This is a genomic window from Bradyrhizobium sp. 87 (genome assembly GCF_023073015.1).
Lineage (GTDB): Bacteria > Pseudomonadota > Alphaproteobacteria > Rhizobiales > Xanthobacteraceae > Bradyrhizobium > Bradyrhizobium canariense_D.
Genome location: NZ_JADPIQ010000048.1, coordinates 223798 through 884986 on the forward strand (window position 1 = coordinate 223798; position 661189 = coordinate 884986).

At 64.4% G+C, this 661189-nt stretch carries 591 protein-coding genes, 4 tRNA genes, 9 pseudogenes and 1 riboswitch (1 of these 605 cut by a window edge); of the genes and pseudogenes, 292 read left to right on the forward strand and 312 right to left on the reverse strand.

What is annotated here, in order from left to right; translation table 11 throughout:
- From IVB50_RS10660 to holA, 4 genes are all read left to right on the forward strand, one after another.
- A protein-coding gene (locus IVB50_RS10660) for a diguanylate cyclase (protein WP_018459650.1) crosses the window boundary here: on the forward strand, nucleotides 1-251 show its end. It extends 1447 nt beyond the left edge of the window; the window shows 251 of its 1698 coding nt (coding positions 1448-1698); the start codon falls outside the window, past its left edge; the stop codon is at nucleotides 249-251.
- Nucleotides 252-448: 197 nt separating this feature from the next.
- The gene (gene leuS / locus IVB50_RS10665; RefSeq protein WP_018459649.1) at nucleotides 449-3073 is read left to right on the forward strand and encodes a leucine--tRNA ligase; all 2625 of its coding nucleotides are present in this window, start codon (nucleotides 449-451) and stop codon (nucleotides 3071-3073) included.
- On the forward strand, nucleotides 3060-3611 hold the full coding sequence (gene lptE / locus IVB50_RS10670; protein ID WP_018459648.1) for an LPS assembly lipoprotein LptE: 552 nt from the start codon (nucleotides 3060-3062) through the stop codon (nucleotides 3609-3611). Before leuS ends, lptE begins: the two co-directional genes overlap by 14 nt.
- 47 nt (nucleotides 3612-3658) lie before the next feature.
- Nucleotides 3659-4687: a DNA polymerase III subunit delta gene (gene holA / locus IVB50_RS10675; RefSeq protein ID WP_018459647.1), complete on the forward strand. Its 1029-nt coding sequence runs from the start codon at nucleotides 3659-3661 to the stop codon at nucleotides 4685-4687.
- Between the two features lie 154 nt (nucleotides 4688-4841).
- On the opposite strand, the gene IVB50_RS10680 is transcribed toward holA, so the two are convergent.
- The 7 genes from IVB50_RS10680 to hemJ all read right to left on the reverse strand — a co-directional run bounded on the left by IVB50_RS10680 (nucleotide 4842) and on the right by hemJ (nucleotide 13400).
- Nucleotides 4842-5726, reverse strand: a complete 885-nt coding sequence (locus tag IVB50_RS10680) for a ParB/RepB/Spo0J family partition protein (RefSeq protein ID WP_018459646.1) — start codon at nucleotides 5724-5726, stop codon at nucleotides 4842-4844.
- A 76-nt stretch (nucleotides 5727-5802) separates the two neighbouring features.
- Nucleotides 5803-6657, reverse strand: a complete 855-nt coding sequence (locus IVB50_RS10685; RefSeq protein WP_018459645.1) for a ParA family protein — start codon at nucleotides 6655-6657, stop codon at nucleotides 5803-5805.
- A 30-nt stretch (nucleotides 6658-6687) separates the two neighbouring features.
- Nucleotides 6688-7461, reverse strand: a complete 774-nt coding sequence (rsmG, locus tag IVB50_RS10690; RefSeq protein ID WP_018459644.1) for a 16S rRNA (guanine(527)-N(7))-methyltransferase RsmG — start codon at nucleotides 7459-7461, stop codon at nucleotides 6688-6690.
- A 7-nt stretch (nucleotides 7462-7468) separates the two neighbouring features.
- Nucleotides 7469-9349: a tRNA uridine-5-carboxymethylaminomethyl(34) synthesis enzyme MnmG gene (gene mnmG, locus IVB50_RS10695; protein WP_247295819.1), complete on the reverse strand. Its 1881-nt coding sequence runs from the start codon at nucleotides 9347-9349 to the stop codon at nucleotides 7469-7471.
- A 435-nt stretch (nucleotides 9350-9784) separates the two neighbouring features.
- The gene (mnmE, locus tag IVB50_RS10700) at nucleotides 9785-11143 is read right to left on the reverse strand and encodes a tRNA uridine-5-carboxymethylaminomethyl(34) synthesis GTPase MnmE (RefSeq protein ID WP_247295821.1); all 1359 of its coding nucleotides are present in this window, start codon (nucleotides 11141-11143) and stop codon (nucleotides 9785-9787) included.
- A 309-nt stretch (nucleotides 11144-11452) separates the two neighbouring features.
- On the reverse strand, nucleotides 11453-12718 hold the full coding sequence (gene rho / locus IVB50_RS10705; RefSeq protein ID WP_007598612.1) for a transcription termination factor Rho: 1266 nt from the start codon (nucleotides 12716-12718) through the stop codon (nucleotides 11453-11455).
- A gap of 247 nt (nucleotides 12719-12965) precedes the next feature.
- Nucleotides 12966-13400 (reverse strand): protoporphyrinogen oxidase HemJ, encoded by a 435-nt coding sequence (gene hemJ / locus IVB50_RS10710; protein WP_018459641.1) that lies wholly within the window; start codon nucleotides 13398-13400, stop codon nucleotides 12966-12968.
- Nucleotides 13401-13861: 461 nt separating this feature from the next.
- On the opposite strand from hemJ, the gene IVB50_RS10715 reads away from it, so the two are divergent.
- The 4 genes from IVB50_RS10715 to dnaQ are packed head-to-tail and all read left to right on the forward strand — an operon-like array spanning nucleotide 13862 to nucleotide 16696.
- Entirely contained in the window at nucleotides 13862-14701 is an 840-nt protein-coding gene (locus IVB50_RS10715) for a pyruvate, water dikinase regulatory protein (RefSeq protein ID WP_018459640.1), read from the forward strand.
- Between the two features lie 18 nt (nucleotides 14702-14719).
- Complete coding sequence (locus IVB50_RS10720) at nucleotides 14720-15328, forward strand: Maf family nucleotide pyrophosphatase (protein ID WP_247295824.1); 609 nt, start codon at nucleotides 14720-14722, stop codon at nucleotides 15326-15328.
- A gap of 23 nt (nucleotides 15329-15351) precedes the next feature.
- The gene (coaE, locus tag IVB50_RS10725) at nucleotides 15352-15951 is read left to right on the forward strand and encodes a dephospho-CoA kinase (RefSeq protein ID WP_085349243.1); all 600 of its coding nucleotides are present in this window, start codon (nucleotides 15352-15354) and stop codon (nucleotides 15949-15951) included.
- 28 nt (nucleotides 15952-15979) lie between these two features.
- Complete coding sequence (gene dnaQ, locus IVB50_RS10730) at nucleotides 15980-16696, forward strand: DNA polymerase III subunit epsilon (protein ID WP_018459637.1); 717 nt, start codon at nucleotides 15980-15982, stop codon at nucleotides 16694-16696.
- On the opposite strand, the gene secB is transcribed toward dnaQ, so the two are convergent.
- Nucleotides 16693-17175: a protein-export chaperone SecB gene (gene secB / locus IVB50_RS10735; protein ID WP_007598595.1), complete on the reverse strand. Its 483-nt coding sequence runs from the start codon at nucleotides 17173-17175 to the stop codon at nucleotides 16693-16695. The two genes, dnaQ and secB, sit on opposite strands and share 4 nt — an antisense overlap.
- Before the next feature lie 415 nt (nucleotides 17176-17590).
- On the opposite strand from secB, the gene IVB50_RS10740 reads away from it, so the two are divergent.
- From IVB50_RS10740 to IVB50_RS10750, 3 genes are read left to right on the forward strand one after another with little or no spacing between them, the layout of a single operon-like run.
- Entirely contained in the window at nucleotides 17591-18286 is a 696-nt protein-coding gene (locus tag IVB50_RS10740; protein WP_007604067.1) for a Tim44/TimA family putative adaptor protein, read from the forward strand.
- The gene (locus tag IVB50_RS10745; RefSeq protein ID WP_018459636.1) at nucleotides 18264-19787 is read left to right on the forward strand and encodes an MltA domain-containing protein; all 1524 of its coding nucleotides are present in this window, start codon (nucleotides 18264-18266) and stop codon (nucleotides 19785-19787) included. The genes IVB50_RS10740 and IVB50_RS10745 overlap by 23 nt, the downstream gene beginning before the upstream one ends.
- Nucleotides 19784-20374, forward strand: a complete 591-nt coding sequence (locus tag IVB50_RS10750; RefSeq protein WP_018459635.1) for a Smr/MutS family protein — start codon at nucleotides 19784-19786, stop codon at nucleotides 20372-20374. Before IVB50_RS10745 ends, IVB50_RS10750 begins: the two co-directional genes overlap by 4 nt.
- Here IVB50_RS10750 and IVB50_RS10755 read toward each other — a convergent pair.
- The 5 genes from IVB50_RS10755 to hslV are packed head-to-tail and all read right to left on the reverse strand — an operon-like array spanning nucleotide 20371 to nucleotide 24545.
- On the reverse strand, nucleotides 20371-21495 hold the full coding sequence (locus tag IVB50_RS10755; RefSeq protein WP_018459634.1) for a hypothetical protein: 1125 nt from the start codon (nucleotides 21493-21495) through the stop codon (nucleotides 20371-20373). The two genes, IVB50_RS10750 and IVB50_RS10755, sit on opposite strands and share 4 nt — an antisense overlap.
- Before the next feature lie 28 nt (nucleotides 21496-21523).
- Nucleotides 21524-22828, reverse strand: a complete 1305-nt coding sequence (gene hslU, locus IVB50_RS10760; protein ID WP_018459633.1) for an ATP-dependent protease ATPase subunit HslU — start codon at nucleotides 22826-22828, stop codon at nucleotides 21524-21526.
- A 53-nt stretch (nucleotides 22829-22881) separates the two neighbouring features.
- Entirely contained in the window at nucleotides 22882-23499 is a 618-nt protein-coding gene (locus IVB50_RS10765; protein ID WP_018459632.1) for a DUF2585 domain-containing protein, read from the reverse strand.
- Nucleotides 23496-23981, reverse strand: coding sequence for a GNAT family N-acetyltransferase (locus tag IVB50_RS10770; RefSeq protein WP_018459631.1), 486 nt, complete (start codon nucleotides 23979-23981; stop codon nucleotides 23496-23498). Before IVB50_RS10770 ends, IVB50_RS10765 begins: the two co-directional genes overlap by 4 nt.
- 3 nt (nucleotides 23982-23984) lie before the next feature.
- A complete protein-coding gene (gene hslV, locus IVB50_RS10775) occupies nucleotides 23985-24545 on the reverse strand; it encodes an ATP-dependent protease subunit HslV (RefSeq protein WP_018459630.1) in 561 nt (186 codons plus the stop codon).
- 189 nt (nucleotides 24546-24734) lie between these two features.
- Between hslV and hisB the strand changes: the two genes are divergently transcribed.
- The 8 genes from hisB (at nucleotide 24735) to IVB50_RS10815 (ending at nucleotide 29843) form a co-directional block, all read left to right on the forward strand.
- A complete protein-coding gene (hisB, locus tag IVB50_RS10780; RefSeq protein WP_007604059.1) occupies nucleotides 24735-25328 on the forward strand; it encodes an imidazoleglycerol-phosphate dehydratase HisB in 594 nt (197 codons plus the stop codon).
- Between the two features lie 66 nt (nucleotides 25329-25394).
- On the forward strand, nucleotides 25395-25925 hold the full coding sequence (locus tag IVB50_RS10785; protein WP_018459629.1) for a DUF2628 domain-containing protein: 531 nt from the start codon (nucleotides 25395-25397) through the stop codon (nucleotides 25923-25925).
- Complete coding sequence (gene hisH, locus IVB50_RS10790) at nucleotides 25922-26572, forward strand: imidazole glycerol phosphate synthase subunit HisH (protein ID WP_018459628.1); 651 nt, start codon at nucleotides 25922-25924, stop codon at nucleotides 26570-26572. Before IVB50_RS10785 ends, hisH begins: the two co-directional genes overlap by 4 nt.
- Nucleotides 26560-27306 carry a 1-(5-phosphoribosyl)-5-[(5-phosphoribosylamino)methylideneamino]imidazole-4-carboxamide isomerase gene (gene hisA, locus IVB50_RS10795; protein ID WP_018459627.1) on the forward strand — a complete coding sequence of 249 codons (747 nt, stop codon included), beginning with the start codon at nucleotides 26560-26562 and terminating at the stop codon, nucleotides 27304-27306. The genes hisH and hisA overlap by 13 nt, the downstream gene beginning before the upstream one ends.
- Nucleotides 27307-27316: 10 nt before the next feature.
- A complete protein-coding gene (gene hisF / locus IVB50_RS10800) occupies nucleotides 27317-28093 on the forward strand; it encodes an imidazole glycerol phosphate synthase subunit HisF (RefSeq protein WP_018459626.1) in 777 nt (258 codons plus the stop codon).
- Between the two features lie 100 nt (nucleotides 28094-28193).
- Nucleotides 28194-28520 carry a phosphoribosyl-ATP diphosphatase gene (locus tag IVB50_RS10805; protein WP_007598445.1) on the forward strand — a complete coding sequence of 109 codons (327 nt, stop codon included), beginning with the start codon at nucleotides 28194-28196 and terminating at the stop codon, nucleotides 28518-28520.
- 20 nt (nucleotides 28521-28540) lie between these two features.
- On the forward strand, nucleotides 28541-29497 hold the full coding sequence (gene coaA / locus IVB50_RS10810; protein WP_007598451.1) for a type I pantothenate kinase: 957 nt from the start codon (nucleotides 28541-28543) through the stop codon (nucleotides 29495-29497).
- A 106-nt stretch (nucleotides 29498-29603) separates the two neighbouring features.
- Nucleotides 29604-29843, forward strand: coding sequence for a hypothetical protein (locus IVB50_RS10815; RefSeq protein WP_018459625.1), 240 nt, complete (start codon nucleotides 29604-29606; stop codon nucleotides 29841-29843).
- An 84-nt stretch (nucleotides 29844-29927) separates the two neighbouring features.
- Here IVB50_RS10815 and IVB50_RS10820 read toward each other — a convergent pair whose 3' ends face one another.
- The 5 genes from IVB50_RS10820 to IVB50_RS10840 form a co-directional block, all read right to left on the reverse strand.
- Entirely contained in the window at nucleotides 29928-30557 is a 630-nt protein-coding gene (locus IVB50_RS10820; RefSeq protein WP_018459624.1) for a histidine phosphatase family protein, read from the reverse strand.
- Nucleotides 30558-30658: 101 nt separating this feature from the next.
- The gene (locus IVB50_RS10825; protein WP_247295826.1) at nucleotides 30659-32884 is read right to left on the reverse strand and encodes a PAS domain-containing hybrid sensor histidine kinase/response regulator; all 2226 of its coding nucleotides are present in this window, start codon (nucleotides 32882-32884) and stop codon (nucleotides 30659-30661) included.
- A gap of 140 nt (nucleotides 32885-33024) precedes the next feature.
- Nucleotides 33025-33492 (reverse strand): hypothetical protein, encoded by a 468-nt coding sequence (locus IVB50_RS10830; RefSeq protein WP_085349256.1) that lies wholly within the window; start codon nucleotides 33490-33492, stop codon nucleotides 33025-33027.
- Between the two features lie 119 nt (nucleotides 33493-33611).
- Nucleotides 33612-33953, reverse strand: coding sequence for a hypothetical protein (locus IVB50_RS10835; protein WP_018459621.1), 342 nt, complete (start codon nucleotides 33951-33953; stop codon nucleotides 33612-33614).
- Between the two features lie 55 nt (nucleotides 33954-34008).
- Nucleotides 34009-35547, reverse strand: coding sequence for a YifB family Mg chelatase-like AAA ATPase (locus IVB50_RS10840; RefSeq protein WP_085359551.1), 1539 nt, complete (start codon nucleotides 35545-35547; stop codon nucleotides 34009-34011).
- Between the two features lie 228 nt (nucleotides 35548-35775).
- Here IVB50_RS10840 and IVB50_RS10845 point away from each other — a divergent pair, with 228 nt between their 5' ends.
- Both IVB50_RS10845 and IVB50_RS10850 read left to right on the forward strand, forming a co-directional pair.
- Entirely contained in the window at nucleotides 35776-36021 is a 246-nt protein-coding gene (locus tag IVB50_RS10845; protein WP_007598461.1) for a PilZ domain-containing protein, read from the forward strand.
- A gap of 80 nt (nucleotides 36022-36101) precedes the next feature.
- Nucleotides 36102-36887, forward strand: coding sequence for a tetratricopeptide repeat protein (locus tag IVB50_RS10850; protein ID WP_018459619.1), 786 nt, complete (start codon nucleotides 36102-36104; stop codon nucleotides 36885-36887).
- A 69-nt stretch (nucleotides 36888-36956) separates the two neighbouring features.
- Here the strand turns inward: IVB50_RS10850 and IVB50_RS10855 are convergent, their stop codons facing one another.
- The 7 genes from IVB50_RS10855 to rsmI all read right to left on the reverse strand — a co-directional run bounded on the left by IVB50_RS10855 (nucleotide 36957) and on the right by rsmI (nucleotide 44024).
- Nucleotides 36957-38246: an AAA family ATPase gene (locus tag IVB50_RS10855; protein ID WP_247295828.1), complete on the reverse strand. Its 1290-nt coding sequence runs from the start codon at nucleotides 38244-38246 to the stop codon at nucleotides 36957-36959.
- On the reverse strand, nucleotides 38243-38977 hold the full coding sequence (locus tag IVB50_RS10860) for a pilus assembly protein CpaD (RefSeq protein ID WP_018459617.1): 735 nt from the start codon (nucleotides 38975-38977) through the stop codon (nucleotides 38243-38245). The genes IVB50_RS10855 and IVB50_RS10860 overlap by 4 nt, the downstream gene beginning before the upstream one ends.
- A gap of 57 nt (nucleotides 38978-39034) precedes the next feature.
- Entirely contained in the window at nucleotides 39035-40552 is a 1518-nt protein-coding gene (locus IVB50_RS10865) for a type II and III secretion system protein family protein (protein WP_026233853.1), read from the reverse strand.
- A 10-nt stretch (nucleotides 40553-40562) separates the two neighbouring features.
- Nucleotides 40563-41366, reverse strand: coding sequence for a Flp pilus assembly protein CpaB (gene cpaB, locus IVB50_RS10870; RefSeq protein WP_018459615.1), 804 nt, complete (start codon nucleotides 41364-41366; stop codon nucleotides 40563-40565).
- A gap of 364 nt (nucleotides 41367-41730) precedes the next feature.
- Nucleotides 41731-42675: a glutathione synthase gene (gene gshB, locus IVB50_RS10875; protein ID WP_018459614.1), complete on the reverse strand. Its 945-nt coding sequence runs from the start codon at nucleotides 42673-42675 to the stop codon at nucleotides 41731-41733.
- Between the two features lie 10 nt (nucleotides 42676-42685).
- Nucleotides 42686-43087 (reverse strand): YraN family protein, encoded by a 402-nt coding sequence (locus tag IVB50_RS10880; protein WP_018459613.1) that lies wholly within the window; start codon nucleotides 43085-43087, stop codon nucleotides 42686-42688.
- Nucleotides 43074-44024 carry a 16S rRNA (cytidine(1402)-2'-O)-methyltransferase gene (rsmI, locus tag IVB50_RS10885; RefSeq protein ID WP_247295830.1) on the reverse strand — a complete coding sequence of 317 codons (951 nt, stop codon included), beginning with the start codon at nucleotides 44022-44024 and terminating at the stop codon, nucleotides 43074-43076. Before rsmI ends, IVB50_RS10880 begins: the two co-directional genes overlap by 14 nt.
- Before the next feature lie 408 nt (nucleotides 44025-44432).
- On the opposite strand from rsmI, the gene IVB50_RS10890 reads away from it, so the two are divergent.
- Nucleotides 44433-45623 (forward strand): penicillin-binding protein activator, encoded by a 1191-nt coding sequence (locus IVB50_RS10890; protein ID WP_247295832.1) that lies wholly within the window; start codon nucleotides 44433-44435, stop codon nucleotides 45621-45623.
- Nucleotides 45624-45674: 51 nt separating this feature from the next.
- Here IVB50_RS10890 and hemW read toward each other — a convergent pair whose 3' ends face one another.
- Genes hemW through rph form a run of 3 tightly spaced genes read right to left on the reverse strand, consistent with a single transcriptional unit; the run spans nucleotide 45675 to nucleotide 48176 of the window.
- Nucleotides 45675-46829 (reverse strand): radical SAM family heme chaperone HemW, encoded by a 1155-nt coding sequence (hemW, locus tag IVB50_RS10895; RefSeq protein WP_018459610.1) that lies wholly within the window; start codon nucleotides 46827-46829, stop codon nucleotides 45675-45677.
- Nucleotides 46816-47451 carry an RdgB/HAM1 family non-canonical purine NTP pyrophosphatase gene (rdgB, locus tag IVB50_RS10900; protein WP_018459609.1) on the reverse strand — a complete coding sequence of 212 codons (636 nt, stop codon included), beginning with the start codon at nucleotides 47449-47451 and terminating at the stop codon, nucleotides 46816-46818. The genes hemW and rdgB overlap by 14 nt, the downstream gene beginning before the upstream one ends.
- A gap of 11 nt (nucleotides 47452-47462) precedes the next feature.
- A complete protein-coding gene (gene rph / locus IVB50_RS10905) occupies nucleotides 47463-48176 on the reverse strand; it encodes a ribonuclease PH (protein WP_007598482.1) in 714 nt (237 codons plus the stop codon).
- 181 nt (nucleotides 48177-48357) lie between these two features.
- Here rph and hrcA point away from each other — a divergent pair, with 181 nt between their 5' ends.
- Together hrcA and grpE are read left to right on the forward strand one after the other, a co-directional pair.
- A complete protein-coding gene (gene hrcA, locus IVB50_RS10910) occupies nucleotides 48358-49446 on the forward strand; it encodes a heat-inducible transcriptional repressor HrcA (RefSeq protein WP_007598483.1) in 1089 nt (362 codons plus the stop codon).
- A 96-nt stretch (nucleotides 49447-49542) separates the two neighbouring features.
- On the forward strand, nucleotides 49543-50160 hold the full coding sequence (gene grpE, locus IVB50_RS10915; protein WP_085349936.1) for a nucleotide exchange factor GrpE: 618 nt from the start codon (nucleotides 49543-49545) through the stop codon (nucleotides 50158-50160).
- A 142-nt stretch (nucleotides 50161-50302) separates the two neighbouring features.
- On the opposite strand, the gene pncA is transcribed toward grpE, so the two are convergent.
- Both pncA and IVB50_RS10925 read right to left on the reverse strand, forming a co-directional pair.
- Nucleotides 50303-51025: a bifunctional nicotinamidase/pyrazinamidase gene (gene pncA / locus IVB50_RS10920; RefSeq protein ID WP_026233851.1), complete on the reverse strand. Its 723-nt coding sequence runs from the start codon at nucleotides 51023-51025 to the stop codon at nucleotides 50303-50305.
- A 146-nt stretch (nucleotides 51026-51171) separates the two neighbouring features.
- The gene (locus IVB50_RS10925; RefSeq protein WP_018459606.1) at nucleotides 51172-52113 is read right to left on the reverse strand and encodes a hypothetical protein; all 942 of its coding nucleotides are present in this window, start codon (nucleotides 52111-52113) and stop codon (nucleotides 51172-51174) included.
- Nucleotides 52114-52507: 394 nt separating this feature from the next.
- On the opposite strand from IVB50_RS10925, the gene dnaK reads away from it, so the two are divergent.
- The 8 genes from dnaK to IVB50_RS10965 all read left to right on the forward strand — a co-directional run bounded on the left by dnaK (nucleotide 52508) and on the right by IVB50_RS10965 (nucleotide 59973).
- Nucleotides 52508-54409 (forward strand): molecular chaperone DnaK, encoded by a 1902-nt coding sequence (gene dnaK, locus IVB50_RS10930; protein WP_007598490.1) that lies wholly within the window; start codon nucleotides 52508-52510, stop codon nucleotides 54407-54409.
- Nucleotides 54410-54684: 275 nt separating this feature from the next.
- Nucleotides 54685-55818: a molecular chaperone DnaJ gene (gene dnaJ, locus IVB50_RS10935; RefSeq protein ID WP_018459605.1), complete on the forward strand. Its 1134-nt coding sequence runs from the start codon at nucleotides 54685-54687 to the stop codon at nucleotides 55816-55818.
- A gap of 88 nt (nucleotides 55819-55906) precedes the next feature.
- Nucleotides 55907-56506 carry an rRNA adenine N-6-methyltransferase family protein gene (locus IVB50_RS10940; protein WP_007598495.1) on the forward strand — a complete coding sequence of 200 codons (600 nt, stop codon included), beginning with the start codon at nucleotides 55907-55909 and terminating at the stop codon, nucleotides 56504-56506.
- 57 nt (nucleotides 56507-56563) lie between these two features.
- Nucleotides 56564-57142 (forward strand): NAD(P)H-dependent oxidoreductase, encoded by a 579-nt coding sequence (locus IVB50_RS10945; protein ID WP_026233850.1) that lies wholly within the window; start codon nucleotides 56564-56566, stop codon nucleotides 57140-57142.
- A gap of 6 nt (nucleotides 57143-57148) precedes the next feature.
- Entirely contained in the window at nucleotides 57149-57859 is a 711-nt protein-coding gene (gene pyrF, locus IVB50_RS10950; protein ID WP_018459602.1) for an orotidine-5'-phosphate decarboxylase, read from the forward strand.
- A gap of 23 nt (nucleotides 57860-57882) precedes the next feature.
- Nucleotides 57883-58194, forward strand: a complete 312-nt coding sequence (locus IVB50_RS10955; RefSeq protein WP_018459601.1) for a DUF1330 domain-containing protein — start codon at nucleotides 57883-57885, stop codon at nucleotides 58192-58194.
- A 258-nt stretch (nucleotides 58195-58452) separates the two neighbouring features.
- On the forward strand, nucleotides 58453-59268 hold the full coding sequence (dapB, locus tag IVB50_RS10960) for a 4-hydroxy-tetrahydrodipicolinate reductase (protein WP_018459600.1): 816 nt from the start codon (nucleotides 58453-58455) through the stop codon (nucleotides 59266-59268).
- 81 nt (nucleotides 59269-59349) lie between these two features.
- A complete protein-coding gene (locus tag IVB50_RS10965) occupies nucleotides 59350-59973 on the forward strand; it encodes a 2,3-bisphosphoglycerate-dependent phosphoglycerate mutase (RefSeq protein ID WP_018459599.1) in 624 nt (207 codons plus the stop codon).
- Between the two features lie 94 nt (nucleotides 59974-60067).
- Here IVB50_RS10965 and IVB50_RS10970 read toward each other — a convergent pair whose 3' ends face one another.
- Both IVB50_RS10970 and IVB50_RS10975 read right to left on the reverse strand, forming a co-directional pair.
- A complete protein-coding gene (locus IVB50_RS10970) occupies nucleotides 60068-60964 on the reverse strand; it encodes a bifunctional helix-turn-helix domain-containing protein/methylated-DNA--[protein]-cysteine S-methyltransferase (protein WP_018459598.1) in 897 nt (298 codons plus the stop codon).
- A gap of 56 nt (nucleotides 60965-61020) precedes the next feature.
- A complete protein-coding gene (locus IVB50_RS10975) occupies nucleotides 61021-61554 on the reverse strand; it encodes a DUF2244 domain-containing protein (RefSeq protein WP_018459597.1) in 534 nt (177 codons plus the stop codon).
- 22 nt (nucleotides 61555-61576) lie between these two features.
- Between IVB50_RS10975 and nth the strand changes: the two genes are divergently transcribed.
- From nth to IVB50_RS10990, 3 genes are read left to right on the forward strand one after another with little or no spacing between them, the layout of a single operon-like run.
- Complete coding sequence (gene nth, locus IVB50_RS10980; RefSeq protein WP_026233849.1) at nucleotides 61577-62329, forward strand: endonuclease III; 753 nt, start codon at nucleotides 61577-61579, stop codon at nucleotides 62327-62329.
- Between the two features lie 34 nt (nucleotides 62330-62363).
- Complete coding sequence (locus IVB50_RS10985) at nucleotides 62364-63500, forward strand: HlyD family secretion protein (protein WP_026233848.1); 1137 nt, start codon at nucleotides 62364-62366, stop codon at nucleotides 63498-63500.
- Entirely contained in the window at nucleotides 63487-65115 is a 1629-nt protein-coding gene (locus IVB50_RS10990; protein WP_247295833.1) for an MFS transporter, read from the forward strand. The genes IVB50_RS10985 and IVB50_RS10990 overlap by 14 nt, the downstream gene beginning before the upstream one ends.
- Nucleotides 65116-65167: 52 nt before the next feature.
- On the opposite strand, the gene IVB50_RS10995 is transcribed toward IVB50_RS10990, so the two are convergent.
- Nucleotides 65168-65959: a phytanoyl-CoA dioxygenase family protein gene (locus tag IVB50_RS10995; RefSeq protein ID WP_247295836.1), complete on the reverse strand. Its 792-nt coding sequence runs from the start codon at nucleotides 65957-65959 to the stop codon at nucleotides 65168-65170.
- Between the two features lie 219 nt (nucleotides 65960-66178).
- On the reverse strand, nucleotides 66179-66919 hold the full coding sequence (locus IVB50_RS11000; RefSeq protein WP_018459591.1) for a sulfate transporter family protein: 741 nt from the start codon (nucleotides 66917-66919) through the stop codon (nucleotides 66179-66181).
- 192 nt (nucleotides 66920-67111) lie between these two features.
- Here IVB50_RS11000 and IVB50_RS11005 point away from each other — a divergent pair, with 192 nt between their 5' ends.
- Both IVB50_RS11005 and IVB50_RS11010 read left to right on the forward strand, forming a co-directional pair.
- On the forward strand, nucleotides 67112-68305 hold the full coding sequence (locus IVB50_RS11005; RefSeq protein ID WP_018459590.1) for a CoA transferase: 1194 nt from the start codon (nucleotides 67112-67114) through the stop codon (nucleotides 68303-68305).
- The gene (locus IVB50_RS11010; protein WP_018459589.1) at nucleotides 68302-69249 is read left to right on the forward strand and encodes a hydroxymethylglutaryl-CoA lyase; all 948 of its coding nucleotides are present in this window, start codon (nucleotides 68302-68304) and stop codon (nucleotides 69247-69249) included. Before IVB50_RS11005 ends, IVB50_RS11010 begins: the two co-directional genes overlap by 4 nt.
- 300 nt (nucleotides 69250-69549) lie before the next feature.
- On the opposite strand, the gene IVB50_RS11015 is transcribed toward IVB50_RS11010, so the two are convergent.
- Complete coding sequence (locus tag IVB50_RS11015) at nucleotides 69550-71985, reverse strand: heavy metal translocating P-type ATPase (RefSeq protein ID WP_247295837.1); 2436 nt, start codon at nucleotides 71983-71985, stop codon at nucleotides 69550-69552.
- A gap of 50 nt (nucleotides 71986-72035) precedes the next feature.
- Here IVB50_RS11015 and IVB50_RS11020 point away from each other — a divergent pair, with 50 nt between their 5' ends.
- Nucleotides 72036-72311 carry a metal-sensitive transcriptional regulator gene (locus IVB50_RS11020; protein WP_007598521.1) on the forward strand — a complete coding sequence of 92 codons (276 nt, stop codon included), beginning with the start codon at nucleotides 72036-72038 and terminating at the stop codon, nucleotides 72309-72311.
- Between the two features lie 103 nt (nucleotides 72312-72414).
- Here the strand turns inward: IVB50_RS11020 and IVB50_RS11025 are convergent, their stop codons facing one another.
- Nucleotides 72415-73392, reverse strand: a complete 978-nt coding sequence (locus IVB50_RS11025) for a YiiX/YebB-like N1pC/P60 family cysteine hydrolase (RefSeq protein WP_018459587.1) — start codon at nucleotides 73390-73392, stop codon at nucleotides 72415-72417.
- A 192-nt stretch (nucleotides 73393-73584) separates the two neighbouring features.
- Between IVB50_RS11025 and IVB50_RS11030 the strand changes: the two genes are divergently transcribed.
- Together IVB50_RS11030 and IVB50_RS11035 are read left to right on the forward strand one after the other, a co-directional pair.
- A complete protein-coding gene (locus IVB50_RS11030) occupies nucleotides 73585-74973 on the forward strand; it encodes an FAD-dependent oxidoreductase (protein WP_247295839.1) in 1389 nt (462 codons plus the stop codon).
- A 158-nt stretch (nucleotides 74974-75131) separates the two neighbouring features.
- Nucleotides 75132-75992 (forward strand): annotated as a pseudogene (locus IVB50_RS11035) (IS30 family transposase); the annotation flags it as partial.
- A 163-nt stretch (nucleotides 75993-76155) separates the two neighbouring features.
- On the opposite strand, the gene IVB50_RS11040 reads toward IVB50_RS11035, so the two are convergent.
- From IVB50_RS11040 to pheS, 3 genes are read right to left on the reverse strand one after another with little or no spacing between them, the layout of a single operon-like run.
- Nucleotides 76156-76926, reverse strand: a complete 771-nt coding sequence (locus IVB50_RS11040) for a sulfite exporter TauE/SafE family protein (protein WP_018455726.1) — start codon at nucleotides 76924-76926, stop codon at nucleotides 76156-76158.
- A gap of 22 nt (nucleotides 76927-76948) precedes the next feature.
- A complete protein-coding gene (pheT, locus tag IVB50_RS11045) occupies nucleotides 76949-79357 on the reverse strand; it encodes a phenylalanine--tRNA ligase subunit beta (RefSeq protein WP_018455727.1) in 2409 nt (802 codons plus the stop codon).
- Nucleotides 79354-80436: a phenylalanine--tRNA ligase subunit alpha gene (pheS, locus tag IVB50_RS11050; RefSeq protein ID WP_026233010.1), complete on the reverse strand. Its 1083-nt coding sequence runs from the start codon at nucleotides 80434-80436 to the stop codon at nucleotides 79354-79356. The genes pheT and pheS overlap by 4 nt, the downstream gene beginning before the upstream one ends.
- A gap of 151 nt (nucleotides 80437-80587) precedes the next feature.
- Here pheS and IVB50_RS11055 point away from each other — a divergent pair, with 151 nt between their 5' ends.
- Nucleotides 80588-80998, forward strand: coding sequence for a hypothetical protein (locus IVB50_RS11055; protein ID WP_026233011.1), 411 nt, complete (start codon nucleotides 80588-80590; stop codon nucleotides 80996-80998).
- A 1-nt stretch (nucleotide 80999) separates the two neighbouring features.
- On the opposite strand, the gene rplT is transcribed toward IVB50_RS11055, so the two are convergent.
- A complete protein-coding gene (rplT, locus tag IVB50_RS11060) occupies nucleotides 81000-81359 on the reverse strand; it encodes a 50S ribosomal protein L20 (RefSeq protein ID WP_007598538.1) in 360 nt (119 codons plus the stop codon).
- Between the two features lie 81 nt (nucleotides 81360-81440).
- Nucleotides 81441-81641 carry a 50S ribosomal protein L35 gene (gene rpmI, locus IVB50_RS11065; protein ID WP_007598540.1) on the reverse strand — a complete coding sequence of 67 codons (201 nt, stop codon included), beginning with the start codon at nucleotides 81639-81641 and terminating at the stop codon, nucleotides 81441-81443.
- A gap of 270 nt (nucleotides 81642-81911) precedes the next feature.
- On the opposite strand from rpmI, the gene IVB50_RS11070 reads away from it, so the two are divergent.
- On the forward strand, nucleotides 81912-82316 hold the full coding sequence (locus IVB50_RS11070) for a hypothetical protein (protein WP_026233012.1): 405 nt from the start codon (nucleotides 81912-81914) through the stop codon (nucleotides 82314-82316).
- Between the two features lie 117 nt (nucleotides 82317-82433).
- Here the strand turns inward: IVB50_RS11070 and infC are convergent, their stop codons facing one another.
- Nucleotides 82434-82973, reverse strand: a complete 540-nt coding sequence (gene infC / locus IVB50_RS11075; RefSeq protein ID WP_085349942.1) for a translation initiation factor IF-3 — start codon at nucleotides 82971-82973, stop codon at nucleotides 82434-82436.
- A 249-nt stretch (nucleotides 82974-83222) separates the two neighbouring features.
- Here infC and IVB50_RS11080 point away from each other — a divergent pair, with 249 nt between their 5' ends.
- Complete coding sequence (locus tag IVB50_RS11080) at nucleotides 83223-84035, forward strand: alpha/beta hydrolase (protein ID WP_018455731.1); 813 nt, start codon at nucleotides 83223-83225, stop codon at nucleotides 84033-84035.
- Between the two features lie 144 nt (nucleotides 84036-84179).
- Nucleotides 84180-84647: a nuclear transport factor 2 family protein gene (locus IVB50_RS11085; RefSeq protein ID WP_018455732.1), complete on the forward strand. Its 468-nt coding sequence runs from the start codon at nucleotides 84180-84182 to the stop codon at nucleotides 84645-84647.
- A 17-nt stretch (nucleotides 84648-84664) separates the two neighbouring features.
- On the opposite strand, the gene IVB50_RS11090 is transcribed toward IVB50_RS11085, so the two are convergent.
- The 3 genes from IVB50_RS11090 to IVB50_RS11100 all read right to left on the reverse strand — a co-directional run bounded on the left by IVB50_RS11090 (nucleotide 84665) and on the right by IVB50_RS11100 (nucleotide 87494).
- Nucleotides 84665-85462: an acyl-CoA thioesterase domain-containing protein gene (locus IVB50_RS11090; RefSeq protein WP_247295842.1), complete on the reverse strand. Its 798-nt coding sequence runs from the start codon at nucleotides 85460-85462 to the stop codon at nucleotides 84665-84667.
- A gap of 200 nt (nucleotides 85463-85662) precedes the next feature.
- Nucleotides 85663-86853, reverse strand: coding sequence for a tRNA epoxyqueuosine(34) reductase QueG (queG, locus tag IVB50_RS11095; RefSeq protein ID WP_018455734.1), 1191 nt, complete (start codon nucleotides 86851-86853; stop codon nucleotides 85663-85665).
- Nucleotides 86802-87494, reverse strand: a complete 693-nt coding sequence (locus IVB50_RS11100; protein WP_018455735.1) for a glutathione S-transferase family protein — start codon at nucleotides 87492-87494, stop codon at nucleotides 86802-86804. The genes queG and IVB50_RS11100 overlap by 52 nt, the downstream gene beginning before the upstream one ends.
- Nucleotides 87495-87664: 170 nt before the next feature.
- Between IVB50_RS11100 and IVB50_RS11105 the strand changes: the two genes are divergently transcribed.
- Nucleotides 87665-88471 (forward strand): undecaprenyl-diphosphate phosphatase, encoded by an 807-nt coding sequence (locus IVB50_RS11105; RefSeq protein ID WP_247295844.1) that lies wholly within the window; start codon nucleotides 87665-87667, stop codon nucleotides 88469-88471.
- A 33-nt stretch (nucleotides 88472-88504) separates the two neighbouring features.
- Here IVB50_RS11105 and IVB50_RS11110 read toward each other — a convergent pair whose 3' ends face one another.
- The gene (locus tag IVB50_RS11110) at nucleotides 88505-89470 is read right to left on the reverse strand and encodes a complex I NDUFA9 subunit family protein (RefSeq protein ID WP_018455737.1); all 966 of its coding nucleotides are present in this window, start codon (nucleotides 89468-89470) and stop codon (nucleotides 88505-88507) included.
- 163 nt (nucleotides 89471-89633) lie between these two features.
- Between IVB50_RS11110 and IVB50_RS11115 the strand changes: the two genes are divergently transcribed.
- Together IVB50_RS11115 and IVB50_RS11120 are read left to right on the forward strand one after the other, a co-directional pair.
- Nucleotides 89634-89720: transfer RNA gene (locus IVB50_RS11115), tRNA-Leu, on the forward strand.
- A gap of 44 nt (nucleotides 89721-89764) precedes the next feature.
- Complete coding sequence (locus IVB50_RS11120; protein WP_157642950.1) at nucleotides 89765-89950, forward strand: hypothetical protein; 186 nt, start codon at nucleotides 89765-89767, stop codon at nucleotides 89948-89950.
- Here IVB50_RS11120 and IVB50_RS11125 read toward each other — a convergent pair.
- The gene (locus IVB50_RS11125; protein ID WP_018455738.1) at nucleotides 89937-90422 is read right to left on the reverse strand and encodes a lysozyme inhibitor LprI family protein; all 486 of its coding nucleotides are present in this window, start codon (nucleotides 90420-90422) and stop codon (nucleotides 89937-89939) included. The two genes, IVB50_RS11120 and IVB50_RS11125, sit on opposite strands and share 14 nt — an antisense overlap.
- 775 nt (nucleotides 90423-91197) lie before the next feature.
- On the opposite strand from IVB50_RS11125, the gene IVB50_RS11130 reads away from it, so the two are divergent.
- From IVB50_RS11130 to IVB50_RS11175, 10 genes are all read left to right on the forward strand, one after another.
- Nucleotides 91198-92721, forward strand: a complete 1524-nt coding sequence (locus tag IVB50_RS11130) for a hypothetical protein (protein WP_018455739.1) — start codon at nucleotides 91198-91200, stop codon at nucleotides 92719-92721.
- A 147-nt stretch (nucleotides 92722-92868) separates the two neighbouring features.
- Nucleotides 92869-93483, forward strand: coding sequence for a ribonuclease D (locus tag IVB50_RS11135; protein WP_007598566.1), 615 nt, complete (start codon nucleotides 92869-92871; stop codon nucleotides 93481-93483).
- Nucleotides 93484-93627: 144 nt separating this feature from the next.
- Complete coding sequence (gene lptC / locus IVB50_RS11140; protein WP_018455740.1) at nucleotides 93628-94356, forward strand: LPS export ABC transporter periplasmic protein LptC; 729 nt, start codon at nucleotides 93628-93630, stop codon at nucleotides 94354-94356.
- Nucleotides 94357-94361: 5 nt separating this feature from the next.
- Nucleotides 94362-95072 carry an LptA/OstA family protein gene (locus tag IVB50_RS11145; RefSeq protein WP_026233014.1) on the forward strand — a complete coding sequence of 237 codons (711 nt, stop codon included), beginning with the start codon at nucleotides 94362-94364 and terminating at the stop codon, nucleotides 95070-95072.
- 266 nt (nucleotides 95073-95338) lie between these two features.
- Complete coding sequence (gene lptB / locus IVB50_RS11150; protein ID WP_018455742.1) at nucleotides 95339-96337, forward strand: LPS export ABC transporter ATP-binding protein; 999 nt, start codon at nucleotides 95339-95341, stop codon at nucleotides 96335-96337.
- Nucleotides 96338-96427: 90 nt separating this feature from the next.
- Complete coding sequence (gene rpoN / locus IVB50_RS11155) at nucleotides 96428-98041, forward strand: RNA polymerase factor sigma-54 (RefSeq protein ID WP_247295847.1); 1614 nt, start codon at nucleotides 96428-96430, stop codon at nucleotides 98039-98041.
- An 81-nt stretch (nucleotides 98042-98122) separates the two neighbouring features.
- The gene (raiA, locus tag IVB50_RS11160) at nucleotides 98123-98740 is read left to right on the forward strand and encodes a ribosome-associated translation inhibitor RaiA (RefSeq protein WP_026233016.1); all 618 of its coding nucleotides are present in this window, start codon (nucleotides 98123-98125) and stop codon (nucleotides 98738-98740) included.
- Between the two features lie 238 nt (nucleotides 98741-98978).
- Complete coding sequence (ptsN, locus tag IVB50_RS11165; protein ID WP_018455745.1) at nucleotides 98979-99440, forward strand: PTS IIA-like nitrogen regulatory protein PtsN; 462 nt, start codon at nucleotides 98979-98981, stop codon at nucleotides 99438-99440.
- Between the two features lie 182 nt (nucleotides 99441-99622).
- Complete coding sequence (locus IVB50_RS11170) at nucleotides 99623-101023, forward strand: O-antigen ligase family protein (protein WP_026233017.1); 1401 nt, start codon at nucleotides 99623-99625, stop codon at nucleotides 101021-101023.
- Nucleotides 101020-102042, forward strand: a complete 1023-nt coding sequence (locus IVB50_RS11175; protein ID WP_247295991.1) for a glycoside hydrolase family 5 protein — start codon at nucleotides 101020-101022, stop codon at nucleotides 102040-102042. Before IVB50_RS11170 ends, IVB50_RS11175 begins: the two co-directional genes overlap by 4 nt.
- 165 nt (nucleotides 102043-102207) lie before the next feature.
- On the opposite strand, the gene IVB50_RS11180 is transcribed toward IVB50_RS11175, so the two are convergent.
- The 8 genes from IVB50_RS11180 to IVB50_RS11215 form a co-directional block, all read right to left on the reverse strand.
- Complete coding sequence (locus IVB50_RS11180; RefSeq protein WP_007598581.1) at nucleotides 102208-102480, reverse strand: DUF1150 domain-containing protein; 273 nt, start codon at nucleotides 102478-102480, stop codon at nucleotides 102208-102210.
- A 51-nt stretch (nucleotides 102481-102531) separates the two neighbouring features.
- The gene (locus IVB50_RS11185; RefSeq protein ID WP_026233018.1) at nucleotides 102532-102957 is read right to left on the reverse strand and encodes an Hsp20 family protein; all 426 of its coding nucleotides are present in this window, start codon (nucleotides 102955-102957) and stop codon (nucleotides 102532-102534) included.
- Nucleotides 102958-103239: 282 nt separating this feature from the next.
- Nucleotides 103240-104319, reverse strand: coding sequence for a sn-glycerol-3-phosphate import ATP-binding protein UgpC (locus IVB50_RS11190; RefSeq protein ID WP_018455749.1), 1080 nt, complete (start codon nucleotides 104317-104319; stop codon nucleotides 103240-103242).
- 5 nt (nucleotides 104320-104324) lie between these two features.
- A complete protein-coding gene (gene ugpE, locus IVB50_RS11195; RefSeq protein WP_018455750.1) occupies nucleotides 104325-105173 on the reverse strand; it encodes a sn-glycerol-3-phosphate ABC transporter permease UgpE in 849 nt (282 codons plus the stop codon).
- Entirely contained in the window at nucleotides 105173-106054 is an 882-nt protein-coding gene (gene ugpA / locus IVB50_RS11200) for a sn-glycerol-3-phosphate ABC transporter permease UgpA (protein WP_018455751.1), read from the reverse strand. Before ugpA ends, ugpE begins: the two co-directional genes overlap by 1 nt.
- 47 nt (nucleotides 106055-106101) lie before the next feature.
- Nucleotides 106102-107418, reverse strand: coding sequence for a sn-glycerol-3-phosphate ABC transporter substrate-binding protein UgpB (ugpB, locus tag IVB50_RS11205; RefSeq protein ID WP_247295850.1), 1317 nt, complete (start codon nucleotides 107416-107418; stop codon nucleotides 106102-106104).
- Between the two features lie 220 nt (nucleotides 107419-107638).
- Nucleotides 107639-108856 carry a CaiB/BaiF CoA-transferase family protein gene (locus IVB50_RS11210; protein WP_026233020.1) on the reverse strand — a complete coding sequence of 406 codons (1218 nt, stop codon included), beginning with the start codon at nucleotides 108854-108856 and terminating at the stop codon, nucleotides 107639-107641.
- Nucleotides 108857-109032: 176 nt separating this feature from the next.
- On the reverse strand, nucleotides 109033-109458 hold the full coding sequence (locus tag IVB50_RS11215) for an organic hydroperoxide resistance protein (RefSeq protein WP_007598424.1): 426 nt from the start codon (nucleotides 109456-109458) through the stop codon (nucleotides 109033-109035).
- A gap of 155 nt (nucleotides 109459-109613) precedes the next feature.
- Between IVB50_RS11215 and IVB50_RS11220 the strand changes: the two genes are divergently transcribed.
- Nucleotides 109614-110075, forward strand: coding sequence for a MarR family transcriptional regulator (locus IVB50_RS11220; RefSeq protein WP_018455754.1), 462 nt, complete (start codon nucleotides 109614-109616; stop codon nucleotides 110073-110075).
- A 16-nt stretch (nucleotides 110076-110091) separates the two neighbouring features.
- On the opposite strand, the gene IVB50_RS11225 is transcribed toward IVB50_RS11220, so the two are convergent.
- The 12 genes from IVB50_RS11225 to IVB50_RS11280 form a co-directional block, all read right to left on the reverse strand.
- Nucleotides 110092-110334 carry a GIY-YIG nuclease family protein gene (locus IVB50_RS11225; RefSeq protein WP_018455755.1) on the reverse strand — a complete coding sequence of 81 codons (243 nt, stop codon included), beginning with the start codon at nucleotides 110332-110334 and terminating at the stop codon, nucleotides 110092-110094.
- A gap of 887 nt (nucleotides 110335-111221) precedes the next feature.
- Nucleotides 111222-111962, reverse strand: coding sequence for a hypothetical protein (locus tag IVB50_RS11230; protein ID WP_247295852.1), 741 nt, complete (start codon nucleotides 111960-111962; stop codon nucleotides 111222-111224).
- Nucleotides 111963-112057: 95 nt separating this feature from the next.
- The gene (locus tag IVB50_RS11235; RefSeq protein WP_247295853.1) at nucleotides 112058-112594 is read right to left on the reverse strand and encodes a pilus assembly protein N-terminal domain-containing protein; all 537 of its coding nucleotides are present in this window, start codon (nucleotides 112592-112594) and stop codon (nucleotides 112058-112060) included.
- Nucleotides 112595-113330: 736 nt separating this feature from the next.
- Complete coding sequence (locus IVB50_RS11240; RefSeq protein WP_247295855.1) at nucleotides 113331-113651, reverse strand: hypothetical protein; 321 nt, start codon at nucleotides 113649-113651, stop codon at nucleotides 113331-113333.
- Nucleotides 113652-113696: 45 nt separating this feature from the next.
- On the reverse strand, nucleotides 113697-114446 hold the full coding sequence (locus tag IVB50_RS11245) for a hypothetical protein (protein ID WP_247295857.1): 750 nt from the start codon (nucleotides 114444-114446) through the stop codon (nucleotides 113697-113699).
- Nucleotides 114447-114590: 144 nt separating this feature from the next.
- Nucleotides 114591-115142 (reverse strand): DUF4339 domain-containing protein, encoded by a 552-nt coding sequence (locus tag IVB50_RS11250; protein ID WP_247295859.1) that lies wholly within the window; start codon nucleotides 115140-115142, stop codon nucleotides 114591-114593.
- Nucleotides 115143-115169: 27 nt separating this feature from the next.
- Nucleotides 115170-116168 carry a tyrosine-type recombinase/integrase gene (locus IVB50_RS11255; RefSeq protein WP_247295861.1) on the reverse strand — a complete coding sequence of 333 codons (999 nt, stop codon included), beginning with the start codon at nucleotides 116166-116168 and terminating at the stop codon, nucleotides 115170-115172.
- The gene (locus IVB50_RS11260; RefSeq protein WP_247295864.1) at nucleotides 116158-117252 is read right to left on the reverse strand and encodes a hypothetical protein; all 1095 of its coding nucleotides are present in this window, start codon (nucleotides 117250-117252) and stop codon (nucleotides 116158-116160) included. The genes IVB50_RS11255 and IVB50_RS11260 overlap by 11 nt, the downstream gene beginning before the upstream one ends.
- Nucleotides 117253-118558: 1306 nt before the next feature.
- Complete coding sequence (locus tag IVB50_RS11265) at nucleotides 118559-118762, reverse strand: helix-turn-helix domain-containing protein (protein WP_247295867.1); 204 nt, start codon at nucleotides 118760-118762, stop codon at nucleotides 118559-118561.
- Nucleotides 118763-119131: 369 nt separating this feature from the next.
- Nucleotides 119132-120883, reverse strand: coding sequence for a site-specific integrase (locus IVB50_RS11270; RefSeq protein WP_247295870.1), 1752 nt, complete (start codon nucleotides 120881-120883; stop codon nucleotides 119132-119134).
- A 100-nt stretch (nucleotides 120884-120983) separates the two neighbouring features.
- Nucleotides 120984-121059: transfer RNA gene (locus IVB50_RS11275), tRNA-Ala, on the reverse strand.
- Between the two features lie 66 nt (nucleotides 121060-121125).
- A complete protein-coding gene (locus IVB50_RS11280; protein WP_007598417.1) occupies nucleotides 121126-121536 on the reverse strand; it encodes a TIGR02300 family protein in 411 nt (136 codons plus the stop codon).
- Between the two features lie 172 nt (nucleotides 121537-121708).
- On the opposite strand from IVB50_RS11280, the gene aroA reads away from it, so the two are divergent.
- The 12 genes from aroA to IVB50_RS11340 all read left to right on the forward strand — a co-directional run bounded on the left by aroA (nucleotide 121709) and on the right by IVB50_RS11340 (nucleotide 133820).
- Nucleotides 121709-123046, forward strand: a complete 1338-nt coding sequence (aroA, locus tag IVB50_RS11285) for a 3-phosphoshikimate 1-carboxyvinyltransferase (RefSeq protein WP_018455757.1) — start codon at nucleotides 121709-121711, stop codon at nucleotides 123044-123046.
- Entirely contained in the window at nucleotides 123043-123681 is a 639-nt protein-coding gene (cmk, locus tag IVB50_RS11290) for a (d)CMP kinase (RefSeq protein ID WP_018455758.1), read from the forward strand. Before aroA ends, cmk begins: the two co-directional genes overlap by 4 nt.
- 267 nt (nucleotides 123682-123948) lie before the next feature.
- Complete coding sequence (gene rpsA, locus IVB50_RS11295) at nucleotides 123949-125655, forward strand: 30S ribosomal protein S1 (protein ID WP_027566167.1); 1707 nt, start codon at nucleotides 123949-123951, stop codon at nucleotides 125653-125655.
- Between the two features lie 263 nt (nucleotides 125656-125918).
- Nucleotides 125919-126899: a signal peptide peptidase SppA gene (gene sppA / locus IVB50_RS11300; protein ID WP_018455760.1), complete on the forward strand. Its 981-nt coding sequence runs from the start codon at nucleotides 125919-125921 to the stop codon at nucleotides 126897-126899.
- Nucleotides 126900-127071: 172 nt separating this feature from the next.
- Entirely contained in the window at nucleotides 127072-127377 is a 306-nt protein-coding gene (locus IVB50_RS11305; protein WP_007598410.1) for an integration host factor subunit beta, read from the forward strand.
- Between the two features lie 71 nt (nucleotides 127378-127448).
- Complete coding sequence (locus IVB50_RS11310; RefSeq protein ID WP_204513028.1) at nucleotides 127449-127841, forward strand: lipopolysaccharide assembly protein LapA domain-containing protein; 393 nt, start codon at nucleotides 127449-127451, stop codon at nucleotides 127839-127841.
- Nucleotides 127842-127923: 82 nt separating this feature from the next.
- Nucleotides 127924-128595: a phosphoribosylanthranilate isomerase gene (locus IVB50_RS11315; protein WP_018455762.1), complete on the forward strand. Its 672-nt coding sequence runs from the start codon at nucleotides 127924-127926 to the stop codon at nucleotides 128593-128595.
- Nucleotides 128592-129809 (forward strand): tryptophan synthase subunit beta, encoded by a 1218-nt coding sequence (trpB, locus tag IVB50_RS11320; RefSeq protein ID WP_018455763.1) that lies wholly within the window; start codon nucleotides 128592-128594, stop codon nucleotides 129807-129809. Before IVB50_RS11315 ends, trpB begins: the two co-directional genes overlap by 4 nt.
- The gene (gene trpA / locus IVB50_RS11325) at nucleotides 129806-130642 is read left to right on the forward strand and encodes a tryptophan synthase subunit alpha (protein ID WP_018455764.1); all 837 of its coding nucleotides are present in this window, start codon (nucleotides 129806-129808) and stop codon (nucleotides 130640-130642) included. Before trpB ends, trpA begins: the two co-directional genes overlap by 4 nt.
- 124 nt (nucleotides 130643-130766) lie before the next feature.
- Nucleotides 130767-131708: an acetyl-CoA carboxylase, carboxyltransferase subunit beta gene (gene accD, locus IVB50_RS11330; RefSeq protein ID WP_018455765.1), complete on the forward strand. Its 942-nt coding sequence runs from the start codon at nucleotides 130767-130769 to the stop codon at nucleotides 131706-131708.
- Nucleotides 131705-133048, forward strand: a complete 1344-nt coding sequence (locus IVB50_RS11335; RefSeq protein ID WP_204513029.1) for a folylpolyglutamate synthase/dihydrofolate synthase family protein — start codon at nucleotides 131705-131707, stop codon at nucleotides 133046-133048. The genes accD and IVB50_RS11335 overlap by 4 nt, the downstream gene beginning before the upstream one ends.
- A gap of 31 nt (nucleotides 133049-133079) precedes the next feature.
- Nucleotides 133080-133820 (forward strand): metallophosphoesterase family protein, encoded by a 741-nt coding sequence (locus IVB50_RS11340; RefSeq protein WP_083926409.1) that lies wholly within the window; start codon nucleotides 133080-133082, stop codon nucleotides 133818-133820.
- A 9-nt stretch (nucleotides 133821-133829) separates the two neighbouring features.
- Here the strand turns inward: IVB50_RS11340 and IVB50_RS11345 are convergent, their stop codons facing one another.
- From IVB50_RS11345 to ubiE, 12 genes are all read right to left on the reverse strand, one after another.
- Nucleotides 133830-134843 (reverse strand): ATP-dependent DNA ligase, encoded by a 1014-nt coding sequence (locus IVB50_RS11345; RefSeq protein WP_018455767.1) that lies wholly within the window; start codon nucleotides 134841-134843, stop codon nucleotides 133830-133832.
- A gap of 145 nt (nucleotides 134844-134988) precedes the next feature.
- Nucleotides 134989-135309 carry a thioredoxin gene (trxA, locus tag IVB50_RS11350; RefSeq protein WP_007598398.1) on the reverse strand — a complete coding sequence of 107 codons (321 nt, stop codon included), beginning with the start codon at nucleotides 135307-135309 and terminating at the stop codon, nucleotides 134989-134991.
- Between the two features lie 62 nt (nucleotides 135310-135371).
- Complete coding sequence (gene addA / locus IVB50_RS11355) at nucleotides 135372-138881, reverse strand: double-strand break repair helicase AddA (RefSeq protein WP_018455768.1); 3510 nt, start codon at nucleotides 138879-138881, stop codon at nucleotides 135372-135374.
- The gene (addB, locus tag IVB50_RS11360) at nucleotides 138875-142021 is read right to left on the reverse strand and encodes a double-strand break repair protein AddB (protein ID WP_247295872.1); all 3147 of its coding nucleotides are present in this window, start codon (nucleotides 142019-142021) and stop codon (nucleotides 138875-138877) included. The genes addA and addB overlap by 7 nt, the downstream gene beginning before the upstream one ends.
- Before the next feature lie 127 nt (nucleotides 142022-142148).
- Entirely contained in the window at nucleotides 142149-142871 is a 723-nt protein-coding gene (locus IVB50_RS11365) for a nucleotidyltransferase family protein (protein WP_018455770.1), read from the reverse strand.
- Between the two features lie 124 nt (nucleotides 142872-142995).
- Nucleotides 142996-143310, reverse strand: a complete 315-nt coding sequence (locus IVB50_RS11370) for a PilZ domain-containing protein (RefSeq protein WP_247295874.1) — start codon at nucleotides 143308-143310, stop codon at nucleotides 142996-142998.
- A 129-nt stretch (nucleotides 143311-143439) separates the two neighbouring features.
- Nucleotides 143440-144984: a bifunctional tRNA (adenosine(37)-N6)-threonylcarbamoyltransferase complex ATPase subunit type 1 TsaE/phosphotransferase gene (locus IVB50_RS11375; RefSeq protein WP_018455772.1), complete on the reverse strand. Its 1545-nt coding sequence runs from the start codon at nucleotides 144982-144984 to the stop codon at nucleotides 143440-143442.
- A complete protein-coding gene (locus IVB50_RS11380; protein WP_018455773.1) occupies nucleotides 144981-147485 on the reverse strand; it encodes a PAS domain-containing sensor histidine kinase in 2505 nt (834 codons plus the stop codon). The genes IVB50_RS11375 and IVB50_RS11380 overlap by 4 nt, the downstream gene beginning before the upstream one ends.
- A gap of 178 nt (nucleotides 147486-147663) precedes the next feature.
- Complete coding sequence (gene dut / locus IVB50_RS11385; RefSeq protein WP_018455774.1) at nucleotides 147664-148122, reverse strand: dUTP diphosphatase; 459 nt, start codon at nucleotides 148120-148122, stop codon at nucleotides 147664-147666.
- Nucleotides 148119-149579 (reverse strand): bifunctional phosphopantothenoylcysteine decarboxylase/phosphopantothenate--cysteine ligase CoaBC, encoded by a 1461-nt coding sequence (gene coaBC, locus IVB50_RS11390; RefSeq protein ID WP_247295876.1) that lies wholly within the window; start codon nucleotides 149577-149579, stop codon nucleotides 148119-148121. The genes dut and coaBC overlap by 4 nt, the downstream gene beginning before the upstream one ends.
- A gap of 56 nt (nucleotides 149580-149635) precedes the next feature.
- Complete coding sequence (gene ubiB / locus IVB50_RS11395; RefSeq protein WP_026233022.1) at nucleotides 149636-151210, reverse strand: 2-polyprenylphenol 6-hydroxylase; 1575 nt, start codon at nucleotides 151208-151210, stop codon at nucleotides 149636-149638.
- Nucleotides 151207-151968, reverse strand: a complete 762-nt coding sequence (gene ubiE / locus IVB50_RS11400; protein ID WP_247295877.1) for a bifunctional demethylmenaquinone methyltransferase/2-methoxy-6-polyprenyl-1,4-benzoquinol methylase UbiE — start codon at nucleotides 151966-151968, stop codon at nucleotides 151207-151209. Before ubiE ends, ubiB begins: the two co-directional genes overlap by 4 nt.
- Before the next feature lie 81 nt (nucleotides 151969-152049).
- Between ubiE and mutM the strand changes: the two genes are divergently transcribed.
- A complete protein-coding gene (gene mutM / locus IVB50_RS11405) occupies nucleotides 152050-152955 on the forward strand; it encodes a bifunctional DNA-formamidopyrimidine glycosylase/DNA-(apurinic or apyrimidinic site) lyase (protein ID WP_018455778.1) in 906 nt (301 codons plus the stop codon).
- Nucleotides 152956-153225: 270 nt separating this feature from the next.
- Here the strand turns inward: mutM and IVB50_RS11410 are convergent, their stop codons facing one another.
- Nucleotides 153226-153969, reverse strand: a complete 744-nt coding sequence (locus IVB50_RS11410; RefSeq protein WP_085362015.1) for a ParA family protein — start codon at nucleotides 153967-153969, stop codon at nucleotides 153226-153228.
- Nucleotides 153970-154208: 239 nt separating this feature from the next.
- On the opposite strand from IVB50_RS11410, the gene ggt reads away from it, so the two are divergent.
- Nucleotides 154209-155888, forward strand: coding sequence for a gamma-glutamyltransferase (gene ggt, locus IVB50_RS11415; RefSeq protein ID WP_247295878.1), 1680 nt, complete (start codon nucleotides 154209-154211; stop codon nucleotides 155886-155888).
- A gap of 77 nt (nucleotides 155889-155965) precedes the next feature.
- Here ggt and IVB50_RS11420 read toward each other — a convergent pair whose 3' ends face one another.
- On the reverse strand, nucleotides 155966-157324 hold the full coding sequence (locus IVB50_RS11420) for a serine protease (protein ID WP_247295882.1): 1359 nt from the start codon (nucleotides 157322-157324) through the stop codon (nucleotides 155966-155968).
- Nucleotides 157325-157553: 229 nt separating this feature from the next.
- On the opposite strand from IVB50_RS11420, the gene moeB reads away from it, so the two are divergent.
- The gene (gene moeB, locus IVB50_RS11425) at nucleotides 157554-158357 is read left to right on the forward strand and encodes a molybdopterin-synthase adenylyltransferase MoeB (RefSeq protein ID WP_018455782.1); all 804 of its coding nucleotides are present in this window, start codon (nucleotides 157554-157556) and stop codon (nucleotides 158355-158357) included.
- 9 nt (nucleotides 158358-158366) lie between these two features.
- On the opposite strand, the gene IVB50_RS11430 is transcribed toward moeB, so the two are convergent.
- Nucleotides 158367-159374, reverse strand: coding sequence for an aldo/keto reductase (locus IVB50_RS11430; RefSeq protein ID WP_018455783.1), 1008 nt, complete (start codon nucleotides 159372-159374; stop codon nucleotides 158367-158369).
- Nucleotides 159375-159489: 115 nt separating this feature from the next.
- Between IVB50_RS11430 and IVB50_RS11435 the strand changes: the two genes are divergently transcribed.
- The gene (locus IVB50_RS11435; protein WP_247295885.1) at nucleotides 159490-160401 is read left to right on the forward strand and encodes a LysR family transcriptional regulator; all 912 of its coding nucleotides are present in this window, start codon (nucleotides 159490-159492) and stop codon (nucleotides 160399-160401) included.
- A gap of 3 nt (nucleotides 160402-160404) precedes the next feature.
- On the opposite strand, the gene IVB50_RS11440 is transcribed toward IVB50_RS11435, so the two are convergent.
- Nucleotides 160405-161406, reverse strand: a complete 1002-nt coding sequence (locus IVB50_RS11440; RefSeq protein WP_018455785.1) for a D-glycerate dehydrogenase — start codon at nucleotides 161404-161406, stop codon at nucleotides 160405-160407.
- 326 nt (nucleotides 161407-161732) lie between these two features.
- Here IVB50_RS11440 and IVB50_RS11445 point away from each other — a divergent pair, with 326 nt between their 5' ends.
- A complete protein-coding gene (locus tag IVB50_RS11445) occupies nucleotides 161733-162263 on the forward strand; it encodes an SH3 domain-containing protein (RefSeq protein ID WP_026233024.1) in 531 nt (176 codons plus the stop codon).
- A gap of 133 nt (nucleotides 162264-162396) precedes the next feature.
- Here the strand turns inward: IVB50_RS11445 and irrA are convergent, their stop codons facing one another.
- Entirely contained in the window at nucleotides 162397-162888 is a 492-nt protein-coding gene (irrA, locus tag IVB50_RS11450) for an iron response transcriptional regulator IrrA (RefSeq protein WP_018455787.1), read from the reverse strand.
- A gap of 355 nt (nucleotides 162889-163243) precedes the next feature.
- Between irrA and fabA the strand changes: the two genes are divergently transcribed.
- The 3 genes from fabA (at nucleotide 163244) to fabI (ending at nucleotide 165984) form a co-directional block, all read left to right on the forward strand.
- Nucleotides 163244-163765 carry a bifunctional 3-hydroxydecanoyl-ACP dehydratase/trans-2-decenoyl-ACP isomerase gene (gene fabA, locus IVB50_RS11455; RefSeq protein WP_007603915.1) on the forward strand — a complete coding sequence of 174 codons (522 nt, stop codon included), beginning with the start codon at nucleotides 163244-163246 and terminating at the stop codon, nucleotides 163763-163765.
- 39 nt (nucleotides 163766-163804) lie between these two features.
- A complete protein-coding gene (gene fabB / locus IVB50_RS11460) occupies nucleotides 163805-165028 on the forward strand; it encodes a beta-ketoacyl-ACP synthase I (RefSeq protein ID WP_026233025.1) in 1224 nt (407 codons plus the stop codon).
- Nucleotides 165029-165183: 155 nt separating this feature from the next.
- Nucleotides 165184-165984: an enoyl-ACP reductase FabI gene (fabI, locus tag IVB50_RS11465; protein ID WP_026233026.1), complete on the forward strand. Its 801-nt coding sequence runs from the start codon at nucleotides 165184-165186 to the stop codon at nucleotides 165982-165984.
- An 88-nt stretch (nucleotides 165985-166072) separates the two neighbouring features.
- Here fabI and IVB50_RS11470 read toward each other — a convergent pair whose 3' ends face one another.
- The 4 genes from IVB50_RS11470 to IVB50_RS11485 all read right to left on the reverse strand — a co-directional run bounded on the left by IVB50_RS11470 (nucleotide 166073) and on the right by IVB50_RS11485 (nucleotide 169360).
- Nucleotides 166073-166960, reverse strand: coding sequence for a hypothetical protein (locus IVB50_RS11470; RefSeq protein ID WP_247295886.1), 888 nt, complete (start codon nucleotides 166958-166960; stop codon nucleotides 166073-166075).
- Between the two features lie 72 nt (nucleotides 166961-167032).
- Complete coding sequence (locus tag IVB50_RS11475) at nucleotides 167033-167989, reverse strand: hypothetical protein (RefSeq protein ID WP_247295888.1); 957 nt, start codon at nucleotides 167987-167989, stop codon at nucleotides 167033-167035.
- A complete protein-coding gene (locus tag IVB50_RS11480; protein WP_018455792.1) occupies nucleotides 167962-168426 on the reverse strand; it encodes a GNAT family N-acetyltransferase in 465 nt (154 codons plus the stop codon). Before IVB50_RS11480 ends, IVB50_RS11475 begins: the two co-directional genes overlap by 28 nt.
- A gap of 7 nt (nucleotides 168427-168433) precedes the next feature.
- Nucleotides 168434-169360, reverse strand: coding sequence for a hydrogen peroxide-inducible genes activator (locus IVB50_RS11485; RefSeq protein ID WP_018455793.1), 927 nt, complete (start codon nucleotides 169358-169360; stop codon nucleotides 168434-168436).
- A 114-nt stretch (nucleotides 169361-169474) separates the two neighbouring features.
- On the opposite strand from IVB50_RS11485, the gene katG reads away from it, so the two are divergent.
- Nucleotides 169475-171643 (forward strand): catalase/peroxidase HPI, encoded by a 2169-nt coding sequence (gene katG, locus IVB50_RS11490; RefSeq protein WP_026233027.1) that lies wholly within the window; start codon nucleotides 169475-169477, stop codon nucleotides 171641-171643.
- A gap of 76 nt (nucleotides 171644-171719) precedes the next feature.
- Here the strand turns inward: katG and pnp are convergent, their stop codons facing one another.
- The 8 genes from pnp to rimP form a co-directional block, all read right to left on the reverse strand.
- A complete protein-coding gene (gene pnp, locus IVB50_RS11495) occupies nucleotides 171720-173873 on the reverse strand; it encodes a polyribonucleotide nucleotidyltransferase (RefSeq protein ID WP_018455795.1) in 2154 nt (717 codons plus the stop codon).
- A 376-nt stretch (nucleotides 173874-174249) separates the two neighbouring features.
- On the reverse strand, nucleotides 174250-174519 hold the full coding sequence (rpsO, locus tag IVB50_RS11500) for a 30S ribosomal protein S15 (RefSeq protein ID WP_007598346.1): 270 nt from the start codon (nucleotides 174517-174519) through the stop codon (nucleotides 174250-174252).
- Nucleotides 174520-174521: 2 nt separating this feature from the next.
- Nucleotides 174522-175640, reverse strand: a complete 1119-nt coding sequence (truB, locus tag IVB50_RS11505; protein WP_018455796.1) for a tRNA pseudouridine(55) synthase TruB — start codon at nucleotides 175638-175640, stop codon at nucleotides 174522-174524.
- Nucleotides 175637-176068, reverse strand: a complete 432-nt coding sequence (gene rbfA, locus IVB50_RS11510) for a 30S ribosome-binding factor RbfA (protein ID WP_026233028.1) — start codon at nucleotides 176066-176068, stop codon at nucleotides 175637-175639. The genes truB and rbfA overlap by 4 nt, the downstream gene beginning before the upstream one ends.
- 156 nt (nucleotides 176069-176224) lie before the next feature.
- The gene (infB, locus tag IVB50_RS11515; protein WP_018455798.1) at nucleotides 176225-178927 is read right to left on the reverse strand and encodes a translation initiation factor IF-2; all 2703 of its coding nucleotides are present in this window, start codon (nucleotides 178925-178927) and stop codon (nucleotides 176225-176227) included.
- Between the two features lie 70 nt (nucleotides 178928-178997).
- Nucleotides 178998-179681: an RNA-binding protein gene (locus IVB50_RS11520; RefSeq protein WP_018455799.1), complete on the reverse strand. Its 684-nt coding sequence runs from the start codon at nucleotides 179679-179681 to the stop codon at nucleotides 178998-179000.
- A 22-nt stretch (nucleotides 179682-179703) separates the two neighbouring features.
- On the reverse strand, nucleotides 179704-181314 hold the full coding sequence (gene nusA, locus IVB50_RS11525; protein ID WP_007603900.1) for a transcription termination factor NusA: 1611 nt from the start codon (nucleotides 181312-181314) through the stop codon (nucleotides 179704-179706).
- A gap of 2 nt (nucleotides 181315-181316) precedes the next feature.
- Nucleotides 181317-182096, reverse strand: a complete 780-nt coding sequence (gene rimP, locus IVB50_RS11530; protein ID WP_018455800.1) for a ribosome maturation factor RimP — start codon at nucleotides 182094-182096, stop codon at nucleotides 181317-181319.
- A gap of 364 nt (nucleotides 182097-182460) precedes the next feature.
- Between rimP and IVB50_RS11535 the strand changes: the two genes are divergently transcribed.
- A complete protein-coding gene (locus IVB50_RS11535; protein WP_018455801.1) occupies nucleotides 182461-183543 on the forward strand; it encodes a DUF2336 domain-containing protein in 1083 nt (360 codons plus the stop codon).
- On the opposite strand, the gene IVB50_RS11540 is transcribed toward IVB50_RS11535, so the two are convergent.
- The 16 genes from IVB50_RS11540 to murJ form a co-directional block, all read right to left on the reverse strand.
- Nucleotides 183540-184250, reverse strand: a complete 711-nt coding sequence (locus IVB50_RS11540; RefSeq protein WP_018455802.1) for a tRNA (guanine(46)-N(7))-methyltransferase TrmB — start codon at nucleotides 184248-184250, stop codon at nucleotides 183540-183542. The two genes, IVB50_RS11535 and IVB50_RS11540, sit on opposite strands and share 4 nt — an antisense overlap.
- Nucleotides 184247-185404 (reverse strand): M20 family metallopeptidase, encoded by a 1158-nt coding sequence (locus IVB50_RS11545; protein ID WP_026233029.1) that lies wholly within the window; start codon nucleotides 185402-185404, stop codon nucleotides 184247-184249. The genes IVB50_RS11540 and IVB50_RS11545 overlap by 4 nt, the downstream gene beginning before the upstream one ends.
- A gap of 85 nt (nucleotides 185405-185489) precedes the next feature.
- Entirely contained in the window at nucleotides 185490-185903 is a 414-nt protein-coding gene (locus IVB50_RS11550) for a helix-turn-helix transcriptional regulator (RefSeq protein WP_007598327.1), read from the reverse strand.
- A gap of 210 nt (nucleotides 185904-186113) precedes the next feature.
- Entirely contained in the window at nucleotides 186114-187727 is a 1614-nt protein-coding gene (gene lnt / locus IVB50_RS11555) for an apolipoprotein N-acyltransferase (protein WP_018455804.1), read from the reverse strand.
- Nucleotides 187724-188842, reverse strand: coding sequence for a hemolysin family protein (locus IVB50_RS11560; RefSeq protein ID WP_026233030.1), 1119 nt, complete (start codon nucleotides 188840-188842; stop codon nucleotides 187724-187726). Before IVB50_RS11560 ends, lnt begins: the two co-directional genes overlap by 4 nt.
- Nucleotide 188843: 1 nt before the next feature.
- Nucleotides 188844-189353, reverse strand: coding sequence for an rRNA maturation RNase YbeY (gene ybeY / locus IVB50_RS11565; protein ID WP_018455806.1), 510 nt, complete (start codon nucleotides 189351-189353; stop codon nucleotides 188844-188846).
- 61 nt (nucleotides 189354-189414) lie between these two features.
- Complete coding sequence (locus IVB50_RS11570; protein WP_081747794.1) at nucleotides 189415-190473, reverse strand: PhoH family protein; 1059 nt, start codon at nucleotides 190471-190473, stop codon at nucleotides 189415-189417.
- Between the two features lie 4 nt (nucleotides 190474-190477).
- The gene (gene miaB / locus IVB50_RS11575; RefSeq protein WP_018455808.1) at nucleotides 190478-191866 is read right to left on the reverse strand and encodes a tRNA (N6-isopentenyl adenosine(37)-C2)-methylthiotransferase MiaB; all 1389 of its coding nucleotides are present in this window, start codon (nucleotides 191864-191866) and stop codon (nucleotides 190478-190480) included.
- Nucleotides 191867-192058: 192 nt separating this feature from the next.
- Nucleotides 192059-192739, reverse strand: a complete 681-nt coding sequence (locus IVB50_RS11580; RefSeq protein ID WP_018455809.1) for an HAD family hydrolase — start codon at nucleotides 192737-192739, stop codon at nucleotides 192059-192061.
- Entirely contained in the window at nucleotides 192740-193195 is a 456-nt protein-coding gene (locus tag IVB50_RS11585; RefSeq protein ID WP_007598312.1) for a Fur family transcriptional regulator, read from the reverse strand.
- A gap of 38 nt (nucleotides 193196-193233) precedes the next feature.
- The gene (gene rimI, locus IVB50_RS11590) at nucleotides 193234-193716 is read right to left on the reverse strand and encodes a ribosomal protein S18-alanine N-acetyltransferase (protein ID WP_018455811.1); all 483 of its coding nucleotides are present in this window, start codon (nucleotides 193714-193716) and stop codon (nucleotides 193234-193236) included.
- The gene (gene tsaB, locus IVB50_RS11595) at nucleotides 193713-194411 is read right to left on the reverse strand and encodes a tRNA (adenosine(37)-N6)-threonylcarbamoyltransferase complex dimerization subunit type 1 TsaB (protein ID WP_018455812.1); all 699 of its coding nucleotides are present in this window, start codon (nucleotides 194409-194411) and stop codon (nucleotides 193713-193715) included. The genes rimI and tsaB overlap by 4 nt, the downstream gene beginning before the upstream one ends.
- 85 nt (nucleotides 194412-194496) lie before the next feature.
- Nucleotides 194497-195066, reverse strand: a complete 570-nt coding sequence (locus IVB50_RS11600) for a NifU family protein (RefSeq protein WP_026233032.1) — start codon at nucleotides 195064-195066, stop codon at nucleotides 194497-194499.
- Nucleotides 195067-195240: 174 nt separating this feature from the next.
- Nucleotides 195241-195735, reverse strand: coding sequence for a universal stress protein (locus IVB50_RS11605; RefSeq protein WP_018455814.1), 495 nt, complete (start codon nucleotides 195733-195735; stop codon nucleotides 195241-195243).
- Between the two features lie 108 nt (nucleotides 195736-195843).
- Nucleotides 195844-196896: a tryptophan--tRNA ligase gene (gene trpS / locus IVB50_RS11610; protein ID WP_018455815.1), complete on the reverse strand. Its 1053-nt coding sequence runs from the start codon at nucleotides 196894-196896 to the stop codon at nucleotides 195844-195846.
- Nucleotides 196897-196969: 73 nt separating this feature from the next.
- On the reverse strand, nucleotides 196970-198520 hold the full coding sequence (gene murJ / locus IVB50_RS11615; protein ID WP_026233033.1) for a murein biosynthesis integral membrane protein MurJ: 1551 nt from the start codon (nucleotides 198518-198520) through the stop codon (nucleotides 196970-196972).
- Nucleotides 198521-198645: 125 nt separating this feature from the next.
- Here murJ and IVB50_RS11620 point away from each other — a divergent pair, with 125 nt between their 5' ends.
- On the forward strand, nucleotides 198646-199647 hold the full coding sequence (locus IVB50_RS11620; protein ID WP_018455817.1) for an adenosine kinase: 1002 nt from the start codon (nucleotides 198646-198648) through the stop codon (nucleotides 199645-199647).
- A 133-nt stretch (nucleotides 199648-199780) separates the two neighbouring features.
- Here the strand turns inward: IVB50_RS11620 and IVB50_RS11625 are convergent, their stop codons facing one another.
- Nucleotides 199781-201475, reverse strand: a complete 1695-nt coding sequence (locus tag IVB50_RS11625) for an AMP-binding protein (protein ID WP_018455818.1) — start codon at nucleotides 201473-201475, stop codon at nucleotides 199781-199783.
- A gap of 79 nt (nucleotides 201476-201554) precedes the next feature.
- The gene (locus tag IVB50_RS11630; RefSeq protein WP_018455819.1) at nucleotides 201555-202748 is read right to left on the reverse strand and encodes a serine hydrolase domain-containing protein; all 1194 of its coding nucleotides are present in this window, start codon (nucleotides 202746-202748) and stop codon (nucleotides 201555-201557) included.
- 347 nt (nucleotides 202749-203095) lie between these two features.
- Between IVB50_RS11630 and IVB50_RS11635 the strand changes: the two genes are divergently transcribed.
- The 3 genes from IVB50_RS11635 (at nucleotide 203096) to IVB50_RS11645 (ending at nucleotide 205867) form a co-directional block, all read left to right on the forward strand.
- Nucleotides 203096-203416 carry a hypothetical protein gene (locus IVB50_RS11635; protein ID WP_007603877.1) on the forward strand — a complete coding sequence of 107 codons (321 nt, stop codon included), beginning with the start codon at nucleotides 203096-203098 and terminating at the stop codon, nucleotides 203414-203416.
- A 122-nt stretch (nucleotides 203417-203538) separates the two neighbouring features.
- Nucleotides 203539-205032, forward strand: coding sequence for an NAD-dependent succinate-semialdehyde dehydrogenase (locus IVB50_RS11640; RefSeq protein ID WP_018455820.1), 1494 nt, complete (start codon nucleotides 203539-203541; stop codon nucleotides 205030-205032).
- A 115-nt stretch (nucleotides 205033-205147) separates the two neighbouring features.
- Nucleotides 205148-205867, forward strand: a complete 720-nt coding sequence (locus IVB50_RS11645) for a hypothetical protein (protein ID WP_018455821.1) — start codon at nucleotides 205148-205150, stop codon at nucleotides 205865-205867.
- A gap of 11 nt (nucleotides 205868-205878) precedes the next feature.
- Here the strand turns inward: IVB50_RS11645 and IVB50_RS11650 are convergent, their stop codons facing one another.
- Nucleotides 205879-206820, reverse strand: a complete 942-nt coding sequence (locus IVB50_RS11650) for a GlxA family transcriptional regulator (RefSeq protein ID WP_018455822.1) — start codon at nucleotides 206818-206820, stop codon at nucleotides 205879-205881.
- A 221-nt stretch (nucleotides 206821-207041) separates the two neighbouring features.
- Between IVB50_RS11650 and IVB50_RS11655 the strand changes: the two are divergent.
- Nucleotides 207042-207874 (forward strand): annotated as a pseudogene (locus tag IVB50_RS11655) (alpha/beta hydrolase).
- Here IVB50_RS11655 and IVB50_RS11660 read toward each other — a convergent pair.
- The 3 genes from IVB50_RS11660 to IVB50_RS11670 all read right to left on the reverse strand — a co-directional run bounded on the left by IVB50_RS11660 (nucleotide 207864) and on the right by IVB50_RS11670 (nucleotide 212252).
- Nucleotides 207864-210080 carry a SulP family inorganic anion transporter gene (locus IVB50_RS11660; RefSeq protein WP_247295891.1) on the reverse strand — a complete coding sequence of 739 codons (2217 nt, stop codon included), beginning with the start codon at nucleotides 210078-210080 and terminating at the stop codon, nucleotides 207864-207866. The pseudogene IVB50_RS11655 and the gene IVB50_RS11660 overlap by 11 nt on opposite strands.
- A 262-nt stretch (nucleotides 210081-210342) precedes the next feature.
- Nucleotides 210343-211257: a phosphoribosylaminoimidazolesuccinocarboxamide synthase gene (locus tag IVB50_RS11665; protein ID WP_247295893.1), complete on the reverse strand. Its 915-nt coding sequence runs from the start codon at nucleotides 211255-211257 to the stop codon at nucleotides 210343-210345.
- A gap of 77 nt (nucleotides 211258-211334) precedes the next feature.
- Complete coding sequence (locus IVB50_RS11670; protein WP_018455825.1) at nucleotides 211335-212252, reverse strand: pirin family protein; 918 nt, start codon at nucleotides 212250-212252, stop codon at nucleotides 211335-211337.
- 258 nt (nucleotides 212253-212510) lie between these two features.
- Here IVB50_RS11670 and IVB50_RS11675 point away from each other — a divergent pair, with 258 nt between their 5' ends.
- Complete coding sequence (locus IVB50_RS11675; RefSeq protein WP_018455826.1) at nucleotides 212511-213572, forward strand: helix-turn-helix domain-containing protein; 1062 nt, start codon at nucleotides 212511-212513, stop codon at nucleotides 213570-213572.
- A gap of 145 nt (nucleotides 213573-213717) precedes the next feature.
- Nucleotides 213718-215145: a serine hydrolase gene (locus IVB50_RS11680; RefSeq protein WP_018455827.1), complete on the forward strand. Its 1428-nt coding sequence runs from the start codon at nucleotides 213718-213720 to the stop codon at nucleotides 215143-215145.
- A 6-nt stretch (nucleotides 215146-215151) separates the two neighbouring features.
- Here IVB50_RS11680 and IVB50_RS11685 read toward each other — a convergent pair whose 3' ends face one another.
- Complete coding sequence (locus tag IVB50_RS11685; protein ID WP_018455828.1) at nucleotides 215152-216519, reverse strand: MmgE/PrpD family protein; 1368 nt, start codon at nucleotides 216517-216519, stop codon at nucleotides 215152-215154.
- A gap of 118 nt (nucleotides 216520-216637) precedes the next feature.
- On the opposite strand from IVB50_RS11685, the gene IVB50_RS11690 reads away from it, so the two are divergent.
- A complete protein-coding gene (locus IVB50_RS11690; RefSeq protein WP_018455829.1) occupies nucleotides 216638-217753 on the forward strand; it encodes an FUSC family protein in 1116 nt (371 codons plus the stop codon).
- A 1-nt stretch (nucleotide 217754) separates the two neighbouring features.
- Here IVB50_RS11690 and IVB50_RS11695 read toward each other — a convergent pair whose 3' ends face one another.
- From IVB50_RS11695 to rpsT, 12 genes and pseudogenes are all read right to left on the reverse strand, one after another.
- Nucleotides 217755-218405: a 2-hydroxychromene-2-carboxylate isomerase gene (locus IVB50_RS11695; RefSeq protein ID WP_018455830.1), complete on the reverse strand. Its 651-nt coding sequence runs from the start codon at nucleotides 218403-218405 to the stop codon at nucleotides 217755-217757.
- Nucleotides 218402-218890 carry a DUF2867 domain-containing protein gene (locus IVB50_RS11700; protein WP_018455831.1) on the reverse strand — a complete coding sequence of 163 codons (489 nt, stop codon included), beginning with the start codon at nucleotides 218888-218890 and terminating at the stop codon, nucleotides 218402-218404. Before IVB50_RS11700 ends, IVB50_RS11695 begins: the two co-directional genes overlap by 4 nt.
- Entirely contained in the window at nucleotides 218887-220281 is a 1395-nt protein-coding gene (locus IVB50_RS11705) for an MATE family efflux transporter (RefSeq protein ID WP_018455832.1), read from the reverse strand. The genes IVB50_RS11700 and IVB50_RS11705 overlap by 4 nt, the downstream gene beginning before the upstream one ends.
- 261 nt (nucleotides 220282-220542) lie before the next feature.
- Nucleotides 220543-221838 (reverse strand): UDP-N-acetylglucosamine 1-carboxyvinyltransferase, encoded by a 1296-nt coding sequence (gene murA / locus IVB50_RS11710; protein ID WP_247295895.1) that lies wholly within the window; start codon nucleotides 221836-221838, stop codon nucleotides 220543-220545.
- 225 nt (nucleotides 221839-222063) lie between these two features.
- A complete protein-coding gene (gyrB, locus tag IVB50_RS11715) occupies nucleotides 222064-224499 on the reverse strand; it encodes a DNA topoisomerase (ATP-hydrolyzing) subunit B (RefSeq protein ID WP_018455834.1) in 2436 nt (811 codons plus the stop codon).
- A gap of 279 nt (nucleotides 224500-224778) precedes the next feature.
- Nucleotides 224779-226947: a hypothetical protein gene (locus IVB50_RS11720; protein WP_247295897.1), complete on the reverse strand. Its 2169-nt coding sequence runs from the start codon at nucleotides 226945-226947 to the stop codon at nucleotides 224779-224781.
- Between the two features lie 124 nt (nucleotides 226948-227071).
- Nucleotides 227072-227815, reverse strand: coding sequence for a hypothetical protein (locus tag IVB50_RS11725; protein WP_026233034.1), 744 nt, complete (start codon nucleotides 227813-227815; stop codon nucleotides 227072-227074).
- A gap of 120 nt (nucleotides 227816-227935) precedes the next feature.
- Nucleotides 227936-229072 carry a DNA replication/repair protein RecF gene (gene recF / locus IVB50_RS11730; protein WP_018455838.1) on the reverse strand — a complete coding sequence of 379 codons (1137 nt, stop codon included), beginning with the start codon at nucleotides 229070-229072 and terminating at the stop codon, nucleotides 227936-227938.
- Nucleotides 229073-229161: 89 nt separating this feature from the next.
- Nucleotides 229162-229526: pseudogene (locus IVB50_RS11735) on the reverse strand (DUF559 domain-containing protein).
- A 210-nt stretch (nucleotides 229527-229736) separates the two neighbouring features.
- A complete protein-coding gene (dnaN, locus tag IVB50_RS11740; RefSeq protein ID WP_007598262.1) occupies nucleotides 229737-230855 on the reverse strand; it encodes a DNA polymerase III subunit beta in 1119 nt (372 codons plus the stop codon).
- Nucleotides 230856-231235: 380 nt separating this feature from the next.
- The gene (dnaA, locus tag IVB50_RS11745) at nucleotides 231236-232648 is read right to left on the reverse strand and encodes a chromosomal replication initiator protein DnaA (RefSeq protein WP_026233035.1); all 1413 of its coding nucleotides are present in this window, start codon (nucleotides 232646-232648) and stop codon (nucleotides 231236-231238) included.
- Nucleotides 232649-233928: 1280 nt separating this feature from the next.
- Complete coding sequence (rpsT, locus tag IVB50_RS11750) at nucleotides 233929-234195, reverse strand: 30S ribosomal protein S20 (RefSeq protein WP_007598259.1); 267 nt, start codon at nucleotides 234193-234195, stop codon at nucleotides 233929-233931.
- Between the two features lie 420 nt (nucleotides 234196-234615).
- On the opposite strand from rpsT, the gene IVB50_RS11755 reads away from it, so the two are divergent.
- The 3 genes from IVB50_RS11755 to IVB50_RS11765 all read left to right on the forward strand — a co-directional run bounded on the left by IVB50_RS11755 (nucleotide 234616) and on the right by IVB50_RS11765 (nucleotide 236658).
- Nucleotides 234616-234933 carry a hypothetical protein gene (locus IVB50_RS11755; protein ID WP_007616084.1) on the forward strand — a complete coding sequence of 106 codons (318 nt, stop codon included), beginning with the start codon at nucleotides 234616-234618 and terminating at the stop codon, nucleotides 234931-234933.
- 129 nt (nucleotides 234934-235062) lie between these two features.
- On the forward strand, nucleotides 235063-235719 hold the full coding sequence (gene msrA / locus IVB50_RS11760; RefSeq protein WP_026233037.1) for a peptide-methionine (S)-S-oxide reductase MsrA: 657 nt from the start codon (nucleotides 235063-235065) through the stop codon (nucleotides 235717-235719).
- 195 nt (nucleotides 235720-235914) lie between these two features.
- Entirely contained in the window at nucleotides 235915-236658 is a 744-nt protein-coding gene (locus IVB50_RS11765; RefSeq protein ID WP_018455842.1) for a polysaccharide biosynthesis/export family protein, read from the forward strand.
- A 100-nt stretch (nucleotides 236659-236758) separates the two neighbouring features.
- On the opposite strand, the gene IVB50_RS11770 is transcribed toward IVB50_RS11765, so the two are convergent.
- The 4 genes and pseudogenes from IVB50_RS11770 to IVB50_RS11785 all read right to left on the reverse strand — a co-directional run bounded on the left by IVB50_RS11770 (nucleotide 236759) and on the right by IVB50_RS11785 (nucleotide 239412).
- Nucleotides 236759-237241, reverse strand: a complete 483-nt coding sequence (locus IVB50_RS11770; RefSeq protein WP_026233038.1) for a hypothetical protein — start codon at nucleotides 237239-237241, stop codon at nucleotides 236759-236761.
- A gap of 136 nt (nucleotides 237242-237377) precedes the next feature.
- Nucleotides 237378-238051 (reverse strand): annotated as a pseudogene (locus IVB50_RS11775) (dienelactone hydrolase family protein).
- Nucleotides 238052-238291: 240 nt separating this feature from the next.
- Nucleotides 238292-238627, reverse strand: a complete 336-nt coding sequence (locus IVB50_RS11780; RefSeq protein WP_026233039.1) for a hypothetical protein — start codon at nucleotides 238625-238627, stop codon at nucleotides 238292-238294.
- Nucleotides 238628-238647: 20 nt separating this feature from the next.
- Nucleotides 238648-239412: an alpha/beta fold hydrolase gene (locus IVB50_RS11785; protein WP_018455846.1), complete on the reverse strand. Its 765-nt coding sequence runs from the start codon at nucleotides 239410-239412 to the stop codon at nucleotides 238648-238650.
- 304 nt (nucleotides 239413-239716) lie between these two features.
- Here IVB50_RS11785 and IVB50_RS11790 point away from each other — a divergent pair, with 304 nt between their 5' ends.
- From IVB50_RS11790 to IVB50_RS11800, 3 genes are all read left to right on the forward strand, one after another.
- Nucleotides 239717-240208, forward strand: coding sequence for a (2Fe-2S)-binding protein (locus IVB50_RS11790; protein ID WP_007616069.1), 492 nt, complete (start codon nucleotides 239717-239719; stop codon nucleotides 240206-240208).
- Nucleotides 240205-242487: a molybdopterin cofactor-binding domain-containing protein gene (locus IVB50_RS11795; protein WP_247295899.1), complete on the forward strand. Its 2283-nt coding sequence runs from the start codon at nucleotides 240205-240207 to the stop codon at nucleotides 242485-242487. Before IVB50_RS11790 ends, IVB50_RS11795 begins: the two co-directional genes overlap by 4 nt.
- Nucleotides 242488-242751: 264 nt before the next feature.
- On the forward strand, nucleotides 242752-243846 hold the full coding sequence (locus IVB50_RS11800) for an HD domain-containing phosphohydrolase (protein ID WP_085349734.1): 1095 nt from the start codon (nucleotides 242752-242754) through the stop codon (nucleotides 243844-243846).
- A gap of 53 nt (nucleotides 243847-243899) precedes the next feature.
- On the opposite strand, the gene IVB50_RS11805 is transcribed toward IVB50_RS11800, so the two are convergent.
- Together IVB50_RS11805 and IVB50_RS11810 are read right to left on the reverse strand one after the other, a co-directional pair.
- Nucleotides 243900-245480: an AMP-binding protein gene (locus IVB50_RS11805; RefSeq protein ID WP_247295901.1), complete on the reverse strand. Its 1581-nt coding sequence runs from the start codon at nucleotides 245478-245480 to the stop codon at nucleotides 243900-243902.
- 107 nt (nucleotides 245481-245587) lie between these two features.
- Nucleotides 245588-246007: a VOC family protein gene (locus tag IVB50_RS11810; RefSeq protein WP_018455851.1), complete on the reverse strand. Its 420-nt coding sequence runs from the start codon at nucleotides 246005-246007 to the stop codon at nucleotides 245588-245590.
- 125 nt (nucleotides 246008-246132) lie between these two features.
- Between IVB50_RS11810 and IVB50_RS11815 the strand changes: the two genes are divergently transcribed.
- Both IVB50_RS11815 and IVB50_RS11820 read left to right on the forward strand, forming a co-directional pair.
- A complete protein-coding gene (locus IVB50_RS11815) occupies nucleotides 246133-247107 on the forward strand; it encodes a tripartite tricarboxylate transporter substrate binding protein (protein WP_018455852.1) in 975 nt (324 codons plus the stop codon).
- Nucleotides 247108-247253: 146 nt separating this feature from the next.
- Nucleotides 247254-247532, forward strand: a complete 279-nt coding sequence (locus IVB50_RS11820) for a DUF3551 domain-containing protein (RefSeq protein ID WP_083926408.1) — start codon at nucleotides 247254-247256, stop codon at nucleotides 247530-247532.
- 72 nt (nucleotides 247533-247604) lie between these two features.
- Here the strand turns inward: IVB50_RS11820 and IVB50_RS11825 are convergent, their stop codons facing one another.
- Nucleotides 247605-248852 carry a serine protease gene (locus IVB50_RS11825; protein ID WP_026233040.1) on the reverse strand — a complete coding sequence of 416 codons (1248 nt, stop codon included), beginning with the start codon at nucleotides 248850-248852 and terminating at the stop codon, nucleotides 247605-247607.
- 199 nt (nucleotides 248853-249051) lie between these two features.
- Between IVB50_RS11825 and IVB50_RS11830 the strand changes: the two genes are divergently transcribed.
- The 6 genes from IVB50_RS11830 to IVB50_RS11855 all read left to right on the forward strand — a co-directional run bounded on the left by IVB50_RS11830 (nucleotide 249052) and on the right by IVB50_RS11855 (nucleotide 252782).
- On the forward strand, nucleotides 249052-249669 hold the full coding sequence (locus IVB50_RS11830) for a hypothetical protein (RefSeq protein ID WP_018455854.1): 618 nt from the start codon (nucleotides 249052-249054) through the stop codon (nucleotides 249667-249669).
- Nucleotides 249656-250030 (forward strand): transcriptional regulator, encoded by a 375-nt coding sequence (locus IVB50_RS11835; RefSeq protein WP_007616058.1) that lies wholly within the window; start codon nucleotides 249656-249658, stop codon nucleotides 250028-250030. Before IVB50_RS11830 ends, IVB50_RS11835 begins: the two co-directional genes overlap by 14 nt.
- A gap of 31 nt (nucleotides 250031-250061) precedes the next feature.
- Nucleotides 250062-250802, forward strand: a complete 741-nt coding sequence (locus tag IVB50_RS11840) for a di-trans,poly-cis-decaprenylcistransferase (protein WP_018455855.1) — start codon at nucleotides 250062-250064, stop codon at nucleotides 250800-250802.
- A gap of 121 nt (nucleotides 250803-250923) precedes the next feature.
- A complete protein-coding gene (locus IVB50_RS11845) occupies nucleotides 250924-251565 on the forward strand; it encodes a GNAT family N-acetyltransferase (protein ID WP_247295903.1) in 642 nt (213 codons plus the stop codon).
- Entirely contained in the window at nucleotides 251562-252248 is a 687-nt protein-coding gene (locus tag IVB50_RS11850) for a DNA-3-methyladenine glycosylase I (RefSeq protein WP_018455857.1), read from the forward strand. The genes IVB50_RS11845 and IVB50_RS11850 overlap by 4 nt, the downstream gene beginning before the upstream one ends.
- A gap of 240 nt (nucleotides 252249-252488) precedes the next feature.
- The gene (locus tag IVB50_RS11855; RefSeq protein ID WP_007598221.1) at nucleotides 252489-252782 is read left to right on the forward strand and encodes a hypothetical protein; all 294 of its coding nucleotides are present in this window, start codon (nucleotides 252489-252491) and stop codon (nucleotides 252780-252782) included.
- A 115-nt stretch (nucleotides 252783-252897) separates the two neighbouring features.
- Here IVB50_RS11855 and dinB read toward each other — a convergent pair whose 3' ends face one another.
- Nucleotides 252898-254001, reverse strand: coding sequence for a DNA polymerase IV (dinB, locus tag IVB50_RS11860; RefSeq protein WP_018455858.1), 1104 nt, complete (start codon nucleotides 253999-254001; stop codon nucleotides 252898-252900).
- A gap of 168 nt (nucleotides 254002-254169) precedes the next feature.
- Here dinB and IVB50_RS11865 point away from each other — a divergent pair, with 168 nt between their 5' ends.
- Nucleotides 254170-254379 carry a hypothetical protein gene (locus IVB50_RS11865; RefSeq protein WP_007598219.1) on the forward strand — a complete coding sequence of 70 codons (210 nt, stop codon included), beginning with the start codon at nucleotides 254170-254172 and terminating at the stop codon, nucleotides 254377-254379.
- A gap of 91 nt (nucleotides 254380-254470) precedes the next feature.
- Here the strand turns inward: IVB50_RS11865 and IVB50_RS11870 are convergent.
- From IVB50_RS11870 to IVB50_RS11915, 10 genes are all read right to left on the reverse strand, one after another.
- Nucleotides 254471-254547, reverse strand: a tRNA-Arg gene (locus IVB50_RS11870).
- A 74-nt stretch (nucleotides 254548-254621) separates the two neighbouring features.
- Complete coding sequence (locus IVB50_RS11875) at nucleotides 254622-255677, reverse strand: diguanylate cyclase (RefSeq protein ID WP_018455859.1); 1056 nt, start codon at nucleotides 255675-255677, stop codon at nucleotides 254622-254624.
- A gap of 1 nt (nucleotide 255678) precedes the next feature.
- Entirely contained in the window at nucleotides 255679-258789 is a 3111-nt protein-coding gene (locus tag IVB50_RS11880; RefSeq protein ID WP_247295905.1) for an EAL domain-containing protein, read from the reverse strand.
- 136 nt (nucleotides 258790-258925) lie between these two features.
- Nucleotides 258926-260011, reverse strand: a complete 1086-nt coding sequence (locus tag IVB50_RS11885) for a branched-chain amino acid ABC transporter permease (protein WP_026233042.1) — start codon at nucleotides 260009-260011, stop codon at nucleotides 258926-258928.
- The gene (locus tag IVB50_RS11890; protein WP_247295907.1) at nucleotides 260008-261018 is read right to left on the reverse strand and encodes a branched-chain amino acid ABC transporter permease; all 1011 of its coding nucleotides are present in this window, start codon (nucleotides 261016-261018) and stop codon (nucleotides 260008-260010) included. Before IVB50_RS11890 ends, IVB50_RS11885 begins: the two co-directional genes overlap by 4 nt.
- Nucleotides 261015-261737, reverse strand: a complete 723-nt coding sequence (locus IVB50_RS11895; RefSeq protein WP_018455863.1) for an ABC transporter ATP-binding protein — start codon at nucleotides 261735-261737, stop codon at nucleotides 261015-261017. The genes IVB50_RS11890 and IVB50_RS11895 overlap by 4 nt, the downstream gene beginning before the upstream one ends.
- Nucleotides 261734-262510: an ABC transporter ATP-binding protein gene (locus tag IVB50_RS11900; RefSeq protein WP_018455864.1), complete on the reverse strand. Its 777-nt coding sequence runs from the start codon at nucleotides 262508-262510 to the stop codon at nucleotides 261734-261736. Before IVB50_RS11900 ends, IVB50_RS11895 begins: the two co-directional genes overlap by 4 nt.
- A 167-nt stretch (nucleotides 262511-262677) precedes the next feature.
- Nucleotides 262678-263862 carry a substrate-binding domain-containing protein gene (locus tag IVB50_RS11905; RefSeq protein WP_018455865.1) on the reverse strand — a complete coding sequence of 395 codons (1185 nt, stop codon included), beginning with the start codon at nucleotides 263860-263862 and terminating at the stop codon, nucleotides 262678-262680.
- Nucleotides 263863-264081: 219 nt separating this feature from the next.
- Complete coding sequence (locus IVB50_RS11910; protein ID WP_018455866.1) at nucleotides 264082-265818, reverse strand: EAL domain-containing protein; 1737 nt, start codon at nucleotides 265816-265818, stop codon at nucleotides 264082-264084.
- A 208-nt stretch (nucleotides 265819-266026) separates the two neighbouring features.
- Complete coding sequence (locus tag IVB50_RS11915; RefSeq protein WP_085349750.1) at nucleotides 266027-266992, reverse strand: sensor histidine kinase; 966 nt, start codon at nucleotides 266990-266992, stop codon at nucleotides 266027-266029.
- A 195-nt stretch (nucleotides 266993-267187) separates the two neighbouring features.
- Here IVB50_RS11915 and IVB50_RS11920 point away from each other — a divergent pair, with 195 nt between their 5' ends.
- Nucleotides 267188-268030 (forward strand): glucose 1-dehydrogenase, encoded by an 843-nt coding sequence (locus tag IVB50_RS11920; protein ID WP_018455868.1) that lies wholly within the window; start codon nucleotides 267188-267190, stop codon nucleotides 268028-268030.
- A 99-nt stretch (nucleotides 268031-268129) separates the two neighbouring features.
- On the opposite strand, the gene IVB50_RS11925 is transcribed toward IVB50_RS11920, so the two are convergent.
- Nucleotides 268130-269506, reverse strand: coding sequence for a cytochrome P450 (locus tag IVB50_RS11925; protein ID WP_018455869.1), 1377 nt, complete (start codon nucleotides 269504-269506; stop codon nucleotides 268130-268132).
- A 64-nt stretch (nucleotides 269507-269570) separates the two neighbouring features.
- Nucleotides 269571-270806 (reverse strand): LLM class flavin-dependent oxidoreductase, encoded by a 1236-nt coding sequence (locus tag IVB50_RS11930; RefSeq protein WP_018455870.1) that lies wholly within the window; start codon nucleotides 270804-270806, stop codon nucleotides 269571-269573.
- A 230-nt stretch (nucleotides 270807-271036) separates the two neighbouring features.
- Here IVB50_RS11930 and IVB50_RS11935 point away from each other — a divergent pair.
- Nucleotides 271037-272442 (forward strand): annotated as a pseudogene (locus IVB50_RS11935) (MFS transporter).
- Between the two features lie 147 nt (nucleotides 272443-272589).
- Nucleotides 272590-273756 carry a PHB depolymerase family esterase gene (locus IVB50_RS11940; RefSeq protein ID WP_026233043.1) on the forward strand — a complete coding sequence of 389 codons (1167 nt, stop codon included), beginning with the start codon at nucleotides 272590-272592 and terminating at the stop codon, nucleotides 273754-273756.
- A 118-nt stretch (nucleotides 273757-273874) separates the two neighbouring features.
- On the opposite strand, the gene IVB50_RS11945 is transcribed toward IVB50_RS11940, so the two are convergent.
- The gene (locus IVB50_RS11945) at nucleotides 273875-274555 is read right to left on the reverse strand and encodes an MBL fold metallo-hydrolase (protein WP_018455873.1); all 681 of its coding nucleotides are present in this window, start codon (nucleotides 274553-274555) and stop codon (nucleotides 273875-273877) included.
- Nucleotides 274556-274726: 171 nt separating this feature from the next.
- Between IVB50_RS11945 and IVB50_RS11950 the strand changes: the two genes are divergently transcribed.
- Nucleotides 274727-276325, forward strand: a complete 1599-nt coding sequence (locus IVB50_RS11950; protein ID WP_018455874.1) for an alpha-amylase family glycosyl hydrolase — start codon at nucleotides 274727-274729, stop codon at nucleotides 276323-276325.
- Nucleotides 276326-276483: 158 nt separating this feature from the next.
- Here IVB50_RS11950 and IVB50_RS11955 read toward each other — a convergent pair whose 3' ends face one another.
- Entirely contained in the window at nucleotides 276484-278181 is a 1698-nt protein-coding gene (locus IVB50_RS11955; RefSeq protein ID WP_018455875.1) for an alpha-amylase family protein, read from the reverse strand.
- A gap of 259 nt (nucleotides 278182-278440) precedes the next feature.
- Between IVB50_RS11955 and IVB50_RS11960 the strand changes: the two genes are divergently transcribed.
- Nucleotides 278441-278929, forward strand: coding sequence for an MmcB family DNA repair protein (locus tag IVB50_RS11960; protein ID WP_018455876.1), 489 nt, complete (start codon nucleotides 278441-278443; stop codon nucleotides 278927-278929).
- 120 nt (nucleotides 278930-279049) lie between these two features.
- Here IVB50_RS11960 and IVB50_RS11965 read toward each other — a convergent pair whose 3' ends face one another.
- Both IVB50_RS11965 and IVB50_RS11970 read right to left on the reverse strand, forming a co-directional pair.
- The gene (locus IVB50_RS11965; protein ID WP_007598178.1) at nucleotides 279050-279604 is read right to left on the reverse strand and encodes an ActR/PrrA/RegA family redox response regulator transcription factor; all 555 of its coding nucleotides are present in this window, start codon (nucleotides 279602-279604) and stop codon (nucleotides 279050-279052) included.
- A gap of 103 nt (nucleotides 279605-279707) precedes the next feature.
- The gene (locus IVB50_RS11970) at nucleotides 279708-281018 is read right to left on the reverse strand and encodes an ActS/PrrB/RegB family redox-sensitive histidine kinase (RefSeq protein ID WP_018455877.1); all 1311 of its coding nucleotides are present in this window, start codon (nucleotides 281016-281018) and stop codon (nucleotides 279708-279710) included.
- Nucleotides 281019-281123: 105 nt separating this feature from the next.
- Between IVB50_RS11970 and IVB50_RS11975 the strand changes: the two genes are divergently transcribed.
- The 4 genes from IVB50_RS11975 (at nucleotide 281124) to IVB50_RS11990 (ending at nucleotide 285362) form a co-directional block, all read left to right on the forward strand.
- Nucleotides 281124-281927, forward strand: a complete 804-nt coding sequence (locus IVB50_RS11975) for an ABC transporter ATP-binding protein (RefSeq protein ID WP_085349757.1) — start codon at nucleotides 281124-281126, stop codon at nucleotides 281925-281927.
- Between the two features lie 109 nt (nucleotides 281928-282036).
- Nucleotides 282037-282855 (forward strand): ABC transporter permease, encoded by an 819-nt coding sequence (locus tag IVB50_RS11980; RefSeq protein WP_018455879.1) that lies wholly within the window; start codon nucleotides 282037-282039, stop codon nucleotides 282853-282855.
- Between the two features lie 121 nt (nucleotides 282856-282976).
- Nucleotides 282977-284305, forward strand: coding sequence for a polyhydroxyalkanoate depolymerase (gene phaZ / locus IVB50_RS11985; protein WP_018455880.1), 1329 nt, complete (start codon nucleotides 282977-282979; stop codon nucleotides 284303-284305).
- Nucleotides 284306-284522: 217 nt separating this feature from the next.
- Nucleotides 284523-285362, forward strand: coding sequence for a SprT family zinc-dependent metalloprotease (locus IVB50_RS11990; RefSeq protein WP_026233044.1), 840 nt, complete (start codon nucleotides 284523-284525; stop codon nucleotides 285360-285362).
- A gap of 175 nt (nucleotides 285363-285537) precedes the next feature.
- Here IVB50_RS11990 and IVB50_RS11995 read toward each other — a convergent pair whose 3' ends face one another.
- Both IVB50_RS11995 and IVB50_RS12000 read right to left on the reverse strand, forming a co-directional pair.
- A complete protein-coding gene (locus IVB50_RS11995) occupies nucleotides 285538-286197 on the reverse strand; it encodes a hypothetical protein (protein ID WP_247295909.1) in 660 nt (219 codons plus the stop codon).
- 355 nt (nucleotides 286198-286552) lie between these two features.
- The gene (locus IVB50_RS12000) at nucleotides 286553-288766 is read right to left on the reverse strand and encodes a penicillin-binding protein 1A (RefSeq protein WP_018455883.1); all 2214 of its coding nucleotides are present in this window, start codon (nucleotides 288764-288766) and stop codon (nucleotides 286553-286555) included.
- 167 nt (nucleotides 288767-288933) lie between these two features.
- On the opposite strand from IVB50_RS12000, the gene IVB50_RS12005 reads away from it, so the two are divergent.
- Nucleotides 288934-289359 carry a DUF1330 domain-containing protein gene (locus IVB50_RS12005; protein WP_018455884.1) on the forward strand — a complete coding sequence of 142 codons (426 nt, stop codon included), beginning with the start codon at nucleotides 288934-288936 and terminating at the stop codon, nucleotides 289357-289359.
- Between the two features lie 84 nt (nucleotides 289360-289443).
- Here the strand turns inward: IVB50_RS12005 and IVB50_RS12010 are convergent, their stop codons facing one another.
- The 3 genes from IVB50_RS12010 to IVB50_RS12020 form a co-directional block, all read right to left on the reverse strand.
- Nucleotides 289444-290670, reverse strand: a complete 1227-nt coding sequence (locus IVB50_RS12010; protein WP_085385519.1) for an ABC transporter substrate-binding protein — start codon at nucleotides 290668-290670, stop codon at nucleotides 289444-289446.
- 231 nt (nucleotides 290671-290901) lie between these two features.
- A complete protein-coding gene (locus tag IVB50_RS12015) occupies nucleotides 290902-292128 on the reverse strand; it encodes an ABC transporter substrate-binding protein (RefSeq protein ID WP_026233046.1) in 1227 nt (408 codons plus the stop codon).
- Nucleotides 292129-292263: 135 nt separating this feature from the next.
- Entirely contained in the window at nucleotides 292264-292626 is a 363-nt protein-coding gene (locus IVB50_RS12020) for a DUF1304 domain-containing protein (RefSeq protein ID WP_231189569.1), read from the reverse strand.
- Nucleotides 292627-292716: 90 nt separating this feature from the next.
- On the opposite strand from IVB50_RS12020, the gene IVB50_RS12025 reads away from it, so the two are divergent.
- Nucleotides 292717-293247 carry a methylated-DNA--[protein]-cysteine S-methyltransferase gene (locus IVB50_RS12025; protein WP_018455889.1) on the forward strand — a complete coding sequence of 177 codons (531 nt, stop codon included), beginning with the start codon at nucleotides 292717-292719 and terminating at the stop codon, nucleotides 293245-293247.
- Nucleotides 293248-293341: 94 nt separating this feature from the next.
- Here the strand turns inward: IVB50_RS12025 and IVB50_RS12030 are convergent, their stop codons facing one another.
- The gene (locus IVB50_RS12030; protein WP_247295911.1) at nucleotides 293342-293710 is read right to left on the reverse strand and encodes a nuclear transport factor 2 family protein; all 369 of its coding nucleotides are present in this window, start codon (nucleotides 293708-293710) and stop codon (nucleotides 293342-293344) included.
- Between the two features lie 189 nt (nucleotides 293711-293899).
- Between IVB50_RS12030 and IVB50_RS12035 the strand changes: the two genes are divergently transcribed.
- Nucleotides 293900-294799: a LysR family transcriptional regulator gene (locus IVB50_RS12035; protein WP_018455891.1), complete on the forward strand. Its 900-nt coding sequence runs from the start codon at nucleotides 293900-293902 to the stop codon at nucleotides 294797-294799.
- 24 nt (nucleotides 294800-294823) lie between these two features.
- Here IVB50_RS12035 and IVB50_RS12040 read toward each other — a convergent pair whose 3' ends face one another.
- Nucleotides 294824-297613 carry a [protein-PII] uridylyltransferase gene (locus tag IVB50_RS12040; protein WP_085361945.1) on the reverse strand — a complete coding sequence of 930 codons (2790 nt, stop codon included), beginning with the start codon at nucleotides 297611-297613 and terminating at the stop codon, nucleotides 294824-294826.
- Nucleotides 297614-297800: 187 nt separating this feature from the next.
- Here IVB50_RS12040 and IVB50_RS12045 point away from each other — a divergent pair, with 187 nt between their 5' ends.
- The 6 genes from IVB50_RS12045 to IVB50_RS12070 all read left to right on the forward strand — a co-directional run bounded on the left by IVB50_RS12045 (nucleotide 297801) and on the right by IVB50_RS12070 (nucleotide 304126).
- On the forward strand, nucleotides 297801-298772 hold the full coding sequence (locus tag IVB50_RS12045; protein ID WP_247295914.1) for an aliphatic sulfonate ABC transporter substrate-binding protein: 972 nt from the start codon (nucleotides 297801-297803) through the stop codon (nucleotides 298770-298772).
- A gap of 231 nt (nucleotides 298773-299003) precedes the next feature.
- Nucleotides 299004-299846 (forward strand): ABC transporter permease, encoded by an 843-nt coding sequence (locus IVB50_RS12050; protein WP_247295993.1) that lies wholly within the window; start codon nucleotides 299004-299006, stop codon nucleotides 299844-299846.
- A gap of 4 nt (nucleotides 299847-299850) precedes the next feature.
- Nucleotides 299851-300636, forward strand: a complete 786-nt coding sequence (locus IVB50_RS12055; RefSeq protein ID WP_018455896.1) for an ABC transporter ATP-binding protein — start codon at nucleotides 299851-299853, stop codon at nucleotides 300634-300636.
- A gap of 69 nt (nucleotides 300637-300705) precedes the next feature.
- Nucleotides 300706-301215, forward strand: coding sequence for an OsmC family protein (locus IVB50_RS12060; RefSeq protein ID WP_018455897.1), 510 nt, complete (start codon nucleotides 300706-300708; stop codon nucleotides 301213-301215).
- 67 nt (nucleotides 301216-301282) lie between these two features.
- Nucleotides 301283-302092 (forward strand): hypothetical protein, encoded by an 810-nt coding sequence (locus IVB50_RS12065; RefSeq protein WP_018455898.1) that lies wholly within the window; start codon nucleotides 301283-301285, stop codon nucleotides 302090-302092.
- 357 nt (nucleotides 302093-302449) lie between these two features.
- Nucleotides 302450-304126, forward strand: coding sequence for a PAS domain-containing methyl-accepting chemotaxis protein (locus IVB50_RS12070; RefSeq protein WP_247295995.1), 1677 nt, complete (start codon nucleotides 302450-302452; stop codon nucleotides 304124-304126).
- Nucleotides 304127-304229: 103 nt separating this feature from the next.
- Here IVB50_RS12070 and mutS read toward each other — a convergent pair whose 3' ends face one another.
- On the reverse strand, nucleotides 304230-306968 hold the full coding sequence (gene mutS, locus IVB50_RS12075; protein WP_026233049.1) for a DNA mismatch repair protein MutS: 2739 nt from the start codon (nucleotides 306966-306968) through the stop codon (nucleotides 304230-304232).
- A gap of 216 nt (nucleotides 306969-307184) precedes the next feature.
- On the opposite strand from mutS, the gene pcaF reads away from it, so the two are divergent.
- The 6 genes from pcaF (at nucleotide 307185) to IVB50_RS12105 (ending at nucleotide 313906) form a co-directional block, all read left to right on the forward strand.
- On the forward strand, nucleotides 307185-308393 hold the full coding sequence (gene pcaF / locus IVB50_RS12080; protein ID WP_018455901.1) for a 3-oxoadipyl-CoA thiolase: 1209 nt from the start codon (nucleotides 307185-307187) through the stop codon (nucleotides 308391-308393).
- 192 nt (nucleotides 308394-308585) lie between these two features.
- Entirely contained in the window at nucleotides 308586-309479 is an 894-nt protein-coding gene (locus tag IVB50_RS12085; RefSeq protein WP_018455902.1) for a dioxygenase, read from the forward strand.
- Nucleotides 309480-309570: 91 nt separating this feature from the next.
- Nucleotides 309571-310272, forward strand: a complete 702-nt coding sequence (pcaH, locus tag IVB50_RS12090; RefSeq protein WP_018455903.1) for a protocatechuate 3,4-dioxygenase subunit beta — start codon at nucleotides 309571-309573, stop codon at nucleotides 310270-310272.
- Entirely contained in the window at nucleotides 310273-310863 is a 591-nt protein-coding gene (pcaG, locus tag IVB50_RS12095; protein ID WP_018455904.1) for a protocatechuate 3,4-dioxygenase subunit alpha, read from the forward strand.
- A 208-nt stretch (nucleotides 310864-311071) separates the two neighbouring features.
- Nucleotides 311072-312763, forward strand: coding sequence for a methyl-accepting chemotaxis protein (locus IVB50_RS12100; protein ID WP_018455905.1), 1692 nt, complete (start codon nucleotides 311072-311074; stop codon nucleotides 312761-312763).
- A gap of 48 nt (nucleotides 312764-312811) precedes the next feature.
- Nucleotides 312812-313906: a phosphotransferase gene (locus IVB50_RS12105; protein ID WP_018455906.1), complete on the forward strand. Its 1095-nt coding sequence runs from the start codon at nucleotides 312812-312814 to the stop codon at nucleotides 313904-313906.
- A 38-nt stretch (nucleotides 313907-313944) separates the two neighbouring features.
- Here the strand turns inward: IVB50_RS12105 and IVB50_RS12110 are convergent, their stop codons facing one another.
- From IVB50_RS12110 to IVB50_RS12120, 3 genes are read right to left on the reverse strand one after another with little or no spacing between them, the layout of a single operon-like run.
- The gene (locus IVB50_RS12110) at nucleotides 313945-315501 is read right to left on the reverse strand and encodes an MDR family MFS transporter (RefSeq protein WP_018455907.1); all 1557 of its coding nucleotides are present in this window, start codon (nucleotides 315499-315501) and stop codon (nucleotides 313945-313947) included.
- Between the two features lie 4 nt (nucleotides 315502-315505).
- The gene (locus IVB50_RS12115; RefSeq protein WP_018455908.1) at nucleotides 315506-316681 is read right to left on the reverse strand and encodes an HlyD family secretion protein; all 1176 of its coding nucleotides are present in this window, start codon (nucleotides 316679-316681) and stop codon (nucleotides 315506-315508) included.
- Nucleotides 316674-317156 carry a MarR family transcriptional regulator gene (locus IVB50_RS12120; protein WP_026233050.1) on the reverse strand — a complete coding sequence of 161 codons (483 nt, stop codon included), beginning with the start codon at nucleotides 317154-317156 and terminating at the stop codon, nucleotides 316674-316676. The genes IVB50_RS12115 and IVB50_RS12120 overlap by 8 nt, the downstream gene beginning before the upstream one ends.
- A 157-nt stretch (nucleotides 317157-317313) precedes the next feature.
- Here IVB50_RS12120 and IVB50_RS12125 point away from each other — a divergent pair, with 157 nt between their 5' ends.
- From IVB50_RS12125 to IVB50_RS12150, 6 genes are all read left to right on the forward strand, one after another.
- Nucleotides 317314-317808 (forward strand): transcriptional repressor, encoded by a 495-nt coding sequence (locus IVB50_RS12125; protein WP_018455910.1) that lies wholly within the window; start codon nucleotides 317314-317316, stop codon nucleotides 317806-317808.
- 35 nt (nucleotides 317809-317843) lie between these two features.
- Nucleotides 317844-318797 (forward strand): DMT family transporter, encoded by a 954-nt coding sequence (locus tag IVB50_RS12130; protein WP_026233051.1) that lies wholly within the window; start codon nucleotides 317844-317846, stop codon nucleotides 318795-318797.
- A 12-nt stretch (nucleotides 318798-318809) separates the two neighbouring features.
- Complete coding sequence (ispG, locus tag IVB50_RS12135) at nucleotides 318810-320093, forward strand: flavodoxin-dependent (E)-4-hydroxy-3-methylbut-2-enyl-diphosphate synthase (protein ID WP_018455912.1); 1284 nt, start codon at nucleotides 318810-318812, stop codon at nucleotides 320091-320093.
- A gap of 147 nt (nucleotides 320094-320240) precedes the next feature.
- Nucleotides 320241-321137, forward strand: coding sequence for a TauD/TfdA family dioxygenase (locus tag IVB50_RS12140; RefSeq protein ID WP_247295916.1), 897 nt, complete (start codon nucleotides 320241-320243; stop codon nucleotides 321135-321137).
- Between the two features lie 86 nt (nucleotides 321138-321223).
- Nucleotides 321224-322561 (forward strand): Rieske 2Fe-2S domain-containing protein, encoded by a 1338-nt coding sequence (locus IVB50_RS12145; RefSeq protein ID WP_018455914.1) that lies wholly within the window; start codon nucleotides 321224-321226, stop codon nucleotides 322559-322561.
- A gap of 3 nt (nucleotides 322562-322564) precedes the next feature.
- A complete protein-coding gene (locus IVB50_RS12150) occupies nucleotides 322565-323386 on the forward strand; it encodes an N-acetylmuramoyl-L-alanine amidase (RefSeq protein ID WP_018455915.1) in 822 nt (273 codons plus the stop codon).
- 26 nt (nucleotides 323387-323412) lie between these two features.
- Here IVB50_RS12150 and IVB50_RS12155 read toward each other — a convergent pair whose 3' ends face one another.
- The 3 genes from IVB50_RS12155 to IVB50_RS12165 all read right to left on the reverse strand — a co-directional run bounded on the left by IVB50_RS12155 (nucleotide 323413) and on the right by IVB50_RS12165 (nucleotide 326505).
- Nucleotides 323413-325020 (reverse strand): Na+/H+ antiporter, encoded by a 1608-nt coding sequence (locus tag IVB50_RS12155; protein WP_018455916.1) that lies wholly within the window; start codon nucleotides 325018-325020, stop codon nucleotides 323413-323415.
- A 49-nt stretch (nucleotides 325021-325069) separates the two neighbouring features.
- A complete protein-coding gene (gene bla, locus IVB50_RS12160) occupies nucleotides 325070-325939 on the reverse strand; it encodes a class A beta-lactamase (protein WP_026233052.1) in 870 nt (289 codons plus the stop codon).
- 191 nt (nucleotides 325940-326130) lie between these two features.
- Entirely contained in the window at nucleotides 326131-326505 is a 375-nt protein-coding gene (locus IVB50_RS12165) for a nuclear transport factor 2 family protein (protein WP_007598116.1), read from the reverse strand.
- 91 nt (nucleotides 326506-326596) lie between these two features.
- Between IVB50_RS12165 and IVB50_RS12170 the strand changes: the two genes are divergently transcribed.
- Together IVB50_RS12170 and IVB50_RS12175 are read left to right on the forward strand one after the other, a co-directional pair.
- Entirely contained in the window at nucleotides 326597-327025 is a 429-nt protein-coding gene (locus IVB50_RS12170) for a GFA family protein (protein WP_018455918.1), read from the forward strand.
- Nucleotides 327026-327203: 178 nt separating this feature from the next.
- Nucleotides 327204-329030: a caspase family protein gene (locus IVB50_RS12175; RefSeq protein WP_247295918.1), complete on the forward strand. Its 1827-nt coding sequence runs from the start codon at nucleotides 327204-327206 to the stop codon at nucleotides 329028-329030.
- 16 nt (nucleotides 329031-329046) lie between these two features.
- Here IVB50_RS12175 and IVB50_RS12180 read toward each other — a convergent pair whose 3' ends face one another.
- Together IVB50_RS12180 and IVB50_RS12185 are read right to left on the reverse strand one after the other, a co-directional pair.
- The gene (locus IVB50_RS12180; protein ID WP_018455920.1) at nucleotides 329047-329739 is read right to left on the reverse strand and encodes a DUF1345 domain-containing protein; all 693 of its coding nucleotides are present in this window, start codon (nucleotides 329737-329739) and stop codon (nucleotides 329047-329049) included.
- Between the two features lie 7 nt (nucleotides 329740-329746).
- Nucleotides 329747-330670 (reverse strand): polyprenyl synthetase family protein, encoded by a 924-nt coding sequence (locus tag IVB50_RS12185; protein WP_085361935.1) that lies wholly within the window; start codon nucleotides 330668-330670, stop codon nucleotides 329747-329749.
- 160 nt (nucleotides 330671-330830) lie between these two features.
- Between IVB50_RS12185 and mtgA the strand changes: the two genes are divergently transcribed.
- From mtgA to IVB50_RS12200, 3 genes are all read left to right on the forward strand, one after another.
- On the forward strand, nucleotides 330831-331505 hold the full coding sequence (mtgA, locus tag IVB50_RS12190; RefSeq protein WP_018455922.1) for a monofunctional biosynthetic peptidoglycan transglycosylase: 675 nt from the start codon (nucleotides 330831-330833) through the stop codon (nucleotides 331503-331505).
- A gap of 168 nt (nucleotides 331506-331673) precedes the next feature.
- Nucleotides 331674-331856 (forward strand): 50S ribosomal protein L32, encoded by a 183-nt coding sequence (gene rpmF, locus IVB50_RS12195; protein ID WP_007598106.1) that lies wholly within the window; start codon nucleotides 331674-331676, stop codon nucleotides 331854-331856.
- A gap of 143 nt (nucleotides 331857-331999) precedes the next feature.
- The gene (locus IVB50_RS12200; protein WP_026233053.1) at nucleotides 332000-332641 is read left to right on the forward strand and encodes a hypothetical protein; all 642 of its coding nucleotides are present in this window, start codon (nucleotides 332000-332002) and stop codon (nucleotides 332639-332641) included.
- 1 nt (nucleotide 332642) lies between these two features.
- Here IVB50_RS12200 and IVB50_RS12205 read toward each other — a convergent pair whose 3' ends face one another.
- Nucleotides 332643-332903 carry a hypothetical protein gene (locus tag IVB50_RS12205; RefSeq protein WP_026233054.1) on the reverse strand — a complete coding sequence of 87 codons (261 nt, stop codon included), beginning with the start codon at nucleotides 332901-332903 and terminating at the stop codon, nucleotides 332643-332645.
- Nucleotides 332904-333123: 220 nt separating this feature from the next.
- Here IVB50_RS12205 and IVB50_RS12210 point away from each other — a divergent pair, with 220 nt between their 5' ends.
- Nucleotides 333124-334818, forward strand: coding sequence for a bifunctional diguanylate cyclase/phosphodiesterase (locus IVB50_RS12210; protein ID WP_026233055.1), 1695 nt, complete (start codon nucleotides 333124-333126; stop codon nucleotides 334816-334818).
- Between the two features lie 16 nt (nucleotides 334819-334834).
- Here the strand turns inward: IVB50_RS12210 and IVB50_RS12215 are convergent, their stop codons facing one another.
- The 7 genes from IVB50_RS12215 to IVB50_RS12245 form a co-directional block, all read right to left on the reverse strand.
- Complete coding sequence (locus IVB50_RS12215) at nucleotides 334835-336343, reverse strand: tripartite tricarboxylate transporter permease (protein WP_018455927.1); 1509 nt, start codon at nucleotides 336341-336343, stop codon at nucleotides 334835-334837.
- A gap of 4 nt (nucleotides 336344-336347) precedes the next feature.
- Nucleotides 336348-336833 (reverse strand): tripartite tricarboxylate transporter TctB family protein, encoded by a 486-nt coding sequence (locus IVB50_RS12220; RefSeq protein WP_085349786.1) that lies wholly within the window; start codon nucleotides 336831-336833, stop codon nucleotides 336348-336350.
- A gap of 154 nt (nucleotides 336834-336987) precedes the next feature.
- The gene (locus IVB50_RS12225; RefSeq protein WP_018455928.1) at nucleotides 336988-337965 is read right to left on the reverse strand and encodes a tripartite tricarboxylate transporter substrate binding protein; all 978 of its coding nucleotides are present in this window, start codon (nucleotides 337963-337965) and stop codon (nucleotides 336988-336990) included.
- Nucleotides 337966-338157: 192 nt separating this feature from the next.
- Complete coding sequence (locus IVB50_RS12230) at nucleotides 338158-341025, reverse strand: PAS-domain containing protein (RefSeq protein ID WP_247295921.1); 2868 nt, start codon at nucleotides 341023-341025, stop codon at nucleotides 338158-338160.
- A gap of 226 nt (nucleotides 341026-341251) precedes the next feature.
- Nucleotides 341252-342127, reverse strand: a complete 876-nt coding sequence (locus IVB50_RS12235; RefSeq protein WP_026233056.1) for a hypothetical protein — start codon at nucleotides 342125-342127, stop codon at nucleotides 341252-341254.
- A 37-nt stretch (nucleotides 342128-342164) separates the two neighbouring features.
- Entirely contained in the window at nucleotides 342165-343145 is a 981-nt protein-coding gene (locus IVB50_RS12240; protein WP_018455931.1) for an amino acid--[acyl-carrier-protein] ligase, read from the reverse strand.
- A 64-nt stretch (nucleotides 343146-343209) separates the two neighbouring features.
- Nucleotides 343210-344427, reverse strand: coding sequence for an acyl-CoA dehydrogenase family protein (locus IVB50_RS12245; protein ID WP_026233057.1), 1218 nt, complete (start codon nucleotides 344425-344427; stop codon nucleotides 343210-343212).
- A 356-nt stretch (nucleotides 344428-344783) separates the two neighbouring features.
- Between IVB50_RS12245 and IVB50_RS12250 the strand changes: the two genes are divergently transcribed.
- The 3 genes from IVB50_RS12250 to mtnA all read left to right on the forward strand — a co-directional run bounded on the left by IVB50_RS12250 (nucleotide 344784) and on the right by mtnA (nucleotide 347184).
- Nucleotides 344784-345056, forward strand: a complete 273-nt coding sequence (locus IVB50_RS12250) for a phosphopantetheine-binding protein (RefSeq protein ID WP_018455933.1) — start codon at nucleotides 344784-344786, stop codon at nucleotides 345054-345056.
- Nucleotides 345057-345180: 124 nt separating this feature from the next.
- Nucleotides 345181-346056: an S-methyl-5'-thioadenosine phosphorylase gene (locus tag IVB50_RS12255; RefSeq protein ID WP_018455934.1), complete on the forward strand. Its 876-nt coding sequence runs from the start codon at nucleotides 345181-345183 to the stop codon at nucleotides 346054-346056.
- Nucleotides 346057-346074: 18 nt separating this feature from the next.
- On the forward strand, nucleotides 346075-347184 hold the full coding sequence (mtnA, locus tag IVB50_RS12260; protein ID WP_018455935.1) for an S-methyl-5-thioribose-1-phosphate isomerase: 1110 nt from the start codon (nucleotides 346075-346077) through the stop codon (nucleotides 347182-347184).
- 41 nt (nucleotides 347185-347225) lie between these two features.
- On the opposite strand, the gene IVB50_RS12265 is transcribed toward mtnA, so the two are convergent.
- Nucleotides 347226-347861: an HAD-IA family hydrolase gene (locus tag IVB50_RS12265; protein ID WP_018455936.1), complete on the reverse strand. Its 636-nt coding sequence runs from the start codon at nucleotides 347859-347861 to the stop codon at nucleotides 347226-347228.
- A gap of 111 nt (nucleotides 347862-347972) precedes the next feature.
- On the opposite strand from IVB50_RS12265, the gene IVB50_RS12270 reads away from it, so the two are divergent.
- Nucleotides 347973-348731, forward strand: coding sequence for a trypsin-like serine protease (locus IVB50_RS12270; protein WP_018455937.1), 759 nt, complete (start codon nucleotides 347973-347975; stop codon nucleotides 348729-348731).
- A gap of 125 nt (nucleotides 348732-348856) precedes the next feature.
- Nucleotides 348857-350359, forward strand: a complete 1503-nt coding sequence (locus IVB50_RS12275; protein ID WP_247295924.1) for an NAD(P)/FAD-dependent oxidoreductase — start codon at nucleotides 348857-348859, stop codon at nucleotides 350357-350359.
- Nucleotides 350360-350572: 213 nt separating this feature from the next.
- On the opposite strand, the gene IVB50_RS12280 is transcribed toward IVB50_RS12275, so the two are convergent.
- Together IVB50_RS12280 and IVB50_RS12285 are read right to left on the reverse strand one after the other, a co-directional pair.
- The gene (locus IVB50_RS12280) at nucleotides 350573-351502 is read right to left on the reverse strand and encodes a response regulator (protein WP_007598081.1); all 930 of its coding nucleotides are present in this window, start codon (nucleotides 351500-351502) and stop codon (nucleotides 350573-350575) included.
- A complete protein-coding gene (locus IVB50_RS12285) occupies nucleotides 351486-354857 on the reverse strand; it encodes an ATP-binding protein (RefSeq protein ID WP_018455940.1) in 3372 nt (1123 codons plus the stop codon). The genes IVB50_RS12280 and IVB50_RS12285 overlap by 17 nt, the downstream gene beginning before the upstream one ends.
- A 175-nt stretch (nucleotides 354858-355032) precedes the next feature.
- Between IVB50_RS12285 and urtA the strand changes: the two genes are divergently transcribed.
- The 9 genes from urtA (at nucleotide 355033) to IVB50_RS12330 (ending at nucleotide 366325) form a co-directional block, all read left to right on the forward strand.
- Entirely contained in the window at nucleotides 355033-356292 is a 1260-nt protein-coding gene (urtA, locus tag IVB50_RS12290; protein ID WP_018455941.1) for an urea ABC transporter substrate-binding protein, read from the forward strand.
- Nucleotides 356293-356440: 148 nt separating this feature from the next.
- Nucleotides 356441-357367: an urea ABC transporter permease subunit UrtB gene (urtB, locus tag IVB50_RS12295; RefSeq protein ID WP_018455942.1), complete on the forward strand. Its 927-nt coding sequence runs from the start codon at nucleotides 356441-356443 to the stop codon at nucleotides 357365-357367.
- A gap of 17 nt (nucleotides 357368-357384) precedes the next feature.
- Nucleotides 357385-358524 (forward strand): urea ABC transporter permease subunit UrtC, encoded by a 1140-nt coding sequence (gene urtC, locus IVB50_RS12300; RefSeq protein WP_018455943.1) that lies wholly within the window; start codon nucleotides 357385-357387, stop codon nucleotides 358522-358524.
- 118 nt (nucleotides 358525-358642) lie between these two features.
- Nucleotides 358643-359398, forward strand: a complete 756-nt coding sequence (gene urtD, locus IVB50_RS12305; RefSeq protein ID WP_018455944.1) for an urea ABC transporter ATP-binding protein UrtD — start codon at nucleotides 358643-358645, stop codon at nucleotides 359396-359398.
- A gap of 11 nt (nucleotides 359399-359409) precedes the next feature.
- Nucleotides 359410-360099, forward strand: a complete 690-nt coding sequence (gene urtE / locus IVB50_RS12310; RefSeq protein ID WP_018455945.1) for an urea ABC transporter ATP-binding subunit UrtE — start codon at nucleotides 359410-359412, stop codon at nucleotides 360097-360099.
- Between the two features lie 27 nt (nucleotides 360100-360126).
- The gene (fmdA, locus tag IVB50_RS12315; protein WP_007598072.1) at nucleotides 360127-361356 is read left to right on the forward strand and encodes a formamidase; all 1230 of its coding nucleotides are present in this window, start codon (nucleotides 360127-360129) and stop codon (nucleotides 361354-361356) included.
- A 90-nt stretch (nucleotides 361357-361446) separates the two neighbouring features.
- On the forward strand, nucleotides 361447-361821 hold the full coding sequence (locus IVB50_RS12320) for a zinc ribbon domain-containing protein (protein WP_018455946.1): 375 nt from the start codon (nucleotides 361447-361449) through the stop codon (nucleotides 361819-361821).
- 40 nt (nucleotides 361822-361861) lie between these two features.
- Entirely contained in the window at nucleotides 361862-362902 is a 1041-nt protein-coding gene (locus IVB50_RS12325) for an aliphatic amidase (protein ID WP_018455947.1), read from the forward strand.
- A gap of 303 nt (nucleotides 362903-363205) precedes the next feature.
- Nucleotides 363206-366325 carry an autotransporter domain-containing protein gene (locus IVB50_RS12330; RefSeq protein WP_247295926.1) on the forward strand — a complete coding sequence of 1040 codons (3120 nt, stop codon included), beginning with the start codon at nucleotides 363206-363208 and terminating at the stop codon, nucleotides 366323-366325.
- A gap of 3 nt (nucleotides 366326-366328) precedes the next feature.
- Here IVB50_RS12330 and IVB50_RS12335 read toward each other — a convergent pair whose 3' ends face one another.
- The 5 genes and pseudogenes from IVB50_RS12335 to IVB50_RS12355 all read right to left on the reverse strand — a co-directional run bounded on the left by IVB50_RS12335 (nucleotide 366329) and on the right by IVB50_RS12355 (nucleotide 373848).
- Nucleotides 366329-367159 carry an MlaD family protein gene (locus tag IVB50_RS12335; RefSeq protein WP_018455949.1) on the reverse strand — a complete coding sequence of 277 codons (831 nt, stop codon included), beginning with the start codon at nucleotides 367157-367159 and terminating at the stop codon, nucleotides 366329-366331.
- A gap of 158 nt (nucleotides 367160-367317) precedes the next feature.
- On the reverse strand, nucleotides 367318-369537 hold the full coding sequence (locus IVB50_RS12340; protein ID WP_026233059.1) for an acetate--CoA ligase family protein: 2220 nt from the start codon (nucleotides 369535-369537) through the stop codon (nucleotides 367318-367320).
- Between the two features lie 159 nt (nucleotides 369538-369696).
- On the reverse strand, nucleotides 369697-370677 hold the full coding sequence (locus IVB50_RS12345; protein WP_085361926.1) for a glycosyltransferase family 2 protein: 981 nt from the start codon (nucleotides 370675-370677) through the stop codon (nucleotides 369697-369699).
- Between the two features lie 151 nt (nucleotides 370678-370828).
- The gene (locus IVB50_RS12350) at nucleotides 370829-371398 is read right to left on the reverse strand and encodes a class GN sortase (RefSeq protein ID WP_085361925.1); all 570 of its coding nucleotides are present in this window, start codon (nucleotides 371396-371398) and stop codon (nucleotides 370829-370831) included.
- Nucleotides 371399-371587: 189 nt separating this feature from the next.
- Nucleotides 371588-373848: pseudogene (locus IVB50_RS12355) on the reverse strand (marine proteobacterial sortase target protein).
- Between the two features lie 183 nt (nucleotides 373849-374031).
- On the opposite strand from IVB50_RS12355, the gene IVB50_RS12360 reads away from it, so the two are divergent.
- Both IVB50_RS12360 and IVB50_RS12365 read left to right on the forward strand, forming a co-directional pair.
- Nucleotides 374032-374802 (forward strand): helix-turn-helix transcriptional regulator, encoded by a 771-nt coding sequence (locus IVB50_RS12360; protein WP_247295928.1) that lies wholly within the window; start codon nucleotides 374032-374034, stop codon nucleotides 374800-374802.
- A 47-nt stretch (nucleotides 374803-374849) separates the two neighbouring features.
- Nucleotides 374850-376361 carry a glycosyltransferase family 2 protein gene (locus IVB50_RS12365; RefSeq protein WP_018455954.1) on the forward strand — a complete coding sequence of 504 codons (1512 nt, stop codon included), beginning with the start codon at nucleotides 374850-374852 and terminating at the stop codon, nucleotides 376359-376361.
- 50 nt (nucleotides 376362-376411) lie between these two features.
- Here IVB50_RS12365 and IVB50_RS12370 read toward each other — a convergent pair whose 3' ends face one another.
- Nucleotides 376412-377632, reverse strand: coding sequence for an ABC transporter substrate-binding protein (locus IVB50_RS12370; RefSeq protein WP_247295930.1), 1221 nt, complete (start codon nucleotides 377630-377632; stop codon nucleotides 376412-376414).
- A 73-nt stretch (nucleotides 377633-377705) separates the two neighbouring features.
- On the reverse strand, nucleotides 377706-379256 hold the full coding sequence (locus tag IVB50_RS12375) for a long-chain fatty acid--CoA ligase (RefSeq protein WP_026233060.1): 1551 nt from the start codon (nucleotides 379254-379256) through the stop codon (nucleotides 377706-377708).
- A 262-nt stretch (nucleotides 379257-379518) separates the two neighbouring features.
- On the opposite strand from IVB50_RS12375, the gene IVB50_RS12380 reads away from it, so the two are divergent.
- The 7 genes from IVB50_RS12380 (at nucleotide 379519) to IVB50_RS12410 (ending at nucleotide 388288) form a co-directional block, all read left to right on the forward strand.
- A complete protein-coding gene (locus IVB50_RS12380) occupies nucleotides 379519-380655 on the forward strand; it encodes an acyl-CoA dehydrogenase family protein (RefSeq protein ID WP_247295933.1) in 1137 nt (378 codons plus the stop codon).
- A gap of 76 nt (nucleotides 380656-380731) precedes the next feature.
- The gene (locus IVB50_RS12385) at nucleotides 380732-381895 is read left to right on the forward strand and encodes an acyl-CoA dehydrogenase family protein (protein ID WP_247295935.1); all 1164 of its coding nucleotides are present in this window, start codon (nucleotides 380732-380734) and stop codon (nucleotides 381893-381895) included.
- Entirely contained in the window at nucleotides 381895-382551 is a 657-nt protein-coding gene (locus IVB50_RS12390; protein ID WP_018455959.1) for a glutathione S-transferase family protein, read from the forward strand. The genes IVB50_RS12385 and IVB50_RS12390 overlap by 1 nt, the downstream gene beginning before the upstream one ends.
- A 170-nt stretch (nucleotides 382552-382721) precedes the next feature.
- A complete protein-coding gene (locus IVB50_RS12395; protein WP_018455960.1) occupies nucleotides 382722-383522 on the forward strand; it encodes an AraC family transcriptional regulator in 801 nt (266 codons plus the stop codon).
- Nucleotides 383523-383721: 199 nt separating this feature from the next.
- Nucleotides 383722-384588, forward strand: a complete 867-nt coding sequence (locus IVB50_RS12400) for a 3-keto-5-aminohexanoate cleavage protein (RefSeq protein ID WP_018455961.1) — start codon at nucleotides 383722-383724, stop codon at nucleotides 384586-384588.
- 113 nt (nucleotides 384589-384701) lie between these two features.
- Entirely contained in the window at nucleotides 384702-386318 is a 1617-nt protein-coding gene (locus IVB50_RS12405; protein WP_018455962.1) for a carboxyl transferase domain-containing protein, read from the forward strand.
- Nucleotides 386315-388288 carry an acetyl-CoA carboxylase biotin carboxylase subunit gene (locus IVB50_RS12410; RefSeq protein ID WP_018455963.1) on the forward strand — a complete coding sequence of 658 codons (1974 nt, stop codon included), beginning with the start codon at nucleotides 386315-386317 and terminating at the stop codon, nucleotides 388286-388288. The genes IVB50_RS12405 and IVB50_RS12410 overlap by 4 nt, the downstream gene beginning before the upstream one ends.
- A 50-nt stretch (nucleotides 388289-388338) precedes the next feature.
- Here the strand turns inward: IVB50_RS12410 and IVB50_RS12415 are convergent, their stop codons facing one another.
- The 7 genes from IVB50_RS12415 to IVB50_RS12445 form a co-directional block, all read right to left on the reverse strand.
- The gene (locus IVB50_RS12415; protein WP_247295937.1) at nucleotides 388339-389325 is read right to left on the reverse strand and encodes a dipeptide ABC transporter ATP-binding protein; all 987 of its coding nucleotides are present in this window, start codon (nucleotides 389323-389325) and stop codon (nucleotides 388339-388341) included.
- Nucleotides 389322-390329, reverse strand: coding sequence for an ABC transporter ATP-binding protein (locus tag IVB50_RS12420; RefSeq protein WP_018455965.1), 1008 nt, complete (start codon nucleotides 390327-390329; stop codon nucleotides 389322-389324). Before IVB50_RS12420 ends, IVB50_RS12415 begins: the two co-directional genes overlap by 4 nt.
- A complete protein-coding gene (locus IVB50_RS12425; protein WP_018455966.1) occupies nucleotides 390329-391222 on the reverse strand; it encodes an ABC transporter permease in 894 nt (297 codons plus the stop codon). The genes IVB50_RS12420 and IVB50_RS12425 overlap by 1 nt, the downstream gene beginning before the upstream one ends.
- 9 nt (nucleotides 391223-391231) lie before the next feature.
- On the reverse strand, nucleotides 391232-392179 hold the full coding sequence (locus IVB50_RS12430) for an ABC transporter permease (RefSeq protein ID WP_018455967.1): 948 nt from the start codon (nucleotides 392177-392179) through the stop codon (nucleotides 391232-391234).
- A gap of 35 nt (nucleotides 392180-392214) precedes the next feature.
- Nucleotides 392215-393813, reverse strand: coding sequence for an ABC transporter substrate-binding protein (locus tag IVB50_RS12435; RefSeq protein WP_247295939.1), 1599 nt, complete (start codon nucleotides 393811-393813; stop codon nucleotides 392215-392217).
- Nucleotides 393814-393985: 172 nt separating this feature from the next.
- Nucleotides 393986-395536 (reverse strand): AMP-binding protein, encoded by a 1551-nt coding sequence (locus IVB50_RS12440; RefSeq protein ID WP_247295941.1) that lies wholly within the window; start codon nucleotides 395534-395536, stop codon nucleotides 393986-393988.
- An 18-nt stretch (nucleotides 395537-395554) separates the two neighbouring features.
- Nucleotides 395555-396709, reverse strand: a complete 1155-nt coding sequence (locus tag IVB50_RS12445) for an iron-containing alcohol dehydrogenase (protein ID WP_018455970.1) — start codon at nucleotides 396707-396709, stop codon at nucleotides 395555-395557.
- Between the two features lie 279 nt (nucleotides 396710-396988).
- Between IVB50_RS12445 and IVB50_RS12450 the strand changes: the two genes are divergently transcribed.
- The 3 genes from IVB50_RS12450 to IVB50_RS12460 all read left to right on the forward strand — a co-directional run bounded on the left by IVB50_RS12450 (nucleotide 396989) and on the right by IVB50_RS12460 (nucleotide 402855).
- On the forward strand, nucleotides 396989-398194 hold the full coding sequence (locus IVB50_RS12450) for an efflux RND transporter periplasmic adaptor subunit (protein WP_018455971.1): 1206 nt from the start codon (nucleotides 396989-396991) through the stop codon (nucleotides 398192-398194).
- Nucleotides 398191-401355, forward strand: a complete 3165-nt coding sequence (locus IVB50_RS12455; protein WP_018455972.1) for a multidrug efflux RND transporter permease subunit — start codon at nucleotides 398191-398193, stop codon at nucleotides 401353-401355. Before IVB50_RS12450 ends, IVB50_RS12455 begins: the two co-directional genes overlap by 4 nt.
- Nucleotides 401356-401661: 306 nt before the next feature.
- The gene (locus tag IVB50_RS12460) at nucleotides 401662-402855 is read left to right on the forward strand and encodes an ABC transporter substrate-binding protein (protein WP_026233063.1); all 1194 of its coding nucleotides are present in this window, start codon (nucleotides 401662-401664) and stop codon (nucleotides 402853-402855) included.
- Between the two features lie 161 nt (nucleotides 402856-403016).
- On the opposite strand, the gene IVB50_RS12465 is transcribed toward IVB50_RS12460, so the two are convergent.
- From IVB50_RS12465 to IVB50_RS12480, 4 genes are read right to left on the reverse strand one after another with little or no spacing between them, the layout of a single operon-like run.
- Entirely contained in the window at nucleotides 403017-403403 is a 387-nt protein-coding gene (locus tag IVB50_RS12465; protein WP_018455974.1) for an MAPEG family protein, read from the reverse strand.
- Nucleotides 403404-403430: 27 nt separating this feature from the next.
- Nucleotides 403431-404513 (reverse strand): lipocalin-like domain-containing protein, encoded by a 1083-nt coding sequence (locus tag IVB50_RS12470; protein WP_247295944.1) that lies wholly within the window; start codon nucleotides 404511-404513, stop codon nucleotides 403431-403433.
- Entirely contained in the window at nucleotides 404503-406965 is a 2463-nt protein-coding gene (locus tag IVB50_RS12475; protein WP_018455976.1) for an ABC transporter permease, read from the reverse strand. The genes IVB50_RS12470 and IVB50_RS12475 overlap by 11 nt, the downstream gene beginning before the upstream one ends.
- Nucleotides 406962-407615, reverse strand: a complete 654-nt coding sequence (locus IVB50_RS12480) for an ABC transporter ATP-binding protein (RefSeq protein ID WP_018455977.1) — start codon at nucleotides 407613-407615, stop codon at nucleotides 406962-406964. The genes IVB50_RS12475 and IVB50_RS12480 overlap by 4 nt, the downstream gene beginning before the upstream one ends.
- Nucleotides 407616-407760: 145 nt before the next feature.
- On the opposite strand from IVB50_RS12480, the gene IVB50_RS12485 reads away from it, so the two are divergent.
- Entirely contained in the window at nucleotides 407761-409131 is a 1371-nt protein-coding gene (locus tag IVB50_RS12485) for an MFS transporter (RefSeq protein WP_247295946.1), read from the forward strand.
- A 187-nt stretch (nucleotides 409132-409318) separates the two neighbouring features.
- Here IVB50_RS12485 and IVB50_RS12490 read toward each other — a convergent pair whose 3' ends face one another.
- The 10 genes from IVB50_RS12490 to soxX form a co-directional block, all read right to left on the reverse strand.
- Nucleotides 409319-410527, reverse strand: a complete 1209-nt coding sequence (locus IVB50_RS12490) for an MFS transporter (protein ID WP_018455979.1) — start codon at nucleotides 410525-410527, stop codon at nucleotides 409319-409321.
- Between the two features lie 131 nt (nucleotides 410528-410658).
- The gene (locus IVB50_RS12495; RefSeq protein ID WP_018455980.1) at nucleotides 410659-410832 is read right to left on the reverse strand and encodes a hypothetical protein; all 174 of its coding nucleotides are present in this window, start codon (nucleotides 410830-410832) and stop codon (nucleotides 410659-410661) included.
- A gap of 76 nt (nucleotides 410833-410908) precedes the next feature.
- Nucleotides 410909-411946, reverse strand: coding sequence for an MBL fold metallo-hydrolase (locus tag IVB50_RS12500; protein WP_018455981.1), 1038 nt, complete (start codon nucleotides 411944-411946; stop codon nucleotides 410909-410911).
- A gap of 270 nt (nucleotides 411947-412216) precedes the next feature.
- The gene (locus IVB50_RS12505) at nucleotides 412217-412675 is read right to left on the reverse strand and encodes a hypothetical protein (RefSeq protein ID WP_018455982.1); all 459 of its coding nucleotides are present in this window, start codon (nucleotides 412673-412675) and stop codon (nucleotides 412217-412219) included.
- A complete protein-coding gene (gene soxB / locus IVB50_RS12510; RefSeq protein ID WP_018455983.1) occupies nucleotides 412672-414423 on the reverse strand; it encodes a thiosulfohydrolase SoxB in 1752 nt (583 codons plus the stop codon). Before soxB ends, IVB50_RS12505 begins: the two co-directional genes overlap by 4 nt.
- Before the next feature lie 55 nt (nucleotides 414424-414478).
- Nucleotides 414479-414796 carry a hypothetical protein gene (locus tag IVB50_RS12515; protein ID WP_018455984.1) on the reverse strand — a complete coding sequence of 106 codons (318 nt, stop codon included), beginning with the start codon at nucleotides 414794-414796 and terminating at the stop codon, nucleotides 414479-414481.
- Complete coding sequence (gene soxA / locus IVB50_RS12520) at nucleotides 414793-415656, reverse strand: sulfur oxidation c-type cytochrome SoxA (RefSeq protein WP_018455985.1); 864 nt, start codon at nucleotides 415654-415656, stop codon at nucleotides 414793-414795. Before soxA ends, IVB50_RS12515 begins: the two co-directional genes overlap by 4 nt.
- Entirely contained in the window at nucleotides 415656-415967 is a 312-nt protein-coding gene (gene soxZ / locus IVB50_RS12525) for a thiosulfate oxidation carrier complex protein SoxZ (RefSeq protein WP_018455986.1), read from the reverse strand. Before soxZ ends, soxA begins: the two co-directional genes overlap by 1 nt.
- 15 nt (nucleotides 415968-415982) lie before the next feature.
- A complete protein-coding gene (gene soxY, locus IVB50_RS12530; RefSeq protein ID WP_018455987.1) occupies nucleotides 415983-416474 on the reverse strand; it encodes a thiosulfate oxidation carrier protein SoxY in 492 nt (163 codons plus the stop codon).
- Nucleotides 416475-416512: 38 nt separating this feature from the next.
- Complete coding sequence (gene soxX, locus IVB50_RS12535) at nucleotides 416513-416866, reverse strand: sulfur oxidation c-type cytochrome SoxX (RefSeq protein ID WP_018455988.1); 354 nt, start codon at nucleotides 416864-416866, stop codon at nucleotides 416513-416515.
- A 258-nt stretch (nucleotides 416867-417124) separates the two neighbouring features.
- Between soxX and IVB50_RS12540 the strand changes: the two genes are divergently transcribed.
- Nucleotides 417125-417796, forward strand: coding sequence for a DUF938 domain-containing protein (locus tag IVB50_RS12540; protein ID WP_018455989.1), 672 nt, complete (start codon nucleotides 417125-417127; stop codon nucleotides 417794-417796).
- 116 nt (nucleotides 417797-417912) lie between these two features.
- Here IVB50_RS12540 and IVB50_RS12545 read toward each other — a convergent pair whose 3' ends face one another.
- Entirely contained in the window at nucleotides 417913-419979 is a 2067-nt protein-coding gene (locus tag IVB50_RS12545; protein ID WP_026233064.1) for a prolyl oligopeptidase family serine peptidase, read from the reverse strand.
- A gap of 207 nt (nucleotides 419980-420186) precedes the next feature.
- Between IVB50_RS12545 and IVB50_RS12550 the strand changes: the two genes are divergently transcribed.
- Both IVB50_RS12550 and IVB50_RS12555 read left to right on the forward strand, forming a co-directional pair.
- On the forward strand, nucleotides 420187-421434 hold the full coding sequence (locus tag IVB50_RS12550) for an MFS transporter (protein WP_018455991.1): 1248 nt from the start codon (nucleotides 420187-420189) through the stop codon (nucleotides 421432-421434).
- A gap of 174 nt (nucleotides 421435-421608) precedes the next feature.
- Complete coding sequence (locus IVB50_RS12555) at nucleotides 421609-422853, forward strand: MFS transporter (protein WP_018455992.1); 1245 nt, start codon at nucleotides 421609-421611, stop codon at nucleotides 422851-422853.
- On the opposite strand, the gene IVB50_RS12560 is transcribed toward IVB50_RS12555, so the two are convergent.
- A complete protein-coding gene (locus tag IVB50_RS12560) occupies nucleotides 422845-423282 on the reverse strand; it encodes a helix-turn-helix domain-containing protein (RefSeq protein ID WP_026233065.1) in 438 nt (145 codons plus the stop codon). The two genes, IVB50_RS12555 and IVB50_RS12560, sit on opposite strands and share 9 nt — an antisense overlap.
- A 173-nt stretch (nucleotides 423283-423455) precedes the next feature.
- Between IVB50_RS12560 and IVB50_RS12565 the strand changes: the two genes are divergently transcribed.
- Both IVB50_RS12565 and IVB50_RS12570 read left to right on the forward strand, forming a co-directional pair.
- Nucleotides 423456-424235 carry a class I SAM-dependent methyltransferase gene (locus IVB50_RS12565; protein WP_245288425.1) on the forward strand — a complete coding sequence of 260 codons (780 nt, stop codon included), beginning with the start codon at nucleotides 423456-423458 and terminating at the stop codon, nucleotides 424233-424235.
- Nucleotides 424228-424740, forward strand: a complete 513-nt coding sequence (locus IVB50_RS12570; RefSeq protein WP_018455995.1) for a DUF2938 domain-containing protein — start codon at nucleotides 424228-424230, stop codon at nucleotides 424738-424740. Before IVB50_RS12565 ends, IVB50_RS12570 begins: the two co-directional genes overlap by 8 nt.
- Here the strand turns inward: IVB50_RS12570 and IVB50_RS12575 are convergent.
- Complete coding sequence (locus IVB50_RS12575) at nucleotides 424737-425231, reverse strand: VOC family protein (protein WP_018455996.1); 495 nt, start codon at nucleotides 425229-425231, stop codon at nucleotides 424737-424739. The two genes, IVB50_RS12570 and IVB50_RS12575, sit on opposite strands and share 4 nt — an antisense overlap.
- Nucleotides 425232-425322: 91 nt before the next feature.
- A complete protein-coding gene (locus IVB50_RS12580) occupies nucleotides 425323-425868 on the reverse strand; it encodes a carboxymuconolactone decarboxylase family protein (protein ID WP_018455997.1) in 546 nt (181 codons plus the stop codon).
- A gap of 136 nt (nucleotides 425869-426004) precedes the next feature.
- Here IVB50_RS12580 and IVB50_RS12585 point away from each other — a divergent pair, with 136 nt between their 5' ends.
- Nucleotides 426005-427219 (forward strand): acyl-CoA dehydrogenase family protein, encoded by a 1215-nt coding sequence (locus IVB50_RS12585; RefSeq protein WP_085349645.1) that lies wholly within the window; start codon nucleotides 426005-426007, stop codon nucleotides 427217-427219.
- 148 nt (nucleotides 427220-427367) lie between these two features.
- The gene (locus tag IVB50_RS12590; protein ID WP_018455999.1) at nucleotides 427368-428507 is read left to right on the forward strand and encodes an acyl-CoA dehydrogenase family protein; all 1140 of its coding nucleotides are present in this window, start codon (nucleotides 427368-427370) and stop codon (nucleotides 428505-428507) included.
- A gap of 192 nt (nucleotides 428508-428699) precedes the next feature.
- On the opposite strand, the gene IVB50_RS12595 is transcribed toward IVB50_RS12590, so the two are convergent.
- The 10 genes from IVB50_RS12595 to IVB50_RS12640 form a co-directional block, all read right to left on the reverse strand.
- Complete coding sequence (locus IVB50_RS12595; RefSeq protein WP_026233067.1) at nucleotides 428700-429737, reverse strand: amino acid ABC transporter substrate-binding protein; 1038 nt, start codon at nucleotides 429735-429737, stop codon at nucleotides 428700-428702.
- 53 nt (nucleotides 429738-429790) lie between these two features.
- A complete protein-coding gene (locus IVB50_RS12600; RefSeq protein ID WP_018456001.1) occupies nucleotides 429791-430384 on the reverse strand; it encodes a L,D-transpeptidase in 594 nt (197 codons plus the stop codon).
- A gap of 196 nt (nucleotides 430385-430580) precedes the next feature.
- A complete protein-coding gene (locus IVB50_RS12605; protein ID WP_018456002.1) occupies nucleotides 430581-431555 on the reverse strand; it encodes a hypothetical protein in 975 nt (324 codons plus the stop codon).
- Nucleotides 431556-431639: 84 nt separating this feature from the next.
- Nucleotides 431640-432203, reverse strand: coding sequence for a thioredoxin family protein (locus IVB50_RS12610; RefSeq protein WP_018456003.1), 564 nt, complete (start codon nucleotides 432201-432203; stop codon nucleotides 431640-431642).
- A gap of 31 nt (nucleotides 432204-432234) precedes the next feature.
- Nucleotides 432235-432933, reverse strand: coding sequence for a cytochrome c biogenesis CcdA family protein (locus tag IVB50_RS12615; protein ID WP_018456004.1), 699 nt, complete (start codon nucleotides 432931-432933; stop codon nucleotides 432235-432237).
- A gap of 312 nt (nucleotides 432934-433245) precedes the next feature.
- Nucleotides 433246-433857, reverse strand: a complete 612-nt coding sequence (locus tag IVB50_RS12620; protein ID WP_247295948.1) for a sigma-70 family RNA polymerase sigma factor — start codon at nucleotides 433855-433857, stop codon at nucleotides 433246-433248.
- A 411-nt stretch (nucleotides 433858-434268) separates the two neighbouring features.
- Nucleotides 434269-435003, reverse strand: a complete 735-nt coding sequence (locus IVB50_RS12625; protein ID WP_018456006.1) for a response regulator — start codon at nucleotides 435001-435003, stop codon at nucleotides 434269-434271.
- 10 nt (nucleotides 435004-435013) lie between these two features.
- Nucleotides 435014-436759 carry a DUF3369 domain-containing protein gene (locus IVB50_RS12630; RefSeq protein WP_018456007.1) on the reverse strand — a complete coding sequence of 582 codons (1746 nt, stop codon included), beginning with the start codon at nucleotides 436757-436759 and terminating at the stop codon, nucleotides 435014-435016.
- On the reverse strand, nucleotides 436729-438759 hold the full coding sequence (locus IVB50_RS12635; protein ID WP_018456008.1) for an ATP-binding protein: 2031 nt from the start codon (nucleotides 438757-438759) through the stop codon (nucleotides 436729-436731). Before IVB50_RS12635 ends, IVB50_RS12630 begins: the two co-directional genes overlap by 31 nt.
- A 54-nt stretch (nucleotides 438760-438813) precedes the next feature.
- Nucleotides 438814-439809 (reverse strand): TRAP transporter substrate-binding protein, encoded by a 996-nt coding sequence (locus IVB50_RS12640; RefSeq protein ID WP_026233068.1) that lies wholly within the window; start codon nucleotides 439807-439809, stop codon nucleotides 438814-438816.
- A gap of 186 nt (nucleotides 439810-439995) precedes the next feature.
- Here IVB50_RS12640 and ugpB (IVB50_RS12645) point away from each other — a divergent pair, with 186 nt between their 5' ends.
- From ugpB (IVB50_RS12645) to IVB50_RS12690, 10 genes are all read left to right on the forward strand, one after another.
- The gene (ugpB, locus tag IVB50_RS12645; protein WP_026233069.1) at nucleotides 439996-441336 is read left to right on the forward strand and encodes a sn-glycerol-3-phosphate ABC transporter substrate-binding protein UgpB; all 1341 of its coding nucleotides are present in this window, start codon (nucleotides 439996-439998) and stop codon (nucleotides 441334-441336) included.
- A 154-nt stretch (nucleotides 441337-441490) separates the two neighbouring features.
- The gene (locus IVB50_RS12650; RefSeq protein ID WP_247295950.1) at nucleotides 441491-442438 is read left to right on the forward strand and encodes an aminoglycoside 3'-phosphotransferase/choline kinase family protein; all 948 of its coding nucleotides are present in this window, start codon (nucleotides 441491-441493) and stop codon (nucleotides 442436-442438) included.
- Between the two features lie 259 nt (nucleotides 442439-442697).
- Nucleotides 442698-444320 (forward strand): ABC transporter substrate-binding protein, encoded by a 1623-nt coding sequence (locus tag IVB50_RS12655; RefSeq protein WP_018456012.1) that lies wholly within the window; start codon nucleotides 442698-442700, stop codon nucleotides 444318-444320.
- A gap of 213 nt (nucleotides 444321-444533) precedes the next feature.
- Entirely contained in the window at nucleotides 444534-445547 is a 1014-nt protein-coding gene (locus tag IVB50_RS12660; RefSeq protein WP_018456013.1) for an ABC transporter permease, read from the forward strand.
- A 2-nt stretch (nucleotides 445548-445549) separates the two neighbouring features.
- Nucleotides 445550-446449, forward strand: a complete 900-nt coding sequence (locus tag IVB50_RS12665; RefSeq protein ID WP_018456014.1) for an ABC transporter permease — start codon at nucleotides 445550-445552, stop codon at nucleotides 446447-446449.
- Nucleotides 446450-446552: 103 nt separating this feature from the next.
- Nucleotides 446553-448316, forward strand: coding sequence for an ABC transporter ATP-binding protein (locus tag IVB50_RS12670; RefSeq protein WP_247295952.1), 1764 nt, complete (start codon nucleotides 446553-446555; stop codon nucleotides 448314-448316).
- A complete protein-coding gene (locus IVB50_RS12675) occupies nucleotides 448316-448495 on the forward strand; it encodes a DUF4089 domain-containing protein (protein ID WP_018456016.1) in 180 nt (59 codons plus the stop codon). Before IVB50_RS12670 ends, IVB50_RS12675 begins: the two co-directional genes overlap by 1 nt.
- Before the next feature lie 7 nt (nucleotides 448496-448502).
- Nucleotides 448503-449900, forward strand: coding sequence for an AtzE family amidohydrolase (locus tag IVB50_RS12680; protein WP_018456017.1), 1398 nt, complete (start codon nucleotides 448503-448505; stop codon nucleotides 449898-449900).
- Between the two features lies 1 nt (nucleotide 449901).
- The gene (hpxZ, locus tag IVB50_RS12685; protein ID WP_247295955.1) at nucleotides 449902-450294 is read left to right on the forward strand and encodes an oxalurate catabolism protein HpxZ; all 393 of its coding nucleotides are present in this window, start codon (nucleotides 449902-449904) and stop codon (nucleotides 450292-450294) included.
- A gap of 4 nt (nucleotides 450295-450298) precedes the next feature.
- Entirely contained in the window at nucleotides 450299-451021 is a 723-nt protein-coding gene (locus IVB50_RS12690) for a GntR family transcriptional regulator (RefSeq protein WP_018456019.1), read from the forward strand.
- Nucleotides 451022-451131: 110 nt separating this feature from the next.
- Here the strand turns inward: IVB50_RS12690 and atzF are convergent, their stop codons facing one another.
- Nucleotides 451132-452949, reverse strand: a complete 1818-nt coding sequence (gene atzF / locus IVB50_RS12695; protein ID WP_026233071.1) for an allophanate hydrolase — start codon at nucleotides 452947-452949, stop codon at nucleotides 451132-451134.
- A 368-nt stretch (nucleotides 452950-453317) separates the two neighbouring features.
- Here atzF and IVB50_RS12700 point away from each other — a divergent pair, with 368 nt between their 5' ends.
- The gene (locus IVB50_RS12700; protein ID WP_085357700.1) at nucleotides 453318-455168 is read left to right on the forward strand and encodes a feruloyl-CoA synthase; all 1851 of its coding nucleotides are present in this window, start codon (nucleotides 453318-453320) and stop codon (nucleotides 455166-455168) included.
- A gap of 359 nt (nucleotides 455169-455527) precedes the next feature.
- Here the strand turns inward: IVB50_RS12700 and IVB50_RS12705 are convergent, their stop codons facing one another.
- Nucleotides 455528-456034, reverse strand: a complete 507-nt coding sequence (locus IVB50_RS12705; RefSeq protein ID WP_018456022.1) for a MarR family transcriptional regulator — start codon at nucleotides 456032-456034, stop codon at nucleotides 455528-455530.
- Between the two features lie 83 nt (nucleotides 456035-456117).
- Here IVB50_RS12705 and IVB50_RS12710 point away from each other — a divergent pair, with 83 nt between their 5' ends.
- The gene (locus IVB50_RS12710) at nucleotides 456118-457338 is read left to right on the forward strand and encodes a cytochrome P450 (RefSeq protein ID WP_018456023.1); all 1221 of its coding nucleotides are present in this window, start codon (nucleotides 456118-456120) and stop codon (nucleotides 457336-457338) included.
- Between the two features lie 44 nt (nucleotides 457339-457382).
- Nucleotides 457383-458594, forward strand: a complete 1212-nt coding sequence (locus IVB50_RS12715; RefSeq protein WP_018456024.1) for an ABC transporter substrate-binding protein — start codon at nucleotides 457383-457385, stop codon at nucleotides 458592-458594.
- Between the two features lie 164 nt (nucleotides 458595-458758).
- Here IVB50_RS12715 and IVB50_RS12720 read toward each other — a convergent pair whose 3' ends face one another.
- Entirely contained in the window at nucleotides 458759-460021 is a 1263-nt protein-coding gene (locus tag IVB50_RS12720; protein ID WP_018456025.1) for an NAD(P)/FAD-dependent oxidoreductase, read from the reverse strand.
- Nucleotides 460022-460317: 296 nt separating this feature from the next.
- Between IVB50_RS12720 and IVB50_RS12725 the strand changes: the two genes are divergently transcribed.
- A complete protein-coding gene (locus IVB50_RS12725) occupies nucleotides 460318-461490 on the forward strand; it encodes an ABC transporter substrate-binding protein (RefSeq protein WP_018456026.1) in 1173 nt (390 codons plus the stop codon).
- 169 nt (nucleotides 461491-461659) lie between these two features.
- Here IVB50_RS12725 and IVB50_RS12730 read toward each other — a convergent pair whose 3' ends face one another.
- The 10 genes from IVB50_RS12730 to IVB50_RS12775 form a co-directional block, all read right to left on the reverse strand.
- On the reverse strand, nucleotides 461660-463531 hold the full coding sequence (locus IVB50_RS12730; RefSeq protein WP_018456027.1) for a sugar phosphate isomerase/epimerase and 4-hydroxyphenylpyruvate domain-containing protein: 1872 nt from the start codon (nucleotides 463529-463531) through the stop codon (nucleotides 461660-461662).
- A complete protein-coding gene (locus IVB50_RS12735) occupies nucleotides 463528-464586 on the reverse strand; it encodes a Gfo/Idh/MocA family oxidoreductase (RefSeq protein WP_018456028.1) in 1059 nt (352 codons plus the stop codon). The genes IVB50_RS12730 and IVB50_RS12735 overlap by 4 nt, the downstream gene beginning before the upstream one ends.
- Nucleotides 464583-465320 carry an ABC transporter ATP-binding protein gene (locus IVB50_RS12740; protein ID WP_018456029.1) on the reverse strand — a complete coding sequence of 246 codons (738 nt, stop codon included), beginning with the start codon at nucleotides 465318-465320 and terminating at the stop codon, nucleotides 464583-464585. Before IVB50_RS12740 ends, IVB50_RS12735 begins: the two co-directional genes overlap by 4 nt.
- A gap of 10 nt (nucleotides 465321-465330) precedes the next feature.
- Nucleotides 465331-466074 (reverse strand): ABC transporter ATP-binding protein, encoded by a 744-nt coding sequence (locus IVB50_RS12745; protein WP_247295957.1) that lies wholly within the window; start codon nucleotides 466072-466074, stop codon nucleotides 465331-465333.
- Nucleotides 466071-467069 (reverse strand): branched-chain amino acid ABC transporter permease, encoded by a 999-nt coding sequence (locus tag IVB50_RS12750; protein WP_018456031.1) that lies wholly within the window; start codon nucleotides 467067-467069, stop codon nucleotides 466071-466073. Before IVB50_RS12750 ends, IVB50_RS12745 begins: the two co-directional genes overlap by 4 nt.
- The gene (locus IVB50_RS12755) at nucleotides 467066-467941 is read right to left on the reverse strand and encodes a branched-chain amino acid ABC transporter permease (RefSeq protein ID WP_018456032.1); all 876 of its coding nucleotides are present in this window, start codon (nucleotides 467939-467941) and stop codon (nucleotides 467066-467068) included. The genes IVB50_RS12750 and IVB50_RS12755 overlap by 4 nt, the downstream gene beginning before the upstream one ends.
- 97 nt (nucleotides 467942-468038) lie before the next feature.
- Nucleotides 468039-469169 (reverse strand): ABC transporter substrate-binding protein, encoded by a 1131-nt coding sequence (locus IVB50_RS12760; RefSeq protein WP_018456033.1) that lies wholly within the window; start codon nucleotides 469167-469169, stop codon nucleotides 468039-468041.
- Nucleotides 469170-469224: 55 nt separating this feature from the next.
- Nucleotides 469225-470103, reverse strand: a complete 879-nt coding sequence (locus tag IVB50_RS12765) for a shikimate dehydrogenase (protein ID WP_018456034.1) — start codon at nucleotides 470101-470103, stop codon at nucleotides 469225-469227.
- A gap of 143 nt (nucleotides 470104-470246) precedes the next feature.
- Nucleotides 470247-471185 carry a LysR family transcriptional regulator gene (locus IVB50_RS12770; RefSeq protein WP_018456035.1) on the reverse strand — a complete coding sequence of 313 codons (939 nt, stop codon included), beginning with the start codon at nucleotides 471183-471185 and terminating at the stop codon, nucleotides 470247-470249.
- 332 nt (nucleotides 471186-471517) lie between these two features.
- Nucleotides 471518-471694 carry a hypothetical protein gene (locus IVB50_RS12775; RefSeq protein ID WP_018456036.1) on the reverse strand — a complete coding sequence of 59 codons (177 nt, stop codon included), beginning with the start codon at nucleotides 471692-471694 and terminating at the stop codon, nucleotides 471518-471520.
- A gap of 167 nt (nucleotides 471695-471861) precedes the next feature.
- Here IVB50_RS12775 and IVB50_RS12780 point away from each other — a divergent pair, with 167 nt between their 5' ends.
- The 7 genes from IVB50_RS12780 to IVB50_RS12810 all read left to right on the forward strand — a co-directional run bounded on the left by IVB50_RS12780 (nucleotide 471862) and on the right by IVB50_RS12810 (nucleotide 477187).
- Entirely contained in the window at nucleotides 471862-472590 is a 729-nt protein-coding gene (locus IVB50_RS12780) for a LuxR family transcriptional regulator (RefSeq protein WP_018456037.1), read from the forward strand.
- Nucleotides 472591-472673: 83 nt separating this feature from the next.
- Nucleotides 472674-473333: an acyl-homoserine-lactone synthase gene (locus tag IVB50_RS12785; RefSeq protein WP_018456038.1), complete on the forward strand. Its 660-nt coding sequence runs from the start codon at nucleotides 472674-472676 to the stop codon at nucleotides 473331-473333.
- A 1-nt stretch (nucleotide 473334) separates the two neighbouring features.
- A complete protein-coding gene (locus IVB50_RS12790) occupies nucleotides 473335-473553 on the forward strand; it encodes a hypothetical protein (RefSeq protein ID WP_026233073.1) in 219 nt (72 codons plus the stop codon).
- Nucleotides 473554-473862: 309 nt separating this feature from the next.
- Nucleotides 473863-474780: a branched-chain amino acid ABC transporter permease gene (locus IVB50_RS12795; protein WP_007615745.1), complete on the forward strand. Its 918-nt coding sequence runs from the start codon at nucleotides 473863-473865 to the stop codon at nucleotides 474778-474780.
- Nucleotides 474777-475721: a branched-chain amino acid ABC transporter permease gene (locus tag IVB50_RS12800; RefSeq protein WP_018456041.1), complete on the forward strand. Its 945-nt coding sequence runs from the start codon at nucleotides 474777-474779 to the stop codon at nucleotides 475719-475721. Before IVB50_RS12795 ends, IVB50_RS12800 begins: the two co-directional genes overlap by 4 nt.
- On the forward strand, nucleotides 475714-476481 hold the full coding sequence (locus IVB50_RS12805) for an ABC transporter ATP-binding protein (RefSeq protein WP_018456042.1): 768 nt from the start codon (nucleotides 475714-475716) through the stop codon (nucleotides 476479-476481). The genes IVB50_RS12800 and IVB50_RS12805 overlap by 8 nt, the downstream gene beginning before the upstream one ends.
- Complete coding sequence (locus IVB50_RS12810; protein ID WP_018456043.1) at nucleotides 476474-477187, forward strand: ABC transporter ATP-binding protein; 714 nt, start codon at nucleotides 476474-476476, stop codon at nucleotides 477185-477187. The genes IVB50_RS12805 and IVB50_RS12810 overlap by 8 nt, the downstream gene beginning before the upstream one ends.
- A gap of 166 nt (nucleotides 477188-477353) precedes the next feature.
- Here the strand turns inward: IVB50_RS12810 and IVB50_RS12815 are convergent, their stop codons facing one another.
- From IVB50_RS12815 to IVB50_RS12825, 3 genes are all read right to left on the reverse strand, one after another.
- Nucleotides 477354-477719 (reverse strand): hypothetical protein, encoded by a 366-nt coding sequence (locus tag IVB50_RS12815; RefSeq protein WP_039799580.1) that lies wholly within the window; start codon nucleotides 477717-477719, stop codon nucleotides 477354-477356.
- 292 nt (nucleotides 477720-478011) lie between these two features.
- Nucleotides 478012-479448, reverse strand: a complete 1437-nt coding sequence (locus IVB50_RS12820; protein WP_247295961.1) for a glutamine synthetase family protein — start codon at nucleotides 479446-479448, stop codon at nucleotides 478012-478014.
- A 193-nt stretch (nucleotides 479449-479641) separates the two neighbouring features.
- Entirely contained in the window at nucleotides 479642-481000 is a 1359-nt protein-coding gene (locus IVB50_RS12825; protein WP_204513152.1) for an aromatic ring-hydroxylating dioxygenase subunit alpha, read from the reverse strand.
- A 112-nt stretch (nucleotides 481001-481112) separates the two neighbouring features.
- Here IVB50_RS12825 and IVB50_RS12830 point away from each other — a divergent pair, with 112 nt between their 5' ends.
- Entirely contained in the window at nucleotides 481113-481898 is a 786-nt protein-coding gene (locus IVB50_RS12830) for an IclR family transcriptional regulator C-terminal domain-containing protein (RefSeq protein WP_018456046.1), read from the forward strand.
- 90 nt (nucleotides 481899-481988) lie between these two features.
- Here IVB50_RS12830 and IVB50_RS12835 read toward each other — a convergent pair whose 3' ends face one another.
- Both IVB50_RS12835 and IVB50_RS12840 read right to left on the reverse strand, forming a co-directional pair.
- Entirely contained in the window at nucleotides 481989-482381 is a 393-nt protein-coding gene (locus IVB50_RS12835) for a group II truncated hemoglobin (RefSeq protein WP_018456047.1), read from the reverse strand.
- A 12-nt stretch (nucleotides 482382-482393) separates the two neighbouring features.
- Nucleotides 482394-483314: pseudogene (locus tag IVB50_RS12840) on the reverse strand (helix-turn-helix transcriptional regulator); the annotation flags it as partial.
- A 140-nt stretch (nucleotides 483315-483454) separates the two neighbouring features.
- Here IVB50_RS12840 and IVB50_RS12845 point away from each other — a divergent pair.
- The 4 genes from IVB50_RS12845 to boxB all read left to right on the forward strand — a co-directional run bounded on the left by IVB50_RS12845 (nucleotide 483455) and on the right by boxB (nucleotide 489191).
- Nucleotides 483455-484996, forward strand: coding sequence for a benzoate-CoA ligase family protein (locus IVB50_RS12845; protein WP_247295964.1), 1542 nt, complete (start codon nucleotides 483455-483457; stop codon nucleotides 484994-484996).
- A gap of 52 nt (nucleotides 484997-485048) precedes the next feature.
- Nucleotides 485049-485870, forward strand: a complete 822-nt coding sequence (locus IVB50_RS12850; RefSeq protein WP_018456050.1) for an alpha/beta hydrolase — start codon at nucleotides 485049-485051, stop codon at nucleotides 485868-485870.
- Between the two features lie 72 nt (nucleotides 485871-485942).
- The gene (boxC, locus tag IVB50_RS12855; RefSeq protein WP_247295966.1) at nucleotides 485943-487631 is read left to right on the forward strand and encodes a 2,3-epoxybenzoyl-CoA dihydrolase; all 1689 of its coding nucleotides are present in this window, start codon (nucleotides 485943-485945) and stop codon (nucleotides 487629-487631) included.
- A gap of 123 nt (nucleotides 487632-487754) precedes the next feature.
- On the forward strand, nucleotides 487755-489191 hold the full coding sequence (boxB, locus tag IVB50_RS12860; protein ID WP_026233075.1) for a benzoyl-CoA 2,3-epoxidase subunit BoxB: 1437 nt from the start codon (nucleotides 487755-487757) through the stop codon (nucleotides 489189-489191).
- 110 nt (nucleotides 489192-489301) lie between these two features.
- Here the strand turns inward: boxB and IVB50_RS12865 are convergent, their stop codons facing one another.
- On the reverse strand, nucleotides 489302-490102 hold the full coding sequence (locus IVB50_RS12865) for an SDR family oxidoreductase (protein WP_018456053.1): 801 nt from the start codon (nucleotides 490100-490102) through the stop codon (nucleotides 489302-489304).
- A 124-nt stretch (nucleotides 490103-490226) separates the two neighbouring features.
- Nucleotides 490227-491285, reverse strand: coding sequence for a polysaccharide deacetylase family protein (locus IVB50_RS12870; protein ID WP_018456054.1), 1059 nt, complete (start codon nucleotides 491283-491285; stop codon nucleotides 490227-490229).
- A gap of 164 nt (nucleotides 491286-491449) precedes the next feature.
- Here IVB50_RS12870 and IVB50_RS12875 point away from each other — a divergent pair, with 164 nt between their 5' ends.
- From IVB50_RS12875 to IVB50_RS12890, 4 genes are all read left to right on the forward strand, one after another.
- Nucleotides 491450-492844 (forward strand): OmpA family protein, encoded by a 1395-nt coding sequence (locus tag IVB50_RS12875; RefSeq protein WP_018456055.1) that lies wholly within the window; start codon nucleotides 491450-491452, stop codon nucleotides 492842-492844.
- Between the two features lie 2 nt (nucleotides 492845-492846).
- A complete protein-coding gene (locus IVB50_RS12880; protein WP_018456056.1) occupies nucleotides 492847-493143 on the forward strand; it encodes a membrane protein in 297 nt (98 codons plus the stop codon).
- A 120-nt stretch (nucleotides 493144-493263) separates the two neighbouring features.
- A complete protein-coding gene (locus IVB50_RS12885; protein ID WP_018456057.1) occupies nucleotides 493264-493854 on the forward strand; it encodes a TetR/AcrR family transcriptional regulator in 591 nt (196 codons plus the stop codon).
- Nucleotides 493851-494783, forward strand: coding sequence for a haloalkane dehalogenase (locus IVB50_RS12890; RefSeq protein WP_018456058.1), 933 nt, complete (start codon nucleotides 493851-493853; stop codon nucleotides 494781-494783). The genes IVB50_RS12885 and IVB50_RS12890 overlap by 4 nt, the downstream gene beginning before the upstream one ends.
- Before the next feature lie 27 nt (nucleotides 494784-494810).
- On the opposite strand, the gene IVB50_RS12895 is transcribed toward IVB50_RS12890, so the two are convergent.
- Nucleotides 494811-494960: a hypothetical protein gene (locus IVB50_RS12895; protein WP_018456059.1), complete on the reverse strand. Its 150-nt coding sequence runs from the start codon at nucleotides 494958-494960 to the stop codon at nucleotides 494811-494813.
- A 332-nt stretch (nucleotides 494961-495292) separates the two neighbouring features.
- On the opposite strand from IVB50_RS12895, the gene IVB50_RS12900 reads away from it, so the two are divergent.
- From IVB50_RS12900 to phoB, 8 genes are all read left to right on the forward strand, one after another.
- Nucleotides 495293-496348, forward strand: coding sequence for a lysylphosphatidylglycerol synthase domain-containing protein (locus IVB50_RS12900; RefSeq protein ID WP_247295968.1), 1056 nt, complete (start codon nucleotides 495293-495295; stop codon nucleotides 496346-496348).
- A 33-nt stretch (nucleotides 496349-496381) separates the two neighbouring features.
- Nucleotides 496382-497680 carry an ATP-binding protein gene (locus IVB50_RS12905; protein ID WP_018456062.1) on the forward strand — a complete coding sequence of 433 codons (1299 nt, stop codon included), beginning with the start codon at nucleotides 496382-496384 and terminating at the stop codon, nucleotides 497678-497680.
- Nucleotides 497681-497823: 143 nt separating this feature from the next.
- Nucleotides 497824-498837, forward strand: a complete 1014-nt coding sequence (gene pstS / locus IVB50_RS12910) for a phosphate ABC transporter substrate-binding protein PstS (RefSeq protein ID WP_026233076.1) — start codon at nucleotides 497824-497826, stop codon at nucleotides 498835-498837.
- 98 nt (nucleotides 498838-498935) lie between these two features.
- Entirely contained in the window at nucleotides 498936-499925 is a 990-nt protein-coding gene (gene pstC, locus IVB50_RS12915) for a phosphate ABC transporter permease subunit PstC (RefSeq protein WP_018456064.1), read from the forward strand.
- A gap of 4 nt (nucleotides 499926-499929) precedes the next feature.
- Nucleotides 499930-500775: a phosphate ABC transporter permease PstA gene (gene pstA / locus IVB50_RS12920; RefSeq protein ID WP_018456065.1), complete on the forward strand. Its 846-nt coding sequence runs from the start codon at nucleotides 499930-499932 to the stop codon at nucleotides 500773-500775.
- Complete coding sequence (gene pstB, locus IVB50_RS12925; RefSeq protein WP_018456066.1) at nucleotides 500772-501593, forward strand: phosphate ABC transporter ATP-binding protein PstB; 822 nt, start codon at nucleotides 500772-500774, stop codon at nucleotides 501591-501593. Before pstA ends, pstB begins: the two co-directional genes overlap by 4 nt.
- Before the next feature lie 10 nt (nucleotides 501594-501603).
- Nucleotides 501604-502320 carry a phosphate signaling complex protein PhoU gene (gene phoU / locus IVB50_RS12930; protein ID WP_018456067.1) on the forward strand — a complete coding sequence of 239 codons (717 nt, stop codon included), beginning with the start codon at nucleotides 501604-501606 and terminating at the stop codon, nucleotides 502318-502320.
- 22 nt (nucleotides 502321-502342) lie between these two features.
- A complete protein-coding gene (gene phoB, locus IVB50_RS12935; protein ID WP_007597871.1) occupies nucleotides 502343-503050 on the forward strand; it encodes a phosphate regulon transcriptional regulator PhoB in 708 nt (235 codons plus the stop codon).
- A gap of 238 nt (nucleotides 503051-503288) precedes the next feature.
- Here phoB and IVB50_RS12940 read toward each other — a convergent pair whose 3' ends face one another.
- Nucleotides 503289-503801, reverse strand: a complete 513-nt coding sequence (locus IVB50_RS12940; RefSeq protein ID WP_007597869.1) for a GcrA family cell cycle regulator — start codon at nucleotides 503799-503801, stop codon at nucleotides 503289-503291.
- Between the two features lie 455 nt (nucleotides 503802-504256).
- On the opposite strand from IVB50_RS12940, the gene IVB50_RS12945 reads away from it, so the two are divergent.
- The 3 genes from IVB50_RS12945 (at nucleotide 504257) to IVB50_RS12955 (ending at nucleotide 507576) form a co-directional block, all read left to right on the forward strand.
- Nucleotides 504257-505459, forward strand: coding sequence for an aspartate aminotransferase family protein (locus IVB50_RS12945; protein ID WP_026233078.1), 1203 nt, complete (start codon nucleotides 504257-504259; stop codon nucleotides 505457-505459).
- The gene (gene argF / locus IVB50_RS12950) at nucleotides 505459-506394 is read left to right on the forward strand and encodes an ornithine carbamoyltransferase (RefSeq protein ID WP_018456070.1); all 936 of its coding nucleotides are present in this window, start codon (nucleotides 505459-505461) and stop codon (nucleotides 506392-506394) included. Before IVB50_RS12945 ends, argF begins: the two co-directional genes overlap by 1 nt.
- Before the next feature lie 162 nt (nucleotides 506395-506556).
- Nucleotides 506557-507576 carry an Hsp33 family molecular chaperone gene (locus tag IVB50_RS12955; RefSeq protein ID WP_026233079.1) on the forward strand — a complete coding sequence of 340 codons (1020 nt, stop codon included), beginning with the start codon at nucleotides 506557-506559 and terminating at the stop codon, nucleotides 507574-507576.
- A 61-nt stretch (nucleotides 507577-507637) separates the two neighbouring features.
- On the opposite strand, the gene apaG is transcribed toward IVB50_RS12955, so the two are convergent.
- Entirely contained in the window at nucleotides 507638-508030 is a 393-nt protein-coding gene (apaG, locus tag IVB50_RS12960; protein WP_026233080.1) for a Co2+/Mg2+ efflux protein ApaG, read from the reverse strand.
- Between the two features lie 204 nt (nucleotides 508031-508234).
- Here apaG and IVB50_RS12965 point away from each other — a divergent pair, with 204 nt between their 5' ends.
- From IVB50_RS12965 to IVB50_RS12975, 3 genes are read left to right on the forward strand one after another with little or no spacing between them, the layout of a single operon-like run.
- The gene (locus tag IVB50_RS12965; RefSeq protein ID WP_085349686.1) at nucleotides 508235-509500 is read left to right on the forward strand and encodes an OpgC domain-containing protein; all 1266 of its coding nucleotides are present in this window, start codon (nucleotides 508235-508237) and stop codon (nucleotides 509498-509500) included.
- Nucleotides 509500-510279 (forward strand): lipolytic enzyme, encoded by a 780-nt coding sequence (locus IVB50_RS12970; RefSeq protein ID WP_018456073.1) that lies wholly within the window; start codon nucleotides 509500-509502, stop codon nucleotides 510277-510279. Before IVB50_RS12965 ends, IVB50_RS12970 begins: the two co-directional genes overlap by 1 nt.
- A gap of 12 nt (nucleotides 510280-510291) precedes the next feature.
- Nucleotides 510292-511284, forward strand: coding sequence for an SGNH/GDSL hydrolase family protein (locus tag IVB50_RS12975; RefSeq protein ID WP_026233081.1), 993 nt, complete (start codon nucleotides 510292-510294; stop codon nucleotides 511282-511284).
- Nucleotides 511285-511338: 54 nt separating this feature from the next.
- Here IVB50_RS12975 and IVB50_RS12980 read toward each other — a convergent pair whose 3' ends face one another.
- The gene (locus tag IVB50_RS12980; RefSeq protein ID WP_007615678.1) at nucleotides 511339-512535 is read right to left on the reverse strand and encodes an O-succinylhomoserine sulfhydrylase; all 1197 of its coding nucleotides are present in this window, start codon (nucleotides 512533-512535) and stop codon (nucleotides 511339-511341) included.
- Between the two features lie 70 nt (nucleotides 512536-512605).
- Nucleotides 512606-512685, reverse strand: a riboswitch (SAM riboswitch).
- Between the two features lie 110 nt (nucleotides 512686-512795).
- On the opposite strand from IVB50_RS12980, the gene IVB50_RS12985 reads away from it, so the two are divergent.
- The 4 genes from IVB50_RS12985 (at nucleotide 512796) to IVB50_RS13000 (ending at nucleotide 517269) form a co-directional block, all read left to right on the forward strand.
- Nucleotides 512796-513902 carry a 2'-deoxycytidine 5'-triphosphate deaminase gene (locus IVB50_RS12985; RefSeq protein WP_247295970.1) on the forward strand — a complete coding sequence of 369 codons (1107 nt, stop codon included), beginning with the start codon at nucleotides 512796-512798 and terminating at the stop codon, nucleotides 513900-513902.
- Nucleotides 513903-514079: 177 nt separating this feature from the next.
- Nucleotides 514080-514508: a PAS domain S-box protein gene (locus tag IVB50_RS12990; protein ID WP_018456077.1), complete on the forward strand. Its 429-nt coding sequence runs from the start codon at nucleotides 514080-514082 to the stop codon at nucleotides 514506-514508.
- Between the two features lie 104 nt (nucleotides 514509-514612).
- A complete protein-coding gene (locus tag IVB50_RS12995; RefSeq protein ID WP_204513160.1) occupies nucleotides 514613-515662 on the forward strand; it encodes a hypothetical protein in 1050 nt (349 codons plus the stop codon).
- 161 nt (nucleotides 515663-515823) lie between these two features.
- Nucleotides 515824-517269, forward strand: coding sequence for an MATE family efflux transporter (locus IVB50_RS13000; RefSeq protein ID WP_247295972.1), 1446 nt, complete (start codon nucleotides 515824-515826; stop codon nucleotides 517267-517269).
- On the opposite strand, the gene IVB50_RS13005 is transcribed toward IVB50_RS13000, so the two are convergent.
- The 5 genes from IVB50_RS13005 to IVB50_RS13025 all read right to left on the reverse strand — a co-directional run bounded on the left by IVB50_RS13005 (nucleotide 517266) and on the right by IVB50_RS13025 (nucleotide 520311).
- Nucleotides 517266-517772 carry a hypothetical protein gene (locus IVB50_RS13005; protein ID WP_026233082.1) on the reverse strand — a complete coding sequence of 169 codons (507 nt, stop codon included), beginning with the start codon at nucleotides 517770-517772 and terminating at the stop codon, nucleotides 517266-517268. The genes IVB50_RS13000 and IVB50_RS13005 overlap by 4 nt on opposite strands.
- Before the next feature lie 100 nt (nucleotides 517773-517872).
- On the reverse strand, nucleotides 517873-518274 hold the full coding sequence (locus IVB50_RS13010) for an SRPBCC family protein (protein WP_018456081.1): 402 nt from the start codon (nucleotides 518272-518274) through the stop codon (nucleotides 517873-517875).
- Nucleotides 518275-518467: 193 nt separating this feature from the next.
- The gene (locus IVB50_RS13015) at nucleotides 518468-518827 is read right to left on the reverse strand and encodes a VOC family protein (protein ID WP_026233083.1); all 360 of its coding nucleotides are present in this window, start codon (nucleotides 518825-518827) and stop codon (nucleotides 518468-518470) included.
- A 56-nt stretch (nucleotides 518828-518883) separates the two neighbouring features.
- Entirely contained in the window at nucleotides 518884-519723 is an 840-nt protein-coding gene (locus IVB50_RS13020; protein ID WP_018456083.1) for an AraC family transcriptional regulator, read from the reverse strand.
- 9 nt (nucleotides 519724-519732) lie between these two features.
- The gene (locus tag IVB50_RS13025; protein WP_018456084.1) at nucleotides 519733-520311 is read right to left on the reverse strand and encodes a methylated-DNA--[protein]-cysteine S-methyltransferase; all 579 of its coding nucleotides are present in this window, start codon (nucleotides 520309-520311) and stop codon (nucleotides 519733-519735) included.
- A 172-nt stretch (nucleotides 520312-520483) separates the two neighbouring features.
- On the opposite strand from IVB50_RS13025, the gene IVB50_RS13030 reads away from it, so the two are divergent.
- A tRNA-Gly gene (locus IVB50_RS13030) sits at nucleotides 520484-520557 on the forward strand.
- Nucleotides 520558-520561: 4 nt separating this feature from the next.
- Here IVB50_RS13030 and IVB50_RS13035 read toward each other — a convergent pair.
- Nucleotides 520562-521554 carry an alpha/beta hydrolase gene (locus IVB50_RS13035; RefSeq protein WP_018460107.1) on the reverse strand — a complete coding sequence of 331 codons (993 nt, stop codon included), beginning with the start codon at nucleotides 521552-521554 and terminating at the stop codon, nucleotides 520562-520564.
- A 188-nt stretch (nucleotides 521555-521742) separates the two neighbouring features.
- Between IVB50_RS13035 and IVB50_RS13040 the strand changes: the two genes are divergently transcribed.
- Nucleotides 521743-522324 carry an XRE family transcriptional regulator gene (locus IVB50_RS13040; RefSeq protein ID WP_018460106.1) on the forward strand — a complete coding sequence of 194 codons (582 nt, stop codon included), beginning with the start codon at nucleotides 521743-521745 and terminating at the stop codon, nucleotides 522322-522324.
- 10 nt (nucleotides 522325-522334) lie between these two features.
- Nucleotides 522335-522802: a GNAT family N-acetyltransferase gene (locus IVB50_RS13045; protein ID WP_085384941.1), complete on the forward strand. Its 468-nt coding sequence runs from the start codon at nucleotides 522335-522337 to the stop codon at nucleotides 522800-522802.
- A gap of 1 nt (nucleotide 522803) precedes the next feature.
- On the opposite strand, the gene IVB50_RS13050 is transcribed toward IVB50_RS13045, so the two are convergent.
- Entirely contained in the window at nucleotides 522804-523331 is a 528-nt protein-coding gene (locus IVB50_RS13050; RefSeq protein WP_018460104.1) for a DUF1003 domain-containing protein, read from the reverse strand.
- A gap of 111 nt (nucleotides 523332-523442) precedes the next feature.
- Here IVB50_RS13050 and IVB50_RS13055 point away from each other — a divergent pair, with 111 nt between their 5' ends.
- The 8 genes from IVB50_RS13055 (at nucleotide 523443) to IVB50_RS13090 (ending at nucleotide 532174) form a co-directional block, all read left to right on the forward strand.
- Nucleotides 523443-524501 (forward strand): LacI family DNA-binding transcriptional regulator, encoded by a 1059-nt coding sequence (locus IVB50_RS13055; protein ID WP_018460103.1) that lies wholly within the window; start codon nucleotides 523443-523445, stop codon nucleotides 524499-524501.
- An 82-nt stretch (nucleotides 524502-524583) separates the two neighbouring features.
- On the forward strand, nucleotides 524584-526038 hold the full coding sequence (gene xylB, locus IVB50_RS13060) for a xylulokinase (protein WP_018460102.1): 1455 nt from the start codon (nucleotides 524584-524586) through the stop codon (nucleotides 526036-526038).
- Nucleotides 526039-527361, forward strand: a complete 1323-nt coding sequence (gene xylA, locus IVB50_RS13065) for a xylose isomerase (protein ID WP_026233946.1) — start codon at nucleotides 526039-526041, stop codon at nucleotides 527359-527361.
- A gap of 12 nt (nucleotides 527362-527373) precedes the next feature.
- Nucleotides 527374-528132 carry an ATP-binding cassette domain-containing protein gene (locus tag IVB50_RS13070; protein ID WP_007597833.1) on the forward strand — a complete coding sequence of 253 codons (759 nt, stop codon included), beginning with the start codon at nucleotides 527374-527376 and terminating at the stop codon, nucleotides 528130-528132.
- Nucleotides 528132-529214, forward strand: a complete 1083-nt coding sequence (locus tag IVB50_RS13075) for an ABC transporter permease (RefSeq protein ID WP_018460100.1) — start codon at nucleotides 528132-528134, stop codon at nucleotides 529212-529214. Before IVB50_RS13070 ends, IVB50_RS13075 begins: the two co-directional genes overlap by 1 nt.
- Before the next feature lie 94 nt (nucleotides 529215-529308).
- A complete protein-coding gene (locus IVB50_RS13080) occupies nucleotides 529309-530241 on the forward strand; it encodes a sugar-binding protein (RefSeq protein WP_026233945.1) in 933 nt (310 codons plus the stop codon).
- A 103-nt stretch (nucleotides 530242-530344) separates the two neighbouring features.
- Nucleotides 530345-531322 carry an aldo/keto reductase gene (locus tag IVB50_RS13085; protein WP_018460098.1) on the forward strand — a complete coding sequence of 326 codons (978 nt, stop codon included), beginning with the start codon at nucleotides 530345-530347 and terminating at the stop codon, nucleotides 531320-531322.
- 3 nt (nucleotides 531323-531325) lie between these two features.
- On the forward strand, nucleotides 531326-532174 hold the full coding sequence (locus IVB50_RS13090; protein WP_018460097.1) for an amidohydrolase family protein: 849 nt from the start codon (nucleotides 531326-531328) through the stop codon (nucleotides 532172-532174).
- 21 nt (nucleotides 532175-532195) lie between these two features.
- Here the strand turns inward: IVB50_RS13090 and IVB50_RS13095 are convergent, their stop codons facing one another.
- Nucleotides 532196-532999, reverse strand: a complete 804-nt coding sequence (locus tag IVB50_RS13095; RefSeq protein ID WP_018460096.1) for a RimK-like protein — start codon at nucleotides 532997-532999, stop codon at nucleotides 532196-532198.
- Between the two features lie 400 nt (nucleotides 533000-533399).
- Between IVB50_RS13095 and IVB50_RS13100 the strand changes: the two genes are divergently transcribed.
- From IVB50_RS13100 to IVB50_RS13110, 3 genes are all read left to right on the forward strand, one after another.
- Complete coding sequence (locus IVB50_RS13100; RefSeq protein WP_018460095.1) at nucleotides 533400-534173, forward strand: ferredoxin--NADP reductase; 774 nt, start codon at nucleotides 533400-533402, stop codon at nucleotides 534171-534173.
- A 218-nt stretch (nucleotides 534174-534391) separates the two neighbouring features.
- A complete protein-coding gene (locus IVB50_RS13105; RefSeq protein WP_198957634.1) occupies nucleotides 534392-536101 on the forward strand; it encodes an FMN-binding glutamate synthase family protein in 1710 nt (569 codons plus the stop codon).
- Nucleotides 536102-536199: 98 nt separating this feature from the next.
- The gene (locus IVB50_RS13110) at nucleotides 536200-536442 is read left to right on the forward strand and encodes a PilZ domain-containing protein (protein ID WP_018460093.1); all 243 of its coding nucleotides are present in this window, start codon (nucleotides 536200-536202) and stop codon (nucleotides 536440-536442) included.
- A gap of 212 nt (nucleotides 536443-536654) precedes the next feature.
- Here IVB50_RS13110 and IVB50_RS13115 read toward each other — a convergent pair whose 3' ends face one another.
- Nucleotides 536655-537950, reverse strand: a complete 1296-nt coding sequence (locus IVB50_RS13115) for a hemolysin family protein (protein WP_085349708.1) — start codon at nucleotides 537948-537950, stop codon at nucleotides 536655-536657.
- A 237-nt stretch (nucleotides 537951-538187) separates the two neighbouring features.
- Here IVB50_RS13115 and IVB50_RS13120 point away from each other — a divergent pair, with 237 nt between their 5' ends.
- Nucleotides 538188-540263 (forward strand): HAMP domain-containing methyl-accepting chemotaxis protein, encoded by a 2076-nt coding sequence (locus IVB50_RS13120; RefSeq protein WP_247295974.1) that lies wholly within the window; start codon nucleotides 538188-538190, stop codon nucleotides 540261-540263.
- Nucleotides 540264-540282: 19 nt separating this feature from the next.
- On the opposite strand, the gene IVB50_RS13125 is transcribed toward IVB50_RS13120, so the two are convergent.
- From IVB50_RS13125 to IVB50_RS13135, 3 genes are all read right to left on the reverse strand, one after another.
- Nucleotides 540283-542265 (reverse strand): carbohydrate porin, encoded by a 1983-nt coding sequence (locus tag IVB50_RS13125; RefSeq protein ID WP_026233943.1) that lies wholly within the window; start codon nucleotides 542263-542265, stop codon nucleotides 540283-540285.
- A gap of 393 nt (nucleotides 542266-542658) precedes the next feature.
- Nucleotides 542659-542922 (reverse strand): hypothetical protein, encoded by a 264-nt coding sequence (locus IVB50_RS13130; RefSeq protein ID WP_007597808.1) that lies wholly within the window; start codon nucleotides 542920-542922, stop codon nucleotides 542659-542661.
- Between the two features lie 139 nt (nucleotides 542923-543061).
- Nucleotides 543062-543868 (reverse strand): creatininase family protein, encoded by an 807-nt coding sequence (locus IVB50_RS13135; protein WP_085358543.1) that lies wholly within the window; start codon nucleotides 543866-543868, stop codon nucleotides 543062-543064.
- Between the two features lie 138 nt (nucleotides 543869-544006).
- Between IVB50_RS13135 and IVB50_RS13140 the strand changes: the two genes are divergently transcribed.
- The 5 genes from IVB50_RS13140 to IVB50_RS13160 are packed head-to-tail and all read left to right on the forward strand — an operon-like array spanning nucleotide 544007 to nucleotide 548366.
- Nucleotides 544007-545029: an ABC transporter substrate-binding protein gene (locus IVB50_RS13140; RefSeq protein WP_026233942.1), complete on the forward strand. Its 1023-nt coding sequence runs from the start codon at nucleotides 544007-544009 to the stop codon at nucleotides 545027-545029.
- A 10-nt stretch (nucleotides 545030-545039) separates the two neighbouring features.
- Nucleotides 545040-545870 carry an ABC transporter ATP-binding protein gene (locus IVB50_RS13145; protein ID WP_247295976.1) on the forward strand — a complete coding sequence of 277 codons (831 nt, stop codon included), beginning with the start codon at nucleotides 545040-545042 and terminating at the stop codon, nucleotides 545868-545870.
- Nucleotides 545867-546685, forward strand: a complete 819-nt coding sequence (locus tag IVB50_RS13150) for an ABC transporter permease (protein ID WP_018460086.1) — start codon at nucleotides 545867-545869, stop codon at nucleotides 546683-546685. The genes IVB50_RS13145 and IVB50_RS13150 overlap by 4 nt, the downstream gene beginning before the upstream one ends.
- Complete coding sequence (locus IVB50_RS13155; protein ID WP_018460085.1) at nucleotides 546685-547674, forward strand: 2-hydroxyacid dehydrogenase; 990 nt, start codon at nucleotides 546685-546687, stop codon at nucleotides 547672-547674. Before IVB50_RS13150 ends, IVB50_RS13155 begins: the two co-directional genes overlap by 1 nt.
- Complete coding sequence (locus IVB50_RS13160; RefSeq protein WP_026233941.1) at nucleotides 547674-548366, forward strand: AprI/Inh family metalloprotease inhibitor; 693 nt, start codon at nucleotides 547674-547676, stop codon at nucleotides 548364-548366. The genes IVB50_RS13155 and IVB50_RS13160 overlap by 1 nt, the downstream gene beginning before the upstream one ends.
- A gap of 67 nt (nucleotides 548367-548433) precedes the next feature.
- On the opposite strand, the gene IVB50_RS13165 is transcribed toward IVB50_RS13160, so the two are convergent.
- On the reverse strand, nucleotides 548434-549828 hold the full coding sequence (locus tag IVB50_RS13165; RefSeq protein WP_247295978.1) for a peptidoglycan-binding protein: 1395 nt from the start codon (nucleotides 549826-549828) through the stop codon (nucleotides 548434-548436).
- 253 nt (nucleotides 549829-550081) lie between these two features.
- Here IVB50_RS13165 and IVB50_RS13170 point away from each other — a divergent pair, with 253 nt between their 5' ends.
- Nucleotides 550082-550456, forward strand: a complete 375-nt coding sequence (locus IVB50_RS13170) for a hypothetical protein (RefSeq protein ID WP_018460081.1) — start codon at nucleotides 550082-550084, stop codon at nucleotides 550454-550456.
- Between the two features lie 163 nt (nucleotides 550457-550619).
- Complete coding sequence (locus IVB50_RS13175; RefSeq protein WP_026233940.1) at nucleotides 550620-550940, forward strand: glycine zipper domain-containing protein; 321 nt, start codon at nucleotides 550620-550622, stop codon at nucleotides 550938-550940.
- On the opposite strand, the gene radC is transcribed toward IVB50_RS13175, so the two are convergent.
- From radC to IVB50_RS13190, 3 genes are all read right to left on the reverse strand, one after another.
- Nucleotides 550937-551650 (reverse strand): DNA repair protein RadC, encoded by a 714-nt coding sequence (gene radC / locus IVB50_RS13180; RefSeq protein ID WP_018460079.1) that lies wholly within the window; start codon nucleotides 551648-551650, stop codon nucleotides 550937-550939. The genes IVB50_RS13175 and radC overlap by 4 nt on opposite strands.
- A gap of 101 nt (nucleotides 551651-551751) precedes the next feature.
- Nucleotides 551752-552570, reverse strand: a complete 819-nt coding sequence (gene map, locus IVB50_RS13185) for a type I methionyl aminopeptidase (RefSeq protein ID WP_018460078.1) — start codon at nucleotides 552568-552570, stop codon at nucleotides 551752-551754.
- A gap of 121 nt (nucleotides 552571-552691) precedes the next feature.
- Nucleotides 552692-554008 (reverse strand): mechanosensitive ion channel domain-containing protein, encoded by a 1317-nt coding sequence (locus tag IVB50_RS13190; RefSeq protein WP_026233939.1) that lies wholly within the window; start codon nucleotides 554006-554008, stop codon nucleotides 552692-552694.
- Nucleotides 554009-554219: 211 nt separating this feature from the next.
- Here IVB50_RS13190 and IVB50_RS13195 point away from each other — a divergent pair, with 211 nt between their 5' ends.
- Nucleotides 554220-556013, forward strand: coding sequence for a potassium/proton antiporter (locus IVB50_RS13195; protein WP_018460076.1), 1794 nt, complete (start codon nucleotides 554220-554222; stop codon nucleotides 556011-556013).
- Nucleotides 556014-556350: 337 nt separating this feature from the next.
- A complete protein-coding gene (locus IVB50_RS13200) occupies nucleotides 556351-556611 on the forward strand; it encodes a PepSY domain-containing protein (protein ID WP_018460075.1) in 261 nt (86 codons plus the stop codon).
- Between the two features lie 258 nt (nucleotides 556612-556869).
- On the opposite strand, the gene modC is transcribed toward IVB50_RS13200, so the two are convergent.
- The 4 genes from modC to mepA form a co-directional block, all read right to left on the reverse strand.
- On the reverse strand, nucleotides 556870-557532 hold the full coding sequence (modC, locus tag IVB50_RS13205) for a molybdenum ABC transporter ATP-binding protein (protein WP_018460074.1): 663 nt from the start codon (nucleotides 557530-557532) through the stop codon (nucleotides 556870-556872).
- Nucleotides 557533-557534: 2 nt separating this feature from the next.
- Entirely contained in the window at nucleotides 557535-558230 is a 696-nt protein-coding gene (gene modB, locus IVB50_RS13210) for a molybdate ABC transporter permease subunit (RefSeq protein WP_018460073.1), read from the reverse strand.
- An 11-nt stretch (nucleotides 558231-558241) separates the two neighbouring features.
- Nucleotides 558242-559024, reverse strand: coding sequence for a molybdate ABC transporter substrate-binding protein (gene modA, locus IVB50_RS13215; protein WP_247295980.1), 783 nt, complete (start codon nucleotides 559022-559024; stop codon nucleotides 558242-558244).
- A 221-nt stretch (nucleotides 559025-559245) separates the two neighbouring features.
- Nucleotides 559246-560190 (reverse strand): penicillin-insensitive murein endopeptidase, encoded by a 945-nt coding sequence (mepA, locus tag IVB50_RS13220; protein WP_026233938.1) that lies wholly within the window; start codon nucleotides 560188-560190, stop codon nucleotides 559246-559248.
- A 459-nt stretch (nucleotides 560191-560649) separates the two neighbouring features.
- On the opposite strand from mepA, the pseudogene IVB50_RS13225 reads away from it, so the two are divergent.
- Nucleotides 560650-562822, forward strand: a pseudogene (locus tag IVB50_RS13225) (EAL domain-containing protein).
- 53 nt (nucleotides 562823-562875) lie between these two features.
- On the opposite strand, the gene IVB50_RS13230 reads toward IVB50_RS13225, so the two are convergent.
- Nucleotides 562876-563616, reverse strand: coding sequence for a hypothetical protein (locus tag IVB50_RS13230; RefSeq protein WP_018460068.1), 741 nt, complete (start codon nucleotides 563614-563616; stop codon nucleotides 562876-562878).
- 206 nt (nucleotides 563617-563822) lie between these two features.
- Nucleotides 563823-564977 carry an acyl-CoA dehydrogenase family protein gene (locus tag IVB50_RS13235; protein WP_247295982.1) on the reverse strand — a complete coding sequence of 385 codons (1155 nt, stop codon included), beginning with the start codon at nucleotides 564975-564977 and terminating at the stop codon, nucleotides 563823-563825.
- A gap of 277 nt (nucleotides 564978-565254) precedes the next feature.
- On the opposite strand from IVB50_RS13235, the gene IVB50_RS13240 reads away from it, so the two are divergent.
- A complete protein-coding gene (locus IVB50_RS13240; RefSeq protein ID WP_051113073.1) occupies nucleotides 565255-566634 on the forward strand; it encodes a TAXI family TRAP transporter solute-binding subunit in 1380 nt (459 codons plus the stop codon).
- A 154-nt stretch (nucleotides 566635-566788) separates the two neighbouring features.
- Here IVB50_RS13240 and IVB50_RS13245 read toward each other — a convergent pair whose 3' ends face one another.
- The 3 genes from IVB50_RS13245 to IVB50_RS13250 form a co-directional block, all read right to left on the reverse strand.
- Nucleotides 566789-567898 carry an amidase family protein gene (locus IVB50_RS13245; protein ID WP_253075226.1) on the reverse strand — a complete coding sequence of 370 codons (1110 nt, stop codon included), beginning with the start codon at nucleotides 567896-567898 and terminating at the stop codon, nucleotides 566789-566791.
- Nucleotides 567898-568395: an amidase family protein gene (locus IVB50_RS42270; RefSeq protein WP_253075158.1), complete on the reverse strand. Its 498-nt coding sequence runs from the start codon at nucleotides 568393-568395 to the stop codon at nucleotides 567898-567900. Before IVB50_RS42270 ends, IVB50_RS13245 begins: the two co-directional genes overlap by 1 nt.
- A 108-nt stretch (nucleotides 568396-568503) precedes the next feature.
- Nucleotides 568504-568965 (reverse strand): GNAT family N-acetyltransferase, encoded by a 462-nt coding sequence (locus tag IVB50_RS13250; RefSeq protein WP_018460065.1) that lies wholly within the window; start codon nucleotides 568963-568965, stop codon nucleotides 568504-568506.
- 501 nt (nucleotides 568966-569466) lie between these two features.
- Here IVB50_RS13250 and IVB50_RS13255 point away from each other — a divergent pair.
- A complete protein-coding gene (locus IVB50_RS13255; protein WP_007604975.1) occupies nucleotides 569467-569640 on the forward strand; it encodes a hypothetical protein in 174 nt (57 codons plus the stop codon).
- Between the two features lie 14 nt (nucleotides 569641-569654).
- Entirely contained in the window at nucleotides 569655-569864 is a 210-nt protein-coding gene (locus IVB50_RS13260; RefSeq protein WP_085352004.1) for a hypothetical protein, read from the forward strand.
- Between the two features lie 20 nt (nucleotides 569865-569884).
- Here IVB50_RS13260 and IVB50_RS13265 read toward each other — a convergent pair whose 3' ends face one another.
- Nucleotides 569885-570208, reverse strand: a complete 324-nt coding sequence (locus IVB50_RS13265; protein ID WP_245288562.1) for a response regulator — start codon at nucleotides 570206-570208, stop codon at nucleotides 569885-569887.
- 181 nt (nucleotides 570209-570389) lie between these two features.
- On the opposite strand from IVB50_RS13265, the gene IVB50_RS13270 reads away from it, so the two are divergent.
- Nucleotides 570390-571163 carry an SDR family NAD(P)-dependent oxidoreductase gene (locus IVB50_RS13270; protein ID WP_018460062.1) on the forward strand — a complete coding sequence of 258 codons (774 nt, stop codon included), beginning with the start codon at nucleotides 570390-570392 and terminating at the stop codon, nucleotides 571161-571163.
- 268 nt (nucleotides 571164-571431) lie between these two features.
- Here the strand turns inward: IVB50_RS13270 and lepA are convergent, their stop codons facing one another.
- Entirely contained in the window at nucleotides 571432-573243 is a 1812-nt protein-coding gene (gene lepA / locus IVB50_RS13275) for a translation elongation factor 4 (protein ID WP_018460061.1), read from the reverse strand.
- A 126-nt stretch (nucleotides 573244-573369) separates the two neighbouring features.
- On the opposite strand from lepA, the gene IVB50_RS13280 reads away from it, so the two are divergent.
- The gene (locus IVB50_RS13280; protein WP_026233935.1) at nucleotides 573370-574995 is read left to right on the forward strand and encodes a glycosyltransferase family 39 protein; all 1626 of its coding nucleotides are present in this window, start codon (nucleotides 573370-573372) and stop codon (nucleotides 574993-574995) included.
- 15 nt (nucleotides 574996-575010) lie between these two features.
- On the opposite strand, the gene IVB50_RS13285 is transcribed toward IVB50_RS13280, so the two are convergent.
- The 5 genes from IVB50_RS13285 to IVB50_RS13305 all read right to left on the reverse strand — a co-directional run bounded on the left by IVB50_RS13285 (nucleotide 575011) and on the right by IVB50_RS13305 (nucleotide 579004).
- On the reverse strand, nucleotides 575011-575328 hold the full coding sequence (locus IVB50_RS13285) for an HPr family phosphocarrier protein (protein ID WP_018460059.1): 318 nt from the start codon (nucleotides 575326-575328) through the stop codon (nucleotides 575011-575013).
- Nucleotides 575325-575726, reverse strand: coding sequence for a PTS sugar transporter subunit IIA (locus tag IVB50_RS13290; RefSeq protein WP_007597752.1), 402 nt, complete (start codon nucleotides 575724-575726; stop codon nucleotides 575325-575327). The genes IVB50_RS13285 and IVB50_RS13290 overlap by 4 nt, the downstream gene beginning before the upstream one ends.
- Nucleotides 575727-575859: 133 nt before the next feature.
- On the reverse strand, nucleotides 575860-576384 hold the full coding sequence (locus IVB50_RS13295; protein WP_018460057.1) for an HPr kinase/phosphatase C-terminal domain-containing protein: 525 nt from the start codon (nucleotides 576382-576384) through the stop codon (nucleotides 575860-575862).
- A complete protein-coding gene (locus IVB50_RS13300) occupies nucleotides 576381-578186 on the reverse strand; it encodes a sensor histidine kinase (protein ID WP_018460056.1) in 1806 nt (601 codons plus the stop codon). Before IVB50_RS13300 ends, IVB50_RS13295 begins: the two co-directional genes overlap by 4 nt.
- Before the next feature lie 116 nt (nucleotides 578187-578302).
- A complete protein-coding gene (locus tag IVB50_RS13305) occupies nucleotides 578303-579004 on the reverse strand; it encodes a response regulator transcription factor (RefSeq protein WP_007597749.1) in 702 nt (233 codons plus the stop codon).
- A 242-nt stretch (nucleotides 579005-579246) separates the two neighbouring features.
- Here IVB50_RS13305 and IVB50_RS13310 point away from each other — a divergent pair, with 242 nt between their 5' ends.
- The 3 genes from IVB50_RS13310 to IVB50_RS13320 all read left to right on the forward strand — a co-directional run bounded on the left by IVB50_RS13310 (nucleotide 579247) and on the right by IVB50_RS13320 (nucleotide 584570).
- Nucleotides 579247-579996: a DUF2470 domain-containing protein gene (locus IVB50_RS13310; RefSeq protein WP_026233934.1), complete on the forward strand. Its 750-nt coding sequence runs from the start codon at nucleotides 579247-579249 to the stop codon at nucleotides 579994-579996.
- Nucleotides 579997-580059: 63 nt separating this feature from the next.
- Entirely contained in the window at nucleotides 580060-582654 is a 2595-nt protein-coding gene (locus tag IVB50_RS13315) for a CHAT domain-containing tetratricopeptide repeat protein (RefSeq protein WP_026233933.1), read from the forward strand.
- Nucleotides 582655-582953: 299 nt separating this feature from the next.
- On the forward strand, nucleotides 582954-584570 hold the full coding sequence (locus IVB50_RS13320; RefSeq protein ID WP_018460052.1) for a phosphoenolpyruvate carboxykinase: 1617 nt from the start codon (nucleotides 582954-582956) through the stop codon (nucleotides 584568-584570).
- 149 nt (nucleotides 584571-584719) lie between these two features.
- On the opposite strand, the gene IVB50_RS13325 is transcribed toward IVB50_RS13320, so the two are convergent.
- A complete protein-coding gene (locus IVB50_RS13325; protein ID WP_018460051.1) occupies nucleotides 584720-585535 on the reverse strand; it encodes a thioesterase family protein in 816 nt (271 codons plus the stop codon).
- Between the two features lie 94 nt (nucleotides 585536-585629).
- Nucleotides 585630-588146 (reverse strand): glycogen/starch/alpha-glucan phosphorylase, encoded by a 2517-nt coding sequence (locus IVB50_RS13330; RefSeq protein ID WP_085384957.1) that lies wholly within the window; start codon nucleotides 588144-588146, stop codon nucleotides 585630-585632.
- 218 nt (nucleotides 588147-588364) lie between these two features.
- Here IVB50_RS13330 and IVB50_RS13335 point away from each other — a divergent pair, with 218 nt between their 5' ends.
- Complete coding sequence (locus tag IVB50_RS13335; protein WP_240544159.1) at nucleotides 588365-588610, forward strand: hypothetical protein; 246 nt, start codon at nucleotides 588365-588367, stop codon at nucleotides 588608-588610.
- A 63-nt stretch (nucleotides 588611-588673) separates the two neighbouring features.
- On the opposite strand, the pseudogene IVB50_RS13340 reads toward IVB50_RS13335, so the two are convergent.
- Nucleotides 588674-588963 (reverse strand): annotated as a pseudogene (locus tag IVB50_RS13340) (GIY-YIG nuclease family protein).
- Nucleotides 588964-589151: 188 nt separating this feature from the next.
- On the opposite strand from IVB50_RS13340, the gene IVB50_RS13345 reads away from it, so the two are divergent.
- Entirely contained in the window at nucleotides 589152-589583 is a 432-nt protein-coding gene (locus IVB50_RS13345) for a hypothetical protein (protein WP_018460048.1), read from the forward strand.
- 156 nt (nucleotides 589584-589739) lie between these two features.
- On the opposite strand, the gene IVB50_RS13350 is transcribed toward IVB50_RS13345, so the two are convergent.
- Both IVB50_RS13350 and pyrE read right to left on the reverse strand, forming a co-directional pair.
- On the reverse strand, nucleotides 589740-590516 hold the full coding sequence (locus IVB50_RS13350) for a DUF2865 domain-containing protein (protein ID WP_083926594.1): 777 nt from the start codon (nucleotides 590514-590516) through the stop codon (nucleotides 589740-589742).
- A gap of 272 nt (nucleotides 590517-590788) precedes the next feature.
- Nucleotides 590789-591352 carry an orotate phosphoribosyltransferase gene (gene pyrE / locus IVB50_RS13355; protein ID WP_018460046.1) on the reverse strand — a complete coding sequence of 188 codons (564 nt, stop codon included), beginning with the start codon at nucleotides 591350-591352 and terminating at the stop codon, nucleotides 590789-590791.
- 199 nt (nucleotides 591353-591551) lie between these two features.
- Here pyrE and IVB50_RS13360 point away from each other — a divergent pair, with 199 nt between their 5' ends.
- Nucleotides 591552-592178 carry a glutathione S-transferase family protein gene (locus tag IVB50_RS13360; RefSeq protein ID WP_018460045.1) on the forward strand — a complete coding sequence of 209 codons (627 nt, stop codon included), beginning with the start codon at nucleotides 591552-591554 and terminating at the stop codon, nucleotides 592176-592178.
- 40 nt (nucleotides 592179-592218) lie between these two features.
- On the opposite strand, the gene IVB50_RS13365 is transcribed toward IVB50_RS13360, so the two are convergent.
- From IVB50_RS13365 to IVB50_RS13375, 3 genes are all read right to left on the reverse strand, one after another.
- A complete protein-coding gene (locus IVB50_RS13365; RefSeq protein ID WP_018460044.1) occupies nucleotides 592219-592854 on the reverse strand; it encodes a LysE family translocator in 636 nt (211 codons plus the stop codon).
- A 121-nt stretch (nucleotides 592855-592975) separates the two neighbouring features.
- The gene (polA, locus tag IVB50_RS13370) at nucleotides 592976-596056 is read right to left on the reverse strand and encodes a DNA polymerase I (RefSeq protein ID WP_018460043.1); all 3081 of its coding nucleotides are present in this window, start codon (nucleotides 596054-596056) and stop codon (nucleotides 592976-592978) included.
- Between the two features lie 210 nt (nucleotides 596057-596266).
- Nucleotides 596267-597334: an acyltransferase family protein gene (locus IVB50_RS13375; protein ID WP_026233930.1), complete on the reverse strand. Its 1068-nt coding sequence runs from the start codon at nucleotides 597332-597334 to the stop codon at nucleotides 596267-596269.
- Nucleotides 597335-597527: 193 nt separating this feature from the next.
- Between IVB50_RS13375 and IVB50_RS13380 the strand changes: the two genes are divergently transcribed.
- The 3 genes from IVB50_RS13380 to IVB50_RS13390 all read left to right on the forward strand — a co-directional run bounded on the left by IVB50_RS13380 (nucleotide 597528) and on the right by IVB50_RS13390 (nucleotide 603407).
- The gene (locus tag IVB50_RS13380; RefSeq protein ID WP_018460041.1) at nucleotides 597528-598844 is read left to right on the forward strand and encodes a UDP-glucose/GDP-mannose dehydrogenase family protein; all 1317 of its coding nucleotides are present in this window, start codon (nucleotides 597528-597530) and stop codon (nucleotides 598842-598844) included.
- 147 nt (nucleotides 598845-598991) lie between these two features.
- Nucleotides 598992-601469: an ATP-dependent helicase HrpB gene (gene hrpB / locus IVB50_RS13385; RefSeq protein ID WP_026233929.1), complete on the forward strand. Its 2478-nt coding sequence runs from the start codon at nucleotides 598992-598994 to the stop codon at nucleotides 601467-601469.
- Nucleotides 601470-601763: 294 nt separating this feature from the next.
- Nucleotides 601764-603407 (forward strand): lysine--tRNA ligase, encoded by a 1644-nt coding sequence (locus IVB50_RS13390; RefSeq protein ID WP_018460039.1) that lies wholly within the window; start codon nucleotides 601764-601766, stop codon nucleotides 603405-603407.
- Between the two features lie 171 nt (nucleotides 603408-603578).
- Here the strand turns inward: IVB50_RS13390 and IVB50_RS13395 are convergent, their stop codons facing one another.
- Nucleotides 603579-604232: a helix-turn-helix transcriptional regulator gene (locus IVB50_RS13395; RefSeq protein WP_018460038.1), complete on the reverse strand. Its 654-nt coding sequence runs from the start codon at nucleotides 604230-604232 to the stop codon at nucleotides 603579-603581.
- Between the two features lie 204 nt (nucleotides 604233-604436).
- Between IVB50_RS13395 and IVB50_RS13400 the strand changes: the two genes are divergently transcribed.
- On the forward strand, nucleotides 604437-604781 hold the full coding sequence (locus IVB50_RS13400; RefSeq protein WP_018460037.1) for a DUF952 domain-containing protein: 345 nt from the start codon (nucleotides 604437-604439) through the stop codon (nucleotides 604779-604781).
- Entirely contained in the window at nucleotides 604778-605875 is a 1098-nt protein-coding gene (locus IVB50_RS13405; RefSeq protein WP_018460036.1) for a quinone-dependent dihydroorotate dehydrogenase, read from the forward strand. Before IVB50_RS13400 ends, IVB50_RS13405 begins: the two co-directional genes overlap by 4 nt.
- 132 nt (nucleotides 605876-606007) lie before the next feature.
- On the opposite strand, the gene IVB50_RS13410 is transcribed toward IVB50_RS13405, so the two are convergent.
- From IVB50_RS13410 to IVB50_RS13430, 5 genes are all read right to left on the reverse strand, one after another.
- Nucleotides 606008-607333 (reverse strand): MATE family efflux transporter, encoded by a 1326-nt coding sequence (locus IVB50_RS13410; RefSeq protein ID WP_026233928.1) that lies wholly within the window; start codon nucleotides 607331-607333, stop codon nucleotides 606008-606010.
- A 1-nt stretch (nucleotide 607334) separates the two neighbouring features.
- On the reverse strand, nucleotides 607335-608069 hold the full coding sequence (locus IVB50_RS13415) for an MBL fold metallo-hydrolase (RefSeq protein WP_018460034.1): 735 nt from the start codon (nucleotides 608067-608069) through the stop codon (nucleotides 607335-607337).
- A 21-nt stretch (nucleotides 608070-608090) separates the two neighbouring features.
- Nucleotides 608091-608393 (reverse strand): DUF6460 domain-containing protein, encoded by a 303-nt coding sequence (locus IVB50_RS13420; protein ID WP_018460033.1) that lies wholly within the window; start codon nucleotides 608391-608393, stop codon nucleotides 608091-608093.
- A gap of 119 nt (nucleotides 608394-608512) precedes the next feature.
- Complete coding sequence (locus IVB50_RS13425) at nucleotides 608513-610171, reverse strand: ATP-dependent DNA ligase (protein ID WP_018460032.1); 1659 nt, start codon at nucleotides 610169-610171, stop codon at nucleotides 608513-608515.
- The gene (locus IVB50_RS13430; protein WP_018460031.1) at nucleotides 610168-611205 is read right to left on the reverse strand and encodes a ligase-associated DNA damage response exonuclease; all 1038 of its coding nucleotides are present in this window, start codon (nucleotides 611203-611205) and stop codon (nucleotides 610168-610170) included. The genes IVB50_RS13425 and IVB50_RS13430 overlap by 4 nt, the downstream gene beginning before the upstream one ends.
- Nucleotides 611206-611270: 65 nt before the next feature.
- Here IVB50_RS13430 and IVB50_RS13435 point away from each other — a divergent pair, with 65 nt between their 5' ends.
- From IVB50_RS13435 to pdeM, 4 genes are all read left to right on the forward strand, one after another.
- Nucleotides 611271-612197 carry a methyltransferase domain-containing protein gene (locus IVB50_RS13435; RefSeq protein WP_018460030.1) on the forward strand — a complete coding sequence of 309 codons (927 nt, stop codon included), beginning with the start codon at nucleotides 611271-611273 and terminating at the stop codon, nucleotides 612195-612197.
- A 114-nt stretch (nucleotides 612198-612311) separates the two neighbouring features.
- Nucleotides 612312-613541 carry an ABC transporter substrate-binding protein gene (locus IVB50_RS13440; RefSeq protein ID WP_085384950.1) on the forward strand — a complete coding sequence of 410 codons (1230 nt, stop codon included), beginning with the start codon at nucleotides 612312-612314 and terminating at the stop codon, nucleotides 613539-613541.
- A 222-nt stretch (nucleotides 613542-613763) separates the two neighbouring features.
- Nucleotides 613764-616340, forward strand: coding sequence for a ligase-associated DNA damage response DEXH box helicase (locus IVB50_RS13445; RefSeq protein WP_018460028.1), 2577 nt, complete (start codon nucleotides 613764-613766; stop codon nucleotides 616338-616340).
- Between the two features lie 53 nt (nucleotides 616341-616393).
- The gene (gene pdeM, locus IVB50_RS13450) at nucleotides 616394-617065 is read left to right on the forward strand and encodes a ligase-associated DNA damage response endonuclease PdeM (protein ID WP_018460027.1); all 672 of its coding nucleotides are present in this window, start codon (nucleotides 616394-616396) and stop codon (nucleotides 617063-617065) included.
- On the opposite strand, the gene IVB50_RS13455 is transcribed toward pdeM, so the two are convergent.
- Nucleotides 617062-617925, reverse strand: a complete 864-nt coding sequence (locus IVB50_RS13455; RefSeq protein WP_247295984.1) for a LysR family transcriptional regulator — start codon at nucleotides 617923-617925, stop codon at nucleotides 617062-617064. The genes pdeM and IVB50_RS13455 overlap by 4 nt on opposite strands.
- Before the next feature lie 99 nt (nucleotides 617926-618024).
- Between IVB50_RS13455 and IVB50_RS13460 the strand changes: the two genes are divergently transcribed.
- Both IVB50_RS13460 and IVB50_RS13465 read left to right on the forward strand, forming a co-directional pair.
- A complete protein-coding gene (locus tag IVB50_RS13460; protein ID WP_018460025.1) occupies nucleotides 618025-618936 on the forward strand; it encodes a DMT family transporter in 912 nt (303 codons plus the stop codon).
- A gap of 12 nt (nucleotides 618937-618948) precedes the next feature.
- Nucleotides 618949-619725: an MBL fold metallo-hydrolase gene (locus IVB50_RS13465; protein WP_018460024.1), complete on the forward strand. Its 777-nt coding sequence runs from the start codon at nucleotides 618949-618951 to the stop codon at nucleotides 619723-619725.
- Between the two features lie 144 nt (nucleotides 619726-619869).
- On the opposite strand, the gene IVB50_RS13470 is transcribed toward IVB50_RS13465, so the two are convergent.
- The 4 genes from IVB50_RS13470 to IVB50_RS13485 all read right to left on the reverse strand — a co-directional run bounded on the left by IVB50_RS13470 (nucleotide 619870) and on the right by IVB50_RS13485 (nucleotide 626260).
- Entirely contained in the window at nucleotides 619870-620640 is a 771-nt protein-coding gene (locus IVB50_RS13470) for a TIGR02186 family protein (RefSeq protein ID WP_018460023.1), read from the reverse strand.
- Nucleotides 620637-621554, reverse strand: coding sequence for a sulfite exporter TauE/SafE family protein (locus IVB50_RS13475; protein ID WP_018460022.1), 918 nt, complete (start codon nucleotides 621552-621554; stop codon nucleotides 620637-620639). The genes IVB50_RS13470 and IVB50_RS13475 overlap by 4 nt, the downstream gene beginning before the upstream one ends.
- 317 nt (nucleotides 621555-621871) lie before the next feature.
- On the reverse strand, nucleotides 621872-625309 hold the full coding sequence (locus tag IVB50_RS13480) for a tetratricopeptide repeat protein (RefSeq protein WP_247295986.1): 3438 nt from the start codon (nucleotides 625307-625309) through the stop codon (nucleotides 621872-621874).
- Between the two features lie 360 nt (nucleotides 625310-625669).
- Entirely contained in the window at nucleotides 625670-626260 is a 591-nt protein-coding gene (locus tag IVB50_RS13485; protein ID WP_018460020.1) for a PadR family transcriptional regulator, read from the reverse strand.
- A gap of 200 nt (nucleotides 626261-626460) precedes the next feature.
- On the opposite strand from IVB50_RS13485, the gene IVB50_RS13490 reads away from it, so the two are divergent.
- From IVB50_RS13490 to IVB50_RS13505, 4 genes are read left to right on the forward strand one after another with little or no spacing between them, the layout of a single operon-like run.
- Nucleotides 626461-626847: a nuclear transport factor 2 family protein gene (locus IVB50_RS13490; protein ID WP_018460019.1), complete on the forward strand. Its 387-nt coding sequence runs from the start codon at nucleotides 626461-626463 to the stop codon at nucleotides 626845-626847.
- 38 nt (nucleotides 626848-626885) lie between these two features.
- The gene (locus IVB50_RS13495) at nucleotides 626886-628676 is read left to right on the forward strand and encodes an acyl-CoA dehydrogenase C-terminal domain-containing protein (RefSeq protein WP_018460018.1); all 1791 of its coding nucleotides are present in this window, start codon (nucleotides 626886-626888) and stop codon (nucleotides 628674-628676) included.
- A gap of 57 nt (nucleotides 628677-628733) precedes the next feature.
- The gene (locus tag IVB50_RS13500) at nucleotides 628734-629942 is read left to right on the forward strand and encodes an acetyl-CoA C-acetyltransferase (protein ID WP_018460017.1); all 1209 of its coding nucleotides are present in this window, start codon (nucleotides 628734-628736) and stop codon (nucleotides 629940-629942) included.
- Between the two features lie 18 nt (nucleotides 629943-629960).
- A complete protein-coding gene (locus IVB50_RS13505) occupies nucleotides 629961-632174 on the forward strand; it encodes an FAD-dependent oxidoreductase (RefSeq protein WP_085351979.1) in 2214 nt (737 codons plus the stop codon).
- Nucleotides 632175-632245: 71 nt separating this feature from the next.
- Here the strand turns inward: IVB50_RS13505 and gstA are convergent, their stop codons facing one another.
- Nucleotides 632246-632860, reverse strand: a complete 615-nt coding sequence (gene gstA, locus IVB50_RS13510; protein ID WP_018460015.1) for a glutathione transferase GstA — start codon at nucleotides 632858-632860, stop codon at nucleotides 632246-632248.
- Nucleotides 632861-632986: 126 nt separating this feature from the next.
- On the opposite strand from gstA, the gene IVB50_RS13515 reads away from it, so the two are divergent.
- The 3 genes from IVB50_RS13515 (at nucleotide 632987) to IVB50_RS13525 (ending at nucleotide 635635) form a co-directional block, all read left to right on the forward strand.
- Nucleotides 632987-633481, forward strand: coding sequence for a MarR family winged helix-turn-helix transcriptional regulator (locus tag IVB50_RS13515; protein ID WP_007599417.1), 495 nt, complete (start codon nucleotides 632987-632989; stop codon nucleotides 633479-633481).
- A 99-nt stretch (nucleotides 633482-633580) separates the two neighbouring features.
- Nucleotides 633581-634951, forward strand: coding sequence for a glutamate--cysteine ligase (locus IVB50_RS13520; protein WP_018460014.1), 1371 nt, complete (start codon nucleotides 633581-633583; stop codon nucleotides 634949-634951).
- 111 nt (nucleotides 634952-635062) lie between these two features.
- A complete protein-coding gene (locus tag IVB50_RS13525) occupies nucleotides 635063-635635 on the forward strand; it encodes a PAN domain-containing protein (RefSeq protein ID WP_018460013.1) in 573 nt (190 codons plus the stop codon).
- A 6-nt stretch (nucleotides 635636-635641) separates the two neighbouring features.
- On the opposite strand, the gene IVB50_RS13530 is transcribed toward IVB50_RS13525, so the two are convergent.
- The 5 genes from IVB50_RS13530 to IVB50_RS13550 all read right to left on the reverse strand — a co-directional run bounded on the left by IVB50_RS13530 (nucleotide 635642) and on the right by IVB50_RS13550 (nucleotide 639438).
- Nucleotides 635642-636208 (reverse strand): nucleotidyltransferase family protein, encoded by a 567-nt coding sequence (locus IVB50_RS13530; protein WP_018460012.1) that lies wholly within the window; start codon nucleotides 636206-636208, stop codon nucleotides 635642-635644.
- 8 nt (nucleotides 636209-636216) lie between these two features.
- Nucleotides 636217-636564: an MmcQ/YjbR family DNA-binding protein gene (locus tag IVB50_RS13535; RefSeq protein ID WP_018460011.1), complete on the reverse strand. Its 348-nt coding sequence runs from the start codon at nucleotides 636562-636564 to the stop codon at nucleotides 636217-636219.
- 9 nt (nucleotides 636565-636573) lie between these two features.
- Complete coding sequence (gene lepB / locus IVB50_RS13540) at nucleotides 636574-637350, reverse strand: signal peptidase I (protein ID WP_018460010.1); 777 nt, start codon at nucleotides 637348-637350, stop codon at nucleotides 636574-636576.
- The gene (gene tldD / locus IVB50_RS13545) at nucleotides 637347-638774 is read right to left on the reverse strand and encodes a metalloprotease TldD (RefSeq protein ID WP_026233924.1); all 1428 of its coding nucleotides are present in this window, start codon (nucleotides 638772-638774) and stop codon (nucleotides 637347-637349) included. Before tldD ends, lepB begins: the two co-directional genes overlap by 4 nt.
- Before the next feature lie 118 nt (nucleotides 638775-638892).
- Nucleotides 638893-639438: an invasion associated locus B family protein gene (locus IVB50_RS13550; protein WP_026233923.1), complete on the reverse strand. Its 546-nt coding sequence runs from the start codon at nucleotides 639436-639438 to the stop codon at nucleotides 638893-638895.
- A 449-nt stretch (nucleotides 639439-639887) separates the two neighbouring features.
- On the opposite strand from IVB50_RS13550, the gene coxB reads away from it, so the two are divergent.
- From coxB to IVB50_RS13595, 9 genes are all read left to right on the forward strand, one after another.
- On the forward strand, nucleotides 639888-640727 hold the full coding sequence (gene coxB, locus IVB50_RS13555) for a cytochrome c oxidase subunit II (RefSeq protein ID WP_018460007.1): 840 nt from the start codon (nucleotides 639888-639890) through the stop codon (nucleotides 640725-640727).
- Nucleotides 640728-640814: 87 nt separating this feature from the next.
- Complete coding sequence (gene ctaD / locus IVB50_RS13560) at nucleotides 640815-642440, forward strand: cytochrome c oxidase subunit I (protein WP_007605061.1); 1626 nt, start codon at nucleotides 640815-640817, stop codon at nucleotides 642438-642440.
- Nucleotides 642441-642500: 60 nt separating this feature from the next.
- The gene (locus tag IVB50_RS13565; RefSeq protein ID WP_018460006.1) at nucleotides 642501-643445 is read left to right on the forward strand and encodes a heme o synthase; all 945 of its coding nucleotides are present in this window, start codon (nucleotides 642501-642503) and stop codon (nucleotides 643443-643445) included.
- Nucleotides 643442-643618, forward strand: a complete 177-nt coding sequence (locus IVB50_RS13570; RefSeq protein ID WP_026233922.1) for a hypothetical protein — start codon at nucleotides 643442-643444, stop codon at nucleotides 643616-643618. The genes IVB50_RS13565 and IVB50_RS13570 overlap by 4 nt, the downstream gene beginning before the upstream one ends.
- Nucleotides 643619-643623: 5 nt before the next feature.
- Nucleotides 643624-644274: a cytochrome c oxidase assembly protein gene (locus IVB50_RS13575; RefSeq protein WP_018460004.1), complete on the forward strand. Its 651-nt coding sequence runs from the start codon at nucleotides 643624-643626 to the stop codon at nucleotides 644272-644274.
- A gap of 77 nt (nucleotides 644275-644351) precedes the next feature.
- The gene (locus IVB50_RS13580) at nucleotides 644352-645248 is read left to right on the forward strand and encodes a cytochrome c oxidase subunit 3 (RefSeq protein ID WP_018460003.1); all 897 of its coding nucleotides are present in this window, start codon (nucleotides 644352-644354) and stop codon (nucleotides 645246-645248) included.
- Nucleotides 645249-645345: 97 nt separating this feature from the next.
- Complete coding sequence (locus IVB50_RS13585) at nucleotides 645346-645747, forward strand: DUF983 domain-containing protein (RefSeq protein ID WP_018460002.1); 402 nt, start codon at nucleotides 645346-645348, stop codon at nucleotides 645745-645747.
- Nucleotides 645744-646496, forward strand: a complete 753-nt coding sequence (locus IVB50_RS13590; RefSeq protein WP_018460001.1) for an SURF1 family protein — start codon at nucleotides 645744-645746, stop codon at nucleotides 646494-646496. Before IVB50_RS13585 ends, IVB50_RS13590 begins: the two co-directional genes overlap by 4 nt.
- A 114-nt stretch (nucleotides 646497-646610) precedes the next feature.
- Nucleotides 646611-646976, forward strand: a complete 366-nt coding sequence (locus IVB50_RS13595) for a nuclear transport factor 2 family protein (protein WP_026233921.1) — start codon at nucleotides 646611-646613, stop codon at nucleotides 646974-646976.
- A 91-nt stretch (nucleotides 646977-647067) separates the two neighbouring features.
- Here IVB50_RS13595 and IVB50_RS13600 read toward each other — a convergent pair whose 3' ends face one another.
- Entirely contained in the window at nucleotides 647068-648408 is a 1341-nt protein-coding gene (locus tag IVB50_RS13600) for a histidine kinase (RefSeq protein WP_018459999.1), read from the reverse strand.
- Nucleotides 648409-648493: 85 nt separating this feature from the next.
- On the opposite strand from IVB50_RS13600, the gene IVB50_RS13605 reads away from it, so the two are divergent.
- The 5 genes from IVB50_RS13605 (at nucleotide 648494) to IVB50_RS13625 (ending at nucleotide 653821) form a co-directional block, all read left to right on the forward strand.
- Entirely contained in the window at nucleotides 648494-649138 is a 645-nt protein-coding gene (locus IVB50_RS13605) for a response regulator transcription factor (protein ID WP_018459998.1), read from the forward strand.
- Between the two features lie 573 nt (nucleotides 649139-649711).
- The gene (gene thrC, locus IVB50_RS13610; RefSeq protein ID WP_018459997.1) at nucleotides 649712-651130 is read left to right on the forward strand and encodes a threonine synthase; all 1419 of its coding nucleotides are present in this window, start codon (nucleotides 649712-649714) and stop codon (nucleotides 651128-651130) included.
- Entirely contained in the window at nucleotides 651127-652416 is a 1290-nt protein-coding gene (locus tag IVB50_RS13615) for a pitrilysin family protein (RefSeq protein WP_007599446.1), read from the forward strand. The genes thrC and IVB50_RS13615 overlap by 4 nt, the downstream gene beginning before the upstream one ends.
- Nucleotides 652417-652455: 39 nt before the next feature.
- Entirely contained in the window at nucleotides 652456-653043 is a 588-nt protein-coding gene (locus IVB50_RS13620) for a GNAT family protein (RefSeq protein ID WP_007599447.1), read from the forward strand.
- 121 nt (nucleotides 653044-653164) lie between these two features.
- Nucleotides 653165-653821, forward strand: coding sequence for a hypothetical protein (locus IVB50_RS13625; RefSeq protein ID WP_018459996.1), 657 nt, complete (start codon nucleotides 653165-653167; stop codon nucleotides 653819-653821).
- Nucleotides 653822-654021: 200 nt separating this feature from the next.
- Here IVB50_RS13625 and IVB50_RS13630 read toward each other — a convergent pair whose 3' ends face one another.
- The 5 genes from IVB50_RS13630 to IVB50_RS13650 form a co-directional block, all read right to left on the reverse strand.
- Nucleotides 654022-654507 (reverse strand): F0F1 ATP synthase subunit B, encoded by a 486-nt coding sequence (locus IVB50_RS13630; protein ID WP_018459995.1) that lies wholly within the window; start codon nucleotides 654505-654507, stop codon nucleotides 654022-654024.
- A gap of 5 nt (nucleotides 654508-654512) precedes the next feature.
- Nucleotides 654513-655076, reverse strand: a complete 564-nt coding sequence (locus IVB50_RS13635) for a F0F1 ATP synthase subunit B' (RefSeq protein WP_018459994.1) — start codon at nucleotides 655074-655076, stop codon at nucleotides 654513-654515.
- A gap of 60 nt (nucleotides 655077-655136) precedes the next feature.
- Nucleotides 655137-655367: a F0F1 ATP synthase subunit C gene (locus tag IVB50_RS13640; protein ID WP_007599451.1), complete on the reverse strand. Its 231-nt coding sequence runs from the start codon at nucleotides 655365-655367 to the stop codon at nucleotides 655137-655139.
- A 53-nt stretch (nucleotides 655368-655420) separates the two neighbouring features.
- Nucleotides 655421-656170, reverse strand: coding sequence for a F0F1 ATP synthase subunit A (locus tag IVB50_RS13645; RefSeq protein WP_018459993.1), 750 nt, complete (start codon nucleotides 656168-656170; stop codon nucleotides 655421-655423).
- A 114-nt stretch (nucleotides 656171-656284) separates the two neighbouring features.
- Nucleotides 656285-656659 carry an AtpZ/AtpI family protein gene (locus IVB50_RS13650; RefSeq protein ID WP_018459992.1) on the reverse strand — a complete coding sequence of 125 codons (375 nt, stop codon included), beginning with the start codon at nucleotides 656657-656659 and terminating at the stop codon, nucleotides 656285-656287.
- Between the two features lie 390 nt (nucleotides 656660-657049).
- Between IVB50_RS13650 and IVB50_RS13655 the strand changes: the two genes are divergently transcribed.
- Both IVB50_RS13655 and IVB50_RS13660 read left to right on the forward strand, forming a co-directional pair.
- Nucleotides 657050-657580, forward strand: a complete 531-nt coding sequence (locus IVB50_RS13655) for a hypothetical protein (RefSeq protein WP_026233920.1) — start codon at nucleotides 657050-657052, stop codon at nucleotides 657578-657580.
- Nucleotides 657581-657713: 133 nt separating this feature from the next.
- A complete protein-coding gene (locus tag IVB50_RS13660; protein WP_026233919.1) occupies nucleotides 657714-658187 on the forward strand; it encodes a secondary thiamine-phosphate synthase enzyme YjbQ in 474 nt (157 codons plus the stop codon).
- 61 nt (nucleotides 658188-658248) lie between these two features.
- Here IVB50_RS13660 and IVB50_RS13665 read toward each other — a convergent pair whose 3' ends face one another.
- Entirely contained in the window at nucleotides 658249-659874 is a 1626-nt protein-coding gene (locus tag IVB50_RS13665) for an MFS transporter (protein ID WP_018459988.1), read from the reverse strand.
- Between the two features lie 343 nt (nucleotides 659875-660217).
- Between IVB50_RS13665 and IVB50_RS13670 the strand changes: the two genes are divergently transcribed.
- Complete coding sequence (locus IVB50_RS13670; RefSeq protein WP_018459987.1) at nucleotides 660218-660889, forward strand: response regulator transcription factor; 672 nt, start codon at nucleotides 660218-660220, stop codon at nucleotides 660887-660889.
- The last annotated feature ends 300 nt before the right edge of the window (nucleotides 660890-661189 follow it).

Below are 661189 nucleotides of genomic sequence, written 5' to 3' on the forward strand. Positions count from 1 at the left end.
AAATTGGCGAACAGGCGCGTGCGGCCGTGCTGAAGCTGGGCCTGCCGCACATCACCTCCGACCACATGATCGTCACCGTCTCGATCGGCGTTGCCGCGACCAAGCCCAACGAGAGCTTGCGTCCGGGCGATTTGATCGAAGCCGCCGACGCCGCGCTCTACGCCGCCAAGCACCGCGGTCGCAACAACGTCGTCGAGCATGGCATCACGGTGATCGACAACGGCGCGGCGGAAATGATGATGGCGGGCTGAGGGCTAACCCGCAGCCCGGACGCGATCGACCTCGCTCTCGGTGACCAGGCCCGGCGAGCCGAACAGGACTCTCCGTATTTTTGCGGAGCAGCCTTGCGGCGCCGCGCCGCCAGCGGCAACCCATTGACCCCCCGAGGACTTCTATGGCCTAGTCCGCCGTCTTTAGACGGCCAGATCCACGAAAACCCAACGATTCCATGACCTCCGAACGCTACAACGCCCGCGACGCCGAACCGCGCTGGCAAGCCGCCTGGGACCAACAGGCGATCTTCGTCTCCAAAAACGACGATCCGCGGCCGAAATACTATGTGCTTGAGATGTTCCCCTACCCGTCGGGGCGCATCCATATCGGCCATGTCCGCAATTACACGCTTGGCGACGTACTGGCCCGCTTCATGCGAGCCAAGGGTTTCAACGTGCTGCACCCGATGGGCTGGGACGCTTTCGGCCTGCCGGCCGAGAACGCCGCGATCGAGCGCAAGGTCGCACCGAAGGCCTGGACCTACGCCAACATCGCCGCGATGAAGAAGCAGCTCCGTTCGATCGGACTGTCGCTGGACTGGAGCCGCGAGATCGCGACCTGCGATCCCTCCTATTACAAGCACCAGCAGAAGATGTTTCTGGACTTCCTGCGCGAAGGCCTCGCCGAGCGCGAGAAGCGCAAGGTGAACTGGGACCCCGTCGACATGACCGTGCTCGCCAACGAGCAGGTGATCGACGGGAAGGGCTGGCGTTCGGGTGCCGTTGTCGAGCAACGGGAAATGAACCAGTGGGTCTTCAAGATCACGAAGTACTCGCAGGAGCTGCTGTCTGCACTGGATACGCTGGACCGCTGGCCCGACAAGGTGCGGCTGATGCAGCGCAACTGGATCGGCCGGTCCGAGGGCCTGCTGATCCGCTTCGCGCTCGACGCGACGACGACGCCGGCCGGCGAGAGCGAGCTGAAGATTTTTACGACACGCCCCGACACGCTGTTCGGCGCGAAGTTCATGGCGATCTCGGCCGATCATCCGTTGGCGCAGGCAGCCGCGGCTAAGAATCCGAAGCTTGCCGAGTTCATCGGCGAGATCAAGCGGATGGGCACGGCGCAGGAGATCATCGACACCGCCGAGAAGCAGGGATTCGATACCGGCATCCGCGCGGTCCACCCGTTCGATCCGAGCTGGAAGCTGCCGGTCTATGTCGCCAACTTCGTGCTGATGGAATACGGCACCGGCGCCATTTTCGGCTGTCCCGCACACGACCAGCGCGACCTCGACTTCGTCAACAAGTACGCTCTCGGCAACACGCCGGTGGTGTGCCCCGAGGGCCAGGATCCGAAATCATTCGTCATCACCGATACCGCCTATGACGGTGACGGCCGCATGATCAATTCGCGTTTCCTTGACGGCATGACCATCGATCAGGCCAAGGACGAGGTGGCGAAGCGTCTCGAGAGCGAGCTGCGCGGCAACGCGCCGGTCGGCGAGCGCCAGGTCAATTTCCGCCTGCGCGACTGGGGCATTTCGCGCCAGCGCTATTGGGGCTGCCCGATCCCCGTCATCCATTGCCCGAAATGCGACGTCGTGCCGGTGCCGGATGCCGATCTGCCCGTCGAACTGCCGGACGATGCGACCTTCGACAAGCCGGGCAACGCGCTCGATCATCATCCGACCTGGAAGCACGTCACCTGTCCGCAATGCGGCGGCAAGGCTAGCCGCGAAACTGACACCATGGACACCTTCGTCGATTCGTCCTGGTACTTTGCGCGTTTCACCGATCCCTGGAACGAGAACGCTCCGACGACGCCAGAGGTCGCCAACCGGATGCTGCCGGTCGACCAGTATATCGGCGGCGTCGAGCACGCGATCCTGCATCTGCTCTACAGCCGCTTCTTCACCCGCGCGATGAAGGCGACCGGGCACATCGCCCTGGACGAGCCGTTCGCGGGCATGTTCACGCAGGGCATGGTAGTGCACGAGACCTACCAGAAGGCCGACGGCACCTACGTCCAGCCGGTCGAGGTGAAGGTCGAGACCGGCGCCAACGGCCGCCGCGCCACGCTGCTAACGTCAGGCGAAGACATCCAGATCGGCCCGATCGAGAAGATGTCGAAGTCGAAGAAGAACACGGTCGATCCCGACGACATCATCGAGACCTATGGCGCCGACGTCGCCCGCTGGTTCATGCTGTCGGACTCCCCGCCCGAGCGCGACGTGATCTGGAGCGACGAGCGCGTCCAGGGCGCCTCGCGCTTCGTGCAGCGGCTGTGGCGGCTGGTGAACGATTCTGTGGAACCCGGCAAGGGCGCGCCGACGGCCCGGCCGGCCAGCTTCGGCCCGGACGCCACCGCCTTGCGCAAGGCTGCCCATGGCGCGCTGGACAAGGTCACCACCGGAATCGAGCGACTGCACTTCAACGTCTGCCTCGCCCATATCCGCGAATTCACCAATGCGTTTGCGGAGATCTTGCAACGTCCCGGCCAGCCGGCTCCAGATTTGGCCTGGGCGATCCGGGAGGCCAGCCAGATCCTGGTCCAGCTGTTCTCCCCGATGATGCCGCATTTGGCCGAGGAGTGTTGGCAGGTTCTGGGCCATAGCGGGCTGGTTTCCGAGGCCAATTGGCCCCAAATCGAACGCGATTTGCTGGTTGAAGACAGTGTGACCCTGGTGGTCCAGGTCAACGGTAAGAAGCGGGGCGAGGTCACAGTTGCAACAGCGGCCGAGAATCCGGAAATCGAGGCTGCCGTTTTGGCCCTCGATGCGGTAAAACTGGCCTTGGATGGCAAACCCGTCCGCAAGGTGATTATCGTCCCCAAGAGGATCGTGAATGTTGTCGGCTAGGATCCGCATCGCAGCCCGCTTGCTGGCGGTCGCCGCACTGGCGGCCATGACGGCCGGCTGCTTCCACCCGATGTATGCCGAGCACACCGACGGCACCCCCGGTCTGCGCGAGAAGCTGATGGGGGTCGATCTACCCCCGATCGCCAAAGCCAATGCCTCACGCGAGGCCCGGGTCGGCGTCGAGGTCCGCAACGCGCTGGCCTTCAAGCTCTATGGCAGCGCCACTGGCATGCCGCCAACCCACCGCCTCGAGATCCGCTTCGCAAGCAGCAAGACGTCGCTGATCGTCGATCCCAACACCGGCCTGCCCAGCAGCGAAAACTACGGCCTCGACGCCCAGTACAATCTGATCGAGGTCGTCAGCGGCAAGTCGGTGATGACAGGCACCACGTTCTCCCGCGTGTCCTACGACATGCCCGGCTCCTATCAGCGTTTCAGCCGCAACCGCGCGGTACGTGATGCCGAGGATCGTGCTGCCAACGAGATCGCCGAGAACATCACGACTCGACTCGCCTCGTTCTTCACCGCGGGCACTTAATTCATCCCGTCACCCCGGTTCGCCCGGAATGACGAGTCCCAGGCAACATGGTCGCGCTGCGCGGAAAAGAGATCGACGCCTTTCTCGCCCGCCCCGATGCGGGCCGTCCGATCATCCTGCTCTATGGTCCCGACGCCGGCCTGGTCCGCGAACGCGCGGATGCGCTGATCGCCTCGTCCGTCGACGATCCCAATGATCCCTTCTCGCTGGTCAAGGTCGATGGCGACGAGCTCTCCGCCGAGCCGTCGCGCCTCGTCGACGAGGCCATGACGGTGCCGCTGTTCGGCGGCCGCCGCGCCATCCGCGTGCGCGCCGGCTCGCGCAGCTTTGCCAGTGCTATCGACACGCTGGCGGAAATGGGCGTCAGGGATTGCCGCATCGTGATCGAGGCCGGCGAGCTGCGTCCGGAATCGCCACTGCGCAAGGCCTGCGAACGCGCCAAGACGGCCGTCGCGATCGCCTGCTATCCCGATACCGAGCGCGATCTCGCCAAGCTCATGGAAGACGAGCTCCGCATCGCCAATTTGCGCATCGCGCAAGATGCCCGCGCGGCGCTGATGTCGTTCCTCGGCGGCGATCGCCAGGCCTCCCGCAACGAGCTGCGCAAGCTCACGCTCTATGCCCATGGCAAGGGCGAGATCACGCTGGATGACGTGATGGCTGTCGTCGCCGATGCGTCGGAACTGAAACTCGATCCGATCGTCGATGGCGCCTTCGCCGGCCGGCCCGAGATCGTCGAGAACGAGTTTGCCAAAGCCATGATCGCCGGCACCTACCCCGGCGTGATCATCTCCGCGGCGCAGCGTCAGGCGGCGTGGCTGCACAAATCGGCGCTCGCAATCGCCGACGGCACGCCCGCATCCGCGGTGCTCGACAGCGGCTATCCGCGCCTGCATTTTTCGCGGAAGCCCGCGGTCGAAACCGCATTGCGCAATTTCAGCGTGGCGCGGCTCGCCGTCATCATCGAGCAGCTCGCGACCGCCGCGCTCGATACCCGCAAGCAATCCACCCTCGCCGCCGCCATCGCCCAGCGCACGCTGATGGCGATCGCCGCAAACGCGAAGCGGCGGAGCTGAGCTTCCCGCACTGTCCCCTCGTCATTGCGAGGAGCCCTTGCGACGAAGCAATCCAGAATCTCTCCGCGGAAAGATTCTGGATGGCTTCGCTGCGCTCGCAATGACGTGTGGATCGGCATGAGGTCCTGGCTTTCGCCAGGACGACACCAAGCGGCTACAGGGCGCCCTTCGCCAGCCGCCGCATCACCTCGTCGAGCTGATCGAGGTTGCGGTAGTTGATCTGGACCGAGCCGCCGGGGTCGCGGTGGCTCACCGTGACCTTGAGCCCGAGCGCGTCGCTGACGCGCTTTTCGAGGTCGACCGTGTCAGGGTCCTTTTCCTTCGCCCCCGTGCGCGCCTTCTGCGGCTTGCGCTCCGGCACGCCCTCTTCATGCGCCAACGCCTCGGCCTGGCGGACGTTGAGGCCCTCCTCGACGATGCGCTTGGCGGCAGCGAGCGGATCAGGCACGCCGATCAGCGCGCGGGCATGACCCGCGGTCAGCTCGCCGGTCGTGATCAGGGTTTGCACCTCGGCGGGAAGCTTCGTCAGCCGCATCATGTTGGCGATGTGGCTGCGGCTCTTGCCGACGACTTTGGCGATGTCGTCCTGGCTGCGTTTGAACTCGTTGGCGAGCGCGTGATACCCAAGCGCCTCTTCCATCGGGTTGAGGTCTTCGCGTTGCACGTTCTCGACGATCGCGAACTCCAGCGCATCGCTGTCGCTGATGTCGACGGGGACGATCGGCACTTCGTGCAGGCCGGCCATTTGCGAGGCGCGCCAGCGCCGTTCGCCGGCGATGATCTCGAAGCGGTCCTGCGCACCCTTCACCGGGCGCACCACGATCGGCTGGATCACGCCATGCTGCCTGATCGAATCGCTGAGCTCCCTGAGCTCGCTCTCCGAAAAGGTGCGGCGCGGGTTGCGCGGATTGGGCTTGATGAACTCGATCGGCACCTTGCGTTGCGCGCGCGGCCGATCGACATGCTGAGCCTCGCCGCCGACGTCACCGATCAGACTCGCAAGACCCCGGCCCAGTCGCGAACGCGCTTCGTCGGCCATCGCCAGCTCCCTTGGATTCACGCTGCACTCCAGAACTGAATTGTCGAAACTCGTAACTCGTAGCATCAACGCCGCTTCAATGCGTCGTCCGCAGCTCGCGCTCGCGCTGGATCACTTCGGTGGCGAGCCGCAGATAAGCTTCGCTGCCGACGCATTTGAGATCGTAGACGAGCACCGGCTTGCCGTAGGACGGCGCCTCCGAGATGCGCACGTTGCGCGGGATCATGGTCTTGTAGACCTTCTCGCCCATGAACTGCCGGACGTCGGCAACGACCTGGTTCGAGAGATTGTTGCGCGAGTCGAACATGGTCAGCACGATGCCGTGGATCGACAGGCTCGGATTGAGCGTCGAGCGCACCTGCTCCACCGTCTGCAGCAATTGCGACAGACCTTCGAGCGCGAAGAACTCGCACTGGAGCGGCACCAGGATTGCGTCGGAAGCCGCCATCGCGTTCACGGTGATCAAGTTGAGCGAGGGCGGACAGTCGATCAGCACGTAAGTGTAATCGGCGTCGGGCGAGACGTTGTTGTTGAGCGCGCTGATCGCATCGCGCAGCTTGTACGCACGACCCGGCGTGGTGCCGAGCTCGAGCTCAAGGCCGGAGAGATCCATGGTCGAGGGCGCGATATGCAGCCGCGGCACTGCCGTCGACACCACCGCTTCCCGCAGGCTCGCCTCGCCGATCAGAACGTCATAGGTCGAGCAGGAGCGGTTGCGGCGATCGATGCCGAGTCCGGTCGAGGCATTGCCCTGCGGATCGAGATCGACGATCAGGACGCGCTCGCCGATCGCAGCGAGCGCCGTGCCGAGATTGATCGCCGTGGTTGTTTTTCCCACGCCGCCCTTCTGATTCGCCAGCGCCAGGATGCGCGGATGGCCCTGCGGGACGGCGGCGGTCTGTTCTTGCTGCGGTTCGTCAATCACGCTCATCGCAAATTCCCCCACTCGGCCCCTGACGCCTCACCCGCGCCGTTCGACGGAAGCCAGCTCGACGATCCAACCGTCGCCTGTACGGCTGTGGTGGAGCTGCGGCTGAATATTCCAATATTTAGTGGCTTCGGTCAATTCAGACTCTACATCTTGACCCTTGAGAAACAACGCCTTTGCGCCCCGGCGCATCAGCGGCTCCGCAAAGCCGATGAGTTGATGTAGCGGAGCCAGCGCACGCGCGGTGACGCAATCGACCGGGCCGGTGATTCTATCCACATTATCCCCGATCTCAGCGAGATGTACGACTCCCGGAGATGTCGTGACGCGCACGGCTTCGCGCAGGAAGGCCGCCTTCTTGGCGATTCGCTCGACCAGATGGACGCTCGCCCCGGCCGTCCCGGCCATGGCGCAGGCCAGGACGATCCCGGGAAAGCCGCCACCGCTGCCGAGGTCGGCCCAACGTTTGGCCGATGGGGCGAGAGCGACGAGCTGAAGAGAGTCGGCGATGTGCCGGGTCCAGAGGTACGGCAATGTCGAGGGCGCGACGAGGTTGGTCTTGGCCTGCCACTCCCGCAGCAGTGCGATGTAGCGATCGAGCCGGGCTTCCGTTTCATGTGAAACAGGCGCGAGGTTGAGCGCCGCAACCTTGTCGGCTGCAATGACGACGTCCCACGATCGATCGTTGGCGCTGGCCTTGTCGATCTTTGGCCGGGCAGGCGCCGGTTCGGAGCGAACACCGGCACCCTCACCCGCCGAGGGTTTTCCTGAAGACGATCTGCCGCCGCCCGGCCCGCGCTGTTTCACGTGAAACCTATGCGATTACTTTGGAAGTCTTCCGCGCTTCGCGGCGGAGATAGGCCGCAAGAATGCCGAGCGCGGCAGGCGTCATGCCGTCGATTCGGCCGGCCTGGCCAACGGTGAACGGCCGCGCGTTCTCCAGCTTGGCCCGCACCTCATTGGAGAGACCGGGGACCTGCTGGTAATCGACGTCCGACAACACCATCCCCTCGTCCCGCCTGAAGGCTTCGACGTCCGCGCTCTGGCGCTCCAGATAGACATCGTACTTCGCGTCGATCTCGAGATGGGTGGCAATGACGGGATCAATGCCGGACAGCTCGGGCCAGATCGCACGGACCTGGCTCCAGCCAATATCGGGATAGGCCATCAGTTCGAAAGCCGAGCGCCGCTGGCCGTCCCGGTTCAGGGACAGACCATGCTTGATCGCTTCGTTCGGAGTGATCGTCAGCGACTTCGAGAGCGCTCGTGCCGCATTCAGGGCGTCCATCTTGGCGCGATGATGCACCGTCCGGGCGCTGCCAACGCAGCCCAGAGCGACGCCCTTCTCGGTCAAACGCTGATCGGCATTGTCGGCACGCAGTGTCAGGCGGTACTCGGCCCTGGAGGTGAACATCCGATAGGGTTCGCTGATGCCGCGGGTGACGAGGTCGTCGACCATGACGCCAAGATAGCCATCAGCTCGGTCGAACACTGTCAGCGCGGCGCCGCTCGCAGCCAATGCCGCGTTCAGCCCGGCCACGATGCCCTGGCCGGCAGCTTCCTCGTACCCCGTGGTGCCATTGATCTGGCCGGCCAGGAACAGACCGCGCAGGCGCTTGGTCTGGAGGGTCGGATCGAGCTCACGCGGATCGATGTGGTCGTATTCGATGGCATAGCCCGGCCGGACCATCTTCACCCGCTCCAGGCCGGGAATGGTTGCGAGAATGGCGAGCTGAACGTCCTCCGGCAGCGAGGTCGAGATGCCGTTGGGATAGACAGTGCTGTCGTCGAGCCCTTCCGGCTCCAGGAAGATCTGGTGACCGTCGCGATCGCCGAAGCGAACGATCTTGTCCTCGATCGAGGGGCAATAGCGCGGTCCGGAGCTCTTGATCTGGCCGGAGTACATCGGAGAGCGATGAACATTGGCCCGGATCACCTCATGGGTGGCGGAATTGGTTCGGGTGATTCCGCACTGGATCTGCGGCGTCGTGATCCGCTCGGTCACCATCGAAAACGGCTCCGGAGGCTCGTCCCCCGGCTGCATCTCGACCGCCGACCAGTCGATCGTCGTGCCATCCAGACGCGGCGGAGTGCCCGTCTTGAGCCGTCCAAGGGTGAATCCGGCGCGCTCGAACGAGGTCGAAAGGCCCATCGCAGGCGCCTCGCCGACCCTGCCGGCGGGCCAATTCTTCTCTCCGAGATGGATCAGACCGCGAAGGAAGGTGCCGGTGGTGACGACGACAGCCCCTGCCCGAAGCTCGCGGCCATCTGCCAGGCGCAGGCCGATCACCCGTCCCTCGACCACGATCAGCTCGTCCGCTTCGCCTTCGACCACGGAAAGACCCTCGGTCTCCCGGATCGCCGCCTGCATCGCGGCCGCATAGAGCTTCCGGTCGGCCTGCGCGCGCGGACCACGGACCGCTGGGCCCTTACGGCGATTGAGAACGCGAAACTGAATACCGCCGGCGTCGCCGACCCGGCCCATCAGACCATCGAGCGCGTCGACCTCGCGAACCAGATGGCCCTTGCCGAGACCGCCAATGGCGGGATTGCAGGACATCGCGCCGACCGTAGAGAAGCGGTGCGTCACCAGAGCGGTCGCCGCGCCCATCCGGGCAGAGGCAGAAGCGGCCTCACAGCCGGCATGGCCGCCGCCAATCACAATGACGTCGAAGCTCTCTCGCTCTATGCGCATGGACGGACTTCTAGCTCAGAGGCGGGGAAGCCGGAAGCGGAAACTGGAAAGGCCGTTGTTTCACGTGAAACGGTGCAAGCGGAGCCCAGATGTTTTTCGCGAAAACAACCCCAGGCACAGTAGAACCGCCCTTGGAAAGATTATCATTTTCAGTGGGAGAAAACGGAGCTCCCGACGCATAAAGTGTCTACTGAAGGGCCGTAACGTCCAGATGCGGCCCGGTCTCGAAAGCTCGATGGCAGCGGCATACTCCCATCATCGCGAGCGGAGTGATCCGGGATCTCTCCGCTCACCCGCTCCCTTAGCTGCCACGTTTGCCAGCAAATATGGGTAATGGAGTCACGTTTTACGTGAAACGTCTCGGAACGCGACCGCAGTGTTTCACGTGAAACGAAGAAGTGGAACAAAGGCTAGTTGTACAATGAAGAACTAGGGCTACTTCCCAACGCAGAACTTCTGAAAAATCGCCCCCAGGACGTCCTCGACATCCACCCGACCCAGCAGCCGGCCCAAGGCATAGGCCGCAGCGCGCAGCTCTTCGGCGGCAAGCTCCTCGCCGTCTTCTACAAGCTCCAGACTCCGCCGCAAGCTGTCCGACGCCCGGCGCAGCAAATCCCGCTGCCGGGCCCGGGTCACCAACGCGCCCTCAGTCGTTCCGAAGAAGTCGGCGGCGAATTTCACCATAGCATCGACCAGCGCGGGAATGCCGTCCCCCCGGCTGGCGGCGATTCCGAACTCACCGTACAGGCCGACGTCCTCGACCCCGCCGAGATCGATCTTGTTGCGCACGATCCAGACCGAACCGCCGGAGCGGCTGCCTGCATTGCCGGACTTCCCCAGCAACGGCATTGCGGCCGGATCGACCGCGCGCCCCGCCTCCACCAGCCACAACACGAGGTCGGCGTCTTCGGCTCGGGCTCGCGCCCGGCGAACACCCTCCTGCTCCACCGGATCGTCGGTCTCGCGAATGCCGGCCGTGTCGATCACCGTGACGGGATAGCCATCAAGATCGAGCTGCACCTCGATCACATCGCGTGTCGTGCCGGCATGCGGCGAGACGATCGCGACGTCGCGGCGCGCGAGCTGGTTGATCAGCGTCGACTTGCCGACATTCGGCTCGCCCGCGATCGCAACCACCAGGCCGTCGCGCAAGCGTTCAGCTTGTCCCTGTGCCGCAAGGACTTCTGCGATTTCGTCATGCAGCGCACTGATCGCCTTGACCGCAGGCGCTCTCAACTCGGCGGGCACATCGCCCTCGTCGGAGAAATCGATGCCGGCCTCGATCAAGGCCGAGGCGTCGATGATGCGCTCGCGCCAGTCGCGCGCGCGATTGCCGAGGAGACCCTGCAACTGCCGCAACGCCTGGCGGCGCTGGCGGTCGGTGTCGGCATGAATGAGATCGTCGAGGCCCTCCGCCTCGGTCAGGTCGAGCTTGCCGTTCTCGAAGGCGCGCCGGGTGAATTCGCCCGGTTCGGCAGCTCGCATATTCGGAATTACGGAAATTGCGGTAAACAGTGCGGCCAGCACCGCGCGGCCGCCATGGACGTGAAATTCGGCGACGTCCTCGCCGGTCGCGCTGCCGGGCCCCGGAAACCACAACACCACCGAATCGTCGATCGGCTGGCCCACGCCGTCATGAAGGAGCCGGCGGCTGGCCTGCCTCGGCGCCGGCAGCTTGCCCGCCAGCGTCGTCAGCACCAGGCTGGCGCCTGGCCCGGAGACACGCACCGCCGCAAGCGCACTTGGCGGACGGCCAGACGACAGTGCAAAGATGGTGTGGTCTCGCGGATACATAGCCTATTTGTCCGGCTGAAAGGGAAAAGGCAAACATCCGTTTCGGCTGACAAATCGAGCGATTATGCTGCTTGGATTCTCGCAGCAAAACCAATAGTGCGATGCAATAAATTCGCGAGCGTCTACTGCAAGAACCACTTGCAACGGAATGAGCGGCATCCCTCGATCCGCTATTCATAAATTATATCAACATCTTAGACGACGCCTACTCCAGACGACAACGCCCCGCCATGCTGCAGCTCGCTGCAACAAAGTCGCACAAAGAAAAAGGGCGCCCGAAGGCGCCCTTTGGATCATGTTGCACTGCAATCAGGTGTTCATCGAATCGAAGAACTCGGAATTGCTCTTGGTCGAGCGCAGCTTGTCGAGCAGGAAGTCGATGCCGTCCATCGTCCCCATCGGATTCAGGATGCGGCGGAGTACGTACATCTTCTTCAAGACCACCGGATCGGTGATCAGCTCTTCCTTACGGGTGCCGGAGCGCGAAATGTCGATCGCCGGGAAGGTCCGCTTGTCCGACACCTTGCGATCGAGGATCAGCTCGGAGTTGCCGGTGCCCTTGAACTCTTCGAAGATGACTTCGTCCATACGGCTGCCGGTATCAACCAGCGCAGTCGCGATGATCGTCAGCGAGCCGCCCTCTTCGATGTTGCGGGCGGCGCCGAAGAACCGCTTCGGCCGCTGCAGCGCGTTGGCATCGACACCGCCGGTCAGCACCTTGCCCGATGACGGCACCACGGTGTTGTAGGCGCGGCCGAGGCGCGTGATGGAGTCCAGCAGGATCACGACGTCGCGGCCATGCTCAACCAGACGCTTGGCCTTCTCGATCACCATCTCGGCGACCTGGACATGGCGCACCGCCGGCTCGTCGAAGGTCGAGGAGACGACCTCGCCCTTCACCGAGCGCTGCATGTCCGTGACTTCTTCCGGACGTTCGTCGATCAGGAGCACGATCAGATAGCACTCGGGATGATTATGCGCGATCGAGTGCGCGATGTTCTGCATCAGCACGGTCTTGCCCGTGCGCGGCGGCGCGACGATCAGCGCGCGCTGACCCTTGCCGATCGGCGCAACGATGTCGATCACCCTTGCAGACAGGTCTTTCCGCGTGGGGTCGTCGATTTCCATGCGGAAGCGCTGATTCGGAAACAGCGGCGTGAGGTTGTCGAAATTGACCTTGTGCTTGGCCTTTTCCGGGTCCTCGAAATTGAGCGTGTTGACCTTCAGCAGCGCGAAATAGCGCTCGCCCTCCTTCGGGCTGCGGATGTGGCCTTCGATAGTGTCGCCGGTGCGCAGGCCAAAACGGCGGATCTGCGAGGGCGAAACGTAGATGTCATCCGGGCCCGGCAGATAATTCGCATCGGGCGAGCGGAGGAAGCCGAAGCCGTCGGAGAGAACCTCGACGACGCCTTCGCCGACGATGTCGGTCTCGGCGAGCGCAAGCTGCTTGAGGATGGCGAACAGCAGCTCCTGCTTGCGCATGGTGCTGGCATTCTCGACCCCATTCTCTTCCGCGAACGAGACGAGCTCGGCCGGCGTCTTCGACTTGAGGTCCTGGAGTTTGATTTCCCGCATTGGGGTGGTCCTGTGGGGTAACCTGGGAGGGGGGTGCGAGGAGGCTCTGAAATGCGGACGCGAAAAGGTAAGGTCCGCAGGTCTGGCAAGGAGAGCGCCGGTGAGGCTTCAAACCTGATGGGGTGTCCGGCCTCTGGAAAGCTCAGACACGACCACATCCGCCTGCGTTGGGTGGGATATCGCTAATATAGAAAATCGCCTCACACTCCGCAAGCAGAAGCACTGAGCGATTGTTCGCGACCGCTGCCTAGAACGGCTTCACGATCACCATGATGACGATCAGAATCATCAAGGCAGTTGGTACCTCGTTGATAATCCGATAGAATTTCTGGCTCCGGGGGCGCCGGTCCGCCGCGAAATCCTTCAGCCAGCGCGAAAAAAAGCCGTGGACCGCGGACATCGCCAGGACCAGTGCCAGTTTTACGTGCAGCCAGCCGAAAGTGAACCAGTGTCCAGCCCAGGCGAGGTAGAGCCCGGCGAGCCAGGTCACGATCATAGCGGGGTTGATGATCGCCTTGAACAGCCGCCGTTCCATGATCTTGAACGTTTCCGACTGCTGCGAGCCGACTTCAGCCTCGCAATGATAAACGAACAGCCGTGGCAAATAGAGCATGCCCGCCATCCAGGAAATGACGGCGATCACATGCAGCGCCTTGATCCAGAGGTAGACGTCTTCAAACATGTCTGGGGGTCCGGATTCCTGCCCAGCCGAGGGGAAACGTTGGGGATAGTAAGAACTCGTTAAGGTCTTGCCTGCACACATATCCGTCCGTAGCGCCCTTCTCCAATAAGAATCTTAGATTCTTAAGGTTTGAGTCTATGTGACGGTGAATTGGACTCACACATCTCCGTCCGCCCGTTCACACGCGCTTGTTCACATCCATCAACATATCCTCTGACAGCTCCGGCCGCTTTCGATAAGTCGGTCAGCTTCAAAGGCTTGCGCGTTTCTGTCGGCAGCTTATCAAGAGGGTTATCGACGCAATCCCGTTTCCCTTTCGGGAGGGCGTCGAAGTTGTTCTCAGGGGCAGCGGTGTGAAGAAAATCCGCCGTTGTCCCGCCCCCGGTGTCGCACATCCCTTTCCGGGAGGTTAAGCTCCACAGAAATCCACAAACCACACCGACTCCATACAAAGGGCTTTTGTGCCGACTTCGAACAATTATTTCCATCTGCACCTCGTCTCCGACTCCACCGGTGAGACGCTGATCACGGTCGCGCGCGCCGTTGCCGCCCAGTACGCCAACGTGACCCCGGTCGAGCACGTCTATCCGCTGGTGCGCAGCCAGAAACAGCTCGATCGCGTGCTCGACGAGATCGAGGAAGCGCCGGGAATCGTGCTGTTCACGCTGCTCGAGAAGGATCTGGTTTCGAGGCTCGAGGATAAGTGCAAGGGGATCAATGTTCCGAGCCTGTCGATCATCGGGCCGGTGATGCAGTTGTTCGAGGCCTATCTCGGAGCTGCCACGACCGGCCGGGTCGGCGCCCAGCACGTGCTCAATGCCGAATACTTCAAGCGTATCGACGCGTTGAACTACACGATGATCCACGATGACGGCCAGCATGTCGAAGGGCTCGACGACGCGGACGTGGTGCTCGTCGGCGTTTCCCGCACCTCCAAGACCCCGACGTCGATCTACCTTGCCAACCGAGGCATCCGCACTGCCAACGTGCCGCTGGTTCCAGGCATTCCGGTGCCCTCGCAACTGGAGACGTTGACGCGACCGCTGGTGGTGAGCTTGCATGCGACGCCGGAACGATTGATCCAGGTGCGCACGAACCGCCTGCTCTCCATGGGGGCCGATTCCAGCAGCGACACTTATACCGACAAGCAATCGGTCGCCGAGGAGGTCGCATTTGCCCGCAAGCTGAGCGCCAAGCACGATTGGCCGCTGCTCGACGTCACGCGGCGCTCGATCGAGGAAACCGCCGCGGCGATCATGAAACTTTACAGCGATCGTCAGCGTAACCGGCCTTCTGAATAGCTTTGGGATAGTTTCGCGATGGGTCTCTGGCTCGGCAAATCTTCGTTGATCCTGGCCTCGCAGAGCAGCGCGAGAAAGATGCTCCTGGCGAATGCCGGGCTCGAGTTCAAGGCGATCACGGCTGATATCGACGAGCGCGGCATCCAGGCCGCCTCCGGGCTTTCTGGTCCGCGCGAGATTGCCCTGCTGCTGGCGCGCGAAAAAGCCAAGGCAGTCTCGGCCCATCACGTTGGAAGCACCGTCATTGGTGCTGATCAAACGCTGGCGCTTGGCGATCGCCTCTTCAACAAGCCAGCGGGCCGCGCCCAGGCGCTGGCGCAGCTGCGCGATCTCTCCGGCCATAGCCATGAGCTGAATTCCGCCGTGGCGATCGCACGCGATGGCGAGATCATCTTCGAGGACGTCTCGGTTGCCTGCCTCACGATGCGGCAGATGACCGAGGCCGAGCTTTCGGCCTATCTCGACATCGCCGGCGGCGCCGTCAGCACCAGCGTCGGCGGCTATCAGCTCGAAAGCCTGGGGATCCATTTGTTCGAGCGTATCGAGGGCGACCACTTCACCATTCTCGGCTTGCCGCTGCTGCCGCTGCTTGCGTTCCTGCGGCGCGAGCGGCTAGTTGCGGTGTGACTGGCAGATATGGTTGGGCGCTGATGCGGATCCTGGGACTGACCGGCTCGATCGGGATGGGCAAATCCACCACCGCGAAATTGTTCGCGGAGGCTGGCGTGCCTGTCTACGATGCCGATGCGGCCGTCCATCAGCTCTATGAGGGCGAGGCCGCACCCGCGATCGAGGCCGCCTTCCCCGGCACTACCGCGAACGGCAAGGTTGATCGGCCAAAACTCTCGGCGCGTGTGGTGCACGATCCTGCGGCCATCAAGCAGCTCGAGCAGATCGTCCATCCGATGCTCGGCGCTTCCCGGAAAAAGTTCTTCGCCGACGCCGAAGCCGCCAACGCGCCGGTCGTGGTGCTGGACATACCGCTGCTGTTCGAGACGGGTGGCGAGACGCGGGTCGATGCCGTAGTCGTCGTCACCACGTCTCCGGAACTGCAGCGCGAGCGGGTGCTGGCGCGCGGCACGATGGACGAGGCCAAGCTCGACGCCATCATCGCCAAGCAGACACCCGATGCGGAAAAGCGCAGGCGTGCCGATTTCGTGGTGGATACATCCCACGGACTCGAACCGGTGCGCGCCCAAATCGCGCACATCCTCGCCGACGTCGTTAAGATGCCGCAGCGGCGCGCCTGATTCGCCGCCTGACACGGCTTCCCAGATCATGCGCGAAATCGTTCTCGACACAGAAACCACCGGCCTTGACCCGTTGCGGGGAGATCGCCTGGTCGAAATCGGCTGCGTCGAGATGCTCAATCGCATGCCGACGGGGCAGAGTTTCCACGTCTACATCAATCCCGAAAGGGACATGCCGGCAGAAGCCTTTGCGGTGCACGGGCTGTCGGCCGAATTCCTGGCGACGAAGCAGCTGTTTCACGAGGTCGTCGACGATTTTCTGGAGTTCATCGGCGACGCGCCGCTGGTGATCCACAATGCCTCGTTCGACATCAGCTTCATCAATGCCGAGCTCGACCGGATCAAGCGCCCGGCGATCCCGCGCGAGCGGCTGGTCGATACGCTGCTGCTGGCTCGGCGCAAGCATCCCGGCGTGTCGAACCGGCTCGACGATCTCTGCTCACGCTATGCGATCGACAATTCACGCCGCACCAAGCACGGCGCATTGCTCGACGCCGAGCTGCTTGCGGAAGTCTATGTGGATCTGGTCGGGGCGCGGCAGTCGCAGCTGCTGCTTGCTTCGGAATCCGAAGAGACTCGCGCCAATGGGGCTGCCGATGCGCCTCGGCGGCAACGGCCGGCGCCGCTCACCCCGCGCATTTCGGACGCCGAGCGCGAGGCCCACCGGGCCTTCATCGCAACGCTCGGCGACAAGGCGATCTGGAACGAGTTCTTGCCCGCTCCAGCCGCCCCTTTGGCTGGTTAAGCCTGGCCGCTCGGCTGAGCGGCCATTTGCCGCTCCATGTTCTGGCGATAGAGGCCGACGAAGTCGACCGGATCCAGCATCAAAGGCGGGAACCCGCCGTCGCGCACGGCAGTGGCGATGATCTCACGGGCAAACGGGAACAGCAGGCGCGGGCATTCGATCATGACCAGCGGATGCAAATTGTCCTTCGGCACGTTGGAGATGCGGAAGACGCCGGCATAAGCGAGCTCGAACGAGAACATGATCTTGCCGGCGGTCTCGGCCTTGCCCTCGACCGACAGCGTCACCTCGAACTCCTGTTCGCTGAGATTGTTGGCGCTGACATTGATCTGGATGTTGATCTGGGGCGGCTGGCTCTGCTGCTGGAGCGAGCTGGGCGCATTCGGATTTTCGAACGAGAGGTCCTTGGTATATTGCGCCAGGACGTTGAGCTGGGGAGCCTGGGCCGCCTCGGGAGGGGTGCCGTTACCGTTGGTCATAAGAGTGTCTCCTTACCCGATTGGGCTGAATTTCGCGGCGGTTGGCTAACATAGGGCTACCTCGTTCCACAAGGACGAACGGTCCCGGATGGGGAATTCCGGCCACGCCCACAACTGTGGCGTTCACCCCGGCGATCCAGCGCAACTGCGCCTTAAACGATTGAAGATGCGCGATTTCCGGGCAGGATCGGGTTTCCCCTTAAGCATAAAACGCGCTACACTCGGTGCTGTGCCAAAAGGCGCCATTGGCCGGGCAAGATTTCGTGCCTACATCCCACGGACCTGACGCGCGGACCCAAAATGGTGATGTAGACTTGCCGTTCCGGTATGGAACGGTCTACTGGCCGGATCGATTTTCCCGGCACGATCCTTTCGAGACGGCCCCTTCTACAGACGACCAGAAAGCGAATACGACGTGGACATCTACACCATCATCTTCCTGGCGCTGGCGGTCTTCATCTTTCTGAGGCTGCGCAGCGTGCTGGGGCAGCGCACGGGCAACGAGCGGCCGCCGTTCGACCGCAACGCGCTCCAGGGCGCCCAGGACAAGAACGTCGTCACCATGCCGGGCAAGGTCATCGACCAGGCTCCCTTGGCGCCGACGGCCGAGCCGACCCCGCCCTCCGACCGTTGGAAGGGCCTGACCGAGCCGGGCACCGTGCTCGCCCAGGGTCTCGACGCCATCGTCGAAAAGGATTCCACCTTCGATCCGCGGCATTTCATCTCCGGCGCCCGCGGCGCCTATGAGATGATCGTGCTGGCCTTTGCCAATGGCGACCGCCGCGCGCTGCGCGACCTGCTGTCGTCGGAGGTCTATGAAAGCTTCGATGCCGCGATCAAGGAGCGCGAGAAGAACGAGCAGAAGACCGAGACGCGTTTTGTCTCGATCGACAAGGCCGAGCTCGTCGGCGCCGAACTGCGCGACCGCACCGCCCAGCTCACGATCCGCTTCGTCTCGCAGATGATCTCGGCCACCCGGGACAAGGCCGGCAACATCGTCGACGGAAGCGCCGACACGGTCGCCGACATCACCGACATCTGGACTTTCGCCCGCGACATCACTTCTCGCGATCCGAACTGGAAGCTGGTTGGCACCGGAAGCGCGAATTAAGGTTTTCCTGAAGACCAGCGCGACGGCGCTTTGCGCAGGTGCCGTCGCGCTGTCGTCGTTTTCACTCGGCGCTGAGGCGGCGCGGCGCCACTATCGCAGCCATCACCATCATCTCCCGGAATTGCCTGCCGCGCCGCCGCGCGCCTTGCCATATCCGCAGCTTCCCCTGCCGCTCGAAATTCCCGGCGCCCAATATCTGCCGCTGGCCTGGGCCGACGTGAAGGGCTGGGGCGACGACAATCATCTCGCCGCCTACAAGACCTTTCGCGCGAGCTGCCGTCCGATCAACGCGCAGACCGGCGCTCCCGAACCGAAGGCTTTGGGCGCCTCGCTGGGCGAACCCTGCCGGGTCGCCAAATCGCTCGAGCTTACCGACGACGCTCGGGCCAAAACCTTCTTCGAGGAGAATTTTGCGCCGCTGCGGATCTCGCGCCTCGGCGAGCCCGATGGTTTCGTCACCGGCTATTACGAACCGGTGCTGGAGGGATCGCGCACGCAGACCGACGTCTACAATGTCCCGGTCTATCGCCGCCCCTCGAATCTCTTTGTGCGCGGTTACAAGCAGGATTCGGTCAGCCTGCCCAACAAGGGCCCGGTCTATCGCAAGATCGGCCGCCGCAAGCTCGTGCCTTATTACGACCGCGCCGAGATCGAGGACGGCAAGATCGCCGGCCGCGGACTCGAGATTGCCTGGCTGAAGGACCCGACCGATCTGCTGTTCGCCCAGATCCAGGGTTCGGCGCGGATCAAGTTCGACGACGGCGGCACGGTCCGGCTCAACTACGACGCCTATAACGGCTATCCCTATACGGCGGTCGGTCGCATCCTGATCGAGCGCGGCATCATTCCAAAGGAAGAGATGTCGATGCAGAAGATCAGGGAGTGGATGGCGCAGACCCCTGACGGTGCCAAGGAGCTGCGCCGCCAGAACCGCTCCTACATCTTCTTTCGCGAGGTCAATCTATCCGACAAGGAGGAGGCGGTCGGCGCGCAAGGCATTCCGTTGACGGCCGGCCGCTCGATCGCGGTCGACAAATCGCTCCACGTCTACGGCACCCCGTTTTTCATCGAAGGCGAGCTGCCGATCGATTCCGAACGCGCGAAGACGCCGTTCCATCGCTTGATGATCGCGCAGGACACGGGCTCGGCCATCATCGGTCCGGCGCGCGCCGATCTCTATTTCGGCGCGGGTCAGGATGCCGGCCGGGTCTCCGGACGGCTGCGCCATGCCATGCATTTCGTGATGCTGGTGCCGAAGAGCCTCGATCCCACAACGCGCGGCGCGCGGCTCCCGGTGCCGGACCCGCGGCCCTCGGAGAAGATCGCAAAGCTGTTTCCGCAAACGGAGCCTGCGAAGGACAAGCCGCCTGCCGAGCTGCAAAGCAAGAGCGAGACGGTCGCTGTCGCCGGTCCAGTCCCGCTGCCGGTGCCGCGTCCCGTGATCGAGCCAGTTCAGGAGCCGCGGCGGCCGGTGAAAAATCGCTCCCATCGGCAACAATGAAGCGATCGTCCCGTCCGCCCGTGCTGGAGCCTCGTCCCTCGCCGCGCCGTCGCGCGCTGAGTGAGGAAGAGCGCGCGCTGTGGGATACGGTCGCAAAGCAGGTCAAGCCGCTGAGAAAGCATCGTGCGGCGAAGGCGCAAGCTGCACCACGCACCGAGTCTTCGCCTGCAGCGCCCGCCCCCCGGATTGCGCCGTCGCCACGTCCGATTGCCGCTGCCCCGGCACCGCGCGCAGCGAAGCCGGCGGTGCCGCCGCTGGCGCCGCTCGGCAAGCGCGAGCGCACAAAGCTGTCGCGCGGGCGCAGCGAGATCGAGGCGCGGCTCGATCTGCACGGCATGACCCAGATGCGTGCCCACCGCGCGCTGAGCGGCTTCCTGCACCGCGCCCATCATGACGGCCTGACCTTCGTGCTGGTCATCACCGGCAAGGGCCGAAGCGGCGGCGAAAGCGGCGTGCTGCGCCGTCAGGTGCCGGAATGGCTGAGCCTGCCGGAATTCCGGGCCTTCGTCGTCGGATTCGAAGAGGCCGGTATCGGCCATGGCGGCGAGGGCGCGCTCTACGTGCGGATCAGGCGGGCGAGATATTAGAACGGCCGCACGATTCCGACGCGCGGGATCAATGTGACAATCAGGCCGAAGATATTTGTCGTCTGATCTTCCGCCGAAATCAGCGGCGTCTCGCGTGCGGCGGGCAGCATCTTCACCGCGTGCAGGATCAGGAACATGCAGACTGCCCAGTTCGAGATCCAGCGCGAATAGTCGAATACCATCGCGAACATCACGACATAGGCGAGGCTGACGCCGATCAGCGCCGCAATGACGAGGCGGCGATGCGTGTCGCTTGCGAGCGCGCCGATCAAATTCGCAAAATAGCGCCACAGCGGTGTGTGCAGCCAGATCAGCAGCGCGAACACGGGCACGCCGAGGATGTTGTGCGGCAGGCGGCCCCAGGTGTCGGAAATCTCCTTCGCCAACGGCTGATACCAGATGTAGGCAAACTGCAGCAGGTCGGTCCGCGACGGATCGGCCATCCGGCTCTTCAGATCGGCGACGAAATCCGCCTCCGGGACCGGCATCGTTCCCCAAAACTGCGCGGCGAAGAACAGCGCGGAGACGGCCAGCAGGGCCATGATGCCGAACGCGACATTGGTGCGATCGCAGCCATGCGCTAGATAATGCCTGATCACGACGATGGTGATGATGGTCGGCACATACATCAAGAGATGGATGTGGTGGATCAGGACGAGAACGATCGAGAACAGCGCAGCCAGCGCCACGAACAGCAGCGAGCCGGCCGGCACCAGCAGCAGGACGATCGCCAGCGCGCAGCCATAGATGTCGAAATGGCCGAGCGTGTGCATGAAGTTCTTGAGGAAGAACGGCGAGCCCGCGATGAAGACGAACGTCGGCAATGTCTTCGCGGTGAAGCCGAACGTTGTCTGGAATAGTCTTGCGTACAGCCCGAGCGTCACCAGCCATGTAGCGCCGCCGAGCGCGAACACCAGCCATAGCGGCACCTTGTCGGTGAACAGCGCGACGATCGTCCCGATCAGCGCGCGCTTGATGAAGCCAAAATGGTAATCGACGAGGAGGTGGATGTAGGGGACGTAAGGCGGCAGCTGGATCTTGTGAACGAAGACGCCAACGATGATTGCCGCGTTGATCGCGAGCAGCAGGCGCCAGGGGTTTTGCAGGAAGCGTGCGGTCACGCCGCATCCATAGCGCGACCGTCCGGAATTACAAAATGAACCGGCTCAAATCCGCGTTCTTGGCGAGGTCGCCGACGTGCTTCTGCACGAAATCGGCGTCGACCCTGACGGTCTCGCCGCTGCGATCTGGGGCGGTGAAGGAGATCTCGTCCAGCACCCGCTCCATCACGGTCTGCAGCCGCCGCGCGCCGATGTTCTCGACGGTGGAATTCACGGCCACCGCGACGTCCGCAAGCGCGTCGATGGCGTTGTCGGTGATGTCGAGCGTGACGCCTTCGGTCTGCATCAGCGCGACATATTGCTTGATCAGCGAAGCCTCCGGCTCGGTCAGGATGCGGCGCATGTCGTCACGGGTCAGCGCCTGCAGCTCGACGCGGATCGGCAGGCGGCCCTGCAATTCCGGCAGCAAATCGGACGGTTTTGCGACGTGGAAGGCGCCTGAGGCAATGAACAGGATGTGGTCGGTCTTCACCGCGCCGTGCTTGGTCGAGACGGTGGTGCCCTCGATCAGCGGCAGCAGGTCGCGCTGCACGCCCTCGCGCGAGACGTCGCCGCCGGCGCGGCCTTCGCGGGCGCAGATCTTGTCGATCTCGTCCAGGAACACGATGCCGTTGTTCTCGACCGCACTGATCGCCTCCATCGTCAACTGATCGCTGTCGAGCAGCTTGTCGGATTCCTCGTTGATGAGGATCTCGTGCGAGCTCTCCACCGTCAGCCGCCGCGTCTTGCTGCGTCCGCCGAGCTTGCCGAAGATGTCGCCGATCGAAACCGCGCCCATCTGCGCGCCAGGCATGCCCGGGATCTCGAACATCGGAAAGCCGCTGCCGCCGCCTTGCGTCTCGATCTCGATTTCCTTGTCGTTGAGCTCGCCCGCGCGCAGCTTCTTGCGGAAGGAGTCCCGCGTCGCGGCGCTGGAATTGGCGCCGACCAGGGCATCAAGTACGCGCTCCTCAGCGGCGAGCTGCGCACGTGCCTGCACGTCTTTGCGCTTGCGCTCGCGGACCTGAGAAATCGCGACCTCGACGAGATCGCGCACGATCTGCTCGACGTCGCGGCCGACATAGCCGACCTCGGTGAATTTCGTCGCCTCGACCTTCAGGAACGGCGCGTTGGCAAGCTTGGCGAGCCGCCGCGCGATCTCGGTCTTGCCGACCCCGGTCGGGCCGATCATCAGGATGTTCTTCGGCAGCACCTCTTCGCGCAAGGAGCCTTCGAGCTGCTGCCGCCGCCAGCGGTTGCGCAGCGCGATCGAGACGGCGCGCTTGGCATCGGCCTGGCCGACGATGAAACGGTCGAGTTCGGAAACGATTTCGCGGGGGGAGAAGTCTGTCATGGGACCTTAGCTAGGATCAGATGCGGGGCGGGACAAGCCGCTTTTTTTGGCCGTCAGATGATCGGCGGACCCGATTGCCATAGTTTCACGGCCTCGATCGGATGGATCAGCATCAGGATATTGAGCGTCAGATTGTCGCGAATATGCAGCGCCAGCATGATTTCGAAGGCGAGCCCAAGCAGGATGGTCACTGATACAGGCAGCAGGCGCGCTACGAGGAAGCCCAGCATCATGGACAAATTGTCAGAGATCGAATTGACGATGCTGTCGCCGAAATAATCCAGCGAGATCGTGCCGGCGCGGTAGCGTTCGATGATGAAGGGCGAGTTCTCGACGATCTCCCAGGCACCTTCGATCAGAATGGCGATGATCAGGCGGGCGGGCCAGGACAGAGACACGAACGGCAGCCGCGCGAACAGCAGCCAGGTCAGCCCGTAAAACAGGAAGCCGTGCAGGATGTGCGAGAAGGTGTACCAGTCGGCGATGTGCTGCGAATTCTCCGAGCTGTTCACCACGCCATGCCACAGCTTGACATAGCCGCAGGTGCAGATCGGCACCCGGCCCATCGCAAGCAGGATCGAGGCCTGCATCGCCAGCAGCAGCAGCGCGATGCCGACCCAGGCGAGCGGCGGAAACGCGGCCTTGCTCTCATGCGTGGTTGCCAGCGTCATGGCTCGCGCACCATCAGGAGTGCGGGCCCGTCGGGCGTCTCGACCATGCGGTCGCGGACAAAGCCGGCCTTCTCATAGGCGCGCACGGCGCGCGCGTTGAGCGGATCAGGATCAGTGACGATGCGCGGCAGGCCCTGCCGCAACTGCGCGTCGGCGAATTGCCGGATGAATGCCGAACCGTGCCCGCGCGCGATCATGTCGCTTTCGCCGATGAACTGATCGATGCCACGGGTGGCCTCCGGTTGCGGCCCAACACCCGTATTCCAGGCGGTCAGGCGGTAGCATTGAAGATAGCCGAACGGCTTGCCTTCGGCCAACACGATGAACTGGTCCATTGCCGGCTCGCCGAGATCGCCGCTCACGAGCGCGAACTGCTCGTCCGGATCGCCCCACCATTCCCGCACATGCGCTTCGCCCAGCCATCGCCGAATCAGCGGCAGAACGGCCGCGGTCATCGGGCGGAAGGTGTAGGCGAGGGCCATGGCCTACCCGGCCGACAGCGCTTCGATGGTCACATTGCGGTTGGTGTAGACGCAGATATCGGCGGCGATGTCGAGGGAGCGGCGGACGATGGTCTCGGCGTCCTTGTCGGTGTCGAGTAGGGCGCGGGCGGCCGCCAGCGCGTAATTCCCGCCGGAGCCGATCGCCATGACGCCGGCTTCGGGCTCCAACACGTCGCCGGTGCCTGTCAGCACCAGGGAGACGTCCTTGTCGGCGACGATCATCATGGCCTCCAGCCGCCGCAAATAACGGTCGGTGCGCCAGTCCTTGGCGAGCTCGACGGCGGCCCGGGTCAATTGCCCCGGATATTGCTCGAGTTTGGCTTCCAGACGCTCGAACAGCGTGAAGGCGTCGGCGGTGGCGCCGGCAAAGCCGCCGATGACGTCGCCCTTGCCGAGTTTCCGGACCTTCCTGGCGTTGTGCTTGATCACGGTCTGGCCGATCGAGACCTGGCCGTCGCCGCCGACCACCACCTTGCCGCCCTTGCGGACCGTCAAAATCGTGGTGCCGTGCCAGCCCGGCGAGCTGTTTGGGGAGTCCTGCATGAATGATCCTCGTTGACCGGGCTGATTTAGGCGGTCGGGAGCGGGGGCACAACGGGCCGCTCCGGGCCCAATTTGCTCACCATAGGCAGAAGTAGAGGCCCGGCCAGCCGTTGCCGCAGTAGCGAAGGCGTCATTTGGCTGTTAAAAGACCGGCGTTTTCGGCCCGAACTAGGATGGAAGCGTGTTTTGATGCGCACCGCGACGATCAAGCGCAAGACCAAGGAAACCGACATCGAGGTCACCGTGAACCTCGATGGCTCCGGCGTGTCCAATATCGCGACCGGCATCGGCTTTTTCGACCATATGCTCGATCTCCTCGCCCGCCATTCCCGCATTGACCTCACGGTCAAGGCGGTCGGCGATTTGCACATCGATCATCACCATACCACCGAAGACACCGGCATCGCGCTCGGCCAGGCCGTCAAGCAGGCGCTCGGCAACATGGCGGGCATCACCCGCTATGCCGGCGTGCACATGCCCATGGACGAGACGCTGTCACGCGTGGTCATCGACATCTCGGGCCGCCCGGTCCTGGTGTTCAAGGTCGACTTCCCCCGCGACAAGATCGGCGAGTTCGACACCGAATTGGTGCGCGAGTGGTTCCAGGCCTTCGCCATGAACGCCGGCGTGACTCTTCACGTCGAGACCCTATATGGCGATAACAGCCACCATATCGCCGAGTCCTGCTTCAAGGGTCTGGCACGGGCGCTGCGCACCGCCGTCGCGATCGATCCGAAGGCGGTGGGCGAAATCCCGTCCACCAAGGGCTCGCTCGGCGGCTGACATCTTTCGGCCCGCGGCCCGCGCCGTTTGCGGTATCACTGAATTCCTAGGGAACGGGGCATCGCCATGTCCGTCTACACAGTTCATGCTCCCTCCCCCGCAGGATCCGATCTGCGCGCGACCGACAAGTTCGTCTTCGTGCGCGACGGCTTCCATTTCTGGGCGATGATCTTCGGACCGCTCTGGCTGCTGTGGAATCGGCTGTGGCTGGCGCTGATCGGCTGGGTGATCTTCGTTGCCGCCTTCAACGTCGGGCTGTCCAGCCTCGGTGTCGGCCGTTCGTCGATCTTTTTCGCCGACATCATCGTCGCGCTGCTGATGGGATTCGAGGCCTCCAGCCTGCGCCGCTGGACGCTCTCGCGCGGTAAATGGCGACAGCTCGACGTGGTGATTTCCGACGACGAGGACACCGCCGAGCGCCGCTTCTTCGAGCGCTGGAGCCAGAAGCAGCGCGGCATCGTCAACGATCAATGGGCCGTCGATCGCGGTGGCCCGCCGCCGACCCGCAACGTGCCGGGTCAGCAATTCTCCAACCCGCCGCCAATGCCGGCAGGTGGCATCATTGGTTTGTTTCCAGAACCGGGAGGGTCAAGATGAGCGTCGCCATCATCGATTACGGTTCCGGCAATCTGCATTCGGCCGCCAAGGCGTTCGAGCGCGCCGCGCGCGGCATGGACAACCCGCAAAAGGTGTTCGTCACCAGCGATCCAGACCAGGCCTACAGCGCCGACCGTCTGGTACTGCCGGGCGTCGGTGCCTTCGCTGATTGCCGGCGCGGGCTCGATGCCGTCAACGGCATGGTCGAGGCGATCACCGAAGCGGTGCGCGTCAAGGCGCGGCCGATGTTCGGCATCTGCGTCGGCATGCAGCTGTTCGCCACCCGCGGCAAGGAGCATGTGATCACGCAAGGGCTGAACTGGATCGGCGGCGACGTCGAGAAGATCACGCCGAACGACGAGAGGCTGAAGATCCCGCACATGGGATGGAATACGCTCGATGTGCTGCGCGAGCATCCGGTGCTGGACAGGCTGCCGCTCGGCCCCAAGGGCCAGCACGCTTATTTCGTGCACTCCTACCACCTCAACGCCACCAACGAGGCGGACGTGCTCGCGCGCGCCGATTACGGCGGGCCCGTCACCGCGATCGTCGGCAAGGACACCGCGATCGGGACGCAGTTTCACCCCGAGAAGAGCCAGCGCTTCGGCCTCGCCCTGATCTCGAATTTTTTGCGATGGAAACCGTGATTCTCTTTCCCGCGATCGACCTCAAGAACGGCCAATGCGTGCGCCTCGAACAGGGCGACATGGCGCGCGCGACCGTGTTCAACCTCAATCCCGCTGCGCAGGCGGCGAGCTTCGTCGCGCAAGGCTTTGAGTATCTCCACGTCGTCGACCTCGACGGCGCGTTTGCCGGGAAGCCTGTGAACGCGCAGGCCGTCGAGGCGATGCTGAAGACGATCACGATTCCGGTGCAGCTCGGTGGCGGCATTCGCGATCTCGCGACTGTCGAAGCCTGGCTCGAAAAGGGCATCACCCGCGTCATCATCGGCACCGCCGCGGTGCGCGACCCCGAATTGGTGAAGGCTGCCGCCAGGAAATTCCCCGGCCGCGTCGCGGTCGGGCTCGATGCACGTGGCGGCAAGGTCGCGGTCGAAGGCTGGGCCGAGACCTCGCAGGTGACGGTGCTGGAGATCGCACGGCGTTTCGAGGATGCCGGCGTTGCCGCCATCATCTTCACCGACATCGCGCGCGACGGCCTGCTCAAAGGCTTGAATCTCGATGCGACCATTGCGCTGGCGGATGCGATCTCGATTCCCGTGATCGCCTCCGGCGGCCTCGCCTCGATCGAGGACGTCAAGGCGATGCTGACGCCGCGCGCGAAAAAACTCGCCGGCGCGATCGCCGGCCGCGCGCTCTATGACGGCCGGCTCGATCCTGCGTCCGCCCTCGCCCTGATCCGTAACGCAGGCGCTGCCTAGGAGACCTCCGATGTTCAAGGTGCGCGTGATCCCCTGCCTCGACGTCAAGGACGGCCGGGTCGTCAAGGGCGTCAACTTCGTCGATTTGCGCGATGCCGGTGACCCCGTCGAAGCGGCGATCGCCTATGACGCCGCCGGCGCGGACGAACTTACGTTTCTCGACATCACCGCGACCCATGAGAATCGCGGCATCATGCTGGACGTGGTCCAGCGCACCGCGGAAGCCTGCTTCATGCCCCTCACCGTCGGCGGCGGCGTGCGTGAGGTGAACGACATCAAGACCCTGCTGCGCGCCGGTGCGGACAAGGTCTCGATCAACAGCGCCGCGGTGTCGCGGCGCGAGTTCGTCAAGGAAGCCGCCGAGAAATTCGGCGGGCAGTGCGTGGTGGTCGCGATCGACGCCAAGCGGGTCAAGCGCGCCGGTGGCGGAGAGCGCTGGGAGATATTCACGCATGGCGGCCGCAACTCGACCGGCATCGATGCCATCGAATATGCCCAGGAAGTGGTCTCGCTCGGTGCCGGTGAAATCCTGCTCACCTCGATGGACCGCGACGGCACGCGGCAGGGTTTTGACATCCCGCTGACCCGGGCGATCGCCGACAGCATTCCCGTTCCTGTGATCGCCTCGGGCGGCGTCGGCAATCTCGATCACCTCGTCGACGGTATTCGCGACGGCCACGCCACCGCCGTGCTGGCCGCCTCGATCTTCCATTTCGGGGAATTCACCATCCGCGAAGCCAAGGAGCACATGTCCCGGCGCGGGCTGCCCATGCGCCTCGATGCCTGACGACTCCCGTTCCTAAAAATGCTAAATCATCGGCGGGAACCGGCTTATCCCGTCAGAAACCGGCCAATCATCGGCCAAGGCGCGTTTTCCGAGTATTTGTATGCCGCGTTTCACCATCCACGATCTGGCCGAGACCATCGACGCCCGCGCGGCAGCGGGTGGCGAGGCGTCCTATACCCGCAAGCTCCTCGACAAGGGCGCCGAACATTGCGCCAAAAAGTTCGGTGAGGAGGCAGTCGAAACCGTAATCGCAGCAGTCGAAAACGATCGCGCGCATCTGATCGCCGAAGGCGCCGACCTGCTCTATCATTTCCTTGTGCTGCTCAAGGCCCGCGGCGTAAAGCTGGAAGAGGTCGAGGCCGCATTGGACAAGCGGACCAATATGTCAGGGTTGGAAGAAAAGGCGTCGCGTAAGGGCGGCAGCTAGCCGAGGTGGAGAGTCGCGTCATGGATATCCGCGCACCCGAGCAGCAGTATAATCCGTACCGCGTCTATACGCGCGAGGAGTGGTCGCGACTGCGCGACGACACGCCGATGACGCTGGAGCCGGGCGAGTTCGACCGGCTACGCTCGCTGCACGACCGCCTCGATTTGCAGGAGGTCGAGGACATCTACCTGCCGCTGTCGCGCCTGCTGTCGATTTATGTCGATGCGATGCAGCGGCTTTATTACGCGGAGCGCCAGTTCCTCAACATCCGCGACCGCAAGATGCCCTACATCATCGGCGTCGCCGGTTCGGTCGCGGTTGGAAAATCCACCACGGCCCGCGTGCTTCAGGCGCTGCTGGCGCGCTGGTCGCCGCGTCCCAAGGTCGAGCTGATCACCACCGACGGATTTCTGTATCCCAACGCCGTGCTGGAGCGGCAGGGCATCATGCAGAAGAAGGGCTTTCCGGAGAGCTACGACCTGCCGCTGCTGCTCAGCTTCCTCTCCGACATCAAGGCCGGCCGCCGCCATGTGCGCGCGCCGGTCTATTCGCATTTGACCTACGACATCGTGCCGAACCAGTGGGCCGAGATCGACCAGCCCGACATCCTGATCGTCGAGGGCGTCAACGTGCTGCAGACCGGCAAGCTGCCGCGTGACGGCAAGGCCGTGCCCGTGGTGTCCGACTTCTTCGATTTCTCGGTCTATATCGACGCGGACGAGGCGGCGCTGCGGCAGTGGTACATCAGGCGCTTCCTGTCGCTGCGCGACACCGCGTTCACCAATCCAAAATCCTACTTCAATCGCTACGCGCTGTTGTCGGACGAGGAAGCCACCGCCACCGCGATCGCGATCTGGGAACGCACCAACCTCGCAAATCTCGAGGACAACATCCTGCCGACTCGTCCCCGCGCGACCCTGATCCTGAAGAAGGGCGCCGATCACACGGTGGCGAGCGTGGCGCTCAGGCGGCTGTAGCAGCCTTGATGGACGGCGCCCTTTGTCAAATTTCGGGCTGAGTATCTTTTGTTGCAGACCGGCGAGGGGTATTTGGTTATGGCTTTCGGAAACGCAAACGGGCCCCATGGTTGATCGTCTCAGAAGCGCCGCCGAGCATCTCGAAGCACCGACCTGCCCGGACTGCCATATCGAGATGAAGTGGTTCCGCTCCGAACTGCTCGCGGACGAGCCGACCCCGATCATCGCGCATCTCTTCGTGTGTCCGCATTGCAAGCGCGCCGCCCAGGTAGACACCATGTTCAGGGGAGGCCAGGCGCCGCATGACAAGCTGTCTGCGCCGCGGTTTATGGCTTATGCCGCATAACGGTTCATCCCGTCGGAGCGCGCAGTGATGCCGGGCTCCCGGCCTGCTCCGCACCCAAGCTGACGTGCGTCGCCGGCAGGTGGCTCACTTGCCTGCCTTCGCGATCCAATCCGCAGGCTTGATGCGTCCTGCAAAGGTTGCGGGACCCGAGCCGCCGGCCTTGTAGACGAAGGCTTCACCTTCCTGCACGTCCCCGGCCTCCTTGCCGAAGGCATCGGCGATGTTGGTCTTGTGGGTGACCAGGAAGGTGTTTGTGCCGGCCTTGGGCGGCGCATCGACGAACTGCCGCACGGCCTGGCCCGCCTTTGCATTTGCACCGGTCGGATTTGCCATGCCCGACGCACTCGCGTTACTGCTGTCCGTCAATGCGTCGACCGGCTTGATCTCGCGGCCGGAGATCAGTCTGCCGGCCTCGATCGCGCGGTTCAGCCGGCTGGTGTAGACGTCGCCGATCGGGATCGCGAGTTCCTTGATGGCCGTCCCGATCTGGCGCGCCATGTCCCGGCCCTTTTCACTGAGCTGACGCTGGGCGCTCATGTCGTCGAATTTGAAAGGGTAGACATCCTTTTGGCTGTCGTCGGTAGCGGTGTGGCGAAACACCAGCACGTAGCCGCCTTGCTTGAGCGAGGCGATCAGTTGCGAGCTATCGGCCGCGGCGGCTTGAGTGGAACCACAGAGAAGGATCACGAAAGCGAGGCGGCAAAGCACGTTCATGCGAAATCCTCTGTTTAAATGCCCCAGAGGATGGTGACGTGCGACGCGGTCGATTTCAATTGTCGATTACCGGCCGAGATCAGGTTCCTATGAAATCCGAATCAAACCGCGAGCTGCCGCGCCGCCGCCAGTCCGGCCAGCGCCTCTTCCAGCTTCTCGCGATCGAGCGGCTTGATCAGAAACCCGTTCATGCCCGCTTCAAAGCAGGCGTAGCGATCTTCCACCAGCGTATTGGCGGTGAGCGCGAGGATCGGCGTGTGATGGCCGCCTCTAGCTGCCTCATGCGCACGGATTCGCTTTGTCGTTTCGATGCCGTCAAGCTGCGGCATCTGGATGTCCATCAGCACCAGATCATAGGGCGTGCCGGCCGATGCCGCGCCGAGCCAGGATTCCAGCGCGGCCTCGCCATTGATCGCGATGACGACGCGGTGGCCGAGTTTCGTCAGCAGCGAGCGCATCAACAGCGCGTTGATCTCGTTGTCCTCGGCGACGAGAACCGACAGGCCTTTCGCCGGTACCGCGGCGGTGGATGGGGCCGAGGGCTCCGGCGCGAGATCGGGCGAGGCGACCTCCGGGGGTAGCGTGAGGCGTGCGGCGAGCGAGGCCGCGCGCAGCGGCTTCACCAGGAAGCCCGTGAAGGCCGGCGAAAGTTTCTCGTGGCGCGAGCCGGACGTCAGCAGCACGAGGCGTTGCGTCGCATGACTGCGTGCGGCTTCGCCGAGGCGGTCGGCGGTGGCAGCGCCGAGCGCGCGATCGATCAGGACCGAATGCCATGAGCGTTCCGGCAGCAGCGCTTCCGCCACCGCGACGTCCGTCACCATGCAGGTCTGGCCGCCCCAGCGCTCCAGCCGGCGCGCGATCAAGGAGGCCTCGATGCCGTCGGCGATCAGCAGGATCGACTTGCCGGTGAGATCGGGGACGGGGAACGCCGTCTGTTCTGCGCCAGCGTGCGCTGGCGCGAGCGGAATCGCGACCTCGAAGGTCGAACCCTTGCCCGGCTCGCTCGTGAGCGTGATGCGGCCGCCCATGCGCTTGACGATGCGCTCGCTGATGGCGAGACCGAGGCCGGTGCCGCCATAGGTGCGGGCGACGCGTTCGTCGGCCTGCTCGAATTCGCGGAAGATGCGCTGTTGCGCGTCGGCTGCGATGCCGATGCCGGTGTCGCGCACCAGAAAACTGATCTCGTTCGGCCAGATGCCGAGCTCGACGATCAGCGCGACGCCGCCGCTCGCAGTGAACTTGACGGCGTTGCCGGCGAGGTTGAGCAGCACCTGGCGCAGCCGCGCGGCGTCGCCGACCACTTCGAGCGGCAGCCGCTCGTCGACATAGGCGGCGATCTCGAGCTGCTTCGCCTGCGCGCGCGGCGCGAGCAGCTCGGTGATGTCCTCGATCAGGGCCGAGAGCGAAAAGGGACGCTGCTCGAGATCGAGCTTGCCGGCTTCGATCTTGGAATAGTCGAGCAACTCCTCGATCAGCGCCATCAGCGCTTCGCCGGAGGTCTTCACGGCCTTGGCGTAGGTCGACTGCTCAGGCGTCAGCGTGGTGTCGAGCAGCAGCCCGCCCATACCGATGATGCCGTTCAGCGGCGTGCGGATCTCGTGCGACGCCATCGCCAGGAAGCGCGATTTGGCCCGGTTGGCGGCGTCGGCCTGATCGCGGGCGTCGGACAGCGCGCGCTCGGTCTCGGTGCGGTCGGTGACGTCGCGTCCGACGCTCTGCAATTCGGCGGGCTGGCCGGCGTCGAGGCGAACATAGCCTTCGCGCCAGGCGATCCAGCGCGCGCCGAGCGGGGTTGTGATCTTCTGGTCGTGAATGCGCGTGCCGTTGCTCTCGCGGGCGCTGTCGCCCTGCTCCAGCACGGCGAAATCAAAGCGCGTGCCGACCAGCGCGCCGCGCGCCTGTCCGGCAAGCGCGCAATAGGCGTCGTTGGCGAAGGTGATGCAGCCATTTGTGTCGCGCAGCACGATCAGATCGCCCTGCTGTTCGAACAGGCTGCGGGCGCGTTCTTCCGCTTCCTTCAGCTCCCAATTGCGGTCGATCAGCGTTTCGTTGTGGGCAGCCAGCGCCCGCATCCGCTTGTTGACGAAGCGCAGGCGCATGCTGAGCGTGGCGAGGCCGAGGCAGGCGAGCGCGAACAGGAAGCTGACGCCGATCGCAAATGCATTGGGATCGTAGCCGGACGTCTCGGACCGGCTGCCGGAGACAAACCCATAGGCGCCGCCGAAGGTCGCCGAGAAGATCATGAAGGAGCGGATCGCAAAGGCGATTCGGGGGTGCTGTCGCCTGAAGCGGCGCATGCGCACCTTGATCCGGAACGTCCGACCCATCGCCACCGACCCGACTGTTTTCTTAAAACGCTACGCTCGCTGTAAACGACGATGTGCCGCCGACCTTGCGAACAGTTTGAGGCCCTGCGACCGCCTCCAAACAGGGTTGACGAGGCGTTAACGGCGCAAAGCGACGCGGCTCAAAGCGAGGCGGCCTGGAGACGGCGGTGGCCGCCGCGGGCGCCGACGATCAGCGCCGCCGCCTCGCGCTGCGAGAAGGTTTTCGAGCGCACATAGACACGGTAATCCGCCGGCCCCTCGGTGGAGAGATAGATCACCTGACCGCCGTCGACGGGCTGCGCGGCAATCGAGATCAGGCGAGTCGAGGGGTTGGCCTGGCAGGACTCCGATTCCGAGCCGAGGCCGTCGTCGACGACGGCGAAGTCGGCCGCGTCCGCATCCTCGGTGATCTGAACCCGCACCGTGGCGCGCGCGGGATCATCGGTGAAGGCGACATGCACGCCGGCGGTCCAGAACAGCGACGTCAGCTCGACCGAGGTGTCGCCGAGGGCGATGCAGGGATGCGAGACCGATCCGATCTCGCTTCGGGCAAACACCGCGGCCGCCAACAGGGGAACAACCGACGCCAGGATCTTGAAACGCAACATGACGCGCTACTCGCCGGGCCCGGTACGGGGAACTGATGGGCCTTATGGTTTGCAGAGCGTAAAGGAAACTCGTTACCGCCGGGTTGATGCCGGTATCCGGGGATGAGGATCTCAGTCGGTCAGGCGCTTCTGTTCGTTTTTCGCTCGACTTCAGTGAGAACCAAATAGCTGTTTTTGCCGAAGCTGATCGCCCACAGCGCCGCCCAGGCACCCCACCTGTTCCTGACCTCGATCTCGACGGTTTGGCCGGGAGTGGTGCGAACGACGAGCGGCTGGCTCCTGCCCCAATCAATGGTCGCCTCGATCGTGCAGGCGCCGGCCGGCAGCGTGATCTCCAACACGCCGTTGCGCGCAAGCTTCCCAACGCTGGTCCCGTTGACCCACAGCTCGTATGACCTCAGCCAATCAGCGTATTGGGACGCACGAACAAATCTGATGGTGCAGGCATTGGCGTCGGTCATAGCTTCACTCTCGGGGAACGTGCTGTTCGTCAGGAAGATGCCGCGGGCGTATCGGTCAGGCGATCTGGCGCACATCCTCCGCGAGTGCGCGGTAGGACAAGGCCTCGGCGAGATGCAGCCGGCCGATCCTGTCCGCATGATCGAGATCGGCCAGCGTGCGCGCCACCCGCAACACGCGGTGATAGCCGCGCGCCGACAGCCGCATGGTCTCGGCGGCGTCGCGCAGCAGCTTCTGGCCTTGCGCATCCGGTTTGGCAATCTCCTCCAGCACCGAGGCCGGCGCTTCGGCATTGGTGCGAACCTTCGGCAGGCCGGCGTCCGCGTAGCGGGCGAGCTGGATATCCCGCGCCGCCGCCACGCGCGCGGCGACTTCGGCCGAGCCCTCTGCGGGCGGCGGCAGGATCAAATCGGCCGCGGTCACCGCGGGAACCTCGATGCGCAAATCGATGCGGTCCATCAGCGGCCCCGAGATGCGGGCCTGGTAGTCGCCCGTGCAGCGATCGATGCGGCCGCGCTTGCAGGCATAGCCGGGCTCGAACGCATTGCCGCAGCGGCAGGGATTCATCGCCGCGACCAGCATGAAGCGTGCGGGATAGGTGACGCGGTGATTGGCGCGGGACACCGAGACCTCGCCGTTCTCCAGCGGCTGGCGCAGCGAATCCAGCACGCGCGGATCGAATTCGGGGAGCTCGTCGAGGAACAGCACGCCCTGATGCGCGAGCGAGATCTCGCCGGGCCGGGCGCGCATGCCGCCGCCGGTGAGCGCAGCCATGCTGGCGGAATGATGCGGCGAGCGAAACGGCCGCCGCGCCGTCAGTGCGCCGCCCTCGATCTCGCCGGCAACAGAGGCGATCATCGAGACCTCGAGCAACTCGCCCGGTGACAGCGGCGGCAGGATCGAGGGCAGGCGTGCCGCCAGCATCGATTTGCCGGCGCCGGGCGCGCCGATCATCAGCAGGTGATGGCCGCCGGCGGCCGCGATCTCCAGCGCCCGCTTGGCGCTCTCCTGGCCCTTGATGTCGCGCAGGTCGAGCGGCGAGCTTGCTGCTTCATGCACCTTCGGCACAGGCCGCGACAGCACCTGCGTTCCCTTGAAATGGTTGGCTATCTGGATCAGCGAACTTGCGGCGATGATCTGGATGTCCGGGCTCGCCCATGCCGCTTCCGAGCCGCAAGCCGCCGGACAAATCAGCCCCTCCTCGCGCACATTGGCGCCGATCGCGGCGGGAAGAACACCGGCGACCGGCGCGATCGATCCGTCGAGGCCAAGCTCGCCCAGAACGGTGAAGCCGGACAGCGCATCCGGAGGGATCGCGCCGATCGCCCCCATCAGGCCGAGCGCGATCGGCAGGTCATAATGGCTGCCCTCCTTGGGCAAATCGGCGGGCGCGAGATTGACGGTGATCCGCCGCGCCGGCAGCGCCAGCCCCGAGGCGATCAGCGCCGAGCGGACCCGCTCGCGCGCCTCCGACACCGCCTTGTCCGGGAGACCGACGATCGCGAAGGCCGGCAGACCGGGCGCGACCTGCACCTGCACGTCGACCGCGCGGGCCTCGATCCCCTCAAAGGCGACGGTAGAAACCCGCTGAACCATGCCCGAACCAGCCTGCCCTTTTGCACAATTAGGGGTAGCAGAGCGGGCCAATTCTTGCAAGAACAATACAGGAACGGGTCGAGGGGCGCCGGAAGGTCCTAACCAATCGTAAACACGACGAAGACACTACGCCTCGAATGCAAGCTGCTCTGCTCAGCACATTCCAACGAATGTCCGCTACTCCTAGGGGTGCGGGATGGGCCGTGGTCTAACGGGTGAACAATTCAAATGCTTGCAAATCGCCGGAGAAGCGAACGACGGATGTGCACGCGGCTCGCCAAGATTCATTTTGGCGCGGGTTCGCTGCCGCGGGACTGCACGATCACGGATATTTCGGATGGCGGCGTGAAAGTCGTGGCGGAATTTCTGGAAGTGCCGCCGCAATTCACCATCATCTTCGCGCCCGACTATTCCCGGCAGTGCCGCCTGCGCTGGCGCATCGGCTGCGAGTTCGGCGCTGAATTCACCGACTGAGCTTTCGGAAGCGCCCCGCCTTAACGGGACTTTAGCGTTAATCGGTAAGCATCTCTGATCAGTCGCCGAGTGATCAGAGTATGTCCAAGCGTTTGTCCGTCGCCTCTCTTCCGGCGAGATATCTGTTTTCCGCGCTTCTGATCCTGGCCCTCGGCGGCTGTCAGACAACCGGCATCGAGGACATCACCGGCGCGCTCGGCGGAAAGTCGGACACGGCTGGCAGGGCCGAGGCCAAGCCGGACGTGAAGCCGGACATGGATGCGCTGCGCGAGCGCTATCGCGCCAAGCCTGGCGATCCCAACGTCGCGCTCGAATACGGCAAGGCGTTGCGCCAGACCGGCCAGCGCGCGCAGGCGCTCGCGGTGCTGGAGCAGGCCGTGCTCGCCCATTCCAGCAACAAGGCGCTGCTCGCCGGCTACGGCCGTGCGCTCGCCGACAGCGGCAGTTTCCAGCAGGCGTTCGACGTCCTCGGCCGCGCGCATTCGCCCGAGGATCCCGACTGGCATATCCTGTCGGCGCAAGGCGCCGCGCTCGATCAGCTCGGTCGCAACGAGGAGGCGCAGCAATATTACGCCGCCGCGCTGAAGATCGTGCCGGACGAGCCGTCGGTGCTGTCCAATCTCGGACTGTCCTACATGCTGCAGAACAATCTGCCGCGGGCTGAGGAAACGATGCGCCGGGCGCACGAGCGCAATCCCGCCGATTTCCGCGTGCGCGCCAATCTCGCGCTCGTGCTGGGACTCGAAGGAAAGCAGGCCGAGGCCGAAGCCATCGTGAAGGCGGACCTGCCGCCGGATCAGGCGGCGGCCAAGGTCACGGCGCTGCGGCAGTTGCTGGTGAAGAAGCAGCAGCGGGCGGAGAAGTAACTCGCTCGCGCGCGTCAGGATGCCGTGTCAGGAAGCCTTGGTCCGAACGCCTTGCTCAGAACGCCTTGCTCAGGATGCCTTGCGATGCGGGGCTGACCCGCGACCCGACCTGCCCTTCAGCTTCTTCAGCAGCGGCCCGAGCAGCGAGCGCTTCGGCTTCTTCACTTCGCCCCGCCCGGCGAGGCGGTTCGCCATGTTCTGGAACAGCTCGGTGGTGCGGTGGCTCTTGGAGACCTCCGCGATCATCTGGCCGTTGTTGGCCGCGGTCGAGAACAGCTTCGAATCGAACGGGATCACCGCGATCGGCTGGCTCTCCATGGTCTTGGCGAAGGCCTTGACCTCGATCTCCGCCCGCTTGGGCATGCCGACCTGGTTGATGCAGTAGAGCGGCGGCCGGTCGTTCGGCCGCGCCGCCTTCAAGACGTTCAGCATGTTCTTGGTGTTGCGCAGGTTCGCAAGATCGGGCTCGGCCACGATGACGATGTCGTCCGCGTTGACCAGCGCGCGACGGGTCCAGCCCGACCATTGATGGGGAACATCGAGCACGATGCAGGGCGTGGCCATGCGCAGCGTGTCGAACACCGCGTCAAAGGCCTCCGCGCCGAAATCGTAGACGCGGTCAAGGGTGGCGGGCGCAGCAAGCAGGCTGAGACGCTCGGTGCATTTGGAGAGCAGACGCTCTATCAGGGCCGTGTCCGGCCGATCCTGCGACAGCACCGCATTGGCGATGCCTTGCACCGGGTCCTGGTTGTAGTCGAGACCCGCGGTGCCGAAGGCGAGGTCGAGATCGATCACGACGGAATCGAGCGCGAGGTCGCGGGCGATGGTCCAGGCCACATTGTGCGCGACGGTGGAGGCACCGACACCGCCCTTGGCCCCGACCACCGCGATGACGCGGCCGGTGATGATGGTTTCGGACGCCGAGAACAGGCTGCAGATCGAGCGGACGACGTCGAGCGTTTCGACCGGTCCCACCACATAGTCGTTGACGCCGCGGCGGACCAACTCGCGATAGGGCGCGGTGTCGTTGGGATTGCCGATCACGACCACACGGGTGCCGGGATCGCAGACGCCGGCGAGGTCGTCGAGGCCCTCGAGGATGTCGCGGGTGCCGTCGGATTCGATCACGATGACGTTCGGCGTCGGCATCGTTTCATAGACTTCGATTGCCGCCGCGAGGCCACCGTCCTTGGCCGTGAGATGCGCCTTGGCGAGACGGCGATCCTGCCCGGCCGCGGTCACCGCGGCGAGCGTCTGCGCGGTCTCGCAAAAGGCTTGCACGGAGATGCGAGGAACCGGCGCAATGTGTTCCTCGGGGTGCTGCGGATCGTCCGCTTCTTCGTCGTGGACGCGTGTCATCTGCCTGTATCGCTGAGTTTGGCCTTGTCGGCGTCTGGATTGCTGCTCGCGATCGGCGTGCCCTTGCGATAGCGCTCGAAGGCCATGTCACGCCGTGCGTTATAGACCGGCGTCTCGGACCGCGGCTGCTCCAGGTCGGCCGGATTGTCGATCATGGCCGCGAGGTTGCGCTGGCTGGCGCAGCCCAGATTGAAATAGGGCCGGTTCTCGTTGTAGCCGGGGTCGAGGATGGAGGGGCCGATATCTTCCGGCCACAGCCCGCAGGGGCCGGCGACCGCGGCGATCCGGGAATAGCTCAGGCGGATGGTGGGCAGCAGCCCTGGATCCTCGGGCCGATAGGGATGCTGGACGATGGCACGCGATGGCACGCCGACGGATGCGAGCACGGAACGGATCTCGTGATAGGTCGCCGCCGCCGCGCGCGAATTCGCCGCGTTGACCGGGACGTCGACCACGACCGAGCCGGTGCCTTCGCGCACCCAGTCCCGGGCAATGCCGGCGACGTCCGCGTGCTGCGCGGCCGAGAGGCCGCCGCGAGCCTTGCCGACGAAGATCACGATCGACTTCTTGGCTTCCTCGACCGCGATCGGGTGACGCTGGCGATAGTCGGTCGGCACCGTCTGGGTGACGATCTCGCCGGTGGTGTTGCAGGCGCCCAGCATGACGGAGAGCCCCGTCAGTGCCAGCGCGACGCTCAACCCGCGACGTCGATCGGCCATGGTCTTCGTCATCGCTTCATCCCCTCGTGCCCCGTCTCTTGCCCCGTTCCCCAACCTGTCCGTTCGTCGTCAGTCGATGATGAAGCCGAAATCGCCGGGCGTGCCCGCGATCGGATCGACGCGGCGCGCGACGCCATAGAGGCGGTTCATGCGACCGAGCAGCGCCGTCTGGGCGTCAGACGCCGGGGCGAAGCCGTCGTCGGGGCGGGACAGCTCCTTCTGAGCCACCGCGCGCACCACATAGGGCGTCACGATCACCATCAGCTCGGTTTCGTTGTTGACGAAGTCCTGGCTGCGGAACAGCGCGCCGATGATCGGCACCTGGTCGACGCCGGGCAGGCCGTTGATCGCCTGTTTGGTCTGCTGCTGGATCAGGCCGGCCATGGCCATCGAGCCGCCCGAGGGAATTTCCAGCGTCGTTTCGGCGCGGCGGGTCTGGATCGAGGGGATGGTGATCGAGTTGGTCGAGCTCGACGACAGCGCCTGGGTCACCGTGATGGCGCTTTGGTTCGACAGCTCGGACACCTCGGTCATCACCCGCAGGCTGATCCGTCCCTCGCTCAGCACGACCGGGGTGAAGTTCAGGGAGATGCCGAACTTCTTGTAGGTGATCTGGGTGGTGCAAACGTGGGTGACGGGATCGCAGGCATAGCCCGAGGGAATGGGGAATTCGCCGCCGGCGATGAAGGTGGCGGATTCGCCGGAGATCGCGGTCAGGCTCGGCTCGGCGAGCGTGCGCATGACACCGGCACTTTCCATCGCGCGCATCGTGGCGCTGACGGTCGCGAAGCCTTTGGTGAGACCGGCGACACCTAATCCGTTGTTGCTGACGATCGGTCCGCCGCTGACCGAGAACGGGTTGGAATTGTTGAAGTTCACCACCGCGGTGCCGGCGTTCAGACTGGCGCTGAGATCGACGCCCAACTGCTTGACGATATCGCGGCGCACTTCGCCGACGACGACCTTGAGCATCACCTGGTCGCGGCCGCGCACGATGATGTTATTGACCACCTTGTCGGAGCCGCCGACCAGTTTCGCGGCGACGTCGCCGGCCTGCTGGGCCTCGACCGGGCTCGATACCGAGCCTGTCAGCATCACGCTGTCGCCGACGCCTTCGATCTGCACGCCCGGCAGCGACTGGCGCAGCGCCGTGCGCATGCCGTTGAGATCGCGCTTCACCGCGATATCGTAGGCGGCGACCTGCTGGCCGTCTGCGGCGAAGAACACGACGTTGGTCTGGCCGACCTGTCCGCCGATGATATAGGCGCGTTGGGCCGAGCGGATCACGGCATTGGCGATCTTGGGATCGGCGACCAGCACGTCCTTGACGTCGCGCGGCAGGTCGATGACGGCGGACTTGCCGACGCCGAGCGACAGGAAGCGCGTCTTCGCCGGCGCGATCGTCCCGACCGGCGAAACATCGAGATCGGCTGCCTGCATCGGCGCCTGGTCGCCGACCGGCGCATCTGCGGCGCTGACGACATCGGGGGCTGCGAGGAGCCCCAGGGTCAGCATCGTCCCCGTCCAGAACGAGCGCGCGCGATTCCCCCGAATGCGCATGCCCGTCCGATCATCCCCGTAGTTCATCATGTCCCCATCACTTCTGTGACGTCAGTTGCCGCGCCTGTACGCCGTAGCGGATCACGTTGACCCCGCCGGACCGCTTGCTCGCCTGGTCCTCGGGCGTGCTGTCGACCGAGTTGGCATCGACGATGCTGCGCAGCGCGAGTGTCAGCGTGCCGCCCTGGCGCGCTGCCGATAGCGCGGCGACCTGGTCGGGTTTAAGCTCGAGCGTGACGGTCCTGCCGACGACGGCGTTCTGGCCGTCCTTTTCCTTCGGCGCCTGGTCGATCGCGAGCACGCGGATATTGGTCAGGATCGCTTCGGATAGGATGAGGTCGTTACCGGCGGCCCCGTCAGGATTCTTCAGGCGGCGGGTCAGCATGATGTCGACGCGGTCATTCGGCAGGATGAAGCCGCCGGCGGCAGTCTCGGCTGAAATCTCGGTGGAGACGGCGCGCATGCCCGACGGCAGGATCGCGGCCATGAAGCCGGAGCCGTCGGCCCTGACCAGCTTCTGCTCGCGGATTGGCTCGCCCTGCATCAACGGCACGCGTGCGATCGAGCCTGCAATCTGGATCTGCGCCTCGGGCCTGTTGTCGCGGCGGATGAAGGCGCTGCTCGCGGTCGCCGCCGGCCAGAGCTGCCATTGCAGGTCCTCGGGCTTCACGGCTTGACCGAGCTGGATGTCGTTCTTGGCGACCAGGACCTCGACCGTCGGCAGCTTCTCGGCGACGGGGAGAACGGGCGCGGGCTTGTTGTCATAGCCGCTCGCCAGATACGCAGCGACGCCGCCGGCGCCCAGTGCGATGACGAGAACGACAATGCGTGCGGTGTTCATACGCTTCTACTCTACGCGGGGCACTCGAACCGCACCTGGCGGGCTCCCCGACATCGATGAGTAGGCAGCAAAAGTATAAGCGGTGTTGCGAGGCCGAATGTGATCGACGGCCGCGCTGTGGTCTTTCGGCAGATGGTGAACGTCGCGTTAGCCGGTCGGCCACCGGCCCCGTAGTTTCACGCAGTGCGGCCACTGCGTTCGAATGATGCGCGCGGCGTCATGGTGAATGGGTGGTTAGTGGTGTGTGGGGTGATGCCGCGCATGCATTACGTAGCCTGGATGGAGCGAAGCGCAATCCGGGGCCGCTGAACATGATGTGGCATCCCGGATTTCGCTGCGCTCCATCCGGGCTACGGGCCGGCGGCTACTTCGCGCGCTTTTGCTCGATCACGTCCCAGAGCTTTGCGGCAACGTCCGGTCCGCCGAGCCGCGCGATGGCGCGGATGCCGGTCGGCGAGGTCACGTTGATCTCGGTGAGGTTGCCGTTGATGACGTCGATGCCGACGAACAACAGCCCGCGCTCGCGCAGCGCCGGGCCGACGGTAGCGCAGATCTCGCGCTCGCGCGGCGTGAGCTCGGTCTCCTGCGCAGCGCCGCCGCGCACCATGTTGGAGCGGAGGTCGTCGGCGGCCGGGACACGATTCACCGCGCCCGCGAACTCGCCGTTGATCAGGATGATGCGCTTGTCGCCGTGCTTCACCTCGGGGATGAACTGCTGGATCACCCAGGCTTCCTTGAATGTCACCGAGAACATGTCGAACAGCGAGCCGAAATTCATGTCCTGCGGCATCACGCGGAACACCGCAGCGCCGCCATGGCCGTGCAGCGGCTTCATGACGACGGCGCCATGCCTGTCGCGAAAGGCGTTGATCTCGTCGAGATCGCGCGAGATCAGCGTCGGCGGCATCAGCTGCGGGAAGTTCATCACGAACAGCTTTTCCGGCGCGTTGCGCACCGATGCGGGGTCATTGACGACGAGTGTCTTCGGATGGATGCGTTCGAGAAGGTGCGTCGAGGTGATGTAGGCGAGGTCGAACGGCGGATCCTGGCGCAGCAACACCACGTCGAAGCTGTTGAGCGCCTCGCGCCTGGGTTCGCCCAGGGTGAAATGATTGCCGGGCTCGTCGCGCACGGTGAGCAGCTGAACCGGAGCGACGATTTCCTCGCCGACCATCGAGAGCTTGTCGGGCGTGTAATAGGACAGGCCGTGGCCGCGCTTCTGCGCCTCCAGGAGCAGCGCAAAGGTGGAATCGCCCTTGATGTTGATGCGGGCGATGGGGTCCATCTGGACGGCGACGTTCAGTTTCATGGTCTGCCTTTCAGGTCGAGGCGTCGAATGCCGCCAACACATGGCGTGGAAGTCGTTTCGGCGCAATCAGCATGGCATCGAATCGCATTTCAAATTCCGCATGCTCGGGATGCGCGACGAGCCAGCCTTGCGCGGCATCGATGATGCGCTGCTGCTGGCGCGGCGTCACGGCGAAGGCGGCGTCGTCCAGCGTCGCGCGCGCCTTGACCTCGACGAAGGCGATCAAATTGCGGCGGCGCGCCACGATGTCGATCTCGCCATGCGGCGTGCGGTAACGTTTGGCGAGGATGCGGTAGCCCTTGGCCATGAGATAAGCCGCAGCGCGGCTTTCCGCAGAGATGCCGGTGTGGAACGCGGCGACGCGCTCGGGCGAGGCGATTTTCGGTTCCGACGGGACGTCAGTCTTCGCCATCGCCGCCCCGCAGATCTTTGGCAAGCTCAAGCGCGCGGGCATAGACCTCGCGGCGCGGCCGGCCCGAGAGGGCGACCGCATGCGCCACCGCATCCTTGACGCTGTTCGCGGCAAGCTGCTCACGCAGGACGTCGTCGAGCGCATCCGATGTCAGCATCTCGGCATCCGCCGCAGGCGGAGCGATCACCAGCACGAATTCGCCGCGCGTCTCCAGCGTGTCGGCATCGCGCGCCAGCTCACGCAGCGTCGCGCGCGAAATCTGCTCGTGCAGTTTGGTCAGCTCGCGGCAAATCGCGGCTTCCCGGGTCCCCATGATCTCGGCGAGCTCGGCGAGCGTGTCCTGCACGCGGTTGCCGGAATCGAACATCACCAGCGTCGCATCGATGCGCGCAAGCTCGGCCACGCGCGACTTTCGCGCGGCGGATTTCGAAGGCAGAAAGCCTTCGAAGAAGAAGCGGTCGGTCGGCAGCGCTGCGACCGATAGCGCCGCCAGCACCGAGGACGGGCCGGGCAGCGCGTAGACCGCGTGGCCGGCGGCGCAGACCTCGCGCACCAGCTTGTAGCCGGGGTCCGAGATCAACGGCGTGCCGGCATCCGACACCAGCGCGATCGAGCCGCCCTGCGAAAGCCGCTCCAGGATCTTCGGACGGGCCGCTTCAGCGTTGTGCTCGTGATACTGCTTGAGCTGCGCAGAGATGTTGTAGCGCTCGGTCAGACGCCGCGTGATGCGGGTGTCCTCGCAGGCGATGACGTCGACCCCGGCGAGGGTCTGCAGCGCCCGCAGCGTGATGTCACCGAGATTGCCGATGGGGGTCGCCACCAGGTGCAGGCCAGGCGCGGCCTTCGGCGCGACAAGCCGATGGGCGTCGACGGAGAAACCGCGCGAGGCGGCCTCCGTCGTCTCAGGTGTGTTTGTCGGGGACGGCTTTGCGCGCATAATCAGACGAACTTAGGTATGATCCCCGGGGCTGGGAACCGGTCCCCGGAAAAAGATCGTGCCTGGGCGAGGCAAGGGGCGAGGCAGGACTGGAATGTGATCCATTCGGCATCACATTCCCCAGGGAATGAAGCGTCAGCGCCATATTCGCGGCGGAAACGCCGCCTTGATGCTGGGTGACGGACGGCGGACAGCTAGCCAGAACTTGAAAGGAAGCCGCGTTAAGCGGGCATTATCCTTTTGTTTGAGTTAACTATTTGCCGACAATATGCCTGAATCCATGGCCGGTGTCGTGGAAAGAATGTCGTGACCGGCTGGCGACGGTCGGTCGGAAGAGAAACTGTCATGACGGGCCCACGTGATCCCAGATCCTCCTTTTCGGAGCAGTCTCCCGTTCAGGGGCCCCTGATGTCAGGGGCGACGCGGCGAAGCGCGCTCGGTCTGTTGCTCGGCGCGCCGCTGCTGTCGGCCTGCGCCGGCGTGCAGCAGAGCCTGAGCCAGTTCTCCAATCCGTTCAGCAGTTCCTCCCCGCCTCCGGCCCAGCCGGCCGGCCCGCCGCAACAGGCGACGACCGCCGGCACCGGCGGGGTGAAGGTTGCCGTGATCCTGCCGCTGTCGGCATCTGGCAATGCCGGCCTTGCCGCGCAGTCGATGCGCAACGCCGCCGAGATGGCGCTGGCCGAGTTCCAGAATCCCAACATCCAGCTCCTGATCAAGGACGACAATGGTAGCCCGCAGGGCGCGCAGGCCAGTGCGCAGCAGGCGGTCGATGAGGGCGCCGAGATCATCCTGGGGCCGCTATTCGCGCAGTCGGTGCCTGCGGTGGCGCAGATCGCGCGCACGCGCGGCATCCCGGTGATGGCGTTCTCGACCGATTCCAGCATCGCCGGCCGCGGTGTCTATCTGCTGAGCTTCCTGCCGGAGTCCGACGTCAACCGCATCGTCGAATATTCCGCCAGCATCGGGAAGCGCTCCGTCGCCGTGCTCGTGCCCGACAATGCCTATGGCAATGTGGTCGAGGCCGCGGTGAAGGCGGCGGTGCCGCGCCGCGGAGGGCGCATCGTCGCGTTCGAGAAATACGGCGCCGATCGCGCCACGCCGGTCCGGACCGTGGCGCAGCAGCTCGGCAGCGCCGATGCGCTGTTCATCGCCGATGATGGCGACGCCGTCGTCTCGGTCGCCGATGCGATGAGCGCGGCGGGTGCGAATCTGCGCAATATCCAGCTGCTCGGCACCGGCCTGTGGGACAGTCCGGCCGTCTATGCCAGCTCCAACTTGCAAGGCGGCCTCTACGCCGCGCCGGACCCGGCCGGCTTCCGCGCCTTCTCCGGCCGCTATCGCACCAAATATGGCGCCGAGCCCGTGCGCACCGCCACGCTTGCCTATGATGCGGTCGCCCTGGTGGCCGCGCTGGCGCGTACGCAGGGCACGACGCGCTTTTCGTCGGACGTGCTCACCAATCCCTCCGGCTTTGCCGGCATCGACGGCCTGTTCCGCTTTCGCGCCGACGGCACCAATGAGCGGGGCTTGGCGGTGATGAAGGTCACGACCGGCGGCGGCGTTGCGGTCGCGGGCTCGCCGAAGAGCTTTGGGGCGTAGCTGTTTCCTCGACGTCGTCCTGGCTTTCGCCAGGACGACGATGGAGAGACTTTACGCCGCGAGATCCGCGACCACCGCGTCCAGCACCGGAAAACCGCTGCTCGTCACGCGCAGCCGTCCCGTTGCATCCACCGTGATTGCACCTTCTTCGCTCAGCAGCGTGATGCGCTTGGGATCGAGTGAGCGGCCGGAGAGCGCTTTGTAACGCTCGGGGTCGATGCCCTCGGCGAGGCGCAATCCCATAAGCAGGAATTCGTCGGCGCGCTCTTCGCTGTTGAGGAGATCGTCGGTGACGACGCCGTGGCCGTTGGTCTCGACCCGCATCAGCCAGGCTTCGGGGCGCTTCTCGGTGGCGGTCGCGTGCCTGATACCGTCGATGTCGAGGCGGCCATGGGCGCCGGGGCCGATGCCGGCATATTCTTCGCCGCGCCAGTAGACCAGATTGTGCCGGCACTCGGCGCCGCGCCGCGCGTGATTTGAAATCTCGTAGGCGGGCAGGCCGAGCCTGTCGCAGGTCTCCTGCGTGACGTCGTAGAGCGCGCGTGCGACCGCTTCATCCGGCGTCTTCAGCTTGCCGGCTTGATGTAGGCCGAAGAACGGCGTGCCTTCTTCGATCGTCAATTGATAGAGCGACAGATGCTCGGCCGCCTCGCCGATCGCGAGACGCAATTCATCGGCCCACATCGCCGGCGTCTGGTCGGGACGGGCGTAGATCAGGTCGAACGAATAGCGATCGAACGAGCGGCGCGCGATAGCGACGGCATCGAGGGCCTCGCGCGCGCTGTGCATGCGGCCGAGCGCTTTCAGCGAGGCATCGTCGAGCGCCTGCACGCCGAGCGAGACGCGGTTGACGCCGGCGGCGCGATAGCCGGCGAAGCGCGTAGCCTCGACGCTGGTCGGGTTTGCCTCCAGCGTGACTTCGACGTCTTTCGCCACGGTCCAGTGCTTGCCGATGGCGTCGAGCACAGCGCCGACGGTTGCAGGCTGCATGAGCGAGGGCGTACCGCCGCCGAGAAAGATCGAGGTGACTTCGCGTCCGGGCGCGCGCTCGGCGGTCGCAGCGATTTCGCGCGCGAATGCTGACGCAAACCGCGGCTCGTCGATCGGGGCGTGGCGAACGTGGCTGTTGAAGTCGCAATAGGGGCACTTCGACAGGCAGAACGGCCAGTGCACGTAGACGCCGAAGGCTTCCTTAGCGCGGCTCAAGGCAGATCTCCGCCAGTTTCACGAAGGCGCGGGCACGATGCGACAGGCCGAGACCGAGCGGCGGCAGGCCGTGCTTCTCGATGCTCTCCATCTCGCCGAAGGTGCGGCTATGGCCGTCGGGCAAAAACATCGGGTCGTAGCCGAAGCCGGCGGTGCCGCGCGGCGGCCACACCAGCGTGCCGTCGACGCGCCCCTCGACCTCTTCGAGATGATCGTCGGGCCATGCAACGCAGAGCGCGGAAACGAAGTGCGCCTTGCGTTTGGCCGGCGTGGTCGCGCCGCGCTCCTGCAACAGACGCTCGATCTGCGCCATCGCTGCGGCAAAATCCTTGTTCGGGCCGGCCCAGCGCGCCGAGTAGATGCCGGGCGCGCCGTCGAGCGCGTCGACCACGATGCCGGAATCATCGGCGAAAGACGGCAGCTTCGTTGCCTGCGCCGCCGCGATCGCCTTGATCGCGGCATTGCTGCGGAAATCGTTTCCGGTTTCTTCCGGCTCGGGAAGGCCGAGCTCGCCGGCCGACACTGCTTCGATGCCGTAAGGCGCGAGTAGCTCCTTCATCTCGGCGAGCTTGCCGGGATTATGGGTCGCGATAACCAGCTTTCCGGTGATTCGGCGGTGCATCGGGCTATTGACTACGCTACCGCCAGTTTCTGCAAGTCCACGAGACGCGCGACGCCCTTGCGCGCCAGCGCCATCAACGCCAGGAACTCGGCTTCCGTGAATGGCTCGCGTTCCGCGGTGCCCTGGACCTCGATGATGCGGCCATCGCCGGTCATGACGAAATTGGCGTCGGTGTCGGCTTCGGAGTCCTCGGCATAGTCGAGGTCGAGCACGGGCGTGCCCTTGTAGATGCCGCAGGAGATCGCGGCGACGTTGTCGCGCAACACATTGGCCTTGACCATGTTGCGCGCCTTCATCCAGCTGACGCAATCGGCGAGCGCGACCCAGGCACCGGTGATCGAGGCGGTGCGGGTGCCGCCGTCGGCCTGGAGCACGTCGCAATCGACCGTGATCTGGCGCTCACCGAGCGCTTCGAGATTGATGATGGTGCGAAGCGAGCGGCCGATCAGGCGCTGGATTTCGACGGTGCGGCCGCTCTGCTTTCCGGCGGAGGCCTCGCGGCGGGTGCGTTCCGAGGTCGCGCGCGGCAGCATGCCGTATTCGGCGGTGACCCAGCCGCGGCCCTGGCCCTTCAGCCATGGCGGCAGGCGGTCTTCCAGCGTGGCGGTGACCAGCACGTGGGTGTCGCCGAATTTCACCAGGCACGAGCCTTCCGCATATTTGACCACGCCGCGCTCCAGCGTCACGGGGCGCAATTCGTCGGGCGCACGGCGGCTTGGCCGCATGGGAAATCCTCCAAAACTCTCAAAAAAGTGCTGTTGGCGGTGCTTGTAGGGGGGGTGAGGGTGGGCGGCAAGGGGGAAGATCGAGGCCTTCTTCACCCCCGATTTCCAATCCGCCAACGCCACGCTTGTCAGAAGCATCCGGGATAGACAAATTACCTGTGTCTTAGAGGAGTTACCGTCTGTGGCCCATCACGATCCGATCCATCTGATCGCGCCGCGCGCGGGCCTCGCCCAGCTCAACGAGCGTTCCCGCGACATCTTTCGTCAAATCGTCGAAAGCTATCTCGCGACCGGGGAGCCGGTGGGCTCGCGCAATATTTCGCGCCTGATTGCCATGCCGCTTTCGCCGGCCTCGGTCCGCAACGTCATGGCCGATCTGGAACAGCTTGGCCTAATCTACGCCCCGCACACCTCCGCCGGCCGATTGCCGACGGAACTTGGCCTGCGGTTCTTCGTCGATGCCCTGATGCAGGTCGGCGACCTCAATGACAGTGAACGGCAGGCGATCCAGAGCCAGTTGACCTCCGTCGGCCACGCGCAATCGGTGGAGGCTGCGCTCGAGGAGGCATTGACGCGGCTCTCCGGCCTGACCCGCGCCGCCGCCGTCGTGCTGACGCCGAAATCCAATGCGCGGCTGAAACATATCGAATTCGTCCGCTTGGAACCGGAAAAGGCATTGGTGATCCTGGTCGGCGAGGACGGGCAGGTCGAAAATCGCGTGTTGACGCTGCCGCCGGGAGTTCCATCCTCGGCGTTGACCGAAGCCGGCAACTTCCTCAATGCCCGCATTCGGGGCCGGACCCTGGCCGAGGCGCGGCTGGAGCTCGAGACCGCGCTCGGAGAGGCGCGCACCGAGCTCGATCAGCTGACGCACAAGGTGATCTCGGCCGGCATCGCCAGCTGGTCCGGCGGCGAGAACGAGGATCGTCAGCTCATCGTCCGCGGCCACGCCAATCTGCTCGAGGATTTGCATGCGCTGGAGGATCTCGAGCGCGTTCGCCTGCTGTTCGACGATCTCGAGACCAAGCGCGGCGTGATCGACCTGCTCGGCCGGGCCGAAACCGCGGAAGGCGTGCGGATCTTCATCGGCAGTGAGAACAAGCTGTTCTCGCTGTCGGGTTCGTCCACCATCATCTCGCCCTATCGGGACGCCGCCGGCCATATCGTCGGCGTTTTGGGCGTGATCGGGCCGACGCGGCTGAATTATGCCCGCGTGATCCCCACCGTGGACTACGCTGCCCGCATCGTCAGCCGGCTCTTGGGGGGCTGACCGGCGGCCGGGCCGATCACGGGCGCTTGATTTTCGCCGCCCGAAGCACGATATCCGGGCCAGAAACCCCCTGAGACGAATGCGAAAAGAGAGCCGATGACCGATCGAGACCGGCAACCCGAAGACACGAGTGCTGCGGCCGGCGAGCCCGTGGTGTCAAAACCCTACATCATGCCCGACGATCCCGAGCCCGGCTCCGTCGAGCTTCTGCAGAAGGAAGTCGCCGAGGCGCGCGACCGCATGCTGCGGACGCTGGCCGAAATGGAGAATTTGCGCAAGCGGACCACCAAGGAGGTCGCGGATGCCCGCCTCTACGGCATCACCGGCTTTGCCCGCGACGTGCTCGACATCGCCGACAACCTGCAGCGCGCGCTCGATGCCGTTCCGGCCGAAGCCCGTGCGGCGGCCGATGCAGGCCTCGCCTCGCTGATCGAGGGCGTCGAGCTGACTGAGCGCTCGCTGCTCAGCGCGCTGGAAAAACACGGCGTGAAGAAGTTCGACCCCTCGGGCCAGAAGTTCGACCCGAACTTCCAGCAGGCGATGTTCGAGGTGCCCGATGCGTCGGTGCCCGCAGGCACGGTCGTGCAGGTCATGCAGGCCGGCTACACCATCGGCGAGCGCGTGCTGCGTCCCGCCTTGGTCGGTGTCGCCAAGGGCGGCGCCAAGGCTGCGCCCGCTGCCAACAGCAACGAGCCGAACGGCGCGGCCAACTAAGTCGATCCTCATGGCGAGGAGGCGCGTCAGCGCCGTCTCGAACCATGCAGGCCGCGCTGCTGCAGCGCGGCCTTCATCCTTCGAGACGCGCGCGAAGAAGCGCGCTCCTCAGGCTGAGGGTCTTGCAGTTTTTTGACCGGGCCTACGCGCTCGCCGCGATATCCGCGGACTGAATCCGCTTCACGCCGGCCTTTGCCATGTCGGCCCAGGCTTTTGCCAGCGAACCCTGATTGTCGATGCCGCGGCAGGCGTCTTCCACCACATAGACCTCGAAGCCCGCCTTGCGCGCGTCGAGCGCGGTCCAGGCGACGCAGAAATCCGTCGCCAGCCCCGCGACGAAGACGCGCTTGATCTTGCGCGCCTTCAGATAGCCGGCGAGACCGGTCGAGGTCTTGCCGTCGGCTTCGAGGAAGGCCGAATAGCTGTCGACGTCCTTGTGAAAACCCTTGCGGATGATGAGCTCGGCGTGCGGGATCGCAAGGTCTTTCGACAGCGCGGCGCCGTCGGTGCCCTGCACGCAATGGTCGGGCCACAGCACCTGCTTGCCGTAGGGAAGATCGACGGTCTCGAACGGCTTCTTGCCGGCGTGGACTGACGCGAAGGAAATATGGCCTTGCGTGTGCCAGTCCTGCGTCATCACCACGTTCGAAAATGCTTTCGAGATCTTGTTGATGACGGGCACCACCTGCTCGCCTTCCTTCACGGCGAGGCTGCCGCCGGGCAGGAAGCAATTCTGCACGTCGATCACGAGCAGCGCGGATGCATCGTCCGGCTTGATCGATGCCGCTGCCAGAATTGCGGTTGGCGCGAGCGCCACGAGCGCGCTCGTCCCGAGCGCCGCCAAGACTTGTCGCCGATCCAGCATCATTCGCCTCCCTCCAGGATGAACTCAACGGAGGGGGAGCCTAGTTCCGTTCGTATACGAACAGAAGCCCGAAAATGCAGCCGGCTTTGGTGAGTGGTTGGGCTTGAGCCGCGGGTTCGGTGCACCTCTCCCGCTTGCGGATGCTGCTAGCCCTTCGGCTGGATGCCGTCGCGGACCGCGCGGAAGCGGGTGAAGGCGGCCGGCCATTGCTCGCGCGGGGCGCTGGCGATGATGCGCAGCGAGGCGCCGCCGCTGCTGAAGCGGATCCACTGCACCACGGTCACCGGCGTCTTGTCCTTGCCGCTGACGCCGTCGATCCGGGTCTCGAAACCCTGCTGGCCGCTGATGCGGATCGGCTCGGACATGGTGACGCGCGACTCGCGCACGCCGGGAATCTGGAGCGCCGCCTCTTGGGCGAAGCGGGCGCGGTCGTCGGCGGCTTGCGGTGTGGCGCCAATCACGCCGAGGATGATAAACGGCTTCGATTCATAGCCGGAGCTCTCGTCGCCGTCGGCCAGGATGATACTCGAGCCCGGCGCCAGCGTGCGGACGTCCTTGAAGTCGGCGAGATCGGTGATCTTGAACGGCATCAGTGCGATCTGCTCTTCGGCCGAGACCTGCTTCCGGGTGACGACGCTCGCGAACATCTGCCGCACCGCCTCGTCGGTGTAGATCTTGATCGCATTCTCCGGAATCTGCACCGCGACGTAGCCGGAGAAGCCGGCGCCCGGCACGATCATCGAATAGCGCCGCACTGGCGTCTCGCCCGCCTTGCCGCTCTCCGTGGTGAAATAGGCCACGCCCGCGGGCGTCTCGATCTTGTCCTGCTTGACGCCGTTGGTGCCGGCCGGGTTGGAGTTGAAGGCGCTCACGACCTCGCCATAGGCGGCCGGCGGCAGCTCCGTGATCAGCACCTTGACGTTGCCGTCCTCGCTCTCGAAGCCGGGAAAGGTCTTGGCCGTGCTGAGGCCGACCAATGGCACCATGCCGAGGCGCAAGCCGGGTGGGAAAACGGCGTCGGCGGCCAGAGCCGGAAGCGTAGAGGCGACGAGGAGGGCGAGCGCGGCGAGGGGGCGGATCAGCTTCATGGGCACTCTGATTGGTTCACATTGAGGCCGTTCGATGGTGGCCAGCCGGCCGCTTTGTCGCGCGAGGCAGCCCGAGGACGAGCCCGGCCGGCTGCCCGCCTTTTAACGGTTTTGGTCTGGCCGCAACAGGGCGGGGCGGGATGCGGTAGCGGATGCCGGCCAATCGCGGACCTGTTAATAATTCCTCACCCGCAAGGGCGGTGCAGCCCGGATATGTTCTTCCAAAACCCAATGTTTTCACGGCCGAAACTTGCGTTCGGTCCTTGCAGGCACCTCCCCCCCTCCTATATGACCCCCAACCATCGCAATATCGCGAATGTTTGATCTTAGGGGGTTTCGGTTCGGGTGCCTTCTGGGCCCAGCCAGCCTGCCGCAAAAACAAGGATACAGGACCATGGGAAAGGTCATCGGGATCGACCTCGGCACCACGAATTCGTGCGTCGCCGTAATGGATGGCAAGAACGCCAAAGTCATCGAGAATTCCGAAGGCATGCGCACGACGCCTTCGATCGTCGCCGTGACGGACGACGGTGAGCGCCTCGTCGGCCAGCCGGCCAAGCGCCAGGCCGTCACCAATCCCGAGCGCACGTTCTTCGCAGTGAAGCGCCTGATCGGCCGCCGCTACGACGACCCGATGGTCGAGAAGGACAAGAAGCTCGTTCCGTACAAGATCGTGAAGGCTTCCAACGGCGACGCCTGGGTCGAGGCCGACGGCCAGACCTACTCGCCCTCGCAGGTCTCGGCGTTCATCCTGCAGAAGATGAAGGAGACCGCGGAAGCCCATCTCGGCCAGAAGGTCGACCAGGCCGTCATCACCGTGCCCGCCTACTTCAACGACGCCCAGCGCCAGGCGACCAAGGACGCCGGCAAGATCGCGGGCCTTGAAGTGCTGCGCATCATCAACGAGCCGACCGCGGCCGCGCTCGCCTACGGCCTCGACAAGACCAAGGCCGGCACGATCGCCGTGTACGATCTCGGCGGCGGCACGTTCGATATCTCGATTCTCGAAATCGGCGACGGCGTGTTCGAGGTGAAGTCGACCAACGGCGACACCTTCCTCGGCGGCGAAGACTTCGACATGCGCCTGGTCGGCTATCTCGCCGACGAATTCCAGAAGGAGCAGGGCATCAACCTGCGCAACGACAAGCTCGCGTTGCAGCGCCTAAAGGAAGCCGCCGAAAAGGCCAAGATCGAGCTGTCGTCGACGACGCAGACCGAGATCAACCTGCCCTTCATCACCGCGGACCAGACCGGCCCGAAGCATCTGACGATGAAGCTCACCCGCGCCAAGTTCGAGGCGCTGGTCGATGACCTCGTTCAGAAGACCGTCGAGCCCTGCCGCAAGGCGCTGAAGGATGCCGGCCTCACCGCCGCCGAGATCGGCGAAGTGGTGCTGGTCGGCGGCATGTCGCGCATGCCGAAGGTCCAGGAAGTCGTGAAGCAGCTGTTCGGCAAGGAGCCGCACAAGGGCGTCAACCCAGACGAAGTCGTGGCGATCGGCGCCGCGATCCAGGCCGGCGTGCTTCAGGGCGACGTCAAGGACGTGCTGCTGCTCGACGTGACCCCGCTGTCGCTGGGCATCGAGACTCTGGGCGGCGTGTTCACCCGCATCATCGACCGCAACACCACGATCCCGACCAAGAAGAGCCAGGTGTTCTCGACCGCCGAGGACAGCCAGAACGCGGTCACCATCCGCGTCTTCCAGGGCGAGCGTGAAATGGCGGCCGACAACAAGATGCTCGGCCAGTTCGACCTGATGGGCATTCCGCCGGCCCCGCGCGGCATGCCGCAGATCGAGGTGACCTTCGACATCGACGCCAACGGTATCGTCAACGTCTCGGCCAAGGACAAGGCCACGTCCAAGGAGCAGCAGATCCGCATCCAGGCCTCCGGCGGTCTGTCGGAAGCCGACATCGAGAAGATGGTCAAGGACGCCGAGGCCAATGCCGAGGCGGACAAGAAGCGCCGCGAGGCCGTGACTGCCAAAAACGACGCGGATGGACTGGTGCATTCGACTGAGAAGGCACTGGCCGAGCACGGTTCGAAGGTCGCCGAGACCGAGCGCCGCGCCATCGAGGATGCCGTCAGCGACCTCAAGGAAGCGCTGAAGGGCGACGATGCCGAAGCGATCAAGGCCAAGACCCAAACGCTGGCCCAGGCTTCGATGAAGCTCGGCGAGGCCATGTACAAGCAGCAGGCCGAGGCCGACGCCAAGAAGGATGCGGCCAAGGACGACGTCGTCGACGCGGAATTCACCGAAGTCGACGACGACAAGACCAACAAGAAGTCCGCCTGAACCCCGCGAGGGTGATGATGCGGACGGCTTGGACCCTCCACACGCCAACGGCCTCCTCCCTCGCGGGGGAGGCCATCGTGTCGGGCTCGACAAGCCAAGGCACTGATAAAATCGGCACTGATAAAATCGGGGCCGTTACGATCGATCAATTCCCAGCCGTTATTCTGAACACTGCCGTGCAATCCTCTGCCGCGAGGCGGAAGGGTGCTTATATCGCTGCATGGCGACGTTGCTTCGCTCCGACTTGAATCGCGATCGGATAGACCGAGCTCATCATGTCCACGTCCACCAAGCGCTGCTACTACGAAACCCTCGAAGTCGAACGCGATGCCGACGATTCCGCGCTGAAATCGTCGTTCCGCAAGCTGGCGATGAAGTTTCACCCCGACCGTAATCCCGGGGACAACACCAGCGAAGTCAAGTTCAAGGAAATCAACGAGGCCTACGAGGTCCTGAAAGACAAGGACAAGCGCGCCGCCTATGACCGTTACGGCCATGCCGCCTTCGAGCAGGGCGGCGGTGGCGGCGCCGGTTTCGGCGCGGGCTTCGCCTCCTCCTTTTCCGACATTTTCGAAGATTTGTTCGGCATGGCCGGACAGCGCGGGGGCCGTGGCGGCCGCGAGCGCGGCGCCGACCTGCGCTACAACATGGAAATCACGCTCGAGGAAGCTTTTGGCGGCAAGACCGCGCAGATCGAGATCCCGGTCTCGGTCACTTGCGAAGCCTGCTCGGGCATCGGAGCCAAGGCCGGTACCAAGCCGAAGACCTGCTCGACCTGCGGCGGCGCCGGACGCGTACGGCAGTCGCAGGGCTTCTTCACGCTGGAGCGAACCTGTCCGGGCTGCCAGGGCCGCGGCCAGATGATCGAGGACGCCTGCCCGTCCTGCTCGGGTCAGGGGCGCGTCACCCGCGAGCGGACGCTGTCGGTCAACATTCCCCCTGGAGTCGAGGACGGCACCAGGATCAGGCTTGCCGGCGAGGGCGAGGCCGGGGTCCGCGGCGGCCCGCCCGGCGACCTCTACATCTTCCTGTCGCTGGCCCAGCACCAGTTCTTCCAGCGCGACGGCGCCGATCTGCATTGCCGCGTGCCGATCTCGATGGTGACGGCGGCGCTTGGCGGCGAGTTCGAGGTGCCGACCATCGAGAAGGGCAAGACCAAGGTGAAGGTCCCTGCGGGGACCCAGTCCAGCCGTCGATTCCGCATCGCATCAAAAGGCATGCCGGTGCTGCGCTCGCGCCAGATGGGCGACATGTACGTTCAGGTCGTGGTCGAGACCCCGCAAAATCTCACCAAAAAGCAGCAGGAATTGCTGGCCGAGTTCGACAAACTCTCCTCCGGCAACACCCAGCCGGAATCCGAGGGTTTCTTCACCAAGGTCAAGGATTTCTTCGGTAATCGGGCGAGTTGACGCGTCTTGACCGTGCCGCTTTCGGCCTATACGTCTTTATGACCATTTTCTGACACGCCGCGGTCCCGCGGTCCCGGCCGGTCCCGACATGCCATTGCCATCGTCCGCGCGTGCGTTGAAGAAGCCCCGTCTCGATGACGAGGTGCGTTTTCTCCGGTCATGGATCGAAAAGCCCCTGCACATGGGTGCGGTGATGCCGTCGGGCAAGCTGCTGGCCCGGACCATGGCCCATTACGTCGACGTCAATTCGGACGCACCGGTGGTCGAGCTTGGGCCCGGCACCGGCGCCATCACCTCGGCCCTGGTCGAGCGCGGCGTCGATCAGAAACGTCTCGTCCTCGTCGAATACAATCCGGGCTTCTGCGCCCTGCTGCGCGACCGCTATCCGCAGGCCAAGGTGGTGCAGGGCGATGCCTATCGTCTGCGCGACACCCTGTGGAACGTGCTGAGCGCGCCGGCCTCCGCGGTCGTCTCCGGCCTGCCGCTGGTCACAAAACCGATGCTGACGCGGCTGCGGCTCATCCGCGACGCCTTCACGGCCCTGGCGCCCGGTGCGCCCTTCGTCCAGTTCACCTATGCGGTGGTGCCGCCGATTCCGAAATCGCTGCCCGGCGTGTCCACAGAGGCCTCCGAACGGATCTGGATGAACCTTCCGCCGGCCCGCGTCTGGGTGTATCGCAAGGACTAATTCCGCCGGCATTCCTGTTTGCGTGGCGGTCTCGTTTCGCCGAACGCATGGAAGCGGATGTCCGCACCGAAAATTCTGATCATTCCCGGCTCCCTGCGCACCGGCTCGCAAAATGCGAAGCTGGCAGCGGTCGCTGCCTATGCATTCGATCAGGCCGGTGTCGACGTCACCCGGATCTCGCTCGCCGATTTTCCGCTGCCGATTTATGACGGCGACCTGCAGGCCAAATCCGGTGTGCCGAAGCACGCGATCAATCTCAAGCGCATGATCGGCGCGCATCATGGCGTGTTGATCGTCTCGCCCGAATACAACGCCTCGGTGCCGCCGCTGCTGAAGAACGCGATCGACTGGGTCAGCCGCGTGCATGAGCTGCACGAGCCGCGCGGCGAGGTGTTCCGCAACCGCGTCTTCGCGCTCGCCGGCGCCTCGCAGAGCCGGCTTGGCGCGGCTCGCGCGCTGCAGGCGTTGCGGCTGATCCTGACCTCCTGCCACGCCAATGTGATTGCCAGCCAGCTGACGCTCGCCTTTGCCGACCAGGCCTATGACGATATGGACAGGCTGAAGCACGAGGGCGATATCGCCGCGTTGAAGGAACTGGTGCGGCAGTTGATCGACGTTTCCCAACGCATGATGTGAGGTGACATGACGCCAGCCGAGATTGCCCCGAAAGACCGCCTGATCGTCGCGCTCGATCTGCCCAGCGTTGATGCCGCGGAAGCTATGGTCAACCGGCTCGGCGACAGCGTCACCTTCTACAAGATCGGCTATCGGCTCGCTTATGCCGGCGGCTTGCCGCTGGTCGGCAAGCTCGCCGACCAGGGCAAGAAGGTCTTTCTCGATCTCAAGCTGCACGACATCGGCAACACCGTGGCGCAGGGCGTCGACAGCATCACAAGGCTCGGCGCGACCTTCCTCACCGTGCACGCTTATCCGCAGACCATGAAGGGTGCCGTCGAAGGTCGCGGCAGCTCGAACCTGAAGATCCTCGCCGTCACTGTTCTGACGTCCTACAACGAGGACGATCTGCACGCGGCAGGCTTCCGGCTCGGCGTCTCCGAGCTCGTCGAAGCGCGCGCGCAGCAGGCGCAGGTGCTCGGCATCGACGGGCTGGTATCGTCGCCCGAGGAAGTCGGAGCCTTGCGCAAGATCGTCGGCCACCAGATGAGCCTCGTCACCCCCGGCATCCGGCCGGCGGGCGCCGCGAGCGGCGACCAGAAACGCATCATGACGCCGGGCCGCGCGATTGCGGCCGGCGCGGATTATCTCGTGGTCGGGCGGCCGGTGGTGGAAGCCACGGACTCCAGGGCGATCGCCGAGGCCATCCAGGCCGAGATCGCGCAAGCGCTCGGCTAACTACCAACACAGGGAGAAGAACAATGGCAAAAGGCTACTGGATCGGACGCGTCGACGTGAGCAGTGACGAGGGCTACAAGCCCTATGCCGTCGCCAATGGTCCGATCTTCAAGAAATGGGGTGGCCGCTTCGTCGTCCGCGCCGGCAAGTTCACCACCGTCGAAGGCGCCAGCCGCACCCGCAATGTCGTGATCGAATTCCCGGACTACGAGACCGCGATCGCCTGCTACAACTCGCCGGAATACCAGGCCAACATCAAGGTGCGCCAGCCGCACTCCGTCGCCGACCTCATCGTCATCGAGGGCTATGACGGCCCGCAACCGTCAGACGGCTGAGGCGCGAACTCCTCTTATTACTCTTGCCGAAATGCTCGGCCTGCATGGTTCGCCCGGCGATGCAGAGCATCGTCCGGAACGCCCGCCTTGCGGGCTCCTCACCATGAGGGTCTGATATCTTGCCGCAAGACGCGACCTCATCCTGAGGGCCGCCACAGGCGGGCGTCTCGAAGGATGGCCGCAGGCGACCTGCCCCTAATCCCCCTCGGTTGCCGGAACTGCATCCCCCCGCTACAACGGCCGTGAGAGGATCGCACCATGTCCGATATGCGCTTGATCGTTGCTGGAGCCGGCGGCCGGATGGGCCGGGCGCTGACGCGGGCGATTGCCGAGACCAAAGGCGCGGTGCTGGCCGGCGCGCTGGAGGCGCCGGGCTCGGAGCTGCTCGGCAAGGATGCCGGCGTGCTGGCAGGTCTGCCGGCCAATGGCATCAAACTCTCCGGCGATCTCTGGGCGATGTCGAAGGACGCCGACGGCATTCTGGATTTCACCGTGCCCGCGGCGACCCTCGCCAATGTCGCGATCGCCGCCGAGCGCGGCCTCGTGCACGTGGTCGGAACGACCGGCCTGTCGGGCTCCGACAACGCCGTGATCAAGAGCGTCACCAACCGCGCCGTCGTGGTGCAGTCCGGCAATATGAGCCTGGGTGTCAATCTGCTTGCCGCTGTGGTCAAGCGAGTCGCCAAGGCGCTCGACGAGAGCTTCGACATCGAGATCGTCGAGACCCATCACCGCATGAAGATCGACGCGCCCTCGGGCACGGCACTGATGCTGGGCCAGGCCGCAGCTAGCGGCCGCGGCATCGCGCTCGACGAGCATGCAGACCGCGGCCGCGACGGCATCACCGGCGCACGCAAGCCCGGCGACATCGGCTTTGCGTCGTTGCGCGGCGGCACCGCGGCCGGCGATCACAGCGTGAGCTTCCTCGGCGCGTTCGAGCGCCTGACGCTGTCGCATCACGCGGAGGATCGCATGCTGTTCGCCCACGGCGCGCTGAAAGCCGCGCTCTGGGCGCATGGCAAGAAGCCGGGGCACTACTCCATGGCCGACGTACTCGGCCTGTCCGACATCTGAACGAAGCATGATCCGGAAAAGTGTGAAGCGGTTTTCCGACAAGATCATGCTTAAACAACGAACGAAACGGAAAAGCAGTCGATGAGCGAACGTCTTCTCGTGCTGGTGCGGCACGGCCAGAGCGAATGGAATCTGAAGAACCTCTTCACGGGCTGGAAGGATCCTGATCTCACCGAGCTCGGCGTCAAGGAAGCCTCGGAAGCCGGCCGCAAGCTGAAGGCGCAGGGTCTCGTGTTCGACGTTGCATACACCTCGGTCTTGACGCGCGCACAGCACACGCTCGATCTCATTCTCGGCGAGCTCGACCAGAAGGGCCTGTCGACGACGAAGAACCTCGCGCTGAACGAGCGCGACTATGGCGATCTCTCCGGTCTCAACAAGGATGACGCCCGCAAGAAATGGGGCGAGGACCAGGTGCTGATCTGGCGCCGCTCCTACGACGTGCCGCCGCCCGGTGGCGAAAGCCTGAAGGACACGCTGGCGCGCGCGCTGCCGTATTACGTGCAGGAGATCCTGCCCGGCGTGCTCAACGGCAAGCGCACATTGGTCGCGGCTCACGGCAATTCGCTGCGCGCGCTGATCATGGTGCTGGAAAAGCTCTCGCCCGAAGGCATTTTGAAGCGCGAGCTCGCCACCGGCGTGCCGATCATCTACCGGCTCAATGCGGATTCGACGGTGGCATCGAAGCTGGATCTGGCGGGATAAAGACGTTCGCGCGCGACTGAGTCCCGCCAAGCACTCGGTGTCGTCCTGGCTTTCGCCAGGACGACTAAGTGGGGCAGTTTACGCGTGGCAACTCTTACTGCAGCCCCAGCTGCCCGGCCTCCCAGCCCAGCATCGCCTGCTTGCGAGTGATGCCCCAGTGGTAGCCGGTGAGCGTGCCGCTCTTGCCGAGCGCGCGGTGGCAGGGCACGACGAAGGACACCGGGTTCTTGCCGACGGCGGCGCCGACGGCGCGTGACGCTTTCGGGCTGTTGATGTTGCAGGCGATGTCCGAATAGGACACCGCGCGGCCCATCGGGATCTTCAGCAAGGTCTCCCACACCCGCACCTCGAAATCGGTACCGATCATCACCACGCGCAGCGGCTGGTCCGGCCGCCAGAGTTTTGTGTCGAAGATGCGCTGCGCCAATGGTGCGGTACCTTCGTGATCCTCGACGTAAGTTGCGTTCCGCCATCGCCGCGTCATATCGGCAAGCGCCACCTGTTCCTCACCGGGATCGGCGAAAGCGAGTCCCGACAATCCGCGATCGGTCGCGATCACGATCGCGGTGCCGAACGGTGAGTGATGGAAGCCGTAGCGCAAGGTGAGGCCGGCGCCGCCGTTCTTCCATTCGCCCGGCGACATCGCCTCATGGGTGACGAAGAGATCGTGCAGCCGGCCCGGACCCGACAAACCGGAGTCAAGCGCGGCGTCGAGGATACTCGCCGAATCCCTGAGCAAGCCCTTGGCGTGATCGAGCGTGAGCGCCTGCATAAAAGCCTTCGGCGTGATCGAGGCCCAGCGGCGGAACAGATGGTGCAGCTCGTCCGGGGTGACGCCGGCCGCATCCGCCATCGCCTCGATGGTCGGCTGCGTGCGCCATTTTTCGGAGATGAAGGCGATCGCCCGGCGCACGGAATCATAGTCGCGCATCGCGGCGTTCTGGGAGCCCGGCCCGGCCAGGCGCTGGTCATGTATCGCGAGTGTCATCATGCCTGGAAATGTAGGAGGGGGCGGGGTACGAAACCACCCGATTTCCGATCCGCAAATCAGGTCACCGGATTGTAGGTCGGACCGCGCCTGGCGGCATTTAAGGCCTCAACCAAACCCTTGTAGAAACTTGCCTTTTCGTCCGGCCCCAGGAAGCGGGCGATCTGGATCTGGTGACCTCGCGAGATCAGATAGAGGTGCTCGATGCCAAAATCCTCGTCGATTTCCATGTCGAGTCGAACCCAGAGCGGATTGAAGGTCCATTCGACGACCTGGCCATGCTGGCTGACGCGCCGCACGCGCAATTCAGATGGCGTGACCACGATCTCCTCGCTGGCCCGCGCCGCACGGAAATTGGCCTTGAAAGCCCACCAGATCACCAGCACGTCGAGGCCGAAAAAGCCGAACACCGGCCAGGCGCCCATCATCAGGAAGACGAGGCCGGTGACGAAGCTGACGGCGCTCAGGAACAGCATCACGGCGAGGAAGCCGGTGCGGTTCAGCGAGCGGTGCGGCGTCAGGCGCGCGGAAAAGATCTGAGGCTCAGCCTCGCTTGCAGATCGTTCGCGCTCAATTTCATTGCCTGTGCTCATCGTCCCTCAGTATATCCCGATCATGGCGAAAATCACCCGCACGCCGGCCCCCCGCAAAACGTCCGTGCCGAAGAAAAAGGCGAAGGTGGCCGCCGCGAAGCCCAAGGCCCCCGGCAAGAAATCTCTCAAAGCCATGAAACCCTGGACGCCGCCCGAAGTCCGCGAGGCCTTCAGCCGTTTCCGCAAGGCTAACCCGGAGCCAAAGGGGGAGCTCGAGCACGTCAATCCGTTCACGCTGCTGGTTGCCGTGGTGCTGTCGGCACAGGCGACTGACGCCGGCGTCAACAAGGCGACGCGCGCGCTGTTTGCGGTCGCCGACACGCCCCAGAAGATGCTTGACCTCGGCGAGGAACGCCTGCGCGAGTACATCAAGACCATCGGGCTCTATCGCACCAAGGCCAGAAACGTCATCGCGCTGTCGGCGAAGCTGCTCAGCGAGTTCGGCGGCGAGGTGCCGCGCACGCGCGTCGGGATCGAGTCGTTGCCCGGCGCCGGGCGCAAGACCGCCAATGTCGTGCTCAACATGGCCTTCGGCGAGCACACCATGGCGGTCGATACGCATGTCTTCCGCGTCGGCAACCGGACCGGACTTGCGCCCGGCAAGACGCCGCTGGAGGTCGAGCTCGGTCTCGAAAAGGTGATCCCGGCCGAGTTCATGCTGCATGCCCATCATTGGCTGATCCTGCATGGCCGCTATACTTGCCTCGCGCGCAAGCCGCGCTGCGAGGTTTGCCTGATCAACGATCTCTGCCGGTGGCCGGAAAAGACGGTCTGAAAATAGCGTTCGGGAAAGTGGTTTGGAGTCTAGCGTGAGTCAGCAGGAACAAATCTCGCCATCGCCACCTCCTGCTACACCGCCGCCGCCACCGAAGCCAACGCAGCCACCGGCGAGTTCGCTCTGGAGCCGGCTCGCGATTCCGCTGTTCGCGGTGATCGTCGCGCTCGGCTTCGTCGCGCTTGCAACGCAGCGCTTCGACGAATGGGTCGGCAATTCGGTGGTCCAGACCACCAACGACGCCTATGTGCGCGCCGAGCTGACGCGGCTCGCCAGTCGCGTCTCCGGCGAAGTGCTGACCGTCGGGGTCACCGACTTCCAGCGCGTCAAGGCCGGCGATCTCCTGATCCAGATCGATCCTGCCGACTATGAGACGCAAGTCGCGCAGGCCGAAGCGGCGGTCGCCGCTGCGCAGGCCGTGCTCGACAATCTGGCGAACCAGATCGAGCTGCAATATGCGACGATTGCGCAGGCGCAAGCCGCGCGGCTCTCGGCCGAAGCCGTGGAGGTCGAGGCGCGGCAGGAGCAGGAGCGTCAGCAGTCGCTGTCGCAGACCGAATCCGGTACGCGGCAGCGCTTCGAACAGGCGGTCGCAGGCTATGCCAAGGCGCAGGCCGACGTGCGCGCGAGCCGCGCCGTGATCGCGGCCCAGCAGCATCAGCTCGAAGTCCTGCAAGGCACCAGGAAGCAGCGCGCGGCCGATCTCGAAGCGACCAAGGCGACGCTGGCGAGCGCGAAGCTAAAGCTCGGCTACACCAAGATATCCGCGCCGTTCGATGGCGTCGTCGGCGAGCGACAGGTCCAGCCCGGCGACTACGTCAACATCGGCACCAACCTCATCAACGTCGTGCCGTTGCCGAAGGTCTATGTGATCGCGAATTACAAGGAGACCCAGCTTACCCACGTCGCACCGGGTCAGCCGGTCGAGATCACCGTCGACAGTTTCCCGCGCGAGAAGCTGCGCGGCCGGGTCGAGCGCATTGCGCCCGCGACCGGCGCGCAGGTCGCGCTGCTGCCACCGGACAACGCAACCGGCAACTTCACCAAAGTCGTGCAGCGCATTCCCGTGCGCATCCAGTTCGACGACAACCAGCCGCTGCTGGCGCGGCTGGTGCCGGGCATGTCGGTCGTCACCAGCATCGACACCAAGGCCGGCAATGGCGGAAAATGACGATTCCAGTCGCGGACCGCTCTCGCGCGGCGGCGTCGCCCCGCAGCCGCTGTTTGCGGTGGCGGCGGTGCTGCTCGGCTCGTTCCTCGCCAATTTTGACAGCCGGCTGACCACGATTCGCCTGCCGGACCTGCGCGGCGCGTTCTCGCTCTCGTTCGACGAAGGCGCATGGCTCTCCACGGCGGGCATCGGCTCGCAGATCTTCATCGCGCCCGCGGTGGCCTGGCTTGCCACCGTATTCGGCCTGCGTCGCGTGCTGGGTATCCCCAGCCTCGTCTATGCCGCGGTCTCGCTGATCATCCCGTTCGTGCACGACTATCCGACATTGCTCGCGCTCAGCGTCGTGCATGGCCTCCTGCTCGGCACCTTCGTGCCGGCGACGCTGATGATCGTGTTCCGCAATTTACCGATCCGCTGGTGGCTTCCGGCGATCTCGATCTATTCGATCCGCGTCGGCTTCGCGCTCGATACATCGAGCTCGCTGGTCGGCTTCTATGTCGACCATCTCGGCTGGCAATGGCTGTACTGGCAGAGCGTCCTGATCGCGCCGCTGATGGGCCTGATGGTCTATTGGGGCACGCCGAACGAGCCGGTGAATCGCGCTTTGCTGCGCGACGCCGATTGGGGCGGCATGCTGCTGCTCGGCGCCGGCGTCTCGATGATCTATGCCGGGCTCGACCAGGGCAACCGTCTGGACTGGCTGGGGTCGGGGACTGTGATGGCGTTGATCATTGCCGGCGCGGTGCTGGTCGCGGGCTTCCTCGTCAACGAGTCCCTGGTGCGGCAGCCCTGGGCGCATGTGAACGTCTTGTTCTCGCGCAATATCGGCCTGGGGCTGGTCCTGATCCTGCTCTACACGCTGACCAGCCTCTCCAACGCGTCGCTGGTGCCGAATTTCCTCGCCACCATCGCCCTGCTCAGGCCGGAGCAGAGTGGCTTGCTGCTGCTCACCTATGGCGCCTTGCCAATGTTCGTGCTGGTGCCGCTCTCGATCTGGCTGCTGCGGCATTTCGATACGCGCACGGTGGTGGTCGTGGGATTTGCCTGTTTCGCCGCCGCCAATCTCTGGGGCACGCAGCTCAGCCATGATTGGGCGCGCGAGGATTTCGCGGGCATCGTGCTGCTCCAGGCGATCGGGCAGTCGCTGACCTTGCTGCCGCTGATCATCACGCTGCTGTCCAACTCCGATCCGAGCCGTGCGACCTCGTTTGCCGCCTATATCCAGATCATGCGGCTCGGTGGCGCCGAGATCGGCGTCGCGTTGATGGGGACGTGGCTGCGCGTCCGCGAGCAGATCCATTCCTTCTATCTCGGCCAGAATCTCGGTGTCGGCGACGTCGACGTGGTCCGCATGCTGAAACAGCTCGCCGACCATTTTGCGGCCCATGGTGCCGGCTCGGCACAGGCACGCGCGGTCGGTACGCTCGCCGGCCTCGTCCAGCGCGAGGCCAATGTGCTCGCCTATATCGACGGCTTCTGGCTGTGCTTCTGGGTCGCGATGGCGGCGCTCGGCGTCGTCGCCCTAGTCACCCGTGCCCCGCCCGGCCCGTTCACGCCGGCGCCGTTCGGCTTCGCCAGGATGCTGTTGCGCAGATGCGGAGTGCCCCTGACGTAGGTTCAGGATCCAGACGACCCACGCGCCGAGCGACGGTCCGGGTTGGCTCTGACTATAACGTCAGACCACAAGCCCGACGGATGGCGATCTGAACCGGCGAGGGTGGCAACGCCGGGTCGAACTCGCCTGTTGGCAGCAGCGGCGGCTGTGCCATGAAACGCGGGCGCTTCCCCCGGTGAGGTTGCGCGGCGTGAACCAGGAATGGATGGCAGAGATAAACGGTCCCTGCCGCACCGATTGCCAGTTCAACGTCGCAATCTTCCGTAGAAGCGTAACCGTTGGCAGAGATCTGCTCCAGCGTTGCGCCTGCATCGCCATAGGGCAGCAGCTCCCGGGCGATGGTGGCGTGCGAACCTTTCCGTATCTTCGTTGGCGCATCCTCAGGGCCTACGCCCGAGAACAGGAAGAGCATTAGCAATGCGCGTCCGCTGCTCTTCACATTGACGCGCCACTGCATGAAATCCGGATTATCGAAGCCGAAACTCATGTCCACATGCCAGCCATCATCACCAGGGGATTCCAGTGAGGGAAAGCGGACCGGAAAAGTTCCGAGCGCATTGGGCGCGATCCAGCGGCGGTCACCCGCGAGTTGGTCATAGGCTTCGTGCAGGATCGGCGTGTTGGCGGCTTCAATGAATGGTGGCGAGGTCTTGGATCCCACCCGAATGACCGGCTGGGTCCAGCTTTCGGGCTCGTGTGGCGATAGACCAATATCCGCCCACAATTCGTCCCTGCATTGTTCCGCAAGGTGCGTGCTGAAGGCGTTCTCGATCTTGATGAAACCGTCGTCGATGAAGTTTAGGACCCGATGAGAGGTCACGCCGATGCGCTCGGTTTTGGGCATTGCACATTTCTCCGTTCGGCCACCGCGTCAGCGCAGCCGTCTTGATCTGATTGGCGCGATACGCCGGAACGACTTGGTCGCTCAGATCAGCGGGAAGAATGTGGACATGAAAATCATGCTGCGTACCTTACGGCGGCGGAGAGCAAAATCAAGACAAGCGGGACGCAGAGCGCCTCTACGAGGGGGCGTCGTACGAGCGCGCCGCCAAGTCCGCTTGACCTACCGCATCTGCCGCGCCGGCTCGATCAGCTCGGGCCGCGGACCTGACAGCCGCTTGTGCATGTGAACCATGAAGGCCATGGCGAAGATCGGCGTCGCCAGATTGACGATCGGGATCGAGACGAAGGCTGCGATGAACAGGCCCGCGGTGAAGATGGTGGCGGCGTTGTCGCGCCGCATCGCCTTGGCTTCCTCCGGCGAGCGAAACCGCATCGCCGCGAGCTCGAAATATTCGCGGCCGAGCAGCCAGGCCGTGGCGAGGAAGAAGACCAGGAAACCGGCGCCGGCGAAAAGCACCAGCGGTAATGCGACCAGATAGACCAGGATCGTCAGCAGCGCGGTCTTGACGCCCTCGTAGATCGCCTGGCTGAACGGCAGCGCGATCCCCGGCCGCTCCGCCGGATAGTGCTCGCGCTCGACGATGTCGGCGACGTCGTCGACGAACACGCTCGCAACCAGGGAGGTGATCGCGGGCATCAGGAACACAGCCCCGAACACGACGCCGAGGCCCGCGGCGATCGAAATGATCCAGGACAACACCTCGAGCGATGAGTGCCAACCCGGACCGAGCAGGCCTTCCAGCCACGCCTCGCCATAGGTCGCAAACCAGCTCAGCAGCCGCTGCAAGCCGATCGCCAGCACGATGATCAGCACCAGTGCGACGCCGATCGACCGCCACAGGATCGAGCGCATCGGCGGCGAGATCATTTGTGACAGCGCCTTGACGGCGGCATCCAGCATGGGAGTTCCTCTCACGAAATCACCCGCGAGAGGTAGACACCCCGGGCCACTTCGGCAAGGGAGATCGGCGGCACCGCTTATGGCCGGATTGACCGCTGGCATCAACGAAGCCACGATGAATTCGGCAAGACCGTTGCTCCACCAACCCGCTTGACAACAAGCGGAACCAGCGCGGCAAAGGAACAGGCGCATATGGCGATGGAAGAATCGGCGGACGGATTGCCGCTTGCAGGCGTGCGCGTGGTCGAGATGACCCACATGGTCATGGGCCCGACCTGCGGCATGATCCTGGCGCAGCTCGGAGCCGACGTGATCAAGGTCGAGCCGCCTGCGGGCGACAAGACCCGGAGCTTGGGGGGCATGGGGACCGCCTTTTTCCCATTGTTCAACCGCGGCAAGCGCAGCGTGGTGCTGGATTTCGAGAAGACTGAGGATCGCGACACCATGCACCGGCTGCTGGCGACCGCCGACGTGTTCCTTGAGAATTTTCGCGACGGCCAGCTCGGTAAGCAGGGGCTTGGCGCGGACGAATTGCGCCGCCGGCATCCGGGTCTGATCATTGCCGGCCACAAGGGATTCCTCTCCGGTCCCTACGAGCACCGCCCCGCGCTCGACGAGGTGGTGCAGATGATGGCGGGCCTTGCCGCCATGACCGGCACCAGCGAAAAGCCCCAGCGCGTCGGCTCGTCCGCCAACGACATCATGGGCGGCATGTTCGGTGTGATCGCGATCCTCGCGGCGCTCTATCAGAAGCGCGGAGGAAAACGCGACGGCGCCGACATCCGCATCGGCCTGTTCGAGAACTGCCTGTTTCTGGTTGCCCAGCACATGGTCGAATACGAGATGACCGGGAACAAGCCGCGCTCGATGCCGGAGCGCGAGCATGCCTGGCCAATCTATGACATCTTCGAGACCGCCGGCGGCGAGCGCATCTTCATCGGCGTCGTCACCGAAGGCCATTGGCAGAGCTTTTGCCGCGAGTTCGGCCTGACTGAATTCCTCGATGATCCCGCCTTGCGCACCACGACCGATCGCATCCTGGCGCGTGGCCGGATCATTCCGCGCGCGGCCGGGATCATCAGGCAGTGGGACGTGGCAAGACTGTCCGAGAGGCTCGATGCGCTCAACATCTGCTTTTCGCCGATCAACCGGCCCGAGGATCTCTTCACCGATCCGCATGTGCTGCGGCCGGGCGGGCTCGTCAACAATGTCACCGCCGACGGCAAGCCGTTCCGGGTGCCGGCGCTGCCGATCGAATGGAACGGCAGCCATATCGGCGAAGGCCTGAGGGTCGCGCCGCTCGGCGCCGACACTGCGGCCGTTCGCGCCGAGATCGACAATGAAAATGAAGATGTCACGTCAAAAACAACAGGGAGGCGCGGATGAGCCGGATTCAGGAGATTTACCCCGCAGAACGCGTCAGCCTGCGCGAAGTCGGCCTGCGCGACGGGCTCCAGCTCGTGAAGAAAATTCCGTCCACCGACGCCAAGCAACGCTGGGTGCGCGAGGAATATGCCGCTGGCGTGCGGCATTTCGAGGTTGGCTCGTTCCTGCCGGCGAAGACTTTTCCGCAATTCGTCGATGTTCGTGATGTCGTCGCGACCGTCGCTTCATTGTCCGGCGCGCATGGCATCGCGCTTGCGCTCAACGAACGCGGCGTGAACGAGGCGCTGGAATCCGGCGTCGGCGAAATCGCCTCCGTGGTCTCTGCGACGGAAGAGCACAGCCAGGCCAATGCGCACCGCTCGCGCGAGTCCGCCATCGCCAATCTGAAACGCCTGTGCGAGATGCGCGATGCCACCAGCCACAAGCCGCTCGTCAACGCGGCGATCTCGATGGCGCTGGGCTGCTCGATCACCGGGGCGGTCGACCCTGCAGAAGTGCTGCGGCTGGTCGACAAATGCCTCGAAGCCGGTGTCGATTTCGTCGGCATCGCCGACACCGTGGGCTATGCCGGGCCGAAGCAGGTGGCGGAGCTGACGCGCGCCGCGGTGAAGCTCGCAGGGTCGAAGCCGATCTGCATCCATCTACACGATACCCGCGGCATGGGCATCGCGAACGCGGCCGCGGCGCTCGACGAAGGCGCGCGGATCCTCGACGGCTCGCTCGGCGGCCTCGGTGGCTGCCCCTTCGCCCCCGGTGCGACCGGCAATGTCGTGTTCGAGGATCTCGTGTTCCTGTGCGAGAGCAAGGGCTTTGCGACCGGCATCGATTTGGAGAAGCTGATCACGGTGCGCAGGATCCTGCGCGAGGAGATGCCGAACGAGCAGCTCTACGGCGGCCTCGCTCGGGCGGGATTGCCGGGTGGGAGCGCGGCGAAGGCGGCTTAAATCCGCAAGCGGAACGCCCTTCCCTTCTCCCCCTTGCGGGAGAAGGTGGCGCGAAGCGCCGGATGAGGGGTCTCTCTCCGCAAGCTCGAAGGAAAGTAGTCGCGGAGACATACCCCTCACCCGTCTCGCCGCTTCGCGGCGAGCCACCCTTTCTCACAAGGGGAGAGGGGAACGCACCGCCTGCGCGGCAAATCTACTCATGCCGGTGCGCGTGCTGGCGTGCCTTCGTCGGCTCCGCTTCGTCCAGGCTACGCGCATCTTACCGCGTTTCGTGAACGGTGCGAGAGAGAAGGCGCTCGCTCACAGCCGCGTTGCCCGTAGCCGCAGCGCGTTTCCAACGACGCTGACCGAGGACAGCGCCATCGCGGCCGCGGCGATGATCGGCGACAGCAGCACGCCGAACGTTGGATAAAGGATTCCGGCCGCGATCGGAATGCCTGCGGCGTTGTAGATGAAGGCAAAGAACAGGTTTTGCCGGATGTTGCTCATCGTCGCCTGCGACAATTTTCGCGCACGCACGATGCCGGTCAGATCGCCCTTCAGCAAGGTGACGCCGGCGCTCTCCATCGCCACGTCCGTGCCGGTGCCCATGGCGATGCCGACTTCGGCTGCGGCCAGCGCTGGCGCGTCGTTGACGCCGTCGCCAGCCATCGCGACGCTGCGGCCGGCCTTCTGCAGCTTTGTCACCACCGCGCTCTTCTGATCCGGCAGCACCTCGGCCTCGACATCGGCGATGCCGAGCCTGCGCGCGACAGCCTCCGCCGTCGTGCGGTTGTCGCCGGTCAGCATGATGACCTTGATGCCTTCGGCCGCGAGTGCCTTCAGCGCCTCCGGCGTGGAAGCCTTGACCGGATCGGCGATCGCGAACAGGCCGGCGAGCCGGCCGTCGACGGCCATGTTGATCACGGTCGCGCCATCGCCGCGCAGCCGTTCGGCCTCGCCATCGAGCGTTTTGGTGTCGATGCCGATCGACATCAGATATTTGGCATTGCCGAGCACGATGGTTTTGGCGTCGACCTTGCCGGTGGCGCCCTTGCCTGTCGGCGAATCGAATTGCTCGACCTGGCCCAGCGCGAGCTGCTTCTCCTTCGCCGCGCGCATGATCGCGTCGGCCAGAGGATGCTCGCTGGCGCGCTCCACGCTGGCGGCCAAGCGGAGGATGTCATCTTCCGCAAAGCCGGCCGCCGGCACGATCGCGACCACCTTCGGCTTGCCCTCGGTCAGCGTGCCGGTCTTGTCGACCACCAGCGTGTCGATCTTCTCCATCCGTTCCAACGCCTCGGCGTTCTTGATCAGCACGCCTGCCTGCGCGCCGCGGCCGACGCCGACCATGATCGACATCGGAGTCGCCAGGCCAAGCGCGCAGGGGCAGGCGATGATCAGCACGCTGACGGCGGCGACGAGGCCGAAGGCCAGCCGCGGCTCCGGTCCGAACCAGGCCCAGGCTGCGAACGCGATGACGGCAACGGCGATCACCGCCGGCACGAACCAGCCCGCGACCTGGTCGGCGAGACGCTGGATCGGCGCGCGCGAGCGCTGCGCGTCCGCGACCATCTGCACGATCTGCGACAGCAGCGTCTCACGCCCGACCTTCTCGGCGCGCATGATGAAGCTGCCGGACTGGTTGAGCGTGCCGGCGATCACCTTCGCGCCCGTCTCCTTGGTGACCGGCATGGATTCGCCTGTTACCAGCGACTCGTCGAGCGAGGAGCGGCCTTCCAGAATGACGCCGTCGACCGGCACTTTTTCGCCCGGCCGCACGCGCAGGCTGTCACCGGCATGAAGGGCGTCGATTTCGACCTCATGCTCGCTACCGTCGGCATCGACGCGGCGCGCGGTCTTCGGAGCGAGCTGCAGCAGCGCCTTGATCGCACCTGAGGTCGCGTCGCGTGCGCGCAGCTCCAGCACCTGCCCGAGCAGCACCAGCACGGTGATGACCGCCGCGGCCTCGAAATAAACCGCGACCGCGCCTTCATGGCCGCGGAAGGTGGCCGGGAAAATCTGCGGCGTGATGGTGCCGATCAGGCTGTAGACATAGGCGACGCCCGTGCCCATCGCGATCAGCGTGAACATGTTGAGGTTGCGCGTCAGCAGCGACTGCCAGCCGCGGACGAAGAACGGCCAGCCGGCCCACAGCACCACTGGCGTTGCAAAGACGAGCTGGATCCGATTCGACAGCGTCGCATCGATCCAATTGTGCGGGCCCGCGAGATGGCCGCCCATCTCCAGCACGACGGCCGGCAGCGCCAGCGCGCCGCCGATCCAGAACCGCCGCGTCATGTCGGCAAGCTCGGGATTGGGACCGGTCTCCAGGCTCGCCACTTCCGGCTCCAGCGCCATGCCGCAGATCGGGCAGGTGCCGGGTCCGGCCTGGCGGATCTGCGGATGCATCGGGCAGGTGTAGATCGTGCCTGCGGGCATCTCGGGCTCGGGTGTCTTGTCCTTGGCGAGATATTTTGCGGGGTCGGCGGCGAATTTGCTGCGGCAGCCGGCCGAGCAGAAATGGAAGGTCGCGCCGTGATGATCGAAGCGGTGCTTGGACGTCGCGGGATCGACCGTCATGCCGCAGACGGGATCGCGGACTTTTGCCGCGGCGCGGTGGTCATGCGCGTGATAGCCGTGCGCGCCGCAGCATGAGGCAGCCGCGGGCTTCTCGACCGGGACAGCCTTACTGGAACAGCCGCAGCCGGAATGTGTTTCCGGCTTGCGATGGTGCTCGTGTTCGGCGTCGTTCATTGCCACGCTCCGGCCTTGCAAGTGATACCCCAGGGGGGTATATAGTCCGCATGCGCAAGGACATCAAGGCATCCGTCGGAAAACGTCTCGGCCGGATCGAGGGGCAGGTTCGCGGCCTCTCGAAAATGGTCGAGGAAGACCGCTATTGCATCGACATCGTCACGCAGATCTCGGCGGTGCGCGCCGCGCTGCGCCGGGTCGAGGAAGAGGTTCTGAAAGATCACGTCGCCCATTGCGTCGAGCATGCGATCGCGAGCGGCGACAAGGCGGACCAGCGCGAGAAGATCGCGGAGCTGATGGCGGTGATTGGGCGGGCGGAGCGGTAGATCGCCGTCATTGTGAGGAGCGTAGCGACGAAGCAATCCAGACTGCTCAGGCAGAGACCTGGATTGCTTCGCTGCGCTCGCAATGACGATAGTGGAGCGACGGCTACGCCGCCCGTTCGCGCGCCCGACCGCGCCGCCTTGGGCGGTCCATGGCCAGCTTCTTCAGCCGCCGGAAGCGCTCCGAGACGGTGACGCGATCGACCGTCTCCGCTGGGTGCGCGCTCACTTCTTCAGCCGGAATCGGCGCCTCTTCGTCAATCGTTTCAGGAACGAGCGGCGGCGCACGGAACGTTTCTGGAAACACACCGAAGGTGCCGGCTACCTCCTCGAGCGGCTTCTGCTTGTCGGCCCAGTGCAAGGCGGTGTAGTCGAAGCCGTGCACGATGGTGGGTTTGACGACTTCGAAATAGGGCGAGATGTCGAAGTCGCGGGGCATGTAGAGCGAGGAATCGCGGATGTGCAGGATCTCGCGGCGGGCAGCACGGCTGCCGGCCTTGGTGATCTTGGGCAGGATCGGGTAACGCACGGCGTCGAACGCTTGCGCGATCAGGGCCGAGCAGATGATCTTGGTGGGATCGCCCGAGCCGATCGAGATCATGCGCCGCCGCCAGCGCTGCGGGATCGGCAGCGGAAACAGAAAGCGCATCAGGTCGACGATGTTCTTGGTGTCGTAGCCGAAGCCGATGCGGTTGATTGCATAGCGGCAGACCGTGGTGCGGTCCTCATAGGACAGCCCGACCGGGCGGCAGACGCGGGTGTGATAGGGAAAATATTTCGACAGCGGCGCGGAGGTGACGCCTTCGCCGATATTGGCCTCGATCAGCACGTGCGGCTCGCCGTCGGGCTCTTCCGCACCCTCGATCGGGCCGACATAGAGTGCGCCGTGGGACCAGGTCGACTGCGTCAGATATTTGATGATGCCAGAGATGCGGTTGTTGCCCTCGACCAGCAGCACGTCGCCGGGCTCGATGACGCCGCGCAGATGCTCCGGGTCGCTCGGCGTGAACGGCTCATAGCCCGGCACCTCCTTCGAGAGGTACGCGGCAATCAGCTTGCCGACTGAGTCCAGGACCGTCCCCATTTCAAAACTCCCCCACGGCCTTTTCCGGCCGTCTTTTTCTCTTCTCTACCATGGTCGGAACGTGTTGCAATTCGGTTCATCGATTTGTGACATCAAGCACGATTGATTCACCATGATGGTTGCCGCGCAACATCAGATACGGCAAGGTTCGCTAGCTGTTCCCGTTTGCCGCAAGTCTCCGGAAACCATGACATGACAATCACGCGCCGCAGCTTCCTATCGGCGTCGGCGGGCCTTGCCGCGATGCCGGTCCTGCGCGCAACCGCCGCGACCCTGCCGCGCGAGGCTGACATTGTCGTGATCGGCGCGGGCGCGGCGGGAATTGCCGCGGCGCGGCGTATCATGGCGGCCAATCGCAAGGTCGTGGTGGTGGAGGCTGCGTCGCAGATCGGCGGCCGCTGCATCACGGATACGACCACCTTCGACACGCCGTTCGATCGCGGCGCGCGCTGGATGCACAATCCCGACACCAATCCGATGATCCGGCTGGCGCGCAGTGCCGGGCTCGACGTTCTGCCGGCGCCCTCAGGCCAGAAGATGCGCATCGGCCGCCGCAACGCACGGGCCGGCGAGACCGAGGAGTTCCTGGCGGCGTTGGTCCGGGCCAACCGCGCCATCGACGAGGCCGCGCGCGGCAAGCTCGATACCGCCTGCGCCTCGGTGCTGCCGAAGGATCTCGGCGACTGGGCCGGGGCGGCCGAGTTCATGTTGGGTGCGAGCTTCGCCGGCAAGGACCTGAAGGAGCTGTCTGTGATCGACAAGGCGCGTGCACAGGATCGCAACGCCGCGATCGCCTGCCGCCAGGGCCTGGGGACCCTGATCACCAAACTGGGTGAGCAGGCGCCGGTCGCACTGTCGACACCGGCGAGCCGGATCGTCTGGAGCAATCGCGACGTCAGCGTGGAGACACAGGCCGGCAGGATCGCCGCCCGCGCGGCCATCATTACGGTCTCGACTAATGTCCTGACCTCGGGCGCGATCAAGTTCGGGCCTGACATTCCGAAGCGCACGCTCGATGCCGCATCAAAGCTCACGCTCGGGAGCTACGATCACATCGTGCTGCAGCTACCGGGCAATCCGCTCGGCCTGTCGCGCGACGACATCCTGATCGAGCAGAGCAACTCGACGCGCACGGCGCTGATGTTCGCCAATATCGGCGGCTCCTCGCTGTGCTCGATCGATGTCGGCGGCTCGTTCGGCCGTGATCTCACCCAGCAAGGCGAGAAGGCGATGACGGCCTTCGCCAGAGAATGGATCACGAAGCTGTTCGGCAGCGAGGTCGCCGCAGCCGTGCAGAAAGCCAGCGTGACGCGCTGGAACGCCTCGCCGTTCGTGATGGGTGCGATGTCGGCGGCCTCGCCCGGCGGTCAGTTCTCGCGAAGAATCCTCGCCGAGCCGATCGGCAACATGTTCCTCGCCGGCGAAGCCACGCACGAGACGCTCTGGGGCACCGTCGACGGCGCCTGGGAAAGCGGCGAGCGCGCCGCGGACGCGGCCTTGCGCAAGATCGGCGCGCTCAAGGACGAGCCGGCCGACGTCCCGACGCAGTCCACGAAGAAGCGGCGAGCGCCGCGGCAATAGGCAATTGACCTGGACAAGCGCAGCGCAGATCCAGGACCCATGACCCCAGAAGTCGTTTGGCGAAGACTTGTGGTGGCCAGCTCGCGCTACAAACGCTGGGGTAATGGGTCCCCTGAGTTCACAAACGAAGTGCAACACTTCCATCTGGAGGTGTTGCCATGGGGCGGACTTACAAACAGCTCTCCCTTGACGATCGATGCGAGATTGCCCGCCTTTCGGCCAATGGCGGCTCGGTCGGGCAAATCGCGGCAGCTTTGGATCGGCCGCCATCAACGATCTCTCGGGAGCTGAGGCGGAACCGTGGCAGGCAAGTCGGCTACAAGCCAAGCTATGCTCAGCAGCAGACCCGGGCGCGGCGCTGGAAGGGCTCTCGCCTCGAGCGGGACGCCAGCTTGCGCCGCGAGGTCTTGGCAGGCTTGAGCCGCGGTTGGTCACCCGAACAGGTCGCAGGCAGGCTGGCCCGGGAACGTGGCCGTAGGGTGATCTCCTGCGAGAGCATCTACCGCTTCATCTACGCCCAGATCACACGCACGACGGACTTCACCTGGCGGCGCTATCTGCCTCGGGGCAAGAGCAAGCGAGGCCACCGCGGCAAACGAGGCGGGAGCCCCGCAAGCTTCATCGAAGGCCGTGTTTCGCTGGCAGAACGGCCTGCCGAGGTCGCCGATCGCAAAGTCCCGGGCCACTGGGAAGCCGATCTGATGATGTTCTCCAAATACCGGCAGGCCATCCTGGCCGTCCACGAGCGAACCTCGCGCCTGCTGCTCGCCGTTCCCATCGAACGCAAGTTCGCCGCCGGTATCGCTAGCCATCTCGTACGCCTGTTCAAAGCCGTACCGGAGGCACTGCGCCGTACCGTCACCTTCGACAACGGCACCGAGTTCGCCGCCCACCTTTCCTTGCAGCGCCTCTTGATGAAGACCTTCTTCTGCGACCCGCACGCGCCGTGGCAAAAGGGCGGCATCGAGAACGCCATCGGCCGCTTGCGCCGCTTCATCCCCCGAAAGACCGACCTTGAAAAGCTCCCAACCAAGCGCTTCCGTCAGTCCATTGCCGCCTACAACAACACCCCGCGCAAATGCCTTGACTTCAGAACCCCGGCAGAGGCCTTCTCCTCTCAACTGTTGCACTTCGAGTGTGAATCCACCTCCTGGCTTTCGCCAGGACGACTCGCGGAGAGACTTACCGTAACACCCCGTCCAGCAGCGGCAGTCCCGCGATCACCGCGAGCGCGATCAGCGCGTAGCAGATGGCGCGAAACACTTTCTCGCTGGCACGGCCGAACAGCGACGCACCGAAGGCGACGCCGATCGCATAGACCGGCCCGACGATGAGCGATAGCACAAGCGATTCGCGTGAGATCAGGCCTGTGGTCGCGTAACTGATCATCGAGAAGAAATCCGACGCGCCGAAGAACAGCAAGATGTTGGCGCGCGCGACGATCGATGCGACCGGGCGGCCGAGCCAGTAGCCGACGATCGGCGGGCCGCCGGTCTGGGCGAGGCCGCTACAGAAGCCGGAGAGGCTGCCGATGCCGACCGAGAGCCACGCGTGGTCCTTGCCGCGATAGCGCCAGCCCGACAGCAGCAAGAGCAACAGCGCGGCGACGAAGCAGGAGATGATCCACCGCGTCGTAACGGGTTCGAGCACGCTGAGGAAATAGGTGCCGACGGGCACGCCGACCAGCGCGCCCAGCACGATCACGGCGGTGGCCTTGCGGTCGGCCTTGCGCCAGGCGTCAGGCAGCAGCGGCGCGGCCGCGACGAAATCGATCACGAGGAGCAGCGCGGCAACCAGACGCGGCGCCGCGATGCTGCTCGCCAACGGCATGAAGATCAGCGCCGAGCCGAAGCCGGAGAAGCCGCGCGCGGTGCCCGAAACGAAAGCGACGGCGCAGAGCGCCATCGCAATGGTGAGGCTGACGTCCTTTGGAAGAAAGTCAGTGAGATTCATGCTCTATGATTCTCGAGCATGATCATGCTCTCAAAGTGCCGCCGGTCTTCTTCGTCACCTCCGCCACGATTTTCGCGGCGACGGCCTCGATCTCCTGGTCGGTCAGGGTCTTTTCGCGCGGCTGAATCGTCACCGCGATCGCGATCGACTTCTTGCCGTCGTCGATGCCCTTACCTTCGTAGACGTCGAACACGTTCACAGCGGTGATCAGCTTCTTGTCGACGCTCTGAGCCGCGCGCACGATGTCGCCGCCCTTCACGGTGCGGTCGACGATAAAGGCGAAGTCACGCGACACAGGCTGGAATGCCGACAGCTCGATCACGGGCTTGGCACGGGTCGGCTTTTTCTTCGCCTCGGGGATGCGGTCGAGGATCACCTCGAACACCATCAGCGGGCCGCCGGCACCGAGCGCCTCGAGCGCGCGCGGATTCATCTCGCCGAAATAGCCGAGCACGTTTTGCGGCCCGATCTGGATCGTACCGGAGCGCCCGGGATGCAGCCAGGACGGGCCGCCCGCGACGATCTGAAGGGCCTGCATTGGTGCGCCGGCGGCGGCGAGTACCGCGAGCGCATCGGCCTTGGCATCGAACACGTCAGCCTGCGCCGAACCCGACCAGTGTCGTCCCAGACCTTGCGACGACGCAAAGCCGCGGCGGAGGCCGCTTGCCGCCATGAACTGATCCTGCGGGCGATCGCCCTTGAACACCTGCCCTACCTCGAATAGCGCGACATCGCTCAAGCCGCGATCGGCATTGGCCTGCGCCGCCGCGATCAGGCCGGCCAACAGGGTCGGGCGCATGTCGGACAAATCCGACGCGATCGGGTTGGCGACCTCGAGTTCGCGCTGGCCGCCGCCGAACAGCTCTGCGGCTGACTTGGTGATGAAGGACCAGGTCACCGCTTCGATGATGCCGCGGCTCGCCAGCGCGCGCCTGGCGCGGCGGGTGCGGAGCTGGAGCGGGGTCAGCACGGATTTGCGTGCGTCCTCGCCGCGCTCGAACGGCGTCATCGGCACCTTGTCGACGCCGTAGATGCGGACGACTTCCTCGACGATGTCGGCCTTGCCGTGCACGTCGGTCCGCCATGACGGCACCGCGACCTTCACGACGGGCCCCGGGCCCGCCATCATGAAGCCGAGATGAGTCAGGATGCGCTTCATCTCCGGCATCGGCACCTCGATGCCCGAGAGGCGCTTGACCTCGGTCACCGGAAAATCGATCACGCGGTCGTCGCCGAAGCTCTTGCCGACCACGACGTTCTCGGACGGCGTGCCGCCGCACATCTCCAGCACGAGTTTTGTCGCGAGCTCCAGCCCCGGCACCATGAAAGCCGGATCGACACCGCGCTCGAAGCGGTAGCGCGCGTCCGAATTGATGCCGAGCTTGCGGCCGGTCTGGGCGATGTTGATCTCGTTCCACAGCGCCGATTCGATCAGCACGTCGGTGGTAGTCTCGTCGCAGCCCGAGGCCTCGCCGCCCATGATGCCGGCAAGCGATTCGACGCCGTGCTCGTCCGCGATGACGCAAATCGCGGGATCGAGATTGTAGCTGCGGCCGTCAAGCGCGAGCAGCGTCTCGCCGTCGCGGGCGCGGCGCACCACGAGATTGCCCTTCACTTTCTTCGCGTCGAACACGTGCAATGGCCGTGCGCGGTCGTAGGTCATGAAGTTGGTGATGTCGACCAGCGCGTTGATCGGGCGCAGCCCGATCGCGGTCAGTCGCTTCTGCAGCCATTCCGGCGACGGCCCGTTCTTCACGCCACGCACGAGCCGCAGCGCGAAGCCTGGGCACAGCGCCGCGTCCTCGACCGTGACCTTCACCGGGCAGGGGAATTCGCCCTTGATCGGCTTGATTGTGGGGTCCTTGAACTTGCCCATGTCGGCGGCGGCAAGGTCGCGCGCGATGCCGTGCACGCCGGTGCAGTCCTGCCGGTTCGGCGTCAGGTTGATCTCGACTACGGGATCGCCGAGGCCGGCCCATGCGGCGTAGGCAGCGCCGATCGGCGCATCCGCGGGCAATTCCATGATGCCGTCATGGTCGTTGGAAATCTGCAACTCAGCCGCCGAGCACAGCATGCCGCGGCTCTCGACGCCGCGGATGGTGCCGACACCGAGCGTGATGTCCTTGCCGGGAATGTAGGTGCCGGGCGGGGAGAACACGCTGACGAGACCCGCACGCGCATTCGGCGCGCCGCACACCACCTGCACGGGTGCGCCGCCATCACCGGTGTCGACCATGCAGACGCGCAGCCGATCCGCATTCGGATGCTGCTCGGCGGATATCACCTTCGCGATGGTGAAAGGCTTCAGCGCCTTCGCCTTGTCCTCGATGTTCTCGACCTCGAGCCCGATCATGGTGAGCTTCTCGGCGAGCTTGTCCAAGGGCTCGTCGGTGTCGAGATGTTCCTTCAGCCAGGAGAGAGTGAATTTCACGAGCTCAGCCCTCCCGCGAGGGTCGGTACTTCGAGCGGCTTGAAGCCGTAATGGGACAGCCAGCGGACGTCGCTGTCGAACAGCTGGCGCAAATCGGCGATGCCGTATTTCAGCATGGCGATGCGGTCGATGCCCATGCCCCAGGCAAAGCCCTGGTACTCGTCGGGATCGATGCCGCAGGCGCGCAGCACGTTCGGATGCACCATGCCGCAGCCGAGAATCTCGAGCCAGTCCTCGCCCTCGCCGAAGCGGATCTCGCCCTTGTCGCGGCGGCACTGGATGTCGACTTCCAGCGACGGCTCCGTGAACGGGAAGAACGAGGGCCGAAAGCGCATGTTGATGTGGTCCACCTCGAAGAACGCCTTGCAGAACTCGTGCAGGATCCATTTGAGATGGCCGAGATGGGAGTGCTTGTCGATGACGAGGCCTTCGACCTGGTGGAATTGCGGCGTGTGGGTCGCGTCCGAATCGATGCGATAGGTGCGGCCCGGGCAGATCACGCGGATCGGCGGCTTCTGGCTCAGCATGGTGCGCACCTGCACCGGCGAGGTGTGGGTGCGCAACAGCATGCGGGAGCCGTCCTCCTTCGGGTGGAAGAAGAAGGTGTCGTGCATCTCGCGCGCGGGATGGCCTTCCGGAAAATTCAGCTTGGTGAAGTTGTAGTCGTCGGTTTCGATATCGGGGCCTTCGGCAACCGAGAATCCCATGTCGGCGAAGATCGTGGTCAGCTCGTCCCAGACCTGGCTCAGCGGATGGATGCGGCCGGCCTCGGCGGGCGCATCGCGCAGCGGCAGGGTGACGTCGATGGTTTCCGACGCAAGCCGCGCGTCGAGCGCCGCCGATTTCAAGACGTCGCGCCGCGCCGCGAGCGCCTCAGTGACCTTGTCCTTGGCCTGGTTGATCGCGGCGCCTTGCGTCTTGCGCTCGTCCGGGGACATTTTTCCGAGCGTGGCAAGAAGCGCCGAGATCGAACCCTTCTTGCCGAGGGCTGCGACGCGCACCGCTTCGAGGGCGGCCTCATCGCCGGCTGCGGCGATGTGGTCGAGGATGGATGTTTCGAGCATTGCGAGGTCGGACACGGTCAAATCCCTGCTGCCAAATTCGGCTGGGTTGTCGCCGCCCGAAGGCTGTAACGTCAAGCGAAAAGCCGGTCATTTCGGGCTGACGAGCGGCTGGGTTGAACCTCGCGCGGGGGCCTGGCACCAAGGGGGATACGAGGAGGCTTTCGCGATGCTCTCAAGATCCGGTCTGGCTGCTGTCGCCGCCGTTCTCTTGGTCGCCGGCAACCCGGCGCGCGCCATGGTGTGCATGGAGAAATCCATGACGCTGGACGAGGTCGTCGACACCATCGCTGCTCAGAAGGGCTGCGAAAGCGCGATCAAGGTGTTTCAGGATTGCCAATTGACCGCGAGCGGCGATGTCCAGCTCGGCGCCGCCGTCGAGAAGAAATGCGAGGCGGACTTCATGCCCGGCCTCAACATGGCGCGGAAACAGGCTTACCAACGCGAGATGCGCGTGTGTGACCGGAAGTACCGGAATAAATCCGGCACCATGTATCTGTCGTTCACGGCATTCTGCCGGGCGGAGGTCGCCCGGCGCTACTCGCAACGCGCGCTGAAGGCCGGCGGAGCCGGCCGCTAGCTCAGGCCGCCAGAGCGGCCTTGGCCTTCTCGGCGATCGCCTGGAACGACGCGGGCTCGTTGATCGCGAGATCCGACAGCACCTTGCGGTCCACGGTGATCCCGGACTTGGCCATGCCATCGATAAAGCGGCTGTAGGTCAGGCCGAACGGACGCACGGCGGCGTTGATGCGCTGGATCCAGAGCGCGCGGAACGTCCGCTTCTTGCGCTTGCGATCACGGAAGGCATAGACGAGAGCCTTCTCGACCGCCGGCTTGGCGGTGCGGATCGTGTTCTTGCGGCGGCCGCGGAAACCCTTGGCGGCCTTGTAGACTTTCTTGTGCTTGGCGTGGGCGGTCACACCGCGTTTGACGCGAGCCATGACAAAAATCCTTCGAAAGATGACTTGATGTTCGGATCGCCGCGAAAGCTGCGGCGCGGGTGGCAATGATCGTGGACGCGATCAGGCGTTCGGCAAGAAGTACTTCTTGACGTTGTCGCCGTCGGTCTTGAACAGCACGGCGGTGCCGCGCAGCTGCCGGATCTGCTTCTTCGTCCGCTTGATCATGCCGTGACGCTTGCTGCGATGAGCGAACATCACTTTGCCGGTGGCAGTCACCTTGAAGCGCTTTTTAGCGCCCGATTTGGTCTTCAGCTTGGGCATTTGGCTCTCCTAATGGCCATAGAAATCCGCCCGCAAAGGCGGCTGGCCGTCAAAATGCTCGTTAGAGCGTTGATTGTGCTCAGGTTTTACGAACAAGCGCGAAACCCGCACGGACACCGCCACGGCAGCCCTTAATCAGCCGGGCAATGAAGGCTGGGCTTATGACAGAGGACGGGCGAATTGGCAACGATGAACCGGTGGAACCTAGCCGGCGACTATCCGGAATTGCTAACCTCATGTCCGAGCCGTGTGACCCGGAGCAGGACCAGAATGCCCCCTTTTTCCCAAACGCTGTCGTCCTTGACTGATGTCGCTCGTCCGCGCTGCCTGGCGCTGTTGGCCGTGCTCGCCATGGCCGCGTTTCCGTCGAGTGCCAATGCGCGCATCCGCGGCTATGACGGCGTCTGGAACGTCACCTTCGCCACCACCCGCGGCAATTGCAGCTCGGGCTACAGCGTCCCCTTCACCGTCACCGGCAGCCGAGTGTCGTCCGCCGGCGGCGGTCGGGTCTCCGGCAGGGTCAATCGCAGCGGTACCGTCGCGGTCCAGGTCTCGGTCGGGGCCTCCCATGCCAGCGGCGGCGGCCGCCTCGCTGGCGTGAACGGCGCCGGTTCGTGGAGGGGTATCATCTCCGGCGATCAGTGCAGCGGCACCTGGCATGCGACGAGGACGTAATTATCGCCTCCAGAGGACGGTGCGCTCTCTCTTGCGCAAGCGGGAGAGGCAAAAAAACAAAACGGCCCGCCGGAGATCCGGACGGGCCGTTGAATTCTTCAGCCTAAAGAACCAGCGTCAGCGCGGCGCCAGCACCATGACGACCTGACGGCCCTCGAACCGCGCGTCCTGCTCCACCTTGGCGAGCTCGGCGACGTCGGTCTTGATCTTGTCGAGCAGCTTGGTGCCGATCTCCTGGTGCGCCATTTCGCGGCCACGATAGCGCAGGGTGATCTTGACCTTGTCGCCTTCTTCGAAGAACCGCTGCATGGCGCGCATCTTCACTTCGTAATCGTGGTCGTCGATCATCGGGCGGAGCTTGATCTCCTTGATCTCGACGATCTTCTGCCGCTTGCGGGCTTCGGCGGCTTTTTTCTGCGCGGAATACTTATACTTCCCGTAGTCCATGATCTTGCAGACGGGAGGGCTGACGTTCGGCGAGATCTCGACCAAATCCATGCCGGCTTCCTGGGCCAAGCGGATAGCCGCGACGGTCTCGATGGTGCCCTTGTTGTCACCGGTCTGATCGATCAGCTGGATCTGCGCATTGCGAATATCGTCATTGATGCGCGGCCCGTCTTTGGCGGCAGTGGGCGGGGCTTTATTTGGACGGCGAATGGGTGGTTCTCCAAAGTTATGAAAAGAGGCGGCTATTTTGCAGGAAGATACGGTTGCCGGCAAGCAATCGCTCGTGCGGCGGTCGAAAAAGCCTCAAATGCGAGGCATTTTGGCCACGGCGGGGCACGCAGAGGGACATAGACACCTTGCTTCTGTTCCGCAAGCGTCCCAAAGGGCCAATGCCGACGTCCGGCTGCGCTGCGGAGCACGTCCGGACAGCTCAAACCGCACAGCCAGAGTAAACGTTCCATGAATCACCCAATTCCCGATGCCGTGCTCGACTTCATCGATGTGGGCGAAGGCCCGTCCACACGCCGGATCGCGGTGCGCCGCCGCGCGGCCCAAGAATCAAGTCAAGGACCTGGGCTGGTCTGGCTCGGCGGTTTCAAGTCGGACATGCAGGGCAGCAAGGCCGTGGCGCTGGACGAATGGGCCCGGGATCACGGCCGCGCCGTGGTCCGGTTCGATTATTCCGGCCACGGCGAATCCGGTGGCGATTTCGTCGACGGAACCATCGGGCGCTGGCTCGAGGAAAGCGTCGCGGTATTCGAGCGGTTCTGCGACGGCCCGCAAATCCTGATCGGCTCGTCCATGGGCGGCTGGATGGCGCTGCTGCTCGCGCGCGAGATCAAAAAGCGGCAAAAGAAACTGCAAGCCAAAGCCTCGCTGGCGGGCCTGGTGCTGATCGCGCCGGCGCCCGATTTCACCGAGGAGCTGATGTGGAAGAATTTTCCGGCCGCGGTGAAGAAAGAAATCGAGACCAAAGGCGTCTGGCTGAGACCGTCGAACTATGGCGACGGCTTGCCCTATCCGATCACGCGGAATCTAATCGAGGAGGGACGCAACCACCTCCTGCTCGGCAGCGCCATCGATCTCGGCTGTCCCGTCCGCATCCTGCAAGGTGCGCAGGATCCTGACGTGCCCTGGCAGCACGCGTTCGCCCTGACCCATCGCCTGCCGGCCGACGACGTCGTGCTGACCATGATCCAGGACGGCGATCACCGCCTCTCGCGCCCGCAGGACATCGCCCGCATTCTTGCCGCCGTGGCCGAGATCGGGTGAAATCGTCACCTAGCACTCGGTGTCATCGCCCGACTTGATCGGGCGATGCAGTATTCCAGAGGCGCTCGTGCTCAAGCCGAGAAGCCGCGGCGTACTGGATGCCCCGGTCGGGGCATGACTGAGAATGGGAGGGGAGAATCGCCGATGACCACCACCGCCATGCTGCGCGCCTTCTGCGACGCCGTCGAACAACGCAACGGAAAAGCCTTTGCGGATCTCTTCACCGAGGACGGCGTCTATCACGACGTGTTCTATGGCGCCTTCGCCGGCCGCGAGAAGATCGCCGCGATGATCGACGACTGGTTCTATCGCACGGCGACCGACTTTCGCTGGGACATGCACGACCCGGTGTCGAACGGCACCACGCTCTATGCGCGCTACACGTTCAGCTATCGCTCGATCTTGCCGGAGGCTGATGGCGCGCGGGCGATGTTCGAGGGCGTGGCGATCATGACGCTCCGGGACGGAAGGATCGTCAGCTATCACGAGGTCGCCAACACCGCGCCGGCGTTTGTCGATTTGAAGTTTGCGCCGGAACGGATTGCGAAGATCGTCGCCAGACAGGGCGCGGAGCTCAAGGCGCGGCCGGAGATGAAGCGACATTTGGGTTAGCCGTCGTTCTTGCGCACCTACCGCTTCGACGGATTTACCATCGGCTTGCGCTGCGCCAGCGCCGCGACAGTGGCGGTGCCGATCGGGCCCTGCTCGTCATAGAGCCAGCATTCGCCGATCGCCACACCGTCGGTGGCCTGGTGGTTCACCACCTCGAAGCCGATCCAGTTCGTCACCGGCAGGCGGTGCAGATAGATCGTGACGTCGCTGTTGATGTAGCCGAGCCCCTTGTCGCCGGCGTTCGCGAACGGACTGGCGAAGTCCGCGCCGATGGCGACATGGACGAACGGCGTCATCGGCACGCCCGCGACCAGCTCGCGCACCTCGCTCATCCAGAGCTTTCGTGGCCCGAGCGAGCCCATGTGACCGACGATCGGTCGCGTGGTCCATTTGCCGTTCATGCCGAGCCTGGGATCGGTCGGCTTGGGAATGTCGGCCGGCTTCGGCACGTCCCAGTTCGGCGGCGACCAGACATTGCCGTCGGGATTCTGCGTTCGCCGTAACAGCTGGCACGAGGCGCGCGCCATGCCGATGCCGCCGGAAAAGAACTCTGCTTCCACGACGCGGATGCGCATCCCGTCGCGCACCAGCCGTGTCGTCACCTCGATCGGCTTGTCGATGGTGGGCAGCCGAAACATATCGACGGTCAGCCGCGCCGGCACGAATTCAGGACCGGATTGGCGCTCCTCGATGGCGAAGCCGAGCAGGCCGACGATGACGCGTCCGTGCAGCGATGTCGGATCCCACGGCCCATTGGCGACTTCCGTCGGGTGGAATGTGTCGCCGTCGCGGGTGAAGAAAGGCATGTTTGTCATGACGCGCGAGCTTGGAGGAACGTGCGGGGAAATCAAGATGCTCAATCCTCGTGGTGAGGAGGCGCGAAGCGCTCTTACCACAACAACGGTGTCATCGTCCGGCTTGACCGGGCGATCCAGTACTCCGCGGCGCTCGTGATTGAATCGATAGGCCGCGGCGTACTGGATGCCCCGGTCAAGCCGGGGCATGACACCGAGGATTAGGAAGCGAGCTCCCACTCCTCGCGCACGCCGTCATCACGCTCGCGCGCTATGGCGGTTGCTCTCATCGTTTCGAACTCATCCCGCGGCACCAACTGCCCCAGCGCCCATACCGCAGCCCCGCGTACCAGCGCGCTCTCATCCTCCAGCAATCGCCGCGCCTCGTCCGCCAGTGCCGCATCACCGGAGTTGCCGATCGCGATCAGCACGTTGCGCAAAAAGCGGTCGCGGCCGATGCGTTTCACCGGCGATTTGGTGAACAGCGCGCGAAACGCAGCGTCGTCGAGCCGTGCGAGCTCGGCAAGACCTGGCGCGCGCAAAGCGTCACGTGCGGCGAGCTTGGCCTCACGGCCCTCCTGCGCGAACTTGTTCCAGGGACAGGCGGCGAGGCAATCGTCGCAACCATAGATGCGGTTGCCGATGCTTTTACGAAATTCGCGCGGGATCGGGCCCTTGTTCTCGATGGTGAGATACGAGATGCAGCGCCGCGCATCGAGCCTGTAGGGCGCGGGAAAGGCCGCGGTCGGGCAGATGTCGAGGCACGCCCGGCACGAGCCGCAATGATCGATCTCGGCGTCGTCGCGCGGCAGTTCCAGCGTGGTGTAGATCGCGCCGAGAAACAGCCATGAGCCGAATTCGCGCGAGACCAGATTGGTATGCTTGCCCTGCCAGCCCAGATGCGCGGCTTGCGCCAGCGGTTTCTCCATCACGGCCGCAGTGTCGACGAATACTTTCACTTCACAAGGCTTCACCTCACAAGTTGCGGTCGCGACCAGCCATCGCGCCAGTGCCTTCAGGCGCTTCTTGATGAGGTCGTGATAGTCGTCGCCCTGCGCATAGACCGAGATCGCCGCGCGCGTGCGCTGTTGCAGGATCGCGAGCGGATCCTGGTCGGGGCCGTAATTGACGCCGAGCATGATGACGCTGCGCACGTCCTGCCACAGCCCGCGGGGATCGACCCGGCGCTCCGGCTGCGCGGCGAGCCAGTCCATGTCGCCATGGCCGCCGGATGCGATGAATTCGAGAAAGTGTTTTCCGGCGCTTTCGATCGTGCCGGGCTCCGTAATGCCGATGCAGTCGAAGCCGAGCGCACGTGCTTCGTTTGCCAGCGCCGTCTTCAGTTCGGTCGGATCGGAGTTCAGAAGTCCAGGTCCACGTAGGTCCGCGACGCCGGCACGCCCGCCAGCCATTCGCTCAACAGCGGACGGAACGACGGGCGGGATTTCACCCGTGCGTACCAGGCCTTTGCCGCGTCGTCCTCGCTCCATGGCACGTCGCCCAGATAGTCGATCGCCGAGAGGTGCGCCGCGGCGGCGAGATCCGCGTAGGTGAGCCGGTCGCCGGCGAGGAAATTACGCGTCTGCGCCAGCCAGCCGATATAGGCCAGATGATAGCGCACGTTTGCCTTGGCGGCGCGCATCACGTCGGCCGAGGGCGGGCCCCCGCCGTTGTCCTCGCTCATGAAGCGCTTGTAGATGCGCTCGGTGACGAGCGGGTGGGAGACTTCCTCGAAAAACTTTTCGTTGAACCAGGCCATCAGCCGGCGGACCTCGACGCGCTCGCCGATCGTGTCCGGCATCAGGCGCTTAAGTCCCATCTCAGAGCCATAGGCCTCGTCGACATATTCGGCGACGATCGCCGCGCCCGGGATCGGCGGCTGCTCGTCGTCCACCAGGACGGGCGTCGTGCCCGCCGCATTGAGCAGCAGAAATGCTTCGCGCCGCTCCCAGCTGCGCTCTTCGATCAGCTTCAGCTCAAGCCCGTATTCTCCCGCGATCAGGCGGATGAACCGCGAATGCGGACAGAACGGATGATGAAACAGCGTAAACATGAAGCCTTTGACTATGTGATGGTGCTTAAGAATCCATCAATGTTTTGTGCGGCGCCACACTAGTCATTCAAAACCGCGAAGCAAGGGCGCGACGCCGCATTTTGCGATTGCAGCAAGGGAGCGGATGGGCGAGAAGAGCCCCGCTTTTCCAGCCGAAATGGACCGTAAATATGTCAGATGCAATACGGGCAGTGATCCTCGGCATCATCGAGGGTGTGACCGAGTTCCTTCCCGTGTCCTCGACCGGCCATTTGCTGCTTGCTGAGCGCTTTTTCCATCTCGGCGAAGGCGCGTTCTGGGATTCGTTTACGGTCCTGATCCAGCTCGGCGCGATCATCGCGATCGTCGTGTTGTACTTCAAGAAATTGTGGGACGTCGCGATCGGGATGTTCACGGGTGACGTCTATGCACGCCGCTTCGTGATCGGCGTGCTGGTGGCGTTCCTTCCCGCCGTCATCGTCGGTCTCGTCGGCGGCAAATACATCAAGAGTCTGCTGTTCAATCCCTGGGTGGTGTGCTTCTCGCTGATCGTCGGCGGCGCCATCCTGCTCTGGGTCGACAAGCTCGATCTCAAGGCGCGCGAGCATGACGCCACCCGGTTTCCGCTGCTGATGTATCTTTACATCGGTATCGCGCAGTGTCTGGCGATGATCCCGGGCGTGTCGCGCTCCGGTGCAACCATTGTCTCCGCCATGCTGCTCGGGGCCGATAAGCGCGCGGCGGCGGAGTTCTCGTTCTTCCTCGCCATTCCCACCATGATCGGCGCGTTCGCCTACGATTTCTACAAGAACCGCTCCGAGATGACGATGGACCACATGGGCATCGTCGCGATCGGCTTCGTGGTGTCGTTCGTCACCGCCATCATCGTGGTGAAGACGTTCCTGGAATACGTCACCCGCCACGGCTTCGTGGTGTTCGCCTGGTGGCGCGTGATCGTCGGCACCCTCGGCCTGATCGCGCTGGCACTGGGGCGGTAACCCCGAACTTCAAACAATTGACTGCGGGGATGGTTACGCGCTCTTGCGCTGGAATTGCCCGGCGGCGCGGAAACGCCAGAGATATTGCGGGGCGATCGCTTCAAGCGAGTCGGGCGCGATGCCGAGGCCTTCCAGCGTTAGCCCAGCGGCCTTCGCCGCGTCCGACACGACATTGTCGCGCGCGAGCAGCGTGACCTGGTCCGGCGTCAGCTTCAGCGCGCCCGGCGCGAATTGCAGGAAGTTGGCCTTGAAGCGGGCGAGGCCAAACGGCAGCGGCATCAGCATCGGCTTGCGATCGGCAATCGCGAGAATGGCCTCGATGATCTCGCGCATGGTCAGGACTTCCGGGCCGCCGAGCTCGTAGGTCGCGCCCGCCTTGGCCTTGCCGTCGACGGCATCCGCGACCGCGGTGGCGACGTCGCCGACATAGACCGGCTGCATCTTCGTGTCGCCGCCGATCAGCGGCAGCACCGGCGACATCCGCGCCAGCGCCGCGAAGCGGTTCGTGAATTGGTCCTCGGGGCCGAACATCACGGAGGGGCGGAAGATCGTCGCCGACGGCACCGCGGCCAGGACCGCGGCTTCTCCGGCCGCCTTGGCCCTGGCATAGCGCGAGGGCGATTCCGCGTCGGCGCCGATCGCCGAGACATGGATCAGCTGTGCCCCCGCGGCCGCGGCCGCCTTGGCGATGGTCTCGGCGCCCTTGGCCTGGACGGCGTCAAAACTCTGCGCGCCACCCTCGGCGAGGATGCCGACCAGATTGATCACGATCTGCGAATCACGCAGTGCCGCCTCAATCGAGGCCGGATAACGGACATTCGCCTGCACGGTGTGGACCTGCCCGACCTTGCCGGAGGGCTGGAGGTACCCGGCCAGCTCCGGCCGCCGCACCGCGACCCGGACCCGGTAGTCGCGCCGGCACAGCGCGCGGACGACATTCCGGCCCAAAAACCCCGATCCGCCGAAAACCGTGACGAGCGTGTCCAGATTCGATGCCATGGGATCCATTCCTGGGGTCCATATCCTGCGGGAAGAGTGCGTCTCGTCAGGCTTGTATCGGGCCGGTTTGCGATGCGCAATCCGCATCCCGAAGCGGGGTTCAAGCATGAATTGACAACCGCGTCACCGAACCGTAGTAACCGCCTCCGTGCCTAACCGGCATGCCCAGGTGGTGGAATTGGTAGACGCGCTGGCTTCAGGTGCCAGTGGCTTAACGGCCGTGAAGGTTCGAGTCCTTTCCTGGGCACCATCTCCTACTCAAGCGATTGAAATCGCTTTTGCAGGGAATTTGAGTTGCTGACCGGTACTCAAAACCGAGGCACGGCGATCGCAGGCGATCTGGAGGCTGGCTTCAGTCGTTCAGGCAAGCGCTACGCGCCGACGTCCACCGCGCTCGCGGCCGAAGCCGTCATCGCTATGTGGGAAAAGGTCGGCAAAGCTGATGACCCCAAGCGCCTAAGAGGTCTCAATGCTCGTTGACCGCGGCGCCGAGCTTGATCAGGCTCAGCGAGCGGTTCGCGGTCTCGCGCAGGCGGCAGTAGCTCGCGCTGCCCCGGTACATGCCGGGATCGACCTTGTCGAAGACCGCGCAGAAGCCATCACGCGACGCGGCGAAAGTTTTCTGCGAGTCATTGACCGCCTTGATCGCGTCGGCGAACCCGCCGGCCTGAACCTTCTTTAGCGCCTCATTGGTTTTCTGCGTCCAAATGGCGAGTTCGCGCGCCGCGCAGGCTTTCCATTTGGCGACATCGTCATTCGCGCCCTCTGCCGCTTTGATGCAGGGGTCGGCGACGAGCCCAACGCACGCGCCGCCGAAACCGCCGGTTTTCTCCGCGGTCTTCAGGCAGCCATCGATCACCGCAAGTTCGGCTGGCGCGATGCCTTGGGCGAAAGCCATCGATGCGATCGGGAGGCTTGCGGCGAGCATCGCGACGGCAAGTTTGAGCTTCATTGGAGATCTCCGTTCGACGCATCGAAAATATGGAACAGAACACCACTGCGAGCGCATGAAGCTCAGCGAGACGGTAGACCGGCGGATGTGGCGGAAGGGCCGGACGGCGAGTGCGAAGGGAAAACGAGGGGGTATGCGGCTTCGGCTACGCCCTCTCCAATCAATGCCTTTGATGTGCCTTGACCTGACTTACGGGATTTTCGACCAATAGGTGATACATGCAACTTTGGTCATCGAAGGCCCAGCGTTGGTTCACCTGAATGTGGAACAGGAGCTACGCTGACGAATAATGACGGCGGGACCGCTTAAGGCACGCACTGGCGATCTCCACGCTGCGCGGTCGCGGTCTCGCGGGCCTCCATTTGGACAACTGAAGGTGACGATCGAGTCTTTTCCTGGGCACCACACCCAACCCAGGTCGTTGAATCGCTCCCGCCGGTGAGACCACCTCCGCCCCCGAAGCCGGTGACTGCGCCGCCGCCGCTGCCGAAACCGGTAGCTGAAGCGATTTCGGGCATTTTCCAGCAATGCCATTAATAACAGCTCGGGGATGAGACGATGCAGGTCCGCTTCGAAGATTTCCAAGTGTAAACAGCTGCTTGGGAGACCTCGGAAGCCCGCCGTTGACCGGAATTTCATTCCGCCAATCCCCCCTCGGTTGCATCGTCCGAATTTACCCCGCTTTAGACAAACTAGCTCTTAGTCAGCGGGCAGGCTCGCATCCGGCCGTCGGCGAGCGCGGAGCCATCGGGCTCGCTTTATCGTGGGGGAAGCGGTGGATCAGCATCAGGTCTGGCACGAGCCGGCATTCGACAAGGCTGCGAACGCGATCAGCCCGTTTCTCCTGAGATCGGGAATTTATCTGTTCCTGATCTCGTTCATCTGCCTGTTCTACGTCTTGAACGCGCCGCTTCTGCTCGGCCATTACGATCTGGGCTGGCATCTGGCGGCCGGAGATATCATCCGGGAGCGCAACGCCATCCCGCTCCACGACCCCTGGTCGTTCACCCACGGCGACAAGCCATGGCTCAATCTGTCCTGGCTCTGGGACGCGCTTGCCAGTGCGACGTTTCAATACGCAGGCTTTGGCAGCCTCGTCCTGCTGACGGTGGCCTGCGGCGCAGCGATCGTCGGCATCCTGACCGCGATCTCTCTCGGCTACGGCGCGTCGGCGATCGCGGTCTGCGTCTCGGTCTTCTTGGCCTGCCTGCTCTATCCCGCTTACGAAGCTTCGCCGAACATGTATCTCGCGGTCTCGCCGAATACATGCACGATGTTGTTCTGCGTCGTCTTCTATCGCGAATGCCTGCGACGAACGCGATGGTTCGTGCTTCCCGTGTTGATGGTGCTCTGGGCCAATCTGCATGGCGGTTTTCTGCTCGGCTTTTTCGTGATCGGCGTCTTCTGCGGCGGCGCCGTGCTCAGAGGGGCCTGGGCCGAGCTCCGGATCCTTGCTCTCGCGGGGATCGGGTGCCTTGCCGCGACCTCCATCAATCCGCTCGGCTGGAATATCTATGCCGGTGCCGCCGCGACGATGGGGCACTTCGTCCAGGGCAATATCGGCGAATGGCTGTCCTACTATCACAACATGGAAATGCCGGGCAGCATTCCCGGCATCCTGTACATGCTGGCCTTCGTCGCGCTCGAGCTTCGCTACAGAAACTCCAGACCGATCCCGCTCGAGCCGAGATTGATGTCCTGGCTGTTTCTGATTCTGGGACTGTATCAGTTCAGGTACATCGCTTTCTTCTTCATTTTCTCGACCGCGCCGATGGCGCTTCACCTCAGCCGCTTGCTGCCTGAGCGTCTCACCGGTCGGGACGTGAGGGGAGCGTTGCTGGCCGCCGGCATCGTCGGTCTCGGCACCCTGCCGATGGCCTATTTGAACGTTGCACCGGCGCTCGCACTTCCGCCGATGCTGTCGAGTGAAGATGCCGGCTATCTGCGAAAGCATCTCGCAGGTCGGCGGGTCCTGAACAATTGGAACGTCGGCGGCTACCTGATCTTCGCGACGCACGGCACCGTCCCCCCATTCGTCGACGGTCGCGCCGCGACCGCCTATCCGGACGATTTGCTGCGCGACTATTTCAAGCTGGTGAGCTGGGAGATCGACGAAGCCGCGTGGGACATGGTGCTCGACAAATACCGGATCGACGCCGTGCTGTGGGTCAAGGCGCACGAACAGCTGCGGCGATTTCTGGTGGAGCGGCGAGGCTGGCGCGAGCAATACACCGGCGCTTACGAGACCGTTTACGTCAGGCCGCAATCCGGTTTCGCCGGCGAAGCCAAAAGACAATGACGACCAGCGCCGCGGCTCTGTATGACCAGCCGCGCCTGATGCTTGCGCCGGCGGCTGCCAGCGGATACATCGCGGCCGGCCCTCGCCAGCGTCTGTGCCGGGGATTAGCCTGCAAAGCGCACCGATTCGATTGAGGTTTGAAACGCCATGACCGTACGCCTGCACCGCGGCGACCTGCCCGATCTGTCCCGCTATACCGGAGCGGTGGCGATCGACACCGAGACCATGGGCCTGAACCCGCATCGCGACCGGCTCTGCGTGGTGCAGCTCTCACCCGGCGACGGCAGCGCGGACGTGGTGCAGATCCCCAAAGGTCATACCGACGCGCCGAACTTGAAGGCGCTTTTGGCCAATCCCGCGAACACGAAAATCTTCCACTTTGCGCGGTTCGACGTCGCGGTGCTGTACCAGACGTTTGGTGTCATGACCGGGCCGATCTACTGCACCAAGATCGCCTCCCGCCTGATCCGCACCTATACCGACCGCCATGGCCTCAAGGACCTCGTGCGCGAGGTGCTCAATGTCGACCTCTCCAAGCAGCAGCAATCGAGCGATTGGGGTTCCGACAGCCTGACCGAGCCGCAGCTCGCCTACGCCGCCTCCGACGTGCTGCATCTGCACGGCTTGCGCGAGCGGCTCGATGCCATGCTGGCGCGGGAAGGCCGCACGGCGCTGGCCAAAGCCTGTTTCGACTTCCTGCCGACCCGCGCTTTGCTCGATCTCCAGGGCTGGGCCGAAGAGGACATTTTCGCGCATTCCTAGAGTTTAGCGCGGCGGCCAAGCTGGGCGGTCGCCCCGTTTCAGACACTTTCGTAACGGCCTGTCGCGGGCTGCATATTTTGGCGTTGCCGGCTACAATGGGGCGCCCGCCAGCCGGACAAGGCGAGCGACACCTCAGGAGCCCAGGTGAATTCGGCCCACAATGTCACCTACGACGCCGCGCTCGCGGCGAAGTTCGCCAGCGCGGCGCGCCACAGCCGCCTGGTGCGGATTCTGCGCATCGCGGTGCCGACGACAGTGGCCGCGGCCATGGGTCTGCTCGTCCTCATCTCGACCATTTTCAACCCGTTCCAGATCCCCGTGAAGCTCGACTCCGGAAATCTCGTGGTCACTGGCACGAAGATCACGATGGAATCGCCGCACATGTCCGGCTTCACGCCGGACCAGCGGCCCTACGAGCTCTGGGCCAAGACCGCGACCCAGGACATCACCGATCCCGATCATGTCGATCTCCATGATTTGCGCGCGAAGGTGCTGATGGAAGACCAATCGACCCTGTTCCTCGATGCCCGCACTGGACGGTTCGACAACAAGCAGCAGCAGCTCGACCTGCACAAGGACATCTTCCTGCGCACCTCGACCGGCTACGAGGCGCGGCTGAACTCGGCCTTCGTCGACATGGGCAAGGGCACGGTCTCCTCGGACGAGCATGTCGACGTCAAGCTGACCAACGGAACGCTGACGGCCGATCGGCTGCGGATCACGGAAGGCGGCGACGTCATCCGCTTCGAAGGGAATGTGGTGATGCACCTCGACAAGCTGGACGATCCTGCCGCCACTCAGCCCGCGCCGACTGAACCCGCGCCGGCTGCGAAGACACGTACGCCCCAGAACAAGTCCGCCAATTCAAAGTGATTTTCATGATCAGGTTTTTTCCGCGCAACGACGGCAAGCGGCGCGTCATCCCGGGTGCGGCCGCGCTCGCCGTCGGCATCGCACTGGTCGCAACGGGTGCGGCGATCGCGCAGAGCACGATGCAAGGCGTGCCCAACGCGATGCAGGGCTTCTCGCAGAACCGCGATCAGCCGATCCAGATCGAGGCCGCCTCGCTCGAGATGCGCGACAAGAAGAAGGAAGCGACGTTTTCCGGCAATGTGAAGGTCATTCAGGGCGACACCACCATGACCTCGAAGACGCTGGTGGTGTTTTACGATTCGGGCGGCGACAAGCCGGCCGCGCCACAGCCTGCGGCAAAGGCGACCAAGGGGGCGCCGATGCAGTCGGCGACGCCGGGACCGGGCGGCAACTCCTCGATCAAGCGACTGGAGGCGCGCGGCAATGTCGTCGTCACCCAGAAGGACCAGGTGGTCACGGGCGAGACCGCCGTGTTCGACACCCGCACCAACCTCATCACCATGCTCGGGGGCGTCGTCTTGACGCAGTGCAAGAACGTGCTGCGCGGCGACCGGCTGGCGGTCGACATGACCACGGGCGTGTCGCGTGTGGAATCCGATAGCGGCCGGGTGCAGGCGCTGCTGCCGCAGGGCGGCGGCAATGATTGCGGATCCGGAGGCGCGGGCAAGCCCGGCGCGGGACCTCTGCAATTGCCTGGCGCAACTAAACCCAAATAAGTCAGCGTAGACCCAAGCCCGTCAAAGTAAATTTGAAGAATGATTTCAGACGCTTGGGTCGATCATCGCCGATCCGAGGTTGAAGCTTGCGCGCCGAGACTGTATCTAGCGCGAAGGGCTTTCGAAGCGGGGTTCGCCGCTTTTCGGGCGTGTTTCACTGGGCATGAGACATCCCTTCATTCATGCTGCGTCGGCGAATCCTGAAGCCGGCGTGGCAGATCGCGCGAAGACCGCGCAGGATCGTCGCGAAAGGCTAGAAGGCGGGGATGGTCGATCTCTTCAGCATGTTCCGTCGGCGCCCCGCCAAACGCGGCCGGCCAGGATTTGCGCGCCAGGACATCACCGCGCTCGCTGACAGCGTCGGCGGCCTCGTGGCCAGCCCTGTCAGGGACGCGCCGCCGATCGCCCGTAACCAGCCGATGCACGCACCCGATCAGTTCCAAGGGGACTATCAAGCCGAGCAGCCCCGGGCCCAGGCGGTTCATCCCGTGAGGGCTGCCGGCAGGCCCAACGGTTCCGGCGGGCCTCAGCTCTTGAAGCGGCCGGGCTTCCTGGCTGTGCATAGCGTGGAAAAGAGTTTTGGCAGCCGCCAGGTCGTGCGCGGCGTCAGCATCTATGTGCGCCGTGGCGAAGCGGTCGGCCTGCTCGGCCCCAACGGCGCCGGCAAGACCACCGTGTTCTACATGATCACCGGCCTGATCAAGGCCGATCGCGGCGCGATCGAGCTCGACGGCCACGACGTCACCAAGCTGCCGATGTATCAGCGCGCGCGGCTCGGGATCGGCTATCTGCCGCAGGAGGCCTCGATCTTCCGCGGTCTCACCGTCGAGCAGAACATCCGCGCCGTGCTCGAAGTGGTCGAGCCGTCGCGCAAGAAGCGCGAGCAGCAGCTCGACTCGCTGCTCGACGAATTCAACATCACGCGCCTAAGGAAATCGCCGTCGATTGCGTTGTCCGGCGGTGAGCGGCGCCGCGTCGAGATCGCGCGCGCACTGGCGACGCGTCCGAACTACATGCTGCTCGACGAGCCCTTTGCCGGCATCGATCCGATCGCGGTCGGCGACATCCAGGACCTCGTCCGCCATCTCACCAACCGCGGCATCGGCGTGCTGATCACCGACCACAATGTGCGCGAGACGCTCGGCCTCACCGATCGCGCCTACATCGTCTATGCCGGTGAGATCCTGACCGAGGGGAGCCCGGATGAGATCGTCGCCGATCCGGACGTGCGCCGCCTTTACCTTGGCGAGGAATTCCGCCTCTAGCCCGTTTTTCCAATTCGTCAAGACGTGTACATCGGGCTTGGACTAGGATAAGCAAAAATCGGACCAACTTTTGGGATCGGTTCTTGCTTCATGGCGCTTTCGCAGAGATTAGAGTTCCGGCAATCGCAGTCGCTGGTCATGACGCCGCAGTTGATGCAGGCGATCAAGCTGCTGCAATTGTCCAATCTCGATCTCACGACGTTCGTCGAAGAGGAACTCGAGCGTAATCCCCTGCTGGAACGGGCCAATGACGAGCCGCCCGCGGGCGAGGGCCCGGCCGAGACCGGCCAGTTCAATGACAGCGACGGCGGCCACAACGACGAGCCGGGCGGCGGCCCGGGCGAAGCCTTCGAGCCCGGCCAGGAAGAGTGGATGAGCAAGGATCTCGGCACCCGCGCCGAGATCGAGCAGACCATGGACACCGGGCTGGACAACGTCTTCTCCGAGGAACCGGCCGAGGCGGCCGCGCGCAACGCCCAGGATGCGGCGCCGACCACCTACACCGAATGGGGCGGCGGCGCCTCCGGTGACGAGGACTACAATCTCGAAGCCTTTGTCGCCGCGGAGACCACGCTCGGCGACCATCTCGCCGAGCAGCTCTCGGTTGCCTTCACCGGGGCCGCGCAGCGCATGATCGGCCAGTATCTGATCGACCTCGTCGACGAAGCCGGCTACCTGCCGCCGGATCTCGGGCAGGCCGCCGAACGGCTGGGCGCATCGCAACAGGACGTCGAGAACGTTCTTGCCGTACTGCAGAAATTCGATCCGCCCGGCGTCTGCGCGCGCAATTTGAGCGAATGCCTGGCGATCCAGCTCCGCGAGCTCGACCGTTACGATCCCGCGATGCAGGCCCTGGTCGAGCATCTCGACCTCCTCGCCAAGCGCGACATCGGAGCCTTGCGCAAGGTTTGCGGCGTCGACGATGAGGACATCGCCGACATGATCGGCGAGATCCGCCGGCTCAATCCCAAGCCCGGCATGAAGTTCGGCACGGCCCGGCTCCAGACCATGGTGCCCGATGTCTATGTCCGCCCGGGACCCGATGGCGGGTGGCATGTCGAGCTCAACAGCGACACCTTGCCGCGCGTGCTGGTCAACCAGACCTACTATTCGCAGCTCTCGAAGAAGATCGGCAAGGACGGCGACAAATCGTATTTCACCGATGCGCTTCAGAACGCGACCTGGCTGGTGCGTGCGCTCGACCAGCGCGCCCGCACCATCCTGAAAGTCGCAACCGAAATCGTGCGCCAGCAGGACGGCTTCTTCATCCATGGTGTGGCGCATCTGCGACCGCTGAATCTGAAGGCCGTCGCCGACGCCATTCAGATGCATGAATCCACGGTGTCGCGCGTCACCGCCAACAAATACATGGCGACCAATCGCGGCACGTTTGAGCTGAAATATTTCTTCACGGCCTCGATTGCATCGGCCGATGGCGGCGAGGCTCATTCGGCCGAAGCCGTGCGCCACCACATCAAGCAGCTGATCGATGCGGAGGCGCCCTCCTCGATCCTGTCCGACGACACCATCGTGGAACGCTTGCGCGGCTCGGGCATTGATATCGCCCGCCGCACGGTCGCGAAGTACCGCGAAGCCATGCGCATTCCTTCCTCGGTGCAACGCCGTCGCGACAAGCAGAGCGCTCTTGGTAACGTCGTCTCCACCGCCATGGCCGATCGCTCCCGCAATCCCGAACCGGCCTGATTGCGCCGGCGCGAAATCGCGCTACTCTCGATCTGCTATCGGGCCCAAATCCAGGCCAGGCACGAACCAAGTGAGGTTCACATGACTCTCCGCATCTCGGGAAAGAGCGTCAACGTCGGCGAGGCCCTGCGCGGCCGCGTCAACGACCGGACTGAAGAGGTCCTGCGCAAATATTTCGACGGCAATTACTCTGGTCACATCACGCTGAGCAAGGACGGCTTCGGCTTCCGCACCGACTGTGCGCTGCATCTTGATTCGGGAATCACGCTCGAGGCCGATTCCAACGCACCGGACGCCTATGCCAGTGCCGACCAGGCGCTGGTGATGATCGAGAAGCGGCTCAAGCGCTACAAGAGCCGGCTCAAGGATCGCTCCGCCCGCAAGGCCCATGTCGCCTCCGCGGCGCTGGCCGCGATGGATGCCACCAGCTACGTGCTGGAGGCACCGGGCGAGGGTGAGGATGAGGACGAGATCACCGGCTACAGCCCCGTCATCATCGCCGAGGCCACCACCTCGCTGAAGCCGCTGTCCGTGAGCGAAGCGGTCATGGAACTCGACCTCAGCGGGGCGCCCTGCCTGGTGTTTCAGCACGGCTCCTCCGGCCGGGTGAACATCATTTACCGCCGGGCCGACGGCAATGTCGGCTGGATAGACCCCCCGGGGGTCAAGACGGACGGCAAGGTGGGTGGCAAGGCGTGAGGCCGTCGGGCGACGCTCTGGGGGCCCCGCGCCGGGGCCCCTTTCCGCCTTAACAATGACCGGGGCAAAGCTGCACGCGGGAGTTGGCACCGGGATTGCGTTGGAGTAGAAGCCCCCCACATCAGGGGCGAGCTAAGTCCGCCTCCTGCTTCATCTTCTTGACGTCGGCCCGCCCAGGTTCTTTGTCCAGGCTGGCCAATTCGGAACCTGACGTTTTCATTCACCTCGGAAAACTTCCATGCCGATTACCGATCTGGTCGCGCCCGAGGCGATTCTCCCGGCATTGAAGGTCAACAGCAAGAAGCAGGCGCTTCAGGAACTCGCGGCCAAGGCCGCCGAGTTGACCGGGCAGAACGAGCGTTCCGTGTTCGAGGTACTCCTGCAACGCGAGAAGCTCGGCACCACTGCGGTCGGCTACGGCGTCGCCATTCCCCACGGCAAGCTGCCCAAGCTGGAAAAGATCTTCGGCATGTTCGCCCGCCTCGATCGCCCGATCGATTTCGAATCGATGGACGGCCAGCCGGTCGATCTCGTCTTCCTGCTGCTCGCCCCCGAAGGCGCCGGTGCCGATCACCTCAAGGCGCTGGCCCGCATCGCCCGCCTGCTCCGCGACCAGGACATCGCCAAGAAGCTCCGCGCCTCGCGCGATGCCCAGGCGATCTATTCGGTGCTCGCGCTGCCGCCGGCGACCGCGGCGTAACTCCCCTCCTTCTTGCAGGATAAGGCCCGATCGATTCTGGCACCTGGATTGCGCGGCGCGCAGCAATCTCGTCATGCTCATCTTGATCTCGAAGGTAGAAGACGCGAATATCTTCCCGTTTGAGACGTAGGGCATAGGGGCGGCCCTCACATCGTTAAGGGCCGTTCGCCGTTATGGACTGAGTGCACGTGACTGGGAATGGAAGGGCGCCGCTGCACATCGGTGCCGGGGCGGAAGAGCGGCCCGCGGCCGTGCTTCAGGGTGGTCAGCTTGGCGCCGGACTGCATACCGCAGCGGACTCCGATGCATATGAAAGCGCGATCTGGAAAGCGCCAAGCGCCGGCGTGGAACGGCTGGCCAGAAACGTGATCCGCAGCTCGATCACCCTCAACGTGGTCGCATCAATGGGTGTTCTTCACCCCGCATTACTACCTTCAGAGTGGAGCTATGTGCAGCAGGCGGTCGCGCTGCTGATGTGGATCGTCTCGATCTATGCCAGTGTCTTCGTACGGCCGCGGGTCCGGATCCAGCCCAATCCAGATCTCATCGCGTTGGTCACATTTTATGCCCTCGCGGCCGTTTCCGTTCTCTGGACCACGCTTTCCATCGCAGCGATCATGAAGAGCGTTGCACTTGTGGTGACGACTTTCGGTGCGTATTGCCTCATCACGCGTATCGACATCGACGAGATCGTCGGATCCACGGCGCTTGGGCTGTTCGTTCTGGTCGCCGCCTCGGCGTTGTGCGCCGTCTTCGTGCCCGAGATCGGCGTCGACCAGAGCTGGATGCACAACGGCCAGTGGCAAGGAATCTACGAATCGAAGCAGACGCTCGGCTTTATCAGCGCATATCTGATGTTCTTTGCCTGTTATCAGAAGATCACGGGGCAGGGATGGATTGCATTCCTCGTGTCGCTTGTTCTGGCATCGACCTGCGTCATCGCCTCGGAGTCGCGTGGTGCCGGCGCTGTCGCATTCGCGGCGGGCGGGCTGCTCGTGACTTCCATGTGGTCGATCCGCTGCATGAAAATCTATGCGGTGTTGCCATTCATCATGTGCATCCTGGCCGCTCTGCTGATGCTGTATTTTTACGTGACGGGGTACGATTCCATCCATCTCGGCGAGGCGACCGTCGATTTGACCGAGCGGACCTTCATTTGGCAGTACGCCATCGGCCATTTCAACGATGCGCCGCTGCTGGGCTTCGGCATCAACGGATTCTGGACGCGCCCCGCGATCTACGACTATTTCAACCAGAATCATGGCTGGGTGCTCGACAATTATCATAGCGGTTACATCGCGGTCGCGATTGAAACTGGATTTCTGGGATATTTGCTGTTCGTCACGAGCGTTTATCTGTTCTCGGAAAAGGTCCTCTATTTGATCGCCACCCGGTCGATCGATCGGTATCACTGCGCGCTGATCATCGGCTTCGTCGTCCTGAGCTTTCAATCGAACTTCACGGAGACGATGTTTCTTCGCTCGACAATGTTCACGTCGGTGCTGCTCGTCGCATTCTTCTTCGCAGTGTGCAGGCCGGTGCCCCAGCAGGGGCCTGCAGCAATGACGGGGCAAACAGGATGAATGCCATCCGCGTCCGCTGGACGATAGCCTTTCGTCTTGTCTTGGCACTATCCGTGCTTCCGATCTGCTTCCGGACCGAGGCAGCCGGACAGGCCAACACGCCCCCTGCTCCAAAATTGGGGCGCGGCATCAACATCCTCGGCTACGACGGCGTCTGGGAGGGAGGCCGAAACGCGCCATTTCGTCTGGACAACCTCACTGCGATCAGACGCGCCGGGTTCTCGCACGTTCGGATAAATTTCTTCGGCTTTAGATTCATGAATCCGGAGAAGGTAATGGATGAAGTCGTCTTGAGGCGGCTCGATGGCGTCATCGAGGAAGTGCTCGCCCGAAATCTCATCCCCATCCTGGACGAGCACGATACCCATGTTTGTCAGCGCGACATCTCCGAGTGCACAGACAAGCTGAAATCGTTCTGGACCCAAATCGCCGCGCGCTACGCCGGGAAATATCCAGCACTTGTCTTCGAGGTCCTCAACGAGCCGGGCGGGCAGATGTCGTCCACCGGCTGGAACGGCCTTCTGAACGAGTGCCTCAGCATCATCCGCGCCACCAATCCCCGGCGGACGGTCATCGCTTCGGTTCTCAACGTCGACGAGATGCCGGTCGAGGACCTGGTCCTGCCGTCGGATGACCGGAATCTGATCGTCACGTTTCACTATTACGCGCCGATCCGTTTCACCCATCAGGGCGCACCGTGGTCGCCCACATTCTCGCGAATCGGCCCGCTCGACTGGGGTACCCCGGAGGATAAACAGAAGGCCCGCGCCGATTTCGAGAAGATTCGGTCCTGGTCCCAAAGAGAAAAGCGCCCGATCTATCTCGGCGAGTTCGGCGTGTACGAGGCCGCTCCAGCCGAAGCACGGACCAGATATCTGTCATTCGTGGCGCGGAGCGCAGAGCGGCTTGGCTGGGCTTGGGCCTATTGGCAGTTCGATCATGATTTCGCGGCCTTCGACAGCGCGCGTCAAGCCTGGAAGCCGGACATCCTGCGGGCACTGCTTCCGGCCGGGCGTTGAGGTGCATCCGGGACGCGAGCCATCGCCGCACACTGCCTCATTGCGAGCGAGCGAAGCAATCCAAAATCTTGCCACGGAAAGATTCTGGATCCCCCAAAGCAAACGGGCACGCCTTCCTGCGAAGGCATGCCCGCTTGAAACCCTATTCGTGCGACGCGCGCGTGCTCAGTGCACGCTCACCGCTTGCAGCTCGTTGCTCCAGGCGTTGGCGATTGCGGCTTCGCGGCTGTCGGTCAGCATGATCGGCGTGCCGTCGGCGGCGTGGAGCGCGAAGAGCTTGAGGCCCGGCGCGATCTTCGGCGCTTCGGGAAACAGGCCCGGCACATCCTCAGAGCGGATCTGCTTCACATAGGCGATATGGCCTTCGCCGAGGGTTGCCAGCGTTTCCGGCGAGACGTTCTTGGCTTCGTATTCGAACGCAACGTGACCTTCACTCATGGTCTCGACTCCTCTCTCGAAACTAAGCGGTCGAGTCCGCTACTCGTTCCATTATTCGTGCTCATTGATAGCGATTGTCTTAACGATCCTCTCCGGTTCCGGCCGGGCAAGATCGATCGCCAGCAATCCGTTCTTCAGATCCGCACCCAGCACCAGCATCCCCTCCGCCAGCACGAAAGTGCGCTGGAAGTGGCGCGCGGCGATGCCGCGATGGATGTATTGCCGGGTCTTGTCGTCCTGCTGCCGCCCGCGAATGACGAGCTGGTTTTCCTCAATGGTTACATCGAGTTGGTCGCGGGTGAATCCGGCGACCGCCAGCGTGATCCGCAGACGCTCGGGCTGGCCCTCCGACCGGTCGCACCTCTCGATATTGTAGGGAGGGTAACCGTCGGCGCCTTTGACAACCCGATCGAGCACGCGCTCGATCTCGTCGAAGCCCAGAAGGAAGGGACTGGAAAGCATGGGAACACGAGACATAGTTTACAAAGTCCTCTCGAAGCGACTTTGGTGCATCAGGGCCCGTACAGGCACCCCTTGATCAGCAATATGGGCATATCCGCGTGTGGGTTCAAGGACGTAGCCGGGGCTGTGGACTGGCAGCTCACCCGCAAAAGCTGACTTGTCGCCATGGCGCGAAACGCCTGCCACAAGCCGGCCCGACGAAATTGCGGTGTGATTTTTCTCAACAAAAACAAACCCCCTTCTACTGTGCATGGGGTTGTTTTCGCGTTTTTTAATCGACGGCCCAGCGGAACCCGATCAGGCCTCGATCCGCGTCCGCCCATCGCCGCTGAACAGATGCAGCTTTTGGCGCATTGCTGCGACGCGGATCTTCTCGCCGATCGGAGGCGCCTCTGAGCCGGGAATGCGGACGATGACCTCGCCGGGCGGCAGTTCGCCGGGGTTGGCGGCGATGCGCTGCTCGTCCTGAGCCCGCGTGCCGTAAACGAAGGTTTCAGCGCCGACGCGCTCGATCGCTTCCACGGTGAGCGGAAGGGCGACGCCGCCGGCCGGGCTCTGGTCGGTGATGACGAAATCCTCCGGGCGAATGCCGAGGATGCCGGCGTCGGTGCTGCCGAGCTGCGACTTGATCTCGTCGGCGCGAATCGACATCAGATTCATCGGTGGCGCGCCGATGAAGGAGGCGACGAAAGTCGTCGCCGGCTTCTCGTAGATCGCCAAGGGATTGCCGACCTGCTCGACCTGGCCGCCATTCATCACCACGAGAATGTCGGCGAGCGTCATCGCCTCGAGCTGGTCGTGGGTGACGTAGATCGACGTGGTGTTGAGCCGGCGCTGCAATTTGCGGATCTCGACCCGCATCGCGATGCGGAGTTTGGCGTCAAGATTGGAGAGCGGCTCGTCGAACAGAAACACCTTCGGCTGGCGCACGATGGCGCGGCCCATGGCGACGCGCTGGCGCTGGCCGCCGGAGAGCTGGCGCGGCTTGCGCTCCAGCATCGAGGTGAGCTCGAGCACGCGGGCGGCTTCGTCGACGCGGGTCTTGACCTCGGCCTCCTTCATGCCGCGGTTGCGCAGGCCGTAAGCCATGTTGTTGAAGACGCTCATATGCGGATAGAGCGCGTAGTTCTGGAACACCATCGCGATGTCGCGGTCGGCGGGCTCGATCTGGTTGACGATGCGGCCGCCGATGTCGATCTCGCCGCCGGTGACGGTTTCGAGGCCTGCGACCATGCGCAGCAATGTCGACTTGCCGCAGCCGGAGGGCCCGACCAGCACGCAGAACTGGCCGTCGCCGACATCGACGTTGACGCCCTTGATGGCCTCGAAGCCGCCGGGATAGGTTTTGCGGACGTTGCGCAGGGTGACGTTAGCCATGGGATTTACTTTTCCGTCTCCACGAGTCCGCGCACGAACAGTTTCTGCATCACGACGACGACGAACACCGGCGGCAGCATCGCGAGCACGGCCGTCGCCATCACGATCGGCCATTCGGTCAGCGCGTCGGTGGTGGTGATCATCTTGCGGATGCCGACCTGGATGGTCTGCATGTCGTCGCGGGTGGTGATCAGCAGCGGCCAGAGATATTGATTCCAGCCGAGGATGAAGAGGATCACGAACAGCGCCGCCATGTTGGTGCGCGACAGCGGCAGCAGCGTATCCCAGAAGAAGCGCAGGGGACCGGCGCCGTCGATGCGCGAGGCCTCCAGCAGCTCGTCCGGCACCGTCATGAAGAACTGGCGAAACAGCAGCGTCGCGGTGGCGGAGGCGATCAGCGGCAGTGACAGGCCCGCATAGCTGTCGAGCATGTGCAGATCGGCGACGATCTTGTAGGTCGGATAGATGCGCACCTCGACCGGCAGCATCAGCGTGATGAAGATGATCCAGAAGATCGGCATCCGGAAGGGAAAGCGGAAATAGACGATCGCGTAGGCCGAGATGATCGAGATCGCGATCTTGCCGACCGCGATCAGCAGCGCCATCACCAGCGAGTTCAGCATCATGTTGCCGACGGGCTCGCGGGTCGATCCGCTCGTGCCGACGAAAATGGTCTGGTAGTAGACCTCGAAGAAATGGCCGCCCGGCAGCAGCGACATTTGCCCGTTGGCGATCAGCGCGTTGTCCTGGGTCGAGGCGACGAACGCGATGTAGACGGGGAAGGCGACGACCGCGATCCCGATCCAGAGGATGATGTGGGCGATGTTGCGCCGGAAGCCCTCTTCCTCGACCATCAGTAGGTCACCTTGCGTTCGACGAACCGGAACTGGATTCCGGTGAGCACGATGACCATGACCATCAGGATCACCGACTGCGCCGCCGAGCTGCCGAGATTGCCGCCGAGCAGGCCGTCGGAATAGACCTTGTAGACCAGCGTGACCGTCGACGTTCCGGGGCCGCCGCGGGTCATCGTGTCGATGATGCCGAACGTGTCGAAGAAGGCGTAGACGATGTTGACCACCAGCAGGAAGAAGATGGTCGGCGACAGCAACGGGAAGGTCACGGTCCAGAACCGCCGCATCGGACGGGCGCCGTCGATCGCGGCGGCCTCGAACACGCTCTTTGGGATCGCTTGCAGGCCGGCGAGGAAGAACAGGAAATTATAGGAGATCTGCTTCCACGCGGCGGCGAGGATGATCAGCGCCGCGGCCTGGTCGCCGTCGAGCAGCGGATTCCAGTCGACGCCCATATTGCGCAGATAGCGCGAGAGCACGCCGAGCGAGGGATGCAGCATGAAGATCCAGAGCACGCCGACCACGGGCGGTGCCACCGCATAGGGCCAGATCAGGAGCGTGCGGTAGAGCATCGAGCCACGCAGCGGCTTGTCCGCCATCACGGCGAGCAGCAGCGCAAAGGACAGCGACGAGACGGCGATGGCGAACGAGAACAAGAAGGTCCGGACGATCGCCTCGAAATAGGCTGCGTCCTTGAACAGCTCGACGTAATTCTCGAACCAGACAAAGGTGGTCGACAGACCGAACGCATCCTGGAGCAGGAAGGACTGGATCACCGCCTGCAGGGCCGGCCAATAGAAGAAAATCAGGACGATCGCGAGCTGCGGCGCAACCAGCGCGTACGGTAACAGTCTTGACTGGAAGATGGCTTGCTTTTGCATGATGCCAGCAGAGCGGCAGGCCGGGTCGCGGCCTGCCGCTCATTGCCTCACTTGACGGCGGTCTTTTCGAACTGCCGCAGCATCGTGTTGCCGCGCTCGACGGCGGCATCGAGCGCCTGCTTGGCGCTCTTCTTGCCGGCCAGCGCTTGCTCAATCTCTTCCGACCAGACGTCACGCAGCTGCACCATGTTGCCGAGGCGCAGACCGCGCGAATTCTCGGTCGGCTCCTTGTTGGTCAGCTCGAGCAGCGGGGTCTCGAGATAGGGCTGATCCTTGTAGAAGCCTTCTTCCTTCGCCTTGGCGTAGGCCGCCTTGGTGATCGGCAGGTAGCCGGAGGCCTTGTGGATGTAGACCTGGCGATCGGTGTCGGAGAGGAAGGTCAGGAATTTCGCGACGCCCTTGTATTCCTCGGCCGACTTGCCGCCCATCACCCACAGCGAAGCGCCGCCGATGATCGAGTTCTGCGGTGCGCCCTTGACGTCGGGATAATACGGCATCGGCACGGCGGTGAAGTTGAACTTGGCCTGCGCCTTGACGTTGCCGAAGAAGGCCGACGAGGTCAGGTAGATCGGGCACTCGCCCGAAGTGAAGCGGCCTTCGCCGGTGTTGGTGCGGCCGGCGTAGTCATAGGTCTTGGTCTTCTGCAGCTCGACCAGGGTTTCGAGATGCTTGACCTGAAGCGGTCCGTTGAACTCGAGCAAGGTGTCGAAGCCGTCGAGGCCGTTGGCCTTGCTGGCGAGCGGCACGTTGTGCCACGCCGAGAGCTGCTCGAGATTGACCCAGGTGATCCAGGAGCCCGAGAAGCCGCAGGTGTCATGACCGGCAGCCTTCAGCTTCTTGGCGGCCTCGAACGTTTCGGGCCAGGTCTTCGGGATCTCTACGTTCGCCTTCTTCAGCTCGTCGAGGTTCACCCACATCACGGTCGAGGACGAGTTGAAAGGGAAGGACAGCATCTCGCCCTTCGACGTCGAATAATAACCGGTGATGGCGGGCAGGTAGATCTTGGGGTCGAACTTCTCGCCGGCGTCGGCCATCAGCTTGTAGACGGGCTTCACGGCGCCGGTCGCGGCCATCATGGTCGCGGTGCCGACTTCGAACACCTGCATGATGTGCGGGGCGTTGCCGGCGCGGAACGCCGCGATGCCGGCGTTCATCGTATCGGGATAGTTGCCCTTGTAGGTCGGGATCACCTTGTAGTCGCTCTGCGACGCGTTGAAGTCGGTGGCGAGCTTGACGATGACGTCGTTGTTGGCGCCGGTCATCGCGTGCCACCACTGGATTTCGGTCACGGCCAAGGCCGGCGAGGCCGATAGTCCAACCGTGAGTGCAATAGCGGCAGCCGCTCCAAAATGTCGAAGAGCCATCAAGTAAACCTCCCTTGGGCCGTCAAAAATGATCGCTTGCGCTAGCAGCGCCATATGACGTTCACATGACTGTGTAAGCGGCCGAAACGAAAGCGGCAAGCGCTGGAAAAGGGAAGCCGTCAAATAGGCGAATGCCGCGCGCGCAGCGTCCTCCGTTCGCGGTGCACAGAGCGCCCGCACCGCACTGCGGCATTGCCGTGGGATGTGGAAGGCGAGGGCGCTAGCGCTTGCGCTCGGGGCCGCAGACAGTGCCCTGCTCGACCATCGCGTCGATCTCGGACCTGGAGTAGCCGAATTCGCCCAGGACCTCGGCGGCGTGCTCGCTGAATTTCGGCGGCAGGCGCCGCAGGCTCGGCTTGCTGCGGTCGAGCCGGATCGGCGACGCCACGCCCTTGTACCAATCCTTCTCGATAATATCGCCGCGCGCGATCGTGTGCGGATTGGTCAATGCCTGGTCGATCTTCTGCACGGGGCCGGCGGGCAGGCCCGCGGCGAGCAGGCGATTGCACAGCGGCTCGGCCTCGTGCTGGCTGAACACGGCGGCAAGCTCGGCCCGCAGCGCCTCGCGATTGCCGATGCGATCCTTGTTGCGCGCAAAGCGCGGATCGGTGCCGAGCTCGGGCTTGCCGATCTCCTTGGCGAGCTTGCGGAAGGTGCCGTCATTGCCGACGCCGATGAAGATGTCGTCGGTCTTGGTCGGGAAGATCGCATAGGGCACGAGGTTGGGATGCTCGTTGCCGGTGAGCGACGGCGGCTTGCCATGCATGAAATAATTCGCGGTGTGCGGATGCATGATGGCGAGACCGGTCTCGTACAGCGTGGTCTCCAGGAACTGGCCCTGGCCCGAGCGCTGCCGCTCCGACAGCGCCATCAAGATGCCGATCGCCGCATAGAGGCCGGTGCCGATGTCGACCAGCGGCACGCCGATCCGCATCGGTCCGCTCTCGGGCGAGCCGGTCGCCGCGATCATGCCGGTCATGGCCTGGATGATGGCGTCATAGCCGGGATTGCCGCCGCGCGGGCCGTCGGCGCCGAAGCCGCAGATCCGGCAATGCACGAGGCGCGGAAATTTCTCGCGTAACACCTCGTTGCCGATGCCCCATTTCTCCAGCGTGCCCGGCTTGAAGTTCTCGATCAGGACGTCGGCGCTCTCCAGCATCTTGAGCAGCACGGTCCGGCCGCCCTCGGAGGCGAGGTCGAGGCCGATCGAGCGCTTGTTGCGGTTGATGCCGATGAAATAGGCCGCGTCTTCCTCGTGGAAGGGAGGGCCCCAGTCGCGTACCTCGTCGCCTGCGGGCGGCTCGACCTTGATCACGTCGGCGCCATGGTCGGCGAGGATCTGGGTGCAATAGGGGCCGCCGAGCACGCGCGTCAGATCGATGACGCGCAGGCCGCTCATTGCACCCATGGCAGCTCCAGAACTGGCGGCTTCAGTCATGCCTTCGCGTCCCCTGTGTCGGTATTGATCACAGGCCTAACGAGGTTCGTCCGAGCCGGCAATGGCTTCGCGCGTAGGGCGTCATGCAGGCCGCTCGCCGCAATCCCGCGGGATGGCAAATCAAGGGAGGCGGCCGGCCCGAGGGGTATCTCGGGCCAGCCGCTTCAGCTAACCGATCAGACGACCGTCAGACGGACGTCGACATTGCCGCGCGTCGCGTTGGAATACGGGCACACCTGGTGCGCCTTCTCGACCAGCGCCTCGGCTTCCGCGCGGGCGAGGCCCGGCAGCGAGACGGCAAGGTCGATGTCGAGACCGAAGCCGCCGGCCGCGCGCGGGCCGATGCCGACGGTCGAGGTCACGGAGGCGTCGGCCGGAACCTTGGGGCCGCCCTGCGAGGACACGAACTTCATCGCGCCGATGAAGCAGGCGGCATAGCCCGCAGCAAACAGCTGCTCGGGATTGTTGCCGGCGCCGCCTCCGCCGCCGAGCTCCTTCGGCGTGGTGAGCTTGACGTCGAGCGCGCCGTCGAGGGTCGCGGCATGGCCGTCGCGGCCGCCGGTGGCCTTTGCGCTGGTCTTGTAGAGGACGTTCACTGACATTTTTGTCTCCCTGTGTTTTCGGGGTGGGGGCGCCATCTTTATCGCAGGCAATTAGATTGCGCGCAATTGAAATTATAGCGTCTCACATTTAATTGTTCGCAATTGAATGTAGCGACGGCCGGCCCCAGAATGGAGCAAGTCCTGTGAGATTCTCGATGCCCCGGAAACATTCGGCAGCGGACGCGCCGCTGCGCCTCGACAACCAGATCTGCTTCGCGGTCTATTCCGCCGCGCATGCGTTCAACCGCGTCTACAAGCCGCTGCTGGACCGGCTCGGCCTGACCTATCCGCAATATCTGGTGATGCTGGTGCTGTGGGAGCGCGACGACGTGCCGGTCAAGAGCATCGGCGAAAAGCTGCACCTGGATTCGGGCACGCTGACACCGCTGCTCAAGCGGCTCGAGGCGGCCCACCTCGTCAAGCGCACGCGCTCGAGCGAGGACGAGCGTCAGGTGCTGATCGCGTTGACGCCGCAGGGCCAGGCCTTGAAGGACAAGGCGCGGGCCGTGCCGCAATCGATTCTGGCGGCATCGGACTGCTCGGTCTCGGAGCTTGTCGCGATGAAGGACGAGATTGTGGCGTTGCGCGATCGGTTGAATGCGGTGATCGGGGAGTAGGGTTAGAGGTGCGCTCTTAGGACAGCCGCTTCTTTGTGAAGGCTCGGCCGGAGTGAGACTTCAGGTAGGCTTCAAAAGCGAGCGCTTTGTGCTTGTCAGGGAAGGCGCAGTACCAGATCAGCTTCCAAGGCTTGAACTTGGCAGTGTGGGTGGATTTGCCAGCATTGTGCTCTGGAAACCGGCGCTTCAGATCTTCCGTAGCCCCAACGTATTCCTGCTCGGGAAATTCGATGCTGCGGAGGATGTAGACGTACCACATTGACGATTATCGCCCGGGCAGCCGCTGCGTGGGAGTCTCACCAGTCCGTCTTCGCCCTTCGGGCTTCGCCGGACACCACGCTTCGCCCTTCGAGCTCCGCGCGGCTGCGCCACGCGTAGCCCGAAGGGCGAAGCGTGGTGGAGCCAGGCGGGTGATCTCCGGGCTCCACGTTTCACCATACAAATCAGCGTTTTAGAGCACCGTGTCAGCGCCTAATGTAGCACGGTTGTGTAGCAGAGTAAAAAATGTTGAGCAGGCGGAAGTGCGGAAGTCGTCTCCAAAATTCCACCAAATTCGTCCGCCAGAAGGCGACGTCTCAACGCCATTTGCGTATCAACGCTCGAATTCATCAAGTCTCAGCATCGTAGTCGATTGAGCTGCGCCACGAGTGAAAAGGGTGCTCGGCCCAGGAGGTTGAGCGCTCAACAGCGCCTACATCAAGGTGATTTCGTCCTGGCTGCCTTAATCTCAGGTGGGCTGTGTACGGGCGAGATTTGAAGCCAAGCCGGAGCCCCTGCGCCACCCCGGCGGGCAGAACCTGGACAAGGCCTCCGCTACGGTAAGCTGCCTGGCGCACACGCGCTGGCACACCGCTTCAAACTTTTTCTGCGAAAGCCAGCCTTGCGCGATCATCTCGCTGTATCCCTTGGTGTCACCCGGTGGTCGATCCACTTGCAGACTGTCTGATTGATCCGGCTCGCGTTGCAAGTTTCGAGCATGTGCTCGACAGAGCTGCATATCATGAACTGCCGCGACACATCCGGGAACTTCGGTTCAACCGCTGCGGCCAGGGTGATGAAAGGTCCCAGGGCCAGAATAGCGTATTTCATCCACCCTCTGTCACATTTGAGAACGTGGGCCGGGTTACGGCTTGGTCCGGGGCGGCTTCAGTACCTTCGTGACCGGCGCTGCCAGCCGGAGGGCGTCGGCGGCACTGATTTGCCGCGCGAATAATGCTGCATCATCGCGGCCTCCGCCTCCTGGATCACGATCTCTCCGTAGCCTGCAGGCGCCGGGCGGCGGCAGAACTTCTTGAGCGCCTGCTGCGCGGTCATCTCTTCATAGCACACCTTCTTGCACAGAATGTGAAGTGTGCCCTGGTCCGGCGTCAATCGAGAGTACGGGAGATGATGTCGCTGCTCGATTGCGAGCGTGCTATTGTCGCCCCACCGTAGCCATTTATAGCTCACGTCGGCAGGAACGCACTCTCCGTCATTCTCATCGAGGCTCTTCGCGCAGATGCTGAGATACTGCTCCGCCACCGCGCATTCGCGCTCGGTGAATTTGAGATTTTGAGCAAACACCCGGCAAGACGAGATGACGTCAGTCTCTTCCGGGTTTGCGGTCGCCTCGCACTCCGCTACCTGGATGTTACCCCTAGGCGGCACGACAAGGGCATGGCCAGTGAACTTGAGTTTCGTGCTCGCCGTGCAAACAACGTTTTGGAAACTACAGGACCAGATCAGTTCTATCAGGGTAACTTTCAGGTTCTTGCTTTCGAGGTGCTTTTGAATATCGCTCCTGGCCTTCTCGCCGAGAGAACCCAGCTTGACGGCCTCGTCGTGCGTGATCTCCTCAGCGACAGCTGGGGTGACCAGGAGCCCTAGGATGAAAGCAATGCGATACATGGCTAACACCGCTAACCAAAATAATAGAGATGTTAGCTCTAAGCCACCGTCAGTAAAGAATGATCGCCCGAGCGTCACCGAGCACAGGTGGTAGCTTAGCGTGGATAGCCCAGCGGAAATCTCGCCTGTAGCTCGGGCTCTAGCTCGCGACATCCGATTTCATTACAACTGAGCGTGACGTAACCGCCAATCTCTGAGCTGCTGTCTGAACGGCGTTCGCCCGTTTGTCTGTTGATATGCCCCGCTTGATAGACCTTCACTACGTGGGGCTCACTCACGACCAAGACATCGATATCCCACGAAGATTTCTTTCCATTCGCATCCTCAACAGTGATTGCTGAGCGTCCGGGATAGAGGCCGCTGAACTCTACGACATGATCGGTCTGAGGGGTGGCCTTGACCAAAAACTCGTCATCGATCTTGATCCGCTTAATCGGCTTCTTGAAGTAGATGCGGGTCGCGTCACCGAACTTCACGATAATGTCGCCCTTGCCCATTTCCGGAGCAGGAAGGATAGGCTGGCTTATCACGTCTCGGCTTCGAGTAGCCTGGTCCGCATCTTGCGCAGACGCGGGAAACGATGCTGCCGCTGCGATAGCGGCAGCGCAGGCGCTCAACTGCATGATGTTCATCGAAAATCCCCCCAAGGCCTAACCAGCGACCTCATGACTAAAGATGGCACGTCCCGCGCAGCGGGCCTAAAAACGCTCTCTTATAACACCGAGAGGATTATTTTTAATGCTGGAATTATTATTTTTGTGATTTAATTAATTTTACCGTGGTTGTCGGCTTCATGGTTTTGGACGGTACGGCGCCCTCAAGGCCGACACGCGGCGAGACATCATCGTCCGCGAGCACAAGCGGCTTTGAACAAATCGGGGATGATGTCACTGCTTAATCAGGACCAACGCAGTCCATGTGACCGCAAGCGCCGACGCCTAGAAAATCGCCTCCAAATTCCACCAATTTCGCCCGCCAGGAGCAGTGGGTTTTCGGCGGCAAATTGTGACAACTTCCAAATTCATCAGCCGCCAAGAGGCGTGGCCGATTGGGCTGCGCCACGGTGGAAAATCGTCCGCGCCTTTGGAATTTGAGCCCTCAAGAGCGTCTACCCCGAGGCGATTTCGCTCTGGGCGCCTTAGTTTCAGGTGCCGTGTAGGGTTAGGTGGCAGAAGAAAACGCGGACTACCGAGCCGTGGCTTCGGTTTGCAGAGAAATGCAATTCAAGCAGCACGCCTTGTCCAGACCGGGGTGCGCTGCTCATAGCTTTTGCGGCTTGGCTCGGAGCCAATAAGATCGCCGGAGGCCGAGGAACTGATTGGCGTATCGGTAGAGCGGGCAGGGCGAAGCGATCAGCTCAGGATCGGATCAGGGCTTAGGCCGGTAGCCGGGGCAGAATTGCCGCGTTGCCTGCAGCGCGGTCAGGTTGCCGAGGCACACCTGGTGTCCGACCTCGTTCATTTTCTGGATGGAGATGTGGTGTCTATCAGCCACGGGCCCCAGCACGGGCATGATGCCGCGCCAGCCAACGCTGATGGGGATTTCACACTTGTCTGGAAGCCCGTCTATCCGCGCTTCCTTAGATGCGCTGTCGAAGAAGTCCCCGATGACCTCACAATCATCGTGGGTCCATGTCGCTGCCCGTGCGGGGACGGTGAGCAGTCCTAGTGCCAGAATTGCATATTTCATCCTACCCTCGTTAGTCGTTCCGGCTGGTCGGTCCCAACGGGTGGGTCACTTGGGTGTTTTGCGGGCTGTACTGCCAGGTTCATCGGGGTCCACCCTCCTATCCGCCATAGAATGCGGCTGCTGATGCGGGCAGAAATTCCGAGTTGCGGCGATCACGGTCATCTTGCCGTAGCAGACCTTCTGACACAGCGCGTGCAGCTTGTTAGCGAAGCTATCTGAGGGGTGCCGGGTGAAGAACTGGGATATGCCTCTGCTCTCGCCACCCCCAGCGCGGTGCACCATGGAGCACTCGGGGCTCTGCTCGGACACGGAGCAAGCGTCGAATATCCCCTCGATCTGGTCGCACTCTTCCTCACTGGCCCTCTGCTCCTTAAGCCGTACGATTTTCCAGCGCTCATCGAGCTTGACCACCCAGCTATGTCTGTTGTCGCCGTTGTCGTCGGACTGGGTCATCTCGACGTCCCCGTTCGGTAGCTGGCGACATTCTTTATAGTCAGAGTAGGACTGGTACAGGTTGTAGCAGTCGCTCTCGAACTGCTCCCGCTGCTCCGTGTCGATTTGGGTCTGCACTTTCGGCCGGGTGTCGTATCTCTCACAGGCGAGCGTGATCGCGCCGTTCTGCTCGTTGCCGTCCTGGTCCTTGCCCTTCTTGCTATGAGGGTCCCCGTCCCAGGTCGCGTGCCCATACCAAATCCCGCGCCCCAGCGCGTTCGCGCAGAGCTGATCACCCAGGGGGTAGCTGACCGCGGCAATCAGGTGCGCGGAAGTGTAAGCGACTAGAAACATACTGAACACGGCTCAGCCCCCCAATTGTCGCGGCTCGGCTCTGAAGCAAGTACTGGCGTCCAAACTCACCCAGTTCGGTCACTCTCGGTCGCGGCACAGATACTGGGTTTTCCCTCCTCGAAAGTCGACAATGCATTCCTTCGTTGCGCTGGCCTAAAGCGAAAATGCGGTCACTGCGAGTATCGCAAACACAAGCCACAATCCTACCTGCCTCCCGCGCGCTTTTTGCCGTTCCAATTCACTATCTACCCACCCATTCGTAAGTGGCTCGCTGCATTTCGGACACGAGCCCGCACCTGTTGAAATTGGTCTCCGACAGGTTGGACAGGGCAGAAGGATTGATTTGATTTTCGGTATTGGCGGCGGCAGCGCGGGCGGTAACGTTACGCCGAGCGCATTCGTCTGCAACTGGTCGCGCCCGTCTCTGAAAAACTCGTTACTTAAGCGGCTCAAATAGGTTTTTCGGGCTTTAGCGAGAGCGTCTGTGGCTTGAGCGATTACCTTTGGTGTTTCCGATTGTTGGGACGGCACCCAGTCTTGATCGTTCAGAACATCCGCCGCCATCCAATCCGGAAAACCTTCTCGCCAAACGCGAAGCTCGCGCTTATGGCTCTCCTCAAAGGTGGCAACGACCTCTTTCAATTGTTGCAGCGTAAATGGACCAACTTGACCGAATTCGTCCAAGTACCACCAAGTAGCTTCCATAAAACATCTCGGTTATTGAAATAGATTTCATAGTAGCGCGCCCGCAGCGTTTTGGGAAAAAATTGCGCCGTCCCGCACATAACGCGCCAGCATGGCGTCCGAGGCGTGGCGGGTCTGTTCTCTGATCTTGAAGGTCGGCACCCCGAGTTGCGATGCGCTTGTGGCTAACCCGGCTCGCAGGGAATGCCCTGAGTATCCGGAGGGATCGAGGCCAGCCGCGCTGACGCGCTCCCGAACGATCTCGCCCACCGCTTCACCGGACAAGCGACCGTCATGGACCCTGCCATGGCGATCTACCGGCCGAAAGATCGGCCCTTCGCTGATGCCCGAGATCGCCAGCCAGGCTTCCAGGGCGGCGACCGGACACCACCGCCCGCGGGCGAAGGGTATCCCAATTTTCTCTCCCCGAGCTTCCTGGTCGGATTTCGAGCGAAGCAGGTGCAGGATGACGCCCTGCCGGGCATGTTCGACGTCGCCGACATTTAGGCCGACCAGCTCGGAACGGCGTAAGGCGCCCGCGAAGCCGAGCAGAAGGAGAGCCCGGTCGCGGAGGTCCCTCAGCTGATCGCCCGTGGCGTCGAGCACGTGGATCAGCTCGTCGCGTAGCAGAGGCTTGGCCTGCCGTTGAGCGCAGCCGTAGGTTCGTTTGATGCCTCTTAGGATCGCCCGGACGAAGGGGGACCGCGTGGGATTAGGAAAGCCCCGGACTTCGTGTGCCTTCGAGATTGAGGCTAGCCGTCGTACCAGGGTGGCCACACTCAGCTTGTTGGCGCTTTGAGCCAGATATTCGGCGACGATCTCCGGGGAAGCGGGGATTGAGCCGCCACCCCGCTCAAATTCCCGCAGGTCGCTTTCGTAGGCGCGGCGGCTATTCGCGGACACACTGTTTTGAAGGAAAAACCCCGTCTCTGGAGAGAATTCGGTCGGGTGTGCAATTAATTGGAACCGAGGCTCAAAACGGTTCAAAAGTGCCGGGGTAACCTCCGATAAGTGAATAGTATCACGGGTTAGAAGCTCAGCTGTCATGGCTTGATACCTCCATTAGTTCGGTGCGGATCGCATTCAGCTCCCCCAGATCAGCTCGGGCGAGCCTCAGGATTTCGGTGGCATCTCGGCAGTGGGCTCCATTGCATTCATAATCGACGGCTCGTCGCAGTTCGTCCGCTATCGGCCACCGCAACCGTCGCTGGGAGGATTGGCCCTCCAACCTGAATATAATCGTGCCGAGAAACTGGACCCGCTGCCGTGGCGGAATGTGGGCTCGGACCCAGCGAGCCGTCTCCGTCGATCCTTCGATCAGCTTGGCGAGACTAGCTCTCCCGGGCCTCGTGTACACGTCTAAGCACCAACCCGGGATCGGCCCGACCATGATTTCAACTGGCACCTCGTCGTCATGCACGCTCGTTAGTTCGTGCCGCAGTTGCGGGGCGAGCAATGCCATGAAGATTGGCAGTACCTCGCCGCTGCGGCGATGGCCCTCCCACGCGATCTCGACCAGCTCGGGCGGCAAGATTTCGCGGACCGCAGCGAAGAGCGAGGCAATGTCGCCGTGTCGCCGAGCGAGACGAGGTGAGGGGCGCCGATCCGTGCCGAGTGCAAACCAGGCTGCCAGGGCTCTGACTGGTAAAGGGTCCGTGCTGGCGACTATCCGGAGCAGGTCCGGGATCATGCTGAAGCCAAGTTGCAGGCGCTGGCTCTCGAAGGTGGGATGGTTCTCGGCAACCAGCAGGAGATCGTCGGCCGCCCGGCACTTGGTCGCATTCGCCATTCGCGTGATCAGGAAGCTCGCGACTTTCCACTCTCCACCGAGCGTTGCCCGCACTCTCTTCCCGCCGATAGCGGCGGTCGTGAGGGCTGTCACTTCGACATCGCCAAGCCCGATGTCTTCGAAAGCGATACAAGCCAATCTGCGCCAGAGACCCTCGGGAGATTGCGTGAGGAGGGTCGATGCGGCTGCTAGCGCAATCTGCGTCCTCCCGCGCCTGATCGACTTTTGCAGGGCCGACATGGCAGTCCAGGGCGTGCAGTCCAGGGGAGCGCAGTCGGGCTCCTCGAAATCGCGGAGCAGGCAGGGCAGTGGGGATCGGGGTAGCAGTTCGGGCTCGTCCATCGCTCTCCTCCACTTTCGGGGGGAGCTGGATACTGGGTGCCCTCATTGAACGATGGACCTGTGCCGGCTCATGTAAAGAAGGATTGTCCTCGGGAAGCCCTTTTGTGTCCCCCAGCGGCTGCTGGACAACTCCTGCTGTCTCGCGAGTGTCGCTCGATGGGGTGTGGGTCGTTTTGTCCTCAGGTGCAGGTTGGCGATGGCTTGAGGCCGGGCGAGATAAGTCATTGTTCTGCTGAGGCTTTGGCTCCCAACTAACGGCAAGGTACCACTGGTAGAGGGCGGCGATGTCTGTCTCGCCTTTTGTCTCGCTGTGTCTGATTTTGAAAGGGCCAAATATCCGCTTGATGGTCTGCTGGACTTCCTCTGGCAGCTTGTCCACGAACACATGGGGCCACCAATCAGCCCACACTCGTTTAAAATGGCGATCGTATTGTTCTTGAGTGAATTTTGTCTCGAGAAGTTCCTCAAGTTCCGAAATCGTAGGCAGGCAGTATTCTTCGCCATTCTGTCGGCGGTACTCCTCCGCTTCTTTCTCCTTCTTCCGAAACCGATGCTCGGCATCGCTGATTTGCGGCACGCTGCGCGAGGCTGCGGGCCCACCCTGGGTGGCCTTGGCGCGGGATCGGCTCGGGGGAGTGTCACTGGCGGCTGAGGCCTGTTTGCCGTCGATTATCTCGTCGTCCGTCCATCCCCGCTGTTTACGCTTCCGGATGGTAGTGGGGAGGACTTTCTGTATCTTGGAAAGTTGCGAGACGGTATAAGCCTTACCCGTGCAGTGGTGAAATAGGAGGGTGTCACCCTTGTTATTGTTTTGGGTCCTCTTGTCCGCCCAGCGGACCTTCCCGGGAGCGTATTCGGGATCGGTATTGTTTGTCCGGTCCAACGTAGCCCCTCTACAGAGGCACGGCCCGACAACTCGGAGGAAATTGCGAAAGTCGTGAAATTCGGGATGCACAAACCCCCGCTTTTGTTTTCGTTGCAGCATGTTCCTGTGGCTGCGCGCTTCCGCCGGATAGCGCTGACGTAGCTGCATCGCCTTCAGTGTTCTGCAGTCAAGTAAGCATTGCTCGGCGGGAGTGAGATCAATTTTCTCACTCTGCGCGACAGTTGCTAAAGTTGTTACTTCTGAGTTGGACATCGACGCGCCCCCTTCACACGGACCTGTTGTCAAACCGGATGTTTTTGCGTTTTCTCACGGTGCAGGCCATGTCGCGCGAGGTGAGAAAAAACTGCTATTCTATGCGAGTGGGTCATTCGTCGACGTCCTATTGAAATGGAAAGGGTACGCGCGGATCGGCGCGCTCTCTTACGAGCGTCCTTCGAGGCCGCGCAGCCAATTATCTAGGCTCGTGCGGCGGTAGCGGACCTTGCGTCCGATCAACAAACGTGGGGGACCCACATTCTCATTATGCCAACGATCAAGGGTACGCGGCGCGATGCCAAGGAGGCGCGCAGCTTTTTCGCGATCTAAAAGGTCGCTCAACACATCAGATTGGGTATTCGCCTTCATACCGGGTCCTAAGACAGCGACCTACAAGGATCACCAACGGACCGGGTCGCGGAGGGCGGTCCGATGGCGTAACCATCTACCGTCATAGCCCTCCATGGCTCAGGCAGTATTGAGAATGGGGGAAGGAAACCGAATGTCAACGGATGTGAATGATCACGCCATCGAACGGCGTCATGTGTGTACCGATCAGCCGCTCGATTGAGGTGGAGCTACGAAAGGGTCAAGCTCTTGCTCGCAGTCTCAGCTGACATGCCGCGACGTGCCAAAACCGAGGCGATCGGAATAAAACGGCTAGGCCCGGCGGCGGGGGCTGGGTGCACTATAACGATTTTGGTGGGCTTTGAGGCAAGAACGAGCCAGGGACGCCCCTCAGCCCTTCCAGTGAAGATGCTGCAAATCTAACCCCGGGAATTCCACCAACTGCATGAACTTCAGCTGGTAGTCGGGATTGGATTTGTCGCCGTAATCATCACTGATCAGCTTTCCCTGGCTCCATGCACCTAGGGCCTGCAGTGCATCCGGCGGAGCATCGATCCGACGAAGAGCATCTCGGAAATTATGCCGGAAACTGTAGAAGCTCTGACGCGCTTCGAGCTTGATCGCCTTCGGCAGATACTGTTCCCGAAATCGCTTGAGAGCATACGTCGCGTGGTTGCCGTAACCATCGGGCTTGAGGTCGCCGAACAGTTGGACAGACGGCCCGGCTTTGCGGCGGATCGCGACAAATTCCAGAAAGCCGACTGAAATCAATTCGGGATGCAGCGGAATTTTCCGCTTACTGCTCCAGGTTTTAACGGTTTTCTTGGGCTTGGCTCCCAGGTCGGCGTCATCCTCATCGGTGGACGCGACGATATCGAGGTACGCGGTCCCCTTGATAGTTTGTTTGACGTCGCCAACGCTCATCTGACAGGCTTCGTTTGGGCGCATGCCCATGAACAAGCACATTAGAGGTAGCCAGAACCTCCACCCGGTCTTGTCGTGGCCGAACGGGGGCGAATGCAATGCACACGTTTGGTAGAACGACCCGCCAAAGAACTGCTTGAGCTGTTCAGCTGCAAAGGGACGGCGCTTCGCGCTGGCCTCCATCACCTCACGCCTAACCGGCTTCATGCCCTGAGCCGGATTGGCCCCGATCAGCCGCTTCTTCCAGGCGAGGTCGAGAATTCCTTCGAGGGTCGTGAGATAGATTTCCTGGGTCCCCGACGACAACTTGGGCTTGCCAGCCTTTTCGCCCTTGTCGATGGCCTCACTGACCGTTGAGCCTTTGTAAATTTTGGAACGGTTGGCGGGAAGGCGCGATAAAACGCTCCGCACCTTCAGGCAGACGTCGTAATCAACATTTTGAATGGGCACGGCGTTGCCGATGATCTCCCGCAGCAGGGTGACGTTGGCCCTCTGTTTATCGACCCATTTTTCGCTGGTTTGGTTCGCCCCCGCGTCCTCTTCTATGACCGCAAGGAACTGGTCGGCCAGTTCGCCGAATGAAACTGGCGGGGGGAGGTTAGGGTCGAACAGGTGGTCAAAGAAGGGCCGTCCATGATCGTCGCCGATCCGCGCCAATTTACGCTGCTGAAGCTCTAGCAAGCCACGACGAGCAAGCTCGGCTAAGGCAGCATGGGGCAAGGAGGCCTCGTCCACGGGATGCCCAGCATCCGCCAGTATACGTTTCATGGCCGCATACACCCATTCATCAGCCCTGGGGTCGTCGCGGTTCTTGAGGATGCTTAAGCCGTGACCAATGTCCGCCTCGATCTTTTGTTGCTCACTGCCGCTCCCAGGAGGGTCCTCAGTGAGTTGACGCCGTGACCGTGCATCCATCCGTCGGACATATTCCTGCACATGCTGGACGGCCTCTCGCTCCGTAAGTGGCGATCCCGCCGCAGAGATGACCAAACCATCCGAACCGTTCGCAGTGACCTTATGGTTCTTCTCGGCGGCCTCGAACTGAGCGGCGGTTTTCAGGTCTTCAAGCGCACGCCGCTTCTTGGCTTCCTTGAGATCAGACGTCCCCAAAGAAAACTGAATGGTTTTTTTGCCGAGCAACGGGATCAACGCGGTTGGGACGCGGCGTCGGTAATTCCAAACGCCTTCTCGCTTGAACAGATGATAGGTGGACGACATCGCCTTCATTCCTTTGTGTAACATCGATGTGCGACACAGGGGAGATGCTAAGGCGTTGATCTACAATGAACTTAAATTTCCCAGGGAGTTGCGAGAAATTTGGTGGAGCCAGGCGGGATCGAACCGCCGACCTCTTGCATGCCATGCAAGCGCTCTCCCAGCTGAGCTATGGCCCCTTAACCGTCCGACGCGCCTTGGGCGACGCGTCGGGAAAGACCCAGAACCACAGTTCTGGAATTATCTCAAGTCTCTTCGTCACCGCCGACATCACCAATGATGTCGGTGACGTCCTCATCGCCTTCTTCGTCGTCGGCGATAAAGGTCGAATCATCGTCGTCATCGTCCTCGATAGTTTCATCGACTTCGATGTCGTCCTCGGATTCGGGCACGACGGCCTTGACCTTGCCGGTGTTCTCCTCGGCATCGGCCTCCTCGAGCGAGACCTCCTCGACCTCCGCCGGCTCTGGCGTGGCGTCGGCGGCAGCGGCTGCGTGACGGGCTTCGGCACCGCGGGGTGCGCGAGCCGGCGCGATGGGCGCGATCGGCACGACTTCACCGGTATAGGGCGAGATCACCGGATTCTTGTTGAGGTCATAGAACTTTTTGCCCGTGGTCGGGCAAATACGTTTAGTTCCGAGTTCGGACTTGGCCACGGCAGAGGAATCCTGGAAATGTCTGAAAAGCGGTGCTTCACTTGGCTAGTTGGCGGCCCGCTGTCAATAGCGCATTGCGGGAGAACGACATGCCCGTGACGGCGGGGAGACCATGTGGTACCTGCCCCGCGAGTCCCACAGGGACGTTTCGGGCCTACCCAAGGACACAAACTTGACCGATTCCGACAAGCCGACGCCGCTCCAGTCGCGCGCCAGCGGTCCCCTGACCGGGAAAGTAAGGGTGCCCGGAGACAAGTCGATCTCCCACCGTGCCCTCATCCTCGGCGCGCTCGCGGTCGGAGAGACGCGGATTTCGGGCCTCCTGGAGGGCGAGGACGTCCTTAACACCGCCAAATCCATGCAGGCGCTCGGCGCCGGGGTCGAGCGTACCGGAGATTTCGCCTGGAAGGTGAACGGCGTGGGTGTCGCAGGCTTCGCGGAGCCCAAAGCGCCGCTGGATTTCGGCAACTCCGGCACCGGCTGCCGGCTCGTCATGGGCGCCGTCGCCGGCTGTCCGATCTCCGCGGTTTTCGACGGCGATGCCTCACTGCGCAGCCGGCCCATGCGCCGGATCCTGGATCCCCTGGAAAAGATGGGCGCGAAGGTCGTCTCCGGCGGCGCGGGCGGCCGTCTGCCGCTGACCGTCCAGGGTGCGCGCGATCCGCTGCCGATCACCTACAAGACGCCTGTGGCCTCGGCCCAGATCAAATCCGCCGTGCTGCTCGCGGGCCTGGCCGCGCCGGGCGCCACGACCGTCATCGAGACCGAGGCCAGTCGCGACCACACCGAACTGATGCTCAAGCATTTCGGCGCCGAGATCACCTCAGTGCAAGAAGGTCAGCACGGCCGCCGTATCACGCTCGTGGGGCAGCCGGAGCTGCATGGCGCCAATGTCGTCGTGCCCGCCGATCCCTCGTCGGCGGCGTTCCCTATCGTTGCTGCGCTGATCGTCGAAGGCTCCGAAATCGTCCTGTCCGACGTCATGACCAATCCGCTGCGCACCGGTCTTTTCACCACGCTGCGCGAAATGGGTGCCTCGATCGAGGAAAGCGAAGTTCGTGGCGACGCTGGCGAGCCGATGGCAAAGCTGCGGGTACGCGCCTCGAAATTGCGCGGTGTCGAGGTGCCGCCGGAGCGTGCACCGTCGATGATCGACGAATATCTGGTGCTGGCGGTGGCGGCCGCCTTTGCCGAGGGCACGACCATCATGCGCGGCCTCCAGGAGCTGCGCGTGAAGGAATCCGACCGTTTGGAGGCCACCGCCGCCATGCTCCGCGTCAACGGTGTCAAGGTCGAGGTCTGCGGCGACGATTTGATCGTCGAAGGCCGCGGCCACGTTCCCGGCGGCGGCGTGGTGGCCACCCACATGGATCATCGCATCGCGATGTCCGCGCTGGTGATGGGCTGCGCCTCCGATCAGCCGGTAACCGTCGATGACACCGCCTTCATCGCCACCAGTTTTCCGGATTTCATCCCGATGATGCGTTCGCTTGGGGCCGATTTTTCATGATCATTGCCATCGACGGGCCCGCGGCGTCGGGCAAGGGCACCCTCGGCAAGCGCCTTGCCCACCATTACGGCTACCGTCACCTTGATACCGGCGTAATCTATCGCGCGGTGGCCTATTCCCTGATGCAGTCCGGTCATGATCTCCGGGACGAGGCGGCGGCGGTCGCTGCGGCGCTGGAACTCGATCCCGAAAAGTTCGGCAATCCCGCCCTGAAGACCCAGAAGGCCGGCGAGGGCGCCTCGATCGTCTCGGCGATCCCCAAGGTGCGCGAGGCCCTCATCAACTTTCAGCGGCAATTCGCCGCCGATCCGCCCGGCGCCGTGCTCGATGGGCGCGATATTGGAACCGTGATCTGCCCCCATGCCGACGTGAAGATCTTCGTCGTCGCCGACCCCAAGGTCCGTGCCCGCCGCCGGACCATGGAGGCCAAGGCGCGGGGCGAGGAGGCGGACGAGGCGGCCGTGCTCGCCGATATCATCCAGCGCGACGAGCGCGACAAGAACCGGGCGATCGCCCCCCTGAAGCCGGCTCCGGATGCTTACTTGCTAGATAACTCCCAACTGGATATAGAAGGCGGCGTCCGGGCCGCCATCGACATTATCGAGGCCGTCCGAGCGGGCCGGTCGCGGGGTTAAGCCGCTGCCGTCATTGGAGGAAGCGCCCGCTCCCGCTCTTTGAGGTCGATACTCTCGGTCCCTGCTCGGGGCCGACGCGATCCAGGTTCCGGACAAAAGATTTCCACGTATCGAACGCGCGGGCCTCAGCCGGCCCGCTTCCGCTGTTCCGCCCTCCAGGTCGGAGCAGCGAGCGGTCGCTCGAAGGTTCTGCGGACCTTCCGACACTGCGCGTACGGTGCGCCCAAGAACCCAACGGCCGGCATGACATCCGCAACTGGAGAACAAATGGCTTCGACTTCTGCTGATACCTATAGCCCGTCGCGCGACGATTTCGCCGCGATGCTCGACGAGTCCTTCGCAGGCGGCAACCTGCAGGAAAGCTCAGTCATCAAGGGCAAGGTTGTTGCAATCGAAAAGGACATGGCCGTCATCGACGTCGGCCTGAAGACGGAGGGCCGCGTTGCCCTGCGCGAATTTTCCGGCCCCGGCCGTGACAGCGAGCTCAAGGTCGGCGACGAGGTGGAAGTGTTCCTCGATCGGATCGAGAACGCCCTCGGCGAAGCCGTGCTGTCGCGTGACAAGGCGCGCCGCGAAGAGAGCTGGGGCAAGCTCGAGAAGGCCTTCCAGAACAACGAGAAGGTCAACGGCGTCATCTTCAACCAGGTCAAGGGCGGCTTCACCGTCGACCTCGACGGTGCCGTGGCCTTCCTGCCGCGTTCGCAGGTCGACATCCGTCCGATCCGCGACGTTGCGCCGCTGATGAACAACTCGCAGCCGTTCCAGATCCTCAAGATGGACCGCCGCCGCGGCAACATCGTCGTGTCCCGCCGCACGGTTCTCGAAGAGACCCGCGCCGAGCAGCGTCAGGAGCTGGTGCAGAACCTCGAAGAGGGTCAGGTCATCGACGGCGTGGTCAAGAACATCACCGATTACGGTGCGTTCGTTGATCTCGGCGGCATCGACGGTCTGCTGCACGTCACCGACATCGCGTGGCGCCGCGTCAACCACCCGACCGAGGTGCTCTCGATCGGCCAGACCGTGAAGGTCAAGATCATCAAGATCAACCACGAGACGCACCGCATCTCGCTGGGCATGAAGCAGCTGTTGGACGATCCGTGGCAGGGCATCGAAGCCAAGTACCCGCTGGGTGCCCGCTTCACCGGTCGCGTCACCAACATCACCGACTACGGCGCGTTCGTCGAGCTCGAGCCGGGCATCGAAGGCCTGATCCACGTCTCCGAGATGTCGTGGACCAAGAAGAACATGCACCCCGGCAAGATCGTTTCGACCTCGCAGGAAGTCGAAGTGCAGGTGCTGGAAGTCGATTCCGTCAAGCGCCGCATCTCGCTCGGCCTCAAGCAGACCATGCGCAACCCGTGGGAGGTCTTCGTCGAAGGTCACCCGACCGGTTCGACGGTCGAGGGCGAGGTCAAGAACAAGACCGAATTCGGTTTGTTCCTGGGCCTCGAGGGCGACGTCGACGGCATGGTCCATCTCTCCGACCTCGACTGGAAGCAGCCGGGCGAGCAGGTGATCGACAACTACAAGAAGGGCGACATGGTGAAGGCCGTGGTGCTCGATGTGGACGTCGAGAAGGAGCGCATTTCTCTTGGAATCAAACAGCTTGAAGGCGACCCCTTCGCCGAGCCGGGCGATGTCAAGAAGGGCGCGGTCGTGACCTGCGAAGTGATCGAAGTGAAGGAGAGCGGCATCGAGGTGAAGATCACCGGTACCGACTTCACCACGTTCGTGAAGCGCTCGGAGCTCGCTCGTGACCGCAACGATCAGCGCGCCGAACGCTTCGCCGTCGGCGAGAAGGTCGATGCCCGCGTGATCCAGTTCGACAAGAAGGCCCGCAAGGTCCAGGTGTCGATCAAGGCGCTCGAAGTCGCCGAAGAGAAGGAAGCCATCGCGCAGTACGGCTCTTCCGATTCGGGAGCAACGCTCGGCGACATCCTCGGCACCGCGCTCAAGAACCGCGACACCAAGTAAGCGAAACGCAGGTTTCACTGCATCAAAGCCCCGGCGCGAGCCGGGGCTTTTTTGTAGTGAGGTCGTCACCCGGATGGGGCGAAGTGAAATCCGGGAAAGCCTCTCCGTGAGGGAGAACCCCGGATTACGCTTGCGCTCCATCCGGGCTACGCGGCAGCCGGCCTTGTTTTCTTCTAATTGCGCCGCAATTGATGTATCCAGATAAGCCAATGGCGACGCTGCGACGGCACAACGCGCCTGGCCTTTCATTTGGAGATATTGAGATGTCACTCGATTCGGACATCATCGTCGATCGCCGCAGGATCCGCCGCAAGCTGACGTTCTGGCGCGTATTGGCCGCGCTGATCGCGATCGCGGCGATCGCAGGCTTCGCGCTGGTCGCGACGCCTGGTGCGCGCGGCACGTTCGCGTCCGCCGGCTCGATCGCGCGGGTCCAGATCGAGGGCCTGATCCGCAGCGATTCCGATCGCACCCAGGCGCTCGAGCGGCTGGAGAATTCGCAGGCCGCCGCCGTCATCGTTCACATCAATTCGCCGGGCGGCACCACCGCCGGCTCCGAGCAGCTCTATGATTCGCTTGTACGGTTGAAGGCAAAGAAGCCGCTCGTTGTCGTCGTCGAAGGCCTCGCCGCCTCCGGCGGCTACATCACCGCGATCGCCAGCGATCACATCATCGCCCAGCAGAGCTCGCTGGTCGGCTCGATCGGCGTGCTGTTCCAGTTTCCGAACGTCTCGGAGCTGTTGAAGACCGTCGGCGTCAAGGTCGAGGAGGTAAAGTCCACGCCGCTGAAGGCCGCGCCCAACGGTTTCGAGCCAACCAGCCCTGAGGCACGGGCGGCGCTCGATGCGTTGGTGAAGGATTCCTATGCCTGGTTCAAGGGATTGGTGAAGGAACGGCGTGGCATGGATGACACGCAGCTCGAGAAAGTGGTTGATGGCCGTGTCTTCACCGGACGCCAGGCCATCGATCTCAAGCTGATCGATCAGATCGGCGACGAGAAGACCGCCGTGACCTGGCTGGTCGAGCAGAAGGGCGTCAAGAAGGGGCTCTCCGTGCGCGATTACAAGCTGCAGCCGCGCTTCAGCGATCTGCCGTTCCTCAAGACGGCGGCCGCAGTAACGCTGGAAGCACTGGGTTTAGGCTCGATTGCGCATCAAATCGGACAAACCGGCGTCGCACAGGCGGTCGATCGGCTCGGAATGGATGGAATGCTCGCCTTGTGGCAGCCGGCGGCGTCGAACTGACCGGAACCGGGCGAGCCACAGAGGTTTTTCCCGTTCGGCGCGTGTAGGTCCAGCCCGCTTTTTCGGCATTTGTCACGTGTTTTCACGACGCTCAACCCTCATTTAGCGTCTTGACAGATCACGGTATTTTCACGGAAATGGTCGTCCGCACGCTCCCGGGTCCTATCTCTCGATGATCAAATCCGAACTTGTTCAGCGTATCGCCGAGCACAACCCGCATCTGTACCAGCGGGATGTCGAGAACATTGTGAATGCGATTCTCGAAGAGATCGTAGCGGCTCTCGCGCGCGGTGATCGCGTCGAGTTGCGCGGCTTCGGTGCCTTCTCGGTCAAGCATCGCCCTGCGCGCGCAGGGCGCAATCCGCGCACCGGCGCCCATGTGCCTGTCGATCAGAAGAGCGTTCCGTTCTTCAAGACCGGCAAGGAAATGCGCGAACGGCTGAATCGCGACCATCCGGATCCAGGCGCGCCAGACTGAGGTCCACCTCAGGGTTTCCCGCGGTCGCCAGTGATGCGGCCGCAACCTTGATTCAAGGCGAGCGAGCCGAGATGCGAAAATTCCTGAGCGCGCTGGTCGTGATTCCGCTGGGCCTGGTCCTGATGGTCTTTGCCGTCGCCAACCGGCATTTCGTCACGGTCTCGTTCGATCCCTTCGTTTCCAACGACCCGTCATTCTCGGCAACGCTGCCGCTGTTCCTGCTCCTGATCGTGGTGGCTGCGCTCGGGGTCCTCGTGGGCGGGTGTGCCGTCTGGTTCGGCCAGCGGCACTGGCGGCGTGCGGCGCGCCGGCATGACGCGGATGCCCGGGCCGCGCGAGGCGAGCTGGCTGATCTGCGGGCCCAGTCTGCCGCAGCAAGGCCTGAGTCCCAGCGCCTCCCCGTTCCCTCCGGTGTGGGGCTTTACGGGCCCGTCGGGCGAGACAAGCAGCGCGCGACGTTGTAGAAGCGGCCGCAACCGAAAAGCCCGTTTTCCGGCCGCGGACCCGCGGCCCTCCATTTGCTTTGAGCCCATATCCGTCGAGAACATGTCCTTGCTCGTCAAAATCTGCGGCCTGTCCACGCCCGAGACGCTCGAAACGGCGCTCGAGGCGGGTGCCGACATGGTGGGCTTTGTGTTCTTCCCGCCGTCGCCGCGGCATTTGTCGCTGGAAGCCGGCCGGGAGCTCGGCCGGCAGGTGAAGCGGCGCGCGCTCAAGGTCGCGCTCACCGTCGATGCCGACGATGCCACGCTCGACAACATCATGGACGCGCTGTCGCCGGACATTTTCCAGCTTCATGGCACGGAGAGCGTGGCCCGGCTGCGCGACATCAGGCAACGGGTCGGTCGTCCGGTGATGAAGGTCGTGCCGGTCGCAACGTCAGCGGATCTCGCCGTGCTGCCCGGTTACGCCGAGATAGCCGAACGCATCCTGTTCGATGCGCGCGCACCGAAGGACGCAACGCGGCCAGGCGGCCTCGGCGCACCATTCGATTGGCATCTGCTCGGAAACCTGGAGCTCGCGTTGCCGTATATGGTCTCGGGCGGCCTCAGCGCCGACAACGTCGCCGAAGCCGTTCGCGTCACCCGGGCCGGTGGCGTCGACGTCTCCTCCGGTGTCGAGAGCGCCCCGGGCGTGAAGGACCCCGAGATGATCAAGGCCTTCATTCGCGCCGCGCGCGCAAGCCAAGATGCAAGTCAAGAGTTGAGCGTCCGATGAATGTTGCAAAACCCAATTCCTATCGCAGCGGCCCCGACGAGCGCGGCCATTTCGGCATTTTCGGCGGACGCTTCGTTGCCGAAACCCTGATGCCGCTGATCCTCGATCTGGAGAAAGCCTACACCGAGGCCAAGGTCGACCCGGCCTTCCAGATCGAGATGAACGGCTATCTCAAGAATTATGTCGGCCGGCCCTCGCCGCTCTATTTCGCCGAGCGTCTGACCGAGCATCTGGGCGGCGCCAAGATCTACCTCAAGCGCGAAGAGCTCAACCACACCGGCTCGCACAAGGTGAACAACGTGCTCGGCCAGATCATGCTGGCGCGACGCATGGGCAAGAAGCGCATCATCGCCGAGACCGGCGCCGGCCAGCACGGTGTCGCCACCGCGACGCTGTGTGCGCGCTTCGGCCTGGAATGCATCGTCTATATGGGCGCCGTCGACGTCGAGCGGCAGCAGCCCAACGTCATCCGCATGGAGATGTTGGGCGCAACGGTCATTCCAGTGCAGTCGGGCACGCGCACGCTGAAGGATGCCATGAACGAGGCGCTGCGCGACTGGGTCACCAACGTGCACAACACCTTCTACTGCATCGGCACGGTCGCGGGTCCGCATCCCTATCCGACGCTGGTCCGCGACTTCCAGTCGATCATCGGCAACGAGACCAAGGTGCAGATGCAGGAGATCGAAGGCCGCCTGCCGGATTCGCTGGTCGCCTGTATCGGCGGCGGCTCCAACGCGATGGGCCTGTTTCATCCGTTCCTCGACGATTCCACCGTCGAGATCTTCGGCGTCGAAGCTGCGGGCCACGGGCTGACGCAACTGCATGCGGCGTCGATCGCGGGCGGTCGTCCCGGCGTGCTGCACGGCAACCGCACCTATCTCCTGATGGACGCCGACGGCCAGATCCAGGACGCGCATTCGATCTCCGCCGGGCTCGACTATCCCGGCATCGGCCCCGAGCACTCCTGGCTGCACGAGATCGGCCGCGTGAACTATCTCTCCGCGACCGACGACGAGGCCCTCGCAGCGTTCCAGTTGCTGTCAAAGCTGGAAGGCATCATCCCCGCGCTCGAGCCGGCACATGCCATCGCCAAAGTGATGGAGCTCGCGCCGAAGCGGACCAAAGATCACCTGATGGTCGTCAACCTCTCCGGCCGCGGCGACAAGGACGTCCCGCAGGTCGGCGACATCCTGAGGGGCAAGAGCAAGTGACCACGCGTATCGACACCCGTTTCGCCGAGCTGAAGAAAGCCGGCCGCTCGGCCTTCGTGACTTATGTGATGGCCGGCGATCCCGATCTCACGACGTCGCTCAATATCGTCAAGGCGTTGCCCAAGGCAGGCGCCGACGTGATCGAACTCGGTATTCCCTTCACCGATCCGATGGCGGATGGTCCCTCGATTCAGGCTGCCGGTCTGCGCGCGCTCAAGAACGGCATGACGTTGAAGAAGACGCTGGAACTGGTGCGTGATTTCCGCAAGGACGACAACGTCACGCCGCTGGTGCTGATGGGCTATTACAATCCGATCTACATCTACGGCGTCGACAAGTTTTTGGTTGATGCCAAGACGGCCGGGGTCGACGGCCTGATCATCGTCGATCTGCCACCCGAGGAAGACGAGGAGCTCTGCATTCCCGCGCTGAAGGCGGGCCTGAACTTCATTCGCCTGGCGACCCCGACCACCGACGACAAGCGCCTGCCCGCGGTGCTCGCGAACACGTCAGGCTTTGTCTACTATGTCTCTATCGCCGGCATCACCGGCGCAGCGGCGGCGGACGCCAATGCCGTTGGCGACGCGGTCGCGCGCATCAAGCGGCATACCAAGCTCCCGATATGCGTCGGTTTCGGCATCCGCACGCCGGAGGCGGCGCGCGCCATTGCCGAAAAGGCCAATGGCTCGGTAGTCGGCACCGCGCTGGTCGATGCGCTCAAGAACAGCCTCGATGCGGAAGGGCGCGCGACGGCCAAAACCGTCAACGCCGTCGCCGAGCTGACGGCGGCACTGGCCCAGGGCGTCAAGGGCGCGCAACAGGCGGCGGAATAGGCCTTAATTCCGCTGCCAAGTCCGACGAGCAAGGCGGACGATACGGCGGCTTGCCGGGCCGGGTCCCGGCCGCCATATATCCCTTCAGGTGGTCCCCAGGCGGGATCGCACATCGGAGCAAACCATGAACTGGCTTACCAATGTGGTCCGGCCGAAGATCCGCAACATGCTGCGGCGGGAGACGCCGGAGAATCTGTGGATCAAGTGCCCGGATTCCGGACAGCTCGTGTTCTACAAGGACGTCGAGGCCAACCAGTTCGTCATCCCCGGCTCGAACTATCATATGCGCATGAATGCGGTGGCGCGTCTGAAGTCGATTTTCGACAATGAGACCTGGTACGACGTCGCGCTGCCTGACGTCACGCCCGATCCGCTCAAGTTCCGTGACGAGAAGAAGTACGTCGATCGCATCAAGGATGCCCGCGCGCGGACCAATCTGAACGACGCGATCAAGGTCGGCTACGGCAAGCTCGAAGGTGCCGCCGTCGTCGTCGCGGTGCAGGATTTCGACTTCATGGGCGGCTCGCTCGGCATGGCCGCGGGCGAAGCCATCGTGCGCGGGCTCGAGCTCGCGGTCGAGAAGAAGTCACCCTTCATCGTGTTCGCCGCCAGTGGTGGCGCGCGCATGCAGGAAGGCATCTTGTCGCTGATGCAGATGCCGCGCACCACGGTCGCGGTGCAGATGCTGCGTGAAGCAAAACAGCCCTACATCGTCGTGCTGACCAACCCGACCACCGGCGGCGTCACTGCGTCCTATGCGATGCTCGGCGACGTGCAGATTGCCGAGCCCGGTGCGCTGATCGGTTTTGCCGGCGCGCGCGTGATCGAGCAGACCATCCGCGAAAAACTCCCCGAGGGGTTTCAGCGCGCCGAATACCTCAAGGAGCACGGCATGATCGACATGGTCGTGCATCGCCACGAATTGCGCCCGACCCTGGCGCGGCTCTGCCGACTGTTGACCAGGGCGCCGGCGCTTGAGACCGCGTCAAAGCCGGTGCAGCCGGTCGTCAGTCCGGCGCAGATTGTATCGGCTCCCGAAACGGCGCCGGCCGCGCCGCACGCGTGAACGCTTCCTCCGACCGCGCAAAGCCGCCGCTCGACGAATTGATCGGGCGGCTGTCGGCCCTGCACCAGAAACGCATCGATCTCGGGCTGGAGCGGATGCACCGCCTGTTCGAGCGGCTCGGTCATCCCGAGCGCAAGCTGCCGCCGGTGATCCACATCGCCGGTACCAACGGCAAGGGCTCGACGCTCGCTTATCTGCGCGCGACGCTGGAGGCAGCTAACCTGCGCGTCCACGCTTACACTTCACCCTATCTCGTTCGCATCAACGAATGCTTCCGGCTCGGCCGCGTCGGGGGCGGCGTGCTGGTCGGCGACGACGAGTTGCGCGCGGCACTGGAAGAGGTCGAGCGTGTCAATGCCGGCGAGCCGGCCACCGTGTTCGAGCTCAAGACGGCGGCTGCATTTCATCTGTTCGCGCGGAACCCGGCCGATGTGGTTCTGCTGGAGGTCGGCCTTGGCGGTCGGCTTGATTCAACCAATGTGGTTGACGCGCCGGCGGCCTGCGTGATCACGCCTGTCAGCATGGACCACATGGATTTCCTCGGTGACACCTTGACGTCGATCGCGGGCGAAAAGGCTGGGATCATCAAGCGTGGCGTGCCCGTGGTTTGCGCCGAGCAGCCGGCTGAGGCGATGGCCGTGATCGAGGCGCAGGCCAGGCGCATGCGCGCGCCGTTGTTTGCCGCGGGCGAGAGCTGGCATGTCAATGTCGAGAACGGGCGGCTGGTTTATTCCGATGAGCGCGGCTTGATGGATCTCACAGCGCCGCGCCTGTTCGGCCGGCACCAGTTCGACAATGCCGGTCTCGCCATCGCGACGTTGCGGGCCACCAACGCCTTCAAGATCAACCAGGCGGCGTTCGAGGCGGGGATCGTCGGTGCGGAATGGCCGGCGCGGATGCAGCGCATCGCTTCGGGCGAGCTGCTCGCTCTCGGCCCGCAGGGCTCGGAGATCTGGCTCGACGGCGGCCACAATGCGGAAGGCGGCCGCGTCGCGGCGGCCGCGCTCGGCGATCTCGAAGAGCGGGTGTCGCGGCCGCTGGTCGTGATCGTGGGCATGATGGCCAACAAGGACGCGAAAGGCTTTCTCGCCAATTTCGCCGGTCTGACCCGTCACATCATCGCAGTGCCGATTCCCGACACCGACAACGCGATGCCGGTCGACCGCCTTACGGATGCCGCCCGCAGCCTCGGCATGCGCGTCGAGCCCGCGCCCGGCGTGGAGGCCGCACTGCGCGCCTTGGCGAAGCTCGCCTACGAAGTGCCGCCGCGCATTCTGATCACCGGCTCGCTCTATCTCGCCGGCCACGTGCTCGCCATCAACGGCACGCCTCCTGTATAGTCTTCGCTCCATCCGAGCTACGGGAAGACCCATGCGTTTTGCCGCGATTGCCGACGTCCACGGAAATTACCTGGCGCTGGAAGCTGTGCTCGCCGACATCCGCGCGCAAGGCGTCTCCGAGATCGTCAATCTCGGCGACATGCTGAGCGGCCCGCTCGATGCGCGCCGGACCATCGAAATCCTGATGCAGCTCGATGCCGTGCACGTGCTCGGCAATCATGACCGCTATCTGCTCGACCGTCCGCCCGAGAAGATGGGCTCGTGGGATCGCCCGGCCCATGCCGCGCTCAATGCCGCGCAACTCGACTGGCTGCGCGCGCAGCCGATGACGCGCGTCTTTCGCGATCAGGTGTTCCTCTGCCACGCGACGCCCGACAATGACGAAGTCTATTGGCTCGATACCGTGCATCCCGACGGCGCGGTGGCGCTGTCGCCGCTCGATCGCATCGAGAAATTTGCGCAAGGCATCACGCAATCGCTGATCCTGTGCGCCCACACCCATCTCGCCCGTGCCGTGCGACTTCGCGACGGAAGGCTGATCGTCAATCCCGGCAGCGTGGGCGGCCCGGGCTTCCGTGACAAGCATCCGTTCCCGCATGTCGTCGAGGCCGGCACGCCGCACGCGCGCTATGCGATCCTTGAGCTAACCGATGGTGCCTGGCAGGTCACGTTCCGCCATGTGGTCTATGATCACGAGGCGATGGCCACGCTCGCTCGCCGCAACGGCCAGCCGGAGTTGGCGAACGCGCTGGCGACGGGATGGCTTGCCTAGCGGCTACGGCTACGGCTGTTTTAGCAGCTTCATCGGATCCACCGCCTTCTGCTTCAGCTGCTCGAAGCTGCATTGCCGCGGGGCCTTGTCGAGGCGCCAGCGCAGGATCGAGGTGCCGTGGCGAAAGCGGTCGCCGCTGAAATGGTCATAGCAGACCTCGATCACCAGCTTCGGCTTGAGCGGACACCACTTCGCCGAGCGCTCGGTGGACCAGCGGCTGGGGCCGCCCGGCGCGTTGCCGGTGAAGCCGGGCTCGCCGATCAATGCCTCAAGCCGATCGGTCAGGTCAGGCTTTTCCGCCGCTTTGATCGCCGAGGTGAAGCCGACATGGTGCAGGAGACCATCGTCATCGTAAAGCCCGAGCAGCAGCGAACCGACCACGCTCCGGCCGGCGATCTTGTTGGTCGCATAGCGGAAACCGCCGACCACGCAATCGGCGCTGCGGAATTTCTTGATCTTCTGCATGCCGTCGCGATTTCCCGCCTGGTAGGGCAGGTCGACGCGCTTGGCGATGACGCCGTCCGAGCCGCCGCCGGATTGCGCCAGCCACTTTTTCGCAAGGGCGTAGCTCGTCGTCGCCGGTGAGAGGCGGAAGATGCTGCTTTTCAGATTCGCCTTGGCAAACGCTTCCAGCGCCGGTCGCCGCTCCCTCAGCGGTTGCCCGGCAAGCTGCTTCTCCCTGGCCGTCGCAAGCAGATCGAAGGCGAGATAGAGCGCCGGCGTCTCCTCCGAGAGTTTCTTCACGCGGCTCGCCGCAGGGTGAATGCGTTGCAGCAGCGCGTCGAAGGAAAACCCCTTGCCGTGCGGCACGACGATCTCGCCGTCGAGGGTGAAGCGATCCGCCTTCAGCTTCAGCGCCGCGGCGACGATCTCGGGGAAATAACGCGCAAGGTCTTCACCGGATTTCGAGCGCAGATCAATGCTGCCGCCGTTGCGCGAGAGCAGGCAACGAAAGCCATCCCATTTCGGCTCGTATTGCCACTCCTTGCCGCGCGGGATCGCGTCGACCGAGCGCGCCTCCATCGCCACGAGGGGGTCCGACTTTCGCGCGCGTTTTGCGGGAGGAGGAGGCAACAGGCGGGACTCATCATACGCTGGACATGGCCCATCAACGCGAAACGGCCGACTTTCGCCGGCCGTTTCCAAAAATAATCTTGCGCGCGGCGGATCAGACCGCGGAAGTGATCCACTGCTGCAGCTTCGCCTTCGGCGCCGCGCCGACCTGGCGGGAGGCCATCTCGCCGCCCTTGAAGATCATCAGGGTCGGGATCGACATCACGCCATATTTCGACGCGGTCTTCGGGCTCTCGTCGACGTTGAGCTTCACGATCTTGACCTTGTCGCCCATCGCGCCGGCGATCTCGTCGAGCGCGGGTGCGATCATGCGGCAGGGGCCGCACCATTCGGCCCAGAAATCGACGACCACGGGGCCGTTTGCCTTGAGCACTTCGGCTTCGAAATCGGTGTCAGAAACCTTACCAACGGCCATGGGAGTACCTCGTACCTGAGAGAACGGCGCGACGGGAATCGCGCCAAGATCATGGCGTCAACCTATGAATGGCTCCTTGCCGGGTCAAGGACGCTCACACCGAGATGAAGAGATGCCAGCGCCGCGTCCAGCGCGGGAGCCGAAATCTCCATATATTCAAGGGCCTCGGTCCAAAGCAGGACGGCGCGGACAGGCTTTTGGGGATAAAGCCGCGATAGCACCGCCCGATAGAGCGCAAGCTGCCGGACATAGGCGGCGGGCGCCGCATCGGCGCTCCTGGGAGCCGCCTGATTGGTCTTGAAATCGACGATCAGGACCTCATCCGGCCGAACGACCAACCGGTCGATCTGCCCCGACACCAGCGCCCGGGCGTGGCCCGGCCGTTCCAGCCGGCCGACGATCGCGACCTCCGCCCGGCTGCCGGCCGCAAACACGGGCGCAAACCGTGGCTCGGCGATCAAGCCGAGCACCTTGTCGGCCAGCGCGGTCCGGTCGGCCTCCGCCCAATCCGCCGCGTTGCGCGCCATGAAGCCGAGCGCGGCCTCGCGTCGGCGCTCAGTGGCGATGTCGGGGAGCGATTGCAATAGCCGGTGCACCAGCGTGCCGCGTTGCAGCGCGAGCGCGCGGGACTGCACTGATTCGCCCGACTGCACGGCGCGGCCGTCCCCGGACGGCTGGCCGGAGGGGCGCACCGGATCGTCGTCGATGGTGTCGCGCGGTGCCGGCGTCCGCAGCCAGTCCGGGAGCGCGGTCGCCTGGTCCAACGAGGCCGCGGGCGTGCCCAGCGCCACGACATCCTCCGGTCGGGAGAAGCGCGTCGCCTTTCCCAGCGGCGTCTCGATCGTCTCTTTCGTCAGGCCCGAGCCGGCGAGCCCGGTGTCGACCAGATCGTACCAGCTCAGCTTGCGAACCGTCTTCATGTTGCCGGGCATGCAGCCGCCGACGATGAGCCGGTCGGCGGCGCGCGTCATCGCGACGTAGAGCAGGCGGCGATATTCGTCCTCGGTCTCCTCGAGCATCGCCTTGCGCGCCTCGACGACGGGTTTGGGATCATCCGCCTTGCGTCCGGCCCAGACCACCACCTCGCCGCCATTGCCGCGCGGGACATGGATCAGCCGCAGCCGCTGCGAATCCGCTGGCGACGATGTAGTGTCGACCATGAACACGACCGAGGCCTCCAGGCCCTTGGCGCCGTGCACGGTCATCACCCGCACCTCATCGCGGGAGATCTCCATGTCGCGCTTCACCTCGGTATCGGCCGAGCGCAGCCAGGCCATGAAACCCTGCAGCGAGGCGGGCGCCTTGCGCTCGTAGTTCAGCGCCAGCTCCAGGAACTCATCGAGCGCGTCATTGGCCTCATGACCGAGCCGGCGCAGCATGCGCGCGCGTCCGCCGTCTCCCCCGAGCAACCAGGCGTAAAAGGCGAACGGCGTCTCCTCGCGCGCCCGCGTTTCGCAGGCTTCGAGGCCTCGCAACGCCGCAGCGAATGTCTCGCTTGTCGTGGCATGCTCGCCAAGCGCGCGGCGCAGCGATCCCTTGCGGTCATGGGCCAGCTGGAACAGATCGTCGTCATCGAGCCCGAACAGCGGGCTCTTCAGCGCGACCGCGAGCGCGAGATCGTCCTGCGGCAGCAGCAGCGCATCGGCAAGGTTCATCAGGTCGATGATTCCGATGTGCTCGGTGAGCTTGAGCCGATCGGCGCCCGCGACCGGAACGTTGGCATGCTTCAGCGCCTGGATCACGGCATCGAACGCATTGCCGCGCCGGCGCACCAGGATCAGCATGTCGCCATAGCGCAAGGGACGCCGCTCGCCTTCGTGCCCGGTCAGCGTGCCGCTCTCGACCAGCCGCTTGATCTCGGTTTGGATCCGGCGCGCGAGCTTCACCTCGGGGCTGGTGGCGGCGACGCCGTCGAACGGCGCGCGCCAGCCCTCGATTTCCTGCCTGTCGTCGGCTTCCGCAAGGTCCCACAGCTCGATCACGCTGGGGCCGGCATCGCCGAGTGCATTGTGCAGGGGATGACCGGTCTCGAGCGAATGGATGCTCTTGTAGATCGCGGGCTCGCGGAAGACGTGGTCGACCGAATGCAGGATCGCGGCGCCGGAGCGGAACGAATAGGTGAAGGCGACCGGATCGAATTTCAGTCCGGCCGCCGTGAACTTGCGGTGCAGTTCGCGCCGGCGTGCATCGAATTCCCGGGGCTGGGCGCCCTGGAACGAGAAGATCGACTGCTTCTCGTCGCCGACAGCGAAGACGGTGCGGTTCAGGCCCTCGCGCGCACCTTCGCCGGCGGTGAACTCCGAGATGATGTGCGCGACGATGTCCCACTGCCGCGGACTTGTGTCCTGGGCTTCGTCGATCAGCACGTGATCGACGCCGCGGTCGAGCTTGTAATGCACCCAGCCCGAGGAAACGCGATCGAGCATCGCCAGCGTCTTGTCGATGAGGTCGTCATAGTCAAGCAGCCCGCGCTCCTGCTTCTCGCGGCGGTAGTTTGCGGCAGCCGCGGTCGCGATATGCAGCAGGGCCGCGGTGCGGTCGCGCATGGTCACCGCACGGCGCGTCTCGACCAATCCGGCGACGCGCTGCGCCTCGTTCTCGAACAGGCGGGCGACGGACGGGTTGTGATCGCAAAACTTCTTGGTCAGCACCGCCTTGCGCGGCAGCTTTTCGTCGGTGAGGAAAACGCTGAGATAGGCATCGACCTGCGCGGCGCCGGAAAAGACCTTTGCCTCGCGAAGCCGGCAGGCCTGGTCGTTGTCGGACTTGCTGCCGTCCTCCAGCGCAAAGGCGATCTCGTTCCAGCGCGATCGCGGCAGGAACGGACCGTCGACAATCTCCGTCTCGACGTCCTCGATGCGATCGTTCGCGTCCACCCCCAGCGCCGCTGCCATCTGCACGGCAGCCAGCTCCGCGCTGCCGGCTTCATCGGTCCAGGCCATGAAGTGATCGCGGCTCAGGCAAGCCTCGCGCACCACCTCCTTGAAGGTGACATCGGCGGCGCTCGCCATCGCGGTCAGCAGCGCGCGGCCGGTCACGCTGTCTGGGTCGCGCGCGGCCTCCAGCAGCACCTTCAGATTGGCGCGTTCCATCATGTCGGTCTGGTCGCGCTCGTCGATCACGGCGAAGCGCGCGGGGACATTGGCCTCGAACGGAAACTGCTGGAGCAAACGCGTGCACAGCGCGTGGATGGTCTGCACCTTGAGCCCGCCCGGCGTCTCCAGCGCACAGGCGAACAGCTTTCGTGCGTCGCGCCGCAATTTTGCAGTGGGATGCGGGATGCCGACCGCGCGGATCGCCGCATCGAGTGCCGTGTCGTCGAGCGTCACCCAATGCCCGAGCGTGGTGAACACGCGCTCGGCCATGTTGGCGGCAGCCGCCTTGGTGAAGGTAATGCAGAGGATCTTTTCCGGCGGCACGCCCGCGAGCAGCAGGCGGATCACGCGCTGCACCAGCACATGCGTCTTGCCCGAGCCGGCATTGGCCGACACGAAGGCCGACGCGGACGGGTCCGATGCGCGCGCTTGCCTGGCGCGCACCTCATCCGGGATGGGGCGCGGTGCCTTCACCATTCCTCGATCCCCAATCCACCGGCCGCGGACCATTCCTTGATCCGGGCGAGATCGTCATAGGCGCCGTAGCGATTGGTCCACATCGGCAGGTTCAACGAGGTATAGGGCTGGTTCTCGTCCTCGAAGGCGCGGATCAGCGCCTCGAGCTTGGCCCTGGCCTCGGCAGCCGCGGTGTCCGGCGGCTGCGGCTCGTCGCCCTGCTTGAACTTGAGTTCGAGAATGCGTTCTTCGCCCGGCGGATTGTTGCCGCTCAGGCGAACATAGACGAGCTGGCTCACGGACGCGCCGGCATCGATGTCGGGAAAACCACCCTCGCGCAGGATCGCGGCTTCCAGCGTGAGCTGCGGCGACAGGCCCATGCGGACCTGCTTGCCGGTCGGTGGCTGGCCGGTCTTGTAGTCGAGGATGGCGTAGCCGCCGCCCCGGCGCCGTTCGATGCGGTCGGCGCGCGCGGAGAGACGGAAGCTGCGCCCATGGTCGAGCGGGATCGAGATCTCGCCGCGAGTTTCCGCGGCGATCGCCTCGATCGCGTCGCGCCGCGCCGTCTCCCATTCGCCGAACCAGCGTGCGATGCGCTGGAAGCGCGGCCACCACAGCGCCCGCGCCTCGGGTCGCTCCATCAGCGGCTCAAAGTATTTTTCGCCGATCGCGCGCAGCACGCGCGCCGGATCGTCGGGCAGATCGGTGGCGTAGCGTTCCGTGAACTCTCCGAGCGCATCGTGGATCGCCGAGCCGCGGTCGGCGGCCGACAGCGGCATGTCGACGGGATCGAGCGCGTCGAGCCGCAAAATGTGTTTTGCGTAGATCGTATAGGGATCGCGCAGCCAGTCCTCGATCCCAGTCACAGACATCCTGAGCGGCCGGGTCGCGCGTGGCGGTCGCGGCTCGGGCTGCTTGATCGGCCTCACCTCGTCGGGCTGGTCCAGCGCGGCTGCGAACTGCACGTATTTCTCGCCCGCGCGAATCGCGGCCTTCCAGTGCGCATCGCCCGCGACCGCCTCCAACCGGTGCAGGAAGCGCGAGGCAACCGCCGGGGCACCGCCAGCCTTGGCGGAGTGGGTGAGGATGACCTCGTCGCCGCCCAGCAGTTGCGCAAAATCATGCGCGGAGAGGCCGATACGGCGTTCCGGCAGATCGAGGCCCAGCTGGTGCCGCATCGGCCGGCTCAGCCACGGATCGATGCGCGGCGCCGGTGGCCAGACCCCCTCGATCAGCCCGCCGACGATGATGCGGTCGGCCTGCATCAGGCGTGATTCCAGCGGTCCGTAGATCTGGAGCCGCGCGCCTGGCCTGTCCCGCCGCCGCACCGCGCGATCGCTGAACGCGGTCTGGAACACGTCTGCGTAGTCGGGCAGCGTGACCATCAGTCCGCTGGTCGTGCCGCCGCGCAGGAGATCGTCGAAGGCGCTCGCGAGCGCGAGGCCCTCGCGGTCCTCGAAGGCCACGGAAATGCCCTGCTCGTCGCGCGACAGCTCGATCATGATCTCGCGATGCCGATGCGCGAGTTCGGCGAAGTCATACGGTTTTGATGACGCAAGACTCTCGATCGGCGCCAAGGCTTGTCGTAAGGCATCGATCAGCGCCTGGATGCGATCGAGGTCTTCCGCCTTGAGACGTGCGCGCGGCTCGGCCTTATGCAGCGCGGAGACTTCGCTGCGCCACAGCTTGGCCAGCTCCTCGCGAAAGCGATTGAATTCGCGCAAGAGGCCGGCGGTGCCTGCAGGCGGGCGCGTGCCGCGCAACAAGGCGAGCTCCAGGCCTTCGATCGCAGCCTTCCATGCGCCAGGGGCCCGGCCGAGCCGGCATAGCGGATGCTTCAACATTGCGAGCAGCGTCGGCGGCTCCAGTCCCTTGGTCGCAGCCTCAGCTGTCAGTCGGGCAAAGACGCCGGCGGAGGTTTCCATCAGGACGTCGCCGCCGGAATCGTCGAATGCGAGATCCCACCGGGTCAGCGCGGCCATCACCCGCCGCGCCAGGGCGCGATCGGGCGTGACAAGTGCGGCGGATTTGTCGAGGTGCCGCGCCTCGCGCATCGCAATGGCGATGGCGAGCGCTTCCATTTCAGGGTTGGGAGCTTCGACAACCGCGAGGTTCTTCATACCGCCGGTGATCTTTAAGGCCACATCCGGCTGCTTCAACCGATCGTGCCAGATCTCGGTCTTGGCCGATGGCCGCATCGATTCGGAGGCGAGCAGATCGCGACCGCCTTCCGCCGGAGGCTTGAGGATATCGACGTCGCTGCGCTTGATGCCAAAGCGATCCAGCAGCGCGTGCATGGCATATTGCGGATGGTTCGAGACCGGATGCTCCGCGAACTTGCCGAGCGCATCGCGGACGCCGCCGATGCTGCGCCAGGCATCGTCATCGAGATCAGTGTCGAGGCCGGGCAGCACCACGGCGCCATGCGGCAGCGAAGCGACTGCGTGGAGAAATCTTGCCGTGGCCGGCATCGAGCCGGTCGAACCGGCCGCGATCACGGGGCCATGGCGATGCACGGTCAGCCGCCTGGCTTCGGCATTGATCAGGAGGTCGCGGCGGGCAGCGGGTTCGATGCGTTTGATTTCGGCGAGATGACCGGGCCAGGCGATGCGCGCGATGCGCAGGAATTCGAGCGAATGCTGCCAGTAGCGGTCGAGCATATCGGGCACGAGGCCATCGAGCGCGCTCCAGTCGACGCCGCGCGTGACCATGTCGTCGATCAGCCGCGCGAGATCGGACGCCAGTGCCAGCGTCGACGCGGGGCCGCCGACGACCAGCGGAGACAGCACCGGACCCTTGGCCCAGGCCGCGACGAGTTGCGCCAGTGTCAGCCGCCGTTCGAGCTCGCCGAGCCGCGGCGGAATGTCGAGCGGCGTTGCGCCGGAAAACTGTTCGCCCTCATCGGCGAAAGCGAGCTCATCCTCGTCGATGTCGCCGAGCGCGACGATCCGCGGCAGCACGACAGCCTCCGCCTTCATCTCGTCGAGGAAGATCTCGCGGACGACGCGCATGGCGCGCCGTGTCGGCAGGTACAGCGTGGCATCCGCCAGCCGTGCCGGCTCCTTGCGTGCCTCAAAGCCCTCGACCAGCCGGCCGTCGAGCAAGCCTGAGACGACGGTGCGCAGGAACGGAACTGAGATGGGAACGCTGAAAACGCGCATGAGCTGCCTGATTCGGGAATCAGGCGCCAATATAGGGAGGCGGAGTCAAATGGTCATGGGCGGAGGTGGGATAGTCCCCGCTGTTTGCCGGACCAGAACAGGTGCCGTAGGGGACAATGGCGCAGCCCTACGCCACGCTCTCCAGAAACGCCTCTTCCGCCGCGTGCACGGCATCAGGCGTGCCGACATGCATCCAGACGCCGTCGAGGCGAAGGCCGAACAGCCGCTCCTGCTCGTTGGCACGATCGAACATCTTGGTCAGCGAGAACTCGCCCGCGGGGGCATCGGCGAAGATCGACGGCGACAAAATCGCAGCGCCGGCATAGACGAACGGAACGACCTCTTTTTCCTTGCGCTTGCGCAGGGCACCGTCGGCCAGCATGCCGTAATCGCCGCGGCCGCTATAGCCGATGCTGGTCGCCGTCGGCGCCATCAGCAGCAAAATGTCCATCCGCGCGGGATCAAAGTTTTCGGCGAGCCGCGTCAGGTTGGAGCGTACGCCGTCGATCCACAGCGTGTCGGAATTGACGTGAAAGAACGGTGCGTCCCCGAGCAGCGGCAGTGCCTTGACCACGCCGCCGCCGGTGCCGAGCACCTGGTCGCGCTCGTCCGAGATGGTCACGCGCGGATGCTGGCGGGATGCGGTGTGATCGATGATCTGGTCCGGCAGGTAATGCACGTTGACCACGGCCTCGCTCACGCCGGCCCGACCGAGCTTGTCGAGCACATGGTCGAGCAGCGGCTGGCCGGCCACCGGAACCATCGGTTTCGGCATCTTGTCCGTCAACGGACGCATGCGCAGGCCGAACCCTGCGGCGAGCACCATGGCTTTGGTCGGTTTGACGGGCATCCTTCGCTTTCTCAGACCTACTGATCTCGCGTTCGCAGCAATCCTAACATGAGGTTCGACCGACCGCACCGCGTCTTAACCGCCTTAACCACCTGCCGTGACGCTTGTACGACAGGTGTTGCCGTTACGCCCCGATGGACGTTGACCGCGCCTTTTTCTTGTCACCGAGCTTGAGAAAGTTGACGCCGATCTGGTCACCATTCACCCAGGCGAGCTCGCAGCGTCGGTACGCAAGTCCGGTGGACGACAGCAGCAGAAAAAACTCCTTCAGATGCAGGCCTTCGACTGAGCCGTCGATGGTCAATTTGGCGCCGCTGTCGGAGACGTCCTCCATGGTGCAATCGCGCCGCCAGGTGCCGTCGATACCCATCATCTGGGCCGCGATCCCGCGCTCGAAAACAACCCGGCTGTTGCCGCGCTGGTCCGTCTTCACCGCCATCTGCCCTGCTCCAGCCCCGTAATCATCCGGCTGCTCCGCCGCCAGGTTACCGGCGTCTTGGCTAACAGCCGGTAAATCGAGCCCTGAATCAGCCTTTTCAGCCCCTACTAGCCTTTTCCGCCTTGGGCCTCAGCCTTGGGCCGGGCCTTGGGCCTGCCTTTGGGGCGGCGGGACGTTGGCGAGATACCAGTCGCGCAGATGGGCGAGCGTGGGATGCGCCAGGGAGCGCTGGAGATAGGTCCAGATCCGCGGCTGGTGACGCAGATAATGCGGCTTGCCGTCGCGGCGGTTGAGGCGGGCAAAGGTGCCGAGCAGACGCGTGTTCCGCTGCGCCGACATGATGGCGTAGAGCTCGGCGAAGCCGGCCGCATCGAAGCTCGCCTCGCTGGCGCGGCGCGCCTTGATGTAGCGCGACAGCAGCGTCAGCTCGATCGCCTCGGGCACGTCGATGCGGGCGTCCTGGAGCAGCGACACCACGTCGTAGGATTGCGGCCCCAGCACGGTGTCCTGGAAATCGATCACGCCGACGCGTTCGATGCCGGTGCGATTGCTGAGCCAGATCAGATTCGGCGAGTGATAATCGCGGATGATCCAGGTCTTCGGCGCGGCCTGCGCCTTCTGCAGCAACTCGCGCCACATGGCGAAAAATTCGGCGCGCTTCGCGTCGTCCAGCGGCGCGTTGCGATCAGGCAGGTACCATTCCGGCATCAAGCCGATTTCGATCAGCAGCGCCTCGATATCGAAGACGGGAATGGCGTAGGTCTGCCGCCCGAGCGGCAGCGTTTGCGGCAGCGTCTTGCCGTGCAGCACGGCCAGCAGATCGGCCGCGGCTTCGTAGCGTTCGGCGATCGGGCGCGGCGGATCGCCCTCGATCACGCCTTCGGTGCCGAAGTCTTCGCTGATCAGGAACCCGTGGTCGAGGTCGGAATGATGGATCGCGGGCGCCGAGATTCCCTGCGCGCGCAGGCCCTCGTCGATGGCGACGAAGGGTTTGATGTTTTCGGCGAGATGCACCGCGGCGCTGTAGGATTTTCCGTTGTACATCGCAGCACCATCGGGGCGCTGCGGCGAATTCATGAGGATGACGATCTCGTCGTCGCGCTGCAGCCGCGCATAGGAGCGCGTCGAGGCGTCGCCCGCCATGCGTTTGCGCGTTGCCTCCATGTAGCCGGATGCATCGAGGAATTCGCGCAGCGCCTGCAGCCGCGCGACGATGGCGGCAGCCTTGCCATGGCCGGTGATGTCGGCGGCGCGTGCATTCGAGCCCAGCGCCGGCCGGTGCGTCAGCGCGATGTCGATGCGGTCTTGAGGCATCGCCGACGGCGCGCGCTCCGGCCATTCGATCAGGACGAGGGTTGCTTCCGGCAGCGGCGACAGCCCGATCTCTTCGAGCTCGCTCTCGTCCTCGACGCGGTAGAGGTCGGCATGCATCACCGGGAACGGTGGCAGCTCGTAGCCCTGCACCAGCGTGAAGGTCGGGCTCGGCACTTCCAGTGCATCGTCGCCGGCGAGGTAGCGGATCATGGCCCGCGCCGCCGCGGTCTTGCCGGCCCCGAGATCGCCGGTGAGCGTGATGACATCGCCGGGGCCGACCAGCAGCGCGAGGTCGGCCACTAGTTGCGCAGTGGCTGTCTCGTTGCGGAGCGCGACGGCGAATGTGGTTGGCGCAGTCATTCGGCGGCGTCGCGATGCGCCGCCTGGTCGGTCGGGAAGTCACAGATCACGACCGTGCCCCTGCCCACGATCGAATCCACCCGGATATTGCCGCCATGCAACTCGACGAAGGAGCGCACCAGCGACAGGCCGAGCCCGGCGCCGCGATGACGCGAGCCTTGCGAGCGGCTCTCGAACCAGTTGAACACCTTGTCCTTCATGTCGGCAGGTATTCCAGGCCCGGAATCTGTCACAGTGAAGACCACACTGCGTTCGGTGCGGCGGGCGCTGATGCCGACGGTGGAATCCGGTGGAGAAAACCCGACGGCGTTGGCGAGGAGATTATAGAGCACCTGCACCACGCGCTTCTCGTCGCCGGTGAAGCTGCCGACATCGGGCGCGATCTCGACCTTGAGGCGGATGCGGTCGGTGGCGAGCCGGTCCTGAAGACCCTCGGCGGCGAGCTCGATGGTCTTGCTGACGTCGACCGGGCCGAGTTCCAGCTTCATGGCACCGGCGTCGATGGTGGCGAGATCCAGGATGTTGTTGGTCAGCGCCAGCAGCGCATTGGTCGATTTGGTGACGTAGTCGAGATATTCGGCCTGTTTCGGGGTCAGCGGCCCGGTCGAGGGATCGCTGAGGAAATGCGCAAAGCCGATGATGGTGGTGAGCGGCGAGCGCAGCTCGTAGGAGACGTGGTGGACGAAATCCACCTTCATCTGGTCGGCCGCCTCCAGCGCCTCGTTGCGCTCGCGCAGAGCGCGCTCGACGTTCTCGGTGTCGGTGATGTCCTGGAACGTCAGCATCGTGGCGCCGTCGTGCAGCGGCCGGATCATGCCGTCGAGCACGCTGCCGTCCTTGCGCTCAAGCTTCAGCGGAATGTCGGCGCGGCTCTCGATCGAGGTGACGGCCTCGCGGATCTGCCGCCAAACGATCGCGTCGTCGAACAGCTGATGGCACCAGCCCTCGACCGTCTGGATGTGCGGCTCGTCGCGCATGGCGTCAGCGGACAGCTTCCACATCCGGACGAACGCCGGGTTGAACAGCTGCGCCCTGCCATTGCTGCCGAACACCGCAACGCCCTCGGCGAGGCTATCCAGCGTCTCACGCTGGACCCGGATCATGCCGTCGAAGCGGCGGGCGAGCTCCAGGCTCTCGGTGACGTCGTCGAACAGATAGGTGACGCCGCCCTCGGGATTCGGCGTGGTGACGACGGAGAGCGCGCGCCCATCGGGCAGATACCAGGTGTCCTTGGCGGCCTCGACCGCCCGATAAGCCTCGTGCAGCTTGGCCTTCCAGGCGCGGAAGTCCGGCTGCTCCGGCAATTTGCGCGCGGCGCGAAGCTTGTCGAGCACGCTGGAATCATCGGGGTTGGCGTCGAGAAAGGTGCGGTCGAGGTCCCACAGCTGGCGGTAGGAATCATTGTAGAAGGCAAGCCGGCGCTGGCCATCGAACACGGCAACGCCCGAGGAGAGCTGGTCCAGCGTACGGCGATGCGCCTCCGCCATCCGCACCAGCGCCGAGCTCAAGGCATCCGCCTCGCTGGCATCGATGGCAACGCCGACATTGCCGCCACCGACATTGACGGCGCGCACATCATAGATGCGCCGCTCGCCGCCGATCACGATCGGCAGCCGCGAGGTGAAATTGGCCGCTTCCTTCAGTCCCCGCTCCATCGCGGTGCGGTCGGCGCTGTCGAGCAGCTCGAGCTTGCGCTCCTGGGCGTCGGTGATGCTCGCCGCCTCGGTCGCACGGACATAGGCGGGATTGGCATAAGCCAGCGCGCCGTTCTCGCCCTTGGCCCAGATCGGCCAGGGGGCGGCGGTCGCGAAGCCGCGCAACATCTCCGTCTCGTCGGAAAGTGCCTTGTAACGCAGATTGGTCTCGGCCAGATCGCGGCGGAGCCCCGAGAGTTCGCGAATCCTGACGATGGCTTGGCCACCGATGGCGCGGCCGATGGCCTCCAGCGTGTGGCCATGCGCGGTGGTGAGCGTCAGCTGGAACCCGTCGCCGCGGTCGCGCAGCGCATCGACGGCGTGATCCATCTGCAGCGCCGGTTCCGGCGGCAACCAGGTTCCAAACGCGAGCACGCGCTGCGGAGAGGAGTCGCGCGGCAGCACCATGGAGATGTCACCGGAGATCTGCGCGCGATTGTCGCCGGCCGGCCAAGAGATCAGGATCTGCGGCTCGGCGAACAGCAATGCGCCGAAGCGGTCGGCCTGGAGCTGGAGTTCCCCGATCCGGGCGCGCAGCCGCGCCTCGTTCTTCGCCGTGCGCACGCGCGTGCGCATCAGGAGGATCGCGGCGACCACCGAGAAGCCGAGCAAGGCCAGCGCGGTGGCCAGCACCGCGAGCTCCTGCCGGTTGAAATCCAGCAACGTTGAGAGTGTGTCGACGAGGTCGGCGGCCTCAGCCGGCGCAGCCGGCAGCAGCGCCGCGAGAGCGCTTCCCAACAAGCCGTTGCGCACCAGCGATGTGCACGACAGCAGCGTCCGACGCATCGACACGATCACGCCTGACATAGTTGCCCCAAGATCGCACGAATTTGCGCGCGGCGACCCCCGTCGCGCGCGAATCAAACGACAATACCCTCACCGTGACTCCACCGGTAAGAGTCCAGATCGTGAACGCAACGGCGGTCCCAAAAAAATGCCGAAGGCGGTGTTCCAATTCGCGTAATTCCTCGGGTGATTCGGTGTGTTAGCGGCCGGTCGAGCCGAATCCGCTGGTCCCGCGATCGGTCGCGGACAATGTCGACACGGGAACCAGCGCGGCCTGCACCATTGGCGCAATCACCATCTGCGCGATGCGCTCGCCGCGCTTGACCACGAAGGCGGTCTGGCCGTGGTTGATCAGGATCACCTTGATCTCGCCGCGATAGTCCGCGTCGATCGTGCCCGGTGAGTTCAGCACGGTGACGCCGTGCTTGGCCGCAAGCCCGGAGCGCGGCCGCACCTGCGCCTCGTAGCCGGGCGGCAACGCGATCGCGAGTCCCGTCGGCACCAGCGCGTATTGGCCGGACGCGAGCGTCAGCGGCTCGTTCTCGGGCACCGCCGCCATCAGGTCGAGACCGGCGGCATCATTGGTCTGATAGGCCGGCAGCGGCAGCCCCTCCGCATGGGGCAGGCGTTGCAGTTCGACGGTGACTTTGGTGCTCAAGATGCGGGCTCCCGGGATTTGCCGGTCACGCTCTTTGCGATATGCGCGACCAATCGAATGGCGACCTGTTCCTTGGTCATCGCCGGCCAGGAATCAACTGCAATGTCGCCATCCTTCTCATCGTTCTTCTCACCGCTCTTGCTGATGAGGTGCACGGTGTTGCGGTCTCCGCCCATCACCCCGGTTGCGGGGGAGACGTCGTTGGCGACAATCCAGTCGCAGCCCTTGCGGGCAAGCTTCGACTTGGCGTTGTCGATGAGGTGCTCGGTCTCGGCGGCAAAGCCGATCACCAGTGGCGGCCGCTGGTCGGTCAGCTTGGAGATCGTCGCGAGGATGTCGGGGTTTTCGACCAGCTGGAGCGGCGGCATGCCGGCCGAAGTCTTCTTCAGCTTCTGCTCGCCTTCATTGGCGACCCGCCAGTCGGCGACGGCGGCGGCGAAGATCGCGATGTCAGCGGGGAGCGCGGCCTGCACCTGCTCCAGCATCTGCCGTGCCGATTCCACATGCTTGACTGTCACGCCCTGGGGATCGCTGAGATCGACCGGGCCGCTGACCAGGATTACCTCGGCGCCCGCGGCCTGTGCCGCGGCGGCGATCGCAAAGCCCTGCTTACCCGAGGATCGGTTGGCGATGTAGCGCACCGGATCGATCGGCTCGTGGGTCGGACCAGCCGTGATCAGCACGCGCTTGCCGGCGAGGGGGCGCGGCAACGGCGGCCGCAGCAGTCGCTCGGTGGCAGCCGCAATTTCGATCGCCTCGGACATGCGACCGATGCCGGCTTCACCGGCTTCCGCCATCTCGCCGGAATTCGGCCCGATCAGCATCACGCCGTCGCGTTGAAGTTGCGCGACGTTGCGCCGCGTCGCCGCGTTGTTCCACATCAGCGGGTTCATCGCCGGCGCGAGCAGGACCTTGCGGTTGGTCGCAAGCAGGATGGCGCTGGCGAGATCGTCGGCATGGCCGTTGGCCATCTTGGCCATCAAATCCGCGGTCGCAGGCGCCACCACGATCAGGTCGCACTCGCGCGCCAGCCGGATATGACCGGCGTCGAACTCGCTCTCGGGATCGAACAGGTCGGTGTGGACGCGCTCATGCGAGAGCGCGCTCACGGCCAATGCCGTGACGAATTGTTGCGCCGCCTTGGTCAGCACGCAGCGGACCTCGATCCGCCGCTCCTTGAGCCTGCGGATCAGGTCGAGCGATTTGTAGGCCGCGATCCCGCCGCCGATGATCAGGGTGACGTTGGCCTCGGGGAGGGCGCCGCTGCGCTGGGGCGTGGGGGTGGCGGAAGCCGCGGGCGGCGCCGTGAACGGCGTCAGGGGCTCCTCGCGGCCCTCGATCAGCTCGCCGAGGATGACCCGGACCTCTTCCTCGACCGACCTGCGGTTCCTGGCCGAGCGCAGCCTAAGGTAAGTTTTGATGGCTTCATCGAGCTTGCGAATGGTCAGGCTCGCCATGACACCCCTCCAGCACAAATGATGGCGATGCTATCATTCGCATGATTGCACTGCAATCAAAGATTCCGGACGGCGATCAGGATGCCGATGAAGGTCGCGGCGATGATCCAGAGCGCCACGGTGCGCCAACGGTTCTTGCGGCCTTCGCTGCGGCCCATCGCCGCGATGCTCTCCGGCGACAGCCGGATGCCCTCCCGGGTCATGGTCTCTAGCTGTTCGAGCACCGTAACCGAGCGCGCGGCGATATCAGGCAGGCGCATCAGGATGCGCGCGAGATCGCCGGTGCCGGAGATCGCGCCCTGGACCCGGCCGATCGGACCGAGATTGCGCTCGATCCATTCCCGCACCACGGGGTCGGCGACCTTCCAGATGTCGAGCTTGGGATCGAAGCCGCGTGCCACGCCCTCGACCACCACCATTGTTTTCTGGAGCAGGATCAGCTCGGGCCGCGTGGTCATGTCGAACAGGCCGGTGACCTCGAGCAGCAGCGTCAGCAGCCGCGCCATCGAGATCTCTTCCGCCGTGCGGTTATGAATGGGCTCGCCGATGGCGCGGATCGCTTGCGCGAAGTTCTCGACCGAGTGATGCGCCGGGACGTAGCCTGCCTCGAAATGCACTTCCGCGACACGACGATAGTCGCGGGTGATGAAGCCGAGCAGGATTTCGGCAAGGAAGCGCCGCTCCTTCATGCCGAGCCGGCCCATGATGCCGAAATCAACCGCGACGAGGCGACCGGCGTCATCCAGGAACAGATTGCCCGGATGCATGTCGGCGTGGAAGAAGCCGTCGCGCAGCGCGTGGCGCAGGAAACTCTGAATCACCTTGCGGCCGAGATCGGGCAGGTCGACCTGCGACTCGGCCAGGCGCTTGTGATCGTTCAGCGCGATGCCGTCGATCCACTCCATCGTCAGCACGTTGTGCGTGGTGCGGTCCCAGTCCACGGTCGGTACGCGGAAATCAGGATCGTCGCGCGTGTTCTCCGCCATCTCCGACAGCGCCGCGGCCTCGAGGCGCAGGTCCATCTCCATCGCGACCGAGCGCGACATGGTGTTGATGACCTCGATGAGACGCAGGCGCCGCGCCTCGGACGAATAGGACTCGGCCTTGTATGCGACGAAGAAGAAGTCGGAGAGGTCGCGGCGGAAGCGTGCGGCCACGTTGGGGCGCAGCACTTTCACGGCGACCGCCTTGCGGATGCCATCGCGCAAGACTTCGCCGCGATGCACCTGTGCGATCGAGGCCGCTGCGACCGGCGCACTGAGGCTCGCGAATACGTCCGTCAGCGGACGCTCCAGCGACGTCGCGATCACGGCTTCCGCTTCGACTTGCGAAAACGGCGGCAGGCGATCCTGCAGGCTTTCCAGATCGCGCGCCATGGCAACGCCGACCACATCGGGGCGCGTCGCCAGAAATTGCCCGAGCTTGAGATAGGCCGGGCCCATCCGGGTCAGCGCGCGCGACAGCCGAGGCCCGTCCTTAGGGCCGCCCCGTTCGACGATGCGCGCAAGCTTCAGCGCGAGCTGTCCGGGCGGCGGCACCAGGCTGGGATCGACGGCGCCGAACACGCCCTCGCGCGCGAATACGAACGCGGCGCGCATCAGGCGCGCACTATGGGTTATGGCAGAGATCACAAACGCCAGCCCGAATGCAGTGCGACGATGCCGCCGGACAATATCTGCCAGTTCACGCGGGCGAAGCCGGCATTACGGATCATATCGGCGAAGGCGTTGGGTCTTGGGAACTTGCGGATCGACTCGACCAAATATTGGTAGGACTCGGCGTCACCCGTGATCATGCGGCCGAGCGGCGGGATGACCTTGAACGAGAACAGGTCATAAAGACGATCGAGTCCGGGCATCTCGACGGTGGAGAATTCCAGACAGAGGAAGCGGCTGCCTGGCTTGAGCACGCGATAGGCCTCGGCCAGCGCGAGATCGATCCGAGGCACGTTGCGAATGCCGAAAGCGATCGTATATGCGTCGAAGCTGCGGTCGGCGAAGGAGAGCGCTTCCGCATTGCCCTCGACGAAATCGACCTGGGTCTTGAGATGCCGCTTTGCGGCGCGCTCGCGGCCTACCTCCAGCATCCCGGAATTGATGTCGCAGACGGTGGCATGGAAGCCGGGGCCTGCGGCCTTGGCGGCGCGGAACGAGATGTCGCCGGTGCCGCCGGCAACGTCGAGCAGCGCGAACCGCCGGTCGCCTCGCGGCGGGTCGAGCGCGGTGATCATGATGTCCTTCCAGACCCGATGCAGGCCACCGGACATCAAATCGTTCATCAAATCATAGCGCGACGCCACGCTGTGAAACACATCGTTCACCAGCGTCTGCTTGTCGCCCAGGGGGACGTCCCTGAAGCCAAAATGCGTGGTTTCGCCCGGCCGATCCATTACTCTACTCCACGAGGCGGACCATAGCGCGCCCGCCGCAATGGCGCTATCACACCGCTCTCATAAGGTGAATGCCTGACCATGCCCGAATTGCCCGAAGTCGAGACCGTCCGCCGCGGCCTTCAGCCTGTCATGGAGGGTGCGAAAATCCTGGTCGCGGAGACCCGCAGGCCTGATTTGCGCTTTCCTTTCCAGCCGGACTTCGTGGCCCGACTGAAGGGGCAGGTCGTCACGGGGCTCGGCCGCCGTGCAAAATATCTCATGGCCGATCTCACCTCCGGCGACGTGCTGTTGATGCATCTGGGCATGTCGGGTTCGTTTCGCGTCATCAAGCCGGACAACGAGGCGGCGCCGGGCGAGTTTCACTATCCGCGAGCCAAGGACTCCGCGCACGATCACGTGCTGTTTCGGATGTCCTCCGGCGCCGACATCATCTTCAACGATCCGCGCCGCTTCGGTTACATGAAAGTGATCGCGCGCAGCGCGCTCGACGAGGAGCCGCTGCTGCGCGGGCTCGGGCCCGAGCCGCTTGGCAACGAATTTGACGCCGCGATGCTGGCGCGATCCTGCGCCGGCAAGACCACGAGCCTGAAAGCCGCGCTGCTCGATCAGCGCGTGGTCGCCGGGCTCGGCAATATCTATGTCTGCGAAGCCCTGCATCGTTCGCATCTGTCGCCGCGCCGGATCGCCGCGACGTTGTCGACCAAGGCCGGACAACGCAAGGGCGTTGCCGGGGGCGAGCCGACCGACCATGCAAAGCGATTGGTCGGCGCGATCCACACCGTGCTGAACGACGCCATCAAGGCCGGCGGCTCCAGCTTGCGCGATCATCGCCAGACCTCGGGCGAGCTCGGCTATTTCCAGCACTCGTTCAAGGTCTACGATCGCGAGGGCGAGAAATGCACCACGCCGCGATGTGGCGGCATCGTCAAGCGTTTTACGCAGAACGGCCGGTCGACCTTCTGGTGTCCGAAATGTCAGAAGTGAAAATCAGGCTCGTATCCGAGAGGTCGTAAGTTCAGCGGCGGTGACGAGCCCACCACGACCGTCATTGCGAGCGCAGCGAAGCAATCCAGAAGCTTTCCAACGAAGCAGTCTGGATTGCTTCGTCGCAAAGCTCCTCGCAATGACAGCGGAGATAGAGTTTCCCAAAAACGCGAAGCGAAGCAATCCGGCCGGGCTGGTGGCCGGATTGCTTCGTCGCTAAGGCCCTTCCGGATGGTGAAGGTCCGGCTGCCATCCGAGCGATACCCCCGCTCAGGACGCCAGTATCGTAGTTTCATCGGCGGCCAGCTCGGCGGCGACGTGCAACATTCCGTCCGCGGCCGCGATGACCTGGTCGATCAAGACATTGGTCGTGACGTCGAGCTCGAGCCGGGTCTCAATCCAATGCCAGAGGCCGCGGATCTCCTCGGTCGACTTGCCGTTCGGCGCGAATTCGCTCACCGCAAGGCCGCTGGCGAGCGAGTCCTGGTGATCGTTGCGCATCACGATCAGGGGACGCGCGAGCACCTCGGCGAGATCAAGCGCTGCTTCCTCGGCGAGCGTGTTGGCGGCGTTGTCGATGCGCTGGCCGCGGATCGGGGTTTGGTTCAGCACGAAGCTGTAAGGCCGCTTCCAGGCGCGCGCGACGCTCAGCGTCGAAACGGTCGCTTCGATGTCGGCGACGCTCGGGCGTGCCGGGATCAGGCAGAGGTCGGAATGGCGGATCGCGGCGGTGGTCGCGGCGCTGAGGCCGGCGGCGGTATCGACGATCGCAATCTGGAGACCGCCGTCGGCGAGCATCTTCAGGCGCGGCTCGATATCGGCGGCGTGATAGATCGGCTCGACGACGAGATCATCGGTGGTGCGGCGGCGCTGCCAGTTCGACAGTGTGCCCTGCGGGTCGGTTTCGATCAGGCGAACGGTGAAGCCGGCCTGCTTGGCTGCCAGCGCGAGGCCGATGGCGAGCGTGCTCTTGCCGCTGCCACCCTTTTGGGTGGCCAGTGCGATCGTGTGCATTGAAGATCAATCCTTTGGAGTGCTTGGGTCTCGGGAAACGCCACGCGAACGTGCATCGATCTCGATGCTGAGCTCTTCTCGCTCAGGACGTGCCGGCCCGATCCAAAGGGGATCGCGGAGGTCCGAATCAGCAGTCACGATGATGGCGGAATCGGGAATGCCAACGAATCCGTACCATTACTGGACCCGTACTCGTCCGTGTGCTGTGCTTGCAGCCGTGAATAATAAGGACAAGCGGCATGGGCGGAAACTGGCGCGACCGGACGGCGACGAATTTCGAATGCCAGAAGATGCCGGCGGTATCGAGCCGCGGCATGGTGGTCAGCAACCATCCACTGGCCTCCAGCGCCGGCGCGGAGATGCTGGCCGCCGGCGGCAACGCCATCGACGCCGCGATAGCGACCCTGTTCACGCTGACCGTGGTCGAGCCGATGATGGCGGGCATCATCGGCGGTGGCATGGCGCACATCCGGCTCGCCGACGGCAGCCACCGTTTCATCGACGGACAGAGCACCGTGCCCGCGGCGGTGCTTGACACCAGCTACACCCCCACGCCGGGTTCCGCGCATGATGTGTTCGACACCGTCGGCAATGAAAATCTCAACGGACCAAAGGCGGTCGCCACGCCGGGCTCGCTGAAAGCCTGGTGCGAGACGCTGCGCTGCTTCGGCACCATGAGCCTTGCCGACGTCATGCAGCCCGCGATCAAGCACGCCGCGCGCGGCTATGCGACGACACCCTATCTGCACGAATGCATCACCGAGAGCGCCGCCGAGATGCGCAAGGACAAGCCGATCGCGGCGATCTATCTGCCAGACGGCGAGCCGCTCAAGGTCGGCGAGCGCGTGGTACAGGCCGAGTATGCCGAGACGTTGCGGCATATCGCCGACCACGGCGAAAAGGCGCTCTATGAGGGGCCGCTTGGCGATATCCTGGTCGACTATATGGAAAAGGCCGGCGGCTTCATCCGGCGCAACGATCTCACCAGCTACAAGACCGTCGAACGGCAGCCGATCCGCGCCGATTACCGCGGCTGGACTATCTTTGGCCCGCCGCCGCCCGCGGCTTCCGGCGTGCATATCGCACAGATGCTGAACATCCTGGAAGGCTACGACATCCAAGGCCTCGGCTTCGGTACGCCCGAGACCATCCACTATCTTGCCGAGGTCCTGAAGATCGCATTCGCCGACCGCGCCGCGGCCAGCGGCGATCCTGATTATGTCGGCGTCCCCGTGGAGCGGCTGACCTCGAAGGCCTACGCCGAGGAGCGCCGCGCTGCGATCGATCCGGCACGGGCGCAGAGCTGGGGCGCCGGCGTGTCGCAGCTTGAAGGCGCTCACACCACGCACATGACGGCGGCGGATGCGTTCGGCAACGTGGTTGCGACCACGCAGACCATCAACAATCTGTTCGGCGCCAAGATCATGATCCCGGGCCTGGGCGCCATCGCCAACAACTACATGAACCTGTTCGATCCGCGTCCAGGCCACGCCCTGTCGCTGGCGCCGGGCAAGCGGGTGACGACCTCGATGTCGCCGATGATGGCACTCCGTGATGGAAAGTTGCGCTATGCGCTCGGCTTGCCCGGCGGAAAACGAATCTTCCCGAGCGCGATGCAGGCGCTGCTCAATCTGATCGACCACGGTATGAGCTTGCAGGAAGCAGTCGAGGCGCCGCGGGTCTGGACCGAAGGCAATGCGCTTGAGGTCGAGCAGAGGGTGCCGGAGAGCGTGCGCGCGAAGCTCGCGGAGCTCGGCCACAAGGTGCAGCCTGTCGCGGCAGTCGCCGGCGGCATGAATGGTATCGCCTTCCACGACGACGGCACCATGAGTGGCGCCGCTTGCTGGCGTGCGGACGGCACGCCGGTCGGGATCTCGGGTGGTCTTGCGAAGGCCGGGATCAGGTTCAGGCTGAGCTAGGTCTCATGCCCCGGACGCAGCGCAGCGCTTCTTCAGCGGCGCGCATTTCATGCCGCACCGCGCCCGGGACACGAGAGCTACTTGCGCACGCAGATCACGCGCACGACAGCGGCTTTCGCATCTGTGGACGTTCCGTTCGCCGCGACACCGTTCGCCTTCAGGAAATCGCGCACCGTCTCCGCGGAGACCATCACCGCCTGCGACGCCGGCACCGACGTCGCGGGGCCCGCAACCATCGCCGGCTTCAATAGTGCGATGCCGGCGAACTTGCCGTCGCCGTCGATGGCGGGGCTGCCGGAGAAGCCGACAGACGGTGGCGGTGAGAGTGGGGAATCGCCACCACCGACGGATGCCAGCGTAGCCTTGAGGCTCGACACACCCGCGGCTCCGCCCTGGCTCTGCGGATCCGCGATACCGATGACATCGACACTCGTCTTCGCTGCGCCGGCCGCGAGGTTGAGGGGCTCCAGGCCGCGGGCGCCGTAAATATGCAGCAGCGCGAGGTCGTGTTCCCGGTCCTCGGCGAGACGGTCGGCGCTGCCATAGCCGGCGATCGTGATCGCGAGGCAGCTATCAGTGACGAGGCGGTCCGTGAGGATCGCGCCATCGTCGCTGACGACAATGCCGGTGCCATATTCGACGGTCTTGCGTGGCGGCGGCCCCGCCTGTGGCCCCGACGGAAACGCGTTGAAGGCGCTCGACATCGCGATCACGACCGGCTCGACCGTGTTCTCGGTCGCCTGATCGTAGAGGATCGTCATGATGCGGACCTCGTCACCCCTGGAGGTGCCGCGCAAATAGAATTTCTTCAGGCCCTGCAGACCCGACAGCACGAAGAAGTCGGGCTTTACCACGGTGTAGTCGACCTTGCGACCCGGCTCTTTCTTCTCCGCTTCGGCAAGCTTGGCTGTGGTCGGGTTCGCCTCCTTGCGGCGGCTGAGCAGAACCTGCACCGTGCCAGTGGGCGAGGTCCATGTCGAGCCGTTGGCGTCGGTCGCCTGCTGCGGCACCAGCTTTGAGGGAATGCCGAGCCGCGCGCCGCTGGTCATTTCCGTCACGATCTTCCAGCCGACGCTGTCCTGTTTGCGGCGCGCGGTCTCGGCGAGCGCTGCGCGTTCCTGCGGATTGAGCACGCCGGTCGCCTTGCCGCCCTTGGCCTTCTGATACTCCTTGATGGCCTCGACCAGGCGCGCGCTGACGTCGCCGGTGATGGCGCCGTTATACTGGCCGACCCAGGCGAGGTCGGACTGCAGCGACAGCCGCTCCGCCTGCGCCATGGCATCGGCCGTCGCAGCCGGCGTCTGCAATGCAGGAGGCCGGATCGGAACGGTCTGGACCGGCTTCGGCTTGGTGCCGGGAAGCTGCGGTGTCGTCATCTGGGCGTTCGCGCCTGTCGCAGCCGCAAACATCAGTGTTGCCGCAAGCATCGATCTCATGACAAATCCAGCCCGCCCATTGAACGCAATGCCATTGAAGCACATCTCGTTGGTCGCGAACAATGTTGCGGTGGTTCAGACCGGCAGGAGAGGTCTAGCTCCTCATCCTGAGGAGCCGCGTAAGCGGCGTCTCGAAGGATGAAGGCCGTGCAGCCGCAGCGGGGCCTGCATGGTTCGAGACGGCGCTTCGCGCCTCCTCACCATGAGGAGAGGATCTGGAAGGATAACGATGCTGAGCCCGGACGAACTCGAACGTTATGCCCGCCATATCGTGCTGCGCGATGTCGGTGGCCCCGGCCAGGCTGCGCTGAAGCGGGCCTCCGTGCTGGTGATCGGCGCCGGCGGGCTCGGTGCGCCCGCTTTGATGTATCTGGCGGCCGCCGGCATCGGTACGCTCGGCGTGGTCGATGACGACGTGGTGTCGCTGTCGAACCTCCAGCGCCAGGTCATTCACACCACGCCCGATATCGGCCGGCACAAGGTCGAGAGCGCGGCCGAACGGATCTCGGCGCTCAACCCGCATGTCCGCTTCGTCGGTCACGCCACCTGGCTCAATGCCGACAATGCGCTGTCGCTGATCGGGGACTATGACCTCGTGCTCGACGGCTCCGACAATTTCTCGACCCGCTATCTGGCCTCGGACGCCTGCTTCTTCGCCAAGAGGCCGCTGATCACGGCGGCGCTCGGCACCTTCGATGGCTCGCTGACCACCATCCGCGCGCATGAGACAAACGAGCAGGGCGAATTCAATCCGACCTATCGCTGCCTATTCCCGGAAGCGCCGCCGCCCGGGACCGTGCCGGCGTGCGCGGAAGCCGGCGTCATGGGCGCGCTCGCGGGCGTGATGGGCTCGATGATGGCGCTGGAGGCGATCCGCGAGATCGTCGGCTTTGGCGACGGCCTCGTCGGCCGCCTCCTGATGATCGATGCGCGCGCGATGCGCTTCGAGACGCTGCGTTACGCGCGCGATCCCGCCAATCCGCTCAATGGCGATGGGCCTGTGATCACCGATCTCAGCGCCCATCGCACTTGATTGCAGACGTTATGCTGTGGCCGGCTTCTCGCTGTCGAGATGCGCCATCTGCTCAGCGGCGTAACGCGTGCCGGCAGCGACATCGGGCGGGAAGGCCGTTGCCAGCACGGCGAGATGAGCCGGCGTCAGCGTGACCTTGGCCGCGCCGAGTGCTTCGGTGAGGCGGTTGCGGGTGCGGGCGCCGACCAGCGGCACGATCTGCTTGCCTTGCGCCGCCACCCAGGCGATCGCGACCTGTGCCGGCGTCGCGCCAATCTCAGCGGAGATGGCGCGCAGCTGCTCCACCAATGCGAGATTGGCATCGAGATTCGATCCCTGGAAGCGCGGCGTCATCAGCCGGTAGTCCTTGCCTGTCTTGCCGGAGTCCTTCGACCAATGGCCGCTGATGAGGCCGCGCGCCAACACGCCGTAAGCCGTGATGCCGATGCCGAGCTCGCGGCAGGTCGTCAGGATGTCGCGTTCGATGCCACGCTCGATCAGCGAATATTCGATCTGGAGATCGGCGATCGGGTGCACGGCATGCGCGCGGCGGATGGTGGCGGAGCCGACCTCGGACAGGCCGATATGTTTGATGTAGCCGGCCTTCACGAGATCGGCGATGCCGCCGATGGTCTCCTCGATCGGAATGTTGGGATCGAGCCGCGCCGGACGGTAGACGTCGATGTAGTCGGTGCCGAGCCGCTGCAGCGAATAGGCTAGGAAGTTCCTCGTTGCGGCCGGCCTCGTGTCCATGCCGGTGAATTCGCCGGCAGGACCGCGCAGCGCACCGAACTTGACACTGATCTGCACCTTGTCGCGCGGCACCTCCTTGAGCGCTTCGCGCACCAGCATTTCATTGTGGCCCATGGCGTAGAAATCGCCGGTGTCGACCAGGGTAATGCCGGCATCCAGTGCGGCGTGGATCGTGGCGATGCTCTCGCCGCGATCGGCGGGGCCGTAGACCTCGGACATGCCCATGCACCCGAGACCGAGAGCGGAGACGGTGGGACCGGTCGAACCGAGTTTGCGCTGTTCCATGATGGCTCTCCTCGAAAAGGCGCTGACTGCGCCGCGTGACGAGGCCTGATATGCGCTTGATCGATTGCGCCGATAAGCTGGACAATCGAGAATGGCTTGTTCACATTAACGAACAATGGCTGAGCCCGACCTGCGTGATCTCGACGTCTTCATGGCGGTCGCCCGCACCCGCAATTTCCGGCGCGCGGCGATCGATATTCGCGTGTCGGTGTCGAGCCTTAGCCAGCGATTGCGGGACCTGGAGGAGCGCCTCGGCGTCCGCCTGATGAACCGCACCACCCGCAGCGTCGCCCTGACCGAGGCGGGCGAGCTGCTGCTGTCGCGCGTGGCTCCGGCGCTGCGCGATGTCGGCGAGGCCCTCGATCAGGTCCGGGGCCTGCGCGAGATGGCCTCGGGCCGGCTGCGCATTAACGCGCCGCCACCCGCGGTCGATCTCGTGCTGGCCCCCATGATCGGGCCGTTCCTTAAGGCCTATCCGCAGGTCGACCTCGAGATCGTTTCCGAGAGCGGGTTTGTCGATATCGTCAGCGCGGGCTTCGATGCCGGCGTACGTTATGGCGAGCATCTCGCGCAGGACATGGTCGCGATCTCGCTCAGCGGCCCGCAGAGCTATGTCGTAGTCGCTTCGCCCGATTACCTCGCGCGCCGCGGCAAGCCGGAGCATCCGAAGGATCTGCTCGACCATAATTGCATCCGCGCCCGCTACTCCAGCGGTGTCATGCACGATTGGGAGTTCGAGAAGGCCGGCCAGCTGGTGAAGGTCGATCCGCCGGCAAAGCTGATCTCGACCAACATGGGCCTTTCCATGCGCGCCGCGCTCGACGGCGCCGGCATCTGGGCGACGCTTGATGGTTATGTCGGCGAAGCCCTGAAGTCCGGCGCGCTCGTCAGTCTGATTCAGGATTGGTGCGAGCCGTTTCCCGGGCCGTTCCTGTACTATCCAAGCCGGCGACAAACGCCGCCGGCGCTGCGGGCCTTTATCGATTTCGTTGCCGACTGGCGCAAGCGCGAAACACGCAGCAAATAGACCTCACAGCATGCTCGGCAGCACGCGATCCGGCGGCTTGTGCGCATCGAGGAAGGTTCGGATGTTGATGATCACCTTCTCGCCCATCTCGACGCGGCCCTCGATCGTGGCCGAGCCCATATGCGGCAGCAACGTCACCTTGCCGGCCTTGGCGAGCCGCACCAGCTTCGGGTTCACCGCGGGCTCGTGCTCATAGACATCGAGGCCGGCGCCGCCGATCTCGCCGCCTTCGATCAGCTTGATCAGCGTGTCCTCGTCGGTGACCCCGCCGCGCGCGGTGTTGACGATGTAGGCGTCCTTGCGAATAAGCTTCAGCCGGCGCGCCGACAGCAGATGGTAGGTCGCCGGCGTGTGCGGACAGTTCACCGAGATGATGTCCATCCGTGCCAGCATCTGGTCGAGGCTTTCCCAATAGGTCGCGCCCAGCTCTTCGGCGATCTTCGGCGCCACCGGCCGACGATTGTGGTAGTGGATCTGCAAGCCGAAGGCGCGGGCGCGGCGTGCGACCGCCTGGCCGATGCGGCCCATGCCGATGATGCCAAGGCGCTTTCCGCCGATGCGATGGCCGAGCATCCAGGTCGGCGACCAGCCCGGCCAGGGTTTTCCTTCCGTCAGGATCGAGGCGCCTTCGATCATCCGCCTGGGCACGGCGAGGATCAGCGCCATGGTCATGTCGGCGGTGTCTTCGGTCAGAACTTTCGGCGTGTTGGTGACGGTGATGCCGCGGGCATGCGCGGCCTCGACATCGATGTTGTCGACGCCGTTGCCGAAATTCGCGATCAGTTTCAACCTGCAGTCGGGCTGGTTGACGATGTCGGCGGAGATGTGGTCGGTCACGGTTGGGACCAGCACGTCGGCGGTACGGGCGGCTTCCGCGATCTGCTCGGGCGACATCGGCGTGTCGTCGAGATTGATCCGCGCGTCGAACAGCTCGCGCATCCGGGTCTCGATCGAATCCGGAAGCTTGCGCGTCACCACGACGAGGGGCTTTTTCTTCACCGACATGTCCTGCCCTCATGAGGCGTTGCGAGCCGCCTCTGTCGCCAAAGGCCGGCCGTTGAGGCCTCATTAACCCGGTTGTTCGACACTGCGCTTGCCGTGTCGTCCCCGGCGTTTCCTTCAAGCTCTCCCGACATTTCCGGCCGGAAAATCGGGACAAACCGGTTGTTCAGATGTCCGTCCTCTCTAGCAGAAGGCCGGGCCAAGACAAGAACCACGGGTAAAGGGCTCGGGAACACCCGCGTGGGGCGGGGTCAGGGGCGACAGCGGCCTGGTTTGGGAATTTAGGGCGAGGGACCGGCTCGGCCGGACCTTCGACAGGAGACGGGTTGATGGCGTTGGGGCGTTTTTGTTCGGTGATGGCGCTCGTTTGCACCTGGTTGAGCGCTTCGGTCAGTCCCGGGCATTCGGCAAAGGACAACACCCCTCAGACGGCCTCAGGCCTCCCGGTGCCGCGCTACGTCAGCCTGAAATCGGATCACGTCAACGTCCGCGCCGGCCCGACCAAGGACAACGACGTCGCCTGGGTCTACACCCGTTCCGGCCTGCCGGTCGAAATCACCGCCGAGTTCGAGAACTGGCGCCGGGTCCGCGATTCCGAGGGCGCCGAGGGTTGGGTCTATCACTCGCTGCTGTCGGGCCGCCGTACTGCTGTCGTCACCATGAAGCACAAGGACGAGCTCGCGCCGATCTACGACCGCGCCGATCCCGAGAGCGCGGTTGCGGCCAGGCTCCAGGCCGGTGTCGTCACCCAGGTGAAGAAGTGCACTGCAAACTGGTGCCGCGTCAGCGGTAACGGCTTTGACGGCTGGATCCAGCAGGAGCGCCTCTGGGGCGTCTACTCGGACGAGCAGGTGAATTGATCTGGGCGGGAGCGGAACTGTTGCTCCACCGTCATGCCCGGGCATCCACGCATTTTTCGACGCCTGACCGAATAACGTGGATAGCCGGGACAAGCCCGGCCATGACGATCAAATCAGCAGTTCAGGATAGATCTCAGCGCTTCTTGCGCAACCGTACGACCATGTCGATGCGGGCGATCTCGTAACCCGCGGGCACCTCAGGCATCTTGGACAGCGCCAGATGCGGATCCTCGATGTCGACCAGCTCATGGCTGTTCTCGAGGTAGTAGTGATGGTGGGTCGTGACGTTGGTGTCGAAATAGGTCTTGGTGCCGTCGACGCTGACCTGACGCAGCAGACCGGCATCGGTGAGCTGGTTCAGCGTGTTGTAGACGGTCGCCAGCGAGACCGGCACCTTGGCCAGCGTCGCTTCCTCGTAAAGCATTTCAGCCGTGAGGTGACGTGCACCCTTGCCGAACAGGAGCCAGCCGAGCGCCATGCGCTGGCGCGTGGGGCGAAGCCCTGCGGACTGGAGCATTTCGTTGACGTCGTGCCACGGGCAGCCGGTCAACGCCGGCTGGCGGCCGGACATAAGAGCCGCCGCATGGGCCTCTTCGTCGCGATGGGGCGCGTTATTTTCGTTCATTTCCAGCTTCGGGCACGCGTGAACACTGTCGTTGCCCAACATATATGGAGAGATAGATGCAGATGCAAGTTTCTCGCAACTAGAGCGGTTCTAATCAGGCAGGGAACCGGGGTGGCGGCCCGTCATTTTACCTTCATGAGAGCGCTTTGCTACCCGAAATGGCCTGTGTTAGAGAGCCCGCGGTTCCGCTTAACCCATTTTGGCGCGACCCGGCATTGAGGGCCGCTCGCTATCCATCCAGGGTCCTTCGGTATTCTCGTCTGACAATGGCAACAGATGTCGCCTTTCGAACAGGATGGGGCCCATTTTCGCCGGAAACGCCGCTCAATCGGGGTTTGAACACAAAGGCTTCCGCATGCTGAACAGGCGCAACGGTTACGAATATGAAGATCTGCTGGCATGTGCCCGCGGCGAGATGTTCGGCCCTGGCAATGCGCAATTGCCGCTGCCGCCGATGCTGATGTTCGACCGCATCACGGACATCAGCGAGACCGGCGGCGAATTCGGCAAGGGGGTGGTGCGCGCCGAGCTCGACGTGAAGCCCGACCTCTGGTTCTTCGGCTGCCACTTCAAGAACGATCCGGTGATGCCCGGCTGCCTCGGGCTCGACGCGCTGTGGCAAATGGTCGGCTTTTATCTGGGCTGGAGCGGCGGTGAAGGTCGCGGTCGCGCGCTTGGCCTGAACGAGCTGAAGTTCAGCGGCCAGGTGCTGCCGGAGGCCCGCAAGGTTGTGTACAACATCGATATCAAGCGCGTGATGCGTTCAAAGCTGGTGCTCGGTATCGCCGACGGATGGCTTTCGGTGGATGACCAGATTATCTATCGCGCAAAGGATTTGAAGGTCGGCCTGTTCAAGCAGGGCACGAGCCTGGGCTGAGCGCATCACCACGAAGACAACGATTGAGGCGAGGCTGTCATGAGGCGGGTTGTGGTCACCGGGATGGGCATTGTCTCCTCCATCGGAAACAACACCCAGGAGGTGCTTGCGAGCCTTCACGAGGCGAAGTCGGGCATTTCGCGGGCTGAAAAATATGCCGAGCTCGGCTTCCGCTCCCAGGTGCAGGGTGCGCCGACGCTCGATCCTTCGACGGTGGTCGACCGCCGCGCCATGCGTTTCCTCGGTCAGGGCGCGGCGTGGAATCACGTCGCGATGGAACAGGCGATCCAGGATTCCGGTCTTTCGCCCGACGAAATTTCCAATATTCGCACCGGCATCATCATGGGCTCCGGCGGTCCGTCGGCGCGCACCATCGTCGAAGCCGCCGACATCACCCGCACCAAGGGACCGAAGCGTGTCGGGCCGTTTGCAGTGCCGAAGGCGATGTCCTCCACGGCCTCCGCAACGCTTGCGACCTGGTTCAAGATCAAGGGCGTGAACTATTCTATCTCGTCGGCCTGCGCGACGTCGAACCATTGCGTCGGCAATGCCTATGAAACGATCCAGATCGGCAAGCAGGACGTCATCTTCGCCGGCGGCTGCGAGGAGCTGGACTGGTCGCTGTCGGTGCTGTTCGACGCCATGGGCGCGATGTCCTCGAAGTACAACGACACGCCTGCGACGGCCTCCCGTCCCTACGACGTCAACCGCGACGGCTTCGTGATTGCCGGCGGAGCCGGCGTGCTGGTGCTGGAAGAGCTCGAGCATGCCAAGGCGCGGGGCGCACGCATTTACGGCGAGATCGTCGGCTATGGCGCGACGTCCGACGGCTACGACATGGTCGCACCATCAGGTGAGGGCGCCGAGCGCTGCATGCGCATGGCGATGTCGACCGTGAAGACCAAGGTCGACTACATCAATCCGCACGCGACATCGACCCCGGCCGGCGATCCGCCGGAGATCGACGCACTCCGCAGGGTGTTCGGAAGCGGCGAGAAGTGCCCGCCGATCTCGGCGACCAAGGCGCTGACCGGTCACTCCCTGGGCGCAACCGGCGTGCAGGAAGCGATCTATTCGCTGCTGATGATGAACAATGGTTTCATCTGCGAGAGCGCCCACATCCAGGAGCTCGACCCCGTGTTCGCCGACATGCCGATCGTGCGCAAGCGCATCGACAACGTCAAAATCGGCACCGTGCTGTCGAACTCCTTCGGCTTCGGCGGCACCAACGCCACGCTGGTGTTCAGCCGGCTGGATGCGTAATTTTGGCACGCTGTCATGCCCCGCGAAGGCGGGCATCCAGCACGCCGCAACTTCTCGATTTGCAGTAATCGCCTCGAAATACTGGATCGCCTGCCCCAGTGCGCAAGTGCGCGCAAGGCGGGCGATGACGCCGGAATAATGGGAGCTATCAGGCAATGGAAGGTTTAATGAAAGGCAAGCGCGGTCTGATCATGGGCATCGCCAATGATCATTCGATCGCCTGGGGCATGGCGAAGACGCTGCATGCCCACGGCGCCGAGCTTGCCTTCACCTTCCAGGGCGAGGCGCTGGGCAAGCGTGTTAAGCCGCTGGCGGAGCAGCTTGGCGTCGACATGGTGCTGCCCTGCGACGTCGAGGACATCGCCAGCGTCGACGCCACATTCACGGCCTTGCGCGAAAAGTGGGGCCGGCTGGATTTCGTGATCCACGCGATCGGCTTCGCCGACAAGAACGAGCTCAAGGGTCGCTACGCCGACACCAGCCGCGAGAATTTTTCGCGCACCATGGTGATCTCCTGCTTCTCCTTCACGGAAGTGGCAAAACGCGCCGCCGAGCTGATGACGGAGGGCGGCAGCATGATCACGCTGACCTTCGGCGCCTCGGAACGCGCGATGCCGAACTACAACGTGATGGGCGTGGCCAAGGCGGCGCTGGAAGCCTCGGTGCGCTATCTCGCCTCGGATTTCGGACCGCGCGGCATCCGCGTCAACGCGATCTCCGCCGGCCCGATCCGCACGCTCGCCGGCTCCGGCATCGGCGAGGCGCGCGCGATGTTCGCCTTCATGCAAAAACATTCGCCGCTCCGCCGGGGCGTGACGCTCGACGAGCTCGGCGGCTCGGCGCTGTATCTGTTGTCGGATCTCTCCGGCGGCGTGACCGGCGAGATCCACTATGTCGATTCCGGCTACAACACCGTCCTGATGCCGCGGCCGGACGATTTGAAGGCGCAGGATTAGCTCTCGTAGAGTGGGCAAAGGCGCGCAAGCGACGTGCCCACGATTTCTCAATAATCGAGACCAGTTCCTGCTGCGAAGGACGTGTCGATCAGCGCGCGTCGCTGTTGCGCGCCGCTCGTTGAACCCCGATCAGCAGCGGCAGCGTCTTGTCGAGGCTTTCCGTCAGCATGGCACGCACGTCGTCGCGCAGTGCGGGATTGTCGGCGGCATCTTCAGGGCGGGTTGGAAACGATTCTGCGGGTAGTTCGCGATAGGGGCCGCCGATTTGCACGCCCAGGAGCCTCTGCACCATAAGGGAATGATGCGTGTTGATCAGCGCAGAACTCTGTCTGACAACGGAGAAGTCGCGCCCATCGAAGATGCGGACAAACGCCAGGGCGTAGAGATAGATGCGACGCCCGAGCACCACATCATGGTTGAGGATGCCGAAGCCGCGGACCGTATAGTTGGATGACCCGAAAGGGCTGATTGAATTGAGGATCTGGATGTAGTGCCGGCAATTCGTTCCTTTCACGACGTCGCGCATGTATTGGGCCAGCTCCGCATTGAGATCGCGGAACAACCTGTCCTTCAATGTGTCCTTGGACTCATCGCGGGGAGGAAATTTCGCCGGGTTGTAGGGGATTCTCAGAACGGACACGCCGGCAGGGATCGTGGCGCGAATCCGCGCGAAGATCAGATCATTGAGTCCCCAGCCCGGGATCGGGACGACCGTCTTCTTGTGCTGAAATACGGTCAGGCCGGTCGTCAGCACGGTGAACTCATCGCCGGTGGTGACGACGACACCGAAGTCGCACGGGCCGCCGACCACGGGAGCGGGTTTGCCCGTCGCTTCACGCCGCGTGGTCGTCTTGTTGTTGCCTTGCTTGACGGCTGATCCTGCCGTTTCCGCCCCTGGTGGTACCAATTTGGTCTGCGCCCAAGCAGATGTCGAAAAGCACCACGCGACGGCCGCAAGGACGACGAGCCGGGCCAAAACGTCAAATGCAGCCCAGCCGCAGGAAGCGGACGAGCGATAGTCTTTGTCGCGTCCCCTCGGCAAAGGCGCTTACTCGCCCTTGATATACGCGGGTAGATACCTGTCCAGCTGGGCCGTGAGCAGGCTGCGTGTGCTGTCACGCAGCAATGCACTGCTGGTCACCTGTTCAGGGTTCTTGGGAAATTCGAGATTGTTGAGGATTTGCATATTGTCGTTCTTGTTGGAGAAACTCGAAGCAATCACATCGCCGAAGCTGCGGGTAGGCGCCCGATGGATGTCGAAAGTCCGTCCGTCAAAAACGTTTATGCGGAAATAGGAAACCACGACGCCGCGCCCGGAAGGGCTCGCCCAATTCTTGTAGACCCCGAGGCCCTCGATTGATTGATTGGTGCCATCCACCGAAACGCGGGCTTTCGTGGCTACGACGTAGCGTTCGCAATTTGCAGCTCCGGCGATCTGCCGCACCAGCGCCGTCAGGTCGTCGCGGTCATTGCGGAACAGTTTCGCTTCCGGATGATAGTACGGCCTGAAGGCTCCGCTTGCGTAAGCGACCTTTCGGACAGCCGTGCCGGGAGCCGTGGCGCGAACCCTCGCGACGAACAGATCATCGATACCCCACGTCTCGATCGGCGCCTCCATATACTCGTTGCCGAACATCGTGAGGCCGACATGTTGCACCGAGAACTGGTCTCCGATCGCGGAAATGACGCCGATCTGACAGGGGCCGCTCTCCGCCGCAACTGGCTGTTGTGCAGCCGGTTTGGCCTTCGGCGCCGCCTTCTTGACTGCCTTCTTGGCTGGCGCCGCCGTCTGAGCGGGAGGCGCGGTGGTTGCGGGAGGGGTTTGCGCGGCTGCCGTGGTGAGCAGGGACAGCAACGCGATCAGCGAGACAGCAATTCGAAGCATCGATTCCGGGAGATCAGGGGGCAGGAGGACGGCGGATACGCCACAGTAAATTGGAACCGTGACAACCGCAAGCTGCACCAGGCGACCACTGCCTATCCGGCGGGTCGCTGCCGCCGCCACCGATAATACTTCATCATGAATCCGTTCGACGGCTCGACCTCTTCTTTCTCGAACACAAAGCCCTCGCGCTCGTACCAGCGCCAGGCTTTTTCGTTCTCGCGGATGCAGCGCAGAGACATCTCGTCGGGCATTTGTGTGCGCGTGAAGCCAAGCAATTGGCGGCCGAGCGATTGGCCCTGATAGGCGGGCGCGACGAACAGCATGTCGAGATAGAGTTTTGGCAAATGCAGCGCCAGCATCGCGGCGATCGTGCCGTCGTCGTCGGCGACGAACAGGCTCCAGCCGTCCTCGGTCTCGCGCCGGATCCGTGCACGCAGGTTTGCCAGCAGGAAGTCGCTCGTCTCGCCGAGGCCGGTCGAGACCCAGCTCTCCATCCAGATACGGCCGATCTCGTCGTATTCGTCCGCGCGGGCTGGGCGAATGATGGGATGCGACATCGAGGCCTCAGGTTGGCTTGCTGCGCACGGATGGACGTGCGCGCACCTTGCCCGCCGACAGGCACACCACCTCGGAGATTTGCAGGAGTTGCCGCGCCAGCGGGCTGGTCTTGCGCCAGACCATGCCGATGGTGCGCGACGGCTGCGGGTCGCGGAAGCGCGCGAGCGAGACCGAGGCCGATCGCGTCTCAACTGACACCGCCATCTCGGGGATCAACGTGACGCCGATGCCGGCGCTGACCATCTGGACCAGCGTCGACAGCGAATTGGCATCCAGCATCTCGCGTGGCGGCGCCGATTGCATGTTGCAGAATGACAGCGCCTGATCGCGGAAGCAGTGCCCCTCTTCGAGCAACAGCAGCCGCATCTCGCGCATCATCTCCCGCGACGGTGCCGGCGTTCCCTCATCCGCACTCGGCCGCACCAGCAGGAATTTTTCCTCGAACAGGGCGACCTCGGTGAGCGAGGGCTCGGACACCGGCAGCGCCACGATGGCGGTATCGAGCCGACCCTCCACCAGTTCCTGAATCAGCCGCGGCGTCATCGTCTCGCGCACGCGGATGTCGAGCTCCGGATGCATGCGCGTCAGATTCTTGGTGATCGTCGGCAGCAGATAGGGCGCGATCGTCGGAATCATGCCGATGCGCAGCCGTCCGGAGAACCGGTCCTGCGAGGCGCGGGCGAAATCGCCGAGCTCGTCGACCGAGCGCAAGATGTCGCGGACGCGCTGCGCGAGCTCCTCGCCAAATCGGGTCAGCGCCACCTGCCGGGCGCTGCGCTCCAGCAGCAGACCGCCGAGCGCCTCCTCCAGCTCCTTGATCTGCATCGACAGGGCAGGCTGCGAGATCGAGCAGGACTCAGCCGCGCGGCCGAAATGACTGTGACGGGCCAGGGCGTCGAAATACCGGAGCTGGCGCAGCGTGAGGTTTAGCATCAGAAAATCTTATCGCTGCGATCATTAAAGTCAACTTCCCCTGATCGAACGTGAAGCTTAGAGTGTTTCTACCTGGTCAAAGGCGCGAGTTCGACGCCACCAGAGGAGGTATTCATGGACGACACTTCAAAGTGCCCGTTTTCGGGTGGAAAACGTGTGCCGGCGAACCGCGATTGGTGGCCGACCCAGCTCAGCATCGAGATGCTGCACAAGAATTCCGCCAAGTCCGACCCGATGGACAAGGACTTCGACTACGCCAAGGAATTCAAGTCGCTCGACCTGAACGCGGTCATCAAGGACCTGACCGCTCTGATGACGGAATCGCAGGAATGGTGGCCCGCCGACTTCGGTCACTACGGCGGCCTCATGATCCGCATGGCCTGGCACAGCGCGGGCACCTACCGCACCACCGACGGTCGCGGTGGCGCCGGCGCCGGACAGCAGCGTTTCGCGCCGCTCAACAGCTGGCCCGATAACGCAAATCTCGACAAGGCACGCCGTCTGCTCTGGCCGATCAAGCAGAAATACGGCCGCAAGATTTCCTGGGCCGATCTGATGGTGCTGGCGGGCAACGTCGCGCTGGAGTCGATGGGCTTCAAGACCTTTGGCTTTGCCGGCGGCCGCGTCGACGTCTGGGAGCCGGAAGAGCTCTATTGGGGTCCGGAAGGCACCTGGCTGGGCGATGAGCGCTACAGCGGCGAACGCCAGCTCGCCGAGCCGCTCGGCGCGGTGCAGATGGGCCTCATCTACGTCAATCCGGAAGGCCCGAACGGCAAGCCGGATCCGATCGCCGCGGCCAAGGACATTCGCGAGACCTTTTTCCGCATGGCGATGAACGACGAGGAAACCGTCGCACTGATCGCCGGCGGCCACACCTTCGGCAAGACCCACGGCGCCGGCGATCCGTCGCTGGTCGGACCGGAGCCGGAAGCGGGCGCGCTCGAAGATCAGGGCCTCGGCTGGAAGAGCAAGCACGCGTCGGGCATTGGCGGCGATTCCATCACCAGCGGTCTCGAGGTGACCTGGACCACGACGCCGACGAAGTGGAGCAACAACTTCTTCGAGAACCTGTTCAAGTACGAATGGGAGCTGACTAAGAGCCCGGGCGGTGCGCAGCAGTGGACGGCCAAGGGCGCCGAGGCGATCATTCCCGATGCCTTCGACAAGTCCAAGAAGCATCGGCCGACGATGCTGACGACCGACCTCTCGCTGCGTATGGATCCGGCCTATGAGAAGATCTCGCGCCGCTTCCTCGAGAATCCCGATCAGTTCGCGGACGCCTTCGCCCGTGCCTGGTTCAAGCTCACCCATCGCGACATGGGTCCGGTGGTGCGCTATCTCGGTCCGCTGGTGCCGAAGGAAACCCTGATCTGGCAGGATCCGATCCCTGCTGTGAATCACGAGCTGGCCAGCGAGCAGGATATCGCCTCGCTGAAGACCAAGATCCTGGCCTCGGGTCTGTCGGTCTCGGAGCTGGTCTCGACCGCCTGGGCGTCGGCCTCGACGTTCCGCGGCTCGGACAAGCGCGGCGGCGCCAACGGCGCGCGTATCCGCCTCGCCCCGCAGAAGGATTGGGAAGTGAACGAGCCGGCTCAGCTCTCGAAGGTCCTGGGCAAGCTCGAAGCGATCCAGAAGGACTTCAACGCGTCATCCGGTGCGAAGAAGGTCTCGCTGGCGGACCTCATCGTGCTCGGCGGCACCGCCGCGGTCGAGAAGGCCGCCAAGGATGCCGGCGTCGACGTCAAGGTCGGCTTCACGCCGGGCCGCATGGATGCCTCGCAGGAGCAGACCGACGCCGCTTCGTTTGCTCCGCTGGAGCCGCGGGCCGATGGCTTCCGCAACTTCATCGGCAAGCGGCAGCAGTTCATGATGCCCGAGGAGGCTCTGGTCGATCGTGCGCAGCTGCTCCGGCTTACCGGCCCGGAGATGACGGTGCTCGTCGGCGGTCTGCGCGTGCTCGGTGCCAATGCGAACGGTTCGAAGAACGGCGTCCTCACCTCGAAGGTGGGAACGCTGAGCAACGACTTCTTCGTCAACCTGCTCGACATGAGCACGCAGTGGACGCCGGCCGGCACCGACGGCACCTATGAGGCCCGCGACCGCAAGACCAACGCGGTCAAGTGGACCGGCACGCGCGTCGACCTGATCTTCGGCGCACACTCGCAGCTTCGCGCCTACGCAGAGGTCTATGCCACGTCGGATTCCAAAGAGCAGTTCGTCAAGGACTTCGCCAAGGCCTGGACCAAGGTGATGAACCTCGATCGCTACGACATCGCGGCCTGATTCCAAAGTTCGGCAAGCGACAAACAAAAAGGGCGGCCGCGAGGCCGCCCTTCGTGTTTCTGGCAGGTAGCGAGATTTACTCGCCGGCCGCTTCGCGCGCGGGCTGCTGGCTCTCGCCCTTGCCCTCGAGGTCTTCGCCGGTCTCCTGGTCGACCACCTTCATCGACAGGCGGGTCTTGCCGCGGTCGTCGAAGCCGAGCAGCTTGACCTTGACCTTGTCGCCTTCCTTGACGACGTCGGAGGTCTTCTGCACTCGCGCCGAGGCGAGCTGGCTGATGTGGACAAGGCCGTCCTTGGAGCCGAAGAAGTTCACGAAAGCGCCGAACTCCATCACCTTGACGACGGTGCCGTCATAGATCTGGCCGACTTCCGGATCGGAGGCGATCGACTTGATCCACTTGATCGCGGCCTTCATCGCCTCGCCGTCGCTGGAGGCGACCTTCACGGTGCCGTCGTCCTCGATGTTGACCTTGGCGCCGGTCTTCTCGACGATCTCGCGGATCACCTTGCCGCCGGTGCCGATCACTTCGCGGATCTTGTCGGTGGCGATCTTGAAGGTCTCGATGCGCGGCGCGTATTCGCCGAGCTCGGCGCGGGCGTTGGTGAGCGCCTTCGACATCTCGCCGAGGATGTAGATACGCCCATCCTTAGCCTGACCGAGCGCGACCTTCATGATCTCCTCGGTGATGCCCTCGATCTTGATGTCCATCTGGAGCGAGGTGATGCCCTGCTCGGTACCGGCGACCTTGAAGTCCATGTCGCCGAGATGGTCCTCGTCACCGAGGATGTCCGAGAGAACCGCGAAGCGCTTGTCTTCGAGGATCAGGCCCATTGCGATGCCCGCGGTCGGCCGCTTCAACGGCACGCCGGCGTCCATCAGCGCGAGCGAGGCGCCGCAGACCGATGCCATCGACGAGGAGCCGTTGGATTCGGTGATCTCCGACACCACGCGCGTGGTGTAGGGGAATTCGTGGTGCGGCGGCAGCACCGGGTGGATCGCACGCCAGGCGAGCTTGCCGTGGCCGATCTCGCGGCGCTTGGTACCGCCGAGGCGGCCGGTCTCACCGACCGAGTAGGGAGGGAAATTGTAGTGCAGCAGGAACGTCTCTTTGTACGTTCCCGACAGCGCGTCGATGTACTGCTCGTCCTCGCCGGTGCCGAGCGTGGTCACGACCAGCGCCTGGGTCTCGCCGCGGGTGAACAGCGCCGAACCGTGGGCGCGGGGCAGCACGCCGACTTCGGCGACGATGTTGCGCACGGTCTTGGAATCGCGGCCGTCGATGCGCTTGCCGGTGTCGAGAATGTTCCAGCGAACGATCTTGGCTTCGAGCTCCTTGAACACGCCGCCGATGCGCAGCTTGTCGTATTTCGGCTCTTGGCCTTCCGGGAAGTAGTGCGCGATCACCTTTTCCTTGACCTTGCCGACCGCGGCGTAGCGATCCTGCTTGACCGGAATGGCGTAGGCGGCGCGCAGTTCCTGCTCGACCATGCCGAGCATTTCCTTTTCGAGCGCCGAATTGTCGATCGCGGTGACCTCGCGCGGCTCCTTCGCGGCCTTTTCGGCGAGCTCGATGATCGCGTTGATCACCGGCTGGAAGTGGCGGTGACCGAACATCACGGCGCCGAGCATGATCTCTTCGTTCAGCTCCTTGGCTTCCGATTCCACCATCAGCACGGCGTCCGCAGTGCCGGCGACGACGAGGTCGAGCTGAGTGTCGACCATCTCGTCGAGCGTCGGGTTGAGGATGAACTCGTCATTGGCGAAGCCGACGCGCGCGGCGCCGATCGGGCCCTTGAAGGGAGCGCCCGACAGGGTCAGCGCAGCCGATGAGGCCACCAGCGCGACGATATCGGGATCGTTCTCCATATCGTGCGAGAGCACGGTCACGATCACCTGGGTCTCGTTGCGCCAGCCGTCGACGAACAGCGGACGGATCGGACGGTCGATCAGGCGGGAGACCAGCGTTTCCTTCTCGGTCGGACGACCCTCGCGCTTGAAATAGCCACCGGGAATGCGGCCGGCTGCGTAGGTCTTCTCCTGGTAGTCGACGGTCAGTGGCAGGAAGTCGACGCCTTCACGCGGTGACTTCGCGGCAACGACGGTGGCGAGCACCACGGTCTCGCCGTAGGTCGCGACGACGGCGCCGTCGGCCTGGCGGGCGATCTTGCCGGTTTCAAGCTTGAGAGGGCGTCCACCCCAGTCGATCTCGACTGAATGCTTATTGAACATAGAGGTCTTCTTTCATGGGTTCTCGAAAGAAGGACGGGTCGAAAAACAAAAACCATGCGCAAGATTGCGGGACGTTGATCGAAGCGGGCGATCAGCGTCCTGCGATCCTGCCATGGTTTTTGGATTTCGGATGGCGTCCATCCCTTCGGGTCATACGGGCGCCTTGCCCGTTGTGCCCAGCCGCCGGATTGCTGCTGGACTGTCAGTCGGCACGAACGCGAACACCGAAGCGCGGTGTTCGCCCATCATGCCCGGATGCTCGCCGTCAACGGCTCGCATCCGACGCGCACGCAGCCTCGACGAAAAACCTTTAAACAAACGCTTTCGTTCGAAATCACGCGCGAAAACGCGCGCCGGTTGGCGCGCGCAAGAACTCTTAACGACGAATGTTGTGCTTCTCGAGCAGCGCCTTGTAGCGCGCCTCGTCCTTCTTCTTCACATAGTCGAGGAGCGAGCGGCGGGTCGAGACCAGCTTCAAGAGACCGCGACGCGAATGATTGTCCTTCACGTGGGTCTTGAAATGGTTGGTGAGGTTGGCGATGCGTTCCGACAGGATCGCGACCTGAACCTCTGGCGAGCCGGTATCGCCGGCCTTGTTGGCATTCGTCTTGATGACTTCCGCTTTGCGTTCTGCGGCAATCGACATCGTCAATTTCTCTCGTTGCGATCGGCGCTGGCAGTCAGGCCGGTCAGGTTGAACACACGCTTGGGGATGATTTCGCCATTGCCGACTTCGGCAAGCGCGAGAAGCCGGCCTGCCACCGTGACATAGACTGTGCCGCTACAAGTGGGCGCATCCCGTCCGCGCAACAAAACGGCCTGGCCCCGATGGAGCCTTGCCGCATCAGCCCGAGTGACGGCCAGTGCCGGGATGTCGTCCAGCGCGGTCTCAACGGGCATAAGCGCGTCGGCGAGGCTACCCTCGCCGGACGCGGCTCTATCGCACAAAGCCTCCAGCTGATCCAGCGGAATCATGTCGTTCTCGCCAAATGGGCCGACCAGGGTCCGCCGCAGTGCGCAGATATGGCCGTAAGTGCCGAGAATCCGGCCCATATCGCGGGCCAGCGCGCGGACATAGGTGCCCTTGCCGCACTCGGCCTCGAACACGGCCCGGTCGCTATCCGGTTGATCTACAAGGCTTAATCGGTGAATCTCGACCGGGCGCGAGGCCAGTTCCACGATCTCGCCGTCGCGGGCGAGGTCGTAGGCGCGCTCGCCCTGGACCTTGATCGCGGAATAGCGCGGCGGGATCTGCTGGATCACCCCGGTGAAACGGGGCAGCAGGGCCTCGATGGCCTCCCGAGTCGGGCGCTGGTCCGAGGTTGCGGTCGCCCGGCCCTCGATGTCGTCGGTGTCGCGCTCCTCGCCCCAGCACACCGTGAACCGGTAGCGCTTGCGGCCGTCCATGACGAAGGGGACGGTCTTGGTGGCCTCGCCGAGCGCGATCGGCAGGCCGCCGGAGGCCAGCGGATCTAGCGTGCCGGCATGGCCGGCGCGTTTGGCGTTGAACAGGCGCTTGAGCACGGCAACGGCCTGCGTCGAGGTCATGCCGATCGGCTTGTCGAGCACGACCCAGCCGTGGACGTCGCGACGGTCGCGGCGCGGCTGGTTGCCCTTCTGCTTGTTGGCGCGCGGATCGTTGTTGACGCGGCGCGGCTCTTGAGCGGGCTGAGAATTGCCGCTCATGTCCGCAAAATTATTCTTCTGCACGTCGAGCTGATCGGCCTCTTCGCCGCCGATCGTGCCGTGAGCCGGGTCCATCGTCATCGTTCTTCTTCCCGATCCGTATCCGGATCCTGTTCCAGGTCCTTCTGCACCGCGGGTGTTCGCAAAAGCTTCTCGATCCGTTCCGCTTCGTCGAATCGTTCGTCGACGCGGAAGCGAAGGTCAGGTGCAAATTTCAAGTTAACGCGCCGCGCGACCTCGCCGCGCAGGAATTTCTTGTTGCGCTCGAGCGCAGCGAGGACGATCTCGGTGTCGCGGCCACCGAGCGGCATCACGTAGACTGTTGCGAGCTTCAGGTCGGGCGACATCCGCACCTCCGGCACGGTGATGATGTGACCTTCGAGGTCAGCATCATGCACGCTGCCTTGCGCCAGAATCTCGGCTATCGCATGGCGAACCTGCTCGCCGACCCGCAACTGACGTTGCGAGCCGCCAGACGCGGAACTCTTTTTTTGATGATGGCGGGGCATGGTCTGAAAATCACCTCGTCATGCCCGCTTTTGGGACACGGGCATTGTCATTTGTCTTGCTGAAACGAAGAGGGGTGGATGGCCGGAAAAAATCCGGCCATCGTACTCCCGCAATTCAGTTCAAAAAAGATCCAGGCGCTTCGGTAAGATTTGGACTTACAGGGAGCGCTGGATCGTCTCCACGCGGTAACACTCGATGACGTCACCGGCGCGCATGTCGTGATAGTTCTCGAAGGCCATGCCGCATTCCTGACCGGACTGGACTTCCTTCACTTCGTCCTTGAAGCGCTTCAGCGTCGACAGCTTGCCTTCGTGCACGACGACGTTGTCGCGGATCAGGCGCACGTTGGCGCCGCGTTCCACGGTGCCGTCGGTGACGCGGCAGCCGGCGACCTTGCCGACCTTGGAGATGTTGAAGATCTCCAGGATCGCGGCATTGCCGAGCATGGTTTCCCGCAGGGTCGGCGCGAGCAGGCCGCTCATGGCCTTCTTCACGTCGTCCACGAGGTCGTAGATGATGTTGTAGTAGCGGATCTCGATGCCGTTGCGCTTGGCGGCCGCAGCGGCCTCCTTGTTCGCACGAACCGAGAAGCCGATGATCGCGGCGTTGAAGCCCTCCGCGAGCGTCACGTCCGATTCCGAGATGCCGCCGACACCCGCATGCAGGATGCGCGCGGCGACTTCGTCGGTGCCGAGCTTCTCCAGCGAGCCGAGGATCGCTTCCAGCGAGCCCTGCACGTCGGCCTTGATGATCAGCGGGAATTCCTTGCGGCCCGCCGTCTTCAACTGCGACATCATCTGCTCGAGCGAGCCGCGCATGCCGGAGATCGAGGCAGCCGCGTTCTCGCGCTTCTGGTGCGCGCGGTAGCTGGTGACCTGGCGGGCGCGGGCTTCGTTCTCGACCACGGCGAGACGATCGCCGGCTTCCGGCGGACCGTTGAAGCCGAGCACCTCGACCGGCACGGATGGACCTGCCTCCTGCACCGTCTCGCCCTGATCCGAGATCAGCGCGCGGACGCGGCCCATTTCGGCGCCGGCGACGATGATGTCACCGACACGGAGCGTGCCGCGCTGGACCAGAACGGTCGCGACCGGACCGCGGCCACGATCGAGCTTGGCTTCGATCACGGTGCCTTCGGCCGGACGATCCGAATTGGTCTTGAGGTCGAGGATGTCGGCCTGGAGCGCGATCATCTCGAGCAGCTTGTCGAGATTCGTCTTGTTCTTCGCCGACACTTCGACATCGACGACTTCGCCGCCGAAGGATTCGACCTGCACCTCGTGCTGGAGCAGCTCGGTGCGCACGCGCTCGGGCTTGGCGTCGGGCTTGTCGATCTTGTTGATGGCAACAATGATCGGCACCCGCGCCGCCTTGGCGTGGTTGATGGCTTCGATCGTCTGCGGCATCACGCCGTCGTCGGCCGCAACCACCAGCACGACGATGTCGGTCACCTTGGCGCCGCGCGCGCGCATCGCGGTGAACGCGGCGTGGCCGGGCGTGTCGATGAAGGTGATCTTCTTGCCGCTTTCGGGCGACAGCACCTGATAGGCGCCGATATGCTGGGTGATGCCGCCGGCTTCGCCGGAGACCACGTTGGCATGACGAAGCGCATCGAGCAGCGAGGTCTTGCCGTGGTCGACGTGACCCATCACCGTCACCACCGGCGAGCGCGGCTCGGTGTCGGTCGAATCGTCGATGGCGTCGAACAGGCCTTCTTCAACGTCGGACGCGGCAACGCGCTTGACGGTGTGACCAAGCTCCTCGGCGATCAGCTGCGCAGTGTCGGCATCGATCACGTCGGTGATCTTGTGGATCGCGCCCTGCTTCATCAGCATGCGGATGATTTCCACCGCGCGCTCCGACATGCGGTTGGCGAGCTCCTGGATGGTGATCGCTTCCGGAATGACCACCTCGCGGATGAGCTTTTCCTTCGGCTCGTTCGCGGCATGGCCCTTCAGGCGCTGGGTGCGGCGGCGGAACGAGGCGATCGAGCGCTCGCGGACGTCGTCGGCATTGAAGGCGGTGACGACCGTCAGGCGGCCGCGCTCCTTCTGCGGGCCGGGCTTGTGGGTGGGCTTGGGAGCGACCACAGGCCGCGCAGCGCCGCCGGGGCCGCGACGGATCTGGCGCGGACCGTCGTCCTCGTCCGGTCCGGCTGCGACGGCGGGGGCGCGGCCCACCGGGCCTCCCGGCCGCTGCGTGGTCGTTCCGGGTCGCGCGGTCGTTGTTCCCGGGCGTGCCGTGGTGGTTGTGCCGGGTCGCGCCATCGGCGCTCCGGGCCGCGCTGCAGGAGCGGCCGAGGTCCCCGTTGCAGGGCGCGCCACAGATTGCGGCTGCTCGCCTTCGCCAAAACGCTTCTTGGCCTCGGTTTCGGCCTTCCGCTTGGCTTCCTCCTCGTGACGGTGACGCTCCTCCTCGGCCTTGCGGCGGGCTTCGGCGGCCTCACGATCAGCACGCTCGGCGCTTTCGCGGACCGCGCGGCGCTGGGCCTCTTCCTCGGCATGGCGGCGCTCTTCGACTTCGCGCACCTTGGCATCGGCCAGCGCGCTGGCGCGGGCGGAACGTTCGTCCTCGGTCAGCGTGCGCAGCACCACGCCGGAGCCGGCGTTGCGCGGCGGCGCGGGGCGTGCCGGGGCAGGCTTGGGCGCGGCGGCCGGCGCGGGCTTCGCCACTTCGGCCACCTGCGGTTCAGGGCTGCCGTCGACACGGCGCTTGCCACGCTTCTCGACCACGACCTGCTTGCTACGGCCATGACTGAAGCTCTGGCGCACGGTGCCCGTTTCGACGCGCGGCTTGAGCGATAGCGTCTTGCTCGGAACGCTCAGCTTCTTGTCGCCAGGGGTCTTGGTATCAACCATTAAGCAGTCCTAATCCTGATCTTGTTGTCTTGTGCGTTGCCGCACCGTGCTATCGGGTGGTCGTTGTCTCTCAGAAATCCTGGCCGGGCTTTTCGGCAGTCCTGTCAGCGTCCGCCATCCGGTATCGGACCAGCATCTGGCTACGTGACAGGAATGACTTGCTCGCCGGGCCCGCGAGCAGGGCAGCATGTATCACATTTGACCGGGTAAGTGCCAAATCCAATTCTGTCGATTTTAGTGCAGTGACGACGGGAATCTCCGGCTTGGCGCCGCGATTTCCCTCATTTTGACGCGCCAGCATGTCCAATTTGCGGATTCCGTCCGCGGCCCCGTCGCTGGCATGGATCAGGACCTCGACCGTACCCTCCCGAAGCGCGCTTTCGACCTTGCCGAAACCGGCGACGATCTGGCGCGCCTTGGCCGCAATCCCAAGGGCTTCGACCACGCTCCGGACCAGGAGCGCCTCGAGGTCGGCGGGAAACGTCTGAGGGATGCGCAGCTCGCGCTTGAAGGCTTTCGTAAAATGGTGACGCCGAACGGCTTCCGCAACCACCTCGCGCGAGGCGGTGACCCACATGCCGCGTCCGGGCAGCTTGCGCTTGAGATCGGGAACTATGTGCCCTTGCGGCGAGACGACGAAGCGGATCAGCTCGTCGATCGGCCGGACCTCGCGGCTGACCGCACACATCCGCACGGTCGCGGACCTTTCGGTCCGCGGTCCATGGTCGAGTTCGGGGTCAGTATCGGCGAGCATCCGGGTGACATCCTCCTTCGCCCTAAGCCGGCTGATCTTCGGTCGCCTCGGCCTCTTCAGCAGGCTTGGCGAGATCGGCCTCGGTGATCCATCCGGCCTTGACGCGGGCCTGCATGATCATCGCTTCAGCATCGTCACGGGAGATCTCCAGGCCATCGAGCGCGCCCGGATATTTGGTCTGCTCGCCGCCTTCCTTGCGCTCGGTCCAGCCGACCAGATCGTCCGTGGCGCAACCGGCGAGGTCGTCGACCGTCTTGATGTCGTTCTCGCCGAACTTCACCAGCATCTTCGAGGTGACGCCGGGCACGTCCTTCACGGCGTCCTCGACGCCGAGTTCCTTGCGCCTGGCCTCGAGCTCGGCTTCCAGCTGTTCGAGATATTCCCGGGCGCGGTTCTGGAGTTCCTGCGCGGTCTCCTCGTCGAAACCTTCGATGCCGGCGAGTTCCTTGACGTCCACCATCGCGAGTTCCTCGACCGACGTGAAGCCTTCGGACGCCAGCAACTGGCCGACCACTTCGTCGACATTGAGCGATTCCATGAAGACGCGGGTGGAGTTCTCGAAGTCGGCCTGGCGGCGCTCCGATTCCTCCTGCTCGGTCAGGATGTCGATGTCCCAGCCGGTGAGCTGCGAGGCCAGACGCACATTCTGGCCGCGGCGGCCGATCGCCAGCGAGAGCTGGTTGTTGGTGTCGGGCACGACGACCTCGATGCGCTCGCGGTCTTCGTCGATGACGACCTTGGAGACTTCGGCCGGCGCCAGCGCGTTGACCACGAAGGTCGCGATGTCGGGCGACCAGGGGATGATGTCGATCTTCTCGCCCTGCAATTCGTTCACCACCGCCTGCACGCGCGAACCGCGCATACCGACGCAGGCGCCGACCGGATCGACCGAGGAATCACGAGAAATCACGCCGATTTTTGCGCGCGAGCCGGGATCGCGGGCGACCGCCTTGATCTCGACGATGCCGTCATAGATCTCGGGCACTTCCTGCGCGAACAGCTTTGCCATGAACTGCGGATGGGTGCGGGAGAGGAAGATCTGCGGCCCGCGGGTCTCGCGGCGGACATCGAAGATGTAGGCGCGGACGCGGTCGCCGTTGCGGAACACTTCGCGCGGCAGCATCTCGTCGCGGCGGATGATGGCCTCGCCGCGGCCGAGATCGACGATCACACTGCCATATTCGACGCGCTTGACGACGCCGTTGACGATGTCGCCGATGCGGTCCTTGAATTCCATATATTGCCGGTCGCGCTCGGCTTCGCGCACCTTTTGCACGATCACCTGCTTGGCGGATTGCGCGGCGATGCGGCCATATTCCAGCGGCGGCAGGGTGTCGGCGATGGTGTCGCCGACCTGGGCACCGGGATTGGCGCGCTGCGCATCCACCAGCGAAATCTGGTTGGAATGGTTTTCGACCGTCTCGACCACCAGCATGTGGCGCGACAGCCGCAGCTCGCCCTTCTTCGGGTCGATCTCGGCGTGAACGTCGGTCTCGCTGCCGTAGCGGGCCCGCGCCGCCTTGGCGATGGCATCCTCCATCGCCGCGATGACGATGCCGCGGTCGATCGATTTCTCGCGCGCAACGGCGTCGGCGATCTGAAGCAATTCAAGTCGATTGGCGCTGACTGCCATGGCTAGTCTCCTTCGTCAGGATCGATTTCGCCCCGTCGCGCGCGTTCGGCGGCCAGGCGATGTTTCTTGGTATTGGTCGGAGCCGGCTTCTTCGTCGCGGCCGGCGTCGGTTTCTTAGTCGGCTTGGTGTTCTTGGTCGTTTTTTCGCTGATGCTGGCGTGCGGCGCCGCCGGCGGCTCGAGGCCGAGATTGCGGCGCATTTCGCGGGCCTGGGCCTTGCCGCGGCGCATGGATTCCGCGATCAGCTCGTCCGTCAGCACCAGCCGTGCCTCGGCGATGTCTTCCATCGTCAGGAGAACGTCGGCAGCCTCGCCCGCCTTGATGTCGTCGCGATGCAGATGCACGCGGTCGCCTTCGACGGGGCCGATCGTGCCGCGGAACCGCTTCCGCCCCTCATGGGCGACAGCCATTTCGACCTTCACCAGATGGCCGGCATAACGCTCGAAATCGGAGCGGCGCACCAGCGGGCGGTCGATCCCCGGTGAGGAGATTTCCAGCCGATAGGCGCGATCGACGGGATCGGCGACGTCGAGCACGGGCGACAGTGCCCGCGAGATCGCCTCGCAATCCTCGATCTGCATCGAGCCGTCCGGCCGCTCTGCCATAACCTGCACGGTGCAGCCGGATTCCCCGGAAATGCGGATCCGCACCAGGCGGTAGCCCATGCCTTCGAGCACCGGCCCCGCGACCGCGGACACCCGCGCCGCGACGCCCGGCTCGACCACGAGCCTCGGCTCGGCCAGCAATTCGGCATCCGTGGAACCAGGGTTCGGTTCGGTCATGTCAGAGGTCAAGGCGCTCGGTATGGTTAAGGCTTGGTTAAGCTTTCAAGCCCGCTTCGGAACTCTCCCGACAGATCGGCGGGCCGCACATCTTCCACCAGGCCGCGTTCAGGTAATAAAAAAGAGCGGGTCCTTTCGGGCCCACTCTCACTACGCGGATCGTATGAGAAGATGAATTGCCGGTGATATAGCCCTTTCCGCCCTCTCGGACAAGGCCCATTGCACGGCGCGCGAGGCTTTTTGCGCCCGCTGTGCGGCCCGCTGGCGCAACGCTTCCTTCACCTCCAAGGCCTAGATTCCCTGATTGTGGGGCGGCTTGGACCAGGGCGTACCCGCGGCGTGCCCCCTACGAGTTTGCGTTTTCATGACCGTTGCCACGTCGCTCATTCCCGGACTGGACGATATCGTCAAACGCGGCGACCCGCGGCGTCGCGGCGAGATCGCGCATGCCATTTCCCAACTGTTCTTTCAGGACGCCGAGAACCTCCGTCCCGATGTCATCGATCTCTTCGACAATCTGCTGATCGATCTCGTCCCGCATGCCGAGCTCGCCTCGCGCGTCGATCTCGCCGAACGCTTCTCGCGCCTGAACAACGCGCCGCGGCGTCTCGTGAGCGAGCTCGCGCGCGAAAACGAAATCGCGGTGGCGGGCCCCGTGCTGCGCCATTCGCCCGTGCTCGACGACGCCGCTCTCGTCGAAATCGCGCGACTGAAGGGCCAGGGACATCTGCTGGCGATGAGCGAACGCCCCACGCTGTCGGCTGTCATCACCGACGTGCTGGTCGAGCGCGGCGATCGCGACGTGGTGCGCCGCGCCGCGGGCAATGCCGGCGCGGTGTTCTCGCTTGGCAGCTATTCGGAGCTGATCAAGCGTGCCGCGCAGGATGGCGTGCTGACGCTCAGGATCGGCCAGCGCAGCGATCTTTCGGGTGAGAACCTGAAACAGCTTCTCGACGGTACGCTCGACGTCATCCGCCGTCGCCTCTCGAGCGTGGTCAATCCCGTGCGCCAGGTCGAGATCACGCGCGCCATGGCGGCCATCGAGGAAGCCACGCTGCCGCCGGGCCCGCGTCGCGATTTCTCGGGAGCGCAACGTACGGTGCTGGCCTTGCATCGCGGGGGCCATCTTGGCGAGAGCGCGCTGTTTGGCTTCGCGAAGGCCTACAAATACGAGGAGGCGATCGCTTCGCTCTCGGCGATGTCCGGAGTCCGCCTCTCGGTCCTCGACCGCCTGATCACGGGCGACCGCTACGATCCAATCCTGGTTCTGGGGCGTGTGCTGAATGTCAGCTGGCCGACGGTGCGGGCGCTGATCCTGATGTGGCACGGCCCGAATCGCACGCCAGCCGATGCCGATCTTGAGCAGGCGCGCGCGAATTTCACGCGCTTGATGCCGACGACCGCCGAGCGCGTCGTGAATTTCTGGCGCAACCGGCAGACGATCTAGACCCGCCTGAACCGCAGATACGCCGCCTTGCGCCCCTCGCGCGTGGCCTTTCGGCCGTAGCGCGTCATCGTGTATCCGGCCCACGGCAGGCGAAAATCATCGGCGCGCTCCGCGAGCCAGACAAAGTCCTGCGAGCGCGACAGATGCGACAGCGTCCAGGCGCAGTAATCGTCGATGTCGCAGACGAAACGAAATTCGGCGCCGGCTTTCAGCACGCGCGCCATCGCGGCGATGGTCCGGTCCTGGACGAAGCGCCGCTTCCAGTGCCGCCGTTTCGGCCAGGGATCGGGATGGATCAGGTCAATCCGCGACAGCGAAGCTTCCGGCAGCCAGGCCAGGAGCTCGGCGGCATCGCCTGCGAACAGGCGGATGTTGCCGATCTCGGCGGCCTCGATCTGCGCGAGGATCTTCGCCATGCCGTTGACGTAAGGCTCGCAGCCAATGAAGCCGGTTGTGGCGAAGGTCTGCGCTTCCGCCGCAAGATGCTCGCCGCCGCCGAAGCCGATCTCGAGCCGCAAATCGTCGGCTGCGGGGGCGAAGATCTCGCGGGCATCCGCCGGTGCTGCGCGGTCGATGGCGAGCGCAAGACGCGGCAGCAGATGATCGATCAGCTCGGCCTGGTGCTGCCTGAGCTTGTGGCCCTTGCGGCGTCCGAAGAAGGCGCGCTCGCTGTCCTCGCGATCCGGATCTGATTTGCGCTCACTCATCGTAGCGTCTGGTAGAGGCGGTGGAGCAGCCGCGCGCGCGGTGCGAGCGACGAGACATAGAGCTGCTCATAATGGGTGTGCGCGCCCTTGCCGTCGACGCCGAGCCCGTCGAGCGTCGCGGTGTGGGCGGCGGTGAAATTGCCGTCCGAGCCGCCGCCGGTGTGAACGTCCACCAGATCGAAGCCGATCTCCGTGGCAACCGTCTTTGCATGTTCGTACAGCGAAGCGCCTGCATTGCTCTTCTCGTAAGGCGGACGATTGAGCCCGCCCGTGACCTTGACGGTGACGCCATCTGTCTTCGATGTCAAAGCGAGGATCTTGCCGACGAATTCATCCGCGTCCTTGAAGCTCGGCACGCGCAGATCGATTTCAGCATAGGCTTCTTCCGGCGTCACGTTGGGCCGCGTGCCGCCGCGCACCACGCCGACATTGACGGTGACGCCGCGCGCCAGATCGTTCATCGCCTCCAGCGCCAGGATGACGTTGGCAAGCTCGCGGATCGCGCTGCGGCCATCCTGGGGCCGCGTGCCGGCATGCGCGGGCACGCCCTTGATGAACACTTCGAATCGCCCGACGCCCTTGCGACCGGTGACGATCTTGCCGCCCTCGCGCGCCGGCTCCGTCACCAGCACGTACTTCGCCTTGCGCCCTTCGGTCTCGATGAGTGCGCGAGAGGTGGGGCTGCCGATCTCCTCGTCCGAAGTGAACAGATGGGTGATGCCGAGCGGCCGGCGATCGGCCGTGGCGCAAAGCGCGCGAAAGGCGTGGTGGGCGATGTAGGCGCCGCCCTTCATGTCGTAGATGCCGGGACCGAACGCGCTGTCGCCTTCGACCTTGAACGGCAGGCGCTCGATGAATCCCATGGGGTGAACGGTATCGAGGTGGCTCAGCACCAGGATGCCCGGCCGGTCCTGGCCCCAGGTCGAGCGCGCCACGAGATGATCGCCGCAACCATCGACACCGGCGATGCGCTCGAGCGTAACAGGGAGATCGCGGTATTGCTCCGCGACCATCGAGACGAGCTTGTTGACCTGTTCAGGCGTGTCCGTTGGCGTCTCGACCTCCACCCAGCGGCGGATGCCATCGAGAATAGTTTGAGAATCGAACCAATTGGAGCTGGCCATGGGCGCATCTGTGCCTTTGAATCGCATCATCAAGGAGGACGCGCATCAAAGCGCGGCCACAAATGACGACATAGGCCAGATTTGACGCAGTCTCAAATCGGATTGAGATGGCGCGTCAGCGCTTGTCGGGGCCTTCGCGGGCCGCAATCTGCTCGACGAGATCGACGATCGAGCGGCGCATCTTCGAATCGGTGATTCGGGTGAACGCCTTGGTCAAAGCGAGTCCTTCGGAAGTCGCGAGGAAATCCGAGACGTAAGACGGCGATGCGCCTTCTGCGAAGCCGTCCGGCCCCGCCACGCCGCTCGGACCGCCCTCGAACAGGAAGGACACCGGCACCTGGAGAATTTCGGCAATTTGCTGGATGCGGCTCGCGCCGACCCGGTTTGTGCCCTTCTCGTATTTCTGAACTTGTTGGAAAGTCAGGCCCAAAGCTTCACCGAGCTTTTCCTGGCTCATGCCCAACATGATGCGGCGCATCCGCACGCGACTGCCGACATATTTGTCAACAGGGTTGGGCGCTTTCGACATTTCCTCAGCCCTCCAAACATCACCTTCGGCGCAATCAGGAATGCCTGAGGTGTAAGCAACGTCAAAATCAGACCCTGTTATTGGGAAACATTGCGGAGAAATTTAGCAATACCCACTGTCTTTTGCAGCCGGTGCAGAATGAGGAGGCCGCGTGCAGTCTGTCAACCGTGGGACTACGGTTGTCAAAAGCTATCGGCCGCGGCTGCGTGATCAGGGACGCCGTTTGGCAACACGTCGGCGGACCGCCAGAAACACGGCGAGCGCGACAAACATGGCCGCGGGGACATCGCCCACGCGCGCATAGATAGTCGGCGGGATCGCGGCGGGCAGATTTGCATCCAAAATGCCTTCGATCCCGAGACCGAGGCTGGCGACGATGCGTCCCACCGGATCGATCACTGCGGAAACGCCGGTATTGGCGGAGCGAACTAGCGGCAATCCGAGCTCGATCGCGCGCATCCGCGCCTGTTCGAGGTGTTGGTAGGGACCGGTCGAAATTCCGAACCAACCGTCATTGGTGAGATTCACGATCCAGCCCGGACGTTCATTGCGTCCGGCCACCTCGCCGGGAAAGATTGCTTCGTAGCAGATCAGCGGCAGCGCGGACGGCGCGCCGGGGACCGGCAGCGCATGGCGCACGGTGCCGGCAATGAAGCCGCCGCGCACACGCGTGAGTTGCTCGAAACCGAGCTTCTCCATCAGGCCCTGGTAGGGAAGAAACTCGCCGAACGGCACCAAATGCAGCTTGTCGTACATAGAGAGCACGCTGCCGTCGTGGTCGATCACGTAGATCGAATTATAGGCGCGTGTGATCGGCGTGCCCCGCGGCAGGTCGGGCGCGCGGACAGAGCCCGTGATCAGCACCGTGCCCTTGGGCAGAAGCTCCGCGATTTGCGCCATCGCATCGGCTTCGCGAGTCAGGAAGAACGGAAAGGCGGATTCCGGCCAGATCAGGATGGTGGCATCGCGCACGCCGGTCGATTGCGGTCCGGAGGCGCGGTCCGACAAGGCCAGATATTTCTTCATCACCTCCGCCTTGGCGGCGTAGTTGAATTTCGCGTCCTGCTGGAGATCCGGCTGCATCAGGCGCAATTTGGGGCCCGCGACCATCGTGGTCGGATGCAGCGACAGGCGGATCGCGCCGAAGATACTCATGACCAGCAGGAGCGCCAGGGCCGCGGCCGGTGCGCGCCACGCCAGGCGGCGATCGGGCGTGCGGTCGATCAGCGCCGCGGGGCTTGCGAAGATCGCAACCGTCAGGAACGTCATGCCCCACAGGCCGATCAGCGACGCCGTTTGTGCCAGCGGCAGCGGCTCGGACAGCGCATAGCCGAACGCGTTCCAGGGAAAGCCGGTCAGCGCATGACCCCGCAGCCATTCCGTGATGGTGAGGCTTGCCGCGAGCGCAAGCACGCGCGTCGCGTTCTTGGTCCAGAGCAGGCGGGCGAGCGCAAAGCCCATTGCCGTGAAGATCGACAGATAGGCCGGCAGGCCCAGCACGGCGAACGGCGTCAGCCAGGCGAATACATCGGCGTCGACGAAGAAGGCGTAGCCGATCCAGTAGAGGCCGGGCACGAAATAGCCGAGGCCGAACCAGTAGCCGGTAAGCGCCGCGGCGGGGACGCCGCGATATCGTCCGGCGCCGGCGCCGTCGATCAGCCAGACCAACACCGGGAAGGTGATGAACAGTACCGGGAAGGCGTTGAACGGCGCCAGCGCCAGCACCGAGAGCGCGCCGGCAGCCATCGCGACGAGCGCGCGCTTCCATCCCCAGGTCAGGATGATGGCAAGCGCGATCTGGCGAAATCGCTGGAAAGGGCTCACTGCGGACCGGTCCCGTCGCTTGGCGGCGGGGTGGGCGTGTCGCTGGCCGTCGGCTGGCTGCCATCCGGCGCAGCCTCGCGGCGCCGGCTCTCGCGCTGGGTGCGCGGCGCGGGACGCTCCTTTCGCGTCGAGATCCGCAGTCGCTTGACCCGGCGCGGATCGGCATCGAGCACCTCGATCTCGTAATGGCCGGGGCCCGAGATCACCTCGCCGCGCACCGGCAGGCGCCCGACGAAGCTGACGAGATAGCCGCCCAGCGTCTCCACTTCCTCGCCGGCCTCGCCGGTGACGAAGTCCTCGCCGATCACGGTGCGGACGTCGTCGAGGCTGGCGCGGGCGTCGGCGATGAAGGCGTTGTCGGGCAACCGCACGATCGAGGGCGGCTCGTCGCTGTCATGCTCGTCGTCGATCTCGCCGACGATCTGCTCGACGATGTCCTCGAGCGAGACCAGGCCGTCGCTGCCGCCATATTCGTCGACCACCAGCGCCAGATGGATGCGGGTGGCCTGCATCTGCGCAAGCAGGTCGATCGCCCGCATCGACGGCGGCACGTAGAGCAGCTTGCGGATGATGCGCGCTTCCTCGAGCGGCAGCGCGAGATCGACCGTACGCAGATCGAGCCCGGCCGGCAGCGGTTTCTTGCGCTTGGTTTTCGTGACCCCCGACACGCGCGCACGCGCGGTCATGAAGGCGAGCAGATCGCGGATATGGACGATGCCGACGGGATCGTCGAGCGTCTCGTTGTAGACCACGAGGCGCGAATGGCCGGCGCTCTCGAAACGGTCCATCAACTCGCCGAGCGGGATGTCGCGCTTGACCGCGACGATGTCGGCGCGATGCACCATGACGTCGGCGATGCGACGCTCGTGCAGGCCGAGGATGTTGCGCAGCATGGTGCGCTCGACCGTCGAGAAGCCGGTGTCGTCGGGCGTCGTGGCGTCGAGCACGACCTGGAGGTCGTCGCGCACCGAACCTGCCTTCCAGCCGAACAGGCTGCGAATGGCACGCAGCAGCCAGCCCTCCGCGGTCGGGCGCATCACCTCGCCTGAGGTCACCACGACCGGTAAATTGGCCGTGTTGCGCGGATTGTCGTGAGTCGGGTCCGAATCCGGCATCTCAATGCGTCCCTGGGCGGTCGGCATAGGGGTCGGGAATGCCGAGATGAGCCAGGATCTCTCGTTCGAGCGCTTCCATTTCCTCGGCGTCGTCTTCGTTTTCGTGGTCGTAGCCGACCAGATGCAGGAAACCGTGCACGGCGAGATGGCTCAAATGATGATCGAACGGCTTTTGTTCCTCGTCCGCCTCACGCCGCATGGTCTCGTAGGCGATCGCGATGTCGCCCAGCATGCGCGGCGCATCGCCAGGCTTCCAGTCGCCTTCCGGCTGCAGCGCGGGAAACGACAGCACGTTGGTCGGCTTGTCGATGCCGCGCCAGTTGCTGTTCAGGGTGCGGATGCCGGCATCATCGGTCAGCATCACCGCCACTTCCGCCTCCGCAACGTCTTCGTCGACATTCTCGGCGGCGGCCGCCACGGCGCGCTGGATCACGGCTTCGGATTCGGGCTCCCGCTGCCAGCAATCGGCGACGACGAGGACCTCGGTGATGGGAAGGTTGGGGTGTGACATTGTCCTTGTTCCGAACGAAGGGGCGCCGTGTCCGCGCCCATATGGTCCGGTTGCTGTCTCGTCAGGATTTACCGGCGGCCGGCCGCTGCGGCGACCCTTCGTAGGCGGAGACGATCCGCGCCACGAGCTCGTGGCGGATCACGTCTTCGGCCTTGAAATGAACTTGCGCAATGCCTTCGACGCCGCTCAGCAGGCGCGTCGCCTCGGCGAGGCCCGAGGTCTGGCCGTTCGGCAAGTCGATCTGCGAGGGATCGCCGGTGACGATCATGCGGCTGTTCTCGCCAAGGCGGGTCAAGAACATCTTCATCTGCATGGACGTGGTGTTTTGCGCCTCGTCCAGGATGATGGCCGCGTTGGTCAGCGTGCGACCGCGCATGAAGGCGAGTGGCGCGATCTCGATCTCGCCGGTCTGCAGCGCGCGCTCGACAATGCGCGCGTCCATCAGGTCATAGAGCGCGTCGTAGATCGGGCGGAGATAAGGATCGACCTTCTCGCGGAGATCGCCGGGCAAAAAGCCGAGCCGCTCGCCGGCTTCCACCGCCGGGCGCGACAGGATGATCTTGTCGACTTCCTTGCGCTCGAATAGCTGCGCGGCATGCGCGACCGCGAGCCAGGTCTTGCCGGTGCCGGCGGGGCCGATGCCGAACACCAGCTCGTGGCGCTTCAGCGCGCGGATATAGGAATCCTGCGCCGCCGTGCGCGCACGCACCGGGCGCTTGCGCAGATTGATGCTGTCGAAGGTGGATTTGGCCGACTTGGCATCGAACTCGAACAGCGAGCCCTGCGCGATCACGGCACGGATCGCGCCCTCGACCTCGCCCTGGTCGAGATCCTGTCCCTTCACGGCCTGGGCGTAGAGCGTCTCCAGCACCCGGCGCGCGGCATCGCAGCCGTCGCGCGAGCCGCCAATCGTGATGTGGTTGCCCTTGGAATCGACGACGACGCCAAGCCGCCGTTCGATCTGTGCCAGATGCTGGCCATAAGGGCCAACTAGCGCGGACGCGGCGCGGTTGTCGTCGAAATCGATGACGACCTGGGTCTCGGGCGGAACCTGCATGTCGCGGTCAAATTTGCGGCTGGGAGCGATGGAAGAAGACGAATCCGATGCGCTTTTGGGCAAGGGTTCAGGCTCCAGTGGCGATGGGCGATAAAGCGGGCTCGTGCGCCATGGCGAGCTCACCGAGGAAGCTGTAGCGTTCGAGACTGTCGATCCGGACCGGCAGGATCTGTCCGATGATGTCCGGGGAGGCCATCACATGCGCGGGCTGGAGGAAGGCGGTGCGGCCGACGATCTGGCCGTCCTTGCGGGCCGGGCGCTCGAACAGCACATCGACCGTTGAGCCAATCGCAGCCTTGTTGAAGGCCGATTGCTGGCTGTCGATCAGTTCCTGGAGCCGCTCCAATCGCTGGTCCATCTCGGAGGGGGACACCGTCTCCTGCATGTCCGCGGCCGGCGTTCCCGGCCGGGCGGAGTATTTGAACGAATATGCCGCAGCGTAGCCGATTTGCGTGACAAGCGCGAGGGTCGCGAGAAAATCTTGCTCGCTCTCGCCGGGGAAGCCGACGATAAAATCTGATGAGAAAGCAATGTCTTGGCGTGCGGACCGGAAACGGTCGACGACACGCCGATAATCATCGGCGGTATGTTTCCGGTTCATGGCAGCCAGAATCCGGTCCGAGCCCGACTGCACCGGCAGGTGCACGAACGGCATCAAGGCATGGAGATCGCGATGGGCTGCAATCAGACTGTCATCGACATCGCGCGGATGGCTGGTCGAATAACGCAGCCGCGCGACGCCCGGGAGCGCCGCGAGGTGCTCCAGCAGCCTGCCGAGCGGCCAGCTTTTTCCGTCCGGTCCCTCGCCGTGATAGGCGTTGACGTTCTGTCCGATCAGCGTGAGCTCGCGCACGCCGTTCTCGGTGAGCCGCTTCACGTCGTCGACGATCTTTGTCACCGGCCGCGAGACTTCCGAGCCACGCGTGTAAGGCACGACGCAGAAGGTGCAGAACTTGTCGCAGCCTTCCTGCACCGTGACGAAAGCGGAAATGCCGCGGGCGCGGATCGCGCCGGGCTTGGGCTGGGCCAGGAAGCCGAACTTGTCCTGAGCCGGGAATTCGGTCTCGATGGCGCGGCCTTCATTGCCGGCGCGCTTCAACAGCTGCGGCAAATGATGATAGCTCTGCGGTCCCACCACGACGTCGACCGCGGGTGCACGGCGCACGATCTCCTCGCCCTCGGCCTGTGCCACGCAGCCTGCGACCGCGATCTGCATGGTACGCCCGTCGCGCGCGGCGGCGTCCTTGGCGACGCGCAGGCGGCCGAGCTCCGAATAGACCTTTTCCGAGGCCTTCTCGCGGATATGGCAGGTGTTGAGGATGACGAGGTCGGCGTCATCAGCGCTGGCCGTCTCCACGAATCCTTCCGGGGCCAGCGTGTCCACCATGCGCTGGGCATCGTAGACGTTCATCTGGCAGCCATATGATTTGATGTGCAGCTTGCGCGGCGGCGTCATGGAATCCGGAATTGAGGTGGAGGACCGCCCTCAGATATAGGCTGGGGAGGCGAAAATCCAGCGATTGGCGCCCTTTGGGCTGTCATTCCGGGGCGAGCGCTGGCGGGAAGTGCGGAATCCCGCCAAAACCTCGGGATTCCGGGCGTGTGCGTGTCCCGGCAGCCGCCAGCTGCACTCAGAAAATACCCTGAATCAGCCCGCCAGGGTGTCCGCCGCGACCCGCCGGACCAGCTCCGGCAATTGCCGCATATCGTCGAACGTCAATCCGGCCCCGGCGGCCCGGAGCCTTTCAGCGTGGCCCGGCGGGCAATGGCTGCCACCGTGAAAGCCCAGCACGGTCATCCCGGCGGCATGCGCGCCGGTCACCCCGGGGACGCTGTCCTCGATCACGAGGCACCGCTCCGGCGCGACTTTCATCTGCGCGGCGGCGAACAGAAAAAGATCGGGCGCGGGCTTGCCGCGCGCGACCTGGCTCGCGGAAAAGATGTTCGGCGCAAGCAGATCGTAGAGACCGGCGCAGGTCAGGCCATGATGGATCTTCTCCGGCGTGCCGCTCGACGCAACGCATTTGGGCAAATCGATTGCGCCAATCGCTGCGGCCACATGGGTGATCGGCTGCAAATCGCTGGCATAAAATTGCAGCGTCGCAGCATTCACTTGGCTTTCGAGATCATCGGGAAGATTGCGGCCGATCTCCTGTTCGACCATTCGCCGTGCATCTTTCTCGGATACGCCGAGGAAGCGGACCAGCACCTGCTCCGATGTGATCGGATAGCCGTGCCTCGACAGCACATCTGCATGCGCGCGACAGGAGATCACCTCGCTGTCCACGAGCACGCCGTCGCAATCGAAGATGACGAGATCGATCGCCACTTAACTTGTGGGTTTGTCGTCGTCGAGCGGGACGCAATAGAGTTCGAGCCGATGATCGACCAGCTTGTAGCCGAGCTTGCGGGCGATCTCCGCCTGGAGCTTCTCGATCTCCTCGGAGGTGAACTCGATCACCTTGCCGTCGCGCAGGTTGATGAGGTGGTCGTGATGGCTGTCGCGCATCTGCTCGTAGCGCGCGCGGCCTTCGCGGAAATCATGGCGCTCGATGATGCCCGCATCTTCGAACAGCTTGACGGTCCGATACACGGTCGAGATCGAGATCTTGTCGTCGACCGCGACACAGCGGCGATATAGTTCCTCCACATCGGGATGATCGACCGCCTCCGCGAGCACGCGGGCGATGACACGACGCTGCTCGGTCATGCGCATGCCTGTGGCGGCACAGCGCGCCTCGATGCCGGACGCCTTGGAAGCGGGGGAAGGTTTAAGACCAGTCATGTGATGTCCGCCTGACGGGGCGCTTTCTGCCATCAATGTTACGACAAGTCACGTCGCATCAGAAGTGCGTTCAATTGTTCCCCGTTCGGCTGCTTATAGTAGCGTTCGCGGCGTCCGACCACCATGAATCCGGCTCGGTCGTAGAGCCGCCGCGCCGGCTGGTTATTTTCCTCGACCTCAAGAAATATTGTGCGCACGCCGCGTCCTGCCAGGTGGCCGAGATGGGTCATCAGCAGCGTGCGAGAGAGGCCGCGGCCGCGATGGGCCTGATCGACCGCGATCGAGAGAATCTCTGCTTCGTCTGCGCCGATCCGCGACACCGCGAAGCCCACGGTCTTGCGGCCGAGCCGCAACCGGTGCACCAGCGTGTTGCGCTCGCTGAGCATGCTCTCGAACTCGCCTTCGCCCCAACCGCGCGCGAAGGAGGCGCCGTGGAGTTGCGCAAGCCGTGCGACGTCGCGCGCGACAGCCGGCTCGACGACGGCCGTACCGCCGCGCCACCATTCCGACAACCATTTCATCGTGAGCTTGCGGCTTGTGCTGCAAGCGGCAGTTGTGCGGGCGGCTTTGCGTCGGGCGCCCGCAGATAGAACGGCCGCGCCGGATTTGTCGCGGGATCGGCGGCGGCGCCAAGCCATGCGACCCAGCCGATGTCGGGCGCGGGCTGCGCGTCGACCGCGACCGGCTGCGGCATATCTTTCGGCCAGCGCTCGGCGAGGATCTTCGCGGCATTGCCGACCAGATGCGGCGCGCCGAATTGCGACGCCGCGATCGCCTCGTCGATGGGAGCGACGCCCGGCCGCACCAGCTGACTGCCGTCACCGGCCACGATCTGGAAATAGACGTGGTCGTGCCGCGCGTCGATCGCCGAGATCACCGGCGCCGCTCCGCTCTGGCCGACGACGGCGGCGGCATAGGCCGACAAGGTGGTCAGGCCGACGGCGGGCCGCTTCGCAGCAAGCGCAAGGCCGCGGGCGGCCGAAATGCCGACGCGCAGGCCGGTGAAACTTCCGGGGCCCATGGTGACCGCGATGCGCTCGAGCGCTGTGAAGGCGAGGTTGGCTGACTGCATCACGCGCGCGATCATCGGCATCAGCGCTTCGGCGTGGCCGCGCTTCATCAGAAGCTGCTCCTGCGCGAGGAGCTGGCCGGCATCGGTGTCGAGAACGGCAACCGCGCACGCTTCCAGCGCGGTATCGATGGCAAGGATCAGCATGGAACGGTGGTAGCACCATCCGTCATGGAATGCTCGTCATCATGGCCGGGCTTGTCCCGGCCGTCCACGCCTTTGCGGCCCCAGCCTACATCGGCCGGACTTCGACCACGTCGGGGACGAAGTGCTTGAGCAGGTTCTGGATGCCGTGCTGGAGCGTCGCGGTCGATGACGGGCAGCCGGCGCAGGAGCCCTTCATGTTGAGATAGACGATACCATCCTTGAAGCCGCGGAAAGTGATGTCGCCGCCGTCATTGGCGACCGCTGGCCGCACGCGGGTCTCGATCAGATCCTTGATCATGTCGACCGTCTCGGCATCGGCTTCGTCAAAGAACTCGTCCTCTTCGTCGAGATCGACATCGCTCGCGGCCGCACCGTCGGCGAGCAGCGGCGCGCCGGACATGTAGTGCTCCATGATGGCGCCGAGGATCGCGGGCTTGAGCTGTTGCCATTCACCGTTCGCCTTGGTCACGGTGATGAAGTCCGAGCCGTAGAACACGCCGGTGACGCCGGGGACTTCGAACAGCTTTTCGGCGAGCGGCGAGCGTGCGGCCGATTCGCGGTTGGCAAATTCCATCGGTCCGCCGTCGACCACGACGCGGCCGGGAATGAACTTCAGCGTGGCGGGATTGGGGGTGGCTTCGGTTTGAATGAACATGGTTTTCTCCAGACGTCGCCGGTTCAAGGCCGGCGCGTGCTCTATCCACTAGCAGATGGCGACGGCGAACGCACGGTCAAGGGGTAAGCTGGCCGTTCACCTGTTATATCAGCGGGTTAGGGTACCCGCTTCTTCCCTCTGCCGGCTAACGGGGCGAGGCGAACGAGCAGCAGTCTAGGACAGCGAATCCACGCTCTGGTCGCTGAGCGCGCCGGAAATGACCGTCACCGGCACCGGGAACGTGCCCAGCGCGTGCGCGAGCAGCGCGACCAATGGCCCCGGGCCTTCCGCGCCCGGGTTCGCGGCGAGCACCAGCATGGCGATGTCGGGGTCCTCGTCGATCACCGCCAGCAGCTGTTCCATCGCAGCGCCTTCGCGGATCACCCGTTCCGGCGTGATCGCGGCGATGCCGTTGGCGCGGCCGGCGGCACGGTCGAGCGCGGCTTCGGCCGCCTCATGCGCTTCGGCGCGCATGATGTCGGCGACCCCCAGCCATTCCTGGCTCTGCTGTTCGGGCTCGATGATGCGGAGCATCACCACGCCGCCACCGGCCCGAATCGCCCAGCGGCTGGCGTAATAGACCGCGCGATCCCATTCGGCGGTGTCGTCGACGATGACGAGGCATTTGGGCTTGTGACCCGGCTCGAAGCAAAGTCGCTTGCTGGTCATGCATGTCCCGGAATGTCCACGCTGACATGCTGCCACACTCCGTCGTACTTGGGGAGAGCAGAAGCGAGCCGGCGCCGTGGCGTCGGCCGCGTTTTCGCGAACTTATTATCAGCGCCGACGGATGAAGCCCACGATGTCCTTCGAGAGCGTCATGGTCTCGTCGGCAATCGCGCGCGCGCGGTCGGCGCCATCGTTCAGGATCGCGTCGATATGGCCGGGGTCGGCGACGAGGCGCTTCATCTCGCCGGCAATCGGCGCGAGCTTCGTGACGCACAAATCCACCAGCGCGTTCTTGAAGCTGGAGAACTGGCCGCCGCCGAAATCCCTGAGCACGTCGGCCTTGGAGCGGCCGGAGAGCGCGGCGAAGATACCGACGAGATTGTCGGCCTCGGGACGCGCTTCCAGACCCTTCTCCTCGGTCGGCAGCGGCTCCGGGTCGGTCTTGGCCTTGCGGACCTTCTGCGCGATGGTGTCGGCGTCGTCGGTCAGATTGATGCGCGAATTATCCGACGCATCCGACTTCGACATCTTCTTGGTGCCGTCGCGCAAGCTCATCACGCGCGTCGCCGGGCCCGTGATCAAGGGTTCCGGCAGCGGGAAGAACAGGCCGTCATTGGCGCCGAGGTTGCGGATCGACTCAGCGAAGTCGTTGTTGAACTTCTGCGCGATGTCGCGCGACAGCTCGAGATGCTGCTTCTGGTCCTCGCCGACCGGCACGTGGGTGGCGCGGTAGAGCAGAATGTCAGCCGCCATCAGCACGGGATAGTCGAACAGACCGACGGAGGCGTTCTCGCGGTCCTTGCCGGCCTTCTCCTTGAACTGGGTCATACGGCCGAGCCAGCCCATGCGCGCGACGCAGTTGAAGATCCAGGCGAGCTCGGCGTGGCCCGAGACCTGGCTCTGGTTGAACACGATGTGCTTGCTCGGATCGATGCCGCTGGCGATGAACGCCGCGGTCACCTCGCGGGTGTTGCGCGCGAGCTCGACTGGTCCGCCCCAGACGTCCACGCCCTGCGTGATCGCGTGCATGTCGACGACGCAATAGATGCAGTTGTGGGTTTCCTGCATCTTCACGAAGTTGACGATTGCGCCGAGATAATTGCCGAGGTGCAGATTGCCCGTCGGCTGGACGCCCGAAAAAACCCGTTCAACGAATGGCATGGCAGCTTCCCTGCAAGATACGGGGCGTCGTTTCCAACAGCGGCGCTGCCCCGTCAAGGGAATTTCGCTGACTTCAGGCGCCGGGATCGGGCTGGGCGGGGCGCTTCAAGGCACCGGCCGCCTCGCGCCAGGACGCGACGCGGAGGATTTGCAGGAGCAAGCCATAGACGACGATTCCGGCGGCGATCTGTGATCCCAGCGCAATGAAGCGGATGAGCCCATGGGCCTGTGAAGGCAAGAGGCCCGCGGTCAGCCACAGCAGGCCGCCCATGGCGAGCGCGGCGAGCACGATTCGCGGCAGCCGCTTGCGGGCGGCGGCGTCGACCGAGAAGCCGAATTCACGCGTGCCTTTCCGGAGCAGCGAGATCGCACTGCTCCAGGCGCCGGCGGCAATGCTGGCGGCGATCCCGCTCGCGCCGAAGAAGTGACCGAGCAGGATCGCGAGCGCGACCGCGACCACGAACCCTTTCGCGGTCGCAAGCAGCGGCGTCATCGTGTCGCTGCGGGCAAAATAGGTCGGGGACAGCGCCTTGATCAGCACGTGCGCCGGCAGTCCCAGCGCCAGCCACATCAGGGCGCGCGCCGTGGTCGCGCTGTCCTCCGCGCCAAAGGCGCCGTGTTCAAACAGCAGCCGCACGATCGGCTCGGCCAGCACGATCAGGCCGAGCGTCGCCGGCAATGCCAGCCCGGTCGCGAGTTCCAGCGCACGCGATTCCGCATACGCAACCGCGTCACGGTGACCGCTCCTCACCGCGCGCGTCAGCTCCGGCACCAGCACCGTACCCATGGCGACGCCGACAATGCCAAGCGGCAGCTCGATCAAGCGGTTGGCGAAATAGAGCCAGGAGACCGCGGCCGGCGTGGCGGAGGCGATGATCGCGCCGGCAACCATCAGCCATTGCGGGCCGGAGCTCGCGATCATGCCCGGGATCGCCTTGGCGAAGAAGCCGCGCATGTCCTTGTCGAAGCTCACGCGCAACGGTGTCGCCAGACGCGCACTTCGCTGCGACAGCAGCATCAGGAGCTGCAACAGGCCGGCGATGCCGACGGAGGCCGCCAATATCCACGCGGCGACGGTCGCGTCGACGTGCCACAGCAGGAGTGTTGTGCTCGCAGCGATCAGGGCGATGTTGAACAGCAGCGGCGAGAACGCGGTGAGTGCAAAGCGACCCTGCGCGTTGAGCAGGCCCATCAGCACCGTGACGGGTCCCGCGAAGGCAAGATAAGGCAGCATCAGCCGCGCATTCTGGACGGCGAGATCGAGCGATGCGCTGCCGACGAAGCCCGGCGCGATGATCATGATGATCAGCCGCATCAGCAGTGCAATCACGATTGAGATTGCGATCAGGCCCGCGCTCACGGAGCTGAGCACGCGTCCCGCGAACGCCGCGGCAGCCGCCTCGCCGTCGCGGTCACGAACGCGCAGCCAGGCCGGGATCAGCGCCGCATTCAGGGCCCCCTCGCTGAGCAGGCGCCGCACCACATTGACGAGCTGAAATGCCGCCAGAAACGCGTCCGCCACGGCGCCGGTGCCGAGCAGCGCCGCGATCAGGGAATCGCGTGCAAAGCCCAGCAGCCGTGAAGCCAGTGTCCCCGTCGAGACGGTCAGGAAGGAGCGGATCATCGGAACTGCATAATACCGTTGCTTGCCCGCGAAGGGCCGGCCGTGATAGGCCGCGAGCCAGATTTCAGACCGACAGGAAGCGGATTTCCGCGGGTATCGCAATCCGCCAAACAGGATCAAGGTGAATGGCTGACGTGAAATATGACGTTCTCGGCATCGGCAACGCGCTGTTCGACGTGCTGGTCAAGACCGACGAAGCCTTTCTGGGCAAGCACGGCATGACCAAGGGCAGCATGTCCCTGATCGACGAGGCGCGGGCCGCCGCCATCTACAAGGACATGGGCCCGGCGACGGAAGTTTCCGGCGGTTCGGCCGCCAACACCATCGTCGGCATCGGCAGCCTCGGGGCGCGCGCCGCCTATGTCGGCAAGGTCAAGGACGACCAGATCGGGAAGCTCTACGTCCACGACATCCGCGCGGCCGGCGTCGCCTTCAACACGCCCGCGGCGAAGGACGGTCCTGCGACCGGCTGCTCCTACATCCTGGTGACTGACGACGGCGAGCGCACCATGAACACCTATCTCGGCGCCGCGCAGGACCTGTCGCCCGCCGACATCGACCCGGCCGAGATCGCCGCGGCCGGCATCGTCTACCTCGAGGGCTATCTCTGGGACCCCAAGAACGCCAAGGACGCCTTCGTCAAGGCGGCCAAGATCGCTCATGATGCCAAGCGCAAGGTGGCGCTGACGTTGTCGGATTCCTTCTGCGTCGATCGTTATCGCGACGAGTTCCTGGGGCTGATGCGCAACGGCACCGTCGATATCGTGTTCGCGAACGAGTCCGAGCTGCATTCGCTCTACCAGACCTCGGACTTCGACACCGCGCTCAAGCAGCTGCGCAACGACGTCAATCTCGGCGTGGTCACCCGCAGCGAGAAAGGCTGCGTGGTGGTGACGCCAACTGACGCAGTCGCAGCCCCGGCGTCTCCGATCGCGAAACTCGTGGACACCACCGGGGCCGGCGATCTCTTCGCCGCCGGCTTCCTGTTCGGTCTGGCGCGCAACCTGCCCCACAAGCAGTGCGGCGAACTCGGCGCGCTCGCGGCCGCCGAAGTGATCCAGCACATCGGCGCGCGTCCACAGGTGTCGCTGAAGGAGCTCGCCGGGCAGCGCGGGCTGACGTCTTAAGGTGGAATAGCCTCATCCTCGCTGTCATCGCCCGGCTTGGCCGGGCGATCCAGTACTCCGAGACGGTCGTGATTCAATCGAGAAGCTTCGGCGTACTGGATTCCCCGCCTTCGCGGGGAATGACAGCTGCGGCTCACGCCGTCTTCGCGGCTTTCAGTCCAAGCCGTTGCTCCACGTCGTCGCGCATCAGGAATTTCTGGACCTTTCCGGTCACGGTCATCGGAAACTCGTCGACGAATTCCACGTACCGCGGAATCTTGTTGTGGGCGATCTGGCCGTCGCAGAAGGTGCGCACCTCTTCCTTCGTCAGCGTCTCGCCGGGCCTGACGCGGATCCAGGCGCAGAGCTCCTCGCCGTAGCGGGTATCCGCAACGCCAAAGATCTGCACGTCCTGAATCTTGGGATGGCGGTAGAGAAATTCCTCGATCTCGCGGGGATAGAGGTTCTCGCCGCCGCGGATCACCATGTCCTTGATGCGGCCGACGATGTTGCAATAACCCTGGTCGTCGATGATGGCGATGTCGCCGGTATGCATCCAGCCGTTGGCGTCGAGCACATCCGCGGTCTTCTCCGGCTCCTCCCAGTAGCCCAGCATCACGCTGTAGCCGCGGGTGCAGAGCTCGCCCCGTTCGCCGCGCTTGACGATCTTGCCCTCGAGATCGACGACCTTGACCTCGACATGCGGATGGATTCGCCCGACCGTCGAGACGCGGCGATCGAGCGGGTCGTCGACGGCGCTTTGGAAGCTGACCGGGCTCGTCTCGGTCATGCCATAGGCGATCGTGACCTCGCCCATGTTCATCTCGCTGTTGACGCGCTTCATCACCTCGATCGGGCAGGGTGCACCGGCCATGATGCCGGTGCGCAGCGATGTCAGATCGAAGTTTGAGAATTCGCCGTGGTCGAGTTCGGCGATGAACATGGTCGGCACACCGTACAGCGCGGTGCATTTTTCCTGCTCGATCGTCCGCAGCGTTGCGAGCGGATCAAACCCCTCGCCGGGATAGACCATCGTTGCGCCGAGCGTGACGGAGGCGAGGTTGCCCATCACCATGCCGAAGCAATGATAGAGCGGCACCGGAATGCAGATGCGGTCCTGTTCGGTCAGGCGCATGGCGCGGCCGACGAAATAGCCGTTGTTGAGAATGTTGTGATGGGTCAGCGTCACGCCCTTGGGCGATCCCGTCGTTCCGCTGGTGAACTGGATGTTGACGGCATCGTCGAATTGCAGCGAGGCACTGAGCGCGGCGAGCTGTTCGCGATGCAGGGTACCGCCCATGCCGGCGACCTCGTCGAACGGGACCGTGCCCGGGCAGGCGGGGCCGCCGATCTGGATCACGATGCGCAAGGCCGGCAGCCGCGCCGCGCGCAATTGCCCGGGCTTGGCGCTCGCGAGCTCCGGCAACAGCGTGTTGAGCATGTCCATGTAGTTGCTGGTCTTGAATGCCGTCGCGGTGACGATGGCGCTGCATCCGACCTTGTGAAGCGCGAATTCCAGCTCGCTCAGCCGGTAGGCCGGATTGATCGTCACCAGGATGAGGCCGGCCTTGGCGGCGGCAAACTGGGTCAGTGTCCATTCCGGCCGGTTCAGCGACCAGATGCCGATCCGCGCGCCGCGTTCGAGGCCGAGCGCGACAAAGCCGGCGGCGAGCGCGTCGACCCGCTGGGCAAACTCTCCCCATTTCCATCTCACGCCGTGGCTGGGCGAGACCAGCGCCTCACGATCGCTCCAGCGCCGCGCGGCCTGATCGAGGCTGCGCCCGATGGTGTCGCCGAGCAGCGGCGTGTCGGAGGTGCCGCAAACGTAACTGTCGGCTTTGTCTGCCAAGATCGTGTCCTCCAGTCAGCTGCGTGCACGGCCGGGACAACAAGCCCGGCCGTGACGCGTCGTGAGAGTCAGGCGCGCCTCACGCCGCCTTCTGCCCGCTTCCCGCATCGAGCCCGGCATAGACGCCGCGCTCGAAGCCGGCAAAAGCCTCGAGACACTTTGCGTCGGCGAATGGCAGCAGCTGCATCAGGATCACGCCGGTGACGTCGCGCGCCGGGTCGATCCAGTAATAGGTGTTGGCGAGGCCCGCCCAGGCGAGGCTGCCCGCGCTGCGGCCCTCGGCGGTCTTGGCGGTGTTGATCATGAAGCTGAGGCCCCACTTCTTCACCTGCTCCGGATAGAGATCGACGTCATTGGTGTACATCGGCGCCGCCGTGGTCATCTTGCCCATGGCGAGGTCGCCGATGTGGTTCTGCCCCATCGTCGCGATGGTCTCGGCCTTCAGCACCTGATTGCCGTTGCCGCGGCCCTTGTTCAGGATCATCTGGGTAAACTTGATGTAGTCGGCCGCGGTCGAATAAAGGCCGCCGCCGCCCATGTGGAATTCCGGCTCCTGCTCGAGCTCGAACGGGATCGCGGCGAGCTGGCCATCCTCGCCGCGCGCATGCATGCCGACCAGACGCTTGCGCATGTCGTCGGTGATCTTGAAAGCGGTATCGCTCATGCCGAGCGGTGCGAACAGATTGTCGCGCAGATAGGCATCGAGGCGCTTGCCGCTGACGGCTTCCACCGCCTTGCCGACGAAATCGATATTGGTGCCGTATTCCCAGCGCGTGCCGGGGTCGGTCATAACCGGCGTCTTCAACGCCGCGTTCTGGCAGGTGGTGATGGCGGGGATGCCGGATTTCTCGAGATGGATCGCGAGATCGCCGTTCCACATGTTGTAGGCAAAGCCGGCGGTGTGGGTCATGAGCTGGCGCAGCGTGATCGGCCCCTTGGCCGGCCGCAGCTTGGCTTCGCCCTTGGCATCGAAACCTTCGAGCACCTGCGGCTTGGCGAGATCGGGCAACACCTCGCCGATCGGCGCATCCAGCGACAGCTTGCCTTGCTCGACGAGCTGCATCGCGCCCGCTGATGTCACCGCCTTCGTCATCGATGCGATCCAGAACACGCTGTCGGCGGTCATCGCATCCGGCTTGGACAGGTCGCGTTTGCCGAACGCGCCCTGATACAGCACCTCGGTACCGCTGGCGGCGATGGCGACGACGCCGGGAATCTCCCTGGCCTCGCTCTTCTGGCGCAGAATCTCGTCGATCTCAGCTTTGCCTTGCATCCGCGTTTCCTCCGGTTTGATTATTGTTGGAAGCGATCGATTGTCCTCCCGCGTGCGCCGCGCGGCAAGCACATCCGCGTACCTGCCGCGGTCGCGATGTCGTGACTTGACGGTCGGCTCCCCTCGCACGACGACAAGGCGGCTGACCTGCAACACTCCGTCACAATCTGTGGTGGATGGCCGCAACCAGCCGTGACCGTGGATGGGTGCTGGCGAGATGTTTCGACTGTTTGAAGCACTTGAAACATTTTGTGAGCTGCGGCGTTCAGCTCTCGGCCGATCGACGGTCGACGTTAAGACTTGATGCAAATTGGCGGCCGCCCACCGGCCGCGAGGGGGGACCTCAGATGATTTCGACCTGGAGCGAATGGAAGCGCTATCCCCGTCCCGGACGGGGCGAGAATCTCGAAGCGCCGATCGCGCCCGGCATCTACGAGGTCCGCATCGCCGGCACCGGCGCACTTTATTCCTTCGGCGCTGTCGACAATCTGGCACAGGCGCTGGCGCTGCTGCCGGTCGGTTCAAAGTCCTGGTTCGGCCGCCGCAACGCGTCCGACGTTCCTGATCTCGAATACCGGACCTGCGCAACCTCCTCGAAGGCCGACGCCAAGGCCGCCGCCGAGCGCATGATCGGGCGGCGCGAGACCTATCTGAGCGGCGCGGCGTAACTCCGCCGCTCCGAGCCTGGCTCCCAGCAGATGTGCGTTGCGGGACGGTGCATTGCGCGCCGCGTCTCCCTATATTCCGGCCGAACCGGAACAGCCCGCAAAAGCCCCGCAGGAGCAACGCCATGACCCCGACCGCCGCCGCACGTGCCCAGCACGCCACGTCCAATCTGCGCGACCGGTTGAAGGACCCGTCGCTGCTGAAGGAGGCCTGTTACATCGACGGCACCTGGGTCGGCTCGCCGGTCTTCGCCGTCAACAATCCCGCAACCGGCATCGAGCTTGCAAAGGTTCCGCAGCTTTCGGCCGATGACGCCACCAGGGCGGTCGAGGCCGCCGAGCGCGCGTTCCCGGGCTGGGCCAAGCACACCGCCAAGCAGCGCTCCAATATTTTGCGCAAATGGTTCGAGCTGATCATCGCCAATCGCGAGGACCTCGCGCTGATCCTCACCTCCGAGCAGGGCAAGCCGCTCGCCGAAGCGCTCGGCGAGGTCGACATCGGCGGCGCCTATGTCGAATTTTTCGCCGAGGAGGCCCGCCGCGTCTATGGCGAGACGATTCCGACGCAGCGGCCGGATGCGCGCTTGCTCGCGATCAAGCAGCCGATCGGCGTCTGCGGCGCGATCACGCCGTGGAATTTCCCGAACTCGATGATCACACGAAAGGTTTCGCCGGCGCTTGCGGCCGGGTGCACCGTGGTGCTGAAGCCCGCCAATGAAACGCCGCTGTCGGCGCTGGCGCTTGCCGCGCTCGCGGAGAGAGCCGGCGTGCCCAAGGGTGTGTTCAACATCGTCACGGGCGATGCAGCGCCGATCGGCAAGGTGTTGTGCGAGCATCCGGCCGTGCGTTTCGTCGGCTTCACCGGCTCGACCGCGGTCGGCAAGATTCTCTACCGGCAGGCCTCCGTCGGCGTGAAGCGGCTCGGCCTCGAGCTCGGCGGCAACGCGCCGTTCGTGGTGTTCGACGACGCCGACATCGATGCGGCGGTCGACGGCGCGATCGTCTCGAAATACCGCAACATGGGCCAGACCTGCGTCTGCGCCAACCGCATCTACGCCCAGGACAAGATCTACGACGAGTTCGTGCAGAAGCTGTCGAAGAAAGTCGCGGCGATGAAGATCGGTGACGGTACCGAGAACGGCGTCACGCAGGGCCCACTGATCAATTTGAAAGCGGTCGACAAGGTCGAGCGCCATATCGCGGACGCCGTCAAGCGCGGCGCCAGGATCGTCACCGGCGGCAAGCGCAGCGAGCTCGGGCGTTCGTTCTTCGAGCCGACGGTGCTTGCCGACGTCGAGCCGGACTCGCTGGTGGCGCAGGAGGAAACCTTCGGCCCGCTCGCACCGGTGATCCGCTTCAAGGACGAGGCCGACGTCATCGCGATGTGCAACGCCTCGCCGTTCGGGCTCGCCTCCTACTTCTACTCCCGCGATCTCGGCCGCGTCTGGCGTGTCGCCGAGGCGCTGGAATCCGGCATGGTCGGCGTCAACACCGGCCTGATCACCACCGAAGTGGCGCCCTTCGGCGGCGTCAAGGAAAGCGGCCTCGGCCGCGAAGGCTCGCATCACGGCATGGAAGAATATGTCGAGATCAAATATGTGATGATGGCGGGGGTTTAGCTGCTGGTCGCCGTGGCCTGAAACGCGGCATCTACGGCGTTCGCCGTCCTCCCGTGAGGGCCTAACGTTCTCTGCAGCAGGGCTCAATGCAACGGCCCCTACGCAGGAGAACGTGATGACCAAACTAAGTGAGCTGGCGATCGAAGCCCATGGTGGGCTTCAGCGCTGGAACCAGTTCGAGCAGGTCGCGGCCGACCTTCAGCAGGGGGGCGTGTTGTGGTCCTTGAAAGGGGAGCCTGAGACGCTTCAGCAGACCACCGTGACGGTTGGTCTGCGCCAGGAATGGGCGTCCCACTCGCCCTTCGGCGCCGAGCGCCGCCGTTCGCGGTTCGAGCCGGGGCGGGTCGCCCTCGAAGCGGCCGACGGCACGGTGCTCGACGAGCTTCGTGACCCGCGCAGCAGCTTTGCAGGTCATACTCTGCAAACGCCGTGGACCGATCTCCAGCTCGCCTATTTCGCCGGCTGCGCCATGTGGACTTACCTCAACACCCCGTTCGTGCTCGCCTGGCCGGGAGTCGAGGCAGAAGAGCTGGAGCCGGTGCGTACGAATGACGGGCTGTGGCGCCGTCTTGCGGTCCGTTTTCCAAATGACATCGCAACGCACAGCGCGGTGCAGACGCTCTATTTCGATGCGGACGGACTCTTGAAGCGGCACGATTACGACGTGGAGATCGCCGGCAATACGCCCGGCGCGCATCTGATCGATGGCTATGTCGAGGTCTCGGGCATCCGGTTTCCGACCAAGCGTCGCATTTATGCACGGCAACCCGACGGCAGCTTCAGCACCGAGCCGCTGGTCGTCTCGATCGATCTGTCCAATATCCGGCTGAGCTGATTTGAGGCACGTCAGAGCATGGCGAGTGGCCCAGCCTCCTTGCGGAAGGTCCGCGGCGCCTCGCCATGCACGCGGACAAAAGCCTGTCGCATGCGCTCACGGGTCGCAAAGCCGGTCTCGCGCGCCACGACCTCGATCGGCAAACGAGTCTGCTCCAGCATCAGCTTCGCGGATTCGAGGCGCAAGGCTTCGACGGCCTTGGCCGGCGTCGTGCCGGTCGCCGAGCGGAAGAGTCGCGTGAATTGCCGCGGGCTGAGACAGGCGGCGCGGGCCAAATCTTCGATCGTGAGGCTCTCGCGCAGGTTTTGCCGGGCGTAGTTCAGGGCCTTCTGGATCCTGTCTTCGCTCGTTCCCACCTCCAGCAAAACCGAATGCTGCGATTGTCCGCCGGGGCGGCTGTGGTACATGACCATGCCTTTGGCCACGGAGCGAGCCCTCTCGGCACCGAGATCTCGTTCGATCATGCCGACGACCATGTCGGTGCCGGCGCTCATGCCGGCAGACGTCCAGATCTGGCCGTCGGCAATGAAGATCTTGTCGGCGTCCACATTGCAACCCGGGAATCTGGCCTGCATCTCCTGTGCGTAGCGCCAATGCGTGGTCGCTCGCCGCCCGTTCAACAGCCCGGCGTCACCGAGCACGAACGAGCCGAGACAGATCGACGAAACCCGCCGCGCATTCCGGGCCGCTGCGCGAAGCAGCCGGACGAGGCCGGGTGATGAGGTTGGAATGTCGAGGCCCGCCGCGACGATGAGGGTGTCGAAAGCGGCCTGATCGAAAGGCTCCGTCATGACTTGCATCCCAGCAGACGAGGTGACCAGCCCGCCGTCTTCCGAGAACGCACGAACATCGTAGATTTTTTCTCCAGCCTGCTTGTTCGCCACGTCGAAAGCGGCGACGGCGCCGAAACAGACGGCCTGGAAGCTCGGAGACAGAACCAAGCCGATTCTCATGATGACTCCTGGATGCGACGGACCACCTGTTTGTGCGCCTGCTCCCCTCGCCAATTCGATGGCCGAAATGATGGCATCTACGTCCCGTCGATGCCGTAAGCCGGCTGATACGTCTCCACCCTCGAGCGCGGGAAGACGACATACATATGGCGAGCGTCATATATGGAGTGCTCGCCGTCGTGCCAGCAGCCATCCGTGCACTTCAAGAAAAAGGAAAAGGCATGTCCCTTGAAACGGCGCGAACGGAATTCATCGAGGCCGGCGGTATGCGCTTTGCCTTCAGGCGCCTCGACCCGGCAAAGGGTATGCCACTGGTCCTGCTTCAGCATTTCACAGGCAACATGGATTCCTGGGATCCGGCCGTGGTGAACCGGCTCGCGGAAACCAGGCCGGTCATCGTTTTTAACAATGCGGGCGTCGGCACGAGCTCCGGCGCGACGCCGGACAACGTCGAGCGGATGGCGGCGGATGCCGAAACTTTCATCAGGGCGCTCGATCTCGGTGAGGTCGATCTTCTCGGCTTCTCGCTCGGTGGCATGATCGCTCAGGTGCTCGCTGCCCGGGGGACGGGGCTCGTCCGCAAGATGATCGTGGCGGGAGCGGCGCCGCGCGGCGGCGAGGAGCATCTGATGGCCGTCGTCAACGACGCCTTTGCCCGTGGGGCTGCCGATGTCAGGCTGCCGCTGTTCTTTACGCCCTCCGAGGCCAGCCAGCGCGCCGGTAGGGGCTTTATCGCGCGAGGACTGCGCGCGCACAGGACCGGGATCCCGAAAGCGGAGACAGTGTGAGCGAACCTCAGGCGAAGGCGATCATCACCTGGTGTGCCCGCAAGGACGAGGCGTCCATCCTCCGCGCAATCGCGCAGCCCACCTTGATTGTTCACGGCAGCGACGATTCAATGTTCCCGAGCATCAACGCCTACAACATGTTCAAGGCGATGAGTGATGCGCAGCTCATCCTGTATCCCGACTCCGGACACGGCGCACCTTTCCAATACCCGGATTTGTTCGTAGCACATTGCAGAACGTTTCTGGATGCGAGGGCTACCGCCTGAGCACCGCGATCGTGCGGTTCGCAAAGGTCAGCCGCTCCGCCATGACCGACACGAAATAGGTCAGCAGCTTGTGGCTGAGCGCTGGATCCTCGGTCTTGATGGCGTCGAACTGGTGCGTATTCAGCACGTAGAGCACGCTGTCGACCTCGGCCTGGATGGTCGCGCTGCGCGGTGTCTGTGACACCAGCCCCATCTCGCCGATCGTGGTGTAACGGCCGAGGCTGCGCACGCGTGTGGTGCGGTCGTGATCGGCCGGGATCATGATGCCGACGCGGCCGTCGAGGATGAAATGCATGGAATCGGCGGGGGCGCCGGCCTGCACGATGACCTCGCCGGCTTCGACCTCGATGCGCTGGCAGCGGCGGATCAGCTCGTCGGCGCCGTCTTCGCTGCCGAGCATTCGCGTGAACCAGTCACGCAGGCTGGCTTCTTCCTGCGCCAGCTCCTGATGCTGCGAGATGAGCTCGTTCTCGCACCATTCCAGCGCGCGATCGAGCTCGGGGATGATGGTGACGCCCTCGCCGACGAAGTCGCTGGAGCGCAGCACCTTCTCGGCCGCAGCCGACAGATGCACCAGGATCAGCTCGACTCCGAGATCGCCGGCGCTGCGCTTGATCTGGGCGAAACTATAGGCAGCCGATGAATCCACGCCGGTGACGAGCTTGAAGTCAAACAGCAGATAGCGGCACTCGGGGCGTTCCTGCAGCAGCTGCTTGACGTGCTGGTAGAGCCGGTTGGCGGAGCCGAAGAAGAGATAGCTCTGGAGATTGAGGCCCTGGATCTTGCCCCCGTGGGCAAGCAGCACGTCCTGGTCGTCGCGCGAGCGGTCGAGCGAGGAGCGGTACTCCGAGCCGTCGAAACTGTATTTGATCGACTCGACCCGCGCGGCGCTGAACGCAAACGTCGCGCAGCCGATGATGACGCCGATCAGGATGCCCGGAACGAAACCCCAGGCCACGATGATCGCGATGATGGCGATCAGCGAGAGATATTCGAGCTTCGACAGCCGCTTGCGCGACTCGATGATCCATTTGTGCAACTGGTCGGCGCCGAGATAGAGCAACAGCCCGCCGAGCACGCATTTGGGGATGAAGCCGAGCAGCTCGGGTGCGACGGCAAGCACCAGCAGCGACAGCGCTGCGGCGGTGAGGCCGGACAGTCGCCCGCGGCCGCCGCTGCTGAAATTGAGCATCGAGCGGCTGGTCGAGCTGCAACCGGGGTAGCCGCCCAGCATGCCGGTCAGGATGTTGGCGGCGCCGGTGACGTTCAGCTCACACTCCAGATTGGCTTCGCGATGCGTGGCCACCTCGATGCCGGTGGTGTTGAACAGCGTGCTGGAGGCCGTGACGAAGATGACGGCGACGACATTGCCAAGCAGGTCCGGTATGGCAAACCAGGGATAGCGGGCGAGATCGTCGGTATGCCAGGGCAGCATGAAGACCGCTTGCGGCGGTGGCTGAAAGGTCCAGCCCAATGTGCGCGCCTCATCGAAGGAAACGCCGGTGATCCAGAACGCCAGATGCGCGGTGAGCACGCCGCCGACCAGGATGATCGGCAGTCCGAACGGGCTGCGCGAGCGGTGCCAGGTGAGATACAGCACCAGCGCCATCGCGCAGGCGGCACCGAGCTCCAGCAGGATGGTGCGGTCGGCGAAGTGCGACAGCGTCGTGAACTGCAGCGGATGGTCGGTGATCACCCGGACCGCACCCATGACGATGAGAAGTCCGGTGGCGCCGAGGAAGCCGCCGACCACCGGATAAGGCACGTAACGGATGGCGCGGCCAAGCCGCGTCAGGCCCAGTCCACACAGCACCAATCCTGTCAGCATCGTCGACAGGCCGAGCGTGATCAGGATAGGGGACAGCAACGGCGTCGACAGGTTCGCCGTCTCGATGCGTTCGACCACCGAGGCCGCCAGGATACCCGTCACCGCGGCGGTCGAGCTGTCGGGGGCTGCAATCGCGAAGGGCAGCGAGCTGCCGAGCCCGACGACGGCCGCAAGCACCGCGGAGCTGACGAAAGTGGCCGTGATGCCGTAGGACAGATAGGGCGACAACGGCCCCGCGAAGATCAGCAGCGCGTAGGACAGTCCGAACGTGACGGTCAGGACGCTGGCGGCGCTCCCGCCCAATATATCGTTCAGCGCGCGCTTGAGGGCCGGATTGAGCCCGGTCGACGGAGTGAAGCCAATCGCTGGATCTGTCACGCCGTGCCACTCGCTGAGTATTCCCCTCCGAGAGGTAGACGACTGGAGACTTAGCGCAACAAGATTCTTGCAAGCCGGATGGAAGAAACCGAAGCGCCCGCCATTCGGTGTCGTCCTGGCGAAAGCCAGGACCCATTATCCCAGGGAGGAGTCGTGCCGCGAGGTGACGGCCACAGTCTTCGCCAAACCGCGCCCGGTGGTAATGGGTCCTGGATCGGCGCTCACTTCGTTCGCTGGTCCAGGACGACGCTAAGGGCCTGCACTAGATCTTGAGTTCGTTTCCCGTCACGCGGCGATATGCTTCCAGATACCGCTTGCTGGTCGCGTCCACCACGCTTGCGGGCAAAGGCGGCGGCGGGGCGTCGCCGTTCCAGCGGCCGGCGCGGCGCTCGACATCGAGATAGTCGCGCAAGGGCTGCTTGTCGAAGCTCGCCTGCGGCTGGCCGGGTTTGTAGGCATCGACGGCCCAGAAGCGCGAACTATCCGGCGTCATGACTTCGTCGATCAGGATGATGCGGCCGTCCTTGTCGCGGCCGAATTCGAACTTGGTGTCGGCGATGATAATGCCCTGTTCGCGGGCGAGCTCCTCGCCGAGCGTGTAGATCGCGCGCGTCATGCTCTCGAGCGTGTAGGCCGTCTCGTCGCCGACGACCTCGCGCATTTTTGCGATGGTAATGTTCTCGTCATGGCCGGTCTCGGCCTTGGTCGCCGGGCTGAAGATCGAGGGCTCCAGCTTCTCGCTCTCGACAAGTCCCGCCTTCAGCTTCTCGCCGGCCAGCGTTCCGCTTGCTGCATATTCCTTCCAGGCCGAGCCCGAGAGATAACCGCGGATCACGCATTCGATCGGAAACACCGTGGTCCGGCGGCACAGCATGGCGCGGCCGAGAATCTCGGCACGATGCGGCTTCAAGGCCGGCACGGCGGCGATGATCTCGTCGGTGTCGGCGCTGATCATGTGATGCGGCACCACGCCTTCGAGCTCGTTGAACCAGAAGGCGCTGATTTGCGTCAGTACCGCGCCCTTCATCGGGATGGTCTCGCCCATCACGACATCGAAGGCGCTGATGCGGTCCGTGGTGACGAGCAGCAGGCGGTCGTCGTCGACGGCGTAGATATCGCGCACCTTGCCGCGCCCGATCTTGGGCAGGGGCAGGTCGCTGGAGAGCATGGTGGTCATCGGCAGAACTTTCGGAGCAAGGCCTTGCGACGGGACATCCGGCCGAGCCTGATCGCGCGACCGGAAGCCGGATTAGCCTATTCCGGCAGCGGAATGAACTCATGTTCCTGCGGAACTGCGGCGAAGCGGCCGGTTTTCCAGTCCTGCTTGGCCTGCTCGATCCGCTCCTTGCTGGAGGAGACGAAATTCCACCAGATGTGGCGCGGGCCCTCCAGGGCGTCGCCGCCCAGAAACATCATCCGCGTGGCCTTGAGCGCCTTCACCGTGATGCGGTCGCCCGGGCGGAAGATCAGCAGTCGCGGCCCTTCGTAGCGCTCGTTCGCGATCTCGACCTCGCCGTCGACCACGTAAATGGCGCGCTCCTCATGATCAGGGTCGAGCGGCACGACCGCGCCCGCGGCCGCCGTGACCTCGGTATAGAACCACGGCGACACCATCGAAACAGGTGAGGTGATGCCGAAGGACGAGCCCGCGATCACCTTTGCGGTGAAGTCGCGCTCGGTGACCATCGGCAGGTCACCCGCGCCGTAGTGCTGGAACGACGGGGCGATCTCTTCCGATCCGGCCGGCAGCGCGATCCAGCTTTGCAGGCCCAGCATCTTCTGCCCCGAGGCGCGCTGCACATCCGGCGTGCGCTCGGAATGCGCGATGCCGCGGCCGGCCGTCATCAAATTCATCGCGCCAGGCTGGATCTCCTGGATGTTGCCCTCACTGTCGCGATGCATGATCGCGCCGTCGAACAGATAGGTGACCGTGGCAAGCCCGATATGCGGGTGCGGCCGCACGTCCATGCCCTTGCCGGAGACGAACTGCACCGGCCCGAAATGGTCGAAGAAGATGAAGGGCCCGACCATCTGCCGCTTGCCGTGCGGCAACGCGCGCCGCACCGCGAAGCCGTCGCCGAGATCGCGCGTGCGCGGCACGATGACGAGATCGAGCGCATCGCAGGACATGGGATCGCCGAGCACGGGATCGTTCGAGGGTTGCCAGCTCATGGTAAAACTCCGTCTAAATTGCTTGGGCTCGATACTAGCAGGATTCCGCGCCAGCGTCGCGGCTAAGCCCGCTGTTATGCCCCGCGAAGGCGGGGCATCCAGTACGCGGCGGCCTATCCGTTCAATCATGGCCGTCTCGGAGTACTGGATCGTCCGGTCAAGCCGGACGATGACAGCTGTGGTGCGGATGGTGCTTGAAAACATACGCCTGACGAAGGATGTTCGGCTGATGTCAACCGCGACCCATCGCAACACCCGATGACCCCAGCCGCAGCCGAGCTCGCCTTTCGCGCCGCCGCCGTGGCGCTGCTGCTGGTGTTGGCAGCGTCATTACTCTCGGATTTCCGCAATGTGCTGGCAGCCCGGCTCGGTGCGGCCTTTGCGCTCGGCTCGGCCGCGCATGCTGTGAGCTATTCTGTCGGAACATCATCGCTGGTACCGGCATGGCATGCGCCGCTGATCGCGTTGTCGACCGGCAATATCGTGGTGTTCTGGCTGTTCACGCGCGCGCTGTTCGACGATGAGTTTCGCCTGCGCCGGTGGCACGGATTGACCTGGGCGTTGGTGGCAGCCTTCAGCTTCGTCAGCTGTCTCTGGATCGCACCCGGCGGACATGTCCGGGTCGCCGTCACCGCGGTGAACCTGATCGTGCTCGGCTTCATTGCGCTCGCGATCGTGCAGACGATCGCCTCATGGTCAGCCGATCTGGTCGAGCGCCGCCGCCGCGTCCGTATCTTCATTGTCTGTGCTGCCGCGCTCTATGGCGGATTGAACGCGGTGCTCCAGATCCTTGTCGTCGGCAGTGACGTCGGCGACGTCGCCAACACCGTCAATACAGGCGTGCTCGCCGGCATTGTCGCGGCCATCGCCTATGCGATGATGCGCGTCGATGGCGCCGACCTGTTTCCAGCCGCCGCGGAAGCGGCGCCCGCGATCGCGGCGAGCCAGCCTGTCGGCGAGGATGCCCCCGACCAAAAGCTCATCGACGCCCTGATGCGGCTGATGGCGGACGAACGGATCTATCGCCAGGAGAACATCAGCATCGGCGTGCTGGCGGGCCGGCTGAAGATTCCCGAATACCGGCTGCGCCGGCTGATCAACCAGGGGCTCGGCTACCGCAATTTCAATGTGTTCCTGAACAACCACCGGATCGAAGAGGCCAAGGCAGCCCTCGCCGATCCCGCCCAGGCCAAGGTCCCCGTCATCACCATCGCGATGGATTCTGGCTTCCAGTCGCTAGGCCCCTTCAACCGCGCCTTCAAGGCCGTGACCGGCGTGACGCCGACGGAGTACCGGCGGCTGAAGGTGAATGCCGTCTAATCTTTAGCACGCTGTAATATCAAGGTTATTTTGGAATCGGCGAGCGTCTCGCTGCTTTCGGCTCTGCCGTTTTCCAAATCCGGCGAGCGGGCATCGCGTGAATGCCGCTTCGTCTCCGGCACACGCCTCAAGCCGGAGCAAGCCCGTGACCCGCCGCCGCAAGATCGTCCTTCTCACCATCGCCATCGTCTTTGCCGGCCTCGCGCTCGGCACGGTTCGCGCCCATGACGTGCCCAAGGTCGTCACCGGCTTCATCGCCGACGTGCTCTGCGCGGAGACGTTTGTCTCGGGCCTCGATATCAGGCCTAACCTGACGGAGACCATTGATGCGATGCCGGGCGCAAGTCTGTTCGCCTGGGCGATGGACTATCGGGTCGATCGCGCGCGCAAGGATGTTACGGTGACGCTGTTCGGCATCGGTCGCAGCCACGCCGTCTATCGCGAGGGACTCGGCTGCACGCTCGAGCACGGCGGAGGGATCACCGACGTCACGTTGCCGCCGGATGACAGGCAGCCGGCGTTGCTGCCCGAGATCGCCGGGCCCGCGGTCGTGTCGCCACAGAGCCCGGAGCTGTCAGCCGCACTCGATCGCGCCTTCGCTGAGCCGCCATCACCGCCATTCCGCCGCACCCGCGCAATCGTCGTCATGAAGTCGGGCCGCATCATCGCGGAGCGCTATGCGGACGGCATCGGACCGGAGACGCCGCTGCTCGGCTTCTCCATGACCAAGTCCGTGATCTCGGCTCTCACCGGGATCCTCGTGCGCCAGGGCCGACTGAAGCTCGACGGGCCCGCACCGGTCGCCGCCTGGACAAATCCGGACGATCCGCGTCACGCCATCACCGTCGATCAATTGCTGCGCCACACCGCGGGCCTGGCGCTCGGCAGCTCGCTTCAGGCCTCGCTTGGCTCCGCCTTCGAGCCGGTCAATCGCATGAAATTCGTGGAGGCCGACATGGCCGCCTATGCAGCGAGCATGCCGCTTGCGACCGCGCCGGGCACCGTGTGGAATTATCACGATGGCAACACCATCATGCTCGCGCATCTGATCCGCAACGCCGCCGGCGGCAATCCCGCCGATGCGCTTGCCTTCGCGCGCCGCGAATTGTTCGCGCCGCTCGGCATGCGACACGTCACGCTCCAGCTCGACGGCGCCGGCACGATCGAGGGGTCGAGCGAGATGCTCGCATCCGCGCGCGACTGGGCGCGTTTCGGCCAGCTCTATCTCGACGACGGCGTCGCCGGCGGCCGGCGCATCCTGCCCGAGGGCTGGGTGAATTACTCGGCGTCGGCGACGCCCAATGCCTGGGTCGGTATCGGCGCCGGATTCTGGACCAACCAGGGCGACAGCTTTGGCGCGACCTTTCGCGTCGATCACGGCTGGCCGCGCGATGCCTTCTTCGCCAAGGGCACGATCGGGCAGTATACAATCGTGATTCCGTCGGAACGACTCGTGATCGTGCGGCTCGGCCGTTCGCCGAACTCACCGCCGGAAGCGGACGGTGTGTTTGATCTGGTGCGGGATGTGATTGCGGCAACGCGCGCTAAAGGGAAGGTGGCGGGGATGGATTGAGGTGCTTTACCTTCCCAGCTCCGTCGCCTTTGCCACGCGATCGAACCGCTCCAGCGTCATGATCGCGTCTGCGAATTTCTCCGCGCGCGCATTCAGCACCGGGCGTGCCAGCGTCAAGAATTTTTGCTGCATCGCCTGTGCATCCGGGAACGAGGTCGGCTCCCCCGAGGGATCGGCGTAGAGCCGCTCATGCACGCCGTCGTCCGTCGTGATACTCACGCGCGCGCCAAAGGGGTGGGTGCGGCCGATTTCGAGGCGATCGTCCTGCACTACGTCGAACTTGTCGGCGAGTGCGTCGATGGCGGCGTCGCCAAGACGATTGTAGTCGTCCCAGCCAAATGAGCCCTGGTCGAGCGCGAGCGCGCCGGTGAAGAACATCGAGAACTGGCCGCCGACGATCGAGGTCGGGTGGCGCTTGGTCGCGGCGTCGCCGGTGAGCGTGATGCCGTTGCGATGCAGGCCGATTTCGACCCGCTTGACCTGATCGGGCGTCAGATTGTGCTCGCGCCGCATTGCGATCAGCGCGTCGATCGCGGCGTGGGTATAGCGGCAGCTCGGATACGGTTTGACGCCGATCTTCATGGTCTCGTAGGTCTTGCCGAGCTCGGCGACCGCCTTGTCGGGATGCGCATCGTCGGTGTAGCCGGCGAGCAGGCCATGTTTGCCCTCCACGGATTCCGTCGCCCCGACGAAGTCGTTGCGCGCCAGCGTCGCGGCGATCACGCCATTCATCGCGGCGGCTCCGACCTGGTAGCGCTTGTTCCAGGCGCCATTGACCAGGAATTGCAGCGAGCCCGCGGCCTGGCTGCCGGCGACGCCGAAGGCGGCGATGAGCTGTTGCTCGGACAGGCCGAACAGTTTTCCGGCGGCCGCTGCTGCGCCATAGGTGCCAGCGGTGGCGGTCGGATGGAAGCCGCGCGCATAATGCGAGGTCGGGTCGAGCGCGTTGCCGAGCCGGCAGCAGACCTCATAGCCCGCAACGATCGCGGTCAGCACGTCGCGGCCCGACGCGCCGACCATCTCGCCGATGGCGAAGGCGGCCGGAACGACCGGCGCGCTCGGGTGCAGCGAGGAGTCCGCATGGGTGTCGTCGAAGTCGAGGGAATGGCCGAGCGCGCCGTTGAGCAGCGCCGCGACCGCCGGCGTCCAGGTCTTGCTGTCGCCGAACACGGTGGATTCGCCCCTGGTGTCGAGCGCGAGCGCCTCCAGCATCTTCAGGATCGAGGGGGTCGATTCCGCTTCGCTGCGGGCGCGGATGGCGCTGCCCAGGAAGTCCAGCGTCAGCACCTTTGCGCGATCCAGCACTTCCGCCGGAATATCCCCGTATTTCAGATTGAAGACATAGGCAGCGAGCGTTGCGGTTTCGTGGGCCATCGTGTTTCCTCGTTTTGGCGCGCAAGTTAGGCGGGCTGATTTGGCCTTTCAAGCGGCCATGGGCTGCGGGCATCAGCTATGCTTTTGGCAGGCTCCAAGAGGATCGGGATATTCCACGATGGGACTTCCAAAAGATGTGTTCGACCGGGTCCGGGCGCGGCGAACGCAACTGGGCCTGGCGATCCGGGTCACGGTCGCGGCCACCGCGGCCTACGCGATCGCCACCGCGCTGCATCTGCTGCTGCCGCTCTGGGCGGTGCTGACCTCGCTGATCGTGACCCAGTTGAGCGTCGGGCGCTCGCTGAAGGCGACGCGCGATTACGTGCTCGGCACCATCGGCGGCGCCATCTATGGGGGCGCCATCGCGATCCTGATCCCTTATTCGACCGAGGCCGGCCTGTTGGGCCTGCTGGTGCTGGCGGTCGCGCCACTCGCCTTCGTCGCCGCGATCAACCCGAGCCTCAATGCAGCGACGGTCACCGCCATCATCGTGCTGCTGGTTCCGACGATGCATCATTCCGATCCCATGACATCGGCAATCGATCGGGTCAGCGAGGTCGGGGTCGGCGCAATCACGGGATTGCTGGTCTCGTTCCTGGTGCTGCCCTCGCGCGCGGTGCGCCAGATCCGCGCCAGCGCGGCAAGGCTGCTCGAGCTGATCGCGGACGCCTTCACCGAGCTGCTCGCGGGTCTCACGCGCGGCCGCGACAACGATGCGCTGCACCGGATCCAGGACGGCATCGGCACCGCGATGGTGGGCATGAATGCGATCGGTGCCGAAGCCGAGCGCGAGCGGGCCGCGCGCCTGTCAAGCGGGCCCGACACCGGTCCCTTGCTGCGAACGATCCTACGGCTGCGCCACGACGTCGTGATGATCGGCCGCTCGACCGTGGTGCCGTTGCCGGCCGAGGTGCAGATGCGGCTCGCCGCGCCGCTGGCGGAGGTCAGTGCGGCGATCGTGCGCTTTCTGCGCTCGGCGGCCGAAGCGTTGCGGGCTGGTGCCGGCGCGCCGCCGATTCATCCCGTGCACGTCGCGCTCCAGCATTACGCCGAGGCGGTTGCCGCCGTTCGCCAGGACGGCCTGATCCGCGGCCAGCCGAGCGACACCGCCGAGCGCTTCTTCGCGATCGGCTTCTCGCTGGAGCAGATGCACCAGAATCTCTGCGATCTCGATCGCGTCGTCGGCGAGTGGTCGGAAGCCTCGTCGGACAAGTCAGCGCGCTTGGCCGAGTGAGCTAGCGCCGCATCAGGTCCTTGCCCTGCATGCGCCAGACCAGCAAATCGATGCGGTCCTGGCCGAAGAACGGCTCGTTGTCGAACACGAAGGTCGGCACGCCCCAATGGCCGGAGGCGGCGTGGTCCTTCTCGTTCTCCGTGATCACCTGCTCGTAGCGATCAGGGTCCGCGGTGATTGCGGCATCCATCGCGGCGAGATCGAAGCCGGCCTTTTCGGCGCCGCGCCCGAGATGATCGCCTTCGTTCCAGCCCGACACCGAGCCGTCCCACAGCACGCGGGCGATTGCATCGGTGAATGCGAGCGAGCGTCCCTCGAGCTGCGCCATGGCACCAAGCCGGGTCAGACGGTGGATGTAGGGCTGCTCCGCCGCGACCTCGAACGTCACCTTGTGCTGCACGATCGGATCGGGCCTGGGAAAGCGGAACGGAATGCCTTCGTGCTGCGCCACGCGCGTGCTGTCGAGCACCACATAGCGAATGAAGTTCGGGCTGGCCTTCTTGAAAAACCCGGGCACACGGACTGCGAGCGGATAGACCGGCCGCAAATTCACCGTCAGATCGTAGGTTTCGACCAGGTTGAGCGTTTTCGGCAACGCCAGACAGCTGAACGGGCTGCGAAAGGAGTAGAAGAGGTCGACGGAGAGCGTCATCGGGCCGGCTCCACGAGCCGCCCCATCATGCTGCGGGCGACGAGCTTGTGGAAGGGCGTGATGAACGCGAGATAGGCGCGGCCCAGCCGATTGTTGGTCCGCACCAGCGTGGTCAGGGTGACGTGGCGCAGCACCGCTTCGCCGGCGACATCGACCACGATGCGGAAGTCGAGATGATAATCATTGAAGCCGGCGACCAGCTGCTCCGGCGTTTCGCTCAGCACCGGAAACAAGCCGATCGGGCCGCCCGGCGCTGGTGCGCCTTCACCCGATGTCTTCAATCCAAAGGGCCTCACGAGGATGTTGCGCAGGCGTGTCAGTGCACCGATCCAGCGCGGTCCGTGCAACACCATCCTGGTGCAGGCCTCGCGGGCATTCACCGGTGCTGTGCCGATCTCCACGCGAAAGGCGTCGATGAATTGCGCACCGGCCAGCAGCGTGCCGGCGTCGACATCGGGGATGACTTCGCGGACGGTCCCGTTCATCCCGCCAGTTTGCGCGTCAGCATCCGGAAGCGCAAGATCAGAAGTCCGGCATAGACGAACGATCCGATCGACAGTCCGATCCAGACACTGACCGCGCCGAAATCAGCGTGAAAAGCGAGCAACCAGGCGATGGGAAAGCCCACGCACCAGTAGCCGATCGCGGCGAATACCAACGTCATTCTGGTGTCATTGATGCCGCGCAGTGCGCCGCCCATGATGGTCTGGATGGCATCGGCGATGAAGAAGGTCGCGCCGACCAGCAGCAGCGTTGCAGTCAGCTCGACGGTCGCCATGCTCGCCTCGCCGCTGCCGAAGAACAGCCGTCCGAGCTCATAGCGGCCGAGAATGATTGCGACGCTGAGGGCCGAGACGAACGCGATCCCGATCACGGCTGCCACGAGACCTGCGCGCCTCACCGCAGCCGGGTCGCCCCGGCCGAAGGCGTGGCCGACCCGCACCGTGGCTGCCATGCCGATGCCGAGCGGGACCATGAACAGCACGGCGGTGACCTGGAGCGCGATCTGATGCGCCGCGAGCGCCGTGGTCGAGATCAACCCCATCAGCAGCGCCGCCGAAGAGAACAGGCCATATTCCAGCAGCAGTGAGAACGAGATCGGGGCGCCGATCGCGATGAGCTTGTGCATCAGGGGCCAGTCGATCCGCCAGAGATGGGCAAGCGGACGATAATCCGCGAACGGCTTGCGCAGCCCCGCAATGGCGAGCGTGGCGACGAACGTGCCGAGATTGACGATGGTGGTCGCAAGCCCTGCGCCGAACAGACCGAGCTCCGGCAGGCCGAACAGGCCGTGGATCAGGGCGTAGACCAGCGCGGCATTGACGGGGATCGCCGCGAGCGTGATCCATAGCGGGGCCTGCGGCCGGTTCACCGCGCTCATCATGCTGCGCAGCGCGATGAAGCCGAGTGCCGGCGCGATGCCCCAGGCCAGCCCATTCAGATAGCGCTGGGCGAGCGCGGCCGAGTGCGGCGCCTGACCGAGTGCGACCAGGATGTGCTCGCCATAGAGCGGGGAGGCCATCATCGGCAGCGAGATCAGCAAGGCGACCCACAAGCCGACGCGCAGAGAGCGGCGGATGCGCCTGACATCGCCGGCGCCGAAGGCTTGCGCGACCAGCGGCGACACCGCCGTCATCAATCCGAGCCCGAAGGTGAAGCTGACGAAATAGACCGTGTGCGCCAGCGCTGCTGCTGCGACCGCGCTCTCGCCGAGCCGCCCGATCAGCGCGAGATCGGTCGTGATCATCGCGATCTGCCCGAGCTGCGTCAGCATCATCGGCACGGCCAGCCGCAGCGTCGCGACGAATTCGTCGGCGAGAGGATTTGGCGGCACGCCGGCTTGCGGCTGCGAACGAGGCTGGACGGTGTCGAGCATGGCCGGGTCAATAGCACAGCCGGGCGACGAAAACATGGCTTGGTCTTCTCCCTCTCCCCTTGCGGGAGAGGGTGGCTCGCCGCAGCAGCGGCGAGACGGGTGAGGGGGATCTCTCCGCGTACGGCCCTCAAGCAGCAGGACTCGCTGAAGCAACCCCTCATCCGGCGCTATAGCCGATGCGAAGCTTCGGCGTTCTCAAAAACGGCGGCCAAAGGCCGCCTACGCCACCTTCTCCCACAAGGGGAGAAGGGAAGAAGCGCCTCAGCCCTTCCGTTCAGGCACGCGCCTGATCTTCGCGCCGAGCGCGTTGAGGCGCTCGTCGATGCGCTCGTAGCCGCGCTCGATCTGGTCGGCGTTGTTGATCGTGGAGGTGCCCTCGGCGCAGACGGCCGCGAGCAGCATGGCCATGCCGGCGCGAATGTCGGGCGAGATCATCGATGCACCGCGCAGGCGGCTGGGGCCGGCGATGATGGCGCGATGGGGGTCACAGAGCACGATACGCGCGCCCATCGCGATCAGCTTGTCGACGAAGAACATCCGCGATTCGAACATCTTCTCGAACATCAGGATCACGCCCTCGCATTGCGTGGCGGTGACGATCGCGATCGACATCAGATCGGCCGGGAAGGCCGGCCAGGGCTGGTCTTCCAGCTTCGGCACGTGGCCGCCAAAATCGTCCTGGATCTTCAGCGTCTGGTTTGATGGCACGATGAGATCGTCGCCCTCGATGCGGCAGACGATGCCGAGCCGTTCGAATCCCATGCGGATCGAGCGCAGATGCTCGACGCCCGCGCGCACGATGCGAAGCGGCGACCGCGTCACGGCCGCGAGTCCGATCAGCGAGCCGACCTCGATATGGTCGGGCTGGATCCGGTAGGTCGCGCCGCCCAGCGTCGCCGGACCGTGCACCATCATGGTGTTGGTGCCGATGCCCTCGATCCCTGCGCCGAGCGCGACCAGGAAGTTGGCGAGGTCCTGCACATGCGGCTCGGACGCGGCGTTGCGCAAATAGGTGGTGCCTTGGGCGGCGACGGCTGCGACCAGCGCGTTCTCGGTCGCGGTCACGCTGGGCTCGTCCAGGAACACGTCGGCGCCGGTCAGTTTCGAAGCGCGGAATTCGAGCCGGTCGGTCGCGGTGACCTTGGCTCCCAACTGCTCGAGTGCGAGCACATGCGTGTCGAGCCTTCGGCGGCCGATGACGTCGCCGCCGGGCGGCGGTAGCATCACTTCGCCGCAGCGGGCGAGCAGGGGGCCGGCGAGCAGGATCGAGGCGCGGATGCGCACGCACAGATCAGGATCGAGATCGGCGGCGCGGATGCTCTTGGCGTGAATATGAAGCGTGTTGCGGGCGGTCCATTCCGCCGCCGCGCCGACCGAGCGGATCAGCTCGACCAGCGTCTCGGTGTCGCGGATCCGCGGCACGTTCTCCAGCGTCACCGGATGCTCGGTGAGCAGGGCTGCCGCGATGATCGGCAGGGCCGCATTCTTGTTGCCGGAAGGCTCGATCGAGCCCGAGAGCCGGTGACCGCCCTCGACAATGTACTGGATGGGCGCCACGGGGTCTCTCGCTGTCGTGTTGGGTGGGCGGGTTTTCGAGGCGGAAACTACCGAGAATTGAGCGCGGGAGCAATTCTGCACTTGTCGCGAGGGCGGGGGAGGTTCAGCCGTGTCTCTACGTCATGGCCGGGCTTGTCCCGGCCATCCACGCCTTTGCCAGATGCACGGAGAACCTAGATGCCCGGGACAAGTCCGGGGCATGACGACCGTCCAAGCCATCCGATCTCAGATATCGATCGTCGCGCTCAGCGAATGTTCCTGGATGAAGTCGCGGCGCGGCTCGACCACGTCGCCCATCAGCTTGGTGAAGATGTCGTCGGCCTCGTCGACCTCTTTGACCTTCACCTGGAGCAGTGATCGCGCATTGACGTCCAGCGTCGTCTGCCAGAGTTGCTCCGGATTCATCTCGCCCAGCCCTTTGTAGCGCTGCAGCGAGACGCCCTTGCGGCCGGCGTCGGTGACGGCTTCGAACAGATCGACCGGGCCGTAGACCATGTGCTCGGTGTCCTTGCGCCGCAGCTTGCCGGGGCGGGCATAAACGTCCTGGAGCTTGACGGTGTACTCGTCGAGCTTGCGGGCTTCGACCGAGCCCAGGAACGCGTCATCGATGAGGGCGACGTCCTTGACGCCGCGCACGGTGCGCTCGAACTGGAAACCATGGCCTTCGACGTATTGACCGATCCAGCCGCGCTCGACCTCGTCGGCGAGCGTGTCGAGGCGGGCGGCGATGTATTGGGCTGCCGCGGCGGCTTTCTCCGGATCGCCGTAGATCGCCTTGTTGAGCACGCCGGTGATGGCGGCCTGCTCGATCACCTTGCGATTGTAGCGGGTGTGCAGGCTGCGCAGGACGCCGCGGACGGCGCGGGCGTCATCGACCAGCGAGCGCAGGTCGCGGCCGGTGCGATCGCCGCCGGTGCCGGGAATATAGACGCAATCGTCCAGCCCGGTATCGATCAGATAATCTTCCAGCGCCCGCTCGTCCTTCAGATATTGCTCGGACTTGCCGCGGTTGACCTTATAGAGCGGCGGCTGGGCGATATAGAGATAGCCGCCGTCGATGATCTCGCGCATCTGCCGGTAGAAGAAAGTGAGCAGCAGCGTGCGGATGTGGGCGCCGTCGACGTCGGCGTCCGTCATCACGATGATCTTGTGATAGCGCAGCTTCTCGATCGAGAATTCGTCGCTGATGCCGGTGCCGAGCGCGGTGATCAGCGTGCCGATCTGCTCGCTGTGCAGCATCTTGTCGGGACGCACGCGTTCGACATTGAGGATCTTGCCGCGCAGCGGCAGCACGGCCTGGAATTCGCGGTTGCGGCCCTGCTTGGCGCTGCCGCCTGCCGAGTCACCCTCGACGATGAAGAGCTCGGATTTCGCCGGGTCCTTCTCCTGGCAGTCGGCGAGCTTGCCGGGCAGCGAAGAGACCGAGAGCGGGCTCTTGCGCGTCAGCTCGCGCGCCTTTCGCGCGGCTTCGCGGGCAGCCGCCGCCTGGATCACCTTGCCGACGATCATCTTGGCTTCGGAGGGATGCTCCTCGAACCAGGCCTGCAGCGCCTCGTTGAGCACGTTCTCGACCACGGGGCGCACTTCCGAGGACACCAGCTTGTCCTTGGTCTGCGACGAAAATTTTGGGTCCGGCACCTTCACCGACAGCACCGCAGTGAGGCCTTCGCGGCAGTCGTCGCCGGTGAGCGCGATCTTTTCCTTTTTCGCGTTGGCCTCGGCATAGCCGTTGACCTGGCGCGTCAGCGCGCCGCGGAAGCCGGCGAGATGGGTGCCGCCGTCGCGCTGCGGGATGTTGTTGGTGAAGCACAGCACGTTCTCGTGGTAGCTGTCGTTCCACCACAACGCGGCCTCGACACCGATGCCGTTGGATTCCGCGCGCACCATGATCGGCGCCGGAACGATCGCCTTCTTGTTGCGGTCGAGATATTTGACGAATTCCTCGACGCCGCCGGAATAGTGCATCTCCTCGCGCTTCTCGACGGCGTGACGCATGTCGGAGAGGGCGATGTTGACGCCGGAATTGAGGAAGGCGAGCTCGCGCAGCCGGTGCTCCAGCGTGGCGAAATCATACTCGATGTTCTTGAAGGTTTCCGTCGAAGCCTGGAACGTCACCTCAGTGCCGCGCCTGCCGGGCGCGTCGCCGACCACCTTGAGCGGCGCGACCGCATCGCCATGGGCGAATTCGATGTAGTGTTCCTTGTTGTCGCGCCAGATGCGCAAGCCGAGCTTGCTTGACAGCGCGTTGACGACGGAGACGCCGACGCCGTGCAGACCGCCGGAAACCTTGTAGGAATTCTGGTCGAACTTACCGCCGGCATGGAGCTGGGTCATGATGACCTCGGCTGCCGAGATGCCTTCGCCCTTGTGGATGTCGACGGGAATGCCGCGGCCGTCGTCGCGCACGGTGACGGAATTGTCGGCGTTGAGGATCACGTCCACGCGCGTGGCGTGGCCCGCGAGCGCCTCGTCGATCGCGTTATCCACGACCTCGTACACCATGTGATGCAGGCCCGAGCCGTCATCGGTGTCGCCGATATACATGCCGGGACGCTTGCGGACGGCGTCGAGACCCTTGAGCACGCGGATCGATTCCGCCCCGTAATCGCTCGGATTTGAGGGTTCGTTTTCGGCAGGCGTCTGCCGAGCAGGTTCTGTCATGAGAGGCCTTCGAGATGTCGCCCGAATCAGCGGCGCAAAAGGCGCTGATATGCGGGCTATTTGTGCCACGAAAGACGGATTGCGCCTAGCGCAAAGTATCCCCCGGCAAGTCTTTGATTAAATAGAATTTTTTGGCCGATTTTCAAGGCCTTCGAAGCCCGATTCGGCGGCTTGGAAAAAGCGCGATTCGGGAAGCCGTTTCGGGCCGTGGAAGGCGTGGATTTTGCGGGGACGAGGGCGTTCCGAGGCGCCTGGAACGCCCCGGAACGGCCTTGCAGCTCAATACATCTGAAGCGGCAGCACATCTCCGTTTGGCCCCACCAGGAGGCCCCAGGCATCGCCGGCGGCCACTGTGAGAATCTCGGTGCGAGTGGGGCGTCCCGGCAGACGCAGCGCGTACTGGTACTTGCCTGGCGGCAGATCGAGCATCGGGCCTTTCGGCGATTGCGGACCGCCGGCGCCGGCCGCGATCTTTACGGTCTGATTGTTGATCGTCAGCGATGCTTCTTTCGGCCCCATATTGCCGAGCATCAGCCTGGCCTGTCCGGCCTTCGGCATGATGTCGGCCTTGGCCGCGGCCTGCGGATTTCGCTGCATCAGGCTGACCGTGGTCTCGTCTCGGGCGCGGCCAAGCTTCAGCACGGCCGGCCCCTGCGGCGAGGTGAACGCGAGCTCCGCCCGCTCGGCCGTCACGATCGCGCCGTCGGCCTTCTCTTGCCAGCCCCGATTGGTCAGCTCCGCGCGATAGAAGGCGAGGACCTCGCCAAGCTCGGCGGGGATGCTGGCTTCGAGCTCGGTCCGGAACGACTGGTCGCTGCCGGGAAATTTCGTGGAGCTGATGCCGGTCGAGCTGTGCTGCGTCGGCACCGGCAGGGCCGAATCGGGATCGGGCGTGAGCGGCTCCTTCGATTTGGTCTGGACCGCCTTGGCTTGGGTCGATTTGGCCTCGACGGGCTTCGCCGCGGCGACGACCAGACCGGAGCCGTTGGCGCTAACGTTCACCTTCGGTCCCATCTGCATCACGGTCATCGAGATCGACTTGCCGCTCTTTGCGAACTCCATCACCGCCATGTTGGGCTGATTGATGACGGAGGGCTGCTCTTTCCAGCCCGCTGGCTTGAGCGATGCGCGATAGAACGCAGTGAGCGCCTTCACGCTCGAGGTCGAGGAGAACTCGAGCCTGCCCTCGTCGCTCTCGAACTTCACACCCTCGGCGTTTTCAGGCAGCGGCACCGGAATCTTGCTGTCGGCCTGCGCGTTGAGCGGCGCGTCGGACAATGCGGCCGCCTGCACCTTGCGCCTGGCTTCGTCGGCGGTGATGAGCTGCTTGGCCGCACCTAACGCATCCCCAAGGAACTTGTCGTCCGCCTCTTTCTTCGCCTTGGCACGGGCGGCAAGCGCGGAGTCCTTCACCTGCGCGGTCAGGCTGACCATGGTGAAATCATATTTGCGGCCAAGCCGCAGCACGCCGGTTTCCTCCGCCGAAGAGATCTTGATCGCGACCTCGTCACCGGGTGCGAGCTGCGCGCTGCCGTCCTCCTGCCAGCCGCGCGCGGCGAACTCGCGGTGATAGAAGGCGAGCACGGCCGGCAGCTCGGCCATCGCGGCGGCCGACATTTCGCGCTTGTTGTCGCTCGCGCCGCCGAGCCCCCTGGCCGTCTTGGTCGGGCTCGGCCGCGGCAGGCCGGCCAGATCGCTATCGGCTTTGAGCTCGCTCGGCAGCGCGAAGGGGGCGACCCGGATATCGACATTGGTGCGGCCATCGTCGCGGCGCGTCAGCGTCAGCATCACGGGCTTCTGCTGATAGAAGCCGGTCTCCTTGCTATCGGCATGCGCGTAGAACGCGCGCAGGCCGTTGGGAACGGTTTCATTCAGGCTGGTGGTCCAGCGTGCGGCGGTTTCCGGCGTGAGCTTCTGCCAGCCGATCGCAGCCATCTGGCTGCTGTAGAAATCCGACGTTGCATCGAGCGGCGTCGGCGCGATGCAACCGAGATAGGGCCGGGTCCCGTCGAACACGATGTCACTTGCGCCTTCCGGAAATGGCACGTTCCCGTACATCCGGTCGGTGGTGTAGTAAACCACGGACTGGTCGGGCCGGCCGAGCGCCTGCGTGAAATGAACGGAAAGGCCTTGTCGTCCCTTCCTGAACTTCAGCAGGCTGCTTTTCTCCTCAAGCGGCATCACATAGGGCACCCATCCGTTGTCGCGCAGGAGCTTTTGGACCGCGGGCAGCGTCACGGCCTGCCGCATCGGTACGCGATATTCGACGCTATAGGGATCGGGGCGCGAAATGTCTTCCACCGCACCTTCGAGCTGGGGCAGCGCGTGGACGTCGACGATGCCCTCGTCGGCGCCGGCCGCGATCGAGCAGCTCGCCATCAGGAAGAGACCGCATGCAAGCAGCCGCCATGGTGCCGGGACTTGCATCCCGCGCGGGATCATCGCCATCGTTACGTCTCCAGGATGCCGCGCGGCGCTTGGGCGCGCGCGATTGCAACGGCTGCGACACCGTCGGCGGGTCTCAAACGAGAAGTCGCGGCAGGAACCGGGCAGGTTCAAAGATCCGGACGGCTCAATACAGCTGGAGCGGCGACCATGCCTCGCCGTCGCGCCCGATGGTGAGCTCCCAGGCGTCGCCGGCTGCGACGGTGAGGATATTGCTGTGGGCCGGACGGCCGGGTACGTTCAGTTCGTAGGAATATCTGCCGGGCGCCAGATCCAGCGAGACGGCGTTAGCGCCGGCCGAGCGCTTGATGATGTGCGCGTTGATCCCGAGCACGGCTTCCGTCTCGCCGATGTTGCTGAACACCAGCTTCGCCTGGCCCGGCTCGGGCATGACGTTCGCCCGGGTTGCAGTATCCGAGTTCTTCTGCACGAGATGAACCAAGGTGCTGCTGCCCTTGCGGCCGAGCTCCAGCATCGCCGGACCGAGCGGAGATGCGAACGCGAGCTGGACGTGATCGGCGGAGACGACGGCGCCATCGTGCTGCTCCTGCCAGCCGAGCTTTCCGAGCTCCCTGCGGTAGAAGGCTAGGACGTCGCCGAGTTCGGCGGGCACGGTGGCCTCGAGCTTGACCCGAAGCGGCGCTTCGACGCCCCGCATCAGGGTGGTGTGGATTCCTCGAAAGCTGTAGCGGGTCGGTGCGAGCAGCCTGGCATCGGGATCCGGCGTGAGATCGGCGGAAAACAGCGCCGCGAGATGCGGCATCCCGGCGCCGGCCCTTGCAGCGAGCATGCAGATCGCGAGCAGGACGAGGCCGCACGCAAACGCCCGCCATCGTGCCGGAGCTTGCGCCCCGGACCTTGCCGTCCGCATCTCACTCTCCAGGGGTCTCGCGCGGCATGTCATTGCGCGATTGCAAAACGGCTGCGACGCCGTCGGCGCGGCCTCCGGCAACTAGTCGCGGCAGAAATGGGGCCGGTTCAACGGCGGCGACTAGCGCCGGGCCGATACCTGTCCGCTTTCGACGTCAAAGATCTCGCCCCCGGCGCCGATCTCGGCGAAGGCGGCAGGGTCTGCGCCGGTCAACCACACCTGCGCGCCGAGCTTGCGCAGCTCGTCGAACAGCGCCGCGCGCCTGCCGGGATCCAGATGCGCGACGACCTCGTCGAGTAGCAGCAGCGGCACGATGCCGGTCATCTCGGCGACCAGGCTCGCATGCGCCAGCACCAGCCCGATCAGCAACGCCTTCTGCTCGCCGGTCGAGGCATCGCGCGCCGGCATGCTTTTCGGCGCGTAGATCACCTGCAGATCGGTGAGATGCGGACCATCCGTGGTACGGCCGGCGATGGCGTCACGCGGACGGTTGTCGCGCAGGATCTGGCGGTAGCGGTCCTCGACCGACGTCGCGGTCTCCGTCAGCAGCGCGTTCTCCATCCAGCCGTCGAGCGCGATCTGCGCCGAAGGGAAGGCGGAGGCCTGCGCGCGAGCGTTCAGCATGCCGGTCAGACGCGCCGCGGTCTGGCCGCGGGTTGCGGCGACCGCGACCGCAAGCTCCGCGGTCTCACGCTCGATCGCGTCACACCAATGGTCGTCGTAATTGCGCGTCTCGAGCAGTCGGTTGCGCGAACGCAGCGAACGTTCGAGCGCGGAGATGCGGCTGGAATGGTCGCTGTCGATGGCGAGCACCAGGCGGTCGAAGAAGCGCCGCCGCTCGGACGCCGCTCCCATGAACAGCCCGTCCATCGCCGGCGTCAGCCATACCATGCGGATGTGGTCGCCGAACGCCGCCGCCGAATTGACCGGTTCGCGGTCGATGCGGCAGCGCCGGCTGACCGGGCTATCTGCGCACGGCGGATCGATGCCGGTGCCGAGCGTGGCAAGGCCCAGCGCGCCCTCGACCTGTGCCGACACCGCCCAGGAGCCGTCGCCCTGATTGTCGGCGACGTCGTCCAGCGTCGCACGCCGCAGGCCGCGTCCCGGCGACAGGAACGAGATCGCCTCGATGCAATTGGTCTTGCCCGCTCCGTTCGGCCCGACCAGGACCACCATGTCGGCCGCCGTCTCGAGCCCCGCCGCCCGGTAATTACGAAAATGCGTCAGCGTCAGGCGATGAATGCGGGAGGGGGTCATCAGATCTTTGTCGTGGCCGCGATTCTTCCCCTCTCCCCTTGTGGGAGAGGGTGGCGCCTCACAAGGTGAGGCGACGGGTGAGGGGTATCTTACCGCTCGGCGAGCTTTGCAAGGATGTCCTCCAATACAGAAGTGGGTCGCTGGAGCACGTCGTTGTTCCAGTAGCGCGCGATGACAAAGCCTTCGGCGAGAGAGCTGCGTCACGCGCTGCATCGCGTCGTGATTCTCCGTGCTGACCGCCGTCGATCTCGATCACCAGGCGCTTCTCAAAGCAGACGAAGTCGAGAATGTAGGTGTTGAACGGGACCTGCCGGCGAAACTTGAAAGCGGAGAGTTGCCGGTGCCTGAGCAGGCGCCACATTGCCGCTTCCGCATCCGCCGGTTCGTGCCGCATATTCTTCGCGAATTGGCGAAGACGTTTGGAGACTGGCCGATGGGATGGTTCCTGCGGCACGAACCCCTCACCCGACTGAGTATGTATCCGCCCGTGGAGATGCCCTCTCCCACAAGGGGAGAGGGCGCAGCAACGTGCATTGCGCTTGTTTCGGCAGGCGAAGCTGTAGCTTCCCCCTCTCCCCTTGTGGGAGAGGGGGGCTTCGCGCAGCGAGGCCGGGTGAGGGGTTGTCTCTGCATAAAAGGTGTCGCGAGAGGAGGACCACGTCCCTCACACCCGCATCGGCATCAGCACGTAGAGCGCGCTCTTGTCGTCGCGGTCTTGCACCAGAGTCGGTGAGCCCGGGTCGGCGAGCCGGAGCGTTGCGACGTCGCCTTCGATCTGGGCGGCGATGTCGAGCAGATAGCGGGAGTTGAAGCCGATATCGAGGGCGTCGGAGGCGTATTCGACTTCGAGCTCTTCGGTCGCGCTGCCGGAATCCGGATTGGTCACCGACAGCACCAGCTTGCCCGGCGACAGCGAGAGTTTCACGGCTCGCCCGCGCTCGCTGGAAATCGTCGAGACGCGGTCGACCGCGTTCTCGAAATCCTTCTTGTCGACGACGAGCTCCTTGTCGTTGCCCTGCGGGATCACGCGGCCGTAATCGGGGAAGGTGCCGTCGATCAGCTTCGAGGTCAGCACCACATTGCCGATGGTGAAGCGGATCTTGGCCTGCGACAGCTCGATCGTGACCTCGGCCTCGTTGTCCTCGATCAGGCGCTGCACCTCGCCGACCGTCTTGCGCGGCACGATCACGCCGGGCATGCCCTCGGCACCCTTGGGCTGCACCAGGTCGAGCTGGGCGAGGCGGTGGCCGTCGGTGGCGACGCCGCGCAGGGTGGCGGCTTTGGCGGAGCCCGCGGCATGCAGGTAGATGCCGTTGAGATAATAGCGGGTCTCCTCCGTGGAGATCGCGAACTGGGTGCGATCGATCAGCCGCTTGACGTCCTTGGCGGCGAGGCTGAACGAATGCGACATGTCGCCGGCGGCGAGATCCGGGAAATCGTTTTCCGGCAGGGTCTGCAGCGTGAAGCGGGAGCGCCCGGCACGGATCGCCAGCACGGCGCGGTCGCCGTCGGCTTCGAGCACGATCTGCGAACCATCCGGCAGCTTGCGCACGATGTCGTAGAACATGTGCGCCGGCACGGTGGTCGAGCCCGCGGTCGCGGTTTCCGCCGCGAGCGTTTCCGTGACCTCGAGGTCGAGGTCGGTCGCCTTCAGCGACAATTTCGCGTTTTCGGCCCTAACAAGCACGTTGCCGAGGATCGGAATCGTGTTGCGGCGTTCGACCACGCGGTGGACGTGGCCCAGCGACTTCAGGAGTTGCGCGCGTTCGACCGTAACCTTCATTGCACTACTCGCCCGATCCCCAAGGAAACACAAATCTGGAAAAGCCGGGCGGCGGGACGCGCGCCACGGCACCGAAGACCCCGGAAAGCCGGATCATCCAGCCGATATGACCAAAGCCGTCAGGGTCGCGCAAGGTGGCGCGGATGGCCCCCGGATTCAAGGGATTGCGGGCAGTTCCCCACGATTTACCTATGTTTCCGCAACGCGCTGAACGCCTCGCCGGCCAGGGACGTCTCTGCGCCCGTCACGGCCGGGCTTGTCCCGGCCATCCACGTCTGGGTTCGCGGTCCTAAGAACGTGGATGCCCGGGACAGGCCCGGGCATGACGACCTCCGATGCAGCTTGGATGTGGTCGCACCCGCGCAGAAGCAAATAGGCGTTTATTCCTGAAGCTGGCGCTTGAGCGATTCGACCTCGTCCGACAGCGCCGTGTCCTTGGAAACCAGGGCCTCGATCTTGCGCACGGCGTGCAGCACCGTGGTGTGGTCGCGCCCACCGAAGCGGCGGCCGATCTCGGGGAGCGATCGCAAGGTCAGCGTCTTGGCGAGATACATCGCCACCTGGCGCGGACGGACCACGTTGGCGGTCCGGCGCGAGGACAGGAGATCGGAGCGGCTGACATTATACTGCCGTGCCACCACGCGCTGGATGTCCTCGATCTTGATCCGCTTCGGTTCCTGCGGCCGGATCAGGTCGCGCACCTCGTGCTCCGCCATCTCCAGCGTCACCGGCCGATTGTTGAGCTTCGAATGCGCGAGCAGGCGGTTGATCGCGCCTTCGAGATCCCGGCCGTTATGGGTGATGGCGCGGGCCAGATAGGTCAGCACCTCCTCCGGCACCTCGAAGGTCGCATGATGGGCGCGGGCGGCTGCGACGCGCGACTTGAGAATACCGTGCCGCAGCTCCTCGCCGAGCGAGGCCATCTCGACCACGAGGCCGCCGGCCAGCCGCGAGCGCACGCGGTCGTCGAGGCTTTCGAGGTCGGACGGCGGACGGTCGGCCGCGATCACGACCTGGCGGCCGGCATCGATCAGCGCGTTCAGCGTGTGGCAGAACTCGGCCTGGGTCGACTTGCCCTGCAGGAACTGGAGATCGTCGATCACGAGCACGTCGATGCCGCGCAACGCTTCCTTGAAGGCGAGCGCCGTCTGCGTCTTCAGCGCGGCGACGAAGCCGTACATGAATTTCTCGGCGGTGAGATAAAGCACCTTGCGCTCGTTGCCGGAATTGCCGGCCCAGGTCACCGCCTGCAAGAGATGCGTCTTGCCGAGGCCGACACCCGCATGGATGTAGAGCGGATTGAACATGACGGGATCGCCGCGACGACCCTCGGCGACCTGACGCGCAGCCGCATGCGCCAGCGTGTTGGAACGGCCGACGACGAAGCTCGCAAACGTCAGGCGCGGATCGAGCGGCGAGCCGCCGAGTGCATCATGATTGGCCGAGACCGGCGCGGTCGCGGTCGAGCGCAGCTCCGGCGCAGGCGAGCGGCGCGTTTCGACCGGCGCGGGCGCTTCCTTCTGCTGCACCACGGGGCGCACGGCCGAGCGCACGGTGAGATCGATGCGATGCACTTCCGGCATCTCGGCCTGCCAGCACGACAGCACGCGCTCGGCATAATGGGCCTGGATCCAGCTCTTCAGGAAGCGGGTTGGCACCGACAGACGCACGCTCTCGTCCTGGACGCCTTCCAGATCCATGCGCGCGAACCAGCTCGTATAGACGTCCTCGCCTACGTTCGAGCGCAGCCGACTCTTCACGCGTGACCAGCGATCCTGTTCCGGGGTTGTCATCATTTGAGAACTTTTCTTGAGAGATAAGGTTGCGTGGTGAGCGCCATGCTGAGTTCCTGCCAGGGATACCTGCTCAGGGATATTTGCGATGGCGGGACCTCAAGCGATTTCACCTGCAGGCATGGCTCGACCGTTCGGCGGAAACGCCGCGTCCGATCAGCAATGTCTAGAGATGGAGGGGTCGCGAGGTCAGCGCGTACTCGGCGCTCCGTTACACGCGGGAGGCTTGATGTCCGACGGATCTAAAACGGCATCGCTGGAAGTCGAAATGCTGGAAGTCGAAATGTGTTTCAATACCGCGTTGAGTTCGTAAGACATGATACCTCCCCGTCCTGCCGTGATTGCTCACGACAAGGTCCTGCGTGTCCAAACGACACCCGCTTCGTAGTCGGATGCCTGCCCGTGTACTCGTCGTCCGCTCGGCTTCGCCATCATGCCTGTCGGGGCAGCTTTCAAGATGTCTCTTAAGCGCGAGAGAAAGATCCCGCTTGGAGACATTCAGACAAAGAGCTACCGTTCCCACATTGCTGTGGGTTTTGATCCGACAATCGCTTGTTGAAGCGTCGCCTACGTGCACACCGCCGCCGATTTGCACGCTCGCCCCGTTTCCGATACCGCGCTGGTCTCAAGATCGTGGGCGCCGCTGACGTCTTAAGGAATACACTATGCGGAAAGACTCGCAACGGAATTGATTCACACTTGAGGCATCAAAAATCTTGATCTGCGTTAACGCCACGCGGCACTTGTGCACAGGCTTCAGAGCAAGTTTTTGGATTCGTGCACAGAATCGAAGATGCCGCGTCCGATGTGACAATTCTCCGCCACCGCCAAAAATTTTTTACAAAAGCGTCACGCGCGCGACGCGCGGGTGAATTTTCCAAATGCTTGGCCTCACTATGTCGATAAGTTGTTAGCGAGCCATCGTTTTTTGAGTCTCGTTTCACAGGGTAACTCCATCGCGTGACGCGATCCGGGGAAACTACGGTGTGCAGAACTCGCAAGCCCGCGAATTCAACTTGCGCCCGCCTCGCAGGGGCTTTTTGCACCGCGGTGCAAGTTTCCGCTGTTGCAAAACCATTCGCAGGTAAAACTACGGACGCGTCATGGTGCAAGCGCCGCAATCCTCCGATCGAAGGTCGTTCGACGCGTGACTGCTTGCGTGAATATGACGGGCAACAAAAAAGCCCGGCGTGAGGCCGGGCTATTTGACGCGTGTGATGTGCGATGTGATCGCCCGATCGAACGACTCGATCGGACGGCGTGCCAGAACGCTCGCGAGTTTACTTGGCGAGCTTGGCGATCTGCGCGGTGAGCCGCGAGACTTTGCGGCTGGCATTGTTCTTGTGAATGATGTTTCGCTGCGCGGCGCGCATCAAGGCGGGCTCGGCATTCGCCAGCGCCGTCACGGCAGCGGCGCGGTCGCCGGTCTTGATCGCTTCTTCGACGTTACGTACGGCACCGCGCATCTGGGTGCGGCGCGACTTGTTGACAGCGGTGCGGCGGGCGATCTTGCGCGTCGCTTTCTTGGCGGAAGTGGTATTGGCCATGGTCTCAATGTCCTTTGCGGGTACCGGTCGCGTCTTCGTCGGGTAGCGCCGGCTTGCTTGACCGCGTAATCGACGCTCGGAATTAGGGTGTTCGGTTGCTAGGCTGTTCCCGGAACATGAGCGACGGCCTTGCGGCTGCCTCTGAGGCCCAAGGAGCCTCTCAGCCCAAGAAGCCTCTAAGCCCAAAGAGCCTGCATCTGCTCAAAGAACAGCGGCGGCAGGATTGCGCCCGCCGCCAGTTGGCGCCCTTATAGAGAGGGTCTTCGGCACCGTCAACGCTTTCCCGGGCTGCAAAAGCAGCCCCTCAGAGCCGGGATGAGTGCCGTAACGCCCTGAAGAGGTTGAATTTCTGCCGTCTCCCTTGTATTGGCTGGCGGCGTTCCGAGGGTCGTCCGATCGGACGACTATATAGGGTGAGGCATGATCCGCGGCTTTTTCCGACTGATTGGGCTGTTGCTGCTCGCCGGCGGGTTCATCTTCATGGTCTATGATGGCGCCCGCTGGGTGGCCGACCAGACCCTGCGGTTCACCCGCTTCGGCCAGTTCTGGAACGACATCAATCAGGCCAGCCAGACGGCATTCCGGACCTGGGTTGAGGCCAAGGCGCCCTGGCTGTGGACCTCGGTGATCCGCCTGGTGCTGGATCAGCCGGTTTTCGCCGTCCTCGGCATTCTCGGCATCCTCCTGATGATCCTGTTCCGCCCGCGCAAGCCGTTGATCGGCTATTCCCGGGATTGAGCTTTCGAGCATGCCGCGCTGTAACAGGGCTGCCGCTCCGTGCGTAAAGACCTATATTCCCACCTGATCGCGAGCACGCCGCCTGAGTAATTAGCCCAGGCGATGCACGGCTCGTTCGGAGATCCGTCCATGGTGTTCATGCGCAAGACCACCGCATTGCCGAGCGCCGCGGAAGCGCTGCCGGGCCGTGCGCAAGCCATTCCGACCGCGACCACCCATTTCGTCAACGGCGCGAAGTTGCAGCCGCCTTATCCCGCCGGTCTCGAGCAGGCGGTGTTCGGGCTCGGCTGCTTCTGGGGCGCCGAGCGCAAGTTTTGGGAGCTCGGCGACGGCGTTTACACGACTGCTGTCGGCTATGCCGGCGGCCACACGCCGAACCCGACCTATGAAGAGACCTGCTCGGGCCGCACCGGTCACACCGAAGTGGTGCTGGTCGTGTTCGATCCCACCAAGGTGTCGTACGAGAAGCTATTGAAGACGTTCTGGGAGAGCCACAACCCGACGCAGGGCATGCGTCAGGGCAACGACGTCGGCACGCAGTACCGGAGCGCGATCTACACCTATTCAGACGCGCAGAAGAAAGCGGCCGATCAATCGAAGGCGCTCTATCAGAAGGCGCTTGCTGCAAAAGGTCTCGGCACCATCACCACCGAGATCGCACCCGCCGGCGAATTCTACTTTGCCGAGGACTATCATCAGCAATATCTGGCCAAGAATCCCGCCGGCTATTGCGGCCTGGGCGGCACCGGCGTGTCCTGCCCGATCGGCGTCGGTGTGAGCGCGTAAGCTGGTCCCTCGTCATGGCCGGGCTTGTCCCGGCCATCCACGATATTTCGTGCGGCACCAAGAACGTGGATGCCCGGGAAGAGCCCGGGCATGACGGAGTGTTTGGTACCATTGCCAAGCCACCCGCCCCCTCAACGCTTTATTAACCATAACCGGTGCATCACTGGATCTGTCTCGTTTCGAGGGATAAGTCCGGTGCCGGTTGCACGCGCGTTTCGATGGTCGATCTCGGCAGCATCCCTGGCAGCGTCCGCCGCGCTGACCCTTGGCGGCTGCATGCAAACCGCTGGTCCCGTCGCCTATGTGCAGCCGCGCGCCGATCTCGATTCGATGGTCTATGGCCAGCCGTACAACGCGCCGCAGCCCGCCGTCGTCGGCAGTGGCGGCGGTGCCATCGCAGCACTCAGCAATTCCTTTGCCTCGCCTGCGCCCATGCCGGTCGGTTATGCCGCGCCGATGGCGGCGCCTGTTCGCTACGATGCCTCCTATCATCTCGACGCCGGCGACAAGCTGCGCGTGGTTGTCTACGGCCAGGAAGGTCTCACCAACAGCTACGCAATCGACGCCGGCGGCTCCATCACCATGCCGCTGATCGGCGGCGTGCCGGCACGCGGCCGCACCCCCGCGGGTCTTGCCGGCGAGATCGCCGCAAGGCTGCGCAACGGCTACATTCGCGAGCCCTCGGTCGCCGTCGAGATCGAGGCCTATCGTCCGTTCTTCATTCTCGGCGAAGTCTCCGCGCCCGGCCAGTATCCTTACGTGCCGAACATGACGGTCGAAAGCGCCGTCGCGATCGCCGGCGGCTTCTCGCCCCGCGCCAAGCGCGACGTGGTCACCGTCACGCACACCGAAGCCGGCGGCGCCATGCGCGCCGTGGTGCCGCTCGGCACCCCCTTGAGCCCCGGCGACACCGTGTTTGTCGGCGAGCGCTGGTTCTAGAGCGTTTTCGAGCGAAGTGGATACCGGTTCGCGTAAAGAAAACGCGTCAGAAAAGAATCTAGAGCCTCGGTTCTGATGCAATCAGAACCGAAGCTCTAGCTCACCGCCTGAAATCCAGACGCCCGTTCGGAAAACATCCGTCGATCCTGGTGGCGTCGACCACCAGTCCAACCCATGGCCGTGTGATCGCCGGGTTGGTCAGGTTGATATATTTCCCGACCAGGCGACCCGCGCGATCACGCGCCGTATCGATCAGCCCGTGCCGGCGGCCATGGTCCCAGTCGAAGCGGAGGAAAATGCGCTCGCCTGCGACCCGCACCTCCGCGCGTCCTTCTTTCCAGGCTTGCGGCGTATCGCCGGCAATGGTCGGATCTGCGCCGCCATTCCAGCGGCTGGCCCAGATGCCGTCGAGCGGGTCTGACTGTGCCGCGATAATTGCCCATGCCGCCGCGTTGACGTCAGCCGCATCGCCGGCAAGCGCGGCGGTTGCGGCATAGTCCATGACGTCGCGATCATCAGGCGCGGGCACGTCCATGGTGCCGAACGGATTGCGGATGACGATGTTCGTATTGGCCTGCTGCATCATGATCTCCCGGCGCGAATTGGCTTGATCAGCCAGCTCTATCGCCGGGCAGCAGGATGCAGCCACCCGATTCCTGCTCGTCATCCGGGGCGCGCGAAGCGCGAGCCCGGAATGACAGCGAAGACAGCCGCGCGCGCTACGATTTCAAATGCTTCGCGAAAAATTCCATGCTGCGCGGCCAGGCGATGTCGGCGCTGGCCTTGTCGTAGCTCGTCCGCTCGTCGCAATGGAAGCCGTGCTGCGCGCCCGGATAGACGAAGACCTCCACGTCCGGCCGCTTCGTCTTGATGGTCTCGACGTCGGTCAGGGGAATGCCGGCATCCTTCTCGCCAAAGTGCAGCTGTGTCGGAACTTTTGGTGTCTCGTCGGCATAGCGCACGACGGCGCCGCCGTAATAGCCGATCGCGGCCTTCAGGCCCGACAGCCGCGTCGCCGCGACGAAGGCGATGCTGCCGCCCAGGCAAAAGCCGATGATGCCGACCGGGCCGACGCTCTTCACCGCATCGATCGCCGCCTGCGTGTCGCGCAGCATCGCGTCCCAGTCCGGACTGGCGACGAACTTGCGCGCTTCCGCGATCTCGTCGGGCGAGTAGCCGGACTGGAAGCCCGGCGAGGTCCGGTCGAAGATCGACGGCGCGATCGCGACATAGCCTTCCCCGGCGAGGCGATCGCAGACCGAGCGGATGTGATGGTTGACCCCAAAAATCTCCTGGATCACCACCACCGCGCCCTTCGCCGTGCCGGCGGGGTCAGCGCGATAGGCACTGAGCTGGAATTGTCGGAGGCCGTCAGCTTGATGTCCTGTCGCACGCGGGTTGTCCTTTTGGTTAGTCTTCGATTGCGGGTTCCGCTCGTTCCACAAACTCGTCATGCCCGGGCGTAGCCGTCCGAAGGACGGCGTCGCTTCCGCTCGCCTATGTCCCGGGCATCCACGTTCTTGGTGCGGTAGGAAAGATCGTGGATGGCCGGGACAAGCCCGGCCGTGACGATGTGGCAGCTCCAACGCATGATGGCGCAGAGACGATTGCTCTGCGTCATGAAAAGCCACTCTCACTCCCACATCCAGTTCTCGCCATAATCCTCCTTCCAGCCCGCCAGCCGTCCGTGGCGGAATTGCAGGAACAGGCGGTGACGGGTGGGGATCAGTCTGCTGCCGCCGATGTTGCGAAGGGCGAGATAGATCTCGTTGCCGGGGCGTCCCCGCACATATTGCAGCGGTTGCCCCAGCGCCCGCGCAGTCTGGTCGGCATCCATGCCGAAAGCGAGCGGCGTGTTGTTCGACAAGGTCGCGACGAAGGGCAGGCGGGGCAATGTCCCGCCGAGTTGCTCGGCTTGCGCGGATGCTGACAGCAACACCGCGCCCGCAGCCAATATAGCTCGCTTCATCGCCACTGTTCCTGTCCGACCTATTCCGGCAAGTTCTTCAGGAAAGGCAGCACCGCGTCAACAAAAGCCTGTGGCTGGTCGATGTTGACGGCGTGTCCGGCGGCGGGGATCACGACTTTTTGTGCGCCGGGAATTTTCGCGGCCATGTAGTCCGAGGCAGCTAGGAACGGCGTGTCGTCGGCGCCGACCACGATCAGGCTGGGCACCTTGATCTCCGGCAGCAGCTCGATCACCTTCGCATCGCGCTGGGTCAGCATGCCGCGTGCGGCGAGCGCCAATCCCCTGGCATCGCGATGGCTCGCGGTGGCGCGCTCGCGCGTTGCCGCCTTCAGCACGTCGAGCCCTTCGCGATCGAATTTGTCGGCAGTGGCGAGCGCGCGCGCATTCCAGGCCTCGCGTGCATCGTCCTTCTTGAAGCCGGGGCCGGTGTCGATGATCAGCAGCGCGCGGACGCGCTTTGGATGCGCGCGAGCGAAGGCAAGCGACATGTAGCCGCCGAGCGAGAGCCCGCCAATGATGGCGCGCTCCGTGCCGACCACATCGAGGATCGCGGCGATGTCGCCGACGGTGAGTGCTTCGCTGTAAGCGGCGGGATCGTCGGGATAGTCGGACTGGCCGTGACCGCGCATGTCCCACAAGATCAGCTTGTGATCCCGGGCAAGTGCCTCGACCTGCCCATGCCACATTGCCGAAGTCGATGAGTAGCCGTGGGTGAGCAGCAGCGGCCAGCCCTCGCCATGAACCTCGTAATGGATTCCAACGCCGTCCCGATCGATCTTAGGCATTGCATCCACCTTATTATCTTGTCTTCCCCCATCTTAACGCGCCGGGTTACTCGGAGGAAACTGCCTGAATGCGATGGCCTGCCTGCTTGGCGTGCACTCTGTTGCGTTCAGCCGCTGCATCACCGCTGTTCTCGCAACGCACAAGATGCGCGCGCCTCGTTTGTTTCGATCGATTCCAAATTGCATTTGCCTCCGCGCCTGAACGCGATCATTCTTGCGATCAAGGCTGGCGCCGGCCCGGTGGGCGTCCGCTACTCAAGTTGCCGCCGTAAGCGGCTTCATGCACCGGCAGGGGAAGACGCCTATGCCAACTCTCACCATCAACGGGCGGAGTCTGTCCGTGGATGCGGCGAACGACACGCCGCTCCTCTGGGCGATCCGCGAGCAATTGCAGATGACCGGCACCAAATTCGGCTGCGGTGCCGGCCTGTGCGGGGCCTGCACCGTGCACGTCAACGGTGAAGCCGTGCGTTCGTGCCAGACCATGGTCGGCGATGTCGCCGGCAAGAAGATCACCACCATCGAAGGCCTCGCCGCCAAGGGCGACCATCCCTTGCAGAAGGCATGGATCGCCGAACAGGTGCCGCAATGCGGCTACTGTCAGTCCGGTCAGATCATGCAGGCGGCCTCGCTGCTGGCGAAGAATCCCAACCCGACCAAGGAAGAGGTCGTGGCGCATATGGACGGCAATCTTTGCCGTTGCATGACCTATTCGCGGATCCAGAAGGCAATCATGCGCGCCGCAACCGAGATGCGCACCGCATCCGCCTCCGGCAACGAGCGGAGGCCCACATGAACAAGCACGTGAACAACGTTGCGCCCGAGGCGACCGATCTCAGCCGCCGCTCCTTCCTGGTCGGCACAGCGGCCGCCGGCCTCGTGCTCGGCTATGCCGGCGTGCCCGGCATCGGTGAGGCGCTTGCGGCGCCTTCGAACTTCGAGCCGAGCGTTTGGTACGCGATCGCGCCCGATGGTCTCGTCACCGTCACCTGCGGCAAGGCCGACATGGGCCAGCACATCGCCTCCACCATGGCGCAGATCGTGGCCGAAGAGCTGGGCGCGAAGTGGAGCGACATGCGCGTACAGCTTGCCTCCAACGATCCGAAGTTCAACGATCCCGTGTTGGGCGCTCAGATCACCGGCGGCAGCTGGTCGACCATGATGAACTTCGAGGCCATGAGCCGCGCCGGCGCTGCCGGGCGGATGGCGTTGACAGAAGGCGCGGCCGCCGCGATGGGCGTGCCGGCGTCGGAGCTCGTGGTGCGCGATTCCATGATCTCGCACCCGAAGTCGAAGAAGGCGATGTCCTTCGCCGATGTCGTCAAGAGCGGCAAGGCGACAAAAACCTTCACGCCGGACGAGCTGAAGGCGATCAAGCTGAAGACGCCGGATCAATACACCATGATCGGCGTGTCGGTGCCGCAGCTCGACATTCCCTCCAAGACCAACGGCACGGCCAAATACGGCATCGACGTGATGCTGCTAGGCATGGCCTATGGCGCGGTCGTGACGCCGCCCGTGCGCTTCGGCGCCACGGTGAAATCGGTCGACGACAGTGCCGCCAAGAAAGTGCCGGGCTTCATCAAGGCCGTCACCCTCGACGACAAGACCGGAACGACCTCGGGCTGGGTCGTCGCGGTCGCCGGCACATATGCCAACGCCAAGAAGGCGGCGCAGGCGCTCAAGATCGCCTATGACGGCGGTCCAAACGCGAAGGTGTCGAGCCAGTCGCTGCTCGACGAGGCCATGCGGCTTCAGAAGCAGGAGGATTCCGGCCAGTTCTTCGTCAAGGACGGCGATCCCGCGGCGGCGTTCGGCACGGCGGCCAAGGTGCTGGAGGCGGAGTACACCACCAGCATCAATATCCATGCGCCGATGGAGCCGATGAACGCCACTGCGGAGTTCAAGGGCGAGATCCTGCACATCTATTCCGGCAACCAGTTCGCAACGCGCTCCGGCGCGATCGCGGCGGGTGCGGCCGGGATCGATCCGAAGTTCGTGGTCATGCATCAGATGTGGCTCGGCGGCGGCTTTGGCCGCAGGCTCGATGCCGACATGATGATTCCGGCGGTGCAGGCGGCGAAGGCCATCGGCAAGCCGGTGAAGGTGATCTATACGCGCGAGAACGACATGACGATGGATTTCTCGCGTCCGCTCACCTACCAGAAAGTGAAGGCAGGCGTGGACGGCGACGGCAAGCTCATCGCGCTCAGCCACGACGTGGTTTCGGCGTGGCCGACCCAGCGCTGGGGAATACCCGATTTCCTGACGCCCTCGGTCGACAAGAAGGGTCCGCTCGACTCCTTCACGGTGAACGGGGCCGACTTCTTCTACACCGTGCCCAACCATCATGTGCGCGCGATCAAGAACGAGATGGCGCACAACGCGACGCCGTCCGGCCAGCTCCGCTCGGTCGCGCCGGGCTGGACCTTCTGGGCGGTCGAAAGCATGATCGACGAGATCGCGGCGGCGGCGGGCAAGGACCCCGCGCAGTTCCGCATCTCGCTGCTCGACGGCGCCGGCAAGAACGACGGCGGTGCGCAGCGGCTGCGCAATACGCTGCTCGCCGCGATGGGTCTTGCCGGCTACGGCACCAGGAAGCTGCCGAAAGGTGAGGGCATGGGCGTGGCCTGCGTCTCGTCGCAGGAACGCGCGACCGCAAGCTGGACGGCCTGCGTCGCTCACGTCGCCGTGGCGCCATCGGGCGAAGTGACCGTGAAGAAGCTCACGGTCGCCACCGATGTCGGCACGCAGGTGCATCCCGACAACATCCGCGCCCAGGTCGAGGGTGCGGCGCTGTGGGGCCTGTCACTGGCGATGTACGAGAAGGCGACGCTGAAGGACGGTGGCATCGAACAGACCAATTTCGACAGCTACACGCCCTTGCGCATGAGCCAGGTGCCGGAGGTCGCGATCGCCGTGATCGCCAATGGCGAAAAGGCCACTGGCGTCGGCGAACCCGCGGTGACAGTGATCGCACCCGCGATCGGCAATGCCATCTTCAACGCCTCGGGCGCCCGCGTCCGGGCCCTGCCGATCACGGCCGAAGCCGTGAAGGGCGCGATGAAGGCGTAAGGCTGGTTGCGATTGTTGACCTGACATGATCCGCCGGGGGCAGCCCCCGGCGGATTCGTCGTTAAAAAAGCCCTGTGTTTGCAACCACATCTCTACTGTGCATGGGGTTGTTTTCGAGGTTTTTGATTGGAACCGCCGGGGACGCGAATTCCGTAAAATTGTCCCAGATTCCGCAGGGTTCCATTGAGCACGCCTCTTAAGGGCCGGAGAACCTGATCCGGCTTAGGCTTTTGCCCGAAACACGCCCGTGCTCTTGGGGAAGCCATGAACGCCTCAGCCAAACCCGCCGCCAAACGCCGGCTTCTGCTCGCCTCCGACCGGAGCGACGAGAGCACCGAGCTCGCCAGCATTCTCAAGGCGGTCGGCGACGTTGCCACGGTAACGACGCAGGAGCTCCCCGAGCAGCCCTCGCGCGATCTCTCCGGCCTCGTGGTCGACATCAATCTGCGCTCGCCCGACAGCGTGCAGCGGGTGCGCAACAAGCTGCGCGGCGACGCCTATCGCGCCATGCCTCGTCTGTTCGTGCTTGCGGACGCCCTGCATCACGGCACCATGCAGGCTTGGGCGCTGGGCGCCACCGACACCATCTCGCGGCCGCTTCAGCCTGAGGACATCCTGCAGCGCATCCGTGCCGCCTTCCCCGACACCGCCGTCTATGACGCGACCGATCGTGGCAAGACGCTCAATCGCGGCGTCGAGGCCGCGCACGCGGTGCTGAAGAAGATGTTCGAGAAGCTGCCGCTCGGCGTGCCCCTGACCTTCGACGACGTCATCGCCGCCGAGAGCAAGATCCTGAAGGCGATCAAGCACTCCTCGCTGCGCGAGTGGCTCACCACGGTGGGCTGCCACCATGTCGGCAGCTACCGGCATTGCCTGTTCGTGACCGGATTTGCGGTCTCCTTCGCCCAGCACCTCGGCATGCGCGAGGACGACCAGCGCCGGCTGACCCGTGCCGCGCTGCTGCACGATGTCGGCAAGGCCTTCGTTCCCTCCGCGCTGCTCGACAAGCCCGGCAAGCTCACCGACGAGGAGATGGCTGAAGTCCGCCAGCATCCGCGCCGCGGCTATGACGCGCTCGCGGCTCAAGGCGGCTTCCCGCCGGAGATGCTGGACGTCGTGCTGCATCACCACGAATTCCTCGACGGCTCCGGCTATCCCAACAATCTCTCGTCGAACCAGATCAGCGATATCGTGCGGGTCACGACCATCGTCGACATCTACGCGGCACTCGTGGAGAAGCGCGCCTATCGCATGCCTTTCACCCACTCGCGCGCGTTTGCGATGATGGAAGGCATGGGCGGCAAGCTGGACCAGCAGCTGTTGCAAGCGTTCCGCCCGGTGGCCCTGGGGTCGTTCTGAACTCCGGTGTCGTCCTGGCGAAAGCCAGGACGACGTTGTGGTAATCGCTCGTGCTACCCCACCATCTTCCTCAGCTCCGCCTTCGCCACCTTCTCCAGCGTCGAGCGCGGCATGTCGTCGACGAAGCGGATCTCGCGCGGCATCTTGAAGTCGGCGAGGCCGGCGCGGCAGGCGGCCATCACGGCGTCGTGCAGATCAGGCCGGGCACCGGTGACGCCACCCTGCGGGATGATGAAGACGACCGGCACCTCGTCCAGCATTGGATGCGTCTTCGCCACCACGGCGGCCTCGCGCACGCCGGGGACCAGTGCGACCACCTGCTCGATCTCCGACGCGGCGACGTTCTCGCCGCCGACCTTCAGCATGTCCTTGCTGCGGTCTGCGAAGCGAATGTAGCCGTTCTCCAGCCGCCCCACGCGGTCACCGGTGAGAAAGAAGCCGTGCTCGTCGAAGCTCTCGCGCGTCGCCTTTTCGTTGTGCAGATATGCGGCGAACAGCGACAGGCCGACAATGCCCTTGATCGAGAGATTTCCGGTGCCGTCGATTTCGGTCGGCCGCCCGTCGTCGTCGGTGATGCGGATTTCATATTCCGGCGCGGCGCGGCCGATCGACATCGGGATGTTGGGCTGGTCGATCTCGCCGACGATGCCGTGGGTGATGGTCTCGGTCATGCCCCACCAGCCGATGATCTTGACGCCGAAGGCGGCGAAGGCCGGCGGCTCGTTGATCGCGGTGCCCCACAGACGGAATTTGTGATCGCTCGGGATCTCCTGCTCGAGCAGCGCCTTCATGCAGAACGGGATCGTCGAGGTCCAGGTCGAGCCGTGCTCGCGCGCAGCGCCCCAGAACCGGCTGGCGGAAAAGCGCGGCTGGATCACGCAGGTGGCGCCGACCCATAGCGTCGCCAGCATCGAATAGGCCAGCGCGTTGGTGTGGAACAGCGGCAGATAGGCCTGATGCACGTCGCTTGCGTGCAGGTCTTCGTGCGCGGCGTTGATCTTGGCGCCCCACAGCGCGTTGGCGTGGGTCCACAGCACCGCCTTGGGGCGCGATGTCGTGCCCGAGGTGTATTGCACGCTGCACGGCGCGAGCGGATCGATCGCGCGCCTGGGACGGTCGGCGCTATCGGCGAACAGCTCCTCAAAGCTGTCGCCGCGTGAGACCGGGTTCCCGGGCGGCGCGCCCGCATCGTGCGAAGTCACCGCCATCCAGCGGATGTTGCGGCAATTCTGCGCGACGATCTCGGCATAGGCCGGCTGTGTGATCGCGGCGACCGCGCCGCAATGATCGGCAAAATAGTCGAGTTCGGCCGGCGCCGAGCGCGTGTTGGTGGTCACCGCGATGGCGCCGAGTTCGACACAGGCGAACCAGGCCAGCAGCGCCTCGATGCAATTGTCGAGGTGAATGAGCACATATTCGCCCGGCTTCACGCCGCGCTTCGTCAGTCCCGCCGCGAGCGCGCCGACCCGCTCGTGAAACTCGCCATAGCTCCAGCGCCGCGCAGGCGCGTCGAACGGCGCCCAGATCAGGAACGGATGTGAGCTGCGCACGTCAGCCCGCATCTTCAGCAGCCAAGGCACATCGAGCCCGTCGAATGGGCCGACGATTCCGGCGGCGGCTTGCGAAGTCGGCATATGTCCTCCCGTGCAGCCTGCATCTTGCCGGCGGCCGCGTTTTGATGATTGCGTCTTCCTGCTCTCTCAGCCCTCATGCGACGGTGCGTGGGGCAGGCGGCTTGGCCTTACCGGCCGCCGTCCTCGTATGACGAAATCTCGATCAGGCTGCCATCCGGATCCCTGCAATAGACCGAGCGCAGCGTGCCGCGGGCGCCCTGCTTGGGAACCGGGCCCTCTTCGATCGCAACGCCATGTGCCTTCAAATGCGCCACCACCTCGTCGGGGCTGGCGGAGGTGAGGAAGCACAGATCCTCGCTGCCGGCGGTCTGGTGGTCCGCGGTGAACCACTCCACCTTGTCGGCATCGCGCGGCCGGACGTTGATCTTCTGGTTACCGAATTGTAGCGACGTCCGCGGCGCTTTGCCGCCGCCGGGGTCGAATACCTTGACTTCCATGCCGAGAATCTTGCCGTACCACTCGGCGGTCACTGCGACGTTCGCGACGTTGATCACGAGATGATCGAGGGCTTCGACCTTGACCGCCATGCCTTATCCTTTCGTCGTGATGCACCCCGTGTACTTTGCGCCTGCGGCAAGCTTTGTTACAACCGCGCCGACGCCATTTTCAAGCTATCTGGCTTCAAGAACAACACGTTGGGAGAACCCTTGAGATGATCACACGCCGTACCGCGCTGAGCCTGCTCGCCGCCAGTCCGCTTGCAGCCAGCCCGCTGTCGAAGGCCCTTGCCGCCGATTACCCGACCCATCCGGTGAAATGGGTGGTCGGCTATCCGCCGGGCGGAGCCACCGACATCCTGGCGCGCCTGATCGGCCAGCGGTTGTCGGAGAAGTTCGGCCAGCAATTCGTGATCGAAAACAAGCCGGGTGCCGGCAACAATATCGCCACCGAATCGGTCGTCAACGCCGAACCCGACGGCTACACGCTGCAACTGGTCAATCCGGCCAACTTCATCAACGCCTCGCTCTACACCAACCTGAAATTCAACTTCGTGCGCGATATCGCGCCGGTCGCCTCGTTCCAGCGCGTGCCGAACGTGATGACCGTCAACAAGGACGTGCCGGCCAAGACCGTCGCCGAGTTCATCGAATACGTGAAGGCCAACCCCGGCAAGGTCAACATGGCCTCCTCGGGCAACGGCACCTCGGTGCATCTGTCCGGCGAGATGTTCATGGCGCTGACGGGCTGCAAGATGCAGCACGTGCCCTATCGCGGCGCCGCACCCGCGATCACCGACATGCTCGGCGGCCAGGTGCAGGTGATCTTCGACAACATGCCCTCGATCATCCAGCACATCCGCTCCGGCTCGCTCCGCGCCATCGGCGTCACCACGGCGGAGCGCTCGCCGCAGCTGCCCGACGTGCCGGCGATCGGCGAGACCGTGAAGGGCTACGAGGCGAGCGCGCTGTTCGGCATGGGGGCGCCGAAGAACACGCCCAAGGAGATCATCGCCAAGCTCAACAGCGAGATCAACACGCTGATAAAGGAGCCGGACATGGCCAAGCGCCTGGTCGAACTCGGCGGCGAGCCGCGGGCGCAGACGCCCGAGGCGTTCGGCGACGAGATCAAGGCCGAGACCGAGAAATGGAAGAAGGTGGTCGAGTTCGCCGGCCTGAAGGTCGAGTAGCGATCTTGTGATGTCCGGGAATGGAGCCCTGCCGTTCGGCAGGGCTTTTTTCTTGGATGCCGTGCCATTGAGCTGGAATAAAGCGGCTTCGTGAAACCTGATGGGTATATGGCGCGTATGATGCGCTGTGAGGAGAGGAGTAGATCATGCGTAAGACGCAATTGGTGCTGGTGGCACTCGGCGTGACAGCCCTTGCCGGCTTCGCGACGGTTACGCCGGCAGCGGCGCGCGACTATCCTTGGTGTGCCCAGGGCGGTGAGTATGATTATCCGGGGGAATGCTCCTACAGCAGCTATGAACAATGCCAAGCCAGCGTGTCCGGCCGGCTGCTGTACTGCGATCGCAATCCCCGCTTTGCCTACAGCCAGGTTTCTCCGGCGCAACCGCGATCGCACCGGCGGCCGCGCCCCGTCGCGCCGTACTAGCGAGCTGGCTGACTTCAGCCCGGTTGGAGCGCCTCGTATAGGCTCGACGCCTCCAGCCGGCCCGCGTTGCCGCTACCGCTTCGCGTCGGCCTGCTCGATTCCGTTGCACGAGATCAGCATCGTGTAGGGCCGCGCATTGCCCGCGATGTCTGTGGTCTTGATCTCGCCTTTCGGTTCGGCAGTCTGGTAAGGCACCACGGAGTTGTCGAGGAAGTCGCGCAACGCGCCGGTCTTGATCGCGAAGTTGATGTTTTCGGGGATGTTGCCGGTCGCAGCGGCCATCCGTAATCCGTCCAGCTTTCCCGTAACGACGCCAACGATCTGCCCGGTGGTGTCGAACAGCGGGCCGCCGCTATTGCCGGGCTGCACCGGCGCACTGATTTGCAGGAAACGCGAATCGTTGCGCATGCCGCTGAGCGAGCTGACGATGCCGGTCGTGACGGTGAAGTCCGAAGTCAGCAGCCCATGGAAGGGAAAGCCGATCGCGACGACGGAATCGCCGGAGCGGATCGAGCGGTCGCGGATCCGGGCGAACTCCTTGAACATGGTCGTCGACGGCGCCTGCAGCAAGGCGAGGTCGTTGTTGGCGTCGCTCGACACCACGCGCAAAACCATTCCGGCTTCGCCCGTGAGATTGCCCTTGATGTCGCCGACGCAGCCATTGATCACATGGTTATTGGTGACGACGTGTCCGCTGGCACTCACGACGAACCCGGTGCCGCTCTTGGCTCTGGCAGGTTTGCTGCCGTTGGCTGGCGGTCCCTGCTTGTCCGGCGCTGGCTGCGGCTTGGCGGCGATCTTGGTGAAGTCGCCGGCCTTGTCGAGCCCGTCGGCTTTCACCTTGGTGACGCAATTGGCCAGTGCCGCAATCACGGGCCCGGCCGAGGTCAGGTCGAAATTCAGCACGGTGCGGCCGCTCGTCGCGACCATCAGGCTTGCCTTCTGAAACGTTCGTACCACGTTGGCAGGCATGACGGAGCTGAGCATGTTCGTCTGGTTGGCCGTGGCGAACAATCTGGCTTGCTCCTGTCCGTCAAAGATGACGTCGATCGCGGCATTCTCGCCCTGCTTGAAGCGGTAGCTGGGACTGGCAAAGCTCAAGATCCACGAGCCCCCAGCATTCTGGCCGACGACGAGAATGACGCCGTTGGCATAAGGCGCCGTCGCGGCACAATGCGAGAAGGCTCCCGTTTCGTCATTGCTGAACGCGCCGCCGACCCAGTTGCCGATTTTGACGCTGCCGAATGGGCCGGCTGCCTGTGCTGCGGTGACGACGCTCACCTGCAATAATGACGCAACGATGAATGGCTTAAGCCACATACTCTCCCCCCAGCGCGTTCGCGCGCATCTTATCCGCGGGAGGACGTCTCGCGCAACCGGCAGTTGTCTGTTGAGGACGGATCCTCTCGGGCGACCTTCGGGACTTGCCTTTACTTTGCAATCCGATATGCTTTGCAGTACAAAGTAACAGACGGATAGACCCGGCAGGGATAGGCGGAGCGAGGTTTTGGCGTTGCCAATGCGCGATCTCGACAAGGCACTGGCCGACATCGTGGCGATCCGCAGCCAGATTGCGGCAGGCACGGCATTTCGCGGTTACGGCCCGGCGACGATGGCCGCGACCGGCGCGGTCGCGCTTCTCACCGCGATCCTGGAATTCTGGCTGCTTGGTGATGCCACCAGCGAACCGCTCGGCTTCTTCTTCGGCTGGTTCATTGCCGCCGCGCTCTCCGGCCTGATCATCGGCATCGAGATGCGCGCGCGTTCGCGCCGCCATCATTCGGGCCTCGCTGATGCCATGATCCACCAGGCCGTCGAGCAATTCCTGCCCGCTGGCGTTGCCGGTGTGCTGCTTGCGGTGGTGATGTGGAAGTTCGCGGGCGAAACGCTGTGGCTGCTGCCGGGCCTGTGGCAGATCCTGGTGTCGCTCGGCATTTTTGCCTCCGTCCGTTCGCTGCCGCGCACCGTGGCGCTCGCCGGCGCCTGGTATTTCATATCCGGCTTTGCGGTGGTGGTGCTCGCGAGCCAGACCCATACGCTGTCGCCATGGACCATGGGCCTGCCCTTCGTGATCGGGCAATCGGTGATGGCGGGCATTCTGTATTTCGCATCGGGAGACCATGATGTCGAAGATTGACAGCGCACCCTTCTCTTATGAAGGACTGGACCGCGTGATCCACGAGAAGGCGAGGCTCGGACTTCTGACCTCGCTGATGGCGCATCCGAAAGGTCTGGCGTTCGCCGATCTCAAGCAGCTCTGCGGCCTCACCGACGGCAATCTCAGCCGGCATCTCGCCGTGCTCCAGGAAGCCGGCCTCGTCGAGGTGACCAAGGGCTATGAGGGCAATCGCCCGCACACGACCTGCCGCCTGACCAAGGCCGGCCGCCGCCGCTTCCTCGACTATCTCGCCGTGCTCGAACGCCTGGTGCGCGACGCAGCCAAGGCTGCCGGCCGCGAGGCGGCGCCGCTCGGCCGTCTCGGTATCGTCTCGACCTGATCCTCCCCCTTTTTTGACCGGAGACTTTGCAATGCAAAGTGACCTTGTGTCCCGCAACGACAAGCTTCACGTCGGCATCATCATGGATGGCAACGGCAGATGGGCGACGCGGCGCGGCCTGTCGCGCGTGCGCGGCCATGAGGCCGGCGTCGAGGCGATCCGCCGCATCGTCGAGGCCGCGCCCAAGCAGGGCATCGGCACGCTGACGCTCTACGCCTTCTCGACCGACAATTGGCGAAGGCCGAAGGCCGAGGTCGCCGCGCTGATGACGCTTCTGAGATTCTACCTCGGCAACGAGGTGCAGAGCCTGGTCAAGAACGGCGTGCGCCTCACCGTGATCGGCCGGCGAGACCGCCTGCCCGACGGTATCGCCAATGCGATCGCGCGCGCGGAAGACGCCACCGCGCACGGTGGCACGCTTCATCTGCGCATCGCCGTCGACTATTCCGCCCGCGACGCCATCCTCAACGCGGCGGCGAAGGCGGCGGCGCTGACGAGTCTCACCCGCGAGGCGTTCTCGCAGCTCGTCACCGGCGAGGCCGGTTTGCGCGACGTCGACCTCATCATCCGCACCTCGGGTGAGAAACGGCTGTCGGACTTCCTGCTCTGGGAAGGTGCCTATGCCGAGCTGCACTTCACCGAGCGGATGTGGCCCGAATTCGACGCAGGCGATCTCGCTGCGGCCCTGGCCTCCTTCCACGGCCGCGAGCGTCGCTTCGGCGGCCTCCAGGCGATCGTGCCGGAGGAGGTGCCTTCACTCTCTCGCGTGTGACGCCCGGCACCGAGCAACGAACTGTTCGTTTTCGGCCGCAAGATTGGCAGCACCGTCCAAGCGGTAAGCGCGCGGTCTCGGCTAGGTGTGCATTCGATGCAACCTGCCGAGAGCCGCGCGCATGTCACAGCCGTTGCTGGATGCCATTGTCGAGTCAGCCGAAGGCAACGCCACGCTTCGTATCAGGCCGGCCAGCGCGTCCGATGTCGAGATCCTCTCGATCTATTTCACGAGCCTCTCCACGACATCGCGCAACAAGCGCTTCATGGGCGCGCGGGCGGACTTTGCAATGATCGCGGCCGAATGCGTCGCCAAGACCAGCAATCCCGGTCATTTCACCCTGCTCGCCGAGATCAGGCACGAAGGGCAGGGCACGATCATCGGCGAAACCAGATACGCCTACGATGCGGCTGCACGGCATGGTGATTTCGCCATCTCTGTTGCCGATGGCTTTCAGCGCCAGGGCGTCGGCCTCCAGATGGTGACGGCGATGGAGAGGCACGCGAGCGATCTCGGTCACGAGATGATTGCAGCCGAGACCGCGCGCGTGAACGCCGAGATGCGCGGCTTGCGAAGAAAGCGGGGTTCGAGGACACCGGTCTCGGAGACTGGCAGTCGGTCCATCTCGCGAAGCGTCTGTCGCGATAGCCGGGCTTGCCGCGAACCGAGCAAGCGCGACCGAAGTCGGCGGACGTGGCGGAGCTGGACCCGAGCGTCGAATTCTGGTGTCGTGGCACACCCTCAATCGCGTGTCTCCCAATGACCTCCTTCAAGACCATTCGTGCGCGCGCCGAAAAACGCAAGGGCGGGCCCAAGGCGCTCGAAAAGCTGATGCCGGAAAAGCCCGACCTGAAGGGCCTCGCCAAACGCGGCGACGACCGCATCCTCGCAGAGATGACGAAGCGTGTGTTTTGCGCGGGCTTTGCCTGGAGCGTGATCGAGACGAAATGGGACGGGTTTGAAGACGCCTTCCTGCGTTTCCAACCGGCCAAGCTCACCTTCCAGCCGGAGGATTATTGGGAGGACCTGCTGCGCGACGCGCGCATCGTGCGCAACGGTGCCAAGATCATGTCGGTGCGCGACAACGCGGCCTTCGTCCAGGAGATCGCAAGAGAGCACGGCAGCTTCGGCAGGTTTCTGACGAAGTGGCCGCCGTCCGACCAGATCGGCCTGCTCGAGCTTCTAAGCAAGCGCGGCAGCCGTTTGGGTGGCAATACCGGCCAGATGCTGCTGCGGTTCGTCGGCTGGGACGGCTTTGTGACGTCCAGGGACGTCGTGGCCTGCCTGCGCGATGCCGGTCTCGACATTGCCGAAGAGGTCAAGTCGAAGGGCGATCTCGCCAAGGTGCAGGCGCAGTTCAACGCCTGGGCCGAGGAGACCGGGTTGTCCTACACATATCTGTCACGCATCTGCGCGCTCTCTGTTGGCGAGAACAGAAGCGAGTAACGAATTCGGCTCTTGAAATCAGCTCTTGGAATTTGGCTCTTGGGATGTTGAATCATGTGCATCCTGTGGCGATCTGGTGCCGCAAGCGCGGCAGACGCGACGCGCGATCACGAAATGCATTTCTCCGGAACATTTGTGCGTAGCACCTGTTCGGAAGATTGGGCCAGGCGAACATCAGCGCAGGGAACGCCCGCTCTGGCTCAGCTCAGTGAAACCGACGTGACAGAAACGGAGCAGCTCATGAAGCTCACATCCGAACAGGTGAAGCAGACCGTCAACCAGCTCGGCGCTCAAGTGCTGCCCGACGAGCATCCCGCGATGCCGCAGCTCAACAGCATGTTCGGCGAGCACACTTTCTTCGTCGATGAGACGGGGCTGAAGGTCGTCGAGCCCACGGCGCCGCCCGGCACCGAGCGTCAGAGCGGCGAAGTCGTCAGCCTCGCCGATTGGGGCGATTCCGAGCTGACCCGCCTGATGGCACACGAGCCCGAACCGACGGGCGTGATCGTCGTGTTCGAGCACGTGAGGCATTGATCGGGCCCAGCGGATCGTCCTTCGGCGGCGAGTCTGAAAACCCGCCACCGTAGATTCGCGTTGCGAGCGCGCTCGACGTGGCTCTCTGCGTCCGCCGAAAGCCCGTCGGTTTGGTTCAGATGCCGAGAGTCAGCTGCGGCGGCTCCGCATCGTCCCCGGCCTGGAGGGAAGACAGCGAGACCCCCAGCAGCCTGACGCTCTTGGGCAGCGGAATCTCGACTTCGAGCAGGCCGCAAGCCAGCCGCTCAAGATCGTCCCGGCCTGCAACCGGCGAAAGAGCGGACCTGCTGCGCGTGATGATCTCGAAGTCGGCAAACTTGATCTTCAAGGTGACGGTGCGGCCACGGCTGCCCGTCGCCTCGCAATGGCGCCACACCTTGTCGACGAGCGGCTTGAGCTCGGCGACCAGCGCGTCGAATTCGGTGAGATCGCTTGAGAACGTGGTCTCCGCGCCGATGGACTTGCGGACCCGGTTGGCCCGGACCGGCCGTTCGTCGACACCGCGCGAAATCCAGTAGTAATAGGCGCCCGACTTGCCGAAATTCGCATTCATGAACTCCAGCGTCTGACGACGAATATCGAGACCGGTGAACATGCCGAGCGCGTTCATCTTCGCACCCGTGGCCGGGCCTATCCCATGGAACTTTCCGACCGGCAGGGTCTCGACGAAGGCGGGTCCCATCTCCGGTGAAATCACGAACTGACCGTTGGGCTTGCGATGATCGGAGGCGAGCTTGGCCAGGAACTTGTTGTAGGAGATGCCGGCCGAAGCGTTGAGGCCCGTCTCGGCCTTGATCCTCTCGCGGATCCTGAGCGCAACATCACGCGCCAGCGGGATGCCCTGCAGGTTTTCCGTCACGTCGAGATAGGCCTCGTCGAGCGACAACGGCTCGATGATGGGGGTATGCTCCGCGAAGATGTCGCGGATCTGCCTAGAGATCGCCTTGTAGACCTCGAAGCGCGGCTTGACGAAGATCAGATCGGGACATTGTCGCTTCGCCGTCACGGATGGCATGGCAGAGCGAACGCCGAACTCGCGGGCCTCATAACTGGCGGCCGCGACGACGCCACGTTCCGCGGAGCCTCCGACGGCGACCGGCTTTCCGCGCAGCTCCGGATGATCGCGTTGTTCCACGGACGCGTAGAAGGCATCCATGTCGATATGGATGATCTTGCGGACGGGCGAAGCTTCGCCGGTCGCCGTGTCGGATTCGCTCATGGCAAGATGATACAATCGAGCGATGAGAAGCGCGAGGTGGGTGTGGTTCAGCGCTCGAGACAGGCTGGCCGCCGCTCCGGGATGTCCCACTTCATCAAAAAACAATCTCAGGCTTGTGAGTGGCCAGCATGGCCACGCGCTCTAATATGAGGCTGCGGAGGACAGCCCATGCAATACAGCTCCGAACTCATTCGAACGATGCGTCAGGCGCTGGAGGCCGTGATGGCCAGCGTGCCGCCCGATCAGTCGGTGTTCGGCCTGAAGGCGGCGGTCGCCGAATGCATCCTGAAGGCGGCCGCACACGGTCAGACGTCCTACGACGGACTGGTCACGTCGGCTTCCGACCAGGTTCAGGCGATCATCTCGATGCTGAATTGAGGTGGGCTTGCGCCGAGCAGGCGATGACCTGAGCGGGCGGGGTAACAACGCAAATCGGGTGAGGGTGCCTCCAGCGCGCACTGGAGGAGACTGGCGCACCCGACACGATTCGAACGTGTGACCTTTGCCTTCGGAGGGCAACGCTCTATCCAGCTGAGCTACGGGTGCTAGTCGAGGTTCATTTAGCCGATTGGCGGAGGGTGGGCAACCGCTTCCGCCGGCTTCGTCCAGGCTGATTTGGGCTAGGCTGATTTACGAGTCGCGCGGTCAGGAACCGGCACGCCGTCCCGCCCGAGCTTGGCGAACTCGGCGAGCAGCCGTTCGGAGCACATGACGCGGTTGCGGCCGAGCCGTTTGGCCGCATAGAGCGCCTGGTCGGCCGCGCCCAGCAGCCGTTGGGGGCTGTCGTCGGTTTCGTCCGGAATGTGGCTGGCGACGCCGACACTCAGGGTGACGTGCTCGCCGGCACCGATGGCGCCGTGGGTGACCCGCAAGGCCATCACCGCGCAGCGGATTTCGTCGGCGATGGCGCAGGCGGCATCGCAACCCATGTCCGGCAGGATCAGCGCGAATTCCTCGCCGCCATAACGGCTGGCGAGATCGAGCGGGCGCACGGCATACCGGCTGACGACGGACGCGACCGCGCGCAGGCATTCGTCGCCGCTCTGGTGGCCGTGGCGGTCGTTGAACAGCTTGAAATGATCGACATCGACGAACAGCAGCGCCATGGGCTTCTGCGTCCGCTGGGCGCGGGCCCATTCACTCATCAGCATCTGGTCGAACGCGCGGCGGTTCGACAGGCCGGTCAGCCCGTCCTTGGTGGCAAGCTCCTTCAGGGCCATCTCGGCGCGCTTCTGGTCGGCAAGGTCGCGCAAAGTCTCCACCACCGCGATCAGATGGCCGGCCTCGTCGTGAATGGGGCCGGCGTCGATGGCGAGATAGAGCTGGCTGCCGAGCTTCGGCATCACGCACCAGTTTTCGGCGCTGAAGCCGAGCCCGTTATGACCGCGCGCGGCATATTCCGAATAGAACGCCGGCAGCTGTTCCGGGCGGTCGAGCGCGACGAGGTCAGCGAGGCAAGGGCGCCTGGTCTCGTAGAAGGCCTGCCAGTGCTTATTGGTGCCGATCACCTCGGAGGCGGCGACACCGGTCAGCCGCTCGCAGGCCCTGTTCCAGATCACGACGCGGCGCTTGGGGTCGATCACGAAGGTCGGCACCACCAGATGCTGCATCAGCCGCACGGCATAGGAATCCGCAACGTCGACCGTCTTGGCTGGCGTTTTCCCCGGCTTCGCCATCTCAGGCCACCGCCGCCACCGGCAAGGCATGGCTCGAGCCGAACAGCTTTCGCACTTCGCTGGCCGGCTTCGGTCTGCTGAAGAGATAACCCTGCATCTCCGTGCAGCCGAGCGCACGCAGCATCTCGCGCTGCGCCTCGGTCTCGACGCCCTCCGCGACCGTGGTCATGTCGCTGGCGGCGGCGATGTTCACCACCGCCTGCACGATCACGGGCGCGCCGCTCGTCTCGGCGATATCAGCGACGAAACAGCGGTCGATCTTGATCTTGTCGAACGGAAAGCGCTTCAGATAGCTGAGCGAGGAGTAGCCGGTGCCGAAATCGTCGAGCGCGATGCGCACGCCGATGGCGCGGAGCTGGTGCAGGATCGAGAGCGCCGCCTCGTCGTCGCGGATCAGCACGGCCTCGGTGATCTCGAGCTCGAGCCGGGAGGGGGCAAGTCCGGAAGCGACGAGCGCGCCGGCGATCCGCAGTGCCAGCGTGTCGCATTTGAGCTGCACCGGCGAGACGTTGACCGCGACACGCACATGCGCCGGCCAGGTCGCGGCCTCGTTGCAGGCCATGCGCAGCACCCAGTCGCCGAGCTCGTTGATCAGGCCGGTGTCCTCGGCAATCGGAATGAACTCCGCCGGCGACACCATGCCGCGCTCGGGATGCCGCCAGCGCAGCAGCGCCTCGCAGCCTGTGACCTCATTGGTGCGCAAGTCGACCAGCGGCTGATAGTGGATCTCGAAACCGCCGTTCACCAGGGCCTGCCGCAGATCCTGCTCCAGGCTCAGGCGCGCCTTGGCGCTCGCATCCATCTCCGGCTCGAAGAAGCGGTGAGCGCGGCGTCCTCCGGCCTTGGCGCCGTACATCGCGAGATCGGCATTCTTGATGAGCTGGTCGAGATCGGTGCCGTCCTGCGGCGCCATCGCGATGCCGATGCTGGCGTCGGTGGAGAGCTGATGGCCGAAGCAGTGATAGGGCCGGCGGATCGCCTCGAAGATCCGCGTCACGAATGACACCACGTCGGCGGACGACTTGATGCCGGTCTGGATCACCGCGAATTCGTCGCCGCCGAGCCGCGCGATCAGGTCGTCCTGTCCGAGGCAGCCGCGGATGCGGGCGGCGATTCCCTTCAACAGCTCGTCGCCGACGTGATGGCCGAGCGAATCGTTGATGCCCTTGAACTCGTCGACGTCGATATAGAGCAGCGCGAACTGACTGCCGCCGCCGACCTTCTCAAGTTCGCGCTCGATCTGCTCGCGGAATAGCGTCCGGTTGGGCAGGTCGGTGAGCGCATCGTAATGCGCCATATGCGCGATCTTCTCGTCGGCGCGCCGTCGTTCGGTGACGTCCTCGACCACGTTGATGAGGTAACGCGGCTCGCCGGAATTGTCGCGGATCCCGATCCGGGTCGAGGTGATGTAGCGCATTCCCTTGGCCTGGCTCTGCCAGGCATGTTCGTCTTTGAACAATCCCTCGGTCATCTGCAGCGCCTTGCTGTCGTCGTCGGTGACGACTCTGGCGGAGGCATCCGGGTAAATGTCGAAGGGAGTCTTGCCAACGATGTTTTCACTCGATTGGCCGAATTGCTCTTCCGCGGTCCGGTTGACCAGCAGATATTGCCGCGTTTGAGCATCCTTCACCGTGATCTGCGATGGGATGTGGTCGATGATCTCGCGCAGGAACATGTAGTTGCGGTCGCGTTCCTGCTCCAGATTGCGGCGTTCGGTGATGTCTTCGATCGTGGCCACCCATCCGCCCTGCGCGAGTGGGGTGTTGATGACCTGGAAAGCGCGGCCGCTCGGCAAGTGATGGCTTCTGGTGGAGACCGTGCCCTCCGCGACGATCCTCATGACGTCGGCGCAAAATGCCTCGACATCGCCTTCGAACGCGCCGCGCTCCTTGCGATGATACATCGCCTCGCGGATGTGACAGCCGGGCTTGATGACGTCGTGGGAGAGGCCGAACATGTCGGCGTAGCGGCGGTTGCAGGTGACGATGTATCCGGCTGCATCGTACAGGATCAACCCTTGCGACATGTTGTTCAAGGCGGTGTCGAGCCGCCCTCGCTCCGCTTCCAGCCGCTGCTGCGCCTCCCGATTCTGACGGCTGATCTGGCGAACGATCAGGAACAGGATCAGCGCAATCACGGTCGCCGAAAGCGCGGCGGTGGTGACCATGAAACCGGTCTGCTGCCGCCAGTCGGCCAGCGCCGCGCTCGTGGTGTTGGTCGCGACGATGACCAGCGGGAAATGCGAAAGCGAGGCGCCGGAGCCGAGGCGCTCGTCGCCGTCGATCGGGCCCCTGACGCGCAGGGTGTGCCGGCCACCTTCGGCCAGCATCTTGCGCATCAGCGGCGCGTCCTTGAAGTCCCTGCCGATCAGCTCTTCGACATGCGGGTAGCGCGACAGCATCTTGCCATTGCGGTCGAACAGCGAGATCGCCGTGCCCTCCGCAAGCGCAACGGATGCGAAATAGTTCTGGTAGCTGTCCGGATCGATCCGGCGGACCATCGTGCCGAGGAAGCTGCCGTCCACGCCGCTCAGCCGACGTGCGACAATCGTGGTCCATTTGCCGATGATGAAACTGCGGACCGACTCCAGAATCACCGGTTCGGCCATCGGATCGGATTTGAAGGTCTGGAAGTAGGCGCGCGAGGAGATGTTGATCTTGGGCAGCGGCTGGGCTCGCGACCAGTTGATCAGCTCGCCGTCGGCATCGTAGATCGCGATGTCGCCGAGATAAGACACCGAGCTGATCTTGCTCCGCAGCATCTGGTTCGTCGCGGGTCCGGACATGCGCTCGCGGAAAGCCGTGGCGGAACTGATCTCCGGCAGATTCATCTGCCCGATCACATCGGCGGCGACGACGTCCGCATCTTCGAATTGTTGATCGAAGTGCCGCGCGATCAGCTGCACCGTGTTTTCCAGCTCGCGCTCGCGGTTGGTCAGGGTACGTTCGCGAAATTCGCCGACGGCCATGGCGGTCACCGCGAAGATCCCGGCGACCAGCAACACGCCGCACAAAGTAAGCCACAGCACCGGTCCGCGCCGGATGGCTGCCTCCCAGCCGTGCTTCGCGGCTAGGAACATTCGTGACGCAATCTCTGCAAAGACCTGGCGCATTCCCTCCCCCTGGAAGGACAGGAATACACCGCACAAATGGCGTAAAGCTTAGGAAAGCCAGTTACCTGGGGGTTAATCTCGTTGCACGAATACGGTTGCGCCGAGCGAGCCGCCGCGCTGCATCATGAATCACGCGTTAATGCGATCCGCTCGCGCTCTTGTCGCCGCCGAGATTGCGCAGCCGTCCGACCACGCCGGTCGGAAAGAAGTAGACGCTGGCGATGAAAAGCAGCCCGAGCCACAGCAGCCAGCGGTCTGGATGCAACAGCCCCGGCAGCAGTGGCAGGCCGGCTTCCGAGGCCGCCTTGGAGGCGACGCCCATCAGCGCCTGCAGATAGTTCTGGGCGAGGATGAAGATGGTGGCGCCGATGATCGCGCCGTAGATCGTGCCCATGCCGCCGATCACGACCATCAGCAGGATGTCCAGCATGATCGAGAAGCTGAGCGAGGTATCGGGACCGGCATAGCGCAGCCACAGTGCATTGAGAATGCCGGCGCCGGCGGCGACCAGTGCGGCGATGCAGTTGGCGTAGCTCAGGTGGAAAACGGTGCGGAAGCCGAGCGCCTCGGCGCGGAAGCGGTTTTCGCGGATCGCCTGCAGCACGCGCCCGAACGGCGAGTTCACCACCCGCAGCAAAGCGAGGATCATCAGGGCCGAGACGGCGAACACCAGATAGTAAGTCAGGAGGCGGCCGTTGACCTCGAATCCCAGCACGTTCTTCGAGATCAGCACCGTGCCGGGCCTGAGCAGCTCGGGCAGCTGAAAGCTGCGCCCGTCTTCGCCGCCGGTCAGCCAGGACAGCTGCGAGGCCAGCACCTGGAAGGCGGATGCGACCGCGAGCGTGATCATGGCAAAGAAGATCGCGGCAACCCGCAGCGAGAACAGTCCGATCGCAAGCGCAAGCAGCGCGGCAAGCGGCAGGCCGACCACGATGCCGGTTGCGACCGCGCCCCAATTCGGGCCCATCCCGTACAGCGCGATCGCGATCGCGTAGCTGCCGATCCCGTAGAACATGGTGTGTGCGAATGACACCGAGCCGGTATAGCCGAGCAGGAGGTCGTAGGAGGCGACCAGCGCGGCGAAGACGCAGATCTTGGCCGCGACGTTCAGCGCCTTCGCCCCGGGAGACAGGAACGGCGTCGCCACCAGCGCCAGGATGATGAGGACGAGAACGAGCGTGAGCACGCGGCTGCGCGGCGGATCGCCTGACAGGATCATCATCGGCTGGTCACCGCATAGAGGCCGCGCGGCCGCCACATCAGAATGGCGACCATCAGCAGGATATTGGAGACGAGGGCGAGCTTAGGCACCAGGAAGCCGCCGTAATTGGCAATCATCGCCACCAGGATCGCGCCGATGAAGCAGCCGCCGATCGAGCCGAGGCCGCCGATGATGACGACGATGAAGATCAGGACGGTGAGGTCGTCGCTCATGGAGGCGTGGACTTGCTCGCGATACAGCGCCCACATCACGCCGCCGAGGCCGGCGAGCGCCGATCCCGTCATGAACACGCCGAGGAACAGACGGCGAATGCGATAGCCGAGCGCCTCGACCATCTCGCGGTTCTCGACGCCGGCGCGGATCAGAAGGCCAAGCTTGGTTCGGTTGAGCACGAGCTGGATCGCGATGAAGACGGCGAGGCCGATCAGCGTCGCCAGCACGCGGTATTTCGCGATCGCGACGTCGCCGAGGATGAAGGAGCCGCGCAGCGACGTCGGCAGCGGCGTCGGGATGATCTGCGGCCCCCACACCGCATAGAGCGTCTGCTCGGCGACGATCAGGCCGCCCGTCGTCATCAGGATCTGCTTCAGATGCTGACCGTAGACGGGCAGGATCAGCACCCGCTCGACAACCAGCCCGAGCGCGCCGGATACCGCCATCGACAGCAGTGCCGCCGGCGCCAGCACCGCGAGGTTAGTCCACAGCGAATCCGCCTGGAGGGAAGCGGCGAACGGCGCCAGCACCAGGGTCGCGACATAGGCCCCGACCGCGATGAAGGCGCCATGGCCGAAATTGAGCACGTCCATCAGGCCGAACACGAGCGTCAGGCCGGAGGCCATGATGAAGATCATCATGCCCATCGCGAGGCTCGCGGCCGTCAGCGTCAGCCAGGTGCTGGGCGAGCCGATCAGCGGGATCATCACCAGGGCGACCGCGATCGGCAGCAGGATCGGCGCGATGTCGCGCTTCGGCTTCGGCAGCGGATCGGTTGCGGCGAGCTCGGTCATTGATGCGTCTCCAGGCTCAGGCCGAGCAGCCGCTCCTGCAGCGGCACGTCTGAGGCCAAGGCCGCCATCTCGCCGCGATGAACGATGGTGCCGTTGTCCATCACCAGCACGTTGTCGCCGAGCTCGCGGGCGGCAAAGAAATTCTGCTCGACCATCAGGATCGTGGCGCCCTTGCGCTTGATCTCCTTCAGGCACTCGATCAGCGCCATCACGATCGCCGGCGCCAACCCCTTGGTCGGCTCGTCGATCAGCAGGAGCTTGCGGGGTTCGATGATGGCGCGGGCAATCGACAGCATCTGCTTCTGTCCGCCCGAGAGACTTCCCGCGCGCGACAGCCAGAACCGGCGCAGCGCGGGGAAGAAGCCAAAAATCCAGTCCAGCTGGGCGTCGTCGAGTGGTCCGTCGCGCGCCGCCAGCACCAGATTTTCCTTCACCGTGAGGTCGGAGAACACCGCCATGCTCTCCGGCACGTAGCCGACGCCGAGCCGCGCGATGTCGGGCGTCGCACGGCTCTCGATGCGCTCGCCGGCGAGGCTGATCTCGCCGGAGGAGGCCTGCCAGAGGCCCATGATGGTGCGCAACGTCGTGGTCTTGCCGGCGCCGTTGCGGCCGAGCAGCATCGTGGTCTGCCCCTGCGCGACAGCGAGATCGATGCCCTGGAGGATGTGATAGCGGCCGATATGAGTGTGAACACCGGAGAGCCTCAACAGATCGGTCATGCTGCGCTCCCTGCAACTTTATTGGGCGCGACGCCGAGATAGGCTTCCTGCACGATCGGTGACGCAATCACCTCGGCAGGCCTGCCGTCCGCAACAAGCTGCCCGTTATGCAACACGATGATGCGGTCGGCGAGCGATCGCACCACGTCCATCTTGTGCTCGACCAGGAGAATGATCCTGCTTTTGTCCTGCTTGAGCTGCGCGATCAGGTTCAGCACGACCGGCACCTCGTCGATGCTCATGCCCGCGGTCGGCTCGTCGAACATGAACACCTTTGGCTCGAGCGCCATCATCAGCGCGACCTCGAGCTTGCGCTGATCGCCATGCGACAGTGCGGTCGCGGCGACGCCACGGCGGCCGCCGAGCGCGACCTGATCCAGGATAGCATCGGCGCGGGCGATCAGATCGCGGCGGACCATCCAGGGCCGCAACATGTCGTAGTGAGTGCCGTTGGCGGCCTGCACCGCGAGGCGGACGTTTTCCTCCACCGACAGATTCGGAAAGAGGTTGGTGAGCTGGAAGGCGCGCCCCAGGCCTGCGCGCGTCCGCATCGGCGCGGAATGCTGGGTGATGTCGGTGCCGTCGAACAGAATGCTGCCGCTCGATGCGCGGAGCTGGCCGGAGATCAGGTTGAAATAAGTGGTCTTGCCGGCGCCGTTCGGGCCGACGATCGCGGTGAGTTCGCCCGGGCGGAAGCTGCAAGTGACGCTGTTGACCGCGACATGGCCGCCGAAGCGGATGGTGAGGTCGCGGGTTTCGAGGGTCAGCGTCATGGCGGATCTGGCAAATGATGAGAGGAGAATTTGTCCGCGATCAGGCTGCGCTCCCTCTCCCGCTTGCGGGAGAGGGTGGGAGAGGGTGTCTCCTCAGGCGAGAACCCCAAGAGGACAGAGCCTTCTCCCGGCCTCTCCCGCAAGCGGGAGAGGTGAAGGAAGAAAGATCAGCGCTTGTTCTTGACCGGAACGTCCATGTCCTCGATCTTCAGCTCGCGCACCGGCTCGAGCACGGCCCAGGCGACATTCGGATCGACCTTGACCTTGAAGTGATACATGCTCTGCAGCGCCTGATGGTCTTCCTTGCGGAACATCATCTTGCCCTTGGGCGTATCGAACTCCAGGCCTTCCATGACCGTGATCAGCTTCTCGGTGTCGGTCGACTTCGCCTTGGTGACGGCGGCGACGACGGACATCGCCGCGGCGAATCCGCCCGCGGTGAAGAAGTCCGGCGGCGCGTTGAAGCGCTTCTGGTGCTCGGCGACAAGCCAGTCATTCACCGGGTTCTTCGGGATCGCGTAGAAATAATAGGTCGCGCCTTCCATGCCGGGCAGGCCCTTGTAGGCGGCGAGCGCCGGCAGGATGTTGCCGCCGGTGGACAGTTCGATGCCGTAGCGCTTCGGATCCATGTCCTGGAGTTTCGCCAGCGGATTGCCGGCGCCGGCCCAGATCACCCAGATCACCTTGCGGCCCGGCTTGTCCTTCAGCGCGTCGAACAGGCGCTGGCCGACCGCGGTGAAGTCGGTGGTCGAGGTCGGGGCATATTCTTCGGCGGCGAGCGTCGCCCCGGTCTTGCCGAGCGCCTCCTTGAAGGCGGCGACGCCGTCGCGGCCGAAGGCGTAGTCCTGCGCCAGCGTCGCGACGGTGACGCCCTGCTTGCCGATCGCGACCGCGTTCGAGATCGCGTCCTGCGACGAGTTGCGCGCGGTGCGGAAGATGTAGCGATTCCACTTCTCGCCGGTAATCTGATCCGCGACCGCGGGCTCGACGATCAGGATCTTCTTGTTTTCCTCGGCGACAGGCAGGATCGCGAGTGCCGCGGCCGACGAGGTCGTGCCGATCGCGATGTCAACCTTGTCGTCCTGATAGGCTTCCGCGAGCGCGGCCTTGGAGAGATCCGGCTTGCCCTGGTCGTCCTTGGTGATGACGACGATCTTGCGCCCGTCGAGCGTCATGGTGCCCTTGGTGGCGTATTCGAACCCCATCTGCAGGCCGGTCTCGGTCTGCTTGGCATAGGCCTCGAGCGGGCCGGTCTTGCCATAGATCAGCGCGATCTTGAGATCGTCGGCCTGTGCGGAGGTGCCCGCGGCGAGGGCGAGGATGGTTGTTGTTAAGATGAGCGATCGGCGCACGATGGTCCCTCCTGATGAGTTCTTTGGCCATAGCGATTTGCACAACCGTGCGGACATTGCAATTCCACCTTCCGGCGGACCACGCGACGGGCATGTGTGATATTGTCCGGCCCGGCCGAGCCGGATCGCTTCTGCCGAAGAAATCGGCAGATGCAATTGTTGACCTCACCCGTGGAACGGGTTGCTCAGGCTTTGCAAAGTAACGACTCAGGCCCGGGGTTACCGCCGGTATCCGTTCGCGCGGGAATAGCCCTGCCGGTTCTGCTGCGTCGAGCGGTTTGTGACGCTGGCGCGTGCTTCGCTGGAAATGGGCGTTGCGAGCTTCAGCTCCTCCAGGAAGATCGGCCGGGAGAAGTAATAGCCCTGCGCGTAACGGATCTTGGTCGCAGCCTGGAGGTAGGCGAGCTCCTCGTAGGATTCGATGCCTTCGGCAATCACGGTCATGCCGAGCGCTTCGCTCAGGGATTCGATCGCGCGCAGGATGCCCTGGTTGCGTGGACGCTTATGGATATCGGTGATGAAGGAGCGGTCGATCTTGATCTCGTCCGCGGTGATGTCGGCCAGCGCCGAGAGCGAGGAATAGCCGGTGCCGAAATCGTCGATCGAGATGGCGACGCCGAGCTTGCGGAACATCGGCAGGATCTCGGCCTGGAAATGATTCTTGGCGACGAAGGCGTCTTCCGTCACCTCGATCATGAAGCGCTGCGGAAAGCCGGTGTCGTCGAGCGCCTGGGCAAAGCTGCGCATGAATTCCGGGTTGCCGGCCTGCTTGGCCGCGACGTTGATGCTGATGGTCGCTTCCGCACCGAACGTCTCGTTGATCAGGTCGATCGACTTGACGATCTCGGCGAGCACGAGATGGGTCAGCTCGTCGATCAGCCCGAGTTCGGTGGCAAGATTGATGAACGAGCCGGGCGCCTGGATCACGCCCTCGTCGTCGCGCAGCCGCACCAGGGCCTCGATGCCCTTCACGTCCTGCGTGCGGATGTCGACCTTGGACTGGAAGGCGCAGCAGAAGCGCTTCTCCAGGATGGCCTGCCGCAGCGACTGCTCGATCTTCATCCGCGCCAGCGCCTCGCGTTCCATGCTGGAATCGAAGAAGGCCGCCGATCCCTTGCCGTCATTCTTGATGCGGTACATCGCGATGTCGGCGTTCTGGCGCAGTGTCTCGAAGCTGCTTCCGTGATCGGGGTAGAGGCTGATGCCGACGGAGGTTGAGGCGAACACTTCCGAATTGTCGATGAAGAACGGCGCGGTCAGCCGCTCCAGCGTCGACTGCATGAATTCGGCGACTTCCTCCTGGTTCTGGATCGGCGATAGCAGCAGCAGGAATTCGTCGCCGGAGATGCGCGACAGCATGTCCGAGTCGCGCAAGCCGCGTCCAAGCCGCTTCGACAGTTCGACCAGCAGGGCGTCGCCCACGGCGTGCCCGTAATAGTCGTTGATGTGCTTGAAATTGTCGACGTCGAGAAAGGCGAGCGCAAAGCGATCGCCCGTGCGACCCTGCGCGAGCAGGCTGGTGGCGCGATGCTCGATCACGCGCCGCGAGGGCAGGCCGGTCAGATCGTCGAAATAGGCCGAGCGGAACAGCTGGTCTTCGAAATTCTTCTGCTCGGTGATGTCAGAGGAGGCCGAGATCAGCAGCTCGCGTCCGTCGAGGCGGACCGGACGATGGGTGGTCAGCAGCACCTGGCGTGCGGCTCCGTCGTGGAGCGCTTCCTCGGCGACGACCGCCTGGCCGGAGCTCAGGGCCTGCCGGCAGGCTTCGAGGCGCGACGCTAGATCGCGCGAGGGGCGGCTGCCGTCCATGCCGAGCTGGGCAGCCGCGACATCGTTGACCAGGAGAAGTTCGCCTTGCGCGTCCTGCACGGTCAGGCCGGCAGGCAGCATTCTAACGATTTCCTTGAGAAATCCGAGTTCGGCTTCGCTCGCGCCGGAATATTTGTTGTCGTTCATAGAAGTCATGAATCTTGTTGTTTCAGCGCGCCTTTGCAATGGCCGCGATCTTGCGCGGTTCCCTCTTAAGTTTGGTTAAGGGGCCCGGAGAATTACGGTGGTGTTTTGCGGCGATGCGACGCGCGCAGCCTATCGTCATTAACAGGGCGTCAACGCGTCCGGTGAAACCGCGAACGACGCGCGCGAACGGGTTTCGTTGGCGCCGCGTCTAACCGTCCTTGGGGATACGGCATTGCATGGTGCAATGAAGTCCGGTCCTGAGATAGGAAACCTCAGTCTTGCCGTCGAAGGCCGACAGCGCCGACTTCAACAGCTTGGTGCCGAAACCCGGCTCGGAGATCTTGTCGACGCTCGGACCCTCGGTTTCATCCCAGGTCACGGTCAGGCGATCGTCGCTGACGGTCCATGACACCTGCAACAACCCGCGCGGCGCGGAGAACGCGCCATATTTCCCCGCGTTGGTGGCGAGTTCGTGAAACATCAGGGACAGCGTGACCGCAAGTTTCGGCGGCAGGAACAGCCGGTCGCCGTTGAGCGTGAAGCGGACATGGCCGTAAGGGCCGAGCTCGGAGATCAGGAGGTCGCGAATGTCGCAGCCGGCCTTGTCGATCCGTGAGATCAAATCGTCGGTCGCGGCAAGCGACCGCAGCCGCGGATCGATCCGGGCCCAGATTTGCGGCTGATCGTGCAGCACCTGATGCAGCACGGCATGCACCGTCGACAGCTTGTTCTTCAGCCGGTGCTGGAGCTCGTCGACCAGCAGCTTGCGGTAGTCTTCTTCCTCGATCAGGCGTCTGGAAATCCGCCGCTGCTCGACGAGGAGCGAGCGATAGTGCTCGACGCCCCAGATGGTGAGCGCGCAGACCGCCCAATACAGCGCCAGCAGGGCGAATCGCGCGTTATCGGCAAAGGCATCGCCGAAATTCACGACGACGCCGAGCACGCCGCCCACCAGCGCCGTGATGATGCCGATGCGGAAGCCGCCGAACGCGGCTGCAAAGAACACGGCCGGGAAATACGGCGTGAAATAGACGTCGGGCCGCACATGGGCGAGGGCCCAGCGCGCCAGCGTCGCAACCAGCAGGCAGGCGACCGCAAACGCAAGGCTCAGGCCGAGCGACGGCGGTGCCACGCCCTGCCAGCCCTTGCGGAATTCGTCGATCAGCTTCCCCATGCGCAGTCCGGTCGCGATATGCGTTCGACAATCGAGCGATCGCCAGGAATGTTACGCATGTCGCCGGCCCCAAGCAAAGCTTGCCTTGTCGGAAGCCGGCAGGAATAGTGCCTGCCGCGGCGCCGACCGTCGCGGCGCCGTCGTCGATCGGTGTCCGCCATTTGGCGTCAAGGGGTTCGAAAACAGGGACATTCCATGGGCAGGCTGGATGGCAAGGTCGCGGTGATCACGGGCGCGACGAGCGGGATCGGGTTGCGGACTGCAGAAGTCTTCGTTGCCGAAGGTGCCAAAATTGTGATCGCGGGCCGGCGCATACCGGAAGGCGAGGCGCTGGCGAAGCAGCTCGGGGCGAATTGCGTCTTCCGCCAGACGGATGTGACGGTCGAAGCGCAGATGCAGGCGGTGATCGCGCTCGCGGTGGACAAATTCGGCCGCATCGACTGCCTGTTCAACAATGCCGGCGGTCCGGCGCAGACCGGCGGCATCGAAGGCCTCGAGGTCGAGCGCTTTGACGCGGCGATGGCGACCCTGCTGCGCAGCGTCATGCTCGGCATGAAGCACGCCGCGCCGCACATGAAGAAGCAGGGATCTGGCAGCATCATCAACAATGGCAGCATCGCCGGCCGTCTTGCCGGCTTCTCGTCATCGATGGTCTATGGTGCAGCCAAAGCGGCGGTGATCCATCTCACCAAATGCGTGGCGATGGAGCTCGGCGAATCCAACGTCCGCGTCAACTCGATCTCGCCCGGCGCCATCGCGACCGGCATTTTCGGCAAGGCGCTCGGGCTTTCGACCGACGCGGCGGAGAAGACGCCGGCGGTGATGCGCGAGGTCTACAAGACCGCGCAGCCGATCCCGCGCGCCGGCCTTCCCGATGACATCGCCCATGCTGCGGTGTTCCTGGCCAGCGACGAATCCAGCTTCATCAACGGCCATGACCTCGTCATCGACGGCGCGATGACCGGCGGCCGCAACTGGAGCCAGCAGCAGCAGGGCTACGTGGCCCTGCGCAAGGCGTTCGATCAGGGGGGCGGATAGTTTCGTCATTGCGAGGAGCGAAGCGACGAAGCAGTCCAGGCCGCTTCCGCGGACGCAGTCTGGATTGCTTCGCTTCGCTCGCAATGACGACTGCGATGCTCAAACCGCCTTCACCCGCACCCGCAATCCGTCGCGCGGCTTCGGGATCGGCCACATCTGCCAGTCGGGCTTGTAGCCGGGCTCCAGCGACACCTCGATGTTCTGCAGGAAGTGCCGCGCGAAGCATTTGGCCTGCATGTAGGCGAAGTGCAGGCCGAGGCACATATGCGCGCCGCCGCCGAACGGCACCCAGGCGAAGCGGTGGCGGTTGCGCTGGGCCTCTTCGGTGAAGCGCAGCGGATCGAAGCGATCCGGCTCCGGCCAGATGTCCTTCATGTGGTGGGTGTAGAGCGGATTGACGCCGATCGCAGTGCCGGCCGGAATCGAAAAACCCTTGAAGCTGAAATCGCGCACGGCTCGGCGCGGCATCGAGGGCACCGGCGGCTTGATCCGCAGCGCTTCCTTGAACGCCATCTCCGACAGCGGCATCTTTTCGAGATCGTCGAAGCTGCTTGGCGCGTCAGGGGCGAGCCCCAGCGCCATGACTTCCGCGCGAAGCTTGTCCTGCCAGCCGGGATTTGCCGCGAGTTCGCCAATGAACGACGTCAGCGACGAGGTCAGCGTGTCGTGCGCCGCCATCATCAGGAAGCTCATGTGGTCGATGATGTCCTGTTCCGAGAGCAGCGCGCCGTCCTCGTGGGTTGCGCGGCAGAGCTGCGAGAACAGATCATCACCGCCGAGATTGCCGCGTCGCAGCGGAATCTGCTCGCGGAAATAAGCCACGATGCGCTTGCGTCCCCTGACGCCGGCCGCCATCTGCGTGCCGGGCAGCGGTCGGCGGATCGGGGCGACGGCAGCGGCGACCATGTCGACGAAGGCCCGGTTGATCTCGTCGACCTCCGGCCCGATATCGGCGCCGATAAAGGACGCGGCGGCGAGATCGAGCGTGAGCTGCTTCATCGCCGGATAAAGCTGCATCTCGCCGGGCTTGGCCTTCCACTGCGCGACGCGGGCGGCGATGCCGCGGTCGAGATCGCTCAGATACGACTTCATCGGGCCGGACTTGAATGCGACCGACAGCGCCTTGCGGTGCAGCCGGTGCTCCTCGAAATCCAACAGCATCAATCCCCGCGGAAACAACAGGCCGAGCACCTTGTTCCAGCCATGGGTCGAGGAGAACAGCTTTTGCTGGTCGAACAGCACGAGCTCGTTGGCCTCGGGGCCGAGCAGCACGATATTGGTCTCGCCGAAGAAATGCGTGCGATAGACGAGGCCGTATTTGGCGCCGTTCGCCTCGATATGCCCTTTGGGGTCCGCGAGCACCTGGAAGGTCTTGCCGATGATCGGCCAGCCTTCGTCGCCGGGGATGTGGGTCAGCTCGTTGCGCTTGGGCGGAGTGAAGCCGTGCGCAGGGGCGGCCACATTCTGCATCGACATGACGATTGCTCCGGTTGGCTAGACCCGGCCAACATAACACAATCCAGCTGCGATGACTCCGCGCTTACCGCTTCGCCGCTTCCTTCTGCAAATCCGGCGCATTGACGGCCGGAATCGCAACGCGGCCGGCGCCGGTCACCTTCAGCGCCTCGGCGGCCTTTTCGTTTTCCATGATCTTGGCCATCACGGCCTGTCCCGCGCGCTCGAAGATCGCGCGGTTCTCGATCACAAATTTTTGCGACTTGCGCAAGCCGTCGATGTAGCCGTTGATCTCGGGCACCACGTAGCGCGCGACCATGTCCCAGCTCCGGCGCGTGTTCTCCGGATTGGCCCAGTCGTGCACGAAGCCGATGACGGCGCCGATTCCGCCGGAGACCTGCATCACGTTCTTGATCATCTTGACGAGGTCGTCGGGCGTGCCGATGACGGAGGCCGCGCCGTCGACGAAAGCGGTCTTGTCCACGGCCTCGTCGGGTGAGGCGAACGCGGTGAGCCCGGGCCGTTGCAGCGTGCCGACATTATATTCATTGTGCCAGCGCATTAGGCCGGGGCCGGCCTCGCGGCGCGCCTGCTCGCGGGTCTCGGCGATGTGCCAGGTCAGCAGCACGCGCCAGTTCGCGCGATCGACTTTGGTGCCGTGCTTTTTCGCCGCGTCCTCGGCGAACTGCCATTGCTGCTGCAGCGACATCAGCCCCTGAGTCGTCATCGAACCCAGCGAAATGATGCCGATTCCGTATTTTCCGGCGAGCGTCATGCCGGAGGGCGAGATCTGCGAGGCCACGACGAAGGGCATTTCCTCCTGCAACGGCAGGAGCTGCAGCGCGGCGTCGTTCATGGTGAACCAGTCGCTCTTCGCCGTGACGCGCTCGCCGCTGAAGAGGCGGCGGATCACGCCGATCGCTTCGTCCTGGCGGTCGCGCTGCGTCATCGGATCGATGCCGAGCGTATGCGCGTCGGAGGCGAGCGCGCCGGGACCCGAGCCGAAGATGGCGCGGCCGCCGGTCATGTGGTCGAGCTGCACCATGCGCTGCGCGACGTTGTAGGGATGATGGTAAGGCAGCGACACCACGCCGGTGCCGAGCCTGATCCGCTTGGTGCGCTCGCCGGCGGCCGCCAGGAACATCTCGGGGGAGGCGATCATCTCCCAGCCGGAGGAATGATGCTCGCCGCACCAAAACTCGTCATAACCGAGGCTATCCAACTGCTCGACCAGGTCGAGATCGCGCCGGAACTGGAGCATCGGATGCTCCCCGATCGGATGATGCGGGGCAAGGAAGGCTCCGAACTTCAGGCGCGCCATGGCGTTCTCTCCGGCTTACATTTTTTTGTTTGTGGCGCGAAGCTACGTGCTGGAGACAGCGAACGCAATCGTGCGATGTCCCGCGCGGCGGAATGCAGCCATGCGTATGTCGTCTTCCTCTCCCGGCACGCTGAGAGAGGCGGAACGCGCGAGGATCCTACCTTCGAGGTAATCGCGGCGCCGCATGCGGTCTGAGATGATCGGCAAGGACATCCGAGGATCACGCGCCGATGCATCAAACCGTCACAAAGCAGGTCGACACGTCGCGTCGCTGGTGGGTGCTGGCGATCGTCGTGGCCGCCCAGTTCATGTTCGGCGTCGATGCCTTCGTGGTCAACGTCGCCATTCCCACCATCGCGGTCGAGTTGAAGGCGTCGCCGGCTCAGATCGAATCCGTCATCGCGATCTACCTGATCGCCTATGCCACGCTGGTCGTCACCGGCGGCCGGCTTGGCGACATTCACGGCACCAGGAACGTGTTCCTGGCAGGTCTGCTCGGCTTCACCCTGACGTCGCTGTGGTGCGGACTGGCGCGATCCGGTTCGGAGTTGATCGTCGCGCGATTGACGCAGGGTGCCTCCGCCGCGCTGATGGTGCCGCAGGTGCTGGCGACGCTGCATCTCCTGTTCACCGACGAACAGCGCAACCGCGCCTTCGCCATCTACGGCATCGTGCTGGGACTCGCGGGTGCCGCGGGCTTTCTGCTCGGTGGTCTCCTGGTCACGATCGATCTCGCCGGCACCGGCTGGCGCTCGGTGTTCTTCGTCAATGTGCCGTGCGGTCTCGTGATCGCGGTGGCGGCCTGGCGCATCATGCCCTCGGCACCGCATCGCGCCGGCACACGGCTTGACATCACGGGCAGCATCGTCCTGTTCGCCGGATTGCTGTGCATGATCGGTCCGCTGCTGCTGGGTCACGATGTCGGCTGGGCACCGTGGCTGTGGCTGGTGATGGCGGTCGGCGCCGCGATCCTCCTGGGGTTCCCGAAGCTGGAGCATGCGGTGACACGCGCCGGCGGCATGCCGCTGATTGATCTCTCGCTGCTGGCGGACGCCGCTTTCCTGCGCGGCCTTGGCGCGGCGTTCTTTTTCTTCTCCGCCAATCTCTCGTTCTATCTGGTCATGACGCTGTTCATGCAGCGAGGGCTGAAATCCCGCCGCTCGCGGCCGGCATGGCCTTCATTCCGCTCGCGCTCGCTTTCGTCGTGGCCTCGCGCCATAGTGGCGCACGGGCGCGCCATCGCGGCACCAGGGTCTTGATCGAAGGCTGCGCGCTTCAGATCGCGGGCCTCGCGGCCCTTGCGCTGGTCGCGTTCTCTGTCGACGCGCCGTCCGCGCTCCTGCTCGCGCTCACCATGATCGTGTTCGGCTACGGTCAGGGGCTGGTGATGGCGCCGCTCTCCGGCGCGGTGCTCTCGACGGTGAAGCCTGTGGCCGCCGGTTCTGCCTCCGGCATGTACGGCACCACGGCGCAAGTCGGAAATGCGGCCGGAGTGGCCGCAATCGGCGCCATGTTTTTCGCCGTCGAAGCGGTGCAATCAGCGCGCGCAGGATTTCTCGTCTCGCTCGCACTGTTCGCAACATTAATCATGATCTGCGCCGCATTCCTGGCGTGGATGCGCCGGGTATCTGCATGAAGTTGAGGCATTGCGGTTAATGCGTGCTGATTTCTGCAGGCTTTCCTGAGATTTAGCACCTCATCGACAGCACACGGTCTTTTTATTTTGCGCTGCAGCAACTATTTGGTTTGGGTGGACGTTGAACGTCGCCTGCTAGGAGCTGCCGTGTCGTTAACCAGAAATGTCGATCTCTTGAGACGTCTGCCAAAGCTGGACGGATTGCGCTTCGCCGAGTTTGGCCGGAGCGCCGATGCGTCCAGTCCGTTGCAAGAGGTCACGGGCTTCGGCGACAATCCCGGCAATCTGCGCCTGTTCGCGTTCGTGCCGCCGCAACTGCAGAAGCCGCGCGCGCTCGTCGTCGTGCTGCACGGCTGCGGCCAGACGGCGGCAAGCTACGACCTCGGTGCCGGATGGTCGACGCTCGCCGAGCACTACGGCTTCGCGCTGTTGATGCCCGAGCAGCAGCGCATCAACAACAGCAACACCTGCTTTAACTGGTTCCATCCGGAAGACACGGCGCGGGACAGTGGCGAGGCCTGTTCGATTCGCGAGATGATCGCGCATATGACGGAAACGCATCGCGTCGATCCCAAGCGCATCTTCATCACGGGCCTGTCGGCCGGCGGCGGCATGACGTCGGTGATGCTCGCGACCTACCCTGAAGTCTTCGCGGCCGGTGCGGTGATCGCGGGACTTCCCTACGGCATCGCGACCAATCTGCGCGAGGCGCTCGACGGCATGTTTCATTCCCCGGAGCGGCCGGCGCGTGAACTTGGCGATCTGGTGCGGCGGGCCTCGAATCATCGCGGGCCCTGGCCGAGGATCTCGGTGTGGCACGGCAGCGCCGATCGCACCGTCAATCCCGGCAATGCCAACGAGATCGTCAAGCAATGGCTCGACCTGCACGATCTGCCCGAGGCGCCGATGGCGGAAACTGACATCGACGGCTATCCGCGCCAGGCCTGGTGGAACAAGGACGGCGAGACGCTCGTCGAGTCCTACGCCATCACCGACATGGCCCACGGCACGCCGCTCGGCCTTGCCGACAACGACCAGCGCTATGGCGTGGAAGGCGCGTTCCTGATCGAGGCCGGCATCTCCTCGTCTTATCACATCGCCAAATTCTTCGGCCTCACCGGCTGGATTCCCGACGCTGCGAAGAAGGCGGAGGCAAAGCCGACGCCGGCCCGCTCGCCCGCGCCGCATCTGGCGCGCTCGATCCGCGCCGCGATCGCCGAAGAGCCGGCCGAGCCGAAGCGCGAGGAGGCCCGCGGCTTCGATCTCGGCCAGATCATTACGCGCGCGCTCACGGCCGCGGGATTGATGAAGTAACTCAGGCCGTCGCGCCGATAAGGCAGGAGTTTTGTGCCCGTCGTCGCTGCGATCCGCGAATGGGGTGACCGCAACCTGAGCCAGCCCGCGGCGTTCGCAGACGCCGCGGAATAGGCGCTCACATCTCGCCGGTGATGAACGGATTTGTCATCCGCTCCTGGCCGATGCTCGAGCCGGCGCCATGGCCGCAGATGAAGCCGACATCGTCGCCGAGCGGCAGCAGCTTGGTCTTGATCGAGTCGATCAGCGTCGCGTGACTGCCGCCGGGCAGATCGGTGCGACCGACCGAGCCCGCGAACAGGACGTCGCCGACATGGGCGAAGCGCAAGTCCTTGTTGAAGAACACCACGCTGCCGGGCGAGTGGCCGGGGCAATGATAGATCTCGAACTGGAGATCGCCGATGGCCACGCTGTCGCCTTCGTCGAGCCAGCGGTCCGGCTCGAAATTGCGCACCCCCGTCATGCCGAAGCGCGCGCCGCTCTCGACCACGTTGTCGAGCAGGAATTTGTCCGCGACGTGCGGGCCCTCGATCGGCACCTTCAGCTCGTCGCGCAGTTCGGCCGCGCCGCCGACATGGTCGATATGGCCGTGGGTGAGCCAGATCTTCTCCACGGTGACGCCGGTCTGCTTGATGGCGTCCAGGATCTTCGGCACGTCGCCGCCGGGATCGATCACCACGGCCTTCTTGGAAGGCTCGTCCCAGATGATGGTGCAATTCTGCTCGAACAGCGTCACGGGGACGATGATCGCGCCTGCCTTCGCGCTGGCCTCAGCTTGTGTCTCGTTTTGCTCGGTCATGGCGCCACAATGCCGATTTTTGCCATGCCGCCAAGCAAAAGATTTCTCCCCGGGGCCTGGGAACAACCGCAGACATCGTCACACGGCCGTCCCAATTCGCCTGCTGGTTTGAACCGGAGCGCTCCTTCCGCGTTCTCCCGCGCAACAAGCAGTTTTGGATGGATTTCCCGCATGGCTCAGGGCGGCAGCGATTGGTGGCGCGACGGCATCTTCTATCAGGTCTATCCGCGCTCCTTTCAGGATTCAAACGGCGACGGTGTCGGCGATCTCGCCGGCATTTTGCAGCGGCTACCTTATGTGAAATCGCTCGGCGTCGACGCGATCTGGCTGTCGCCGATCTTCCCCTCGCCGATGGCCGATTTCGGCTACGACATCTCCGACTACACGGGCATCGAGCCGCTGTTCGGCACGATGGCGGATCTCGATGCGCTTCTCGCCGCCGCGCACGACAACGGCCTTAAGCTGATCCTCGACCTCGTGCCGAACCACACCTCGGACCAGCATCCCTGGTTCGTCGAGAGCCGTTCCTCGCGCGACAATCCCAAACGCGACTGGTACATCTGGCGCGACCCGGACGAGGGTGGCGGCGTGCCGAATAATTGGCTGTCCGAGTTCGGCGGTAGCGCGTGGCAGTTCGACGAGACCACCGGCCAATACTACTATCACGCCTTCCTCGCCCAGCAGCCGGATCTCAACTGGCGCAATCCCGATGTCCGCGCGGCAATCTATGACGTGATGCGGTTCTGGCTGGAGAAAGGCGTCGACGGCTTTCGCGTCGACGTGATCTGGCATCTGATTAAGGACGCCGAGTTCCGCGACAACCCGCCCAATCCGCATTATGCCGAGGGCCGGCCGCCGAACGAAAAGATAATGACGCAATATTCCACCGACCAGCCGGAGGTGCACGACGTCATCGCCGAGATGCGCCGCGTCACGGATGCCTATGATGCCCGCGTCCTGATCGGCGAGATCTATCTGCCGCTGCATCGCCTCATGGCCTATTACGGCAACGATCTCACCGGCGCGCAGATGCCGTTCAACTTCGCGCTGCTCTCGACCTTCTGGAGCGCGCGCTCGATCGAGAAAATCGTCGAGGATTACGAGAAGGCGCTGCCGAAGGGCGCCTGGCCGAACTGGGTGCTCGGCAATCATGACCGTCCACGCGTCGCAAGCCGCGTCGGGCCGGAGCAGGCCCGCGTCGCCGCCATGCTGCTGCTGACGCTGCGTGGCACGCCGACGCTCTACTATGGCGACGAGATCGGCATGCATCAGCTCGCGATCGCGCCCGAGGACGTGCGCGACCCCTTCGAGAAGAACGTGCCCGGCATCGGTGTCGGCCGCGACGGCTGCCGCACACCGATGCAGTGGGATTCTTCCAACTTCGCCGGCTTCTCGGACGTCAGGCCATGGCTGCCGCTGCCGGAGGATCACATCCGCAACAACGTCGTCGATCTCGAGGCCGATTCACGTTCGATCCTGACGCTCTATAAGCGTCTGATCGCGTTGCGGCAGGGCTGTCCGCCGCTGGTCGCGGGCGACTATCATCCGCTTGCCGCGCAAGGCGATCTCCTGATCTATCGCCGCGAGGCCGAGGGCAGGGCGGTGACCGTGGTGCTCAATCTCGGCCCTGAGCCGATCGCGGTCACCACCAGCGCGATCAGGTTCGGCAGCGAGATTCTGCTGTCGACATTCCTGGATCGCGAGCGAGAGCGGATCGAAGGCGTGCTGGATCTGCGCGGCAACGAGGGCGTGATCATCACGCCACCCTGACCGTCGTCCTGGACAAGGCGAAGCGCAGATCCAGGACCCATTGCCCCAGGGAGTGGTTTGACGAAGATTCGTGGTGATAGCTTCGTACAACAATCACCTATTGGGGTAATGGGTCCTGGCTTTCGCCAGGACGACAACGGAGTGCGTGGTCGCACTGACTACCCCGGATGCTTGTTCCCTCGCACCGTCCCGTCGATATCGCTCCGCTTCAACAGATAGTCCAATCCGCCGACGCGGTACCAGCGATAGCCATAGGGCTCCAGCACGACGCGGTGCTGGCCGCGCTTGTCGGCGTGGCTGTGGTCCTCCGCGAGCAGATTGATCAGGTGCGCGCCGGCCTCGCCTGGCAGCCCCGCCGAGAACGCGATCTCGCGCGGCTTCTCGTCGAGATTGTGCACGAACAGCACGGAATTGTTGCGCCAGTCATAGCGCATGATGAACACGGCGGGATCGCGCGTCGCGATGATCGAAAAATCGCCCCAGCCGATCTCCGGCACCTCCTTGCGCATGCGGACGATGCGCTCGGTCCAGTTCAGCATCGAGTTGGGATCGCGCCGCTGCTTGGCGACGTTGACGTGCGGATAGCCGTACGGTCCTTCGTCGATGACGGGCAAGGCCGGCTTGTCGCTGGTGGTGAAGCCGCCATGCGGCTCCGTCGACCATTGCATCGGCGTGCGCGCGCAATTGCGCTCGGGGAGCGAAAGATCATCGCCCATCGCGATCTCGTCGCCGTAGCGGATCACGGGCGTTCCCGGCAGCGTGCACATCAGGCTGTAGGCGAGCTCGAGCCGCCGGCGGTCGCCACCGAGCATCGGTGCCAGGCGACGGCGAATGCCGCGGTCGTAGAGCTGCATGTCCTTGTCAGGACCGAAGCTTTTGAACACGGTGTCGCGCTGCGCCTTGGTCAATCGCCCGAGATCGAGCTCGTCATGATTGCGCAGGAACAGGCCCCATTGCGCCGAGGCGGGCCGCGGCTTGGTCGCCTTCAGCGCTTTCCCCAGCGGGCGGGAATCGGACGAGGCCAGCGCATAGAACAGATGCTGGTTGACCTGGAAATTGAACATCATATGCATGCGGTCGGCATCACGGCCGAAATATTCCATGTCCGTCTTCGGCAGCACGTTGGCCTCGGCGAGGATGATGGCATCGCCCTGCCGCCATTGCAGGAATTCACGGAACGTCCGCAGCATGTCGTATTGTTCGGCCGGCTTTTTCACTTTGGCGCCTTTGGTCGCGATGACGAAAGGCACGGCATCCATCCGAAAGCCCGAGACGCCGAGTTGGATCCAGAAGCCCATGATCTTCAAAATCTCGGCCTGCACGCGCGGGTTCGAGGTGTTGAGGTCGGGCTGGAAATCGTAGAAGCGGTGGAAGTACCAGGCGCCGGCTTCCTTGTCGCGCGTCCATGTCGATTTCTGAACGCCGGGAAAGACCATGCCCTGATTGGCGTTGGCCGGCTTCTTGTCGGACCAGACATACCAATCGCGGTAGGGCGAATTCCTGTCGCTCCGCGCCGCCTTGAACCAGGGATGCTGGTCGGAGGTGTGGTTGACGACGAGATCGATGATGACGCGAATGCCGCGTTGCTTGCAGCCATGAGTGAACTCGACGAAATCGCCGAGCGTGCCGTAGCGGGCATCGACGCTGTAATAATCCGCGACATCGTAGCCGTCGTCGCGGCCGGGCGAGGTCTGGAACGGCATCAGCCAGATCGTGGTGATGCCGAGGCCGTGCAGATAATCGAGCCGGCGCAACAGGCCCTTGAAATCGCCGATGCCATCGCCGTTGGCGTCCATATAGGTGCCGACGGACAGGCAATAGATGATGGCGTTCTTGTACCAGAGATCGTCGATCATGCGCGCGCAGCCTCGGTGGTTCCGCCGAGGTGCGGCGGCTGCGTGATAAGTGTTAAGAGCGAGAGCGGTTCCGTACCCCGCCGTCGTGCTGGACAAGCGAAGCGCAGATCCAGGACCGAATACCACAGGCCGAAATTTGACGAGGACTGGTGGTGATCCCCTCGTGCACCAACGATCCCTTGGGGTCATGGTCCTGGCTCCCGTGCGCAATTGCGCACTAGGCCAGGACGACGACGGAGGAATCGGCTATCCTCCCCCGATGGACAACACCGCCCGCATTGCCCTCGTACCGCCGCCGGACCGCCGACAATCCGAGACGGCGCTGGCGATCGCGCGCGGGACGGCGCGGTTGCTGCGCTCGCTCGGCTTCACCTGCATCAGCGAATTGCCGCTGCCCTCGGGGCGACGCGCCGATCTCGTCGCGCTGAACGAACGCGGCGAGGTCTGGATCGTCGAGATCAAATCGTCGGTGGAGGATTTGCGCGCCGATCAGAAATGGCACGAATACCGGGCGCATTGCGACCGGCTGTTCTTCGCCTTCACGCAGGACCTGCCTTGCGAGATCTTTCCGCAAGATACCGGCTTGATCATCGCGGATGCCTATGGTGCGCACCTGCAATGCGAGGCGCCCGAGCACAAGCTCGCTGCGGCCACGCGCAAGCAGATGACGGTGCGGTTCGCCATGGCGGCGGCGTTGCGGATCAACCGGCTGGTCGATCCGCAGGGGCATGCGGAGTTTTGGGAATAGCGGCGCCGCGAGCGCGATGCCGTAGGGTGGGCAAAGCGGAGCGTGCCCACCATCCAGGTCAAAGATTGAAGCAGACATGGTGGGCACGGCGCTTTGCGCCTTGCCCACCCTACGGCACCGTTATCGCGGCGCGCGCTTGGCCAAAATCCGCTGCAACGTGCGCCGATGCATGTTGAGCCTGCGTGCCGTCTCCGAGACGTTGCGGTTGCACATCTCGTAAATGCGCTGGATGTGTTCCCAGCGCACGCGGTCGGCCGACATCGGGTTCGCCGGCAACTCGGACTTGTCCGAGCCGGTCGATAGCAGCGCCGCGACGACGTCGTCGGCGTCCGCGGGTTTCGAGAGATAATCGACCGCGCCCATCTTCACCGCGGTGACGGCGGTGGCGATGTTGCCATAGCCGGTCAGCACGATCGCGCGGGCGTCGGGGCGCTTCTTCTTCAGCGCCGAGACCACGTCGAGACCGTTGCCATCACCGAGCCGCAGATCGACCACGGCGAATGCCGGCGCCGCCTTGCCGATCTGCGCCAGACCGTCCGAGACGGTGTCGCATGACGTCACCGCAAAGCCGCGCGTTTCCATGGCGCGCGACAGCCGCTCCAGAAACGGCTTGTCGTCCTCCACGATCAGCAGCGAGCGGTCGGTCTGTTCGTTCAGTTCGGCGATGGCGTTCAAGGTTTGGTCCTCTCTCCAGCGCGTCTACATATGGCGGCGCAATCGGGCGGTGCCAAGGGCGCCAATGGTCGATCGGCCCCGTTGTGCGACGCAAGGTCGCGGCCTATCCTATTGTTTCTTCGAAGGTCTCGATAGCCTCAAAACGGTCTCGCGGCCACGTGATCTGGACCACTGCGCCATGGTCCGGAAAGGTCCGGTTGGTAAACGAGACCTTGGCGCCGGTGCGCTCCAGCAAGGTGCGCGCGATGAACACGCCGAGCCCGAGGCCGCCGCCTTCGTCCTTGCTGCGCCGCCGCGACAAATAGGGCTCGCCGATCCGGTTCAGGATGTCAGGCGGAATGCCGGGACCATCGTCGGAGATCACGAGCTCGATTGTGTCCTTGTTCCACCACGCATTCACCTCGACGGTGGTGCGGGCGAAATCGACCGCGTTCTCGACGATATTGCCGACGCCGTAGAGGATCGCCGGATTGCGCGAGCCGACCGGTTCGGCCACGATGGCGACGGCGATGCGCACCTTGATATCGACGCCGAAATCGCGGTGCGGCGCCACCACCTCCTCGATCAGCTCCGACAGCTTCATGCGGTCGAACGGCGCGCCGGTGGAGGAGAGCTGGGTGATCTTGCTCAATATGTCGCGGCAACGCTGCGTCTGCTCGCGCAGGGTCTTCAGGTCGGCGGCAAAGTTCGGCTCCTTCACCGTCTTCTCCAGCTCGCGCGAGATCAGGAAGATCGTCGCGAGGGGCGTGCCGAGCTCGTGCGCTGCGGCTGCGGCCAGGCCGTCGAGCTGGGTCAGATGCTGCTCGCGCGTCAGCACCAGCTCGGTCGCGGCCAGCGCGTCGGCGAGCTTGCGCGCCTCCTCGGTGACCTGGAACGAGTAGAGGCTGGTCACGCCGATCGCGAGCGCGATCGAGAGCCAGACGCCGACGAGATAGATCGGCGGCAGCACCAGCGGATCATCAGAATCCCAGGGCAGCGGCAGATGGAAGAAGAACAGGACCGAGGCGCAGGCGACAGCCAGCACGCCGAGGCCGAAGGTGAAGCGGGCCGGCAGCGCCGTCGCGGAGATCAGCACGGGCGCGAGGAACAGGAACGAGAACGGGTTCTGGAGTCCGCCGGTGAAGAACAGGAGACCCGCCAGCTCCACGATGTTGAGCGCGAGCAGTCCGGCCGCCTGCATCGGCTCCAGCCGCTGCAGCGGATTGGACACGGTCTGGAGCGCCAGATTGAGCGCCGCCGACAGGGCGATGATGCTGACGCAGGGAACGATCTCGACATTGAATTCCAGCCCCTGCGCCACGATGAAGATCGCGGCGAGCTGGCCGAGCACCGCGAGCCAGCGCAGTCGCAGGATCGTATCCAGGCGGATATGCCGCTGCGCGGGGCGAAAGTCGGAAGCGGCAAGTTCGGTCATTTCGGCCAATGGGGCGGTGCCTTCTCGATCACAAGCGCGCGGCTCACGGAACCGCCGGATTACAAGCCTTGCGCTCTCCGCTGCAATAGCAGAAGAACGCCCAGCATGACGGAGAATGACAAGGCTTCAAGCTGGCCGACTGTCGCGGATCGCAGCCTCTCCGCGGCAATCGCGGTCGATCACCTGGTCAAGGTCTACAAGCAGACCCGCGCCGTCGACGACATCTCCTTTTCGCTTCCGCGCGGCAGCATCACCGGGCTGCTGGGCGGCAACGGCGCCGGCAAGACCACGACCATCGCGACGATCATGGGCCTCGTGCTGCCGACCTCCGGCCGCGTGCAGGTGCTCGGGCATCGGATGCCGGAGGACAGCGCGTCCGTGCTGGGTCGGATGAACTTCGAGAGCCCCTATGTCGACATGCCGATGCGGCTCACGGTGCGTCAGAACCTCACGGTGTTCGGCAAGCTCTATGCGGTGAAGAACCTCTCCGATCGCATCGCTGAGCTCGCCGACGATCTCGATCTCACCGAGTTCATCGACCGCGCCAACGGCAAGCTCTCCGCAGGACAAAAGACGCGCGTTGCGCTTGCCAAGGCGCTGATCAACCAGCCCGAGCTGCTGTTGCTGGACGAGCCGACCGCCTCGCTCGATCCCGACACCGCCGACTGGGTCCGGGGGCATCTGGAGCGTTATCGCATGGCGAACAACGCCACCATCCTCTTGGCGTCGCACAACATGCTCGAGGTCGAGCGGCTCTGCGATCGCGTCATCATCATGAAGCGCGGCCGTATCGAGGACGACGATACGCCCGAAGCCATCATGGCCCGCTACAACCGCACCACGCTGGAAGAGGTGTTTCTGGACGTCGCGCGCGGAAGGGTGAACGGCGCGCAGGAGGTGGCACGATGAGCCAGGCCGTATGTTGCGACCGTAGCCCGGGTGAGCGAAGCGATACCCGGGAACGCCGCCAGCAAGGTCCCGGATATCGCTTCGCTCATTCGGGCTACGCGGTGCCGCAATGACCGAACTCTCCCTCCACCGCGGCATCTCCGTCCACCGCATTGGCGCGATGATCCTGCGCTATTGGTACCTGTTGCTGTCGTCCTGGCCGCGGCTGCTCGAGCTGCTCTACTGGCCGGCGCTGCAGGTCATCACCTGGGGCTTTCTGCAGCTTTACATCGCGCAGAATGCCAACTTCTTCGCGCGTGCCGGCGGCACCCTGATCGGCGCCGTCATTCTCTGGGACATCCTGTTTCGCGGGCAGCTCGGCTTTTCGATCTCGTTCCTGGAAGAGATGTGGGCGCGCAACCTCGGCAATCTCATGATGAGCCCGTTGAAGCCGATCGAATTTCTGCTGTCCCTGATGATCATGAGCCTGATCCGGCTCGCGATCGGCGTCATCCCCATGACGCTGCTCGCGTTATTCCTGTTTCACTTCAATGTTTATGCGCTCGGCGTGCCGCTGATCGCGTTCTTCTGCAATCTGATCTTCACGAGCTGGTCGGTCGGCATTTTCGTCTCCGGACTGGTGCTGCGAAACGGCCTCGGCGCCGAGAGCATCGTCTGGACCTTGATGTTCGGCATCATGCCGCTCGCCTGCGTCTACTATCCCGTCAGCGTGCTGCCGGTCTGGTTGCAATACATCGCCTGGACGCTGCCGCCGACCTACGTGTTCGAAGGGATGCGCGCGCTGCTGATCGAAAACACCTTCAGGACCGATCTGATGCTGAGCGCGTTGGCCATCAACGCGGTGCTGTTGCTTGCATCTTTTGGGGCATTCCTTGCCCTTTTGCGCAGCGCCAGGATGCAGGGCTCGCTGCTGTCAGGCGGCGAATAACGTCACTTTCTCGTGGATTCTGCCCGGTTTGGGCACCTCGGCCACGTAGATGTACGGAACCATGCATTGACGCAATATTACGCATTCGGCAGTATGCTGCGATGCGAAGAGGAATATAGCGATGCCGATTGGTGAGTTTGGCGGGGCGCCGCCCCTGGTGGCCGAAGGCAGTCCTGTCCTGACGACGCCGATGTACTGGATGTACGAGATGGGGCAAGCCTCTCTCAATCCGGCGCGTGCGATCACGGACGCGACCAAGCTCCTGTTTCAGAATCCGCTGAACCCCTGGGCACGCACCGAGGTTGGCAAGTCGGTTGCCGCGGCCTGCGAATTGTTCGAACGCACCACCCGCCGCTACGGCAAGCCGGAATGGGGCCTCAACGACACCGAGGTCAACGGCATCCGCGTTCCCGTCGAGGTCCGCTCGGTCTGGGAAAAGCCGTTCTGCCGCCTGCTCTACTTCGATCGCAAGTTCGCCCGTCCACTGCGCAGTCCGCATCCACGCGTGCTGATCGTCGCTCCGATGTCCGGCCATTACGCGACGCTCCTCCGCGGTACCGTCGAGGCTTTCCTGCCGGCGCATGAGGTCTACATCACCGATTGGGCCGATGCCCGCATGGTGCCGCTCAGCGACGGCCGCTTCGATCTTGACGACTACATCGACTACGTCATCGAGATGCTGCATGTCCTCGGCGGCAACACGCATGTGCTGGCGGTGTGCCAGCCCTCGGTTCCCGTCGTCGCTGCCGTTTCGATTATGGAAGCGCTACGCGATCCCTTTGTGCCGACCTCGATGACGCTGATGGGCGGCCCGATCGACACCCGGCGCAATCCGACTGCGGTGAACAACCTGGCCCAGGAGCGCGGCATCGACTGGTTCCGCAACCACGTCATCACCAAGGTGCCGTTCCCGCATCCGGGTATGATGCGCGACGTCTATCCGGGCTTCTTGCAGCTCAACGGCTTCATCAGCATGAATCTCGACCGGCATATGGATGCCCACAAGCAGCTATTCGCCAACCTGGTAAAGGGCGACGGCGACCTCGTCGACAAGCATCGTGACTTCTACGACGAATATCTCGCGGTGATGGATCTCTCCGCCGAGTATTACCTGCAGACCGTCGACACCGTGTTCGTGAAGCATTCGCTGCCGAAGGGCGAGATGACCCATCGTGGAACACGCGTCGATCCCTCCAAGGTCACGCGCGTCGCGTTGATGACCGTCGAAGGCGAGAACGACGACATCTCCGGCATCGGTCAGACCGAAGCAACGCACACATTGTGCAGCTCGATTCCCGATCACCGCCGCGTTCATTACGTCCAGAAGGGCGTCGGACATTACGGCGTGTTCAATGGCTCGCGCTTCAAATCGGAAATCGTGCCGCGCATCCACGACTTCATGGTCTCGGCGGCGAATCCGAGCTCATTGCAGGCTCTCGCGGCCGAATAATCGCGTTTTTCGGCTTTCCCGCTGAAAATCGACGCCCTGTCGGAGGCTCCGACAGGGGCGAGTTCCCGCTAGATTCGCGGTATTTAGGTAGCTTTGTAGGAGTGAGTCCAACCTCACCCCTTGGGGGTGCCACATGCGCCGAACGGGGGCGAAAAAAGCCGGTTCCAACCCCAGTCTGTAGGGTCTCCCGGACGCCAGACCCCTGTATATTGGGCAAATGATTTGTTTTTGCGCCGAGCGCTTTCCCTGGCGGCGGTTATGGCAGAATCCGGGCGCTCTCCTGCCCCCCGGACTGACAGACATGGCCACTCGCGCACTCCTCTATCGGCGGCCCCACGAGCCGAAGACCCTCCTGATCACCCATGGATCGCAATATTTTGCGATTCGACTGCGCCGGCATCGCCGCGCGCGCCGTTACACGCTCAGAATTCATCCGAGCGATCGCGAAGCCATCCTCACCATGCCGCCGCGCGGCACGCTCGCCGAAGCAAAAGACTTCGCGCAGCGCCACGGCGCGTGGATCGCGGCACGTCTCGGCCGTTTGCCGAAGGCCGCGCCGTTCCAGCCTGGCACAGTGATACCACTTCGCGGCACGGCCCATCGCATCGTTCATCGCGCCGGCACGCGCGGTACGGTGTGGACGGAAGTGCGCGACAGCGGGGAGCGCATTCTCTGCGTCGCCGGCGGCGTCGAGCATGCGGACCGTCGCATCAGCGACTTCCTCAAGCGCGAGGCTCGCCGCGACCTTCAGCGTGCGGCGGAATCCTATGCCGCCGAGCTCGGCGTCAAGGTCAAGCGGCTCTCGATCCGCGATCAATCCAGTCGTTGGGGCTCCTGCACCTCGGCCGGCTCGCTGTCGTTCTCCTGGCGCCTGATCCTCGCGCCGCCCTACGTGCTCGACTATCTCGCCGCCCACGAGGTCGCCCATCTCGTTGAGATGAACCACTCGGCGCGGTTCTGGCGCGTCTGCGGCAAGGTCTGCCCGTCGATGGAGCGCGCCAAGAAGTGGCTCGATACGTACGGCAACGACCTGCACCGCTACGGGGTCGAGGATTAGGCCCTCGCTGCCAACCTCCATCTGACGCTGTCATCGCCCGGCTCGACCGGGCGATCCAGTGTTCCGAGGCGGTTGTTATTGAACCGAGAGGCCGCGGCGTACTGGATTCCCGCGTTCGCGGGAATGACAGTTGAGAATGCAGCGACGTCCGCGCGTACTCAATTCATCCCTCTGCTCAGGCGCTGACATCCGCGCTTGTCCCCGGCTGCGTGCGCGAGGCGAGATAGGATGACTGCAATTGCACGCCGGCCTTCTGGCCCTCGGCCAGCATCGCCTGGAAGGCTGCGTCGAGTTGATCGCGGCTATAGGTTGCGGAGCTGCTTTCACGCGGGGTCCATTGCGATTGCGTGATCGCGGTGGAAGCTTTTTCAACGGTGCCACCGAGCCGCTCGGCGTATCTGTCGGCCCGCCACTGCGCCAGATCCGGTCCACTCAGATCGGGTGGATCCTCCAGCTTGCCGATCTTTCCAGCCGCCTCGTTGGTCATCGTTGAGGACCCGCCATTGTACAGGGTGGCGACCACCTTGCCGTCGACCTTCACCTGAGCATAGGTGTTCTCAGGGGCATCGTCCGAGACGACCGACTGAGTTGCGCTCGTGTCATGGGTCATCAGCCAGTTCGATGCCATGAGGTCGCGCAGGTGAGGATTGTCCGCCGCCGATATCGACTTGGCGCCTGTCAGGGGCTTGACCTGCGAGACGTCAATCCGAAAGCCGTCGGTCGCAGCATCAGTCGCATCCGGTCCCGCCGGCTGAAGACTCGATGTCCTATTCGAAGCGGACGTTGATGCGGGTCGCAGATGAGGCAACGCCGCGCTGGATACACCCGACATCATGGAACGCTCTCCGATACTTGCTCAACCTGTGAGAGCAAATCCCGGGCCGCCGACCGGAGCTTGAAGAGACTGGTGTTTTTGCGTTCCGGGAGCTGCGGGGATCGGCCGATTTTGCCATGGTAGGCAGGACTTGCCGAAGACGACACCGGTGGCGAACCGGGAGAGCCGAGATAGCGGCCGCGTTCGGGATGATGGCGGAACGGTTCTGTTTTGCCCGAGGTGTCAAATGGCTTTGCTGTCAGAATCAGCCGTCTTGCGCCTCACGCAAGCCGTTGATTTCGTTATCCTCGGCTACTGTGCATGGGGTTGTTTTCGCTTGTTTTTGTTTTGAGGTCACCCGGACCTCAGGTCGGCGCTAGCGATTCCCGCCGAACAGCCGGTCCATCAGCCAGCCATCGAGTCCTGCGGCTGCCTCCGGTCGCGCATTGGCGCGCGTGGGGGGTGGGCGATAGCCGCCGTTGCTGGCCGGTGCGGGTCCGGGCGCTGCCGCTGTTGGCGGCGACACCTGCGACGTCGCCTGCGCCAGGTTCGACAGGCCCCAGCCACCTGGAGAGCTCGGCAAGGCTGCTACCGGCACGCCCTCGTGCGCTGTGCGCATGAAGCGCGACCAGACTTCGACCGGCAAGCCGCCGCCGGTGGCCTTCTTGGTCGGCGAGTTGTCGTCATTGCCGAGCCACACGCCGGTGACGAGGTTGGCGGTGTAGCCGATGAACCAGGCGTCGCGGTAGTCCTGGCTGGTGCCGGTCTTGCCGGCCGCTGGCCAGCCCGGGATCTCCGCCTTCTTGGCGGTGCCGCTGATCAGCGTTTCCCGCATCATCGCGTTCATCATGCCGACATAGCGCGGGTCGACCACCTGGTTGTGCTCGTCCGCCTGGCGCATGTAGAGCAGCTTGCCACTGAGCGTCCTGATCCGCGTGACGACATGCGGCGTCGCCGTGAAGCCGCCATTGGCGAAGGGTGCATAGGCGCCGACCAGCTCGACCATCGAGACTTCGGAGGTGCCGAGCGCGATCGAGGCGTTGGGCTCGAGTTTCGAGGAGATGCCGAGCCGGTGCGCGGTGCGCACCACGTTCTTCGGCCCGACCTCGAGGCCGAGGCGAATGGCGACCGTGTTGAGCGACATCGCGAGCGCCTGGGTCAGCGTCACCGCGCCGAAATATTCGTGGGTGTAGTTCTCAGGCCTCCAGCCCTTGACCTCGATCGGCGCGTCCTGGCGGACCGTGTCGGGCGTCAGCCCCTGCTCGAGCGCGGTCAGGTACACGAACGGCTTGAACGAGGAGCCCGGCTGGCGCCTGGCGGTGACCGCGCGGTTGTACTGGCTCTCGGAATAGTTCCGCCCGCCCACCATGGCGCGAACCGCGCCGTCGGGCGTCATCGCCACCAGTGCGCCCTGGCTGACATTGAATTTCACGCTCTTGGCCGCGAGCTCGTCGATGATGGCGGCTTCCGCCACGCTCTGGAGCTTCGGATCGATCGTGGTCTCGACCTTGATGCTCTCGTCGATCTGGCCGACCAGATCGTCCAGCACCTCGCCGATCCAGTCGGCGACGTAATTGACCGTGCCGGCGCCGACCGGCTTCACATTGTAGGAGGGTTGGCCGATCGAGGCCTGCGCCTGCGCTTCGGTGATGAATTTGGCATCCGCCATCGCCGTGAGCACGATTTTCGCGCGCGCTTCTGCGCCCTCGGGGTTGCGGTTAGGCGCGAGCCGCGAGGGCGATTTGACGAGACCGGCCAGCATCGCCGCTTCCGCGACGGTGACGTTCTTGGCCGATTTGCCGAAATAGCGCTGCGCGGCGGCCTCGACGCCGTAGGCGCCGGAGCCGAAATAGACGCGGTTGAGATAGAGCTCCAAGATCTCGTTCTTGGAATGCTTGCGCTCCAGCCAGATCGCGAGCTCCGCTTCCTGCAGCTTGCGCGCCATGGTGCGCTCCTGGGTCAGGAACAGGTTTTTCGCCAATTGCTGCGTCAGCGTCGAGCCGCCCTGCGACACGCCGCGATGGAGCACGTTGGTGACGAGCGCGCGGAGGATGCCCACGGGATCGATGCCGAAATGCGAATAGAAGCGGCGATCCTCGATGGCGATGAACGCCTTGGGCAGATATTGCGGCAGATCCTTCAGCGAGACGTTGGCGCCGGCCATCTCGCCGCGTTGCGCCAGCATGCTGCCGTCCATGCCGACGATCTGGATCGTCGGCGGCCGCTTGGGGATTTCCAGCGACTGGATCGGCGGCAGATGAGCGCCGACATAGATCACGACGCCGATCACGGCGATGGCGCCCCATAGGCCCAGCACCGCGCCCCAATAGACCAGGCGACCAAGGCTCGCGCCGATGCGTGACTTCGATCGCCGCTTGGGGCTGCCGCGGCCGGCTGGCGCCTTCCGCTCGCGCGGCGGCTCGTCGCCGGCATCCTCGCTCTTGCGCTTGGCAGATGACTTCGTTGATTTCTTCGGCTTCTCATCGCCGCCAGGAATGCGGTCGGCCGCGGTCAGGCGCAGATCGGCGAGTGCCGCAGGCAAGCCGAACAACGGCTCCTTCCGCCCACCCTTTTTCTTTCCCAACCCCATACGCAAACGCCCGGTCAGCCCGCCCCGCCGCACGCTAGCGGTCGCTGTTTAAGGCCCGGTTACCCAGAGCTTAACGCGCGATTAGGAGGTGCGGCATTCGCTGGCCGCAGTTCCGCTGGGAGGTCGGCAGAGCTAGGATCGCCGGCATAAAAGAAAAGGAAACTCAGATGGGCCACATCGATCCAACCAAGGAGATTTTCGCGCAGTTCCGGGACAACGACCGTCCCGGCCCGATCCACATGCTCAACCTGGTGCGCTTACGCAAGGAGGCAGCCTATCCAGATGGCCGCAAGGCGAGCGGCGCGGAAGCCTATGCGGCCTATGGCCGCGAGAGCGGCCCGGTGTTCGAACGCCTCGGCGGCCGCATCGTCTGGCAAGGCAAATTCGAGTTGATGCTGATCGGCCCCGAGACTGAGCGCTGGGACCATTGCTTCATCGCCGAATACCCAAGCGTCGCCGCGTTCGTCGAGATGATCCGCGATCCCGTCTATCGCGAAGCGGTTAAGCACAGGCAGGCCGCCGTGGAGGATTCACGGCTCATTCGGCACGCGGTGCTGCCGGTGGGCAAGAACTTTGGCGAGGTGCCGGCCTGAGCGGCGTCGGCGGAACTCCCTCCTCAAGGTGGATGGCCGGGCTTGACTCGGCCATCCACGCCTCACCTGCTTGCTCCGAGAAAACTAACCCGCCGGACCCGCATCTTCCAGGAGCGGGCCGAACAGCTCCCAGCGTTCGCCGTTGAACTTCATCATCTGAAGCTGCTTGTTGACGCGGTAGTCGGTCGCCGAGGTGTTGGCCTTGATGCCGGGCAGGGCGATATCGCTGGTCACGTCCTTCAGCGAAGCCGCCTGCTTCATGACGTTTTCGCGCGTCAGGTTGTCGCCGCACTGCTGCAGCACGTGGGCCAAAAGCTGGGCGGTACCGTAGCCGTAGGTATTGAAGTTCGAATCCTTGTCGCCGTCCGGATAGTACTTCGCCATGAAGTCGAAATACTTCTTCAGGCCGGCATCGTCCTTCCAGGTCGGATCGAGCGGATCCTTGCCGTAATTGACGCTGATCACGCCCTTGGCGGCGTCGAGACCGGCAGGCTTCATCACCGCGCCGACCGAGGTGGCGTTGATGTCGACGATCTGCACCGGCTTCCAGCCGATCTCGCCGATCTTCTTGATCGCCTGCGCCGCTTGCTTCGGCGTGCTGGCGCTGAAGAACAGATCGGCGCCGGCATCCTTGATCTTGAGGATCTGCGAATCGACGGTCGGGTCCGAGACTTCGTAGGAGGACTCGTTGACGATCATCTTGGCGGCCTTGTCGCCGAGCCCGGCCTTGATGCCGTTCAGATAGTCCTTGCCGAGATCATCGTTCTGATAGAGCACGCCGACTTTGGCGTTTGGATATTCCTTCAGGATGTACTGGCCGTAGATGCGGCCCTCGACGAAATAGTTAGGGTTGTAGCCCATCGTCCACGGAAAGTTCTTCGGGTCCGTGAACTTCGAGGCGCCGGTGGCCGCGAACAGCTGCGGCACTTTCTTGGAGTTGAGATATTTTTGCACGGCCGCATTCGATGGCGTGCCGATGATCTGGAAGGTCAAGAGCACCTCGTCGCTCTCGACCAGCTTGCGCACCTGCTCCACTGCTTTTGGCGGCGAGTAAGCGTCGTCATACTGGATCAGATTGATCTTGCGGCCGTTGATGCCGCCCTGGTCGTTGATCATTTTGAAATAGGCGGCCTGGGTCTTGCCGATCGACGCGTAGGCCGATGCCGGTCCCGAGAACGGCACGGTCTGGCCGACTTTGATCTCGGTATCGCTGGCCCCCGGATCATATTTCTTCTGGGCATTGGCCGCCGAGACCGATAGCGCCAGGGTCAGCGCCGTTGCCGTGGCCAGATGCAGCATTCCATTCCTCATTCGCATTTCCTCAATGTTTGTTGCCGGTGATCAATCAGGTGCGCCTGTGCGCACCTGATGTCACCGCTGAGGGCGATAGTGGATGAGGCGTTGTTGCAACGCAAGTTTGGGCGTGCGCCCGCAGTTCGTAGCATGCGCGGCTGCGCAGCAGGTTTGTAAGGTGGGCAGCGCCGGCGGATGCGCGAAGTGCAGTCCGCCGGGCGTAACCCGCCCTATGAGATATCCGAGAGGCTAACCCGCTGGACCCGCATCCTCCATGATCGGGCCGAACAGCTCCCAGCGTTCGCCGTTGAACTTCATCATCTGCATCTGCTTGTTGACGCGGTAGTCGTTCGGCCCGGTGTTGATCTTGATGCCGGGTAGCGCGAAGCTCGGGGTGAAGTCCTTGATGTTAGCGACCTGCTTCATCACGTTCTCACGCGACAGGTCGTCGCCGCACTGTTTCAGCACCTGCGTCAGCAATTCGGCGACTGAATAAGCATAGGTGTTGACGGTATTGAGCTTGTCCCCTTCGGGGAAATACTTGTCCATGAAGGCAAAGAACGCTTTCACGCCCGGATCGTCCTTCCACTGCGGATCGCCGGGCTCCTTGCCGTATTGGGTGGAGATGATGCCCTTGGAGATGTCGAGACCGGCCGGCTTCAACGTCGCCGAGATCGGGCTCGCGTTGATGTCGAGAATGTGCACCGGCGTCCAGCCGAGCTCGGCGACCTTCTTGATCGCCTGCGCCGCGAATTTGGGTGTCGAGGCATCATAGAAAAGATCGGCGCCCAACGACTTCAGTTTGACCACCTGCGAGTCCACCGTCGGATCGGTGACCTCGTAGGACACCTCGCCGACGATCATGCTGGCGGCCTTGTCGCCGAGACCGCTCTTGAGGCCGGCGAGATAGTCGCGGCCCATGTCGTCGTTCTGGTAGAGCACGCCGATCTTGGCGTTCGGATGCTCCTTGAGGATGTACTTGGCGTAGATGCGTCCCTCGGACACGTAGTTGGGATTATAGGCGATGGTCCAGGGATAGTTCTGCGGATCGTTGAAGCGCGCGGCGCCGGTCGAGGCCAGCAGTTGCGGGATCTTCTTGCCGTTGAGATATTTTTGCACGGCAGCGTTCGCGGCCGTGCCGATGATCTGGAAGGTGAACAGCACCTCGTCGCCTTCGACGAGCTTGCGCACCTGCTCGACCGTCTTCGGCGGCGAATAGGCGTCGTCATACTGGATCAGATTGATCTTGCGGCCGTTGATGCCGCCCTGATCGTTGATCATCTTGAAGTAGGCGGCCTGGGTCTTGCCGATATTGGCGTAGACGGAATAGGGCCCGGAGAACGGCACGGTCTGGCCGATCTTGATCTCGGTGTCGCTCGCGCCGGTGTCGTATTTCTTCTGGGCGAGAGCTTGGTTGGCGGAGAACGCGAAGGCGAGCGCCGCCGTGGCGGTGATGAAGGCTCTGCGATTGCTCATGTGGGCTTGTTCCTCCTGACGGAATTTCCGACCGACGGTCTTGTCCCGTTGATTGCCAACGGTCGCCATCGCTGTCGGAGATTGTGGAGGAACGGCAGGCGCCGCGCAAGGATCGCGGTGCCGCGCTATGGCATCTCAGGTCAGGAACAAGGCCAACAGCGCGAGCGCCGCCGGCAGCGCCTGCACGATCAGGATCCGCGTGCTGACGGTCGCCGCGCCATAAGCGCCGGCCACGATCACGCAGAGCAGGAAGAACGCCTTGATCTGGAACGCGAAGGCCGGATTGCCGTGCACCAGCCCCCAGACCAGGCCGGCGGCCAGGAAACCGTTATAGAGTCCCTGGTTCGCGGCCAGCACCTTGGTGATCGCTGCCTTCTCCGGCGTGTTGCGGAAAACCTTCAAGCCCTGCGGCTTGTCCCAGAGCAACATCTCCAGGATCAGGAAGTAAGCGTGCAGTGCGGCGACCAGCGCCACCAGGATATTCGCGATCCAGATCAAGTTGAGCTCCCCCAGCGTCAGCTTTCGGGTGGACGCTAGCACGGCTGGCGTGGCAAGTGCGATGGCGTGTTTCGATGCAATGGTGCCGCAATGCCCGCGCGACCGACCAAACCGCCTGTAAGCTTCGGCCTCGATCGGCTGGCGACGCCGATCGGGATCGCGCTGCTGATCACCGACGCTGAGGGCGCCTTGCGCGCGCTCGACTGGGAGGATTACGAGCACCGCATGCGCGAGCTCTTGCGCCTGCATTACGGTCTGGTGGACCTGAGTGACCAGCCCGCGCCCGCGGCCATGCGGACTGCGCTGTCGGACTATTTCGACGGCGATCTCGGCCAGCTCTCAGACATCGCCTGGCGCATCGCCGGCACGCCGTTCCAGCAGAAGGTCTGGAATGCATTGGCGCAAATCCCTGCCGGCACCACAATGAGTTACGGCGCGCTCGCCGCAAGGATCGACACGCCCAAAGCCATTCGCGCCGTCGGCCATGCCAACGGCTCCAATCCGATCAGCGTGGTGCTGCCGTGCCACCGCCTGATCGGCGCCGATGGTTCTCTGGTGAAGTATGGCGGCGGCCTCGAGCGCAAGCGCTGGCTGCTGCGGCATGAAGGCGTGGCGGTCTAAGCGCCTGTTTGACAACGGTTGAGCGATTGGCGGCGGCCGGCGATGGGCCGTCGAGCGAGCCTTCGGCCGCTCTCCCCCGCCGTGACCGAATCCATCAGACGTTCGACGTCATTACTTTCTGCGCGATCTTCCAGGTCCCGTTCACCTTCAAGCACGACAACAGGTCTGTGAAGTAACGCGGCGGGATGCGCAATTTCACCTTCAAAAGCGCGAGCTCTCCTTCAACATCCGTCGACAGGATCTGATCGTCTCGCTCGAAGCCCTGTTGCTTTGGAGCTTTCATGTCGCGGACCGCTGCCAGCCAGGTCGCAATCGGCGTCACGCCCACGTTGCCGTCCTCGGCGACCTTCGTCACGGAACTCAAGGGGTGAAATATGGATGCAAATTTCTCGGCATCCATTTCATAGGCAGCATCGAAATAGGTTTGCGCAAGGGAGTGCAAGGCGGGAACGTCCGTATTCATTGTCATCCTCAAAGCCGTTACACCGGGCATTCATGCGGCCCGGCCCGGCCAGCCGTGCCGAGCGTCAGCCTGGCGCCCGTGCAGAAAAGCACCGTAGGTCGTCGAATTGCGGGTGGGAGCCTACGGCATAGTTGTTTATGAAGCCAGCCGACTTGCGCGGCATGGGCTTATGATCGATATTCATAGACGATGACAAACGAATTGAACGAGCTCGCGACGTTCGCAATCGTGGCCAGTGAACGAAGCTTTACGCGCGCTGCGATAAAGCTGGGTGTGTCTCAGTCTGCCTTGAGTCACACAATCCGGAGGCTTGAGCAACGGCTTGAGCTGCAGCTGCTCGCTCGAACAACCAAGAGCGTTGCGCCAACCGCTGCGGGGGCAGCTCTTTTGGAAGACTTGTCTCCGGCGCTTGAGCAAATTCGTCACGCCCTCGACAAGGCCCGAAGTGTTCGGCAGCGACCCGAAGGTCGTCTCCGAATCGTAATGTCACGATCAGCTGCCGTGATGGTGTTGTTGCCGCGGTTGAGAGCTTTCGCTGAGTCCTACCCGGACATCGTTCTGGACGTTGTTACCGTCACTGGCCCCGTGGACCTTGTTGCAGGCGAGTTCGATGCCGGTATCCAGCTTGGCGAGTACATTCAAAAGGATATGATCGCGGTTCGCCTCACGCCCGAACTGCGATTGGCGGTAGTGGGCTCGCCAAGCTATTTCGCTTCACGAAGCATCCCCAAGAAACCAAAGGATCTGAACGATCATCGGTGCGTTACGCTGCGTCTTGCGGGTGGACCATATCGGTGGGAGTTTCAGCAGGGACGAAAGTCGGTCACGATCAACGTGAACGGCCCACTCATCATTGACGATACCCACCTGGTGATCCAGGCGGCGCTCGCCGGGGTTGGTGTGGGACTCGCTTATGAAGAGCAGGTCGCCGAATATGTTGCGAAGCGCCGCCTTGTCCGGGTGCTGGAGGATTGGACTCCGCCAATTCCGGGCTTCTTCATGTATTATCCCAGTCGTCGGCATCAACCGGCGACGCTGTCTGCGCTGGTGAACGCGCTGCGATTCTCCGAACAAAAGTCGGCGCGATGATTCAGCGGGGAATGACGAGAGAAGTCAGGCCGCTGGCTGAACCGCCTTGTCGCCGGCCATCACGTGGGTCAGCGCGCTCTTGATCGCGGCCTGACGTGTCGGCGCGCTGATCTGTGCGCCCAGGAGATCGGTGACGTAGAACACGTCGCGCGCGCGCTCGCCGAAGGTCGCGACATGGGCCGAGGCGATGTTGAGGTTGAGCTTCGAGATCGCGGTGGTCAGCTCGTAGAGCAGCCCGGGGCGGTCGAGGCCGGACATTTCGATCACTGTGTAGCGGTCGGACCATTGGTTGTTGATGGTCACTTCCGGCTCGATCACGAACGGCCGCGCCTTGCCGCGCACGGTGCGCCGGGCCACCACTTCGGGCAGACGCAGCTTGCCTTCCAGCACGTCCTCGATCATCTCGCCGATGCGTGTGGCGCGCCGTCCCTCGTCCTCGTCGCGGTCGTATTCCCTGGAAATCGAGATGGTGTCGAGCGCGCGACCGTCGGTCGTGGTGTAGATCTGGGCATCGACGATGTTGGCACCGGCCGAGGCACAGGCGCCTGCGATGATCGACAGCAGCCAGGGATGGTCGGCGGCGAAGATGGTCAGCTCGGTGACGCCACGCACCTCGTCGAAGCCGACATTGATCGCGAGCTTGTGGCCCGCCTGCTCGCTGGCACGGACGAAGCGCGCGTGGCGGATCTTGCGCGGCAGCTCGACCTTGAGCCAATAGGCCGGATAGTGCCGGGCGATATAGGCGTCGAGCTCTTCCGCCGGCCATTCCGCGAAGGCGTTACGGAATTCGGCATACGCGGCCGTGAGCCGCTTGCCGCGGTCTACCTCCGAGAAGCCACCCGTCAGCACCGGTTCGGTCTCGTAGTACAGCGAGCGCAAGAGCTGCGCCTTCCAGCCGTTCCACACGCCTGGGCCGACGCCGCGGATGTCGGCGGTGGTCAGGATCGTCAAGAGCTTCATCTGCTCGACCGACTGCACCACGGCGGCGAAATTCTCGATGGTCTTGCGGTCGGAGAGATCGCGCGACTGTGCGACCGTGGACATCGTCAGATGCTCCTCGATCAGCCAGGCCACGAGCTCGGTGTCGGCCGGACTGAAGCCGAGCCGCGGGCAGAGCCGTCGCGCCACCTTGGCGCCGGCGATCGAGTGATCCTCGGGCCGGCCCTTGGCGACGTCGTGCAGCAGCGTCGCAATGTAGATCACGGAGCGATGCTCCGGCCGGATCTTGCGCATCAGGTCGCTCGCCACCGCGAATTCCTCGATGCCGCCGCGTTCGATGTCCTGGAGGAACCCGACGCAGCGGATCAAATGCTCGTCGACGGTGTAGTGATGATACATGTTGAACTGCATCATCGAGACGATCTTGCCGAAGGCACGGATGAAATGGCCGAGCACGCCGGTCTCGTTCATCCGCCGCAGCACGATTTCCGCGTTGTCGGATGTCAGGATCTCCATCAACAGCCGGTTGGCTTCGGGATTCTCGCGCATCTGCGCGTTGATCAGGCCGAGCGAACGCGTCACGTCGCGCATCGCGTCCGGGTGGAAGGCGAGATTGTTCTTCTGCGCCAGGCGGAAGATGCGGATCAAATTGACCGGATCATGCTTGAACACGTCGGGCGCGGCGACGTTGATGCGGTTGTTGTCGACGATGAAGTCGTCGCTGTCGGGCACTCGCCGCTTCACCGCGGTGGGGCGCAGCCGCGCCATCATCCGGCTCAGCACCGGCGCGGGCTTGGCCTGCTGGTCCTCGAGCTTGGCGCAGAGGATGGCGGTGAGGTTGCCGACTTCCTTGGCGACCAGGAAGTAGTGCTTCATGAAGCGTTCGACGTCCTGCATGCCGGGATGCGAGGTGTAGCCGAGCCGGACCGCGATCTCGCGCTGGAGGTCGAAGGAGAGGCGCTCTTCAGGGCGACCGGAGTAAAAGTGAAGATTGCAGCGCACCGACCAGAGGAAGTCGGCGCAGCGGCGGAAGGTGCGGTATTCCTGCGCGTCGAACACGCCGCGGTCGACCAGTTCGTCGGTGTCGCTCACGCGGTAGACGTACTTCGCGATCCAGAACAGCGTGTGCAGGTCGCGGAGCGCACCCTTGCCGTCCTTGACGTTGGGTTCGACCAGATAACGCGATTGGCCGCCGCGGCGATGCCGCTCCTCACGCTCGGCGAGTTTCGCGGTGACGAACTCGGACGCGGTGCCTTGCACGACCTCCTTGTCGAAGCGGGCAACCAGCTCGTCATAGAGCGGCCGGTCTCCGGTAAGGAAGCGCGTCTCCAGGATCGCGGTGCGGATGGTCATGTCGCCGCGCGCCTGCCGGATCGACTCGTCGACCGAGCGCGTGGCGTGACCGACCTTCAGCCCCATGTCCCAGAGGCAATAGAGAATGGCCTCGGCGACCTGCTCGCCCCAGGCGGTCTGCTTGTAGGGCAGGATGAAGAGCAGATCGATGTCGGACTCGGGGGCCATCAGGCCGCGGCCATAGCCGCCGGTCGCCACCACTGCCATGCGCTCGGCACCGCTCGGAATCGGCGAGCGGTAGAGATGGCGGGTCGCGGCCGAATACAGGATGCGGATGATCTCGTCCTGCACGTGGCACAGTCGCTCGGCGCAGCGCCGGCCATGACGGTCCTTCAGCAGGATCGTCTGTGCCGCAGCGCGCGAGGCAATCAGCTCGGCCTTGAGCAGTTGCGCCATGGCCGTGCGGAACGCGTCCTCGCGTCCCTGGTGCTTCTCGGCAAGCGCATCGACCGCGGCGGTGATCCGCGCGGTGTCGAAGCGATCGTCCACCTCGGCCTTGTGTTCAGTCGCGACGCTGTCCATGTCTCACCGGATATAAGAGGCGGCCGGCGCTGTCACCCGCCATTCTCTCGCAATAGTCGTTCCATGCTGGAAAGGTGCGGCTTTGGGCAAAGCTGTTCTCAGCCGGCGCGCTTTCGAGGGATGGATTTTCTCGTTGATTTCTAGATCTAACTCATTGAAAAACAATGAAGTTTTGAGGAGGTCGGGCATGACCAGGATTACACGACGCATACTGTTGGCGGGAGCGGTCGCTCTTGCCATGTCCCCCGCGGCGCGGGCGGCGGATCCGCTCAAGGAAATCCGTATCGACTGGGCGACCTATAATCCGGTGTCGATGGTCCTGAAGCAGAAGGGACTCCTGGAAAAGGAGTTCGCCAAGGACGGCATCACCGTCACCTGGGTGCAGTCGGCCGGCTCCAACAAGGCGCTCGAATTCCTCAATGCGGGCTCGATCGACTTCGGCTCGACCGCGGGCTCGGCGGCGCTGGTCGCGCGTATCAACGGCAACCCGATCAAGTCGATCTACGTCTATTCGCGTCCCGAATGGACGGCGTTGGTGACATCAAAGGATTCCAAGATTGCTAATGTCGCCGATCTCAAGGGCAAGCGGGTCGCGGTGACGCGCGGCACCGATCCGCACATCTTCCTGGTGCGCGCATTGCTTGGCGCAGGTCTCACCGAAAAGGACATCACGCCGGTGCTGCTCCAGCACGCCGACGGCAAGACCGCGCTGATCCGCGGCGACGTCGATGCGTGGGCCGGGCTCGATCCGATGATGGCGCAGGCCGAGGTCGAGGACGGCGCGAAACTGTTCTATCGCAAGGCCGACGCCAACACTTGGGGCATCCTCAATGTGCGCGAGCAGTTTTTGAAAGACTATCCGGACGCCGCCCGCCGCGTGCTCGCGGTGTACGAAGAGGCGCGCAAATATTCGCTCGCGAATTACGACGAGCTCAAGAAGACCTTCATCGCCGTGACCAAGCTGCCGGAGCCTGTCGTCGACAAGCAACTCAAGGAGCGCACCGAGCTGACCCACAGCCGCATCGGCGCGCCCCAGCGCGAATCGATCCTCGCCGCGGGCCTCGCCCTGCAACAGGCCGGCGTCGTCGACGCCAAGGTCGATGTGAAGGCGACGCTGGATGCGTTGATCGACGATCAGGTCCCGCTGCCGACGAATTAAAGGCAGGCGGGCGGCAAACTCGGTCGTCGTCCCGGGGCGCGAAGCGAGCCCGGGACCCATAACCACAGGAAGTGGTTTGGCGCCAAAGGGGCAACTCCGAGTCACCGTAGCCACGCCTTCCCGTGGTTAGGGGTCCCGGATCTGCGCTCCGCTTCGCTGCGCTTGTCCGGGACGACGCCGAGAATGCCGCGCGCCCTTGCAATCTCGCACAGGACGCGCTTCCTACCGGCCATGATCTCTGACGCGCCAGTCCTGCAACAGACTACGGAACCGGCCGAGAGCGCCGCGCCCTCGCGGCTGTCGCGCTATGCGGGGCCGACGCTGGGATTGCTGTTGCCACTGACCCTCGCGCTTGGCTGGGAACTCGTGGTCTGGTCCGGCTGGTCCAACGGCCGGCTGGTGCCGCCGCCCTCGCGCTTGTTCGCCACCGTCGTTGATCTTGCGCGCTCCGGCGAACTGTTCCGTCACATCGCCGCAACGCTGTGGCGTGTCGGCCTTGGCTTTGCGTTCGGCGTGGTCGCGGGGACCTTGCTCGGCGCCATATCCGGCTATTGGTCGCTGGCGCGGCGGCTGCTCGACCCGACCGTGCAGGCGCTGCGCGCGATCCCGTCGCTGGCCTGGGTGCCGCTGTTCATCCTCTGGCTCGGCATCTTCGAGACCTCGAAGATCGCGCTGATCGCAGTCGGCGTGTTCTTTCCGGTCTATCTCGGCGTGATGGGCGCGATCCTCATCGTCGATCGCAAGATCGTCGAGGTCGGTCGCACATTCCGTCTCTCCGGGCCTGCCATGATCCGCCGTATCCTGCTGCCCGCGGTGCTGCCGGCCTATGTCGTGTCCTTGCGCGTCGGTCTTGGTCTGGGCTGGATGTTCGTGGTGGCGGCCGAGCTGATCGGCGCGTCCGAAGGCCTCGGCTATCTCCTGCTCGACGGCCAGCAGCTCGGCAAGCCCGCGCAGATCCTCGCCGCCATCGTGATCTTCGCGATCCTCGGCAAGCTCACGGATTGGTTGATCGAGATCGCGGCTGCGCCCTTCCTGCGCTGGCAGGACGCCTTTGGGCGTACAACGGGAGCATAAGGCGATGCTGGCGCTCGACCGGGTCAGCAAGACCTATCCCAACGGCGTGCAGGCGCTGGCGCGCTTCTCCGCCGAGATCAGGCAAGGCGAGATCGTCGCCATCATTGGCGGCTCGGGCTGCGGCAAGTCCACGCTGCTGCGCGCCATCGCGGGCCTCGACCGCGCAAGCTCGGGCACGGTGACGCTGGACAACGAGGCGATCGCCGCGCCGCATGCCAAGATCGGCATCATCTTCCAGGAGCCGCGGCTGCTGCCCTGGCTCAGCGTCGCCGACAATATCGGCTTTGGTCTTGCCGATGGGCCCGCGACCGAGCGGCGTGAAAAGGTGGCGCGTGCGCTCGAGCGTGTCGGGCTCGCCGAGAAGGCGCAGGCCTGGCCGCGCGAGCTCTCGGGCGGGCAGGCACAGCGCGTCGCGATCGCCCGCGCGCTGGTGCCGCAGCCCGAGGTGCTCTTGCTCGACGAGCCGTTCTCGGCGCTCGACGCTTTCACCCGCAGGGACCTCCAGGATCATCTGCTCGATCTCTGGGCCGACACGCGGCCGACGCTCATCCTCGTCACCCATGACGTCGACGAGGCCGTGGTGCTGGCTGACCGCGTGCTGGTGATGCGGCCGCGGCCGGGCCGGCTGTTCGACCAGATCGAGATCAACCTGGGCAGGCCACGCGACCGCAATTCGCCGCTGTTCGAGAATTTCAAGCGAAGTGTGCTGACGTCACTCGATCGTTCGCTCGACCGCAGCGTGCCCGACCGTGACGCAACCCAGGGTCCCGGTCAGGCCATGTGGTGGTGACAATTTCGCTCCGAGCCGGTACATCGCAAGCCGGTACTTCGTAGAGACGATTTTCCCGGGAGAGACAAAATGGACGCCGCAGCACTGCGCCAGATGCAGGCCCCGATCAAGGAGCGCTACAAGACCGACCCCAAGACCGCGATGATCACGTTGAGGGCCAAGGGCTCGACCGACAGCGAGGGCATCGCCTGCAAGGTCGAGACCGGCCGCGCCATCGCAATGGCCGGCCTGCATCCCGCAACCGGCGGCTCCGGCCTCGAGCTCTGCTCGGGCGACATGCTACTCGAAGCGCTGGTCGCCTGCGCCGGCGTCACGCTGAAATCGGTCGCGACCGCGATCGAGGTACCCTTGAAGACCGGCAACGTCTACGCCGAGGGCGATCTCGATTTCCGCGGCACGCTCGGCGTCGACAAGGAGACGCCGGTCGGCTTCGCCGAGATACGTCTGCGCTTCGACGTCGATACTGATGCGCCGCAAGACAAGCTCGACCTGCTGCTCAAGCTCACCGAGCGCTACTGCGTGGTCTATCAGACCATCAAGAACGGCCCGAAGGTCTCGGTGTCGATGCAGCGGATGTAGCGAGCGAAGGCCGCTCGCCCAACAATTCGTGTCGTCTCGGCGAAGCCCGGGACGACAAAAGAAAAAAATGTCCCCCGAGCTCCACCTCATCCTCATCCTCGTTCTGCGCATGATGGTCGCGGCGGCGTTCGTCGTGACGGCGTCGATCATCACCGAGCGTTCAGGGCCGGTGATCGGCGCGCTGGTCGCGACCTTGCCGGTTTCGGCCGGACCATCCTACGTCTTCCTCGCGCTCGACCACGATGCCGCCTTCATCGCGCAGGGCGCGCTGTCGAGCTTGCCGGTCAATGCCGCGACGATCTTCATGTGTCTCACCTATGTGGTGCTGGCGCAGCGGCGCAGCCTTCTGGTGAGTTGCGGAAGCGCGGTCGCGGTCTGGATCGTGTTCGCCTCGATCATCAAGCAGTTCGACTGGCCGCTCACCGCCGGGCTCGCCGCCAATCTGATCGCGTTCGGCATCTGCATTCCGCTGCTCGCGGGCTATCGCCATGTAAAGATGCCGCTGGTGACGCGGCGCTGGTATGACGTGCCGATGCGGGCCGCGCTGGTCGCGACCCTCGTCGCAATCGTCGTCTCGACCTCGGGCTGGGTCGGTCCCCGGATCAGCGGCATCATCGCGCTGTATCCGGTGGTGTTTTCCAGCATCATGGTGATCCTGCATCCGCGAATCGGCGGTCCGCCGACCGCCGCGGTGCTGGCCAATTCGGCTTGGGGGCTGCTCGGATTCGGAATGGCGATCGCGGTGTTGCACGTGGCGGTGGCGTGGTTCGGCTCCGCCGTCGGTCTTGGGCTTGCACTCGCCACCTGCATTGTTTGGAATCTGACGCTGTGGGGGATCGGGCGGCGTACGCAGCACAAGGCGCGGCAAGCGCCGTGACACTACGGACATGCGGCGCGGCGTCGCCGGATACTTCCGTAGCAAAACTCGCCATGACCGATCGCGAGACGCTTTCCTTCAAACTCCTGAAGGACCAAGCATTCAAGTGACAGCGCCGACCGAGCAGCGTGTAAGGCCTACCGTCGTGCAGCTTTAGGCTGCTCTGTCGGCGATCGCTTTTCCCAGAATTCGTTAGCACTTTATTCGATCTTATGGGTACTGAATCATCTTGCGTATCCGCCTTGGTCTTCGCAACGCGAGTTTTACCGGCGGAATTCGATTGGAATTCAGCGCGTGTGCCGCGCCGTCACGTCACCTGATCCCGTCTCGCAATTTAATGATTTTGGAGATTCAATGATGTTTGGCCGCAAGTCCCGCAACGACGCGGATGCTAAGCTCGCCGCCATCGGCCGCTCGCAGGCCATGATCGAGTTTGCCATGGACGGCACGATCCTGAGCGCCAACCAGAATTTCTTGAACGCCCTCGGCTATTCCCTCGACGAAATCAAGGGAAAGAAGCACGCCATGTTCATGCCGGCCGACCAGCGCGACGGCGCCGAGTACAAGGCGTTCTGGGCTGCATTGAACCGCGGCGAGTATCAGGCAAGCGAGTTCAAGCGGATCGCGAAGGGCGGCCGTGAGATCTGGATCGAAGCATCCTACAATCCGGTGCTCGACGGCAACGGCAAGACGGTGATGGTCGCCAAGATTGGGACCGAAATCACCGAGAAGAAGATCCGGAGCATGACGGAGTCTTCGAAGATCGCCGCTATCGGCCGCGCCCAGGCCGTGATCGAGTTCAAGCTCGACGGCACCATCGTCACGGCCAACGAGAATTTCTGCAACGCGCTTGGCTATTCGCTGACCGAGATCCAGGGCAAGCATCACAGCCTCTTCATGCCCCAGGCCGAGCGCGACGGCGCGGCCTATCGCGAGTTCTGGGCCAAGCTCAACCGCGGCGAATACCAGGCTGGCGAGTTCAAGCGCATCGGCAAGGGCGGCCGCGAGGTCTGGATTCTCGCCTCCTACAATCCGCTACTCGATGAGAACGGCAAGCCCTTCGGCGTCGCCAAGTTCGCGACCGACGTCACGGCGGAGAAGCTGAAGAATGCCGTCCTTGCGGGCCAGATCACGGCGATCGAGAAGGCGCAGGCGGTGATCGAGTTCAACATGGACGGCACGATCATCACCGCCAACGCCAATTTCCTCGGCGCCCTCGGCTATTCGCTGGCTGAGATCAAGGGCAAGCACCACAGCATGTTTGTCGAGCCCTCGGAGCGCGATGGCAATGGCTATCGCGAGTTCTGGGCGGCGCTCAACCGCGGCCAGTATCAGGCGGCCGAATACAAGCGCATCGGCAAGGGCGGCAGGGAGGTCTATATCCAGGCCTCCTACAATCCGATCATGGATCTCAACGGCAAGCCGTTCAAGGTCGTGAAATATGCGACCGACGTCACGAAACAGGTGCTGGTCCGCATGGGCAACGAGCGCGTCCGCGGCATGATGGAATCGGTCGCCGCCGGATCGGAAGAGCTGAACGCCTCGGTGCGGGAGATTTCCGAGGCCATGACCAAATCGCGCGAGACGGCGATGAGCGCGGTGGAGCAGGTCGCGTCCGCTGATGCCCAGGCCCAGCGCCTCACTGAAGCGGCGCTGGCGATGAGCGGGATCGTCGAGCTCATCAACAACATCACCGGGCAGATCAACCTCCTGGCACTCAACGCCACCATCGAATCCGCCCGCGCCGGTGAAGCCGGTCGGGGTTTTGCGGTGGTGGCCTCGGAGGTCAAGAGCCTCGCCAACCAAGCCAAGCAGGCCACTGACAAGATCGGCGCTGAGATCGGTAGCCTCAACGGCATCTCTGGAGACGTCGTCACCGCCCTGGCTTCGATCAAGACGGCCATCAGCAACGTCAGCGAATATGTGACGTCGACGGCCGCGGCAATCGAAGAGCAGAGCACGGTGACCAACGAGATGTCGACCAGCATGCAGCGCGCCGCAGCGGAAGTGGCGGCGATCGCGGCGAGGGCGTAGCGTTCAGAAGCATAGGGTGGGTTAGCGAAGCGTAACCCACCACTTCTCGCGCGCTGACAAAGGTGGTGGGTTACGCCTTCGGCTCACCCACCCTGCGGCACCGTCACTGCTTCGGCAGCTTGGCCTTCAACGCATACAGCGCATCGAGCGCTTCGCGTGGCGACATCTCGTCCGGATGCAGCGCCTTCACCGCGTCCATCAGCAGTTCGGCCTCGCTCGGCGGTGTGACTTCTGCGGCGGCGCGCGAGGGCACTGCGAACAGCGGCAGATCGTCAGCAAGCGCGCGCGCGGTCTGGCCGCGGTCCTGGGCTTCCAGCTTCGCCAGTACCGATTTGGCGCGCGTGATCACGGCCGGCGGCAGGCCCGCGAGCTTGGCGACCTGGATTCCGTAAGAGCGATCGGCCGAACCCGGCAACACCTCGTGCAGGAACACGACATTGCCCTGCCATTCCTTCACCCGCACGGTCGCGTTGAACATCCGCGGCAGCTTGGCGGAGAGCGCCGTCAGCTCGTGGTAATGCGTCGCGAACAGCGTGCGGCAGCGGTTGCTCTCGTGCAGGTGCTCGATTGCGGCCCAGGCGATCGAGAGGCCGTCGAAGGTCGCGGTGCCGCGGCCGATTTCATCAAGGATCACGAGCGCGCGCTCGCCGGCCTGGTTGAGGATGGCAGCGGTCTCGACCATCTCGACCATGAAGGTGGAACGGCCGCGGGCGAGATCGTCGGCGGCGCCGACACGCGAGAACAGGCGGTCGATGATGCCGATCCGCGCGCGTGTCGCCGGCACGAAACTTCCGATCTGGGCGAGCAACGCAATCAGCGCGTTCTGGCGCAGGAAGGTCGACTTACCCGCCATGTTCGGACCGGTCAGCAACCAGAGCTGGCCGGATTTTTGCGCAGGGCCCGGCGAGAGATCGCAGGCATTGGCGATGAACGGCTGGCCATTGCGCTTCAAGGCCTGCTCGACCACGGGATGGCGGCCCGCCTCGATCGCAAAGCCGAGAGACGAGTCCACCTCGGGCCGCACATAGTTCTGGTCGATCGCCAGCTTGGCAAGCGACGTCGCGACGTCGAGCAGCGCAAAGGCGTGAGCGGCGGCGCGCAGTTCCTCGCTGATGGCCAAAGCCTTGGCGCAGAGCCGCTCGAAAATCTCGAGCTCGAGCCCGAGTGCGCGGTCGCCGGCATTGGCGATCTTGGCTTCGATCTCCCCGAGCTCGGAGGTGGTGAAGCGGACCTGGCCGGCCAGCGTCTGGCGGTGGATGAAGGTTGCGTTTAGCGGCGCCGACATCAGCTTGTCGCCGTGCTGCGCGGTGACCTCGACGAAATAGCCGAGCACGTTGTTGTGCCGGATCTTGAGCCCCTTCACACCCGTGTTGTCGGCGTAGCGCGCCTGCATCGAGGCCACCACCAGGCGCGAGGCGTCGCGCAGATTTCGCGTTTCGTCCAGCGCAGGCTCATAGCCCTGGCGAACGAACCCGCCGTCGCGCTTGATCAGCGGCAGTTGATCGTCGAGCGCCCTGGCGAATTCCGCCGCGAGCTCGCGCGATGGCTTTTGCAGCGCCGCCATCACGACGGCGATCTCCTGCGGCGGCTGGTCGAGTTCGTCAAGCCGCGTCAGCACCTGGTCGGCGGCGATGATGCCATCGCGCAGGCCGGCGAGGTCACGCGGACCGCCGCGGCCGACGGATATACGGGCCAGCGCCCGCGACATGTCCGGGGCGCCGCGCAGGATGCTGCGGATGTCCTCGCGCGCGGCCGAGTCGGCAACGAAGCTGCCGACGGCATCGAGCCGCCGCGCAATCGCCGCCGCATCGGTCAGCGGCGCGGCAAGCCGCTGCGCCAGCAGGCGCGAGCCGGCCGAGGTCACCGTGCAGTCGATCGCGTCGAGCAGCGAGCCGCGGCGTTCGCCGGCGAGTGTCCGCGTCAGTTCGAGATTGGCGCGGGTGGCGGGATCGATCGCCATGGTCGCGCCCGAGGCTTCGCGCGCGGGCGGCGACAGCGGCGGATGTTTGCCGACCTGGGTGCGGTCAACATAGGTGACGGCGGCGGCGGCGGCAGTGGCTTCCAGCCGCGTGAGCTGGGACAGTCCGTCCATGGTCGCGACGGCAAAATAGTCGCACAGCCGCTTCTCGGCAGTGGCGCCGTCGAAGACGTCGCGGGTCAGCGGCGTCACCGCCGGCAGCTCGCGCAGGGTCTGTCCGAGCTCGCTGTCGTTATAGAGCGCGTCGGTGACGATCACCTCGTTCGGATTGATCCGCGCCAGCGTGGCGGCGAGTTCGCCGCCCGAACATTCCGTCACCGTGAATTCGGCGGTCGAGATGTCGATCCAGGCGAGGCCAAAGCGGTCACCGCCCGCCGATGAGCGCGCGCGCGCGAGCGCCAGCAGGTAATTGTTGGCGCGCGCGTCGAGCAGCGTGTCCTCGGTCAGCGTGCCCGGCGTGACCAGGCGCACCACGCCGCGGCGCACGACGCTCTTGTTGCCGCGTGCTTTCGCCGCCGCGGGATCCTCGGTCTGCTCGCACACCGCGACCCGGTGCCCGGCGGTGATCAGCCGGTGCAAATAGTCCTCGGAGCGCTCGACTGGCACGCCGCACATCGGGATATCGGCGCCTTGATGCTTGCCGCGCTTGGTCAGGACGATGCCGAGTGTCCTGGAGGCGATCTCGGCGTCCTCAAAGAACAGCTCGTAAAAGTCGCCCATCCGGTAGAACAGCAGAAGGCCCTGATGTGCCGCCTTGATTTCAAGGTACTGTTCCATCATCGGCGTGACGCGCGCGGCAGCTTCCGCCTGCGGCGCGGGCGTATCGTCGGGAGGCGGTGCAGGGATCGGTTGTTGCATTGTCATGGGCGGCGCAACCTACAAAATTTCGCCCCGCGCTCCTATCGCTTTGGGCGGAGAGGGGAGGTTTTCCACGTTGTCCGCACCGCGGCATGCGCAACTCGCGTGCACACCCGTCGGAACACGCGCGTATCGGTCAATTGACCTGCCGCGGGCGCCCTCCTAAAACTCCGTCGACATTGAAGAATTTAGGCCGGATCGCGGCATTCAGGGAGAACAACCATGCGTGACGTCTTTATCTGCGATGCCGTGCGGACCCCGATCGGCCGTTTTGGCGGGTCGCTCGCCAAGGTGCGTGCCGACGACCTGGCGGCGGCCCCGATCAAGGCGCTGATGGCCAAGCACCCCAATCTCGATTGGGCACAGGTTGACGAGGTCTTCTTCGGCTGTGCCAACCAGGCCGGCGAGGACAACCGCAACGTGGCACGCATGGCGCTCCTGCTTGCGGGCCTGCCGGATTCCGTTCCAGGCCAGACCCTGAACCGGCTCTGTGCCTCCGGTCTCGATGCGGTCGGTGCGGCCGGCCGCGCTATCCGTTCCGGCGAGATCGAGCTTGCGATTGCCGGCGGCGTCGAATCCATGACGCGCGCGCCCTTCGTGATGGGCAAGGCGCAGGAAGCGTTCTCGCGCTCGGCTGAGATCTTCGACACCACGATCGGCTGGCGCTTCATCAATCCGCTGCTGAAGGCGCAGTATGGCGTCGACGCGATGCCCGAGACCGGCGAGAACGTCGCCGAGGAATTCCAGGTCTCGCGCGCGGATCAGGACGCCTTCGCGATCCGCTCGCAGCAGCGCGCGGGCGCCGCGATTGCGGCCGGCTATTTCGCCGAAGAAATCACCCCGATCACCATTCCCGGCGGCAAGGCCGGCCCTGTCACCGTCGACAAGGACGAGCATCCGCGTCCCGAGACCACGCTGGAAGCCCTGACGAAGCTCAGGCCGATCGTGCGCAATCCCGGCACGGTGACCGCGGGCAACGCCTCCGGCGTCAATGACGGCGCCGCCGCGATGATCCTGGCGTCCGAGGCTGCGGTGAAGAAGCACGGCCTGACGCCGCGCGCGCGCATCCTCGGCCTCGCCTCCGCCGGCGTGCCGCCGCGCATCATGGGCATCGGCCCGGTGCCGGCCACCCGCAAGCTGATGGAACGTCTCGGCAAGAAAATCGGCGATTTCGACCTGATCGAGCTCAACGAAGCCTTTGCCTCGCAGGGTATCGCCTGCATGCGCCAGCTCGGCGTTGCCGACGATGCCGATTTCGTCAATCCGCATGGCGGCGCGATTGCGCTCGGTCATCCCCTCGGCATGAGTGGCGCGCGCCTCGCGCTCACCGCGGTGCACGGCATGGAGAAGCGCGGCGGCAAGCTCGCGCTCGCCACCATGTGCGTCGGCGTTGGCCAGGGCGTTGCGGTCGCCATCGAGAAGCTGAACTGACGGGACGCGCAGCGTGCCGTCATCCCGGAGCCGGGTGCCCCAGACTCGTCATGCCCGGGCTTGTCCCGCCTGCGAGGCCGAAGCCTCTTCGGCGAGGCGAAGGCCCGGGCATCCACGTTCTTGGTGCCGCGAGAAGAAGGTCGTGGATGGCCGGGACAAGCCCGGCCATGACGCAAGGTGAGGGAGCATCCCATGATCATCGCGCGCGAGCAGGACGTCACGGCCGCGGCCTTGGCGGTGATGGAGCAGACATCCGATCCACGGCTACGCCAGATCATGGTCTCCCTGGTCAAGCATCTGCACGGTTTTGTTCGCGACGTTCGCCTGACCGAGAAGGAATTCCGCGACGCCACGGCTGTTATCGCCGAACTCGGCAAGCTCTCGACCGACACGCATAATGAGGTCGTGCTGATGGCAGGCTCGCTCGGCGTCTCGCCGCTGGTGTGCCTGCTGAATAATGGCGATGAGGGCAACACGGAGACCGACCAGTCGCTGCTCGGACCATTCTGGCGGCTGAACTCGCCGCGGGTGGAAAATGGCGGATCGATCGTCCGCTCCGAGACCCCAGGCGCGCCGCTGTTCGTCAACGGCCGCGTCGTGGACAAGGACGGCCGTCCCGTCGCCGGCGCCGAGGTCGACGTCTGGCACGCGTCGCCGGTTGGTCTCTATGAAAACCAGGACCCCGAGCAGGCCGACATGAACCTGCGCGGCAAGTTTACGACCGACCAGGACGGAGCCTTCTCGTTCCGCTCCGTGATGATGGTCGGCTATCCCATTCCGACCGACGGCGTGGTCGGCCGCCTCCTGGAGGCGCAGAAGCGGCATCCCTATCGTCCCGCGCACCTGCACGCGTTGGTCTTCAAGCCCGGATTCAAGGTGCTGATCTCGCAGGTCTACGACCCCGCCGACCCGCATATCGATAGTGACGTGCAGTTCGGCGTGACCAAAGCGCTGATGGGCAAGTTCCTGCGCCATGACACGCCACATCCGACCGAGCGCGACGTCGCGACGCCCTGGTATTCGCTGGACCATGTCTATCGGCTCGAAGCCGGCGAGGCCGTCCTGCCGCGTCCGCCGATCAAATAGGGCTCAAAGCCGCTTCCCCCAATTAGTTATATCCTATAATGATTGGCGGAAGCGTTGACCGGTCGGAAAAGGGCCGGGGAGGAGTTCGCCAATGACATTCATCTATCCCGTCGACAGCAACACGGCGCATCCGCTGCCGCTGTCGCCCGAGTACAAAAGCTCGGTCAAGCGTGCGCCGAACAAACCCTTGATCCCGATGCGCCATACGCTGTCGGAGCTGACCGGCCCGGTCTACGGCCACGAGACCGTTCGCGAGGGCGACAATGATCTCACCACCCAACACACCGGCGAGCCGCTCGGGGAACGCATTATTGTGCACGGCCATGTGCGCGACGAGGACGGCCGCGGCGTGCCGAACTCGCTGGTCGAGATCTGGCAGGCCAATTCCTGCGGCCGTTACGTTCACGTCCGCGACCAGCATCCGGCTCCGCTCGATCCGAACTTTACGGGCGCCGGCCGCACCGTGAGCGACGTCTCCGGTTACTACCGCTTTGTCACCATCAAGCCTGGCGCCTATCCCTGGGGCAACCATCATAACGCCTGGCGTCCCGCACACATCCATCTCTCTGTGTTCGGCCATTCCTTCGTCACGCGTCTCGTGACGCAGATGTACTTCCCGGCCGATCCGCTGTTCCCGTTCGATCCGATCTTCAATTCGGTGCCGGACGAGAAGGCGCGGGCGCGGATGGTGTCGTCATTTGATCTCGAGAACACCCAGCCCGAATGGGCGCTGTGTTACCGCTTTGACATCGTGCTGCGCGGCAAGAACGCCACCCCTATGGAGAACCATTAAGTGCAGGACAATGGGATCACGCCGTCGCAGACCGTCGGCCCGTTCTTCAAATACGGCCTGACGCCGACCGGCGAGTATGCCTGGAATGATGCGTTCACCAACTCGACGCTGACGCCCGACGTCACCGGCGATCGCGTCCGGATCGAGGGCCGCGTGTTCGACGGCGACGGAGTCGTTGTGCCCGATGCCATGCTGGAGATCTGGCAGGCCGACGCGCAGGGGCGCTTCGCGGATCCGCAGGACAAGCGCGCGCTGCCGAATGCGAGCTTCCGCGGCTTTGCCCGTTGCGGCACCGACAAGGACGGCAATTATTCCTTTGAAACCATCAAGCCGGGCGTGGTGCCCGATCCCGACGGCAAGCCGCAGGCACCGCATGTCCTGCTTGCGGTGTTTGGTCGCGGCATGCTGCGGCATCTCTATACCCGCATCTATTTCAGTGACGAGGCCGGCAATGCCGCCGATCCCGTGCTGGCGGTGGTGCCTGCCGACCGTCGCGCCACGCTGACGGCCGTGCGCGAGGCCGGCAAGCCGGTGTACCGGCTCGACCTGCGGCTCCAGGGCGACAACGAAACGGTATTTTTCGACGTGTGACCCCCAGCGCCGTCCCGGACAGGCGGAGCGCCGATCCGGGACGACAGCGGAGGACGGGCCCAAGCTTCGCTGCCCGAAACTGTTGACCTGACGCCATTTCCCGTATTTTTCCGGAGTTCGCGCGATGCAATTTCCGCGCGATGCAATCCCGTGTTTACCGTAATCCTTTAGGGTCCGTGGGATTCAGCGCGGCCCATTGGATTTTTCCATGAAAATTCGTCTTTCGCTTTCTTCCGCAATCATTGCTTTCGGCATCGTTCTGGCCATCGGCTTTACCGCCGTGGTCTCGACCAGCCTCTACGCCTTGAAAGAGCTCAAGGTCGGCGGTCCGCTCTATTCTGATATCAAGCTCGGAAACGATCTCATCGCCGACATCCTGCCGCCGCCGGAATATGTGATCGAGGCCTACCTCGAGGCCACGCTCGCCATGCGCGAGCCCGACCAGCTGGCGGCCCATGCCGAACGCCTGGCCCAGCTCCGCAAGGATTACGACGAGCGCAAGGCATTCTGGGTCACCTCCAGCCTCTCGGCCGACCTGAAGACGACCCTGGTGTCGAAATCCGACGCCGAGGTGCAGAAGTTCTGGAAGCTGTTGTCCGACCAGCTCCTCCCCGCCCTCAAGGCCAAGGATACGGCCGTCTCCGAGCGGGCCTACGCGCAGCTCAAGGAGGCCTATACCGCGCATCGCGCCGTCATCGACAGCATCGTCGAGAGCGCCAACAAGCAGAATGCCGACATGGAGAAGCTGGCCGCGGACCGCGACAGCTCGATGCTTTACATCCTCCTCGGCGTCTCCGCCGCCGTCCTCGCCTTCATTGCGGCGGGCCTGCTCGGCGTCGCCTTCGGCGTGATGCGCCCGATCGTGCGCATGACCAGCGCGATGCAAAAGCTCGCGACCGGCGATCTCGCCGCCGACATTCCTTTCGCGCACCGGCAGGACGAGGTCGGCTCGATGGCGGGTGCGCTCTTGGTGTTCAAGCAGTCCGCGGTCGAGAATTTCCGCCTGCGCGAGGAGCAGTTGCAGAAGGAGCAGGAGGCGGCGCTCGCCAAGCGTGAGGCCCTGCATCAGATGGCCGAAACCGTCGAGCGCGAGACCGGCCGCTCGGTCGACACCGCGAGCGCGGCGACGCAAGGCGTGGAGCGTGCCGCCTCCAGTCTGTCCGAGATCGCAAGGTCGCTCTCGACACAATCGCAGGCGGTCGCAGCCGCCTCCACCCAGGCCCTCGGCAGCTCGCAGACCGTCTCGGCCGCAGCTGAAGAACTCAGTGCTTCGATCCGCGAGATCGCAACCCAGGTCGCGCGGACCAGCACGGTTACAAAATCGGCGGTCGCCGGTCGGGAACAGGCGCGCTCGACCATCCAGACGCTGGCTGGATCGGTGAAGAAGATCGCCGAGGTCTCCGACCTCATCGGCGGCATCGCCGGCCAGACCAATCTGCTGGCACTCAACGCCACGATCGAGGCGGCGCGCGCCGGGGAGGCCGGCCGTGGCTTCGCGGTGGTCGCCGCCGAAGTGAAATCCCTCTCCGACCAGACCGCCAAATCCACCGAGGAGATCGCGCGGCTGATCGCCGAGATCCAGGCCTCGACGCAAGCCGCCGTCGACGCCGTCGAAACCATGGGAGGCCACATCGTCGAGATCGACGGCGTCGCCACCTCGGTTGCCGCCGCGATGGAAGAGCAGGACGCCGCGACCCGCGAGATCACGCGGTCGATTTCCGAATCGACTTCCGCGGCGAAGGAGGTCTCGGCCAAGATCGGTGATGTCAGCCGCGACGCCGCCTCCGTGAACGAGCGCGCCGCGGAGGTCAGGCAGGCGATCGCCGGCATGGCGGCCAATCTCGAGCAGCTTCGGTCGGTCGTGGTCCGGACGGTGCGCGACTCCACAGCGGCGGCCTGAGCCCGGCGCGATGCCTATTGCTGGTGCCGGGGGGTGTGATTGTGCAGTATGGTCCGGGACGAGGGCATCGTGGCGTCCATGACACCTCCACAACTGCCGGCGGTCGTTGAGCGGGCTCGACTGACCGCTGCGCTACGCAGGGGCGGCGTGCTGGATGCGGGCGCCGTGCGCGAGGTGAAGGTGCTGCACCAATACCCCGCCATGGTGTCGCACGTTATCCGACTTGGGCTGCGCTATGTCGGGGAAGCAGCCGGGTCCCCGCACTCTGTCATCCTGAAGATCCCGAATCCGGCCTACGCCAAGTCGCTGGCAAATTCTGGTCGGCAGGAAGTGGCCTTCTACACCCGCCTTGCGCCAAATATGCCGTCGCACATCGTGCCGCGCTGCTACGATGGGCATTTCGACGAGGAGAGCCAGGACTGGCATCTGCTGCTCGAAGATCTCACCGACAGCCATGACGTTGCAGCTGACTGGCCATTGCCGCCCTCACGCGATCAGGCGATGGCGATCGTAACGGCGCTCGCCCGCTGGCATGCATCTTGGTGGGACCATGCGGGTCTCGGCGACACCATCGGCACCTGGATGAGCCTTGATGATACGGCGAGTCTGATAGAGACATTCGCCGGCCATTACGACCGCTTCGCCGATTTGCTTGGTGATCGCCTCAGTGAGGAGCGGCGGACCCTGTATCGGCGCTTCATCGACAAGGCCGAGCAACTGTTGCAACGCTACCATTCGCATCGCCATGTGACCATCGCTCACGGCGATGCCCATACCTGGAATTTCCTGCTGCCACGCGCGGGCATCGCTGACGCTGTGCGCATTTTCGATTTCGATCATTGGCGCATCAACGTTCCTACCCACGACCTTGCCTATATGATGGCGACGCAATGGTATCCAGAGCGCCGGCAGGCGCTCGAACGCCCGCTGCTCAATCGCTATCACGAGATGCTGATGGCGCACGGTGTCAGCGGCTATACGCGCGGCGCGCTCGACCAGGACTATCGGCGGTCGGTGCTGTGGCACATCACCAAGCCAGTCTGGCAGTGGAGCATCAACATCCCACCGGTGATCTGGTGGAATAATCTGGAGCGGGTGATGATGGCGGTCGAGGATCTGGGCTGCGAGGAGATTTTGGGGTAGAGGCGCGCAACATCATCGGTGTCGTCCCGGCGAAGGCATCACTCCATCACCGCATGTTCCGGCCCCGCCGCCTGCTTGCGCAGGGTGGCCTTGGTCGAGCCGATCAGCAGGGCGAGCGGGATGGTGCAGAGGATGAAGAACATCACCAGCTCGTAGTCGTGCGCGAAGGCGATGATCTGCGCCTGCACGCTGACCATGCGATCGGCCATGGCGCGACCGGCGTCGGTGGAGAGATTGATCATGCCGCTGACGCTGGGCATCTGGAGCGCATGGTTGAACGGGTTGATGTGTTCGGACAGGATCGCGTAGGTCCGCCGCGTGCCTTGTGTCAGCTGGGCGATGACGACGGAAATGCCCACCGAGCTCGCGACGTTGCGCATCAGGGTCAACATCGCGGTGCCGTCGGTGCGCAGCTCATTCGACAAGGTCAGGAATGCCACCGTCGAAAGCGGCACGAAGACGAGGCCGAAGCCGAAGCCCTGGATCACGCTGACGGTCACGATCTCCGGCACCTGGGTCAAATCGGTCCAGCCGGTCATCTGGAACAGCGAGCCCGCGGTCAGCGTCAGGCCGGTGATGATCAGTGTGCGGGCTTCGATGTAACGCATCATGCGGCCGACCAGCATCATGGCGAAGAAGGTGCCGAAGCCGCGGCTCGCCAGCAGCAGGCCCGCGGTGATGATGGGATAGCCGATCACGTTCTGCATATAGGGGGAGGCCAGCGCCATGGTCGAGAACAGCACGAGGCCCATCACGACCATGAACACGCAGCCGGTGACGAAATTGCGGTCCTTGAAGAGCCCGAAGCGGATGAACGGTGTCGAGGTCGTGAAGGAATGCGCGATGAAGAAGTAGAAGGCGACGGCCGAGACGATGAACTCCGCAAGGATCTCACCCGATTCGAGCCAGCCCAATTGCTCGCCGCGGTCGAGCGCGAGCTGAAGCGACCCGATCGCGACCGCCAGCGCCGCGAAGCCGAACCAGTCGAACTTGAGACTGAGATCCTTCCGGGTCTCGTCCATGAAGATGATCAGCCCGATCACGGTGATGGCGCCGAACGGCAAATTGACGAAGAACACCCAGTGCCAGGAATAAGTCTCGGTCAGCCAGGCGCCGAGCGAGGGACCCATGATCGGCCCCATCATTACGCCCATGCCCCAGATCGACATCGCCTTGGCGCGTTCCTGGAGCGTGTAATAGTCGAGCATCACCGATTGCGACAACGGCACCAGGGCCGCGCCGAACACGCCCTGCAGCAGGCGGAAAATCACCATCTGGTTGATGTCCTGCGCAAGCCCGCACAGCACCGATGCCATGGTGAAGCCGGCCGAGCAGATGATGAAGATGCGCTTGCGGCCGAAGCGGTTGGCGATCCAGCCCACCGGTGCCGTCATGATCGCGGCGGCGACGATGTAGGAGGTCAGCACCCAGTTGATCTGGTCCTGCGAAGCCGACAGCGTGCCCTGCATGTAGGGCAGGGCGACGTTGGCGATGGTGGTGTCCAGCGCCTGCATGATGGTTGCCGTCATGGCGCAGATCGTCACCATGTTCCGGCGCAGGCCGGGGACCATAAGGGCGGGATTGGACTCCGCCATAGGATTAGTCCTTGTCCTGATCTTTGTCTTGGCTCGCGGTCGCCGACAGGCCGAGCAGACCGGCGAGCGAGCGCTGGTGGCCGGTGTCGATGGTGGCGTAAACGCTCATGCCGGCCTTCAGCTTGCGTACGTATTTGTCGGTCTCGTCGAAATAGATGCGGATCGGCACGCGCTGCACCACCTTGACGAAATTGCCGCTGGCGTTCTGCGGCGGCAGGATCGCGAATTGCGCGCCGGTGCCGGGCGAGAGCGAGCCGATCTTGCCCTTGAAGGTATGGTTCGGGAACGCGTCGACCTCGAGCGTGACCGGCTGTCCTTCGGTGACGTAGGTGAGGTCGCTCTCCTTCGGATTGGCGTCGACCCAGGGGTGGGCCACGTCGATGATGGAGAACACCGGCGTGCCGGCGGCGACGTAGCGGCCGAGCTGGATCTGTTCGACCTGTGTTGCCACGCCATCCATCGGCGCGCGCAGCACGGTGTGGTCGAGGTTGCGCTGGGCATCGTCCAGCTTGGCTTTCGCTTGCGCGTAGGCGGGGAATTGCTCCAGCGGCAACTCGGGATTCCCCAGCAATTGGGTCTTGGCATTGGAGAGTTGCTGCTTGATGTATTGCGCCTGCGCGCCGGCGGTAACCAGTGCATTGGACGCGTTGTCGAGATCGAGCTGCGAGCCGTAATTGTTCTTCACCAGCGACTGCTTGCGTTCGACGTCGCGCTGCTTCAGGTCCATGCCCTGCTGGGCAAGATTGAGCATGTCACCGTAGATCTTGATGTTGGCAACAAGATTGTCATAGGTGATGCGGGCTTGGGCGAGTTGCGCTTTGGCTTCTTCCAACGCATGACGGAACGGAGCGGGGTCGATCTCGAACAACTCGTCGCCGTGCTTGACGACCTGACCTTCCTTGACGACGACCTTCTGGATTTTGCCGGAGATATCAGGGGTCACCAGCACTTTCTGCGCGCCGACATAGGCGTCATCAGTGCCGACGTAACGGCCGCCATTGAGATAGAAGGTGAAGCCGGCAACCGCGACGACGAGCGGCAGCACAACCAGGAGCAGCACGCGGCGATAGCGGCGCAGGCCCGCCACCAGGCGGCGGCGCGGATCGGTGCCGGCTTTCTTGGTGGGCTTGCCGCCGTCGATTTTCTGCTCGGGCTGGAACTTGAGAACCTGATCAGCCATAGCGTTGCTCCTTACGCGCTTGTTCCGCTCCGCTGCTCTGGATCGCGGACCGCACGTTTTCCTTGATCGTTTCGAGTTGGGTGAGGAGGCGATGGGCGTCCGCCGGAGTGATGCCGTCGAGCGCGTTGGCCGTGAGCTCGGACTTCAGCCCGCTCATCCGCCCGAGCAACTGCCGCCCGGCCTTCTTCAGGTACAGCCGCTTGACGCGGCGATCCGAAGGATCGTTGCGTCGCTCGATCCAGTCGCTGTCACAGAGTTTGTCGATCAGGCGCGTCAGCGTGATCGGCTGCACCTCGAGAAGCTCGGCGAGTTCCGACTGCTTCATGCCTTCGCTGCGCTCGACCTTGGCCAGCACCGCCCATTGCGCGCGGGTGATGCCGAAGCGCGAGGCTTCCTTGTCGGCATAGACCCGGAGCAGGCGATAGAGCTCGGCGAGCGTAAACAGGAAGTTCTGGTCCACGGGCCCTGGGCTCATGAGCTTGGTCTCCAATAAGCTTGCAATATAATAAGCAAGCTTATGATTATTTCATGGCGGGTTTGCGGGACGCTGTCCCGCAGGCCGAGCATGGCTGCTGGCCGCATCGCCGGTCCTGCTTTGGGTTCCCCTTTCGAAATGCTAGAACGCCGGTCGCATGACCCTCGCAAAACCGGCATTTCCCGCGCCCGATCACGATCACGGCCGCTGCACCGCGGATGCGCTGGCGCATGCCGAGGCCGTTTGCGGAGAGCGCGCGCAGAAATTCACGCCTATACGCCGCCATGTATTGGGGGCGCTGCTCTCGAGCCACCGGCCGCTCGGCGCCTATGAGGTCATCGACGAACTGGCGAAGTCGATGTCGCGGCCGGCGCCGATCACGGTCTATCGTGCTCTCGATTTCCTGATGGCCAACGGCCTCGTGCACCGGATCGAAAGCCGCAACGCCTATCTCGCCTGCGCCGCTCACGACCACGACGCGATCTCGGCGGTGACGTTCCTGATCTGCGAGCGCTGCGGCCTGGTCGGTGAGATTCCGTCGGCATCCTTCGCCAAGGACCTCAACGCCGCCGCGCGCAGCTCAGGCTTCGCTCCCAAATTGTCGGTGGTGGAAATCACGGGCGTTTGTGCGCATTGTCAGAAAGCCGCATAGAGCAACAACGGCGCAAAGCCGGTTTTTAGGAAGAAATGTCCTCACCTCAAGCCATACCGTCCGCCGGTCGTCCCCTCAGTGCCGGCGCCATCGCCCTGATGCTCATGCTGTGCCTGACCTGGGGGTTCAACCAGATCGCCGTGAAGCTGGTGCTGCCGGACATTCCGCCGATGCTTCAGGCCACGTTCCGCTCGATGGGCGCGCTGCCGGTGCTGTTCATCATCGGCAGCTTGCGCGGCGTTAAATTCTTCGAGCGCGACGGCACCTGGAAGCCCGGCGTCATCGCCGGACTGATGTTCGGCATCGAGTTCGTGCTGATCTTCCAGGGCCTGCGGTTCACACCAGCATCGCGGGCGGTCGTGTTCCTCTACACCGCGCCGTTCTTCGTCGCGCTCGGCTCCTACCAGGTGCTCGGCGAGCGACTTGGCGGGACGCAATGGCTGGGGCTCGCCATCAGCTTTGCCGGTGTCGCGCTCGCGATCGGCGTGCCGCAGCCCAACGTCGATTCGCATGTCCTGCTCGGCGATCTCATGATCGTCGGCGGCGCCGCGCTGTGGGCGGCGACCACGCTAGTTGCCAAGGGCACGCGGCTGCGCTTCGCGGCGCCCGAGAAGGCTCTGGGCTATCAGGTCGCGACCTCGATCCCGATCCTGGGGCTGGCCGCCTGGCTGTTCGGGGAGACCATCCCCCACACGCCGTCGCCGCTGTCGCTGGGCCTGATGGCCTTCCAGGCGATCTGGGTCGTGGGAACCACGTTCACGCTTTGGTTCGCGCTGGTGAAGACCTATTCGGCCAGCAAATTGTCGGCTTTTACCTTCATCACCCCTTTGTTTGGCGTGGTGGGTAGCTATTTCATCATGCACGACACGCTGAACCTGACATTCGGGGCTGCCGCCCTCCTTGTCATTGCTGGGCTTTTTCTGGTTAACCGTCCCAGTCAATCCGCTGCGGCGCCGCGCGATGCATTGCTGAACGTCACCAAAACCTGATATTTGGACGCCATGAACAAGCTCGAAAAAACCATCGATTCCGACGTCGCGGGCCCCGCGCCCCGGCACAAGACCACCCAGGTCAAGGTCGGCGACGTTGCCGTCGGCGGCGGTGCCCCGATCGTCGTGCAGTCAATGACCAACACCGACACCGCCGATATCGACGGCACCATTGCCCAGGTCGCAGCGCTCGCCCGCGCGGGCTCCGAAATGGTCCGCATCACCGTGGACCGCGAGGAGGCCGCCGCTGCCGTCCCGCACATCCGCGACGGCCTGCTCAAGCGCGGCATCACCACGCCGCTGATCGGCGACTTTCACTATATCGGCCACAAGCTGCTCGCCGCCTATCCGGCCTGCGCCGAGGCGCTCGCCAAATATCGCATCAATCCCGGCAATGTCGGCTTCAAGGACAAGCGCGACACCCAGTTCGCCGACATCATCGAGATCGCCAACAAGAACAACAAGCCGGTGCGCATCGGCGCCAATTGGGGCTCGCTCGACCAGGAGCTCTTGACCAAGCTGATGGACGAGAACGCCGCCTCCCCCGATCCGCGCGACGTGCGCGCGGTGACGCGCGAGGCCATGGTGCAATCCGCGCTGCTCTCGGCCGCGCGCGCCGAGGAACTCGGCATGCCGAAGAATCGCATCATCCTCTCGGCCAAAGTCTCGGCCGTGCAGGATCTGATCGCGGTCTATCAGGATCTCGCCAGCCGTTCCGACTACGCGATCCATCTCGGCCTGACCGAGGCCGGCATGGGCACCAAGGGCATCGTGGCGTCCTCGGCCGCGCTCGGCATCCTGTTGCAGCAGGGCATCGGCGACACCATCCGCATCTCGCTGACGCCGGAGCCCGGCGGCGACCGCACCCGCGAGGTGCAGGTCGGCCAGGAGCTCTTGCAGACCATGGGTTTCCGCACATTCGTGCCGCTGGTTGCGGCGTGCCCCGGCTGTGGCCGCACCACCTCGACCACATTCCAGGAACTGGCCAGCTCGATCCAAGGTTTCATCCGCGACGAGATGCCGACCTGGAAGACGAAATATCCCGGCGTGGAAGAGCTCAACGTCGCGGTGATGGGCTGCATCGTCAACGGCCCCGGCGAATCCAAGCACGCCAATATCGGCATCTCGCTGCCGGGCACGGGCGAGGCGCCGGCTGCCCCGGTGTTCGTCGACGGCAAGAAGTTCCGCACCCTGCGCGGCCCGACCATCTCCGCCGACTTCAAAGCACTCGTGATCGACTACATCGAGCAGCGCTACGGCCAGGGCGCCAAGGTGCCGGTGACCGCGGCGGAATAGTTCTGCTCCAGATCAGGAATCGTAGGGCGGGTTAGCGAAAGCGTAACCCGCCTTATTTTTGCAGGCGCGAAGTGGCGGGTTACGCTTCGCTAAGCCGCCCTACATTGCTACGATGCTCCCAAGCAAGAATGCATCGGGAGACACGCCATGAGCTCACTCGCCGGCAAGCAGGGCCCGCGCTATCGCCACGCGACGGACGACGGCGCGCCTTACGAGACCATCGCGGTCGAAAAGCTGACCCCGATCATCGGCGCGGAAATCTCGGGCGTCGACATCGGCAAGCTCGTCTCCGACGATGCGCGCTCCAACCGGCAGATGGACGAGGTCCACCGCGCGCTTGCCGAAAACCTCGTCATCTTCTTCCGCGACCAGCACATCACGCCACAACAGCATCTCGCCTTCGGCCGCAAGTTCGGTGAGCTGCATTTCCATCCCGCCGCGCCGCATGAGGATGAAGACCCGGCCCTGATGAAGATCTATGCGGATGCGAATTCGCCGCGGGCCCATGGCGAGGGCTGGCATTCCGACGTGTCCTGCGATCACGAGCCGCCGATGGGCTCGATCCTCTACATCAAGCAGTGCCCGCCGCGCGGCGGCGACACGCTGTTCGCCAACATGTATGCGGCCTACGAGGCGCTGTCGGACCGGATGAAGGCCTATCTCGACGGGCTGACTGCGTTGCATGACGGCGAGCCGATCTATCGCGGGCTCTACGCCAATTACGGCGTCGCCGACCGCCCGTCCTATCCGAGTGCCGAGCATCCCGTGGTGCGCACGCATCCGGTCACCGGCAAGAAGGCGCTCTACGTCAACCGCGGCTTCACCCGCCACATCAACGGCATCCCGCGCGACGAGAGCGAGGCGATGCTTGCCTATCTCTACCAGCACGCCGAGAATCCGCTGTTCCAGTGCCGCTTTCGCTGGACAGAGAATGCCATCGCCTTCTGGGACAACCGCTGCACCCAGCACCGCGCGATGTGGGATTATTGGCCGCACACGCGCTCCGGCACGCGCGTGACGGTGAAGGGGGAGCGGCCGGTTTAACCGGCCTGCGCGCCGCGTTCCGCGTTGACGTCTTCCCGCGTCCGCGCCAATCTTGCCGGCAACAACGACCGTCGGGAGGATTTTCCATGCTCCGCGCCGAGGACAACAAATTCCTGACCGAGTCGGGCTCTGGTACGGGCATGGGCGAATTGTTGCGCCGGTTCTGGATTCCTGTGCTGCTGTCCGAAGAACTCCCTGAACCCGACGGCGAGCCGAAGAAGATCATCGTTCTCGGCGAGGAGCTGCTCGCCTTCCGCGATACGCGCGGCGTTGTCGGAATCATCGATCAATACTGCCCGCATCGCGGCGCCAATCTCTGGCTCGGGCGCAACGAGGAATGCGGCATCCGCTGTGTCTATCACGGCTGGAAGTTCGACACCGACGGCCGCTGCGTCGACATGCCGACCTCCTATCCCGACCTCAACGCCAAGGATCTCATCCGCATCAAATCCTATCCGGCGCGCGAATGGGGCGAGATGATCTGGGCCTATATGGGTCCCGCGGATGCGATGCCCGAGCTGCCCGATCTCGAAATGGCACTGCTGCCGGCCTCGCACCGCTATGTCAGCAAGAAATGGCAGGACTGCAACTGGGTGCAGGCGCTGGAAGGCTCGATCGACACCGCGCATTTCACCTTCGCCCATCTCTCCTTCGACAAGGAGGAGAACGAGATCCTGGACATCAAGAAGCATTTCGTGAATCCGATCGCGCGGATGTCGAGCGATCACATGCGCTGGATCGCGGAGGATCCGCGCCCTGTGATCAAGATCGCCGCGCACGCAGCGGGCCTCACCATCGCCGGCGGGCGGCTCACCGGCGGCGACAACATCTACTGGCGCATTGCGCAATTTCTGATGCCGTTCCACGCCTATGCCCCGAGCGCGATGCCGGGTGAGAACATCTTTGGGCAGACTTTCGTGCCCGTCACCGACACCAATTGCTGGATCTACACCTATGCCTGGAATCCGGAACGGCCGCTGACGCAAGCCGAGCGCGACGTCTTTGACCGCGGCAACGGCGTGATCGCGGAGGTTGGCGACAATTACGTGCCGCTGCGCCACAAGGGCAACGACTATCTGATCGACCGCAAGATGCAGAAGACCAGGAGCTACACCGGCATCAAGGGCGTCTCCGAACAGGATGCGGCCGTGCAGGACAGCCAGGGCCCGATCGCCGACCGCACCCGCGAGCATCTCGGTCCGACCGATCTCGGTATCATGCATTTCCGGAAAGTCGTGATGGAGCTGGCGCGGGCGCTTCAGCAGGGCGAGCCGCCGCCGCAGGCCGCGCATCAGGATCGCCATGCCGTGCGCTCGGGCGCCTGCGTCACCAGCAAGGCCAAGGACCTTTCCGCGGTGATGCTGGAGCGTTTCGGTGACGTCACAGGCTTTGTCGGCCGGCCGCGAACAGCGGCAGCGGAGTAGTACTTGGGACAGCCGCGCAGCATCATCGCAAGTCTCGTCTCGACGCTGGTCGCGTCGATCTTGCTATGGTCGCTGGCGCCTGCAGACTCTGGTCATGCTGCTATCGCGCGGAAAATCGCGAAACCCAAGCCGCCGCACGCGCCGGTCAAGTGTGAGCTGTCGAAATTCCGGATCCTCGTGGATGTCGGGCACACCCCGGACTCCTACGGCGCGTTGAGCGCGCGCAACGACACGGAGTTCGGCTTCAACTTCCGGCTTGCAAGTCTGATTACGGCGAGGCTCAAGGCCGAAGGCTTTGCCGCGACCCGGTTGCTCGTCACGGACGGCAAGGCGCGGCCGAGCCTGTTCAAGCGCGTCAGCACCGCGAATGACGCCCGGGCCGATCTCTTCCTGTCGATCCATCACGATTCGGTGCCGGACAAGCTGCTCGGGAGCTGGGAGTTCGACGGCGCGAACAGCTATTTCAGCGACCGCTTTTCGGGCCACTCTCTGTTCGTGTCGCAGCGGAATCCGCACTTCGCCGCCAGCCTGATGCTGGCCCGGATGATCGGCAGGCAGCTGAAGCAGCAGGACCTGCACTATGCCAGCCAGTACACCCTGCCGGTGATGGGCCGCTACCGGCGCCAATTGCTCGACAAGGATGTCGGCGTCTACCGCTATGACGGGCTCGTTGTGCTCTCGCAGACCCGCAGCGCCGCAGTGCTGCTCGAAGCGGGCTCCATCATCAACCGCGACGAGGAGATGGCGATGAACTCCCCGGAGCGGCAGGAGATCATTGCGGGCGCCGTGGCGGTGGCGATGAGGGAATTTTGCGAGAGGCGGTAGTTCGCGCCCCTAGCAATGACGGGAATCTATAGCGGCCCTCCCCGGTACTCCCGGTTTGCCAAGCTTGCCTCCTCCAGGTCCAGATCGCGCTCGATCCGCCGCCGCGTCTCGTCGGTGATCTGGCCCTCGCGCAGCAGCTCGTGGATGAACTTGCGCTCGGTGGCGATCAGACGGCGGGTCAGGGCGGTGCCGGCGGCGGAGACGTCGTGGTGGGTGGGATCGAGCGAGTCCGGCAGCTGGTTGACCCGGATCTCGTGGCGGGCGCGCAGGAGCCGCATCACCTCGTCGGACACGTCCTTTTCCTCGGTCAGCGCGTCGAGCGACTTTAGCGCCGCGTCGAGGGCCTGGCGCCGTGCCGCGATCTCGGCCTCGTGCTCGGCGGCATGCTCGTTGCGACCGGCTTCCGCGACACCGAGCCAACGAACCACGGGGGGCAGCGTGAGGCCGACGCCGATCAGTGTGATGAAGATGACGCCGAACGCGACGAACAGGATCAGGTCGCGAAACGGGAAGGCCTCGCCGCCCGGCAGCGTGAACGGCAGCGCCAGTGCTGCCGCCAGCGACACCGCGCCGCGCACGCCGGTGAGCGCAAGCACGAACGGCCATTGCCATGGTGGTGACGGATCGCGCGCACGCAGCGACTTGCTGAGCATTCGTGGCAGATAGGTCGCGGGATAGAGCCAGGCGAAGCGCGCGATCACGACCACCGCCAGCACCACGGCAGTCGCAATCATGATGTCGTCGAGCGGGAACGCCTTCGATTTCTCGTAGAGTGCGCGCATCTGGAATCCGGTGAGCAGGAACAGCAAGCCCTCGATCAGATAGATCACGAGGTCCCAGAAGAAGATGCCTTGCAGGCGCGTCGATGCCGAGATCAGCAGCGGGCCATTCCAGCTCACATAGAGGCCACAGGCGACGGTGGCGATCACGCCGGAGCCGCCGAGATGCTCGGGCAGCCAGTAGGACACGTAGGGCGTGATCAGCGACAGTGTCAGCTCGACCTGCGGGTCTCCCGACCATTTGCGGAACCGCAGGGAGAGCCAACCGACGCCGATGCCGAAGGCGATCTCGCCGGCGACGATGAGCAAGAACTCGCCGCCTGCCAGAGGCAGCGAGAATTGCCCGACCATGATTGCGGCGAGCGCGAAGCGGTAGAGGATCAGAGCGGTGGCATCATTCGCGAGCCCTTCGCCTTCGAGGATGACCATCAGCCTGCGCGGCAGATGCAGCCGGCGCGCGATCGCGAGCGGCGCCACCACGTCGGGCGGCGCGACGATGGCGCCGAGCAGGAAGCCGATCGTCCAGGGCAGGCCGATGAAATAATGCGTGGCGGTTGCGACCAACGCCGCGGTGAAGATCACCGCACCGACCGCCAGCAGCACGATCGGGCGAAGATTCTTTTTGAACTCGCGCCAGCTCATCGCGACGCTCGCCGAGTAGATCAGCGGCGGCAGCACCATCAGCAGCACCAGTTCCGGCGGCAGTTCGACCGCTGGCATGCCCGGCACGAAGGCAAGGCCGACACCTGAGAGCATCAGCAGAATGGCGGGCGCGATGTTGAAGCGGCGCGCGACAAGCGCGGTGCCCGCCAGCACGGCGAGCAGGATGAGAAAGGTCTGAAATTTCGCTTCCATGATGGTCTGTCTTCACCCGGAAGCGGTCGCAACGTCAATGCGTGCGGCTTTACGCCAGCCGTTCGGCCACCATGCGGCCGATGCGTGCGAACACGGTTTCGATCTGCGCCGCGCTCGGCGTGCCGCCCTGGGTATAGGCCGCGATCAGGATCGGTGCATCGGGCTTCGTATCGGGCTTGGGCCAGGCCACCGCGATGTCGCCGGATGCGTCCTTGCCGTTGTTGCCGGTCTTGTCGCCGATCTTCCAGCTTGCGGGGAGCCCGCCACGCAGCCGGTTCGCACCGGTCTTGCAGCCCACTAGCCACTCCGTGAGCTGCGCGCGCGAGGTGGCCGACAGCGCCTCGCCCGTGAGCAGCCGGCGCAGATTGCCTGCCATCGCCGCCGGCGTCGTGGTGTCGCGGGGATCGCCGGGCGGTGAGCGGTTGAGCTCGGGCTCGTTGTGGTCGAGCCGCGAGGCGGTGTCGCCGAGCGACCGCCAGAACGCGGTGAGTGCGGCGGGACCGCCGATCCGCGCCAGCAATAAATTGGCGCAGGTGTTGTCGCTGAGCTCGACGATCGCCTTGCACATCTCGGTGACCGACATTGCGCCGGCGGCAATGTTCTGCTTGGCGACCGGTGCGTACTCCAGCAGGTCGGCCTTGCCGTACGGGATCATGGCCGCAAGCTGATCCTCGCCACGATCGACCCGCGCCAGGACGCATGCCGCCAGCGAAGCCTTGAATGTCGAGCACATGACGAACCGTTCGTCGGCGCGCCAGGCGAGCCTTGCGCCGGTCGCGAGGTTCTCGGCATAGACCCCGATCCGGCCGCCACTCTCGCGCTCATAGGTTTCGAGCTCAGGCTGCGCGTCTGCGGCGAGCGCGGGGGAGGCGGCGATCCAGTACAGCGAGGCGAGCAGCGAACGGCGGTCGAGAAGCATGGTGGACCTTTTGAGCGAGACGGGGGCGGAGGAGAGATGCGGCATGCACTCCATCCGCATCGTCATTGCGAGCGCAGCGAAGCAATCCGGTCTTCCTCCGCGGAAAGACTCTGGCTAGCTTCGCTGCGCTCGCAATGACGGAGGATGTGGGAGGAGTGTGCCCGATTTCGGGCAGCGGAAGATTAGGCCCCTCACTCTCGCAGATCATACCGGTAAGACTTCGATACGATCTGCCAGCCATCGGCGAGCTTCATAGCCACCAGATAGTCCGTGAAAAAACGCGGCGGCAGTTGGCATCGGACCTTGATGAAGGCGGTCTTGTCGTCCGAACGGTCAATCGTGACGATGAAATCCTCGCGCGGCTTGCCTTCGGCCTTGCCGGAGGGGCGCTTGCGCACGCGGTCGAGCCAGTCCGGCACGGTCAGCACCTGCAGCTCGCCCTTCTCGACCCAGCGCAAATCGGCGGAGGGATGGAAGATGGCGCCGAGCTTTTCGGCATCACCCTCGTAAAGTCCGTCGAAGTAAGATTGCACGACGGCTTCGACGCTCGAACGGTTCTGGCTCATGGGTCATCCCTTTGAATGATGGCTCAGGGCGAACTTAGTCGTACACGTCAAAATGCGCTATGGTGTCCGTACCATTTGCTGGGACGCTGTGATGACCGGATCAGAGAATTCGAACGCTCCCTTCCTGATCGGCGAATGCTGCTGCCGCGCCGTGCGCTACGAGGTAGCGGACGCGTTCTCCTATGCGATGAACTGCCATTGCTCGAATTGCCGCCGCACCACCGGCGCTGCCTTCAAGCCGTTCGCCGGCATCGAGCAGGGCAAGCTCCGCATCGTCAGAGGCGAGAACCAGCTCACCATCTACGGTGACGAAACCACCCACGACGCCCACTGCGCCCGCTGCGGCTCGTTGCTTTATTCCCGGGTGCGCGACGGAAAATGGGTCCACGTCGCCATGGGAACCCTGGTCGATGCCCCCTCGATCCGACCGAGCGCCCACATTTTCGTGGGGTCGAAGGCGCCCTGGCACGAGATTACGGATAATCTGCCGCAATATCGGGGCCACATCGGGGATGTCTGAGGGAACCTGCTGCGCACCTGTTTGGCGGCGAACCGCGGCCGGACTGGCGCGACGAACAAGGGGACCTTTCGGCTTGCCGCCGGCGCCATCTTCGTGACCTCCGTTACAAGCGTCCGCGACGGACCCTGCTAAAGCCGTCCCAAAGGGCGCGAATCGCCCCGAAATCGGAAGTCGTGTCATGCGCAAATTGCTCAGACTTTGCCCAGTCCTCCTCGCCGTCGCGCTGCTATTCGGCGCCGGGCCTGCTTTCGCCGGAAAGCGCGTCGCGCTCGTGATCGCCAACTCCGCCTATCAGCATGCGCCGTCGCTGACGAACCCCGTCAATGACGGTTCGGTGATGGCCCGGACGCTGAAGGAGGCCGGGTTCGACATCGTCGATTCCCGGCACGACCTGACGGCGCAGGAAACCCGGCGTGTGCTGCGCGAATTCGCCGACCGGACCCGCGATGCCGATATCGCCGTGGTCTATTATGCCGGCCACGGCCTCGAGGTCGAAGGCTCGAACTATCTGATCCCTGTCGACGCCAAGCTGGAGCGTGACACCGACGTCTTTGACGAGGCGCTCTCCCTCGACCGCGTCCTGGTCGCGGTCGAACCGGCTAAGCAGCTTCGCCTGGTGATCCTGGATGCCTGCCGTGACAATCCGTTCGGCAAGACCATGAAGCGCACGATCGCCTCGCGCGGCGTCGGCCGCGGCCTCGCCCAGGTCGAGCCGACCAGCTCGAACACGCTGATCGCCTATTCGGCCAAGGCCGGTTTCACGGCGCAGGATGGCGACGGTGCGAACAGCCCCTTTACGGTGGCGCTGTCGAAGCATCTGACGAGGCCCGGCCTAGACGTCCGCCGTGCCTTCGGCTTCGTGCGCGACGACGTGCTCAAGTCGACAGGTAATAAGCAGGAGCCGTTCGTCTATGGCTCGCTCGGCGGCGAGGACGTGCCGCTGGTGCCGGTCAAGGTGACCGCTGCGGCTGCCGCTGCGCCCAACCCTCAGGCCGACATCCGCCGCGATTACGAGCTCGCGCTCCAGGTCGGCAACCGGCCGGCGTGGGAGGCCTTTCTCGCCCAGCATCCCGACGGCTTCTATGCGAGCCTTGCCAAGCTGCAACTCGAGAAAATCGGCGCCGAGCAGGCTCATGCGGCGGCCACCGAGAAGGCGAAACAGGCCGAGGCCGAGCGCGATCGTCTTGCCGCACTTGGCGCGCAGAAGGATACGCAGGCCAAGGCAGCCGCCGATGCGGAGGCCGCCGAGCAGATACAGCTTGCGGCGCAAAAGGCCAAGGAGCAGGCGCAGCAGCAGGCGGCCGCTGCCGAGCAGCAGCGCGTCAATCTCGCCGCCGCGGCGCCGAGTGCAGCGCCCGCCAGCACGGCGGGCCCTGCCGGCACCAACGTCGCCTCGCTGACGCCGGCCATCGCGCCGGCCGATCTCAGCCGCTCGGTACAGACCGAGCTCGGCCGCGTCGGCTGCTTCTCCGGCGCCGCCGACGGCAACTGGACGACATCCGCGCAGCGGTCGTTATCGCAGTTCAACCGTTATGCCGGCACCAAGCTCGACGTGAAGGTGGCGAGCACCGATGCACTCGACACGGTCAAGTCGAAACAGTCGCGCGTCTGTCCGCTGGTTTGCGAGCACGGCTTCAAGACCGACGGCGACAAATGCACCAAGATCGTCTGCCGTGATGGCTATGCGCTCAACGACGACAACGAGTGCGAGAAGCAGCGTGCCGCCAAGCCTGCGACCGCCAAGCCTGCGACCGCCAAGCGGGACGACGGCGACGAGCGTCCCGCACGGCAGCGTCGTCAGGCCGGCGGTGAGGCTGCCGGAGCGGCCGGCGGCTTTGGTGGCGCTGCGGGCATCGCTGCTGCCGCTGGCGCCAGCCGCCGCTCGAGTGGCGGACAGCTATTCTGCAACAACAGTGGCTGTCGTGCGGTCAACCGCGGCTGCCATCTCGAATATCGCGGCGGCGGCGGCCCGGGCAACGATGGCAATGCCGAGGTCTGTAACTAGGATTGCGGAAATGAGTTCAGGTCGAGATCGCGCTCGCCGCGATGTTGACCGTCAGCGCCAGCAAGGCCGTGTTGTAGATGAATGAGACGATGCCGTGCGCGGTGGCGGTGCGGCGGATGGTCTTGTCGGAGATGCCGACATCGGAGACCTGCGCGGTCATGCCGATCACGAAAGAGAAATAGACGAAGTCCCAGTAATCTGCGTGGTCTTCCTTGTCGCCGCTGGGAAACTGAAGGCCGCCCGGCGTGGCGTGCCGGTAATAATCATGCGCGTAATGCAGAGCGAAGATTGTGTGCACGGCGGCCCATGACAATACGATGGTGGTGATTGCGATGCTCAGCTCCAGGCCGCCGCGATGCGGCGTTCCAAGCTCGGAGACGATCGCGGCGATGCTGGCGAAGGCGCCGATCGCCGTCACCAGCAGGATCACGAAGCGACCGTCGTCCTGCATCGCTGCGGCGCGGCGGATGTGCTGGTGGTCGTTGCACAGCATCATCGCGTAGACCAGCACCAGATAAACGGCGATCAACGCATCCCAGCCGAACACAAGCCGCGTGACCAGCCGGTGCGAACCCGGGATGAGCAGGCAGACGAGAATACCAACGGCAAGCGACATGAACGTCCGCGGACGCGCATAAATCAGCCGCATCGGCCGCGACATCTTGCGAAAGCGGGCGAGGGCGGGGTCTTCCTTGCTGCCGCCCGCCATCGCGCTATCAGCTCTTCCGTTCGGCCACGAACCGCGCAGCCGCTTGCAGCACGGCGGCCCGTTCGCCGAAGATCGACACGGCGCTGTCGGCGCGCGCGAGCAGATCGCGCACGCGCTGCTTGGCGCCTTCGATGCCGAGCTGGGTGACGAAGGTGGTCTTGCCGAGCGCTGCATCAGCGCCGGCAGGCTTGCCGAGCGCGGCGGCATCGCCTTCGACGTCGAGCAGGTCGTCGGCGATCTGGAAGGCTTCGCCGAGCGCGCGGCCGTAATCGTCGAGCGCCTGATATTCCTTTTGCGAGGCCTGGCCGAGGATCGCGCCGGCGATGCAGCCGTAGCGCAGCAGCGCGCCGGTCTTCATCTGCTGAATGCGGGCGACGTCGATCGGCTCGTTGCCGCCAAAGCGGCCTTCGCCGGCGAGGTCGAGGATCTGGCCGCCGACCATGCCGCCGATGCCGGCGCAGCGCGCGAGTGCGCGGGTCAGCAAAAGCCTCACATTGGCGTCGCGATGAATCTCGTCGCGGGTGATGATGTCGAAGGCGAGTGTCAGGAGGCCGTCGCCGGCGAGGATCGCGGTCGCGTCGTCGGTCTTCTTGTGCAGGGTCGGGCGGCCGCGGCGCAGGTCCGAATTGTCCATCGCCGGCAGATCGTCATGGATCAGCGAATAGCAGTGGATGCATTCGAGCGCCGCACCGACGAGCAGCGCGGCTTCGCGGGACACGCCGAACACGGCCGCGCTCTCGACCACCAGGAAGGGCCGGAGGCGCTTGCCGCCGTTGAGGCTCGAATAGCGCATTGCGTCCATCAGTCGCTTGGGCCGGGCGATCTCATCGGGCAGGATGTCGTCCGACAGCAGGCGCCCGAGCAGGGCCTCGGTGTCATCAGCGGTCTTGTCCAGACGTTTGGCGAAATCGGACGGGGACGTGCCGGTCATCAAGAAGGGCTCCAGAACTAAAATTCGGCGGGACAATCCTTTATGCGCCCGCCTCAGTCAATCGTTTGGAAGGCCTAAAAAGTGCTGGAAAAGGCCCGAATTATCACAGACTTAATGCCGGGCCCGTGGCCGCGTTTCGTTCTGCGCCGGAAAGGTTGATTTGCGCGTCGTCAAAACCCTTCTCCTGGTGCTCGCGGTCGCGGCTCTCGCGCCCTATGTCGTCGCGCCGTTCTACCGTGCCGGCCATCCCGTTTCGACGCTGATGATCTGGCGCTCGCTGCGGGGTGCGCCGATGCAGCGGGAATGGATCGATCTGGCGGCGATGTCGCCCTCGCTGCCACGCTCGGTGGTGGCGGCCGAGGACGCCCATTTTTGCAAGCATCACGGCATCGACTGGGGTGCGCTGCGTGAGGCGATCGACGATGCGAAGGAGGACGGCACCCCGTTCCGGGGCGCTTCCACCATCACCCAGCAGGTGGCGAAAAACCTGTTCCTCTGGCAGGGGCGGGACTTCGTCCGGAAGGCGCTGGAATTCCCGTTGGCGCTGTGGATCGATCTCGTCCTGCCCAAGGCACGGATCCTGGAGATTTACCTCAACATCGCCGAGCTCGGCCCGCAGAGCCAGTTTGGGGCCGAGGCCGCCAGCGCCTATGCCTTCGGCAAGTCGGCGGCGAACCTCTCCCCCCGGGAGGCCGCGCTTCTAGCCTCTATCCTGCCGAATCCGGTCAAACGCAGCGCCAGGACGCCGGGACCGGGTGTCCGGCGGCTGGCCGGGACCTATGTGGCGCGAGCGCAGGCGAGTTCACTTTCGACCTGCTGGCGGGAGAATCGCTGATTTCCGGTCCTTTTCGGGCGCATTTTCCGGCCCAGAGCCCTAGATTTAAGGCAGGCCTTCCTCTATAAGCCCGGCCTTGACCGGCATTCAGCTCGCCTCGGTTTGCGGGTGCTGAGCCGTCCCCTCGCGGACGATGCCCCAAAACACCAATCCCTAGAGGATATTGAAATGGCCGTTCCGAGAAGAAAAACCTCGCCGTCCCGTCGTGGCATGCGCCGCTCGGCAGACGCCATCAAGAAGCCGACCTATGTGGAAGACAAGGATTCCGGCGAACTGCGTCGTCCGCACCATCTCGACCTCAAGACCGGCATGTACAAGGGCCGTCAGGTCCTGAAGAAGAAAGAGTCCTGAGTTCGGGACCTTTCTGTGGGCAGGACGATCGGGCCTGCCTGATTTCGCCCCACCCATGAGATATGACAGTGACGGCGGCGGAGCGAATGCATCGCCGCCGCATTGTCCTGTCTGGATATCTTGATCGAGAAGGCATTTCGCCGATGGTCGGTTTCCCGCTGCTCCTGATCCCGCTCGCGGTCTACAACATCATCGCATTCCTGATGCCGAGCGTGTCCTTTGCGGACGTGCTGTTCAAAGTGCCGATGATCACGGGCGAGGCCTGGCCGGTCACGCTCGCCGACGTGATGCTCGCGCTAGGTATCGTGCTGCTGCTGCTCGAAGTGGTCAAGGGCGCGCGGCCCGGCTCGAAATTCCTGATGGATCATCTGCTGTCGCTGATCGTGTTCGGCGCGGCTGCGGCCGAATTCGTGATGTGGCCGAAATTCGGCAACTCCACCTATTTCCTTCTGGTGCTGCTCGCGATGGCCGATTTCCTCGGCGGCATCGCCCAGCGCACCCGCCGCCGCGTCGCTTATGTCGCCGAAACGACGGTGCCGGCGCCCCGCAAGACCAAGCGCCAGGCCGAGACGCCGGCGGATGAGTTCGAGCCCAAGTTCGAGCCAGTGTCCGCTCCGCGACCAGCTCCGGCGGAGCCGCCCGCGCCCACGGCACAATCGGTCGCCGAATCCGTGCTGATGGATCACCCGGCGCCGAAGCCTGTGAGTGCGCCCTCGCCGGAAATTCCCTCGCCTCATTTGCAGCCGGGCAACGGCACCCAGCCGTCTCCCGACGCGCCGCGCTGATTCAAGCCACCTGCCGCGTGCGCGCGCTAACGCTCGGAAGCGGGCGCTTGCTGCCATAGGCGACCTGCGCATCCTCGGAAGAAGCGCGGCGGAGCCGGCTCGCCTGGGGCAGATGCTCGGCATTGGCGATGAGCTGGGCGACGAAGCTGGGATCGGGGCGTGGCAGCGGGGCCTTGTGGACCCACTGCAAAACTGGCATCAGCGGCACCAGGGCCGAGCCTGTGCCGTTGTCCGCCACGTCCAGTTGACCAGTACTCAACATCGCAATCACCGTTGACCGGCCTAGATTGTCGCGTTTCGAGACGCTGGCGCCGGTGCGTGTCATGTACTCGCAAGGCCTATGCCGGGTGAGCCGCTTCGGTTCCTGCGAGCGAGGAAACGTGGTTTCCAAATTGTTTATCAACTTTGCCTAGGGTCAATGGCGAATCTGGCTTTATCCTGTGCCGGCTCAGGACTCCCCGCTGTCCCGAAACGAGGCGATTTTGACCCCCGCATTGCCGCAAGCCTCCGACATCCTGGCTGCCCTCGGCCAGGCCGTGTTCGCCTGGGACATCGCCAGCGATGCCATCGTCTGGGGTGAGCAGGTCAGCGCCATCTTTCCCGGAATTCCCGCCGAACGGCTGGCCACCGGCGCCGAATTCGCCAGGCTGATCGAGCCCGCGCAATCAATGCGGACCGCCGCGCTGGCGCAGACCTCAGCCGTGCATGGCGCCGACGGCACGCCCTACCGGGTCGAGTACGGCGTGCGCATGAGCGCCGCCGATCCCATGGTCTGGATCGAGGAGACCGGCCGCTGGTTCGCCGGCCCCGACGGTCGCCCGGTGCGTGCGATCGGCTCCGTCCGCATCAACAATGAACGCCATGCCCGCGACGAGGAACTGACGAAGCTGGCCCGGCTCGATCCGCTGACCGGCGAGCTCAATCGCTCGCATCTGATCGCCGCGCTGGCCGAGGCCATCGAGGAGACGACCCGTTTCCGCTCGACCGCGGCCTTCATGCTGGTCGGCATCGATCATCTCGCGCGTGTCAACGAGGCCTTCGGCTTCGACGTTGCCGACGCCGTGATCCTCGACGTCGCCACGCGCATTCGCGCGCGCTTGCGCGGCGGCGACGTGCTCGGCCGCTTCTCCGGCAACAAGTTCGGCCTGATCCTGAAGAACTGCACCGTCGATGACATGAACGTGGCTGCCGAACGTTTCCTCGCCGGCATTCGCGACGAGGTGGTGCCGACCAAATCCGGACCGGTGTCGGTCACCGCCTCGATCGGCGCGGTCAGCGTGCCGCGCTATGCCCGCAACGCCGATGAAGCCGTCAATCGCGCCCACGAGACCCTGGACACCGCGAAACAACGCCGCGTCGGCTCGTTCGCAGCCTGGCGCCCGGATGCCGCGCGCGACGCCCAGCGCCGCGTCAACATCCGCGTCACCGACGAGATCGTCACCGCACTGAATGAGCGCCGCATCAAGCTTGCCTATGAGCCGGTAGTTGCCGCCCTTTCGCGCGACTGCGCCTTTCACGAATGCCTGGTGCGGATGGACCAGGGCGACGGCCAGGTGCTGCTCGCGCCCGACATCGTGCCGGTTGCGGAACGCCTCGGCCTGATCCGCCTGGTCGATCACCGGGTGCTCGAGCTCGTGGTCGCCGAGCTCGCGGCCGCGCCGGACATCTGCCTCAGCCTCAACATCTCGCCCGACACCACCATGGATCCGGATTGGTGGGCGGGAATCGAATCGCTGATGCGTGCCCATCCCGGCGTTGCCGAGCGGCTGATCGTCGAGATCACCGAAACCGTCGCGATCCAGGACATCGACGATGTGCGCGGCTTCGTCACCCGGCTGAAGAATTTCGGCAGCCGCATCGCCATCGACGATTTCGGCGCCGGCTACACCTCGTTCCGCAATCTGCGCAAGCTGGGCGTGGACATCGTGAAGATCGACGGTGCCTTCGTGCAGAACATCACCCGTTCCGCCGACGACCGCGCCTTCGTGCAGACCCTGATCGACCTCGCCCGCCGCCTCGACATCAAGACGGTGGCCGAATGGGTGCAGGACGAAGAAGCTGCGAACATGCTGCGCGACTGGGGCTGCGACTACATCCAGGGCCGCCTGATCGGGCTCGCCTCAGCCGACCGCCCCTGGGGCGCGCCGCCGGATAACGTGCTGCCCGCGGCAGGCTGAGACACCTGCCAATCCCTCACGCGCCCTCATCCAGCGCCACGAGCTCGCGCTTCTTACGCAGCGCGGGTAATAGCGGCGCCATCAGCAGCACCAGCGCGAGCGCAAGACACGCTGCCGAGATCGGCCGCTGCACGAAGGTCCAGAGGTCGCCCTGCGACAGGATCAGCGACTTGCGCAGATTGTTCTCCATCATCGGTCCCAGCACGAACGCCAGCACCAGCGGCGCGGGCTCGAAGCCGAGCTTGCGCATGAAATAGCCGATGATCCCGAACGCGATCATCACGTAGACGTCGAACACATTGTTGCTCGAGCAGTAAACGCCCAGGATCGTGAACAGGATAATCAGCGGGAACAGGATGTTGTAGGGCAACTTGAGCAGCTGCACCCACATGCCGATCAGCGGCAGATTGAGGATCAGCAGCATGACGTTGCCGATATACATGCTGGCGACGATGCCCCAGAACAGGCCGGGGTTTTGCGTGATCAGTAGCGGCCCCGGTTGCAGGCCGTGGATGACGAAGGCGCCGAGCAGCAGTGCCATCACCACATTCGGCGGGATGCCCAAGGTCATCAGCGGAATGAACGCGCCGCCGGCCGCCGCGTTGTTGGCGGATTCGGGACCCGCTACGCCCTCGATTGCGCCATGGCCGAAGCGCTCCGGCGTCTTCGACAGCCGCTTCTCCAGCGCATAGGACGCGAACGAGGCCACCACCGCGCCGCCGCCCGGGAGAATGCCGAGCAGCAAGCCAAGTAACGTGCCGCGCGCCACCGGGCCGGCGCTCGCCTGCCAATCGGCCTTGTTGGGCAGCAGCTGCGTGATTTTGGCGTTGATGATGTCGCGTTTGATCACCTGCTCGGTATTGAGCAGCACCTCGGCGACGCCGAACAGGCCCATCACGACGGGGACCAGTCCTATGCCGTCGATCAGCTCCATGCGGCCGAATGTCAGCCGCGGCTGCGCGGTGATGCTGTCGAGCCCGATCAGTCCGAGCACGACGCCGATACATGCCATCAGAAGCGCTTTCGGCATCGATCCCTGCGTGAGGAAGGTGAGCACGACGAGGCCGAGCACCATCAGGCTGAAATATTCGGCAGGGCCGAACGCGATGGCGATGTTGGCGAGCCGAGGCGCCACCAGCATCAGTGCAACGAGTGAAAATGTGCCGGCGATGAACGAGCCGAAGGCTGAGATGCCCAGCGCGGGGCCGGCACGACCCTGCTTCGCCATCTGGTGGCCGTCAATACAGGTCACGACGGAAGCCGCCTCGCCGGGAATGTTGACCAGGATTGAGGTCGTCGAGCCGCCATACATCGAGCCGTAATAGATTCCCGCCATCATGATGATGCCGGATTCCGGCGTTCCTGACAGTGTCACCGGAAGCAACAGAGACATCGCCGAGATCGGCCCGATGCCCGGCAGCACGCCGACCAGCGTGCCGATGAAGACGCCGATGAAGCAGTAGAGCAGGTTGATCGGCAGGAGAGCGACGCCAAACCCATGCGCGACGTTGAGAAGCGTATCCATGCGATCAGCCGATCCCGAATAGGCCGGAGGGTAACTGGATCAGCAGCAGTCGCTTGAGCATCCACCACATGCCGAGCGGTGCCAGAGCGGCGATCGGCATCGCCAATGTCCACCGCAAGGGATCGATCAAGCGCAACAAAAGCAGCATGAGCGGGATCGATGACAGCAGGAATCCCAGCGGCTCAAGGGCAAAGGAAAACGCGGTAAGGCAGACGATGACGAGTAACGGCTTGCTCCAGCTCACGTTCTGCCAGCGCGAAGCCAGCGTTGGTCCGCCCTCGGTGATGGCCGAGATGATAATGCTGGCCGCGAACACGCACATCAGGATGCCCGTGTAGAAAAGCACGTAGCCGGAGCCAGGGTCGTTGATGGTGCCGAGCTTGAGCTTTAAGCCTTGCCAGATCACGAAGCCGCCGAGTGCGAGCCCGATCAACCCACCCCAGAGTTCGGAGTTGTTGAGGCGGAGTTTGACGGTGGTTTGGTCGTTCATCAATACCTCTCGGCCGTGCCGGGACGCTATGCGGCGCGAAGCGGTGCGCTGCAGATCCGGGATCGATAGATGCGTGGCAAAGGTAGATCCCGGCTCTGTGGTGCAGCGCTGGAGAAGCGCTGCACCACGCCCGGAACACGAAAGTGGCTCAATACTACTTCTTCGCAAGCCCGAGCGTATCGATCACCTTGCGCTCCGATTCCGTAACCTCGACGACGAACTTCTTGTAGTCCTCGGTATTCTTGTAGCTCGGCACCATGTCGTATTTGGCGAGCGTGGCAATCACTGCGGGATCCTCGACTGCCTTCTTGAAGGCGTCGTGCAGCTTGGCGACGATCTTGGGATCCATGCCCTTGGGGCCGGCGATGCCGAACGGGGAATCATAGACCATGGGATAGCCGAGTTCCTTCAGCGTCGGCACGTCAGGATAGTTCGGTGATCGCGCGCCGGTCCACACCATGAGAAGCTTCAGCTTTCCGGCGTCGACCAAGGGTCGCCAACCTGTGGAGTCGGCCTGCAGCATGGTGTGCTGGCCGAGTACCGCGGCGTTGGTCTCTGCCCCGCCCTTGAACGGCACCTGCGTGAGCTTGATGCCGGACATCGCGGCGATCTGCTCCATGCCGATATGAAGCGAGGTGCCGGTGCCGGGCGTCGCGTAGGTCACCTTGCCCGGATTTGCCTTCGCGAACTCGACCACGTCTTTCCAGGACTTGAATTGCGACTCCGCGCTGGTGGTTACGCCAAAGGTGTAGCCGGTGAGATGTATGATGTAGGTAAAATCCTTTGCCGGATCCCACGAGACCTCCTGCATCAGGGGCAGGCGGAAGACGGTGATCGGAAGCTGTGAGATGGTGTAGCCGTCCGGCTTCGCAGCCGCGGCCATGGTGGCTGGTCCAACCGTGCCGCCGCCACCGGCTTTGTTGTCGATCACGATGGGCTGCCCCAGGACCTTGGACGCGCTGTCGGCGATCGCGCGCATCGAGATGTCGGTCGATCCGCCGGCCGGCCATGGAACGATCAGCGTTACCGGTTTGATGGGATAATCCTGTGCACCCGCGGCGGTTGCGAGCAGCGCGCTCACGACGGCATGCATGGCGGCAATGGCAAAGGTCTTCAGCCCGTATCGAGACATCGAAACTCCTCCCTCGCGGTGGCCTCGTTCGGGCCGCCGTTTCTCATTGTTATGACGGGATTGTCCCCGAAATCATGGGAGAAGAAAAGCGCATTGCGCGGGCGCGATACGGTGATCTCGCCGAAAAGCGCACGTGCGACAATTGGTCGTTTGGAGGCGTACCGAGATACGGAATTGGCTTCGGCTGAGCCCTTACGCCACGCGGCGGACTGCGCTCAGCGTCTCGATCATGCGTCCGACTTCCGCGGCCGGGCAGGGCTTGCCGAAATAATATCCCTGAACGGCGGTGCAGCCGCATTCGCGAACGAAGTCGAGTTGTTCAATCGTCTCCACGCCTTCCGCCGTGGTCTCGACGCCGAGCACCGAGCCGAGGCTGGCGATGGTGCGGACGATCGCCACACTCTCCGGACTTTCGCCGAGCGTGCCGACAAAGGAGCGGTCGATCTTGATGCGGTCGAACGGAAACTTGCGCAAATAGCTCAGCGAAGAATAACCGACGCCGAAATCGTCGAGGCTGACGCGCACTCCCAACGCGCGGAGCTGGTGCAGGATCTCGATCGTGGCCTCGCTGTCGTCGAGCAGAGCCGTCTCGGTGACCTCGAGCTCGAGCCGATGCGGCGGCAAGCCGGCCTCCGCAAGCGCGCTCGTCACCATCGTCACCAGCCCGCGCGAGCGGAATTGCACCGGGGACAGGTTCACCGCGACCGTGAGATCGGGCCAGGTCGCGGCGGTCGCGCAGGCTGTGCGCAGCACCCACTCTCCGATCGGAACGATCAGCCCGTTCTCTTCCGCAATCGGAATGAATTCGGCCGGCGGGACGAGGCCGCGCGAGGGATGTTTCCAGCGCAGCAGCGCCTCGAAGCCGGTAAGTTCGGTGGTGTCGAGCCGCACCTGCGGTTGGAACGCCAGGTGGAATTCACGGGCCTCCAGCGCGCCGCGCAGATCGTGCTCGAGCGCGTGCCGGCTGCGCGCCTCTTCCTCCATTTTGGGCTCGAACAGCTGATAGGCGCCGCGCCCCTTGGCCTTGGCCTGGTACAGCGCGAGGTCGGCGCATTTCATCAGCTCGTCGGCATCGAGCCCGTGATCGGGAGCGATTGCGATGCCGACGGAGACGCCGACATGGATCGACTGGTTCTCCAGCGGCGGCGGGTGACCGATGATCTCCACCAGGCGGCGTGCGAGCCTTTCCGCCGATTGCGGCTGCGGTCCGCGCTGGAGAACCGCGAACTCGTCGCCACCGAGCCGCGCGACGGTGTCGTGCTCGCCGACATTCTCCTGCAGCCGCGCCGCGACCCAGCGCAACAGCCGGTCGCCGGCCGCGTGTCCGAGGCGGTCGTTGACGGTCTTGAAATTATCGAGGTCGAAGCACAGCACGGCCATCGCGCCACCTGCGATTGCGACCTGGTTCAGCCCCTCGCCCATCTTCTCGCGGAACAGCGTGCGGTTGGGCAGGTCGGTGAGCGAATCGTGCCGCGCCATATGCGCAACGCGGGCCTCGGCCTTGTGGCGCTCGGTAACGTCCTCATAGGTGACGACCCAGCCGCCATGCTCCATTCGCTTGTGATTGAGCTTGATGATGCGGCCGTCGCCCAAATAGCGGTGCAGTGTGTGCTCGCCCTCGCGCAGCCTCTCGACATAGTCGGCATAGAGCCGCGCGGCGGTGGTGTTTGGATGGATGCCGAGCTCGCAGCTGTGCTCCATGATCTCGCGCATCGACACACCCGGCTTCACCAATTCGGGCGACAGTCCGTACATCTCGATGTAGCGCCGATTGCAGACGATGACGCGCAAGCTCGAATCGAGCATGCACAGGCCCTGGCTCATGTTGTTCAGGGCCGCGTCGAACCGCCGATACTGCTCGCTCAACTGCTCGACTGCGTGCTCGCGCTCGGTGATGTCCTCGTAGGTGGCCACAAAACCACCCTCGGCCAGGGCGCAATAGCGCACCGAGATCGTGGTGCCGTTCGACATCCGTCGGCGTATCGGCGAGGAGTTGCGGTCGGCGATCCTTGCGCTGGCGGCCTCCAGGAGGTGTCGCGGGCTATACTCGGAAGAGAACGCGCCGTTTGCCATCGAGCGTTCGATCAGTTCGCCGAGATGCGTGCCCGGCTTGGCTTCCTCCGGCGAGAGCCGATAGATCTTCCGGTAGGTGGTGTTGCAGACGCGCAGGCGCATCTCGCTGTCGTAGAAGGCGAGTCCGTGCGCCATGTTCTCCAACGCCGCATCGAGCATGAAGTTCTGGTGCCTCAGCATCTCCTCGTATTGCAGCCGCTCGGTGACGTCTTCGTGCACCGTCACCCAGCCGCCGTCGGGCAGAAAACGGGAAACCACCTGCACCATCCTTCCGTCATAGCGCATCACCAGCAGGGTTTTCTCCTTCCTGGTGCGCACGTCCTCCAGCCTGGTGTCGTGGAATTCCTCGCCCGGCATGCCCGGCAGGTTGCCGCGCGACATCCAATGCTCGATGACCGTACAATGCGAGACGCCCGGCTTCACGATTTCCGGGTCGAGGTTATAGAGATTCAGGAAACGTTCGTTGCAGACGACGACGCGGCTGTCGGCATCGTACATGATCAAGCCGTGCGCCATGTTGGCGAGCGCGTGCTGGCTGCGCTCGGTCTGCACGCGCAGCTCCGCCTCGAGCCGGGCGAGGCGGCTGACGTCGTCGCAGATCGTCATCCAGCCGCCGCCGGGAAGCGGCTTCAGCTCGAGCGCCATGACGAGGCCGCTCGCGAGTGTCTGTTGAGTCCGGAACGGCTGGCCGGCTGCGATCCGCGCCAGGCGCGCGGCATAGAGTGCGTCGACTTCCCCCGCGGGGATGTTGCCGAGGGCCACACTGTGGGCGAGCACGTCGCGGTAGCTCGTGCCGACCCGCACGATTTCGGCCGACATGTTGAACAGGCTGAGATAGCGCTGATTGACCAGCACGATCCGGTTGCCGGCATCGTAGACGCAGACACCCTGTTCCATGTGGTCGAGTGCAAGCTGGCTCAGCCCGACCAGGGCCTTCGGGCCCTGCTCGCGGCGTGCATCAAGCTCGTTGTCGCGGATCGACGTCATGGGGCGGCGGGGTCTCGGCGGGCAATAGACTTAACGCAGGGCAATTCAGCCGCCGAGGCTAGCGAACAGGCGGGAAAATTCCCTTAAGCGCCGTAGTTTACGGAGGGTGGCCGTGATGCAGAGATGCTGCCAATGTGGAGGGGGGTGCAAGGTAGCGTCGCGCCGGTCGGCCTGCGCAATTGCGCCTTAGGCCCGGATGGACATCGAATGTCTGGTCCAAACGGGCCTACGGCCCGTACAGCACGAGTTCCGTATCCGTGAGATCGGCGAGCTGCGGCCGGTGCGGGCCCTTGAAATATTTGCGGCCGCGACGCTCGGTGTAGATGCCGACGAGGCCGGGAACGGAGCCGTTGGAATCGACGGCGACCGCGATCTTGCCGAGCCGCAGCAGCAGCCGGCCGATGCGGCCCGCGCATTCGGTGTACTCGGCCGCGTTGCGGCAGTAGATCAGCTTCATCGCGGGCGGCGCAATGATGCCACGGCGGATGCGCACCGGTTGCAGGATGAAGGGGAACGCTCCCTTCGGCGTGCGGCAGACGAGGCTGAGGCAATTGTAGCGCGCATGCCGCGTCAAGAGCTCGGTCTCGGCATCGGAAAGCCCGTCGATCGTTTTGGCGTGCTGCGAGATGACCTCGATCTTGCTCCAGCGTGGGACGCGCGCCAGCGCAGGCACGGAGAAGAATATACCCCTGCAATAGGCGCGAAAGCCCTGCGTCTCGATAATCGGCCAGGTCCACGGCGCCGGGCTGATGTTGAGATAGGTGACGTCCTTGTGCCGCTGCGCGATCTTGGTCAGGAGCGGGGCGTAGTTGCGGTAGGCCGGATCGACGTACCAGCTCGACAAATTGCACTGGATGGCGGTCTCATCGCCGTCCCTCCGCGCCGTGTAGATCAGCAGCAGCACGCCGACCGGCGTGCCGTCATTGTCGAGCATGTAGCCGAAGCGCGGGTAGCCATCCGGTACCGGTCGGAAGGCTTGCCGGCGCAGGCCTTGGATCCAATAGCCGCGCGAGCGCCCGACGAAGCCGCGCGTCAGCAAGTCCGCGACCGCATCGACGTCGGACTCGGTGATCTCGCGGCATCGGACCTTGGTGTGGATCACGCTCGTCTTTCCCGTGGAAATGACCGGCCTCGTTCCGTTAGCGCCAGCCTTCGCCGTGGGCATCGGCCGCGATCTGCGGCTGCAGGCCCATGATCTCCCGCACCTTGGCGGGCCAGGCGGAAGGGTCGGTGCCGTGGGTGTGGAACATGGCGACCGCCAGCCGGTCCATGCCGAAAGCGACGCAGCCGGTGTGGGCCGGCTCGCCATTGGCGTCCTTGATGTCCCACGTCGTGCCGAAATGCTCGCGGTGATAATTGAAGCTCATGCAGGCGGTCGGCTGCTCTTCCGAGCGCAGCGGGATCAGCAGTTCGAACTTGAGCTGCTGCTGCTTCTGGCTCACGGCCTTCATCTGACCGACGCGGCCGAAGAACGGATCGCTGGCATAGTCGACGCGGAAGGTGAGACCGAGATCGGTCGCAATCGCCTGCGCGCGCACCATCCAGCGCTCGCGGAAATCGGCCACGTCATCGGGGCTTCCGATGCAGACATATTCCCGCATCCGGAACGATTGCAGCCGGTCGAGATGTTTTGACGGTTCACGGCGGAAGCAGTCGGCGGCGACGTCGAAGCGCAGGCCACCCTTCGGCAACTGGCCGCGGCTCGCCGCGATCGGATAGACGGGATAGCAGGCCGCCGGCGACAGCACGAGGTCTGCCGGCGAGAGCGAGCTGGTCCAGTCACCGCCGGCGTCGAAGCGGCTTACCGCGGCGTTGATCTCGCGCTCGGTGCCGTGCAGGCTGCAGACGCAGCCGAGCAGGTTCGGAAAGCTCTTCAGGTAGCCGGACTTCTCAAGCTGAGATCGGCTCATCACCGGCGGGAAGCGCATCACCTCAGTGCCGGCCTCGCGATGGCTCGTGATCAGCGCGGCGAGCCGCTCGACGATGCCCTCATAAAGCGCGGTGCGGGCGTAGACGCCGTCCGAGCCCATCGGATGAAAGAGCTTATCGGCGAGATGATCGAGCGGATCCGCGATCTGCGGCGCGGTCTCAGGCGAGTTGGGGAGAACAGCAATGTTCATTGTCGGCTTCCTGCTATCTGAAATTATTCTTATTGAACGAAGGCACGTCGGTCTCGAAAGCTCGTCAGTCCCGAAGGCTTGTCGGCACGCCGCTCATCAGGGTCGATGTTGCGGCATTGGCCAGAATGCGGTCGTTGTTGATCATGATCGGCGACGACAGCACGTCGCGCAGGTGGCGGCCCATCGTGAACTCGCCGTCATTGCGGTAGCCGGAAAGGCCTGCGGTGCGCATCGCATGCATCACGGTCTCGACCGCGAGCTCCGAGGCCTGCACCTTCAGAAGCGTGATCGAAGACTGGAAGTCGAGCGAGCCGAGCGCGCGTTCATCGTGCTCGGCGAGAGCAAAGGCGTCGATATTGGCCGATATCAGCGCCCGCAGCTTGGCCAGCGACATCTTGGCGGCGGTGAAATGTGCGGCTGCCGGAGGCATCTGTCCGCCCGAGGTGCGGGCCGCCTTGCGGACGAAGGCCTGCGCACGGGTAACGGCGGCTGCAGCGATACCAGCCCAGGCCGAGGACCAGCACAGATGCGCGAACGGCGTCATGGTCTGGGCGTGGATCTTGTCGTAGGATTCCGGGAAGACGCGGTCGGTGGGGCAGTCGACCTTCAGCTCGAAACCGGTCGAGCAGGTGCCGCGCATGCCGAGCGTTTCCCAGCCCAGCGTCCGCTTCAGCGAATAATCGTCCCTGGCGAGCGCCAACAGCACCTGGTCGGACGCAGAAGCGTCTGTGGCGCGGCGGGCGATGGTCACGAGGCCGTCGGCCTCGGCACCGTAGGAGATCACGGTGGCGTCGCGCAGCAGCGAGACAGTGTCGCCGGCGACGTCGACGGCGGCGGCGCTAGCGCGGATGTTGCCGCCGTTCTGACCTTCGGTGGTGGAGGAGGCGAGCAGCCACTGGTCGCGTGCGACCCGGCGCATCATGGTTTCCATCCAGGGGATGCCGTGGCCGTGCCTGACGACGCAGGCGACCTTCGTGGTGTGCATGGCGTAGATCATCGCCGTGGAGGCGCAGGCGCGTCCGAGCGTGTAGCAGACGTCGGTGGCGTCGTGGATCGAGGCACCGAAGCCGCCGAACTCGGCCGGGATCATGACGCCGAGCAGCTTCTGCTCACGCGCAACCTCGAAAGCCTTGTGGGGGAAGCGGGCATCGCGATCGACCCCGTCTGCGTCGGCAGCCGCCACGGTGGCGGTGCGGGCGGCGCGCTCAATGAGAGAGGGACCATGCTCGAGAAAGCTCGTCTGCGTCTCGTCGACAGTGAGGACTGCTTCACGCACGTTCATATCGTCCGCCTCCGGTTTGCCGTTCAGGATCGCCGGCATCATTCGCGATGCCGCTTGAGCGATTCCTTCGACCATCTTTGCTTATGAGATGAGGCTACGGATTTAATTCAAATTCGTCGATGAAATAGAGGGTAAACAAAGCCCAATTCCGAACGAACAGTTAAGTTCGGGTTGTTTGCCTCGTCCGGATTTCCGCGATCGCGTTAGGGATCTGTAAGAAGCCGGAAATCCAACAATCTGAGTCATCGTTTACTAAGAAACGCGAAGTAATGGTGGCGTCCATTGCGGGATCGGCCCGCCGTGCCCATCGTAGCCGGCAACCGGTCCGACCTTTGTCGACAGATGGGAATTTACCGATGCAGGCTTTCGATACCGAGTTGCGCAATCGCATCATCAAGCTGGTGAAGGGCATCCTCGCGCAGAACTCGCTCTCCGCTGAGGTCACGCCGCAGGCCAAGCTCGTCGACGTCGGCCTGACCTCGATGGACATGGTCAATCTGATGCTCGGCGTCGAAGCCGAATTCGACTTCACGATTCCCCAGGTCGAGATCACACCGGAGAACTTCCAGTCCGTCGAGACGCTGGAGCGCATGGTCGCGACCCAGCTGCGGTCGGCGGCCGCGGCATAGCCGGGAGTGCTGGCGCGCGTTCTCCTGACGGCACCTCTTGACCCCATCACCCGTTCCAAAACCGACGTAAAACTGGCATAGCTTCTCCACGGAATCGCGATGGCGCGAACGGGGTGGAGCAGGCATGACGCAGGCGGTATTGGGCATCATCGGCGGCTCCGGCATCTACGATCTGCCGGGGCTGGAGGACGCTCGCGAAGAGGTGATCAGGAGTCCCTGGGGTGAACCGTCGGCACCCCTGCGGCGCGGCTCGATTGCCGGCCTGCCGATCGTGTTCCTGCCGCGCCACGACAAGGGCCACCGGCTGTCGCCCTCCGACATCAATTATCGCGCCAATATCGACGTCCTCAAGCGCGCAGGGGTCACAGACCTGATCTCGCTGTCGGCCTGCGGCTCGTTCAGGGAGGAACTGCCGCCGGGAACCTTCGTTCTCGTCGACCAGTTCGTCGATCGTACCCACAAACGCGAGAGCTCGTTCTTCGGGAGGGGATGCGTCGCGCATGTGTCGATGGCGCACCCGGTCTCGCCGCGGCTGCGCATCCACCTTGCCACGGCGGCCGAAGCCGAGGGCATCGCGTTTGCGCGCGGCGGCACCTATGTCTGCATGGAGGGACCGCAATTCTCGACCTATGCGGAAAGCATGACCTACAAGACGCTTGGCTATTCCGTAATCGGCATGACCAACATGCCCGAGGCGAAACTCGCGCGTGAGGCGGAGCTTTGCTACGCCACCGTCGCGATGGTGACGGATTTCGATTGCTGGCATCCTGATCACGACGCCGTCACCGTGCAGGACATCATCCGCGTTCTGAGCTCGAACGCCGACAAGGCAAAAGCGCTGGTGGCGCGGCTGGCGAAAGACTTCCCGCGCGAGCATGAGCCGTGCCCGATCGGCTCGGACCGCGCGCTCGATACCGCGCTGATCACCGCGCCCGAGGCGCGCGATCCCGAGCTCTTGAAGAAGCTCGACGCGGTGGCCGGGCGCATCCTGCGAACGTGATACGAAAGGCAGAATCCCATGAAGGTCGACGGCAAGCATTTCCGCAGCATCTGGCGTGAGCGCGACGGCTGGTCGGTCGGAGCGATCGACCAGCGCCGGCTGCCGCATGAGTTCATCGTTGCGAAGCTGACCTCATGCGAGGACGCGGCCCTCGCCATCCGCGACATGCTGGTGCGCGGTGCGCCACTGATCGGCGCGACCGCAGCTTACGGCATGGCGCTGGCGATGCGCGAGGACGCTTCCGACGCCGGCCTGAAGCGCGCCTACGACACGCTCGTGGTGGCGCGGCCGACCGCGATCAATCTGAAATGGGCCCTGGACGAGATGCGCGCGAGCCTCGCGCCGATCGATGCACTGGAGCGCGCGGAGGCCGCCTATGCGCGCGCCGACGAGATCGTCGAGCAGGACGTCGAGATCAACCGCGGCATCGCCGGCAACGGCCTGAAACTCATCGAGGCGATCGTCGCAAGGAAGAAGCCGGGCGAGACCGTCAATGTGCTGACCCATTGCAATGCCGGCTGGCTTGCGACCGTCGACTGGGGCACGGCGACGGCGCCGATCTATCTGGCGCACGAGCGCGGCATCAAGATCCACGTCTGGGTCGACGAGACGCGGCCGCGCAACCAGGGCGCCTCGCTCACGGCCTGGGAGCTTGGCCATCACGGCGTGGCGCATACGGTGATTCCGGACAACACCGGCGGGCATCTGATGCAGCACGGCATGGTCGATCTCGCCATCGTCGGCACCGATCGCGTTGCCGCCAATGGCGATGTCTGCAACAAGATCGGCACATATTTGAAGGCGCTCGCCGCTCACGACAATAATGTGCCGTTCTATGTCGCGCTGCCGTCGCCGACGATCGATTTCGCCGTTGATGACGGCATCCGCGACATCCCGATCGAGCAGCGCAGCGGCACGGAAGTCACCGACATGACCGGCCGCACCGCGGACGGAAGGCTTGAGACCGTGCGCATCGTGCCGGAGGGCTCGCCGGTCGCGAACTATGCCTTCGACGTGACCCCGGCACGGCTCATCACCGGCCTCATCACCGAGCGCGGCGTGCTGAAGCCCGATCGCGCCTCACTTGCCGCGGCGTTTCCGGAGCGGATCGCAGCTGCGGCGGAGTAGTTCTGGCTCGGCGATAGCTCGCAATGACGGAGAATGACGCTCTAGCTCAGCTTCAATCCCGTCGCGGCCTCGAGCCCGGCGATCGCCTGGGCGCCGCTGGTGACCTTGATCGTCGTCATGCCCATCTCGCGTGCCGGCTTCAGATTGACGCCGAGATCGTCGAGATAGACGCAATTCTTCGGATCGACCTTCAGCGTTTCGACCATCAGCTGATAGATGCGCGGGTCGGGCTTGCGCAGGCCGATTTTGGCGGACTCGATGACATGGTCGAACAGCACCATCACCTCGGCGACATAGAGTGAGCGCCCGGTCATGCTGCCGATCGCATTGGCCGGCAGATTGTTGGTAATGCAGCCGGTCTTGAATTGCGCCTTGATGCGCTTCAACGCTTCGACCATCTCGGGGCGCAGATCGCCCTGAAGCAGCGGCAGCACGTCGCGGCCGCGCACCTCCGCGCCGAGCGCCAGCGATTCCGTCGCGAACAGTCTGTCGAACGTGTCGATATCGACCTCGGCGCGCTCGAACTTGGCCCAGGCATTTTCCAGATGATTGGCGGCATTGGTGCGCCGGATGATGTCGATGGGCAGGCCACGCTCTGTCTCGAACCGCGTGAACGCTTCAAACGGCGAACTCGTCAGCACGCCACCAAAATCAAAGATCACAGCCTCGATCGTCAAGATCCCGCCCTCGTCAATTCCTTTCCAAGAGCGCTAGCATGCGCTATCGGCAAGGGCCAGTCCGAAGCCATCCTAATGCTGTCACCGACGCCAACACCAAAGCGTGTTCCCATGAAGAAGCTCGTAACCCTCATTGCGATCGCGCTGCCGCTCGCCACGCCCGCTTATGCCATCGTTGGTGGCGGCACGCCCCAGGCCGATGGCGTCGCGCGCGCCGTCGTCACGATCGTCGGCTCGCGCGGCAATTTCTGTACCGGCACCCTCGTTGCGCCAAAGCTGGTGCTTACCGTCGCCCACTGCGTGCAACCCGGCGCGGACTACAAGATCGTCGATCGCGGCACCGACGGGCAGCCGCAACTGCTGAATGTCCGCACCGTCGCGATCCATCCGAATTTCAACATGCAGGCAATGCAAGCGCATCGCGCTACCGCCGACGTGGCGCTGCTGCAGCTGGAAATTCCACTCAAGGGAAAATCGACGGTGCCCGTCGGCGCGCCGAATATTCCGATCCAAGTCGGCAGCCGCTTCGTCGTCGCCGGTATCGGCGTCACCGTGCGTGGCGAGGGCAAGAGTGGCGGCGCGACGCGTGTTGCCGGCCTCGTCGCGACGGGTCAGCCCGGCACGCTCCAGATCCGGCTGGTCGACCCCGTAACCAACGGTGTTCGCGACGGAATTGGCGCCTGCACTGGCGATTCCGGCGGTCCCGTGTTCGAGGACAAGCCGACCGGATCCGTGCTCGTCGGCGTCATCAGCTGGTCCACGGGGCCGAACGGAGCCGCCGGCTGCGGCGGGCTGACCGGTGTTACGCCGCTCACGCTCTATCGCGACTGGATCTTGCAGACCGCGCGGAGCTGGGGTGCGGCGCTGTGATTTGACCGCGACCCGATCTATGTCATCTTGAAGCGGAAGCGCGATGGGCGACCATGTCCGTCGCGGAGGAAACGCGCCGCCCAACCAAGGGCGGCCACAAAAACAAGCAAGGCATAGAAGCAACAATGAATGTCGCTGTTCGCAGTCACGCCACGGCCAAACAGGCTTCTGAACATTTCGACGTGCTGATCGTCGGCGCCGGCATCTCGGGCATCGGCAGCGCCTATCACATGACCAAGCAGCTTCCGGGTGCGAGCTTCGTCATCCTGGAAACGCAGGCGACGTTCGGCGGCACGTGGACCACGCATCGCTATCCCGGCATCCGCTCCGACAGCGATCTCCACACCTTCGGTTATAGCTTCAAGCCCTGGGTCGGGCCGCCGATCGCGACCGCCGAGGAAATCCTCGCCTACATGAACGAGGTGATCGACGAAAACGATATCGCGCGGCATATCCGCTACAAGCACAAGATCAATTCGGCGAGCTGGTCGAGCGAGCAAAACCTCTGGACTATCGAGGCGGTGACGACCGACGCCGGCGAAGCGAAAACATTCACTGCGAACTTCCTCTGGATGTGCCAGGGCTATTACCGCCATTCGGAAGGCTATACGCCGGAATGGAAAGGTACCGATCGCTTCAAGGGCCGCATCGTTCATCCGCAGACCTGGCCTGATGATATCGACCTCGCGAACAAGAAAGTCGTCGTGATCGGCTCCGGCGCGACGGCGGCGACGCTGGTGCCGAACATTGCCGACAAATGCGCGCATGTCACGATGCTGCAGCGTTCGCCGACCTATTTCCGTCTCGGCCGCAACGCCATCGAGATCGCGGAGGAGCTGCGCCGGCTGCAGGTCGACGAGGCCTGGATCCACGAGATCGTTCGCCGCAAGATCCTGTTCGAGCAGGACGCGTTCACCAAGCTTTGCTTGTCAAAACCCGAGCAGGTGAAAAAGGAGCTGATCGGGCAGATCAGCGCAGTGCTCGGTCCGGAGTACGATGTCGACACGCATTTCACGCCGAGCTACCGGCCGTGGCGGCAGCGCATCGCCTTCGTGCCCGATGCCGATCTGTTCAAGGGCATCGCCAGCGGCAAGGCGTCCGTCGTCACCGACGAGATCGAGTTCTTCGTTGAGAACGGCATCCAGCTCAAATCCGGCAAGCTGCTTGAGGCCGACGTCATCGTCACCGCAACCGGCTTCAATCTCGCGGCGCTCGGCGACATCGCCTTCGAGGTCGACGGCAAGCCGCTCGCTTTCGGCGACACCGTCACCTATCGCGGCATGATGTTCACGGGCGTGCCGAACATGGTCTGGGTCTTCGGCTATTTCCGCGCCAGCTGGACGCTGCGCGTCGATCTCGTCGCTGACTTCGTCTGCCGCCTGCTCGGTCACATGAAGGCCAAAGGCAAGAAGAAGGTCGAGGTCAAGTTACGCGCCGAAGACCACAACATGCCGATCCTGCCCTGGATCGATCCGGAAAACTTCAATCCCGGCTACATGATGCGCAACATGGACCTGCTGCCCAAGCGCGGCGACAAGCCGGAATGGCAGCACAGCCAGGATTACTGGACCGAAAAGGACGAGATCCCGAAGACGAATCTGGATGGCGGGGAGTTTGTGTACGGGTGAGGACTAGGCGCTAACCAAGCATTGCAACGTCGTCCCGGCCTAGTGCGCAATTGCGCACGGGGGCCGGGACCCATACAGCGAGGCCTATCGATTGCGGACGGTGCTAGTCCGAACGACTAGTCTTCGCCAAATCACTCCCTGGGGTTATGGGTCCCGGCCTTCGCCGGGACGACACGGTGTGCTGAGTCACATCCCAACTCACTCGGAGCAAGACTACGAATTCCTTCTTGTCGCATTCGTTGCAATCGCCGCAGCCGCGGTCCGGTTCTCGACTCCAAGCTTGGAGTAGATCTGCTCGAGATGCTTGTCGACCGTGCGCGGGCTCAAGCCCAAAATCTGCGCGATGTCGCGGTTGGTTTTGCCCTTGCTGAGCCAGGCCAGCACCTCGCCTTCGCGGGTAGTGAGGCCGAGCTCGCTGGTGAACTCGGGTGGCGGCGCGGTGCCGGATTCCCTGGAGAGCCGCAGCAGGAACTCGTTCGGTGCGGTCTCGCCCATGTAGTACAGCCGGAGCTGAGGATTGTCGGGCAAGGAAGCCGCCTGAGACTTCGAGCTGCCCTTGCCCTTCGCCTGCTCCAGCCATTGCAGCAATGATACCGGCAGGACGAAATCGTCGTCGGCCTGCGCGCCGTGGTGGTCCGCCAGCAGCTTCTGCGCCTGCGGGGTCGCCCACAACAATTTGCCCTGGCGGTTGACCGCGAACAGGAATCGGCCGGAGACATCGAGCGCGGCGCGTGCGCTTTGCGTCAGCCGCGCATTGCCGAGATGAACGCGGATCCGCGCCAGCATCTCCTCGATCACGATCGGCTTGGTCACGTAGTCGACGCCGCCGGCCTCCAGCCCGCGCACGATGTGCTCGGTCTCGGCGAGCCCCGTCATGAATATCACCGGGACATTGGCAAGGCCCGCATCGCGCTTGAGGCGGCGGCAGGTCTCGAACCCGTCCATGCCCGGCATCACAGCGTCGAGCAGCACGATGTCAGGCGTGATTTGGTCGACGATACGCATCGCGGCCGCGCCATCGAGCGCCACCATCACCGTCATCCCGGCGCTGTCGAGCGCGTCGGTGAGCAGCCGCAGCGTCTCCGGGGAGTCGTCAACAACGAGCGCGACGTCGCGCTTTTTCGACTCAGTGCTCATACGCATGCAACGTCTTCAATGTGGCCATGTACTGGCCGAGATCGAAGCGGTCGATCAGCGACCGCATTTCCGCGACGAAGTCGGCATGTTCAGGGTGCTCACTGCCGATCTCGTCCAGCTTCAACTGGATAGCCTTGACGTAGCCGATCTGACCGAGCCCGATCAGAGCCTCGATGTGTCGTACAGGCGGCCGCGAGCCGCTCTCCGGCCGCCACAGCGGCACCGCGATCTCCTCCGAGCCGTATTGCCATTCGACCTTGAGAAGCTGGCGGATACTTTCCAAAAGCCTGGGAATATCGATCGGCTTCATCAGGTAGCCGTCGTGGAAAGGCTGTGCCAGCGGTGTGCCGTGCGCCTCGAGCGCGCTGGCAGACACCATCAGGATGCGCGCCTGATGGTGGCCGCTGGCGCGCAGCGTCTCCGCCACCGTCCAGCCGTCCATGCCAGGCATGGAGATATCGAGCAGGAACAGATCAGGCCGGCAGTGCTGGGCTAGCGCCAGGCAGCCAGGCCCGTCGGGCGCGCTGAGCAGGATGAAGCCGAGTGGGGTCAACACCTCGCGCAGGAGGTCGCGATGCACGGGATCGTCGTCGGTGATGAGGATGGTCTTGCGCGCGCCGTGATAGCCCGAGATCGGGGCCTCCACCGGCGCAATGCGCTGCGGATTGGTGACTTCGGATAGCAGCATCTTGACCTTGAACGTGCTGCCGCTGCCGACCGTGCTCAAGACCTTGATGTCGCCGCCCATGACGCCGGCGAGCAACCGGCTGATGGTGAGGCCCAGCCCCGTGCCGGTCTGCGGCTGCGAGACACCGAGCGCGCCACGTTCGAAAGGTGCGAAGATGCGTTCGAGATCGTCGCCCTGGATGCCGGGGCCGGTGTCGATCACCTCGAACTCCGCGACCGGGCTGCGATAGTGCACCACGAACTGCACACTGCCGACCTGGGTGAATTTGATCGCGTTGGACAGCAGATTGATCAGCACCTGGCGCAGCCGCTTCTCGTCGGCATAGACCACGACCGGCAAATGCGCCGGCCGCCTGAACACGAAGTCGATGCTCTTGGCCGCGGCCTGAAGGCGGAACATGCCGACGAGCTGGTCGAGGAATTCGGTCAGGCGCACCTCGTCGCGCGACAGGTACAGCCGCCCCGCCTCGATCTTGGAGATGTCCAGAATGCCGTCGATCAGGCCGGAGAGGTGATCGGCGCTGCGGCGGACGACGCGGACCTGGTCGCGCGGCTTGGTGTTGAGCGTGGTGTCCTGCTCCAGGAGTTGGGCATAGCCGCTGATCGCATTCAGCGGCGAGCGCAGCTCGTGGCTCAGGCCCACCACGTAGCGGCTCTTGGCGAGGTTGGCGGATTCTGCGATTTCCTTGGCGCGCTGGAGCTCGGCATCGGTGCGCTTGTGGGCGTCGATCTCCTGAATCAGCAGCGTGGTCTGGCGTCGGGTCTCGGCCTCGGCGGCCCGTCGGCTCTGCTGCGCCAGCACGAACAGCCAGGCCACCACGCCGATGATGATGCTGAGCGAGAAGAACACCTTCCAGAGCACGTTGGAGACGAGCATGTTCTCGCCAGGCACGCTGACCGAGCTCTGGAGGTAAATCAGCCCCAGCACCAGCGCGACGAGGCCCGCGGAGACCACGAACACACCGATGTAGTGGCCGAACTGCGAGTTGATCCGCTGATAGATCGCCTGCGGCAAGATCCTGGCGAGTGCGTCGGCGAACTGCACCTGCGCGCGCGCATGCGGTTTGCACAAATCGTGGCAGCGCGCATCGAGCGAGCAGCATAGCGAGCAGATCGGGCCGGCATAGGCAGGACAGGAGGTCATGTCCTCCGGCTCGAAATGGTGCTCGCAGATGCAGCACTGGATCGATTCGATGTTGGCCCAACTCCTCTTCGGCTTGCGCGCGATGTAATATTTTCCGTCGGTGAGCCAGGCGATGACGGGCGCGGTGACGAAGGCGACCGTCAGCGCGACGAAGGCCGCGAGCGCTTTCATGGTCGAGCCGAACAGGCCGTAGAATGCCGCGATCGAGACGATGGTCGCGATCGTCATCGCGCCGACGCCGACCGGGTTGATGTCGTAGAGATGGGCGCGCTTGAACTCCATCTGCGGCGGGCGCAGGCCGAGGGGCTTGTTGACCACGAGATCAGAGACCAGCGCACCGACCCAGGCGATCGCGACATTGGAGTAGAGCGCGAGCGTCTGCTCCAGCGCCTTGTAGACGCCGATCTCCATCAGCAGCAAGGCCACCATCACGTTGAACACCAGCCAGACGACCCGGCCCGGATGGCTATGAGTGAGACGCGAGAAGAAGTTCGACCAGGCGATCGAGCCTGCATAGGCGTTGGTGACGTTGATCTTGAGCTGCGACAGGATCACGAACGCGCCGGTGAGTGCCAGAGCCATGTCCGGCTGCGACAACACGTAGCGAAACGCCTCGAGATACATGTGCGCAGGCTCGGCCGCCAGCTCGCTGGAGAGGCCGTGGCTCAGCGCGAAGAAGGCGAGAAACGAGCCCAGCAGCAATTTCAGCGCGCCGAAGATGATCCAGCCGGGCCCCGCGATCAGCAGGGCGGCCCACCACGACGTTCGCGAGGTGCGGCGGTCGCGCGGCAGAAACCTGAGGAAGTCGACCTGCTCGCCGATCTGAGCCACCAGCGAAAACACCACGGAGGATGCTACGCCGAACAGCAGTAGATCGAAATGTCCGCTGGGGTCGCCGTGCTCGCCGGCGAATTTGCGCCATTCCGTGAACGAGTAAGGGTTGGCCCAGGCGATCGCCGCGAAGGGCAGGATGTGCAGGATGATCCAGATCGGCTGCGTCCAGAGCTGGAAGCGGCTGATCAGCGTGATGCCGTAGGTGACAAGCGGGATGATCGCGACCGCGCTGATGAGATAGCCGATCGGGCGCGGAATGCCGAAGCACATCTCGAGCGCCGTGGCCAGGATCACCGCTTCGATCGCGAAGAAGATGAAGGTGAAGGAGGCGTAGATCAGCGACGTGACGGTCGAGCCGATATAACCGAAGCCGGCGCCGCGGGTGAGCAGGTCAATGTCGATGCCGCATTTGGCGGCATAATAGGCAATCGGGACGCCGCAGCAGAAGATGATGATGGAGACGACGAGGATCGCGGCGGTGGCGTTGGTAACCCCGTAATTCAGGGTGATGGTGCCGCCGATCGCCTCAAGCGCGAGAAAGGAGATGGCGCCCAGGGCAGTGTTGGCGACGCGGGCAGCGGACCACCGGCGCGCGCTCTTGGCGGTGAAGCGCAGCGCGTAGTCTTCCAGCGTCTGGTTGGCGACCCATTGGTTGTACTGGCGCCTGACGCGATCTATTCGCTGCCGCCCTGCCACTTCAGCCCCCACTCCTACTCCCGAACGCGCCGGACCCCCTCGCAAAATCCGTACCAAAAGCCTACGTCGTCATTTTGCGGTGCAGTATACGCGATCTTGCGTATGCTTGCAGTGCACAAATTCGAGCCATCCTCACGGCACCAATCGCGTGTCCTCGAACAACAGTGGGGTGCTCATGTCAGACGAAGCGAACAAGGGCCTGTTATCGCCGCTCCGGCGCAAATTATTGATGGGAATGGCGGCCGTGCCGGCCATCACCATGCTACCGCGAGCATCTTTTGCGCAGGCCCCAGCGACCTCGGCAGTCAACACCACGGGTCTCGCGGTCACCGACACCGAGGTGACGGTCGGCATCCTGCATTCGGCGACCGGCACCATGGCCATCTCCGAGACCGGCTCGATCGAAGCCGAAAAGCTTGCCATCGAGCAGATCAATGCCATGGGCGGCGTGCTCGGTCGCAAGATCAAGTTCATCCAGGAAGACGGCGCCAGCGACTGGCCGACCTTTGCCGAGAAGGCCAAGAAGCTGCTGGTCAACGACAAGGTCGCGGCGATCATGGGCTGCTGGACCTCGGCGTCCCGCAAGGCCGTGCTGCCCGTCATGGAGCAGTACAACGGCATGCTCTATTACCCGACCTTCTACGAAGGTCTCGAGCAGTCCAAGAACGTGATCTACACAGGTCAGGAAGCCACTCAGCAGATCCTCGCCGGCCTGAACTGGATCGCCAAGGAGAAGGGCGCCAAGTCGTTCTTCTTCATCGGCTCCGACTACATCTGGCCGCGCACCTCGAACAAGATTGCGCGCAAGCATGTCGAGAACGTGCTGAAGGGCAAGGTGGTCGGCGAAGAGTATTATCCGCTCGGCAATACGCAGTTCAATTCGGTCATCAACAAGATCAAGCTGACCAAGCCCGACGTGATCTTCACCGACGTCGTCGGCGGCTCGAACGTCGCGTTCTACAAGCAGCTCAAGGCGGCCGGCATCGACCTCTCCAAGCAGGCGCTGCTCACGATCTCGGTGACCGAAGACGAGATCGACGGCATTGGCGGCGAGAACATCGCGGGCGCCTATGCCTGCATGAAGTACTTCCAGTCGCTCGACAATCCGAACAACAAGACCTTCGTTCCTGCGTTCAAGAAGATGTGGGGCGAGAAGACCGTGATCGGAGACGTCACCCAGGCTGCCTATCTCGGACCGTGGTTGTGGAAGTTGACGGTGGAGAAGGCGGGCTCCTTCGACATCGACAAGATCGCCGCGGCGTCGCCGGGCATCGAGTTCAAGGGCGCTCCGGAAGGCTATGTGCGCATCCACGAAAATCATCACCTCTGGTCGAAGACCCGGGTGGGACGCGCCAAGCTCGATGGCCAGTTCGAACTGATCTACGAGACCGCCGATCTGGTCGAGCCGGATCCGTTCCCCAAGGGCTACCAGTAAGACGAGATCTATCAGTTAGTCACGGCGTTCGTCGCCGTTTCCCTCTCAGGCAAAACCTCTCCCTGGCGTGGACCGCAAATCCACGCCCAAGACCCCCGCGTCGCGAACCTGCTCGCGACGCGGGACCCTTTCCCGACGGAGGACATCGATGTTCGGCGACTACTCGCTTGGTGACCTTGGCTCCATCTTCGTCATGCAGGGCTTTGCAGGACTGATCCTGTTCTCCGTCTACGTCCTGATGGCGCTGGGTCTTGCGATCATCTTCGGCCAGATGGGCGTCATCAACATGGCCCATGGCGAGTTCATGATCCTTGGGGCCTACGTCACCTGGATGACCTCGAGCTTCTTCCAATCCTATTTGCCGAGCCTGTTCAGCGGCTATTTCTTCCTCGCGATGATCCTGGCCTTTGTCGCATCCGGTGCGTTGGGGATGCTGGTGGAATGGGTGCTGATACGGCATCTCTACAAGCGCCCGCTCGACACGCTGCTCGCGACTTGGGGCCTCAGCCTGATCCTGCAACAGGCCTATCGCTCCGTGTTCGGCGCGCGCGAGGTCGGCGTCGAGCTGCCGCAATGGATGCTCGGCTCGCTGCACGTGACCGACAGCATCGAAGTGCCGATCAACGGCGTCTTCGTGATGTGCCTCACCGTCCTGATCACTGTCGGCGTCGCCTACGTGATGTACAAATCGCGCTGGGGTCGACAGGTGCGCGCCGTCGTGCAGAACCGCATCATGGCCGGTGCCGTCGGCATCAACACCGAAAAGGTGGATCGCTACACTTTCGGCCTCGGCTGCGGCATTGCCGGTGTCGCTGGGAGCGCCTTCACCATGATCGGCTCGACCGGGCCGACCTCCGGACAGCTCTACATCGTCGATACGTTCCTGGTGGTCGTGTTCGGCGGCGCGGCAAGCCTGCTCGGCACCATCGCATCGGCCTTCTCAATCTCGCAGACCCAATCCACCCTCGAGTTCTTCCTGTCGGGCTCGATGGCTAAGGTGCTGACGCTGCTTGCCGTTGTCGGAATCCTGATGCTGCGGCCGCAGGGTCTCTTCGCCCTCAAGGTCCGCAAATAACAAGAAGCAGGCAAGTCATGGTCATCAACTCACGCTTCTTCAATCGATCCGAGCTCATGGGCTTCCTCGTGCTGGCCGCCGTGCTGTTCGTGATCCTGCCGCTCTCGCTGGATGTGTTCCGTCTCAACCTCGTCGCGAAGTATCTGACCTACGCCTTCGTCGCGCTCGGTCTCGTGCTGTGCTGGGGCTACGGCGGCATTCTCAGTCTGGGGCAGGGCGTGTTCTTCGGCCTCGGCGGCTATTGCATGGCGATGTTCCTCAAGCTGGAGGCCTCCAGCGTCGAAAATACCAAAATCCAGTCGACGCCAGGCATCCCGGACTTCATGGACTGGAATCAGATCACGTCACTGCCACTGTTCTGGCAGCCGTTTCACAGTCTCGCCTTCACCATCCTCGCCATCATCTTGGTCCCCGGCATCTTCGCGCTGATCATCGGCACTGCGATGTTCAAGCGGCGCGTGGGCGGCACCTACTTTGCCATCATCACCCAGGCGGTGGCGGCCATCCTCACCATCCTGATCGTGGGCCAGCAGGGCTACACCGGCGGCATCAACGGCATGACCGACCTGCGCACCCTCAAGGGATGGGACATCCGGCCCGACCACGCCAAGGTCATCTTGTACTTCGTCGAAGTGGTGCTGCTGTTCGCCTGCATCGGCATCGCGCAGTTCATCCGCCTGACCAAGCTCGGCCGCATCCTGGTGGCTATGCGCGAACAGGAGGACCGCGTCCGCTTCTCCGGCTACAGCGTCGCCAACTTCAAGATCTTTGCGTTCTGTATGGCCGCGGTTTTCGCCGCGATCGGCGGGGCCATGTTCGCGCTCAATGTCGGTTTCATGTCGCCGTCCTTTGTCGGCATCGTGCCGTCGATCGAGATGGTGATCTACACCGCGGTCGGCGGACGGATGTCGATCTTTGGCGCGATATGGGGGGCCATTCTGGTGAACTTCGCCAAGACCAGCCTGTCGGAATCCTTTCCGCAACTCTGGCTGTTTGGTCTCGGCGCGCTGTTCATCGCGGTCGTGCTCGCTTTCCCGAACGGCCTGTCGGGGCTCTGGGCCGACTATGTGCAGCCGCGCGTCGACCGCCTTTTCGCCTCGCGCAAGAAGCCGGGCTGGAGCGACAATTCGGTTGCCGACGGCGCACCAGCAGAGTGAGGAGACCATCATGCTCGTCGGTCATCACGATGCCGATGCCATGCTGGCAGTGAGGAGATAGGTCATGCTCGTCGGTCATCGCGATGCCGATGCCACGCTGGCAGTGAGGAGATAGATCATGCTCGTCGGTCATCAGCCCAAGGAATTCCTGCTCGCGGTCTCCGGGCTGACGGTTTCCTTCGACGGCTTCAAGGCCGTCAACGATCTCTCGTTTTACGTCGAGGAGAACGAGATCCGCGTCATCATCGGCCCCAATGGGGCCGGCAAGACCACGGTGCTTGACCTGATCTGCGGCAAGACCAAGGCGACCGAAGGCTCGATCCAGTTTCGCGGGACCGAGCTGACCAAGCTGAAGGAGAACGAGATCGTCAAGGCCGGCGTCGGCCGCAAGTTCCAGACGCCGTCGGTGTTCGAAGACCTCACCGTGTTCGAGAATCTCGAGATCTCGTTTCCGCGCGGCCGCACCGTATTCGGCTCACTCACGTTCCAGCGTGACCAGCTGGTGAGGTCACGCGTCGGAGAGGTTGCCGAGATGATCTTCCTCAAGGACAAGCTCAACACCTATGCCTCCGAGCTCAGTCATGGCCAGAAGCAATGGCTCGAGATCGGCATGCTGCTGATTCAGGATCCTGACCTGCTCATGCTGGACGAGCCCGTCGCCGGCATGAGCGTGTCCGAACGCACCAAGACCGCCGAGCTGCTCAACCGCATCATCAAAAACCGCTCGGTGCTCGTGATCGAGCACGACATGAAGTTCGTCGAGGACATCGCGCACAAGGTCACCGTGCTTCACCAGGGCCAGATCCTCTCGGAAGGCACCATGGAAAAGGTGAAGAACGATCCCAAGGTCGTCGAAGTTTATCTCGGTCACTAAGGAGCGCGACGATGCTGGCTATTTCTGATCTTCACGTCGCCTACGGCCAGAGCGAGGTGCTGCACGGGCTCAACGTCAAAGTCGCGCCCAACGAGATCGTGGCGATCATGGGTCGCAACGGCATGGGCAAGACCACGCTGATGAAATCGCTGATGGGGATCCTGCCGGCCAAGAGTGGCTCGGTGACCATGGACGGCGCCGAGCTCGGCAGCCTGCCGAGCTACGAGCGGGTGGCCAAGGGGCTCGCCTATGTGCCGCAAGGCCGCATGATCTTTTCTACCATGACGGTGAAGGAGAACATCGAGACCGGCCTCGTGGTCTCCGGCGGAACCGAAGTGCCCGGTGACATCTACGAACTGTTTCCGGTGCTGCTGGAGATGAAGGACCGCCGTGGGGGCAATCTCTCCGGCGGCCAGCAGCAACAACTCGCGATCGCTCGTGCGCTGGCGACCAAGCCAAAAGTGCTGCTGCTCGACGAGCCGACCGAAGGTATCCAGCCGTCGATCATCAAGGAGATGGCGCGCACGCTCAAGCACATCCGCGACGAGAAGGGGCTTTCAATCGTCGTGTCCGAGCAGGTCCTGAGCTTCGCGCTCGATATCGCCGACCGTGTGCTGGTGATCGAGAACGGCGAGATCGTCCGTGATGATCCGCGCGGCGCCGTCGATGCCGCACAGGTCTCGAAATATCTGTCCGTCTAACCAACCGTGTAAAAGGGGAGCCTCTCGATGCCAGAGACACTGATCAAGGTCGATCTCACCAAGTCGGCCTATGAAAATGACATGGTGCATAACCGCTGGCACCCCGACATTCCGATCGTGGCCTGGGTCAATCCCGGCGACGACTTCATCATCGAGACTTATGACTGGACCGGCGGTTTCATCAAGAACAACGATTCCGCCGACGACGTGCGCGACATCGATCTGTCGATCGTGCACTTCCTCTCCGGCCCGATCGGCGTCAAGGGCGCCGAGCCCGGTGACCTCCTCGTCGTCGACCTGCTCGACGTTGGCCCGATGAAGGAGAGCATGTGGGGCTTCAACGGCTTCTTCTCCAAGCAGAACGGCGGCGGATTTCTTACGGATCATTTCCCGCTGGCGCAGAAGTCGATCTGGGACATCAAGGGTCTCTACACCTCGTCGCGGCATATTCCGGGCGTCAACTTCGCCGGCCTGATCCATCCCGGCCTGATCGGCTGTCTCCCCGATCCGAAGATGCTGGACACCTGGAACAAGCGCGAGGCCGAGCTGATCGCAACCAATCCGACCCGTGTGCCCGGCCTCGCCAATCCGCCGTTCGCGCCGACCGCTCATGGCGGCCGCGCCAAGGGCGAGGTCAAGGACAAGATCGGAGCCGAAGGCGCGCGCACCGTGCCGCCGCGGGAGCATGGCGGCAATTGCGACATCAAGGACCTTTCGCGCGGCTCGAAGATCTACTTCCCGGTCTACGTGCCCGGCGCCGGTCTCTCGATGGGCGATCTCCACTTCAGTCAGGGCGACGGCGAGATCACCTTCTGCGGTGCGATCGAGATGGCCGGCTGGCTGCATCTGAAGGTCGAGGTGATCAAGGACGGCATGGCGAAGTACGGCGTCAAGAATCCGATCTTCAAGCCGTCGCCGATCACACCGAACTACAAGGACTATCTGATCTTCGAAGGCATCTCGGTCGACGAGGCCGGCAAGCAGCACTATCTCGACGTCACCATCGCCTACCGCCAGGCCTGCCTGAATGCGATCGAATATCTGAAGAAGTTCGGCTACTCCGGCGCCCAGGCCTATTCGATCCTTGGTACGGCACCGGTTCAGGGGCACATCTCCGGCGTCGTCGACGTGCCCAATGCCTGTGCCACATTATGGCTGCCGACGGAAATCTTCGACTTCGACGTGATGCCGTCCTCGGCAGGTCCGATCAAGCACATCAAGGGCGATATCCAGATGCCGATATCGCCGGACAAGTAATCCCTGCGCGACCGGATGCGAGACGGCGTATCTGCCGCCCCGCATCCGCCGCGACAGTTCTCTCACAGACAACAGCGTAGGGATGATGCGATGCCGGTCTATGAATATCTCTGTGACGATTGCGGTCCGTTCAAGGATATGCGCCCGATGGCCGAATGCGACGATCCGCAAGCCTGTCCGCAATGTGAAATCATGGCGCCCCGCGTGATTCTGACCGCCCCGAACTTCTTCTGCATGCCGTCGGAGACGCGCAAGGCTCACGCCGCCAACGAGCGCAGCACGCACGCGCCGCAGACGCTGGCGCAATACAAGGCCTCGCATGGCCCCGGTTGCGGCTGCTGCTCCACGGGCAAGAATTCGTCAAAGAACGCGCCGGATAAGAACAAGCCGGCGCGGCTGGTGACCAAGACCAGGAGCGGTGCCAAGGGTTTTCCCACCGCGCGGCCCTGGATGATCAGTCACTGATTCACGCGGCAATCTCAAACAGAGTAGAGGAGCAATTCAAATGCTTCACGGTGACATCTCCAGCAGCAACGACACCGTCGGCGTCGCGGTGGTCAACTATAAGATGCCGCGCCTGCACACCAAGGCCGAGGTGCTCGACAGCGCCCGCAAGATCGCCGACATGGTGGTGGGCATGAAGACCGGCCTTCCCGGCATGGACCTGGTGATTTTCCCGGAATACTCCACCCAGGGCATCATGTACGACTCCAAGGAGATGTATGAGACCGCTTGCGCGGTGCCCGGTGAAGAGACCGCGATTTTTGCGGAGGCCTGCCGCAAGGCCAAGGTGTGGGGCGTGTTCTCGCTCACCGGCGAGCGCCACGAGGAGCATCCGCACAAGGCGCCCTACAACACCCTGATCCTGATGAACGACAAGGGTGACATCGTGCAGAAGTACCGCAAGATCATGCCGTGGGTGCCGATCGAGGGCTGGTATCCCGGCAATTGCACCTATGTCTCCGACGGCCCGAAAGGGATGAAGGTCAGCCTGATCATCTGCGACGACGGCAACTTCCCGGAGATCTGGCGCGACTGCGCCATGAAGGGGGCCGAGCTGATCGTGCGCTGCCAGGGCTACATGTATCCGGCCAAGGAGCAGCAGATCCTGATTTCAAAAGCGATGGCATGGGCCAACAATGTCTATGTCGCGGTCGCCAACGCTGCCGGCTTCGACGGCGTCTATTCTTACTTCGGTCACTCCGCGATCATCGGTTTCGACGGCCGCACCCTCGGCGAGTGCGGCGAGGAGGACTACGGCATCCAATATGCCCAGCTGTCGAAGCATCTGATCCGCGATGCGCGCCGCAACGGCCAGTCGCAGAACCATCTCTACAAGCTGGTCCACCGCGGCTACACCGGCATGATCAATTCCGGCGAAAGCCCGCGCGGCCTCGCCGTCTGCCCCTATGATTTCTACAAGAACTGGATCGCCGATCCCGAAGGCACCCGGGACATGGTCGAGGCGATGACGCGCGCGACGCCCGGTACCGCCGAATGCCCGATCGACGGCATCCCGAATGAAGCGGCGCCCACCAATTACTAAGCCGTTGCCCAAATCAGTGTGTGTGAAGGCGTGCCGCTCGCTCCCGTTGGGACGCGGCGCCGCCCCAGATGATCAGTCATTGATGTGAACGACGGTCAATACTGCGACCGAACCGCACACGCAAACGTCGTGGATCGACTAGGCTGCGCCGGAAAAGCGTGCCTCTGGTGCAACATGGTCCGCTGAATCAGTCCGGTTTTGCTGTCCCCCAGCGATTCCGCCGATTCCGTAGTTCCACGGAGGGGCCCGGCGGCCTAGTTTGCCGGCGGCGCCGCTGGGGAGCGCTGGACTGAGGGCATCAAAGTGGAATTTGGGCCGCCGAAGGCTGGTCGGATTGGGCTGCGCCTTGCCGCGGTCGCTTCGTCTGTCGTGGCGGTCGTTCTCAGCCTCGGCCTATCGGCGACACCTGCGCAGGCGGACTGCGCGCCCGACCCGGCGGCAAGCGGGCAGACCGTCACCTGTAGCGGCACCGATGCCGACGGCTTTGCGGCAAGCGGCGGCGTCACCAATCTGACCGTAAATGTGCTGACTGGCGCCAGCGTCAACGATAACGGCACGGCGGCGATCAACGTCAATGACACCAACGTCATCACTAACAACGGCACGGTGGCGGCGGGCTCGGGCCTCACCGGCATCAATGGCGGCAATTCGAACACCGTGACCAACAACGGCGCCATCACGGTGCTTGATAACGGCCTCGGTATCTCCGCGCTCGATCACAACATCATCATCAATGCCGGGACCGTCACCACCGGCGACCACGGCAGCGCGATCTCGGTAGGAAACAACAATAGCGTTAGCAACAGCGGTGCGCTGTCCATCGGCGCGTCGGGCGCGGGCATCTTCGCGGTCCAGAGCAACACGATCACCAACGCCGCGACGGGCACGATCACCGGACTCGATGATTCAATCGGGATTTTCGCTTCGTTCGGTGGCACGACCGTGACCAATGCAGGCGCGATCAAGGTCGGCGATTCCTCCGGCTTCTCCGGCGGCATCGTTGCGACCATGGATAACAACACGGTCACCAACACCGCCACCGGCACGATTTCGGTCGGGCAGGGTGCCGCTGGCATCTTTATGCAGGGTAGTTTTCAAATCGTCAGCAATTTCGGCGCAATCACGGCCGGCGACTTTGGTGCCGGCATCGCCTTGTTCGGTGATGACGCCAAGGTCACCAATAGTGGCTCGATCAAGTCGGGCGATGGCACGTCCGCCGGCATTGCGGTGCAGGGCAATCGGGTCGCGATCAACCAAAACGGGACGATCAGCGTGGGTCTGGGCGGTGCGGGCATCGCGTTTACGGGCCTGTCCTCCACGATCAGCAACAATGGACGGATCACAGGGGCCGATTTCGCCGAGGGCATCGTAGCTCTCGGTGATTCCAACACCATCATCAACAGAGGTACGATCACGGTCGGCGATTCCGGCTTCGGCATCGACGTGAGCTCGTTCACAACGACAAACCACGTTGTCAATACCGGAACCATCACCGTCGGTGCTGGCGGCGTCGGCATCAGCGTGAGCGGCGGGGCCAACGTCTTCAACTCCGGGACCATCAACGCTGCGGCCGGAATCGCTGCAATCGAGTTTTGTGTCTGCGGCCCCAACACGCTGACGCTAGGACCCGGCAGCATCATCAACGGCCTGGTGCTCGGCACTGGCGTCGACACGTTCCAGCTCGGAGGCATCGGCAAGGATACGTTCAACCTCGACCTGATCGGTCCCCTTCTTCAGTATGACGGCTTCTCGACCTTCAACAAGGTCGACAATTCGACCTGGACGGTGACCGGCACGGGTAATCAGGACTGGAACGTGCTGGGCGGCACGCTCACGCTGGCCGGCACCATCAATGGCAATGTGAGTGTCGCGGCCGGCGGCACGTTCGGTGGCGTCGGCACGGTCGGAAGCTCCATCTCCGTCAACGGCGGTACGCTAGCACCGGGCAGTCCCACCGGGACGCTCAACGTGTCCGGTGATCTCTCGTTTACGTCGGCGTCGCACTACATGGTGCAGGTCTCGGGCACCAGCAACGGCGTCGCGGTCGTCACGGGAACGGCGACGCTCGCCGGCGCCACGGTCGTCGTCGTACCGACCGGCTCGATCGCGAAGCACTACACGATCCTGAACGCGGGCACGCTGCCCGACAGCTTCAATCCGGTCGTCGCGGGTTTGTCATCGAACCTGCATGCGACCCTGAGCTACGACCCCAACAACGTCTTCCTGGATCTCGCGCTGGGCTATGGCGGCGGCCTCAATATCAACCAGCAGAATGTCGCCAACATTCTGACGCACTACTTCGACAACACCGGCAGCCTTCCCGTGGTGCTGGCGAATCTCTCGCCGACGGGACTGACGCAAGCCTCCGGCGAATCAGGGACGGGATCGCAGCAGACGACGTTCAATGCGATGAACCAATTTATCGGCTTGTTGACCGACGTCTTCAGCGCGGGACGCGGCGGCGCACCGGGCGCGACGCCCTATGCCGACGAGACGAACGCGACTGCCTATGCCGCGACCCGCAAGAACGCGAACGAAGCCCTTGCTTCGATCTACCGCAAGGCACCGCCGCTGACATTCGAGCAGCGCTGGGACGTCTGGGCCGCCGGCTATGGCGGCTCGCAGGCCACTGACGGCAATGCGGCGCTTGGCTCGAACAACGCCACCAGCAGCGTGTACGGCACGGCGGTTGGTCTGGATTATCGCTTCTCGCCGTCGACGATCGTAGGTTTTGCGCTCGCCGGCGGCGGCACCGGCTTCAATGTCACCGGGCTCGGCTGGGGCCGCTCGGATTTGTTCCAGGCCGGCGCCTTCGTGCGTCACAACGCAGGACCGGCCTATGTCACGGCCGCGCTGGCCTATGGCTGGCAGGACGTCACGACCAATCGCATCGTCACCGCCGCCGGCGTGGATCAATTGCGTGCGCAGTTCAACGCCAACGCGCTCTCGGGCCGTGTCGAGGGCGGCTATCGCTATGCCTGGCAGTGGATCGGCCTCACCCCCTATGCGGCGCTCCAGGCCACCGTGTTCAGCCTTCCGAGCTATTCGGAGTTCGCTGTGGTCGGCAGCAACGTCTTCGCGCTGAATTATGCCGCCAAGGACGTGACCAGCACCCGCACCGAACTCGGCCTGCGCGCGGACAAGTCCTTTGCCGCAGCCGGCGGCCTGATAACCTTGCGCGGCCGCGTCGCCTGGGCGCATGACTACAATCCGGATCGCACCATCGGTGCGGTCTTCCAAACGTTGCCGGGATCGGCGTTCGTGGTGAACGGCGCCGCCCAAGCACACGATTCCGCGCTGACCACAGCGGCGGTGCAGATGAGCTGGATGAACGGCTGGTCTGCGTCGGCGACTTTCGAGGGCGAGTTCTCGAACGTCACCCGCTCTTACGCCGGCAAGGGCGTCGTCCGCTACGCGTGGTAGGCGCTACCGTTTCTGCTGCGCCGGCTTCCGGGGCGGTCGCGGAGCGGCGGCCGGCGTGGGTGTCCCGCTCATCTTGTTGGCGGCTTCGCTGACGTCGAGCAGCGAGCGACGGATGTCATCGAGGAAGTTCGCCGATTTCTTTTTCATGGTGTCGGCGAGTTCGTGCAATCCCTGGATCTTTTCGAACAGCTCATCCGCCTTGCCGTCGGCAAAGCCGGGCACCACGCCTTCGATCTTTGTGACCGCCTTGTCGAAGCCCGCGAAGGCGCTGTCGACCCTGGCCATGACGGAATCGATTTCGCCGCCCTTGCTCCGGAGATCGGCGGTGTAGTTCTCGAACGTGCGCAGGCCTTCCTTGATCGCCGGGGCGTTGCTGACGATCGTACGGTCGACGCTATGCAGGGTGTCGACGATCGATTCGGCATCGCTGAGATCGGCGGTCAGCACGGGGACGCCGTCCGAGTCCAGCGGCACTGGCGGCGCCGAGGGCGCGCCGCCGATCAGCGAGACCGCGGCGACGCCGGTGAGGCCCTGGAACTCGATGCCCGCGACGGTGTCCTTGCGTATCGGCGCGGTATTGTCGAGCATCACCAGGGCCACGACCTTGCGCGGATTGTCCAGCTTGATCGACAGGATTTGGCCGGCGGGGACGCCATCGAAATTGACCGGTCCGCCGCGGCGCAATCCGCTGGCGGAGCCCCCCTCGAATACCACGCGCAACTGGCTGCGGCTCTGGAGGGTGCGCCATTTCTGCACGCCGAGCACGCCGCCGAACGCCACGGCGATCACCGCCAGCGTCGCCGTTCCGATCACCAGATTGCTCGCGCGTGCCATGCGGGATGATTTTACGGCCAAAGCGGGGAAGTTGGAAGGATGATGGCGTGGCCGCAATAATAGGATGGGCGAGTTAGGGAAGCGTAACCCGCCACTTCCTCTCGCGTTTTGTCGCAAGGATTGGCGGATTACGCTGCGCTAAACCGCCCTCAGCGACATCAATGCCCGGCGGTGTTCTTGGCCGCAGCATTGTTCAGCACGATCAGGGCATCGACGGCGACGCCTGTTTTGGCATTGATCAGGAACGGATTGACGTCGATCGAGGCGATCCGGTCGCCAGCATCCGCGATCAGGTTGGACAGGCCGACCAGCGCCTTCACCGCGGAGGCCTCGTGCAAGGCCGGTTTGCCCCGATAGCCGCGCATCTTGATACCGGCCTTGGTGCGGCCGATCAGGAGTCGAGCCTCAGCCTCGTCCAGCGGCGCGCCGGCGAGCGCGACGTCCTTCATCAGCTCGATGTCGATGCCGCCAGTGCCGAACAGCACGACCGGGCCCATCTCGGCATCGAGGGAGGCGCCGACCACCAGTTCCAGATCTGCCTTCACCTGTTGCGCGATCAGGATGCCGTCGAGCTTCGGCTTGCCCTTCAGCTTGCTCAGCCGCGCGGTGATGTCGGCGAACGCCTTCTTCACCGCGGCCGGGTTGTTGAGATTCAGCACCACGCCGCCGATATCTGATTTGTGCAGGATCTCGGCGCTGACGACTTTGGCCACGACGGGGAAGCCGATCTGCTTGGCGATCTTCACGGCCTCGGCTGCCGTCTGTGCGATTGCCTCCTTCGAGATCGGGATGCCATAGGCCTTCAGCAGCTTCTTGGAGGCGACCTCGTCGAGCGCGGCGCCAATTGCCGATTTCAGCGCCTTCTCAAGCACGGCGCGCGCTGCAGGCTTCGAGCTGGAGACGATATCAGGCACTTCCTTGCGCAGCTTGGCGTAGTCGAGCAGCGACTTGATCGCAGTCACCGCGCGATCCATGCCCTGCATGACCGCGAGATGCGGCAGCGACTTGCGCAAGGTCTTGGTGAACTCCGTGAAGCCGATCGACATCGCGCTGATATAGATCACCGGCTTGCCGGCCCGGCTCGCCATCTCGTCGACGATGCGCAGATTGCGCTCGCGCAGCTCGTGCGGCGCTTTCGGCAGCTCGGCATCGATGATGACGATGTCGATATCGGGGTCGTCGATCATCAGCCCGATCGATTTCATGTAGACGGAGGGATCGACCACCGCGGCAAAGCCGGCGTCGAGCGGGTTGCCGACGATCGAGCCCGGCCCGAGCATCTTTGCCAGCTCCGAGCCGACATGCGAGCTGAGTGGTGCAAAATTCAGGCCTTCTGCATCGAAGGCGTCGATCAGCATGCCGCGCTTGCCGCCGGATAGCGTCACTGCGGCGAGCCGGTCGCCCCTGGGCACTGCGGCGTGGACGAAACATTCGGTGGTCTCGATCAGCTCGTCGAGCCCGCCGACCCTGATGACCCCTTCGCGCGTTGCAATGGCGTCGAAGGTCTCGATCGAGCCCGCGAGCGCGCCGGTATGTGCCATCGCCGCCGCGCGGCCGCCCTCGGACGCTCCGAGCTTGAGCGCGATCACCGGTTTGCTCGCGGCGCGCGCCGCCTTGCAGGCGTCCCGGAATGCCTTGGTGTTGCGCACGCCTTCGAGGTAGACCACGATCACCTTGATGCTAGGATCCTCGGCGAAATAGCGCATCAGGTCCGGCGTCTCGAGCCCTGCCTCGTTGCCGGTCGTCACCATGTAGCCGACCCCGACGCCGCGATCTTCCAGGGCCTGGCGGATCGCCATGACGATGGCGCCGGATTGCCCGGCAATCGCCACCGCGCCCTGTTCCATGGTGACGATACGGTCGTCGATATTGGTGAAGAGCTTTTCGCCCGCGCTCAAATTGCCGAGGCAGTTCGGGCCGGTGACCGCCAATCCCGTCTCGCGCACGGCCGCTTGCAGTTCGGCGGCGAGCTTCTGGCTTTCCTCGTCCTGCAACTCGCTGAAGCCCGAGGTGACGATGGTGGCCGAGCGCGCGCCGGCCGCGGCGGCATCGCGGATCACCTGCACGGCAAAGCGCGCCGGCACCAGCACCAGCACGTGGTCGGGCTTCTCCGGGAGGCTTGCAAAGTCCTTGTAGCAGGGGACACCCCAGATGGTGTCGCGCTTGGAATTGACGGGATAGAGCCCGCCCTCGTAGCCGTATTTGACCAAATTGTTCCAGATGCGCTCGGCATAGTTGCCGGGCTTGTCGGTCGCGCCCACCAGCACGATGTTGCGCGGATGCAGCATGGCGTGGATGCCCTTGACGATGTCGCTGGCATCGGGCGGCGGAGACCATGGGCGCGATGAAGCTGAGGCGGCAGATACGCGAGCTTCCATGGTGTGACCTCACCTGTTGTTCTTGTTGGCGGTGCGTCACTCTGTTCTATGGCGAGTTCTTCGGACTGGCAACCACGTGGGCGGGTATGCCGTGCGGTGGAATGAGCGCGCGCCAAGCCCTGGTGATCGACATTTTGGGATCACTGCTCGCGCCGTGGTTCAGTATCGCAGGATGCCGAGCTTGTAGGCGTAGTGATAGGCCAGCTGCTTCGCCAGATAAGGAGCGATGGCGCGCCGGATCTGCATCTGTGTCGGTTCGAAGCCGAGAATGCGTCGCCGCAGGATGCCCATCTCCCTGACGCCGACCGCATAGGTCGATGCCGTCTTTTGTGCGTCATGGATTCGGAAGCAGGCGAGAAATCGCGGCAAGCGTGCAAATTTGAATCCTGCGGCTTGCGCCCGCAGGATGAAGTCCCAGTCCATCGCGTAGTGTAAGCTCTCGTCGATCGGCCCGATCCTGTCCCATACGCGCTTGCGCCAGAACATCGTCTCTTGCGGAATGTAGTCGGCATATCGCAACGCCTTGCCGTCATGAGGCGGCAGCACGGCGCGGCCGACCTCGAGTCCCTCGCGATCGATGAAGACGCGATGGCCGTAGACGACGTCGACACGCGGATGTGCGATGAAGTAATTTGCGACATACGCAAGTGTCCCGGGCAGCAGCACGTCGTCGCTGTTGAGATAGGCCATGATCTCGCTCTCGGCGCCGACGAAGCCGAGATTGATGGCGCTGGATTGCCCCTTGTCCGGTTCGCTGCTCCAGCTCAGGCTATCGCCGCGCCTCTTCAGGAGATCGAGCGTGCCGTCGATCGAGGCGCCGTCCTGCACGTGATAATACAGGTCCGGATAGTTCTGGCTGACGATGCTGTCGATCGTGGCGCCGAGATATTGCGCATGGTTGTAGCTCGGAGTGACCATCGCGATTCTGGGCGCGCCCGGATGGATCGCAGGAGCTCGCGGGAAAGCCGTCAGGTTGAGCAGGCGCGGCGGATATTGCTCGAAGGTCCACATCGGCGGGCGGCGCCAGAGGCTCCGAAGCGAGGAGCGTCTTTGCCCGGCGGCGATAAGATCCTGGTTCCTCTCCAGGAGCGCGACGCGGCTTTCCAGCTGTTCGAGACGCTGCCTGAACTCCTCATCCATCACCGTCTTCTCGCAAATTACAGCGGAAATGCTCAATAGGCCATTCTGATGGGTCTGCGGTCGACGGCGCCGGTTCAGGGGTTCCATCGAGCGGCATTGTCCCTACAGGTCGGGCGGATTCAAGAGGGGGGTGCGGATCGATTGCGAACCGCTATTCATCAGTGCCGATCAGGGTAGCATGCAGGATGTAGCGCTCGGGGCCGGACGCGACGGCGTTGAACGGCCAGCAGGTCGCGAGCACGAGTTCGGCTGCCCGTGCCGCAGGATCGATCCCCGAGGCATCGAAGCGAACCACAGCGGAGGAATCCGCGCGAAAACGAAAGTGCTTGCCATCACTGCGTGTGACGTCGATCAGGTCACCAATGGCGACATTCCGCAGGAAACGGAAATGAGTGTCGCGGTGCGCTGCATATACGGCAACGCCCCGCTCGCCCGCGTCAGCCGTTTGGCGGATATGGCCGGGCCCGAAAGCGAGCGCCTGGCCGCTCGCGCCTTCCAGTACGATCGCGCGGGCGCCGATCCGCCTCACCTCGATTCGCGCAACCGGCCAAGTATCGGCCCATGACCATGGCCTGACCACCTCGCCGGTCGCAACGCTCTGGTCGAATGCGCGCTCCAGCAGCACCTGCGCGAGCCATGCTTTGGCATGGATGTAGGCGCCGTCGCCGAACAGGATGATGCCGATCAGGGCGAGAGCGAGGGGAGAGATGATGCGCGGCATTGTACTAATTCCCGTCATTGCGGGGAGCGAAGCGACGAAGCAATCCAGACTGTCTCCGTGGATGAGTTTCTGGATGCTTCGCTTGCAATGACGAAGGTGAGAGGGCGAGTTCAAAAAGGCGCGCGCGGCCGTTGGTGTGTGGGACGGGCAGCCGCGCGCGCTAACAGAGGAGTTCGGGGGGCTCCTCTCTCAAGCGGCGTCAGTGAGCAAGGACTGACGCCGCTTGAACACGAACAGGATCAGGGCGAGCACGACCAAGATCAGGCCTGCGGTCATTTTCAGCTCGGCCGAGGTCGCGGTCTTGGGCAGGCGGATCGCATCCGGTGCAGCGGGCGTCGGTCGCCTCGTGGCCGGCTGGTTGCGTGCATCGGCGTGACGCTCGCGGAGCTGCGCTGGGACCTGCTGTCGTTCGCCAAAGACCTTCGCGAAATCCCAACCGGCCGGCAGGTTGATCGGCAATTCGCTGGGCTTGAGCGGCTCGCCTTCGGGACGGCTCGGCGTCTTGTCGACCGCGACGAGGCTGGTGAGCCGCGTGACGATCTGATGGTCGAGCGCCAGTGCCAGGATTGCCTTGTCCGAGTCTTCGGGCGTCATTTCGCGCAGGGTGCGCGCCACTTCGGCATCGGCGATCTTGCGCTTGGCCCAAAGCTTCGACAGGCCGTTGCCTTCGGCCGTATTTTGCAGCGGCAGCGTCACCGACCATGGGCGGTCACCGACGCGGCCCTTGATTTCGACCGAGCCCGCAAGCGTGTCGAGCTTTGCCGCCAGCACCAGCGGCTCGTCGCGATAGACGTCGGGAATGATCGTCGGTGTGACGTCGGCCTTCGCTTCGGAGAACTTTACGCTCAGCCCGGTCACGGCCGGGTTCTCGAGCTTGGCAAACAGGCCGCGCATGCGCTCCTCGACCTGCTCGACGGAGCCGATATGGGTGAAGGCACCGCGGCCGAGCTCGGCGGCGCGCGTCATCAGATAGGTGTTGGGCGCCGACCCGATGCCGACCATGAACACGCGCGAGCGGCCGCGCATCGCCGTGATCGTTTCGAACAATTGCTGCTCGTTGCCGATCGCACCGTCGGTCAGGAATACGACCTGGCGAACCATGCCGGCGTCGCCAAGCTTGTCGGTCAGCGCGGCCCCATCGCCGGCACCATCTCGGTGCCGCCACGCGCCTGCAGCGCGCTGACGAACGAGGTGGCTTCACCGACACGCTCGGCATCCGCCGCGACGGAGACCGGAAACAGCACGTCCATGGTATCGTCGAAACGGATGACGTTGAAACGGTCGGTCGGCTGGAGACGGGAGAGCGCGTAGGTGAGGCTCGCCTTGGCCTGAACGATCGACGTGCCGCCCATCGAGCCGGAATTGTCGATCACGAATATCACCTCGCGCGGCCGCGGCTTCTGCGTCGCCTGCTCGGCGGCGGGCGGGGTGACAAAGGCAAGCAAATAATCGGCGTCGCCGACGCGCTCGCGAAATAAGCCGACCGACGGCGCCTTCACGGCCGCTGGCTTCCAGGTCAGTTCGAAATCGCGGTCGGCAGCCACGGCACCGTCGGCAAGCGAGACGATTCGCATCGTATTGTCCGGGCTCGCGACCTTGACGTTATGATGGGGGCTCGTGACCTCGCCGAGCGCAAAGCCGGCGTTCAGACGCACCGTGATGCTGGTCGGATTGACCGGTGCATTCCTGGCGGGATCCAGCACGGGCGGCGAGATGCGGTCGCGGTCCGGCACCGGGTCCGAGTTGGTCGCGCCCCAGCCGGAGCCATCGTTGCGGAAATCGACGCTCTGGACGATCGGCGCCGGATTGTAGCGCGGCCCGACCACCAGCGGCAGGCGCAGCGAATATTCGTTGCCGGATTGATGCACCGGCTCCTGATATTCGATCTGCACCAGCACGGTTTCGCCAGGGCCGATATTGGCGACCGAGTTGGTGAAGATGTTCGGCCGCTCCTGCTCGGTGAGCGCGGCCTTCTGGCCGGCGCGGCGCGCCTCTTCGTAGATCATGCGCGCCTGTTGCCGCTCCTTGATGTCCCCGACGATGACGCGGTTGCCGACCACCATCTTCAGCGAATCGACGGCGCCGTCCGCGGGGAGCGGATAGACATAGGTCGCCTCGACCCAGTCCTTCGTCGGGTTGCGAAAGATTTGGGTGACTCGTGCTCGCAGTGTCGGGCCCGACACCGTGATGTCGACGTCGATGCCGAGGCGGATCGCTTCCGTGTAGGCGCCATCCTCCTTGAGGAGGAGAGAACCGGATTTGGCATCGCCGGGCTGGAGCAGGCTGGCCTGCTCCGTCGTCGCCGACCAGCCCGGCTCGAAGCTCACCAGCAGGGCCACGAAGGCGACCAGCATCACCGCGATGCCCTGCGCCAGAAGGAACAGTCCGACCACGATCAGTCTGCCCAGCCAAGGGTGTTCGTTGCTGTCCGTCGTGTCAAAAGTATCCATTTGGCCTGCTCCCGAGCATGTTTGCTGGCCCCGAGCATCCGCCGGGACGGCCCGATTTCGCGAGCAGAATGATCGGCAATGTTCCGCCACGGCCGGCCCGGCCGGCCGCCTCCGAGATGGCGAAGTGCGGTTTTGTGCTGGTTTGTCCGTCCTGCTAGGATGTCGTCCTGGAGCAGGGCCACGATGCAGACGCAGGACAAATTCACCGACAAGCAGCTGTCGGACGAGCAGAGCCGCGAGATCGCGGAGACCATTCGCGAGGAGCTCGCCAGGCGCCGGATCTCCCGGCAGGCGCTGGCCGAGCAGGCCAAGCTCAGCCTGTCGACGCTGGAGAAGGTGCTCGGCGGCCGACGGCCGTTCACGCTGGCGACCACGGTGCGGCTGGAGCAGGCGCTGGGCGTCTCCCTGCGCAGAAGCGCCGCCGTAGTGACGCCTCCGGCCGCAAACGATGTCGCGCCCGACAGCCTCGGCTCCTATGCCCATCGCGCGGTGACGTGGCTCGAGGACGTCTACATCACGCTGCGACCGTCGTTCGGCGACAAGGACGCGATCTTCGCCTACCGCACCGAGATCGTCTGGGAGCCGAAGGTCTCTTCACTGGTGTTCCGCGAGGGCGAGCGGACCGATGCCGCCTATGAACACACCGGCGAGGTCGCCGTGCCGCATCAGTCCGGCTTCATCTATCTCGTCATCATCAAGCACGGCCAGCATCGCGTGATCACTGTGTCGCGGCCGACGGTCGCCGGCGAGATGTACGGGATCATCTCGACGCTCCGCGCCGGTCCCGGCTCGCAGCTGACGCCGATCGCAGCGCCGATCGCTTATGTGCCGCTCCGAAACTTCGCGAAGCCCTCGCTGGGTCGGGTCGCGCCCGGCGATGCTAACCACGAATTGTACCAAAAGCTTCTGCGCCGAACGGTGGAAGAATCGTTCGCGCTGTTTCTGTCGGTATAGCCCGCAAGAAATTATCCGGAATGACGAGCATGCGTCTATAAGGGGACATGCAGGACGCGTCCGCACTCTACGACGGCGAATCTCCGCTGTTCTCAATCATTATCCCGCTCGAATCTCACCGCGGGCAGTGGGAGATGTCCTGGCTCGGCTGGACGTCGCAAACTGCCGACACATCGCTCTACGAGATCATTCTGGTCGTGCCTCCGGATTTCACGGCACGCGAGCAGTTGAAGGCGCTGGCCGGCAACAGGGCTCGCCTCGAATTCACCGATTCCGAACACGACATCGGGCTCTGCGCATTCGGCGCGACGAAGGCGCGCGGCAGCTATCTGTTCTTCACGGAATCGCACTGCCGGCCCGAACCCGACGTGATCGAACTCTGCATTCGCGCGATCGATGCTCATCCCGATTGGGCCGGCTTTTCCTGCCGTTCGATCCCGATCTGCCATAACCGGTTATCCGTGGCAGAGGCCGCCATGTACCAGGCCGACATCGAGTTCGGTATGAAGCAGCATCCCTGGCGCAAGGTCCTGGATCAGTGTTTCGTGACGCGGCACGACGTCTACCGGGAATGCGGCGGCCTGCGCGAGGAGCTCGGTCATTTCGCCGAATGGGTGCTCGCCGCCGCCTATCACGCGAGAGGTCATTCCATCGGCTATCTCGAGGAGGCGCGCTTCCATCACTACTATGTCGGTGAGATCGGCGAGCTGAAGCAATTCACGCTCGACTTCGTGCAAGGCGAGATTCGCTATCTGAGCGAGGCCCGCAACGATGCCGGCAGCGAGCTGCTCGACATTCCGGTCGAGTGGAGCTCGCGGAGCGAGGCCGGCGCGTCGCTCGCCCGCAATGCACTGAACGCGCTCCTGCGCTCCAGCCTCGGTGACGGCGGGGGAGGGCCTGGCGAGAAATGGCTGGCGGTATGGCGTTGGGCCGTGCCGGCGCTGCTCGGCGGTCTCGGCGCGCGCGGTTTCGCGCGGCTGGCGGCATGGCACGCGCGGGCCGTGCTGGTCGCTGTGACGGCCGCCGGATCGAGCGATGCGATCGCGCGATGGATGCGGCGATACATCGCCGCGCTGATCCGGCATCAGAGGCTCGATTGCATTCACCGTCTCGGACGAGATGCGGGACCTGTTGACGGGCTCCTTGGTGAGCGCGTTGTCGCGCAGATCGGATTCCATGCCGAAGAGTTCTCTGCCGGTCACACTTTCCGCTGGAGCGAACCAGAGGCAGCCGTGCGCATCAAGGGGAAGCCGGGCCGCACCATTGTCCGCGTTCGAAGCCCCGCACTTCGCGCACCGCTAGATACGATAGACACGCGATTCTATGTCGATGGCACGGCCATCCGCCCCGAAGCGGTCGTGACCGGTTGTGACAGCTACAGGCTGAGCCTCGATCTGCCGCCGTCAGGCATCGCCACCCTCGCCTGGGCATGCCCCATGTTCAGGGGCGTCGGCGATTCGCGTCGTCTCGGCCTGCCGATCGCGGGCATCGACGTCGGCGACGACATGATCGAGGTTGAAAGCGCGGGAACAGCGCCGTCGCTTGCTGGAAAAGAATAGCGGCCCTTCGGCCGCTATTCGGTCGATTCAGGCTGTTGCTCTCAGTCGAACTAGCCGCCCGTTTCGGCGCTGATGATATCGCCGAACAGTTCCCACTGGCCCTTCTTGAACCGCCACATCTTGAGCTGCTCGATCGGCGCGAAGTCCGTGGCGGAGGTGTTGATCTTGATGCCCGGGATCAGTGTGTCGGGCACGAAGTCCTTGAGGCTCGCTGCCTGCTTCATCACATTCTCACGGGTCAGATTGTCGCCCGCCTGCTTCAGCACCTGCACCATGGTCTGGGCTGCGGCATAGGCGTAAACCAGATTGGCGTCCGAAATATTTGCACCGGGTATGTATTTGTCGACGAAGACCATGAACTTCTTCATGCCCTCATCATCCTTCCACTGCGGATCCGACGCATCCTTCAGATAACCAGCCGACAGCACCCCTTCGGATGCCTCGAGGCCGGCAGGCTTCATCACCGCGCCGATGGACACCGAGACATCGGTCATGAGATGCATCGGCTTCCACTCCAGCTCCGCGATCTTCTTGATCGCCTGCGCCGCGAATTTCGGCGTGGCGATGTTCACGAAGACATCGGCGCCGGTGCCCTTGAGCTTGACGATATGAGCATCGATCGAGGGTTCCGACGTCTCGTAGCTCTCTTCGGCCACGATCAGTTTCGATGCCTTGTCACCGAACACGTCCTTGATGCCGGCGAGGTAGTCCTTGCCGAAATCGTCGTTGGCATAAAAAATCGCGACCTTCGCGTCCGGCTTCTCCTTCAGAATATACTTCGCGAAGATCTGTGCCTCGACGCGGTAGCTGGGCTGGAAGCCCATCGTCCAGGGAAAGTTCTTCGGGTCATTCCACTTGCTGGCGCCTGTGGCGAGGAACAGCTGCGGCACCTTCTTGGAATTGTGATACTTCTGCACGGCGGTCTGGGTCGGCGTGCCCAGCGCGTTGAACACCAGGAAGACCTCGTCGCTCTCGATCAGCTTGCGGATCTGCTCAACGGTCTTAGGCGGCGAGTAGCCGTCGTCGTAGGAGATCCAATTGATCTTTCGGCCGTTGATGCCGCCCTGATCGTTGATCATCTTGAAATAGGCTTCCTCGGTCTTGCCGATGACGCCGTAGGCGGAAGCCGGGCCGGAATAGGCCTCGACATTGCCGATCTTGATCTCGGTGTCGGTGACGCCGGTGTCGTACGCCTTTTGCGCATACGCGGTTTGGGCTGTCAGCAGCATCAGCGCCGTTGCTGCGGCGAGCAGGGAGAGTTTCTTGTTCATGAAAATTCCTTGGCTTTTCTGGGTTGGAACACGCACGTCAAAAAGAAAAGTGCCCGCGAGAGGGGCGCTTTGATCAGGCGTTGGCGGCTTTCTTGTCGACTTCCGAGGCGCCTGAGAATTCCTTGCGCAAGGTCGGCTTGTGGATCTTGCCGGTGGCGTTGCGGGGTAACGCATCGACGAAGCGGACCTGGCGTGGACATTTGAAGCGCGCGAGATTCGCCGCGCAGTGCGCGAAGACATCTGTCTCGGTCAACCGCTGGCCGGGCTTGGCCGCGACGATGGCGAGGCCAACCTCGCCCCATTGCGGATCGGGAATGCCGATCACGGCGGCTTCCGCGATAGCGTCGAGTTGGTGCAGGACGTTCTCGACCTCGGCCGGATAGACGTTCTCGCCACCGGAAATGTACATGTCCTTCCAGCGGTCGACGATGTAATAAAAACCTTCCTCATCGACGCGTGTCGCGTCGCCCGTGTGCAGCCAGCCATCGGTGAACGACGTCTTGTTCGCCTCCGGCCTGTTCCAGTAGCCGGGCGTAATGTTCGGTCCCTTGACCCAGAGCTCGCCGAGTTCGCCGACATCGGCGTCGCCGCCGTCAGGACGCACGATGCGCACTTCCGTGTGCAGCACCGGCTTGCCGGCGGAGCCGGCTTTCCGTGCCGCATCCTCGCGGTCGAGCACCAGCACGGCCGGCGAGGTCTCGGTCATGCCGTAGCCCTGCTGGAGTGCGACGCCACGCGCCTCCCACACCTTGAGCAGCGGCACCGGCATTGGTGCGCCGCCGACACCTCCCACGATCAACCGGCCGAGGTCGGTGGTCGCGAACGCCGGATGCTGGGCCATGAACTGGTAGATCGCGGGCACGCCGAAGAACACGTTGATGCCCTGTGCGGGATCGTTGATCAGGCCGAGCGCCGTGCCGGGATCGAAGGCGCGCATGATCATCACGGTGCCGCCGGCGTGCAGCACCGGATTGGTGTAGCAATTCAGGCCGCCGGTGTGGAACAGCGGCAGCACGGTGAGCAGCACCGAGGACGGCCCGATGCAGGCGGGGCCGCCGAGATTGACGCAATTCCAGAAGGTCATGCCATGGGTGATGGTGGCGCCCTTGGGATGACCCGTTGTGCCCGAGGTGTACATGATGGTCGAGACGTCATCGAGGGTCACCTCCTCGATTTTCTCGAGTGGCTTTGCGGCGGCGATGCCGGCCTCATAAGTCCCGCTGGGGCCAAGCAGCAGGCTCGTCGCAATGCCGCAGAGCCTTGCCACGGCCAGCGCCGTTTCGGCGAGATCGGTGTCGTGGATCATCACCTTCGGCGCGCAATCTGCGGTGATGAACTGGAGTTCGGGAACGGTGAGGCGGGTGTTCAGCGGCACGAAGATCGCACCTAACCGCCCGCAGGCGAATTGCACCTCCAGCGTATCGGTCGTGTTCAGCGCCAGCACCGCGACCCGCTCGCCGCGCGAGACTTTCAGCGCATGGCGCAGAAATGACGCGAGACGCGAGATGCGCGCGTCGAGCTGCGCATAGGTAAAGCGGCGCTCGCTCGCGAGGTCTATCACCGCAATCTTGTTCGGTGTGCGGCGGCCATGGTGGGCGATCCAGTCGTAGTAACGAACGGCCAAGAATTCCTCCCTCGGCGGACTTGTGCCGCCCGCGTCCCTATTGCCATGCACCATGCCCGGCATGGCCCAAGGGCCAGCCGGAGTTTGTGCACCATCCTTTTTTTGATCCGGAGTTGGCGCGCGAGCGATGAAAATCGTCTTGCGTTGAGTTGCTAGAGCGAGCTTGCTTGGAGCGGGGCTCGGCCAGCCACTCCGCGCAAGTGAGCCGCCAAGGTTCCGGCCATGGTGGACGAGACGAATCCGCCAGCAAGGCGAGAGTGCGATGATGAGCCCGTTCTATACCGCCGAGCATGACGCCTTTCGCGAGGTGATGCGCCGCTTCGTCGACAAGGAGATTGCGCCCTTCGCCCGCGAGTGGGATGAGGCCGGTGAATTCCCCCGCGCGCTCTATCGCAAGGCGGCCGAGATCGGGCTCTTGGGACTCGGTTTCCCCGAGGAATATGGCGGGATCGCCGCCGACCAGTTCATGAGGATCGTCGCCAGCCAGGAGTTGGCGCGGGCTGGCGCCGGCGGTGTCAGCGCCAGCTTGATGAGCCATACGATCGGTTCGCCGCCGGTCGCGCGGGCCGCGCGCCCCGAGGTGAAGGCGCGCGTGCTGCCTCAGGTGCTCGCGGGTGAGAAAATCTCCGCGCTCGCGATCACCGAGCCGGGCGGCGGCTCTGATGTCGCGGGCCTCCGCACCAAGGCGCGGCGCGACGGAGATCACTACGTCGTGAGCGGCGAGAAGACCTTCATCACATCCGGGATGCGTGCCGACTATCTGACCGTTGCGGTGCGCACCGGCGGCGAGGGCGCCGGCGGCGTCAGCCTGCTCCTGATCGAGGGGGATACGCCCGGCCTGTCCCGGACAAAGCTGAAGAAGATGGGCTGGTGGGCCTCCGACACCGCGACCCTGCATTTCGACGAGTGCCGCGTACCGGCGGAAAACCTGATCGGCGAGGAAGGCCAGGGGTTCAAGATCATCATGCGGAATTTCAACAGCGAGCGCATGGGCATGGCGGCGGGCTGCACCGCGTTCGCGCGCGTCTGCCTCGACGAGGCCATTGCCTACGCCAAGGAGCGCAAGACCTTCGGCAAGCCGCTCGCGCAGCACCAGGTGATCCGCCACAAGATCGTCGACATGGCGCAGAAGGTCGCCGCATCGCAAGCGATGCTGGAGATGCTGGCCTGGCGGCTGGAGCAGGGCGAAAGCCCGGTCGCCGAAATCTGCATGATGAAGAACCAGGCGACCCAGACCATGGCGTTCTGCGCCTCGGAAGCGGTGCAGATTTTTGGCGGCGCCGGCTTCATGCGCGGCATCAAGGCCGAGCGCATCTACCGTGAGGTCAAGGTCAACGCGATCGGCGGCGGCACCGAGGAGATCATGAAGGATCTCGCGTCGCGGCAGATGGGGTTGTGACCTCTTTCTCCGTCATGGCCGGGACGAGCCCGGCCATGACGAGCACCTCAGAGATACCAAGAACTGGGCTAACAAGATGCTGTTCACCGCCGACCACGACGAGATCCGCCGTTCCTTGCAAAAATTCATTGCCAACGAGATCAATCCGCATGTCGATGAATGGGAGAAGGCCGACATCTTCCCGGCGCACGAGCTGTTCAGGAAGATGGGCAGGCTCGGCTTTCTCGGGCTGAACAAGCCGGTCGAATTCGGCGGCTCCGGCCTCGACTATTCCTATGCGCTGATGATGGCGGAGGAACTCGGCGCGATCAATTGCGGCGGCGTGCCGATGGCGATCGGGGTGCAGACCGACATGGCGACTCCTGCGCTGGCGCGGTTCGGCTCCGATGAAGTGCGGCGCGAATTCCTGGCGCCCTCGATCTCTGGCGACTATGTGGCCTGCATTGGCGTCTCGGAGCCCGGCGCGGGTTCTGACGTGGCCTCGATCAAGACCAATGCGCGCGGGGACGGCGACGATTACGTCATCGATGGTGGCAAGATGTGGATCACCAACGGCACCCAGGCCGACTGGATCTGTCTGCTCGCCAATACGGGCGACGGGTCCGTTCACCGCAACAAATCGCTGATCTGTGTGCCCATGAAGACCAAGGGCGTCACGGTCGCGCGCAAGCTCGACAAGATGGGCATGCGTTCCTCCGACACCGCGCAGATCTTCTTCGACAATGTCCGCGTGCCCAAGCGCAACCGGATCGGCGAGGAGGGCAAGGGCTTTACCTACCAGATGATCCAGTTCCAGGAGGAGCGGCTCTGGGGTGCGGCCGCCTGCCTGAAGGCGCATGAATACATTATCAACGAGACCATCGAATACACCCGCAATCGCAAGGCCTTTGGGAAGTCGATCCTCGACAACCAGGTCGTTCATTTCAAGCTCGCGGAGATGCAGACCGAGGTCGAGCTGTTGCGCGCGCTGATCTACCGTGCCGGAGAGGCGCTTGTGGCGGGCGAGGATGTCACGAAACTTGCGACCATGGCCAAGCTGAAGGCCGGGCGACTCGGCCGCGAGCTTACCGACGCCTGCTTGCAATATTGGGGTGGAATGGGCTTTACCAACGAGACGCCGGTCAGCCGTGCCTATCGCGACAGCCGTCTGACATCGATCGGCGGCGGCGCCGACGAGGTCATGCTGATGGTCCTGTGCAAGATGATGGGGACGCTGCCCGGCAGCAAAGGAAGTTCCTGATGATCACGCTCTATCACTGCGACGCCGCGCGCTCATTCCGTCCGCTCTGGATGCTGGAGGAGATGGGGCTGCCCTACGAGCTCAAGATGCTGCCGTTCCCGCCGCGGGTCTTCGCCAAGGAGTATCTCGCGCTCAATCCGCTGGGCACGATTCCCTTCATGGTCGACGGCGAGACGAAAATGACCGAGTCCTCCGGCATCTGCCACTATCTCGGCATCAAGCATGGACCGACGCCACTGATGGTCGGACCCGAAGATCCCGCCTATGGCGCGTTCGTGAACTGGATGTATTTCAGCGACGCCACGTTAACCTTCCCGCAGACGCTGGTGCTCCGATACACCCAGCTCGAGCCGGAAGAGCGCCGCAATCCGCAGGTCGCCGGCGACTATGCCAAATGGTTTTTGGGCCGCCTGCGCGCCGTCGAGGCAGCCACCGCAAATACCGAGGCCTTGTGCGCGGGCCGCTTCACTGCCGCCGACATCGTGATCGGTTACGCGCTCCGCCTCGCCGATACTATCGGGCTTGCCAAGGATTTTGGGCCAAATGTCGCAGCCTATTGGGCACGCTTGCAGCAACGGGATGGTTTCAAGCGCGCGGTTGCTGCGGAGCAACAGGCCGGCGTCGAGCAGAACGTGGCGCCAAGGGTGAGGGCCTGATTGTCGTTCTGGCGAAAGCCGGGACGGCCATGTTGCCGGGAGTTCCGGGTCGTCGGGACTGCCGCTGTTTTGCGCTTCATGATAGCGCTATCCCGCCGTGACAGCGCCCAGATTTCCGCTAAGGTGACGTCCGTCCGCAGCGGCCAAAGAGCCGCGCGAGGAGGATCCCAATGGAAGATAACGGTCGCGAATCCGACCATTTGATGCTGATCACGCCGGAGCGGGTATTCTATGCCGGCCTGCTCGGCCGCCCCCGCAAGCGGACGCCCGGCTGCTGCCATGTCTATGTCGCGGTGAAGGGCAGTCTGCATCTGACGATCGATGATGCGCTCGCCACCGGCGAGCTGTTCGTTACCCTACCGAACCAGCGGCATTCCATTGCGAGCGACTACCGCACCGCGATCAGCGTGACGCTGGAGCCGGAGAGCATGCCCGATGGCGTGATCGAGGTCCTGGCCGAGCGGCTCACCGGACCCGACAGGGCCGTCTATGCCCGCAAGATCCTCGCCGCCTACACGCTGCTGCGCCAGCGTCGCTACGGCGACATCACCACCGCCGAATTCGACCAGATGTGTTTTGGCGAGGCGCTGCCGCGCCGCGTGCTCGACCCCCGCGTGACGCGTGCGGTCGCCCGTATCGGCCGCTTCACGGGCGAACCCGTGACGGCGGACACATGCGCGGCGGAGGCCGGACTTTCCGCTTCGCGCTTCCTGCATCTGTTCAAGGAAGAGACCGGCATCTCGTTCCGCTCCTTCCGCGCCTGGAAGCGGGCGCGTCACCTGCTGCACTTCGCCAACCAGGACCTCAACCTCGCCCATCTCGCGCAGGACATCGGCTATCCCGACTCCACCCATTTCAGCCACTCGATCCGCCGCTTCTACGGCCTGAAGCCGCGCGCGATCTTCGTCGGCTCGCGCGATCTCGCGATCTATCGCAGCAGCGAGACCGTGAGGCTGGCGGAGGCGAGCTAGCGTCGTCTCGTAGGGTGGGCAAAGCGAAAGCGTGCCCACCATCTTCGCGAGGTATTGAGAGATGGTGGGAAGGGCGCAAGAGCGCCTTTGCCCACCCTACGGTTTATCGCCTTTTTCCAGCTTCTCCGCGCAAGAAGCCGCCTGCCGCCCATCACATGATCGCAAACGTTGAATTATCAACGTGCGAGACATTCAAGGCATGAGCGACAAGGCCGTCATCACCTGCGCGCTGAACGGCGTGCTCACCGACCCGAAGCAGCACAACGTGCCTGTCACGCCCGAGCAGATGGCGCGCGAGGCCAAGGCTGCGTTCGATGCCGGCGCGTCCATCATGCACATCCATCTGCGTCAGCAGGCGCCGGACAAGGGGCATCTGCCGTCCTGGGAGGTCAGCGTCAGCAAGGAGATCCAGCAGGCGATTCGCGAAGCCTGCCCTGGCGTGATCATCAATCACACCTCCGGCGTCTCCGGGCCGAACTACAACGGTGCGCTGGATTGTATCCGCGAGACCAGGCCGGAGATCGCGGCCTGCAATGCCGGCTCGCTAAATTACCTGAAGGTGAAGGCCGACAACAGCTGGGCCTGGCCGCCGATGATGTTCGACAATGCGGTCGAGAAGGTGAAGGACTATCTCGACGTCATGAACGCGGTCGGTACCATCCCCGAATTCGAATGTTTTGACGTCGGCATCGTCCGCTGCGTCGGCATGTACCGCCAGGTCGGCATGTACAAGGGCCCGCTCGAGTATAACTTTGTGATGGGCGTCGCCTCCGGCATGCCGTCGGATCCCGATCTGCTGCCGATCCTGATCAAGCTGAAGCGTCCCGAGGCGCAATTTCAGGTCACCGCGATAGGCCGCGAAGAAATCTGGCCGCTGCACCAGCGCTGTGCGGAGCTCGGCGGTCATCTGCGCACCGGTCTCGAAGATGCCTTCTATCTCGCCGACGGCAAGAAGGTAACGTCGAACGGCCAGCTGATCGACGCCATCGCCGCCTGCGCCCGCCGTGCCGGCCGCGAGATCGCGAGCCCGGCGGAAGCGCGAAAGATTTTTGGGACGAATAGGTAAATTATCGCCTCAACCGTCATTGCGAGCGAAGCGAAGCAATCCAGAATCTTTCCATGGATGCGCCTGGATTGCTTCGTCGCTTTGCTCCTCGCAATGACGAGCAGGATTGAGTTATGTCCATTCTCGAAAACACGATTTCTCCCGGCAGTGCCGCCTATCGCGCCAACCGCGACGGCATGCTTGGCCTGATCGACCGCATGCGCGCGCTGGAAGAGCGCACGCGTGCGGCATCAGCCGCGGCGAAAGACCGCTTCCACAAGCGCGGCCAGCTGTTGCCGCGCGAGCGCGTCGCGCTGGTGCTCGATCCCGGCGCGCCCTTCATCGAGCTGTCCACGCTCGCCGGCTACATGTTCGACGTATCTGATCCGGACAAGAGCGTCCCCGGCGGCGGCGTCATCGCCGGCATCGGTTTCGTCTCGGGCATCCGTTGCATGGTCAGCGCCAACGATTCCGGCATCGATGCCGGCGCGCTTCAGCCCTACGGCCTCGACAAGACGATACGCGTGCAGGAGCTCGCGCTGGAGAACAAGCTGCCTTACGTCCAGCTGGTCGAAAGCGCCGGCGCCAATCTCCTGCGCTACCGCGTCGAAGACTTTGTCCGCGGCGGCAACATCTTCCGCAATCTCGCGCGACTCTCCGCAGCGGGCCTGCCCGTCGTGACCGTAACCCATGGCTCCTCGACCGCCGGCGGCGCCTATCAGACCGGCCTGTCCGACTACATCGTCATGGTCCGTGGCCGCACCCGCGCCTTCCTCGCCGGGCCGCCGCTGCTGAAGGCCGCCACCGGCGAGATCGCGACCGAAGAGGAGCTTGGCGGCGCCGAGATGCACACGCAGGTGTCGGGACTTGGCGACTACCTCGCCGAGGATGACCGCGACGCCCTGCGCATCGCGCGCGAGATCATGGCGGCGCTGGAATGGGAACGGCCGGGCAGGGCGAGCGCGGAATATAAGCCGCCGCGCTACGATCAAGACGAACTGCTCGGCATTATGCCGATGGACCACAAGCGCTCCGTGGACATGAAGCAGGTGATCGCACGTATCGTCGATGATTCCGACTTCACCGAGATGGCGCCGAACTACGGCCCGGCCACCGTCTGCGGCCATGCCCGCATCGAGGGCCAGACCATCGGCATCATCACCAACAACGGTCCGCTCGATCCGGCCGGTGCCAACAAGGCGACGCATTTCATCCAGGCGTGCTGCCAAACCCGAACGCCGCTGCTCTATCTGAACAACACCACCGGCTACATGGTCGGCAAAGCTTACGAAGAAGCCGGCATGATCAAGCATGGCTCCAAGATGATCCAGGCGGTGACGTCGGCGACAGTGCCGCAGATCACCATCTATTGCGGCGCCTCGTTCGGCGCCGGCAATTACGGCATGTGCGGGCGCGGCTTCCATCCGCGCTTCTGCTTCTCCTGGCCCAACGCCAAGACTGCCGTGATGGGCGGTGAGCAGGCCGCCGAGACCATGGCGATCGTCACCGAAGCCGCAGCCGCGCGTCGCGGCAAGCCGGTCGAAAAAGAAAAGCTCGATGGCATGAAGGCGCAGATCGTCGGCGTGTTCGACGGCCAGATGGACGTATTCTCGACCAGCGCGCGCGTGCTCGACGACGGCGTGATCGATCCGCGCGACACCCGCGCGGTGCTGTCCGAAGTGCTCGCGATCTGTCGTGAAGGTGACGCGCGGAGCCCACAGCGCATGCAATTCTCGGTGGCCCGCCCATGAGGAACGGATCAGTGCAGCACCGGCCGTTCTTCAAGGTCCTGATCGCCAATCGCGGCGAGATCGCACTGCGGGTGATGCGCAGCGCGCGGAAGCTCGGCCTCGGCGTCGTCGCGGTCTATTCGGATGCGGATAGGGATGCGCTTCATGTGCAACAGGCCGACCAGGCCGTGCGAGTCGGCGAAGCGCTGCCGGCGCAGTCCTATCTCAACATCGCCGCGATCATAGCGGCCGCAAAGGCCAGCGGCGCGGATGCCGTTCATCCCGGCTATGGCTTCCTCGCCGAGAACGAGGAGTTTGCGCAAGCCTGCAAGGATGCCGGCCTCGTCTTCATCGGCCCGTCGCCGCAGGCGATCGAGACAATGGGCAACAAGGCCGGTGCCAAGGAGATCATGAAAAAGGCCGGCGTGCCCGTCGTGCCCGGCTATCAGGGCGCCGATCAGGGCGATGAAGTCATGCTCGCGGAGGCGAGAGAGATCGGCTTTCCCGTGATGATCAAGGCGGTCGCCGGCGGCGGTGGACGCGGGATGCGGCTCGTTGCGGATGCCAATTCGTTCCCCGAGGCACTGCGTAGCGCGCGGTCCGAGGCGAAGGCGGCGTTTGGCGATCCCACGGTGATCCTCGAACGCGCCATCCAGAATCCCCGTCACATCGAAATTCAGGTGTTCGGCGACAGCCATGGCAACGCCATCCATCTTGGCGAGCGCGACTGCTCGGTGCAGCGGCGGCACCAGAAACTAATCGAGGAGGCGCCGTCGACCGCAGTCACGCCCGACCTGCGTGCGAAGATGGGCGAGGTCGCGGTCGCCGCGGTGAAGGCGTTGCGTTACGAGGGCGCCGGCACGCTCGAATTTCTGCTCGATGCGAGCGGCGGATTCTACTTCATGGAGATGAATACGCGTCTCCAGGTCGAGCATCCCGTCACCGAGGCCATCACCGGGCTCGATCTCGTCGAATTGCAGCTGCGCGTCGCGCGCGGCGAGTCGCTGCCGCTCAAGCAGCAGGACATTCGCTTCACAGGCCACGCCATCGAGGTGCGGCTGTGCTCGGAGGACGCCGCGCAGGATTTCATGCCGCAGTCCGGGCGCATGGCGCGCTGGCAGGTGCCGGATGGCATCCGCGTCGAACATGCGCTGCAATCGGGCTCCGAGATTCCGCCGTTCTACGATTCCATGATCGCGAAGGTGATCGGCCATGGCGCGACCCGCGAGGAGGCGAGGGGGCGGCTGATCGTCGGCCTGGAGCAACTGACCGGATTTGGTGTGACTACCAATCAGACTTTCCTGATGTCATGCCTGCGTCATCCCGGCTTCGCCAAAGGCGAGGCGACCACGGCGTTCATTGGTGCCCATCGCGACGAGCTGCTGGCGCCGCGCGCGGACGCCGCATTCGACATGGCCTTGGCCGGCCTGCTGCTCTACGTCACGAACCCCCAGGCACCGTCGTGGCGCCGCGGACGGAGCCTCGCGGCAACGTTCCCGCTGCCGGCGAAAATCGAGATCGCAGGCCAGGCGCTTGAGCTAGAAGTCTGGCGCGAGCGCGATGGCAGCTACATTGTTGCCAGGGACGGCCGGCAAGACAAGTTCGAGATCGACCAACTCGATCTCGACGTGATTCGCTTCCGCCATGACGGCGTGATGGACAGTGCCAAATTCCTGCGCGACGGCGACCGGCTCCACCTCCAGCGCCGCGGCATCCCGCTCGCGGCGACCGATCTCACCCTCGCCGCGCCGAAGGCGGCCGCAAGCAACGGAGACGGCAAGGTTCGCGCTGCCATGAACGGCCGCGTCGTTGCCGTCCTGGTCAAGCCGGGCGACCGCGTCACTGCCGGCCAGCCGGTGATGACGCTGGAAGCGATGAAGATGGAGCATGTCCACAAGGCCGGCATCGACGGCGTCGTCGCCGCGATCGACGTCGCCGAGGGCGAGCAGGTGACAACGGGCCGGATCGTGGCGGAGATCGGGGCTGAGTAGGGCGGCAAGCTCAACTCGTCGCCCCGGCGAAGGCCGGGACGACAGCGGAGCTACTGGCTCCGCCCCGTTCCGCCATTGAGCAAGCACGCCACCTGGTGCCCGTCCCCCGCGTCCACCAACGCCGGTCGTTCCGTCCTGCATCGCTCCATCTCATACCGGCAGCGGGTGTGAAACGCACAGCCCGGCGGCGGATTGACCGGGCTTGGCACGTCGCCGTCGACCAGCGGCACGAGCTTTTTGGCGAGCGGGTTGGCGACCGGTACCGAGGCGAGCAGGGCCTGCGTGTAGGGATGGCGCGGATTGCGGAACAGCTCGTCCTTGTCCGCGATCTCGACGATGCGGCCGAGATACATCACGGCGACGCGGTGACTGATATGGGCGACCACGGCGAGGTCATGCGCGATGAAGAGGTAGGAGAAGCCGTGCTGCCGTTGCAGATCGATCAGGAGATTGATCACCTGCGCCTGGATCGAGACATCGAGCGCGGAGACCGGCTCGTCGCAGACGATCAGGCGGGGCCCGAGCGCCAGCGCGCGGGCGATGCAGATGCGCTGGCGCTGGCCGCCGGAGAATTGATGCGGGAAGTTGCGCATCTGGTCGGGCCGCAAGCCAACCTGCTCGAACAGCTGTGCGGTACGTGCCTCCAGCGCTTTGCCGGTCGCGAGCCCGTGCACGAACAGCGGCTCGCCCACGATGTCTCCGGCAGTCATGCGCGGGTTGAGCGAGGCGAAAGGATCCTGGAATACGATCTGCATCGAACGACGGTGTGGCCGCAGCGCGGACTTGGAGAGATGCGTGATGTCCTCGCCTTCGAGGCGAATCTGGCCCGAGGTCGGCTCGACCAGCCGCAGCACGCTGCGCGCCACCGTCGACTTGCCGCAGCCGGATTCGCCGACAAGGCCCAGCGTCTCCCCGACCCCAACCGAAAACGAGACGCCGTCGACCGCATGCACTGTGCCGATTTGTCGGCGCAACACGCCGGCGCGCACCGGATAGTGCTTCTTGAGTTCGGTGACTTCGAGCAGTGCGTCGGTCATGCCACCTCCGCCACTTCGGCTGCGCGCCAGCAGGCCGCGAGATGGCCGCCGCCCCAATCGATGAGCGGCGGATATTCGGCCTCGCAGCGCTTGATCGCGAGCTTGCAGCGTGGCGCGAACGCGCAACCTTTGGGCAGCCCCACCAGCGACGGCACGGTGCCGGGAATTTCGTTCAACCGTGCCGGCGCGGCAACGCCGGGCGCCGGCACCGCCGGGATCGATGCCATCAATCCGCGCGTGTAGGGGTGCTTTGGCGCGGCGAACAGCGCCTCGACGCTCGCTTCCTCGACCTTGCGTCCCGCATACATCACGATGACGCGTTGCGCGGTCTGCGCGACGACGCCGAGATCATGCGTGATCAGCACGAGCCCGGTGCCGAGCTCTTTCTGAAGGTCTAGGATCAGCGCCAGAATCTGCGCCTGGATGGTGACGTCGAGCGCGGTCGTGGGCTCGTCCGCGATCAGCAGCACCGGCCGGCACGCCAGCGCCATCGCGATCATGGCGCGCTGGCGCATGCCGCCGGACAGCTGATGCGGATATTCCCGCGCGCGCCGAGCCGGCTCGGGGATGCGCACCAGGCGCAGCATCTCGATTGCGATGCCCCGGGCCTCTTTGCTCGACATGTTCCGGTGCAGCCGCACGGTCTCGACGATCTGGTCGCCGATCCGCATCACCGGATTGAGCGAGGTCATCGGCTCCTGGAAGATCATCGAGATGCGGTTGCCCCTGACGGCACGCATCTCTGCTTCGTCCAGCGTCAGAAGGTCGGTGCCTTCGAGCGTGACGGAGCCGCCGACGATGCGGCCGGGTGGATCCGGCACCAGCCGCATCAGCGATAGTGCAGTGACGCTCTTGCCGCAGCCGGATTCGCCGACGATCGCCAGCGTCTCGCCGCGCTTCACCGTGAAGGAAACATCATCGACGGCCTTGAACAGACCGGAGTTGGTGAAGAACACCGTCTTCAGGTTCTTCACCTCGATCACGAGATCGGAGTTCTCAGCCATCAGCCGCGCTGCCGGGGATCGAGGATGTCGCGCAAGGCGTCACCGAACAGATTGGCGCCGAACACCGCGAGGCTGATGGCGATGCCCGGGAAGATCACCAGCCATGGCGCCGTGCGGACATATTCGGCGGCGGATTCAGAGAGCATGCGCCCCCACGACGGGTACGGCTCGGGAATGCCGAGGCCGAGGAAGGAGAGCGAGGCTTCCGTGAGGATAGTCGAGCCGAGCTGGGCCGTCGCAAGCACGATCAGCGGCGCCAGCGTATTCGGCAGCACGTGACGGAGCGCAATGCGTACCTCGCTCATGCCGATCGACTTGGCGGCCTCGATGAATGGCAGCTCGCGCAGCGCCAGCGTGTTGGCGCGGATGACGCGCGAGACGGTCGGGATCAGCGGAATGGCGATCGCAATGATGACGTTCGGCAAGGACGGCCCAAGCGCCGCGGTCATGATCAGGGCCAGCACCAGCAGCGGCAGCGCCTGGAGGACATCGGAGACGCGCTGGAACACGAGATCGACCCAGCCGGAGAGATAGCCGGAGGTGAGGCCGACGATCACGCCGATGCTGCCGCCGAGCGCCGTCGAGCCGATGCCGACCGCGAGCGAGATCCGCGCGCCATGAATGATGCGGCTGAAGACATCGCGGCCGAAGGAATCCGTGCCCATCCAGTGTGCCAGGCTTGGACGCGCCAGTGCCCGAGCGGCATCGATCGTCAGCGGATCGTAACGCGCGATGAAGTCGGCGAAGATCGCGGTGAACACGAACAGGGTCATGATGACGAGCCCGGCCGCGCCCAGCACATGCCGCTGCGCCAAAAACAGCACGCGCCGCCAGCCGACGGTCGCGTGCGCCCCGGCGCGCCTCAGTTCAACGTCATAGTCGATCGCAGCCAACAGGTTCTCCTAATCCGTGTACCGGATACGCGGGTCGAACACCGCGTACAGCATGTCCACGATGAAATTCGCGCTCACCACGACGATGGCAATCAGCATCACCAGGTTCTGCACGATCGGATAATCGCGCCAGCGAATCGCCTCGACCAGGAAGCGCGCGACGCCGGGGATGTTGAACACCGTCTCCGTCACGATGAGGCCGCCGATCAGGAACGCCGCTTCGATGCCAATCACGGTGATGACGGGCAGAATCGCATTCTTCAGCGCATGCTGATAGTTCACAGCGGCGTCCGATGCGCCCTTGGCACGCGCGGTGCGGATATAGTCCTGCCGCAGCACCTCCAGCATCGAGGATCGCGTGATGCGCATGGTCAGTGCCGCGCTGCGGAAGCCGACGGCTGCGGCGGGCACGGCATAGGTCGCAAACGCTTCCAGCCAAGTCGCTGGATTCGGGTTGAAGATCGGCATCTGGTTGAACATCGCCACCGAGGCGGTGAGGATGAGCAGGCCAAGCCAGAACGAAGGCAGCGACAATCCGCTGAGGCTCACCACACGCAATGCGTAGTCGAGCCTCGTTCCCTGCTTCACCGCGCTGATCACGCCAAGGGGGATGCCGATCGAGGTCGAGAACAACAGCGCCAGGCCCGCGAGCCGTGCGGTGATCGGGATCCGTGGCAGGATCTCCTGGAGCGCCGGCTTCTCGGAGACGTAGGAGTAGCCAAAATCGCCGCGCAGGAAGCCGCTGATCCAGTGCCAATATTGCACCACCAGCGGCTGGTCGATGCCGAGCTCCTTCTCCAGATTGGCCTTGTCGGCGGGGTCCACATAGCCCGCGGCGGCGAACAGGATGTCGACGATATTCCCGGGGACGATGCGCAGCAGGAAGAAGATGACGATCGAGATCCCGAACAGGGTCAGGAGCATCAGCAACAGGCGCCGCACCAGATAGGCAAACATGCATCGCCTCCCGTCGAACCCGTCAGCCGCCCGCGCTACTTGTCCATCCAGACGTCCTCGTAGCGATAGCCATTGTAGGAGCTGTTCGACATCACCGTCACGCCCTTGACGTAAGGTTGCCAGCAGCTGCCGGTACGTGCGTGGAAGATGATCGGGCGGGCGACGTCCTCCTGCAGCTTCTTGTCGATGTCCCACACCAGCTTCTTGCGCTTGTTAATGTCGGTCTCCTGGGACTGCACGTCGAACAGCTTTTCGATCTCCTTGTTGCAGTAATTGGTGTAGTTGCGCTCGGAGCCGCAGGAATAGTTCTCGTAGAAGGACTGGTCGGGGTCGTCGACGGCATTGCCGGTCAAATTGAGCCCGAGCATGTAATCCTTCCGCGCGATCTTCGGGAACCAGTTTGCGGTCTCGACCACGTCGAGCTCGCCGTCGATATAGATACTCTTGAGCTGATCGATCAGAATCACCGCAGGATCGCGGTAGACCGGAATGTTGCGGGTCGAGACCTTGACGGCGAGATGCTTATCCGGCCCATAGCCGGCCTTCTGCATCAGCTTTTTCGCTTCCTCACGGTTGGCGTTGATGTCGGGGCCGTAGCCCGGAATGGTCTCGAGCATCTCCTTCGGCATCCCCCACAGCCCATTCGGCGGCGGCAGCAGGGTGCCGCCGATGTCACCCTGGCCCTCGAACAAGATCGAGATGAAGGCCTTTCGGTCGAGCGACAGCGCCATGGCGCGACGGATGTCGATATTGTCGAACGGCGGCGCGGACGAATTGACGATGATGTTGGTGGCGACATTGTTGGGCTCGACCACGCAGACCGCGTTCGGCGCCTGCGATTTGACGTCCTTGAGCAGCGGGATGCTCACCTCGGTCGGGAAGGTCATGTCGAACTTGCCGGCGACGAACGCGAGGATCGCGGTGGAGCGGTTCGGGATGATGGTGAACTCGATGCCGTCGAGATAGGGCCGGCCCTTGCGCCAATAGTCGGGATTGCGGGTCAGCTTGATCGATTCATTGGCCTTGAACTCGACGAACTTGAACGGCCCGGTGCCGATCGGGTGCGTGCGCATGTCGCCGGGCGAGACGTGGCAGGGATAGACCGGCGTGTAGCCCGAGGCGAGCAGCGCCAGCAGCGAAGGCTGTGGCCGCTTCAGATTGAAGGAGACCTCGAGATCGCCGTTGGTGGAGACGTCGTTGACCTGTTCGTACCAGCTCTTGCGCGGGTTCTGCCGGAACTTCTGCTGCGACTTGCCCATCAGCATGTCGAAGGTGCATTTGACGTCCGCCGAGGTGAACGGCTTGCCGTCGTGCCACTTCACGCCCTGGCGTAGCTTGAAGGTCAGCGTCTTGTTGTCGTTGACCCAGGCCCAGCTCTCGGCGAGCTCGGGCACGATGGTGTCCATGCTGTTCTGCGCCACGTCCTGCTTGTAGATGACGAGGTTGTTGAACACCGGCATGAAGGGAACGTTGAGCGAGTAGGTCGCGCCTTCGTGGATCGAGGCATTGCCGGGACTGTCGCGGTGGTACATCCGCAAAATGCCGCCCTGCTTGGGCTCGCTGGGGAGTGCAACGCTCGAAAACGCAAGCAAAGATAGCGCCGCCGTCGCGGCGAGCGCCCGTACGCTCCGCATCCTCGTCCTCCCTGGACATCGGCCTTTTGCGGCCTGTTTGTCCCGACGATAGCGGCGCGTGCGCGGTGAGGCAACCGTCAAGGTCCGCTACTCTCTCGGCAATTCGGACGACGGAAGGCCGCAGGGGTGTCTCTCACGATGAGAGGGAAGTTTCTCCGGCGACAGCGGCCCTTCACACAATCCTTGACGCCTTGTTCCCCCAATACCGGTCCCGCAGCAGCCGCTTGTACAGCTTCCCCGTCGGCAGCCGCGGCAACTCCTTCTCGAAATCGACCGAGCGCGGCACCTTTTGCCGCGACAGCGACGCCCCGCAGAACGCGATCAGCTCCTCGGCGAGCGCCTCGCCCGGCACGGCCCCGGGCATCGGCTGCACCACCGCCTTCACCTCTTCGCCGAGATCGGAATTGGGCACGCCGAACACCGCGGCGTCCGCAACCTTCGGATGGGTGATCAACAGATTCTCGCACTCCTGCGGATAAATGTTCACGCCGCCGGAGATGATCATGAAGGTCGCGCGGTCCGTTAGATAAAGGAAACGATCCTCGTCGACATAGCCGACGTCGCCGACCGTGCTCATGCTGCCGTCGGCCGAGCGCGCTTCCCTGGTCTTCTCCGGGTCGTTGAAATATTCGAATGGCGAGGCCGTCTTGAACCAGACCTGACCCGGCGTGCCGGTCGGGCATGGCTTCATGTTTTCGTCGAGAATGTGGAGATCGCCGAGCAGGACCTTGCCGACGGTGCCGCGATGGGCGAGCCATTCCGCGCTGTCGCAGGCGGTGAAGCCAAGGCCTTCGGTCGCGCCGTAGTACTCGTGGATGATCGGTCCCCACCATTTGATCATGTCGTCCTTGACCAGGGCGGGGCAGGGCGCGGCGGCATGGATCGCGATCTCGAGCGACGACAGGTCGTAGCGCGTGCGCACCTCCTCCGGCAGCTTGAGCATGCGCGAGAACATCGTCGGCACCAACTGGGTGTGAGTGATACCCCACCGCTCGACGAGCTGGAGGTAACGCTCGGGATCGAAATTCTCCATGATGATCGCGGTGCCGCCCATGCGGATCGTGAGGTTCACGGCGGCCTGCGGCGCCGAATGATAGAGCGGCGCCGGCGACAGGTAGATCATGCCCTCGCGGTAGTGCCAAAGCTTTGTCAGGAAATCGAACAACGGCAGATTGTGTTTCGGCGGCTCCTCCGGAAGCGGCCGCAGAATCCCTTTTGGCCGTCCCGTCGTGCCCGATGAATACAGCATGGCGGTGCCGAGCCATTCATCCGGGATCGGCGTCTTCGGCAGGTCGGCGGTTACCTCAGTGAGGCCGACGATGCGCTCGCTCTCGCCCGGGCCGTCGGCGACGATGCACAGCTTGATGTCGGGGCAGACCTTGATCGCCTCGCGGGCGATATCGAGCTTCGCAACCGACGTGATCAGGATTTTCGACTGGCTGTTGACCAGGAGATAGGCGAACTCGCCCGGCGTCAGGAACGAGTTGATGCAGGTGTAGTAGAGGCCGGAGCGCTCGCCCGCGCCGCAGGCTTCGAGGTAGCGGGAATTGTTCTCCATGAAGATCGAGTAGTGGTCGAGCCGCTTCAGGCCATACTTGCGGAACAGGTGCGCCAGCCGATTGCTGCGCGCATCGAGCTCGCGATAGGTGACGGCCTCGCCGGTCGTCGCCATGATGAAGGCGGGCTGGAGTGGGCGCAGGCGGGCATGCTGACCTGGGTACATCAGTCCTCCGGCTTTGGATCATGCGGCAAGAAGCAGGATTTCGCGCACTTGAGCGGGGCTGTCGATCTTGCGCGGGTTGCGCGGGATCCAGTTCGTGCGCATCGCAGCGTCCGCGATGGCGTCGAAATGCTCCGGCGAGACGCGCACATCGGCGAGGCTGCGCGGCATGCCGAGCGAGCGGATGAAGGCATCGAGCACATCGGCTGCCGCGTGGCCGGGAAAGCCCATTGCGGCCGCGACGATCATCTGGCGCTCGGCATTGTCGCGCGCATTCCAGCGCATCACGGCCGGCAGCATGACGCAGGAGGTGTAGCCATGCGGTACGTCGAAGGCTGCGCCCAGCACGTAACCGATGCCGTGGCTCGCGCCCATCGGCACGCCAGCGGCGAGCGCGCCCATCGACAGCCAGGTGCCGATCTGCGCATCCATTCGCGCGTCGAGGTCAGCAGGGTCAGCCTTCACCCGTGGCAGCGCGTCGGCGAGCATGGCGAGGCCCTTCACCGATTGCGCGTCGGCATAGGGGTGCGTCTCGCGCGAGCAGATCGCCTCGACGCAATGATCGATGGCGCGGATGCCGGTCGAGAGGAATAGCCATTCCGGCGTGTGCACGGTGATGGCGGGATCGAGGATGGTCGCGCGCGGAACGCTGAGCGGATGCCGTAGCATCTGTTTCACATGGGCGGTGCGGTCGGTGACGCCTGCGATCGAGCTGAACTCGCCGCCGGCGATCGTGGTCGGCACGCTGATCTGACGCACGGTCGGCGCCGTCATCTCGGGCGCGACGCCCTTGTGCACGCGGATACGCTCGATGCCGTCGACATCGTCGATGCCGTTGGCGAGGCAGAGCTGCACCGCCTTGGCGCCGTCGGTGATCGAGCCGCCGCCCACGGTGACGATCAGGTCGGCGCCCGCTTCGCGCGCCGCATTGGTGGCGGCGATCACCGCCTCGCGCGGGGTGTGCGCCGGCATGGCATCGAAGACGCCCGCGCAATTTGTGCCCAGGGCTTGTTTGATCTTGGCGATTTCGTCGGTCTGCCGGTTGAGCGTGCCCGAGACCATCAGGAAGGCGCGGCGCGTCCCCAGCCGGTCCATCTGGGCGACCACGGCCTCGGCCGCGGGGTGGCCGAACACGACTTCCTCGATCGCGCCGTAAACGACACGTCCCTGGTGCACGCCTGTCCTCCCCGGACAATTCGTCTTGTTTTATGAGGAGCAATCTAGCCGAGCCGGCTCCGCCCGTCATGTGCGAAGACGCTAACGCACTCTCCGCTTGCTCTCCCGGCTTACGGGGAGAGGCCAACAAGCCCTGTCAACCCGTCATCCGGCCAGGGCATTCCTCCGAGCATTGCCTGCGCTTTGGTCTTGAAGAGTTCATCATTGCCACCCATCTTGTGGCGCCCGCGGGTACAGGCGTACCCTGCTTTTTCCGCGGCTTTGATGCGAGGACCTGGGATGACTGGACCGGACGGAAGCGAGCAATTTGTCAAAACGCACGATTTCGTTTCGCCTCGGCCTTACGCCATCGTCGGCCTTCTCGCCGCGGCGTTCGTGCTCACCGGTTGCGGCCAGCCGGCCTCGCAAGCGAGCGCTCCCCCGCCGGCGCCGGTAACCGTCGCCCAACCGGTCAAGCGCACCGTCACCGATTGGGACGAGTTCACCGGCCGCTTCGAGGCGATGGAGGAGGTGCAGGTCCGCCCGCGCGTCGGCGGGTTCGTCAACTCTGTCGAATTCCAGGATGGCGCCATCGTGCGTCAGGGCGATCTGCTCTACGTCATCGACCCACGTCCGTTCGAGGCGGTGGCCACGCAGGCCGAGGGGCAGCTTTCCGATGCCCGTGCCAAGGTGGAGCTTGCAAAGCGGGAGCTCGATCGCGGTTTGAGCCTGGTGCAGACCAGCGCCGTCTCCGAGCAGGTGGTCGATCAGCGCCGTCAGGCCTTGCAGGCTGCGCACGCTGCCGAAACACAGGCCGAGGGTGCGCTCAAAGTCGCCAAGCTCAATATCGAATTCACGCATGTGACGGCGCCGCTGACCGGCCGCGTCAGCCGCCACCTTGTCAGCCCTGGCAATCTCGTGCAGGGCAGCGATACCGGAACGTCGACGCTGCTCACCTCGATCGTGACGCTCGACCCGATCTATATCTATTTCGACATGGATGAGGCGACCTTCATCAAATACAGCAAGCTGTGGTTCGAAGGCCGCCGCCCGAGTTCGCGCGATACGGCGAACCCGGTGCAGGTGACGCTCGCCGGCGAGACGAAACCATCCCGTGAAGGCAGCATCAATTTCCTCGACAACCGCCTCGATGTCTCCACCGGCACGCTGCGCAGCCGCGCCGTGGTCAAGAACACCGATCTTTCGATCCTGCCCGGTCAGTTCGGGCGTATCAGACTGATCGGCAGCGCGCCCTATGAAGCGCTGCTGATCCCCGACGTTGCGGTCGCAACTGACCAGTCCCGCAAGATCGTGTTCGTGGTCAAGCCGGACGACACCGTCGAGGCGCGTCCCGTGACGCTCGGACCGCTCGACGAGGGCCTGCGCGTGATCCGCGAGGGATTGAAGGCGGACGACCGCGTCATCGTCAACGGCATCCAGCGCGCCCGCGTCGGTGCCAAGGTCGCACCGCAGACGGCACCAGCGCCCGCCGGTGGCAAATCATGAATCTTGGCCGTCTCTCCATCAACCAGCCCATCCTGGCGATGGTGCTGTCGATCGTGCTGCTGATCGTCGGCGCGCTGGCCTATACCACGCTGCCGGTCTCCGAATATCCGCAAGTGGTGCCGCCGACCGTCGTCGTCACCACGCAATATCCCGGCGCCTCCGCGCAGACCGTGTCCGACACGGTTGCCGCACCCATCGAGCAGGAGATCAACGGCGTCGAGGACATGCTGTATCTCTACAGCCAGGCGACCTCGAACGGCCAGCTCACCATCACCGTCACTTTCAAGCTCGGCACCGATCTCGACAAAGCCCAGGTGCTGGTGCAGAACCGCGTTGCGATCGCGCAGCCGCGTTTGCCTGAAGAGGTTCAGCGCAACGGCGTCACCACGCGCAAGAACTCGCCCGACATCCTGATGGTCGTGTTCATGCTGTCGCCCGACGACACGTTCGACCAGCTCTACATCTCCAACTATGCGCTGCTCCAGGTCCGCGATCAGCTGCTGCGGATCGACGGCGTCGGCGACATCCAGATCTTCGGCGCGCGCGATTATTCGATGCGGCTATGGCTCGATCCTGACCGGATCGCCAATCTCGGCCTGACCGCAACCGAGGTGCTCGCCGCGATCCGCGCGCAGAACGTGCAGATCGCGGGCGGCCAGATCGCCGAACCGCCGATCGCCGACCGCGCCTTCCAGCCGAACCTCACCTTCACCGGGCGATTGAAAGACCAGAAGCAGTTCGAGGACATCCTGATCAAGGCCGGCTCCGACGGCCGCACGGTGCGCCTGCGCGACGTCGCCCGTATCGAGCTTGGTGCTCTCGCCTACTCCACCAACAGCTTCCTGCTGCGCAAATCGGCGGTCGCCATGCTGGTGACGCAGCGGCCGGGATCGAACGCGCTCGCGACCGCGAAGAACATTTCGGACACCATGACGAAGCTGAAGGAGACCTTTCCGAAAGGCCTCGACTTCAATATCGGCTACAACCCGACCGAGTTCATCGCGCAGTCCGTCCACGAGCTGATCAAGACCATCTACGAGGCCATGTTGCTCGTGGTCGTCGTCGTGCTGGTGTTCCTGCAGGGATGGCGTCCCGCGATCATTCCGATCATCGCGATTCCGGTTTCGCTGGTCGGCACCTTCGCGGTGATGGCGGCGCTCGGCTTCTCGATCAACAATCTCACGCTGTTCGGGCTCGTTCTCGCCGTCGGTATCGTGGTCGACGACGCCATCGTGGTGGTCGAGAATGTCGAGCGGCATCTCGAGCATGGCATGAGCCGGCGCGATGCCGCGCTGAAGACCATGGAGGAGGTCGGCGGCGCATTGGTGTCGATCGCGCTGGTGCTGTGCGCGGTGTTCGTCCCGACCGCATTTCTGGGCGGAATTTCGGGTCAGTTCTTCCAGCAATTCGCCGTCACCATTGCGGTCGCGACCGCAATCTCCTGCTTCTGCTCGTTGACGCTATCGCCGGCGCTGGCCTCGCTTCTCCTCGTCCCCCACGAGGAGAAACGGCCGCCCGCGCGCTGGAATCTTGTTGCACGCGGCTGGAACGCTTTCACTGGCGTGTTTAACCGCGTGTTCGACCGTCTCGCGCATGGCTACGCCGGCCTCGCCAATTTCGTGATCCGGCATTCGGCGGTGATGATCCTGATCTACGTCGTGCTGATCGGCAGCGCCGGCTGGCTGATCGCCACCACGTCGCAAGGCTTTATTCCGGCGCAGGACCGCGGCTACGTCATCATCTCCGTGCAATTGCCGGGCGCCGCTTCGCTGGCGCGCACCACCGAGGTCGTGCGCGAGATCGAGCGGATCGCGCTGGATACGCCGGGTATCATCCGCGTGGCCGCTTTCGCCGGCTTCTCCGGCGCGACGCGGACGCAGGCCGGCAACGCGGCGGCGCTCTTCCCAGTGTTCGACGAGCCCGAGGCGCGGATCAAGAAAGGATTGTCTGCGAACGCCATCACGGTCGAGCTGCGCAAACGCTTGGCCGCGATTCAGGGTGCCTTCATCATCGTGATTCCGCCGCCGGCCGTGCCCGGCATCGGCACCGGTGGCGGCTTCACCATCCGCATCCAGGACCGCCAGGGCCGTGGGCCGGAGATGCTCGCCGCGGCTACTGACGAGCTTGTCGCCGCGGCGCGCAAATCGCCCTCGCTGCTCGCTCCCTCCGTGTTCTCGCCGTTCTCGGCCAATACGCCGCAGCTCTTCGTCGACATCGACCGCACCAAGGCGCAGAAGCTCGGCGTTCCCATCGCCGGCATCAACGACACGATCCAGACCTATTTCGGATCGACTTATGTCAACGACTTCAACCTGTTCGGCCGCACCTACCACGTCACCGCGCAGGCCGACTTCCCGTTCCGGAAAGAGCCGAGCGATCTCTCGCGGTTGCGCACGCGCAACGCCTCCGGCGACATGGTGATGCTCGGCAGCGTGGTCGAGTTCAAGGACGTTTCCGGCCCTGACCGCGTCGCGCGCTACAATCTCTACGCGGCCTCCGAGCTGCAGGGCGAGCCGGCGCCGGGCACCAGCTCGACCACCGCGCTCAACGCGATCAAGAAGCTCGCCGACGACACCCTCCCGAGTGGCTTCAGCTTCGAGTGGACCGATCTGTCCTACCAGCAGATCACGGGCGGCAATGCGGGTCTCTACGTATTCCCGATCTGCGTGCTGTTCGTCTATCTGGTGCTTGCCGCGCAATACGGCAGCTGGACCCTGCCGTTCGCGGTGATCCTGATCGTGCCGATGTGCCTGTTGGCGGCCACCATCGGCGTGCGCATCATGGGGCAGGACGTCAACATCCTCACCCAGATCGGTTTCGTCGTGCTGGTGGGGCTGGCGGCAAAGAACGCGATCCTGATCGTCGAGTTCGCGCGCGACATCGAGAAAGAAGGCAAGCCGCGGCTGGAGGCCGTGATCGACGCCTGCCGCCTGCGCCTGCGGCCGATCCTGATGACGTCCTTCGCCTTCATCCTCGGCGTCTTGCCGCTGGTGATCTCGTCCGGCTCGGGCTCGGAGATGCGGCAAGCCGTCGGCGTCGCCGTGTTCTTCGGCATGATCGGTGTCACCCTGTTTGGGCTTCTGTTCACGCCGATCTTCTATGTGGTGGTGCGGAACCTGGCCGAGGGGAAGAACGAGGGGAAGCCGAAGGCGGTGGGCTGATAAGTATCAAATGGCGCGCCACCGACCCTTCAATATTCACGCTGTCGTCCCGGCGAAGGCCGGGACCCATAACCCTCGAACGTGGTTTAGTGAAGATTCGTCGTTCGGTACTCCTACCGACCGCAACCGAGGGATTCCGCGGTATGGGTCCCGGCCCCCGTGCGCAATTGCGTACTAGGCCGGGACGACGCCGTTTGCTTGGCACGCCCTTCATACTAACGACCAACATGCAATGGATGGGCACCGCCGGGATTCTTCACTAGTATCCGCGCGATTTCAAAACAGAAAACTGCTGGGAGCTAACAGATGAAATCAGCACTTTTGGCCGCTGTCGCAATTTCGGCTTTGCTGCTGGCCGCGCCGGCCTCTGCGCAAGGCGTCAAGATCGGCATCCTCAACGACCAGTCCGGCGTCTACGCCGATTACGGCGGCAAATGGTCGGTCGAGGCCGCCCGGATGGCGATCGAGGATTTCGGCGGCGAGGTGCTGGGCCAGAAGGTGGAGCTCGTCACCGCCGACCACCAGAACAAGCCGGATCTCGCGACCTCGATCGCGCGCCGCTGGTACGATGTCGAGAACGTCGACATGATCACGGAGCTGACGACCTCATCGGTCGCGCTCGCGATCCACGAGCTTTCCAAGGAAAAGAAGAAGATCGACATCGTCGTCGGCGCTGCGACCTCGCGCCTCACCGGCGATGCCTGCCAGCCCTATGGCTTCCACTGGGCTTATGACACCCGCGCGCTCGGTGTCGGCACCGGCGGCTCGCTGACCAAGGCCGGCGGCGACAGCTGGTTCTTCCTCACCGCGGACTACGCCTTCGGCTACGCGCTGGAGAAGGACACCAGCGAGATCGTCACCGCCAATGGCGGCAAGGTGCTCGGTTCGGTGCGCGTGCCGCTCAACTCCTCGGACTTCTCCTCCTTCCTGCTCCAGGCGCAGAGCTCGAAGGCGAAGATCGTCGGCCTTGCCAATGCCGGCCTCGACACCACCAATTCGATCAAGCAGGCGTCCGAGTTCGGCATCGTCTCCGGTGGCCAGAAGCTCGCGGGCCTCTTGATGACGCTCGCCGAAGTGAACGGCCTCGGCTTGCAGGCCGCGCAAGGCCTGGTGCTGACCGAGGGCTATTACTGGGACATCAACGACCGCACGCGCCATCTCGGCGAACGCTTTCTCAAGCGCACCGGCCGGATGCCGAACATGATCCAGGCCGGCACCTATTCGGCGACGCTGAGCTATCTCAAGGCGGTCAAGGCCGCCGGGTCCAAGGATCCGGATGCGGTCGCCAAGAAGCTGAAGGAGCTGCCGGTCGACGACGACTTCGCGCAAGGCGGCAAGGTGCTCGAGAACGGCCGCATGGTCCACGACATGTATCTGTTCGAGGTCAAGAAGCCCGCGGAATCGAAGAAGCCCTGGGACTATTACAAGCAGCTCGCGGTCGTTCCCGGCGAGAAGGCGTTCTTCACTGCCAAGGAGAGCGGCTGCCCGCTGACGAAGTGAGGATCTCTATGTCGTCCTGGCGAAAGCCAGGACCCATTACCCCGACAGCCGCTTGTTGAAACAAGCTGTCGCCGCCATCGTGCCCATAACCGTGTCCTGTGGTTATGGGTCCAGGCCTCCGCCAGGACGACGGCGGGGCAAGTGGCCGTATGTCGGCTGCCTCACACCAGTCGCAGCACCGCCGCCCCCAGCGCCCCCGCCCACAGCGCAATGGCCGCGATACCCTGAATAAAAAATCCCGGGCCGCGTTTTGCGGCGGCCTTCGAATAGCCGATGAAGTAAACGATGCGGCCGACGATCCAGACCGCGCCGATCGCCGCTGCGCCGGAATCGCTGATGTAAATCGCGAAAAGCCAGAGCGACGGCAGGAAGATCGGCATCCATTCCAGCGTGTTCATCTGGATCCGGAACGCGCGCTCGAAATCCGGATGGCCCGACATTGCCGGCACCTTGACGCCGGTTTTGGTGCGCGAGCGCGACACGTTGATGGAGGTGAAGAAGTAGAACAGGATCGCCAGCAGCGTGACGAGGGCGGTGAGGTGATGCATCGCTAGTCCCTTCGAAGAGGTCCCGGTTCAATACCCGGTCAGCTCGAGATAGCCAACGCCGTCATGCGTACCGGCAAAGCTGATCGGCCCTTCCCAATAGGAAAAACCGGTCCCCATCCACGCCTGTGGATTGAGCGGCTTGCACTGGATCGAGAACGACCGCGAGGGGATCGCGATCTGCCATTCCACCGGGAGCTTGTGTCCCGCGACCTCAGCCGTCGCTTTCGGCATCATCTGGATGTCGTCGCCCGCGATCATCTGCGTCTCGCCCATCGCGCTGATCCAGTTGCCGAACGGATAATCTTTGCCGTCCTTCTGCCGGAGCCGGTACAGCATCAGCTTGTCACCGGATGACAGGTGCAGCGACAGCCAGTCCCAGCCGGTCTGGTCGGCATCGAGTGGCTGGCTGCTCCATTCGCGGTCCATCCAGGCCTGGCCGGAAACATCGACCGTCCTATCGTCGATGGTGAGCGTGCCGCGGGCGCGATAGAACGGCTGGCTGTAATAATAGGAGGCCTGACCGCGCTCCGATTTACGGCTGTAGCCGCCGGCGCCCTGCAACACCACCGGACGATCGGCCTCGAGCGTCAGCACGTAACTGAAGTCGGCGCCCGAGGCCTTCAGCGTCAGCGGCGCTAAAGCGCGATCTTCGGTGCGCTCGGATCCGTTCATCTCCCAATCGTCGATCCAGGCCGAGAACGGTTTCGCCGTGACTCCGGCCTGTCCCACACCACCGCGGGAAAACAGCTCGTTGAAGCGGTGGGTGTCGGCGCGCGTTACCGCGGCATGCGCCATCCACACCTGTTGATTGGCCCAGCCTTCGCCCTGCGGCCCCGGCTGCGTCGCCTGTCGGAACAGCGTCCATTGCAGGCTGCAAGCCGCGCCGCTGGCATCGACGAGGTTCGCCGTGAGATACCACCATTCGATGCGAAACTCCGGATGCGGCCCGTGATCGTCCGGAAAGGCGAACGTCTTCCCCGGCGTGACCTTGGCAAAGCCGTCGGCTGTCTCGCCGAGCCCGGCATAGCCTTGCGCGCCTGCGCGGCGGACTGCCGCGAGCGCGGCGATGCCGCCGGCGAAGGTGCGCCGCGAAATCCCATCAGCGCTCATTGGCAAACACCTTGACGAGGCTCGCCGGCTGCATCCGGGCAAGTCGGATCATCGGCGGCAGGGTGGCAAGCAACGAGGCGAACAGCGCGACTGCCACCAGCTCGACCAGTTGCAACGGAAATACATGGAACGGCAGCCGCCAGCCGAACGCTTTCACATTGACGATCGCGATCAGGCACCACGCCACCAGCAGCCCGAGCGGCACCGCCAGCAGAGACGTGAACAGCGCGACCGACAGCGTCTTGGTCAATTCGATCGCGGCAAGGCGTGGCCGCGTGATACCGATCGCCCAGAGCGGCGCAAGCTGCGGCAGGCGCGAGTTCGCCAGTGTGAGAAGGCTGGTCAGAAGCGCGATCCCGGCGACGCCGAGGGTGAAGGCGTTCAGCGCCGAGGTCACCGCAAAGGTCCGGTTGAAGATGCGGATCGATTCCGCCTTCACCGTCGCCTGGTCGGCGACGCTGCGGTCGTCCAGCGCAAACTGCTTCTGCAGCGCCGCGATCAGACCGGGGATATTCTCCTTCGCGACGATGAGACCGATGCGCGTCTGCGGCGTCTGCGGAAAATGCCGGATCAGCGCCGCGACATTCACCGCCAGCTGTCCCTTGGGGTTGCCGTAGTCGGCATAGATGCCGACGATGTCGAGCTCCCAGGTCCCGCCCGGCGCCGGGACGTCAACGACGTCACCGACGCGGACGTTGAGGCGGCGGCTCAGCTGCTCGCTGATGAAAGCGGCATTGCCGGGTATGAGTTGTGTCCAGGCACCGGGTGCGGCTTCGAGCAGCGGCCAGCGCTCGCGATAGAGCGCGTGATCGGGCAGGCCGAGCAGTTCCACCGGCTGGCCCTGCACCTGCGCCTCGGCACGTCCGCCCGACAGGATCGCCTGGACATCGCTGCGCTCCTTCAGCCAGTTGCGGATCGCGACGCCTTTCGCATTGTCGGAGGCGCTGATGTAGACGTCGGCTGCGAGCCGCCCGTTGAGCCAGCCGATGAAGGTGCGGCTGAACGTTTCCACCATGGTGGACACCCCGACATTGACGGCGAGCGCGAGCAGCAGCGCCATCAGCGCCAGCGACAATCCCGAGAGCTGCTGCCGGCTGTCCGCCCAGAACCACAGCGCGAGCGGTTTTCGCGCGAAACGCTGCCCGGTTTGCAGGATGATGTCGAGGAAGGCCGGCAAGATCAACGCCGCGCCGAGCATCAGCGCTGCCAGCACGCCAAAGCCCGCGATCAGCGATTGCCCGTACTGGAGCAGCAACAGCGCGACGGCGAACACGGCGCAGGCAGCCCCGCTCTGCAGGATCAGCCAACGGCTCTGCCTCTGTTGCCAGGCGCGCGGCTGCGCGGTCGCCAGCACCGGCATCCTGACAGCCTTGATCAGGCTGGTCGCCGCGGCAACAAGCGCGCCCACAATGCTGATGCCGATCCCGGCGAGCCACCATTCGGGACGCAAGCTGAGCTGCCCCGGGATTTGCGCGCCGTAGAGCCCTCGCAGGGATGCTGCGACGTCGGGCAAGAGCGCGGCTGCAATGAAATAGCCGCAGGCGAGCCCGATCAGGCCTGCGACCAGCGACAGCGCCACGAGCTCGACCACCAGCACGGTGTTGACCAGTCGTGCCGAGGCACCGCAGGCCCGCAGCGTGCGCAGCATCGGCAGCCGCTGCTCGAAGGCGAGGCCGACGGCTGAATTGACGATGAAAAGACCGACGAAGAACGACAGCAGGCCGAACGCGGTGAGGTTGAGGTGAAAGCTGTCGGTGAGACGCTCCAGCTCGGTCTCCGCATCCGGCTCAACCCGCTGTAAGCGGTCGCCGACGACGCTCGCTAAGGGCGCGGGCTTGCCCTTGGGCTTGCCGATCAGAAGCCGCGAGATCTGGTCCGGCTTGTTCAGCAGCCGCTGCGCCACGCCGATATCGACCACGAGCACGTCGGGCACGAGCTGCGGCAGCACGCGCAGCGGCGGCAGTATTGCGCCGTTGCTGATCGGCGGCGCTGCGCCTTCCCGCTCCTGCAAGTCGGTCAACGTTTCCTTTGCCACCAGCGTCTGGCCCGGCGGCGCCACGAAGCTGCTCAGATCGGCGGCGCCGAGGCGCGGTGCGTTGCCGACATCGACCGGTAGCGTCACCGGCTCGATGCCGAGCAGCCGGACCGAGCGCCCGTTGACCTGGACCCGTCCCTCCAGCATCGGCGAGACCGGCCAGCCGGCGCGGCGCAGCTTGACGAACAGCTCCTGCGGAAAAGTCGCGGCATCAGGCGCGACCAGCATCGGCGTGCGCGCGCCGCCGAAGGTTGCCGCGGCGCGGTCATAGGCGCTGCGGGCCTGCTGGTTGATCGCCTGCACGCCGCTCCACAGCGCAGTCGCCGCGATCAGCCCGATCAGGAGCGTCGCGAACTGCATCTTGTGGCGCCGCCAATGGCTGAGCAGCACGGCGAGGACCCAGAGCGCGCGCCTCATGCGATCCGCCCGGCATGCAGGTTGACGTGGCGATCGAGTGCGGCGGCCAGATGCAGGCTGTGCGTCACCATCAGAAAGCCGCAGCCGGTGCGCGTGACGAGGTCGCGCGTCAAGGCCAGCACGTCCTCGGCGGTGGCCTCGTCGAGATTGCCGGTCGGCTCGTCCGCCAGCAGCAACGACGGCTTCGTCGCCAGGGCCCGGCCAATCGCGACCCGTTGCTGCTGTCCGCCCGACAATTGTTCTGGATAACGCTTGAGCAGGCCGCCAAGCCCGAGACGCTCGATCAGCTCCTTGTACCAAGCCTCGTCGTACCGGCCGGCGATCCGTGCCTGAAACACCAGATTATCCCCGACCGACAGACTCGGGATCAGATTGTATTGTTGAAACACCAGGCCGATCCGGTCGCGCCGCAGGCCCGCGCGTCCCGCATCGGACAATTTGGTGACCTCCGTGTCTTCCAGTCGGATCGTGCCGCCATCGGCGGCATCGAGCCCTGCGATCAGGTGCAGCAGTGTGCTCTTGCCGCTGCCGGACTCGCCGGTCAGTGCGACGCGTTCGCCGGCCTTGAGATCGAGATCGACGCCGCGCAGGACATGGACCGGCTCACCGGCCGAAGAGAACGTCTTGGAGAGGTTTCGGATGCTCAGCACGATGAATGGCGCCGGACGGAATTAGCGGAATTGCTGCGTAGCACACTTGCTGCGGAAATGCCGGGTTGCGTTGGTATTGAAGCCGTTGTTAGCTCCTAAGAGGACCACATCAAAAAAGTGCCAAAAAGGGACGACGGGGAGAACGATGAGCGCTCAGGCAACGCAGCCCGCGGCGGGCAAGATGACGGGGATGTCCAAGGAAACGTCGAAGGAAACGCAAAAGCAAACGCAAAAGCAAACGCCAAAGGGCGCCTGGACCGTTACATTTCTCCTGTTTCTTTTCATGCTGGTGAACTTCGCCGACAAGATCGTCGTCGGTCTCGCGGGCGTTCCGATCATGACCGAGCTGAAGCTCGAGCCCGAGCAGTTCGGTTTGCTCGGCTCGTCGTTCTTCTTCCTGTTCTCGATCTCGGCGATCGTGGTGGGCTTCATCGTCAACAAGGTACCGACCCGCTGGGTGCTGTTGACGCTCGCGGTGATCTGGGCGCTGACGCAGTTTCCGATGGTCGGCACCGTCTCTTTCACCACACTCCTGATCTGCCGCATCGTGCTCGGCGCCGGCGAAGGCCCGGCGGCCTCGGTGGCGATGCACGCAGTCTACAAATGGTTCCCCGACGAGAAGCGCACGATGCCGACCGCAATCCTGTCGCAAGGTTCGGCCTTTGGCGTGATCCTGGCGGTCCCGGCGCTGAACTGGATCATCGTCAATCATTCCTGGCACTATGCGTTCGGTGCGCTTGGAATCGTCGGCCTGATCTGGGTCGCCGCCTGGCTCGCACTCGGCAAGGAAGGCCCGCTGGACACCCACGCATCGGCCGTGATCGAACCGAAAATACCCTATCTCCAGCTTCTGACATCGCGCACTTTCATCGGCTGTGTGACCGCGACCTTCGGCGCCTATTGGGCGCTGTCGCTCGGGCTCACCTGGTTCACGCCCTTCATCGTCAAGGGCCTCGGCTTCTCGCAGTCTCAGGCGGGCTTCGTCTCGATCCTGCCCTGGGTGTTCGGGGCGACCATCGTCATTCTCACGGGCTGGATCTCGCAGGTGATGCTGGCACGCGGCTACACGTCGCGGATCTCCCGCGGCGTGCTCGGCTCTGTGCCGCTGATCGTCGGCGGCCTGATCCTCGCGATGATGCCGCACGTCCAAGGTGCCGGCCTCCAGATCGCCCTGCTCGTGGTCGGCTCCGGCCTGTGCGGCGCGATCTACGTCGTCTGCCCGCCCATGCTCGGCGAGTTCACGCCGACGTCGCAGCGCGGCGCGGTTCTCGCGATCTACGGTGCGCTCTATACGCTTTCCGGCATCATCGCGCCGCTCGTGATGGGCAGCGTAATCCAGCGCGCCGGCAGCATGCTCGACGGCTACATGACCGGCTTCACCATCAACGCCGCGATCATGGTCGGCTCCGGTGCGCTCGGGCTGCTCCTGCTCTGGCCCAACACGGAAAAGGCCAGGCTGACCGGTGGAGCTGCTCCGCAGGCAGCGCCGCTGAATAGCGCGGTGTCGCCGACGTAAGGGGCCACTTCAGCCAACCCAATCACAACTGTCATCCCGGCGAAGGCCGGGATCCATAACCACGATTTTTAGTTTGGCGAAGACTTGGAGTTGGCAGCTTTGCGCCACAACTCCGATTCGTGGTTATGGACCCCCGGCCCCTATGCGCAATTGCGCACTAGGCCGGGACGACAATTGAGTTTGTTGCTCAAGCCGCGATTTGCCGCTTCCGCTCCGTGAACGGCGACAGCACCACCGTCGCGACCATGAAGATCACGGATGCGCCGAACACCCAATGCGGCGCGCTCTGGTCCATAATCCAGCCGAACAACAGCGGGCTGACGATGCCGCCGAGATTGAAGCCGGTGGAGACGATGCCGAAGGCGCGCCCCGCCGCGCCGGGAGGTGCTGCATTGCGCACCAGCATGTCGCGCGAAGGCGCGATCACGCCGGAGAGGAATCCCGCGGCCGCCATCGTGGCGGTCAGCGCCCAGCCCGGCAGCGTGACCAGCGCGATCAGCAGCACGATCGCCGCGTTCGCGGCGAAGCAGGCGGCGGCGACATAGCCGTGGCGCTCGGTGTGGTCGGCAAGAAAGCCGCCCGCGAGCACGCCGGCGGCGCTTGCACCGAGGAAGGCGGTGAGCGCGACATTGGCCGCGGAATAGGTCACGCCATAGCCACTCATCAGCGCCACCACGCCGAAATTGTTGATGCCGGCGACCGACAGGCTGAGCAGCATGAACAGTGCCGTCAGCGTGATCAGCGCCGGCGTGATCACGGCCTGTTTGGGTGCGTTCTCGGTGCCTGGCTTGGTCTTGTGCGCGCCGGCATCGGGAATGTTCATGGTCACCAGCAACACCGCGACCAGAACGCCGATCACGCCCGATGCGATCAGCGCACCGACACCGCCTGACACGATGACCATCGCGGCGACGATCGCCGGCGCCACCGCGCCGCCGAAATAGCCGGCAAAGGTATGGATCGAGAAGGCGCGGCCCATCCGCGCTTCGTCCATGTGCTCGGCGAGGATGGCGTAATCGGCGGGATGGTAGACGCTGTTGGCGAGCCCGAGCAGCACGGCGCAGGCGATCAGCGAGGTGTAGCTGAGATGCAGGCCAAGCAGGATCAGCGCGAGGCCGCCGAGGGTGAGGCCGCCCAGCAAAATCTTTCGCGCGCCAAAATGGTCGACGAGATAGCCGGTCGGCGCCTGCGTCAGCCCCGACACCACGGCCGACACGGTCAGCGCGAAGCCGAGCTCGACGTAGCCGACGCCGAGTTGATTTTTGAGGAAGGGAAACAGCATCGGCAGGACCAGCAGATGAAAATGGCTGACCCAATGCGCGATCGAAATTCCCGTCAGCGTGCGTAGCGCGCTGTCCGCCTTGCCTTGCTGCGGTGCGGCGAGAACGTCGACCATTGCAGTTCCGTTTCACGTCCTTTGGAGACGCGCAAACTATCGGGCAGAGCGGTTATTTGTCCATGAACGCAGGCGCATGGCAGTAGCGCGGGGCAGGACGACAGTTGAGAGCGTGGCAAGAGACGAGCCCCTCAAAACGGCTCGTCGTCCGGCCCGTAGCGGTCGCGCTTTGGTGTCGCGATGTCGCCGTCTTCGTAATCATCGTCTTCGGTGTCGCGCGGAGGCTGAGGCTTCTTCGCCTTGTCTTTTGCTGGCGCGTCGTCCGCAATTTTGGGCGGCGCGCTCGGCTTGCCGATCTTGGCCATGGCTGGTCCCGGACAGTGATGCTGCGCCCAAACCTATCCGGAAGATATGTGCAGTTCCTGACTTATCTCAAGGCGGTCAGTGCACCACCGGCCCGCCGGCCTTCTTCCAGGCATCGATGCCGCCGGCGATGTGGGCGGTGTTGGTGAGCCCGGCCTCCTTGGCGGCGGCGACAGCCATCGCAGAGCGTTCGCCGAAGGCGCAGAAGAACACGACGCGGCGACCGGTGGCGGCCGCGACCTCGCGCAGCATGCCGCCGGGCTTGAGGCTGTCCTCAACGGACGGATAGGGTGTATGCAGCGCGCCTTCGAGCATGCCGTGCTTCATCCGCTCATTGGTCTCGCGCAAATCGACCAGCAGGATATCGGGACGGCCGAGGCTGCGGATCGCCTCGACGGCGCGGAGCACGCGGCCCTCTTTCTCCAGCTCCTCCTGGTGCAGGCCGACATGCATGTTGGCGGGCACCGCGACGTCCATCATCTTCGGATTGGGCAGCTTCAGATTGGCCATCAGCTCGATATAGTCGTCGACCGAGCGCACCTGGAGCCGCGGATTGTAGCGTTTCTCCTCGCCGATGGTGGAGACGGTGTCGCCCTTGTAGTCATGCGCCGGGAACACCATGGTCTCGTCGGGCAGCTTGAGCAGGCGGTTGAAGATCGAATCGTACTGCGCGCGCGACGAACCGTTCTGGAAATCGGTGCGGCCGGTGCCGCGGATCAGCAGCGTGTCGCCGGTGAAGACGCGGTCGCCCATCAAGTAGGAGTAGGAGTCGTCGGTGTGGCCGGGCGTGTACATCACGTCGAGCGACAGGCCCTCGATCGTCACCTTGTCGCCGTCGGCAACCCGCATCGCCACCACGTCGGCCTTGGTCTGGTCGCCCATCACGGTCATGCAATGGGTGCGGTCGCGCAGCTCGCCGAGGCCGGTGACGTGGTCGGCGTGCAGATGGGTGTCCACGGCCTTGACCAGCTTGAGATCGAGCTCGCGCAGGAGCTGGCAGTAGCGGTCGACCTTCTCCAGCACGGGATCGAGGATCAGCGCCTCGCCGCCGGCGCGGCTCGCCAGGAGATAGCTGTAGGTGCCCGAAACACTGTCGAAGAGCTGGCGGAAGATCATGGCAAGACCCGGCGTGAACTACCCCGAGATTCTATTACATTTCGGGCTTACAAGAGAAGCAATTCACTGTGTAAGCAAGAAAATTTGGAAGATTTTTATTCCTGTGACGGGCGGGTGGGCGTCACCTAGCCACGGCTGCCATTCCCGCGAAGGCGGGGAATCCAGTACGCCGCGCCCTCCCGTACCCCTCGCGGTCTCGGAGTACTGGATCGCCCGCCTTCGCCGGCGATGACACCGAGTATGCCGCGACGCTTCGCCCCGACAAAAGGCTCAGGGCCTCACCACCGTGTATCCGTTCTCGCTGAGGAACAGGATCTGCCCGACCCCGACCTGCACCGGCGTAGCGGCAGGGATGAACTCCGGCCGCTTGCCGGTCTCCCGCTCGATCGTGTCGACAGTGTTGAGGCAGATGTCGAAGCGTACGCCTTGCGCGATCAGGCTCTCGACCTGCTTGCGGCGCTCGCTGCCGGTGAACAGGAGGTCGATGCCGGGACCGAACGCCACCACCTCGATTGCGACCTTGTCGGGGTCGTAGGCCTTCAGCAAATTGTTGGCGACGCTGAGCACCAGAGCTTGCTTCCTGGCATCGCCATCGGAGAGCTGCAGCACGATCTTGTGCTCGGCGAACGGCTTGTCCTGGAGCGGCACCTGCTGCGCGAAAGCCGGTGGCATCGCCGCCCAGGCGAACAGCGCCAGCAGCATCGCGGATAGGGTTTGCGACCGCATCATCCCTGTCCTGCGATGCCCGGATTACCCTCGACGCCCTTTAGCGTGACGCCGGAGCCGAGCCGCTCCTGAAACATCCGGCCCGAGCGCAGATATTTTGCCACCACATCCCACACCGGCGCGCCTTGCTGGCCGTTGACCGAGGCCCAGCCCGCGACCTTGTAGCGGTGGCTGGCACTGAGCGCCTTGCCGCCATTGAGCTTCAGCTCCGAGATCCGGCTGCCGATCGTCGCCGTCGGCGTGCAGGTGTAGCTGAGCCCACCGGCGCGCACCATGTCGCCGCCCTGCTGGTAATAGGGATCGGTATTGAAGAGGTTGTCGCAGACGTCTTCCAGCACGTCCTTGATCTCCGCGCCGGTCATCTCCTGCACATAGGTCTCGGGATAGCTGATCGCGGTTTCCGCGAGCAAATCCTCCATCGTCAGTGCCTGGCCGGACAGTCCGGTGACGCCCCAGCGGAAGCCCGGCGACAGCGCGATCTCGGCGTCGAACTCGGTGCGCAGCGCGCTGCAGATCAGCTCGTCGACCGGGCCGGCGAAATTGTCGCGTCGATACAGCAGGCGATCGGGCGTCGCGATCTTCTCCAACCAGTCGGTGACGAAGGGTGCCCGCAACCGGCCGATCAGTTCGGCCATCCCGGGATCGGGTTTCAACAGCTCGGAATAGACCGGCAGCAGATGATATTTGACGTCGCCGACCTTGCCCTTGTCGAGCGCGAGATCGAGCACGGCCAGAAATTTTCCGTTGGAGCCGGCATTGGTGACGAGCGTCGTGCCGCTCGCATTCTTCACGGCGATGGGCTGCGGGATCGCATCATGGGTATGGCCGCCGAGGATGACGTCGATACCGGTGACGCGGCTTGCGAGCTTGAGATCGACGTCCATGCCGTTATGCGACAGCAGGATGACCGCATCGACCTTGTCGGTGCCGCGCAGGCCGTCGACATGCTTCTGGAGCTCTTCCTCGCGGATGCCGAAGGACCAGTCCGGCGTGAACCGTTTGGGATGCGCGATCGGCACGTAAGGGAAGGCTTGGCCGACGATCGCGACGCGATGGCCGCCGAGCTCCTTGATCACGGAGGGCTTGAACACGCGTCCCGTCGCCTTGTCGAAGGCCGGGGCATCATTGAATGCGGCTTCCTCGGTGAGAAAAACGTTCTGCGCCAGAAACTCGCCCCTGAAGCGCGCGAGATTGTCGCGCAGCGCCTGCTCGCCATAGGTGAATTCCCAATGCCCGGTCATCGCCTCGACACCGAGCAGGTTTGCGGCCTCGACCATGTCGCGGCCCTGCATGATGTTGGCAAGTCCCGAGCCTTGCCAGAGGTCGCCGCCGTCAACGAGCACGGAGCGTTTTTCGCCGACATCGCCACGCAAGCGGTCGATCAGCGTCTTCAGATGGGCGAAGCCGCCGAGCTTGCCGAAGCGGCCTGCGGACTTCTCGAACTCGAAGCAGCTGAAGGCATAGGCATCCGCGCTGTCGGGCCTGATGCCGAAACGGTCGAGAAAGGCGCGGCCGACCAGATGCGGCGGCCGTCCCGCCATCTCGCCGATCCCGATATTGACGCTGGGCTCGCGAAAATAGACTGGATTGAGTTGCGCATGCGTGTCGGTGAGGTGAAGGATGCGCGCATTGCCGAACCGTTCGAGGTCGTAAATGCTCGCAGCCTCAGCACCGAGCGCAAGCCGCGGCAGGCTCAGCGATGCGGCAGCAAGGCCTGCATTCTTCAGGAAATCGCGGCGGCGGATCGCCATCCAGAAATTCTCCGCGCCCTCTCACGGTCGCAAGGCTGTTGCACAAGCGAACAGTCTAACGGATTTCCATCGCCTTCCAGGCTTCTTTTTCGGAAATCGCCTGGAAGATCGACGCCTTCGCCAGCGCCTCGGCCTCCCTGGCTGCGGCCACGGCGCGGTCGAAATCGCCGCCATCGGCCGCCTTCTTTGCGGCGGCCAGCGTCGAGACGGTCACGGTCCATTGGTTGCGCATGCCGGCGGCCTCCTTGGAGGCGGCCTCGGCGGCGGCAAAGGCCGCCTTGTAGTCTGCCTCATCTGCCGCGCGCGCCGCCGGCGCGAGCCCGAGGGTAAGCAGCAAGGCAAGCAGCCGGACGAAAGGGAGTGACAGCTTCATGGCCGCGCTCCCGGTCCCGATATCGGCAGGCCGTTGGCGACGTAGGACAGGAAATATTCGACGTCGCGATATTCATCCGCCTGCGGCTCCAGCGGAACCGCGCGGGTCTGGCTGTTGCAGGTGACGAAGCGGCGGCTGGTGGTGCCCATGCCGCTCCATTCGGAGCGGTAGATCGGCATCGCGTTCAGAATGCCAAGCGCCGGCGCCAGGATCTCGGCGCGGATGCGCTCACCCGGGCTCTGCACATGGCAGCTCGCGCAGGAGAAATTCAATTGGCCGCGGCGGGTGTAGAAATAGCGCTTGCCGTTCTCGAATGCCGCGAGCGCGCGAGGATCGTCGGGGATCTTGATGTCCATCGGCTTGCCGCGCGAGGTGAAGGCCATGTACGCCGTGAGCGAGGCCATCTCGTCCTTGACGTAAGAATAGGGCGCCTCGCCATTGGCCTCGCGGCAGCGGTTGAGCGCCAGCTCCAGCGTGACGACCTTGCCTTCCTTCTCGTCGAAATAAGGATAGTTCTGGCGGATGCCGATGCCGCCGTTCGGGAAGCAGTCCGCATAGGTCTTGCCGTTCTTGAACGGGGTGGCGAACATCTCCTTGCCGGCGTCGAGCGCAAACTCGTAGGGCGGGAATTCCTCCTTCTCCTGCCACTGCCGCTTCATGTCCTCGTTCATGGAATAAGGACCGTTGACGAAATCCTCGTGCTTCACATCAGGGAATTTCTGGAAGAAGAAGTTCTGGAACGCCTTGGCATCGGCGATGGGATCGACCTTGTCGGCCGCCACCACGCGTGGAGAGGTGAGGGCCAACGCGACGAGCGCGGCGCTCAACGAACCAAGCAGGATGGTGGTGCGGGCCTTCATCACGAGATCTTCGCAGTGGTCGTGTCCGACGCACCCTTGTTATCGGTCCAGGAGACCTTGAGATCGTCGCCCTTCTTGGCTCCCTTGAAGCTGAACTTGACGTAGGGGTCCTTCGAGACCGCGGTGCCCCAATCGGCAACGAAGACGTCCTTGCCGTTACATTCGAATTTCAGCTGCTGGATGTAATGCGCCGGGATCAGTTCGCCTTTGGCGTCCTTGACGAAGCCGGTATCCATCGGGTGCTGGATCAGCGCCTGCACCTCGGTGATGTCGCCGTTGGTGGTGGCGCGGACGCGAATGCTGGATGCCATCTCGATCTTCCTCGCTTAGCCGCCGCAGCCGCCGACGGTGACCTTGACCTCTTTGGTCGCGCTGTAGAGCTTGCCGTCGGCCTCCACGATCGCGACCACGTTGGTGGTCTTGGCCATCTTCAGCCGGTTGGCGACAGCAGGGATCGTGCCTTCGGGAATCCTGTAGCTGGCGGCCAGCGCGCTGGGATTCTCGGCCACGAAGAATGAAATCGAGGTGACCTTGTCGAGTGTCGTCGTCACCGAGATCGGCACCACACCGCCGTTCTCGGCGATCTCGGGGGCGTCCAGCTTGACCTTGTCGGACGGCTCGGCGGTTTTGCCGTAGAGCGCCTTGATGGCGTCAGCCTCGCTCTTTTGCTTGAACGCCTCTTCCGGATATTTGTCGTTGGCCGCGGCGCGCGCGGGCGCGGCGCCGAACGGCAGATTGCCGAGGCCGAGCAACGCGACCGAGGCTGCGCCCTGAAGGATCAGGCGCCGCGTCGCGCTTGGGCCGGTGAGTGTGGTCATCTCTGGTCTCCCAACCAAATCTCGTGGCATGCCTGAAGTCACAGGGTCTGCAGGAAATCAACGATCGCGCTGATCTCCTGTTCGGTCAAAATCCGGTTCCGGCCGAACGGCGGCATCATGGTCTGCGGATTGCGCTTGGTCTCGTCGAAGATGATCGCGGTCAGTTCGTTGCGATCGGGGTACTTGGCCTTGAGGTCCTTCAGTTCCGGCCCGATCGTTCCCGGCAGGTCGCCACCCCTGATGACATGGCAGGTCAGGCAATTGCCCTTGCCGCGGTCGAAAGCGAGTTTCTGGCCGTCGGCCACAGCGGACTGCGCCCACGCCGGGGTGGCGAGGCCGGCTGCAATGGCCAGCAAGATGAACAGAACGGGCGTCCGGGAAAAGGCGGTCAAGGCGTTATTCCGAGGCGTTATGCGATGGTCTCGATTACGAAATAGAAGCGTTCCAAAGCACAAAGGGCGCCGCCTGACAATCAAGACTATCCACGCGACAAAATGGAGTTAATATCTTCCCGATTGCAACTAAAGAGATTATTTGTTCAGCCGGCTTGGTCCGAGAGTTAGGGACCGTGGCGCGGGCCGGCTGTTTCCTGAGCGTTTGGGCGCTCAACCTGTTTTCATCGCGTTCTCGTTTTTTCAAGGGGACCTCACTTGGCTGAATATGTCGTCGAATTCGGCAGGGATGGCGGTCGGGTCGAGTCGGATGGGCGGCTCGATGCGCCGGCATTTCATCGCAATCACGAGCCGCTCTGGGCGGCACTGGAACGGCATCTCGCCGGCTGCACCGGCAACGTGGTCGAGCTCGGCAGCGGAACCGGCCAGCACGTGGTCTACTTCGCCCGTCACACGCCCGGCCTGATCTGGTGGCCCAGCGATCTCAACCAGCGCCACCTCAAGAGCATCGAGGCCTGGCGCGTTCATTCAGGTCTCAAAAACATCCGCTCGCCGCTGCGGATCGATCTCACCGATCCGGACTGGTGCCCGGAGATGAAAAGCGGGCAGGGGCCGTCGAGTCTTGCCGCATTGTTCTGCGCCAATGTCATCCACATCGCGCCATGGAGCGTCGCCGAGGGTCTGTTCGCCGGCGCCGGCCGCTATTTGCGGGCCGACGGCAAGCTGTTCCTCTACGGCCCGTTCAAGCGCGGCGGCAAGCACATCGCGCTCAGCAATGCGGTGTTCGACACCTCCCTGCGTGAAGGCAATCCCGACTGGGGCGTGCGTGACATCGCCGATGTCGAGGCGCTTGCCCGCGGCGTTGGTCTTCGCCTTGTCGATACGATGGACATGCCCGCGAACAATCTGACCTTGGTATTCGCGCGATAGGAGGTCGTCATGCCCGGGCTTGTCCCGGGCATCCACGTTCTTCGTGCACCAGCTAAGGCGTGGATGGCCCGGTCAAGCCCGGCCATGACCGTGCGGAGATGTCAGCGCCGCAAACGCTAGCCCTCGTCCTTCCACCCGATCTTGTCCTTTAAGAACCGAAAGCCAATCACCTCGAACCCGGCGCGCTCCTTGTTGTCCTTGCCGTAGCCGTGGCCACCGGCTTCAGGCTCGTAGAACCAGGCCTCGTAGCCCATGGCCTGGAGCTTTGCCGCCATCTTGCGCGCATGCCCGGGATGGACACGGTCGTCGCGTCGCGTGGTGGCGATCAGGATCGGCGGATACGGCTGGCCGGCCTTGACGTTGTGATAGGCGGAGTAGGACTTGAGCCAGTCCCACTCCTCGGGCTTGTCGGGATCGCCATATTCCGCGATCCAGCTCGCGCCGGCGAGCAGCTTCGTGTAGCGGCGCATATCGATCAGCGGGATGGTGCAGAACAGCGCGCCGAAACGTTCGGGGTATCGCACCAGCATGTTGGTGATGAGGATGCCGCCGTTCGATCCGCCCTGCGCGGCGATGCGCTTTGCCGTCGTCACACCGCGGCGGACGAGATCGGCGGCAACGGCGGCGAAATCGTCGTGCGACAGTTTCTTGCCGGCGAGCCGGCCGGCATCGTGCCAGCGCGTGCCGAATTCGCCGCCGCCGCGCAAATTCGCCTGCACCGTGGTGCCGCCACGCTCCAGCCACAGCTTGCCGAGCGACGGGTTGTAATACGGCTTCACCGAATGGGCGAAGCCGCCATAGGCGCTCATATAGACCGGTGCATCGCCGGTCTCGCCGGCGGGGCCGGTCTGTACATAGGGGATGCGTTCGCCGTCGGTCGAGATCGCTTCGTGCTGGGTCACCACGAGGCCGTCGGCGTTGAATGTTTTCGGCGCCTGCTTCAACACGGTCGGGCTCGCGACGCCGCGCTCGATCAGCAGCAACGACGGCGGCGTCAGCGGATCCTGCACATTGGCAAGCAGGTCGCCATTGCTCTCGGAGGGATGGCGATCCAGCGGCCAGATGTCGACGACGCCGATCTGCGGCAGGCCGCCGAGCGACGCGCGGCTCCAGCCTGTGGCCGACGGCGTGCAGATCTCGAATTGCGGCTGGAGCTCGTCGAGGATCGACAGCACCAGCTTGCCTCCGGTCCAGAACAGGCCTTGCAGGGCGCGGCGAGGTTCCGGCTCGAACAGCACCGCGAAATCGCGGCTGCCGGCGAGGAACGCCGAGAGCGACATGCCGAGCACGGTGTCGGCGGCATAGGTCTTGCCCTCGATCGACCAGGCTTCGCGCAGCTTCATCGCGAACCAGTCGCCATGCGCCTGCAACCAGATGCCGGTCGGCAGATCGAGCTTCGTCGTCGCACCGTCTGCGTCGCGCAGCCAGAGCGCATGATTGAAGAAGTCGATCTGGTCGACGATCCAGCTGCGCGGGGCCGCAGCGGTGTCGTCGACGATGCCGGAGATCGCCATATGATCGGCCGTGGTCTCGATGATCACCTGCGCCTGATCGACAGGCTGGCCGCGCCGCCACAGTCGAACCGTCCGGGAATATCCCGAGCTCGTCGCCATGCCTTCGCCATGGGCGCTCGACAGCAGCAGCGTGTCGGCATCGAGCCAATCGGCGCCGCCCTTGGCTTCCGACAGCGCAAATCCGTCCGCAACGAAACTCTTGGTGTCGAGGTCGAATTCCCGCAAGGTGACGGCATCGCTGCCACCGCGCGACAGCCCCAAAATGGCGCGCGCGCTTCCCGGCTGCGTGGTGATGCCGCTCAGCAGCCAGTCCTCGCCTTCGCGTGCCGCGAGCTGGTCGACATCCAGCATGATTTCCCACGTCGGATGCGGTTTGCGAAACTCCGCGAGGGAAGTCTTCCGCCACAGGCCGCGCGGGTTGGTGGCGTCCTTCCAGAGATTGTGCAGTTCGGTGCCGCGGCGGCTGACATAGGGAATGTTGTCGGGACGATCGTAGATCGCCGCGAGGATGTCGCGATCGCGCGCGAAGGCCGCTCCGCCGAACGCGTCGAGTGTCAGGCTGTTCTGCCGCGTGACGAAATCGAGCGCCTGCTTGCCTTCGATCTCCTCCAGCCAGAGCCAGGGATCGTCGTCAGGAGCGCTGAGCGTAGGCCTGTCGTCGACGGACATGAACGAAACTCCGGAAGGTCGCGGCGGATAGGATTTGATCGAGCGCAAGCCGTCAAGTGCGCGGCCCATTATCATCGGCCCGATTGCGTCAGAGACATGGCCTGCGCCCGTTTGCGCCGGTTGCCCGCCCTCCCGCGTCCCGCCATAGTGCCGGGAATCAAGCGAGCCCTTGAAAGCACTTAAAAGCCCGTTGGGGCGGAAATGCCGATGCTGGATGTGACTGCAGCCAATGAGGTCGCCGCCGACGCCCGCGTGCGCGCCAATGTGGTGCGCCTTGCTGCCGCGCAGGCGCTGACCGGCGCCAATTCGGCGGTGATCTTCGCCACCGGCTCCATCGTCGGTGCGACGCTTGCACCCGACATGTCGCTCGCGACGGTACCGCTGTCGATGTACGTGCTGGGGCTTGCGGCCGGCACGCTGCCGACCGGCGCGATATCGAGTCGCTTCGGCCGCCGCTGGGCCTTCATCATCGGCACGGGCCTGGGTACGCTCACCGGCCTGCTCGGCTGCTTCGCGATCCTGCACGCTTCGTTTCCGTTGTTCTGTCTGGCGACTTTTCTTGGCGGCCTCTACGGCGCGGTGGCGCAGTCCTATCGCTTCGCTGCCGCCGACGGCGCCAGCGCGGCGTACCGACCCAAGGCGGTGTCCTGGGTAATGGCGGGCGGCGTGTTCGCCGGCGTGCTCGGTCCGCAGCTCGTGCAATGGACCATGGATGTCTGGCAGCCTTATCTCTTCGCCTTCAGCTTCTTGGTCCAGGCGGCTGTCGCGCTCATCGCGATGGGCATCGTCGCCGGGGTCGACATGCCGAAACCGGCGCCGGCCGATCTTCATGGCGGGCGGCCGCTGCTCGAGATCGTGACCCAGCCACGCTTCATCGCAGCGGCGCTGTGCGGCGTCATCTCCTACCCCATGATGAACCTGGTGATGACCTCGGCGCCGCTTGCCATGAAGCTGTGCGGCTTGAGCGTTTCAGATTCCAATTTCGGCATTCAATGGCACATCGTCGCCATGTACGGGCCGAGCTTCTTCACGGGCGCGCTGATCGCCCGCTTCGGCGCGCGCAAGATCGTTGCCGCCGGCCTGCTGCTGGAGGCCGGCGCGGCCGGCATCGGCCTGTCCGGCATCACCGCGATGCATTTCTGGGCCACGCTGATCGTGCTCGGTGTCGGCTGGAACTTCTCCTTCATCGGCGCCTCGGCGCTGGTGCTGGAGACGCACCGGCCGCAGGAGCGCAACAAGGTGCAGGCCTTCAACGATTTCCTGGTGTTCGGCATGATGGCGATCGGCTCGTTCTCGTCCGGCCAACTGCTCGCCAGTTACGGCTGGTCCGCGGTGAACATGGTGGTGTTTCCGCCGGTGCTGCTCGGTCTCGCCGTGCTCTCGCTGGCGTCCTGGACCCGTCGCCGCAAAGCGCGGCTCGACGCGGCCATGGGCGAGTTCCCGGATGCGATCTGAGATGGCGGGAGGCTGTCAGCAGCGTTGATAGTTCGATCCAGGTCGAAGTGATTTTCTGGTGAAGGTTACTAGATGTCGTCATGGCCGGGCTTGTCCCGGCCATCCACGTCTTGAGCGCGCGGATCGAAGAACGTGGATGCCCGGAACAAGTCCGGGCATGACGGAGTAAGCGGCATGCTCGATAACCCTCGACACGACGGATCCGTCGACGAATCCTCTCTCCGCTACGAAGGCTGGCGCATCGTTGCGGTCTGCTTCCTGCTCGCGACCTTCGGCTGGGGGCTCGGCTTCTACGGCCAGAGCGTCTATGTCGCCGAGCTCCAGCGTGCGCACGGCTGGTCGGCCTCGCTGATCTCGTCGGCCACGACGTTCTTCTATCTGTTCGGCGCGCTGCTCGTCGTCTTCGTCGGCGAAGCCGTCAACAAGTACGGCCCGCGCCTCGGCCTGATCGCAGGGACGCTGGCGATGTCGGCCGCGGCGGTCGCGATCGGCGCGGTGCGCGAACCGTGGCAGCTTTATCTCGCGAACGCCGTGCTCGCCTTCGGCTGGGCCGGCACGAGCCTGGCCATGATCACCAACACGATCAGCCTGTGGTTCGACCAGAAGCGCGGCATGGCGATCAGCCTCGCGCTGAACGGCGCAAGCTTCGGCGGCATCGTCGGCGTGCCGCTGCTGGTGAGCTTGATCGGCCATGTCGGCTTCGCCAGCGCTATGTTTATCGTCGCCGGCGCCATGCTGGTACTGCTCGTGCCGGTGATCCTGATTGTCGTCGGCCGCCCGCCCGATCTCCATGGCCGGCGCGCCGCGACGAAAACGAAGCCGCAATCGTCGGCGCAGATTCGTAGCCAGGCGTTGCGCGATGTCGGCTTCCTCACCGTGACCATTGCCTTTGCTTTGGTGCTGTTCGCGCAGGTCGGCTTCATCGTCCACCTGATCTCGTTCCTCGATCCCGTGATCGGGCGCGAGCGCGCGGCCGTCGCGGTTGCGGTGCTGACCGCGATGGCGGTGATCGGCCGGGTGCTGTTCTCGCTGGTGATCGACCGACTCAACCAGCGGCTCGCCTCGGCGCTGTCGTTTCTGAGCCAGGCCGTGGCGCTTCTCGTCGTCATCAATTTGCACAATGATTACGTGCTGATCGCCGCCTGCGCGTTATTCGGCTTCTCGGTCGGCAATCTCATCACGCTGCCGTCGCTGATCGTGCAGCAGGAATTCGATTCCGCCTCGTTCGGCGTGCTGATCAGCCTCAACACTGCGATCAACCAGGTGACCTATGCGTTCGGCCCCGGCGTGGTCGGTTTTCTGCGCGATTTCTCCGGTGGCTATGAGCTGCCGTTCTATCTGTGTATTGCGCTGGAGCTGGTGGCCGCGGCGTTGATCATGGTGCGGGGGCACACAAGGCGATCGACCGCTTCAGTCTGATCGCGGCGCGCGCGGTGCCCGCTTGGGCGACCTCGCCTTTCCCAATGCCGCGACCCGCATGAGGCGGCGAAAATGCAGGCATTCCATGTGACTTGGCGCCGGACAGGCCGCGGCATGGCGCAGGCCGTCGCGCATCGCGATAAGCTTGCGGATCGTTCGGTCCAACTCGTCGGCCTTGGCGGCAAGCTTCCGCCGGTCGATACGCGGCCTTCCGTCGGGTGCGAACATCCGGGCAACTTCATCGAGCGAGAAGCCCGCCGCGCGCCCCAGCGCGATCAGCGCCAGGCGATCCAGGATCTCCAGATCGAACAGCCGGCGCAGGCCGCGCCTGCCGATCGGGGCAATCAACCGCTTTTCCTCATAGAATCGCAGCGTCGACGCCGGAACACCGGAGCGCCGTGCGACTTCGGCGATATCGATCGTCATCACGCCTCTTGACCTCAAGTTCACTTGAACTGGCAGTATGCCGCGTCCAACGCCGCCAAGGCAAGACGAAAGGGGAAACCATCATGGACGCTATGCAGAAGGCGATTGAGCAGATGAGGCTTTGGAATGGTCCCGCCGGACGCGCCTGGGTCGAGACCCAGGACATCCTGGATGAGATGTTCAAGCAATTCGAGAGGCCGCTGTGCGAGGCCGTTCCTGCCGGCTCCAATCGTCGCGTTCTGGACGTCGGCTGCGGCACTGGTGGTCTGACCGTTGCGGTCGCTCGAAAGCTCGGGCAAGGCGGCCGTGTGGTCGGCATCGACATCTCCGCGCCGATGATCGGGGCGGCGCTGGCCCGCGCCGAGCGCGAAGGCACCTCGGCCAGCTTTATCTGCGCCGATGCGCAGCACCATAAATTCGACCCGGCGAGCTTCGATACGATCATTTCACGTCTCGGCGTGATGTTCTTCGAAGACCTCGTTGCGGCCTTCGCAAATCTGAGGCGCGCTGCCGCCGAAGGCGCCGGGCTCGCCGTCGTTGCATGGCGGGGCGCAGCGGAGAATCCGTTCATGACGGCGGCCGAACGAGCCGCCGCGCCCCTTCTGCCGAATATGCCTGCCCGTCCATCCGGCGGTCCGGGGCAGTTCGCCTTCGCTGACAAAGATCGGGTCAGGACCATCCTGCTGGAGAGCGGCTGGACCGAGATCGACATCCGGCCGGTGGATATTCCATGCCGCTTTCCTGCCAGCGAACTCGCTCGCTATGTCGGTTGGCTGGGACCCGTCGGAACGATCCTGCAGGACGCCGACAGGGGATTGCGCGAAAGGGTCGTGGATGCGGTGCGGCCCGCCTTCGCCCCCTACGTGGAGGCAGATGCGATCCGTTTTACCGCCGCATGCTGGATGATCCAGGCGCGGGCTTCAACCGACGCGGCAGGCGAGGTCTCGAATGGGTGAAATGATTGAATTTCTGGTCGGCGCCGCCTTGATCGGATCCGGTGCAACGGCCGTGATCGATGGTTGGGCAGTTCTCCGCGCGCATGTTCTTGGAATCCCATCGCTAGACTATGGACTCCTAGGTCGCTGGCTCATCCTGCTCGCGCGCGGACAGTATCGGCATCTTAAGATCGCGGCACCCGATCCGGCTCCACGCGAGCGCCTGATTGGGTGGGCCGCGCACTACCTGATCGGCATTGCGTTCGCGGCCGTCTTGCTGGCGATCTGGGGGCTCGATTGGCTGCATTCCCCGCGTGTCGGCCCCGCATTGATCGTCGGAATCGGCAGCGTGGCGGCACCTTTCCTGATCATGCAGCCGGGCATGGGCCTCGGCATTGCAGCCCATCACGCGCCACGTCCCAACGTGGCGCGTCTCAACACGCTACTCACGCATGCCGTGTTCGGCGTCGGGCTCTATGTGGCCGGATGGGTCCTGAGGCTCGTGCAGTGGCGAGGTGCGGACTAGGCCTCCCGCTGCTTCAGCAGCTCCTCCACATCCAGCCGCTTCGTGAACATCGAAAGCTTGCCGTCCGGCCCGAATGGCCATTGCTCCCGCGGCTTGTCCCAATACAGCTCCACACCGTTCTGGTCCGGATCGCGCAAATACAGCGCCTCGCTGACGCCGTGGTCGCTGGCGCCGTCGAGCGCAATGCCGGCCGAGAGCACGCGGTGCAACGCATCCGCCAGCGCCGGCCGCGTCGGATAGAGGATCGCGGTGTGATAGAGCCCGGTCGCATCAGGCGGCGGCGGCGAGCCGCCCTTGCTCTCCCAGGTGTTGAGCCCGATGTGGTGGTGATAGCCGCCGGCCGAGATGAAGGCCGCGCCCGAGCCCATGCGCTGCATCAGCTCGAAACCGAGCACGCCGCAATAGAAGCCCAGCGCGCGATCGAGATCGGCGACTTTGAGATGGACGTGGCCGATCCTGGTGCCGGCGGCGACGGCTTGGTTTTGCGACATGCGGCTGCTCCGTTGATGAACTCCACACAAGTCCGGCCTCGGGACAGTGCTACCGGCCGATCCCGAAACCCAGCGTTTCCGGATAGGCAACTTACGACAGCTCCCGCACCTCGCCCTCCGGCAGCTCGAACTCAAACGTGTTCAGCGTCATCGACACCAGCGTGTAATAGCCGCAGAGACCAATCACCTCGACCACGCCGCGCTCGCCGAGCAGCTTCACCGCCTCGTCATAGAGGCCCTTCTCGACGCCGTGGCCCTCATGCAGCGATTTTGCGACGTCGTAGATCATCTTAGCCCTGGGATCGTCGAAGACGGGCGTGCGGCGGTCGCGGATCGCGTCGATGATGTCAGGGTCCATGCCGCCCGCAAGCGCCAGCCGCTTGTGCGCGTACCATTCGTAATGGGCGGTCCAGTGCCGCGCCGTCACCAGGATCGCGATCTCCGAAAGTTTCGCGGGAAATATCGTATCGTAACGCAGGACCTCGCCGAGCCGCGTGGCGTGACGGGCCATGTCGGGGCTGTTGAGCCAGGCCATCATCGGTGCCGGCGGCCTGCCGCGCTTGCCGGCAATCGACTCGTCATAGGTCTGCCGCTGGCTCTCGTTCATTTCGCCAGGCGAAAGAAGCTTCAGGCGCATTGTTGTTTCCTCTTTGTTTTCAAGCTCGCCGTGGCGGCGACTATAGCGGATGCGTGACACGGAAGTGGTTGAATTCCGCGGGAGCTTGGCCCAGAGTCGCGCCCAACAAACCGACATAGATTGATGGAAACGACCTATGACTGACTCCAGGGCCAGCGAGACTGAGACCGCCGATCTCGAAACATTCCGCAGCGAAACGCGCGCCTGGTTGGAAGCCAATTGCCCGCCGGAAATGCGCAAGCCCGCGACGTCCGACGCCGACGTGTTCTGGGGTGGACGTAACGCAAAATTTTCGTCCGAGCCGCAACGCATCTGGTTCGAACGCATGCGCGACAAGGGCTGGACCGTACCGGACTGGCCGAAGGAATATGGCGGTGGGGGCTTAAGCGCCGCGGAGCACAAGGTGCTGCGCGCGGAGATGGCCAGGATCGGCGCGCGGCCCCCGCTGTCGAGCTTCGGGATCTGGATGCTCGGGCCGGCGCTGCTGAAATACGGCAACGATGCCCAGAAGAAGGAGCATCTGCCAAAGATCGCCGCGGGCCTGATCCGCTGGTGTCAGGGCTATTCCGAGCCGAACGCCGGCTCCGATCTCGCCTCGCTGCAGACCCGCGCCGAGAGCGACGGCGATGATTTCATCATTACGGGGTCGAAGATCTGGACCTCCTATGCCAACTACGCCGACTGGATCTTCTGCCTCGTTCGCACCGATGCCGCCGCGAAGAAGCATGACGGCATCAGCTTCATCCTGTTCGACATGACCTCGAAGGGCGTGACGACCAAACCGATCCTCCTGATCTCCGGCTACTCGCCGTTCTGCGAGACTTTCTTCGACAATGTCCGCGTGCCGAAATCGCATGTGGTCGGCACCGTCAATCGCGGCTGGGACGTCGCAAAATATCTGCTCCAGCATGAGCGCGCGATGATATCAGGCATGGGCGAGCGCGGCGTCGGCCGTCCGCTGGGCCAGATTGCGGCCGATTCCGTCGGCACCGATGCGCAGGGACGGCTCGACGATTCCATGCTGCGTGGCCGCATCGCCAGCTTCGACGTCGACGAAGCGGCCCTTGGCGCCTGCGCCGAGCGCGCGGTCGATCTCGCCAAGGCCGGTCAGGCCCATCCGGCGTTCTCGTCGGCGATGAAATATTACGGGACCGAGCTCAACAAGCGCCGTTACGAGATCCTGATGTCGGCCGGCGGCGTCGATGCGCTGGAATGGGAGAGCGAGCGTTCGAAACAAGGAGCGCGTCCGCGCGCCTGGCTGCGGACCAAGGCCAACTCGATCGAGGGCGGCACCACCGAGGTCATGCTCGGCATCGTCGCCAAGCGCATCCTCGATTTGCCGGGGGCGTAACCCCAGCGTCGTTCCGGGGCGGTCCGCAGGACCGAACTAAGGTGCGCGGTTGCGCACCTGAGAACCTCGAAATTCCGGGTTCACGCTTCGCGTGCCCCGGAATGACAACAACAGACATGCATTCCGCCAGACGTTAGAGACATTGCACATGGCCCTCGTCCTCACCGAAGAACAATCGATGCTCCGCGACAGCGCGCGCGGGCTGATCAGCGACAAGGCGCCGGTGTCGCATTTGCGGCATCTGCGCGATAGCAAAGACCCCATCGGCTTCTCCAGGGAGTTTTGGCATTCCTTCGCCGAGATGGGTTTTGCCGGCTTGCTGGTGCCGGAAGAGTTCGGCGGCAGCGGCCTCGGCTATGTCGAGGCCGGGGTGGTGATGGAGGAGATCGGCCGCACGCTGATGCCCTCGCCCTTCCTCGCAACCAGCGTGGTCGCGGCCTCGGCACTGAACCGTGGCGGCAATGCCGCGCAGAAGTCGGAGTATCTGCCGAAGATTTCCAACGGCTCCCTGCTCGCGACGCTCGCGATCGACGAGGGCGCAAAACACCGCCCGCTTCAGACCAGCCTCCAGGCCGTGCGCGCCGGCAACGGCTTCAAACTCTCCGGCGCCAAGGCGCTGGTGGTCGACGGTCACGTTGCCGATCTCCTCATCGTCGCTGCGCGTACGGCCGGCTCAGCCGGCGAGCGCGAGGGGCTGACGCTGTTCCTGGTCAACCCCAAGGCCAAGGGCGTTGCGATCGAGCGCACCATCATGGTCGACGCGCACAATGCGGCGCGGATCGAGCTTGCCAATGTCGAGGTCGATGCCGACAGCGTGCTCGGCGAAGTCGACCAGGGAGCCGGCTTGCTCCACGGCGTGCTCGATATCGGGCGGGGCGCAGTGGCCTCCGAAATGGTGGGTCTGAGCGAAGAGGTGTTCAACCGTACCGTCGAGTACCTGAAGAGCCGCAAGCAGTTCGGCAAGCTGATCGGCGAATTCCAGGCGCTGCAGCACCGCGCCGCCGAACTCTATGTCGATATCGAGATCACCCGCGCCGCCGTGATGAAGGCGCTGCAAGCGCTCGATACGGACGTCGCCAAGGCGGCGTCAGCCGTCGCAGTGGCGAAAGCCCGCGCCGGCACCACCGCCACGCGCGCGGTGCAGGAAGGCGTGCAGATGCATGGCGGCATGGGCATGACCGACCAGTTCGACATCGGCTTCTTTATGAAGCGCGCGCGCGTGTGCGAGGAATTGTTCGGCGACGCCAATTACCACACCGAGCAGCTGGCAAGGGCGCGGGGGTATTGAGGCGAGGGTACCAATGGGCACAGCTGCGCCTCGAATAGAGGTGTCGTCCCGGCGAAGGCCGGGACCCATAACCCCAGGGAGCAGTTTGAGAAAGACTCGGAGTTGCTAGCTGCCGCTACAATTTCCGATGGTGGTTATGGGTCCCGGCCCCCCGTGCGCAATTGCGCACTAGGCCGGGACGACAAAGACCTCTTACCGCACCGGCGGCGCGTACTGCACGCCGCCCGCATTCCACAGCTGGTTCATGCCGCGCGGGATCTTCAGCTTCGACTTCTCGCCGATGTTGCGCTCGTACATCTCGCCGTAATTGCCGACGTGGCGGATGATGCGGACCACCCAATCCTTGGTCAGGCCGAGCTGCTCGCCGTAATTGCCCTCGGTGCCGACCAGCCGCATCACTTCCGGCTTCTTCGACTTCAGGGCCTCGTCGATGTTCTCCGAGGAGACGCCGAGCTCCTCGGCGTTGATCATCGCGTACAGCGTCCACTTCACGATCATCATCCAGTCGTCGTCGCGCTGGCGCACGACGGGGGCGAGCGGCTCCTTGGAGATCATGTCCGGCAGGATCATGCTGTCGCCGGGCTTCGACAGGTTCAGCCGCAGCGCGTAGAGCTGGGAGACGTCGGCGGAGAGCGTGTCGCATTTGCCGGTGTCGTAGGCTTTCACGACGTCGTCCAGCTTGTCGAACTTCACCTCTTCATACTTCATGTTGTTGGCACGGAAGTAATCCGCGACGTTGAGCGCCGTGGTGGTCCCGGTCTGGACGCAGACCTTGCTCCCGGTCAGGTCCAGCGCGGTCTCCTTGTTGCGCGCGCGCGGCAGCATGAAGCCTGCGCCGTCGTAATAGGCGACCGCGGGGAAATAGAGATCGTAGTCGAGCTCGCGCGCCATGCTCCAGGTCGAGTTGCGCGAGAGGATGTCCACTTTCCGGCTCTGCAATTCCTTGAAGCGCTCGTTGGCATCGAGCGCGACGAATTTCGCCTTGCTCGGGTCGTTGAAGATCGCGGAAGCCACCGCGCGGCAGAAATCGACGTCGAAGCCGGTCCAGTTGCCCTTGTCGTCGGGGATCGAGAAGCCCGGCAGGCCCTTGTTGACGCCGCACAGCACTTCGCCGCGGCGGACGGTGCGCTTCAACGTGCGGGTGTCGTAGAATTCATAGATGATGGCCAGGACGGCGACCAGCACGGCGACTGCGAGCCCGATCAGCAGGCCGCCACGAAAAGTGCGCATCATGTTGCTCTCTCGAAAAATCGGGAAAAGGAATATTCGCTAATGCGAGGAGATCAGAGTTCGGGCTTCTGCCGGATGACGACCTTGGTGCCGACAGGGACGCGATCGTAGAGATCGGCGACGTCGCGGTTGACGAGCCGGAAGCAGCCGGAGGAGACCTTGGTGCCGATCGTGTCGGGCCGGTTGGTGCCGTGGATGCGGTAGACCGTGGTGCCCAGATACATGGCGCGCGCACCGAGCGGATTACCGGGGCCGCCGGCCATGAAGCGCGGCAGATAAGGCTGGCGCTGGATCATCTCCGGCGGCGGCGTCCAGTCCGGCCACTCCTTCTTGTTGGTGATGTTCACCAGACCCTGCCACTGAAAACCGTCGCGGCCGACGCCGATGCCGTAGCGGATCGCACGACCGCCAGGCTGCACCAGATAGAGATGCCGTTCGGCGGTCGAGATGATGAGGGTGCCGGGCGCTTCGGTGGTGCGGAAGTAGACGACCTGCTTCTGCCATTCCGGATCGAGCTCATAGGCATCGTCGGCGACCAGGCCCGGCTCGTCGCCGCGGTCGGGCTGCTGGGCGTAGGCGTGGGGCGCGGACAGGATCAGGCCGATCGCAGCCACAAACACCCCGGTCAGGCGACGAAAATCCGTCATTTCAAGCTCTCCCCGCGGCCAAAGCCAAATCATCTGGAACCATCAAATCTCAGGGCCATCTTCATGGCAAGTTCAAGGCACCCTTAGACCATATGTCACGAGAATGCTTTGGTTTTTTGACGGACCGCGCGCAATGCCACAAACGGGGGATGGCGCGAAAAGCAGTGGTCGCAGCATCCTCACCGCGCGCGGCCTGTCAGATCTGGTTATTCTCAGCCGCGATCCCGAGCCGCCGGACGATCTCCGTCCCCACGGCCCGGGCCTCAGGCCTCGAACCGATGCGAGGGCTGCGAAACCGTTGTCCTGACTGCAATCGGATCACGACGATGCAGTGCTCGTCCTCGGAGCGGCCGCGGCGCTCGACCGTGATCGTCTTGACGTCGCGCCCTTCGATGTGGTCGGCGCGCAACGTGCCGTCGCCCCACAGGCGTTCGATCCGGATATCGCCCTGGCGGATGATCCAGAACGCGCCGGTCACAAGGTTGGCATAACGGGAAACGCCAAAAGCGGCGAGCGCGCCGACGGGCAGCAGCACGATGTCGACCGACCCGGGCGACAGGCCACGCCAGAGCCTGTAGGCGTAGGGAACGGCGCACAATGCGACGACGATCAGTGCGACGATCCTGATGTCTCTCTTCGAGAACGGCTCGAGGGGGTCGCCGAGACGCATCTCGGGATTGCTGGCATCGAGCGGATTGACCGGAGACTCGACGTCGGGGACGTCGAATTGCGCGGCGATCCGCGCCACCGTGTCGTGCACATGGGTGACGTCGGAGATCGGCGGCGAGGTCAGGCGTTCTCCGGAGGCCAGCGTGAAGGCCAGCTGAAAGCGGGCTTTCGCCCTCTTGCTGCCGGGAACCTGCAATCCCTTGATGTCGTCCTTGGCGACGATCCGCGTCCGCAGTTTTCCGAACGGGCGCTGCTCGCCGATCAAGATCTCGTCCGGCGTGATGATCCACACCACCGCCGGCGCCAGCATGATGATAGCGACGAACGCTGCTCCAACGAGCAGCGCGACCACGGAGATGATCACCTCCAGGGGATCGTGTGTGAACAGGCCCGGCGTGAAGCACAGCGCAACGGCAGCCGCAAAGCCGGACATGACCAGCCGCTGCGCAATCGAGGCGCCCTCGCGAAGGCGAATGTCGGTGCTGTTGGTGGCGTCGTCCATCGCGGGCGGCTGATTACGTGGCCCGCGAAACTCCACGGACGGGTCCGTGGAGTCAAGCAACAAGGGCGCGACCCGTGCCGGGCGTCAGCTATTGGCGTTCAGCAGCTTTGCCACGGTGCGGTCGATCTCGTCATAACGGCCTTCGCCCTCGTGCTGGAATACGATCTTGCCGTTCTGGTCGATGATGTACTGCGCCGGCCAATATCGGTTGCGGTAAGCGTTCCAGGTCCTGGAATCATTGTCCTGCGCCACCGGATAGGTGATGCCGTGGCGCTTCAGCGCCGCCTGCACATTGGAGGCCGAGCGCTCGAACGGGAACTCCGGCGTGTGCACGCCGACCACGACGAGGCCCTTGTCCTTGTACTTGGCATAGAGATCGGTGACGTGCGGCAGCGTGTTGACGCAGTTGACGCAGCCATAGGTCCAGAAGTCCACCAGCACGACCTTGCCGCGGAGATCGGCGATATTAAGCGGCTTCGAGTTGAACCAGTTGTTGATGCCGGCGAAGTCGGGCGCGGTGTCCTGGCTGGCGGCGGCGGTGACGACAGGGACAGCGCGCGCGGCCTCGTCGCAGATGCCGGGGATGACGGCGCCTGTTACGGCGATGCCGATCAGTGCGGCGGAGACGGCGAGCAGTTTGAAAGTCATGGAAAGATCCTCCGGTGAAGCTGAGGGATGATCACAGGCCGATCTGGCCGGTGGGATAGAAGCCGGTGAGCCACGCCACGATCAGCGTGTCGTATTGGAAGTAGGCGGCGAGCGCGAAGCCGATCACGACGACGCCAAAGCCCTGCTGCAGCCGTGGCGAAATGCGCGCGAGACTGCGCACGCGCGTGGTCGCGGCCTGCCCGCCATAGGCGATCGCCAGCATGGGAATCGCCGCGCCGATGGCGTAGGCGATCAGCAGCGTGCCGGCCCAGGTCGCCTTCTCAGTCGTTGCGACCAGCGTCAGGATCGAGCCGAGCACCGGGCCGGCACAGGGCGTCCAGACCAGGCCGAGCGTGGTGCCGAGCACGAGCCCGCCGAGTGCGCCCTCGCGCTGCGTGGCGCTGGAGTTGCCGAGATCGAGCCAGCCGTTGAGCCGGATCGACAGCCATTCGAACGGTGCCGGCCACAGCATCAACAGGCCGAAGCCGAGCAGCAGGATCGAGGCCGCTTCGCGCAGCACGTTCGGATCGAAATTAAACAGCCGCGTGATGGCGCCGAGCAGCAGCGCGGTCGCGGAGAACGAGATGACGAAGCCGAGCGCGATCATCGCCGGACGAAGATGCGAGCTGCGGCCGATTGAGGCGCCGAGCAGGATCGGCAGCATCGGCAGCGTGCACGGCGCGGCGATGGTGAGGATGCCGGCGAGGGCAGCGAAGAGAAGTTCGAGCATGGGGCACTCGTGGAGAGGGTCACGAGGGCAGTTCGGGATGAGCGAGGCAGTCGTTACGCCGCGTCACGCCTTCGTGACGGGAGTGCTGCTGCCGCAGCTGTCTGCTCCAAACACAAAACGACCCGGAGGGGGGCATCCCGTCCGGGTCGTTGGAGGTCTTGGGAGGTTTAACGAAACCGTATGTGAGCTTTATAGGAGGGAAGTTTTTCCGCCTGATGTTGTGCTTTGTTTCAATTGTTTCGTCGGCGGTAACACTTCCGTGTCCGAGATAGGGCCAAAGCCAATGGCCTATCCCATTGAAATATCTGAATTTCAGGCGGCGAAGCGCTCGACGCCACAGCCCTTAAGCAATTCGGCCAGTTGCTTGCGGGCGTAGAACATCCGGGTCTTCACCGTGCTCTGCGGGATGCCGATGATCTGGCCGACCTCCTCCACCGACTTCTCGTGGTAGTAGACCAGCGTGATGATCTCGCGATGCGCGGGCGACAGCTTCTGGACGCAGGCGCGCAGGATGGCGCTGGTGTCGCTGCGGTCGAGCGAGGTCTCCGGCGTGTCGCAACCATCGGCGATCTGGCGCACGTCTTCCTGGTCGATGTCCTCGAAGCGGCGCTGGCGCATCGCAGTCAGCGCCTTGAAGCGGGCGATCGAGAGCAGCCAGGTCGAAACCTGCGAGCGGCCCTGGAATTGGCCGGCGGTCCGCCACACGTCCAGAAACACCTGGCTCACCAGGTCTTCCGCCGTAGTCGCGTCGCGCACGATCCGCAGGATGAAGCGGTAGACGCGCACATTGTGCCGGCAATAAAGGATGTGCATGGACGTCCGGTTGCCGTCGGCAATGCTTTCGAGAAGCATGTCGTCCGAGGTCGCCTGAGCGGCAATGATGCTGTGGCTGGCTTGGGCGTTGATGGCGATGACGTTCGGCATTGACTTGGCTCCCCGTAGCGCCGCAACCGAGCGGCGTTTCCTTGGACCAAAGTGTTAATGAGCCAACGTTTCGGGACGTCTGCACGAAAAGCGGAAAATGGTTTCGTGCGCCGACAAATTGTTTCGTCGAATTAGCCGCGACGAAACATTCGGGGCAAAAAAGCGTGGAATTTCAAGGTACGGAAAATACGGGGGTGGGGATTAGGCCGCCAGCGGAGGCGCCGGGAACGTATTTCGGGCTTTTGCGTTCGCACTCCCCGTGTCGTCCTGGACAAGCGAGCAAAGCGAGCGCCGATGCAGGACCCATTACCCCAGGGAGACGTTTTGCGGAGACGTGTGGTTGCCAGCTCGCGCCACAATCTCTGCCTGGGGTAATGGGTCCTGGCGTTCGCCAGGACGACAATGGAGCCCCTACGCCTTCTCACCCGCCGGCGAGAACAAATAGCCGCCGCCGCGGATGGTGCGGATCACGGCGGGTTTTGCCGGATCGGGCTCGATCTTGCGGCGGATGCGCATGATGCGCAGGTCGACGGCGCGGTCGAAGGCTTCGGCGTCGCGGGCATTGGCCAATTCCAGCAGGCGCTCGCGCGACAGCACGCGCTTCGGATTGGCCGCGAACACTTTCAAGAGCCCGAACTCGGATGCGGTCAGCGGGTGCTCGTTGCCCTCGTCGTCGCGCAAGGCCTGCGCTTCGAGATCGAGCCACTTGGTCCCGAACCGTACCAATTGCTCCTTGTCCGATTTCGCAGCCGCCGCGTCCGCCACGGCTTTCGCCGGCGCGCTCCGGCGCAGCACCGAGCGGATGCGTGCCATCAGCTCACGCAGCTCGCACGGCTTGGCCACGTAATCGTCGGCGCCGAGCTCGAGGCCGACGACGCGGTCGATCGGGCTTGCCGTCGCCGTCAGCATGATCACCGGCACGTTGATGCGGCTCTTGAGGTCGCGGATGATCGAGAGCCCGTCTTCCTCCGGCATGTTGAGGTCGAGCACGACGAGGTCGGGCATGCTGCCGTCGATCGCCGTGCGCAACGACTTACCGCCGTCGCACAGCGTCACGGTGAAGCCGTGCATCTTGAGGTAATCGCCGACCATCTCCCGGGCCGGGGCCTCGTCGTCGACGATCATGATGTGCTGGCTTTGGGTCATGGTCCTGAGATCACGAAATTTCGGTCGCGGGGAGGGTGATGGTGAAGGTCGAGCCCTTGCCGGGGCCCTCGCTCTCGGCGGTCACCTCGCCGCCGTGCATGTCGATAATACGCTTGACGATGGACAACCCAAGCCCGGTCGAGCTCTCGCCGGCGGTCGGTTTTGCCGACAGCCGCTGGAACCGGCCGAACAGGCGGCCGAGATCCTCCGGCGACAGGCCGGCGCCCTCGTCGCTGACGCGGACGATGGTGTCGCCGCCCTCATGGCTGACGACGACGCCGATCTTGCCGCCGATCGGTGAGTATTTGATGGCGTTGCTGATCAGATTGTCGATTGCCTCGCGAATGCGGTCGGTGTCGCACATGGTGACGACGTTGACGGGCGCGGTGACGCTGATCGCCTGCTGCTTGTTGACGGCGAGCGGCTGGTTGGCCTCGGCGACCTCCTTGACCAGGGCCGCGACGTCGACGGGCTCGCGGCGGATGGTGATGTCGAAGGCATCGGCCATCGCATCCGAGATCAGATGATCGACCATCGTGGTCAGGCGCTTGGTCGCATCGCGGATGTGATCGACCTGGGCCACGACGCCGCCTGACGACGCGCCGGTCGAGATCAACTCCTTCAGCATCTCGGTGCGGCCGAGGATGACGCCGAGCGGATTCTTCAGATCGTGGGCAACGGTACCGAGGATTTCGTTCTTGAAGCCGTTGGCGCGTTGCAGCCGCAGCCATTGCGCCGAGAGGCGGCGGTTGGCCTGCATCAGCGCGCGGGTGCGCTGGGCGACGCGGTCTTCCAGCTGGGTGTTGGCGGCCTGGAGCTGCTGGTAGAGGATGACGTTGTCGAAGGCGATCGAGAGCCGGCTGGAGAAGATCTCGACCAGCGAGCGGTCGGTCTCGGACAGCTCGCGCTCGGCCTGCAGCAGCACCACGACCTCGCGGCCGCTTCCGGTGCGCAAATAGATCACGCTGCGGTGGTCGGCGAATTCGTTCTTGCGGCCCTGGAACGCGGCTTCCACCATCGCGCGCAGATCGGGGTCGAGCGCCTTCGACGAGGTGGTGCCGATGAAGCGGCTGTAGCAGCCGCTGCCGGCGAGCACCGAGAGCTCGGGGTCGATGCCGCCATTGTCGCGCAAAACCAGGATACCGGCGCAATCGACGTTGAGCAGCGAGGCAAGCTGGGTCAGTACGCCCTCGGCGAGCCGCTGCATCGACTTGAAATCGTACAGCGTCGAAGCCGCGTCGATGATGATCTCGAGCCCGCGCCTTGTCTGCAGCATGCGCTCGAGCTGCTGGTAGGAGCGCAGCGCCGCGGTCAGCGAGGTGAACAGCTTGTCGGCGGTGAGCTCGGTCTTCGCTTTGTAGTCGTTGATGTCGTACTGCACGATCACGCGCCGTTCAGGCGCTTGACCGGGCTGTCCGGTGCGCAGGATGATGCGCACGGTCTCGTTCTTGAGCTCGTTGCGGATGTACTCGACCAGCTCGAGGCCGGCGACGTCCGTCTCCATGATGACGTCGAGCAGCACGGCGGCGATGTCGTTGTGCGCGGCCATCAGCTTGCGACCTTCGGCCGCGGAATGGGCGGAGAGGATCTCCAGGCCCTGGCCGTTGAGGGAATAGTCCGAGAGCGCAAAACGCGTACCGTCATGCACGGCCGGATCGTCGTCGATGACGGCGATCTTCCATTTCCGGGCGTCAACATCCTCCGATGCGGTACCGGTGTCGTCGATCAGGTGGAGGACATCGTCCTGTTCGGCCATTGAGAAGTCCCGTCAGTCTCTGTGCTTTGCCCGCCGCCCTTGGCGACCCGGGGCATGATAATGCGAAAAGTAGTGCCTTGTCCCAGCTTGGATTCCAGCATCATGCGACCGCCGAGCTGCTGGGTGACGAGGTTATAGACGATATGGAGGCCGAGTCCCGTGCCACCTTCATTGCGCCTGGTGGTAAAGAATGGGTCAAAGGCCTGGCGCTGCACGTCGGAGGTCATGCCGGCCCCGTCATCGGTGAAGATGATCTCGACGTCGTCGGCCCCGCGCGGCCGCGCCGAGATCGTGATCGTGCCGGCGCGGCCGTCGGCAAAGGCGTGGTTGGCGGCGTTGAGGAACAAATTGGTCAGGATCTGGCCGTAGGAGCCGGGATAGCCGTCGAGCAGCAGCCCCTCGGGCATGTCGACATGGAGCGTGATCGGCGACCGCTTCAACACCGGCCGCAGGCTCGCGATGATCTGCTCGGTGGCTTCGCTCAGTGAGAACTGTCGCCGCTCGGCATGGGAGCGGTCGACCGCGACCTGCTTGAACGACTGGATCAGCTCGCCGGCGCGCTGGAGATTGGCGACGAGCTGCTGCGAGGCGTCGCGCGAGGACTGCACGAATTCTTCCAGCTGCGAGCGGCGCAGGCCGCCGTCGCCCTTGAGCTGGGCCTCGAAGATTTCGGTGCGCCGGGCAAAGCTCGACGCAACGGTGAGGCTGATGCCGATCGGGTTGTTGACCTCGTGCGCGACGCCGGCGACGAGGCCGCCGAGGGCTGCGAGCCTCTCGGCATCGATCAGATTCTGCTGCGCGGCGTTGAGCTCGAGCAGCGCGCTTTCGGCCTTCTCCTTGGACGCGCGCAGCTCGTCCTCGGTCTGGCGCTTCGCGATGGCGTTCTCGCGGAACACTTCCACCGCGCGCGCCATGGCTCCGACCTCGTCGCGCGCGCGCGTGCCCTGCACCTCGCGGCCGAGGTCGCCGAGCGTGATCGCGCGCATCGCCGCCATGATCTGCTGCAGCGGCAGCCGGATCGACAGCGCGATCAGCACGCCGGCGGTGAGGATGATGCCGAGGAAGATCACGGCGATGGAGAGAACGCGACGGGAAATGTCCGCCAGCGTGCGGTCGAACGTCTCCTGCGCCTTTTGCTCGCGCTGGCGCATCTTGGTGGAGAGATCGTCGATGGCGCCGATCGCCTCGGCCTGGTTGGCGTCGATGGTGTTGCGCAGCAGCTCGGTACGGTTCGTGAGCTGCTCGGAGAGCTTTGCAAAACCCTCGCGCAGCGCGGCGGTCCGGGCGGCGAGTCGTCGCAGCGCCATGCGCTGGAGGTCGTTGTCGGCGAGATCGATCATCACGGGGATGGTCTTCTCGATGGTCTCGGTGTTGCGGCGGGCGTCGTCGGCCGCACCCGATGACAGCGACAGATAGTAGGAATTGGCCGCGACCAGCATCGCGGTGAAGGCCTCGCGCGACTTGCCCAGCGAAGGCCAGATCAGCGCGTCGCGATGGCCGGTGGCGCCTTCGATGATGGAGTAAAGGCCGGCCATGTCCCTGGCCGGTCCCTGCACCTGATCCTCGTAGGTCTTCGCGATGGTGGCCTGCACGCCGCGCAGCTCGCCGAAGCCGTTGAGGAAGCGGTCGGTGGTGCGCTCCAGCTCCTCGACCGAGCCCGACAGCATCGGGTCCTTGGCGGCGCGATTGGTCAGCGTCCCCAGCACCGCCTCGCGCAGCAGCAGGATCTCGGCGAACAGGTCGGGGCTCGGCTGGTTGATGTAGCGGTGGATCAGATTGTGCAGCCGCCCGGTCTCGCTTTCGAGCAGCGCCAGAATCCGGTCGGATTCGCGCACCTGGCGCACGTCGTCCCAGGCCGAGCCGAGCACCTGCGAGCCGTTCCAGATCAGCCCGACCAGCACGATGACCACGGCGGAGTTCAGCGCCGCGATCGACAGGATGCGCCAACGGATCGGCACCGCCCGGAGCACGCCGACCAGCCGCGCGCGCAGCCGCCCCATCGGGCCGGGCGACCTGTCTGCATGCTCGCTGTGTCCAAGCCCGGGCAAGAGGCCTCACTCCACCTTGCGAATGCGTTCGATCAGCGCGGCCGCGGCCGGATCCTGCCCGGCCTTGGCGTAGATCGCGACCATCGCGTCTTCGAACGGCTTGCGGTCGATATCCCTGACGATGGTGACGCCCGCTGCTTCCGCCTTGCGCTGCGACTGCTCCTCCAGGTCGCGCCATTTCTCGCGCATGAAGCGGCTGGAGCGCTGTGCGGCTTCCCTGAAGATGGTTTGCTCGTCGGCCGACAGGCTTTTCCAGGCCTTCAGCGAAATCACCAGCACTTCGGGGCTCATGGTGTGCTCGGTGAGGGCGAGATAGCCGGCATGTTTGTAATGGTCCGTCGTCACGTAGGATGGCCAGTTGTTCTCGGCGCCGTCGATCAGGTGGTTGGCAAGCCCGGCAAGCACCTGCCCATAGGGCATCTCGACCGGCTCCGCGCCGAGCGCGCGGATCATCTGGCTCATCAACTCCGACTGCTGCACCCGGATCCGCAATCCCTTGAGGTCCGCGACGTTTCTGACCGGGCGGGCGCCGTTGTAGATCGATCGCGCGCCGGAATCGTAGAAGGCGAGGCCAACGAAGCCGTAGGGCTCGAAGCTGCCGAGGATCTCGCTGCCGATCGGCCCGTCCAGCACCTTCTGCATGTGCTCGATGGACCGGAACAGGAACGGCATCGCCAGCACGTTCATCGCCGGAACGAAATTGCCGATCAGCGCCACATTGGTCCGGTTGAGATCGATCGCACCGACCCGGGTCTGCTCGATGGTCTCCTTCTCCTCGCCGAGTTGGCGGGAGTGGAAGACCTTGACCTCGTGCCGACCGCCGCTGCGCTCGGCGATCAGGGCGCCCATGTAGCGCAGCGCCTGCACGGTCGGATAATCCTCGGTCTGGGTGTCGGCGGCGCGGAACTCACGCGCAGCAGCTCCCGTCGCGCAGAGGGCGATCAAAAGCGCGACGAAAACCACCCCGGTCCGCGTGCGTTCGGCACGGTTCAACACTGGCACACTCAACCCCTCAGTGGTGGAGTCTATGGCGGGAGGAAAAGGTTCAATGCAATCTAGCAGATGGTCGTGGGAAGGCCATCCCGCCGGGCGCCTCGACGTGATTGTGCGGCGCGGCCGGGGCTCATTCCCGGTTGAAACCGCAAATGCCGCGCCTTAAGCAGGGGCAGCCGCTTTCGTCGGTGCGGCATGGAAAGAGCCATCGTGACTTCAGCATCGCGCCTTTTGCAGGTCGTCGCCGCCTTTGCGGCGCTCTCCTTGGCCGCGCCGGTGCGTGCCGCGACCGACATCGCGTGGTGGCACGCCATGTCCGGCGAACTCGGCCGGCAACTGGAAAAGCTCGCCTCCGACTTCAACGCCTCGCAGCCGGATTATCGCGTGGTGCCAACTTACAAGGGCAGTTACACCGAGACGGTGACGGCCGCGATCTTCGCCTTCCGCTCGCGCAGCCAGCCCGCGATCGTCCAGGTCAACGAGGTCGCCACCGCCACCATGACCGCGGCCAAGGGCGCGATCTATCCCGTGTTCAGCCTGATGCGGGACATGAAGGAGCCGTTCTCGCTCAATGACTACCTTCCCGCGGTCTCCGGCTACTACACCGATGCGGCCGGCAATCTCTTGTCCTTCCCTTTCAATTCGTCGACGCCGATTCTTTATTACAACAAGACCATGTTCCGCGACGCAGGGCTCGATCCGGAGGCGCCGCCGAAGACCTGGCCGGAGCTTGGCGCTGCTGCAAAACGCCTGCGCGATCGCGGCGCGGTGTGCGGCTTCACCACCTCCTGGCCGTCCTGGATCCATGTCGAGAATTTTTCAGCCTTCCACAATCTGCCGCTGGCAACGCGGGCGAACGGCTTTGCCGCGTTGGATGCCGAGCTGACCATCAACAATCCGTCTCTCGTGCGTCACGTCTCCGAGCTCAGCGAGTGGCAGAAAACGAAAGTGTTCGACTATAGCGGCCGCGGCCAGTCGGCCGAGCCGCGCTTCCAGAACGGCGAATGCGGCATCTTCATCGGCTCCTCGGCGACGCGCGCCGACATCAAGGCGAATTCGAAGTTCGAGATTGGCTACGGCATGATGCCGTATTGGCCCGACGTGAAGGGTGCGCCGCAGAATTCGATCATCGGTGGCGCCACGCTGTGGGTGCTGCGCGACCGTCCGCGCGAGGAATACAAAGGCGTGGCACGATTCTTCGCCTATCTGTCGCAGCCCGGCGTGCAGGCCGCCTGGCACCAGAACACCGGCTATCTGCCTGTCACCCGCGCCGCCTTCGAGCTGACGCGCGCGCAAGGTTTTTACGAGCGCAATCCGGGCTCGGCGATGTCGTTCGAAGAGATCACGCTGCATCCGCCGACGGAGAATTCAAAGGGCATCCGGCTCGGCTCCTTCGTGCTGATCCGCGGCGCGATCGAGGACGAGCTGGAGCAGGCCTTTGCCGGCCGCAAGAGCGCGCAAGCCGCGCTCGATGCTGCGGTCGAACGCGGCAACAAGATCCTGCGCCAGTTCGAGCGCGCCAGCCCGGATAGGTAGGGGGAGGGATGGTAGCTCGGCGTTAAGGCGCAAGGCCGTTCCACAGCGTCATGGCCGGGCTTGTCCCGGCCATCCACGCCTTGGCCGCAGCACGAAGAACGTGGATGCCCGGGACAAGCCCGGGCATGACGAGCTCAACAGCCGTTAGGTTACGATGTCGATGCCACTCCCCCACCTCGCCGACGCGGCAAGCTTTCGCGCCTTTCGCGCCGACCCTCCGCGATGGCTGCCGATCGCACTCGACATCGCCCGCAGCCACGATCTCGATGCCAGCGCGCCGCACGTGTTTGCCACCGGCACCAATCTCGTGGTCGGGCTCGGCGATCGCCTGATCCTGAAAATCTTCCCGCCGCTGCTCCGCGCGCAGTTCGTCTCCGAGCACGGCTCGCTGGCCCAGCTTGCCGGTCGCATTGACTTGCCAATTCCCGAGATCGTCGCGGAAGGCGAGCGCGACGGCTGGCCTTATCTGATCATCACGCGCCTTGCCGGCACGCTCGGCTCGGAGGTCTGGCCGTCGTTGCCGGAAGCGCAGAAGGAGCGCGTGCTGCGACAGATCGGCGAGACCATCGCCGCCGTGCAGCGCGCGCCGCTCGGCTCACTCGCGCAGATCCAGCCGCGCTGGGACGACTTCATGCGGGCCCAGATGCAGGGCTGCAAGGCGCGGCACACGCGTCTCGGCCTGGCGCCGAAATTCCTCGCCGGCCTCGACGATCTCCTGCGTGATGCGGCCGCGCTCATTCCGATGGATGCGTCGCCGGTGATCCTGATCGGCGAATACATTCCGGAGAACTTCCTGCTCGCCCGCCACGACGATCAATGGTCTCTCGCCGGCCTGTTCGACTTCGGCGACGTGCTGGCGGGATGGCGGGACTACGATCTGCTCGGCCCTAGCGCCTTCATGGCACCGGGCCGGCCGGGCAGGGTGCGCAACCTGCTCGAAGGCTTTGGCTATGCGAAGCTCGACTTCGCGCTCAAGCGACGGCTGATGGCCCTGATGCTGCTGCATCGCGCCAGCGACCTCAACAGCCACATCTGCATCGAGGGCTGGCAGGAGCAGGCGGATGATCTGGTCGAACTTCAGGAACTGATCTGGCCGGGGTGACGGGCCGCGATCGATAGCCGCGCCACCTAGGGGCGAGACGCGCTCACGCAATAGGCTGGTATTCTCGAAGCATATTTTTTAGGCAAATATACCTGTTTGTATGCAATGTCCGACGGCTTGGCTTCTGATCGACGGCCCGGATAGCAGCCTTTTCCTATAAACATTTCATAGGCTTAGCTGGTTTAATCCTTGCTTAAGCCTTGGCACGAACCTTGCGAATCCAGTTCCAACCAGAAAACTTTTGTGTTGGAGCCATTCCATGAAGCGCCGCGATTTCCTCAAGTCCGTTTCCGGATTGGCCGCAGGCGCGGCGCTTCCGGCCATGCCGTCCGTGATCTCGTCGGCCAAGGCCGATGCGCGCTCGGAGACGCTGCTGATCGTCTCGGAAGGCGGCCCCAACAATCTCGATATCCACGGCGTCGGCACCAACGTGCCCGGCTATGAGGTGTCCTGGAATTGCTACGACCGCCTGCTCAGCCACGAGATGAAGACCGGCCCCGGCGGCGTGCCCTATTACGACCGCGACAAGTTCAAGGGCGAACTCGCCGAGGACTTCAAGATCGACGACAGGTCGGTCACCTTCAAGCTGAAGAAGAACGCCAAATTCCACGACGGCGCGCCTGTGACCGCCAAGGACGTGAAGTGGTCGCTCGACCGAGCCGTCAGCGTCGGCGGATTCCCCACCTTCCAGATGAGCGCGGGCTCGCTCACGAAACCCGAGCAGTTCGTCGTGATCGACGACTACACGGTACGTGTCGACTTCCTGAAGAAGGACAAGCTAACGATCCCCGATCTCGCGGTGATCGTGCCCTGCATCATCAATTCCGAGCTGGTGAAGAAGAACGCCAGCGAGAAGGATCCCTGGGGACTCGAATTCACCAAGCAGCAGACCGCGGGCTCCGGCGCCTACAAGGTGACGAAGTGGACCGCCGGCACCGAAGTGGTGATGGAGCGCAACGACGATTGGGTCGGCGGCCCGCTGCCGAAGATCAAGCGCGTGATCTGGCGCATGGTGCCGCAGGCCGGCAATCGCCGCGCGCTGCTGGAGCGCGGCGACGCCGACATCTCCTATGAGCTGCCGTTCAAGGATTTCCAGGAGATGAAGGCGAGCGGCAAGCTCAACGTGGTGTCGCTGCCGTTCTCCAACGGCATCCAGTATATCGGCATGAACGTGACCAAGCCGCCGTTCGACAATCCCAAGGTACGTCAGGCGGTCGCCTGCGCGATTCCCTATCAGAAGATCATGGACGCGGTGATGTTCGGGCTGGCTAACCCGATGTTCGGCGCGCCCAAGGACAAGCCAACCGAAGTCGCCTGGCCGCAGCCGCACAAATACAACACCGACATGGACAAGGCGAAGGCGCTGCTGGCCGAGGCCGGCTACCCGAACGGCTTCGAGACCACGATCTCGTTCGACCTCAACTTCGCCGGCGTCAACGAGCCGCTCTGCGTGCTGGTGCAGGAGAGCCTGGCCCAGATCGGCATCAAGACCACCATCAACAAGGTGCCCGGCGCCAACTGGCGCACCGAATTGAACAAGAAGGAAATGCCGCTCTTCACCAACGTATTCTCGGGCTGGCTCGATTACCCCGAATACTTCTTCTACTGGTGCTATCACGGCAATAATTCCGTCTTCAACACCATGAGCTACAAGTCGGCGGAGATGGACAAGCTGATCGACGGCGCACGCGCGGCCGCCGCGACCGGCGACACCGCGACCTACGACACCGACGTGAAGGGCTTCGTCGACCTCGCCTACAGCGACATCCCGCGCATCCCGCTGTACCAGCCGTTCGTCAACGTCGCGATGCAGAAGAACATCAGCGGCTACCAATACTGGTTCCACCGGAGGCTGGATTATCGCGCGATGGCGAAGGGGTAAGGGGATGGCGGGCGCTGTCCTTCGCAGTGAGGTGAGCACGCTTTTCAGGCTCCCTCCCCCCTTGTGGGGGAGGGGTGGGGAGAGGGGTAGCCACAAACTCCGATCTCTCCCGGAGCCACCCCCCTCCCTAGCCCTCCCCCACAAGGGGGGAGGGAACGCAGCGGAGCGAGTGGCCGCGTGTCGGGTTCATTCAACGCGCAAGAGGAAGTCGCCATGCTGACCATGATCGGCAAGCGCCTGATGTTCGCGATTCCTTCGCTGATCGGGGTCGTCATCGTCACCTTCCTGCTGACCCGCGCATTGCCCGGTGATCCCGCGGCGTATTTCGCCGGCCCCGCCGCAACGAAAGAAGCCGTCGAGCAGATCCGGAAAAAACTCGGCCTCGACAAGCCGCTGATCGAGCAGTTCTTTCGCTACACCAACGATCTCGCCCATGGCGATTTCGGCAACTCGCTCACGACCGGCCAGCCGGTCGCAGCCGAGATCCGCAACCGCCTGCCGGCCTCCGCCGAGCTGACGCTGCTCGGCCTCATCGTCTCGGTCGTGATCGCGATTCCGCTCGGCGTGCTGGCGGCGACGCGGCCGGGCTCATGGGTCGACCATCTCTGCCGTGTGACGACGACGGCCGGCGTCTCGCTGCCGGTGTTCTTCACAGGTCTGGTGCTGGTCTATGTGTTCTATTTCCGGCTCGGCTGGTCGCCCGCGCCGCTCGGCCGGCTCGATGTGTTCTACAGCGCGCCGCCGACAGTGACCGGCTTCTATCTGATCGACACCCTGATCGCGCGCGACTTCGAGGCGTTCCGTTCGGCATGCAGCCAGCTCATCCTGCCGGCGACGACGCTTGCGATCTTCTCGCTGGCGCCGATCGCGCGCATGACGCGCGCCTCGATGCTGGCGGTGCTGTCCTCCGAATTCGTGCGCACCGCGCGTGCCAGCGGCCTGTCGCCGGCGACCGTCATCGTCACCTACGCCTTCCGCAACGCGATGCTCCCCGTCATCACCACGCTGAGCATGGTGTTCTCGTTCCTGCTCGGCGCCAACGTGCTGGTGGAGAAAGTGTTCGCCTGGCCAGGCATCGGCTCTTACGCCGTCGAAGCGCTGATCTCGTCGGACTTCGCGCCGGTGCAGGGGTTCGTGCTGACCATGGCGGTGATGTACGTGCTGCTCAATCTCGTGATCGACATTCTCTATGGCGTGATCGACCCGCGCGTGCGGTTGGAGGGCTAATCATGAGCACCGTTGCGCCTGCTGTTGAACCCGTCGGCCCCGCGCGCACGTCGGGTCTCGTCGCGCTCCTCGACCAGACCCGCTACGTGCTCGGCGAGAACAAGGTCACCGGCTTTGCATTCGCGCTGCTGATCGTGATCCTCCTTGCCGCGATCTTCGGCCCCTATGTGGTGCCGTATGACCCGCTGGCGTCCGACACCGTGGCGTCGCTGAAGCCACCGTCGGCCGCGCACTGGTTCGGCACCGATCAATTGGGCCGTGACATCTTCAGCCGGGTCGTGGTGGCGACGCGGCTCGATACGTTCATCGCGGTCGCCTCCGTCGCCCTGGTGTTCCTGATGGGCGGGCTCGCCGGCATCGCGGCCGGCTATTTCGGCGGCTGGACCGATCGCATCGTCGGCCGCGTCGCCGACACCATCATGGCGTTCCCGCTGTTCGTGCTGGCCATGGGCATCGTCGCCGCGCTGGGGAACACCGTGCAGAACATCATCCTGGCCACCGCCATCGTGAACTTCCCGCTCTACGCCCGCGTTGCGCGCGCCGAAGCCAATGTCCGCCGTAACGCCGGCTTCGTGCAGGCCGCGCGTCTGTCCGGTAACGGCGAATTCCGCATTCTGCTCGTGCATATCCTGCCGAACATCATGCCGATCATGATCGTGCAGATGTCGCTGACCATGGGCTACGCCATCCTCAATGCCGCCGGTCTCTCCTTCATCGGCCTCGGCGTCCGTCCGCCGACGGCCGAATGGGGCATCATGGTCGCCGAAGGCGCCGGCTTCATGGTGTCAGGCGAATGGTGGATCGCGCTATTCCCGGGCCTCGCTTTGATGATCGCCGTGTTCTGCTTCAACCTCCTCGGCGACGGCCTGCGCGACATCGTCGACCCCCAGCGGAGGACGTGATGGCTGGGTTAGGCGTACTTTTTCGCTCGAAATTCCCCAATGAAATCAACCTCATTCTACTGTGCATGGGGTTGTTTTCGCCATTTTTAGTTGGGAGGTGCCCATGACCGCCCCGCCGCTGCTCGACGTCCAGGACCTTACCGTCGAATTCACCACCCGCCGCGGCATCGTCAAGGCGGTGCAGCACGTCAACATTTCCGTCGCCAAGGGCGAGACGCTTGCGATCGTCGGCGAGTCCGGCTCCGGCAAATCGGTGACGTCGTATGCGGTGATGCGCATTCTCGACCGTGCGGGGCGGATCGCCGAAGGCTCGGTGATGTTCTCGGGCATCGACGTCAAGGCCGCGACCGAAGACCAGATGCGCGATCTGCGCGGTCGCGAAGTCTCGATGATCTTCCAGAATCCGCGCGCCGCGCTCAACCCGATCCGGAAGGTCGGCGACCAGATCGAGGACGTGCTGCGCACCCATGTCCAGCAGGCCATGGTTTCGGACCGCGGCGAGAAGGCGATCGAGGCGCTGGAGCAGGTCAAGATCGCCCGCCCGCGCGAGCGCTATCACGCCTATCCGTTCGAATTGTCAGGCGGCATGTGCCAGCGTGTCGTCATCGCGCTCGCGCTCGCCTGCAATCCGCAGCTACTGATCGCGGACGAGCCGACGACCGGATTGGACGTCACCACGCAGAAGGCGGTGATGGATCTGATCGTGGAATTGACCAAGCGCAAGGCAATGTCCACCATCCTGATCACGCACGATCTCGGCCTCGCCGCTGCTTATTGCGACCGCGTCGTCGTGATGGAAAAGGGCAGGGTGGTCGAGACCGCCAAGGCCGCCGACATCTTCGCCAACCCGCAGCACCCCTACACCAAGAAGCTGATGCGCGCGACGCCGCGGCTCGGCGTGAGCCTGCGGGATCTGTTGCCGGAGGAGGAAGGCTCAGCCGTCGTGGCCGGGCCTGACCGGGCCATCCATCAGGCTTCGCAGGACGAGGCCAGGAAGAGCGGGCAGCCCCTTCTCCTCATCGACAAGCTGGTCAAGGAATATCCCCGCCAGGGCGCCACCGCCACGCTCGGCAAATTGTTCGGCCGCAAGCCGCCGGTCGAGCCGGACGTGTTCCGCGCCGTCGACGGCATCAGCTTCTCGATCGGTCACGGCGAGAGCGTCGGCCTGGTCGGCGAGTCCGGCTGCGGCAAATCGACCACGTCGATGATGGTGATGCGGCTGCTGGATCAGACCTCGGGGCTGATCCAGTTCGACGGCGAGGACATCGGCGGCATCGCGCCCGCCGGCTTTGCCCGGCTGCCGCAGCGCAGCCGCATCCAGATGGTGTTCCAGGATCCGACCGACAGCCTCAACCCGCGCTTCACCGCCGTGCGTGCCATCGCCGACCCCATCATGCAGCTCGGCGACGTCAGGGGGCGCGACGCGCTCCGCGCCCGCTGCGAGGAGCTCGCCACCATGGTGGGCCTGCCGCACAATCTGCTGGATCGCTTCCCGCACCAATTGTCGGGCGGCCAGAAAGCCCGCGTCGGCATCGCCCGCGCCATCGCCCTGCACCCGAAACTCGTGATCCTGGACGAGCCGACCGCCGCGCTCGACGTTTCGGTCCAGGCCGTGGTCCTCAATCTGCTCCAGGACCTCAAGGCCCGACTAGGTATGAGTTATCTGTTCGTCTCGCATGATTTGAACGTAGTGCGCTTGTTGTGCGATCGTGTCATTGTCATGCGGTCGGGTCGAATCGTCGAGGAAGGATCTTCCGAGCGGGTCTTGAGCGATCCGCAGGACGACTACACCAAGGAGCTGCTGACGGCGATCCCGCATCCGCCGCTGCAGACAGAGCGCACACTGAGAGCTTGTTTGGGAGCGTGATGGCCGAACCGTTGGACGATTATATCGACGCTGTCACCAAAGCGTTGGCGTTGCCCGTCGAGGAAGCATGGAGGGCGTCCATCCGCGCCAATCTCGAGGTCTCGCTGCGGCTCGGCCGCCTCGTCGACGAATTCGCGCTGCCGGACGAGACCGAGCCGGCGCCCGTGTTCACGGTCTGACGCCGCCATGACGACCAAGCCAGAGATGACGGCCTCCGAGATCGCGAGCGCGGTTGCGGGCCGCAAGATGTCCGCGCTCGATGCGACCGAAGCCGCGCTTGCGCGCATCAAGCAGCACGACACCATCCTCAATGCGTTTACCGACATCACCGCCGATCGCGCCCGCGCCAAAGCGCGCGCAATCGATGCCGATATCGCCGCCGGCAAGTCCGTCGGCCCATTGGCCGGCGTGCCGTTCGCGGTGAAGAACTTGTTCGACGTCGCAGGCCTCGCCACGCGCGCAGGCTCGAAGATCAACCGCGATCGCGCACCCGCCACGCGCGATGCCACGCTGATCGAGCGCATGGAAGCGGCCGGCGCCGTGCTGGTCGGTGCGCTCAACATGGGTGAATACGCCTATGACTTCACCGGCGAGAACGTCCATGACGGTCCCTCGCGCAATCCGCACGATACGACGCGGATGAGCGGCGGCTCCTCCGGCGGCTCGGGCAGCGCCGTTGGTGGCGCGCTGGTGCCGATCGCGCTCGGTTCCGACACCAACGGTTCGATCCGCGTGCCGTCCTCGTTCTGCGGCATCTTCGGCCTGAAGCCGACCTATGGCCGGCTCTCGCGTGCGCGCTCTTTCCCGTTCGTCGCGAGCCTCGATCATCTCGGCCCGTTCGCGCGCTCCGCCACCGATCTCGCGCTGGCCTATGACGCCATGCAGGGACCGGATGCCGACGATGCCGCCTGCACCACCACACGTGGTCTGGAGCCGACGACACCGCTGCTTGCCAATCCGGTGTCCGACCTGCGCATCGCGATCGCCGGCGGGTACTTCCAGACCAATTTGTTTCCGGAAGCTGTCGAAGCCGTCAGCCGCGTCGCCAAGGCGCTGGGCGCAACGCGCGTGGTGGACGTGCCCGAAGCTGCGCGCGCCCGCGCGGCGGCCTATGTCATCACCACCACCGAGGGCGCCTCGCTGCATCTCGATCGGCTGCGCAAGCGGCCGAACGATTTCGATCCCGCCGTGCGCGACCGGCTGATTGCGGGCGCCATGGTGCCGGCGCCGCTGGTCGACCGCGCGCAAAAATTCCGCCGCTGGTATCGCGCGCAACTCGCCGAGATTTTCAAATCCGTCGACGTGCTGATCGCACCGGCGACGCCATGCACCGCGCCGAAGCTCGGCCAGGTCAATTTCAATCTTGGCGGCGTCGAGATGCCGGTGCGCGCCAATATCGGCATCCACACCCAGCCGATCTCGTTCATCGGCCTGCCTGTGGTCGCCGTGCCGGTGCCGCTCGATCCGCTGCCGATCGGCGTGCAGATCATCGCCGCGCCATGGCGCGAGGACATCGCGCTGCGCGTCGCGTTCGCGTTGGAGAAGATGGGTGTTGCCGCCGCGCCCAGCCCAAGAGGATTTTGAGATGGAGATCGATCTCCCCGAGGTGATCGCAGACGTCAAAGCTGCGTTCGAGCGCTATGAGCAGGCCCTGATCACCAACGACGTCGCCGTGCTCGGCGAGCTCTTCCGCAACGATCCCCGCACGCTGCGCTATGGCATCGGCGAGAACCTCTACGGCTATGAAGCAATCTCCGGCTTTCGCGCCGGCCGCTCGGCGGTCGGCCTCAATCGCCGCACCGCGAAAACCGTGATCACCAGCTATTGCCGCGACACCGCGGTTGCCTCCACCCTGTTCTATCGCGACACGATGCCGGGCAAGGTCGGCCGGCAGATGCAGACCTGGGTAAAATTCCCGGAGGGCTGGCGCGTCGTCGCCGCCCATGTCAGCATCATCGACGAGTCGAAAGAGACCTGACCGTATGACGCTTGACGATCTTCCGCCCGGAGCGCTGCCGGCCGAACCGGCGGTGCCGCGTGTCGACCGGGGGGCGCCGTCAGCGCACAAGGTCACGCGCGCCGAGGAGCTGCGCCTGCAGCTCGCCGACGAGATCGTGCGCGGAGCTCTGCCACCCGGTGCGCCGCTTGACGAGACCGACATCGCGCGCCGCTTCAGCGTTTCGCGCACGCCGGTGCGGGAAGCCCTGCGTCAGCTCGTGGCAAGCGGCCTCGTCGAAGCGCGCGCTCATCGCGGCGCGGTGGTGGCGCAGCCCTCGTTCGAACGGCTGACGGGCATGTTCGAGGCCATGGCGGAGCTTGAGGCGCTGTGTGCGGGTCTTGCCGCCGAGCGCATGTCCGCCACTGAGCGTCACGGCCTGGAAGCCATCCACGAAGAACTGCGGGTGTTGAGCTACGCCGGCAATCCCGAGCGCTTCCACGAGGTCAACGAGCGCTTCCACAACGCGATCTATGCGGGATCGCAGAACGGCTACATCGCCGAGATCACGCTGGCGACGCGCGTGCGCGTACAGCCGTTTCGCCGCGCCCAGTTCCGCAATCTCGGCCGTCTCGCCAAGTCGCAAGCCGAGCACGACCGCGTTGTCGTCGCCATCATGCGCGGCGACAAGCAGGGCGCCGCCGCCGCGATGCGCGCGCATATCGAGCTGGTGCGCGGGGAGTACGAGATCTACGCGGTGTCGGTTTAGGGGCGCGCGCACGGTTGCGTAGGGTGGGCAAAGGCGCAAAGCGCCGTGCCCACCATCTCCCCAAGCTGACGGTGATGGTGGGCACGTTTCGCTTTGCCCACCTACGAGACCTACGCTGTCGTAGCTTCCGCCATATACTTCCGCCAGCCGCCATACGCGGTGATGTCGCGAGCCTCGCCCAGCACCTCGGGCTCGACGAGAAATCCCTTCACGCTGCGGCCATCGGCCAGCCGCACCGTGCCGATCGCCATCGGCGCGGGAATCGCGTTGACGAACTTGCCGAAGGCGGACGACGACAGCGACCAGATTTCCAGCTCGATCGACGCGCCCTTGCCGGCCTCGACGCGCAGCATGCCCGGCTTTGGCGGCGTGGTCTTCAATGCGTAGAGCTTGTAGTCCGCCGCGGTCCTGGTTGCCTCGATCAGCTGGCCGTTCAGCGCTTTCAGTTCGCCGTTCAGCGCCATGCCGGACAGATGCGCGCCGACCACGGCGATGGGAATCTCGTCGACGCCGCTTGCGGCAAGCGGCGCCAGCGCGGCTTGCACGACGCCCTTTGCGCCAAGCGTCAGTTTGGTATCGGCATGGAACACGCGGCCGATGCTGGCGAGCAGCGCATCGTGCCCGGTGGGTGCAAGAATTGTGATGCCGAACGGGATGCCGTCGGCGCGCATCGCCGCCGGCAGCGCGAGACCACAGAGATCGAGCAGATTGACAAAATTGGTATAGGTGCCGAGCCGGCTGTTGAGCTCGACCGGATTGGCCCGCACCTGCGCGGTCGTATAGGCCGTCGGCGCCGTCGGCAGCACCAGCGCGTCGATATTGGTGAAGGTGCGTTCGGCGATCTTGCGCAGGCCCTGCAGACGATAGAGCGCGGAGAAGGTGTCCGTCGCCGTCAACCGCGCACCGGCCGCGGTGATCTCGCGCGTCACGGGATGGATCGCCTCCGGTGCCGAGGCGAGCAGGTCGCGGATCACGAGATAGCGCTCGGCCACCCACGGTCCCTCGTAGAGCAGTCGGGCCGTCTCATAGAACGGCTCGAGGTCGAATTCGACGAGCGTTGCCCCAAGCGCGGTCCAGCGCTTCAGCGCCTCGGCGTAAGCCGCTTCCGCCTTCTTGTCGCCGAAGAAGATCAGCTGTCCGCTGCGCGGCACGCCCAGGCGCAGGTTTGCCGGGAGCGGGGTGATCGCGCCAAGCGGCCGGTCGCGCGAGAACGGATCTGCCTGATCGGGACCTGCCATCACGGAGAGCGCCAGCGCGGCGTCGTCGACCGTCAAAGCGAATACCGAGATGCAGTCGAGCGTCCGGCAGGCCGGCACCAGGCCAGCGGTCGAAATCATGCCGAGGCTCGGCTTGAGACCGACGATGTTGTTGAGCATCGCCGGCACGCGGCCTGAGCCGGCGGTGTCGGTGCCGAGCGACAGTGGCACCAGCCCGGCGCCGACGGCGGTGGCCGATCCCGAGCTCGAGCCGCCGGGAATGAGGTCCTCGCGGATCGCGTTTCTGGGGATGCCGTGGGGCGAGCGCACGCCGACAAGGCCGGTCGCGAACTGGTCGAGATTGGTCTTGCCGATGATGATCGCGCCGGCGGCGCGCAGCCGCTGCACCGCGGTCGAATCATGTGTCGGGGTATACGAGAAGGCCGGGCACGCCGCGGTGGTCGGAAATCCCAGCGCGTCGATATTGTCCTTCACCACGACCGGCACGCCATAGAGCGGCAGGCTGGCGGCGTCCTTGGTGGCGAGCTTCTCGGCCTCCGTGATCGCGTCCTTTTCGTCGCGCAGGCTGATGAAGACGGCGGGGTCGTTGTGGTCGCGGATGCGCTGATAGGTGCGCGCGACCGTCTGCGCCGGTGTGAGCGTGCCCGCGCGATGCGCGGCCACGATCGCGGCGACCGTTTCAGGCTGCTCAGCCCCCATTTCAGCCTTCATGGCGACAAATCTCCGGCTACGTCTCTTCACCCCGATCGAAGCAAGCGATGTGCCATTGTGTACAGAATCCGGGCAGGACAAGTGCTGCGGATATTACCGAGAGATCAGTGGCTTGTGGGATATTTCGAGCTCCGGCGGACCTTCGTGTCAGCGCCCTGTTACGAGCATTTGCGCAAATAATAGGCAGCTAGATCAGGTGCAGCCAGCAATCCATGCCGCGGATGCGCGGCGACCAGCCCTTTGAACGGCGGCGGGCCGTCCCACCTGGCCCCAGCTTGCGCCCCAACAATTGTCGTGGCCAACATGCTGGCCAACGCGGTCCGCGACGAGGCTGCGACCGGTCCCGGCTTCCGGGCGAGGAGGAAACCATGACAGCCGCCCCACGCGGTGATGCTTCGAGCCTGTTTGCGACACCCAGAACCGTTGCCGAGCATCGCGCCGACGGCAGCATCGTGCTGCGCTCGCCCGAGCCTCTGCGCGATGGCGCGCGCTGCGTCGGCGACTGGCTGGAGCAATGGGCGCGGCAGAGGCCCGACGCGATTTTCCTCGCCGAGCGCAGCAGTGCCGAAGCGCCATGGAGCACCGTTACCTATGCGCAGGCGCTGCGCCAGGTGCGCGCGGCGGCGTCCTGGATTCTGGCGCACGGTCTCGGCGCGGAGCGCCCGCTCGCGATCCTCTCCGACAACAGCATCGATCATGCGCTGCTGGCACTGGCGGCGCAGCATGTCGGCGTGCCCTCGGCGGCGATCTCGCCGGCCTATTCCCTGATGTCAAAGGACTTCGACAAGCTCAAGAGCATGATCGCGTTGCTTGAGCCCGCCGCGATCTATGTCTCCGCGACGAGGCCGTTTGCGGCGGCGCTGGCCGCGATCAAGCCGCTGCATAGCGCGCAGATTATCAGCGGCAATGCCGACGATGCCGATGCGCTGGCCTTTCGCACTATCGCGGCAACGCCCGAGAGCCCCGACGTCGCAAAGGCCTTCGCCGCGGTGACGCCCGATACGATCGCAAAACTCCTGTTCACTTCGGGCTCGACCGGCACGCCGAAAGCCGTGATCAACACCCAGCGCATGCTGACGTCCAGCCAGCAGGCCAAGGCGCAGACCTGGACTTTTCTCGAACGGGCGCGCGACGATCTGGTCATTCTCGACTGGCTGCCCTGGAGCCACACGTTTGGCGCGAACCACAATTTCAATCTCGTGCTGCGCAATGGCGGCTCGCTCTATATCGACGGCGGCAAGCCGGCGCCCGGTCTGTTTGCGATGTCGCTCGCCAACCTCAGAAGCGTGATGCCGACGGTCTATTTCAACGTGCCGCGCGGCTTCGACATGTTGATCGCGGCGCTGCGCGGCGACGAGGAGCTGTGTCGCCGCTTCTTCAGCGAGGTGAAATTCGCGTTCTACGCCGGTGCGGCGCTGCCGCAGAATCTCTGGGATGCGCTGGAAGAACTCTCCGTCAAGACTGTTGGCCGCGCGATGCCGATGGTCTCGGCCTGGGGCTCGACCGAGACGTCGCCGCTGGCCACCGACTGCCATTTCCTCGCGGAGCGCTCGGGCAATATCGGCGTGCCCATTCCCGGCACCGAACTGAAGCTCGTTACCTCCGGCGACAAGCTGGAGGTGCGCGTGCGCGGCCCCAACGTCACGCCGGGCTATTGGAAGGCGCCGGAGCTGACCAGGCAGGCTTTTGACGACGAGGGCTTTTATCTCATCGGTGATGCCGTGAAGTTCGCCGACGCGAACCGGCCCGAACGCGGCCTATTCTTTGACGGCCGCGTCGCGGAGGATTTCAAGCTCAATTCCGGCACCTGGGTCAGTGTCGGCACACTGCGCCTCGCCGGCATCGCCGCGCTGGCGCCGCTCGCGCAGGACATCGTCGTCACCGGCCATGGCGGCGACGAGGTGCGCTTCCTGGTGTTTCCGAACATCGCTGCGTGCCGCGCGCATGCCGGCCTGCCCGAGACCGCAGGCGTGAACGACGTGCTCGCGCATGAGAAGATCAGAGCCGCGATCGCGCGGGGGCTGGCGAAACTGAAGCAACACGGCGCCAACTCCTCCGGCCACGCCACGCGCGCGTTGCTGCTCGCCGAGCCGCCGTCGGTCGACGGCGGCGAGATCACCGACAAGGGCTACATCAACCAGCGCGCGGTGCTGACGCGCCGTGCCGATGCGGTGGCGCGGTTGGATGACGATGCGCCGGGCGAGTGGATCGGTCTGTAGCGCTTGGGCCTGTGCCCCGGACGCAGCGCAGCACGCAGTGATGCGCTGCAGAGCCGGGGCCATTCTTCGTGATTGGCATCTCTGGATCCCGGCTCTGCGCAGCAGCGTTTCACGCTGCAGCGCGTCCGGGACAAGAGAGCTCGGCAAACCCAACTACGCCAGCCGCCCTGCCGCATTATGCTGCACGATTCTTTTGTTGCCCAAGCAACTAATTTATGCGAACCGTTCCAGACACGGATGACGGCGGGAGGAACCGCCGCGTCGGATCGGAGGAAGCTATGCTCGGCAGAGAGGGTGCCGCCGGCGAATGTTGGCGCATGCCTGGAAATGACAGGGCTCAGCGCCCGCTGTGTGGCCCGTCAGGTCTCGGTGCTGCCGGTCACCGCGCCGAGATTTTCATGCAGGCGGCGCAACAGGTCGATCAGCACCTCGCGCTCGTCCTTGTCCAGGCAGGACAACAGGCGCCGTTCGCGCTCGAATGCAGCGACGATCACCTTGTCATGGATGGCGCGGCCCTTCGCCGTCAGCGAGATCGAATGGGTGCGCCCGTCATTGGGATCGGTACGGATCGAGATCAACCCCCGCTTTTCCAGGCCGGCCAGCGTCCGACTCACCGGGCCCTTGTCGAAACCGATGACGTGGCAGATGCGCGAGGCGGGAATGCCGGGCTCGATCGCGAGCAGCGACATGATCCGCCATTCCGTGACGTTGACGCCGAACTCTCGCTGATAGAACGCGGTGGCGCTGTTCGAGAGCTTGTTGGCGATGAAGGTGATGAACGCGGGGACGTAGCGGTCAAGATCGAGCGTCGGTCCCGTCTCGGCGGGCGCAGGTTTCTGGCGGGCTCTGGTCGAAGGCGGCGGCATGTCGGGATTCTGTCTCGCGGCGTGTCTGGAGACCTAAAGGTAAGCGCGGCCCTTTCACAAGATCAAAATGAGGGAGGACTTCCATGAGCACTTCCAGCTCCCAGGAAATTAGCGGTTCGTCGGCCGTCCCGCATCTCGACGTCGATCCGTTCGCGATGGATTTTTTCGCCGATCCCTATCCCACGCATGAGCTGCTGCGGGAGGCGGGACCTGTCGTCTATCTCGACAAGTGGAACGTCTATGGCGTGGCGCGCTATGCCGAAGTTCATGCCGTGCTGAACGATCCCGCAACGTTCTGCTCCAGTCGTGGCGTCGGCCTCGCCGATTTCGCGAAGGAGACGCCGTGGCGGCCGCCCAGCCTGATCCTCGAGGCCGATCCTCCCGAGCACACCCGCACCCGCGCCGTGCTCTCAAAGGTGCTGTCGCCGACGGTGATGAAGGGGCTGCGCGACCGCTTTGCCGCGGCAGCGGAAGAGCGTGTGGACGCGCTGCTGGAGAAGCGCAACTTCGATGCCATCACGGACCTTGCCGAGGCCTATCCGCTGTCGATCTTCCCAGATGCGCTCGGGCTTAAGCCTGAGGGACGCGAGAATCTCATTCCCTATGCGAGCCTGGTGTTCAACGCCTTCGGCCCGCCGAACCAGTTGCGCAACGAGGCGATCGCGCGCTCGGCGCCTCACCAGGCCTACGTCACCGAGCAGTGCCAGCGGGACAGCCTCACGCCCGGCGGCATCGGCGCCTGCATCCACGCCCATGTCGGCGAGGGTGCCATCACCGCGACCGAAGCGCCGCTGTTGGTGCGTTCGCTTCTGTCAGCGGGCCTCGACACCACCGTCAACGGCATCGGTGCAGCGGTCTACTGTCTCGCGCGCTTCCCTGAGCAGTGGCAGCGCCTGCGCAACGATTTTACGCTGGCGCGCAACGCTTTCGAGGAGGCCGTTCGTTTTGAAAGCCCGGTGCAGACCTTCTTCCGCACGACCACGCGCGAAGTCGAACTGTCAGGCGCGACCATCGGTGAGGGCGAGAAGGTGTTGATGTTCCTGGCGGCTGCCAATCGCGATCCGGGGCGCTGGGACAAGCCCGACAGCTACGACATAACCCGCCGCACGTCCGGCCATGTTGGCTATGGCTCAGGTATTCACATGTGCGTCGGCCAGCTGGTCGCGCGGCTCGAAGGCGAGACAATGCTCGCGGCGCTGGCCCGCCGGATCGCAAAGATCGAGATCATGGGCGAGCCGCAGCGCCGCTTCAACAACACGCTGCGCGGGCTCGACAGCCTGCCTGTGCGCATCACGCCAGCCTGACGCTGTCGTCATCGCAAACAACAAATACGACAGGGGAGGGAACAATGAAGAACTTGAAGTGGACGCTTGCGCTGGCCGCGAGCCTGATTGGCGGCGCGGCAAATGCCGAGATCTCGGACAATGTCGTGCGCGTCGGCGTGCTCAACGACATCTCCGGCATTTTCCAGGACACCAACGGCATGGGCTCGGTCGAGGCCGCGCGCATGGCCGCTGAGGATTTCAACGGCGGCGGCAAGGGCATCAAGGTCGAGATCGTCTATGCCGATCACCAGAACAAGGCCGACGTCGGCAATGCAATCGCGCGCAAATGGCTCGATGTCGAGGGCGTCGACGCCATCGTCGACGTGCCGAACTCGGCCGTTGGCCTCTCCATCAACACGCTGCTGCGCGATAGCCGCATGACGTTCCTCGCGTCGTCCACCGCGAGCTCCGATCTCACCGGCAAGGCCTGCTCGCCCAACACCATCCAATGGGTCAACGACGCCTGGGCGACCGGCAACACCACGGCGGCCGCGATGATGTCGCGCGGCGGCAAGGACTGGTATTTCCTCACGGTTGACTACGCACTCGGCAAGGGCATCGAGGCGGAAGCCCAGAAATACATCGAGGCGCATGGCGGCAAGATGTTGGGCTCCTCCAAGCATCCGCTCGGCACGTCCGACTTCGCGTCCTTCCTGTTGCAGGCGCAGGGCTCGAAGGCCCAAGTGATCGGGCTCGCCAATGCCGGCGGCGACACCATCAACGCGGTGAAGCAGGCGGCCGAGTTCGGGATACAGCAGGGCGGACAAAAACTCGTCGCCTTCCTGCTCTTCATCAACGACGTCCACGGCATGGGCATCAAGGTCGCGCAAGGGCTCCAGCTCATGGAGGCCTTCTACTGGGACATGAACGACGACACCCGCGCCTTCGCCAAGCGCTTCGCGGCGCGGCCCGGCATGAACGGCAAGATGCCGAGCGGCAACCAGGCCGGGGTCTATGCCTCCACGCTCGCTTATCTCAACGCGGTCGCCGTCACGGGCAGCGACAATGCCAAGGATGCCGTGCCCGAGATGAAAAAGTTCAAGGGCAAGGACAAGCTGTTCGGCGACACCACGATCCGCCAGGACGGCCGCGTCGTGCATCCGATGTATCTGTTCGAGGTGAAGAAGCCGGAGGAGTCGAAATATCCGTATGACTATTACAAGCTGGTTTCGACGATCTCTGCGGAGCAGGCGTTTCGACCGCTCGCGGAAGGTGGGTGCGAGCTGGTGAAGTAGGGGCGGCGATCGCGCCTCACTTAACCTCTCCCCGCTCGCGGGGAGAGGTCGGATCGCTCTTGCGATCCGGGTGAGGGGGTACAGGTCTCACCAATATCTCGTTCGCGGAGAGGCCCCTCACCCCAACCCTCTCGCCGTAAGAACGAGGAGAGGAAGAAGAAGCCCTACACCACCTTGCTCGATCCCTGCGTGATCAGCCGCGCAGCGCGCTGGTCGCGGGCGTAGATCCAGAGCCAGCTCAGGGCGACGCTGAGGCGATGGCGCAAGCCGATCAGGAAGTAGATATGGGCGATGCCCCAGATCCACCACGCGATGGTGCCGCGCAGCTTGATGCGGCCGAAGTCGATCACCGCGAGCCGCTTGCCGATCTGCGCGAGGCTGCCGGAGTGCTTGTAGCGGAACGGGCCTGTCGGCTCCTGGCGCAGCCGGGCCTTGATGGTCTCGGCCACGTGACGGCCCTGCTGCTTGGCGGCCGGCGCGATGCCGGGCACAGGCTTGCCGTCCCAGGCGTTGATCAAAACGGTGTCGCCAATTGCAAAGATCTCGGGATGACCGGGGATCGTAAGATCGGCCTCCACTTGGACGCGCCCGGCGCGATCGGCCGGTGCGCCCAGCCATTCCGCCGCGGGCGAGGCGCGCACGCCGGCGGCCCAGATTCGTGTCTTGGCTTCGAGCAGCTTGCCGCCGAACACCACGCCCTCGCGGTTGATCTCAGTGACGGCTTGGCCGAGCACGACCTCGACGCCGATCTTCTCCAGCGAGGCCTGGGCATAGGCCGAGAGATCATCTGGAAAGCCTGCCAGCACCCGCGGACCCGCCTCGATCAGCACCACGCGCGCCTTGTTGGTGTCGATGTTGCGGAAGTCGGCTGGCAAGGTGTGGTGCGCCATCTCGGCGATGGTGCCGGCGAGTTCGACGCCGGTGGGGCCGGCGCCGACGATGACGAAAGTCAATCGTGCCGCGCGTTTGGCCGGATCGGTCTCACGCTCGGCGCGCTCGAACGCCACCAGGATATGACGGCGCAGCGTGGTCGCGTCCTCCAGTGTTTTAAGACCCGGCGCCCATTGCTCCCATTCGTCGTGGCCGAAATAGGCGTGACGCGCGCCGGTGGCGAGCACCAGCGTGTCGTAAGGCACCTCGCTGCCGTCGTCGATCAGCACGCAGCGCCTGTCGGCATCGACGCCGCTGACCGTCGCAAACAGCGTCGTCACATCGCGCCGGTCGCGCATCAGGTGCCGGACCGGCCAGGCGATCTCGCTGGTGGCGAGCGAGGCGGTGGCGACCTGATAGAGCAGCGGCTGGAACAAATGATGGTTGCGGCGGTCGATCAGCGTGATCTCGACCGGGCTGCCGGCGAGCCGGTGGGTCGCCTCCAGCCCGCCGAAACCGGCTCCGACGATGACGACGCGGTGCGGTGTCGTGGTCATGATGCGCCCCTCCGAATCTCGCGGCTCTATCCTCATCTAAACGCTGATCAGGCGCCGCGGTCCAATAGCCGTCGTCAATCGAGGCATAGGCCGGATGTATCGCGCCCGCGAGAAAGCGCCGCAGCCTTAGCCGAAGTAAGTAGAATTATATTTCTTGCTATCGCCGTTCGGGGCGAAATATGGTGCAGGGCGGGCGCTGAACCATTGGCGGCGCGACAGATTTTGCGTTCAATAGAGATGACCCCGGGGCGGCAATCACCCTGCTTCCGGGCATAATAATATGGAGGGGAGTGGTTATGAGGACGGCATTCTGGCTGGCGGGCGCAGCGGCGCTGGTGCTGGCAGGCCCGGCATCCGCCGGCGACACCATCAAGATCGGCTTCGTTTCGACCTTCAGCGGCCCGACCGCCGTGATCGGCAACGACATGCGCAATTCGTTCGAGCTCGCGCTGGATCACATCGGCCGCAAGATGGACGGCAAGCCGGTCGAGGTGATTTACGAGGACGACGGGCAGAAGCCCGACGTCGGCAAGCAGAAGACCGAGAAGCTGGTGCAGTCCGACAAGGTCGACTTCATCGTCGGCTACATCTGGTCGAACGTGCTGCTGGCCTCGCTCAAGACCGCCGTGGACTCGCAGACCTTCCTGATCTCGGCCAATGCCGGTCCGTCGCAGCTCGCGGGCGAGCTCTGCTCGCCTTACGTGTTCTCGACCTCCTGGCAGAACGACCAGACGCCGGCCGCCATGGGCCTCTACATGAACCAGAAGGGCGTCAAGAGCGTGTTCCTGATCGGCCCGAACTACGCCGCCGGCAAGGACATGCTGGCGGGCGTGAAGAGCACGTTCAAGGGCGAGGTCAAGGGCGAGGAATACACGGTCTGGCCGAGCCAGCTCGACTTCTCCGCCGAGCTCTCCAAGGCGCGGGCCTCGGGTGCCGAGTCGATCTTCGTGTTCTATCCCGGTGCAGCCGGCGTGCAGTTCCTCAACCAATATGCGCAGGCCGGGCTGAAGAGCACGATGCCGCTCTACACGGCTTTCACCGTCGACGAGCTGTCGCTGCCGCTGCAAAAGGAGAACGCGCTCGGGGTGCCCGGTGCGCAGGAATGGGTGAATGATCTGCCCAACGAGCAGAACAAGCGCTTCGTCGCCGACTATCGCAAGAAGTACCCCGGGCTGCGTCCGACCTATTACGGCGCGCAAGCCTACGACGCGGCCCAGCTCATCAACAGCGCCGTGGTCGCGGTGAAGGGCGACACCAGCAAGAAGGACGCGATGAAGGCCGAGATGGAGAAGGCCAACTTCAAGTCGCTGCGCGGCCCGTTCAAGTACGGCAAGAACCACATCCCGGTGCAGAACTTCTACCTCCAGGACGTGGTCAAGGACGGCGAAGGCCAGCTCTCGCTGAAGACGGTCGCGACCATCGTCGAGAACGACCAGGATCGCTTCCACGACAAATGCGCGATGAAGTAGCCACAAGCACGATACCCCTTCTCCCCTTGTGGGAGAAGGTGGCGCGAAGCGCCGGATGAGGGGTTTGTTTCCGCGTATTCAAAAGTAAGGTCTCGCGGAGAGAACCCCTCACCCGTCTCGCCGCTTTGCGGCGAGCCACCCTCTCCCACAAGGAGAGAGGGAAAGTAAGCTACACGCGCGGCATGCTCGCGGGCCGCACCTCGCGCGCTTGCGCGGCAAGCCTGATCCCGGCATTGGCCGCGCCGAAGCCCTGATAATCCCGCCGCTCCACGATCTCGAAGAAAAACCGCTCGTCGAAGATGTGGGTGTAGACCTGGAAAAACTCTCCGTCGCCCTCGCGGTCGTAGAGAATGTGGTTGGCGCGCAGCTGCCTCATCAGCTCGGGTGCGAGGTCGTATTTGGCTTCGACGTCGTCGTAGTAATTATCCGGGATATCCAGGAAATCCGCGCCGCGCTTGCGCATCTCCGCGACTGCCGCAAAGATATCCCGGCACGTAAATGCGACGTGCTGCACGCCCGAGCCGAAAAACTCCGAGATGAAGCGGGCCGGCAGCGTGCGGTTGGCGGATGAGCCGTTGAGCACGAAGCGCAGGCTCTGGTCGCCGTTGATGACGGCCTGGCTTTGCACGAGGCCCCTGGGATCGGCGATCTCCATCTGCGGCAGCCGCTTGAGGTCGAGGATGCCGGTGTAGAACAGCAGCCACGACAGCATCTCGTCATAGGGCATCGACTGCGCGATGTGATCGACGGCCAGCAGGGCGTCCGCGCGAGCGTCGCTCGGTACCTGTTCGAAATCCGTGTCCCAGTTCTTGCCGGCCTGGTCCAGGAAGTAAAGCAGGCTGCCGCCGACGCCGTGGATCGCGGGAATCTCGAGCTCGCCCGGCCCGACCGGCTGATAGAAGGTGCGCGCTTTCAGTGTTTCGGCGCGCTGCATAACGAGGCCGGCATTGTCGATATCGAGCGCGATGGCGCAGACGCCGGGGCCATGCGTCACGTAGTGCGAATGCGCAAAGCCGTCGGTCTCGGAGTTGACGACGAGCTCGACCTTGCCTTGCGACCAGCGCTCCACCGCCTTGCTGCGATGCTTGCCGGTCTTGCGGAAACCGAGCTGCGCGAGCAGGCGGGCGAGTTCGCCGGCCTTGGTCTCGTTGACGGCAAACTCGATGAATCCCGTGCCGCGACTTTTGGGCTTGGGCGCCAAGGGTTCGCCGATGAGCTTTGGCCAATCCGGTGCAAGCTGGTCCTCCAGCAGGATCAGCGAACGCAGGCCGTCGACCGCGGTCTGCACGGCCGAGCCGGCACGGAATTGGTCGTTGAAGATCTCCAGCGACAGCGGCCCGGCATAGCCGGTCGCCGCGATCGCCGCCATGAACTCGCCGACCGGCAGGTCGCCCTGGCCGGGGAAGGAGCGGAAGTGCCGGCTCCACGACAAGATGTCGAGCTCGAGCTTCGGCGCATCTGCAAGCTGGACCAGGAAGATCTTGTCGCCGGGGATCGAGGGCATCGCGCGGACCGGAAAGCCGGGGGCCAGTGCGTGAAAGCTGTCGAGGATGACACCGATCGCGGGGTGATCGGCGCGCCGCACGATCTCCCAGGCATCGCGGTAATCGTTGACGTGGCGTCCCCAGGCCAATGCCTCGTAGCCGACGCGCAAAGACCGTTTGGCCGCGCGCTCGCCAAGCTCGCGAAAATCATCCGCGGCGCGGTCGATGCCGCCGAGCGCGGCCGGCGACACGTTGGAGCAGATCAGCAGCAGATCGGTGCCGAGCTCCTGCATCAGGTCGAACTTGCGTTCGGCGCGGGCAAAGTTTCGCGAACGCTGCGGCTCCGGCATGCCTTCGAAATCGCGGAACGGCTGAAACGCACAGATCTCGAGATTGAGGTCCCCGCAGAGCTTTGCGATGTCGCGCGGACCTGCGCCGAACGACAGCAGATCGTTCTCGAAAATCTCGACCGCGTCGAATCCGGCGGATGCGATGGCGCGGAGCTTTTCGTCGAGAGCGCCGGAGAGTGAGACCGTTGCGATCGAGCGTTTGGTCATGCTGCCTGCTCCATGATTTGGCCCGGCGATATCTTCTGGCCCGTGCGTGCCGCTTCGCTGACGGCTTCGACGACCGCAAGTGTGCCCATTGCGTCTTCGACCGCGATCAGTGGTTGTTCATGGCCCGCGATCACGGCGAGGAAATGCCGGAGCTGCTCGGCCAATGGATCGAATGCCGGCGGCGTGATGGTCTCGCGCGACAGCGGCGCGTGCCAGCCGGGCTCTCGCGCGTAGGACCAAAGCTCCATATTCGGCACGGACAGCGAGCCCGCGGTGCCGGAGAGGATGTAACAGGGCTGATCCCGCTTCGGGTACGCAGTGTTCTCGCCCGAGGTCAGCTCCCAGCTCCATGGCGCCGGCGTTGCGTCCGACACGGTCGCCGTTCCCAGTGCGCCGTTGGCGAAGCGCAGCAGCAACGCGGCGGTGTCCTCGACGGCGAAACCGCGAACCTTGTTCGACGTCAACGCCTGCACCTCGGTGATCTCGCCGCAGATGAATCGGAGATTGTCGATGTCGTGGATCAGGTTGATGAGCAGCGGGCCGCCCCCATGCTCGCGCCGCCACGCCACATCAAAGTAATCGTCGGGCTTCTTCAGGAGCCACAGTCCGACCACAGCCGTGAGTTGGCCGAGTTTGCCGGTCGCCACCGTCTCGCGTGCGGCCTTGATGATCGGATTGTGCCGGCGGTGATGGCCGACTAGCATCGGCACGCCGGTCCGCCTGATCGCCGCGCACAGGCGCTGCGCGGCCGCGACCGTATCGGTCACCGGCTTCTCGATCAGCGCGGGCACGCCGGCTTGGGCACAGTCGAGCACCATCTGGAAGTGCAGCGCGTTCGGTGAGGCGATGATCAGGCCATCAGGCTTTTCCTGCGCCAGCAACGTGCGGTGATCCGAATGCCAGGGTGTGGTGCGCGTCTGCGCGAACTCTTTTGCGGCAGGCGAAGGGTCGGCGATGCCCGCCAGCACGCAGTCTGGTGAAGCGTTGATCAATTCGATATGGCGGCGGCCGATCAGGCCGGCGCCGGCAACGGCGATGCGCCTTGGCGCGCTCATGCTGCGCTCTCCTCCATGGCGCCGCCGAGGAAGAGCTGGCCGATCCGCGGGTCGTTCAAGATGCGCTCCGCCTTGTCGACCATGCGGGTCTGGCCGAGCTCGAGCACGATCCCGATGTCGGAAATCTCCAGCGCCGAGCGGGCGTTCTGCTCGATCATCAGAATGGTGACACCGCGGTCGCGCAAGCTCTTCAGGATGTCGAAAGTCTGCTGCACCATCAGTGGCGACAGGCCGATTGAGGGCTCGTCGATCAGAACGAGCTTCGGTTCGAGCAGCAGCGAGCGGGCGATTTCGAGCTGTTTCTGCTCGCCGCCGGATAGCGTGGAGGCCTGCTGCGTCGATTTCCGCCGCAGCGCCGGGAACAGGTCGAGCGCGGCCTCGATCCGGCTCTGCAGGTCGATGCCCTTGCCCGCCGAAACGCCTCCGAGCTCGATATTGTGGCGCACCGACAGCTCGGGAAAGATGTTGCGGCCCTGCGGCACGTAGCAGATGCCGGCATTGAGCAGCGCGCGCTGGCTCAAATGGGTGACGTCGCGGCCGGCGAAGTTGATCTTGCCCTCACGCAGCTTGAGCAGGCCGAAGATCGCCTTGAACACGGTGGACTTGCCGGCGCCGTTCGGGCCGATGATGGTGGTGATGGTGGCCTGCGGCACGGCGAAAGTGGTGCCGTTCAGGATCGTCATCTTGCCGTAGCCGCCGACGAGATTGTGAACCGAGAGGATCGGATCGCTCATGGCTGGTTCCTCAATGTCCGAGATAGGCTTCGATCACGGCGGGGTTCTTTCGCACCTCGTCCGGTCGTCCCATCGCCAGCACCTTGCCCTCCGCCATCACCATCACGCGGGAACACAGCGACATCACGAATTCCATGTTGTGCTCGATCACGACGAAGGTGGCGTTCTTCTCGCGGTTGATCGCCACCAGCCGCTCCTTCAGATCCGTCAACATCGACGGGTTGACGCCGCCGGCTGGCTCGTCGAGCAGCACCAGGCGCGGTCCGCCCATGAAGGCCATGGCGGCGTCGAGCAGTTTTTGCTGGCCGTAGGAGAGCCCGCCGGCCGGCTCGTCGGCGAGATGATCGAGCTTGAAAAAGCCGATCATCTGGTTGGCGGCCTCCGTCAGTTCGGCATCGGAGCGGCCGACCAGGCGCGAGGCCATGCTGCCTTGGTGCTCCTGGCCTGCGAGGATCAGGTTCTCGCGCACCGAGAGTTTGGGGAACACCTGCAGGAGCTGGAAGGTGCGGCTGACCCCGAGCTTGTTGAGCTCGGCGGGTCGCAAGCCCGTGACGACCTTGCCGTCGAGCTTGACCTCGCCGCCGCTCGGCGTGAGCTGGCCGAGAATGCAGTTGAACAGGGTCGACTTGCCGCAGCCGTTCGGGCCGATCAGGCCGAGGATCTCGCCCTCGCGGACGTCGAAAGAGACGCCGCCGACGGCGCTGATGCCGCCAAAATTCTTCTTGATGTCGGTGACTTCGAGGACCGCGCTCATTGCACTGTCTCCAGCCGGGACTTTGCGACGGCGCGCTGGGCGGAGGCCGCCTTGGTGCGGCGTTCGGCGAGATAGCGGTCGAGGATTCCCAAAATGCCGGTCGGCGACCAGATCAGCAGCCCCATCACCGCGATCGCGTAGAGCATCAGATAATAGCCCTCGGTGAAGCGCAGCCACTCCGGCAACAGCACCGCGATCATCGCGCCGAGGAACGGACCCAGGAAGAATCCGGCGCCGCCGACGATCACCATCATCAGGAGGTCGAGCGAGAGCGACAGGTTGAACGGCACGGGATCGATATATTGCGTCAGCGGCGCATAGAGCGCCCCCGCGACGCCGCCGAGCGCCGAGCCGATCGCGAACGCCATCAGCGTATAGCGCCGCGTGTCGACGCCCAGCGACTGCGCCCGCAGCGGGTTTTCGCGCAGCGCCATGAAGGCGCGGCCCCACGGCGAGCGGATCAGCCACCACACCGCGAGCGACACGATAGCGAGCGAGCCGAGACAGACATAGTAGAACGGCAGCGGCTTGTTGGTCGCGATGCCGAAAATGTGCGGACGCGGAATATTGGAGATGCCGTAGATGCCGCCGGTGAGCCAGCTCTCGTTGCGAAATACCAGGAAGGCCAGCGTGGAGAAGGCGAGCGTGACGAAGGCGAGGTAGTGATGCTGCACCCGCAGCGCGGGATAGCCGAGCACCCAGCCGACCGCGAAGCTCAAGCCGATCGCGACGACGATCGCCGCCGGCAGCGGCCAGCCATGCGTGGTCATGATCGCCGCGGCGTAAGCGCCGATGCCGACGAAGGCGCCCTGCGCCAGCGAGACCTGGCCGGCATAACCGAGTGTGAGGTTGAGGCCCATTGCGGCGATGGCCATCACCGCCCACTGGCTCAGGATGAACAGGCCATAGCGGTTGAAGTTCATGGGGACAACGATCAGCGCAGCGACCACGATGAGGCCGAACGCGATCTTGAGAGGTTTGGCGAAGCCGCTCATACGGTGCGCTCCTCGGCACGGCCGAGCAAGCCCTGCGGTCGGAACAGGATGACGGCGATCAGGAAGATCATAGGCACGGCGGCGCGGTACTGCGTTGAAACATAGGCGGCCGCGAGATTGTCGAGCACGCCGATCAGGAGGCCGCCTGCGATCGCGCCGCGCACCTGGTTGAACCCGCCGACGATCGCGGCGATGAAGGCGGCCTGGCCCAGTACCTCGCCCGACGTGAATTTCGCGAGGTAGATCGGCGTGATCAACAGCGAGGCGAGAGCGACCAGGAACGCGTTGATCAGGAAAGTCAGGAGAATCATGCGCTCGACCGGGACGCCGATGATGCGCGCCACCGTCGGGTTCTGCGCCGCCGCCTGCATCTGGTGGCCGAGCGAGGTGCGGTTGAGAAGCGCAGTCAAGCCGAAGACGGCAAGGATGGCGAGGACGAGGACGCCGATGCTTTGCAGCGAGACGGCATGGCCAAGGATGGAGACGTCGCCGGTCGGCACGATCGAGGGGAAGGGTGAGGCTTCGGCGCTGAAGAACTGCTTTACGGCCTCCTTGAGACCGATCGCGAGCGCCATGGTCGCGATCGCGAGCGGCAGCACGCCATGGCGCAACATCGGATCCACCAGCAGCATCTTGAAGGCGAGGCCGAGCAGGAGCATCGAAAGCAGGATGCCGAGGATGATCGCGAGCCAGAACGGCGCGCCGGCATGCATCGCCGCCAGCATCAGGAACGCCGGCAGCATCACGAACTCGCCTTGTGCGAAATTGATGGTCTGCGAGGTCTGCCACAGCAGCGTGAAGCCGACCGCGACCAGCGCATAGATCGCGCCGGTGGCAAGTCCAGCGACCAGAAGATCGAACAGATTGGACATTTTCCCCTCTCGGCGCTCGCGCTCTGTCTCCCCGCTCTCCTCGCTCGTCCTTCTCCCTCTCCCCGCGAAGGGCGGGGCGAGGCAGAAGGGCAAGACCTCACTTCACCTTCGGCAGCACCTGCTTCACGACTTGCTTGCCTTCGACCACCTCGACCAGAAAGCTCTGGCGGTCGATGTCGCCGGTCTCGCTGAAGGTGACGTCCATCAAGATGCCCGGCTCGTCGGCGGCCTTGATGGTCAGGCCATGCAGGGTGTCGGCGAACGCCTTGGAATCGACCTTGCCCATCTTGTCGGTGGTGGCCTTCACCATGTAGACCGCGAGATAGCCTTTCAGCCCGTTATGGTCGGGCACGTAATTGTACTTCTTCGCGAACTTGTCGCGAAACGCCTTGATCAGGTCGACCGGCGCGTCGGTGGTGAGACCGACATGGCCGCGCGCGCCGTTGGCGGCATCGCCCGCAAGCTCGATCACCTTCTGGCCGATCAGCGTGGTCTCGCCCATCAGCGGTGCGGTGACGCCCTGGCGCTTCAGCTCCTTGAGGATGCGTGCGCTCTCTTCCTCGTTCAAATAGACGAATACGGCGTCGGGATTGGCGGCCTTGATCTTGCCGACGTCGGCGGCGAAATCGGCCTGGCCCGCCTCGGTGGAGAGATCGGCGACGACCTTGGAGCCGAGACGGTCGAGCTCCTTGACGACGACATCGCGGCCGCCGCGGCCAAAGTCATTGTTGACCCAGACCACGGCGACCGACTTCGCCTTCATGTCGTCGTGAATGTATTTGGCGACCTTCGGCATCGAGGATTGCTGGCCGAACGAGGTGCGGAACAGGAATTTGTTTCCGCCTTGCGTCAGCTCGGCGGCTTCGCCACCCATGATCTGCGCGATGCCGGCTTCGGCCGCCAGCGGCGCGGTCACCTTCACCGAGCCGGAATAGCCGGGTCCGAGCAGCACATAGGGCTCGGCGTCGAGCGCCTTCTGCACCTGCGCGCGCGCGACGCCCGGGTTGGATTGCGAATCCGCATGAGTGACTTCGAGCTTGCGGCCGAGCACGCCGCCCTTGGCGTTGATCTCCTCGATCGCGAGGTCGATGCCGTTCTTCCAGTTGGTGCCGACGGTGGCGCCGCCCCCGGAAAGCTCGGCGACGTCGGCGAGCTTGATCGCCTGGGCGTGCACGCTGGTTGCAGTCGCGAAGGCAAGCAGGGCGCCCGCCAGCAAAGTCGATTTCATGGTTTCTCCTCCTGTTTCGTGATGGTGTCCGCGGCCTTGTGTCCGGCCGTTTCGGTTACGCTGCGTGATAGGCCGAGCTTCGTGCCGCCATCACCTCGTCGAATGCCTCTCCCATGATCTCGGTGGATGGGGCAAGGCCAGTGAACAGTTCGAAAGCGTCGGCGGCCTGGTAGATCGCAAGCTCCCGTCCGGTCATGATCCGCGCGCCCTTGGCTTGGGCAGCCGCCAGCAGCGGCGTGATCAGCGGCGAATAGACGGCGTCGGCGACCCACAGGTTTTGACGTAGCAGCGTCGGCGCGACCGGCGTTTCCCGGTTCGGCAGCATGCCGACCGGCGTGCCGTTGACGAGGCCCGTTGCGCCGTCGAGCGCGGCCTCGACGCTTGCGGCGACCCTGGCGCCACCCTGTTTGTCGAGCAGCGCGGCGAGTTTTTCGGCGCGTGCCGGCTCGCTGTCGAAGATACGGATGTCGGTCACGTCAAGGCTCGCCAGGGCAAACGCGATCGCCTTGCCGACGCCGCCGGTGCCGATCACGGCGACTGCGTTTCCAGAGGCCGCCAGCAGCGGCGCGACGGCGCGCGCAAAGCCCGTCGTGTCGGTGTTGTGGCCGATCAGCCGGCCGTTCCTGACGACGACGGTGTTGACCGCCCCCATGGCGGCGGCACCCGGTGCCAGTTCATCGAGCAGCGGGACCACCGCCTCCTTGTAGGGAAAAGTGACGTTGACGCCGGCAAAGCCGAGCCGCCGCACGCCCTCGAGCATCATGCGGAGCCCGCCCGCGTCGGCGCCGGCGACCTCGATGAGCTGGTAATGGCCGCGCAGCCCAAGCCCCTCCGCGGCGCGCTCATGCATGGCAGGGGAGGCAGAATGCGCGATGGGTGCGCCGATCAGGCCGGTCAGGAGCTTTTTGGGTGCGGCGGGTCCGCGCTTTGACATGGTTCGCTATCGTCTCGTTGGGAGCGTTTGATCCCGGCCTTTAGCGGGGAGATCCGCCCAATTCCAAGGGGCTTCCCCCAGGAACGATAGCCTTTCCTCGGCCTAACACAATTACCCTTTTGTGCTGCAAACCTAACATAATGTTATCTCTTCCGCGCCCGTGGCGGCGCGGCCCTGCCTTTGCCCCGCGACGGCTCGACCGCGCGCATCTCCGCGCGCAGGGACTCGATGAAATACTCGACATGAAGCGACAGCGGCGCGCCGCGCTTCACCGCGATATAGGTGTCGAATCGCGTCGGCTCGGTGATCTTGATCAGCTCGATGCCGGGATAGCCCCCATGGGCCACCGTGAACTGGTCGATGATGGCGATGCCGAGCCCCGCCTTCACCAGCGCGCAGACCGTGGTGCCGAAGCGGGCGCGGATGGTGATGTTGTACTCGAGGCGGTGGCGCGCGAAGATCTCGGCCATGATCCGCCCGTAGGGATCATTGGGATCGATGCCGATCAGCGGATAGCGCGTGATCTCGGCGGCGGAGACCTGCTTGCGGCCGGCGAGCTCGTGGCCCGGCGGCACGATGCAATAGAGCTCGCCCGAGGCGAGCGGCATGAAGTCGAGCCCGGAATGCTCCAGGCGATAGCTCATCGCCACGCACTCGCCGCGGCCGAGCATGAGATAGTCGATGGCTTCCTCGAGCTTGAGGATGTTGATGTCGATGCCCAAATCCGGATAGCGCCGCCGGACCCGCTCGATCGCGCGCGGCACCATGACTTGCGAAATGCTCGGCACCGAGCCGATGCGCAATTCCGACAATCCGCCGCGCCCGATCTTGGAGATGATCTCGGAGAGGTCGTCGACCTTCTTGTAGACGCCGTTGATCTGCTCGAAGATGTTCTCGGCTTCCGGCGTCGGGAAATAGCGGCCGTTCTGGCGCTGGAAGAAGCGGATGCCGAGCGAGCGCTCGGTATATTTCACCAGGCGGCTGATGCCCGGCGCCGAAACGTTCAGCAGCTTCGCCGCGCCGCCGATCGTGCCCGTCACCATCACGGCACGGATCACTTCAACCTGGCGCAGCGTCATCATGTCCTGGGCATCCGAAGGTAATCGTGGTCGGCGCTGCCTTTCCCTCTTCCCTTGTGGGAGAGGGCGGATCGCCGCGATAGCGCGAGGCGGGTGAGGGGTTCTCTCCCCGCACGAGCCTCGCGCATTTGAACGCGTGGAAACAACCCCTCATCCGGCGCCATAGCCGATGCGAAGCGTCGGCGTTTTGTTTTAAGAACGGCGGCCGAAGGCCGCCTATGCCACTTCTCCCACAAGGGGAGAAGGAAGGAAACATTCGCGTTCGGTTGTTCGGTTCAGATCAGAGGAAGGCATGGCGCCGAACGGACCGTTCGTGCGCTCACAGCAATTGCGTGCTAGCTCGCCGGTCCGTCCGGCGTGGCGCTCTCTGCCGGCTTGCTGCGCTCGCTTTGCAGCACCCCGCGTGCGAACTCGATGATCTTCTGCTTGTTTGCCGTTTCGCGGACGGCGAAAAATACGCGGTTGAGTTCCAGGCCGAGCACGCTGTTGAGGGCGATGTCCTCGTCTTCCATCGTGGTTTCCCCGCTTCAGACATTGTAGGTGTATCTTGACGTCCCTTCTTCCACAAGTAGATTAAGCCTTCGGGGTCAATGGGATACCGGGAAACTACGGAATCCGCGAATTGAGGCAGTGCCCCAAGACGTGCTATATCGCACAGCGAGGGTCAGGAAACGCACCGATGTCCGCCGTGGATTATGGCCGGGAAGCGCTCGACTTCATCGAGGGGCTTGGGGCCTATCGCAAGGTGCCCGACGCCATGAATGCGCTCGAATCGGCCTTTGGTCGCTTCGGTTTTGAAACTATCATCGTGACGGGGTTGCCCAATCCCGACCAACAGTTTGCACAGATGGTGCTCGCCAAGCGCTGGCCCGCGGGCTGGTTTGGTCTCTACACCGAAAATAACTACGACCGTTTCGACCCGGTGGTGCGGTTGTGCCGCCAGTCAGTCAACCCGTTCGAATGGTCGGAAGCACCCTATGATGCGGAGCTCGAGCCGAACGCGGCCGAGGTGATGAACCGCGCCACCGATTTTCGCATGACGCGCGGCTTCATTGTGCCGATCCACGGACTCACCGGCTACGAGGCCGCGGTGTCGCTCGGGGGCGTCCATCTCGACCTCAATCCCCGCAGCAAGCCGGCACTGCACCTGATGGCGATGTATGGCTTCGACCACATTCGCCGTCTGCTCGATCCAGCGCCGTATCCCTCGGCACGCCTCACCCCGCGCGAGCGCGAGGTGATCGCCTGGGCCTCGCAGGGCAAATCGGCCTGGGAAATCGGCGAGATCCTGCACATCACGCAGCGCACCGCCGAAGAGCATCTTGCAACCGCCGGGCGCAAGCTCGGAGCCGTCAACCGTACGCATGCGGTAGCACTGGCGATTCGCAACAAGATCATCAATCCCTAAGCGACGTACTGGGAAATTTCCCAATACCGAACCATCCTCTTTTCGCAGAGGGTGCCCTCCATTGAGGATGAATGGGGGTTTTCATGATTCACGCCATTTCTGCAGTAAATCGCCACCTTTACGAAGATGTACTCGATCAGCATTTTCGGCTGCGGCACGACATCTTCGTCGAAGAGCGGCGCTGGGAGACGCTGCGCAGGCCGGATTGCCGCGAAATCGATTCCTATGACGACGAGGACACCGTTTATCTGCTTGCGCTGGAGGGACGCCGCGTCATCGGCGGTCACCGGCTCTACCCGACCACCAAGCCTTCGATGATGAGCGAGGTCTTTCCCCATCTGGCAGCGGTGCGCGGCTACCCGGTGGATCCTCTGGTCTGGGAATGGTCGCGCTACTTCGTCGTGCGCGATCGCCGCGACGGCGCGCTCAACCTGCAACTGATGGCGGCCGTGCAGGAGTTCTGCCTCGGTCAGGGGATCGCGCAGGTCAGCGCGATCATGGAAACCTGGTGGTTGCCGCGCTTTCATGAGGCCGGCTTCGTCGTGACCCCGCTCGGTCTGCCGGCACTGGTGGAGAACGCATGGACCATGGCGGCGACGATCGACATTCTCCGCGAGACGCTCGATGCCCTGCATGATCGCATCGGCGTGCCTTCCATCGTCCAACAGGACGGTCCGCGTATCAATTGCATCGCCCTTGCCAACCTCTGCGGCCTCGCTGCCGCGCAACGAAAGAGCGCCTGAGATGTCGAACATGATGCGGGACAGCCAGATCATGGCGCAGATCAAGGACGAAAATCTGGGCTACATGTCCGACATGGCGCTCGAACTCGCGCAGATGGCGGAAGACACCGGATTGGCGACGCTCGCCTATCTGTTCCGGATGGCGGCGCTGGAGGCCTCGACGGCCAACAGCGTGCTTGCCGAGCCGGATGACCTTCGCCGGCAGATGACGTCGCACTAGGCGTCTCCATCCACACGTTGCGACGAATTCACACCCTCTCTCCCGCAACGGAGGGAGGGTGATCCGTTTGGGTGCGGCAGGTTGACCCATCCTGCGCGGCAGTCTTCTTGCAAGACCGATTGCAGGGCCAGGACCGATCGGATGCATCGGCATGCAACAAAGTGCATGTTGGGTGTCGAATCGCTCTTGCCTCGGAACGATACTGCCATTACCCATTTTTCCGCCTTGTCCAGGCAGGGGGAGCTCTTTCACTGATGGCGACCGTGTTCGAACATCGGCGCGAACCTGCGTGCGCCTGAAAGAGTTTTGATGCTGCTCGTCGTCGAACAGTTCTTGAACGGATTGCAGTTTGGCCTGCTGCTGTTCCTGCTCGCCGCCGGCCTGACGCTGGTGTTCGGGATCATGGATCTCGTCAACCTCGCGCACGGCTCGCTGTACATGATGGGCGCCTATTTCGCCGCGACCTTCGCAGCCTGGACCGGCAGCTTCCTGCTCGGTGCGCTATTGGCGCTCGGCGCGACGCTCGTGCTCGGCATCGTGCTCGAGATGACCGCGCTGCGGCATCTCTACGGACGAGACCATCTTGACCACGTGCTCGCGACCTTCGGCCTGATCCTGTTCTTCAACGAGGCCGTGCGGCTGATCTGGGGGCCGGCCGGCCTTGCGCTGCCGCTGCCGGCCTGGCTCACCGTGCCGGTGCCGATCCTGCCGGGCATTCACTATCCCGCTTATCGCCTCGCCATCATCGTCGTGGCGCTGCTGGTTGCGCTGCTGCTCTATCTCGGCGTGATGCGCACCCGCATCGGCATGCTGATCCGGGCCGGCGCCTCCAATCGCGAGATGATCGGTGCGCTCGGCATCAACATCAAGCTGCTCTACACCCTGGTGTTCGGTCTCGGTGCCGCGCTCGCGGGCCTTGCCGGCTTGATGCAGGCGCCGATCCTCACCGTGCAGATCGGCATGGGCGAGAACATTCTGATCCTCGCCTTCGTCATCATCGTGATCGGCGGTATCGGTTCGATCCGCGGCGCGTTCCTGGCCGCGATCTTCGTCGGCATGATCGACACCCTCGGCCGCGCCTTCCTGCCCAATCTGCTGCGGCAGGTGCTGAGCGGCGCCGCGGCCTCCACCGCCGCGCCCGCGCTGTCCTCCATGCTGATCTATCTGCTGATGGCTATCGTGCTGGTGGTGCGTCCGGAGGGGCTGTTTCCGGCCAACCGCCGATGAAGGCTTTCACTGTGAGCAAGGTCGTCACGGTCCTGCTGCTGACGGGTCTCGTGCTGCTGCCGCTCTATTCGCAAGCATCCGGCAACATCTTCATCCTGACGCTGCTCACCCGCATCGTCATCCTGGCCCTGGCGGCCGCGAGCCTCAACCTCATCATGGGTTTTGGCGGCATGATGAGTTTTGGCCACGCCGCCTATCTCGGCATCGGCGGCTATGCGGTCGGCATGCTGGCGCAGGAAGGCGTGGGCTCGGGCTTCATCCAGTTTCCGGTCGCGCTTGCGGCCTCCGCGCTTTATGCGTTGGTGATCGGCGCGCTGTCTTTGCGCACCCGCGGCGTCTATTTCATCATGATCACGCTGGCGTTCGCGCAGATGGCCTATTACGTCGCCTCGGGGCTGGCGCGTTATGGCGGCGATGACGGCCTCACCGTCTACAAGCGCAGCGACTTCTCCGGGCTGATTAATCTGTCGAACCGCACGCAATTCTATTATCTCTGCCTCGCCTGCCTGTTCGGCGTGGTCTTCCTGATCTGGCGCATCGTCAATTCGCGCTTTGGCCTCGTCCTGCAGGGCCTGCGCTCCAACGAGCAGCGCATGCAGGCGATCGGCTTTCCCTCGAAACGCTACCAGCTGGTCTGCTTCGTCATCTCGGGCATGATGTGCGGCCTCGCCGGCGCGCTGCTCGCCAACAACACCGATTTCGTCAGCCCGGCCGCGATGTACTGGACCCGTTCCGGCGACCTCATGGTGATGGTGATCCTCGGGGGCATGGGCACGCTGTTCGGTCCGGTCATCGGCGCGGTGGTGTATTTGTTGCTGGAAGAGTTCTTGTCGCAGCTCACCGAATACTGGGCGCTGATCATGGGTCCGCTGCTGCTGCTGATCGTGCTGTTCGGCCGCGGCGGCATCATGGGCCTGCTCGGGAGGCTCAATCGTGGCTGAGCCGCTGCTCCGCGTCGACAGGCTGGTGCGCCGCTTCGGCGGCATCATTGCGACGGACAACGTCTCGCTCGACGTTGCGGCAGGCGAGCTGCACGCCATCATCGGCCCGAACGGCGCCGGCAAGACCACGCTGATCAGCCAGCTCACAGGGCATCTGGAGCCGCATTCCGGCAGCGTCTCGCTGGCGGGGCGCGACATCACCTATCTGCCGGCCTATCGCCGCTGCGCGCTGGGCCTGGCACGTTCTTTCCAGATCACCTCGCTGCTGCTCGATTTCACCGCCGCCGACAATGTCGCGCTCGCGGCGCAAGCGCATGCCGGCACCTCGTTCCGCTTCTTCGCCGATGCACGCAAGGAGAAGGGCCTGCGCGATGCCGCGCATGCCGCGCTCGATCGCGTCGGTCTCGTCCATCGTGCCGATGTCCTGGTGTCCAGGCTCAGCCATGGCGAGCGTCGCCAGATCGAGCTGGCGGTTGCGCTGGCAAGCAAGCCGAAACTTTTGCTGCTCGACGAGCCGATGGCGGGACTCGGCGTCACCGAATCCCAGCGCATGGTGCAGCTGCTCCAGGAGCTGCGCAAGGAGGTCTCGATCGTCCTGGTCGAACACGACATGCCGGCGGTGTTTGCGCTCGCCGACCGCATCTCCGTGCTGGTCTATGGCCGCGTCATCGCCTCCGGCGATCCGGCCGCGATTCGGGCGAACGAGGACGTCAAGCGCGCCTATCTCGGCGAGGCCCATGTGGTGACGCACCATGGATGACACGCTGCTCGAGGTCGACGGCATCGAGACCTGCTACGGCCTGTCCCAGGTGCTGTTCGGCTTGTCCCTGTCGGTCAAATCAGGCGAGATGGTCTCGCTGATGGGTCGCAACGGCATGGGCAAAACCACGACCATCCGATCCATCATGGGCCTGACGCCGGCGCGCGCCGGCAGCATCCGCTTTGCGGGCTCGGAAGTGCGGACGCAGCCGTCCTACAGGATCGCGCAACTCGGTGTCGGCCTCGTCCCCGAGGGGCGGCAGATCTTCCCGAACCTCACCGTGCGCGAAAACCTTGTCGCGGCAGCGGCCGATCGTTTCGGCAGCAGCAATCCCTGGACGCTGGCGGCGATCTACGTGATGTTTCCTCGCCTGGCCGAGCGCGCTTCCAATATGGGCAACCAGCTCTCCGGCGGCGAGCAGCAGATGCTCGCCATCGGCCGCGCGCTGATGACCAACCCGAAGCTGCTCATCCTGGATGAAGCGACCGAAGGCCTGGCGCCTCTGATCCGCGAAGAGATCTGGAGCTGCCTGTCGCTGCTCAAGAGCCGGGGACAGTCGATCCTGGTCGTCGACAAGAACGTCGACCACCTCGCCCGCATCTGCGACCGCCACACCATCATCGAGCGCGGCAAGACGGTATGGAGCGGCACCTCGGACGAGCTGTTGGCTGAGCCGGATCTGCAGCACAAATATCTAGGGATTTGAGGGTGAGGGCGCGATGCTGGGCGCCGCTCATACGTTATCGTCCTGGCGAAAGCCAGGACCCATAGCCACCGAATTCAGTTTGGCGAAGATTGGCGGTTAGCAGCCGCGTGCGACAACTTTTCCCTGGGGTAATGGGTCCTGGCTTTCGCCAGGACGACATTGGCAATCACCAGTAAATCCCGTGCCGATGCAGTTCGCGAATCACGCGGGCCTCGGTGGATGGCTGGCGACGTTTCGGCTTGGTCATTTCTCTTGTGCTGGCAATCGGCGCGGCACTGGACTGAGTTGCGGCCGGAGCGATCGCGGTTGTCGTCGCAGTCGCTGCCGGAGACGTTGAAGCTGCGGCCGTGGTCGCCGTCTGGACATTCGTGGGTGCTGCCGCCGGAGCTTGTGGCGGCGTGGCTGCTGTCGTTCCCGGCTCGGCGGTCTGCTGGCTCGCATTTGTCGCCGCAAGGCTAAGGCTCCGTGGTCCGCCGGCATAGGCCTGGCTTGCCAGCAGCGACATTGCCGCGATCAGGATCAGCTTTCGCATGACACCCTCCGTTCGCTAGTCAATCGCTCTTACCTAAATCCGCTGGGCCTCTATCGCGACGAGCGACCCGCCCCGATCTCAATCAGAGTGGCGCGGCAGGACAGGCGATAGATCAAACTGAACAGATGACCCCACATGACCGAACTCCTTTGTTGATCACGGAGCAAATCTACATCGCCGTCTTTCCGGCGGTTTTCGTGGGCCTTGGAAAATGGCTTCGTCGGGAGCGGTGAAATGTCGTCGGAACTGAGCGGACGAAGTCGCCTCACGGGGAGGTGAGGGCGTGTCTGGCTCAAAACACCTCGAAATATTCGCGGTGCTCCCAGTCGGTCACCTCGGACAGGAAGCGGTCGATCTCGGCATTCTTGATGTGGGTGTAATAATCGACGAACTCAGGCCCGAGCTTTTCGCGGAAGAACGGATCGTCCTTCAGCGCGCTGACCGCGTCGCGCAGCGATTTCGGCAACAGCGGCGCCTTGGTTTCGTAAGGCGTGTCGGCCGACGGGCCGGGATCGAGCTTGCGGTCGACCCCGTCGAGGCCGGAGAGGATCTGCGAGGCCATGTAGAGATAGGGATTGGCGGCGGGCTCGCCGATGCGGTTTTCCAGGCGCGTGGCGGCGTCGCCGGCGTTGCCGAGCACGCGGATCATCACGCCGCGATTGTCGCGGCCCCAGATCGCGCGGTCCGGCGCCAGCGAATAGGAGCGGTAGCGCTTGTAGCCATTGATGGTCGGGGTGGTGAACACGGTCGACGCGCGGGCGTGGTCGAGCAGGCCCGCAAGCCAGGCGCGGGCGAACGCGCTGAGCGGCTCGCCGCCGTCTTTGGCCATGAACTGGTTCTCGCCGCTCGCGCGCGAGACCACCGATTGGTGCAGATGCCAGCCGCTCGCGAACAGGTTCGGCAGCTTCGGCCGGCACATGAACGTGGCGTGATAGCCGTGGCGGTGCGCGATCTGCTTCACGGCAGAGCGAAACAGCACCATGTTGTCCGCGGGCTCAATGCCTTTCTTCGGGGCGAAGGTGAATTCGCACTGGCTCGGCCCGAACTCCACCTCGACCGAGCGCAAGGGCAGACCGAGCGCGACGATGTCACGCCGCAAGATCTCCAGCACCGGCTCCATCTGGTCGAAGCGCTGCTCGGTGAGGTATTGATAGCCGTGGCTGAGCAGGCTCACCGAAGGCGGTGTGCCGGGCTGGCCGGCATCCTCCGGGCGCATATGCGGATCGTCGAGCTTGAAGATGTGGAATTCGACCTCGAGGCCTGCCACGAAATCATGGCCGCGACTTGCGAGCTCGTCGAGCACCTTGCGATAGAGCCCGCGCGTCGCGAACGGCACGGGACGGCCGTCGTTGAAATAGAGGTCGCAGAGAACCCAGCCCGTGGTTGGCGCCCATGGCAAAACGCGAAACGTCGTGGGATCGGCGACCATCAGCACGTCGGCCGCGCCCTCCATCTCCTTCATGCCGAAGCCGCCGCCTGACGTGAACACCGGAAACACCGTGCGGTGCGAGGTGTCCTTGGCGAGCATGGTGGTGGTGATGGAGCAGCCGCTCTCCAGCGAGGCGATCGCCTCGGAGGCGACGATGGTCTTGCCGCGCAAAATGCCGTGCTGGTCCGGGAAGGCGAGGCGGATGACCTCGAGATTCTTCTCGTCGACGATGCGCCGCACGCGCAATGCGGCGTCCTTCTGCTCATCCGACCACAGCGCATGACGCGCGACGAAAGTCACTTTGGCAGTTCCTTCTTGCTCGGCGAGAGTATAGCGCACACTGTCATCGTCCGCGAAGGCGGACGATCCAGTATTCCAGAGACGTCCGTGTGTTCACGAGAGGCCGCGACGTACTGGATGCCCCGCTTTCGCGGAGCATGACAGCGGAGAATGTGGAGCCGCCGTCTCGCCTCGCTAGCGGCGAACTGCATTATCACTCCGCCGCCGTCAGGCGATGCACGTTGTCCGCGATCTCCTTCGGCACCGGCGCCGTCCACGGCGCGCTGCGGCGGCGCTTGACGTCGACTTCCATCCAGTAGATCTCCCAGCCTCGGGTCGGCCCGATGCCGTCCATGGTCGCCGGACCCTGGATCGAACGTGCGGTGGCCTCGTCGAGATGCAGCATCGGCTTCTCGCCGCCTGCGACCTTCTCGATCTCCTGCCGCAGCAGGCGCCGGTACTGCACGATCGCCTTGTCGCTCGTGCCGAGGTGCTCCCGGGTGCGGTCCTGGATCGCGCCCATCGATTCCACCGCCCACTGGTCGTGGACGTTGATGTCGGTGCCCATGCCGGTATAGGTCGCCGTCTGCTGCTCGTGCGGATCGAAGCCGTAATCGTTCGTCCCGTTCTTGCGCGATTTGTAATCCGGCAGCTCATAGAGCTCGAGCCGCTGGTCGCGCATCTTCTGCTTGTCCACGGGGTTCGAATAACTGGTGAAGATCGCGTACCAGTAGCAGTTCTCGTCGTCGACCGGCACGTGCCACTGTGTGATCGTCATCTCCGTGCTCATGGGGATGACGAAGCCGTGCGGAAAGAGCTGGTTGGTGACGCGCACATGGGTGCGCTCCTCGTCGATCTCGCGCAGCGCGATCAGCCGCAGGCCGTATTCGGTGTGCTCGACATTGATGATCGGGCGGTCGTATTCGCGCAAAATCTTCGTCATCGGCAAGTCGCTGCCTGCCGACGTGCCGCGGAACTGCTTGCCGTAGGCCGTCGAGGTGTCCTCGTCCTCGAAAAAGCGATGCAGATAGGAGGCGTGCGCGGGGTCGATGCCGACTTCGAGCGCCTGGAGCCAGTTGCAGGCCATGTGGCCTTTGAACGCGAAGGTGTGCGTGCCGGGCGCGACGAAGCAGTCGAGCTCGGGAAATGCCGGCGGCTCGCCCTCGCCGAGATAAGCCCAGAGGATGCCGCTCTTCTCCACCACAGGGTAAGAGCGCTGACGGATGTTCTGGCAGAGCTTTGAGTCCTTCGGCTCCGCCGGCGTCTCGATGCATTGCCCGGTGGCGTCGAACAGCCAGCCATGGAAGGCGCAACGCAGGCCGCCATGCTCGAGCCGTCCGAAGGCGAGATCGGCGCCGCGATGCGCACAGTGGCGATCGATCAGGCCGTAACGCCCCGTCTCGTCGCGGAACAGCACCAGGCTTTCGCCGAGCAATCTGACGGGACGGATCGGTCGATCGCCGTCGAGCTCGTCCACCAGCGCCGCCGGCTGCCAGTAGCTTCGCATCAGCTTCCCGCAGGGGTCCTTCGCACCGGTGCGGGTGATCAGGTCGTTCTGCTCCTGGCTCATCATGGCGAGTGCATCCTTTATGGAATGGCGTTTGTTCGCCTATTGAACGAATGGGCGAATTATGGCATGCCTTGACGCGGCAGCAAGCACTATTTTGCACGAATGACCCGACACCATGCCCAAGCTGAAGCGAAGCGAGAGCGACGAACGCGCGACGGATTTCGTCGAGAGCCTCGATCGCGGGCTGCGCCTGCTGCAATGCTTCGGCATCACGGCCGGCCCGATGACGCTGAGCGATCTCGCCCGTGCCGCTGAGCTTCCCCGCGCCACCGCGCGGCGCATGCTGTTCACGCTCCAGCGCGGCGGCTTCGTCAGTGGCGACGGGAAGCTGTTCTCGCTGACGCCACATGTGCTGACACTCGCCGCGTCGTATCTGCGGTCGAGCCAACTCGTCACGGTCCTGCAACCGGTGCTCGACCGCGTCGCGACAGCGGCCAACGAAATCTCCTCGCTCGCGGTGCTCGACGGCGATGAGGTCGTGTTCATCGCGCGCAGCAGTCCGGCGCGGATGTTCTCGGGCGGATTGGAAATCGGCTACCGGCTTCCGGCCTTCTGCACTTCGGTCGGCCGCGCCATGCTCGGTCAACTCGACGATGCCGAGCTTGCTGCGCGCCTGACGGCGACGAAGCGCGAAGCGCTGACGCCGCAGACGGTAACCGATCCCAAGGTGCTGCTCGCGCGCACCGTCGCCGATCGCGCGCAGGGCTATTCGCTGGTGGACCGCGAGGCCGAGCCGCATTTCCGCTCGATCTCGGTCCCCGTCCGCCGCTACGACGGCGTGATCGTCGCCGCCATTAACATGGGCGCGCACGTCGATCGCGTGCCGGCGCAGGAATTGATCGAGCGATTTTTGCCGCTGTTGCGTGAGGGCGCGGAGGCGTTGCGGTCGCAACTCTTGTAGCCCGGGTGAGCGAAGCGATACCCGGGAAAGTCATCGTGAAGACCCGGATGTCGCTTCGCTCATCCGGGCTACGCGCCCGTGCAAAAATCACTAGCGGTTGCGCATCCAGTCGGCGAGGCCGGACAACGCCTTGTCGAGGTCCTGCCGCGCTGCGGCGTCCACAACCGTCTCCTCCAGCGCACCGCGCATGCAGAGCATCCACGCGTCGCGCTCGGCATCGCCGATGGCAAAGCCGATGTGGCGCTGGCGCAGCCGCGGGTGGCCCTTCTCGACCGAATAGAGTTTCGGGCCGCCGGTCCATTCGGTGAGATAGCGCTTCAGCACATCCCTGATCAGGCCGAGGTCGTCCGCATGCATCGCGCGGATGATCTTCGCCTCCGGCAGCGTATCCATCCGGTCGTAGAAGCGATCGACCAGTCGATCGATCGTGGCGCTGCCGCCGATCCGCTCGAACATGGCGATTGCGACGTCGCTCTCGGTCATGGGAGTTCGGACCTACAGCGCGACGCTGCGCAGCCCGAAGCTGCGCGCTTCGTTCTGCAGCACCGGCCGGACCGCATCAACCAGGCGCGCCGCGGCGGCATCGACGGACAGCCCCGCCGTGTCGACCACCGCCGTCGCGCGCGCATATAGCGGCTCGCGGCTCAAGAGGATGTTGCGCAGCTCCGCCATCGCGGAGCGGTCGTCGGCCATCGGGCGCAAATCGCCCTGGCGGCGGACGCGGGCCATGTGCTCCTCGGGCTCGGCCTTCAGCCAGATCGTGTAGAACGACGACAGGATCTGGTCGAAGGTCAGAGGTTCGGAGACGATGCCGCCGCCGGTCGCCAGCACCATCAGCTCGTTGCGCGCGAGCAGCTGCTGCAGCGCCGCCTGCTCCATGCGGCGAAAGCCTTCCTGGCCGTAGAGCGCGATGATCTCGGCGACCGACAGCCCGTTCTGCTGCTCGATCTCCTTGTTGAGCTCGACAAAGCTCCAGCCGACCTTCTTCGCCAGCATCCGCCCAAGCGTCGATTTGCCGGCGCCGCGCAGGCCGATTAGCGCGATGCCGCAGAACGGCGCGCGCCGCGGCGCGGAGGCGCTGCCGCCTGCGAGCAGATCTTTTGCTTGTGCGACCTGCGCCGGCGTCGCCTTGCGCAGGAGATCGCGAAACATCTGCCAGTCCGGGGTCGGATCGGCCGAGGGAAGCAGGTCTTCGAGATGCGCGCCCATCGCGTCGGAGACGCGGCGCAGCAGCACGATGGAGACGTTGCCCTTGCCGCTTTCGAGCTGCGCGATGTAGCGCTCCGATATTCCTGATACCTTAGCGAGCACCTTGCGCGACATGCCGCGCAGCGCGCGCATGGTGCGCACGCGCTGGCCGAGCTGTTCGAGAAATCGGGATTCGGCGTCGGGACTGTCGGTCATGGACTGCGGATCATGGGCCTGCTTGAGCGGATGTCTTCTTTTAAAGAGGTCCTGCGGCGCGTATTAATGAAACATAGTGCCTGCTGGCATTGACAGCAAGCCGAGGCGGTGTCTTTCTATGAATTATAATTCTAAATTCAGGGGAGAAGTCCGTGAGCGAGGGATCCTATAACGCGGTGACCTGGCTGCTCGACCGGAACGTCGAGGAGGGACGCGGCAACAAGCTCGCCTTCGACGACACCGTCTCACGCCTCACCTATGGCGAGCTCCAGCGCGAAACGCGGCGCGCCGCCAACATGCTGCGCCGGCTCGGGGGCCGCCGCGAAGAGCGCGTGGCCATGATCATGCTGGATACGGTCGACTTCCCGATCGTGTTTCTGGGCGCGATCCGCGCCGGCATCGTGCCGGTGCCGCTCAACACGCTGCTGACATCAGATCAATACGCCTACATCCTCGCCGATTGCCGCGCGCGCGTGCTGTTCGTCTCGGAAGCGCTCTATCCCGTCATCAAGGACGTCGTCGGCCGCATGCCGGATCTGGAGCATGTCGTGGTCTCCGGCGCCAAACAGAACGGCCACAAGCAGCTCGCCGAGGAGATTGCGGACGAGAGCGATCAGTTCACCACCGCCGCCACCCATTCCGACGAACCGGCATTCTGGCTGTATTCCTCAGGTTCGACCGGCATGCCCAAGGGCGTGCGGCACATCCATTCGAACATGCAGGCGACCGCGGACACTTATGCGAAGCAGGTGCTCGGCATTCGCGAGAACGACGTTTGTCTTTCCGCGGCAAAGCTGTTCTTCGCATATGGCCTCGGCAATGCGTTGACCTTTCCGATGTCGGTCGGCGCCAGCGTGGTGCTCAACAGCGAACGGCCGACGCCCGCACGCATGTTCGACCTGATGAACCGCTACAATCCCTCGATCTTCTACGGCGTGCCGACCCTGTTCGCGGCGATGCTCAACGACGAAGCGATGAAGAGCGAGCGCGGCGGCAAGTCGCTCCGCATCTGCACCTCGGCCGGCGAGGCGCTCCCGGAGTCCGTCGGCAACAGCTGGAGGGCGCGCTTCGGCGTCGATATTCTCGACGGCGTCGGCTCGACCGAGCTGTTGCACATCTTCCTGTCGAACGCGCCCGGCGACATCAAATACGGCTCCTCCGGCAAACCGGTGCCCGGCTATGCGGTGCGGCTTGTCAACGAGGCCGGACAGGATGTCGCCGACGGCGAGGTCGGCGAGCTCCTGGTCGATGCGCCCTCCGCCGGCGAGGGGTACTGGAACCAGCGCCACAAGAGCCGCCGCACGTTCGAGGGGCCGTGGACCCGCACCGGCGACAAATATGTCAGGGATTCCGAGGGCCGCTATACCTTCTGCGGCCGCGCCGACGACATGTTCAAGGTCTCTGGCATCTGGGTCTCGCCCTTCGAGGTCGAGAGCGCGCTGATCACGCATCCCGCCGTGCTGGAAGCTGCCGTCGTGCCCGAAGCCGATCCGGAAGGTCTGCTGAAGCCCAAGGCCTTCGTCGTGCTGCGCCCCGGCGCGACGACGGCGGGCCTGCAGGAGATGCTTAAGGATCACGTCAAGCAGAAGATCGGCCCGTGGAAATATCCGCGCTGGATCGACGTGGTGGATTCCTTGCCGAAGACGGCGACGGGGAAGATCCAGCGGTTCAAGCTGCGGGACGGGGCGAATTGACAACAGGTCGTCATGGCCGGGCTTGACGACGGAGAGAGAAGAGCGACAGAGCATGACCAACCTCGCCCCCACCGGCTTCCTCAGCATCGGCGACGCCAGCCTCGAATACAAATGGCTGGCGCCGCAATCCGCCGATGCACCGACCATCGTCATGCTGCATGAAGGCCTCGGCTCGGTCGGGCTCTGGGGTGACTTCCCCGAGAAGCTGCGAGAGGCGACCTCCGCCGGCATCTTCGTCTATTCGCGCGCGGGCTACGGCCAGTCGAGCAAGGTCGCGCTGCCGCGGCCGCTCGACTACATGCAGCGCGAGGCACTCGACGTGCTGCCGAAGATCCTCGACGCGATCGGCTTCAGGCGTGGCCTGCTGCTCGGCCATTCCGACGGCGCGTCGATCGCGACGATCTATGCCGGCGCGCATCAGGATCATCGCCTGAACGGCCTCGTACTGATCGCGCCGCATTTCATCGTCGAGGACATCTCGGTGAAGTCGATTGCGGACATCAAGACGGCATTTGAGACCACCGACCTGAAGGCAAAGCTCGCGCGCTGGCACACGGACGTCGACAACGCCTTCTACGGCTGGAACGCCGCCTGGCTCGATCCCAAATTCCGCGACTGGGATATCTCGGAATATCTCGCTTATATCCGCGTTCCCGTCCTGATCCTTCAAGGCGTGGACGACCAATACGGGACGCTGCGTCAGGCCGAGATCGCGCAGCACGAATGCTATTGCCCGGTCGATTTGAAAGTCATGTCAGGCGCGGCGCATTCTCCGCATCGCGAAGCTCCGGGAGCGACGCTTCACGCGATTGAGCAATTTGCAGCAGCGGCCCTAGGAGAGGACATGCAACAAAATGCATGTATGGGCCGTTAAAGTCTAGACGCGCGCAACAATATGCATTATTGTGCATCTAACGGTAAACCAAGACGAACTCAAGGGTGGCCCATGGCCGAGGAAGATCGGCGCCTCGCAGGCGGCGCGACATTCATCGATTTCCAGACCGAGCCGTCCCGCTACCGGCACTGGAAGCTCGCGGTTGACGGTGACGTCGCCACCCTGACCATGGACGTCGACGAGAATGGCGGCCTGTTCGAGGGCTATCTGCTCAAGCTCAATTCCTACGATCTCGGCGTCGATATCGAGCTTGCCGACGCGGTCCAGCGCCTGCGCTTCGAGCACCCCGAGGTGAAGGTCGTGGTGATGCGCTCGGCCAAGAACCGCGTGTTCTGCGCCGGCGCCAACATCCGCATGCTCGCCGGCTCGACGCATGCCCACAAGGTCAATTTCTGCAAGTTCACCAACGAGACCCGCAACGGCATGGAAGACTCGTCGGAGAATTCCGGCCAGCGCTTTATCACCGTCGTGAACGGCTCGGCCGCCGGCGGCGGCTATGAGCTCGCGCTCGCCACCGACTACATCATGCTTGCCGATGACGGCGCGTCCGCCGTCGCCTTGCCCGAAGTGCCGCTGCTGGCGGTGCTGCCGGGCACCGGCGGCCTCACGCGTGTGGTCGACAAGCGCAAGGTGCGCCGCGATCACGCCGATTTCTTCTGCACCATCGAAGAAGGCGTGAAGGGCAAGCGCGCCGTGCAATGGCGCCTGGTCGACGAGATCGCGCCGAACAGCAAGCTCGAAGGCAAGGTTGCCGAGCGCGCCAGGGAATTCGCCCAGGCCTCGAAGCGCAAGGGCAGCGGCAAGGGCATCGCGCTGACGCCGCTCAAGCGCATCATCGATGAGACGAGCATCCGCTACGGCTTTGTCACCGTCGACGTCGACCGCGCCGCCCGCATCGCCACGATCTCGATCAAGGCGCCTGAAGCCGCGCCGCCCGCCGATATCGACGGGATGATGGCGCAGGGTGTCGCGTTCTGGCCGCTCCAGGTCGCGCGCGAACTCGACGACGCCATCCTGCATCTGCGTATCAACGAGCTCGAGATCGCGATGCTGGTGTTCAAGAGTCACGGCGACCGCGCCCATGTGCTCGCCTGCGACGCCTTCCTCGAAGCCAACAAGGCGCACTGGCTGGTCAACGAAATCAGGCACTACTGGAAGCGTGTCTTGAAGCGCATCGACGTCACCTCGCGCACGCTGGTGACGCTGGTCGAGCCCGGCTCCTGCTTCGCCGGCACGCTCGCCGAGCTCGTCTTCGCCGCCGACCGTTCCTACATGCTGATCGGCACGCGCCAGGGCGACAACCGCCCGCCGCCGTCGATCGAACTGTCAGCGATGAATTTTGGCCCGTATCCGATGAGCCATGGCCTGACGCGGCTTCAGTCGCGCTTCCAGGCCGATCCGTCCGATGTGGAACGCGCGGAAGCCACGACGGGCACCGCGCTGGACGCCGAGCAGGCCGAAGAGCTCGGTCTCGTCACCTTCGCACTCGACGACATCGACTGGGACGACGAGGTCCGCGTGTTCCTGGAGGAGCGCGCCAGCTTCTCGCCCGACAGCCTCACCGGCATGGAAGCCAACCTGCGCTTCGTCGGCCCCGAGACGATGGAATCGAAGATCTTCTCGCGCCTCACCGCGTGGCAGAACTGGATCTTCCAGCGCCCCAACGCGGTCGGCGAGGAAGGCGCGCTGCGCCGCTACGGCAGCGGCCAGAAGCCGAAATTCGATATGACGCGAGTGTAGAGCGCGAATGGAGAGTGGCGAATAGCGAATAGAGACGTCATTCGCCTCGCTATTCGCGATCCCACAATTCGATGCCCGCGATTTAATGAACTAGTCCCACACGGGAGGTCTTCCATGAACATCATGAACGTCGACTACTCGACCAAGATTCCGAACAACGTCAATTTGGCCGAAGACCGCCAGGTGCTCAAGGCGCTGGAAGGCTGGCATCCCGGCTACATGGACTGGTGGAAAGACATGGGGCCGGAAGGCTTCCAGGAATCGCTGGTGTACTTGCGCACCGCCTATTCGGTCGATCCGCGCGGCTGGGCCAAGTTCGACTATGTGCGGATGCCCGAGTATCGCTGGGGCATTCTCCTTGCTCCCCAGGAAGAGAACCGCGTCGTGCCGTTCGGCGAGCATTTTGGCGAGCCGGCCTGGCAGGAAGTCCCGGGCGAGTATCGCGCCATGCTGCGCCGTCTGATCGTGATCCAGGGCGACACCGAGCCCGCCTCCGTCGAGCAGCAGCGCCATCTCGGCAAGACCGCGCCCTCGCTGTACGACATGCGCAATCTGTTCCAGGTCAATGTCGAGGAAGGCCGTCACCTCTGGGCGATGGTGTACCTGCTGCAAAAGTACTTTGGTCGCGACGGACGTGAAGAGGCCGACGATTTGTTGCGCCGCCGCTCGGGCGACGCCGACTCGCCGCGCATGCTGGGCGCCTTCAACGAGGCGACGCCGGACTGGCTGTCCTTCTTCATGTTCACCTACTTCACCGACCGCGACGGCAAGATGCAGCTGCACTCGCTTGCGCAGTCCGGCTTCGATCCCCTGTCGCGCACCTGCCGCTTCATGCTGACGGAAGAAGCGCACCACATGTTCGTCGGCGAGACCGGCATCACCCGCGTCGTGCAGCGCACCTGCGATGCGATGCGCGAAGCCGGCATCACCGATCCCACCGACATCGCGAAGGTCCGCGCGCTCGGCGTGATCGACCTGCCGACCATTCAGAAGAAGCTGAACCTGCACTATACGCTGTCGCTCGATCTGTTTGGCTCGGAAGTCTCGACCAACGCGGCGAACGCCTTCAACACCGGCATCAAGGGTCGCTATCACGAGACCCAGATCGACGACGATCATCAGCTCAAGAACGCCACCTATCCGGTGCTGAAGTTCATCGACGGTGAGATCAAGCTCGTCGACGAGCCGGCGCTGACCGCGCTCAACATGCGCCTGCGCGACGATTACAGCCAGGATTGCGTCAAGGGCATGCTGCGCTGGAACAAGGTGATCTCGACCGCGGGCTACCAGTTTCAGCTCAAGCTGCCCAACGTCGCCTTCCACCGCCATATCGGCGAGTTCAAGGGCATCCACGCGACGCCCGACGGCATTTTGATCGACGATGCCACCTGGGCGAAGCGCAAGGACGAATGGCTGCCCTCGACCGCGGACGGCGACTTCATCACCTCGCTGATGCAGCCCGTCACCGAGACCGGCCAGTTCGCCTCCTGGATCTCACCGCCGAAAGTCGGCATCGACAACAAGCCCGGCGATTTCGAATATGTGAGGATCGAGTCGTAAGGGCCGCCAGCGAGGCGCGACGGCCGCGCTACATACTCACCTGTCGTCCCGGCGAAGGCCGGGACTACACCGGAGTGTGAGGTGAGGGCGTCGTGCTGACGCGCCCCCGCCTACCCCGCGATCTCCAGCCCCGCGTTCGCGTACACCACGCCGCCATCCACCGCGATGGTGTTGCCGACCACGTAGTCACCCGCGCGCGAGGCGAGATAGATCGCCACGCCGGCCATGTCCTCGTCGGTTCCGATCCGCCGCGCCGGAATGCGCTTGGCGACCTCGTCCGAATGGTCGCGCGCAGCCCGGTTCATGTCGGACTTGAACGCGCCGGGCGCGATCGCGGTGACGTTGACGTTGTCCTTGATCAGTTTCGTCGCCATGCGCCGCGTCAAATGGATCACCGCGGCCTTGCTCGCGGCATAGGAGTAGGTCTCGCCGGGATTGACGAAAATGCCGTCAACCGAGGCGATGTTGATGACCTTGGCGGGCCGCTCATGCGAAGCCGCCGCGCGCAGCGGCTTGGCCAGCGCCTTGGTCAGGAAGAACAGCGACTTGACGTTGAGGTCCATCACCTTGTCCCAGCCGCTTTCGGGGAATTCGTCGAACTCCGCGCCCCAGGCAGCCCCTGCATTGTTGACGAGGATGTTGAGCTTCGGCTCCAGCTTGATGATTTCGCGAGCGAGCCTGTCGCAGCCGTCGACGGTCGAGATGTCGATCGGCAGCGCGATGCACTCACCGTCATATCGGCCTGACAGCTCTCTCGCGGTGGCCTCGCAAGGTCCTGCCTTGCGCGCGGTGATGTAGACCTTCGCGGCTCCCGCGCTGAGAAATCCCGCCGCGATCATCTTGCCGATGCCGCGCGAACCACCGGTCACCAGCGCGACGCGGCCTTTGAGCGAGAACAGATCGTTGAACATGGTGCCTCCCTTGGTGTTTGGCGACGTTTTGAGCGGGGTAGGGAGGGGAGTCAAGGAAAGTGCCGCATCGTCGTCCTGGCTTTCGCCATGCGACGTCCGAGTTCGGGCAGCCAAGACGGAGAGATTAAGCCGCCGCGATCCTGCGGAAGCCGTTCCACATCGCGGTCGCGGCGCCCGAGGTCAGCACCGGCAGAATCCGCGTGTCCTGGTAATTGCCGTTGAGCGAGACCCGTGGCAGCGCCGTCATGCGGCCGGCGTCTTCGGCGAACAGCATGCCGGGCCGCGTCGTCACCGCGGTCTTGAAGCCGGCGGATGCAGCGAGCACGAATTCACGCTCGCCCGCCGCCTCGCGATCGCCATAGGGATAGGCCAGATGTTGAACGTTGCGGCCGAGCGCCTGCTCGATCCGCGCGCGGCTCACGGCCATCTCCTGCGTGGCGATCGCTTCGCTTTGCTTGGCGAGATTGCAATGGCTGACGGAATGCGCGCCGATCGTGACCAGGGGATCGGCGGCAAATGTCTTCACCTCGTCCCAGGACAGGCAGAGGCTGCGGCACAGCGCGGCCATGTCGACGCCGTACTTCGTGCAGAGCGCCTCGATCTCGCGCTTGAGATCGTGCTCGCCGGGCAGTGCGCGCAACCAGTCGTGCAGGCGATCGAACGCCACCTGCTTGGCGGCTGGCGTCGTCGCATCGAGCCGCAGCGCGGCATTGCCGATCGTCACCTCGATCTGCTCGGTCTTGGCGATCACGGCCTCCAGCGCCTCCCACCACAGCCGGCCCGTCCCCTCCGCGAAATCGCTGGCGACATAGACCGCCAAGGGCGCGTCAAATTCGCGCAGAACCGGCAGCGCAAAATCGAGATTGTCGCGATAGCCATCGTCGAGCGTGAAGGCGGCGAAGCGGCGGTCGAACCGGCGCCGCACCAGCCGCTCGTGCAGCTCGTCCATGCTGACGATGTCGATCTCGCGCGCGCGCAGGTGGCGCAGTGTGGCACGCAGGAATTCGGGGGTGACTTCGAGATGCCGGTTCGGCTGGAACGCCGCGCCGCGGGCCGGCCGCACGTGATGCAGCATGAATATGGCGCCGACGCCCGACAAAAGCGGACGCAACAGGTGGTGGGCGCCGCTGAAATAGAGTGCTTCCAGCCCGGCGCGGATGACGTTGTTACGGAGTTGTTTCATGACCCGCTGGCGGACTTTGGCATTCCGCTTTCAACTTACGGAAGAACCCTTGAAGAAAAAGTTATTCCAATTGTCCAGGCCCGGCCTTCGGAAGGGCGTCATTTCCGGTTTGACAGCCTGCCAAGGGTTTGTTTTGTCTCCGGTTCCAGAGTTCGGGTCGTCGAATGCACAAGCTTTTCAGGTGGGCCAGCAAATGGTGGCCGGGGCTGATCCCCTTGGCCGTCATGTGGGGATTTGCGGCCTGGAATAACACTTTGCCGGTCGAGGCGGACCTTTCCGCCCGCAGCTCGGCGGCGCTAAAGGATACCGTTCTGGACAAGACCCGGATCGCGGTGGATGGCCGCGACGTCAGCCTGGCTGCGGACGCGTTTTCTGAGGAGGGGCGCCGCGACGCTGTTGTGGCGGTCGAGACCGTCCCCGGCGTGCGCCTGGTCGACGACCGGACCCGCCTCGTGCCCGAGGCAAAGCCCTTCGTCTGGAACGCCGAGCGCGACGTGGTGCGGGTGACGCTGTCAGGCTCCGCGCCCCTGCCGTCGATGAAGGGCCGCCTGACCGAGGCGGCCCGCAAGGAGGTCGGCGGCACCGAGGTGGCCGATCAGATGGGTTTGGCCCGCGGCGCACCGCCGCGGTTCGAGGCGGCTGCGATGCTGCTGCTCGACCAGATCGGCAAGCTCAAGGACGGCAAGATCACGATCACAGACACCAAAGTCACTCTGTCAGGGATGGCGCGCGATCTCGGCGGCCGCGAAGCGGTCGCAGCGGCCCTTAAAAACCTGCCCGAGGGCTTTTCGATCGCCGCCAACGATGTCAAGGCGCCGCCTTACGTGTTCCAGGCTTACAAGGATCCGGTGGCCGCGACGGTGACGCTGACCGGCTATGTTCCCGACAACAATGTCCACGCGGCCATCGCCACCAGCGCGTCGCGGAAATTCTTCAACGAAAAGGTTGTCGACAATCTCAAGGCCAGCGTCGGCGCGCCCGGCTCCTTCAGCCCCGCCGTGGTCGCAGCGCTCGGCGCGCTGTCGCGACTGTCGACCGGCACGCTCGTCGTGTCCGACCGCGAGGTGAAGCTGTCGGGCGATGCGCTCTATGAAGGTGCCGCCAACGACATCCGCGCAGGCCTCGGCAAGGATTTTCCGAAAAACTGGCAGTACAAGCCGGAAATCACGGTGAAACCCGCGGCCGGGCCGGTCGACGGCACCGTGTGCCAGCAATTGTTCTCCGAGCTCTTGGCCAAGGCCAAGATTCGCTTCGGGGCGAAGCGCGCCGAGATCGATCCGGATTCCGCCGGCATTCTTGATCATCTGATCGAGACGGCATTGCGATGTCCCACCACCAATATCGAGGTCGCCGGGCATACCGATGCCGACGGCGAGGATTCCTTCAACCAGGCACTGTCGGAGAAGCGCGCGAAGGCGGTGATCGACTACCTGGTCAAGGCCGGCTTGCCTGGCAACCGGTTCACCGCGGTCGGCTACGGCAGCACGCAGCCCGTCGCCGGCAATGACAGCGAAGACGCCAAGGCGCAGAACCGCCGCATCGAATTTCTGGTGAGGTGACGATGCCCTATCTCGTCTCGTTCCATCTGGGCTGGCTGATCGGCTCGCTGCTGCTCGGCTTCTGCATGGGCTGGATCTCGGTGGTCCAACGCGGCAACGGCACCTCGAAGGTGACCGCGCGCTGGCTCGCCGTGCTTGTTGCCGGCCTGGTCGCGGCCTCGTTCGCGCATGTGGTCCCCGGTCGCTTCGGCTACTGGCTCGACCTCGGCCTGGTCATGTTCGCCTGCTACCTCGTCGGCGGCGGCATCGGCGCCTGGCTGCGCGACCGTGTGGTCGCGCGCAGCATGCCACCGGCCTGAGCGGCTGAGCTGAGAGGCAAACGCGCGCCCGCTATCGCGCTCATCAACTTGCGCTGCCATCAGATTTCCAGGGCGACAAAGCGCGCTTGACAATAATACGTACGTACGTATTATAACGCCATGCCCAAGCCCTCGCTCAAAGACGCCATTCTCGACGCCGGCCTGAAGGTCATGTTTCGGACCGGCTATCACGGCACCAGCGTGCGCGACGTCACCACTGCTGCGGGCGCGCCGCAGGGGTCCTTCACCAATCATTTCCGCTCCAAGGAAGCGTTCGCCTCCGAGGTGCTCGACCGCTACTTCGAGATCACAAGGGGGCTGGTCGCCGAGGCGCTCGACGACACCTCGCTGACCCCGCGGGCTCGGCTGAAGCGCTACCTGGACATCATCATTGGCCGGCTCGAAGCGGACGGCTACGGCCGCGGCTGTCTGATCGGCGATCTCAGTCTGGAGGCGACCGGCAGCAGCGAGATGCTGCGCGCGCGCCTTGCGGCCATCTTTGCTGAATGGCGCATGCCGTTCGCCGCCTGCATCAGGGATGCCCAAACCAGCGGCGAGATCGCATCCGATTTCGAGCCCGAGGAGCTCGCAGACTTCCTGCTCGCGTCCTGGCAGGGCGCGATCCTGCGCATGAAGGTCGACCGCAATCCCAAAGCGCTCGAACGTTTCAAGAGCATCGCATTCCAAACCGTGTTCAAGGAGCTGACATGACCAAGCAGATCGACATCAAGCTTCGCAAAGCGTCCGTCCTCGGAAGCGGCATGGCCTATCGTGAGGCAGGCGCGCAGAACGCGCCGGTCGCGCTCTTCCTGCACGGCAATCCGACGTCCTCGCACATCTGGCGCAACATCATGCCCCTGGTGTCACCGGTCGCGCATTGCCTCGCGCCCGACAACATCGGCTTCGGTCAGTCCGGCAAGCCCAACATCGCCTATCGCTTCTTCGACCACGTCCGCTATCTCGATGCCTTCATCGAACAGCGCGGCATTACGTCGGCCTATCTGGTCGCGCAGGATTGGGGCACGGCGCTCGCATTTCATCTTGCGGCGCGCCGGCCGGATTTCGTGCGCGGCCTTGCCTTCATGGAATTCATTCGTCCGATGCCGACCTGGCAGGACTTCCACGACACCGAGGTTGCCGCAGAGCAGGAGCATGCCGAGGCGGCGCGGGCGGCCTTCCGTAAATTCAGGACGCCGGGCGAGGGCGAGGCGATGATCCTCGAGGCGAATGCCTTCGTCGAGCGCGTGCTACCCGGCGGCATGGTCCGCAAGCTCAGCGATGACGAGATGGCGCCCTATCGCGCGCCGTTTCCAACACCAGAGAGCCGCCGGCCCGTTCTTGCACTTCCGCGCGAACTGCCGATCGCAGGCGAGCCCGCTGACGTTTATCAGGCTCTGCAGTCCGCGCATGCAGCGCTGGCCGCGTCGTTCTATCCAAAGCTCCTGTTCACCGGCGAGCCCGGAGCTCTGGTCTCACCGGAATTTGCCGAACGGTTTGCAGCCTCCCTGAAGCACTGCGCGCTGGTTCGTCTCGGCGCCGGCCTGCATTTCCTCCAGGAGGATCACCCCGAGGCGATCGGGCGCTCCGTCGCCGGCTGGATCGCGGGCATCGAGGCAGTGCGCCCGCAGCTTGCGGCCTGAGCAGAACGCTACCTCCGAACGACGTGCTCATCGCGGCCGCTGGCGGGCGGCCGCAATGACGTCTGTGATGTCGCAGTGCAACCGGATGATCGAGCGCGAGCCGTCGGCCACGTAATCGTGCGCGCCGCAGCGGCCGCGCGCGGCGCGACCCTCTTTCAACAGCGAAATCCCGCCCATAGATTGATTTCGACTTAAGCCGTGACGGAACATTGTACGGCCGAAATCATCAAAACTTCATGGCGTCTGCGCCAGGATGGCCATGGAGATTCGCGTCAGGCTTGCCGCCGAAAGCGCCAAACCGTGCATCAGGAGCCCGCAACCTGCCTAAAACCTTGAAGCCACGACTTTTTGTTCGAATTGTCGAATTCCACTCCGCCCCAAAACGCGCTAGTGGAGGGGCAGGGGGCATGCGCGATGCCGGAGCCGCCGGCGAGGATTCGTCGGGTGCCTGCGTGTCGTCCGCCTGTTCGCCGGCCACCCTGGCCGCTGAAGCGTTGTTCGAGGTTTAGATGCTGGAAGCCATACGCGGGGCGATGTCGTTTCTGCGCCAGAAGCAAATCCTGCATAAGCTTGGAGTTGTGATCAGCGTCGCGGTCATCGGCATCGCTTGCTATGTGCTCTACCACATGCTGCGCGGCATCGATGTCAACGAAGTCCTCGAAGCGATCAAGAGCACCGAGCCGAGCCAGATCGCGATGGCGGCGCTGTTCGTCGCTGCGGGCTATTTCACGCTGACCTTCTACGACCTGTTCGCCGTGCGCGCGATCGGCCATCCCCACGTGCCCTATCGGATTAACGCGCTCGCTGCCTTCACCAGCTATTCGATCGGCCACAATGTCGGCGCCAGCGTCTTCACCGGCGGCGCGGTGCGCTACCGCATCTATTCCGCCTATGGCCTGAACGCGATCGACGTCGCAAAGATCTGCTTCCTCGCCGGCCTGACCTTCTGGCTCGGCAATGCCGCGGTGCTGGGCCTCGGCATCTCCTATCATCCGGAAGCCGCGGCCTCGATCGACATGCTTCCGCCCTGGCTGAACCGGATGCTGGCGATGATGATCATCGTCGGACTGGTCGCTTACGTGGTCTGGGTCTGGACCCAGCCGCGCATGGTCGGCCGCGGGCCCTGGACCGTGATGCTGCCGGGCGGCCCGCTGACGCTGCTCCAGATCGCGATCGGCATCATCGATCTCGGCTTCTGCGCGCTCGCGATGTACGTGCTGGTCCCTGACGAGCCCAATCTCGGTTTCGTGGTGGTCGCGGTGATCTTCGTCTCGGCCACGCTGCTCGGCTTTGCCAGCCATTCGCCCGGAGGCCTTGGCGTGTTCGACGCGGCGATGCTGGTCGGGCTCTGGCAGATGGACCGCGAGGAGCTGCTGGGCGGGATGCTGCTGTTCCGCGTCCTCTATTATCTGTCCCCTTTTGTCATATCTGTAATCTTGCTGACGTTTCGCGAAGTTATCATCGGCGCACGATCGAAGCGCCTGCAGCAGGCTGCGCTCAAGCTCGACCCCGGCCCCGCGCCTGAAGCCGCTTACGTGAGAAAGCGCAGCGACAGCGGCGCCTGACCGGCGCAAGGCCTTTTGGAGAAGCCCGCCCCGATGGCGATCGACGCCCCAACTTCTCCCTCCTCCCCGCCCTGGTCCGACCGGCTGCGGCACTCGACCGTCATCCTGATCGCCGCGGCGCTCGCGCTATCCGTGGTGGTCTCGCTGGGGGAATTATCGGCGCTGCATGCGATTGCGGTGTTCCTCTGCATCGCGGCCGCAGCGCTGATCCCGTGGCGCCTGCACGATACCGCCGCCTCGCGCGAAGAGACCCGCCGCGTCAACCCGGTCGAGAGCGCGGCGGTCGCCGCAGTGGTCGCCGGCATGCCCGATCCCGCGGTGCTGCTCGACCGCGCCGGCCGCGTCATCCATCTCAACGCCGCAGCCGCCCAGCTCGCGCCGGCACTGCGCCGGAATGAGCTCGCCCAGTTCGCGCTGCGCTCGCCCGAGATCATCACGGCGCTGCGCGAGTCGATCGCGACCACCGAGCCGCGGCGCGCGACCTATCTCGACCATGTCCCGGTCGATCGCTGGATGGAGCTGACCATCACGCCGGTGCCGGTGCCGACCACCTTTGGCGGCGCCGACAAATGCATGCTGATGACCTTTCACGACCAGACGCCGCTGCGCCGGGTCGAGGAAATGCGGGCCGATTTCGTCGCCAATGCCAGCCACGAGCTGCGCACGCCGCTGGCCGCGCTGTCCGGCTTCATCGACACGCTCCAGGGCCAGGCCAAGGACGATCCCAAGGCGCGCGAGCGCTTCCTCGGCATCATGCACAACCAAGCCACCCGGATGGCGCGCCTGATCGACGATCTCTTGTCGCTGTCGCGGGTGGAGCTGTCGGCCCATGTGCGGCCCGACACCCTGGTCGACCTGCTGCCGATCATCTTGCAGGTCGCCGATGGGCTCGAGCCGCTGGCGCGGGAACGCCAGGTCGAGGTCGAGACCCAGCTGCCCGAGACCCCGGTGCTGATCGCGGGGGACCGCGAGGAGTTGCTCCGCCTGTTCGAGAATTTGATCGAGAACGCGCTCAAATACGGCGCCTCCGGTGGACGCATTATCGTGTCGCTGATATCAGGCGCGGCCCCTGATGGAACTCAGGAAATCCGGGTGCTGGTCCGGGATTTCGGCCCCGGCATCGCGCCGGAGCACCTGCCGCGGCTGACCGAGCGCTTCTACCGGGTCGATGTCGGCGACAGCCGCTCGCAGGGCGGCACCGGCCTGGGATTGTCGCTGGTGAAACATATTCTTAACCGTCATCGCGGCCGGCTTTTGATCGAAAGCGTGCCCAAACAGGGCGCCACTTTCACCGCCTGTTTTCCCCAGGGCAAGCCTGCGGCTCTGAGCTAAATTCCAGCGATTTCAGCTGCTTAACACTGTCATCCGACTGTCACCAAACCTTCGTAAAAGCTCAGCTGTCCGCTCCTAAAGGGGCGGCACGGGGAGCGCGATCGGGCGCGGATGGCGCTTCGCTCCCCTGTATGGAGACCAGCATGAATTTCCTCAAAACACTCGTCGCTGCTGGCATTGTCGCCGCATCGACGACGGCGGCCTTTGCTGCCGACATCACCGGAGCCGGCGCGACGTTCCCGTTCCCGATCTATTCCAAATGGGCCGACGCCTACAAGAAGGAGACCGGCAACGGTCTGAACTACCAGTCGATCGGCTCCGGCGGCGGCATTAAGCAGATCCAGGCCAAGACCGTGACCTTCGGCGCCAGCGATGCGCCGCTCAAGGCCGAGCAGCTCGAGAAGGACGGCCTCGTCCAGTGGCCGATGGTGATGGGTGCCATCGTGCCCGTCGTCAACATCGAGGGCGTGAAGCCCGGTGAACTGGTGTTCGACGGCGAGACGCTGGCCAGCATCTATCTCGGCAAGATCACCAAATGGGACGACGCCGCGATCAAGAAGCTCAACCCGAACGTGAAGCTGCCCTCGGAGGCCATCACCGTGGTCCGCCGTTCGGACGGTTCGGGCACCACCTTCAACTTCACCAACTACCTCGCCAAGGCCAGCGCGGATTGGAAGAGCAAGGTCGGTGAGGGTACCGCGGTCGAGTGGCCGGTCGGCGTCGGCGCCAAGGGCAATGAAGGCGTGTCCGGCAACATCAGCCAGACCAAGAACTCGATTGGCTATGTCGAGTACGCCTATGCCAAGCAGAACAAGCTGACCTACACCGGTCTCATCAACAAGGCCGGCAAGCCTGTGCAGCCCACCGTCGAAGCCTTCCAGGCGGCCGCCTCCAACGCCGACTGGGCCAAGGCTCCCGGCTACTACGTCATCCTGACCGACCAGCCCGGCGAGAAATCCTGGCCGATCACGGCGGCGACCTTCATCCTCATGCACAAGGACGCCACCGACAAGGCGGCCTCGCAGGAAGCCATCAAGTTCTTCCGCTGGGCCTTCAAGAGCGGCGGCAAGGCGGCTGAAGAGCTCGACTACATCCCGATGCCGGATCCGGTCGTTCAGCTGATCGAGAAGACCTGGGCTGCCGACATCAAGAGCTAGGTTCGCGACGCTCGTGCCCCGGATGCGCTGCGCTGCATCCGGGGCACGGACCAACAAAAAACGTATACTATTTGGTACAGGGGATCGGCGTGGCAGAGATGGCCGTTCAGAGCGATGTAATCGACGACGCCGGACCGTATGACCGCGCCAAGGCCTTGAGCGCGTTCAAGCTCGGCGACGTTACCTTCTACTGGATTACGCGGCTCTCCGCGATCTCGGTGCTTCTGATCCTCGGCGGCATCATCATTTCGCTGATCGTCGGCGCTTTCCCGGCGATGAAAGAATACGGCGTCTCCTTCCTGTGGACGCAGCGCTGGGCGCCCTCCGCAGATCCGCCGGTGCTCGGCGCGCTCGGGCCGATGTACGGCACGCTCGTCACCTCCTTCATCGCGATGCTGATCGCCATTCCCGTGGGTCTCGGCATTGCGATCTTCCTCACCGAGCTCTGCCCGCAATGGCTGCGCCGCCCGATCGGCATGGCAATCGAGCTGCTCGCCGGTATTCCCTCGATCATCTACGGCATGTGGGGCTTCTTCGTGTTGGGTCCGTTCCTGGCCAACACGTTCCAGCCCTTCATGATCAAGATCTTCGACGGCGTTCCCGTGCTGGGCGCGATCTTCGCAGGTCCCCCGTCCTATCTCAGCCTGTTCAATGCCGCGCTGATCCTTGCCATCATGGTGCTGCCCTTCATCACCTCGATCTCGGTCGACGTGTTCAAGACGGTGCCTCCGGTCCTGAAGGAAGCCGCCTACGGCGTCGGCTGCACCACATGGGAAGTCGTCCGCAGCGTGGTGATCCCCTACACCCGGGTCGGCGTCATCGGCGGCATCATGCTGGCGCTGGGCCGCGCGCTCGGCGAGACCATGGCGGTGACCTTCATCATCGGCAACTCGTTCCGGATCTCGTCATCGATCTTTGCGCCGGGCACCACGATCTCGGCGGCGATCGCATCCGAGTTCGCCGAGAGCGACGGCCTGCACCAATCCGGCCTGATCCTGCTCGGCCTCCTGCTGTTCGTTCTGACCTTCTTCGTGCTCGCAGCGGCGCGGCTGATGCTGATGCGGCTGGAAAAGAAGGCGGGGAATTAGCGCCATGAATCCGATCTATTCACGCCGACGCCGCAAGGACATCGTCGTCCGCGGGCTCTGCATCGCCGCAACCGCCTTCGGCGTCACCTGGCTCGCGCTGATCCTGATCACGCTGCTCTACAACGGGCTGGCGGGACTCAATGTCCAGCTGTTCACCGAGAACACGCCGCCACCGGGATCGAACGAGGGCGGTCTGCTCAACGCCATCGTCGGCTCGCTGATCATGACCGTGATCGGCGTCGGCATCGGCGCGCCGCTCGGTATGTTCGCCGGCACCTATCTCGCCGAATACGGCCGCAATGACCGGCTGACCTCGGTGATCCGCTTCATCAACGACATCCTGCTCTCGGCGCCCTCGATCATCATCGGCCTGTTCATCTACGGCGCCGTGGTGGTGCCGATGCGCGGCTTCTCGGCGATCGCAGGCTCGCTCGCCCTCGCGGTCATCGTGATCCCGGTGGTGCTGCGCACGACCGAGGACATGCTGCTGCTGGTGCCGAACGCGTTGCGCGAGGCGGCCTCGGCGCTCGGCCTGCCGCGTTCGCTGGTGATCAAGCGGATCGCTTATCGTGCTGCCCGATCGGGTCTCATCACCGGCGTGCTGCTCGCGACCGCTCGCGTCGCCGGTGAAACCGCGCCGCTGCTGTTCACCGCGCTATCGAACCAGTTCTTCAGCCTCGGCCTGAACAAGACGATGGCGAACCTGCCTGTGACCATCAACAACTTCGTGCAGAGCCCCTATGCCTATTGGAAGCAGTTGGCCTGGAGCGGGGCGCTGCTCATCACCCTGACCGTTCTTGCCCTTAATATTTTCGCGCGCATCCTTGGCGCCGAGAGGACCGCAAAATGAGTGATCTTTCCGTGTCGATGAGCGCGTCCGGTGGACTGCCGCACGCGGCGGTGCTGCCCGAGGCGCCCCCCAAGGTGACCGTGCGTAACCTGGACTTCTATTACGGCGAGCACCATGCGCTGAAGAACATCAACCTGACGCTCGGCGCCAACCGCGTTACGGCGTTCATCGGTCCGTCGGGCTGCGGCAAGTCGACCCTGCTGCGCATCTTCAACCGGATGTACGACCTCTATCCCGGCCAGCGCGCCACCGGTCAGCTCATGCTCGATCAGACCAACATTCTCGACCCCAGGCTGGACCTCAATTTGCTGCGCGCCCGCGTCGGCATGGTGTTCCAGAAGCCGACGCCGTTCCCGATGACGATCTACGAGAACATCGCGTTCGGCATCCGTCTCTATGAGAAGATCTCGAAGTCCGAGATGGACGGCCGCGTCGAGAAGGCGCTGCGCGGCGGCGCGCTGTGGAACGAGGTCAAGGACAAGCTCAACGCCTCCGGCCTGTCGCTCTCCGGCGGCCAGCAGCAGCGCCTCTGCATCGCCCGCACCGTCGCGGTGCGGCCCGAGGTGATCCTGTTCGACGAACCCTGTTCGGCGCTCGACCCGATCTCGACCGCCAAGGTCGAGGAGCTGATCCAGGAGCTGTCCGAGGATTACACGATCGCTATCGTCACCCACAACATGCAACAGGCGGCGCGCGTCTCCGACAAGACCGCCTTCATGTATCTCGGCGAGCTGATAGAGTTCGACGACACCAGCAAGATCTTCACGTCGCCGTCAGATCGGCGCACGCAGGATTACATCACCGGCCGGTTCGGCTAGGAGACGCGACATGGGTTCTGAACATACCGCAAAGGCTTTCGACACCGACCTCCAGGAACTCACTCGCCTGGTCGCCGAGATGGGCGGCATCGCCGAGCGCATGATCGTCGAGTCCGTCGACGCGCTGATCCGCCGCGACGTCCCGCTCGGCCAGCGCGTCGTCGCCATCGACACCGAGCTCGACGCGCTGCAGAAGCGCATCGAGGAGCGTGCGGTGCTCACCATCGCCCGCCGCCAGCCGATGGCGGTCGATCTGCGCGAGATCGTCGGCGCCATGCGCGTCGCGACCGATCTCGAGCGCATCGGCGACCTCGCCAAGAACATGGGCAAGCGCGTCGCGGCGCTGGAGACGGACTTCCATCCGCTCAAGCTGTTCCGCGGCCTCGAGCACATGACCGACCTCGTGCAGCAGCAGGTCAAGTCGGTGCTGGACGCCTATGCCGCGCATGATTTGCCGGCGGCGATGGCGGTGTGGAAGGGCGACGAGGAAGTCGACGCCATCTGCACCTCGCTGTTCCGCGAACTCCTCACCTACATGATGGAGGATCCGCGCAATATCTCGTTCTGCATCCATCTGATGTTCTGCGCCAAGAACATCGAGCGGATCGGCGACCACGCCACCAATATCGCCGAGACCGTGTTCTACATGATCGAGGGCCAGGCGATCACCGACAAGCGGCCGAAGGGCGACATGACGACCTTTGCCAACACGGTACCGAACACCTGAAGACTTAAGGAGCGACGACCCGATGGGCGCACGCATTATGGTGGTTGAGGACGAGGAAGCCCTGACCGAGCTTCTCCGCTACAACCTCGAAGGCGACGGCTATGACGTCGAGACGGTGATGCGCGGCGACGACGCCGACACCCGCCTCAAGGAGCACATCCCCGATCTGATCGTGCTCGACTGGATGCTGCCGGGCCTGTCAGGCATCGAATTGTGCCGGCGGCTTCGCACCCGTCCCGAGACCAAGCAGCTCCCGATCATCATGCTCACCGCGCGCGGCGAGGAGAGCGAGCGGGTGCGGGGTCTTGCGACCGGCGCCGACGATTACATCGTCAAGCCGTTCTCGGTGCCGGAGCTGCTGGCGCGCGTGAAAGGCCTGCTGCGGCGCGCGAGCCCGGAGCGCCTCGCCACCGTCCTTGCTTTTGGCGACATCGAGCTCGACCGTGACAAGCGCCGCGTGGCGCGCTCGGGCCGGCCGATCGATCTCGGTCCGACCGAATATCGCCTGCTGGAGTTCTTCCTGGAGCATCCGGGACGGGTGTTCTCGCGCGAGCAGCTGCTCGACAGCGTCTGGGGCCGCGACATCTATATCGACGAGCGCACCGTCGACGTGCATATCGGCCGCCTGCGCAAGCTGCTCAATCTCGGCCGCGAGCAGGACCCGATCCGCACCGTCCGCGGCGCCGGCTACGCGCTGGATGATCGCTTCGCGAAGGCGGAGCAGGTGTAGGGTTGCAGGCTTGTTTGTTGGCGAGCTGTCCCTGCATTCTCAGCCGTCGTCCCGGACAAGCGAGCGAAGCGAGCGCTGATCCGGGACCCATAACCACCGAACGTGGTTTGGCGAAGACTCGGAGTGACCCCTTCCGCACGATTATTGCGTGCTCGGAGTATGGGTCCCGGCCCCCCGTGCGCAATTGCGCACTAGGCCGGGACGACACTGAAATTGTTGAACTGTCTTCGCGTGACGACTAACGGGGACCCGGCTTTACCGGTGCGCGGCGCCGATCCGACGCGGGCTGGTACGCAACGCGCGAGTGCTGGGCGCAATAGGGCAGTCCGGACAGCGCCCTTCCACCGCAGAAGAAGAAGTCCGGGCTCGAGGGATCGCCGACCGGCCAGTGGCAGGTCGCCTCGTTCAATTCCAGCAGCGACAGCCGCTGGCTCATCGGCACCACGTTGTCGTAGGTGACCGGATCCGGCTCAGCCTCGACCTCGAAGGCCTGCGCCAGCGCGGTGTTGCCGCGCGAGATCGGGCGGCTCACCCGCATCATGTGCTGCGCGGGGCGCGCCTTGCGCGGCCGCGGCGCTGCCGATGATGGGCTCTTGGCGCGGCCCGAAAGGCCGAGCCTGTGCACTTTGCCGATCACGGCATTGCGGGTCACATTGCCGAGCTCCGCCGCGATCTGGCTGGCCGAAAGTCCGGCCTCCCAGAGCTTTTTCAGCTGCTCGACGCGATCATCGGACCAGGTCAAAACCGTCATTGCACCCTTTCCCTCGCTGCGCGCCAGCCATCCTGGGGCCTCGCAGCGAATGCCTAAGCCTTCAAAAACCCGTGCCGCCAGAATCCCTTAAGGCTCGCCGGGCGCGTCTTGAACGCCCGAACGTTTACGCCGGTACATAAGGACTTAAAGATCAGAACCACTGCACGAGATGTCGTATCTGACAATCCAAACGCTACAATATGGCGTGACTCCCGCGCAAGAGTCCGCCGACTCGCTTCCACATGTTCCGTGGCCAAATCCCGCAAAATCGGCACCGCAAGACTACGGATTCAGCGTTTCGCGAGGCTTTCCGGGCGGCATTGACACCCGTTTCACCAGGCCTAAGATAGTCGCACGTGCCGCCCTCAAGAGGCGGCACGTTTCGTTTTCCGGGCCGGTCGATGGTGCGTTGCGCAATGCACGCTCACTCCGTCCGCAACATTCAAGTGACCATCATGACTAACAGCGCAGCGCCGCATTTGCTCCCCGTTTTCGCCAGGTCCGACCTTGGTTTCGAGCGTGGCGAAGGCTGCTGGCTGATCGCGACCAATGGCGAGCGCTATCTCGATTTCACCTCCGGGGTGGCGGTGAATGCGCTCGGCCATGCCCATCCGGCGCTGGTCGCGGCGTTGCAGGAGCAGGCCACCAAGCTCTGGCACATGTCGAATCTGTTCCAGAGCCCGGACGGCGAAAAGCTCGCCGCGCGCCTGTGCAATGAAAGTTTCGCGGATTTCGTGTTCTTCTGCAATTCCGGCGCCGAAGCGCTGGAATGCGTGATCAAGGTCGTGCGCCGTTATCACGCCGCAAAGGGTCATCCCGACCGCTATCGCATGATCACCTTCGAAGGCGCCTTCCATGGCCGCACGCTGGCGACGCTGGCCGCAACGGGATCGGCAAAATATCTCGAAGGTTTCGGCCCTCCGATGGAGGGCTTCGACCAGGTTGCGCATGGCGATCTCGATGCCGTGAAAAAGGCAATCGGTCCGCAGACCGCCGGCATCCTGATCGAGCCGATCCAGGGCGAGGGCGGTGTGCGTTCGGCAACGCCCGCCTTCCTGAGGGCGTTGCGCCAGCTCTGCGACGAGAAGGGTCTGTTGCTCGCCTTCGACGAGGTGCAGACCGGCATGGGCCGCACCGGCGATCTGTTCGCGTACCGCCGCCTTGGCGTCGAACCCGACGTGATGTCGCTGGCCAAGGCGCTCGGCGGCGGCTTCCCGATCGGCGCCTGCCTTGCGACCGCCGAAGCGGCGTCCGGCATGACGCCGGGCTCGCACGGCTCGACCTTCGGGGGCAATCCGCTCGCGATCGCGGCTGCGAACGCCGTGCTCGACGTCATGCTCAAGCCCGGCTTCTTCGACCACGTGCAGAGGATGTCGCTGCTGCTCAAGCAGAAGCTCGCCTCCGTGATCGACCGTCACGGCGATGTCGTCAGCGAAGTGCGCGGCGAGGGCCTCCTGATCGGCATCAAGGCCGTGGTGCCCTCCGGCGATCTCGTTGCAGCCTTGCGCGACCAAAAGCTGCTCACCGTCGGTGCCGGCGACAATGTCGTGCGTTTCCTGCCGCCTTTGATCGTCACCGAAGCCGAGATCGAGGACAGCGTCGGGCGGCTCGAGCGCGCCTGCACCGCGTTGTCCGGCAACAAGCGGGCGGCAAGCTGATGAGCAAGTCGCCCGATAAAACACCGAAGCACTTCCTCGATATCAACGAGCTGCCGCTGTCGGAGCTCAAGCGCATGCTCGCTGCGTCCTCCGCGATGAAGGCGAAGCAGAAGGCGCATCAGCCGGTCAGGCCGCTCGAAGGCAAGACCCTGGCGATGATCTTCGAGCGCCCCTCGACGCGGACGCGGGTGTCTTTCGACGTCGCCATGCGCCAGCTCGGCGGCGAGCCCATCATGCTCACCGGCGCCGAAATGCAGCTCGGCCGCGGCGAGACCATCGCCGACACCGCGCGCGTGCTGTCGCGCTATGTCGACGCCATCATGATCCGCATCCTCAATCACGATGCCCTGCTGGAGCTTGCAGCGAACGCCACCGTGCCCGTCATCAACGGCCTGACGCGCCGCTCGCATCCCTGCCAGGTGATGGCGGACCTCATGACCTACGAGGAACATCGCGGCCCGATCGAGGGCAAGACCGTGGCCTGGACCGGCGACGACAACAACGTGCTCGCCTCCTGGGCGCACGCCGCCGAGCGCTTCAAGTTCCAGCTCAATGTCGCGACGCCTCCGGAACTCGCGCCGAAAAAGGCGATGCGCGACTTCATCAAGGCGACCGGCGCGCCGATCATGCTCGGCACGGATGCCGAAGCCGCCGTGCGCGGCGCCGATTGTGTCGTGACCGACACCTGGGTGTCGATGGGCGACAAGGAAGGCAAGCACCGCCACAACGTGCTCAAGCCCTATCAGGTCAATGCGCAGCTGATGTCGCTTGCCAAGCCGGATGCGCTATTCATGCACTGCCTGCCCGCCCATCGCGGCGAGGAGGTCACCGACGAGGTGATCGACGGTCCACAATCCGTCGTGTTCGACGAGGCCGAAAACCGCCTGCACGCGCAAAAGGGCATTCTGGCCTGGTGCTTCGACGCGGTGAAGTAATCCGGGCCGGTATCCGCCGTGCCGGCGAAGTAGGTCTTCATCGTCGTCCTGGCCTTCGCCAGGACGACACCGAATTTGCCGTGCTTGCGTACGATCCGTGCTGCATTCTGGATGCAGCCCTCACCCCTTCCAATTCCGCCTTCCGACCCCAGATAAAGCGCCATGGTTTCCCAATCCCCTGATATGAAAACCGGGCCTGAAGGCCCGGTTCGCGCGCCATCCGCGGTTCCGATCGATGACGCCGTGCTGCCTTACGAGGTCGACGCGCTCGATGTGCGCGGTCGGCTGGTGCGGCTTGGTCCGGCGCTCGACGAAATCCTGACCAAGCACGATTATCCCGCGCCGGTCGGCAAGCTGCTCGGCGAGGCCATCGTGCTGACCACGCTGCTTGGCTCCTCGCTGAAGTTCGAGGGCCGCTTCATTCTCCAGGCCCAGACCGACGGTCCGGTGTCGTTCCTGGTCGTGGACTATCAGGCGCCGGATCGCCTGCGCGCCTATGCGCGCTACGACGCCGCGCGACTCGGCGAGGCCAAAGATACTGGCACGCATTCCGGCGCGCTGCTGGGCCACGGCCATCTCGCCATGACCATCGACCAAGGCCCCGACATGAGCCGCTACCAGGGCCTGGTCGCGCTCGACGGCGGCAGCCTCGAAGACGCCGCTCACGAATATTTCCTGCGCTCCGAGCAGATCCCGACACGCGTGCGTCTCGCTGTCGGCGAGGAATGGCGTTCGAACGACGGCGGCAAGCATCGCTGGCGTGCTGGCGGCATGCTGATGCAGTTCCTGCCGAAGGCGCCCGAGCGTGCGCGGCAGGCCGATCTGCATCCCGGCGATGCGCCCGAAGGCGTCGAAGTGCACGCCGTCGCTGAAGACGATGCCTGGGTCGAGGCACGCTCGCTGATCGAGACCGTCGAAGACGTTGAGCTGATCGATCCGGAGCTGTCCGGGGAGCGGCTGCTCTACCGCCTGTTCCACGAGCGCGGCGTGCGCGTGTTCAATCCGCTGCCCTTGAAGGCGCAATGCTCCTGCTCGCGCGATGCGGTGGCATCGATGCTAAAGAGCTTTTCGTCTGACGACCGTGCCGCGATGGTCAAGGACGACAAGGTCGTCGTGACCTGCGAGTTCTGCAGCTCGGTGTACGAGTTCACGCCGGATGAAGCAGGCGTGGAAGACGCGTAAGGCGTTAGCCTGCAGGTGCGATAGGGTCGGCCAAAGCGGAGCGCGCCCACCATCTCCTGCCCTAGTTCAACACCCGCTTGTTGTCCGGGCTGTCCAGCGAGAACGTCGGCACGTCAATTTCGAAGCGCTCGCCAGTCGCGCTGACCATCTGGTAGCGGCCGGTCATGAAGCCCGAGGCGGTCGTGAGCGGGACGCCGGAGGTGTATTCGAAGCGTTCGCCGGGCGCGAGCGTCGGCTGCTCGCCGACGACGCCCTCGCCCTTCACCTCCTGCTGCCGGCCCGTGGCGTCGGTGATGATCCAGTGCCGCGTCTTGAGCTGCACGGTCTCGTCGCCGGAATTGGTGATGACGACGGTATAGGCCCAGAAATAACGGGAGCGGTCAGCCGACGACTGCTCCGGAACAAAGTTCGGCTCGACGGTCACTTCGATCTGGCGGGTCACGGCGCGGTACATGATTGCCATCATACCGAAAACCGCCCGGGAACCAAACGCCGGAGACGCCTTGGCGACATCGTCCCGCCAGAATTCGCAGGGAAGTACACGTCCAAATGGGCTTGCAAATGTACTTGCTTGTGATCCGGTCGCTTTGCGAGATGACGGCCGGACCGGTACACTCCTTGCCACGTCGCGATTTGCGGAAGGGTTTTTAGGCCCCCGATGACCATTGCCGACCAAGTGACGGGATCGACGATCGCGGGAACCGCTAAACCTGTGGAGGTCAAGTCCGCGGGAGCGAAGCGGCGCGCGGCCGCGCCGGCCATTTCGCTGCCAGCCATCGGCGAGCGCGAGCTCCGGCTGGACCTATTCCGCGGCCTTGCGCTGTGGCTGATCTTCATCGACCATTTGCCGCCGAGCCTTCTGACCTGGTTCACGATCCGCAATTACGGCTTCAGCGACGCCACCGAGATCTTCATCTTCATCTCCGGCTATACCGCCGCCTTCGTCTACGGTCGGGCGATGCTGGAGTCCGGCATCGTCGTCGCCACCGCGCGCATCCTGCGGCGCGTCTGGCAGATCTATGTCGCCCACGTCTTCCTGTTCACGATCTTCCTTGCCGAAATCTCCTACGTCGCGACCAGGTTCGAGAACCCGCTCTACACCGAAGAGATGGGCATCATGGATTTCCTCAAGCAGCCCGACGTCACGATCGTGCAGGCGCTGCTGCTGCGCTTCCGTCCGGTCAACATGGACGTGCTGCCGCTCTACATCGTGCTGATGCTGGCGCTGCCCTTGATCCTGTGGCTGATGAAGTGGCGCCCCGACGTGACGCTCGGCCTCTCGGTCGCGCTCTACGCGGTGACCTGGGAATACGACCTCTATCTGTCGGCCTATCCGAACGGCTTCTGGGCCTTCAATCCCTTCGCCTGGCAATTGCTGTTCGTGTTCGGGGCATGGTGCGCGCTCGGGGGTGCGCGACGCATGTCGCACATTCTGGCTTCGCGGGTGACGATGTGGATCGCGATCGCCTATCTGGTTGCGGCATTCTACGTGACGCTGACCTGGTATGTGCCGCAGCTCTCCCACTTCATGCCGAAGCGGCTCGAGCAGTGGATGTATCCGATCGACAAGGCCGACCTTGACGTGCTGCGCTTCACGCATTTCCTGGCGCTGGCCGCGCTCACCGTGCGCGTCCTGCCCCGGGACTGGCCGGGCCTGAAATCGCCCTGGCTGCGGCCGCTGATCCTGTGCGGCTCGCATTCCCTGGAGATATTCTGTCTCGGCGTCTTCCTCGCCTTTGCCGGCCATTTCATCCTGGCCGAAGTCTCGGGCGGCCCGGTCATGCATGCGCTAATAAGTCTCTCCGGAATCCTGATCATGTGGGCCATGGCCTGGCTGATTTCGTGGTACAAGCGGGTGGCTGACAAGAGCGGTTCGAAAACCAAAAGCGCCGTCGGCAGCGCCGATATGGCGGGAGGGGGCTGATGAAGGCGAAGGTTTTCCTGAGCCTGATCCTGCTGTGCGGTGGTCTCGCCGCGCCTCCGGCGCGCGCGGACGATGCTGCGCCGGCTGCTTCAGCCGCGCCCGCAGCCTGTGAAGTGCCGTCCTATCTGCTCACCAGCGAAAGCCAGCTTCCCAAGGTCGCCGATGCCGTGAAGGCCGGCAAGCCGCTCGAAATCCTGGTCATCGGCAGTCGCTCGACCACGATTCCGGCTTCCGAGGACGCCTCTTATCCGGCGCGGATGCAGGCCATCCTGAAGGACAAGCTGCCGCCGTCCGAGACTGTGCACGTCTCCGTAGAAATACAGAGCAAGAAAACGGCCGAGGAGGCGGCTGCCAGCTTCGTTAAGCTGATGGAAGCAAAAACGCCTACTTTGGTCATCTGGCAGACCGGGACTGTCGATGCTATCCGAGCCATCGATCCCGATGATTTTCGTGGCGCGGTGACCGAAGGGGTTGTTGCGTTGCAAAAGGCAGGGGCTGACGTCGTCTTGATGAATTTGCAGTACAGTCCGCGTACCGAAACCATGATCTCGGTGCCGCCATACCTCGACAATATGCGGGTGGTGGCGCAGGAGCACGATATTCCGCTGTTCGATCGGTTCGCGATCATGCGGCAGTGGAATGATCAGGGCCAGTTCGACCTATTCAGCCCGTCGCGCGGGCCCGAGTTGGCGAAGCAGGTCCATGATTGCCTTGGCCGGGCGTTGGCACAGTTCCTGATCGACGCTGCCCATCTGGAGCCGGCCCAGCAGCAAAATTGAGGTCTAGCGTTAATGAGTTCTCTCCGCCCTTTTTGCCTGACGGCATGGCTGGCTGTGCCCGCAGCAGCGGTGCTGCTGTTGCTGAGTCCGGCCTCGCAGTCCCACGCGCAGACGCAGGCCGCGCAGGCAACACCGGCCCCGCAGCAGTCGGCTGATCCGGCTCCCGCTTCACCGTCCCAGACCACCGTCGCAGCGACGTCCCCCGACCAGCGCGGCATCACGGCGCGCGCCATCGACAAGGTGAAGCAGGTCGCGAAATCCGCCGGCGACATCTTTAGCCGCGTGCCCTGCCTGTCGCCGAAGGGCGGCTCGAAGGCGATGGGCTCGCTGCCGCATGTCGCGGGCAAGCTCGTCGCCGGCCAGCCCGTCGTCATCGTCGCGTTCGGCTCGTCGTCGACCGCGGGATTCGGCGCGAGCTCGCCGGAGTTCAACTATCCCAATCGCCTTGCCGCGCAGCTGCACCGGCACTATCCGACCGCCGACATCACCGTCGTCAATGCCGGCGTCGGCGGCGAGGATGCGCCCGAGATGATGAAGCGTCTCCAGAAAGAGGTGATCGACGTGCATCCGGATCTGGTGATCTGGCAGGTCGGCACCAATGCCGTGCTGCGCAATCTCGATCCTGGCGAGACCGCCAAACTGGTCGAGGACGGCATCGCTCGCATCCAGGCCACCGGCGGCACCGACATCGTGCTGGTCGATCCGCAATATTCGCCCGCCGTCAACCAGCGCGCCGAGAGCGCCGGCAAGATGGTGAAGCTGCTCGGCAAGGTCGCCGAGCTCCGTCACGTCGGCATCTTCCCGCGCTTCGAGGTGATGCGCGACTGGCACGAGAAGCAATCGCTTCCGGTCGAGAGTTTCGTGATCGCCGACGGACTGCACATGAACGATTGGGGCTATGCCTGCTTCGCCCAGCTCCTCGGCGACGACATCATTCGCTCCGTCGGCCAGATCAAGCTCGGCGTGAACGTGCCCGCGGACGTGCGGACGTACCGGCCAATGTGACTTGTCGTCCCGGCCCCCATGCGCAATTGCGCACTAGGCCGGGACGACAATAACTCACGCCTTCTCCAGCGCCGCGGTCAGATCCTCGATCAGATCGTCCGCGTGCTCGAGGCCTGCCGAGAAGCGGATGAATCCTTCGCTGATGCCGAGCGCGGCGCGGTCCTCCGGCTTCAAACGCTGATGCGTCGTGGTCGCGGGATGGGTGACGAGGCTCTTGGCGTCGCCGAGATTGTTCGAGATCTTGGCGAGCTTGAGCTCGTTGAGCACGCGGAACGCCGCCTGCTTGCCGCCCTTGACCTCGAGGCCGACCAGCGTCGAGCCGCCGCGCATCTGCTTCTTCACCAATGCAGCCTGCGGATGATCGGCGCGGCCGGGAAACACCAGCCGCGAAATCTTCGGATGGCTCGCCAGCACGTCCGCGATGCGCGCCGCCGTCTCGGTCTGCGCGCGCACGCGCACGGCGAGCGTCTCCAGCCCCTTGAGCAGGACCCAGGCGTTGAACGGCGAGATCGACGGGCCGGTCTGGCGCATGAAATTGTGGATGTGCTCGGCGATGAACGCTTCCGAGGACAGGATGATGCCGCCGAGACAGCGGCCCTGGCCGTCGATGTGCTTGGTCGCGGAATAGACCACGACGTCGGCGCCGAGCGCGAGCGGGCTCTGCCAGATCGGGGTGGCGAACACGTTGTCGACGACGAGCCGCGCGCCGCCACTATGCGCGATCTCGGCAATGCCGGGAATGTCGAGCACGTCGAGCGTCGGATTGGTCGGGCTCTCCAGGAAGAACGTCTTGGTGTTCGGCTTCATGGCGCGCTGCCACTGGTCGAGATCGAGGCCGTCGACCAGCGTGGTCTCGATGCCGTAGCGCGGCAGTAAATCCTGCACGACGTAGAGACACGAGCCGAACAGCGCGCGCGAGGCCACGACGTGATCGCCGGCCTTGAGCGGCGCCAGGATCGCGGTCGTCACCGCGGCCATGCCGGTCGCGGCCGAACGTGCCGCTTCGGCGCCTTCGAGCTCGATCATGCGGCGCTCGAACATCGAGATGGTCGGATTGGAGTAGCGTGAATAGATGAAGCCGGGGTCCTCGCCCTTGAACCGCGCCTCGCACTCCTCAGCGCTGTTGTAGACGTAGCCCTGGGTCAGGAACAGCGACTCCGACGTCTCGCCATATTGCGAGCGTAAGGTGCCGGAATGAACCAGGCGAGTTTCGGGACGGTAGTGGGCGGTTGGCGCCGGGGACTTCGACATAGGACCTCCTGAAGTGACCATCGAGAATGGTCACAAAAAAACCGGCCTGGAATATCTCCACGGGCCGGGATCACAGAGGTCCCCGGCCTGTTTAGCGACTTATTTAACGTGGCTGCAAGCCGGCCGGCTCAAATCACCACGGGATAAGTCATGCTCATATTCCGCAATGCCCTTTCCGTCAAGACGTCCATCGGATAGCCGTAAAACGCTCATATTTCCCGCATGTCGGGATGTGTTTGATCCCTGATGAGGACCCCGGGTTGACGTTCACGGTCGCCGCCGACGCCAATGGTATCCTGCCCGACCGCATGATCGCGGCGATGGCGGAGGGCGGTCTCATCCTGCCCGCTTACGACTTCGTCGAAAGCCAGATCCAGCCGGCGAGCCTCGATTTGCGTCTTGGCGATATCGCCTATCGCGTTCGCGCCAGCTTCCTGCCCGGTCCCGGCGCCACGGTCGCCGAGCGCATCGACGAGTTGAAGCTGCACGAGTTCAGCCTCGCCGACGGCGCGGTGCTGGAGACCAACTGCGTCTACATCGTGCCGCTGCTTGAAAGCCTCGCGCTGCCGCCGGAAATCGTCGCGGCCGCCAACCCGAAGAGCTCGACCGGCCGGCTCGACGTCTTCACCCGCGTGATCGCCGACGGCACCCGCCGCTTCGACATGATCGGTGCCGGCTATCACGGCCCGCTCTATGCCGAGATCAGCCCGAAGACGTTTCCGGTGCTGGTCAGCGAGGGCTCGCGCCTGAGCCAGGTGCGCTTCCGCACCGGCGATGCCATCCTCAACATCGACGACCTCGAGGCGCTGCACGCGACCGAGCGTCTCGTCGATATCGACGATGCCGACCTCACCGGCGGCGTCGCCGTCTCTGTTGATCTCTCCGGCGAGAAGAGCGGCGGCTTCGTCGGCTACCGCGCCAAGCGCCACACCGGCGTCATCGACGTCGATCGCCGCGCCGGCTATTCCGTCGAGGACTTCTGGGAGCCGATCTCGGCCCGTCCCGACGGCAGCCTGATCCTCGATCCCGGCGAGTTCTATATCCTCGCGTCGAAAGAGGCGGTGCAGGTGCCGCCCGATTACGCCGCGGAGATGGTGCCGTTCGATCCGCTGGTCGGCGAGTTCCGCGTGCATTATGCCGGATTCTTCGATCCCGGCTTCGGCTATGCCGGCGCCGGCGGGCTAGGCTCGCGCGCCGTGCTCGAAGTGCGCTCGCGCGAGGTGCCGTTCATCCTCGAGCACGGCCAGATCGTCGGCCGCCTCGTCTACGAGAAGATGCTGGCCCGCCCCGACGCGATGTACGGCCAGCGCATCGGCTCGAACTACCAGGCGCAGGGCCTGAAGCTGAGCAAGCATTTCCGGGTGTAGGGATAGCCTCACCTTCCGCTGTCATGCCTCGGCTTGACCGGGGCATCCAGTACGCCGTAGCCTATTGGTTCGATCACATCCGCCTCTGGAATACTGGATCGCCCGATCAAGTCGGGCGATGACACCGAATCTGTGTCAAGATGGGAAGTGAATCCGGGCTACGTCCGAGGTGGCGAAATGACAGATCAATCCGAACTCGACGCAAGAATCCTCGACGACGTCGCCGACGCGCTGATCTATTCGGATCGCTCCGGCACGATCATGCGCTGGAACCGCGCATCGTCCGCACTGTTCGGCTTCTCGGCGGACGAAGCGCTGGGCCAGAATCTCGACCTGATCATTCCCGAACATCTGCGCGCCGCGCACTGGAAAGGTTTTGAGGCCGCGCTTGCCAGCGGCGCGATGAAGCTTGCGGGCAAGCCGACACTGACCCGCGCGCTGCACAAGGACGGACGCAAGCTCTACATCGAGATGACCTTTGCGCTGGTGCGGGACGCCGCTGGAGTGGTGCAGGGATCGGTGGCGATGGCACGCGACGTCACCGAGCGCGTCGAGCGCGAGCGTGCCGCCAAAGCCTCGCAAACTAAGCCTGCGCAAAATTCGTGATGCGGAATTGGCGCGCCGGCGTGCAGGGCTCCCTGCGTGCGGCTCAGCTTGTCCGTCACCGGATGCAGTGACACACTCGATCAGAACAACGATCGGGAGCGAACATGACCGCACCAGACCCCGCGCAGGAAGCTCAATGGAAACGCTGGCGCGCGGTTGCCGATCTCTATCACGCCTACTTCACCGGTCTGATCCTCACCGTGGTCACGCGTCGCGGCACGGCAGATGCTGCGGAGTTCGTCTTTCGCGTGTTCCGCCGCCAGCAGCAGGAGCGCTTCCTGCCGGGGCTGGAGAAGCTCGGGCTGAGCCATCTGCCGCCCGCCGTGGCAGCCGCGCAATATCACTATCTCTCGAACTGGATCGGCGGCGTGCACGTCGAATACATGTATGAGAGCGACCGCAAAGCCTGGATCCGCTATCCGCCGCCGCGCTGGATCTGGAAAGGCACTGCCATCTGCGGCGTGCCGGGCGAAGTCTCGCGCGCGATGCTGCGCGGCTGGCACGCCAACAACGGCGTGGCGCTCGGCGATACCAGATTGGGGTTCGTCTGCACCAAGCAGAGCGTCGACGGCCAGGACGGGCTCGAAGGCTACTATTATCAATATGACCAGCCCCTCGAGCTCGACCAGCGCCTCGTGTTCGCGCGGCACCTCGAAGCCCCGCTGTTCGATGCAGCCGCGGCTCCGGCGTTGCCGGTCGCAAGCTGGCCAAGGCCGAGACTGGAAAAAGCCTATCGCAACTATGCGATGGAATATGTGCGCACCGCCGCGCCCGTGATGGTGCAGCTGTTCGGTCCGGAGGATGCGGGCTATCTCCTGCACCTCACGGGCAAGCTGATCGGGATGCAATATTTCGATGAGGTCGCTGCGGCGCTGTCGATGGGCCGCGGCGGTGCGAGCGAATTCGCGACGTTCCTCAACGCGCTGTTTGTCGCGCAGGACGATGCGGCTGAGACGACGCAATCCGAGGGCACGTTCGAAATCCGTCAGCAGAGCTGGAGGTTGATGGAAGACGGCGCCGATAACCACTCCGCTTGCGCCAAGGTGCTGGCGGGGTTGTTCGAGGGGCTTGCGGCCGGGTGCGGCCGGCACATCGGCGTGCACCTGTCCCCGACACCGAGCGGTCGTCCGCCATTGCTCTGGACGATTGGGTAGACGACGGCGTCACCGCGCTGCCGCAGGGCACGCCTGCACCTAGCGCAGGAGGAATCGCTGCGCGTCGTGCTAACAAGCCTCTTGTTGCGCCCTGCGCGAACCAATTCATTGGCACACCCAAGCATTGCTGCGCCGGAAATGGCGCTTTGCCCGGAGAGGACATGTCAGACATCGCCGAAATCCCGGTCGATGAACAAGAGCGTCCGCTGCCGCCGCCTCCGCGCCCCGTGAGGAGCGCGCTGATGGACGGGCCGATCCTGCGCACGCTGCTCGGGCTGGCCTGGCCCAACGTGGTCGCGCTCTCAGCCGGCACCTGCACCGTGATTGCGGAGACCTCCTATATCGGACGGCTCGGCGTGGAAGCGCTGGCCGCGATGGCGCTGGTGTTTCCGACAGTGATCCTGACCATGACCATGTCAGGCGGTGCGATGGGCGGCGCGGTGGCCTCCGCCATCGCGCGCGCGCTCGGCGCGGGCGATCGCGAGCGTGCCGGGACGCTCGCCGCGCACGCGCTGCTGATCGGCATCAGCTTCGGCCTCGTCTTCATGCTGGGCATGCTGATCTTCGGGCCCAAGGTGCTTGAGATGCTCGGCGGCCGCGGCGACGTGCTGACGCATGCGATCGCCTACACCCAGGTGTTTTTCGGCGGCGCCGTGCTGCCCTGGCTGCTCAACACCATGGCCGGCGTCCTGCGCGGCACCGGCAAAATGAAGCTGCCGTCGCTGTTGATCCTCAATTCCGCGGCCTGGCAGATCGTGCTCGGTGGCACGCTTGGCCTCGGCCTCGGTCCGGTGCCGCAATTCGGCATGCGCGGGGTCGCCGCCGGCGCGCTGATTGCCTATTGCATGAATATCGGCGTGATGGGCTGGTACCTGTTCTCCGGCCGCGCCCGCGTGACGCCGAAGCTGCGCGGACTTCGCATCCAATGGGCGATGTTTTTCGACATCCTCAAAGTGGGCGCCATCGCCTGCTTCTCGCCGCTGCAATCGGTGCTGACGATCTCGATCTTCACTCACATGCTTGCGAAATTCGGCACCGCGATCCTGGCCGGCTACGGCATCGGTGCGCGGCTGGAATTCCTGCTGACCTCGATCGCGTTCTCGTTCGGCATCGCCTCGGTGCCGATGATCGGCATGGCGGTCGGCGCCGGCCGCATCGCCCGCGCCCGGCGCATCGCCTGGATCGCAGCGGCGAGCGCCTTCGTCGCCGTCGGTGCACCGGCGTGCCTGGTCGCGGCCTTCCCCGATCTCTGGGTGAACATCTTCACGGACAGCGCGACCGTGCGCGCCACCAGCCACCAATATTTGTCGACAGTGGCGCCGTTCTACGCCTTCATCGGCCTCGCCTCGACGATGTATTTCTCGTCGCAGGGCGCTGCGAAGGTGATCGGCCCGGTGCTGGCGCAGACCGCGCGGCTGATCTACATCTCGGCTGTCGGCTGGTGGCTGTCGACGCATGATGCCACCGCGCAAAGCTTCTTCTGGCTGGCGGCGAGCTCGATGGTCGTGCTCGGCCTGCTCTCGTGCTCCAGCGTGGTGCTGACACGCTGGGGACCGCGCCAAACCAAACCTGCGATCAGGCCGGCTCTGTCGGCCGCCGCGGACTAGCGGTGCCTGTGGCGGCGATGGCCGCCACCACCGCCGACATTGGCGAGCCGCATCAGTTGCGGAATCATCGCCATCATGTCGCCGCCACCGGCGCCGCCGAGCATGCCCATGATATCGCCGCCGCCGATGCCGCCCATTCCGGCCGGCATGGTGCCGCCTCCACCCATCGGCGCGTAGCCGCCGTAATTGGGCGCGCCGAAACCGCCGCCGAGGTTGCCGGCGCCGAGGCCGCCAATGCCACCGCCGCCCATCATGCCAAGACCACCACCGCCATTCTCCATCATGCGGCTCATCATCGGGCCCATGGTCTGCATCATCATGCCGAAGCGGCGCTTGCCCATCTTGGCCTTCATCATCTCGAGCATCGGCGCCATCTGGGTCATTATGTCCTCGCCGCCGGCACCGCCGCCGCCGAAGAACTGCGCCTTTGCCGGCGCGCTCGAAATCGAAAACATCAGCAGCACGGCGGCCGCCTGGCAGATCACCTTGTCCGCACCTCTCATGGCCTGCTCCTCGCGTGCGTGGCGCCGCCGGGAGAGCGGAGCCAACCGGACGCACGGCGCCATCGTTATTGCGGACGAGGGCTGGGCTCTGTGAGAAAGATCACGCAGCTGCGGCCGGAAACGCGCGGTGTATGGCGGCGACGGCGTCCTTGGTCTGTCCCTGCACATAGGGCGCGAGCTCGTTCGGCAGCATGTCGATGATCCAGACCAGGCGGCATCTCGCCTCGCCCTCGGCGATCACCTGCACCGAGGCGCTGTAATGCTTCAGCCGCTCGTTGTTGATCGCGTAGACCAGCCGCTGCCGCGCATCGTCGCAATCGACCAGCACCTCGCGCGCCACCGATCCGTTGGCGAAGGTGACGATGCGCGTGTCGCCGTCGAGCGTGCAGGCCGTGACGAAGCCCGGCGCCAACCGCCGATGCAGCGCGCCGAAATCGCGCACGGCATCCCAGACGTCGCGCGCTGGGGCGTTGAGGGGAATGTCGTTGTGGATGGAGGCCATGATGCAATCCTGGTTGAGTTCCTTGATGTAGAGAAGCGAGCGATAGCGCCGTCATCCCAGCTGTCATCGCCCGACTCCATCGGGCGATCCAGTATTCCAGAGGCCGCTGTGATTGAATCGAGGAGCTGCGGCGTACTGGATACCCCGGTCAAGCCGGGGGATGACAGCGTGTGTGTGGTGAGGGCTGCCGCGTTCACACACAGACCGCCTCAACATTGTTGCCATCGGGATCGATCAAAAACGACGCGTAGTAAGTCGGGCTGTAATCCTTGCGCGGGCCGGCGCCGCCATTGTCGCGGCCACCGCTCTTCAAGCCCTCGCTGTGGAATGCCTTGACCGCGTCATGATCCCCCGCGCGAAACGCGATGTGCACGCCATCGGCTTTGCGCCCCTTGTTCAGGTGCAGCCACAGCGCCGGCTCGCCCTTCGGCCCGAAGCCGGCATAACCATCGCCACTCGAGCACACGACATAACCGAGCGGCGCCAGCACCGCGGTGTAGAAGCGCGTGGCGGCGTCGAGGTCGGCAACGCGCAATCCGATATGGTCGTACATGGTCGTCTCCATTGCCAAAGCGCGCCACAATCGGCGCGCGCCGGAGACGAACCTAGTCAGTTGAGGGCAAGCTGCTCTTGGAGAATCTTGCGCTCTCCCTTCGAAGCCTGGCGGAACTTGGTCGGCGATACACCAGCGGCGCGGTGGAAGGTGCGGACGAAGTTGGAGAGATCGCCGAAGCCGACGTCGTAGGCGATGTCGGTGACTGCGATGTCGTCGTCAGTCAGCAGCCGCGCCGCATGCCGCAGCCGCGAGCGCACCAGATATTGATGCGGAGTGACGCCGAGCACGGCGGAGAACAGCCGCAGGAAGTGGAAGGGGCTGAGGCCTGCCTGCCGTGCCGCCTGTTCGAGGTCGACCTCGGCATGCGAGTTGGCGTCGATCCAGAGCGCGGCTTCCACGGCGCGGCGGCGATCACGCGCCGTCGGTGTCGTCGGCTTGCGCGCCTTGCCCGACACGACATCGACGAAACGACCGGTGAGGATCTGCCCGACCTCGTCGAGACCGAGGTCGCTGTTGCCATCTGCCGCCGTCTGGGCGAGCTCGCCCAGCACCATCAGCTCGGGCAACGGTGGCGTCGCGCCGACCTGCCAGACGTCGCTCCGGCCGCCGAGCGCGTCGACCAGATCCTCGCTGAGGAAAAAGGACAGGCAGACGTCGCCGGCGACGTGCTCATGTGTGCAGGTGTATTCCTCGCCTGGCGCGCCGACCAGCATCGAGCCCGCCACCAGCTCGAAGAAGCCGGCGCGGCAATGACAGCCAAAGCTGCCGGCGCGGACATAGGCGATGGAATGGCCGGTGCGGCACTCCGCAAACGGGCTGTCGTCCGGTCCCGCGTCGCAGCGAAACTCGGAGACGGTCATCGAGGGGGTGGTCAGCAGCGTTGTTGCATCCATCCTCCCTATCTAGGTGGAGGGTCTCGGTGGGGCAACGGGCAGCAGGACGTCGAACAGCGTCTTGCTGGCGATCGGATGGGTGCCCTCCAGCGACAGCAGCCGCCGCTTGGAGATTACGCCGCCATAGGGCGAGAGCCGGTCGGTGTAATTGCCGGCCTCCAGCACCCGGTGGCAGGGCACGATCAGCATGTAGGGATTTTTCGCGATCGCCTGTGCCACCGAATGCGCGGCGCCGGAGGCGCCCAGCGCCTTGGCGATCTCGTGATAGGTGCGCGTCTCCCCGCGCGGGATGGCGCAGGCCGCCTCGTAGACCCGCCGGTTGAAGCCGGGCACCCCGCTCGCGTCCAGGCTGACCTCGGAAAAATCAGCATCGCTGCCCTGCAGCAAGCTCACGATGCCCTCGATCGCGAACTCGGCGTTCGCGGAAGGCCGCTGCTCGCGTGCCTCGGGATGGATCTGGAAAATCCGGCGGCGGGTGTCGATCTCCCGCGCCTCCGGCAACTGCACGGCGACGACCCCGGTGCTGCTCCAGATGATGCCGCAGCGCCCTATGGTCGTGTCGAATATCGCGTAGCCATGCCCCACCATACACACGCCCCCACGCAACGTACGCTCTCCCCAGACCGCGACCATAACACCGCCACAATCCGCCGCACCCAAAATCGTACCGGAAACTTAAGAAGGGGCGGGCGGGCTGCGCCAAAGCGCTTGGCGAGATGCGCCGTCTCGGCTAATCAGAGCGGGCGCAAGCTGCGCATCCGCGGGCGTAGTTCAATGGTAGAACGGCAGCTTCCCAAGCTGCATACGAGGGTTCGATTCCCTTCGCCCGCTCCATCCTTTAGTTCGGCAGGCTCCGCAGAAATTCCACGATCGCCGCGTTCACCTCCGCCGGCCGTTCCTGCTGCGTCCAGTGTCCGCACCCCGGTAGCATCTTGATCTCGCGTAATTGCGGCACCCATTGCTTCATGTTGGCAACGTGCTCGGCGGCGCCAGGGAAGGCCATGACCATGTCGTAGTCGCCGGCGATGAAGAGCGAGGGCACGACCACCTTGACGCCCTCGAAGGCGCCCATCAGCTCCCAGTTGCGATCGATGTTGCGATAGTAGTTGAGCGGTCCGCGAAACCCACTATGGGCAAATTCGGCGCCGTAATAGTCGAGGTCCGCGCTGCTCAGCCACGACGGCAGCGGCACCTGCACCTTCGGCAGCATGCCGTCCTTGCGAGAGACCATGCCGACACCGGCGGTCCGCCCTTGACGCTCGGCATTGGCGCGGATCACCGCCGCGCCTTCGCCGGAACCGCCATAGAGCATCGCGCCGAGCGTTGCGCGCGTATCCCTTTCGAATTCTGCTTCGGCGACACCCGGCTCCTGGAAATACAGTTGATAGAACTGCGCATCCGCCGTCTGTGGCATTACGCTCGTCGGCCGCACCGGACTGCGTGGTCGATAGGGCACGCTAAGAATGGCGGCGGCGCGGAAGCGGTCGGGCCGCAGGCGCGCCGTGTGCCAGGCGATCGTCGCGCCCCAGTCGTGCCCGACGATGACGGCGTCCTTCGCCTCGAAAGCGTCGAGCACGCCGACGAGGTCGCCGACCATGTGGAGGATCGTGTACTGGTCGATCGCTTCGGGCCGGTCGCTCTTGCCGTAGCCGCGCATGTCAGGGGCGACCGCGTGGAAACCGGCTGCCCCCAGCGCCTCGAGTTGGTGACGCCAGGAGTACCAACCTTCCGGAAAGCCGTGGCAGAGCAGCACCATCGGCCCCTTGCCCTGCTCGGCGACGTTGAGGCTGATGCCGTTGGCCTTGATCGTCCGCTGCGTCGGTTCGCCCATGTCGCCGCCTCCCGGTCATCGTCGTTGGGTCTGTCCTAGTCGGCCCTATAGGCTCCGCAAAGTTTCTAATATATTGGCCCCTCGCTTCCGGCACGCACGCATCGCCCAGCTTAAGCTTCTCGCGGCCCTGATGGGTGCGGTCCTCGTGTCGGCAATGTTCGGATCAGAGACCAGGACCTGTAAAGAAAATGGACCAGCAGAAACTCGATCGCGCGATCGGTCGTCGCTTGAAGACGCTGCGGACGCAGGCCGGCATGACGCTGAATGAGCTCGCAGGCCGCTCCGGCGTCAGCCGGGCGATGATCGGGCGGGTGGAGCGGGCGCAGAGCAGCGCGACGGCTGCGCTGCTGGGAAAACTCTGCGCCGCGCTCGACGTGTCGCTCAGCGACGTCGTCGCGCTGGCCGAAAAGCCGCCGGAGCGGCTGGTGCGGCTCGCCGACCAGCCGCACTGGCGCGATCCCGACAGCGGCTATCGCCGCCGTCACGCGTCGCCCACGGACGCGGCGAGCGGCATCGAGATCATCGTCGTCGATTTGCCGGCCGGTGCGCGGGTGCCATACAGCCCTTGGGGCCGCAATGCCTTCACCCAGCAGCTCCTGATGCTGGAGGGCGCGATCGCCGTGCACATCGACGCCAAGGCGGTTCGCCTGCGCGAAGGCGACTGTCTCGACTTCGATGTGATGCGCGCGGTGATCTTCGAGAACGAGACCAGACAGGACGCGCGCTACGTCATCATCACGCGCCGCGGCGCGTCCTACGGCAAGATGTGAGACCGTGACGATGCAGATCCGCACCGGCGACACCTTTGATCCGCGCGTCATCGCGCTGCTCGATCATCACGTCACGGCGGCGCGGGCGCAGACCGCGCCGGGCAGCGCCCATGCGCTCGATCTCTCCGGACTGCGCGCGCCCGACATCGCGTTCTGGACCGGCTGGGACGGCGAGACGCTGGTCGCCGTCGGTGCGCTGAAGACGCTGTCAGCCGAGCACGGCGAGGTGAAGTCGATGCACACGCTCCAGACCACGCGGCGGCGCGGCTTTGGCGGTGAGATGCTCCGCCACATCGTCACAGAAGCCCGCGCGCGCGGCATGGCGCGGCTCAGCCTCGAGACCGGCTCGTGGGACTATTTCAAGCCGGCGCTCGCGCTCTACCGGGCGCATGGCTTTGTCCTCTGCGGCCCGTTCGAGGGCTATGTCGAGGATCCCAACAGCCTGTTCCTGACCCTCGACCTGTCGGCCAGCCGATAGCTCAGGAGCGCGTCTCCTCGATCCTGTCGAGCACGCGCTCGGGAGCGATGTCGCGGCTTGCCTCCTCCAGATCCCGTTTCGAGTCGGGCTGGACATCGAGCCGCTCGGCGATCTGCGTAAGGAGGCGGGCAACCTTGGTCAATTCGTGCTCGGCGAGAAGGCTGATCTGGAGATCGAGATCGGCGCGCTTGTCCGCTGCTGCACTCATGCGGTTCTGCGAGATCAGCACGAATGTCGACAGGAAGATCGCCTCGACCGAAGCAATCATCGCCAGCACTACGAAGCTCTCGTCCCAGGCCGGGATTCCCGGCAGCCAATGCAGATTGGCGATGATCCAGAAGCCGAACACAGCGACATGGAGATAGACGAACGCCATGCTGCCGGTGAACGCCGTGATCGCATCGGCAAGCTTTTCCTGACCCTTGGCAGCGCGCTGCTCCCGGCGGCGGCGCTCGACCAGAGCCTGGATGTTGCGCTCGAGCGTCGGGCTCAATCCCTCGCCCGGATCATGGGTGATATCGTTATGCACAGGGCGGCAACGGCGGACGGGAAAGGCTGTTCCTGGGCTGAGCTGCGGGAAAATGCTGCCGCCTCTCAAAATGAGTTGCGTACCTCAAAACACCTCTGCTAGCCTTCAGCCATGGCCGAGACGCTCACCACGACCGCGCTGACGCTGAAGGACATCGCCCGCCAGGCCGGCGTCAGCCTCGCGACGGTGGACCGCGTCCTGCACAATCGGCCGGGCGTGCGGCCGGATACGGTCCGGCGCGTCAAGGAGGCGATCGAGCGCAATTCGTTCCAGCCGCACGTGGCCGCCGCCGAGCTCGCCCGCGGCCGCGCCCGCCGTTTCGCCTTCGTGATGCCGTCGGGGCCGAACCCGTTCATGCAGCAGATCCAGGATTATCTCGGCGAGATGTCGGGCTGGTTGTCGTCCCGCCGCCTTGGCGTCGAGACCGTCGCGACCGACGTGTTCGATCCGTCCATGCTCGCGGCATCCCTGGAAGGGCTCTCGGATGATTACGACGGTGTCGCTGTGGTGGCGCTGGATCATCCCAGGGTCCGCGCCGCGATCGACGATCTCGTCGATGCCGGCGCCAAGGTCGTGACGCTGGTCTCGGACGTGCCGTCGTCGCGCCGGCACCATTATGTCGGCATCGACAACATTGCTGCGGGGCGGACTGCCGGCGCGCTGGTCGGGCGGCTGGTCGGACAAAAGTCCGGCAAGGTCGCGATCGTCGCGGGCTCGCAGGGCCTGCGCGATCATGCCGAGCGCATTTTTGGCTTCAACCAGGTGATGGCGTCGGAATTCCCCGGCCTCACCGTGCTGCCGGTGCTCGAAGGGCGCGACGAGGACGCGCGTTCGGAGCAGGTGTTGACGCGGCTGTTGAGCCGGCATGCCGACATCGTGGGTCTTTATAATGTCGGCGCCGGTACGCAAGGCGTCGCCAACGCGTTGAATGAAAAGGCGTTGAGCGATGCCAGTCGCGACAAGCAGGCGGTGTTCGTCGGACACGACCTCACCGCGTTGACGCGTCGGCTGCTGCTGCAGGGCGTGATGCATGCCGCGATTTCGCAGAACCCCGGACATGAAGCGCGCGCCGCCGTACGTGTGCTGCTCGCGCTCGCCCGTGGCGAGCCGATCTTGCGCGAACAGGAGAAGATCAGGATCGACATCGTGATGCGGGACAATCTGCCTTAGCGGCAGGTGGAATTCAAAACGACCCGTTGCGGGTAAGGCGACTTTGAGTTCGCGCACCGCAACAGGCGAAAGGGAGGACGGCGTGTATCTCGGAATCGACATCGGCACATCGGGTGTGAAAGCGGTGCTCGTCAGCGAAGCCGGCGCTGTTGTCGCGACGGCGGCGCGCGAGCTTGCGCTGTCGCATCCGGCGCTGCTGTGGTCCGAGCAGGATCCCGATGCCTGGGTCGATGCGGCGGTCGGCGCGGTCGACGATCTTGCCGCCCGCCATCCCCGCGAGGTCGCGCGGGTGCGCGGCATCGGACTATCCGGCCAGATGCATGGCGCGACGCTGCTGGACGAGGACGGAGCGCCGCTGCGTCCCGCGATCCTCTGGAACGACGGTCGCTCGCATGCCGAATGCGTCGCGCTGGAGCGGCGCTGCCCGTCGTTGCATACGATCGCCGGCAATCTGGCCATGCCCGGCTTCACCGCGCCGAAGCTGCTCTGGGTCGCCAGGCACGAGCCGAAAATCTTCGCGCGCGTCGCAAAGGTGCTGCTGCCGAAGGCCTATGTCCGCTATCGCCTGACCGGCGAGATGGTCGAGGACATGTCGGACGCGGCCGGCACGCTATGGCTCGACGTCGGTCTGCGCCGCTGGTCGCCCCTGCTGCTGCATGCCACCGGGCTCGATCTCCATCACATGCCACGCCTGGTCGAGGGCAGCGACGTCAGCGCGACGCTCGCGCCGGACTACGCTCAACGCTGGGGCATGACTAGGGATGTCGTGGTCGCCGGCGGCGCCGGCGATAATGCCGCGAGCGCGATCGGGCTCGGCGCCATCGCGCCGGGCGATGCGTTTCTGTCGCTTGGCACATCCGGCGTGGTGTTCCGCGTCACCGATCGGTTTGCACCGGCGCCGGCCGCGGCGGTCCATGCGTTCTGTCACGCGCTGCCCGGCCGCTGGCATCAGATGGGCGTGATGCTGTCGGCGGCGGCTTCGCTGGCCTGGCTCGCGGGCGTGATGGAGACGCCGGCGCCAGCGCTGCTGGCGCCGCTCGGCGAGCGCGTCGATGGACCGAGTCCGGTCAAATTCCTGCCTTATCTCGACGGCGAGCGCACGCCGCACAACGATGCCGCCGCCAGCGGTGCCTTCGTCGGCCTGCGCGGTGCGACCGGGCGCTCCCAGATCGTTCAGGCCGTCCTCGAAGGCGTCGCCTTCGCTGCGCGCGACAATCTGGCGGCACTGAGCGCGGCGGGCGGGCCGCTTCCCGAGGTTGATCTCGTCGGCGGCGGCTCGCGCTCGCCGCTGTGGGCGCAGATCTGCGCCGATGTGCTCGGCATCCCCGTCCACCGCGTCGAGGAGGGCGAGGTCGGAGCGGCGCTCGGCGCCGCCAGGCTCGGACGGCTCGCCGCCACCGGCGAAGACGCGGCTGCGGTTTGCACCCGTCCGCGGCGGCTCGCGAGCTTTACGCCTCGCGCATCGGTCAGCGCGGCCTATGACGAGGCCTATCGCCGCTGGCGCGAACTTTATCCCGCGTTGAAGGAGTGTGCCTGAGTGACTGCGTCAGTGAAATTCTTCGATACAAGCGTACCTGTCGCCTTCGCCGGCGGAGATGCCGGCAACACGCCTGCCTTCCGCTGGTACGACAAGGACCGCCTCGTCCATGGCCGCAGGATGGAAGACCATCTGCGCTTTGCGGTCTGCTATTGGCACTCGTTGTGCTGGCCCGGCGGCGATCCCTTTGGCGGCGAGACGTTCCTGCGGCCCTGGCATCACGGCGCCGATGCGATGGCGCAGGCGCGCGCGAAGGCCGACGTCGCCTTCGAGCTGTTTCGCCTGCTCGACGTGCCCTTCTTCACCTTCCACGACGTCGATGCGGCGCCGGAAGGCAACTCGCTTGGCGAATCTGTTGCCAACCTCAATGCCATCGCCGATCTGTTCGAAGCGAAGATGGCCGCAAGCAAGGTGCGCCTGCTCTGGGGCACCGCCAATTTGTTCACGCATCGCCGCTACATGGCGGGCGCGGCCACCAATCCAGACCCGGAGATATTCACCTATGCCGCCGGCCAGGTCCGCGCCGCGCTGGAGGTGACGCACAGGCTCGGCGGCCAGAACTACGTGCTGTGGGGCGGGCGCGAGGGCTACGAGACGCTGCTCAACACCGATCTCAAGCGCGAGCTCGACCAGCTCGGCCGCTTCGTCTCGCTGGTGGTCGAGCACAAGCACAAGATCGGCTTCAAGGGACCGATCCTGATCGAGCCGAAGCCGAAGGAGCCGACCAAGCACCAATATGATTTCGACGTCGCCACCTGCTACGGCTTCCTCGCGCGTTACGACCTGCTGAAGGACGTCAAGCTCAACATCGAGCAGAACCACGCCATCCTCGCCGGCCACTCCTTCCATCACGAGGTCGCGCTGGCGGAGGCGCTGGGTGTGTTCGGCTCGCTCGACATCAACCGCGGCGACGATCTGCTCGGCTGGGACACTGACCAGTTCGCGATGAACGTGCCCGAGCTTGCCCTGGTGTTCCACGAGCTCCTGAGCCGCGGTGGCTTCAGCTCCGGCGGGCTCAATTTCGACGCCAAGATCCGCCGCCAGTCGATCGATCCCGACGATCTGATCCATGCCCATGTCGGCTCGATGGATGCCTGCGCGCGGGCGTTGCTCGCCGCTGCGGACATGCTCGACGCCGGCGTGCTCACTGGGCCGCTCGCGAAACGCTACGAGGGATGGGCCGGGCCTGAAGGCCGCGCCATTCTCGGCGGCCAGCGCTCGCTTGCCGAACTTGCCGACCGCGCGCACGGCCCGGGCTTTGACCCGCAGCCGCGCTCGGGCCGGCAGGAATATCTGGAATCCCTCGTCAACCGCTACGTCTGAGGAAGGCCGCTGATGACAAATGCACAAGCGACACCGGTCCTCGAGCTGACCGGCATCGGCAAGGAGTTCGGCGCGATCCGCGCGCTGCATGATGTCGACATGCAGGTCCTCCCCGGCGAAGTCGTCGGCCTGATGGGCGACAACGGCGCGGGCAAGTCGACGCTGGTCAAGATCATCGCCGGCAATTTCCGCCCCAGCCACGGCGAAATCCGCTTCGCCGGCAGCGCCGTCCATTTCAACCGGCCCGTCGATGCCCGCGGCGTCGGCATCGAGGTGGTCTATCAGGACCTTGCGCTCGCCGACAATCTCACCGCAGCGGCCAACGTGTTTCTCGGGCGCGAGCTGAAGCGCAGGATCGGGCCGTTCGCGTTGCTCGACCACAAGGCAATGGCGGCGCGTGCGCTGGAGCTGTTCGGCGAGCTGCGCTCGGAGACGCGCCCCGACGATCTCGTCAAGCAGATGTCGGGCGGCCAGCGCCAGGCGGTTGCGATCGCGCGGACGCGGCTCTCCAACGCGAAGCTGGTGATGATGGACGAGCCGACGGCCGCGATCTCGGTCCGCCAGGTCGAGCAGGTGCTCGGCCTGATTCACCGGCTGAAGGAGCAGGGCGTTGCCGTGATGCTGATCTCGCACCGCATGCCCGACGTGTTCGCGGTGTGCGATCGCGTCATCGTCATGCGCCGCGGCGAAAAGCGGGCCGACAAGCCCATCCACCAGACCTCCCCCGAGGAAGTCACCGCCCTGATCACCGGCGCGAAGGAGGCGGCGTGATGGCCATGCCCATGGAATCTCCGATCACCTTCTCGAACATCGGCAAGATTAGATGGTGGCAGCGCGGCATTTTCGCGTCCCAGACCGGCTATGTCCTGCTCGCGCTGGCGGTGCTGCTGGTGGTCATGCATTTCGCCAGCCCGTACTTCTTCACCGAGGGCAACATGCAGAACGTGGCGAAGAATTTCTCCTTCATCGCTATCGCTACCCTCGGCGTCACCTTCGTGATCATCACCGGCGGCATCGATCTGTCGGTCGGCTCGATGATGTGCTTCTCCGCCATGATCACCTCGATGGTGATGACCGAGCTGTCGGCGCCCGGCTCGCCGGCGGGATCCCTGTTCGTGCACATGGCGGCCGACGGCAAGACCGTGCTCGCCAATGTCCCTGGCCTGATCCTGGTGGTCTCGCTCCTCGCCGGCCTCGGCGTCGCGCTGCTCGCCGGCCTCGTCAACGGCTTCTGTATCGCGGTGCTCGGCCTGTCGCCGTTCGTCACCACCCTCGGCATGCTCTCGATCGTGCGCGGGCTCGGCTATGTCGTCTCCAACGGACGGGGCAGCTTTCCCGGTGGGCCGGATGCCGGTTATTTCTACGCGCTCACCTCCGGCGACGTGCTCGGCGTGCCCGTGCCATTCATTTATCTGATCGTCCTCGCGCTGGCGATGGCCGTGGTGCTGCACCACAGCTCGTTCGGCCGTCACGTGTTCGCGCTCGGCGGTAACGAGAAGGCGGCCGAACTCACCGGCATCCCGGTCGTGCGGGTGAAGATCGAGGTTTATGTGATCTGCGCGCTCGCCGCAGGCCTCCAGGGCATCATCATCTCGGGCTGGCTCGGATCGGCGCCGGCCAACATGGCGACGTCCTACGAGCTCAACGTGATCGCTGCGGCCGTCATCGGCGGTGCCAATCTCGCCGGCGGCATCGGTGGTCCACTCGGCGCCATCGTCGGCTGCGTGCTGCTCGAGGTGATCCGCAACGGCCTCGTGCTCGCCCAGGTCAGCTCCTACTGGCAGCAGACGCTGGTGGGCGTGATCATCATCCTGGCCGTATTGGTCGACCGCATCCGCTCGCGGATGATCTGAAACGACGTCGTTCCGGGACGGCAACGAAAATGCCGCCTGTCCACTTCCCGGACGATCTTGAGAGGACAGGCGCCAAAGAAGGGTGGAGGAGACGATGAGGAAATTTCTACTTGCCGGCATCGCGGTGGCGATGATGGCTACGCCGGCGTTTGCCGCAAACTACCGGTTCGTGATCGTGCCCAAGGCGATGAACAATCCGTTCTTCGACTTCGCGCGCGACGGCTGCCTGAAGCGTGCCAAGGAGCTCGGCAATATCGAGTGCATCTACAAGGGGCCGGTCGAGCACGAGCCGGCGACGCAGGCCCAGATCATCCAGGACTTCGTCACCCAGAAGGTCGACGGCCTCGCCATCTCGGTTGCCGACGTCGCGGCGATGACCAAGTCGATCGACGCGGCGACCGCGGCCGGCATCCCTGTCATCACCTTCGACGCCGATGCGCCCCGCGCCAAGCGCATCGCCTATATCGGCACCAACAACAAGGAGTTCGGCGTCGCCCTCGGCAAGGAGCTCCTGAAGCTGCGGCCCGACGGCGGCAAATACGCCATGGTTTCGGGTGGTCCCGGCGCCAAGAACCTCGCCGAACGCGTTGACGGCGTGCGCGAGGCGCTGAAGGGCTCGAAATGGACCGAGGTCGCGGGCTCTCCAACGTTCTGCAACGACGATCCCGCGCTGGCGGTTCAGCAGATGACTGACATGCGTACCGCGACGCCCGACCTCGCCGCAATCGTTCCCATCGGCGGCTGGCCGATGTTCGCCCCCGAAGGCTTCAAGGCCTTCGCGTCCAGGTACAAGAAGGATATCGATTCCGGCAAGTTCACGCTTGTCGTGGCCGATACGCTGAAGATGCAGCTCGAGCTGTTGCGCGATGGCTACGCCAATGCGCTGGTCGGCCAGCGTCCGTTCGAGATGGGCGAGAAGGCGATGGACACGCTGCTCGCCATCAAGAGGGGCGAGAAGGTGCCGGAGATCGTTTATACCGGCCTCGATCTCGTGACCAAGGACAACGTTGCGCAGATGTTGAAGTAGGAGCGTCGCCAGCCCCACGCTCCTGCGTGCCTCTCCCGCTTGCGATTTTCGCAAGCGGGAGAGATGATTTTGGCTGTTGGGGAGGACTGTTAAGGCAATGGGAATGAAAAGGTCGCGGCTCGGCTCGCTCGATGTCACCTCATTCGGCCTCGGTTCTGCCCCGCTCGGCGGATTGTTCACCCCCGTCAGCGATGCCGATGCGGAAGCGACCATCGCAAGCGCCTGGTCGCTCGGAATCCGCTTCTTCGACACCGCGCCGCTCTACGGCTTTGGCCTCGCGGAGCGACGCCTTGGCGCATTCCTGCGGCAACAACCCCGTGACTCCTACGCGATCTCGACCAAGGTCGGCCGTCTACTGCGTGCGCCCGATGGCGCTGCCGCCGAGGACGAGCATTACAAGGGCACGTCGCGCGAGCGGCCGGTGTTCGATTTCAGTTATGACGGCGTGATGCGGTCGGTGGAGGAAAGCCTGGCGCGGCTTGGGCTCGACCGCGTCGATGTCCTGCTCGTGCATGATCCCGACGATCACTATGACGACGCCGTCGCCGGCGCCTTCCGCGCGCTCCAGCGCCTGCGCGGGGACGGTACCGTCAAGGCGATCGGTGCCGGCATGAACCAGTCGGACATGCTGGTCCGGTTTGCAGAGGCCGTTCCGGTCGACTGCTTCCTGCTCGCCGGCCGCTACACGCTGCTCGACCAGGGCGCGCTGGATGCGCTGTTCCCGGTCTGCGCGGCGAAGAATATCGGCATCCTGCTCGGCGGCATCTACAACAGCGGCATCCTGGCCAATCCGCACACGGGCGCGAAGTTCAATTATCAGGATGCCGATGCGGCACTCGTCGCCCGCGCGCTCACGCTCGACGAGCTCTGCCGCAAGCACGGCACCGAGCTGAAAGCCGCCGCGCTGCAGTTCTGCATGGCCCATCCGGCAGTCACGGTCGCCGTGACGGGCGCGCGCAACGCCGCGGAAATTGCCGACAACATCGCGATGTCGGAGATGGCGGTGCCGGCGGCGTTCTGGCAGGAGCTGCGTGGGCGAAAACTCGTCGACGCCCGCGCGCCATTGCCGGCCGGAGCGTAAGGCATGATCGTCGACGCTCACCAGCATTTCTGGGATCCGGCGCGCGCCGACTATCCCTGGATGGACGCGCCCGAGCTCACGCCGATCCGGCGTGCCTTCGGTCCGGCCGATCTCGCGCCGCTTTTGAGCGCGAACGGCATCGACGCGAGCATCCTGGTGCAGTGCCGCTCCGCGCTGGCTGAGACCGAGGAATTCCTGCGGATCGCGCATGCGACGCCCTCGGTGATCGGCGTCGTCGGCTGGGCCGATCTGACCGACGCTGCACTTGGCGATACGCTGGAGCAGTTGCGTGCTTCGCCCGGCGGCGACAAGCTGGTCGGCATCCGCCACCAGGTCCATGACGAGGCCGACTCGGATTGGTTGTTGCGCGAGGACGTTCAGCGCGGCCTCACGGCCGTGTTCGCGCACGATCTCGCCTACGATTTCCTGGTCCGCACCCGCGAGCTGCCGGCCGCGATCGCAACCGCGCAAGCGTTCCCGCAGGCGCGCTTCGTGCTCGACCACGCAGCCAAGCCGCCGATCGCCGATGGCGGAAGCACTGGATGGTCCAACGGCATCGCGGCACTCGCGGCCTGCGGCAATGTCTGGTGCAAGGTCTCGGGGCTGGCGACGGAAGCGGTGTGGAGCGACTGGAATGCGGAACGGCTGTTTCCGTTCGTCGCGCACGCCGCGACATGCTTCGGCGAGGATCGCCTGATGTTCGGCTCGGACTGGCCGGTATGTTTGCTCGCGGGGAGCTATGGTGAGATCACGGGCGCGCTGGGGGCCTGCCTGATGAAGCTCGGGCCGCAGGTGCGGGAGAAGGCGTTCGGCGTGAATGCGAAGGCTGCGTATCGGTTGGCGATTGGTTGAAGCCGCCAGCGCGCGTGTCGCTCAGTGTTTGTCCCCAAACACCCGATCCAGCGCCGCATCGTACGTCGTCTGCACCAGCTCCGGATGCAGCTTCGCCAGCGCCTCCATCATCACGCCGGAATTGATCTCGAGCACGCGCCAGACGCCGTCGACGTGCACGAGGTCGATCGAGGCGAAGGTGATGCCGATGGCCTTGGCGGCGTTGATGGCGAGCTTTGCGCAGGCTGTGCGAAGATCGCCGTCCTGCATCAGCACGGGCTTCGCGCCCGCATCGAGATTGTGCCGCCAACCCGAGCCACGCTGCTTGCTGTAGACGACGAGTGGCACATCATCGAGCAGGACCACGCGTACTTCGTCCTCGATCACGGCATAGGGTGAGATCACGAGTCCGGCGCTCATCGAAAAGGCTTCGCCAACCGCATGATCGAGCTCTGTTTCCGTCGTGACCCTGAAGACGGATCGTCCCGACGTCCCCTCGTTCGGCTTCACCACCACGCCTTGCGGATTGTCGCCAAGCAGCGCCAGCATTGCCTCTCGCCAGCCAACGCCGACAACCTTCTCGCCCAACTTCGGATTGAGGAACAGGCGATGGGGAATGCAGGGCACGCCCTCGAGCGCCAGCACCTCGGCGGTGGCCGATTTGTCATTGGCCAGGCGGTGCGCGATGGCGCTGTTGAGGCCGATGTCGTAGCCGAACGCGAAGTGGCGCTGCTCGCCCCGGCGCATCGCGAGCAGCCAGCCATCGGCGCGGACATCGAGCGCGATGCCATGGGTTACGCAATAGCGCTTGATCGCCTGCACGAAGATCCGCTCGCCGCTCGCCATCTGTCTCTGTCGCCGGTCCTAGTCGCCAGTTCCGGTCGATCTTGGCGCCAAAAGCCGCAAAAATCGGGGAAACGACGCTAAACGGGGGTGAAATCAGAGCTATTCTTAATGAAATTCTCGCGAGCGCTACGGAAATTAAGTGCTGTATTCGAGCCTGGGAGGGAAAAGAAATTGCCTTCCGAATGCGCTGGACAGCAGATCCATTAATGATGTGACCATTTCCGCCGCAAATGCCGGTTTGACCGGCATCAATTGCATCCGGAACGAGGTTGATTATTGGTCTCAATGGCGTAGATCACACTCGCGAAATCCTCCGCCATGGCAATGGTGTCCGCTCCGCTTTCAGGGGCCGGGCAACGCTTTTGCCCTAAAACCGCAATTATTCGGAATATCGAAAATCATGAGCGCGTTTTACCGAGAGAAGGTTCTTTCCGTCCAGCACTGGACCGACACCCTGTTCAGCTTTCGCGCAACCCGCGATTCCGGCTTCCGCTTCCAGAACGGCCAGTTCGCGATGATCGGCCTCGAGGTTGAGGGCCGCCCGCTGCTCCGCGCCTACAGCATGGCGAGCGCTAATCACGAGGAAGAGCTCGAGTTCTTCTCGATCAAGGTTCAGGACGGCCCGCTGACGTCGCGTCTCCAGAAGATCAAGGAAGGCGACACCATCCTGGTCGGCCGCAAGGCGACCGGCACGCTGATCACGGACAATCTCATTCCCGGCAAGCGGCTGCTGCTGCTCTCGACCGGCACCGGCCTCGCGCCCTTCGCCAGCCTGATCAAGGATCCCGAGGTTTACGACCAGTTCGACAGCATCGTGCTGGTGCACGGCTGCCGCCAGGTCTCCGAGCTCGCCTATGGCGAGAAGCTCGTCGCCGGTCTTCGCGAGGACGAACTGTTCGGGGAGTTGCTCGCGGACAAGCTCATCTACTACCCGACCGTGACCCGCGAGCCGTTCAAGAATCGCGGCCGCATCACCGACCTCATCAGCTCCGAGCAGATCTTCAACGACATCGGCCAGGGTCCGCTCGACATCGCGACCGACCGCATCATGATGTGCGGCAGCCCGGCGATGCTCGAAGAGCTGAAACTGATGTTCGAAGGCCGCGACTTCGTCGAGGGCTCGGGCAACAAGCCCGGCCATTTCGTGATCGAAAAGGCGTTCGTCGAGCGGTAGGCCCTCTCGGTCTCGTCCTGGCAAAAGCCAGGACGCTTGCCTGAGTAAAGCGCCTTGACCGGTTAATGCCCGTCCCTCCCGAGCCCTGCTGCACCGCAGCAGCCCGCCCATCGGGCTGATTGATTTGTCCCCGCCGAATTCGCTAGCGTGAAACAACCGCCGCGTCATATCCGTATGACAGGCGCGGGCGTATCGTACCGCCTCATGCTGGCGAGAGGATGGGAATCGTGGCCGACGAGAACAAAACGCAGGAATCGCCCAACCCGTCGGTCAAACGGCTGCCGCTGGCGGAAGAGGGGATCATGGAAACCCTGCTGCTGCCATTCTCTCCGCGCTTCATCGTCCTGACGATCTGCGCGGTGGTCACTGCGCTGCTGACCGGCATCGGATTTGCCGATGGCAAGATCTTCGACATTCTGCTGATCCCGATCCTGATCTTCGGCGCGCTGACGGCGCTTGGCGTCCGCGACCTCATGCAGAAGGGCCACGCCGTTCTGCGCAACTACCCGATCTCGGCCCATATCCGTTTTTTGCTCGAAGAGATACGCCCGGAGATGCGGCAGTATTTCTTCGAGAGCGAGAAGGACGGCATGCCGTTCTCGCGCGACATCCGTGCGGTGGTCTATCAGCGCGCCAAGATGCAGCTCGACAAGCGTCCGTTCGGTACCCAGGAGGACGTCTACCGCCAGGGTTATGAGTGGATGCATCACTCGGTCTCGCCGAAGACGCATGCCGAGGAGAAATTCCGCGTCACTATCGGCGGCCCGGATTGCGCCAAGCCGTATTCGGCTTCGGTATTCAACATTTCCGCCATGAGTTTTGGCGCGCTCAGCCCGAACGCCGTGCGCGCGCTGAATGCCGGCGCCAAGAAGGGCGGCTTCGCGCACGACACCGGCGAGGGCGGCTTCAGCCCCTATCACGCGGAGATGGGCGGCGACATCATCTGGGAGATCGGTTCGGGCTATTTCGGCTGTCGTCATCTCGACGGCGCCTTCGATCCCGAAGCCTTCGCGCGCGTCGCGACCCAGGACCAGATCAAGATGGTCGAGCTCAAGATCAGCCAGGGCGCCAAGCCCGGTCATGGCGGCGTGCTGCCGGCGGCGAAAGTCTCGGAGGAGATTTCCAAGATCCGCGGGGTCGCCATGGGCGAGGATTGCATCTCGCCGGCCTCGCATCGCGCCTTCTCGACGCCTGTCGGCATGATGAAGTTCATCGGCGAGATGCGAAAGCTCTCCGGCGGCAAGCCGACGGGCTTCAAGCTGTGCATCGGTCATCCGTGGGAATTCCTGGCGATCTGCAAGGCGATGATCGAGACCGGCATCTATCCCGACTTCATCGTTGTCGACGGCAACGAGGGTGGCACCGGCGCCGCGCCGCTGGAGTTCATGGACCATCTGGGCATGCCGATGCGCGAGGGCGTCAGTTTCGTCCACAACGCGCTGATCGGCATCAACGCGCGCGACCGCATCAAGATCGGCGCCTCCGGCAAGATAGCCACCGCGTTCGACATGGCGCGCGCCATGGCGATCGGTGCGGACTACTGCAATTCGGCGCGCGGCTTCATGTTCTCGCTCGGCTGCATCCAGTCGCTGAGCTGCCACACCGACCGCTGCCCGACCGGCGTCGCGACGCAGGACCCGACGCGGGCGCGCGCACTCTATGTGCCGCTCAAGATCGACCGCGTGCACAATTATCACCTGGCGACGCTGCACTCGCTGACCGAGCTGATCGCCGCGGCCGGTCTCGAACATCCGCAGCAGCTGCGCCCGATCCACTTCTCCCAGCGCACCTCGACGACGGACGTGAAATCCTTCGCGCAGCTTTATCCGTCGCTGCGTCCGGGCGAACTGCTCGAAGGCACCGAAGACCCACGCTTCCGGGACGCCTGGCGGATGGCACGGACGGAGACGTTCCAGCCGGCGCTGTAGGACGCCGGTCCACTTGCAGGGCCGCGGCCGCGCGCGCAAAAGCATCGCGAGGGGGGTGCGTTTAACGTTTGATTCAACTTTGGGTGTAGATTGTTCCCATGGACGAGCGGCGCGACAAGGCAAGGCATCGCGTGCTGAAGGCCGGAACGATCGAGTTCGGCGGCGGCGGCGCGATCGACTGCACTATCCGCAACCTGTCAGATACCGGCGCCGCGCTCGACGTCAGCAGTCCCGTCGGCATCCCCGACCATTTCAGCCTGCTTGTGCGGGCCGACGGAAAACATCTCGCCTGCACCGTGATCTGGCGCAAGGAAAAGCGGATCGGGGTGAGGTTCGGGTGAGGGTCTAGAGTTTGGCGCAAGCTCTAACCACAAACTCCGCCGTCGTCCCGGACAAGCGCCAGCGCAGATCCGGGACCCATACCGCGTGATCTGTCGATCATGCGCAGACAGCAGCACCGCGCAACTACCAGTCTTCGCCAAGCTCAATCCTGTGGCTATGGGTCCCGGATCTGCGCTCCGCTTCGCTGCGCTTCCGGGACGACGAGAGTGGCTCACCCCGTCTCTACTTCGCTCCGCCGGCTCGCCAGAATCTTGTCGATCCTCCGCCCGTCGAGATCGACCACCTCGATGTGCCAATCGCCAAAGTCGAAGGCGTCGCCGACATCAGGCAGCACGTTGAACTGTTGCAGCACGAGGCCGGCGACGGTGTTGTAGCGGTGCGGCGGCAGTTCGATGCCGAGCAGCTCGCCGAATTCGTCGACCGGCATCCAGCCTGAGACCAGCAGCGAATCGTCCGCGCGCTTGACGTAGGCCGGTTCCGGCGGGCCTTCCTCGGAATGGAAGGCACCGACAATGGATTCCAGAATGTCAGCCGTCGTCACGATGCCTTCGAAGGCGCCGTATTCGTCGTAGACGAGGCCGACATGCACCGGTGCAGCCTTCAGGATCGCCAGCACGTCGCGGGCATCGGCCGAGGCGGGAATGCCGGGCGCCTCGCGGACCAGCACGCGCAAATCCGGCGTGCGCTCGTTCATGAAGGCCACCAGCAGGTCCTTGGCTTGAAGCACGCCAATCGGCTTGTCGCGGTCGCCGTCGGACACCGGAAAGCGCGAATGCGGACTCTTGGCGATGGTCGCTTGAATGCTTTCCGGCGTATCGTTCAGGTCGATCTCGTTGACCTCCGTGCGCGGCGTCATAATCGCGCCGACCGGCCGGTCGCCGAGCCGCATCACGCCCGCGATCATCTCCTTTTCACCTGACTCGAGCACGCCTGCGTTTTCGGCTTCGCTGACGAGATGATGGATCTCATCTTCTGACACTTTTTCTTCAGACTTGCCGCCATGGCCGAGCAGCGTGAGGATCAGCTTGCCGGAGAGATCGAGCAGGAAGACCAGCGGCAGCGAGACCTTCGCAAGCACGTGCATCGCGGGTGCAACCCTGACCGCGATGCTCTCGGGGTCGCGCAGCGCCACCTGCTTCGGCACCAGCTCGCCGACGATCAGGGTGGCGTAGGTGATGAGCGTGACGACCAGCCCCACTCCGACGATGTCGGCAATTCCTGCGGACAGGCCGAGCTCGAGCAGCCATTGCGTCAGCCGCTGTCCGAGCGTCGCGCCCGAGAACGCGCCGGAGAGCACGCCGACCAGCGTGATCCCGATCTGCACCGTCGAGAGGAATTTGCCGGGATCGGCCGCGAGCGTCAGCGCCCGCTCGGCGCCGCGGACGCCCTTGGCGGCGAGCATCGACAGCCGGGCCGGGCGCGACGAGACCACGGCCAACTCGGACATGGACAGCAAGCCGTTGATGACGATCAGGACGACGACGATGGCGAGTTCGGCGGAGAGCATTGATGTTCCGAGGTAAGGGAGTGTGGCGCGGATGGCCGCACAGGTCTTGATATAGGTATTCGAGGAAGAAATGCCGATGATTCTGTCCCATCGGGCATCGCGAAGGAACTTCGGCGACCCCGTCCCCGAAGGCACTCCCCAATACCCCGCGGAACTACGGGCATGCCGTTGCTTAACGGGCTCTTAGCGGCCACCAGCTAGGTCTCGGCATTTGCAGGAATGTATTCGGGGATCAGAATGCGGATCGGGAAGCTCTTTGCGCTGTCGATGCTGACGGTGACGGTGTTTGCAGTCATCCTTGGCGCCGAGGTGCTGATACCCCAGGCGCGCATCTTCACGAACCGCTCCGATGCGATCAAGACGGTCGAGGCCTTCGGTGCGACCCTGATGGTCAGTCAGCACGTTGCCGGCCTTCGTGCTCCCTACATTTCCCCGATCTTCCAGGAGAATTCTGCGACGCAGGTCCAGATCGAAGCCGCCGCAAAGGCGGCGAAAGCGGTCGATGGCGCGTTCGAGGGGGCAAGGCGCGCCATCATGGTGCTGGATGATTCCGGAGCGATGATCGAAAACCTGGACCGTACTGCGCGGCGGCTCAAGGATATCATCACGGCGGCAGATCGCGCGATGAGCGTGCCCCTGGCGACGCGCGACGGCGCTGTAATCAAGGGCTTCCTTCCAGGCGTTGCCGAGGTCATCGGCAATATCGAGCCGATCATGAACCGGCTTGAAGCCAAGGTCATCAATGCCGATTCCTCGCTTGCGGCGCTGTTGAGCCTGGCGCGAACGGCGCAGGATCTGCGCGTCTCGGCCGGCAGCCGCGCCGCCACGCTGTCGCCGGCGCTGAGCGCTCGCCGACCGCTCACGGCGGCCGAATTGTCGCTGATGGATCGGATGCAGGGACGTGTCGAGGCCGACCGCGAGCGCATCGAGGCCGGCATCGACCAGCTCGGAAGCCCGCCCCGGATCGCCACCGCGCTGAAGGCGGCGACGGATTCCTATTTCGGGAAAGCAGCCGCTGCCGTGGACAAGGAGATGCTCGCGGCGCGTGGCGACGGCAAGTACGGCATCAATGCCGAAGAGCTGGCCAACATCATCGTCCCCGCCATCCAGATGTTCTACGGCGTCCGCGATGCCGCGCTGGCGGAAGCTGCCGAGCGCGCCTCGGCCGCGCGCGACGGCGCGCTGGCGATGCTCGCGCTCGCGGGCGTGGCGGTGCTGGCGCTGCTGGGGACACTCGGTGGCGTGACGATGATGTTGCGCAGGCGCGTGGTGACGCCGCTCAGCCGGCTCGCGGACGTGATCGCAACTCTTGCCGCCGGGCAGCACGAGGTCGAGATTCCCGTGACCGGCCGCAATGACGAGATCAGCCAGGTGGCGGGCTCGCTCCAGCACTTCAAAGATTCGCTCTCCGCCAAGAAGGCCGCCGATGAGGCCGCCGCGGTGGAAGCCGAGGCGAAGCTCCGGCGCAGCCAGCGCATGGACCAGATCGCACGCGATTTCGAAGCGTTGATCGGCGACGTCATCAACACCGTGTCGTCGGCATCGTCGGAGCTGGAAGTGTCGGCGGGAACGCTGACGAGCACCGCCGATCAATCGGAAAAGGTCACCGCGACCGTTGCGGCCGCCTCCGAGCAGGCCTCCAGCAACGTGCAGACCGTCGCCGCGGCCGCGGAGGAAATGGCGTCCTCGGTCGACGAGATCAGCCGGCAGGTCCAGGACTCCGCGCGGGTGGCCGGCGAAGCGGTGCAGCAGGCTGCGCGTACCAACGACTATGTCGGCGAACTCGCCAAGGCGGCCGGCCGGATCGGCGACGTGGTCGAGCTCATCAGCCAGATCGCGGGCCAGACCAATCTTCTGGCGCTCAATGCAACGAGCGAGGCGGCGCGCGCCGGCGAGGCCGGGCGCGGCTTCGCCGTGGTCGCCTCCGAGGTCAAGGCGCTCGCCGAGCAGACCGCCAAGGCCACCGGCGAGATCAGCCAGCAGATCACGGGAATCCAGAGCGCGACGCAGGATTCCGTCGGCGCCATCAAGTCGATCGGCGACACCATCACCCGCATGTCCGAGATCGCATCGGCGATCGCCTCCGCGGTCGAGCAGCAAGGCGCGGCGACGCGGGAGATTTCCCGCAACGTGCAGCAGGCGGCATGCGGCACCCAACAGGTCTCCGCCAGCATCGTCGACGTGCAGCGCGGCGCGAGCCAGACCGGATCGGCCTCCTCCACCGTGCTCGCGTCAGCGAAGTCGCTGTCCGGCGAGAGCGGCCGCCTCAAGGTCGAGGTCGGGAAGTTCCTGGACGCGATCCGGGCTGCGTAAGTCACGTAGCCGGAAGCGCTCAGAACTCGCCGTGTAGCCGCCCGGAAAATACCGACACCGGGCCGCGATCGGCGTTGTAGGCGGGGTTGACGATCAGCTGGTAGTCGGCGGTGAGGGTGAGACTCTTGTTCAGCGCGTAGGCGTAATAGGTTTCGAGGATGCGCTCGCGGCGGTAGTTGAGCGCGCCGTCGCCGATGAGAACACCGAGGCCGCCGGCGGCCAGGAAGTCGCGATAATCCTGCGAGATGGCATTGATGGCGCCGCCGACGCCGATCACGTCATCCGGCCGGCCCCATTTCGTGCCCTTGATCGACAATCCCGCCGACAGGCTGCGGTGAATGTCGGTGAAGGCCAGCGTCTCGGTCTTGCCGTCGTTCCAGCTCCAGCGGCTGAACAGACCGACATCGTCGGTGATCGCCTGCTCGAGGTTGAGCACGTAGCCATACTTCAGACGGCCGCGTCGGGTCTGCGCGATGTCAAGGTTGAGCGCGGGATTGTCCAGCGTCTCGCGGAAGCTGCCCATATTGGCGCTGTCGAGCCAGCCGATGGTCCTGAGCTTGCCGGGTTGGCCAAGGAGCGAGAAGCGCGTTTCGAGCTCGAGCACGTACTGGCCGCGCTCGCCGACCCTGGTGTCGAAATGATTCGAATTGGACTCGGCGACCATCAGGAAGTAGCCGCCGCGCAGCGCCCACTGCTTCTGGTTCAGCTCGGCGGTGACGCCGTAGGTGAGGCCGACCTTGTCGGCTGAATAGTCGAAGGCGCCTGGCGCCCACAGCGACCAGTTCATGAAGTCCTTGCGGGTGTCCTTGGCGTAGGCGTTGCCGTCGAACACGTCGATCACGGGGAATTTGCCGGCCTGCACCGTGAGCCTGGATACGTCGACCTTCTGTCCGAGCTGCAACTGGCCGCTCGCGAGCTCTTCCTGCTCGCCGCCAAAGCCGAATGTCTGGCGCACGAACAGGCGCGATGTGTTGTAGTGCGGATAGGGGAAGTTCGACTTCTGCGCCTCGCCGTTGGGGAAACCGGCCGCGCCGACCGTGTCGTTCAATCCAAATCCCTGCAGCAGTTCGGGATTGTAGTAGACCTCGCCGCCGTCCCACAGCTTTGCGTTCAGGAACAGGCTGTTGCTCCAGGTCGCCTTGGCCTGCCTTGATGGCGAGAGCGAATTCGGCCCGGTGTAGAGGGCGGGGAACGACGGGTAGCCTTGCGGCAGATAAGTGCTCTGGCCGTGGATCTCCCAGCGATCCGATTCGGTGTCGATTAGCGAGCCGATCCCCAAGCTCTTGGGATTGTAGCCCGGCATGCCCGGCCAATCGACCTTGCGGTTGAGGCCGAGCCGGATCGTTTGGAAGTCGAGCGACGACGAATTGTATTGGGCACCTGTGGAGAAGGCGACATTGGCGCCGTCGAAGCGGCTATAGAGATATTCGAGCCGTGCGCTCCAATGCGGCGCAAAGCCGTATTCGATGCCGGCACCCGCGATCCAGCCGGGCCGCGTGTTCAGGATTTTCGGGACTGCTTCGCCTGCGGCCGGCGTGTCGAAATAGCGCTCGCCCATCCATGCAAAGCCGCCGGTGGCGTAGACCAGCCAGGGACCGCTGGTGTAGCCGACGCGGCCGCGCAGGCTCGCAGTGTAGTCCCATTGCTGCGTGACGGTGTTGGCGGGTGTCGCCAGGAAGGACACGATCGAGTTGGAAGTGATGTAGTTCGGAAACGAAAAATCGCCTTCGACGCCGAGGAGCCAGCCGGAATTGAGCCGGTAATTGTAGCCGGCCTGCACGCCGCCGATCATGCCGCTGAAGACGCCGCTGTCGCTAATGCCTGTGCCGTCGTTCAGCGCGAAGCGCGACGAGCCGAGGCTGTAGCCGGCATGCGCACCGATGTAGAGGCCGGTCCAGTCATAGACGGCCTTCAGCGCCGGTGCCTTCAGCGGCAGATCAGCCGCGCGGCTGCTGGCGGGCAAAGTCAAGACGCCCGTGGCAATCGCCGCGGCCGTTCGCAAATACCTGTAACGGTGACCCCTCAACGTCAAAACGCACGCCCCCAAAGCGAGTGTGTCCACTCGCCGCACTATCCCTGCCGATTCGCGGCGACCCTGTCATCAGGATTAGGTGCTCCGCGATCGGTCGAGATGATCTCGATCCGGCGCGATTTCTTCCCAAGCCCCTGAGTCTCTGGAAACATTATTGCGATTAATTCGCAGTAGCAACTAGTGCGGATTGTCGCAGGAGATGGTTCGCACCGCGATGTGACGGGACTGCAACAAATTCCAAGGTCCAAAACGGTTGACCCCGCCCGGGGGGACATCCGGGCGGGGTCGGGGGCACGACACGGGGTGGATGAGGCGCCCGTGTCGGACGCGGGATCCACGTGAGATCGGCCTCAGGGACTCAAATCAGAAGCAGGTACGCACGCGGCCGACGTACTGGCCAAAGGCGTTGTACTGGGCGGCCCAGCCGCAGCGGTGATAGCCGTTGTAATAGGGATCGTTGCTGGCGGCGATCGCGGAGCCGACGACGGCGGCGGTGGCGATGCCCAGGCCGACACCGACGCCCCAGCCGAGCGGCTTGGCTTGCGCCTGCGAGGTGGTGGCCACGACGCTGCCGGTCAGGGTGAGCGCGGTGAGGGCAACTGCGAAAATCTTGGTCTTAATCGACATGTGAAACTCCATCCGGGTTGAGGCGGTCCCTTGTGGCCCGCGTACCGAGTTGGACGGAGGCTCCGCGCGTCCGGTTCGAACTCGGCAAAGGCGGAGCTCGAGTCTGGCTCTTTCCTGAATGATTCCAGAAGGATGAGCGCTAGCCGAGCGGGCCTTTTGCGAGCCTGTTCACGTCGAAGTTATCAACCTCGGCAAGCAGCTCGCAAAAAGCGCGGGCGCCCTGGTCGATCAGCTGCTCGCCCTTCGCGGCCACGGCTAGCGTCGCGTTGCCGGCGGCGCCGCTCGCGTGGAGATCCTGCGCCTGCCAGGCGAACGGCGCGGGTCGCTGCGTCGACAGCCAGCGATATTGCTGCTCCATCGCGATGCTGCTCGCGGGAAAATTCGCGATCGCATCCATGCGCACCCGATCGGGATAGCGCGCCAGCATGATCGAGGTTTCAATGGCGCCGCCGTGGATGCCGTGGCGCACTTCGTCGGCCGGGAACAGCTTGTCCGCGCCCGACAGCCGCGACCACGACGTCGTCACCACGAACAGTTTCCGATGCGCGCGAAGATCCTGCGCGACCAGCATCATGGCCGCGCTGTTGCCGCCATGGCTGGTGACGATGACGAGCTTCTTCACTCCGCGGCGCGCGACGTCCTCGCCAATCGCGGTCCATTTTTTCAACGCGATGTCAGTCGGCAGCGTCTGCGTGCCCGGATAGTCGATATGCTCGGTGGAAATCCCGATCGGTTCAACGGGCAGGAAAGTGGCCGGAGCGCGCTCGGGCAGGAGCTCGCGCACGCGCGCGAGATAGGCGTCCGCGATCAGCACGTCGGTCTCGAGCGGCAGATGCGGGCCGTGCTGCTCGGTCGCGGCCAGCGGCAGCACCGCGATCCAGCGCGAAACCTCCGCGAGGCTGGCATCGGCCCAGCGAATCTCGGTCCAATCGCGGGAAGGCGTCATCAAGGTTTCTTTGCCCGAATTTGTCGCGTAATTTAGGGTATCAGGGGACGCGGGCCAGGCCGGCTCGCGTCCCCGAATGTCTTGCGGTTTTATCGCGTTGCTTGGACATCGGCTAGAAGCGATCGACGGAGTCCCATCATGAGCCCCTCTCATCTGCGGCGAGCCTTAACGGCGGGCCTGATGGCCGCTTTCGTCTCGGTCGTCCCGGCCCGCGCCGAAACCCTGGACAAGGTCATGTTCGGCACCAATTGGGTCGCCGAGGCCGAGCATGGCGGCTTTTTCCAGGCCGTCGCCGATGGCACTTACAAGAAATACGGGCTGGACGTCACCATCGTGCCCGGCGGGCCCAACGAGAACAACCGGATGCTGCTGATCGCCGGCAAGATCGATTTCTTCATGGCCGCGAACACGCTGATGTCGTTCGACGCAGTCGCCAACAACGTCCCGGTCGTCACCATCGCCGCGGTGTTCCAGAAGGATCCGCAGGTGATGCTGACGCAGCCCGATGCCAAGGTCGCCAAGATCGAGGACCTCAAGCCGCTGACGCTGTTCGTCTCCAAGGAGGGCATGACCAGCTATTTCCAGTGGCTGAAGTCCGAATACGGCTTCAGCGAGAAGAACGTTCGCCCCTACAATTTCAATCCGCAGCCCTTCATCGCCAATCCCAAGAGCGCGATGCAGGGTTACGTCACCTCGGAGCCCTTCGCGGTCGAGAAGGCCGCGGGCTTCAAGCCCAACGTGTTGCTGCTCGCCGATTACGGCTTCAACACCTATTCGACCCTGATCGAGAGCCGCCGCGACGTCGTCGAGAAGAAGCCCGACCTGGTGCAGCGCTTCGTCGATGCCTCCATGGTCGGCTGGTACAATTACATCTACCGCGACAATTCAGCGGGCAACGCCATGATCAAGAAGCTCAATCCGGAGATGACGGACGAGCTGCTCGCCTATTCCGTCGCCAAGATGAAGGAATACGGCATCGTCGATTCCGGCGATTCGCTGAAGAACGGCATCGGCGCGATGAGCGACGAGCGCTACACCTCCTTCTTCAACAAGATGGTGAAGGCGGGCGTGGTGAAGGCGGACCTCGATTTCCGCAAATCCTATACGCTGCGCTTCGTCAACAAGGGCGTCGGCGCCGAGCTGCGCCCGAGCAAGCCGTAGCGCAGGGCCGATGTCATCAGTCCAAACGTCGGCGGGGGTCGAGACCGGCCTGACGGCTCTGGCTGTCAGCCTGCGCGGCGTGACGAAGGCCTATGACAACGGCCTGATGGCGCTCGGCCCGCTCGATCTTGCGGTGCGCAAGGGCGAGTTCATCTCGCTGCTGGGGCCGTCAGGTTGCGGCAAGTCGACGGCGCTGCGGCTGATCGCCGAACTCAGCGCGCCGTCGTCAGGAATCGTCCGGCTGGCGCGTCGTGAGGGCACACCGCAGCCAGGTCATGTTCACCCAGGTCATGGCATCGGCTTCGTGTTTCAGGAACCGACCCTGATGCCCTGGACCAGCGTGCGCGAGAATGTGCGGTTGCCGCTGAAGCTCTCAGGCGTTCCGAAGGCGGAATCGCGCGCGCGCGCCGATGAGGCGCTCGCAAGCGTCGGGCTTGCCGATTTTGCCGACGCCTTTCCGCGCGAGCTCTCCGGCGGCATGAAGATGCGGGTGTCGCTGGCGCGCGCGCTCGTCACAGACCCTGATATCCTCCTGATGGATGAGCCGTTCGCGGCGCTCGACGAAATCACGCGCTTCCGCCTCAACGACGATTTGCTCGCGCTGTGGCGCAGGCTCGGCAAGACCGTCATCTTCGTCACGCATTCGGTGTTCGAATCCGTCTATCTGTCGCAGCGCGTGGTGGTCATGACCGCGCGGCCGGGCCGCATCCAGGCCGACTTCCGCGTCGAGACGGTCGAGCGGCGTGGCGAGGAGTTTCGCACTTCAGTCGCCTATTCCGATTATTGCCGGAAAGTGTCGGCGGCGCTGGCGCCGTCCTATGCAGGGCAGTCGACGCTATGAACGCGCAAGCTTCCGTCACTGCGAAGCCGTCCGGCGCGCAACGCGCGGTGCGCTTCGCGCTACCGGTCATCGTGTTCGCGGCGGGACTGCTCGCCTGGGAGCTCGTGGTCCGGATCAAGGACATCCCGCCTTACGTGCTGCCGGCGCCCTCGGTCATATTCGCGACACTGATCAAGGATTGGGCGGTGCTGTCGCAATCGCTTGCCGCGACGCTGCTGACCACGCTTGAAGGTTTTGTCGCGGCCAGCGTCGGCGGCATCGCGCTGGCGCTGCTGTTCAACCAGTCCAAATGGGTGGAAGCATCGCTATTCCCCTATGCCGTGGTGCTTCAGGTCACGCCGGTCATCGCGATCGCGCCGCTGCTGCTGATCTATCTGGAGCAGCAGACCGCGGTCGTGGTCTGCGCCTTCATCGTCGCCTTCTTCCCGGTGCTGTCCAATACCACGCTCGGGCTCAATTCGGTCGATCGCAACCTCGCGGGCCTGTTCCAGCTCTATGGCGCCTCGCCACAGCAGACCCTGCGCTATCTCAAGCTGCCGGCGGCGCTGCCTTATATTCTCGGCGGCCTGCGCATTGCCGGCGGCCTGTCGCTGATCGGCGCGGTCGTGGCCGAGATCGCGGCGGGAACGGCCGGCGCCGGCTCCGGGCTCGCCTACAGGATCGCAGAATCCGGCTACCGCTTGAACATACCCCGCATGTTCGCAGCGCTGCTGCTGTTGTCGCTGGCCGGGATTGTCATCTATGGGGTGCTGGCGCTAGTTTCCCACCTCGTCTTACGGCGCTGGCACGAGAGCGCGCTTGGAAAGGACAACTGATGACCACCGGTTCGATTTCGTCCGAAAAGATCGACCTTCTGATTTATGGGCCGGTCCGGCCGATCCTCGAGAACGGGTTTTCCGATCATTTCGTCGTGCACAAGGCGGAGACGCGGGGCGATCTCGAGCGGCTGACGCCGGCGATCCGCGAAAAGATCCGCGGCGTGGCGGTGACCTATCACACCGTGCGCGCCGACCGGGATTCGCTGTCGCAATTGCCCAAGATCGAGATGGTGGCGAGCTTCGGCGTCGGCTACGACCACGTCGATGCCAAATACGCCGCCGAGCATAACATCATCGTCACCAATACGCCCGACGTGCTGACCGAGGAGGTCGCCGACGTCGCGATGGGGCTTCTGATCTCCACGGTGCGCGAGTTCATCAAGGCCGACCGTTATGTGCGCTCCGGTCTCTGGCAGACCCAGAACTATCCGCTCAGCGTCGGCTCGCTGCGCGACCGCAAGGTCGGCATCGTCGGCATGGGCCGGATCGGACAGGCGATCGCGCGCCGGCTCGATGCCTCGCTGGTGCCGGTGGTCTATCACACCCGCAACCCGTCCAAGGACGTCTCCTACAAGCACTACCCCGACCTGATCGAGATGGCGAAGGCGGTGGACACGCTGATGGTGATCGTGCCCGGTGGCGCCTCGACCAACAAGATGATCAACGCCGAGGTGCTGAAGGCGCTCGGCCCGCGCGGGGTGCTGGTCAACGTTGCGCGCGGCTCGGTGATCGACGAACCGGCGCTGGTCCAGGCGCTCAAGTCCGGCACCATCCTCGCGGCCGGCCTCGACGTGTTCGCGGCCGAACCGAACGTGCCGGACGAGCTCAAGGCCATGCAGAATGTGGTGCTGCTGCCGCATATCGGCTCGGCCTCGGTGGTGACGCGCAACGCGATGGATCAGCTCGTGGTCGACAATCTCAAGTCCTGGTTCTCAGGCAAGGCGCCGTTGACGCCGGTTGCCGAAACGCCGTTCAAGGGACGCTGATGGGAGTTCTTCGCGTCGTTACATTCGCCGTCGTGGCCTGCTTGGCCGCGATCGGCATCGCGCAGGCGCAGGATACGACGACCCTGAAGAAGGAGATGCCCGGGCAGTGGGAGCTCTCGACCACCGAGCGCAGCAAGACCTGCGTCGTCACGCTCAAGGCCGACGCCGCGGCGCAGGGCTTCAAGCTCGAGCTGGAGCCGGCCTGCAAGGCCGCGCTGCCTTTCACCAAGGACATCGTCGCCTGGAGCGTCAGGGGTCTCGACATCGTCCGCTTGCAGGATGCGAGCGGTGAGGCCGTGATCGACTTCACCGAGGTCGAGGCCGGCATCTTCGAGGGCCTGCGGCAGGGCGAGGGCGTCTACATCCTGCAAGACCTCGCCGCCGCCCGCTCGATGGCGAAGTCGATGGACCAGATGATCGGCGACTGGTCGATCGTGCGCGGCAACGGCCAGCCTGTCTGCGGGCTAACGCTGACCAACACGGAAGCCGGGCCGGACAATTTCCAGGTCTTCCTCAAGCCGAAATGCGATGCGGCCATCGCGCAGTTCAACCCGACGCAATGGCGGCTAGACCGCGGCCAGATCATCCTGCTGTCGAAGGCCGGCGAGGCCTGGCAGTTCGAGGCCGACGACAACGCGCAATGGCGGCGCGTCCCCGATACCGCCGATCCCCTGATCATGCTGCGGCAGTAGCGCCGCGAAACGCAATCTCGTCCTGAGGGCCCCGCCATAGGCGGGCGTCTCGAAGGATGGTGGCAGGCTACGTCGTCGGCTTGGGCGGCGGCGCTGTGCCTTGGGCCCACTTCTCCATCTTGCCGAGCACGCCCCAGGCTGTGAGCGCCAGCGAGATCGGCATCGCGAACTGGCCGAGGCCCGGCACCGCCGACACGAGCGTCCCGAGCAACCCGGCAAGGCCTCCCGCATTGGGGCTCGCCGTCACCGACGACAGCAGCGCCGTGATCAGCGAGCCGCCGATGCCGAGCGCAGTCTTCTTGCCGTCGAGCATCTTGCCGATGGTCTCGCCGAGCGCGCCATTGACCTGGCCGAGGACGGGCTTGCCGTCCCGGTTGAGCAAGGTGCCGAGCAGGTCGACGACCTGCTTCAACTGGTCGACGGGAGCGGGGCTGGTTGGGGTGAGGGTGACTGGTCCTGGCATGGGGGCTGACTTGTTGACGAGGGAAAAGAGCCGTTCGAACAGGCTGATCGGATCATTGGTGGCGGGCAGCGTATTGCCCGATGTCGTCGTTGCCGGCGTCACACCGCCGACCGGCGGCCGCAGCAATTGCGCGAGGTCCTCCAGCCGCTTCATGATCCGGGAGACATCGCCGGTCGGTCCGGTGGGGCCCGACTGCGCCGCGCGCGTGAGGGCGCCGACGGTGGCGCCGTCGAGAAGTCCGGTATCTCTCAGGCCGTTCTGCTGCTGAAACTGCGAGACCGCGGCCCTGGTCTTCGGCCCGCTGATGCCGTCCTCCGCGAGCGGCGGATTGGCGCCGAGCTTGTTGAGCGCCTGCTGCATGAGGACGATCGTCGACGCCGCGTCGTCCTCCGGCTCGGCGCGGCTTGCGAATTGCGGGCTGCCGTCGAGGGTGATCGAGGAATCCAGCGACATCATCGCATGCAGGATCACCGCGGTGCCGAGCTGGGAATCGACGTGGTTCGAATCGAACACATGATCGCGGACGAATTTTCCGGCCCTTGCCTCGGGCGGGCCATACAGCGTCGAACCGCCATAGAGATAGGGCGAGTTGCAGCCCTTGGCGTGATAGCCGAAGCCGTTGAACGCTTCGAGCCGGAACAGAATCCGCGCGATCCCCCAGTCGTGAGCGCCGACAAAATTCTCGATTCTGAAGGCGTCCACGGCGCCGTCCACGAACGTGGCAAACGGACCGCGTCCTTTCGGAACGAGCGTCGTCGCGCGATGGAGCGTTTCCCCGTTGCCGAGATAGGTGTCGAAATCGGAATTGGATTCGCGGTAGTGGCAGAGGGCAGCGAAATACCAGGGCACGCCGGTCAACCGCTCGATCTGCTGATAGGTCGCCTTGCCGTTGATGGCTTTGCGCGCGATCGCGTTCGCGTCGGAGAGGCGCGAAGGCCGGATCTCGAGATTGGCCCAATTACGCTCGTATTCGCTTTTCAGACTCTCGAATGAAATCATTTTCCGCTCCCGCAATGAATGAGTTTTCGCAACTGCGCGTCAGTCGAAATGAACCAGGTGCCGTGATCAGGGCGTGAGGCCAGCGTGATCTCCTGCAAGTCTGGCAGGCCGCCGGGGCGCCGCGTGTGAAGTGGGTTACAACCTCGCCGGGAAAATGAGCGGCAGGACCGGGATCAGGGCGGCGGTCCGCGACGGAACCGGCAGGGCCGCTGCCCCGTTAGCGACGCGAGGCAGTCTGGCCAGGGAGTCCAACATGACCACGCGCGTCCTCGCGATCGGCATCGAACCCGGCAACGCGGACTACAGCGCATTCCCGCAGCTCACGCCGGAGCTCGTGCGCAACTATATCGATGCGCAGCTGCTGCGCCTGCGCGATCTCGGTTACGAGGTCACGAGTTGCCTGATCGATCTCGATGCCGCGGCGGAAGCCGCCGTCACGGTAGCGTTGCGCGAGGAGAATTTCGACTGCATCGTGATCGGCGCGGGGCTGCGCGAGCCTCGGGAGCGTCTGCTGCTGTTCGAGAAGGTGCTCAACCTCGTCCACCGCCTGGCGCCCGACGCCGCGATCTGCTTCAACACCACGCCAGCCGACACCGCCGAGGCCGTGCAGCGCTGGGTCGATGCATGAGATGAAGCGGCCGGCCCGTGCTGCGCATGCGCCATGGTCTGAGCCGCCTTCGATCCGAGCCTCCGACGCCATAGCGTGACGCGCCGGGTCCCGAAATGGTGATTTTTCTGGTCCGAATCCGGCTGCGGCGCTATGACTCGTCTGACCACAGGGGAGGGCGAGCATGCTTCGAGGTCTTCGCATTGGAAGTTTCGCTATCGCGGCATGTCTGGCGGTCGTGATCGCGATGCCGGCTCATGAGGCGGCGGCGCAGGACGCCATTGGCGGTGCCATCCTCGGTGGCGTCGGTGGAGCGATCGTGGGTGGCGCCATCGGCGGAGGCCGCGGCGCCGCCATCGGCGCCGTCGTCGGTGCCGGCACGGGCGCTGCGATCGCCTCCGAGGGCGAACGCCGCCGCTCCGGCTATTACGCCTATCAGCGCGGCTGCTACGCGCAGCGCCGGGACGGCTCCTATGTCCCGGTCGATCCGCGATATTGCTACTAGATCAGCCGCATCCCGCGCAAACTCGCATGCCCGCTCTTGCCGACGATGATGTGGTCGTGCACGGCGATGCCGAGCGGTTTTGCGATGTCGATGATCGCCTTGGTCATCTGGATGTCGGCCTGCGAGGGCGAGGGATCGCCTGAGGGGTGGTTGTGCACCAGGATCAGCGCGGTCGCGGACAATTCCAGCGCGCGCTTGATCACCTCTCGCGGATAGACCGGGGTGTGATCGACGGTGCCGGTCTGCTGCACCTCGTCGGCGATGAGCTGGTTGCGCTTGTCGAGGAACAGCAGGCGAAACTGCTCTTTGTCGGCGAACGCCATGCTGGTGCGGCAATAGTCGATCACTTCGTTCCAGGACGACAGCGCGTTGCGGCTGTTGACCCCGCCCTTGGCGACGCGATGCGCCGCCGCCGCGAGCAGCTTGAGCTGGTGGATCGCGGACTCGCCGACACCGTCTACCTCGCGCAGGCGCGCCACCGGCGCGTGCACGACCTCGGCGAACGAGCCAAAAATTTTGATCAGCGACTTCGCCAGCGGCTTGGTGTCACGCCGCGGCAGCGCCGAAAACAGTGCCATCTCCAGCAGCTCGTAGTCGCTGAGCGCGTCCGCACCCGCGCTGTAGAAGCGCTCGCGCAGCCGTTCGCGATGGCCGAGATAGTGCGGCGCTTCTTCGGGCTTGCTCTTGTCGTGGTCGGTCTTGGCGGGCATCGGCCGCCAGCATTGCCGCGGATAACCGTTTTTGCAACCGTCAATTGCGGCGGCAAATCCGTTTCACGCCAGCCGGCGAATGCGAACGTCAGCCGCCGGGATCACCCGATCTGCTTCTCGCCGTGCCGCTCCGACAGCGTGAAAATCTCGACGCCGGTGGCGGTGACGCCTACCGAATGCTCGAACTGCGCCGATAGCGAGCGGTCGCGAGTCACGGCGGTCCAGCCGTCGGAGAGGATCTTCACATGCGGCTTGCCGAGATTGATCATCGGCTCGATTGTGAAGAACATGCCGGGCTTGAGCTGCACGCCCTCGCCGGGCCGGCCGATATGGATGATGTTCGGCTCGTCGTGGAACATGCGCCCGAGGCCATGGCCGCAGAAATCGCGCACCACGCTCATGGCTTGCGGCTCGACGAAACTCTGGATGGCGTGGCCGATGTCGCCGGTGGTGGCGCCGGGCTTCACCGCGGCGATGCCGCGCATCATGGCCTCATAGGTCACCTCGATCAGCCGCTCCGCCTTGCGTGCGATCGGGCCGACTGCATACATCCGGCTGGAATCACCGTACCAGCCGTCGACGATGAAGGTGACGTCGATGTTGACGATGTCGCCCTCTTTCAGCGGACGGTCGCCGGGCATGCCGTGGCAGACCACGTGGTTGAGCGAGGTGCAGGTTGAATAGCGGTAGCCGCGATACATCAGCGTCGCCGGATAGGCATTGTTGCTGAACGCGAAGTCGCGGACGAACTGGTCGATGCGGTCGGTCGGAACGCCGGGCCCGACGATGTCGGTGAGCTCGTCGAGGCACTTCGCCACCAGCGCTCCCGCCTTGCGCATGCCGGCAAAGGCGCTTGGTCCATGCAGCTTGATCTGCCCGGTCTTGCGGAGCGAGGTATCGGTAGCTTCGACGTAGCTCATGCGGGCGCAATCTTCTGGGGTGGGCTCGATATCGGCGGAAAGGCTTGATTTCGCGCCCAATTTAATGATTGCGCGCCTTCATGCAAGTCAGGCCTGCCCTGCCTTGCGCCTGAAAGCGGGCCTAATTCGGGACTTCCATGATGGTTTCCACCGGCAGGGCGCCGCCGCGGACGCGGATTTCGCGAACCGGGTAGGGAACCCGGATGCCTTCGCGCTTGAAGGCGTCCCACAGCGCCAGCATCACGTCGCTCTTGACGTTGTCCATGCCGTCGGGGTCGGCAATCCAGAAGGTGAGCGAGAACTTCATCCCGGCTTCGGCGAACTCGGTCAGGATGGAATTCGGCGGCTTGCCCTTCTGCGCGCGCGGGTGAGCGGCCGCGGTCTCGGCGGCGAGCTTGCAGACCAGCCGCGGGTCGGCGTCGTAATTGGTGCCGAAGGCGATCTTCACCAGCGTGTTCTTGTCGGTGTAGGTCCAGTTGACGACCTTCTGCGTCACCAGATCCTCGTTCGGCACCAGGAATTCGCGGCCATCGCCGGCGGCGACGGAAATATAGCGCGTCTTCATCGCGCTGATCCGCCCGGTGTTGTCGCCGATGGTGACGAGATCACCGGGCTTCACCGATTTGTCGGCGAGCAGGATGATCCCCGAGATGAAATTGGCGACGATCTTCTGCAGGCCGATACCGATGCCAACGCCGACCGCGCCGGAGAACACCGCGAGCGCCGAGAGATCGATGCCGACCGTGCCGAGCGCGATCACGATCGCGACCGCAAGCAGGCCGATGCGGATGATCTTGACCAGCAGCACCTGCACCGATGGCGTCAGATCTGTGGTCGAGTTGATCCGGCTCTCGGCGAAATTGCTGGCGATGTTGGTGAGCCAGAGCGCGATGAGCAGCAGCGCACCCGCCTTGATCACGAGCAACGGCGTCAGCCGCAGGCCGCCGAGCACGATGGCGAAAGAGTCGAGCAGGTCGACCGTCGCATCGAGCTGGCCGAGGATCGAGAGCGCCGCGACGAACCAGGCCGTGATCGACACCAGCTTGACGATGAAGGCGTTGCGCAGCACCGAGGTCAAGAGCCGGATCGCGAGCCAGGCCAGCCCCAGCTTGGCGGCGACCATCAGGAGATAGCTGCGGCTCGGCCAGGTCGCGTGGTACATGACCACGCGGGAGACGATCACGAGCAGGGTGAAAACCGCCGTCGAGGCGCTGGAGACCATCACCCGGACGAAGTGCCGGAGCGGCAGCGGCCAGCGCATCGCCAGCGAGGTCATGTCGACGCGGCTGCGAACGGCGGCTTCCGCGGCATAGGCGATGCCGGCCGCGGCCAGAATGAGCCCGAATTGCAGGTAGAACCAGGGCGAGGAGATTTCCGCCCCGACGCTGCGCGCGGTGGTCTGCACGAACTCCATGAAGTCTTTGAGGTCCATGTCTATCGGTCTCGTCGGGGAGCGGGCGGGAGGCGTTGATTCGAGCGCGCCGGAGAATCCCACAAAGGGCGCGGCCGGACCACCGATACACCGCCAAGTGAAGTGCGTTAAGGCCGCAAAATGCGGGCAGATTGCCGCGAGCGGGAGAAAATGGGTTGGCGTGGGAGTCCGCCGACGATAAGGATGCAATTCCAGCGATTTCGTACCCGGAAGGTGGATGGCTTCCCTCGACAGTGTCAGCCTCGCCATATTGCTCGGTGCCGTCCTGGTGTTGGCCGGGATCCTGTCAAGCCTGCTTGCGCTGCGCTTCGGCGCGCCCCTTCTGCTCGTCTTCCTCGCGATCGGCATGCTCGCGGGCGATTCCGGTCCCGGACAGCTGCAGTTCGACGACGTCCGAACCACCTATCTGGTCGGCTCGGTCGCGCTCGCCCTGATTCTGTTCGACGGCGGCTTGCGGACCCGCTTTGCCAGCATCCGCACCGTGCTCGCGCCTTCCATGGTGCTCGCGACCGTCGGCGTGCTGCTGACCTCGCTGATCACGGCGCCGTTCGCGAAATATGCGCTCGACCTCAACTGGACGGAGTCGCTGCTGGTCGGCGCCGTGGTGGCCTCGACTGACGCGGCCGCAGTGTTCCTGCTGGTGCATACCCAGGGCCTGCGCCTGCGCCCGCGCGTCGGCGCGACGCTGGAGGTGGAATCCGGCACCAACGATCCCTTCGCGATCTTCCTGACCCTGATGCTGGTCGAGTACATCTCGCTGGGAACAGGCACGGCCGCGCATGTGCTGATGGAGTTCGCCCAGGAGGCCGTGCTGGGCGCCGTCGTCGGGGTGATCGGCGGGCGTCTGGTCGTCATCGCGCTCAATAAGGTCGCGCTGCCGCAGGGCCTCCATGCGCCGTTTGTCACCACCGCCGCGCTCGTCATCTTCGGCGGCTCGCAGATCATGCATGCCTCAGGCTTCCTCGCGGTCTATCTCGCCGGGATCATCATCGGCAACCGCCCGACCCGCGCGCATAATTCGGTGGTGGCCTTCCTGGACGCCGCGACCTGGCTGGCGCAGATCGTGATGTTCGTCCTGCTCGGCCTGCTGGTCTCGCCGAGCCGGCTCGGCGGCAGCGTGCTGCCGGCGGTCGGGATCGCATTCGTCCTGATGCTGCTGGCGCGGCCGATCGCCGTGTTCGTCTGCCTGGCGCCGTTCCGCTTCAACTGGCGCGAAAAGATCTTCATCGCCTGGACCGGCCTGCGCGGCGCGGTCGCGATCTTCCTGGCCTCGATCCCGATGCTGGTCGGGCTGTCGAAGGCCTATCTCTATTTCGACGTCGCCTTCGTCGTCGTCATCATCTCGCTCCTCCTGCAAGGCTGGACCCTGGGGCCGGCCGCGCGCAAGCTGCACGTGGCGCTGCCGCGCGCCGAACGCGGCCCGCGCCGTGTCGAATTGGACTTGCCCGGCCAGCTCGAGCAGCAGCTCGTCGGCTATCCGGTGCGGTCCAAGAGCCTGTATTTTCGCCGCGGCCTGATCCCGTCCTGGTCGAAGCCGACGCTGGTGATCCGCAAGGAGAACATTTTGACGCCGGCGGAAGCCGAGCCGATCGCGCCCGGCGATTACATCTATCTGCTGGCGCCGCCGGAAAAGGCCGAATCGCTTGACCGCTTCTTCGTCGACATGCAGCCGAGCTCAGCGCCGGACCCGCATCTGCTGGGCGACTTCATGGTCTCCGGCGAGCACACGCTCGCCGAGCTCGCGGAGATCTACGGCGTGGAGGTCGGCGAGGACGAGCGCGGGCACACGCTCGCTGATTATTTCGACGTCCATCTCGACCGCGCGCCGAAAGAGGGCGCGGAGCTCGTGCTGGATCCGATCGTGCTCGTGGCGCGCTCCATCTCCGGTGGCCGAGTCAACGTCGTCGGCCTGCGCCTGCCGGAAGACGAGGAAACGCCCGCGCCGCTGACGCGCAGGCAGGTCCTGCGGCGCAAGCTGGCGGATCTGTGGAGCTCGGTGGCTGGGGTTTAACGCCACATCCGCGTTGGCGGTCATTGATGAAGCGCACGTCTGCTTCTTCGTCGTCCTGGCCTAGTGCGCAATTGCGCACAGGCGCCAGGACCCATACCCACCGTCAGCTGTTTTGCGAAGGCTGGTGGTGACGATCTGGCCCACCCACTCTCCTCTCTGGGGTAATGGGTCCTGGCTTTCGCCGGACGACGGCGGAGAGCGATGGCGACAACGCTGGAACCGCCCCCAAATCGCCGCAACCGCCGAAGATTTGCGCGTCTTCGTGACCGCTGCTCCCGGAACGCTCCGCGATGCCGCTCGTTCTTAGCGGCGTAAACGCATCCGACAGGAGTAATCCATGCGAAAGCTCATCTTGCCGGCCATCGTCGCGATCGGGCTCGGATCGGCCGCGCCCGCGATGGCCTATGACACCGGCGATCAGATCTCGATGCAGGTCGCGCTCGACGTCGCCACCGACATCGGCGTCATGACCGTCTCGCACACCGAGTTCCTCGGCGACGAATGGCAGATCGAAGGCCGTGATCGCGCCGGCCGCTGGATGGAGGTCGATGTGGACGCGCGAACGGGTGAGGTGCGCAACGTCGATCGCGGCTGGTAGTGGCGGGTCTCGGTAGCGGTGTCGGCGAGGATCACTCGGCCGGCACCGCCACCATCCAATGCAGCGCGATCGCCGCTCGCGGTACGATCCATTACCCCGGGGAGTAGTTTTGCGAACACCGGCAGTTACGTTTTCTTCGCTGGTACGCACACCACCTGCCGCTGATAGATCACGCGGTATGGGTCCTGGCTTTCGCCAGGACGACGGCGGAGGGTGGGCCGGCGGCTTGCCTCATCCGTTGCCTGCTCAACGGACCCCTCACGTCAGCACCTTCACCCCGCCGAACGACGTCACGCGGCCCTGCTTCAGCATCACGATCTGCGTCGCGAGCTGGCGCAGCTCGGCGACGTCGTGGCTGACATAGACCATGGGGACGTTGGCCTCATCGCGCAGCCGCACCAGATAGGGCAGGATCTCCAGCTTGCGGCCCTCGTCGAGCGCGCCGAGCGGCTCGTCGAGCAGCAGCAGGCGCGGCCGCGACAGCAGCGCGCGACCGAGCGCGACGCGCTGGCGCTCGCCGCCGGAGAGCTTTCCGGGGCGGCGACCCTGCAGCGCGCCGATGTCGAGCAGCTCGATGACGCGCTTGTGCTGCGCCGGATCGGGCGCGAGGTGGTTCATCCGCCTGCCATAGTCGAGATTTTGCGCGACGTTGAGATGCGGAAACAGCCGCGCATCCTGGAACACATAGCCGATGCGGCGGCGCCAGGTCGGCACATGAATGCCGGCCGCGCTGTCGTCGACCGTCTCGCCGTCGATCACGATGGTGCCGCGGTCGGGCCGCAGCAGCCCCGCGATCATGTTGACCAGCGAGGTCTTGCCGGCGCCCGACGCTCCGAACAGTCCGATGACGCGGCCTTCGCTCGCGAAGGACGCGGACAGCGAGAACTCGCCGAGCTGCTTTTCGATGTCGACGCGCAGCATGGTCAATTCCCGTGCAGGCGCGCGGTGGCGCGGCGGGCGAACCATTCGGCCGCGATCAGCGCGCCGAGCGCCAGCACGATCGAGACGATCACGAGCCGTCCCGCGGCGGCGTCGCCGTCCGGGGTCTGGATCAGCGAATAGATCGCGGACGAAATCGTCTGGGTCTCTCCGGGAATGTTGGAGACGAAGGTGATGGTCGCGCCGAACTCGCCGATCGCCTTGGCAAAGCCAAGCACCATGCCGGCGAGCACGCCGGGCAGCGCCAAGGGCAGCGTCACCGTGAAGAACACTTTGAAAGGAGTGGCGCCGAGGGTCTCGGAGGCCTGCTCGAGCCGGCGGTCGATCGCCTCGATCGACAACCGCATCGGGCGCACCAGCAGCGGAAACGCCATCAGGCCGCAGGCAAGCGCGGCACCGGTCCAGCGGAAGGCGAATACGATGCCGAGATGGTCCGCCAGGAAAGCGCCGACGAGTCCGCGGCGGCCGAAAGTGAGCAGCAGCAGATAACCCGTGACGACCGGCGGCAGCACCAGCGGGAGATGCACCAGCGCATCGAGCACCGACTTGCCCCAGAAATCACGCCGCGCGAGCAGCCATGCCAGCGCAATGCCGAACGGCGTTGCCACCAGCGTCGCGATCACGGCAACCCTGAGCGAGAGCAGGATCGCGGTCCATTCGGCGGGAGAGATGTCGAGCATCAAATCGCAAATTAAGTAGAGGGGCTGATCAGGAACTTGAAACCGTGTTTTTCGAGAATGGTCTTGGCGGCGGTCGAGCGCAGGAAGGCGAGATAGTCGCTTGTGTCGCCCTTTGCCGTCGCGGTCGCAGCGACGGGATAGATGATCGGCGGATGCGAATCCGCCGGGAAGGTGCCGACGATCTTCACGCCGGGCTCGACCTTGGCATCGCTGGAATAGACGATGCCGAGGTTGGCCTCGCCACGCGCGACCAGCGTCAGCGCGGCACGCACGCTCTCGGCCATCGCGAATTTCGGCTCCGCCGCCTGCCAGGCGCCCAGGCTCGTCAGCGCCGCCTTGGCATATTTCCCGACTGGTACGGACTTGACGTCGCCGGTCGCGATCCTGCCGTCGCCGGCGAGTTTTGCGAGGTCGAACCCCTGCCCGATGGGGACGTTGTCGAGCCTGGAATCCTTCGGCGCAATCAGCACGATGCTGTTGCCGAGCAGATTGACCCGGGTCGGCTCGTTGATAGTCTTCTTGGAGATCGCGTAATCCATCCAGTCGGTGTCGGCGGAGACGAATACATCGGCCGGCGCGCCCTGCTCGATCTGCCTGGCGAGCACGGAGCTTGCGGCATAGCTGACGATGAATTTGACGCCGGTCCTGGCGGTGTAGGCGGCGTCGACCTCGTCGAGCGCGTTCTTCATCGAGGCGGCCGCGAACACGGTGATGGTCTTGTCCTCGGCTCCAGCAGGCGAAAGGCCCGCGGCCAGAAGGAATAAAGCTGAAAAAAGCACGGAAAGGCGGGACATCGGCAGCGCTCCATGCGCGCGCTCAGGGCACGCAAGGCGGCGCGCGCAAGACGGCGTGGGTTGAATGAGGCTTGCGACCGGCGGAAGCGCTGTTCCGGCAGGCCCGACGGACTTACGGTCCGGCAAGCGATCGCTGGGTCATCATAACAGGGTGGCGGAACAGGTCAAAGGCGACGGTTCGCATAGCGCCAACCAGGAATTCGTCATCCTGGCGGAGAGTTTTACGGCTTCGCATTGCCCGCGTGCAGCACGGCCTTGCACGCCGCCGGCATCTGCGCCAGCGTCATCGGCGGTTTCGGCTTCGGGGGCTCCGGCGGGGGTTTGGGGTGCAGCACGCCGTCGCTGAACCAATAGGCGAGATCGGAGGGCTTGCAGCCTTCGTCCTCGGATTGCGACGGCTGGCCCTCGCAGTCGCTCGCGCCCGCCGGGCAGTGCATGCGGATGTGGAAGTGATAGTCGTGGCCCCACCACGGCCGGATCTTCGACAGCCAGGAACGGTCGCCCTTGGCCTCGCGGCACAGCGCCTTCTTGATCGCGGCATTGACGAAGATGCGCTGCACCGCCGGCTCCTGCGCCGCGTCGCGCAGCACCAGCACATGGCCCGGCGTGAACACCTTCGGATCGATGTCGAGCCGGTCCGGGCGCACCATCATCACCGCCGACATGTCCTCGCGCTCCTCGCGCGATAAGCGATGGTCAGGCATCGGCGTCAGCCAGATGTCGGCATCGAGGCCGATCTGGTGGCTGGCATGGCCGGACAGCGCCGGCCCGCCGCGCGGCTGGGCGATGTCGCCGACCAGGATGCCCGGCCATCCCGCGTCCTTGTGCGCTCTTGCCGCAAGCCGCTTGATCAGCGCGATCATCGCGGGGTGACCATAGCTGCGGTTGCGCGACAGCCGCATCACCTGCCAATTGTCGCCGTTGAGCGGCATCTGCTCGGCGCCGCCGATGCAGCCCTTCACATAGGAGCCGATGACGTGCGCCGGTCCCTTCGACGGCAGCAGCTTTCGCGCGAACAGCTCCTTGGCGCCGATAGTGGGATCGTTTGGATTGGCGAGCGGCGGCAGCGGCTTTGGGTTGACGCTGCCCTTGTCCTGGGCCAGCGCGTCGCCGGCGGCCAGGAGCGTCATGACGAGCAGGAGAGGGGCGAGGCGGCGGGGACTCATGTTGACATTCTTATAACCCAACACAGCGTCAGGGTTAAGGAACAGTCCTTCCGCTGAAATATCGTCTCGAAGTCGTAGTTCCCGGTGCGTCGGCCGGCCGGTTTTTAACAATGCGATAACCCTCTCATGCATTGACCAAAATTCGTGCGTGGGACGCGTACTCACCCCCTTCTGCATGCAAGCGCGCGGGATCCCGGAAATGATTCAAGGCAGCGCGCAATTTTGCGCCATCTCGTTCTCCGATGACGACAATGCGATGCGCTTGGAGCGCCCATCGGCACGGCCGCGCCTTGCAAACGGGCAATGAGGGCTGTTTTGTCGAGACTGCCAGACCGTGCGTCCCATCGCCATGCCACCCAGGATTACCTTTTTTTCAGACACTTGCCCCAAGAGTTGCGGGGCTGGGTGCGACTGGGACGAGTGAAGTTGAGTTTGGGGTTTCGAAAGCCGAAAAAGCGAATGGGCAGCGTGCTCGGCGGCCTGCACCCGCGCAAGCCGCGCTTTGCGCGCCCCCCTCATCTTCCGTCCGAACGCGACGAAGTTCTGCGCAGCCGTGCCGAGGCTGAGGCCGCGATCGCGGAAGCGCGCAAATCCCATGAGCGCCTGCGCCAGGCCATCGAGATCCTGCCGCAAGGCATCGTGTTTCTCGACGCCGAGGGCCGCTACGTCCTCTGGAACAAGCAATACGCGGAGATCTACAGCAAGACCGCCGATCTGTTCGAGGAAGGCGCGCGCCTCGAGGACACGCTGCGCATCGGCGTCGCCCGCGGCGACTATCCCGAGGCTGCCGGCCATGAGGAAGAATGGATCGCCGAGCGGCTGCAAAGGCTCTATCAGCCCGGCGCGCGCCACGAACAGAAGCTGGCGGACGGCCGCGTCATCCTGATCGACGAGCGGCTGACCGACGACGGCGGCGTCGTCGGCCTGCGCGTCGACATCACCGAGCTGAAGCAGCGCGAGGCCTCGTTTCGCCTGCTGTTCGACGGCAATCCCGTCCCAATGATCGTCTGCGCGCTGGACGATGAGCGCATCCTCGGCGTCAACGATGCCGCGGTCGCCCATTACGGTTACAGCCGCGCCGAGTTCGAGCGGCTGACGATCCGTTCCCTTCAGGCTTTCGACAGTGAGCCGCCCTGGACCGCCGATGCGGCCGGCGAGGAGCAGGCCGGACGCACCTGGAAGCACGTCAGGGCCGACGGCGCCCTGATCGACCTTGCGATCTATTCGCGCGAACTGATCTATGCCGAGCGGCCCGCGGTGCTGCTCGCGCTGATGGACATCACCGAGCGCAAGCGCGCCGAGGCGCGGCTCGCCTTCATGGCCCAGCATGACGGGCTGACCGGTCTGCCAAACCGCAATCTGCTGCGCCAGCAGGTCGACGAGATGCTGCTGCATACGAGGCGCAGCACCGACAAGGTCGCCCTGCTGATGCTGGGGCTCGACAATTTCAAGGCGGTCAACGACACGCTGGGACACGCGGTCGGCGACAAGCTGCTGCGTGGCGTCGCCAAGCGGCTGCGTTCGACCTTGCGCGAGAACGACGCGCTGGCGCGGCTGAACTCGGACGAGTTCGCCATCGTGCAGAGCGGCCTGACGCGTCCCGAGGATGCGGTGCTGCTGGCCAAGCGCCTGCTCGAAGCCATCGCCGATCCCTATCTGCTCGACGGCCATTCCGTGGTGGTCGGTGCCTCCATCGGCATCGCGATGGCGCCGGGCGACGGCGACGATTCCGAAAAGCTGCTCAAGAGCGCCGACATGGCGCTGTCGCGCGCCAAGCTGGATGCGCGCGGATCGTTCGCGTTCTTCGAGGCGGCGCTCGATGCGAAAGCGCAGACCCGCCGCAAGATCGAGGTCGAGCTGCGCGACGCCATTCAGAACGACGTGCTGCGGCCGTACTATCAGCCGCTGATCGACCTCCAGAGCGGCCGCATCACCGGCTTCGAGGCGCTGGTGCCGCTGGCCGCATGCCGAGCGCGGCATGGTCTCGCCGGCCGAGTTCATTCCGGTCGCGGAAGAAACCGGGCTGATCAATCCGCTCGGCGGCCTGATGCTGCGCCGGGCCTGTCACGATGCCGCGACCTGGCCGGACGACGTCCGCGTCGCCGTCAACCTGTCGCCGCTCCAGTTCCGCAGCGGCAATCTGCTTTCGGTGGTGACGGATGCGCTGAAGCATTCCAGCCTGCCGCCGCGGCGGCTCGAACTCGAGATCACGGAGACGCTGCTGCTGGAGAAAAGCGCCCAGGTGCTGGCGACGCTGCACGCGCTGCGCGCGCTCGGCGTGCGCATCTCAATGGACGATTTCGGCACCGGCTATTCCAGCCTGAGCTATCTGCGCAGCTTCCCGTTCGACAAGATCAAGATCGACCAGTCCTTCGTGCGCGATCTCGGCGCCAATCGCGAGGCACAGGCGATCATTCGCTCGATCGTCAGCCTCGGCAAAGGCCTCGGCGTCACCATCACCGCCGAAGGCGTCGAGACCGAAGCCGAGCTGAGCTGCCTCCGCACTGAGGGCTGCGACGAAGGCCAGGGCTTTCTGTTCAGCAAGGCCCGGCCGAATGCGCAGATCATCAGCCTGCTCGCCGCGCAGCGCGGCATCGACGGCGTAGGCGAGGACGCCGCGCTGGTGGCCTAGGGTTAAGGTGCTGACCTGTTGTCTTGCGTCTCGAGATGCACAAACCCGGAAATTCAGTGGCCGACAAGTGTTACGGCCTCGGCAGGAGCGGTTTCATGGGACCGCACGAATACAAAACGGGATGCCGCGGGGATCTGTGCGTCGGCGCTGCCATCCTGGCCGATGAGGATAAGTCCCGCGCCGCCATTGGCTACATTCAAGATGACGGGGGCGCCCTGCCAGGTCCTGATTGGCTCCATTCCGATGATGAGAAACTCACCGATCGGCTGGTCGAAATATTGAAGCCTCAGTTGTGGTCCGACTTCTGCAGCCGCCAGGCCGAAACCCAATTGTTTGGCGCGCGCGTAGATGTCTGCCAGCAACGCAGTGTCGGTCCGAAAGCCCAGTTCGGCTGCCGACACCGTGAAAAGCTCTACGCTCGTTGTCGTGGCGCTCACGGTAAACGTCGGCCGCGCGAGAATTTCGCCGGCCGAGTTTCCGATGCCACAACCTGCCGCATCCAAAGCGTTACTGAGGGCGAAGAAGTTTGCAAACGTCCCGATCCTGATCGTCTTCCACGCAGGGACATCGACGGCGGATTTGATTGGGATTTGCGGCCCAGACGGCGCTTGCTTGAGCTTCAGGTGATTCCGCAGGACGTCTCGCGCCGAGCATTGAGCCACGGCCTCGCTCGCAAACAGGAAAGTGCATGCGATGCAGAGGATGGCGATAATGAGAATGCCACCATGGTGCCATCCCGGCGAACGCCCCTGAATGGCATGGCAACTGACTTTCCTGCCAGCTGTTCGGCCCATAACGGACCTCTCTTGCGCAAATCCAGCGCGCTAAGAAGAATTCGGAATCATCACTTCCATGTGGTCGGCGCGGTTACAGCGGAAAAGCTGTCGTTCCTATAGCTATGGAAATTAGTCGGAGAAAATTCACGAAGGTTCAGCGACGAAGACGCCGGAGGGCAACTCAATATAGGTCAGCGTGCGTGCACTTTCGTAACTGCTCGACGTCAGCGGTCCCCTGAAAGGATCATCTTACCGACATCCTCGTAATGCGTGTCGCGCGCCTGGATCTGCTGAGCGATGGCGTGCATGTCGCGAAAGCGGCGCTCGAACGGATTGCTGCGGAATACGGCGGTCGCGCCGGCCATGTGATAGGCGGTGTCGACCACTTTGGCCGATTGGTGGATGGTCCAGGTCGCGGCGAGGCGAACCGAGCCCCGATGTGCCGCGCTGAATTCGCCGGTCGTACAGAGATCGCGCCACATCGCACTTGCCGTCGCATAGAGATAGGCGCGCGCGGCCCGCAGGTCGCCCTCGGTGCGGCCGATCAGGCCCTGGACCGCCTGGTTGTCGCGCATGGCGCTTGCCGCCAGCGACTGATGCTTGCCGCGCGCCAGCGCGATCGCGGCATCCAGCGTGGCGCGCGCCACGCCGAGCGACACCGCGGCAAAGCCGAGGCTGAACGTCGAGCCGGTGCCGATCCTGTAAAGAGGACCCTGCTCGCGTAGCGCGGACGGCACGTCACGAAACGCGGTGAAGCGCTCGGGGATGAACAGGTCGGCGACCTCGTAGGAATCGGTGCCGGTGCCGGCGAGCCCGATCGCCTGCCAGACGTCGTGCAGCACGCCGCTCGCGACCGGAAACAGGATGGTGCGCACCTCCGCCGAGCCGTCGGCATTTTTCCGCGGCGCGCCGTCGGCTCCGACGATGCGGACATGCGCGCCGAGCCAGCTCGCCTGCCGCGAGCCGGAGGCAAAATCCCAGCGCGCCGTGACGCGATAGCCGCCTTCGACCGCCCGCGCCTCATGCGCGATCGCGCCCCAGGCGAGGATGCCCGGCGCCGTGTTGAAGATCTCCTGCGCGGTGTCGTGGTCGAGCGAGGCCGCGATCATGGCGCAGACCGTGCATTGGCCGAGGCACCAGGCGGTGGAGGCATCCGCTTTCGCGATCTCCTCCAGCATCTGCATGAAGGCTTCCGGCGGCGCTTCGGCGCCACCAAGGTTCTGCGGCAGCAGCGCGCGATAGAGCCCGTTCTCGATCAGCGCGCCGACGACGGGATCGGTCAGTCGCCGCGTCCGCTCGATCTCGTCGGCTTCGCGCGCGATCAGCGGCGCAATAGCCCGTGCCCGCTCGAAGAGGCCAAATCCGGAAGTTGCGTTCATGCGCGTTTCCTCGCCCATTCTACCGTGAGCGGTCAATCGCACGATGGTGATCTATTTGGCGAGGGGGATCAAGTTGGTGTGGCGTCAATCCGGCCATCGCCACGTGAAGTGCGGAATCAGAGATGATCGCGCAAGCTCGAAAGGCTCACGCCGGGCCAAGAAACTATTGGGGCTGCTCCGACATTATCGTTTTCCAGAAGAGCATGATACTGTTCCGAAACAGGCAGCGATTTTGGCCTCCAACCGGCAGCGGCAAATGTCCTCGTCTGATGCTCCGATGAAACGCAGTGACGCAGCCCGCAGAGGGCGGAGACAGACGAAGACCCTATTGCTGATTTTAGCCATCGGATTTCTCGTTTTCGGTGCCGCTGCGGGCACGTTGTATTACGCGCTGCGGCCGATAACGCTTCGGATTGCCGTCGGACCGCCGGGAAGCAACGATCACAAGGTGATCGAGGCGATGACCGAGGCCTTTGCCAACGAAAGCAGGACGGTGAGGTTGTCTCCGATCGCGACCGCCGGAGCGGCCGAAGCTCTCGCTCTGCTCGGTGCCGGCAAGGCCGACCTTGCGGTCGGTCGCGGCGATCTGGAAATGCCGGCCGACGCGCAAACAGTCGTCATCTTGCGCAAGAACTTCGTCGTGCTGTGGTCTTCTTCGGGACCGGCGGGCAAGGGCTCCAAGCGAAAGCCGGCGCCCAAAATCAAGGAGGTCGCCGATCTCGCAGGGCGCAGGGTGGGGGTGATCGGCGCGACCCCGGCGAACGCCGCGTTGCTGAGAGTCATCCTGAGCGCCGCCGGTGTGGAGCCGGACAAGGTCACGGTCACTCAATTCGGCACTGGCCAGCTCGAGGAGCTGGCGCGTGACCCGAGCCTCGACGCCTTCATGGCTGTCGGTCCGCTCGACAGCAAGATAACTGCCGACGCCGTCGCCGCGACCGCCCGGGCGCGTGGCGAGCCGAAATTTCTCGCGATCGACGCATCGGAAGCCATCGCCCTGAAGCATCCGCGTTATGAATCGGAGGAAATTCCGCCAAGCATTTTCAATGCGAATCCAGCCTGGCCCGATGACAAGGTGGAGACCGTCAGTGTCAGCCATTTGATCGTCGCCCGGAAAGCCTTGTCCGAAACGACAGTGTCAGCGTTTTACCGCCAGCAATTTGCCCTCCGGCAGGCGATTGCCAGGCAGGTGCCTGGCGCTGCGCAAATCACCAAGCCGGACACCGAGAAGGAAGCCGAGCTGCCGGTTCATCGGGGAGCGGCGGCCGTGATCGACGGGACCGAGCGCACCTTCCTCGACAGATATGGCGACTACTTCTGGTTTGCGCTCCTGCTTCTCTCCGGCATTGGCTCGGCCGGCGCCTGGCTGCGTCAATATCTGAATCGGGATGAACGCGACGAGAACACTGGCCATCGCAACAGAATTCTGGCGCTGGTTTCCAAGGTGCGCACCGCGGAATTCGACCACGAGCTATTGGCCATGCAGCAGGAGGTCGACGCCATCATCGTCGAAACACTTGGCTGCTACGATGACGGCGCCATCGAGGAAGAGGAGCTGGCAGCCTTCGGCCTGGTGCTCGAACTGTTCGATCATGCGCTCAGCGAGAGGCGCGCAGCGTTGCAAACCCCTCCTTCGAACGTGCTCGCCGCGCGGCGGTAGCGATACCGGCTTTGGTATCCGGAAGTTGCGTTCATGCGCGTTTCCTCGCCCATTCTTGGTGTGAGCGGTAAGGAGGCAATCGTGGTCTATCCGGCGGGGAGGATCAAGCTGGTCCTAGCGTCGGTCTCGCCAGCTCGCGCTGACACGGGCGACATCACAGCTCGGGCAGACCCGACGGCGGCCTGCGTGCGTTGGCTGCTTGCTCGAAGGCATACGCCAGACGCAGCAGCTTGTGCTCGCTCCAGGCGCGCCCTGCGAAAGTGACGCCGAGCGGATAGTCGGGCGTGTCTTTGCCGTCGTCTGTCCCCGAGACGAATCCGCCGGGCACCATGACGCTGGGATAACCTGCCTTGGCGGCGATTGCGGCGCCATAGGCGCCGGGGAATAGCACCGCGTCGAGCTCGTGCTGGTTCATATAGGCGTCCATGCCGCGCGTCCTGGCGGAGAGCAGGTCCATGGCACGTGCGGACTTGTACTCGGGCTCGCTCAGATCGCCCCTGGTCAAGTCAGCGGCGAGGAAGTGGTCCTGTCCGAAACGCAGCGCATTGTCGGCGTTTGCTGCGTTGAAGGCCACGATGTCGGCCATGGTCTTGATGTCAGTGTTGGTCGCCCAATCCCTCAGGTAGAGATTGAGATCGTGCTTCAGCTCGTACAGAAAGACGACCGGCGGCCTTGCGACCGTGCCTTTGTGGGCGCTGAGCGGATTGCGGTTGAGCACAGCCATGGTCGTGCCCGGCCCACCGATCCAGCCAAGTGTGGGCATGCTGGCGCGCACGATGACGGCGCCGAGATCCTCCAGCACCTTGATCACCTCAGCCATCAGCTTGGCCGACTTCGCCGGCAGCTTGCCGTAATAGCAATCGTTCAGCGGGTCAGCGGGGTCGCTCGGCACGCCGATGCGCGCGCCCTTCATCGCGTCGGCGACGAGGCCGGCGGTGTAGTCGGCCGGCCGCCGCTGCTCTTGCGTCGCTGGGTCGAGCGGGTCCTTGGCAGCCAGCACATTCAGCAACATCGCGGCATCGCGCACCGTGCGCGTCATCGGACCGGCGGTGTCCTGGCTGTGCGCAAGCGGCAGGATGCCGGCGCGGCTGATCAGCCCGACGCTCGGTTTCACGGTGACGAGGCCGTTCAGGCTGGCGGGGTGCAGCAGCGAGCCCGAGGTTTCGGTACCGATCGAGGCCGCGCACAGTCCGGCCGCCACCGCGACCGCCGAACCCGAGCTTGAGCCCCCTGGGGTCAGAACCGGGATGCCGTGCTCGTCCATCAGCCCTGGTGCGTAGGGGTTCTTACCTGCCCGCCCAGCGATGAATAGCCCGAGGGCATGTCGATCGCGAGCATGTTGGCGAACTCCGTCAGGTTCGCCTTGCCCAGGATCACCGCGCCGGCGCTCCGCAGCAGCTTGACGATGGTGGCATCATCCCTGGCGCGCGCGCCCTCCAGCGCCAGCGAGCCCGCCGTGGTCGGCTGTTCGTCTCCGGTCGCGATATTGTCCTTGAGTAGGATAGGGACGCCCGCCAGCGGCCGCTGGGCCGACGGCCTCGTGCCGGCGAGCGCATCGGGATTGAGTGCACGGACCGAGTTGAGCTTAGGCCCGTCGCGGTCATAGGCCGCGATGCGCGCGAGATAGAATTCCGCCAGCGCTCTCGCGGTGATCCGTCTGCCGGCCAAGGCATCGATGACGTCGCTCATGGGCGCGTGCGCGAGCATCTGCATGGTCGACGCCGGCGGCTCAGTCAGGCCAGCTCTAGGAAGCTCGGACATTTGCCTTTCCTTGCTCCATTCCATCGCGAGTGCGAGAGGCACTATCGTGGCGGATTTGGCGGGGAGGATCAATGAGGGGCGATGGGTTTCGCAAGCGCCAAGCCCATCTTACGAACTGCCATCGAGCAATCGCTCCATGACGATCGTGCGTTCGTCACCATGATAGCTGTCGCGCGCCGCCCTGAATCCAAGGCCGGCGTAGAAGGTTTCAGCGGTGATTGAGGAAGAAAGGGTCAGCGAAGGGATGTTGCGCTCGCGTGCGGTACGCTCGATCTCGGCCATCAGCAGCTTGCCGATGCCGCGGGCCTGAACGTGTGGAGCGACGAAGACAGTGCGGACGACGGACCCGTCGAGGCTCGCGGTCCCGACGATGCGGCTGCGGATGGTAGCGACAAAAACGGTGCGTTGCCCAATGAGCTGCCGCACAGCGTCCGGACTGAAGCCGCGCACGATCCTTTCGATGACCTCGTTCGGATAATCCTTCGCGTTGGTTTCCCGCAGTGCACGCACGATGACCGCGCTGATATGAGCGGCGTCATCTTCAAGTGCAGGACGGATTGTGCATTCCATGGGCCACTCCAGTTCGCGGCGTGAAAAGCACAAAGACCGCTCGCTATTGCAGTCCCAGACCGCTGCAGTACCACGCCATGTCTTCGTGTCTCCAGCCGCGCTTGACGCCTGATTCCTTGCATTCATTGTAGGTCTTGAAGTTAGCTCCGTTTCGGCAGCCTGACGGATAGCTCCCAAAGCCGCCACCCGAGGTGGAACATGCGACCGAACTGGCCGCCGTGGTCGGGGCGACAGTGGCTTTGGGTGCTGCGTTCGCTGATGTGATCGACAAAATCAGCAAGCCCCCTAACGCAAGAACCGACGCTTTCATTGCATTCTCCTGATGGAACGATGCGTATACTATCTCAGGATGCATTATAGCTGGAGGCGCAACCTGAATGAAAGAGACCCGCGCTGCGGGCGCCCTCTGGTTTTCCATTCAACACCAAACCGGACAGCGTTGGTTCCTCTGAAGGAACGGTCAGGAGCTCAAGGCGTTTGAGGTAGCGAAAGGACACTTGCATGACCGAGAAATTCGATCCGGCACCGCCGGACAAGAACGCGGAAGATCTCAAGCGTGGCATCCGACGCGACAAGGCCAGGGACGACGAGCTGGACAAGGGCTTGAAGGACAGTTTCCCGGCGTCGGACCCGGTGAGCAGCACCCAGGCGTCCAAGGCAACACCGGACGCATGAAGGAGGGATAGACTATGGGCCTCGCAGCCTATGATATTGTTGGCAGGGACGGTGCCTGGCACGTCGACCACGATGGCGAAATCCGGAACACTTACCAGACCAAGGAAGCCGCTTTCGAGGCGGCTGTGGCCGCGGCATCGCTCGCCATGCGGCAGGGTCATTCCGTCCGGCTAACGGTGCCGGAGAGCGAGAACACCGTCGGCGCAGAAAATTCGGGCGGATGACCTTCGAGAGCATCCTGGTTCTACACGGCCGCCAGCAAATGGGCGGGCGCAAACGGCTTGCGCAAAAAGGTCGTGTTGGGCGGCAGCGGCGCCATCACCGTCCCGGACATCAGCACGATGTTGAGCCCCGGATGAGCACTGCGAGCGTATTCTGCGAGCTCAAGCCCGGTCATTCTCCCTGCGAGGTTGTGATCGGTGATGAGCGCCCGCAGCTCCGTGCCCGTCGAGGCCACGATAAGCTCCGCGGCTTCCGCAGTGGCGCACTCGACGACTTCGAACCCTTCGTCCTTGAGAAGGTCGGACAGAACTTCGCGCTGGAGTGAGTCGTCCTCGACCAGCAGCATGACGAAATTCGACATGCGGTCATTCCCAACTTATCGGATGTTAATGCGCATCCCGGAAGATTGTTCGGTTGTGATGTCTTCGTTCGGCGCTCCTTGCGCCACGGCATGATCAGTCGAACATGTTGCATTCTCCTTGAGGTTTCGACGCAGGCGCCGAAGCGGGGGTCGAACAGGAGCGGCAATGGCAATCGTCTTCATCACCGGCAGCACGGACGGTCTGGGCCGCGCAGCTGCCCAGTCTCTGCTCGAACAGGGCCACCAGGTCGTCCTGCACGCACGATCAGCGGAACGTGCGACCGCAATCTCCGAGCTTGAATCGCATTCCGCACGGGTCGTGATCGGCGATCTCAAGAGCGCCGCCCAGACGAGACACGTGGCAGATCAGGTCAACGCAATCGGACGAATGGACGCGGTCATCCACAACGCCGGGGTCTATACCGAGCGCAGCCGCGGCCCGACGCCCGAAGGCCACGCCACCACCCTGGCAATCAACACGCTCGCGCCCTATTTGCTCACCGCCCTGATGAAGCGCCCCGATCGGCTGGTGTATCTCAGCAGCGGACTACATCGCGGCGGAGAGGGATCGTTGAGCGATCTCGACTGGACGAGGCGAACCTGGGATCCGGCCAAGGCGTACGCGGAGAGCAAACTGCACATGGTCGCACTGGCCTTTGCCTTGGCGCGGCGTTGGCCGCAGGTGCTGAGCAACGCCGTCGATCCCGGCTGGGCGCGCACCAAAATGGGCGGTGCCGGAGCGCCGGTCGGCGTGGCCACCGGACAACGGACGCAGACCTGGCTCGCTGTGAGCGATGATCCCGCCGCCCTGGTCAGCGGTCGTTACTGGCATGACCTCCGGCAACAAGAGCCGGCGCACGAAGCAGTTGATCCCGATTTTCAGGAGCGGCTTCTGGACAGGCTGGGCGAGTTGACGGGAGTGATGCTTCCACCGGCGTAGAAGCAATTCGCCTGAAGCCCACATCTTCCCAAAGCGTCGGGAGGCCGATGCTGCCTCTCATGCGCACGGCATTGCCACGTGCTGCATGATGCCATCATGCCCCTGTTTTGCCCGACGAGTCAAACGAAATTCTGAAAATCAAAAGTTCAATCCGAACAAGCCCCTCGCTACTGTGCATGGGGTTGTTTTCGCGTTTTTTTGTTTTCGGTCCCGAAAAGCGCGGACCGGACCTGTCTCGCCGCGCTCGCGGCGGCCTAAAGCCGTCGCCTCAGCTGTCCACCTTCAACGCGGCGATGAAGGCTTCCTGCGGGATGTCGACCTTGCCGAACTGCCGCATCTTCTTCTTGCCTTCCTTCTGCTTCTCCAGAAGTTTGCGCTTACGCGTGATGTCGCCGCCGTAGCACTTTGCGGTGACGTCCTTGCGCAGCGCGCGCACCGTCTCTCGCGCGATCACCTTGCCGCCGATCGCCGCCTGGATCGGGATCTGGAACATGTGCGGCGGGATCAAATCCTTCATCTTCTCAACCATGGCGCGGCCGCGCCCCTCGGCGCGGGTGCGATGCACCAGCATCGAGAGTGCGTCGACCGGCTCGTTGTTGACCAGGATCTGCATCTTGACCAGATCGGCCGGCTTGTAGTCGGTGAGATGATAGTCGAACGAGGCGTAGCCCTTGGAGACCGACTTCAGGCGGTCGTAGAAGTCGAACACGACCTCGTTGAGCGGCAGATCGTATTTCACCATGGCGCGGGAGCCGACATAGGTCAGCTCCTTCTGCGAGCCGCGGCGGTCCTGGCACAGCTTCAGCACGCTGCCGAGATATTCGTCGGGGGTGAGGATCGTGGCCTCGATCCAGGGCTCCTGGATCTCCGCGATCTTGACCACATCAGGCATGTCGACGGGATTGTGAATCGAGATTTCCTGTCCGTCGGTCAGGCTCATCTTGTAGATCACGCTCGGCGCGGTCGCGATCAGGTTGAGATCGAATTCGCGCGACAGACGCTCCTGGATGATCTCCAGGTGCAACAGCCCGAGGAAGCCGCAGCGGAAGCCGAAGCCGAGTGCGGCCGAGGTCTCCATCTCGTAGGAGAAGCTGGCATCGTTGAGGCGCAGCTTGCCCATCGCCGCGCGCAAGGTCTCGAAGTCGTCGGCGTCGGCGGGGAACAGGCCGCAGAACACCACGGGAATGGCCGGCTTGAAGCCCGCCAGCATCTCGGTGACCGGCTTCTTGTCGTCGGTGATGGTATCGCCGACACGGGTGTCGGCCACTTCCTTGATCGCGGCGGTGATGAAGCCGATCTCGCCGGGGCCGAGCTCGTCGACCTGCGTCATCTTCGGGGTAAAGAAGCCGACGCGCTCGATGTCATAGGCCGCGCCCGTGCCCATCATGCGGACCCGGCTGCCCTTCTTCATGACGCCGTCGACGACGCGGATCAGCACCACCACGCCGAGATAGACGTCGTACCAGCTGTCGACGAGCAACGCCTTCAGCGTCGCTTCGCGATCACCCTTCGGCGGCGGCAGGCGGGTGACGATCGCTTCCAGCACATCGGGCACGCCGAGGCCGGTCTTGGCCGAGATCATCACGGACTCGGAGGCGTCGATGCCGATGACGTCCTCGATCTGCTGCTTGACCTTCTCCGGCTCTGCGGCGGGAAGGTCGACCTTGTTCAGGACCGGAACGATCTCATGCCCCGCATCGAGCGCGTGGTAGACGTTGGCGAGCGTCTGTGCCTCCACGCCCTGGCTGGCGTCGACCACCAGCAGGGAACCCTCGCAGGCCGCCAGCGACCGCGACACTTCGTAGGCGAAGTCGACATGGCCGGGCGTGTCCATCAGGTTGAAGATGTAATCCTTGCCGTCCTTGGCGCGGTAGGCGAGGCGCACTGTCTGCGCCTTGATGGTGATGCCGCGCTCGCGCTCGATATCCATGGAATCGAGCACCTGCTCCTTGCCCGCCATTTCCCGGTCGGTGAGGCCGCCGGTCATCTGGATCAGGCGGTCGGCCAGCGTCGATTTGCCATGGTCGATATGGGCGACGATGGAGAAATTGCGGATGTTGGAAATGGGGACGGTCGTCATGGGCGCGGGATACCACTCACACCCCCGTGCGGCAACCATATTGCTGTAATTTCAGGGCCTTTGTTCACGCCAAGCTGATTCCACGAAGGCCCGAAACGCGCTACGCAACGCCTGATGTCCAGGCCCATGACGACGACCTCGATCCCGTCTGCCCGAGCGCGCGCGAAGACCCGGGTGAGCTATGCCCGCTTTCGCGCCTGGCTGGTTGCCAGCGCGACCCGCCCCGAGGCGCGCCTCTGGCTGGTGATCCAGCTCGCCATCCTGCATGCGGTGCTCTGGACCTTCATCCTGATCAATCTCAAGGCAGCGCAGGACGTTCACATGGACGTCGCGGAAGCCTGGGGCTGGGGGCAGAAATTCCTCTGGGGCTATGGCAAGCACCCGCCGCTGTCGGGCTGGGTCGCCGGCCTCTGGTTCACAGTGTTCCCGCCGACGGACTGGGCGACCTATGCGCTGGCGATGGCGACCGTCGGCACCGGTATGGTGATCTGCTGGCTCATCGCGCTGCGCGTCGTGGATGCGCGGCGCGCGTTCCTGGTCGTGGTGATGGTCGCGCTCTACCCGATCTTCAATTTCAAGGGTTTCAAGTACAATCCCGACCTGCTCCAGCTCGTCACCTTGCCGCTCCTCGTGCTCGCTTATCTCAATGCGTTCGAGAAGCGGAGCTGGCAGTCCGGAGTGTTGCTCGGCCTTGCCGGCGCGCTGGCGCTGATGACCAAATACTGGGTGCTGACCATGATCGGCGCCATCGGGCTTGCCGCGCTGATCCATCCGGAGCGAATGAGATTCCTGTCGTCGCCGGCACCGTGGGTTGCGATCGCGACGATGGTGGTGGCGATGATCCCGCACATCGTGTGGCTGGCGGACGCGCATTTCGTGCCGCTGACCTATGCCGGCGATACCTACAGCCTCGAGGACAGCGGCCAGGTGCATCAGCTCGTGACCGGCTATGCCCTGCATAATGTCGCGCTGCTGGCATTGCCGGTGGCGCTGGCCGCGCTGGCGATGGCGCTGGTGCCACCTTGGTTCAGGCTGCTCCTGCGTGCGCCCTTGCGCATCGTCACGCGGGACTGGGCGCGCGGCGCGAATTCCAGCGTGAACCTTTCGCAGGCGCGCAACGTCTGGCTCATCCAGATCATCGTCGCGGTCGGCCCCGCGCTCGGCGCGCTGGCCTTCAGCATCTACATGAAGACCGATTGGGGCATCTCGCTGTTCTTCCTGGTGCCCTTGGCGCTGGTCGCGATCCCGGCGTTGCGGGTGCAGAGCGCTGCGCTGTTCAACATTGTCGCGATCTGGCTCGTGCTCAGCGTTGCCACGCTCATTGCCTCGCCCTGGATCGCCGCCCGCGAGATGGCGGCCAATGCCGGCAATACGGCGACTTACGGCGCGCGCTCGGATCTCGCGCGCGAGCTGACGCAGGCCTGGCACGCGCGCTTCGCCTCGCACTGGGCGGTCGTCGCCGGCACCATGGAATCGATCCAGCCGATGGTGTTCTACAGCCCGGATCATCCGGCCGCGTTCACGCCGCTCGAGGCCTGGGGGTCCGGATTGATTTCGCCCGATGACGTCAAGCGATACGGCTTCATCGGCGTGTTCGACCCGGCCGATGGTCGCCTGCCGGCGTTCGAAAAATGGGTGTCCGAAGTTGCGCCGAAGGCCGAGCGCATCGTAATGACGACGCGCCGTTTCACTCACGGCAAAGCCGGTCCGTCGATGAGCTGGAACATCTACATCGCGCCGCCGGGGAATTGATCGAAGCGAATCCGCCTAAATCCCTTCCTCGTTGAATTTGCTTTCAACGAGTTCGGTGATCGCCGCGAGCGCGGCCTCGGCATCATCGCCGGACGCGGCGACCGTGATGGTGGTGCCGGGACCGGCGGCGAGCATCATCAGGCCCATGATCGAGGTGCCGCCGACGGTTTCGCCGCCGCGCGTCACCCAGACCTGCGCGCTGAAACGCTCGACGGCCTGAACGAACTTGGCGGAGGCCCGCGCGTGCAGGCCGCGCTTGTTGATGATCAGGAGGTCCTTGGAGATCGCGCCCGCGGGCACGCCCGTCCCGGCTTGCGGCGCCTCGTCGCTCATTTGCCGGCGAGGACGCGGCTGGCGATGGTGACGTATTTGCGGCCGGCTTCCTGGGCCATCGCGATCGCGTCGGGGAGCGGACGCTCCTCGCGCACCTTGGCGAGCTTCACCAGCATGGGAAGGTTGATGCCCGCGAGCACTTCGACCTTCGGCCGGCTCATGCAGGATATTGCCAAATTGGACGGCGTGCCGCCGAACATGTCGGTGAGGATCGCGACGCCGTCGCCGGAATCGACGCGGTTAACCGCCTCGATAATGTCGCTTCGACAGAGATCGGAATCATCTTCGGCGCCGATCGTGATCGCTTCGATTTGCTTTTGTGGGCCCATGACATGTTCAAGCGCTGCCTTGAATTCGTCGGCAAGGCGCCCGTGGGTCACAAGTACTAGACCAATCATCGGAAAACTCCTCGCGGGCGCTTTTGGTGCACCGCACGAACGCGCCACTTTGACCATCCAGAGCCCCCGCGCAAGAGGGGATGTTGCGTATCTCCCTGAATCTAGACGGATGGATAAGGGGAGCTGCGCCGGTCTATTCGGTCGCGAGTGTGGGGTTCATATGGTTACCATTTCCCTTCAAACAATCGCCTGAAGGGTTAACGGGAGATGAACTCTTGGTAGTGGTCAAGGCCGCGACAACCAGAGGAAGGGGCAAATAGTCGCGGCCGACTGGGATTCGTGGTATTTCGACACCTAAAATGGCTGTTTTCAGGGATTGGGCCGGCGGCAGCCGCTCCGCATCCGCGGCGTCCAGATCGACCACGAGGCCGACGGTCGCATGCTCCACAAAGTCGCAGCGGCGGATTCCCAGCCCCCGGATCTCGATCAGGCCGGCCAGAACCGGGGCGGGGCGGACCTCAATTTCGCGGCCGACTGTCGCCAGATGGACACGGTCATCACCGACCAGAACGGCCGTTTCGAGCACGCCGCTGCGTCCTGCCATGATCAAATCGAAGGCAAGGCGCGACTTGCCGGAGCCCGAGGGCCCGCGGATCAGCACCGCCAGATCTCCAACCTTGACCGCCGAGGCGTGAACGCTGGGGCCACCGTCGCTCATAGCGCCGGCAGCCTCACCACGAAACGCGCGCCGACAACACTGGGCGCGCCGTCCTCGTCCGCCGGGCCGAGGCGGTTCTCCGCCCAGATGCGTCCGCCATGTGCGTCGACGATCTGCTTGGAGATCGACAGGCCAAGGCCGGAGTTCTGGCCAAAGCCCTGATGAGGGCGGTCGGTGTAGAAGCGCTCGAAGATGCGCTCCAGCGCGTCGTCGCGGATTCCGGGGCCGTCGTCGTCGACCACGATCTCGATCTCTCCGCGTACGCGGCGGCAGGTGAGGCGCACCTTGTTGCCGGGCTCGGAGAAGGACTGTGCGTTCGAGAGCAGGTTGGAGACCACTTGTCCGAGTCGCGAATCGTGGCCGGTCACGGCGAAATTGTCGGTCGGGCTGCGGCCCTCGAAACGCATTTCGACCGCGACGTCATGGCCGAGCTTGGTTTCATTGGCGACGGAGACGAGCGTCGTCAGCAGGCGGCGCAGGTCGACCGGAATCGCATCCTGGCGCTGCAGTTCTGCATCGAGACGGCTGGCGTCGGAGATGTCCGAGATCAGCCGGTCGAGCCGCTTGACGTCATGCTCGATCACCTCGAGCAGGCGCGCGCGGCTGTTCTCGTTGCGCGCCAGCGGCAACGTCTCGACCGCGGAGCGCAACGAGGTCAACGGGTTCTTCAATTCGTGCGCGACGTCGGCGGCGAACATCTCGATCGCTTCGATGCGGCTGTAGAGTGCACTGGTCATGTCGCGCAGCGCACCGGAGAGATGGCCGATCTCGTCGCGACGACGGGTGAAGTCGGGAATTTCGACGCGGGTCCTGATCCGGCGGCGGATCAGCTCGGCGCTATCGGCGAGCCGGCGGACCGGACCTGCGATCGTGCTGGCGAGCAGCAGCGACAGCATGATCATGACCGCGGCGGCGACGCCGCCCACTTTGAGGATGGCGAGGCGCTCGGCGGTGACCATCTGGTCGATGTCGTCGCCCTGCGTCGACAGCATCAGCGCGCCATGGATGGCGCGCGAGCGCAGCACGGGGACCGCGACAGAGACGATCACCTCGCCGCGCGCATTGACCCGCACCATCGAGCGCTTCTGGCCCTGGAGCGCGTCGCCGACCTCCGCATAGCCATTGCCGTTCTCGGGGCCGAGCTCGCGATAGAGCGGCAGGTCGCCGCGATTGAGCCAAGTACGGACCGCGACCATGCCGCGTTCGACCATGCCAGGCTTCTCGGCGGACACTGACGGCAGGGGGAAGCGCACCACGGTATCGAGGCTGCGGCTATCGACCAGCAGGCTGCCGTTCGGGTCGTAGATGCGGGCGCGCGTCTTGGTCGGCGAGATCAGCGTGCGCAGCACCGGTGCCACGCGCTCCGGATTGATCGGAAAATCCAGCGGGGAATACTCGTCCGAGCCGCCATAGGTCTCGCCCGGCTTGAGGTCGAGCAACCGGTCGGGGTCGATGGTGATGGCGTTGGTCTGCACCGTCGCGGACGCCGCGATCGCGCCGGCGATGATCTCCGCCTGCACCAGCAGGCTCTGCGCGCGCGCGTCGATCAGGCCGGCGCGGAATTGCGACAGATAGAGGATGCTCGCCACCAGCGCGACCAGGCCGGCGAGGTTGAGCGAGACGATGCGGCGGGTCAGGCTCGAGAAGGACAGCGCGAAGAAGAACTGCCCGGCGCGCTTCAACCAGTTCAGTGGACGCCAGCCCCGCACGGCCAGCTTGTCCTCAGCCAATTGATCCGGAGCGCCGTGGGCGGTGACGTCCTCGGCGTTCTGGTTCTCGTCAGGCTGCGTTCGGTCAAGCAATGCTCACGCCCGCGTTAGGACAGCTCGTGCGAAGGTCCCCGCATCCTAGAGCCATCCCGGTCCCGATGGAATCAGAACCGGCGATGCTCTCGGTCTTTCGTGGAGGCGCGTGCGCCTCAGGCTTCCTTGAAGCGGTAGCCGACGCCGTAGAGCGTCTCGATCATCTCGAACTCGTTGTCGACCACCTTGAACTTCTTGCGCAGCCGCTTGATGTGGCTGTCGATGGTGCGGTCGTCGACATAGACCTGGTCGTCATAGGCGGCGTCCATCAGCGCGTTGCGGCTCTTCACCACGCCGGGCCGGGTCGCGAGCGCCTGCAGGATCAGGAATTCGGTGACGGTCAGCGTCACCGGCTCGTTTTTCCAGGTGCAGGTGTGCCGTTCAGGATCCATGCGCAGCAGGCCGCGGTCGAGCGCCTTGGCGTCGTTCTCCTTCGGCGTGACGGTCGGGTCCTTCGGCGCCGAACGGCGCAGCACCGCCTTGACGCGCTCGACCAGCAGGCGCTGCGAGAACGGTTTGCGGATGAAGTCGTCGGCGCCCATCTTGAGGCCGAACAGCTCGTCGATCTCTTCGTCCTTCGAGGTCAGGAAGATCACCGGCAGGTCGGATTTCTGCCGCAGCCGGCGCAACGTCTCCATGCCGTCCATGCGCGGCATCTTGATGTCGAGGATGGCAAGATCGGGCTGGGTGGTGCGGAAACCGTCGAGCGCTGAGGCGCCGTCGGTATAGGTCATGATGCGATAGCCTTCGGCCTCCAGCGCGATCGAGACGGATGTGAGAATGTTGCGGTCGTCGTCGACCAAAGCGATTGTGGGCATGAGCCTCTGCTTTCTGCTTTCCGTTTGGGTCGTGGCTTGAAAACGGCGAGCAATCCACTGATGCGCCGCATACATGGGTGCCGATGTTGGCATTCGAACCTTGTCACCGAGCAATGCAAGCTAGGCTGAAGTGTGACCAAGTTCCACGAAACACGGCAGATTCGCCGCATCTCGACCCATAACCGGGCCCCGGTTTACCCGAAAAAAGGCCCTCCATGCAACCACCTGACCCGAGAAAGCCGATGCAACCGACCCCCGACTTCGACCCCGGAAAGCTCGCCAAATCGCTGCTGCGGCGGTCACGGCAGGGGGCCTTGGCGACATTGATGGCCGGCAGCGGCGATCCTTATTGTTCCCTGGTCAATCTGGCGAGCCATCCGGATGGCTCTCCGATCCTGCTGATCTCAGGATTGGCCGTGCACACCAGGAACATCCTGGCCGACAGCCGGGTGTCCTTGATGCTGGACGAGCGGGCGGCGGGCGATCCGCTGGAAGGTGCCCGGATCATGCTGTCCGGCCATGCCGAGCCGGCCGATGCCGACAAGGATCTGCTCCGGCGACGGTATCTCAATGCTCATCCCTCAGCGGGAGCCTTTGTTTCCTTTAAAGATTTCTCTTTCTTTCGGATCCGGCCTACGGGAACCCATCTGGTCGCCGGCTTCGGCCGGATCGTCGACCTCAAGCCGGAGCAATTCCTGACCGACCTCACGGGGGCCGAGGACTTGCTGACGGCGGAGGAGGGCGCGGTGGAGCACATGAATGCCGACCACCGCGAGGCCATGGGCCTCTATGCAACAAAACTGCTCGGTGCTGCCGCGGGCGACTGGCGCTGCACCGGCTGCGACCCGGAGGGCCTCGACATGCAGGACGGCCAGACCGTCTTGCGGCTGGATTTTCCGGAGCGGGTGGCTGATGGCACGGCGCTGCGCAAGATGCTGGTTCGCCTCGCCGGCGAAGCGCGCACCAGGATGAACCAGAGCGCAACACATTGAACGCTGCTGCCCATCGCCGCGACCCAAGTTCGTTACCGGTCAGAAGGCGGCGGCGAGAGCGTCATGACAGAATGGAATAGACGGACGCTGGTTGCGGGTTTGACGCTCGCGATCACCGCATCGCTTGTCACGCCTAGCGTCGCCCAGAAAGGTCTCGCCGCGGAGAGCGCGCGGATCAACACCCTCATGAGCGCCGGCAGATATTCGGAAGCACTGCCTTTGGCGCAAGGTATGGTCGCGAACCTGGAGAAGAGCGACACAGGTCGCGAACTCGCCGCCGCGCTGAACAACCTCGGCCAGGTTCATGCCGGTCAGGGCCACGACGATCTGGCGGAGCCGCTCTACAAGCGCGCCATCATGCTGATGGAAAAGTCGCTCGGTCTCGAAACCCCGTTGATCGGAGCCGAACTGAGCAACCTCGCCGCGCTCTACCAGCGGCAGAGCCGCTACGCCGAGGCTGAGCCGCTGTTCAAGCGCGCGCTCGCCGTTCGCGAGAAGGGATTGTCGCGCGAGCATCCCGATGTCGGCCAGTCACTCAATAATCTCGCCACGCTCTATGTGAAGCAGCAGCACTATGCCGAAGCCGAGCCGCTGTTTCAGCGGGCGCTCGCGATCTACCAGAAGGCTGGCGGCTCCGAGCATCCGGCGGTGGCCACCGTCCTGAACAATCTCGGCCAGGTCTATCGCGATCTCAATCGCGATGCGGACGCGGAAGCGCCGATCAAGCGCTCGCTCGCGATCCGGGATAAGGTGCTGGGACCGGATCATCCCGACGTCGCCCGCTCGCTGAACAATCTCGCCGGCCTCTACGAGCACCAGCAGCGCTACGGTGACGCCGAGCCGCTCTATCGTCGCGCGCTGGTCATCCGCGAAAATGCACTCGGGCCCGATCATCCCGAGGTCATGACCTCGACCGGCAATCTGGCTTATTTCCTCTACGTGGCCGGGCGCGCCGCGGACGCATTGCCGTTCGCGGAAAGGACTCTTCGGGGCGATCGCGCCCAGTTGCGCATCGTCTTGCCGGTCCTGTTCGCCGCGCGCCAACAAGATCTGCTGTCCGGCGACAAGGCGCTCGACGAGGCCCTCGCCGCGATCCAGCGCGGCACGCAATCCTCCGCCGCATCCGCCGTGAACAAGCTCGCGGTTCGGCTTGCCGCCGGCAGCGACCGGCTCGCCGAGCTGGTGCGCCGGGATCAGGATCTCGCGGCTGAGTCAGAGGCACTCGACAAGGCGATCGTTGCCGCAGTGTCGAAGCAATCCGCGCAGCGCGATCTCGCAACCGAACAGCGCAGCCGCGCGCGGATTGCAATGATTGCCAACGAGCGTGCGGGCTTGCAGAAGACGCTCGCGGTCGAGTTTCCCGACTACGCGTCACTCTCCAATCCGCTGCCGTTGACGGCAAAGGACATCCGGCTGCTGCTGTCGGCCGACGAGGCGATGGTGCTCTATTCCGTCGTCGACAAGCAGAGCTGTGTCATCGCGATCACGCGCGAGGGCGTCGACTGGAAGGCCATCCCACTCGGCGCGGATGCGCTGACGCAGAAGGTGACGGCATTCCGCAAGGGACTCGACGTCGGCAAAGCGCGCGACGCCTCCGGCAAATCCGGATTGTTCGATCTGGCGCTCGCCAACGAGCTCCATGTCGCGCTGCTCGGTCCGGTCGAGGCGTTGACAAAGCACAAGCACAGCCTGCTGGTGGTGCCGTCGGCTGCGCTGACCGCATTGCCGTTTCATCTGCTCGTCACGGAGAAGCCGCAGGCTGCGATCCCGGACACGCTCGAAGGCTATCGCGGCGCCGCCTGGCTGCTGCGGCGCCAGGCCGTCTCGGTGCTGCCGTCGGTGGGCAGTCTGAAATCGCTGCGGGCCTTCGCGCGTCGGGATCAAAGCGTGAAGCCGATGACCGGCTTCGGCGATCCCGTGTTCAATCCTGCACTGGAAGGGCCCGCCGAGCGGCGCGCCGCGAACGGCAAGGTCGCCGCGCGCAGCATCGCGACCATCGCCTATAGTGATTTCTGGCGCGGTGCCGGCGTCGATCGCGCGCGGCTTGCGCAGGCGCTGCCGCAACTGCCCGACACCGCCGATGAGTTGAACGCGGTGGCCAGGGATGTCGGGGCTTCCGAGGCCGACATTCATCTCGGCCGCGACGCCAGCGAGACGACGCTCAAGCGTGCAGCGCTTGCTCAATACGGCATCATCTACTTTGCCACCCACGGCCTCGTTGCCGGCGACATCAAGGGACTGGGTGAGCCCTCGCTCGCGCTCTCCATTCCCGATCAGCCCACTGAACTCGACGACGGTCTACTCACCGCGAGTGAAGTCGCTCAGCTCAAGCTCAATGCGGATTGGGTTGTACTGTCGGCCTGCAACACCATCGCGGGCGACAAGCCCGGCGCCGAGGCCCTGTCGGGACTGGCGCGCTCGTTCTTCTACGCCGGTGCGCGCGCGCTCCTGGTCTCGCATTGGGCCGTGGATTCGGAAGCTGCCACCCGCCTGACCACGATGACTTTCGAGCTGCTCAAAAACGAACCACAAATCGGGCGTGCCGAAGCCTTGCGCCGCGCGATGTTAACCTACGTTGACGACACCTCGTCTCCGCGCAACGCCTATCCAGCGATGTGGGGGCCCTTCGCGCTCATCGGCGAAGGCGCGGTACGATAGGGCGGGCTGCGATTGTCCTTCAGCTGTCTTGGACATTGTGCGTTGCAATAACCTCAGGAAACGCCGAAACGCACATTTGGTTGCGCGATCATTGTCGATTTTTTGATGCGCCTGCTCAGAGCTGACATGCGCGACGTTTGGCGCGGTCCTTGAATAAACCAAATCCTAAGGGATCAGCTTGGCAACGCCAGCGTTCATCAGTATTAGGTCGTTCCAACCGAGGCCGAACGGCCTGTAATCACGGTGACCGCGGCGGCGCCAAGCATGATCGCGCTGAGTGGGTTCTAGGAGGATTTTTCGTGCAAGAGACGGGCGTGCGCAACGGTGCCTTCGGCGCCGACAAATTCGGCTTAAAGAATCTCAAGCAGGTTCACTGGAACCTCGGTGCGCCGCAACTCTATCAATACGCGCTCTCCGCGGGCGAGGCGGTGCTGTCGGCCGATGGCGCGCTCTGCGCCGACACCGGCGAGTTCACCGGCCGCAGCCCCAAGGACAAATTCACGGTGCGTGACGCCACCACCGACAAGAAGATGTGGTGGGCCGGCAACCAGTCGATCACCGCAGAGCAGTTCGAGACGCTCTACCAGGACTTCCTCAAGCACGCCGAAGGCAAGTCGCTGTTCGCACAGGACCTCTATGGCGGCGCCGATCCGGCTTATCGCATCAAGACCCGCGTCTTCACCGAGCTCGCCTGGCACTCGCTGTTCATCCGCACGCTGCTGATCCGTCCCGAGGCGATCGAGCTCTCGGCGTTCGTGCCCGAGCTCACCATCATCGACATGCCGAGCTTCCGCGCCGATCCGAAGCGCCATGGCTGCAAGTCGGAGAATGTCGTCGCGATCGATTTCGCCCGCAAGATCGTGCTGATCGGCGGGTCTTACTATGCCGGCGAGATGAAGAAGTCGGTCTTCACCACGCTGAACTACTATCTGCCCGAGCGCGGCGTGATGCCGATGCATTGCTCGGCCAATGTCGGCGCCAAGGGCGATGCGGCGATCTTCTTCGGCCTGTCCGGCACCGGCAAGACCACGCTGTCAGCCGATCCGAACCGCACGCTGATCGGCGATGACGAGCACGGCTGGGGCCCGAACGGCGTCTTCAACTTCGAAGGCGGCTGCTACGCCAAGTGCATCAAGCTGTCGCAGGAAGCCGAGCCCGAGATCTATGCCGCCTCGACCCGCTTCGGCGCGGTGCTCGAGAACTGCGTGTTGGACGAAGACACCCGCGTGGTCGATTTCGACGACGGCTCCAAGACCGAGAATACGCGCTCGGCCTATCCGCTCGAGTTCATCCCGAACGCCTCGCGCACCGGCCGCGCACCGCAGCCGAAGAACGTGGTGATGCTCGCCGCCGACGCCTTCGGCGTGCTGCCGCCGATCGCCAAGCTCTCGCCGGCGCAGGCGATGTATCACTTCCTGTCGGGCTACACCGCCAAGGTCGCTGGCACCGAGCGCGGTCTCGGCAATGAGCCGCAGCCGGAATTCTCGACCTGCTTCGGCTCGCCCTTCCTGCCGCTCGACCCCTCCGTCTACGGCAACATGCTGCGCGACCTGATCGCCCAGCACAATGTCGACTGCTGGCTGGTCAACACGGGATGGACCGGCGGCAAGTACGGTACCGGCTCGCGCATGCCGATCAAGGTGACGCGCGCGCTGCTGACCGCGGCCCTCGACGGCTCGCTTCGCAACGTCGAATTCCGCACCGATAAATATTTCGGCTTCGCGGTCCCGACCGCGCTGCCGGGCGTGCCGAGCGAGATCCTCAACCCGGTCAACACCTGGAAGGACAAGGACGAGTTCGACAAGACCGCCCGCGCGCTGGTCGGCATGTTCCAGAAGAACTTTGCCAAGTTCGAAGCCCAGGTCGACGCCGAGGTCCGCGCCGCTGCACCGGACGTGAAGCTCGCGGCGGAGTAAGCTTGCGTCGTTTGAAATTCGAAAGGGCGGCCGCGAGGCCGCCCTTTTGCTTTTCAAGATGTCTCTCCACCGTCATTGCGAGCGCAGCGAAGCAATCCAGAATCCCTCCGCGGAAACAGTCTGGATTGATGGCGAACTCGCGGAAGCAGCTACGCCTTGAAATAGGCGATCTGCGTCGTGGTCGCGAGCAGTCTTCCGTTCGGCGACCACAGCTCGGCGTTCTGGTCGGCGTAGCTCTTGTGCATGATCTTTGAATCGGCCGTCGCCAGCACGCGCGTGATGTCCTCGGCGGCGAGCTCTTCGCTGTCAGTGTGGAAATACGTCGTCAGCGACACCGTGCCGAACGGAACCAGCTCGCGTCGCGCGTGGAAGATGCGGCCGAAGAAGGCGTCCGACATCGACATCAGCGACGGCATGTCGAGCTTGCGCGGTTCGCGATCACTGATCCAGAGCTTTGAGTAAGTGCTGGCGAGCTCGGGCTTGAGCGGGCCGATCCGCATCTCGCCCTCGACGAAGCGGAATTCGTACTGGTTGGCCCAGGACGCCGCGATCTTCGGGAACGGCATCGTCTCTTCGAACGGCTTTGCATCGGGATATTGCGCCACCCTGTGCTCCCAGGACGGCCGGCGTTCGGCGAACACGGCGGTGGCGAGCGTTGCGACCTCGCCGCCGCCTTGCGACAGTTCGACGCTCCAGTGCTGGCTGGAGCGATTAGCCTTCACCAGCCGCACGTCCAGATCGAACGGCCCCTTCGCGATCGGCGCGCAGTAATTCACGGTGAGCGCCAGCGGGTCGCCGGCACGTTCCGGATGCTCGATCAGCGCACGCAGGATAGTCGCGGCGGTGGCGCCGCCGAACGGGCCGACAAAGGCCCAGTAATCGTCGCTGGTGTGTCCCTGCCAGCTGGAGTCACCGGCGGTGACGCGGGTGGCGTCGTCGAAAGGGTGCGGGAGCTTGGCGTGCATTATTCGATCCGGCGTTCAATGACGGACGTCATATCACGTCCGCCGCCGGCTTGTGCAATTACCTCGTGAGTAACCGATTTCACGTCGCGGAAATTCAGCCCGCGACGTCGCGCAAGGTCGGCAGCAGCGGCGTGGTGGGGTTGACCGGCACGTTCCAGATCTCCTCGGCGTATTCGCGAATGGTGCGGTCGGAGGAGAACCACGCCATGCGCGCGACGTTGAGGATCGAGGCGCGGGTCCAGGCCGGCGCCACCTGCCAGCGCGCATCGACGCTGCGCTGCGCCTCGTAATAAGAATCGAAGTCGGCGCTGACCATGTAATGGTCGAGATAGCGCAGCGCATGCGCGATCGATTCGAAGCGGCCGGGATCGCCGGGCGAGAATTCGCCGGCGCCGATCGCATTGATGGCGCGCTGGAGCTTCGGCGAATTGCGGATCACGTCGGAGGCGTCCAGCCCCTGCTTGCGCCGGATCATGACATCGCCGGCTTCCATGCCGAAGATCGCGATGTTCTCCGCGCCGACATGGTCGCGGATCTCGATGTTGGCGCCGTCGAGCGTGCCGATCGTGAGGGCGCCATTGAGCGACAGCTTCATGTTGCCGGTGCCGGAGGCTTCCATGCCGGCCGTCGAGATCTGCTCGGAGAGGTCGGCCGCGGGAATGATCACCTCGGCGAGGCTGACATTGTAGTCGGGCAGGAAGACGACCTTGAGCTTGCCGCCGATCGCGGGGTCGTTGTTGACGACTTCCGCAACGTCGTTGATCAGCTTGATGATCAGCTTGGCGTAGCGGTAGCTCGCCGCCGCCTTGCCCGCAAAGATCTTCACCCGCGGCACCCAGTTGCCGTTGGGGTCGTCCTTGATCGCCTGGTACAGCGCGACCGTCTCGATGACATTGAGAAGCTGGCGCTTGTATTCGTGGATGCGCTTGATCTGCACGTCGAACAGCGCGTTCGGGTCGACCTTGATGCCGAGGCGCTCGCCGATCAGGCGCGCCAGCGCCGTCTTGTTGTGAAGCTTGACTGCGCGGAACCTCTTCTGGAATTCGACGTCGCTGGCGCGGGCCTCGATCAGGCTGAGCTGCGTCGGATCATCGAGCACGGCGTCGCCACAGGTCTCGCGCAACAGATCGGTCAGTTTCGGGTTCGCCAGCATCAGCCAGCGGCGGAAGGTGATGCCGTTGGTCTTGTTGGTGATGCGGCCGGGGTAGAGATGGTTGAGGTCGTGGAACACGGTCTCCCGCATCAGGTCCGAATGCATCGCCGAGACGCCGTTGATGCGGTGGGAGCCGACGAAGGCGAGCTGGCCCATGCGCACGCGCCGGCCGCTCCGCTCGTCGATCAGCGACACCGAGGCGCGGAAGTCGATGTCGCCGGGGGCGCGCGCCTCTGCGAGCGCGAGATGCTGCACGTTGATGCGGTAGATGATCTCGAGATGCCGCGGCAACAGCCGTTCGAACAGCTCGACCGGCCAGGTCTCCAGCGCCTCAGGCAGCAGCGTGTGGTTGGTGTAGGACAGCGTGGCGACCGTGATCTTCCAGGCCTCGTCCCAGCGGAAATTGTGGTCGTCGATCAGGATCCGCATCAGCTCGGTGACGGCCAGGCTCGGATGGGTGTCGTTGAGCTGCACCGCGACCTTGCTCGACAGGCTGCGAAGCTGGCCGTCCGACGCAAGGTGCCGCTTGATCAGGTCCTGCAGCGAAGCCGAGACGAAGAAATATTCCTGGCGCAGGCGCAGCTCGCGGCCCGCCGGGCTCTCGTCGTTCGGGTAGAGGAATTTACAGATCGCTTCCGCGCGCGACTGCTCGGCGCTGGCGCTGACATAGTCGCCGGTGTTGAAGGCATCGAGCTTCAACGGATCGGGCGAGCGTGCCGACCACAGCCGCAGCGCGTTGACGTGCTGGCCGCGCCAGCCGACGATCGGCGTGTCATAGGCCATCGCCTGCACGGTCTCGGACGGATGCCAGATCGCGCGATCGCGGCCCTTGTCTTCGACATGCTCGACACCGCCGCCGAAGCGAATGTCATAGATCACTTCGGGCCGCTGCAATTCCCAAGGGTTGCCGAAGCCGAGCCATTCGTCCGGATATTCCTGCTGCCAGCCCTGATTGATGATCTGACGGAACAGGCCGTAATCATAACGGATGCCGTAGCCGATCGCAGGGATCGACAGCGTCGCCATGCTTTCCATGAAGCAGGCGGCGAGACGGCCCAAGCCGCCATTGCCGAGCGCCGCGTCCGGCTCGCATTTGCGCAGCTCAGGCAAGGAAACGCCGAGATCGCCGAGCGCGACCTCGAAGATCTTCAATAGCCCCATATTGTTCAGCGCGTCGCTGAAGAGGCGGCCGATCAGGAATTCGAGCGAGAGATAATAGACCCGCTTGCGCCCCGCATCGTAGCTGTGCTTCTCGGCCGTGAGCCAGCGATGCACGATGCGATCGCGCAGCGCCAGCGCCGCGGCCTGGTACCAGTCGTGCTTGGTGGCCATGCCCGCATCCTTGCCGATGGCAAGGCGCAGCTTCGCCAGGATCGCGCCCTTGATCTCAGCCAGAGCGAGTTCGTCGATGGGCTGGTTGGGGGCGGAGAAATTGGGCTGGAACGATGAATCTTGCAAAGTCGTCACTTCCTGGTCGCGAGAACACTACTGACCCTACGCATCTTGCCTCTGTACGGAACCATTGCTGGTGCGACCGTGCACTGCGTTTGGCGTAAAATTATGCAAGGAACGGGCCGATTTGGGAACCCGGACGCATACGGGGAAACGTGGATTTGGTGCTAGAATGGCGGCCAATTCAGCCATCAGTGTGGAGGAGGCGCCCGATGAACTCTCTGATGAGACCTGTGACGCGACGGCTGATCGAAATCGCCGCCGCCACCTTCCTCGTCGTCTGCATCACCGCGTCCAGCGCCGCCTTCGCCGCCGGCAAGATCGGCCGCAGCGCCGACGGCCTGAGCTGCGCCGTCACGCTTCCGCAAAACGCATCCTCCGCCGCCCGCTGCGCCGCCATCAAGCGCCAATGCGGCGGCAAATTTTACGCAAGCGCGTGCGGGGATAAGTTGATGTCAGCGGCGAATTGAGCAGGGGCTGGTGCAACGAAGAAGGTGTCGTCCTGGCGGAAGCCAGGACCCATTACCCGCCTGTCAGATGAGGCCTGACCGATCATTCCAATCGGGATTTCTTCCTCGATCAGCTTGATCTTCCAGTCCCGCTTCCAGAACTTGAGCTGCTTCTCGCGCGCGATCGCCTCCTGCAGTGTTGCGTAGGCTTCGACATGAACGAGGCGGAAGATTTTATACTTGTGCACGAACTTCGAGCCGCGACCCGAACGATGTAGCTCAAGCCGCGCGCGGACGTCGTTGGTGATTCCGATATAGATCGTGTCGTGATGGCGGCTTGCGAGAATGTAGACGAAGTAGCTGCTCGTGCTCATGGCCCAACCCGCAAAAGCAACACTGACCGGGGTAATGGGTCCTGGCTTTCGCCAGGACGACGCTCTCCAACAATCGCGCCTAACATCAGAACAAATTAAGAACACTTTAGCAAGTCTTTGATATATCATTGTGATTCGGCGTGTTGCCGACACCATATCTAGCGTCTGCCAGACTTCGCGAGGACTACATGTCCACCATTGCCTTCGATCAATTTGCCCTCACCAGGATCGCCGATTTCGCGCGCTCGCTGTCGCGGCTGCATCAGGCGGCGCGGCGCCACGCGGTCGACGACGACCAGTTCGACCGCGAGTTCAACGCGGTGTGCCAGTCGATCTGGGGCTACACCATCGACGACGTCAGCGACGATCTGTTTTCGGCGCAGGACCATCTGTTCCTCGACACGCTTGACGAAGCGCATGCGCGCATCTTCGCCGCCGAGCAGGGTTATGATCTCGTCGACGACCAAGGCATGCTCACCGACTGGTGGGGTTTTTGCTGGATGATTTTAGCCGAGAAGCGCGGCCTGCTCACGGCAGACAACCGCGCCGCCGCGCGCGCGGCGATCGAGGAGAAATATCTGGCGGCGCCGAACGTGATCGGCGTGATCATCGGACGGTGACCCACCATCCTCCGTCATTGCGAGGAGCCTCTTGCGACGAAGCAATCCAGAGTGCCTCCACGGAGCCAGACTGGATTGCTTCGCTTCCGCCTTCGCTCTTCGAGCTTCGGCGGACAAGTCGCTCGCAATGACGGCTTGGCTACAGACGAGCCTGAGCTAGTCCAGCCCAGCCCGCTTCGCCGGCTTTTGCGTTTTCGGCACCGTCACGTCGGGGAGCGTCTCGCGCACGATCTCCGCGGCAGGGGCATCCGCCGCCACCGTGTCGGCGCGCACCGGCGCCACCTTCATCTCGCCGAGCCGTGCGCGGACCTGCGCGGTGAGACCGGGATAGGAGGCGACCGGGGTGAAGTCCGCGGCCTGGTCGTTGCCGACGCGGATGCCGGTATAGGCGACGAGACCGTCGCTGGTGGCGATCACGTCGCCGGGCTTTAGCGACGAGTCCAGCGCCAGATCGACCGGAGCAAGGCCGACCGGCTCGCGGCCGTTGCAGGTGCAGTCGGCGCGCAGCGCCTTGCGATAGGCGAACGCGTTCTCGCTATCGGCATAGCGCTCGCCGGTCTGCGACGCCGCGCCGTCGATCGAGGAGCCGAAATAGATCTTGGTGGCGCTTGCAGGACAGAACGCCTGACACATCTGCGCGGGCGAGGTGAGACCGCGCATCAGCGGAAAATATTTGCCGTCGCAGCTGCGCACGCAGAACGCCGGTCCCGAGCCGCCGGCCGCAGCCGAACGTGTCGGCGGCACGTATGGCGGACTTGCGCCGTTCTGCTGGCCGGTGAATGGATCGGCGTAGGAGCTCGGCTGCTGCGGCACCTCACGCTGCGGCCGCTGCTGCTGCTGCATTCCGCCGAAGAAGAAGTCGAACAGGCCTTCGGCCGAAACCGGGGCCGGAGCCGCAACCAGCGGTGCTGCCAATGTGGCGGCTACGAGCATCGCGCGACGCCACCGGCGCGCATGGGACATGACTGTACGCAAACGCTTACTCCACCCGGCGCTACCCAACCGGCCGGGACCATCAGGTCTCAGCACATGATTCACCATAAGGCGGGATGGTAAATGAGCGGTTGAGGGGGGAGGAGCGGTGTCGCCGGACGGGTGGACCTCGTCCATGGCCGGGCTTGTCCCGGCCATCCAGGATCTCTGGTGCGGCAAAGACGTGGATGCCCGGTCAAGCCCGGGCACGACGGCGGAAAAAGTCTAGCCGCTCAAGCCTTCAAGAACTCCGACGCCTTGTACAGCGAGCGGAACGGCAGCCCGGCCGCGCCAAAGGTGTCGTCGGCGCCTTCCTCGCGGTCGACCATGGTCAGCACCAGCACCACTTCCGCGCCGGTCTCGCGCACCGCTTCCACGGCCTTCATCGCCGAGCCGCCGGTGGTGGTGACATCCTCGACGATCACGACGCGCTTGCCCTCCAGCGTCTCGCCCCTGGGCAGCCCCTCGATCGCAAGCTTCGCGCCATGCTCCTTCGGCTTCTTGCGCACGAAGAAGGCCGCGATGGGATGGCCCTTGATCCAGGAGATCTGCGCCAGCGCGCCGGCCAGCGGCACCGCGCCCATCTCAAGCCCGCCGATGAAATCGAGCTGGTCATCCTTCAGCGCCTCATAGGTCAACTCGGCGAGCAGGGTCGCACCCTCCGGGTCGAGCATGGTCGGCTTGAGGTTGAAGTAGAAGTCGCTCTTGCGGCCCGACGCGAGCGTCACCTCGCCGCGGCCGAAGGAGCGCCGGCGGATGATCTCGAACAGGCGGGCGCGGGAGGCTGATTTAGACACGGCGGGCCCTCGGGAGCATTTTTGGAGGTGGCGGAATTTATCCGCGACGGCCTCGACATTCCAGAGGGGGCTTCCCCCGTCAACAGGGATCGGCCATCCCGGGCGGCCGGTTGTGGGGGTGCAACGTTCTGGGGTAGGTGGATGCCGGATATCTCGGGCAAGAAAACCTGCAAGAAGGCTGGGCAAGGACACGCGACAAATGACCATCGAGCTGCACACCTGGAACACGCCGAACGGCCGCAAGATCTCGGTCGCGCTGGAGGAGATGGGGCTGCCCTACAAGGGGATCCCGGTGAATATCAGCAAGGGCGAACAGATGGCGCCGGAGTTCCTGAAGCTCTCACCCAACAACAAGATCCCCGCGATCGTCGATCCTGATGGCCCGGACGGCAAGCCCGTCAGCATCTTCGAGTCGGGTGCGATCCTGCTGTATCTCGGCGAAAAGACCGGCAAATTTCTGCCGAAATCGCTTTCGGGCCGCATTCCCGTTTATGAATGGTTGATGTGGCAGATGGGCGGTTTCGGGCCGATGCCGGGCCAGGTGCACCATTTCATCGCGCTCGAGAACGAGCAGGACCGCGCCTACGGCCTCAAGCGCTACATGGCCGAGACGCGACGGCTCTACGGCGTCCTCGACCGCCGGCTGGAGTCCAGCGATTTCGTCGCCGGCGAGCTCTCGATCGCCGATTTTGCCATCCTGGGCTGGGCCTGGCGTCACCCTCGCCACAAGGTTGACCTGGCCGACTTTCCCAACGTCAAGCGCTGGTACGAGGCCCTGATGGCCCGCCCGGCGGTGAAGCGGGGCATGGAGGCGAAGCTAGATTGATCTTTCTCTCCCTCTCCCCGCAAGCGGGGAGAGGGGAAAATCACACCTTCCGCGCTTCCACCGCCATCCGCACCGCAAGCCCGGCCAGCACCGTGCCCATCAGCCAACGCTGGACCAGCATCCAGCTTGGCCGGCTTGCGAGAAACAGCGCGATCGACCCGGCCGCGAGCGCGATCATCGCATTCACGCTGACACTGATCGCGATCTGGATCGCGCCGAGCACCACTGACTGCGCCAGCACGCTGCCGGCGGTGGGATCGATGAACTGCGGCAGCAGCGCGAGGTAAAGCATCGCGATCTTCGGGTTGAGCAGATTGGTGACGAACCCCATCGCGAACAATTTGCGCGGGCTGTCGATCGCAAGCTGCTTCACCTGGAACGGCGAGCGCCCGCCCGGCTTCACTGCCTGCCAGGCCAGCCACAACAGATAACCCGCGCCGGCAAAGCGCAGCGCGTCATAGGCGAAGGGAACGGCGAGCAGCAGCGCCGTGATGCCGAATGCCGCGCACAGCATGTAGAACAAGAAGCCGAGCGCCACGCCGCCGAGCGAGACGATGCCCGCCGCAGGCCCTTGCGTGATCGAACGCGAGATCAGGTAGATCATGTTCGGCCCGGGCGTGAGCACGAGGCCGAGGCAGACGAGAGCGAAGCCGAGCAGGGCGGAGGCGTGGGGCATGGCTGAACCGGTGCGGGAGACGGCACGGTTCTAATATGCGTGGCGCAGTGGGGCCATCGCGCAATTGCTCGGAGGACAATTCAGCTTGTGCGTGTGCCTTCGCCGGGGCGGTACCGTCCGATCAATGCGCCTCGTCCCAATTGTTCGCTGCGCGTGCATCGACATGCAGCGGCACCGAGAGCAGCACGGCCGGGAACGGCGCGTCCTGCATCACGTGCTGCACGACGGGGAGCGTCGCCTCGACCTCCGCGTCCGGTACCTCGAAGATCAATTCGTCATGCACCTGCAGCAGCATCTGCGCAGACAGTTTCTTCAGGACCAGGGCATCCTCCATCCGCGTCATGGCGCGGCGGATGATGTCGGCGGCGGTGCCCTGGAGCCGGGCGTTGATCGCGGCGCGCTCGTTGAAGGCGCGCACCGAGGCGTTCGAAGCCTTGATGTCGGGATAGTACATCTTCCGTCCGAACAGCGTGGTGACGTAGCCGTGGTTCCGGCAGAAGTCGCGCGTCTCGTCCATGTAGGCGCGGATGCCGGGGAAGCGTTCGAAGTATTTCTTGATGTAGGCGGAGGCCTCTTCGCGCGCGATGCCGAGCTGGTTGGCAAGGCCGAATGCCGAAATGCCGTAGATGATGCCGAAATTGATCGCCTTGGCCCGGCGCCGGATTTCGCTCGGCATGCCCTTGATCGGCACGCCGAACATTTCCGATGCCGTCATGGCGTGAATGTCCAGACCGTCGCGAAACGCCTGCTGCAGCACGGGAATGTCGGCGATCTCGGCGAGCAGCCGCAGCTCGATCTGTGAATAGTCGGCGGAGACCAGCTTGTGCCCTGGCGTTGCGATGAAGGCGCGCCGGATCTTGCGCCCGTCCTCAGTGCGCACCGGAATGTTCTGCAAATTCGGCTCGTTCGACGACAGTCGGCCCGTCGTGGTCGCGGCCAGCGCGTAGGTCGTGTGGACGCGGTGGGTCTGGGGATTGACGTAGGTCGGCAGCGCGTCGGTGTAGGTCGATTTCAGCTTAGAGACCTGGCGCCACTCCAGGATCTTCCGCGGGAGCTCGTGGCCCTGCTCGGCGAGTTCGTCGAGCACCTGAGCGGTGGTCGACCACGCGCCGGTCTTGGTCTTGGTGCCGCCCGACAGTCCCATCTTGCCGAACAGGATGTCGCCGATCTGCTTCGGGCTGCCGACATTGACCGGCTCGCCCGCGATCTGCTGGATCTCGGCTTCGACACGGGCCGCAGTCTGGGCGAAGTCGCCGGAGAGACGCGACAGCACCTGACGATCGATCGAGATGCCGCGCCGCTCCATGCGTGCGAGCACCGCGACCAGCGGGCGTTCCAGCGTCTCGTAGACCGTGGTCATGTGCTCGGCGATGAGGCGCGGCTTCAGCACGCGCCAGACGCGCAAGGTCACGTCGGCGCCTTCCGCCGACAGCGACGCGGCCTTGTCGATCGGCACCTGGTCGAACGTGATCTTGCCCTTGCCGCTGCCGAGCAGCTCGTTGTCTTTGAGCATCGCGTGACCGAACCAGCGCTCGGACAGTTGCTCCAGCGCGTGCGAGCCGCGGCCGGCATCGAGCACGTAGGAGATCAGCTGCGCATCATCGGTGTTGCGCAGTGTGATGCCGTGCTGCGCCAGCATCACCGCGGTGAATTTGACTTCGAAGCCGATCTTGAGAATGCCTGGTGATTCCAGCACCGGCCGCAACGCTTCGATCGCATCAGTGTGCTTGACCTGGTCGGGCGCGAGGCCCGCGTCGAACAGGCCGGCGCCGCCGCCGGACTGCTTGTGCGCCAGCGGCACGTAGCAGGCCTCGTTCGGCGCCAGCGCCAGCGCGATACCGCAGAGGTCGGCCTGCATCGGATCGATCGAGTTTCCCCGGATCTCGACCGCGACATGGCCGGCATCGTGAATGCGCGCGATGAACGCGTTCAATTCCGCGAGCGTCTTGATGGCCTGGTACTTGCTGCGGTCGACCGGAAGCTTGCGCAAAGCCTCTTCCCGCGCGGCGGCGAGCGAAATCGGCGCGCCCTTCGGACTCGCGGCCTTGTCCTCCTTGCTCGCCGAAGGGTTGCGCTGGCCCACCGGAACTTGCGCCGGCGCGCCGGGTCCCGGGGCCGGCACGACGTCCGAAGGCGGCAGCGGCGAGAAGACGCTGGCGCCGCTGGAATAGCCGGGATCTGCATCGACGTTGGCCGGGTCAATCTGCGAGAATTCGGCGACGCGGCGCGTCAGCGTGGAAAACTCCATCGCCTTCAGGAACGCGATCAGCTTGCGCGCATCGGGCTCGTGGACGGCGAGATCGTCCAACGGGACGTCGAGGTCGACCTTGTCGTCGAGCAATACGAGCTGCCGCGAGATGCGCGCCTTCTCGGCGTTCTCGATCAGCGCCTCGCGCCGCTTCGGCTGCTTGATTTCGGTGGCGCGGAACAGCAATTGCTCGAGATCGCCATATTCGACGATCAGCTGCGCCGCGGTCTTGATGCCGATGCCGGGCACGCCAGGAACGTTGTCGGTGGAATCGCCGGCCAGCGCCTGCACTTCCACCACCTTCTCCGGCGGCACGCCAAACTTCTCGATCACCTCGGGGATGCCAATGCGGCGGTCCTTCATGGTGTCGTACATGGTGACGCAGTCGGTGACGAGCTGCATCAGGTCCTTGTCGGAGGACACGATTGTCGCGCTTGCGCCGCGCTCGCAGGCTTGCCGTACATAGGTCGCAATCAAATCGTCGGCCTCGAAGCCCACCTGTTCCAGGCAAGGCAGGTCGAAGGCGCGCACCGCCTCGCGGATCAGCGAAAATTGCGGGATCAGATCGTCCGGGGCCGGCTGCCGGTGTGCCTTGTACTCAGGATAGATCTTGTTGCGGAAGGTGATTTCCGACTTGTCGAAAATGATCGCCAGATGGGTCGGCCGGTTGTCCTCGGGCATCTCGCGCAACAGCTTCCACAGCATGTTGCAGAAGCCGAGCACGGCATTGACCTGCAAGCCGTCGGACTTGCGGTTCATCGGCGGCAGCGCATGGTAGGCGCGGAAGATGTAGCCGGAACCGTCGACCAGGAAGACATGATCGCCCTTGCCGGCCGCCTTCGCGGCAACGGGCTTGGCAGCAGCTGTCGCAGCAGCGGGCTTGGTTTCGGCGGCCTTGGGCGCGGCAGCCTTGGTGTCAGCTTGGGCGGTGGTCTTTGGGGAGCTCTTGGGCATGGCCGCAATGTATGAATTTTTGCGGGATTTGACAGCCTTGGGAGGTGGATTTTTGGCTTGCGGATGCCGCTATCCCCACTGTCATTTCCCGCATCCCCCGCTGTCATTCCCCGCGAAGGCGGGGAATCCAGTACGCTGCGGCTTCTCCGTATACGACTGCTGCCCTCTGGAATACTGGATCCCCGCCTTCGCGGGGATGACAGCAGAGTATCACTCCGCCGCCTGCAACACCGCGCTTGTCTTCTTCGGCGCGATCCAGAACGCATCGGGCCGCTCGAACAGGAAGTTGCCGCCAAGGCGCAGTGCGATCTGCCAGATTGCGAGCGAGCCGATCACGCCGGCGATGGTCACGATCAGCGACACCGCACCGATGTCGGGAATGATGCCCGTGCGCAAGAGCAGCGTCCGTGTCGCCGCCATCGGCAGGAAGAAGGCGAGATAGATCACGATCGAATGCTCGCCGCAGAAGCGGAAGACATTCAGCCATTGCACGCGCGCGAGCAGCGTGCCCATCGTGATGATGGCGCAGGCGCCGGCGAAGCCGAGCACGAGCGATACGATTTTCCATTCGCTGGCGCCGAGCGCAACGAGGCCGGCATTGACCAGCACCCATGTCGCGAGCGCTGTCAGCGCCCATGCGGGATGATTGCGCGCGCGGTCCGACAGCGCGAACACGTAGGGCGCGAACAGATAGCCCGAATAGAAATAGATGAAGCGCGCGCAGAACTCGTCGATCGCGGTCCAGCCGGTCGAAATGCGCGCCGTCTCCAGCGCGGCCGCGACGAGCCATATCGCGGGCTGCGGCATGCGCCGTGTCAGTTTTGTGACGACGAAGAAGATCGGCAGGAGGTAGATGAACCATAGCGTGCCGAACGGCTCGACGAAGGATTCCAGATATAGCAATCCGGCGTCGCGCCAGCTCGTTTCCGCTGCGAATGCGGGGGCCTTGAAGCCGAACTGGATTGTCACCCAGACGACATAGAAATAGGCGAAATGCACCATCTTGCGGTCGAGATAGGTTCGCCAGTCCCGGTCGATCACCAGTGACAGGAACAGACCCGAAATCAGGAAGAAATCCGGCATCCGGAATGGCTTCGCGAAGGCCACCAAAACATGCATGAAACCGGTCTCGCCGGCGGCAAGCTCGACCCCCAGCACCGAATGCATCATCACGACCATGACGATGCAGATGCCCTTGGCGTAATCGACCCAATCGACGCGCGCAGCAGCCGGGGCCTTGAGTCCCCCGCTCGCGGCGATTGTGCCTGATGGTGCCATGGTGTCTCTTTTCGAGGCGTGTTCCGCCAGCATCTGTGTGAACGCGGAGCAGTTTGCCGCCTTGCGGCTTACGATTTCTTTACTGGTACAATTGCTGTGCCGTTTTTTGCACGCGGGCTGTTCCCTCACCCCGGGAAAATGCTAAACCGCCGTGGAATTGGGGTTTTGTTAACCAAGCCAAACAGGGTTTTTCATGCGCATTGCTATGATCGGCACGGGCTATGTGGGACTGGTGTCCGGAGCCTGCTTTGCGGATTTCGGCCACGACGTCATCTGCGTCGACAAGGACGAGAAGAAGATCGCGGCCCTTCATCGCGGCGAGATCCCGATCTACGAGCCTGGGCTCGACGAGCTGGTGGCGACCAACGTCAAGGCCAAGCGGCTGGAGTTCACCACCGATTTGTCCAAGCCGGTTGCGGATGCCGATGCTGTCTTCATCGCGGTCGGCACGCCGTCGCGCCGCGGCGACGGCCATGCTGATCTGTCCTACGTCTATGCCGCTGCGAAAGAGATCGCGCAGTCGCTGTCCGGCTTCACCGTCGTCGTGACCAAGTCGACCGTTCCGGTCGGCACCGGCGACGAGGTCGAGCGCATCATCGGCGAGACCAATCCCAAAGCCGACGTCGTCGTCGCCTCGAATCCCGAATTCCTGCGCGAGGGCGCGGCGATCCGCGACTTCAAATTCCCCGACCGCATCGTCGTCGGCACCTCCGACGAGCGCGGCCGCAAGGTGATGAGCGATATCTATCGTCCGCTGTCGCTGAACCAGGCGCCGCTGATGTTCACGGAACGCCGCACCGCCGAGATGATCAAATACGCCGCCAACGCCTTCCTCGCGACCAAGATCACCTTCATCAACGAGATCGCGGACCTCTCCGAAAAGGTCGGCGCCAACGTGCAGGAGGTCGCGCGCGGCATTGGCCTGGACAACCGCATCGGCACCAAGTTCCTGCACGCCGGTCCGGGCTTCGGCGGCTCCTGCTTCCCAAAGGACACCAAGGCGCTGATCAAGATCGCGCAGGACTACGACGTGAGCTTGCGCATCGTCGAATCCGTGCTCGCGGTCAACGAGAACCGCAAGCGGGCGATGGCGCGAAAAGTGAGCCAGGCGCTCGGCGGTTCGCTGCGCGGCAAGACCATCGCCGTGCTCGGGCTCACCTTCAAGCCCGACACCGACGACATGCGCGACGCGCCGTCGATCCCGCTGGTGACCGGCCTGATCGACATGGGCGCGAAGGTGAAGGCCTTCGATCCCGTCGGCATGGAGCAGGCGAAGACTGAGCTGCCCAGCATCACTTATTGCGAAGACGCCTATTCCTGCGCGGAAGGCGCCGATGCGATCGTGATCGTCACCGAATGGGTGCAGTTCCGTGCGCTCGACCTCGACCGGCTGAAGGCAACCATGGCACAGCCCGTCATTGTCGACTTGCGCAACATCTACCGCCCCGAGGAGATGGCTGCGGCCGGCTTCGTCTATGAGAGTGTTGGACGGCCGCCGGTGCAGGGCTAGCGATCCGACCTCGCAACGATTCCGTCATGGCCGGGCTTGTCCCGGCCATCCACGTCTGTTTTCTAGTGTGACGACGTGGATGCCCGGCGACTTCCGTGCGAAGACGCGCTTCGCGCTTTTTGCTCGGGCGTGACGAATGGACAGGCCTTGCCCCTCAGTTTCGACACGCCCCTCCCGATCGATGCCGTGCTCGACGACCTCTCGCGCACGCTGGAGGCGCATCATGCCGCCGTGCTGGTGGCCCCTCCTGGCGCCGGCAAGACCACGCGCGTGCCACTGGCGCTGCTCGATGCCCCCTGGGCCAAAGGCAAGAAGATCATCGTGCTGGAGCCGCGGCGCATCGCGGCGCGCGCCAGCGCCGACCGCATGGCCAAATCACTCGGCGAACGCGCCGGCGAGACTGTCGGCTATCGCGTCCGCTTCGGCTCGAAGATCTCGCGCGCGACCCGCATCGAGGTGGTGACGGAGGGCATCTTCACCCGCCAGATTCTCGACGATCCCGAACTGTCGGGCATCGCCGCCGTGCTGTTCGACGAATTCCACGAGCGCTCGCTCGATGCCGACATGGGCCTGGCGCTGGCGCGCGACGCGCAGCTGGGCTTGCGCGAGGATTTGCGCATCCTCGTGATGTCGGCAACGCTCGATGGCGCCCGCGTGGCAAAATTGCTGGGCGAAGCGCCCGTCGTCGAAAGCGAGGGCCGCGCCTTTCCGGTCGAGACGCGCTATCTCGGCCGCAAGGCTGACGCGCCGATCGAGCGGCAGATGGCGGATGCGATCGCCTCGGCGCTGCGGGCCGATGCCGGCTCGGTGCTGGCGTTCCTGCCGGGCGCCGCCGAAATCCGCCGCACCCAGAATTTCCTCGCCGAACGCATACACGATTCCAGCATTGAAATCGTGCCGCTGTTTGGCGCGCTCGACGCCGCCGTGCAGGATCGTGCCATCTCGCCGGCGCCCAAGGGCACGCGCAAGGTGGTGCTGGCGACCTCGATCGCGGAGACCTCGCTCACCATCGAGGGCGTGCGCATCGTGGTCGATTCCGGTCTCGCCCGCGTGCCGCGCTACGAGCCCGACATCGGCTTGACCCGGCTCGAGACCGTGCGCGTCTCCCGCGCGGCGGCGGACCAGCGCCGCGGCCGCGCCGGCCGCACCGAGCCCGGTGTCTGCTACCGGCTCTGGGACGAACCTCAGACAGCCTCGCTAGCGCCCTACACCCAGCCCGAGATCCTCAGCGCCGATCTGTCCTCGCTGGTGCTCGATCTCGCGCAATGGGGCGTCGCCGATCCTGCCGCGCTGTCGTTTCTCGACCCGCCGCCGCAGCCGGCCTGGAAGGAAGCAAAAAGCCTGCTCTCCGAGCTCAACGCGCTCGATGGCGATGGCCGCATCACCGCGGAGGGCAAGAGCCTGCGCGCGCTGGCGCTGCCGCCGCGGCTCGCGCGCATGATCGTGGATTCGCACCGTGCGGGCGAAGGCGAGGCCGCCGCCGAGATCGCGGCCATCATCACCGAGCGCGGGCTCGGCGGCGACAGCGTCGATCTCGAGCACCGGCGCGATCAGTTCCGCCGCGACCGTTCCCCGCGTGCCGCAAGCGCGCGCGACCTCGCCCGGCGCTGGGCTTCGCAGGTGGCGGCGTCAGAGAAGGCGGCGACCGCAGAAGGTGACCTCTCGACCGGCCTGATGCTCGCCTACGCCTTCCCGGATCGCGTCGCGCGCAACCGCGGCAATGGCAGCTTCGTGCTCGCCAACGGCCGGGGTGCTGCGGTGGATCAGACCTCGTCGCTCGCGCGCACGCCTTATATCGCGGTCGGCGAGATGACCGGCACGGCGGCGAGCGGGCGCATTCTGCTCGCGGCGCAAATCTCGCAGGACGAGATCGAGCGGCATTTCGCCGAGCATATCGAATCCGTCGAGGAGATCTCGTTCGATCGCGGCGCGATGGCGCTGCGGGCGCGGCGCAAGCGCGCGCTGCACGCGATCACGCTCTCCGAGGCGACGCTCGCCGTGTCGCCCTCGGGGGACACTGCGCGCATCTTCGCCGACGGGTTGATCGCCGCCGGACTCGACCGGCTGCCCTGGTCGAAGGTAGCCAAACAATGGCGCGATCGCGTGATGTTTTTGCGCAGGGCCGAAGGCGACAGCTGGCCCGATCTCTCGGACGACGGATTGATCGCGCGGCGCGACGATTGGCTGGTGCCGGCGCTCTACGACATGATCGCGCTGAAGGATATTTCCGCCGGCGATCTCTCCGACGCGTTGATGGCTTTGTTGCCGTGGGAGATGCGCGCGCGGCTCGACCGCGAGGCGCCGACGCATTTCGAGGCCCCGACCGGCAGCGTGCTCGCGATCGACTATGAAGCCGAGCAGGGGCCGACCATCGCGGTGCGGCTGCAGGAATTGTTCGGCCTCAACACCCATCCCTCGATCGCCGCCGGCAAGGTGCCGCTGGTGCTGGAACTGCTGTCGCCGGCGCAGCGCCCGGTGCAGGTGACGCGCGATCTCCCCGGTTTCTGGCGCGGCAGCTACAGTGCCGTGCGGTCCGATTTGCGCGGCCGCTACCCGCGCCATCCCTGGCCGGAAGATCCGGCGAATGCGCTGCCGACCCGGCGGGTCAAGCCGCGCGGGACGTGAGGCGCAAGAAGACCCTCATGGTGGGGAGCGCGGCCCGCCCTTCACGGGCATCCTTCGAGACCCGCTCCTATGGAGCGCTCGTTAATCCAAGCACGGCACCGACCTCTAGCTGCCGCCGGAGTGGGGCTGTTTATCGCGGTAAATGGCGGCTCTGAGTTCGTCAATGAGTTATCATTTATGCGCTGCGGAGGCGCTCCGAACGAGCAAAAGCGTCACAAGCTCTCAGGATGAGGGTCTCACAAAATTGCATTCTGCCCGGAAATCGCTATTTTCCGCGGCCCGGAGGCCCCTTAGATGTCTGTTATCGATCTTGCCGCGAATCCGAGCGATCTGCGTGCGCTCGCCGAACAATCCAACGCCTGGCCGTTCGAGCAGGCGAAGGCCATTGTCGCGCGGCTGAAGAAAAGCCCGAAGGACGAGGTGCTGTTCGAGACCGGCTACGGGCCATCAGGCCTGCCGCATATCGGCACCTTCGGCGAGGTCGCGCGCACCTCGATGGTGCGGCACGCTTTTCATGTGCTGACCGAGAACAAGATCAAGACCCGCCTGCTCGCGTTCTCCGACGACATGGACGGGTTTCGGAAAGTGCCCGACAACGTCCCCAACAAGGAGATGCTGGCCGCGCATCTCGGCAAGCCGCTGACGCGGGTGCCGGATCCGTTCTCCAACGAATACCCGTCGTTCGGGCACCACAACAATGCGCGGCTGCGCGCCTTCCTCGATCATTTCGGCTTCGACTACGAATTCGCGAGCTCGACCGACTATTACACGTCCGGCCGTTTCGACGCGACGCTGCTCAAAATGCTCGCGGCCTACGACAAGGTGATGGCGATCATCCTGCCGACGCTCGGTCCCGACCGCCGCGCGACCTATTCGCCGTTCCTCCCCATCAGCAAGACCACGGGTGTCGTGCTGCAGGTGCCGATGATCCGCCGCGACGTTGCGGCCGGCACGGTGACCTACCTCGATCCCGATACCAACCAGGAAGTCGAGACGCCGGTCACCGGCGGCAACGTCAAGTGCCAATGGAAGGCCGATTGGGCGATGCGCTGGGTCGCGCTCGGCGTCGATTACGAGATGGCCGGCAAGGACCTGATCGACTCGGTCAAACTCTCCGGCGCGATCGCCAGGGCGCTCGGCGCCACGCCGCCGGAGGGCTTCAACTACGAGCTCTTCCTCGATGACAAGGGCCAGAAGATCTCGAAGTCGAAGGGCAATGGGCTGACCATCGACGAATGGCTGCGCTACGCCTCGCCGGAATCGCTGTCGCTGTTCATGTATCGCGAGCCGAAGGCGGCCAAGCGGCTGTATTTCGACGTCATCCCGCGCAATGTCGACGACTACCAGCAGTTCATCGACGGCTTTGCGAAGCAGGACGCCAGGCAGCAGCTCGGCAATCCGGTCTGGCATGTCCACAATGGCCATCCGCCGAAGTTCGACATGCCCGTCACGTTCCAGCTCCTGCTGACGCTGGTGTCGTCGTCGAATGCGGAGAATGCCGAGACACTGTGGGGTTTCATTGGTCGCTACCGACCCGGTGTGAGCCCGCAGACGCATCCCAAGCTCGACGCGATGGTCGGCTATGCCATCAACTATTATCGCGACTTCGTCGCGCCGACGAAGACGTTCCGCGAACCGACCGAGACCGAGCGCGCGGCGCTGCAGGATTTGCGGGATGCATTATCGCAGCTTCCGCAGGACGCCTCGGCCGAGGACATCCAGAACGTCGTCTACGAGATCGGCCGCCGCGAGCCGTTCCTCGACCAGGTCAAGAAGGGCAAGGACGGCCGTCCGGGCGTGACGCTCGACTGGTTCAACATGCTCTACCAGGTGCTGCTCGGCCAGGAAAAGGGCCCGCGCTTCGGCTCCTTTGTCGCGGTGTATGGCGTGCAGAACGCGGTCAACATGATCGACGGCGCGCTGGCGCGGAGTGCGTGAGGGCTACGGAACTGAGTTGTAGGCGCGACCTATCTCCCCGATTCGTCCTGGCGAAAGCCAGGACCCATAGCCACCGCCGGATGTGGTTACGGAGACTCGGAGTGGCCAATTGGTGCCACAACTTCTCCCGAGGTAATGGGTCCTGGCTTTCGCCAGGACGACACCGAGGCCTCACTGGCTTGCCCACACGATCCGCGCGATCCACACCACCTCGCTCGCCGCCATCCTGCGTTCGGCCTGCGTCGCATCGAGCGGCTGCAAATCCAGAGCCTTTGCGGTGCGGCGCTTCAGCGTCGCCACCGTCAGCTCGCCCGCGTTGGTCTTCACCACCACGCGATCGCCTTTGTGGATCGGCGCGCCGGGCGCGACCAGGATGATGTCGCCGTCGCGATAGGCGGGCGCAAGCGCTTCGCCGGACATCTGCAGCGCGAAGCTATGGTTGCCCTCGAAGGCGGGAAGGGCAAATTCGGTCCAGCCCTTGCCGACGGGAAAGCCGGACTCGTCGAAGGCGCCGCTCGCGCCCGCCAGTGCGAAGCCGAGCAGCGGCACCGAACGGCCGCCGCCTGCCTCGTCGCCGACCAGCCTGGCAAAAATGTCGATCGACGAATCTGCCGCCGCCAGCGCTTTCGCGATCGATTCGGTCGAGGGCCAGCGCTCGCGGCCGTCGGAGGTAACGCGCTTGGACTTGTTGAAGGTGGTGGGATCGAGCCCGGCGCGCTTGGCGAGGCCGGACGGCGACAGGCCGGCACGCGCCGCCAGCCGATCCAGCGCGCCCCAGATCTGGTCGTGGGTGAGCATCCTCTGCGCTTTGGCCTGCCTGACCATGGAAGGTCCAGCCCGTCGCAACTCAGGAAAACTATCCTCAAATCAATCGGTTTTCCGTTTTCGGTGCAAGAGGCGGCGTCTAAGTCTTGAGTTCGGCAGGGGTGGCCTTTACGGTCCCGCCCGGGATTTAACGACCCACGAGAGACGAAAATCCCCAGGAGACTCAAAGAGCTGTCTCCCCGGGCAAACAGGGCTGCGTAAGCGGTGGTCAAGATCTACAAAATCTGTCCGGCCTCGGCCTGGCGCGAGGCGGAACGGCAGGGCGTTTATCGCGGCAGCGCGGACGATTCGCGCGACGGATTCATCCATTTCTCGACCGCCGCCCAGGTTCCCGAGACCCTGCAGAAGCATTATGTCGGGCAGCGCGCGCTGTTCCTGGTCGAGGTCGACGGCGATGCGCTCGGCAGCGCGTTGCGCTGGGAGCGCTCGCGCAATGAGGAGCTGTTTCCGCATCTCTATGGCGAGCTCGATCTCGGCGCGGTGATGGCTGTGATGAACCTCAACACGCGCTCCGACGGCGGCCACGATGTTCCGGAGCTTGCCCCGTGATCCGCGCTTTCGACGCTCTCTCGCTGCCGGTGCTGCGTTGGCTCGATCCGGAGGATGCGCATCGCCTCGCGATCCAGGGCCTGCGCTTCCTGCCGCCGGGCAAGCCGCACGCTGACGATCCCAAGCTTGCGGTGCGTGCGTTCGGGCTCAACTTCCCCAATCCGATCGGCATGGCCGCGGGCTTCGACAAGAGCGCCGAAGTGCCGGATGCGCTGCTGCGGCTCGGCTTCGGCTTCGTCGAGATCGGCTCGGTGACGCCGAAGCCGCAAAGCGGCAATCCGCGACCGCGGCTGTTTCGTCTGGAGCGCGACGAGGCCGTGATCAACCGCATGGGCTTCAACAATGACGGTGCGGAGACAGCCCTGCGCCGGCTTGCGGCGCGCGCGCAGCACGGCGGCATCGTCGGCGTCAATGTCGGCGCCAACAAGGATTCGCCCGATCGGGTCAATGATTACGTCAAGCTGATCGAGACCTTTGCGCCGGTCGCGAGCTATTTCACCGTCAACGTCTCCTCGCCGAACACGCCGGGCCTGCGCAATCTGCAGGAAGGCGCGCTGCTCGACGATCTCCTCGCCAGGGTGATCGACGCGCGCCAGCGGGTGCGCGAGAGCGCCGGCGACACGCCGGTGCTGCTCAAGATCGCGCCGGATTTGAGCCTCGCCCAGCTCGACGACGTCGTGCAGGTCGCGCGCTCGCGCCGGGTCGATGGCATGATCGTATCGAACACCACGATCGCGCGGCCGAGTACGCTGCGCGAGGAGATGCGCGCCAAGGAGCAGGGCGGCCTGTCCGGCCGGCCGCTGTTCCGGCTGTCGACGCGGATGGTCGCGGAGACCTATGTGCGCGTCGAGGGCGCATTCCCCCTGATCGGTGTCGGGGGGGTGGACTCGGGCGGCGCCGCGCTGACGAAGATCCGCGCCGGCGCGAGCCTGATCCAGCTCTATTCGTCGCTGGTCTACAAGGGCCTCGGCATCGTCGACGAGATCAAGCGTGACCTCGCCTCGACCCTATTGCGGACGGGGCGGGATTCTCTCTCCGAGATCGTCGGCTCCGACGCCGCCACGCTGACGGCGGAAGACTGGCCGGGGATGTAGGCGGTCTCGTGCCCCGAGCGCAGCGCAGCACGTTAGTGATGCACTGCTGAACCGGGGCCCACGCTCGCGGCATTCTGGGTCCCGGCTCCGCGCAGCAGCGTTTCACCCTGCAGCGTGTCCGGGACACGAGAGCTACGACCTCGAAAACGTCTTCCTGTACAGCGCCGGATAGCGCGCGGCCTGCAAGCCGCCGCGCGAGACGTAGGAGGCGATCAGCGCGCTCCACAGCCCGGCATTGCCGAACGATTGCAGCGCCCAACATGTGGCGAGGAAGATCGCGAGCGAGGCCAGCATCAGATTGCGCATCTCACGCGCCCAGGTCGCGCCGATATAGATGCCGTCGAAGCCGAAGGCGAACACGCCGGGAATCGGCGCGAGCACGACGAACGGCAGGAATTCCCGCGCGCCGCGACGGACGCTTTCGCTCGCCGTCATGAAATCGATTAAGTTCGGCCCGAATACCGCGAATAGCGCGGACACGACCAGCGCGAAGCCGAGCCCCCATAGCAGCACCAGCCGGGTCGAATCAGCAAATCCCCTGGCGTCGCGTGCGCCGAGCGTACGGCCGCAAAGCTGCTGGGCTGCGTTCGCTAGACCATCGAGAAAGAAGGCGCTGACCAGCAGAAAATTGTTGAGCACGGAATTCGCGGCCAGCGTGACGTCGCCGGCCCGCGCGCCCTTGGCGGTGAAGAACAAGAACACGGCGATCAGCGCCGCGGTACGGATCAGGATGTCGGAATTCACGGCCAGCAGCCGCATCAGCTTGGCCCGGTCGAACAGCTCTGCGTACGGCACCGCGAACCCACCGTCCGCATAGCGGCGGCAGACGATCATGCCGAGGCCGAATCCGGCCGCTTCAGACAGCAGCGCTGCGATCGCAGCACCTGCGATCCCGGTGTCGTAGACCAGCACCAGCAGGATCGTCGCCGCCGCGTTGACGAGATTGATGACGATTTGGAGCGCGAGCGCCGGGTTGGCGCGAGCCTGGCCGACCAGCCAGCCCAGGATAACATAATTGACGAGCGCCAGCGGCGCCGACCAGATCCGGATCACGAAGTAGGTTTTCGCCGCGCGCGTGACGCCTTCGCTGCCGCCCATCAGGTCGAACAGCACGGTGGCCAGCGGCAGTTGCAGCGCGATCAGTGCTACGCCGATCAAGCCGGCGACGATGAAGCCGCGCACCAGGATCGCGGTCAGCTCGCGCGTCTCGCCGGCGCCGAGCGCCTGCGCCGTGAAGGCGAGCGTGCTCATGCGCAGGAAACCGAACAGCCAGAACAGGCAATCGAAGATGACGGACGCGATGGCGACGCCGCCGAGCAGCGCGGCGTCGTCCAGCCGTCCGATCGCGGTGGTCGAGACCACGCCGATCAGTGGCGTGGTGAGGTTGGCGACCATCGCCGGGCCTGCGATGGCGAAGACCTGACGGGAACCGATCTTCAAGTGAACGGGTGCGTGCATGTCAGAACACGAGCACCATGCCGTCTTCGGCGGCGAGATGGGCGATGTCGTCGAGGCGCGACAGCACGTCTTCGCTCATATGGGTGAGCACGAGGCGTTTTGCGCCGATTTCGGGAAGGTGCTGTTCCAAGGTCGTCAGGCTGAGGTGATTCTTGACCACCTTCTCGTACATATAGGCTTCGGCGATGAAAAGGTCGGCGCCATGCGCCAGCGGAATGAGCGTCTCCGTCCATTCGGTATCGGCGCTGTAGGCCAGCGTGCGACCCTCGGCTTCGACGCGATAAGCGAGGAACGGTCCACCGGATTCGCCGTGCACGACGGGATAGGGCGTCACCGTCACCGCGCCGAAGCTTTGGCTCTGCTCGGGCGCGAGCTCGACGACGGACAGCTCGAAGCGCTGTTTCGTCTTCGAGGAGTGCTCGAACAGAGCCTCCATCACCTCACGCAGCCGCGTCTCGATGCCTTTGGGGCCGGCGATCGTGAGCGGCCGCGTCCGCCGCGAGAATTGTGCGTCGAGCAGGACAAACGGCAGCCCGGCAAAATGGTCGCCGTGGAAATGCGTGATCAGGATGAGATCGATCTCATTGCGGTCGATCTCCAGCCGCTTCAGTGCCGGCAAAGCCGACGCGCCGCAATCGATCAGGAAGTTGGCTTCGCGCCCCGAGACGTGGAAGCAGGTATTGAGCCTGCCGCCGGATCCGAAGGCGTCGCCGCAGCCGACAAAGCGCAATTGCATCGGCCGCCAGCTCCAAATCCTTTACCTGCGTGGCGCGCCGAAAACGCGCATCAGCAGCCAGATCGGAATCACGATGACAGCGCCGAGCAGGAAGTAGCGCCACAGCCAGTTCACGGTATCGAAGCCGAGATCCCACAAACGCTGGAACAGAAGACGAATGCTTAAGATGATATTCCAGGGGTCGAAGCCGATCGCCGCCAGCACGACGCCGACGAGGATCGAGAGCAGCACCAGGCGAAACGCGACCGCCAGCGGCGAGCCGCCGAGAAAGCGGTGCAGGCCGTCACTGCGGCCGGCCGGCAAATCTCTGACGTCGTGGGCCATCTCAAACTCCTCAGGGGATTCGACCTATCATAGGGCAAGGCGGGGACATGGGGAACCTGTGAGGGGGCGTCAATCGGCTTACGGGATTTTAATTCGGGCAAGCACACGCCCGGGGCTTCTTAAGCCTCAACCTCGGCCGCCTCCGCTTTCAGCATCTTTTCCAGCGTTTCCAGCCGGTCGGCCTCCCGCGGCGGCTTGTCCCAGCGCAGCCGGCTGATGCGGGGAAAGCGCATCGCGACGCCGGATTTGTGCCGTGGTGAGCGCTGCAGCCCCTCGAAGGCGACCTCCAGCACCAGCCCCTTGTCTGGCTCGTGCACGACGTGGCGGACGGGGCCGAATTTTTCGGTGGTATTGCGACGCACGAAGCGGTCGATCTGGAGCAGCTCCTCGTCCGTGAAGCCGAAATAGGCTTTTCCGACCGGCACCAGTTCGTCACTGCCCGGCCCTGCGGTCCAAACGCCGAAGGTGTAGTCGGAATAGTAGGACGAGCGCTTGCCGTGGCCGCGCTGCGCATACATCAGCACGGCGTCGATGATGTGCGGATCGCGCTTCCATTTCCACCATTGTCCCTTCGGCCGCCCCGGCAGATAGGGTGCGTCGCGCCGCTTCAGCATCACGCCTTCGACGGCGTCCGCGTCCTCGCCCGCACCAGCGCTGGCGGGATCGGCGCGTGCTGCGGTCAGCGCCTCCCAGCTTGCGAAGGCGACGGTGGGCGACAGATCGATGCGGGGATCGTCGAGCTTACCGATGAAGGTCTCCAGCCGTTCGCGCCGCTCCGCGAAAGGCAGCTCGCGCAAATCGTTCTCGTCGTCGCCGAGCAGATCGTAGGCGCGCAGATGAATCGGAAATTCCTTGATCAGCTTCGGAGACACGACCTTGCGGTTGAGCCGCTGCTGCAGAAAATTGAAACTTTGCACGCGCCCTTCGCGCAGGATCAGAAGCTCGCCGTCGATGGCGCCGGGCAGCCGCAGCGACGGCACGAGGTCCGGAAAGCTCCCGGTGATGTCCTCGCCGGTGCGCGAATAGAGCCGAGCGGTGATGTGGCCGTGCTCGTCGCGGCCGGCCACCGCCTGCACGCGGATGCCGTCCCATTTCCATTCGGCGATGTAGTCGGCGGGATCGAGTGCAGCGAAATCGGTGTCCTCGATCGCATGCGCCAGCATGACAGGACGGAACGGCGCGGGATCGCGATTGACTGGCTTGTCGCCGCGGCCTTCCAGCCAGGCGAACAGGTCGAGATAAGGCGGCGCGAGACCGGGCCAGATCAGCTCGACCTCATGCGGGTCCTTGTCGCCGAGCGCGGCGGCCGCGGTCTTTGCCAGGCGCGCGGAGATGCCGATGCGCAACGCGCCGGTGACGAGCTTCAACAGCGCCCAGCGGCCGGTCTCATCCAATTCGTCGAGCCAGCGCTCGAGCTGCTTCGGCAGCTCGGTCTTGCCGAGGGTGCGCAGGGTGGTGACCACCTCGGTGAGGGTTGGGGGAGGTGGGTTGTTGTGGACACCCACGGCCTTCGGCCACATCAGCGCGATTGTCTCGGAGAGATCGCCTACATAGTCCCAGGATAGGCCGAACAAGACCGGGTCAGTTCGCTGGGCGATAAGATCGCGCAGCAGAGAAGGTTTTGCGTGCTTGAAACTCAGCGCACCGGTCAGCGCGGCCAGCGCGTAGCCGCGATCGGGATCGGCGACCTCGCGAAAATAACTCGTGATCAGCCGCAGCTTGTTGTTGCGGCCGGGTTCGTAGGCGAGGCGGTCGAGAAGTTCGGCGAAGCGGTTCATGCTTCGGCCTCGTCAGCGAGCGGCGTCTCGGTCTCCTCCTCGTCGCCATAGCCGACGAGATCGAGCGGCCGCGACCGCAAACCCTTGCTTTGGCACCAATGCACCAGCGCGTCTTCCTGGCCATGGGTAACCCAGATCTCGCCGGCACCGGTCGCGGCGATCGTGGCGGTGAGGCCGTCCCAATCGGCGTGATCCGAGATCACCAGCGGCAGCTCGATGCCGCGTTGCCGCGCGCGGGCGCGCACCCGCATCCAGCCAGAGGCGAATGCCGTGACGGGATCGGGAAACCGGCGGGTCCAGAGATCGGATGTTGCAGAGGGCGGCGCCAGCGTGATGGTGCCGGCGAGCGCCGCCTTCTTGACGCCCTTCGCCGGCCGCAACTCGCCGAGCTCGATTCCGCGGCTCTGATAGTAATGCGTGATCTTCTCCATCGCGCCATGCAGATAGATCGGCGCGTCGTAACCCGCTTGGCGCAGCAGAGCGATCACGCGCTGCGCCTTGCCAAGCGAATAGGCGCCGACGAGATGCGCGCGCTCCGGAAATAGCGCCACCGACGCCAGCAGCTTCTTGACCTCGTCGGCCGCATCGCCATGGCGAAACACCGGCAGGCCGAACGTTGCCTCGGTGATGAAGACGTCGCAGCGTACGAGCTCGAACGGCGTGCAGGTCGGGTCGGGCGCATCCTTGTAGTCGCCGGAGGCGACGATGCAGGTGTCCTTGCAGGTGACCGCGACCTGCGCCGAACCGAGCACATGGCCGGCCGGGTGAAACTTCGCGCTGACGTCGCCGAGCCGGATCTCCTCGCCATAGTGGATTGCTTGGGTGGAGCCGGCAAAATTCTCGCCATAGCGCAGCCGCATCATGTCCAGCGTTTCCTGCGTCGCCAGCACCGCGCCGTGGCCGGCGCGGGCATGGTCGGAATGGCCGTGGGTGATCACGGCCCGCTCGACCGGCCGGACGGGGTCGATATGGAAGCCGCCCGGCTTACAGCATAGGCCGGCGGCAACTGGCAGCAGGATGTCTTGCGGACGCATGCCTGTTATATAGGTCGCGACCCCGCATCTTCGAGTCATCACCGCTTCGTTCCCTGGTTCCCACAATGCCCCTGCGCTTGTTCCTGACCTCCGGCGATCTCATGGCTGACCGCCGCTTCGAGTTCGCGCGCGACCTCCAGCTCAAGGGCGATCTGGCGGCCGCCGCCGACCTGCTGGAGCAGACCATCGAGATTGCGCCGAATTTCACCTCGGCCTGGTTCACGCTCGGCGAAATCCGCGCGCAACTCGGCGAGCGCGACAAGGCCATTGCGGCCTTTCGCAAATCGCGCGAGTCCGACCCGAGCGATCAGCATGGCGCTCATCTGCATCTGATACGCCTCGGCGATGCGCAATTGTCCGAGATGCCCAAGGCCTATGTGCAGGCCTTGTTCGATCAATACGCCCCGCGCTTCGAGCACGTGCTGATCAACGATCTCGGCTATCGCGCGCCGTCGCTGATCTTCAAGGCGGTGGTGGCTGCCCGCGTCGCCGCGAAGAAGCCCGCCCTGTTCAAGCGCGCCATCGATCTCGGCTGCGGTACGGGGCTCGCGGCCGCCGCCTTCGCCAAACAGGTCGACCAGTTCATCGGCATCGATCTGTCGCCCGGCATGGTCAAGGAGGCGCGAGCCACCGGCCTCTATGCCGAGCTCGAAGTCGCCGACATGATCGAAGGCCTGCGCAGCAGGAGCGAGGCGAGCGCAAACCTCGTCGTCGCTGCCGATGCGTTCGTCTATCTCCCCGATCTCGCACCGGTGCTCGGCGAAGCCAGGCGCGTGCTCGCGCCCGGCGGCGTGCTTGCGTTCACGCTGGAGACCCATGACGGCAGCGGCATCGTTCTCGGCGAAGGCCTGCGCTATGCCCATTCGGCGGAATATGTGCGCGATGCGATGGCGAAGGCCGGCCTCAAGCTCCTCACATTGGAGCAGGCCTCGCCACGCACCGAGAACAACGAACCGGTGGGCGGCCTCGTCGTGGTCGCCGAGAAAACTTGAGTTTAGGCGCTATAAGCGGCGCTTTAAGCGTCATTGCGTCGCAAAGCCGCGACTTCCCACTTGCGAGCCGTGCGGCGATGCCAGCACAATGCGCGCACCAGGGAGAAACAAACAATGACCAGGAATCCATCGCGGCGCGATTTCAGCGCCGCCGCGCTCGCGACCATCGCGGCCTCCACCTTGCCCGCGCCCTATGTCTGGGCCGCGGAGAAGAAATACGATTCCGGCGCCAGCGACACCGAGATCAAGATCGGGCAGACCGTGCCGCATTCCGGCCCCGGCTCGCTCTACGGCGTGCTCGGGCGCGTCGGCGAGGCCTATTTCCAGATGCTGAACGAAAAGGGCGGCATCAACGGACGCAAGGTCAAATTCCTCACCATGGATGATGCCTACAGCGCGCCGAAATGCGTCGAGGCGACGCGGCGCCTGGTCGAGCAGGAGGAGGTGCTCGCGCTCTACGGCTCGCTCGGCACCGCGCCGCAGACCGCCGTGCACAAATACCTCAACTCGAAGGGCGTGCCGCAGTTGCTGCTCAACACCGGCGCGTCGAAGTGGAATAACCCGAAAGAGTTCAAATGGACGATGGCTGGCTTGCCGCTCTATCCGACCGAGGCGCGGATCCTGGCGCGGCACGTCGTCAGCGTGAAGCCGAACGCGAAGGTCGGCATCCTGTACCAGAACGACGATTTCGGCCGCGACTTCCTCGGCCCCTTCAAGAAGGTTCTGGAAGACGCCGGCGGCACCGCCAAGGTGATCATGGAGCAGACCTACGATCTGACCGATCCGACGGTCGATTCCCAGCTCATCAACCTCTCGAAGTCGGGTGCGGACGTCTTCTACAACATCTCCACCGGCAAGGCCTCGTCGCAGTCGATCCGGAAAGTAGCCGAGCTCGGCTGGAAGCCGCTGCAGCTGCTGTCGGCCGGCTCGACCGGCCGCTCCATCCTCAATGCCGCGGGCCTCGAGAACGCCGCCGGCATCGTCGCCATCCGCTACAACAAGGAAGTCGGCCTGCCCAAATGGGAGAAGGACCCCGACGTCATGGCGTTCGAGGAGCTGCGCAAGAAGTACACGCCGGCGATCGATCAAGACAACACCATCGCCTTCGCCGGCTACGGCCAGGCCGTCACCATGGGCGAGATCCTGCGCCGCTGCGGCGACGAGCTCACCCGCGCCAACGTGCTGAAGCAGGCTTCCAACCTCAAAGGCTTCCACTCGCCTTATTTCCTCGACGGCGTCACTTACGACTACACGCCTGACGATTACACGCCGATGAAGACGCTCTTCATCTCCACCTTCACCGGCAAGGACTGGGACATCTCCGACAAGCCGATGTCGGAGTAGGGGCGCTTTCTTCTCCCCTTGTGGGAGAAGATGGCGCGAAGCGCCGGATGAGGGGGCTTTCTCCGCGTACTCGAACGATGCTCTTTCGCGGAGAGATACCCCTCACGCGTCTCGCCGCTTCGCGGCGATCCACCCTCTCCCACAAGGGGAGAGGGAACGGCAGTATCGCCCTCGTCGTTCACCCCCTCGACGAACCCGTCCCCACGGCTTACCTGTGATGCCGTGCCGCCCCGCATCCGCAAAATCCCGGTCGAACCTGCCGCGCTGCTGCCCGACCGCTTCAAGGCGTGGTTCGCGGCCCGCGGCTGGTCGCCGCGCGCGCATCAATTGGCGCTGCTGGAGAAGGCGCGCGAGGACCGATCCGCATTGCTGATCGCGCCCACCGGCGCCGGCAAGACGCTGGCGGGATTCTTGCCGACGCTGGTCGAGCTGAGCTCCGCGCCCAAAGCTTCGGCGAAATCGGTGATCTCCACCGGCCGCAGTCTGCAACGCACCGGCGGCCTGCACACGCTCTACATCTCGCCGCTCAAGGCGCTCGCGGTCGATATCGCGCGCAACCTCGAGCGCCCCGTCGCCGAGATGGCGCTGCCGATCAAGATCGAGACCCGTACCGGCGACACGCCGACGTCGCGGCGGCAGCGGCAACGGCGCTATCCGCCGGACATTTTGCTGACGACGCCGGAGCAGCTTGCGCTGCTGCTGTCCTCCGACGACGCGCCGTTCCTGTTTTCCTCCTTGAAGCGCATCGTGCTCGACGAGCTGCACGCGCTGGTGACGTCCAAGCGCGGCGATCTGCTGTCGCTTGGACTCGCGCGGCTGTGGCGGTTGGCGCCGCAGATGCGGGCGATTGGCCTGTCGGCGACCGTGGCCGAGCCTGAATCGCTGGCGCGCTTCCTGGTGCCGCAGCCCGGCGGCAAGGAAGCGGCGGCCGACATCGTCCTTGCCGGCGGCGCCGCACCGCCGCTGGTCGAGATGATGGACACGCGCGAACGCCTGCCCTGGGCCGGCCACAGTGCGCGCCACGCACTTCCCGAGATCTACGAGCTGATCAAGGCGAACAAGACCACGCTGGTTTTCGTCAACACCCGCAGCCAGGCCGAGATGCTGTTCCAGAATCTCTGGAGCATGAACGACGACAATCTTGCCATCGCGCTGCATCACGGCTCGCTCGACGTCGCCCAGCGCCGCAAGGTCGAAGACGCGATGTCGGCGGGCAAACTGCGCGGCGTGGTCTGTACCTCCTCGCTCGATCTCGGCGTCGACTGGGGCGACGTCGATCTCGTCGTCAATATCGGCGCGCCCAAGGGCTCCTCGCGCCTGATGCAGCGCATCGGCCGCGCCAACCACCGGCTCGACGAAGCCTCGCGCGCGGTGCTGGTGCCCGCGAACCGATTCGAGGTGCTGGAGTGCCGCGTCGCGATCGACGCCATCGCGGAGAATGCGCAGGACACGCCGCCGCTGCGCCTGGGTGCGCTCGATGTGCTGGCCCAGCACGTGCTCGGCTGCGCCTGCGGCGAGCCGTTTTTCTCCGACGAGCTTTACGGTGAGGTCCGCACCGCCGCGCCCTACGCCGATCTCACGCGGCAGGACTTCGACGACGTGGTCGATTTCGTCGCCTCCGGCGGCTACGCGCTGAAGACCTATGAGCGTTTCGCGCGGATCAAGCAGGACAAGGAGGGACGCTGGCGCGTCGCCAATCCCAGGGTGCGGCAGAGCTACCGGATGAATGTCGGCACCATCGTCGAGGACGACATGCTCAAGGTGCGGCTGGTGCGCTCGCGCGGCGGAGGTCAAGGAAAAGCAGGCGGGTCGACCGGCGTGATCGCGCGCGGCGGCAGGCTGCTCGGCGAGATCGAGGAAGCCTTCATCGAGGGTCTCAGCCCGGGCGACACCTTCGTGTTCTCAGGAGAGGTGGTGCGCTACGAAACCCTGGTCGAAGACCAGGTCTATGTCTCGCGCGCCAACGACAAGGACCCGAAGGTGCCGTCCTATATGGGCGGCAAGTTTCCGCTCTCGACCTATCTTGCCGAACGGGTTCGCCGCCTGCTCGATGACGGGCGCGCGTGGGGCGCCTTGCCGGAGCAGGTGCGCGACTGGCTGTCGCTGCAAAAGGACGTCTCGCGCGTGCCGGCGGTGCGCGAGCTGCTGGTCGAGAGTTTTCCCCGCGCCAACAAGCATTACGTCGTCTGCTATCCCTTCGAAGGCCGTCTCGCGCATCAGACGCTCGGCATGCTCTTGACGCGCCGGCTGGAGCGCGCCCGCGCCCGGCCGCTCGGTTTCGTCGCCAATGAATATGCGATCGCGGTCTGGGCGCTCGGCGACATGTCCTCCATGATCCGGGACGGCAGGATCGACCTCGACGCGCTGTTCGATCCCGACATGCTCGGCGACGACCTCGAAGCGTGGCTTGCCGAATCCGCGCTGATGAAGCGCACGTTCCGCAATTGCGCGATCATCTCCGGCCTGATTGCGCGGCGGCACACCGGTGAGGAGAAGAGCCGCCGTCAGGTGCTGTTCTCGACCGATCTCGTTTACGACGTCCTGCGCAAGCACCAGGCCGATCACGTGCTGTTGCGCGCCGCCCGTGCCGATGCCGCCACTGGCCTGCTCGATCTGCGACGCCTCAGCGACATGCTCACCCGCATCCGGGGCCGCATCACGCATCGGGAACTCGACCACGTCTCCCCGCTCGCCGTCCCCGTGATGCTGGAAATCGGCCGCGAGTCAGTCTATGGCGAAGCTGGAGACGAGCTCCTGGCGGAGGCCGCCGACGAGCTCGTCAAAGAGGCGATGGGATAACAGCAGGTTTTGACGTGGGGGCAGGCGCGCTGGTTTCAGGGGATATCGAGGACATGCGCGTTTCGAATGTCAGCATCAGCAGCGTGACCTTCGCGGCCGATCTCTCCGGCGCGCTATTCTGGGAAGAGCAGCGCCTGCTCGTCGTCTCCGACCTGCATCTGGAAAAAGGTTCCAGCTTCGCCATGCGCGGCGTGCTGCTGCCGCCTTACGACACCATCGCGACGCTCAGTCGTCTCGCTGCTGTCATCTCCCGCCATGATCCCCGAATCGTCATCGCGCTCGGCGACAGTTTTCACGATCGCACGGCGCATGGACGGCTGTCGGCGGAGGATCGCGACGCGGTCGCCGCCTTGCAGGCTGGCCGCGACTGGATCTGGATCTCAGGCAATCACGATCCGGCGCTGCCGCGTGATCTCGGCGGCACCGTCGCCGACGAAGTTGCGATCGGTCCGATCACCTTCCGCCACGAGCCGACGGGCGCGAGCGGCGAGATCGCCGGCCATCTTCATCCCAAGGCGCGTGTCTCCGCGCGCGGCCGCTCGATGGAGCGCCGCTGTTTCGCCTGTGACGGCGAGCGTGCCGTGATGCCCGCCTTCGGCGCCTACGCCGGCGGCCTCAGCATCCGCGATGTGGCGTTTGCAAAGATCTTTCCAATGAACGGTTTTGTCGCGCACCTGCTCGGCGACCGCCGCGTCCACGCGATCGCCGCGTCACGGTGCAGCTAAGCCGCTTTCGCCTGCACGTCGTCGCAGAACTCCGCCAGCCGATCTGCCAGCCGCAACGTCGCGGGACTTGCGCCCGGCGCGGCCATCAGCGCCACTTCGGTCCGGTTGATCGGCGCAAAGCCGTCCTTCGCGCTCAGCACGCGGTGGTCGGACTGGATCGCCATCTCCGACAGGATGCTCAAGCCCATGCCGGCCGCGACCGCGGCCTGGATGCCGGCCAGGCTCGATGACGTATAGGACATGTGCCAAATGCGGCCCGCGCTTTCCAGCGCATGGATGGCGCCGGCGCGGTAGAGGCAGCCGAGCGGAAAGCCGATCAGCGACACGGAGGCGACATCGGCGTGGATCGGATGGCTCTTGCTGGTCACCCAGTGCACCTGCTCCGGCCACACCGCAATCGCGCCTTTCTCACCGGCCGCGCGCTTGAACAGCGCCAGATCGAGCTCGCCGCGATCGAGGTCGCGGGCGAGATTCTTGCTCTGGTCGGCGCGCACATCGAGCCGCAGGCCCGGATGCGAGCGCGAGAACGCGCCGAGCAGTTTCGCCAGCCGATACGCCGCAAAGTCCTCGGGGATGCCGAGCCGGATTGCGCCTTCGCCGTCGGGCTGGCGCAGCACGTCGCGCGCCTCTTCCGCAAGCGACAACAACCGCCGCGCATAGGACAGCAGCCGCTCGCCGGCTTCGGTGGGGCGCACGTCCTTGCCGTCGCGATGCAGCAGGACCTGGCCGACATCCTCCTCCAGCCGCTTGATCTGCTGGCTGACGGTCGATTGGGTGCGATGGACGCGCTCGCCGGCGCGGGTGAAGCCGCCGGCATCGACCACCGACACGAAGCTGCGCAGGAGCTCCAGATCGAGCATGGCTGCCTCCATTCGAAAATCCACTGGCTGGAAGTTAATCATTTAATTTCCAAATGACAAGCCGGCTCCCTAGATCGAGGGCTCAGGAGAATGCCCCTCATGTCGCTCGCCCCTTCGCTTGCCGTTCCGCGCAGCCGCTTCAACACGCTGCCGCTGGCCATCGGCCTGTTCTGCCTGCTCTGGAGCTACGCCTTCGTCGCCGGCAAGATCGGCGTGACCCATTGCCCGCCGCTGATCCTGCTCGCCGCGCGCTTCTCGCTCGCCGGCATCTTGATCCTCGGTGCCACGCTGGTCCGCGGCGACGACTGGTCGCTGTCCTGGCGCGATGCCGCGATCTTCGCCGTGCTCGGCGTCGCCAACAACGCGCTCTATCTCGGCCTCGGCTACACCGGACTGCAATCGGTCTCCGCCGGCCTCGGCGGCCTGATCGTGTCGGCCAATCCGGTGTTCACGGCGGGCCTCGCCGCGCTTCTGCTCGGCGAAGGCATGACCTGGCGCAAGGCGAGCGGCCTCCTGCTCGGAATCATCGGCGTGACCTTGATCGTCTGGCACCGCCTGGCGGTCGGCACCGACTCGCTGCACGGCATCGTGTTCACGCTGGCCTCGCTCGCCTCTCTCGTTGCCGGCACCATTTTGTTCAAGCTGCTCGCGCCGAAGGGCTCGCTGTGGGTCGGCAATGGCGTGCAGAATCTTGCCGCCGGCATCGTGCTGACGCCGGTGGCGCTCACCTTCGCCGACGTTCATGCCATCGACTTCACGCCGGGCCTGATCGGCGCCTTCGCCTTCCTCGTGCTCGGCGGCTCGATCCTGGCGTACTGGCTCTGGTTTCATTTCTTGAAAGTGTGTGGCGCGACGGCTGCCAGTGCCTATCATTTCCTGATGCCGCCGCTCGGCATGCTGTTTGCGTATCTCGTGCTCGGCGAACATGTCGAGGCGCGCGATCTGCTCGGAATCATCCCGGTCGCACTCGGCATCTACCTGGTGACGCGGCCCGCCAAATCCGTCTCGTAAGAGGAGTCCATCATGCCCATTTCCATCACCCTGATCGGCGGTCCCACTGCGCTGATCGAGATCGATGGCTTCCGTTTGCTCACCGATCCGACCTTCGATGACGCGCACACCGCCTATCAGCTGCCGCATGTGAAGCTGGAGAAGACGATCGGCCCTGCGCTCAAGGCCGATGCGATCGGCCCGATCGATGCCGTGCTGCTCAGCCACGACCAGCATTCGGACAATCTCGACAATTCCGGCCGCGACTTTCTCAAACATGTGAAGCGCGTGCTGACCACCGAGGCCGGCGCGCAGCGCCTCGGCGGGCATGTCGAAGGTTTGGCGCCGTGGGGCACGGCGCATCTGAAAGATCGTGACGGCAACTCGCTGACGATTACTGCGACCCCGGCGCGTCACGGGCCGGCCGGCATCGAGCCGCTGTCAGGCGACGTCATCGGCTTCGTGGTGTCGTCGAGCCGGACCGACACCACATCGGTCTACATCAGCGGCGACACCACCTGGTTCGACGGCGTCGCCGAGGTCGCGCGCCGTTTCAAATGCGGCGTGGTGATGCCTTTCGCCGGCGCCGCGCAAACGCGCGGGCCGTTCCATCTGACCATGGACACCAACGACACCATCGAGACCGCGCGCGCCTTCCCCGATGCGATGATCGTGCCGGTTCATACGGAGGGTTGGGCGCATTTCCGCCAGAACAGCGAGGATCTACGCAAGACCTTCGACGTGCTCGGCTTCGGGACGCGGCTGCGATTGCTCGAGCCCGGCGTGCCGACGGTGGTGCAGGCGCCGTAGCCCCGACTGTCATGCCCCGGCTTGACCGGGGCATCCAGTACGCCGCGGCGGTAATTGTGAGAGCGAGTCGCCTAACGCAGGCCTCTGGAATACTGGGTCGCCCGGTCGAGCCGGGCGACGACGAGAGGAGAGAGCGTAGTCTCCTCAATCCTTGCGAAACACGATCGAAGCCATCCATCCCGTCATCAGCGCCATCGCGGCGGTGACGAGGCCGTAGATCAGGCCGTTCTGCCGCGCGGTGGTGGCGACGAACTGCTCGAAGCCGACCTTGACGATCTCGAACGCGGTCTCGGTCTTGCCGATGAACGCGCCGTCGGCAAACAGCTTGATCTCCACCTCGTAAGTGCCGATCGGCACCTCCGCCGGCAGCGGAATGCCGGTGCGGAACAGCGTCGGCGTCAGGAATGTCACCGCGCTCGGATCCTCGCGGTAGAGACCGCGCTGGGTGCGCAGGCGGATGAAGGCGGAGCGGAACACGTCGTTAGGCACCACATCGGCATAGTCGCCGCTGACACGCTGGGTCAGCAGCACGTTGTTAAGCCCGATCTGCTGACGCCGCGCGATCTCGGGCGAGGTGATGACATCGAAGGAGCGGTTGGCAAATAGCGCGAGATAGCTCGGCACCTCCAGGAACTGGCGGTAGTCGGTGTTGATCCAGATCCCGAAGGTGCGCTCCTTGCGCCGCGTCACCATCTCGGCGCGCGGGCCCATCACGGTGACGACGAGATCGTAGCTCTTGCGATCGGCGGGCGTGGAGGCGTCCTTCTCGACCGAGCCGAACAGCACCAGCTCCTCGCCGGAATAATTCGGCGTCACCGTGACGCGATGGTTGGAGACCGACACGATCAGCCGCTCGGCGCGTGCGACGGAGCCGAGCAGCAGAACGAGCAGGACCGCGAGAGCTGTGCGCATCATCCGTTCACCCCCAGCTCGCGGATGGTGAAGAGGTCTTCGGGCCGGATCACCAGCTCGATGGCGAAGCGAACGCCGACCGAGAGGATCAAGAGGCCGAGCAGCAGCCGCAGCTGCTCGCCGCGGATCTTCTGACCGGCGCGTGCGCCGAACTGCGCGCCGGTGACACCGCCGACCATCAGGATCAGCGCCAGCACCGCGTCGACGAGGTGATTGGTCACCGCATGCAGCAGGGTCGCAAACAGCATCGTGACCAGCGTCAGGACCATCGAGGTGCCGATCACCGTCGAGGTCGGCACCCGCAGCAGATAGATCATGATCGGCACCAGGATGAAGCCGCCGCCGATGCCCATGATGGCGCCGATGAAGCCGATCAGGACGCCGATGATCACGACCGGAATGACCGAGAGGTATATCTTGGAACGCTTGAACCGCATCTTCAGCGGCAGGCCATGGATCCAGTTGTGGGTGCGTCGTGGCGGCACCGCGCCGCGCCGGGTCCGCATTAGGGCGCGCAGGCCTTCGGAGAACATCAGGCTGCCGACGGTGGTGAGCAGCACGACGTAGGACAGTGCGATCATCAGATCGAGCTGGCCGAGCGCACGCAGCTGCGTGAAGGTCCACACGCCCAGCGCCGTCCCGGTCACGCCGCCGCATAACAGCACGCTTGCCAGCGCCGGGTCGATCGCGCGTCGCCGCCAATAGGCGAGCGCGCCGGAAAAGGACGAGGCGGCGATGTGGCTCGCGACGGAGGCGACCGCGACCGCCGGCGTGATGCCGATGAAGATCAGAAGCGGCGTCATCAGGAAGCCGCCGCCGATCCCGAACATGCCGGAGACGAAGCCGACCGCCGCGCCCATCGCTAGCACGAGGAAGACATTGACCGGAAGATCGGCGATCGGGAGATAGAGCTGCATCGAGAGACCACGCTTCCCGCGAGACGGATCGATTGCGCGGAATGCTCGCAGGAGGGCAGAACGATTGCCGCGCCCTTCAATAGCGGAATTCGGTGGCCGGCGGGACCAGGAATTTCAGGCGTGGTGAATGGGCTAAGAGAGATCAGATCACGGCTCGCAGCGAACCGAGCATTCCGCCACCTTCTCCGCCGTCATGCCCCGGCTTGACCGGGGCATCCACTATGGCGCAGCTTCTCCGTATCCAACCGACGCCTCTGGAATACTGGGTCGCCCGGTCAAGCCGGGCGACGACAAGAGGAGAAAGCGTACTAAACCGATTAATGCACAGCCGAGGCCGCGCGCTTGGCGGCAACCGGCTTCGGCGCAGGCTTCGCGTTGGCCTGCGGGGCGCTGTCCCAGCCGCCGTTCGGGGCCGCAACATTGACGGCGTCGTCGGGCTGCGGTTCGGCGCTGAAGGTCTGGATCGCGAGCTTGGCGGCGGCGAGCGATTGCGGGTCGAGCCGCTTGGCGACGTCGTCGCGCTTGCCGGCCGCGTCCGCATCGCCCTGGGCGGCGGCGAGCGTGAACCATTTATAGGACTCGGCGAGGTTCTGCTCGACCCCGATGCCGCGGGCATAGAGGATGCCGAGGTTGAACTGGCTGTCGGCGACGCCGCGGTCGGCGGCCTTCCGGAACCACAGTGCCGCGCTCTTGTAATTGGCTCCGCGTCCGCCGCCATCGGCGTCGAGCACCGCGAGATTGTGCATCGCCTTGGCGTTGCCGCGCTCGGCCGCCTGCGTGTAGTAGCGGCGGGCGATGTCGGCGTCCTTCTTCACGCCAAGACCCTTTTCGTAGAGTGTCCCGAGGCGGAAGGTTGCGGGCACGACGCCGGCCTGCGCCGCACGGTCGTACCATTTGGCGGCTTCGTCGTAATTCGCGGCCACGCCCTTGCCCTCGGCAAAGCGCACGCCGATCTCGTAGGCCGCGGTCGCATCGCCCTTCATCGCGGCGGTGCGCAAGCCGGGGCCACCGATGCCGTCAGGCAGCTTTTCGGTCGGCGGCACCTGGATCATCGCGAGTTTCGCGCGGCTCGTGCCCGACAGCGCGCCGGTGACGTCGCTCGACGCCGCAGGCGGGGTTGGCGCCGCGGTTTGCGGGATTTCGACCGAAGCGGTGCCGCTCGGGCTCGTCACGGACCCCGGCGCGGCATTGTTCTGCGACTGCTTTCCGATCGGCGTCGGCGAGGTCATCGAGGGCGTGACCTGCTCTGGCGCGGCGGGCTTGTTCTCAATGGACGGCAGGGCTCGCGGCGCGGGCTCGCTCGACGTATTCTCCATCGCCTGCGGCGCTGGCGACGAGCTGCTGCCATCGAGCAGGTTCATCGCCATCTTGAAGGTGCCGAGCACGATCACGACCACGCTCGCGCCGACCAGCAGCGAGCGGATCTTCGAGGTGATGGTCGACCCGCCTTCCTGGCCCTTGTCCTTGGCGCGACCGGCAGACGCCTTGGCGGCCCGGCCGGTTTTCTCGGGTGGCTGCGCGGCGGCGGCTTGCGCTGCGCGGCGCGCGGCAGCGATGAAGCTCGACGACGACACCGGCTCCTTGGGCGCGGCCGGGATTTCGCTGATTGCGCTTTCGGACGCAGCGATGCGCTCGGACGGCGTGGCGATGCGTGCACCCGGCCTTGTGCCCGGCTCGAGCGGATGATCCGGCGGCAGTTCGGGCGCAAGCGCGGCGCGCGTGGGCGCGGTATGCGGCTCCAGGATTTCGCTGATCGCGCGTGGCGGAACCGGCGGTGCCATCGGCATCGGCGGCGGCGCCGCCGGCGCGGCGGCTTGGAATTCGCGCGGCGCGGCGGCGAAGGCGGCGTGCGCCGCCTGCGCGGCGGCTGGATTGGGCAGCTCGGGCTTCGGATCGTATTTCGGGTGCTGCTGTTGCTGCGGCCGCGGCTCGTGCGCCATCGGCGCGGGCGCCATGGGAGCGGCCATCGGCATCGGCATCGGCTGCGCCGCAGGGGCGGGCGGCGCGGTGCGCACATTGCGAAGATCGCCCTCGATCATCGAGAGACGATCGACGACGTGGCCAAGGGCGTTGTGGACGGCCTCCAGCGAATCCTGGGTGGTCCGGTTGGTCTCGGCCTGGCTGAAGCGGATGTCGGAGAGCTCGCGCTTGACGAGATCGACCATGCCGGAATCGGCGGGCGGCGCGGAGTTGCGGCTCTCGGCCAGCGCGGAATAGGTCGCCTGCTGCCGCTCCAGGTGGCGCAGGATGTCGTGCAGCCCGTCCTCGACGCGGCTGAAATTGCCGTTGCGCGGATCGGAGGCGGCCTCGAGCCGCTCCAGCAGATACGAGACCCGCTGTTCAAGATGAGCGAAGGTCGAAGCCGAGTCGTTGCCGACCTGCATGCGATCGAAACGGTCAGACAGGGCGCGGATCGCGCTTTCGAGCTGCTCGCTGCTCTCGGATGGTTGAGGGCGCTCGCGCGTTTCCAGAGCGGCGGTGAGCGCCGCGATGCGCTGTTCCAGCACCGCAAAACTGTCGCCTTGGCCGGACGCACGGGTGACCTGGTCGACCTTGGACGACAGCAGCTGCACGTCGTCCGAGAGCCGTGCCAGCGCTTCGTTGGAGGCAACGTTGGAGACGATGCCACGCAGCGCCGAGATCGCGCCTTCGAGCTGGCGGACCGTCGACGGATCGTCATTGGCGCGCAGGATCAGATCGAGCTTGGCGCCGAGATTGCGGATCGCCTCGTCATAGCCGGTGAGCTGCTCGGCCGGCGTCAGCGTGCGGAGCACCTGCTTGATCTCGGACAGCGCGTGCTCGATGCCGGACAGGACCTGACCGTCGGTGCCGTTGGAGCGGGTCTCGTCGATGCGCCGATGCAGCGAGCGGATCTCGTTCTCGATCGATTCGATCGCGCGGCGCGGCATCGCCTCGGTGATGGCGTTGCGGATCTCCGCAAGCTCGCTGCGGAACGTGTTGATCGCCTGCTCGGTATTGTCAGGGCGCTGCAGCGATTCGATCTGGCTCGTGATCTTGAGCAGATGGCGCTCAAGCGCAGAGAAATCCGGCCCCGGCTGGGGTGGCGGCGGAGCATAGGCAGGCGCGGGCGGCGCCATCGGGGGCGCGTAAGGAGCTGCCGCGGGCGCGATCGGCGGCGGGGCGCGCGGCGGCATCTGCCTGGGCGTAAAGCCGTCGAGCTCGCTCTGCCGTGCGGTGATCTCGGCCACCGCGACGTCGAACGAAGCGGGGCTCAGGGGCGGTGAGTTGCGATAGACCTGTGCTGCCGCGCGCTCGACCGCATCGGCCTGGCGCTGGCGCGTTTCAACGGGGGCCTGTCGTGGTGCCGGAGCCTGCTGCGGCTTTGAGATTTGCGACAGCCTTGCATCGAGCCGCGAGATCGCGTCGTTGAGCTGGCGCGCAACGCCCTGCTCGCGCGAAACGTCTTGTCGCGGAGTATCTTGTCGCGAAGAATCTTGCCGCGGCGCGGGCTTTGAAATCCGCTCGATCTGCTGGGTGATGGCGTCGAGCCGCTGGTGGATGTCGGCAACTTCGCGGCTTTCCTGGCTCGGTACTTGAGTCGGTACCTGGCTCGGGACGTTCTGGGCTTGCGGACGCTGGTCGTAAAGTCCGCGAAAGTTTGGCGGGGCGGTCTCGCCGAGCGTGGAGTTCAGCCAATCGTTGAGTGACATGCCGGCGCGACGCGCAGCAGCTTCGGCCCGCTCCCGGACGGATGGATCGATGCCGTCAACACTCCACGATACGCGCGAATTCATGACTCTGTCCGGTTCCGACTCCGGCGCCCCATCCGGCGCCTCCAGTCTTCCCTCGCGTGCCGGTTGCAAAGACAATCGGATTTGGCGCGGGTCGTCTGCCTCGAAAACCGACTTTTGTCTGTTACGGTAAATAACGGGTTAAGGAACCCGTTGACGGTGTCTTAAAGTTGGGCGGCGGGGTGCGACACCCACCGCTGTCATGCCCCGCGAAAGCGGGGCATCCAGTACCCGCAGCCTCTCGATTCCAGCCGCGCAGCCTCTGGAATACTGGATCGCCCGCCCCCGTGCGCAATTGCGCACAAGGCGGGCGATGACAGCGGAATAATACGCAACGGCACGTCATGGCGTCTGGCCAGCCCCTCAGCCCTTGCCCTCGCGCTTGCCATCCTCCAGCGGCACCACGGTGCCGCTTGCGCTCATCGCCGACAGGGCCTCGAGCGCCTCTTCGCAGAAATCGGCCACCATCTGCTCGTGCCGGGCGCCGAGCTGAAGCAGCAGCAGGTTACCGAGGTCGAGCACGCCGGACGCCGCCCCTTCCGGGAAGCGCTTCTTCAGGATGCGCTCGTAGTTCTCGTGGCGATCGCGGTGGTGCTCGAGCCGGGCCATCAGGTCGGTGCGCATGGGCTCGAGGCCGATGCTGTCGAGCGCATGCAACCGCACCAGGAGATCGTCCTTGATGGAAGGGGGCGTGCTTGGCCGCGCGGCCCAGTGCCGCAGCGCTGTTCGGCCCTCCGGAGTCAGCGTATAGATCAGTTTATTGGGTTTGCCGGTTTGCACGACCTCGCGGCCCTGGATGTAGCCGCGGTCGCGCAGCTTGGAGAGCTCGCGGTAGATCTGCTGGTGGTCGGCCTTCCAGAAGAAGCCGATCGAGGAATCGAATGTCTTGGCGAGCTCGTAGCCCGTCATCGGACGTTCCGTCAGGCAAGCGAGGATTGCGTCGCCCAAAGCCATGACCCGGTCCTCCTGTTGTCGATCTTAACCAATTGGCTTGACTTTATGCGCATCGGCGCATATGCGTCAATGTGCATATGAGGCGACCCGATAACGAGGGCAAAAACCGCCCCGAAAACCCCAATGGAGTCAACCTTCGCGCTACTGTGCATGGGGTTGTTTTCGCGTTTTTTGCCCGAGCCTTTTAGGGAGGCACCTGAATGACCGGCCTCGAGTCCTGGTACGGCTACATGAAGTCGCATGACCGGGCAGCGCTCTGGGACCTGCTCCATCCCGACGCCGTCTTCGAAAGCCCTGTCGTGCACGCGCCGCAGCGCGGCCGCGACATCACCTTCAAATATCTGGCCAGCGCTGAGAAGGTGCTTGGCGGTCCCGGCTTCAGCTATGTCGGTGAATGGAAGAGTGAGAGCGGCGCCGTGCTCGAATTCAAGACCATGATCGACGGCATCGAGATCAACGGCGTCGACATCATCAGCTTCGACGGCGAGGGGCGCATCACGCATTTCAAGGTGATGGTGCGGCCGCTGAAGGCGATCAACATGCTGCATCGCCTGATGGCGGAACAGCTTGCCGCCACTCAATCCTAAGCCAATACCGTCACTTCAAGGCCTGCCGGGAGACCACCATGCCGATCTACAAAGCCCCCGTCGAAGACGTGAACTTCCTGCTCAACGACGTCTTCCAGATCGACCGCTACGACAATCTGGCCGGCTTCTCCGACGCGTCGAGCGACGTGCGCGAAGCCATTCTCGGCGAAGCTGCCAAGCTCGCCGAAGAAGTGCTGCAGCCGCTCAATCGCGTGGGCGATCTCGAAGGCTGCAAGCGCGCCGATGACGGTAGCGTCACCACGCCGACGGGATTCAAGGAGGCGTTCAAGCAGGTCGCCGAGGGCGGCTGGCTCGGCCTGTCGGCACCAACCGAGTTCGGCGGCCAGGGTCTGCCGGTGACGCTGAGCCAGGCGGTCAACGAATTCCAGATCTCCGCCAACATGGCGTTCTCGATGTATGGCGGCCTCACCATGGGCGCGACCGCGGCGCTGATCGTCCACGGCACGCCGGAGCAGAAGCAGACCTACGTGCCGAAGATGGTGGCGGGCGAGTGGACCGGCACCATGAACCTGACCGAGCCGCATTGCGGCACCGATCTCGGCATGCTCCGCACCAAGGCGGTGCGGCAGGCCGACGGCAGCTTCAAGATCACGGGCACCAAGATCTTCATCTCGGCCGGCGAGCATGACCTCGCGCCCAACATCATCCACCTCGTGCTTGCCCGCATTGAGGGCGCGCCCGCCGGCATCAAGGGCGTGTCGCTGTTCGTGGTGCCGAAATTCCTGGTCAATGCCGATGGTTCGGTCGGCGCACGCAACGGCGTGGTCTGCGGCTCGATCGAGCACAAGATGGGCATTCACGGCAATTCCACCTGCGTGATGAACTACGACAACGCCACCGGCTGGCTGATCGGCGAAGAGAACAAGGGCATGCAGGGCATGTTCGTGATGATGAACGAGGCCCGCCTCGGCGTCGCCGTGCAGGGTCTCGCGCAGTCGGAAGTGGCCTATCAGAACGCGGTCGCCTATGCGCGGGATCGCATCCAGGGCCGTTCGCTCACCGGTGCCAAGGCGCCGGACAAGCCGGCCGATCCGATCATCGTCCATCCCGACGTGCGCCGCACGCTGCTGTCGATCCGCGCCTTCAACGAGGCCGCGCGCGCCTTCGTGATGTGGACCGCGCTGAAGAGCGACGTCGCCCATCGCTCCGAGGATCCCAAGGACCGCCAGGCCGCCGATGATCACATGGGCCTGATGACGCCGGTGCTGAAGGGCTTTCTCACCGATTACGGCTTCGCCAACGCGGTGCAGGCGCAGCAGATGTATGGCGGCCACGGCTATATCGCCGAGCAGGGCATGGAGCAGTTCGTGCGCGATGCCCGCATCGCCATGATCTACGAAGGCGCCAACGGCATCCAGGCGCTCGACCTCGTCGGCCGCAAGCTGCCGCGCGACGGCGGCCGCGCCATCATGGCGTTCTTCGGCGAGGTCATGGCCTTCGCCAAGGAGAACGGCGGCGACGAGGCGATGAAGCCCTACATCACTCCGCTCTCGGCCTCGCTCGGCCATCTCCAGCAGGCCACCACCTGGCTGATGCAGAACGCGATGGCCAAGCCCGACAATGCCGGTGCCGCCGCAACCGATTACCTCAATCTCTTCGGCTTCGTCGCGCTCGGCTATATGTGGGCGAAGATGGCGAAGGTGACGCAAGCCAAGATTGCCGAGAGCGGTGCGACGCCCTATCTCTCGACCAAGCTCGTCACCGGCCGTTTTTTCATGGAGCGGATGCTGCCGGAGACCGCCGCCAATCTCGCGCGCATCCAGGCCGGCTGCGCCACCATCATGGAACTGCCGGCGGAAGCGTTCTGAAGCCGCTTTCGCTGCGACCGGATCACGACCACAAGATCATCACATCAGGAGGGCGTCATGCCTGAGGCATTCATCTACGACCACGTCCGCACCCCGCGCGGCCGCGGCAAGGCGGACGGCGCGCTGCACGAAGTCACCGCGCTCGCGCTCGCGACCGTGCCGCTCAAGGCGCTGAAGGACCGCAACAACCTCCCCGAAGATTCCGTCGATGACGTCATTCTCGGCGTGGTCGATCCGGTCGGCGAAGCCGGCTCCGACATCGCGCGCTTTGCCGCGCTGAAGGCGGGCCTCGGCGAAGCGGTGCCGGGCGTCCAGATCAGCCGCTTCTGCGCCTCCGGCCTCGATGCCGTGAATTTTGCCGCAGCCCAGGTGATGAGCGGCCAGCACGAGCTCGTGATCGGCGGCGGCGCCGAATCGATGAGCCGCGTCGGCATCGGCGCTTCCGGCGGCGCCTGGCCGATGGACCCCTCGATGGCAGTGCCGGCCTATTTCATGCCGCAGGGTGTCTCGGCCGATCTGATCGCGACCAAATACGGCTTCTCGCGTGACGACGTCGACGCCTATGCGGTGCAGAGCCAGCAGCGTGCGGCGAAGTCCTGGGAAGAAGGCCGCTTTGACAAGTCGGTCGTCCCGGTGAAGGACATCAACGGCCTCACCATCCTCGCCAAGGACGAGCATATGCGTCCTTCGACGACGATGCAGTCGCTGGCGCAGCTGCAGCCGGCGTTCACGATGATGGCGCAGATGGGCGGCTTCGATGGCGTCGCGGTGCAGTCGCATCCGGAAATCGAACGCGTCAATTACGTGCACCACGCCGGCAATTCGTCGGGCATTGTCGATGGTGCCGGCGCCGTTTTGCTCGGCAGCAAGGAAGCCGGCGGCAAGTACGGACTGAAGCCGCGTGCAAGGATCCGCGCATTCGCCAATATCGGCTCGGAGCCCGCGATGATGCTGACCGGTCCGGTTGATGTCACCGAAAAGCTGTTCGCGCGCTCGGGCATGAAGAAGTCGGACATCGACCTGTTCGAGCTCAACGAGGCCTTCGCCTCGGTTGTGCTGCGCTACATCCAGGCCTTCGACATCGACAACGCCAAGATCAACGTCAATGGCGGTGCGATCGCGCTCGGCCATCCGCTCGGCGCGACCGGTGCCATGATCCTCGGGACGGTGCTCGACGAGCTCGAGCGCACCAACAAGGCGACCGCACTGGTGACGCTGTGCATCGGCGGCGGCATGGGCACCGCGACCATCATCGAACGCGTCTAAGGGCAGGGAGCAACCAGCATGGCTTACAAGAACTTCAAGGTTGAGACCGATTCCGACGGCATCGCGCTCGTGACCTGGGACATCCCGGGCCGTTCGATGAACGTGCTCGACGAGACATCGACCAGCGAGCTCGACGCGATCGTCAAGGCGACCACGGCCGACGCCGTGGTGAAGGGGGTCGTCATCACCTCCGCCAAGGAGGCGTTCTGCGCGGGTGCCGATCTTTCCATGCTCGAGGGCATGAATCAGGCCTACGCAAAAGTGTTTGGGGAGCAGGGCGAGACGGCCGCGAACCAGATGCTGTTCGAGCAGAGCCGGCGCTTCTCGCAGGTGCTGCGCTCGATCGAAACCTCCGGCAAGCCGTGGGCGGCGGCGATCAACGGCCTCGCGCTCGGCGGCGGTTTCGAGATTACGCTGTGCTGCCACTATCGCGTGGCGGCGGAGAATCCCAAGACCCGCCTCGGTCTGCCCGAGGTCAAGGTCGGCCTGTTCCCGGGCGCCGGCGGCACGCAGCGCGTGCCGCGCCTGGTGCCGCCGCAGGACGCGATGACGATCCTGCTCAAGGGCGATCCGGTCACGATCGAGAAAGCCAAGGCGCTGAATCTGATCCACGCCATCGTTCCCGCCGCCGACCTCGTCAAGGCGGCAAAGGACTGGATCAAGGGCGGCGGCAAGGCTGTTGCGCCCTGGGACGAGAAGGGCTTCAAGCTGCCGGGCGGTCCGGTGTTCTCCAAGGCCGGCATGATGATGTTCCCGGCCGGCAACGCGATCTATCGCCGCGAGACCTACGACAATTATCCGGCCGCACGCGCGATCATGAGCTGCGTCTACGAGGGCCTGCAGCTGCCGATCGACGCCGCGCTCCGTGTCGAGTCGCGCTACTTCACCTCGGTGCTGCGCTCGAAGGAAGCGGCTGCGATGATCCGCAGCCTGTTCCTGTCGATGCAGGAGCTCAACAAGGGCGCGCGCCGTCCGAAGGATGTGCCGCCGACCAAGGTGAAGAAGATCGCCGTGATCGGCGCCGGCTTCATGGGCGCGAGCGTCGGCTATGTCTCAGCCCGTGCCGGTCTCGACGTCGTCCTGATCGATCGCGACCAGGAGAGCGCCGACAAGGGCAAGGCGCATGCGCAAAAGGTGATCGAGGAGCAGATCAAGAAGGGCCGCGCCAAGCCCGGCGACGCAGAAGCGCTGCTCGCGCGCATCACGGCGACCGCGGACTATTCCGCGCTCAAGGACGTCGATCTCGTCATCGAGGCCGTGTTCGAGGACCGCAAGGTCAAGGCTGATACCTTTGCCAAGGCGCAGGAGCACATGAAGCCGGACGTGATCTTCGCGTCCAACACCTCGACGCTTCCGATCACCTCGCTGGCGGAATCCTTCAAGGACCAAGGCAGGTTCGTCGGCATCCACTTCTTCTCGCCGGTCGAGAAGATGATGCTGGTCGAGATCATCCAGGGCAAGAACACCGGCGATCTCGCGATCGCGACCGCGCTCGACTACGTCCGGCAGATCGGCAAGACGCCGATCGTCGTCAACGACTCCAGAGGCTTCTTCGCCAATCGCTGCGTCGGCCGCTACGTCGCCGAGGGCAACGAGATGTTCCTCGAGGGCGTGCCGCCGGCGATGATCGAGAACTGCGCCAAGATGGCCGGCATGCCGGTCGGCCCGCTCTCGCTGTCGGACGAGGTCGCGCTCGACCTCGGGCTCAAGATCATGAAGGCGACGGAAGCCGATCTCGGCCCCAACGCCATCAATCCCGATCAGAAGAAGCTGATGGTGGAAATGGTCGAGAAGCAGGGCCGTCTGGGCCGCAAGAACAGCAAGGGCTTCTACGACTACCCCGAGAAGGGCAAGGGACAGAAGAGCCTGTGGCCCGGCTTGTCCGCGCTGCAGCCCAAGCAGCTCGACCCAGATACCCTCGACGTCGAGGAGTTGAAGCAGCGCTTCCTGGTAGTGCAGGCGGTGGAGGCCGCGCGCACCGTTGAGGACCACGTCATCACCGATCCGCGCGAAGCGGATGTCGGCTCGATCCTCGGCTTCGGCTTTGCGCCGTTCACCGGTGGCACGCTGTCCTACATCGACTTCATGGGTCCCAAGAAGTTCGTCGAACTCTGCCACAAGCTGGAGGCGAAATACGGATCGCGCTTCACCCCGCCGAAATTGCTCGAAGAGATGGCGGCGAAGGGCGAGACCTTCTACGGCCGCTTCGCGCCAAAGAAGGCGGCGGCGTGATTCTCTGAACCGTAGCCGGGATGAAAAATACGAAAGGCCGGATTCTCGATCCGGCCTTTCGCATGTGTGCCTCAGGCAGCCTGGATCAGCCCTTCCTTCTTCATCGCTTCCTGCACCTGCGGCCGCGCCGCGACGCGGGTCTTGTACGCGGCAAGGTTCGGCATCGCCGAGAGGTCGAACTTCATCCGGTCGCCCCAGGTCAGCATCGTGAAGAGATAACCGTCGGCCACCGTGAACTGCTTGCCCATGAGGTAGTCGCGGCCGGCGAGCTGGCTGTCGATGTATTTCAGCTTGCCCATGACGCGGTCCTTGAAGAAGGCCTTGGCCTCGTCGTTCAGCGTCGGCGCGAACATCGGGCCGAAGCTCTTGTGGACCTCCGAGGTGAGGAAGTTCAGCCATTCGAGCAGCTTGTAGCGCTCGGCGCTGCCGTGGGCCGGCGCCAGCGCCTTGGCTGAGGCCTGATCGGCGATCATCTGGACAATCACCGGGCCTTCGGTCACGATCTCTCCGCTATCGAGGCCCAGCGCAGGGACCTGGCCCTTGGGGTTCAGCTTCAGATAATCCTCACCGTTTTCGAGCTTCTTGGCCCGAATATCGACCTTGACCAGTTCATAGGGCAGGCCGGCTTCCAGGAGCGCGATATGGGGGGACAGCGAGCACGCACCGGGCGAATAGTACAATTTCATGGAATTTCCTCCTCTTGTTGCTTGGTTCAGGCGAAAGAACGACTACATGCATCTGCTTGAAATAGTCAAGATTGATGCAGGTGCATCGAATAGGGTAAGAGACGGGCGACGAGCTTGAGCGGGACCATGAAACGCAAACCATCGACCGAGGCGACTTCCGCCTGGATCCGCTTGATGCGGGTGCAGAGCCGTGTGCTCAATTGCGTCGAGCAGGACCTGAAGAAGGCCGGCTTCCCGCCGCTCGCATGGTATGACGCGCTGCTCGAACTGTCACGGGCGCCCTCGGGCGAGCTCCGGCCGGTCGAACTCGAACGGCAGATGCTGATCCCGCAATATTCGACATCGCGGCTGATCGACCGCCTGGTCGACGAAGGCCTCGCCTCGCGGCGTGAATGCAAGATCGACAAGCGCGGCCAGTTCGTGGAGATCACGGAAGCCGGCCGCGAATTGCAGAAGCGGATGTGGGGCGCCTATTCGGCCGCGATCGAGAAATATGTCGGTTCGAAGCTGTCCGATGCGGATGCCGTGAAGCTCAGCGGTCTGCTCGACCGTCTGGGCTGCTCGTGCGGCGAGATGAAACTGCCGCCTGCCCACGTCAACGAAACCACGCCGTTGCGATGATCGCGCGGCAAACCAGCTCGTCCGTGCAGCCGGTGGCTGCGCGGACCATCCCTGTCACCCACGCGCGTTCGATCGAAGCGCTTTTGATTAGAGTCTGATATGGCGCGAGACCAGATCGATATGACGCCGCTGCAATCGCGCGACGAACTCGTCGCGTGGTTCGAGGCTGGTTGCAAGGACCCGTCCGAATTCCGCATGGGCACCGAGCACGAGAAGACGCCGTTCACGCTCGAAGGCCACCGTCCGGTGCCCTACGAGGGCGCGCGCGGTATCGGCGCGCTGCTCGAAGGCATGAAACTCCTGCTCGGCTGGGAGCCGATCATGGAGAAGGGCAACATCATCGGCCTCTACGACGTCACTGGCGGCGGCGCGATCTCGCTCGAGCCTGGCGGGCAGTTCGAACTCTCGGGTGCCCCCGTCGAGAACGTGCACCAGACCCAGAGTGAGCTGATGGCGCATCTGGCGCAGGTGCGCGAGATCGCAACGCCGCTCGGCATCGGCTTCCTCGGCCTCGGCATGACGCCGTCCTGGTCGCGCGCCGACATCCCGGTGATGCCCAAGGGCCGCTACAAGATCATGACCAATTACATGCCGAAGGTCGGCCAGTACGGCCTCGACATGATGTACCGGACCTGCACGGTACAGACCAATCTCGACTTCTCCTCCGAAGCGGACATGGTCAAGAAGCTGCGTGTCTCGCTCGCGCTCCAGCCGGCCGCAACCGCCTTGTTCGCCAATTCGCCGTTTACCGAGGGCAAGCCAAACGGCTTTCTCTCCTTCCGGTCCGAGATCTGGCGCGACACCGACAACGCGCGCGCCGGCATGATGCCGTGGGCATTCGAGGACGGCATGGGCTTCGAGCGCTATGTCGACTACGCGCTCGACGTGCCCATGTATTTCGTCAAGCGCGACGAGGACTACATCGACGTCTCGGGCTCCTCGTTCCGCGCCTTCTTCGATGGCCGCAACAACAATTTGCCCGGGGAACGCCCGACGCTGTCGGACTGGGCCAACCATCTTTCGACGATTTTCCCGGAGGTGCGGCTCAAGCGCTATCTCGAGATGCGCGGCTCCGACGGTGGCCCGTGGGGCCGTCTGCCGGCGCTATCGGCGTTCTGGGCCGGGTTGCTCTACGACGATGTGTCGCTGGATGCCGCCTGGGACCTCGTGAAGCACTGGACCGCGCATGAGCGTCAGGCGCTGCGCGACGACGTGCCACGCTTCGGGTTCAAGTCGCGAATCAAGGACCGCTATCTGTTCGAGATCGCCAAGGAGTGCCTCGTTCTGGCGCATGCCGGCTTGCGCCGGCGCGGCCGGATCGACCAGCTTGGCCGCGACGAGACCAGGCATCTGGAGCCGCTCGATCGCATTATCGATTCCGGCCGCACGCCGGCTGAGGAGATGCTCGACAAGTTCAACGGTCCCTGGAACCGCTCGGTGGAACCGGCCTACGCGGAATACGCGTTCTAGACCCAAGGCAAAACGATCGGACTCGGGCCGTTCATCGCCCGTACAGGTTTGCGGCGATCAAATGGCCAGCTGAAAAACCCGAGCGTCGTCAATAACTCGAAAGCTGTTCCGATGGGGAAGGGCCGCCTGGCCGTCATGGCAAGCGTCCTGGCAGGCGTCGTAGCCTGCGCCGCGTTGCTTTCGCTCGTGTTTGCGAGCTGGCCTGCGCGCGCCCAGACGGCGTTCGACCGGCCAGGCGGAGATTATTTCAGCTCTCCGGTCACGTCGGGCGATCCCGAGGATTGCGCGCTGCTGTGCGAGCGCGACCGCCGTTGCCGCTCGTGGAGCTTCAACTATCCTGACATCGAAGGCGGCTCGGCGGTGTGCTGGCTGAAGAACACGGTGCCTGCGCGCGTGCCGGGAAGCTGCTGCATCTCCGGCGTGCGCGGCGCCGGTGTGATCGAGCCGCGTGTCGAAGGCGTGGAGACCTCCATCGACCGCCCCGGCGGCGATTTGCGCAATTTCGAGATGAAGGACGGCGAAGGCGAAGAAGCCTGCAAGGCCGTCTGCACCGCCGACAACAAATGCCGCGCCTTCACCTATGCCCGCCCGGGCTACACGGGACGCGAAGCGCGCTGTTTCCTGAAAAAGGAGATCAAGCCGCCGCGGCGGAAGGCGGGATTCACGTCGGGCGTGGTGAGATAGCTCGGATCATTCCGGCGCAATCACCGTAAGCTCGGGCCACAACGCCCTCCATCTCGCGGCCTTTACCGCGTAATTCGCTGCGGAGAAATTCGGGCTTGGATTGGGGCGTGCAATCAAGCCCGCCACGTCATCGAAGCCGTGCGGCGCATAAACGTGGAAACCGTCGTCCGAGCGCCGCACGCCCACTTGCGTGTTCTGTGTGAGGAAACGGTCGATACCGTCAGTCGAGCACGACAGCGGCGGATAGGGCAGGCCGTGCTTGGCCGGGTACCACAGATGCACGCGTGCCTGGTTGCGGGTCTCGATCTTGACGCCGAGATGATCGAGGCGCGCTTGCAGCTTGCGGATCACGACGTCCTCCGCGTCCCAGGAGGTGTCAGGGTCGAAGTAGAAGACGTCGTAATCGGCAATGCCGTAATCGATCGCACGGCCGGTGAGCACGTTCCAAACCGATTGCACGAGACATCCCGAGACCAGCCACGCATCGGGCAGCGCGAGCTGGTGGAGCTCATCGAGAATCGCGACGTTAATCGGGTTCTTTAGCGCCAGCGCGAGGAAGCGGGCCTCATCCATGACAGTCGTCACGCGCTCACGCGTGCATCATAATCCGCTCGCGCCGCCTTCGAAGCCAGCGCGCGCCAACGCCGCCGCAGCAGCGACTCCACGATCGCGCGCTTTGCCTTGGACAGGCGGATCAGCACTATCGGATAATCGGCGTAGTGATCGGTGAAGTAGAAGATTTTTGGCTGGCTCTCGACCAGCATCGCGCGCTCGTCGACCGGGACGTCCGGCATCACCAGGCTGTCGCCATCTTCCTTCAGACGCGCCAGCATCTTCTTGCGCACCTTTAGTGCGGGCGTGCCGTAGGAGGTACCGTCCTCGACCTCCGGCCACGTCAGTGCGAATTTTCTGACGTCGTCGAAGGTCATGAGATCGGTTCAATGCACGGCGGTGAAAAACCGCGCCATGCGAAATCCGGACAGCCAGGTCCACACCGGCTGGCCCCGGATACCGAGATCCCAGGATCCGAGCACGGCGTCTGCGCGGCCGACCAGATTGTCGATCGGCAACATGCCGACGCCGCCGGAGCGCAAGGGCACGCGGCTGTCGGCGGAATTGTCGCGGTTGTCGCCGAGCACGAAGAGATGGCCTGCCGGCACCGTCACTTCCTGCGTGTTGTCGAGCGGACCGTTGTCACGCATCTTGAAGATCAGATGCGAGACGCCGTTCGGCAGCGTCTCGACATAGCGATAGGCGGGTTCGCTGCCGCCATTGTCGTCCTCGGCGGCACCAACGCCGTCCGGCTTCAACTCGGCGGGGCGATCGTTGACGAAGAGCTGGCCCTGGCGCAGCTGGATGCGGTCGCCGGGCAGGCCCACGACGCGCTTGACCCAGGCCTGCGAGCGGTCGCCGGGCCAGCGGAAGACCACGACGTCGCCCTGCTTCGGCGTTTCCGCGAAGACGCGGCCGCTCTCGGGCAGGTTGATCTGGATCGGCAGCGACGAGGTGCCGTAGCCGTAGGGGAATTTCGAGGCGATCAAGGCGTCGCCGATCAACAGCGTCGGCTCCATCGAGCCCGACGGCACGTAGAACGGCTCGGCCAGCGCACCCTTGGCGATGAACACCGCCGCGACGATGCCGGCGAGCTGCACCAGCTGGCCGCCCCAGCCGCTGCTCTTCCGCTTGGTGGTGACAGTTATCTTCTCGACGCTCATCCGCCTGTTCCACCCACCGTAATGCGTTCCATCAACAGCGACGGCTGGCCGACGCCGACCGGCACGCCCTGACCGTTCTTGCCGCAGGTGCCGATGCCGGTATCGAGCGCGAGGTCGTTGCCGATCATGCGGATGCGATGCAGGTCGGTCGGCCCGTTGCCGATCAGCATGGCGCCCTTCAGGGGCGCACCGATCTTGCCGTTCTCGATCTTGTAAGCCTCGGTGCACTGAAACACGTATTTGCCCGAGGTGATATCCACCTGGCCGCCGCCGAAATTCGCGGCGAAGACGCCGTTCTTCACCGACGCGAGGATCTCGGCCGGATCGCGGTCGCCCGCCAGCATGTAGGTGTTGGTCATGCGCGGCATCGGCACGTGGGCATAGCCCTGGCGGCGGCCGTTGCCGGTCGGCTTCATGTTCATCAGGCGGGCGTTCTGACGGTCCTGCATGTAGCCGACCAGGACGCCGTCCTCGATCAGCACGGTGCGGTTGGTCGGCGTTCCCTCATCGTCGATCGACAGCGAGCCGCGGCGCGAGGCAATCGTGCCGTCGTCGACCACGGTCACGCCCTTGGCCGCGACCTGCTGGCCCATCAGGCCGGCAAACGCGGACGTCTTCTTGCGGTTGAAGTCACCTTCGAGGCCATGGCCAACCGCCTCATGCAGCATCACGCCGGGCCAGCCGGCCCCGAGCACGACGTCCATCTCGCCGGCGGGGGCGGGAATCGATTCCAGGTTGACCAGAGCCTCACGCAACGCGCCGTCGGCGGCGTCGCGCCAGTTCTTGCTTTCGATGAATTCGGCGTAGCCGGCGCGGCCGCCATAGCCCTTGCTGCCGCTCTCCTGGCGGTCGCCCTGACCGGCGACGACGGAGACGTTGACGCGCACGAGCGGGCGGATGTCGCGATAGCTCTCGCCGTCGGGCCGCAGGATCTCGACCACCTGCCAGGTCGCGCCCAGGCTGACGCTGACCTGCCGCACCCGCGGATCCTTGTCGCGCAGATAAGCGTCGATCTCGGCGAGCAGTTTGACCTTGGTCTCGAAGCCGGGGGCATCGAGCGGATTGTCGTCACTATAAAGCCGCACGTTGGTATGCGCAGGAGGCGCGGCGAAGCTGCCGGAATAACCGCCGCGCACGGCCGCGACCGCGTCCGCAGCGCGAATCAGCGCCGGCAGCGACACGTCGGAGGAATGCGCGTAGCCGACGGCGTCGTCCTTGACGGCGCGCAGGCCAAAACCCTGCGAGGTATCGTAGGTCGCCTGCTTCAGCCGGCCATTGTCGAACATCAGCGCTTCGGTCTGGCTGTATTCCAGGAACAATTCGCCGTCGTCGGCACCGGCAAGCCCGCGCGCGAGCTCGTTGCGAACCTGATCGCGGTCGAGATTGGCGCGGTCGAGCAGGGAGGTTGTGGCAGGGTTGGTCATGCGTCCGTCCATTATCGGGGGATGTGAGGCAAGATAATGGTTTCCCGGCACTTCCGCGAGGGCGCCAAGTCTCACATTACGGAAACAATAGGATTCGCGGGCCTAACCGCCCTTCGCACTACGGCAGCTTGTCATAGCCCTCGCCGAGCCCGTTCAGGCTGAGCGGGAAGCCGATGCCTTCTTCCGGGGTCTCGAAGATGATGAAGGTCGCGGTCTTGGCAGTGCGGAGCTGGCCGAGCAGCTTGTCGTCCATGACGACCTCGGCGACGCAGCCATTGGGCAGGCAGCGGACAAAGCCGGCACGGCCTACGTCCTGGTTGTCGAGCTTGAGGCCGAGGCCGGAGGGCAGGAGAACGCCGAGGGGGGCGACCACCCGCATCAGGCGGCTCTTCTGGTCGGCGGTCTTGAGAACGATCACGGTCAGGCCGGCGTTGGAGCGGTCTTCGGCCACCACGCTCTGGATCAGGGCGCATTGCTCGGACTGGGCGCCCGGCGGGGTGTCGCAGCGGATCTGCCAGTCGCCATGGACGGAGCGCACCGCGCCCTGCGCATGGGCGAGGCCCGGAAGCGCCAGGACGACGACCGCCGCCAGCAGAGCGGCCAGCATCGTGAGGCTGCCAGCCTGGCTTTTAGCCCGCCTTGCCATGGATCTCGAAAACCCCATCGGGTCGGTCCCTCTGCTCGCCTGGGTCGCTCGCGTCAGGCGGACTGATACGGGAATGACGGCGTCTTGAAGGCGATTCGCAAGCAAATTCCACGCCGCCCCGGCCGCAATCGCCCGCACGAATCAGGTTCCTGTGCGGCTGTGCGCCAAGTGCCTACCGCGGGCAATTCCGCTGTCAAGCGGCAGCATCCCGGGAAATGGTATTTTTGTCTGATGTTACTAGGAAATATCTTGCGGGTGATGGCTGACAGACGAGGCTCAAGACTGCATTGCGATAGATCAAGAATTATGGTTTGAGAGGCTTGATTTCGGCGTTCTAGCGATCTGGCCCCAATTCCTCTTAGAGGTATTCTTGCGCGGCGGTTTGTCAGACGGGGGGATCGAATAAAGCGTTTCCCGAAAATAGGGGAATGCACTTGGGGTGATTTCGTTAGGGGAGCGCGAACGGCATGAAGATGTCGATGGGCCCGGTGGGCCGGCACTTGCTGGGATTGGCCGTGGCGGGTCTGACGCTGGCGACGGGCGGTGCGGCATTTGCCGAGCTGGGGCAGCCGGCTGCGTGGGAGTGGACGCTTCAGCAGTCCGGGTCCCCGGTGATGGACAACATCGTCTGGTTCCATAATTTCCTGTTCGTGCTGATCACGCTGATCACGCTGTTCGTTCTGGCGCTGCTCGTGATCGTTGTCGTGAAGTTCAACGCGAGAGCCAATCCGGTGCCGTCGCGGACCACGCACAACACGCTGATCGAGGTGGCGTGGACGCTCGTGCCGGTGTTGATCCTGGTCGGCATTTCGGTGCCGTCGTTCCGCCTCCTGTTCCTCGAGCTCGACGTGCCGAAGGCGGATCTGACCATCAAGGCGACCGGCAAGCAGTGGTACTGGTCCTACGCCTATCCTGATAACGGCAAGTTCGAGTTCGACTCGCTGATGGCCCAGGACAAGCAGCCCCGTCTGCTGGGCGTCGACAATGAGATGGTGGTGCCCGTCAACAAGGTGGTTCGGGTTCAGGTGACCGGGGCCGACGTGATTCATGCCTTTGCGCTGCCGGCCTTCGGCGTCAAGATCGACGCCATTCCGGGCCGGCTCAACGAAACCTGGTTCAAGGCCACCAAGACCGGCATGTTCTACGGCCAGTGCTCGGAATTGTGCGGCAAGGACCACGCCTTCATGCCGATCGCGATCCGTGTGGTGAGCGACCAGGAGTTCGCCTCCTGGGTCGAGACCGCGAAGAAGAAATATGCGAGCGGCGGCACCAGCACCTACGCCTCCACGGCCGGCCCGACGCAGTGAGCGCCGGGCGCAGGGTTCGAGGAAACTGAAAGCGACATAAGGCGGGACCTCCAGAGGTCCGATCGGGACGCAAGGCAGGATTAGAAAATGGCAACGAGCGCAGCGGCACACGGCGATCACGCGCAAGACCACGGACATGACGAGCACGCCCATCCGACCGGATGGCGGCGCTACGTCTATTCGACCAACCACAAGGACATCGGCACGATGTACCTGATCTTCGCGGTCATCGCCGGCGTCATCGGCGCCGCGATGTCGATCGCGATCCGTGCCGAGCTGATGTATCCGGGCGTGCAGATCTTCCACGAGACGCACACCTACAATGTGTTCGTGACCTCCCATGGTCTGATCATGATCTTCTTCATGGTCATGCCCGCGATGATTGGCGGCTTCGGCAACTGGTTCGTGCCGCTCATGATCGGCGCGCCCGACATGGCGTTCCCGCGCATGAACAACATCTCGTTCTGGCTGCTGCCGGCCTCGTTCGCGCTGTTGCTGATGTCGACCTTCGTCGAGGGCGAGCCGGGCGCCAACGGCGTCGGCGCCGGCTGGACCATGTACGCGCCGCTGTCGAGCTCGGGCCATCCGGGCCCGGCGGTGGACTTCGCGATCCTGTCGCTGCATCTGGCGGGCGCTTCCTCGATCCTGGGCGCCATCAATTTCATCACCACGATCTTCAACATGCGCGCGCCGGGCATGACCCTGCACAAGATGCCGCTGTTTGTGTGGTCGATCCTGGTGACGGTGTTCCTGCTGCTGTTGTCGCTGCCGGTGCTCGCCGGTGCGATCACGATGCTGCTCACTGACCGCAATTTCGGCACGACGTTCTTCAATCCGGAAGGCGGCGGCGATCCCGTGCTGTTCCAGCATCTGTTCTGGTTCTTCGGTCACCCCGAAGTGTACATCCTGATCCTGCCCGCCTTCGGCATGGTCAGCCAGATCGTCTCGACCTTCTCGCGCAAGCCCGTGTTCGGCTATCTCGGCATGGCCTACGCCATGGTCGCGATCGGCGGCATCGGCTTCGTGGTGTGGGCGCACCACATGTACACGGTCGGCATGTCCTCGGCGACGCAGGCCTATTTCGTCGCCGCCACGATGGTCATCGCGGTCCCGACCGGCGTGAAGATCTTCTCGTGGATCGCCACGATGTGGGGCGGCTCGATCGAGTTCCGCGCGCCGATGATCTGGGCGGTGGGATTCATCTTCCTGTTCACCGTCGGCGGCGTCACCGGCGTGGTGCTGGCGAATGCCGGCGTCGACCGCGTGCTCCAGGAGACCTACTACGTGGTCGCGCACTTCCACTACGTGCTGTCGCTCGGTGCGGTGTTCGGAATCTTCGCCGGCTGGTACTACTGGTTCCCGAAGATGTCCGGCTACATGTACAATGAAGGGCTCGCCAAGGCGCACTTCTGGGTCACCTTCATCGGCGTGAACCTGGTGTTCTTCCCGCAGCACTTCCTCGGTCTGTCGGGCATGCCTCGCCGCTATGTCGATTATCCCGACGCGTTCGCGGGCTGGAACCTGGTCTCGTCGGTCGGCTCCTATATCTCCGGCTTCGGCGTGCTGATCTTCCTCTACTGCGTGATCGACGCCTTCGCGAAGAAGGTGCCGGCTGGCGACAATCCGTGGGGTGCAGGTGCGACCACGCTGGAATGGACGCTGCCCTCGCCGCCGCCCTTCCACCAGTTCGAAGTGCTGCCCCGCGTGCAGTAAGCCAATGCTCGCGGCGCCCGTGACGGGCGCCGCGGCTCGACAACCAAGCGAGTCAGTCTAGTGTCCGTCCTCGACCACAACGCCATCGACATCAATCCCCGCATCTCCGAAGCGGAGGTTGGCGATTACATCGCGCTCCTGAAGCCGCGGGTGATGTCGCTGGTGATCTTCACCGCGCTGGTCGGAATGGCGATGGCGCCCGGGCATTTCCACCCGGTGCTGGCCATCACCTCGCTGCTCTGCATCGCGGTCGGCGCCGGCGCGTCCGGCGCGCTCAACATGGCGCTCGAAGGCGACATCGATGCCAAGATGTCGCGCACGGCGAACCGGCCGATTCCGCGCGGCCGCATCACCCGTCCCGAGGCGATGACCTTCGGCATGACGCTCGCCTTCTTCTCGGTGATGACGCTCGGCATCCTGGTCAACTGGATCGCGGGCGCGCTGCTCGCCTTCACCATCTTCTTCTACGTCGTGATCTACACAATCGGCCTGAAGCGCTGGACCGCGCAGAACATCGTGATCGGCGGTGCCGCCGGCGCACTGCCGCCGGTGGTGGCCTGGGCCGCGGTCACAGGCACGGTCGACGTCGAGCCGCTACTGCTGTTCGCCATCATCTTCTTCTGGACGCCGCCGCACTTCTGGGCGCTGGCGCTGTTCCGCTCCGACGATTACGCGCGCGCCGGCATTCCGATGCTGCCCAACGTCGCCGGCCCCGACGCGACCCGGCTTCAGATCCTGCTCTACACCATCGTGCTGATCGCGGTCGCGGCCGCGCCCTGGGCGCTCGGCTACTTCGACGCCATCTACGGCATCGTCTCGCTGATCCTCGGCGCCGGCATGCTGGGGTTCGCCATCAACGTCTATGTCCGTCGCGAGCGCAGCCAATCGCTGCGGGCGACCCGCAAGCTGTTCGCGTTCTCCATCCTTTATCTGTTCGCGCTGTTTGCGACCTTGCTGGCCGAGGTCGTGTTCCGGGCGCTTGCGCCGATGGTAGGGGGCGCATGATCACAGGGATGGCCGACAAACCCGAGATAGACGGAATCGTCCTCACCGAGGCGCAGAAGAAGAGCCGTCGTCAGCGCTCGATCGCGATCGCACTCGCGCTCGGCGTGCTCGTAGTGCTGTTCTTCGCCGTGACCATGGTCAAGGGGCCGGCCGTGCTCGTCCGGCCGATGTAGGAAACATGGATCAGAAGCCGACCATATCGCGGGATCAGAGCCGGACGGCCACCAAGGGGCGCAGGCCTGCCAGGGGGCTTGGCCGCGACGTGGTGGTCGCCTCGATCTGCGGCGGCGTGGTCGCGCTGATGGTCGGCGCCTCCTACGCGGCGGTGCCGTTCTACAATTGGTTCTGCCGCGCCACCGGCTTCAACGGCACGACCCAGGTCGCGACCTCGGCGCCGGCCAGCGGCCCGATCGCACGCAAGATCGCGGTGCGCTTCGATTCCAACGTCGCGCCCGGCCTGCCCTGGAAGTTCGAGCCCGAGCAGAGCGAGATCGAGGTCAATATCGGCCAGGTCGTGACCGTCTTCTACACGGTGACCAACCAGGCCGCGCGGACCACCGCAGGCCAGGCCGCCTACAATGTCGCGCCGCTGACGGTCGGATCCTATTTCCAGAAGATCAACTGCTTCTGCTTCACCGAGCAGACCATGGCGCCGGGCGAGAAGCGCGAGATGCCGGTCGTATTCTATGTCGATCCGTCGATTGCCGACGACCACGAGAACGACGGTCTCAACACGATCACGCTGTCCTACACGTTCTATCCGGTGAAGGATCCGGTGGTGAAGCCGCTCGCGGCCAGCGAAGACGACAAACGCAAGGGAAATCTCTGATCTCCGGACTCACGCGCCGGGGTTGGAATAAGGGGATAAGTGCCTGACAGGCACGGGATTGAGGAGCGAGACCGCAAATGGCAACGGCGCACACCAAGCATCACGACTACCATCTGGTCGATCCCTCGCCATGGCCCGTCGTCGGCTCCATCTCCGCCTTCATCATGGCGGTCGGCGCGATCACCTGGATGCACCACATGTTCTCGGCTGCGCCGATCATCTTCGGTGTCGGCACCGTCGGTGTGCTCTACACCATGGCGAGCTGGTGGGGCGACGTGATCAGGGAAGCCCAGTACAAGGGCGACCACACCCGCGTCGTGCAGCTGCATCACCGCTACGGCATGATCCTGTTCATCGCCTCGGAGGTGATGTTCTTCGTCGCCTGGTTCTGGGCCTATTTCAACGCGGCGCTATTCCCGGCCGACGCCGTCCACGCTACCCGCGATGCGGTGTTCGGCTGTGGTCTCGGGACCGCGGCCGGCGCCTGCACCGTGCCGGGCACCTGGCCGCCGCACGGCATCGAGACCTTCGATCCCTGGCATCTGCCGCTCCTGAACACGCTGATCCTGCTCACCTCCGGCACCACGGTGACCTGGGCCCACCATGCGCTGCTCGAGAACGATCGCCAGGGCCTGAAATATGGCCTGATCCTCACCGTCGTGCTCGGCGCGCTCTTCACCTGCGTGCAGGCCTATGAGTACAGCCACGCGGCATTCTCCTTCGGCGGCAACGTCTACGGCGCGACCTTCTTCATGGCGACCGGCTTCCACGGTTTCCATGTGCTGGTCGGCACCATCTTCCTGCTGGTGTGCCTGTTCCGCGCCTATGCCGGCCACTTCACGCCGACCCAGCATCTCGGTTTCGAGTTCGCCGCCTGGTACTGGCATTTCGTCGACGTGGTCTGGCTGTTCCTGTTCCTCTGCATCTATGTCTGGGGACACGGCGCCGAGACCATGGCTCACGGCGCGCACTGAGCGGGCTGGCTTCGGATCGAGAAAGGGCGGCCCCGGGCCGCCCTTTTGCTTTTTTGCGCGCAGGGGTTTCGGCAGAAACTGTGATAGACCTTTTGCCATGAACGAAGCCGCCGATACGTCCGAGCCGCAAGCCACCGTCCTGCAAAGCGCGCTGCGCGGGCTTGCCTGCAAATGCCCGCGCTGCGGCCAGGGCAAGCTCTATGCAGGCTTCCTGACGCTTGCGCCTTGCTGCGAGCGTTGCGGCCTCGACTACGCCTTCATCGATTCCGGTGACGGTCCGGCGATCTTCATCATCATGCTGGCCGGCGCGATCGTCGTCGGCTGCGCGCTCGTCATCGAGGTCAAGTACCAGCCGCCGTACTGGCTGCACGCGGTGCTGTGGCTGCCGCTGATCCTTGCGACTACCCTGCTGCCGTTGCGCGCGATGAAGTCGCTGCTGATCGCACTGCAATTCCACCATAAGGCGGCGCCGGGCCGGCTGGTCGACCGCGCGAAATGAACGAGACCGCGCGCAAGCCCCGCGTGGCCGGCTTCGCGCTGTTTACGCTTTTCCTGACCGCGGTCTGCGTCACGCTCGGCGTCTGGCAATTGCAGCGCCGCATCGCCAAGCACGAGCTGATCGCCGCACTGACCGAGCGCCTCGCGGAGGCACCGGTCACTCTGCCGCCGCCGGCACGATGGGCCGCGCTAAGTCCCGCGCGCGATGAATTCCGCCGTGTCAGCTTTACCGCGACCTACGCGCCGTTGCCCGATGCGATGGTCTATTCCTCCGGATCCGCCGTGCGTAAGGACGCGTCGGGCCCCGGCACCTGGGCCTTCCTGCCGGCGCGGCTGCCGAGCGGCGAGACGGTGGTGATCGATGCGGGCTTCGTCGAAAACACCATGCAGGATCGCAGCGTCGAGGATCGCGCGGTCAGGAAGCTCGTCACCGGGCAGGCGGTCTCGTTCACCGGCTATCTGCGCTTCCCCGAGGCACCGGGCTGGCTGACCCCGGCGGAGAACCGCGGCAAGCGGCTGTGGTTCGTGCGCGATCACGTGGCGATCGCGAGCGCGCTGGGCTGGGGCGCGGTTGCGCCGTTCTATGTCGACCTCGAGCAGCCGGCGCCCGAGAATGGCATTCCGCGGCCGGGGCCGCTCGACGTCCATCTCAAGGACGATCACCTGCAATACGCCATCACCTGGTTCACCCTTGCAGGCGCCGTGCTCATCGCCTTCGCCGTGTGGGCAAGAGGGCGGCGGCGGGGCTGAGCTCCGTAGATCCACTTAGGGAACCCGGTATCGCCCGGGGTTTACCATTCAGCGCACATTCACGAGTGTGGTCCTAAGCCGCCAGTAATTTTCCGCGGCAGACAGGATTGCAGCGTGAGTGATTTCGACCAGATGGGAATTGTCGTCGATTGGGTGGATGCCTGCAGGAAGGGCGACCTCGCGACGCTCCTCGACCTCTATGCGGATGACGCCCAGGTCGAATGCACGTGCAACGGCACGCAGCGCTATCGCGGCCGGAGCGAGCTCGAAGCCTATTGGCAGCCGCGGCTCAGCGCTTTCTCGTCGGCCGGTTTCGGGTTGGAGGAAATCCATCCTGCACCCCACGGCGTCGATCTCGAATATTCCGTCGCCGGCGCGCTGCGCATTCGCGCCTCGTTTTGTTTCAGCCCCGACGGCAAGATCCGCACCACGCTGTGCGAGCCGGCGCGACAGAACGCGCAGCTTGGCTGTGCGTGCTAGAGTTTCCGTTCTGATTAATCAGAGCCGAACACCAGATTCTGTTTTGGCGTTTTCTTCACGCGAACCGGTATCCACTTCGCTCGAAAGCGCTTCAATCGCTGACCGGCGCCTCGCGTGCCGGTTCGGCGGGAAGGCGGCAGCGCACATAGGTTCTGTCGTCCACGCGCAGCAGTGACAGCGATCCGCTGAGTGCGCGCACGCGCTCATGCATGCCGGTCAGGCCGCGGCCGAACAGATTCCCTTCGGGAAAGCCGCCGCCGTCGTCGGAAATCTCGATGACGACCGTCTCGCCGGCGAAGGTCGCCTGCACATGGGCATGGCTGGCGCCGGCATGACGCAGCACGTTGGTCAGCGCCTCCTGAATCACGCGATAGACGGTTTGAGCCAGCGGCCCGTCGATCGCGTTGAGATTCGGATCGACCGCGTCCGTCAGGTCGATAGACGGCGCCTGCTTGCGAAAATTTCGGAGCAGCGTCTGCACACTGGTCTCCAGACCCAATTCCTCGATGTAGAGCGGTCGCAACCGGTCGAGGATGCGGCGGTTGGTCTGCTGGAGCGCCTCGACCGATTGCAACACCTCCTGCGCCGAACTGCTGAGATTTCCCGCCGGGGGCGAGGCATCGACCAATGCGATGGTGCCGACGCGGATGCCGAACAGCAGCGGACCGAGTTCGTCGTGCAGTTCGCGCGCGAGATCGCGCCGCTCGTCGTCCTGCAGCGAGACCAGGCGGTGCAGCAGGTCGCGATTGTCCTGGCTCAACTGCACCAGCGTTTCGGCCAGCGCATTGGCCTCCTCGCAGCTTTGCCGGATTTCCGGCGGTCCCCCGACCGAGATCGGTGTTGCGTAGTCGCCGCGTCGTAGCCGCGTGAGGCCTGCGCCAAGATCCTGCAGTGGTCGCAGGGCTGATCCCGCAAACACATAGGCGACGACCCCTGTCAGCCCGGTCAGCGCGACGACGAAGCCGGCCAAGGCGAGGAAGCCCACCCAGGTCTCGAACAGCGCTGCGGACAGGTCCGGCACAAACACGATGTCGCCGAAATGCTCGCCGTTGAGGGATACCGGAAATGCGATGTGCAAGTCCGGAATGGAAAGGAGACTGACGAACCATTTTGGTGGGCCATGCGAACCTTGCAGGCCCCTCGACGCAAAGGGAGGAGCAACCGCTCCTGCAGGAAGGAATTGAATATCTGAGGACTCGTCCAGCATCCGCACGAAGTCATCCAGGGTCCTTCGCGGATGGTCGGATGAACGCAGAGCGTTGTTGAGGGCCTCGGCCACGGCTTTGGTCGATCGTTGGGCCGGCTGGTTCTCCTCGGCGAGCTGACCGGTCGTGAAGACGTGCAGCAGGACGCCGCCCATGATCAGCGCCGCCATGAACAGCAGGCCGAGCGGCAGAAACAATTGTGTACTGAAGGACAGCCGTTGCCACATTAGGTCAATTCTAACGCGCATCAGGGGATTTTGCTCTTTCCATTTGTTCCCGTCGGTTTATGAATCGAAAAACTAGAGAGTTACAATGCAAGATACTGCCAAGCCGGCGACCCGCGTCCTGATTGTCGACGACCATCCCGTGGTGTTGTCCGGTTGCCGCACCCTGTTCTCCTCCGACCATTCGATCCGGATCGACGAGGCGACCGACGCCAAATCCGGGCATCGCGCCTATGTCAGCAGGCGGCCCGACGTCACTGTGATCGACATCAGCCTGCCCGACGTCTCCGGCTTTGAACTGATGCGGCGCATTCGCAAGGACGATCCCGACGCCAAGATCATCATGTTCAGCATGAACGATGATCCAGCCTTCGTGGTGCGGGCGGTCGAGCTCGGGGCCCAGGGCTACGTCTCCAAGGGCGACGATCCCCGGATCCTGCTCAAGGCGGTGCGCAAGGTGGTTGCGGGCGACAATTTCATCTCACCGCAGCTCGCGGAAGCCGTGACGTTTTCCGGCGCGGCGATCAAGGCCAATCCAGCCTCGCAGATGACGCCGCGGGAGCTCGAGATTCTTCGCCTGTTGGGGCGAGGCGACAAGATCGTCGAGGTCGCCGAGGCGCTCGGCATCTCCTACAAGACCGTCGCCAACACCACCTCTCTGCTCAAGCAGAAGCTCGGTGCCAAGAACCATTCCGACCTGATCCGGATCGCGGTGGAAATCGGGATGAACTGACGCCTCAGGGCACCGAACCGGCTGCACCAGGATGCTGCCGGTTCGGCGGGCGGACCGGTCTCGGCGCTCAGCCGGGCAATGCATGGATAGCGCCGACACCATCCGCCGACACAATGAGCGCAGCCGTCGTTCGTTCCCGAACTGTGCTGTCGTTCGGGATATAATGGTAATGCGTGACGCCAAGCTGCTGGCGAACGTTTGCCCGCGCCGAAACGTGTCGGGAAAAACAGGAACATTTTCTCACACATTCCGTTTTGTCCCTTGACGATATCGTGACAGCCGACGAAAGCTTGCGCGAACAGTTTTTGCGGGTCGGTGACCCCAAGACGCCAAACCGGTCTGCACACAACGACAGACCTTCCAAGAGAGGGCTGCGGCATTGCCGCAGCCCTTTTCGTTGGCAGCGCTTTTCGTTGGCAGCCTTTTTCCTTGGACGGCCCCAGGCGCGAAGCGGTTTCCTGATGCCGCAAAACACTTTATGGTGGCCCAAAGCCTCTGGCTGTTAACAAGTAATTTCGTAAAATCAAAGGCTTGCGGACCGAGTCCAGGCTCGGCCGGCCTTTGGAGGGCAGTTTGACTCGTTATATCTCGACCCGGGGCGAGGCCCCCGAACTCGGCTTCTGCGACGTGATGCTGACCGGGCTCGCTCGCGACGGCGGCCTGTATGTGCCGGCCACCTGGCCGCAACTCTCGCCTGACGCCATCGCCGGCTTTTTCGGGCGTCCCTATTGGGAGGTCGCGGTCGAGGTGATCCGCCCTTTCGTCGCCGGCGAGATCTCGGACGCCGAGCTCGGCCGTATGGCGAACGAGGCCTACGCCACGTTCCGCCATCCGGCGGTGGTGCCGCTGCGCCAGATGGCGCCGCACCAGTTCGTGCTGGAGCTGTTCCACGGCCCGACGCTCGCCTTTAAGGACGTGGCGATGCAGCTGATCTCGCGGCTGATGGACCACGTGCTCGCCCAGCGCGGCCAGCGCACCACCATCGTGGTCGCGACCTCGGGCGACACCGGCGGTGCTGCGGTCGACGCGTTCGCAGGACTCGAAAATGTCGATCTCATCGTGCTGTTCCCGCATGGCCGCATCTCCGAGGTGCAGCGGCGAATGATGACGACGACGGGCGCGGCCAACGTCCATGCGCTTGCCGTCGAGGGCAATTTCGACGATTGCCAGGCCCTCGTGAAGGCGATGTTCAACAACCATCGCTTCCGCGATGCGACGTCGCTGTCCGGCGTCAATTCCATCAATTGGGCGCGCATCGTCGCCCAAGTGGTCTACTATTTCACCTCCGCCGTTGCCGCCGGTGCACCCGCGCGCGCGGTGGACTTCGTCGTGCCGACCGGCAATTTCGGCGACATCTTCGCCGGCTATGTCGCCAAGCGCATGGGTCTTCCGGTGCGGACCCTGGGCATCGCCGCCAACGTCAACGACATCCTGGCGCGCACGCTGAAGACCGGGATCTACGAGGTGCGCGAGGTCCACGCGACGGCTTCGCCGTCGATGGACATTCAGATCTCCTCGAATTTCGAGCGGCTGCTGTTCGAGGCTGGCGGGCGCGATGCCGCCGGCGTGCGCCGTCTGATGGATTCACTGAAGCAATCGGGACGCTTCGTGCTGCCCGATGCGACGCTGGCCGCGATCCGCGAGGGGTTCGACGCAGGCCGGGCCGACGAGACCGAGACCGCGGCCGCGATCCGCGCCGCCTGGCGCGAGGCCGGCGAGCTGGTCGATCCCCACACCGCGGTCGCGCTTGCGGTCGCCGACCGCGACACCACGGACAGGACGGTTCCCAGCATCGTGCTGTCCACCGCCCATCCGGCCAAATTCCCCGATGCGGTCGAAGCGGCCTGCGGCCAGCGGCCGCAACTGCCGGCCTGGCTCGATGGTCTGATGACCAAATCCGAACACATGAAGGTGATGAAGAACGACCAGACCGAGGTCGAGCGGTTCGTGCTGTCGGTCAGCCGCGCCGCGAAACAGGGAGTTGCCGGATGAGCGTCGAGATTTCCAAGCTTGCGTCCGGCCTCACTGTCGTCACCGACAAGATGCCTCATCTCGAGACCGCGGCGCTCGGCGTCTGGGCCGGCGTCGGCGGGCGCGACGAGAAGCCCAACGAGCACGGCATCTCGCATCTTCTGGAACATATGGCATTCAAGGGCACGACGAAGCGCTCCTCGCGCGAGATCGTCGAGGAGATCGAGGCGGTCGGCGGCGACCTCAATGCCGGCACCTCGACCGAGACCACGTCCTATTATGCGCGGGTGCTGAAGGCCGACGTGCCGCTCGCACTCGACGTGCTCGCCGACATCCTGGCCAATCCCGCCTTCGAGCCCGACGAACTCGAGCGCGAGAAGAACGTCATCGTGCAGGAGATCGGCGCGGCGCAGGACACGCCTGACGACGTCGTGTTCGAGCATCTCAACGAGCTCTGCTATCCCGACCAGCCGATGGGCCGCTCGCTGCTCGGCACTGCGAAGACCTTGCGTGCCTTCAGCCGCGACTCGCTGCGCGACTATCTGTCGACGCACTACCGCGGCCCTGACATGGTGGTGGCGGCCGCCGGCGCGGTCGATCACAAGCAGGTGGTCGCCGAGGTCGAGCAGCGCTTTGCCAGTTTTGAGGGGACAGCGGGTCCCAAGCCGCAACCCGCACAATTCGGCAAGGGCGGCACCAAGGTGGTGCATCGCGAGCTCGAGCAGGCGCATCTGACCTTGGCCCTGGAGGGCGTGCCGCAGACCGATCTGTCGCTGTTCTCGCTCCAGGTCTTTACCAACATCCTCGGCGGCGGGATGTCGTCGCGGCTGTTCCAGGAGGTGCGCGAGAAGCGCGGCCTCTGTTACTCAATCTACTCGTTCCATGCCCCCTATACCGACACCGGCTTCTTCGGCCTCTACACCGGCACCGATCCGGCCGATGCGCCCGAGATGATGGAGGTCGTGGTCGACATCATGAATGATTCGGTCGAGACCCTGACCGAGGTCGAGATCGCGCGGGCCAAGGCGCAAATGAAGGCGGGGCTGCTGATGGCGCTGGAGAGCTGCTCGTCCCGCGCCGAGCAACTCGCCCGGCATGTGCTGGCCTATGGCCGGCCCCAGACCGCCGAGGAGCTGGTGGCCCGGATCGACGCCGTCAGCGTCGAATCGACCCGGGATGCGGCGCGTGCGCTGCTTTCGCGCAGCCGCCCTGCGGTTGTCGCATTGGGCAGTGGCAGGGGTCTGGACACGGCGGTGTCTTTTGCGGAAGGATTGACCCGGGCACGCGCCAAGGCGCGGCTGCATTAGGAGCCGCGCACGGGTTGATCCGCCCCGGGAAGCATCACCATGGCCCTCTTTCGCCTGCCATCCAGTGGACCCGCCGCTCTCGCGCCGCGCGGCAACGGCCTGTTGCTACGCGCGCCTCAGATGTCGGACTTCCTGCAATGGGCCCATCTGCGCGAGTCCAGCCGCGATTACCTGACCCCCTGGGAGCCGATCTGGCCGTCGGATGATCTCACCCGCTCCGGTTTCCGCCGCCGCCTGCGCCGCTATTCCGAGGACATCGCCGCGGACCGGTCCTATCCCTTTCTGATCTTCCGGGAGCTCGACGGCGCCATGGTCGGCGGCATCACGCTCGCCAATGTCCGCCGCGGCATCGTCCAGGCCGGCACCATCGGCTATTGGGTCGGCAAGCCCCACGCCCAGCGCGGCTACATGACGGCCGCGCTGCGGGTGCTGCTGCCGACGCTGTTCGGGGAGCTCAATCTGCACCGGGTCGAGGCCGCTTGCATCCCGACCAATGCGCCCTCGATCCGGGTGCTGGAGAAGTGCGGTTTCTCCCGCGAGGGGCTGGCGCGCCGGTATCTCTGCATCAACGGGGTCTGGCAGGACCATTTGCTGTTCGGCCTGCTGCACGAGGATTTCCGCGGCTGAGCCCGTTGATTGATGCGGCCAAAGTCTCCTTGTTTGCTGCCTTGGGTTCGCCGGTTTTGACGATATAACGGCGCAACCCGGCCGGTGATCGGTCGGGATGTCGTCAGGAGTATGGGTGTTGATGGTGCAGGAGCTTCGGTCATCGCGGAATGCGTTGCGGCGGGGGGCGGCGGTCGCGCTGGCGTTGTCAGTTGCGCTCGTCTCCATCTCGCCGGTCGCGGCGCAGTCGCTGACCGATCGATTCAAGGGCCTGTTCGGCGGCAAGTCGGACGAGCCGGCCCAACCCAAGCCGGCGCCTGCGCCGGGCCAGCCGGCGGCTGATGACGATCTTGATTGCCCGCAGGTCACGGTGCGTGCCGGAGCCTCCACCTACGCGGTCGGTGCCACCGGGAAGCCGGCCGTCGGCAACGAGATCCGCTTCCAGGCCACCATCACCAAGATGGCGCGCGAATGCGCCCGCAATGGCGGCGATATCACGGCCCGGATCGGCATCCAGGGCCGCGTCATTGCCGGACCCGCCGGCGCGCCTGCGAGCGTCGAGGTGCCGCTGCGCGTCGCCGTGGTGCAGGGCGGCGTCGGCGAGAAGGTGATCGCTTCCAAGGCCTACCGGACCACGGTCGGAATGTCGGAGGGCGGCAGCGTGCCGTTCACCTTCGTGGCCGAGGATCTGGTCTACCCGATGCCTTCGGCCAAGGACGCCGATAGCTACATCTTCTATGTCGGCTTCGATCCGCAGGCGCTGTCGCCCGAGCCGAAGGCGCGGGCGAAGAAGAAGTAACCACGTCAAGATAGTCGTCATGCCCCGCGAAGGCGGGGCATCCAGTACGCCGCGGCTTCTCGATCTATCAGGGCTGTCTCTGGAATACTGGATCGCCCGCCTTCGCGGGCGATGACATCAGATTTGCCGATGCAGTGCCCGACAAACAAAAAAGCCGGCGCTGATCGCGCCGGCTTTTTGATTGGTGAAGGCAAGATCTCTCAGTTCAGCTTCTGCCTGACTTCGGTGATGCCCTTGGCGAGCAGATCGTCGGCGACCTGGCCCCTGACCGACTTCGACAGGATCGTGGAGGCGGCCTGGACGGCGGCTTCGGCCGCTGCGGCGCGAACATCGGCCACCGCCTGAGCCTCGGCGAGCGCGATCTTGCCCTCCGCGGTCTTGGTGCGGCGAGCGACGAAATCTTCCACCTTGGCCTTGGCCTCGGTTGCGATGCGCTCGGCTTCGCTCTTCGCGTTGGCGATGATGTCGGCGGCCTCGCGTTCGGCCGAGGCGGTGCGCGCCTTGTAGTCGGCGAGCACCTTGGCGGCTTCCTGCTTGAGGCGCGTCGCGTCGTCGAGCTCGGCCTTGATGCGATCGGCGCGATGGTCGAGCGCAGTCATGGCCTTCTTGAAGACCCCGAGATAGCCGAACACGACCATCAGGATCACGAAGGCGATGGCGACCCAGGTTTCAGGATCGAAGAACATATCGATTAACCCTTCAAGGACGCATCAACGGCGGCATTGACCAATGCCGCGTCCGGAACCACGCCCGTGAGCTGCTGCACGATGGTGCCTGCCGCATCGGCCGCGATGCCGCGGACGTTGCTCATGGCGGTCGCACGGGTCGAGGCGATGGTCTTCTCTGCCTCGGCGAGCTTGGCCGCCAGTTGCTCTTCCAAGGCCTTGCGCTCGGCGTCCGCCTGCGCATTCGCCTTGTCGCGGGATTCGTTGCCGATGGCCTGCGCGCGCGAGCGTGCCGAAGCAAGCTCGTTTTCATAGGCCTTCAGCGCCGCTTCGGACTGGTCCTTCAGCTTCTGCGCTTCGGCGAGGTCGCCCTCGATCTTGTTCTGACGCGCCTCGATCGCACCGCCGACGCGCGGCAGAGCGAGCTTGGACACGATCACGTAAAGCGCGACGAAGAAGATCGCGAGCGACACCAGCTGTGAAGCATAAGTGCCGCTCTCGAACGGCGGAAAACCGCCACCGTGACCGCCTTCGGACCCGGTGTGGGCGCCCGCCGCCGGACTTTTCGCCCCGCCATGACTTTCAGCCATGGAGTACTCCTGTTGCAGTCATGCGCGTCGCCTCGGTTGAAGCGGCGCGAAAAATCGTTCTCAGAGCGGAACGAACAGCAGCAGCAGCGCGATCAGCAGCGAGAAAATGCCGAGCGCTTCGGTCACGGCGAAGCCGAAGATCAGATTGCCGAACTGGCCCTGAGCGGCCGAGGGGTTGCGAACGGCCGCGGCGAGGTAGTTGCCGAAGATCACGCCGACGCCGACGCCCGCGCCGCCCATGCCGATGCATGCGATGCCCGCGCCGATAAGTTTTGCTGCTGCCGGATCCATTTTAGACTCCTTGGAAGAAAGATTGGGTTTTGGGTGGAAATTCCCCGGACCGCTCAGTGTCCCGGATGAATGGCGTCGTTGAGGTAGATGCAGGTCAGGATCGCAAACACATAGGCTTGCAGGAACGCGACCAGAATCTCGAGAGCGTACAGCGCGACCGTGAGCGCCAGCGGCAGCACGCCGCCGACCCAGCCAAGGGCGCCGAGCGAGAAGCCGAGCATGGCGACGAAGCCCGCGAACACCTTCAGCGCGATGTGGCCGGCCAGCATGTTGGCGAACAGACGGACGCTGTGGGAAACCGGCCGCAGGAAGAACGACAGGATCTCGATGAACATCACCAGCGGCAGGATGTAGCCGGGGACCCCGTGGGGCACGAAGATCGAGAAGAATTTAAGGCCGTTCTTGGCAATGCCGTAGATCAGGACCGTGAAGAAGACCAGCAGCGCGAGCGCCGCGGTGACGATCAGATGGCTCGAGATCGTGAAGGTGTAGGGGATAATGCCGACCAGGTTCGAAACGCAGATGAACATGAACAGCGAGAAGATCAGCGGGAAGAACTTCATGCCTTCCGCGCCGGCGGTCGAGCGGATGGTGGAGGCGACGAACTCGTAGGAGATCTCGGCGACCGACTGCAGCCGGCCGGGAACCAGCTGCGTGCCGCTGGCGAGCATCAGGATCGAGATGATCGCGACCGCCACCAGCATGTAGAGCGACGAGTTGGTGAAGGCGATCGTGTGGTTGCCGATATGGCCCAGGGTGAAGAGAGGCTCGATGTTGAACTGGTGGATCGGATCGATTTTCATCAGCGCGGCATCTCTTGGTCTGCCGGGCGATGCCGGCGGGTCTCGGTCTGCCGGTCGGGCCCGGCCCGTACCGGCACGAGCCGGCACGATCATTCCTCTCCTGGTGTGGACCGCCTAAGAACCACCGCGCCTGTTTTGACCCGCGCCTGCCGTTCTCACCACATTCACCACGCCGGCGACGAAGCCCAGCAGCAGGAACACGATGAATCCGAAAGGCGACGTCGACAGCAAGCGGTCGAAACCCCAGCCAATCCCCGCTCCGACAACGACCCCGGCGACCAACTCGGAGGATAACCGAAAACCAAGCGCCATCGCCGAGGCTCTGGCCGCTCTGTCCTCACCGTCACCTGCGGGTTGCTCGGTCTTGACGTGGCGGCCGCGAAATTCGGACAACCGCTGATCAAGATTTCCGAGCCGTTCGGAAAGCGCAGCTTCCTCGGGCGATCTATCGCGATCTCCATTCTCGCCGTGTCCCGTGCCCTGTGTCATGCAACGAAGACCCGAAACGCCGCGGTTGAATGGAAATTACGCCCGCCACCCTCAAAAGCCGCGCGGACCATACTGATGGCCCATAATCAAGTCAAGCCAAGTCACGATTGTGTCCATTCCTGTTATGTATTTGATTTATCTTACAATATCGGCGCGGGCGGCAGCGCTGCACACAGCGTGACGCCGCACCGCAGCAGGTCTCCGCTGGATCGGCGGATGCCGTCGCCATTTCGCCCGGCTGCCGGGATCAAAGGGGGCGCCGTGATCGTTCATGTCAAAGGCGCGTTTTGGGCGGCGGATCGCCTCGCCGGGGTGTAGAATTGCGAGACGTGCCACCTTTATGAGCGCCATCTTTGGACGTGCTACCTGCGCGTCGTGGCGGAGAACGCGATGAGAGCAGCGAATTCATCCACAGCATCATGGCTGGCGGCGGCGGCGTTCGCCGCGGTGTTGACCATCAGCGGCGGCTGCCTCGTCGCGCAATCCGCGCCCGACAGCGAAAACGGCCGCTACAGCATGACGCCCATCCCCGAGGGGGTGCTGCGGCTCGACAGCCGCACCGGCACGGTGTCGACCTGCACCCGCAGCGGCGCCGGCTGGGCCTGCTACGCGGTGCCCGATGAACGTACCGCGCTCGACGCCGAGATCGGCAGGCTCCAGGCCGAAGTCGAGACGCTGAAGGGACGGCTTGCGGCGGGGCCGACCGTGTCAGGCAAGATCGACGAGGCGCTGCCGAAAACGGATCCGCTCAAGAAGGCGGAGCCGCAAGCACCAAAGGCCGCCGAGGGCGAGCGCAGGATCGAGATCCCGCTGCCGAGCGACCAGGACGTCGATCGCGTGATGTCATTCCTGGAAAGGGCCTGGCGCCGGCTGATCGACATGGCCAACCGCGTGCAGAAGGACGTGTCGGGGAAGATTTAGCACGTGGCGAGATGCGGTAGGGTGGGCAAGGCCGCGACGCGCCGTGCCCACCATTTTTGTTTTCGTTGCGTGAGTCGGTGGGCACGCTTCGCTTTGCCCACCTATGGCAGCTTTCCGAATTGAGAGAGTGATGATGACATCAGCCAAATCCATCACGCGCTCGGCGCCATCGTCGGTGCAAGCCACCACCATCGCATCGTCGCTGCTGACCGTGCAGACGCCCGGCCGCGGCTTCACCGATCTCACCGCTGAAGCTGCGAAGTTCGTGGCGGAGGCAGGCGCGCGAGACGGCGCGTTGACGCTGTTCGTTCGTCACACCTCCGCATCGCTGACGATCCAGGAGAACGCCGACCCTTCCGTGCTCGTGGATCTCACCACGGCTCTGTCCCGGCTCGCGCCCGAGAACGCCGGCTGGACGCATGATGCCGAGGGACCGGACGACATGCCGGCGCACGTCAAGACAATGCTGACCCAGACTTCGCTTCATGTGCCGGTCCTGAGCGGCAAGCTCGCGCTTGGCACCTGGCAGGCGATCTATCTGATCGAGCATCGCGCCCGCCCGCACCGGCGCGAGGTGGTGCTGCAATTCCTCGGTAGCAATCAGTAGGCCAAAACAAAACCGGCCGCGGAGACCGCGGCCGGTTGGTGTTGATCTCGATCTGCGTCGATCAGGTCGACTTGATATCGACGTCCTTGGTCTCCGGCAGGAAGAACAAGCCGATCACGACGGTAATCGACGCGAAGATGACCGGATACCAGAGGCCCGCATAGATATCGCCCGTCGAGGCCACGATCGCGAAGGCGGTCGCCGGCAGCAGGCCGCCGAACCAGCCGTTACCGATGTGGTAGGGCAGCGACATCGAGGTGTAGCGGATGCGGGTCGGGAACAGTTCGACCAGCATCGCGGCAATCGGGCCGTACACCATGGTGACGAAGAGCACCAGGACGAACAGCAATCCGACGACCGCGGCCACCTGCGGACGGAAGATGTCGAACGGATGCGCCATCTTCACGATGCCCGCATCTCCGGCCTTCGGATAGCCGGCTCCCTGCACGGCGGCGAGCACTGCCGGATTGCCGTCCTTGGCGTTGGCGTAGGGAACTTCCTTGCCGTTGACCATCACCTTCACGCCGGAGCCTGCCGCACCTGGCGTGGTCGAGTACTTGACCGACGACTGCGACAGGTAGGCACGTGCCGTGTCGCAAGGCGAGGTGAAGACGCGGGTGCCGACCGGATTGAACAAGTCGCCGCAACCTGCGGGATCTGCCACCACGTCGACCTTGACCGACTCGATCGCCTTTTCCAGCGCCGGGTTGGCATTGGTGGTGATCATCTTGAAGATCGGGAAGAAGGTCAGCGCCGCGATCAGGCAGCCGCCGAGGATGATCGGCTTGCGGCCGATCTTGTCGGAGAGCACGCCGAACACGATGAAGAAGCCGGTCCCGAGCAGGAGCGACCAGGCGATCAGCAGGTTGGCGGTGTAGCCGTCGACCTTGAGGATCGATTGCAGGAAGAACAGCGCGTAGAATTGGCCAGTGTACCAGACCACGCCTTGGCCCATCACGCCGCCAAACAGCGCCAGCAGCACGAGCTTGCCGTTCTGCCAGTTGCCGAAGGCTTCCGTCAGCGGGGCCTTCGAGCTCTTCCCCTCGTCCTTCATCTTCTGGAAGATCGGGGATTCGTTGAGGCGAAGCCGGATCCAGACCGAAACGCCGAGCAGCAGCACGGAGACCAGGAACGGAATGCGCCAGCCCCATGCCGCGAAGTCGGGTTCGCCGAGCGCGGAGCGCGTGAACAGGATCACCAGCAGCGACAGGAACAGGCCGAGCGTCGCCGTGGTCTGGATGAAGGAGGTGTAGTAACCGCGCTTGCCGTTCGGAGCATGCTCCGCGACGTAGGTGGCCGCACCGCCATATTCACCGCCGAGCGCGAGGCCCTGGGCGAGACGCAGCGCGATCAGGATGATCGGGGCCGCGATGCCGATGGTGGCAGCGTTGGGCAGCAGGCCGACGATGAAAGTCGACAGACCCATGATCAGGATGGTGACGAGGAAGGTGTATTTGCGGCCGACGATGTCGCCGACACGGCCGAACACGATCGCGCCGAACGGGCGCACCAGGAAGCCGGCCGCGAAGGCCAGCAGCGCGAAGATGTCGCGGGTTGCCGGCGGATAGGCCGAGAAGAACTGCGCGCCGATGATGCCGGCCAGCGAACCGTAGAGATAGAAGTCGTACCACTCGAAGACGGTACCGAGCGAGGAGGCGAGAATGACGAACCGTTCGTCCTTCGTCATCCCTCCCGCGCCTGCTTGAGACACAGCCATTGTCGACATGTTGAGTCGCTCCCCGAAAAATCGTTTCCTCGCGCCCTGGATGTCCGGTCATGCCGGATCAACCCAAGCCTTGCCCCCAAGGTAACATTGGCGTGAAACCCGCCCCAATACGACTTTCGGCCTTTCACACTGACGCTCGCCTGACACTGCGAGCCTTCCATCCGGCAACATAGTGCCGGCCTGTGGATTAACCCCGTTGCCGCAAAGGGATAATGTCCACTTGCATGCCACGGCTGGTCGGGAAAGAATTGACCAGGGCCCCGCGCCGGCTTACTGGCCCGGTGCGATTGCCAGCAAGAGAACGATGAACGCTCCCTCGACCCATCTCATCATTGCCGATGACCACCCATTGTTCCGCGACGCGTTGCGGCAGGCGGTGACGGGCGTCCTGAGCTCGGCCAGGATCGACGAGGCTGGATCGTTCGAGGATCTGACCAAGCTTTTGGAACAGACCTCCGACGTCGACCTGATCCTGCTCGACCTGTCGATGCCCGGGATCTCCGGCTTTTCCGGCCTGATCTATCTGCGCGCGCAATATCCGGCTATTCCGGTGGTGATCGTCTCGGCGTCCGACGACAGCGCCACCATCCGCCGCTCGCTCGACTTCGGCGCCTCCGGGTTCATCCCGAAGCGCTTCGGCGTCGACACCTTGCGCGACGCGATCCTCAAGGTAATGGAGGGCGACGTCTGGGTTCCCGCCGACACTGATCTGTCGGCAGTCGCCGACCCCGACATGACGCGCCTGCGCGACCGGCTGGTGACGCTGACGCCGCAGCAGGTCCGGGTTCTGATGATGCTGTCGGAGGGATTGCTCAACAAGCAGATCGCCTATGAGCTCGGCGTCTCCGAGGCCACCATCAAGGCGCATGTCTCGGCGATCCTGCAAAAGCTCGGCGTCGAAAGTCGGACCCAAGCCGTGATCGCCGCCGCGAAAATCGCCGGCGGCCAATGGAAGCAGGGTACCCCGACGGGGTGAGCCTGTAGCGAGCGCCTCTCGCAGCCTGTAGCCCGGATGAGCGAAGCGACATCCGGGACCGCTAGTGCGGCTAGCTAGCGAAAACCCCGGATATAGCTTCGCTCATCCGGGCTACCGGACCTCCTCTGTGTCGCCCCCGTCAATCCGCCGCCGCAAAAATATTCCACTTTACCGAAATTCGGAAATGGCGTATGTGTCGCGCATCCCGGCTCATCCTTGAGGGGCGATCTTGTGGTCGTCATGTTCGCGAGCCGGGCTTGCGGTGGACGCGGCAGCGTTCGGGTGCGAGAGGCCAAGGGC

Coding starts and splice junctions, on each gene's coding strand:
- IVB50_RS11990 (WP_026233044.1), top strand. CDS start 284,523: ATGATTTGTTTTTGCGCCGAGCGCTTTCCCTGGCGGCGGTTATGGCAG.
- IVB50_RS13435 (WP_018460030.1), top strand. CDS start 611,271: ATGCCCCTGCGCTTGTTCCTGACCTCCGGCGATCTCATGGCTGACCGC.
- IVB50_RS13410 (WP_026233928.1), bottom strand. CDS start 607,333: ATGCACGCACCCGTTCACTTGAAGATCGGTTCCCGTCAGGTCTTCGCC.
- IVB50_RS12400 (WP_018455961.1), top strand. CDS start 383,722: ATGAGCGACAAGGCCGTCATCACCTGCGCGCTGAACGGCGTGCTCACC.
- IVB50_RS13010 (WP_018456081.1), bottom strand. CDS start 518,274: ATGGCCTCCATCCACAACGACATTCCCCTCAACGCCCCAGCGCGCGAC.
- trpB (WP_018455763.1), top strand. CDS start 128,592: ATGAATGTTGCAAAACCCAATTCCTATCGCAGCGGCCCCGACGAGCGC.
- modC (WP_018460074.1), bottom strand. CDS start 557,532: ATGCTGCGCGTCGACATCGAAAAGCAGCTCGGCGAGTTCTCGCTGTCC.
- IVB50_RS11675 (WP_018455826.1), top strand. CDS start 212,511: ATGACCCCAGCCGCAGCCGAGCTCGCCTTTCGCGCCGCCGCCGTGGCG.
- hslU (WP_018459633.1), bottom strand. CDS start 22,828: ATGACAGACTTCTCCCCCCGCGAAATCGTTTCCGAACTCGACCGTTTC.
- IVB50_RS11430 (WP_018455783.1), bottom strand. CDS start 159,374: ATGGAACAGCGCAAACTCGGTTCGACCGGTCCCACCGTCTCCGCTCTC.
- IVB50_RS13175 (WP_026233940.1), top strand. CDS start 550,620: ATGCTTCGAGGTCTTCGCATTGGAAGTTTCGCTATCGCGGCATGTCTG.
- IVB50_RS10855 (WP_247295828.1), bottom strand. CDS start 38,246: ATGACACGCGTCCACGACGAAGAAGCGGACGATCCGCAGCACCCCGAG.
- IVB50_RS12100 (WP_018455905.1), top strand. CDS start 311,072: ATGAAAATTCGTCTTTCGCTTTCTTCCGCAATCATTGCTTTCGGCATC.
- IVB50_RS12715 (WP_018456024.1), top strand. CDS start 457,383: ATGAAGAACTTGAAGTGGACGCTTGCGCTGGCCGCGAGCCTGATTGGC.
- IVB50_RS13200 (WP_018460075.1), top strand. CDS start 556,351: ATGCGAAAGCTCATCTTGCCGGCCATCGTCGCGATCGGGCTCGGATCG.
- IVB50_RS11235 (WP_247295853.1), bottom strand. CDS start 112,594: ATGAACATCATGCAGTTGAGCGCCTGCGCTGCCGCTATCGCAGCGGCA.
- IVB50_RS11815 (WP_018455852.1), top strand. CDS start 246,133: ATGATCACACGCCGTACCGCGCTGAGCCTGCTCGCCGCCAGTCCGCTT.
- phoB (WP_007597871.1), top strand. CDS start 502,343: ATGGGCGCACGCATTATGGTGGTTGAGGACGAGGAAGCCCTGACCGAG.
- IVB50_RS12390 (WP_018455959.1), top strand. CDS start 381,895: ATGATCACGCTCTATCACTGCGACGCCGCGCGCTCATTCCGTCCGCTC.
- IVB50_RS13505 (WP_085351979.1), top strand. CDS start 629,961: ATGGCTTACAAGAACTTCAAGGTTGAGACCGATTCCGACGGCATCGCG.
- recF (WP_018455838.1), bottom strand. CDS start 229,072: ATGACCCCCTCCCGCATTCATCGCCTGACGCTGACGCATTTTCGTAAT.
- lptB (WP_018455742.1), top strand. CDS start 95,339: ATGGTCGATCTCTTCAGCATGTTCCGTCGGCGCCCCGCCAAACGCGGC.
- IVB50_RS12565 (WP_245288425.1), top strand. CDS start 423,456: ATGTTCAAGCAATTCGAGAGGCCGCTGTGCGAGGCCGTTCCTGCCGGC.
- ybeY (WP_018455806.1), bottom strand. CDS start 189,353: ATGTCACACCCCAACCTTCCCATCACCGAGGTCCTCGTCGTCGCCGAT.
- IVB50_RS12420 (WP_018455965.1), bottom strand. CDS start 390,329: ATGGCTGAGAACTCCGATCTCGTGATCGAGGTGAAGAACCTGAAGACG.
- IVB50_RS12665 (WP_018456014.1), top strand. CDS start 445,550: ATGAGCACCGTTGCGCCTGCTGTTGAACCCGTCGGCCCCGCGCGCACG.
- IVB50_RS12130 (WP_026233051.1), top strand. CDS start 317,844: ATGTCCTCACCTCAAGCCATACCGTCCGCCGGTCGTCCCCTCAGTGCC.
- IVB50_RS13660 (WP_026233919.1), top strand. CDS start 657,714: ATGACATCAGCCAAATCCATCACGCGCTCGGCGCCATCGTCGGTGCAA.
- IVB50_RS13375 (WP_026233930.1), bottom strand. CDS start 597,334: ATGGCACCATCAGGCACAATCGCCGCGAGCGGGGGACTCAAGGCCCCG.
- hisB (WP_007604059.1), top strand. CDS start 24,735: ATGCGCACCGCGACGATCAAGCGCAAGACCAAGGAAACCGACATCGAG.
- IVB50_RS11175 (WP_247295991.1), top strand. CDS start 101,020: ATGAATGCCATCCGCGTCCGCTGGACGATAGCCTTTCGTCTTGTCTTG.
- sppA (WP_018455760.1), top strand. CDS start 125,919: ATGTCACTCGATTCGGACATCATCGTCGATCGCCGCAGGATCCGCCGC.
- truB (WP_018455796.1), bottom strand. CDS start 175,640: ATGACGATGGACCCGGCTCACGGCACGATCGGCGGCGAAGAGGCCGAT.
- IVB50_RS13425 (WP_018460032.1), bottom strand. CDS start 610,171: ATGAACCGCTTCGCCGAACTTCTCGACCGCCTCGCCTACGAACCCGGC.
- IVB50_RS12780 (WP_018456037.1), top strand. CDS start 471,862: ATGTCCGCCGTGGATTATGGCCGGGAAGCGCTCGACTTCATCGAGGGG.
- IVB50_RS11410 (WP_085362015.1), bottom strand. CDS start 153,969: ATGCACACGATCGCACTGGCCACCCAAAAGGGTGGCAGCGGCAAGAGC.
- IVB50_RS12055 (WP_018455896.1), top strand. CDS start 299,851: ATGCTGGCGCTCGACCGGGTCAGCAAGACCTATCCCAACGGCGTGCAG.
- IVB50_RS10850 (WP_018459619.1), top strand. CDS start 36,102: ATGTCCAAGCGTTTGTCCGTCGCCTCTCTTCCGGCGAGATATCTGTTT.
- IVB50_RS12475 (WP_018455976.1), bottom strand. CDS start 406,965: ATGAGGCGCGCGCTCTGGGTCCTCGCCGTGCTGCTCAGCCATTGGCGG.
- IVB50_RS10835 (WP_018459621.1), bottom strand. CDS start 33,953: ATGACCGACGCCAATGCCTGCACCATCAGATTTGTTCGTGCGTCCCAA.
- IVB50_RS12515 (WP_018455984.1), bottom strand. CDS start 414,796: ATGAAGCTGTCACTCCCTTTCGTCCGGCTGCTTGCCTTGCTGCTTACC.
- IVB50_RS12710 (WP_018456023.1), top strand. CDS start 456,118: ATGAGCACTTCCAGCTCCCAGGAAATTAGCGGTTCGTCGGCCGTCCCG.
- IVB50_RS11585 (WP_007598312.1), bottom strand. CDS start 193,195: ATGACTGGTCTTAAACCTTCCCCCGCTTCCAAGGCGTCCGGCATCGAG.
- IVB50_RS11000 (WP_018459591.1), bottom strand. CDS start 66,919: ATGCTGGATGCCGCCGTCAAGGCGCTGTCACAAATGATCTCGCCGCCG.
- IVB50_RS10770 (WP_018459631.1), bottom strand. CDS start 23,981: ATGGCCCTCGCCTACACCTTCCGCCCGATGACCGCGGCCGTTCTGCCG.
- IVB50_RS13620 (WP_007599447.1), top strand. CDS start 652,456: ATGGCCCTCTTTCGCCTGCCATCCAGTGGACCCGCCGCTCTCGCGCCG.
- mnmE (WP_247295821.1), bottom strand. CDS start 11,143: ATGTATCCGCGAGACCACACCATCTTTGCACTGTCGTCTGGCCGTCCG.
- IVB50_RS11910 (WP_018455866.1), bottom strand. CDS start 265,818: ATGAACGACAACAAATATTCCGGCGCGAGCGAAGCCGAACTCGGATTT.
- addA (WP_018455768.1), bottom strand. CDS start 138,881: ATGGTGAAGGCACCGCGCCCCATCCCGGATGAGGTGCGCGCCAGGCAA.
- IVB50_RS10865 (WP_026233853.1), bottom strand. CDS start 40,552: ATGAACTACGGGGATGATCGGACGGGCATGCGCATTCGGGGGAATCGC.
- urtB (WP_018455942.1), top strand. CDS start 356,441: ATGTTCGGCGACTACTCGCTTGGTGACCTTGGCTCCATCTTCGTCATG.
- IVB50_RS12580 (WP_018455997.1), bottom strand. CDS start 425,868: ATGCGCCTGAAGCTTCTTTCGCCTGGCGAAATGAACGAGAGCCAGCGG.
- IVB50_RS12945 (WP_026233078.1), top strand. CDS start 504,257: ATGACTAACAGCGCAGCGCCGCATTTGCTCCCCGTTTTCGCCAGGTCC.
- IVB50_RS12795 (WP_007615745.1), top strand. CDS start 473,863: ATGCTGCTCGTCGTCGAACAGTTCTTGAACGGATTGCAGTTTGGCCTG.
- IVB50_RS12185 (WP_085361935.1), bottom strand. CDS start 330,670: ATGACCGGCACGTCCCCGTCCGATTTCGCCAAACGTCTGGACAAGACC.
- IVB50_RS12630 (WP_018456007.1), bottom strand. CDS start 436,759: ATGGCCGAACAGGACGATGTCCTCCACCTGATCGACGACACCGGTACC.
- IVB50_RS10830 (WP_085349256.1), bottom strand. CDS start 33,492: ATGTTGCGTTTCAAGATCCTGGCGTCGGTTGTTCCCCTGTTGGCGGCC.
- IVB50_RS12980 (WP_007615678.1), bottom strand. CDS start 512,535: ATGTCGAAGTCCCCGGCGCCAACCGCCCACTACCGTCCCGAAACTCGC.
- IVB50_RS11950 (WP_018455874.1), top strand. CDS start 274,727: ATGGCTCAGGGCGGCAGCGATTGGTGGCGCGACGGCATCTTCTATCAG.
- IVB50_RS13280 (WP_026233935.1), top strand. CDS start 573,370: ATGACGACGACCTCGATCCCGTCTGCCCGAGCGCGCGCGAAGACCCGG.
- holA (WP_018459647.1), top strand. CDS start 3,659: ATGGTCGCGCTGCGCGGAAAAGAGATCGACGCCTTTCTCGCCCGCCCC.
- IVB50_RS11040 (WP_018455726.1), bottom strand. CDS start 76,926: ATGAATCTCACTGACTTTCTTCCAAAGGACGTCAGCCTCACCATTGCG.
- ctaD (WP_007605061.1), top strand. CDS start 640,815: ATGGCAACGAGCGCAGCGGCACACGGCGATCACGCGCAAGACCACGGA.
- IVB50_RS11865 (WP_007598219.1), top strand. CDS start 254,170: ATGCAATACAGCTCCGAACTCATTCGAACGATGCGTCAGGCGCTGGAG.
- IVB50_RS12410 (WP_018455963.1), top strand. CDS start 386,315: ATGAGGAACGGATCAGTGCAGCACCGGCCGTTCTTCAAGGTCCTGATC.
- IVB50_RS12995 (WP_204513160.1), top strand. CDS start 514,613: ATGACCGCACCAGACCCCGCGCAGGAAGCTCAATGGAAACGCTGGCGC.
- IVB50_RS12060 (WP_018455897.1), top strand. CDS start 300,706: ATGGACGCCGCAGCACTGCGCCAGATGCAGGCCCCGATCAAGGAGCGC.
- IVB50_RS11435 (WP_247295885.1), top strand. CDS start 159,490: ATGGCTGAGCCCGACCTGCGTGATCTCGACGTCTTCATGGCGGTCGCC.
- IVB50_RS11080 (WP_018455731.1), top strand. CDS start 83,223: ATGAATCACCCAATTCCCGATGCCGTGCTCGACTTCATCGATGTGGGC.
- IVB50_RS13585 (WP_018460002.1), top strand. CDS start 645,346: ATGAACGAAGCCGCCGATACGTCCGAGCCGCAAGCCACCGTCCTGCAA.
- IVB50_RS12590 (WP_018455999.1), top strand. CDS start 427,368: ATGGCCCTCGTCCTCACCGAAGAACAATCGATGCTCCGCGACAGCGCG.
- pnp (WP_018455795.1), bottom strand. CDS start 173,873: ATGTTCAATAAGCATTCAGTCGAGATCGACTGGGGTGGACGCCCTCTC.
- gyrB (WP_018455834.1), bottom strand. CDS start 224,499: ATGACAGAACCTGCTCGGCAGACGCCTGCCGAAAACGAACCCTCAAAT.
- IVB50_RS10750 (WP_018459635.1), top strand. CDS start 19,784: ATGAAGCGATCGTCCCGTCCGCCCGTGCTGGAGCCTCGTCCCTCGCCG.
- IVB50_RS12405 (WP_018455962.1), top strand. CDS start 384,702: ATGTCCATTCTCGAAAACACGATTTCTCCCGGCAGTGCCGCCTATCGC.
- msrA (WP_026233037.1), top strand. CDS start 235,063: ATGGTGTTCATGCGCAAGACCACCGCATTGCCGAGCGCCGCGGAAGCG.
- IVB50_RS13160 (WP_026233941.1), top strand. CDS start 547,674: ATGGGAGTTCTTCGCGTCGTTACATTCGCCGTCGTGGCCTGCTTGGCC.
- lptE (WP_018459648.1), top strand. CDS start 3,060: ATGTTGTCGGCTAGGATCCGCATCGCAGCCCGCTTGCTGGCGGTCGCC.
- IVB50_RS13045 (WP_085384941.1), top strand. CDS start 522,335: ATGCAGATCCGCACCGGCGACACCTTTGATCCGCGCGTCATCGCGCTG.
- katG (WP_026233027.1), top strand. CDS start 169,475: ATGGACGACACTTCAAAGTGCCCGTTTTCGGGTGGAAAACGTGTGCCG.
- IVB50_RS13230 (WP_018460068.1), bottom strand. CDS start 563,616: ATGGGCCGAACAGCTGGCAGGAAAGTCAGTTGCCATGCCATTCAGGGG.
- IVB50_RS11850 (WP_018455857.1), top strand. CDS start 251,562: ATGACCTCCTTCAAGACCATTCGTGCGCGCGCCGAAAAACGCAAGGGC.
- IVB50_RS10955 (WP_018459601.1), top strand. CDS start 57,883: ATGGCAAAAGGCTACTGGATCGGACGCGTCGACGTGAGCAGTGACGAG.
- rpoN (WP_247295847.1), top strand. CDS start 96,428: ATGGCGCTTTCGCAGAGATTAGAGTTCCGGCAATCGCAGTCGCTGGTC.
- IVB50_RS12775 (WP_018456036.1), bottom strand. CDS start 471,694: ATGGAAGACGAGGACATCGCCCTCAACAGCGTGCTCGGCCTGGAACTC.
- IVB50_RS13005 (WP_026233082.1), bottom strand. CDS start 517,772: ATGAGAGGTGCGGACAAGGTGATCTGCCAGGCGGCCGCCGTGCTGCTG.
- rpsO (WP_007598346.1), bottom strand. CDS start 174,519: ATGTCGATTGCCGCAGAACGCAAAGCGGAAGTCATCAAGACGAATGCC.
- IVB50_RS10975 (WP_018459597.1), bottom strand. CDS start 61,554: ATGAGCACAGGCAATGAAATTGAGCGCGAACGATCTGCAAGCGAGGCT.
- rho (WP_007598612.1), bottom strand. CDS start 12,718: ATGCGGGAAATCAAACTCCAGGACCTCAAGTCGAAGACGCCGGCCGAG.
- IVB50_RS12990 (WP_018456077.1), top strand. CDS start 514,080: ATGACAGATCAATCCGAACTCGACGCAAGAATCCTCGACGACGTCGCC.
- IVB50_RS12030 (WP_247295911.1), bottom strand. CDS start 293,710: ATGAATACGGACGTTCCCGCCTTGCACTCCCTTGCGCAAACCTATTTC.
- IVB50_RS12385 (WP_247295935.1), top strand. CDS start 380,732: ATGCTGTTCACCGCCGACCACGACGAGATCCGCCGTTCCTTGCAAAAA.
- IVB50_RS11260 (WP_247295864.1), bottom strand. CDS start 117,252: ATGGACGAGCCCGAACTGCTACCCCGATCCCCACTGCCCTGCCTGCTC.
- cpaB (WP_018459615.1), bottom strand. CDS start 41,366: ATGAACACCGCACGCATTGTCGTTCTCGTCATCGCACTGGGCGCCGGC.
- IVB50_RS12380 (WP_247295933.1), top strand. CDS start 379,519: ATGATGAGCCCGTTCTATACCGCCGAGCATGACGCCTTTCGCGAGGTG.
- IVB50_RS13100 (WP_018460095.1), top strand. CDS start 533,400: ATGAGCGCGTTTTACCGAGAGAAGGTTCTTTCCGTCCAGCACTGGACC.
- IVB50_RS11895 (WP_018455863.1), bottom strand. CDS start 261,737: ATGACCGATCTGTTGAGGCTCTCCGGTGTTCACACTCATATCGGCCGC.
- coxB (WP_018460007.1), top strand. CDS start 639,888: ATGAAGATGTCGATGGGCCCGGTGGGCCGGCACTTGCTGGGATTGGCC.
- IVB50_RS11980 (WP_018455879.1), top strand. CDS start 282,037: ATGACCGAACTCTCCCTCCACCGCGGCATCTCCGTCCACCGCATTGGC.
- coaE (WP_085349243.1), top strand. CDS start 15,352: ATGCGGATCCTGGGACTGACCGGCTCGATCGGGATGGGCAAATCCACC.
- IVB50_RS11110 (WP_018455737.1), bottom strand. CDS start 89,470: ATGGCATCGAATCTGGACACGCTCGTCACGGTTTTCGGCGGATCGGGG.
- IVB50_RS13085 (WP_018460098.1), top strand. CDS start 530,345: ATGAAAAGGTCGCGGCTCGGCTCGCTCGATGTCACCTCATTCGGCCTC.
- IVB50_RS11025 (WP_018459587.1), bottom strand. CDS start 73,392: ATGGGGACGGTCCTGGACTCAGTCGGCAAGCTGATTGCCGCGTACCTC.
- IVB50_RS11805 (WP_247295901.1), bottom strand. CDS start 245,480: ATGCCGACTTCGCAAGCCGCCGCCGGAATCGTCGGCCCATTCGACGGG.
- IVB50_RS11185 (WP_026233018.1), bottom strand. CDS start 102,957: ATGTCTCGTGTTCCCATGCTTTCCAGTCCCTTCCTTCTGGGCTTCGAC.
- IVB50_RS12435 (WP_247295939.1), bottom strand. CDS start 393,813: ATGCGGAGCGTACGGGCGCTCGCCGCGACGGCGGCGCTATCTTTGCTT.
- ptsN (WP_018455745.1), top strand. CDS start 98,979: ATGCCGATTACCGATCTGGTCGCGCCCGAGGCGATTCTCCCGGCATTG.
- IVB50_RS12765 (WP_018456034.1), bottom strand. CDS start 470,103: ATGTCAAAGCGCGGACCCGCCGCACCCAAAAAGCTCCTGACCGGCCTG.
- IVB50_RS10995 (WP_247295836.1), bottom strand. CDS start 65,959: ATGCCCAAAACCGAGCGCATCGGCGTGACCTCTCATCGGGTCCTAAAC.
- queG (WP_018455734.1), bottom strand. CDS start 86,853: ATGGCTGGCGGGCGTGCCGGCGTCGCGGACCTACGTGGACCTGGACTT.
- IVB50_RS12270 (WP_018455937.1), top strand. CDS start 347,973: ATGAAGAAGCTCGTAACCCTCATTGCGATCGCGCTGCCGCTCGCCACG.
- IVB50_RS12690 (WP_018456019.1), top strand. CDS start 450,299: ATGACGCTTGACGATCTTCCGCCCGGAGCGCTGCCGGCCGAACCGGCG.
- IVB50_RS11845 (WP_247295903.1), top strand. CDS start 250,924: ATGTCACAGCCGTTGCTGGATGCCATTGTCGAGTCAGCCGAAGGCAAC.
- gstA (WP_018460015.1), bottom strand. CDS start 632,860: ATGAAATTGTACTATTCGCCCGGTGCGTGCTCGCTGTCCCCCCATATC.
- IVB50_RS13625 (WP_018459996.1), top strand. CDS start 653,165: ATGGTGCAGGAGCTTCGGTCATCGCGGAATGCGTTGCGGCGGGGGGCG.
- IVB50_RS10825 (WP_247295826.1), bottom strand. CDS start 32,884: ATGGGTCGGACGTTCCGGATCAAGGTGCGCATGCGCCGCTTCAGGCGA.
- IVB50_RS11955 (WP_018455875.1), bottom strand. CDS start 278,181: ATGATCGACGATCTCTGGTACAAGAACGCCATCATCTATTGCCTGTCC.
- IVB50_RS12255 (WP_018455934.1), top strand. CDS start 345,181: ATGACGCAGGCGGTATTGGGCATCATCGGCGGCTCCGGCATCTACGAT.
- IVB50_RS12575 (WP_018455996.1), bottom strand. CDS start 425,231: ATGTCGCAAAACCAAGCCGTCGCCGCCGGCACCAGGATCGGCCACGTC.
- IVB50_RS13535 (WP_018460011.1), bottom strand. CDS start 636,564: ATGACCTTCGACGACGTCAGAAAATTCGCACTGACGTGGCCGGAGGTC.
- urtC (WP_018455943.1), top strand. CDS start 357,385: ATGGTCATCAACTCACGCTTCTTCAATCGATCCGAGCTCATGGGCTTC.
- rimP (WP_018455800.1), bottom strand. CDS start 182,096: ATGACCGAACCGAACCCTGGTTCCACGGATGCCGAATTGCTGGCCGAG.
- IVB50_RS11540 (WP_018455802.1), bottom strand. CDS start 184,250: ATGAGTGAGCGCAAATCAGATCCGGATCGCGAGGACAGCGAGCGCGCC.
- IVB50_RS12705 (WP_018456022.1), bottom strand. CDS start 456,034: ATGCCGCCGCCTTCGACCAGAGCCCGCCAGAAACCTGCGCCCGCCGAG.
- IVB50_RS11240 (WP_247295855.1), bottom strand. CDS start 113,651: ATGAAATATGCAATTCTGGCACTAGGACTGCTCACCGTCCCCGCACGG.
- pstC (WP_018456064.1), top strand. CDS start 498,936: ATGGCCGTTCAGAGCGATGTAATCGACGACGCCGGACCGTATGACCGC.
- murJ (WP_026233033.1), bottom strand. CDS start 198,520: ATGATCCGCTCCTTCCTGACCGTCTCGACGGGGACACTGGCTTCACGG.
- mnmG (WP_247295819.1), bottom strand. CDS start 9,349: ATGCGCATAGAGCGAGAGAGCTTCGACGTCATTGTGATTGGCGGCGGC.
- IVB50_RS11135 (WP_007598566.1), top strand. CDS start 92,869: ATGACCGTACGCCTGCACCGCGGCGACCTGCCCGATCTGTCCCGCTAT.
- IVB50_RS12745 (WP_247295957.1), bottom strand. CDS start 466,074: ATGAGCGCGGTCCTCGAAGTCACCGACATCAAGAAGAATTTTGGCGGC.
- hemJ (WP_018459641.1), bottom strand. CDS start 13,400: ATGTTTGAAGACGTCTACCTCTGGATCAAGGCGCTGCATGTGATCGCC.
- IVB50_RS12045 (WP_247295914.1), top strand. CDS start 297,801: ATGACCAGGATTACACGACGCATACTGTTGGCGGGAGCGGTCGCTCTT.
- IVB50_RS11270 (WP_247295870.1), bottom strand. CDS start 120,883: ATGTCGTCCACCTATCATCTGTTCAAGCGAGAAGGCGTTTGGAATTAC.
- IVB50_RS12170 (WP_018455918.1), top strand. CDS start 326,597: ATGACCGGATCAGAGAATTCGAACGCTCCCTTCCTGATCGGCGAATGC.
- IVB50_RS12635 (WP_018456008.1), bottom strand. CDS start 438,759: ATGGGGCGGCTGCGCGCGCGGCTGGTCGGCGTGCTCCGGGCGGTGCCG.
- IVB50_RS13380 (WP_018460041.1), top strand. CDS start 597,528: ATGCGCATTGCTATGATCGGCACGGGCTATGTGGGACTGGTGTCCGGA.
- ugpE (WP_018455750.1), bottom strand. CDS start 105,173: ATGGTCGAGGAAGAGGGCTTCCGGCGCAACATCGCCCACATCATCCTC.
- IVB50_RS11835 (WP_007616058.1), top strand. CDS start 249,656: ATGTCGAAGATTGACAGCGCACCCTTCTCTTATGAAGGACTGGACCGC.
- IVB50_RS13120 (WP_247295974.1), top strand. CDS start 538,188: ATGCGGATCGGGAAGCTCTTTGCGCTGTCGATGCTGACGGTGACGGTG.
- boxB (WP_026233075.1), top strand. CDS start 487,755: ATGAACGTCGACTACTCGACCAAGATTCCGAACAACGTCAATTTGGCC.
- IVB50_RS11600 (WP_026233032.1), bottom strand. CDS start 195,066: ATGTTCATTCAAACCGAAGCCACCCCCAATCCCGCCACGCTGAAGTTC.
- phaZ (WP_018455880.1), top strand. CDS start 282,977: ATGCCGATTGGTGAGTTTGGCGGGGCGCCGCCCCTGGTGGCCGAAGGC.
- rplT (WP_007598538.1), bottom strand. CDS start 81,359: ATGGCTCGCGTCAAACGCGGTGTGACCGCCCACGCCAAGCACAAGAAA.
- IVB50_RS12965 (WP_085349686.1), top strand. CDS start 508,235: ATGACCATTGCCGACCAAGTGACGGGATCGACGATCGCGGGAACCGCT.
- addB (WP_247295872.1), bottom strand. CDS start 142,021: ATGCGCGTTTTCAGCGTTCCCATCTCAGTTCCGTTCCTGCGCACCGTC.
- IVB50_RS12495 (WP_018455980.1), bottom strand. CDS start 410,832: ATGGCCAAGATCGGCAAGCCGAGCGCGCCGCCCAAAATTGCGGACGAC.
- soxA (WP_018455985.1), bottom strand. CDS start 415,656: ATGAAGGCCCGCACCACCATCCTGCTTGGTTCGTTGAGCGCCGCGCTC.
- IVB50_RS13015 (WP_026233083.1), bottom strand. CDS start 518,827: ATGTACGACCATATCGGATTGCGCGTTGCCGACCTCGACGCCGCCACG.
- IVB50_RS11800 (WP_085349734.1), top strand. CDS start 242,752: ATGAACGCCTCAGCCAAACCCGCCGCCAAACGCCGGCTTCTGCTCGCC.
- pyrF (WP_018459602.1), top strand. CDS start 57,149: ATGACGCCAGCCGAGATTGCCCCGAAAGACCGCCTGATCGTCGCGCTC.
- IVB50_RS10860 (WP_018459617.1), bottom strand. CDS start 38,977: ATGACGAAGACCATGGCCGATCGACGTCGCGGGTTGAGCGTCGCGCTG.
- IVB50_RS12555 (WP_018455992.1), top strand. CDS start 421,609: ATGCTCGATAACCCTCGACACGACGGATCCGTCGACGAATCCTCTCTC.
- IVB50_RS11005 (WP_018459590.1), top strand. CDS start 67,112: ATGGCGATGGAAGAATCGGCGGACGGATTGCCGCTTGCAGGCGTGCGC.
- mutM (WP_018455778.1), top strand. CDS start 152,050: ATGCCCGAATTGCCCGAAGTCGAGACCGTCCGCCGCGGCCTTCAGCCT.
- IVB50_RS12200 (WP_026233053.1), top strand. CDS start 332,000: ATGGTCGGTTTCCCGCTGCTCCTGATCCCGCTCGCGGTCTACAACATC.
- IVB50_RS11840 (WP_018455855.1), top strand. CDS start 250,062: ATGCAAAGTGACCTTGTGTCCCGCAACGACAAGCTTCACGTCGGCATC.
- IVB50_RS13110 (WP_018460093.1), top strand. CDS start 536,200: ATGGACGAGCGGCGCGACAAGGCAAGGCATCGCGTGCTGAAGGCCGGA.
- IVB50_RS13485 (WP_018460020.1), bottom strand. CDS start 626,260: ATGGCTTTGGGCGACGCAATCCTCGCTTGCCTGACGGAACGTCCGATG.
- IVB50_RS12440 (WP_247295941.1), bottom strand. CDS start 395,536: ATGTACCCAGGTCAGCATGCCCGCCTGCGCCCACTCCAGCCCGCCTTC.
- IVB50_RS11340 (WP_083926409.1), top strand. CDS start 133,080: ATGCGTTTTGCCGCGATTGCCGACGTCCACGGAAATTACCTGGCGCTG.
- IVB50_RS13260 (WP_085352004.1), top strand. CDS start 569,655: ATGGGCCTCGCAGCCTATGATATTGTTGGCAGGGACGGTGCCTGGCAC.
- soxZ (WP_018455986.1), bottom strand. CDS start 415,967: ATGGCATCCAGCATTCGCGTCCGCGCCACCACCAACGGCGACATCACC.
- IVB50_RS12605 (WP_018456002.1), bottom strand. CDS start 431,555: ATGGACGACGCCACCAACAGCACCGACATTCGCCTTCGCGAGGGCGCC.
- IVB50_RS13515 (WP_007599417.1), top strand. CDS start 632,987: ATGAAACGCAAACCATCGACCGAGGCGACTTCCGCCTGGATCCGCTTG.
- IVB50_RS13525 (WP_018460013.1), top strand. CDS start 635,063: ATGGGGAAGGGCCGCCTGGCCGTCATGGCAAGCGTCCTGGCAGGCGTC.
- IVB50_RS13455 (WP_247295984.1), bottom strand. CDS start 617,925: ATGCTCGATCTGGAGCTCCTGCGCAGCTTCGTGTCGGTGGTCGATGCC.
- tsaB (WP_018455812.1), bottom strand. CDS start 194,411: ATGCTGATCCTTGCCATCGATACCGCGCTGGAAGCGTGCGCGGTTGCC.
- IVB50_RS12700 (WP_085357700.1), top strand. CDS start 453,318: ATGACAGCCGCCCCACGCGGTGATGCTTCGAGCCTGTTTGCGACACCC.
- IVB50_RS12335 (WP_018455949.1), bottom strand. CDS start 367,159: ATGGCACGCGCGAGCAATCTGGTGATCGGAACGGCGACGCTGGCGGTG.
- fabA (WP_007603915.1), top strand. CDS start 163,244: ATGCTGAACAGGCGCAACGGTTACGAATATGAAGATCTGCTGGCATGT.
- IVB50_RS12245 (WP_026233057.1), bottom strand. CDS start 344,427: ATGAACGTGCGTGAAGCAGTCCTCACTGTCGACGAGACGCAGACGAGC.
- IVB50_RS13420 (WP_018460033.1), bottom strand. CDS start 608,393: ATGGCCCACGACGTCAGAGATTTGCCGGCCGGCCGCAGTGACGGCCTG.
- IVB50_RS12955 (WP_026233079.1), top strand. CDS start 506,557: ATGGTTTCCCAATCCCCTGATATGAAAACCGGGCCTGAAGGCCCGGTT.
- rpmI (WP_007598540.1), bottom strand. CDS start 81,641: ATGCCCAAGCTGAAGACCAAATCGGGCGCTAAAAAGCGCTTCAAGGTG.
- dnaJ (WP_018459605.1), top strand. CDS start 54,685: ATGTCCACGTCCACCAAGCGCTGCTACTACGAAACCCTCGAAGTCGAA.
- atzF (WP_026233071.1), bottom strand. CDS start 452,949: ATGAAGGCTGAAATGGGGGCTGAGCAGCCTGAAACGGTCGCCGCGATC.
- IVB50_RS11535 (WP_018455801.1), top strand. CDS start 182,461: ATGACCGTTGCCACGTCGCTCATTCCCGGACTGGACGATATCGTCAAA.
- IVB50_RS12250 (WP_018455933.1), top strand. CDS start 344,784: ATGCAGGCTTTCGATACCGAGTTGCGCAATCGCATCATCAAGCTGGTG.
- IVB50_RS12505 (WP_018455982.1), bottom strand. CDS start 412,675: ATGATGCGGTCGCAAACCCTATCCGCGATGCTGCTGGCGCTGTTCGCC.
- IVB50_RS12875 (WP_018456055.1), top strand. CDS start 491,450: ATGCACAAGCTTTTCAGGTGGGCCAGCAAATGGTGGCCGGGGCTGATC.
- IVB50_RS13580 (WP_018460003.1), top strand. CDS start 644,352: ATGGCAACGGCGCACACCAAGCATCACGACTACCATCTGGTCGATCCC.
- IVB50_RS11220 (WP_018455754.1), top strand. CDS start 109,614: ATGCCCCGGAAACATTCGGCAGCGGACGCGCCGCTGCGCCTCGACAAC.
- IVB50_RS10990 (WP_247295833.1), top strand. CDS start 63,487: ATGGCGGAAAATGACGATTCCAGTCGCGGACCGCTCTCGCGCGGCGGC.
- phoU (WP_018456067.1), top strand. CDS start 501,604: ATGGGTTCTGAACATACCGCAAAGGCTTTCGACACCGACCTCCAGGAA.
- IVB50_RS13105 (WP_198957634.1), top strand. CDS start 534,392: ATGGGAATCGTGGCCGACGAGAACAAAACGCAGGAATCGCCCAACCCG.
- IVB50_RS12085 (WP_018455902.1), top strand. CDS start 308,586: ATGATCATCGCGCGCGAGCAGGACGTCACGGCCGCGGCCTTGGCGGTG.
- hisF (WP_018459626.1), top strand. CDS start 27,317: ATGTTCAAGGTGCGCGTGATCCCCTGCCTCGACGTCAAGGACGGCCGG.
- IVB50_RS11825 (WP_026233040.1), bottom strand. CDS start 248,852: ATGTGGCTTAAGCCATTCATCGTTGCGTCATTATTGCAGGTGAGCGTC.
- map (WP_018460078.1), bottom strand. CDS start 552,570: ATGAGCTACGTCGAAGCTACCGATACCTCGCTCCGCAAGACCGGGCAG.
- IVB50_RS12015 (WP_026233046.1), bottom strand. CDS start 292,128: ATGAGCAATCGCAGAGCCTTCATCACCGCCACGGCGGCGCTCGCCTTC.
- mtnA (WP_018455935.1), top strand. CDS start 346,075: ATGAAGGTCGACGGCAAGCATTTCCGCAGCATCTGGCGTGAGCGCGAC.
- IVB50_RS12615 (WP_018456004.1), bottom strand. CDS start 432,933: ATGCTCGAACTTCTCTTCGCTGCCCTCGCCGGCATCCTCACCATCGCC.
- IVB50_RS12865 (WP_018456053.1), bottom strand. CDS start 490,102: ATGTTCAACGATCTGTTCTCGCTCAAAGGCCGCGTCGCGCTGGTGACC.
- IVB50_RS11725 (WP_026233034.1), bottom strand. CDS start 227,815: ATGCGGACGGCAAGGTCCGGGGCGCAAGCTCCGGCACGATGGCGGGCG.
- IVB50_RS13265 (WP_245288562.1), bottom strand. CDS start 570,208: ATGCTGCTGGTCGAGGACGACTCACTCCAGCGCGAAGTTCTGTCCGAC.
- IVB50_RS11055 (WP_026233011.1), top strand. CDS start 80,588: ATGCTCTCAAGATCCGGTCTGGCTGCTGTCGCCGCCGTTCTCTTGGTC.
- IVB50_RS11090 (WP_247295842.1), bottom strand. CDS start 85,462: ATGACAAACATGCCTTTCTTCACCCGCGACGGCGACACATTCCACCCG.
- IVB50_RS12460 (WP_026233063.1), top strand. CDS start 401,662: ATGAAATCAGCACTTTTGGCCGCTGTCGCAATTTCGGCTTTGCTGCTG.
- IVB50_RS13415 (WP_018460034.1), bottom strand. CDS start 608,069: ATGCAATTGCGCTTTGTCGGCTGCGGCGACGCCTTCGGATCCGGCGGC.
- pstB (WP_018456066.1), top strand. CDS start 500,772: ATGAGTGATCTTTCCGTGTCGATGAGCGCGTCCGGTGGACTGCCGCAC.
- raiA (WP_026233016.1), top strand. CDS start 98,123: ATGACTCTCCGCATCTCGGGAAAGAGCGTCAACGTCGGCGAGGCCCTG.
- IVB50_RS12125 (WP_018455910.1), top strand. CDS start 317,314: ATGACCCTCGCAAAACCGGCATTTCCCGCGCCCGATCACGATCACGGC.
- gshB (WP_018459614.1), bottom strand. CDS start 42,675: ATGAAACTGAACGTCGCCGTCCAGATGGACCCCATCGCCCGCATCAAC.
- IVB50_RS12940 (WP_007597869.1), bottom strand. CDS start 503,801: ATGACGGTTTTGACCTGGTCCGATGATCGCGTCGAGCAGCTGAAAAAG.
- IVB50_RS12325 (WP_018455947.1), top strand. CDS start 361,862: ATGCTTCACGGTGACATCTCCAGCAGCAACGACACCGTCGGCGTCGCG.
- IVB50_RS13670 (WP_018459987.1), top strand. CDS start 660,218: ATGAACGCTCCCTCGACCCATCTCATCATTGCCGATGACCACCCATTG.
- IVB50_RS11770 (WP_026233038.1), bottom strand. CDS start 237,241: ATGCAGCAGGCCAATACGAACATCGTCATCCGCAATCCGTTCGGCACC.
- IVB50_RS13095 (WP_018460096.1), bottom strand. CDS start 532,999: ATGGCGAGCGGCGAGCGGATCTTCGTGCAGGCGATCAAGCGCTATTGC.
- IVB50_RS12500 (WP_018455981.1), bottom strand. CDS start 411,946: ATGATCTTCCGCCAGCTCTTCGACAGTGTTTCGGGCACCTACAGCTAT.
- argF (WP_018456070.1), top strand. CDS start 505,459: ATGAGCAAGTCGCCCGATAAAACACCGAAGCACTTCCTCGATATCAAC.
- IVB50_RS13165 (WP_247295978.1), bottom strand. CDS start 549,828: ATGATTTCATTCGAGAGTCTGAAAAGCGAATACGAGCGTAATTGGGCC.
- IVB50_RS10880 (WP_018459613.1), bottom strand. CDS start 43,087: ATGGCGAAGACTGACGTCCCGTCGGAACCGAAAATCGCCTCGCCCGAG.
- dapB (WP_018459600.1), top strand. CDS start 58,453: ATGTCCGATATGCGCTTGATCGTTGCTGGAGCCGGCGGCCGGATGGGC.
- IVB50_RS12835 (WP_018456047.1), bottom strand. CDS start 482,381: ATGACCGAGAGCGACGTCGCAATCGCCATGTTCGAGCGGATCGGCGGC.
- IVB50_RS11345 (WP_018455767.1), bottom strand. CDS start 134,843: ATGGAGGCGCGCTCGGTCGACGCGATCCCGCGCGGCAAGGAGTGGCAA.
- IVB50_RS10925 (WP_018459606.1), bottom strand. CDS start 52,113: ATGAAGCTGATCCGCCCCCTCGCCGCGCTCGCCCTCCTCGTCGCCTCT.
- nusA (WP_007603900.1), bottom strand. CDS start 181,314: ATGGCAGTCAGCGCCAATCGACTTGAATTGCTTCAGATCGCCGACGCC.
- IVB50_RS13635 (WP_018459994.1), bottom strand. CDS start 655,076: ATGGCTGAAAGTCATGGCGGGGCGAAAAGTCCGGCGGCGGGCGCCCAC.
- modB (WP_018460073.1), bottom strand. CDS start 558,230: ATGCTCGACATCTCTCCCGCCGAATGGACCGCGATCCTGCTCTCGCTC.
- IVB50_RS12675 (WP_018456016.1), top strand. CDS start 448,316: ATGGCCGAACCGTTGGACGATTATATCGACGCTGTCACCAAAGCGTTG.
- IVB50_RS13335 (WP_240544159.1), top strand. CDS start 588,365: ATGAGACCTGTGACGCGACGGCTGATCGAAATCGCCGCCGCCACCTTC.
- IVB50_RS12730 (WP_018456027.1), bottom strand. CDS start 463,531: ATGACCAAACGCTCGATCGCAACGGTCTCACTCTCCGGCGCTCTCGAC.
- pdeM (WP_018460027.1), top strand. CDS start 616,394: ATGCGCGTTTCGAATGTCAGCATCAGCAGCGTGACCTTCGCGGCCGAT.
- IVB50_RS10970 (WP_018459598.1), bottom strand. CDS start 60,964: ATGATGACACTCGCGATACATGACCAGCGCCTGGCCGGGCCGGGCTCC.
- IVB50_RS12180 (WP_018455920.1), bottom strand. CDS start 329,739: ATGGCGGGCGGCAGCAAGGAAGACCCCGCCCTCGCCCGCTTTCGCAAG.
- IVB50_RS11370 (WP_247295874.1), bottom strand. CDS start 143,310: ATGGCGGTGAAGACGGACCAGCGCGGCAACAGCCGGGTTGTTTTCGAG.
- IVB50_RS12365 (WP_018455954.1), top strand. CDS start 374,850: ATGCAGGACGCGTCCGCACTCTACGACGGCGAATCTCCGCTGTTCTCA.
- IVB50_RS12595 (WP_026233067.1), bottom strand. CDS start 429,737: ATGCGCACTTTTCGTGGCGGCCTGCTGATCGGGCTCGCAGTCGCCGTG.
- IVB50_RS13630 (WP_018459995.1), bottom strand. CDS start 654,507: ATGTTCTTCGATCCTGAAACCTGGGTCGCCATCGCCTTCGTGATCCTG.
- leuS (WP_018459649.1), top strand. CDS start 449: ATGACCTCCGAACGCTACAACGCCCGCGACGCCGAACCGCGCTGGCAA.
- IVB50_RS13135 (WP_085358543.1), bottom strand. CDS start 543,868: ATGACGCCTTCCCGCGATTGGACCGAGATTCGCTGGGCCGATGCCAGC.
- IVB50_RS11305 (WP_007598410.1), top strand. CDS start 127,072: ATGATCAAATCCGAACTTGTTCAGCGTATCGCCGAGCACAACCCGCAT.
- dnaK (WP_007598490.1), top strand. CDS start 52,508: ATGGGAAAGGTCATCGGGATCGACCTCGGCACCACGAATTCGTGCGTC.
- IVB50_RS12025 (WP_018455889.1), top strand. CDS start 292,717: ATGCCCGCGCGACCGACCAAACCGCCTGTAAGCTTCGGCCTCGATCGG.
- IVB50_RS42270 (WP_253075158.1), bottom strand. CDS start 568,395: ATGTCCGAGCTTCCTAGAGCTGGCCTGACTGAGCCGCCGGCGTCGACC.
- IVB50_RS11560 (WP_026233030.1), bottom strand. CDS start 188,842: ATGCCGGATTCGGACCCGACTCACGACAATCCGCGCAACACGGCCAAT.
- IVB50_RS12815 (WP_039799580.1), bottom strand. CDS start 477,719: ATGCGAAAGCTGATCCTGATCGCGGCAATGTCGCTGCTGGCAAGCCAG.
- grpE (WP_085349936.1), top strand. CDS start 49,543: ATGACCGATCGAGACCGGCAACCCGAAGACACGAGTGCTGCGGCCGGC.
- IVB50_RS11440 (WP_018455785.1), bottom strand. CDS start 161,406: ATGTCGGTGAAGAAAAAGCCCCTCGTCGTGGTGACGCGCAAGCTTCCG.
- trxA (WP_007598398.1), bottom strand. CDS start 135,309: ATGGCCGTTGGTAAGGTTTCTGACACCGATTTCGAAGCCGAAGTGCTC.
- IVB50_RS12660 (WP_018456013.1), top strand. CDS start 444,534: ATGCTGACCATGATCGGCAAGCGCCTGATGTTCGCGATTCCTTCGCTG.
- IVB50_RS13070 (WP_007597833.1), top strand. CDS start 527,374: ATGACAAATGCACAAGCGACACCGGTCCTCGAGCTGACCGGCATCGGC.
- IVB50_RS13465 (WP_018460024.1), top strand. CDS start 618,949: ATGCCCATTTCCATCACCCTGATCGGCGGTCCCACTGCGCTGATCGAG.
- IVB50_RS11605 (WP_018455814.1), bottom strand. CDS start 195,735: ATGACCAGCAAGCGACTTTGCTTCGAGCCGGGTCACAAGCCCAAATGC.
- IVB50_RS11995 (WP_247295909.1), bottom strand. CDS start 286,197: ATGATGTCGGGTGTATCCAGCGCGGCGTTGCCTCATCTGCGACCCGCA.
- IVB50_RS10945 (WP_026233850.1), top strand. CDS start 56,564: ATGTCCGCACCGAAAATTCTGATCATTCCCGGCTCCCTGCGCACCGGC.
- IVB50_RS12050 (WP_247295993.1), top strand. CDS start 299,004: ATGATCTCTGACGCGCCAGTCCTGCAACAGACTACGGAACCGGCCGAG.
- mutS (WP_026233049.1), bottom strand. CDS start 306,968: ATGACAATGCAACAACCGATCCCTGCACCGCCTCCCGACGATACGCCC.
- IVB50_RS11520 (WP_018455799.1), bottom strand. CDS start 179,681: ATGCTCGCCGATACTGACCCCGAACTCGACCATGGACCGCGGACCGAA.
- IVB50_RS13345 (WP_018460048.1), top strand. CDS start 589,152: ATGTCCACCATTGCCTTCGATCAATTTGCCCTCACCAGGATCGCCGAT.
- rph (WP_007598482.1), bottom strand. CDS start 48,176: ATGCGGCCAAGCCGCCGTGCGCCCGACGAATTGCGCCCCGTGACGCTG.
- IVB50_RS12655 (WP_018456012.1), top strand. CDS start 442,698: ATGAAGCGCCGCGATTTCCTCAAGTCCGTTTCCGGATTGGCCGCAGGC.
- IVB50_RS13365 (WP_018460044.1), bottom strand. CDS start 592,854: ATGCCCCACGCCTCCGCCCTGCTCGGCTTCGCTCTCGTCTGCCTCGGC.
- IVB50_RS13650 (WP_018459992.1), bottom strand. CDS start 656,659: ATGACACAGGGCACGGGACACGGCGAGAATGGAGATCGCGATAGATCG.
- IVB50_RS13235 (WP_247295982.1), bottom strand. CDS start 564,977: ATGAACGCAACTTCCGGATTTGGCCTCTTCGAGCGGGCACGGGCTATT.
- IVB50_RS12755 (WP_018456032.1), bottom strand. CDS start 467,941: ATGTCCAATCTGTTCGATCTTCTGGTCGCTGGACTTGCCACCGGCGCG.
- IVB50_RS11125 (WP_018455738.1), bottom strand. CDS start 90,422: ATGAAGCTCAAACTTGCCGTCGCGATGCTCGCCGCAAGCCTCCCGATC.
- IVB50_RS11445 (WP_026233024.1), top strand. CDS start 161,733: ATGGCGTTGGGGCGTTTTTGTTCGGTGATGGCGCTCGTTTGCACCTGG.
- urtA (WP_018455941.1), top strand. CDS start 355,033: ATGTCAGACGAAGCGAACAAGGGCCTGTTATCGCCGCTCCGGCGCAAA.
- hisA (WP_018459627.1), top strand. CDS start 26,560: ATGGAAACCGTGATTCTCTTTCCCGCGATCGACCTCAAGAACGGCCAA.
- ispG (WP_018455912.1), top strand. CDS start 318,810: ATGAACAAGCTCGAAAAAACCATCGATTCCGACGTCGCGGGCCCCGCG.
- IVB50_RS10720 (WP_247295824.1), top strand. CDS start 14,720: ATGGGTCTCTGGCTCGGCAAATCTTCGTTGATCCTGGCCTCGCAGAGC.
- IVB50_RS13325 (WP_018460051.1), bottom strand. CDS start 585,535: ATGCACGCCAAGCTCCCGCACCCTTTCGACGACGCCACCCGCGTCACC.
- IVB50_RS11970 (WP_018455877.1), bottom strand. CDS start 281,018: ATGACCGAACTTGCCGCTTCCGACTTTCGCCCCGCGCAGCGGCATATC.
- IVB50_RS11190 (WP_018455749.1), bottom strand. CDS start 104,319: ATGGCTAACGTCACCCTGCGCAACGTCCGCAAAACCTATCCCGGCGGC.
- IVB50_RS12550 (WP_018455991.1), top strand. CDS start 420,187: ATGCTGGATGTGACTGCAGCCAATGAGGTCGCCGCCGACGCCCGCGTG.
- IVB50_RS11810 (WP_018455851.1), bottom strand. CDS start 246,007: ATGGCGGTCAAGGTCGAAGCCCTCGATCATCTCGTGATCAACGTCGCG.
- rimI (WP_018455811.1), bottom strand. CDS start 193,716: ATGAAATGGTTGTCGGAATGGTGGCGCGGCGGTACGGCCGTCGTCGAG.
- IVB50_RS11485 (WP_018455793.1), bottom strand. CDS start 169,360: ATGCTAAACCTCACGCTGCGCCAGCTCCGGTATTTCGACGCCCTGGCC.
- IVB50_RS10765 (WP_018459632.1), bottom strand. CDS start 23,499: ATGACGCTGGCAACCACGCATGAGAGCAAGGCCGCGTTTCCGCCGCTC.
- IVB50_RS12345 (WP_085361926.1), bottom strand. CDS start 370,677: ATGGATGAGGAGTTCAGGCAGCGTCTCGAACAGCTGGAAAGCCGCGTC.
- radC (WP_018460079.1), bottom strand. CDS start 551,650: ATGCCCGCCAAGACCGACCACGACAAGAGCAAGCCCGAAGAAGCGCCG.
- IVB50_RS13520 (WP_018460014.1), top strand. CDS start 633,581: ATGGCGCGAGACCAGATCGATATGACGCCGCTGCAATCGCGCGACGAA.
- rdgB (WP_018459609.1), bottom strand. CDS start 47,451: ATGCACCGCCGAATCACCGGAAAGCTGGTTATCGCGACCCATAATCCC.
- IVB50_RS13140 (WP_026233942.1), top strand. CDS start 544,007: ATGAGCCCCTCTCATCTGCGGCGAGCCTTAACGGCGGGCCTGATGGCC.
- IVB50_RS13360 (WP_018460045.1), top strand. CDS start 591,552: ATGACCATCGAGCTGCACACCTGGAACACGCCGAACGGCCGCAAGATC.
- IVB50_RS12005 (WP_018455884.1), top strand. CDS start 288,934: ATGGGCCACATCGATCCAACCAAGGAGATTTTCGCGCAGTTCCGGGAC.
- miaB (WP_018455808.1), bottom strand. CDS start 191,866: ATGACGCCGCCGCGCAAGCTGCACATCAAATCATATGGCTGCCAGATG.
- IVB50_RS11015 (WP_247295837.1), bottom strand. CDS start 71,985: ATGAACGACGCCGAACACGAGCACCATCGCAAGCCGGAAACACATTCC.
- IVB50_RS11255 (WP_247295861.1), bottom strand. CDS start 116,168: ATGACAGCTGAGCTTCTAACCCGTGATACTATTCACTTATCGGAGGTT.
- dnaN (WP_007598262.1), bottom strand. CDS start 230,855: ATGAAGGTTACGGTCGAACGCGCGCAACTCCTGAAGTCGCTGGGCCAC.
- IVB50_RS11900 (WP_018455864.1), bottom strand. CDS start 262,510: ATGACGCTGACCCTCGAAACCCGCGACCTCACCATCCGCTTCGGCGGC.
- IVB50_RS13570 (WP_026233922.1), top strand. CDS start 643,442: ATGATCACAGGGATGGCCGACAAACCCGAGATAGACGGAATCGTCCTC.
- IVB50_RS13285 (WP_018460059.1), bottom strand. CDS start 575,328: ATGAGCGACGAGGCGCCGCAAGCCGGGACGGGCGTGCCCGCGGGCGCG.
- IVB50_RS12490 (WP_018455979.1), bottom strand. CDS start 410,527: ATGGTCGACGTTCTCGCCGCACCGCAGCAAGGCAAGGCGGACAGCGCG.
- IVB50_RS12680 (WP_018456017.1), top strand. CDS start 448,503: ATGACGACCAAGCCAGAGATGACGGCCTCCGAGATCGCGAGCGCGGTT.
- IVB50_RS12275 (WP_247295924.1), top strand. CDS start 348,857: ATGAATGTCGCTGTTCGCAGTCACGCCACGGCCAAACAGGCTTCTGAA.
- IVB50_RS13490 (WP_018460019.1), top strand. CDS start 626,461: ATGACCGGCCTCGAGTCCTGGTACGGCTACATGAAGTCGCATGACCGG.
- IVB50_RS12205 (WP_026233054.1), bottom strand. CDS start 332,903: ATGTTGAGTACTGGTCAACTGGACGTGGCGGACAACGGCACAGGCTCG.
- IVB50_RS13040 (WP_018460106.1), top strand. CDS start 521,743: ATGGACCAGCAGAAACTCGATCGCGCGATCGGTCGTCGCTTGAAGACG.
- IVB50_RS12625 (WP_018456006.1), bottom strand. CDS start 435,003: ATGACCCAAAGCCAGCACATCATGATCGTCGACGACGAGGCCCCGGCC.
- IVB50_RS12065 (WP_018455898.1), top strand. CDS start 301,283: ATGTCCCCCGAGCTCCACCTCATCCTCATCCTCGTTCTGCGCATGATG.
- IVB50_RS11635 (WP_007603877.1), top strand. CDS start 203,096: ATGATTTCGACCTGGAGCGAATGGAAGCGCTATCCCCGTCCCGGACGG.
- trpS (WP_018455815.1), bottom strand. CDS start 196,896: ATGCCATTCGTTGAACGGGTTTTTTCGGGCGTCCAGCCGACGGGCAAT.
- IVB50_RS11920 (WP_018455868.1), top strand. CDS start 267,188: ATGGGCAGGCTGGATGGCAAGGTCGCGGTGATCACGGGCGCGACGAGC.
- IVB50_RS12415 (WP_247295937.1), bottom strand. CDS start 389,325: ATGACCGACGCACTGCTCGAAGTCACCGAACTCAAGAAGCACTATCCG.
- IVB50_RS12360 (WP_247295928.1), top strand. CDS start 374,032: ATGCAGACGCAGGACAAATTCACCGACAAGCAGCTGTCGGACGAGCAG.
- IVB50_RS11700 (WP_018455831.1), bottom strand. CDS start 218,890: ATGAACGGGACCGTCCGCGAAGTCATCCCCGATGTCGACGCCGGCACG.
- IVB50_RS12880 (WP_018456056.1), top strand. CDS start 492,847: ATGCCCTATCTCGTCTCGTTCCATCTGGGCTGGCTGATCGGCTCGCTG.
- IVB50_RS12620 (WP_247295948.1), bottom strand. CDS start 433,857: ATGCCGAACGTCATCGCCATCAACGCCCAAGCCAGCCACAGCATCATT.
- IVB50_RS13245 (WP_253075226.1), bottom strand. CDS start 567,898: ATGGACGAGCACGGCATCCCGGTTCTGACCCCAGGGGGCTCAAGCTCG.
- IVB50_RS12900 (WP_247295968.1), top strand. CDS start 495,293: ATGCTGGAAGCCATACGCGGGGCGATGTCGTTTCTGCGCCAGAAGCAA.
- IVB50_RS12650 (WP_247295950.1), top strand. CDS start 441,491: ATGTCGATGCCACTCCCCCACCTCGCCGACGCGGCAAGCTTTCGCGCC.
- IVB50_RS11265 (WP_247295867.1), bottom strand. CDS start 118,762: ATGAAGGCGAATACCCAATCTGATGTGTTGAGCGACCTTTTAGATCGC.
- IVB50_RS12035 (WP_018455891.1), top strand. CDS start 293,900: ATGACAAACGAATTGAACGAGCTCGCGACGTTCGCAATCGTGGCCAGT.
- IVB50_RS12350 (WP_085361925.1), bottom strand. CDS start 371,398: ATGCCGCGCATCATCTCTCCCCTCGCTCTCGCCCTGATCGGCATCATC.
- IVB50_RS11785 (WP_018455846.1), bottom strand. CDS start 239,412: ATGCCTAAGATCGATCGGGACGGCGTTGGAATCCATTACGAGGTTCAT.
- IVB50_RS12070 (WP_247295995.1), top strand. CDS start 302,450: ATGTTTGGCCGCAAGTCCCGCAACGACGCGGATGCTAAGCTCGCCGCC.
- dnaQ (WP_018459637.1), top strand. CDS start 15,980: ATGCGCGAAATCGTTCTCGACACAGAAACCACCGGCCTTGACCCGTTG.
- IVB50_RS13645 (WP_018459993.1), bottom strand. CDS start 656,170: ATGAAAATCGATCCGATCCACCAGTTCAACATCGAGCCTCTCTTCACC.
- IVB50_RS12610 (WP_018456003.1), bottom strand. CDS start 432,203: ATGACTTTCAAACTGCTCGCCGTCTCCGCCGCACTGATCGGCATCGCC.
- hisH (WP_018459628.1), top strand. CDS start 25,922: ATGAGCGTCGCCATCATCGATTACGGTTCCGGCAATCTGCATTCGGCC.
- IVB50_RS12240 (WP_018455931.1), bottom strand. CDS start 343,145: ATGAACATTGCTGTTCTCCCCAACTCGCCTGAGACCGCGCCGCAGATC.
- IVB50_RS13665 (WP_018459988.1), bottom strand. CDS start 659,874: ATGACGAAGGACGAACGGTTCGTCATTCTCGCCTCCTCGCTCGGTACC.
- IVB50_RS13035 (WP_018460107.1), bottom strand. CDS start 521,554: ATGGGCGAACCGACGCAGCGGACGATCAAGGCCAACGGCATCAGCCTC.
- IVB50_RS12750 (WP_018456031.1), bottom strand. CDS start 467,069: ATGAGCGGCTTCGCCAAACCTCTCAAGATCGCGTTCGGCCTCATCGTG.
- IVB50_RS12470 (WP_247295944.1), bottom strand. CDS start 404,513: ATGAGCGCTGATGGGATTTCGCGGCGCACCTTCGCCGGCGGCATCGCC.
- IVB50_RS12810 (WP_018456043.1), top strand. CDS start 476,474: ATGGATGACACGCTGCTCGAGGTCGACGGCATCGAGACCTGCTACGGC.
- IVB50_RS11780 (WP_026233039.1), bottom strand. CDS start 238,627: ATGAAGCGAGCTATATTGGCTGCGGGCGCGGTGTTGCTGTCAGCATCC.
- IVB50_RS13395 (WP_018460038.1), bottom strand. CDS start 604,232: ATGGTCAGGCAGGCCAAAGCGCAGAGGATGCTCACCCACGACCAGATC.
- coaA (WP_007598451.1), top strand. CDS start 28,541: ATGGATATCCGCGCACCCGAGCAGCAGTATAATCCGTACCGCGTCTAT.
- IVB50_RS11790 (WP_007616069.1), top strand. CDS start 239,717: ATGCCAACTCTCACCATCAACGGGCGGAGTCTGTCCGTGGATGCGGCG.
- IVB50_RS13530 (WP_018460012.1), bottom strand. CDS start 636,208: ATGGATGAGGCCCGCTTCCTCGCGCTGGCGCTAAAGAACCCGATTAAC.
- IVB50_RS12155 (WP_018455916.1), bottom strand. CDS start 325,020: ATGGAAGCGAAATTTCAGACCTTTCTCATCCTGCTCGCCGTGCTGGCG.
- fmdA (WP_007598072.1), top strand. CDS start 360,127: ATGCCAGAGACACTGATCAAGGTCGATCTCACCAAGTCGGCCTATGAA.
- IVB50_RS11875 (WP_018455859.1), bottom strand. CDS start 255,677: ATGGCGAAGCCGGGGAAAACGCCAGCCAAGACGGTCGACGTTGCGGAT.
- IVB50_RS12725 (WP_018456026.1), top strand. CDS start 460,318: ATGAGGACGGCATTCTGGCTGGCGGGCGCAGCGGCGCTGGTGCTGGCA.
- IVB50_RS11890 (WP_247295907.1), bottom strand. CDS start 261,018: ATGACCGAGCTCGCCGCAACCGATCCGCTGCCGAAGCCGAAGCGCGAC.
- IVB50_RS13655 (WP_026233920.1), top strand. CDS start 657,050: ATGAGAGCAGCGAATTCATCCACAGCATCATGGCTGGCGGCGGCGGCG.
- IVB50_RS12165 (WP_007598116.1), bottom strand. CDS start 326,505: ATGAGCCAGAACCGTTCGAGCGTCGAAGCCGTCGTGCAATCTTACTTC.
- IVB50_RS11685 (WP_018455828.1), bottom strand. CDS start 216,519: ATGGCCCACGAAACCGCAACGCTCGCTGCCTATGTCTTCAATCTGAAA.
- IVB50_RS11795 (WP_247295899.1), top strand. CDS start 240,205: ATGAACAAGCACGTGAACAACGTTGCGCCCGAGGCGACCGATCTCAGC.
- irrA (WP_018455787.1), bottom strand. CDS start 162,888: ATGAACGAAAATAACGCGCCCCATCGCGACGAAGAGGCCCATGCGGCG.
- IVB50_RS13170 (WP_018460081.1), top strand. CDS start 550,082: ATGACCACGCGCGTCCTCGCGATCGGCATCGAACCCGGCAACGCGGAC.
- IVB50_RS11690 (WP_018455829.1), top strand. CDS start 216,638: ATGGGACTTCCAAAAGATGTGTTCGACCGGGTCCGGGCGCGGCGAACG.
- IVB50_RS11640 (WP_018455820.1), top strand. CDS start 203,539: ATGACCCCGACCGCCGCCGCACGTGCCCAGCACGCCACGTCCAATCTG.
- IVB50_RS11915 (WP_085349750.1), bottom strand. CDS start 266,992: ATGGGGAAGCTGATCGACGAATTCCGCAAGGGCTGGCAGGGCGTGGCA.
- lepB (WP_018460010.1), bottom strand. CDS start 637,350: ATGAGCGTCGAGAAGATAACTGTCACCACCAAGCGGAAGAGCAGCGGC.
- IVB50_RS11310 (WP_204513028.1), top strand. CDS start 127,449: ATGCGAAAATTCCTGAGCGCGCTGGTCGTGATTCCGCTGGGCCTGGTC.
- IVB50_RS13250 (WP_018460065.1), bottom strand. CDS start 568,965: ATGGAATGCACAATCCGTCCTGCACTTGAAGATGACGCCGCTCATATC.
- moeB (WP_018455782.1), top strand. CDS start 157,554: ATGCTGAGCCCGGACGAACTCGAACGTTATGCCCGCCATATCGTGCTG.
- IVB50_RS11480 (WP_018455792.1), bottom strand. CDS start 168,426: ATGTCGCATCCCATCATTCGCCCAGCCCGCGCGGACGAATACGACGAG.
- ugpB (WP_026233069.1), top strand. CDS start 439,996: ATGGAAAGAGCCATCGTGACTTCAGCATCGCGCCTTTTGCAGGTCGTC.
- IVB50_RS10845 (WP_007598461.1), top strand. CDS start 35,776: ATGCTTGCAAATCGCCGGAGAAGCGAACGACGGATGTGCACGCGGCTC.
- IVB50_RS10680 (WP_018459646.1), bottom strand. CDS start 5,726: ATGGCCGACGAAGCGCGTTCGCGACTGGGCCGGGGTCTTGCGAGTCTG.
- IVB50_RS11380 (WP_018455773.1), bottom strand. CDS start 147,485: ATGTCAGGCGTGATCGTGTCGATGCGTCGGACGCTGCTGTCGTGCACA.
- rpsA (WP_027566167.1), top strand. CDS start 123,949: ATGGCTTCGACTTCTGCTGATACCTATAGCCCGTCGCGCGACGATTTC.
- IVB50_RS13430 (WP_018460031.1), bottom strand. CDS start 611,205: ATGCGTCCGCAAGACATCCTGCTGCCAGTTGCCGCCGGCCTATGCTGT.
- IVB50_RS12395 (WP_018455960.1), top strand. CDS start 382,722: ATGGAAGATAACGGTCGCGAATCCGACCATTTGATGCTGATCACGCCG.
- IVB50_RS13615 (WP_007599446.1), top strand. CDS start 651,127: ATGAGCGTCGAGATTTCCAAGCTTGCGTCCGGCCTCACTGTCGTCACC.
- IVB50_RS13075 (WP_018460100.1), top strand. CDS start 528,132: ATGGCCATGCCCATGGAATCTCCGATCACCTTCTCGAACATCGGCAAG.
- IVB50_RS11250 (WP_247295859.1), bottom strand. CDS start 115,142: ATGGAAGCTACTTGGTGGTACTTGGACGAATTCGGTCAAGTTGGTCCA.
- IVB50_RS12485 (WP_247295946.1), top strand. CDS start 407,761: ATGAGCGCTCAGGCAACGCAGCCCGCGGCGGGCAAGATGACGGGGATG.
- IVB50_RS11105 (WP_247295844.1), top strand. CDS start 87,665: ATGTCAGATGCAATACGGGCAGTGATCCTCGGCATCATCGAGGGTGTG.
- IVB50_RS12340 (WP_026233059.1), bottom strand. CDS start 369,537: ATGGAAGCTCGCGTATCTGCCGCCTCAGCTTCATCGCGCCCATGGTCT.
- IVB50_RS12975 (WP_026233081.1), top strand. CDS start 510,292: ATGAGTTCTCTCCGCCCTTTTTGCCTGACGGCATGGCTGGCTGTGCCC.
- IVB50_RS13310 (WP_026233934.1), top strand. CDS start 579,247: ATGCAACCGACCCCCGACTTCGACCCCGGAAAGCTCGCCAAATCGCTG.
- fabI (WP_026233026.1), top strand. CDS start 165,184: ATGGAAGGTTTAATGAAAGGCAAGCGCGGTCTGATCATGGGCATCGCC.
- pstA (WP_018456065.1), top strand. CDS start 499,930: ATGAATCCGATCTATTCACGCCGACGCCGCAAGGACATCGTCGTCCGC.
- IVB50_RS12430 (WP_018455967.1), bottom strand. CDS start 392,179: ATGTTTGCCTATCTGGTGCGGCGCCTGTTGCTGATGCTCCTGACCCTG.
- IVB50_RS12220 (WP_085349786.1), bottom strand. CDS start 336,833: ATGAACGACCAAACCACCGTCAAACTCCGCCTCAACAACTCCGAACTC.
- IVB50_RS13290 (WP_007597752.1), bottom strand. CDS start 575,726: ATGATTGGTCTAGTACTTGTGACCCACGGGCGCCTTGCCGACGAATTC.
- IVB50_RS13600 (WP_018459999.1), bottom strand. CDS start 648,408: ATGTGGCAACGGCTGTCCTTCAGTACACAATTGTTTCTGCCGCTCGGC.
- IVB50_RS11885 (WP_026233042.1), bottom strand. CDS start 260,011: ATGATGATCCTGTCAGGCGATCCGCCGCGCAGCCGCGTGCTCACGCTC.
- IVB50_RS13575 (WP_018460004.1), top strand. CDS start 643,624: ATGGATCAGAAGCCGACCATATCGCGGGATCAGAGCCGGACGGCCACC.
- IVB50_RS13150 (WP_018460086.1), top strand. CDS start 545,867: ATGAACGCGCAAGCTTCCGTCACTGCGAAGCCGTCCGGCGCGCAACGC.
- IVB50_RS11650 (WP_018455822.1), bottom strand. CDS start 206,820: ATGAGAATCGGCTTGGTTCTGTCTCCGAGCTTCCAGGCCGTCTGTTTC.
- IVB50_RS12110 (WP_018455907.1), bottom strand. CDS start 315,501: ATGGCGGAGTCCAATCCCGCCCTTATGGTCCCCGGCCTGCGCCGGAAC.
- IVB50_RS11820 (WP_083926408.1), top strand. CDS start 247,254: ATGCGTAAGACGCAATTGGTGCTGGTGGCACTCGGCGTGACAGCCCTT.
- IVB50_RS12570 (WP_018455995.1), top strand. CDS start 424,228: ATGGGTGAAATGATTGAATTTCTGGTCGGCGCCGCCTTGATCGGATCC.
- secB (WP_007598595.1), bottom strand. CDS start 17,175: ATGACCAACGGTAACGGCACCCCTCCCGAGGCGGCCCAGGCTCCCCAG.
- IVB50_RS12455 (WP_018455972.1), top strand. CDS start 398,191: ATGAATCTTGGCCGTCTCTCCATCAACCAGCCCATCCTGGCGATGGTG.
- IVB50_RS13255 (WP_007604975.1), top strand. CDS start 569,467: ATGACCGAGAAATTCGATCCGGCACCGCCGGACAAGAACGCGGAAGAT.
- IVB50_RS11020 (WP_007598521.1), top strand. CDS start 72,036: ATGCGCAAGGACATCAAGGCATCCGTCGGAAAACGTCTCGGCCGGATC.
- IVB50_RS13145 (WP_247295976.1), top strand. CDS start 545,040: ATGTCATCAGTCCAAACGTCGGCGGGGGTCGAGACCGGCCTGACGGCT.
- IVB50_RS11375 (WP_018455772.1), bottom strand. CDS start 144,984: ATGACTGCGCCAACCACATTCGCCGTCGCGCTCCGCAACGAGACAGCC.
- IVB50_RS12825 (WP_204513152.1), bottom strand. CDS start 481,000: ATGATGAGCCAGGAGCAGAACGACCTGATCACCCGCACCGGTGCGAAG.
- IVB50_RS12010 (WP_085385519.1), bottom strand. CDS start 290,670: ATGAGGAATGGAATGCTGCATCTGGCCACGGCAACGGCGCTGACCCTG.
- IVB50_RS12120 (WP_026233050.1), bottom strand. CDS start 317,156: ATGAGCCCAGGGCCCGTGGACCAGAACTTCCTGTTTACGCTCGCCGAG.
- IVB50_RS12850 (WP_018456050.1), top strand. CDS start 485,049: ATGACCAACCTCGCCCCCACCGGCTTCCTCAGCATCGGCGACGCCAGC.
- soxB (WP_018455983.1), bottom strand. CDS start 414,423: ATGGCGATCCGCCGCCGCGATTTCCTGAAGAATGCAGGCCTTGCTGCC.
- IVB50_RS13305 (WP_007597749.1), bottom strand. CDS start 579,004: ATGCCCACAATCGCTTTGGTCGACGACGACCGCAACATTCTCACATCC.
- polA (WP_018460043.1), bottom strand. CDS start 596,056: ATGCCCAAGAGCTCCCCAAAGACCACCGCCCAAGCTGACACCAAGGCT.
- IVB50_RS11100 (WP_018455735.1), bottom strand. CDS start 87,494: ATGTTTACGCTGTTTCATCATCCGTTCTGTCCGCATTCGCGGTTCATC.
- IVB50_RS13000 (WP_247295972.1), top strand. CDS start 515,824: ATGTCAGACATCGCCGAAATCCCGGTCGATGAACAAGAGCGTCCGCTG.
- IVB50_RS12545 (WP_026233064.1), bottom strand. CDS start 419,979: ATGTCCGTCGACGACAGGCCTACGCTCAGCGCTCCTGACGACGATCCC.
- IVB50_RS12140 (WP_247295916.1), top strand. CDS start 320,241: ATGAGCTCACTCGCCGGCAAGCAGGGCCCGCGCTATCGCCACGCGACG.
- IVB50_RS13080 (WP_026233945.1), top strand. CDS start 529,309: ATGAGGAAATTTCTACTTGCCGGCATCGCGGTGGCGATGATGGCTACG.
- IVB50_RS11930 (WP_018455870.1), bottom strand. CDS start 270,806: ATGGCGCGCCTGAAGTTCGGAGCCTTCCTTGCCCCGCATCATCCGATC.
- IVB50_RS11830 (WP_018455854.1), top strand. CDS start 249,052: ATGCGCGATCTCGACAAGGCACTGGCCGACATCGTGGCGATCCGCAGC.
- IVB50_RS13130 (WP_007597808.1), bottom strand. CDS start 542,922: ATGTCGATTAAGACCAAGATTTTCGCAGTTGCCCTCACCGCGCTCACC.
- IVB50_RS11145 (WP_026233014.1), top strand. CDS start 94,362: ATGATCAGGTTTTTTCCGCGCAACGACGGCAAGCGGCGCGTCATCCCG.
- IVB50_RS11925 (WP_018455869.1), bottom strand. CDS start 269,506: ATGTCGATGCAGAATGTGGCCGCCCCTGCGCACGGCTTCACTCCGCCC.
- urtD (WP_018455944.1), top strand. CDS start 358,643: ATGCTCGTCGGTCATCAGCCCAAGGAATTCCTGCTCGCGGTCTCCGGG.
- IVB50_RS13025 (WP_018456084.1), bottom strand. CDS start 520,311: ATGGTGGGGCATGGCTACGCGATATTCGACACGACCATAGGGCGCTGC.
- ggt (WP_247295878.1), top strand. CDS start 154,209: ATGGGCGGAAACTGGCGCGACCGGACGGCGACGAATTTCGAATGCCAG.
- IVB50_RS13020 (WP_018456083.1), bottom strand. CDS start 519,723: ATGGATGCAACAACGCTGCTGACCACCCCCTCGATGACCGTCTCCGAG.
- IVB50_RS13475 (WP_018460022.1), bottom strand. CDS start 621,554: ATGCAGCTCTATCTCCCGATCGCCGATCTTCCGGTCAATGTCTTCCTC.
- IVB50_RS11945 (WP_018455873.1), bottom strand. CDS start 274,555: ATGACCGAGCAAAACGAGACACAAGCTGAGGCCAGCGCGAAGGCAGGC.
- IVB50_RS11230 (WP_247295852.1), bottom strand. CDS start 111,962: ATGTATCGCATTGCTTTCATCCTAGGGCTCCTGGTCACCCCAGCTGTC.
- IVB50_RS13470 (WP_018460023.1), bottom strand. CDS start 620,640: ATGATGCGCACAGCTCTCGCGGTCCTGCTCGTTCTGCTGCTCGGCTCC.
- IVB50_RS13495 (WP_018460018.1), top strand. CDS start 626,886: ATGCCGATCTACAAAGCCCCCGTCGAAGACGTGAACTTCCTGCTCAAC.
- bla (WP_026233052.1), bottom strand. CDS start 325,939: ATGCTTCTCGACCGCCGTTCGCTGCTCGCCTCGCTGTACTGGATCGCC.
- IVB50_RS10785 (WP_018459629.1), top strand. CDS start 25,395: ATGTCCGTCTACACAGTTCATGCTCCCTCCCCCGCAGGATCCGATCTG.
- IVB50_RS11695 (WP_018455830.1), bottom strand. CDS start 218,405: ATGACGCTCTCCGTCGACCTCTTCTACTCCTTTCGCAGCCCGTTCAGC.
- IVB50_RS12890 (WP_018456058.1), top strand. CDS start 493,851: ATGACCAAGCAGATCGACATCAAGCTTCGCAAAGCGTCCGTCCTCGGA.
- IVB50_RS13240 (WP_051113073.1), top strand. CDS start 565,255: ATGAAACGCAGTGACGCAGCCCGCAGAGGGCGGAGACAGACGAAGACC.
- IVB50_RS11210 (WP_026233020.1), bottom strand. CDS start 108,856: ATGACTGAAGCCGCCAGTTCTGGAGCTGCCATGGGTGCAATGAGCGGC.
- ugpA (WP_018455751.1), bottom strand. CDS start 106,054: ATGCAAAAGCAAGCCATCTTCCAGTCAAGACTGTTACCGTACGCGCTG.
- infB (WP_018455798.1), bottom strand. CDS start 178,927: ATGGTTGATACCAAGACCCCTGGCGACAAGAAGCTGAGCGTTCCGAGC.
- IVB50_RS12225 (WP_018455928.1), bottom strand. CDS start 337,965: ATGTCTCGATACGGGCTGAAGACCTTTGCCATTGCCGCCATGCATGCC.
- IVB50_RS12870 (WP_018456054.1), bottom strand. CDS start 491,285: ATGAAACAACTCCGTAACAACGTCATCCGCGCCGGGCTGGAAGCACTC.
- soxY (WP_018455987.1), bottom strand. CDS start 416,474: ATGACCACACTCACCGGCCCAAGCGCGACGCGGCGCCTGATCCTTCAG.
- dnaA (WP_026233035.1), bottom strand. CDS start 232,648: ATGACAACCCCGGAACAGGATCGCTGGTCACGCGTGAAGAGTCGGCTG.
- IVB50_RS11665 (WP_247295893.1), bottom strand. CDS start 211,257: ATGACCACCATGCTCTCCAGCGACCTGCCCCTGCCCAAGATCGGGCGC.
- boxC (WP_247295966.1), top strand. CDS start 485,943: ATGGCCGAGGAAGATCGGCGCCTCGCAGGCGGCGCGACATTCATCGAT.
- IVB50_RS13055 (WP_018460103.1), top strand. CDS start 523,443: ATGGCCGAGACGCTCACCACGACCGCGCTGACGCTGAAGGACATCGCC.
- IVB50_RS11365 (WP_018455770.1), bottom strand. CDS start 142,871: ATGCCCGTCAAACCGACCAAAGCCATGGTGCTCGCCGCAGGGTTCGGC.
- IVB50_RS13115 (WP_085349708.1), bottom strand. CDS start 537,950: ATGCTCTCCGCCGAACTCGCCATCGTCGTCGTCCTGATCGTCATCAAC.
- IVB50_RS13350 (WP_083926594.1), bottom strand. CDS start 590,516: ATGCTCGTAGCCGCCACATTGGCAGCACCGCTGGTTGCGGCTCCGGCC.
- IVB50_RS12790 (WP_026233073.1), top strand. CDS start 473,335: ATGTCGAACATGATGCGGGACAGCCAGATCATGGCGCAGATCAAGGAC.
- ugpB (WP_247295850.1), bottom strand. CDS start 107,418: ATGGCTCTTCGACATTTTGGAGCGGCTGCCGCTATTGCACTCACGGTT.
- IVB50_RS10940 (WP_007598495.1), top strand. CDS start 55,907: ATGCCATTGCCATCGTCCGCGCGTGCGTTGAAGAAGCCCCGTCTCGAT.
- IVB50_RS11670 (WP_018455825.1), bottom strand. CDS start 212,252: ATGAGCTGGCAACCCTCGAACGATCCCGTGCTCGGCGATCCCATGTCC.
- IVB50_RS11545 (WP_026233029.1), bottom strand. CDS start 185,404: ATGATGCGATTCAAAGGCACAGATGCGCCCATGGCCAGCTCCAATTGG.
- lepA (WP_018460061.1), bottom strand. CDS start 573,243: ATGACGACCGTCCCCATTTCCAACATCCGCAATTTCTCCATCGTCGCC.
- IVB50_RS13480 (WP_247295986.1), bottom strand. CDS start 625,309: ATGAATTCGCGCGTATCGTGGAGTGTTGACGGCATCGATCCATCCGTC.
- IVB50_RS11315 (WP_018455762.1), top strand. CDS start 127,924: ATGTCCTTGCTCGTCAAAATCTGCGGCCTGTCCACGCCCGAGACGCTC.
- IVB50_RS12670 (WP_247295952.1), top strand. CDS start 446,553: ATGACCGCCCCGCCGCTGCTCGACGTCCAGGACCTTACCGTCGAATTC.
- IVB50_RS13440 (WP_085384950.1), top strand. CDS start 612,312: ATGACCAGGAATCCATCGCGGCGCGATTTCAGCGCCGCCGCGCTCGCG.
- urtE (WP_018455945.1), top strand. CDS start 359,410: ATGCTGGCTATTTCTGATCTTCACGTCGCCTACGGCCAGAGCGAGGTG.
- IVB50_RS11085 (WP_018455732.1), top strand. CDS start 84,180: ATGACCACCACCGCCATGCTGCGCGCCTTCTGCGACGCCGTCGAACAA.
- IVB50_RS13315 (WP_026233933.1), top strand. CDS start 580,060: ATGACAGAATGGAATAGACGGACGCTGGTTGCGGGTTTGACGCTCGCG.
- IVB50_RS11550 (WP_007598327.1), bottom strand. CDS start 185,903: ATGTCGAAAGCGCCCAACCCTGTTGACAAATATGTCGGCAGTCGCGTG.
- IVB50_RS11630 (WP_018455819.1), bottom strand. CDS start 202,748: ATGCAAGGCAAAGCTGAGATCGACGAGATTCTGCGCCAGAAGAGCGAG.
- IVB50_RS13195 (WP_018460076.1), top strand. CDS start 554,220: ATGGCTTCCCTCGACAGTGTCAGCCTCGCCATATTGCTCGGTGCCGTC.
- IVB50_RS13605 (WP_018459998.1), top strand. CDS start 648,494: ATGCAAGATACTGCCAAGCCGGCGACCCGCGTCCTGATTGTCGACGAC.
- pcaH (WP_018455903.1), top strand. CDS start 309,571: ATGACATTCATCTATCCCGTCGACAGCAACACGGCGCATCCGCTGCCG.
- IVB50_RS10820 (WP_018459624.1), bottom strand. CDS start 30,557: ATGAACGTGCTTTGCCGCCTCGCTTTCGTGATCCTTCTCTGTGGTTCC.
- IVB50_RS12770 (WP_018456035.1), bottom strand. CDS start 471,185: ATGATGACGCTGCGCCAGGTTGAAGTGATCCGTGCCGTGATGGTGACG.
- IVB50_RS12970 (WP_018456073.1), top strand. CDS start 509,500: ATGAAGGCGAAGGTTTTCCTGAGCCTGATCCTGCTGTGCGGTGGTCTC.
- IVB50_RS12040 (WP_085361945.1), bottom strand. CDS start 297,613: ATGGACAGCGTCGCGACTGAACACAAGGCCGAGGTGGACGATCGCTTC.
- IVB50_RS11755 (WP_007616084.1), top strand. CDS start 234,616: ATGATCCGCGGCTTTTTCCGACTGATTGGGCTGTTGCTGCTCGCCGGC.
- IVB50_RS11720 (WP_247295897.1), bottom strand. CDS start 226,947: ATGGCGATGATCCCGCGCGGGATGCAAGTCCCGGCACCATGGCGGCTG.
- IVB50_RS12175 (WP_247295918.1), top strand. CDS start 327,204: ATGCGCAAATTGCTCAGACTTTGCCCAGTCCTCCTCGCCGTCGCGCTG.
- IVB50_RS12320 (WP_018455946.1), top strand. CDS start 361,447: ATGCCGGTCTATGAATATCTCTGTGACGATTGCGGTCCGTTCAAGGAT.
- cmk (WP_018455758.1), top strand. CDS start 123,043: ATGATCATTGCCATCGACGGGCCCGCGGCGTCGGGCAAGGGCACCCTC.
- IVB50_RS12740 (WP_018456029.1), bottom strand. CDS start 465,320: ATGAGCGATCCGATCCTCTCGGTTCACAATCTCGTCGGCGGCTACGGC.
- IVB50_RS13155 (WP_018460085.1), top strand. CDS start 546,685: ATGACCACCGGTTCGATTTCGTCCGAAAAGATCGACCTTCTGATTTAT.
- pncA (WP_026233851.1), bottom strand. CDS start 51,025: ATGCTGGATCGGCGACAAGTCTTGGCGGCGCTCGGGACGAGCGCGCTC.
- IVB50_RS12230 (WP_247295921.1), bottom strand. CDS start 341,025: ATGACGTCGATCCGCGACAACGAGCTTGATGCACGCCGCGAGCAGGGC.
- IVB50_RS11010 (WP_018459589.1), top strand. CDS start 68,302: ATGAGCCGGATTCAGGAGATTTACCCCGCAGAACGCGTCAGCCTGCGC.
- IVB50_RS12105 (WP_018455906.1), top strand. CDS start 312,812: ATGGTCCGGGACGAGGGCATCGTGGCGTCCATGACACCTCCACAACTG.
- coaBC (WP_247295876.1), bottom strand. CDS start 149,579: ATGGCGAGCCTGACCATTCGCAAGCTCGATGAAGCCATCAAAACTTAC.
- ubiE (WP_247295877.1), bottom strand. CDS start 151,968: ATGGATCGGCCGGGCGAAACCACGCATTTTGGCTTCAGGGACGTCCCC.
- IVB50_RS10965 (WP_018459599.1), top strand. CDS start 59,350: ATGAGCGAACGTCTTCTCGTGCTGGTGCGGCACGGCCAGAGCGAATGG.
- IVB50_RS13295 (WP_018460057.1), bottom strand. CDS start 576,384: ATGAGCGACGGTGGCCCCAGCGTTCACGCCTCGGCGGTCAAGGTTGGA.
- IVB50_RS12735 (WP_018456028.1), bottom strand. CDS start 464,586: ATGAGCGCGCCAAGGCGCATCGCCGTTGCCGGCGCCGGCCTGATCGGC.
- IVB50_RS12905 (WP_018456062.1), top strand. CDS start 496,382: ATGGCGATCGACGCCCCAACTTCTCCCTCCTCCCCGCCCTGGTCCGAC.
- IVB50_RS12830 (WP_018456046.1), top strand. CDS start 481,113: ATGCCCAAGCTGAAGCGAAGCGAGAGCGACGAACGCGCGACGGATTTC.
- IVB50_RS12450 (WP_018455971.1), top strand. CDS start 396,989: ATGACTGGACCGGACGGAAGCGAGCAATTTGTCAAAACGCACGATTTC.
- IVB50_RS10840 (WP_085359551.1), bottom strand. CDS start 35,547: ATGGTTCAGCGGGTTTCTACCGTCGCCTTTGAGGGGATCGAGGCCCGC.
- IVB50_RS10815 (WP_018459625.1), top strand. CDS start 29,604: ATGGTTGATCGTCTCAGAAGCGCCGCCGAGCATCTCGAAGCACCGACC.
- IVB50_RS13500 (WP_018460017.1), top strand. CDS start 628,734: ATGCCTGAGGCATTCATCTACGACCACGTCCGCACCCCGCGCGGCCGC.
- IVB50_RS11705 (WP_018455832.1), bottom strand. CDS start 220,281: ATGCTCGACACCGTCCAGCCTCGTTCGCAGCCGCAAGCCGGCGTGCCG.
- IVB50_RS11420 (WP_247295882.1), bottom strand. CDS start 157,324: ATGAGATCGATGCTTGCGGCAACACTGATGTTTGCGGCTGCGACAGGC.
- mepA (WP_026233938.1), bottom strand. CDS start 560,190: ATGAGTCCCCGCCGCCTCGCCCCTCTCCTGCTCGTCATGACGCTCCTG.
- rpsT (WP_007598259.1), bottom strand. CDS start 234,195: ATGGCCAATACCACTTCCGCCAAGAAAGCGACGCGCAAGATCGCCCGC.
- IVB50_RS11880 (WP_247295905.1), bottom strand. CDS start 258,789: ATGCGCCAGGTCTTTGCAGAGATTGCGTCACGAATGTTCCTAGCCGCG.
- IVB50_RS12215 (WP_018455927.1), bottom strand. CDS start 336,343: ATGGATACGCTTCTCAACGTCGCGCATGGGTTTGGCGTCGCTCTCCTG.
- tldD (WP_026233924.1), bottom strand. CDS start 638,774: ATGACCAACCCTGCCACAACCTCCCTGCTCGACCGCGCCAATCTCGAC.
- IVB50_RS12115 (WP_018455908.1), bottom strand. CDS start 316,681: ATGGCTGATCAGGTTCTCAAGTTCCAGCCCGAGCAGAAAATCGACGGC.
- IVB50_RS13550 (WP_026233923.1), bottom strand. CDS start 639,438: ATGGGGTTTTCGAGATCCATGGCAAGGCGGGCTAAAAGCCAGGCTGGC.
- IVB50_RS12720 (WP_018456025.1), bottom strand. CDS start 460,021: ATGACCACGACACCGCACCGCGTCGTCATCGTCGGAGCCGGTTTCGGC.
- hpxZ (WP_247295955.1), top strand. CDS start 449,902: ATGGAGATCGATCTCCCCGAGGTGATCGCAGACGTCAAAGCTGCGTTC.
- pcaF (WP_018455901.1), top strand. CDS start 307,185: ATGCGTGACGTCTTTATCTGCGATGCCGTGCGGACCCCGATCGGCCGT.
- rpmF (WP_007598106.1), top strand. CDS start 331,674: ATGGCCGTTCCGAGAAGAAAAACCTCGCCGTCCCGTCGTGGCATGCGC.
- rbfA (WP_026233028.1), bottom strand. CDS start 176,068: ATGCCCCGCCATCATCAAAAAAAGAGTTCCGCGTCTGGCGGCTCGCAA.
- modA (WP_247295980.1), bottom strand. CDS start 559,024: ATGTCCCGCCTTTCCGTGCTTTTTTCAGCTTTATTCCTTCTGGCCGCG.
- IVB50_RS13590 (WP_018460001.1), top strand. CDS start 645,744: ATGAACGAGACCGCGCGCAAGCCCCGCGTGGCCGGCTTCGCGCTGTTT.
- IVB50_RS12280 (WP_007598081.1), bottom strand. CDS start 351,502: ATGCGTATGAGCACTGAGTCGAAAAAGCGCGACGTCGCGCTCGTTGTT.
- IVB50_RS11215 (WP_007598424.1), bottom strand. CDS start 109,458: ATGTCAGTGAACGTCCTCTACAAGACCAGCGCAAAGGCCACCGGCGGC.
- IVB50_RS12785 (WP_018456038.1), top strand. CDS start 472,674: ATGATTCACGCCATTTCTGCAGTAAATCGCCACCTTTACGAAGATGTA.
- IVB50_RS12600 (WP_018456001.1), bottom strand. CDS start 430,384: ATGACGGATTTTCGTCGCCTGACCGGGGTGTTTGTGGCTGCGATCGGC.
- IVB50_RS13090 (WP_018460097.1), top strand. CDS start 531,326: ATGATCGTCGACGCTCACCAGCATTTCTGGGATCCGGCGCGCGCCGAC.
- IVB50_RS11030 (WP_247295839.1), top strand. CDS start 73,585: ATGACAATCACGCGCCGCAGCTTCCTATCGGCGTCGGCGGGCCTTGCC.
- IVB50_RS11180 (WP_007598581.1), bottom strand. CDS start 102,480: ATGAGTGAAGGTCACGTTGCGTTCGAATACGAAGCCAAGAACGTCTCG.
- IVB50_RS11645 (WP_018455821.1), top strand. CDS start 205,148: ATGACCAAACTAAGTGAGCTGGCGATCGAAGCCCATGGTGGGCTTCAG.
- accD (WP_018455765.1), top strand. CDS start 130,767: ATGAACTGGCTTACCAATGTGGTCCGGCCGAAGATCCGCAACATGCTG.
- IVB50_RS12370 (WP_247295930.1), bottom strand. CDS start 377,632: ATGAACAAGAAACTCTCCCTGCTCGCCGCAGCAACGGCGCTGATGCTG.
- rsmI (WP_247295830.1), bottom strand. CDS start 44,024: ATGCGCGCAAAGCCGTCCCCGACAAACACACCTGAGACGACGGAGGCC.
- IVB50_RS11225 (WP_018455755.1), bottom strand. CDS start 110,334: ATGTGGTACGTCTACATCCTCCGCAGCATCGAATTTCCCGAGCAGGAA.
- IVB50_RS10805 (WP_007598445.1), top strand. CDS start 28,194: ATGCCGCGTTTCACCATCCACGATCTGGCCGAGACCATCGACGCCCGC.
- IVB50_RS11975 (WP_085349757.1), top strand. CDS start 281,124: ATGACGGAGAATGACAAGGCTTCAAGCTGGCCGACTGTCGCGGATCGC.
- IVB50_RS11855 (WP_007598221.1), top strand. CDS start 252,489: ATGAAGCTCACATCCGAACAGGTGAAGCAGACCGTCAACCAGCTCGGC.
- IVB50_RS12885 (WP_018456057.1), top strand. CDS start 493,264: ATGCCCAAGCCCTCGCTCAAAGACGCCATTCTCGACGCCGGCCTGAAG.
- IVB50_RS12145 (WP_018455914.1), top strand. CDS start 321,224: ATGCTCCGCGCCGAGGACAACAAATTCCTGACCGAGTCGGGCTCTGGT.
- IVB50_RS12895 (WP_018456059.1), bottom strand. CDS start 494,960: ATGGGCGGGATTTCGCTGTTGAAAGAGGGTCGCGCCGCGCGCGGCCGC.
- apaG (WP_026233080.1), bottom strand. CDS start 508,030: ATGTACCGCGCCGTGACCCGCCAGATCGAAGTGACCGTCGAGCCGAAC.
- pstS (WP_026233076.1), top strand. CDS start 497,824: ATGAATTTCCTCAAAACACTCGTCGCTGCTGGCATTGTCGCCGCATCG.
- IVB50_RS10890 (WP_247295832.1), top strand. CDS start 44,433: ATGTCAGGGGCGACGCGGCGAAGCGCGCTCGGTCTGTTGCTCGGCGCG.
- IVB50_RS13460 (WP_018460025.1), top strand. CDS start 618,025: ATGTCGCTCGCCCCTTCGCTTGCCGTTCCGCGCAGCCGCTTCAACACG.
- IVB50_RS12800 (WP_018456041.1), top strand. CDS start 474,777: ATGAAGGCTTTCACTGTGAGCAAGGTCGTCACGGTCCTGCTGCTGACG.
- IVB50_RS10685 (WP_018459645.1), bottom strand. CDS start 6,657: ATGAGCGTGATTGACGAACCGCAGCAAGAACAGACCGCCGCCGTCCCG.
- IVB50_RS12585 (WP_085349645.1), top strand. CDS start 426,005: ATGACTGACTCCAGGGCCAGCGAGACTGAGACCGCCGATCTCGAAACA.
- IVB50_RS12760 (WP_018456033.1), bottom strand. CDS start 469,169: ATGAAATCGACTTTGCTGGCGGGCGCCCTGCTTGCCTTCGCGACTGCA.
- IVB50_RS13640 (WP_007599451.1), bottom strand. CDS start 655,367: ATGGATCCGGCAGCAGCAAAACTTATCGGCGCGGGCATCGCATGCATC.
- IVB50_RS12465 (WP_018455974.1), bottom strand. CDS start 403,403: ATGCATCACCTCACCGCCCTCGTCACGCTGCTGGCGATCCTGTTCTAC.
- IVB50_RS13270 (WP_018460062.1), top strand. CDS start 570,390: ATGGCAATCGTCTTCATCACCGGCAGCACGGACGGTCTGGGCCGCGCA.
- dinB (WP_018455858.1), bottom strand. CDS start 254,001: ATGAGCGAATCCGACACGGCGACCGGCGAAGCTTCGCCCGTCCGCAAG.
- IVB50_RS12000 (WP_018455883.1), bottom strand. CDS start 288,766: ATGGGGTTGGGAAAGAAAAAGGGTGGGCGGAAGGAGCCGTTGTTCGGC.
- IVB50_RS11960 (WP_018455876.1), top strand. CDS start 278,441: ATGGACAACACCGCCCGCATTGCCCTCGTACCGCCGCCGGACCGCCGA.
- hslV (WP_018459630.1), bottom strand. CDS start 24,545: ATGCAGGACTCCCCAAACAGCTCGCCGGGCTGGCACGGCACCACGATT.
- fabB (WP_026233025.1), top strand. CDS start 163,805: ATGAGGCGGGTTGTGGTCACCGGGATGGGCATTGTCTCCTCCATCGGA.
- IVB50_RS11620 (WP_018455817.1), top strand. CDS start 198,646: ATGGCTGACGTGAAATATGACGTTCTCGGCATCGGCAACGCGCTGTTC.
- IVB50_RS11070 (WP_026233012.1), top strand. CDS start 81,912: ATGCCCCCTTTTTCCCAAACGCTGTCGTCCTTGACTGATGTCGCTCGT.
- nth (WP_026233849.1), top strand. CDS start 61,577: ATGGCGAAAATCACCCGCACGCCGGCCCCCCGCAAAACGTCCGTGCCG.
- IVB50_RS13390 (WP_018460039.1), top strand. CDS start 601,764: ATGTCTGTTATCGATCTTGCCGCGAATCCGAGCGATCTGCGTGCGCTC.